The organism is Mycobacterium sp. SMC-8, from assembly GCF_025263565.1.
GTDB lineage: Bacteria > Actinomycetota > Actinomycetes > Mycobacteriales > Mycobacteriaceae > Mycobacterium.
In genome coordinates this window covers 4,692,378-5,615,123 of the sequence record NZ_CP079865.1, presented here as the reverse complement: position 1 = coordinate 5,615,123, position 922,746 = coordinate 4,692,378, and the positions used below count along the sequence as shown (strand labels likewise).

Genomic DNA, 922,746 nt, shown 5'->3' with positions numbered 1-922,746 from the left:
AGGTCGACGTCGATGGTCGGCCTGCGCTGGAGTCGGGATGGGTTCGTGACCGTATCGGCAAGCTTGCCGCCGATGTCGGCGCGCTGGCCGCGCTGACCCGGGCCAATGTCGATCGTTGGCTCGGCGGTGCCGAACGGCCGCACGACGCAGCCATGGCGAAGCTGATGTTCAGCGAGATCAACGTCGAAATCGCTTCTCTGGCAGTTGATATGTCCGGTGAGCTCGGTGTATTGGTCGATGGCGACCAGGATGTGTTGGCGGCTGGTCGTTGGCAGGACGAATGGCTGTACTCGCGGGCTTTCACCATCGCCGGCGGCACTTCGGAGATCATGCGGACGATGATCGCCGAGCGCGGATTGGCGCTACCCCGGGGCTGATGGAAGTCCCCTGAGCGGCAAATGGGCGCCCCTCCGAGCGGAGGGGCGCCCACGGTGCTTTCTTGGGTCAGCTGGCGGCGGCTGTGGCGGTGGAGTCCATCCGCGGGAAGTTCAGCATGCGCCGAGCGTTCTCCTCCACGATCAGTGAACATTCGTCGTCTGGAACATCGGCAAGCACTTCAGCGGCCCGCTTGCGCGAATTGGGCCAGTTGGAATCCGAGTGTGGGAAGTCGATCTCCAGCGTGATGCGGTCGACACCGACGGTATGCCGGTTCTTCAAGCCGTGCTCGTCATCGATGAAGCAGCCCCAGAAGTGCTGGCGGAATAGGTCGGAGGGTCGACTGTCGAAGTCGATGGGCTGGTAGTAGCGGTGGCGCTCCCATACGAAGTCTGACCGTTCGAGGATATAAGGCACCCAACCGATTCCACCTTCGGCGAGTGAGAACTGCAGATCGGGGAACTGCTGCAACTTACCGGAGAACAGTAGATCCACGGTCGTCCACATGAGGTTGCTGGAGAATAGCGTGATCGCCACTGCGAAAGGGGCATCCGGCAAGGACAGCTCACCGGAACTCACCGCGGCCGGTTGCGAAGAGAACGAGAACCCGGGTACGTAACCGCCGGATCCGAAGTGCAGCGACACCGGCATTTTGGCTTCGGAGCACACCCGCCACAGCCCGTCCCAGTGATCGGAATGGAATGACGGCAGGCCAAGAGGTACCGGGCTGTCGGGGAAACTGATGGTGCGGGCCCCCTTTGCTGCTACTCGCTCCGCCTCGGCTACCGACGCCTCGATGTCCCAAACCGGAAGGATTGCCAGTGGGACGTACCGATCTGGCGCGGTGGCGCACCATTCGTCGATGTAGAAGTCGTTCCAGGCTTTCACGCAATGCAGTGCGAGTTCTTTATCGTTGGCGCGGATGAACATTCCGCCTCCGAAGCCCGGGAAGGACGGGAAGCACAATGCAGCCTGCACGCCGTCCAGATCCATATCGGCAACCCGGGCCTTGGGGTCGTAGCACCCCGGGATCATGTCCTCGTAGCGCACGGGGTCCATGCCCCACTCTTCGCGGGGTTTACCGGCTACGGCGTTCAGGCCGATGGTGGGATAGACCTGACCCTCGTATGTCCACAGATGTTTGCCGTCTTGCTCGATAATGCGGGGGCCGGCTTCCTTGAATTTTTCGGGCAGGCGGTCCTGCCACACCCGCGGATGTTCGACGAGGTGGTCGTCCACCGAAACGATCTGGTGATGGTCTTGTAGCGGCATCGCTCGACTCCTAATTCTGACGGTTCAATCTCGTTTTCTGACGACCGTGTCTCACACAATATAGGCTGGCGTCGAGAGCAGTCCAGCGTTGGGAGGAATGAAATGTCGGAGACCGGAGCAATCAATGAGCGCGAGCGCCTGGACGAGGACGATCACGATCTGCTGACGTTCACCGAAGCGGGTGAGCGTTTGCGTGGCGAGATCGCCACAGCCCAGGCTAGGGTCACAGAACTCGAGGCCGCCGGCGGCGATGAATTGGCGGCAGCTCGGGAGCGCCTTGCCGCGCTGTCGCGCGCGGCCCTGCGTAATCAGGCCGGTGGGATCAACGATGCCAATTTCGAGAAGTTCTTCGGCTACCCCGGAAAAGCGCGCCGGAACATCCCCGGCGGTGGTGGGTTAGGGTCGGCCGATGGGCCGAACTCGTGAGGCCTGCATAGGCAGGTGGGTGTGACAGAACCGGTTCGTACGAGGCGTCCGGGATATGTTCCGGAGAACCATGCCCATGCGGTGGGTCGGAAGGGCCGGGGTACCCGCCAACGCATCTTGCGCCGAGCCAACGACCTCTTCGTGGCGCATGGGTTTCACGGTACGTCGATCGAGGCCATCGCCAAGGCCGCGGGCGGCTCCCGCGCGGTGGTGTACCAGTACTTCGAGGATAAGGCCGACATCCGGTCGGCGCTGATCGAGGCGTGCGATACCGAGCTGCTGCAACACGCGCAACATCTCGGCCCGCTGAGCCCGGACGCAGCCGGGCTCGAGTTGATGGCCGACTGGCTCCAGGAGCTCAGCGAACTCTACGACCGGCACACCGCGGTCTTTCTTGAGTTCCCCGCCATCGGATTCGATCAAGGCATGCCCGCATCACCGGCGGACGCCGTGTCGAAGCGGTATCTAAACACGGTGGCGCGTGCGGTCGGCGCGGCCGACGTTCGCGGTAGCGCGAGCCCGGAGTCGACGGCGCTCGCCTTGTTGCGGATCGTGCACATGGTCAACGTCTACCGATCGCGGGGCATGTTCGAGTTGGATTCCTCGCCGACCGTGAGCCGGTCGCTGGCGGTGGCTATGCAGCTGATGTTGTTCCCGGACACTCCGACCGGAGTCGCCGAGTACCAGTTCGAGATACCCGCAGGCGTACCCCTGTCGAGTCCGGTGCCGACCATCGACCCGAACGCAGCCGAGGTTTCGCCGATTCGGCAGGATGTGCTGTCGGCTGCCTCGACGCTCTTCTCCCAACGAGGCTTCCACGATGTGTCGATGGCGGATATTGCGGTGACCGCTGGGGTGGGCCGAGCGACCGTTTACCGTCATTTCGCCTCCAAGCTGGCACTTTTGGAGGAGCTGAGCGAGTGGGCCACCCTCGAAGGGGTCCGGCTCGCCGACGAACTTCTCGTCCTCGGTGTGGACGGCATCCAGCGCAACACGTTGCTGGGCTGGCTCGGCAGGTACGCGCGATTCCACCGCAACTATGGTGGCGTGATAAGGGCATGGCACGACGGTGACACCGTGCAGATGCTTCCCGACGATCCGACCGGATACGGCCAGAAGCCGTTCCACGATGCCGCAATGGCCGTCGTGGGCCGGGTCCGATTACCCGACGAGTTGTCGAACGAGGTTGCTGCGGCGGTATTCCTGGCGGTGCTCGGTCGCTTGAGCGAAACTGCCATATCGCGCCATCCGAACGTGAGCGATTACGGGATCGCCGAGTTGCTGGTCCAGGTTCTCGAACGTGCGTTGTTCAGCCGAGAGTGGCGGGTAGAGCAAGGGTGAACCGCGCGGGATGGCGCATCACTCCATCAGATCGCGCACCTTGGTCTTTTCCATGCCGCGTAGCAGGTCGGCTCCGGCCTTGAGCATATGTCGACGCCAGTGCGCTTCGGCTTCGTCGCCGTTACGTTCGTCGATCAGATCGGCCAGGTGGGTGTAGGACCGCATCAGCCGGTCGAATGCCCCTGGCGGCAAGACGTTGCGCGCACTGAAGATCGCCGACTGTGTGTGCCGCTCGGTGATCTCGTAGAGCATGCCGGCGATCATGCCGAGGGTCGCGTTTCCGGAGAGTTCGACCATCCGGCGGTGAAACCGTGCTGAGGCGCTCGCCAGCTGGCCGTCTTCCGCTGCCGAGGGCATGGCTTTGATTAAGTTACGCAACTCTTTGCGGGTCCGCTGCGTGGACGATTCCGCGAGATACCGTGCTGCGATGGGCTCGATACCGACCCGCGCTGCCATCACATCGGACAACGTGGCGCCCGACAGCTCGAGTACCAGCGCCGCGGGCCGGGCCACGATTTCTGGACCTGGAACGCACACCCGTGCACCGGTTCGCGACCCGCGCCGTATCTCCACCAGGCGTTCCGACTCCAGCACGCGGATGGCTTCCCGCAAGGTGGGCCTGCTGACCTGAAAGTGCTCCATCAGGTCCGACTCGTACGGCAGATAATCGCCGTCCTTGAGCTGGCCTTCGACGATCATGCGACGAAGCGCACGAGCCACGATCTCGGATGCCTTCGGCGGGCGTACACCGCCCTGTACCGCGACGGGGATGGGAATGGCGGGCAGCGACGCCTGGCGCACCAAGTCGAGAGCCTCCTCCGGTTTTTGGCATCTTCTGAAACACAGTAAACCATGTAAACCATGGCGAATGGTGTCAGCACTGAATTGCTCGCGGCTTTACCTCACAACGTCTGGCCGAACGCGATGGCAGAAGAGTCGTATGTGGCACGCCGGCGGCGTCCGACGAGGAAACTCGGGGTGGCCAGGAATGCGGTTTCGGGAAGCCTCTTGCGGGCCCGTGCCATTTCCGCGGCCTGAGTCGAACTGCCGCAGATGGCGATCGACCACAGCATCTCGTCGCTGACATGGTCAGCGATCGTCTCCGGCCGCCCCGAACGGAACGCCGTTCGGATCGCCGCAACCTCGTCTTGCCAGCCGTGCAGCTCGACCAGCGTGTCATAGGTACGAACGGTGAGATAGAACGCGATCTGCTGACGCGCGTCTCGAATGGCCCGCGCCGGATCGTTGTCATCGATCGCGGTGATGACCCATCCCCACCGCTGCAGCGCTGCGGGGTCCCGTCCCGCCGTCGTGGCGCCGTGGGCCAGTTCCGGGTCAACGACCTCGGCCCACCATCGATCGGTGAAGATGCCGTGGCCGAGGACCCCGTCGGCAGTTCGTCCGGCGGTGCGCAGCATGACTTTGTTGAACGCTCCGATGAGAATGGGCACATCGAGTCGGCCGTGCACCGGGGCCATGATGTCTGCCTTGATTTTGTAGAACTCGCCGTCGAACCGGATTGAATCGCCATTCTCGGCGTTCAGAAACTCCCGGATCGCCGCCACGAGTTCGCCCATCCGCGCCGCCGGCCGGCTCGCATCCACCCCGAACCAGTCCCGGTTCATCCGTGCAGTTCCCGACCCGAGGCCGAGGAATACCCGGTTGGGGGCGATGCGATGCAGATGGCGAACGGCTGAGGCATGCACAAAGGGCGAACGTGCAAAGGCATATGCGATACCGGGGCCGATCATTGCCGAAGCCGCGGACGTCGCCATCTCGGTACTCGTGACGTAGGCGTTCTGGTCGCTGAACTCACCTGCGCAGAAGGCTGATGCGCCCGCCGACTCGGCAACGGTCGCTGTGGACGCGCCCGGCCAGGGTAAACCCCACTTCATCGCCTACCACCTTTCCTAATTTGCCAACATAGAGTACCTAGTAATCTATGTTTGACTCAAGCTAGCAGTTCGCCGTCGTTGGCGACAGGGCGATGGCGGCCGGCCCGAGGGTGTGCCCGAGAAGTGATCTGTTCCATCAGGGTCGCCAGAGTTAACCTAGTTACCGATGTTTGTGTGGTGCCATAGCGAAGCGGTGCCTTGACCATCTGAAGGGGTGTGGCATGAGGGTTGGACTCGAACGGGGCAAGTGTGTCGGTCATGCGCAATGCAGCGCGGTTTCGCCGGACCTGTTCCCGCTTGATGACTACGGGTACTCGACGCTGGAGGACCATGACGTCGTCCCCGGTGATGAAGCTGCGATCCGCGAGGGTGTCGACGCCTGCCCGGAGCGTGCATTGTTCATCATCGACGAACCCCACTGAGGTGCTTGCAAAAGCCATGTAAACCCGTAAGACTGGCTGACCAAGTAAACGAAGTTAACTATGTAGGTGGTGTGGACGTGAATGATAGCCGGCATGATTGGCAGCCTCGGTTGAAAGAACTGCTGTCCGATTTCGCGGGCGTCCGCCGAGAGCGTATGAGCATGGCCAAGTCCGACGGCGTGAAGATCGACCGGTTCGCGCTGGCGCGCGAGTGGCAGGCTTTATTGGTCGACAACGGCCTTGCAGCGCCAGGTTGGCCCAAATCGGCTGGTGGTATGGACCTTTCGGTTGAAGACCAGCTTGAGTACTACCGGATGAATGCAGCGGCTGGCGCGCCGCCGCATCCGTGCCCGCTGTCGTTCATTCTTGCGCCGACGCTGATCAAGCACGGCACACCGGAACAGCGCGATCGCTACCTCCAGCCACTGCTCAGAGCCGACGAACTCTGGTGCCAGGGGTTCTCCGAGCCTGGTGCCGGCAGCGACCTGGCGTCGTTGTCGACGCGCGCGATTCGCGATGGGGACACCTATCTGGTCAACGGGCAGAAAGTCTGGACTTCGATGGCGGACCGCGCGGACTGGATGTTCACTCTGGTCCGGACGGGCAGTCCGGGGCGGGGCGCCGAAGGTATCAGCTATCTGTTGATAAAGATGGACAGCCCAGGTATCACGGTCCGGCCGCTGCGCGACATCAGCGGTGCGGTTCACTTCGCCGAGGTGTTCCTCGATGACGTGCGGGTCCCGGTCGAGAATCTGGTGGGCGACGAGGGTGCGGGCTGGTCCATCATGCGAACCTCGCTCGGGCATGAGCGCGCGACAGCCTTTCTGGCTGATGAGTTCAAGTATCGACGCACTGTCGACCAGGTCCTGGGGCTTGTGGTGAGCCAGTCGAAGGACACGGATCCCTTGGTGCGGCAGCAGGTGGCAAAGCTGGAATCCGACGTGCGCACCATCGCGGCCAACAGTGCACGTGCGCTGGCAGCGCTACTCCGCGGCGAAGACCCTGGCGGTGTGGCGTCGGTGAACCGACTGTTCAAGTCCGAGTTCGAGCAGCGTCTACACCGCCTTGCGTTGCGCGTGCTGGGGTCGCATGCGGCGCTGGGGAGCCGTGCACCATCGGCAATCGACGGTGGCCGCTGGACTTTCGGCTACTTGATGAGCCGGGCCACGACCATCGGTGCCGGCACCGCGGAGATTCAGCGGAACACCATTGCCGAGTCTGTTCTGGGGCTGCCGTCGCACCGCGCAGAAGGTACCCGGACCGCGCCGATCCGGCCCGGCTCACCGCTGGCGATGGCTGATCCTGGTGAGCAGGAGATGCGTGAGGTGCTTTCCTCCGCACTGCATTCCACGGTCGACATTGCGGCAGTGCTGGACCCGGCACGGCCTTTCGACACGACCGATCGCAAGGTGTGGGACGTCCTGGTCGACTTCGGCCTGCCCGGGCTGGCCATTGCGGAGTCGGACGGCGGCGCAGGGGCGGGAATGAAGTTGTTGTGTGTCGCACTCGAAGAAGCGGGGCGATCCTTAGCATCCACGCCGCTGGTGCCGACGGTCACAGCCCTGCATCTTGCGCAGCTAGTAGGCGCCAAGGAAGTCGTCGATCGGATCGTGAGTGGCCACACGGCGGCATTCGCCGTCCCTGCTGACGATACGGGCTGGCTCACTTCAGGTTTGGAACTGCCGGTATGGGACGGTGGACGTCTCACTGGTGTAGTCCCCGTGGTTCCGGGCGCGCCGGTGGCGCAGGTGCTGTTGGTCCTTGCGCGGGCCGCGGTGACAGGCGAACCGATGCTCGTGCTCGTCGAACCTGGCGCCGATGGGTTGCGGGTGGATCCCCAGCAACCTCTCGACCTGACGTCCACTGTCGCGACTCTGACGGCCTCCGACGTCGTCTCGACGTGTGTGGCGTCCGGGGACACGCTCGTGCTTGGTCTCGCCACCGCTGCCAGGATCGGTGCGCTAGCAGTCGCCGCCGATGCGGTCGGCGTGACGGCCCGAGCGCTGCAACTGGCGGTGGAGTGGGCCGGCGACCGCGAACAGTTCGGTCGGCCGATCGGCAGCTTCCAGGCGATCTCGCACAAGTGCGCGGACATGCTGGTCGGGTTGGAGAGCGCCCGAAGCTTGGTGATGGCTGCGGCAGACCTGCCGCTTGACGACGAAACCTCGCAACTTGCTGTCGATCTGGCGGCTGCTGCGGCGATCGATACCGCCGTGCGGGCCGCCGAAGAGGCACTACAAATCCATGGCGGCATCGGATTCACCTGGGAGCACCTGATCCATCTCGCGCTGCGGCGCGCGTTGAGCGCCGTGGCAATGGTGGGGCAGCCGGATTCTGTCCGTGACCGAGCCGCTGCCCACATACTGGCGCCGCTACAAGAGAAGCGGCTTGAGCAGTCGCTGGCGCGCTAAACCCGTCGATGACAACGCGTTCCACCGTCAACCGGAGTAAGACATGAGTGTTTCGTTGCTGTTGGAGATGGCCGCATCGGCGGCACCGGACCGGGTGGCCGTGGTTTCGGGAGACGTCCGGCTCACCACGTCCGAGTTGAGCGCCACGGTCGACGGGGGTGCGCGCGTCATCGCCGCATCCGGTGCCGGACATGTGGCCTACATCGGGGCGGGTGGCACGATGCTACCGACGCTGTTGTTCGCTTCTGCGCGGGCTGCTGTGCCGGTGACGCCATTGAACTACCGGCTGTCCGCAGACGGATTGCAGGCACTCATTGCCCGGCTGCCCGAACCGCTGGTTGTCGTGGACGACGAATACCGGGATCTGCTGGGTGATCTGGGCGGGGCGGGCGACCGGGTCAAGATGGTCTCCGAGTTTCTGGCGGCCGCACGATGTGCGGAGCCGACAGAAGAGATTCCGATCTTCGCGGATCCGGATTCGGTAGCCGTGGTGTTGTTCACCTCCGGCACCACGTCATCGCCCAAGGCTGTGGAACTGACCCACAACAATCTCACCAGCTACGTAATGGGGACCGTCGATTTCGCGTCCGCAGAACCTGGAGACGCCGCACTCGTCTGTGTTCCGCCCTACCACGTGGCAGGTATCGGCGCCGCCATGTCCAACATCTACGCGGGACGAACGATCGTATACCTGACCAACTTCGATGCCGAAGAGTGGATCAGATTGATCAACGACGAGCAGGTCACATCGGCAACGGTGGTCCCCACGATGCTCGATCGCATCGTGAACGCACTGGAGTCCTCGGCGGCCACATTGCCCACACTGCGCACCCTCGCCTATGGTGGTGCCAAGGTGGCGCTCCCCCTGGTGCGCAAAGCGCTCGAGCTGCTCCCGCAGGTCGGCTTTGTCAACGCCTACGGTCTCACCGAGACGAGTTCGACCATCTCCGTGTTGACGCCGGAGGACCACCGATCTGCCTTGGCCGCCGCGGCCGATGAGTCGATGTTGCGCAGGCTGGGTTCCGTCGGGCTGCCGGTCCCCGGCATCGAAGTGCAGATTCGTGCTGAAGACGGAAGTCGCTTGGGTCCCAACGTCACCGGGGAACTCTTCGTGCGCGGACCACAGGTTTCTGGCCGCTACACCGGCATCGGATCGGTCCTCGATGCCGACGGATGGTTTCCCACCAAAGATGTCGCGATGTTGGATGACGATGGTTACCTGTACATCGGCGGCCGCTCCGACGACACGATCATCCGCGGCGGCGAGAACATCGCGCCCGCGGAGATCGAGGATGTCCTGGTCGAACACCCGTACGTCCGCGATTGCGCTGTGGTCGGCGTCGACGATGCCGAATGGGGGCAGGTCACGGTCGCCGTCGTCGTGCCGGAACCGGGTTGTGAGCCGGAGCCAGGCGACCTCCGGGAATACGTGCGTGGCCGGTTACGTGGGTCGCGCACGCCGGACCGGGTGGTCTTCCGCGACGAGTTGCCCACCAATGCGACCGGGAAGGTGCTACGGCGCGAACTTGTCACCGAATTGAATGCGAGCAAGGAGTCAGCATGATCAAGAACGGCACACGATTGCAGAGCCAAGTCTGTGATACCCAGGTCATTGTCGTACGCAGTACCGACGCCCTTGACGGCTTGCAGGCAGGTGGATCGCCGATGGTGCCTGTCGGCGAACCTGTTGCTGCCGGTCTGGCGGTTGCCGCCGACCATGCGTCCGGGACATTCATGGGTAAGCGCTACGTCGACGAATCCGGGGCTGAGGTGCTGGTGACCAAGGCCGGCGCAGGCTCGCTGTCCATCGGGGACGTTCCGCTCGTCCTCAAAGAAGCCAAGCCGCTGCCTGCCAGCGATTGACACATCGAACCTCGGCCTATTCCGTGGCCATATCGAAGGGACTCTCAATGACAACAACTTCCTCAGCCATCGTCAGTGGCGGAGCCGGCGGACTGGGGGCCGCCACCGTGCGGCGTCTGCATGCCGACGGCATCGGCGTGGTGATCGCGGATCTCTCCGAAGACGCGGGCCGGGCTCTGGCTGATGAACTGGGCGAAGGAGCGGTATTCGCCCGCACCGACGTCACCGACGAAGTCAGCGTCACCGCCGCGCTTGATGCGGCATCAGGGCTCGGCCAGTTCCGCTACGCGGTGATCGCTCACGGTGGTTTCGGGGTCAACCAACGCATCGTCGGGCGCGACGGATCCCCAGCCGACTTTGCAGGGTTCACCAAGACTGTGGACCTGTACCTGAACGGCACCTACAACGTGTTGCGGTTGTCGGCTGCACGGATCGCGAAAGGGGAGCCACTGCCTGATGGTGAGCGCGGGGCCGTGGTGATGACGGCGTCGATCGCCGGATTCGAGGGCCAGATCGGCCAGTCGTCCTACAGCGCTGCCAAGGCCGGAGTGATCGGCCTGACACTGACCGCCGCGCGGGATCTCAGTTCTGTCGGTGTGCGGGTGAACACGATTGCGCCGGGCACGATGCGTACGCCCATCATGGAGTCCGTCGGTGAAGAGATGCTGACCAAGCTGACATCGGCAGTCCCGTATCCGAAACGGCTGGGCGAGCCTGCCGAATTCGCCGATGCCGCAGCGTTTTTGCTGCAAAATGGCTATGTCAACGGAGAAGTCCTGCGGTTGGACGGTGCCCAGCGTTTTGCGCCCAAGTAACGCACTGACCACGACGAAAGGGAGCCTGCGGAAAAATCCCGCAGGCTCCCTTTCGGCATGTCCGATCGTCAGACCGGGACCAGAGCGGCCCTGTGACTTTCCACGGTCCCGTTCATCGCGCGATCCACCTTGATCCGACGCAGAAACAGGTGCAGGTCGTGTTCCCAGGTGAACCCGATTCCGCCGTGCACCTGCAGAGCCGTGCTCGCGACGTCGGACGCTGCATTCTTCGCGTAGGCGACTGCAGAGCTGACGATCTGCTTGCGGGAATCAGCTGCTGTTGTGGAATCGATCGCCTGCGACGCCGACCACAGCACAGCACGAGAAGCTTCGACGGCGATCGCCATGTTCGCGCAGTGGTGCTTGACTGCCTGGAACGAACCGATGAGAGCGCCGAACTGCTTACGTTGACCCGCATAGGTGACCGTCATCTCGAACAGACGGCTTGCTGCTCCGAGAGCATCCCACGCTCGGTGCAGCGCCAGCGCATCGGCCACCAGGTCGGCGGTTCCGTCCGGCAAGGAGACTCGTTGATGGTCGGCTGCTTCCTGTTCGATCCGTGCCCACGACCGCGAGAGATCCAAGGTGGACATCGGCTGCAGAATCGAATCGCGCAGGACCGCTGCGTAGTCGCCGGATTCGTCGTGGCCGACCAGCATCAGCGCCGTCATGTCGGCTGCCATAGGTACCGGAGTGGGTCCGGTCGGCCGGAGCAGGGCGACACCGATGAGTTCATCGTCGGGCAGGCTGTCCGCACCGCTGTGCTGCTGCGCTGTGGCAAGCAGCCACTGAGCGATAGCTACGTCGGCGATGGGAAGCGAACTGGCCGCCCGACCGTGGGCCTCGGTGAGCACCGCAAGGTCGCAATGTTCGCCGCCACCGTCCGGGGTCAGTAGCGAAAGGAGGCCCGAGGTCTCCGCGTGCTCTGCTGCCCGTGGATCGACCGTGATGGGCGCGGTGTCGATGCAAGCCCGGATTCGATCGACCGGGTCGTGTTGTTCGAGCCACGTCTGCTCTGCGCGAGCCAGTTCACGTTGCTCTGGTGAGAGCGACAACATCTACCTCCTTGTAGGTTGACCTAGTAAACCATGTCTACTACGTTCAGGGGAAGGTTTGCTGCGGCTCAGCCGCATCCGTCGATTCGGGAAGCCGCGATGACAACACTTGATGATGCGCTCAAACACCTGTGGACTGCCGATGAAGGTGCCAAAGTCCTTCAGTTCAAGGGCGCCTGGTATTCCTGGGGGTACATCAGGAGCCTCTCTGAGAGCATTGGTGCGACGCTCGCGCAGGCTGGTGCCGGCCGCGGGGCACGGGTTGCCGTGGTGTTGGGCAATCGGCCGGAATCCGTCGCCGCTCTGGTGTCGGCGATCGTGGATGGCTGGATATTGGTAACGCTGAATCCGATGCAGCCCAGCGAGAGGCTGGCCGCGGATCTGTCGGCAACCGGCGTCGGGTATGTCCTCGGGCCGGCAGCGAGCTTCGAGGACCGCGGATTCACCGAAGCGGTGGTGGCGCTGAACGCGTCGTCCTGGAGTGTCGATGACGACCAGGTCGTGGAGTGCAGTCGCGGTGCGACGGTGGCGGGGGAGGCCACCTCTGAAGTGCAGATCGAGATGCTGACCTCAGGCACAACGGGTGCCCCAAAGCGGATACCGTTGACCAGGTGCCAGTTGGAGTCCTCATTGTCGGCGGCGCTGAGTCACCATGACCGGTCAGATGGTCGTGACCGTGCGCCGTTCAGTGGCGCAGTGGCTCTGGTCATCATTCCGATCGTGCATATCGGCGGGCTTTGGGGTGTCTTGCAAGCACTCACCACCGCTCGGCCGATGGTTATGGCGGAACGCTTCTCGGTAGACACCTGGATCGAGGTGGTGCGTGAACACCGTCCGAAACTGGTCGGCTTGCCGCCGGCGGCGATCCGCTCGGTGCTCGACTCCGAGATCACTCGAGAGGATTTGTCCAGTGTTCGCGCCATCAATGCCGGCACCAGTCCGGTATCGCCGGACCTGATCGACGCTTTTCTCGAACGCTTCGGCATCCCGATTCTCGTCGTGTACGGCGCCACGGAATTCTCCGGAGCGGTCGCCGGATGGAACCTACCCGACTTTCGAGCGCACTGGAAAGATAAGCGCGGCAGCGTGGGAAAGGCTTTCCCCGGTGTAATGCTGCGGGCTGTCGATGATGACGGGTGCGAGCTCGGCCCGGGGAATCCAGGGAGGCTACAGGTCGCCACCGCACAGGCGGGTTCTGTCAACGGACAATGGATAACCACCAGTGATCTGGCCCGCATCGACGCCGACGGATTCCTGTACATCGACGGTCGTGCCGACGACGTGATCATCCGAGGTGGCTTCAAGGTGGCGCCAGACACTGTCAGTGCCGCACTTCGACGGCACGAAGCTGTGGCGGATGCCGCCGTACTGGGCGTGCCAGATGAACGACTCGGTCAGATTCCGATCGCTGCAGTCGAACTCAGGACGAGCGCACATGCCGAACCACAGGAACTCCGCGAGCACTGTCGGTTGATGCTGACCTCATACGAAGTGCCGGCCGAGGTGTACATCGTAGATCAGTTGCCGCGTGGAGCAGCGCTGAAAGTCGATCGTCGCGGACTGACAAAAATCATCGAGGAACTACGAAACTGATCGTCCTGCGGCCCGACCCGGTGCTCGCAGCAAACCCCTTGAACAAAATGGAGGAGACGTCCATGGCAGAAGCGGTCATTGTCGAGGCAGTACGGTCCCCGATCGGCAAACGTAACGGAGGATTGTCCGGGGTGCATCCCGCTGAGCTGTCGGCCCAGGTGCTCAACGGGCTGGTAGAGCGGGCGGGCATCGATCCGGGGCTGGTGGACGACGTGATCTGGGGATGCGTCCAGCAGGTCGGCGAACAGGCCCTCGACATCGCGCGTACCGCCCTGCTGGCAGCAGGTTGGCCCGAAACCGTTCCCGGTGTCACGGTGGATCGCCAGTGCGGATCCAGCCAGCAATCCGTGCACTTCGCGGCGGCAGGTGTGGCGGCCGGGCACTATGATGTCGTGGTCGCCGGCGGCGTGGAAGCAATGTCGCGAGTCCCGATGGGGGCGTCGACCGCGTCGGGCGGCAACCCCTTCCCCGACAGCTTCATGACGCGGTACGGCGTGGCGCCAAATCAGGGCATCGGTGCCGAGATGATCTCTCAGCAATGGGGTTTCGATCGCACCATGCTGGACCAATTCTCTTTGGACTCGCACGAGAAGGCCGCGGCAGCACAGGATTCCGGTGTCTTCGATGGCCAGATCGTCGGTATCAAAACCAAGGACGCGGACGGCAATGACATCGCGATCACCAAGGATGAAGGCATTCGCCGGGGTACCCCCATCGAGAAGATGGCACAGCTCAAGTCCGCCTTTCGGGAGAACGGCGTCATCCACGCCGGTAACTCCAGCCAGATCTCGGACGGCTCGGCCGCTCTGCTGTTCGTGAGCGCGGATAAGGCAAAGTCTCTGGGGATCAGGCCGATCGCGCGGGTACATACTGCGACTCTGGCCGGCGCCGACCCGGTGATCATGTTGACCGCGCCCATACCGGCGACACAGAAGGCGCTCAAGCGATCTGGGCTGTCGGTTGACGATATCGGCGTCTTCGAGGTCAACGAGGCTTTCGCGCCAGTGCCGCTGGCCTGGTTGAAAGACATCGGCGCCGACGAGAAAAGGCTCAATCCCAATGGTGGCGCCATCGCGCTGGGCCACCCGCTCGGGGGGTCCGGCGCCCGTATCATGACCACCATGCTGCATCACATGCGCGACAATGGAATTCAGTATGGACTGCAAACCATGTGTGAGGGCGGCGGCCAGGCCAACGCGACCATTCTGGAGTTGCTGTGACCACCGTGGAGAATCAGGCCGCCCCAGCTGCCCTGACCGAGCGTCGCGGAAACGTCCTCGTCATCACAATCAACCGACCCGAGGCACGCAACGCCGTCAACGGCGCGGTGAGCGCTGCCGTCGGAGACGCATTGCAATCCGCCCAGGACGACCCGGATGTGCGCGCCATCGTCATCACCGGAGCCGGCGACAAATCGTTCTGTGCCGGCGCGGATCTGAAGGCCATCGGTCGTGGTGAGAACTTGATGCATCCGGTGCATCCGGAATGGGGTTTTGCCGGTTACGTCCGGCATCACGTCGACAAGCCGACCATCGCGGCGGTCAATGGCACCGCATTGGGCGGCGGTTCCGAACTCGTGCTGGCCAGCGACCTGGTGGTCGCGGAGGAGAGCGCAGTGCTGGGCCTTCCCGAGGTGAAACGCGGATTGATCGCCGGCGCCGGCGGAGTCTTCCGGCTGGTCGACCAATTGCCGCGTAAGGTCGCCATGGAGCTGATCGTCACCGGCGACCCGATCACCGCGACCGATGCCAAGAACTGGGGACTGATCAATCAGGTCGTGCCCGATGGCACCGCACTGACCGCAGCCCTAGCACTCGCCGAGCGCATCACTGCGAACGCACCGCTGTCGGTATGGGCCAGCAAGCGGGTGGCCCAGGGGGTCGATGCGGGTGTGATCGCCCGGGAGGAGCCCGATTGGGACCGCACCGAATCCGAGTTCGGCACGCTGTTGAGCAGTGAGGATGCAATGGAAGGTCCGCGGGCTTTTGCCGAGAAGCGGGCCCCGATCTGGAAGGCACGTTGATGGGAAGAGTGCAGGACAAAGTTGTTCTGGTTACCGGCGCCGCGCGCGGGCAGGGACGTAGTCACGCAGTAAAACTCGCTGAGGAGGGCGCCGACATCATCCTCTTCGATATCTGTCAGGACATCGAGACCAACGAGTACCCGCTGGCTACCCCCCTCGATCTCAACGAGGCAGGGCTGGAGGTGGAGAAGACCGGGCGGCGCGCTGTCACCGCTGAGGTCGATGTGCGCGACAAGGCCGCCGTCACCGCCGCGCTCGCCGGCGCGGTGGCAGAGTTCGATGGCCGACTCGATGTGGTCGTTGCCAATGCTGGGATCTGCCCGCTGGGTGCCGGTCTGCCGCGGGGCGCGTTCGCCGATGCCTTCGACGTGGATTTTCTGGGCGTCGTCAACGCAATTCATGCAGCGTTGCCCTACCTCAAGTCGGGGGCCTCGATCATCACGACCGGATCGGTGGCCGGACTGATTGCCGCGAAGATGCCTCCTATGGCAGCGGCCGGGCCCTCAGGACCGGGCGGCGCCGGTTACAACCTGGCCAAGCAGATGGTGGATACCTACACCACGCAATTGGCCGCTGTCCTTGCACCGGAATCCATCAGGGTCAACGTCGTGCATCCGACGAACGTCAACACCCCGATGCTCAACAGTGACCCGATGTACCGGCAGTTCCGCCCTGATCTGGAGAACCCGACCCGCGAAGACGCCTTGCCGGCGTTCCCGGCGATGCAGGCGATGCCGGTGCCGTACGTGGAACCCGAGGACATCTCGAATGTCGTGTGCTTCTTGGCCTCCGACGAGTCGCGCTACCTCACCGGCAGCCAGTTCAGGGTTGATGCCGGCGCGATGCTGAAGTTCTGAGGCGGGTATGACGAGCACCGAAAGCGCCGCAGTCGAAGGACGGATCACCGACGAGGACATCGAACGGGCGCGTGCACAGATCGGGATTCCGGTCAATCAGCGCGATGAGGCGTGGCACCGGTTGCCCAGCGCCGACGGCATCAGTCACTTCGCCTTCGGGTGCGGTGATGACAATCCACTGTTTCACGATCCGCAGTACGGAGCCAACACACGGTGGCACGGTCAGATCGCTCCACCGACCTTCCCCATCTCGACCGGTCTCGATCAGACGCCGCGGTTCACCGATCCAGAGCGAAAGAAGCTGTTCCGCGGCCTGTTTCGGGGGACAGGAAAGTACTACGCCGGCGTGAAGTGGACGCTGTACAAGCCGCTGTACGCCGATCGTCTGGTGCTGGCAGAGAACTACACCCTCGACGTTCAGGTGAAGGAGAGCGAGTTCTCCGGCGGTCGGTCGGTCAAGGAGACCTTCCGCTACCTGTACGTCGACGTCGACGGCACGCCGCTCGCCACTCGTGACGAGTCGTACATCAACGCCGAGCGTCAGGGCTCCAAGAAGTCCGGGAAGTACTCCCATATCGAGCGGCAGCACTGGACCGAGGAGTCACTCGCCGAGGTCGAGCAGGGCTATGACGAGGAAGTGCGCCGCGGCGCCGAACCTCAGTGGTGGGAGGATGTCAACGTCGGCGATGCCGTGCCTGCAGTGATGAAGGGACCGCTTACCGTCGTCGATGTCATCAGCATGCATATGGGTTGGGGCTGGGGCGGTTACGGCGTCGGGCCGCTGAAGTATGCGCACCAGCTGCGTAAGCGGATGCCTGCGTTCTATCAGCCCGATGAGTATGGTGTGCCGGATGTGGTGCAGCGTCTGCACTGGGACGCGGCGCGGGCACAGGCCCTCGGCATTCCCGCACCGTACGACTATGGGCAGATGCGTGCGGCGTGGGCATCGCATCTACTCACCAACTGGGTGGGCGACGACGGTTGGCTGGCCGAGCTGGATCTGCAATTGCGTGGATTCAACTACCACGGCGACATTCACCGCATGACAGCCACCGTCGTCCAGAAGAGTGAAACTCCAGAAGACGTCATTTCGCTCGACGTCTTGGGTACCACGCAACGCGATGAGAACACCGTTCGTGGTACCGCGAAGGTGCTGCTTCCGTCGCGGCAACGTGGCGCCGTGGTCCTCCCGGCGCCAGATGAGGACCTCCGCCGGCGAGGTGCCGGCATCGTATCCAGAATAGCCGGCCAGGTGGGCGCAGAGATGCGCCGAATCCACGGGGAGTGATTGAGATGAAGAGAACAGTTTTCGACGAAGAACACGAGGCGCTGCGCGAAACCGCACGGCAGTTCCTGGAGCGGGAGGTTGCCCCGCATGCGGAGCAGTGGGAGCAGGACCGGTTGGTCGATCGATCCGCTTATGTGGCGGCCGGAAAGTACGGCCTCATCGGCTTCAACATGCCTGAGGAGTACGGGGGCGGAGGATCAGAGGACTTCCGGTTCAACGCCGTGATCGTCGAAGAGGTGTCCAAGAGCGGCCTGCCGGCTCCCGCGCTCTCCTTGCAGAACGACGTGGTAGGCCCGTACTTCAAATCGTTGGCCAACGACGAGCAGAAGGCACGTTGGATGCCGGGCATCGTCAGTGGCGAGCTGATCGTGGCGGTGGCTATGACCGAACCAGGTGCGGGCAGCGATCTGGCCGGTATCAGGACATCTGCGGTCCGTGATGGAGATGATTGGCTCCTGAACGGCGCCAAGACATTCATTTCGGCCGGCTTCAACAGCGATCTGGTGGTCGTGGTGGCCCGCACCGATCCCGAGGCGGGCCACAAAGGGTTCACGCTGTTGGTGGTCGAACGCGATATGCCTGGCTTCACTCGTGGCCGCAAACTCGACAAGATGGGTTTGCACGCCCAGGACACCGCCGAGCTGAACTTCGACAACGTTCGGGTCCCGAATGCCAACATCCTCGGTCAGGTGGGTCGTGGTTTCTACCATCTGATGCACAACCTGCCCTCGGAGCGGTTGTCGATCGCGATCGGTGCCGTGGCCAGCGCACGCGAAACATGGCGGCAGACACTGCAGTACGCCAAGGACCGAAAGGCTTTCGGTCAGCCCATCGGTAGCTTCCAGCACAATCGATTCCTGCTGGCCGAAATGGACACCGAACTGGAGATCGGTGAGCAGTACATCGACCGGTGCCTGCAGGCGGTCGTAGACGGGGATTTGACAGCCGTTGAGGCCGCCAAGGCCAAATGGTGGTGCACCGAGATGGCGAAGCGCGTCATCGACAATTGTGTTCAGCTGCATGGTGGGTACGGATTCATGATGGAGTACCGGGTCGCGCGAGAGTATTGCGATGGCCGTATCCAGACCATCTTCGGCGGGACCACCGAGATCATGAAGGACATCATCGGCCGCGATCTGGGACTGTGAATGGGATCTCGGCCCGCAGAGAGGGCCGGGTTCTGCATATCGTCCTTGACCGGCCGGAGAAACTGAACGCGGTCAACGCGCCGATGCTGGCTGAGCTGAAACGACTCCTCGATGCGGCCGCTGAGGATCTGACGTCAGTAATCGTGATCGGTGGTGCGGGACGGGCGTTCTGCTCGGGAGGTGATCTGTCCGGCAAGAACACCGGAGGGGCCGGCGAACTCGCCAACGATGTAGTGCGGGCGATCATCGAATCACCTAAGCCCGTCATCGCCGCAGTGCACGGCGCCGCAGCCGGGGTCGGATGCCCGATCGCCCTGTCCTGCGATCTCACGGTGGTGGCCGAGTCTGCGTACTTCCAGTTGGCTTTCAGCAGAGTCGGTTTGATGCCAGACGGTGGAACATCCGCCCTGTTGTCCGCGGCGATCGGTCGACCTCGGGCCACCCGCATGGCGATGCTTGCCGAGAAGATCTCGGCCGCCGATGCCTACGCGTGGGGGATGATCACGCACCTGGCTGAAGATGGGAAATTCGAGCTGGAACTTGCTTCAGTGGTCTCTGCGCTGAATGCGACGTCCGGCCCCTCCCTACAGTGGATCAAGCGTGCCATGCGGGCCGGCACCATGTCCGCGTTGGAAGAGGTCCAGTCAATTGAACTGACCGGCCAGACGGACCTGGCCGGGACACCGGAGTTCCGCAATGCGGTGGCTGCGTACCGCGATGCGGCAAGAGATCGAAGGAGCACCTGATGGACCCATTGGACGACCTGACCACCATCGAGTTTGAGGTCGCCAACCACGTCGCGACCGTCAGCCTCAACCGGCCTGCTCAGATGAACAGTTTCGACGAGCAGATGGCCGGCGAACTTGTTCGTGTCTGGACGCGCGTTCGCGAGGACGCTGATATCCGGGTGGCGGTGCTGCAAGCCAACGGAGATCGCGCGTTCTGTACCGGCATCGATGTTTCCAAGGGCGCGTGGTGGTTCGACCAACCGATCTTCAACCACGAAGATCCAGGAACCATGCTCGGTCCCAAGGCTCATCTGGTCTGGAAACCGGTGATCGCGGCCCTGCACGGAATCATCGCCGGAGGCGCAATGTATTTCGTCAACGAATGCGACTTCTCGATCTGCGCAGAGTCGGCCCAGTTCTTCGACCCCCATGCCAATGCAGGCATTGTCTCGGCACTCGAACCGATGGGGATGCTGGCACTCGGTGTTCCCTACGGGGAAGTGATGCGCTGGGCCCTGATGGGCAATGAGGAGCGACTCCGTGCAGACACCGCACTGCGGATCGGCTTGGTGACCGAGGTGGTTCCCGATGGCGAGCTACGTTCCAGGGCAGCTGAGTTGGCTGCAGAGATCGCGAGCCGTCGACCTGAAGGGATCCAGGGTACTGTTCGCGCAATGTGGGAGGCGCGCGATTTGCCGCCGAGTGTCGCAGCGCGCCACGGCCTGTCTTACACTCATATAGGCAATGCAGGTGCGGGCAAACCCGATCACAAGGCCGTCAAGCGGCCGACAAGGTTTAGATAGGGATCCCCGACCGGTATGTCCTGAACCATAGCGCGAAACTCGAAGGGGCTGTGAAACGCCGGAAATCCGTGCGCTTCACAGCCCCCACTACGTGCCGAACGGCCTAGGTAGTGTCTGTTAATTGCGGACGCGGTGATAGATGATGATCGCAGCTAGGGTGACGCCCCCGAGGTAGCTCAGCGCGTATTTGTCGTATCGGGTGGCGATACCTCGCCAGTGCTTGAAGCGGTTGAAGGATCGCTCGACGGTGTTGCGGTGCTTATAGATTTGCCCGGAGAACGCCGGTGGCCGTCCGCCTTTGCTTCCCCGGCTCTTTCGGCGGGCGATCTGGTCGCTGCGCTCGGGAATGGTGTGGGCGATTTTGAGCTGGCGCAGTCGGGCTCGGGTCGAGTCATGGGAGTACGCCTTATCGGCGAGTAGCCGAAACTTTGGGCCCTGATGGGCAGTCAGCAGTGGCCACAGCATCGGGTTGTCGCCGGCTTGCCCCGGCGACAGTGCCATGGTGACCGCGCTGCAGCGTTGATCGGCCAGCGCGTGGATCTTCGTTGTCAGCCCGCCGCGTGAACGGCCGATGGCATGGTCATCGGGCTCATCGGGGTGTTTGTTGTAATTCGACAGATCCCCCTGTGTGGCGACCAGGGCGGGCACCAGCGGCATGCTGATGTACACGCACGCTGGTCGAATCCACCGCCAGCAGCAGTTCGACCAGCTCAGCGTCAGCGTCATCGACATCGATGTCACGGGAGATCGCTGCGAAGATCTGCGCGTAGGTGCCGTCGGTGGACCACCGCAGGTGACGTTCAGCCACCGACTGCCAGGCGCCGAACTGCGCGGGCAGATCGCGCCACGGAGATCCAGTCCGGTAACGCCAGATAATTCCTTCCAGCGTCACCCGATGATCGTTCCACGGCCGCCCGCGCCGTCGACCCGAAGGCAGTACCGGCTCAATCACCGACCACAAGTCATCAGAAATCACATCAGTCCGTAACACTTAAACAGCATCAGGCACAACATCGTTCACATTAAGCAGACACGCCCTAGGCCGTAGCGATTTTGGATCCGACCATGCCCGCCAGCCGGCCGGTGATGATGTCCTCTGCTTCGTCGACGATGCGGTTGATCAGCTCGTCGCAGGTGGGGATGTCGTGGATCAGGCCCATGACGGTGCCGACGGTCCAGATGCCGGCGTCGACGTCGCCCTCGTCGTAGACCCGGCGGCCACGCACGCCGGCCACCAGATCTTTGACGTCCTCGAACTGGCCGCCGTCCTTGAGGATCTGCACCACCTCACGGGAGACGACGTTGGACGCCACCCGCGCGGTGTTGTGCAGGCTGCGGAAGATCAGCTCGGTGCCGCGCTCATTGCCCTCGACGATGGCGTCCTTGACGTTCTGATGGATGCAGGACTCCACGGTGCACATGAAGCGGGTGCCCATGTTGATGCCGTCCGCACCGAGCGCCAGCGCGGCCACCAGACCACCGGCGTCCCCGAAACCGCCCGAGGCGATCATCGGGATCTCGATCTCGCGGGCGGCGGCCGGAATCAGCACCAGGCCCGGCACATCGTCCTCACCGGGATGCCCGGCGCACTCGAAACCGTCGATGCTGATGCCGTCCACCCCGAGGGTCTGGGCCTTCACCGCGTGACGCACCGAGGTGCACTTGTGCAGCACCTTGATGCCGTTGTCGTGGAACATCGGCAGATGCGGGCCGGGGTTGGAGCCCGCGGTCTCGACGATCTTGATGCCCGAGTCGACGATCACCTGGCGGTACTCGTCATACGGCGGCGGGTTGATCGACGGCAGGATGGTCAGGTTGACCCCGAACGGCTTGTCGGTCAGATCCCGGGTGCGGGCGATCTCGTTGGCCAGATCGGCCGGGGTCGGCTGGGTCAGCGCGGTGATGAACCCGAGACCGCCCGCGTTCGCGACTGCGGCCACGAGCTCGGCGCGACCCACCCACTGCATACCGCCCTGGGCGATCGGATGCTCGACACCGAAGGCCTCGGTGAACTTGGTAACCAGTGCCATATCAATCCTTACCTAGGAGCCATACGGATAGCGCCATCCAGCCGGATGACCTCGCCGTTGAGCATCGGGTTTTCCACGATGTGCACGGCAAGTGCACCGTACTCGTCCGGGTCGCCGAGGCGGGCCGGATGCGGGACCTGCTGGCCCAGCGACTTCTGCGCCTCTTCGGGCAGTGAGCCCAGCAGCGGGGTCTTGAACAGGCCCGGCGCGATGGTGACCACGCGGATCAGGCTGCGCGACAGGTCGCGCGCGACCGGCAGGGTCAGCCCGACCACCCCACCCTTGGACGCCGAGTAGGCGGCCTGGCCGATCTGGCCGTCGAACGCGGCGACCGAGGCGGTGTTGATGATGACGCCGCGCTCCTCGCCCGCCAGTGGTTCGGTCTTGGCGATCCGCTCCGCGGCCAGCCGCAGCACGTTGAACGTGCCGATCAGGTTGACCTCGACCACCTTGCGGAATCCGTCCAGCGGGAACGGGCCTTCCTTGCCGAGGGTCTTGATGGCGTTGCCGATGCCGGCGCAGTTGACGTTGATGCGCACCGGGCCGAGCGACTCGGCCACGTCGAGGGCCTTGCTGACCGCGTCCTCGTCGGTGACGTTGGCGGCGACGAACTTGGCGCGCTCGCCCAGCTCGGCGACGGCTTCCTCACCCTTGAGGTCGATGACGACGACCGAGGCGCCCGCGTCGAGCAGGCGCTTGGTGGTCGCCAGGCCGAGCCCGGAGGCCCCACCGGTGACAACCGCCACCGAATCCTGAATCAGCATGTGGATTTCCTCTCCCGCCGTCTCGGAGATACCGATCGACGCGAAATTCAGACTAAGTAAACGAAGTAAGCGATGTGTAGGTTACAAGGTCTGTGTAGTGACCGTCTATGAGTTTCGTCACGCGAACGAATCAGTCAAAGAGGTTCTGCCACAGAGGCGTGACGTTCGGATCAGGGAAAACGTCCGGCGTATCGGTCGTCACCCGGTCGGTGAAAACCGGCTTACGCTTCTCAACGAATGCGGTGATACCTTCGCGCGCATCGGCGCTGAGGCCGCGCAGATTGAGTGCCTTTGTCTCGATGTGATGGGCGATCGATGGGTGTGGCGCCGCCATCATCTGCCACAGCAACCTGCGGGCCATTGATGTGGACACGGAGGCTGTATTCTCGGCGATTTCGGTCGCGATGTTCATTGCCGCGTTGAGCACTTCGTCTGCGGGATGGACACTTCGCAGTAATCCGCCGGCAAGCGCTTCGTCGGCGCCAAATGTCCGGCCGGTGAGCATCCATTCCATAGCTTGCTGCACCGGAACGACTCTGGGCAGAAACCACGACGAACACGATTCGGGCACCAGTGCCCGGCGGGTGAACGGCAGTGCGAACTTCGCGTTCGCCGAAGCGACTCTGATGTCCGCGGGCAGGGTCATGGTGAGGCCGACGCCGACCGCATGGCCATTGATTGCCGCGATCACCGGCTTGGTTGATTCGAAGATTCGCAACGAAACTCGCCCGCCGCCGTCTCTGCGCATCGGTAGTTCGGTGCCGACATCGAACTGGGTTCCGGGTGGCGCTGTAGGGCTGCTGCGCCAATCGACAAATGCGTCGCCAGGGTCACGTGAGTCCTTCAGGTCCATGCCTGTGCAAAAGGCCGAACCGGCACCGGTCAGCACCACCACCCGCACGCCATCGTCGCCGTCGGCGCGGTCGAACGCGTCGATCAGTTGCTGCTCCATGTGATCGGTGAAGGCATTGAGACGATCAGGCCTGTCCAACTGCACGATCGCGACGCCCGATTGGTTCTGATACTGCACATGGGTCGTGGTCATGTCGCCGCAGCCTCAGTCCACACGTAGCAGGATTGCGCCGCTGGGCACGCCGCCGCCCGCGGAGACGACTGCTGTCTTGGGGTTCGCGACCTGCCGGCCGGGAGCCTGCCCACGCAATTGCAGCACCGCCTCCCGCATGAAGCCGTACCCATGGAGGCGGCCGGCGGAGAGCTGACCGCCGTGTGGGTTCAGCGGGAGTCGTCCGCTGACGGCAATGCCACGACCCTGGTCGATGAAATCGCTTGCTTCGCCGAGTCCGCAGAAGCCGAGGCCCTCGAGCCAGGACAAGGCGTTGAAGGTGAATCCGTCATAGAGCAGCGCAACGTCGACGTCGTCGGGACGCAGCTGCGTTCGCGTCCACAGGTGGCGTGACGGTCCGAGGGATTGGGGTAGGTGAGTGAAGGTGCCCTGATCCCAGGACAGTCGTTCGAGTATCTGGGTGCCAACCGCTTCGACGAGCACGGGTGTGCTCCGGAGGTCGGCAGCTGTCTCCCGTGCGGAGATGATCACCGCGACCGCCCCATCCACCGGAACATCGCAGTCATACAGACCGAGCGGGGTCGACACCATCCGGGCGGACAGATAGTCGTCCATGGACAACGGTTCCCGATACACTGCCTCTGGGTTATCGCCGGCGTTGGTGCGCTCTGTGAGTGCGATCCATCCCAACGTCTCACGTGTATCGCCGTAGCGGTGGAGATAGTGTGATGCGTTGCAAGCGATCCAGTTTGCGGCGGACATGGCGCCGAACGGCGCCCGGAATTCGTGCATGTCGGTGGCCGGTCCATCGCTGGGCAGCCACTTGCCGCTTCGGGTGAGTGCCGAATAGCTGGATTCCCACACCGTTCGAAAACACAGGACGTGGCGGCATAGACCGGCGGCCACGGCGAGCATGCCGGCGACGATGGACCCAGTCTGGCCCGGGGTTTCTCCGCCGCCATTGACCCATGTCGGACGGAGGCGCAGTGCTTCCTCGAGCGCCATGACCCCACCTTCGGACATGCCGGCCGGCGCGGCTCCTGGATAGGTCGCCAAGCCGTCGATATCGGACGGATTCAGGCCGGCGTCGGCGATGGCAGCCAGGCACGCGTCCACGGTGAGGCTCAATGGGTCGACCATCAACCGTCGCCCCACCTGCGACTGGCCGACACCGGAGATGAGCACCTGGTCCTCGAACCGCTTGTCCGAGACCGGCTGACGGATATGGCGGGCAGTGTCTTCCGGCTCAGGAAGCACAGCGGTGCTCTCACCGTCAGGATCCGGTTCGAACAGTGGAATCCAGATATCTTCGGCTCCACGTTCGAACGTGACCCTTACGGGATCTCCGATGCCGATAGTAGACGGATCGTAATCGACAATATTGGTTGTCAAATGCACTGATGTGTCTTCGTGCAGCGCGACGACAGCGATGACATAGGGGGGAGTCATCGACGGAAGCCATTGCTGCTCGTTGCGGGTGAAGCCGAGAATGCGCGCTTTACCCGACGTCGGCGCCATCTCGATGTGCCGTGAGTGGCAGCGATTGCAGATGGGCGGCTTGGGGTGCAACCAGGCCGAGCAGTTGCCGCATCGAGCGATACGCAGCACGCCGTCGGCGCCCGATGCCCAGAACTCGCTGCTGGCGAGTGTCGGTTGTGGAAGCTTGCGTCCGGTAGAGCTGTAGGTCATCGGAAAATCCCCTCGGCGGGCGAAGAATTACTCGGGTGATCTGTGGAGGCGACTGCGACCGGGCGCCTATGGTGAAGATACCTTCACCATAGGGTTGGGAGTGACGAAACACGGTCCGGGTGTTCGGTCGATGTTGGCTCGGAGAGCGAGGAGGATCGTTTCGGTGGCTGGGCGAGAACATGTTGACTTGGATGGCGACGCACTCTACGACTATCAGGCGAAGTCGTTCCAGCGCTATGTGATTGGGTTCGGCGAATGGATGACCCGCACCAGCTTGGCGCGACTGCAACGCTCGGGCCATCATAATTTGCGGCCCGCGCACGCTCGCTTGATGGTGTTCCTGGCCTGGGAAGGTAGTCGGGTGAGCGATCTCGCGGCCGATCTTGGTGTCACCAAGAATGCGGTCGGTCAGTTGGTGACCGAGCTGGAATCCTTCGGCTACGTCGAGCGCGCGCCCGATCCCGTCGATGGGCGTGCGAAGATCGTTCGTTACACCGAGCGCGGGCGCGGAGTGCTGCGGGACAACCTGGCCATCAGCGTCGCATTGGATGCGGAAGTGGAGCACATCATCGGCGCAGAGCGTTTCGAGTGGCTGAGGGAGGCATTGGCCGACATCTTCGCCAGCCTGCCGCCGGCCGATGCCGCCGGCGACGAGACGTGAGCACGGCGACCACGGCCGCGCACTCAGAGATTGCTGGATAGCGGTCCCAGCGACGAGCACTGGAACGGCTGGGCGAGCGCAGGTCGCCAACAGCCGGTTCCGGTGGCTGTTGTCCGGCCAAGGGCTGAACCCGTCACGTTCACTGTGGCCGCTGTATAGCCCACAGCGTCGGCGCACTCGGATCGCCCGTTCTCCAGCGCGATGCATACGGTGACACTCGTCGGGTTGCCAGTCGCGCAAGCGCCGGCCTGAATCGATGCCGAGGCAGTCCGCGTCCCGCCAGAAGTTTCGGCTGCCACCGGTGCCGAGAGCGTGAAATCGCAGCTTCCCGACGGCGGTCCAGGCTCGACGGGCTCGGCCGATGCGGTCCCGACCGGATAGGCGATCAGAGTGGCCAACGTGGCAGCAACCAATTCCACCGTGCGCCGCACCGGTCTCATCACAGCTTGAACTCGATTCCTTGGGTAAGGGCCACGAGTACCGCCAGTGCAACGATGAAACCGACCGACAGCGCCAGCAACATCCGCGTCTCCCGCCACAGTTCGGCGTTATCGGCGGGAGGGAGGAAGAACTCCGGCGGAATCTCCTTGGTTGATGTGGGCTGATCATCGACGGCCATTGATGTTCCTTTCGAACGGAGAAGTGCCGGTTGCGGCAGGTTGTGTCGGTGATGCGCTCGTCAGAGTTGAGGCGGGAGATACACGCTGTCGGCCCCGAGCAGAATGCGTAGCACGACCAGCGGGAACACCGTGAAGAAGAAGAAGCTGACCTGGAACACGATAAACCAGGCGCCCAATCGCATCAGTTCGAACTTCCAGCGCGGAATCGTCACATCGTAGTTGAGATAGTCGTCGAACTCCTGCTGTTTGGTCCGGCGGACTTGTCTTGTCGCCAGTGCGCCTTCGCCGGCGGCCAGGCTCGATGCGCTGCTCGGTTTGCCCGGCGTTTTCGGAATAGTGAACCGCTCAAGTCGGAAGAAGCGCTCCATGTGGTTGAGGCCGCCGACCGGGGGCTTGCCCGCCCAGTAGGCGATGAGGTTGGGCCATACGCACATGAGGCCAATGGTCCACAGCAACGTGATGCGGCCGCCGGTGCTCCACTCGAGAACCGGGCCGATACCGGGATCGTATGTCCACCAGCCGAAGTAGGCGGCGGTCCCCTCGACCAGGAAGTCCCACGCATAGTTGAGCGGAATTGCGAGGATGAGCATCGACTTGAGCATGCTCCAGTTGGTGCGCGCCGAAATCTTCTGGCTGATCCACAGCGCCAGTAACGCGTGCACACCCCAGTACACGGCGTAGGCGAACGGCATGAAGATCGGGTCATTGGGCGTTTTCAGTGGCAGCCAGTCCAGCAGGTGGTGCTCGGCGAAAGCTGGGCTGTAGTACAGCTGCTGTCCCCAATCGCCGATGGTTTCCATCCAGTAGACCGCCATGCTGTTGACGATGAACAGGAAACCCCAGGTGAGACGACGCCGACGGATGACGTCGATGACGGCCAGCACGATGAAGACGCTGCCGACGATGGGGATCACCCAGTTGAACACCCAGGCAGCGGCTGGGTCCGCGGTCACGGGCGGAATGAGCTCTTCGGATGCTGTCAGCATGGGGACCTCACGATCTAAACGAAGTGGTGAAGGACACTTCACTAAAGTTCCGCTGTGATGTCAACCACTCGGAGCTGGTTCGGCAACGCCCGATCGTTGCAGAGTGCCGGAAAGCCTGGCTTCAGCATCGATGTGATCGTCTGTGATGCAATGTGTTTCATGCCCAGGTCTTGACGAAATGCGACTTCGATAACATAGTTAGACTTCTGCTCGCGATGGGAATCGGGAGCCACCAGAGTCGGTGAACGAGAGGATGTGCCATGACGAGCGCTACCGAGTTGAATGCTGTCGAGCTTCCCTCCGAGACCCGGATGCTTGTGGACGGGAAGCTGCGTCAAGCGGCGAGCGGACATCGGGTGGAGAACGTCAACCCTGCAACCGGCGAGGTCATCGGGTCGGTCACCGATGCGAGCGCCGCAGACATGGATGAGGCGATGAGCGCAGCTCGGCGTGCATTCGATCAGACCGGGTGGTCCACTGACCACGAGTTCCGCCGACGCTGTCTGATGCAGCTGCACGAGGCGCTGCAGACCGAGAAGGAGGCCTTTCGACAGGAGCTCATCGCCGAGGCGGGCGCCACCGTGCTGACCACCCACATGTTCCACCTGGACTGGCCCATCGCCGACGCCATCAGATGGCCGGCCGAATACATCTCGACCTTTCCGTGGGAACGTCCGCTGGAGGCAGACGACAAACTGGGTGTGCCGTCGGTTCGCAAGGTGGTGAAGGAGCCGATCGGTGTGGTCGGAGCGATCACACCGTGGAACTTTCCGTTCGAGATCGTCAGCAACAAGATTGGGCAGATACTCGCCACCGGCAACACGATGGTTCTCAAGCCCGCGATGGAAACACCATGGAGCGCACTGCGTTTCGGGAGAATCATTGCTGAGAAGACCGATATCCCGGCGGGTGTCATCAGCATCGTGCCCGCGGCGGACAACTCGGTGGCGCAGATGCTGCTCGATGATCCCCGAATCGACATGGTGTCGTTCACTGGATCGACCCACGTCGGCAAGCTCATTCAACAGTTGTCAGCCGGCACCATGAAGCGCAACCTGCTCGAACTCGGCGGCAAGTCGGCGTACGTCGTGCTCGATGACGCGGACCTGCAGACAGCTCTGCCCGGTTGCATCGCCGCAGCAACCCATGCCGGCCAGGGATGCGCGCTGTTCACCAGACTGCTTGTACCGAGGGCGATGTACGCAGAGGCCCTCGAATTCGCCACCGCTGCGTACACGAGCATCGCGGTGGGCGACCCCACTGATCCCCAGACATTCTGCGGCCCGTTGATCTCGGAGAAACAGCGCCAGCGGGTGTTGGATTACCTGGAGATCGGGCGGCAGGAGGGTGCGCGTGTCACCGTCGGGGGCGGCATCCCAGAGCACCTCGACCGCGGCTTCTACGTCTGGCCCACCGTCCTCGCTGATGTCACACCCGAGATGCGTGTCTTCCAGGAGGAGATCTTCGGACCCGTGCTTGTCGTGACGCCGTATGACGGCGGCGACGACGGCGCCGTTGCGCTGGCGAACAACTCTCTTTACGGCCTTGCCGGAGCGGTATTCGGGTCACCGGAGCGGGCGCTCGCTGTGGGGCGGCGGCTCCGCGCAGGCACCGTTTCTGTCAACGGCGCGATGATCTATGGCGCGGACGCACCCTTCGGCGGATACCGACTCAGCGGTATCGGTAGGCAGAACGGACACGAAGGCTTCGAACAGCACCTTCAGACCAAGAGCCTCGCTCACCTCTGACCTGGCACCGGATTTCCTCACCACCACTGAATCGAGACGCAATGCAGACAGGCGACTCCACGAATACGGACAAAGCCGACGTGTTCACCGCGGAGGACGATGCTCCCCACGCGCCGGACCCCGATTTCTATTTCACCGAGACCTATTGGTACTCGTTCTTCGCCCCTGACCGTGACCTGGGCGGATGGCTGTACGCCGGCATACGACCGCACGCCGGCGTAACCCTGGGGGGATGCTGGATATGGGACCCCAGCGGCACCGACCCTTGGGAGATCCCGTTCTACGAGCAGTATCACTGGCTCAAGCTCCCCACCGGCACCGCAGCAGGTATCGCGTTTCCGACGGGCATGACGGTGCGGACCATCGAGCCGACCACCGCTTATCAACTCGGATACACCGACCGTGACCGGCTCGAGGTCGATCTGCGTTTTGACGCGGTGGAACCTCCGGTGCCGCTGCGTGCGGGCACCCCGCCCTACCCCAAGGCATCCCACTTCGATCAGACCGGCCGTGTGGTCGGACACTTGGTACTCGACGGTGAGCGCATCGACATCGACTGCTATGCAATGCGGGACCGGTCCTGGGGAGGCCGCCGCGAACGTGGCTTCCATCCCATGGGCTACACGTGGATGGCAAGTGAGCAGTGGTCTGCGTTGCTCTACTCACGCCCAGCCAAGGGCCACGACCACGATGAGGTGTACGCCGGGTACGTTCGGCGTGCCGACACGGTGTCCTATGTCCGAAGTGGGACTCGGACCGTGGAACGTGACCCTGCCAACGGGTGGATAACAGGGATGCGACTGGAAGTGCAGGACGAGGCCGGTGGTGTCTTGAACTTCGATGGTGTCGCCAAGAGTCGGATGATCCTACCCGGTGCCACCAATGTCTGTGTCAACACCGCGCTGACCTTTGCCGCCGCTGACGGAATGGCAATTCACGGCGAGGATCAGGACGTCTGGCCCATCAGCAAGTGGCGGAAGCTCTCGCGGTGAGGTCGCGGCGGCCATGGCCATCCTGAAGATGCGGTGGTCCGACAGGCCGACGGGCGTGGTCGCATAATCTGTACACAGTCTAGACATAGATTACGTAGTTATCTATGTTGGACAGCACATTGGGAAGCACGGTTTTGAGTCTCATGTGCCCACGATTCGAGCATCAGTGAGGAATGCGTCATGACCACAGCAGCAGGAGCCGAGGAATTCGGAGTTCTGACGGATGAAGCGATCGAGCGGTCTCGACTTCGCCTCGGTATCCCGCAACCGGAGCTGAATCCACCGCATAACTACGAGGTGACCGCTGACGGCACCCGCCATTTCGGCTACGGGTACGGCGACGACAATCCGCTCTACTGTGATCCGGAGTATGCGGCTACGACGCGTTGGGGCACACTCATCGCACAACCGAACTTCTTGTACACCATGGGGGAGGATGCGGCCCCCCGGCCGGATGCCGAAACCAAAGCGCTGCTCAAGGGAGATCCCTTCGCCGGGTTGGGGTCTTACCAGGCGGTCATGGAGTTCGAGTGGTGGCGGCCGTTGACGCTGGGTGATCGTTGCCGCGTTCTGCACGCGCAGGTAGGTGTCGAGCCAAAACCGAGCACGTTCGGCGGCCGTACGGTGCACATCACGCACGACTACATCTTCACCAATGGCCGCGGAGAGCTCCATGCTCTCCAGCGGGGAACATGGATCAACGCAGAGCGGCATACGTCGAAGAAACGCGCCAAGGAGAAGCTCGAGCAGCAGCCATACACCGATGAGCAACTTGCGGAGGTGGACGCATGCTATGCAGCGGAGACCCGACGAGGGGCGCAACCGCGCTTTTTTGATGACGTCGCAGTGGGTGAAGAGCTGCAGCCTCGCGTGAAGGGGCCGTTGACGACTACTGACATCGTCATCTGGCACATGGGCTGGGGCATGCAGCTGACGCCGCCGGGAAACTTCGGTATCGCCGCCCGAATCCGCCGCAAGGCTCCGGGGCTCTACCCTCGCAATGGGCTCAACATTCCGGACACCGTCCAGAGACTCCACTGGGAGCCCGAACGTGCGCGAGAGTTGGGTCTGCCGAACTCGTACGACTACGGGGGCCTACGCGAGACCTGGCTGACGCATCTCATCACCGACTGGATGGGTGACGACGCATGGCTTTGGAAGCTGCGTTGTGAACATCGAAAGTTCAACTACATCGGCGATCTCACTTGGGTGCGCGGCGAGGTGACAGACAAACTGCGGATCAACGGACGCAACGAGGTTCATCTACGGGTGTGGTGTGAGAACCAGCGCGGTGAAATCACCACGCCAGGCACAGCGGTGGTCCTGCTGCCCACCCGGGAGTCTGAGGTCGCGCTGCCCGAGCCACCGGCCGCAGATCTCGACGGCATGCTCGCGTATGAGGTCAACCGATTCGCGTTGTGAGGCTCACGAGTCGCGCCACATGCTGAGCAGTGTTCGCAACGTCGCAACAAGAGGAAGTGGCTGGTCGAGCATCGGATGGTGCCCGGCTTCGGCCAGCTCCACATAGAAGCCCTTGTGCTGCAATGCAGAACGGATACGGTGAGCGGTGTCCGTCGCAACCGTGCCGCGCTCACACCGCACGTACCCTATCCTGCAGGCTATCTTCCCCAGCACTTGCTGGAGCGTGCCCGCTTCGATCAGGTCGAACTCGTTGTCGGAGATGTTGTAGACGAGCGGATCGAACTTCCATCGCCAGCCGTCCGAGTCCTGCCGAATCGAGTTCGCCACAATGTGTTCGAAGACAAAGGGCAGTTTCGACTGCTGATCAGGTGTCACCTTGAAGCGAGCCGCAATGGCAGCTCGCGTGGGGTGTGGCTGTGGACGGCGGCTATGGGTCCGGCCGTAAGTACGGGACGATTTGTGCAGCTGCGGGATGGAATCGATGGCGATGGCGGCGCCGATCTCGGCGCCGTGCCAGACTGCCACCGTGGTTGCCACCCAGCCGCCCATGCTGTGGCCGATCAGTACGGGCTTGTCCTTGGGATTGCACGCCGCTGTCACCGTCTGTACTTCCCGGGCCCAGGTGCGCAAGCTGTAATCGGTCCGTCGGCCGCTGTCGCCGTGACCGCTGAGATCCAATGCGATGACATGATGTGTGCAGGAGAGCAATGGTGCGATGTGGTCCCACCAGCCTGTGTGTGCCCCGGCTCCGTGGATGAGAACGACTGGGGGGAGCGTCGAGTCACCCCAAGTGCGGAAATGTACGGGGCAGCCGTCGACGTCGAGAACGTGCCGATCGAATGGCATCGCCAATGCACTCGTGAACCAAGAAGGTGCTTCCGATAGGCCCACAGCACCGGCTAGCGGTGGCATTGTTGTCGCAGCGGATGCGAGTGTTGTGCAGTGCGCCGCCGGTTCTGCTGTCACTGCTGCAGTCTAGCCGACATAGCTATCGAAGTAATCGTTGTCTTGAGCCTGGGCGATAACTGGCATACGATTCGAGGAATTGTCTGTGTAGAAACGACTTTCATTCGATCACATCGGCGTTAGGGTCGCGGCATGCGGGTTGGGTTTATTGGCCTTGGCGATCAAGGTGGCCCAATGGCCGAAATGATCATGCGGGCGGGCCACGATCTGACTATCTGGGCGCGACGGGCTGCAGTCGCCCGAGACTACGCGCGTCGCGGTGCGTCGACGGTTGCGCAGGCTGCGGAGTTGGCGCGCAATTGCGAAGTGATCTGCCTATGCGTGACCGGCGACTCAGATGTTCGAGAGATTGTCGAGAAGTCTGCTCTACTCGATGAAATGCGTCCTGGGGCAGTGCTGATCATTCATTCCACAGTATCGCCCGGGACCTGCACCGATATCGCGACAGCCGCCGACGAATGCGGAGTCCACCTGCTCGACGCCCCGGTATCCGGCGGCCGTGCGGCAGCATTGGCGGGCCGATTACTGGTTCTGGCCGGCGGTGATGAGGAAGTGCTCGATCGAGTAAGACCGATACTCGGGAGCTATGGCGATCCGATCATTCACGTTGGCGGCGTCGGTGACGGTCAGCGATCGAAAATCGTCAACAACTTCATGTGCATCGCCAACATGGCTGTCGTGGATACCGCATTGCGACTCGGGGAAGCATTGAGCCTTGAACGAACGGCGCTGCAACGCACTTGCCTCAACGGCTCAGGAGCGAGCTTTGCTCTCTCAGTGTTCGATACGAATGTGCTTCCCGCCGCGGAGCGTGTCTCCGCGGTGTTCCGCAAAGACGCAGATCTGGCGACCGCTCTCGCTTGTGAGAGCAACACGGATGTGGATGCGGTAAGCGCGCTCATCGACCAGCTCATCCACCGCCTGAACCCATCAAACCAAGAAGCGACCGGGAGGGAGCGTCCTTGACGTCGGATGCGGATGGAGCCATCGGCGAACTAGACAGGTCGAGTGTTTCCCCCGACGGTCAGACGGAGCAGCCCGTGAGCGTGGGCGGCGAACACGATGAGCCGTTAGAGAGTGCCGGACATCAGCGGCTGGTCGCCGGTATCGGGTTCACCTTCCTGGCAGCCGTCATCTTGGTGGCCGCTGCAACTACGGGATGGTTCGGGTATCAGGCATTGCAATCGAACACGGTGCATGATCGGAACCAGCAATTCCTCGACGCCGGAAAAACAATGGCGGCGCATCTGACAACAATTGATGCTGTCAGCGTTGACGAAGACATCCGTCGGGTGGTCGAATCGTCGACGGGTGATTTCCGCGCCGAGTTCGAGAAGAGCGCTGCCGGGTTCGCCGATGTAGTGCGCAATGCGCAGGCCAAGAGCATCGGAACGGTCACTGCGGCCGGTATCGAGTCGGTCGACGGTCGCAGCGCCCAGATCCTGGTGACCACTTCGGTGCAGACGACAAACGCCGGTACCGCCGAACCGCAGCCTCGGTTGTGGCGGATGCGGGTGACCATTGAGAAACAGGGAGACGTGCCGATGGTGTCGAAGGTGGATTTTGTGTCGTGAGGTTCACAAAACGCAGACCCGTAGATGTCCCGAGCACCGACGGTGCTGACACCACTCCGGACCAGAGTGCTGTTGCGACAGCCACCTCGAGTGGAAGGCCTCCGGTAGTTTTCCTAGGCCTCTCGGTCATCGCGGTGCTCGTGAGTGCTCTAGCGGCATCAGCGTTTTGGCGTTCGTACACAGCAGATTCTGCACACATGGCCGTAGTCGAATCTGTGCGCGTTGCCAGCGAGGGCGCCGTAAAGATGCTGTCGTACACGCCAGCAACGGCGGATCGGGAGCTGCATGCGGCACGAGAACTCATGACTGGAGCCTTCGAGGGGGAATACCAGAAGCTGATAGACGAGGTGGTCATTCCTGGCTCGAAGGAGCGTCAGATTACAACGGTTGCGTCGGTTCCCGCGGCATCGTCGATATCGGCGAGCCCCGCTGAGGCGGTGGTCCTGCTGTTTGTCAACCAATCGGTGAGCATTGGTACAGAGCCGCCGACGAGTACCGCATCGAGTGTCAGAGTCACTCTGAACAAACAGGAGGGGAGATGGCTGATATCGGCGTTCGATCCGGTGTGATTGGGGGGCCTGCGATTGCGCTCTTATCCGCATGTCTGGCGGTCACCGTCGTCAACTCGCCGACAGCCCAGGCGGACAATCGCAGGTTGAACGAGAGCGTTGTCGTGAACGTCGATACGATTCAGCAACAGCACGGCTGTAAGACAGGTATCAGAATCGACCCCAAGCTGCGACTCGCGGCGCAGTGGCACGCCAACGATGTTCTCAACAACCGGGCGCTCAACGGCGACATCGGTTCCGACGGCTCGACGACGCAGGAACGCGTGGCCAACGCCGGTTTCCAGGGAATCGGCGCCACAACAGTCGCCATTAATCCTGCGCTGGCTATCAGTGGAATTGAGATCATACGGCAGTGGTACTTTCGGCCCGACTACATGGCGATCATCTCGAACTGCGCATTCACCCGGATCGGAGTCTGGTCCGAGAACCGTGTGGATCGCAGCGTTGTGGTCGCCGTGTACGGCCAACCAGCATGAAAAACGATTCATACGAGCGGAACTGAAGGCATCAGGGCTATCGCAGGATATGCGGTTCGTCTGGGGGCATGACCATGTGCGCGCCATTTTGAAGGGTCCCAACAGATCTTGGCTCTCAACTCCACAGAGAGCGTTCTGCGTTACTGTTTGTGCGCTCCTGACGAGCTGCTGAAAGGCAAGTCTCCTGGCACCGTGTTGAGGTTAGCCCTCACGACCTTTACGCAGGTTTGCCTGGACGATAGAAGATCGCGAGTTGGCCTATGCCACCAGCGAACCCGAGGCCGGCAGTGACAGCAAGCGCGACCCAACCCTGCAAGTAATGATGCAGGACTGTGTCATCGAAAACCAGATGGTCCAGGCTAATTCGACCGGGGCCCAGCCCGGATACGGCAACGGCCGCGACGGCGAGGACGAGGTTGTATTCCCAACCCTCTTTGACGATAAAGAAGCCGTTTCTGCGATGTACGGTCCAACCCGCGACGAGCATCAACGCCACAAACCCTGCAGCAGCGACCGGTGTGAACAACCCGAGTGCCAAACCGACCCCTGCCGCGACTTCCGTCGACGCTGCGACTCGCGCATGGAAGAGCCCAGGCTTCATACCGATGCTGTCGAACCAGCCTGCGGTGCCGGGAATCCGACCGCCCCCGAAGAACTTGTTGTAGCCGTGGGCAGCCATGGTGAAGCCAAGAATGACCCGTAGAAGGAATGACACAAAATCGACCGCACTCACGAGCAGGCCCTTTCCGATGTTGATCCGCCCCGGTATGTCGGGAGGTTCTCTTATCTGAGTGCCTCCTCGGTCTGAGGGTGCCGCTGGCGATGGTAATAGAGCGCTTCGGCTCGGTCCGGCGTGAGGTCCTGGCAGTAGCCGTTGGGCCGCTGGCGGTTGTAGAAGGCGACCCATTCGGCGGTGGCCAGGGACAGCTCGGCGGCGCCGGGGTAGGGCGGTTGGTGGTCAATGAGCTCGGTCTTGTAGCTGCTGTTGATCGATTCGGCCAGAGCGTTATCGAAACTATCGCCCACTGATCCGACTGACGGGAGAATCCCTTCGGCGGCCAACCGTTCGGTGAAGGCCACCGCAGTGTATTGATCAGGCTCAACCGGTGGACGCAACACCCGAGGTCAGGAGGGTGCTGTGGGACGTCCGTCAGATTGGGTTCGTGAGGTTACCGGGCGCAGGCCGCTGCGGTCGCCGGGGCATCCCGGTCACCATCGTGGGTTGGAGCGTCGATTCTGGGACAAGGTGGCCGAGGGGATGTTGCCTTCGGAAGCCGGGGTGGCCGTCGGTGTGTCGGGCGTCGTGGGATCCCGATGGTTCCGTCAAGGTGGGGGCATGTCCCCGTACTCTTGGCCGGCGCCTTCAGGTCGCTACTTGACCTTTCCCGAGCGAGAAGAGATCGCATTACTTCGCGTGCAGGGTAAAGGAACTCGAGAGATCGCTTCGGCTTTGGGACGGAGTCCATCGACGATCTCGCGGGAGCTGCGCCGCAACGCAGCAACCCGAAGCGGAACACTGCAGTACCGGGCGTCGGTAGCTCAATGGAAGGCAGAACTGTTCGCCCGCCGACCGAAGGCCACCAAGCTGGAGACCAACCCGAAGCTGCGCGAGTACGTCCATCAACGACTGTCTGGCCAGATTCATGATGCCGAGGGCAACGTGGTCGCCGGACCCGCGGTCGGGCAGTGGACCGGCCGCAACAAGCCGCATCGGGCCGATCGTCGCTGGGTGCAGGCATGGAGCCCAGAGCAGATCGCGAACCGGATCACGATCGACTTTCCCGATGATCCATCGATGCGGATCAGCCACGAGGCGATCTACCAGGCCTTATACATCGAGGGCCGCGGTGGCCTCGACCGTGACGAGATCCTGAGTCTGCGCACGGGTCGAGCGTTGCGCATGCCGCGAGCCCGCTCAAAGCGAGTCGCGTGGGCGCATGTCACCGAGGACACCGTGATCAGCAACAGGCCGAAGGAGGCGGATGACCGCAGCGTTGCCGGCCACTGGGAGGGAGATCTCATCATCGGGCTTGGACGCTCGGCGATCGGCACGGTTGTCGAGCGCAAGACGCGCTACACCATGCTTGTTCACCTGCCACGCAAGGATGGGTGGGGGGTGAGTAAACCGGTCAAGAACGGCCCGGCCCTCGGCGGCTATGGTGCGTTGTCCATGAACGCCGCGCTGGAAGCGGAGCTGACGAAAATTGCAGAGCCGCTGAGAAAGTCACTGACCTGGGACCGAGGCAAGGAACTATCTGCTCACACCGCGTTGACCGATACGACCGGTGTGCGGGTGTACTTCGCCGATCCGCACAGCCCGTGGCAGCGCGGTACCGACGAGAACACCAACGGTCTCCTTCGGCAGTACTTCCCCAAGGGGACTGACTTATCACGTTGGACATCAACAGAATTGCAAGCTGTTGCCGACACATTGAACAACCGTCCGCGCAAGATCCTCAAGTGGCGAACACCCGCCGAACTGATGCGCGATGAACTATCCTCGATCGAGGATACTGTTGCGTCGACCAGTTGAATCCGCGTTGAGATCCCGCATCGCTATGGTGAATGAGATTGTTCAATGTTGTTGCACCGGAACGCTTTCTAGCATCGACCGCATGGTTGATCGCATCGGTCACCAGCTTCTGGGTCATCTCGGTGGCCACCTTCCAGCCGACAATCTTGCGGGCATAGACATCGATCACGAACGCGGTGTACGCCCACCCCGCACGGGTTCGGCAATACGTGAAATCGGCCACCCACAAACGATCGGGCGCCTGGGCGACAAACCGCCGAGCCACCCGGTCCGGTGCCCGTGTCGCGGCCGGGTCGGCAACGGTAGTACGGACCCGGCGCCGCTTGCACGCACCACGCCAACCCATCTCCCGCATCACCCGCTCCACCACGCACCGCGAGACATCGAGCCCATCGGTGCGCAACACAATCCACGTCTTGCGAGCACCCAGAATCTTGTACAGCGCATTGGACGCACGGAGCCGGTAGATCGCGTCGATCACCTGCGCATCCGCCCAGTCGGCCTTCGAGGGGCCGCGGCGGGCGCGGTGGGCATAATACGTCGACGGGGCGATCGTGACGCCGAACTCCGAGAGTACGGCGCACATCGACTCGACACCCCACTTGAGACCATCAGCGCCCACCCGCTGGTGCTGGTGGGCGCTGATGAACTCCACGACTACTGAGAGGGCCGGTCGAGCTCGGCAGCGAAGAAAACCGATGCCGCCTTCAAGATCGCGTTGGCCCGCTTGAGTTCGGCATTCTCCCGGCGCGGCTTGCGCAGCACCTCGGATTCCTGGCTGGTCTGCCCGGCCCGACCACCGGCGTCGATCTCGGCCTGGCGGACCCATTTGCGCACCGTCTCGGCTGTCCCGACACCCAGCAGGTCAGCAACCCTGCCCATCGCCTCCCACTCCGAGGTCGTGTCGCTGCGCAGATCGACCACCATCTGCACCGCCCGCGCCTTCAACTCGTCTGGATACCGCCTCGATGACTTCGATCCCACGTGTCCATCCTTCCCAACGGACGAACTCTCCGGACACGCCGGGGTGGATCACTTGCCCAAAAGACGTGTCTGCGAGCGACTAAGAGACTCTCAATCTGCCTGTTAGATAACACTTACCCCCTGAGTGCAAGAGGTGTGTGATGCGTTGGGGGCCGCCGAATGCGGCTATACAGGGGCAGCTGTGGGACACGGTGCCGAACGGCGCAACCACGACCGTCCGGGTCCGCTGCAAAGGGCCGAAAATATGGCAGACAGCGAATGTGGCTCTGGTGGTGGACCCATGTGTCGCCTGCGATCTATCGTCCCGAGAATGACATCCGCAAGCACCTCGAAAATCGAAGCTCACCGACGGGCACGCGAGGCGACGAGGCGTGCAAACGATGCCCGCGCAGCCCGGGACAGAGCGAACATCGAGTATGCCGCGAATTACATGGTGGCTAAAGCCAAGCTGGCCGAAGTCGACGCCTGGGAGACCGAACGGATGGCTGCGGTAACCGAACAGGTGCGCGCCGAGGCTGGCAAGCGCCGTGCGGTCCACCGCGGGGAGGCTGGTGCGGCAATCAAGCTCATGCAGGCCACTGGTCAGGACATGTCGGCGATAGCTGCGTTGACGGGCGACGCCATCGGCGAGATCCGCGCCAGTCTGCGTTGCCTACCGAAAGTCGACAACCCGTAGCGAATGACGATTCGCGTGTGCTCTGGCCAAGCCCTCAGGAGCGAGTCGCGATGAACACGGCGCTGCCCGGACGCGACCGATAAAACTCTGAAACGACTCGGCTCCGTGGCGGCAGCTGCGCGAGCCCGGAAACTAGTCAGGCGGCGTCAACACCCGATCAAACAGCGAGGCGGATGATTGTTTCAATGTCTTCAGGCGCAGCGAGATTGCCGGTTCTGCGACGCATCGTCAACAGGTCGCAGGCTTCGGACGACGTCGTCAATTCCGGCGCGAAGCCGGCGCAGTTGGCGACTGCGGCGTCCGCGATGTGAGGATGCCTTCGGGGCAGAGTTTGCGCAACTGTCCTGGCGGCGGACGCACTCGGCGCAGCGGATGAATGGGTGGGGCTGCACGAGGCCTGCACAGCTGATGGACAGCTCGTGGCGTCAGCAGACGCACCGTCGCTTGGCGAGGAATCAGAGGAACTCGCCAGCCGATCGTGAGATCTACTGATATGTCCCAGCCAGGACGGTTGAATCGTCACGGTATTTAGTTTAATATCAATTAGAAATTGCTCGCTTATGATCGGAGTTAGGCGCTCATGGTTGATCAAATGCTCTCGGACCGCGTTGCCGTCGTCACCGGTGCCGGACAGGGTATCGGCCGCGAGATCGCCCGGTCATTGCGGTCCTTCGGCGCGAGCGTGGTGCTGGTCGATATCGACGGCGATGCGGCCAAGGTCGCCGCCGACGACGTCGGGGGCCTGGGGTTGGCCTGCGACGTCACATCGGAAGAGCAGGTCCGTGCGGTCGTCGCCGACACCTTGTCCGAGTTCGGCCGGTTGGATGTGTTCGTCAACAACGCCGGGGTGACAAGGGATGCGTCCCTGAAGAAAATGACCGTGGACCAGTTCGACACCGTCGTCACCGTGCACGTGCGAGGCACCTGGCTGGGGGTGCGCGAGGCGTCGGCCGCGATGCGCGAGGCGAAGTCCGGAAGTATCGTCAACATTTCCTCACTGTCCGGTAAGTCCGGAAACCCCGGGCAGACGAACTACAGCGCGGCCAAGGCGGGAATCGTCGGACTGACCAAGGCCGCCGCCAAGGAGTTGGCCCACCACAACGTCAGGGTCAACGCCGTCCAGCCGGGTCTCATTCGCACGCCGATGACCGCCGCCATGCCGCCCGAAGTGTTCGCCGAACGCGAGGCGGCGGTGCCGATGAGGCGCGCCGGAGAGCCCGCCGAGGTTGCCGGTGCCGTGGTCTTCCTGGCCTCCGACCTGGCCAGTTACATCACCGGCACGGTGATCGAGGTGGGCGGAGGCCGGTATATATGACACCGGTAGCGGTTACCGAGTCCGCCGGTGTCGGACGGATAACGCTCGACCGGCCCGAACACATGAACGCGATCAGCGTCGAATTGGGCGTGGCACTGGAGCGAGCTATCCGACTCCTGGGGTCAGACCCGGCGGTGAACGTGGTGCTGATCCGAGGTGCCGGTGGAAACTTCTCTGCCGGCGGTGATTTCGGCGACGTTGAGCGACTTCGTGGCGAAGGACCGACGGCGCTGCGGACATTGTTCGAAGCCTTCCGGGCCGCATGTGAGGCCATCGCCGATGTCGAGGTTCCCGTAGTCGCTGCCGTGGAGGGTGTGGCGGCGGCGGGAGGCTTCGAGCTCATGCAGGCCGCGGATATCGTGCTTGTCAGCGACGACGCGAGGATCGCGGACAACCACATCCGATTCGGCATGATCCCGGGCGGGGGGAGCACGCAGCGGCTGCCCCGGTTGGTCGGTGGGCAGCAGGCAATGGGGTTGCTGCTCAGCGGTGACCGGTTGTCCGGCGCGGACGCCGCGCGGCTGGGACTGGCATACCGCAGCTTCCCGCAATCGGAGTTCGACGAGGCGACGGAGAGTTTCGTGGCCACGATGGCCGGACGAGATCGCAGCGCCCTCGTGGCCATCAAGCGGTTGGTGGTCACTGGACTCAAGAGACCACTCGCCGATGGCTTGGACGAGGAACTCGTCGAGGTCGTACGGCACATCAGCGAGGGAGCCGGGCGCAACGGCGCGTTGGCGTTCACTGAACGAGGAGGAAACCGGTGACGGCGATCAGCCCCGCGGCGCCAATCGCACTCGACGTAGAGGGCGGAATCGCCCGTCTGCGACTGAACCGGCCGGAGGTCTCCAACGGTTTGAACGTGGAGCTTCTCAAGGCCCTGCACGAGGCGATCCTGGCCTGCCACGCCGATCCCAGGGTCCGCGTCGTGCTGTTGACCGGTGAGGGCCGGAACTTCTGTGCCGGCGGCGACATACACACGTTCGAATCCAAGGGCGCTGACCTCCCGGACTACCTGAGGGAGGCGACGGCCTGGCTACAGCTGGCCTCCGCGGCACTGATCCAGCTGAGGGTCCCCGTGGTGACCGCGGTGCAGGGCTTCGCCGCCGGTGGTGGTGGGCTGGGACTGGTGTGCGCCTCAGACATCGTGATCGCGGGTGAATCCGCGAAGTTCTTCTCCGGGGCCGTGCGCGTCGGGATGGCACCCGACGGCGGGGTGTCCGTGACGCTTACCCAACTGGTCGGGTTGCGGCAGGCGCTGCGGATCGTGCTGACCAATCCGACCATCACCGCCGCCGAGGCGTTGCACATCGGTCTGATCACCGAGGTCACCGCGGACGGCGAACTAGAGGCTCGCGCCGAGGAGCTGGCCGGGCAACTGGCCCAGTTGCCCACCCAGGCGCTGTCCGCCACCAAGCGGCTGGTGTGGAGTGGCGTCGGCGCATCGGTGGAACAGCGCCTGGCCGAGGAAGCCAGAACCGTCTCGGAGCTCTCCGGCACGGCCGACGCGCTGGAGGGATTGCGAGCCGTCATCGAGAAGCGGCCGCCGAGGTTCCAGAAATGACGAGCTCGCCGCAGTCACCAGACCAGGCTGCCGGACTGGTGCTGACCGAGCAGATCGACGCAGTCGCCGTCGTGACGCTGAATCGCCCCGACAAGCTCAACGCCATCGACATCCCGCTGCGGCTGGCCCTGGCCGGCGCCATCGAAGCCGCCGACCGCGACGCGTCGGTGCGCGCCATCGTGCTGACGGGAGCGGGTAGGTCCTTCTGTTCCGGTGGGGACATCAGTTCGATGGACCGAATGGCTCCGGGGGCGGCTCTTGAGCGAGCACAGCTGGCACAGCGCGTGATCAGGGCCATCTGGGGTACGGGCAAGCCGGTGGTCGCCGCGGTCGAGGGGGCGGCGTTCGGCGCCGGGACTGCCCTCGCGGCGGCGTGCGACCGCGTGGTGGCAGCCCGCGATGCCAAGTTCGCGACGACCTTCACCGCGGTCGGTCTGGCCGGGGACATGGGCGCCTACACGTCGTTGCCCACCCGCGTCGGTGTCGCGCGTGCGCGCCAGATGCTGATGTTGCCTGAGGTGATCGGTGCAGAGGAAGCATTTAGCATCGGGCTGGTCGATGCGCTTACGGAGCCGAACGCGGCACTCCACGATGCACTCGAAGATGCCGCCGGCCTCGCCGCAGGGCCCGCCGATGCGCTCGCGGTGATCAAGTCCCTGCTGGCGGTGGCGCCGGGATTGTCGCCGTTCGACGTGCTCGACCGCGAAGCCACTCATCAGGCCGCGCTCTTCGGCAGCGACGACTTCGTCGAGGGCATCACGGCGTTCAAGGAAAAGCGTCGCGCCGTTTTCGGCGCCAAGGAGGGAGTTCGAGAATGACTTCAGAATTGACGGGCACCAAGCCACCGGATCTCGGCGCCGAGAGCACCAGCCGCTTCTCGGCCCTGATCAAGAGCGACAAGGTGCACGGCTCGCTGTATACTGATCCGACGATCTTCGCCGAGGAGCTGCAGAAGATCTGGTACCGCACCTGGGTTTTTGTCGGCCATGAGAGTGAGGTCGCGCAGCCCGGCGACTACGTGCGCAAGAAGCTCGGCCTGCAGGACATCATCATGACCCGCGACCGTGACGGCGGAGTTCACCTGCTGCTGAACCGCTGCGCACACCGCGGAAACCAGGTGTGCGACGACCTCAAGGGCAACTCGGGGACGTTTCGCTGCCCCTATCACGGGTGGACGTACCGCAACACCGGCGAGCTGATCGGCTTTCCGTTCAACAAGGGGTACAACACGCGCAAGCTCGACCTGGCGATGGGACGCGTTCCCCGCGTCGAGTCCTACCACGGGTTCGTCTTCGGCAGCTTCGCCGAAGAGGGGCCCACCCTGAAGGAGCACCTCGGTGCCGCCGCCGGGGAGATCGATCGGCTGGTCCGGCTGTCACCGCTCGGCCGCGTCGATCTGTCGGCGGGCTGGCTGCAGCATGACACCGGAGCCAACTGGAAGCTGCTGGCGGAGAACGAGACCGACGGCTATCACCCTCAGTTCGTGCACGGCTCCATCTTCGGGGTGACCGGAAGCACGATCGGCCCGCTGTACAGCGACGCCTCCACCGCGGTGACGCGCAACCTCGGTAACGGCCACAGTGAGAACGATCTTCGTCCTGAGTTCCGCAAGTTCGCCGAGCCGATGCGCTGGTTCGGCACCACCGAACAACGGGTGCCCAACTACGTCGCGGCGATGCGCGAACTACACGGGGAGTCCGCCGAGCAGATCCTCATCGAGGGCGCACCGCACGTGATGATCTTCCCCAACCTCTTCATCGCCGAGATCCAGGTGTTCAACATCCAGCCTGTCTCGGTGAATCATTGCGTCCAGTACTCCACGGCGGTCCAACTCGCCGGCGCACCGGAATTGAACAAGCGGATGGTGTCGCAGTGCGTCGGATCGGTGGGCCCGGCCGGCATGCTGCTGGCCGACGACACCGAGATGTACGAACGCAACCAGCTCGGCATCGAGTCGCTGCAACCGGAATGGCTCGACGTGCGTCGCGGCCTGCACCGAGAACGGATCGACGACAACGGTTTCACCATCGGGATGGCCACGGACGAGACCGGCATGCGCGGTTTCTGGTCCCACTACGCATCGATGATGGAGGCACCGTGACCGACGGCACCATAACCGACGTCGTGGGGGCCGACGACAAGGTCGAAGCGAAGGCCGATGCGCTGACGGCGGTGCCCGAGGGGTACGACATCCGCGACGTCGAGCAGTTCCTGTATCGCGAGGCGCGTTTCGCCGACGAAAGCGATTACGACTCGTGGGAGGAGTTGTGGACCGACGACGCGCTTTACTGGGTTCCGGCCGGAAACGACAGTCCCGACCCTATGCAGTCCATGTCGGTGATGTACGACAACCGGAGTCGCATCTCCACCAGGCTGAAGCAGCTTCGGACCGGTAGGCGCTATGCCCAGGCGCCGCCATCGAACCTGCGGCGGTCGATCTCGAATATCGAGATGCTCGGGGGCCGGCTGACGCCGACCGGCGACACCGACGTCGAGATCGGTGCGAACATGCTGCTGCTGGAATCGCGGGCCCGGGGAAATCACCTGTGGGGCGGGCGCGTGACGTACCGGCTCCGCCGTGTCGATGGGGCGCTGCGGATGTCCTACAAGAAGGTGGTCCTGGTGGATAAGGACAAGCCGATTCCCACCTTGGGATTCCTGATCTGATGAGCATCGAGTTCGGTTTCCGTGGACCCGTCGACGTGCCCGGTATCGGTCCGGTGGTCGAGAGCGAATTCGCCAAGATCTCCGTCAACATCGACGCGGAAGGGAATTCGCCACGGTTGCGCCTGGAGGATCTCCGGACCGGGCGGGTGCGTTTCCTCGACGCGCTCGATCTGGAAGCCGTGATCTGGCTACCCACAGGAAGATTGACGGAACTGCTCGACCCGTCGGCCGACCGCTGGAGTGGTGAGGAATGAGGCGCGCGGCGATCGTCGCGCCGGTTCGCACGGCGGTCGGCACCTTCGGCGGCAGCCTGCGTCCGATGCGCGCCGAAGATCTGGCCGCGAAGGTGGTCGAAACGACGGTGCAGCGCAGCGGCGTCGATCCTGCCCGCATCGAGGATGTCGTCTTCGCCCAGTCCTACGCGAACTCCGAGGCCCCGTGCATCGGCCGCTGGGTGGCATTGCACGCCAATCTCCCGATCGCGGTGCCCGGCCTACAGATCGACCGCCGCTGCGGGGGTGGGCTGCAGGCCGTCATCACCGCCGCGATGACGGTGCAGACGGGCGCGGCAGATGTCGTCATCGCCGGCGGCGTCGAATCGATGAGCAACATCGAGCACTACACAACCACCGCGCGGTGGGGTGCCCGCTCGGGTAACCAGATTCTCTACGATCGTCTCGATCGAGGCCGCGAAAGATCGCAACCCGCATGGCGTTTCGGTGAGATCAGCGGAATGATCGAGACGGCGGAGAATCTTGCCTCGGACTACGGTATCGACCGCGTGGCCGCCGACGCCTTCGCCGCCCGCAGCCACCAGCGCGCGGCGGCGGCAGTGCAGGCCGGAGTCTTCGACGACGAGATCGTGGCCGTGGAGGTACCGCAGCGTCGCGGCGACCCCGTCATCTTCGATCGCGACGAGGGCATCCGGCCCGACACCAGCACCGCAACGCTGGCCAATCTACGAACCGTCACGCCCGGGGGCACCGTCACGGCAGGCAACGCGGCGCAGCAGAACGACGCCGCCGCGGCGTGTCTGGTCGTTGCCGAGGACAAGCTGGACGAACTCGGCCTGGAACCCATCGGCTACCTCGAAGGCTGGGCCGCCGTGGGATGTGAGCCGTCCCGGATGGGCATCGGTCCTGTCGGCGCCGTCGAAAAGCTCTTCAGCCGGACCGGCGTCGGATTCGACGACTTGTCACTCATCGAGGTCAACGAAGCCTTCGCGGTGCAGGTGCTCGCCGTACTTTCGGGGTGGGGAGTCAAGCTGGAGGACGTCGACGAGAGACTCAACGTCAACGGTTCCGGGATCTCACTCGGCCACCCCATCGGTGCCACCGGGGTACGCATCCTCACCACCATGCTGCACGAATTGCGGCGTAGAGGCGGAGGACTGGCCCTCGAGACCATGTGCATCGGCGGCGGTCAGGGTCTCGCCGCACTGTTCCGGGGCGTGTCGGCATGACGGCATCCTTGATCGGCTACGCGACCTACGTGCCGCGATATAGGCTGTCCGGCAGCGACATCGGGCTCCGCCGCGGCGACCGTGTCGTCGCGTCCTACGACGAGGACAGCACCACGATGGCGGTCGCGGCGGCCACCAGGGCGCTCGACGGGCACTCCTGGCCGACGAACCTGTACTTCGCGACCAGCAGCCCCGCCTACGCCGACAAGAACAACGCGTCGGCCATCCACTCCGCCCTGGGCCTCCCGCCCGCGTCGTTCGCCACGGATCTGTGCGGCACCGGCCGCAGCGGTATCGCCGCCTGGCGCGCCGCGGCCGTGACCGGCGGTCTGGCGTTGACCTCGGACATCAGGGTCGGTCGCCCCGGCTCGGCCGACGAACGCCTCGGCGGTGACGGCGCCGCGGCACTGCTGTTCGGCTCGGGCCCCGCGATTGCTGACATCGTCGCGACGACGTCGCACACGGCAGAGTTCCTCGACCGCTGGCGATCGCCCAGGTCGGTGACCGGTGAGCAGTGGGAGGAGCGTTTCGGCGCGGACCGCTACTCCGCGCTGATCCGCACCGCGGTCGACCAGATCTTCGACGAGACGGGCGTGGCGGAGGTCGACCACGTGGTCCTCGCGTGTCCGAACAGTGCGATCACCAAACGTGTCGGCACGCTTGTGAAGGCCCTCAAGTCGACCCACACATCGGCCGTCGGTTTCTCCGGCGCGGCCGACGCGGGTATCGCCCTGGCCGCGGCGCTCGACGTCGCCGGAGCCGACGAGACGATCCTCGTCGTCTCGGCCTTCGACGGCTGCGACACGGTGCTGCTGCGCACCACCGGTCAGTTGCCACACAGCCGGCAATCGATTCCCGTCAGCGCGCAGCGCGCCGGGGGGCGTGTGGTGCCCCATCTGACTTATCTGTCCTGGCACGGACTGGTGGAACTCGAGCCGCCGCGGCGCCCAGAACCCGACCGGCCCGCTGCACCCCCTGCCGCTCGCGGCGAGGAATGGAAGTTCGGGTTCACCGGAACACGCTGCCGCCGATGTGAATTCGTGCACCTTCCGCCACTGCGCGTGTGTCGCAGCTGTGGGGCAACCGACGAGATGGACGCCGCGCCGGCCGCGTCGCTGTACGGCACCATTGTCACCTATACCGTCGATCACCTCGCCTATTCACCCTCGCCGCCGATGATCCAGGCGGTCCTCGACGTCGATGGTGGCGGCCGCTGCACCATCGAGATCACCGACACCGATCCAGAACAGCTGCATGTCGGTACACGGGTCGCCTTCACCTTTCGCCGACTGTTCACCGCAGGCGGTGTGCACGACTACTTCTGGAAGTCGTACCCCCTCGACACCGGATCGGAGACCGATGGCCAGCCGCGGGATCACTGACAAGGTCGCAGTCGTCGGCATGGGATGCACCCGTTTCGGCGAGCGCTGGGACAGCTCCACCGAGGACCTGATCCTGGAGGCGTTCGGCGAGTGCATCGAGGCGACGCCGAACATCGTCAAGGACGACATCGACGCGTACTGGCTGGGCACACTCAATTCGGGCCAGTCCGGCCTGACGTTGAGCCGGGCGATCTCGACCGACGACAAGCCCGTCACCCGTGTCGAGAACTACTGCGCCACCGGCTCGGAGGCCTTTCGCAATGCGTGCTACGCGGTGGCATCGGGAGCGTATGACGTCGTGATGGCCGTCGGTGTGGAGAAGCTCAAGGATTCCGGCTTCTCCGGTCTCATGCGCACCGACCCGCCGAGCGACGGCACGTCGCCCGAATTGTCCATGACCGCTCCCGCGGCGTTTTCGCTCCTCGATCCCGCCTACTGCGCCAAGCACGGCGTGCATCCCGATGAGATGCGGGCCGCGATGACCCATGTGGCGTGGAAGAACCACGATAACGGTTCACGAAATCCCAAGGCGCAGTTCCGCTCACCCGTCTCGACCGAAACGATCGACAAAGCGGTGAAAGTCGCAGGACGCCTCGGCGTGTTCGACTGCTCGGGTGTGTCGGACGGCGCCGCCTGCGCGCTGATCGTGCCCGCGGACATGGCGCTCGACTACACCGACACCCCCATGTACGTAAAGGGGTTGTCCCTGGTCGCAGGCTCGACACGGGGCTCGATGGACCCGGCGTTCGACTACACCACCTTCCCTGAGACGGTCAAGGCCGCGCGAGATGCCTACGCACAGGCGGGGATCGAAAACCCCAGCGCGCAGCTGTCACTGGCCGAAGTGCACGATTGCTTCACCCCGACCGAGATCGTGCTCATGGAGGATCTCGGGTTCTCCGACGCGGGGCACGGGTGGAAGGACGTCCTCGGCGGGAACTTCGACGCGAACGGCCGTCTCCCGATCAACCCCGACGGCGGGTTGAAATCGTTCGGCCATCCCGTGGGCGCCAGCGGGCTACGCATGCTCTACGAAGCGTGGCTCCAGTTCCGTGGTGCCGCGGGCGACCGCCAATTGTCAGACCCCCACACGGCATTGACCCACAACCTCGGCGGGCGCCCCGGCGGTCTGGTGTCCTTCGTTTCCGTCGTCGGTCGCGAACTCGGTCGCTGACGATGGCGTCCGGCGCGGCGAGGGAAACTCCTCTCGAGAAGGCGTTTTGGCCCGCTGACGACAGTACGGACCTCGTCGATCACACGGTCGGTGGGCTGCTGGCACTGCGGGCGGCAAGCCACGCTGATCGCCTCGCCGTCGTCGGCGTTCGCCACGGCGACGGCACCGAGGTACGGCTCACCTACACGGAGCTCTTCGACCAGGCGGGTCGCGTCGCGACGGCGTTGGCCCAGCTTGTCGAGCGCGGCAGCTACGTCGCCATCTGGGCGCCGAACGTTGTGGAATGGCCGATCATCCAATACGGGGCCGCGCTGGCGGGAATGGTGCTGGTCGCCATCAATCCGGCGTTGCGCGAAGCCGAGCTCGAGTATGCGCTGACCCATTCCGGCGCGGCGGTCCTGCTTTACGCCGACGATTCTCGCGACTACGACATGGCAGGCGTCGTCGGCTCGGTTCGTCGGACATTGCCTGACCTGCACTGCATCTCGCTATCGGAGCGCGAGCAGTGGCAGTCGCCCGCCATCGTCGCGGCGGTGCTTCGTGACGCTCCGACCGATCCCGACGATGTGGTCATGCTTCAGTACACGTCAGGGACCACCGGTAAGCCCAAGGGAGTGCTCCTCAAACACCGATCCCTCGTCAACGTCGCCAAGCTGACTCTCGAGACCGTGCAGGTCGAAGCGGGCTCGGTATGCCTGAATCCGCTTCCGATGTTCCACACCGCCGGGTGTGTGATCGCGACGCTTGGTCCGCTGTGGATCGGTGGGACCACCGTGCTGGTGAAACGGTTCCAGCCCGCGCCGGTGCTGGAGGCACTGCGCAACGAGCAGGTCGCCGTCCTGTTCCACGTGCCGGCGATCCTGGGTGCGCTGTTGGAATGCCAACGCAGCGCGACCACTCCCGCACCCCGACTGCAGGTCGTCATGGGCGGTGCCGCCGACGTCCCGGCGAGCATGATCGAGGCCGCCGAATCCATCTTCGGCGCGTCCGTCATCACCCTGTTCGGACAGACCGAACTGGCGCCGGTGCTTTCGGCCACCCGGCCCTCGGACTCGCGCGACGATCAACTGACGACCGTCGGACGTCCGCTGCCTCGGGTGGAGTGCAAGATCGTCGATCCCGCGACCAATGAGACGCTTACCGTCGGCGAACCCGGTGAGATCTGTGCGCGCGGGTACCAACAGTTCGTCGGGTACCTCCACGACGATGACGCGACAGCCGGCACCGTGGACGCGGACGGATACGTGCACACCGGCGATCTCGGCATCATGGACGAACGTGGCTACCTGAAGGTCACGGGCCGGCTGAAGGAACTGATCATCAGAGGAGGCGAGAACATCTCACCCGCCGAGATCGAGCGCGTGCTGATCGGCGAGGACTCCGTGATCGACGCATGCGTGGTCGGACTGCCCGACGAACGGTGGGGTGAGATCGTCGCTGCGGCGATTCACATCAAAGGTGACCTGCGTGAGGGTTTCAAGGCCGACCTCACCGAGTATGTCGCGGGCCACCTCGCACCCTTCAAGATGCCGTCACGATGGTTCATCGCCGATGCCATGCCGGTGACGCCGACCGGGAAGGTGCGCAAGTTCGAACTGCGAGAGGCCATCCTGCGCGGACAGCTGCAGGAGCTCTGAGCCATGACGCCATCCATCAGGGTGCAGCGCATCGATGCCCGACGCGATGCTCTGCGCGTCGCCTACCCGGTGTGGAAACCCACCACGCTGCACGGCTTTCTCGATACGTGCACCGAGCAGTTCGGCAGCAGGCCGTTCGTCATCTGTGACGACCGCACGCTCACCTATCGTGATGTGGCGGACGAATCACGAAGGATAGCGAGCGGTTTGCGCCAACTCGGAATCGAACCCGGCGATCGGGTCGGCGTGGTCGTGGCGAATCATCCCGAGTTCGTGACCGTCAAGTTCGCGATCTCGCGTGTGGGCGCCATCGCGGTACCGTTCAACTTCCTCTACAAACAAGACGAACTCGCCTATGTGCTGGCAGATTCGGGATGTCGCGTCCTGGTCACGATGACCGGTTTCGAGGGCCTGGACTATCAGCAGATGCTGGACGGAATCTGTGGCGGCTGGGACTCGACCGGCTTTGCGGATCGTCCGCCGTCTGACTCCGACCGGGTACCCGCCTTGCGGCACGTCGTACTCCTGGACACCGACGGTCGCGCCCGCGGCGGCGTCCGCACCGTGGCGAGCCTGTCCGCCTCGCGGACCGAACGCCGATGGGAAGACGGTGTCGAGCCCGCCCCCCAGGATCCCGCGGACATGCTCTACACCAGCGGAACCACCGGGACACCCAAGGGGGTGATCACCTCGCACGATGCCGTCCTGCGCACCGCGTACGCCTCCGCGCTGACACGTGCCTACGAGGACGGCCGTCGGATCCTGTTCTCCCTGCCGTGCTATCACATGTTCGGGTACATCGAAGGATTGCTGTCGGCGATGTATGTCGGCGGCGCGGTCATCCTCCAGACCGGGTTCAGCGCACAAGGGTACTTCGCGGGTATCCAACGCCACCGTGCCACCGACATTCTCTGCGTACCCACGATGGCTGTGGCCATGGTGGAGAGCCCGGTGCGGGAGGAATACGACCTCTCCTCTCTCGAAGCCATTCTTTGCGGATCCGCACCCGCGCCGGTCTGGTTGTGGCCACGAATCGCCGAAGACTTCGATGTGCATGAGATTGTCACCGGATACGGCATGACCGAATGCGGTGGCTGCATGACCCTTACGCGTCCCGAGGACCCGCTGGAGCTCACGACCGAGACGGCGGGGCGGCCGAAGATTGCGGGAGTGGCCGGCATCCCCGGATCCGGCGAGCTCGCCACCTACAAGGCAGTGGACCCGGTGACGGGAAACGACCTGCCCGCAGGAGGCGAGGGTGAGCTCGTGTCCCGCGGGCCGACGGTGATGCTGGGTTTCTGGAACAGACCCGAACAGACTGCGGAAGCGCTGCGTGGCGACTGGCTGCACTCGGGCGACCTCGGAGTCGTCGGGCCGGACGGCTACCTGCGGGTCACGGGACGCAGCAAGGAACTCTACAAGAGCGGCGGCGAACTGGTGATGCCCAAGGAGATCGAAGATCTCCTGGCGCATCACGACAACATCAGTCAAGTGTTCGCGATCGGACTGCTGGACGATCGGTGGGGCGAGATAGGCTGTGCCGTCATTGTTCTCGTCCCGGGCGCCGAGCTGGGAGAGGATGAGGTACTGGCGATGTGTCGGGAGAACCTCGCCAGGTTCAAGGTGCCGAAACGGGTGGTGTTCTGTCGCGCCGAGGACCTGCCCAAGACACCGACCGGCAAGGTGCAGAAGTTCAAACTTGCTCAAGCCCTGGGGCTTTGAGGACGGTATCGAGACCATGAGGAGCAGCACGTGACCACTGACCACCACCCGATGACGGTGTTCGCCGATCTGACGGAGTTCGCCTCCGCCGCGGGAGCCGAACTCGGTCCGACCGAATGGCTGGCGATCGATCAGGCCAGGGTTGACCAGTTCGCCCAGGCCACCGACGATCACCAGTGGATCCATGTCGATACGCTGCGGGCAGCCGAAGGACCGTTCGGCGGCACCATCGCGCACGGCCTGCTCACTCTGTCGCTGTTACCGCGCTTCATGCATGACCTGTATCGCGTCGACAAGGTCTCGATGGCAATCAACTATGGCTTCAACAAGGTTCGATTCATCACGCCGGTGCCGGCGGGTTCCCGCCTGCGGGCCGCCTCGAAGGTCACCGCCGTCACAGAGGTCTCCGGGGGAGTGCAGGGGACCTTCTCGACGACGATCGAGGTGGAAGGGTCGGACAAGCCGGCGGCGGTGGTCGAGTCCGTCATCAGGTACCTGGCCTGACGGCCGCCGCAGAGCATCACCGGCCGCAGCGGGGGCGCTACGAACCTGCCACGACGCCGGCTTCATGGAGAGCGTGCACGTCCTCGGGTGTCATGCCCAGTCGTTGCGTGAGGACGTCGGCGGTGTCATCGCCGAGTGCGGGCGCGGCGGTCGCCGTGGTGTGTGCCCCGTCGATGGACAGTGGAAGGCCGGGCGCGAGGTACGCACCTATGCGTGGTTGGTGCAGGGTACTGAACAAAGGGTTCTCGGTCACACGAGGGTCCACGGCGGTCTCGGCGAAGGTGCGGTAGCGGTCCCAGAGCACGGAGGTTGCGGCGAGACCCGCCGAGATCTCGTCGGCGGAGTGGTCCCCGAACCACGTGGAGAACAGTTCGCTCAGCGCGTCGCGGTGCCGGTAGCGATCACCTTCGTCGGCGAAGTCGGCGCCGAAGTTCTCGGCCAGTGCCGCGACGGCCGTGGTGGTTCCGGTGAGCTCGGCCAGATCGCGAAGGTGCCGTCCGGTGAGCGCGACGACCATGAAGGAGATGCCGTCGCCGCTGGTGAAGTTCTGCCCGTACTGACCGTAGATGGCATTGCCCAGGCGCTGACGTTGCGTGTGGTTCACCATGGGCTCGGTCAGGAAGCCGAGGTTCCCTGCGGTGGCAAGGGCGACGTCTTCCAACGGCAGTCGAATCCGGCTGCCCTCTCCGGTGACTTCTCGGTGGCGCAGAGCCGCGGTGATGCCCAGCGCGGCGTAGAGCCCGCAGGCGACGTCCCAGGCGGGTAACACGTGGTTGACGGGCCCCGACTCATCAGGCTGCCCGGTCACCAGCGGAAAACCCACGCCGGCGTTCACCGTGTAATCCACTCCGGTGCCGCCGTCGGCGCGTCCGGAAACCTCCAGATGAATGAGATCGGGCCGCGACGTCACCAGCGCGTCGTAGGAATGCCACTGACGGCCCACCACGTTGGTGATCAGGATGCCCCCATGCGGCCCGCTCTCGGCGATCAGCCGCTGAACCAGGTTCTGTCCCTCGGGATTTCGAAGATCGGCTGCCACCGATTTCTTTCCCTTGTTCAAGCCTGCCCAGTAGATGCTGGCTCCGCTCTCGGCGACGGGCCAGCGGTGATAGTCGGCTGCTCCGCCCACCGGGTCGACGCGGATCACCTCGCAGCCCAGTTGTGCAAGCGTCATGCCGGCCAGGGGCACCGCCACAAAACTCGAGATCTCGATGACACGCACCCCCGCCAGGGGTTTGGTGGCAGTCGATGTTTCGGTCAAGTTGGGCTCCTATCGCGGGCGCGAGGCTTGGGCCTGCTAGCGAGAATGCGGATGACAGGCCAACGGGCCCCGGCCTGCTGGGGAGCAGCGGCCAACCGTCGATCGTCTGGGTAAGCACAGTCGAGGTTAATCTATACTAGAAAAACTGCCAAGCGTCGGGAGTCACTCCGTCCGGACGAACGAGACTTCCGCCGGATCAGCTGGTTGTGGGACGCCGGGCTGCTCGCTTTTTTGGCGTCGCGGCCGGCAACGGGCTGAGACCACTGCGGACCAAGATCTGCGCGTTGGACACGACGGCGTCCACCGAGCCACGTCGCGGGTCCCACCATTCTGCGGCCCAGTTCAGGGCGCCCATCACAAGCAAACGGGCCATTCTTGGATCCAGGTCGCTGCGGATGTCCCCATCGGCGAGCGCGTTGGCGAATAAGCCCTGCCAGATCCTGCCATAGGCAGCCTCCTCCTTCTTCTGTCTGGTACGGAGGTGCTCGGGGATCTGACCGGAGTTGCGAATCGACGCTGTGGTGTAGTCGGAGAGCTCGAGTTCATGCCGAAGGTGAGCCTCCACGGCCGTCATGATCATGTCCATCGCCGTTGAGTCGGCGGGCATGGCGTCCAAGGTGGTCCGCAGGTGAGCGCGCATGTCGCTGATGCCACAGAACATGACCTCCTCGATGAGGTCTTCCCGGGAGGGAAAGTAGTAGTAGATCGCCGGTGCCTGTATCTCGGCGTAATCGGCGACATCCGTGAGCCGGGTACCCGCGAAGCCCTTCACGCTCAGTACATGCGCGGCGGCATCCAGAATCCGCGCCCTGGTGCGTTGCGATTTGGTGTCGCCGTCCGGACCGGCCGCTGCGCTCGCGACTTTCTTAGCCATCGCCGGATCATATGCGCACGGCGCCCAGCAGTGGTCGCCCGCGCAGAGAAATAGTGGTCGCGCCGCTCGCGATGTGAACCACAGGCTGCCGCAATGGCCGAGGCCGTGGACTCGATCGCCGCTTAATCCTTGCTAGATTTTCTCCTGAATCGCAAAGTGGGACAGACCAGCGATCCAGTACCGCTGAGCTCGTCGGGGGCGATTCCTGGACGCCGCACCTGGGGACATCGCGGACATCTTTTCGTTTCGTACCCGGCAACCGGTGAGAGCAGTTCGGTGACGCATGGCTTCCGGTGTTGATCACCCTCGTCATCCGAGCGGCTCCGAATTCTCGACGCAGAACAGCGGTGACGCACAAACGAACGCGCCGGACTCGGCCGGATTCTGCGGAGAATGATCAGTAAGAGGGCCTATCGCAGATGTCGACGACGATGGGATGCGGGTAGGCTCCCTGTCCAAGTTGACTCGCCGGTCGTACGGTCGAACGTCTTGATCCGGTGGACATTCAACGGAATAGTCTGAGAGCCAGACTTGCGAGGATCAACGACAGACAGGCGCGACGCACGATGCCAATCAACCCGCGGAAGGCGCGAGTCAGCCGGGCGACGCGGCGTGAGGAAATCGCCGCGCTACTGTTCGCTGCCGCGGAACGGCAGATCGTGGATGGCGTCAGCTTCGCGGCGATCAGTGTTGAACAGCTCATCACCGGGGCCGAAATCGCCCGATCGACCTTTTACGTGTATTTCGAGGACAAGGGCGCACTCGTGCTTGAGCTGGCCGATCGTGTCACGCGGCAGGTCGGCGAGGCGGCTTCCTCGTGGTTTTCGCTCCAGCCCGGCGCCACCCGCGACGATCTGAGGGCGGCACTGGGCGAGATCGTCGCCGAGTATGCCCGTCATCGGCACATGCTGGCCGCGGTCGCAGAAGCCGCCGCGTACGACGGGCGCGTACGTGCCCAGTATGCGGGCGTCATGGAGCGCCGCTTCGGCGACATGTCTGCCAGCTTCCGCGAGCAGCAACTCAGCGGGCTGATCGATCCCGACCTGGACCTCGAACGTGTCGCACCGTGGCTGGCGTGGATGATTGAGCGCGGCCTCTACCAACTGATGAGTGACAGCGACATCCCTGCCGCCGACCGTCTCGACGGAATGACGACGGTCGTGTGGGAGACGCTCTACGCTCGCGCCGCCTCGAAGTCGGTGCGCCCGAACCGCAACGGGCAGACATCGGTTGAGGCCGACCCGGTATGAGCCGCCGGCCTGCTCTTGCCGTTCGGTCCACCGAGCATGCCACTGATGTTCGTCCACACCGGTCCTGGTGCGCCGCTTCATTGATTAGATAGCGAAGTCGCCACGTCCCGGCGCCACGGCGGCCGGTTGCTCATCGCGTACCTCGTGGAACCCGGGTAACGCGGTGATGGGTGCCGAGATGATCCCAAGCCCGACAGCGCTTACCCGCGGGCGGCTTGGGTAACACTATATTCGGACACTATGTTTGGAGTGGCTCCTGTGCTGGGCGACTGGTCGAGACGGCCGACGACCAGCTCACGCGCTTCGAGCGCGACGCGATCACGTCCTGTCTTGGACGCGGCCTCGAAAGAAGGAGCGCAGCGTGTCGACGCACAGAATTACCCTCCATTGGTGCAACTGGAGCGGCGCGGTATTCGTGCTGCTGTGGGCGTTCGGATTCCTTGCCTTCGCCCACGTCGTGCCACCGCCATCGCCGGCCGCCGACCCGACGCAGATTGCCGAGTTCTATCGGGAGAACACCACCGGGATTCGATTCGGCATACTGCTGACGCTGTTCGTCTCGCCGTTCTACGCGTCGTGGTCCGCGGCGATCGCGTCGCAGATGAAGCGGATGCCGGGGGTCCATCCCGTACTGGCTGATCTGCAGCTCGTTCTGGGCGGCCTGACTGTCCTGGTCTTCATGATTCCGGCCCTGTTCCTGGAGGTTGCGGCGTTCCGTCCGGACCGCTCACCGGAGATCATCCAGGCACTCGACGACATTCCTTGGCTGATGTTCATCGGTATGGGGGCCACTGCGATCCTGCAGCCCGCGGTGATCGCGGTGGCGATATTCCAAGATCGGTCACGGGAACGGGTCTTTGCGCGCTGGGTGGGCTATTTCAACGTCTGGACGGTGCTGCTCTTCCTGCCCGGCCCATTCTGCGTGTTCTTCAAGACCGGTCCGCTGGCATGGGACGGTCTCTTCCCCTGGTGGATTCCGTTCATCGTCTTCTTTTTGTGGATGGTGGTCATGCTCTTGGTCGTCCGCCGGGCAATCAGCCGCGCGCCTCGTGACGACAGCACGTCATGGCCCCTCGGCCCCGCCGTCGAACAGCGCGTTGCACAGCTCGTCGAAGCCAGAGTCGATGCCGTGCGCGCCGAGTTGGCTCGCGAAATCGCCGCCCGCGGTTGACAGATCGATTGACCGGCATTCCGACTTAACACTATGTTCGGACACTATGTTCGGCTACCATTCTCGGGAGGCGTGACGGTGCCGAATGCCGCAGCAACTTTCGATCGGTTAGGGGAGACACCACGATGACCAGCGTGATCCGGGTTCCGACACTGGATTTCGATCACCACTCGGTGCGGGCTTCGCACCAGCGGGATCAAGTCTTGGCCGAGGTCAGTGACCATCCGATCTTCTGGACCGAAGCGCACGGCGGCTACTGGGTGGTGGCCTCTCACGCGCTGGCGAAGCGGGTACTGCGCGATGCGGAGGTGTTCTCGTCGCTGAAGACGCCGGAGATGACCGGTGGGGTCACGATTCCGACGATGATCGGTCCGAAGCTGATCCCGGCCGAGATCGACCCACCGTTTCACCGCACATTACGAAAGATTTTGACGCCGAAGTTCCATCAGAAAGCCGTTGCCCGCATCGCTCCGCAGCTTGAGGAGTTGATCGTCGGGGCCGTCGACGACGCGGTGGCGAAGGGTGATTTCGACGTCGTGCGCGATATCGCCGACCGGATCCCCGCCGGCTCGATGGTGCTGTATCTCGGCTTCCCGGAGGCCGAACGGGTGCCGTTCATCAAGTCCATCCACGCCGCCCTCGAGGTGATGCCATTCGCCTCCGACCCCGACTTCGCCGGCTCACCGAAGATGGCGGAAGGTATGGAGGCCCTGGGTCATGCAATCGGCGTCATTCAGGCGTTGATGGCAGAGCGTAAGACCAATCCGACCGACGACGTCGTCAGCCATCTGGTGTCGCCGGAGTTCGACCTCGACGACGATGACGTGATGTGGATGATCTTCACCCTCCTGGTGGGTGGGGCCGAGAACCCGGCGGCGACCATCGGTAACTCGCTGGCCTACTTGGCCGGCGACCCGGAGTTACGCGCACGATTGGCGGCCGACCACAGCCTGATCCCGGCCGCCTGCGAGGAACTTCTCCGGCAGACGTCCTCGGCAGTGTCCCTGGCTCGCAACGTCACCCGGGACATCGAGATCGAGGGTGCCCAGTTGCGCGCGGGCGACCGGATCTTGATCTGGTTGCCCGGGGCCAACCGTGATCCGCGGGTCTTCGACTGCCCGGCGTCGGTGAACATCGACCGCGCCCCGAACCCGCACATCGCTTTCGGGGACGGACCACACGTGTGTGTCGGTGCCGGCCTCTTCCGGATGTGGTTCCACGTACTGCTGCGCGAGGTACTCACCAAGATGCCCGATTACACGGTCGAACTCGACAAAGCGGTCCGCTTCGACGATGCGGCCACCATGTGGGGCTGGCGCAGCATGCCTGCGCACGCCAACGGATAGGGAGTGCCCGTGACGATGGTTGGCCCAGAGGACGATTTGCTGCACGACGCAGGCGACGAGGTGTACTGGAACGAAAGCGCCTGGTTCCCGATCAGCATTCCCGACCGCCTGATCAGCGGCTGGGTGATGGTATTCCATCGGCCCAACATGAAACTGTCGGTCGGGGGCATCGCGTTGTGGGACCCATCCGGGGAGAACCCCTATGACTGCCTCTTCTACGACTGGGGCGATCTTTGGGCACTCGATCCCACGTGGGACATGTTCGACTGCGCGCTTCCCAACGGGCTGACGGTCAAGATGGTGCAGCCGCTGAAGGAATTCTCGATCACCTACGACGGCAGAGGATGCCAGGCAGACCTGACGTGGACCGCCACCGCTGAGCCCTTTCACTCGACGTGGGGCAGCGGCGGAGCCGATGCGTGGGGCAGCGGGCATTTCGAGCAGCCGGGACGGATGACGGGCACCATCACCCTTGGTGGTGAGCTGCTCGAAGTCCGGTGCTGGTCGAACCGGGATCACTCCTGGGGGCCGCGCCGTCCGAAGCCGATGCCCAGGGCCGACTTCCCGTGGGGGCTGGACGACAACGGCGACGGATTCCACCTGTTCGTGGTGGCCGACCAGCCCGTAGCGGACGACCCGATCGAAGGAACCACCGAGACTCTGCTGTTCGGCTGGCAGCGACAGGACGGGGTGACCAGCCCGCTGGTCAAGGGCGAACGCAGGGTCACCGAGCGCGGCACCGATGGGCGACCGTTGCGAATCCAACTGCGCGGACACGACGAACTCGGGCGCGATCTCGTCGTCGACGGCGAATGCGTGAATTGGCTGCGATGGCAGGGCTATCCGTACACGTTCCAGTGGTGGTGCATGGTGCGTTGGTCCATCGAAGGGATTGACGGGAAAGTCGGCACCCAAGCCTGGGGCGAGCTGCAGGAGTTCTTTCCGCTACAGCAGAGCCGTGAGTACATGCGGTCCCTCATGGAGGCGACGTGAGCGATCCGCTGACCTACTCGTCCCCGCCCGAGATCTGCTGGACACGAAGCAATATGGCCGAGGTAACTCCCGGTGTGATCGTTCCGCTGGGATGGTCGTTCTATGGCCCGCTGACCGATATCAGTTCCCGACGCGGGTTCGCCCAACTCGGTGCCATTTCGGAGAAGGACACCAGCTACCCCGATGATGTGGCCGAACACCTGATCGGGGTGTTCCACGGCCGGCCCGTGCTGAACATCACCACCTTGCGCGCCATCATGTCCGGTTTCCCCGGGGTGTCCGGCGACGACGTCGAGCGCGATATCGCCGGTTCGGTGCGAGGCGGGGTGGTCGACCGTAGCTACGGCTGGCGGCTACCAGCGGTGGCGGCCAAGGCGGGAGTGGCGCTGCTCGGTAGTGGGAAAGCGGCGACCATGGTGCTGTCCGAAACCACGGCGTGGTGGTCCACCCGGTTCGGCCCCGACGGGATCGTCGACGGCACGCCGCCACGCACCGCGCTGGCCGAGGCGGTGGCGCACTTCGGCGATGCGGTCGTGGCCCAGAGCCGCAACCGAATGATATTCCAGGGGGCAAGTTCTCAGGTCGTCGCGCTGGCCGAGAAGTGCGGTCGCCCCGAGTTGGCGAGCGCTCTGCTCGCGGCCCCCGGCGGGCTCGAGGAGGCCGCGGTGGCCGACGACCTCCGGGCACTGGCCGCGGATCGGCTGGACCTGGCCACGTTCTTGTCCCGCCACGGATTTCACGGTCCGAACGCCGGCGACATCACCGCCCAGTCCTGGCGGGAGAACCCGGCGCCGATCGAGCGGTTGGTGAAGCGGCTGCGGGATGTGCCCGACGAGGGCCCGCGCCGCGACGACCGGACGCGGGCCGTGGCCGTCGAGTCGGTGCTGGCCGCGGTGCCCACTTGGCAGCGTCCCGCGGCCAAGCTCGCCCTGCGGTTGACGCCCACGGCGGCGCGCAGCCTGGAACGGAGCAAAGTGGCCTTCGTGATGTCGCTGGACGGCGCTCGCGCCGCCGCACGGGCGGTCGGTGCCGAACTCGTGGATGCGGGTGTACTGGACCGGGTCGACGACGTGTTCTTCCTGTTCGTCGAGGAACTGCTCGACGCTACCGACCGCGAGTTACGGACCCTGGTCGCGGACCGCCGCGCCGACAACGTGCGCCATCAGGGGTTGGACATGGTCGCCAACACCTGGGAGGGCAACCCGGCGATGAGAGAGATCACCACAGCGGCTACGTCGACGGTCACCGAGATCAGCGGCATCGGCGCCAGCCCGGGCACCGTCGAGGGACGGGTCAGGATCGTGCTCGACGCGGGCGCAGACACCGACGTCGACATCGATGACATCCTGGTGTGCTCGGTCACCGACCCGAGTTGGGTGTCGCTGATGATGCTGGCCGGGGCCCTGGTGATCGACATCGGTGGCACCGCCAGTCATGGCGCGATCGTCGCCCGCGAGCTCGGCGTGCCCTGCGTCATCGGCACGGCCACCGGCACGACCGATCTTCGCGATGGAGACCTGGTTCGCGTCGACGGCGCAGCCGGCGTTGTCACCGTCTTGGAGCGGGCGCAGTGAGTACGCCCGCTACCGGGCCTCGATTGCGAGTTCGTCTGTAGGCGTAGGCTGCTCGGCTCGCAGCACGGCCTTCCTCGTCAGCGCGATCATGATGAAGAACCACGCAGTGAAGGTGGCGAAGGGCACCCACCACACCAGCAGTCCGTTCCATGCGAACGGTCCGGTCTTCAGGAAAATCGCGACGACGCCGGGCAGAAACGACACGCTCACCCAGAGTTGAAGGTACCCGGACCATCTGGGATAGATCGGTGCCGCCCGCTTGTCACCGAACGTCACCGCGGCCAGGATCACGTACTGCAGGATGAACGGTGCGATGGGGGTGATGAAGAACAGCCAGCCGAGGTCCACCAGTGCCTGGGTGATCTCGGGGTTTCGCTCGGGTCGGAACGCCGCGGTCGCCCACAGAAACGCCGGGAGAAAGAACGTCACGCAGCACAGCACACCTGCCGCGAGCATGGTGCCGGACAGGAAATTCGACCGCCCTTCCCGCTCCTTGATCAGGTCGGCGAGCACCATCGACCACGGCAGATAGAAGACGGCGCCGAAGCTCATCAACACCATGCCGATCCGGATGGGAACAGACCTGGCGGCGAAGATGCCGGCGACTTCGTTTGCGTCGGCCGACGGGGGTATCGGCGGTATCCACTGCGCGAAGAAGACGAAGCCGACCAACCAGAGCAGGAAGAACGCGGCAGCGCTCCATACTCCGAGGATCCGCAGCCTGGGGTTCATGCGATCTCGTCCTTCAGCTGTCGAGTGACTCGGTTCGCCGAGGACAAGGCCGGCAACTCGGCCTCCTCATCGGCCTCGCGCTTGATCGCCGCGATCAGGAACCAGGTCGTGGTGCTCACCCAGACGCAGAAGATGCAGAGCGGAACGAAGAAGCCGAAAACACCATTCCAAGCGAAGGGGCCGTCCTTGAACAGCGGTACCACGCCGGCCGGCGCCAGCAGTATCGCGGTCCAGATGGCGAGATAACCGGTCCAACGGGGGAAGATCGGTTGCGCGCGGCTATCCATGAGGATGACGATGCCGAGGCTGAGGCACTGCAACACAGCCGACGAGATGACTCCGACGAACATCAGCCAACCCATGTCATTGAGCATGTACACCAGGTGAATTCGCTCAGGGGTGGGGCGATAGGCTGCGGTTTGCCACACCATCAACGGGATGATGAATTCCAGCGAGAGCAGCGATGCCTGGGCCACCTGCGTGATGGCCAGCACGGGACGCTTGCCCTCGATGCGGCTCATCTGGACGGCAATCACCGCCGACCAGGGAACCAGCAGCGCTGAGGCGAACAGCGTCAGAATGAGACCCAGCCGGATCGGCATGGCATGGTCGGTGAACATCTGGAGGATCTCGGCCTCCCCGCTCAGTGGCGCGGGCGGGGGGATAAAACCGGCAAGAGCAACGAAGCTGCCGACCCAGATCAGCACCATGATCGGACCGCTCCACGCGCATGCGAGCTGTGCGTTCCGGTTCATCGGGTGCTTCCCGGGCTCGCATCCAGCGCGTCGAACGAGTCGAGATCGTGGATCGCCTGGGCTGCGCGTCGAATGTTCGACAGGCTGACGTCGGCGGCCACCGGCCCACCCTCGCCGATGCCGAACGGGGCCAACCAGAATGACACGGCGTGAAACATCTGTTGCCGGTACGCAAGCCAGGCTTCATCGAAAGTCGGTGTATCCGAGACCGTCTCGGCCAGTTGATCCAGATAGCCGGCGATCAGTTCGCGCTCCCAGGCGCGCCGATCCTCGGTGGACAGCCCGATCGACAAGGCGTACGCGACGTCGAGTGCCCACTGACCGCGCGCGACACACTGCCAGTCGGCGAGCCCCATCGAGCCGTCCGGTAGGGCGTACCAATTCGCCAGATGCGTATCTTGGTGCAGCAGAGTCGGTGTCGCTGCGACGTTGAGCTCCATCGACCGCATCAGTGCGGGGTGCCAGTCGAGGCGACGCCGGTGCAGCGCAGGCGGTAGAACGTCGAGCGCCATGTCATGACCGGCCACCATCAGTGGTTCGAATCCCAGGGTGTCGTTGAAGTCCTCCTGATAGACCAGCGACGTCCGATAGGGGTAGGCAGGGCCGTTGCCCTCGCCCCAGAATGCGCCGTGCAGGGTGGCCAGCAGCGACACCATGCTCTGCGCTTGCGCGCGGTCGATGGTGAGGTCGATCGATGTGCCGAAGCGCGCTTTCTTGGTCTGGGCCAAGTCCTCGAGCAACAGGAAGGTTCGACAGGACCGCGGCTCGAAAGCCGCGTAGTAGCAAGTCGGCACTTCGATGGGCAGCGTGGTGGCGATGTCGTTGTAGAACGCGACCTCGCCTGCGGAGCTTCCATTGATCCCCACCAGGCACCGGGCCTGCACGGTGGGCGAGAATTTCGCGAAGAGTCGTTCGGGCAGCCCGGCGTCACTCCCGGCTCGATTGTAGTGAATCTGCAGTCGTCGACCGGAAGTCGTTCCGTTGTACTGGGTTCCGTGTTCGAATGACTCAACCCGGGCACCATCGTGCCCCGAGCACAGCGCATCGGTGAGCCAGTCGGTGGTGAGCCCGTCGGGCGACCCCGGAACGTCCGCGCGGCCGCGCAACCGTGGTGGCTCCTGTTGTTCGGCCTCGAAGAGCTTCAGGATCTCGGCTTGCCTGGTTGCAGTGTCCGGCGGGCTGGACATGGTTTGCTCCTGACGGTGGATGGTGTTATTAATATGGAATAGAATCCAGTTGTCAAGGGTGGCATACCGTGGCGACTTTCTGTGGCCGTGCCCATGCTCGGCGGGGTGGCGCGCTCGTCCGGTGTTTATTCTGACTGTCGGCGCCGACGTGCACGACATTCGTCGAGTTCGGCTCGTCCTCGGGAATTGCGCGCCGGCGGAAATAGTTGTCGAGCGAGAGCACCGTTCCAAGCGCGCGATGAAATAAACTCTGCCACAGTTGAAGTCGTGAAACAGCCGGGAAGTGCGATGCCCGACTGCAGTGCCGGCGCCCTGGTGAGTGGCGGGGTTCCCTACGGGTGCGGTGCGGCTGCGGCGTTCGAGGCGCAGGGATCACACCGACGCCAAATCTGTGATTGACAACACATCATCGGGGCATACATACTGTTCGAATACAACGTCGACCGAGTTGATTCCCTGCGCCCGAACCGGGGAAAGAAGTTCGCTCCTCGCGGTGCCGGTTCGGCGATTCGAAATGTTTGCCAGTAGAGGCGTCGTCCGCGCATACGTCGGCTCGGTGTCCGAGGACCATCAAGGAGATCACGATGACATCGCGGGAATCCCGAATCGCCGAGACGGCGATCTTCTTGTGGGGCGACAGGAACGCACCGGCGTCAGTCACCGTGGACGCCGCCAAAGCGGCGGCCGCCAGCCCGGGCGTCGATGGCATCGCCATGTCGGATCAGCTCATGAACTTCATTCCGCCGTCATTGTGGACCGTCGAGAACTCCCCGTTGGCGGGACTGATGCCCGACCCCGATTCGATGGACGACGCATTCGCCCTCGCTGCCTTCGTCTATGCAGCCATCCCCGGCATGAATCTGACACTTCTCACCGATTCGATCCGCAACGGGCCGGCCCAGCTGGTTCACCAGATGTTGACGCTCGCCAAGATCACCGAAGGGCGCGCCACGTTCATGGTGGGCGCAGGCGAGGTCAAGCAGATAAACCCGTTCGGTTGGAAGCGTTCCCAGGGACTGTCGCGGCTGGAGGACCTGTACAACGTCTTCCAGAAGTTCATGCAGAGTGACGAGCCGATCTCACACGAGGGCAATCACTGGACACTCGACAAGGCGTTTCTCGGCGCGGCCAAACACCATCGCCCCAAACTGTGGGGGCTCGGTGGTGGGCCCAAGATCCTGGACATGTCGACCAGTCTCGGAGACGGTTTTGCGGGCGCGGCACCGTGCGTGTGGGCCACTCCGGACGATGCCGCCGAATACATCACCGAACTCAGGAGACAGGTCGCGGCCAAAGGGCGGGATCCCGACCAGTATCGCGTCGGGGCGTTGTGCCCTGTTCTGATCCACGAGGACGAGTCCGTCCTCGATCGTGCCCTCGACAACCGCCTGGTTCGCTGGATAGCGGCGATCTTCGGTCGCACGCAGCCCCAGGACTGGCGGCGGGAGGGGATCGAGCCCGCCACACCCGACGGGTGGACCTACTTCATGAAGATGAAGCCGTACGACACCCCCGACAGTTTCGTCGACGAGGTGGTCGGCAAGGCCGGCCGGAAGATGACCGAACGCGCCTACATCTGGGGCAACACCGAGCAGGTGGCCACGCAACTCCAGGCCTATGTCGATGCCGGTGTCGACTGGATCTCGCCGGTGGACTACCTGCCGATCGTGAGCGATCCCGCGGAAGGTGCCGCGTCCCTGCAGCGCGCGATAGATGCGTGCACCATCCTGAAGCGGGCCGGGGTTACATCTTTAATTGAAATTTGATTAAGTGATTGACAGCACACCTGGGCTCATACATACTGTTCGAATAGTGTGTCCGATGTTCACGGATATCGGACTTTCCGTCAGAAGCCATCAGTAGCCCAGGAGATTCTTTCGATGACGCAGGCCTCCACCCCGACCGGTACCGCCCCGATCGTCACCAGCCCGGAACAAATGGACCTCGAGTGGTTCCGAACTGCGCTGGGGGGCGCCGGGCTCTTGGCCGAATCCGACCTGTCCAACGTCGAGGTCGCACCAGTCGGGAACGGCGTCATCGCTCGGATGGCCCGGGCCACCCTGACCTACGCGGGCCCGACATCCGCGCCGGCGTCGGTGGTCGTGAAGTACCCGACCGAGGACCCTGGCAGCTATGGCCTAGCGCAGGCGATGGGCTTCTACGAACTGGAGACACGGTTCTACCAAGACGTTGCGCCGCTGGTTCCGAACATGGGCCTCGCGCACTGTTATCTGGCGCAACTCGCAAGCAACAACCATGACTTCAATCTGATCCTGGAGGACCTCAGCGGAAGCTCGGTCGCGGGTGATGTCTTTCGCGCCGCGACGGCCGATGAATGCTCGCGTGCCCTCGGCGAACTCGTCGCTTTCCAGGCTCCGCTGTGGAACTCACCCAAGCTTGCTCAGCTCGAGTGGCTCGCAAATCCGCAGCGCACCATCGCGACCTTCGATGCCCTGCCCGCGGGGCTCGAAACGTTCGTCGCCCGATTCGGCGATCGCCTGGACCCGGCACATATCGAACTCTTCGAGGCGGTCCTGCCGCGCGCCGGGGAATGGGTGCGCAGTTGGAAGGCGCCGACAGTTGTGCAGCATGGAGACTTCCGCAGCGACAACCTGATGTTCCCGACCGACGCCAGTTCGGCCCGGACCGTGGTCGTGGACTTCCAGACCGTACGGATGGGTCCCCCCGGCGTCGATGCGGCGTACTTCGTCGGCGCATCGCTGCCCACCGATCAGCGCCGTACCGCCGAGCGTGACCTTGTCGCGGATTACCACCGGCGCCTGGTCGCCGCGGGCGTCGAGGACTACGACTTCGACGCCGCATGGGCGGCCTACCGCGAGGGCGCGCTGTATGGCGTCTTTCTGTTCGTGGGCATGGGTGCTCAGGTCGAGGACTCCGAGCACGCGGTGTCCGTGATCACCGACCAGATCCGCCGGTATGCCGACATGGCAATCGATTTGGAGTCCGCGCAAGCGGCCAGCCTGGTCTGAACTCAATGAGTTCTGACCGTAACCGACCAACGACAACGTAGGAGAAAGCATGGGCTGGAACGACCAGATCAACCTGGCTGACGAGCAATTTCACCCGCACAGCGACGATCCGTACTGGAGCGAGAACAGCCTGCTCGGATTCAACGTGCCGGAGCGAAATCTCAGTGGATTCATCTATTTCTACTGGCGACCGAATATGAATCTGGTGGTTGCCGGGCCCGCTATCTGGGATCACACGGGCGAGGACGTCTACAACTGTCTGTACTACGGCTGGGACCAGCACCTCGCTATACCAGAGGGCGCGGAGATGATGAACTTCGAGCTGTCGAACTCGTTGAGCTGCAAGATGATCGCGCCGCAGCAGGAGTATCACTTCGCCTACGACCGCAACGGGGTCAAATTCGACCTCGTCTGGACGGCGATGGCCGAGCCGCACTACATGAAGCTGTCCAAGGGTGGCGATGAAGACCCGGGCATCAAGAACTGGGTGAAAAAAGAGGGCGAGTACTCCGTCGGCCACTATGAGCAGTCCGGCTGGTTCAAGGGCACCCTCGAGCTCGACGGCGAGAAGATCGAGATCGACTGTGGTGCGCTGCGCGACCGCGGGTGGGGGCCTCGCCACGCCGACGTCTCCGATCCGCTGCGCGCCGGCTGGCCCTATGTCTTCGCGTCGCCCGAAAGTGCGTGGCACCTCTACGACCCGCAGACCACTCTGTCCTTCGAAGAGGACCCGATCGAGGGCACCACGGAGACTGTCACCACCGGCTTCTATATCCGCGACGGGATCAAGGCGTTGGTCGTGGATGGCACCCGCACCGCTGTACGCGGCCGCGACGGCCGCGTGCTCACCCAGGTCATCGACTGCGTCGACGAGCTCGGCCGGGAACTGCACGCCGTCGGCACCACGTTGAACTGGCTCAAATGGCCAATCAACAGCGACATCCTGAACTGGTGGTCGTTGGTGCGCTGGGAGTACGACGGCCAGGTGGTCTACGGCAACGACCAGGACTTCATGAATTTCAAGCACTATCGCCGCTACTGGCGACGCCTGCTCGACGACGACCCCGGTCTGCTGCACTGCTTCCCGGATTCGCCGGAATTCCCGCCCTACGGGAAATAGTCGAAGCGGTTCGGCAACGTATTGAGACTGTTTGTAAGTATTCAGCATTTTGAAGGGAAGAATCGATGAGTGACCAGACCCAGGTCGACGCGCAGCCGTCGATGATGGAGGTATTCCGGAGCACCTGGGATACCTGCCCGTTGTTCGGGCAGTTGCGCGAACATGCCCCGGTCCTTCACGTCGAGGAGCTGGACGCATGGGTCGTCAGCCGGTACGACGACGTGCTGGCGATCGTGAAGGACTTGGACCGCTTCGGCGCCATGCCGGCGGATCTGGTGGGCGAGGTGCCTGACGAGCTCAAAGAGCAACTGCCGCACGGGTATGCTCCCTGGCAACCGGCGCTGGTCAACACCGACCCGCCGGAGCACAACCGGATCCGCAAGCTGGCGGCCAAGCCCCTCACGCCCGCTGCGGTCAAGGTGCGCGAAGGCGTGATCCGGCAGGCGGCCAACGACCTGATCGACGCTATCGTGGCCGATGGTCGGGGCGACCTCGTGGACAGCTTCGCGACCCCGATGCCCGTGCACGTCCTGATCAAGATCCTCGGCCTGCCCGCGGAAGACCACGGCCTCTTCCGGGATTGGACGCTGGGTATCACCGAGCTGTTCGTGCCGTCCATCAGTGAGGAACGCCGTCTCGAGCTCGCGCGCGAGCAGGTGAAGTTCAACGATTACCTGCTGAACGCGATTGCACGTCGCCGTGCTGAACCGGGTGATGATCTGATCAGCGGTCTGATCCTCGCCCAGGAGCAGAGCGAGAAGAGCCTGACCGACCGTGAAGTTCTGGGTGTCATCGGACAACTGGTCATCGCGGGCTTCGAGACGAGCGCTGGTGGGATCAGCTTCTCGCTGTACAAGCTCTGCGAGGATCAGGAGCTGCTCGCCCGGGTGCGCGACGACCTGAGCCTGGTGCCGAAGGTGGTCGAGGAGTCACTGCGACGGCTGACCCCGGCACGCGGCATTGTGCGCCACGTCAAGGAGGATGTGGAGATCCGCGGACACAAGATCTCGAAGGGCTCCAACATCTTCGCGCTCGTCCAGTCGGCCAACAACGACGAGAACCAGTTCAGCTGCCCGGCGAATTTCGATATCGACCGGGATCCGGCAGAGATGCGCAAGAGCCTGCACTTCGGCCACGGCCCGCACACATGCATCGGCATCTCGGTGGCACGCCTGGACATGAGGGTGGCGATCGAGACGGCGATCACCAGGTTGCCCAACCTGAGACTCGCTCCCGACCAGAGCATCCGGGTTCAGGAGGGGATGATCTTCCATCGCCCCGAGAAGCTCGTGTTCGAGTGGGACGTCTGACACGAGCCGTAGCGGCGTACCGAGTACAGGACCGGCCATGGCGCCGAGTCAGGACCATCCTCTGGTTCTGACTCGGCGTTTTGGCATCGGTCGGGACTCCGACGACGGCTCGGTGTGCCGCCGGACGCCGGCGCGACTATGGACTGGTGTTGACGTTCAACGGGTTCGGGGCGGACCCGTACACCGCCCCCTGCCAGATCGCCAGTAGTGAGGCCAGGGCTCTGTCCTCGTCGGGTAGGTCGGCATCGACCCCGAGCCCGGCGACGTAAAGCAGCCGCTCGGACGCCCAGATCAGCCCGGCCGCCAGCTCACGGCTCGGTATTCCGGGAGGGGCGGTGCCGGCCGCCCGCTCGCGTTCGATCTCGCTTGCGAAGGCGTCGGTGAATCGTTCGATGACCTTGAGCCAGAGTTCACCGATCTCGGCGACGGAATGCCAGTGCTCCACAGTCGCGCGAAAAACCATGCGGTGCTCACGGAACAGCTGTGTCGCTCCCTCGAGTCCCTTCTCCAGGCGATTGGCATCATCTCCCGAATCGGCCCCTGAGGTGAACAAGCTGACCTGCTCGAAAATCTGGTCCATCACTGATGACAGCAGCGCAGTGACGGGTGCGTACTTCGAACTGAAGTAGAAGTAGAAGGTCGTCCGCGAGACGCCTGCCTCCTTCAGGATGCTGGCGACGCTGAGTTCGGTCAACGGCGTCGATTCGAGTAGACGCTCGGTGGCGAGGAGGATCTGACGCTCGGCATCACTGGTGCCGGCGTGCAGCCGAGGACGGTCACCGGGGCGCATCGTGCCAATGCTAGTAGCGCCCTGCGTGTGTGGTTGACCGAGGGGTTCCGACCGATCATGCCCGGTGTACATTATGTCCGGATAGCATGTAATCCGGTGCGCGGCATCCCGACGGGCGGAGACGAAATGTCCATGTCCAATACAGGATGGCTCGCCCGTAGTCGAGACACTCGCGCCGAAGGAAACCACCGACGCGGCAAATCAGGCGGGAGCCGAAGTGACCGAGCTGCCAAACCATCTCACGGCGCATCCGGAGTTCAGTTGGACGTTCATCGCCGTCGGAGCCGCGTTCTTCGTCGCCTCGGCCGTGTGGGCGGCGAACGAGTCGCGGCGATTGTCGACGTCGATACCTCTCCTGGCGCTGATCGGCGGGTTCGTCGCGGCGCTGGAAGAACCGTGGATCAACACCATGATCCAGTTGTGGTACCCCCATGACAGCCCATTGATCGTCTTCACGGCGATGGAGCATGCTCAGCCGCTGTACGTCTTCCTGGTGTATCCGGGCTTCGTCGGATTGGGTGCCTACGTCGTCTACCGCAGCCTCGTCAGACATCCCGACGGAAGGCACCTGTGGCGATTCTTCGCCGGGATCGTCGTCATGGATCTGATCTTCGAGTTCCCGACAACGGCGGCCGGGGTGTTCTATTACTACGGAAACCAGCCGATGCAGTTCGTGGGCGACGGATGGCCGTTCTGGGTGGCCCCCGTCAACGCAGTGGGGCCGATACTGGCGGGCTGGCTGATGTACCGCCTGGTGCCGACTCTGGCCGGAGCGCGCCGCGGAGTCGTCGTGGTCGCGTTGCCGCCGTTGGCCTACGCCGGGGTATATGGCGCGGTGGGCTGGCCGGTCTACACCCTGCTGAAATCGGATGTACCGATGGTGGCCCGGTGGGCTGCGGCATGCCTCACCATCGCGCTGTGCGCAGGCATCGTCGGGATGATCAAGATGGCCTCCCGAAACGCGACCCGGCAGTGGATCTCCCCCGAGGCGACGGCCGACGTCGCAGAATGACCCGCCCATGCCGACCGCGGTCCGCATGGGGTAGCCGCGGTGCGATCCCGTTCATCCGATTGCGGCGTAACGCCGCCAGCCGGAGTCTTCCTACCTTTGCGTCAGGGCCAGCATTTCTGCGGTGTCGACGAACTTGATGCGCGGACGGGAAGCCTCGACACCGCGTTGGCGCTCGGCGTCGTCGATGGCCCGCCAGCCCTTCCAGTCGACGGGTTCTGCGCCGCGTTCGGTGAGCAGACTTACGAACGCCTCGCGGCCGGTGACCTCGCGGCAGAGCAGCCCGCCGTGGTAGTCGTCGAGCAGTGTGCGGACCGTCTCCTCGGCGCAGACACGGTTGGTGCCGATCACACCGCGCGGGCCGCGCTTGATCCATCCGGTGACGTAGGAATCCGAGACCGGGTTGCCGATGGTGTCGACCACACGCCCGCGATCGTTGGGCACGATGCCGGTTGCGGGATCACCGTGCAGGCCGGCGGGCGCCGACCCTTGGTATCCGATCGAACGCAGGATCAGCGACGTTTCGATCAACTCGTTGACACCGTTTCGCGATATGCGCAACCCTTCGACGCGGTCCGAACCTTCGACGGCGACCGGCGACGCCAGGAACCGGAACACGATCCTCTTGTTGCCCGGTGTGCTGGGATGTTGAGCGAACTCGCGGGCCAGGTTGAGTTTGAGTTCGGTCTCGATATCGTCGTCGGGATCGGACTCCAACTCACCGCCATCGATGACGACGTCGACACCGTCGAGGTATCCGAGCGCGAGGAACTCTCCGACCGAGAATGCCGCGTCTCGCGGGCCGCGCCGTCCGAGGATGACGACTTCTTCGATCCTGCTGTCGGACAGAGCATCCAGCGCGTGCTGAGCGGCATCGGTTCTCGCCAGTTCGTCGGGTCCCATGAGCATCACCCGTGCGACATCGAGCGCAACGTTTCCGTTGCCGATGATCACCGCTCGCCGCGCGGACAGGTCGAACGTGTGGTTGGCGTGGTCGGGGTGGCCGTTGTACCAGCCGACGAAGTCGGCGGCGGGGTGGTTGCCCGGCAGATCCTCGCCGGGAATGCCCAGCCGACGGCTTTCCGAGGCGCCGACGGCGTAGATGACCGCGTGGTGATGGGTCAGCAGATCCTGGTGGGTCAGCTGCTTTCCGATCTCGACATTGAAATGGCAGGTGAAACGGGCGTTCGTGAATGCGCGCGCGAAGATGCCCACGACTGACTTGGTCAGCTGATGGTCGGGCGCGACGCCGGACCGGATGAGGCCGAACGGCGTCGGAAGCCGCTCGAACATGTTCACTTCGACACCGTCGATGGCGACGAGTTCGGTCGCCGCGTAGCACGCGGCAGGGCCGGCGCCGACTATCGCGACCCGCAGCGAACCCGGTTCGACCGACGCGCGCTTGGTCCGGGGGAGTGGGGGGCTCGGCTCAAGCGGATGACGGTCGAAGTAGGCGGCGTTGATGTGCTTGAAGCGCTCCAGCGCTGCGGGCAGATCGTCATCGAAGTGGATCGCATCGACCGGGCACTCCTCCATGCACGCGCCGCAATCGATGCACGTCTCTGGATCGATGTAGAGCATCTCGGCGCCGGTGAACGCCGCCGAACCGCTGACTGGGCGGATACAGTCGACCGGGCAGACGGGGACGCAGCTTGCGTCCTTGCAGCAGTTCTGAGTGATGACGTAGGCCACCGCGGTCCTCCCTCGGGTTACAGGCGCAGATCGTTGCGAATGCGGGATGGCCATCGGAGATTCGAGGCGAGATGCGCTGTCGATCTCGATCGTGTCGGGGCCTGGCATGGTCCGCGATCACAGCCCACCCGATCGACATCTGAAATTTTTATTCTTTGTTCAAAGAATACGCTACCATGACCGGGTCGATGTTCCTGCTCCGCTTTCAGTGAGGTGGTTTCCGCAAAGAGCGGTACCCCTCCGATCGATACCCGAGGAGACTCAGCAAATGTTCTACGCGCCGACGCCGCCGCGACCTCGCCCGCGATACTCATCGAAAGTGGTATCGGTATTCCGACTCCGCCGGGTCGATTCATGACGGCGTATCAGAGCTCGGAGACGGTCGAAGTGGTCGCTGAGCCGCGCCGCAGGATCCCGGGTGAAGAGGGCATCTGGGTCTTCGTGCTGGGTGACATGGTGATCTTCGCGTTGTTCTTCGGAACGTTCATGTACTCCCGTGCAAAGAACCCCGAGGTTTTCGCCCAGGACCATGCAAGCCTCAGTACCGCGTTGGGGACGATCAACACCGTCCTGTTGCTGACGAGCTCGCTTCTGGTCGTCCTGGGCGTTCGGAAGGTGATGTCGCGGGACCATGCCTCCGCGCCGCGCCTCTTCGGTGGGGCGCTACTGTGCGGGCTCGCCTTCATCTGCGTCAAGGCCGCGGAATGGTCCCACCTCTTCGGGGCGGGCAAGTCTGTCGGCGGAGGTGAATACTATTCGTACTACTACATGTTCACCGGTATTCATCTACTGCATGTAGTCCTCGGATGCATAGTGCTGATCAAGCTCATCGTCGATGCCCGCCGGCCGATGCTGACCGGTCAACAGATCATGCTGAGCGAGGCCGGCGGGATTTTCTGGCATATGGTCGACCTGTTGTGGGTCGTGCTGTTCGCGCTGTTCTACCTGATGAGGTGAATTGATTGACCGCGACACGTCGTATCACAGTCGTGTGGGCTGCCCTGATGGCGCTCACGTTTGCATCGTTCTTGGTCGGCATCGAACAAAGTGCCGGCGCCGCCTCCGCGGCAGCCGCCATCATCGTCGGAATTGCGCTGTTCAAGGTCCGCCTCATCGGCATCCACTTCATGGACCTGCGCGTCGCGCCGATGCCGCTCCGGCTGATATTCGAGGGTTATGTTCTCGTCGTCTTCGTCGCGTTGACGGCCATCGACCTTTTCGTGCACTAGTAAGGACCTGCTCTCGACCTTTCGCACCGTAGTCGCCAGCACCTGTCCGCGAATCGATTTGACGATCGCAACTCCCGCGATGCGCCAAGGCTGAGTGCGCGGCGCGCCAACTCAAGCTGGGCGCGTCAAACGGACGACTTACCTCGTAGTCAATATCGAAGCCCCGGTGCAGTTCTCGCAACGGCCGACAACGCAGTCACGGTCCGGGACGCTCCCGAACTTCGGCGATCGCCGGCGCGGGACGATTGATACTTGTTGGTCGACAACAATTTTGACGTCGACCCGGCACAGATCGGTACTCTGCCGGAGGTCGTCCTCGGCGAACTCGCACTCGGGACAACCGGCGTGACAGGCGGTTTCGCATCCAGGCCGCACTCTCTCGCGGATGTAGGCGCCGCACACCCTTGCATCCCGGCCGGAGTTGGGTAAGTCGCGACAGCGAGAACTAGCCGGGCAGAATCTTAAGTATGAGACGGCGACCGGTCAAATCTCAGCGGCTGAGTCATGGGTTTTCACGCCCCGCAGCGAGTTTTTGGCAAATGTATCCGAGCGGACGTAAGCGGGAAGCCGATGCGATGGCGGCATGAAAGATGCTTATATGCAGTGTGGTTCGCGACATATCAGGAAGTCGCGCCCCGTGGTTCGATGTCTATGGCAAAGTAACGAGCGCCCCGATGTGAGCTGCTTCGAGGTCTGTTGACAACTGTGATCCGCGCCTCTAATCTAACTTAAGTTTGAAAAGAGATCGAAGGACCGCCGGCCGGATTTCGGGCTCTGACGGGAAATGTTCGGTCAGGCGGTAGGCCTGGCGTTCAGAATACTTCGTCATCGTCTGCCGGTGACGAACCTTGGAAGGGAACATCTTGGCTACTGGCTTCGAGCGTGAGCCGGCCCAGCACGGCGACGATGGTGGGTCGGACGCCGTAGCGTTGGCCGCCGACGACTCGCCTGCTTCCGGCTCTCCTACCGGTCGTGCCGGGGGCTGGCCGACGAGGGTCGAGTCGTCCCCGTTTTCCAAGCCGGTCCGCGAACTCGGCGGGTTGTTCGCGATGGCACTGGACACATTCATGGCCGTGCCGCGCAGACCGTTTGCGTTGCGGGAGTTCATGCTGCAGTCCTGGTTTGTGGCGCGGGTGTCCCTGATGCCGACTCTGATGTTGGCGATTCCTTTCACCGTTTTGATGATCTTCACTTTCAACATCCTGTTGGTGGAGTTCGGTGCCGCCGATTACTCCGGCACCGGCGCCGCGTACGGAACGGTCACGCAGATCGGCCCGGTGGTGACGGTGCTGGTGGTCGCTGGCGCAGGCGCCACCGCCATGTGTGCCGACTTGGGGGCCCGAACCATCCGTGAAGAACTGGACGCACTCCGGGTCATGGGCATCAACCCAATCCAGTCGCTGGTGGTGCCTCGTGTGTTGGCAGCCACGTTGGTCGCGACGCTGTTGTCGTCGGTGGTGATTCTCGTCGGCCTTATCGGCAGCTTCATCTTCGCGGTGTTCATCCAGGACGTGACGCCGGGCTCATTCGTGTGGGGTCTGACGGTCATCACCGGCCCCGCCGACGTCATAATTTCGCTGGTCAAATCGGCGCTCTTCGGATTGGCAGCGGGTTTGATCGCTTGCTACAAAGGCATTTCGGTCGGCGGCGGTCCTGCCGGTGTGGGCAACGCCGTCAACGAGACGGTCGTCTATACCTTCATGGCGCTGTTCGCCATCAACATCATCGCCACCGCGGTGGGCGTGCAGGCGACGCTATGAGCGCATCCATTCCGAGCAAACAGCTCTTTCTTCAGCGCAAGACCCAGTCGTGGCTGCGTGGCTTGACCCGAATCGGCACCCAGGCGCGTTTCTACTTCGAGACGCTGAGTTCCATCCGGGTGTCCTTCCTGCGGTACAAGCTTGAGATGCTGCGACAGATCGCGCATATGAGCCTGGGCACCGGAGCCTTGGCCATCGTCGGCGGAACCGTCGTGATCGTCGGATTCCTGACTCTGGCCACCGGCGCACTGGTCGCGGTCCAGGGTTACAACCAGTTCTCCGATGTGGGTGTCGAGGCGCTGACGGGATTCGCCTCGGCGTACTTCAACGTGCGGTTGATCGCGCCCGTCATCTCCGGGATCGGTCTGGCCGCGACGATCGGCGCGGGTGCCACCGCTCAACTCGGCGCGATGCGGATCAACGAAGAGATCGATGCGCTTGAGGTGATGGGCATCCGCTCGATCGCGTACCTGGCATCCAACAAGGTGGTCGCCGGCGTGGTGGTGGTGATACCGCTGTACTGCGTTGCGATGCTCACGGCGTTCCTTGCCGCGCGGGTCGGCACCACGGCGATCTACGGCCAGTCGAGCGGTGTCTACGACCATTACTTCAATACGTTTCTTAACCCGACGGACATCATCTGGTCGTTTGTCCAGGTGGTCATCATGGCTGTCGTGATCATGCTGGTGCACACCTATTACGGCTTCACCGCTTCGGGGGGGCCCGCCGGCGTCGGAGAGGCCGTGGGACGCGCAGTACGTACCTCGCTCATCTCAGCCGTCGTTGTCGTGCTGTTCCTCTCACTGGCGATCTATGGCCAGTCCGGCAACTTCCACCTCGCGGGATAGAAGGAAATGGACGACAGTAAGCCCCGAGTTCACCCGCTGTGGTGGACAGCCGCCTTGTTCGGGACGATCATCGCGCTCGTTCTCACGTGTTCGGCCTTGTTCGCCGGAACGTTCAGGTCCTTCGTGGCGGTCACCTTGGTCTCGGACCGTTCCGGTCTGGTCATGGAACCGGGCGCGAAGATCAAGATGCGAGACGTCGAGGTCGGTCGCGTCGGCGGGATCAAAGGCGGCAGTGGGCCGGTGAGCCTGCAACTGGAGATCTACCCCGATCAGATCGACTTCATTCCGCTAAACGTCGAGGCCGAGATCAAGGCCACGACCGCTTTCGGCGCCAAATACGTCGAACTGAGTTATCCGGATGATCCCACCCCGCAACGGCTGACAGCGGGTGCGGTGCTGCGCTCGCGCACTGTCAGCACCGAGGTGAACACGGTGTTCGACAATCTCGTGAATCTGCTGGACCAGATCGACGTGTCCAAGGTGAATGCGGTACTCACCGCGCTCGCCGACGGAGTCCGCGGCCAGGGAGAGCGGATGGGCGCAGCGACCACCGACGCCAACCAGGTGCTCCGGGCGATCAATCCGCGGATGGATACCGTCGCGGCCGATTGGCGCTCGTTCCAGCGCTTCAGCGACGCCTACAGCGCTGCCGCCGGTGACATCCTCAGCACGCTGGATGCAGCGACCACCACCAGCAAAACGATCACCGACCGTTCCGGCGACCTGAATGCCTTGCTGCTCAACACGATCGGGTTCTCCAATACCGGCGTCGACCTGCTCGCGCCCAACAAGGACAACCTGGTGAACGCGATCAACGGGTTCGAGCCGACGACAAGCCTCCTGCTCAAGTACAACCCCCAGTACACCTGCATGATCCTGGGCGCGATGTTGTATCTGGACCGGGACGGCCTCGCCATCGTCGGCGGTAACGGCAAATCGCTGCTGGCGGATGCCGGACTGCTGTTCGGAGATGACCAGTACAAGTATCCGGAGAACCTGCCGATCGTCGCCGCGAAGGGCGGCCCTGATGGCAAGCCGGGTTGCGGTTCGCTGCCCGATGTTGCCAAGAACTTCCCGATTCGTCAGGTGATCACCAATACAGGCTGGGGCACAGGACTGGACTGGCGACCCAACCCCGGTGTCGGGGATCCGTGCTGGGTCAACTACTTCCCGGTCACCCGAGCGGTGCCGGAGCAGCCCAGCCGTCGGCATTGCGTCAACGGTCCGGCGCCGGGCCCGGTGGTTCCCGCGGGTATGCCGCCGTTCGGGGCCCCGTGGTACGGCCCGGACGGAACTCCGCTCTTCCCAGGTGTGCCACCGGTGCCGCCGGCCCCGGGTCCAGGAGTGCCACCGCCCGCGATCGGACCTGGTGTACCGCCCCCGATTCCGGTCCCAGGGGTGCAACCGCCCGCATTCGGTGCCGGGGTGCCTGCACCGATGCCCATTCCGCCCGGACCGCCCATACCGCTACCGGAGTACCCGGGGGGCATGCCGCCGCTGACATCCGTACCGCAACCACAGTGAGCAATGAGGGACTGAGGGGTTTCCACCCGTGAATGAGAACTTCAGACGTGCGACCGTGTTGTTCGCGGTCTTCGCCGCGGTGTGTCTTCTGGGCACATTCGGACTGCTGGCGATATTTGCGCAACTGCGATTCCAGGACGAGAACGTCTACACCGCCCAGTTCACCGACGTGAGTGGGCTGGAGACCGGCAACTTCGTCCGGGTCGCCGGAGTCGAGGTGGGCAAGGTCTCCGCCATTTCGATCAACGCGGAGTCCCAGGCCATCGTCGAGTTCACCGCCGGTCCTGCGGTGACCCTCACCGAGACCACCAAAGCCGCAGTCCGGTGGGCGAACCCGATCGGCGACCGGTATCTGGCACTGCTGGAGGGGGAGGACGGCAGCAGTCGCCTCAATCCCGGTGGGACGATCGCGGTGACGAACACCGAGCCGGCACTGGATCTCGACACCCTCCTGGGCGGGTTCCGGCCGCTGTTTCGAGCGATGGATCCCGAGCAGGTCAATGCTCTAAGCGGCCAGCTGATCTCGGCCTTCCAGGGCGAAGGAGCCACCATCGGTTCGTTTTTGAATCAAGCGGCGGCAGTGACCAACACCCTGGCCGACCGCGATGAGCTAATCGGACAGGTGATCATCAACCTCGACGCGGTGCTGGCATCGTTCGGAGACGAAACCGAGAAGTTCGACAAAGCGGTGGACTCGCTCTCCAAGCTCGTCTCCGGACTTGCAGCGCAGAAAACCGACATCAGCAACGCCGTCGCCTACACGAACGCGGCGACGGGGACGATCGCCGACATGCTGTCTCAGGCCAGGGCGCCCTTCCACAACACGATGGTGCAAGCGGACCGCACCGCGGGGATCGTCCTCGCCGATCACGAATATGTCGACAATCTCCTGGCAACTTTGCCGGACGCCTACAGGCAGATGAACCGCATGGGCTTGAACGGTGCCTACTGGGCCTTCTATCTGTGCGATCTGCTCGTCAAGGTCAACGGCAAGGGTGGCCAGCCGGTCTATATCAAGGTGGCCGGCCAGGACACAGGACGGTGCACACCAAAATGAAACCCTTCGCTGAACGCAACAAGTTCGTCATCGGTGCCGTGGGAATCGTGACAATTCTTGCGATCGTCGTCATCGGTCTGCAGTACCGAAAAATCCCGTTCATCAGCTCTGCAACCGAGTACGCCGCGTACTTCTCCGAGGCCGGCGGTCTGAAAAACGGTGCAGCGGTGCAGGTAGCCGGTTACCGGGTCGGAGAGGTGACCGCAGTGGAACTGGACGGCACGCGGGTACTCGTCGAATTCGAGATCGACAACGACGTTCACCTCGGCGACCGGACCGAGGCGAACATCAGGACCAAGAGCCTGCTCGGTTCGAAGGTTCTCGAGGTCACGCCCCGCGGTGACGGTGAGCTGTCGATTATCCCGATCGAGCGGACCAAACCTCCGTACCAGCTGCCCGATGCCCTCGGAGATCTGTCGTCGACGATCAGCGATCTGAATACCAACGGGGTGTCAGACGCGATGGCGACCCTGGCCGAAACCTTCAAGGACACGCCACCGGATCTCAAACTCGCTGTGCAAGGTGTGGCGCGGTTCTCGGAGACGCTGGGTAATCGCGACGAGGCGCTGCGCAGGCTGCTGACCAACGCCAAGAAGGCGACCTCCGTCCTGTCCGAGCGCGCTGATCAGGTGGTCAGTCTGATTGCCGACAGCAACGCATTGCTTGCCCAACTGTTGACCGAAAGCACTGCACTGGACCAGATCTCGGGTAATCTGTCCGCTTTTGCCCGCCAGTTGTCCGGGTTCATCAGCGACAACCGTGAACAGTTGGGGCCGACGCTCGAGAAGTTGAACGGTGTTTTGACCATCGTCGACAACCGTAAGTCCGAGCTCCAGGAGTCGATCAAACTTCTCAACCAGTACGCACTGTCGCTGGGTGAATGCCTCACGGCCGGACCTTATTTCATGGCCGCTCTGGTCAATCTGGTGCCCGGACAGTTCGTGCAGCCGTTCATCGACGCCGCATTCTCCGATCTGGGTCTGGATCCCGCCACGCTGCTGCCCTCGCAGCGCACGGACCCGCAGGTCGGGCAGCGCGGCACCCCGGCGCTGCCGATACCGATGCCACGGACCGGCCAGGGTGGAGAACCCCACCTCTACCTGCCCGACGCGATCACCGGTAAGCCCGGTGACCCGCGGTACCCCTACCGGGAGCCGCTTCCCGCGCCTCCGCTCGGCGGTCCGCCGCCGGGGCCGCCGGCGGCAGCACCCGGCGAGGACGGTCTTGTCCCCATAGGGGAACCACCGGCAATACTTTCGCCCGCTCCCGGTGAAGCACTGCCGAGCACCCCCACGGATGGAGAACAGTGATGCGGTCGGGCAAACTGCGGATCGGCCTGATGATTGCGCTGGCCGTTGCGCTGGTGGGCGGTTCGGTGGTCGCCGTGCGATCACTGACGCAGATCGCCAGGAATCACGTCGTGGCGTACTTCGAGAACAGCAACGGGCTCTTCGTCGGCGACGAGGTGCGCATCCTCGGCGTCCCGGTCGGTGCCATCGACGGCATCGAACCGCAACCGGAGCGGGTCAAGGTCACGTTCTGGGTCGACGATGAACACAAGGTGCCCGCCGACGTGCAGGCGGCGATCCTGTCGCCCCAGTTGGTGACCGCGCGGGCGATTCAGCTCACGCCGGCCTACACCAGCGGGCCGGTGCTTGAGGACGGCGCAGTCATTCCGGAGGACCGCACCGCTGTCCCGGTCGAGTGGGACGACCTGCGCCTCCAGTTGCAGAAGCTCACCGACGCCCTACAACCGACCGAGCCGGGTGGGGTCAGTACCCTGGGTGCACTGATCAACACTTCCGCAGACAACTTGCGCGGAGAAGGTGCCAACATTCGCAACACGGTCATCCAGATGTCGCGTGCCTTCTCGATTCTCGGCGATCACAGCGACGACATGTTCTCCAGCATCAAGAACCTGTCGGTGGTGGTGTCTGCGCTTCAGAACAGTTCGGACCTGATGGCGCAACTCAACACCAATCTCGCGGCGGTGACCGGGTCGCTGGCCGATGACCCCGACGAGGTCAGTAATGCGATCCGTGATCTCAGCGAGGTAGTCGGCGAGACAACACAATTCATCAGGGACCATCGCGAGGCGTTGGGCACGACAACCGACAAACTGTCATCGATTTCCACCGCAGTCCACCAGAGCCTTCCTGACATCAAGCAGACCTTGCACATCGGCCCGACCGCATTCCAGAACTTCGCGAACATCATTCAGCCGACCCAGTCCTCGGTCACGGGAGCATTGGCGCTCAACAACTTCGCCAACCCGATCTCGTTCTTGTGCGGGGCCATCCAGGCTGCGTCACGGATGAACTACGAACAGTCGGCAAAGCTGTGTGTCCAGTACCTAGCGCCGATCTTCAAGAACCGTCAGTACAACTTCCCGCCGATCGGCATCAACCCCGTCATCGGAACCGGAGCTCGACCCAACGAGCTCACCTACAGCGAGGACTGGCTGCGGCCCGACTACCTGCCTCCGCCACCGGCTGCGCCGCCGGCCGCCGCGACGCCCGCGGGCGCACCCGTAACGGCTGCGCTGCCGCCGACTCCGCTGCCCGCAGAGGCCACGGTGCCGGCCGTGGATACCTCGGTCGACCCCGCCGCCGGTCTGCCCGGCATCATGGTCCCTCCCGGTGGTGGCTCATGAACCGCGTGAAGCGCTTCGGTCTCGGCGTGCTGGTGATCGTGATGGCAGTCGTGCCGGCCTGTGAGTGGCGGGGTCTGAACTCGCTACCGATGCCCGGTACCGAGGGCGGCGGCCCGGGATCGTTTGAGATCAAGGCGCAGTTGCCGGACATCGGCTACATCCAGGAGAACTCACGCGTCCGGGTGGGCGACGCGAACGTGGGCACCATCACCGAGATCGAACTCCAGGGTTGGCACGCGCTGGTCACCATGAAACTCAACGGTGATGTCGAGCTGCCGGCCAATGCCACCGCCAAGGTGGGCCAGACCAGCCTGCTGGGCTCCCTGCACATCGAGCTGGCGGAACCGGTCGGCGTGCCGGCGGAGGGCAAACTGCGTGAAGGCTCGATGATCCCACTGGCCAACGGCGGCGCCTACCCGAATACCGATCAGACGCTGGCGGCAGTGTCGCTCCTGCTCAACGGCGGCGGAATCGGTCAGGTTCAGGACATCACGGCGGCATTCGCCACCGCGTTCGCCGGCCGGGAGCAGGAGCTGCGAAGCCTGATCGAACAAATCGATCAATTCGTGAACCGCTTGAACGGTCAGACCGGTGACATCATCGCCGCAACGGACAGCTTCAACAACCTCGTCGGTCAGGTCGCCGCCCAGGAACCGGTGCTGGACGCGGCGATACGCACGATTCCCGACGCGCTGGCGGTGTTGGCTGATGCGCGTGGCGAACTCACCGAGGCATCGAGCGCATTCGGAAAGTTCAGCGCGTTGGCCGCGGACTCGGTCAACCAGACGAAGGAGAACCTCGTCAAGGAACTGAATGCGATCGGTCCGATACTGGAGTCGCTGGCCAACACCGGGCCGAGCCTTACCCGTGCGCTCGACGCATTCGTCATCATGCCGTTCCCGAAGAGCCAGGCTTCCAACTGGATTCGCGGTGAGTCTGCCAATCTCACAGCGACCTTCGACCTGACCCTCAGCCGCCTCGACAACGGTCTGCTCACCGGTACCCGCTTCGAAGGCGAGTTGACAGAGTTGGAGATGCAGTGGGGTCGCACGATCGGGCAGGTGCCCAGCCCTTACACGGGTCGCAACCCGCTGATCATTCCTTACCAGCGGAATCAGGGAGGCTGACGTGTCGCTTCGACATTCGCAGTTCAGTCAGCGGCTGAACAAACGCGTGAAGGTCCAGTTGACGATCTTCGCCGTGGTCGCCTTGGTGGCGTCCTCGATCATGGTCTTCGGCTTCATCCGGGTTCCCGCAATGCTCGGAGTCGGTCAGTACACGGTGACCGTCGAACTACCTCGGGCCGCTGGACTTTACGCGACCGGCAATGTCACCTACCGCGGCACGGAGGTCGGCCGCGTGTCTGCCGTTCGCTTGACCGACACCGGCGTCATCGCCGAGTTGTCGTTGCGTTCTGACATGAAGATCCCAGCGGATCTGGACGCCGAGGTGCACAGTGTCTCCGGCGTGGGCGAGCAGTATGTCGCACTGCTTCCGCGCGGGGGAGAGGGACCCGCCCTGAAGAACGGGGATGTCATCCCGCTCGACCGCAGTTCGGTGCCACCCGATATCAATGCGCTGCTCAATGCGGCCAACGGCGGCCTTGAGGCGATACCACCGGGGAACCTCAAGACGGTGATCGACGAAAGCTTCACCGCAGTAGGTGGTTTGGGGCCGGAGATATCACGCATCGTCAAGGGCTCCACTCAGTTGGCGATCGACGCGCGGGCAAATCTCGATCCGCTCGTCACGCTGATCGACGAGTCCCAACCGATACTCGATTCCCAGTCCGAGACGGCCGATGAGATAAACGCCTGGGCGAGCCATCTGTCCGAGATCACCGGCCAGTTGCGGGACAACGATGCCGGGGTCGCGAACCTGCTCGCTCAAGGCGGTCCGGCCGCAGCCGAGGCACAGCAATTGATTTCGCGCTTGCAGCCGTCCCTACCCACGCTGCTCTCGAACTTCGTCGGCATCGGAAACGTCGGTCGCGATTACCACGCCGGCATCGAGCAGTTGCTCGTGGTGGCACCCATCGTGATCTCCGGAATGCAGGCCGCCACGTTGACCAACTACAACACCAAGCACCCGGGTTTGACGCTGGACTTCAACCTGAATGTGAACATCCCTCCGGTCTGCGCCACGGGGTACCTCCCGATCCAGCAGCAGCACGTACCCGCCGGTGCGGACGGCACCCCCGACGAAGGCATACCGCCCCGTCCGCCGGGCGAGTTGTACTGCCGGATCCCACAGGACGCGCCGATGTATGTGCGTGGAGCACGTAACTTCCCATGCCTGACCAAGCCGGGCAAGCGCGCTCCGACCGCTGCGATGTGTGAAAGTGACGAGGAGTACGTGCCTCTCAACGACGGACTCAACTGGAAGGGCGATCCGAACGCCACGTTGTCGGGACAGGACGTCCCACAACTGCCTCCGGGCTCGGCACCCGCAGCGGTGCCCCCGGCACCGGTACCCTCGGTGCCCCCGCCGCCGGCGCCCGCGCCCCCGACGGTCAGTCCGATCGCAGCGGCGGACTACGACCCCTTGACCGATAACTACGTCGGACTCGACGGCAGTGTGTACAGCCGGTCCGACCTTGCCAAAACAACAGAAGGACAGTCATGGCAGGAAATGCTCACTCCGGTGGTGATTCGATGAACGGCTCCAATTCCGTGAAGGACTGGCCTGCCGCCGAGGAATCGCCCGCTGTGGAGGACTGGCCCGCTGCGGATGAGGACACGCTGCCCGGTGACGATACCGAGGCGGCCGGTGAGAAGCCGGACTTGCGCAGCCGGTCCGGTTCGGCGAAACGGCTGGTGATCTCGCTGGGCGTGGTGGCCGCGGTACTGGGATGTCTGGTCGGTTGGCTGGGCTACCGCACGTACGAGATCCGCGCGGCACAGGACGAGCAGCAGGTGTTCGTGGAAGCCGCCCGGCTGGGTGCGGTGAACCTGACCACCTTCGGATTCGACACCACCGAAGCCGACATACAACGAATCCTCGATTCGACGACCGGCAGCTTCCACGAGGACTTCCAGATGGGTCAGGACCCGTTTGTCGCCGTCATCAAGCAGGCGAAGTCGAGATCGGAGGGCACGGTCACCGCGGCAGGTCTGGAATCACAGGACGGCGATCGGGCGCAGGTACTGGTCGCGGTGTCGGTGAAGACTTCCAATGCCGGTGCACCAGAGCAGGAACCACGCGCGTGGCGGATGCGCATCGGGGTTGACAAAGTCGGAGTCGACGCCGCCAAGGTCTCGTCAGTGACCTTTGTGCCGTGAGTAGAGATACCGACCAAGCGGTTACCGGATTGGAGTTCGACGTGTCCGTCGACACTAAGACAGAAGAATCAGAGAAGACTGCTTTGCAGGGCGACCCGACCGAGGCGGGCGAGGAACGCATCGATGAGAGCAGCAACACGGCACCGGCCGTCGCCGAGAGGGGTCGACGGTTCACGGGCACCCGCATCCTCACGTGCGCGCTGCTGCTCCTGGTGCTGGTACTGACTGTCGCTGCTGGCTATTTGAAGTGGATGGATGGTTCGGCGCGTGGAGCTCAGGTAGCGGCTGCGGAGTCGGTGCGGGTGGCGAGCGAGACCACAGTGGCCATTCTCTCCTACCGGCCGGACACTGCGGAGAAGGATCTCACCGCCGCGGCGGACCGACTGACCGGTACGTTCCGCGATCAGTACACCGACCTCACCAAGACGGTCGTCATCCCCGGAGCTCAGCAACAACAGATCTCGGCGGTGGCGACGGTGCCCGCCGCGGCCTCGGTGTCAGCAGACGACGATCGGGCAGAGGTACTGGTTTTCATCAACCAGACCACCTTGATCGGCAGCGAGCCACCCAACGTCACAACTTCGTGCGTCCGCATCACGCTGGACAAGGTGGACGGCCGTTGGCTCGTCTCGGGATTCGAGCCGGTATGACGCGGGGAGGAGAACGGCCGACGAAGTCGATTTGGCGCCGAGGCGCCGAAAGTCTTCCGATGGTGCTGGTCTGCGCTGTCGGGCTGGGGGTGTCGACGCCCACGGCGCATGCCGACAACAGGCGGCTCAATGGCACTCTGGTGACCAATGTCTATACCGTCCAGCGCCAAGCAGGCTGCATCACCGAGGTCAGAATCAATCCGCAGCTGCAGTTGGCCGCGCAATGGCATGCCAATGATGTCCTGAGGAACCGTGCCCTCGGTGGTGATCTCGGGTCGGACGGATCAACACCCCAGACCCGGGCGGAGGCCGCGGGGTACCGCGGCAAAACGGCGCAGAACGTTGCCATCAACCCGTCTTTGGCGATCAACAACATGGAGATCCTGGAGCGGTGGTACTACGACCCCGTCGCCTACGGCATCATGTCTGACTGCGCCAACGCAGAAATCGGTGTGTGGTCGGAGAACAGTTTGGATCGCAGTGTGGTTGTGGCCGTCTTCGGCCAACCGGGCTGATAGAACTGCGGAATTGAGCATTCGACGCGACAACCGCACCCAGATCGTTGCCGGATGTTGGGCGTCTCACTGGTCTTCATTGAGCGATTGACGACCCAATGAAGAGCGAGACGACGTGGACACCAACGTTATTGGTATCCACGTCGGCGATCAGAGGGTGACGCTCACGGACTCGTTCGGAATGCAGGTGGTGACTGGAAACGGAATGCCGGGGTCTGCGCACCCTCTACCGGTTGCGGTATAGGTGCGGCCGGCGGTCCACGGTACGGCGACCCTGGCCACTCCCCACCCAACGGCCTCGCCACACGTCTCTGTGCCGCCATCGCCGGACAAGCAGACCGTTGCCCGACGCGCATTCGACGTACCGTTGCAATGTTGAGCCTTCAAGGTCGAAACAACCGCGTAGGTATTACCGTTGGCCACACGTTGCGGGGCAGTCAGCGTGAAGGTGCAATACGGCTCGGCCGACGTCACGTCGGGCTCCGCGCCGGCGACGCCCGTTCCGGCCGCGAGTGCCGTGGACACCGCAGCTGCCGCCAGAATCATCAGCCTAGTCATCGTCATATCTTATGCTGCAATGTTTTCCGGGACAAGGCTTGAGCTGTGGAGGATCAAGGTCCCGGCTGATGCCGAGACCCGATCGAAGTGATTGCTAACTGTTGGACAGGACCCCTCCATGACCTGAGCGCCGAAAGGCCCGCAGGCAGGTGCGGTCCGGCCAAATGTGTCCCCTGAAACCACGGCGGGCTGTGACCGGCCTGGTCGAATTCAGCTGCACCGCTGCGCTATCGAACCGTACGAGTCGCTCAAACCGGGATGGGTCCCCGGGCGCATCCTGGGACGAGAGCAAGTTTCGATGCGGCCCAGAGCAATACGTGAACGGCGTATCCGAGCGCGCCGCGCACGTGAGATCGACGGCTTGCGTCCACCCGGTCCTTCGGCGTGGGTGAATTGAAGCACTCCGCAGGCGACGTTGCGATGCTGTCGATCGATGCCTACGGGTGGACGCAATGTCCGGACGTGGCGTCCGTCACGTGCTAGCGTCCGCTTGCGGAGCTCTGGGGAAGTCCGGGGCCGCTACCCGGCGAGGTGCCATGACAGCTCGACCATTGAAAACAGCGATCCTCAGCTGGGGCAATCGCTATGCGCCGCCGGCCCTTCTGCAGGACCAGGCGCGTGCCCTTTCGGCGAGCGGCGTCGTGGATCACTTCGCCATGAGCGACCACATGGGGCAGTTCATCCCTCCGTCGCTGTGGAGGCCTGAGTTCTCGCCACTCGCGGCGGCACTTCCAGATGTCGAATCGCTCGATGACCCGTTCGTCATGTCGGCCTATGCGCTGGCTGCCGCCCCGGAGCTTGGCCTGTCGATCACGACGGATGCGATTCGGCACGGCCCCTCACAACTCATCCGTGCGGCGCTGAGCCTGGCCAACATCGCCGGCGGCGACATGTCCCTGCATGTCGGCGCGGGGGAGGCCCAGCAGGTGACTCCCTTCGGCTGGAAGCGCACTCAGGGATTCCGCCGACTGAGCGACCTGCTGCAGATCTACTCCAAGATCTTCGCCACCGATGAACCGATCGACTTCGAGGGCGAATTCTGGACGTTCAAGCGGGGCTTTCTCGGCAACGCCAAACAGCATCGTCCGAAGCTCATCACGATGGGCAACGGCCCCAAACTGCTCGACATGACGACCACCTACGCAGACGGTCTCTGCAGCGGCGCGCCCGTCGTGTGGGCGACACCGGAGCAGTGTGCGGAACGAATCACGGTGCTGCGTCAGGACCTGGAGCGCAAAGGCCGCGACCCCGCGGGGTTCGAGTTCCGCACGTATGTCGTCACGCTCATCCATGACGACCCGGCAGCCATCGACGAAGCTCTCGACAACCCCCTCGTGCGCTGGATGGCGGCGGTGTTCGGTCGGCTCAATCCCGCCGACTGGACGGCCTCAGGACTGCCGTCCCCCGTGCCGGAGGCCTGGACCTACTTCATGAATCTCACGCCCCGCAGCACGCCGACGGCGTTCATCGACGAGACATTGCAGAGGACCACGCGCGCGCACGCGGAGAAGGCGTTCTTCCACGGGTCAGCGTCCGAAATCGCAGCTATGGTGCAGCCTTACGTGGACGCCGGAGTCAGTTGGGTGGCGCCGTTCGACCTGATGGCGCTGATCGGTCGGCCAGAGGATGCGCCATCGGCCCTCGAGCGCAGTATCGATCTGTGTCGCATCCTCAAGGCCGCCGCGGCCGCGAAGCCCGAGATCGACATGCCGCTTTCGCCGTGACTACAGCGCTCCTGTAACCACTGCCGGTCTCTTGAATGTCTGCTGATAGTGCATAACCATCGAGCCGGACGGCCTGTCTGACAACGCCGTCTGGTCGTGAAGAAGGGAAGTGGTCGAAATGCTCTTGGAGAATAAGCGCATCATCGTTACGGGAGGGCTCACGGGAATCGGGAAGGCCACGGTGCTGGCCTGTGCCGAGCATGGCGCAACCGTGGTATCCATGTCGCGCAAGGCGCCGACCCACCCATCGGCGGTCGAGATGCTCGAACAGGTCGAAGCAGCTGGGAACGGGGCAGTTTCGCACATGGCGGCGGATGTCAGCCTCCAAGATGACGTAGACCGCGCCTTCGATGAAGCAGCCGCCTGGATGGGCGGTGTCGATGCCATGGTGAACTGCGCGGGCGACGAGATGGAGTCGCCGGCAGACGAAATGACCTCCGCGCAGCTGCAGGAGATGTTCGACGTGAACGTGCTGGGGACGGCGTTCACGGATGCTGCGGCGTTTCGCCATATGAAGGACAGGGGCGGCTCAATCATCAATTACGGGTCCTACGTCGGCGTCGTTGGACTGCCGGGTGTCGCGGCATACGCCGCGGCAAAGGGCGCGGTCAGTGCGTACTCCCGGAGCATTGCGATGGAGTGGGGCCGTTACGGAATCCGGGTGAATGTGGTGTGTCCCGTGGTCATGACCGAACTGTACGAAAAGGGTTTCAGCCTGATGCCACCGGAAAGGCGGGCCCAGATGGAGGCCTACTTCGCTGCATCGATTCCGTTGGGCGGCAAGCCCGGCAAGGCCGAGGACTCGGCCAATCTGAATGTGTTTCTGGCCAGCGATATGTCCAGTTTCATTCACGGCCAACTCATCGGCGTGGACGGTGGCATGATGATGCCGCGTTGATCAGTTGCCGCTCAAGCGATTCGGCTCACCGGGACCGAGTCGGAGTCCGTAGAGCATCAGGTTCGTGATGTGGTCGACGATGTGCTCGCGGGACAGGCGCCGGCGACCGGTCGGAAGGAACCAGCGGCGGTGACTGACGCACGCCGTGACGAGCGCGACGAGCAGGCGGGAGGTCAACTCCATCTCCTCACCGGAGAACCACGTGCGACGGGCGGCTTCCGCCCGTCCCATGTCGCGCATCTGCGCGAAGCACTGGTCGAAGAGTCCGGCGATCTCGTCGGCGGTGTCCTCGTCGAGACTGCCGTCGGCGCGACTGAGGGCGGCGACGGCATCCTCGTGACCCCGCAAGCTGTCGTACAACTCGGCGACGATGTGGCGCATGATCTGTGCCTCGTCGACCGGGTCGGCAAAACTCTCTCGCCATGTCGTGGCGAAGGCGGAGAGCGAGTCGATGAAGGGCGCAATGATGGCTTCCCGGAAGAGATCACCCTTGGTCGGGAAGTGGCGAAACAGGACTGACATGGAGACGCCGGCGACTTCGGCGATCTGGTCGGTGGTCGCACGTTGAAAGCCTTGCTCGCGGAAGACTCGGGCGCCGGCATCAAGAAGGAGTTGACGCACCTCAGTGGAGGATCGGCGCTTCATGGGTGCACCTTATCCCGGAAACGTAGAGAGTTGGCACTCCCTTGACTGGCGCCAGTGTGTGGCGTTAGGTTCGGGCCATGCATGACGTCGTGATCATCGGTGGAGGACATAACGGCCTGACCTGCGCCGCGTATCTGGCCCGGGAAGGCAAGCGCGTAGTGGTGCTGGAGGCCAACCCGCACGTGGGTGGCTTCGTGGTGACACAGGATATCCCTGGCGCCCCGGGCTTTCGGGGGAACACCTACGCGATCGAGTTTCCGTTCGTCGACCGCAAGCCATCGGTGGTCGAGGAGCTCGGGCTCGCGCGGTTCGGGTTGCGGTTCACCGCCCCCGATCCGAACAACACCTATGTCGGCCCGGAGGGCACGCACTTTTCCAACTATCACTCCCTCGACAGGACATGCGACTCGATCGCCCGGCTGTCGAAGAAGGACGCCGCCGCATATCGGCGACTGATGACATCGCTGTCGTGTCTGCTCGACGTGGGACTGCCCTACCTGTCGGATCACCCGACACGGCCGAGCCCCGCAACATTGGCCGAGATTGCGCGGCACGCCGCCAAACAACGCAAGCACCTGCTGCCTGCCGCACGCATCCTGCTACAGACCCCGATGGAGATCATCGACGAGTTCGAGAGCGAGGAGGTCCGGGCCTGGCTGGCGATGAACGTCGCGACCGGCAGCTTCCGGCCGCTCGACGAGATCGCAAACACGTCGATCCTCGTGTATTTCGCCTACAACCACAAGTATCCGATCCGACGACCCGTCGGGGGCGCCGGCGCGTTCACCCAGGCGCTCGTCGACTGCGTCGAGTCCTACGGTGGAGAGGTCCGGACATCGGCGCCCGTCGCGCAGATCATCGTTTCCGGCGGGCGGACAACGGGTGTCGTGTTGGCCAGCGGTGAGGAAATCCGTGCCGCCCAAGTCGTCGCCGCCATCGACCCAACGTCGTTGTTCACCAAGTTGATCGAGCCGTCCGCACTCTCCAGCCCGCTGCGGGCAGAGGTCGATCGGATGCTCGTGCTCTCCAGTGGCGTCAGCCATCTCAATGGCAACATCGCAGTCAGTCGTCGCCCGACATTCCCGAATCACAGCTTTGGGGACGACGCGCTCGCCGGTCTCAGCTTCGCGCCGAGCGTGGACTACGTGAACCGGATGATGGACTCGCTCAAGCGCGGCGAAATCGGTCAGGAGTTGCCGTTCTACATCGCGATCCCGTCGATCCTCGACCGGTCGCTCGTCCCGCCCGGCAGCGACGGCGAAAGCATCTGGCTCTGGGTTGGTGCGGTCCCGCTCGAGCTCGCCGACGGCCAAGACTGGGCACAGGCCAAGCAGGGCGTCTTCGACCACATCGTGGACATGCTGGAGGAGCACTCCCCGGGATTCCGCAGCTCAATCATCGGTGCGAGGATCAACGGCCCGGACGACTTCAATTCCGAGTGGGCACACAAGGGATCGTCGCGGGCCGTCGACCTGATTCCGAGTCAGATCGGGCCGTGGCGGCCAAGTCCGTCATTCTCCGGATACACCACACCGGAGATCGACGGACTCTGGCGTTCCGGTCACGGCACCCACCCGATGTCGGGCACGAACGGCTGGCCGGGACGGCTGACCGCGCGCACCATTCTCAAGCAGGAACACGGGATCCGCCGCGTCCTGCGTCGCCGACACTCCTTCCGGCGCCGAACCGCTCGTAACGGCCGGCGTCTCGTGGTGGCCAAACTCAGCGGTCCGGCGTCTCAAACAGGGTCTACGATTCCTCAGATCATGTGGCAACAGACGGCTGACCTTCGCGGCGACCGCCGTGCCGGCGGCCCCCGTGGTGGGCACAGCGTTCTCCGGCCGCCGCGACCTCGGATCGCAGGGGACACTTGGTCCTCGGCGATGAGCAAGCGCAGGGGATCCGCCCTGCGGCTGCGGGCAGGGTCCGAGCATTGCCCTCGCGCAGGGGGCGCCGCGCCGCCCAGTTTCCGGGCCGGGTAGCTCCGTGACAGGGAACGCGCCGATCGTGGCGCAGTCGTCGAGCAACTCGCCGACCGGGTCCAGGCGCTCGCCCGACGAGGTCCGGCGCGCCATCGTGCCGGCCGCGGATGGGCTGTTCGCCGAGCGGGGGTACGAAGGCACGACCCTGCGCGAGGTCGCACGGGCGGCCAGGGTGTCGAACTCGGTGCTTTTCCGGCACTTTGCGTCGAAACCGGCTCTCCTGCGGGCTGTCGTCGTCGAACCCTTCGCCTTGTTCGTCGACGACGTGCTGCCGCTGCTGGAGTCCGTTGCAGACGGTCGCCAGGCCCCGCAGTTCGTCGCGGAGCTGCGGGCGCACCTGGAGCCGCGGCGTGGCAGCCTCCGCGCGCTGCTCTCGGCCCTGCAGTCTCCCGACGGTGACGGGGTGATGGCCGAGGTCGGCGGACTGTTGGCGCCCATGTTCGACCGCGTGCGAACGTCACCGCGTGGGGCCGCCGGCGGCGATGCCGACGCGATGGACCTCCGGCTGCGCCTCGTCATCGGTGCGGTCGCGACGGTCGTTGTCCTCGACGAATGGTTCACGCCCGACACGGACACGACGGGCACCGCGCTCATCGGCATGATCGGTCAACTCGCTTCGCGGTACCCGGACCGGGACGGCGACGCAGCACTCGCGGTACCCGCCCCCGCGGGTGGACCGTCCCCGTCCGCAGCGCGCAGCGAGCCGGCCCCGCTGCCCGCCGGTCGCCGCCGACGGCCGACGGTCGAGGTCCGGCGCGAGCTCCTGCGTTCCGCCGAGGCGTCGTTCGTCACCCGTGGGTTCGCGGCGACGACCTACGCGGACATCGCGCGCGGCGCCCGTACGTCGGAATCCGCCCTGCACCGCCATTTCGGCTCGAAACAGAACCTCCTCGCCGAGGCGGTCCTCGAGCCCATCGCGGCCGCGCTCTCAGAGCTGCCCGACTGGTGGGCGTCCGGCGGTCCTGGCCCCCCGGCCGGCGAACGTCTCCGTCTGGTGGCGCGTCTGTACGACACGCTCCGCAGCCACCGCCCCCTCGTGCGGACGCTCATGAGCGTCGCGACGGACCCGGCGCATCGTGACATCGGCAAGCTGGTCGCGATGCGACTGGCCGGAATCTTCGTGCAGGCCCGGGGATGGGCCGCGCGCCCGGAGCGTGAACGGCAGGACGACCTGCGGCTGCGCGCCGCGGTCGCGCTGGCGATCGCGGCGTCGTCGCTCGACGACTGGTTCCTCTGTGGGGCCAGCGGCGTCAATCGCGACCGGATCGTTGGTGAATTGGCCCGTGTGGTCAGCGATCGTGACCGGAATCAGGCGCCCGTATCACCAAACGGCACTCGCCACGTGAAAGAGTCTTGACTTCCTTAGCGGCGAGGTGTGGAGTACACGGGTGGGTGCGTCCGCGCCCAACCGACGACCTGTGAGGAACCGATGAAGCACGACCGGGGCGCCGAGGGCGTCCGCTATCTCGTGGCGGAGTATTGCCACGCGATCGACTCGGGAGAGACGGAGCGGTGGACCGCATTGTTCGACGACGACGCCCGGTTCACCATCGACGACCTCGGCGAGCTTGTGCGCCCCGAGAACATCTCGGTCTTCGTCGACGGCGCGCTGACTTCCTTGCGCGAGCACGGCATCGCGGGCATCAACCACCGCACGGTGAACTCCGCCATCGACCTCGACGGTGACCGCGCAACGGTCACCAGCGACTTCGCCGTCGTGGTCCCCGTCCCGGACGGCTTCGCGACCGCCGCGCTCGGCCGGTACCTCGACGAACTCCGGCACGACGGCGACCGCTGGCACTTCGTCGCCCGCCGCATCACGTGGTTCGGCGGAGCAGCGCCTGCTGCTTTGGCCGAAGCGCTGAGGCCCGTCTTCGCCGACCGGTCCGCGACCGCGGGGGCGGTGACTCGATGAACGCCCCGACACGTGTGCGCTCAGACGGCCAGCGGGAGTTCGAGGTTCAGGTCCTCGACTACCTCACCGACGCCGACGAGCTGCCGCACCCGATCTACGACCAGCCGCTCTGGTCGGAGAACTACCTCACGCAGGCCTACGACCCGGACACCGATGTCGGGGTCTACATGCACCTGAGCCGCACGCCGTTCAACCCGAACGTCTGGCTGGAGAACTTCACCGTCTACCTGCCTGGCCGGCGGCTGCTGGTGTACCGCGGCTACGGGCCGAACGTGTCGAAGGACGGCGCCGGCGGTGCGTGCCTGAACTGGACGTGCGTCGACCCGTACGTGCACTGGATCAAGCGCTTCGAGGGCGGGGTGCAGGACACGACCTACGACGAGCTCATGGACGGTCCGCTACGGGACGGGATCCACATCGGCGCCTCGATGGAGCTCGACGTCCGCTCGACGTCCCACGTCTTCGACATGGGCGACGTCTCCGGGCAGGAGTGGGGCGCGAAGATGCACTACGAGCAGCACTTCGAGGCCACGGGCACGATCGCGTTCGGCAACGAGGTCATCGCCTTCAACGGCACGGGGCTGCGTGACCATTCGCTCGGGGGTCGGGATCTGTCGAAGATGTCGGCGCACAACTGGCACAGCGGCAACTTTCCCGACGGCCGCGGCTTCAATTTCAGCATCGTAGGCTGGCGCGAGGCGGACAAGAGCCATTCCGTCGGCGTCGTCACGACCCCGGACGGCGTCCAGATGGCAACGGTCGTCAACGAGCCGCTGATCCATGCCGAGTCCGAGATCTGGGACCCCTACGAAATGGTGTTGCGGACCGAGGACGGCGTGGAGCACACCATCACGGCCGAGGTCCTGAGCGTCATGCCGCATTCGCTCGTCGGCCCCAACGAGATCGCCTACGGTAACCACACGGGCACCGCCGCGTCGCACCTGTTGCTGGACTGCCAGACGCGCTACGAGTGGGACGGCGTCGTCGGCTACGGACTGACGGAGCGGACCGTGATGCGTCCCCGCCAGCAGAACGACACCTACGACCTGCTCGTCGGGGTGACGAAGTCCGGAAAGCTTTCAGCGACTCAACGAGAGGCTTGAGATGCAGCTACGTGGCGCCCACATCCTGATCACCGGAGGCTCCAAGGGAATCGGTGCCGAACTCGCCCGACACCTCCATGCGAAGGGGGCGCGTCTGACCCTCGTGGCGCGCGAGAGCGACGAGTTGCGGCAGACGGCGGCGTCCCTCGGCGGCGTCGCGATGGCCGTCGACCTGTCGGACCACGAGCAGTACGAAGGGCTCTCGCCCGCGCGGAGGCCGAGCAGGGGCCGCTCGACGTTCTGATCAACAACGCGGCGCTAGGAGAGTGCTGAATTAATCGGGCGTGGCGGCGGGGCTTGTGGCTGTGCTCTCGAGATGATTGAGGCATGCAGGGACGCTCTGATGATCAGCGGGAGTTGTTGGATGCCGAGTCGGTGGCCGGGCATCTTCTGAAGTCCGACAGCATGTTTGCCTTCCTGGCCGCCCACCGTGACGAGCTGTTCCCCGAAGCGATGTTCGCCGATCTGTTTCCCTCAGGTCGGGGTCGTCCGAGCGTGCCGGCTGAGGTGATGGCCTCGGTGATCACCCTGCAGGCCCTGCACGGCCTGTCTGACAACGAGACCGTGGACGCGGTCACCTTCGATCTGCGCTGGAAAGCCGCGTGCGGGCTGCCGGTGACCGCGACGGCGTTTCACTCCACCACGTTGACCTATTGGCGGCGCCGACTGGCCGGCTCGGACCGACCCGATCGCATCTTTGAGGCGGTCAAAGCCGTCGTCGCGCAGACCGGGGTGCTGGCCAAGAAAACACGGCGGGCGTTGGATTCCACCGTGCTCGATGATGCGGTGGCCACCCAGGACACCGTGACCCAGCTGATCGCCGCGATCCGCCGTGTGGGCCGCGAGGTGCCCGGCGCCGGTGAGGTGATCGCCGCCCGGTGCGGCGCCCATGACTACACAGACCCAGGCAAACCGGTCATCGCGTGGAACGACAAGACTGCCCGCGACCAGCTCATCGACGCCCTGGTCGGTGATGCCCACCGGCTACTGGGGTATCTGCCCGACCAAGATCTGGGTCCGCGTGCCGCTGAGGCGGTCGCGTTGTTGGCGTTGATTGCCGGCCAGGACGTCGAACCCGTGGAGGGCTCTGATGGCACCGACGGGCACTGGCAGATCGCCCAGCAGGTGGCCGGTGATCGGGTGATTTCCACTGTCGACCCTGAGGCCCGCCATGCCCACAAGACAGTGCATCGGCGCCAGGATGGGTTCAAGGCCCATATCGCGGTTGAACCCGATACCGGGATCATCACCGACTGCGCTCTGACCAAAGCCAGCGGTTCAGACAATCATGAGGGTGTCATCGGGTTGGGGTTGTTGGCCGGGGAGACCCGCAGGGTGCGGGTGCTCGGTGATTCGGCGTACGGCACCAACGAGATGCGCGCGGGGCTGGCCGATCTCAAGCATGTCGCGGTGATCAAACCGATCCCGCTGCGTCCGGCTGTACCGGGTGGGTTCACCATCGAGGACTTCACCGTCAACCTCACTGAACGCACCGTGATCTGCCCGGCCGGGCTGACTCGCACGATCACCGCGGCCGGCAACGCCGTGTTCGGTGTCGCGTGCCGCGACTGTGCACTACGGGCTCAGTGCACGACCGCCGTGAAAGGCAAGACCGCGAGGATCTCACCGCACTACCAACTGCAACACACCGCACGCACGCAGTCCCGAAAAGCGAAGTGGATCAACGAGTACCGACAGCATCGCCCGATGGTGGAACGCTCGATCGCCTGGCTGACCCGTGGCAACCGCAAAGTCCGCTACCGCGGCGTCACCAAGAACAACCACTGGCTGCACAATCGCGCTGCCGCACTGAACCTGCGCCGCCTGATTACGCTGTGCCTGACCCACGACGGAACGACCTGGGCCATCGCCTGACCCGGGATTTCAGGGCCTTGCCTCACCGAGGACCGCGTGCCAGGCTCAACTACGGCGGGGTGACCCTCGAATCTGTCGCCCTTCGGGTCTGACTTCAAACCACGCGCCACAAAGCGCTCTGAGGCACCCTGCCCCAAAACACCCTTAATTCAGCAGTCTCCTAGGGGCGACACAGCACTTCGGCACGCTCTCCTCGGCGGACGTTCGCAAGACCCTCACCACGAATCTCCTTGCGCCATTGGAGCTGTGCAGGCAGGCGGTGCGCGTCATGGTCCCCCGCGGGCGCGGGGCGATTCTCAACGTCTCCTCGATTGCAGGCGAGTTCGCGGTCCCGCACCTCGCCACGTACGGATCGTCGAAGGCCGCGCTGACGATGTTCTCCATGGACCTACAACGCGACGTTCGCGACACGGGTGTCGACGTCTCGGTTTTCATCCTCGGGTCCGTGCCCGACACCAACATCTACAACGAGGGCATCAAGAACGAGACGACGCAGGAACTCGCACGGCAGCTCGAGAAGTTCACCGGTCTGACCACGGACAAGATCGCCCGAAAGATGGTGAAGTCGCTCGAGAAGGACCGGCAGGGCCTGGTCACCATGCCGGGCACCTTCACCCCGGCGGTCTTCGTGCGCACCCTGCCCGTCCGCCTCGGTGATCTGCTGTTCTCGCGTGGAGAGGCCCCGAAGGTCGACCACGCGCTGCTCCGGGACCCGGTCGAGGCGACCAATGAGTCGTCCACCCAGAGCGTGCAGGCGTGACGGACGCCGTCGATGTGTCGCGGTCGACGGGGAAGGCAGAACTCGGCCGCCGGCCGTCCGTAGCGACCATGATGTCTGCGATGAGCACTGCGTCCCCGGCGGTCGACCCGCTGCACACGCCGGCGGCCGGCGATTCGTGGTGGAGCACCACGAATCTTTCTGAGGCCTTCCCGGGAGTTCTGACTCCGCTGGACTGGACGGTCATCGGCCCGGCCGTCGAACGCGCCACCCGGGGCGCGCTCGTCTCCATCGGCGCGTTGTCGCCCGGTGATGCCGACGTCCCGGCCAACCCGGCCGAGCGGACGTACGCGGTCTTCCATGGCCGCATCGCGAGCCGGATCGACTGGTTCCACCACGTCGGGGCGGTGATGCCCGGTACGAGCCCGGACGCCGTCGTCACCCAGATCTTCGGATCGGTGCCCGAAGGGCTGTCGAGCCGGCCCTCTGTTCGGCGGTACCCGGTCGTCGCGGCCCGCTTCCCCCTGACGTTCGCGCGCGCCCCGGGCCGCACGCGCACAATGCGTGCTGCGACCCGCGCGTGGTGGGAATCCGAGATCGAATGCATGCCCGGCCGCACGCTCGACGAGGCCCGCGCCGCCTTCCTCGCGGGGGTCGCCCGCATGACCGAGAACCTCATGATCGACGGGACGCTCTTGCTCGCGGGGGCCCAGCCGATCTACGACCAGCTCACGCGGCTCGCATCGATCGCCGGGATCGATCCGTCAGCGCTCATGCGGGGGGCGGGTTCACACGAGGAGACGCAGGTGGTGGCCGACGTGTGGGAATGCTCCCGCGAACGTCTGCCGTTCCGCATCCTGCTCGAGCGGCACGGGTTCCACGGGCCGCACGAGGGCGTACCCTCGGGCCGTCCCTGGCGCGAGGATCCAGAACCGCTCCGCGCGCTCGTCGCCTCGTTCGCCTCGTTGTCCGACGACGCCGACCCGCGGGCGGCCGAGGAGCGCGGACGCGAGGAGCGCCGGCGCGCCGAGCGCGAGCTGCTTGCCGGCCTCGGTCCGGCTCGTCGTCGCGTCGCGAAGCTCGTGCTCCGTCTCGCCCACGTCTACCTTCCGCTGCGCGGGAAAGCGGCCCGGACGCAGGCGATCGACGTCGTGCGCGCCGCGGCGCGCCGCATAGGAGAGACGCTCGCCGAGGACGGCCTTCTAGAGCAGGCCGACGACGTCCGGTTCCTGACCGCGGACGAGATCGCCGTGCCGGTCGGACCCGACGTGCGCGGACGGATCGCGGAGCGGCGGGCTCGATACCAGGAGCATCTGAAGCTCGACCTGCCGGGTACGTTCCGCGGCCAGCCCGTCCCGGTCGTGGTCCAGGCCGGCCGCGGCGACGAGGAGGACGATCGCGGCGGCCCCGTGCTCCTGCGGGGCGTCGGTGCGAGCGCTGGGGTCGTCGAGGCCCTGGCGCGGGTGGTGCTGGACATCGATGACGCCGGGGAGCTGGAACAGGGGGAGATTCTGGTCACTCGCACGACCGACCCTAGTTGGGCGGCACCGATGTTCGTCTCGGCAGGGCTCGTCGTCGACATCGGCGGGCTGTTGAGCCATGCGGCGATCATCGCCCGCGAACTCGGGGTCCCCTGCGTCATGGGGACGGGCTCCGGCACGGCCCAGCTGCGGACGGGTGACCGCTGCCGGGTGGACGGCCGCGCCGGGACCGTCGAGGTCCTGGGCCGCGACTGAACCGGCGCGCCGAAGGTCCGGCGGCGGGTCAGCTGTCACCGCCGCCGGACGACCTGCCTAGCCCGCGCTCCCCACCATCGGCGTCCCGGCCTGCGACAACATGAATCGACGGTACTGCCGGCACATCATGTAGTCGTTGAGCTGGCCCGGTGCATCGGTGAAACCGTCGAAATCCCAGCGCTGATTGTGGTTGAAGATCATGAAGTCGCCGTAGACTCCCGGCCATTTCAGGCAGTCCTGGTTGCGGCCCTCGGCGTAGAGCGTGCGTCCGAGATGATCTGTCGCCTCGACCAATTCAAGGATCGGACGTCCGTCGCTACCCCGCTCGACACACCGTCGGGTGCCGGAGACCAGCTGTCCCACGACGCCGTCGCGGACATAGAACCCGGAGGTCACATTGTCGACCATTCCGATGACAGGGTCCTGCTCCCAGGGCCGGTCAGCGACGGAGAAGACGTGAAAGGCGTTGTCGGGCGAGCCGATTCCGAACTGATACCCGGTACGCGCCTTGACCATCGGCACGGTGACCGCGCGGGGTCCCCAGGTGCGGTCGCGCAGCGTGGCCACGTCCGTCAGCCGCATGACTTCGCCGTCGAGCGTGATGGTGCCGCTCATATAACCGTACTGCTCGTAGTGACCGGTGGTGATGTCTCCTTCCACGGCCTGCACGAGATCGATCATGCCCGCATTGACTTCCGGGGTGTCCATCTTCATGTAGTAGGGCTCGCGGGCGGCGGTGTAGACGAGGTCCATTTGGCAGCCGCCGGCGTCGTACTGCACGTGGTAGGACACCTGAGGCTCGATGGTTCGGACGGAAAAGCCTGTCTCCAGAGAGAAGTCGAAGACATCGTCATCTTCGCCGAGCGGAACGTGCCAGTTCCAGCCCCAGTGCCGACAAGTGCCGATCTCGTCCCCGCTGGGGTCCCAGATCATCGGTCCGCCCATGATCTGGCGTTGGTTGGGCCGCAAGTAGTAATAGATCATGCCGCCGATGTTGTGTTCCTTCGACACGAAACCGAAGTAGGTGCTCTCGTTCCACCAACCGTCGTTGGTCCGAGGGTGCAGACCCTCGTCCGCGACCGAAACGTCGTCCTTCCAAGCCATCAGATATGAATCCTTTCTCAGTCGGCCACGGTGATGTGTTCGCCGACGCGTTCCAGAACTTCGACCCGCCCCGCGCCGCCGTCGACTCGGATGAGGTCGCCCGTGCGCAGGACCTGGGTCCCGACCTTCGTGTTCGCCACACAGGGCACACCCAATTCGCGGGCCACGATCGCCGCGTGACTGAGCATGCCGCCGACGTCCATGACGAGACCCTCGGAGAGGTACATGATTGCGGCCCAACTGGGATCCGTGGTGCGAGCGACGAGGATCTCACCGGGCTCAAGAGCAATGTCACCCGGATCGGAGACGACCCGCACCCTGCCCTCCACCACGCCCGCACTGGCGCCGACGCCGTCAAGTGTCTCCACCAGCTCCGACGGTCCCGCAGCCGCCACCTCGTCGGGCATCCCGGTCCAGTGCACCGGGAGTTCGGCAAGTTGGAGGTAGCGCTCACGTTCTCGGCGGCGGTCGGTGACGGTCTCCTGGTCCTGCCAGCGGCCGGCCCGGATCTCTTCGACGGTGTGGAAGAAGACGTCGTCGGGGTCGGCGAAGACACCCTCGGCGTGCAGCGTGGCGCCCAATCGCCGAGCCGACGCGCGCGCGACGTCCAGGCTCTGCAGAAAAGCGACTTTGCCGACCCCGCGCAACGCCACGCCGCGTCGGGCATAGCGAAGCAGGGCGCGTGCCTTGACCTTTCGTAGACCCGACAACGAGTTCAGGAGTGCGGTCTCCTCGCGTTGCCGCTCGGCCTCGAAGCGCGCCTCCCGGACCGATGGACTGTCGTCGGCCTCGAGAGCGGAATAGCTCTGCAGCATCCGAACCAGCGGGGCGGAGTCCTCGCGCCAGACCCGACCGGTGATATCACCCTCGTTGGGTCCGTGAAAGCCGTGGCGCGCAACGAATTCAGACAGTTCGAGCTGACCACGCGAACACGCCCACAGATCTTGTACGAGGCTGGTCTCCTCGTGGTCGGCGCCCCCGGAGAGCAGCCCGGTGCCGCTTCCTGCGGCGTCGATCAGCGCGGCCAGCTGGTCGTGGGACGGTTGCACGATCGCGAAGGTCACCAGCGAATGCAGGTACATGATGTGGACGAACCTGTCTACGGCCGCGCAGAACGTGACACGGGCCGTTTCGCCGCTCGCTGTCGGAATGGCCGCCGTCTGGCTGCGCCACCACGGTTCGGTGTCCGCCCGGATGGCGCGGATCATCCGAGGCGATCGAAGCATGTTCCACGGAATCCTGACGGCCGCTCTGGGGTAGTAGCGACGGGCCGGGCGAGCAACGTAGCCCGGCGGAACGGCGTCGAACAATGACGTCGCCACATCGGCACCGCTCGTCCCCGGGAGGCGCTCACCCATCTCGAGCATGAAGTCGGCACGCAGCGCGGCGCGACCGTAGAAGATGCTGATGAGGCGATCGTGCTCACCGTGAGGGCCTGCGGCTTCGTGGGAAGTCAGGACACCGAACGCGGCGAACGTCCCCCTGACCCCCCCATCCAGTGCCGGTCCCCACACGCTCCATCCCAAAGGTGTCGCGACCCCCGGCACCGCCTCGGACACGTTCACGGTTGTCCACAGGGTGTTCGGAGCCGACGAACTATGCATGCTCCGGTGCCCTAGCGGAGGTTCGTCGACGCGGGAATGTTGAGCCAGCCGTTCGCCGCCGACAAGTCGGGGAAGCGCTTGGCCTGGTCCATGTGCAGGGAGTAGTCGGGGATGCGCGCAAGGAGCTGCTCGAGGATGGCGATGGCTTCCATCCTGGTGATGATCGCCCCGATGCACCGGTGTACGCCGAATCCGAACGCCAGGCTCTGGCTGAGCTTTCGGGTCGGGTCGATCTTCACCGGATCGTCGAAGACGGTTTCGTCGTGGTTGGCCGCGGTGAGCACCAACAAGATGAACTCGCCCTCCTTGATTGCCACGCCACCCAGCTCGACATCGCGGGTCACCCGCCGGGCGGTGGTGGTTTCGGGAGTGATGACGCGCAGGAATTCGTCCACCGCCCCCGGGATCAGCGATGGGTCGTCGATCAGTCGTTGGCGTAGGGCCCGGTCGGTATCCAGGTGGATCAGGGTGTTCGCGATGAGTGACTCGGTGGTCTCGAACCCGCCGAACAACAGCGTGACCAGCAGCGAGACGAGTTCGACGTCGGAGAATCCGGCGTCGGGGTGGTGAATCAGGCTGCTGGCGACGTCATCCGTCGGGTTCTCGCGCTTGTCGTTGATGACCCCATAGACCATGCCCGCCAGCTCCAGAAGGTCGCTCACGTCGTCATCACCGGGTTTGCGCATGTATCCGGTCCTGATGGCATCGATGAAGCGGTCCCGCAGCTCCAACGGAAAGCCGAGGTAACTCATCATGGTCGTCGGTCCGACGACGTGCCCGAGGTCGTAGACGACGTCGAAATCGCCCTTGGTCACGATGTCGTCGATGGCGGTCGCCACGATGGCTTCGATGTTGGCCCGCAGCGCCTCCGAGGCCGACCGGGTGAAGAACGGGTTCAGCACCTTGCGCAGATCGGTGTGCTGAGGAGGATCCGACTCGGCGGGCAGCAAAGCTCCTCCGGGTAGGGGAATGGGGAACGACGGGATGAAGAGGCCGCCTGCGCCGTCGGTGGTCCGGCCGGAGGAATAGGTGTCGGTGTCGAGCAGCACCTCGCGGACCAGCTCGTGTGAGGACACCACGTAGTGGCCGCCGTTGCTCTTGGTGTAGGCGATCGGATGCGCGAGCAGATTGCGGGCCCGGCCTTCCAGATCGCGCGCGAATTCTGCTGAGTGGTGGTCGAAGTCGATTACGGGGACTGATCGTGTGGCAGTTGTCATGGAACTCTCCTCGTCGAAAGGATCCGTAGACCCGTCGGGTTCGTGGATCACGCTAGCAGTCTTCTGGACGCAATATCCGGATTTTGAGTCCAGATTTTGTGTAGGGTGCGGAATGGGCCAAGACGACCCGTCCAGCGCAGGATGAAAGGTGTTCCGTGGCAACTACACAGACCGAGTGGGGACCGATCGGCGAACTCGTGCACCCCGGTGCCGCCGGACCGGACGACCCGGTGTACCGCGACAACGCGTACCTGTCGTTCTGGTCGCTGAGCGGCCCGGCACCGATCTACGGTGAGGCGCACGTCTCGACCTCGCCGAACAGCGACGGCAGGCGCGCGCGATTCACCGTGTGGCGTGACGGCCACGTCGTCGAGATCCAGGAATCACTCGAACCTGGAAGTTTCACCAGCGACTCGATCGACTTCGATCCGCGCGGAAAGGTCACCGTCGACGGTCCCGGCATCTCGGCGACGATCGACTACACCCTGCGTCACTGCGTGGGCGACTACACCACCAACGCCGTCCTCGGCACCGTGAAGGACTCCACGCTGCAGCACTATCAGCAGGGTGTGGACGTCTCGGCCACGATCACGATGAACGGTACGACGACCGAGACCGCCTGTCGCGGCATGCGGGACCGTACCTTCGGCTATCGCGACGAACCCAAACAGTGGATCGAGGGTGTGGGCTTCTGCGTCACCACCGATGACTTCTACTTCACCGCCATCCGCAACGTCACCGATGATGGCAATGCGGTCACCGACGGCTTCATCCTCACCGACGACGGCGCGTTGCGGCTGACTGATCTGACGTTCACCTTCGACCCGATCATGCTGCTCAAGGCCGACCTGAAGTTCGAGGACGGGAGCGAGCGGACCATCACACAGGTGAGCCGCCAGTACTGCCCGATCTGGTTTCCGCAGGGTCCGTCCAGAACGGCTCCCGCAATGACGACGTGGAGTGAATACGACAACTTCGACGCGTGGGGCTCGCCGGGTGAGGGAATTGTCGGCCACTGGGTTCGGCGCATCATATGACCGCCTCCCCCAACGGCACAACGCCTCACGGCACAAGCGCGCCGGACGACGCACTTGACCTGGGACGCGATCCGCGGCACAGCTCGTCGGCACCCGACACCCTGTGGACGACGGTCAATGTCGCGGAGGCGATTCCGGGTGTCATCACTCCACTCGGATGGAGCATCTGGGGTCCCGCGAGTGACATGGGGATGCGAAAGACCTTCGCCGCGTTCGGCGTCCTCACCGGAGCCGAGGCACAGGGGCCGGCCGGTGAACACGACCGGGTGATGAGCGTGTTCTACGGGCGGCCCGTGCTACGCGCCGACTTCTTCCTCGCGATGGGGGAGCGGTTGCCCGGCACCAGCGGCGCCGACGTCGCCGAATCTCTCTTCGCCGCGACGCCCGAGGACTACGTGAGCCGTCCTGAACGGCGCTATTACCTGCGTGCGGCGCTCCGTGTACCGGTCATCACAGCCCGAGCTCCGGGGCTGATCAAGAAGGCCCGTGCGGAGACCGATCAGTGGTGGCGTACGGAGGTCCACCGGGTCGGACACGCCGATATCGTTGAGGCGCAGCATATGTTGGAAGCCGCTGCGGTCCGCTTTCATCACAACGCCTATCTGCACATGGTGACGACGTTCGCGGTCGTTCAGTTGGCCTACGACCAGCTGAGTGCATTGATCGAGGCCGCCGGTGTCGGCGGGGGACTGCTGTCGGGTGACGGCGACCACGAGGAAACGCGTTTCGTCCACGATCTCTGGGCGTGTTCCAGGAACGCCCTCGACCTGACGACGTTCCTCGACCGGCACGGCTATCACGGACCCAACGAAGGCGAGATCTCCGGGCGGGTCTGGCGCGAGGACCACGCCCCGCTGGAGCGCATGCTCGCGTCGTACGCCGCCCGCGGCGATGACGCCGACCCTCGGGTGCGGGAAGAGGCGTTCCGCATCCAACGAGAAGGCGAGAAGCGGCAACTCCTGGCATCGCTGAGTGGCGTGAAGCGGCTCAAGGCGCGGGCGGTTCTGGCGCTCGCCGGGCGGGCCATCCCGCTCCGCGGTGTCGGGAAGGTCTGCTTCCTCCAGAGCCTCGACGTCGCGCGCGCAGCGGCCCGGCGGATCGGTTTCCTCGTGGCCGAGCAGGGATTCATCGATGATCCCGAAGACATCTTCTTCCTCACCCGAGACGAGATTCGGGACGGTCGGTGGACGACGGCGCGGTCCACCGTCGAGTTCCGGCGGCGATGCCACCAGGAGTATCAGCGATACGAACTCCCGGTGAAGTGGAACGGCGCACCGCAGCCGCGGCTGATCGACACCCCGAACGATTCGGTCGAGTTCATCGAGGGCATCGGGGCCAGCCCCGGTGTGGTGGAGGGCCCGGTCCGAGTCGTGACCGAACCCGACGACATCGACATCGAGGAAGGCGAGATCCTGGTGGCCCGCACCACGGATCCCAGCTGGGCGGCGATCATGTTCCTGTCCGCAGGCCTGGTCATGGACATCGGCGGGGCTCTGAGTCACGCCGCGGTGGTGGCTCGGGAGCTGGGCATTCCCTGCGTTGCGAACACCGGCATCGGGACACGCGTCCTGGTGACCGGCGACCGGTGCCGTGTCGACGGCTCGACCGGGCGGATCGAGATCCTTGAGCGAGTACAACCGTCAGTCAACCCCATCTGAGGAAGGTGTGATCATGAACCGAAAAGCCGACGCCTGGTTCGCGTGGAGCGGTATTGCGTTCGTCGGGCTGTTCGTGGTGGGCATGGTGGGTTTCGCCGGCTTCGTCCCGCCACCCAGCCCGACGGCTTCCGCTGAGGAGATCGCCGCGATATTCCGCGACAACACCAACGGGATTCGCTTCGGACTGATACTGGTCTTCGTGGCGACCGTCGTGTTCTTCTTCTACGGCGCCGAGATCGCTCACCAGACCCGGCGCATCACCGCCGCGTCGCGCGCCCTGTCCTACGTCCAGATCGCCACCGTTTCCGCGGCGGCGCTGATCATCGACATACCCGTGATGCTGTGGTGGGTCGCGGCATTCAGACCCGAACGGTCTGCGGAATCCATCCAAATGCTCAACGACATCGCATGGATGATCTTCATCGTGGGATTCGTCCCCTACGTGGCGTGGGCGTTCGCCGTCGGGATCGCCATCCTTTCCGATGTGGCACCCGAACCCATCTATCCGCGGTGGTCCGGGTACCTCAGCATATTCGTGGGGTTGGCGCAGATGCCGCCGGTGATGCTGGTGTTCTTCAAGACCGGGCCGTTCGCCTGGGACGGGCTCATCTCGTGGTGGGTGCCTGCCGTCGACTTCTTCGGCTGGGCCGTCGTGATGATCGTGCTCACCGGCAAGGCTGCGCGCCGGGAACTGGCAGAATCGCAGTTCGCCACCGACCAGGTGGTGCCGATATCGAACCGCACGGAGGTGTAGCGCCTTGCCGTCTGTCACCAAGAGAACCCAGCGCCGCACGAAGGAGGATCGGCGTCGGCAGATGCGGGAGCAATTGCTCCGGGGTGTGGAAGGGCTGCTGGCCGAGGGTGATCGGTACACCGACCTGTCGATCGATCGCATCGTTGCCGCAGGGGGCGTGGGACGGTCCAACTTCTACGTGTATTTCGGCGATAAGAGCGCGTTGCTGCAGGAGTTCTTCGAGGACATGGTCGTCGACCTGACCACGCATGCAAGACCCTGGTGGGAGTTGACCGCTTCCGCATCGAAAGACGAACTGCGAGAGGCTTTCCGGGCAATTTTCACGGTGTTTCGGCCGCACCGTCACGTGTGGGGCGCCGCGGTGGAAGCGGCATCGTACGACGACGGGATGCATGAGCGGTTCCAGGAACTAATGGCAGGCGCTGTCGCCGCACTGACGCATCACATCCGGCAGGCGCAGTCCAAAGCGTTCGCTCGGCCCGACCGGGACCCCGACACGATGGCCTCGTGGCTGCTGTGGATGACCGAACGTGGGCTCTATCAACTCATAGGTGACGCCGAGGGCGCCCGCTTCGAGGCGCTGCTCGAGTCATTCACCAACATCTACTGGGACACCCTCTACGACTGGAAACGGACCTGATATGCCACCAGCAACAATGCTCACCGCCGAGCACCCACCCGTCGTACTGCTGAACGGAAGTGCCGGCCTGCCGCGAGAGATACTCGGCAACAAAGGTTTCGGTATCGATGCCATGCGCAGCCACGGGTTGCCGGTGCCACCCGCGTTCTGCATCACCACCGAGGTGTGCAGTCGGTTCTTCATCGACCCGCAGAGCTGTCTGGACGACATCTGGGACAAGGTGCTCAAAGAAGTCGGCTGGTTGGAGGAGCAGACCGGCCGCACCTTCGGGCGCGGCACCCGGCCGCTGCTAGTCAGCGTCCGCAGCGGCGCCGCGCAATCCATGCCGGGAATGCTGGACACGGTTCTCGACCTCGGAATCAACGACGCGGTCGAGGAAGCGATCGCGATGACGACCTCACCGGAGTTCGCCCGCGACACCCGCAGGCGCTTCGTCCAGATGTACCGGCGAATCGTCCTGGGCGACGACTCGTCGCTCTCGGTTCCGGAAGTCCCCGTCGCTCAGTTGCGGGGTGCCATCGAGGCGGTCTTCGCATCGTGGAACAGCCCGCGCGCCATCACCTATCGCCGACATCACGGGCTGGACGAGAGCGCGGGTACGGCTGTCGTCGTGCAGGCCATGGTGTTCGGGAATTCGGCGCACAATTCGGGCACCGGGGTGTTGTTCAGCCGCAACCCGATGACCGGTGCCGCCGAACCGTTCGGCGAATGGTTGCGCGGCGGTCAGGGCGAGGACGTCGTGTCGGGTGACGTCGATGTCGAACCCGTTTCCGCGCTGCTCGGCGAACAGCCCCTGGTCTACGAGGAGTTGATGGCGACGGCACGCAAACTCGAACAGCTCGACCGAGACGTCCAGGACATCGAATTCACCGTCGAAGAAGGCACGCTGTGGATGCTGCAGACCCGGGTGGCCAAGAGATCGGCCCAAGCCGCGGTGCGGCTGGCGCTCCAGCTGCATCACGAAGGGTTGATCGATGCGACTGAAGCATTGGGTCGCGTCACCGTGGAACACGTTCAGACGCTGCTGAAACCGTCACTGCAGCCTGAGGTCCGGATGGCGGCTCCGCTGTTGGCCAGGGGCTTGCCGGCGTGTCCCGGCATAGCTTCGGGCAAGGCCTACACCGACGTGGACGAGGCGCTGGATGCGGCCGATGCGGGTGAAGACGTCATTCTGGTGCGTCCGTCGACCAGCCCGAACGACGTGCAGGGGATGCTTGCTGCGGTCGGCATCGTCACCGAGATCGGCGGAGCCACGTCGCACGCCGCGGTGGTCAGCCGCGAGATTGGACGACCGTCCGTGGTCGGCTGCGGCGCCGGGGTCGCTGCTGCTGTGGCAGGCAAGCTGATCACCGTGGACGGTGCCGAGGGAGAAGTGCGCGAGGGCATCCTGGAACTGGCCGCCTGGTCGGAGCATGACAGCCCCGACCTGGTCGAGCTGGCCGAGCTGGCGCGCCGCGTGAGTCCGTTGCGCGCCCACACATCCGGAGATCATCCCGAGTTGAAGGATGATTCCGATGCCGCCGTCGCCGACGCGCTCGCGGCCGGTCATACGGACGTCGTCTCGGCGAGTCCCCTGACCACGATGATCATCGCACTTCGATTGACCGCTGCCGCGAAAGGAGAAATCAATGTCTGAGCTGGTCGTACTGCAAGCCATTCGATTGAAGGGGAGGGTCAGCGCCGCCGACGTCGCAGCAACCGTGAACCTGGACCCGACCGACATCGCGCCGACGCTGGCCGAACTGCTCGAGAAAGGCCTGCTCCTCGAGGGAAAGGGCTCGATACGCATCACCCCCGAGGGCCGGGAGCGGCTCGCCGCCCTGTTGGCGGACGAGCGTTCGCACCTCGACCAGGATGCGTTGGCCGGTAGTTACGCCGACTTCCTCTCGGTGAACGGCGACTTCAAGGCGCTGGTCACCGATTGGCAGATCAAGGACGGGCAACCCAACGCGCACGACGACGCCGATTACGACACTTCGGTGCTGGCCCGCCTCAGCGGGGTGCACGAGCGGGTGGTGCCGATCCTCACGGGCGTCAGCGGGCAGCTGCCGCGGCTGGCCGGCTATGCGGACAAGCTCTCCGCAGCGCTCGCGAAGGTCGAAGCGGGCGAGACGACGTGGTTGACCCGTCCGATCATCGATTCCTATCACACCGTGTGGTTCGAATTGCATGAGGAGTTGATCGGCGCTTCTGGACTGACGCGCGAGGAGGAGGCGATCGCCGGCAACGCGCAGTAGCCGTCGGCTGTTTACGCCGTCAATTGAACTCGCCGGGCGGGCAACGGCATTGGCGGGTACTGTTGAGTGCGGTCCGAGCCGGACTGCGGTCACCATCGGTGGCTCGACGCCTCTGCCTCGACCTCGCCGAAGTCCTTTCCCGTCTGTTCGAACAGAGGTGCTCTACCGTTTATGACGAAGAGTCCGATGGACCACGCGGCCCGCTCGTTGAGCACCTTGGCCAATCTCCGAGATCTCGGCGGACTTGCTACGACTAATGGTGGCCGCACGCGTAGCGGTGTGCTGTATCGCAGCGCCCTGCCGATCGTCGATGACGAACTCCCGACCACGGTCCCGGTCTGGCCGGTACGTACGGTCATCGACCTGAGATCCCCGAAGGAGCAGACGGCAACGGCGCATCCGCTACTCGTCGACGACACCGAACTTCATCGCGTCCCGCTGCTGACCGACGAAGACGTCGCCAGACAACATGGCTACACCAGCCTCGATGCCGTGTACTCCGGGATCCTCGCCAATGCCGGCGATCGGCTCGCGCGTGTGCTCCAGATTGCCGCAACCGCACCCGCCCCGGTGCTGTTGCACTGTGCTGCAGGCAAGGACCGCACAGGAGTTGCCAGCGCGATGTTGTTACATGCGGCGGGCGTGGATGCTGCCCATATCGTCGCCGACTACACCGCGACCGAACAGCATATGGACGCCGTGCTGGCCCGTATTCAGCTCGCCGACCCGGACTTCGTACGTGGACCCAACTTGTACGACAACGACCTCGTGCGTGCGGCGCCGGAGACGATCGGCCGAGTGCTGGAACACTGGGACCGCTACCCGGGGGGAATCTGCAATTGGCTGGTGGATCAGGGCGCCGAAGCCGCGGTGATTGCGCAATGGCAGCGCCGCCTGGTCGACTCGTCGTGAGCCCGTGCCGCGTGCGCCACAGAATTCGCCGAGTATTCACGTCGTCCCGCCGAATGCGCCTCGCCGCGTCGAGCTGGCTTGGCAGTCTGGCTGTGATGATCGTATCACCCTGCAGCACTGCGGGTTTGGGCGCATTCGGCTGATCTGCGTCCGGGTCGCCGCGCGGTCGGGCCCCATTGGTTAGGGCGTTGGGCGCATCAGCGATCGGCGCGGCTTGCCGGGTGCCGATGTTTGACGAGTGATCAAAGTTTAATCTACATTAAGTAGAGTTTGTGAGCTCTCGACAAGGAGAAGCGTATGACGGGCGTGCAGGGCAAGGTGGTGATCGTCACCGGCGCGGGAGGTGGCCTCGGGCGCGAGTACGCCACGTTCTTGGCCGCGCACGGAGCGCTGGTGGTCGTCAACGATCTTGGTGGCGCGCGAGACGGTTCGGGCGCCGGTACCGCGATGGCGGATGCAGTCGTTTCCGAGATCGCCGCTTCGGGCGGAGAAGCAGTCGCCGAATACTCTTCTGTCGCAACGTCAGAGGGTGCTCAGGCGCTTGTGGCCAAGGCAGTGGACCATTTCGGGGCAGTCCACGCGGTGGTGAACAACGCCGGAATTCTGCGCGACGGTGCCTTCCACAAGATGGACGACGCAGCGTGGGATGCGGTGTTGAAGGTCCACCTCTACGGTGGCTACAACGTCACCCGCGCCGCCTGGCCTCATTTTCGTGAGCAACGCTTCGGCCGGGTCGTGGTAGCGACATCGACCAGCGGCTTGTTCGGGAATTTCGGGCAGTCCAACTATGGAGCAGCCAAGCTGGGTCTGCTCGGTCTGGTCAATACGCTGGCCATCGAGGGCGAACGGTTCGGCATCACCGCCAACGCGGTCGCACCGCTGGCGGCGACACGAATGACCCAGGATGTCGCACCCCAGGAGGTGCTCGACAAGCTCGACCCGGCCTACGTATCGCCGGTCGTTGCGCACCTGGTGTCCGATGAGAACACAGATACGGGATCCGTCTTCGTCGTCGGCGGCGGGCTGGTTCAACGGGTCGCGCTGTTCGCCAATGACGGCGTGAGATTCTCCGAACCGCCGGGGTTGGCGGAGATCACGGCGGCTTGGCCGGACATCGCAGACCTGTCCGTCGTGCAACGTGCGACGAACCCTGTGTAAGACCGCGCGAATGATGGAATCGAGGCAGCGCCGGGAGGCCCTGCAGACGCGCTCCGGCCAGCCGGCACGTGGTGCCGGCGGAGCCTCCATCCACCGCGCGCGCGGTGAATCGACCGTCGAGATGTTCGTCTGGGGCTGTCGGTTCTCGTTCGGTCGCGGTGCATCTGCAGGGGTGTGAGCCACGCCACCGAAGCTGTAAGCTCGTGAATTGAATACAAGATAAATTAAGGAGAACGATGGCGTTCCAGGATTCACACGAAGTGGCCAAGTACATCGGCGGCATCTTCGAGGCGGCCTTCGAGGATCCCGAGATCGGGCCCAAGCTGGTCGCGACCGGGCTGGTCGTGGCCTTCGATTTCACCGATCCGGAAGCCTTCGTCGTCATCGACATGGCAAACAAGGCGGTGCGCGAGGGCCTGGACGGGGGAGAGCCGCCTTCCGCGACAATGGCGATGACCGCCGACACCGGCAACGCGTACTGGCAGGGCAAGGTGAACCTGCCCATGGCGATGGCCAAGAAGAAGATCAAAGTCGAAGGCAACGTCGGGAGCTTGCTCAAGATAGCCCCGCTCGGCAAGAAGCTTTATCCGACCTACATCGAGCGGCTCAAGAACGACGGCCGCGACGACCTGCTCGTTTAGGACGCCATGTATCCCGGAACGCACGCCGCAACCGCGCCGGATCGCCCCGCGGTGGTGATGGCCGCCTCGGGGCGGACGGTGACCTACGGCGAACTCAGTGATGCATCCGCCAGGGTTGCGTCGGCCCTTCACGGGCTCGGACTGCGTCGGGGCGATGTCGTCGCACTGTTGTCGGACAACGCGCTCGAGGCGTTCGAGGTCTACTGGGCGGCGCTCCGGTCGGGTCTCTATGTCACCGCTATCAACTGGCATCTCAAAGCGTCAGAGGCGGCGTACATCGTCTCCGACAGCGAGGCCCGCGTCGTCATCGCCTCCGCAGGGGTCCGCGAACTGGCCGAGGACCTCGTCGAACTTACCCCGACGGTGGCCCACCGGTATGCCTTCGGCGGCGAAGTGGGAGGCCACGCGCCATACGCCGACCTGTTGGCGGCTGGCGACCAACCCCTCGCCGATCAGCCCAGGGGCACCGAGATGCTGTACTCGTCGGGCACGACGGGCCGGCCGAAGGGAATCAAACCCCTCCTGCCGGCGACTCAGGTGGATGAGGCAGGCGATCCCCTCGTGGGTCTGCTCCAGCACGGGTTCGGTGTCAGCAGCGACGACGTCTACCTTTCGCCGGCGCCCATCTACCATACGGCGCCACTGAAGTGGTGCGGCGCAGTCCACTCGCTGGGCGGCACGGTGGTGCTGATGGAGAAGTTCGAGGCTGAGGCGCTGCTGGCAGCGGTTCAGCGTCATCGGGTGACCGTCGTCCAGGTGGTTCCGACCATGTTCATCCGAATGCTGCAGCTGCCGCAGGAGACGTCCGCCGCGTACGACCTGTCGTCGTTGCGGTTGGCGGTGCACGCGGCGGCGCCGTGCCCGCCCGACGTCAAGGACGCGATGATTTCGTGGTGGGGGCCGATCCTGGTCGAGTACTACGGCGCGACCGAAGGTCATGGGGTCACCGTCATCAGTAGCGCCGAGTGGCAAACGAAGCGCAGCTCGGTGGGCAAGGCCGCCCTCGGCATCCTGCACATCTGCGCGGAGGACGGTTCCGAACAGCCCGCCGGCCAGATCGGCGCCATCTACTTCGAACGTGAGGTGGCCCCCTTCGAGTACCACAACGACGCCGAGAAGACGGCCCAGTCCCGCCACCCCGACCACGACAACTGGGTCACCGTCGGCGACATCGGCTACGTCGACGAGGAAGGCTATCTCTTCCTGACCGACCGCAAGGCCTTCACCATCATCTCCGGCGGCGTCAACATCTATCCGCAGGAGATCGAGAACGTCCTGGCGTTGCACCCCAACATCTTCGACGTCGCCGTCATCGGCGTGCCGGACGCCGAGATGGGGGAACAGGTCAAGGCCGTCGTCCAACTCAAGGCCGGTGTCGCAGCATCCGACGAGCTCGCCGCCGAGATCATCGCCTACGTCAAGGACCGGCTGGCCGGCTACAAATCGCCCCGCACAGTCGACTTTATCGATGAGCTTCCCCGATCAGCCACGGGGAAGCTCGTGAAACGAAACCTACAGGCTCGCTATGTGGAGGCAAGCACATGACTACCGAGACACCGCCGAAAGTCGACCGCCCGCCGTACGATCCGGTCAGCATCTCATCGCTGGACTTCTGGGCGCAGAGCTTCGACGACCGCGAGAAGACTTTCAAGCTCTTGCGGGACGAGAGGCCCGTCAGCTGGCACCGGCCGATCGAGGGCTCCATGATGGAGCCCGAGATCGACGGGGTCTGGGTGGTCACCCGCCACGAGGACATCGGTTACGTCAGCAAGAATCCTGAGCTCTTCTGCTCCGGGGAGGGTATTACGTTCGAAGCCGTTCCCGAGGAGATGCTCGACGCCACGCAATCCTTCTTGGGGATGGACGGGTCCAAGCACGCGAGCCTGCGCAAGCTCGTCAGCTCGGTATTCACCCCGCGCCAGGTCGCCAAGATCAAGGACCAGGTCGAGGCTGAGGCCAAGTCGATCGTCGACGATCTCCTGAAGAAGAAGGAGGGCGACTTCATCCAGCAGGTCGCCAGCCGCCTACCGATGTGGACCCTCTACGAGATGCTGGGCCTGCCCAAGGAGGAGCGCGAGGAGGCGGCGCACTTCGCCGAGGGCATGGTGGCCTGGGCCGACCCCGACGTCGCGGCAGGCCGCGAGCCCGGCCAGGTGTTGTCCGATTCCCTGGTCGGTCTGCTCGGCATCGGGATGAGCCTGGCTGAGAGGCGCCGGGCACACCCGGAGAACGACCTCTGGACCAAGCTGGTGCAGACCGAGGTGGACGGTCGACAGCTGACCGACGATGAACTCGGTCCGTTCTTCGTGCTCCTCTCGGTGGCGGGCAACGACACCACGCGCACGACGACCGCCTTCACCACCGTGGCGCTGCAGCAGTTCCCTGAGCAGAAGGCGTTGCTGGAGAGGGACTTCGACGGGCACATCAAGGTTGCCATCGAGGAATTCGTCCGATGGACGACGCCGGTGATGACGTTCCGGCGCACCGCAACCCAGGACACCGAGCTGCGGGGCCAGCAGATCCGCAAGGGTGACTGGGTGACGATGGTCTACTCGTCGGGGAACCGGGACGAGCGAGTCTTCAAGGATCCGTACGTCTTCGACATCACCCGCAGCCCCAATCCGCACGTCTCGTTCGGCGGCGGCGGCCCGCACTACTGCATGGGCGCCTTCATGGGGAAGATGCAGCTCGAGTCGATCTTCCGTGAGCTCATCTTCCGCGCACCGACCCTGCGCGTCGGTGAGCCCGAATACCTGACAGGCAACTTCATCACCGCGGTCAAGTCGCTTCCCTACACCCTCGATTAGGAGAACCATGACTGAATTCGCTGGCAAGCGCTTCGTGGTCACTGGTGCCGCGTCCGGCATCGGACATGCGGTGGCGCAACAACTTCTGGCAGCAGGAGCAGAGGTGCATTCCCTGGACCGCAACACCCCCAGCGCTGCGGTGACCCGGCATGTCCAGGTCGACCTCGCCAACCCGCAGAGCATCGACGCCGCGGTGGAACAACTCGACGGCGAGTATGACGGTCTGCTGAACGTCGCGGGCATACCCGGCACCGCGCCCGCCGAGTTGGTGTTCGCCGTCAACAGCCTCGCCGTTCGCCACTTGACCGAGTCGTTCTTCGAGAAGTTGCGGCCAGGTGGCTCGGTGGTCATCGTGTCGTCGACCGCAGGGTTCGGCTGGCCGCTGCGGCTGGACGAGATCCGCGACCTGCTGGCCACCGATACCTTCGAAGAGGGCGCGGCCTGGTTCAAGGCCCATCCGCAGCAGGGCAACGCCTACAACTTCTCCAAGGAGGTCAGCACCGTCTACACCCTGTCGATGGGGCTGGGACTGGGCCAGATGGGCTTACGGATCAACGCTGTGCTCCCCGGTCCGGTGCAGACGCCGATCCTCGTCGACTTCGAGGACACGATGGGCAAGGACACCCTCGACGGCTTGAAGGATCTGCTGGGCCGGCATGCGGATCCCGATGACATCGCCAGTGTGGTCGTATTCCTCGCGTCGGACGAGGCGAAGTGGATCAACGGCCAGGCGATCGCGGTGGATGGCGGCATCTCCGGCGCGGTCGCCACCGGTGTAGTGGCTCCACCCGAGATCTAGGCATCGAAACAGAGGATTGTCATGACTATTCACGCACCGGAGACGACCGACAGCGCAGCTCTGGTCGCGGATCTCCGCAGGGTGTTCGCCACCGGCCGGACCCGCACACTCGAGTGGCGGCAGGCCCAACTGCGCGGCATCGAGCGGATGTGCGAGGAACGGGAGTCCGAGATCGCGCAGGCGCTGGCGGCCGATCTGGGACGTTCGTCGTTCGAGGCCTGGCTCGGCGATGTCTCGTCGACCAGGGCGGAAGCGGCCTTCGCGCGAAAGAACGTCAAGAAGTGGATGCGCCGTAAGCGCGCATCGTTGCCGATGTCTCAGCTGCCCGCCCGGGCGTGGGTGCAGCACGATCCACTCGGTGTGGTCCTGGTGATCGGGCCGTGGAACTTCCCGTTCTACCTGGCCATGGCACCGGTGGTGGCCGCGGTCTCGGCGGGCAATGCTGTGGTGATCAAACCGTCCGAACTGGCGCCTGCCACCTCGGCGATGATCGCGCGGTGGGTGCCCGAGTATCTGGACAGCGACGCGGTGCGGGTCGTCGAGGGCGACGCGCCGGTGACGCAGGACCTGCTGGCGCAGGGCTTTGATCATGCCCTGTTCACCGGCGGCACCGAGGTCGGACGCAAGATCATGGCGGCTGCCGCACCGACGCTCACCCCGGTGACGCTGGAGCTGGGTGGAAAGTGCCCGGCCATCGTCGCGGCCGACGCCGATATCGACGTCGCGGCCCGGCGGCTGGCCTGGACGAAGTTGATCAATTCCGGTCAGGCCTGCATCGCACCGGACTACGTGCTGGTCGAGAAACCGGTCGCCGAGAAGCTCATCGGTAAGATCGTGGCGAACATCGCTGAGTTCGCATCCGCGCCGTCGCTCCCGATCGTGAACGAGCGACAGTTCGATCGTCTGGTGTCGTTGATCAGCTCGACCGAGGGCAAAGTGGTCACCGGCGGTGGGTCAGACCGCGCCGAGCTTCGCATCGAACCCACTGTCATCGTCGATCCCTCGCCCAACGACACCGTGATGGCGAACGAGATCTTCGGTCCGATACTGCCGATTTTGGTGGTCGAATCCCTTGACGTCGCAGTCAACTTCGTCAACGGACTACCGAAACCGCTTGCTCTGTACGTGTTCACCGGATCGTCCCGTCGGGGCCAGGATGTCATCGACAGGACCCCTTCGGGTGGCGCCATCATCAACCACGCGATGATGCACTGCCTGGTGCCGCAGCTGCCGTTCGGCGGCGTCGGCGCCAGCGGGATGGGGGACTATCACGGTAAGTGGGGATTCGAGGCACTGAGCCACCGGCGCGCGGTGCTGGCCAAGCCGGCCAAGCCGGACCTGTCCATCATGTACCCGCCCTACACCGATCGCGCGATCAAGTTGATGCGACGTCTGCTCTGAGCTTGCGGTATCACCAATCCTGATACCTGTTGTGTCTCAACGCGACAGCTGGGTTGGTGACTTGCCTGGCAACGTCATGGTTCTAGACGTAGCTGAGGCATTCTGGTCTGGTGGGCGGCATGCTGGCTTTGCCGCGATCTCGACTCGGCGAGGCGGCACGCCGAAAGCGCGGCAGCGATATCGAGCGTACCAACGGCGTGATGCTCGATTGGCATCGCTCGGCACAAATACTGAACGAGTAGGGGCGGTAGAGCGCGGGGGTTGCTCTACTGGCCGTACTCGTGACGCGCACCTCGCTGACGCGATTCCGCATGCCGATGAACGAACTCGGTCGCTTTCCGTCGGGAAGCTTCCGCGAGCCGTTGAAGGTGCTGGCGGAATCGTCCGATCTGCGCGTACCGCCGCGATCCGACGGGACCTGGAGCGTGGATCAAGGCCACCAGCGCTCGCTGCAGCGTCGAGGTATGCGGTCTGAGTGGAACTACGCTGTGGCAGAACCTTTGGCGATATCCCGGCCGATGATCTCCTTCATGATCTCGGTGGTGCCGCCGTAGATTGTCTGCACGCGTGTGTCCACGAATGCCCGCGCGACGGGATACTCCGACATATACCCGTACCCACCGTGCAGTTGCAGGCATCGATCCACGATGCGCTTTTGCAGTTCACTGACGTACCACTTGCCTTTGGCGGCGTCGATGTCGGTGAGCTCGCCCGCGTTGAACGCCTTGACGGACTTGTCAGCGTAGGCCTGGGCAACGTCGATCTCGGTTTCCATCTCGGCGAGCTCGAAACGAATGTGCTGATTCTGGGTGAGCGGACCACCGAATGCTGTGCGCTGCCGGCAGTACTCGGCGGTGAGGTCGAAAATCGCCCGCGCTGTGGAAATGGCTTGTGCTGTCACGCCGAGTCGCTCACGGGGGAGGTGGCTCATCAGGTAGCGCAATCCGTGACCTTCCTCGCCGAGCAGGTTGGCCGCCGGCACGACTGCATCGTGGAAGAACAACTCGGCGGTGTCCTGGGCGGGAAGACCAATCTTCTCCAGCTGCCGTCCTCGTTCGAAACCCGGTGTGTCACTTTCCACCACGAGGAGGCTGAAACCGTTCGATCCACCCGCGGGATCCGTCCGTGCAGCGACGATCACGACGTCGGCCGAAATACCGCTGGAGATGAACGTCTTCTGACCGTTGAGGATCCATCGGTCGCCATCGCGTTGCGCGGTGGTGCGCATGTTCTTGAGGTCGCTGCCCGTCCCCGGTTCCGTCATGGCGAGGGCGCCGATCAGCTCTCCCGCCGCGAAACCCGGAAGCCAGCGTTGCTTCTGCTCATCATTGGTCAGGTCCAGCAGGTAGTGCAGCACCAGGTCGTCCTGCAAACTGACGGTCAGGCCGAAGGACAGCGCGGTGATGCGGGCGACTTCCTCGCAGACCACCAGGCGGTATCGGTAGTCGGTCTCGCCTGCGCCGCCGTACTGCTCGCCGATCTGCAGGGCGTAGATGCCGGCCTTTGCGGCACGCGCGAAGACGCCGCGGTCGATGTGATGGTCACGTTCCCAGTCATCATGATGGGGAATCACTTCCCGGGCCAGGAATTCCCGCACGGTCTCGCGGTACGCCTCATGGTCGGGCTCGTACAGGTCACGGATCACGAACTATAGCCTCTCGATGATGGTCACGTTGGCCTGGCCGCCGCCCTCGCACATGGTCTGCAGTCCATAGCGCCCCCCGGTGCGCTCCAACTCGTGCAGCATGGACGTCAGTAGCCGCGCCCCGGTGCAGCCGATGGGATGTCCCAAAGCGATGGCGCCGCCGTTGGGATTCACTCGGGCGGGGTCGGCGCCCAACTCGGCGAGCCACGCGAGAACTACTGGAGCAAAAGCCTCGTTGATCTCGACGACGTCGATGTCTTCGATCGACATGCTGGCCCGTTTTAATGCGTGCTGGGTGGCCGGGATGGGTGCCGTCAACATCATGACCGGATCGGCGCCCCGGACCGACATGTGGTGGATCCTGGCGCGCGGGGTCAGTCCGAAACGGTTGACCGCGTCCTCCGAAGCAATCAACAGCGCTGCTGCGGCGTCGGATATCTGGCTGGCGACCGCTGCGGTGAGAATCCCGTCAGGTGTCAGGGTGGGCAGCGTGGCCATCTTCTCCAGCGAAGTGTCGGCGCGCGGACCCTGATCCACGGCGAGACCGGCATAAGGTGTGATCTCGCGCTCGAACCTGCCGTCGGCGATCGCCGCCAACGCACGCTGGTGACTGCTGAGTGCGAAGCGTTCGTTGTCCTCACGACTGAGCTTCCAGTGGTTGGCGATCATCTCGGCGCCGCGGAACTGAGAGATCTCCTGATCTCCGTAACGGGCTTCCCAGCCCTTGCATCCAGTCCACGGATCGATCGATCCGAAGGGCTCGCCGGCGCCGAAAGCGGACAGGATCGGGTACTGGCTCATCTTCTGCACACCGCCGGCGACGATCAGGTCCGACGTGCCACTCATCACAGCTTGTGCGGCGAAATGCACTGCCTGCTGGGCAGATCCGCACTGACGGTCAATTGTCACACCTGGCACCGACTCGGGAAGGCCGGCTGCAAGGGCGGCGGTCCTGGCGATGTCTCCCGCCTGTGATCCGATGTTGTCCAGGCAGCCGAGAATGACATCATCGATGGCGGCGGGGTCCACGTCGTGGCGACCGACGACGGTCTTGATCACGTGGGCGGCCATATCGGCCGGATGTTCGGCGGCGAACGCGCCCTTACGCTTGCCGACCGCAGTGCGGACCGCGTCGACTATGAAGGCCTCAGACATGTACCGAATTTAACATGAACTCAAAAATGGTTCAATTGTCGTTGCGGTCAATCCGCTGAGGATGTCTCGTTCACGGCGGGGCGACCTTCCACAACGTTCAAACCATGGACGGAAGCCTGCTTGCTGTCGCCGCTTGAAGATTCGAGGCCACTGCGGACGAGGGCCTGCGCTTGGGTCACTACCCTGCTCAGTGGAGTGCGGTTCGGGTCAAACCATTCGGCCGCCCAATTCAGGGCGCCGAGAACAAGCATGTGGGCGATTCGCGGGTCGAGGTCGGCGCGAAGCTGCCCGTCGGTGACCGCGTCGTCGAACAGCCGACGCCAGATCTCACCGTAGGTGGCTTCCTCCTGGCTCTGTTTGGACCGCAGGTTCATCGGTATTTGGCCGGCATTGCGGATGGTGGCTGTCGTGTAATCGGAGATCTCCAACTCGTGGCGCAGATGGGCCTCGACCGCGGCGAGAATCCGGTCCAGCGAGGATGTTCCTTCGGGCAGCGCATCCAGCGCCTCCTGCAGATGTATCCGCATTTCGGCCAATCCACACGCCATCACCTCCTCGACGAGATCGCCCCGCGAGGAGAAGTAATAGTAGATAGCCGGCGCCTGGATCTCGGCATACTTGGCCACATCTGACAGGCGCGTGCCCGCATAACCCTTGACGCTCAATACGTGTGCTGCCGCATCGAGAATCTTCTTGCGCGTGCGGGCGTATTTGGGATTCGGAGCCTGTTCGTCGTGATTGGTTCCGAATGCGGATTCAGCTCCACCGGGCCCCCGCCGCCCGGTCGATGTGTTACTCACCGTGCGGCGCGCGGAAGTGAGGTGTGGATTTCGGCGACACATCGAACGGACCGTTCTGAAGGTTCCGTTTCACAACAATATTGACTGGTTGAGAACTCATGGCATGGTGTAGCCGCCGCTGATCGAAATCATCTGACCAGTCACTTGTCGAGCCGCTCGGGGAGAAGCGAACCACAGGACGGACCGCCCGACATCTTCGGCGGTGGTGAGCCTGTGCAGCGGGGTGCCCTTGATCATGAAATCGATCTGCTTCTGGTCGAATACCGAGTCCTCGCCGACAGCCCACAGGCTTGTCGCTCCGACCGCGTCGGGACCATCTGGGATGACGAGGCCGGGGCATACGATGTTGGACCGAATTCCGTGCCGCCCGTGTTCCCGCGCCGTGGTCCTGGCGAGGGCGACCATTGCAGCCTTGGACGCACCGTATATACCCTGCCGAATCTGCCCGAAGGCGGCGTCGCTGGCGATGAAGACGATGGCCCCTCCGCCGGCCTCTTTCATGGGGCCGATAGCGGCCTGGGTTGCACCGATGGCGCTGTAGAGGTTGATCTCGATCGTGCGTTGCCACTTGTCTCGGTCGGTGTCGGTCGCGACAAACCCCGGAACGCTCCATCCTGCGTTGTTCACCAGCACATCGATCCCGCCCCACGCGTCGACCGCACATCCGATCGCGGCGTCGGCCCCCTCCTGGGTGGTCAGGTCGGCGATCGCCAGCTCGACCGCAGCAGCACCTCTTTCCAGAGCCTCGACGCGAACCTTTTCTGCCTGGTGCCCGTCGATATCGCCGATCACGACACGTGCGCCCTCGGCGGCGAACTCATGGACGATGCCACGTCCGATATTGGACGCACCGCCGGTGACGACTACCCGTGCTCCCTGTAGTCCCAGGTCCATTCGTGACTCCTCATTCCGAGTGACGCTCGGGCGGATGGGCCCATGGCGGGTATGCGGCAAAAGACTGTGTGCGACGACTTTAACCTTCATTAGAATACTGCGAGCCGCATTAGGCAACAACCATGTGCATGAGCCCTGGGCGCGAGGCGCGGGCGCACCCGATGGCACGGTCGAATGGCCGGCGGCGATCCCGCCGATGATGTGCCGTGGGTTGACACCGCAGGCAAAAATATTAAACTGAATTAAAAAGCAACGTAAGGTCGGCGCGGCGGACGGGGATGTCTCAGCTCAGACGTGTCCGTCAGATACGAGAGGATGAATGGAATGGAAGTCAAGGTCGATTTCGCGAAGTGCACCGGACTGGGCATCTGTGAGTCGGTGGCACCCGAGTTCTTTGAGGTGAACGACGAGGGACAACTGGTCGTTCTGAAGGAAGGCATCTCCGACGATGAACTCCAAGCCGTCGAGGATGCGGTCGCGGGCTGCCCCACGGAGGCTCTGAGTATCAAGCGCTGAGGGAAGTCCTGAGAACCGGCAGCTGTCGTCGGTATTGCGGTACCTGGATGGTTTCGGAACCCGATCTCCCCGGTGGTCGCAGCGATGAGAAATGGGATTGTCCCGCCGGTTTCCGTCGATGGTGACCCCGGTGCAGGGCCTGATCACTACAATCGAATACGAATCCAAGAACCTGCACCTCCGGTGGGAAGAAATGACCGAAGCGTCACCGATCTCGATACCCGACGGCTGGCTGCGCGACGGAGAGGGCAGCGTCCTGGATCGCTTGGTGCGGGCCGCTGATCTCACGCTGCAACGCGATGGCGTCGAAGGTGTGACGATCGACGCGATCGCACTGAGCGCTGGGGTGTCTCGAGCCACCGCTTTTCGTCATCTGGGCAAGCGCGACGACATGGTGGTGACGGTGGCGCTGTCGCGGTCTCGACGGTTCATCGCCGAATGCAGTGCTCTCATGGCTCGGTACGTCGGCACTTTCGCGAAACTCGAGGCGGCCTTTGTCTACCTTGTACGGGAGCTGGCGGATGACCCGATCATTCGGGAGTTGTTCTCGCTGAGAACATCCGACGACCTGGGTCCAGGCACGTACGAGATGGCGGTCGCGACGCTGGGCCCTCCTGTGGAGGAGGGCCGACAGGCCGGCGATATCCGGAGCGACGTTTCGCGCGACCAGATCATCGCTTGGATCATCGAGCAGTTGTACCTCGCAATTCAGCATCACGACCGATCAGAGACTGCAGTCCGACACAGAGTCCGCGAATTTCTGGTGCCGGCGCTGGCTGCCAACCGTCAGCAGTTGACGTCGGCGACCATGCGGGCCCGCATCGTCTTGCTGGAAACATCCTTGAGCCAGGCAGCGCAGGCGCTGGAGGGTCTCAAGGGTGAGCTGCCGAGGCCTGCGCCGGATGAGGCGGCAGAGGGATAGTGCCTACGCGAGGGGCCGCAGTTTCTCACGGGATGCAGTGCAGAAGCTCGGGGTCGTTCTCGATGAGCTTCCTCCACAGTTTGCGGTATTGCCGGAAGTTCATGACATCCTGGTCTTCGCCGTACACGACCTGGCCGTCGTAGACCCACTTGACCATCGACCACCAATTGAGGATGTCGCCGTAGTGGGGCCATTTCAACCAGTTCATGCTCTGGCCTTCGGCGTGCAGTTCACGGCCGAGCTCATCGATGCAGTCGATGACCTGGGTCAGCACTCGGCCGTCGCGCCCGCGCTCGGTGCGGCGGGTCCCCCCGATGACCTGGGCTTTGACTCCGTTACGGATGTAGAAGCCGGTGGTCACGGTCTCGGTGGTACCAAGGATGGGATCCCGGTCGAAGGGAAGCGGGTTGCTCGGATACAAGTGCCATCCGCTGTCGGCGGAGGCGAACACGTAGGGCCAACCGGTGCGAACCGGATCTTTCAGGTCGACGTGGCGGGGACCCCAACCACGATCGCGTAGCGCTCCGCAGTCGATATGTATGAGTTCGCCCTCAATCTTCACTGTGCCGGTGAAGCGGCCGGCCTGTTCGTAATGACCGACAGGGTGGTCGCCGTCGCGTGCGACCCAATTGCCGATACCCTTGTCTTCACGGCCGTCGCTGGCGAGTTTCATATAGTGCGGTTCAGCAAGCGCCGTCCAGGTCAGGTCGAGTGTGACTCCGTGCCGGTCATAGCCGAACCTATATTCGTGCTGTGGATCAAGCATGCTGCAAGACAACGTATTCGACAGGCAAAAGTCATACATCTGTGCGCTTTCGGGGATCGAGAGGTGCTGGTCCCAGCCGTAATGCAGGCAGTTGTAGACGTCCTCACCGGTATGGTCCCAGAGCGCAGGCCCGGCAACCACCAAATTTATGTTGGGACGGAAGAAGAAGTAGATGAAACCACAAAGGTTGCGCTCTGGCGCGGTGAACCCGAGCAGACTCGTCTCGCTCCAGTACGGGTCGTCGTTGTGGCGGTGAAAGTACTCGTCAGCGATATCAACCTGATCGCTCCAGCCCATTGCTTTCCCATCTTTTGTTGGTGCCGTCAGATCGCCGGTGCCAAACGTGTGCCGACCGTCCTGGCTACGTTCCAGGTGCTCTGGTGTAGTGGGCTGCGGAGTTCCGCAACTGCCAGATCTGGCTTGGGCACAGTTCGTTTACCGCCTGGTTGATCAAGTACTCGCCTTGATACGGATCTGAGCTGCCGAAGGCGTTCTTCGTCTCGGTGACTAGCTCTGCGTAAGACTTCCCGGCAGCGATCTTGTTGCACAGGCCGTGGCCGTACGCCAAGGCGCTGTCGGCGTTGGGAAAGTTATAACCAGGTCGGACCGTCACGTTGACCAGGTACGCCACCGCATCAGCGCCGGCCGGCGGCGAACCGCTGAGGATCAGCGCGCCCAACCCGCCAACGACTGCCATCGTGCCGCCGGCGAGCCTGCTTGTCTTCCGCATCATGTCTCGCTGAGGCCTCTCGTTGGCTCGTAGATGAAGGCATCCTGGCTGATGGGGTCGGCAGCACAGGTGGATGAATGTGCGAACGTGACCGTCGGGTCCTGCTTCTATCTCAGATTAAATTATTGGCGCTCGCGATGTCGGGGAATCTCGCAGCGATCACCTGCGGGGGCGGCTTGCGCCTGTGGGTACTCGCACCGCGAGCGAAGTCTGTATTTGCCATAGGTTGTCACTGGATTAGGCAAGGGGATCGCGGATCGAAGCAACGATACATCACGAAATTTATCAAAGAATAGAATTGGATCGACTCTTGTGGTCCGATAGGGGCACGCTGTTGCGGCGGCGAGATCGTGATTCGACACAACGTGACTGGAGCGAGCATGAACACCCATCCCGACTACGACGCGAGCGACAGATGGTGAACCTGGCGCGGTACACCGACCGCTGGACGGTGCTCCTGCGAACCGCATTGGCGCTGGTATTGGGGGCCTGCCTCTGGACGGCGTCCGAGGCCAAAGCGGCTGCGGTCGAACACCTGTTGATCCCGTCGCCATCAATGGGGCGTGAGATCCCGGTGGCGTTCCAGGGCGGCGGACCGCACGCGGTGGTCCTGCTGGATGCGTTCAACGCCAATCCGGATGTCAGCAACTGGGTGACCGCAGGCGATGCCATGAACGTCCTGGGCGGCAGGGGTGTCTCGGTGGTGGCGCCAGCCGGCGGTGCGTACAGCATGTACGCCAACTGGGAGCAGGACGGAAGCAAGCAATGGGAGACGTTCCTGGCGTCTGAACTCCCGGACTGGCTGGTCGCCAACAAGGGTCTGGCCCCTGGCGGGCACGGGATCGTCGGCGCGTCACAGGGCGGTACTGCGGCTTTGACCCTGGCGGAATTCCATCCGAACCGGTTCCGGTACGCCGGGTCGATGTCGGGCTTCGTCTACCCGTCCAACACGACCACTAACGGTGCGTTGCGCGAGGGGATGATGCGGTACGGGGGCGCGGACGCCAATGCGATGTGGGGTCCCGCCCAACTCGGCCGGTGGAAGTGGCATGACCCCTATGTGCACGCCGCGTTGTTGGTGTCCAATCAGACTCGGCTGTGGGTGTACAGTCCGCAGACTCTGACTGCGAGCGACCCTGCCGCCATGGTTGGCTACCCCGAACAGGCCCAGGGCAGCAACCGGGCGTTCTATGCGCAGTACCGCAGTATCGGCGGTATGAACGGTCACTTCGACCTTCCCAAGAGCGGTGACCACGGCTGGAGTTCGTGGGCCCCGCAATTGCGCGCAATGTCCGATGACTTGGTCGCCAGCCTCACCTAGCGCCGAGGGGCGCGACTTCCGTCAACTCGACCTTGCATGCCCCTAGATCGCGATAGATTTTAGTGCGGAATTGAAAATATCCCCCTATCGCACTGAGTGGCCGACTGTGTCCTCGCGCGATCGTCCGATTGGAGTTTTCTCATGGACCCTAGCCCCGACTACGACGCAAGCGATGAGCTGGAGTACTTCTTCGGCTGGCTTCCGTGGGCACTGCGGGGGGTCTACCCGCCGCCTGCCTACCCGCCCGTATGACGTGTGATGGCTTTGGCGAGCAGTTGGGCAGAATTCAGTGACCGAACCGGTCAGGTGGCGGTAGTGACTCGAACTCGAGCTTTGGCACGAGGCGCGGTGTTGTCTGTGGCAGTGGCTGCTTTGACCGCACTCTCGCATGCTCCGGCCATGGCAGAACCCGAGGATCCGTGCGCCCTTGCGACGGTATTCTTCTGCCGGTTTCTGCCCATCGCGCCGGATCTGGAGGGCGACATCGACCTGACCAGGCCGCCGCCGGCCGATCCGGCCGTGCCCCCTCCGGGCTCTCCGCCGCCGAACCACGGTGCATACGGGGTGGACGTAACTCAACCCGCATTTACCCCCGTTGTGCCGAACGGGGCACCCGGGTGACGGTGTCGGGATGCGGTGAACCGTCGTATCGGAATTCGACGGTGGTGCCGGTACTCCGCGAAATAGATTCGCTTGCAACGGAATTGACGCACAAGTCAAGTCGCGAGACGGGTGCAGGCCATCGTGATGTGTGCGGCGACCGGGGGCCCCTTGTGATTGACACCACATGACGGATCGGACATAATGTTCGAATAATCCGTATGGCTGATCCCCGTTCGCGCGCAGTCGATGTATCGAGGGGTGTCGACAGCGACGTTCAGGCCTGGGTCACCGCGAGGAAGGCGAGCTGATGAAACGTGCAACCGAATTGATGTGTGCCTGGGGAGGAATCGCCTTCTCGGTCTTCTTCTTCATCGGGTTTGTCGGGATCGCGGGATTTTTCCCGCCGATGAAGCCTTCGGACACGGCCGAGCAAGTCGCGGCCATCTACCGCGAGAACAACACGGCGATCATCGCCGGTCTGCTGCTCTGCTGGGTCGGGACGATGTTCTACTTGGCGTTCGGGTCCGGGATCGTGGGACAGACACGACGGATTCGCGGCGTGGCGCCTGCCATCACCTACTTCCAGGTGTCGAGTTACGCGGCGGCCAGTTTGCTCATCCTGATACCGATCTGCTGCTGGTTCACGGCGGCGTTCCGCCCGGAAGACCGCGGCGCGGAGGCTATTCAGCTGATCAACGACCTCGGCTGGATCTCCTTTGTGATCGGCTTCCCACCCTTCGTGACCTGGGTGTTCGCCACTGGACTTGCCATCTTGTCGGACACCGCAGAGAAGCCCCTGTATCCGCGCTGGTCGGGCTACTTGAGCCTGTGTATGGGTCTGTTGCAGGTAATGGCGTTGATGCTGGTGTTCTTCAAGGTCGGGCCGTTCGCCTGGGACGGCCTGTTCTCCTGGTACATCCCGTTCACGGACTTCTTCCTGTGGTTCGTGATCATCACCGTGGTCACGATCAAGGCCATCAATAAGCCTGAATACGAGGCGCAGGCGGATGCCGAGTCGATCAGAGAGCCGAAACCGGCCTTCGATCAATCCGTGCGGGCCTAGTCCGGAGCGGGCCGTTCGGCCCGGGTGGCGCGGACAGTTTCAGCGTCGCCGCCGAACGGCCCGGCGGGCGGCATCGGCCACACCTCTTCTTGACTCTGCACTGCGCCTATTCTAATATATATTAGATAATTGGCGTGTACGGATCATGCGAAGTCGAGGCGCAATGCCTCCATCGGATCGAGGACTAATGCAGCACCATGGCGGGATAGTGCAGTGACCATCGAGCGACTGGTTATTGTCGGTGGCTCCTTGGCGGGCCTGCGTGCCGTGGAGGCCGCGCGAAAGGCCGGCCATCAAGGTTCCATCACCTTGATCGGGGCCGAGCGGCACCTACCCTACGACCGGCCGCCCCTGTCCAAGGAGTTCTTGGACGAGCTGGAGCCCGGAGTCGAGGCCTTGATCCCGTTCTTCCGTCGCGACGATGTCTTCGCCGACGAACTCGGAGTGGAACTGCTTCTCGGCGAGCCGGCCACGAAGCTCGACGTCGACCGGAAGGTGGTGCACGTCGGGGCCCGGGAGGTCGGCTACGACGCCTTGGTCATCGCGACCGGTTCACAGCTTCGAACGCTGCCGGGCTCGGAACATCTCGAAGGCGTCCGCGGCCTACGCACGCTCGACGATTCGCTTGCGATTCGCGCCGCGCTCGGCGCGGGCGCACGGACCGTGGTCATCGGCGCGGGGTTCATCGGTTCGGAGGTCGCGTCGAGTGCGCAGAAGCGCGGTGTCGAGGTCACGATCGTCGAAGCGCAACCCACACCGTTGGTGCGCGCTACGGGTACCGAGATGGGTGCCGCGATCGCCGGCTTGCACGAACGCAACGGCACCAGATTGCTGTGCGGGACGGGGGTGAAGTCCGTCGAGGGTGAAGGACGTGTGGAACGGGTCGTGCTGACCGACGGGACCGTGCTTGAGGCCGACCTCGTCGTGGTGGGTATAGGGGTCTCACCCCACACCGAATGGCTCGAGGGCTCGGGTCTGACCATCGACAACGGCGTCGTGTGCGACGAGACGCTGTGGACCGGGGTACCCGGTGTGTACGCCGCCGGCGACGTCTCCAACTGGCTCAATCCGATGTTCGGTGTACGACAGCGCATGGAGAACTGGACCGCAGCGGCAGAGCAGGGCGCGGCCGCAGCGCGCAATGCGCTGGATCCCGAGAATGCCAAACCGTATGCCACGGTGCCGTACTTCTGGTCGGACTGGTACGGATCGCGCATTCAGTTCGTGGGGGTGCCGAACGCCGACGAGGTCCTGCTGGTGGACGGCGATACCAGCCAGGATGACAAGTGGACCGCGCTGTACCGGCGGGGCGATCGCCTCGTCGGCGCGCTGACGGTCAATGGTCAGACTGTGATCATGAAGTACCGCAGGATGATTGGTCAGCAGATCGCGTGGACCGACGCACTCGAGTTCGCCGAGAAGCGCAGGGCGTCCGCGCTGGCCAAGGCCGCCGGTCCCAATGCCTGAGCCGGAGCCTGGTGCGTGAACTGATGCCGGCAGACCTGGCTGCGGGCGACCGCCCGTTGATCGTGCTGCTGCATGGAGCAACGGCTTCACCTCGAATCTGGCAGCCGCTGCTGCCGAGTTTGACGGCGCATCACGACGTGATGGTGCCTACGCTCGCGGGGCATCTGGATGGTCCACCGATGCCTGTAGGCCAGGCAAACGTCATGGATCGGATCGTCGACGACATGTGCAGGCAACTTGACGAGGCGAATATCGATACGGCGCATCTGGTCGGCAATTCGCTGGGCGGCTGGATTGCACTTGAACTGGCCCGTCGGGGCCGAGCCCGGTCTGTCCTGGCCCTGTCACCTGCCGGGGGATGGGCGCGGGCGGTGGACCTGCAACGGATTCTGATGATTTTCCGGGTGGGCATCGTGCTGCGGCGAAGCAGGGCCATGCCCAAGATCGCCGCTGACCCGCGGTCGCGACGGATACTGTTCCGTGCCATGGCCGAACACGCGGAACGGCTCAGCCCGGCACAGACGACGGGAATCGTCGAGGACATGATCGGTTGCGATGTCCTGCCCGACCTCATCGGAGGTGCCCGAACAGCCGGATCGATCAAGACGCTGTCGGTCGACTGCCCGATTCGCATCGTCTGGGGGACGAAGGACCGGACACTGCCGTTCGCACGTTACGGACGACCGATCGTCGCCGCGGTGCCGGGCGCCGAGCTGGAGATGCTGGCCGACGTCGGGCACGTACCGATGATCGACGATCCCGAAGCCACGGCCGCAGCCATCCTTCGCTTCGTCGAGGGCGTATCGCAGCGGATTTGAATCACCTAACAACCCCCCGCGACAAGTTGAGGACCGGTCACATCGTGCTGGAGCTCGTGGTGCCGTGGTTCATCGCCGACGATCTTGCGGATCGCTGGCCCGAGCGCCGTTTCTATGACATATTCAAAAGTGCGGATTGGCGATGTGCGTCTGGCACGCCGTCACCTGTCTGCTCGAACGACCATCGGTCGGTGAGAGGTGAGAGAAATCTTCGGTGACATCGCGCCACGGTTACGGACCGCCCTCGGGTTGGGCTCGATGATTCCGGTAGCTGCGGGTGGTATCACCATCGGCCTTGCGACGCTGAGCAAGCGCAACGCCGTGAACTTTTTTACCCAAAACTGGCCCGACCTGATGCTGACGCTGGGCAACGTTCAACTCGATGTCAGCGGCGCGGAGAACCTTACTGTTCGTCGACCCGCGGTCTTCATATTCAACCACCGCAACAGCTTCGATGTCTTCATGGCGGCGGCTCTGGTTCGGGAGAACTGGACTGCGGTCGGGAAGAAGGAGCTCGAACGCGATCCGGTCGCCGGTCTCATCGGCAAGATCGTCGATGCGGCCTTCATCGATCGTGATGATCCGACCGCCGCAATAGACGGTCTGCAGAAGGTGGAGCAGCTCGCACGGGACGGTTTGTCGATCATCATCTCTCCCGAAGGCACGCGCACCGAGTCGGCGACTGTCGGGCCGTTCAAGAAGGGAGCGTTCAGAATCGCGATGTCGGCGAACATCCCGCTGGTTCCAATCATCATTCGCAACGCGGGGGAGGTCGCTGCCCGGCACAGCTTGGTTCTGCATCCCGGCACCGTCGACGTGGCGGTGCTTCCGCCCATTTTTGTGTCGGATTGGGATCTCGCCGAACTCGACGCCCACATCGACGGCGTCCGCCAGTTATATGTCGATGCCCTGACCTCATGGCCGAGCTGACCCAGGTGCCGGCAGGCGAGAAGGTGCTGGTGCTCGCCGCGGTGGCTTCGCCGGCCGAAGCTCGACTCATCGACGAGTGGTTACGCCGGCACAGACGGGACAACCCGGCCCGTCATGTCGAAGTCCTCCGGCTGCCCAGAAACGAGCCGCCGAGCGCGATCGTTGCACAGGTAGCCGAACGGTTCCACGACGGCAGTGCGACAACGGTACTGCCGGTCAGAGTGATGTGGAAGCCTGGTAATTTGACCGGCCGGTCGACGTTGTTCGCGATGTTCGCCGGCCGCGACACCTACCGGCCGCCGCGCGCACTTCAGCAATGCATTCTGCGCCGCAATCCGTCGCGGGCCGAGATCGTCGCAGGCGAATCGGCGGATCTCGCGACTCTCGACCAGCAGTGGCGCGAAAGGACTCACGGCGAAAGCCCCGACGAGTTCGCCCGTTTCGTGATCCGGCGTGCGGTCCTTGCGCTCGAACGCGTGGAATACAGATTGTTGGGGCCGGAGTACAAATCACCACGTCTGGTCAAACCCGAGATGTTGGCTTCTAGACGATTTCAAGAAGGGCTGGCGCGGATTCCGGGCGCAACCATGGTTGAGGCAGGCAAAATCCTCGACGAGGTGGCCACCGGCTGGAGTCGGTTGTCGGTGGACTTGGTACCCGTGATGGGTACCATGATTTTTCGACGCGGGTTCGACCCCACCATCGACTACGACCACTCCGAGGTCGAATCGATGCGGAACAGTCTCGAAACATACCCTGCCGCAATGCTTTTCTCGCACCGATCGAATCTCGATGCGTTCGTGCTCACCGTGGCGATGCGCGAGAACGGATTGCCGAGAGCGCACGTGTTCGGTGGCATCAACATGGCGTTCGGGGTCATGGGTCCGCTGATGCGGCGATCTGGAGTCATCTTCATCAGACGAAACATCGGCGACGACCCGCTCTATAAGTTCGCCCTGCGAGAGTACATTGGCACCTCGTCTCGAAGCGGTTCAACCTGAGTTGGTCCATTGAGGGAACGCGGTCACGCACCGGAAAGATGCTTCCGCCGAAGCTCGGCCTCATGGGCTACGTTGCCGACGCCTACCTCGACGGCCGCAGTGATGACATTCTGCTGCAGCCGGTCTCGATAAGCTTCGATCAGCTGCACGAAACCGCCGAGTACGCGGCCTATGCGCGCGGCGGGGCGAAGAAGCCCGAAGGTGCGAAGTGGCTCTATCGCTTCATCAAGGCGCAGGGCGAACGAAACTACGGAAAGATCTACGTGCGGTTCCCCGATCCGGTCTCCATGCGAGAAGTCATGGGACCGGCGGACGTCGCGGCGAGAGACCAGCCGTCGCGGCGATTGGCCTTGCAGAAAATGGCGTTCGAGGTTGCGTGGCGCATCCTGCGTGCCACCCCGGTGAATGCCACCGGCCTGGTGGCGTCGGTGCTGCTGAACAGTCGTGGGGCGCTGACGCTCGGCCAGCTCCACCGCATCCTGCAGGACCCGCTGGACTATCTCGACCGAAACTGCACACCGTTGACCGGCAGCGCCCGCCGACTGCGAAGCGAAGACGGCGTGCGTTGCGCAGTCGACGCACTTTCCGGTGGGCATCCGGTTACCCGCGTCGACGGCGGGACGGAGACGGTCTGGTACATCTCGTCCGAGGGCCAACATCAGGCAGCGTTCTATCGCAATACCGTCGTTCACGCGTTCCTGGAGACATCCGTCGTGCAGCTCGCACTCGCTTACGCTGCACGCCAGGAATCTGCACAGCTGGAGGCTTTTTGGGCCCAGGTGTCCCGACTTCGCGACCTACTGAAGTTCGACTTCTACTTCGCCGACTCCGCGGCATTCCATGCCAACGTCGCCCGGGAGATGGCTTGGCACGGTGATTGGGAGGCGTCCGTCGCTGCGGGCGGTGAGCACATCAAGAATCTGTTGGAGTCGAAGCGACCGCTCACAGCGGCGGCCGCGCTGCGCCCCTTCTTCGAAGCCGACCTGATCATCGTCGATGCACTGCGCGGCTGTCCCGCAGACGTCGACGAGAAGGTCCTCATCCGGCGGGCATTGGGCATCGGCGAGCAGTATGTTCTGCAACAAAGGTTGCGCAGCGATGAATCGGTGTCCACACTGCTGTTCGCTACGGCACGGCAGGTCGCGCAAGATCAGGGGCTCACAGAGCCGACTGCGGAATTGGACGGCCGTCGGCTGGACTTCCGCCGGGAGCTCCGTGGCATATTGGACGATATCGATCACGTGGAACAGGCCGCGATCAGTCAGTTCTCGGATATACCCACTCGGGCTGAACCTGTTGCAATGCATAGGGATGCAGCACAGGACCTTTAGAGCGAATCAACGAAGGCAGGCCACCGACGACGAAGTAGGAATAGCCTGTTCACTTTTCGGTAAGGCACGGTCGATAGGGTGGTAAGCGTGTATACCGTGGCAACGGCATCACCGGCGTTCCTGGATCCGGTGGCGCTAATCGGCGCTTTCGGCACGTTGGCCTTGGTGGGCTTGCTGGTCGTTGTCTTCATCGAGTCGGGTGTGGTGTTCCCGCTGCTTCCCGGGGACACACTGTTGTTCGTTGCGGGAATGATCGCCGCCGGCACCGCAGCTGCCGCGACGGGCGATGCACCGCACGCCGACTTCCGGATATGGCAACTGTTGACCTTCGTTCCCATTGCGGCGTTCTTGGGTGCCCAGGCCGGATACCTGATCGGGCGATACATCGGAACGTCGATATTCAAGCCCGGCGCCAGGGTTTTCAAACAGGGGTACCTGGACGAAGCTCACGTTTTCTTCGAGAGGCGCGGCCCGGCGGCGGTGGTGATCGCAAGGTTTGTGCCTATTGTGCGCACGTTGATGCCGCTCACCGCAGGTGCCGCCAAGATGAACTACGCAGTGTTCACTGCGTACAACCTGGTCGGCGCTCTCGCCTGGGGTGCTGGGCTTCCCTTGATGGGATATGGACTCGGCCAATTCGACATTGTTCAGAAGTTGCTCGAACCGATCTTCGTCGTGATCGCTCTGGCGTCCGTGGCCCCGATTCTCATGGAATGGCTCAAGCGGCGGCGCGCGACGAAGAACGCGTCCAACGGCAGTGTTCAACGCGCCGACGAATCCGCCGAGTGATCGGTTGAGCGAAAGTGTGCAGGGGTGGAGAACGTCGAAACGCCAGTCCAGCACACCTGCCCCCCACGCCGTCACACCGACTTCGATACAACGAAGTCCGTGGGTTGAGGCGCCTGCGCACACCGAAACCATCGGCGTTTTCAAAAATAGAATAAAATACTACAGAGTGTGATGATATGGATGTAACGCCCTGGCCAGCTCTCGGCTAGGAGATGAGTCACGAGCAGTTGCGTCTAACCGCGCCAGTCAGCCAGAGAACGAAGGAGATCAGCTGTGGGTGTTCAGATCGATGTCACGGATCTGACGAAGTCGTTCGGTCCTTCGCGCATCTGGGAAGACGTCACTCTGACGGTTCCCGAGGGTGAAGTCAGCGTGTTGCTGGGCCCGTCGGGTACCGGTAAGTCGGTGTTTTTGAAGTCGCTGATCGGCCTGTTGCGGCCTGAGCGCGGCTCGATTGTCATCGATGGCACCAACATTCTGGAGTGCTCGGCCAAGGAGCTCTACGAGATCCGCACCCTGTTCGGTGTGCTGTTCCAGGACGGTGCGCTGTTCGGGTCGATGAACATCTATGACAACACGGCCTTCCCGCTGCGCGAGCACACCAAGAAGTCCGAGTCCGAGATCCGCAATATCGTGATGGAAAAGCTTGAGCTCGTCGGTATGCCGAATGACGGGCACAAGTTCCCCGGTGAGATCTCCGGCGGTATGCGCAAGCGTGCCGGTCTGGCCCGCGCGCTGGTGCTGGATCCGAAGATCATCCTGTGCGACGAGCCGGACTCCGGTCTGGACCCGGTGCGTACCGCTTACCTGTCGCAGCTGCTCATCGACATCAATGCGCAGATCGACGCGACCGTGCTGATCGTGACGCACAACATCAACATCGCCCGGACGGTGCCGGACAACATCGGCATGCTGTTCCGCAAGAAGCTGGTCATGTTCGGCCCCCGCGAGGTGCTGCTGACCAGTGAGGAGCCGGTGGTCAAGCAGTTCCTCAACGGTCGTCGTATCGGCCCGATCGGTATGTCGGAGGAGAAGGACGAGGCCACCGCCGCGGCCGAGCAGGCTATGATGGAGGCCGGTCAGCATGACGGTGGTGTCGAGGAGATCGAGGGTGTGCCGCCGCAGCTGATGGCGACCCCCGGTATGCCCGAGCGTAAGGCTGTCGGACGTCGGCAGGCCCGGGTGCGCGAGATCCTGCACACCCTGCCCCGGGCCGCCCAGGAGGCCATCCGCGACGACCTCGAGGGCACCCACAAGTACCGCGCCCACGAGTTCGGCGAGGACGCCCCGACCGAGTCGATTCCGGCGGGGCTGTGATGGACAGGGCCGAGGAGTTCACATTTGCGTGGGCGCTGCTGGATCACGCCGCAGCTTTTCTGGATAAGCCGACTCGGGTGCAATTGTGCATCCGGGTAGGTGCGGGGGAGCTGCGCGAGGCGATCATCGAACTGCTTCAACACTTCACGATCAGTGATAACGCGCTCCCGCCGGTCTTGGCAGCATCGTTGTGGTCATGGATGAACGGTTTTGTCGGAAGTGACTCCGAAACCTCGTTGCGCGATCTGGCCAGCCGCATCCGGGTGTCCACTGTCGTCAGAACTCCGGCAGTCGAGATTCCGCTGCCGCCGTTGGTGCCTCGGCGGAGCGAACGCGCGACACGACGACTCACGCTTTCGAGGTAGCGTCGTCATCGTCGCAGATCTCGATTTCGGGCACAATCATGTTGGGCCGCAAGCTATGGCCTGCTCGCCTACTGCGCCATCTGCGCACAGCTCGGATTCAGCCGGACCCTTCTCTCAGCCGTCCAAGTCTTCGAGATTCGGCAGGTAAACGATACGTCGGTGATTTCCACCTTTCCGTCGGGCGGCGGCCGCAGCTTCGGCGGCGACGGCTTCCAGCGTGGCGGTTACTTCGGCGGGAGATTTCGAGGTCAACGGTGCCAGCGGGGTGACTACGGCGCCGATACTGGCGGTGAGCTCGGGGGCTGCGGTCCGGAGGCCAGCGCTGATGCGGTCGCAAAGAGGGCCTGGGTCACGGGTTTTGAACAGGTCGGCCAGCAGAAATACCGAGTCTGAAGTGTGGCCGATGGCGACGTCGCCGGCGGGCTCGTTCTCGAATCATGCGGGCAACTTGTACGCGTAGTTGCCGGGCCCGTGCTGCGCCGGCGAAGTCCGCGATAACGCCGAGATTGTCCAGCCCGACGTGAACAATGACGAAGTAACGGTCATCAATACGCCCGCGTGCGGCAATCGTTATGGCTACTCCGTCCTGGAAACCGTCGTGGCTGAGCAGACCGGTGACAGGCTCTATGGCTGCAGAGATCGGATCCCTTTCGGAAAGTCCGATCAGCGCGCGTACAAACACCGCGATCGACACCATGGAGAGCGTGATGGTGATGCCGATGCCGGCCGCCAAAGCTGGTTCTGTCGCGGCGAGTTCGACTGCACTAATGACGATTACCATCGCACTGGCCAACGAGTAAAGAACGGTAGTTCGATCAGAGTGAAGTATGGCGGTATAGGCGGCGACAGCGATGAACGGCACGCAGGCCACGAGACTGAGTAGAGGGACAGGAATGATGAGCGAGGTGATGGCGATCAAAGCTGTTCCGATGCAGACGCAGATGGCCGATTGAATCCTAGTAGGCCACGTGCCGCGAATCCATAGCACACAGGTCAGTCCGCTCGCGATACTCACGCCGATCGCTGCACGTCGAAGGGGGAGATCAGTCGAGCTGGTGGTTCCGAACACGATCAGAGTCGGCGTGAGTCCGCCGACGATCATCCATGAGGCCACGATGCGGGACAACGTCACCCGGGCGCCGCGGGCTTCAAGCCGCGATGTCAGCCAATAATAGTGATCAGGATGACGCGGATCCCGCCAATTGGTGGTCATGACGAGCGAATGTCGGAGTCACTGTTCGCTGGCGGCGGCTGTATGTCGTCTACGATGCTGACGAGTGTGAGCCGGTAAATCGAGCAACGTTGTAGGAAAAGGGAAGACACGCTGCCCTCGATCAATTGGTTGGTTGCCACAGTAGTCAGCCTAGCGATCGCTGAACTCAGCTGAGTGGCTTCATAGCAAACTGTGTCCAGTACGGGTACCAGCGATCCGAAAGATGGTAGTGAGGGACGCTGCTCGCGAAGCTTTCAATGCCGTCAGGCAGAGCCGAATACGTCGTCCCATTCGTTCGCGCCGTTTGGTTCTTCTGTGCCTCAAAGATATGTACGAGCAAAGGGATCGAATATAGTCGATGGATGGCGGCAGGCAGTACGACGCAGCGATCAAAACCACGCGGGCCCCTTCGGCTCAGCGATATCGCTGCCGATCACGTCCGTGAACTCATCGTGTCCGGACAGCTCACCGGCGGTCAGTTCATCCGTCCGGAGAATGTGGCCGAAGAACTGGGTATCAGTGCCACACCCGCCCGCGAGGGTCTGCTCCAACTGCAGAGCGAAGGATTCCTGACTGTCGAGCCACGCCGGGGATTCGCGGTTTCCGCCCTGTCAAGTCAGGACGTCGGAGATATCTACGAGGCGCAGGCACTGCTCGGTGGCGAACTGGCGGCGCGGGCCGCCGCGGTGTGCGGACCAGCGACCGTCAGTTCCCTCGAGATCATTCAGGAAGAGCTGGAGAAGGCGGCTGCACAGCGCGATTACGATGCCGTTGAGCGTTTGAATCATCAGTTCCACTCGACGATCTATCGCACAGCAGGATCCCGCCGGATCCAGTGGCTGCTCAAACGCACGCTGGCCTTCGCGCCGCGGAAGTTCTTCGCCGCGGTGGAGGGCTGGCCCGAGGCTTCCGCGCATGACCATCGCAGAATCATTGAAAGCCTCCGGGCTGGCGACGCCGACGAGTCGCGAGCTGCCATGGCGACCCATATCCAGAACGCGGGAAGATTACTGGCTCAGCATCTTTCGGCGCAGAATGCGCAAGAATAAGTTCACGCGTGGGCGCCTGGGAAGTCAGACAGGGTCAGACCCGCGATAGTGCGGCGAGAATGTCGCGGGCGCGTTGGAGCACGGGCAAATCCACCATCTGGCCGTCCACCGCCGAGGCACTGCCATTCGCCGACGCGGACGCCAACACCTTTGTCGCCCATTCGGCTTCGGACTGTGTGGGTGCGGCGGCCTCATGTGCCGCGGCTACCTGGGCCGGGTGGATGCATAATTTTCCGGTCAGTCCCAACCGGCGGGCGTAGACCACATCGTTGATGATCATCTCGCGGTCTGTCAATGCCGTGGTGACCCCGTCGATGGGTGGGGCCAGCCCGTTCGCCGCCGAGGCGATCACCAGCAGTGAGCGCGCGGTGAGCAGTGCTTCACGGTCGGTCGGGTCGATTCCCAGCTGCGCTCCGAAATCGATGCTGCCGAAAGCCAATCGGTGCACGCCGGGTGCGACGCAGAGTTCCGACAACCCGGCGATTCCTGCTGCGGTCTCGACAAGCGCGACCACCAGGGTGCTGGGATCGAACCTCCACAGCTCCCCGACCGGGCCGGCCTTCGGCAGCATCACTGCTGTCATTCCATCGGCCGACAGCGTGAGATCTCCCTCATGCCAGGGAGTATCGGCACCATTGATGCGGATCATGGCCGGACTTCCTGCGTGCAACCACACACGCGCGTTCTCCCGCGCCTGCTCCTTATCTGCGGGTGCCACCGCGTCCTCGAGATCGATCACCACAACGTCGGAGCCCGACGCTGCCGCCTTCTCGAAGCGTTCGGGTCGATCTCCCGGCACGAAGAGAAAAGACGTGGCTGATCGGATCTCGTCGGATGTGTATTGGGTCATGACAATACGGCGGTGGCGGCAGCGTGCACGGTGCCGCCACCGGAGGTCACGCTGAGGTCGATGGTCGATGTCCCGGTCGAGCTCCCCTCGACGCGGATCGCGTCGCCGATGAACACCGGGCGCTGCAGCCGGAATTGAAATTCCCGAAGCGATTGGTCTGCCGCGTCGCCGCGGACCAGCTCGGCCATGTAGACCGCCAGCAGCGGGCCGTGCACGACCAGGTCTGGATACCCCTCGATGCCGGTGGTATAGGCCTCGTCGTAGTGGATGCGGTGGGCGTTGCCGGTGAGCGCGCTGAACCGGAACAGCAGGGGAGGGGTGAGCACCGGCTCGATCGTCCATGGTGCCGTGCTCGCACCGAGTTGGGCGTCGGCGCGGACGAATGCGGTCGAGGAGCCGTCGTCGCTGCGGTACACCAGGTCCTGCTCCTCGGTCAGCCGCAGCTCATCGTCCTGGCGGTAGGTGTTTCGCACGGTCACGAACAACAGGGCGCCACTGCGTCCGCGCTTCACCGTGGTGTCGACGACCTCAGAGGTCCGGGTCACCGTACGACCGATTGTCAGCGGTGCCGTGACCGTCAGCCTGCCGCCGGCGAACATCCTGCGGCGGTTGGGGATCGGCGGCAGGAAATGACCGTCGCGGGGATGACCATCGGCCCCCAGTCCGGCGGTCGGTGGCCAGTCCAGGAAGAATGCCCAGTGCCATAGTGGCGGCAACGCGTCACCGTCGGCGAAACTCTGCGCGAGGTCCAGCGTTGCACCGAACTCCTGAACACGGCCGACGGCAATGATGTCGGTTGCGGTGACCGGTGCTGGCTTCCAGTCGACGATGTACTGCTCCAGCTCACCGGCGGGCGGCGTCTCCGTCACGTCATCTCCTCGATTCATTCGATGTAGCAGTCACTATTGTGGCGCTGTTGGGTTCCCCGCCGAGTTCGGTAAGGACCTGTGCGCCGGTGACCGGCGAGATGCCAACCTCGACGGATTTTGCTGCCCCGCCCTATTCGGCGGGGCCTATGTCGTGGCGGGTCAATCGATGCCGCCACGCTTGACGAGTTGTTTGGCGATCACGCCCTTGAGGATCTCGTTGGTGCCCTCGCCGACGATCATCAGCGGAGCGTCACGGAAGTAGCGCTCGACGTCGTACTCGGTCGAGTAGCCGTAGCCGCCGTGCACCCGGACCGCATCCAGGGCGATCTGCATCGCTGCCTCCGAGCAGAACAGCTTGGCCATGCCGGCCTCCATGTCCACCCGCTCGCCGGAGTCGAACTTCTCGGCCGCCGAGAACAGCAGGGCCCGGGCCGCGGAGAGTCTGGTGCCCATATCCGCGAGCATGTTGCCCACCGACTGATGCTGCCAGATCGGCTTACCGAAGCTCTCCCGGTCCTGGGCGTACTGCAGCGCATCCTCGAATGCCGCGCGCCCGACGCCGGTGGCGCGGGCCGCGACCTGAAGTCGGCCCACCTCAAGGCCTTTCATCATCTGCGCGAAGCCCTTGCCCTCATCGGTGCCTAGCAGCGCTGCGCCGGGCACCCGTGCATCGGAAAAGTTCAGCTCACATGCCTCCACCCCTTTATATCCGAGCTTGTGCAGATCCTTCGAGATCGTGTAACCGGGGACCTTCTCCACCAGCAGGATCGAGACGCCGGAGTGCGCAGGCTTGGCGTTGGGATCGGTCTTGCACAGCAGCGCGATCAGACCCGATCGGCGGGCATTCGAGATCCAGGTCTTGGAACCGTTGATGACGTACTCGTCGCCGTCGCGCCGGGCGACTGTGCGCATGGCCTGCAGGTCCGATCCGCCACCTGGTTCGGTCAGCGCCATGGTGGCGCGCAGCTCACCGGTCGCCATCCGGGGCAGGTACTTCTGCTTCTGTTCCTCGGTGCCGAACAGCAGCAGCAGCTTCGAGACCACGGTGTGGCCGCCCATTGCGCCGGCCAAACTCATCCAACCCCGTGCCAACTCCTCGGCGACCTGCACGTAACAGGGCATGGAAACGGCACCAAAACCGTACGGCTCCGGGATCGACAGCCCGAATATCCCGATCTCCTTCATCGTCTCGATGAGTTCCTCGGGATAGGTGTTGGCGTGTTCCAGTTCCCGCACCACCGGCTTGACCTGCTTCTCCACGAAATCGTGGACGGTCTTGACGATGGCGTCTTCTTCGGCCGTCAGATTCACGGAGACCTCCTGGGAGTATTCTGCGGAAAATATTCTATAGAGTTGATGGAACCGTCTGCAAGCGCAGGGCATCTTGGGTCGGGTAGGGAAAGCCGTAGAGGTGCAGACTCCTGGGCCCGCATGTACGTGCTGCGCGCAGCGACGTTGGATCTGTCCCGCAGAATTACAGCTGAGCAAATGCTGACGGGGTTGAGTGCGTAAAGCCACTGAGGCGGCATTCCGATCGTCGGCTATCCGACAGTCGAACCCCAAGCGGCGACGGACGCGTGGTGGGCTGAGGAGAATTTCGCGTTGCGTGGCCATGCTGGATGAGGCGGCGTTCATCCTCGATGAGTCTGATCTCTTGCCGCTGTATCCAGATCGGCGCTCGGCAGCCACGTGAGGCGTTTATCGGACAGCTCCAACCCTTCGCCCTGCGCCACGACCGGCGGATGCAGCATCGTTGTGGGTGTTCATGAATGGCATCGCCGGGACGTGACGCCGAGATAGCGCTCCCCTCCGCAACCTCGGAAGTCTGATCCCGGTGTCCAACGTCAGCCGACGAGAACCCCGGTGAGACGCTCCCGGGAGCTGTCGACACCGTCGATGCACCCCCGTGGCGAACGTGCAGCACGAAAGCCGGCGTTGCATTCTCGCTCCGGAGCTCCAGATGGGGGCGGATGTTCCGTTCTAGACGGTGGAGTGACTTCTGGCGATGGTGAAGAACCGTGCAAACCCACTTCGGCGATTGAACCCCCGCTGTGCCGAAAGTGTGCCAAGACGCGCAGAAACAGCCGAGACGGTGGAGACGGCCCGAGACGAGTGACACGCGCTGACCTGGACCTATAGATACGGCACGGACACGTGAGACGCTACAAAAGCCGGTCAAACGCATTTACACACCAGCGGTCGGCGGTTCGATACCGTCCGCGCCCACCACACGATCTGTTAGCCGATCACCGGCCCGGATGGCCGGCGCGGCTGACGGAGACCACCACCTCGTTGCGGCGGCGCAACGGCAGAGTCCACGGCGGGTCGTAGAACCAGGCCATCGGCTGGCCCTGCGGCGTGAACCCGCTGCCCTGAAGGCCTTTGAGAAGTTCTTCGCCTTTGGCCGCAACGGCCTGCGGGCTGCGGTCGCCGGTGAAGCGCAGCACCGCGTACGTCTCGCTCGGCACCTCGACCAGTTCCACCCGTTCGTCGTCGGGTTCCGGGAGAAGCTCCATCGACCACTTCGACGGCATGAAGAACCGGATCACCGACTGGCCGCCGGCGTCACGGGACTGCGCGACCGGCGCCGTCATCGCGATCTTCTCGTTCTGCTGGGCGACCGGCGCGGTCATCGCGATCGAGGTCTTGCGGTGGTTGCCGCCGAAGATGTAGCCGGCCAGTCGGCGGAAACCGGCGTTGCGGGCCATCTCCTCGTCGCCGGTGACGGTGGTCTGCGCCGCGATGCGGGGCCCGTACCGGCGTATCTCGATCCTCCCGACGGTCGCCTCCTGCACGTACATCGGTTCCTCGGTGCCGGCGCGGACGCCGACGAGGGCCCCGAGGCCTTCCGCGACCTGGACTGCGGTGGAGGTGATCTTCTCGAACATGGCAGAACGTTACCCGTGCGGACGGCTGCGGCAATCTGACGAATTTCTTTCAGCAGCACGCTTTGGTGTCGCGCACGGCCAGGTGCGCATGTTCGGTGTTGTCGGCGCCGGCCACCGCGGAAAGAAACGCGTCCAGATCGATCCGGCGGCCGCCCAGCCAGGTGCCGGCCACCCGCACGGTGTCGATCAGCGCGTCGGGTGCGACCGTCCACGGGTCGGCGGTCAGCTCGACGAAGTCGGCCAGCTTGCCCGCCGTGATCGATCCGACCAGCTGGTCGCGGTGCAGCGTACGTGCGGCGTCGACGGTCTGCGCACGCCAGGCCTGGTCCAGCGTGATGGCCTGATCGGCGCGGTGCACGGTGCCCTTGCGGGTACGGCGGGTCACCGCGGTGGCGATGTTGGTCAGTGGCTCGGGCGGCGACACCGAACCGTCGTTGTGCAGCGACACACAGGCGCCGGAGGCGACGGCGTCGCCGAACGCCGCCCAGCGCCCCCCATGCTCCGGGGCGAACATCGCCCCGTCGAGCAGTTCGCCCCAGTAGTAGTACTGGAACGGCGCCAGCGACACGTGCACCCCGAGCCGGGCGGCCCGGTCGAAATGTCTCCGGGTCCCCGCACCGCAGTGCTCCAGTCGCCAGCGGTGGTCGGTGCCGACCAGACGGTGCCGGGTCAGCGCGTCCTCGTAGGAGTCCAGCGCCAGGTCCAGGGCCAGATCGCCGTTGGCGTGGAAGGCCATCTGCCAACCCGCGGGCGCGGCGCGGTCCAGGATCGCGTCGAGCTGTTGGCGGCTGTAGTTCATCGAATCCGCGCCGCCCGCGGTGGCCGGATCGATGCCGGCGGTGCGGGTGGCCTCGGTGTCGAGGTACGGGAACGAGATCGCGATGTTACCCACCCACGGCGAGCCGTCGGCCCACAGTTTGACACCTGCCTTGGTGAGCCACTCCTCACCCGCCGCGAAAGTGGTTGGCTCGGAATAGGTGTCGGTGACCGACATCTCCCACATGCTGACCCGCAGCGGACACGACGGTGCGGCGGCGAGCGCCTCGTAGCCGGCGGCGAACTTCGGGTCGTAGGTCATGTCCGAGGTCGAGGTGTAGCCGCCCCGCGCCATCAGCGCGTAATAGTGCGCGGCCGAGACCAGCGGGTCGCCCATCTGGGCCATCAGCGGCATGGTGACGGCGGTGACCACCGGCAACTCGAAGCCCTGGCCGTTCAGCGATCCGTCCGGGTTGCGTCCGAAGTGGGAGGCGACCGGGTCGGCGGGCGGCTTGGCGTCCCAGCCGTTGCTGCGGATCAGCGCCGAGTTGAAGTACGCGCCGTGCCCGGAGTTGTCGGTGACGACGGTGACGCGGTCCCCGAAGATCCGGTCGAGTTCGTCGGCTTTGGGTGCCGGATGGCCGTGCAGCAGCGCGTCGTAGCCGGCGAACCACAGCGGGGTGCCGGGTTCGCTGGTGGCCAGCGCGTCGGCGAACACCGCCTGGACGTCGGCCCAGGTGGGGCAGTCCCATGGGGCGATCGACCTCGCCGGCGCCTGGGTGGCGACCCCGCTGATCAATGGATGGCCATGCGGCTCAACAAATCCCGGGGCCAACGCGGCCGCCCCGGTGTCGACCACCTCGGCGCCCGGCAGCGCGGCGCGGCAGTCCTCGATGCGGCCCACCGCCACGATCCTGTCGCCGGACACCGCGACCGCCTCTGCCCGCGGAACGGCGTCGTCCATCGTGATGATGGTCTTTGCGGTCAAGATCACATCAGCCATCGGCACAGTGTGTCACCCCGACCTCGCGGGATCGCCGGTTTCCGGCTGTGAGACGCTGCGCGGATGTTCGCGCGTGGCTTGGGCATGGCTGTCGGTGTGGTGTCGGACCTGTGGTTCGGTGATCCGCGCCGCGGGCATCCGGTGGCGTTGTTCGGCAGCGGGGCAGCGGCTTTGGAGCGGCGCACCTATGCCGACGATCGCCGCGCCGGGGTGGCGCACATCGCGGCGCTGCTCGGGGCGGTCGGCGCCGCGGGGCTCGTGCTGGAGCGGGCCGCCCGGCGGCGCAGCGGGTGGGCCGAGGCCGCGTGCGTGGCGGCGGCGACGTTCACCGCCGCGGGCGGGACCACGCTGAGCCGCACCGGTGAGCACATGGCGGAGTTGCTCGGCGCCGGCGACATCGACGGCGCGCGGCGGTTGTTGCCGTCGCTGTGCGGGCGCGACCCTTCGGTGCTCGACGCGGCGGGTCTCACCCGGGCCGCGCTGGAGTCGATCGCGGAGAACACCTCCGACGCGCAGATCGGCCCGCTGGTGTGGGCGGCGCTGGGCGGGACCCCCGGGGTGCTGGTGTACCGCGGTGCCAACACGCTCGACGCGATGATCGGCAGCAGATCTTCGCGGTATGTCCGGTTCGGTTGGGCCGCAGCACGATTCGATGACCTGGTGAACCTGGTCCCGGCGCGGGTGACGGGGCTGCTGGTGGTGTTGTGCGCGCCTGCGGTCGGAGGTTCACCGGTCGGGGCGTGGCGGGCTTGGCGACGTGACGCAGACCGACATCCCAGCCCGAACGCCGGGGTGGCCGAGGCGGCGTTCGCCGGTGCGCTCGGGGTACGGCTCGGTGGGCCGACGCAGTACGCGCACGAGCTGGAGATCCGGCCGACGCTGGGGGACGGGCGCGTCCCGGCCGTCGACGATCTGGCGCGGGCGGTCCGGCTGTCCCGCGCGGTTCAGCTGGTCGCCGCGGCAGCGGCGGTCAGCGTCGCTTGCCGTAGCGGTCGGCGAGTTTCTGCTCGGTGGTGACCGGTGCGGGCTCGTCAGCCGCGAGCTCGGATTCGGCGTCGGCCTGCGCCTTCTCGCGGCGGCGCACCTGGATCTCCGAGTACACGAAATACCCGACGCCGATCGGGGCGATGATGCCGAATGCGATCCACTGGATGCCGTAGGACAGGAACGGCCCCGCGTCGAGGTGCGGCAGCGGGATCACCCCGAGCCCGCCGGGCTGGTTGTCCACCAGCTGCAGATACGAACCGGCCAGCGGCACACCGGTCAGAGCCGAGATCTGGTCGATGTTGATCGAGTACACCTGCGTTACGCCGTCGGCCTCGAACGGCGCCTTGTCCCGGGCGACGCCCTCGGAGTCACGCAGCCGCGCGGTGATCGTCACCGTCTCCGTCGGCGGCGCATCGAACTCCGGCACCTTCGATCCCTCGATCGGGCGCACGTATCCGCGGTCGACCAGCACGGTCGGCCCGCCGTCCACGGCGAACGGCACCAGCACCTCGAACGCGGGGTCGCCGTCGATCAGCCGCAGCCGGGCCAGCACCTCGGATTCGGGCAGGTACCGGCCCGTCGCGGTGACCTGCTGCCACTGTTCGTCCGGGGCCGCCGAATCCTGCTGCGGCAGCGCGCTGGTCACCGGAACCGGCTCGGCGGTCAGGGAGCGGGAGATCTGGTCGTTCTCCCGGGAGGTCTTGGTGTTCTTGCCCAGCTGCCACGGCGCAAGCACGGTGAAGCACAGGTAGGCGAACGCCAGGACGACCACGAACAGCGCCAGCCATTGTGGTCGGAGCAGAAAGGCCCACCGTCGCATCGTCAGCCCACCCGTTCCCGTCCGGCCAGCTGCTCGTCCACCCAGCGGTGCAGGCCCGGCAGCGCCGCGTCGATCACCGTCAAGACGTCCTCGAAGTCGTCCTGGGTGCCGTAGTACGGATCCTCGACGTCGAGGACATGCGCCCCCGACCTCGAGTCGAAGGAGCGCAGCAGGCGCAGCCGTTCGGCCGGCACCCCCATGTGCTGCAGCATCCGCAGATGATTGCGGCCGAGCGCCACGATGAGGTCGGCCGAGAGGTGGTCGTCGGTGACCTGGGCGGCGCGGTGTGCCGACGGGTAGCCGTGCGCGCGGAGCACATGCCCGGCGCGACGGTCGGCCGGCTCACCCTCGTGCCAGTGGCCGGTGCCCGCGCTGCTGACCCGGACGACACCGGCCAGCCCGCGTTGATCGAGCTGGTGGGCGAACATCTTCTCGGCCATCGGGCTGCGGCAGATGTTGCCCGAGCAGATGAACGTCACGTGCAGCACCTCAGACACCGAGCACCTCACGCAGGTCGTCCACATCGGTGACGTGCGCCAGCGCGCCACCGTCGCCGTCGGTGAAGTCACGGTGGCCGTAGCCCCAGCCGACCACGATGGTGCCGATGCCGTGGACCGCGGCGCCCTCGACGTCGTGGAAGCGGTCGCCGATCATCACCACCCGGTCCGGGACCGGCGCCAGTTGCTCCAGGGCGCGCGCGACGACGTCGGACTTGACGGCCCGGGTGCCGTCGGGGCTGGCGCCGGCGATGACCTCGAAGCAGACGTCGAGGCCGAAGTGGGCGAGGATTCGCTGAGCCGTCGGTTCGGCCTTCGACGTCGCCACCGCCATCCGCACGCCTGCGGTACCCAGATCCGACAGCAACGCCGGGATGCCCTCGAACGGCCGGTTCATCGACCAGCCGCGGCTGACGTAGTCAGCGCGATACGCGGCGATCGCGGCGTCGGCGCGCTCACCGAGGCCCATCTGACTCAGTGTGACGTGCATGGGCGGCCCCACGATCCGGCTGACCAGGTCACCGTCGGGGACGGTGGCGCCGACGGAGTGCAGGGCGTGACGGAAGCTGGCGACGATGCCCTCGGCGGAATCGGTCAGGGTGCCGTCGAGGTCGAAGATCACCAGGTCGCCGCGCCCGACGGGGGCGACGCGGCGGGTGCTGTCCAGCATGTCAGTCACGCGTCCATTGTCCCTGAGCCCGCGCCGGGGGTGCCGCTCGGTTCGGAGTGGCTTCGCGCGCACTAGTGTCGTGATGTGGCAAGTGTCCGGTTGGTCGACGTCATCGACGTGCTCGAAGCGGCCTATCCTGCCCGTCTGGCGCAGAGCTGGGATTCCGTCGGGCTTGTTTGCGGAGACCCGGCCGAGCCGGTGGAATCGGTCACCGTGGCCGTGGACGCCACCGCCGCGGTGGTGGCGCAGGTGCCCGAGGGCGGCCTGCTGCTGGCCCACCATCCGCTGCTGCTGCGGGGAGTGGATTCGGTGGCGGTGGACACGACGAAGGGCGCGCTGGTCCACTCGCTGATCCGCACCCGCCGCTCGCTGTTCACCGCGCACACCAACGCCGACAGCGCGTCGCCCGGGGTGTCGGACGCCCTGGCCGACACCTTGGGTCTCGAGGTTTGCGACGTCCTGTCGCCGGTGCCGTCCGGGCCTGCGCTCGATAAGTGGGTGGTGTTCGTGCCGGTCGAGAACGCCGAGGCGGTGCGTTCGGCGATGTTCGCCGCCGGCGCCGGGCAGATCGGCGACTACTCGCAGTGCAGCTGGAGTGTGGCGGGCACGGGTCAATTCCTGCCGGAAGACGGCGCCGTACCGGCGATCGGGACGGTCGGCACCGTCGAGCACGTCGCCGAGGACCGCGTAGAGATGGTGGCCCCGGCCGCCCGACGGGGCGCGGTGCTCGCCGGGTTGCGCGCCGCACATCCCTACGAGGAACCGGCGTACGACATCGTGGCGTTGCAGAACCCGCCCGGCGACGTCGGGTTAGGGCGTATCGGGATCCTTGCGGAACCGGAACCCTTGTCGGCGTTCGTGTCCCGGGTCCGTGCCGCGCTGCCGAGCACATCCTGGGGGGTGCGCGCCTCCGGTGATCCCGACGCGGTCGTGTCCCGCGTCGCGGTCTGCGGCGGGGCGGGGGACTCGCTGCTGGCCGAGGTGGCGGCCGCGGGGGTGCAGGCCTACGTCACCGCCGATCTGCGCCACCACCCGGCCGACGAACACCGCCGCGCCTCGGACGTCGCGCTGATCGACGCCGCCCACTGGGCCACCGAGTTCCCGTGGTGCCATCAAGCCGCGGCCCTGCTGCGCACCCACTTCGGCTCGTCGCTGCCTGTCACGGTGTCCGACGTGCGTACCGATCCATGGAATGTCGAGGGATGTTGACGTGAAAGCCTCAGTGGCACAACAGCAGTTGCTCGCCGAGCTGGCCGAGCTCGACGCCGAGCTGGGCCGGCTCGGGCACCGCGCCAAGAACCTGCCCGAGCAGAAGGCGGTGGAGGAGGCACAGGTCGCGCACCGTGCGGCCAACGACCGCCTCGCCGCGTTGCAGATCGCGCTGGCCGACCTGGACGCACAGATCGCCAAGTTCGACACCGAGATCGACGGCGTGCGTCAGCGCGAAGACCGCGACCGCGCGCTGTTAGACGGCGGGACCGTCGACCCCAAGCAGCTCGCCGACCTGCAGCACGAGCTGGAAACCCTGCAGCGGCGTCAGGCCAGCCTCGAGGATTCCCAGTTGGAGGTCATGCAGCGACGCGAGGATCTCGCGGCCGACCAGGCCCGCGAGTCGGCCACCGTCGACGAACTGCAGACCGCGCTGGACGACGCGCAACGCGCATGTGACGTCGCCCGCGCCGAGCTGACCGAGGGCGAGGGGCGGGCGGCGGCCAGGCGTGCGGAACTGGTCGCCGCGATCGACGACGAGCTCGTCACGCTCTACGAACGCCAACGTGCGCGCGGCGGCGTGGGCGCCGGTGTGCTGCAAGGCCGTCGCTGCGGAGCCTGCCGGATCGAGATCGACAAGGGCGAATCGGCGCGGATCGCCGCAGCCGCCGACGACGACGTGCTGCGGTGCCCTGAGTGCTCGGCGATCCTGTTGCGGGTCAAGGCTTCTCGTCCATGAGGGTGATTGTTGAGGCCGACGGCGGGTCGCGCGGTAACCCCGGGCCGGCCGGTTACGGTGCAGTGGTCCGGTCGGTGGACGACGATGCGGTGCTCGCCGAGGTGGCCGCACCGATCGGCACCGCGACCAACAACGTCGCCGAATACCGGGGTCTGATCGCAGGCCTCGAAGCCGCCGCGGAAGCGGGTGGCACCGAGGCGGAGGTCTTCATGGACTCCAAACTGGTGGTGGAGCAGATGTCGGGCCGCTGGCGGGTCAAACACCCCGACCTGGCGCCGCTGCACCGTCAGGCCGGCGACCTCGCGCGCAGGTTCGAACGCATCACCTTCACCTGGATTCCCCGCGCCGAGAACAGCCACGCCGACCGGCTCGCCAACGAGGCGATGGACGCGGCATCACGCAGGGAGACACCCACGGCGACAACGGAAGTAGTCACCAACCCGGCAGGCTGGACCGGAGCCAAGGGTGCGCCGACCAAGCTGCTGATGTTGCGGCACGGGCAGACGGCGTTGTCCGTGGAACGTCGTTACTCGGGCCGCGGCAATCCCGAGCTCACCGAACTGGGCGTCCAGCAGGCCGACGCGGCAGCCCGGTACCTCGCCGGCAAGGGCGGTGTCGACGTCGTCGTCTCGTCTCCGCTGCAACGCGCCCACGACACCGCGACCGCCGCGGCCAAGGCGCTCGGGCTGGACGTCCAGGTCGACGACGACCTGATCGAGACGGATTTCGGTGCCTGGGAAGGGCTGACGTTCCTGCAAGCCTCCGAACGGGACCCCGAGCTGCACCGGCGCTGGCTGCGTGACACCTCCGTGCCTCCGCCCGGTGGTGAGAGTTTCGACGACGTCGCGACGCGGGTGTCGAGGGCGCGACAGCGGCTGATCGACGAGCACCCGGGCAAGACCCTGCTTCTGGTGTCCCACGTGACGCCCATCAAGACGCTGCTGCGGATGGCCCTCGACGCGGGACCGGCGATCCTGTACCGATTGCATCTGGACCTGGCGTCGCTGTCGATCGCCGAGTTCTACCCTGACGGCGCCGCCTCGGTGCGTCTGGTCAACCAGACCGCCTACCTGTGATCGCCGTGCACGTGCACGCGTTCACCGTGCAGGCCGAACAGCGCGATGGCCTCCACCGGTCCGTCGACGACACCGAACCAGTGCGGGGTCCAGGTCGAGAACTCCACGGCCTCACCGGGTTTGATCGTGAAGTCGCGGTCTCCCAGCAGCAGGCGAAGTTGGCCGGACAGCACGTACATCCAGTCGTGACCTTCGTGGACCGGTAGCTCGGCCGGGGGAGTGCGCCTTCGGGCGCTGACCCGGATCTTGTAGGCGTGCAGACCTCCCGCCGGTCCCTGCCCGGTCAACGGCCAGAACGTGATCTGGTTGTGCGTGTGTGAGCGCCCGTGCACCCGGGGATCCTCGACGTCGGGAGCGCGAAGCAGTTCGTCGGTGCTGACCGACAGAGCAGCCGCCAGGCGGGGCAGATGATCCAGTGCCAGCCGGCGCTTTCCGGATTCCAGCCGGCTCAAGGTGGAGACGTCGATACTGGACTTGGTGGCCACATCCTCGAGCGTCATGCCGCGCTGCATGCGCAGGTCTCGCAGGCGTCGCCGCACCCGGACGTCCACGCTCTCGTCGTTTGCCTTCATGGCAAATCAGCTTGGCATCCGATGGCGCGGCGGTGCAAGGTCGTCTCATGGACAAGTTGTGGGACTGCGTGATCGTCGGTGGCGGCGCTGCCGGGCTGAGTGCCGCGCTGGTACTCGGCCGGGCGCGGCGGCACACGCTCGTCGTCGACGCCGGTACGCAGAGCAATCTCGCCGCTCACGGGATCGGCGGCCTGCTGGGCTTTGACGGTGTGCCTCCTTCGGAGCTCTACGCGCGGGGACGTCGAGAGCTGGCTGCCTATCCCAGCGTGCGGGTGGTCGACGGGCAGGTGGTCAACGCCGTCGCCGACCGCGAATTCACCTTGGTCCTGGCCGAGGGCAACACGGTGCGGGCCAGACGGGTGCTTCTCGCGACGGGAATGCGCTACGACTCGCCGGCGGTCCCGGGACTGGCGGAGTTGTGGGGGAGGTCGGTGTTCCACTGTCCGTTCTGCCACGGCTGGGAGGTTCGCGATTCGCCGCTGGCGGTGCTGGCCGACGGCGATCGCGGAGTGCACATGGCGACGCTGCTGCGCGGTTGGAGCGAGGACGTGGTTCTGCTGAGCCAGGATCTCACCGACACGCAGCGGTCGCGGTTGGCCGAAGCCGGAGTGGTGGCCGACGAGCGGCCGGTCGCCGAACTGGTTTCGCGGGACGGCGAATTGGAGTGTGTGGTGTTCGCGGACGGGACCAGCCTGGCCCGGCGTGGGTTGCTGGTGGCCGCGACGCTGCACCAGCGCTCGGCACTCGCGGCTGAGTTGGGCGTGAGATTCGCTGCGCCAGGCCCCGTTTCGGTGGAGGCGATAGAGGTGGACGGAATGTTCCGAACGTCGGTGTCCGGCGTGTTTGCGGCGGGCGACGTGTGCGCGCAGATGCCGCAGGTGGCGGCCGCGGTGGCGGCCGGGTCTGCGGCGGCAGCATCAATAGTGGCGAGTTTCCTGGAGGAGTGATGATGGCATCTGAGGTCAAACAGCATTGGGAGGACCGGTACGCGGAGAGGGACCGGATCTGGAGCGGGCGGGTGAACCGGTGGCTCGCCGAAACATCCCAACTGGAAAAGCCAGGCCGGGCACTGGATCTCGGTTGCGGGGAGGGGGGTGACACGGTGTGGCTGGCCGAGCAGGGCTGGCACGTCGTCGGTGTCGATATCTCCGAGACTGCGCTGGAACGTGCCGCCGCCGAGGTGGCGGCACGCGGGTTGACGGACCGGGTGCGGCTGGTGCAGATGAACCTGTCCGAGACCTTCCCCGACGGCGCCTTCGAGCTGGTGTCGGCGCAGTTCCTGCAGTCGATGGTGCATCTGGACCGGGAGCGCATTTTCGCCGCGGCCGCGTGGGCGGTGGCGCCCGGTGGCCTGCTGGTGGTCGTCGATCATGCGGCGGCGCCGCCCTGGGCGGTACACGTGCGCGACCATGTCTTCCCGACCGTCGACGAGGTGCTGGCGTCGATCGACCTCGGAGAAGGGAAGTGGGATCAGGTCCGGATCGGCACGGTGGAGCGTGAGGCCGTCGGGCCGGACGGTCAGCAAGGACTGCTCCAGGACAACCTGATCGTGTTGCGGCGGCTCTAACTTCGTCGATCAGCGCTTTGGAGATCAGGTAGCCACGGCCTGACTGTCCCGGCCTGCCTGGCGATCGGATCTTTCGGCTGGTGGGGCGGGGTTGTCAGAGGTGCGGGGTAGCGTCGGGTTCATGTTCGAAAGTGTGTTCGATGTCGATTTCGATGTTGATGAGGGGGCGTCGCAGGCCGAGTTGCGGGCGGTGGTCGAGCGGTGTGAAGCACTGAAATCGGCCGCGGCCGCCGCCCAGGCCCGCGCGACCGCGTTGTGGGCGGCCAAACGCCGCGCCGCCGAGGACGCCGCCGGGATCCGGGCCGAGCGGCGCGGGAAAGGGTTGGCCTCTGAGATCGCGTTGGCCCGCCGTGATGCCCCGGTGTGCGGGGGCCGCCATCTCGGGTTGGCCCAGGCCCTGGTCGAGGAGATGCCCTACACGTTGGCCGCGCTGGCGTGCGGGGCGCTCTCGGAATGGCGGGCCACCCTGATCGTGCGGGAATCCGCCTGCCTGAGTGTGCAACATCGCCGCCAACTCGATGAAGAACTGTGTGCCGATCCGTCGCGGTTGACGGGGTGGGGCAACCGCCGCGTGGAGGCCGAGGCCAAGAAGATCACCGCCCGCCTGGACGCCGCCGCGGTGGTGGCACGGATCAACCGCAGCGCTGCGGATTGTGCGGTGTCGTGCCGGCCCGCCCCCAACACCATGGTCTATGTCACGGTGCGGCTGCCGCTGGCCCAGGGGGTCGGGCTGTATGCGGCGTGCAAACGGGCCGCCGACACCAGCGGTGACGGGCGCCCGCGTGGGCAGGTGATGGCCGAGACGATCTATGAACGGGTCACCGGGCATCCCGCTGCCGGGCCGGTGCCGATCGCGCTGAATCTGGTGATGGCCGATACCACCCTGGCCGGTGATGACGACGAGCTGGGCTGGCTGGACGGGTACGGCCCGGTCCCGGCCGGGTTCTGCCGGGCCCTGACCGGGGATGCGGTTGCTGATGCCCAACCCAAAGCCAGCCTGCGCCGGCTCTACCGCCATCCCGACAGTGGGCAGTTGGTGGCGATGGAATCGGCCGCCCGGATCTTCCCGAAAGGGTTGGCGCAGCTGCTCGAGCGCCGCGACCGCACCTGCCGGACCCCGTACTGCAACGCCGTGATCCGCCACCACGACCACGCCATCCCCAACCGGGCCGGCGGGCCGACCAGCGCGCGCAACGGCCTCGGGATGTGCGAGGCCTGCAATTACGCCAAAGAAGCCCCCGGCTGGCAGGTCAACACCACCGACTCCGACGGTGAGCACACCGCCGAATTCACCACCCCCACCGGCTCGGTCTACCGCTCGACGGCACCCCAACTCCCCGGCCCACCGGTCCGCCGCCGCCTCAGCCTCCTCGAAGGCAAACTCACCATCGACCTCATCACCTTCGACGCCGCGTAGTCGCGGCAGGTCAACCGGCGCCAGGCATCTGGCGCGTGCCTTCAGCTGCCTAGCGGGACCTCGGCGAGCTGGGTGAGTCGCACGCTGTTGCCCGAAGGATCCCGGAATCCGCAGTCGATGCCGTAGGGCATCTCGTGGGGTTCCTCGGTAAACTCGACGCCGCGTGCCTTCAGCTCCTCGTAGCTGGCGCGGCAATCGTCGGTGGTCAGGAAAATGGTGCCGGCGAAGCCCTTTGCGGTGAGGTCGAGTACCTGCTTCCTGGTGGCGTCGTCCATGACGGGTTCGCCGGGGACGGCCATCAGCACGATCGACACGTCGTCCTGGCCGGGCGGCCCGACCGTGAGCCACCGGAAGATGCCGTCGACATCGGGCAACGAAACATCCTGGCGCACTTCCAGACCCACCTTCTCGGTCCAGAACTTCAACGCGGCTTCCTGGTCGTGAACCCACAGATGGGCACTGGCAATCTTGATCATGGCGCCGACGCTACGGCCGCACCGATCCGCGTGTCTTCTCCCCGTGTGCTGTTTTTGCGACGCGGGTGTCGGCCTTCGGGCGGGTGTCGCGCTGCAGAATGCAGCTGGGAATCCGCGCGTGGACGGCAGCGGGCGGCATCGAAGCTCGGTATGCCGCCGGAGGCGTACCGTAGGCGCGCGCGAAACTGGTGGTGAACGACCCGACGCTCTGCAGCCCGACCATCACGCAGATGTCGGCTACCGACCTGTCGGTGTGGCGCAGCAGGGCCGCCGCCCGCTCAAGGCGTCGGGTCTGCAGGTACGCACGCGGCGACTCGCCGAATGTCTGGGTGAATGTGCGGCTGAAGTGAGCCCGGGACAATCCGGCGGCGGCCGCGAGGTCGGCGACGGTGATCGGCTCTGAGTAGCGCGCGTCGGCCAGGTCCTTGGCCCGCATCAGGTAGCGGGCCGGCGGAAGCATGTCCCGGGCTGGCGGAAGCATGTCCACAGTATCGCGCGCAGCTGGGCTCGATGTTCGTCACCAGCTGAGCTCGGTGTTCGTTAACGGAATCGGCGCCCGAACCATTACGTTGTTAGGGCGGATGAGCTGGCTGGGCGGCCGCGGCACCATACGGTGTCGAGGAAAGTCCGGACTTCACAGAGCAGGGTGATTGCTAACGGCAATCCGAGGTGACTCGCGGGAAAGTGCCACAGAAAACAGACCGCCACCCCAGCGCCTGCGGGCGCTCGGGGAGGTAAGGGTGAAAAGGTGCGGTAAGAGCGCACCAGCATCCCGGGTGACCGGGGTGGCTTGGTAAACCCCACCCGAAGCAAGGCCAAGAAGGCCGCAACCTGGTTGCGGCCGCGCAGGCGCCTGAGGGTTGCTCGCCCGAGCCTGCGGGTAGGCCGCTTGAGGCACCCGGCGACGGTGTGTCCAGATGGATGGTCGCCGCCTCGCTGCCAGCCATGGTGGCGGGGAACAGAATCCGGCTTACAGGCCAGCTCATCCGCCCTAACCCTGGGTCCTGCGCTCCAAGGGCGAGCCGTCGGTCATAGCGCGCGCTGCCCCTTCGCCCACGCCCATGCCGCGACCCGCCATCCGTCGGCGCCGCGGCGAAGCGCCACCGTGAACGTCGCGCCGGTCTGGGTCACCGTCCTCCCGTTGACGTCGAACGTCATCGTGGCCGGAACCACCACATACGCGTTGTCGCCGGTCGTGTCGTTGTGCACCGGCTCACCGATGGTGACGTGATAGCCCGACGCGCCCGCATGGTCGCCTTCGGCCAAGACGTCGCGGTACCAGTCCGCCGCGGCCGTCGGCCCCAGCCAAAGGTGCGGTGGCATACCGTCGAGGATCGAGCCGTCGGAAGCGAACGCCTCCGACATCGCCGCGGGATCCCCGGCGTTGAACGCGTCCAAGTACGCGTGAACAGCTTCGAGGGGAGTGTCGCTCATTGCATCTGGTCGAGCATATTGGTGAACGCCGCCTTCGGGCGCAGCGCCTTTTTCACCTCATCGGCCGTGACATACGGGTACTCGCCGTATTCCAGGAAGCTCGGCACATGATGCTCGCGGACAAATTTGACGAAAGCGGACGGATTGGTTTTCCAGTCCTCGGGAAAACCCTCGAGGTTGGTGAACACGGTGTCGAACATGCCCTGATACTGGAAGTACAGGTCATCCTCGATCGGGAAGAGCTGCCAGCGCAGGTAGTGCAGCTTCAGCACTTCTAGCACCGTGGGATCGGCCGCTACCGCTGCTTCCAGCGTCTTGCCATGCTCGCGAATGACGTCCTTGCGTCCCGGTATCACCTTCGCGATGATCGAGAACCCATAGCAGGCAGGTGTTTTCGGAAAGATGGGACCGTAGCGGCCACGCTCTTCCTCGAAGTAGCAGTCCTTGGGGATGGCCACCGCGGCCGGCCGAGACCAGTCCTCATCGTTGGGCATCACTTGCTCCTCGCGACAGCTCGACCCCCGACTAGGGCGTGTCTGCTTAATGTGAACGATGTTGTGCCTGATGCTGTTTAAGTGTTACGGACTGATGTGATTTCTGATGACTTGTGGTCGGTGATTGAGCCGGTACTGCCTTCGGGTCGACGGCGCGGGCGGCCGTGGAACGATCATCGGGTGACGCTGGAAGGAATTATCTGGCGTTACCGGACTGGATCTCCGTGGCGCGATCTGCCCGCGCAGTTCGGCGCCTGGCAGTCGGTGGCTGAACGTCACCTGCGGTGGTCCACCGACGGCACCTACGCGCAGATCTTCGCAGCGATCTCCCGTGACATCGATGTCGATGACGCTGACGCTGAGCTGGTCGAACTGCTGCTGGCGGTGGATTCGACCAGCGTGCGTGTACATCAGCATGCCGCTGGTGCCCGCCCTGGTCGCCACACAGGGGGATCTGTCGAATTACAACAAACACCCCGATGAGCCCGATGACCATGCCATCGGCCGTTCACGCGGCGGGCTGACAACGAAGATCCACGCGCTGGCCGATCAACGCTGCAGCGCGGTCACCATGGCACTGTCGCCGGGGCAAGCCGGCGACAACCCGATGCTGTGGCCACTGCTGACTGCCCATCAGGGCCCAAAGTTTCGGCTACTCGCCGATAAGGCGTACTCCCATGACTCGACCCGAGCCCGACTGCGCCAGCTCAAAATCGCCCACACCATTCCCGAGCGCAGCGACCAGATCGCCCGCCGAAAGAGCCGGGGAAGCAAAGGCGGACGGCCACCGGCGTTCTCCGGGCGAATCTATAAGCACCGCAACACCGTCGAGCGATCCTTCAACCGCTTCAAGCACTGGCGAGGTATCGCCACCCGATACGACAAATACGCGCTGAGCTACCTCGGGGGCGTCACCCTAGCTGCGATCATCATCTATCACCGCGTCCGCAATTAACAGACACTACCTAGCCGTGACGGTAGCACCGACGGACTTCCACCATCTGGTGACTTCCCGTGCCGACCCACCATGTTCGATCGATGACCGCATCCAATGGTGCGCTTGCGAATTCAACGAATCACCCTAATAGGGGCTCTGCCACCGGCGGATGTCGACGCTTTACGGCCCGAAAGCGCTGCCACACAGGGCCTGACTGCGTACAGTACGGGTGCGGTGGCAAGCCAGATCCTCGCCGCCGCTGTCCAATCATCAACGCGGCCCGACGGATTGAGACCCCGCTCCGCGGGCAGCGCCGAAGCGGACCAGCCGAACCGAGGTCAACGCGATGATGGCAGTACTGCAGCACGCCGTCCCCATCGCCACGCTGATCTTCGTAGTGTCGAGCATGCTGGCGATGGGGTTTGGGCTCAGGATCACCGAAATCACCGCCCCGCTACGCAATGCGCGGCTGGTGGCGATGTCGCTGTTGGCCAACTTCCTGCTGATGCCCGCCGCGGCGGTGCTGCTGGCCAAGTTGCTTGCTCTGGATGAACCGTTCGCAGTGGGCCTGCTGCTGCTCGGCGTCGCCGCCGGCGCCCCGTTTCTGCCCAAGCTCGCCCAAATTGCCAAAGGCGACCTGGCGTTCGCGGTCGCCTTGATGGTGGTGCTGATGGTCATCACCGTCGGCTACCTGCCGCTGGTGCTACCGATGCTGCTGCCCGGCATCTCGGTCAACCCCGGCCAGATCGCCCGCTCCCTGATCGTGCTGATGCTGCTGCCCCTGGCCGTTGCGCTCGCAGTCAACGCCAAACTTCCCCGCGTCGCCGCGGCCGTCAAACCCTGGTGCGACCGGCTCTCCAGCCTCGGTCTGGTCGCCGTGGTGGTGCTGCTTGTGGTGGTCAACTTCCGCAACGTGCTCTCGGTGTTCGGAACCCGCGCCATCCTGGCCGGCCGCCGCAACGCGGCCGGTGCTGGGATTGGGAACCGCCCAGCGAAACATCGCCGCCGCACTGGTGGTCGGGGGACAGAGCTTCACCGATCCCAGCGTGGTGGTCATGGTCGTGGTCGTGGCCATCGTCAGTCTGCTGGTCCTGCTGCCGCTGTCGCGGGCATTGGCCCGCCGCACCGCGGCCGGCGATGGAGCACCGAGACCATGACCATCCCTGATGACCGCGACGTAGACGCCATGGCCGCGGCGTGCGCCGATGCGATGCAGATCCTCGACGGTCTGGCGCGCGCCGGATCAGGACCGGCGCACCGCCTTGTCGAGTTTCCGAAGCGCACGGTCGATCTGCTCTCCGCAGCGCTGGGCCAGGTCGTCCTCCTGCTGGTACAGCAGCCCATAGGTGAAGGTGTCCTCACCCGCGGCGTGCGCCGCCTGGGCCTGCCGGCTCAGGTGCGCGCGGCTGACCACGCTGTCCTGGTGGTCACCCAACAGCGTCTGGATCGCCTTTGCTCGGTCGGCCACCTTGCTCTGGCCGGTGGCCGCGGCGGTGTAGCGGAGCTGCTTGGCGCGCTTGCGGATTCGGTGCAGCGCCTCGTCAGGGTCGGTTTCGGTGTCGGCCGCTGCGAGTCGGGCCGCTTTGGCGGCCTTGCGCACCCGCTTGTACGCCGAGCCGATGGTCAGCTCAGCGGGCGCCCCGTCCGGACCCGAGTGGGGAGCTTCGGCGCTGACCAACTCCTCCAGCGCATCCAGCAGCCGGAAGTATCGCGGCGAGCGCATCGCCGTCAGAGACCGCTTCCATCCGGTCTGGTAGCGCTTCTGGGCGCCCTCGACCAGCCGCTCGCGCACCGGTCCCCGCACATTCGCCTCGGGCAGGGCGTCGAGAGCACGCGCGTACCGTTCGGCGAGCACTTCCGCGTCGCGAGCGACGCCCAGCACGCCGGCCAGTTCGCGCAACTCGTCGAGCACCCATTCCCGGCCGGTGAAGTCGAAGGAGCCCTGCGCCGACTGCAGCAGGCTGCGGATCTTGCGGGTCGTGACCCGCATCTGATGGACCGCGTCCCACGCGTCGGCCCGGACGGCCCGATCCCACGCGATGAGCTCGCCGACGTGCTGCGCCACTGCACGCCGCGCCGGATCCTTCACGGCTACCTCGGTCGCCGGGGTATCAGTGGCCAGCACCCGCGCCAGCTTGGAGCCGTGACCGGCCGGCTCCGCCCCGGCGTCGCGCAAACGATTCGTCAGCCTGTCGAACACATCCGGGTTCGCGTCGGCCCGGAGTTCGAGTTCCCACTCGCGCCAGCGCTGCTCCTCGCCGCCGACCGCGCTTGCCGTCACGTGGTCGTCGCAGAACTCGGCGATCACCGTCCCGTCCAACCCGTGCAGGAGTTCGACGTTCCTCACCGTGCGGATGCGGGCCACCGGCTCCAGCGGTCGGTCCCGCACGATCGCCAGGACGACGTCGCGCAGACTTTCCGGTACGGCGGTCTCGTCGGAGCCGTCCTCGGCCAGCGGCGCGTGCACCTCGGTGCGGCTGTCCGCGTCGGCCGGCAACTTCAGATGCCACGCGGCGTCGGGCCCGCCCGTGCGGCGGCGCAGTGTGATCCTGTGCCGGGCGAGGTCGCGCGAGGGTGTGTCGAAGTAGACAGCGTCCAGCGATTGTGACGGCGACCGCTCAGCCCGGCTCACGGCGGCCAACCCGTCGAAGGACGGCGACCCGGTTGCCTCGACCACGTCGAACTTGCGCTCGGTCTCCATGTACCTGGACGTTTCGCGCGATTTCGGGGCCATGGACACCCTGTCTCTAGGAGGTTCGGGGGGACCATAGAGTGCCACATCGACGTGAACGGCCACCGCGGTGCCGACGGCCGTGTCCAAACTGTGTTCGACGCGCCTAGGTGCCGTTGCACCGATTTCATGATCGTTCTCTTAGGATGCTCTTATGAGTCCAGTGGTGCGGCTCGACGACTACCTCGACCGCGAAGGCAACATTGCGATCCCGGCCGGCCTGACGCTGACCTCGTTCCTCGACCGTAACGTCGAAGAACTGGGTGACACGCCGGCCTACCGGTATCTCGATTTCGACCGTGACTGCACCGTCGAGTTGAGCTGGAACCAGCTCAGGACGCGGTTGCATGCGGTCGGAACCCGACTGGAGCAGGTGACTCGTCCCGGTGACCGGGTGGCCATCCTCGCGCCGCAGGGCGTCGAGTACGTCGTCGGCTTCTTCGCAGCGATCCTGGCCGGCACCATCGCGGTCCCGCTGTTCGCGCCGGAACTTCCCGGCCACGCCGACCGGCTGGACGCGGTGCTCAACGACGCCCTACCGACGGTGGTGCTCACCACGACGTCCGCCGCCGAGTCGGTCCGTGACTTCGTGCGCAAGCTTCCGCGCGAGCGCCGGCCCAGGATCATCGCCACCGACGCGGTGCCCGACGCCGTCGGCGCCGGTTTCGCGCCCGCGCCGATGAACAGCGACGACATCGCCTATCTGCAGTACACGTCGGGTTCCACCCGTGCGCCGGCGGGTGTGGAGATCACCCACCGCTCGGCCTGCACCAACATCGTCCAGATGATCGACGGCGTCGGTCTGGACCACAACATCCGCAGCGTCAGCTGGCTGCCCCTGTTTCACGACATGGGATTGCTGATGATCATGTTCCCCGCGCTGTGCGGCGGGCACATCACGCTGATGTCGCCGGTGTCCTTCGTGCGCCGGCCCTACCGGTGGATCAAGGAACTCGGCGCGTCCGACGCCCCGACGTTCGCGGCGGCGCCCAACTTCGCGTTCGAGCTGGCCGCCCAGCGGGGTCTGCCGCCGGCAGGGGACACGCTCGACCTCAGCAACGTCGCCGGGCTGATCAACGGCTCCGAGCCGGTGAACATGGCCTCGATCGAAAAGTTCTACGCCGCGTTCGGGCCTTACGGTCTGCCGGCGACGGCGGTCAAGCCCTCCTACGGGATGGCCGAGGCGACGCTGTTCGTCTCGACCATCGGACCCGAGGCCCGCCCCGAGCCGACGTACCTCGACCGCGAGCAGCTCTCGCTGGGCAACGCGGTGCGGGTCGATTCCGGTGACGCCAACGCGGTGGCCCAGGTGTCCTGCGGCCGGGTGGCCCGCAGCCAGTGGGCCGTGATCGTCGATCCGGCCACCGAGTCCGAGCTGGCCGACGGCCGGGTGGGCGAGATCTGGCTGCACGGCGACAACATCGGCCGCGGCTACTGGGGCCGGCAGGAAGAGACGGAGCTGACCTTCCAGAACAAGCTCCAGTCGCGCCTGCTCTACGAGAGCCACGCCGAGGGCTGCGCCGAGGACGCGCTGTGGATGCGCACCGGGGACCTCGGTGTCTACCTCGACGGCCAGCTGTACATCACCGGCCGGGTCAAGGACCTGGTGATCGTCGACGGGCGCAACCACTACCCGCAGGACATCGAGGCGACCGTCGCCGCAGCGTCACCGGCGGTGCGGACCGGCTTCGTCGCGGCGTTCTCGGTTCCCGGCGACGGCCGCGAAGAGGTCGTGATCGTTGCCGAACGCGCTCCCGGAGCCGGCCGCGCGGATGCCGGTCCCATCCAGGAGGCGATCCGCTCTGCGGTGTCGCGCAATCACGCGCTGCCGTTGAAGGAGATCAAATTGGTTGCCGCAGGCGTGATTCCACGAACCACCAGCGGGAAGCTGGCGCGCCGGGCATGCCGGACCGAGTATCTGGAAGGCAAACTGTAGCCGCTACAGTCCGTGTGTGACCGAATTCCAGACCATCACGTTCGAGCAGACCGGTGTCATTGCGCGCATCACGCTGAACCGTCCCGATGCCGCAAACGGCATGAACGGCACGATGACCCGCGAGCTGGCCGTGGCGGCGGCACGCTGCGACAGCCCCGCCACCAAGGTCGTCGTCATCACGGGGGCCGGGCGGTTCTTCTGCGCCGGAGGTGATCTGAAGGACTTCGCATCCGCGCCGAGCCGGGGACACCACATCAAGGGGGTCGCCGACGACCTGCACCGGGCCATCTCGACGCTGGCGCGCATGGACGCGGTGGTGATCACGGCTGTCAACGGTACGGCCGCGGGCGCCGGGTTCTCCCTGGCCGTCGCCGGGGATCTGGTGCTGGCCGCGGAGTCCGCGTCGTTCACGATGGCCTACACCCGCGTCGGGCTGAGCCCGGACGGCGGTGCGTCCTACCACCTCCCACGGCTGATCGGCACCGCCAAGACCAAGCAGCTGATGCTGGCCAACCGCACGCTGTCCGCGCAAGAGGCCTCGCAGTGGGGCCTTGTGGGTGAGGTGGTCGCCGACGATCAGCTCCGGGTTCGCGCCGACGAGCTCGCCGAGCAGATGGCGCAGACCTCGGCCGGCTCCAACGGCGCGGTCAAGGCGCTGCTGTTAGACACCTTCGGCAACGGCCTGGAACAGCAGATGGAGCTGGAGGGGCGGACGATCGCCGCACGAGCCGACTCCGCCGACGGGCGCGAAGGGGTCGACGCGTTCCTGTCCAAACGCAAGGCAGAATTCGGACCCCGCGGCTAGAAGGAGTGCTCCTCGGCCGGGAAGGTACCGGTGGCGACCTCACGGGCGTAGTCGGTGGCGGCACGGCGCAGCTCGTCACCGACCGCGCCGAACCGCTTGACGAACTTCGCGGTCCTGCCGTTGGTCATACCGGCCATGTCCTGCCACACCAGAACCTGGGCGTCGCAGTTGGGTCCGGCGCCGATGCCGACGGTCGGAATCGTGAGTTTCCCGGTGATCTGGGTGGCCAGCTCGGCCGGGACCATCTCCATCACCACCGCGAACGCGCCTGCCTCCTGCACGGCGATCGCGTCGTGGATGGTCTGTTCCGCGGCGTCGCCACGCCCCTGCACCCGGAATCCGCCGAGGCCGTTGACGCTTTGCGGGGTGAAGCCGATGTGCGCCATCACCGGGATGCCGGCGGCGCTCACGGCGGCGATCTGGTCGGCCACCCGCTCACCGCCTTCGAGCTTCACCGCGTGCGCGCCGGTCTCCTTGAGCATCCGGGTCGCGGTGGCCAGCGCCTGCTGCGGCCCGGCCTCGTAGCTGCCGAAGGGGAGATCGGCCACGATCAGCGCGTGCGGTGCGCCCCGGACCACTCCGCGCACCAGCGGAATCAGTTCGTCGAGCGTCACCGGAACGGTGGTGTCGTAGCCGTAGACCACGTTGGCCGCGGAATCGCCGACGAGCAGCACCGGAATCTGCGCTTCGTCGAAGATCGCCGCGGTCGAGTAGTCGTATGCGGTCAGCATGGCCCACTTGTGGCCTTCGGCCTTCCACTTGTGCAGGTGGTGCGTCCGGACCTTCACACGCTTGGGCGTCTCGGTGACAGCGCCGTAGACAGGCTGCTCAGACATCGTTGTCCCCTTAATGGGCGAGTCGTGTTGAATCCTCGAGGCCCGAATCGGGTCCCCGGGTTTCGCTGACCCGCCCAGTCTGCCACTGCGTCAGCAGAAGGTGAACGGCGCGTTAAGTGGATTTGCTCACACCCGTCCCGCCCGGGCATACGATCGGCGGCATGCAACGGCTCAGCGGACTCGACGCCAGTTTCCTGTACCTCGAAACCGCGGCCCAGCCACTGCATGTCTGTTCGATCCTGGAGCTCGACACGTCCACGATGCCGGGCGGCTACACCTTCGACCGGCTGCGCGACGGGCTGGAGCTCTGCATCAAGGCCATGCCCGAGTTCCGCGAGAAGATCGCCGACAGCCGGTTCAACCTTGATCACCCAGTCTGGGTGGAGGACAACGATTTCGACGTCGACCGTCATCTGCACCGAATCGGGTTGCCATCGCCGGGTGGCCGTGCCGAGCTGGCCGAGATCTGCGGCCACATCGCGTCGTTGCCGCTCGACCGGACCCGCCCGCTGTGGGAGATGTGGGTGATCGAGAACGTCGCCGGCACCAGCGACGGGACCCCAGCGCACACGGGCGGCCGTGTCGCGGTGATGACCAAGGTGCATCACTGCGCAGTCGACGGTGTGACCGGGGCGAACCTGATGTCGAAGCTGTGCACCACCGAGCCCGACGCGCCGCCGCCGGATCCGGTGGAGGGTCCCGGCGGCGGCACCGATCTGGAGATCGCGGTCAGTGGCGCGGTGCGATTCGTGAGCAGACCGTTGAAGCTGGTCAACGTCCTGCCGAACACGGTGTCGACGGTGATCGACACCGTGAAGCGGGCGCGCAGCGGCCTGACGATGGCACCGCCGTTCGTGGCGCCCAAGACCGCGTTCAATGCGAACGTCACCGGCCGCCGCAACGTCGCGTTCGCCCACCTCGATCTCGACGACATCAAGACGGTTAAGACTCACTTCGGGGTCAAGGTCAACGATGTGGTGATGGCGCTGGTGTCCGGTGTGCTGCGCACGTTCCTGATCGAGCGTGGCGAGCTGCCCGAGAGTTCGCTGGTCGCCATGGTTCCGGTGTCGGTGCACGAGAAGTCCGACCGTCCCGGACGCAACCAGGTATCGGGGATGTTCTCCCGGCTCGAGACCAACATCGAGGACCCCGTCGAGCGATTGAAGGCCATTGCCGAAGCGAATTCGGTTGCCAAACAACATAGTTCGGCGATCTCGGCGACTCTTCTGCAGGACTGGACACAGTTCGCCGCGCCGGCGGTGTTCGGGGTGGCGATGCGGGTGTACGCCAGCAGCAGGCTCAGCGGTGCGCGGCCGGTGCACAACCTGGTGGTATCCAACGTGCCCGGTCCGCAGGGTCCGCTGTACATGCTGGGGTGCGAGGTCAAGGCGATGTATCCGCTCGGACCGATCTTCCACGGTTCGGGCCTGAACATGACGGTGATGTCGCTGTCGGGCAATCTCGACGTCGGAATCGTGTCGTGCCCCGAGTTGCTGCCCGACCTGTGGGACATGGCCGATGCGTTCGACGTGGCGCTCGGTGAACTTCTGGACGCCACGCGGTAGCGCTGCCCGCACACGCGCCGTGCCAGCATGGATGCCGGTTCATGGCAGCATGTGGTGCCATGAAGCTCACGTCCGGTGCCGCGCGACCCGGTCTCCTGCTGACGCTGGCCGTGCTGCTGGTCGCCGGCTGCAGCCAGGTGGTGTCGGGGCGGGCGCTGGTCGCCGTGCCCCCGCCCGGCACCCCGATCGAGTGGGGCCCGTGCGAAGCCGGACCGTCTGACCAGGTGCGCATCCCGCCCGGCGCCGAGTGCGGCATGCTGTCGGTGCCCGTCGACTGGGACAACCCCGACGACCCTGACGGTGACGTTGCGCAGATCGCGTTGCTGCGGATCAAGGCCGGCGGAGACAAGATCGGCTCGCTGATCGTCAATCCGGGTGGGCCGGGCAAATCGGGCAAGGAATCAGCTGCCGTGATGGCTGCGACGCTGCCCGAAGAGGTACGCCAGCGCTTCGATCTGGTGGGCTTCGATCCGCGCGGCGTTGCGGAATCCACGCCCGCCGTGTGGTGCAACAGCGACGCCGACCATGACCGACTGCGTGCCGACAACGTCGTGGAGTACACCCCGGAGGGTGTCGCGCATCTGGAGAAGCTCACCAAGGAGTTCGTCCAGCGCTGCGTCGACAAGATGGGCCTGGACTTCCTCGGCAACGTCGGAACCGAGAGCGTGGTCAAGGATCTCGACGCGCTGCGCGCCGCCCTCGGTGACGAGAAGCTGACGTTCCTGGGGTACTCGTACGGAACCCGTATCGGCGCCGGCTACGCCGAGGCCTATCCGCAGAAGGTGCGCGCCATGGTGCTCGACGGCGCCATCGACCCCAACGCCGATCCTGTCGAGGCCGACGTCCGGCAGGCCGCGGCGTTCCAGCAGGCGTTCGACGACTATGCCACCGACTGCGCCGTCGATCCCGACTGCCCGTTGGGCACCGACCCGGACAAGGCCGTCGACGTGTACCGGTCGATGGTGTGGCCGCTGGTCGAGGAGCCGGCCGACACCACCGACCCGCGGGGTCTGAGCTACAACGATGCGATCGTCGGCACCATCCTGCCGCTGTACTCGCCGGGACTGTGGCGGCACCTGACGCAGGCCCTGTCCGAGATCAAGAAGGGCCGCGGCGACACCATGCTGGCGCTGGCCGATCTGTACATGGGGCGCGACGCGCAAGGGCATTACAACAACGGCACCGACTCCCGGATCGCGGTCAACTGCGTCGATAAGCCGGCGATCACCGACCGTGCCACGCTGGTCGATCAGGACCGGCGGGTCCGCGAGGCCGCGCCGTTCATGGCCTACGGCGAGTTCACCGGCCTGGCGCCGATGACCACGTGCGGATTCTGGCCGATACCGCCGACGAGCACCCCCCACGAAATCAACGTCGACGGGCTGCCGCCGATCCTGGTCATCTCGACGACCAACGACCCGGCCACCCCGTACCAGGCAGGTATCGACCTGGCGCGTCAGCTCGACGGCACCCTGGTGACCTTCGAGGGCACCCAGCACACCGTTGCGCTGCAAGGAGATTCGTGCATCGACGAGATCACCACCAGGTACCTCGTCGACGTCACCGTGCCAGCGCCGGACACCCGCTGCTGACGATCCGGTGAGCGGCTGATAACGGCCCGGTCACCGTTGCGTCCCGGGGGCAGACCTCGCCCGGCTCGCGTGCAACGATGTCTGCCATGTTGCGTGCCGCCCGGTTGATCGCAGCGCTGGCCGTGACATCGGCGGCGTCGTGCCCGTCGGCAGCCGCCGCACCCCCCGACGCGGAGCAGCCGTACTCCACTGCGCCGGTGTGGGGTTCGTGCTCGTCGTGGGTTCCGGACACCTCCAGGATCCCCGCCGCGCAGTGCGGCACCGTCGCGGTGCCCGTCGACTACGCCGAACCAGACGGCGCCCGGGCCGATTTGGCGGTCATCAGGGTGCCGGCGTCGGGTTCGCGCATCGGAGTGCTCGTCGTCAACCCCGGCGGGCCCGGCGCCTCGGCGGTCGACACCATCGCTTCGATGGGCGCGGCGCTGGCCGGCACCGAGATCGGGAGCCACTTCGACCTCGTCGGCATCGACCCGCGCGGCGTCGGTCACTCCACCCCGCAACTGCGCTGCCGCACCGACGCCGAGTTCGACGCGTTCCGTGCCGAACCGTTGGCCGACTACAGCCCGGCCGGGGTCGCCCACATCGAAGAGGTGATGCGCACGTTCGCCGCGCGGTGCCTGGACCGGATGGGCGCCGACTTCCTCGCCAGCGTCGGTACCGCGACCGCGGCTCGCGACATGGATGTGGTGCGCGCGGCGCTCGGCGAGGACCGCATCAACTATCTCGGCTTCTCCTACGGCACCCAGTTGGGTGCGGTGTACGCCACGCGCTATCCCGACCGGGTGCGCGCGATGGTGCTCGACGGCGCCGTGGATGTCAGCCTCGACCCGATCACCGAGAGCCTGAACCAGCAGGCCGGTTTTCAGAAGGCCTTCCAGGAGTACGCGGCCGACTGCGCGGAATCGGCGGGCTGCCCGCTGGGTACCGACCCGGCACAGTTCGTCGCACGTTTCCAGCAGCTCGTCGATCCGCTGGTGAACCGCCCCGCGGCGACGGACGATCCGCGCGGCCTGAGCTACCAGGACGCCATCACCGGCACTGTCAGCGGGCTGTACTCGCAGCGCTACTGGCCGTACCTGACCAGCGGGCTGCTCGGGCTGCAGCGCGGCACCGACCCGGGTGACCTGTTGCTGCTCGCCGACGACTATCAGCAGCGGGACCGCAACGGGCACTACAAGAACCGGCAGGACGCGTTCAACGCGATCCGCTGCATCGACGCGGTCTATCCGCCGGACCCGGCGACCTGGGTGGAGGCCGACAGGCGCTCCCGCGAGATCGCGCCGTTCCTGTCCCACGGACCGTTCACCGGGTACGCCCCGCGCGACGTGTGCGCGATGTGGCCGGTGCCGCCGACGCCTGTGGTCGGGGTCGCCACGTCGCCCGGACCGGGCAAGGTGGTGGTGGTGTCGACGACCGGTGACCCGGCCACGCCGTACGAGTCCGGGGTGAACCTGGCGCGGCAGCTGGACGCCCGGCTGATCAGTTTCGAGGGCACCCAGCACACCGTGGTCTTCAACGGCGACGCGTGCGTCGACACGGCCACCGTCGAGTTCTTGGTGAACTCGACACTGCCGCCCGACGGTTTGCGCTGCTAGCGGCCCCGTAACACAGAATTAACAGGCGGAACCTAGGCTTCTGGCATGGATCGGCAGAAGGAATTCGTGCTGCGCACGCTGGAGGAGCGTGACATCCGCTTCGTCCGGCTGTGGTTCACCGACGTGCTCGGATACCTCAAGTCGGTGGCGATCGCGCCTGCCGAACTGGAAGGCGCCTTCGAAGAGGGCATCGGTTTCGACGGCTCCTCGATCGAGGGTTTCGCCCGGGTCTCGGAAGCCGACATGGTCGCCCGCCCTGACCCGTCGACGTTCCAGGTGCTGCCGTGGGCCGACAGCTCGGGCAAGCACCACTCGGCGCGGATGTTCTGCGACATCACGATGCCCGACGGGTCGCCGTCGTGGGCCGACTCGCGCCACGTGCTGCGCCGGCAGCTGTCCAAGGCCAGCGATCTCGGGTTCTCCTGCTACGTGCACCCCGAGATCGAGTTCTTCCTGCTCAAGCCCGGACCCGACGACGGCACCCCGCCCGTCCCGGCGGACAACGGCGGCTACTTCGACCAGGCCGTGCATGATTCGGCGCCGAACTTCCGCCGCCACGCCATCGACGCGCTGGAGCAGATGGGTATCTCCGTCGAGTTCAGCCATCACGAGGGTGCGCCCGGTCAGCAGGAGATCGACCTGCGCTACGCCGACGCGCTTTCCATGGCCGACAACGTGATGACGTTCCGCTACCTGGTCAAGGAGGTCGCGCTCGGCGACGGTGTGCGCGCGTCGTTCATGCCCAAACCGTTCGCCGAACACCCCGGCTCGGCGATGCACACCCACATGAGCCTGTTCGAAGGCGACACCAACGCCTTCCACAGCCCCGACGACCCGCTTCAGCTCTCCAGCGTCGGAAAGTCGTTCATCGCAGGCATTCTCGAGCACGCCAACGAGATCAGCGCCGTGACCAACCAGTGGGTGAACTCCTACAAGCGTCTGGTGCACGGCGGCGAGGCCCCGACCGCGGCGTCCTGGGGCGCAGCCAACCGTTCGGCGCTGGTGCGCGTCCCGATGTACACGCCGCACAAGGTGTCGTCGCGGCGGGTCGAGGTGCGCAGTCCCGACTCGGCGTGCAACCCGTACCTGACCTTCGCGGTGCTGCTCGCCGCCGGCCTGCGCGGCATCGAGAAGAACTATGTGCTGGGCCCCGAAGCCGAGGACAACGTCTGGAGCCTCACTCCCGAGGAACGCCGCGCGATGGGCTACAAGGAGCTGCCCGGCAGCCTCGGGGTGGCGTTGTCGGAGATGGAGAACTCCGAACTGGTCGCCGAGGCGCTCGGCGAGCACGTCTTCGACTTCTTCCTGCGCAACAAGCGCGCCGAATGGGAGAACTACCGCAGCCACGTCACACCGTTCGAACTGAAGAACTACCTGTCGCTGTAGGGCAAGCGCCCGCGCGCTACCTTGATGGGCGTGGCCAAACCTGCGACGCAGCGTCCCAGGCTGCCCGGTGTCGGACGGCTCGGGCTCGTCGAGCCGAAGGCGCAGGCGGATCTGGACAGCCTCGGCTGGAACACCGACGCTCACGTCGAACTCCTGTGGTCGTTGTCGCGGGCTCCCGACGCCGACACCGCGCTGAAGGCGATCGTCCGGCTGTCCGAGGCGCTCGGGTCCGGGTGGGCTGAACTCGCCGCCGCGCTTCTGCAGGACCGCAGTCTGCGCGGCCGGTTGTTCGCGGTGCTGGGCTCGTCGCTGGCTCTCGGTGACCATCTGGTCGCCAACCCGGACTCGTGGCGTCTGCTGGTCGGCAACGTCACGCTTCCGGCCGCGCAGGAACTGCGCGACATGTTCGCCGAGCGGGCCGATCAGTGCGACGGTGCGACCGCGGCCGTGCCGCCACTGCGCACGCTGTACCGGGACCGATTGCTGGTCCTGGCCGCGCTCGACGTCGCGTCCACGGTGGAGAACGAACCGGTGCTGCCGTTCACGGTGGTCGGCGAACATCTCTCCGATCTCGCCGACGCCGCGCTGGCCGCCGCGCTGCGGGTGGTGACGGCCTCGGTGTGCGGCGACAAACCGGCGCCCACTCTGACCGTCATCGCGATGGGCAAATGCGGTGCGCGGGAACTGAATTACGTCAGCGACGTCGATGTCATCTTCGTGACCGACGACGGCTCGCACAGCAGCATGGCGCTGGCGACCAGGCTCGCCGGCGAGATGATGCGGTTGGCGTCCGAGGCGTTCTTCGAGGTGGACGCCGCGCTGCGGCCGGAGGGCAAGCAGGGTCAGCTGGTCCGCACCCTGGAATCGCACATCGCCTATTACGAGCGCTGGGCCAAGACCTGGGAGTTCCAGGCACTTCTGAAGGCGCGGCCGGCCGCCGGCGACATGGATCTGGGCCGGCAGTATGTCGAGGCGCTGATGCCGATGGTGTGGACGGCTTCTGAGCGTGAGGACTTCGTTCCCGAAGTGCAGGCGATGCGCAGGCGCGTCGAGGAACTTGTGCCCGCCGGGGTGCGGACCCGGGAGATCAAGCTCGGCAGCGGCGGCCTGCGCGACGTCGAGTTCGCGGTGCAGCTGCTGCAACTCGTGCACGGCCGCAACGACGAGTCGCTGCATGTGGCGTCCACGGTCAACGCGCTCGCCGCGCTGGGCGACGGCGGCTACATCGGCCGGGACGACGCCGCGAACATGACGGCCTCCTACGAGTTTCTGCGGCTGCTCGAACACCGTCTGCAGTTGCAGCGGCTCAAGCGCACCCACATGCTGCCCGAGGCCGACGACGAGGAGTCGATGCGGTGGCTGGCGCGCGCGGCGCACATGCGGCCCGACGGTCGGCACGACTCACTCGGGGTGTTGCGCGAGGAGCTCAAGCGGCAGAACCACCGGGTGTCGCGATTGCACGCCAAGCTGTTCTATCAGCCGCTGCTGGAGTCGGTCGGCCAAGCGTCGCTTGGCCTTTCGGACGGGATGAGCACCGATGCCGCCGAGCGTCAGCTGGCCGCGCTGGGTTATGAGGGTCCGCAGAGCGCGCTCACGCACTTGGCGGCGCTGACCGGCAGCTCGGGGCGCCGCGGCCGGGTGCAGCAGGTGCTGCTGCCGACGCTGTTGGACTGGCTGTCGGACACCCCCGATCCCGATGCCGGGCTGCTGGCCTATCGCAGGATCAGCGACGAACTCGCCGAGCAGCGGTGGTATCTGGCGACGCTGCGCGACGAGGGGGCGGTCGCCAAGCGGCTGATGCACGTGCTGGGCACCTCGGCCTACGTGCCGGAGCTGTTGATGCGCGCGCCGGAGGTGATCCAGCTCTACGCCGACGGACCGAACGGGCCCAAGCTGTGCGACGTCGACACCGAAGGGGTGGCCAAGTCGCTGGTGGCCTCGGCGGCACGGCACGACGATCCGGCGCGGGCGATCGCGGCCGCACGTTCACTGCGGCGCCGGGAGCTGGCCCGCATCGCGTCGGCGGACCTGCTCGGAATGCTGGACGTGACGGACGTGTGCAAGCAGCTGACCCTGGTCTGGGTGGCGGTGTTGCAGGCCGCCCTCGACGCCGTGATCCGCGCCAACGCGCCGCAGGGCAAGGCGCCGGCACGCATCGCCGTGATCGGGATGGGCCGGCTGGGCGGCGGCGAGCTCGGTTACGGGTCCGACGCCGACGTGTTGTTCGTGTGCGACCCGAACGACGGCTTCGAGGAGTCGACCGCGGTGAAGTGGTCGGTCACCGTGGCCGAGCAGGTGCGTGCCCGGCTCGGCACACCGAGCGCCGACCCGCCGCTGGAGGTCGACGCCAACCTGCGGCCTGAAGGCCGAAGCGGGCCACTGGTGCGGACGCTGGCGTCGTACCAGGCGTACTACGACCAGTGGGCGCAGCCGTGGGAGATTCAGGCGCTGCTGCGTGCACACCGGGTCGCCGGCGATCTGGAGCTGGGGGAGCGGTTCCTGCTGATGGTGGACAAGACCCGCTACCCGGAGGGTGGGGTGTCCCCAGAGACGGTTCAGGAGATCCGGCGTATCAAGGCGCGCGTGGACGCCGAACGGCTGCCCCGCGGCGCCGACCCCAACACCAACACCAAGCTGGGCCGCGGCGGGCTGGCCGACATCGAGTGGACGGTGCAGCTGCTGCAACTGCGCTTCGCGCACAAGATCCCGGCGCTGCACACGACGTCGACGCTGGAGACCCTCAACGCCATCGGCGCTGCCGAGTTGATCGCCGAGGGCGACATCGAGTTGCTGCGTGACGCGTGGTTGACCGCGACGCGGGCCCGCAACGCCCTGGTGCTGGTGCGCGGTAAACCCACCGATCAGCTGCCCGGTCCGGGCAAGCTGCTCAACGCGGTCGCGGTGGCTGCGGGCTGGCCCGGCGGTGACGGCGGCAACGAATTCCTCGACAACTATCTGCGTGTCACGCGGCGGGCGAAAGCCGTGGTCCGGAAAGTTTTCGGAGGCTGAGTGTTGGGCTGGGAGGTTAGATGTTCGACTTCGATGTGATCGACGCCGAGGAGCATGACCGGCAGCGGGTCCGCTACGAACAGCTGACAGATGCGCTGCGCAAGCTGATCGACCTCGGCATCCACACCGACGTCGACGACGACACGGCGCGGCAGGCGTTGACTCATCTGGAGGCCGCCGCCGGGTTGCTGGGGCAGCAGCTGCGCGAGGATCGGGTGCCGTTGCGCCATGCGGTCACCGGGCGTCCCGTTACGTGGGGGAATCCCGTTGTGGGCCTTCGTAATGCGATGAGTCCGCCGATCGTCGTCGAGCACGGGGCGGATGGTCGCTGCTGGAGCGAGTTCACCCTCGGCCCGGCCTATGAGGGCCCGCCCGGCTGGGTGCACGGCGGCATCTGCGCTCTGGTGCTCGATCAGCTGCTCGGTGAGGTGGCCAGCGACGGGCTGACCAAGGCGCGGTTCACCGGGACCATCAGCGTGCGTTATCTGCGCGGCACGCCGCTGGGGCCGCTGCGTGCAGAGGCGTTCGTCGAGCGCTCTGAAGGCGCCAAGACCTACGCCAAGGGTTACCTGATGGATGCCGAAGGCCCGACGGCTGAAGCCGACGGGGTGTTCATCATGCCAGCGTGGGCGCGAGACGCCGGATGACCTCCGCGGTGGCGAACGGCACGATCGGCACGGTCACCGAGATCGCTGTCGCCGCCCCATAGGCGTCGAGGGCGACCACCGTGAAGGTGTCCTGCTTGTCGGCCGGTGTCGCGTCGGCGGCGGCGGCCCGGTAGCGCGCGTCGTCGCCGGGCGTGTAGACGAACTGCCCGGCCCCCTCGACCACCACGCTGCCCTTGCCGGCGTCCCCGGCGCTGACGAAGATCACGGTGTCGCGTTCGGGATCGGTCGCGGTCACCGTGCCGGTCACCTTGCCGCTGGCTGAATCCTGTTGGCTCAGGCTGTAATTCCCGTTCGTTGGGGCCTGGTTGACGTATCCGGCCGGTGCGATGGCCACCCGGACGGTCAGCGTCGTGGTGCCGCCGTGCCCGTCGTCGGCTGTCACCCGGAACCGGTCGGTCTTGTCCCAGGACGGAGCGAACCGCTTGGCGGCTGCGGCGCGGGCCTCGTCGGTCGGGACGTAGGAGAAGGTGCCGTCGGCGCTGACTATGACCGAACCCTTCCCGGTGTTCGGCGCCACCCGGTAGGTGAGTGTGTCGCCGTCCTGGTCGATCGCGGTGATCTTGCCGGTGGTCATGCCGGTGTTCGGGTTGGTGAACAATCCTCCCGCCGACGCGCGGCTCGGGGCGGAGTTGAGCGGTTTGACGTCCACTGTGACGGCTACCCGGGTGACGCCGCCGTGTCCGTCGTCGACGATGACGTCGAACGTGTCCTGCTTGTCCACGTTGGTCGCGCCGGCGGCCGCGGCTGCGTGCCGGGCAGCATCGGTGGGGGTGTAGGTGAACCGCCCGCGGGTGTCCATGGTGACGACGCCGTTCTTCGCGGTCGCCGACGCCGAGTAGCTCAGTCCGTCGCGGTCGGTGTCCCTGGCGGTGATGGTGCCGTACACCTTCGCGCTGAACCACGACGAGCTCGTCCGCACGGTCGCGTTCGGTGCGGCGTTGCCCGGCTTGACCTTCACCGTCACCGTCAGCGACGTGATCCCGCCGTGCCCGTCGGCGACGAGCACGGTGAAGGTGTCCTGCTTGTCGGCTTGCGTCGCCCCGGCGTTGGCGGCGGCGTGCCGCGCCGCAGCGGTCGGGGTGTAGGTGAACTTCCCGTCCGCGCCGATCGTCACGGTTCCACCCTTGGCGGTCGCAGACGCGGTATAACTCAGCGGGTCCCGGTCGGCGTCCCTGGCGGTGACGCTGCCGTAGACCTTCGCGCTGAACCAGGACACGCTCGACCTGGCGGTCGCGGTGGGCGCAGTGTTGGCGGGCGCGATCGTCACCGTGATCGGCACTTCCACCACGCCGCGCTGACCGTCGCTGAACGTGATGGTGAACGTGTCGAACCCGGCACCGGGGGCGGCGCCCACTTCGGCCGCCGCGTGACGGGCCGCGGCGGTGGGGGTGTAGGTGAAGGCGAATGCACCGTCGTCTCCACGGGTGACGGTCACACTGCCCTTGTCCGGCCCGGTGACGGTGTAGGTCAGGGGCCTGCCCTCCGGGTCGGTGACGGTGACGGATCCCGAAACGTCGCCGGAAGCGTTGGGGGAGTTGATGACCGGTGTCTGCGCCACCGGGTTTGCATTCGGCGCGACCAGCGCGACGACATGCAACCGGTTACCGCCGAACTCCGTCCAATAGAGCTGGGTGCCGTCGGGGCTGACGGCGATCATCGGCGGACCGTCGACCTGATACGGATTGACGATCACCGAGGTGAGCTCGGTCTTGCTCGCGACGTCGTACACCGAGAGTTTGCCGTCGTCGCTGCGTACCACAAACAGCGTCGTGCCGTCGTGGCTGACCGCGAGTTCGAACGGAGTACCGGTTGCGACCGTGATGCTGTCGATCACCTCGTGGGACTTCGCGTCGATGATCCGCACGCTGCCGGCCACGTCGGCCACGAAAACGCGGGAACCGTCGGCGCTGAACGTGATTCCCGTCGATCCTGCCGCAACGCCGGGGATCTTCTTGCCGAACAGCGACGCCGTCGAGAAGCCACAGCGGCGATGCGGCGGGGCTGTCGGGGACACGCTTCGGTGCCAGCAGCGACGACAGGATGCTCGACAGCGTGACCGATTTCGCGGCCGGCGCGTCCTGCGGTTCAGGGGCGGGCGAGGGGGCCTCCGCGGTCTCCGGGACGCTCACGGGGTCTGGATCGGTCACCGGTTCGGCGGGCGGTGTCGAATCGACGGCCGGCGCGGCGGCATCGTCGACCGCCTCGGAGTCCGTAGTCACCGGCTCGTCGGGGGTGGCGGGCTCCGGCGCGGCATCAGTGTGGGGGTCCGTTGTCGTAGCCCGGTCCGCGCGCTCGCGCACGGGCGCGTCGGAGTCGTCGTCCCTGGGCAACTCAGGTTCGGCGGCGTCAGCGATGTCGTCGGTGACCTCATCGACGTCGCCGGCGTCATCGGCGTCGTCGGTGTTGGTGTCGTTAGGTGCGGTGGTGTCCTCCGTCGTCGGCCCGGGATCGGGTGTCGCGCTGTCGGCGGTGGACGAGCTGACCGCGCTGCTGTCCTCGTCCGCTAACGCGATGGCCGGGGTGGCGCCGAGGCCGATGCCCACCCCCAGAGCAAACGCGAGCGCGCCGATACGACCGATATACGTCGAATGCCCCACGGCATTCCTCCCCCGAAGAATTGTCCCGCTGACAATAAGTGGAGCAATCCTATGAGGACTTCGACCGGTGCGGGGTGACCTTTCACGATATTCACGTTCGCGTCGAGAACGCGCTACCCGGCGGCGCCCCGCAAACCCGTTTGCCAGATCTGCGCGGTGTTGTTCAGGAAGGTGCGAGCAAACCGCGGGCTAGGCGCGTACGGCGGCCCCGCGGCGGCGGGCATCCACCGACCATGTGCCCGCACCCATCGCGGCCAGAAGAAGGAACGCGAAGCAGAACAGGATCGCCAGTTCGCCGCCGTTGCCGCCGGCCTGGCCGCCGAACGGCCAGAAGCTGGCGGGCTCCCCGCCGGTGATTCCCCAGTGCTGCCAGAAGTAGGCCACGGCCATCTGACCTGCGGCGACGATCGCCGCGATGCGCGTGAAAAAGCCGACGGTGATCAGGAGGCCGCACACCAGCTCGATCACCCCGGCGAACCAGTACGGCCAGGTGCCGGTGGGGACCGCCTCCCCCAGCGGCCACCCGAACAGCTTCATGGTGCCGTGCAGGGTGAACAACAGACCGACCACGATGCGGAAGATGCTCAGCATCGGGGAGGAATAGCTTGCCAGGCGCGCGTCCAGGTTGGTGGTCATGCGCCCGAGCCTACCGTCGCGGACTCCAGTCCGGATAGTTTTCTGGTGGCCTCGGTTCAGCGCTGCCCGACCTGGAGTAAGGCCTATTCGCACACGGAACCGCCCGCGCTGCCTAGGGCAGCGCGGGCGGTGTCGTCTCGTACGACTTGGACTTAGACGTCGCGTCGGCGGGCCGACTTAGACGTCGTAGTACAGCGAGAACTCGTACGGGTGAGGCCGGATCTGGATCGGCATGATCTCGTTCTCCCGCTTGTAGGAGATCCAGGTCTCGATCAGGTCCGTGGTGAACACCCCGCCCTCGGTGAGGTATTCGTGGTCCTCTTCGAGCTTGTCGATCACCGCGGCGAGCGACGTGGGCGCCTGCGGGATGTTGGCGGCCTCCTCGGGCGGCAACTCGTAGAGATCCTTGTCGACCGGGGCCAGGGGCTCGATCTTGCGCTTGATGCCGTCGATACCGGCCATCAGCATCGCCGCGAACGCCAGGTACGGGTTGCCCGAGCTGTCGGGGCAGCGGAATTCGAGACGCTTGGCCTTCGGGTTGTTGCCGGTGATCGGGATACGGACGCAGGCCGACCGGTTGCGCTGGCTGTACACCAGGTTGATCGGGGCCTCGTAGCCCGGCACCAGACGCTTGTAGGAGTTCACCGTCGGGTTGGTGAACGCCAGCAGCGACGGCGCGTGGTGCAGGATGCCGCCGATGTAGTGGCGGGCCATGTCCGACAGTCCGGCGTAACCCGACTCGTCGTGGAAAAGCGGCTTGCCGTCCTTCCACAGCGACTGGTGAGCGTGCATACCGGAACCGTTGTCACCGAACAGTGGCTTCGGCATGAACGTGACGGTCTTGCCGTTGGCCCACGCCGTGTTCTTGATGATGTATTTGAACAGCAGCACGTCGTCGGCCGCGTGCAGCAGCGTGTCGAACTTGTAGTTGATCTCGGCCTGACCGGCAGTGCCCACCTCGTGGTGTCCGCGTTCGAGCACGAAGCCCGAGTTCTGCAGGTTGGTGGCCATCTCGTCGCGCAGGTCGACGTAGTGGTCGTAGGGCGCGACGGGGAAGTAGCCGCCCTTGGGGCGGACCTTGTAGCCACGGTTGGGGGTGCCGTCCGCCTCGAACGGCTCCCCGGTGTTCCACCAACCCGACTCGGAGTCCACCTCGTAGAAGGTGCCGTTGATCTTCGAATCGAACCTCACCGAATCGAAGATGTAGAACTCGGCCTCCGCGCCGAAGTAGCAGGTGTCGGCGATGCCGGTGCTGACCAGGTAGTTCTCGGCCTTGCGGGCGACGTTACGCGGGTCGCGGGAGTACGCCTCACGGGTGAACGGGTCGTGCACGAAGAAGTTCATGTTCAGCGTCTTGGCGGCGCGGAACGGGTCGATGCGCGCGGTGGCCGGATCGGGCAGCAGCATCATGTCCGACTCGTGGATGGACTGGAAGCCGCGCACCGACGAACCGTCGAAGGCGAGGCCGTCCTCGAACACGCTCTCGTCGAACGCAGACGCCGGGATCGAGAAGTGTTGGACGACGCCGGGCAGATCGCAGAACCGAATGTCGACGTACTCGACGTTCTCGTCCTTGATCAGCTTGATGATGTCGTCGGCGGTCTGTTCTGCCACTTATTGCTCTCCTTTGACTTGGTAGCCCGCCGGTGACGGTATGGATACGATGTTGCACGGCAGTCAACCGCATGTTGCGTGGACGTTACGCATCACGTCGGCGTCAGTTACAGGACACTATCGGCAGCCGCATATCCTTGCCGCATGGCCCGCAGCATTGGGTCCTGGCTGTCGGGACCGTCGCAATCCGACGACTCCGGTCAGCGGGCCTCCACCTATCCCGGCGAGCGTCTCGGCTTCCCCGAGAGCGGCCCGGGGTCCATCGCTCGATTCGGCCGCCGCATCGGTGCGCTCCTCGTCGACTGGCTGGTCAGCTACGGCCTCGCCGCGCTGGCGATGACGTTCGGTTGGGTCAGCCTGGCGGCGTTGTCGACGGCGGTGCTCGTCGTGTGGCTCGTCCTCGGCGTGGTGTCGGTGCGGCTGTTCGGTTTCACCCCGGGCCAGCTCCTGCTCGGCCTGAAGGTGGTGCCCGTGGACAACCGGCAGCATGTGGGTTCGGGCCGGGCGTTGGTGCGCGGTCTGCTCATCACACTGGTGATCCCGGCTCTGTTCACCGACTCCGATCTGCGCGGACTGCACGATCTGGCGACGAAGACCGCCGTGGTGAGAGCGGACCGCAGCGCTAAGCCTCGATCCACCGATCAGCTGATTGCGTGGTGATGAGTTCGATTGTGCGGCTTGATTCTGGTGTGTGCAGTGGTGTGCGTACCAGGGATCGCCCGGCCTCGCTGTCGGGTTGTTCCTGTTGGTCTTTCGCGTCGCGGGATGGGTTGAGAGGACCTGGTTAGGCGATGATGGGCCGATTTTGGTGAGACAGGCTGCCGAACAGGGTGTTCCAGGCATGTTCCCAGGGCCAGTCTCGTGGTAGGTGCAGGGTCAGCCGGCGGGCTGAGGACGCGATACGGGCTGGGACGCTGATCAGCGTTCGGCGGATGGTAGCGGTGCGGGCTTTGGCCAACGGTCCCCTGGTAAGGGTCGCGGCGGCGCGGGTGAGGTTGAACGCCATGGTGGCCATGACCAGCCAGGCGGCGTTGGCGGTGAATTTCCCTGAGGGCAGGTGAGCCAGGGCGGAGTTCTTCAGGTCGGCATGAACCTGTTCGATGATGGCGTGGCCGCGGTGGGTCTTGTCGGCGGTGACGGTGTCCAGATCAGTGGTGGTGAAGAACGCGTGGAAGCGCCAGGTGTCGAACAAGGTCTGCTGCCCGTCACTGCCGGTGGTGTTGAGGTCGGGGATGCGGCGCACCACCAACCGGCCGGGCACCTGCTGGCTGGCTTTCTTGGAACTGAACGCGGTGAATCCGATCTCGGCGACCTCGGCGCGGGAGATCCATCGCTTGGTGGGTTCGTCGTATATGGCATCGGTGTCCACGCGTCGTCGGGGATCTGGGCGATCGCGGTTTTGACTTTGGTGTCCATCCGCACCGTGATCGATACCTCAGCGCCGCCGCGCAGTGCTGCAGCGACGGTGGGATGGCCGTAGAAGGCTGAATCGGCTCGCAGCAGCGGCTTGCCGGTGGCTTCGGGGCTGCGCAGACGGTTCACGGTGGCCAGGGTGTCGGCGATGATCCGCTTGGCTCCCCGTGGTGAGCCGCACGATCCTTTGCGCAGACGGGCACCGGTGATCACCGGCGCACCGGCGGTAGTGGTGAGCGTGGCGATCAACGCGTTGAGCCCGCGGACCCGGGTGTAGCCGTATCCGGATCCTTGTTTGGCATAGCCGTGGACTTCGATGATGGTGTCGTCCAGATCGACCAGGATCGGGCCGTCGATCCCGGCCAGCAGCGGGGTGCGGGCATGCAGGCCCGCCAGGAACCGGGAGGCCACCGCGTCGAGTTGGCGGACATGCCCGAAGGTGAATGCGCGCAGGAACGACCCCAAGGTCGAGGGTGCATACGGGCGGTCGAACACGGTGCCCATCGCCCCGTGCCGCAATAAGGCCATGTCATCGATGCTGTCGGCTCCGGCCACCATGCCTGCGACCAGGCAGGCGACTTTCGCGCCACTGTTGGAGCCCTTGTCGGTCGGGACGCTGAGATGCTCATCCGCCAGTGCGGCCAGGCCGCACTGGCCGGCCAAGGCGGCCATCGGGACCAGCCCGGCGCACGACACCAGATTCGGGTCATCGAAGACTGCTGAGGCTACGGGCCGGGTGTGAGATAGTTGCATCTACGAGATGCCCTTCGTTGTGGCCGAATGTGATCTTAGAGAAATCTCATTCTTTCACCACGACAGGGCATTTCGGCGTTACAACCCACTCCGCGCCGCTACCTAATCGGTGTATCCAGGCTAAGCCTGATGGCGGATCTGCCCGTTCATCATCGTCATCGTCACCGTTGCGCCACTGATCTGACGAGGGTCGACCTCGAAGATGTTGCGGTCCAACACGATCAGATCAGCCAGCTTGCCGACCTCGACGGAGCCGACCTTGTCGTCGAGGCGAAGCTGATAGGCCGCGCCGAGGGTGTTGGCATGCACCGCCTGTTCGACCGTCATCCTCTGATCGGCCGGTGCGAGCACCTCAGCGTCGGGATCGCCGATCAACTGTCGCGTCACCCCGATCTGGATGGAGTCCAGCGGCTTGTACGTCGAGAAGTACCCGGCCGCCGGCCAGTCGGTGCCCAGCGACACCGGGCCGCCGGTTCGTAGGACGTCCTGCACCCGGTACAAGTTGTCCCCACGGGGCTTCCCGTACCGCGCGGCCATGTTCTGCACCGTGTCGGGATCGGCGGACAGCCAGTTGGCGGAGAACTGGGCGACCACACCGAGCTCACCGAAGCGTCGTGCGTCCGGGTCTTCCAGGTAGACCAGATGGGCGACCGTGTGCCGACGATCCCGCGGCGGGTTCGTCTTGACCGCGGCCTCGATCGAGTCCAGTGCCGTGCGTGCGGTGCGTTCACCGCAGGCGTGCACGTGGATGTCGAGACCGGCCGCATCCACCTGCTGCACCAGCTGCCGCCACTGCTGCTCGGTGAACGGGGAGCCGCCGATCGATTCCGGCCGGTCGGCATAGGGTTCCAGCAGCCAGGCCGTGTAACCGCCCTGCGTTCCGTCGCCGACGATCTTGACCACCCCGACGTCGACGAGGTCGGTGGAGACGCGGTTGCGGATGTCGGTCAGCCGGGCGACGGCGTCGTCGAACGGCGGTGACTTCACGCTGTAGGAGGCCACCACGCGCAACGGCAGCGCGCCGCGGCGCGCGGCGTCGGTGTAGAGCTCGATCAGTGCGCTCTGGTCGCCGCCGATCGGCGGGACGCCCGCGTCGAACACCGACGTGATGCCCGCTTCGGATGCTTTCGGCAGCCACTGTTCGAGCAGCCGGCCCATCGTCTCGGCGGAGATGGGCTCGATCGCGTTGACCAGGCCGAGCACCGCGTCCACTTCGAGCACATAACCGGTGAGCTCGCCGTCCTCGTCGCGCACGTAGTAGCTGAATCCGGGGATCGGGTCGGGCGAGTCGCGGCTGACGCCGGCCAACTCCAGGGCCCTGCTGTTGGCCCACATGCTGTGACCGTCGATCGCGAAGAAGAACCCGGGTCGGTCGGGCAGCACCCGGTCGAGTTGGGCCCGGGTCGGCCCGTCAGGGCCGAACATGTCCACGCGCCAGCCGAATCCGCGTACCGGACCGCCCGGGTTGGCGCTGGCGTAGGCCGCGATCGCATCGAGTGCGTCCTGTGCGGTCGGCACCTGGAGATCGACGCCGGTGGACAGGAACGCGCCGAGGATCGGGTGGATGTGCCCCTCGACGAAACCCGGCATCAGCAGCTTGCCGTCGAGGTCGACGACCTGAGTGTCCGGACCGACCAGCGCCATCGCCCCGGCCGCGTCGCCGACATAGGTGATGGTGTCACCGGTGACCGCGACGGCCTCGGCCCACGGCGCCGCCTCGGTCACCGTGTAGACGCGGCCGTTGTGGAAGACGAAGTCCGGGTCGGCGCCGTCGGCCGTGGTGGACTGCGGGAGGGGAGTCGACTCGGTGGCGCATGCCGATGCCGTCGCGACGACGGCCGTCACGGCTGCGGCCCGCAGCACGGTCCGGCGTGTCAGGGACCCCCGTCGCCCGAAAGCCGCGAAATGCGGACCCCATTCGCACGCGGTGCACATATCGCGAACGTACGTGCGCCAAGGGTCAGAGCAGGCGCGGCGCGCCGGTGGTCAGCGCCGGCGCACGGTGCGCTGCACGCCGCGCATCTTGGCCTGCGCCGGCAACGGGCCCTTGGGCATCGCGGCCGGTCCCACCTTGGTGCCCAGTGCTGCCAGGCGGGATTCCAGGGAGTCCATCTGCTTGACGGTGATGTTCGCCGGCAACTTGTTGAGGTGGCGTTCCAGCTTTGCCAGCGGAACCTCGCCCTCACCGTTGCCGATGATCACGTCGTAGATCGGCACGTCACCGACCAGACGGGCGGTGCGCTTTTTCTCCTGGGCCAGCAGCGGCCTGACCCGGTTGGCGGCGCCTTCTCCGACGAAGATCACACCGGGACGGCCGATGACCCGGTGTACGGCGTCGAAGTGGCCGGTCGCGGCGACGCCGGGAGTGACGCGCCACTTGCCGCGCAGATTGTCCAACGCCCACGCGGCCGCACCGGTCTGCCCCTCGGCCTTGCGGTACACCGCCTTCTGGGCGCGCCGGCCGAAGATGATGAAGGCCACCAGCGCGCCGAGCACGATGCCCAGCGGGATCAGCATGAACATCGTGAACCCGCCGGCGTACACACCGGTCGCCACCGAGGCGCCGACGATCAGCACGAACGCGCCGATCATGTACGGCAGCAGCCGCTTGTCCTCTTTGCGCTGCATCTGGAACGCCTGCCACAGCTGGCTGCGCCGCTGGTTGGACGCCGCCTTGCGGGCAGCCTTCGCCTCTGCCTTGGCGGCCTTCGCCTCGGCCGGGTTACGCGATTTCGCCATTGCTTCAGGATACGGGCGGTCGCGACGCGACCGTCTGCGCATACAACTTCCCGGCCCGGTAGGACGAACGCACCAGCGGTCCGGCCAGCACGCCGGCGAAGCCGAGCTCGGTGGCGTAGCGCTCGTGCTCGACGAACTCGTCGGGATGGACCCAGCGTTCCACCGGGTGGTGGCGTGCGGACGGGCGCAGGTACTGAGTGATCGTGACGATGTCGCACCCCGCCTCGTGCAGGTCGCCCAGGGCCGCGCGCACCTCCTCAGGGGTCTCACCCATGCCGAGGATCAGGTTGCTCTTGGTGACCAGTCCGTAGTCGCGCGCCATCGTCAGCACCGACAGGCTGCGTTCATAACGGAACCCGGGCCGGATCCGCTTGAAGATGCGGGGGACGGTTTCGACGTTGTGCGCCAGCACCTCCGGCCGCGACTCGAAGACCTGGTCCAGTTGGCCCGGATCTGCGTTGAAGTCCGGGATCAACAACTCCACACCGGTGTTCGGGTTCAGCGCCTTGATCTGACGGACCGTTTCGGCGTAGAGCCATGCGCCACCGTCGGGCAGGTCGTCGCGGGCCACACCGGTCACCGTGGAGTAGCGCAGACCCATCGCCTGCACACTCTCGGCCACCCGGCGCGGCTCGTCGCGGTCCAGTTCGGCGGGCTTACCGGTGTCGATCTGGCAGAAGTCGCACCGACGGGTGCACTGCTCGCCGCCGATCAGGAACGTAGCCTCGCGGTCTTCCCAGCACTCGAAGATGTTGGGGCAGCCCGCCTCCTCGCACACGGTGTGCAGGCCCTCACGGCGCACCAGGTTTTTGAGCTCTTTGTACTCCGGGCCCATCTTGGCGCGGGTCTTGATCCACGGGGGCTTGCGCTCGATCGGCGTCTCGGCGTTACGAACTTCCAGACGCAGCAGCTTGCGGCCGTCAGGAGCGATAGTCACTGTGGTGATCCTACGCGCATGGCAGGCGCCGCAAACGCCGTGAGACGGCCGTCGAGCGCGTCGAGAACCGCCTCGCCCACCCGGTCGGCGACGTCGTCGACGGTGACCGTGCGGCCCAGCTCGGCGGTGAGCGAGGTCACGCCGGCGTCCCGGATGCCGCACGGCACGATCGCGCCGTACGCGCCGAGGTCGCAGTCACAGTTCAGCGCGAACCCGTGCAGGGTCGTCGCCCGCGCGACCCGGATGCCTATCGCGGCGATCTTGCGCGCAGGCCGGTTCGCCGCGGCCGGCAACCACACCCCGGACCGGCCCTCGACCCGGCCTGCCGACAGACCCAGCTCCGCACACACCGTGATCAACGAATCTTCAAGACGCCGAACGAAATTCACCACATCAAGCGGCTCGGCCAGCCCGATGATCGGGTAGCCGACCAACTGGCCGGGCCCGTGCCAGGTGATCTTGCCGCCGCGGTCGGTGTCGATGACAGGCGTGCCGTCGACCGGCTTCTCCTCGGGTAGGGTGCGCCGGCCCGCGGTGTACACCGGCGGGTGCTCCAGCAGCAGCAGCGTGTCGGGCCCGCCCGCGATGCGTTCTTCGGCGATGCGGCGCTGAAGGTCCCACGCTTGCCGGTAGTCCAGGTTGCCGAGCCGGCGCACCTGTACCGGCGCGGTGTGCGACCGGATCGAAACCGCCATGTCCTCGACGCTACTCACGGTTAGGCGCGGTGGCGAACGCCAGGGCCTCGCCGATGGTGTGGTGGTGGAACTCGAAACCGGCGCGTTCCAATGCCGCCGGGATCGCGCGCTGCCCGCCGAGCACACCTTCGTCGGCGAATTCTCCGAGCGCGACCCGCAACGCGAACCCCGGCACGACCAGGGGGGTTGGTCGGCGCACTGAGCGGCCCAGCGCGGTGGTGAACTCCGCGTTGGTCACCGGTGCCGGCCCGGTGAAGTTGACCGGCCCGGACAGCTCGCCGCGTGTGATCGCGAAGAGCAGTGCCCGCACCTCGTCTTCGAGGCTGACCCACGACAGGTACTGCCGTCCGTTGCCGAGGCGGGCGCCGAGCCCGAGCGAGAACAGCGGTTTGAGCCGACTCAGCATGCCCCCTGACGGCGCCATCACCAGGCCGGTGCGTGCCAGCACCACCCGAACGCCGGCTTGCGCGGCCACCGTGGTGGCGGTCTCCCAGTCGACGGCCAGGCGGGCCAGGAAGTTGTGGCCCGGCCCGGCCGTCTCGTCGACCGGCGTGCTACCCGAGTTGCCGTAGTAGCCGACCGCGCTGGCGTTGATCAACACCGGCACCTCGGCATCGACCACCGCGTTGGCCAGCACCTCGGTCGGGCCGATCCGGCTGTCGCGCAGGCTCTGCTTGAACGCACCCGACCACCGCTTCTGGCCTACGTTGACGCCACACAGGTTCACCACGGCATCCACACCGAGCAGGGTGTTCGGGTCGAACTCGCCGGAGTCGGGATTCCAGAACACCTCGTCGGCGTTCGACGGGGCGCGCCGCACGATGCGGATCACCCGATGATCGGTGGCGCGCAGCGCGTAGACCAGCGCCGTACCGATCAGACCGGATGACCCCGCGATCGCGATGACCGAATCCGATGGCATCGACAACCTCGTCTACAACCCGAGGTCGGCCTCGAACGCACCCTCTTCCAACCGGCGCTTGACGGTGGTGACGAAGCGGCCGGCGTCAGCGCCGTCGATGAGGCGGTGATCGTAGGTCAACGGCAGGTAGCTCACCGAGCGGACGCCGATCGACTCGTTGCCGAACTGGTCGACGATCACCCGCGGCCGTTTGACGATGGCGCCGGTGCCGAGCATGGCCGCCTGCGGCGGCACCAGGATCGGGGTGTCGAACAGCGCGCCCTGGCTGCCGATGTTGGTGATCGTGAACGTGCCACCGGAGAGTTCGTCGGGCTTGAGGTTGCCCGACCGCGCCCGCGCGGCGATGTCGGCGATCGCCCGGGCCAGCCCGCCCAGCGACAGGTCGCCGGCGTTGTGGATCACCGGGGACAGCAGGCCCTGGTCGGTGTCGACGGCAATGCCCAGGTGCTCGGCGTCGTAGTAGGTGATCTCCTTGGAATCCTCGTTGTAGCTGGCGTTGACGTTCGGGTGCAGCTTCAGCGCGTCGATCACCGCCCGTGCAATGAACGGCAGGTAGGTGAGGTTCACCCCTTCGCGTTCGGCGAACTGCGCCTTGGCCCTGGCCCGCAGCGCCACGATCTTGGTCATGTCGACCTCGTGGACCTGCGTCAGCTGCGCCGTGGTCTGCAGCGACTCGCGGGTCTTCTTGGCGGTGATCTGGCGGATCCGGTTGGCCTTCTGGGTGGTACCGCGCAGGTGCGCCAGCGCCCCTTCGGCGGGCGGGCCGGGCACCTTGGCGGGCGCCTCGGCCGCGGGCGCCGCCTTCGGCGCCTCCTTCGGCGCCTTGCTCGCCTCTGCGGCGGCCAGCACGTCCTGCTTGCGGATCCGGCCGCCCACACCGGTGCCCTTGACCGTCGCGAGGTCCACTCCGTGCTCACCGGCGAGCTTGCGCACCAGCGGAGTCACATACGGGCTGGAGTCCGCGGAACCCTCGGCCGCGGCCGGCTCCGGCTTCGATTCGGGCTTGGGCTCCGGCTTGGGTTCGGGCTTGGGCTCGGCCTTAGGTTCGGGCTTGGGTTCCGGCTGGGCTTCCTCAGAGGGTTTGGCCGACGGCTTGGTCTGCTTCGGCTCGGGCTCGGGTTCCGGCTCCGGTTCGGGCTCGGCTTCCGGTTCGGGCTCGGCCTCAGCGCCCTGATCGCCGATTTTGGCGAGCTCTCCGCCGACCTCGACGGTGTCGTCCTCTTCGGCGGTGATCGACAGCAGCGTGCCGGCCACCGGCGACGGGATCTCGGTGTCGACCTTGTCGGTGGACACCTCCACGAGCGGCTCGTCTACCTCGACGCTGTCGCCGACCTTCTTCAGCCAGCGGGTGACGGTGCCCTCGGTGACGGACTCGCCGAGCTCGGGCATGAGTACGGGTGTCGCCGACCCCGACGAACCGCCGCCGGAGGGCTTCTTCTCAGATTGCGGCTCGGGCTCTTCCTCCGGCTCGGGCTCGGGCTCGGGCTCGGGCTCCGGCTCGGGTTCCGGTTCGGCCTCGGCTTCCGGTTCCTCGCCGCCGCTGTCGCTGTCGGTGTCGCCGCTGTCGTCGGCGTCGCCGATGACCGCCAGCTCACCGCCGACCTCGACGGTGTCGTCCTCCTGGGCGACGATCTTCTTCAGCACACCTGAGGCAGGTGAGGGGATCTCGGTGTCGACCTTGTCGGTGGACACCTCCAGCAATGGCTCGTCCTCTTCGACCGTGTCCCCCTCCTGCTTCAGCCAGCGGGTGACAGTCCCCTCGGTAACGCTCTCTCCGAGTGCGGGCATCTGGACGGAGATGGCCATAGTGTCGTGACTCCCTTAATGGTCGGTCGCAGTCTCTGAGGTGTCGCGTCCCATCCTGTCACGTCCATGTGACCTTCCGCCGCGGACGCGCGTTCTGAAACCTCTGGCACTATCGAAATGTCGGGTCACCAGCGGATCGCCGGAAGGAGCAAGCCCAGGTGGGACTGTTCGACAGACTCCGTGGTCGGCGCCGCACGGCCACGACGGCCACCGACCCCGCCGCCGATCTGCGGTACCTGCAGCGCTGGGTCGCCGAACATCATGGCGTCGAGGCGTTCATCGAACCCAAGACCACCGTCACCGATGTCACCGTGGTGCTGGTCGCCGCCGACGGTGAGTGGACCCGGCGCAAAGCCGGCGGTCACGCCGGGGCCCGACGGCTGTCCGACCGGCTAAAGATCCCCGTCTATGACGTTCAGAAGGTCGGTTACCCGCAACGCATGCGCGACTACGACGCGCGCCGGCGGATCGAGCGTAAGCGGGCCGCCCGCGAAGAACTCGAGCGCTGACGGCAGCCAAGCGTGAGCCATGGGGTAGTGCTCCGTCGCTGGCGGTAGTGTCCGCTCGTGAGTAGCCAGCGCTTCGTCCGCAGCAGTGACGGTGTCCGCATCGCCGTCTTCGAACACGGCGATCCGGACGGCCCCACGCTCGTGCTGGTGCACGGTCATTCCGACACCCACCGCATCTGGGACGAGGTGGCTGCGCTGTTGGCCGACAGGTTCCGGATCGTCGCCTACGACCTCCGCGGAGCGGGCGAGTCGGATGCGCCCAAGCCGGCGTCGGCCTACACCGTGGAGCGGTTCGCCGACGACCTCGCGGCCGTCCTCGACGGCAATACAGCGGTGCACGTGCTCGCGCACGGTGCGGGCACGGCCGGGGTGTGGCACTACCTGAAGCGTCCCGGGGCGCGGATCGCGTCGCTGACGTCGGTCTCGGGAGCCGGCCCCGAACACCTCGCCGCACGGCTGCGCACCGCGATGACCGCTCCCGGCCGGTTCATCCGCGGCATGGCCCGGACGGCGACGGTCACGCCATACCGCGCCAACCCGCGGACCGTGCTGGCTGACCTGCGCACGGACGTACCGGTGCAACTGATCGTCTCCGCCAGGGACCGCGGAGTGGACCCCCACGTCTATGACGCCCTGCCCTCGCGGGTGCCGCGGCTGTGGCGCCGAGACATCACGACCGGTCCGGTCACGCCCGCGTCGCATCCGGGCGTGCTCGCCCGGGCGGTCACCCAGCTCGTCGATCACCTCGACGGCGCACCGGCCGCCCGTGAGCTGTTGCGCGCCGAGACGGGTCGGCGGCGCAAGACGTTCGGCGACACCCTGGTCGCCGTGACCGGCGCAGCCAGCGGCATCGGCCGCGAGACCGCGCTCGCCTTCGCCCGCGACGGGGCCGACGTGGTGATCAGCGACGTCGACTCGGCTGGTCTGGAGGAGACCGCCCGGCTCGTCGCCGCCACCGGCTCCGCAGCGCACACCTACACCGTCGACGTATCCGATGCCGCTGCGGTCGAGGAGATGGCCGAACGGGTGTGCGCCGAGCACGGCGTGCCCGACATCGTGGTCAACAACGCCGGCATCGGTCACGCGGGGTTCTTCCTCGACACCCCGGCCGAAGAGTTCGACCGCGTGATGGACATCAATTTCGGCGGGGTGGTCAACGGGTGCCGCTCATGGGGCAAGCGGCTGGTGGACCGCGGCACCGGCGGGCACATCGTCAATGTCGCCTCGATGGCCTCCTACACGCCGGTCAACGTGATGAACCCGTACTGCACGTCGAAGGCGGCCGTGTTCATGTTCTCGGATTGTCTACGCGCGGAACTTGATTCGGCCGGGATCGGGCTGACCACCATCTGCCCGGGCATCATCGGCACAAATATCGTCAACACCACCCGCTTCTCGCTGCCGGAGGCTCGCAGCTATGACGCGGAGGCGATCCGGCGACGGGTGCGCAAGGGCTTCGCGGTGCGGCGTGTCGGCCCGGACAAGGTCGCCAGGGCCATCGTCGCCGCGGTCAGGAAGAACAAACCGGTCCGGCCAGTGACCGCCGAGGCATACCTCGTCTACGGCGTCTCACATGCCTTCCCGCAGGTGATGCGAAGCACCGCCCGCGGCGGAAACATCATGTGATGCAGCGGGTTCGGCCGCTCAGCCGTTCGCCGCGATATCTTCGAGCACCGCGAACATCGTCCGCGTCGGTACTCCGGTGCCCCCCTTGGGGGTGTAGCCCCAGGGGCCTCCGGAGTTGTACGCCGGCGCCGCGACGTCGATGTGCGCCCACTCAACACCCTCGGCGACGAACTCCCGCAGGTAGGTGCCGGCGACCAGCATGCCGGCGAACCGGGAGCCGCTGACGTTGGCCAGATCGGCGACGGTGGACTTCAGCTCGTCCTTGAGCTCCTCGGGCAGCGGCATCGGCCAGCCGTTCTCGCCGACCGCCTGGGACAGCTCGGCGACCCGATCGCGGAAGTCGTCGCTGCCCATCACGCCCGGGGTTCGCGAACCCAGTGCCACGGTCTGCGCGCCCGTCAGCGTCGAGGTCTCGATCAGGTAGTCGGGCTCGTCCTCACACGCCCGCACGATCGCGTCGGCCAGGATGAGCCGGCCCTCGGCGTCGGTATTGAGCACCTCGACGGTGGTGCCGCCGTACTGGGTCAGCACATCGCCGGGACGCTGCGCGGTGGACGACGGCATGTTCTCGGCCATCGGCACGTACGCGACCACGTCGATCGGCAGGTTCCGGAGTGCGGCGAGCACGACCGTCGCGATCACGGCCGCCGCGCCGCCCATGTCGGAGGTCATGTGGTGCATGTTGGCGGCCGGCTTGATCGAGATGCCGCCGGTGTCGAACGTGATGCCCTTGCCGACCAGCGCCACCTTCTTGCCCGAACGGCCGCCGCCGCGGTGGGCCAGTCGCACCAGCCGTGGTGGGCGTGACGACCCCTTGCCCACGCCGATGATCCCACCGTAACCGGCCTTGGTGAGCGCCTTCTCGTCCAGCACCTCGACTTCGAGGCCGGCAGCCTCGCCCAATGTCTTTGCCCGAGAGGCGAATTCGGCAGGGTAGAGGTGGCTGGGCGGGGTGTTGACGAAGTCGCGGGCGGTGGCGACCGCGGTGGCGATGGCCGCCGCGCGGGCAGCGGCATCCTTGGTCGCCGCTCTCGTGTCGGGGGTCAGCGCGGTGATCGAGCGCAGCCCGGCGTCCTTGGGTGCGGTCTTCTCGCTGCGGAACTCCGAGAACCGGTACGAGCCGAGGATCAACCCCTCGATCGCGGCCTCCAGGTTGAGATCGGACAGCGTGGTGACCACCGCCTCGACACCCGACAGCGACCGCGCCGCAGCGCCGGCGGCGCGGCGGATCGTCTCGGCCGGAAACTCGTCGCGGCTCTTGCCCAGACCGACGGCCACCACGCTGGCCACCGGCAGCCCCGACACGACCACGCGCGTGACCTGCTCGTTGCCGCCCTTGGCACCGAGCGCCTGCAGCGCGGCCTCGATCTCGCCGACGGCCTCGGCGCTCAGGTAGGAGCCGGCCACCACGGTGGCGCGGGCGTCGCTGCCTTCACTGCCGTTTCCGTCGCTGACGACGGGCACGATGAGGACCGACGAGTCAACCCGGCGCTTGGGCAGCGCGCTGGCGACCGTGACGGCGGGGGACTGGTAACCGGCTGAGGTGCTCACGGGGATTCACCCTAGCCATGCCGTTCGGGTGCGGCGCACTACTAGTGTGGTTCGCCGTGAGCGACAACGTGCTGGCCGGCCCTCTGGAGAACCGTCACCGCAAGCTCGGTGCGAGCTTCGCCGAATTCGGCGGCTGGTCGATGCCGGTGTCCTACGCCGGCACGGTGGCCGAGCACAACGCCACCCGGAGCACGGTCGGTTTGTTCGACGTCAGTCACCTCGGCAAGGCGCTGGTGAAGGGGCCCGGCGCCGCCGAGTACGTCAACTCCGCGTTCACCAACGACCTGCGCCGGATCGGGCCGGGCAAGGCGCAGTACACGCTGTGCTGCACCGAGGACGGCGGGGTGATCGACGACCTGATCGCCTATTACGTCTCCGACGACGAGATCTTCCTGGTGCCCAACGCGGCCAACACCGCAGCCGTGGTCGCCGCGCTGCAGGAGCGCGCCCCGGACGGTCTGACCATCACCGACGAGCATCGGTCCAGGGCCGTGCTCGCGGTGCAGGGACCGAAGTCGGCCGACGTCGTCGGCGGGCTGGGACTTCCGACGGACATGGACTACATGGGCTATGCCGACGCCGAGTACCGCGGCGTCGACGTGCGGGTCTGCAGGACCGGATACACCGGTGAACACGGCTACGAGCTGCTGCCGGGCTGGGATCAGGCCGCGGTGGTGTTCGACGCGCTGCTGGAGGCGGTGCAGGCGGCCGGCGGCCAACCGGCCGGTCTGGGCGCCCGCGACACGTTGCGCACCGAGATGGGATATCCACTGCACGGCCACGAGCTGTCGCCGGCCATCTCGCCGCTGCAGGCCCGCTGCGGTTGGGCGATCGGCTGGAAGAAGGACGCTTTCTGGGGCCGTGAGGCACTGCTCGCGGAGAAGGGAGCCGGCCCGCGGCGCACCCTGCGGGGGTTGCGCGCGGTCGGTCGGGGTGTGCTGCGGCCGGACCTCACGGTGCTCGCGGGCGACACCGCCGTCGGCACCACGACATCTGGAACCTTCTCTCCCACATTGAAAGTGGGTATCGCACTGGCGTTGATCGACACCGCGGCCGACATCGCTGACGGCGCACACGTCGACGTCGACGTCCGCGGTCGCCGCATCGAATGTGAAGTGGTCAAGCCGCCGTTCGTCGACACCCGCACCCGCCGAGGCCGCACCCCAAAAACGGTTGGCCGCCGGGTTATAGAATCGCCTGCATGACTGAAGGCCTCGAGTTCACCGTCGATCGCAACGCGAATCCGGCGAGCGACGAGGTACGCGCCGGGATCCTGGAGAACCCCGGATTCGGCAAGTTCCACACCGACCACATGGTCTCGATCGACTACACCACCAGCAAGGGTTGGCACGATGCCCGCGTCATCCCGTACGGCCCCATCGAACTGGACCCTTCGGCGATCGTGCTGCACTACGCGCAGGAAGTCTTCGAAGGGCTGAAGGCCTACCGGTGGGCCGACGGGTCGATCGTGTCGTTCCGTCCCGAGGCCAACGCGGCGCGGTTGCGTTCCTCGGCGCGCCGGCTGGCCATCCCGGAGCTGCCCGACGAGGTGTTCATCGAATCGCTGCGGCAGCTGATCGCCATCGACGAGAAGTGGGTGCCGCGCGCGGGCGGCGAGGAGTCGCTGTACCTGCGGCCGTTCATCTTCGCCACCGAACCCGGTCTCGGTGTGCGGCCGGCCGACGAGTATCGCTACATGGTCATCGGCTCACCCGCGGGGGCCTACTTCCCGCGCGGGATCAAGCCGGTCAGTGTGTGGCTCTCGCACGAGTACGTGCGCGCCTCGCCCGGCGGCACCGGGGCCGCCAAATTCGGCGGCAATTACGCCGCGTCGCTGCTGGCACAGGCCGAGGCCGCCGCACACGGATGCGATCAGGTGGTGTGGCTCGACGCGATCGAACGCCGCTACATCGAGGAGATGGGCGGCATGAACCTGTTCTTCGTCTTCGGCAGCGGCGGCACCGCCCGTCTGGTCACCCCGGAACTGTCGGGGTCGCTGCTGCCCGGCATCACCCGGAACTCGTTGCTGCAGTTGGCCACCGACGCCGGGTTCGCGGTCGAGGAACGCAAAATCGACGTCGACGAGTGGCAGAAGAAGGCGGCCGCGGGAGAGATCACCGAGGTCTTCGCCTGCGGGACCGCCGCGGTCATCACCCCGGTCTCTCACGTCAAGTACGGCGAGGGCGAGTTCACCATCGCCGACGGCGAGCCGGGGGAGATCACCATGGCGCTGCGGGACACGTTGACCGGCATCCAGCGCGGCACGTTCGCCGACACCCACGGCTGGATGGCCCGGCTGTCCTAGCGGACCGCCAGACCGACCGCGACGATCACCGTCGTCACCTCGACGGCCGCGCCGAGCACGTCACCGGTGATCCCGCCGAAGCGGCGGACGCAGTGGGCGACGAGCGCTGCACTGCAGACCAGCGCCAGCACCACCACCAGCGGCCCCTGCCACGGCCGCGCGCACACCGGCACCGCCGCGGCGACGGCGACGGCCACCCAGGCGGCGACCACCCAGACCGGCTGCGTGCCTGCCGCCAGCGCGCCGAGGGTGCTGCCGGTGGCCGAGGGGATCCCGCGACGGCATGCGGCGACGGCGGCCACCCGCCCCGCCGCGACGGCGACAATCGCCGCGGCCCAACCGGACTGCGCGAACGCCAACGACTGGACGAGCAGCGTCATCGCCACCGCCGCGACCCCGAACGGACCCGCGCTGCCGTCGCGCATCACCGACAGCGCCCGCTCGGGCGGCCCGTAGCAGCCCAGCCCGTCGACGGTGTCGGACAGGCCGTCGATGTGCAGGCCGCGGGTGGCCAGCAGCAGCGCTGCGACGGCCAGCGCCCCGGCCAGTGCGCTGCCGTCGCCGAACGCCCAGAATCCTGCCGCCAGCACGCCGCCCGCCAACGCACCGAGCGCCGCGCCCGCCACCGGCAGCGCGGTCAACACCCCGCGCCCGGCGCCGGCCGAGACCCGCGCCGGCACCGGCAGGACCGTTGCGAAAGCGAATGCACCTGCCAGTGAGGAGATCACGCGTCAGGCCTCGCTGATTCCGGCTTCCCCGAAGGTGGCCATCGACGCCAGGGTCGCGACGGCGGCACGCAGCACCGGGAGCGCGACCAGCGCGCCGGAACCCTCACCGAGGCGCATCCCCAGATCGACGATCGGCTCGAGGTCGAGGTGACGCAGCGCCAGGGTGTGGGCCGGTTCGGTGGAGCGGTGACCGGCCTGCCACCACAGCCGAGCGCCCGGCGCAAGCTTCTCGGCGGCCAGCGCCGCGGACGTCACCACCATGCCGTCGAGCAGCACGGGGGTGCGGCGCACCGCGGCCTGCGCGCAGAACCCGGTCATGGCGGCCAGATCGGCGCCGCCACAGATTCTCAGCAGCGCGATCGGATCGGCGGACAGCCGCCGGGTGCGGTAGAGCGCGTCGCGGATCGCGGCGGTCTTGCGGGCCCAGCCGGTGTCGTCGATGCCGGTGCCCCGGCCCACCACGGCCACGGGTTCGGAGTCGGTCAGCGCGGCGATCAGCGTGGTCGCCGGTGTGGTGTTGCCGATGCCCATGTCGCCGGCGATCAGCAGGTCGGCGCCGGAGTCCACTTCCTCGTCGGCGAGGCGGCGCCCGGCGTCGATGGCCTGCACCACCTCGTCGGGTGTCAGCGCGTCTTCGACCGCGATGTTGCCGCTGGAGCGCCGGATCTTGTCGGCGCCGATCGCCTCCGTCAGCGGCTCGTCGGTGTCGACGGCCATGTCGACGACCCGCACACCGGCACCGGCGACGTCGGCCAGCACGTTCACCGCGGCGCCGCCGGCGGCGATGTTCGCCACCATCGCCGCGGTCACCTCGGCGGGATAGGCCGACACGCCGGCCGCGGCGACACCGTGGTCGCCGGCGAAAACCACCACCCGGGCCCGATCGAATTGCCTTGGCGGACAGACGCCTTGGCATGCCGCGACCCAGATCGACAGGTCTTCGAGCCGGCCGAGCGCGCCCGTCGGTTTGGTGAGTGTGGACTGCCGGGCCCGCGCGGCCGCGGCGGCGTCGGCGTCAGGCGCGGCGATCTCAGGAAAGTACGCCACCTCCGGCGTCACGCAACGCGGGTGCCGCGCTCGACCTGCGGCCGCGGCGCACGCATACGGCGCAGCTGAGAGGCGCGGCTGGCGGCGTAGAAACCGAGCTTCCAGCCGGTCTCGGTGTTGCCCGGGAACTTCTCGTCGGCCATCCGGTTCACCTTGCGGCCCAGGAAGAACCCGTCGATCACCATGATCAGCACCAGAACCAGCATCGCCGGCGACAGGAACGCCTGCACCTGGACCGAGGGCACGGCCAGCATCACGAAGATCAGGAACAGGGCCGACGGCATGAACAAGCCGAGCAGGTTGCGTCGCGCATCGACCACGTCACGCACGTACCGGCGCACCGGGCCACGGTCGCGGGGGAGCAGGTAGGCGTCCTCGCCGGCCATCATCCGTGCCCGGCGCTCGGACATGTCGGCCCGGCGCTCAAGGCGCTCGGCCTTGCGCTCCTCGCGGGACAGCTTCGGCCCGCGCATCTCCTTGCGGCGCTTCCGGGCCTCGGCGGCCGTCATCGGCGCCGGCGCGACCGGGCCGCGCCGGCGGGCCGCCTGGTTGCGCTTCGGTGTCGGCTTGCCCTTGGGCGCCGTCCCGGCCCGCTCGGCTGCGGCCGCGTCGGCGCGCTGGTCGGCGGAGGGCGCAGAGTCGCGGGGATCCCCGGAGTCGTCGTTCTTACGGCCCAGCAGTTTCACGACTGCCAGGTTACTTCTCGGCCGCCGGGCGACCCAATCCGCGCGACCTGCGGGGCCCGCGGACAGGCCATAGTCTGCCGTGGTGGCAAGCATTCTCATCGCGCCCGACTGTTTCGGCGACAGCCTCACCGCTGTGCAGGCCGCCCGGGCCATCGCCGACGGCTGGCGGCGGGCGCGTCCGGCGGATGCGCTGACCCTGGCCCCGCAGTCCGACGGCGGGCCCGGGTTCGTCGAGGTGCTGGCCGGCCGGCTGGGGAACACGCGGACGACGACGGTGGCAGGCCCGCTGGACGCCGAGGTCGAGGCGCAGTGGGTCTTCGACGGCGGCCCGCCGGTCACCGCGTATATCGAGTGCGCGCAAGCCTGCGGGCTCGCCCTGCTCGGCGGGCCGCCGACGGTCCGCACGGCGTTGGCGGCGCACAGCAGCGGGGTCGGTCAGCTGATCGCCGCGGCGTACGCCGCGGGCGCGCGCCGTATCGTCGTCGGACTCGGCGGCAGCGGCTGCACCGACGGCGGCCGGGGGATGGTCGAGGCCCTCGGCGGGCTGGACGCCGCCCGCAAGCTGCTCGCCGATGTCGAGCTGATCGCCGCCAGTGACGTCGAACACCCCCTGCTCGGGCCTCGGGGGGCGGCCGCGGTGTTCGGTCCGCAGAAGGGCGCCGACCCGGATACCGTCGTCGTCCTCGAACACCGGCTGACGGACTGGGCGCGCCACCTCGATGCCGCGGCCGGGCGCTCGATCCGTGACGAACCGGGTGCCGGCGCCGCCGGAGGTATCGGCGCCGCACTGCTGGCGCTTGGGGGTAGGCGCGAATCGGGCGCGGCGGTCATCGCCGAGCACACCGGGCTCGACGCCGACGTGGCCGCCGCCGACCTGGTCATCACCGGGGAAGGCCGCTTCGACGACCAGTCGCTGCACGGCAAGGTGGTCAGTGCCCTGGCAGCGAGCGCGCAGGCGCACCGGGTTCCGGTGCTGGTGCTGGCCGGGCAGGTCACGCTGGATCATGCCGCGCTGCAGGCGGCGGGTATCGACACGGCCCGCTCCGTGGCCGAGTACGCGGGATCCGTCCAGCGTGCCATCGAGGACGCGGCCGACCAGTTGACCGGTCTCGCCGCGGACATCGCGGGAAGCTGGGGATAGATGGGGAATAGCGGGGGAACGGGGTACCGTTGAGTCAGTGGGGTCAGACCGCGCATGGCCACCTCGGCCAAACCGCGGGCCCCTTCCACGAACATCCACACGGGAGATTTCATGACTGTTCAGGACGAGTCGGCAGTGCAGGCAGGTCAGGCCACCGACGCCCAACACGGCGTGACTCTGACCGATGCCGCGGCCGCCAAGGCGAAGGCTCTGCTCGACCAGGAGGGTCGTGACGACCTGGCGCTGCGGATCGCTGTGCAGCCCGGCGGGTGCGCAGGTCTGCGCTACAACCTCTTCTTCGACGACCGCACCCTCGACGGCGACCTGACCGTCGACTTCAACGGCGTCGAGCTCACGGTCGACCGCATGAGCGCCCCCTATGTGCAGGGCGCCACCATCGACTTCGTGGACACGATCGAGAAGCAGGGCTTCACCATCGACAACCCGAACGCCACCGGTTCGTGCGCGTGCGGCGACTCGTTCAACTGAGTCGGCACCGGATCGATCAGTACTGACCTGCCGTGCGCGGCAGGTAGGAGCACACCAACACCTCGTCATCGACCGACAGCAGCTGCGCAACGGCCTGCTCGTCGGCCTCTTGGGGCTGCGTGCGCGACGAGCCGCTGGCCGGGACCACCCGCATCGTGAACAGCACCTGTGCCTGGGTCGGTGAGGACAGCACCATCTTGTCGATCGCGGTCACCTCGGCGCTGTCGTACTGCTTACGGAACGCGTCGCTGGACAGGTTGGCCAGCGCCAGATCAGAGCGCCGTTCCTTGACCGCGTCGAACAGGCCGCACAAGGTGTGCCGCGCCACGGTCTCGTCGTCGCCGTTGGTCAGCGCGTCCAGATAGTCCTGGATCGCGGTCTTGGCCGTCGCCTCGGTGAGGGCGCCGGAGGAGCCGGCGTCGTCGCGCCGGCCGGTCAGCGCCACCGCGGCGATCACCGCGACGAGCCCGACGACCGCCACCACCGCGACGGCGGCGACGATCCAGGGGCGCCTGCGCTTGGGGTACTGCACCGGCGGCGGCAGCGGGCCCGGATAGGACGCCGCCGGGCCGGCCTCGGGATAGGGAGTCCCCATCGCCGGGTAGGTCGGCGGCGGATAACCCTCCGGATACATCTGCGGGCCTGCTGGTCCTGCGCCGTATTGGGGCGGGTACGGACCAGTCATAGATTTGCTCCCGGGGAAGTCGATCGGATCCTGCGGCATCTACAGTGACCGGGCAGGCACTTATAGGCAGGTTAGCGCACCTGGCCGGGGTGACCCTGCCGACAGCGAGGCCGGGACGGGGCCGAGATCTGCCCGCCGGAGTGCTCGACACTAGGCTGAAATGCTCATGAACACGAAGGGTGGGACTGCGTGACCATTGCGGTGACCGGATCGATAGCGACCGACCATCTGATGCGCTTTCCGGGGAAGTTCTCCGAACAGCTGCTGGCCGACCACCTGCAGAAGGTCTCGTTGAGTTTCCTCGTCGACGATCTCGTCATGCATCGCGGCGGCGTCGCCGGGAACATGGCGTTCGCGATGGGCGTGCTCGGCGGAAGCCCGCTGCTGATCGGAGCGGTCGGGGAAGACTTCGACGACTACCGGCAGTGGCTCACCGCGCACGGTGTGAACTGCGACAGCGTGCTCGTGTCACAGAGCGCCTACACGGCGCGGTTCGTGTGCACCACCGACGAGGACATGGCCCAGATCGCGTCCTTCTACCCGGGGGCGATGTCGGAGGCTCGCAACATCAAGCTTGCCGACGTCGTGAAGCAAACGGGCACACCGGATCTGGTGATCATCGGAGCCAACGACCCGGAGGCGATGTTCCTCTACACCGAGGAGTGCCGCACGCTCGGCCTGGCGTTCGCGGCCGACCCCAGCCAGCAGTTGGCGCGGCTGTCGGGGCAGGAGATCCGCAATCTGATCAACGGCGCGAGCTACCTGTTCACCAACGACTACGAGTGGGATCTGCTGCTGCAGAAGTCCGGCTGGTCGGAGGCAGAGGTGATGAGCCAGATCCAGCTGCGCGTCACCACCCTGGGTGAGAAGGGCGTGGACCTCGTGGGTCGCGACGGAACCTTCGTGCACGTCGACGTGGTGCCCGAGACCCACAAGGAGGATCCGACCGGGATCGGCGACGCGTTCCGCGCCGGCTTCCTGACCGGCCGTGACGCCGGGCTGTCGCTGGAGCGCGCGGCCCAGCTGGCCTCTCTGGTGGCCACGCTGGTGCTGGAGGCCCCGGGTCCGCAGGAGTGGAGCTGGCACAAGGAGTCGGCCGTGGAGCGCCTCTCGGACGCGTATGGGGCTGAAGCTGCCCGGGAGATCGCCGAGGCGCTTTAGCGCCGACAGAGCCCTCAGAGGCGCTTTAGCGCCTAAAGCTGTACGGGGTAGGTCGGCTCGCTGATCTGCGGGGTCACGCTCTTGTCGACGAAGATCCCGTACCACAGCATGAAGATCAGCATGGTCCACAGCCGGCGGCTGTGGTCGGTGGTGCCGCTGCGGTGTTCGTCGAGCATGGAGCGGACCGCGGCGAGATCGACGAAATCGCCCGCGCCGGACGTGCCGACCATCCCGTGCGCCCAGTCGAGCAGCTCGCCGGAGCGCAGCCAGTGCCGGATCGGCACCGGGAAGCCCAGTTTCGGGCGGTTGAGCACGTGCGCGGGAACGATGGGTTCGAGCGCGCGACGCAATGCGTACTTCGTCGTCGACCGGGTGATCTTCTGGTCGTACGGCAGCCTCGACGCGACCGCGAACACCTCGGGATCCAGGAACGGCACCCGCAACTCCAGCGAGTTGGCCATCGTCATCTTGTCCGCCTTGACCAGGATGTCGCCGCGCAGCCAGGTGAACAGATCGATGTGCTGCATCCGCGCCACCGGGTCCCAGCCCTGTGACTGGGCGTACACCGGCGCCGTCACATCGGTGTGCACCCATTCCGGGCGGAACCGCGGCAGCACCGCGCGCAGCTGCGCGTCCGAGAAGCTGCGCGCGTTGCCGTAATAGCGCTCCTCGAGCGTCAAGGATCCGCGGTGCAGCAGGCTCTTGCCGCGCAGACCCTCGGGCAACGGGCCGGCCATCCGGCCCACCGACTTGCGCAGGCCGCGGGGAAGGTAGTCGAAAGCCTTGAGCGACAACGGTTCCCGATAGATCGTGTAGCCGCCGAACAGCTCGTCGGCGCCCTCGCCGGAGAGCACCACCTTGACGTGTTTACGGGCCTCCCGGGCGATGAAGTACAGCGGGACCAGCGCCGGGTCGGCGACGGGTTCGTCGAGATACCAGACGATCTCGGGCAGCGCCGCGACGAACTCCTGCTGGCTGACCACCTTGGTGACGTGGCGGGCGCCGATCGCTTCGGCCGATGCGACCGCGACGTCGACCTCGGAGAACCCCTCCCGTTCGAAGCCGGTGGTGAACGTGATCAGCCGCGGGTTGTGCCGCATCGCCAGCGCCGCGATCGCGGTCGAGTCGATACCGCCGGACAGGAACGCACCCACCGTCACATCGGCACGCATGTGCTTGGCCACCGAGTCCTCGAGCGCGGCGGTGATCTCGTCGTAGCGGGACTGCTCTGTTCCCGGCCGGAATGCCACCGCGTCGAACCGCGGCTTGAAGTAACGCGTCACCTCCGGGCCGGCGCCCGGCCGGATCACAGCCGAACTGCCCGATTCCAGCCTGCGGATGCCGCGGTGCAGCGTCTCGGGTTCGGGGACGTACTGCAACACGGTGTAGTGCTCAACGGCTCGCTCGTCGATACCGAGATCGATCCCGAGCCGGTCGGCGACCTCCAGCAGGCATTTCTTCTCGCTGCCGACGACGGTGCCGCCGGGGCCGGTCGCCATGTAGAGCGGTTTGATGCCGAAGGGGTCCCTGGCACAGAACAGTTCCTGTGTGACGCTGTCCCACAGCGCGAACGCGAACATGCCGCGCAGCCGGGTCAGCGCTTCGGCGCCCCAGTGGTGGTAGGCCACCACGATGGCCTCGCCGTCACCGTCGGTGTGGAACTCCGCGCCGAACTCGGACCGCAGCGCGTCCCGCAGTTCCAGGTAGTTGTAGATTTCGCCGTTGAACACCAGCGTGTAGCGCTCCGGCGCCTCCGGCGGCCCCCACCGCAGCGGCTGGTGGCTGTGTGCGATGTCGATGATCGAGAGCCGGTTGAAACCGAGCACCACGCGGCCGTCGTGCCAGGTGCCGGGCTCGTCCGGGCCGCGGTGCCGCATCTGGGCGGTCGCTCCGGACACGGCATCGACGGTGGTGGGGGATACCTCAGAGGAAGGGTCGGTGACCAGCGCCAGAAGTCCGCACACCGCGCCAGTATGCCTGTTGCGGAGTGCGTGCAGAGATCGGCACGTGCCCACATCCACCGGTCCCTTCGCGTGCGGTCGAGGGCGTGGTCTACGCTGCGTAGTATTCGATGCAGCCGTCTGACCGGCCGCCGGTTTAACGACTTAGTAGGAGGCGCCAACGTGTCCGCTCGCGGTCCTAAGTTGGTGGCATTGTCGCTGCTTCTGGGCGGGACGGCGGTGCTACTCAGCGGGTGCAGTTGGTCTGAGGTGCTCGGCCTCGGCTGGCCCAACGGCATCACCCCGGAAGCACACCTGAACCGCGAATTGTGGATCGGTTCGGTGATCGCCGCGTTCGTCGTCGGCGCGATCGTCTACATCCTGCTGTTGTGGACGATGGCCTTCCACCGGAAGAAGAAGGGCGACACCGAGTTGCCTCGCCAGTTTGGCTACAACATGCCGCTGGAGCTGACGCTGACGGTGATCCCGTTCATCATCATTTCGGTGCTCTTCTACTTCACCGTGGTGGTGCAGGAGCGGATGCTGAACAAGGAAGACAACCCTGAGGTCGTGATCGACGTCACGGCGTTCCAGTGGAACTGGAAGTTCGGCTACCAGAAGGTCGATTTCGCCGACGGCACGCTGACCTACGACGGCGTGGACAACGCCCGCAAAGAGGCCATGACCTCGCGTCCCGAGGGCGTGGACGATCACGGCATCGAGCAGGTCGGCGCCATCTACGGCAAGAACCCCGAGGACCGTACCTACCTGAACTTCGACAAGATCGAGACCATCGGGACCTCCACCGAGATCCCGGTGCTGGTGGTGCCGGTCGGCAAGCGGGTCGAGTTCCAGATCGCCTCGGCGGACGTCATCCATGGGTTCTGGGTGCCTGAGTTCCTGTTCAAGCGGGACGTGCTGCCCAACCCCAAGGAGAACAACTCCGACAACGTCTTCCAGATCAGCGAGATCAACCAGACCGGCGCGTTCGTCGGTCGTTGCACCGAGATGTGCGGCACCTACCACGCGATGATGAACTTCGAGCTGCGTGTGGTGGAGCCCAACGACTTCAAGGCGTACCTCGATCAGCGCAGTGCCGGCAAGACCAACGCCGAGGCGTTGGAGGCGATCAATCAGTCGCCGGTGGCCGTCACCACCAAACCCTTCGACACCCGTCGCGGTGAGGGAGCACCCGAGCTGCCCCAGGCGAGCAGGTAAGGACAGCAGATGCACATCGAAGCCAGGTTGTTCGAGTTCCTGACGGCGTTCTTCGCGCTGTGCACCGTGGTGTACGTCGTGCTGACCTATATGTTCGCCCAGGGCGGTATCGAGTGGGCCGGCAGCACCGCGCTGGCGCTCACCACGGGCCTTTCGCTGATCGTCGGCACTTTCTTCCGGTTCGTCGCGCGCCGCCTCGACACCCGGCCCGAGGACTACGAGGACGCCGAGATCGCCGACGGCGCCGGAGAGCTCGGTTTCTTCAGCCCGCACAGCTGGTGGCCGATCTTCATCGCGCTGTCCGGATCGGTCGCTGCAGTTGGGCTGGCCATGTGGCTGCCGTGGCTGATCATCGCCGGCGTCTGCTTCATCCTGGTGACCGTGTCGGGTCTGGTCTTCGAGTACCACTGGGGCCCGGAGAAGCACTGACCACCGCCCCGGCGACAAGGTCACAATCAGGGCATGAGTTCACCCGCAACACGCGTCGAGCCATCCGATCGGGTGCTGCCGTTGGGTAGTGTTGCCGAGGCGCCATGAGCCGCCACGGCGACCACCGCGCCGGAGAAGCAGTCGAAAAGGATAGACGTAGATGAGCGGGCCGAATCCTCCCGGGCAGGACTCTGGCAGCTCTGGCCTCCCAGGTGAGGAGCCGGCTGGCCAGCCCACCCCGGACGAACCCACCGCCGACAATCCCGATACCGGTCAGACCGACTTCTATTCTCGGGCCTATTCGGCGCCGGAATCCGAACAGTTCGTCAGTCCGCCCTACGTGCCGGCGGACGCATCGTTGTACGACTACGACAGCTACGACGCGAACGTCGACGTCGAGCAGGCGCCGCCGCCCCGATGGCCGTGGGTGGTCGGGGTGGTTGCGATCGTTGCCGCGATCGCGCTGGTCGTGTCCGTGTCGGTGCTGGTGACACGCACCGAGACCGACAACCTGGCGACACCGACCACGACGACCACCGAATCGGTGCCCCCGGTGCAGGACGAGTTCACCACGACCGAGCCGCCGCCGCCCCCGCCGCCTCCGACCTCGGAAGAGGCTCCGCCCCCGCCGCCACCACCTGAGACCGTCACGGTCACCGAGCCGCCGCCTCCTCCACCGCCGGCCACCACGGAGGCGCCGCCTCCGCCGCCTCCGACCACGGAGGAACCGGCACCGCCGCCGCCTCCGACCACGACGCGGTCGGGACCGCGTCAGGTCACCTACTCGGTGACCGGGACGAAGGCGCCGGGCGACATCATCACCGTCACCTACATCGACGCGTCGGGTCGCAGCCGTACGCAGCGCAACGTCTACATCCCGTGGTCGTTGACGGTCACCCCGATCTCCCAGTCGGAGGTCGGCTCGGTTCAGGCTTCGAGCCTGTTTCTGGTCAGCCGGCTGAACTGCTCAATCACGACAAGCGACGGAACGGTGTTGTCGTCCAACACCAGCAACGCCGCACAGACCAGCTGTTAGACCGCAGATGACGAACCTCACCGACACCACCCGGACCCGGCCGGGCCTCGACGTCGCCACACTCGATCGCACGGATCGCCTGCTGCTGGGCGGCTGTGCCGTGGTGTGGTTGGCCGCACTGGGTGCCGCGGTCGCGGCCGTCGTGGCCTTGGTCGACCTCGCGCGAGGCCATGCGCAGTCCGCAGGGGGGTCCGGGACCCCGTGGGTGCTGTACACGATCATCGGGGTGTCTGCGGCGGTGATCGTGGCGGCTGTGCCGCTGCTGCTGCGTGCCCGGCGGACGACCGAATCGGAGGCCGTGCCCGCGCCGGCACCGCGTGCCGAGAGCGCACCGTCGCCGGTGCGCGGGCTGGACGCACCGACGGAGAAACTGCGCGTCGCGCGCCCCGTCGAGGCGAGCGGTCCGTTGCCGACGATGCCGGGGTCCTCGGCGGCGAGTTCGCCGGTGACCGACCAGATGTACCTGCGGTGCACCGCATCGATCGCGGCCGCGATGGGCGTTGCGACGCTGCTGATCTCGGCGGCGACCTATCTGATGGCCGTCGACAGCGACACTGCGGCATGGGTGCTGTACGGCCTCGCCGGCGCCGTCACCGTCGGGATGTGCGCGCTCCCGTGGTACTTCCTGCGCGAGCTGCGCTCCGACACCGAAAGCTGAGCCGGCCCGGGCGAAGACGCGGACGGCTGCGGGGAGTCTCGGGGGTCACACGAATCTGCTTTCTGCAGTGGTCTTCTCGCGCTTTGTCTGCAGAGGGTGAATGCGTGTGACGGGTGGGGCGGGGGAGGGCCCGGGACGAACCGGCCCTCTTCGGCCGACAGCTCACACAAAAAGATCCGCCCCCATCCTTGCGGCTGGGGGCGGATCTTCGTGCTTCGCGGCTCGTCAGTGGTGTCCGTTGGACGATCCGTTCGAGGAGCCGTTGCCGGAGCTGCGCTCCTGGTGCTCCCGCAGTGCGGTCAGCGCGCGATGCTCGGACGCGTGCGCCGCCTCGGTCAGCGCCTCGTGCTCGGACAGCGGGTCGCCCCGCAGGAAGCTGCCGGTGCCCGGGGCGCCCGCCGATCCCAGCTTGTTCATCCGCTTCGGCAGGGCGGCGCCCTGGTACTGCAGCGGAATCGGATGACCATGCTCGTCGACAGGACCCAGCGGCTGGTGCAGCTCGACGTAGGCGCCGTGCGGCAGCCGCTTGATGATGCCGGTCTCGACGCCGTGCTCGAGCACCTCGCGGTCGCTGCGCTGCAGCGCCACCGCCCAGCGGTAGGCGACGAAGTACACGATCGCGGGAAGCACCACCATGCCGACGCGGCCGATCCACGTCGTCGCATTGAGCGAGATGTGGAACTTCAGCGCGATGATGTCGTTCATACACGCGAAGGTCAGCACGATGTAGAACGCGATCGCGGCGGCGCCCACCGCGGTGCGGGTCGGTGCGTCACGCGGACGCTGCAATAGGTTGTGGTGCGCGTCGTCCCCGCTCAGCTTCTTCTCCAGGAACGGATACGCAGCCAGCAGCGTGAAGATCAGTCCCATGCCCACAGCCACCCACACGCCCTGCGGGATGGTGTGACCGAACGGGTAGAACTCCCATGCCGGCCACAACCGGATCAGGCCGTCCGTCCACATCATGTAGAAGTCCGGCTGGCTGCCCGCCGACACCTGGGACGGCTTGTAGGGGCCGATCGTCCACACCGGGTTGATCTGGAGCAGGCCGCCCATCAGACCGAGGATGCCGACCGTCACCGCGAAGAACGCACCCGACTTGATCGCGAACACCGGCATGACGCGCACGCCGACGACGTTGGTCTCGGTGCGGCCGGGGCCGGGGAACTGCGTGTGCTTCTGGAACCAGACCAACGCGAGGTGAACACCGATGAGCGCCAGGATGATTCCCGGAATCAGCAGAATGTGCAGCGCATAGAGGCGGGGGATCAGGATCTCGCCGGGGAAGTCGCCGCCGAACAGCGCCCAGTGCATCCAGGTGCCGACGATCGGGATGCCCATCGTGATGCCCGACAGCGCGGCGCGGATGCCGGTGCCCGAGAGCAGGTCGTCGGGCAGCGAGTACCCGAAGAAGCCTTCGAACATGGCCAGGATCAGCAGCAGCGAGCCGATCACCCAGTTCGCCTCACGCGGGCGACGGAACGCGCCGGTGAAGAAGACACGGGCCAGGTGGACCATGATGGACGCGGCGAACAGCAGCGCCGCCCAGTGGTGGACCTGACGGACGAACAGGCCGCCGCGCACCTCGAAGCTGATGTCCAGCGTCGTCTCGTAGGCGCGGGACATGCCGACCCCGCGCAGCGGCTGGTACACGCCGTCATAGGTGACGTGCGCCATCGACGGATCGAAGAACAGCGTCAGGTAAACGCCCGTGATGAGCAGCACGATGAAGCTGTACATCGCGATCTCGCCCAGCAGGAACGACCAGTGCGTGGGGAAGACCTTGTTGAGCTGCCGGCGCACCGCAGCCGACGGGTGATACCGCGAGTCGATCGCGTCACCCTGCCTGGCCGCGATCGTGGCTGCGTCTAGACGTGGGCTCATGACTTCCGCTCCCAGAATGCCGGTCCGACGGGTTCGATGAAGTCGCCGTTGGCGACCAGGTAGCCCTCTTGATCAATGGTGATCGGCAGCTGCGCGAGCGCACGGGCCGCCGGACCGAAGATCGGCTTGGCGAAGTGCAACGCGTCGAACTGCGACTGGTGACACGGGCACAGAATGCGGTAGGTCTGCTGCTCGTACAGCGAGGACGGGCAGCCCAGGTGCGAGCACACCTTCGTGTAGGCGAACAACTCGCCGAAGTTGAAGCTCTCCTGGCCGCGGCGCTTGACCACCCGGGACATGTCCGCGGGCTTGATGCGGATCAGCATCACCGGGTTGCGCACGCCCATCGAGATCTCGAAAATGTGGTGCTCGGACTCGACAGTCGTTCCGTCACCGTCGGATTCACGCCACGGGTACACGGTCTCCATGCCGCCGGCATCGATGTCCTCGGGACGCATCTTGACGAACGGGGACTCGCCGGGCTTGCCGGTCGCGCGGGCCAGATAGATGGTCTCGCCCTCGAAGCGCGGCGTCCAGCCCGAGGTCCACAGCACTGCCTTGGGGCCCTCCGCGGTCGGAACGACGGGCTTCCACGGGTTCTTGATGAGCCCGCCGATGAAGGCCACAAGCGTGCCCGCTCCGAACGCGCCGAAGCCGATGCCCAGCGACAGGCCGATCAGCTTGCGGCGCTTGATGGTCGAGCCGTCGAGCGCGTCACCGAGGTTGGCCGCGATGGTCTTGCGGTGGATCTCGGGGGAGCGGCCGTCGTGGCGCTCCTGGACCGAGATCTCCTCGGGGATGAACTTTTTCTGGAACAGCACCGCGCCGATACCGATCGCCAGCACCGACAGCCCGAAGGTCAGACCGTAGAGCGGGGTGGTCAACGAGTACAGGAATTCGCCGTCGGAACCGTAGGGCTTGTACTCCCACGGCCAGAACAGGAAGATCAGCAGCAGTGCGAGGCCGGAGAAACCGGCCAGCAGAAACCAGTACGCGACGGTGCGTTCGGCGCGCTTCTCGGCCTTGGTGCCGGGCACCGGCCAGCGCGGCTCCTTGTGAACGATCTCGACGCCGTCGAGCTTGCCGCCCAGTTCGAGCAGTTCTTCCTGCGTCATCTTTGCCAGTTCGGCGTCGGTGGGCTGCCCCGGTTCGCCCTTGTGGCCGGGGACGTCGGTGCCCCTCACGTCGTCGTGCGCGTCACTCATGCCCGTGCTCCGATCCAGAGAGCGGCGGCGATGATGGCCACCATGCCGACGATCCACGCGACCATGCCTTCGGACGTCGGTCCGAAGCCGCCCAGTCCGAGCCCGCCGGGTGTGGGCGTCTCGGCTGCTTCGCGGACGTAGGCGACGATGTCGCGCTTCTCTTCAGGGGACAGCTGGCGGTCGGAGAATTTCGGCATGTTCTGCGGACCGGTCAGCATCGCGGTGTAGATCTGGGCCTCGTTGGCGTCACCGAGGTCGGGGGCGTACTTGCCGGACGAGAGCGCGCCGCCCTTGCCCGTGAAGTTGTGGCACGACGCGCAGTTGAGGCGGAACAGATCACCGCCGCGGGCCACGTCGTTACCGATCAGCGAGTGAGACGCGATCTGGCCATTCTCGTCGCGCGGGACGACGGGTCCGCCGCCGTTGGCCTGGATGTAGGCGCCGAGCGCGTCGGTCTGTGCCTCGTCGAACTGCCGCGGCTTGGCCGGGGCCTGCGCCTCGCCGCGCATCGCCGGCATACGGCCGGTGGACACCTGGAAGTACACCGCCGCCTCGCCGACGCCGATCAGGCTCGGGCCGCGATCGGCGACACCCTGCAGATTCACGCCGTGGCACGACACGCAGGAGGTCTCGTAGAGCTGTTGACCAGTGCGCAGCATCGCCGACGCCGATTCATCGGCGACCGCGACCTGTGGTGACGGAGTCAACGTAGCCGCCAGGCCACCGGCCATCACCAATCCGCTCAGCAGCAGCAGTGCCGCCGTGACGCGTCGGCGCAGCCGCCGCCGGCGAACCGTCGCCGGCCGTCCGGCACCGCGTGACTTGCTGGTCATCGAACCCCTTCTCATCCGCTCGTTGGGCTGTGACGTCGTCGAACGTTCCGGCTCGCCGGTCATCGGACGAAGTAGATGACGGCGAACAGAGCGATCCACACGATGTCGACGAAGTGCCAGTAGTAGGACACGACGATGGCCGCGGTGGCCTGGGCGGGCGTGAACTTGCTCATCCGGGTGCGCAACAGCAGCAGGACGAACGCGATCAGACCACCGATGACGTGCAGGCCGTGGAAGCCGGTCGCCAGGTAGAAGACGGTGCCATAGGCACTGCCGGCGATTGTGGTTCCGTGCTCGACGAGGTGCAGGTACTCATAGCCCTGGCCCAGCACGAAGAAGGTGCCCATCGCCAGCGTGAGCGTGTACCAGCGGCGGAGCCCGAATACGTCGCCGCGCTCGGCGGCGAACACGCCCATCTGGCACGTGAACGACGACGCGATCAGCACCAGCGTCACCGGTACGGCGAGAGCGAGATTCAGTTCGGTCGGCTCCGGCGGCCAGTCGCCGTGTGCCTGTGCGCGCGCCGTGAAATACATCGCGAACAGTCCAGCAAAGAACATCAACTCACTGGAAAGCCACACGATGGTGCCGACACTTACCATGTTCGGCCGGTTCAGCGAATGAACGCGCGAGGTGATGGCGGTTCCGGAGGTTCCTACAGCGCTCGTCACGAGAGCAAGTATGACGCTTTGTAGTTGTCGAACTCCACCCGGGTCAGGCAATTCGTCATAATCACTTCTGTGACTACCCCTGCGCCCCATTCCACATCGGCTTCCGACGTCTCCCGGAGCGCTCCTACCTGGCCGATGATCCTGGGCAGACTGACGACGGGTCAGGGGTTGCTGGCGGGGCAGACAGCCTGGGCGATGGACCAGATCATGACCGGGACCGCAACCCCGGCGCAGATCGCCGCGTTCGCGGTTTCGATGAAGATGAAGCGGCCCACGTCGGCCGAGGTGACCGAGCTGGCCGACATCATGCTCAAGCACGCCCGCCGGGTGCCGACCGACACGATCGGCAACGCGACCGTGGACATCGTCGGCACCGGCGGTGACGGCGCCAACACCGTGAACCTGTCCACCATGGCCTCGATCGTGGTGGCCGCAGCCGGCGTGCCCGTGGTCAAGCACGGGAACCGGGCCGCGTCGTCGCTGTCGGGCGGAGCGGACACGCTCGAGGCGCTCGGGGTACGGATCGATCTGGGTCCCGAGGACGTCGCGCGGTGCGTGGCCGAGGTCGGCATCGGCTTCGCGTTCGCCCCGCAGTTCCATCCGTCGTACAAGCATGCCGGCGTGGTGCGCCGTGAGATCGGTGTGCCGACGGTGTTCAACCTGCTGGGGCCCTTGACCAACCCGGCCGCCCCGCGGGCAGGCCTGATCGGTTGCGCCTGGGGCGACCTGGCCGAGGTGATGGCGGGGGTATACGCCACCCGCGGCTCCAGCGTGCTGGTGGTGCACGGTGACGACGGGCTCGACGAGCTGACCACCACCACGACGAGCACGATCTGGCGGGTGCAGGCCGGCACGGTGGAGCGATTGACGTTCGACCCGGCCGCGTTCGGCTTCGCCCGGGCCGACATCTCCGAACTCGTCGGCGGTGACGCCGAGGCCAACGCGGCGTCGGCCCGCGCGGTGCTCAGCGGCGCCAAGGGGCCGGTGCGCGATGCCGTCGTGCTCAATGCCGCCGGCGCGATGGTCGCTCACGCCGGGCTATCCAGCGACGCCAAGTGGGTTCCGGCCTGGGAGTCCGGGCTCGCGCGGGCGAAGGAGGCGATCGACTCCGGGGCGGCCGAAGAGCTGCTCGCGCGTTGGGTGCGGTTCACCCAGAGTCTCTGAGCGGCGAAGCTCCGGCCCGCCGAACTGTTCGGCGAGCTGTTCGGCGGCGGCCCGCGCCGAGCGCGCGGCGGCGGCCCACGCCGCGAAGCGTCCGGCCGCGGCCAACGGTGTGCAGTAGCCGGTGTCGGTTCGCACGATCCGCACGCCGGGCTGAGTGAGCCAGCGCGCGATCAGGCCCGTCTCCTCGACCAGCGCTCCGCCGAGCGGTCCCGGAGCAGGCAGGATCGCTTGGGCGGACGCGGTGAGCGCGTCCACCACGGGCATCGGCGGAACCCCGCGGGCGGCCCCTCCGGCCGCGGCGAGCTGGCCGTGCCGGATCACCGCGAGATGCCAGCCACCGCCGCCGTCCGGTCTGGCGGCCACCAGTTCGCCGATCGCCGACAGGGCCCGAAGTCGCTGGCCTCGCCACAGCGCATCGATCGTGGCGGCGGTGTGGTCGCGCAGGCGCGCGGCCGTCTCGTACCGGTTCCGTCCGGACAGCTCGGCGATGTGGGCCAGGGCCGCCTCAAGGGCCCGGCCGCACCGGCCGTCCATGAGTGCGAGCGCATTCCGGGCCGCCGCGGCGTACGCGTCGGCGTCGGTGCCGCGCAGCGCCGGACACGGGGAGACCTCGCGCTCCGGGCAGGCCGGCCCGTGCACGGCGGTGCGGCCGAGCCGCTTGGTGCAGGTGCGCACCCCGGTGAAGCGGGCCATCAGCGCCGCGGCCTCGGACGCATCGGCCCGGGACCGGAACGGGCCCACCGCGCTGTCACTGCGCGGGGCGCGCACTGTGGAGAACCGGGGGAAGGGCTCGTCGGTCAGAGTCACCCACCACCACCGGTGCGGGAATTTCGACCGTCGGTTGTACGGCGGCGCGTGTGCGGCCAGCAGCCGCAGTTCGCGCACACCCGCTTCCAGTTCGTGGGCGCATTCGACGTGGTCGACCCTGACGGCCAAGGACGCCATCTCCTTGATGCGGGTGCGCGGGTCGGCGCCGTTGAAGTATTGGGAGACCCGGCGGCGCAGATCGACGGCGGTGCCCACGTAGAGCACCTCCTCGGACGGGCCGCGGAACAGGTACACCCCCGGGCTGCGTGGCATCGCCCGCGCGAGGTGACGCTTGCTGCGTTGCGCGGGAGTGACATCCGGCAGGTAGGCCCGCAGGTCGGCGAACGTGTGCACGCCCTGGTTGCCGACGCGCTCGATGAGCCCGTGCAGCACGTCGACAGTGGCGCGGGCGTCGTCGAGCGCGCGGTGGGTGGGGGTGGTTGTGGCGCTGAACAGTTGGGCCAGCGCGGAAAGCCGCACGCTGGGCGCCTCGTCCCGGGTGAGGACCCGGCGGGCCAGCGCCACGGTGCACAGCACCGGCGGTTTCGGCCACGGCAGGTGGTGGCGCTCGGCGGCGGCGCGGAGGAAGCCGATGTCGAATCCGGCATTGTGCGCCACCAGCACGGCGCCCCGGCAGAACTCGAGGAAAGAGGGGAGTACCGCCTCGATCCGCGGGGCGTCGTACACCATGGCCGTGGTGATGCCCGTCAGCGCGACGATCTGTGGCGGGATCGCGCGCCCGGGATCGACCAAAGTGGCGAACTCGCCCAGGATCTCGCCGCCGCGCACCTTGACTGCGCCGATCTCGGTGATCTCGTCGTGTCGCTCGCCGGACGATCGCCCGCCGGTGGTCTCCAGGTCGACGACGACGAAGGTGGTCTCGCGCAGCGTGGGGTCAGCCGTGGGATCGACATCGGCGAAGCTGAGCTGACCCATGTGCTGAACGTAGGTCCCCGGGGTGACAACTGCGGCGAGGCGGCGCCGTGCGAAACGGTTGTCGGAATCAATGTCGGAGGCCGTCGATACCGTGCGCTCGACTGCGATCGGAAGGACAGGTGCGATGGCACAGGAGCAGTGGCCGGCGGGCGAACGCCCCGACCCCGGGACTTTGAAGATCGACTGCGACGACTGCGCGGTGCGCGGGCCCGGATGCCGGGACTGCGTGGTCAGCGTGCTGCTCGGCGTTCCCGAAACGCTGCGCGTCGACGAGCGGCGGGCACTCGAGGTGCTGGCCGAGGTCGGTTTGGCGCCGCGGCTGCGGCTGGTTCCGATCCACCGTCAGGGCGGGTCCGGGGTGGCCTGACGACACGCGGCCTGCGCGCCCTTCGCGTGTCGCGGTGTCGGCTGTTAGATTTGCGGCTTCCGTTGGACAAGGCCGATGCCGTTTCGTAACCTGTTTGAGACCTAACAGCAGTTCTGGGTGGCTCGTTACGGCAATTGAAGGACGCATAAATCTTGAGGCTCGACCGCGCGCACACTAAGTCCCGTCGTATTCGGCAAACCTTCATCAGTGCGATGGCCGGCATGGCTTTATTCGGTGCGGTGCTCGCCGGAGGGGCATACGCCGACCCCGCTGAAGACGCGCTGGCAAAGCTGAATCAGCTGTCACGGCAGGCTGAGCAGACCACCGAGGCAATGCACTCCGCTCAGCTCGACCTCGACAACAAGCTCGCCATCCAGCAGGCCGCGGACGCCAAGCACGTCAGCGATGTGGCCGCGATGGAGGCGGCCAGGACCCAGCTGTCGGATTTCCAGCGCAAGGTCGACAGCCTGGCGGCGGCTCAGTACATGGGCGGCCGTACGTCGGGCTTCGACGCGATGCTGACGGCGTCCTCCCCGCAGGGGCTGATCGACCAGATGTCGGTCCAGCGGGTGATGGCCGCCGAGATGCAGTCGCAGATGGCCAACTTCCGCGAGGCCGGCCGCCAAGCCGAGGTCGCCGAGCAGGCGTCCGCCGCGTCCGCCGCGGAAGCCAGGACAGCGGCCGAGCAGGCAGCAGCGGTACGTGCCGAGCTGCAGGCCAAGCAGAGCCAGCTGCAGACCCAGATCGCGATCGTCAAGGCTCAGTACGAGGCCTTGACGCCGCAGCAGCGGGAGACCCTCGCCGCCGCCCCGCCGCCGCCACCGGTGCCCGCCGCGGCGCCCGTGCCGCCGGCGCCCGGTCAGGACCCGGCCGTGCTGGCCGCACCGCCCGCGCCTCCCGCCCTCGGGGCGATTCCGCCGGGCGACGTCGCGCCCCCCGGATCGCCGGTGGCCACCACCGTCATCCAGGCCGCGCTGAGCCGTATCGGTTCGCCCTACTCGTGGGGCGGCTCCGGTCCCGGCGCCTTCGACTGCTCCGGGTTGGTGATGTGGTCCTTCCAGCAGGCTGGTATCTCGCTGCCGCATTCGAGTCAGGCGCTGGCCCGCGGGGGCCAGCCGGTGTCCAGGGATCAGATGCAGCCGGGTGACCTTGTCACCTATTACTCCGATGCGTCGCACGTCGGCATCTACATCGGCGACGGGATGATGGTGCACGCGTCCACCTACGGCACACCGGTGCGGGTCGCCCCGGTGGACAATGCGCCGATCTACAACGTCCGTAGGTACTGAGCCCTCGCGGCCCGCGGCTCGCCGCCGGGCCGCGGCTCGACGCCGGGTCGGGGCGGTGCTGGGCGCGGAGTTGCTCTGCGCGGTACTGCTGGTCGGTGGTCCAGCGGCGCCCCCTGCCGGCCCCAGCGTCGCCGCTCCGGTGATCCACACCCTGTCGGCTCCGGTCGCGGCGGCGTTGCCGGACGGCCGCACGGCCCAGCTCATCGATCTCGGCGCCGCGGGCGGCCACGACCTGCTCACCCGGATCTCGGCTGAACTGCCCGGCGCCGCGGAGGCGGTCACCGCGTTCTGGGGCCCGGACTGGCGCCCCGACATCTCGGTGGTGGTCGCCGGATCGGCCGAGCAGTTCGCCACGCTGGCCGGTGGCAGCGCCGACGTCGCGGCCACCACCACCGCCGAGCGCATCATGTTCTCCCCGGCGGCCGGCGCGATGAATGACGCCGACCTGCGGATGGTGCTGCGCCACGAGCTGTTTCACTACGCGGCCCGGGCCGACACCGCCGCCGACGCCCCGGTGTGGCTCACCGAGGGCGTCGCGGACTTTGTCGCGCGCCCGCCGGCCGAGCCGCCCGCGGTTGCGCCGACGCCGCCGACTGACGCCGAGCTGACCACACCGGGTCCCGGTCGGGCGGCGGCCTATGACAGGGCGTGGGAGTTCGCGACCTACGTGGCCGGAACCCACGGCGCCGCGACGCTGCGGGCGCTGTATGTCGCGGCGTGCGGGCCCGGCCATCCCGACGTCGCGACCGCCATCCGCGACGTGCTCGGCGACGATCTGCCCGCGGGTGCGCGATGAGACGGATCCTGTTGGTCACCAACGACTATCCGCCGCGGCGCGGTGGCATCCAGGCCTACCTGGAGGCGCTCGTCGGCCACATCGTGGAATCCGGTGGGCACCGCCTGACGGTGTATGCGCCGAAGTGGAAGGGCGCCGAGGACTACGACGCCGTGGCCGCAGCGACCGGTTACGAGGTGGTCCGCCACCCCGGCACGCTGATGGTTCCCGAGCCGACCGTCGCCCTGCGGATGCGCCGGCTGATCCAGGAACGCGACATCGACACCGTCTGGTTCGGCGCCGCGGCACCGCTGGCCCTGTTGGCGCCGCTGGCCCGTGCCGCCGGCGCGCAGCGGGTGATCGCCAGCACCCATGGCCACGAGGTCGGCTGGTCGATGCTGCCGCTGGCGCGAACAGCGTTGCGCCGCATCGGCAATGACACCGACGTCGTCACCTACATCAGCTCCTACACGCGGGGGCGGTTCGCCTCGGCGTTCGGCCCCGGCGCGGCACTGGAGCTCGTGCCGCCCGGTGTGGACACCGATCGTTTCGTCCCTGACGAGGTCGCTCGCGCCGAACTGCGGGCCCGTTACGGACTCGGGACCCGGCCGGTGGTGGTGTGTGTGTCGCGTCTGGTGCCGCGCAAGGGCCAGGACATGCTGATTCGGGCGCTGCCCGCGATCCGTCAGCGGGTTCCCGACGCCGCGCTGGTGATCGTCGGGGGCGGCCCGTACCGCACGGCGCTGCACCGGCTCGCGCACACCTTCGGAGTCGCCGAACACGTGGTGTTCACCGACGGTGTGCCCGGCGATGAACTGCCCGCACACCACGCGATGGCCGACGTGTTCGCGATGCCCTGCCGGACCCGCGGGGCCGGCCTGGACGTCGAGGGGCTGGGGATCGTCTACCTGGAGGCGTCCTCGACCGGAGTGCCGGTGGTGGCCGGGCGGTCCGGCGGCGCGCCGGAGACGGTCGTCGACGGACAGACCGGCGTCGTGGTCGACGGATGGGACGTCGGGGCGATCGCGGCGGCCGTCGGCGACCTGCTGGCCGACCCGGCCCGCGCCGCGGCGATGGGTGCCGCGGGACGGCAGTGGGTGGTCGACAACTGGCGGTGGACCAGGCAGGCGGAGCGTCTGGCGCGACTGCTCTAAGCCGTGCTGTAGAGCCCCTCGATCTCGTCGGCGAACTTGTCGGCGACCACCTTGCGCTTGACCTTCAGAGTCGGCGTCAGTTCGCCGGTGAGCACGGTGAAGTCGGCGGGCAGGATGCAGAACTTGCGGATGGCCTCGGCCTTCGACACCGCCTGGTTGGCGTTCTTGACGGCCAGGTCGATCTCGCCGACGAGGTCCGGATCGTCGATCAGGTCGGCCACGGACGCGGCCGATGCCTTGCCGTGGTGCTGCTTCCAGATCTCGAAGGCCTCCGGGTCGATGGCGATGAGCGCACCGACGAACGGCTTGGCGTCACCGACGGCCATGGCCTGACTGATCAACGGATGGGCGCGCAGCTGATCCTCCAGAACCGCGGGGGCCACGTTCTTGCCGCCCGCCGTCACGATGATCTCCTTCTTGCGGCCCACGATGGACAGGAACCCGTCGTCGTCGACGCTGCCCAGGTCGCCGGTGTGGAACCAGCCGTTGACGATCGCTTCCTTGGTGGCGGTCTCGTTGCGCCAGTAGCCGTTGAACACCACGCCGCCGCGGACGAGCAGTTCGCCGTCGTCGGCGATCGCCATGATGTTGCCCGGCAGAAGCTTTCCGACTGAGCCGACCTTGAGCTCACCGATGCGGTTGGCGGTGATCGCGGCGCTGGTCTCGGTGAGGCCGTATCCCTCGTAGATCGTCAGGCCGATACCCCGGTAGAAGTGGCCCAGGCGGGCGCCGAGAGGAGCCCCGCCGGAGATGGACGCGCGGCAGTTGCCGCCGGTGGCCGCACGCAGCTTGGTGTAGACCAGCCGGTCGAACAGCGCGTGCTTGGCCCGCAGCACCAGGCCCGGACCGCCGGTGTCCTGGGCCTTGCTCCACTCGATGGCGGTTTCCACCGCCTTCGCGAAGATCGCTCCCTTCCCGCTGTCCTGGGCGTTCATCTCCGCGGTGTTGTAGACCTTTTCGAAAACCCGCGGAACAGACACGATCACGGTCGGTTTGAACTGGCCGAACATCGGGACCAGGTTCTTGATGTCGCTGGTGTAGCCGATGGTGACACCGTTGGCGAACGCCGTCATCGACAGCGCGCGGGCCAGCACGTGCGCCAGCGGCAGGAACACCAGCAGGCGCTCACCCTTGCGGAGCAGGGTGGGGAAACAAGCGGTCGCCCCGCGGATCTCGTAGAGGAGGTTGGAGTGGGTCAGCTGGCAGCCCTTCGGGCGGCCGGTGGTGCCCGAGGTGTAGATGAGCGTGGCCGGATCGGCGCTCTTGATCGCGGCGAGCCGGCGGTCCACCTCGGCGGGGTCGACCGAGGCGCCGGCCTGGGCCAGTGCTTCCAGCGCGGCGGGCGCGGCGGTGTCGATGACCGAGACCTTGCGCAGCGCGGGCAACTCGTTGAGCATTTCCTTGACCATCAGCGCGTGCGCCTCGATCTCGACGAAGGCCAGCACCGCGCCGGAGTCCTCCAGCACCCAGCGCACCTGATCCGGTGAGGAGGTCTCATAGATGGGGACGGTCACCGCGCCGATCGACAGGATCGCGTAATCGAGGATCACCCATTCGTAGCGCGTCGCGGACAGCACCGCGACCCGGTCACCCGGCTGCACGCCTTCGGCGATCAACCCCTGTGCGGCCGAGCGGATCTGCTGGGCGGCCTGCCGGCATGTCACGTCCGTCCAGGCGCCGTTGACAAGGCGCTGGAAGATCACGTGATCGGGATTGTCGCGTTCGTGGGAGTAGACGACCGAAGCGACGTTGTCTCGCTCGCTCACGGTGAACGAGGCGGGAACGCTGAACTCACGCACGATGGAGCCCTCTCGACATATGCGGCAGTGCGGCGTCCAGCCTAGTCGGCCGGGGTGGGCGCGCGTCTGCGCATATGTGAAGCTTGTCAGCCATGAACAGCATCCAGATCGCCGACGAGACGTTCATCGCCGCCGATCCGGTGGCGGTCGGGCAGGCTGTCGCGGACAAGGCGAGCTGGTCGCGCTGGTGGCCGGACCTGCGGCTGGTGGTCGCGCAGGACCGTGGGGAGCAGGGCCAGCGCTGGACGGTGACCGGCGCGCTGACCGGCACCATGGAGGTCTGGCTGGAGCAGATGCTCGACGGCGTCATCCTGCACTACTTCCTGCACGCCGAGCCCTCCGCGGTGGCCGCGCACGATTTGGCGAGGATGAACCTGGCGAAGATGAACCACCGCAGGCGGGTGGCGGGCAAGGAGATGGCCTTCGAGATCAAGCGCAGGCTGGAGGCGGACCGTCCGGTCGGAGTGTCACGGCTGGCCTGAAGTAAGGCGGTCAGAGTCCGTCCGAGGAGGGTAGATTTCTGGCCAGCGACCAGACCACGGCAGGGAAGGTTCCAGTGGCGGACAAGACGGCGCAGACGATCTACATCGATGCTGATCCTTCTACGGTGATGGACGTCATCGCCGACATCGGCTCGTACCCGGACTGGGTCGCCGAATACAAAGAGACCGAGGTTCTCGAGGTCGACGACGAGGGCTACCCGAAGGTGGCCCGGCTTCTTCTCGACGCCGCGGTGCTCAAGGACAACATGGTGCTCGCCTACGAATGGCCCGCCGACCACAAGTCTGTGACATGGTCGCTGGTCTCGAGCACGCTGCTCAAGTCGCTTGACGGCGCATACCGCTTGGCGCCGAAGGGATCTGGCACCGACGTCACCTACGAGCTGTCCGTCGACCTGATGATCCCGATGATCGGTCTGCTGAAGCGGAAGGCTGAACGGCGTCTGACGGACACCGCACTGAAGGATCTGAAGAAACGAGTCGAGGCTGACTGAGCGCAGGGCCGCCGCCGGCGCGGACGACCCCGCCGGGGTGGCCCGGATCAGTCTGTTCGTCGGCAAGGGCGGCGTGGGGAAGTCGACGTTGGCGACCGCCACGGCCGTGCGCGCCGCACGGGCCGGGATGCGGGTTCTCGTCGTGTCCACTGACCAGGCGCACTCGACCGGCGACGTGCTGGGCGTCAACCTCATCCCGACCGGTCGGCGGGCCCCGACCCGGGTGCTCGCCGAACTCGACACCGCCGATTGCGGAGGCGGATCCCTGGATGCGCTGGCACTCGACACCCTCGCGGTGCTGTCCGAACGCTGGCGCGCAGTCGCCGGCCCGCTGGCCGCCCGGTTCCCCGACTCCGACGTCGGAGACATTGCGCCTGAAGAGCTTTCGGCCTTGCCGGGCGTGCAGGAAGTGTTGGGCCTGCACGAGGTGGGGGAGCTGGCGAACTCCGGCAGGTGGGACCTGGTGGTGGTCGACTGCGCCTCCACCGCCGACGCGATGCGGATGCTGACGTTGCCGGCCGCCTTCTCGCTGTATCTGGAGCGGGCCTGGCCCAGGCATCGCCGGCTGTCCAGCGCCGACGACGCCCGGTCGGCGGCGATGGTGGGCCTGCTCGAACGGATCGGTGCCGGAACGGAACGGCTGAGCACCCTGCTCGTCGACGGTGCGCGGGTGTGCGCTCATCTGGTCATGACGCCGGAGCGCGTGGTCGCGGCGGAGGCGGTGCGCACCCTCGGCTCGTTGTCGCTGATGGGGGTCCAGGTTGCCGAGCTGATCGTCAATCAGGTTCTGGTGCAGGATGATTCGTTCGAGTACCGCAATCTGCCCGCGCACCCGGCCTTCGACTGGTACTCGGAGCGGATCTCCCAGCAGCAGGCGGTGCTCGACGGTCTGCACCGCAAGATCGGTGATGTCGCGCTGGTGATGGTGCCGCACGTATCGGGCGAGCCGATCGGGGCCAAGTCGCTCGGCGAACTGCTCGAATCCGCCCGCAGCAGGGACGGCGCACCACCCCCCGGTCCGCTGCGTCCGGTCGTCGACCGGGAGTCGGGCGATGGTCTCGACGCGGTGTACCGGCTGCGGCTGGAGCTGCCACAGGTGGACTCGTCCGCGCTGTCGTTGGGTAGGGTCGATGACGACCTGATCATCGGCGTCGGCGGGATGCGGCGCCGGGTGCGCCTCGCGTCGGTACTGCGACGGTGCATCGTCATCGGCGCCCAGCTGCGCGGCAGCGAGCTGACGGTGCGATTCCGACCGAATCCGGAGGTGTGGCCACGGTGAGTGGGGCTCACTCCGATCTGGGGCCGGAATTACGGCAACTCGCTCAGTCGATTCTGGACAAGCTCGATCCCGCGGTCCGCCTGGCTGCTGCCCGTGCCCAGGGGGCAGACGGGGGACCCGGGCGGTGTCAACAGGTGTGGTGCCCGGTCTGCGCGCTGGCGGCGTTGATCTCCGGCGAGCAGCATCCGCTGCTCAGCGTGCTGGCTGAGCACAGCGTGGCACTGCTGACGCTGGTCAAGGCGATGGTCGACGACATCGAGCGCACCGGCGGCGGCGCACCGCCCGAGCCGGACGGCCCGCCGCCCGACGAACCCGGCCCGCCGGCTCCCGACGGCCCCTCGGGACCGTCGTCGACCCCCGGCCGCTACCAGCACATTCCGGTGAGCGTCGAAGAATAGGCGCAGCTGTGGTCGCACACACAGCGCGTAGGTAAAGTTGTCGCAGACATATTGACCGCGCCGCGGTCGGTGATCCGGAGGGTCCATGTGGTATTGGCTGTTCAAGTTCGTCTTCATGGGACCTCTGCTGACCCTGCTCGGCAGGCCGAAAGTCGAAGGGCTCGAACATGTTCCGCAGTCCGGCGCGGTGATCCTGGCCAGTAACCACCTTGCTGTCGCCGACAGCTTCTACCTGCCGCTGGTGGTCAGCAGGCGGATCACGTTCCTGGCCAAGGCCGAGTACTTCACCGGCGCAGGTCTCAAGGGCTGGTTCACCCGCTGGTTCTACACCGTTGCCGGCCAGGTGCCGATCGACCGCACCGATGCCGACAGTGCGCAGGCTGCGCTCACCACCGCCGAACGCATCCTCGCCCAGGGAAAGTTGCTGGGCATGTACCCCGAGGGCACCCGTTCCCCCGACGGCCGGCTCTACAAGGGCAAGACGGGCCTGGCCCGGCTGGCGCTGCAGACCCAGGTCCCGGTGATCCCGGTGGCGATGATCGGCACCGACGTGGTGAACCCGCCGGGGAGCAAGATGTGGAGGTTCGGGCGCGTGCAGGTCAAGTTCGGCGCCCCGATGGACTTCAGCCGGTTCGAGGGACTGGCAGGCAACCGGTTCATCGAGCGGGCTGTCATCGACGAGGTGATGTACGAGTTGATGCGCCTGTCGGGCCAGGAGTACGTCGACCTCTACGCGGCCGACATCAAACAGGGAAAAGGTGATGCGGCCGTGAAGCCGCCGACCCGACTCCCTGATGCAGCCGCCGGTTGAGCCTCAGGCTTTGACGGTTTCGTCCGCCGGTTCTGCGGCTGCAGTGCCGGCATTGCCGCGCACCGCCACGGTGCCGCACGCGATGATCACGGCCAGCGCCCACCACAGGTAGGACCCGCCCGCAAGCTGGCGCCACAGCGACGCGGTGGTCTCGCGATGTTCGGGCAGCAGGGTGATCGGGGTCCACACCATCAGCGCCAGCCCGACGGCCGCCACCGCGCTCAGGGCCAGGTTCCGCAGCCGGACGCCGAGCACGGCAGTGACCAGTACGGTCGGGAGCGCCCAGACCCAGTGATGCGACCACGACACGGGGGAGACGACGAGGCCGAACATCGCGACGCAGATCAACGCCGGGACGGGTTGGTCGGCGCGCAGCGCCCGCCGGGCCGCCCACACGGTGAGCGCGAGTACGGCGAAGCACAGCGCGACCCACACGAAGAAGCGCTCGCCCTCTCCGAGGCCGAGCCTGGCCAGCGCGCCGGCGATGTTCTGGTTGGTGTTCAGGGTCGCGGTGCCGATGCGGTCGGTGTTGCGAACCGTCTCGGTCCAGTACTCCCAGGAGTCCCGCCACGCGAACGCGAAGCCGGCCAAAGTGGCCACCACTGCCGACGCCGCGGTGACGAGCAGCGCCCGGGTGTCGCGGCGCAGCAGGAAGTACAGCAGGAACACCGCCGGTGTCAGCTTCACAGCGATCGCCAGGCCCAGCAGCACGCCCCGGGGCCACGGCGTGCGCCGTGGCACGCAGTCGGCGATCACCAGTGTCATCAGCACGACGTTGATCTGGCCGAAGTCGAAGTTGGAGCGCAGCGGCTCCAGGTACAGCACCGCCGGCGCGACGATCGCCGCCGCGAGCCAGCCCCTGCGCAGCCACGCCGGCTCGCCGGTGATGCGGGTGTCGGGCCAGACATCGAGTCGGGTCAGCACGATCACGGTTGACACCAGCAGCAGGATCAGCGTGGTCAGCGTGATCGCCACGCTGGCCGCCTCCAGGGAGAGCATCGCGAAGGGCGCGAACGCCACCGCGGCCAGTGGCGGGTAGGTGAACGGGAGCTCCAGGCCGCCCCGGGTCTGGAACATCACACCGTCGGCGTACAGCGATTGTCCGTCCAGCCAGGCGCGTCCGCCCATGCGGTAGACATCGATGTCGATGCGGTACGGAATGTGGCCCAGCAGCCGCCATCCCGCCGCGGCGAGCGCTGCGAGCGTCAGTAGCTGGAACAGCCGCCATGCCAGCCTCGGCTTCCAACCAGGCCCGCCGGGCGACTGCTGATTACTCATGTCGACGACCAGACTATCGGTGCCCACCGGCGCGTCGGCGGGTATCCCGGCCGCGACACACGCAGGTCGGCGTAAGTTCTCTGCGTGCGCACGGACCTGGACGTCGAGTTCGACTTGTTGCCACACATACCGCCGTCGCGGCTGCCGCTGGTTTGCTGCCTCGTGGCGTTCATCCTGACGTTCTTCATCACCCGCACGATCGTGCGGTACATCCGCGCGCATTCCGGCAGCGATGCACCGCGAAAGTGGTGGCAGCCTCGCAACATCTCGGCCGGCGGCGGACTGCACATCCACCACGTGGTGATCGGTGTGATTCTGGTCATGGTCTCCGGTGTCTCGATGGTGACGCTCGCTGTCGATGGGGGCGTACCCGAGTTCACCGTCGCGTCAATCCTTTTCGGCATCGGTGCGGCGCTGGTGCTTGACGAGTTCGCGCTGATCCTGCACCTGTCCGATGTGTACTGGGCCGAGGACGGACGCACGTCGGTGGACGCGGTGTTCGTCGCGGTCGCCGTCGCCGGCCTGCTGATCATGGGTTTCAGCCCGTTGTCGTTCTTCGATGTCGGGATCTGGGAGAGCGACCATTCGGTGGTCGCCCGTACCGTCGTGGTGGTGGGCGCTCTGCTCACGCTGGCGCTGGCGGTGGTCGTGCTGCTCAAGGGCAAGGTGTGGACGGGACTGGTCGGGATGTTCATCACCCCGTTGCTGTTCGTCGGTGCGATCAGGCTGTCCCGCCCGCATGCGCCGTGGGCGCGGTGGCGGTACACCCGACGACCGCGCAAGATGCACCGTGCGCTGGAGCGGGAGCGTTGGCTGCGCCGGCCGGTCGTCCAGGCCAAACTGTGGCTGCAGGATGCGATCGCCGGAATGCCGAAATTCCCCGACGACGCACTCGTCGATGAGCAGCTCGACCGCGAGATCCACGCCGCGCCCGCTCCCGGCGACAGCGCGCCCGCCGAACAGAAAGCCCTCTAATTGCGGTACTTCTATGACACGGAGTTCATCGACAACGGCCGGACCATCGAGCTGATCTCGATCGGCGTGGCAGCCGAAGATGGCCGCGAATACTACGCCATCTCAACAGAATTCGATCCCGATCGGGCTGGGCGTTGGGTGCGCAAGAACGTGCTGCCGAAGCTGCCGTCCCCGGCGTCGCCGCTGTGGCGCTCGCGCCGGCAGATCCGCACCGAACTTGAGGACTTCTTCGGCGTCGAGGGCGACGAGCCGATCGAGCTGTGGGCCTGGGTGGGGGCCTACGACCATGTGGTGCTGTGCCAGCTGTGGGGGCCGATGACCGATCTGCCGCCGGCCATGCCGCGCTTCACCCGTGAGCTGCGTCAGTTGTGGGAGGACCGCGGCAGCCCCCGGATGCCACCGCGGCCGCGGGACGCGCACGATGCGCTCGTCGACGCCAAGCACAACCTGTTCCGTTATCGACTGATCACCGAAGGCGGCGCACGCGCGCTGTGAGATGCGGTTTTGCGCCGCGGTTACCATAAACGGGTGAACTGGACCGTCGACGTGCCCATCGATCAGCTGCCTGCGCTGCCGCCGCTGCCCGAGGACCTGCGGCAACGCCTCGACGCCGCGCTCGCCAAGCCGGCACTGCAGCAGCCGTCCTGGGACGCCGGCCAGGCCGCAGCGATGCGCAAGGTGCTCGAGAGCGTGCCCCCGGTGACGGTGCCGTCGGAGATCGAGCGGCTGAAATCCCAGCTGGCCGACGTGGCCCGCGGTGAGGCGTTCCTGCTGCAGGGCGGCGACTGCGCCGAGACGTTCGTCGACAACACCGAACCGCACATCCGCGCCAACATCCGCACGCTGCTGCAGATGGCGGTGGTGCTGACCTACGGCGCGAGCATGCCGGTGGTCAAGGTCGCGCGCATCGCGGGCCAGTACGCCAAGCCCCGGTCGGCCGACGTCGACGCCCTCGGCCTGAAGTCCTACCGCGGCGACATGGTCAACGGGTTCGCGCCCGACGCCGCGGTCCGCGAGCACGATCCGTCGCGCCTGGTGCGCGCCTACGCGAACGCCAGCGCGGCGATGAACCTGGTCCGCGCGCTGACGTCGTCGGGGATGGCCTCGCTGCACCAGGTGCACGACTGGAACCGGGAGTTCGTCCGGACCTCGCCCGCGGGTGCGCGCTACGAGGCGCTGGCCGGCGAGATCGACCGTGGGCTGCGCTTCATGAGTGCGTGCCGGGTCGACGACCGCAACCTCGACACCGCCGAGATCTACGCCAGCCACGAGGCGCTCGTCCTCGACTACGAGCGGGCCATGTTGCGCATGCACACCGAGGCCGAGGAGCACCCGAAGCTCTACGACCTGTCGGCGCACTACGTGTGGATCGGGGAACGCACCCGCCAGCTCGACGGCGCCCATGTCGCGTTCGCCGAGGTGATCGCGAACCCGATCGGCATCAAGATCGGGCCGACCACGTCACCGGAGTTGGCCGTCGAGTACGTCGAGCGGCTGGACCCGAACAACGAACCGGGCCGCCTCACGCTGGTCAGCCGGATGGGCAACCAGAAGGTCCGCGACGTGCTGCCGCCGATCATCGAGAAGGTGCAGGCCTCGGGTCATCAGGTGATCTGGCAGTGCGACCCGATGCATGGCAACACCCACGAGTCCTCGACCGGGTACAAGACGCGGCACTTCGATCGCATCGTCGACGAAGTGCAGGGCTTCTTCGAGGTCCACCACGCGCTGGGCACTCATCCGGGTGGCATCCACGTCGAGATCACCGGCGAGAACGTCACCGAGTGTCTCGGTGGTGCCCAGGACATCTCGGACACCGACCTGGCGGGCCGCTACGAGACCGCCTGCGATCCGCGGTTGAACACGCAGCAGTCGCTGGAGCTGGCGTTTCTGGTCGCGGAGATGCTCCGCGGTTAGGCAGGGGCGGAGATGCTCCGCGGTTAGGCAGGGGCGGAGATGCTCCGCGGTTAGGCAGGGGCGGAGATGCTCCGCGGTTAGAGCAGGTTCGGCAGGTTGGCGCCGAGCGTCCACGCCCCGGCGGCTGCCATTCCGGTCAGCGTGATCACCGTGACCATCCAGAAGAACAGCACCCGCCGGGAGCGTTGCCGCGCCCAGTAGAACTCCTCCAGGTCGATGCCCGCGAACTGCCCTGTGGCGGGAAGGTATCCGTCGACCTCGTCGGCGTCGTCGACGGGTAGTTCGTCGCGGGTGAAAACCTTGGTGTCCCGGCTCGCCGCCCTGGGCTTGTCGAGGTTGGTGACCGTGGTGTCGTGCGCGTCGTGCGGATGGGTGGACAGCAGGTTCGCCGAGTTGTGCGACGCGGAGTTGCGCGGCGCGGGCACCCGGAAATAGGGGAGGTCGAGTTCGCGGACGATCGTCTCTAGCTGGTCGGCCATCTCGGCTGCATCGGCGAAGCGGGCGCCCGGGTCGCGCGAGGTCGCGCACTGCACCAGATCGTCGAATTGCCTTGGCACACCTCGGATCGCGGTGCTCGGCGGCGGCACGTCGCGCTCCAGGCGCTGGTAGGCGACCGCCAGTGCGCTGTCGCCGTTGAACGGTGTGTACCCGGTCAGCAGTTCGTAGATGAGGATTCCGACGGAATAGACGTCGCCGCGTGAGTCGGTGTCGCCGCTGGCCACCTGCTCGGGGGCGAGGTAGGCCGCGGTGCCGAGGATCACGCTCGTCGAGGTGATCTTGGCCTCTGCCACGGCCCGGACCAAGCCGAAGTCGGCGATCTTGACGTCGCCGTCGTCACTGATGAGCACGTTCTCGGGTTTGATGTCACGGTGCACCAGGCCGGCCGCGTGCGCCGCCGCCAACCCGCTGAGCACCGGGCGCAGCACCGCGGCGACGGCGTGCGGCGGCATCGGGCCCCGTTCGCGCAGCAGTTCCCTGAGCGTGCCGCCCTCGACAAGCTCCATCACGAGATAGGGCGGTTGCCCGGCAGATGTTCCTGCGCCCTGGTCGTACACCGCGACCAGGCCGTGGTCCTTCAGCCGCGCCACCGCCCGGGCCTCGCGCTGGAACCGGGTCAGAAAATCCTGGTCCCCGGCGTAGCGGGAGTCCATGATCTTCAGCGCGACGGGACGGTCGAGCCGTAGATCCAGGCCCCGATACACCCCGGACATACCCCCGGTGGCGATCAGCGTGTCCACCCGATACCGACCGTCCAGCACGGTCCCCGACAGCGGGCCGGCGGGCTGGTAGGTCTCCATCGGATTCATGGTACGAGCCGAGACGGCCGCCGTTGCCCCGCCGAGCCGCATGCGTCGTCGAACGGGCCCGTGTGGTCCTAGACTCTGTGCGATGAGCAGCATTCCGACTGCCGAGGACGTCCTGGATCCCGACGAAGCCGTCTATGACCTGCCTGCCGTGGCGCAGTTGTTGGGCATCGCGGTGACGAAGGTGCACCAGCAGCTCCGCGAGGGTCACCTGGTCGCGGTGCGGCGCGGGGGGATCGCCGTGGTGCCGAAGATCTTCTTCGATTCCACCGGGCACGTCCCCAAGAGTCTGACCGGGCTCCTGGTGGTGTTACGCGACGGCGGTTACACCGAGACCGAGATCATGCGGTGGCTTTTCACCCCGGATCCGTCGCTGACGATTCGCCGGGACGGTTCGACCGAGCAGCAGGCTAACGCCCGGCCGGTCGATGCGTTGCACTCGCATCAGGCTCGTGAGGTGGTTCGTCGCGCTCAGGCGATGGCGTACTGACCGGACTCTCCGGAGCCTTCGCGAGCCAGTACCACGCCGCGCCGGCGCAGGCGAACGACAGCAGCACGTGGCCCCATGAGTACATGCCGTGCGCTCCGTCGGGACGCCAGATGACGGTGATCCATGTCGAGAAGCCCGCGATCAGCGCGATCGAGCGCCTGGAGGTGGCCAGCGCGGCGATCACCGCGAGCGGCCAGGTGTAGTACCACGGCAGTGCCGCGGGTACGAACAGCACGACGACGCCCATCACGAGCGCGATGCCCATCAGTGCGTCCCGGTCGGTGTGGCGGTGACGCCACCACAGCACCGGCGCCGAGACCGCGATGATCACGATCCCGATGATCCGGGTGGTTTCCAGCACCGCATAGAAATTCACCGGGATGACGAGCCCCACCACGGAGTTCAGCAGGTTGGCGGTCGCCGTCGGGATGGTCAGCCAGTTGACGATCTTCACCGATCCCGCGAGCGCGGTCAGCCACCCCAGGCCCACACCGGCCGCCAGCGACAGCACCGCGAACACCGCGACGAAGACGACCACCGATCCCGCCGTCGCGGCCGCAAACGCCTTCACCGTGCTGAACTCGCGACGTTCCCGCAGCCTTCGGGCCCAGACCCAGACCATGAACGGAAGCGCCAGTCCCGCTGTGGCTTTCACCGCCACGGCGACCGCGATCAGGGTGACGCCGGCGACGTTACGCCCGGCCAGGCACAGCGCGATGCCGGCCATCATCAACCCGACCATGAGCATCTCGTTGTGCACGCCGCCCATCAGGTGGATGATCACCAGCGGGTTGAGCACCCCGATCCACAGGGCAGCCGCCCCGCTGGCCCCGACGTGGCGGGCGACCCGCGGCGCCGCCCAGATCAGCAGGGCCAGGCCCGGCAGCATGCACAGGCGCAGCAGCATGGTGCCGGCGACGACGTCGTCGCCGACGAGCATCGTGACGAACTTGGCGACCAGGATGAACGCCGGACCGTACGGTGCGGTCGTCGTCGTCCAGATCGGACTGACGTTGTCCAGCAATGAGTTCGGGTTCTCGACCGGGCCGACGACGTAGGGGTCGAAGCCGTCGCGCAGCAGCGCACCCTGGGCGAGGTAGGAGTACGTGTCACGGCTGAACACCGGCACGCTGAGCAGCAGCGGGGCCAGCCAGAACGCGGTGGTGGCCTTCATCGTGTACTCGGTGGCGGTGCGGTCGACGACCTGGCGGCCCAGCCACAGCCACGCCATCAGCATCAGTGCCACCCCGGCCCACAGCAGCAGCGAGGACACCACGAGGCCGTGCCCGAACCGCAGCCAGGACAGGTGCATCGATTCCAGCAGCGGATCGTGCAGTCGTGTGCTGCCCGCGCCGGTGGCCCCGACGGTGATCAGCGTCGCGCCCAGCGCACCGACCAGCGCGGGACGCGCCTGGGGGGAGAGGGTGAAGTCCTTGAGGCGCCGCAGATGATCCGATACGTCGGTGCGCGGGGACGGGGCGGGGGTCGGTGTCGTCATGCTCCTAGGCGGACCGGTTCGCGGCCAATCTGGCGAGCTCGGCCAGCCCGGCCTTGGCCACCGCGTCGATGGGTGCGGCGTTGAGGATCTCGACCGCGCGCCGGGTCAGCTTGTCGATCCGGCTCTCGACGGCGGCCAGCGCTCCCACCGATTCGATCACCAGGCAGACCTCCTTGACCTGAACGTCCGTCAGATCGGTCCCGATGGAACTGCGCAACAGTTCGGCCCCGACCGGATCATGCTTCTCGGCGAGCTCGATGGCCTCGGCCAGCAGCACGGTGCGTTTGCCGGAGCGCAGGTCGTCGCCGGACGGTTTACCGGTCACGGCGGGGTCGCCGAACACGCCCAGGACGTCGTCGCGCAGCTGGAACGCGACCCCGAGACTGGTGCCGACCTCGTGGAACGCCGACAGCACTTCCGGGCACTCGGCGGCCGCCGCGGCGCCGAGCTGCAGCGGTCGCGAGATCGTGTACGACGCGGTCTTGTAGATGTTGACCGTCAGCGCCGCCGCGACGGTCTCGGCGCCGCTGGCCTCATTGACGATGTCGAGGTACTGCCCGCCGAGGACCTCGGTGCGGATCGCCGCCCACACTCGCTGCACGCGGCGGTGGGCCTCGGCGCCGATGTCGGCGCCGGCGACGATGTCGTCGGCCCACACCAGGGCGACGTCGCCGAGAAGGATCGCCGCGGACAGCCCGAACTGCTCGGCAGAACCCAGCCAGTTGTTGTCGCGGTGACGGTCGGCGAAGATCCGGTGCACGGTCGGCAGGCCCCGGCGGGTTGCGGAGGCGTCGATGACGTCGTCATGGACCAGCGCGCAGGCGTGCAGCAACTCCAGGGCGGAGAACAGCCTGAGCACCTCGGGCCCCGGCTCCGACCCGGCGACGGCGCGCCAGCCCCAGTATGCGAACGAGGGCCGCAGGCGTTTGCCGCCGCGCAGCACGAACTCCTCGACGGCCTCGGTCAGCACGGCGTAGTCGGTGCCGATGTACGCGGCGTCTCGGCGGCGCTCCCGAAGATACTCGCGCAGCTGTTCGGTGACGGCCGCCGCCAGCTCCACGGCCGACGGTGCCGATGCATCCACGCTCAGCGGGCGCCCCTTTCTCTCATGCACACGCCCCCGACTGCTCAGCGTAGAGCCTGTTGCCCGGAAGCGAGTAGGCAAGCCCTAGTGCGCCGGTTCCTGCGGTTGCCCGGGCCGCGGGGACTGGTCCCGGTTGATGTAGGCCAGATACCCGATGACCCCGGCGACGATCAGCGAGGCGATGCCCAGCCAGATCGCGGCGCCGGTGAACGAGCGCGCGCTGGGGTCGGTGTAGCGGGCCTGCGCGTTCATCGTGCTGACCACGCCCGGCCGCATCTTCCATTCCACCACCGACGACGAGATCTGCTCGCCGTTGGTCGACGTGACCTCGCCGGGGAACGCGACGGACAGCGACACGTCGGCCTCCGGATCGCTGAGCGAGGTGAAGTCCGCCCGTCCTTCGAGGATCATCAGGTCCCCGGCGCGGCGCAGCGAGATGTCGACGCCGGCGGCGTCGCGGTTCATGCCGGCCAGCTGCGGCAGCTCGGCGAAGGTCAGATCGGAGAACACCGCCTGCGAACCGACGTAGTCGTCACGGCTGTATTCCGAGACGGCGACCTTCTGCGCGAACGGCAGGTTGTTGAGCAGTTGCGGGCCTTTGTCGTTGTCGTCGCGCGGGATGGCCGCCGCGACGATCTGGCCGGAGACCCGGTCGTCGGGGGACACGGTGAGCGAGGCCCTGACGCGCACACAGCCGATCAGCGACGGCGCGACGACCAACAGCAGCAACACCAGCGCGAGGAGACGTCTGCGGGTGCGGTGACGGGTCAGCACCGTGTCATCGTGCCAGACCGGGGCCATGTCAAAGGGGTAGCGCGCGGCCGAGGATCGCGAATGCCCGAGGATCGCCGGCGAAGTGGTAGCCGCGGATCACATCGGTGAAGCCCAGGCGGCGGTAGAGCCGCCAGGCCCGGTTGTCCTCGCCGACGATCTCCGGCGTGGACAGCAGCACATGTTGCTCGGGACGGCCGTCGAGCAGGCGCCGGATCAGGGCCTCGCCGAGACCCCGCCCCTGCGCGCGGGGATGGATGTGCAGTTCGGTCAGCTCGAAGTAGCTGCGCATCAGATCGGCGATGTGTGCCTGGTCGGCGCCGCTGCGCTGCAGGCCCGACACCACCTGCTGTTGCCACCACTGGTCGGGGGCGCCGCAGTAGCCGTAGGCGATGCCGAGCATCGGCGCGGCCGGGGAGGGGTCGGCCGGGTCGGTGCAGTCGAGTACCTCGACCGCCGCGACCGCCTTCCATCCACGCCGGTGGATGTGTTCGAGCCACATCGCCGCGCGCTGATCCTCGGTGCCGCGGGGATAACGCATCGCGTCCACATAGACCGCCAACGCATCTCTGAGGCGGTGCGCCATATCGCCGGGCGACAGATCGATCAGACGTGCCGCCAAGTGTCTGCCCCTCCTGAAGGTGAAAGTGTGACCGGCACCCATTATCGGCCGGACCGTCGTCTGGGCATCCGAGTGTGGGCATCCGACGGACGAGGTGGTGGCCGCCGTCAGCGGCGCACGTCATAGAATCGTGGGGCGAACTAGGTGGTACCGCTCAGATTTAGCTCGTATCATCACTGTTAAGTGCCCCGTATATGCGGGCGCACGTGATTTTGATCGACTGCGACGCCCCCACGGCAAGAGGGAGGGACGAATGCCACTCTCCGATCATGAGCAGCGCATGCTCGACCAGATCGAGAGCGCGCTCTATGCCGAGGACCCGAAGTTCGCGTCCAGCGTTCGCGGCGGCACACTGCGCGCGCCCTCGACCAGGCGCCGTTTGCAGGGCGCCGCGCTCTTCGTCGTCGGTCTCGCGATGCTGGTGTCCGGCGTCGCGTTCAAGGCCACGATGATCGGCAGCTTCCCGATTCTGTCGGTGATCGGCTTCATCGTGATGTTCGGTGGGGTCGTCTTCGCGATCACCGGGCCGCGGGTCGGCAAGGGTGACCGGCTGCCCCACGACAGCGGGCCGGCGGCGCGTCAGAAGCGCGTCAAGGGTGGCGGCGGCTCGTTCACCAGCCGTATGGAAGACCGCTTCCGTCGGCGCTTCGACGAGTAACCCGAACTTCAGATGAGGGGCAGCCCATAGGGCTGCCCCTTCTTTGTTTGCCCCACTTCGCCCCACCGCGCCGTCGGCCGACGGTCCCCGCGGCGAGCTGGGCTTTTGTGCCGGCGGTCGGGCGGTGTCGAGGTCGGCGTGGTGCCCGTGTCCTGCCGGATGATCGCGAAGTGGGTGATCGGGCGACACTCGCGGCACTTATTGGAGCAAAGTGGGGGATTGTGGGGTAAAGTGGCGGACAACGGAGCGACCGGGGTTCCGTTGAGGCAAGGCTTGAGCAAGGTCTGCGAGGTGACGAGATGTTCTTCGGCACCTACACGCCAAAGCTCGATGACAAGGGGCGACTGACGTTGCCCGCCAAATTCCGCGACGCGCTGGCAGGAGGGTTGATGGTCACCAAGAGCCAAGATCACAGCCTGGCTGTTCACCCGAGGGCCGAGTTCGAGGAGATGATCGCCGACATCTCGAGCCGGGCCAAGCGCGGCAACCCCCAGGCTCGCGCATACCTGCGCAACCTGGCCGCGAGTACCGATGAGCAGTATCCGGATTCACAAGGCCGTATCACGCTGTCCGCTGAACATCGCCGCTACGCGAACCTGACCAAGGAGTGTGTGGTGACGGGTTCGATCGGGTTCCTGGAGATCTGGGACGCCCAGGCGTGGCAGGAATACCAGGAGCTTCACGAAGAGAACTTCTCCGCGGCCAGCGATGACGCACTCGGCGACATTCTCTGATCTGGCCACCGGCCCGCAGGCCCGTGCAGTGCGGCCTCTGCCCGAACCGGCCCTGACGTACTTCCCCGACGTCAGGTCCGCGCTCTCGGACAGGGACCTCACTGCAGGGGCCGCCCCGATCCCGCAAAGCGCAGCAATGGTGGATGACCAGCCTCATGTCCCGGTCCTTCTCGACCGCTGTGTCGAGTTGCTCGCCCCCGCCCTGACCCGGACGTCCCCCGAGGGCGCAGGCGCGACGCTCGTCGACGCCACCCTCGGCGCCGGCGGCCATTCCGAACGTTTCCTCACCCAGTTTCCCGAGTTGAAGGTCATCGGCCTCGATCGCGATGCCGATGCGCTGCAGATCGCCGCCGCCCGGCTGCAGCCGTTCGGCGAGCGTGTCACGCTGGTGCGCACCCGTTACGACGGAATCAGGCAGGCCGTCGAGCAGGTCGCCGATCAGATCCCCGGCGCCGCAACGGGGGTCGACGCGGTGCTGTTCGACCTCGGCGTCTCCTCGATGCAGCTCGACCGGGTCGAGCGAGGGTTCTCCTACTCGGCCGACGCGCCGCTTGACATGCGGATGGACGCCGGTTCGGATCTGACCGCGGCGCAGGTGCTCAACACCTACGACGAACGGGCGCTTGCGCGGGTGCTGCGAGAGTACGGCGAAGAGAAGTTCGCCGGCCGGATCGCCTCGCACATCGTGCGGCGACGCGCCGTCGCACCCTTCACTACCACCGGCGAGCTCGTCGAGCTGCTCTACCAGGCGATCCCGGCGCCGGCCCGGCGCACCGGTGGACACCCCGCCAAACGCACCTTCCAGGCGCTGCGCATCGAGGTCAACGCCGAGTTGGACTCGCTGCGGCTGGCTATCCCCGCCGCGCTGGAGGTGCTGCGTCCGCTCGGCCGGATCGCGGTGATGGCCTACCAGTCGCTGGAGGACCGGATCGTCAAGACCGAGTTCGCCGCCGCCACCGCGTCGCGCACACCGCCCGGCCTGCCCGTCGAACTTCCCGGGCACGGCCCGAGATTCGTCGCGCTGACGCGGGGCGCCGAACGTGCCGACGACGAGGAGATCAGCCGTAATCCGCGAAGCGCCCCGGTCAGGTTGCGCGCATTGGAGAAAGTCGGGGGACAGCAGAGATGAAGGCGAAGAAGCCGACGCGCAAGACCGAGCAATCCGCATCCCGGTCGGCGCGGTCCGCCCGGTCTTCCCGGGAGACGGTGAAATCCGCAGACACGCGCAGGGGTGCGCGCGAAAGCAGGCGGGTGCCGGTCGAGGCGCAGCCCCGTGGGCGCAAGCCGACGCGGGATCCGCGGCCGCAGCGTTCGGCGCCGCGCACCACCCCGATCGCCCGCCCCAAGGACCTGCCTGCGCGGCCGAAGAGCGCCAGCCAGGCCAAAGCCCGCGCCAAGGCGCGAAAGGCCAAGGCGCCCAAGGTCGTCAAGCCGCCGCTGCGCCAGCGTATCTTGGTCCGGCTGGCAGGGGTCGACCTCAACCCGCGGCGGCTGGTCGCGCGGGTGCCGTTCGTCGTGCTGATCATCGGCGCCCTCGGGGTCGGGCTGGGCGTGACGCTGTGGCTGTCCACCGATGCCGCCGAACGCTCCTACCAACTCGGCAACGCCCGGCAGGTCAACCAGGCTCTGATGCAACAGAAGGAAGCGCTCGAACGTGACGTGCTTGCGGCCCAGGCCGCACCCGCGCTGGCCGAGGCCGCCCGCAACCTCGGGATGATCCCGTCCCGTGACACCGCGCACCTGGTGCAGGACCCGGCCGGGAACTGGGTCGTGGTGGGCACTCCCAAACCGGCAGAAGGGGTTCCGCCGCCGCCGTTGAACGCGCCGCTGCCCGAGCCGGCCCCGCCCGCGCCGCCCGCGCCGCGCGTGGTGGAACCCCTCGAGGTGCCGGTCCGGTTGCCCTCGACGGCCCCGTCGCCCGCGCTGCCGGGCGCCCAACCTGTGCTTCCCGGCACCGCTCCCGCACTACCGCTCACGGCGCCGGGAGGCGACCCGAACGCCGAAGTGCCGCATGCTGTCTCAGGTCAGTTCCCGACGCCGGGACCCGTCACCCCGGTCGACGCCGTCCCGTCACACCTGCCGCCACCGGCCGGGGCGGCTCCGGGGACGGTTCCGGGTCCGGAGCTACCGGCGCCCCCGGTCGCCGTGCCCGGAGCGCCGGCGTGAGTCGCGACAAGCGCCGCGCCCGCGCGGCGACGCCCGCCAAGACGCCGGGAAAGACGCTCGCCACGGCGCCGAATCAGGAACGCTCGGCCCGGTCCCGGCGCACCCGCCAGGCCACGCCCCAGAGCGGTTTGCGCAGTGCGTCTTTCGTGTTCCGGCACCGCACCGGAAACGCCGTGATCTTCCTGCTGCTGGTCGTCGCGGCCGCGCAGCTGTTCACACTGCAGGTGCCACGCGCCGAAGGGCTGCGCGCCGAGGCGGCGGGCCAGCTCAAGGTCACCGATATCGACCCGGCGGTGCGCGGCTCCATCGTCGACCGCAACGGCGACAAGCTCGCCTTCACGATCGAAGCCAGGGCGCTGACCTTCCAGCCGGTCCGAGTGCGCAAGCAGCTGGAGGAGGCGTTCGCCAAGAACGAGGAGCTGAAGTCCTCGGACGCGCCCGACCCGCAGGCCCGGCTGAAGGACATCGCCGAGGCGGTGTCCTCCCGGCTCGGCGGCAAGCCCGACACCGCAACCGTGTTGAAGAAGCTCCGCAGCAACGAGACGTTCGTGTACCTCGCCCGTGCGGTCGACCCGGCGATTACCGACGCGATCACCACCGAGTTCCCCGAGGTCGGCTCCGAACGCCAGGACATGCGCCAGTACCCCGGCGGGGTGCTGGCGGCCAACATCATCGGGGGCATCGACTGGGACGGGCACGGTCTGCTGGGTCTGGAGGACTCGCTGGACTCGGTGCTCGCAGGCACCGACGGTTCGGTGACCTACGACCGCGGTTCCGACGGCGTCGTCATCCCCGGCAGCTACCGCAACCGCCACGACGCGGTCAACGGGTCCACGGTCACCCTCACCATCGACGACGACATCCAGTTCCACGTGCAGCAACAGGTGCAGCTCGCCAAGGACGCCTCCGGCGCCAAGAATGCGTCGGCCGTCGTGCTCGACGCGAAAACCGGTGAGGTGCTGGCGATGTCGAACGACAACACCTTCAACCCGGCACAGGATCTGAGCCGTCAGCAGGAACGGCAGCTGGGTAACCTGCCGGTGTCCTCGCCGTTCGAACCGGGTTCGGTGAACAAGATGATCACCGCGGCGGCGGTGATCGAGAACGGTCTCACCAACCCCGACGAGGTCCTGCAGGTGCCGGGCTCGATCAACATGGGCGGGGTGACGGTCCGCGACGCGTGGGAGCACGGCGTCATGCCCTACACCACCACCGGCGTGTTCGGTAAGTCCTCCAACGTCGGCACGCTGATGCTGGCCCAGCGCCTCGGGCCGGAGCGCTTCGCCGAGATGCTGGAGATGTTCGGGCTCGGGCAGCGCACCGGGGTCGGTCTGCCCGGCGAGAGCGCCGGTCTGGTGCCGCCCATCGACCAGTGGTCCGGCAGCACGTTCTCGAATCTGCCCATCGGACAGGGGTTGTCGATGACTCTGCTGCAGATGACGGGCATCTATCAGACCATCGCCAACGACGGTGTCCGCGTACCGCCGCGCATCATCAAGAACACCGTCGCACCGGACGGCACCCGCACCGAGGAACCGCGCCCCGACGGTATCCGGGTGGTCTCGGCCCAGACCGCGCGCACGGTGCGCGACATGTTCCGGTCGGTGGTGCAGCGCGACCCCCGCGGCGTCCAGCAGGGCACCGGCCCGCAGGCCGCCGTCGAGGGCTACCAGATCGCCGGAAAGACCGGCACCGCCCAGCAGATCAACCCCGCGTGCGGCTGCTACTACGACGACGTCTACTGGATCACTTTCGCCGGCATGGCGCCCGCCGACGATCCGCGCTACGTCATCGGCGTCATGCTGGACGCCCCCCACCGCGCCGCGGACGGATCGCCCGGCTCGTCGGCGGCTCCGCTGTTCCACAACATCGCGTCCTGGCTGCTGCAGCGGGAGAACGTGCCGCTGTCCCCGGACCCCGGTGCGCCGCTCACGCTGCAGGCGGGCTGACACCGGTCGGACCACCAACGCATTGCGGATGCCGCCCGGCGAGATCGGTACTGTGTCATGGCCATGAATCTGCGCCCCAGTCATCCCGCCGGTCTCGCCTTCGGCGTGCTGGCCGATTCGGTCGCCGGACTACAGGTGCGGCTTCCCGCCGGAGCGTCTGCGGTACCCGAGACCCCGGTCACCGGTGTGACGTTGCGGGGACAGGACGCGCGGCGCGGTGATCTGTTCGCCGCGCTGCCCGGCGCCCGCGCGCACGGCGGCCGCTACGCCGCCGACGCCGTGAATCGGGGCGCGGTCGCCGTGCTCACCGACGCCGCAGGTCTCGACGAGATCGCCGTCGGCGGTGGCTCAGGTGGCGCGCTCGACGTCCCGGTTCTAGTGCATCCGCAGCCCCGGACCGTTCTCGGCGAACTCGCGTCGGCCGTGTACGGCCGTCCCTCGGAGAAACTGCGGGTCATCGGCGTCACCGGGACCTCGGGCAAGACCACCACCACGTATCTGGTCGAGGCGGGTCTGCGTGCGGCGGGCCGCGTCGCCGGTCTGATCGGCACCGTCGGGGTGCGCATCGACGGGCACCACCAGCCCGGCAGCCTGACCACGCCGGAGGCCCCGGACCTGCAGGCGCTGCTGGCCACCATGCTCGAACGCGGGGTGGACACGGTGGTGATGGAGGTATCCAGTCACGCGCTGAGCCTCGGCCGGGTCGACGGTGTGTCCTTCGCCGTCGGCGGGTTCACCAACCTGTCCCGCGACCACCTGGACTTCCATCCGACGATGGAGGACTACTTCGAGGCCAAGGCGCGGCTGTTCGACCCGGCGTCGCCGACGCACGCCGCGCAGTCGGTGATCTGCATCGACGACGAGTGGGGCGCGGCGATGGCCGCGCGCGCGCACCGCCCGGTCACCGTCAGCACCACCGGCGCCGCGGACTGGAGCGTCGAGCAGCTCCGGGCGGCCGCGGGCGGGGTGCAGGATTTCGTCGCCGTCGACCCCGCGGGGGTGCACCACGGTCTGGAGATCGGGCTGCCGGGCCGTTACAACGTTGCCAACTGCCTGCTGGCCGTGGCGCTCCTCGACGCCGTCGGCGTGTCACCCGATCAGGCCTCCCCGGGGCTGCGCGACGCGACCGTGCCCGGCCGGCTGGAGTCGGTGCACCGTGGCCAGCAGTTCCTGGCGCTCGTGGACTACGCCCACAAGCCGGGGGCGCTGCAGGCGGTACTGCGTACGCTGCGTGACCAGAGCGAGGGTCGGCTCGCGGTGGTGTTCGGCGCCGGCGGCAACCGTGACGCGGGCAAACGCGAGCCGATGGGACGGGTGGCCGCCGAGATCGCCGACCTGGTGGTCGTCACCGACGACAACCCCCGGGACGAGGACCCCGCTGCGATCCGGGCGGCGATCATGTCCGGCGCGTCGGGTCTGCGCGCCGAGGTGGTCGAGATCGGCGACCGGCGGGCCGCGATCGACCACGCGGTGGCGTGGGCCCGGCCCGGCGACGTCGTGCTGATCGCCGGTAAGGGGCATGAGGCCGGGCAGACCAGCGGCGGGCACACGCGGCCGTTCGACGACCGTGACGAGCTTGCGGCGGCGCTGCAGGCGTTGGGCACGCAGGAGGTGCAGCGGTGATAGAGCTCTCTGTGGCCCGGATCGCCGAGATCGTGGGCGGCCGCCTGGCCGACGTCTCCGCCGAGGACGCCGCGGCGACCACCGTCACCGGCACCGTCGAGTTCGATTCCCGCGCCGTGACACCGGGCGGCCTGTTCCTGGCACTGCCGGGAGCCCGCACCGACGGTCACGACTTCGCCGCCGACGCGATCGCCGCCGGTGCCGTCGCGGTGCTGGCGGCACGCCCCGTCGGCGTGCCCGCGATCGTGGTCGACCCGGTGCGCCCGGATCCCGCGGCCGGCGGCACCGCCGGCGTGCTCGAGCACGACGTCGACGGCTCCGGGGCCGCGGTGCTGGCCGCGCTGGCCCGGCTGGCCGCCGCCGTCGCGGCCGAGCTGGTCGCAGGCGGGCTGAAGATCATCGGCATCACCGGCTCGTCGGGGAAGACCTCGACCAAAGACCTGATCGCCGCGGTGCTGTCTGGACTGGGTGAGGTGGTCGCCCCGCCCGGCTCGTTCAACAACGAACTCGGACACCCGTGGACGGTGCTGCGAGCCGGCCGCTCGACCGATTTCCTGGTGCTGGAGATGTCGGCGCGCCACCCGGGCAACATCGCCGCGCTGGCCCGCATCGCGCGGCCGTCGATCGCCGCGGTGCTCAACGTCGGCACCGCCCATCTGGGCGAGTTCGGTTCGCGTGAGATCATCGCGGCGACGAAATCCGAACTACCGCAATCTGTTCCGAAGTCCGGTGTGGTGATCCTGAACGCCGACGATCCTCTCGTGGCCGCGATGGTGGACAAGACCGCCGCGCGCGTGGTGCGGGTGGGCCGCGGCGCCGACGCGCTCGATCTGCGCGCCGACGGTGTCACCCTCGACCCGCTGGCCCGTCCCAGCTTCACCCTGCACGCCGGTGGCAAACAGGTGCCCGTCACCCTCGCGGTGCACGGCGACCACCAGGTGTCCAACGCGCTGTGCGCGGCCGCGGTCGCGCTCGAGTGCGGCGCGACGCTCGACCAGGTGGCCGAGGCGCTCGCCGCGGCCGGGCCCGTGTCCCGGCACCGGATGCAGGTGAGCACCCGCGCCGACGGCGTCACGATCATCAACGACGCCTACAACGCCAACCCGGAATCGATGAGCGCCGGGCTCAAAGCTCTGGCATGGATGAGCCGGGGCGACGAAGGCCGCAGCTGGGCGGTGCTCGGCGAGATGGCCGAGCTCGGTGACGACTCGATTACCGAGCATGACCGCATCGGCCGGCTGGCGGTGCGCTTAGATGTCTCTCGACTCATCGTCGTCGGATCCGGGAGGCCTATGAGCGCCATGCTGCACGGGGCGGTCATGGAGGGATCGTGGGGCTCCGAGGCGACCCCGGTGCCCGACACCGACGCCGCGCTGGAGCTGCTGCGGGCCGAGCTGCGGCCCGGCGACGTGGTGCTGGTGAAGGCGTCCAACTCCGCCGGCCTGGGTGGGCTGGCCGACGCGCTGGCCGCCGACATCGCCCGCGATGGTGATCGATGAGACAGATACTCATCTCCGTCGCGATCGCGCTGGCGGTGTCGATCCTGCTGACCCCGGTGCTGATCCGGCTGTTCACCCGGCAGGGATTCGGCCACGAGATCCGCGAGGACGGCCCGCCCAGCCACCACAAGAAGCGCGGCACCCCGTCGATGGGCGGCGTCGCGATCCTGGCCGGCATGTGGGCGAGCTACCTGGGCACCCACCTGGTCGGAGTGGTCATGGACGGCAAGGGCCCGTCGGCGTCGGGCCTGCTGGTCCTCGGGCTGGCCACCGCGCTGGGTGTCGTCGGCTTCCTCGACGATCTGATCAAACTGCGGCGCGCCCGCAACCTGGGGCTGAACAAGACCGCCAAGACCGTGGGCATCCTCGTCGCCGCCGTGCTGTTCGGCGTGCTCGCGCTGCAGTTCCGCAATGCCGACGGGCTGACCCCGGGCAGCGCCGAACTGTCCTACGTCCGCGAGATCGCCACCGTGACGCTCGCGCCCGCGGTGTTCGTGCTGTTCTGCGTCGTCGTGGTCAGCGCCTGGTCCAACGCGGTCAACTTCACCGACGGCCTCGACGGTCTGGCCGCCGGCGCGATGGCGATGGTGTGCGCGGCCTACGTGCTCATCACGTTCTGGCAGTTCCGCAACGCGTGCGCCACCAGCCCCGGCGTCGGGTGCTACAACGTGCGCGATCCGCTGGACCTCGCGATCATCGCGGCCGCCACCGCCGGCGCCTGCATCGGATTTCTGTGGTGGAACGCAGCGCCGGCGAAGATCTTCATGGGGGACACCGGCTCGCTGGCGCTCGGCGGCATCATCGCGGGCCTGTCGGTGACCAGCCGCACCGAGATGCTGGCCGTGGTGCTGGGTGCGCTGTTCGTCGCCGAGGTGACCTCGGTGGTCGTGCAGATCCTCGCGTTCCGCACGACGGGGCGCCGGGTGTTCCGGATGGCGCCGTTCCACCACCACTTCGAGTTGGTGGGCTGGGCCGAGACCACCGTGATCATCCGGTTCTGGCTGCTCACCGCCATCGCCTGCGGGCTGGGCGTGGCGCTGTTCTACAGCGAGTGGCTGACCACCGTCGGAGCCTGACATGAAGCCGATCTCACCCGGAGCGGCCGTACTGGTCGTCGGAGCCGGGATCACCGGACGTGCGGTGCTGGCCGCACTGACGCCTCTCGGGGCCCGCGCGACACTCACCGACGACAGCCCGAACGCGCTGACCGCGTCCGCGCAGCGTGGCGTCGAGGTGCTCGACCCGGCCAATGCGGTCGACCGGATCGCTGACTTCGACCTCGTTGTCGTCAGCCCCGGCATTCCGCCGACCGCGCCGATTCCCGTCGCCGCGGCCGCCGGGGGCGTGCCGGTGTGGGGAGACGTCGAGCTGGCCTGGCGGCTGGACCGGTCCGGCCGGTTCGGGCCGCCGAGACAGTGGCTGGTGGTGACCGGCACCAACGGCAAGACCACGACGACCTCGATGCTGCACGAAATGCTCGAGGCCGCGGGCCGGCGGGCGGTGCTGTGCGGCAACATCGGCGACCCGGTGCTCTCGCAACTGGACCGGCCTGCCGATGTGCTGGCCATCGAGCTGTCCAGTTTCCAGCTGCACTGGGCCCCGTCCCTGCGGCCCGAGGCCGGCGTGGTGCTCAACGTCGCCGAGGATCACCTGGACTGGCACGGCTCGATGGCCGCCTATACGGCCGACAAGGCTCGTGCGCTCACCGGCCGGGTGGCCGTGGCAGGCCTCGACGACGCGGTCGCCGCGGGCCTGCTGGCCGACGCGCCGGCGCCGGTGAAGGCCGGGTTCCGGCTGGGGGAGCCCGGTCCGGGGGAGCTCGGGGTCCGTGACGGCATGCTGGTCGACAACGCCTTCGGCGACGCCGTGGCGCTCGCCGATGTCGGCACGATTCCGGTCGCCGCCCCGGTCGGAGTGCTCGACGCGCTCGGCGCGGCTGCTCTGGCCAGGGCGGTCGATGTCCCGGCCGCCGCGATCGCCGCGGCACTGGCGTCGTTCCGGGTGGGTAGGCACCGCGCCGAGGTCGTCGGCGTCGCCGACGGCATCACGTACGTCGATGACTCCAAGGCCACCAATCCGCACGCCGCACAGGCCTCGATCACCGCGTTCCCGCGGGTGGTGTGGGTGGCCGGCGGCCTGCTCAAGGGTGCGTCCGTCGACGAACTGGTGGCCGCGACCGTCGATCGGCTGGCCGGTGTCGTGCTGATCGGGCAGGACCGCGCCGTCGTCGGCGACGCGTTATCGCGACACGCACCGGATGTCCCCGTGGTCGAGGTTGTGACGGGGGAGGATTCTGTGATGCTTGAGAAAGATGAGGCGGGTGTTACTCGTGTGACTCGAGTGGCCCCGGGCGCGGATCAATCGCCGGCCGACGCGCTGATGGCGGCCGTGGTCGACGCCGCGCGGAGCCTGGCCAGGCCCGGCGACACGGTGCTGCTCGCGCCGGCGGGAGCATCGTTCGACCAGTTCACCGGCTACGGCCACCGCGGCGACGCGTTCGCCGCCGCGGTCCGCTCAGCGACCCGGTAACGGGCGCACGTGACCAGCATCCTCGACCGGCTGCGCCACCGTCGCGCGCACCCGGCCGCCGACCCGCAGGCGGTCACCGGAGGCACGTCGGCAGCCGAGGCCGCCCTGCCGATCCCACGCACCCGCGTCGGGGCCTGGCTGGGACGGCCGATGACGTCATTCCACCTCATCGTCGCGGTCACCGCGCTGCTCATCACCATGGGTCTGACGATGGTGCTGTCGGCGTCAGGGGTGTACTCCTACGATTTCGAGGGCTCGCCCTGGGCGGTGTTCGGCAAACAGCTGCTGTGGACGGCGATCGGGCTGCTCGCGTTCTACGTCGCGCTCCGGATGCCGGTCGCGGTGATGCGGCGGTTCGCCTTCGCGGGCTTCGCAGTCTCCGTCGTGCTGTTGGTCCTCGTGCTGATCCCTGGTATCGGCAAGGTGGCCAACGGTTCTCGCGGCTGGTTCGTGGTGGCCGGGTTCTCCATGCAGCCGTCGGAGCTGGCCAAGATCGCGTTGGCGATCTGGGGTGCGCACCTGCTGGCCGCACGGCGCATGGAGCATGCGTCGCTGCGCGAGATGCTTGTCCCACTGGTCCCGGCGGCGGTGATCGCGCTGGCGCTGATCGTCGCGCAGCCCGACCTCGGGCAGACGCTGTCGATGGGTGTGATCCTGCTCGGCCTGCTCTGGTACGCGGGCCTGCCGCTGCGGGTGTTTCTGAGCTCGCTGGGCGCGGTGCTGGTCTCCGGTGCGGTGCTCGCGATGTCGGCGGGCTACCGGTCGGCGCGCGTGCAGTCGTGGCTGGACCCCTCCGCCGACGCGCAGGGATCCGGCTATCAGGCGCGCCAGGCCCGGTTCGCCTTGGCCAACGGCGGCGTGTTCGGTGACGGTCTGGGCCAGGGCACCGCGAAGTGGAACTACCTGCCGAACGCCCACAACGACTTCATCTTCGCGATCATCGGCGAGGAGCTCGGTTTCGTGGGCGCCGTCGGCCTGCTGCTGCTGTTCGGGTTGTTCGCCTATACCGGCATGCGGATCGCGCGTCGCTCCGCCGACCCGTTCCTGCGGCTGCTCACCGCCACGGCCACGCTGTGGATCCTGTCGCAGGTGTTCATCAACGTCGGATACGTGGTGGGTCTGCTGCCGGTGACCGGCCTGCAGCTGCCGCTCATCTCGGCCGGCGGCACGTCGACTGCCACCACGCTGCTGATGATCGGGATCATGGCCAACGCCGCCCGGCACGAACCCGAGGCGGTCGCGGCGCTGCGCGCGGGCCGCGACGACAGGGTCAACCGGCTGCTGCGGCTGCCGCTGCCGGCGCCGTATGTGCCGACGCGCACCGAGGCCCTGCGCGACCGGCTGCGCAGGCGGCCCCGGGCCGAAGCGCCGAAGGCCCCCGAGCGGCCGCAGCGCCGGTCGCGGCGTGCCGACGGCGGGCACCCGGTGCGGTCGGGCCGGCCGTCCGGCGGCTACGGTGAGAGCCGGCGAAATCAGGGCCGGCGGGCCCGCACACTGGAAGGTCAGCGTTACGGGTGACGAGGATCTCGGTCCCGGCGGGGCAGGGGCGCAGCGACCGGGGGATTTCGGTCATTCTCGCCGGCGGCGGCACGGCGGGTCACATCGAGCCCGCGCTGGCGGTCGCCGACGCTCTGACCGCACTGGATCCGCGCGTGCGGATCACCGCACTCGGCACGCAGCGGGGCCTGGAGACCCGGCTGGTGCCGCAGCGCGGATATCACCTGGAGCTGATCACCCCGGTGCCGTTGCCGCGTAAGCCGTCGGTGGATCTGCTCCGGTTGCCGTTGCGGATACGGCGCGCGGTGCGCCAGACCCGGGCGGTGCTCGACGAGGTCGGCGCCGACGTCGTGATCGGGTTCGGCGGGTACGTCGCGGTCCCCGCCTATCTGGCCGCGCGCACCCTGATACCGGGCCGGCGTGTCCCTGTTGTCGTGCACGAGTCCAACGCCAGCGCAGGCTGGGCCAACAAGCTGGGCTCCCGGTCGGCGCAGCGGGTGCTCGCGGCCGTAGCCGATCCCGGCCTGCCACGCGTCGAGGTGGTTGGGGTGCCGGTGCGGGAGGCCATCACCTCGCTGGACAGGATGGCGCTGCGGGCGCAGGCGCGGGCCCATTTCGGATTCGCCGACGACGCCCGGGTGCTGCTGGTTTTCGGCGGTTCCCAGGGTGCGCAGTCGCTCAACCGGGCCGTCTCGGGCGCTGCGGAAATCCTTGCCGAACAAGGCATCTCGGTTCTACATGCGCACGGGCCGAAGAACACGATCGATCTGCCGGCGCCGAAGCCGGGGGGCCCGCCCTATGTCGCGGTGCCGTACCTGGACCGGATGGATCTCGCCTATGCCGCGGCCGATCTCGCGGTGTGCCGGTCGGGCGCGATGACCGTCGCCGAGGTCACCGCCGTCGGACTGCCCGCGATCTATGTGCCGCTGCCGATCGGCAATGGCGAGCAGCGGCTGAACGCGTTGCCGGTGGTCGAGGCCGGCGGCGGCATGGTCGTCGACGACCGTTCGCTGACACCGGAGTTCGTCGCCGGGACGGTGCCCGGCCTGCTCAACGATCCGGACACACTGGCCGCGATGACGGCGGCCGCCGCGCTGGCCGGCCACCGGGACGCGGCCCGGCGGGTCGCCGAGATCGCGTTGGAGGTGGCGCGCGGCGCCCGGCAGAGGCAGACCCGGTGATGAGCAGGCATGGTCACCCGGGCGGACTGCCCGCCGAACTGCAGCGGGTGCACATGGTGGGCATCGGCGGGGCCGGCATGTCGGGTATCGCGCGCATCCTGCTCGACCGCGGCGGGATGGTGTCGGGATCGGACGCCAAGGACTCCCGCGGGGTGATCGCGCTGCGCGCGCGTGGCGCCCAGATCCGCATCGGGCACGACCCGTCCGCGCTGGACATCCTGCCCGGTGGACCCACCGCGGTGGTCACCACGCACGCCGCGATCCCGAAGACCAATCCCGAACTCGTCGAGGCCCACCGGCGCGGCATCCCGGTCATCCTGCGTCCCGCCGTGCTCGCCAGGTTGATGGCCGGGCACACCACCCTGATGGTGACCGGGACCCACGGCAAGACCACCACCACCTCGATGCTCATCGTGGCGTTGCAGCACTGCGGTTTCGATCCGTCCTTCGCCGTCGGTGGTGACCTCGGCGAGGCCGGCACCAATGCCCACCACGGCAGCGGACCGACGTTCGTGGCCGAAGCCGACGAGAGCGACGGATCGCTGCTGGAGTACAGCCCGGACATCGTGGTGGTCACCAACATCGAAGCCGACCATCTCGACTTCTTCGGCAGTGCGCAGGCCTATACCGCGGTGTTCGACCAGTTCGTCGAACGCATCAATGCCGGTGGGACGCTGGTGATCTGCGCCGACGACCCGGGAGCCCGGGCGCTGGGGGACCGGGCGTCGGGGACGGGCGTGCAGGTATTGCGCTACGGCAGCACTCCCGGCCTGGACGCGACGCTGGTGAACTGGGCCCAGCAGGGCACCGGCGCGGTCGCCGAGATCCGGCTGGCCGACGAGAGCCGGCCGCGTTCGATGCGGTTGTCAGTGCCCGGCAGGCACATGGCGCTCAACGCGCTCGGGGCGCTGCTGGCCGCACGGCAGGCCGGTGCCGACGTGGACGCCGTACTCGACGGGCTGGCCGGCTTCGAGGGTGTGCGCCGCCGTCTCGAGTTGGTCGGCACGGCGAACGGCGTCCGTGTCTTCGACGACTACGCCCACCACCCGACCGAGGTCCGGGCCACGCTGACCGCCCTGCGCGCCGTCGTCGAACAGGCGGGCCGGGGCCGAGCCATCGTGGTGTTCCAGCCCCACCTGTACTCGCGCACCGAGACTTTCGCCGCGGAGTTCGGCGCGGCGCTGAGCGCCGCCGACCACGTCGTCGTACTCGACGTGTACGCCGCCAGGGAGCAACCGCTGGCCGGGGTCAGCGGAGCCACCGTGGCCGACGCGGTCTCCGCGCCGGTCACCTACATTCCGGACTTCTCGGCGGTCGCCGCGCGGGTGGCCGCCGCGGTCAGGCCCGGCGACGTCGTCGTGACGATGGGCGCCGGGGACGTCACACTGCTGGGACGCGAGATCCTGGCCGAGGTGGACGCCAGGGCATGACCGAGCCGACCGAGGACGCCGCCGCGACGCCGCAGAACGACCCTCCCACCGAATCCCTGGACGACGCAGAGGATTTCGAGGGTCCACGGCGGCGGGCCCGGCGCGAACGCGAGGAACGCCGGGCCGCCCAGGCCAGGGCGACCGCGATCGAGCAGGCCCGCAGGGAGGCCAAGCGGCGCGCCCTGGGCCCCCCGACGCCGGAGACCAGGACACTCGGCCGCGCCACGGTACGGGGGCTGAAGGTGTTGATGTGGACTGCGCTGATCGCGGTGCTCGTGGTCGGCCTGGGCCTGCTGCTGTACTTCACGCCGATCATGTCGGTGCGCACCATCGTGGTGGTCGGGGTCGGCGCGGTCACCCAGGACGAGGTCGTCGCCGCCGCGGCGGTGGCGCCCGGCACGCCGCTGCTACAGGTCGACACCGACGCTGTGGCCGAGCGGGTGGCCGGCATCCGGCGGGTCGCGTCGGCACGGGTGCAGCGGCAGTATCCGTCCACGTTGCGGGTCACCCTCGTCGAGCGGGTGCCGGTGGTGCTCAAGGATTATCCGGACGGGGTGCACCTGTTCGACAAGGACGGCGTCGACTTCGCCGTGGCCCCGCCGCCGCCGGGCATCCCGTATCTGGACACCGAAAACCCCGGTCCGAACGATCCGGCCACCCGGGCCGCGCTCGAGGTGATGACCTCGCTGCGCCCCGACGTGGCGAGTCAGATCGGGCGCGTCTCGGCACCGTCGGTCGCGGCGATCACGCTGACCCTGGTCGACGGGCGCACCGTGGTGTGGGGGACCACCGACCGCACCGACGAGAAGGCGCTCAAGCTGGCGGCGCTGCTGACCCAGCCCGGCCAGGTCTACGACGTGTCCAGCCCGGACCTGCCCACCGTCAAATAGTGACGACCGCCGCAATCATGGATTTTTGTCGTGTCGTTTCGGCGCGCCTGACCGGTGAGCGCGGTGACCACCCCTAACGTTCTGGTTGCGCGGAACAACTTGACATAACTCTAAGCCTCTGGTTGAGGTTGAGGGTTTGCTCCAGCGGTTATCCGTTTCCAGACAGGCAACCAGGCAGGAAGGGCACTCCATGACCCCCCCGCATAACTACCTCGCTGTGATCAAGGTGGTCGGCATCGGCGGCGGTGGCGTCAACGCCGTCAACCGGATGATCGAACAGGGTCTCAAGGGCGTCGAGTTCATCGCGATCAACACCGACGCGCAGGCGCTGTTGATGAGCGATGCCGACGTCAAACTCGACGTCGGCCGCGATTCGACCCGCGGTCTCGGCGCGGGTGCGGACCCGGAGGTCGGCCGCAAGGCCGCCGAGGACGCCAAGGACGACATCGAGGAACTGCTGCGCGGCGCCGACATGGTGTTCGTCACCGCCGGTGAGGGCGGCGGCACCGGCACCGGCGGCGCTCCCGTCGTGGCGTCGATCGCGCGCAAGCTCGGTGCGTTGACCGTCGGCGTGGTGACCCGGCCGTTCTCGTTCGAGGGCAAGCGGCGCAGCAACCAGGCCGAGAACGGCATCCAGGCCCTGCGCGAGAGCTGCGACACGCTGATCGTCATCCCGAACGACCGGCTGCTGCAGATGGGCGACGCCGCGGTGTCGCTGATGGACGCGTTCCGCAGCGCCGACGAGGTGCTGCTCAACGGCGTGCAGGGCATCACCGACCTGATCACCACCCCGGGTCTGATCAACGTGGACTTCGCCGACGTCAAGGGCGTGATGAGCTCCGCGGGCACCGCGCTGATGGGCATCGGTTCGGCGCGTGGTGACGGCCGTGCGCTCAAGGCCGCCGAGATCGCGATCAACTCGCCGCTGCTGGAGGCCTCGATGGAGGGCGCTCAGGGCGTGCTGCTGTCGGTCGCGGGCGGCAGCGACCTCGGCCTGTTCGAGATCAATGAGGCCGCCTCGCTGGTTCAAGACGCCGCGCACCCCGACGCCAACATCATCTTCGGCACCGTCATCGACGACTCGCTCGGCGACGAGGTCCGGGTCACGGTCATCGCGGCCGGCTTCGACGCGGCGGGTCCGGGCCGTGTGCCGGTCACCGGCGAGGCGGTCCCGGCGGCCGCGCCGGCCCAGCCGATCGCCCCGGGCAAGGCGGGACGGGTGAACTCGTCGATCTTCGAGCCGTCCGACCCGGCGAGCGTGCCGGCCGGGCACACCAACGGTGCGACGGTGCGGATCGGCGGCGGCGATGACGGCATCTCGGACGACGACGTCGACGTGCCGCCGTTCATGCGCCACTGACCGGCCCGCAGTCCGTGGTCTTCACGGTCAGGCGCGTGACCACCACCCGGGCGGGTGGTGTGTCCAAACCGCCGTTCGCGTCCTTCAACCTCGGCGATCATGTCGGTGACGACCCGGAGGCGGTTGCCGCCAACCGGCGCCGGCTCGCCGCGACGCTCGGGTTGGAGGGCGGCATCGTCTGGATGAACCAGGTGCACAGCGCCAACGTCGCGGTCGTCGACCGCGGCGAGGAGACGCTTGACGCCACCGACGGTCTGGTGACCACCACCCCGGGACTGGCGCTGGCCGTGGTGACCGCCGACTGTGTGCCGGTGCTGATGGCCGACGCACGCTCCGGCGTCGTCGCGGCGGTGCATGCCGGCCGGGTCGGCGCCGCCGCGGGCATCGTCGCGCGGACGCTGAAGGTGATGACCGACGCCGGAGCGCACGTCGAGGACGTGTCGGTGCTGCTCGGACCCGCGGTCAGTGGCCGTAACTACGAGGTGCCCGAAGCGATGGCCGCCGAGGTCGAGCGGGCGTTGCCGGGCAGCCGAACGAACACGTCCCGCGGCACGCCCGGGCTCGATCTGCGCGCGGGCCTCGTGACTCAGCTGCACTCGCTCGGGGTGCGGTCGGTCGATGTCGATCCGCGCTGCACGGTCGACGATCCGAATCTGTTCAGTCACCGCCGCGATGCCCCGACGGGGCGCATGGCATCGGTGATCTGGCTGGAGCCGACGTCGTGACACGCGAAGCCGAGCTGGGCCGGGCACTGGACGGGTTGCGGGAGCGCGTCGCGCGCGCCGCCGAGGCCGCCGGTCGCGACGCCGACGACATCGAACTGCTCCCGGTCACGAAGTTCTTCCCTGCTGCCGACGTCGCGGCGCTGTACCGGCTGGGTTGCCCGGCGTTCGGTGAATCCCGCGACCAGGAAGCGGCCGCGAAGGTCTCCGAGGTCGACACGCTGGTCGGCGGCGCGCCGGTCCAGTGGCACATGATCGGACGGATCCAGCGAAACAAGGCGCGCTCGGTCGCGCGGTGGGCGTATGCGGCGCACTCGGTCGACAGCGCCAAGGTGATCGCGGCCCTGGACCGGGCAGCCGCAGAAGCGCTTGACGAGGGCGGTCGGACCGCGCCGTTGCGGGTCTATCTGCAGATCAGCCTCGACGGGGACGAATCCAGGGGCGGAGTCGACGTCGCAGCCTCGGACCGCATCGACGAGCTCTGCGCCGCCATCGACGGGGCGGGCGGGTTGGAGTTCGTCGGGCTGATGGCCATCCCGCCGCTGAACGCCGACGCCGGCGAGGCGTTCGCGCGGTTGGAACGGGAACGCGACCGGATTCAGGCCGGTTATCGGCAGCGCCTCGGGCTCTCGGCCGGAATGTCCGGTGACCTGGAGGCGGCAATCCGACACGGATCCACTTGTGTGCGTGTCGGTACCGCGCTACTGGGATCGCGCCCGCTAACGTCACCGGCAGTAGTCACACGAGTCACACAGTCATCACAGACACCAAACTTGCCGCACTTTCCTGAGTCTTCTCCGCACGAAGGGTCCTCACAATGAGCACACTGCACAAAGTCAAGGCCTACTTCGGTATGGCGCCGATGGACGACTATGAGGACGACTATTACGAGGACGACGACCGCGCCCCCGTGCGCGGTTACCGCCGTCCCCGCGAGGATCGCTTCGAGGACGAGGGCTACGCCCGCGGATATGACAGCCCGGCCGACGACCGCCGCCGCGAATACGATGAGCCGGCCGCCTACCGCGGCGGTTTCGACGACGCCCGGTTCGACGCCCGGATGCGCGGTCCGCGCGAATTCGACCGCACCCCACCGCGTTTCGGCGGCATGCGGGGTTCGACCCGCGGTGCGCTGGCGATGGACCCGCGCGGAATGGCCGAGCTGTTCGAAGCCGGCAGCCCGCTGGCCAAGATCACCACGCTTCGGCCGAAGGACTACAGCGAGGCACGCACCATCGGTGAGCGCTTCCGCGACGGCACCCCGGTGATCATGGACCTGGTCTCGATGGACAACGCCGACGCCAAGCGGCTGGTGGACTTCGCGGCGGGCCTGGCCTTCGCGCTGCGCGGCTCGTTCGACAAGGTCGCCACCAAGGTGTTCCTGCTCTCGCCCGCCGACGTCGACGTCACCGCCGAACAGCGGCGGCGCATCGCCGAGGCCGGCTTCTACGCCTACCAGTAGCCCTACCCGTCAACCCGGGTAGGCTGGCGGCGTCGCGCGGGCGTTGTCGGCTCGAGGCGACTCAGGCTGCGTCGCAGTCTGTAGTCAAGGTCACACATCTGCCTGAGTGAGGTCGGCTTCGTTGGCGCTCTTCTTCGAAATCCTGGGTTTCGCGCTGTTCGTGTTCTGGCTCCTGCTGATTGCCCGGGTCGTGGTCGAGTTCATCCGCTCCTTCAGCCGTGATTGGCATCCGCGTGGGGCGACGGTGGTCATTCTGGAGATCATCATGACGCTCACCGATCCGCCCGTGAAGCTGCTGCGACGGCTGATACCGCAGCTCACGATCGGTGCGGTGCGGTTCGATCTGTCGATCATGGTGCTGCTGCTCGTTGCGTTCATCGGCATGCAGCTCGCCTTCGGGGCGGCGGCCTGAACTCAGGTTTGCAGCCGGCGGACCGGCCGCGCCGGGTCTTCGGCGTGCCCGCAGGGGGTGGAATATCGGTTTAATTATCGACCTCGCCTGCAACCGCCGGGTCTGGTGTGACAGGATGGACGCCAGTTACGTTGCAGCAAGGCTTTACACTTCGAGATCAATTGACGGTCCAGACTTCAAGGGGGCAGACAATGCCGCTCACTCCTGCCGACGTGCACAACGTGGCGTTCAGCAAGCCACCCATTGGCAAGCGCGGCTACAACGAGGATGAGGTTGATGCGTTCCTCGACCTCGTCGAAAACGAGCTGTCCCGCCTCATCGAAGAGAACAGCGACTGTCGTCAGCGGGTCGCCGAGCTGGAGCAGGAGCTCGCTTCGGCGCGCGCCGGCGAAGGAGCTGCCCAGCCGACGCAGACGCTGCCAGTCTACGAGGCCGAGCCCGAAACCGCACCGGCTCCCGAGACCACCTACGAGGCGGCGCCCGCACAGGCCGCCGCGCCGGTTCCCGAGGATCAGCATCTGCGCGCCGCCAAGGTTCTCAGCCTGGCTCAGGACACCGCGGACCGCCTGACCAACAGCGCCAAGGCCGAGTCGGAGAAGATGCTCTCCGATGCCCGCGCTCAGGCCGATGCGATGGTCACCGAGGCGCGGCAGACCGCCGAGACCACGGTGACCGAGGCGCGCCAGCGCGCCGACGCGATGCTCGCCGACGCGCAGAGCCGGTCCGAGGCTCAGCTGCGCCAGGCCCAGGAGAAGGCCGACGCCCTGCAGGCCGACGCCGAGCGCAAGCACTCCGAGATCATGGGCACGATCAACCAGCAGCGCACGGTGCTCGAAGGCCGACTGGAACAGCTGCGCACCTTCGAGCGCGAATACCGCACCCGCCTCAAGACCTACCTGGAGTCCCAGCTCGAGGAACTCGGCCAGCGCGGCTCGGCCGCTCCGGTCGACTCCGGTGCCGGCAACGACGGTGGCTTCAACCAGTTCAACCGGGGCGCCAACTAGTCACGTGCCCCTCTCACTCAGGTATGGCTCATGTTGATCGTCGCGCTCGTGCTCGCCGTCGTCGGTCTGGCGGCGTTGGTGATGGCGGTCGTCACCAGCAACGAGCTCATCGCCTGGGTCTGCATCGCGGCGAGCGCCGTCGGCGTCATCCTGTTGATCGTCGACGCGCTGCGCGATCGCTCTAACCGCAAGTCCGATGAAACCGCCCCTGCGGCAATGGATTCCGATGAACCGGAGACCGAGTACGTCGAGGACTATCCCGACGAGGCGCCGCTGGCGCAGGACTACGACGAGGCGCCGACCGACGACACGCTCGCGGTCGACGTGGAGCGCGAACCGGTGGATCACGAACCTGTCGAGCCGGCTGCGGTGGACTCCGACGACGAGTCCCCGAGGCAGTGAGCGGCGACTTCACGCGGTCAGCAGTTCCCGAACCTCGTCATCGCTGACCTGATGAAAGTCCGCGTAAACCTGTCCGACGGCGTGGAAATCGGCGGGCATCGTCGAGCACACCACCTCGTCGGCCTCCTCGCGTAACCGGCGGCACACCGACGCCGGCCCGACCGGGACCCCGACGATCACTTCTTTGGCCCCGGCCCGCCGCACGGCTCGCACGGCCGCGATCATGCTGGCGCCGGTGGCGATGCCGTCGTCGACGAGGATCACCGCGCTGCCCGACAGCACCAGGGGTCCACGATCACCGCGATAGACCTCTTCGCGCCGGTGCAGTTCGGCGGTCTCACGCTCGATGGCCGCCTTGAGCGCGCTCTCTGCCACGCCCAGGTCGCGGACGAGATTCTCGTTCAGCACGATCCCGTCGCCGCTGGTCAGCGCGCCCATCGCGAGCTCGGGCCACTGCGGCACGCTGAGTTTGCGGACCAGGCACACGTCCAGCGGCGCGGACAGGGCGTCGGCGACCTCGCGGCCGACCGGGACCCCGCCTCGGGCCAGGCCGAGTACGAGCACATCGGGCCGGCCCCGGTACCGGCACAGGTCGCGCGCCAGTAGCCGACCCGCTTCTCGGCGGTCTCGGAAAGTCCGTTTCCTGTCGGCCATGGCACCGTCCCGCCGCGGGAATACCCTCGTCCGGTACCGGGCAATCCGGACCGGCGCCGGCACCGAATGCCTACCGACAACCCCTACCCCCGGGAGCGCCATGGGCATCGAGTACGACTGCATCGTCGACCACCCCCGCGACGAGGTCTGGCAGTGGCACACCCGCCCGGGCGCGATGCGCCGGCTGGTGCCGCCGTGGCAGCCGATGACGGTGATCTCGGAGGCGTCGTCGCTCGCCGATGGGGTGGCGGTGCTCGGTCTGCCGGGCGGGCTGCGCTGGGTGGCGCGCCACGATCCGTCGGCGTTCGTGGCGGGTGCTCAGTTCGCCGATGAGCTCTCGTCACAGGGACCGGCGTCGTGGCCGCCCCGGGTGCTCGGCGGATGGCGGCACACCCACACCTTCAGCGACGCCGGCAGCGGAACCCGGGTGCGCGATCGCGTCGAGGCCCCGATACCCGCCGCGGCGTTGCGGTCGACGTTCGTATACCGGCAGCGCCAGCTCACCGACGACCTGGCCGCGCACCGCAGGGCGGCGATCGCCGGCGCCGCGCCGCTGGTGGTGGCGATCTCTGGAGCGTCGGGGCTGGTCGGCTCGGCGCTGTCGGCGTTCCTGAGCACCGGCGGTCACCGGGTGATCCGGTTGGTGCGGACGCCGGCGCGCGGCGGGGACGAGCGGCACTGGGATCCGCGGAACCCTGCGGCCGATCTGCTCACCGGCGTCGACGCGGTCGTGCACCTCGCCGGGGCGTCCATCGCGGGTCGATTCACCGATGCGCACCGCGCCGCGATCCGCGACAGCCGGATCGAGCCGACGAGGTTGCTCGCCGCGTCCGCGGCGTCGGCGCCCAACGGGCCCCGCACGTTCATCAGCGCCTCGGCGATCGGGATCTACGGTTTCGACCGGGGCGACACCCTGCTGACCGAGGACAGCAGCCGCGGCGACGGTTTCCTGGCCGACGTGGTCACCGACTGGGAGGCGGCGACGGCGCCCGCCTCCGACGCGGGGTTACGGGTGGCGACGGTGCGTACCGGCATCGTGCAGGCGGCCGCGGGAGGGACGCTGCGACTGCTCCGGCCGCTGTTCGCGGCCGGTCTGGGCGGGCGGCTGGGCAGCGGCAGGCAGTGGTTGTCCTGGATCGGTCTCGACGACCTCGTCGACGTGTACCACCGGGTGCTCTACGACGACGGGCTCAGCGGGCCGGTGAACGCCGTGGGCCCGGAGCCAGTCCGTAACGCCGACTACACCAGGGAGCTGGCCCGGGTGCTGCACCGGCCCGCGCTGCTTCCGGTCCCGGCGCTGGGACCGCGGGTCCTGCTCGGCGAGCAGGGCGCGCGTGAGCTGGCCGAGGCCAGCCAGCGGGTGGTGCCGTCGAAGCTGCTGGCTGCCGGGCACCGGTTCCGGCACCCCGACGTCGCGGACGCCCTGGCTCATCAACTCGGCAGGGGCTGACCCGCCACGTGGGTGAGGAAGCCGCGCACCAGCGTTTGGATCCGCGTCCGGGTGTCTTCGGCGAGATAGCTTGTGCGGTTGAGTAATTCGTCGTGATCCAAGCCGGCGGCGATCACGTCGCCGTCGCGGTCGGCGGCCAGCCAGGTCTTGATCAGGTCGGCATCGACCTCCGGATGGAACTGCAGCGCAAGGGTGCGTCCCCTCACGAACGCCTGCGACGAGTTGGGGGTCCGCGCGATCTCGGTCGCACCGGGAGGCAGGGTCCAGCGGTCGAAATGCCACTGGAACCAGGGTCCACCGGGCACCACGTCGGGCCGTTCGCTGAGCACGTCGTACCAGCCGATCTCCGGGCGCGGCGCGCGTGTCACCGATCCGCCGAACGCCTGAGCCAGCAGTTGGCCACCGAAGCACACGCCCAGCAGCGCGATCCCGGCCTCTGCCGCGTCACGGAGCAGTTGCATCTCGGTGCCTACCCAGGTGCGGCGCAGTGCCTCGTCGTAGACGGGCCAGGACGCACCCAGCGGAACGATCACGTCGTAGCCGGTCGGGTCCGGGAAGTTCACCTCGCCGGCGGGATCGTCGACACGGTCGGCGGGCACCACCTCGAACGTGTCGACGTCGAAGCCCTCCTCGGCGAACGCGCCTCCCAGCAGGGCCTCGGTAGCCATGTGCTCGTTGACCAGAAACAGAACTCTCGATGCCACGCCGGCCATTATCTCGGCCGGACCGGCGCATCTCGCGGTTGACCCTCCCTCACCGCGCAATTGGCAGACGCTGTCCAGGTTAGCGGTCACCGAAGGCGATCGGTAACGACGCGGGCCCGCTGATCCCGGTGAGGGTCTTCCACGCGCACGGTCCGTCCCTGCGGATGCCCGGCATCCGCCGTGCCATGGTGGTCAGCGCCTCGGCGAGTTCGATGCGGGCCAGATGCGCGCCGAGGCAGTAGTGCACGCCGCCGCCGAAGGTCAACATTGGGCAAGCGTCACGGCGGGTGATGTCGAACCGGTCGGGGTCGGGGTAGACGGCGGCGTCACGGTTCGCCGAGGCGGTGTTGGCGATCACCAGAGTGCCTGCAGGCACGGTGTATCCGGCGAGCTCGACATCCTCGACGGCGACCCGCACCGTGGTGAAGATGACGGGGGAGTACCGCATCACCTCCTCGACGGCCGCCGGTGCCAGCTCGGGATGTGCAGCGAGCATCGCCCACTGCTCGGGATGGTCGCAGAACACCTCCAGCGCGGCGGCGAGCTGGTTGCGAGTGGTGTCGGTGCCCGCCATCAGCAGCGTCGCCGCGAGGGTGAGCAGTTCGTCATGGGACAGGCGGTCGCCGTCGACCTCGGCACGCATCATGTCCGAGAGCAGGTCGTCGGTCAGAGACTCGCGGCGGCCGTCGACCATGTCCTCCAGGTGGGCCTCCAGCGCCCGCCAGGCCCGCACGATCACGGGTCCGTCTTCCACCACGTTCCAGTCGAAGACCTTGAAGATGTCATCAGCCCAGGCGGACAACAGATTCCAGTCCTGACGCCGGGTGCCCAGCAGCTCACAGATGACCGGGATCGGGTAGTGCCTGGCGATATCGGCCACCGCGTCGCACCGTCCGCGCCGCTCGACGCCCGAGACCAGGCCGGCGATGATCTCCGAGCAGGTGTTCCGCAGGCGCCCCGCCGCACGCGGCGTGAAAGCCTTGGCCACCAGCCGCCGTTGGCGGTGGTGCTCCTCACCGTTGAGGCTCAGCAGTCCCTTGACGACGATGTCCCACAGTTCGCCGGAGGTGACACCCTGCGCGGCGAGCGCGACTCCTTCGGGTATCCGGAAGCGGTCGTCGCGCAACACGATGCGTACCGCCTCGTACGTCAGCGCTTCGGGGCCGTGCGGCCCCATCGCGAGCGGCCCCCGGGCCCGGGCGGTGGCGATGAGCCGATGCGCCTCGGTCGGGCCGGCGGCATGCTCGTAGGCGATGGTGGGCAGATCGGGTTCGAGGATGTTCTCCGGTGCGATGTCGTGGATGGTCAAGATCGTTTCCCCTCCGGCCGTCCGGTAGCGATGGAGCGAGTCTGCGGCGAGACGGCGGATGCGTGGCCAGTGGTGGACTACCTGTTTCGGCCCGGCTCACTACGTGGCGCGCCGGAACCGGCACGGCGACCCTGAAACCGCCTGAGGGCACCCAACGGCCCAACCTGTGTCAACCAGATTTGCTGATTCTGGCCCTGAGTCCTGACCTGCGGGATCCCGGGATTTGCTTGGAGCTCCGTCGGCGAGGTCGCCATGCGAATCAGAGTGACCTTCCATGGCGATGACATTCGCTGAAATCGACGCGCCCGCGTCGATGGGAGGACGGCGGGCGAGCCGGCACTGTCCACGCGCCGAAGCGAAGCCCTTGATACCGGTGATTGCCGGCAATGAAGTTCGCTGCCCGAGAGAAGGCTCCTTGTAAAGCTGCTTTACACGCCGATATTCCGCATGCGCGCTGGATAATAAGTTTGCTTGTCTAGAAAACTGTCCAATGATCAGCTATCTCTTCAGAGGCCGGCAGCATTGCTTGACGATTCATGAACAGTGGTGTTCTATGCCTTTCGAAGTCGTCAATATCTCGTTCGGGGATGGCGATGAGTTTTGCCACAGCTGTGTCTGTGGGAGGTCCCGCATTCGACTGAGAGGGTTGCTGATGGGCTACGGGAGATTTGTCGGCCGTGTAGGTGCATTAGCTGTGGCCCTCGGAATCGGGCTGGCGGGACCGGCGGTCGCCGCCGCCGATTCCGGTGAGGACGGCACCGCCGGAGAATCGAGCACCAACGTCGGCGGCACAGGCAGTGCGGCCAGCTCCTCGAAGCCGGGCCAGGCCGACGTCGCCGATTCCTCCACACAGCCGGGCGGGTCGAACATCGACGACCCGCTCGACGCTTCGGATTCACCGGATGCAGAATCCGACGATCTCGTCTCGGACAGGGACCTCGGTGAGGAGTCCGACGGTGCGCCCACGCCGGAAGCCGGGGACGAGAACGCTGCATCCTCACGCGGCGATGTGACCGACAGCGACAGAGAACCGGTCGACTCCGCCCACCAGGAGGAGACGGACGCACGCGGCACCACCGAAGCGCCGGCCGCCCGCGACAACCTCGTCGACGATGTCACCGAGACCGACCAGCGTGATGACGTCGACCCGAAGGCCGAGGTCGACGAGCAGGCCGAGACGGTCCCGCCGGCCGCTACCGCCGAGGCTCCCACCGCCGTCACGGCGCTCGTCCGACCCTCTGCTGTAGAGAACACGTCGTCGCGGACCGCGACCACGTCCTCCGGATTGACCACGATGCTGTCCAAGTTTCTCGGGCTGCTGGGCATCGGCGCGTCGGCGACCAACAGCGGCACCCCGCTGCCGACCTTCGAGTTCGTCACCGTGGTCCTCGGTGCCATCCGCCGCGAGATGGACCGACTGTTCGCCAACAACGGTCCGACGGCCGCGTTGGCCTGGTCCACGCAATCGCAGCCTGGTGTGGTCACCGGTTCCGTGACCGCGTCAGACCCGGAGGGAGACCGGCTGGTCTACACCGTGGTGCAGGCACCCACCAGGGGCACCGTCACCGTCGACAGCTCGGGCAATTTCACCTACACCGTCGATCCCGTGCTCGCGGTCGCCGAGGGTACCGACAACTTCGTCATCCAGGTGCGTGACACCGGCTTTCACCTGATCTCGGTGAACCCCACCAGGGCTCGGGTCCCGGTGGCGATCACCGTCGACGGGACCGGCGTGCTCACCCGGACGACCTCCGAGCGCGGCACCAGCGCCGTGGCGGCCGCGGGTGGCGCCACGTCCGGCACGATCCACCACGTCACCACGTCCGGGCCCGACATCGTCGGATTCGATCCTGCCAGAGACAAATTGGATCTCGGGAAGGTGTCGGTGCACAACTTCATCGTCGTCGACACCCCCGAGGGGGTCGGCTTTCGCAACCCCTGGTCCGGCGAGACCGCCGTCGTCAAGGGGGTGTCGCTGGGCCAGCTCACCGTCGACAGCTTCACACCGGTCATCAACGACCATCTCCGACAGGACCTTTCCGGCGCACTCGCCTGGGAGAACGGTGTCACTCCGCAGCCCAACACCGTCTATGCGCGATCGCATGAGGTCGGACAGATCGACAGGGTGGCTTTCAACGCGGCCACCGACGTCGTCGATTTCCGCTACTTCGGCACTCGTGAACAGCTGTACATGTCCGACACCCCCGAAGGCGTCGTGATCTCCAATGCCGGCACCGGCCAGGCGCTGATTCTGCAAGGTGTCAAGAAGAGCCGGCTCACCGCGAGCAATTTCATCTTCCACAACGCTCAGGTGCGCGAGGACCGGCTCAACCAGCAGCTGGGTATCGGAACGGTGCCCGAGTCGCAGATTCGGCCGCAGGGTGTTCCGATGGCGGGTACCGACAACTGGCCGACCACCACGGGCAACGGCCGGCCGCCCGCCGGCGAAACCGGGACCACCACAACGATTTCCTGGCAGTACGGAAGTCACACCACGCTCGACTTCGACCCGTCCGAGGACAAGCTCGACTTCGGCTGGTTCAAGGCCCACGAGTTCGACGTCACCGAGGTCGCCGGCTCCACCCGCATTGCGATCACCGGAAACAACCAGTCCTACACCCTCACCGGTGTGGCCATCGGCGAGCTGCAGACGAGCAACATCGTCGCACTCGACGACGGTGCGAGGACCAGGTGGAGCAACCTCATCTACAGTGCGGGGCAGCCTGTTTCGTGGCCGAGCCTGTCGGTCAGCGACGGCAGCGTCTCCGAGGGCAACTCCGGGACGTCGACGATGAACTTCACCGTCACGCTGTCGAAGGCGTCCACCGAGACGGTCACGGTCAGTTACAGCACGAGCAACGGCACCGCCACCGCGGCGGGTGGCGACTACGCCCCGGCGGTCGGCACGCTGACGTTCGCTCCCGGAGAGACGATCAAGGCCGTCACCGTCACGGTCAACGGCGACGCCCTCGTCGAACTCGACGAACAGTTCATGCTGACGTTGTCCTCCCCGCGCAACGCGACCATCGCCGACGGCAGCGGTGTCGGCACCATCGGCAACGACGACGTCGATCAGGCGCCGGCCACACCGCCGACCGTGTCCATCGCCGACCTGTCCGTCACCGAAGGCAACGGCGAGCACAGCCATTTCATGTTCGTCGCGACCCTGAACAAGGCGTCGACGGAGACAGTGACCGTCCGCTATGCCACCTCCAACGGCACCGCGATCGCCGGCCTCGACTACAGCGCGACCTCGGGCACCATCACCTTCGCGCCCGGGGTGACGTCGCAACTGGTGCACGTCGACGTGGTGGGGGACAGCGCCGTCGAGGGCAACGAGACCTTCTTCGTCACGCTGTCGAACCCGACGGCCGCCACCATCGGCGACGGTTCGGCGACCGGGACGATCCTCGACGACGACACCGTGACACCCGGCGCCGGCGGCGTCAACTCCGGTAACCCCGGCGACGCCCTCTGGGGTGAGGCGTATTTCGCACCCTACGTCGACATGGGTGCGTGGCCGGTGCCGGATCTGCTGGCCATCGCCCGGAACTACGGAACGTCGCTGATCACCCTCGGTTTCCTGCAGGCGACGCCGGACGGCAAGCTGGCGTGGGCCGGGTTGTCGGCTCTCACCCCGGATTCCGACTTCGAGCAAGCGAAGGCGATCAACCAGTCGATCGCGGCGCTGCAGGCCGCCGGCGGCGATGTGATGATCTCCCTGGGTGGGGCGTCGGGAACCAGCCTGGCGCAGTGGTACGCCACCCGTGGGCTCAGCGCTCAGGCACTGGCGACCGCGTACGGCGGCATCGTCGACACCTACCACCTCAACCGCATCGACTTCGACATCGAAGGCGCCGCGGTGGCCGACCAGGCGTCGATCGCGCTGAACGCCCAGGCGCTCAAACTGCTGCAACAGCGAAAGCCCGACCTCGAGATCTGGTACACCCTGCCGGTGTTGCCCACCGGGTTGACCGCCGACGGCCTCAACGTGGTGCGCGCCGCGCTGACCGCCGGTGTCAAGCTCGACGGCGTCAACGTCATGGCGATGGACTACGGTGAGTCGGCCGCGCCTACCAGCGGGCCGAACGCAAAGACCATGGGCGCCTACGCGATCCAGGCGGCAGAGTCGACCCACGCCCAGCTCTCGGCGCTCTACACCCAGCACGGGCAGAGCTTCGGCTGGAACCAGCTCGGCGTGACGCCGATGATCGGCGTCAACGACGTCACGACCGAGGTGTTCACCGTCGCCGATGCGCAGGCACTCGAAGACTTCGCCCGCGCAAAGAATCTCGGAATGCTGTCGATGTGGTCGGTGAACCGCGACAAACCGGGCAACCTCGGCCAGGCCACCACCAACACCTCCGGGACCAACGCCCCCGAGGGCAGCTTCAGCAACGTGTTCAACGACTACGGCACGGTGAATCCGGTGTCCGGACCCCCGCCGGCGATCTCCATCGCCGATCTCGCGGTGGCAGAAGGCAACGGAGATCACGCCCATTTCATGTTCGTCGTGACCTTGGACAGGGCGTCCACCAACGCGGTCACGGTGCGCTACACCACCGCCAACGGCACCGCGACCGCCGGCGTGGACTACACCGCGGCCTCGGGCGTCATCGAGTTCGCCCCGGGCGTCACGTCGCGCACCGTGCACGTCGACATCGTGGGTGACACCGTAGCCGAACCGAGCGAGACGTTCACCGTGACACTGTCGAGCCCGACCGGGGCGACCATCGCCGACGGCACCGCCACCGGCACCATCACCGACGACGACGGCGGTACCACCCCGACCCCGGGCAATTCTTCGGTGACGTACGTCGTCAACGACAACTGGGGCTCGGGCTTCGTCGCGTCCGTCAGCGTGACCGCCGGAACATCCGGGTTCAACGGTTGGACGGTGGAATTCGATTCACCGGCGCAGATCAGCAACATCTGGAACGCCGAGATCGTCAGCCAGGTGGGCAATCACTACGTGGTGCGCAACGCCTCCTGGAACCCCAAGGTCGCCGCCGGACAGACCGTCGAGTTCGGCTTCCAGGCATCCCCGGGCGGTGCCACGGCGACGGCCACCAACTTCGTGGTCAACGGGATGCCCGCCGACGGTCAGGGCCCGGCCCCGGTGGTGTTGCCGAGGGTTTCGATCGCCGATGCCAGTATCACCGAATCCAACAGCGGCACAAAGAACATGGTGTTTGTGGTGACCCTGGACAAGGCGTCGGCGTCGCCGGTGAGCATCGCCTATGCGACGTCGAACGGTTCCGCGACCGCCGGAAGCGACTTCACTGCGATCTCAGGTGTACTGACGTTCGCCGCCGGTGCGACCACCGCGCAGATCACGGTCCCGATCCTGGGCGACACGGTCGTCGAGCAGAACGAGACGTTCACGCTGACCCTGTCGAACCCGGACGGGGTGACCATCGCCGACGGTTCCGCGGTCGGCACCGTCACCAACGACGATGTGGCCACCACCCCGACACCGGGCAACTCGTCGGCGGCTCTGATGGTCAACGAAAACTGGGGTTCGGGCTTCACCGCGACCGTCACCGTGACGGCCGGGTCGGCCGGACTGGACGGCTGGACAGTCGAATTCGACACCCCGGCGCAGATCAGCAACATCTGGAACGCCGAGATCGTCAGCAGGGTCGGCAACCACTACGTGGTGCGCAACGCCTCCTGGAACCCCACGGTGGCGGCGAACCAGACGGTCAGCTTCGGCTTCCAGGCGTCCCCGGGTGGTGCCTCGGCGACGGCCACCAACTTCGTCGTCAACGGGCCTACTTCAACCGGGACCGGCACCAGCGTCGACCGGGTGATCGTCTAGCCGGCGATGCGGTACCGGCGCTCCGGCCGACCCACCCCGTACTGCAGTCGCAGTTCCAGCACTCCGGTGCCGAGGTAATGCTCCAGGTAACGGCGCGCGCTGACCCGCGAGATCCCCACCAGGTCGGCGCATTCGGCCGCCGACACCTCACCGGCGTCGCGTACGGCGGTCAGCACCATCTCGCCGGTCTCTGCGCCCAGACCCTTCGGGAGAGCCTTGGCCGCCGCGACAGCCGGGCCGCCGAACAGCGCATCGATGAGCGTCTGGTCGGCCCCGCTCGCCGACTGCAGTGCGTCGGCGCGTGCGGCATAGGCCCGCAGCTTGGTCTCCAGTTGCGGGAACTCGAACGGTTTGATCAGGTAATCGGTCGCGCCGCCGTCGAGCGCACCGCGCACGGTGTCGAGCTCCCGCGCCGCGGTGATCATGATGACGTCGACGCGATCTCCCTCGGAACGCAAGCGCTGCAGCACTTTCAGTCCCGTCATGTCCGGCAGGTACACGTCGAGCAGGATCAGCTGCGGACGCAGCTCCCGCGTCGCGGTCAACGCCTCTGCTCCGGTGCGGGCGACACCCACGGCGCGGAACCCGTCCACCCGGTCCACGAAGCGGCGGTGAATCTCGGCCACCATGAAATCGTCATCGACGACCAGCACATCACGCATGGGGCGCCACCGCCTTCAGCCGTACCAGGAAGCGGGCCCCGCCGGCCGGGGCGTCGCCGACCTCGATCGTGCCGCCGTGCTGCGCGGCCACCAGCCGCACCAGTGCCAGGCCGATGCCCCGGCCGCCGGGGACCTCGGGTTTGGAGGTGACCCCGCGGGCGAAGATGGCTTCGCGAAGATGCTCGGGCACACCGGGTCCGGAGTCGAGCACCGAGACCACGAGCCCGTCGCGATCGTCGATGCACACGGTCACGGTGGCCTCCGGTGCGCCCACCGACACATCGACGGCGTTGTCGATCAGGTTGCCCAGCAACGTGATCACGTCGGTCGCCAGCGCCGGGTCGAGCGCCTGCAGGTGCGAGTCCGGGTCCAGCCGCAACGACACCCCGCTCTCGGCGGCCAGCGATGTCTTGGCGATCAGCAGCGCCGCCACCGCCGGATCGGAGATCCGTTGCGTGACGGCGTCACTGATCTCGGCGCGCCGTCGCGTCAACGTGCCCACCAGGTCACGGACCGCGTCGTACTCGCCGAGTTGCACCAGTCCGGAGATCGTGTGCAACTGGTTGGCGAATTCGTGGGTCTGGGCGCGCAGGGTGTCGGTGACGCTTTTGTGCGACGACAGCTGTCCCTGCAGTGCGGCGAGTTCGGTGCTGTCCCGCATGGTGATCACCGTGCCGATCCGCCGGCCCTGACTGGTCGCCGGCCGACGGCTCAACGCCAGCACCCGCGTTCTGGTCGCGATGACCGTGTCCTGCTCGGTGTCCGCGGAGACCAGGAAGGCCACCACCGCCGGGTCGATCCCGACGGTGTCCACCCGTTGCTCGACCGCGTGTTGGGGTACGTCGAGCAGATCCCGAGCGCCGTCGTTGAGCAGCGTGATCTCGCCGTCGTTGTTCACCGCGATGACGCCCTCCCGGATGCTGTGCAGCAGCGCTTCCCGGTGGTCAGCCAGGTTTGCGATCTCGGCCACCTCCAGCCCGCGCGTGTGCCGCTTGATCCGCCGCGACAGCAGCCAGGACGCCACCAACCCCAGCGCCGCCCCCAGCCCGAGATAGACCAGCAGGCGCTCCCCGGCGCCGCTGAGCAGTGCCCATGTCGACGGATACCGTTGGCTCACCGACGCGATGGCCAGCACGTCGCCGTCGGTGGACAGCACAGGCACCTGGCCGACCAGGCTGTGCGTGCCGTCGACGTCGGCATCGCCGAACCAGGCTCGCCCCTCGTCGGCGCGGCTGGGGCCCAGATCGACCCGCGCGCCGATCCGCGACGGATCCGAGGATGCCCGCACGGTGCCGTCGGGTCCGAGGATCTCGGCGAGCGTGGCGCCGGACAGCGCGACCGCCCGGTCCACCTCCGGGGCCAGGGTGCGGGCGGCGAACGGGTCGTCCGGGTGTTGTTCGCTGCGCTCTCGCACGATCGGCGTCGACGCCATGTTCTCGGCGACGGCGATCATCCGTTGCCCGCGCACATCACGGAATTCGCGCTCGGATTGCGCGACCGACACCGCGGCGACGGCGACGAGCACCACGGCCACCACCATCAGCTGGAACACCAGGAACTGCCCGGCGAGGCTACGTCCCGCACCAGGCCGGCGACCGCTGACGGCATGTTCTTAATGACCACTACTTCCTTTGCGTTCATATCGGTGACGTGGGTCACGTCCGGGGTCCAGTATTGCCGAGCACCACAACCAAGCGATGGGGGACGACATGTTCGCATCCAGCCGGCGCGGCGCGATCGTCGGCGTGGTCGTCGCCGTGATCACCGCGCTGCTGCTGTCCGGCTGCGGGGTCACCCGCGGCGAGCAGACCAGTCTGCACCGTCTGCGAATGATGGTGCCCAACAGTCCGGGCGGCGGCTATGACCTCACCGCCCGCACCGCGGTCAAGATCATGGAGGACGAGGAGATCACGGGCCGCGTCGAGGTGTTCAACGTCATCGGCGCCGGCGGCACGGTGGCCATGGCCCGATTGATGAACGAACGCGGCAACGGCGACCTGATGATGATGATGGGCCTGGGCGTCGTCGGGGCCACGTTCACCAATGGTTCGGCGGCGCGGGCGTCGGACGCGACGGCGCTGGCCAAGATGGTCGAGGAACAGGAGGGGATCCTGGTCCCGGCCGATTCGCCGTTCCGGACGGTGCAGGACTTCGTCTCCGCGTGGAAGGCCGACCCCGCGAAGGTGACCGTCGGCGGTGGGTCCAGCCCGGGCGGTCCCGACCACCTGTTCCCCATGGAGACCGCCAGGGCGGTCGGGGTGGACCCGACGAAGGTCAACTTCGTGTCCTACGACGGCGGCGGTGATCTGCTCACCGCATTGCTGGGCAACAAGATCGCTGCGGGCACCTCGGGGCTCGGGGAGTACGTCGACCAGATCGAGTCCGGCCAGGTGCGGGTGCTCGCCGTTTCCGGCGACGAGCGTGTCGAGGGTGTCGACGCGCCCACGCCGACCGAGGCCGGCATCGACCTCATGTTCACGAACTGGCGCGGAGTGATTGCCCCGCCGGGGATTTCAGACGAGGACCGGGCTGCGATGGTCAGAATCCTCGAGGAGTTGCACGCCACGGATGCGTCGAAGGAGGCGCTGGTGACGAACGGGTGGAGTGATGCGTTCATGACCGGGGAGCCGTTCGAGGCATTTCTGAGCGAACAGGACCAACGTGTCGAGACGACCCTGACAGACCTGGGGCTGGTATGAGCACCGAAATCGAAACCGAGACCGCGACGTCGCGCCGCCCCGACTACGCCCAATATGTCGTCTGCGCGGTGATGGTCGCGGTCGGCGCGTTCCTGATCTACGACGCGCTGTCCATCCCCGGCGGTTACGCCGAGGTCGATCCTGTTGGCCCACGCCTGTTTCCGATCGTCATCGGCGTCGGTCTGCTGGTGATGGCGGTCGTGCTCGCGATCGCCATCCCGCGCGGGTTGACAGGCGAGGCCGAAGCGGGGGAGGACATCGACCCCGACATGCCCAGCGACTGGCGCACCGTCGGCCTGCTCGTCGGCCTGTTCGTCATGCTGATCGTGCTCGTCGTGCCGCTGGGTTGGGCGATCGCCGGTGCACTCTTCTTCGCCGGCTGCGCGACCGTGCTCGGGAGCAGGCACTACCTACGCAACGTCGTCATCGGCGCCGTGTTGGCCGTCGGCAGCTTCTACGCGTTCTACTCCGGGCTCGGCATCCCGCTGCCCGCAGGCATTCTGGATGGGATTCTGTAATGGAGAATTTCGACTGGCTCATGCAGGGGTTCGCCGAAGCCGCCACCCCGATGAACCTGCTGTACGCCGTGATCGGCGTCCTGCTGGGCACCGCTGTGGGCGTGCTGCCCGGCATCGGGCCGGCGATGACGGTCGCGCTCCTGTTGCCGATCACGTACAACGTCAGCCCCAGCTCGGCGTTCATCATGTTCGCCGGCATCTTCTACGGCGGGATGTACGGCGGGTCGACGACGTCGATCCTGTTGAACACCCCGGGCGAATCGTCGTCGGTCATCACCGCGATCGAGGGCAACAAGATGGCCAAAGCCGGCCGGGCCGCGCAGGCGCTCGCCACGGCGGCGATCGGATCCTTCGTGGCCGGCGCCATCGGCACCGCGCTGCTCGCGGCATTCGCGCCGGTGATCTCGCGGTTCGCGGTCACCCTCGGCGCGCCGTCCTACCTGGCCATCATGCTGTTCGCCCTCGTCGCGGTCACCGCGGTCCTCGGCTCGTCGAAGATGCGCGCCCTGATCTCGCTGCTGCTCGGTCTGGGCATCGGCATCGTCGGCATCGACTCGCTGGGGCCAGCCCCGTGCCACCTTCGGAATCCCGCTTCTGAGCGACGGCATCGACATCGTCGTCATCGCCGTCGCCGTCTTCGCCGTCGGCGAAGCGCTCTGGGTTGCAGCACATCTACGGCGCCGGCCCGCCGACGTCATTCCGGTCGGCCGCCCGTGGATGAGCAAGCAGGACTGGGGCCGGTCGTGGAAGCCGTGGTTGCGCGGCACCGCGTTCGGGTTCCCGTTCGGTGCGCTGCCCGCCGGCGGCGCCGAACTGCCGACGTTCCTCAGCTACATCACCGAGAAGAGTTTGTCCAAGCACCCCGAGGAGTTCGGCAAGGGTTCCATCGAGGGGGTGGCGGGACCGGAGGCGGCGAACAATGCCTCGGCCGCAGGGACTCTGGTGCCGATGCTGTCTCTGGGTCTGCCGACCAACGCCACCGCCGCGGTGATCCTGACCGCGTTCGTCTCGTACGGCATCCAGCCGGGTCCCACGCTGTTCGACAAGGAACCACTGCTGATCTGGACGTTGATCGCGAGCCTGTTCATCGGCAACTTCCTGCTGCTCGTGCTCAACCTGCCGCTGGCGCCCCTGTGGGCCAAGCTGCTCCGCACGCCGCGGCCATACCTGTATGCAGGCATCCTGTTCTTCGCCACACTGGGCGCGTTCGCAGTGAATCTGCAACCACTGGATCTGGCCCTGTTACTGATCTTCGGATTGATGGGCCTGATGATGCGCCGCTTCGGACTGCCGGTGTTGCCGTTGATCATCGGTGTCATCCTCGGTCCGCGCATCGAGCGTCAGCTGCGCCAGAGTCTGCAGCTCGGCGGCGGCGATTGGGGCAGCCTGTTCACCGAGCCCGTCGCGATCATCACCTACGTGCTGATGATCCTGCTACTCGCCGCTCCCCTGGTGCTGCGGCTCATGCATCGCAGCGAGGAGACGCTGCTGGTGGTCGAAGACGACAGGGATCAGAGGGAGAAGGCGGCCCAGCAATGACGGTCATCGTGGGATACACAGCCGACCCGTTCGGTCACGCGGCACTGGAACACGGCATCGCCGAGGCCAGGCTTCGTGACACCAGCGTGGTCGTCATCAACGCCACCTCGGGGGAGTCCTACGTCGACGCGCGATTCGCCGACCGATCCGAGGTGCAGGACGTCCAAACCCGGCTCGCCGAGTGCGGAGTGCGTTACGAGCTGCGCCAGCCGGTCGGGGTGGACGCGGCCGAGGAGTTGCTGACCGCGGTGGAACGTGACGACGCACAGCTGCTGGTAGTAGGCATCCGTAACCGCAACCCGGTCGGGAAGCTGCTGCTCGGCAGCGTCGCGCAGAAGGTGATCCTCGAGTGCCCGAAGCCGGTGCTGGCGGTCAAGCCCGACGAGGTGTGATCACGGTCAGGACCCGGCGCTGTTCGCCGGCACAGTCGTCGACTGGTTCACCGACGTGCCGCGCCGAGTCGCACTCCACGCCGCCGCAAGGCTCAGCCCGGCGATCACGAAGCACAGCACCGTGTACCAGAGGCTCCCGGTCGGGTCGCCGGCTGCGGTAACCCCGGCACCGGCCGACAGGTAGGCAGGCAGCGCTGCAGCCCACAGCGCGGCCATCACCACCAGATATGCTGCGGCGTAACCGAACATCAGGTGAGGAGCATCCGCGCGCACCGCTGCAGTGTCGCCGCGCCGGCACCACTGAACCAACAGCACCGGGATCGCGACGACGCTGATGACGACCAGTTCCAGGGCGTAGACCACCCCGCCCACGGTGGTGCTGCCCGAGATCGCGGCCGCCAGCGTGGCGGGCAGGGGCAGGATGACGGTGCCGACGGAGGCGAGGATGCCGACCACGATCGTGCGCAGGACGATCTGTGAGGGCCGCAACCGCCGCCCCTGGTCCACATGTCGGCCGACGAAGAACTGCACGCACAGCGCCAGCGACATCGGCCACAGCGTCGCGAACACCACCACACTCGGCAGCGGCACCGCTTCGAAGAACGGCTGGTTCAACGGATGCTCCAATGTCCATTCCCACCAGCGCAACTGGGGACCGAGGTGGTCGAAGATCTCGTAGAACGCGTGGTGGACGAAGCCGACGCAGACAGCGCCGACGAGCGTCCCGTAGCGGCGAAACACTCCGAGCGTCCGCACGATCTCGAACGCCACCGTCGCCATCATCGGATAGATCGCGATGATGTAGAGCGGTAGCCGCCCCCAGAGGAACTCAACGGTGAACACGTTGTGCGCGAACATGGTGTCGACGTGCTCGGCGATGCCGAACGCGCCGGGAAAGTACAGCGGTGGCTCGATGATGAGCAGATAGGCGATCGCGCCGAACCACAGCACCAGGTTGGTCGGGTCGTTGTGCCTGCGCAGTCGCGCAATCGCGTACAGCAGCGCCAGCACCGCGCCGACGACGATCGTCACCTCGAGCACCGGCAGTGTCCAGTTTTCCAGCGCGAACGGATTGCGGAGTTCGACGAGCCCGCCCGCGGTGTCGCACGAGAACCCCAGCCGGGCCGCCAGATCGGCGAAGGTGGGGGTGCACAGGTCAGACATCGGCGGCCTCCTTGACGGTCTCGCGCTCGGTGGCCGTGTACCACTGGGTCACGTCGTAGCCGGCGTCGTAGCGGTCGAACCACTCCTGGGCGAGCTCGGGCAACTTCTCGTGGGCCGGATCGTGGCCGGGGATCTGACTGCGGATGACACCGTTGAGCGCGACGAGTTGCTCACGCAGCGGCAGATGGCTGAACGCGTTCGCGAACGGGCCGTCATAGGGTGCGTCGATGAACGGAAGACGTTGCAGCAGCGCTTTCTTGCGCCGGTGGAGACGGAACGTCGACATTGCGTCGACCGTGCGCTCCGCCAGCGGCACGTGCTGGTTGAACTCTTCGGAGACCAGCCGGATGATCCCCATCACGTGCTTGAAGATCGACGGCGCCACCCGCATCCGGTACCACGGATCGTCGACGACCGCGTCGTAGATGATCAGCGCCGAGCTGCGGTGTTCCACCTCCTCGACGAAGTGCCACAGGAACAGCGACGCGACCCGGTCGTCGCCGGGTGCGAACAGCGTGTCGTCGTGGTCGAGCATGAGCTTGAAGACCGGGGTGAAGGTCGCCTCCAGGTCGGCGGTGTAGGCCAGCCGGTACTTTAGCGGCGTGTTCGCCGTCAGGTCGTCGTAGGCGTCGATCACCTTGTCGAGGGTGCCTTTCAACCCCGGATAGGCCTTGATCAATCCCTTGACGTGTTGGCGGTGGGCCATCGAGTGCTGGCCCTCCTGGCGCACGAACGCGTCGGCTTCCTCGGCGACGGCCGGATCGCCGATGAGCGGCATCGCCTCCGGGATCATGGCGCCGATCATCTTCTCGAATCCGACCGCCAGGAACGACACGGCGTTGGCCATCGACGAGAACGCCGGGTTGGCCTCATTCCACAGAAACGGGACGTGATGGTTGGCGAAGGCGAAGCGCAGCTTGCGCACGATCAGGTCGGTCATCCCGGTCCTCGGCAATTCTGGAGTAATCATACATTTGTCAGGCTGTTTGTATGATTACTGCATTGCCGGTCCGGCGTCAACGCCTGTGCTAGCGTCGGTGCCACGATGGCACGCAAACGCCGAGGTTGGGGCGGTGATCCGCCCGCCAGCGACTCCGAAGCCGCGCAGCGCATCGTCGCCGCAGCCGTCGACCTGATCGCCGAGACCGGCGCCGCCATCACCATCGCCGAGGTCGCCGAGTCGCTCGGGGTGATCCGGCAGACGGTGTACCGGTACTTCCCGACCGCCGACGAGCTCATGCGCGCGGCTGCGATCGCCTCCGTCGACGGGTTCCTCGATCAGCTCACCGCACACGTGCGCGGAATACACGATCCCGCGGACGCGATGACCGAAGGCGTCATGTTCACCCTCGACGCCGTGGTCACAATCCCGCACCTGGCGATCCTGCTGTCGGCGCCGAGCTCGGCCGCGCGGCCCAGCGAGGTCGCCTCGGATCTTGCGCGGGATTTCGGCATGCGCATGATCACCCGGTTCGACGTCGACTGGGCGCGTTACGGTTACGACGACGCGGCGTTGAGTGACCTGGTCGAGTTCACCCTGCGGATCATGTTGTCGTTCTTCGTCGCGCCCAACCACGCGCAGCGTCCGACCGACGAGCTACGCCGCTTCCTCAAACGCTGGCTCGGGGGCGCGATCCTGGCTCAGCCGCCGTCGGGTGGCCGACCTGCGTAACTCGTCAGCGAAGGGTCAGCTGGATCATGCCGTCCACGGCCTCGACCGGATAGCTGCGCACGGACAAGTCGGTGCCGGAAACCTCGGCACCCGAAGCCATGTCGAAGGTGTGGCCGTGCAGAGGGCACACCACCACGCAGTCATCGGTCAAGCCGTCGGCCAGTGGCCCGCCCCGGTGCGGGCACACCGCGTCGACGGCACGCAAGGATCCGTCCCGCAGGTGGAAGACTGCGATCTGGGTCCCGTCGATGGAGTACGTGCGGCCTTCGCCGACCGGGATCTCGTCGACGCGACCGATGGCGCTGCCGGCCCCGACGCTCATCGCACCGGAACCTGGGGGAGCGGCAGTAACGGCAGCGATGACCGGAACTGACCGGCCGACACCGGCTCCCGGCCGTCCTGCCACGGATCACGGTAGGCGTCCACCGACTTCTGCATCCGCGCGTCGAGCCCCTCGGCCAGACCCTCGGCATCGTCGACGACCACCGCGCGGATGTGATCGATACCCACCCGGGGCACCCACTTGTAGGTGCGCTCAAGCCAGTTCGCGCTTTCGCGGTAGTACTGAAGGAACCGGCCGGTCAGCGTGATCACCGTCTGCGGGTCGTCGACGGTCGCGAGCAGGTCGCCCTTGCGGATGTGCGCCCCTGCCGCGCCGCCGACGTAGATCTCCCAGCGCCCACCGTCGACAGCCACGACACCGAGGTCCTTGCACAACGCCTCGGCGCAGTTGCGCGGACACCCCGTAACAGCGAGCTTCATCTTCGCCGGACTCGCCAGCCCTTTGTACCGTTCCTCGATCGCGATGCCCAATGCCGTCGAGTCACCGACCCCGTATCGACAGAAGTCGCTGCCCACACAGGTTTTCACGGTCCGGAAGCTCTTGCCGTACGCATACCCCGACGGCATGTCGAGGTCCGCCCAGACCGCCGGCAGGTCCTCCTTGCGTACGCCCAGCAGGTCGATGCGCTGGCCGCCGGTGCACTTGATCATCGGGATTTCGTATTTCTCGGCGACATCGGCGATCCTTCGCAGTTGCGCGGCGCTGGTCACCCCACCCTTCATCTGCGGCACCACCGAAAACGTGCCGTCGCGCTGGATGTTGGCGTGCACACGGTCGTTGATGTAGCGGGCGTCGCGTTCGTCGACGAACTCGTCGGCCCACATCGTTTCCAGCAGCGACGCCAGCGCCATCTTCGATCCCGCGTCCTCCTTGCCGTCCGGCGCGAGGGCGGCGAACACCGAAGACACCGAATGCAATCCGAGCTCCCGGATGTGTCGCATCAGTGTCGGCTTGTCGTACGGGATGCCGGGCACGTACCACGACGCCGACGGATCCTCGGTGACCGCACCGCCGGCGGCCCACTCCACGACCTGGCCGACCAGCTCCTTGCACGAGCCGCAACCCTTGCCCGCCTTGGTCTTGGCCATCACGCCACTCACCGACGTCTCGCCGCCGCGAACGCAGGACACCAACGCGCCCTTGGACACGCCGTTGCAGTTGCACACCTGCGCGTCGTCGGCCAGTTCGGCCAACCCGACACCCACCTCCGGCGTGCCGATGTCGAACATCAACGACACCCGCTCGTCAGGCAGCGGCAGCCCGCTGTCGAACGCCTGCGTCAGGAACGACACCTTCGACACGTCGCCGACGAGGGTGGCGCCCACCAGCTTGCCGTCACGGATCACGACGGTCTTGTAGACGCCGTGCCGGGGTTCGGCGTACTGCACGAACTCGTCGTCCGGGCGTTCCGGCGCCTTCACGCCCATCGACGCGACGTCGACACCGGCTACCTTGAGTTTCGTCGCCACCCGTGACCCGTGATAGGCCGAGGCGGGGTTGGCCCCGGTGAGATGGTCGGCCAGCACCTTGGCCTGCTCCCACAGCGGCGCGACGAGCCCGTATACCTGGCCGCGGTGCTGGGCGCACTCGCCGACGACGTAGACGTCGTCGTCGTCGATCGAGCGCATGTGGTCGTCGGTGACGATGGCGCGCTCGACGGTCAGCCCGGCCCGCTGTGCCAGCCCGACATTGGGGCGGATGCCGGCCGCGATCACCAACATGTCGCAGTCCAGTCGCGTGCCGTCAGAGAACAGGACACCCCGCAGCCTGCCGTCCTCACCGATGCTCACCTCGGTGGTGCGCTTGTCGGTGTGCACCCCGATTCCGAGATCCTCCACCGACTTTCGCAGGATCGCGCCGGCCGGGTCGTCGAGCTGGGCGTTCATCAAGGTGGGTCCGGCGTGCACCACGTCGACGGTCAGCCCGCGCTTCTGCAACCCGCGCGCGGCTTCCAGGCCCAGCAGCCCGCCGCCGATCACCACGGCTTTGGTGCGGTTGGCGGCCTCGGAGATCATGGCCGCGGTGTCGTCGAGAGTGCGGAAGCCGAACACCCCGTCGGCCAGCGTCTTGTTGTCGGCCCACAGCCCGGCCATCGGCGGGAAGAAGGAACGGCTGCCTGTGGCCAGGATCAGCTTGTCGTAGTGCAGGGTGGTGCCGTCGTCGGCGTGCACCAGATGGGCGAACGTGTCCAGGCGCACCACGCGCACACCGGCACGCAGGTCGATGCCGTGGTCGGTGTACCAGTCCAGCGCGTTGAGATAGATCTCCGCGGGATCGTCCATTCCGGCAAGCACATTCGACAACAGGATGCGGTTGTAGTTGCCGTAGGGTTCGTCACCGAACACGGTGATTGCGAACGTGTCGCCGCCGCCGCGTGTCAGCACTTCCTCCAGGGCGCGGACGCCGGCCATGCCGTTGCCGACGACCACCAGACGCTGCGCCACCGCTACACCTCCACCAGGCCCAGGTCCACGATGACCGTGCCTTTCAGCCCCTCTGGCGCGGCGACGTACAGCTCCAGCACGGTGTCGGCGAGCAGGTCCTCCACGACGCGCAGCGCGACATGAGTGGCGCCCTTGGCCGCGATAGGGAAGTAGCGCATCGGGACTCCGTCGCGAAACAACACGACGGTGACCATCTGCTTGGTCGAGTTTCCGCCGCGGAAGTAGACCGGCTGCGTCGTGGACCCGGCCGGGACCACGTAGCGCAGCGCGTCGTCGAGCGGTACCGGCTTGTCGTAGCCGTTGCCGTCGAAGCCGAATGCGCCTTGCAGGAATCGTGGCGCGCTTCCGTCGGTCATCTCTGCTCCTCGCACGAGCGCTCGTCGGTCATGTCTTGAAAGTTAAGAGCGCCGTGTTTCGGGATCGTTTCTCCCACGGGTCACCTGTGAATCCCTGCGATCACAACCCGAACCCCTCACCGTGAGTGCTGCCGCGGTGTGAGGGCGAGTTTTCACCCCGGTCATCGAGGTGCAACGGATGCGGAATGACCTGGCCTTTCACTGGGTCCATGGCGAAACGAACGCGCGACATCGAGCGCCCGCGCCGGAGGCGCGACATCCAGCACTGGGATCCTGAGGACATCGAGGCCTGGGAGTCCGGTGGCAAGGCGATCGCGAAACGGAACCTGATCTGGTCGATCGTGGCCGAGCACGTCGGCTTCTCGGTGTGGTCGATCTGGTCGGTGATGGTGCTGTTCATGCCGCAGGACGTGTACGGGATCGACGCGGCGGGCAAGTTCTACCTCGTCGCCGTGCCCACCCTGGTCGGGGCATTCATGCGGATTCCGTACACCATCGCGCCCGCGAAGTTCGGCGGCAGGAACTGGACCATCGCCAGTGCGCTGCTGCTGCTGATCCCGACCCTGCTGACGCTGTACTACATGAAGAACCCGGCGTCCTACACCACCTACATGGTGATCGCCGCGTTCGCCGGACTCGGCGGCGGTAACTTCGCGTCCTCGATGACCAACATCAACGCGTTCTATCCGCAGCGGCTCAAGGGCTGGGCGCTGGGACTCAACGCGGGCGGAGGGAACATCGGTGTTCCCGTCATCCAGCTGATCGGCCTGCTCGTCATCGCCACCATCGGCAACACCCGGCCCGAAATCGTCTGTGCGATTTACCTTGTCGCGATCAGCATCGCCGCGGTGGGTGCGGCGGTGTACATGGACAACTTGCGCAACCAGAAATCCAACCTCGGCGCGCTCGTCGAGGCCATGCGGTTCAAGCATTCGTGGGTCATGAGCTTCCTCTACATCGGCACCTTCGGTTCGTTCATCGGGTTCTCGTTCGCGTTCGGGCAGGTGTTGCAGATCAATTACCTGGCCTCCGGTGACACCGCCGCGCAGGCTTCTCTGCACGCCGCGCAGATCGCGTTCCTCGGTCCGCTGCTCGGCTCCATCTCACGCCCGTTCGGCGGCAGGCTCGCAGACCGGGTGGGCGGCGGGAAGATCACGCTGTACGTGTTCGTCGCAATGATCTTCTCCGCGGGCATCCTCGTGACCACCGGGATGATGGACGACGCCGCGCCCGGCGCCCCGACGGGCGCGCAGATGATCGGCTACGTCGCCGGATTCATCCTGCTGTTCGTGTTGTCGGGTCTCGGCAACGGCTCCACCTACAAGATGATCCCGTCGATCTTCGAGGCCAAGGCCCAGGGCCGCGACGACCTGAGCCGTGATGAGAAAGCCGCCTGGTCGCGCGCGATGTCGGGCGCGCTGATCGGGTTCGCCGGTGCGGTGGGCGCGCTGGGAGGCGTGTTCATCAACGTCGTGCTGCGCGCGTCCTACGTCAGCGACGCGAAGTCGGCCACCAACGCGTTCTGGGTGTTCCTCGCCTTCTACGTGGTGTGCGCGTTCGTGACGTGGTTCGTGTTCCTGAGGCTGCAGGAGCACCGTACCCACAGCGGTGAGCACATCGGCCGCGACTCCGCTCCGGTACCCGTCGGCTAGGCATGATCCGAACCGCCTGTTCCTACTGCGGGGTGGGGTGCGGCATCTCGGTGCAGACCCGCGCCGACCCCGCTACGGGCGTCCCGGTGATCGCCCGGTTGTCCGGCGACAAGCTGCATCCCACCAACTTCGGCCGGCTGTGCACCAAGGGCGCCACGCACGCCGAGCTGATGGCCGCCACCGACGGGCGGTTGACGACGGCCCTGCTGCGGCCGTCGCGCGATGCCGACCCCGTCGCCGTCGACGTCGAGGACGCGCTGGCCGAGGCCGGGGCGCGGCTGCGCGCCATCGTCGACAAGCACGGCCCCGACGCCGTCGCACTGTACGTGTCGGGGCAGATGTCGATGGAAGCGCAGTATTTGGCGACCAAACTGGCCAAGGGTTTTCTGCGCACCGTGCACCTGGAGTCCAACTCCCGGCTGTGCATGGCCAGCGCGGGCACCGGCTTCAAACAGTCGCTCGGGGCGGACGGCCCGCCCGGCTCGTACACCGACTTCGACTGCACCGACTTGTTTTTCGTCATCGGATCCAACATGGCCGACTGCCATCCGATCCTGTACCTGCGGATGGCCGACCGGCTCAAGGCGGGCGCCAAACTGATCGTCGTCGACCCGCGCCGGACCTCCACCGCCGACAACGCCGACCTGTTCCTGCAGATCCGGCCCGGTACCGACCTGGCGCTGCTCAACGGCATCTTGCACCTGCTTGTGGAAAAGGGAGCCATCGACGACGACTTCATCGCCGAGCACACGCAGGGCTGGGAGGCGATGCCGGCCTTCCTGGCCGACTACCCGCCGGCCCGGGTCGCCGCCATCACCGGCCTGGCCGAGGCTGACATCCACGCCGCCGCGGATATGATCGCCGCGGCGGGAAACTGGGTGTCCTGCTGGACGATGGGCCTGAACCAGAGCACCCACGGCACCTGGAACACCAACACGATCTGCAATCTGCACCTGGCCACCGGCGCCATCTGCCGCCCCGGCAGCGGCCCGATGTCGCTGACCGGACAGCCCAACGCGATGGGCGGTCGCGAAATGGGCTACATGGGACCTGGATTGCCGGGTCAGCGGGCGGTGCTGTCGGCCGAGGACCGTGCCTTCGTCGAAGAGCAGTGGAATCTGGCGCCGGGCACCATCCGGGCCGACGTCGGGCCGGGGACTGTCGAGATGTTCCGCCGCATCGGCGCCGGGGACATCAAGGCGGTGTGGGTCATCTGTACCAATCCCGTTGCGAGCGTGTCCAATCGGGATAACGTGATCGCGGGTCTGAAGTCCGCTGAACTGGTCATCGTCTCGGACGTCTACGCCGATACCGCGACCAACCGCTACGCCGACATCGTGCTGCCCGCCGCGCTGTGGGCCGAGGCCGACGCGGTGATGGTGAACTCCGACCGAAACCTCACGCTGCTGGCGCAGTCGATCCCGCCGGCCGGTGACGCCCGCCCGGACTGGGAACTGATCTGCGGGGTGGCCCAACAACTGGGGTTCGGTGACGCGTTCGACTACAAATCCAGCGAGCAGATCTTCGACGAGATCCGCCGATTCCACAATCCCCGGACGGGATACGACCTGCGCGGCATCACCTATGAGCGGCTGCGGGACACCCCGGTGCAATGGCCGTGCGCCTCGGTCGAGGTGTCCGACCGCAACCCGATCCGCTACCTCAACGACGGCATCTCGCAAGAGCTGTTCGTCGCAGCCGACGGTCACCGTCCCCGGCTGGCGTTCCCGACGCCGTCGCGGCGTGCGGTGTTCCATCCACGGCCCCACATGGACCCCGCCGAACTTCCCGACGACGACTATCCGATGGTCCTCAACACCGGCCGGTTGCAGCATCAGTGGCACACCATGACCAAGACCGGCAAAGTGGCCAAACTGAACAAACTCAACCCCGGGCCGTTCGTCGAGGTCCACCCGGACGACGCCGCCGCGCTGTCGATCTCCGACGGCGGGGACGTCGAGCTGGTGAGCAGGCGTGGGCGGGCGGTGCTGCCCGCCGTCGTCACCGAACGCGTCCGGCCGGGCTGCACCTGGGTGCCGTTCCACTGGAACGACGAACACGGCGAGAACCTGACGATCAACGCGCTGACCAACGACGCCGTCGATCCGGACTCCCTGCAGCCCGAGTTCAAGGTGTGCGCAGTGCGGCTGGTCGCGGTTCCCTTCGGTGCACCCGAACTCACCGATGACGAAAAGCTCTACCTCTCCGGCTTTTTCGCCGGCATCGAGGAGGGTCTGCCCGGCGTGCCGGTGCTGCCCGCGAAAGCTCCGCTGGGACCGCGGGTCCGGCTGTGGGTCGACGGCGTGCTGGCCGGTCGGTACTCCCGGATGGACATCACCACCGAGAGCGCGCCGGCGGACGCGCCCCTGGTGCTGTGGGCGTCGCAGACCGGCAACGCCGAGGAGTTCGCCGGGCGGGTGGGTGAGCGACTGCCGGGCGCCACGCTACGCGCCATGGACGACGTGGACCCGGCCGAACTGCCCGGGGCCGGCGAGGTCGTCATCATCACGAGCACGTTCGGCGACGGGGGACCGCCCGACAACGGCGCCGCCTTCTGGGAACGTCTCGCGTCCCCTGAGGCTCCGTCACTGGAGGGCGTGCGGTATACGGTGCTGGGCATCGGCGACCGCTCCTACGGCAACTTCTGCGGGCACGCCAAATCCCTCGACACGCGATTGGCCGACCTGGGCGCCACCCGGATGCTCGAGCGCGCCGAATGCGAGGCCTACGACGATGAGCCACTGACCGAGTGGACCGACGCGGTCGCCGGGCTCGTCGGGGCCCCCGGCCTGGCTTCTGAAAAGCCTGCAACCTCAACGTTGTTCACCAGGGCGAAGCCGATCCGGGCTCCGCTGTGCCGCAACTCGCTGCTGACCTCCGTCGGCTCGGCCAAAGAGGTGCGCCAGTTCGGCTTCGACATCAGTGAGCACGATGTCACCTACTCGGTCGGCGATTCGTTGGGCGTACACGTGGTGAATACCGACTTCGTGGTCGAAACATGGCTTACTGCAACCGGTTTCACCGGTGAGGAAGCGGTCGTCATCGACGGTGCCGAGCTGGCGCTGCGTGACGCGGTCACATCACACTACGACGTCTGCAAGGTGACGTCGGATTTGGTGCGGTTCGTCGCCGAACACTGTCCGGACGCCGCGACCGCCAAGCGGCTGCGAAACGACCGCGGGGAACTCGACAAGTGGCTGGTGAACCGCAACGGCCTCGACCTGGTCGGCGAATTCACCGTCCGCGCCGACCCGCAGCTGTGGCAGGAGGTGCTGGTGCGCCTGACCCCGCGTCAGTACTCGATCTCGTCGAGCCCGTTGGTAAGTCCGCACGAGGTGCAGCTGACCGTGTCGGTGGTGCGGTACCGAGGGACCGACGGAGGTCCGCGTGGGGGCGTCGCTTCGACCTATCTGGCCGACCTGCCGGACGGCACGCCCGTGCCGGTGTTCCTGCAACGTTCCCCGCACTTCCGTCCGCCGCAGGACCCACACACTCCGATGATCATGGTCGGCCCCGGCACCGGCATCGCGCCGTTCCGGGGCTTCCTGCAGGAGCGGCGTGCCCTCGGCCACCGCGGACCCAACTGGCTGTTCTTCGGCGACCAGCATCGCGCGCAGAACTTCTACTACCGCGAAGACCTGGAGGACATGGCTGACGACGGCTTCCTCACCAGGCTGGAGCTGGCTTTCTCGCGGGACCAGGCCAAGCGGGTCTACGTACAGCACAAGATGCTCGACCAGGGCGCCGAGCTGTGGCGCTGGCTCGACGACGGCGCACACTTCTACGTCTGCGGCGACGCCACGAGGATGGCGAGGGACGTCGACGACGCGCTGACCGAGATCATCCGCACCCACGGCCGCATGAAAGGTGAGGCTGCCCGCGAGTACAAACGCGAGATGGTCGCCGAGAAGCGTTACGTAAGGGACGTGTACTGAGAGACGCGGGGACGCGCCGCGACGCACAGGGTGCCGCCGACGAACAACGCCATCGCGACCACCGGCAGCCCACCGCCGGGCGCGAACCCGTCGGCCGACAGCAGCGCCAGCGCCAGCGCGCACGACGCGGTGCCGGCGTAGAGCAGCGCTTCGCCGACCCGCGGGGGCAGCGGGAGCGCGATGGTGGGCACCGGCGCCGCGAAGATCCGCCGCTGCCAGAACAGCAGGCACAGCAGCGCCGCGGTCACCACCGCCAGCACCAGCTCCCACTCCAGCCGGGCCAGCCACCAGGCACCGGAGCCCATCGGCGGCTGCGGCAGCAGTCCCGTCGGGTAGCCGACCAGCGTCACCACGATCACCGGCAGCATGTGCCACAGGTACAGCGCCATCACGTTGTCGTTGGCGATCCCGATGAGGCGTGGCCACGCACCGCGGGTCAGCACCCGGTTCATCACCGGCACCAGGGCCAGCAGCAGCCCGATCTGCACGGTCGCCAGCGCCAGCAGCGCCACCGACGGCGGCGCGGAATTCTCCACCCGTACGCCCGGCACGCCGATCATCGCGATCTGATACGGACCCCAGGTGACCAGCAGTGGCAGCGCGGCCGCGGCCGCAGCCGCCATCGCGACCAGTACCCTGCGCCGCAGAAGTGCGCCGTGCCAAGCGATTCCGAGCTGGTAGATCGCCGCCCAGCAGAAGAAGTAGTTCAGCGTCCGGATCTGTGGGTGGTCGGTGCTGATCCCGATCACGTCGACGATCACCACGCCCGCGGCCAGGACGGCCGGGGCCGCGAGGCCGAAGCGGCGGTGCGCGGCGACCGCGACCGGGGTCAAGGCCACCACCATCAGGTACACCGCCAGGAACCACAGATGCATGGCCACCGCCCAGCCGCCGAGCGCGAGCACCGACCCGTCGATGCCCGCGGCCAGCAGCGCCGCCATCACCACGACGACGAAGCCGGCGTAGATCGCGGTGGGCCCGAGCGTGCGCGCGACTCGGCGGCGCACCCATTCCTGGCGTGACGTCATCCCGGTGTCCCGGCGCGCCCATGACACCGCGCTCGCGTAGCCGGCGACCGCGAAGAACACCGGCACCACCTGGAAGCCCCACGTGAGCCACTGTGTCCACGGCATCAGGACCAGCGGGTTGTCCCGGCCGAACTCGCCGTCGCGGTAGGTCATCACCGACAGCAGCCAGTGCCCGATGACGACGATCATGACCGCTGCGGATCGGTAGAGGTCGAGCGCGAGCTCGCGCGCCGGTGCCTGGGCTCGGGTGGTGTCCATCGCAGCCCATTCTGCGGGTGCGGCCCCCACAAGTGGGGGAGCTGGAGAAGAGTGTCCGAGGGGGGACTTGAACCCCCACGCCCGTTAATAGGGCACTAGCACCTCAAGCTAGCGCGTCTGCCATTCCGCCACTCGGACCTGCTGTGCGGCGCTTAAGGCTAACGGATGAGCCGCCCCGGGCCCAAACCAGCCGAGCACGGCAGTGTTAGAAAGGGACATGTGAGCGGACTTTCCGATGGTGGCGTCACGCCGGCCGACGAGGTCGTCGACCTTGTCAGCACGCTGATCCGGTTCGACACCTCCAACACCGGGGAGCCGGCCACCACCAGGGGCGAGGCCGAATGCGCCCGCTGGGTGGCCGATCAGCTCGCTGAGGTCGGATACACCTGCGAGTACGTCGAGGCGGGCGCGCCGGGCCGGGCCAACGTCTTCGCCCGGCTCGAAGGCGCCGACCGCTCCCGAGGCGCGCTGATGCTGCACGGCCACCTGGACGTGGTGCCCGCCGAGGCGTCGGACTGGAGCGTGCACCCGTTCTCCGGCGCCGTCGAGGACGGCTACGTCTGGGGCCGCGGCGCGGTCGACATGAAGGACATGGTCGGGATGATCATCGCGGTCGCCCGGCACTTCAAACGCCACGGCATCGTGCCTCCGCGAGACCTGGTGTTCGCGTTCGTCTCCGATGAGGAGGCCGGCGGCAACTACGGCTGCAAATGGCTCGTGGACCACCGGCCGGACCTGTTCGACGGCGTCACCGAGGCGGTCGGCGAGGTCGGCGGGTTCTCGCTGACCGTGCCGCGCCGCGACGGCGGCGAGCGGCGGCTGTACCTGATCGAGACTGCCGAGAAGGCGATGCTGTGGATGCGCCTGACCGCGCGCGGCCGCGCCGGGCACGGCTCGATGGTGCACGACGACAACGCCGTCACCGCCGTCGCCGAGGCGGTCGCCAAGCTGGGCAGGCACCGGTTCCCGATCGTGCTGACCGAATCGGTCGAGCAGTTCCTCACCGCGGTCGGTGAGGAGACCGGCTACACCTTCGACCCCGCGTCACCCGACATCGAGGGCACGGTCGCCAAACTCGGCGGGATCGCCCGCATCGTCGGCGCCACGCTGCGCGACACCGCCAACCCGACGATGCTCAAGGCCGGTTACAAGGCCAACGTCATCCCGGGCACCGCCGAAGCCGTCATCGACTGCCGGGTGTTGCCGGGCCGACTTGCCGAGTTCGAGCGGGAGGTCGACGAGCTGATCGGCCCCGACGTCCAACGCGAGTGGATCACCAACCTGCCGTCGTATGAGACGCCGTTCGACGGTGAACTGCTGGATGCGATGAACGACGCGATCCTGGCCACCGACCCGGATGCGCGGACCGTGCCCTACATGCTGTCCGGGGGCACCGACGCAAAACACTTCGCCCGCTTGGGGATTCGCTGCTTCGGCTTCGCCCCGCTGCGGTTGCCGCCCGAACTGGACTTCGCCGCCCTGTTCCACGGCGTCGACGAACGGGTACCCGTGGATGCGCTGAAGTTCGGCGCGCAGGTGCTCGAGCACTTCCTGCTGCACTCGTAGTAATCCGACTGAAAGGGATCCTCCGCCATGGCGTTCGACTACGACCCGTACTCGTTCCTTCCCCCATTGCCCACCTTCACCGTCACCTCGCAGTCGTTCGACGACGGTCAGCCCTGGGGCAAGGATCAGGTCAGCGGCATCATGGGTGCCGGCGGGTCCGACATCTCGCCGCAGCTGAGCTGGTCCGGGTTCCCCGAGGAGACCCGCAGTTTCGCCGTCACGGTCTTCGACCCGGACGCCCCGACGGTCTCCGGGTTCTGGCACTGGGCGGTGTTCAACCTGCCCGCGACGGTCACTGACCTGCCCGCAGGTGTCGGCGACGGCAGCGCGAGCGGATTCCCCGGTGACGCGGTCACTCTGGCCAACGACGCTGGGCTGAAGCGCTTCATCGGCGCCGCCCCGCCGGCCGGGCACGGCCCGCACCGCTACATCGTCGCCGTCCACGCGGTCGGGGTCGAGAAGCTCGGTGTGCCCGCCGACGCCACCCCGGCCTACCTCGGGTTCAACCTGTTCGGGCATGCGATCGCCCGCGCGCTGATCACCGGCACCTACGAACAGAACTGACGCAGAGCGCTCCGGACCACAGTCGTTTCACCTATCCACCTTTTGCAGGGAAAGTGCGAGAGAACGCCTGCAAAGCGTGGATAGGTGGGGCCTGTGGGACCTGACGTGCCCTCGTGCCGGTTCACTTGCCCATCGTCGAGCCGACCGCCTCTGTGAGGCAGGAGAATCCGTTCTCGCGGAGGCGGGCGGCGATGCCGTCGTTGAGGGTCTTGGCCCACAGCCCACCGCCGTAGACGAACCCGGTGTAGCCCTGCAGCAGTGAGGCGCCGGAGGTGATGCGCTCCCAGGCGTCGTCGGCCGTCTCGATGCCGCCCACGCTGACCAGTGCCAGACGGTCGCCGACGCGCGCGTACAGGCGGCGCAGCACCTCCAGCGCGCGGCGCGCCACCGGAGGGCCGGAGACCCCGCCGGCGCCGAGTTCGGCCGCTCCGGGTGTGGCGAGGCCGTCACGCGACACGGTGGTGTTGGTCGCGACGATACCGGCCAGCGCGAGATCGACTGCGAGATCTGCGATTTCGTCGATGTCCTGATCGGCCAGATCAGGTGCGATCTTGACCAGCACCGGGGTCGACGTCTCGGCGAGCACCGCGGACAGGATGGGCCGCAGCGACTCCACGGACTGCAGATCGCGCAGACCGGGGGTGTTGGGCGAGCTGACGTTGACCACGAGGTAGGACGCCAGCGGGCCGAGCAGTCGCGCGCTCTCGGCGTAGTCCTCGGCGGCGCGCTCGGGCGGGGTCACCTTCGTCTTGCCGATGTTGACGCCGACCGGCACGTCGGGCGCATGGCGTGCCAGCCGGGTCGCCAGCTCACCGGCCCCGTGATTGTTGAATCCCATGCGGTTGAGCAGCGCCCGGTCGGCGGGCAGCCGGAACAGCCGCGGAGACGGATTCCCGGGCTGCGCCTGCGCCGTCACGGTGCCGATCTCGGCGAAGCCGAAACCCAGTGCGCCCCAGGTGTGCAGCCCGAGTCCGTCCTTGTCGAATCCGGCCGCCAGGCCCACGGGTCCGGGGAAGTGCACCCCGAACACGGTGCTGGCCAGAACGGGATCGTGCGGGGCCAGTCGGCGGGTCAGCTGCCGGCGCAGCGGTGCGGGCCGGGTGGCGGCCCGCAGACCGCGAAACACGATCGTGTGGATGCGTTCGGCCGGCGCCAGAAACAGCGCCTTGCGCAGTGCGGTGTACATCTACAGCCCCGGCTGGTCGGGCCCGGGGGCGGCATCGGGGCGCTTCTTGCGGCGCAGCAGCACGCGCCTCGACCCGTCGGTGTAGAGCCGGACCCGGGTCAGCTCCCAGCCGCGATACTCCGCCTCGATCGCCAGCCGCGTGGAAGCCGTGACCCGCGTGACCTCCGGTGGCAACTTCAGCGGGATCCACTCGTAATCGCCCGGATCCTCGGCCACCGCCTTGCTCCACGCCGCCGGCATCCGTCCGCGTGCGGCGCTCACGGCGCGGCCTCCGGGATCACCTGCACACCGGCTCCCGCGCCGGACACCACGTAGAGGGTGTTCGACGTGTCGTCGAATGCCAGGGAGTTCGGTTGCCGCACGGTTCGATATCGCACCTTCTCGACGGGGATGCCGGTTGCCAGATCGTATCCAACGACGGTGTTCGTCGCGGTCTGCGCCACCCAGGCCAGACCGTTGCGGCCCGCTGAGCCGGCCACCCCGTACGGGGAACCGGGCACCGGGTAGCGCTGCCGCAGGATCAGCGGGTTCAGGCCGTACACCAGCAGTTCACCGCCGCGGGTGTCGGTGACCAGCACGCGTCCGGCGCCGTCGGCGGCCATCGTGGTGGCGCCCTCACCGGCGCGCAGCGCGTGTTCGGACTTGGTGCCCTCGACGTTCAGGCTCGTCACCGAGGTCTGGCCGCGGTCGAGCACCACCGCGGTATCGCCCTGGGTGACAAGGGCATCGACCCGGGCGAAGATCTTCAGCTGCGCGCCGACCGAACGCTCGGAGGCCAGCGTATACACCGTCCCGTCGTCGCTGCCCAGCACCAACCGGCCGTCGGAGCGCCGGGCGATCGCGGTGAAGTCCACCCCGTCGTGACCTTCGACGTCCACCTTGGTGGCCGCGCCGGCTGCGATGTCGAACCGGTAGTAGCCGCCCCGGGTCGACAGGAACGCCCGGCCCTCGCCGTCGGTGGTCACCGCCGTCGCCGGGCCGGCCAGCGTGACCGGGGTCTGCGTGCCGGAGCGCCCGAGGACGGTCAGCGTCGCACCGTCCGAGCCGGGGGAGAGCACCAGCAGCGACCCGGTCGCCGCGTCGAAGGCCGCGGTCAGCGCGTCGGCGGCCAGCGGAAACACCTGTCCTTCGGGGGCCGTGGTGACCGGCGGCGAGTCCGCGGCGCGCGCGGGCTCGATCGTCGGGGGAGGCGCGTCCACCGGATTCGACGAACAGCCGGTCACCAGCGTCAACGCCAACGCAGCGATCCCCAGACGAACCAGGTGACATGGTGAGTTTATGTGGCGCGACAACGGGTAGCTCTCGGTTCGGGTTCGGCGGGGATCGATTCGGAGAGTCAGTGTATGCAACGTCGTAACGGTGGTCCGGTGGCGTCGGGGCTCCTCGGTGCGTCCAACGGCGGTATGGTCCATACCATGACCCTCACAGCTGACAGCGACGTCACTGGCCGGGGCTTCACGGTCGAAGTCATCACCACCGGCGTGCACGCCAGCGGTTTCGGCGAACTCGGCGACGGGCGCAGCTTCGCTTTCTGCGCGTCCCACTCGGACCGTCAGGTGACATTGGTCGTCGAGGTGTACCGACCCCGGCTGCGCAATCCGGTCCCGCAAGCCGAAGACGTGGTGGCCGTCGCGACCCGCAAGCTCACCGATATCGACATGACCGACGAGCGCAGCGTGATCGCCGCCGTGCGCGACGCGGTCGCCGACGCGCAGCCGGTCAACCGCAACGGCCGCTGAGCGCGGCCCGGCCCGCGCCACGGTACGGTCGTCGTCGTGACGGGGCTGGCGGAGATGTCGTGGCTGCAGGTCGTCGTCCTCTCAGTGCTGCAGGGACTCACCGAATTCCTGCCGGTGTCCTCGTCGGGACACCTCGCGATCGCGTCGAAGGTGTTCTTCGACGGTGACGCGGGAGCGTCTTTCACCGCGGTGAGCCAGCTCGGCACCGAAGCCGCGGTGCTCGTCTACTTCGCGCGCGACATCGTGCGGATCGTCAAGGCCTGGTTCGCGGGGCTGTTCCGCGCCGGCGAGCGCAACGCCGACTACTGGCTGGGCTGGTGGGTGATCATCGGCACGATCCCGATCAGCGTGGTCGGGCTGCTGTTCAAGGACGAGATCCGTACCGGCGCGCGCAACCTGTGGCTGGTGGCCACGGCACTGATCGTGTTCTCGTTCGTGATCGCTGCCGCCGAGTACGCCGGCAGGCAGACCCGGCGCGTCGAGCAACTCACATGGAAGGACAGCGTGATCGTCGGTCTCGCGCAGTGCCTGGCCCTGGTACCCGGGGTGTCGCGGTCGGGCGCCACGATCAGCGCGGGCCTGTTCCTCGGTATGGAACGCGAGCTCGCCGCCCGTTTCGGGTTCCTGCTCGCCATCCCGGCGGTGTTCGCCTCGGGGCTGTTCTCGCTGCCCGACGCGTTCAACCCTGCTGGAGAGGGCATGAGCGCCAGCGGAGCTCAGCTTCTCGTGTCGACCGTGATCGCGTTCGTGGTCGGATACGCCGCGGTGGCGTGGTTCCTGCGGTTCCTGGTGCGGCACAGCATGTACTGGTTCGTCGGCTACCGCGTGCTGCTCGGCAGCGTGGTGCTGATCCTGCTCTCCACGGGGGTGGTGGCCGCGACATGACTGTCCTGCTACTGCGGCACGGCCGCTCGACCTCGAACACCGCACACACGCTTGCGGGGCGCTCCGCGGGCGTCGACCTCGACGACCGCGGCCGCGAACAGGCCTCGGCTTTGGTCGAGCGGCTCGGTGAGCTGCCGATCCGGGCCATCGTGCGCTCGCCGCTGCTGCGGTGCGAACGCACCGTCGAACCCCTGGCCGCCGCGCTCGGCCTGGAGCCTGTCGTCGACGACCGCATCACCGAGGTCGACTACGGATCCTGGACCGGCCGCAAGATCGGCGACCTGGTCAAGGAGCCGCTGTGGGCGGTGGTGCAGCAGCAGCCCAGCGCCGCGGTGTTCCCCGACGGCGAGGGGCTGGCCGGGGTGCAGGCACGCGCGGTCGCCGCGGTGCGGGAACACGACCGCAGGCTCGCCGACGAACACGGCGGTGACGCGCTGTGGATCGCCTGTACCCACGGCGATGTGATCAAGTCCGTCCTGGCCGACGCGCTGGGCAGCCACCTGGACAGCTTCCAGCGCATCAACGCCGACCCGGCGTCGGTCAGCGTCGTGCGCTACACCCCGCTGCGCCCGTTCGTCATCCACGTCAATCACACCGGTGTGGCGCTGAACGCCACGCTGTCGGCCCCACCTGCTGCCGACAAGCCCGACGCCGGCGAGGTCCCCAGCGGAGACGCCGTGGTCGGCGGATCCACCGGCTGACGGTATTTTGGAAACTGCCATGGCCCGCGAAATCCACGTCTTCCGCACACCCGACCGCTTCGTGGCTGGGACGGTCGGCGAACCGGGAAACCGGACGTTCTACCTACAGGCCGTCCACGACAAGCGGGTCGTGTCGGTGGTGCTGGAAAAGCAGCAGGTGGCCGTGCTCGCCGAGCGCATCGCCGCGCTGTTGTTGGAGATCAACCGCCGCTTCGGCACCCCGATCCCGCCCGAGACCGGCGAGGTCGACGACCTCAGCCCGCTGATCACCCCCGTGGACGCGGAGTTCCGGGTGGGCACCATGGGGCTGGGCTGGGATTCGGAGGCCCAGACCGTCGTCGTCGAGCTGCTCGCCGTCTCGGAGACGGAATTCGACGCCTCCGTCGTCCTCGACGACGCCGAGGAGGGACCCGACGCGGTGCGGGTGTTCCTGACCCCCGAGTCGGCCCGCCAGTTCGCCGCCCGGTCCAACCGGGTGATCTCGGCCGGGCGCCCGCCGTGCCCGCTGTGCGAGGAACCGCTGGACCCCGAGGGCCACATCTGCGTCCGAACCAACGGTTACCGGCGCGGTGCACTCTCCGGTCCCGACGATGACGAGCTCTGAGGTCCTGCAGCGCGGCGAGCTGACCGTGCTCGGCCGGATCCGATCGGCGAGCAACGCCACGTTCCTGTGCGAGGCCACCCTCGGCGAGATCGTCACGCACTGCGTCTACAAGCCGGTCCGCGGTGAGGCCCCGCTGTGGGACTTCCCCGACGGGACCCTGGCCGGACGCGAGGTCGCCTCGTACCTGGTGTCGGCGGCACTGGGCTGGAACGTGGTGCCCTACACCATCATTCGGGACGGTCCGGCCGGGTCCGGCATGCTGCAGCGCTGGGTCGACCAGCCCGGTGACGAAGACCCGGACGCCGAGGCCGATGCCGGTCCCGACCTGATCGACCTGCTGCCCGCGGGGGAGATCCCGCCGGGGTTCCTGCCCGTGCTGCAGGCTTACGACTACGCCGGCGACGAGGTCACCCTGGTGCACGCCGACGACGTGCGACTGCGCCGCATCGCGGTGTTCGACGTGCTGGTCAACAACGCCGACCGCAAGGGCGGCCATGTGCTGCACGGTGTCGACGGATGCGTCTACGGCGTCGACCACGGCGTCACGCTGCACGTCGAGGACAAATTGCGCACCGTGTTGTGGGGGTGGGCGGGCAAACCGGTCGACGACGACATGCTCGCCGACATCGCGGTTCTGGGCGGGAAACTCGACGGCGACCTCGGGGCCGAGCTGTGCGGGCTGATCACCCCCCGTGAGGTTGCCGCCTTGCGGTCCAGAGTCGTTGGCCTGCTGCGCAATCCGGTGATGCCGACACCCGACCGGCGACGGCCGATCCCATGGCCGGCATTCTGACGTGATCTACTTGCCGGGTGACTCTCACCGACGCAGCACTGGCCGCCGCGGTGGCCGAAGAGGCCGGTGAGCTGCTGCTGGCGATGCGCGAGCAGTTCGGGTCCGGAGCGTTCTACGACCCGTACGACCTCGGCGACGCCGGGGACATGCGCGCCAACACGCTCATCCTGGACCGGCTGCACGAGACCCGTCCGCACGATGCGGTGCTGTCCGAGGAGGCTGTCGACGACGTGTCGCGCGTCGACGCCGACCGGGTGTGGATCGTCGATCCCGTCGACGGCACCTATGAGTACTCGATGCCCGGCCGCACCGACTGGGCGGTGCACATCGCGTTGTGGCAACGCTCGTCGGCGCACGGCACGCCCACCATCACCGACGCCGCCGTCGCGTTGCCCGCCCGCGGCGAGGTCTACCGCACCGACACGGTCAGCCCGCCGCCGCGGCGCCGCGAGGGCCCCATCCGTGTCACCGCCAGCTCCAACCGCCCGCCCGCGGTGCTGTGGCGGCTGCGCGAACACCTCGACATCGAGTTGGTCCGGATCGGCTCGGCCGGTGCCAAGGCGATGGCGGTGGTGCGCGGCGACGTCGACGCCTACCTGCACGCCGGTGGTCAGTGGGAGTGGGATTCGGCCGCGCCCGCCGGTGTGCTGTGGGCCGCCGGGATGCACGCCTCCCGCATCGACGGTTCACCGCTGATCTACAACCGACGCGATCCCTACCTCCCGGATCTGTTGATGTGCCGACCTGAGTTGGCCCGGGTCCTGCTGGAGGGGATCTGGTCGGCCAACCGGGAATGAAACAGCCGTCGGAATTGTCGGTTTCGACGATGTCTAGAGTCGAGGCTATGCAATCGTGGTCCGCGCCGAACGTGCCGGCGCTGCCTGGGCGAGGGCCGCAGTTGCGGCTCTACGACAGCGCGGATCGTCAGGTGCGGCCGGTGGCGTCCGGCGCCACCGCGACGATGTACGTGTGCGGGATCACCCCGTATGACGCCACCCATCTCGGGCACGCCGCCACCTACCTGACGTTCGACCTGGTGCACCGGCTGTGGCTCGACGGCGGCCACGACGTGCACTACGTGCAGAACATCACCGACGTCGACGACCCGCTGTTCGAACGGGCACAGCGCGACGGCATCGGCTGGCGCGAGCTCGGGGACCGCGAGACCGAGCTGTTCCGCCAGGACATGGCGGCCCTGCGGGTGCTGCCGCCGCGCGACTACGTCGCCGCCACCGAGGCCATCGCCGAGGTCATCGAACTGGTGGAGAAGATGCTGGCCTGCGGCGCGGCATACGTGGTCGACGACGCGCGATACCCGGACGTGTACTTCTGCGCCGACGCCACCGTGCAGTTCGGTTATGAATCCGGCTACGACCGCGCCACCATGCTGGCCCTGTTCGGCGAACGCGGCGGCGACCCGGACCGGCCCGGCAAAAGCGATCCGCTGGATGCGCTGCTGTGGCGTGCCGAGCGTCCCGGCGAACCCAGTTGGCCCTCGCCGTTCGGTCCCGGGCGGCCGGGCTGGCACGTCGAGTGCGCGGCGATCGCGCTCAGCCGCATCGGGACCGGCCTGGACATCCAGGGCGGAGGCAGCGACCTGATCTTCCCGCACCACGAGTTCTCCGCCGCGCACGCTGAATGCGTCTCGGGGGAGCGGCGTTTCGCCCGGCACTACGTCCACTCCGGCATGATCGGCTGGGAGGGCCACAAGATGTCGAAGAGCCGCGGCAATCTGGTGCTGGTGTCCCAGCTGCGCCGCGACGGAGTCGACCCCGCCGCCGTCCGGCTCGGGCTGTTCGCCGGCCACTACCGCGAGGACCGCTTCTGGAGCGCCGACGTGCTCGACGAGGCCCTGGCGCGGCTGCACCGGTGGCGCAGTGCGACGGCCCTGGACGGCGCGCCCGACGCCGCCGATGTGGTGGCCCGCGTGCGCCGCTACCTGGCCGACGACCTCGACACCCCGAAAGCTCTTGCGGCGCTGGATGGTTGGGCCACCGATGCGTTGTCTTACGGCGGCCACGACGAGACCGCGGGCCAGACGGTGGCCACCGCGGTCGACGCGCTCCTCGGCGTTCAGCTGTAAACCCGCGGTCAGGGAGTAGGTTTCGGCCATGACATCGGTGGCCGGAACAACTGCGTTCATCACCGGAGGGGCCCGCGGCGTCGGCGCCGAGGTCGCGCGGCGCCTGCACGCCAGAGGTGCCCGCCTCGTGCTCACCGACCTGGACGAGGCGCCGCTGACCGCACTGCGCGAGGCTCTGGGCACCGACCGGGTGCACACCGTGGTCGCCGACGTCCGTGACCTCTCGGCCATGGAGAGCGCCGCCGCGAGTGCCGTGGAGCGGTTCGGCGGTATCGACATCGTGATGGCCAACGCCGGCATCGCCTCCTACGGCTCGGTGCTACAGGTCGACCCCAAAGCCTTCCGCACGCTGATGGAGGTCAACGTCACCGGCGTGTTCCACACGGTGCGCGCCACTCTGCCGTCGGTGCCGGAGCGGCGCGGCTACGTGCTGATCGTGTCGTCGCTGGCCGCGTACGCGGCCGCACCGGGCCTGGCGCCCTACAACGCGTCCAAGGCCGCCGTCGAGCAGTTCGCCAACGCGCTGCGCCTGGAGGTCGGGTTCCGCGGCGTCGCCGTCGGGTCGGCGCACATGTCCTGGATCGACACCCCGCTCGTCAACGACACCAAGGCCGACCTGTCGACGTTCACCGAGATGCTCAGCCGGCTGCCGTTCCCGCTGAACAGAACCACCTCCGTCGAGGCGTGCGGGGAGGCCTTCGTGGCCGGCATCGAACAGCGCAGGCGCTAGATCAACTGTCCGGGCTGGGTCGGGCTGCTGCGCTGGCTCAAACCCCTGCTCTCCACGCGCCTCGGCGAACAGCAGGTGCTCAAGTTCATCCCCGACCTGCTGCCCCGGATGGACGCCGAGGTCGCCGCGCTGGGCCGGTCGTTGGGCGCCCGCACCCAGGAACTGGAGGACCGTTGATGCTGTCACTGCGCCGCCCGACCGCCGCCGCGGTGGCCTTGCTGCTGCTCGCGGCATGCGGCACCGACACGTCCACACCCGAGGACACCTCGACGTCGCCGGCGCCGGAGCCCGCCGCGCAGGTCAGCCCCGCCGAGGCGCGGGCGATCGCCAAACAGGCCTATGTCTACGGCTTCCCGATGGTCGACAACTATCGGGTGCAGTATTCGTACTTCGTCGACCGACAGGACCCGGAGTACAAGGGCGGCTGGAATGAGGTGCACAGCACCGCGCGGGTCTATACGCCCGACGACACGGCGATCCAGACGCCGAACTCTGACACCCCGTACTCGTTCGTCGGGGCGGACCTGCGGACCGAGCCGCTGGTACTGACCGTGCCGCCGATCCAGCAGGACCGCTACTACTCCCTTCAGTTCGTCGACGGCTACACCTACAACTTCGCCTACACGGGCAGCCGCACCACCGGAAACGGCGGCGGACGGTATCTGCTGGCCGGACCCGGGTGGCAGGGCGAGAAACCCGAGGGCATCGACGAGGTCATCCGCTCGGACACCGAGTTGGCCTTCGTGCTCTACCGCACCCAGCTGTTCGGACCGTCGGACATCGAGGAGGTCCGCAAGATCCAGGCGGGCTACCAGGTCGCCCCGCTGTCGGTGTACCTCAACCAGCCCTCGCCGGAGCCGGCGCCGGCGATCGACTTCGTCCCGCCGCTCCCGCCGGAACAGCAGCGCACGTCGCCGCAGTTCTTCGAGATCTTGAACTTCGCAATGCGGTATGCGCCGGTGCTGCCCGGCGAGGAAGGGCTGCGGGACCGCTTCGCGCGGATCGGGGTGGGCCCGGACGGCGATTTCGACGCCGACACCTTGAGCCCCGAGATGCGCGCCGCGATCGAGGGCGGCATGGCCGACGCCTGGACCGAGTTCGACACGTTCAAGAAGACCAAGGTCGACACCGGCGAGGTCGGTTCGGCGCAGTTCTTCGGTACGCAGGAGGACCTCAAGGGCAACTATCTGTACCGGATGGCCGGCGCCGTCCTCGGCATCTACGGCAACACCGCCGCCGAGGCCATCTATCCGGGCGCGTTCAACGACTCCACCGGTCAGCCCCTGTCGGGCGCGAACGACTACGTGTTCCGGTTCCCGTCCGGCCAACTGCCCCCGGTGAACTCGTTCTGGTCGCTGACCATGTACGAACTGCCGGCCAGCCGGCTCGTGCCCAACGCGATGAACCGCTACCTGATCAATTCGGAGATGCTGCCCAGCCTGGTGCCCGACAGCGACGGTGGATACACGTTCTACATCCAGAACGAATCACCGGGCATCGAGAAGGAAGCCAACTGGCTGCCCGCCCCGAAAGGGCCGTTCGCGCTGGTGCTGCGCCTGTACTGGCCCAAGCCCGACGCGCTCAACGGCACCTGGAAGTCGCCTCAGCCCGAGCGCATCTAACGCAGGCTCCTCTTCCTGCCGAGCGTGCGTGTCTGCGGTCGACACACCGCGCTGACGACGGAGTTTGCGCACGCTCGCACTGAAAACGGCTCGCTGAGAACCGGGCGCGTCAGCCGCGGAAGCCGGGACCGCGGCGGCGCAGGTAGCGCTCGAACTCCGCGGCCAGCGCGTCGCCGTCGATCTTGCCCAGCGCCTCGTTCATGTCGACCTCGGCGTCGCCGCGTTCCTCCAGCGATTGCACGTACTCGGCGACCTCGTCGTCCTCCGAGGTCATCTCGGTGACCGCCTGCTCCCATTCCTCGGCCTGAGCGGGCAGGTCGTCCAGCGGCACCTCGATGTCGAGGACATCCTCGACCCGGCGCAGCAGCGCCACCGTGGCCTTCGGATTCGGCGGCTGCGAGACGTAGTGCGGAACCGCGGCCCAGAACGTCACCGCGGGGATACCGGCCTGCACACACGCGTCCTGAAACACCCCGGCGATCCCCGTCGGCCCTTCGTAGCGGGTCTCCTCCAGACCGAACGTCTTGGCCGAGTCCGCCGAATACGCCGCGCCGGACACCGGAACCGGGCGGGTGTGGGGCGTGTCGGCCAGCAGTGCGCCCAGGATGACAACGGTATGCACGTTGAGCTTCTCGGCGATCGTCAGCAACTCCGCGCAGAAGGTGCGCCAGCGCATGTTCGGTTCGACGCCGTGCATCAGCACGATGTCGCGGTCGCTGCCGGGAGGGCGGCAGTGTGAGATCCGCATCGACGGCCACACCAGCTCGCGGGTGACGCCGTCGATCTGGCGGATCACCGGCCGGTTGACCTGGTAGTCGTAGTACGACTCGTCGTCGATCTCGACGATGGTCTCGGCTTCCCAGATCGCGTCCAGGTGCTCCAGCGCATCGCTGGCCGCGTCGCCGGCGTCATTCCAGCCCTCGAACGCCGCGACGACGATCGTGTCGCGCAGGTCGGGCAGGTCGGATCGCTTCGGACCGCCGAAATCCGAGGGTGTCACCAGGCCAGCGTAAGCCTTGCGTGCCCTCGATGACGGGCATCGACCCGCGCTGGGAGTTGTGTGCCCGACTACCCTGGCGGTGTGACTGGCGCAAACAACCGCGGGTACCGCACGGACCTGCGCGACGTGTCGTCGACGGGGTTCGGAGTCGAGACGAAATTCCGTCGGCGCCACCCCGGTTAACCTTGGTTACGCGCTGCCGGTCAAGCGCATCGCGACCGCCACGCGGGTCGGGGTCGACCACAACGACGAGATGGGCGTCCAGACGTCGATCGGGTGACGTCGTAGACTTTCTGAGGTCGAGAGGCGTTGCAACGGTTATCTGGGGGACCAGGTCCCTTCGGTATCCGCCACGCTCGGCAGAGTCAAGGACGCCTTCCGCTAAGGAAGGAACGCACGTGAACGCCTCTGAGCAGAGCATCTCCGGGTCGAACGCCTCCGTGCCGACTGCGCTCACGCCGAACGTCCGGCCTGACTGCACCGACGAACTCACGGCCGCGCTGCGCCGGCGGATCATGGTCATCGACGGGGCGATGGGCACGGCCATCCAGCGGGACCGACCGGACGAGGCCGGCTATCGCGGCGAGCGCTTCAAGGACTGGCCGAGCGACCTGCAGGGCAACAACGACCTGCTCAACCTGACGCAGCCGCAGATCATCGAGGCGATCCACCGCGAGTACCTCGAAGCCGGTGCCGACATCCTGGAGACCAACACCTTCAATGCGAACGCGGTCTCGCTCGGCGACTACGGCATGGAGGAACTGAGCTACGAACTGAATTTCGCCGGCGCCGCGCTGGCCCGGGCGGCCTGTGACGAGTTCAGCACCCCGGACAAGCCGCGCTACGTCGCCGGGGCGCTGGGACCGACGACACGGACCGCGTCGATCTCGCCGGACGTCAACGACCCCGGTGCCCGCAACGTGTCCTACGACCAGCTGGTCGCCGCCTACCTGGAGGCAGCGAATGGCCTGGTCGACGGCGGCGCAGACCTGATCATCGTCGAGACGATCTTCGACACGCTCAACGCCAAGGCCGCGGTGTTCGCCATCGAGACGCTGTTCGAGAAGCGCGGACGCCGCTGGCCGGTGATCATCTCGGGCACCATCACCGACGCCTCCGGGCGGACGCTGTCCGGTCAGGTCACCGAAGCGTTCTGGAACTCGATCAGGCACGCGCATCCGCTCGCGGTCGGGCTCAACTGCGCGCTGGGCGCGCCGGAGATGAGGCCGTACATCGCCGAGATGTCGCGGATCGCGGACACCTTCGTCTCCTGCTACCCGAACGCCGGCCTGCCCAACGCGTTCGCCGAGTACGACGAGACCCCCGAGCGCCAGGCCGGCTACGTCGCCGACTTCGCCGAGGCCGGCTTCATCAACCTGGTCGGCGGCTGCTGCGGGACGACGCCGGCGCACATCGCCGCGATCGCCAAGGCCGTCGAGGGCACACCACCGCGTGAGGTGGCGCAGATCCCGGTGGCCACCCGGCTCGCGGGTCTGGAACCGCTCAACATCACCGACGACTCCCTGTTCGTCAACATCGGTGAGCGCACCAACATCACCGGTTCGGCCCGATTCCGCAACCTGATCAAGGCGCAGGACTATGACACCGCGCTCTCGGTGGCCCTGCAGCAGGTGGAGGCCGGTGCGCAGGTCATCGACATCAACATGGATGAGGGCATGATCGACGGCGTCGCCGCGATGGACCGGTTCACCAAGTTGATCGCGGCCGAGCCGGACATCAGCCGCGTCCCGGTGATGATCGACTCCTCCAAATGGGAGGTCATCGAGGCCGGCCTGAAGAACGTGCAGGGCAAGCCGATCGTGAACTCGATCTCCATGAAGGAGGGCGAGGAGAAGTTCATCCGGGAGGCCCGGCTGTGCCGCAAGTACGGCGCCGCCGTGGTGGTGATGGCTTTCGACGAGCAGGGTCAGGCCGACAACCTGGAGCGGCGCAAGGAAATCTGCGGGCGTGCCTACCGGATCCTGACCGAGGAGGTCGGTTTCCCGCCCGAGGACATCATCTTCGACCCGAACTGCTTCGCGCTGGCCACCGGTATCGAGGAGCACGCCACGTACGGGATCGACTTCATCGAGGCCTGCGCCTGGATCAAGGAGAACCTGCCAGGGGTGCACATCTCCGGCGGTATCTCGAACGTGTCGTTCTCGTTCCGGGGCAACAACCCGGTCCGCGAGGCGATCCACGCGGTGTTCCTGTTCCACGCCATCAAGGCCGGCCTGGACATGGGCATCGTCAACGCCGGTGCGCTGGTGCCGTATGACTCGATCGACCCGGAACTGCGCGAGCGCATCGAAGACGTCGTGCTCAACCGTCGCGAGGACGCGGCCGAGCGCCTGCTGGACATCGCCGAGCGGTTCAACCAGTCCGACAAGGGGGAGGACCCGCAGGCTGCCGAGTGGCGATCCTTGCCGGTCCGGGAGCGGATCACGCACGCCCTGGTCAAGGGCATCGACGCGCACGTCGACGACGACACCGAGGAGCTGCGGGCCGAGATCGCCGCCGCCGGAGGACGGCCGATCGAGGTGATCGAGGGCCCGCTGATGGATGGCATGAACGTCGTCGGTGACCTGTTCGGCTCCGGCAAGATGTTCCTGCCCCAGGTGGTGAAGTCCGCGCGCGTGATGAAGAAGGCCGTCGCGTACCTGCTGCCGTTCATCGAGGCCGAGAAGGAAGCCAACGGCGGGGCGAGCGAAGCGACACGCAATGGTCGAGCCGCGAAGGACACCAACGGCACGATCGTGATGGCGACCGTCAAGGGTGACGTCCACGACATCGGCAAGAACATCGTCGGGGTAGTCCTGCAGTGCAACAACTTCGAAGTGATCGACCTCGGTGTGATGGTGCCCGCGAGCAAGATTCTGGACGCGGCCAGGGAACATGACGCCGACATCATCGGGCTGTCCGGGCTGATCACGCCGTCGCTGGACGAGATGGTCAACTTCGCCGTCGAGATGGAACGCGCGGGGCTGGAGATCCCGCTGCTGATCGGTGGCGCGACCACCTCGCGCGCCCACACTGCCGTGAAGGTGGCGCCGCGCCGCAGCGGTCCGGTGGTCTGGGTCAAGGACGCCTCCCGGTCGGTGCCCGTCGCGGCCGCGCTTCTGGACGACAAGCAGCGACCGGCCCTGCTGGAGGCCACCGAGAAGGATTACGCGTCCCTGCGCGAACGGCACGCCCAGAAGAACGAGCGGCCGATGGTGACGTTGGAGAAGGCGCGCGCGAACCGGACGCCGATCGAGTGGGACGGCTACACACCGCCGGTGCCCGCCCAGGGAATCGGGGTGCGCGAGTTCGGCGACTACGACCTCGCCGAACTGCGCGAGTACATCGACTGGCAGCCGTTCTTCAACGCCTGGGAGATGAAGGGCCGCTTCCCCGACATCCTGAACAATCCGGCGTCGGGGGAGGCCGCCCGCAAGTTGTACGACGACGCCCAAGAGATGCTCGACACCCTGATCAAGGAGAAGTGGCTGACAGCCAACGCGGTGATCGGGTTCTTCCCGGCCAACGCCGTCGGTGACGATATCGAGGTGTACACCGACGACACCCGCGCCGAGGTGCTGACCACGTTGCACAATCTGCGTCAGCAGGGTGAGCACCGCGAAGGTATCCCCAACCGGTCGCAGAGCGACTTCATCGCGCCGAAAGACACCGGTCTGGCCGACTACATCGGCGCGTTCGCCGTCACCGCGGGGCTCGGCAGCGGTGAGAAGATCGCCGAATTCAAGGCGGCCAACGACGATTACAGCGCGATCCTGCTGGAATCGCTCGCCGACCGGCTGGCCGAGGCGTTCGCCGAACGGATGCACCAGAGGGTCCGCACGGAGTTCTGGGGCTATCAGCCCGACGAGCGGCTGGACAACGACGCGCTCATCGCGGAGAAGTACGTGGGGATCCGCCCCGCGCCGGGCTACCCGTCGTGCCCGGAGCACACCGAGAAGGTGACGCTCTTCAGGTTGATGGACGTCAAGGAGCGCACCGGCATCGAGCTGACCGAGTCGATGGCGATGTGGCCCGGTGCCGCGGTCAGCGGCTGGTACTTCTCGCATCCCCAGTCGCAGTACTTCGTGGTTGGCCGGCTGGCCCAGGATCAGGTCGCCGACTACGCGAGGCGCAAGGGCTGGACCCTGCAGGAAGCCGAACGCTGGCTCGCGCCTAATCTCGGCTACAATCCGGAGGACTGAGCCGCCAAAAGTGCAGGAGCGCAAAGCGTTTCAGGAACGCTACGCGTCTTTTCCGGAGGCCGGCCGCGTGCGCAGTGCTGGAGCTCCCCGGCGGGTCCGCGTATCCGGCGGTTGGCGTCACCTCCCCTGCACATGCCAGAATGGTCGGCGTGCGAGCGGTGTTGTGGGACATGGACGGAACCCTCGTGGATTCCGAAAAGCTGTGGGATGTCTCACTTTCGGCGCTCTATGAGAGCTACGGCGGGGTGCTGAGCCGTGAGACCAGGACCGCGCTGGTGGGCGCGTCGGCGGAGGAGACGATGCAGACCGCCTACGCCGAACTGGGCCTGGATCCCGACCCGGTGGCGATGACCGAGTCGATCCGCTGGTTGCACGACCACACCGCCGACCTGTTCGACGACGGCCTGCCGTGGTGTCCCGGCGCCCGGGAGATGCTGGAAGCGCTGGCCGCCGAACGCATGCCGACGGCGCTGGTGACCAATACCGCGCGCCAGCTCGCCGAGCGCGCGCTCGACAGCATCGGCAGGCACTACTTCTCGGTCACGGTGTGCGGCGACGAAGTGCCGAGCGGCAAGCCGGCGCCCGACCCGTATCTGCGCGCCGCCGATCTGCTGGGTTTGCCGCCGTCGGAGTGCCTGGCCGTGGAGGACTCGGTGACCGGTGCCGCCGCCGCCGAACGCGCGGGGTGCGCGGTGCTCATCGTGCCCAACGAGGTGCCGGTCCCCGGCGGGTTGCGCCGCCGGCACGTCGACTCACTGGCCGCCCTCGACGTGGCCGGACTGCGCCGGATCTATCACGAGATCGACGCAGAACTGCCTGACCGAACCGCCTGAGCGCGACCCCGCAGGCGTAGTCCCGCGTACTTCCGGGAACACCCACCGCTGGAAGTCTCGAGTGATTAAATGTGATTCTCATCACGCGTCGTTGCGGGAAAGGTCGTCGCATGGCCGGTCACGGTGGTCCAGTCGGGGAGAGCCCGGAGATCTATGAGAAAGGCCAGGACTTCTCGTCCGGCAAGACCGCGATCCGGATCGCGTCGGTGGCCGCGCTCGGCGGCCTGCTGTTCGGCTACGACAGCGCGGTCATCAACGGTGCGGTGGACTCCATCCAGGAGGACTTCGGCATCGGCAACGCCGAACTGGGCTTCGCGGTCGCCTCGGCGTTGCTGGGTGCCGCCGCCGGCGCGATGACCGCCGGACGTATCGCCGACCGCATCGGCCGCATCGCGGTGATGAAGATCGCCGCCGTGCTGTTCCTGGTCAGCGCCTTCGGCACCGGCTTCGCCCACGAGGTGTGGACCGTGGTGCTGTTCCGCATCGTCGGCGGTATCGGCGTCGGGGTGGCATCGGTGATCGCGCCGGCCTACATCGCCGAGACCTCCCCACCCGGGATTCGCGGTCGGCTCGGATCGCTGCAACAGCTGGCCATAGTGACAGGCATCTTCGCGTCGTTCGCGGTCAACTGGATCCTGCAATGGCTGGCCGGCGGCCCGAACGAGCCGCTGTGGTTCGGGTTGGACGCCTGGCGCTGGATGTTCCTGGCCATGGCGGTCCCGGCCGTGGTGTACGGCGCGCTGGCCTTCACGATCCCGGAATCGCCGCGCTATCTCGTTGCCTCGCACAGAATTCCGGAAGCACGCCGGGTTCTGACAAGGTTGCTGGGGCAGAAGAACCTGGAGATCACCATCGTCCGGATCCGCGAGACGCTGGAACGTGAGGACAAGCCGTCCTGGCGCGACCTGCGCAAGCCGACGGGAGGCTTGTACGGCGTCGTGTGGGTCGGCCTCGGCCTGTCGATCTTCCAGCAGTTCGTCGGCATCAACGTGATCTTCTACTACAGCAACGTGCTGTGGCAGGCGGTGGGGTTCAGCGCCGACGAGTCGGCGATCTACACCGTGATCACCTCGGTGATCAACGTGCTCACCACGTTGATCGCGATCGCCTTGATCGACAAGATCGGGCGTAAGCCGCTGCTGCTCATAGGCTCGTCGGGCATGGCCGTCACGCTGATCACGATGGCAGTGATCTTCGGCAACGCAACGGTCAACCCGGACGGCACCCCGAGCCTGCCCGGCGCCTCCGGGGTCATCGCGCTGATCGCGGCGAATCTGTTCGTCGTCGCGTTCGGCATGTCGTGGGGCCCGGTGGTCTGGGTGCTGCTCGGGGAGATGTTCCCCAACCGGATCCGCGCCGCGGCGCTCGGCCTGGCCGCCGCGGGCCAGTGGGCGGCGAACTGGCTGATCACCGTCACCTTCCCCGCCCTGCGCGACCACCTCGGTCTGGCGTACGGCTTCTACGGGCTGTGCGCGGTGCTGTCCGGTGTGTTCGTGTGGCGGTGGGTGATGGAGACCAAGGGCGTCTCACTGGAGGACATGCACGGCGAGATCCTTCGCGAGAACAAGACCGCGGCCGGCTGAGCCGGCGATCGAGCCGGGCCGGCTGAGCCGGCGATCGAGCCGGGCCGGCTGAGCCCGGCCGATCGCGGCTACGCGGCCCCGACGTGACACAATCGCCAAACGTGAAGACCTTCGATGCGCTGTTCGCCGAACTGAGCGAACGAGCACGCACCCGTCCGGCAGGCAGCGGAACCGTCGCCGCACTCGACGGCGGCGTGCACGGCATCGGAAAAAAGATTCTCGAAGAGGCCGGCGAGGTGTGGCTGGCCGCCGAACACGAGAGCGACGATGCGCTTGCCGAGGAGATCAGCCAGTTGCTCTATTGGACGCAGGTGCTGATGCTCTCCCGCGGGCTCACTCTCGACGACGTGTACGGGAAGTTGTGACATGCTGCGCGTCGCCGTCCCCAACAAGGGCACCCTCAGCGAGCCCGCGGCCGAGATCCTCGCCGAGGCCGGATACCGCCGCCGCACCGACACCAAGGACTTGACCGTCGTCGACCCGGTGAACCAGGTGGAGTTCTTCTTCCTGCGCCCCAAAGACATCGCGATCTATGTCGGCTCGGGCCAGCTCGACTTCGGCATCACCGGCCGCGACCTGGCGCGCGAATCCGATGCCCCGGTGCGCGAGCGGCTGGCGCTGGGCTTCGGCGCGTCGACCTTCCGCTACGCCGCGCCCGCCGACCGGCGCTGGCGGGTGGAGGATCTGCAGGGCAAGCGGATCGCCACGGCGTTCCCGAACCTGGTGCGAAAAGATCTGGCGGGCAAGGGGATCGAAGCAACCGTGATCCGGCTTGACGGGGCTGTGGAGATCTCGGTGCAGCTCGGTGTCGCCGACGCGATCGCCGATGTGGTCGGGTCCGGCCGCACGCTGGGCCTGCACAACCTGGCGGCGTTCGGGGAGCCGCTGTGTGATTCCGAAGCGGTGCTGATCGAGCGCGACGGCGCCGAGGAGAACGCTTCCGCACGTGACCAATTGGCGGGCCGCGTGCAGGGCGTGGTGTTCGGCCAGCAGTATCTGATGCTGGACTACGATTGCCCGCGTTCGGTGCTGGAGCGGGCCACGGAGGTCACCCCCGGACTCGAATCGCCGACCATCGCGCCGCTGGCCGACCCGGACTGGGTCGCGGTGCGCGCCCTGGTGCCCCGCCGTGACGTCAACGCGATCATGGACGAATTGGCCGCGATCGGTGCCAAAGCCATTCTGGCTTCGGACATCCGCTTCTGCCGCTTCTGATCGTCACCGCTCATCGCGCCGTCTGCCGTGTTAGCGTCCGGGTGTCCACCCGGCGTGCGGAGGTCCGATGACGCAGGTTCTCGTTCTCGTGCTGGCCCTGTTGATCGGCGTCGTCGCCGGATCCCGTGCGCTGACGGCCCCCGCCGTCGTCGCGTGGGGCGCGATGTTCGGCTGGATCGACGTCGCGGACAAGTGGTCGGAATGGATGGCGCACCCCGTGACCGTCACCGTGCTGACCATCTTCGCGCTCGGTGAGCTCGTCACCGACCAACTGCCGAGCACCCCGAGCCGCAAGGTGCCCGTGCAGTTCATCGCCCGCCTGCTCACCGGCGGGTTCTCCGGTGCGGTCATCGGCAGCGCGTTCTTCCACACGTTCAGCGCCACCGGCGCGGGGATCGTCGGCGCCGTCCTCGGCACTCTCGCCGGCGCGGCGCTGCGCAGCAGGCTGGCCGGGGCCAAGGGCGGCAACGACCGGCCCGGCGCGTTCACCGAGGACGTCCTCGCGGTCGGCGGTGGGCTCCTGGTCGCGTTCCTGGTGAGCCTGGTCTAGGGGCAATGGTGAGCCAGCAGCGCCATTTCGACGCGATCATCGTCGGCGCCGGGCAGGCCGGCCCGCCGCTGGCCGGCCGGCTCACCGCCGCCGGGCAAACCGTCGCGGTGATCGAACGCAAGCTCGTCGGCGGCACCTGTGTGAACTACGGCTGCATCCCGACCAAGACCCTCGTGGCGAGCGCCCACGTGGCGCATCTGGCCCGGCGCGGCAACGACTTCGGGATCCGCACCGCATCCGTGACCGTAGACATGGCCGCGGTCAAGGCCCGCAAGGACCGCATCAGCGTCGGGGACCGTGAGAGCGTCGAATCCTGGCTCGAAGGCATGCCGGGTTGCACGCTGATACGCGGGCACGCCCGCTTCGAGGGGCCGCGCACGCTGCGGGTCGGCGACGAACTTCTGGAGGCGGACCGGATTTTCCTCAACGTCGGTTGCCGCGCCGTCGTCCCGGACATGCCGGGCCTGGCCGACATCGACTACCTCACCAACGTCGGGATCCTCGACCTCGACGTCGTTCCCGAGCACCTGGTGATCATCGGCGGCAGCTACATCGCGCTGGAGTTCGCCCAGATGTACCGTCGGTTCGGCGCGGCGGTCACCGTCGTCGAGCGGGGTCCGCGCCTGAGCGCGCGTGAGGACGAAGACGTGTCCGCGGCGATCAGGGAGATCCTCGAGGCCGAGGGCATCGACGTCGTCGTCGGGGCCGACGCGATCAGCTTCGCCAAGCAGGCGGACGGGTTCACCGTCACGCCCAGAGCAGGAGCGGCACCGATCCCGGGCAGCCATCTGTTGTTGGCGGTGGGCCGTCGGCCCAATACCGACGACCTCGGCCTGGAGGCGGCGGGCGTGCAGACCGACCACCGCGGCTACATCGTGGTCGACGACCAGCTGCGCACCACCGCCGACAACATCTGGGCGCTGGGCGACTGCAACGGCCGTGGCGCCTTCACCCACACCTCCTACAACGACTTCGAGATCGTCGCGGCCAACCTGCTCGACGGTGATCCGCGCCGCGTCAGCGACCGCGTCACCACGTACGCGCTCTACATCGACCCGCCGCTGGGCCGGGCCGGGATGACCGTCGACGAGGTTCGCAGATCGGGCCGAAGCGCGTTGGTCGGCGAGCGACCCATGACCCGGGTCGGGCGGGCCGTGGAGAAAGGCGAGACGCAGGGGTTCATGAGAGTGGTGGTCGACGCCGACACCGAGGAGATCCTGGGCGCGTCGATCCTCGGCGTCGGCGGTGACGAGGTGGTGCATTCGATCCTCGACGTGATGAGCGCGAAACTGCCGTACACCGCGATCTCACGCACCATGCACATCCACCCGACGGTCAGCGAGCTGATCCCGACCCTCCTGCAGGAGCTGAAGCCACTGAGCTAGCCCCCCTTGACTGTGGCATGGGTCACAGTAATATGACCACTGGTCACATCTAGCCTTGGAGGGCGCGATGCCGACGGTGACGTGGTCTCGTCTGAATGCGGATCGCCGCGCAGCGGTGGTCGCCGCCGCGGAGGCGGAGTTCGCCGCGCACGGATTCTCCGGCGGCAGCCTGAATGTGATCGCGCGCCGAGCCGGGGTCGCCAAAGGCAGTCTCTTCCAATACTTCGCGGACAAGCGCGACCTCTACGCGCATATCACCGACGTGGGCAGCCAGCGGGTACGCCGCCACATGGAAGAGCAGATCCGCCTTCTGGACCCCGCCCGCCCGTTCTTCGAGTTCCTCACCGACCTGCTCGACGTCTGGGTCGCGTACTTCGCCGAACATCCGCGCGATCGGGCATTGCACGCCGCCGCGAGCTTCGAGGTCGACACCGATGCACGTGTCAGTGTGCGTTCCGTCGTGCACCGGCACTATCTGGAGGTGTTGCGGCCACTGGTGCACGACGCGCAGTGCCGCGGTGACCTACGCGCCGAGGCGGACACCGAGACCCTGCTGTCGCTGTTGCTGATGCTGCTGCCGCACCTCGCCCTGGCGCCGTACGTGCGCGGCATGGACCCGGTCCTCGGGCTCGACGAACTCTCGCCCGAGCAGCCGGCCCTGGTCGTGCGCCGCTACGTCACCGTGTTGACGGCGGCCTTCGCCGCCGTCCCTGTGCCCCTCCCGTTCGCAACCACCGAAGGAGAAGCAGTTCCATGACTCACCTGACACGGACCCGGTCGGATTCACTGGCCGCGGGCGGCCTCAACTGGAACAGCCTGCCGCTCAAGCTGTTCGCCGGTGGCAACGCCAAATTCTGGAATCCCGCCGACATCGACTTCTCCCGGGACCGGGCCGACTGGGAATCGCTGACAGATCTGGAACGCGAGTGGGCCACGCGACTGTGCGCGCAGTTCATCGCCGGCGAGGAGGCGGTCACCCAGGATATCCAGCCGTTCATGGCGGCGATGCGCGCCGAGGGTCGGCTCGGCGACGAGATGTACTTGACCCAATTCGCGTTCGAAGAGGCCAAACACACCCAGGTGTTCCGCCTGTGGCTCGATGCTGTCGGCGTGACCGACGACCTGCAGGGGCTTCTCGACGACCTGCCCACGTACCGCACGATCTTCTACGAGGAGCTGCCCCGATCGCTCGACGCGTTGATGTCCGATCCGTCCCCGGCTGCTCAGGTACGCGCCTCGGCGACCTACAACCACGTCATCGAAGGCATGATGGCGTTGACGGGATACTATGCGTGGCACCGTATTTGCGTGGACAACAACATTCTTCCCGGCATGCAGGAATTGGTGCGGCGTATCGGTGACGACGAACGGCGCCACATGGCGTGGGGTACCTTCACCTGCCGGCGGCACGTGGCCGCCGACGACGCCAACTGGGCGGTGTTCGAGTCACGGATGAACGAGCTGATCCCGTTGGCGCTGCGCAACACCGACGACGCCTACGACCTCTACGACGAGGTCCCGTTCAACCTCGACAAGGAGGACATGCAGCAGTACGCCACCGACAAGGGAATGCGCCGGTTCGGCACCATAAGCAGTGCCCGGGGGCGTCCGCTCGGCGAAATCGACGTGGACTACTCGCCGCTGCATCTGGAGGACACCTTCGCCGACGAGGATCGGGCGGCCCTGGCGCGCTCGGCGTGACAGGCGGGCTGGTCAGTCGCGGCGCTGCACCAGCAGCGTCTGCGCGCACGTCCCGATGAAGCCTTCACGGTCGAAGATCTCGGCCGTGGTGACGCCCAAGCCGTCCGGGCCAATGGAACCCCGCGCCCGCAGCGCGAAGTCGTCACCGGCGGGCAGCCGGTGCAGGTGCACCACCGTGTCGGTGTTCATGAACAGGTACCGACGCGGGTCGAGTGCGGCGCCGATGCCATTGGCCGAATCGACCACCATCGCCAGCCGCTGCAGCGGCGTGGTCGGCTCCGAATCGATCAGCGGCACAAGCGGAGACAGCCACGCCTCGGCCGCGGCGCCCTCCGGGGTGTGCTGCCTGCGCCAGGACACGGTCTGCAGATAGCCCGGTGCGCCCTCCCAGGCGTGGGCGACGTCGCTGGCCCGGCCTTCGACCAGCGGCGGGTAGCGGTCGGTGGCGGCTTCGGCGGTGTCACCGGTGGCCAGAAGCCAGGCGGTGACCCGGGCCACGGCCCGTCGGGTGCCGTCGGGCCGGTCGGCGAGCATCTCGGCGGCCATCAGCGAGATCCGGGTGCCGGGGCGTTCCACCCAGGCCCGCACGCGCACGGTGGTGACCGGGATGGCGCCGAGGATGTCGAGCGTGAGCCGGCCGACCCGCAGCCCTGTGCCCTCCGCGAGGTCCTCGATGGCGCGGGTCAGCAGCGCCAGCGGCGGCGAGCCGTGCTGGATCTGCGGATCCCAGTTGCTGCGGGTGCCGTCGGTGGACTCGAAGACCGCGTACTCGCCATCCTCGTGTGCCGAGCCGGGCAGCCGGCGGAACAGGCAGTCGATCATGCGGCGGGCTCCGCGCGCAGCACCGCGTCCGGGTCGCCGTCCTCGAGTGTCTCGTCGAGCACCTCGGGCCATCCCGGATACGGTGGGGGAGTGCCGCCGAACGCGGGACAGAGCGCGCGGTGCGCACACCAGTCGCACAGCCTGGACGGATTGGGCCGGAAATCGCCTGTGGCGCCGGCGTTCTGGATGGCCCGCCAGATTGCCATCAGGGTCTTCTCGAACCTCTCCAGCTCGTCGAGCGCCGGCGTGTAGTCCAGCACCTGGCTGTCGGCCAGGTACAGCAGCCGCAGCCGGGTCGGCAGCACACCGCGGGACCGCAACAGCGCCACGGCGTAGAACTTCATCTGGAACAGCGCCTTGAACTCGGCCAGTGCGCGGGCCTCCGGCGGCGCCTTGCCGGTCTTGTAGTCGACGACCCGCACCTCACCGGTGGCCGCCACGTCGATGCGGTCGACGAAGCCGCGCAACAAGGTGCCGTCGGCCAGTTCGACCTCGACGCGCTGCTCGCAGCTCTGCGGGTCGAACCGGGTGGGATCCTCCAGCCGGTAGTAGCCCGACAACAGCGCCCGCGCCTGCTCCAGCAGCTCGGCCCGCAGGCCGGGTTCGATGTCGGCGGCCAGCGCCGGGTGCTCGGCGAGTACCCGCTCCCACGCCGGACCGACCAGGGACGCCGCCGTCTCCGGCACCCGGTCGGCCGCCGGCAGACGGTAGAGGTCTTCCAGCGCCGCGTGGACGACCGAACCGCGCACCTGGGCGGCGGACGACGGCTCGGCCAGCCGGTCGATGGCGCGGAACCGGTACAGCAGCGGGCACTGCTTGAAGTCACTGGCGCGCGACGGCGAGAGGGCGGGTCGGCGCACCGGTCTCGACGGCTCACTCATGGGATCGAGCCTAGGACGGCGGTCGGACATTTCCCGGCAACCCGGGCGTCGACCGCGGCGCGTCTACTGGCAGGCTGGTCAGCTGTGCGCAGAACCGGCCCATTCGACGTAGGTGATCGTGTCCAACTCACCGACGCCAAAGGCAGGCGCTACACGATGCTGCTCAAGCCGGGCGGCGAGTTCCACACCCACCGCGGGATCATCTCGCTCGACGAGGTGATCGGGCTGCCCGAGGGCAGCGTGGTGAAGTCCACCAACGGCGACCAGTTCCTGGTGCTGCGGCCGCTTCTGGTCGACTACGTGATGTCGATGCCGCGCGGGGCGCAGGTGGTCTACCCCAAGGACGCCGCGCAGATCGTGCACGAGGGCGACATCTTCCCGGGCGCGCGGGTGCTCGAAGCCGGCGCCGGCTCCGGCGCACTGACGTGCTCGTTGCTGCGGGCGGTCGGGCCGGAGGGGCGCGTGACGTCCTACGAGATGCGCGAGGACCACGCCGAACACGCCGCACGCAATGTCGAGACGTTTTTCGGTGCCACACCGCCCAACTGGGACCTGGTGATCGCCGACGTCGCCGATTACGACGGTCCCGAGGTGGACCGGGTCGTGCTGGACATGCTCGCACCCTGGGAGGTGCTCGGTGCGGTCGGCAGCGCGCTCGTCCCCGGCGGGGTACTGATGATCTATGTCGCGACGGTCACCCAGCTGTCGAAGACCGTTGAGGCGCTGCGGGAGCAGCAGTGCTGGACCGAGCCGAGGGCGTGGGAGAGCATGCAGCGCGGCTGGCACGTGGTGGGGCTGGCGGTGCGGCCGGAGCACTCGATGCGTGGGCACACCGCGTTCCTGATCAGCGCCCGCAAGCTCGCGCCCGGGACGATCGCGCCGACCCCGCTGCGCAAGAAGCGGCTGACCTGAGCCGACCGGCGAACCGACTCGGCCTACTCGTCGTCGCCGGTGCGCAGTCCGCGCCGGGCCGACAGCAGCTCCAGCTCGGGCCGGGCGGCCACCAGCCGCTCGGCGGCGTCGAGCACCTCCACGACACGAGCCCGGTCGGCCGCGACCATGCCGATCCCGATACCTGCGCGCCGGTGCAGATCCTGCGCACCGGTCTCGGCGGCCGAGACGGGGAATCTGCGTGACAGTTCGGCGATCACCGGCCGGATGACCGACCGCTTCTGTTTGAGGGAGCGCACATCACCGAGCAGGACGTCGAACTCGATCCAGCCGATCCACATCGCTCAGCCCGGCGGATTGTCGAGCGCCAGCAGCAGATCGGCGGTCTGCCGGGTGAGTTGCCAGGAGCCGTCCGACGGGGCGAACTCCATGGGAAAGGTGAACTGCCCGCCCGGCGGATTGGCCGGGGTGATCACCACGGTGGCAACGACGTTGCCGGGCTCCGCTGACGACCAGGCGAGGTCACGGGCCTCGAACGCCAGCGGCAGGGATCCGTTGTCGCGCAGCGCGGCGGTGAACCGGTCCAGCCCCGCGGCTTCGCCGGGGGTGGCGTTCTCGATCAGCGTGATCTTCTGATCTCCGGGCACCGCGGGGTCCGACAGCCGGGCCATCACATCGGTCAGCGCGGACGGCGGGGGAAGCGGTGGACCGCCGGGGGCGTCCGGGATCGGCGTGGCCGGCACCGACGACGACTCGACCGCGGAAGGGGCCGGCGGGGGTGCGGTGGTCGCCGGGTGCTCGGTGTGGGTGCACCCACAAAGCCCGAGCGCCGCCACGAATGTGGCGGCGCTGCGAACCAGGAACGTGCGAGAGATCAACCCACCGCGGACATCAGGGCCAGCGCCGACTGCTTGGACAGCTGCCAGCCGGTGGGGCTGGGCCCGGCGATGAAGGTCAACGGCTGGGTCGCCACGGCGCCCGTCGGTGCGGCCGCGGTGACGTTGGCGGTCACCACCGGGCCGTTCCGGTCGATGTCGGCGATGGTGAAACTCAGCGGGAAGTAGCCCTTGGCCGCGGCGTTGCTGTATCCGCTGTCGGCCACCCGAGCCTCGATGCGGCCCAGGCCACCCTGGACGTAGCTGGCCTTGGCGCCGGTGAAGGAACCCGGCCCGGACAGTGCACTCAGCGTCGACACCAGGGCGCCCTGCAGCTCGGGTGCCGGTGCGGCGGGCATCGGGGCGTTCAGCACGCCGGGTGACGCCGCGGCCATTCCCGCTCCGGCAGCAATCGAGGTCACACCCACAGCGGCAGCACCGAGGGTCGCGGCGGCTGCTGCTCCAGCGGTCACGCTGGTGACGAGGGTTTTCAGGGTCACGGCTGTCCTTCCGTTCGGCCGACTGATCAAGAAAGGCTAACAGTGGTGCTGGTGTGTCGAATTCCTACACCGCACACAATGTCTGAATCGCCGGTAGCTTTGAAGTTGTTACTGCACCAACTTCCGGTGTGGGAAGGGAGCGCAACATGAGTGAGTCCGAGCGTTCTGAGGCCTCTGAAGTCTTTGGGACATCCCCCGACAGCCGTTTGTCTCGCGAAGATGCGGCAGAACTCGAACAACTGCGCCGCGAGGCGGCGATCCTGCGTGAACAGCTCGAGAGCGCGGCGGGCGTGTCCGGGAGCGCGCGCAGCGCGCGTGACGTGCATCAGCTGGAGGCCCGCCTCGACTCGCTCGCCGCCCGCAACGCGAAATTGATGGACACGCTCAAGGAAGCGCGCCAGCAGCTGTTGGCCCTGCGCGAAGAGGTGGACCGCCTCGGACAGCCGCCCAGCGGCTACGGTGTGCTGCTCTCCGTTCAGGACGACGACACCGTCGACGTGTTCACCTCCGGCCGCAAGATGCGGCTGACGTGCTCGCCGAACATCGACACCAAGGAGCTCAAGCAGGGCCAGACCGTCCGGCTGAACGAGGCTCTGACGGTCGTCGAGGCCGGGCACTTCGAGGCCGTGGGGGAGATCAGCACCCTGCGCGAGATCCTCGCCGACGGTCATCGCGCCCTCGTCGTCGGCCACGCCGACGAAGAGCGCATCGTGTGGCTGGCCGAGCCGCTGGTCGCCGCGGAGGACCTGCCCGACGGGTACGACGACGACCTGGGCGACGACCGGCCGCGCAAGCTGCGCCCGGGTGACTCGCTGCTCGTCGACACCAAGGCCGGGTATGCCTTCGAGCGGATCCCCAAGGCCGAGGTCGAAGATCTCGTCCTGGAGGAGGTCCCGGACGTCAGCTACAACGACATCGGCGGACTGGGCCGCCAGATCGAGCAGATCCGCGACGCCGTCGAGCTGCCGTTCCTGCACAAGGAGCTGTACCGGGAGTACTCGTTGCGACCACCCAAGGGGGTGCTGCTCTATGGTCCGCCCGGCTGTGGCAAGACGCTGATCGCCAAGGCGGTCGCGAACTCGCTGGCCAAGAAGATGGCCGAAGTCCGCGGCGACGACGCCCGCGAGGCCAAGAGCTACTTCCTCAACATCAAGGGCCCCGAGCTGCTGAACAAGTTCGTCGGTGAGACCGAACGTCACATCCGGCTGATTTTCCAGCGGGCCCGCGAGAAGGCCTCCGAGGGCACGCCGGTGATCGTGTTCTTCGACGAGATGGACTCGATCTTCCGCACCCGCGGCACCGGTGTCTCATCGGATGTGGAGACGACGGTGGTGCCCCAGCTGCTCAGCGAGATCGACGGCGTCGAGGGGCTGGAGAACGTGATCGTGATCGGCGCCTCCAACCGCGAGGACATGATCGACCCGGCGATCCTGCGGCCTGGCCGTCTGGACGTCAAGATCAAGATCGAGCGGCCGGACGCCGAGTCGGCGCAGGACATCTTCAGCAAGTACCTCACCGAGGAGTTGCCGGTCCACGCCGACGATCTCGCGGAGTTCGGCGGCGACCGCGCGGCGTGCATCAAGGGCATGATCGAGAAGGTCGTGGAGCGGATGTACGCCGAGATCGACGACAACCGCTTCCTGGAGGTGACCTACGCCAACGGCGACAAAGAGGTCATGTACTTCAAGGACTTCAACTCGGGCGCGATGATCCAGAACGTCGTCGACAGGGCCAAGAAGTACGCCATCAAGTCGGTGCTCGAGACGGGGCAGAGGGGTCTGCGCATCCAGCACCTGCTCGACTCGATCGTCGACGAGTTCGCCGAGAACGAGGATCTGCCCAACACCACGAATCCGGACGACTGGGCCCGGATCTCGGGTAAGAAGGGCGAGCGGATCGTCTACATCCGCACGCTGGTCACCGGTAAGTCGTCGAGCGCCAGCCGGGCGATCGACACCGAGAGCAACCTCGGCCAGTACCTGTAGCGGATCCGGCTGGGAAGGCCAGCCGGGTCGGGGCGGCTCAGGACACCAGCGAGTAGCTGTTGGTCAGATCGTCCTGGAGCACCTGGGCGGGCCGGGAACTGGTGTCGATGCGCAGTGTTCGTCGAGGGTGCGCGCACGATAGGACCATCCGTCGGGCAGCCGAAGGCGGGTGGTCAGGCCGGGCAGGTCGTCGTAGGACAGCGTCGGATCGACCACCTGGCTCCAGGTCTGCATCACCCAGCGCCGCCCATCGGGGTCGACGAGCTCGAAAATCGGTTTGTCCCGGTCGAATACGAAGACGGCGTGGCGTGCGACGGTGTTGGGCAGGTAGGGCGCGGGGTTCATCGACGTCAGGCTGACGGTGGCTTGGCGGACCATGTCGATGCCGCCGAACGTCGCGATCTCGGGCTGCTCGCCCATGTCCTTTTCAATGTGATCCATCAGCCAATAGCGCGGCCCGTTGAGCAGCGCGGCGGTCGCGCCGTGCCGGCCGGCCAGTGCGGCGGGGTCGAGCCGCGACCACAGCTCGGCCGGGCAGTCGTTGAGCGGATAGGTGTTGTACACCGTCGCCGTCGGACCGTCGGGCCCGGTGCTCACCAGGAGCACCTCGCCGTACCGTTTGCCGCGCAACTGCGATGACGACATCTGCTAGCTCCTCGCTTCCATCATGAGGTAGGCGTCGCGGCCCGCCAGGCTGACGGCGACGTCGGCGATCAGCGGTTCGAAGAAGCGCTGCCGGTAGAGCGGGTCGACGCTGGTGCTGACCGTGAAGTACAGCCCGGACAGCACCGCGACGAACAGCGACGTGTGCACCACCGTCTGCGGGATCGGGATGTGCACCCCGAACCACGTTCCCGCACAGGGTGGTTCGCCCACAGTGCAGGTCTGTTCACCGGACCACACGACGGTCATGTCGTAGGGTATCGCGATGACCCCGAGGGCGAGGAAGAACGCGAACAACCCGGCGGTGAACAACACCACCTGGATCGCCTGCGCGACAACCATCACCGCGACCACGTTGACTTGTTCGGCCGCCGACAGTGGGCTGCGGTCGGCGGGGTCGGCACGCACCGATGCCAGCGGGGTACCGGCCAGCAGCGCTGCGGGATCCTGCTGCGCCGAACGGTCCTGGCGCAGTGCCCTCACCTCGTCGCGGATGGTCGCCACCATGAACACCAGCGCCACCACGCTGAAGAATCCGATTGTCTGCCATAGTCGTTCGCGAGTCATCCGCGCCGAGAGCTGCCACAGCTCGCCGGTGAAGTACACCACGACCGTCAGCATCAACAGCGGCAGCGCACGGCTCATCAGCGTGCCCAGCGCCCCTAGCTGAACCCAGGCGAACCGGAAGGCCCACAACGCGATCGACCCAAAACCCAGGTAGGTCAACCAGATCGCGCCCAGCGAGATCAGCACGAACACCGGCGCTTCGGCTGCCGCTGCGCCCGACCAGCCGCTGACGGTCAACGGCATCACCACGATGAAGATCGTGATCACCAGGACGGCGGCCCAGCGGCGCAGCGCCTCCCCGACGCGGGTGCCGAGCCGGTGCAGGACCTCCAGCGCGAACGGGGCGGCCACGAGCACTACGGCGATCCCACTGAGCCGCAACGCGTATCCGTAATCGGGGGTGGCGCCGGTGACGTCGGCCAACAGCATCGTGACCGCCGTCAGCGCACCGACCGCGCTGACCATCGGTGCGGAGCGCTGCACGAGCTTGCGCGCACGGACCCGCCGGGTCAGCACCAGCGGCAAGCCGCGGTGCAGGAACCAGTCGTGGACCTGCCGCATGTCCGACACCGGCACATTGTGCGTGATCGGCGTCCCGAACCGGGGTCAGCGCGCCGGAATCTCCGGCGGCGCCAGTGGAATGAGGCTTCAGCGACAGACCGCCCACCGTTCAGGTGTCCGCGGTCACCGTGCGGTATCGGTCCCTTGCGACCAGGGTGAACCGCAGTTCCTCGAGCAGCGGATGGAGGAACTGCGCGCGGTACTGTTTGTCGGCCACCGCCCGGGCGGCGAGGTACATGAACGTCAGCGCGATCAGGAACATCGTGATCTGGATCAGGGCCTGGGGCACGGGCAGGGTCATGCCCAGCAGTTGACCGTCGGGAGAGCCGCCGTCGGTCAGGGCGGCCAGCAGTTCCGGGCTGATCAGGATCAGGCCGAGAACAAAGAACAGCAGCCCGGTCACCACCGACACCGTCAGCACCTGCACGATCTGCGACATCGCCAGCACGAACCCGACGTTGAGCCGCTCGGCCTTCGACAGCGGCACCCGGCGCGGCCGGTCCGGCATGGTCTCGAACGGCGTCCCGGCCAGGTGCGCGGCGTCCTCGGGCCGCTTGGCGTCCGGGCTGAGGATGGGCTGGATCCGGCTCAGCGTGCTCGACAGCAGGAACGCCACGGCGATCAGCATCAGAAACGACAGTCCGAGCCACAGCCGGGGCCGGCTGATCGTGGACGCCATCGTCCACACCGGGCCATTGAAGAACACCAGCACCGTCAGCAGCATCACCGGCAGCGCGCCGAGCAGCAGGTTGCCCACCGACGCCAGGTTCGCCAGCATCATGCGCACCGCCCAGCCCACAATGGCCCCGATTCCGGTCGCGGTGCACACGAAGATCAGCACCACGATCACGATCTCGCTGACCAGGTCCACCAGGACGCGGGCACTGGGGCCGCCGTAGAAGCCGCCGACCGCGGCGATGCCCAGCGACGCGGCGGACACGATGGCGCGCAGGCGCACGTCCTCCGAGCGCGATACCAGCCAGCCCACCAGCGCCGCGGCCGGCAGCACCAGCAGGATGACCCCGAGCACGAACCACTCTGTGCGGGTCGGGGTGCCGTCGATGTCGATGGTGTGCTTGCCCGTCGCGGCGACGATCAACATCGAGAACGTCATCACCACGGCCAATCCCGCCAACGCGGGCGCCGAGCGGGTCCACACCCGCTGTACCAGCACGCCGGGGCGCAGCACCGCGGGCAGGCCGCGCTGAAGAAACCAGCGTTCCGCCGCGAGACGTCGATCAGTCGTGGGAGCCATCGGGGATCGATCTCACCACGAGCCGCACGTCTACGGAGCTGATCGCCACAGGCTCCCGAGCTCGCCGGTGACCCGACCTCTACCCTTGTCGGTATGCAACGGATCATCGGAACAGAGGTCGAATACGGCATTTCGTCGCCGTCGGATCCGACCGCGAATCCGATCCTGACGTCCACCCAAGCAGTGCTCGCCTACGCGGCCGCCGCGGGTATCCAGCGGGCCAAGCGCACACGCTGGGACTACGAGGTGGAATCTCCGCTGCGCGACGCCCGCGGATTCGACCTGAGCCGCGCGTCGGGGCCGCCGCCGATCGTCGACGCCGACGAGGTCGGCGCGGCCAACATGATCCTGACCAACGGCGCCCGGCTGTACGTCGACCATGCCCACCCCGAGTACTCGGCACCGGAGTGCACCGATCCGATGGACGCCGTGATCTGGGACAAGGCCGGTGAGCGGGTGATGGAGGCCGCCGCCCGGCACGTGGCCAGCGTGCCCGGCGCGGCCAAATTGCAGCTGTACAAGAACAACGTCGACGGCAAGGGCGCGTCCTATGGTTCCCACGAGAACTACCTGATGAGCCGCCAGACGCCGTTCTCGGCGGTGATCGCGGGTCTGACGCCGTTCCTGGTGTCGAGGCAGGTGGTCACCGGGTCCGGCCGGGTCGGCATCGGACCGTCCGGGGACGAGCCCGGCTTCCAGCTTTCCCAGCGCGCCGACTACATCGAGGTCGAGGTCGGTCTGGAGACCACGCTCAAACGCGGCATCATCAACACCCGCGACGAGCCGCACGCCGACGCCGACAAGTACCGCAGGCTGCACGTCATCATCGGTGACGCCAACCTCGCCGAGACGTCGACCTACCTCAAGCTCGGCGCCACCTCGCTGGTGCTCGACCTGATCGAGGACGGTCACCAGATCGGGATCGATCTGTCCGACCTGGCGTTGGCCCGCCCGGTGCACGCCGTGCACGTGCTGTCCCGGGATCCGTCGCTGCGCGCCACCGTGGCGCTGGCCGACGGCCGCGAACTGACGGGTCTGGCGCTGCAACGCATCTATCTCGACCGGGTCGCCAAGCTCGTCGACAGCCGCGACCCCGATCCGCGCGCCGACCACGTGCTGGAGACCTGGGCGCACGTGCTCGATCTTCTCGAGCGGGACCCGATGGAGTGCGCCGACCTGCTGGACTGGCCGGCCAAGCTGCGCCTGCTCGAAGGGTTCCGTAACCGGGAGAACCTCGGCTGGAGCGCGCCGCGGCTGCATCTGGTCGACCTGCAGTACTCGGATGTGCGGTTGGACAAGGGTCTGTACAACCGGCTGGTGGCGCGCGGTTCGATGAAGCGTCTGGTCACCGAACAGCAGGTGCTCGACGCCGTCGACAACCCGCCCACCGACACCCGCGCCTACTTCCGCGGCGAGTGCCTGCGGCGGTTCGGTGCCGACATCGCCGCGGCGAGCTGGGATTCGGTGATCTTCGATCTGGGGGGTGATTCGCTGGTGCGGATTCCCACCCTGGAGCCGCTGCGGGGCAGCAAGGCCCACGTCGGGGCGCTGCTGGATTCCGTCGACAGCGCCGTCGAACTGGTCGAACAGCTCACCACCTGATCGGGCTATCCCGGGCAAACCGAGATCCGACCGGTAGGGTAGAGAAACCGACGGGCGTGTGGTTGGGTGCCCGCAACTTACGCAGGAGGCAGCGATGGCTCAGGAGCAGACCAAGCGTGGCGGCGGAGGCGGCGAAGACGACGACCTCCCCGGCAGCACGGCCGCCGGGCAGGAGCGCCGCGAGAAGCTGACCGACGAGACCGACGACCTGCTGGACGAGATCGACGACGTCCTGGAGGAGAACGCCGAGGACTTCGTGCGAGCGTACGTGCAGAAGGGTGGACAGTGACCTGGCCGGAGCGCGATAACTCGGCCTCCCCGTCGTCCCCACTGTCCGGCGCATACCCTGCTTTTTCTGCCATGCCGATCAGTCGGTCCCACGGCGGGGTGAACCTGTCGTCGTTCTCGGACTTTCTGCGCCATCAGGCGCCGCATCTGCTGCCCGGCAGTGGTGGACCGGGACTGAGCGGACTGCCGACCGAATCCGTGCCGCACGGCACCACGATTGTCGCGCTGAAGTACCCCGGCGGTGTGGTGATGGCCGGGGACCGGCGCGCCACCCAGGGCAACATGATCGCCAGCCGGGACGTGCAGAAGGTCTACATCACCGACGACTACACCGTCACCGGCATCGCGGGCACCGCCGCGATCGCGGTCGAGTTCGCCCGGCTGTACGCGGTGGAACTCGAGCACTACGAGAAGCTCGAAGGCGTCCCGCTGACGTTCCCGGGCAAGGTGAACCGGCTCGCGACCATGGTGCGCGGCAACCTCGGTGCCGCCCTGCAGGGTTTCGTGGCACTGCCGCTACTGGCCGGCTACGACCTCGACGACCCGAATTCCGAAGCCGCAGGTCGAATCGTGTCCTTCGACGCCGCAGGTGGATGGAACTTCGAGGAGGAGGGTTACCAGTCGGTGGGCTCGGGGTCGATCTTCGCGAAGTCCTCGATGAAAAAGCTGTACTCGCAGGTCTCCGATGCCGACTCGGCACTGCGGGTCGCCGTCGAGGCGCTCTACGACGCCGCCGACGATGATTCGGCGACCGGCGGGCCGGACCTGGTGCGGGGCATCTACCCGACCGCGGTGATCATCGGTGCCGACGGTGCCCACGAGGTGCCGGAGGAGAGGATTGCCGGGGTGTGCCGCGAGATCATCGAGAATCGTTCGCGGACAGATACTTTCGGCCACGACGCCCGGCCCACTCGAGGTGACGAGCTGTGAGCTTCCCGTATTTCATCTCGCCCGAGCAGGCGATGCGCGAGCGGTCCGAGCTCGCACGCAAGGGCATCGCCCGCGGCCGCAGCGTGATCGCGCTCGCCTACGCCGACGGGGTGTTGTTCGTGGCGGAAAACCCGTCGCGGTCCTTGCAGAAGGTCAGCGAACTCTACGACCGGGTCGGTTTCGCCGCCGTGGGCCGGTTCAACGAGTTCAACAACCTGCGCAGCGGCGGGATCCGCTTCGCCGATACCCAGGGATACGCCTACTCGCGCCGCGACGTCACCGGCCGCCAGTTGGCCAACGTGTACGCCCAGACCCTCGGCACGATCTTCACCGAGCAGGCCAAGCCCTACGAGGTGGAGTTGTGTGTGGCCGAGGTCGCCCACTACGGCGAGACGAAAGCGCCTGAGCTGTACCGCATCACCTACGACGGCTCGATCGCCGACGAACCACACTTCGTGGTGATGGGCGGGACCACCGAGCCAATCTCGGCCGCGCTCAACGAGTCCTACTCGGAGAACATGAGCCTGGCCGACGCGGTCTCGATCGCGGTCAAGGCTCTCGGCGCCGGCGGCAACGGTGCCGAACCGCGTACTCTCGGGCCCGCCACGCTGGAGGTCGCGATCCTGGATACCAACCGGCCGCGCCGGGCCTTCCGCCGAATCACCGGCTCGGCGCTGGAAGCGCTGCTGCCGCAGCCTGATTCGGGCAGCGGCGACGAGAGCGCGGCAGAAGCGGGCGACGCCGAGGGTTAGTCCGCGGCGTCGCGGTACCGCCGGTGCAGCTGCTGGCGGGAGACACCCAGGACCGCACCGATCTGCCCCCACGACAGGCAGAGTCGGCGCGCGGTGAGCACCGCGTCGTCGTAGCGGCCTTTAGCTCGGGCGAGATCGTCACGCGCATCCCGCAGTTCGCGAATGCTTTGGCCGGTGAAGACGTCCTCCAGGACGGGGTCGGGATAGTCGATGGGGGGCCGGTCGGGCAGGCTGTCGATTTCGGCGAGGGTCTGGGCGACGATGGCCTTGAGTTCGGGATGGTCCTGCCACCACGGCTTGGGGCGAGCGCCTGTCGAATTTTGCACGTCATCATCTGTTGACGCGTCGTCATCTGTTGACGGTTCGCCGAAGTACTCATCGAGGACCCGGCGCTCCGCGGCGGTGCGTGGGGTGGTCCGTTCGGGCAGGCTTTCCAGTTCGGCGAGGGTCTGGGCGACGATGGCCTTGAGTTCGGGATGGTCCTGCCACCACGGCTTGGGGCGAGCGCCTGTCGAATTTTGCACGTCATCATCTGTTGACGCGTCATCACTTGATGACGCGAAAAATTCGGAAGGTGTGTTCGCCCGCCCGAGTTTGTCGGCGCCCACGTCTGCATCGTCCGTCATCCCGGCCCCCTGGTCGCGCTGTCCTGTGTCGCGCTGAGTATGTCCCGCGGTCCCGACAAGGCGGCTTCACAGGAATCCCGAAGGTGTGTCCGTCTTGCGTCAGCTCCGATCAGGATGGATGATCTGTTGCGTATAACGCATCGGGTTGCATAATACGCAACTAATTTCGAGTGGAAGCGGTCTGCGTATGCCCAAAGTCGTCGTGATCGGGGCCGGCATCGTGGGCACGTCATTGGCCGATGAACTGACCGGGCGGGGATGGACCGCTGTCACCGTCGTCGACCGCGGACCGTTGTTCGCCACCGGCGGTTCCACCTCGCACGCGCCCGGCCTGGTGTTCCAGACCAACCCGTCCAAGACCATGACCGAATTCGCGCGGTACACCGTCGAGAAGTTCCGCACGCTACAGCACCCCGAGGGCTGGGCCTTCAACCCGGTCGGCGGGCTGGAGGTGGCCACCACCGCACAACGCTGGTCCGACCTGCACCGCAAGGCCGGCTGGGCCCGGTCTTGGGGCATCGAAGGCCACCTGCTGACCCCGTCCGACTGCGTGCGACTGCACCCGCTCATCGACCGCGATCGCATCCTCGGCGGCTTCCACACCCCCGCAGACGGGCTGGCCAAGGCCCTGCGAGCGGCCGAGGCCCAGGCCCGTCGCGCCGAATCCCGCGGCGCCACCTTTCGCCCCCACACCGAGGTGCTCGGCATCGTCGACGACGGGCGCCGGGTGACCGGAGTGCGCACCGCCGACGGCGTGCTCGCCGCCGACATCGTGGTGTGTGCCGCCGGCTTCTGGGGCGCCCAGCTGGCCCGTCAGGTCGGGCTGGTACTGCCGCTGGTGCCGATGGCCCACCAGTACGCCCGCACCGGCCAGATCGCCCAACTCGTCGGCCGCAACAGCGAACTCGCCGAGGCCGGCCTTCCGATTCTGCGGCACCAGGATCAGGACCTCTACTTCCGCGAACACGTCGACCGGCTCGGGATCGGGTCCTACCGCCACAAGCCGATGCCGGTGGACATGTCCACCCTGCTCGCCGACACCGCGGGCGAGCCGATGCCATCGATGATGCCGTTCACTGAGGAGGACTTCGCGCCCGCCTGGCGCGCTGCCGCCGATTTGATTCCGGCACTGCAGGATTCGAAGGTCGAAGAGGCCTTCAACGGGATCTTCTCGTTCACCCCCGACGGATTCTCCCTGATGGGCGAACACCGCGAACTCCCCGGATTCTGGGTGGCCGAAGCGGTGTGGGTGACCCATTCGGCCGGGGTGGCCAAGGCGACGGCCGAATGGATCATCGACGGCGTTCCGTCGATCGACACCCACGAATGCGACCTGTACCGGTTCGAAGAGGTCGCCCGCAGCCCGAAGTTCGTCATGCAGACCAGTTCGCAGGCGTTCGTCGAGGTCTACGACGTCATCCACCCGCACCAGTACCGCACCGCGCTGCGCGGCCTGCGCACCAGCCCGTTCCACGCCCGGCACAGCGGGCTCGGCGCGTACTTCTACGAGGGTGGCGGCTGGGAGCGGCCGGCCTGGTTCGAGGCCAATGCCGCACTGGCACAGCGTCTGTTCGACGACGGCCTGCCGGTGCCGCGCCGCGACGAGTGGGCCGCGAAGTTCTGGTCACCGATCTCGATCGCCGAGGCGCACTGGACCCGTGAACACGTCGCGATGTACGACATGACCCCGCTGACCCGCTATGAGGTGTCCGGCCCCGGAGCCGCCGAATTCCTGCAGCGGATGACCACCAACAACGTCGACAAGAGCGTCGGATCGGTCACCTACACCCTGATGCTCGACGACAACGGCGGCGTCCGGAGCGATCTCACGGTCACCCGGCTGGCCCGGGACACCTTCCAGGTCGGCGCGAACTCCCCGATGGACTTCGACTGGCTCTCACGTCACCGACCGTCCGACGTCGTGTTGCGTGACATCACCGGCGGCACATGCTGTGTCGGCGTGTGGGGGCCCGCTGCCCGAAACGTCATCGCCCCGCTGTGCCCCGACGACGTGTCCCACGAAGCGTTCAAGTACTTTCGCGCCTTACACACCCACCTCGACGCGATCCCGGTCACCATGCTGCGCGTCTCCTATGTCGGCGAGCTGGGCTGGGAGATCTACACCAGCGCCGAATACGGTGCCGCGCTGTGGGATCTGCTCGCCACGGCCGGCGCGCCGCACGGCATCATCGCGGCCGGGCGGATCGCGTTCAACAGCCTGCGCATCGAGAAGGGCTACCGCAGCTGGGGCACCGACATGACCGCCGAACACCTGCCCGCCGCGGCGGGGCTGGACTTCGCGGTGCGGATGGACAAGCCCGGCGGCTTCGTCGGCAGGGTTGCCCTTGAGCAGGCGTCCGTACCACAGAAGGTGTTGCGCACCATCGTGTTCGATGATCCCGACGCAGCCGTGCTAGGCAAGGAACCGGTATTCGTCGACGACATCCCCGCGGGCTATGTGACCAGCGCAGGCTACTCCGCGACCGTCGGTCGCACCCTGGCCTACGCGTGGCTGCCCGCCCACGCCGGTGTCGGCACCGCCGTCACCGTCGACTACCACGGCACCAGGCATGCTGCCGCCGTCTGCGCCGAACCCGTCGTGGACCCGACGATGGCTCGGATCAGAAGGTAAAGCAATGGCTTTCGACGTCATCGTGATCGGTCTGGGTGGGATGGGCAGTGCCGCGGCCTACCATCTGGCGGCGCGTGGACAGCGGGTCCTCGGACTGGAGAAGTTCGGGCCCGCCCACGACCGGGGCTCCAGCCACGGCGGGTCGCGCATCATCCGGCAGTCCTATTTCGAGGATCCGGCCTATGTCCCACTGCTGCTGCGCGCCTATGAACTGTGGGAGCAGCTGGCCCGCGACAGCGGTCGCGATGTGTTCCGCCTCACCGGTGGGCTGTTCATCGGTCCCCCGGACAGCCTGACAGTCGCAGGCAGCTTACGGGCGAGCCGACAGTGGGGCCTGCCTCACGAGCTTCTGGACGAACACGAGATCCGTTCGCGGTTTCCGAACTTCACCCCCGACGCGGGCGACATCGCGCTCTACGAGGCGAAGGCCGGTTTCGCCCGCCCTGAGCTGACCGTGCAGGCTCACCTCGATCTGGCCGGCAACGCGGGCGCCACCCTGCGTTTCGGCGAGGAGGTGGCCGACTGGAGCGCGACCCCGGACGGGGTCACGGTGCGCACCGCCGCCGGTGTGTACACCGCGGGTCAACTGGTGATCTGTCCCGGCGCGTGGGCCCCGCAACTGCTCGCCCAGTTCGGCATTCCGATCACCGTGGAACGCCAAGTGCTCTACTGGCTTGACCCCATCGGCGGCACCGCCGCGTTCGAAGATCATCCGATCTTCATCGACGAGGACAGCTCCGGCATGCAGAGCTACGGCTTTCCGGCCATCGACGGACCGCGCGGCGGGGTCAAGGTCGCGTTCTTCCGCAAGGGTGTGGAGTGCACACCGGAGACCATCGACCGCACCGTGGGTGAACGCGAGATTCACGAGATGCGCACCCGCGCAGCAGAACTGATCCCCAAGCTGGACGGCCCGTGCCTGCATTCGGCCACTTGCATGTACTCCAACACCCCCGACCAGCACTTTGTGATCGCCCGCCACCCCGACACCGTGAACGTGACGGTGGCGTGCGGATTCTCCGGGCACGGCTTCAAGTTCGTGCCCGTGGTGGGGGAGATCCTGGCCGACCTCGCCCTCTCCGGTGCGACGGCGCACCCGATCTCGCTGTTCGACCCCCGCAGATTGGTGACCGCATGACCGCAAAACTGGCGCCCGCACTGCTGTCCACCCTCGGCGGCCGCTACTACACCAGTGCCGAGGTGTTCGCCGCCGAGCAGGAGCACATCTTCGAGGCCATGTGGTTCTGCGCCGCCCGGTCGGCCGACCTCGCGGACCCCGGCCGGTTCAAGAAGATCCAGGTCGGGCGCGAGAGCGTGTTGCTGGTGCGCGGCCGCGACGGGCTGTTGCGGGCGTTCCTGAACGTGTGCCGTCACCGCGGCGCACAGTTGTGCGTCGAGGCCGAGGGCGAGGTGAAACGCACCCTGCGCTGCCCGTACCACTCGTGGACCTACGCGCTGGACGGCAAGCTCGTCGCCGCGCCCAACATCGGCACCCTGACCGACGACGAGGGCGCACCGATCGACCGGTACCGCTACGGCCTGGTGCCGGTGGCGCTGACCGAGTGGCTCGGCTACGCCTGGGTGTGCCTGGCCGACACCCCGCCACCGTTCGAGGACGTGATGGCCGAGGCCGCCAGGACTCTCGGAGATCCCGACGCGGTCAACCGCTACGGCATCGGCGGACTGGACGTCGGGCACCGCGTCGTCTATGACGTGGCCGCCAACTGGAAGCTCATCGTCGAGAACTTCATGGAGTGCTATCACTGCAGCACCATCCATCCCGAACTGGTCGGGGTGCTGCCGGAGTTCGCCCGCGGCGTCGCGGCACAGGCGAACATCGGCCTCGGCGCGCAGTTCGGCTCCGGGGTGGCCGGGTTCACCGTCGACGGTGGGGCGGGCTTCGACCGGCTGCCCGGCATCAGCGACGAGCAGGACCGGCGCTATTTCGCGATCACCGTCAAACCCACGGTGTTCCTCAACCTGGTGCCAGACCACGTCATCTTCCACCGCATGTACCCGGTCGCACCCGACCGCACGGTGGTGGAGTGCGACTGGCTCTACACCGGTGACGTCGTGGGCTCGGCGCGCGACGTGTCGAACTCCGTGGAACTGTTCCACCGGGTCAACCTCCAGGACTTCGAGGCCTGCGAGCGGACCCAACCGGCGATGTCCTCGCGTGCCTACCGCGACGGCGGGGTACTCGTTCCCGCCGAACACCACCTCGCGGAGTTCCATTCGTGGGTAGTGTCCCGGCTGGCGGCTGCGTTGTAGACACGACGAGAGGGCTCCGGTAGGTCATGGACGGCCAACCCGACCTGTACATCGGCGGCGCCTGGCGGCACGCCTCCGACGGCGGCACGCGCGAGATCATCAACCCCGCCCGCGGCAAGGTCGCCGCGGTCGTCGACGAAGCCACCCCCGAGGACGCCTGCGCTGCGGTCGAGGCCGCCAGGACGGCGTTCGACGACGGCCGCTGGCCGGGCACCCCGGTGACCGAACGTGCCGCACTGCTCGACCGTGTTGCCGACCTGCTGCAGCGTGACAAGGAGGAACTGGCCGCGCTGGAGACCGTCGACACCGGCAAGACGCTGGCCGAGAGCCGCATCGACATCGACGACGTGACCTCGGTTTTCCGGTACTACGCCAAGCTGATCGGCGTCGAATCCGACCGCGTCGTCGACGTCGGCGACCCTGCAGTGGTCAGTCGCGTGGTGCGTGAACCGATCGGGGTGTGCGTGCTCATCGCCCCGTGGAACTATCCGCTGCTGCAGATGTCGTGGAAGGTGGCCCCGGCCCTGGCGGCGGGCGCCACGATGGTCGCCAAACCGAGCGAGGTCACGCCGCTGACCACGATCGCGTTCGTCCGGCTGCTCGCCGAGGCCGGGGTGCCGCCCGGGGTGGTGAACCTGGTGCAGGGCAGCGGCGCCAGGCTCGGCGCGGCGCTCACCGACAACCCGGCCGTCGACTTCATTTCGTTCACTGGGGGACTGGCCACCGGACGCGCCATCGCCAGGGCCGCCGCCGAGCACGTCACCAAAGTCGCTCTTGAGCTCGGCGGCAAGAACCCGCACATCGTGTTCGCCGACATCGGGGATTCGGGATGGGACGCAGCGGTCGACCACGTCCTGACCGGGGTGTTCCTGCATTCGGGTCAGGTCTGCTCGGCGGGCACACGGTTGATCGTCGAAGAGTCCATCGCCGACGACTTCGTCGCCGCAGTCGCCGCGCGGGCCGGGAAGATCCGGATGGGGGACGGGCTGGACCCGGCCAGCGAGACCGGACCATTGGTGTCCGAGCAGCACCGTACGAAGGTGGAATCCTATGTGCAACTGGGAATTTCCGAAGGTGCCCGACTGGTGTGCGGCGGGCGTCGGCCGGACGAACCCGCGCTGGCCGACGGGTATTTCTTCCTGCCCACCATCTTCGACGGCTGTGAGCGGTCGATGCGGATCGTGGCCGAGGAGACGTTCGGCCCGATACTGACGCGGTCGAGCGGTTCACCACCGAGGACGAGGCGATCGCTCTCGGCAACGACACGGAGTACGGTCTTGCCGCCGGCGTCCGGACCTCGGACCCGGCGCGGGGCGAACGTGTAGTGCGGGCACTGCGGCACGGCACGGTGTGGCTCAACGACTTCGGCTACTACACCGCCTCGGCGGAATGGGGCGGATTCGGCAGGTCGGGCAACGGTCGGGAGCTAGGGCGTGTCTCCCATATGGCGTGTCCAGATGATGCACGCGCTGAGGACTACGGCGGCGCGGTAGACGATGGCGAGCTTGTCGTAGCGGGTGGCCAGTCCGCGCCATTGTTTGAGCAGGGCGCGACCGCCGGCGTTCGACGAGATCCGCTACAAGCAGCGCAATCTCGTCGAACGATCTTTCGACCGCATCGCGTACCCGCACTTTGGGCAGGGCGAATGGAGATGAGGATGGGTGGAACCCCCGACGCTCATGCCCACGTCTTGCCTCCAAGCGTGACGGCTCCGCTGGACAGCAATCGGCACCTTCTCCCCGATAACCGTGCTCCGATGGCGACCAACATCTGCTTGGGATTCCCTTTTTATAGCCGAGCGCCCGACGGAGCCAACCGTGCCAACGCCTCCCGGAACGCCGGATTCGGGCGAGCGCGCGGGAGCACCCGCATGACTGCGTCGAGCGCCTCGTGCGCGCCTACTCCCCGAAGGCCCGCCCCGTACAGCGCCGCGACGGACGGTGTCCGGCTCTGGGCCTCGACGCAGTGCAACAGCACCGTCTTGCCCTCCGCGCGGAACCGCTCGACTGCCCGCACTGACTGTCGCGGATCCGCGGATGACGTCGAGCACCGCGGTGTCCGCGCATTCGGCTTGCACCGTTCCGGTCCAGCCAAGCTCTGCCGACCGCGCTGAGTACCGGTACGAAGACTCGCCACGCTGCACGAGCGCGATCACGACCGACAGCATCGGACGTGGTCGTGCGGGCACGATGTCGACCGGCCGCACAGCTGCCGTGGGTTTGGGTGCCATCTCCGTCTCCTCCCCAGGTGGATAGCGATGACGGCACTGTATGAGGCACCTCTGACATTTCGGCCGCCGGCGGAGCGCGGATCCGGCCCAATGGACGCGCGTCGCCGGAACATCGAGAACTTTCGCGTCGAGTTGGCTAAGTTGTCTTCCTGGACGCTACGAATCTGACATCGAGCATGCCGGGGGTGGCAATGACCGATCAGTTCTTGGAACCGGCTCCGTCGAAAGCGGAACTCGCCATCTCGAAGGGGTGGGTGCAGGGCGTCGCCCTGGTGTTGGTGTTCGGCTTCACGGTCATGGGGCTGTTGGCCGCCCGCACGTACTCCGACTCCATGCCGCTGCCGCAGCGCGTCGTCGCGCCGGACGGGCAGACGCTGTTCACCGAGGCGCAGATCACCGCCGGGCAACAGACCTTCCTGCGGCGTGGACTCCAGCAATACGGGTCGGTGATGGGCCACGGGGGCTACCTCGGACCCGACTACACCGCCGAGTACCTCCGTCTGTCCGCCGACCACGTCGGCGACGAACTGCGGAACTCCGGTGCGCAGGATCCGACGGCCGGGGTAGTCGAGATCATGCGGACCAACCGCTACGACGAGGCCAGCGGGACTCTGCAATTCACCGCCGAGCAGGTCAGTGCATTCGAAGCAATCCGTGCCTACTACGCTGATTATTTCGGCACCGACTCGACGGAGCACGGCTTGATCCCGCGCGTCATCACCGACCCGCAGGAGATCCACGAGCTGACCGCATTTTTCGCGTGGACGGCGTGGGCCAGCGCCGCGGAACGGGACGGCCACGCCTACTCGTACACGAACAACTGGCCGCCCGAACAGCGGGTCAACAACACGCCGACCGCCGACATCCTGGTTTGGTCGGCAATGTCGCTGATCGCACTGCTGGCCGGGCTGGGTGCCCTTTTCGCCCTCTACGGCCGGTGGAGCCGCAAGATCGGCTGGCATGCCACCGAAACACCGTCGCTGGCCTTCCGCCAGCCCGGCCAGGTGGCGATCACCCCGTCGCAGAAGGCGACCGCGTGGTTCTTCCTCGTCGTCGCGGTGCTCTTCCTCGCCCAAGCGATCCTCGGTGGGGCCATCGAGCATTACCGGGCCGAACTGAGCAACTTCTTCGGTCTGGACCTGGCCCAGATCCTGCCGTTCAACCTGGCGCGGACCTGGCATGTCCAACTGTCGCTGCTGTGGACGGCGGCCTCGTTCCTGGCCGCGGGAATCTTCCTGGCCCCGATCATCTCCGGACGCGAACCTCGCCGGCAGTCGTGGCTGACCTACGGACTGCTCGGCGCACTGTTCGTCGTCGTGGTCGGCACGCTGGTGGGCACGGCGCTGAGCACCTTCGGCGTCGAATGGGCCAAGGGCTCTATCTTCTTCGACCAGCAGTGGGAATACCTCGACCTGCCCCGGTTCTGGCAGGCCCTGCTCGTCATCGGGCTGTTCCTGTGGATGGCGATCATCTTCCGGTCGATCCGCTCCCGGTTGAAGACCGAGAGCAAACTGAACATGCCGTGGCTGTTCTTCTACGCAGGCCTGGCGATCCCCGCGTTCTACGCGGTCGGCATGCTCGCCGGCACCGAGACGCACCTGACGGTCGCCGAATTCTGGCGCTTCTGGGTGGTGCATCTGTGGGTCGAGGACTTCCTCGAACTGTTCACCACCGTGATGGTTGCCTACATCTTCGTGATGTTGGGTGTGGTGCGACGCAAGATCGCCATCCAGCTGATCTTCCTCGACGTCATCCTCTACTCGGTGGGCGGCGTACTCGGGACCATGCACCACCTGTACTTCTCCGGTACGCCGGTCGAGCACATGGCGCTGGGTGCCTTCTTCTCCGCGCTCGAAGTGATCCCGCTGACCTTCCTGACCGTGGAGGCGTGGACGTTCCTGCAGCTGGGCTCCCGGCAGCAGTCCCGCAGCAGCGCCCCGTTCCCGCATCGGTGGGCGGTGATGTTCCTTGTCGCGGTGGGCTTCTGGAACTTCGTCGGTGCCGGAGTGTTCGGCTTCCTGATCAACCTGCCGATCGTGTCGTACTACCAGATCGGCACCGCGCTGACCGCGAACCATGCGCACGGCGCCATGATGGGCGTCTACGGCATGCTCGCCGTCGGGCTGGCGCTATTCGCGTTGCGCTACATCATCCCGCCGGAGCGATGGCCGGACAAGCTGGCGAAACTGTCGTTCTGGTCGCTGAACATCGGCCTGGCGTGGATGGTCTTCGCGACTCTGCTTCCGCTCGGTGTCCTGCAGCTGTGGCACTCGGTCAACGACGGCTATTACGAAGCCCGCACGCTGAACTACATCACGCAGTCGGGCAACGTCGTGCTCGAGTGGCTGCGCATGCCCGGCGACTTCCTGTTCATCCTGGGCGGCGTCCTGCCGTTTGTGTGGATCGCATGGCTCGGCGTCCGCTACGGGATCAAGGCGACCACCCACACCCTGCCCGCCGAGACCCTGTTCGTGGAGGAACATGCCGAGGCGGCCGAAGACCGCACCGGCGTGGTGCTGCCGGAGCGCAGCCGCTATGCCTCCGACAATCGGGCGATCACCGACGACAGCGGAGGCAGCACGTGATCGCCGGCATCGGGATCGCCGCGTGGCTGACCATCGCCTACGGGGTGCTGCTCGTCCTTGTCGCGTACGGCATCGACATGTTCGCCCGACGCGCCGCGGCGAAGGTGGAACAACACCGATCCGGCGGCTTCCTCTACCACGAGGACCACGACGCTTGGCAATGCCCACAGGATCAGTGGTTGTGGCCCACGTCTTTTGACCCGGACAACCGGGTGATGCGGTATCGGGGCACCCCGACTGTCTGCAACGCCTGCCCAGTCAAAGAAAGCTGCACCACCTCCCACGACGGCCGCGAGATGAGCCGCGCCATCGACAACTGGCCGGCATCGGAGTCGGCACGCTTCCACCGCGGGATCGCCTGTGCTATCGGCGTCATCGCGGTGATTTTGCCGCTGGCGACCGCGCTGGCCTCCGACACCGCCGCCGAGGCCCTGCTGCTGGTCGGCTCGGCCGTGGTGTTCGTGGTGGTGACGCTGCCGCTGTGGTCGCACCTGCGCCGCACCCCGGCGGTGCCGGTCGGGGTGAGCTTTGCCTCCCTCGACGAGAACCTCGAGGAACGAAAACGCATTGCCGAGAACGAGGTTCGACGCCGCACGTCCTATGCGTCGGACCGGCGAGCCGAGCGTCGGGAGATGCACTGATGGAGGCCTGGATGGTTGTTCTCGCCTTCCTGATCCTGGTGTTGCTGGTGCTTGCGGTCGCCTCGATCCGGATCGTCAAGGAGTACGAGCGCGGTGTCGCCTTCCGTCTCGGCCGGCTACGGGGACCTCTCGGACCCGGCATCGTGATCGTGGTGCCGGGCATCGACAAACTCGTGCGGGTCGATCTGCGGACCGTGACGCTGACCATCCCGCCGCAGGAAGTGATCACCCGCGACAACGTCACCGCACGGGTCAACGCTGTGGTCCTCTTCCGGGTCACCGAGCCCACCAAATCGGTGATGGCCGTGGAGAACTTCGCGGTCGCGACGTCACAGATCGCCCAGACCACGCTGCGCTCGGTCGTCGGACGCGCCGACCTCGACACCCTGCTGGCCCACCGGGCCGACCTCAACGAGGATCTCGCCGCCTCCATCGCCAAGCAGACCGAGCCCTGGGGCATCCTCGTCGAAGTCGTCGAGATCAAGGACGTCGAGATCCCGGAGATGATGCAACGGGCGATGGCCCGGGAGGCCGAAGCCGAGCGGGAACGACGCGCCAAGGTGATCAGCGCTCATGGAGAACTCCAAGCCTCGGCCGAATTACGCGACGCGGCAATCACACTCAGCGAGAGCCCCGCCTCGCTGCAGCTGCGCTACCTGCAGACCCTGCTGGAACTGGGCGCCGACCAGAACTCGACGGTTGTGTTCCCGATCCCGATCGACATCGTCCGCCCGTTCCTCGAAGGCGGACAGACAACGTCGTCGTCCGACAGGTCGAGCGGCGACACCGTCCCCCACATCAGGAGGGTGAAATCCGATGAGTGACAGCGTAGCTGACCAGGCGCAGACGACCGACGATGCGCCAGCTCCGGGACGGCCCGTCGTGCTCGAGCCGACCCCGCCCGGTCTGTGGCGCGCGCTGCTGGGCGGCTCGGTAGCGGTGTTGGCGCCGCTGTTCGGATTCCTCGTCGGCGGCATGATCGGAGCCGGCGAGCCCGGCGATGCCGTGGACCCACTGTTCCTGGCGCTGTTCATCGGCATCGTGATCGGCGGGATCGGCGTACTCGTCGCGTTGTCCGGCGGCGCCCGGATGTGGCGGCACTTCCACCACCAAGCAGAACTCGATCCCACCGCCTGAGGCGATCGCCCGCGGCGCGACTGCCAGGTGCCGCCGTTCTTTCATATGCGCCCGGTCGGCGTCGACGTCACCTGTGCGGCCAGCGACCGACGAGAGGAGACGGAGTCCAAGAGGGCCACGTGGGTTGACCCACGGCGGTGCCGGCAGCGAGTTGAGCAACGATACGCGGACCGCGGATCGCGCTGTTGTCGTAGAACGTTGCCTCGTCCGCGCGGCGGGCGGCCGTGGCGACCAGATCCCAAAGCCGTTGATAACGCGCGCGAATCTTGTCTCCGGGTACCACGTGGCCCCGGCCTGTACGCGGTATCGGACACGCTGCACAGCTAGGAGTCTGCTGAATTAATCCGGCGTGGTGGCGGGGTTTGTGGCTGGGTTCTCGAGATGATTAATGGATGCAGGGGCATTCTGAGGATCAGCGTGAGCTGTTGGATGCGGAGTCGGTTGCCGGGCATCTGCTGAAGTCCGACAGCATGTTTGTATTCCTGGCCGAACACCGCCACGAGTTGTTTCCCGAGGCGATGTTCGCTGATCTTTTCCCGTCGCGGCGGGGGCGTCCGAGCGTGCCGGCCGAGGTGATGGCCTCGGTGATCACCTTGCAGGCCCTGCACGGGCTCTCTGATAGCGAGACCGTGGACGCGGTCACCTTCGATCTGCGCTGGAAAGCCGCGTGCGGGTTGGCGGTGACCGCGCCGGCGTTTCACTCGACCACGCTGACCTATTGGCGGCGCCGGCTGGCGGCCTCGCAGGCGCCGGACCGGATCTTTGAGGCGGTCAAGGCCGTCGTGGCGCAGACCGGTGTGTTGGCCAAAAAGACGCGGCGAGCGTTGGACTCCACCGTGCTCGATGATGCGGTGTCCACCCAGGACACCGTAACCCAGCTGATCGCTGCGATCCGCCGGGTCGGGCGCGAAGTCCCAGGGGCCGGCGAGGTGATCACCACTTACTGCACCGCCCACGATTACAGCGATCCGGGTAAACCGGCGATCGCCTGGAACGACAGAACCGCCCGCGACCAGCTTGTCGACGCCTTGGTCGGCGATGCGCACCGGCTGCTGGGGCATCTGCCCGACCAGGAACTGGGCCCGCGCGCCGCTGAGGCGGTGTCGTTGTTGGCGCTGGTCGCCGGCCAGGACGTCGAACCGGTCGAGGGTTCTGATGGCACCGACGGGCAGTGGCGCATCGCGCAGAAGGTGGCCGGTGATCGGGTGATCTCTACCGTGGATCCCGAAGCCCGCCATGCCCATAAGACGGTGCATCGCCGCCAGGACGGATACAAGGCCCACATCGCGGTCGAACCTGATACCGGGATCATCACCGACTGCGCGCTGACCAAGGCAAGCGGACAAGACAATCACGAAGCCGTCATCGGACTGGCGCTGCTGGCACACGAGACGACGGCGGTGCGGGTGCTCGGCGATTCGGCCTACGGCACCGGTCAGGCACGGGCGACGCTGGCCGAGCTCAAGCATGTCGCCGTGATCAAACCGCTCCCGCTGAGAACCCCGGTCCCGGGTGGGTTCACCAGCGATGACTTCACCATCGATTTCGCGGCCCGTACCGTGACGTGTCCGGCCGAGCACACCATCCCCATCGGGCCTAGCGGTGGAGCCGCATTCGAAAAGCATTGCCGGTCATGCGCTTTGAGGCACCTGTGCACCACCGCAGTGCGTGGGCGAAAGCTCACCATCAGCGAACACGAACCGCACCTACGTGCCGCCCGGGCCATCGCGCGCACACCCGAATGGCAGGCCGAGTACCGCCAACACCGCCCCATGGTGGAACGCTCGATCGCCTGGTTGACCCGCGGCAACCGCAAAGTCCGCTACCGCGGCGTCAGCAAGAACAACCACTGGCTGCACCACCGCGCCGCCGCATTGAACCTGCGCCGCCTGATCAGCATGGGCCTGACCCACACCGGCACCACCTGGGCCATCGCCTAAGCCCAGACATCCCGGCGGCCTTGCGGCGCGAACATCGGATTGCCACGCCCCAAACGGCGGGGCAATCCCGAATCTGTCGGCCTGCCTGTGACTTCACACACGCGCCGACGAGCGCTTGAGACGCCCCGCCCCATCAACCCACTAATTCAGCAGACTCCTAGGGCGTGTCTCCCTTATGGGACTCGGTTTTGAGGCGATGCTGTCGAGGTGACGATGGCTTCGCGGTTCCGGTTTTTCAATGATGCCCAGTGGGAGTTGATTTCGAGGCTGTTGCCCTCCAATGAGGGGCGTCGCGGGCACCCCTTTGGTGACGATCGACGGGTTGTCGAGGGCATCATCTACCGGTACCGGACCGGGATTCCGTGGCGTGACCTGCCTCGTTCGGAGTTCGGGCCCTGGCAGACGGTGTGGAAGCGCCATCGTCGCTACGCCGGTGACGGTACGTGGGATCGGGTGCTGATGGCACTGTTGGCGACCGCCGATGCCGACGGCCGATTGGACTGGACGGTATCGGTAGACGCCACGATCAACCGGGCGCATCAGCACGCGACGAACACGACCCGACCCGATCAGGACACAGGGGGCTGGGTCGAATTACACGAATCTGCCGCTGACCGAGTGCGAACCCGCAGGTCACGGTATCGGGCGGTCACGGGGTGGATTGACCACCAAGATCCACACCGCCGTCGACGGCAACGGTCGACCACTGGCTGTGGTGATCACCGGTGGGCAACGCAACGACCAGGCGATGCTGGCAGGTGTGCTCGACGAGATCGTCGTGCCGCGCCACCACGGACGGTCGCGTTCGCACCCGGATGCGGTGATCGCCGACCGCGCCTACTCCAGCGGGGTCGCACGACGGATGCTGCGCGATCGTGGGATCGCCGCGGTCATCCCGCAGAAAAGCGACGAGATCGCCGCACGGCTACGCCGTGGACGACGAGGCGGGCGACCGCCGGCGTTCGACGAGATCCGCTACAAGCAGCGCAATCTCGTCGAACGATCTTTCGCCCTGCTCAAACAATGGCGCGGACTGGCCACCCGCTACGACAAGCTCGCCATCGTCTACCGCGCCGCCGTAGTCCTCAGCGCGTGCATCATCTGGACACGCCATATGGGAGACACGCCCTAGGGCCCACCGGGCTCGCGGAATACCAGGAACTCAAACACATCTGGCACAACACCGCTCCCACTGCTGCGGGTTGGTTCAAAGGTTAGTCCGTCCGGGGAAGGGGCAGGCTCGCACGACGGTGATCAAACAGATCCATGCCGACAGTGGCATGGAGGATTTCGGCTACAAGGAGTCACTGGACCGCAGCATCGGGAAGTTCGCCAGCTTCGCCGCAGGCGTCAGCTACATCTCGATCCTGACCGGCACATTCCAGCTCTTCTACTTCGGTTACGGCACCGCCGGACCGGCCTATCTGTGGTCGTGGCCGATGGTGTTCGTCGGTCAGATGGCCGTCGCGCTGTGCTTCATGGAACTGGCCGCGAAATACCCGGTGGCGGGCTCGGTTTACAACTGGAGCAAGAAGCTGGCCAGCAGGCTGGTCGGCTGGACCTCGGGCTGGCTGATGCTGACGGCCTCGATCGTGACCATCTCGGCGGTCGCGCTGGCCTACCAGCTGAACCTGCCCCGGCTGTGGAGCGGCTTCCAGGTCATCGGCGACGGCAGCGGCACCTACGACTACGCCGCCAATGCGGTACTGCTCGGCACCGTGCTGATCGTGTTCACCACGTCGGTCAACGCGCTCGGGGTGCGCCTGATGGCGCGCATCAACTCCAGCGGCGTGTTCATCGAATTGATCGCCGCGGTACTCATCGTGTTCCTGCTGGCGATCAACGTGCAGAACAGCCCGGATATCTTCTTCTCCACCAACGGCTACGGCTCGGGGGAGAGCATGGGCTTTCTCGGCGCGTTCCTGATCGCGTCGCTGGCGTCGGGTTATGTGATGTACGGATTCGACACCGCGAGCTCACTCGGCGAGGAGACGGTAGAACCGCGCCGCACCGCGCCCAAGGCGATCGCCCGCGCCATCCTGGCCTCGTTCGTGATCGGCGGCGGCATCCTGGTGTTCGCGGTGATGGCCGCGCCCAACCTTGCGGACCCGCAGCTCGGCGAGAGCAGCGGCGGTCTGCAGTACATCGTCGAGCAGGTGATGTGGGGCCCGCTGGGCAAGATCTTCCTGGCGTGCATCGTGATCGCGGTGACGGTGTGCTGTCTGGCGGTACACACCGCCGCGATCCGGCTGACGTTCGCGATGGCCCGGGACAACGCGCTGCCGTTCGGCGAGAAACTGGCCACGGTCAACCCGCGGACCCAGACCCCGATCGTCCCGGCCGTGACCATCGGGATCATCGCGGTGATCATCCTGGTCGTCAACATCACCAATCCGCAGATCTTCACGGTGCTGACCTCGATCGCCATCATCATGATCTACCTGGCCTACCTGATGGTCACCGGCCCCTTGCTCAAAAAGCGGCTGCAAGGGCATTGGCCGCCGGCGGATCTCAAGGAAGGCGGCTACTTCACCATGGGCCGCTGGGGGCTGCCGGTCAACATCGTGGCCGTGGTGTGGGGGATCGGGATGGCGGTAAACCTCGCCTGGCCGCGCGCCGCGGTCTACGGTGAACCCTGGTACAACACCTGGGGCGCGTTCGTCTACATCGGCATCATCGTCGGCGCCGGGCTGCTCTGGTACTTCCTCAAGGGGCGCAAGCACATCGGCACGTTGAAGTCCCATGCCGCCGAGACCCTGGCGGACGTTGATGGCTGAGGGCGCGACCTTCGATTACGTCATCGCCGGCGGCGGTACTGCCGGATGTGTGCTGGCGGCAAGGCTTTCCGAGGATCCGGACGTGACGGTCTGCCTGGTCGAGGCGGGCCCGTCCGATGTCGGCGACGACGCGATCCTGGTGCTGTCGGACTGGATGCACCTGCTCGACTCCGGCTACGACTGGGACTACCCGATCGAACCCCAGGAGCGCGGAAACTCGTTCATGCGCCACGCCAGGGCCAAGGTGCTCGGCGGGTGCTCGTCGCACAATTCGTGCATCGCGTTCCATCCGCCCGCCGAGGCGCTCGACGAATGGGTGGCGATGGGCGCCACCGGATGGGGGGCCGGGGACGTGCTGCCGCTGGTCCGGCGGCTCACCGAGACCGTGGTGCTGCGCGACGTGCCGCCCGAGGATCCCTGCGGCACAGCGGTTCTCGACGCCGCGGCGCAAGTCGGCATACCCACGGTGAAATTCAACCGCGGCTAGGGCGTGTCTGCTTAATGTGAACGATGTTGTGCCTGATGCTGTTTAAGTGTTACGGACTGATGTGATTTCTGATGACTTGTGGTCGGTGATTGAGCCGGTACTGCCTTCGGGTCGACGGCGCGGGCGGCCGTGGAACGATCATCGGGTGACGCTGGAAGGAATTATCTGGCGTTACCGGACTGGATCTCCGTGGCGCGATCTGCCCGCGCAGTTCGGCGCCTGGCAGTCGGTGGCTGAACGTCACCTGCGGTGGTCCACCGACGGCACCTACGCGCAGATCTTCGCAGCGATCTCCCGTGACATCGATGTCGATGACGCTGACGCTGAGCTGGTCGAACTGCTGCTGGCGGTGGATTCGACCAGCGTGCGTGTACATCAGCATGCCGCTGGTGCCCGCCCTGGTCGCCACACAGGGGGATCTGTCGAATTACAACAAACACCCCGATGAGCCCGATGACCATGCCATCGGCCGTTCACGCGGCGGGCTGACAACGAAGATCCACGCGCTGGCCGATCAACGCTGCAGCGCGGTCACCATGGCACTGTCGCCGGGGCAAGCCGGCGACAACCCGATGCTGTGGCCACTGCTGACTGCCCATCAGGGCCCAAAGTTTCGGCTACTCGCCGATAAGGCGTACTCCCATGACTCGACCCGAGCCCGACTGCGCCAGCTCAAAATCGCCCACACCATTCCCGAGCGCAGCGACCAGATCGCCCGCCGAAAGAGCCGGGGAAGCAAAGGCGGACGGCCACCGGCGTTCTCCGGGCGAATCTATAAGCACCGCAACACCGTCGAGCGATCCTTCAACCGCTTCAAGCACTGGCGAGGTATCGCCACCCGATACGACAAATACGCGCTGAGCTACCTCGGGGGCGTCACCCTAGCTGCGATCATCATCTATCACCGCGTCCGCAATTAACAGACACTACCTAGACGATGCGCAACGGCGCGGGCTGGTTCCAGATCAACGCGACCGCGGATGGCACCCGGCTCTCGACCAGCCACGCGTTCCTGCACCCGATCCTGGGCACCCGCCGGAATCTGGAGGTCCGCACCGATTGCTGGGTGTCGGAGATCCTGTTCGACGAGCGGTCACGCGCCGCCGGGGTGCGCTACCAGCGACCCGACCTCACCGGCTATGACACGGTGTCCGCGCGGCGCGAAGTGATCGTCACCGCGGGTGCGATCGACACCCCGAAGTTGTTGATGCTCTCCGGCATCGGGCCCACCGCTCACCTGCGGGAGATCGGCGTCGAGGTGCGGGTTGACTCACCCGGCGTCGGGGCCAACCTCGACGACCACGTTGAGGGGCTGGTGTTCTGGCAGGCCGCCCAGCCCATGGTGCGCACGTCGACCCAGTGGTGGGAGATCGGCGTGTTCACCACCGTCGACGACGGCCCGCGCCAGCCGGACCTGATGATGCACTACGGCAGTGTCCCCTTCGACATGAACACCCTGCGCCACGGCTACCCGACCACCGACAACGGTTTCTGCTTGACGCCCAACGTGACCCAGGGCCGATCCCGGGGCACGGTGCGGTTGCGCTCCCGCGATTTCCGCGACCGGCCCAGGGTGGACCCGCGCTACTTCACCGACCCCGACGGCTACGACGAACGCATCATGCTCGCCGGCGTCAGGCTGGCCCGTCGCATCGCCGAACAGGCGCCGTTGACGCCGTGGGTGGGTGCAGAACTGGCGCCCGGCCCCGACGCGACCACCGACGACGAACTGCTCGACTACATCCACCGCTGCCACAACACCGTCTACCACCCGGCAGCGACCGCGCGGATGGGTGCGGTGTCGGACCCGATGGCGGTGCTCGATCCGCAACTGCGGGTCAAGGGGGTTACCGGCCTGCGGGTGGTGGACGCCTCGGCCATGCCGAAGTTGCCGTCGGTGAACCCGAACATCACCGTGATGACGATGGCGGAGAAGTGTGCCGACCTCATCAGAGCCACCTGAGAAGGCCGGCCTGGCCGCGTTCCTGGCCGCTCACACACCGTTTCAGGGATCGACGCAGGACGAACTCGACGCACTCGCGGGCGGGGCGTCGCTGACGCAATTTTCTGCCGGGGTGGTGGTCGCTGACTACACGGGCCGGGTGCCCGACGAGGTGTGGATGGTGCGCGACGGCGCCGTCGCGTTGCGGACCACCGGCGACGGCGCGCTCATCGACATCGTGACCCCGGGCGGGATATTCGGGTACATGCCGTTGCTGGCAGGCGCCGGAATGGATTTCGAGGCCAGAACCACTGCGCCCAGCACGCTGGTGCGGCTTCCGGGAGCGTTGGTGCGCGCGCAGTTCGCCAAACCCTCGGGCCTGGCGTTCCTGGCATCCTCGGGCTGGAACCACGCCGCCGAGCGGTCGACTCTGATGCCCGCCCCCGACAGCACGCCGGTCAGCGAGCTGGTGCGTGGCGAGGTGCTCGTCGTCGAACCCGGCGACGCGGTGCGCGACGTCGTCGTGAAGATGACCGAACGCCACGTGTCCTACGCACTGGTGCGGCTGCCCGACGGCGCGCTCGGCATCTTCACCGACCGCGATCTGCGCGCCCGCGTCGTCGCCGCGGGTGTGCCGGTCGACGTCGCGATCGAACGGGTGATGAGTGCGCCGGCCCGCACGGTCACCACCGATCTGAGCGCCGACAGCGTGCTGATGGAGATGCTGGAATGCGGGCTGCGGCACATGCCGGTGCTGACGCCGCGCGGCGAGGTCGTCGGCGTGCTCGAAGACGCCGATCTGCTGGCCGCGACCGCCCGGCAGAGCTTCACGCTGCGCCGCGCCATCGCCCAGGCGGGCACCGCCGCCGAACTGCAGGCCGCAGGCAAACGCGTGACCGGCACCGCCGTCGACCTGTTCCGCAGCGGCACGAAGGCCGCCGCCACCAGCGCGATCCTGTCGGTCGTCGTCGACAGCCTGGTCCGTCGCGCCCTGGAACTGGTTGTGGCCCAACCGCAGTACCGCAACCTCGACGGATTCGCCTGGCTGACCCTGGGCAGCGTGGCCCGGCGCGAGGCGATGCCGTCCTCGGACGTGGACAGCGCGCTGTCCTGGCGCGACGAACTCGGCGGGCAGGCGCCGCGGCTGCGTGCCCTCGCCGCCGAGGTGCACGGAATGGTGGACGCGTCCGGCCTGCCGTCGGACCGTAACGGCGCGGTCGCGTCCAAGACGATGTTCTCGCGATCGCAGTCGGACTGGCTGCACACCGCGCAGGGCTGGCTGAGTGACCCGCTGCGCGACCGCGGGCTGGTCCTGTCGTCGTTGCTGATCGACGGCCGCGTGGTGTGGGGCGACCCGGGCCTGCACACCGTGCCCGCCGCCTACCAGCGCATCCGTGAACAGCATCCGAACGCTTTGCGGCTGCAGCTGCTCGACGCGCTGTCGGGCAAGATGCGCACCCGCTCGCTGCGCGACGTGTTGTCGCGCCGCGGGGGCACCTTCGACCTGAAGAACCACGCCGTGACCCCGGTGGTGAACCTGGCCCGGTGGGCCGGGCTGACCGCGGGCGTCACCTCGGCGAGCACCCCGACGCGGTTGCAGGCCGGCGCCGAGGCCGGGGCGCTCAGCGAGCGCGATGCCCGCACCCTGTGCGACGTGTTCGCGATGCTGCAACGGCTGCGGATGACCCATCAGGTCGAGCAGGTCGCCGCCGGGCACACCCCCGGGGACATCATCACGATGTCGGAGCTGTCCCCGCTGAACCGCAGCCTGCTCGGCGACGGTCTGCGTGAGATCGCCGCGGTCCGGCGGCGGGTCGGCAACCTCGGGCTCACCGGCGTATAGGCTCACTGCGCAATGGCCACCGACGACCGAGCACCGGCTGCCGTGCAGTCGGTGGACCGCGCGCTGACAGTGCTGGAGATCGTCGCCGGCCTCGGTGCGGCCGGGGTCACCGAGATCGCCGCCGAGCTGGGTGTGCACAAGTCCACGGTGTCCCGGCTGATCGCGGTGCTGGAGGCGCGCGGCTACGTCGAACAGGTCTCCGAACGCGGCAAATACCGCCTGGGTTTCGCGATCCCGCGGCTGGCGCACGTCGCCGGAGGCCAGATCGATCTGGTCAAGCTCGGGCAGGAGGCATGCGATGCGCTGAGCGCCGAGGTGGGGGAGACCGCCAACCTCGCGGTGCTCGACCAGGACCGCATCGTCAACATCGTGGAGACGATCGGCCCCGCCGAGATCACGTTGCGGACCTGGGTGGGGCAGACCTGCCCGGCGCATGCGACATCCAGCGGCAAGGTGCTGCTGGCCGGGCTGGACCCCGCCGAACTGCGGTCCCGGGTGCGGCCGCCGCTGACGGCGTTCACCGACGCCACCGTGACCGGCATGGTCGAACTGCAGGACCAGTTGGCGGCGGTGCGTGACCGTGGCTGGGCGAGCGTGTGCGAGGAGCTCGAGGTCGGGCTGAACGCCGTCGCCGCGCCGGTGTTCGACGTGCACGCGCAAGTGATTGCGGCGCTGAGTGTTTCGGGTCCGTCCTATCGACTCGCGGTGGACCGGTTCGACGAGGTGGCCAAGCAGACCGTCGCGGCCGCTGACCGTGTCAGCCGCCGGCTGGGCTGGACGGCCCGCGGCTGACGCCCACCGGGCGGTCCCCGGTGATGACCGCCAGGATCGTCCGCCACGCGTCCGAGGGCCGGTTCAGCATCCCGCTGTGCGCGCCCCACCCGGCCACCGGGCTGCCGTCGTCGTAAACCCCTGTGCGCAAACGGATCACGCCGGTGATCTCGTCCGGGTCGACGCCGTGGGGTCCGCCGGGGATGCCCTGCACCAGCTCGATGAAATCGCCGGGCGCGGTCATCGAATACCGCTGCACGCCCGGATTGCGGTTGTGCCAGTCGCCGGCGTCGTCGACGCCGACTCCGGCGCCCGCGGCGGCCAGGAACACGGTGCGGTCCGACGTCAGCCCGAGCGTCTCGGCGGTCCCGACGATGGACCCGCCGTACGAGTGGCCCAGTACCGTCACCGGCACGCCGTCGGGCACCCGCCGGTCGAGGTCCTCGGTGAATGCCACCAGTCGCGGCGCCATCTCCAGCGCGTAGTGCGGGTCGGCCGCATCGAACAGCACGTCGGCGGGGTTGTGCACCTGCGGGAACGGTCCGCCCAGGTAGGTGATCACCGCGACGTCCCCGCCGGTTGCTGCGACGAACCGCTGCGCGGTCGCGGTGTTGGCCGCCGAGCCTTCGATCGTGGTGTTGACCCCCGGCACCAGCACCGCGACGCTGCGCGCGGCGGCGAGGTCGCCGTTGAGTTCGACCAACGAGGCCCGGCCGGGATCGAAAGCGACGATGGTGCGCTGGAGCCGGCCCGCGCCGGTCGGGTCGTCGATCTCGCCGAGCAGGCTGCGGTAGAAGCCGATGCGCCGCTGCGAGGGTTCGTCCGCGCCGGCCTCGGCCAGGATCGCGGTCGCGATGTTGAGCCGGTTGGCGGCGGCACGCATGTCCCAGGGCACCCCGTCGGTGTTGCCCACCTGCTGCGGGAACTCCGCCACCAGCTGCGCTCGCTGATCCGGCGTCATCGCCGCGATCTGGGTGGCGATCCGGTCCTGACTCATCCTCGGCCACCCGTCCACGACATCGCCGCCGCGCACCGGCCACGCGCCGGCCGGCACCGTCGCCGCCGGCCGTTCCGTCGGCGGCGCAGCGGAGCTGCCCAGCGCGGCGGTGATGTCGGCGGCGGCGTCGGTGTCGGCGTCGCCCAGACGCTGCAGCGCTGCCCCGATCCGCGCGGTCAGCTCGGTCGCGCGCAGCTCCAGCAGATCGGTGGCGAGGGCACGCTGCCCGCCCGAGAGCAGCACCAGCAGCGCAGCCGGGTCCGACGCGACCGTCACCGAACCGTCGTCGGCGACGGCCAGACCGGCACCGTGCGCCTGCTCGACCGCGCCGAGCACCTCGGCGCGCGCCGCGCTGATCTGGTCGGCGCCGTCGCCGGCGGCCACCGCGGCCGTCACCAGACGCCGTGCCGCCGCGGCGCCCAGCGCGGCGATATGACGCGCGCGCTCGCGGGCGGCGTCGGCCGCGGCGCCCGTCCAGTACTCCACGCTGCGCTCCGCCTCCGCGAGGGATTCGCTCACCAGCGCGGTCAGGGTGCGTGCGGCATCCTCCCAGCCGGTGCTCAGCGCCAGCAGCGCCTCGGGGCGCCACCGCTGCGCCATCGTGACGGTCGGGGTGGTCACCGGAACCGGTCGCCGTTGGCGGCGTCGGCGTCTTTGAACGCGTCGACCGTGGTGCGGGCGGCCTCGGCCCACCCGGTCAGCCCGGTGACGACGCCGTCGAGGTGAGGCGCCAGCAGTTCGCCGGTCCTGACCTCCGTCACCGCCGACCCCGGCATCGCGGCGGGCTCCAACGCGGGCCGGCGCAGGTCGTCGATGTCGGCCGCCGTGCGGTCGAAGCGGCCCGCCAGCTCATGGACGCGGTCGGAGTCAACGTGCGCGATTTCCCCCATGGCTCATGCTGACAGACCGGCCGGACCCGCCCACCGGGTTATCCACAGGCCCTCATCGAGTGTCCGGCCGACCTGTGAGCCGAGCAACAAGTAGTCTCGATGAGGTGCAGCGACGAATCATGGGCATCGAGACCGAATTCGGTGTGACCTGCACGTTCCACGGCCATCGCCGGTTGAGTCCCGACGAGGTCGCCCGCTATCTGTTCCGGCGGGTGGTGTCGTGGGGCCGCAGCAGCAACGTCTTCCTCCGCAACGGCGCGCGTCTGTATCTCGACGTCGGCAGCCACCCCGAGTACGCGACCGCCGAATGTGACAGCCTGACCCAGCTGGTCACCCACGACCGCGCGGGTGAACGGGTGCTCGAAGACCTCCTTATCGACGCCGAACAACGACTGGCCGACGAGGGTATCGGCGGCGACATCTACCTGTTCAAGAACAACACCGACTCGGCGGGCAACTCCTACGGCTGCCACGAGAACTACCTGATCGTGCGTGCCGGCGAGTTCTCCCGGATCTCCGATGTGCTGCTGCCGTTCCTGGTCACCCGCCAGCTCATCTGTGGGGCCGGCAAGGTGCTGCAGACCCCGAAGGCGGCGACGTTCTGCCTGAGCCAGCGCGCCGAGCACATCTGGGAGGGCGTGTCGTCGGCGACCACCCGGTCACGTCCCATCATCAACACCCGCGACGAGCCCCACGCCGACGCGGAGAAATACCGCCGGCTGCACGTCATCGTCGGTGACTCGAACATGAGCGAATCCACCACGATGCTCAAGGTCGGTTCGGCCTCGCTGGTGCTGGAGATGATCGAGGCCGGGGTGGCCTTTCGGGATTTCTCCCTGGACAACCCGATTCGCGCGATCCGGGAGGTCAGCCACGACCTGACCGGCCGGCGGCCGGTGCGGCTGGCCGGCGGCAGGCAGGCCAGCGCCCTGGACATCCAGCGCGAGTACTACGCCCGTGCCGTCGAATATCTGCAGACCCGCGAACCCAACACCGAGATCCAGCAGGTCGTCGACCTGTGGGGGCGCCAGCTCGACGCCGTCGAGAGCCAGGATTTCGCCAAAGTCGACACCGAGATCGACTGGGTGATCAAGCGCAAGCTGTTCCAGCGCTACCAGGACCGCTACGACATGGAGCTGTCCGACCCGAAGATCAGCCAGCTGGACCTGGCCTACCACGACATCAAACGTGGCCGGGGAGTGTTCGATCTGCTGCAGCGCAAGGGCCTGGCCGCGCGCATCACCACCGATGAGGAGATCGAGGCCGCGGTCAACACCCCGCCGCAGACCACGCGGGCCAAGCTGCGCGGCGAGTTCATCAGCGCCGCGCAGGAAGCCGGCCGGGACTTCACCGTCGACTGGGTGCACCTCAAGCTCAACGACCAGGCGCAGCGCACCGTGCTGTGCAAGGACCCGTTCCGGTCCGTCGACGAGAGGGTCAAGCGGCTCATCGCGTCGATGTGAGTCGGTGTCCCCACGCGCCTCGTGCCGGGGATCGCGCCCGGCGCGCTCTAAGCTCTAACCCGTGGGGATCTCGAAAGTCGAACGCCTGATGAATCTGGTCATCGCGTTGCTGTCCACGCGGTCCTTCATCACCGCCGAACGGATACGCGAGACGGTGTACGGCTACTCCGACGATGCCAGCGATGAAGCATTCTCCCGAATGTTCGAGCGCGACAAGAACGAGCTGCGCGATCTCGGTATCCCGCTGGAGACCGGACGGGTGTCGCCGAGCGACCCGACCGAGGGGTATCGGATCAATCGGGACGCCTACGCGCTGCCCGCGGTGGAGCTGACCCCTGACGAGGCCGCAGCGGTGGCGGTGGCGACCCAGTTGTGGGAGTCGCCCGAGCTGATCACCGCGACGCAGAGCGCGCTGCTGAAGTTGCGGGCCGCCGGCGTCGACATCGAGGCCGACGACGATGTCGCGATCACCTCGACCGCTGCGCTTCCTGGGCTACGGGGGTCGGAGGAGGTGCTCGGAATCCTGTTGGCCGCCATCGACTCCGGGCGGGCCGTCCAGTTCCGGCACCGGCCGTCACGCAGCGAGCCGTACGTCACCCGCACGGTCGAACCGTGGGGGGTGGTCACCGACCGGGGAAGGTGGTACCTGGTCGGTCACGACCGCGACCGCGACGCCGTGCGGACGTTCCGGCTGTCCCGCATCGGAGCCGACGTGACCCCGATCGGGCCGTCGGGTGCAGTCAGCAGACCCGAGGACACCGATCTGCGCGAGATCGTCAAACGGGTCGTGGGGGACTGGCCGGCGACAGGGCAGGCCCGGGTGTGGGTCGCCGCGGGACGCGCCACCGCGCTGCGGCAGCGCGGCACCGTGACCGGACCCATGACGATCGGCGGCCGGGCAGGCGATGAGATCACCCTCGACATCGGGATGTTCGACCGGCTGGCCCGTGAGGTCGCCAGCTACGGGGCCGACGCGCTCGCGCTGGAGCCGCAGTCCCTGCGCGACGACGTGATCACGCGGCTGCAGGCCCAGCTGTCGCCGATCGGCGGCGTCGGCGAGGCGCAGGCACTCCGAGAGACACAGGCACGATGACGGCGGTCAGCGCACGGCTGGTGCGGCTGCTGAACATGGTGCCGTACTTCCAGGCCAACCCGCGCATCACCTACACCGAGGCCGCCACCGATCTCGGCGTCAGCGTCGATCAGCTCCGGGAGGACCTCAACCAGCTGTGGATGTGCGGGCTGCCCGGCTACGGCCCCGGCGATCTGATCGATTTCGAGTTCTCCGGCGACACCATCGAGGTCACGTTCTCGGCCGGCATCGACCATCCGCTTCGGTTGACGTCCCCCGAGGCCACCGGGGTGCTGGTCGCGCTGCGGGCACTGGTCGACGTGCCCGGCATGGTTGACCCGGAGGCCGCGCGCAGCGCCATCGCCAAGATCGAGTCCGCCGCCGGCAAGGTCGGCCACGGCGTGGAGGGCGCCGCGGTCGAGGAGCCGGCCCCGGTGGAGAGCGAGGCTGCCGCGGCCGTGCGCACCGCCGTGCGGGACGACCGGGCGCTGGCGATCGAGTACTACGCCGCCTCCCACGACACCCTGTCGAGCCGGGTCGTCGATCCGATCCGGGTGGTGCTGGTCGCCGACCACAGTTATCTGGAGGCGTGGTGCCGCTCCGCCGAGGCGGTGCGGCTGTTCCGCTTCGACCGCATCGTCGACGCCCGGGTGCTCGACGAGCCGTCGGTGCCGCCGCCGCCGGCGGTGCAGGCCGGCCCTGACACGTCGCTGTTCGATCCTGACACCGCCGATCCGTCGCTGCCGACGGCGACCCTGCTCATCGACCGGTCGGCGGGCTGGATGTTCGACTACTACCCGTTGCGGGTGCTGCGGGAATTTGACGACGGGTCCTGCGAGGCGACCATGACCTACGCCTCCGATCAGTGGATGGCGCGCTTCGTGCTCGGGTTCGGCTCGGCGGTGCGAGTGCTCGGGCCGCCGGCACTGGCCGACCGGGTGCGGGAGTCCGCGGCCGAAGCCCTGAGGGCCTACCGCGCCGGTCGGGTCGGCATCGACCCCGCGGGCGAGTAAACTCGGCGCAGACGTCTGGAGGTAATCAAATTGGGTGGTCTACAACCCTGGCACTGGGTCATCGTCATCGCCGTGTTCGTGCTGCTCTTCGGTGCCAAGAAGCTCCCGGACGCAGCGCGCTCGCTGGGCAAGTCGATGCGCATCTTCAAGTCCGAGATCAAGGAGATGCAGGCGGATTCGCAGTCGCCCAAGTCGGATCGGTCGGACACGCCGACGCAGATCACGTCGGAGCGCGTCCCGGAATCCGAGCCGTCGCCGGACAAGCGCTCAGCCTGACCGGCCGGCCTGTGACACGCGGCGCAAGCCGCGTGTGTGACTTCGCGCCTGCGCGCAGCATCTAGGCGACCACCCGTGCAGATTTCCGTACTCTTCAAAAAGCTCGATCCGCGGCAGCGGCGTTCCCGGGTGAACCCGGACGGCACGATGTCGCTGGTCGACCACCTCGTCGAGCTGCGCACCCGGTTGCTGATCGCAGTGCTCGCCGTGCTGGCGACCACCGTCCTCGGATTCCTCTGGTACAGCCACGGCGTGTTCGGACTGCCCAGCCTCGGTGACTGGCTGCGTGGACCGTACTGTGCCCTGCCGGATTCGGCGCGCGCGTCGATCACTCCCGACGGGGAGTGCCGGCTGCTGGCAACCGCGCCGTTCGACCAGTTCATGCTGCGCCTGAAGGTCGGCATGACCGCCGGGATCGTGCTGGCGTGCCCGGTCTGGCTCTACCAGTTGTGGGCCTTCATCACCCCCGGGCTTTACGCCAAGGAACGCCGCTTCGCGGTGGCCTTCGTGACTCTGGGCGCGGCGCTGTTCATCGCCGGCGCGATCCTGGCCTACGTGGTGCTGTCCAAGGCCTTGGCGTTCCTGTTGACCGTCGGCAGCGACGTGCAGGTGACCGCCCTCTCAGGTGACCAGTACTTCGGCTTCCTGATCAACCTGCTGCTGGTGTTCGGGATCAGCTTCGAGTTCCCGCTGCTGATCATCATGCTCAACCTCGTCGGCATCCTGACCTATGAGCGGCTCAAGGCATGGCGCCGCGGCCTCATCATGGGCGTGTTCGTGTTCTGCGCGTTCGTCACGCCGGGCTCGGATCCCTTCTCGATGCTGGCGCTCGCGGTGGCGATGACGCTGCTGATGGAGATGGCGATCCAGGTCGCACGGATCAGTGATCGCCGCAAGGCGCGCCGCGCGGCCGCGGCAGCGATCGACGACGACGAGGCCGCACCCATCGGCCCGGTCGAGCCGGTCGAGGCGCCGACGGCGGTGCCTGCCCCGTCCCGCCTCGTGGTCGATGACGACGCAACCTGAGTCACCCCCGCCGCCGGACAGCGTGGCCGCGTTCGCCGCGCTGCTGCCCTTCGAGCTGGACCCGTTCCAGCGCCGCGCCTGCGCGGCGTTGGCCCAGGGCCACGGAGTGCTGGTCTGCGCACCCACCGGCGCGGGCAAGACCGTCGTCGGCGAGTTCGCGGTGCACCTGGCCCTGGCCGCGGGCCGGAAGTGCTTCTACACCACCCCGATCAAGGCGCTGAGCAACCAGAAGCACAGCGATCTGGTGCGCCGTTACGGTCCCGAACGGATCGGCCTGCTGACCGGAGACCAGTCCATCAACGGTGACGCCGACGTCGTCGTGATGACCACCGAGGTGCTGCGGAACATGCTGTACGCAGATTCGCCTGCGCTGCAAGGACTCTCATATGTGGTGATGGACGAGGTGCACTTCCTGGCCGATCGGATGCGCGGTGCGGTGTGGGAAGAGGTGATCCTGCACCTGCCCGAGGACGTCCGGCTGGTCAGCCTGTCGGCCACGGTGAGCAATGCCGAGGAGTTCGGCGGATGGATCACCGAAGTCCGCGGTGACACCACCGTGGTCGTCGACGAACACCGTCCGGTACCGCTGTGGCAGCACGTGATGGTCGGCAAGCGGCTGATGGATCTGTTCGACTACCGCGCCTCCTCCGCCGCCGGGCGCGATCTGCTGGTCGACCCGGAACTGCTGCGCCACATCGCGCATCGCCGGGAAGCCGAACGCCTCGCCGACTGGCAGCCGCGGGGCCGCGGCCGCGGCGGCCGCCCGCCGAGCCTGTACCGCACGCCGAGCAGGGTGGATGTGATCGGCGTTCTCCAGCACGCCGAACTGTTGCCGGCGATCACGTTCATCTTCTCCCGCGCCGGCTGCGACGCCGCGGTCAAACAGTGCCTGCGGTCGTCGCTGCGCCTGACCACCAACGAGGAGCGGGCGCGCATCGCCGAGATCGTCGACCGGCGCACTGCCGACCTCAACGACTCCGACCTGATCGTGCTCGACTTCCACGAGTGGCGTGAGGGCCTTCTACGCGGGATCGCCGCCCACCACGCCGGGATGCTGCCGACATTCCGGCACACCGTCGAGGAACTGTTCACCGCCGGCCTGGTCAAGGCCGTGTTCGCCACGGAGACACTGGCATTGGGCATCAACATGCCCGCCCGCACGGTGGTGCTGGAGAAGCTGGTCAAGTACAACGGTGAGCAGCACGTGCCGCTGACCCCGGGCGAGTACACGCAGCTGACCGGACGCGCGGGCCGGCGCGGTATCGACGTGGAGGGCCACGCGGTGGTGCTGTGGAATCCGGACGTCGACCCCGCCGAGGTCGCCGGACTGGCGTCGACCCGGACGTTCCCGCTGCGCAGCTCGTTCGCGCCGACCTACAACATGACGATCAACCTGGTGCATCAGATGGGACCGGCCCAAGCCCATCAGCTGCTGGAACGGTCCTTCGCGCAGTATCAGGCCGACCGATCCGTCGTCGGACTCGTCCGCGGCGTCGAGCGGGGTGAACGCATGCTCGGTGAGCTCGCCGCCGAGATGGGCGGTCCGAACGCCGCGATCCTCGACTACGTCCGGTTGCGGGCGCAGATCACCGAACGGGAACGCGCCCAGTCGCGGGCGTCGCGGCTGCAGCGCCGGCAGGCCACCAACGACGCACTGGCCACATTGCGTCGCGGCGACATCATCATGATCATCCAGGGGCGCCGCGGTGGGCTGGCCGTGGTGCTCGAACCCGCACGCGACGACGAGGATCCACGCCCGCTGGTGCTCTCCGAGCATCGCTGGGCGGGCCGCATCTCGTCGGCCGACTACAACGGCGCCGCCGGCCCGATCGGCAAGATGTCGCTGCCCAAGCGCGTCGAGCACCGCAATCCGCGGGCCCGCCGCGACCTGGCCTCGGCGCTGCGGTCGGCGGCGGCCGGTCTGGACGTCCCGTCGGTGCGCGTCCGCAGGAGTGGGTCCCCGCAGGACGGCGACGTGGATCCGGAGCTGATAGCGCTGCGGGACCGGGTCCGGGCGCACCGGGCGCACGGCTTGGCGGACCGGGAAGAGAAGGCCCGGTTGGCCGAGCGCTATCTGCGGATCGAGCGGGACAACGAGGCGCTGCGCAAGAAGATCGCCTCGGCGACGAATTCGCTGGCCGTCACGTTCGACCGAATCGTGGTGCTGCTCACCGAACGGGGATTCATCGCCGCGGCCGAAGACGGCGAGGGCACGGCTCCGGTCGTCACCGACGCCGGCAGACTCCTGGCCCGGATCTACAGCGAGAGCGACCTGCTGGTCGCGGAATGTCTGCGCGCCGGAGTGTGGGAAGGTCTGGACGCGCCCGAGCTGGCCGCCGCGTTGTCGGTGGTGCTCTACGAATCCCGCCGGGACGGCCCCGGAACTGGCGACGGCTCCGACATTCCGACTGCAAAGCTGCGCCGCGCGCTGAACCAGACCCGTCGGTTGTGGTCGGAGTTGAGGGCCGACGAGCAGCGGCACCGGCTCGCGCCGAGCCGCGAACCCGACCACGGTTTCGTCGCGGCGATACACCGCTGGGCGAGCACCGGCGATCTGGCCTCGGCACTGGCCGCGTCGGACACCGCGGGCACCGGCGCGTCGATGTCGGCGGGCGATTTCGTCCGCTGGTGCCGGCAGGTGCTGGATCTGGCCGACCAGGTCCGCGGCGCGGCGCCGTCGGCGGCTTTGCGGGCAACCGCAAAACGCGCCATCAACGACGTTCGGCGCGGCGTCGTAGCTGTTGATGCCGGGTAGTGTGTGGTGCCAGCAGGGCCCCCGGCACACCAGCCCCGGATGACCAAGGAGAGAAATGAGCGGACCGCAGGGATCCGACCCGACGCAGCCGTGGCCGGGTCAGCAGCCTGAACAGGGCACGGATCAGCCGGCGGGCGAATCGGCGGCCAACCAGGGCTGGCAGCCCCCGACTCCGGGCGCCGGCCAGCAGCCCGAGCAGCAGGGGTGGCAGCCGCCGGCGTACACGCCGCAGCAGTACCCGCAGTACCAGCAACCAACGCAGCCGCCGACGTATACGCCGGCGCAGTACCCGGCCGACCAGTACGGCCAGCAGCCCGCCGAGTACAACCCGGCCGGCTACCCGCCGCCCGGACAGTACAGCCAGCCGGGCGGATACGGCCAGCAGTACGGGCAGCCCAACGCCTACGGTCAACCGGGCCCCTACGGCCAGTACCCCGGTGCGCCCGGGTATCCGGCGCCAGGCCAGGAGGAAGGCTCGAAGCGTTCGCTGGCTGTGATCGGCGGAGTGGTCGGTGTGCTGGCCGCGGTCGTCATCGCCGCCGTGCTGGTGCTGGGCTTCTGGAAGCCGGGCTTCTTCGTCACCACCAAGCTCGACATCAATGCGGCCCAAGCCGGTGTGGAGCAGATCCTCACCGACGAGACCAACGGCTACGGCGCGAGAAACGTCAACGACGTGAAGTGCAACAACGGTGTGAGCCCGACGGTCAAGAAGGGCGACTCGTTCAACTGCGAGGTCAGCATCGACGGCACCAAGCGCCAGGTCACCGTCACCTTCCAGGACGACGACGGCACCTACGAGGTCGGCCGCCCGAAGTAACCGTAGAGCTTGTCAGAGCTTGTCTAAGGCGGACTGGAGTCGTCCGATCGACGACGACACGCCGTAGCGGTCGGCGAGTTCGGCGACTTTGCCGGGATGGCGGGCCGCCAGTGGCAGTTCATCACCATCGGTGGAGAACGAGATGTCGGCGTCGGTGGCCACCCGCACCACCGGTCCGGCCCTTTGGATGTAGTCGGCCGCGGCCAGCAGCTTGTTCCGGTGCGCCTTGGGCAGCCGCGACTTCGGGTCGTGTGCGGCGGCAACGATCCGCTCCAGCGACCCGTGCTGAGCCAGCAGCGCGGCCGCTGTCTTCTCCCCGATACCCGGGACGCCCGGCAGCCCGTCGGATGGGTCGCCCCGCAGCAGCGCCAGCTCTGCGTAGGCCGGCCCGGCCCGGTCGACGGGCACGTTGTAGGTCTCGGCTACCTCGCGTGGGCCGTACTTGACCGCCTTGGACAGCCCGCGGCCCAGATAAAGCACCCGGACCGGGACCGGCTCGTCGCGTACCAGCTGCAGCAGGTCGCGGTCGCCGCTGACCACCACCACGGGGTCGCGGCGCTCGCGTTCGGCGAGCGTGCCCAGCACGTCGTCGGCCTCGCACTGCTCGGCCCCGGCCGTCGGGATGCCGAACGCGTCGAGCATCTCCATGATCATGTCGACCTGCGGGGTCAACTCGTCGGGCACCTGCTCGATGTCGACGTCGGTGGCCGGGTTCGCTTCCTCGGCAGGGACAGCTACCCGGTGCGCCTTGTACGACGGGATCAGGTCGACGCGCCACTGCGGCCGCCAGTCGTCGTCCCGGCAGACCACCAGCCGGCGCGGCCGTTCGCGGGCGATCACTGTGGCGACCGCGTCGAAGAACCCGCGCAGCGCATTGACCGGCCGACCGTCCGGCGCGGTGATCGACGACGGGACACCGAAGAACGAGCGGAACCACATACTCGCACCGTCGAGCAGGACCAGCGGGGCTTCATTGGACGTGCGGGCCATGCCGGCCATCCTGCCAGGTCACCTTTCCCCGCGAGCAGACACAAACTCGCATACTTTCGCGGCGATTCGTGCGAGTTTGTGTCTGCTCGCGGGGAGATCGCCGCGCGCACTAGCCTGAAAGACATGACAGGCGCTCGATTCGACACCGACGTGTACGCACAGCGACTGCGCGCGGCGGTGGCTGCCGCGGCCGACGCCGGGCTGGCCGGCCTGGTGATCACACCGGGATACGACCTGCGCTACCTTGTCGGCTCCCGGGCCCAGACCTTCGAACGGCTGACCGCGCTGGTGCTGCCGGCAAACGGTGAGCCGACGATCGTGGTGCCGCGGCTGGAGCTCGCCGCGCTGAAGGACTCGGCCGTGCCTGAACTCGGTGTGGCAGTACGGGATTGGGTTGACGGTGACGATCCGTACCGCCTCGTCGCCGACGCGTTGCCCGGTCAGGTTCCACACCATGTCGCGGTCACCGATTCGATGCCGGCGCTGCATCTGCTGCCGCTGGCCGACGTGCTCGCCGCGGTGCCGGTGCTGGCCACCGACGTGCTGCGCAGGCTGCGGATGGTCAAGGATCCGGCCGAAATCGACGCACTGCGCAAGGCCGGTGCCGCGATCGACCGCGTGCACGCGCGGGTCCCCGAGTTCCTGGTCCCGGGCCGGACGGAAGCCGACGTCGCGGCGGACATCGCCGAAGCCATTGTGGCCGAAGGACATTCAGAAGTGGCGTTCATCATCGTGGGCTCCGGTCCGCACGGGGCCGATCCGCACCACGAGTGTTCGGACCGGGAACTGCGCGTCGGCGACATCGTCGTCGTGGACATCGGCGGCCCCTTCGACCCGGGCTACAACTCCGATTCCACCCGGACCTACAGCATCGGTGAACCCGACCCGCAGGTGGCACGCCGGTATGCCGTGCTGCAGCGGGCCCAGCGCGCCGCGGTCGAGTCCGTCCGGCCGGGCGTGACGGCCGAACAGGTCGACGCCGCGGCCCGTGACGTGCTGGCCGCCGCGGGACTGGCGGAGGCGTTCGTGCACCGCACCGGGCACGGTATCGGGTTGTCGGTGCACGAGGAGCCCTACATCGTGGCGGGAAACACGCTGCCGCTGCAGGAGGGGATGGCGTTCTCGGTCGAGCCGGGAATCTACTTCCCGGGCCAGTGGGGTGCGCGCATCGAGGACATCGTGGTCGTCACCGCCGACGGAGCGGAGTCGGTGAACAACCGGCCGCACGACCTCGTCGTGGTCCCGGTGCCCTGACCGGTCAGGCCTCGCCGCGGTCGAGCAGCGCCGACGACCCGAGCACCCGCGCGATGCGCACCTCGATCACGACGCGCTTCGGGTTCGGCCGGGGCGTGCGGTAGCGCTGGGCGTACCGTAGTTCGGCGTCGCGTACCGCGTCGGCGTCGGTGTGCACCGCCGATTTGCCCTCCAGCGACAACCAGCGGGCGCCGTCGACCTGGCTGAGGACCGCGACCCCGCGATGCTCGGCGTTGACGGCCTTCTGGGAGCCGCCCGAGGTGATCACCCGGGCGATGTGGGTGGCGGGGTCGAACGTAAAACCGACGGCCACCACATGCGGGGACCCGTCGGCCCGCAGCGTGGTCAGCATCGCGAGGTGGCGCTCGGACAGGAACGCGAGCGCGTCGTCGGTCAGTCGGGTCGTCGCCTTGGCCATCGGCCCCACGCTAGCGCAGGCGATAATCAGCGCCGTGGAGGACACGAACGCGGGACCGGTGGTGATTTTCGGCGGTCGCAGCGAGATCGGCGTGGAACTGGCGTGCCGGCTGGCGCCGGGGGCGGCGGTGGTGTTGGCCGCCCGCAGACCCGACGCGCTGCGCGAGCAGATCACCGCGGTGCAGCGGGCCGGGGCCGCGTCGGTGCACACGGTCGCGTTCGACGCCGACGATCTCGCCGCGCACCGCGGGCTGGTCGATGCGATCGAGGCCGAGCACGGCCAAATCGGCACCGCGGTGCTGGCGTTCGGGATCCTCGGCGACCAGGCCCGCGCCGAGGAGGATCCCGGGCACGCGGCCGCGATCGCGCACACCGACTACGTGGCCCAGGTCAGCCTGCTGACCGAACTGGCCGCCAGGATGCGCCGGGCCGGGGCGGGGACGCTGGTGGTGTTCTCGTCGGTGGCCGGCGTGCGGGTGCGTCGCGCGAACTACGTCTACGGGTCGGCCAAGGCGGGCCTGGACGGCTTCTGCAGCGGTCTGACCGATGCGCTGCACGGCACCGGTGTGCGGTTGCTGCTCGTGCGGCCCGGCTTTGTGATCGGCAGGATGACGCAGGGAATGACCCCGGCACCGCTGTCGAGCACGCCGGCGCAGGTGGCCGACGCGACGGCGCGGGCGCTGCGCAAGCGGCGCGACACGGTGTGGGTTCCCGGCCCGCTGGCGTTGTTGGCGCTGGTGTTCCGGCTGCTGCCGCGGCCGGTGTGGCGTAGGCTGCCGCGGTGATCGTCGTGGTGGGCATCGGCGCCGACGGAATGGCCGGGCTGCCGCCGCCTTCGCGCGCTGAACTTGCTAGGGCCACCGTTGTTTACGGTTCCCGTAGGCAGCTTGATCTGCTGGACGCGACGGTGACCGCGGCGCGGCGGACGTGGCCGAGCCCGCTGCTGCCGGCGCTGGACACACTGCTCGACGGTGACGATGTCGACGTGCATGTGGTGGCCAGCGGAGACCCGCTGCTGCACGGCATCGGCAGCACACTGATCCGCAGGTTCGGTCCGGACAGGGTGGCGGTGCTGCCGCACGTGTCGTCGGTGACGCTGGCCTGCTCGCGGGTCGGCTGGTCGGTGCAGGACACCGAGATCATCAGCGTGGTGTGGCGCGAACCGCACACCGCGGTGCGCCGTGGCGGGCAGGCCGTGGTGTTGTCGCGGGACGGTTCCACGCCGGCGGAACTGGCACGGCTGCTCACCGCCACCGGACGGGGTGACTCGGAGCTGACTGTCCTCGAACAGTTGGGCGGCCCAAAAGAGTTGCGGCGCACCTCGACAGCGCGGGAGTGGGCGGCCCGGCCACCGGCGGACGTCGACGACCTCAACGTGATGGCGGTGCGGTATCTGCCCGACGAGCGCCGGTTCGGCGCGCTGCCAGACGACGCGTTCGCCCATGACGGGCAGATCACCAAGCAGATGATCCGTGCCGCGACACTGGCCGCGCTCGCGCCGCGGCCGGGGGAGTTGCTCTGGGACGTGGGTGCGGGGTCGGGCAGTGTCTCGATCGAGTGGTGCCGCAGCGGACCCGGTTGCCGCGCGATCGCGTTCGAACGCGACGACGCCCGCCGCGCCAGAGTCGGCGAGAACGCGGTCGCCTACGGTGTGCCGGTCGAGACCGCACGCGGCGCACCGGAGTCCTTCGCCGATGCGGCGCCGCCCGCGGCGGTCTTCGTCGGCGGCGGCGTCAGTCAGCCCGGCCTGATCGAGGCCTGCTGGGAGAAACTGCCCGCCGGTGGCCGACTGGTCGCCAACGCGGTCACGGTGGAATCGGAATTTACACTGGCGCAATGGTATTCACGTGTTGGCGGGCGGCTGCGCCGGTTCCAGCACTACCAGGGCGACGCGGTCGGCGCGTTCACCGGATGGCGGCCGGCGATGCCGGTCACACAGTGGTCGGTGACGAAGCCTGATACGACCTGACCAGTGCGATCGACTCGAGTTCGCGGATGGCGCGGCAGCCGCGGCGCAGCATGGTCAGCATCATCTCGTCGCCGCGGTCGGTCGACGACGCGAACGCGGTGCCCAGCGCGGTGATCAGCGGCGCCTGCAGCACCCCGAGTCGGTAGTCGTGCCAGCAGGTCTGGAGGTCGTAGCCGGTGACACCGTGGCCCAGCAGTGCCGCGTGGTACCGCTCGACCAGACCACGCTCGACCTCGGCCCGGGTCTCCGGTAGCAGACTGGTGGCGGTGAAATACGCCAGATCCCGGCTGGGTAACCCGAGCCCGAGAGTCTGCCAGTCGACGACGGTGACGCGGGTGCGGTCCGGGTCGTAGAGCAGGTTGTCGAGCCGGTAATCGCCGTGCATCAGCGAGAACCGGTCCGGCACCGCGAGCAGCCACGGGGTGATAAGGCCCATCGAGGTGAGCAGTGTGTCGCGGTCTTGGTCGCTGATGGACGCCCCCAGCTTGTCCAGCGTGATGTCAGCCGCCACCTTGGCCACCTCGCCCATGCCGGTGGCGGCCGCTTCGTCGCCGGGCTTGGGCATCACGATCGACGGCAGGTCGAAGTATCGCCGGTCGTTCCAGGTCGGCCCGTGCAGCCCGGCCAGCGCCTCGACGGCCAGTTCCGCTTCGCCGGGGGTGCACCCGGCGATCTGATCGCCCTGTTCGGCGGGCGCCATGTCGGCCAATACGAGCACGAAATCCTTGCCGTCAGCGGAAATCTCGCTGTGAAAGCAGCCGGGCGCCGGGATGGTGACGTCGCGGGCGATGGCGGTGTAGAAGTCCACCTCGGACACGTAGCCCAGGGCGACTCGTTCTCGGACTTCGTCGTCCTGTGCGGGCAGTTTAACCGCGAAAGTGGTGGGTAGAGAAGGTGATCGGGAGGCAGTGGAGTAAGCGGCGGTGACCCGGTAGGTGGCGCCGGTCTGCCCCGTGCCGATGGCGACCACATCGGCCGTGTCGACGTCGGTGCCCAGGACCGCGGTCAGCCACGCGGGCGTGATGTCCTCAGGACTACGCGGAATCGTCACTCGGACCGCCTTTCGTCAGTCGCCGTCACCGGCGTAGATCGTGCGCAACCAGATGGTCTCGGCGCCGGACAGCAGTTCGGCGCGGGTGAGCCGGCCGCCGACGGTGTAGCGCTCCATCAGCCGGTCGTTGAACTCCAGCAGCAGGCTCGCGAGCACCTCGGCAGGAGCGCCGGCCGGGGCCCGTCCGCTCTCGCGTTCACCGGCGATCATCGACGCGACCGGGCCCACGAAGGATTCCCGCGCGTCGTCCCACACACCGCGGACCGCGGAGCTGGATGCGCGGGCTTCCAGCATGGCCGCCAGCAGATAGCGGTGTTCGTCGACGGTGCCCAGCAGCGCCTCCAGCATTCCCCGGATGCGGGCGCGGGGCGGCTGGGAGGTGTCGCTGAGCAGGTCGCTGGCCAGGAAACCGTCCTCGTACATCGGCTCCAGCAGCGCGGCCACCGCGGCGGCCTTGTTCTCGAAGTAGAAGTAGAACGCCGACCGGGTGACACCGGCCCGGCGGGTGACGTCGGCGATGTTGAGGTCGTCGAAGCCGGATGCGCGCAGGTGGTGGTCCAGTGACTCCAGGATCGCGCTGCGCCGCAGGTCGCTCTTCTGTGGCTGCCGCCGGTCGGTCGGCGAACGCACCGGGAGGCCTCGCTGCACGCGCGACCTTAACCCGCAGTTCTGACAACTGTCAACGATGCGCGACAGATGTCAGATTGGCTCAGGATTGCGGGTACCGGCGCGGGGTGAAGACGCGGTCGGCGCCCCCGGCGCCCCCGGCGGCCCAGCGCGTCTGTGACGAGCCGACGATGAGCAGGCAACGCATGTCGACCTCACCGGGATCCAGATCGCCCAGCGCGACCACCCGCACCGATTCGCTCGGCCCGGACACGTCGCGGCCGATGACGACCGGCGTCGCCGGATCACGGTGTTCCAGCAGCAGGTCCCGCATCGCGGCGACCTGCCAGGTGCGGGTCTTGGAGGCCGGGTTGTAGATCGCGAGCACCATGTCGGCGGCCGCGGCGGCGGAAAGTCGGCGGGCGATGACGTCCCACGGCTTGAGCCGGTCGGACAGCGAGATCACCGCGTAGTCGTGCCCCAGCGGCGCGCCGACCCGGCTGGCCACCGCCTGGGCCGCGGTCATCGCCGGGATCACCCGGACCTGCACCCCGGGCCACTGCTCGGCCTCCTCGAGCACGGCGGTCGCCATCGCGAACACCCCCGGATCGCCCGACGACACCACCGCCACGGTGCGTCCCTGTTCGGCCAACTCGCAGGCCAGCCGCGCACGGGCGGGTTCGTCGGTGTTGTCGCTGGGATGCAGGCGCTGCCCACCGCGGACCGGCACGCGGTCCAGGTAGGGGCCATAGCCGATCAGGTCCGTGGCCGCGGCCAGCTCCCGCCGGCTCTGTGGCGTCATCCACCCGATGTCACCGGGCCCGAGCCCGACCACCGCCACCGAGCCGGTGCCGGACGGCTCGGGATCGCGGCCGGGCAGCATGGCCAGCGCGAAGTAGGGCACCGACGCGTCGTCGACGTCGCTCGCGGGCAGGATCCGCTGCCTCTCGGTGCTGGCGCGTTCGACGTAGAACGCGTCGGTCATCCGGCCTGACGCGCAAAGAGCTTGCCGCACAGCGGGGTAGGACCGTCCCAGCTTGAGGATCACCGCCGCGTCGGTGTCGGCCAGGCGGCGTTGGAGTTCGTCGGCGGGCAGCGTGCCCGGCAGGATGGTGAGCACCTGGTCGCCCTGTACCAGTGGCGTCGACACCGCGGCCGACGCGGCGCTGACCGAGGTCACCCCGGGCACGATCACGGCGTCGAACCGCTCGGTGAGGCGGGTGTGCATGTGCATGTAGGAGCTGTAGAACAGCGGATCGCCCTCGGCCAGCAGAGCGACGTCGCGCCCCGCGTCCAGGTGGGCGGCGATGCGGTCGGCGGATTCGCGGTAGAAGTCCTCCATCGCTGCGGCATATCCGCCGGGGTGGTCGGAGGTCTCGGTGGTGACCGGGTAGACGAGGTGCTCCTCGACCTGCCCGTTGCGCAGATAGGGCTCGGCGATCGAACGGGCGATGCTGCGACCGTGCCGCGCACTGTGATAGGCGACGACGTCGGCGGCGCCGATCACCCTGGCCGCCTTGACGGTCACCAGCTCGGGGTCGCCCGGGCCCAGTCCGACTCCGTACAGCGTTCCCTGCGGGTTGCTCATTCTTCCTCTGCCGCAATCGAGTTCACGGCGGCAGCGGCCATCGCGCTACCGCCGCGCCTGCCTGTCACCACCAGATACGACACGCCCCTGGGGTTGTCGATGAGCTCCTGCTTGGACTGCGCGGATCCGACGAACCCGACCGGTCCGCCCAGCACCGAGACCGGCGGCGCCAGGCCCTCGTCGACGAGTTCGAGCAGCCGGAACAACGCGGTGGGGGCGTTGCCGATCGCCACGACCGCCCCGGGGATCCGGTCGCTCCACAGGTCCACCGCGGCCGCCGAGCGGGTGGTGCCCAGTTGAGCTGCCCGTTCAGGCGCACGCGGATCGGCGACCAACGACACCACCTCGTTGTCGGCGGGCAGGCGGCTGCGGGTGATTCCGGCGGCCACCATGGACGAGTCGCACAGGATCGGAGCGCCGGCGGCGAGGGCGGCGTGGGTGCGGGCAGTGACATCCGGGGTGAATGCGACGTGCTCGGCGACATCGACCTGTCCGCACGTGTGAATCAGGCGGACCACCACCCGGGCCACGTCGGCGGGGAACCGGGCCAGGTCCGCCTCGGCGCGGATCGTCGCGAACGACTGACGGTAGATCTCAGTGGCGTCGCGGATGTAGTCGAGCACCCGATCACCCTACGGGTGGGGTTCGCGGGCCCGGTAGCCGTCTCCGGTCGCGATCAGCACCCGGGCGTCGGCGCGGCTGCCGCAGGCCCGCTCACAGCCGACGAAGTGCCGGTGAACTGCGATGTCGGGATCGTCGACCGCGGCCGCTGCGGCGTCGGTGCGCACATCGGCGACCGAGCGCGCGCAGCCCGGGCTGCCCGTGCACGCCGACACCGACAACCACGGCGAGTTCTCGTCGAAGATCAGCCCGAGCGGCGCCAGCACCCGCAGTGCGGCGTCCGCGACGCCCTCGTCGAGGTCGAACACCAGCACCGAACGCCACGGGGTCACCGCCAGCGGCGCCTCGACGGCGGCGAGGTAGCGGGCGACCTGTGCGTCGAGGACCCCGAGCGGCACCGCGGCGCCGAGCGCGATCCGCCCGTCGTCCTGCGGGATCCAGCCGACCGGCGGGCGGGAGGTCGCCGGCCACGTCGCACCCGGCGGGGCGGTCGGGGTGAGGTTGCCGAGCAGTTCCGCGGGATCTGCGAGTTCGGTGACGCGCCAAGCCGTTCCGCGTATCTCGGTGAAGCGCCGCGCAAGACGCAGCAGTTCGGGCACCGCCTGGTCCAGCGGGATCCGCACCCCGGTGTCGCGGCCGGCAAGAAGCACTGCCGCGGTGTGCCTGTCGAGCACGTGAACCCCGGCGTCGGCGCCCAGGCCGGAGATGTCGCCGCGTCCGTCGTCGATGCCGAACAAGAACCGGCCCGACAGATTCGCCAGGTCGGGATCGTGCTGCATCGCCATGTCGAGGGCGCGGACCAGCGCTCGTGTGTCGCGCACACCGCCACGTCGGCCCGACAGCGGGGAGGCCAGGATGTTGCGCACCCGCTCGTGGGTGGGTGACGGCAGCAGCCCGGCATCGGCGAGTGGCCCGGCAACCGCGGCGGCGTCCTGGATTGCGCGGATCTGCAGGTTGGCCCGCGAGGTCAGTTCGAGGGTCGCACTGCCGAAGTCGATGGCGACCTGGGCCAGGGTTTCCAGCTGGGCGGCCGTGAGCGCGCCACCGGGAAGCCGCACCCGGACCAACTCCCCGTCGGCGGCCTGATGGGTCTGCAACGCGCCGGGGCACGCGTCGTCGTCCCGGACCCTGGCCATGGATCCACCGTAGTCGACGGTGCGAGAGCCCGTCGATTCGCGTAGTCGAGTACCTGCGGCCGGGTGGTCCCGTGCTTCTACGGTGGCCAGACAGGGTCCGGTGGACCGCCGACACGCAACCGCGGAGTGATCGAAATGACCTATCTGACAACGACACACGTCCCGCAGAGCGCGCGACAGACGCCGGCCGCGGCGGCCGCGGCGCTGGACGGGTCGAAGGCTCGCCGCCGGCACCGTGCGGAGCGCGCCGGCTACCTGGAGGACGCGCTGTTGGCGCGGATGATGTACCGGCTGTGAACCTCAGCTCACCAGACGGGCCGCGGGCGCGGCGACCGGCGAATAGGTCGAGGCGTCCCCGGCGATGACGCGGCTCAGATCGCCGCGGACGTCGACGGGGACGTCGCCGGCGAGGGTGACCCTGCTCAGGCGGCGGTACTGGTCGTCGTAATCGGCGACGGCGTAGTGCTGGGTGGCCCGATTGTCCCAGACGGCGAGGTCACCGGGCTCCCAGTTCCAGCGAATTGTGTGCTCCAACTTGGTGATCCGATTCTGTAGCAGCTGGAACAGGGTCGCCGACTCAGCCTGGCCCAGACCGACGAAACGCTTGACGAAGTGGCCGAGCAGCAGCACCTTTCGGCCGGTCTCCGGATGCACCCGGACCACGGGATGCTCGACCTCGTAGTAGTCCGAGGCGAACTCCTCGCGATACTGGAGTTCGGTGTCGGCGAGTCGCTCGGAGCGGGGGTCGACGTCACCGGCGTAGTCGTAGGCGTTGGTGTGCACCGCCCACAGGTTCTCCACGAACGCACGTAACGGTGTCGGTAACCGGTCGTATGCCGCCTCGGTAGAGGCCCAGGTGGTGGTGCCGCCGTACCGCGGCAGGGTGATCGCCCGCAGCAGCGAGGCCTTCGGGATGCGGTCGACGAACGTCACGTCGGTGTGCCAGCTGTTGGCCTTGTCGTAGCGCGAGTCGATCGGCAGAACCCTGTTGCCGCGCGAGGTGACCGTCGGATGCGCTGTGGTCGGGGTGCCCAGCGCGCGGGCGAACGCCAACTGGCCGTCGTCGTCCAGTTCGTGCTGACCGCGGAAGAAGATCACCTTGTGCTCCAGCAGCGCGTCGTTGATCCGCGCGGCCGTGACCGCGTCCACGCCGTCGCGCAGCCGAATCCCGTCGATACGTGCCCCGATGACGGCTCCGAGCTTGACCACCTGTAGTGACGACGACATCCGTACACCTCCCTAACGTCTGCGAAGCACTCTGACCGTCGGTGGCGCCGCCGCCCAGCGTTTGAGTCAGGCGGAGTCGAATCGGTGCCGTCTCGCAAGGGTCAAGATCGGGTACGGGGGGTCGCTGTGAGGCCGTCGCCGTGAATGCGCTGTGGGAGTACATCAGTGCGCACCACACGCAGTTGATCTTCGACTCCTACCAGCACGTCAGCGCGGTGGTGCAGAGCGTGCTGCTCGCGACGGTGCTGGGGGTGGCCATCGGGGTGCTCACCTACCGCAACACGCTCGCCGCCGATCTGGCCACCGCGACGTCGAGCGTCATCCTGACCATCCCGTCCTTCGCTTTGCTGGGTCTGCTGATCCCGCTGTTCGGCCTCGGCGTGATCCCCAGTGTGGCGGCGTTGGTGCTGTACTCGCTGCTGCCGATCATCCGGAACACCATCGTCGGCCTGACCGCGATCGACCCGGCGTTGACCGACGCCGCCCGTGGCCTCGGAATGAGCCGGCTGCAGACGCTGGGCCGGGTGGAACTGCGCCTGGTGTGGCCCGCCGTGCTGTCGGCGATGCGCCTGAGCACCCAGATGTCGATGGGGGTGCTCGCGATCGCCGCCTACGTGAAGGGGCCCGGGCTGGGCAATTTGATCTTCGCCGGCCTGGCCCGGGTGGGCAGCCCGACCGCGTTGCCGATGGCGGTGAGCGCAACCCTGCTCATCGTGGTTCTCGCGCTGGTGCTCGACGGGCTCCTGGTCCTGCTCGGACGCCTCACTACGTCGAAAGGCATTCGTTGACAGACCAATCAGAGCCCACCGGCGTGCGCATCGCACTCGACCACGTCTCCAAGACGTACCCGGGCGCCAAAACCGCTGCCGTGCATGACGTCTCGTTGGAGATCCCAGCCGGGGAGATCGTGGTCTTCGTCGGCCCGTCCGGCTGCGGGAAGACGACCACCATGCGGATGATCAACCGGCTCAGCGAACCGACGTCGGGCCGGATCCTGATCGGGGACAGAGACGCGCTGTCGATCAAACCGAACGAGCTGCGCCGCTCGATCGGCTACGCGATCCAGCAGGCCGGCCTGTTCCCGCACATGACGATCAGGCAGAACGTGGGACTGGTGCCGGGCCTGCTCAAGTGGGACCGCACACGTATCGAGAACAGGGTCGACGAGCTACTCGACATGGTCGGGCTGGAACCCGCCCTGTACGCCGACCGCTATCCGCGACAGCTCTCCGGAGGCCAGCAGCAACGTGTCGGCGTGGCCAGGGCGCTGGCCGCCGACCCGCCCGTGCTGCTGATGGACGAGCCGTTCGGGGCCGTCGATCCCATCACCCGCAGCACCCTGCAGGACGAACTTCTCGGGCTGCAGAGCGAACTCCGCAAGACCATCGTGTTCGTGACCCACGACTTCGGCGAGGCGGTCAAGCTCGGTGACCGCATCGCGGTGCTCGGACAGCAGTCCAAAGTGCTGCAGTACGACACCCCGCAGAACATCCTGGCCAGCCCGGCCGACGACACCGTGGCGGGCTTCGTCGGTTCCGGTGCGTCGCTGCGCCAGCTCGGGCTGCTGCGCATCAAGGAGGTCGCGCTGGAGTCGCGTCCGGTGGTGCACCGCGGAGACAGCGTCGAACACGTGCGGTCGGTGATCGCCGCCAGCGACCACGACTGGGCGGTGGTGCTCGACGACCGTGACCGGCCGGTGAGCTGGGTGCGCGAGCGCACGCTCAGGCACGCGCGCTCGCTGGCCGACGCGGTCGAACAGCTCGGCGTGGTCAGTACGCACTCGACCCTGGAGGACGCGCTGGAGGCGATCCTGGCCGAGCAGCACGCGTCCGCGGTCGTGGTGGGCGCCGGGGGCCGCTACGCCGGTGTGGTCACCCTCGACACGCTGATCGACACGATCACCCGGCTGCGCGCCGAGGCCGATGCGGCCACGGGTGGGGGAGACGGCCCGCCGTGACCACCGCCGTCGACACCAGGTCGGACACCTCCGGCTCCCCGGCCCCCTCGGCCGCGGAGCGGATCCGGTTGCTGCTGCAGCCTGTGCTCGTGCTCGTCGTCGGCGCCGCGGTGGTGTTCTGGGCGTTCCACCGCGAACTCACCGCCACCCAGCAGGAGAACATCAACCCCGGCAACGTCGCCACCCTGATCTGGCAGCACCTGCTGATCACCGGCGCGGTCACCGCGATCGTGCTGGTGATCGGAGTGCCGTTGGGCGTACTGGTCACCCGTCAGGGAGCAAAGGTGTTGCGGCCCCTGTTCGTCGGGATCGCCAACGTGGGCCAGGCGGCACCTGCCATCGGTCTGCTGGTGTTGCTGTTCCTGTGGACGGCGCAGACGGGCTTCTGGATCGGCGTGCTGCCGATCGCGCTGTACTCGCTGCTGCCGGTGCTGTCGAGCACGATCCTCGGCATCGATCAGGTGGATCGGTCGTTGCTCGACGCCGGGCTCGGCCAGGGGATGTCGCGGGGCTCACTGCTGCTGCGGGTGGAGCTGCCGTTGGCGGTGCCGTTCATCCTCGCCGGTCTGCGCACCTCCCTGGTGCTGGCCGTCGGCACCGCGACGCTGTCATTCCTCGTCAACGCCGGCGGGCTGGGCATCCTGATCGACACCGGATACAAGCTGCAGGACAACGTGACGCTGGTCCTGGGCAGTGTGCTCGCGGTCTGCCTGGCGCTGCTGGTGGACTGGCTGGGAGGACTCGCCGAGTTCTTCCTCAATCCCAAGGGGCTGCGGTGACCGCGCGCCGGATCGCCGCGCTCATAGCGGTGCTCACGACGGTGCTGACGGCCTGCGGACTCGGCTCGGGCAGCGCGGTGCCGCTGCCGGTGGCGCCGGGCTCGGTACGGCCCCACCCCGGTCTGGAGGGGGTGCCGATCACGGTGGGCTCCAAGGAGTACACCGAGCAGGTCATCATGGGCTACATCCTGGAGTACACCCTCTCTGCCGCCGGTGCCGACGTCCGCGATCTCACCGGCATCGTCGGATCCCGAAGCACAAGGGGGCACAGCTTTCCGGTCAGGTCGACGTGGCCTACGAGTTCACCGGTAACGCGTGGATCAACTACCTCGGCCACGAGAAGCCGATCCCGGACAGCCGCGCACAGTACGAGGCGGTGCGCGACGAGGACCTGGCGCGCAACGACATGGTGTGGCTGGAACCCGGGCCGATGGACGACACTTATGCACTGGCCGCCAGCCCGCAGACCGTCGAGAAGACCGGGGTGCGCACGCTGTCCGACTACGCGGCACTGGTCCGGCGTGACCCGGCGGCCGCGCGCACCTGTGTGGACACCGAGTTCCGGGCCCGCCAGGACGGCTTCCCCGGGATGGCGGCGGCCTACGGGTTCGACCCGGCCCGGGCACAAACGCCGATCCTGCAGGTCGGGATCATCTATCAGGCGACCGCCGACGGCACCGAATGCGACTTCGGCGAGGTGTTCACCACCGACGGCCGCATCGCAGCGTTGAACCTCACCGTGCTGACCGACGACAAGCAGTTCTTCGCCCACTACAACCCGTCGGTGACGATGAAGCGGGAGTTCTTCGAGGCGCACCCAGAGATCGCCGAGGTGACCGCACCCGTGACCGCGGCGCTGACCAACGAGGCGATCACCGAACTCAACCGGCAGGTCGACGTCGACGGCCGCGACCCGAGCGTGGTGGCGCGCGACTGGATGGTGGCGCAGGGATTCGTCACCGCCGGATAGTCGGGCGATTCCGCCGTGGCAGACGGGCGTCGGGAGTAACGTCGGCCCTGCTCAAGGGGGTTCGGCATGCGGGTCACGGTGGCGGTCGTCGGCGCAGGCATGTCGGGTCTGTGCATGGCCGCGAAATTGCAGGACGCCGGCATCGAGGACTTCACGATCTTCGAAAAAGCCCACGAGGTCGGCGGCACGTGGCGCGACAACACCTATCCAGGGCTGACGTGCGATGTCCCGTCCCGTTACTACTCCTACTCGTTCCGGCCCAACCCGGAGTGGTCGCACATGCTGCCTCCCGGGCGCGAGATCCAGCAGTACTTTTGCCGGGTCGCCGACGAGCGCGGCATCCGGCGGCACATCCGCTTCGGAGCCGAGGTCACCGAGGCCGTCGTGCGCGACGGAAAGTGGTGGCTCACCACCGCTGCCGGTGTCGAGGACTTCGACGTACTGGTTACCGCGACCGGTTTCCTGCGCGTTCCCCACTACCCCGATATTCCGGGCTTGGAAACCTTCGCCGGACCGATGTTCCACTCGTCGCGCTGGGATCACTCGGTCTGTCTGCCCGACAAGCGGATCGGGCTCATCGGCACCGGTTCCACCGGCGTGCAGCTCACCGCCGAACTTGGCGGTAACGTCAAACACCTCAAAGTCTTTCAGCGCACGGCGCAGTGGATCTGCCCCTGGCCTAACCTCAAAGTGTCCGAACGCACGAAAGCCGCGATGCGCCGCTGGACGTGGCTCAACAGCTTCGGCTACTGGTTCTGGGGCGGCTTTGTCCGGTCCGTGTTCGGTGTCGCGCCCGTGCGGCCGGGGTGGCAGCGCCGGCTTTACCAGACTCAGTGCCGGTGGAATCTGCGGCTGTCGGTGCGGGACAAGGAGCTCAAGAAGAAGCTCACGCCCAAGGACCAGCCGATGTGCAAGCGGATGATCTTCGCGAGCCGCTACTACAGGGCCGTCCAGAATCCGGGCGTGGAGATCGTGACCGAGCCGATCGTGGAGGTGCAACCCCGGGGAGTGGTCACCGGCGACGGCACACTGCACGAGGTCGATCTGCTGGTGCTGGCCACCGGGTTCGACTTCCATGCTTACGTTCGGCCACTCACGATCACCGGCGAGCACGGTCGCACGCTCGACGACGTGTGGGCCGACGGGCCGATGGCCTACCGAGCGGTGGCGGTGCCGGGCTTCCCCAACATGTTCATGCTCATGGGTCCCCACGCCCCGGTCGGCAACAACTCGTTGGTCCCGGTCGCCGAGGATCAGGCCGACTACGTGATCTGGTGGATCGACCAACTGCGCGCGGACCGGATCGTGTCGGGCTCGCCGACCGAGGAGGCGACCAAGCTCTACAACGACGCCATGAAAGCGGCGATGCCGAACACGGTGTGGACCACCGGCTGCCACAGTTGGTATCTCGGCAAGGACGGACTGCCGGAGCTGTTCCCCTGGGAGGCCTCCCGATACACCGAGCTGTTGCGTACACCGCAGGTGAGCGATTTCGAGGTGCGGACGGCCCCGTGAGGAAGCCCGCTGTGATGCTCGTCACTTCGCTGCGCGGATAGTTCCGTCACGCACAGGCCGGCTCTTTGGACCGGTACCGGCAGTACCGTTTCGCTACCGGAGCCCGCGGTGAAGACGCGGCAAGCCTGAGAGGAATGGCAATGCTGGCATTCATCGTTTTCACCGCAGTGATCGTCGCGTTCGTCGCCGCCATCGGCACGCCGTACCGGCAGACCTGGTACGGCCGCTGGCACGGCTGAGTCGGTCGGGTACGAATAGGGGGTGACTGCGCCCGCCCCCGCCCAGGCTCCGCCGACCGTTCTGCTTCTGTCGACCTCGGACACCGACCTGATCACGGCCCGTGCCAGCGGCGCCTCCTACCGCTGGGCCAACCCGTCACGGCTGGTCGAGGGCGAACTCGACGACCTGCTCGGCGACGCCGACATCGTCGTCGTGCGGATCCTCGGCGGCTACCGGGCCTGGGAGGACGGAATCGACGCAGTGGTCGCCAGCGGTGTGCCGGCGATCGTGGTCAGCGGTGAACAGACGCCCGACGCGGACCTGATGAACCACTCGACCACGCCGGCCGGGGTGGCCCTGCAGGCCCACATCTACCTCGCACAGGGCGGCACCGACAACCTGGCGAATCTGCACGCGTTCCTATCGGACACGCTGCTGATGACCGGTTTCGGGTTCGCCGAACCGAGCTCGACGCCAAGCTGGGGCGTGCTCGAACGTCCGTCCGCCGGCCCGGGTGGCCCGACCGTGGCGGTGCTTTACTACCGCGCCCAGCATCTGGCCGGCAACACCGGTTACGTCGAGGCGCTCTGTGACGCCATTGAAAACGCCGGGGGAGTGGCACTTCCGGTGTTCTGTGCGTCGCTGCGCACCGCCGACGACGCGCTGATCGAGTTGCTCGGCACTGCCGATGCGCTCGTGACCACTGTGCTGGCCGCGGGCGGAGCCACCCCGGCCGCCGTCGGAGCGGGCGGCGCCGACGATGCGTGGAACGTGGCACACCTTGCCGCACTGGATATTCCGATCTTGCAGGGCCTGTGCCTGACGAGTTCGCGTACGCAGTGGGAGTCCAACGACGACGGGTTATCGCCGCTGGACGTCGCCACCCAGGTGGCGGTGCCCGAGTTCGACGGCCGCATCATCACGGTTCCGTTCTCGTTCAAGGAGATCGACGACGAGGGACTGATCTCCTATGTCGCCGACCCTGAACGCTGTGCCCGGGTGGCAGGCCTGGCCGTCCGGCACGCGCGACTGCGGTCCATCGCGCCCGCCGACAAGCGAGTCGCGCTGGTGTTCTCGGCGTACCCGACCAAGCACGCCCGCATCGGCAACGCGGTCGGGCTGGACACCCCGGCCAGTGCCATCGCACTTCTGAACGCGATGAAGGACGCCGGTTACGACGTCGGCGGCGACTACGGCTTTGAGGCCGGTGCGCTGAGCACCATCATCGCATCCGGCGACGGTGACGCGCTGATGCACGCGCTGATCGAACGCGGGGGCCAAGATGCCGACTGGCTCACCGAGGGACAGCTGTCCGGCAACCCGATCAGGGTGTCCGCCAAGGATTATCGGGTCTGGTTCGAGACGTTGCCCGCCGAGTTCGCCGACGCCGTGGTCGAACATTGGGGTCCGCCGCCGGGTGAGTTGTTCGTCGACCGAAGCGCCGACCCCGAGGGCGAGATCGTGATCGCGGCCATGCAGGCCGGCAACATCGTGCTGATGGTTCAGCCGCCCCGGGGGTTCGGCGAGAACCCCGTCGCGATCTACCACGACCCCGATCTGCCGCCCAGCCACCATTATCTGGCCGCCTACCGCTGGATTGACACCACGTTCCGGGCTGACGCGGTCGTGCACCTCGGCAAGCACGGAAACCTGGAGTGGCTGCCCGGCAAGACACTCGGCATGTCGGCGGCGTGCGGCACGGACGCAGCGCTGGGGGACCTGCCGCTGATCTACCCGTTCCTGGTCAACGATCCCGGCGAAGGCACCCAGGCCAAACGGCGCGCACACGCCACGCTGGTCGACCACCTGATCCCGCCGATGGCCCGGGCCGAAACCTACGGCGACATCGCACGTCTGGAGCAGCTCCTCGACGAGCACGCCAACATCTCCGCGCTGGACCCCGGCAAGCTGCCCGCGATCCGTCAGCAGATCTGGACGCTGATGCGGGCGGCGAAGATGGACCATGACCTGGGCCTGGAAGACCGGCCCGACGAGGACACCTTCGACGACATGCTGCTGCACGTCGACGGCTGGCTGTGCGAGATCAAAGACGTCCAGATCCGCGACGGCCTGCACATCCTCGGTCAAACCCCAGCGGGGGAAGCGGAACTCGACCTGGTGCTGGCGATCCTGCGGGCCCGCCAGCTGTTCGGCGGTGAACAGACGGTGCCGGGTATACGGCAGGCGCTCGGCCTGGCCGAGGACGGACACGACGACCGCACGGCCGTCGACGCCGCCGAGGCCCGCGCCCGCGAACTGGTTGCGGCGCTGCAGGACAGCGGCTGGGACGCCGACGTCGTCGACACCCTCACCGATGACGCGGACGTCGCGGCGATCCTGAAGTTCGCCGCGACCGAGGTGGTGCCCCGGCTGGCCGGGACCGCCGGCGAGATCGAGCAGATCCTGCGCGCGCTCGAGGGCCGTTTCATCGCATCGGGTCCGTCTGGCTCCCCGCTGCGCGGCCTGGTCAACGTGCTGCCCACCGGGCGCAACTTCTACTCGGTGGACCCCAAAGCGGTGCCATCGCGGCTGGCCTGGGAAACCGGTGTGGCCATGGCGGATTCACTGCTGGAGCGGTACCGCACCGACTACGGCCGCTGGCCGGAATCGGTGGGTCTGTCGGTGTGGGGCACCTCGGCGATGCGCACCGCCGGCGACGACATCGCCGAAGTACTCGCGCTGTTGGGGGTGCGGCCCATCTGGGACGACGCGTCGCGCCGGGTCGTCGATCTGGAGGCGATCCCGACGGCCGAGCTGGGCCGCCCGCGCATCGACGTCACTGTGCGTATCTCGGGGTTCTTCCGCGACGCGTTCCCGCACGTGGTGTCGATGCTCGACGACGCGGTACAGCTCGTCGCCGGTCTCGACGAACCCGCGGAGGACAACTACGTGCGGGCGCACGCCCAGGCCGACCTCTCCGATCACGGTGACCAACGCCGTGCCACCACAAGGATTTTCGGATCCAAACCGGGCACTTACGGCGCGGGTCTGCTGCAGTTGATCGACAGCCGCAACTGGCGCGACGACGCAGATCTGGCGGCGGTGTACACCGCGTGGGGTGGATTCGCCTACGGCCGTGGGCTCGACGGCGCCCCGGCCACCGACGAGATGAACCGGGCGTACAAGCGAATTGCGGTGGCGGCCAAAAACACCGACACCCGGGAGCACGACATCGCCGACTCGGACGACTATTTCCAGTACCACGGCGGCATGGTGGCCACGGTGCGCGCGCTGACCGGAAAAGACCCGGCCGCCTACATCGGCGACAACACCCGTCCCGACGCGGTGCGCACCCGCACGCTGTCCGAGGAGACCACGCGCGTGTTCCGCGCCCGGGTGGTCAACCCGCGGTGGATCAACGCCATGCGGCGCCACGGGTACAAGGGGGCGTTCGAGATGGCCGCCACGGTGGACTACCTGTTCGGCTACGACGCCACCGCGGGTGTGATGGCCGACTGGATGTACGAGCAGCTCTCGCAGAGTTATGTACTGGACGACGAGAACCGCAAGTTCATGTCCGAGTCCAACCCGTGGGCTCTGCACGGCATGGCCGAGCGGTTGCTGGAGGCGGCAGGGCGGGGCATGTGGGCTGCGCCCGAGCAGAGCACCCTGGACGGGCTGAAGCAGGTGCTTCTCGAGACCGAAGGCGATCTCGAAGGCTGACCCGGAATCACTGTCGGTGGGTGGTTGTAGCGTCGGGTTTATGTTCGAAAGTGTGTTCGATGTCGATTTCGATGTTGATGAGGGGGCGTCGCAGGCCGAGTTGCGGGCGGTGGTCGAGCGGTGTGAGGCGCTGAAATCGGCCGCGGCCGCCGCCCAGGCCCGCGCGACCGCGTTGTGGGCGGCCAAACGCCGCGCCGCCGAGGACGCCGCCGGGATCCGCGCCGATCGGCGCGGGAAAGGGTTGGCCTCTGAGATCGCGTTGGCCCGCCGTGATGCCCCGGTGTGCGGGGGACGCCATCTCGGGTTCGCCCAGGCCCTGGTCGAGGAGATGCCCTACACGTTGGCCGCGCTGGCGTGCGGGGCGCTCTCGGAATGGCGGGCCACCCTGATCGTGCGGGAATCCGCCTGCCTGTCGGTGGAACATCGCCGCCAACTCGATGAAGAGCTGTGTGCCGATCCGTCGCGGTTGACGGGGTGGGGCAACCGCCGCGTGGAGGCCGAGGCCAAGAAGATCACCGCCCGCCTGGACGCCGCCGCGGTGGTGGCACGTTCAGACAAAGCCGCCGCCGATTGTGCGGTGTCGTGCCGGCCGGCCCCCAACACCATGGTCTATGTCACGGTGCGGCTGCCGCTGGCCCAGGGGGTCGGGCTGTATGCGGCGTGCAAACGCGCCGCCGACACCAGCGGGGACGGGCGCCCGCGTGGGCAGGTGATGGCCGACACGATCTATGAACGGGTCACCGGGCATCCCGCTGCCGGGCCGGTGCCGATCGCACTGAATCTGGTGATGGCCGACACCACCCTGGCCGGTGATGACGACGAGCTGGGTTGGCTGGACGGGTACGGCCCGGTCCCGGCCGGGTTCTGCCGGGCGTTGACCGCCGATGCGGTTGCTGATGCGCAACCCAAAGCGACCCTGCGCCGGCTGTATCGTCATCCCGACAGTGGGCAGTTGGTGGCGATGGAATCGGCCGCCCGGATCTTCCCGAAAGGGTTGGCGCAGCTGCTCGAGCGCCGCGACCGCACCTGTCGCACCCCGTACTGCAACGCCGTGATCCGCCACCACGACCACGCCATACCCGATCGGGCCGGCGGGCCGACCAGCGCGGGCAACGGGCTCGGGATGTGCGAGGCGTGCAATTACGCCAAGGAAGCCCCCGGCTGGCAGGTCAGCACCGACGAACAAGACGGGGAGCACACCGCCGAGTTCCTCACCCCCACCGGGGCGGTCTACCGATCCAGCGCGCCCCAGCTACCCGGCCCACCGGTCCGCCGCCGCCTCAGCCTCCTCGAAGGCAAACTCACCATCGACCTCATCACCTTCGACGCCGCGTAATCGCGGCAGGCATCACCTCGCGGCGTGCCGTTACATTGGCGGCATGACCGCCACCTTCGCCGATGTCGCAAAGTCCGAGTACATCCTGCTGACCACCTTCACCAAGGACGGCAGGCCCAAGCCGACGGCCATCTGGGCGGCCCCGGCCGGCGACGGACTGATCGCGATCACGCAGGAGCAGTCGTGGAAGGTCAAGCGGATCCGGAATACCGCCCGGGTGACCATCGCGCCGTGTGACCGCGCGGGCAAGCCCAAGGGCGACGCGGTCGAGGCGACGGCGAGGATCCTCGACAAGTCCGCCAACGGCGCGACCTACGACGCGCTCGGCAAACGCTACGGGTTGCTCGGAAAGACGTTCAACTTCTTCTCCAAGCTGCGCGGCGGCATGGAGAAGAACGTTTCGATCGAGCTGCGACCGGTCAATTAGAGGGCTCATGGCAGCTCCGACGTTCAAGGACGTCTACCGCGAGAAGTACCTGTTGCTGACCACCTTCACCAAGGACGGTCGGCCCAAGCCCACCCCGGTGTGGGGCGTGCCGCACGGTGACAAGCTGCTCATCAGCACCGACGACGGCTCGTGGAAGACCAAGCGGATCAACAACACACCGCGGGTCGCCATCCAGAAGTGCGGCGTGCTCGGCAAATCGAAGGGCGAACCCGTGGAGGCCGTGGCCCGCAATCTGCCGAAGTCCGAGACCCGGCGGGTGTTCGACATGGTGACGCGCCGGTACTGGTGGCACGCGTGGTGGTGGGTCCCGCAGGCGATTCTGCGCGGAGGTGTCGACAAGGTGCACGCCGCGATCGAGGTCGAGGCCGCGCCTTGACCGTGCGCCTTTCCTGACCGAGACCCGACTCCTGCCGGAAAGCCGACCTGGAACCCGCGGCGGCGCCCGCGCGTTGGCACACTATGGTGATGCGGCTGTTCCTGGTCTACGCGGTGCTCGAGTTGGCGGTTTTGGTGGCGCTGACCTCGACGATCGGTTTCGGCTGGACCGTGCTGCTGTTCGCAGGCACATTCCTGCTCGGCCTGGTCCTGGCCGGTTCGCAGCTGCGCCGTCAACTACGCCGGTTGCGGTCCGGACTCACGCTGGCCGACGCGCAAGGGGCGGTCACCGACAGTCTGTTGGTGGCGCTCGGTACCGTGCTCGTCGTGATTCCCGGCATGGCCAGTTCCGTCCTCGGCGCGCTGCTGCTGCTTCCGCCGACCCGCGCCGCAGCCCGACCTGTCGTCACCGCGATGGCCGCGCGCCGCGCCCCGCTGATCGTCGGTGTGAGCACCGTCGGGTCGGCCGCCGCGGGCCGCGCCGGGCGTGGCGACTACATCGACGGTGAAGTGGTCGAGGTCATCGACGACGTCGAGGTGCGGCCCGAGCGGCCCCGACTGCCCGAGTGACCACCACGCTTCTGCTCAACGGTCGTGTGCACAGCCCGACCATGCCCGACGCGACCGCGATGGCGGTCCGGGACGGCATCGTCGCCTGGTTGGGCAGCGACGACGTAGGGCGCACCCAGTTCCCCGACGCGAGGGTCGTCGACCTCGACGGTGGATTCGTCGCACCCGCCTTCGTCGACAGCCACGTTCACACCACCGCGACCGGTCTCGCCCTGAGCGGCCTGGACCTGCGCGGTGCGGCGTCGCTGCGGCACTGTCTGGACCTGCTCGCCGACTACGCCCGAAGCCATCCCGACGGGGTCGTGTGGGGACAGGGCTGGGACGAATCGCGCTGGCCGGAGCGCACCGCACCGGGCACCGCGGACGTCGACGCCGCGGTTGGGCAACGGCCGGCCTACCTCGCCCGCGTTGACGTGCACTCGGCGGTGGCCTCGACCCACCTGCGCCGGACCGCCGGTGTCGCCGACGGCGTCCCACTGACCGCCGACGCCCACCACACCGTCCGCCGTGCCGCCCGCGAACAGCTGACCGCAGCGCAGCGCCGCGACGCCAGGCAGGCCGCCCTCGACGCCGCAGCCGCGTCGGGCATCGCCGCCGTGCACGAGTGCGCCGGCCCGCAGATCGGCGGCCTCGACGACTGGCGGGAGCTGCGCGCCCACCGGCACGGCGTCGAGATCGTCGGCTACTGGGGCGAACCGGTTGCCGATGCCGAACGAGCGCGCGAACTGTTGGCGTCCACCGAGGCGCGCGGCCTGGCCGGTGACCTCTTCGTCGACGGCGCGCTCGGTTCGCGGACCGCGTGGCTGCATGAGCCGTACGCCGACGTGCCCGCCGACTGCCCGGCGCCCACCGGTAACAGCTACCTCGACGCCGACGCCGTCACCGCGCACCTGACCGCCTGCACCGAAGCCGGCATCACCGCGGGTTTCCATGTCATCGGCGACGCCGCCGTCACTGCTGTCACCACCGCGCTGGAGGCCGTCGTCGAACGGTTCGGCGTCGCGGCGGTGGCGCGCTGCGGGCACCGGCTGGAACACCTGGAGATGGTCACCGAAGAGCAAGCCGGCAAGCTCGGCAGCTGGGGCGTGATCGCGAGCATGCAACCGAATTTCGATGCGTTATGGGGCGGCACGGACGGCATGTACGCCCGCCGCCTCGGGGAGAAGCGGGCCGCGGGACTGAACAATTTCGCGGTGCTGGCGTCCCGGGGTGTGCCTTTGGCGTTCGGGTCCGACACCCCGGTCACGGACATGAACCCGTGGGCGACGGTCCGGGCCGCGACCACCCACCACACTCCCGGAAGCGCTGTCTCGGCGCGCGCCGCGTTCGCGGCGGCAACCCGCGGCGCCTGGCGCGCCGGCGGCGTCCGCGACGGCGTCACCGGCACGCTGGTCCCGGGTGCCCCCGCCACCTACGCGGTCTGGGATGCCGAGGAGTTCGACGTCAGCGCACCCGCCGACGCGGTGCAGCGTTGGTCTACCGACCCGCGCTCCCGGGTGCCGGTGCTGCCCAGGCTGGACGGCGACCTCCCGCGGTGCCGGCAGACAGTGCACCGGGGGCGCGTTCTTCATGGCTGACGTTCTCTCGCGGTTCGGGCGCGCGGTCGCCGACCGCTGGCACGTGCTGGCCGTGACGATCGGCGCCGGTCTGCTGCTGTGTGTGAGCTTCCCGCCTTTCGGCTGGTGGTACGCGGCGATCCCGGGGTTCGCGCTGCTGGGCTGGGTGCTGACGCGGAGGTCCACCACGGTCGCCGGTGGTGCGGGGTACGGCCTGTTGTTCGGGCTCGCGTTCTACCTGCCGCTGCTCCCGTGGATCAGCGGGCTGGTCGGGGCGCTGCCCTGGGTGGCGCTCAGTGCCGCCGAGGCGCTGTTCCCCGCGCTGTTCGGACTCCTGGCGGTGGTTGTCAGGAAGCTGCCGGGTTGGCCGCTGTGGTTCGCCGGGCTCTGGTCGGCGCAGGAATGGCTGAAGTCCACGGTGCCGTTCGGCGGATTTCCCTGGGGGGTGGTCGGCTTTTCGCAGACCGAGAGCCCGCTGCTGCCGCTGGCCTACGTCGGTGGCGCCCCGCTGGTGTCCTTCGCCGTCGTTCTGGTCTCTTTCAGCCTGGCCGCGCTGATCCTGGAGGTCGTCGCCTGGTGGCGGCGGGACACGCGGGCCCGCGCGGCCACGCCGCCTGCGGTGGTGCTGCCCGGGCTGTGTATCACCGCGGTGCTGCTCGCCGCGACGCTGGCCTGGCCGAACGTGCGCAAGGCCGGTCTCGGGGTCGCCGACGAACCGCTGGTCACCGTCGCGGCCGTGCAGGGAAACGTGCCGCGGCTCGGGCTGGACTTCAACGCCCAGCGCCGGGCCGTGCTGGACAACCACGTGAGCGAGACTCTGCGGTTGGCCGACGACGTCCGGGGCGGCAAGGCCGCCCGCCCGATGCTGGTGATCTGGCCGGAGAATTCCTCCGACATCGACCCGCTCGCCAATCCCGATGCTGCACAAGAGATCTCGAAGGCCGCCGACGCCATCGGTGCACCGATCCTGGTCGGTGGGGTGGTGGCCGCACCCGGTCGCAGCCGCGCCGATCCGGCGTCGACCAACACCGTGATCGTGTGGAATCCCGGGACCGGTCCGGCCGACCGTCACGACAAGCGGATCGTGCAGCCCTTCGGCGAGTACCTGCCGTGGCGCGACTTCTTCCGGAAGCTGTCGTCGTACGCTGACCGCGCCGGCTACTTCATTCCCGGTGACGGTGACGGCGTGGTCCATGCCGCGGGCATGTTGGTGGGCATCACCACCTGCTGGGAGGTCATCTTCGACCGTGCGGCCCGCGAATCGGTGCGCGCCGGCGCCCAGTTCTTGGCCGTGCCGAGCAACAATGCGACGTTCAACGAGGCGATGAGCGAACAGCAGCTGGCCTTCGGCCGGCTGCGCGCCGTCGAGCACGACCGCTTCGTCGTCGTCGCAGGCACCACCGGCATCAGCGCGGTGATCACGCCCGACGGCCGCGAGATTGCCCGCACCGGGTGGTTCGAACCGGCCTATCTGGACCGGCAGATCCGGTTGAAGACCTCGCTGACGCCCGCGACCCGGTTCGGCCCTTACCTCGAAGGGGTGCTGGTCGCCCTCGGCGTTGCGGGTCTTCTCGGGGCGATGCTGCACAATGGTTCATTCGTGCCCGCAAGATTCAGGGGTCGGCGATCGACCACCGACGACGACAAAGGAGCCCCATGAGCGTCCCCGGTGGCATGAGCGACGGCTCCGCAACCGGTGTGCGTCCCACGCGCCGCACCCTGGTCATCATCCCGACGTACAACGAGCGGCAGAACCTCCCGTTGATCGTCAGGCGTGTCCATGAGGCGCAGCCGGACGTGCACGTGCTGATCGTCGATGACGACAGCCCCGACGGCACGGGTCAGCTGGCCGACGAGCTGGCCGTCGCAGACCCCGACAGGGTCCATGTCCTGCACCGCACCGCCAAGGAAGGCCTGGGCGCGGCGTACCTGGCCGGCTTCGCGTGGGGGTTGGGCCGGCAGTACACCGTGCTCGTCGAGATGGACGCCGACGGTAGTCATCCTCCGGAGCAGCTCGACCGGCTGCTGCGCGCCGTCGACGCGGGCGCCGACGTCGTGATCGGCTCGCGCTACGTCGACGGTGGCGAGGTGGTCAACTGGCCCCGGCGACGGCTGGTGCTGTCGCGCACCGCCAACGGCTACTCGCGCATCCTGCTCGGGGTGGACATCCACGACATCACCGCCGGCTACCGGGCGTACCGCCGCGAGGTGTTGGAGAAGATCGATCTCGGTGCGGTCGACACCAAGGGGTACGGGTTCCAGGTCGACCTGACGTGGCGGTCGATCAACGCCGGTTTCACCGTCGTCGAGGTGCCGATCACGTTCACCGAACGTGAGCACGGGGTGTCGAAGATGGACGGATCGACGATCCGGGAGGCGATCTTCAAGGTCGCACAGTGGGGCCTGCGCGCCCGGCTGGACCGGGCGCGCGGCGTGGCCCGCTGAAGCGGGCCCGCGGTTCTCAGTTCCCGCGGCGGCGGGTCTTGACGATCTCGAGGCGCTCCTTGAGCAGTTCCTCGAGTTCCTCGATCGAACGGCGCTCCAGCAGCATGTCCCAGTGGGTGCGGGGAGGCTTGACCTTCTTCGGCTCCGGAACGTCACCCTCGATCAGGGTGCCCTCGAGGCCGTTGCGGCACAGCCAGGTGCCGGGAATCTCGGCGTCGTCGGCGAACGGGACGTCGAACTCCTCGCCGTTGTCGGTGCGGTAACGGGCGACCTGACGTGGCGCCAAGTCGTGGTTGCGGTCCGTCTCGTAGCTCACGGCTCCGAGGCGGCTGCCCCTCAAGACACGATCAGCCATCGTCAACTCCTCTGTAGCGATTGGGTCCGGACTTCGCCGGAGGCGAACCAAGGACCTCTTTTCAACGCAGATACGCCTCACAGAGTTCCCGACTCGACCGTCGATGATACCGGGATTCCGGGGCAGGCCCGTCTACAGTCTGGCGCATGACGTCGCTGAGCCCCCAGACCAGCACCCGCAGGCGTCCGCAGAGCTGTCGGTGGTGTGGGCGGGAAGTCGCCGACGCCGGGTTCGGGCGCCGCCGTCAATACTGCAGACAGTCCTGCCGGCAGCGGGCCTACGAGCAGCGCGCCATGGTCAAGGGCACGTCGGTTCCACCTGATGCGGTGGTGCTGTCCGCCGAGGAGGCCTCCGAGTTGTCCGACCGGGTGTATCAGGTGCGGTGTGCGGCCGAGGACATGGCGATCGCGCTCGACGAGGGCGCCGACCCCGCAGAACTGAAGGAGCTGTGTGACGCGGTGATGCGGGCGGCGCGGGAAGCCGACGGCTGGCGCTGAGCGAGGCCCGGCGAGCAGGTGCTGTCGCCGCTACTCTTATCGCGTGACCAGCGCAGATTCCGCGCTTCCCCCGTCGCTGCGAGTGTGGCGATGGGACGATTTCGTTCTCGATGCGGGCCGCTACGAACTCCGGTGCGGCGACCGGGTGATCCGGGTCGAGCCCCAGGTATTCGACGTGCTGACCCACCTGGTCAGCAATCACCAGCGTTTCGTCACCAAGAACGAGCTCTTCGACACCGTCTGGGGCGGCCGCTTCGTCGGCGAGGCGGCTCTGACCAGCCGCATCAAAGCAGCTCGGCGCGCACTCGGCGACGACGGCGAGTCGCAACGCTACATTCGCACCATCCGCGGGCGCGGTTATCAGTTCGTCGGCAACCTGCACGCTGCGGCTGATCCTGTCGCGGCTCCCGCCGAGCCCGAGTCCGAGCCGCCGCAGCAGCACATCGCCTTCACCAGGGCCGCCGACGGTGCGCGGCTGGCCTACGCCGTCTCGGGCGAGGGGCCGCCGCTGGTCCGAGCGGCGAACTGGATGACACACCTCGGCTACGACATCGAGAGCCCGGTGTGGCGGCACTGGGTGCGCGACCTGTCCGCGCGGCACCGTTTCATCCGCTACGACGAACGCGGATGCGGCCTGTCGGACTGGGACGTCGGCGGGTTCACGTTCGCTGACTGGGTGACCGACCTGGAGTCCGTGGTCGAGGCCGTCGGCCTGGATCGGTTCCCGCTGCTCGGCGTGTCCCAAGGTGGCGCTGTCGCGGTGGCCTACGCCGCCCGTCACCCCGATCGGGTCACCCACTTGGTGCTGTGCGGGGCGTACGCCACCGGTCGCGGGGTAAGGGCGCATTCCGACGACGAAAAGCGGGCAGCCGCACTCGATCTCGACCTCGCCAGGGTTGGGTGGGGGCGCGATGACCCGGCCTTCCGGCAGGTTTTCGCCACCCAGTTCCTGCCGGACGGCAGCCGTGCGGACTGGGAGGCGTTCGACCAGCTTGCGCGGCGCACCACCTCGCCGTCCAACGCGGTGCGGTTCCTGGAGGAGTTCGGCCGCATCGACGTCCGCGAACAGTGCGGCCGCATCCGCTGCCCGACGCTGGTGCTGCACTCCCGTGACGACCACCGCGTGCCGATGCGTTGTGGTGAGGAGCTGGCTGCGCTGATCCCGGGAGCCGGCCTGGTTGCGCTCGCGAGCAACAACCACCTCCTCACCGGTACCGAGCCGGCATGGCGGGTGTTCTGCGCGCAGGTCGAGGCCTTTCTGGCTGCCTGAGCGCGCACATCTCCACGCAATCTCCACCGAATCTCCAAGCACCGCCCGCTGCCGCCGACGATGCTGAGCGCATGAGAAATCGCCTCCGCCCCGTGCTGGTCGGGATCGGCGCCCTGATGGCGCTGACCACCGCCTGCACCAACGGTTCGACCACCCAGACCGCGTCGCCGTCGGCGCCGGCGCCGACCGCGCAGACCGCCGAATCCCCGCCCGCCGCACCGTTTCCCGCGTCCGCGCGATATATGGCCGACATGGCCGCCGCCGACGGCAAGACCATGACGATCGGAATCAGCGTCGACGGCCCGTCCGTCGCGGCCTACGCATGCAACGGCGTCGACGACGAGGCATGGTTCTTCGGCGACCAGTCCGACGGCGGCATCGACCTGAAGTCCCGGTTCCGGGACACGCTCGTCGCCGAGTACCACGGCGACGATGTCACGGGCGAGGTCACGATGAACGGCGTCGAGTACGCCTTCACCGCCGCATCGGTGTCCGGGGTGGCGGGTATGTACACCGCGGATTCGGACGGGGTGCGTGCCTCGTGGGTGGTGCGTCCCGACGGCTCTGCCACCGGAGTGCAGTTCAGCGGGTTCGCCCAGGGCGACCGCAATTTCGACCCGTTCAACCTCGACGAGCTCAGCGACTTCGACGTCCGTGACAAGGTCCGCAACACGCGGAACCTGTCACCTGCCGGCCCGATCGAGTTCGGGTCCGACGGCGCCCCCCGCGCCACCATCAACGGTGTCGCCGTGACCCCGACACTGGTCACCGGGACGTTCCGGCTCAACTGAGCCGGCCCGCGCTGTGCTTCCTGGGCGAAGCGTCGCCGGACGTGACGATGTAGGCGAAGCTGACCGGGTGGACGATTGGTTCGAGCGCAGCCCCTTCGTCGGCTTTGTCCCGTGGATCATCTACTGGGTGGTCGCCGACGGGCCGAGCACCTGGATGTTCGGCGCGGTCTGCGCGGTGATCGCGACGCTGATCATGGGGATGTCGGCCGGGTTCGCCGGCCTGAGGTTGCTCGACGTGGTCACCGTGGTGTTCTTCGCCGGTGTGACCATCGCCGGGTTGGTCCTCGGCGCCGCGGACCGCGACTGGATGGACACCTACGCGACGACGCTCTCCAGCGGGGTGCTCGCGGCCATGGCGCTGATCTCGCTGGCCTTCGAGCCGTTCACCGCGCAGTACGCCCCGGCCGGGGCGGCCCGCGGGAACCGGGAGGCGCTCGCCTTCCGGCGCACCAACCAGGTGCTGACGCTGATGTGGGCGCTGGTGTTCGCGCTGATCGCGGTGCTGGGATTCCTGGCCGCGACGGCGCCGTCGACCGTCCACCTCACCAAGGCCGTCATCCCGGTGGTGGTCATCATCGGCGCAGTCGGGATGACGCAGGCCTACCCGGCCCGGGCCAGGGAGAGAGCCCGTCAGGACGCGGGATGACCCGGGTTCAGCAGCGGTACGACCTCGCCGACCCCTCCGGCGGGGTGACCTCGGCCAGGCACCCGAACGCGACCACGCCGTCGGCGGCGAGCCGGACCGCCGCGCGGTGCGCGTAGTTGACGCAGAACAGCCCCGACGCGTCGCTGCGGCAGCGGTTTTCGCCGAGGGTCAGCGACTGCCCGGCGGGCAGTTCCGCACCGGAACCGTTGAGGAACGGGCCCGGGTCGCCGCGCAGCGCACCGACCGTCAGGTCGGTCCCCGTGAATTCCACCCACCCCGGTTTCCACCTGCCCTCGCCCTGTGCCGGCCGCGGCGCAGGGGACGTGAGGTCGAGCAGGCACGTCATCGGGCCCGCGGCGCCGGCGACGCACTGGGTGTGGGTGTGCGGCACCCCGGACGGCGCGGTGAAGGCGACGTCGTCGCCCAGGCGGGTGGTCACACCGTCACGGAACGCGACGTGGAAGCCTGCCGGGTCCGCGGCCGGGCCAGCCTCGATCCAGCCGATGACCTGATCGATCGAGGCGGCCGCCGTCGGCGCGCCGGAACGGTTCGGCGGGGCCGGCGGCGTGACCGGCGGGGCTGCCGAGGTGGTGGCGGGCGGCGGCGCCTCCCCGGCCCGCGACGGTTCGGCCTCCCCGCCGACCGACTGTGAGCAGCCTGCCGCCAGGACGCTCACCGCGATCAGGGCAGCTATACGCATCCGGCCAGGCTAGCGACCCGACACGCCAACCGGTGCGAGGCGGGCCGCCGAAGAGTTCGCTACCGTCGTGAGAATGCACGAGCACACCGTTCGGGTGAAGACTGCGTCGGGCACCGTCGAGGGTTTCACGCGCGACGGCGTGAACCGGTGGCGCTCGATTCCCTACGCCCGGCCCCCGGTGGGCCCGCTGCGGTACCGGGCGCCCCGGCCGGTGCAGCCCTGGCCTGGGGTGCGGTACTGCCACGGATTCGGCTCCTGCGCGCCCCAGCAGCGCATGTACACCCTCCTGGCCCCCGGCCGATACCAGCCGATGAGCGAGGACTGCCTGACACTGAACGTGGTCGCCCCGAAACGTGCCGAGGCCGGCGCGGGACTGCCCGTGATGGTGTTCATCCACGGCGGCGGATACATGCTGGGCAGTTCGGCGACGCCGATCTACGACGGAGCGTCCCTGGCGCGCAAGGGATGCGTCTACATTTCGGTCAACTACCGGCTCGGTGCGCTCGGGTGTCTGGAGCTGTCGTCGCTGTCGACCCCGGAGGTCACGATCGACGACAACCTGTTCCTGCGTGACCTCGTGATGGCGCTGCGATGGGTGCGCGACAACGTCGCGGCGTTCGGCGGCGATCCGGGCAACGTGACGATCTTCGGAGAGAGCGCCGGCGCGCACGCGGTGGCGACGCTGATGGCCACTCCCGCGGCCGAAGGCTTGTTCGCCCAAGCTATTTCGCAGAGTCCGGCCAGCGGGATGATCAGCAGCGCCGAGATCGCCGAGGACTACGCGGCGCGGTTCGCCCGCCAGTTCGGGGCAACCACCGGCGAGGCGGTCCAGGCGCTGATGCGCGCTCGGCCGGCCGAACTCGTCGACGCGCTGGAGCGGCTCGTCGTCGAAGGGCAGCGCGACATGCTCGGAGCGTTCGCCATCGGGCCGACGTACGGCACGGAGTACCTGCCCGAGGATCCCGTCGTGGCCATGCGCGACGGCAGCGCGCACCGGGTACCGCTGATCGTCGGCACCAACGCCGACGAGGGGCGGCTGTTCACCCGCTTCCTGAAACTGCTGCCGACCAACCAGCCGGCCATCGAGCGGCTGCTGGCGCACGTCGAACCCGATGCGCGAGAACGCATCCTGGCCGCCTACCCCGAGTATCCGGCGTCTGAGGCCTGTGTCCGCTTCGGTGGCGACTTCATCTTCGGCTCGGCGGTGTGGCAGATCGCCCACGCGCACTCGGCGCACGCGCCGACGCACGTCTACCGCTACGACTACGCCACCCGCGCGCTGCGCTGGTCCGGGATGGGCGCCACCCACGCCACCGAGCTACTCGCGGTGTTCGACGTGTACCGGTCCCGGTTCGGCAAGCTGCTCGCCGCGGGCCTGGACTCGCGTGCGGCGGCGAAGGTGTCAGACGACATGCAGCGGCGGTGGCTGGGATTCGCCGAACGCGGTGTGCCCGGCGACGACTGGCCGCGCTACCACCGCGACGAGCGTGCGGTCCTGGTGCTCGACCGGCGCCGGCGCGTTGAACTGGACCCGCACGCCGAGCGGCGAACGGCGTGGGAGCACTTCTTCCTCGCCGCGCGCTGAAAACCGGGGCGACTTGCCGTAATCGCCGCACCCTGTGGTCGGGGATGTGGTTGCGTGGGCACGTGCGCCATCCCCTCGACCCGCTGAATGCGGACGAGTTCGCCACGATCGCCGCGATTCTGCGCCGTGACCGTGGAGTGCGGCCCGAGGACTGGCGCATCGCGTCCATCGATCTGGCCCAACCGGGGAAAGCGGAGATCGCCGAATTCGACGCCGGCGGCCCGCGGCCGCCGCGCCGCACCGAGGTGATCTGCTTCCACCGCACCGACAACGCCACCTACCGCAGCATGGTGTCGCTGTCTGACCACCGCGTCGAGACGTTCGAACACATTCCCGGCGTGCAGGCCAACTTCACCGTCGACGAGTTCGTCGAATGCGATCGGCTCCTGCGCGCCCACCCCGACGTGGTGGAGGCACTGCGCCTGCGCGGCATCACCGACATGGAGCTGGTGTTCTTCGACACCTGGACCTACGGCGACGCGGTGGCGCCCCCGGAATTCCGTGACCGGCGCCTGGGCTGGTCCGACAGCTGGGTCAAGGCAGCGCCCGGGGCCAATCCATATGCCAGGCTGGTCAGCGGGCTGCACTGCGTCGTCGATGTGAACGCGATGGAACTGCTGCGGGTCGAAGATGTCGGACCGTTCGCAGCAGACGCGGGCGCTGCAGACGGCACGGGGGAGCCGACGCCCGACGTGATGGGTGAGTACGTGCCCGCCCACATACCTGAGCGCATCCTTGCTGCCTCGACCCGCGAGCGGGTGGCACCGCTGCACATCACCCAGCCCGACGGGCCGTCGTTCACGCTGGAGGGCAATTTGCTGCGGTGGCAGAACTGGTCGTTGCGGGTGGGCTTCAACCACCGCGAGGGCATGACGCTGCACACCGTGCGTTACCGCGACGGGGACCGCGACCGGTCGATCGCGCACCGGATGTCGTTCGCGGAGATGATCGTGCCCTACCGCGATCCGTCACCGGATCATTACCGGCGCACCGCATTCGACATCGGCGAATGGGGCCTGGGATTCATGACCACCTCGCTGGAGCTCGGTTGCGACTGCCTCGGCGAGATCCGCTACCTCGACGCGGTGCTGCACAACAGCCGCGGCGAGCCCTACACCATCACCAACGCCATCTGCATCCACGAAGAAGACAACGCCGTGCTGTGGAAGCACGTCGACCCCGAGATCGGCGCGGAGGTGCGCCGGATGCGCCGGCTGACGATCTCATTCCACGTCACCGTCGCGAATTACGAGTACCTGGTGTACTGGCGGCTCTATCAGGACGGCAACATCGAGTGCGAGGTGCGCGCGACCGGCATCATGGTGACCACCCCGCTGCCGCGCGGCGCGCCCAATCCCAACGGCACCCTGGTCGACGAACGAACTTACGCTCCGTTCCACCAGCACTTTCTGGTCGCGCGGCTGGATCTGGACATCGACGGACCCGACAACACGGTGGTGATGACGGAGTCGTGCGCAGAACCCGTGTCGCCGGACAATCCGCATGGTCTGTCGCTGGTGGTGCGCAACACCCCGCTGCGCACCGAGAGCGAGGGCAAGCAGGACGTCGAGTTCGCCACGCAGCGCGCGTGGAAGGTGGTCAACCCCAACGTCGTGACCCGGCTGGGAGCCCACCCGGCGTACAAGCTGGTGCCCACCGGGGCGATCCCGGCCATGTTCGCCGCAGGCACGCCCGTACTCGAACGCGCGAGCGTGATCGCCCACACCTTGTGGGTTACGCCCAACCATCCCGAGGAGCATTGGCCCGCAGGACAATTCGTCAACCAATCGGTGCGTGACACCGGCCTGGCGCGGTGGACTGCGGCCGACCGGTCCATCGAGAACACCGACGTGGTGCTGTGGTACGTCTTCGGCATCCATCACATCACCCGTCCCGAGGACTGGCCGGTGATGCCCGTCGACGTCGTCTCGTTCTGGCTCAAGCCGTTCGGCTTCTTCGACCGCAACCCGGCCCTCGACGTCGTCGGCACCCCGCCGGACGCGTGCCACACCACCACGACCAGCGCGCACCACTGATGGCACGCTGTGGGGCGTGGTCGTCAAATCGGTGCTGCTGTTCGTCCTTGCCGCCGTCCTCGAGATCGGCGGCGCGTGGCTGGTCTGGCAGGGCGTCCGGGAACACCGCGGCCTGCTGTGGGTCGGGGCCGGCGTGCTGGCCCTGGGCGCCTACGGGTTCGTAGCGGCGTTCCAACCCGACGCGAACTTCGGCCGGGTGCTGGCCGCCTACGGCGGCGTGTTCGTCGCGGGCTCGCTGATCTGGGGCATGGTCGTCGACGGTTTCCGGCCCGACCGGTGGGACATCACCGGAGCCGCGGTGTGCCTGGCCGGCGTCGGCCTCATAATGTACGCGCCGCGCTGACCCGTCAGCACAGGTGCGCGCGGTCGTCGTCGAGGTCGGCGCGGCTCAGTCCCATCGGTGTCCCCTCCGGGATGTCGCCGGCGTCGACCACCGCGCGGGCGATCGGCGTCAGCGTGCGGAACAGCGCCTCGACCTCGCCGTCCTCGAGGCCGTCCAGCACGGACAGCGCCAGCGCATCGGTGCGGTCCTCGATGTGCTGCTTGAACTCGCGTCCGGCCGCTGTCAGCGCGCCATCCCCGTCGAGCAGTCCCCGCTGCTGCAGCGCGCCACGGTGCCGGGCCCACTGCTCCTCGTCGTAGTCGCGGGCGCGCTTGATCATCTCCTCGGGGACCCCGCCGGCCGCGGCGTGCAGGACGTTGCATTCACGCCCGGACACCCCCTCTGCGGTCAGCACGGCGACGTGTCCGTCACCGCGGTGTTCGCGCAGCAGGGTGCTCGCGTGCCACAGCCTGGCCACAGGTTCGGCGGGCCAGTCCAGCGCCGCGTTGGCGGCGAACAGGGGGCGACCGCCGACGTTGGCGCCGGCCAGCGCCTTCGCGGTCAGATCGGCGACCGTGGCCGCCGCGTCGTCGGTCACCCCGCTGCGGCGCAGCGCCGCCACCGCCGCCTCCCGGCGCGCCGTCAGCGCGAGGGCCGGAGAGGCGATGTCCCAGGCCGCGGGCAGGGCCTTGGCGACCCGCTCCGGGGCGAAGTTGTAGAACGCGGCGGTGACCACGGCGGCCGGTACCGCGCCGAGCGGGGCCGAGCGGGCGGCGAAGTAGCCCATCCAGAAGCCGCGGTAGCCGAGGCCGTCGAGCGCGGCGCGGCACTCCGGCGCGAAATAGGTGACGGCGTGCACGGGTTCGGCGCGGTCGTGCAGACGGCGGGCCAGCGTTCGGTTGCGGGGCACCCTGGCAGTCAACCACCATTGACCCATGAGGAAGGCCACCGGTCGGCTCGCCGTCGCGGCGGCGGCCGCGGCCGCGCTGGCGGGCTGCAACGTCGAGGCAGCGTCCGGCCTGCCCGCGGTGGCCACCGACGATCTGCAGGCCGACATCTGGGCGCGGCTGGGCGAAGCGGGGGAACAGCCACAATCGGTGACGTGCAAGGATCCACTGGTCGGCGAGGTCGGACAGACGGCGCGCTGCGAGGTCATCGTCAGTCCCACCAACAGTTTCGAGCCGATCGTCACCGTGACCGCGGTCGACGGCGAGACCATCGACTACGAGCTGATTCCGGCGCTGTCCGTCGAGCAGGTGCAACGCGCGGTGGCCCGCCTGGTGGACGACGGCGGCGGGCCGCCCGCTTCGCAGGTCAGGTGTGAGACGGGCCTACACGGCCACGTGGGCGAGGTGACCCACTGCGATGTCACAGTCGCCGGCGCCATCCTGCGCAGGACCGCGGAGGTGACCAGCGTCGACGGCCTGATGATGAACTTCGACCTGGTGCCGATGCTGACGAAGGCGGAGGTCGAGACCTCGCTTCTCGACGAACTCGCGCGGCACCTGAAACGGCGTCCCGAGTCGGCGACGTGCACCGGCGACCTGGAGGGCCGACCGGGAAACACCGTCGACTGCGCGGTGACCGACGGCCCCGAGCGCGCGGCGTTCATCCTGACGGTCACCGCGGTGGACGGCGACAAGATCGACTACAGCTACGCGCCCCGCGGCTGAGGCGCCGCGGCCCGGAGCTCAGCGCAGCCGGCGCTTCTGCTTCTTGACCTCGACGTTGGCGGTATCGGCAAGCACCGCCGCCCGCTGGCGGGCCAATTCGGCGCGTTCGCGGGCCAGGTCGGCGAGCTCAGGAGCGCGCTCGCGGGCGACCTCGGCCAACTCGGTGCCCCGCCCACGGGCCACCTCGGCCAACTCCGCGGCGCGCTCGCGAGCCACCTCAGCAAGTTCCGGCGCCCGTTCGCGGGCCACCTCGGCGAGCTCGCCGCCGCGCTCGCGGGCGACATGCGCCAGCTCCCCGCCGCGCTCCCGGGCGACGTGTGCCAGCTCGCGGCCGCGCTCGGCGCCCACGTGCAGGCCGTGCCCGACCTTGTCCGCGAGCGGGCTGTCGGTCAGGGAACCCCCTGCCGCGGCGCCCGCAGGCAGAGCCGCCGTCACGGCCTCGGAGACCTTGCGCGCGGCGCGGCGACCACGCCAGCCCAGCGAGGGTTTGCCCTCGGTGTCCACCGCGGCGATGATCAGACCGCCGATCAGGCTGACGTCGGTGATGAAGGCGCGCCGCTCGTCGGTCTTTCGCTGCGGGTCGTTCTCGTTCCAAAAAGCATGTCCGCCAAGCGAACTCGGTACCACGCTGAGTGCCAGCGCCGCCGAGGCCACCCGGGGGAGGCGTCCGGTCGCCAGCAGCAGGCCGCCGCCGATCTGCACGGCGGCGGTCACCTTTGCGACGGTCTCAGCGTTCGACGGCACATTGGTGCCGACCGGGTCGGGCAGCTTGCTCAGGCCCTCGAGGGTCTGGCGGGTGGCGTCGGTGGCGGGTTTCGGGCTTCGCAGCGCCTCGACCCCACGCGAGATGAACACTGCTGACAGCATCGGGCGCGCTACACGTCGGATCAACATGAGGCCTGTGTTCCCCGGGGTCTGGGGAGGCAAACCAGGCCGCGCGGGCTCACCGGCCGGCCTCGGGGCGTGGCCACCGCGGGCGCAACAGGTCGCCGGACGGCGGGCGCATCCGGTCGAGGATGGCGCGCAGCGGGGACCACGCCGAGCGCCCCCGCCGGGTCACCGCGTAGGCCGTCAGGGTGACGGCAGGGTTCTGCAGATCCAGCACGGTCACCCCGGCACGGGTGGGCCTGCCCAGGGGGAGCAGACCCACTCCGAACCCCGCCGCAATGAGGTCCTCGACCAGATCGAGGCTGTCGATCTGGTGTGCGATCGTCGGGGTGAAACCGGCCAGCGATGCGAGGGTGCGGACCGCGGTCTCGTCGGCGGTATTGCGTGAGTTGACGATCCAGGTGGCGTCGGCGAACGCCGTCAGCACAGTGTCGGCATCCGTTCCCGACTGCACCCCCAGCCCCCACTCGATCGACCACAGCGGCACCGCGTCCAGGGCCGCGCCCGGCGAGGCCGGCGCGAGGTTGTAGTCGTAGGTCAGTGCGAGATCGAGATCGTCGGCGATCAGCAGCGCGAACGCCTCGATCGGTTCGTACTCGCTGATGACGACCTCGACGTCCGGGTAACGCACCGCCAGGTCGGCGACGATGGGCAGCAGCGACACCCGGATGCCGGTGGCGAACCCGCCGACGCGGACCGTACCGGCCGGTTCGGCGTCGGGGTCGAGGTCGCGCCGCGCGCTGTCGACCGCGGCCAGGATCGTCACGGCGTGATCGGCCAGGCGGCGGCCGGCCGGGGTGAGACGCACGCGGCGGCCCTCGGGTTCGATCAGCTTGGCTCCGATGTCCCGAGCCAGCGCGGCGATCTGCTGGGACACCGTGGACGTGGTCAGGTGGTGTTCGTCGGCGACGGCACGCATCGAACCCAGGCGTGACAGTGCCAGCAGCAGTTCCAGGCGGCGGGTGTCCATCCCCGGATTCTCTCCGGTGAGGCGGCGCCGGGTCGGTAAGTTTCGCCGCATGCCCGACCTGACCGTCACCGTCGCCGACGGTGTCGCGGTGCTGACGTTCAACCGGCCCGAGCGGCGCAACGCCTACACCGCGGAGATGGGGGAGTTGCTCAACACCGCTTACCGGGAGTGCGACCAGGATGACGATGTCCGTGCCATCGTGCTGACCGGGGCCGGTGACGCGTTCTGTGTGGGAGCTGACCTCGTCGGCGGGAAAGGACCGTTCACCGAGGCCGGCGACTCCTTCACCGCCTCGCCCACCGATCCGGCGGCGTTCGAACTCCGGACGCCGGTCATCGCGGCGGTCAACGGCCACGCCGTCGGCATCGGGCTGACCCTCGCGCTGCAGGCTGACATCCGGATCATGGCGGCCGGCGCCTCCTACGCGGTGGCGCAGTCGCGCCGTGGGGTGATCGGCGACTGCATGTCGCACTGGACGCTCCCGCACCTGGTCGGTGGTGCGGTGGCGGCCGATCTGCTGCTGACGGGACGCAGCTTCGACGGCGCCGAGGCGGCCGCGCTGGGTGTCGCGTCGCGCTGCCTGCCGGCAGCGGAGGTCCTCACGGAGGCCATGTCGCTCGCCGCCGACATCGCCGTCAACGTCGCACCGATGTCGGCGGCCTTGAGCAAGAGACTGTTGTGGGACACCATGATGTACGGATACCGGCCCCGACAGGTGGCGGCGCTGGAGACCGCGCTGCACCACCGGGTCATGGGCGGCCCGGACGCGCGGGAGGGCGTGGCGGCCTTCATGGAGCGGCGCACTCCCCGCTGGAGCGGGTCGGTCTCGCGCCAGTGGCAGCCGCTGCCCGAAGTTTAGGCAAAGTACGTCCCGGGCAGAGGCGCCCACGTGGCAGCATCGGCGTCATGCCGACTTCTGGGGCGTGCCGGAACTGGGGCGATGACCGGGCGCTGCTCAACGACGACGAGGCCCGCGACCGCCTGCTGGATGCGGCCGAGCGCTGTACCGTCTACCGCTACTACCTGAACCGCGACGACCTGTTGCTCGGGTTGATCCTGCGCCGGGTCGACCGGGCGAGTGCGCGATCGGTCGCCAAGCTGAGACGACCAGGCGACGCGGCATCGAGCATCCGGGAACTGGTGCTGGTACCGGGCGTTCAACGCCTACAAGATGGCGGTCATCAGTCTGCTCGGCGCGATGCTGGTCGACGCCGGCCACAGCGACGACCACGCGCTGGTGCTCGCCGCCAACCGCACGTCGATGCTGACCGCCACAGGTCTGGCCGACTGGGCATCACCGACATACCCGGCGACGGGCCGGTGATGCCGCGGGAGGAACGCATGCAGCAGGTGCTCGCTCAGGTGAGCTGATTGCGCTCAGGGGGCGGGAACGCTGGCGCAACCCACGCCTGGGATGCAGCCTGCCGCGCCGCCGGGACCAGCGACCCCCGAGGGGCCGCCCGGGATCGCTCCCGCGGCTCCGCCGGGTCCGGCCACGCCGCCCGGTCCGCCGGGGATCGTGCCTGCCGCGCCGCCGGGTCCTGCAACGCCTGCGGGTCCACCGGGCACGGCGCCTGCGACGCCGCCGGGTCCGGCCACGCCTGCGGGTCCACCGGGCACGGCGCCTGCGACGCCCGGGGCGGGCGGGATAGGCGGCAGCACGGCGCAGCCGGTGCCGGCCGGGTCATAACATCCGGGCGGGCCCCCGGCCGGAAGAATCCCCGGAGAGGCGAATCCGGCGGGCGCGGTGACGACAGCGGCGGCGGCAGCGGCCGCCATCAGGAGCGGTGCGCGGAGCGTGAAATTCCTCATCATGGCTGGACATGTACCTTTTCGGCAAAATCTCAAACGTCTTGAAAATAGGAGTGCCCACCGACCGTTCGTAATTCGCGAACGGTATGTCTTGGAAAATCACGTGGACCGCAACGGTCGGCATCCCGTTCAATGCCCTGATGGCGACAGATCAGGCGCGCACCGGTGCCTTCATGGCGGTGGGCTCGATGGTGTGCGTGCAGCTTGGACTGGCGATCGCCGTCACGCTGATCGACGACGTCGGCGTCGAGGGCGCGGCCTGGCTGCGGTTGGCATGGGCCGGGGTGCTGTTCCTGGTCATCGTTCGGCCGCGGAGGAAAGCCTTCACCCGCAACACCTTTGCAATGTGTGTGCTGCTTGGTGTGGTCACCGCCGCTATCACGTTGCTGTTCATGGCCGCGGTGGCCAGGATCCCGCTGGGCACCGCGAGCGCGCTGGAATTCCTCGGGCCGCTGGGGGTGGCGGTGGCCCGAGGCCGCGGGCAGGGCCGGTGGGCCTGGCCGGGGTTGGCTGCTGTCGGCGTGTTGCTCCTGACCCAGCCATGGAGCGCCGCGGTGGACCCGGTCGGGGTCGGGTACGCGCTCGGTGCGGCGGTCTGCTGGGGTGGCTACATTCTGCTCACCCAGAAGGTCGGGGACGACGTCGCCGGCATCAACGGGCTGGCGGTGTCGATGCCGGTCGCCGGACTGGTCGCGACGTTGACCGTCGGGCCTGCCGTCTTCGGCCGGATGACCCCGCAGATCCTGCTCATCGGGGTCGGTCTGGCCGTGCTGCTGCCGGTCATCCCGTTCGCGCTGGAGCTGCTGGCGTTACGCAGGCTCACCGTCGCGGCGTTCGGCACCTTGATGGCGTTGGAGCCCGCCTTCGCGATGATCCTGGGATGGCTGATCCTGCACCAGGAACCGGGTCTGCTGGGTGTGGTCGGGATCGGGCTCGTGGTGGCCGCGGGCGTCGGCGCCGCGCGCACCGGCACCCGGACCACGCCGGTACCCCTCGAAGTCGGTTGAGCCCCGGTTAGCGTGGATCCATGTCCAGAGGAATCTTCGACTCGCCGCTCGTCGGCGTGTTCAATGCCGGTGCGGCGCGCCTGATCGACGCGCCGGTCATCGGCCCGGTGGTGCGCCGTGCCATGGTCGTGATCCGCTACACGGGCAGGCGGTCCGGCCAGACGTTCCAGACCCCGGTGAACTACCAGCGATCGGGGGACGCCGTCGTGATCCGGGTGAACTTCGACGGCGCCGACCGCACCGGCCACGCCGTGGCCGCCCAGGATGAGCAGGGTCGGGTCACCGTCAGGGTGCGGCTGAACCCCTGATCCGTCAGAGCTGACAGCACCAACGACACTCGGCAGATCGTGTCAGCCCTCGAACCTCTTGCGCCGGTACAGCGTGCTCACCCCCAGCAGCAGCAGGCTCACCACGAGGATCGCGGTGGCCAGCACGTTGATCTGAGGCGGCACCGCGGCTTTCACCGCGGCGTTCACATACAGGGGATAGGTCACCTCGGCGCCGCTGACGAAGTAGGTGATGATGAAGTCGTCGAGCGACAGCGCGAACGACAGCATCGCCGCCGCGACGATGCCCGGAACGATCAGGGGCAGCGTCACCTTGAAGAAGGTGCGCGCCGGGCTAGCGCCGAGGTCGAGCGACGCATCCTCCAGCGTCCAGTCGAAACCGCGCACCCGGGCCCGCACCGTCATCGCGATGAAGCTGACCTCGAACGCGATGTGCGACAAGACGATCGTCAGGTAGCCGGCGGCCGTGTTGAAGTCCAGGAACAGTGTCAGCAGCGCAGCGCCCATCACCACTTCGGGGGCGGTCAGCGGCAGTACCAGGAAGGTGTCCACGGCGCGCTGGCCGCGCCACCGCTGGCGCACCAGTGCGATCGCCACCAGAGTTCCCAGCACCAGCGCGACCGCCGTCGACACCGCCGCGACGTTCAGGCTGAGCTTGAGGGCCTCGGTCAGCGCGGGGTACTTGAACGGGTCCAGCCAGTTGTCGAGTGTGAAGCCCTGCCACGTGTAGTTGAACTTGCCGGCAGGTTTGTTGAACGAGAACAACACGATCACGAAGATCGGCAGGAACAGGTACAACAACACCAGAGCGGCCGCGAACCGCAGCACCAGGTCACCCCAATTAGGGCGGGTACGAACCTTTTTCGGCTTCGGGTCCTGCGATGCTGCGGTGGCGATCGCCGCCCCGGCCTGGGTGGTCATACCAGATCCTCCGTACCGAGCGCCCGGGTATAGAGCAGCACGCCGATCAGGATCAGCAGCATCAGACCCAGGCTCAGCGCCGCCGCGGCCGGATAGTCCTTCACGACGAGGAACTGCTTCTGGATGACGTTGCCGATCATCGTGGTCTGTGTGCTGCCGAGGTAGTCGGCGTTGATGAAGTCGCCGACCGACGGGATGAACACCAGCATGCTGCCGGCCAGGACGCCCGGCATCGACAGCGGCAGAATCACTTTCCGGAAGCTGCGCGGGGCCCCGGAGTAGAGGTCCTTGGACGCTTCGAGCAGCCGCGGATCGATCTTCTCCAGGCTCACGTACAACGGCAGGATCATGAAGATGATCCAGTTGTAGGTCAGCCCGCCGATCACCGCCCAGCTCGTCGACAGCAGGCGACCCTCGTCGGGCAGCAGCCCGATCGTGCCCAGCGCACTGACCAGCCAGCCCTCGTCGGCCAGGATGGTCTTCCACGCGATCGTGCGGATCAGGAACGTCACGAAGAACGGCAGGATCACCAGACCCAGGATCAGGTTCTTGAACCGGCCGGCCTTGAACGCGATGACATATGCCAGCGGGAACGCCAGCAACAGGCACAGCGCCGTGGCGACGAACGCGTAGCCGAACGAGCGGAAGATCTGCTCCCGGTACAGCGTGAACGCGTCGACGTAGTTCTGAAGATCCCAGGCGAACGTCAGCGTCGGCATGAACACCGAGCCCGCGGTCTCCGACAGGGAGGTCCGTGCCAGCGAGAAGAACGGCACCACGAAGAAGATCGCGAGGTACGCGAGCGCCGGCAGGACCATCAGATACGGAGCGGCCTTGCTCCGCTGACGGCTGCTGGTGGCGACACCTGCCATGTACTCAAGCTCCTCGCGTCCGCGCTGTCACCGCGTCAGCCGCCCGTGACGGCCGCATACGCGGTGTTGTATTCCTGCGTCTGCTCGTCGGTCAGCGGGGCCCAGCTCTTGGACCGCGCCAGCACGTCGGCGGGCGGGTTGATCAGCGGGTTGCTCGCCGCGGCCGGGTCGACCTTCTCCAGTTCGGCGGTCATGTCCGACAGCACCGGGACGAACTGGGTGTACGCCACCAGCTTGGCGTAGTTGGCGCGGTCGTAGATGTAGTTGATCCACGCCTCGGCGGCCTTCTGGTTCTGCGTGGTGTATGGGATCACCATCGTGTCCAGGAACGTGGTTCCGCCGGTGTCGGGGACGACGAACTGAAGGTCGGGGTTGTCGGCCTGCAACTGTACAACGTCACCCGAATATGCCTGTGCCACAGCGATGTTTCCCGCCGCGAGGTCGTCGGCGTAGTCGTTGCCGGTGAACCGGCGGATCTGGCCGCGGTCATTCTGCTCGCGGACCAGGTCGATGGCCTGCTGGACCGCCTCGGTGGTCGGGTTCTCCGGCGAATTCCCCTGGGACAGCATGATCATCCCGAGGCCGTCCTGAGCGTCGGACAGCAGGCTGACCCTTCCCTTGAACGCCGGATCCCACAGGTCGTTGATCGACGTGATGTCGCGGCCGGTCGCGGCCCGGTTGTAGGCCAGGCCGACGAGGCCGGACATGTATGGGGCGCTGTACTTGCGGCCAGGATCGGTCTTGCTCTCCAACAGGTCGGGCCGGATGTTCGTCTTGTTCGGCACACCCTCGTCGCTGATGTCGTTGAGCCAGCCCAGATTGTGCAGGCGCACGGCCATGAACTCCGTCGGCACCACCAGATCGGCGCCGATGTCCTGCTTGCGCGACAGCGGCTCCCTGACCTTGGCGAACCACTGCTCGTTGTCGTTGAAGTCCTCTTTGTAGTCGACCGTGATGCCCGTCGCGGTCTGGAAGCCGGCGACGAAACCGTCGGCCATGTAGAGCGGCCAGTTCGAGACACGCAGAGTGCCGCTGGCCGGACCGCTGTCCTCGGCCGTGGTGCTCGACGTGCCGCTGTCGGACCCGCAGGCCGCCAGGAAGGACGAACCGAGGGTCAGGCCCGCGGCGGCCGCGGCGCTACCCCCGATGAAGCGGCGGCGCGAGGTACGGCGCGCGGTCATCCGGGCGAGCAGTTGAGGGTCGATGTCACGGGACATGGTGAGACGTGCCTTTCGTCGGCTCCAGGGAGGGGGATGGGGTCGGCAAGCAGGAATCGCTCAGGAGTCGTCGAGCATCTCTTCGAGATCCTCCGAGGTGGGGATGTCGGCGCCGGGCAACACGAGCGACGCGTCCGGCGCCCAACTCACGTGTACCTCGTCGCCGGGACGCAGCAGCGGCAGCTCTTGCTCGGGTCCGACGTGCGCGATCACCGTCGAGCCGTCCGGCGCGGCAAGCGAGAGCCGCACCACCGGACCCTGGAATGTCAGATCGGAGACCGTGGCGCGCACGGCGGCTGCGTCACCGGTGGGTGCGTCCATCGACACCCGGACGCGTTCAGGACGCACCATGAGCGTGGCGTGCCCACCCGGCTCGATCGTGGTCTCACCGGGACGTGCCTTCAGCGTCGAGCCGAGCACGTCGACCTCGACGAAATCTCGGTTGGCGCGGCCCGTGCGACGGCCGGCCCACAGATTCGCCTGCCCGATGAAACTGGCGACGAACACGGTGGACGGACGGTCGTAGATCTCGGTCGGGCTTCCGATCTGCTCGACGTTGCCCGCGTTCATGACCGCGATGCGGTCACTCATCGTGAGCGCTTCCTCCTGGTCGTGGGTCACGTAGATGAACGTGATCCCGACCTCGCGCTGGATCCGCTTGAGCTCGAACTGCATGACGTGCCGCAGTCGGAGGTCGAGGGCACCGAGCGGTTCGTCGAGCAGCAGCGCGCTGGGGTAGTTCACCAGTGCGCGGGCCAGCGCCACGCGCTGCTGCTGGCCGCCGGAGAGCTGCGCGGGTTTGCGCTCGGCGAAATCGGTGAGCCGCACGATCTCCAGCAGCTCGTCGACGCGCTTGCGAACCTCGCCCTTGTCGAGTTTCTTGCTGCGCGGGCCGTAGGCCACGTTGTCCCACACCGACATGTGCGGGAACAGCGCATAGTGCTGGAACACCGTGTTGACGTTGCGCTTGTTGGGCGGGGTCCTCGACACGTCCGCACCTTCGAGGCGGATGGCCCCTTCGGTCGGCGTCTCGAAACCCGCGATCATCCGCAACGTCGTCGTCTTTCCGCACCCGGACGGGCCGAGCATGGAGAAGAACTCTCCGGACGCGATGGAGAAGTCGGCGTCGGCGACGGCGACGTACTCGCCGAAGCGCTTGGTGACATGGTCGATCTCGATCACCGGAGCGCCCTTGGGGCGGGCGGCCGCGCTGTCCGCCGTCTTGTCTGCAGCGGTCGTGTGTGTGCCGGTCAGGGCAGGTCCTCCTCGGGGACAGCCATCATGGCTGTGGGTAAACCTTCGCGGATCGAGCGGACGTTCGCAAGCGATTCCGCAACGAATTTACATTTCCACAATGGATTCCTTCGTCGCAGCCCGCTCTCGACGCGAGAATCCGCGCAACGAGCAGCGATCTACTGATGCCTGACCTGCGCTCGGGCCGGCACTGTTCTTGTCGCACTCACGAGTTTCGCAGCTCCATGTCACGGTTCGGCGCCGTTTACGTCGACGATGGGGCGGGGTAGTGAGAACCCATGGCGACAGTCGATGTGTCCGTGACCTCCGACCTCAGCCCCGAGCGGGCCTGGGCCCTGGCCTCGGATTTGAAGCGGTTCGACGAGTGGTTGACGATCTTCGGCGGATGGAAGAGCGACGTCCCTTCCAAGATCGACGTCGACACCGAGGTGTCGTCGCTGATCAAGGTCAAAGGCTTCCGCAACGTGATCCACTGGCGGGTCACCCGCTACGACGAGCCGAAGGAGATCGAGCTTGTCGGCAAGGGCCGGGGCGGTGTGTGCATCGCGCTCTCGCTCAAAGTCGAACCCGCCCCCGGAGGCGGCTCGTCGTTCAGCGTGAGTGCCGAGCTGACCGGCGGGCTGCTGTCCACTCCGGTCGGCAACGTGGTCGCGAAGGTGATCAAGGGTGACGTGTACCGCTCGGTGTGCAATCTGGCCGAGCTTCGCTGACGCTCGCCCGCAACCTTGTCACCGCGCTCGTGCCTCGAGTCGGCGATCAACCCCATTCGTGGTTCATCGCACGCGTTTCGAAGCGTTCCTCGCCGGATTCCACGGTCCGCGGGTGTGACAGCGCGATCAGCACCATGGCCAGCAGTGCCGTCACCGCGCCGCCACAGAAGATCAGCGTGAAACTGCTTTCCTGCGGTACGCCCGCCACGGTGGTCCGGGCGAGGAGCACCGCGACGAGGGCGGCGGCCATCGAGCTGCCGACCGTGCGCGCGATCGCGTTCATGCTGGTGGCCACGCCGGTCTCGCCGGCGTGGCTGGACCCGACCACCAGCGCGGGCAGCGCGCCGTAACCCAGGCTGATGTAGGCGTTGGCCAGCACGTTCGCGGTGATGACCTGCCACGGCGAGTTGTGTGCGAACGCGATGAACAGGAAACCCGCGATACCGGCCAGCGCGGCGACGATCAGCACCGGCCGGGCGCCGAACCGGTCGATGAACCGCCCGCTGACCAGCGCGACGACGAACCCCGTCACCGCCCCGGGCAGCAGGTACACCACGCTGGCTTCGAGGACGTCGGCGCTGAAACCGTATCCGGCGGCGTCCCGATCGATCTGCACGAACTGTGTCAAACCCAGGAATGCGAAGTACAGCCCCATACCGACGAAGATCGTCGCGAGGTTGGTGAACAGCATCGACCGCTGGGCGAGCATCCGCGTCGACACCAGCGGACGTGCCGCGCGGCGCTCCCAGAACCACCACGCCACCAGCACCGCGGCGCCTCCGCCTCCGGCGCCGATCGTGCGCGGCGACCCCCAGCCCCACGAGTTGGCCTGGGTGATGGCCAGCAGCAGCGAGGACAACCCCAGCGCCAACCCCACCGCCCCGAGCCAGTCGACCGAACCTGTCATGGTGCGTCGACGGTCGGGGACGAGGGTGACGACGATGACGATGACGAGCACTGAAAACGCCGTGGTCAACCAGAACACCCGGTGGTATCCGGCGTCGCCGCTCATCAGCAGGCCGACCACCACCAAGCCGGTGCCGCCACCGAAGCCCAACGTCCCCGACAGCACCGCCATCGCCGAGACCATCCGGTCGGGGTGCAACTCCTCCCGCAGGATCGCGATGCAGATCGGGTAGAGCGCGAACGACGCGGCCTGCAGCACGCGGGCGAGCACCAGCAGCGCCAGCGACGAGGTCGCCGCGGCCAGCACCGAACCGGCGAGCACGACCCCGAGCACCGCGAGCAGCACCCGCTTCTTCCGGTACAGGTCGGCCAGCCGCCCGATCAGCGGGGTGGCAGCCGCGGCGGCGAGCAGGTTGGCGGTGACGGCCCAGCTGACCGCGACCAACGACACATCGAGTTGGTCAGCGATGACGCCGAGCACCGGCACCACCGCGGTCTGCAGCACCGCGACGGTGAGCACCACGACGCTGAGCCCGACGACCAGCAGCCGGGGCCGCCGGACCGGGGTGGCGAGCGCAGCGCCGGAAGTTCCGGTGCCCGCCTGCGTCACGGTGGCCTCCGTTCGTTAGCTGATCTTCAGTTCTCCGATTATGGCCAACAGCCTGACCGCTCAAACACTCGGGCGCTCTGGTCGACCCGGACCGGGCGTGGTCGAATGAGGCCATGTCGCAGGGGACCTCATCGGATCCGTCGGTCGAGGACGTGTTCAGCGGGCACCGGCCCTCCGGGGCGGGAGACCTGTCGGTCGAGACGCACGGCATCGCACCGATTCCCACCGGCCATCGTTATGGAAGCGCCGGCCGGCTGTTCACCGTCTGGTTCGCCCCGCAGGTCAACATGACCGGTGTCTTCACCGGCACGTTGGCGATCGTGCTCGGACTCGGCTTCTGGCTGGGCCTGCTGGCGATGGTGATCGGCACCCTGCTCGGCTCGCTGGTGGTCGGCTACCTGTCGACATGGGGCCCGCGCACCGGAACCGGTCAGCTGCCGAACGCGCGAATGGCCTTCGGCGGCACCGTCGTGGTGCCTGCCGCGCTGCAGTGGATCTCGTCGATCGCCTGGGACGCGCTGGTCGGCCTGTTCGGCGGTGAGGCGCTCGCGGCGCTGCTCGGCATCCCGTTCTGGGCCGCGGTGGCGATCGTGCTCGGGGTGCAGGGCGTGGTCGGTGTCTTCGGATACGAGCTCATCCACCGGGTGCAGGCGGTACTGACGGTGGTTCTGTTCGTCACGTTCGTGGTGTTCACGGTCAAACTCGTCGGTGGCCATGAGGTCGTGGTGCCTGCCGAGGTCGCCGGGCCCGACCTGGTGGGCGCCTTCGTGCTTGAGGTGACGATCGCGTTCAGCCTGGCCATCTCGTGGGCGACCTACGCCGCGGACTTCAGCCGGTACCTGCCCAGCGAGGTGTCACCGGCCCGGGTGTTCGGGTTCACCACCGCTGGTCTCGGGCTCGGGTATGTGTTCGTCCAAGGTGTCGGGATCGCCGCCGCCGGCGTCGTCAGTGAGCACACCGCCGAAGGGGTGCGGTCGGTGATGGGCGGGGGATTGCTCGGCGGTCTGGCCTTGCTGGTGATCGCGGTGGCCTCCATCGGATCGGGCGTGATGAACGACTACAGCGGCTCGCTGGCGCTGCAGACGCTCGGCGTCCGCGTGCGCCGGCCGGTGTCGGCGGTGATCGTCACGGTGCTGGCGTTCGCGCTCATCCTCTGGCTGCACAGCGCCGACACCGCCACCCGGTTCACCGATGTGCTCCTGCTGGTCAGTTACTGGATCCCGGCGTTCGTGGCCGTGGTCGTGGTCGACTGGCGATACCGGGCGAAGGGCCGCCGCACCATCGACCCGGCCACCGAGACCACGGACCGTGCGGATGCCGTAGCTGCGCTGGTCGTGTTCGTGGTCTCTTATGCTGCGGCCATCCCGTTCATGAACACCTCGCTGATCCACGGGCCGGTCGCGATGGCCTGGCATGGCGCCGACATCGCCTATTTCGTGAACCTCGCGGTGGCCGCGGTGCTGTACGGCGGCTACCGCGCGGTGCGCAGCCGGTCGCGGTTCGGGGCGCCGTCGTCGGGGTACTGACCGTGGTGCGCGCCGCGCCGTTGCGTCGCGCAAATCCGAAAGGACCCCGATGCGCCCGTTGACCCTCGCCAAGACCGCGGGCGCGGCATTCGCCGCTGCCGCCGTCGGTGGGCTGGCGACCCGCCCCGCCGTCGAGTCCCGCTGGTACCGGCGGCTGCGCAAGCCCGATTTCCAGCCGCCCGGGGCGGCGTTCCCGATCGTCTGGAACCTGCTCTACAGCGACATCGCGGCGGTGTCGGCGTCGACGATCGACACGCTCGATGACCGCGGCGAGACCGATCGGGCGCGCGCCTATCAGCGCGCGTTGGCCGTCAACCTGGTGCTCAACGCCGGCTGGAGCTGGATTTTCTTCAACCGGCGCATGCTCGGTCCCGCGGCGGCGGTGGCCGGCGCGCTGACTGTCAGCAGCGCCGATCTGGCCCGTCGGGCCGCAGCGGTGAACTCGAAGGCGGGAGTGGCGCTGGCGCCCTACCCGCTGTGGTGCGCGTTCGCGACGGTGCTGTCCACCCGCATCTGGCAGCTGAACCGCTGAAGCCGCCGAGGGGACGCGTTGGTGCGCCCCGGTGCCGACCGCTGGTCGGCCGCGGGTTCTACTGAAAGCGTGGAGCAGACAACCGAAGCCGCGGACGCGGCGCATTTCCAGGCGGTCGACGGAGGGTTCACCCCGACGCGGTACGCACAGAGCCACTGGGGAGAAGACCATCTCAACGGTCCCGCTGTCGTCGGGCTGGTCGCACGCGGTCTCGAAAAGGAGTGCGGATCCGACGAATTCCACCCGACCCGGCTGACCGTTGATCTGTTCCGCGCCGCCCGCAACGCGTTGACCACCCTCGACATCCGGGTGGTGCGCGATGGTCGCCGAGTCCGCAGCGCCGAATGCGACGTCGCGCAGAACGGGAACGTGGTCGCCAGGGCCACGCTGATCCAGTATCGGCCGTCCGAGCCGCCACCGGGGGCGCTGTGGCATCCGCCGTCGACCGGGCCGGAGTTCCCCGTACCCGACGGGGCCATCCAGCCTTTCGTCGGCAGTGACGATGTCGGGTGGACCCGCTCGCCGGCTGCGCACCAAAATCCCTCGCGGAAAAGGTTTTTCAACGATGGGATCCGAACGGTGGCCGGTGAGGAGAACTCGCCTTTCGTGCGGGCGGCGATGGTGGCCGAGGCGACGAGCCTGGTGACGAATCTGGGTACCGCCGGGGTCGGTTACATCAACGGCGATCTGACGGTGGCGTTGTCCCGATTGCCCGTCGACGACTGGATCGGCATCCAGGCCGACTCCCACCACGCCGCAGCAGGCGTCGCGGTCGGCACGGCGACACTGTTCGACAGCCAGGGTGCGTTCGGCGCCGGACTGACCACCGCCATCGCCAATCCGGCGGCCCAGATCGACTTCTCCACAAGAAGTTTCAATCCGGGCGACATCAATTACGAGTAGGTGCCCGACCCGGCGGGGTTCTCGATACTGCGGGCTGCTCGAAGCTGCCGGGCTCGATCCTCTACAGGCCGACCCGTGCGCAGGCCTCATCGAACTCCTCGAGCGCTACCTTGTCGCTTTTGCCGTCGGCCAGCGCCCGCTGATAGACCGCGACGACATCGTCCTGGAGCTCGGCGAACCGCTGGTCCCAGGCCTCGGAATCGAAGCGCCAGTAGCCGGAGACGTCGTATTGGTCAATGGTCCACCCCAGTCCACGAAGGTGCCGGCGCGCAGCCCGAGATTCTGCGGCCTCGCCGGCGAACCAGCAGTAGCCGCGGCCCTCGGGCAGGCGGAGCGCTTCCACAGTTCGCGCGAGCGCGCTTGGAGCACAGCCGTTTCCGGATCCTACAAGTGGTATCACGGTGACGAGGGGATGTTCCGGCAAGTACCCGAGATCGCCGGGGTCGGCGACCTCGACGACCAGGACGGCCTCGGCGTCCTCGGCGAGTTCGTCCACGATCCGGGCAGCCGCGGGCAAACCCGCCAGGTCGGCGACCAGCAGCTGCCACGCCGTGTCCGCGGCGGGGCGGTACCACGACCGGGCGTGGTCGAGTCCGACACGGTCTCCGGGTTCCGCGGTCAACGCCCACCGGGTGCCCGGACCGCCCGTGTGCACCGTGACGTCCACGGTGATGATCGGCCCGTCGTGGTGCCGCAGCGAGTAGTGACGACCCACGGAAACGGAACCAGCGCTGCCATCGCTGGGGAAGTAGACGCCGACAGCAGAGTCACCGGCCGGCTCGATGTCCAGGGTGGCCGGATCATCGACATGCAACACGATGCGTTGCATGCGATCGGTCAACCGCAGGGTCTCGACGACGGAAGCATGCGAGAACGGCACCCAGGCAGGTTAGCTAGATGCAACCGCTCACGGAGATCCGCCGTCCGACGTTTGCGCACACCGACACGTTCGGAGGTGGTGGGGGAGGCGGCGGGGGCGGCGGCGCTGCCTGGTAGTCCTCGGGCAGCGGTGCGTATGCGGCCGGCGGCGGCACCCAGGGAGCGATCGCGTCGGCGACGCTGCCGCACGCATTCACCGACACGTGACGTCCGCCGACCGACCCGCAGACGTCCGCACCGGCCTGCGCCGGTTCGGCCAACGCAGCAAGGCCCAGTGTCGCCAGCACCAATCCGGTCGACGCCATCACTCGCGCGGTCCACACGTGTGGGATCGTACCGCGCGAACCATGGATTTTGGGTGTAGCTTCGACCCGCCGGATCCGAGAGAAAGCAGCCTGCGCATGCCGACGATCACCACCCGCGATGGCGTCGAGATCTTCTACAAGGACTGGGGTTCGGGGCAGCCGATCGTCTTCAGTCACGGTTGGCCGCTGTCGTCCGACGACTGGGATGCCCAGCTGATGTTCTTCCTCGAGAGAGGGTTCCGGGTGATCGCGCATGACCGCCGCGGCCACGGTCGTTCCGCCCAGGTTGCCGACGGCCACGACATGGATCACTACGCCGACGACCTGGCCACGGTCGTCGAGCACCTCGACCTCCAGGACGCAGTGCACGTCGGACACTCCACCGGCGGCGGCGAAGTGGTGCGCTTTCTGGCTCGCCACGGGGAGAGTCGCGCGGCCAAGGCGGTGCTGATCGCGGCCGTTCCGCCGTTGATGGTGCAGACCGAGAGCAATCCGGGTGGGCTGCCGAAGTCGGTGTTCGATGACTTCCAGCACCAAGTCGCGACGAACCGGTCGGCTTTCTACCGTGCAGTCCCCGAGGGCCCGTTCTACGGGTACAACCGCGACGGGGTCGAACCCGTCGAGGGCGTCATCGCGAACTGGTGGCGACAGGGGATGATGGGCGGGGCGAAGGCCCACTTCGACGGCGTGGTGGCGTTCTCCCAGACCGACTTCACCGAGGACCTCAAGAAAATCCAGCTGCCGGTGCTGGTGATGCACGGCGACGACGATCAGGTGGTCCCGTATGAGGCGTCCGGGCCGCTGTCCGCCGATCTGCTTCCCAACGGAACGCTGAAGACCTACAACGGATTTCCGCACGGCATGCCGACCACCCATGCCGACGTGATCAACGCCGACCTGCTGGCGTTCATCCAGTCCTGAGGTCAGCGATTTCTTTCGGCACAGACCCTTCGGGTCCGCCGGGCCGTCATCGCGACAGTTGGTGGGTTGTCGGGTCGGTCCTGACTTGGATGCGGTGGCCGCCAGGTCAGTTGGTGGTCGGTGGTGGGGGTTGGTAGGCGGGGTACCAGCGCCAGCTGATGCGTTCGCCGGTGGGGCCGCGGTAGGGCGTCACCGCTGGTGGGGGTTGGGTGGGTGGGCGGGCCAGGGATCCGGGTTTGAGGTCTCGGCCGGTGCTGTCGGTGACCCGGAGCCGCTCGGCGGGGCCGGTGATGGTGATGACTCCGCGGTGGTGCAGCCGGTGATGGTGGGGGCAGACCAGCACCAGGTTGTCCAGCTCGGTCAGTCCGCCGTCTTCCCAGTGCTCGATGTGGTGGGCATGCAGCCCGCGGGTGGCCCCGCAGCCGGGCACCGCGCAGCTGCGGTGCCGGTATTCCAGCGCCCGACGTAGCCGGCGGCTGATGGTGCGGGTGGTGCGCCCGGCCCCGAGGGGGATTCCGTCGCGTTCGAACCACACCTCGCAGGTGGCATCACAGCTCAGGTAGCGGCGCTGTTCGGCCGAAAGCAGCGGCCCCAGATGCAGGGCGGCGATCTGGTCTTTGACATCGACATGGACCACCACCGTGGTGTGCGCACCGTGCGGGCGGCGTGCGGCCTCGACATCCCAGCCCGCCTGGACCAACTCCATGAATGCATGACCGGCCGTCGGGATCGGCGAACGCCCCAGGCCCCGCCCGTCGCCGTCACTATGCCCGTCACGGTGGCCGACGCCGTATCCACCCGCGCCGTACCCACCGGCGCTGTCGCCGTTGTGGGCGGCGGTGTCGGGGTTGTCTGTGTCGGGGTTGGTGGTGTCGTCGCGTTTCCACTGCGCGATCAACCCGTCGTGGTGTGCCTTCAGGGCCGCTTCGAACTTCGCCGACTCCAGCAGCGGGAGCCTGATCCGCCAACACACGAACTCCCCGTCGATGGTTTTGGAAATCGACGGCTGCGGCACCGGCTCACACACCGGCTCAGGCGCAGGCTCGGGTTCAGGCTCGGGCGCAGGTTCGGGTTCGGGTTCGGGTTCGGGACGGGCTTCGACGCTGATCGCGGTCCGCAACTGACTGACCGTGGCATTGGCGGCCAACTGCGCATAATGGGCATCCGAACCCCTCCCCGCGCCCTCGGCGATCGCCCCGACCTGATCCAACGACAGCCGACCCGCCCGCAAATCCCCTGTACAGAGTGGGAATTCGGCCATCCGGCGTGCCACCGCCACCAGCGTCTGCGCGTTACGAAACGACGTCCCCAGTTTCCACGCGATCAACCCCTCCATCGATTTCACGCCCGTGATCGCCCATAACCCGGCCCGATCAATCTCGGCAGTGATCTCAGCGATGCGCCCGTCGATGGCGTTGCGCTGGCCGGCCAACTCCGCCAACTCCTCAAAATGCGCCTCCAGCCGATCCGACTGACGCACCACACCGTCGGTACCAGTACCAACCGGGGTCTTCGCGGGCATAACCCCATCCTGACACCACCCACCGACAAGCCCGCCCGACCCAGAACTCTGACGCGAAAACGGCTCCCGCACAGCGCAGTTGCCCAAACTGGTATAGCGCCGACCTCGGTATCACCCGACATCCACGCCGCAGCTCTCGATCTGCGCAGAACCACGACCCTCACCGCAATCTCGCGTGCAGCAAGCCAAAGACAACAGCGCACCAAGGGGCGTTGCGAATCAGCTACGCTCGATCGCCTCGCGCTGAATGCGATCGAACTGTGCACCCATCGCATCGGCGAGTGCGGTGGCGCCCGACAGCGGCCGCACCATCACCATGAAGTCGTCGATCAGGCCGTCGTCGTTGATGTGCAGGAAGTCGCAACCGGTGATCCGCTTGCCCGAGACGGTGGCCTCGAAGATCAAGGCGTGATCGCGACCGTTGCCGTTGGTGATCTCGCGGACGTAGCGAAAGTCCTCGAACACCCGCATCACGCCGCGGAGGATCGCCGCGGTGATGGGTTTGCCCGGGTACGGCTTGAACGCCACGGGACTCGTGAATACGACGTCATCGGCCAACAGGGCTTCGATGGCGGCCTCGTCACGGGACTCGACGGCCTGCCTGAATGCATGCATCACATGACGGTAGCGCGCGGCGAATACGTAGCCCTCTGCTCTCGGCCGAAATCCCTTAGCGTGGCGGCATGGCACGCAAAGTCGACGTCGGACTCGGGTTGTTTGTCTTCCGTACGGTCGTGGGTTTCCTGTTCGGACTGCACGGCACCGTCAAGATCTTCGGTTGGCCGGCCGACGCGGGCCCGACCGCCGAGTTCGGTGCTTGGCCGTCCTGGTGGATCGGTCTGATCTCGTTGACGACCGGTCTGCTGGTCATGATCGGATTGTTCACCCGCGCAGCGGCGTTCCTGGCTTCCGGCGCGATGGCGGTGGCCTACTTTTGGAAGCATCAGCCCGATGGACTGCTACCGATCCAGAACGGAGGCGAGACCGCGGCACTGTTCAGCTTCGCCTTCCTGCTCCTGGCATTCACCGGATCCGGCGCCTGCGCAGTCGGCAATCTCACACGCGGCCGAACCGCTCACGTCCGTGAGGTCGATGCGATCGATGTCAGCTCGCCTCATCATCGAGAAGTGCTGCCCCAGTAGTACTCCGGTGAATCCGGCTTCAACGTCCCCGCGGCGGGCGGCGTCGACGGTCGGACGCACCCTCAGTTCCCGGATTCCTCCGGGTCGTCCTCGCCCTCGGCCTGGTCGGCCTGGTGTGTCCCCGAGGTCTTCATCTCGGGATCGGCATCGGGATCCTGCCGGCCCGGGTTCTCGGGTCCGCTGTCGGTACTCAGCATTGCTCACCTCCGTGAGGCGCGGCATACCCGGCCGGCAAGGGTTTAGTCCCGGCTCTTGTGGCTATGAATTCTGACTGTGCGCGCGTACGTGAGGAGAAGACTGTGAGCACCGATGACGCCGGCGGCACCACCGCCAACGACCTCGGCGGCGCTGAGGACATGCTCAGCCCGATGGAAGGCATGTCTGCCGAGGAGGAGCGCCAGGGCGAGACGCCCGACCAGCGGTTGGCCGAGGAGCTACCCGACGTGACGGCCGACGACGTCGACCGCCGGGACGCCGACGCATCCGGGACCCCGCCGGCTGATCCCCGCCAGATCGACGGCGTTCCAGAGGACGGGGACTCGGTGTTCCCCGTCGTCGAGTGAAAGGAAGACCGTATGACGAACTCCGCAGACCTACCGCTGCCCGACTACGACCAACTGACGGTGGGCGACCTCCAGCACCGGATCCGGTCCCTCACGGCTGACGAACTACAGGCCGTACTCATCCACGAGGCCGGCCACGCAGCACGAGTGCCCGTGCTGGAGATCCTCGAAGCCCGGGTACGTGAACTGGAGGAGGGTGCACAGCCGTCGTCCGGTGATCCGCGTCGGGCGCCCAGGGTCCAATCGACGCCCGGCGGTTCGCCGGTGCAGGAATCGACGGCTGCCCAGGCGAACACGCCGTTGCGGCACGGAGTGGCGAACCAGACCCCCAACCGCGGCCTTCCATGAGCCGGCGGTCAGTCGTGCCGTCACCGGCGTGGAGCCGGTCGAGTTCGCCTGTGGTGCGCGGTCTAGTCGTCAGCGGTGGGGCGGCGCTCGGCCAGCGCGACCAACCGCCAGGTGCTCTCGCGGTTGCGCGGATAGGCCATGGCCAGGGCCGCGGAGTCGGGCAGCCAGCTCAGGGGCGGCGACACCGGCACCTCAGCCATCTCGATCAGGCATCCGCCGCCCTCGATGTCGTGGAGCCGCAGCGTGACGCGAGCCTTGCCCAACGGCCCGCCCTTGGCGATCAGCACGAGTTCGTATTCAGGCGTGCAGGACTCGACCACGGTGCGGTCGTTGATCACGGCGGGCCATATCCCGATCGAGTGGTGAATCACGCTTGCGGGCTGGGGCCACTTCGGATCGACGGCGCGCATGCGGCTGTTCCCGACCACCCATTGGGAGTAGGTCCAGCCGTCGGCGAGCACGTTCCAGACCCGCTGCCGCGAGGCCGAGGTCTCGCGCCGCACTATCGGTGAACTGGTGATCTCGGGAGGGCCGGAGGCGTGAGTCGACACCAGTAGCGGCTACCCGTCCGCGTGCCCGACAAACACCTCCGTGCTTGCATGGAAGGCCAGTACCGACGTCGAGAGCTCCCGGAGGTGCGAGTTCATGCCGCTACCCGTGGCACGGCGCGGCGACTTGGTCTGGCTCGCCCATGTGCTGCGCGACGCAGGCCAGGAGGTGGTCGAGTTCCCCGGATGGCGGCAGCGCGGGCACGGCGAGTTCAAGGACATCCGTGGGGTGATGGTGCACCACACCGGGTCGGACCGGGCGTCCGCGGCCTCGATCGCCCACGGCCGGCCGGATCTGGCGGGCCCGCTGTCGCAGCTGCACATCGCACGCAACGGCACCGTGACCGTCGTCGCCGCAGGTGTGGCCTGGCACGCCGGCGTCGGCATGTATCCGTGGTTGCCGGCGAACATGGGCAACTGGCACACGATCGGCATCGAATGCGCCAATTCCGGGACCCGCCCGGCGGCGCCGCACCGGCGCAACTGGCCGGATGCGCAGTACTTCGCGATGGTGAACAGCTGCGCGGCGATCCACCGCCATCTCGGTCAGCCGGCCGAGCGCACGATCGGACACAAGGAATACGCCGGCCGTGCGCAGGGCAAGTGGGATCCGGGCGCGATCGATATGGACGAGTTGCGCCGCGACATCACGTCGCGAATCGGCACCGACCCGGCCGCCTCGGCGCCACGGCCGCACGTCCCGGTGGGGGCGTACACCGACGTGCTGATGTATCGCGGGTCCCGAGGTCCACAGGTCGCAGAACTCCAGCGCAGGTTGAAATACGCATACGCGGCGTATGCCGGGGCCTTGGAGATCGACGGTGTCTTCGGGCCCGACACCGAGGCGGCGGTGTGCGAATTTCAGCGCCGGACACCGGGGCTCACGGTCGACGGGATCGTCGGGCCGGCCACCGCGGCGGCATTGAGATTGCGCCTGATCGACCCGTGAGGACGCCGCCGTTGTGGCAGACTGCTTCGACCGGAGCACGAAGGGAACGGAACGCGGTGAAGGACGCACCGGCACGGCGCCGCCACCACGGGTCGCGCCGCGACCCCGCGATCGACGAAGCGGTGCTCGAGGTCACCCGCAAACTGCTGGTCACCCGTGGCTACTCGGCCACCTCGATCGATCTCATCGCAGCTACCGCCAGGGTGAGCCGCCCCGCCATCTACCGCCGATGGCGGTCCAAGGCGCATCTGATCCACGAGGCGGCGTTCCCTGATCTGGGCTCGGTGCCCTGCGAGGACGACGTCGCCGCCGAAATCACCCGGCTGTGCCGCGGGGCTCTGGTGATGTACGGCGACCCCGTTGTGCGCGAGGCGTTTCCGGGGCTGCTGCACGACCTGCGCCTGGAACCGGCCATGCAGAAGCTGATCGACGACCGGTTGGAGACCGCCGCGCGCCGCCGGCTCGCCGAACAGGTCGATGACGGAGTCGAACGCGGCAGGGTGCGCGCACAGGTGGACGCCGACGCCGTCATGGACGTCATTGCGGGCGCCGCCTGGTACGCGGTCTGCGTGCGGAAAGTGACCGACATCGACGACGCGGCGGCCAAGCTCGCCGATCTGGTCCTGCACGGCGTGCTGGCGCGCACCACAGGCGCCTAGAGTCGGCCCACCTGACGCAGTCCCTCAACCGTGTCGGCGATCGTCTCGGCGGGTTCGCGCTGGGTCAGGCCGAAGTCGCGCCGGCTGGGCTCGTCGTCGGACTCGGGCATCTGGGTGTAGTACTGCATCGCCGCCGAGTTGATCGGCGTCTCAAACGGCAGGAACGGGCCGACGATGTCGAGCAGCCGGCCGGCGCTTCGCAGCGCCACGTCGGGAACCGGGTAGACGACCAGAGTGTGGCCGGCCGCGGTGCCGATCATCGAGGCCAGCTTGTCGACCGGAACTCGTTGTCCGCCGGCCATGTACCGGCGTGGTCCTCGGCCCGCTTCGAGCAGGGCGACATGCAACTCGGCCAGGTCGCGGACGTCGATCACGATCCACCCCGCGCTGCGGCCGGGTACCCCGCGCATCTTCACCGACGCTTCGACGCCTTCGGCGGCCTCGCCGAACTGGTCGCCCGCCGGCGGGCCGAGCACCATGCCGGGATAGGTGATGTTGACCGGCGCGCCACCGTCCTGCAGTCCGCGGGCGTAGGCCTCCACGGCAGCCTTGGACCGGCCGTAGCCGTCGCTGCCGCCGACCACCGGCAGGTCAGCGTGCAGCAACTCGAGATCCGGCCGGAACAACGCGGTGAAACTCGAGACGTGAACGATCGGGTCGATGCCTGCGTGCACGGCGCCCCCAAGCACGTTGCGGGCACCTTCGAGGTTGGTGTGCAGCATTTCATCGGCCCGGCTGGGATCGGTGGAAACCATTGCCGCGCAGTGGATCACCGCATCGCAACCGTCCAGCGCGGCCGACGTGGCTTCCGCGTCGGCGATGTCACCGACAACGTGGTCGCCGATGTCGACGCCGATCTTCGCGGCGCTGGTGGTCAACCGGTCAGGGTTGCGGACCAAAAACCGCACGTCGTGCCCCGCGGCCTGAACGGCTTTGGCCGTCCACGCTCCGACGAAGCCGGTGCCACCGGTAACCAGTACTTTCATGTGCCCCCTCCGGTCTGCCGCGACGGAGGTCCCCGCCCGGACCCCGTCCACAGTACGGGCGAACCGGCGGTTTGCCAGGTGCCGCTGTCGCCGGTGGCCTTACAGTGACGGCATGGGGGCGCAACCGCAGATGCCGACAGGATTCGACCGGCCGCGAGTGGATCCCGGCGCGCTGGCGCTGGCCACCGTCGCAGGCGCGGTGGCCTTCATCCTCGGTCCCGGGGAGTGGGACGTGCTGGCCGTCGTCATCGGCGTGATGTTGCTGTGCATCCTGCTCGCCCACCACATCGCCGCGCCGGCGGCGCTGACCCCGCGCACTCTGCTGCTGCGGGCCGCGTTCGGCGCGACGACCGGGCTCGCGTTCTGCATCGCGGCCGCGCCGGCCATCCAGCACCTGGTGGTGACGCCGTACTTCCACAGCGAAGACCCGGACGGGATCTCCTTGGACGCCTGGAATACGACCGTCACCCTTGCAGTGATGTGGTTTTTCGTCGCGACGCTGATCGCGGTGTTCGAGCCGCGGATCGCCCGCTGGCTGGACACGCCGCGCCGACGCACACGAACCGACGACCGCTAGTTGACAGTCGTCAAGAATTCCGCCGAACCGGCCCTCGAGGCTCTCGGGGCTGCTATAGGTTGACCCGGTGCACTCATCGTTGCGTCCGCAGCTGATCGAACGCCCTGCCGACCTGACCACCGAGTGGCTGACCGCGGTCCTCGGGCAGGGCACCGTCTCCGAATTCGACGTCGACCGCATCGGCACCGGCCAGATGAGCGAGTGCTACCGCGTGGCGCTGCGCTACGCCGACGGCGACCCGGGGCCGTCGTCGGTCGTGCTCAAGGTCGCCGCCGCCGACCCCAGCAGTCGCCAGACCGGTCTGGCGATGGGGCTCTACGAGCGTGAGGTCAGCTTCTACGCCAACATCGCACCGGGGCTCGGCGGGCCCGTCGCGCCCTGCTATCACAGCGCGTACGACTCGCAGACGGGCGCCTTCGACCTGCTGCTCGCCGATGCTGCGCCCGCGCAGGTGGGTGACGAGATCCGCGGGGCCACAGTGGAACAGGCGACGCTGGCGCTGACCCAGATCGGGCACGTCCACGGACGACTGCTCGGCAGCCAGACGCTGGAGGGCGCGGAGTGGCTCAACCGCGAGTCGCCGGTCGACCAGGCTCTGATCAGCGCGCTGTATGCCGGCTACATCGACCGCTACCGGGACCAGATCGCCCCGGCACACCGTGAGGTCTGCGAACGGTTCGTCGCATCGTTCGACGCCTATATGGCAGCCGAGGACGAGGCCGACCGGCCGCGCGGGCTCGTGCACGGCGACTTCCGGCTCGACAACATGCTGTTCGGCCAGGACGGGTCCGACCGTCCGCTGACCGTGGTGGACTGGCAGACCGTCACCTGGGGGCCCGCCTTCACCGACGTGGCCTACTTTCTGGGCTGCGCGCTGCCCGTCGAACGGCGCCGCGAACACTACGACACACTGCTGACCGCCTACCACGATGCGCTCGGCGCGGCCGGAATCACTCTCGACGAGGTGCGCGAGGGGGTGCGCCACCAGGCTTTCTTCGGCGTGCTCATGGCGATCGTGTCGCCGATGCTCGTCGCACGCACCGAGCGCGGCGACGAAATGTTCATGGCGATGATCGCGCGAAACTGCCAGCACGTGCTGGACGCCGACGCGCTGGCCGTACTGCCCGCACCGACCACACCGGAACCGTTGCAGCCCAACGTCGATGACGAAGGACGGCACACCCCGACCGATGAAGACCTGTGGAGTGAGAGCTGGTACTTCGACTTCGCCGACCCTGCGCAGCAGGTCGGCGGCTGGATCCGGCTGGGCCTGATCCCGAACCAGGACCATGCGTGGATCAACGGCCTGGTGTGCGCGCCGGGCGCCCCGACCATCGCGCTGCTCGACTTCGAGGCTCCGCTGCCCGAGGATCACACCCGTGTCCGTGCGGACGGCATCGAGTTGGACATCGACGTGCCGACGCCGCTGCGCACCTACCGGGTCACGGTGCGGGGGCGGGGACAGGCCCACGACGACCCCGCTGCGATCCTGCGGGGCGAGGCCGGCCGGCCCGTCGAGGTGTCGATGGATCTGACCTGGACCACCGTCGGGCAGCCGTACCAGTACCGCATCTCTGCGCGGTACGAGATCCCCTGCACCGTAACGGGAACCGTGGTGGCCGACGGGCAGACCTACGAATTCACCGCGGTGCCCGGCCAGCGGGACCACTCCTGGGCGGTCCGGGACTGGTGGAGCATGGATTGGGTATGGAGCGCGCTGCACCTCGACGACGGCACGCACCTGCACGGAGTGCAGATCCTGATTCCCGGCGCCCCGCCGATCGGCATCGGCTACGCGCAGCGCGACGGCCGGCCCTTTGTCGAGCTGGCCGCGGTCACCACGCGAACGACGTTCGGCGCCAATGAGTTACCGGTCTGCGCCGAGGTGGACTACGAACCCGCCGGCATCACGGCCACAATCGAGGTCCGCGGCCACGCACCCGTGCTGCTGACCTCCGCCGACGGAAGGCTCAGCCAGTTCCCGCGCGCCTGGGGAACCGTGACCACAGCCGACGGTCGCACCGGCGTGGGCTGGATCGAGTGGAACCGCAGTCAAGGCTGAAGCGCCGGCGACCTGTGCCCTAGCCCGTGCTGCTCTGGATCTGCAACAGATTGCCGCAGGTGTCGTCGAGCACCGCGGTGGTCACCGGGCCCATGTCGGCCGGCTCCTGGGTAAAGCGAACGCCTTTCGCGCGCAGCCGCTCGAACTCCGCCCGGACGTCGTCGACGACGAAGGCGGTGAACGGGATCCCGTCGGCGACGAGCGCGTCCTTGAACGGTTTGACCGCCGGGTGGGCGTCGGGTTCCAGGGTCAGTTCGGTCCCGTCGGGATCCTCAGGCGAGACGACGGTGATCCACCGGGCTTCGCCCATGGGCACGTCGTGCTTGACCTGGAAGCCGAGCACGTCGGTGTAGAACCACAGCGCCTTGTCCTGGTCGTCGACCAGCATGCTGGCGTAACCGATCCTCATGTCGTTTTCTCCTCGGTGTTGGGGAGCCACCGCCGGACGAGGTCGCATAGCGGTGCGGTGTTCAGGTGGTGGAACTTAAAGCGTCCTTCGCGCCGGGTCTCGATCAGCCCCGCCTCTTCCAATACGTCCAGGTGCTGGGACGTCGATTGCCGGGACGCGCTGACCCCGTGCTTGGTGGCCAGTCGCGCGCAGATCTCGAAGAGCGTCTGGCCGTCCCGGTCGGTCAGCTCGTCGAGGATCAGCCGCCGCGTGGGATCGGCCAAAGCCTTGAAGACGTCACCCACGAAACGACCATAGGCAAGTAGCTACTTGCATGTCAATAGTCGGAACGGAGCACACCCTTCGAAACGTCGCGGGCCGCGATAGCATCCCGCAGTGAGCTCAGCCGAGCCTCGAGTCGGTGTCCCGGAGCCACAGAACCGCCGGGATCAGTGGGTGGCGCTCGTGCTGCGGTCCAGGCCGTGGCCGGTCGGCTGGGGCATCGGCGTGGCGGCCGGGCTTATCGCGGCGGAGACCGCCCTGGTGCTGTTCCTGCACCGTGTCGCGCCGGAGAATGCGTTCGGCGCCATCTTCTTCTTCGCGGTTCTCGTGGTGTCGGCCGGGTGGAACTCGTGGCTGGCGGTGGCGACCTCGCTGGTCAGCGCGGCGGTGTACGTGATGTTTCATCTGGACGGTCTGGTCACGGCGATCTTTGTGTTCCTGCCGCTGGCGCTGCTGGCCAATCTGCTCGCAGGCCAGGCGCGCCTGCGCGCGATCGAAGCCGAACGGCGGCGGCAGCGCGCCGACGCCCTGGCCGCCCAGCAGGCGGCGCTCCGCCGGGTCGCGACCCTGGTGGCGCGCGAGGCCGATCTGGCCGAGATCAACGCCACGGCGGTCACCGAGCTTGCGCGCGGTCTCGATGTGGAGCACACCGCGCTGGTGGAGTTCGTCGGGGAGGAGTGCGTGGTGCTCGCCGCGCACGACACCCAGGGGCGGTCCTGGCCGACGATCGGCGAGCGTTTCCCGCTGGAAGGACACACCGTCACGGCCGAGATCCGCAGAACCGGCCGGACCGCACACGTCGATGACTACCGCGCAGTCGAGGGCGCGCTTGCCGAGCGCCTGCGCGGTGCCGGGTTCCGTTCCGGCGCAGGAGCGCCCATCACGGTCGCCGGCCAGGTGGTCGGGGCGCTGATCGTGGCCTCGGTGCAGCCGGGCGCCCTTGCCGACGGATGGAAAGACAGCATCGGCGACGTCGCCGACCTGGTGTCCACCGCGATCGCCAACGCCCGGACCCGCGAACAACTCCGAGCCTCCCGGGCCCGCGTCGTCACCGCGGCCGACCAGGCTAGGCGCGGGATCGAACGTGATCTGCACGACGGTGCACAACAACGCATCGTCGCACTGGGCTTGCGGCTGCGAGGAATCGAGGCCACCGTGCCCGCGGAGTTGACGCCGGTGCGCGACGAACTCGACCGCGCCGTGCAAGGACTCGGTGATGTGCTGCGGGAGTTGCAGGAACTCTCCCGCGGCATCCACCCCGCCGTGCTGTCCAATGGCGGGCTCGGCCCGGCGCTGCGGTCGCTGGCCCGGCGCTCGGCTATCCCGGCGACCGTCGATGTCGACGTCGACGGACGGTTGCCCGAACCGGTCGAGGTGGCGGCCTATTACGTCACCGCCGAAGCTCTGGCCAACGCCGCCAAGCACTCCGGGGCCGACGGCGTGACCGTGACCGCCCGTGTCGAGAGCGACGAGTTGATCATCGCGGTCAGCGACGACGGCGTTGGGGGCGCCGCGACCGCCGACGGATCGGGCTTGATCGGGCTCAGCGACCGCGTGGAGGCCGTGGGCGGACGGTTCGAGGTGGTCAGCCCCGCCGGGGCGGGCACCACGCTCACCGCCCGCCTTCCGGTGGCGGCCACGCCGGTCTGACCAGGCTGGTCAGTCCGCCGGATGATCCCAGGGGGAATCCACCGGGGTCGCCGGCACCGGCAGTCGCGATTCCGGCAGCGGTGGAACAGCTTTCAACAGCGGGTTGCGGTCCCGAAGCGCGCCGGCGGTACGTCCGCGGCCCCAGCCGACCATCTCGCGGTACCCGCCGAGCAGGCCGTGCCGGCGGACGGCGCCCTCATCGGCGTGCGGACTGTCCGGTCCGACGGGCGCCGAGACGGGGGAGACGTACAACGCATCGACCGGGCAGTAGGCCTCGCACATGAAGCAGGTCTGGCAGTCCGACTGCCGGGCGATCACGGGGATACCGTCCTCGCCGCGCTCGAACACGTCGGTGGGGCACACCTTGATGCACACGTCGCAGGCGATGCACGCAGTCGAGCTGACGATCTCGATCATGCCACTGCCTCCGCAGAGATCAATTGCGGAGCAACCGGATCCGGTGCTGTCCTGACCTCGTCGAGCCCGCCGACCAGGATCCGGTGGGCGAGCCGGTGGTCAATCTGGGGCAGATCCTCGCGGCGGTGCAGACCCCGGCTCTCGGAACGGGCGAGCGACGCGGCGGTGATCCAGCGGGCGGTGGCCACCAGCGCGACCGCCTGCCGCGGTTTGTACGCCTCGCGTGCCGGCACCGGGGCCAGCCCGCCGGCGATGTCCCGCCACAGGCTTTCGAGGGCATCGGCCGACTCGGTGAGCCGAGCATGGGATTTGAGGTGGCTGCGCTTAGGCGGCAGGATCTGGTTTTGCGCTGCGCGCACCACTTCGTCGACGGTCGGTGCGTTCCGGTGGCCGGGTCGCAGCCCGAGGCGGTCGTGCTCGACGGGTTCATCGACGGTGCGTCGGCGGCTGTACTCCGCGGCGCCGCGACCGGCGAACGATCCGGACGCGATCGCCCACGATCCGTTGTGGCTGCCGCCCCCGCTGATCGCACCGGTGATCAGTTCCCTGGTCGCGGCGTCACCCGCGGCGAACAGACCGGGAACGGTGGTGGCGCAGTCGGGCCCGGTGATCCGTAGGCCGCCGGTTCCGCGTACCGAGCCTTCGTAGACCATGCGCAGCGGGTAGGCGGTGACGAAGGGGTCGATGCCTGCCTTGTTGAGAGGCAGGAAGTAGTTCGGCTGGGCATCGCGCATGGTCTGCCGGATGTGCTCGGGCGCGCGATCCAGCCGGGCGAACACCCGCTGACCGCGCGCCAGTGCCCGCTGCGCATCCTTGCGCCCGGCCAGGCCGCGCTCGGCGGGGAAGGGCCGGCCGTGCTCGTCATAGAAACTGGCCCATTGCAGCATCCGTCCCTTGGTGTGGGTGCCCCATTCGGGTGCCAACGCGTAGGCGGTGCTGAACTCCATGCCGGACAGGTCGGCGCCCACTTCGGCGGCCATCAGGTATCCGTCCCCGGTGTCGACATTGGTGCCGAACGACCCCGACAGGAATGCGGTGCCGCCGGTGGCCAGTACCACCGCACCCGCGCCGATCCGCCACCGCCGGCCGCCCTCCTGGCGTGCTATTCCGTTGGCCCCGTTGACGATTCCATCCGTATCGGTGGTCAGTGCGGTCGCGGGATGATGGTCGAGGATTTGCACCCCGCTGCGGTGGGCCTTGCGGCGCATCCGGCGCATGTACTCCGGGCCCTGCAAGCTGCTGCGCAGCTGCCGCCCGTCGTCCCCGACCGGGAACGGATAGCCCCATCGGGCCAGCTGCTCGATCCGGTCCCACGACGCCGACAGCACCCGTGCCATCCAATCGGCATCGGTCAGGCCACCGGCGGCCGCCTCGCGTTCACGCATGGAGTCCTCGCGGCGCGGGCCGGGCGGGATCAGCCACAGATTGTTGCCACCGGCGGCGGTGGCCCCACTGGTACCGCAATAACCCTTGTCCACCAGGGTGACCCGGCTTCCGGCTTCGGCGGCCGCAACGGCAGCCCAGGTGGCCGCCGGACCGCCGCCGATCACCAGGACGTCGGTGACATGCATGTCGACGTCACCGGCTGCGGTCATGCCCGACCTCCTCCGCGACGCCGAGTTCGGCCAGCAGTGCCCGACGCAGTTCGTCGAAACCGTCGTCGCCGCGGCTGCGGGGGAACGGCAACTCCACCTGACGGTTCAGCGAGACCCGGCCCTCGGACAGCACGACCACCCGGTCGGCGAGCAGGATCGCCTCGTCGACGTCGTGTGTGACGTGCAGCACGGCCATGTGCCGGCGCGCCCAAAGGTCATGCAGGAGGCGGTACATCTTGAGCCGGGTCAGCGCATCCAGTGCGCCGAACGGTTCGTCGAGCAACAGCAGGTCGGGTTCCCGAACCAGGGCTCTGGCCAGTGAAACACGCTGGGCCTCACCGCCGGACAGCGACAGCGGCCACGACCGAACCTTGCCGGACAGGCCGACCTCGTCGAGCGCTGCCTGACCGCGCGCGGTCCGGCTGGGGGCGTCGGGGCCGGCGTCGGGTAGCGCGAACGTGACGTTGGCCAGTGCCCGGCGCCAGGGCAGCAGGCGCGGGTTCTGGAACACCACCGCCCGGGAACGCGGCACGATCACCGACCCGTCGGCCTGCCCGTCGAGGCCTGCGAGGATGCGTAGCAGCGTGCTCTTGCCTGAACCGGAACGGCCCAGCATCGCGACGAACTCGCCGTCGGCGATGTCGAGGTCGAGACCGTCCAGCACCTGCTGGGCGCAGAACGCGCGATGCAGGTTGCGGATGGTGACCACAGGGGCGGTCACGCCGCGCCCTCGAAGCCGCCGAAGCCGTTGCGCCAGGACAGCAGCACCCGCTCCAGCAGTCGCACCAGCGCATAGGAGGCGAGCCCGGCCACCGCGTAGATCACGATCACCAGCAGGGAGACGTCGAACTGCAGGTTGGTCTGCGCACGCGACATCAGGAAGCCGATGCCCTCGGTGGTGTTGATCATCTCGGCGAAGATCAGGCTCAGCCAGGCGCTGGACAGCCCGAGGCGAAGGCCGACAAGGAAGTTCGGCATCGCACCGGGAAGGATCACATTGGTGATCAGGGTGACGCGGCGCGCCTCCAACGTCTGGGCCATCTCCACCAGCTGTTGGTCCACCCCGCGGATACCGGAGTAGGTGTTGATGTAGATCGCGATCGCGACTCCGAGGGTGATGAGCACGATCTTCGGGCCCTCGCCGATGCCCATCCAGATGATCAGCAGCGGGGTGAGCGCGAAATTGGGTACCGCCTTGAGGATCTGCATGGTCCAGTCGAGCAGGTCCTCGCCGGTGCGGGTCAGCCCGGCCAGCACCGCGAGCAGGACGCCGAGGGTGATGCCCAGCACGGTGCCGGTCAGCACCCGGGTGGCCGACGCGCCGACGTGAAGAGCGAGCTGGCCGTCGGTCAGCAGGCGCCACGCGGTGGTCGCGACATCCGCCGGCGGCGGGAAGAGATCAGCGTTGAGCAGTCCGGTCGCCGAACCGACGGCCCATGCGGACAGGATCAGCACCGGTCCCATCATCCGGCGCAGCGGGCGCGGGATGCGGGCCCAGACGCTGCGCCGACGGCGGTGGCCGGCGACGACGTCGATCAGGTCCGGGCTCGACGCCTCGGCGCGGACCGGGGTGGCGACGACGGTCATGACTGCGCTCCGGCCCACTCCGTCACCGAGTACCGGCCCTCCAGGGAGCCGTCGGCCTCGAGGAAGTCGTAGGCGGCCTGGAGCTGATCGACACCTTGCCTCGGGAATGGTTCGGTGTTGAACTCGTCGGGTCGCGTCGCCTCCCTGACGAACTCGACCTCGGTGCCGTCGGTCTGCGCGACCCAGTCGGTGTACTGATCGAAGTTCTTCTGGATGTCGCTGTTGACCGCGGTGACGGCCTGGCGCCACGCGTCGGCGAACCCGGGATGTTCGTCGGTGAACGTGGTCAACGCGATGTTGGTGCCGGTACTGCCCAGACCGTGCCGGGAGAGGCTGTCGATGATCGGGAAGCCCTTGTGCTGCAACTCGATCGCGCTGGCCCCGGTGACCACCGTGGCGTCGATCTGCCCGGAGCTCAGGCCCGCGATCGACTCGGGCGTCGGCACGTCGCGGACCTGGATCTTGCCGTTGAGTCCGGCGGCGTCGATCAGCTGTTTGGCCGCCCGGTCGCGGATGGTTCCCTGCGGTGCGGTCACCGACTTGCCGACCAGCCCGCCGATGTCGGTCGGGCCGCCTTTGGCGCCGACCAGCCAGGCGTCGCCGCTGACCGAGTCAAGGCTCAGCAGAACAACTTTCGGGTCACGGCTGCGGGCGCGCAGCGCTGGGTTGTCGCCGATCGCGGCGACGTCGATGGCACCGGCGAACAACGCCGATGCGACGTCGCTGCCGGACTGGAAGAACGAGTACTCGATCTTGTCGACGCCGGCTCCCTTGAGTTGCTCGGCGAGGATGCCCTGCTTGTCACCCCAGCCCAGCGACCCGGCAGGAGTGCCGGTCGGGGACGTCGCGCCGATGCGCAGCGTGTAACCCTCCGATCCGTCATCACTGCTGCCACAGGCGACGGCCGAACCGAGGATGGCAAGCGTCAGGGCGGTGCGCACGAAGTAGCGAAGCATGGGGTGGGCCTCCGGGAGGGGTTTTCGCGTCAGGAACACGGATCGGCCCAAGTAGATGTCACCAGTCGAGCGGAGACTACGGTTGCGATCAGCGTGACCCGAAGGTCCCGGTGGATCGTGTCAGCGAAGGTCGTTGATCGCCAGTGCGGAATCCCAGGCCAGCCTGCTGGAGGCTTCACCTCGGCCGGTTCGGACGCGGTATGCCGTCCACCGCACATAGGTGCCGTCGGCACGGCGTGCGAGCACCGGTACGGCGCGTAGATGTAGGCCCTCGCGCGGCAACTCCTCACCAGGGAACGTCAACGGAGTGGGGGCAAGGGTGACTCCGACGGCCTCGACGGGGACACCGTCGCGCAGCAAGGCACCTTTCCGCAAGGCGAGTTGTCCCGGTCGCGGCGCGATGGGCACGAGAGGTATCCAGTGCGCGGGTATGGCCGTCTGCAGCCGGTACAGGCGTTCCTCGGGATCGAGGTCCGGCGGCCACGGATCCGGCTCCGGTTGTGGCTCACCGGCCCGCGACCGGGGATCACCGCTGCGGCCCTGCACCGTGAGCTCGATGGCCCAGGCCATGTTGGCCATCTCGTCGCGCAGGAACAGCACCTCCTCGACCGCGTCGCCCACCAGGGTGCCTGCCGCGACCGGTGGCAAGACGACGCCGGGCAGCGGGCGGCCGGTGGCTGTGGACACCCGGAACATCGTGAAGTTGGGATCCGAGAACTCCGGCACCGCAACGGTTTCGCCGAAGTCGTCGGTGACGTGCACCGCGGTCACCTGATTGATCGCGCCGAGCAGACCGTCGACGGGAACGCCGAGCCAGTCGTCACCCGAGGACATGGCGAACTCGGCGAGGCACAGTCGCGCGAGGTCCGTATCCTGCGCCTCGATCGCTCCGAGGTCGACCTTGCCGTCCTCGAGTTGCCAGTACCGGTCCGCCGGCATGCCCGGGAAACGCAGAGGGGTCGCGAGCATGGTCGCCGTGGTCTCGACGGGAGAGCCCGTCGGCGCTCCGTCGGGCAGGTCGCCACTGGCGGTATCCACCCATTCCAGATCGCTCCAACGGATCTCCGCGGCGCCGAACTGTGTTCCGCGGGCGAAAACGGCGTTGTCGCCATCGCCGAAGCGCAGCGCGAAACGGTATTCCAGACGTTCCGTCGACCAGGCGCCACCCGAGTCTGCCGCGCCGGTCAACCAGGTGTGCCAGGTGCTCAGCACCGAGCGCACGGCGTCTGCGTCGTGGGCGTCGGCAAGCCACGGCGGATCGCCGGCCGCCAGGTCGGCGGCAAGCGCGCGGCCGTCCGGGACGGCGCCGCCGAGTACCGTGAGCAGCCGTTTGGCCTGGGGATCCAGCGCATCCCGGGCGGCGACCCTCTGCAAACGCGCTACCCGGTCGGCCTCGGACTCCCCGGCAACGGGCTGTTCGGGCGACTGAGGATCGTCGTCGAGGGACAACCGGTGTGAAAGTGAGAGTGCCGCAGCGAGTTCCGTCTCACCGGCATCGGTGAGCAGATCGGCGAGCTGCGCGCCCGCCTCGGCGCGCTGCCGCAACCCGGAGCCGAGGGCGAGGGCAGGCACATCCTGCAGCAGTTCTTCGAGGATCGCCCCGGAATGCCATGGTCGCCACTGCACCGCGTCGAGATCGACCGTGGTGTCGTCAAGAGGAGCCCACGCGGTGATCGGCAACGCGCGTGAAGTGACCCGCACCGACACCGCGGATCCGGCATCCTCGCCGGTCAATTCGCCGAACTGCCACTGTCGCCCGAGCATCCATGCGGGGTCGGCCAGGCGCGCCTCCGAGCCCGGTGCGGGGTCACCGGTGGTGGAGTCGGGCTCGAGCCGCACGAGTGCGGGCGGATTCATGAGCTGCAGCTGGCTCGCGAGCTCCAGCAGGTGGGGGTTGACCTTCGACGCGATCAGGACCAGTGGGTCGATCTCGGCCATCACTTCACCTCCGAGAGGAACGGCGCCGCCGCCTGGTTCCATGTGACCGCGGCCAGTTCGCCGAACGCGAAGCCCTTCCGCGGCTGCAACCATGGACTGGCCACGTAGATGGCCGGCAGGATCGCCGCGTCCCCGGGAACCGTCTCAAGCGTCACCAACCGGGACTTCGCGACATCGACGGCGGACAGCACCGCCCGTACGACCGAGTCGGTGGTCCATCGTGCTCCGTCTGGCGACACCGCGGAGAGGACGACCTGGGGGGGCGCGTGCGGATGCCTGGTTGGCGTGCACCGCCAAGCCGGTGGTGGCACGGGCCGCGCGAAGCGGGTTGTCGGCATCTGCACCTTCGGCGAAGGCCCGCGCGTCGGGCTGGAACGGCAGTGTCTCAACCCAGCTGTCGAATGCCAAGCCGGCGAACCGTCCGCGGAATCCGGCTGCAGCAGAGACCAGCTCGACCACCAGATGTGCCGCGCTGTGTGACGGCCACGGGGTGTCGTCGGGTAGGGGCCCGGCCAGCCACCGGCCTGTTCCAGGCGCTGCCACGCCGGCGTCGCGTTCGGTGAGCTGAACCACGGTGAGTGCGGCCGGACGACCGAGCGCGCGACCGAGGAGTTGGGCTTCGGCCAACCGGCCGACTCCGGCGCGCACGGTGGCGTGGTCGCGGACGAAGGCACCGATCCTCGCGGGTGCGGGTGCGGGAAAGGTGGGGGCGGTCAACGCGTCCACGAAATCGTCTGGGCCCGGGATGGGTTCGAGCAGCGGGAGCATGCGGAACCCGTCGCCGAGGATTCCCTGGGCCACCGCGGCGGCAGCGTCGACGAACTCTCCCGGGCTCGGTGACGTGTCGCGTGGTGCCCGGATGTCGTCGAGTACAGCTCTGGCGTTGTCGAGCCGGGCGGCCGCCGTATGCCACGCCCCCCACGCCCAGCCGGCGTTCGTGGGAATGGCGCGATCGGGCAGAAGGGGCACGCCGAATGCCGCCAACCCGCTGATCGCCTCTGCCACGGCGCCGACATCTGCTTCGTCGACAGCATGTGATTCCGGGTCGATGGTGGCGATCACCGCCTCACCGGCCTCAAGTACCTCGTCCAAGGTGTCGAGCAGGGCGTCGCATCGGCGCAGCAGATCGTCGACATCTATGGTGCGCTGTGGCCCGGCGCCGGGACGCACCAGATCGTTGGGAGACAGCGGGTTCCCCGCCGGACACCACGCCGCGAAGGGTTGCGGCGAGCGTCGCCGCGGCGACGATCGGCATCGCCCCGACCGGCCAGTCGTCGCCCCGGTTCTCCGCGAGCGGGGTGTCTCCCATTCCGGCGATGGCGGCGCGCAGATCCCGGTCGAGTGTGGCGAGGTCGTCACTGAAGACCAAGTCCAGCGCGGCGAACCCCGCCTCTGCCAGTGTGTGGCGTACGCCGTCGGCGTCGGTGACGATGATGGCCGCGGGATCACCGAGACGCTGCGCCGCCCACGCCTCGAGGCGCGGCTCGGCGATGGCCCGCGGGCGCGTGGTCGACCATCCGGGCGCATCGACGGGAATGACCGTGAACATGGTGTGGGTCAGCGTGCGGCCGGGCTGGCGCACGCGCAGCACCGCGAGCTCGGGGTCGACCGAACCGCCGGCTGCCATCGCGTCCATCGCGGCGCCCGCCCGCGCGGGGTTGCCGCTCACGTACTGCAGCACCGATTCGCTGAGCAGCGCGTCGGCCACCGCGTCCAGGGTCGCGGATGCACTCTGAAGCGCGCCCACCACGCAATCCCACTCTTCTGCGGAGACAGCGTCCCAGCCGCCGTCAGGAATGTACGCGTTCGCCGGTCGCACACCGAGTTTCGCTTTCAGCGGTGGAGCAGCCCCGGTAAGGCTTTCCACGGGGAACTGTCGGAGGAGTCCGACACCGTCCACGACGTTGGCCGCCGCCACCCGCGTGCTGCGGTCGGCTTCGGCGAGGTCGTTGTCGAGTTCGTCGGTGATCAGCGGTGCCAGTTCGCGCAGCGTCAGCTGGAATCGCGCGGCCGATCCGGTGAGGGCGCGTTCGATCTGGTAGCCGAGCAGAGCACCGATCGGTTGACCCGCCTTGACACCCTCGAGGACGCGGCGCAGTTCGGTGCCGCGCCGGCTGGACAGGTCGATCGCGAAGGGCTCGCGGCCGTCCTTGGCCCCGATGTTCGAGCGTTTCGCACTGGCCAGCATGCCCGCGGCCACGGCGTGAGAGCTGCTCGGGGCGTGCAGCCATCCCTGCGGTTCCCGGCCGCGCGTGCCGAGCCGGATGTCCTCCACATATCCGAAGGCCCCGAGCGTCATGGCGGGTTCGGCATCGCCGGGCAGCCGTGATGACGCCAGCGCGGTCGCCCACGCGTCCACCCGGTGCGACGCCACGTCGAGGGCCGAGGCGACGGCGATGCGACGTTCCTCGATCGGCATCGCGCCCAAGGCGGTCATCGCGGCGCTCACCTCACCACGAGTGGCGAACGCATCGAGGATGCCCGCGATCGCGTTCTGGCCGATCCACCGGGCCTCGGCGGTGTCGCCGAGGTCGAGCGCGACCTGTGCCAGCGATGTGCGGATCTCGGGTACCGGCTCGATGGCCGCCAGGCTGATCCGGTCGGTCGGCTGGCCGGCGAAATGCACGGTGGAACGTAGCGAGTCGGCGGCGGCGAACACCCAATCGGGTTGAGGTGCGGCACTTCCCGGGGTGGCGGCGGCCTGCACCATCGCTGCGATGTCGGGCGGTATCGTCAGCAGGTCGAGAAGCGGCGGCACATAGGCCTCGGGCGCAGACGACAAGCCCGCGGCCTTGGCGGTGTCCCAGGCGATGTCGAGAAGGGCCTGCAGGACGCTGTCGACCGCGGGGCTGCCGTCGGCCAGGATCTGGTCGATCACCTCAGCGTCGCGCTCGGATACCAGGGGCAGCGCGATGGTTCGGCTTTCCTTGTTGAGTGACGGCGGCATGAACCACGCTGCCGCCGTGGGCGAGTACTGAGCGAGCATCGCCCTCGTGATTTGGAGTTCGGCGCGCACGCGGGCCTGGTCGGTGCCGACGGCCGCCGCACATGCCGACAACTGGGCACCGTCGACCGCCGGCCGGGCTCGTACCCCGAGGGCCACCGGGCTGGTGCCGAGCATGTCGAGCAGCGCCTCGTCGCTGACGTCGTCGCCGGGGCCGATATGAGGGAGGCTCCGGGAGCGGATGACCCAGCGTCCGACGGCGCGTTCGACGAGCGGCACCAGGCGGGCTGTCGTCTCTCCTGCACGAGGGGTCCAGTGGTGCAGGTCGGTCACGGGCAGCACACCGTAGGGTTGCGCGCCGATCCGCACGGCGGGGGCATGCCCGGCGCCGCGCACATGATCGCGGTGCGCCCGCCGCGCGGATTCGATGTTCGCCGGGGTGACCGCCTGGCTCGCATCGTCGATGCGGTCGAGGACCGGCCCCCAGGTGGCGAACCACAGCGCGGTGTTGGCGGCCTGTTGAGCCGCACCGAGTGACGAGCGTGGCTCCTCGGTATCGAGCAGGTTCTCGATGATCGTGGCGTCCACGCCGAGGAGACGGCCGAGCGCGCCCGCATCAGCCGACGGTGTGAGCGGGACGGTCGGGGGAGGCCCGGCGATCGCGTCGGGACGGTAAGGCGATCGGTCGGCCTCGGCGTTGTTGGTGGGGGTGCCGGCGGCCGGCAGCGAAAAGCCGTCGGTGAAGCGGTGACTCGTCAACAGGTCGGCGAAGTCGGCCGCATTCTGCTGCTCGGAGACCGACCGTCGGGTGCCCACCACCACCAGCGTGTCGATGACGGTGGTCCCCGGAGGCAGCTCGACTTCCACGCCCATTCCGACGGCGACCGCCTGATCGAAGTCGACGGTCCACTCCGAACCGGCCGGTACTGTGAGACCGCCGGCGTCGACGACCTCGTTGTCACCGAGGGCGATCGGCGAGATGGATAGGTCGCGAGCGATGGGGCTACCGGAGACGGTGATCGGTTCTGCGCCCTGCGGGTAGACCCGCACGACGAAGTGGTCGGGTAAGCAGCGCGCCACAGTGCCGTCGGCGATCTCGACAGGGGAGTCCGGAAACGCCGGTGGTGCGGCTCCCCGTTGGTCGGGGTTCGTCGGCCTGGTGGCATGGGCGATCCAGCCCGCGCGTCTCGCGCCGACGGCGCTGACCAACTCGCCCCAGGCGCGGGCCGCCTCGGCGCCCGACCAGAGCGCAGTCCAGTAGGCCTGTCCGGCAGTCTTTTCCGGTTCGGTGATGGACCGCAGCAGGCTGTCGATGTGCACCTCGTCGGGAGTGATCCGCACCCGTAGGGTCGATGTGCCCGGTTTCATCTTGGTCTGCACGCGCACCGGCAGCAGTACGAGCGGCACGTCGGGGGCGGCGTCGCAAGGGTCGATCAGATCGAAGATCCCGCCGATGCGGCCGGCCAGTTCGAGGTCGACGCGGGCGAGGTCGCGGCGCCGTGCCCGGTCCATCGGCCCGGAGATCAGACGGCTGCGCTGGTCGGCGAGGGTGGCAATGGTGTTACGGGCGGAAAGTAGCTCGAAAGGCGTGTCGATGGGCACTGCTCAGTCCCCTCTGCGGATCAGGTCGGTCGCCTGGAACGCCACGCGCACCGGATCGTGCAGGCGGGCCTTGGCCCACTCCGCCGAGTTCGATGCCGCGGGTACTTTGAGGAAACGTCCGTTGATGAGGTCTCCGGCGTCCATGTCGGCGTCGAGTGGCCGCCCGAAACGCGTCGCCGTGGGATGTTCGGCGATCAGGATCCACCACTCGGGCCCGTCCATCTCCGCTATTGCGAGGTTGACCCCGACAAGCGCGATGTCGGGTTCGAGGTGGGCGGAGAACAACTGCTCTGCGACGACGGCGCCCTCGTCGAAGTCCGGATTGTCGACGGGACCGGGGTTTTTGACTGCCTGGACGATGAGATCGGGGTAGCGGCGCACCAATTCGCTCTTCACGACGATCACGGCGCGTGGCTCGCTGCCGCCGGTTCCGCCGGCCGAGATGTGTTTCGACAGCGGGAGGTGTGAGAAGGCGTGGATGGGTTGTCTGAGCTCGTCGTCCTGCGCATCCCAGAACCTCCAGAAATAGGTTCCCCGTTGGTCGGTGGGGTAACTGCGCCACAGCAGTTCGCGGCCCATCTCATCAGAGAGCCCGATCAGGAAGGCCTCCATGAACTCGCTGTTGGAACTCAGCACCGTGACGAAATCGTCGTCGGGCAGCAGTCCGAGCCCAGGGACCAGCCAGTCGCGGTTGTAGTCGTTGAGCGCCTGATACATGGGCCGGTCGAACCGCGGGGCCGCCATGATCGGTGTGATGAACGGTCTGGCGAACCAGCTTGGCGCGAGTGCGGTCGAGAGCCGCAGCCGACCATTGAGCGCAGAGCGGACGGTATGTGCCGGGTCGAGTCGCTCGAACAGCGTGTCGACGGTAAGGGTGCCTCTCCGCGGTACCTTGTCGATGTCGAGCAGACCGCCCGGGTCGGCGAAAACCGTCATCGCGTCACGCAGCGTCGTGACGGAGAAGGCATCGGCTCGATCCAGGAACGGGGTGGCCCGCACCTCACCGAGCTCGGCCAGTTGCCCGAGCGCGCGGGTTCTGGTCTCAGCGGGGCTGTGTTCGTCAACGCGTATGAGCACCGACGAGTCGATGTGATTGAGGCCGCGGATCCTGCTCGGTAATCGTCCGCGGGTCGCTGGAAGCCGGGGACCTGCACCCGGGAAACGAGCGACGGCCCCGCCGATGGCGGCACCGCGCAGCACCGCGCCGCCGTGCGCGAATCCGCCCCCGCGGCGCACGTGCCCGTCGCCGTCGGGGGCGATGAAACCGCCGACACGGTCGACACCTCCGACCCGCTCGACCAACACGTCGTTGAGGTCAAGGGCTTGGCTCTCGAACTGCCCGCGCATGCCTACCCGAGTGGCGACCGCGGACTTCGCCAACTCTGCCGCGAGAGGACCGACCCGTTGTGCGCGAACTCTTTTGAGTGCGGGCAGGGTCGTGCCTTCCAGAACCCGGTTACGCCATTGATCGACGATCACCGCCCCCAGATCGAAGTCCTGTTGTGGGGCGGCCCAGCTGCCGGTGTCCGTGAGGTGGCTTGCGAGGCCGCCCGCCATCGCAGCGTTGGCCGCGGTGAGAGCGTTGGGCACGGTGCCGACAGGGATGCCGATCGCGGTGGCGACGAGTGAAGCGTCCAGCATCGCGAGGGCCTGGCTGCTGAGCGCGCCGACACCGTCGGGGTTCTCGTAGACGCGGGTGAAGTCCCGCATGGCCGCGCCCGTGCCGACGACCTCTCCGGCGCGCTGCCGGGTCTGGGCGCCGGCCCGGCGAAGGACCGGCCCGTCGGGACGAGTCGTCCGCCGGAAGGCTCCGGCCAGTGCTGTCGCCGGTGTGGCGCTGGAGGCGACCTGCGCGGCGAGGGTGCGACCGTCGGAGATCGAGACCCGTACCGCCAGCGGGGCGGCCACCTGCAGGAGGCGACCCTGCTGTAGATCGGCGAGTCTGCGGTGCACCCGCTGGGCCAGCAGTTCGGAGAACTGTGCGAGGCGGATGGCCCGGTTGGCCTTCTCCACTTCGCCGAGTTGCGCCCACGCGGCCTGCATGAGCTGTTCCTGGTCGCGTTGCACGACGCGGGTGCCCAGTCCGGCGATGATGCGCTTGGTGGGGGCGAGGTTGAGTTCGGCGAACCAGTCGTCGCCGGTGATGACCGATGCGCCGCGGTGCAGTTTGGCGTAAATGCGCGGGCCGACGATCGGAAGGTCCGGAATGTCCTGTGTGCGTTCCTGTGTGCCTTCGATCTGGGCGGGAAGATCCAGCTCGCTGCGTAGCTCGTCGACCATCGCGTCGGGCCACACCGCCGTCTCGGCTTCGGCTTTCTCCGGAGTCGGCGGTGGCGAGGGCGAATACAGCGCGCAGCGCAGCACCTGTTTGCCGCCCGGTTGGCCGGCGGGCAGCGAGCCGAGCGGTCGGCCGGGTTCGGAGACGTCGATGAAGCGCCGGCCCACCTCATAGGGCGCGACCACCCCGGTCAACCGCAGCGCCAGGGTGGCGAAGTCACCGTCGGGTCCGGTGCGGAATTCCCAGCGGTCGTACACCGGTAGCCGAACCGGGTCTTCCGAGGCCGACGTCCACGCGGGATCGAGCGTGCCGCCGGTGAGACCGAGCCCGCCGCGCGCACCGACATCGGTGGTGGGAACGACCGCGGCGACGTAATCGGTGTTCTCGCGCAGCACAAGTGGCGAGAGCAGACGGGACAGGTTCACCGCGGCGTACTCGGCAGACATCCGCACCTCCAGTGGTGTTCCGCTGTCGGTCTGCGGGGCCTGGGCGTGCGCCCACAGGTGCACGGAGGTCAGCGGCGGAAGAGCGTCCCGGGCCACACGCAGCACCGGCAGCAGGCCGGTGCCCGACTCCCACTGTGCCGCAGACCCTTCGACCACGACCAGGGTCAGCCACGGCCGCAGCGTGCCCGCCGCGGGTGCCGCCGAGAAGGCCCACGGAAGCTCAGGCCGGTTGAACTCGACGTGCGCGACGATCGTTTCCTCCGCGCTGAGCGTGCCGGGCGCCGGGTACCGGCGCACGATCTGCGCGGGATCGATACCCCGCACGTCGCCGGGACCGTACAGCGTGACCGTCAACCCGGCGCTCGCCTGCCCGTCCGCACTGTCCGCCAGCGGAAGCGTCACTTTGGAACTCGACCGCGCCGCGCCCTGGGCGGGTTGTTCAGCCGCGGCTGCGAGGCCCCCGACCGCGAACGATGCGAACTCGAGCTTCTCGATCGCGACCTTGCTCTCGACGAATCGCTCCTCTTCGGGGACAACGAGTTTGAACGCATCCGCGACGACGTTGCGTGCTGTCTTGCCGAGCGGCATCACGACCTGGGCGGCGACGGCATCGATATCGGTCATCAGTCAGCCCCTCACGGTGGTCCGGACAGCCGATCCGGCGGCGCCCACGGAATCGGCGATGACGGCGGCCTCGGTGGCGCTCAATGCGCCGAGACCGGCCAGGAGCAGGCCACCGGTGGCGATGTCGGTGAGCGCGGACGTGCCCTGCGGCAGGATGTCGACGGGCGGGTCGGCGGGAGGTCTGGGCAGATAGGGGTTCGCGGCGGCGGCCGTGATACGACCGACGTTGCTGGTGCGGACATATGCACTTCCGAAGGCGGCGAATTTCCAGTTCTCCCGAAGATCGGGCAGGAGCCGGTCCGCTTCGTTGCGCACGTAGGTGCGATAGGCGACGTTCTCCTGGGCTTTCGCGCCGAGTTTGGGGGTGGTGGCCGCGGCGATCCGGCAACCGCCCTGCAGCTCTTCGAAACCCGAACGGGCGAGCAGCTTCTCGCCCTCGAGGTCGAAGAAGTGACCCGGGGCGAACGGGGTGCGGAGTTCGCTGACCGCCGCAGCTTCGCCGGCCGAGGACACCGGCATACCGAGGGTGACCATGTCCGCTGTGACCGGTGACGCGCCGACGTGGGTGATCTTCACCCCGAGCGGTATCTGAGTCTGCGACACCTCGAGCCCGGCCAGTGGGTGAGCGATGCGCCCGGACACGTCGTCGACCTCGGCAAGCGTGACCATCTGAGCGGCGTGCTCGGGCAGCGTGGCCTTCCACGAGTCGGGCTCGTTGAGAGCTGCGGCGGCCAAGGCGAGGGCGTCGACCGGGGGCAGCTTCTGGGGCTCCTCGTCACCCCAGGTGATCTGTCCGAGGTCTTCGTCGAAGGTGGGCAGGAACCAGACGTCCACTTTGAGGTGTCCGGCGAGTTTGAAGGGGCGGGTGCCTTCCAGCGATCCGCGGAACATGATCGAGGCGAAGGTGAAGCCCAGCAATTCGACTTCGACACCGACCTCTATGGAGACCTTGAAGGCGAACCGCGGTGACCAGATGAAGATCATGTCAAGCGTCAGCCACGCTTTCGCGGTGATCACGGCGAAGTCCGCGTTGAGCCTGCCGTCGATCCCGAGTTGTACCGAGCCGGCGGTGATGGCGAAGTACGCCTTGATGACGAAGCTGATGGCTTTCGCCGGCGACAGATCGATGGTGAGCCGGTCCATCTCGCCGAGCTTGGGCTTCTTCCCGACGAGCTTTTCGTACTCGGGGTGGAAACCACCGACGGAGAACTCGAACCCGCCCGAGCCTGACCATTCGATGTACAGACCGAGGTCACCAGACACGGTGAAGCCGGCGATCTTCGAGTCGCGCATGCTCGCGAAGAGCAGAAGATAGTCCGGCGTTATGGCTACGAAGACGTCGGCTTTGATGTCGGTGATCGGAGCTTCTTTGGTGGGCACGCGCACGCGCAGCGAACCGAGCACCACGATCATGGGGTCGGGGAGCGCCAGCACGACACCGAGCTTCATCTCGACGAACTTCGCCTGAGACCCCCACCCGAGTTCGACGATGGGACCGACGACGAAGCCGCCCGAGCGTGGGGGAAAGACGTTGGCGACCTTGTCAAGCAGCTTCGGAGCGTCGGCGACCGGGTTGTCAGGGAACAGCATCTTGTCCAGGAGGTGGTCTTTCATCCCGGCCTTGAGCGCCTCGAGGGACAGGCCGCGGTCGATGGCCAGGATGCCACCGATGCCGTTGAGCGTGAATCCGAAGCTCAGTTCGATGGCCACGGGGAAGCGCACCCCGATCACCAGGACCAGCGAGAACGGATCCGGTGACAGGATGACGATCGCCGAGACACCGAATTTGAGGATCTGCAGTTGGATGACGCCGCCGAACTCGATGCGCTTGACGTCCTTGCCGTCGACCTTGTAGGTGCGTTCGACGCGTTGGATGAAGCCGCCGCCGGTGATGGGACCCGCCTTGACGCGCAGCCCGATCGCGTCGGGCCAGCGGGTCGACACGGGCATCTCGAAAATCGCCTGCTGCTCGGTGGCGCCCTCGGGGGTGATCACCAGACCGCCGCCGACGACCTGCATGCCGACCGCATCTCCCATTTCGCCGCGATCGACGTGGTTATTTCGAAGGCCGTGACCTCACGCGCGGGATTGCGCACCAAACCGAGGGCCATCTCGCGCAGCTCCACCGCCGGATAGGAGAACCGCACCGGCAGAACGGCTTTCTCGTTCCCGCGGCCGTCTCCGAGATAGAAGCCCTGCCCGGTGTCCAGTGAGACGGCCGTGATGGTGGTGGTCTTGGGCTCACTGGAACCGGGCATGACCTTCGCGAGCAGCGGGTCGCTGGTGAGCCCGGGTTGCAGGATGGTGCGCATGCGCAGACCGATGATGCCGACGTCGCCGATGTAGTACTTGTCGCCGCGCTGGACCAGGGACTTCTTCTCTTCGTCGGTGGGGTGGGCGATCTCGCGGTCGCTGAACTGGAGGAAGCCTTCGAACGAGAGCTGGTCGAGGGTTAAGGCCCCGAGCCTGGCAGGCCCGGATTTGGCGGCCTTGACGACGAGTTTGAAGCCGTTGCCCTCGCGGTCCAGCACGAGTGTCTCGCCGAGATCGCCGAGCAGGTTTTGGATTCCGAACAGCCTGCCGAACTTGTTGAGCAGATTTCCGGCGCCGGCGCCGAGGTCCTTGAAGGGTTGGGCGGTGGGATTCCACAGGTCCATGAGGCCGGTTCGGATGTTGTCGTCGACCTGTCCGGCGGCGTCTTTGGTGAGTTCGGTGGCGATGATGTTGTAAGCCTCGTCGGCGGCCGACAGTGCCATCCCGATGCGAATGGCGACGCGGGCCGCGACGTCGAAATCGAAGTCGTCGTCGCCGATGTCCGTCTTCGATTCGGCGACCATCTTCTTGATGAGCTCGGTCTGCTTCTTGATCTTCTTGCCGATGTTCTCGAAGACGGGGCCCATCGCCTCGATGTCCGCTTTGAGTTCGTCGAACTTGGCCTTTCGCTGCGCGCTGTCGAAGGTGACGACCGCGCCGAGGAAGGGGCCCGTGTCGTCCCAGGTGGTCTCGGCCATATGCCCGAGACGGGAGTTGAGGAAGGACTCGATGGCTCGAAGGAACCCCGTGGCGATGTCTGTCATGATCCCCCACTGACGGCATGAGCACCGAACGAGTTCACGTTCGGGAAAGTGGCCTCGGGAACAATTGTGGCCACCCGGACGCGCTGCGGGGTGCGTATCGGGATTTTGCAGCCACGTGCCGGAATCGCTTGTTGACTAAGGAAATTGATCGTCACCGGGGGAGGGGTACGGGCCGGTGAAGAGGCAAAGAAGGGTGCTCTTGCCCACCGGAGGCCACCAGGGTTCGGCGTGGCCAAATGTGATGGCTGAATGCGGTGATTACGTGCTCGACAACCTGGGGGTTCGCCGAAGTTGCCCACCTGCGTGGAAAAGGCTGCCCGTTGGTCACGATGACGGGTTCGTGATGACTGCTTCGTCGACGGCAAATCGAGGGTTGCTCCGTCGGCGAGAAGAACCTCTGGAAGGTTCGGGGTACGCGCCATCATCGAACTCCGGACCCGGATCAGCGGGATATTCTCACTGTCCGCCTTGGCACAGGAACCTGACGGCCGAGTCATACAGAAACCCCGCGTCGCCCTCGGTCAATTCGGTGTCCTTGTCGATGGCCGCGATCGATGAGAATCTTGGCTGACCGCAGATGCTCCAGCCGAGTTGGATCAGCTTGTCGGGCGGCCCACCGATGCCCGCGTTGTTCAGGTCGTAGAGGAAGTCGTTCTCATCGGCTGCCGCCGGGCTCGCCGTGGCTACGAGCAACATCAGAAGCACCGTACAACCTCCGATGAGGTGTTCGACCCCGCGCTTCTTGTTCATGGCGCACCCCTCTATCTCTCACCGGGGCCACGATCGTGGCGACGCGAGTAATCGTCGGGTCCGAACGAGCGGGCCGCACGCGTAGTCGCCTACCTGTTTCCCGCTCACTGCAGGTAGACCACTACGGTCTCCCGGCCTGGGACTGCGCACCAGGATCGTGGCATTGGTACACGTTCGATGGTTGGGGGCTTGACCATGACCACTACGGAGAGCGGATCCTCAGTCGGCACGGAGTCGCCAGACTCGGATCCGACCGCGCTCGAAGCTTTCGACGGTGGGGGAGCCCATCATAGGTTCGATCCTCGCGGGAAGTTCTTCGACGTCGAGGACGGTGCGACCGCTGCCACCGCCGCGGCGCCCGCTCCGGAGGTGCGGGACAGTAACCGTTCCGCACCGACGACGCCGAATGGTTCACGTGGTGGCGTCGAGGTGCGTGTCCACGGTATCGGCGATCATTCGACGTTCAGTGCACTCGGGCGGCCGAAATACAAGGAGTTGGTCGACAGCCGGGTATGGATCGGCGAGGTGCCGCCGCTGCCACGACACCCGTTACGGTTGGTGAACTGGAGTCGCGCGAACCGCCAGATCACGCGGCATCTCGGTTGGTACCTTGCTTTTCCGTTCACGCTGCTGAATGTGGCCGGCTACATGGAGCCGCCCGACCGGTCACGCCATCTGATGCGCACCGGGATCAGTGTGGCCAGCCTGTGCCTGACGGTGGCGATGGCAGCCTGGATCAGCGTCATCTTCGAGACGGCGTGGCGGTCTCTGGCACACGGCGACGATCGGTTGACCGGAGTCCTGCTGCAGGGTGTGGGGCCGGGGATCCTCATCGCTTTCGTGGTGTACCGGATGTTCGTCGGACGGGCCCTCGTGGACCGGGCGGGCAGCATGATATCGGTGGCCAGCATTCTGGTGCTGGTGGGCATGATCCAGTTCCTCCATGCGAAGCCGGCGACTTATCCGCACGCCTGGATTCGCCGGATCCTCACCCCGGCAGGCGATCCGGGTGTCGCGGTGGATCCGATGAGTTTGATCATCGCTTGCACCACGGGCCTGGTGTTCATCGTGGCGCTCTGCCTGTGCGCGCTGGCCCTGTGGAAGAAGACCAACGGTGCAGCGCTGGCGGGTGCGGCGCTGCTGTTGGTCCTGGCCATCACACTGCTGCACACGGCAGGTTCGATGCTCCGAAAGTTCTTCGACAGCGTGTTCATTTTCGTCCCGCCGAAGAACGGTCCACCGCAGCACGTATCACCCGAGGATCAGATCCGCCACGTCTTGCTTCCGCGGTTCGACGATCTCAGTGTCAAGGTGATCGCGCGGGTGCCGAAAGCACTGAGCATCGACCTGATCCCGGTGTACTTCCTGGCCGCACTCGCCGTGTTCGCGGTCGTCTTCTGCGTGGAACTGGCCAAGCAGCGGAAGTCGATAGCCCTGGCCGAAGCGACGCGCAGGAGTGGCCGACGCCAAAAAAATCCCAGCGGCACACACGAATTGGTCGTTGCGCTGCCGCGTCGTCTGGCTCCACCGGTGGCCATCGGCCTTGTCGCCACCGCGGGTCTGTGGGTCGTGATGTATCGCGGGTTCGCGAACGCCGACCCATGGTTGATCGCCGACTTCCTGGTGGCCTTGCAGGTGGCCGGCGCGGTGGCGATCCTCATGGTCGTCATCCGCAGACCCGAGCGGTTGGCGGCGCGGCTTCGCAGCATCTTCGGCTCCGTCGCGGACATCGCCGGATTCTGGGCCCCCGACCTGCACCCCTTGGCCGGAGCGTCGTACCGGCGTGCGCTTCTGGCAGGCATCCGGCAGACGATCAACGACGTCACGCTGGAGTATCCGCACACTCCGCTCGCACTGGTTGGGCACAGCCAGGGGTCGGTGGTGTGCGCCTGGTTTGTCCACGGTGGCCACTGGACCGAGCAACCGACCGAAGGGCAGAGTGACCGGGACGCGCTGAAAGCCCGCACGCATCACACCTCCAACAATGCCCGCTCCGACCGCATTGCGTTATTCACCTGCGGCTCACCGCTGTCCACTCTTTATCGCACGTTCTTTCCGCGCTATTTCGACGACGAGTTCTTCGTCAAGACGTGGGGCATGACGTACAAAGGGACGTGGTGGCGCAACTACTGGCGTAAGACCGATCCGATCGGATCGGTGGTCCCCACCAGGCGCGAGACCGACAACGTCGACGTCACCGAACGACTGGAAGACGAGACGCTCGGCCACGGTGAGTACTGGCGCAACGAGCGCCTTCGTGCGGGAATCAACCGCTTCTTCGAAACTGCCGAGATTGCGCCGGCGGTGAAACGCCCGGACCTCAGCGGAAACGGAGTGTCGACATGAACCAACGGTTCTGGCCCATGGAACGGGGCTACATCATCACCTCACCTTTCGGTCCGCGGTGGGGCAACCATCACGCCGGCGTCGACTTCGGCTGGCCGGGCGGATCAGCCAATCGACCCGTGTTCGCCTGTGCGGGAGGACGGGTCATTCACTCGGGCGCCGCCGCGGGTTATGGGGGCCCTGATCCCGCGGGATGGTTGGTCATCGACCACCCCACTGAAGATGGTGGCGGTACAACGGAATACGGGCACATCGTGCGCGAAGTAGCCGACGGCGCCCGGGTGGAAGCCGGACAACGCATCGGCCATATCAATCCCAACCAGGCCACCAACGGTGGCGTCGCACCTCATCTGCATCTGTCGGTCATGCCTCGTGGCTACGATCCCAACCAGAAGATCGACCCGTTGCCATGGCTGCGGGACGCCGCCATTGCCGGCGAGCCGGTGCCGGCCGAGCCCGTCGGCGCGGCAGTGAGGGCTGACCTTGTGGGAAAGGAGTTGGTGGACTATTCGGCCGGGGTCCCCGGGGCGCAAGCGATCAAGGACGCCGGGTTCGTCGGTGCCGTCCGCTACGTGTCGGATCGGCGGGCGAACTGGATGCAGGGAAAGCCGCTGACTCGGGCCGAAGCCGAGGACTTCACACGGCATGGTCTGCAGATCGTTTCGAATTATCAGTTCGCCAAGGGAGGTTTCGAAACCTCCGACTGGATTCGCGGATCCGTTGGAGGAAAAGAGGACGCGCTCAGAGGACAGGCAATTCACGAAGCCGCCGGAGGCCACCCCCGAGGCGTCATCTACGTCTCCATCGACGCGGCGCCCACCCAGGTGGAGTGGGAGACGAAGGTCAAACCTTACCTTGCGGCCTGGCAGGAATCTCTGGGCAAAGAGCGCCTCGGTGTGTACTGCAATCCCTGGGTGATCGATCGGTGCCGAGAGGCCGATATCGCCACCTACTTCTGGGAACACGGCTGGGGCGGAGACAAAGACGCACCGGCACATCCTGCGGCGCACATCAAGCAATTCGAGATCGACAAGCGCAAGGTCAACGGCATCGGAGTCGACCGCAACCGCATTCTGAAGCCTTTGTTCGGCCAGTGGGGAACTGAGGAGGAAACCATGCCCGCTGTAGTGCAGGAACAGCCGAAAGACACAGTGGAGCAGTTGAAGCCACTCACCGACGTGTGGCGGGGAGACCCGGTCTGGCTCCCGGACGTGCTGCGGCTGTGGGGACTGACCGTCACCGACATAGGTAATCCGTTGAACGACGGCCATGGTGACTTCCGAGAGGTGCGAGGCGTCATCGGCCACCACACAGCGGGAGGGGGCGTCAACGACTGGAAGATCGTCAAGCACGGCCGGGCTGATCTGAAAGGCCCTCTGGCGCAGCTGGTCCTGGAGAAGGACGGCACGTTCAAGTTCATCGCCGTCGGGGTGTGCTGGCATGCGGGCGGAGGCAAGGGTTCAGCATGGGCGTCGAAGTTCAGCACCGAGGCCAATTGGTACACGATCGGGATCGAGGCGGTGAGTCGCGGTACCCCGCCGTGGGACTGGACACCTGAGCAACTCCGAAGCTACAAATGCGGCGTCGCGGCGATCCTGTGGTATCTGAGCAAGGACGCATCCTGGTTCTGCGGTCACCGCGAATACAATCTGGCCGACGGCAAGATCGATCCGGCCGGCATCGACCTCGACCAGTTCCGCCGAGAACTTCAGGAACTGATCGACCGCGGCCCCGAGGCTTACGTGAATGCCGGTCCCCAACCGGGCGTCAAAACTCGGATCGAGGCCGTGCGCGACGCGAACGAGTGGCTGGGTGACAAGATCATCGCCGAGCGCGAACTATCCTGCCCCGACGGATCAGGACGGTACGCCCACTATGAACACGGGTCGATCTACTTCCATCCCAGAACCGGAACCTTCGCCGTCCCGAAGCCGGGCATTTGCGACTTCTGGGCATCCGTGGGCTGGGAGACATCGTTCCTCGGCTATCCGACCGATGACGCGGTGAAGGCCGACCGGGGGACATGGCAGAGCTTCGAACACGGCGCCATCTATCACCGCAACGGCGACGACCACGCATGGCCGGTGCACGGCGGTATCGGCGAAACCTGGCGTAGTGCCGGCGGTCAGGACGGCAAGTTCGGTTGGCCGCAATCCCGGGAGATCGAAGACGGGCCGGACACGGTGTATCAGCGGTTCGAGAACGGGCGGATCTTCTGGCGGTTCGCCGGCGGTCCCGTCAGCTCACTGGACACCCAGGCGGAGCCCCGCATCGACGAGCCGCAGCGAAACGGTGAGGCCGCGCCCGCGGTGACCGACGCCGTGCGCGAGACCCTTCCGGACGCCACGCATGTTCAGCCGGCGGGGAACGGGGCACCCAGAAGGGCGTGGGATGGGATCTGGCGCGTCGGCGTCGAGCCCCTTTCCGGAGACCAGGTCCGGCTGATTCAGCGGCGGGCCCTGCTGGCATTCGGCAGTTACTCCGTGCCCTTGGGTGTCCAGCTGAACGGCACTTACGATGCGGCGACCGCCGCGTTCGTCGAAGAGTTCCAGTCACGTAAGAACGCCAGCGGGTACCAGCCCCGGCTGCCGGCGAATCCCAATGCGCGGCCCGGTGATTGCGACTTCGAGACGAAGAAGGCGCTGGGCATTCTGCCCACAACGCCGACCCCGGGTACAGGACCCAAATATGTGGGATATGCGGTTCCCGGGACCTGGGGAACGTGGAACATCGGGCCGCAATGCATGGCGGTGAATCGTCACCCCGAGATGGTCCACCTGCAGGGCGTCGGCTACAACACCTCCGCGTTCCTCAATCCGGACCCGCAGCATTCCTATGTCGAGGCACGCGAAGAGGGCACCGCCGAACTGCTGCGCCTGGCACTGCCCGATCCGCGGCCGAAGTTTCTTTCCGGCTACTCGATGGGGGCCGACGTCGTTGTCCGTTTCCTGCATGCGTGGCCGGCCGATCGCCAGAATGAGATCGTCGGAGTGTTCACCTTCGGTTCGCCCGGCCGGCCGCCCGGTGTCACAAAATTAGGAGGCCCCGATCCAGGCGGTGCCGGCATCTCCGGCGTCTACACACCCGAGATCTACCGAGACCGGGAATGGTCGTACACGATCGACGGCGACATGTATTCCGAGGCGACCGCACTGCTGCCCGCGTTGTACGACATTCTCACGCGGATGGAGCTGTCTCCGGCCTTCGTTGAGTATTTGTTCACATGGTTGACCGGTATCCCCCTGGGTGGCGGCAATTTCGGCCTCACCGCGCCGGCGAACACGATCGGCTCGGGCTTGCTCGGCCTGAACGGCAACGCAGGTCCAGGATCGGGCGCGCTGTCGTCGATCCTCGGCATGGTCACTCCCGGTCCGCTCAACCAAACGTCCGGCCCGATCAGCCTTCCCGCAATGCTGATGAACATCCCCGGAATCGTCATGACGCTCGTGTCCGCGCTGAAGTTCGTCGTCACCGGAGCGCACGGCAAGTACTGGGTGGATCGGACCTTCGACGGCATGAACGCCGAAGACCACGCCGCCTCGGTCGTGCGTCGGCTTGCCGTCTGACTGAAGTCGTTACAAGGATGGCCACGAAAGGGATGACGCGAACGCCGGTCCTTCCGAGCCCGCGGTTGGCAGAGGGGCTGGCGGTCGTGCTCGTCGGAGTGTATGTGGCGGTGTGCTTGGTGATGTACTCGGATGGGTCTTCGGTAGGGAGGTCCATCGACAGGCCGCCTCGAATGCCAAGCGCGATGCCGTGGCTCGCTACGCGTTAGATCATGTGGCTCCAACCGCGGAAGCGCGCCGGATGAGTCGAAGTTCTTCTTGAAGCGCGTTGACGTGAGCCGCCGTCGCCGACTTCCACTCACCAATTGTTGCGGTCGCCGCTTCGGTACCAGGACGTGCGAAGAACAACTTCATCGATTCAAGGACCGTCAATGCACGCTCCGGTAGGCAGCGATCCAGATCGTCGACGAACACGATGATGCGCGACAATCCTGCTCGTTCAACTCGTTCGAATGCGTCACGCAATTGTTCAAAGGCCGCGAAGTACAACGATTGTGGACTGCTCGTCTCGTCATCGTTGTCACCGTTGATCGTCTGAAGGCCCTTGTCGGGGTCCATCGCGATCGTCACGGCCCCCGGTATGCCGACTTGGACCGAAGTGGCGCGAACCAGTGCACGAATCACGCGCCCGATCCGGGTGGCGACGATCTTGATTGATTCACTTCGTTCGTCCGTCGGTCGGCTGAGAGCCCACTGGGACAGTCCGGCACGGATGGTGTCCAGCAGCGGGACGATAAGGTGTGGTTCGCGCTCATACCGCCAGGCGTTGAAGTCGACGACCACCGCGTCGGTCGGCTCGACGCGCCGCTTGATCGCTTCCATGAGCGTGCTCTTCCCCGAGCCCAATCCGCCGAAGATGCCTACCGCGAACTGCGGCTCACTGCCGGTGATGATCTCGGCAAGTGCCTGCGACATGCTGTCGAAGTTGAACGCCGGGGTGTTGTGCGGGGACGTCCAGGACCATATGTCCGACGAACCGAATGTCGTTGCCGGTTACGGTCATAACCGACCCTCGAGGGCAGCGCGACGTGACTGGCTGTTCGCGACGGGACCGCTCGCACGGTAGCCAAGCGGCGGGATCACCTCCACGCGGCCGGTCAAGTCATGGGCAGAATCAGACCACCATCCGATGTTGGGGGCACGCCTGTGCCGACTCTCGGTGTCGTCGTGCCAACGTTCGTAGGCCGGTTCCGCAATCCGAAGCGTCTCCGTGGTGTCATCGTCACCCTCGACTGCGAGAAGCCGGCGGCTGCCACGGAATCTCACTTCAGAGCGGTTCTTTGGCTGCACGGTGCGCCAGCACTGTTTGACGATGTTGATCAGCTGATACGCCGGGCTCATGGAATTGTTCGGCGACAGCGGTGCAGTCTGCAGCGGATGAAACAGCTCATAATCGAACTCAAGGCCACGTTCTGAGGCTTCGTGCACCATCCAGCGCAGTGTGAGATCGGCCGGGGCAGTCGCCGGGTAGCCGCCACCGATGTCGGAGTGGACCCCTTCGAACCACACTTGCTTAATGTCCGTTATGCGGTTCGGTTTCCACAGACAGGGGCTGAAAGTCAGGCGCCGCTCATCTATCGCCAACGCCTGGCGGGCGAACTCGACCTTCTCGGTGAGGTCGACGTCATGAAACTTGTACTTCTTTCTCGTGAGGCCCGGCGCTCCGAGCGCGCCGACAGTGTCGAAGACACCGAGAAAGCGAAAGCCGGGTTCGTCGGAGCCGCGGTAGGTCGAGGCACGGAACTCCTCGATCTCGGTGGTGGTGGTGCCGTCGCGAGGCCGTCGACGGTAGATCTCCATTGCATTCAACAGGCGGTTTTGCACGACGCCCGGCGGGTTCAGCAGACCGATTCGGGCGATCATCCCGACCAGGCTTCGCGCGGTATATGCGCCACGGCTGAAACCGAAGACGAAGATCTGATCGCCCGGCCGATAGTTCAAAGCCAAGAACCGGTAGGCGCCGATGACGGCATTGTCCAAGCCCACCCCGAACGCGCCGCCAACGATACGATCAGCGAATCCATTGGTGCCCACTCCATTGGAGGACAAGACCAACTGGTTTGTGCCATCGGTGGCTTGAGTCCGTACCGCGCGGGCGATCTTCTCGATATTGGACACCAGCGGGTCGTCTGAACGCTTCCAGGTGCCGTCGCAGCAGATTACGAGCCGTCGCATAGCGTGTTCTCCCGTCCTCTCCAGGACCAGCATCCGCGCTCAAGCCACTGTCGTCGCAAGTAGTGCCCTACCTGAAATGTGCATGTGTCTGGAGCGCATGCTGTTCGGAACGATCGCGATGGGACGCACGGCCCCGTGAGGTTCAGAAGCTGTACACCTGCGTGTGACGCGCAGATGTCTCGGCGCCGCAGATCCGATTGTCGGCTCCGGTTGAATCCCGAGCAGATGCTCCGGCGGGAACTACCTACTCACTATTCGATCGGAGGTGTTCGTCACTGTGCCAGTTGGGGGAAGGGCTCATTGAGGGTATGGTTCGCCAACTGACCGACGGCGAACGTCGCCGCCTGGTCCGCCATACCGTTGACCGCGTACTGCTGGTGCGGCGCGCTGGAACCGGACGGCGGGGCACCCGAGCAGACGGTGTCGCCGGGTGCGCACAACTCGAGGGCTCTGGCGGCATATGCCGGCCCCACATCGATGTCAGGGGCACCGTATTTGACTGCCGACCAGCCCGCCGGCATACCGAACAGCACCACCGCGGCGACATTGTCGGCGACGTCGGCAGGTATCGGAAGGGGAGCGGATCCGGCGGGCACGCCTGCGGGCAGTACACCTGAAGTGGTCAGCGCCGTCACAACGGCGCCCTGTGAATATCCACCCAGAATCATGTGGGTGTTCGGGCATGCCGAGACCACGCCGCGCAGGTGGTCGGCCTCGTCGCGCACGCCTGCGGCGACGTTCATCGTGAAGACGGAGCCACCGGTGAAGTTGTTGCTCGCCGGATAGTTCACGCCGTGGACGCCCACCGTACGGGGAACCACCTGCGCTCGGAGTGCGTCGACGAATCTCTGGCCGACGCCACCGACCCCCGGCGGCTCGGCGGTGCCCCGGGCGAACACGACACCGATGTCGGGGCACGGTTGCGAGCCTGCCACGGGAATCATGATCGGCAACGCGGCCACAGCCAGGGCCATCGCGCCGACGAGGCGCCCCAAGGTCCGCAGGCAAACTGTCATAGATTCCCCCTACCCCTGCACAGAACTATCTCAGAAGCGGACTCCGTGCGGAGCGTTCTCGCGCGCCCGATTCGACAGTGCTCACGATGCCGTGACGGCCGGCCACCGGTAATCTTCATCGGCACCCGCGTCGGGGGTGTTACACCTGGCGTGTCCCATCTCACGACACGTTCAACGGCGCTGCGGTTCCTCGAGCCAGGCCCCGGGTTCGTCGAGGCGGCGATGTCGATTCGTTGCCGGAGAACATCATTGGCCGGTGTTGGCAGGTTATCCCGGATTTTCCGGTTGTCACCGCCGGTCAGTGGATCACTTGGGTGGCATACGGATTCCGCCGTCGACCCGGACCACTTCGGCGTTCATGTACGAGTTGGTGATCAGCTCGACGACCATCGAGGCGAGTTCCTCGGGTTTGCCCAGCCGGCGCGGGTAGAGAACCGATTCGCCGAGTTTGGCTTTGAACGCCTCTGACTCCGGCCCTTCGCCGTAGATGGGCGTGTCGATCAGGCCCGGGGCCACGGTGTTCACCCGAATTCCGACGGCGGCGAGGTCGCGGGCCACCGGCAGGGTCAGCCCGACGACGCCGCCCTTGGACGACGAGTAAGCGGCTTGGCCGATCTGCCCGTCGAATGCCGCCACACTGGTCATGTTGACGATGGCGCCGCGTTCGCCGGACTCGGTGAGATCGAGCCGGCTCATCGCCGTCGCCGCCAGCCGAATGCAGTCGAACGTGCCGACCAGGTTGATGGCCAGCACCTTCTTGTAGGCGTCGAGGTTGTGCGCCGACGCGAACTCGCCATCCTTACCGATGGTCCTCTGCGCCCATCCGATTCCCGCCGAGTTGACGAGCACGCGTAGCGGACCGAGGTCGACCGCGGTGTTCACCGCGTCTTCGATCTGAGCGGTGTCGGTGACGTCGACGCTGACAAACACGCCGCCGATCTCGTGTGCCAGCTCCTGCCCACGTTCTGCCTGCAGATCAGCTACGACGACGCGGGCTCCTTTGGATGCCAGCAGCCGGGAAGTCGCGGCGCCGATACCAGATGCTCCACCGGTGACAATTGCACTTGTTCCTGTGACGTCCACGGCGTGAGTGTAGATCAGCGGTGATCCGCCCGAGCAAAGCCGAAGCCGGGAATCCCCGCCACCGGCCCGCCACCTGCCGGGGAATCGCCACGCTCGCACCGTAGGGTGCAGTAGTGGACTTGCTGCTCGGAATCGACATGGGGACGGGAAGCACGAAGGGCGTTCTGGTCGACACTAAGGGCACGGTCATCGCGTCCAAGTCCGTCCCGCACGGGATGGATCTGCCCCGCCCGGGCTGGGCCGAGGTGGATGCCGAAGCGGTGTGGTGGCGGGAAGTGTGCGCCATCAGCGCCGCGCTGGCGGCACAGGTGCCCGCCGGTGCGAGGCTGGCCGCGATGTGTGTCAGCGGTGTAGGCCCCTGCCTGCTGCTGTGCGACGCGGACTTGCGTCCGCTGCGGCCGGCCATACTGTACGGCATCGACACCCGAGCCCACGCCGAGATCGCCGCGCTGACACAGGAATTGGGCGAACAGGCCATCCTCGATCGGGCGGGAACCCTGCTGTCGAGCCAGGCGGTCGGGCCCAAGATCGAGTGGGTGCGCAGCCACGAGCCACAGGTGTTCGAGTCGGCGACGGGTTGGTATGGCTCAAATTCCTACATCGCCGCCAAGCTGACCGGTGAATACGTGATGGACCATCACACCGCCAGCCAGTGCGACCCGCTCTACGCCACCCGCGATTTCGACTGGAACCACGAGTGGGCCGGACGCATCTGCGGACATTTGCCGCTTCCGCGGCTGGTCTGGCCCAGCGAGATCGTCGGTGAGGTGTCGGCGACCGCCGCACGCGAGACCGGGTTACCGGCCGGGCTGCCGGTGGTCGCGGGCAGCGTGGACGCCTACTCCGAGGCCTATTCGGTCGGTGTCCGCCGGCCAGGTGACCAGATGCTGATGTACGGCTCCACCATGTTCCTGGTGCAGATGATCGACGAGTACCACAGCGACCCGACGCTGTGGACGACCGCGGGCGTGGAGCCGCGGAGCCTGGCGCTGGCCGCAGGCACCTCCACGGCAGGAACCCTGATCAGTTGGCTTCAGGCCCTGACCGGTGGGGTCTCCTTCGACGAGCTGACCGCCGAGGCGCTGGCTGTGCCGCCGGGCAGTGAAGGGCTGCTCATGCTTCCCTACCTGGCCGGTGAGCGGACCCCAGTGTTCGACCCGCAGGCTCGCGGCCTGCTGGCCGGCCTGACCCTGCGGCACGGCAGGGGGCACCTGTTCCGGGCGGCCTACGAAGGGATCGCCTTCGGGATCCGGCAGATTTTGGAACGCTTCGACGACGCGCATTCAGGCACCCGCACCGTCGCCGTCGGCGGCGGGCTGAAAAGTCCGGTCTGGGCGCAGGCGGTCAGCGACGTGACCGGTCGCTCACAGCTGGTGCCCGAACAGGCGATCGGGGCGAGCTACGGCGGCGCGCTGCTGGCCGCCGTCGGCGTCGGCCTGGTACCGCCCGATACGGACTGGGCCACTATCGCCCGGGAAATCACACCCGATCCGCGCAACCGGGCGATGTATGACCAGCTCTACCGGACGTGGGCGCAGTTGTATCCCAGCACCCGTGATCAGATGCATCGCCTTGCCGACGTCGAGTCGATCTGACCGGTCAACCCATCGTGTAGCCGCCGTCGATGGCGATCTCGACACCGTTGATCATGCTGGCGGCGTCTGACGACAGGAACACCACCGCGTCGGAAACCTCGTGGGGAACGGCGAAGCGGCCCAGAGGGATCCGGTTGAGCATCGGGGCTGCCTTGGCGGGTTCGCCCCACACCCGTTGCCCCATCTCGGTGAGCACCACCGTCGGGCACACCGAGTTGGCGCGGATCCCGTGCGGGCCCAGCTCGCGCGCGAGGACCTTGGTCGCCATCACCAGTCCCGCCTTGGATGCGCAGTAGGCGTAGTGGTCGGGGAGCGGGGCGAGCGCAGCCGCCGAAGCCACGGTGACGATCGCGCCCCCGGTGCCCTGCTCGACCATGTGCGCTCCCACCCGCGCCGCGAGCAATGCAGGTGCTCGCAAATTGACCGCGATCGTGGCGTCGAACAGATCCGGGTGGGTGTCGACGACCGCTTCGGGGTGCGAGATGCCGGCGTTGTTGACCAGGATGTCCAGGCCGCCGAACGCGTCTGCGGCCATCCGGGCGAGGGTCGCCGGACCGTCCCGATCGGCCAGATCGACAGCGGCCGCGAACGTTCGGATACCGAACTCGTCGTGCAGCGCCTGACCCGCGCGCTTGAGTTCGTCCTGATCGCGCCCGCTGAGCACCAGGTGCGCACCGGCCGAGGCGAACGCGCGGGCGATGTCGGCGCCGATGCCCTTGCTCGCGCCGGTAACCAACGCGCGCTTGCCATCCAGTCGTTGCACGCCGGCATACCTGGCAGCGGCCGCAGTCGTCACGAACCCTCCTCGGTCGAGTTGATCTCGTTGAGCAGTGCCTCTGCGGTGGCGGGATCGGTGACGAGCCGGTTGAAGTAGCCGCCGCGCGCCCCCGCGGTGATCGAATCGACCTTGTCCTTGCCCACAGCCACCGCGATCGTCACCGGAATATGCTGCAGCGCTTCCAGTTCCAGTGCGATCAACCGCTCCATACCTTCGAACGCGACCGGGTCGCCGTTGCGGTCGTAGAAGCGGGAGCACACATCGCCCACCGCGGAGCGAAGCGAGGTCGAGTCGGTGGGTACGAACTGCGGGATGTCGGAGCGGGTCAGAGGAGGGGCGCCGACACCCATGAGCGCGCAGCGGGCACGTGGCCACTGGTGCAGGACACGTTGGATGCTGGGGTCCTCGAGAAGTGACTGGTACAGGGCCGGGCCCGGAAGCGCCGGTGCGAAAAGGTAATTCGCGCGTCCGCCGACCCGATTGGCGACGAGCCGGGTGATCTCGTTGGTCTGGTACCACTCGTAGGGCTGGTCGTTGCCGCCGACCGTCGGTGCCACCACGACCCCGGGTAGCGGGGTGAGCTCGTACTGGGCCAGTTCGTAGACCGTCCGTCCCGAAGAGACCAGCAGGACATCCCCGGGCAGCAGGCCCGCTTCACTGAGAGCGCGGGCCGCCGCGGGTGCCAGCACCCGCCCCATCACGTCGACCACGCTACGGCCCGGTCCGGGCGCCGGCATCGGGGGCGACAGGTACACGGTGTTCAGGTTGAGTGCGCGCGCCAGCCGGTCGGCCAGCTCCTTGGGCTGGGCGTCGGCCGGTGCGACGACCTCGATCCGCACGATGCCCTGACGTTTGGCCTCGGCGAGCAATCGGCTGACCGTCGCCCGGCTGGTTCCGAGTTGCGTCGCGATCTCGGCCTGGGTCGCGTCGTCCTCGTAGTACAGCCGCGCGGCGGTGTAGAGCAACGAGGGGGAGAAGTGACTGCCTTCGCCGTCGGCCGCCACGCCATCTGTTTTCGCAGCGGAGGGGGTGGACTGAGCCGGCCGGGGCATGGCACAGAGTATGACATCGAACATCTGCTCTGAAAAGAATCTTCCTGAACAGACGTTCTGGACAGATGTGCACGGGCTCCGCTACTGTGACTGCGAACACAGATGGAGGAACCAGCGATGGCCGCTCAGATCCCGGAGAAAATGCAGGCAGTTGTCTGTCACGGGCCCCACGACTACCGACTCGAAGAGGTCGCCGTACCGCGGCGCGGGCCCGGCGAGGCCTTGATCAAGGTCGAGGCGGTCGGCATCTGTGCCAGCGACCTCAAGTGCTACCACGGCGCGGCGAAGTTCTGGGGCGACGAGAACCGGCCTGCGTGGGCCGAGACGATGGTGATCCCGGGCCACGAGTTCGCGGGCCGGGTCGTCGAACTCGACGACGAGGCCGCGCAGCGGTGGGGAATCGCCGTCGGCGACCGGGTGGTCTCCGAGCAGATCGTGCCCTGCTGGAAGTGTCGGTTCTGTAAGCGTGGCCAGTACCACATGTGCCAGCCGCACGACCTCTACGGCTTCAAACGGCGGACCCCCGGGGCGATGGCCAGCTACATGGTGTATCCGGTAGAAGCGCTGGTGCACAAGGTTTCCGGTGACATCGCACCGCAGCACGCAGCCTTCGCCGAACCGCTGTCGTGCTCGTTGCACGCCGTCGAGCGGGCACAGATCCTGTTCGAGGACACGGTCGTGGTGGCCGGATGCGGCCCGATCGGTCTCGGGATGGTGGCCGGCGCTCGCGCCAAGAACCCGATGCACGTGATCGCCCTGGACATGGCGGCCGAGAAGCTCGAGCTGGCCAAGGCGTGCGGCGCCGACATCACGATCAACATCGCCGAGCAGGATGCCGTCGCCATCGTCAAGGAGCTCACCGGCGGTTACGGTGCCGACGTGTACCTGGAGGGGACCGGGCATCCCTCGGCAGTCCCGCAGGGGCTCAACCTGTTACGCAAACTCGGCCGCTACGTCGAGTACGGGGTGTTCGGCAGTGACGTATCGGTGGACTGGAGCATCATCAGCGACGACAAGGAGCTCGACGTCCTGGGTGCACACCTGGGACCGTACTGCTGGCCGGCCGCGATCAAGATGATCGAATCCGGCGTCCTGCCCATGGACCAGATCTGCACCCATCAGCTTCCGCTCGCCGAATTCCAGAAGGGGCTGGACCTGGTGGCCAGCGGCAAGGAATCGGTCAAGGTCTCCCTCATCCCGGCGTGAACGAAGGACATTCGATGAGTCGCTTCCCCAACTCTGCGCGCGGACCTCAGTTCTCGCGCAGGCAGATGCTCGCGGCGCTCGGCGTGGCCGGGGCGGCAGCGGCCAGCGTGCCGGTGCTGAGCTCGTGCGGCGTCGGGGGCAAGGCAAGTGCGCCCAACGGCGCCGACGCCGTCACCGGCGGGTTCGACTGGCGCAAGGCCGCCGGATCCACGATCAACATCCTGCAGACCCCGCACCCCTACCAGCTGTCCTACCAGCCGCTGCTCAAGGAGTTCACCGAGCTCACCGGCATCAATGTCAATGTGGACCTGGTTCCGGAGGCGGACTACTTCACCAAACTCAACACCGAGCTGGCCGGCGGCTCCGGCAAGCACGACGCCTTCATGCTGGGGGCCTACTTCATCTGGCAGTACGGCCCTCCGGGGTGGATCGAGGATCTCGACCCATGGCTGCGCAACAGCGCGGCGACCAGCGCGGAGTACGACTTCGAGGACATCTTCGACGGCTTGCGCACGTCCACCCGCTGGGACTTCACGCTGGGCCACCCGCTGGGCACCGGCGGGCAGTGGGCGATCCCGTGGGGCTTCGAGAACAACGTGGTCGCCTACAACAAGCGCATCTTCGACGAGAAGGGCATCACGAGACTTCCCGACAACCTCGACGATTTCATCCAGCTGGCCGTCGATCTGACAGACCGCTCGGCCAACCGCTACGGCATCGCCACCCGCGGATCCAAGTCGTGGGCCACCATCCACCCCGGGTTCATGACGCAGTACACCCGCGAAGGCGCGGTGGACTACACCTGGAACGGCTCCGAGTTGGTGGCGGAGATGGACAGCGACAAAGCCATCGATTTCACGAAGAAGTGGATCGAGATGCAGCACAAGGCTGGGCCGACCTCCTGGACGACCTACGACTACCCCAATGCCACCGGCGATTTGGGTGACGGCACCGCGATGATGGTCTTCGACGCCGACAGCGCCACCTACCCCAAGAACAAGCCGGGGGCGAGCAAGGAGGCCGGCAACCTGGCCTGGTACGCCGGACCAGCCGGGCCGGATGGCAACTACAAGACCAACCTGTGGACGTGGAGTTGGGCGATGAGCGCCAACTCGCGCAACAAATTGCCTGCGTGGTTGTTCATCCAGTGGGCGACCGGCAAGGAGTCGATGAACAAGGCCGTCGAAGGCGGCACGTACGCCGATCCGGTGCGCAAGTCGGTGTTCGACACCACGTTCAAGCGGGTCGCCGCCGACCAGTTCGGCTACCTCGAGGCGTTCGAGACCGTCATCGGAGAGTCGAAGATCCAGTTCACGCCGCAGAAGAAGTTCTTCGACACCACCCAGAACTGGGCGGTGGCGCTGCAGGACATCTACGGCGGAGATGACGCGGCGACGCGCCTGCGCAGCCTCGCCAAGACCAACACGTCCAAGGTCAATCTCTAGGAGCCGCGGCACTCATGACAACTCAGACTTCCAAAGCTCCGTCGACCTCGTCGGATCAGCCACCCACGTCCAGTCGGGCAGACCGGCCGCAGGTTCCGGCGTGGCGGCGCAAGCTGCGCCCTTACCTGCTGTCGGTCCCCGCCGTGGTGATCGTGATCGGCATCCTGTATCCCTTCGCGGTCGGCGCGTACTACGCCTTCCTCAACTACGCTGCGGTGAACCCGGATCCGCACTTCGTCTGGTTCGAGAACTTCGCTTCCGTGCTCGGCGACCAGGTGTTCTGGAAGAGCGTTCAGGTCACCGTCACCTTCGCGCTCCTGGCCACTTTCATCGAGACGGTGCTGGGCGTCGGCCTGGCGCTGCTGCTCAACCGGTCCTCGATCATCGGCAAGATCTTCGAGAAGGTGCTCATCCTGCCGCTGATGATCGCCCCGGTCATCGCCGGCGTGATCTGGAAGCTCATGTTCAACCCGCAGTTCGGCGTTCTCAATCATGTTCTGGGACTGGGGAACACCTTCGACTGGCTGTCGGCGTCCAACGCACTGTTCTCAGTGATCCTGGTCGACATCTGGATCTTCACGCCGTTCGTCGCGATCCTGGTGCTGGCCGGTATCCGGTCGCTGCCCCGAGAGCCGTTCGAGGCGTCCGAAGTCGACGGAGCTTCGTGGTTCTACATGTTCCGCAAGCTGATGCTGCCCATGCTGTGGCCCTACATTCTCGTCGCGGTGATCTTCCGGTTCATGGACAACCTCAAGGTGTTCGACCACATCTACGTCCTGACCGCAGGCGGACCCGGCGTGGCCACCCGCACGCTGCAGATCGGCGCCTTCGAGGACTCGATCATCAACCTGGACTACTCGCGGGGCAGCACCTACATGCTGCTGCTGTGGGTCATCGTGTTCATCACCGCGCGCTACCTGGTGAGCGTGCTCGGAAAGGCGCAGCGGCGCGCTGCCGGAGCGGAGTCGTAAGATCATGGCACTCAAACTGTCCCGCGCCGAGCTCCTTCCCGGCCAAAAGCGGTGGTCGATTTCAGCCGTGGCGGCCGACATCGGACTGGTGCTCTGGTTCCTGTTCTCGCTGTTCCCGATCTTCTGGATGCTGATGCTGGCCCTGAAGAACGCCGAGCAACAGACCACCACCTACTTCTCGTTCAGCCCGACCTGGTCGAACTTCGCAACGGTGCTGTCCGACAAGGGCACCCAGATGACCAGCGTCGACTTCAAGGCCTCGCTGCTGACCAGCCTGCTCAATTGCGGCGGCGCCGTCCTCGTGTCGCTGGTGATCGGCATTCCGGCCGCGTACGCGGCCGGACGCTGGCAGTACAAGGGCTCCAACGACCTGATGTTCACCATGTTGTCCTTCCGCTTCGCGCCCGAACTGATGGTCATCGTGCCGTTGTTCGTGATCTACAACCAGATCGGGCTGTTCGACACCAAGGTCGGCATGATCTGGGTGCTGCAGCTGGTGACCATGCCGCTGGTGGTGTGGATCCTGCGGTCCTACTTCCAGGATCTGCCTGAAGATCTCGAACAGGCGGCGCTGCTGGACGGCTACACCCGGCGGCGCGCGTTCCTGATGGTCGCGCTGCCGATCGTGCGGCCAGGCATCGCCGCGGCGGCGCTGCTGGCGTTCATCTTTGCCTGGAACAACTACGTCTTCCCGCTCATCTTGGCCGACAGCAATGCCGGCACGGTGACCGTCGCCATCACGAAGTTCCTCGGCGGCGGCGGGCAGGCGTACTACAACCTCACGGCGGCCGCGGCGCTGATCGCCGCGCTGCCACCACTCATCCTCGCGCTGACCATTCAGCGGTATCTGGTGCGGGGCCTGTCATTCGGGGCGGTGAAGGCCTGATGGCCACGGTATCGGTTGCGAACATCCGCAAGACGTACGGGAAAACGGTTGCGGTCGAGGGTCTGTCGCTCGACATCGCCGACGGCGAGTTCTTCGTCATCCTCGGTCCCAGCGGAGCCGGGAAGACAACCACGCTGAAGTCGATCGCCGGCCTGGTGGACGTCGACTCCGGCGCGGTGTCGATCGGCGGAGCCGACATGACGCAGGTGGAGCCCTACCACCGCAACGTCGCGATGGCCTTCGAGAGTTATGCGCTCTATCCACAGAAGACGGTGGCAGAGAACCTGGCCTCTCCGCTGAAATCCGGGCGCACCGGCAAGTATTCTGCGGCCGATCAGGCTGAGCGGATCGATCAGGTCACCACCACGCTCGGCATCAACCAGCTCAAGAACCGGCTGCCCAGGGAGCTGTCGAACGGCCAGCGCCAGCGGGTCGCATTGGGCCGCGTGCTGGTGCGCCCGGCCGATGTCTACCTCCTCGACGAGCCGCTGAGCCACCTCGACGCCAAGCTGCGCGCGTCGATGCGCGCCGAACTCAAGCAGCTCGGCGCCATGTCGAACACGACGACGGTCTACGTCACCCACGACTACCAGGAGGCGCTCGCGCTGGGTGACCGGATCGCGGTGATGCGCGAGGGCCGCCTCATGCAGATCGGCACCCCCGACGAGATCTGGCGACGGCCCGCGGACACCTTCGTGGCCCGCTCGCTGGGGCAACCCGAGATCAACCTGCTCGACGGGGTGGTCGACGACGGCCGTATCCGGCTGGGGGACGGGTCGCTGGACGTTCCGATTCCGGCTGACGCGCGCTGCGATCGCGGTGACCGCGTCCGGGTCGGCTTACGGCCCTGCGATCTTCACGTCACCAGCCGGGAGGGTTCGCTACGTGGCCGGGTGATGCTGGCCGAGCGGTTGGGCCGCAACATCGAGCTGACCGTCGACGTCGGCGGCTCCCAGCTGATCGCGCTGACCTCGGGCCGGCACGGTGTCGGCGAAGGAGACACCGTGACGTTGCGGATCGCCGAATCCGACGTGCACGTGTTCGGGCCGGGCGACGGGGACACCAGCCGGCTGAGCGACGAGACCCTGGAGGCGGTTCAGTGAGCGTCACGATCGACAAGACCACCCGGCAAAGCGCACAGAGCCTGACACTGCGCGACCTCGTCAAGACGTATGCGTCGCGCGGGAGGGACACCGTCACCGCCGTCAAGGGCATCAACCTCGACATCGAGCCGGGCGAACTGGTCGCGCTGCTGGGCCCGTCCGGCTGCGGCAAGACGACCACGCTGCGCATGATCGCGGGGCTGGAAACGGTCACCAGCGGATCCATCAAGATCGGTGACCGCGAGATCTCCCAGCTGCCCGCGGCCAAACGCGGCATCGGCGTCGGCTTCGAGAGCTACGCGCTGTACCCGCCGATGTCGGTCCGCGACAACCTGCTGTACGGCCTGAAGGCCCGCAAGGTCAAAGGTGCGGAGAAAATGGTGGCCTCGATCACCGATCGGCTCGAGATGAACGACCTCATGGACCTGCGGCCGGCGGGGCTGTCCAGCGGTCAGAAGCAGCGCGTCGCGTTGGCCCGGGCGCTCGTGCGCAATCCGCCGGTGCTGCTGCTCGACGAACCCCTGAGCCACCTGGATGCGTCCGCACGCAACCGTGTCCGACGCGAATTGAAGGTGCTGCAGCGCGAATTCGGCTACACCACCATCGTGGTCACCCACGACCAGGTCGAAGCCCTCTCGCTGGCCGACCGGCTGGCCGTCATGGACGGTGGCGTGGTCCAGCAGTTCGGCACCCCCGACGAGGTGTTCGACGACCCGGCGAATCTGTTCGTCGCCGAGTTCGTCGGTGAACCGCAGATCAATGTCCTGTCCGGAGTCGTCCGCCGCGACGGGGACCGGGTGCGGGTCGAGGTCGGCTCGGGGGCGGGCGCCCTGGACACCACGGCCACGGACGTGGCCGACGGGACGCGGGTCACGGTGGGAATCCGGCCGCAGGACTGCGGGCTCGCCGCCCGGGGGACCGTAAGCTCCGGTGGTGTCGCGGCGACCGTCGCGTACTTCGAGCACCTGCTGGAATTCGGCCTGGCCACCAGCACGGTGGCCGGTATCGAGGAGGGCATCGTCGTGCAGACCCCCGCCGAGCAGGACTACGAACCCGAGCAGGAGGTGTCGGTGACCGCTCCCGCCGAGCGGGTGTACCTGTTCGACACCGACACCGGACAGCGGCTGCGATGACCAAGCTCTACAACGACCCTGCCCGCTTCACCGAGGACATGCTGAACGGCTTCCTGGACGCCAACGCGCGCTATGTCGTCGGGGTGCCCGGCGGTGTGGTCCGCGCGCACCGCACCCGACCGGGGAAGGTGGCCGTCGTCATCGGCGGCGGTTCCGGCCACTATCCCGCCTTCTGCGGGACGGTCGGTTTCGGGTTCGCCGACGGCGCGGTGGTCGGCAACATCTTCACCTCGCCATCGGCGGAGGAGGCCGCCTCTGTGGCCCGGGCGGCGCACGGTGACGCCGGGGTGCTGCTCACCACCGGCAACTATGCGGGCGATGTGATGAACTTCGGCCTCGCCGTCACTCAACTGCGTAGCGAGGGCATCGACGCGCACTACTTCGCCGTCACCGACGACATCGCCAGCGCCCCCAAAGGTGAAGAGTCGAAAAGACGCGGCATCGCAGGCGATTTCACGGTGTTCAAGTGTGCCGGCGCAGCAGCCGAGGACGGGCTCGATCTCGCGGGCGTGGTCCGGGTCGCCGAGGCGGCCAACGCCGCGACCCGCACGCTCGGGGTGGCGTTCGACGGCTGCACGATGCCCGGGGCGGACCATCCGCTGTTCACCGTCCCCGAGGGCAAGATGGGCGTCGGGCTCGGCATCCACGGTGAGCCGGGCGTCGCCGACGAGCCCATGCCCACCGCGGCTGCGCTGGCCGAGACGCTGGTCGACGGGGTCCTCGCCGACCATCCGGACACCGAATCGAAGCGAATCGCGGTGATCCTCAACGGGCTCGGACGCACCAAGTACGAAGAGCTCTTCGTCGTGTGGGGCACGGTCGCCCGGCTGCTGCGCGACCGTGGCTACGAAATCGTCGAACCCGAGGTCGGCGAGCTGGTCACCAGCCTGGACATGGCGGGCTGCTCGCTGACCCTGATGTGGCTCGACGACGAACTCGAGCGGTACTGGACCTCGCCTGCCGACACACCGGCATACCGCAAAGGTGCGGCAGCCGGCGAGATCACCGGCGCCGCAGGCGAACTCCGCACCGAGGCCGAACTGCAGTCCGCAGCACAGACCCCGGACCTGGCCGAGCGCTCCGACGACGACGGACGCCGCGGGGCCCAGGTGGTGGCCCGCGCTCTGAGCGCGATGGCGGCGATGCTGGCCGACGCGGAGGATGAGCTGGGCCGCATCGACGCCGTGGCCGGGGACGGTGACCACGGCCGCGGCATGGTCAAGGGCTCGGCGGCGGCGTCACAGGCCGCGGACAAGGCGGTGGCCGCAGGCGGTGGACAGGGCTCGGTGCTCACCGAGGCGGGCAAAGAATGGGCGGCCAAGGCAGGCGGGACGTCCGGCGTGCTGTGGGGCGCTCTGCTGTCCGCGCTCGGCACCCGGCTCGGTGACACCGGCCGACCCGACCCGGTGACCGTGGCCGCCGGAATGCGGGACGGGTACGACGCGTTGGTCAGCCTCGGGGGCGCCGCCCCGGGAGACAAGACGATGCTCGACGCGCTGCTGCCGTTCGTGGACGAGCTGCAGCGCCGGGTGACCGACGGGCAGGAACTGCAGGACGCGTGGCGGGCAGCAGCCGACGTCGCCACCGACGCCGCGAAAGCCACGGCGGATCTGCGGCCCAAGGTCGGCCGGGCACGGCCGCTCGCCGAGCGCAGCATCGGCACTCCCGACGCCGGCGCCACCTCACTGGCGATGTGCGCGAGCACCGTCGCCGACAGCCTCATCGCGAAAGGGAAGTGACCGAGATGGCCTCAGGTTCTGGTCAAGGACTGCGCATCGTCGTCGGCTCCGACGACGCCGGATACGAGTACAAGGAAGCCCTCAAAGGTGATCTGCAGGCCGACGACCGGGTCGCCGACGTGATAGACGTCGGCGTCGGCACGGACGAGAACACCGCGTATCCCCATGTCGCGGTCGCGGCGGCGCGCGTGGTGGCCGAGGGCAAGGCCGATCGTGCGCTGCTGGTGTGTGGCACCGGACTGGGCGTGGCGATCAGTGCCAACAAGGTGCCGGGCATCCGGGCGGTCACCGCGCACGACGGCTTCTCCGTCGAGCGTTCGGTACTGTCCAACAATGCGCAGGTGCTCTGCTTCGGCCAGCGCGTGATCGGACTGGAGCTGGCCCGCCGGCTCGCCCGGGAGTGGCTCGGCTACGAGTTCGATCCGCAGAGTGCGTCGGCAAGCAAGGTTGAGGCCATCAACACCTACGACTCGGCGCCGGACGCCTGCTGACGACTATGTGGACAGGTTCCGGCCTCCTGGCTTGACGGCCAGAGAGAAGCTGCGCTACGTCGCCGGGGTGAGCCGGATGGCGGCGATGCCGAGACGCGTTGCTGCCGACTGGAACTCCTCTCTCGTGGGGACGGTGTCGCCGCCGAACTTCAGGCCCATGCTCTGTTGGGCCTTCTTGACGCCGTAGGACGCTGCGACGCGGTGCACGATGTCTGCGACGGCCGCGGGGTCGGTGATGAGCTGACCGTGCATCCGTGTCGTCTTGCCGTTGTGGGTGACCTCGGCGGTGGCTCCGTCGCGGAAGTTGTGCTTCCAGCCCGCCTCGAGAATGACGTAGAGGTCACCGTCGAGATGGTGGGCACTGACGGGCACGGTGAAGCGGCGGCCAGTCTTGCGTCCGGTGAAGCTGACGAGCATGAACTGTTTGAGCGCGCCACCCAGGGGTGTACGCAGCGCGAACCGCAGCGTGGGGTTGACGACCTTGAGCAGCGCTTCCGGTGGATGGGCGACATCGATGGTTTCGGGCATGGGTTTCACGGTAGGACGGTCAGCCCGCCAGGGAAACTAGATCAGCCCGAGCAACTCCAGATCGGTCAGGTATTGACGATCACCGATCGGGTGTTCCGGCCGCTGGTAGTTGTGGATCAGCGGCAGCAGCGAGGCCTGCCGTTGCCGCTCCGGCAGGGCTCATGACGTAGTAGGTCTCGAAACCGTCGAGCACCTCCGCACCGATGGTGGAGATGGCGTCGGCGATGAATTCGACTGGCAGGCCGTCGAAGTCGGCACGCTGTCGGCTGCCGCCCTCGGCGAACTCGTAGAACGAGTTGCCGGTCACCGCCAGGCTCAGCATCGGGCGGGTGAACATGTCGACGATGGCGCAGTCGACGCTGGTGAAACCCAGCATCGCGACCCGGTCCGCGGGGCGGAAAGGATCGTTGATCAGCGCCTGCGCCGGCGCCCGGACCCGCGCCCAGTCTCGCCGTAGGTGAGGATCTCGAAGCGGGGCTGTAGGTCAGACGGCCGGATCCGGTTGGGCGGCAACCAGTTGCGCATCACCGGAGCTCGGCGGTCCGCACAAGTACCGACCGCTGGCGATCAGAGATGACACGGTCGCCGCTGATGCGGCCTAGCCTGGGATCAGGTGCGGAAGGAGGCGCACATGAACCGCGCAGATCTGGTGTGTGAAGGCGGGGGTGTCCGCGGCATCGGCCTGGTCGGAGCCGTGCACGTACTCGCCGCCGCAGAATACGAGTTCCCCAGGGTCGCCGGTTCGAGCGCGGGTTCGGTGGTGGCCTCGTTGATCGCGGGACTTCAAGCCGCAGGGGAGCCGCTGTCGCGTCTCGACGAGCTCGCGCAGGAGATTGACTACTCCAAGTTCGCCGACCCGACTCTGCTCACGCGGATACCGGTGGTGGGCCCGGCGTTGTCGCTGGCCGCCAACAACGGGCTGTACCGGGGCGACTATCTGGAGAACCTGCTGACCGAGCTACTCGGAGGGCTGGGCGTTCGCACGTTCGGTGATCTGCGTACCGGCGAAGAGCCGGAGCGCAATGCGTGGTCGTTGGTGGTCACCGCCAGCGATCTGTCACGACGTCGGTTGGTCCGCATTCCCTGGGATCTGCCCAACTACGGTCTGGATCCTGACGACTTCCCAGTCGCGCGGGCCGTGCGTGCGTCCTCGGCGGTGCCGTTCGCGTTTCAGCCGGTCGAGGTCGGCGGGGCCACGTGGGTCGACGGTGGTCTGTTGTCGAACTTCCCGGTCCAATTGTTCGACAGCTCCGACGACCAGCCGCGCTGGCCCACGTTCGGGATCCGACTCTCGGCGCCGGCCGGGCGCGCGCCGACCCACAAGATCTACGGTCCGCTGTCGCTGGCGTTCGCGGCCTTGGAGACGTTGATCAGCGATCAGGACGCCGCCTACATCGACGACAGGTGCACGGTCCAGCGGACGATCTTCGTACCCACCGAGAACGTCGGCCCCCTCGATTTCGGCATCAGCGCCGAGGAACGCGACGCGCTCTATCAACGCGGAGTGCAAGCTGCCGAGAAGTTCCTGCGGACCTGGGACTACCCGGCGTATCTGCATGCGTGTCGTGGTGGGCCTGCACCGCCGGAGGCGCCATCGTCTACCGCCGACGCAGGAGCGTGACGCCGGCGAGCACTTCCCACGCGATGATCGGATACACCGATCCCCGCTCCACGAGGCCGGCCGGTAACACGCGAGAACCGGTGGCGCCGTCGATGATCAGGGTGGTCAGGCACACCAGGCCGAAGGTTCCGAGCGCGAAGCTCGTCCGGAGCGCCCAGGAAGGCGCCCGCAGCGCGCGGCCGGCGAACCCCGCCGCGATTGCCGCGACGTTGCCGCCCACGATGGCCAACCCCGCTCCCACGACGTGCCAGCGCGCGTCGGGCGCCCCGCTGTGAAACGTGCCCACCAGGACGTTGCCCACCGTATTCGCCACGGCGGCAACCACGAACACCCTCGCCGCCGTCGCCGCGCAACCGCGGGCCGACACCACCGCTGCGAGCCCGAACAGAATTCCGTGCACCACGAACGCGCCGACGTTCATCACGTCGCTGACACCCAGATCGCTGATGTAGTCGGCGAGGTAGCTGTAGCCGGGAAAGCCCGCCGCCGCGACGGCCTCGCACACCAGATAGACGGTCGCGCCGAGCACCCAGATCACCGCGGCGGTGCGGGCGGAACCCACTACCAGTTGCCCGGCGAATAGTCCTTCAGGAAACAGCCGTACAGGTCCTCGCCGGCCTCCCCGCGCACGATCGGGTCATACACACGCGCGGCTCCGTCGACCAGATCCAGTGGGGCGTGGAAGCCTTCGTCGGCCAGGCGCAGCTTTGTCGGATGCGGACGCTCGTCGGTGATCCAACCGGTGTCCACCGCGGTCATCAAAATGCCGTCCTCCTCCAGCATTTCGCCGGCGCTGGTCCGCGTGAGCATGTTCAGCGCGGCCTTGGCCATGTTCGTGTGCGGGTGACCGGGCCCCTTGTAGGCCCGGCTGAACTGACCTTCCATCGCCGAGACGTTGACGACGTACTTGCGGCGCGCCGACGAGGCGGCCATCGCCGGCCGCAGTCGGCTGACCAAGATGAACGGAGCCGTCTGGTTGCACAGCTGGACTTCGAGAAGTTCCATCGCGTCGACCTCATGCACCCGTTGGGTCCAGCTGTTGACCGGCGCGGTGTCGGGCAGCAACCCGCCCGCGTCGATGGCCGTGCCCGCCGCGATCCGTTCCGGCGAGGCGCTGCGTGCCTTGAGCGCGAGCTCGGTGACCGCGTGCGGGGCGTCCTGCTCAGCCAGGCTCCCGGCGAGAGCCGCGGGGTGGGCGTCGCTGACTCGGTCGAACGAGATGACGTCGACGAGTTCGAGTTCGGTCGGCGCGGTGCGCTCGGCCTCGACGAGGGCTGCGTACGAACCCGGAGACCGGCGCACGGTCTGGGCGGCGTTGTTGATCAGGATGTCCAGCGGACCCTGCGCGGCGACGGTGTCGGCCAGCGCCACCACCTGCGCGGGATCGCGCAGGTCGATGCCCACGATGCGCAGCCGGTGCAGCCAGTCGGCGCTGTCGGGCATCGCGGCGAAGCGCCGCACGGCGTCGTGCGGAAAGCGCGTCGTGATGGTCGTGTGCGCGCCGTCGCGCAGCAGCCGCAACGCGATGTACATACCGATCTTGGCTCGGCCGCCGGTGAGCAGGGCTCGCCGGCCGGTCAGGTCGGTGCGGGCGTCGCGCTTGGCCCTGTTGAGTGCCGCGCAGGTCGGGCAGAGCTGGTGGTAGAACGCGTCGACCACGGTGTGGTGGGTCTTGCAGACGTAGCAGGCCCGGGACCGCTGCAGGGTGCCGGCGGTGGCTCCATCGGCAGTGGACACCAAGGGCAGCCCGGCCGTCTCGTCGTCGATGCGGCCCGGTGCGCCGGTGGCGGTGGCGGCGATGACGGCGCGGTCGGCCGCAGTGATGGCGTCGCGTTTGGCGTGCCGGCGGGCCTTACGGACCGACTTGAAGATGCTCGCCGTGGCCCTGCGCACGGCGACGGCGTCGGGGTGTTCGGGCGGCAACGCCTCAATGTCGGAGAGCACCTGCAGGCAGGTTCTCAGCTTGTCGGGGTCGATGGCGCTCACGGGGGAAGGGTACGGACTTCACCGCTGATCGGCGAATTTCACACGCTACACGCCGCCGCGCCGCAGCATCCGGCCCTGCGGGGTCTTCAAGTCGATTCGCTTGCCGCGCAACCACGTTCCCGTCACGACGCCGGCGAGTGCACGCCCGTCATACGGGCTGATCGGGTTCTTGTGATGCAGTTTGTGTACGTCGACCACGTGCGCAGACTCGGGCTCGAAAATCGCGAAATCGGCGTCGTAACCCAGCGCGATCTTGCCCTTGTTGTTCAACCCGGCGAGCTCGGCGGGCTTGGCCGCCATCCAGTCGATCACCCGGGTAAGTGCCACGCCACGGCGCTTGGCCTCGGTCCAGATCAACGACAGCCCCAGCTGCAGCGAGGCGACACCACCCCACGCAACGCCGAAGTCGCCGTTCTCGACGTCCTTCAGATCGATCGTCGACGGTGAATGATCGGAGACGATGCAGTCGATTGTGCCGTCGAGCAGGCCCTGCCACAGCAGTTCCCGATTCGACGCCTCACGGATCGGTGGGCAGCACTTGAACGCGGTCGCGCCGTTGGGGATCTCCTCGGCGAGCAGTGTCAAATAGTGCGGGCACGTCTCGACCGTGATCCTGACGCCGTCGCGTTTGGCGGTTGCGAGCATCGGCAGAGCGTCCGACGACGACAGATGCAGGATGTGCGCGCGGGCACCGGTCCACCGCGCGCGCTCGATGACCTCGGCGATCGCCACGTTCTCGGCGCCGCGCGGCCGGGACGCCAGGAAGCGGCTGTATCGGTCACCCTCGGCAGTGGGGGCATGATCGATGGCGCGGGAGTCCTCAGCGTGCACGATCATCATGGAGTCGAACTCGGCCAGCACCCGCATGTCCTTCTCCATCTCGTCGGCGTCGAGATGCGGGAATTCGTCGACGCCGGAGTGCAGCAGGAAGCACTTGAAGCCGAAGACGCCGTCGTCGTGCAGGCCGCGCAAATCCCCGGTGTTGCCGGGGATCGCGCCGCCCCAGAAACCGACGTCGATGTGTAGCTTGCCCGAGGCCGCCGCGCGCTTGGCATTGAGCGCTTCGACGTTCACCGTCGGGGGAATCGAGTTCAGCGGCATGTCGATCAACGTGGTCACGCCGCCCGCCGCCGCGGCGCGGGTGGCGGAGTCGAACCCCTCCCATTCGGTGCGGCCCGGCTCATTGACGTGCACGTGCGTATCGACCAGGCCGGGGATCATGACCTGCTCGTCGGTGAGTTCGACGATCTCCGTGGCGGCGAGGCCGCTGCCCAAGGGCTCAATCGCGACGATGCGACCTTCGCGAATACCGATCTCGCGGGCGACGATCCCCGCCGTCGTCAGCGTGCGTTTGCCGCGGACCACCAGGTCGAGATCGGAGTGGTTCGACTGCTCGCGGGTGTCGGCGGTCATGGATGGTCTCCGTTGCTGCGAGAATTCCTCATCGTGGAACTGGAGCTCCACTTTTTGGTGACTCTAGAGGGTGGTGCTGAACGCAGTCAATCGCGCCGAGGGTTGACAGGTGGTGTCCCGATGCGAGTTACTTACCCAACTTGCGGAATACTATTTCCGCAAGGTGGAATTCCAGCGGCGACGCGGAGCGTCGGCGCTCCGACCGTGACAGGCGTGTCCATGAGCACAGAGTCCACCGGGCTGATCGGCGACTCCGGTCGTCACGAGGCAACCCCGTTCGCCGGCGTCAGTCCAGATCTGTACAACCCCGATCTCGCGCCCACCAAGCGTGAAGGTCGACGGTGGGGCGCGTACAACATCTTCACCCTGTGGGCGAACGACGTCCACAGCCTCGGCAACTATTCGTTCGCCATCGGGCTGTTCGCGCTCGGCCTCGGCGGGTGGCAGATCCTGCTCGCCCTCGCACTCGGTGGAGTTTTTCTCTTCCTGCTGCTCAACCTGTCCGGGTTCATGGGGGAGAAGACCGGCGTCCCGTTCCCGGTGATGAGCCGCATCGCGTTCGGCATCCGCGGTGCGCAGATCCCGGCCCTCATCCGCGGCGCGGTCGCGATCGCGTGGTTCGGCATCCAGACCTACCTCGCGTCGGTGGTGCTGCGGATCATGATCATCGCGCTCGCACCGTCCGCCGAGACCCTGGACTCGAACAGCTTCCTGGGATTGTCGACGCTCGGCTGGATCTCGTTCGTCGCGCTCTGGGTGATCCAGGTGATCATCGTCAGCTACGGCATGGAGATGATCCGCAAGTACGAGGCGTTCGCCGGTCCGGTCATCCTGATCACGATGATCGCTCTCGCGATCTGGATGCTCAACAACGCCGACTGGAGCATCGCGTGGAGCACGCCCGACTCGCTGACCGGCCTCGACATGTGGCTGAAGATCATCGGCGGCGCCAGCCTGTGGGTCGCGATCTACGGCACGTTCGTCCTCAACTTCTGCGACTTCACCCGTAACGCGACATCGAAGCCGGCAATCGTGCGAGGCAACTTCTGGGGCATCCCGCTCAACATGCTGGTGTTCGGCGGCATCGTCATCACCCTGGCCGGCGCGCAGTTCCGCATCGACGGACGCGTCATCGAGGCACCGGCCGACATCGTCCAGGAAGTGCCGAACACCCTGCTGTTGGTGCTCGCCGCACTCGCGCTGCTGATCCTGACCATCGCCGTGAACCTGATGGCGAACTTCGTCGCCCCGATCTATGCGCTGAACAACCTGTTCCCGAAGCACCTGAACTTCCGTCGCGCAGCATTCATCTCGGCCGTCATCGGCCTGGTGATCCTGCCGTGGAACCTGTACAACACCCCTGCCGTCATCAACTACTTCCTCGGCGGACTCGGTGCCATCCTCGGTCCGCTGTTCGGCATCATCATGGCCGACTACTGGCTGGTGCGGCGTTCGAAGATCAACGTGCTGGACCTGTTCACGACCGATGCGAAGGGCGAATACCACTACGCGAAGGGCATCAACGTCCGAGCCGTGATCGCCCTCGTCGTCACCGCGGTGGTGGCCCTTCTGCTGGCGTTCGTCCCGGCCTTCAAGGTGGTCGCGGAGTTCTCGTGGTTCATCGGGGCGGGGCTCGGTGCGATCGTGTACCTGGCGGTCGCGGACCGTCGCGGACCGTTCAACGATGTCTCCGGTGAGCCCATCGCCGTGGACAGCACGCACTAGGGGAGTGCCGTGAGAATCCTCGTAGCCAACGTCAACACGACGGCCTCGATGACCGATGCGATCGCCGAGTCGGCGCGCGGAGTCGCATCTTCGGGTACCGAGATCGTCGGCATCACACCGCGATTCGGTGCGGACTCGTGCGAAGGAAACTTCGAGAGCTATCTTGCCGCCATCGCTGTCATGGACGCCATCACCGCGTACCCTGAACCGTACGACGCCGTGATCCAGGCCGGCTACGGCGAGCACGGGCGTGAAGGTCTGCAGGAGTTGCTCGACGTCCCGGTGGTCGACATCACCGAGGCGGCCGCGTCGACGGCGATGTATCTCGGACACAAGTACTCGGTCGTCACCACGCTCGACCGCACCGTCCCGCTGATCGAAGACCGTCTCAAGCTCGCGGGACTCGACGCACGGTGTGCGTCGGTACGGGCGTCCGGACTCGGTGTGCTCGAACTCGAATCAGATCCCGATCGGGCGGTCGAGGCGATCGTGCGCCAGGCGCGAGAGGCGGTCGAGCACGATCGCGCCGAGGTGATCTGTCTCGGCTGCGGCGGCATGGCCGAACTTGAGGCGAAGGTGAAGGCCGCGACCGGCGTCCCGATCGTCGACGGAGTCCGCTCGGCCGTCACCATCGCCGAAGGTCTGGTTCGGATGGGTCTGACCACATCGAAGGTGCGGACCTACGCGGCGCCCCGGGTAAAGAAGGTCACCGGCTGGCCATTCCGCGTGTAGGCCAACCGAATCGCCTCAGAGCATGATCTGGCGGTTGACGTCCTTGTACAGCAGGTAGCGGAAGTTCGACGGTCCGCCCGCGTAGCACGCCTGCGGGCAGAACGCGCGCAGCGCCAGGAAGTCACCTTCCTGAACTTCCACCCAGTCGCCGTTGAGGTGATAGACGGCCTTGCCTTCGAGCATCAGCAGGCCGTGTTCCATCACGTGGGTTTCGGCGAACGGAATGGTGGCGCCGGGCTCGAACGTGACGATGTTGACGTGCATGTCGTACGCGAGGTCCTGGGGGTCGAGCATGCGCGTCGTGCGCCATTTGCCGTCGGTCCCCGGCATCGCTGACGGTGCAATGTCCTGCTCGTTGCCGAATTTCACCGATGCGGTGTGGCCCTCGATGGCCTCGTAGCGCTTGCGGATCCACACGAACGTCACGTCGGCGTCGCCGTTGTTGTGGGCCGACCAGTCGGTGCCCGCCGGAAGGTAGGCGAAGCCGCCCTCGGTGAGGGTCTGCGACTGGCCCCCTGCGTCCACGCTGAGTGCCCCGGAAGTGACGAACAGGAAACTCTGCACCTCGGGTTGCGGCTCGGGTCGCTGCGCCCCGCCGCCCGGCTTGACCTCGACGATCGCCTGGAAGTACGTCGTCGCACCCCCGGCGACCGGTCGGTTGAGGATCCATGCGCGCGTGTCGCTCCACTCGGGGAACACCGAGGTGACGATGTCGGAGAGGACGCCGCGCGGGATCACCGTGTAGGCCTCGGTAACGATGGCGCGGTCGGTGAGTAGGTCGGTCTGCGGAGGCAGGCCGCCGCGGGGCGTGTAGTACGGGGCTTTCGTCACTGGTTGCTCCTGGTTGGGCGGCCGAGCGCGATGTCGCGCACGGTGGTCAGGGGAAGATCGGTGGCCGTCTCGATCTCGTCGACGGTCAGGGCGCCGCACACGCTGCCACGATGGATCACGTTGGCGAGCGCGCGCGCGGTGGCCGGCTCGTCCATCACGGTGGAGTCGAGCTGGTGGACGTAGTTGCGCAGGCGCGTGGCTGCGGGTGCGAAGGCGCCACGGTAGAAGGCGTAGGTCGCCAGGTACCGGGTGACGAGCTGGGCGGGGTGCATGTCCCAGCCCTGGTAGATGCCGCGCTCCAGGTGTCGGCGGACCAGTCGGGCGTGCAATTTCCACGCCGTGGCGACGTTGTCGGGGTCACCGACCGGCAGGATGTTGGTCGAGCCGTCGGACATGTGCACACCGGTGCCCGCGACGGCGAGTTGCATGACGTTCTTGGCGTGATCGGCCGCCGGATGCTCCATCGACTGGTAGGCGGCCGCGATACCGAGGGACGCCGAGTAGTCGTAGGTCCCGTAGTGCAGCGAGCTGACGCGGCCCTGGCCGCCATGGATGAACTGGGCAACCGGTGCGCGGCCGTCGGCGCCGAGGATCGCTTGCGGTGTCTCGACCTGCACTTCGAAGCGGATCCGGCCTTGTGGTAGCCGGTTGGCGGCTTCGAGGGCTTCGGCGACCGCGACCATGGCCTCGACCTGGTCGACGGAGGCCACCTTGGGAAGGGTGAGGGTGAGGCCGTCGGGGAGGCCTCCGGAGTCGACGAGCCCGCTGACGAACATGTCGAGCGTGCGCAGTCCGCGTGCGCGGGTGCCTGCTTCCATGCACTTGAAGCGCGTACCGACGAACGGCGTCGAAGTGCCGGCGTCGAGCGCGCTGCGCAGTGCGGCGACCGCTCGCGCGACATCGGCATCCTCGGTCGCATCGTCGAAGGTGCCGTACCCGTCCTCGAAGTCGATGCGGAGGTCTTCGATCGGCTCGGTGCTCAGCTTGTTCTCGACCAGGGATGCGAGAGTCTCTGGCGCGCAGTCGCATCCGTCGCTCGCACCGACGAGCGCGGCCACGGCGTCGAGGCCGCCCGCGTCGCGTGCGGCGGCGAGAGCGGCGGATCCCCACTCGGCCGGCATCGTCGCCGAGTACCGGTTGCCCGGGATGTAGACGGTGTGCACCGGCTGCCGGCGGCCGTCATCGCCGGGGTATCGAGCCATCAGTTCGGCGTCGGTCGCCGCGAGGCGACGGTCGATATCGGTCAGCACCGCATCGTCGAGGCATCGCGTCACGTGTGGCCCCCTATCCGGGGGTGGAGATGAAATTCCACATTGTGGAGTTTAGTTCGCATGCTGCGATAAGTACACGCAGGGTTATCCAGCCCCATGAAAGTTCCATATTGTGGAATGAATTCTGGCCATGTTGAATGGAATGCACATTCGGCGGCCGGGAGTAAATGTATGGCGGAGAAATCAGGCGGTGTGCAGTCGGTCGGGCGCGCATTCGAACTGATGGAGTTGATCGGACGTGCGGGAGGGGAGTGCTCACTGACGGAGTTGTCCGCGGAATCCCCATTGCCGCCGCCGACGATCCACCGTCTGCTGCGCACACTGGTCGGCCTTGGCTACGTGCGTCAACTGCCCAATCGTCGCTACGCGTTGGGTCCGCGGTTGATTCGGCTTGGCGAAGTCGCGAACCGCCAGTTGGGCGCCGTCGCCGGTCCGGTGCTGGAGTCGTTGGTCGACGAATTGTCGGAGACGGCGACTCTCGCGGTGCTCGACGGTGACATGGTGATCTACACCGGGCAGGTCCGGTCTAGGCAGATGGCGCGGACGAACAATGAGGTCGGCAAGCGCGTCGGTCTGCACACGTCCGGTGTGGGCAAGGCCGTGCTGGCCGAATTAGAGGACGCGCGCATTCTGAAACTGGTCACGCAGTCCGGCCTTCCGGCACCTACGAAGAACAGTGCGTCGACCCTTTCTGCGGTGTTTGCAAACGTCGAGCGCGTGCGCGCCGACGGCTTTGCGATTGATGATGAGGAGTTCGAGATCGGTGTTCGTTCTGTCGCGATGGCAGTGCCGGGTGCTCCGACTCCGATGGCAATCGGCATCTCCGGTCCCTTGGGACGTATGGGCAAAGATCTGATCGCCCGCGCTGTTCCCGCCCTGAAGAAGGCGACCGGCGTGATCTCTGAAGCTCTGATCGGGGCGAAAGAGGCGTAGGCGAACAGCCAATACAGCTCGTCGCGCGCGGCGAGGCGGCCGTATCCGAGCACGCCGCCGGGTGCGGCTGGCCATCTGGTGCTCGAAGGTGGGAGTGGCTGTGCGTCGCCGCAGGAGACAAGGGAATCTGCCGGCGAAGCGCTGTGTTACACAAGCTAACCGTGTGACTGGGAAGGTTGCTGGGCAAGCGTATTGCCAAGCCCGTCCTGGTCGCGCTTCTGTGTAATCGACTACTTGACCAGTGAGTTCTTGATGCTTCTGCGGCGCGCCTTGCGCAGTTCCAGCATGCGGCTGTGGGTGATCGCCAACACTGTCAGCAACGCCGGCGCCTGGATGCAGATGGTCGCGCAGAACCTCCTGATCCTGCAGCTCACAGGGTCCGTCGCGCTGACCGGCCTCTCCTTGTCGATTCAGGCCCTGCCGGGTCTGCTGCTCGGTGTTTCCGGCGGCGCGCTGGTTGATCGCTGGCCACGGCGCCTGACCGCCGGGTTGGGCCAGGTTGTGATGGCGGTGATCGCCTTCATCACCGCTGCGCTCGCCGCGACCGACATGTTGAATGTTCCGCTGTTGATGGCGCTCGGCCTGATGACCGGCCTCGTGGCGACCGTCGATGGTCCCGCCTGCACCCTGCTCGGCAACGACCTCGTGCCGCGACGCGACGTGCCGTCGGCGATCGCCATCGGATCGGTCGTCGGCAACGTCGGCCGACTGGCCGGCACGGCCGCGGGTGCGCTCGTCGCCTCGATGGGGGTATCGGTCGCCTACGCGGCCAACGGGCTGTCGTTCCTCCTCGTCGCGCTCACCATTCCGTTCCTCAAACTGGTCCACGAGCCTGGTGGCGACGACGAGGAAGTTCCCGAGCATGGAGGTCGCCGAGATGGGTTGTCGTACCTCGCGAAGAACCGCGTGCTGCTCGCTCTCGTGGCAATCGGGGCGTTCACCAGCCTGTTGGGCCGCAACTACTCGTTGAGCATGGCTGACCTTGTGACGGGACCGCTCGGTGCCACCGGCACCATGTACGGCGTCGTGGCCTCCGCGCTGGCGATCGGGGGGATCGTGGGCTCGATCATGGCTGGCAGGGCACAGGCGCCGCAGTTGCGGACGGTCGTATTGCTGTTCACTGCCGCGGCCCTTCTTCAGGTGCTCGGTGGGCTCTCGCCTCTGGTCCTGATCCTGATCGCCGTGGTGATCCCCATGGCGGCGGCTGAAGCCGCGGCGGCGACGACCGCAGCCACCATGCTTCAGACCGTCCCGCCGCGGCACCTTCGCGGTCGAGTGCTGGGGGCTTGGCGAACGGCCAGTACCGGCTGGGGGCTGGCCGGCCCGCCCGTACTTGGGCTGATCCTCGAGACACTAGGGACTCGCACCGGACTGGTTGTCACTGGTATCACCGTTGCGGCCGTGCTCACCCTCGGCGGTGCGGCATACCGGCGTCGCCACGGCGTACCGGACGACTCGATGCCCACGTCGGTCGAGCGGACCCTGGAACTCGTCAGCGCGGTTGGGGTCGAATCTGAACGCGATGCGCGCAAGCAGGATTTGGCTGCTCGCGCCCCCGAGTTGAGCGCGGCCTGACGCCGAACATATCAATGGTGTCTCAGCTGGAGAAGTGACGCGCTGTGCTCTATGTGACGGTCTCTTCGATAATGCGGTGAGTCCGAGGTTGATTCGGCATGGCGAGGTCGCGAACCGCCAGTTGGGCGCCGTCGCCGGTCCGGTGCTGGAGTCGTTGGTCGACGAATTGTCGGGCAAGCGCGTCGGCCTGCACACGTCCGGTGTGGCCAAGACCCCTTAACCCAAGCTGGCGATCTCCGACTCGCTGAACCCGAACTCGGACAACACCTCCCGGGTGTGTTCACCCAACGTCGGCGGATGCCGGTCCGGTTCGGTCACCGCGGGGTCGAAGTGCAATGGGGTGCGTACCAGGGTGGTGGAGCGGGATCGGTTCTTGGTCAGGGTGAGTAGTCGTCCCGTCGGGCCGGGCAGGACGTCGCCCAGTCCGGCGACGCGCACGGCGGCGACACCGCGGGCGGCGGCGACGGCCAGCACCGACTCGACGCCATCTGCAGGCAGGTATGGGCCGCTGTGCGCGCACGGCTCGTCCACCCACACCGCACCGTCCGGACACTGGAGTACCTGGCCGCCGGCGTGGTGATCCGCCCCGGCGATCAGGTCGGTCTGTGCATACAGTTGCGCATCGAGGAGATTGAGCGTGATCACGCTTCCGGATCCGGTAAGCCTGCGCCGCCGGACGGCGGCGAGCACCGCGATCCCGGCGAGTATGCCGCCGGCGAAGTCAGGCAGGCTGACTCCGAGCCGGACGGGGCGATCCGGATCGGTGGCCAGCATCGCCCCGCTGATGCCCTGGATCAGCGGATCGTTTCCCGGCGCAGTGGACAGCGGGCCCGACTCCCCGAATGCGCTTACCGCACAATGGATTAACGCTGGATTGTGCCGCGTCACGGTCTCGGCGTCGAGGCCGAGCCGCGTCGCAGCATCCGGCCGGAAGTTGTGTATCACGACATCGCAGTTCGTCACCAGCCGGGCGACGATCTCTCGGCCTCGCGGGGTTTTGAGATCGAGTTCGACGCTGCGCTTGCCCCGGTTGAACCCGAGAAAGATGGCACTGTCTTCCTCGGAATACACATTGCCCATGGAGCGGCTGATCTCGCCGCGTCCCGTCGGTTCCACCTTGATGACGTCGGCGCCCAGATCAGCCATCAGCATGGTGCACCACGGCCCGGCCACGAAGTGGGTGAAGTCCAGGATCCGCAGACCAGCCAGTGGCGCCGTCATGACGACAGTGGGGCCAGTGACAACGGGGTCCAATCGGGGTGGCACAGCCGCCACGCTGCTTCCACCGTCCAGTAGTTCCCGTAGGGCATGACGTCCTCCTGCGGGAAGCGGGAGAAGCCGGCGCCGGCCTTGTCCTCGGGCAGTCGGCCCCAGCTGCTGTGCAGCACCACCCCACCCGTGGTCATATGGCGAGTGAACAGCGCCTCGGCGATGTCTTGGCCGGCCTGCCGTGCCCACGTCGCAGACTCGGCATCCAGCTCGGCCAGCCGCAACAAGGCGTTGGCTGCGATGGAGGCGCTGCAGGAGTCCTGTGGGATGTCCGGGGCGGCGGGGTCGCCGAAGTCATAGAACGGCACGTGTCCTGCGGGTAGGTGGTCGACGTACCACCGCGAAGCCGCCCTGGCGACGTCCAGGAACCGCTGATCGCCGGTGGCCTCGTAGGCATTGACATGACCGTGCATGGCCCAGGACTGACCGCGTGCCCAGGTTGTGGTGTCGTTGAGCGCCTGCATGTTGAACCGCTTGCGCACGGTCGCCGTCTCGAGATCGAATTCTATTGCCTGGTAGGTTGATCCGTCCTCGCGGATGATGCCGCAGTCGAGTAGTCGCCGGGTGTGTCGCAGCGCGTACTCGGTGACCTCAGGATCCTGCGGGTAGGCCCAGTAGAACGGCAACAGGTTCAGTCCGGTGTCGATGACCGCACGATTGACGCCGGCAACCTGCAGGAAAACCCCGAAATGCTCGTCGAAGTTGCGTGCGTACTGGCGCACCGCCCGCAGCCCCAGTTCGGCCAGCTGCGAGTCCCCGGTCAGGCGGGCGCCCAGACACACCGCGTAGAACAGGTCGCTGCCTGCTGCGGAGAAGCGCGGCGGCCGCTCCGACAGCGTCCGCCCCACGATGTTCGCGAGCGTCGAGGCCGCCGAACGTATCTCGTCATCGCCGAAATGGTCGGCGAGCAACCACAACCGGCCGGCCAGGAAACCGGTCCACTGGAACTCCCGCCAGGTGTCGGGCAGATACTCCGACTGGCGCAGATAGCCTCCGGTGTCGTAGGTGAACCGGGGGACCGCACCCGGCTCGCGCAACATGTCGAGCACCGGCTCGGCACCTCGGCGCGCGGCGGCCAGTGCGAGTTCGGCGGCGGTTTGCGGGGTTACCAGGGTGGTCATCTCTACGACTCCTCCAGCCAGGTCAGGATTTCTTCGTTGTGTTGACCGAGTGCGGGCGCGGTGCGTCGGACGTCCGGCCGTTCTCCGTCGAATCGCATCGGCAGACCCACGGTCGGCACCGCGGGCCCGTCGGGGCCGGCCGCAAGTGTGCTGATCAGTTGGTTGTGCACCACCTGGGGGTCGGTGAGTGCCTCGCCCAGTGAGTTCACCGGCCCCACGGGCACTCCGGCGCGCTGTAGCCGCTCGAGCCACAGGTCGCGGTCGGCGGCGGCGAACAGGGGATTGAGGACGGCGATCAACTCCGGGCGGTTGGCCACCCGGTCACGATTGGTGACGAACCGGCTGTCCTCGGCCAGATCGTCGCGCTCCAGTGCGGTGCACAGCAGGCGCCAGAACTTGTCGTTGATGACCGAGAGGTAGAACCACTTGCCGTCGGCGCACTCGAAGGCCTGGTACGGCGCGAACTGCGGGTGCGCGCTGCCCAGGCGGGGTTGTTCCTCGCCGTTGATCAGGTACTCCTGAGCGCGGGGCCCCAGCGCGAAGACCTCGACATCGAGCAGGTTCAGCGAGACCCGGCAGCCCCGGCCGGTGCGTTCCCGGCCGTGCAGGGCCGCCATGATGGCGTAACCGGCCATCATGCCGGCCCCGAAGTCCGGGACACTGACTCCCTGGCGTGCGGGCGGCCCGTTCTCGGCGCCCGTGATGGCCATGGCGCCCGACATCGCCTGGATGATCGGGTCGTTGCCGGGCAGCTCCAAGCCGGGACCGGACTCGCCGAACGCGGAGATGGAGGCGTACACCAGTCGCGGGTTGATCGCCGAGAGGGTGTCGTATCCGGCACCGAGTTCATCGGCCTTGCCCGGGCGCAGGTTCTCGACCACGACGTCGGCGCGGGCGGCCAGCCGGTGCAGTGCCGCCCGTCCCTCGTCGGATTTCAGGTCGAGCGCGATGCTGCGCTTGTTGCGGTTGAGCGCCAAGAACACCGCGCTGCGCTCACCGGCGTACACCGCCCCGGCATCGCGGGACATGTCGCCCTTCGGTGGTCGTTCCACCTTGATGACGTCGGCGCCCAGATCGGCGAGCACCATCGTGCACCACGGTCCCGCGGCCAGGTGGCTGAGATCCAGGACGACAAGCCCGGACAGGGGTTGCGTTGGTTCTGGGGACGTCATTGCCTCTTCCATCGAATATGTGCGGAGGCAGCGTCCCGTCGAACTAGCCGGTCGGATGGAGCGCTGCCGAAATTCCTTGTGCCGCAGTGCGAACCTGGGCGCCGAGTTCGGCCAGGTCGGCGTTGGGATCGAGATTGGTCAGACTCAGTGCAGCGACCGGTTCGCCCTTGGCGTTGAGGATCGGGGCCGCGACACCCCAGATCGCCGGATGGAACTCGTGGCGATCGGTGGCCCACCCGGTGCGGTTGGCCTCGTCCATGGCAGCTTCGAAAGCCGCAGCATCGGTGATGGTGTCGGTCGTGACGGCCACGAAATCGTGCTCGGCCAGCCACTGGCTGCGATACGCCGCCGGAAGCCCGGCCACCAGTGCCTTCCCCAGTGATGTCGCATGCGCGGGCAGCCTGGTTCCGACGTGCGTGATCACCCTCACCGGGCTGCTCGGGTCCTCGACCTTCTCGAGGTACATCACGTCGTGTCCGTCGAGCACCGCCAGGTTGCAGGTCGATTGCGTCTGTCGGGACAGCTCCTCCATGATGGGACGGGCCAGTTCGCGGAGTTCGCCCACCTCCAAAGCCGTTGCAGCCAGCGCAAACAGACGCATGCCCATCCGGTAGCGCTGAGTGGTCTCGTCTTTGACCACCAACCCTCTGGCCACCAGCGTCTGGAGCAGGCCGTGTGCGGTGCTCTTGGGGATGTCGAGGGCCTGTGCGATCTCCATCAGGCGCAGCGGGGTCTTGCGTTCGCCCAGGAGCTCGAACAACGAGATGACCCGATCCACCGAGCGGACTGTGCCGTCCTGACCGACCACCGATTCCGCCTCTCGTCAATACTGTGAGCTGGATTGAGACTAACGTCGTGCCGCGACCGACGCGATGGTCACCCGGCGCGCGGCTCATGTCGCCGTCACCTGGGTCAACGGCGCCTTACCGGCCAGCACGGCCAGCACGTTGTCCGCCGCCAGCAACGCCATGGCGTCGCGTGTCTGCACACCGGCACTGCCGAGGTGCGGCGTCAGCACCGTGTTGGGCAGTGCGGTCAGTCCGTCGGTCACGGCCGGCTCGTACTCGTACACGTCCAGCCCAGCGCCGGCGATGCGCCCCTCCGACAGCGCTGTGACCAGCGCGGCCTCGTCGACCAACGGACCCCGAGAGGTGTTGATCAGCACCGCACCCCGTTTCATGGCGCGCAGTTCGCTGCCGCCGATCAGGTGATGCGTCTGGGGCGTCAGCGGGCAGTGCAGACTGACCACATCCGATGTAGCCAGCAGCTGATCCAGTTCCATCGTCGCGACACCCGCGGCAGCCGCTGACTTGCCCTCCAGTGCAACGACGTTCATACCGAACGCCGTTGCCCTGCGGGCGACCGCCTGCCCGATGCGGCCGTAACCCACGACGCCGAGTTGCAGGCCAGCGAGATCACGGCCCAGCATCCACCGCGGTTCCCAGCGCCACGGTTGTCCGCTACGCAGAAACGCATCTGCTTCGACGATCCTGCGTTCGACGGCCAGCAGCAGTCCCATCGTCAGGTCCGCGGTGGACTCGGTGAGCACGTCGGGGGTGTTGGTCACGATCACCGAGCGCGCGGCCGCCTCGGCCAGATCCACGTTGTCAAAACCGACGGCCAGGTTGGCCACCACTTGAAGCTGCGGCCCGGCGGAGTCGAAGAACTCCGAATCCACCGAGTCGGTCAGCAGTGTCACCGCGGCTGCGGCGCCCGACACCGCGTCGAGTACCTGCGGCCGGGTGGCCTGGGGGCCTGGTCCGATCAGCACCGGCAACCGGCCTTCGGCCAGGCGGGCCATCGCGGGGTCCCCCAGATGGCGTGACACGAAGACGTGCGGTGCCGTCACAGCAGATCGACCAGTCCGGCGATGCCCAGCAGGCCGGCGAACATGACGGCGAAGACGGTGAAGTTGGCGAGCAGGTGTTTGATCATGTCGGTTCCTCCTAGAGTCCGAACAGTTGGCCGCCGTAGTAAGTGACCAGGCGCAGGGAGAAATATCCGTAGAAACAAGCCGCGAAGATCATCACGCCGAGCCGGAATCCGCCGAGCCGAATGGGTACCGGCAGCGCGCGCCGGTTCAGCACCATGACCAGGATGGTGTAGACGAACATGACCACACCGCTCAGTGCGGCCGAGACCACCAACAGCACCAGCGGCTGGTTGAAGCCCGCCAGGATGATCGTGCATCCGCAGGTCACCAGGATCCACACGGACAGCGCGTAGATCTTGCTTTCTGACCACCGCGGGTTGTCTTTCAGGTACACGGTTTTCAGCACGTCGGCGACGATGCGGCAGGGGTAGTCAACGTTGGCCAGGGCCGTCAGCAGCAGCCCGCCGCCCCCAACCACCCAGAACAGGGTGCCGAACCAGCCGCCGACGGTTTCCTTGAGCGCCTCACCCATGCCCTGGATAAAGACCAGATCGCCCGACCCGGGGACCTCGCGGTTGAACACCGTCTGGTAGGCGACCATCGACAGAACGAAGATGGACAGGATTGTCAACAGCCAGAACGAGATCAGCTGTTCGACGTTGGCTACTCGCCACCAGCTACGGAAGCGGCGCAGGTTTTCCTCGTCCTGGCGGACCATGCTGCCGGTGGCCGTCGCGGCCACGTCCTCACCGGTGACCGGCGAGACCACACGCGGGATGTGGGCTCCCATGCCGAAGCCCTTGTCTCGAATCCAGTTGCTTTGCGCCAGATTCGACAACGCACCCGCACCGGCGAAGGCGATGGCGCCGAGCACCACGGCCGGGCTGAGACCCTCCGGGATGGCGCCGAGGCCGGTGCCGATACCGCTGACCGCAGTGTGCAGGTCACCCCAGGCCTGCGGTCCGATGGCTGTGGTGAGTGCGACGATGAGAAAAGCGACAACCGCGACCACCTTGAAGGTCTCGATCTTTTCCACCGTGTTGTAGACGACAGGGGAGAGGGTCAACGTGATGGCCATGGCTATGAGCGCTATCACCGCCACCCAGGAGGCGGTCCGGCCTTCATAACCGAGGGCGAAACCCAGGGTGGCCGCACCACTGGTGGCCCAGCCCGGCCAGACGATACAGATGAACGCGCAGACCGCCATGATGGCGCCCCACGGTTTCCACAATCGGACGAATCCGGCGATTGCCGTCTCGCCGGTGGCCAGCGTCCACCGCTCGATTTCCATGTTGAGGAAGTACTGGACGGTGACGCCCACGATGGCTGCCCACAGCATCACCAGACCGACCTTGGAGGTGATGTACGGCCACAGGATGTATTCGCCGGAACTGACGGCCAGCGCCGTCATGATGATCGACGGTCCGATGACCTTTTTCAGCTTGGGCGCCTCCGGGATGTCCTTGTAGGGCATCGGCGGCAGGAACTTCGACGGTGGTTCGGGCGCGTAGGTGGTGTCCGTGTGGGACATGGCTTGTCCTTTGTTGGGAGGACCGCCCGGTCGCGTCGTCACAGGCCCGGGGCGAGGTAGACGGTCTTGGTCTGGGTGAACGCGGCCGCACTGGTGTAGCCGATCGAGAATGCGCCCACCCCCGATTGTTTCACCCCTCCGAACGGCACGTGCGGTTGCGAGATCGTCCCGTGGTTGACGTGCACCATTCCGGCACGGGCCTCCCGCGCGAAGCGCATCGCCACCGACATGTCGCGCGTGAAAACGACTGCGGCCAAACCGAAATCAGTGTCATTGACCACGTGGATGGCCTCGTCGACGTGGCTGACTCTGGTCACGGTCAGCACAGGACCGAAGATCTCCTCGCGGGCCACCCGCATCTGCGGAGTCACCTGGTCCAGGACCGTCGGCGCATAGTAGAGGCCGTCGGGGACGGGGCGGACCGCCGAGGTGCGCACCGCACCGTCGGACAGTCCCAGATCGACGTAGCCGCTGACCCGCTCGTACTGGTTGCGGCTCACCAGCGGGCCCACCTGGGTGGCGGGGTCGGTGGGATCGCCGACCACCAGGCCGTCCCACACTGTGCTGACGGCCTCGACGAACCGGTCGGCGATGGCGTCGGCGACGATGACCCGGCTGATGGACGTGCACCGCTGACCGGCCGCCTGCACCGCGGCAGAGGTGATGTGGCCGATCACGGCGTCGAGGTCGTCGGCGGATTCGACGAATGCGGCGTTCTTGCCGCCGAGTTCGAGCTGCACCTGCCCGAGGCGGGCGGCCACGGCCAGGTTCACGGACCGGCCGACGGCGGTGGATCCGGTGAACGACACGGCGTCGACGCGGCGGTCGTTGACCAGCGCGTCACCCACTGTGGAGCCATGACCGCACACGACATTGAGCACGCCCGCGGGGATACCGGCCTCACGCGCCAGATCGGCCAGGGCCAGTGCCGTCAGTGACGTCTCCAGAGCCGGCTTGAGTACCACGGTGTTACCGGTGACCAGGGCAGGGGCGAGTTTGCGCAACGGCGCCACGGCGGGGAAGTTCCACGGCGTGATCGCGGCCACCACACCCAGCGGTTCGAGCTCGGTGTAGATCAGCTGACCGGGGGTGCGACTGGGGATGGTGGCGCCGGACAGCCGGGTGCCTTCGGCGGCGGCGAACTCGGCCTCCATGCGGGCACGGCCCAGCTCGCCGCGCGACTCGGCCAGCGGCTTGCCCATCTCGCGGGTCATCAACGACGCCAACTCCTCGGCGTGCGAGGCGATGAGGGCCATCCACTCACGGATCAGGTCGCCCCGCACGGGCGCGGGCGTGGCCTGCCACTGCCCCGTGGCCGCCACAGCGGCGTTGAGGGCCGAATCAATCTCTGCGGCAGTGGCTTCCGGTACCAGGCCTACCAGGTCGTCAGGGTCGGCGGGATTGCGGCACTCGTGGGTGGTGGTGGCCGGTGATGGTCGGTTGTCGATGAAGTTGGCCGGCGTCTTGATCCGCTCGGCGATGGATGTGGTCATGCGTCGATCCTTTCGGCGTCAGTGGCGGGAACGAGGTGAAGCTTGTCGGCCCAGGGGCGTACCCAGTGGCCGTTGTCGATGTCGCGGGTGAAGGACTCCTCGCGAGCGGCGATGGCGCGGGCCTCGGCCGCAATGTGGTCGGCGTCGGCGACCGGCACCACCACCACGCCGTCGCGGTCGGCGACGATCAGATCGCCCTGATGAATCACACTGCCGCCCACCGTGATCCGGCCACGAATCTCACCCGAACCGTCCTTCCACGGGCCGTGCGGGCAAACCCCTTTGGCGTATACCGGCAGGTCGATGTCGCGCAACTCGGGCAGATCGCGGATCACGCCGTCGATCACCACCGCCTTCGCGCCCTTGGTCGCGGCGTAACGCAGCAGCAGTCCGCCTGCGATGGCGCGGTCCAGCGCGCCGCCTGCGTCGACGACCAGAATGTCACCGGGGCGGACCAGATCGGTGGCCCGGTGCACCACAACGTTGTCGCCGGGCTCGGATCGCACGGTGTGGGCCGGACCCACGACATGAGTCGCGTCATCGACACCAGAGAGCGGCACCAATCCCACGGCGCACCCGCTGCGTCCGCGCGCGTCGGAGACGCAGCCGGTGGGCAGGCCGTCGAATAAGGCGAGCACCGCGGGGTCGGGCGGGTCCACCTCGGGATACAACAGGGCGCTGCTCATCGGTCCAGTCCCGGGTTGATGACGGCCTTCATGACGGAGCCGGCCCGGACATCGGCCATAGCCCGGTTGACGTCGGACAGGGCGTACTCCGTGGCGATGCTGCGGACGTCGAACCGTTCCAGGACCGCAGGCAGGAGCTGCACGTAACGGATGTAGTGCCGGGCCGAGAACCCCCAGGAACCATGTACCCGCAGCTGCTTTCGCGTGATGTAGTGCGGATTGATCGGCGTGGCGCCGTTGTCGGTGTACTGGCCGATCACGCTGTACTGGGCTCCCGGGCGGCACAGGTCGATGCCCTGGGCAACCGCCGCGGGCACACCCGCACACTCGAGCACCACGTCGGCACCGAGTCCGCCGGGGGTCAGCGCGCGGACGGCCTCGGCGCGTTCGGCGGCATCACTGCCGTCGGTGACATCGAAGTAGTCGTCGGCCAGTCCCAGCGCTTCGGCCTGTTCCAGCCGGGCGGCGGGCCCGCCGAGCATGATGATCCGCTTGGCGCCGACGAGGCGGGCATAGATCGCCGCGGCGACGCCGACCGGTCCGCTGCCCTGCACCACCACTGTGTCGCCGACCCCGATGGTGACCTCGTCCAGAACACCGTGCACCGCGGTCGGGCCCGCGCAGCCCAGTGGGATGACATCGCGCGGCTCCACCCCGGACGGCAGCTTCACCAGGACGGTGCCGGGCTGGAGATAGATCTGATCGGCCCAGCCGCCGGAAAGGTGGGGGAAAACATCTGCCGACTGGTTGATGCCGTAGATGCGGCGCGAACCCACGCACAGCGTGGGCTGCATCTCGACCAGGCAGTACTTGCAACGCCCGCAGGAGATGTTGTTCAGCCACGACACCGCGTCGCCCGGGGCCAGCGGTTGGCCGAGCACGTCATGGGTGAGTCCCTCGCCGAGGGTGTTGATATAGCCCGTGGCTTCGTGGCCGAGCACCACGGGAACCGGAATCGGCAGCTTTCCTCGCTGCAGATGGAGGTCGGTGCCGCAGATGCCCGCGTAGGCGATGTCGACGATCGCCGACATCGGTTGGGGCTCTGGGACATCGAACATGGCGACTTCGACGTCGGTCTCGAACTTCTGCAAAACCGCGGCACGGCTCTTGGTCATGTACGCCCCTCCAATTTGTTCCTATATGCGAACCCGGTTCGAAATAAGGTACCATCGCTGTGACGCGGGGCACAAGCCAGGAACGCCGGCATCAACCATCACAGGAGGAGGACAGACCTATGTCTCAGTGCATCGACTCAGCTCAGGTACTGCTGGAGGTCGCGAGGCGACATCTCGGCACCGCGGTCGACACGCTGGCGGACAGCACCCGGAACGCCGATGGCCGCGTCGATCAGCAGGCGCTCGACGCCCACCAGGTGGACCTGGCCGACGTGGCACTGGTGGCGTGCCTGCTGGGGGCCGGGGAATCGCTGGCCCGCCGTGCCGCCGCCGGCACCGCCGGGCCGAACGGTGACGCGTTGGCCCTGGGCTTCGCCGGATATGTTGCCGGCGAGGTGCTGTCGAAGTCTGCAGGGCGCCACACGTTGTGGGGTGGCGGGGTGGAGTTCCCGGCCCGCGCGCTGGCGGAGGCCCGCGACGTCGGGCTGCTGACCGCGATTGCCGCCGGGCTACCACCGCAGGGATATCGTGACCTGCCGATCGGGGAGGATCTGGACACCGCACGCGCGGTGTTCCGCGATTTCGCCCGGGATCGGATCGAACCCTTCGCGGAAGCGCTGCACCGACACGACCAGGACATCCCCGATGCGATCATCGGCGAGCTGGCTGCCATGGGGTTCTTCGGGATGGGCATCCCCGAGGAGTACGGCGGTTCGGCTACCGGGGGAGACTCGGCCCACAGCCACGACGACCTGCTGGCCATGCTGGTGGCCACCGAGGAGATCACCCGCGCCTCGATGGGACTGGCGGGCCCGTTTGTGACCCGCCCCGAGATTTTGGCCACCGCGTTGATGAAGGGTGGAGACCCCGCCCAGGCCAAACGGTGGCTGCCTGATGTGGCAGCCGGCGAGAAGATGGTTGCGGTGGCGGTCACCGAGCCCGGATACGGTTCTGATGCAGCAAATCTCACGGTGCGCGCCATCCGCGACGGTGACCACTACGTGATCAAAGGGGTCAAGACCTGGTCGACATTCAGCGGCCGCGCCGAATTGTTGCTCGTGATGGCTCGTACGGGGACTGCCGAACAGCGGCACAAAGGCTTGTCGCTGTTCGTGGTGGAGAAGCCCGCATTCACCGGTCACGCCTGGACCTGGGACAGCCCACACGGCGGACGTCTCGAGGCGCAGGCAATCCCCACCATCGGCTACCGGGGTATGCACAGTTTCGAGATCAGTTTCGATGACCTACGGGTGCCGGCGGACTGCCTGATCGGCGGCGACGACGGACTGGGGCGGGGCTTCTATCTGCAGATGAACGCGTTCGCCAACGGCCGGACCCAGACGGCGGCTCGTGGCGTCGGACTGATGAAGGCAGCTCTGGGTGCGGCATTCCGCTACAGCCACGAGCGTGCGGTGTTCGGCCACCTTCTCTTCGATTACCAACTGACGCAATGGAAGTTGGGCATGATGGCCTGCCACGCGGCGGCCTGCCAGGCCTACGCCTACGATGTGGCCGATTTGTTGGCGGCAGGCGGTGGCCAGCTCGAGGCCTCGATGGTCAAGTCGGTGGCCTGCCGCTCCGCCGAGTGGGTGACTCGGGAGGCGCAGCAACTGCACGGCGGCTACGGCTATGCCGAGGAGTACCCGGTGTCGCGATACTTCCTCGACGCGCGGGTGCTGGCGCTGTTCGAGGGGGCCGACGAGACGCTCGCGCTGCGGGTCATCGGCCGCGGGCTCGTCGAGCGTGCGCCGGCGCGGTGAACCCCTCTGCCATGAGGGTGTTGATCGCCCTTGACAGTTTCAAAGGAAGCATTGATTCGGTGGCGGCGGGCGTAGAGATAGCCAACGGCTGGTCGCGCCGCCGGCCACGCGACATCCTCGAGGTCCTCCCGACCGCCGACGGCGGGGAAGGTTCTGCCGCAGTGATCGAAACTGCGAACCCTGGCTCGCAGTGGTTTTCGACGCCGGTCGAAGGTCCGGACGGCACCATGGTCGAGGGCTCCTGGCTGCTCACACCGTCCGGGACAGCGGTGGTGGAGGTGGCCTCGGCGTGTGGCCTCCCGCAGCGAGGGTCGGCCTCCGCGCTGACGGCCTCGACGTACGGGGTGGGTGAGTTGCTCCGACACGCGCTGGATCACCCGAGTGTGCGGCGAATCCTTGTGCCACTGGGTGGATCAGCGGCCACGGACGGTGGAGCTGGGGCGCTGGAAGCCCTCGGTGCGCGTCTCCTGAATGCCCGCGGTGAGGCGGTGCCGAGAGGCGGAGCGGCCCTGACAGAGGTCTCCCAAGTGGCCGGCGGCATCGTCGCCCCGCCGCCGGCAGGTGTGACGTGCCTGTACGACGTGGCCTCACCGCTGCTGGGAAACAACGGAGCGGCGCGACAATTCGGTCCGCAAAAGGGAGCATCGCCGGACGAGGTGGTGCAACTGGAACGCGGACTGTCCCGATGGGTCCAACTGCTCGGCGGTGGAGCCGACAAGCCCGGAACGGGGGCAGCCGGTGGCACGGGCTACGGACTAGCGCAGCTCTGGGGGGCAGAGCTGCGAGCCGGTGCGCCGGCCCTCGGGGATATCGTGGGTCTTCCGGATGCCATCGACAGAGCCGACATCATTGTCTGTGGCGAAGGTCGATTCGATGATCAATCGTTCCAAGGCAAAGCAGTAGGCCACATCCTCGGCCTAGCGGCTCCCACCCGTCGCCGGGTCATGCTTGTTGCCGGCTCGGCTGACCAAACAGCCCTCGACCGGGTGCAGCAGCACAATCGGGGCGGGTTCAGTGACGCTGTATGTCTGGCGGACCTCGCCGGCGGCGTGCAGATGGCCATTGCCGACCCGGTTACGTGGCTCAATCGGGCCGGCGAAGCATTGGCCGTCGCCGTCGAGCAGGGTTGCGGGAATGGAGCATCGAGGTGAGTCGACGTAACCGGTCGGACCAGGGGCATCTCGGATGGTTTCGACATGCTGTGGCCGAGTACCTGGCAGGCTGGAAATGCACGCCAAATGTGCTGCAGTCAGTGGCTGTCGGCGAGTTCGTCCCCGCCCGTGTAAGCGGATCCGCGACACCCGTTGGGCGAGTTGAATGTCGACCACGATGAGGCATTCACGAATGCCATTGGTCGGAACTGACGGTAACCTCGAGATCGGTTACGTCGCGCGCCATTACGGCGATACGTCACAGTGACGTAATCGTGCTCGCGAACCATGACAATAGTTGGGCTGGGGACCTCGGCGCGGTTCGAGCCTGTTGTCCGTTCTCATTGATTCTGGGGCATTCTCATTGAATCTGGGGTAAGTGCGTGTCTTTCTCATTGAATCTGGGGCACGAGGCTTAGCGTTTATGTGTGCTGACGTCGGCTGTTTCGGCTGGGCCAGGTGTAGCGAGTGCAGTGGACTTGGAGTTCAACACCCGCGAGGGATGCACGCGGCAATCGCTGGACCGATGTGCTGCAACCCGGTTTGAGTTGGACTGTTCACCAGTGCGGAATTTCCCCTCGTTTCGAGGTCAGCGTAACTTTCCCGGGCTGTGGTGGTTCGCCACAACCGGCGCACATGTAGGTCACGAGTCCTGGGTAGAACGTGACCAGTTGATGGCGTTGGATGCCGATCCGGATGTTGTTGGTGTTATGTCGCAACCATTTTGGATTCATTGGCGTGACGGCACGCGGCATGCTCCTGACTACTTCGTGCGGCGCCGCGATGGATCTGTCGTCGTAGTCGACGTTCGTGAGGACGACCGGATCTCTGACGCTGATCGGGACGTGTTCGATCGGTCTGCCGCCACGTGCGCGATGGTCGGTTGGGATTACCTGCGTGTCGGTTCCCTCGATCCAGTGCTGCGGGCGAATCTACGTTGGTTGTCGGGTTATCGGCATCCGCGAGTATTGAAGATCGGTTTGGCTGATCAACTGGCGGAGGTCTTCGCTCGGGTCCGTCCGTTGATGGCTGGTGTGCACGCGGTCGGGACTCCTTTGGTGGTGCTGCCCGTACTGTTTCATCTGCTCTGGCACGGCCGTTTAGTTGCCGATCTGCAAGGAGCGGCACTTGGCGACGACACGGCGATTGGCCTCGGGACCGGGTGGTGACCTGACGTGCGAACGGGTGTCGTCCGAGAGGGAGACGAAATCCGTTTATCAGCAGGTGTTTTCACCGTCGTAACCCTGTCGGGCGGATCAGCTCGACTGGTTGACGCTGTCGGCGAGCAGATTGTGGTGCCGCTCTCGCAGCTGATGGTTGATCCGGCATTGGAATTGGTGTCGGGGTCGCGACCGCCACTGTGTTCTGAGGAAATGCTGGCTGGCATTCCCGAGGCAGCCGTCGAGCAAGCACGGTGGTGGGAGCGCCACATCGTGGAGATCCTCAGCGGCCGCCCGCCTGGGACGGCCGCGGGCATTCGTCCCCGCCCAGAGTTCGACACGGCGAAACGATCTCTGCGGCAGCGTGAGCTGGCCAAGTTGGACGAGCTGCGTGCCGCCGGCCACGACGTGAGTCGGAATGCGTTGCAGCGTCGCCGATTTGCCTACGAACGGGACGGGCTCCTGGGAGTGGTTGACGGGCGCCATAATCGGCGGCGCGCGGTATTCGGCCGTGTGGACGACCGTGTCGTCGCCGCGGTGCGGGATGCGATCGAGGGCGAGACCGACCTGTCAACGGGAACGGTGCAGCGTCTGCAACGGCGGGTCGCCAAGACGCTGGTGGCCACCTATGGTGCCGACGACGCGCCCGCGATGCCGTCGCAGCCCACCTTCTACCGGCTGGTCAAGCGCCTCGCGGAAGGACGGCACACGTTCGGGTCAGCACGGACGCGGCGATCGCTGTCCAAGCAGCCCGATGGCCCATTCGGGTCGATCACCGTGGTGCGCCCCGGCGAGATGGTGGAAATCGATTCAACCCTTCTGGATGTACGGGTAGTGCTCGATGACGGCATGGTAGACCGAGTCGAGCTGACTGCGATGGTCGACAACGCTACGCGGTCCATCCCGGCCGCGGTGCTGCGACCGACGACCAAAGCAGTGGACGCGTCACTGCTCTTGGCGCGGGCATTGACGCCCGAACCGATGCGCCCGGGATGGGCCGATGCGCTGCGGATGTCCCGGTCGGTACTTCCGCACCACAGCCTGACCAGTGTCGATCAGCGCCTGGCCGATGCTGCGGCCAGGCCGGTGATCGCTCCCGAGACGATCGTCTGCGATCACGGGAAAGCGTATCTGTCCCAAACATTTCGGCAAGCGTGCTGCACATTGGGGATCAATCTGCAGCCGGCTCATCCCGACTGCCCGACCGATAAGCCGAAGATCGAGCGGACATTGCAGTCGGTGGGCACCCTGTTCGCACAGTACGTGGCCGGTTACGTCGGTTCATCGGTGGAGCGGCGTGGGAAAAACGCCGAGGACGACGCGGTGTGGTCGATGATTGAGCTGCAGGCGCTGCTGGACGAGTGGATCATCGCGGTGTGGCAGAACCGCCCCCACGATGGCCTGCGGGATCCGGTGACGCCGGGGAAAGCGTTGTCTCCCAACGAGAAATACACTGCCCTCGTTGAGGTGGCTGGCTATGTACCGGTCCCACTGGACGCCGACGACTATATCGAATTGCTTCCCGTGCAGTGGCGCACAATCAACAGTTACGGGGTCCGGATCAACCATCGCACCTATGACGCCAAGGCGCTCAACCCATACCGGCGCCAGCATTCCGGGGTCGATGCCCGTAACGGACAGTGGGAAGTGCACTACGACCCGTATGACGTGTCGAGGATTTGGGTGCGCAATCACCACGAAGACGGATGGCTGGCCGCGACGTGGACGCACCTTCGGTCCTCGCCGGTGCCGTTCGGCGAGACACTGTGGCGCCACGCCCGCTCCGTAGCCGACCGCAGAGGGGCCCAGAAGACCCAGGAAGCGGAGATTGCGGCCATCGCGGAGGACTTGCTGGACCGCGCCGCCGCTGGGCCGCAGCAGCAGACGAAAGCCGAGCGCCGAGTGACTGGACGGACCAGCGCCGCGAGCGCCGGCCGGGACTGGCCGGACCCGACGGAATCATCCGAACATCATGGCCCGTCACCGTCGGAACGGGCCGCCGACAACGAGACTTTCGACGATGACGGCGAGATGGCGGAGGTCATACCCCTGCCGGTGTTTGATGCACGCAAGGAGGCCCAAACGTGGCGACTGTGACCGAGATTGCGGCGGTGGGTCAGTTAGAGGATCGCCGCCAGCCGACCACGACGCTGGAGGGCTGGCGGCGTTTTGTTGATGCCGATCCGCCGGAGTTCACGTTGCTCGCCGACGACGAGTGGGCCAGCCTCGGTGAGGACGAGCGGACGGCCTACAACGAGGCCCGGGTTGCGCATCATTCGGAGCTGGTGGTGGTCACCACGTCGGCGATCGAAGCGATCACCCATCAGGGCCGGCTGTTGACATTGCTCAACCAGCGCGAGATCGGGGCCCGGCGCGGGCTGATCATCTCCGGCGGGGCAGCGACGGGGAAAACTACGGCGATCAAGCAACTGGGTCGGTTTCACGAATTGCGCACCCGTGCACGGTTTCCCGGCGATGAGAGCCGGATTCCGGTGGTGTATGTGACGGCCCCGCCGAAAGGGTCGCCCCGCAAGTTGGCGATGGAGTTCGCACGGTTTCTGGGGCTTCCCACGCTCAATCAGCGGATGAACGTGACCGATATTTCCGATGCCGTGTGCCAGGTGCTCATCGATGCCCGTACCGACATCGTGGTGGTCGATGAAATCCACAACCTCAACCTCGACACCCGCGCCGGCGAAGAACTGTCCGACCACCTCAAATACTTCACCGAGCATCTGCCTGCGACATTCGTTTACGCCGGGATCGAAGTGGAACGCTCGGGGCTGTTCACCGGCACGCGGGGACGGCAGTTGGCCGGCCGTTGCGGGGTGATCCACACCAGCGCATTCCCCGACGCCAAGGAGTGGCGACAACTCGTCGCCGCCATGGAAGGTACCTTGCGTCTGCATCGACACGAACCGGGAAGCCTTGTCGCCCAGGCCCGTTACCTGCACCGCCGCACCGGCGGGATGATCGGCAGCCTGGCCCACTTGATCCGGGCTTCAGCAATCCAAGCGATGCTCGACGGCACCGAGCACATCACCCGCGAGGCCATGGACGATATTTTGATCGACTACGCCGCCCACACGGCCGCGGCCCGCACGGCCAGCTGACGTGGCAACTGTCAGGCCGTGGCCGCGCGGACCACGCCAGCGGCTCCCGCGAACGATCGCACCGTTCCGTTGGGAAGCCGTATCGTCCTACATCGACAGGCTGGCCCGCGCCAACCATATCGGCGTCTCCACACTGCGCGGCCATGTCGCCGAATCATGCGCAGCCCGGCCGCGACCGGACTGGTTGGCCGTCGTCAGCGGCCAACCTGAGCAGGTAATCCGGTCCCGTCTCTGCGGGCTTGCTGGCGACCCCACCGCGCTCAAGCAATATCTCCGCCGCCCTTTGTGTCAAAGATGTATGGCACGCAAGGGAATACACGAACCCGTCTACTGCTACCTGCCTGCACATGTCTCCGTATGCCACCGTCACCGACGCTGGATCGGTTCACCAACGCGCGTTCTTGACGACCAGGTGGATCTTCGTGACCGGCCCACGGTGCTCAGTGCCGGGCGCACGCATCGGCGCTTGGCCCGTCAGTATTCAGAGGTCGACCTTCATGACGCCTTGGGCGACGCCCGCCACATCCTGGTCTTCTGGGCTCACGCAGAGCGTCACGTGGCGGCGGGGATTCTGCAGAATGGCCTAGAAGCGCACGTGGTGGCCTACCCCGATGTGATCGCCGTAGCCGCAACATTGCTCACAGCTCGCCCTCGGGTTGAACAGCCCAGGACGCCAACGGAACCCGCCTGGCCGACGCTACTGCTCGACCGCATCAACGAACGCACCGGCGCCCACCATGCCGACGCCACCCCCGTCGAGCAATGGGCGCAGTACCGACGCCTATTCGCCACTGCCGTATTGACGACACGCTCAGACGGCGCAGAACTGGCGTGTCGCGCTTAGGGGTCGGCAGTCTTGAATGTGCCTTATCAGTAAGGCACTTGTGGTGTGCATCTGACTGTGTCCGACGGTTGTATCTATCGGCTTTCTAATCGTTAGGGACAGTGGTATCTGGCTGGGTGTATCGGCCGGTGAATCATCACCGGCGGCGCTGCTTGCCGGTGATTGGCCGGCGGTGGGTGGTCCAGTACGCGGCCACCGCGCTGACCACCACAGCGAAGGCGGCAATGACGCTGGCCGGGAGGGCGTGGTCCTGCAGCCATCCGGTCGCGGTGGCCGACCAGCCGGTGAGCAGGTTGCCGCCGCTGGCGGTGTGCCCGGTGGCCGCGGGCAGCCAGTACCACGCGAGGTAGGCGCCGGTGGCGATGAGGACAACGGCGGTGACGCGGGTCCCGTGGCGGGCGAGGATACCCAGATGCCGGGTCAGGGCCGTGCCGGCGATGGCGGTGCCGACGCTGACCAGCATCAAGATGGTGGCGGCACCGGCTGTGTATGCGGTGAACACTGCCAGCAGACCGCCCCATCCGCTGGTGGCCTGGGCCTGGGCGATCACCGCGAGCAGTACCCCGAAGGTGCAGGACAGTGACGCCAGGGCGTAGCCGATTCCGGCCGCGAGCACACCACCGGCTGTTGGGGAGTCCGGCCGATGACGCGTCCGGGCAGGCATACGCAGACCGATGGTGCGGCCGGTGAGCATGAAGCCGCCCAAGATGGCCAGGGTGAGCCCGATCGTGATCCCGAGCCAGGGAGCAGCCGTCACCAGGGTCCGGGCACCGGCACTGATCGCGATACCGGCGAGGGTGAGGGTGCCGGTGAACCCGATGGTCAGGACGGCCCCGGTGCGCAGTGCCCGGGCCAGCCGCACGAGCACCGCATCGGTGCCGCCGGTGGCGATGGTGCCGGTGATCCACGCCGGTAGCAGCGCGAACCCGCAGGGGTTGACCGGGGCGAGCATGCCAGCGGTAAACGCGAGCGCGAGCAGGTTCACCGTGCGGCGCTGCTGCCGAGGGCGGCCAGGATCTGATCCTGGGACGGGGCGTGGCCGCGGTAGCTGATCTGCCCGGACGGGTCGATGACGAGGGCGGTGGCCGGCGCGGTCACCTGGTAGCGGCTGGTCAGGGCCCCGTTAGTATCGACGACCGCGGGCAGGCTGGTGCCGCCGATCTGGTCCAGGAAGTGGCGAACATCGGCGGGTTTCTCGGTGGGGACGATGTCGACGGCTAGGAACTTGGCGCTGCCTCCGGCTTTCTCCACGGCCGCCCGAGCAGCGGCCAGGGATTTACCGCCGCCGACGCATTCGCCGCACCCGTAGGAGAAGAACAGGATCGCGGTCGGGGCGGCAGCGGGCAGTTCGACGGTTTTGCCGTCCACCGTGGTCAGTGTCGCCGCCGTCGCCTGGGTTGTGGCGTTGGCGTGTGGCGGTGAGGTCGGATTGCTGGTTGTGGCCGATTGGCCGCACGCGGTCAGCGCGCCCGCTGCCAGCATCACAGCCGTAACGCCCGCCCACCTGTGGGGTGTAAACGAACGCGTTTCAGACATTGTCGATGCTTCCTTTCGTCAGGTCGTCGAGCGTGTGCGTCGCGGGTGAATGGCTGTCGGCGGGACAGCAGTGATCGCCGCGTTGACCGCGGCGGGCGAAGGCGACCACAGCCGCCAGCAGCAGCGCGACGGCTGCCCCGATGACCCATGGATTCTCGAGCAGTCCACACACGGCGGCGAGCGCGCCGCCGGCGATCAGGACTGGCGCGGCGCAACACAGGGCCGTCACCAGCACCGCTGCCGCACCCAGCAGCACGGGATTTCTTCGTGGACGTTGATTCATTGATTTCTCCTCATCAGGTTGGGTGCGGCTGGTCAGCTGCAGCAGCCGGGGTGGGCAGTTGGCGGGGTATGGAGCTGGGTAAGGATTTGTGTGGTCAGGGCTGCGCCGAGTTGGTGGGCCTCAGCGACGCTGACGATCTGACCTTCGGGGTGCTCGGCGAGCCACGGCGCGGCGTCCTGCGCGCAGGTGAAGTAGTGCACCTGGTTGCAGAATGAGGACCGGATCGAGGTGAGGTCGTCGGGGTTGACCAGCGAGACCACCGCGGTCTCGGGCTGCACGCTGGTGACACCGTTTTCGCCGACCGAGACCCTGATCGGGTGCCCGCTGACGGGTGATTCGGATTCGATGCTGGCGGGCCGGTCCAGGATGGTGGGAAAGATGAGGGTGTCCAGGGCGCACCAGGTGTAGAGCTCTTGGCCGGCCACGGTGAATCGGTGGCGGGTCGGGCGCAGGGTCAGGCCCTGGCCGACGATGCGGCCCTGCTCGTCGTATTCGGTGTCGGGTACCGCGGCCAGACGCCGGGTCACCTCGTCAACCGGGAGGCCGACGGCCGCGGCGAGCGCCTCCACGGTGACCGGCTCGCCGGCGGCGAGCAGCCGCAGCAACGGCACCAGCATCGTCGGGTCGAGCCCGGACTCTTCCGGAATGGTCAGGCGGTCAAGGAAATTGGGCATCAGGAACCTTTCGAGTGAGCCATGCGTCAGGATGCGCAGCAGGACAGTCGGGACATATCGGCGCTGAAGGACTGGGCGGCGATTTTGATGCCTTCGGCCATGGTCAGATACGGGGCCCAGGACCCGGCGACCTGGTCGACGGTCATCGCGGCGTCGAGGATGTAGACCGCGGCGGCGGCGATCTCGCCAGCATCCTTGGCGACGGCGGTGATGCCGTGGATGCGGCCGGTGCCGGCGTCGGCGACGAGTTTGATGAAACCGCGGGTGTCTCGGTTGACCACCGCACGCGGCACATGTTTTAGCGGCAGCACCCGGCAGTCGCACCGTGTCCCGGCGGCGAGGAGCTCGGCCTCGGTCGTCCCGGCCGCACCGACCGCGGGGCTGGTGAACGTCACGCGGGGCAGATGGCGGTAGTCGACCCTGCGGCCGGCGTCGGTGAAGATGTTGTCGGCGACCATCGCGCCGTGATGGGCGGCGACGTAGACGAACTCGCGGTGCCCGGTCACGTCGCCGGCCGCCCAGATCCGTGGGTTCGACGACTGCAGCCCGTCGCTCACCACGACCTCGTTGTTCTCGCCGGTTTTGACCTGCACCGCTTCGAGATTCAGGCCGTCGGTGTTCGGACGGCGGCCGGTGGCGACGAGGACTTTCGCGGCACGGAACTGCTGCGTTCCGCCGGTGATGGTCGCGGTGACCGTGACCTGATCGTCGGCCTGCTCGACCTCGCTCACCGTGGCGCGGCGCACCACCCGGATGCCGTCGTCGGCGAACACCTCCAGCAGCGCCATGCCGACTTCCGGCTCTTCCTTCGATGCCAGCGTGGAGCGGACCAGCACCGTCACCGTTGACCCGAGCCGGGCGAACAGTTGCGCCTGCTCCAACGCGACGTAGCCGCCGCCGATCACCAGCAGCGACTCCGGGACCTCGGTGACTTCCATCGCGGTGGTCGAGGTCAGGTAGGCGACGCCCTCGAATGCGGGCGGGATGACTGGGTTCGCGCCGGTGGCGATCAGGTAGTGCTCGGCCTCGATGGTGGCATCGCCGACCTCGATGACGGGCGCGTCCGGGGTTCCGGCGAACCGCGCTTGGCCCTGAATGCGCTGCCAGCCATACGATTCGGCCACGTTGAGGTACTTCTCTGAGCGCAGCGACTCCACCAGATCGTGCGTGCCGGCGATCAGGGCCGCCATGTCCACCGGGCCGGCCGTGGTGGCGATCCCCGGGAACCGGGCAGTGTCGGCTGCGGTATGCCGGGCCTCGGCCGCTGCGATCAGGGCCTTTGACGGCACGCAGCCGGTGTTGACACACGTGCCACCGAAGATGCCGCGCTCGATCATGACGACGGACTTGCCGAGCGCGGTAGCGCGGATCGCCGCGGCCATCGCCGCGCCGCCGGAACCGATGACCGCGAGGTCCAATCCCTGACTCATGCACCCATCCTTGACCTTCAAGTAGGCTTGAAGGTCAAGTGTTCTGAGGAGACATCGTGAGAATCGGGAAGCTCGCCGAGGCGACCGGGGCCACCACCGCGACGCTGCGCTACTACGAAGACGAAGGCCTGCTCCCGCCCGCCGAACGTTCCCCGGCGGGGTATCGCGACTATGCCGCCGACACGATCGCCCGGGTCGGCTTCATCCGACGGGGACAGGCCGCCGGGTTCAGCCTCGCCCAGATTCGGCAGATCCTCGACATCCGTGACAGCGGCCACGCGCCGTGCACGCACGTGCGCGACCTGCTCGACATCCGACTGACCGACCTCGACGAGCAGATCAGCGCACTGGTGGCACTGCGCGAGACCATCGCCCGGCTGCGGCAGGGCGCCGAAAGCGTCGACCCGGAATCATGCAGCGCCGATGACGTATGTCGATACCTCTAGGAGCCACCTCCGTGGCACCGGAGGCATGTATTTCGTCAAGTCCGTTGACCCCGGCAGTCGTCATGAATTTCCGCCCCACTGGAGGTCGTTGGTGCGCGGGAGCGCGGGGTCTGCTGAGCAGTAGGCTCACCCGATGCGGTGGGATTTCACTCGAAGCTGGTCGCATTGGCCGTGCTGAGCCCAGCCACACTCGTTCAGGCGATCGCCACCTTCGCCATCACCAATATCGACGACATCGTGGTCCTCGCGGTGATGTTCGGCCAGGCGCCCGGTCATCGTGGCGCAGCCATCCGAGTGACCGCCGGTCAGTACCTCGGCTTCACCGCCATCTTGGCAGTTTCGGTTGGCGGCGCACTCCTGGGTGCCACGCTGCTTCCTCCAGCCGCACTGCCGTACTTCGGGCTGCTGCCCATCGTGTTGGGGCTGCGGGCGGCATGGCTGGCCTGGCGGGATCGCCGCACCCAACCGGCGCCGACCGATGATCCCGCAACACTGTTGACGCCTGGCACCTGGCAGGTCGCAGTCATCACCTTCGCCAACGGCGGCGACAACATCGGCGTGTACGTTCCGATCTTCGCCGTCTCAACGATCGCCACCATCGGTGTTTACATCATCGTGTTCCTCATCGGTGTGGCCATCTGGTGCGCGGCCGGCCGATATTTCGCCTCCCACCCGATCATCGCCAAAGCACTCTCACGCTGGGGCCACATCGTTCTGCCCGTTGCACTGATCACAATCGGGGCCCTCATCCTCATCAAAGGCGGAGCGTTCGCCCTCTAGCTCGGAGCAACTTCACCACTCAGGGCCAGGAGGCGCTCCTGCATCGGCATGTGTTGGCGTTCAACCACTTTGGTGATGTCCCGGCCCGTATCCGCTATGACAATCTAAAACGGGCGGTGGCCAAGGTGCTCAAAGGCCGCAGCCGGCACCCGAACTACCAACACGAGCGAGCGCACCACAGAATCATGATCGTGTGTCACGAGAGACACGATCACAGTAGTTATACCGAAGACGTACCCGAGCCAACGGAATCGACAGGAGACCATTCCGGCTACCCTGCTGCGCTCGCAGCCGGGCGCGGAAGCAGGGTTGCCCCAGATTCAATGAGAAACGTCGCGATCGAAATTCTCATCCAATCTGGGGCAATGCAGGTCAGACTAGTAAATGTGCCCCAGATTCAATGAGAACGGACATGTCCGTTCTCATTTGATCTGACACAGGACCAGTGAGCTGAACTGCGGTGTATCAGATCGGATGAGAATTCCACTTGACCAGCTTTATCAGCCGATCTGATGCACGACCGAATTCGTCTGCGACGCTCGCCGCGACCGGGAGCAGCTCCGAGAATGGCTGTCACGAATGCGCCCCTTTCGCTAAATCGGCTTCGATGGTTATCATCGTTGTGTGACGATGAATAAGCGGGACACCTGCCTGGCCGGCAACACGTCCGACCTCGATGCCGCGGTGGCACTGTTCCACAGTCTCTCCGATGCGACGCGGTTGACGATCGTGCGCCGCCTGGCTGACGGGGAGGCGCGAGTTGTCGATCTGATCGGTGAGCTGGGGTTGGCGCAATCCACCGTCTCCGCGCACGTGGCGTGCCTGCGGGACTGTGGGCTGGTCACCGGCCGCCCAGAAGGCCGTCAGGTGTTCTATTCCTTGTCTCGCCCCGAGCTGCTGGACGTGCTCGCTGCGGCGGAAACGCTGCTGGCGGCCACCGGCAACGCGGTGGCGTTGTGTCCCACCTATGGAACCGGCGCCCGGGGTGCGGCGATCGACACCGAGGAGACGCGGCAATGAGCGATGCCTGTGGCTGCGGCAGCGACGAACCCCGCAGCGCCGAGGAGCAGGAGCGTGAACCCGAACGGCTCTGGCAGATCACAGAATTGCAGTTCGCCGCGCTCTCCGGGGTACTGCTGCTGGCGGCGTTGATCGCCAACCTGGTCGGCGCCGCCGACCCGGTGGTGCTCACGTTGGAGGCAGCGGCGCTGCTGGCCGGCGCCTATACCTTCGTGCCGTCCACCCTGGGGCGGCTGGCCAAGGGCAAGATCGGGGTCGGCACGCTGATGACCATCGCCGCCGTGGGCGCGGTGCTGCTCGGCGAGGTCGGTGAGGCCGCGATGCTGGCGTTCCTGTTCTCCATCAGCGAAGGCCTGGAGGAATACTCGCTGGCCCGCACCCGCCGCGGACTGCGCGCACTACTGTCGCTGGTGCCCGATGAGGCCACCGTTCGCCGCGACGGCACCGAAACAACCATCGCGCCAACAGAATTGCGCATCGGTGACCTCATGGTCGTCAAACCCGGAGAACGAGTCGCCACTGACGGCATCATCACCCGGGGCCGCACCGCCCTGGACCTCTCGGCCATCACCGGCGAATCAGTGCCCGTTGAAGCCGGCCCCGGTGATGAGGTGTTCGCCGGGTCGATCAACGGAGCCGGCGCCCTCGAAGTAGAAGTCAGCACCACCGCCGAGGACAATTCCCTGGCCCGCATCGTGCGCATCGTGGAAGCCGAGCAGTCCCGCAAGGGCGCCGCCCAACGTTTGGCTGACCGCATCGCCAAACCCCTGGTCCCCGCCGTGATGATCGCCGCCGCCCTGATCGCCGTCGCGGGGAGCCTGCTCGGTGACCCCGCCACCTGGATCGAACGCGCTCTGGTGGTGCTGGTCGCCGCCTCGCCCTGTGCTCTGGCGATTTCGGTACCGGTCACGGTCGTCGCCGCCATCGGCGCCGCCAGCAAGCTGGGCGCCCTGGTCAAAGGTGGCGCCGCGCTGGAAGCGCTGGGCAGGATCCGTGGGGTCGCCCTGGATAAGACCGGTACCCTCACCGCCAACCGGCCCACCGTCATCGAGGTGGCCACCACCCCCGACGTCACCCCCGAGCACGTCCTGGACCTCGCGGCCGCCGTAGAGGCCCGCAGTGAACACCCCCTGGCCGCGGCGATCCTGGCCGCCGCCGGCACCGTCACCCCCGCCGCCGACGTCGAGGCAGTCACCGGCGCCGGACTCACCGGCCACCGCGACGGGCACCGCATCCGGCTGGGCCGCCCCGGCTGGCTCGACCGAGGTCCGCTCACCGCCGAGGTCACCCGGATGCAGCAGGCCGGAGCCACCGCCGTCCTGGTCGAAGACAACGGACAGGTGATCGGTGCCATCGCCGTGCGTGACGAATTGCGGCCCGAGGCAACCGAAGTCATCACCCAGCTGCGCCGCGACGGCTACCAGGTGGCGATGCTCACCGGCGACAACCACGCCACCGCGGCCGCCCTGGCCCGCGAAGTCGGCATCGACACCGTGCACGCCGATCTGCGCCCCGAAGACAAAGCCCGACTGATCGAACAGCTCCGCACCCAGCGCCCCACCGCGATGGTCGGCGATGGCGTCAACGACGCCCCCGCACTGGCTACCGCCGACCTCGGCATCGCGATGGGCGCCATGGGCACCGACGTCGCCATCGAAACCGCCGACGTCGCACTCATGGGTGAAGACCTACGCCACCTGCCACAAACATTCACCCATGCCCGCCGCGCCCGACGGATCATGCTGCAAAACGTCGGCCTATCCCTCGGACTGATCATTGTGCTGATGCCGCTGGCTTTGTTCGGGGTGCTCGGGTTGGCCGCCGTCGTGCTCGTCCATGAACTCGCCGAAATCGTGGTCATCGCCAACGGTGTGCGCGCCGGCCGCACCACAGCACTGACCGCACTCACCGCACAGCGGTCAACCAACCTAGCCACCGCGACCGCAGTGGGTGCCCCGTCGTGACCACCGATGGCACACACCCATGATCCTGTCGTCGGTTCTGCCCGCGATCGGGCTGTTCATCGTCACCAACATCGACGACATCATCGTGCTTTCACTGTTCTTCGCCCGCGGCGCAGGACAACGCGGGACCACCTCCCGGATCACCGCCGGCCAATACCTGGGATTCGCTGGAATTCTCGGCGCCGCCGTCCTCGTGACCCTAGGTGCGGGCGCATTCCTGCCGCCCGACGTCATCCCGTTCTTCGGACTCATCCCCCTCGCCCTGGGACTGAAGGCGGCTTGGCAAGCCTGGCGCGGAAACGGTGACGATGATGGTGACGCGAAGGTTGCGGGCAAGACCGTCAGCGTCTGGGCGGTCGCTGGCGTGACCTTCGCCAACGGCGGCGACAACGTCGGCGTCTACGTCCCGGTCTTCCTCAGCGTCGGACACGCAGCCGTCGTGGCCTACTGCGTCGTCTTCCTTCTTCTCGTCGGGGTGCTGGTGGTCATCGCCAGATATGTTGCCACCCGCCGCCCGATCGCGGAGATCCTCGAACGATGGGAACACATCCTGTTCCCGATTGTTCTGATCGGACTGGGTATTGTCATCCTGATCGGCGGCCTAGCTTTCTAGCTCGTCTAGTATTTCCATCTACGTATGCCTCACGGTCGGCTGGCAATGGGTTTTCCTACGAATATGGTTGCAAGATAAAGACTTTTGCATCAGGTATGAACGATCATTGATTTATCGCGGGACTTCCGGATGATCTGCTGGTTGTTCAGCCAGCCGTCGAGGGCCGCGGTGGTCGCCGTCTCATCCTCGGCGCCGAACACTGCGTTCGCGGCTGCCAAGAGAGCTACGCGGGCGACACTGGGATCGCCGGTGCGGTTCAACAATGCTGGCCGCTGGTCAATGATGACTGCGGCCATCCGGACTGTTTCGACGTAGGTGGCGATGTGCAGGTTGACCGTTGAGATGCTGGCCCATCGCCCCCGTAATGCGATACCGGTGGCCGCGCTATCACCGAGACCGTCATCCCGTCGGAATCGGCGCTGCCGCAGCACTATACGTGATGCGTCGTTGATCGCTAGCTCAACGATGTCGGGGGCATTGCGCTTGGCCAGGGCATGATGTGCCCTGGCAGATCGGGCAACAGCTGGATGGTGTTTCAGTGACATCTGATCGTCCCATCGCTGGGCGGAGGGGCCAATCCAGCGGCCGTGGCGATGACAGACGGTGAGGTGGTCGGGCAACCAGCAATGGACCGGCTGGGGCACCCCTCGCCGTGCTGTGCAGTACCGGCAAATCGGGCGGGCACGTGCCCGCTGGCGGGTGAGATCACGTTCATCAGCGGTCAGGCCCCGCAGTCGGGCGCAGAGGACATGTCGTGGGTAGCCGCTGAGGCGGGCGAGGCGCTCAGGGTCGACGTAATGGCTCTCGCGTGCGGCGTAGTCGCGCAGGCTTTGGGGTGGGATTCTGTTGGCGTGGGCGAGTCGGGTGGTGAAGGAGTACACGGTCTCATCGCGAAATGCGGTGACTGACTGCGGAAGTGGTCGTGGTGGGAGTCGGGGCCAGTCGGTGATCACTGCTATCCGGCGCTGCGTTGGGCTGAGGCCTGAGCCGCGTAGTCGATGAGGACGCTGTCCAAGCCCTCGCGGTCGATGTGTTCGGTGTGGTCCAGCATTGCCCGGATGGCTGCCGAGCGGATGAGGTGGGCGAGGCTTCCGATCATTCCGCCGGTGCGCTGGTGCAGGTGTTTCGTCTGGCGCACGAGCGTGCCCGGCTCGTGTCGGTGCAGTCGCAGGGTTCCCTCCATCGCGGCGACCAGAGCCCGCCACTCCTGCCCATACGGGAAGGCCGCTGTGTTGATGACACCGCAGCGCCCGGCAAGCTGGCGGCCGCGAGTACCGGTAAACACTCCGGAGCGTTCGACGTCAATGCCGGCGTAGACGAAGGTCGCGGGCAGGTGTTCGGTGAAGTACTTGAGGTGATCGGAAAGTTCTTCTCCGGCACGGGTATCGAGATTGAGGTTATGGATCTCGTCGACGACCACTATGTCGGTACGCGCATCGATGAGCACTTGGCACACCGCGTCGGCGATATCGGTGACGTTCATCCGTCGTACCGGTGGAAGCCCGAGGAAGCGGGCGAATTCCATTGCGAGCTTGCGTGCTGAGCCCTTCGGTGGAGCGGTCACGTAGACGACAGGGATGCGGGTTTTGTCCGAGTAACGGGTGCGGATCCGAAGTTCGTGGAACCGGCCGAGTTGTTTGATGGCCGTGGTCTTTCCGGTGGCTGCGCCACCGGAGACGATCAGCCCTCGCCGGGCGCCGATCTCGCGTTGATTCAGCAAAGTGAGCAGCTGACCCTCGTTGGTGATCTTCTGGATCGCCGAGGTGGTCACCACGACGAGCTCGGAATGGTGGGCCACCCTGGCCTCGTTGTAGGCGATCCGATCAGCATCGTCGAGATCGGACCAGTCTTGGTCGGGCAGCAAGGTGAATTCAGGCCGGTCAGCGTCAATGAACCGTCGCCACCCTTCCAGGGTTGTCGTCGGCTGCCGGCGCTCCTCGAGTTGACTGATCGGACTCACCAATGCCACTGCTCGGCCTCCTTACGTGCGTCGAACACCGGCAACGGGATGACATCAGCAAGATCGTCATCGTCGGAGTTCGCTGGCCTGTCGGTGCTCACCTCAGACGGTTCCTGGTTCTGGTTGGTGCCCTCGACACTGGGGTGTGGCCAGGACGGCTCGGGGATGGATCGGGCCCTGGCGGCTGCGCGTCGAGCTGCTGGCGGGTCCTGCTGGGTGTCGGGGCCGCGTTCGGCACGGTCCAGCAGGGCGTCGGCCGCCGCCGCGATCTCGGCTTCGGTCACCGGATCTGCGCCCCTTTCGGCGACGATCGCTTGGGCCTGTTTCCACACGGTGTCCCCGAACGGCACTGCAGCGGTGCGCATGTGGGTCCAGGTCGCGGTGATCCAACCGTCGTCGTGGTGATTGCGAACCCAAATCTGAGAGACGTCATAGGGGTCGTAATGAACCTCCCACCGGCCGTTGCGGGAACGAACCCCAGAGTCGACTCGCCGGTACGGGTTCAATGCCCGGGCATCGTAGGTCCGGTGATTGACCCGGATACCCGCTGAGCCGATGGTGCGCCACGTCGCGGGCAACAACTCGATGTAAGCATCAGCGCTCAGAGGCACCGGGACGTAACCAGCGACTTCGACCAGGGCCGCGAACTTCTCGTTCGGCGTCAGCGCTTTGCCCGGGGTCACCGGGTCACGTAGTCCGTCGTGGGGACGGTTCTGCCACACCGCGACGAGCCACTCATCGAGCAACGCCTGCAGTTCCACCAGCGACCACACTGCGTCCTGGTCGGCGTTCTTGCCGCGACGTTCCACGCTGGAACCGACATACCCGGCGACATACTGGGCGAACAATGTACCCACCGACTGCAGGGTGCGTTCCACCTTCGGTTTGTCGGTGGGCTGATCCGGATGAGCGGGTTGCAGGTTGATGCCCAGTGAGCAGCACGCCTGCTCAAATGTCTTGGAGAGAAACGCTTTCCCGTGATCACAGACGATGGTCTCGGGAGCGATCACCGGGCGAGCCGCGGCATCGGCGAGCCGTTGATCGATATCGGTCAAACGCCGATGCGGCAACACCGAGCGTGACAACCGCAACGCATCGGACCAACCCGGGCGCATCGGCTCTGGGGTCAGCGCCTTGGCCAACAGCAGCGCGGCATCGACGGCCTTGGTGGTGGGCCGCAGAACTGCCGCCGGGATCGAGCGGGTGACGTTGTCGACCATGGCGGTCAGCTCCACCCGATCGACTACACCGTCGTCAAGGACCACCCGCACGTCCAGCGGGGTGGAGTCGATTTCCACCATTTCACCGGGACGGGCCGCGGTTACCGTGCCGAAGGGGCCGTCGGGTTGCTTGGCCAATGACCTGCGAGTACGGGCGGAACCGAAGGTGTGTTTGCCTTCCTCCAGGCGTTTGACGAGCCGGTAGAAGGTCGCCTGTGACGGGGCCTTCGGGGCGTCGTCGGGACCGTATTCGGCCAACAGCGCCTTCTCCAGCTTGCGCTGAAGTCTGCTCACCGTGCCGGTTGATAGCTCAGTTTCGTTGTCGATCAGACGCCGGACCACGGCAACGACACGCTCATCGACACGGCCCAACACTGGACGTTTGGCGAGATAGCGGCCGTCCACCAATCCCAGAAGACCTTTGGCCTCGTAGCGAGATCGCTGACGCTGCAGGGTGATCAACGCCAGATCGTGACCGGCTGCTCGAAGCTCCTCAAGCTTGGTCAGCTCCCTCTGGCGAAGGGATCGGACCGCCGGATCGAACTCTGGCCGGATTGGCTGCCCAGGCGGACTTTCGGGTCGGCGCCCGGTCAATACCTCAACGATGTGCTGCTCCCACCATCGTGCGCGATCAGCGACCTCCTCGGGGACACCTTCGAGCGCCTCAACAGACCACAGCACCGGTCGTGACCCCGCCAGAACCTCCAGAGTCGAATCGGCCAATACCATCGACAGGGGAACGGTTGTGCGTTCACCAACAGCGTCGACAAGCCGTACCGATCCTCCGGCCAGACTTGCGACCGTGAAAACCCGTGAACCTAGACGGATTTCATCGCCTTCACGGATCACACCGCCTCGAAGCGAACTCATAACGCTGCCGCGCTCACTGCCGTCCGATCGTCGAGGACCGTCCGGGACAGATCGACCACCAAGCGTCGATGCCAGAGCAGATGGAACAGCACAGGCAGCACCACCAGCGGGTCGCCCACCGCCGTCGCGCCCTCCAGAAGGGGCTGCTCGCGGGCGAAACAGCTCAACAGTTCTGCCGCCACGCCAGGTCGCAACGCTCTCGGATGCCGGTACCCAGACAGCCACCGCAGGTTCGCCGCCAGCACAGGGTCCAATACACCGACGCGCCGGTACTGCCAGCCGGCCGCAATGCACACGACCTCCGAGCGGGCGAACAACTCCGCATCAGACTCAGGAATCCGGTCATCGGGACGAACATCGACGATCACGACCGTGCCGTCGGATCTGCGAGCGTAGTAGTCGGGCACATGATGACGGCCATCGGGCCATCGCAGCCGAAAAGGTTGGGAGGCAACGCCAACGGTTTCAGGATTAGCATCCAATGCCATCAGCTGATCCCGCTCAACCCACGATTCATAACCGATGTGCCGGCGCGTCGTCGCGAACCACCACAGCCCAGGAAAATTCCGTTGCCCACGAAACGACGGAAACGACCGCACCGGCTCGCAATCGACATCGAACCGGATCCCATGAGCCAACTCCAATGGAAGACGGGAAGTCCCATCCACGTCGGCTACCTCAAACACCGCATCGCACCGGCCCGCGGCAACAGCATCACCGGCCAGCATCGACATGCCCAGAACGGTACCGGCTGTATCAGATCAAATGAGAAAGGCGCGCCGATGTGTCACATCAAATGAGAATGCTTCAGATCGGATGAGAACTGACAGGACACCTGTGGCCTCAGAACTCTGAGTGCGTCTGCGCCGCATCGCCGAAGGGGCGTTAACGTCACAGTGACAAATTGATCGAGCGACCCCAGGTTATCCGGGGGCCGTGGTTGTCGGCCCGTGTCGGATTGTTCTCGACCCTCAGTCGTCCCGGTCCGGTGCTCTCAGTTAACGCCGGCCGAATGAGCGCAGGCATCGGGCATTGAGCTAGGTGGGCGGCACTGTCGGAAGTTCTGGATCACAGGCGAGAAGTCGGACAACCGGACAGCTGTCCGATCCTGGATATGTTGAGAGCGCGATAAGCCTGTGAGCTGCAAGCTCTCAAGAAGTCGCGGAAAATATTCAGCGGCGCCGTCCAGAATTCGGTGAGAGTGTCGGCGCAAATGCAGGAAGGCATGAGAGTGCAGGACCCTCGAACGACTGACCGCACGGGAATCGTCTGGTCCCAATCGCCGTTGCGCACAGCTGTACTCGTCGGCGCAGTCCATCATCAATTTCGACACATCGACCGAGACTGCTGGGTTCACAAGCAAATACCGCCTAACGCCTGCCCCGTGTGGCCTCATCACTTGGCTAGCCCTTGTCCTTGAAGATTGTGCTACGTAGTGTCGCGTTATGACGCTTGTGCTTGCCTACGCCAACGAGGATTTCGTAACCATTGCAGTCGATCGGCGTACCGCTAGCGTTAGAAGTGGCAAACCTGTAGACGACAACTTCACCAAGTCGGCAGTTGTCTTTAATCAGTTCCTGGTGAGCTTCACGGGCCTAGCGCAGATCGGCCCGGATCGACACACTATGGAGTGGTTTGTGAAAGTGGCCGCTCGTAACCTCTCCGGGTTTGCAATGGGTGAAATAGCAGACGAGGCAACACGGGTGGTGAAGCATATCCGTGCGAAACGGTGCGAGAAGAGGCTTGCGTTTGTAGCTGTGGGCTACGACGACGAGGGGCGCATCACTTACGGCCTCATCAGCAACATGCATGCGGACAATGGTGAAGTTCTCACGGAGTGTCGCGATGATTTCATCTGTCGGATCGATCACCCCTTGCAGAAAGCGACTATTCGACGCATTGGCCAATATGTTCCAGCCATTGCAGCCCAGGATCTGGAGGAACGGCTCTGGGCCACACACGGCGAAGTCCTCCCGGGCATCGATACTGTTGAACAGATACTCGCCGGAGCAATCGAGGCTTCGGCCAGCAAGTGGATAAGTGACACCGCTTTGATCACAACCCTTTTCAGGGATAGTGGGAGAGCGAGATTTGATGTATATCAGCCAAATGCGAAACGTGGCCAGATTATTGATGTCGCATCCCCGTATGCGCTTTTTAGGGATGGTTCGATAGTTGTGATGCCGAATCAGAGACTTCGACGAGCCAACCACACTCCGCAGCGCGACTAAGTCTGCGACTGACCTGAGTTGGGTCACTTTGGTCAGTTTTGTAGGGTGGCGGTGTCTTGAGCTGGGGTGATGTCTCCGCTTAGTGCCCCTGCTAGGCACTAATTTGGGTCAGTAGGCTGCCTGGATGGTGTGGATTCGGCGGGTGCGCACGGCCTCGGGCGCGACCGCGGTCCAGATCGCCGAATCCGTCGATGGCCGCCGCCGGATCGTGCGCCATGTGGGCTCTGCGCGTGATGACGCCGAGCTGGGTCTGCTGCTCGAGGAGGTGTTGGCCGTCGCTCAGGATGCAGACGATGGCGTCACTGTGGATGCAGACGTGATTTCGGGGGTCGGTCTGCATTGTGACGGGGTAATCGTCGCGGCGACGCGGTGGTCGTCATGGTGACGACTGTCGGCAGGCATGGTGATGACGCCCCCGGCGGCAGCGCGGGGACGTCGGAGGGTCAGCCGGGTGGCGCCAGAAGGCGGCCGCGGGTGTACATCCCGATCAGGGTCCACGGCGGCTCACCGAGGGCGTAGCGGCGGCGGTCCCAGTAGGCCGCTGCCGACAACAGCGACAGCGCGTGGTGCAACATGTTCCCTCGGTAGCGCAGCGCGGTGAACGTGTCGGGGTCCAGGGCGAGCAGCTGCTCGGTCCCGTCGCGTGCGAGACGGTCCAGGTGCTCTGGCGGTAGTCGGCGAAGCCAGCGGCGCACGGTGGACACCGGCCGCCCCATGGTCGCCGCGATACGCCGGTGTCCGAGTCCATTTGCTTTGTGCAGCAATGCTGTTCCAATCACTGCGGTGGTGTCGGCATGGCGTGGCTGCAGAGCGGCGGGCATCACGATATGCGTTGACGAGCAGGACCGGCATCGCGTGCGGCGGGGGCGCACCGTGATCGTGGTCCCGTCGTGATCGCGCACGGAGCGCCGCCTGCCGTAGCCCCAAGAAGTCAGCTGGCCGTCGCGGCACCGCGGGCAGCGGAGTTCGCCGGCGGCGAGCAGTTTCTCGGCCAGTTCGCCGGTGCGCGCGACGATCACCGCAGAGCCAGTCCATGATCCACCAGCCTTACCTATCACCCGGGAACCGGGATAGGGGTCAGTTCGTGTTGGGCGACCGCAGAATCGACGCGTCCGCCGTCACCGATTGTGACGATCTCGGGATTCGGCATCGCGCCGGAGCCGAAATGGACTCTGCGCGAGCAGACCAGCGCGGGGTCCGTTCGTGGGCACGCTGATGATGCAGACGACCGCCGTCCCCGACCCGGGATTTCGACAACTTCAATGACGATCACCCCCGCCGTGGTCGTCACACAGAGGGACGGTCAACAGGAGGCCCGCCGGCTGTTGGCCGATGACACCCAAGGCGAGTTGGATCTGGGGATCACGCCGAAAGCCGTTCGGGCCCATATGGTTCCACCGCCAGCTGGCATGCTGTTCACCGAGGATGCTGGAGAATCCGCAGTACGGGAGTTGGTGGTGCGGCCGCGGGTGCTCAAGAGCTGCAGCGGGCTGCTGTATGACGCCCTGGCGCAGGTGTATGCCAGCCTGGGGTTCGACGACGCGGTCGGCGATGAGGTCTTCCGTGACCTGGTCATCGCCCGGGTGGTCGAGCCGACCAGCCTGCTCGACGCCGATCGGGTCCTCGCCGAGCTGGGACGTACCTCAGCGTCACTGTCGACCCGCAAGCGCACCCTGCGCCGTGCCCGCGGTGGTGGTTACCGCGACCAGATCGCCGCAGCGTGTTTCGCCCACGCCCGCACCGCCGGTGATGTCAGCCTGGTGCTTTACGACGTCACGACCCTGTATTTCGAGGCCGACAAGGAAGACGACCTACGCCGCGTGGGGTACTCCAAGGAACGCCGAGTGGACCCGCAGATCGTGGTCGGGCTGCTGGTCGATCGGTGCGGATTCCCCTTGGAAATCGGCTGTTTCGAAGGAAACAAGGCCGAAACTCTGACGATCGTGCCGATCGTGAAGGCATTCCAAGCCCGCCACGAGATCACCGACATTGTCGTCGTCGCTGATGCGGGCATGCTGGCCAGCGGCAATCTGCGCGAACTTGATGAGGCAGGGTTGCGGTTCATCGTCGGATCGAGGGTTACCAAAGCGCCCAACGATCTGGCCTCGCACTTCCATTGGCACGGCGACTTCTTCACCGATGGCCAGATCATCGACACCATCACCCCACGCGATCGACGCGGCACCGCGACCAAGACCAGCGACCCCAAGCGCAAAGCCGAGCCCGTCTGGGATCCGGCGACCCACACCAAGTCCTGGCGGGCGGTGTGGGCGTACTCGACCAAACGCGCGGTGCGCGACACCAAGACGCTCAACCTGCAGGAGAACAAGGCCCGCGCGGTCGTCGCCGGCGAGAAAGCCGCGCGGGTACCGCGGTTCATCAAGAACTGCAACGGTTCCCAAGAATTTGACGAGGCGTCGTTGCAGCGCGCCCGCCGCTTGGTCGGGCTCAAGGGCTACGTCACCAACATCGACGCCGCACTGATGCCCGCGACCGAAGTGGTCGCCAGCTACCACGACCTCTGGCACGTCGAGGCGTCCTTCCGGATGTCCAAATCCGACCTCGCTGCCCGGCCCATGTTCGCCCGCACCCGCGACGCCATCGAAGCCCACCTGACCATCGTGTTCACCGCCCTGGCCGTCAGCCGCGAAGTCCAGACCCGCACCGGCCTGTCACTGCGCCGATTCCTACGCACCCTCAAACCCCTGCGATCAGCCACCATCGACCTCAACGGCGTCATCGCCACCTACCCGCCAGCCCTAAACACCGAGGTCAACGCAATCCTCAACGCACTGAACGCCGAGAATTCAAGGCACTAAGCCAAATGACCCAACTCGGGACGAGCCAACCACACTCCGCAGCGCGACTAAGTCTGCGACTGACGGAGGAAGTCTACCGATGCTGGGGCTGGACATGTTGCAATGCAGGCGATTACGGCGATCAGGTCATGCAGCGGGAACACGCCAGCGCCACTATTGATAGTGGTGCTGCGGATGTAAGCTGGGCGTCCCCGTACCCGTAGACGGTGACGGGGACGGTGACGCAGCAGCTCATCCCTGCTCGTCAATATCGCGAGTGAGTAAAACCTCGTCGACGGCGCCGGCGGGTGCAGAGGCGCGGATACGCAGGGCTGGCAGGTACCGCGGCCGACCGGCATTGTCTAGGCCGTGATCGCTATCGTCCCATTCGTAGATGACGACACGTAGCGTGTTGGTCAACCTTCCTAGCAAGATGGCGAGGGCAAAGGGGCATCGCAGCAACAGATGCACTTCCGCGTTCGCATGGTCGTTGGCCAGGGTGCGGATGCGTGCGGCCGCTTCTGCTGCGATGGCGCCTGCTATTGAGTTGTCGAGGAGGTCGCCGCCGGTGCTGCGAAGGTGTTGCCACGCGCTGAGATCCTGTCGGTTTCCCTCGAGATACCGTTCGAAGGCCGCTTCGCTTGTATCGGGCATCAAATCGAGGTAGATCGCAACGGCTCGGCGCCCACTGGCGATTGGGACACCGTTGACACTTTGGTTCTGAATGTAGATGTGTGGCGGCATCGACACGCTGGCGTCACCGCTGCTTGTCCAGGACTTTCCTCGTTGGTCGATCACTTCGATATGTCCGATGCGTGTGGACGGCAGGGCGGCTCCTAGCGTGAACGCGACACATAAGTGTGCGCCTCCGCGGATCCGTACGCGTTGTGCGGCGGTCCGAGTGACTGCGTCGGGTAGGAATGCGATCGTGTCCCGGAGGTCGTTGAGTCCCTCAGCGCTGGGCAACCGTTCGTGTTCGGATGGCCGTACTCGGATATCGAACGCGCTTGCGGTGCTGTCATAGGATTGCGGCACGTTGCGGGTTTGCACGCTCAGTTCACAAGTGTCCGTGTCGGATATGCGTGCGCGATGATTCGCTGCACGGTGCCACAGAAGCTTGTGAACGATGTGGAGCAGACCGGCGCGGTCGGTGGGGTGTTGGTCGACTCCGGTGAGAATGCCCGGCTTGACATCTAATAAGGCGTCGGGAGCCGTGTAGTCGGGTGAGCTATCTTCTGTGTCGACGGCATTGGCAATGGCGAGCGCGAACTGTGGCTGGGTGCGGTGTAGTTCCAGAAGGCCGGGGGCTTCGACGGTCTTGACGACTTTGCTGTTGATGATGTCTGGTGTGACGACCAGGACTGCTCCGGAGATCCCCGCGGATATCGCTTGGATGAGCCGGTTTTGGGTGTCGCCGGGTGGTAAGTCGTCTCGGTCGCGCCATACGGGCAGCCCCGCCGCTCGCAACAGCCATGCGAGTTCGGCCGCGATGGCGGTACCGTCCTCTTGCCGATAGGAGATGAAGATCGGGCCAGTCGGGTCGGTGGTCATCGTTCTCCTGTGCCGGTGTGGCTGTCCGTGCGGGTGCGGTGTTGTGGTTGTCGCGTAGCATGTTTGGCGCTGTGCTCCGAGTCGATGGTGATGTCCAGCGACAGCGCGCGGACGCGGTGGCGTTCAATAAGCCAGGCGGCAGTGGTGATGCCCGCGTCCGGTGTGAGCCCGACGATGATCGCCACGAACCACTCGAGGTGAAGTTCGGGATCGTGGAGGTGCTGAAGATACGAGTGCAGATCGAGCGCACTCGGCGTTAAGTCGCCCGTCGGGTGGGTGTGCCATTCGCCGATCCACTGGTGGCCGTCTTCGTTCCATGCTGTATTCGCCAAAGATTGGGCGTGCGCGAGGTCTCGCAGGAACGAGTGCTCGGTCCGGTGTGCCCGCGGCCCCGGATCTCCTGCCCGGCTGATAACGATGGCGTCGGCGGTGTCGGGTCCGAGCAGGATCCCTCCCGTCTCCAAGCCGTCGTGTGATCTGTCGGCCTCGCGGGCGATCCCTCTTAGGGCGGCGGGGGCGATGTGCGCGACCGGTGATTCTGCGCGGGTGGCTAAGCGGCGCACGTCGGGCAGTTCTGGCGCGGGGGCGGGATGGGCAACCAGCGTATGTCGCCTGGCTTGTGTAGGTCGAAGGGTTCAGCGAGGTCGCCGGCGGGGTGGAGCCCGAGAATTGCGTGCTCGTCAGGTAATTGTTGGGTGTGGTCGCCGTGCAGTGACTCCAAGAGTGTGGCCACGGCGATCTTGGCGGCGAGGGTGCCGACGTAGCGAAGATCCGGCGGAACGGCCGTCATGGGTTGGTGGGTGCGTCCGGTGCCGTAGTCGAGTTCCTGATCTGCTTCGGCGTCCATGGCGCCGCGCTGAGCAAGATGTTGGCGTAGGCAGAGCAGGCATCCGAATCGTGGGGTGGGACGTAGCCGCAGAATTTCGCCGACGGCGCCGTGGTCAAGGACACAAGCGAGCACGGCTGGTGTGGCACTGCGGCGGGCGAGGTGGCTGACGACGCGTCGTGGGGCGATTCCGTCCGCTGTGCACAGGACCAAATCGACGTCCTCGACAAGGGGCCGAATGTGGTGCGCATCGTCGACAACGTCGAGACGGTGGGCGCGAACGTCTTGGGAAGACCACGAGGCATTGAGGTGGTCCTTAAGCGCCGACACCTTGTAGCGCCCGACGCTTTCGGGTCCGAGAATATGCCGCAGCATGTTGTGCCAAAGGAATCGGTCAGGGTCCACGAGTTCGACGCGACCCACGCCGTAACCCGCCAGGGCTTCAGCGGCGGCGCCGCCCAGGCTGCCGCAGCCGACCAACATGACCGAGTTCGTGGCGAGACGTTCGATCGGCCAGGAGTCCGCTAATTGTCCGATACCGACGACAGCGGGTTCGACTTCTACATGAATCGGTCGCACGCCTTCGCGATGGATCAACCACCCGGCGAACTCGCACACACCGACGGCGCGCAGCTCCGCAGGCACGTCGGGTTGGTGGGTGATCAAAATTCCGAGTCGAGCGCCAGGATCTACCAGCGCCGGGATTGTCTCTTTAAAGAAGTCGAAAGAGACGGTCGCCGCCCCGGGACGGCGAAGCATGTTGATATGCAAGATATTTAGGGTGTCGGTGGGCTCGCGTACCCATTGGGCTGGCACTGTTTTGTCGCCCCAGTGCAACGCCCTGAATTCTTGTGGGATGTCGACTGGAAGCGTTACGCCGTCAACGACATCGAGGGCAACAACGACGAAGAGGTTCTCCGACGGTGCACTCCGAATGGTGACACGGCCGCGGGTCGCCGTCGATGACGCGATCTTGGTGGCGCCGTCGGCGGTGAGCACGATGAAGGGGTCATTGCGATACATCATTGCCCTCGCCGTTCTCGCGGTCGGGCGCCGAGTGGACGGCTTCGGCGATTTTGTGGTCAAAGGCGGGATCGGAGACGATTCCGGTGAGCGACATTTGCGTGATTACGCCGGCTTTCATCAGCGCGTACTCGACCCGCCAGCCGGCGGCTTTGGCGAGGAGCTCGGTGACGCTCGACTCGGGCTGCCACGCGCCCACACTTTGGAGCAGGCATAACGATCCGCCTGGTGCAACATGCCAGGCCGTTTGGGTCTGCTCCGACCAAGACGGCTCCGGATCGAGGGAGTAGATGGTGGGCGGCACCATGGGGTAGGCAGCCGGATAACGCATCAGTACCTCAATGCCGTGCTCGCCGATGAGATCGATCAGCGCCGCGGGTTCCTCACGGTCGAAGGGCCACCGCGGCAGTTCGCCCATCCAGCCGCCGTGCGGGAAGGATTCGCCGCACGGCGAGTCCGGCCCGAAGTACTGCAGGTGCGGCGCGAACGCGGCAATGTCGTCGCGGTCCCTCGGTAGACGCCCGGGTTCGGCGTCCATCCACAAGATCGGCGCAAGGTCAGCGCTGCTTTCGGGCCATTGTGCGGGTGCGGTCATCCTTGGGGGGTGTCTTTGACCGGCCGCGGAGGCGGTGGAACGATCACGGGTCCCGGGTTGGCGGGCAGGGGGAAGTCGTCACCGAAGACCGTGCCCCAGTGGTGGATCGCTCCGTTCGTATCGTTGTTGATCTGAGCCTGGGTCGCCTTGGCCGCGCTGTCACGTGCACTAGCTAGATAATCAGCGAACGCCTCGTAGTCCAGGTCAGACTGGATGGGCCCGCACAGCTGCGCCGGGTCGAGGACTTCGCTGCCGCCCTCGATGTGGTAGGCCGCGCTGACGAAGAACTGGGCGATGGCCGCAGGCTGCGAGGAGTCGGTCGGCAGGAATTGAAGCGCGAGCACCTCCATGACCAGAGATTTGATCTTGATGTCTTGCTCGGCAGCCCACCACTTCAGCATGCGCACCGAGCCGGCGAACTTGTTCCAGGCGGTGTGCTTCTTGGCGACCTCGGTGATGAGGTACTCGGGATTGGCATCGATCCATTCGTTGGAGGCTGCCTGCGGGATGAGGAGCTTCCCGTCGCGCCGCAGGGCGGGCATGGCATCGACGGTGAAGGCGTCTGGATCGTCTGGGTCATCTAGGAAGCATTTGACGGCGTGGTTGCGCCAGCGGGCGAGGCGGACTTGCTGGGCGTGGGTGCCGTTTGAGGCTCCGAGCAATTCGTGGACATGCGCTCGGGTGTAGTCCAACGCGTCTTTGGCCGAGGCCCCGGCCTCGCCCCAATCCGGATGGTCGTCGCCGTTGAAGACGACGATCACGTCGACGTCGCGGATGGGATCTTTCTGGGTGCCGCGCGCGAGCGAGCCGGACGGGATGACCTCCAAGACGTCGGGTAGCGGGCCGAAGGCCTCCTTGAAGAGGTCTCGGCGTGCGCGGGCCTGTCGTACGGCGGTGAGGTCGGCGTTCACCACATCCTGGAACGCTTTGAAGGCGTCATTCACGCTCACGTGGTCTCCTGATCATCGCCCTTGAGCTGTTGCTCCAAATCTAGCTGGGGCCACCGACACGCCAGCGTGGGTCGGCCAGGGCTGCGTAGTTGACGGGGGTGAACCGGCCACGTCGGGCGCCCGACGGCGCAGCCACCCGTTCGGCCCGCCGAGCCGTCCGTGTGTCCAGGCGGGAGAGGGCAGGCGATGGCGCTAGGTGACTGTTTGTGGTGCGGGGACCGAACCGGTGGTCGCAGAGCGGATCGATCGGCATCGTGAAGTGCGGAATCTCGGCGAGATGACCGCGCGCAACCAATGCGCTGACGCAGGTGCTGATCCGCTCAACGACGTTCGCCGACGCCGCAGGGTGGGTGTCTGCCTGCGCTAAGGGTCCATGCGTTGCGGCACGGCGACCCAGTCGCCTCATGCACGGTCGATGATGGGCAACAATTCGTGCCGGGCCAGCGCCCGGTGTGGTTACAGATCGGACCCGAAGTTCTCCAAAGCCGCCGATAGCCGGCAGGCCACGGTCGTGGCGTTGGGCCGTCGGAGCCAGCCTACGAGTCCACAGTGAAGGCATGCTCGTAACCCTGTGGGCCGAGATGTTCGTAGACCAGTGTCGTCGTCACGCGGTTCCAGTGGTGGCCGAGGAGCACGGCCAGCCCGAGCGGGCCAATGAGAAACAGATGCAGTGTTGCGGAGCTGGCGTGGTCGCGTGCGAGGTCGCGGATGGCGACGGCAAGGCTGTTAGCTGCCACGGGTGTGGTCACCGCGCTTGGGCCCGGTCCGGTTGCCGGGGTGGCGGTCAGAATCGTGTCGACGGGCAACGCGTTCTGGACAATCCAATCGGTTGCCTGGCCGGCCGCGTTGGCGGCCACGTTGACGATGACGGCGATGTCAGAGCCTTGCCCGATGCGATTCTTGGTCACGTCGAGGTCGAGAGGCGCTGTGGCAACTTCACTGGTCCATAGTTGGTCGCCCTGGCGGATGCCGACCTCGTAGCGCAGAACCCGCCGCAATTCAGCACCGAGCAAGAAGCCCGTTGCTTGACGCATGTGCCCCGTCGCCAGAATGCGACGGGAACTGCCGAGTTGCGCTGGCACGGTGGCGATTTCGCCGGCAAGATCGGCCCATGTATACGGCGGTGCGGGGGCCACGCGGTGCCAGGGCTTTTCTCCGGAGATGCGCTCTACCCAGTCGATGCTGACGGCAACTTGGTCGGCGAGCTCGTCGTGCTTGATGGTCGCGATCGACACGGTGGTCCATGGTGAGCCGGCCTGAAGATCCCGCGTGGTGACGGCTTCGTTGATGTCTGCCAGGGTCAGTCGGCGATGCCCGGCGATGACTTGCTGGGATACCCACTTCGTGCCCTGGTCGATGGCATTGTCGTCCGATCGCAAACCGTTGGCGGTCATCAGAAGGGCGACCTCCTCGCGTAGACGTGGATAGTCGTAGGCGATATCGAAGTGGAGGTCGTCGAGCAGGGCCATCAGCGCGGGCTCGTCGGTGCCGGCGGCCGTTGCCCATGCTGTCCGTGCTTTCCCGCGCTCTGAGTTCGGTCCACCTTGGGCGGCGCGGGGGACCAGTCTGCTGTCGCGACCGTCTCGGTCTTTGAGCAGGACGTCGGTGGGATCGTGCGGGCGGTTGGTGGCAAGCCGCATTTCAACGGGATCGCCGTTGGCGGTGAGGGTTTTGTGTGTCGTCGCCAGTTTCTTGAGTATGCCCTTTTCGTCTAGGTAGGTCAGGCCGACCGGCATGCGGTTGTCGACGGCGTATTTGGCCTGTGTGTACACGTGCGGGGGGCGCTGCCGGTACCGCACGACGTCGTCGCCGTTGCCTACGCCGGGTTCTTCGACACCAACGGCGAGCGTGGGGTTGTCGGTGTTTCCCGTCAGGTTGTGGTGCAGCGCTTCCATGCACGCCCGCCAGACGTGCAGCCACTGGTATTCGTCACCGGTTATGCGGACGCCGGTGGCGCTGGGCAGTTCGTAGCCGGTCATGCGGGGGCTCCTGGCAGGTCGGTGGTGGGTGCGTGAGGGCCGTTCGTGGGGTGATCGCGGTGGTCGTTGCGTGGTGTCTGCCCGCGAAGTCCGCCCGTCAGTGTGACGGTGCAGGCGCGGGGGATCAGGGTGACTATGCGTCGGGCATCGAGGGTGTATCCGTGATCGGTTCTGCGGACCACGATCTGGGTTGGATTGGGCTGGCGTGGCGTTGTGATCGAGATGAGGGCCAGCGATGCGAGATCGGTGGGGCTGTGGCCGACGTCGTGGGGGTGACTGTGCCAATCGCCGAGGTAGCCGAGTCGGTGATCGGCCGTGCGTGCCTTGAGCACGGCGGGGTGGTCGGTGCCGCCGGGGATGCGGTAGTGGGATCGGCCCCGGTCGACGGTGGGGATTTCGATGGCGGTGATCACCCATGGATGCCCGTCCTGGTAGACGCCGATCAGGATGCCGCCGGTTTCGTCAGGGTGTGCCTGTGCGGCAGCGGTTGTCATGGTGGTGTGGGCGGCTTCGGTGAGCCACAGTCGCGTACTGGTGTTCACGTGTTACTCCGACGTTGTTGTGTCGGCGGGATCCACGATGCCGATGCGATGAAAAGGTGGGTTCATCGGGCTGAGCACGGTGATGCGTTCTTCGGGTCGCTGCCGCCGAGCGGTCAGCTCATCGATGGCGGCGGCGGCGGTATCGGCCGCTGCGGTGAGCACCGCGGTGGGCGGGGCGTTGTTCACCGGTGCGGTGCATCCCAGTTCGAGGAAACCGGCGCGAGCCCGACCGTTGGCGTCGATATCAGGTGGTAGTGCCAAAAAGCGTGGGTGGGTCGGCCGTGCCGCGATCGGGGTGTCGCCTGCGGTTTGGCGCTGCACCCGGACCAGCGCGCCGTGGTGGAACAGGGCTCCCACAATGAGCGGTACGCCCCGGCGCCGACATGTCTCAGCAAGCGCGGCGGTCAGCGGCAACACCCCGGTGCAATCAATGACCAGATCCACATCGGCGACCTGGGCGCGCAGCTGGGCTGGGTCGTAGGGCAGGTCGTCGTGGCCGGCCACCCGGGTCCAAGGGGCGTGCTGCTCGACGGCGGCGGCCACGGCGACGGTTTTGGGGTATCCCACGAAGTGGCGGGTGCTGACGTGGCGAACAACGTTGGTGCTGGTGAGAAACTCGCGGTCGTACACGTGGAGGGTGCCCACGCCGCTGGAGGCCATGGCGACGGCGACGTGTCCGCCGACAGATCCGGCGCCGGCGATCAGAACCGTCTTGTCGGCGAGCCGGTCGGCATCGGGCCCTGCGCGTCGACGCAGCGCCTGCGCGTCGTTGGGGGTCGCAGCCAGTGCCGCCGTGTGCAGGGTGTCGCCGGTACCGGTGAAGCTGACTACGACGGCGTCGTGGTCAGCATCGTGGCGGGGCCAGGCCAATGCGATGAAATTGTGTCCGCTGCTGGGCTGCGGGAACACTGTGTCGGATCGTGCGGCGAGTCCACGTGCGAGGTTTCTGCGTTGGCGGCGCTTGAGTGCCGCCCGCACGTCGTCGAGGGTGCGCGGAGGGTCTGCCAGCTGGCTGAGCAGGTAGAACGCTCCCGTGAGGACCGGTTTGCCGATGTTCCGAGGGTCTGGTGGGTTGCCGGTGCCGATGAGCAGCGAGTTGCCCTGCACAGTGCCGAATACCTCGGCGGAGTACCCGGGTGTGCCGCCGGCGATCAGGTCGTGCAGCGGCAGCTCGGCGCGGTAGTAGCTCAGCGCGTCGTAGAAGTAGTACGCGTCGAGCGCGCGGTCTTCGGGGTTGAAACCGTCCTGGGCTGCGGCGGCCCACTGGTCGAGGCGGTCCCAAAGTCCTTGTAGTTCGCGGCCATTGATCTGGGCCGGGTCGTCTTCGGCCCACAGGCAGATGGTGCCCTGCGAGGCATGGCCGGTGCGCAGGCCGGGGACAACGACGTGGGCATAACGTAGTGGCCACCCGGGGTAGAACTGGATCCGCATGCGGGTTGCGTCGGTATGGGCGCGCAGGCTCGGCCGAATGGGCCCCGTCCAGCACGGCGCGTCGTGGTCGCCGTTGGGAGAGAATCCGGCGTTGACCAGGTCGGAGCAGAACCGATCAAATGCGGCGTCGTCGTAGGTATCCAACAGCCTGCTCAGCGGCGAGTATCCAGACGCGGCGTGGCGAAGCCACGCGGCTGATTGCTGCCCAGCGCACCCACCGCGGTGACGGCCCCGATCGGGAATCCGGCCGCATCACACCCGTCGGGCAGCGGAAGGATTTGCCCCCGGTCGTTCGTACCCAGGATGTCGCGCCACAGCTTCGCTGCGCGGCACCGTTCCGAGTTGAGCGCCGCGCGGGCCTCACCGGCCAGACGCTCGAAGGTCTGCCCGGCCGATCTCCACTGCCACGGATCCAGGGCAGGTTTCAGCGACGTACCGAGCACCGGGTCGGCCAGACCGTCGTCGGCACACTCGATCAATCTAGCGCCGACGTGTTCCATCGTGGCGGCGAGCAGCTCGGCGTAGGTGGTTCCGGTGACCAGCTGTTCGTTCCACACGTAGTACGCGGCGACCTCGACGAACAGGCCGCCGGGTCGCTGCCCGCCGAGGTGAACGTGGCGGACCTGACGGAGCAGCCGCACGATGTGCCGGTAGGCATTTTCGCCGCCGACCGTCGGACTCCACGCGGCCGTGGCCAGCGCATCGGTATCTTTGGCGAACTGCACCGGATTGGTCTTGATCCAGCGGCCCTCGTCGTTGTTCCATTGGTCGCGGTCACGGTTGGGGATGGCCCAGTGCTCACCCCAGGGGACGGCCGGCACTGCGTCGATGGCGAACGCATCATCGCTGAAATGGCCTTCGGGCTCGGGGAACTCGATCTTCAGCGACCGTGCCTGAGGAATGACGCGCCCGCCCGGGACCTCCCCCTTCACGCCGTAGGCGTCGACGAGCACGCGCTCGACCGCGTTGTAGATCTTCTCCGGACTGTGGCGCACCGACAGCTTCGTGCAGCGCAGGAAGACATCGACGTCCTTGCCGGGATACCGGGCGGTCAAGCGCGCGTAGGAGCCGATGAGCCGGGCGTCGATGCCCCAGCTCTTCAGCTCGGCATCGGCCTCGAGTAAGTCGCGCACCTCGGTGTGTGCGTCGATGGCCCGGTCGCGCTTGTCGCCGTGGATGCTGACGTTGCGTACCGCCTGGGCGAACTCGGCATCGAGTGCCTCCATGGTGCTCCTGCAAGTAAGTCGAATTCGTATGGATCAAGGCATTGCCGACGGGAGCACGCACAGATGCACCACGTCGTGAACATTGCGGTCGCCGTGCACGTCGACTGCGGCGGCGGGTGACGCGGGGGAGTTTTGGCTGTGACACGGTCGCTCCATCCGCCAAGATGTTCGAAAGCACATCGTACCGGCGGGGTCCGACACAACGGACGCTTGTGTCAATCATCGGGCGTGGCCGTCCCGCTCGGGCCGGGTGACCCGGGCTCCGGACTCGGACCGGGGCCAGGGGCACGATAGTGCCGCGGCGGCGCACTCCTTGCCATGGAGCAACGCTGCGCGCCGAACTACAGAGGGAACTGGGTATAAACGCTGTTCTTGATATCGATGGGGCAATCGTCCCTGCCGGCCAGTTGCTTGCTCCTGGCTCCGTCAGTATTCGCGTCGAAGTACATGATGCATTCGGCGATGGCGCCCTTATTGGTATCCGACACCGTCGGCCACAGCTCCACCACCAGAGGCAGAACGGACGCATCCCGGTTCGCCGCGGTGATCAGCAGATGAGCCATCGGGCGTCGCGACCGGTTCGCGATATCGGCAACGTCAAACTCGGTCAGAACCGCACGCACCACGCGCTGAACCTCGTCCAGTGTGCAGTACGGAATTCTCAACGCCGCCAACGCTTGCTTGTACAGATTGAAAAGCGCCGGGAGATGCCGTCGTTGCGCCTTGGGTGTTTCTGCCGGTAGTCGCTCGATCACCGCGCCTCTAAGCGCTTCGACAACAGTGAAACGAAGCTCATCACTAAGCCGGTCGTGCTTGCCGAGCATGATCAGCAGCGCGATCAGCGACGCCGGCGTCTGCGGATCATCGTTGGCCGCAAGCGATTTCAAGAGTCGGGCTGTAATCTGCTCGGCAACTGGACCTGACGGCGGCACGATCTGCGACGCCATCTCATCGAGGGCGGCGGCGAGTAGACGTACGCAGTTCGAGTGGCGGCAGTCGAGCAAGCTGTACAGCCACGCCGAGATATCGGCACCAACGTCGCCGCCGCGCCAGGCGCGCAGTGCGGCCGTCACGCCTCGGGTGGCGGCGAATGCGGCATTGGTGGGGTCGCCGTCCAGATGACGGGTGACGTGTTCACGCGCCGCCGTGTTCTGTTCGATTACCAGCCCGTCGAGCTCGGCCAGTCTTTCCCGATCGTCCTTTGCGTCCGTCAGCAGCGCTCGCACCTCCACCTCGATATCAGCGAGTTGCGTTGGGCTACAGGCGTTGAGGAACGTATCGTACGAACTACGAATCGTCGCCGCCTGTTGCGCCGGCGAAAGCCCCGACACGCGCGCTACTTGACGCGCGCAATCTCGAAGTCGTTCGGGATCATCAGTCGACACCTTGATCAGCGAGGGCCACACGCGGCGCGGATCGGCGCCGATCCATTCCGGCAGGCGTTGGGCGAGCGCTTCGCGCTGGGGCGCCGTCAGTGCATCGGCGACATGATTGACCACGCTGCAGGCCGTGCCGATCGCGGGTTTGGCGAGATCATCCGGCAGGGCCAGTATCGTGTCGAGAACGAGCCCTTGGTGACGATCAGCGATGAACATCGCGACATTCGCCCAACGGTCCCGTTTGAGCGGCGCATCGCTGAATGCCGTAAGTAGCACCCCTTTGGCGATGAACTCGTCTTCGCAGAGCGCGTCGGCGAGCCGTACCTGACAGGCGTCCCAACGCACCGGGAGTTTGGCCTCGAGCATCTCCGAGATGTCTCTCCATCCCATCGCTTTGCGGAAGTCGGGGTCCTCCCAATTGCGCGTCAACAGGCCCGCCACGGCGTCCACGGCACCCGTCGGGCACTCACAGTGGGCTGCATTAATCAGCAAGCGGGTTTGGAGTTGCGGACCTGTGGGACCGGCCTCCACTACCTTCAGCAGGGCTCCGCGGGCAGCAGCAGGAAGCTCGAGGGGAGTCGATTCGGTGCTATCACTGGTGTAGAAGTCGATGAAGACGGCGATGACCGCTGTGTCGAACTTCGTGGCCACGGTATTGGCGATGAAGCGAGTCACCACCGACGGAAGAGTTTCCTTGGTGACGTACGGGTCGCGGCTGAGGACTGCACTCAGGAAACTCCGAACGAAGGCCGGGCGGTCGGTGTCCGGCATCTCGTGGTAGAGCCGCACGCATGTCGCGGCGATGGGTCCGATATCGGATGTCGTGGCTGCGCGCAAGCAGCCGATAGCGATGTCTGACGCGGCCTTGAGGCACTCCTGAGGTGCGTCGGCCATTACGGCTATGCCGGTGCTTATCAGTGTTTGGTCGACCGCCTGCCCAAGTCGCACAACAAGTTCCGCGTCATGCCGCTGGAAAGCGCCGAGGAAGTGCAAGCGCACACCCTCAGTCCGCGTCACCGGTATCGCGTCGACGACGGCGCCATAGCGTTCATCCGACATCGTCAGCGTTACCAGATATCGTGCAACCGGCCATAATCCGGTTGCAACTCCGTCGTCGAGGAGATTGAAAAGCCGCCGAAGGTCGCCGGCGCTGCCTGCACGACCCAGTAAGCGCGAGATGGCGTACTCGCCGTAGGTCTGGTGGAAGAATTGATATCGACCGCCGACCTGTTTGAGTACACCGTCACTTCTGAGCCGTTCCAATGCCATGTCGTCGGTTGCCAAGGTTCCCGCTGCAGACATGACGAGATGGTCTGTGCTGGACTGCCACATCTCCCTGGCGATGGCTTCGACCGTCGTCTCTTGTGAGCGCGCTGCGGCAGTAACCCTACCGTGGCGGTCACGTGCGATGCGTCGGTTCCAGTATTGGTTGTACAGTTCGGTCACCGTCAGGTCGTCTGGAATGGCGCCGACAGATGCGTAGATGTCGCATGTCATCGCGAGACGCAGCGGTGTGGCGCACACCGCTGACGCCTCCGCGCGCCTCAGGCTGGCGAGGAAAGCATCGCGGCGATCAGCGTCGATGGCCACAGCATCGGTGTACCTGCGCGCCCAGTCTTGAATATCCGTTGCGGTCAGACCGGGCAATTGATAGCGGGTTCTGATCAGATCGCGCTCAGAATCAAGAAAATTCAGATATTCCTGCTCCCGGCAAGAGAACCACAGGCTGCAACGGCCGGCGAGAGACCTCAGCACGCTCGCGATACTGTCGGCGTTCGTGTCGTTGAGAATGAGATCCACAGTGTCGAGCAGGATCGCGACCGGCGTGTCGTCTCGCACGATCTCGTCGATCAACCTGGTGAGGGGCCAAGAGGGCTTCGCATCGACGCCGTCGGCGCGAGCGCCAATCGCTGCTGCGCCCAACGCCCTGTCGATGTCAGCAGGGCTCGTCAAGGCAGCAGAGGTCGGAATGCGTGAGCACAACACTAGGAAGGGAACCGCTGGGCCGCCGCCGATGCCCACAAAGCTGTCGTAGAGCTGACGCAGCAGCACGCTCTTCCCGAGCCCACCCTCTCCGATCACCGCCACGGGTGTCGCAACGTCGTTGAGTGATCCGCCGCCGGCGCGCGCTAGTCGCGCAACGCGATCGACGTTGGGCAGAACTTCTGGGGCGATGACCTCGCGCGCCGACTTCGACGCCTCCACCAATTGCGCGACGGCCCTGTCGACCTCCACGTCGCCGATTGCCTGCCCCGCCTCGTTGGCGGTGCCGATGGCATGACTGAGCACGCGGACTTCGTCTCGGCTCTGTTCGACGGCATCACCGATTAGCCTGAGCTTGTAGCTCAGCGCGTTAGCGGACTCGTGCGCGCCGAGAGCACCGATGAACTCAGCGACCAGAAGGGACGCGAGCTTGTAGGCTTCGTCGGGGGGCGCTGCAGGCAGTACCCGCGCCGCGATAAGGGCGGACAGTCGCGCTGTGCCGGCGTCATCCTGGTCATAAAGGGCATCCAGAGCTTCCCGGGAAGCGAGCAGCCTGAGCAACTTGCGTCGCTGGCCGCCGGTCATCGGCACAGCCTCGGGATGGTCCTTGATCGCCGCGAGCAACCGGTCGCGGATAGAAGGTTCGATCAGCTTCTTGATGGCGACGACGCCGACCCTGCCGAGCAGTCGACCCCCCTCCATCCATCCAGTGTGACACGCCCACCGGCGACGCCCGGTACTGTCCGAGGACCGCGCTGCCGCAAAACAACGGCGCGCTGGCCTCCAACGTGGCAGTCCGCGGGTCCAGCAGCTGGCGGTAGCTCGGGCACGCCGGTAACCTCGGGCGGCCCGGCTGCCGCGAGCGAAACAGGAAGGCTTGAGAGTGTCGGAGGGGCCGTTGGTGCTGTGGGGTTCATGGAGCGCCACCGCGCCATTTCCGCGGTGAGCAGCCGGGGGCCTCGCGTCCTCGGTCACCGTCCAACGTGAGATCCCTAGAGGATAGAGTCTCGGCGCCGGCGCTTAACCCTTGGACTCGACCGTGGCCGTAATCTCGTGCCAGTGGGAATTCAGCGTGTAAATCAGGCGTACGACGAGGACGATGCTCACGTCACCAGAGCTTTCCTGACACTCGGCCACGTGCTTGCAGCGATCGGTGCCGAGCACGACCCGCCTATCGGACTGGACGACATGCGAGTGATCCGGCATAGCTTCAACACCGGTGAAGAGTTGAGTCTGCGCGGGCCGGAGGATCTGACCGAGGACAAGGTCCGGCAATACACACGGTCCCAAGGCGCCTCACCCCGGCAGTTCCCCGCCGAACCGGAGCGATTCTGGGTGGTCCTCGTCGCTGACGGCCAGCGACGGTCGCGGCTGTGGGGAGTGTTCGAGAATCACGGCGAGATCACCGCCGAGCGCACTGCGGAGATCCGATTCTTCGATCTGCACCGCAGCGATTTCCTGAAGTCGCTCGCCAACCGCCTCGTCGTCGAGTGGGACACTCCACGAGTCTGGCACCGCCGCGCTGCCCGCGTGGCCGACATGCCCGTCCTCGAGATCGCCGACCGCGATCAGGTGCCGTTCCCTGGATTCGACAAGGTGTTGCTGACATTTCATGAACTCGGCGAGATGGTGTCGGATCGCCGCTACGCCGACTGGCAGGTCGCGCTCTCACAGGTGCAGGGCGTCTACCTGATCACCGATTCCTCCAACGGAAGACAGTACGTCGGGAAAGCCGATGGCGCCGAACGGATTCTGCAACGCTGGAAGTCGTACGCGCAGGATGGCCACGGTGGCAACCATGCGCTGAAGGAACTCGCCACGATCAGCATCGGAGCTGGCGGCGGTAAGACCGACCACGCCCGGCATTTCAGGTTCAGCATCCTGCGGGTGTTCGGTCCCAGCACGTCTCCCTCGGAGGTCGACGACGCCGAGTCCCACTACAAGCGGGCGCTGATGACTCGCGAGTTCGGCCTCAATCGAAACTGAGCAGCCGGCCGGCAGGAGCCTACTTACCACGCCTCTCGTCGATCATCGACTGGATATACGAATCGACCTGAGCCTCTTCGTAGTCGCTTATCTCCTCTTCCGTTGCATCATCCGGTTCCAGCTCTACCTCCAGCGGTATGGAAGCCTCGACCAGATAGTCGCGGCGGTCCAGCTTCAGTCGGCACACTCCGCACTCAAACCGGTCGGCAGAGCCATCCCGTTCGACATACGCAGCGCCCGCGGGTTCGTAGCCGTACTCCCCGGCATCCGAGTACTCGACCATCGGATGGCTACGACGCACCTCGTAGACCACCCACCCCATATTCTGGCAGGCAGGGCACTGATGCGGCGACGCCTCCTCGGTGGCCGAATCAATCGTCGGCGTTACCTCCGCGAACTGCTTGATGACGTCAGCTCTGCCTGCATCAGCCAGGCTCCGCGCCAGCCTCTGGTAGTCCTCCCTCGCTCTGCGCAACAACTGCTCGTACCGGGCCTTTGCCTCCGTGACCGCTTCGTCAACGATCGCGCGGACGAACTTCTCCGCCTCCTGTTGACCGTCCCTCTGTGTGACGACCACGGCGGGGGTGATCGTCATTGAAGTTGTCGAAATCCCGGGTCGGGGACGGCGGTCGTCTGCATCATCAGCGTGCCCACGAACGGACCCCGCGCTGGTCTGCTCGCGCAGAGTCCATTTCGGCTCCGGCGCGATGCCGAATCCCGAGATCGTCACAATCGGTGACGGCGGACGCGTCGATTCTGCGGTCGCCCAACACGAACTGACCCCTATCCCGGTTCCCGGGTGATAGGTAAGGCTGGTGGATCATGGACTGGCTCTGCGGTGATCGTCGCGCGCACCGGCGAACTGGCCGAGAAACTGCTCGCCGCCGGCGAACTCCGCTGCCCGCGGTGCCGCGACGGCCAGCTGACTTCTTGGGGCTACGGCAGGCGGCGCTCCGTGCGCGATCACGACGGGACCACGATCACGGTGCGCCCCCGCCGCACGCGATGCCGGTCCTGCTCGTCAACGCATATCGTGATGCCCGCCGCTCTGCAGCCACGCCATGCCGACACCACCGCAGTGATTGGAACAGCATTGCTGCACAAAGCAAATGGACTCGGACACCGGCGTATCGCGGCGACCATGGGGCGGCCGGTGTCCACCGTGCGCCGCTGGCTTCGCCGACTACCGCCAGAGCACCTGGACCGTCTCGCACGCGACGGGACCGAGCAGCTGCTCGCCCTGGACCCCGACACGTTCACCGCGCTGCGCTACCGAGGGAACATGTTGCACCACGCGCTGTCGCTGTTGTCGGCAGCGGCCTACTGGGACCGCCGCCGCTACGCCCTCGGTGAGCCGCCGTGGACCCTGATCGGGATGTACACCCGCGGCCGCCTTCTGGCGCCACCCGGCTGACCCTCCGACGTCCCCGCGCTGCCGCCGGGGGCGTCATCACCATGCCTGCCGACAGTCGTCACCATGACGACCACCGCGTCGCCGCGACGATTACCCCGTCACAATGCAGACCGACCCCCGAAATCACGTCTGCATCCACAGTGACGCCATCGTCTGCATCCTGAGCGACGGCCAACAGCCTCCTCGCCACCCCAGTACCGAACCCGTTCCGAGGGTTCGGTGCCCAGGTGCGTGAACACCCGGTCGGTGAGCAACACCATCTTCTTGAACGCCGCCTCGTTGGCCCTCGTCGACGCGACTCCGAGATGAATCGCGGCATTACGAACTTGGAAGATCGGTTCGAAGTCCTTCTTGTTCAGCTGTAGCGCGCACTGAGCGTTCGCCCGGTCGAAGGCAACCAGTCCCGTAACCGTCGTCAGCTGTGGCAAGTGATCCTGCATGGTTCCCTTGTCATCTAGCGTGAGCGCCGTTTCGACCGCGTACTTGTCGGGCAACAGATGGAAACTCTGACGTGCCAGTGCATGCTTGAGGAGAAGCTCTACAGCGGTTCCGATCGAGATCGCCACCCGCTGCGCGTCCCAAGCCGCCCCGCCGGGATACAGCTCATGCACAAGGCGCGCATGGTGAGAAGAGCCGTCCCACAGCACGTCCGGCAGCTTGTTGTGTGCGATGTGATGAGCACCGGCTGGCCAACCCTGAGTCACGGACTCACAGTAGTTTGCCGGCCGCCGGCGTCTGGCATGTATAGAGAGGCCCGTTGCGGAGCGGTCCGCGGCGGGTTCGATGCTAGGTAACTGTCGAGACGACCTGATCTCAGAAGCGCTTGGTCGCGGGAGCGGTGAGACACCGGCCGCCGATGCGCGTTCGTCATCGCAGAACTCAAAGCACCTGGCCGGCCGGCAAGAGAAGCATGGGGTCCCGCGTCACCCCGGCGCGCCCTCCGTCCACTGTCTCCCCACGTCCTTAGGCTTTTAGGTATCACTACCGGTCGGGGAGGTACGAGCATGGCGACTGGAGCCAACGCCAACTACTGGGAAGACCACCGCCTGCCCGGTGTGCTCAAGCTCAACCTGCTGCGCCGATACCTGCCGGTGTTCCTGATCCGCACCAGCACCAAGACCAAGCATGTCGCGTACGTCGACGGATTCGCCGGCAAGGGTACGTACGGGGACGGGTCTCTCGGATCGCCCGGCATCATGCTGGAGTTCGCCGCGGGTCAGAAGTTCAAACGCGACACCGCCGTCGACCTCTACCTCTGCGAGAAAGACGCGGACTCCTTCGCCGACCTCAGCCAGCTGGCGGCGACATACCAGAAGAAGGGGCTGGCGATCGACCTCACCAACGGTGAGGCTGCAGAGCACTTGTCCGCGGTCCTCCCGCGCGTCGCCACGCTGCCGACGTTCATTTTCGAGGACCCGACCGGTCTCGGGGTGCCCTACGTGGATCTCGTCGCAGCGATGAACCGGAACGACTCTGCGGCGTGGCCTCCAACGGAGATGCTGATCAACCTGAGCCTGGAGGCTATCCGACGGATCGGCGGCCACCTGACCTCCGCTACACCGAACGAGAAGACCATGCTCCGACTCGACGAGGCCCTTGGCGGGGCGTGGTGGCGCGACGAACTGGCGTACGGGGTGTCACCCCGAGCCGTTCAAGCAGTAGTTTCCCGATTCGTCAAGCAGCTCGGCGCCGATACCCGATTGTTGACCGTCCCTCTGTGTGACGACCACGGCGGGGGTGATCGTCATTGAAGTTGTCGAAATCCCGGGTCGGGGACGGCGGTCGTCTGCATCATCAGCGTGCCCACGAACGGACCCCGCGCTGGTCTGCTCGCGCAGAGTCCATTTCGGCTCCGGCGCGATGCCGAATCCCGAGATCGTCACAATCGGTGACGGCGGACGCGTCGATTCTGCGGTCGCCCAACACGAACTGACCCCTATCCCGGTTCCCGGGTGATAGGTAAGGCTGGTGGATCATGGACTGGCTCTGCGGTGATCGTCGCGCGCACCGGCGAACTGGCCGAGAAACTGCTCGCCGCCGGCGAACTCCGCTGCCCGCGGTGCCGCGACGGCCAGCTGACTTCTTGGGGCTACGGCAGGCGGCGCTCCGTGCGCGATCACGACGGGACCACGATCACGGTGCGCCCCCGCCGCACGCGATGCCGGTCCTGCTCGTCAACGCATATCGTGATGCCCGCCGCTCTGCAGCCACGCCATGCCGACACCACCGCAGTGATTGGAACAGCATTGCTGCACAAAGCAAATGGACTCGGACACCGGCGTATCGCGGCGACCATGGGGCGGCCGGTGTCCACCGTGCGCCGCTGGCTTCGCCGACTACCGCCAGAGCACCTGGACCGTCTCGCACGCGACGGGACCGAGCAGCTGCTCGCCCTGGACCCCGACACGTTCACCGCGCTGCGCTACCGAGGGAACATGTTGCACCACGCGCTGTCGCTGTTGTCGGCAGCGGCCTACTGGGACCGCCGCCGCTACGCCCTCGGTGAGCCGCCGTGGACCCTGATCGGGATGTACACCCGCGGCCGCCTTCTGGCGCCACCCGGCTGACCCTCCGACGTCCCCGCGCTGCCGCCGGGGGCGTCATCACCATGCCTGCCGACAGTCGTCACCATGACGACCACCGCGTCGCCGCGACGATTACCCCGTCACAATGCAGACCGACCCCCGAAATCACGTCTGCATCCACAGTGACGCCATCGTCTGCATCCTGAGCGACGGCCAACACCCGATCCCACGTGGTGGTCGTACCCGTCCTGCGAGCGCCGGGACAACAGCCGGTTTACTACCTGCTCTTCTGCACCCGGCACGCACGTGGTGTGTGGAACTTCGGGCACTGCGCGGCGCAGGCCACCGAGGACTGGTGGCAGGGCGCCGATGCGATCGCGGTGCAGCGCGACGAGGTCAGGCTGGGTGACCAGCTGGCGTTGCTGCCCACCGAGACGATCCTTACCCGGCCGAAGCTCGATGAGGTGGAGCAGAAAGCTCTGCCGTATATCGCGGAGCGGATCAACGACATGCTCGTCAACGGGAAGAAGCCGATCACCCTCGGCGACCACTCCCTTGAGGTGTTCGGCGAGTACTTCGGACAGGTTCGGGAGAAAGTGGCCCGCGCAGCCGTGAAGGACTTGCATGCACGCGACCTCACTCCGAGCGCAGGTATCGGCCCCAAGGTCGAGAACCTTGTCGTAGCTCCTAGCAGCTAACCCGTTGCCGCGGTGGGCATCTCATCCCACAGCTGGCCGTCGAGCTCGCGGCCTGCTGCCTTCGGGGTCCGGCCGCCCCACTGTTTGAAGAAGAACGGCACTCCCTCGGTGCGGCAGGCGTCGCGAATGTCGCGCGCCCAGGACAGCTCCATCGGCCGATGCCTGGGACCTGACTCGCCGCCGGCGATCACCCAGCCGATGCCGGTGAGGTCGATCCCGCCCAACGGACCGATCAGCGGTTCACACGATAGGAAGCGCACCGCGGCCGGCACCTCACGGAGATGGTCAACCCGGCTAAGAAAGTCGGCGTTCTCCACCGAGACGCCCATCCACAGGTTGTCGGGCCAGTCCAGCTTGTCGGCGACCCGGCTCAGCCGCAGACTCCGCTTGGTCAGCACCTGATAGGTGTGCTGCGGGGTGTCGCGACACACGTCGAACACGTCGCGGATGAAGCTGATCGGCACCTTGGCGTGGAACAGGTCGGCCATCGAGTTCACGAACACCACGCGGGAGCTGCGCCACCGCCGCGGTTCGTCCAACGCTTGCGGGTGCATCGTGACACCGAAGCCGGGGCCGGATGTGCGCGGGTCGCCGTCGGTCTGGTACTTCTCCGCACCCATCGCCTTGAGCCGCTTTGCCAGGGTCATCGCGTAGCAGTGATCGCACCCGGTGGATACCCGATCGCACCCAGTGACGGGGTTCCAGGTGGCCTCGGTCCACTCGATCGCTGAACGGTCCGCCATCGGGCCTCCTCACCTGCGCATTGTTGCTCCAGTCGTTACTCTAAGACCCGCCACCGACGGAAGCCGCCAACCAGTCAACCTGGTGCAGGTGTGTCGAATGGTGCCAGTGATACTCGTCGGCTGAATCAGACGCATGTCGACCAAACAATTCCCGTTAAGCCGTCAAGTTCACAACTGTGACCGCAGATCTTCGCCGGCGAAGCGCTTGGCCGGAGCCAGCACGGCAACGTCGCGCCCCCGGCGAGTGATCACGAAAGTCCGCCCTTGTTCTGCTTCGTTGATGAACCGGCTGAAATGTCGGCGTAGTTCGGTGATGCTGATGCGCGGCAGCGAGGGATCGATCATCGTTCAGTACCAGGATCGCCAACGGCACCGAACATCTCGATCCAACTTTCGAGCTGCGCGGCGGACTCGGTGAGGATCAGCGCGAGAGCACGCGCGTTCTCAATCGTTAGTCCGGAGTCAGGGTGGCAATCGAGGTATATGTGGGAGACTTCCGCAGCAGTCTCAAAGCTGCCGTCTTCAACCTGAATCGCGCTGATGCGGACTCCAGCCGTGCATCCGGCGGGGAACCGGTCGGGTGTGTAGACGACGCGGGATGCGATGCCTTGGTCCAACTCCCATTCAGTGCAGAGGGATCCGATCGGGGTAGCGGGCTCCTCACAGCTTCGGCTTGACATTGCCACCATCGTCCTTCCTGTACCGCTGGGATTGCCGTGATGGGTTGCTCGGTACGACCTCGACTTCATCTGGGGGAGTGTGCAGTTCACCCAACACTGCCTGCCGGAAGGGATCAGACGCGCCACTCGGCGATAGGCCGGGAACGATGCTTTGCAGTCGAACGAGGCCCTCTGCGATGACGGTCGCGGCGGGGGATTTTCGTCCCTCCGCCGCTTTGTGCCGTAGCGAGATGATGACGTCGGTCAGCGCGACCGCACTGGGGTACCAGGCGGCGGCTTGTCGTGGAAGCGTGGACGGTGCTTCCTCGGGTACACCGAGCCGTCGCCTGCGTTGCTGGATATCAGGCGCACGGGAGACGGCCGGCCAGCCTGACCACACGGAGAAGCAGGTGACGGCGGCGGAGAAGCCGGAGTATGTGGGGCCGCGCCCCCAGCGTCGAATGAGACTACGGTGCTGGCGGTGTGCGCGTGCAATGTCAGGACAGAGTCGGATTGAAAATTGTTGCTGAGCATCGCATCTCAGTGCAGGACTTCCGGTCCATTGCTGGTGTACAGCGCAGAGCACCTGTTCATGACTCGCGAAGACAGTCACTGCTTGGCTTCGAATTTGAGTCTGCGCGGCGGCGCAGTGTCTACATGCGGATCGGATCCCGGCCCGCTGCGAGACGTGGCCGACCAGGTGCGGCCATCGCTTGATCGCATGCGGAGTTCGGAGTTCTGGAAGCGCCGCTATCAACCCTCGCTCCGTCAAACCGGTGAGCTCGACGAGGTCCGCAACGAAGTGGGGCTGTCGGGAGAGCTGGGACAGCCAGCTGGGTCGCAAGAGGTTCTGATCCGTCACCCGGCGGAGGTAGCTGTTCAGCGTCTCCGAACACATCGGAGCGACTGGCACGGGAAGTCGTTGACGGCCGCGGCGGACACCCTCCGGGACTGTCGATGACTGTTCGGCACGAAGCGGCATCAGCGGGCCACTCCAGGATCGACGTCGTCGATAGCAATCGAGTCGAGGAGGTCTAACGTGATGGCTTCGGTACCGAAGTCGATGGCGTCGGTGGCTGCATCGATGATCAGATCGCTCAAGGATGCGATTGAGCCGCCAGTGCGGTGGTAGAGGTAGTCCGCATGGCGTTCGAGCATTCCGTGTTCATGCAGGGGGAGAGGGAGAATGCGTTCGATGGATGCGACGAGCTGCACCCACTCCTTGTGGTCGGCGTCGTTCGAGAGTGAGTAGTTGCTCAGGTTGATGGGCCGGGTCCGTTTGCGCCACTGCTCTCCGTTCTCGCCGCTGAACAGGGGAGCGGTCTCCAACGAAATTCCTGCGAAGAGCATCGTCGCATCAAGATTCTCGGCGAAAGTCTTGATGTTGTCGGCGACTTCGGCTCCTGCGGCGCGATCGGTGTTGAGGCGTTGGACGTCATCGAGGATGACGAACTTGGTGCCGAGGCTCTTCAGCAGTCGCGCCAGGTCCACGAGTCGCTCGTCGGCATTGCTACCTCGCAGCTCGCGCGCACCGACGAAGTCGGCGAGGCGCACCCAGAGTTTGTTCGTCGTTGTCGCCGTGGCGATCGTGGTGTAGACGACGGGTAGGAAGGACAAGTCGTTTTCCCTGCCGCAAGTCCGTCGTATTTCTGCGTCCAGTCGCTTGCCGGCGGCCATCACATCGGTGGTTTTGCCGGTCCTGGGTTCCCCGGATACTCGGATACCGGGCCTGGCTACGAACTTCTTGGCTCGTGATCGGCGAAGCAGTCGCCGTGCGTGGTTGAGGATGCGGGTGAGGTCCCGGGTGGGAAACACGCGTTCCTCGTTCAGGTAGTCGATGCGGCGTTCGTTGTACGCCGACCGCTCGACGGTGCCGAGAGCCTTGATCTCGTCCGCACTCAAAGAGGGTCGCTGCGAATCCGGGGTGGGCTCGTAGGTGCAGTATTCACGCCACTCTTCGCGGGTTGTCGGTGATGCCAAGGTTCACCACCCTTCCGACAGGCGCATCGGACGCATGGGCTCGACTGGTCCGACCGTGGGCTGAACAACCGGCGCGACCGGAGTGTCGTCGCTTCGTCCGGGCACAACGACCTCAGGGGGAGGGCCGCCGCTGAGTTCTTGTCGCGCGAGGTTGGCGCGCCCGGCCGACGCTTCGGCACGGGAAAGCGGTCGAGGTTTCGGTTCCGAGGGGCCGCCGAGCAATTGACGATGAATCTGCTCCGCGCGCCTGAGCACTTCTTTGTCGGTTGGTTTCTTACTCATGTCCCGACGAATCGCTTTCACCATGTCGATCCCGAATGGAATGGTCGCATAGTCGGCCAGAACCCAGCGGCACTCGATCCAGCCATTGTCTTCGACTTTGCGCTGACCCTCTGAGTCGAAGACTAGGGATTCATCTCGCACCCAGATTTGCATCAGGTTGGTGGGGTCGTAGCGCACTTCCCACTTGCCATTCTGTTTGGAATTCAACGATTTCGTTCGTCGCATCTGGTGGAAGCGCGGCGAGTCGGAGTTGTACACGAGGTTCTCCAAGTTGACGCCATAGCGGTTGATACGACGAAACTCGTGCGGTTTCAGGGAGATCCAATCGTCGCGTGTCATCGTCCGTGCTGGAGTTGGTGCCATCTCCGACATCGCTCGATACATGGCATTGGGAGAGAGCTGCATCCGAGGGGCCGCCGTCAGGTGAAGCCCCGTGTGGGGACGGTTCTGATACACCGTAATAACCCATTCGTCGAGCAGCGCCTGAAGTACAAACAGCGGCCACACAATATCCTTCTCCGGGTTTCGGCCCCGGTGGCTGACCGAGCGTCCCTTGTATCCCGGGATCCATCGGACAAAGTCGTCGCCGATGGTCTTGAGCAAGCGTTCGATATGAGGCTTGGCGGTGGGCTGGTACGGAGCAGCGACCCGAGGGTGCACTCCCCGAAGTTCGGTTGCCTTTTCGAAGGCTTTCGAGACAAAGATCTTGCCACGGTCAACTACGACACCGCGCACGTCGATGATGGGCTTGTTCTCGAGTGCCCTGTCGAGATCGATCTGAGGGGATAGCCTGTCCGACAGGTAGCTTCGTGCGACGGTCATGTTCTCAATCCAGCCTGGCAACATCTGTTGCGGGATACAGGAGTTGGCCCAGAGTTCAATGGCATCAACGGTTTTGCAGGCGTTTGGGCGAAGAATTGCCGCGGTGATGCTCAGTGTCGCGACGTCGATGCCGGCAGCCAAATCGATTCGGCATGGTTGACCATCGGGCAGTATGGCCATTGCGTCAAGTGGTGTTGAGTCGAGCTGCACTTCTTCGCCTGGATACAAGGCGACGATCTTCGAGAACGCTCGGTCGGGGCTGTTCGCGTGACTGCGGCGCGACGTCGCATCGCCGGTGGTGTGCTCACCGCGGTCAAGTGCAGCCAGTAACGCGTACATCGACGACCTGCACGGCACCGGCACGTTGTCGTCACGAAGGCGACGCTCCGCGATTTCGAGGATCTGCTTCTTGGTAGGCGTCGACTTGTCTACGTAGTGCGCCTTCACCATCTCCAGGACGACGATCACACGCTCGTGCACCCCGGACAGACGGACGTGACCCGGCATGCCGCGCTGATCGATACATCCGAGCAGGCCCGCAGTGTTGAAGCGTTGCCACTTGCGCCACATAGTGGTCATGGAGACCGGCCGCCCCAGGGTACGTAGCTCGGATCTCTTATCCGAAAGTCGTTCGCGTACAGTCGCGATCGGAGTTCCCGAAAAGGCTTGTCCTTGAGCCGGCTGTTCCATGGCGTGTTTGATACCGGAGAGGTGCCCATACCAGAACTCGGCATCACGTCGCTGTTCGTCGGTGGCGAGGTCGAGCAGCCTCTGATCGGCGATACTTGGTCCAGAGGCGTCGGGACCGACGAAGGAATCGTCGCAGAGCAACATCGCTACCGGCAAGGTCAGGTCGCTGCCGTCATCGAGACATTTGAGTCGAAGGGCCAGTCCGTCGCTGTCGCGGATATGCCAGCTCTGGCCGCGGAGTTTGATGATGTCGCCGATATGCAGTTCGATCATGAGGTGATCACCGTGGTCCAGGTCAGCGGGCGAGCCAGGTCGACGTGAATCTCTCTGTTCCAGATCATGTGGTAGGTGCTGCAGATGAGTTGGCTTTCGTCGAATTCGGCTCTGTCCGAGGCGTTGTCGATCAGCTCGCCGAATTGCACGCCGTTTCGCCCCGATCGATTCACGCACATCGTGATAGCGGATCGTGCTTCTGCTGACGGTGCGAACCGCGGATGGTGGTAGGCGCATAGCAGCCGTAGGTTGCGTTCTGCAGTCTTGTCTATCGTTGTGAATTCTTCGTACTCCCAGTCCAACTCGCGACATACATCGCGGGTGCGTTGATGCTGGAGCCGATCCTTCTCGCGGAGACGATCTGCCGGCTTGACGTCGACAACGAGAGCCGATCCGTCGCGTCGTCGGATGAAAAAGTCCGGGGCGTGCCGGTGGTGCGTCTGGCCCTTCGGCCACAGCAGCCAGAACGGGTTGGAGCTGACCGCGATTGCGTCGCCCCGAAAGTCGACCGTCATCAGGGCAGTCATCTCGAACCGCGACTCAAAGCTGACATGGCCTTGTGAACGCGAGAACCAGTACTTGCCTTGATGGGAACGGCGACCACGGTAGGCCGGGAAACTCCGGATAGGCCTGCATAGCTCAAATGACACACGCGAAACCTCAGGTGTGAGACGGGTTCGTACGCGCTGCCCGGTCTTCGGATCTTGATAAAGCACCATCGTGTAGGGCGCGTCATTGACGGGCAGTGGCCCTTCCGTCGGGACCGGCGGCGGGGTCATCCCCGTTCCCACCCGGCATCGGCACCCGCAGCCCTCGATGGGGTCGGGGGCCAGAACGCGAAGCGGGGGTTGACATCGCGCCGGAAGCGCGCTGAAATAAGCATGTCTCCCTCTCAGGAGTGAAGTAAGTAATTAGCGGCCAAGTGCCGCACCGAAGAAGCCGGGATACCAGCCCGGCTTTTTCAGCGTCTGGGGACTCTTGAAGCCCCGTCAGCGGGTCAACCTAGATTTTCTGGGCGGGTGTCACCTCCTGGTAGGCCTGACCATTCCACTGCCTCCGATGAACGCGCACGTCGGGGACGGTGCGTTGGAGCAGGCTGAAGTGCCCGCCCCATGATCGGAATGGCAACGTAAGTTGAGCACAAACTGACAGATCCGCACAAGGGTTGCAGCAACCATGGCCACCGACGACTTTGCCGGGAAAGGCTTCGTCCATCGTTCGCCTTCGAGTGAGCCGAGTTCGAATGCCAAAGCCAACCGACTGATGACTGTTGGTGAGCGCGATGCGCATGTAATTCCACTGCTAGACACTGCATTCGCGCATAGACGGAGGTCACACCCTAATGGCGCACCCACAAACGCACTGATGCAAGTCGCCGATCAGAACCCGGGGTGTTGCCTATAGTTAACACCTACTCGATGTCTCTAGCCAGCAAAGTCGATGCGCGCAGAACTCGATACCATCTCTTCGCATTGGGACTAGCCAGCTGCCGCAGTTTGCTGGCAAATGTCTCCAATGCCAGCGTTGCGTTCTATCGAGATCTTATTTTCGTCGGAGGCCTGTCGGTGCGCCGCGCTATCTTGACCCGATGCGCTGGTTTGCCCGCCCTGATAATCGCTCGCTGGAGCTGAGGGTCGCCCCGCGGCTCGCATCGTGGAACAAGGCTGACGATCCAGATCAGATCCGATTGCAGGAGTACCTCGACGATACGGAGGCTTTGATCGCTGGCGCACGGATCAGCGGCCCGTGGGCGCTGCGCCTCGACGTCGGTTTACCGAGTTCACGAGACCTGCTCGATGCCAGCGACCTGGATAATTACGCGTATCCGCTCGCATCGCGCCTGCGCGATGCCGACTTGGTGTCGGTGTGGTGCACGAAGCGTCCCGGCGAACAGTCGTCTGTGCAGATCTGTGCCGCCAGAGAAGTTCCTGCACCCAACGCCGCCGGCGTGGTCATCTCGACCACTGCGGCTTCTTCCTCGAGCGTCGCCTACAAGGAGGCTATCCACGCCGCCGTCTCTGGCGCCACCGTACTACCGGATGGACCAGTTCGGCTTGAACTATCCTTCGTGGTCGGCCCACGTCGCAATTGGCTGAACCTCTGGAAGCAGACGATCGACGCGCTCGACCCCCTGCTGGGTCGTACCCGGCCAGATCGGGCATGGCATCCCCGCGACGGCAGAATCACCGAACTCGGCCTGCACTGCACCGTGGACCAATTCGCCGGCAACACGGTCGTGGTTGGCATCTACGCATCGGCCGAGTCCGCCAGTGTTAGCGAGACCAGCTCGGTCGACGTCCCATATAGTCCAGCTGGCGAGTTCATCGACGTCGTGCCAGCCGATGTACTCGCCGGGGTGGATCACCGCACCCGCGCACACGAGTTCCGGGACGACGACGCTGGCTATCTGGCTTGGCTGGCCGCCAACCCGGAAGGCTTCGTCGTGAACATCACCCGTAACTACAGCGTGTCTACCGCGCGGGTGCATCACGCCACGTGCCGCACCATCAGCGGTCAGAATCCGCACAACGGACCGTGGACTGGTGCCTACGTCAAGGTGTGCGCCATTCATTCGGCGGACGCCGAAGAGTGGGCCGCAAACACCGTGCGAAAGCCCGTCCCGCCGTGCGGGACTTGCCGGCCCCGATACGTGTGACCGCCGCGGGTCGCAAGCGGGCTCGTCTGAGCTCGTCGGTCTGGGACGCAGAACGACCCCGTGCGGCCAGTCGCTCGAATTTTGTTGATGCGCTATTGAACTCGGACGCAAGCTGGGCGTAGCCAGCATCCGGGATTTGTTCGTGCATAGCCTCTGCGCCCACCCGAAGCAGAATCCGCAGTACAGCGGCATCCGAGCTGATGTCGCCCGAGGCATAGTCATTGTGGTGTGCCCACGGTCGCAGGACCTCGAAAGCAGGCGAGCCCCGATGGAGGAAGGGAGCGAGCATCGCCTCGTCTGCGTCGCGGAGGATCAGGCTCACTCGCTTACTCATTGCGGGGGCTTCCTTCGTCGTTGGGGCACATGGATCGCTTCGTTCTCAGCTGGTCCCATCGTCCTCCCGTTGTTCGGTCAGTAGGGAGTAAAGCTGATTTTGCGCTGCCGCACTTCGTGTTTCAATCCCCGCCGCCGTAACGTAACGCTGCGATGTCGTCATCGACTCATGTCCGAGGAGTTTCATCAGTGTGTAGACGCTGACATTCGAGGTCGCGAGCTCAGTCGCATAGGTATGGCGAAGTCCGTGCACCAGGGCGCCGGGTACGGGGCGCGCGTCCGGCCCTGCGCGTTTGAACGCGCGCTTGATACGTGACTGTAGGGTGCCACGCGTCATCCGTTCACCGTCCCGACCGACGAATAGCGGGGCGGAATATGGCCAGCCCGACAATGGCGTACTCTTCGGCGACGATGTGCGCTTCTTGCCCTGAGGAAACCGTCCGGCACGACTATCCATATACGTACCGATCACCTCCAGCAGGGCTGCCTCGATGGGGACGTTGCGTTCCTTGCCGCCTTTGCCTTTCACATTGATCACCGCGGAGCCATCGTCGAGCGTCCGTATGTCACCGACGTCGACCAGGCGGAGTTCTTCGGCCCGCAGTCCCGCGAGGAGTGCAGTGAGAATGACCGCGAGATCCCTTTCTTTCCAATCTGTTCGGCGAGCATCGGACTCCTGCGTGACAGCAGAGAGCAGGGCTTCAACCGCTGTTCGGGGGAGGGCTTTCGGCAGCGGCTTCTTCAACTTCGGTCGTCCAACGAGCTGCATGGGATTGGCCGCCAACAACTCGTTCGTATAGAGGAAGGTGCACAACACATTCCACGTGGACCAGCAGCGTCGGATGGATGCCGCCTCGTGGTCGGCGGCAAACGCCGCGAACGCAGTACGCATCGAATCGCGAGTTATGTCAGCTGGACTGAGGCGGGCCGGCTCACCACCGGTAAGCAGATTGGCAATGGCGACGAAGTCGCGGCGATAGGCCTTCATCGTGTGCGCCGAGGGTTTACTTGCCTGCCGGTGATCCAAGAACTGCTGGAACCACTCGGGGATCTCATCGACGGCCGGCGCGACGGCAGCAGCTTCAACAACGCCATCGGTGACGGAGTAGCCCGGATCGGTCTCGTGCGGCACACGCTCAGCCTCGCAGATAAAAGATGGATAATAATCAACGTTATCCATATTATTGGGTGCTACGCGGCTCCAGCCTGCGCAAACAGGAGATGCTGCATCACCTACATAACGTCACAGTGACGAATTAAATGGTTCACACTGGACCTCGAAGGCGCGGAGTGTCCGCCACTATCAGGTAGTTCTGGACTGTCGGTCGTCCTGTCCGGCGCAGTCAGACAGTCATGGATTCAGAGTCAAAGCCATGGATACGCGGGCCGAAGATCCGCAGGTGCACGGGCAGGGACCTGGGCGGGTGCCACTGTCAGATAGTTCTGGAACGGAGGGCGAGAAATCGGACAGCTACCAGGTTTTCCCGGATTACTCCCAACTAGTTCCGGATCGGACATCGGTGCCGGCACCGTCGACGTAACGTTGTGAGGTGACCATGGATTCGTGGCCCATGAGCTTCATCAGGGTGTAGACGCTGACGTTGGCGTTGGCGAGTTCGGTGGCGAAGGTGTGGCGCAAACCGTGAACCAGTGCGCCTGAGGCTCGTTCGCCGTTGATGCCGGCCTTCTTGAACGCCCGCAGGATTCGGTATTGCAGCGTTCCCCGGGTGATGCGGTCGCCGTCGGCGCCGACGAAAAGTGGAGCGGTCGGGGAGAAGCTGCTGGGCGCCGTGGTGCCGGATCTTTGTCGGCGGACTTGAGGGAACCGGTTTGCCCGCGTGTGAAGGTAGTCGTCGAGGACGTCGAGCAGCTCTGGGCCGATGGGGAGCCGGCGGTCCTTGTTGCCCTTGCCTCGGACGTGCAGGACGGCGCCGTCATCGGTGCGGCGAATGTCGCCGACGTTGGCGTTGAGGAGTTCGTCGGCTCTGAGCCCGGCCAGCAGTGAGGTGAAGACGATGGCGTGGTCGCGTTCGGGCCAGTCGCTAACACGTGTGGATCCGTGGTCGGCGTCGATCGCTGCGACCAAGTCGGTGACGACGCTGGTGGGGTAGCTCTTGGGGAGGGACTTCGGGACTTTGGGGCGGCCGATGAGCGGCATGGGATTGGCGTCGAGCAGCTCGGCGGTGAAGAGGAACGTGCACAGGGTGTTCCACGTCGACCAGCAGCGTCGGATCGACGCCGCCGAGTGGGTGTCGGCGTAGGCAGCGAACGCCGAACGCAGTCTTTCCTTCGTCAGTTCGCGGATCGCGAGTTCTGAGACGGCATTGGCAGACCCCGCTATCAACACGGCGATCGCCTCGAAGTCCTGGCGATAGGCCTTGGAGGTGTGGGGCGAGGGTTTGCGGATGGCACGATCAGCGAGAAAGTCAGCAAACCACCCAGGAGGGACGACTTCGGGGGATACCGGTGCAGCGGATCTAGGCACCGAACCAGCATGGCAGACCGTCATGGATATCAGTCGTTATCCACGACGTTCTGCATACCCGTTAGATGCCGCCTGCAGGCAAGAGGTGTGTGGTCTGTCGTTGGGCCGTGGAAGGTGCCTGTGAGGGGTGAGCTGAGTGGCCGGTGCGGCGGTGGTGAGGGGACGGGGCGCACGGTGGGTGAGTGAGGTGCGGTGGTGCGGCAGGGGCGGCGACGAAAAAATTGGTGGGTGGCGAATGTGGCTGTGGTGGTGGCACGTCCGGCCCGGCCGGTTTTAGTGTCCCGGTCATGACAGCAGCAGGAACGTCCAAGTTGGAAGCCCGGCGACGGGCTGTGGAAGCGACCCGGCGCGCCAACGAAGCGCGTGCTGCGCGGGATAAGGCGAACATCGACGACGCCACGAACTTTTTGTACGAGGTCGGCAAGGTCGCCGAGGTCGAGGTCTGGAAGACGGAGCGCCTGGCGCAGCTGCGCGAGCAGGTGGACGCCGAAGCGGCCAAGCGCGTGGCCACGCACCGGGCGAAGGCCGGCGCGGTGGTCGCGCGCATGCAGGGCCGTGATGAGACGCTGACGACCATTGCCGCACGGACAGACGTCGGGATCGGCATTGTTCGGACCATGCTGCGGCACGCTCCGAAAGCCGAGAAGTCCACGCCCAGCAACGGTTCGCACGCAGTAGGCGGTGGCGGTGAGGTTGGTGGCGAGCCTGGCGGTGTCGCCTACCCGGGGGCCGACGAGCCCGACGCGGCCTCGGCCTGATGCAGGGGACGACAGGTGCGCGTCACGGTGGATGAGACGAACATCGTGTTGCGAGGGCAGCAGAACTCCGGCGGCCTCGGCGCCGGGAATCCGCCGGCCCTCGCGCATCGCGACGATGCGCTGCGGGAGCTGCGCACGGACCCGGGACTGTTGAGCGCAGGGGGTCGCGACTCAGGGGGATTTGCAGCGGCGCAGGGCGTTGTTCGGCCGTGTCTCAGATGGCACAGCGCAGCGGTAGCTCCTTGAACGCCGCTGCGGCCCTGTCAGTCGGGACGCCGCAGGCGGCTCTGGACAGGCCCAGTGTCTGTGCACGGACGTAGGGTCAGCGGCCTTGAGAAGCGCGGGACAGCTGGTTGTTGATCGGCTGTTGCACGCCGCTGAGATTGCCCGGTTTCATAGCCACGTCGTCTGTGGGCCAACGCCTTCGGATTGCAACATCTGGACCGGGGCGATCGGTGCCGATGGTTACGGCCGTTTCTATCTCACGCGCGACGGTGTGGGGTTCTGTGTGCGTCCGCATCGCTACGCGTTGGCGATCGCAGGCGGAAGCGTGGCGGCGGGCGTGCTGGGTTTGCACGAATGCGACAACCCGGTGTCGTAAAAATCGCGGCCGCGACAGACGTTCAATAGCACGTGGTGTCGGGCTCCCAGGGCGACAACATGGAGGGGATGGCGCGGATGCGTCGCGGCGGTGGGCGCCATGCGGTGCGACGCTTCGACAGTCGCGGTGTACGGCGTGAGCGATCGGTGGCGCTACGCGAGGCGGTGCGCCATGGCTGGGATGCCGCCGCGGTGCAGGCGGCGCTGCTTGGTGATCAGCCCACGCTGTGGTGATCCTGGCGCGGGCGGAGCGGCGGTGGCTGTGTTGCGCCAGAGACCCTTGGACGGCGGGTTCGTCGTCCTGGCGGGCGGTGTCGCAGCGTCGAGCTGAACGGGCCAGGGGAGCGGCCGAGAGGGCGCCTTAGCCTTGATCCACCGATCGAATAGGAGTTGGGGCGGGTTGTAAAAACGAAATGCCCTGTCGCGGTGAAAGAATGGGATTTGTCTAGGATCACATTCGGTCAGAACGAAGGGCATCTCGTAGATGCAACTATCTCACACTCGTCCTGTGGCGTCAGCCCGCTTTGATGACCCCAATCTGGTGTCGTGTGCCGGGCTGGTCCCGATGGCCGCTCTGGCTCATCAGTGCGGGTTGAGCAGCCTGGCTGATGAGCACATCACGGTGCCGACCGACAAGGGCGCCAACGCCGGGGCGAAAGTCTTGTCGCTGGTCGCGGGCATGGTAGCTGGGGCTGACAGCATCGATGACATGGCCTTGCTGCGCCACGGCGCGATGGGCACCGTGTTCGACCGCCCGTACGCCCCGTCGACGCTGGGATCGTTCCTGCGCGAATTCAGCTTCGGTCATGTCCGCCAACTCGACGCCGTGGCGGCGCGGTTGCTGGCCGGTCTGCACGAACGCACTCCGGTGCTGGCCGGTGTTGACGGTCCGGTGTGTGTTGATCTCGATGACACCATCATCGAAGTGCACGGCTACACCAAACAGGGATCTGGTTACGGATACTCCGGGGTCCGTGGGTTAAATGCGCTGATCGCCACGCTCACCACTGAGCATGGTGCACCGATCATCTGCGGCCAACGCCTACGCAAAGGCGCCTGCGGATCAGCACGTGGAGCTGCCCGCATCGTCGGCGACACGCTGGCCACCGTGACACGACTGCGCTCTTCGGCGGCAGCCACCCGGCCGCTGCTGCGAGCCGACTCGGCGTTCTACGGCTACCCAACCGTGGCGGCTGCTCTGCGCGGTGGTGCCGACGTGTCGATCACCGTGCGCCTGGACCCAAAAGTCAAAGTCGCCATCGCCGCCATACCCGAGGACGCCTGGATCCCGATCCAGTACACCGACGCGATCTACGACGAGAACACCCAGCGCTGGATCTCGCGCGCCGAGGTCGCCGAGATCGACTTCACCGCGTTCAGCTCCCGCACAACCAGCGAGCAGATCCCCGGCAGGCTGGTGGTGCGGCGCATCCCCGACCTCAACCCCGCCAGCGGCGAGGGGCAGACCACCCTGTTCGACACCTGGCGCTTCCATGCCTTCTTCACCACCACCGACCTCGATACCGTCACCGCCGACAAGACCCACCGCGGCCACGCGCTCATCGAGCAGGTCCACGCCGACCTCAAAGACTCTGCTCTGGCCCATCTGCCCTCGGGGCGATTCGGCGCCAACGCCGCCTGGCTGGTGTGCGCAGCGATGGCGTTCAACCTCACCCGCGCCGCGGCCACCCTGACCGGACCAGCGCTGGCCAAAGCCCGCACCGGCACCATCCGCCGCACCCTGATCAGCGTGCCGGCACGCATCGCCTCCTCGGCCCGACGCCTGACCCTGCACCTGCCACGCAACTGGCCCTGGGAAACCGCGTGGAACACCCTGTTCCACAGTCTGTTTGGCCGAAACCGGCCACTGCTGGCCTAACAGAGCAACCCCAACCGCCCGCACGAGACGAAAGACCCACAGGAACAAGCCGATACCGAGATCGGGCCATCACACACACCCACCTCACGGCACACCCCGGGCCCAACGCACACAATCGAAATCGACTTCACACCGACAGCTCACCGGTGGATCGAGGCTTAGCCGCGCTGCAGGAGCACCGCGTCGCGCGGCGGGCGCACCGTTGTGGCGTCGAACCACACGGGCAGCGCGCAGACGCCGGCAGTGCGGGCCCAGCAGATGCGGTGCTGGCCAATCGTTTCGCGCTGGCCGTGGCCGTTGGTGTAGACGCGTAGCGAGTCGCTGTAGCTCAGCAGCGCCAGCGTCAGTCGGCGGTCGGCCGCAGTGAAACCGGCGAACGGTGCATGGTTGCGCGCGGCGTGGGCGATGGCTGCGGTGTCGGCACTGGCCGGCAAAGGCTCGAGGAAGGCCGTGACTGCGGGCAGCACCACGGTCCAGTTTCCGGCGTGGACGTCGCAGGCTTGGCGGCGCGCGGAGATCGCGTCGTCGGTGAACAGTTCGCGGTGGCCGCCCTGCCCGGGGTGCTGACGCGTGTGCGGAGCACAGCCTCAAGGGCAAGGGGACAGTTGGAGCGTGTGCCGTCCGGGAGGGGCCGCTCACCCATCGTGTGGGGGTAGGGCAGCTCGGCGACGGGGGTCAGGTAGTAGGCATGACGGGGGTGGTGGAGTTACGACGCCAGCAGCCTGGAGCGGCGCGTAACTTGCGTGGGGCCGCCGACCTCGAACGGGAGCACGTCGACTCCGAAGTACTTCCCGACCAACATGGGATCGTCGTAGCCCAAGTCGCCGTGCACGCTCTGCAGGGACTCCATACCCAGCTCGCATGCCAGCCTGGCGGCTTGGTCGGCGGTGTGCGCGACGGCCGTCGCCTCGACTGGGGTCCGGACGGTGGCCACGAACACGGTTGTCATGTCAGGTCTCTCTACGACGCGAGCGCAGTGAACGGGGCTGGCGGCGAATACGGCGTGGAGGTCGCGGCGGGCGTCGAGTTCGGAGTAGGGCTCGATGGTGGCCACGCCGACGACGCGCGGCCTGGCCTCGTCCAGGGAGATCAACTCGAACGCTGTGTGAGCGGCGTTGAGCTGAGTGGGCCGGTGGTAGTAGTCCGACAACACCAGGTAGGTGGTGCAGGCGTGTACATGGGTGGCTCCCTGGATGAGTGATAGCGGTGTGCGGACCGGGCTGAGTTACGCGGCGGCAGCAGCCAGTGCCTACTCCGCTGCGCAGCTCTACTGGCGCGACTGGGCTAACGGTCAGGTAGTGACGGGCAATCACCCGCGGTGGTGGCGGTGTCGGCTGGGGCCGGCCGGGAGTGTCGCGGCAGTGTTCATCTGTCGTTCACTTGCCCCGTGATTCGATGAGTGTCAATATCGATGAATGTCGAATCAACAGGCCGGGGCGGCCGACGCGTGCTGCGTGACGCCGCCGCTGCTGCGGGAGCCGCTCACTAAACCTGCAGCCGCCGAGATGGCCAAGAAGTTGAAGGCGCTCGCCGATCCGGTGCGGCTGCGGTTGTTCAGTGCGATCGCCAGTCATTCCGGTGGGGAGGCGTGCGTCTGTGACATCTCGGGCGGCATCGACGTCTCCCAACCCACGGTGTCGCATCACCTCAAGGTGTTGCGCGCCGCCGGTTTGTTGACCTCCGAGCGTCGGGCGTCGTGGGTGTACTACGCCGTAGTCCCGGAGGCGCTGCGCGAGATCGCGGCGCTGCTGGATCTCGACGCGGCAGCGCTGGCAGGGGCGACGGCATGACCGACACGGTGGCGAGTACCTCAGCGCCGGTAGTGGGCAAGCTGTCCACCCTGGACCGGTTCCTGCCGGTGTGGATCGGCATCGCCATGGTCGCCGGACTGCTGCTCGGTCGATGGATCCCAGGGATGAACACTGCGCTGGACGGCGTCCAGATAGACGGTATTTCGTTGCCCATCGCCCTCGGCCTGCTGATCATGATGTACCCGGTGCTGGCCAAGGTGCGCTATGACCGGCTCGACACCGTGACCGGTGACCGCAAACTCCTGCTCAGCTCGCTGTTCTTGAACTGGGTGTTCGGTCCGGCGTTGATGTTCGCCCTGGCCTGGCTGATGCTGCCCGACCTCCCCGAGTACCGGACCGGGCTGATCATCGTCGGCCTGGCCCGCTGCATCGCCATGGTCATCATCTGGAACGACCTCGCGTGCGGTGACCGCGAAGCCGCCGCCGTCCTCGTCGCGATCAACTCAGTGTTCCAAGTCTTCATGTTCGCCGTGCTGGGCTGGTTCTACCTATCGGTGCTACCGGGCTGGCTGGGCCTCGAACAGACCACCATCGACACCTCGCCGTGGCAGATCGCCAAGTCGGTACTGATCTTCCTCGGCATACCGCTACTCGCCGGCTACCTCTCCCGGCGAGTGGGCGAGAAGACCAAGGGTCGCGACTGGTACGAGTCGCAATTCCTGCCGCGGATCGGACCGTGGGCGCTCTACGGGCTGCTGTTCACCATCGTGGTTCTCTTTGCGCTGCAAGGCGAACAGATCACCAGCCGCCCGCTCGACGTGGTGCGGATCGCGCTGCCCCTGCTGGTGTACTTCGCAATCATGTGGGGCGGCGGCTATCTGCTCGGCGCAGCGATCGGCCTCGGTTACCAACGCACCACCACCTTGGCGTTCACCGCGGCGGGCAACAACTTCGAACTCGCCATCGCCGTGGCGATCGCCACCTACGGCGCCACCTCCGGACAAGCCCTGGCCGGGGTGGTCGGCCCACTGATCGAAGTCCCGGTCCTGGTCGGGCTGGTGTACGTGTCACTGGCCTTGCGCCGACGCTTCCGCGACCAGGGCACTGTGCCCGTCGCTGTCAACCTGTCCACGACAAAGGAGTCGTAACACCATGTCAATGTCTGATAGCCCCGCCGCCCTGCGCCCGCACCGCGACCTGTCCATCGATCAGCAGCACGCGCTCAAGACTGCCGCTACCCGGTTGGCGCGCGACTTCGGCGACAGTTTCGGTGTCGAGACGATCGAACGGTTCCTGCACACGTCCTACGATCAGTTCGCCGGCCGCGCGTCGGTCCCCAATTTCCTTCCGCTGCTCGCCGAACGGTTCGCCCGCCAACGCCTGCACGCCTTGGCCCGGGTGGAAGGCAAGATCAGCGACGGCAAGCCCACGGTGCTGTTCCTGTGCACCCACAACGCCGGACGCTCCCAGATGGCCTTGGGCTTCTTCACCCACTTCGCCGGCGACGACGCCGTGGCGTGGTCGGGCGGCTCCGAACCCGGCGACCGCATCAACCCGTCCGCGGTCGCGGCAATGGCCGAGGTCGGCATCGACATCACCGGCGAATTCCCCAAGCCCTGGACCGATGAAATCGTCCAGGCCGCCGACGTGGTGATCACCATGGGCTGCGGAGATGCCTGCCCCATTTTCCCCGGCAAGCGCTACGAGAACTGGGACCTGCCCGACCCGGAAGGTCAGGACGTCGACGCGGTCCGACCGATCCGCGACGACCTCGAAGAACGCGTCCGCCGGCTGCTCGCGGAACTCCACGTCACCGCACGCCAGAACTAGGCAGAGGACCTGATGACCGCCTCGTCGAAACCGTCGGTGCTGTTCGTGTGCGTCAAGAACGGCGGCAAATCGCAGATGGCCGCCGGGCTCATGCGCCACCTCGCCGGCGACACCGTGACCGTCTACTCCGCCGGCACCAAACCCGGTGGCGCGGTCAACGACCTGTCCGCCCAAGCCCTGCTCGAGGTCGGCATCGACATCAGCGGTGAGCAGCCCAAGCCGGTGGACTACGAGCTGGCCCGCGACGTCGACCTGGTGGTCACGCTCGGTCGGGAAGCCCAACTCGATCCGCTGCCGGGCACCCGGGTGGAGAACTGGGACACCGACGAACCCTCCGAACGCGGTATCGACGGCCTCGAACGTATGCGCCTGGTCCGCGACGACATCGCCGTCCGCGTGCAACGCCTGCACACCACGCTCACCGACGCCTGACACCAACCCCGCTCTCACGCTGCAGCGCAGCAGCACAACCCTTCCCACTCGATACACCGAGGAGACTTCGTCATGCCCGCACGCCATATCGTCGCCATCGGCGGCAGCGACGCCGGAATAAGCGCCGCTCTGCGCATCTGTGAACTCGACCCCAGCACCGAGGTCACCGTCGTCGTCGCCGACGCCTACCCCAATTTTTCCATCTGCGGCATCCCCTACTACGTCTCCGGGGAGGTCACGCACTGGACCAACCTGGCCCACCGCACCGCTGATGACCTAGCCGCCACCGGCATGCGGGTCCTCACCGACACCCGCGCCACCAGAATTAACGTCGGCGAGCACACCCTCGACGTCCTCGACCCCACCGGGGCGCCCACTGAACTGTCCTATGACGCCCTGATCGTGGGCACCGGCGCCGTCAGTGCCCGCCCACCGATCACCGGTTTGACCGGACCGGACGCCCTCGGCCCCAAAGATGGCGTGCACCTGCTGCATTCGATGGGCGACACCTTCGCCGTCATGGAGTCCCTGGAGCAACGCCAACCGGCCACCGCGGTCATCATCGGCGCCGGCTACATCGGTCTGGAGATGGCCGAAGGACTCACCACCCGCGGTATCGCCGTCACGCAGATCGAGGCGCTACCCGAAGTACTGCCGACCGTCGATCCCGAGCTGGGCGCCCTGGTCCATGACGAACTGGAACGCCACGGCGTGCAGGTCCTCACCAACACCACCGTCTCCGCCGTCACCCGCACCGCCAACGGCGCGCTCACCGTGACCGCTCATCGTGATGGCGAAACCCTGCATCAGACAGTTGATTTCGTTCTCGTCGTGGTCGGCGTGAAGGCTGATGTGGAGCTGGCCGCCGATGCCGGCGCCGAACTCGGGATCAAGGGCGCGATCGCCGTGGATGAGGCGATGCGCACCACCCTGTCGGATGTGTTCGCCGCCGGGGATTGCGTGCACACCCACCACCGCCTCCTCGGCGTGACCTGGCTGCCGCTGGGCACCACTGCCCACAAGCAGGGCCGCGTCGCCGGGGAGAACGCCCTCGGCGGCGACGCCCGCTTCGCCGGCAGCCTCGGCACCCAGGTGGTCAAGGTATTCGACCTGGTGGCCGCCCGCACCGGGCTGCGTGACCACGAAGTGCTGGCCGCAGACCGCGGATGGACACCAGCCACCATCGCTGCCACACCCGATGACCACAAGGCGTACTACCCGGGTGCGACCCCGATTCACATCCGGATCACTGGCGATGAACGCACCGGTCGACTGCTGGGGGCCCAACTCGTCGGTCACCGCAGTGCAGAGGTGTCCAAGCGGGTCGACACCTACGCCGCCGCGCTGTTCCACGAGATGAGCGTCGAGGGCTTCTCCGAGCTGGACCTGTCCTACACCCCGCCGCTGGGATCACCCTGGGATGCCACGCAAATGGCCACCCAGACCTGGGCGCGCCAACTCCGGGCGAAAGGCGTTCAGCTGACCTCGGAGGATCACCCAACACGGGTGTAGCCGTGCAATCGGCTACACCCCGACGATCGGGGCGGGGGTCTGAACCCGCGGCCTGGTGGCCACACCGGCCCCATGTTGCGAGGTCGCGCTCAAACAAGCGACTGCCGCGATGCTGAGGCGAAACCGCTTTTATCTGGGGGCGAGATCGTTTCCGCCGCTACGCCGCGCGCCTGAAGGACGCCGTCTTGGTTGCAACCGCTGAGCGTCTGACCAACGTGACGGTGCGGCGCGCAGTTGAAGTTCTTGGGGGTTACGTTTGGGTAAGTTGTCGGCAATCGGGGCTAGATTCAAGGCCGGAAAGCATTGGAAGGGGATGATGAAGAGCAACGCCACTCATGACGATGATCGGTTCACTCTGGGCATCCTAAACATGGCTGACGCAGCGCGTTTCCTGGCGATCAAGCGACAAACTTTTCACCGTTGGGCAAAGGGTTACGAGCGTGGTGACGCGCTGATTCACGTGGTCGCAGCACCGGCCCGGAAAGCGAACGTGTCGTTCATTGCGCTCACCGAGGCTTACGTCCTAGAGGCGCTGCGTGATGCCGGAGTGCACATTCGGCGGATTCGGCCGGCGCTTGACGCGCTTCAGAAAGAGTTCGGCAGGGAGTACGTCCTCACCGCTCCCAATCTTGCAACAGACGGTATCGACGTCCTTTGGGATTTTTCCAAGTCGAGGGCAGGCGCTGGCCTCATCGAGGCGCGTTCAGGCCAGAATGTGATCCGCGAGATTGTCCAGGACTACATCCAGTACATCTCCTGGGACGGTGGAGATGTCCCATATCAGCTTGAACTGAGGCAATGGGCACCCGCGAAGGTGGTCGTCGATCCCCGCTATGGGTTCGGCCAGCCGCGCTTTGGTACTGCGGGCCCGCGTGTGGCGGACGTCGCGGCGATGCTGAGGGCGGGGGAGCCGGGGGAGGTGGTTGCTGATGAGTTCGGAATCTCCCGCGAAGAAGTCCGAACCGCCGCACGCGTCCTCCTGGGCCGCGCCGCCTGAGTTTTACCTCGACGAGAATCTCGCCGGTAAGACCCTGCGCCGCTCCATCGAGGCGTTTGGGTACAAAGTCCACACTCCACCAGAGTTGTACGGTTCACGCGCGGCGGCCCAGGGCACTGACGATGCTGTGTGGCTGCGAGATGTCGGTCGTAGGCAGTGGGTCGCAATCGGCCGCGATACAACGATTTTGAAGACTCCGAGCGAATTGGCTGCGCTGAAGGCCGCCAAGATTCACATGTTCCTGTTTCCGGGCGAGGCGACGCGGGCCGCGTTGGTGGAGGCGGTGGCTGCAACGCTGCGCGATATCTGCACAGAAGCCATGAGCGGTACGCCGGGTGTGTGCGGGTCCATCGTGGCAAGACACCTCGCCTCGAGCGCCTGTAGGACACGCGTCAACGTCGAAGCATGTGAAGCTCATCCGTCGGGCGACGCTATCCTTGGCGCCGGCCCGACAACGGTAAAGAGGACGCTGCTCTCAGTGTCAATTCGCCCGCCGAGGCTCTTGCTCTTGTGCGACCGTTGGTTCTAGACCTCGCCTCCAATTGGCCGTAGCCACCGGGGTCGGCGTGACCACGTCTGGATTGTCACGCGGGCGAAAGCAAAGCAGTGGGGGCAACCGGACGTCACGTGTCCCGCCTCGTGAAGTCGCCGGATCTGTTCAAGTGCCAGACCCGGAGTATGTCCCACGCTGGGGGCATGGTTACTTCGTTCGTCCGGTACGGCTATGTGCCGGTGATGTTGTTCGGTGTCAACGGTGCGGCAATTGCTCTGGCGCACGCGCCGTGGGCGGAGGTCTGGATGGCGGCCCTCATACTGATCGCGGTCGGCTTATCCTTCGCTGCGGAGCGAACGTTGCCCTATAGCGCAGAGTGGAACGAACCGATCGGCGACGGAGGCCGTGACTTCGCCCACGCGTTCATCAATGAAACCTCGCTGCTATTGACAGTTCTCGTCGTGCCTTTGCTGGCGATGCTCAATCCCTTTAGCTCGTGGTGGCCCTCCTCGCTGCCGTTCGTGCTTCAGGTTCTTATCGCAATCGTGGTGACCGATGTCGGTGTGACGGCGGTACATGTGGCCAGTCACAGGGTGGGGTGGCTGTGGCGTTTTCACGCAGTCCACCACAGCGTGAAACGCTTCTACGGCTTCAACGGTCTTATGAAGCATCCACTGCACGGGGCGCTGGAACTCGCAGCCGGCATTTTGCCGCTGCTCATCCTGGGCCTGCCGAAAGCGATCGCGGAGGTTCTCACGGTGGCTATTGCCGTTCAATTGCTGTTGCAGCACTCCAATGCCGACTACCGCGTCGGACCGCTACGTAAAGTACTCGCGCTCAACGAAGGTCACCGCTTCCACCATCTCAAGTGGGCTGGGATTGGTGACGTCAACTTCGGACTTTTCACCCTGGGATTGGATCACGCCCTCCGGACATTCTCCTTCGACTCCCAACGCCGGTTTAGTTCGGACGACCTCGGCATGGCCGCCAAACCTCACTACCCGACGCGGTACCTCGCACAGCTGGCTGAACCCTTTCGTGCAAGGGGCGCATGCAAATTCGGTAAGGAGACCGATATCGGCGACACAGCCTCTTTCAGAGGAGGTCGTGCGGTAACCCGGTCGGATCGGGTCGGCACGTGAAACTTGCCCGCGGTTAATGCGCACTCGGCATACTCGTGACGTGACGTGGTTGGGCGAAGCGCTAATCGAGCCGGGAAAGCTCGTCTTCCGTGGACAGCTCGGTTCTGCACACGCGCACGGGCACGCCGCCTTGCAGATTGTGACCATCGACGATGGCGCTGCCTTCCTCGTCGACGCCGATGGGCGGGGCCTGTCGGCGCCCGCCGCGATCATCCCCGCAGGTGCGGAGCATTCTATCGAGGCTCAGGCCTGTCAGGGAATGATGCTGTACCTGGAGCCCACAAGTGTCATCGGTAGTGCAGTCACGGCCCTTTTTCGCAACACGAATCGCAACGATGTCCGAGAGTGGGTGCGGCTCGGAAAGAGGCTCGTCAATGTCGATGTTGTTAAGCAGCGGCATCTTTCGTTCGCGGCACACGAGGTCATCGCTTACCTGGTCGGAGCCGAGGGCCAACCTCGATGTGCCGTGCATCCGGGTGTGGAGGCTGCCGTGGACTTGCTGCCCGGAATCATCGAAGGTCCGGTGAAGCTCTCTGATGTCGCACGCACAGTGCACCTCTCTGCTGACCGTCTTGGGCGGCTGTTCGCGCACGAGGTTGGAATGTCGTTCACGGCTTACGTGCGGTGGTGCCGCCTCATCCGCGCGATGGAGGTGGTGCGGGATGGCGGAACCATCACCGACGCTGCGCATGCTGCCGGGTTCAGCGACAGTGCACACGCCAACCGCGTCTTCCATGAGATGTTCGGGCTGGCACCTATCGATGCCCGGCGAGGTGTACGACTCACCTGAGAAAACTCGGTACCGGCGGTTCCGGTATGTTCATTCACACGAATTACGGAGACAGTGCGTAAGTGCCGGAGAATCGCGGCTGCTCTGCGGATCACGCGCGTACTGTCGGATGGGCTGGCGTCGATGGGGGTGTCGCTGATGGTCATGACGGTCGGTACCGAACCGTGTTGATCGACGTCCCGGTGAGTGAAGCGGGTCGCGATGCCGATCTGCCGAGTATCTCCTACCTCGCTACTGACGTTGGGCTGTGGATGTCGCTTCCAGCTTTCGCGCCCGCGCTAGTCATCGTCGGTGTCGTTTTCTACATTGCTCGTCGCAACCGACGTCGTGAGTCTGGAGGCGACGCAGGTCCCACGCAGAGTCCCGCCGTCGAGAGGAACGAGAACCCGTGAGCGCTCGGAGCGCCCGGTGTGGCGTCGTCATCGCCGCTGCAGCGACGTTGTCTGCCCTAGTGGGTTGCGGATCCACGACGACGGATTCGACGTCGTCGACCAGCCAGGCGGCGTCGACGGCAGCCACGACGATCTCCACGCAGCCGCCTTCTACCGAACAGGTGCCACCGGCTGCTGACGGCACCGTTGTCGAGGTCTCGATCGCCGGGGGCACGGTCACGCCGACGAACGGCCAAGCGCGGGCCACCGTCGGAAAGCCGATTGTGCTGAAGGTGACCAGCGACGTCGCCGACCAACTGCACGTTCACTCAGTACCTGAGCACACGTTCAACATTGAACCGCGTCCAGATCAGACCTTCGAGTTCACCGTGGACGTGCCCGGCCAAGTCGATGTCGAGCTCCACGACCTCAACCGCACTGTCGTCACCATCCAAGTTCGGCCGTGACCCCGCGAGTCGACATCCTCGCGCACGGCGTAGGCGGTTCCACTGACCTTCCTGTACCGCTGTCGTTCGCCCTCATCGGTGCGGCATGGGCGCTGACTGCGACTTTCGCGATCGTTGCTCTCGCGTGGAAGCGCCCGCGCTTCGACCCGGCGAAGCCGGGCCGCGAACTACCTGCCTGGGTCACCCGTGCCGTCGACTCTCCGACGTCACGCTGGATTATCGCGAGTCTGGCACTGTTGTTCGCGCTTTGGGTTCTGGCGGCCGCCATATGGGGCCCCGCGGGAGGCGACAATGCTCTGCCGGGCGCGTTCTACGTCTTACTCTGGGTCGGGCTGGTCGCCGTTTCGGTCTGCGTGGGTCCGGTCTGGCGCCTGCTGTCGCCGCTGCGCACCATCTACCGCATTTGCGGTCTCGCTCGACGGAGGGGAGCCGATGCCTCGGGCCGCTCCTATCCGCGAGCATGGGGTTACTGGCCTGCCGCTTTGGGGCTTTTCGCCTTTGTCTGGCTTGAATTGGCAAGCCCTGACCCAGGTTCCCTGACTGCCATCACAACGTGGCTACTGATCTACGTAGGGGCGATGGGGGTCGGTGCTTGGGTCTTCGGTGCTCGGTGGTTCGCACGGGCAGACCCGTTCGAGGTCTACAGCATGGCGGTCTCGCGGCTATCACCCTTTCGGCGTTCGCCGGCATCGGGACGAGTGGAACTCGTCAATCCCCTCGATCATCTGCCGACGTTGCCAGTGCGTCCCGGAACCGTCGCAGTTCTGGCGGTGCTGCTGGGCTCTACCGCGTTCGACAGTTTCTCCCAAGCTCCGGCATTCCGAAACTTCGTTGATCGCACCGCTACGGGGGTTCCGCTCTTCGGCGAGGCCGGCGGTGCGACAGTGCTGCGGACAACGGTATTGATCCTCTTCGTCGCCATTGTTGGTGTGACCTTCTGGGGTGCTGCACGATCAACCGGCGGCATCAGTCCCCAGAAGCGCCAAGAACTTCCCGGCCAGTTGGCGCATTCGTTGGTTCCCATCGTTGTCGGTTACATTTTCGCCCACTACTTGTCTTACCTCGTCGAACGCGGACAGGAAACTGTCGTGCGCTTGGCTGACCCGTTTGGCCTGGGTTGGCAATTGTTCGGATTGGCACCGAATGATGTCAGTTACATCCTGTCTCAACACCCGTCAGTGCTCTGGACGATCAAGGTCGCGTGCGTGGTTGTGGGGCACATGGTGGCGGTCGTCTCCGCGCACGATCGCGCTCTGCGGTTGCTGCCGCAACAGCATCAGATCACCGGTCAAGTGGCGATGATGCTGACGATGGTCGGCTACACGTTCACCGGTCTCTACCTTCTGTTCGGAGGCTGATAGCCGCCTCCTTCGGAATTTATATGCGTCCTACTGAGGTGCATAGTAGATTGTGGAGGCCGTCAGGAGAGGCGGGACGGATCCCGACAAACCGCTGTGGCGGAATTCTGTCGGGGATTCCGCCACAGTGTATTTCGAGTCGAGCTGGCGAAGCGCCCTCCAACGCTCCCGTCAAGAATTGGACGGCGGCGGCGAGCCGATAGAGTAGGAAGCCTGGCTTTTGCAGCGATGCCTCCCATGCTGTATCTGCATCGGCGACGGCAGGTGGTGCACCCGTGAGGTGAGCCCCCTGTAGTGGTCCAGTCGTTGTGCGACTCTGTTGCCCGAGTGTTCGGGCAGGAAGAATCACCAACGACATGGCATCGAACAAGCGGCGGCGGCATACGCCGGATCAGATCATCCGCAAGCTCGCCGAGGGCAACAAGCTGCTCGGCTCCGGTCAGGAGCTGGCCGAGGTGTGCCGTCATCTGGAGGTCGCCGAATCGACGTGGCATCGCTGGGTGGCTCAGTACGGCGGCATGAAGGCCAATGACGCCAAGCGGCTCAAGGAGCTCGAGGCCGAAAACGCCCGGCTCAAGAAGCTGGTGGCCAATCAGGCCCTCGACATCGACATGCTTAAGGAGATCGGGTCGGGAAACTTCTGACCCCGAACCGCAAACGCCGCGCAGCGACCATGCTGCGTGAGCGGTTCGGGGTGTCCGAACGCCGCGCCTGCACCGTTGTAGGCCTGCACCGCTCCACGATGCGGCTGACGCCATCACCGGTCACCACCGAGGAGTCCGAACTGCGGGCCTGGCTTCGCCGGTTCTCCACCGACCGGCCTCGCTGGGGATGGCGCCGCGCTGCCAAGATGGCCCGCCGGGCGGGCTGGCAGGCCAACAACAAGCGCATCCGCCGGCTCTGGCGCGAAGAGGGCCTACGGGTCCCGCAGCGCCGCCGCAAGAAGCGGCTGACCGGCATCGGGGTGGCCGTGGGCGCGATGTCGCCGATCCGTCCGAACGTCATCTGGGCGATGGACTTCCAGTTCGACACCACCGCCGACGGCCGCGCCCTCAAGATGCTCAACGTCATCGACGAGTTCACCCGGGAAGCCCTGGCCATCGAAGTCGACCGGTCCATCAACGCCGACGGTGTCGTCGCCGTGCTCGATCGGCTGGCCCTCATCCACGGGGCGCCGCACTATGTGCGTTTCGACAACGGGCCAGAGTTCGTGGCGCACGCTGTGGCCGATTGGTGCCGATTCAACAGTGCCGGTTCACTTTTCATCGATCCCGGCTCGCCGTGGCAGAACGCCTTCATCGAATCGTTCAACGGCCGACTACGCGACGAACTGCTCAACTCGTGGCGCTTCGATTCGCTGCTGGAGGCCCGGGTAATCATCGAGGACTGGCGCCGAGACTACAACGCCAACAGACCCCACACCGCTCACGGCGAACTCACCCCCGCCGAGTTTGCCCTACAGTGGGCCACGACCCACCAACCGAAAGTCGCATAGCGCCTGGACCACCAAACGGGTCCCCCTCACCCGCCCACCTGCGGAAGGCCCGTCGAGTCGCTCCGATCGCGATGGCATCGATGTACAACGTAAGCCGGCGCTCAGCTCGCGGCGGCCTTTTTACTAGCTCGCCGCGCCGAATCGGCACCTGGTCGCGCCACCAATTACTATGTGGATACGTAATAGCAGGAGTGCGACCCGACGGATAGTTGTGATGAAAGTGTTGGCTGGACGCCGAAAGGTAGTTGCGCTGAGTGTGATCTCGGCTGTCGCGGTGCTCGTGACGGCATCGCAGACAAGTGCTCTCAAGTCTCGGTTGACGAATACGGTGGTTGCGCCCGGTGCCCTGGAGGTTGAGCAGACGCCGCAGGCCGCGCCCGAGCCTCCCGTAATCGAGATTCTTCCCCGCACAGGCGCCAGCGATGTGGTCCCCGTCGGCGCAGTGAAGGTGACCGCGACAGTTGGCACCCTGACTGATGTGCGGATGCAGAACGAACAGGGCCGGGTCGTCGCGGGTCGCTTGGTGGAGGGCGGACGTGCCTGGGAGCCCGCCGAGCCACTCGGATACGGACGGTCCTATACGCTCAGCGCGACCGGCCGGGGCGCTGACGCCAGCACCGTCACGACGGTTTCGGAGTTCTCTACTGTCGCACCGCAATCCCAGGTCGGAGTTCGGCTGGGCATGACCAACGGAGCGTCGCTGTCGGAGGGTGGTGTGTACGGTGTCGGAACCGTGATCGTGGCAACCTTCGACGCGGATATCCCTGACCGGGCTGCGGCCGAATCTCGCCTCCAGGTCATAACGACGCCGCAGTTGGCGGGCTCCTGGATGTGGATCAACGATCGCAAGGCGCACTGGCGGCCCCGTGAGTATTATCCTTCCGGCACTGAGGTCACGGTCAAAGCCGATCTCTACGGTACTGATCTGGGTAGTGGACTATTCGGAGAACAGGACAGGCAGGTCAGCTTCCGGATTGGGCCGTCTCGTGTCGCGATCGCCGATGACACGACCAAACAGGTCAGTGTTTACGAGAACGGCAATTTGATCCGTACGATGCCGACATCGATGGGCCGGGGAGGGACGCAGACTGTCGGGGGCAAGACAATCGCGTTCTGGACGCAACCTGGCGTTTATACGGTGATGGAGAAACAGAATCCCGTCTTGATGGACTCGTCAACCTACGGATTGCCCGTCGATTCGGCATCGGGGTACAAGATCAGCGTCCCGCACGCGGTGCGGATCAGTCCCGACGGCATCTACCTCCATGAGCGCGAAGCGACCGTGTGGGCGCAGGGAAACACCAACGTTTCGGCAGGCTGTTTGAATCTGAGCGCAGAGAACGCCGAGTGGTACTACAACTTTGCCAATCCAGGCGATGTTGTCGAGATCCGAAATACCGGCGGCGCACCGCTGGAACAGTGGCAGAACGGAGATTGGTCTGTGCCTTGGGACGGATGGATGGGTGGCAGCGCGTTGCGCCCCTGATCAGTATTCGATAAGTCACGCGACATGCGACGCGATCCCGCTGGTTCTCACCGGGTGCGACTCGGACCTGAGCATCAGAGAGCGGGTTTCGGGCAGATGACAAATTCGCTGCCTGCTGGCCTTACACGCGAAGGAGTCTGACCGGGAACGCTGCAAAGCTGGCGACGGGTCGGCGATGAAGGCCGACCTCGACAATTTACTCCCCGCTCTGTTGACGGTAGGGATCGAGAAGTTGATCAACGGGAGCGTAGTCGTCGGTCAGCACTTGGGCGTCGCGGATCCACAATCTGAGGTCGTTGCCGGTAGCGGTCGTCCACCCGGTGTTGCGAGTATTCAGAACCCTCTGAAGGGCGTCATGGTCAACCGGTCGATCGGAGGCGAGCACGACCAGGTTGCCGCCATCGGGTGTCGTCGCGGAATCGACGCCGACGTCGCCGGCCTCGGCGGTGACTATGACGTACTTGAAAACCTCTGTGAGTGTTGCGACTTCGGCACGTGCAAACGCCAGCTCTCCGTAATCGATGAGATTCGCAATGTACACACCGTCCTCTTTGAGGACTCGACGTATGTCTGTCAGCGCTTCCACAGTCGTCAGGTGCCAAGGCACGCTCACGCCGCCGAAGGCGTCGCCGACGATCAGATCACGGCTGTCGTCATCGAGCCGCGCAAGGCCCAGTCTGCCGTCCTCGACGCGCACCTCAAGCCCGGCCTCGGAAGCTGATCCGAGTTGGTCTCGGTCTATGCGCACCACGCCGCCGTCGATTTCGGACACCACGTTATGGGTTCCTGGCCGAGTAGCAGCGAGGTATCGCGGGAAGGTGAGGCCGCCTCCACCAAGGTGGTAGGCCTCCAGTGTCTCTTCGGTCGGGAAGGATGCGTCGACGGCCGACGCAAAGGCGCGCACATACTTGAACTGCAGGACGGCCGGATCTTGGAGGTCTATGTACGAGTGGCGCGCGCCGTCGAGCATGAGGGTGCGGCCGCTGTCTCGCTCCGGGTCGGCGATGACTCGGGCGCAATGGTACTTGGTTTCCACGTCGCAACCGCCGGGTGCAACGTAGCCAGCCAGACCCGCGCCGACGGTTAGGAGCGTAAGTACGGCGGCGCTGACAGTGTTCCGCCGGCGAATGCGCCACTCCACAACGATGCCGCCGAGCACCAATATTGATCCAAGGCCGATAAGTATCACGCTGACTGGCACCCGCGACACGAAGACAAATCCGGTAAGCACAGTGCCGGCGATGGCACCGACGGTGCCTACGCCAGACAGCTGACCGACAACGGTGCCCGTCTGGGCGAGCTTGATCAGGCGCATCTTGGTCACCATCGGTGTCACCGCCGATAGCAACGCTCCGGGTGCCAGAATAGTGAGCGCCGCAACGATCAACAGCGTCGCAGGCGCCCATTCGGCCGCCGTGCGGACTGCGGAAGGCGTGAACGCCACGACCACGCCCGATATCCCCAGCGATGGCCCCAACCAGCGACGCGGATCATCGCGGTCGGCAAGGCGGCCGCCCGCCCAGGAGCCAAGGGCAATTGCGGCCAAGGCGATTCCGATGACCAGGGTGCTTGTTTCCAGGGTCAGCCCGAGGTACGGCGCCAGCAACCGCAGCGCGGTGATCTCCACCACCAGCACTGCCGCCGAAGAGGTGAACACAAGGACCGCGGCGGTGCGCGCTCCGACCCCGGGCAGCGATTGAGATGACGGATCGTCGTCGGGAACTGGCGGGGGACCGGTCACAGTCTCAATCCTGGCAGCACTAACCTCTGTCTCCGACTAACTACTGAAAAACGGTTTGTATACCTGTCAGTAATTGCGGTGCGCGCCGCGGAGATGGAAACAGCGCAGCAGGCATCGACGGGTGCGGAAACAGCACCGACGTCGACGCGTTATGCCGCAGAGGTTTTTGACTGCCGCCGACGGCAAGCCCGGCAGCAATCGGGTCCGAGCGTCTCGAATCGTTTTGCGCTTAACGAGATTCGACGAGTTTGTGGACGTACACCACCGTGGCCAGGGACACCGCTCCGAACCTTTTTTGACCAAAATTATTAGACATATGCGCGTCTCGCTAGGATGCCGGGCCGCGGCGCCGCGGAACCGTTGGAGAGGACTAGGGCGACAAAGTGCGGGACGCTTGGGCGTGGGGGAGAGCCGTCGTGGTAGAAATCTTTACGGAGATACACCGTAGATTGCTCAGTTACAGGTCTCTACGGAGCGAAAGGAACTGCCGGCATGAATCCAATGACTCGAATTCTGCTGACTTTCTTTGTAGTCATCACTGTCGCGATCGGTGCAGGTGTGTACTTTTCGAGCCGAGATGGTGGAACCGCAGGATCAGGTGGCACACAGGCTGATGGCGAAGCCCAGGTAGTCCGCGAGAACAGTCACCGCCTCAGTTCCGCGCCCGACAGCGATGTGACTTTTGTCGAATTTCTCGATTTCGAGTGCGAAGGTTGCCGCGCGGCGTTCCCCGCCGTGGAGCAGCTGCGCGCCCAGTACGGCCAGCAAGTCACCTTCGTCGCCCGCTATTTCCCGATGCCTGGTCACTTCAATGGAGAACGGGCGGCACGTGCGGTAGAAGCAGCGGCTCAGCAAGGCCAGTTCGAACCGATGTACAAGAAGATGTTCGAGACGCAGGATCAGTGGGGCGAAAAGCAGGTACCGGCAGACGAGGTGTTCCGCGGATACGCCACCGAGCTGGGTCTCGATGTAGCCGCGTGGGACGAGGCGTACAACGCCCCGGCCACACTTGATCGAATCCAAGAGGATGTCGCCGACGGCACCGCCCTCGGCGTGCAGGGCACGCCCACATTCTTCGTAAACGGAAAGCAGCTGGAGATCAAGACTTACGCAGACCTGGGCGCTGCGATCAAAAATGCCCTTGGCGAGTAGTCAGCGCCAGGCGGGCCCCACCACGGTTCGGCGCGCAGCGAACCGATGACTGTGGAATGGGCTTCGCCGACATAGCCGCACGGCACAATCCCGCGGCAGCGGCGAACGATTTACTACGCACCTGACCTGGCTCATGAATGCGGTCGCGGGACGGCCTGCATGCCGTTCAAACCGGGCTCAGATCAGAGGGATAGAGCTGCGGGCCGCAGTGAGCGCGGCATGCTTGCCCTCGGTCGACGCCTTCCGTTCGTCTGCCCGTGGACGGCATTCAGCGAGAGGTACCGCAGAAGTCATCACGATCGGCCTTATTGCTTCTGTACCGCCGCCACCGAGGCCGGATTGGGCGTCACAGTATGTGGCTCGTCTTTCGGCGCTCCCCGACCAGCCGCGACGCGATCGCACCGAACACCAGGCCGATTGTCGTATAAATGACAACCTGGGTGCCGAGCGCGTAGAGCCGGAAGTAGTAGAGGACATCGGCGGGAAAGCCCTCATAGACGATGGCGCCTGCAGCGTCGCGCAGCGGGGCCGGTGTTTCGTTGATGGTTGGCAGCACAATCATTACGAGTGCCATCGTCGCCGCGTAGGCGCCAGCGGCGGCCAACCTCCCGTTGAAGGCCCCCAACGTGGCCACCCATCGGCGAGCCAGTGCCACCGCGCCGATCAGGAGCGCTGCCGAGAGCACCACCATCAACACGTACAGCAGTGTGCGCTCACGGACGGTCTGGTCGAGACTCAACGCTGGCGGGTTGGCGGGATATTTTAGGTTAGGTATGACGTACAAGCTCAACAGCATGCCGCCCGCGATGTAAAGCGACAGCAGTCGTACCGACACATCACCGACGCGACCATAGGCCACAGCGAACACCACCGCGAACAAGGCGCCGATGGCGACGCTGAACGCGAGTAGGCCGAGACCCATGCCGAGGTTCATCTGCACTGTGCGGGTGAACAGGTCGACCTGTTCACCGTGGCCGGCGTGTCCCCCCGGCGAAGCCATGGCCTCCCAGGCGGCCCGCACGCCATCTTCGTACTCGATTGCGCGCGAAGTCTGGGGCGCAGCGAATATCCGCGCGAACCCGAAAGCCAGTATGTCGTCTGCCAGGAGGATGGGACCAGTGTGAGCTGATTTTGCCAGGGTGATGGGACCACCTGGATTGCCAGTTATGGGACCACCGGCGCGTCGCGTCGGTGGTCCCTTCATCTGTTCGTTTGATCGCCGTGACGGTCGAAGTCACGGAGGCGGCGGGCATGGCTTTTCGGGAGGTCAGTGTGAACGAGATCAGGGAAGTGCTGCGGGTGTGGCTGGGGGTCGCCGGGCTACCGGCACCGGGCTACCGCACGATCGCCGCGCATTGCGGCGTGGACCGCAAAACTGTGCGCCGCTACGTCGAGGCTGCGCAAGCGGCTGGTCTGCACCGCAGCGACGGCGTTGAGGCCGTCGATGACGGGTTGATCGGGGCTGTCGCCGACGCGGTGCGCCCGGTACGCCCGGATGGCCACGGCGCAGCGTGGGAACAGCTGCTGGGGTTCGAGGACCAGATCACCGCGTGGGTGGCCGGCGAGGGTGAGCAGCGTCCGTTGACGATCACCAAGATCGAGACCCTGCTGGCCCGTCAGGGGTGCGTGGTGCCGTATCGCACGTTGAACCGATTCGCCGGTGAGCGTTGCGGTTTCGGCCGCAAGGACACCACGGTGCGGGTCGCCGACGGGGATCCCGGGGTGGAATGCCAGATCGATTTCGGCTACCTCGGGATGCTCACCGACGCCGATGGTGGGCGGCGCCGCAAGGTGCACGCGCTGATCTTCACCGCCGTCTACTCCCGGCACATGTTCGTGTGGCTGACCTACTCGCAGACCCTGGTGGCGGTGATCGCCGGATGTCAGGCGGCGTGGGAGTTCTTCGGAGGGGTGTTCGCGGTGCTGATCCCGGACAACCTCAAGCCGGTGATCGCCGCCGCTGATGCGGTCAATCCCCGATTCACCCAGGGGTGGCTCGACTACGCCGGTCATGTCGGGTTCCTCACCGACCCGGCTCGGGTGCGCTCCCCAAAGGACAAACCGCGAGTGGAGCGTGCGGTGCAGTACGTGCGCCGAAACTTCTGGGACGGTGAAACATTCGCCAGTATTGAGCAGGCGCAGCAGGCTGTCACCGTGTGGTGTCTTCGTACTGCCGGGACCCGCATCCACGGCACCACCTGCGCACGGCCGGTGGAGGTGTTCACCACCGAGGAGCAACCGCTGCTGCTGGCGGTGCCGGGGGCCTACGACGTGCCGGTGTTCAAAGCGGTCAAGGTGCACCGCGACTTCCACGCCGAGGTCGCCAAAGCCCTCTACTCGCTTCCTGAGCAGTGGATCGGGCACACCCTCGACGTGCGTGCTGACGGTGAGCTGGTGAAGTTCTATCACCGCGGTGTGCTGGTCAAAGTCCATCCTCGTCAGCCTGCGGGAGGCCGCAGTACCGACCGCGCTGATCTACCCGAACACAAAGTCGGTTACGCGCTGCGGGACTTAACGACGCTGATCGCCACCTGCGCCGCCTATGGCCCGAACGTCGGGATCTACGCCGAACGCATCCTCGACGATCCGCTGCCGTGGACGCGGATGCGCACCGTCTACCGACTCCAGGGCCTGGTGCGCCGTTACGGCGCGCAGCGTGTCGAGCAGGCATGTTCGGTGGCACTGGATCTCGACGTCGTCTCGGTCAACAAGATCGCCTCGATGCTCGAGCGCGCCACCGAGAACACGATCCCGGCACTGCCGCTGGCCGTCGGCCAAACCGCTACCCGGTTCTCGCGCGATCCATCCGAATTCGGCACCACCTCAACATCATTGACCGTCATCGCCAATGCCGACTCCGAGGAGACCTGCTGATATGACCACTACCAACCGCGTGGCCGCAGACCCGGTCGGCGCCGACCTGCTCCGACTGCTCAAAGCGCTCAAGCTCGGCGCCCTGGCCGACACCCTGCCCGAACGGGCCGCACTGGCCCGCCAGCACAAACTCAGCCACATCGGATTCCTCGAAACACTTCTTGCCGACGAAGTATCCCGACGCGAATCCCGATCAGCCGCCCTGCGGGCGGCCAAAGCCGGACTCGACCCGACGATGCGCTTCGACTCCTGGACCGCACAACAGGACCTGCGCTACGACCGTACCCTGCTCGGCGACCTGACCTCGCTACGATTCCTCGACGCCGGACAGTCCGCAATCATCCTCGGGCCCGTGGGCGTAGGCAAAACACATCTGGCAACAGCACTGGGGCACTTGGCCATTCGTCGCCGCCACACCGTCCTGTTCGCCCGATCCGACAAACTGTTCACCCGGCTACGCGCCGCCCGACTCGACCACACCGTCGACGCCGAGATCCGCCGACTGGCGGCCGTCGACGTCCTCATCATCGACGACTTCGCGCTGCGACCCCTCGACGCCACCGAAACCAGCGACTTCTACGAAATCGTCGTCGAACGCCACCAAACCAAGACCACCATCGTGACATCAAACCGGGAACCCGCCGAATGGCTGACCATGACCGCCGACACCCTGCTCGCCCAATCAGCCATCGACCGACTCACCGCTGCGGCCCACACCCTGGTCATCGAAGGACCGTCCTACCGCCAACGCACCCGACCCGGTCAGCTTGACCCAGAGGGACCCGACGAGCATCCTCGATAACGCGCCACGGTGGTCCCATCCCCCTGGCAATCAGGTGGTCCCATCACCCTGGCAAGCGACACCAGTACGCCTGCGGCGGCGCCAGCCAACAGGCCGCGCCAGATGATTTGCTTCTCCATCTCGTTAGTCCCTTTCGGTTTCGGCATAACAAGGAAACATCAGCAGAGTGGTCAGATTGGCGGTCGAGTCGATCGGATCGGGCCTTAAGAAGCCTCATCAGATAGCAGTTCGATCGTATGCGCGACCCGCTGCCGCCACACATCTGCGTCCAGAATGCGCGCGCCCGTGGATCCGGCGACCTCGGGCTGCTATTGAGAGTCGCCGGCGGCATAGGCTGTAGCCCAGTCGCGCACGCTGCGGGCGTACGGATCGGACTGGTTGTAAGCCCACAGCGCTGTCATCCACCCCTTTGGGGTCGCCAGGTCGCCGCCGCGGTTGCATAGGTAGCCGGCAGCCGACAGCGCAGCGTCGTCGACGTTGTCGGGACTGACGATGCCGTCATTGTTGGCGTCAACCCCATAGAGCCGCCAGGTCTCCGGGATGAATTGCATCGGACCCATTGCCTGGGCGAATCCGGGCTCACCGTCGGGCGAGCCGCCGCCGCTGTCGGTAATGCGCATATTGCCGTTCGAGCCATCAAGGCGTACACCACGAATCGGCGGAGTGACATCCCCGTTCGGGGCGATGGTGGCGCCGCGAAAGGTGCCGTTGCGGCTCTCGACCATGCCGATCCCCGCCAGCGTCGTCCAGGCCAGCTGGCAGTCGGGGTTCTCGACGTGGGCGACTCTGGCCGCATAGGCATATGCCTCTAGCGCGGTGGCCGGTATGTTCAGCGCCGGAGCCCGTTGTGCAGCCCAGACGCGCAACTGGTCGGCGGGTCGGCCGCGGGCAGGATAGTCAATGTAGGGCACCGGGGCTCCCGCGGGCGGCGGAACGCCTTCAGGAATGGAGGTGCCGGTCTGGCACGAACAGCTGGACGTCATCAGCACCGCGGTCGCGCCCACAACGGCGACAGCCCGCACACGCACCAACGACACTGGACTCCCTCAAGCCATTCTGTCGAATCCATTGTGCCACAGGGCTTGAAGCCTTGGGTTCACCTTGGCGCGACGTTGGCGCAGACATCAGAGCGGTGTCAGAGCCCATCGACCGCTCGACCTCAAGCGGGTATGCCGGATCCTTCGCGTGCTAGAGCCCGCGGCTCGACGGTGCGATGTCTAGTGCCGCCTGACCGCGCGATTCGACGTCATGAGCAGCAGCGGTCGCGCTGGCCCGATCGACCTGGGCGACCAGCAGCGGGAGATCACGACCATGCAAGGCCTTCCTGCAGGCCTCTGAGCCGACGCGGTCTTTCGAGCTCGTGTCCGCACTAGGGCGCCAATGTTGTTGAGCAACAACGGTTACGTAGGCAATGGGTCGGCGGCTCGGATCGGTATTGATGGCGACCTCGGCCCGTCTAGGTTGCGGTAGCGTGACGGTGGAGGCATCGCCGGTGCACTCCATCACTGCCGGCGGTGATGGTGCCGTGGGGTTTCACTATGGCGTTGGTGATTGCCTGCCCTGGGCCTGGGGCCGAGGCCCACGCTGCCGGTGGTCGGTCTGGGCTAGGGGCCCTGGAGGGTGTTGCAGGTGAACTTAGTACAGCCAATTCAGCCGATCCGCGACCAGGGCATAGCCGACGTAGGCCACCGTGTTGATCACCCCGTGGGCGATGATCAGTGGCCACAGCCGACCGGTGCGCCGCCACGCGTAGCCGAACACCAGACCCATCACGACGTTGCCCAGCCCGGCGCTGAAGCCTTGATACAGGTGGTATGTGCCGCGTAAGAGGCTTGACAGCACCAGCGCGGTGGCCGGGAGGACCCGCAGTTGGTGCAGCCGGGTGAGCAGAAAACCCACCACGATGATCTCTTCGGCCCAGGCGTTGGCGAACGACACCAAAATGAGGACGGGGATGCGCCACCACGTGTCGTTCAGTTCCGAGGGCACTACCGATGCGCTGAGACCCAATGCGCGGGCGGTAACATACAGCGCCAGGCCGGGCAGCCCGATAAGGGCCGCGAGCCCGATGCCACCGAGAAGGTCGAGCCGGTACCGCGGTCGGCCCAACCCGATTGCTGCCGGGCCAAAACCACTGCGCCACAACAGGTATACGGCGAGAAAGCCCCAAGCGACCAATTGGAACACGGTCGCCAGATTAAGGCCGAGATCGATGAGGTCGAACGAAGAGCGGCGCGGGTTGAGCGCTACCGTCTGCCCCGCCAGGCCGAGCAGCACCGCCTCGATCAGATCCAGGATCGCGGTATAGGCGCTTAGAGCGAACGTCACCATCAACACAACGACGATCTCGATCCGCAGCGGCTGCCGCTGGTCGTCGGTTAGGGCATCGGGGGCATTCACTGAAGCCACGGTAGCCTGCCGGGTCCACACCTGCTTCTCGCATAACCCGTCGAGGAAGGGCCGCCGTCAGCGCCCGGATCGCCTGGGGCGCCTCGCTTCTGATTGCGGATTCCCGTATCAGGACATCACTGGCGCGGCGTCAGGCTTGTGCCGACGGTTCATAGGCCTGTGGGCTTCTCCTGGGCTCACTGTTGTTTAGGCGGCCACCGCCCCAGGTGATTCCGGCGATCATCGCCAGCGTGCAGGCTAGGACGATCGAATAACCGCAGGGGGTATCGGAAACCTCGATCCCAGTCGAACTTTCGCCGTGCGGTCAGGCGATCACTGCTGTCCGCGACGATGACACGCGCGAGGGGTGATGATTGAGCTTTACGACGTCAATCTCGTCGATCGGAAGGAGGTGATGTGTTTTGCCCTCCAGAGCGCCCGGGTTCAGATCGGGGGTGTTCTGCTGCGTTCTTCCGGCGGTGTCGCCTACTTTGCCAGAACGCGATCACTCCGCCAAGCGCCAGACCGGCGCCGGCTGCTGTGAGTACAGACGCCTTGGTGTCCGAACCTGCGGTCGCCGCGGGCGCCGGAGGAGACGGCTCAGCGGTGCTGGGTGCTGCACGGGCTGGCGCGGTTGTGGGTGACGGCTGTTCTGGGACGCCGGCGATGGTGAAGGTGTACGAGCCGGAGACGGGGTGGCCATCTGCTGAGACCACGCGGTAGCTGACGGTGAACAGGCCGTTTGTGAGTCGGTCGGGCCCGACGGCGACCGTGAGGCGCGGCCCTTCGACGTTTGCCGAGCCCGATACCCAGTTGCGACCATCGGCGCTGGTGACGGCGACGTCCGCGAAGGCTGGATTGATTTCCTCGGAAAAGATCAGCACGACGGCGGTCAATGGGGAAGCTACGCTCGCGTCCTTGGCCGGGTCAGAACCCACGAGTGAGGTGTGCGCGGCAGCGACTCCGACTCCGCACAGCCAGAAGCCCAGCGCCACCATTGTGGTCATGACGGCGCGCGTGGCCAGGTTCACGGTCCTCCTTGGGCTCGCGTCCGTCGTGCCAACACGCGGTCCGCGCACATGAGTGTATGTTCCCGTCTGACAACGCCAACGTCAGTTCACGCATGCCTCACGCTGGATAACAAGTGCTTCTACGACAACACCAAACGCCGCGATGTCGTCAAAGTTGTAAACACGGTGGGACCCACCGTGTCCGGTACCGACGGGCTCGGCGACTGGAACATTCCCGGGAACCGCGGGAGCGGGCAACGCTGTGGTAGCTGGCTAGTAGCGGCGCACGTTGTAGATCGGCGCCGAGGAGATCGGCGCCACCTTCACCGGAGTGCCGTACGTCGAGGCGTGCACCATGTTCCCATCGCCGATGTAGATGCCCGCGTGTGAGGCGTCCGAGTAGAAGGTGACTATGTCGCCGGGCTGTACCTCGGTCGTCGCCACGGGTTGTCCGCCCGCCGCGAGCGCCTGACTCGACCGCGGGAGCGACTTACCATTCTGCAGAAACGCCCACTTGATCAGCCCCGAGCAGTCGAAGGCATCTGGTCCTGTCGCACCCCACGAATAGGGCGCACCCACACGGGTCAACGCCGCCTGCACGACCCCGGTCCCCTCGGGTGAGCTGGACGGACCCGGCCCCACCGGTGGTATCGCCTCGGGCATCGCCATGATGGCCGGGTTGGCCGCTGGCGGGACCGGCGGCGCGGGCGGCATCGGCCCAGGGTCCGCGAGCGCTGCACGTTGATCGGGGGTCAGTGCGCGGTATAGCGCCTCTACTTCGGCGATCTGTGTTCGCAGCCGGCTCTGCTTCGACTGCAGGTCCGCGCGGACGGCCGACGCCTGCTCCGCGGCAGTACGAGCTGCCAGCGCTGATGACTGCGCCGCGAGCGCGGCTTCGTCGGCACGGGTTGATGCGGCGCGAAAGGCGCTGATGCGGTTCGACATGTGAGTGGCCATCACCCTGCTCGAGGAGAGTTCGTCGAGCAGGCGTTGGGGGGACTCCGCGGTCAGCGCCGCGCTGATCGTGCTGGTCGAACCACCCATGTACGCCGCGGCCGCCACCTGATTCACGGCGGCCTGATACTCACCGAGGTCGGCTCGCGCCGCGGTCATCGCTTCGAGTTCGGTGCGTTGACGATCCTCAGCCCTGCGCTGCGCCCCGAGTTTCGCCTCGAGGTCCAGTTCGGCCGAATACACCGCTTCCGTGGTCCGCTCGGCTTCTCGTGAGAACTCCGTCAATCGAGCCAGGGCGTCGGCAGCCGGGTCGGCCCACCCAGTCCCGGCAGAGTCGCCGAGAGTCAGTGCGAGCACGATTGCCATGACGAGAGCACCCGCCGAGCGGCATACCGCGGCAGGGCGGTTCATCCTCAAAACACAGTCCTTACACCGCAGGGACATCTATGGTCTAGCTACGTAGGTCACGGAAAGATTACGAGTAACCGCGTTCAATGTCCACGCCCAGGGCGATGCTCCTCGGCCGTACGCGCCCATTGCGCATGCTCCGTCGCGCCGGGCGGGGCTCAAAAGCGAACTCCCGCTGAATGTTCCGGTCGAATCGCACCACGGCATCCAACGACGCAACTGTCGCACATTTACTGTGTGCAATAGTAGGTAGCGACTCAGTAGACCGTCTGCGGACTTGGCTTGACGAGGGACGACATGACAAGTGGCACCGCCATCACGGCACGGGTTCATTCGCTGAATCGGCCCAACATGGTCGCCGTAGGGACGATCGTGTGGTTGTCCAGTGAGTTGATGTTCTTCGCCGGTCTGTTCGCGATGTACTTCACCGCTCGCGCCCAGGCCGATGAGTGGCCGCCCCCGCCCACCGAGCTGAACCTCGCGCTCGCGGTGCCGGTGACGTTGATCCTCATCGCGTCGTCGTTCACCTGTCAGATGGGTGTCTTCGCCGCTGAACGCGGCGACGTGTTCGGCCTGCGCCGGTGGTACGTCGTCACCTTGCTCATGGGATTGATCTTCGTGCTCGGCCAGGGATACGAATACATCAGCCTGGTGCGTGAGGGAACGACGATCGCCGGCAGCGCGTACGGGTCGGTCTTCTACCTCACCACGGGTTTCCACGGGTTGCACGTGATCGGCGGTCTCGTCGCCTTCATCCTGCTGCTCATTCGCACGCGCATGAGCAAGTTCACCCCCGCCCAAGCGACGGCGGCCATCGTGGTGTCCTACTACTGGCACTTCGTCGACATCGTGTGGATCGCGCTCTTTGCCACCATCTACTTCGTGAGATGACCCTGGGCATGCCGCGCAGGTGGTGTCGACGACCCCCGCAGGCCGGGAGGTGGCTCGCGCAGTTGGCCCCCGTCGTTGCAGTCGCCGCCGCACTCGTCGGGCTCGCCTCGACCGGCGCGCCGACCGCCGCCGCCGAGCCGACGTCGGGGCAGACCTCCTCGATAGCTCCAACACACTCCGCCGGCCCAACACCCACCAAACACTCCTACGACGACACGCACACCGGTCAACAACCTGAAGGCGTGAATCCGGCGCTGTGGATCTTGGCGGGCGCCGTCATCGGACTGATCGCGATCGCCGTCATCATGCTGAGAGCAGGCAAACCGGTACGCCATCAACTCAGCCGGGGCCCGTGACCTGAACGGCGAGTGAATGATCAGCCGTCGGACAACACGGATCAAGTGCCCCCTCTCGGTCGGCGTCTTGTCCTAGCCCACGGAGATGGCATCGTCTTGACGCCCGTTGCCCACGGTCATCGTCAGGCCCAGCACGCCCGGCAGCAGCGCTGACCGTAACCGACGACTCCACCGATCTCCGACGTCGCCCTCGGTGACCGACGTCTGTAAGTCCGGAACACGCAGATCGTAAGGGGGTGCCCTTATCGACGACCCTTCGGATCGCTGCGCCTGCCGCGGCGTTGGTAGACCGCTGCACGCTCTGATGATCGCGGCTCCGCCGACGATTGCCAACGGCGTTAGCGTCGGCCACCAGACGCTCCTGCGCCAATAGATCGCCCGCATTGTTGAAACGCCTCATCAATGTCGTCCCGTCATTCGCCGTGAAGCCATTGCGCTACCATTTACGTAGTCTCTACGTAGAAGGTGCCGGGCTGACCGGCCCTGGCAGCAGGGGCGCCGCCGGTGCTCGCTCGAGCGGCCGCGGTGCCTGCGCCCAACGTCCAGTCACGGAGGTCGTCGTGTCGATGCACGGGTCACGCACCACGTCGCGCGGCTTCGACTCGGCGGGCCCGTATCGGAGCAACCCAGCGTGAGTGGCACTTGAATGACTCGTCGACTCACCGATGCGCCCCGAATGTCGCCGTCAAGGCTGGACGTGGGCGTTGAGCGTCGGCGACGGATGCGACCCCCGATACATTGGTCACTGGTGGTACGGCGTGGCATCGTCGCGGGTTTGAGCGCGGTACTGCTCGGCGCCGCAGTGTCCGGATGCTCCAGCGGAGACGACGCCGTCGCGCAGGGTGGCACGTTCGAGTTCGTGTCGCCGGGCGGGCAGGTCGACATCTTCTACGACCCGCCGCAGAGTCGTGGTCGCCCGGGGCTGATACGCGGACCCGACCTGATGTACCCCAACCGCACGTTGTCACTTGACGACTTCGCCGAGCAGGTGGTGGTGATCAACGTGTGGGGTCAGTGGTGCGGTCCCTGTCGCACCGAGATGCCGGAGCTGCAAAGGGTGTACGACGCGACCCGGGACGAGGGAGTCGCCTTCCTGGGCATCGACGTCCGCGACAACAACCGCCAAGCTGCGGTTGACTTCATCGTCGATCGCAAGGTCACCTTCCCGTCGATCTACGACCCACCGATGCGCACGATGATCGCCTTGGGCGCGAGATATCCCACCACCGTCATCCCGTCCACCATCGTCTTGGACCGGTCGCATCGCGTCGCCGCGGTGTTCCTGCGGGCGCTGCTCGCCGAGGATCTCGAACCGGTGGTCCGTCGCCTCGCCGCCGAGACCACAACCGGCTCAGGGCCCCCGCGATGAACGGCGACCCCGCCCCGGCTGCACGTCGCCGCGGGGCGCGGCCGACACTCGGGCGCAACGCCGCGACTCGATGGTGGGCTGCCCCGTGATCGGTCAGGTGGTGCTCCCCACCTCACCGCCGTCGCTATGGGCGATGCTCGGTTGGTTACCGCCGCCGGTTCCGATACTGCCGGTATTGGCAATTGTTTTGGCGGTGTGGTACCTGCTTGCCGTTCGAGTCATCAGATGCCGGGGCCGCCAATGGGCGTGGACGCGCACGGCGAGCTTCCTGGCCGGCTGTATCGCCTTGGCGGCGGTGACGGGCCTGGCCATTGACGGCTACGGCTACCGACTGTTCAGTGCCTTCATGTTCCAGCACCTCACGCTGTCGATCCTCGTTCCGCCGCTGCTCGTGCTGGGTGCGCCCGGCCGGCTGCTCCTCAGGTCCACGCCTCATCGTGGACTCGGACGCTACGTCGTGATCGCCGCGCTGGGCGGCCTGCGCTGCCGGGCGAGCAGGATCGTGCTGCACCCCGGCTTCACCATTCCGGTGTTCCTGTTGAGCTACTACGGCCTGTACCTTTCCGACCTCTTCGACGCGGCGGCGTCCAGCGTGGCCGGACACGTCACACTGCAGGTGTTCTTCCTCACCAGCGGTATGTTGTTCATCCTGCCGATCCTGTCGACCGGTCCCTTGCCGGTCCGGCAGAGCAACCTGGGCCGCTTCTTCGACATCTTCGTCGAAATGCCGCTGCACGTCTTCATCGGCGTCATCCTGATGATGGCACCGCGCACGCTCACCGAGACCTTCGCCCAACCTCCGCCGGACTGGAACGTCGACCCCGTCGCCGACCAGGGGGTTGCTGGCGCCTTGGCGTGGTCCTACGGCGAGCCCGTCGCGCTGCTGACCACAGTGATCTTCGCCATCCGATGGCGCCGTGATGAGGAGTCGGAGTCGAAGAAAAGAGAGGCCGACGTCGAACGCGACGACGCGGAACTGGCGGCCTACAACGCGTTTCTGCGCGGACTGCACCAACAGCGGCGACCACCGACCGACGTGCCGAGCACCGCCAACGAGCACGACTGACGCCGTGACGACAACGCGGCGGCCATCAATTCGACGCCAGACCCAGGTCGCCAGCGACATCGTCAGGGCTGCAGGGTCTCCATGACGGAGATCTCGCTTTGCTGGCTTTCGATGAGCGATCGCGCGATCGCCATCGCCCGAGGATTCGACCCTGCTTCCAGCTGGTCACGCGCGGCCGAGATCGTGAAACGGTGCTGTCGGATCATCAACTCCAGATATTGGCCCGCCGCACCCGTCCCGGTCGCGCTGGTGACGCGACGGACGTCGGCGTCCACGGCGAGCGGATGTTCACCCGGCGCAACTGCGACGTTGGGCTTGCCCGCCGCAGGACGGGGCCCGACGGTCATGGGGGTGAATCCCCAATCGACGAGGAGCGCCTGCAGCTCGTTGACGTAGGTGGTGCTGCCCGCGCTGATTTGTCTGGCGATGTCCCGGATCTCGGGTGCGATGCCTTGCTTGACGGTGGTCGAATTGCTCAATGCAACAGCTTGACCGCTGTGGTCGATGATGTCGAAGGCGAACAAGACGTCGAACCGAGTGTGCGGCTGGTCGGCGACGGCACCCGCGGCGCTCGAAGGACCCGGCGACGACACACGGTCCGTGTCGCCGCAGCCCGCGACGATGATCATCGTCACACCTGCGAGTGCCACCCACGCCGCGCGGACCGGTCGCCCGGTGCCCGTTCTCAGATCGTCGCGCACGCGGTCCCTTTCATCGCCGCCTGCATGGAGCGACGGTGATATCGTTGCCCGCCGAAGCCCGGTCAGAAGGCCGCCTACACCTTAGGGGTGACCCCATCGCCGACCCTCGTAACGCAAAAATGCGAAGCAATGGCCACATACGTAGTCACATAGTAGATTGGTGGTGTGAAGAGCGCACTGGCCGTGTCCTGCCACGGACCGCGGTCGAGTTGGCCTCACCAGCGTCACGTGCGGCCGACGGGTCGACTGGCCCGCCGATGGATCGCGACGGCGCTACTGTTGGCCCTGGGTTTGGCGGTGTTGGCCATGGTTGTGGCCGACCCGGCCGCCGCTCACCTTGCGGGCATGGGCGGCCTCCCGCACCTCTAGCCAGCCAGCCGCTGAAGCGCCACGACCCTGCCGTAGCCGCATTTACGGCGCAACGACGCCGTGCAGCGCGGTATTTGGATGCGCCAAGAATGTCGTGAAGTCCTTAAGCGCGGTGAGCCGCTCACGCGAAGCAGATCAGTACGCCCGATAGCGACAGAGTGACGATCGCCAAGGGTGTGGCGGCCATCGCTGCTACTGCACCGCTGAGCGTGACTTGGGTCTGGATGCGGGCGAACCGTCGTGGTGGCTTCGACAACCGCTCGGCACGGGCGAGCACGGCGATACCGGCGGCGGCCAGACCCTGAGCCGGGGCGGTGGCACCCGCGAGGGTCAACAACCCCGCGAGCAGCGGCTGACGGCCATGGCGACGAGCGGCCGCATCGTCGGCGCACATCTCCAACAGAGAACTGATGTGGCTGGCTGCGCTCGCGAAGAGCCCGCATGTGGGCAGCGCGGCGGTCAGGCCGCGCGCCGCGGCAACGATGTAGGCGTGCCGGCCGTCGAGGTGAGCACGCTCGTGGGCGACGACGGCCGCTAGTTGGCTTTCATTGAGTGCGGCAAGAGCTGCGGAGGTCACTACGATCGCCGGTGGGCGGCCCGCCACGCAATACGCCGCAGGCTCGGATGCCTCGATGACCACGACGTCGCTTCCGTGTGACCTGCCCACCAGGCGTACGGCGTCGGCGTGCGCGAAGGTGTGGGTGCGCATCCGGCCCAGAGCGCGGCTCAGGCGAATGACGACGGCGATCAGACTTCCGACCGCGATGGCTACCGCGACGGTTGCGACGATTCGTGCCGGCCACCCGGCGTGGCCGACGAGAATGGCGCGCAGACGTTCTAGGCACGTGACGAGCAGCGCGTCGGGGCTGTCCCAATGCCCAGCGGCTTCGATGAGCAGCAGCGCGGCGGCGGCAACCGAGCAGCCGAGAACCGTCACGACAGCGGTGATCCACGCGGCTATCGCCAGGCGCGGAGCCCCGCCGTCGGCGGTGATGTGGACCAGCACCTTCGGTCCGATGGACAGGACTGCCGCGACGTACAGCAGCAACGCCGCCGCGACGGTCATCGGCGACTTGACTTGCGGGCCAGGCGCCGCAGCGCAGCACGCAAGTCAGCGGATTCTTCGGCGTCGATCTGCGCCACGAAATGACTCAGGACCGCCTCTGATCGACCGCCGCCGCTCAGTGCCTCCAGCATGAGTCGTGCACTGTGCTCCTCGCGGGTCAGGGTCGGCCGGTAGCGGTAAGCCTTGCCGTCGCGTTCACGCGACAGCCAACCCTTTCCGTGCAAGTTGTCCATCGTCGACATCACTGTGGTGTACGCGATGTGGCGTTCGGTGCTCAACTCGTCGAAGATGTCCCGTACCGTGCTGTCGGCCTCGGGGTCTCGGTTCCAGAGGCGATCCATGATTGACGCCTCGAGTTCTCCGAAGCCACGCACCCGAGCCATGTTCGAACCTCCTGAATTGGTCAGTAGGTAGCTTACGGTGTCGATCGGTGTGCCGGCGCTGAAGTGAGCACACGGCGCCGACTGTGATCGCGCGGCGGCCAGCCGGGCTCGACGTGATTCTACTGACGTCAGTAGCTGGCTGCTAGCTTTCCGCAGCGGGCATGCTTTAGCGATGCGGCGGCGAGGCCGGGCCTTCCGCCTCTGATCGCCCGGCCTCTCCTGGGGAGTTGTCTTCGTGAGACGGCTGTGCTCGCATTGTGTAGACGGTCAGGCAGCTGCCCTAGCCGTTAGGCACTCCCCGTTCCCCCAACCACGCCATCGGATCGGTCTTGACCGATCCGTTGCGGTGCACCTCGAAGTGCAGGTGCGGTCCCGTCGAATTGCCTCGGTTGCCCATGGTGGCGATCTGGTCGCCGGCCATCACCCGCTGGCCCGTTTGCACCATCGTGGTGTCGATGTGACCGTAGAGCGTAACTGTGCCGTCCGCGGCAAGGATCTTGACCCACATGCCGAAACCCGGTGTCGGACCGGAGGCAATCACGTCGCCATCGGATGCGGCGTAGATCGGAGTGCCGACGGCGTTGGCGATGTCGAGTCCGGCGTGCAGGGTGCCCCACCGGGCTCCGAAGCCCGATGTCAGGATGCCTCGGGCAGGAAAGGTGAACTGGGGGCGCCGAAGTCGCGCCTCCCGCTGCGCCCGCTCCTGAGCGAAGGCCGCGCCGTTGGCCAATTCCTGTCGATGGATCCCAGCATCGAAACCGTTTGCCACAGGGATGATCTGCATCCCCGAGGCGTCGGGGAGGGCAGTCGGGGACGCCGCAGAGTCGGCGACCAAAACCGGCTGCTGCGCCTCGGTTTCGTCGACCGCTGCGTTCGCTGCGGCGGCGATCGCGCCGACGGCGATAGCAGTGATGACCAACCTGCTGTGCACCGCACCGGTGGCCGCGGGGGTTCGTCGATGCGCTCCGCCAGATGCGCGGAGGGTAGCGCCCGACTGCGCCCGAGACGGCGGTGGACGTTCCCTAAGACGTGCCCCGCCGACGGGAGCCGGCACGGTCGGTGACGCTGCCTTCGTGGCACCTTTCGGTGGGAGCAGCAGCCGTGGCGACTCATCGGCCACATCGTTGAGGTCGTCGAGTTCCGGTGCGCTCAACACCTCGAAGTCCATAGCGAACGGATCGCTGCGACAATTGGCCATATCCAGCAACGCGCCGAACTCGCCGAAGGCGATGATCTCGGTGACGTCAGTGGCCCCACGATCGGCCGGCGCGTCTGGTCGCGCGAGTCGGTGGTGCACCACTTCGAAGTCGATCCTTTGCCGTTACCGATTCGTTATCTGGTTGGCGAGACGCTAACCCAACACCGGCTACTGGGCAAGTCACGAACCGCCGATGAACGCCCCCGCCTGACATCACACGTTACTTAATGGGTTGGGACGCAATCGGTTTAATCAGCAACGCACGCAACAACGTGAGGAGCTACTTTGCTAAGTACGTACGTAGTAGAACCAGATTAAGGACGACCGTCAGGCTCGGACGTCGTTCGTGACACCTCAATACAGCTCCCCGCGCCGCGAGACTGGCACCTCCCTAACGCACCGGAGGTCGGCTCGAAGGGGCTGGGCCGGAGCGGGTGCGAGTGCTGGCTCGGCACCCGCCCCGGCAGGACGCCCGTCACCGGGCGATGTGGCTCACTGATGGGTCCAGCACTTCCAACTACACAAGCTAGTACTAACCTACGCAGTAGGATATCCTACGTATGTAGTCCGTAGATTCGAAACGGGGTCCGGGCCCGTGGCGGGAGGAGTCTTATGGTCGCCGATGCGCCACCGGTCGGGGAACTGGAGGCACGCCGCCCCTTCCCCGCCCGGATGGGCCCGAAGGGCAATCTGATCTACCGATTGATCACGACCACTGATCACAAGTTGATCGGCATGATGTATTGCGTCGCGTGTTTCGCGTTCTTCCTCATCGGCGGGTTGATGGCGCTGTTTATTCGCACCGAATTGGCGGTGCCCGGCCTGCAGTTCCTGTCCAACGAGCAGTTCAACCAGTTGTTCACCATGCATGGCACGGTGATGCTGCTGTTCTACGCGACACCCATCGTGTTCGGCTTCGCGAACCTGGTGCTGCCGCTGCAGATCGGCGCCCCTGACGTGGCGTTCCCTCGGTTGAATGCGTTCTCGTTCTGGCTGTTCCTGTTCGGTGCGCTGATCGCCACTGCCGGGTTCATCACCCCCGGTGGCGCCGCGGATTTCGGCTGGACCGCCTACACGCCCTTGTCTAGTGCTATCTATTCGCCAGGCGCCGGCGCCGACCTCTGGATTCTCGGCCTGATCGTCGGCGGGCTGGGGACGATCTTAGGCGCGGTCAACATGATCACCACCGTGGTGTGTATGCGTGCGCCGGGCATGACGATGTTTCGGATGCCGATTTTCACCTGGAACATCTTGGTGACGTCGATTCTGGTGCTGCTGGCGTTCCCGCTGCTGACCGCGGCTCTGTTTGCGTTGGCCGCCGACCGGCACCTCGGCGCGCACGTCTACGACCCTGCCAACGGCGGTGTGCTGCTCTGGCAGCACCTGTTCTGGTTCTTCGGTCACCCCGAGGTGTACATCATCGCGCTGCCCTTCTTCGGCATCGTCAGTGAGATCTTCCCGGTGTTCAGCCGCAAGCCCATCTTCGGGTACACCACGCTGATCTACGCGACGCTCGGTATCGCCGCACTGTCGGTGGCCGTGTGGGCGCACCACATGTACGCGACCGGCGCGGTGCTGCTGCCCTTCTTCTCGTTCATGACATTCCTGATCGCCGTCCCGACGGGCATCAAGTTCTTCAACTGGATAGGCACGATGTGGAAGGGGCAGTTGACGTTCGAGACACCGATGCTGTTCTCCATCGGTTTCATCGTCACGTTCCTTCTCGGTGGTCTGTCTGGTGTGCTGCTGGCCAGCCCGCCGCTGGACTTTCAGGTCACCGACAGCTACTTCGTGATCGCGCACTTCCACTACGTGTTGTTCGGCACGATCGTGTTCGCCACCTACGCGGGCATCTACTTCTGGTTCCCGAAGATGACGGGCCGCCTGCTCGACGAGCGCCTGGGCAAGCTGCACTTCTGGCTGACGTTCATCGGTTTCCACACCACGTTCCTGGTGCAGCACTGGCTGGGCAACGAGGGTATGCCGCGTCGCTACGCGGACTACCTGCCTAGCGACGGGTTCACGACGCTGAACGTGATTTCGACGATCGGTGCGTTCATCCTCGGTCTGTCGACGCTGCCGTTCCTGTGGAACGTGTTCAAGAGCTGGCGTTACGGCGAGGTCGTCACCGTCGACGACCCCTGGGGCTACGGCAACTCCCTGGAGTGGGCCACCAGCTGCCCGCCGCCGCGGCACAACTTCACCGAGCTGCCCCGCATCCGTTCCGAGCGCCCGGCGTTCGAGCTGCACTATCCGCACATGATCGACCGGATGCGCCGCGAGGCACACGTGGGTCGTTCGCACGGACCCGAGGACGGCGACGTTACCCGGCTCGACGACGCTCAAGTGCGCACCTAAACCGATCGGCCACAATGCTGATATGCAAAGGCGCGCGCTATTCCAGCCTGATGCGCGGTCACTGCCGAGGCGGCCTCATGCCGCTGTTGAGGCCGCAGCGGGTCGGTGAATCACCTAAAAGGCCTACATGATTCGGGGAGACTTCGAGATGGCCGAGGTGATGTGGGAGGCCGCCGAACCCTGCCTTACGGAAGCGCAGCGTGTGACGGCGCTCACGGCGCTACACGTTGGTGAGCCGAGCATGGCCATTCTGGTGGTAGTAAAAGCCCTGTCCCGCAGCGGTTATCCACTGCCGTCCGAGCTGCACGAGGAATTCCACGAGTGGTTGCGGCAGCGTCCAGGTGCAGGGTCTCACCCCGAGTGGTCGCTCCTCGAACTCCGCGTCATGGCAGCCGACGTGAAGGCAACCGCCGACGTAAGCATGATCAACGGTTGTTTCGGCGATGCAACCCTCTGCTACTTCATCCTCGACGACGCTGGCGTGGCGGATGCCTCCCCGGAGCAACAAGCCGACGCGCTGAGGGCATGGCTATCAGCTAATCGACCGAGTCCATCGCTGCGAGCAGATATGCGGCTCAATGGATTCGGATTTCTTCTCGACACTCCCGAACCTCCGTCATGCGGCGGGCTGGGCACGCCGTGAACGTTTTCGGGTCGCGGCAGCCGACCGCACACAGGGTCCAATACCGTAAACAGACGTCGCGCTCGCAGAGACGATCGCAGGGAGGCGAGACGAGCGGAGGCAGACGAGCGAGGTTGTGGTCTGGCTACGCTACGCCGATAGTCCTCAACGGCAGCGTGAGATCTCAGACGTGAACGTAGTTGGCACACGGGAATCTCTGGCGCTGTATTCGGACTGGGCGTACGCATCAGCGGTGGGCGTGCTGACGCTTGCATTGTTGCTTCTTGCAGCGACTTTCGCGATCGGTCGGACAAGGACACTCGAGAGGTCTATGGCACCTGTAGGGGTCTCGCTCGACAGCGCAAGCCCGGGTGTCGTCACCGAGATGCCGCGGCGATCGCGGGCAGAACGTATGGAGCGTGCTGGAATAGCCGTGGTCTTCGTGGGTACCGTCTTACTCCTGATGTGCATTGTCCTGCGCGGCTTGGCGACCTCGCGTGCCCCCTGGGGCAACATGTACGAGTTCATCAACTTGACTTGCTTGTGCGGCCTCGTCGCCGCGGCAGTCGTGTTGCGCCGCCCGCAGTTTCGCGCGCTGTGGGTGTTTGTCCTGATCCCGGTGTTGATTCTGCTCGCGGTGTCGGGCAAGTGGCTGTATGCCGACGCCGCGCCCGTGATGCCTGCGCTGCAGTCGTATTGGTTGCCTATTCATGTGTCGGTGGTGAGCCTCGGCTCCGGTGTGTTCCTTGTCGCCGGAGTGGCAAGCATTCTGTTCCTGGCCAAGACGTCGACTCATGGTGAGCTGCGGGGCGACGGGGGGAACGGGTACGTCGCGGGCATCATGTCCAGGTTGCCCGATGCACAAGTTCTGGACAGGATCGCCTACCGCACCACGATCTTTGCGTTCCCGACTTTCGGGTTTGGCGTCATCTTCGGCGCGATCTGGGCCGAGGAGACGTGGGGACGCTTCTGGGGTTGGGACCCCAAGGAGACGGTGTCGTTCATCGCATGGGTTGCCTACGCGGCCTACTTGCATGCCCGCTCCACCGCGGGGTGGCGTGACAGGAAGGCTGCTTGGATCAACGTGGCCGGCTTCGTGGCGATGGTCTTCAACCTGTTTTTCATCAATCTGGTGATTGCTGGGTTGCACTCCTACGCCGGGGTGGGCTGACGTCGAGGCCAGAGGGTGCGGACGTACTCGGCACACCAGTTTCGTCTGGCCGCGTCATGACCGCGGCTGAACTCATGACTCCCGTGGTGTCGTCTCGACGACCATGCTGACCTCCGCCCCGCCCCGGACGGCGCCGCGTACCGATTCCGGGCGCCCCGCCCCTGCCTTGACGGGCACTGGGGCTCCCGGGTTCTACCGCCACGACCTCGACGGCCTGCGTGGCATCGCCATCGCGCTGGTCGCGGTGTTCCACGTGTGGTTCGGCCGGGTCTCCGGTGGCGTCGACGTGTTCCTCGCGTTGTCCGGCTTCTTCTTCGGCGGCCGGCTGCTGCGCGCCGCCCTGACGTCGACCGCCTCCCTGGCACCCGTGCCCGAGGTCAGGCGTCTGGTCCGGCGCCTGCTTCCCGCGCTGGTGGTGGTCCTCGCGGCCTCCGCGGGGTTGACGATCCTCGTTCAGCCCGAGACCCGGTGGGAGACGTTCGCCGATCAGAGCCTCGCGAGCCTCGGCTATTACCAGAACTGGGAACTGTCGAGCACGGCAGCGAACTACCTGCGCGCGAGCGAGGCGGTCAGCCCGCTGCAGCACATTTGGTCGATGTCGGTGCAGGGGCAGTTCTACCTCGCATTCCTGCTGCTGGTATTCGGCATCGGCTTCCTGCTGCGCCGCCTACTCGTGGGCAGGCACCTGCGGGTCCTTCTGATCGTCCTGCTATCGGCGCTCACCATCGCCTCATTCGTGTACGCGATCGGTGCGCACCAGGCCGACCAGACCACTGCCTACTACAACAGCTTCGCCCGGGCCTGGGAGTTATTGCTCGGGGCGCTGGCGGGGGCGTTGGTGCAGCACGTCCGGTGGCCGATGTGGCTGCGGACCCTCGTCTCGGTGCTCGCACTGGCCGCGATCCTGTCGTGTGGCGCGTTCATCGACGGCGTCGCGGAGTTCCCCGGACCGTGGGCGCTGGTCCCGGTCGGGGCGACCATCCTGCTCATCCTGAGCGCCGCCAACCGTGCCGCCGACCCGCACCTCGCCCGCGCCGACGGCCGGATGCCCCTGCCGAACCGCCTCCTGGCCACCAAGCCGTTCGTCTCCCTCGGCGCGATGGCCTACTCGCTGTACCTGTGGCACTGGCCGCTGCTGATCTTCTGGCTCGCCTACAGCGGACATGCACAGGCCAACCTGGCCGAGGGCGCGGGCGTCCTGCTGGTCTCCGGGGTGCTGGCCTGGCTGACGACCCGCTACATCGAGGTGCCGCTGCGGCTGCGTGCGACCAGCTCGGCCAAAAAGGCGAAGGCCGCCGTACCGCTGCGCACGCGCCTGCTTAGGCCCACCATCGTGTTGGGCTCGGTGGTGACGCTGTTGGGCGTGGCGCTGACGGCGGCGTCGTTCACCTGGCGCGAGCACGTGGCGGTCCAGCGCGCCAACGGCGAGGAGCTGGCCGGGCTGTCGCCCCGCGACTACCCCGGTGCACGCGCGCTGATCGACCACGCCAAGGTCCCCAAGCTGCCGATGCGGCCGACGGTCCTGGAGGCCAAGGACGACCTGCCGCAGAGCACCGCCGACAGCTGCATCAGCGACTTCGCGGACCCGAGTCTGCGCGAGTGCGCTTTTGGTTCCAAAACCGCGACCCGCACCATCGCGGTGGCGGGCGGCTCGCACGCCGAGCACTGGATCACTGCGCTGGACCTGCTCGGCCGGCTGTACGGCTTCAAGGTCGTGACCTATCTCAAGATGGGCTGCCCCCTATCAGGAGAGCGAGCGCCCCGTATTCCGGGGTCGGGAGAGCCGTACCCGCAGTGCTTTGATTGGGTTCAAGCCGCCATGCGCGAGATCGTCGCCGACCGACCAGATTTCGTGTTCACCACCGTGACACGACCACGGGATACGCAACCCGGCGACGTCATGCCAGATGTGTACCTGCCGATCTGGCAGGCGTTCGCAGAAAGCGGTGTGAAGGTGCTTGGCATGCGCGATACACCGTGGCTGGTCCGCAACGGCGAACCTTTCTTCCCTCGCGACTGTCTGGCCGACGGCGGCGACGCGACGACGTGTGGCATGCCACGAGCGCTCGTCCTCGACGACGTCAATCCCGCTGCAGATCTCACGAATCGTTTCCCGCTGATGAAAGTGATCGACATGAGTAGTGCGATGTGTCGCGACGATTATTGCCGAGCCGCCGAAGGGAACATCCTGATCTACCGAGATTCTCACCACTTGACGGCGACGTACGTGCGGTCCATGGCGCCAGAACTCGGGCGCAGGATTGGTGCTTTGACGGGATGGTGGCCCTAGCGGGGCCGTGATGCGCGCACCATGGGCGTTCTGCTTGAGGCTGTTAGAGCTTGCTCGGTTGCCATCGTTTCTCCAGAGCGGATTCACGTAGTCCATCGCCACCACATTCCAACCATCGCGACGCCACCAACAAGTACTATCTAGGTACGTAGATAATGCGGCGGCGAGCAGAGTCCCCTCAGGGTGCGTTGCTGCGGCTACACAAGACGAGAGGGAGGAGGAGGCCTCGCCGTTTGGCAGGCCCAAAGTTGGGCATGGCATACAAAAGTGAGCCACGGGGCAGAGCGCAAGCAACACGGCGTGCCGCTGGTAACGGCGAGATCGCCGCTGCCCTCGTGCAGTGGGCCGTGTCTCGGGGGTGGACCGCTCGGACCAGTCCCGATGGGTGCTGGCACTTCTACGACCCCGATGGTGAGTACGTGGCGTACTGGCCATCGAAAGCATCCTCAGGCCCCGGTCACCGTTGGTAGACAGTGCGGCTCACCCGTTCCCCGGCAGCGCCTTGCAACGCCGGCAGGATTATTCGTGTAGCCAATGCGTGCGGGTGCGCTGGCGGCCTTGCAGCCAAATGGCGCCGTCGATATCCAATGCGGCGATCCGAGTGAGGCGCGGGCACCTTCGCGCCACATTGGTTGCGGGGCAACGGCTCTCGGGTAGGTCAGTCCGTCTACACGGGTTTCTCGCCGAGCCGTTGGCGGCACGCAGACGTTCTGCCACACGGCGGTTCCCCTGGGGGGCGTCGGAGAGGGTCTCTCGGCGGCGCCGGCGCTCGCCTTGGAATCTGTCGGGTCGCATGCGTGTCGTCGACGTCGGCGGATGCCGCCGACGCGCGGGTTCGCGCAAATTGGTGTTGACGAGTCATATGCACACATGCGTATTATTGCATGTATGGCAGATCGCAACGGCGAGAAGGTAGGTCGCCTCGGCGCGGACGGGGCGCCCACACATAGGACCCTGGCACTCGACCTGACAGACCTGCTTCCCGACAGCGACGAGCGCTGCGCTGACCGCCTGACGCGCGGCCTGGTGGATGACGGGATCATCGAACAGGCCCACGTTATCGATGGCGACACGCCCAAACCCCGCCTGTGCGTGCACTACGACGCCGAGGCTGCGTCCGCGACAGAAGTGCAGCGGCGGGCTCTGGAGGCGGCCGACACGATTACGTCGATGTATGGGCACCTGCGGTGGTTGACCACAGGCACTCATGACGATATGGCGATGCGCACTGCGCTCGTCGACACGCTGTCGACGATTCCCGGCGTCGTCGCCGCAGCCGCGACACCAGATTCAGTCGAGCTGGAGTTCGAGCGGACGACGGTGACCGCCCAGGAACTCGTAGACGTGATCGCCGCGCAGATGGCGCCGTCGGGGAGCGCCGCGGACGCGGAAGCAGCCGTCGCGCACGACGGAGACGGCGCCGACCATCAACACGGTCACGGCGGGATCTCCGGCGAACGCACCGAACTGGTCTTTGCGGGACTGGCGGGCGCGCTCCTACTCACGGGCTGGTTATTGGCCGCCTTCGCCGATACGCCACGGTCGGCCGAGGTGGTGGTCTACGGCCTGGCGTTCTTCTTCGGCGCGTTCTTCACCGTGCAGGAAGCCTTCGCCAGTGTGCGGCAGGGCCGGTTCGAGATCGACTTCCTCATGCTCGTCTCCGCTGCGGGTGCGGCGGCGCTCGGCGAAGTCGCCGAAGGTGCGCTCCTGCTGTTCCTCTTCAGCGTCGGACACGCACTCGAGGGCTATGCGATGGGCCGGGCTCGCCGGGCGATCGAAGCGCTCGCCGAACTCGCCCCCAAGACGGCGCTGGTGCGACGCGGCGGCACCGGCGACACCGTCGAAGTGTCCGTCGCGGACCTGCGCATTGGGGACATCGTCGTCGTGCGCCCCAACATGCGTCTGGCCGCAGACGGCTTCGTCGTGGCAGGCAGCAGCAGCATCGATCAAGCCCCGGTGACCGGGGAAAGCGTCCCCGTCGACAAGATCCCGGTCCCGGACGTGGCGGCAGCTGCGGCGTCACCCGAGCTCATCGACGCGGCATCGCGAGTGTTCGCCGGCACCATCAACGGCGCCGGCGCCATCGAGATTCAGGTGACCCGGCTCGCCAGTGACTCCACCCTGGCCCGGGTGGTGCGTCTGGTGGCCGAGGCGCAAACCAAGACCACCTCCACGCAGCGCTTTACCGACCGCTTCCAGCGGATCTTCGTGCCCGTGGTCCTGGTCGGTGTGGTCCTGCTGCTCTTCGCCGGGTTCGTGGTCGACGAGCCGTTCACTGACACGGTGTACCGGGCGCTTGCCGTCCTGGTGGCGGCCAGCCCGTGTGCGCTGGCGATCGCCACGCCCAGCGCGGTGTTGTCGGCGGTAGCGCGGGCGGCGCGGGCCGGCATCCTGATGAAGGGCGGTGCCGCGTTGGAGGAACTTGGCCGGGTCAACGTGCTGGCCTTCGACAAGACCGGCACCCTCACCGAGGGGCGGCCCCGGATCGCCGATGTCTGCGCCACCGCAGACAGCGACGACGCCGAACTGCTGCGGATCGCCGTTGCCGTTGAGGAGCAGAGCGACCATCCGCTCGCCCGAGCCATAGTCCGCGACGGCCGCGAGCGTCTCGCCGGGGCGGTGACACCCCGCGCGACCGACGTCCGTGCCGTGATCGGCCGCGGCATCGTCGCGTCCGTCGAGGGGGTCGAGGTCTGCATCGGCAAGACCGAGTTGTTCACCGACGCCGCTCAGCCCCCGCCGGCTGAGCTGGCGGCCGAGGTGAATCGTCTCGAACAGGCGGGCCGCACGACGATGCTCGTCCGCGCGGGCGACCGCTGGTTGGGCGCGATCGGATTGATGGACCTTCCTCGGCCGGAGGCGTCGGCGGTCATCGCGCGTCTTGCCGCACTCGGCGTGAAGAACACCGTGATGCTGTCGGGGGACAACCAGCGGGTGGCCGACGCCGTCGCCGCCGAAGTCGGTGTCGCCCACGCCCGCGGCGATCTGATGCCCGAGGACAAAGTGGCCCAGATCGCCGCCCTGCGGGAACGCCACGGCCGCGTCGGGATGGTCGGCGACGGCGTCAACGACGCGCCCGCCATGGCCGGCGCGAGCGTGGGTATCGCAATGGGAGCGGCGGGCTCCGACGTGGCGTTGGAGACCGCTGATGTTGCACTGATGGCCGACGACCTGCGCGCGTTGCCATTTGCAATCAGCCTGAGCCGCCGCTCCTCGCGCGTCATCAAGCAGAACCTGTGGGCAAGTCTCGGAATCGTCGCGGTCCTCATTCCCGCGACGATCTTCGGCCTGGGCATCGGTCCCGCCGTGCTCATCCACGAAGGCTCGACGCTCATCGTCGTCGCCAATGCGTTGCGCCTCCTCGGGATGCCTATGCAGTCGGTCACCCCAGCAGCGCCGCGCGTTGAGCGTGCAGAAGAGACGCCATGACGATCGACTTATCCAGTGCCGCAGATGAATTCGAGCATGCCGACGTCGACACGGTGGTCATCTTCGTGGACATCGCTGGGTTCACTGCGTTCACCGAAACCCACGGTGATCATCGCGCTGCCGAACTGGCAGATCGGTTCGCCACCACAGCCGCCAGGGTCCTCGGGCCCGGCGACGACATGATCAAGACCCTCGGCGATGCCGTGATGATCACCAGTTCGGACCCCACCGCGGCGCTGGCCTTCCTCCGGCGACTCCACGACGAGACCAGTCGCATCGACGGCTTTCCATTGTTGCGCGCCGGCATCTGTGCAGGGCCGGTGGTGAAGCGCCGCGGAGACGTCTTCGGGTCGACGGTCAACACTGCAGCCAGACTGGCCGCCGTCGCCAAGCCAGGCCAGATTGTTGGCAACGCCGAGGCCGCGGCCGCGCTTCGGGCAACAGACCTACTGGCGATGACGTCGTTGGGCCCGCTTCGGTTGCGGAACGTCGGTGCCCTGGTGGAAGCGTTCGCCCTCGACGTCGGAACCCGCCACCAGGAGCACGTCGATCCGATATGCCGAATGCACGTCACGACAGACGCCCAACCGTTGACAATCGCGCACGAGGAAGACACCTACCGGTTCTACTTCTGTTCGACGGCCTGTCTACGCCAATTCGCGCGTCGCGTCGGTGAAGTGCGCACGCCCTCTGGCAACGAGGACCCGCCGACCACGCAGTCGTTCGTCGGAGAGGTCGCGGCGCACTTCGGCGCGCTGGCGTCCCCGCCCCGCGCGCGGAATGCCGAGTCGACCTCACCTCCGGCAAACACCTCGTAGAGGCCGAAGATGACCTCGTGTCACGAATAGTGTTCGCCGACAACGTTATTCGCGCCAGGGCCTAACCGGTCGCCCGGTGGCAGGAAACGGACCCGCTGCTCATCGAAACCCATCGCCGAGGGACGGTGGTTCCTCGATAAGTCGCCGACATAGATCGTGTGTCGTGGCGTGAGCGCTCGTCATACTGGCGCTGCCGCGTTCGATGAAACCACCGACGGCCATGGGCGAGGACAGGCGTCAGCATCGTCTGTGCGGGATGGCGCTGCCAAGGACCTCTATGGGTACCGGGTTGCGTTCGCTGGGAAGCGCGTTGGTGATGTGGGTGACGATCGCGCTCCTGGTCTTGCGCGCGCGGTTTCGCGAAGGTGCCGAGCGGGGTGCGGCTTGTGACCGCTGGGCGTTTCTGGCTTCGACGTCAGATCTGCCAGTCCTGGGCTCCGTCATTTTCGTCGTAGATGCCGACAGAGTTCTTGACGACGACCGGGTCCCCGCTGCCGAAGTTGTCGTAGAACCACTGCGCATTGGCTGGACTCAAATTGGGGCACCCGTGGCTGACGTTGCGCTTGCCCTGATCGGCGACTGACCAGGGCGCGCCGTGAACGAAGATGCCGGCGTTGTTGATGCGCACCGCGTCTTTGACCTTGAGCTTGTACCCCTCGGCTGCGTCGATCGGCACACCGTAGGTGGAGGAGTCCATCACCATGTCGGCGAACTTCTCGAGCACGTAGTAGGTGCCGTTGGGTGTGTCGTATCCCGGCTTTCCTAAGGACACAGGCATGGTCTTCTCCAGTGTGCCGTTGCGCATGACCTCCATTTGGAGGGTGGCGTTGTCGATGGTCGCCACCAACGAGTCGCCGGTGCGGAAGCTCGACTTCGTGCCGCTGGCATCGATGCTGACCGTGGTGTTGGCAGGCCAGAAGTCGAGGGGCCGCCATCTGAGTTGGGTCGCGCTCATCCAGTAGAACTTCCCGGGGACCGCGGGGGTGGAGGAGATATGGACGGCTTGTTCAGCCAGCGTGCGGTCGGCGATGGGCCGTTGAAAATTGATGACGATGGGTTTGGCGACACCGACCGTCGAGCCGTTCGTCGGATTGAACGTGGGGGGAGCGAAGACCGGTGGGCCGAGGTAGGGCGCCGCGTTCTGGCCGGCTGGTGTGTCTTCGGTAGCCGTCGGCGATGGGCCGGGAAAAGTGCCGGATACCGGAGGGGGGAAGGGATTCGGCACTGCCGAGTCGGGGACCGTAAGGGGGTCACCGGGTGCGGGCACGGGTATCTGTGGCTCGGCGGAGGCCGACGGCGCGGTCAGCACGGTCACAGCCGCTAGAGCGGCCGTCATCATGGCCAAGATTTGCCTGGCTGGCGAGCACCGCATACGGGCCTCTCCGTTCCACTGGTCGCCGACCGATGCTCGCGGCGGCTGACGACGATTTGTTGCTACGTAGTTTGATAGTAGATGATGTGGCGTCGTCGGGTGCCGCAGTGTGGCTGCGGACCTGCGTCGTCGATGAGTGAATTCGGAAACGGTGGATGCGGAGGGTGTCGGACTTCGTGGATGGTGTCACCGCGATCGCTACGTCTGGACACGTCCTTCTCGCGGTGTTCGTGTCGGCGTTGGCTGGGTTGGTGTCGTTCGCGTCGCCTTGCGTCGTACCTCTCGTACCCGGGTACCTGTCTTACCTGGCCGCGGTGGTTGGCGTCGATGATGACCAGGCGCGTGCCCAGCCGCTGGGCAGGGCACGTCTGCGGGTGGCAGGGGCCGCCGGGTTGTTCGTTGTCGGGTTCACGGCGGTGTTCCTGATGGGAACCGTCGCGATTCTGGGTCTGACGACGACGATTATCACCAATGGGGTGCTGTTGCAGCGCATCGGCGGAGTGGTCACGATCGTGATGGGTCTGGTGTTCATGGGTTTCTTCCCTGCGCTGCAACGCGACGCGCGGTTTACGCCCACGTCGTTGTCCACGCTGTGGGGTGCGCCGCTCCTGGGGGCGGTGTTCGGGCTGGGCTGGACCCCGTGTTTGGGCCCGACGCTGACGGGTGTCATCGCTGTGGCATCTGCCACCGAGGGGCCCAACGTCGTGCGCGGCATCGTGCTCGTCGTCGCCTACTGTGTGGGTCTGGGCGCTCCGTTCGTGCTGTTCGCGCTGGCATCCGGACGGGCAATGAGGGCACTGGGCTGGCTGCGTCGAAACGCTCGGCGAATTCAGGTCTTCGGCGGCGTGCTCCTCGTCGCGGTCGGCATCGCCCTGCTGACCGGACTGTGGAACGAGGTGGTGTCGTGGGTGCGCGATGCGTTCGTCAGCAACACCACACTTCCGATATGACGCAGTCGCTTTCGGGCCCTCCGCGCCGTCGCTCGGGACTCCTGTGCTGATCGTGAAGCGCCGAGGCGGTCATGGCGAATCGACGGCGGGATCGGAATGGGGACGGTGATGGCCACGTCTGCTGCCCCCCGACGCTGGGTGGTGCGAGCTGTGTTGCTCGGGGTTGCACTGCTAGCGGGCGTTACCGCTGCCGCGATCGGCGCCCTGGCACTGCCTGAGGCGCTGGCGGTGACCGGGCTGAGCGATCCCGGGCCGGTCACCACCTACGGGCTGTCCTTCTTGCGCGCCGCTGGAGAGATCGCTGCGATGGTGGCGGTCGGACACTTCCTGTTCGCGGCGTTCCTCGTTCCGCCGCAGGCAAGTGGAGTGCTCGACGTCGACGGGTACCGGGCGCTTCGGGTCGGCGCTGCCGCTTGCGCGATCTGGGCGATGTGCGCTGCGCTGTTGGTGGCGCTGACGATCTCCGACGTGTCGGGGGTGCCGTTGACTGAGCTCACACCGCTGGACATATGGTCGGCGGCCGACCTCGTCGAGACCACCGCGGCGTGGCGCACCACCTCGATTCTGGCCGCGGTCGTCGCGGTAGCGAGCCTGCCGGTGCTGCGGTGGTCGTGGACGCCTGCCCTACTGGCGGGCGCCCTGGCGACGTTGATGCCGCTGGCCGTGACGGGGCACTCCTCGTCGGGCGGCTCACACGACATCGCGACCAACAGCCTGATCATTCACCTGGTTGCTGGGTCATTGTGGGCCGGCGGATTGCTGGCGCTGCTTGGGCACGCGCTGCGCGGCGGCAGCCACACCGACATCGCCGCCCGCCGTTTCTCGGGTCTGGCGCTGTGGTGCTTCGCGGCGATGGCCGTAAGTGGATTTGTCAACGCGGCGGTCCGGATCGACGTGTCGACCATCTTCGACAGCACCTACGGGCTCCTCGTCGTGGGGAAGGTGACAGTGCTGGGCGGCCTCGGTGTGATCGGCTGGCGACAGCGGCGGTCGTCGATCGTTGCGCTGCAGCGTGATCCGACGTCGCGCCGACCGCTGCTGCGGCTCGCACTCACAGAAGCCGCCCTGTTTGGCGTCGCAGTCGGCCTGGCGGTCGGGCTCGGTCGCACGCCACCGCCGCCCGCGACGCGCGAACCCGTTCCGGCCGAGGCTGCGCTCGGCTTCGACCTCACCGAGGCGCCGACGATCGCGCGGGTGTTGGTCGAATGGCGGTTCGACCTGATCTTCGGCACGGCGGCGGTCGTCATGGCCGGCGTCTACCTTGCTGCGGTGTATCGGCTGGCTCGCCGCGGTGCCCCGTGGTCGACGCGGCGCACCGTATCGTGGCTGATCGGCTGCGTCGTTTTGTTGTTCGCCACTTCGTCAGGACTCGGCATGTACATGGCGGCGATGTTCAGCATGCACGCCGTCGCTCAATTGGTGCTCACGATAGTGGTGCCGGTGTTGCTCGTGCAGGGCGCACCGGTGACCCTCGCGCTGAGGGCCTTGCGGGCAGCCGAACCCAATGCGGTGCCGGGGCCACGCGAATGGCTTGTCAGCGCGCTGAATTCGTCACTGCTGCGTTTTATCGCTCATCCATGGACGGCGCTGACGCTTCTCGTGGTGGGCGTGTACGGGCTCTGCCTCGAAGTGGTCTTCGATGCTGCCGTAAGCGAACACGCCACGCACATGCTGATGATCGGGTACTTCCTGCTCAGCGGTGCGCTGTTCTTCACCGCCGTCGGCGGCGTCGAGCCGGTGGTGCCACGGCCGATGCCCAAGCGGGGCCGGATCGCGATGCTGTTTCTCGCGCTGTCGCAGTTCATCATTGCCGGGGTCGTGGTGATGAACATGCGTGAGGTTCTCGGTGGCGCCTTCTACGGCTCCTTGAAACTGAGCTGGCATGCGAACTTGCTGGGCGACCAGCGGTTGGGAGGTCAAGTGATCGCCGCCGGCGGGGTTGTGGCAATGCTGGCGGTGCTCGCGGTGCTGATCCTGCGGCGCCGCCGCTCGACTGCGATCGAGCAGAGGACGGCTGCGCCGAGCCTGGGCTCATGACGACGAGGACCGCATTGTCGGCATAGCGGCTGCATCACATTGGTCCTCGGGATAAGCGCGTGCGTGGCCCCGACCCGGTATCGCGCAATGCTCTCGCCCGTTCACAGGGACTCCCCTTCTCCCGCAGGTGATTTCGGGTCATGCCCAGGCCGTCTAATTGTCCCGTCTGCGGTGAGAGCTCAGGCGCCGACGACAGCACCTTTCGAGCCGTGTTCGTCAGGATCCGGCAGGCGGCCGATCTGATGACGCGGGGCGTGGGGTGCGGGGCCCGGCCGCATCATCATCATCATCCGAACCAGTGCAGCTGGCCACCCGCTTGCATCTCGGACTGATGGTCGCCCACCACGCAGAGGCGATTCGAGATGGCGCGTACTGAGGTCGAAGCGAGACCTCACCGCGACGGAACCGACTTCGCGCAGAAGCCATCTCCCTGTCAGCCAACGCGAGATCGGCGCACTGCGGTCGATGTCGACCCCTCAGATCGCCGTCGACGCGGGGTGCTGCCGTCATGTTCGCGCCCGCACACGTCCCGAGTTATGGAACCGGTGCGCCAAGAGCTGTCGGCAGTCACCGCGGCTATCCGTTCAATGCCTGTTCGACTGCGGCCTTCAAGTCGTCGTAGCTCCTGAATTCCACTTCGGTTCCGTCGATGAAGAAGGTCGGTGTGCCCTTGACTCCGAGGGCCTTACCGTCAGCGACATCGACATTGACACGATCGAGTGTGGCGGGGTCGTTGTAGGCAGCATCGAACGCCGCCATGTCGAGCCCGAGTTCGGCTGCGAATCCGCGGAATCGGGAGTCCGCCGGAGTTTGTTGTTCGCCCCACTCGCTCTGCGTCTCGTACATCTTCTTGTACATCGGCTCGAACTTGTCCTGTTGGGCGGCCGCCTCGACCGCGCGCGCCGCCCGCTCTGCGTTGAAGTGAGACTGAATGGGGAAGTAGCGGATGACGAAGTTGACGCGGTCCCCGTACTCGGCGCGCAGCTGTTCGACCATCGGGAAGGCCGCGCGACACGCTTCGCATTCGAAGTCAAGGAACTCGACGAAGGTGACATCGCTGTTCGGCACGGTGGTGAGGCGGCGACTGTTGTCCCGGACCAGCTGACCGACGTCTTCACCCTGGCCTTGCGCGGAGGTGGGGGCGTCCTTGTCCTGGGCCGAGAGATACACGCCAACCCCGATGATCATGGTGATGACCGCGAAGACGGTCAGCAGAATGCGTGTGAGAGGTGCCATTGGAATGCGTCCTTCATGAGTTTCACCGAACGTCTGTGATGCGCCGGCGCAGCCCTGTACCGCAGCACCAACCCGAACCGCGCCCGCGGTTGAGCATCGCGTGTCCGACTATATACGGAGGAAGACCGTAGATCGGTCATGCCCTCGGCTGGCGCCAGATCGGACGCTTGGGCGCGGATTCGATGGACGGCCGTCGAGAGAGACGCCACATTCCCCACCAGGCGACCGGTGCGAGAGCGACGACGGTCCACATTCCGGGCACGTAGCCGGCCCCGCCGGGATCGAGCCACGGGAACACCACAAAGTGCGCCAACTCCGTGAGACCTAACGAGGCGAAGAACGTCCATGCCAGGTATCGGCCGATCGGGCGGCCGCGCCGCATGAGGGCGGGAATTAACAGCCAGGCGCCCGCGGAGACGGCGACGAGCAGCACCACGGGCACCGAGTTCACCGCAGGGGTTGGCACACCCGTGACCGCCGCTAGGAATGCGAAGAACCCCATCTGCTTCTCTTCGACGCGGTGGGCAAGGAACAACAACAGGGCGATCCAATATGGCGCGCGAATGTCGGCCCAGCCGCCGCCACTCGGCCACACCAGCCACAGAAGCAAGCCCCCGACGAACCCGGCGGTAAAGATGAGCATGGTTGCCAGTCCGAGCGCCCAATAGCCCACGCTCAACGCCGCGGTCGTTAGCGCGACTGCGGCGGCGACGGCCGGCCACGGCCGCGCGTTCTGGTTCGACGTCGTGACTGACATCGCCCTTCAGTCCCTTCGCCCGCCCACGAGTGCGGCGAGAGCGGCGGGCGCGGCCCACGGGGTCATGAGGCCCGCGCCGACCCGACCGGTGTTGCCCCCGGGATAGCGTCCGGTCAGCGATCCCGGCGCAGCGACGATCAGGCGAACAACCTGGCCGAAAGCTTCGCGACGGTCTCGTTGGCGCAGCGCCAAGGCCCGCATCGCCGCGTGATTGTAGGTGTGTGGCCAAGGGTCGGGTTGCGACACGATGTGTGCCCGTTCCCAATGCCGCCACCGCTGCTTGGCGGATGGTGTGCGCTTTGCAGCGGCCATCTCCCGCCGATACGCCTCCCGGGGGCGGCGCGACGGCGCTGCGCCCGACCGGCACAGACGACGAGTGTGCGCGGTGCTGCTCAATACCAATTCCGGTTCGGCAGTAGGTCGATTCGCGGCGGCGAAGGCATTTCGCGGTCGCACCATCACCAGTGGTGTTCACTTCGACGGATCGACTCGTCACGGGGATTTGTGGGTTCTGCAGCGCAGCAGGTGCATCCGCCGCTGCGGGTTTCCCGACGATCAAGGACCACCGGTGTGAGCGCCGGCGTCGGGGCGCAGCAGGCATCGACGGGTGTCGGGGGGGTGGGGAGGGTGATGTGGTGCGCCGCCGCTGCAGCCATCGGCTGCGGTTCGACGCCGGGTAGGGGATGGGTGCGTGCGGCGCGGATCGCGTTGAGGATGACGAGTACTTCTGCCGCCTCGTGGATCAATACCACGGTGGCCAACCCGAGAACCCCGAAGGCGGCGAGGGGAATGAGGATGGTGATGATCGCCAGCGACAGTCCGATGTTCTGCAGCATGATTTTGCGGGCTCGGCGGGCGTGAGCGAGGACTTGGGGGAGGTGACGCAGATCCTCGCCCATCAGCGCGACGTCGGCGGTTTCGATGGCGACGTCGGTGCCCATCGCTCCCATGGCAATGCCGATGTCGGCGGTGGCTAGTGCGGGGGCGTCGTTGACCCCGTCGCCGACCATGGCGATGGGCCGGCCGCCGGAGAGTTCGGACAGCAGGCGTGCTTTGTCTTCGGGAAGCAGGTCGGCGTGCACGACTGTGATGCCGGCGGCTTCGGCCACGGCCATTGCCGTGCGGGAGTTGTCGCCGGTCAGCATCGCGGTGGTGATGCCCAGCTCGTGTAGTTGCCGTACCACTTCCGGCGCTTCGGGGCGCAGCTCGTCGCGGACTGCGATCGCCGCCACCACCACGGCGTCGCATTCGAGCAGGACCACTGTCGCCCCGGCCGATTGGAGGCGCACGACGTCGGCGGCGAATTCTCCGGCCGCGACCCAGCCCGGCTTCCCCAAACGGATCCTGCGACCCTCGACGCGGCCACTCATGCCATGGCCGACAACGGCTCTCACGTCTTCAGCCGCGACGATGTCGGGGCCTGCAGCGTCGGTAATTGCCCGGGCCAGTGGGTGCCCACTACGGGACTCGACTGCGCTGGCGAGGTGCAGGGCTTCGGCCTCGCTGACGCCGCTGGCGGTCACCGTCTCTATCACTTGCGGGCTGTTTCGGGTCAGGGTGCCCGTCTTGTCAAGGGCAATCACGGCGATGCGTCCGAGTTCCTCGACGGCGGCGCCTCCCTTGACGAGGGCGCCTTGTCGGCTGGCAGCGCCGACGGCGGCGACGACGGTGAGTGGCACCGCGATGGCCAGGGCGCAGGGTGAGGCGGCGACGAGGACCACGAGTGCGCGTTCGAGCCACAGCATCGGCTCGCCCACCAGCGCGCCAATCGCCGCAACTGCTGCGGCCAGGACCATGATTGTTGGGACGAGAGGGCGGGCGATCCGGTCCGCCAACCGCTGACCCGCACCCTTGCGCTCCTGAGCCTGTTCGACGATGTGAACGATGCGGGCCAGCGAGCTTTCGGCGGCGACGGCGGTGACGGCGACTTCGACCGCTCCACCGCCGTTGATCGCACCGGCATGCACCTCGCTGCCGGGTCCCGCCTCGACTGGAACCGATTCTCCGGTGATCGCCGACACGTCCAAGCTGGTGCGACCGGAGGTGATGACGCCGTCGGTGGCGGCGCGGTCTCCTGGCCGTAGCACCATCACGTCGTCGATGAGCAAATCGTCTGGGCGCACAGGGGTTTCGTGGCCGTCGCGGATCACGGTCGCCGTTGGCGGCACGAGCGACAGCAGGGCGCGCAGGCTTCGGCGGGTTCGGGTGACGGCGTAGTGCTCGAGTCCTTCGGCGATGGAGAACAGGATTCCCAGCAGCGCGGCTTCTTCGACCTGTCCAAGCGCCACGGCGCCGACCGCGGCGATCGTCATCAGCGTGCCAACGCCGACGCGGCCGTGTCGAAGACTGCGAACGGCTCCGGGCGCGAACGTTGCGGCCCCGGCGGCAACCGCCGCGAGCTCAAGTCCCAAGCCGATGGAGGAAAGACCGCTTCGGTGCAACGCCCAGCCGCCGAGGAGCAACGCCGCCGCCAGGGCCGCCAGCTGCAGTTCGCGGACTCCCCACCACTTGTCCGGTCCCGATCCGGGCTCGGTGTCGACTCCATTGGCCGCGGGCCCGCAGCATGGGTCAGACATGGCGTGCCTCGGAGGCCGGTTGACGGTAACCGTGCGCCAGCACGGCCTCGGTCAAGGATCGGCCGCGGTCGGTGAGTCGGTACATCACCATCCGGGCTTGCCGCCGAGAAGTCACCAGACCGGCGATCTTGAGCTGCCGCAGGTGGTGGGATACGAGGTTCTGCGACTGCCCGACCACCCAGGCCATGTCACATACACACAGTTCCTCGCCGTCGAGCAGCGCTGAGGCGATCGTCAGTCGCGTCGGGTCGCTCAGAGCCCGCGCCGCGGTTGCCAGTGATTCGGCGTCGACGAGTGACGGTAGCCGGGAACGAATTCGCTCGGCATGGGGCAGGTCCAAGCACAACAGATCGCAGTGATCAAGCCGCGGCTCGCTCATCCGAACATACTAACGGACGTTAATATGTCGGAGAGAGGAGGGGCTGCACGGGGCCGGCGTGCAAAGGGAGCGCAGGGCTGCCTACGTCGAACGGGACACGAGCCGACCTCGGGCTGCCTCGCGACGGCACCCCTACCATCCGCCGGCTCTGCATGTGCGGAGATGGATAGTAGGAACCGGTGCTTACCCGGCGTGCCGTCGGCCCTGATGCCCGTGGGGCTGACAAGCTACGCGCGTGAGAGCCGTCGTCACCGGACTTGTCGCTATGACCGTGTTGCTCTGCGCGCCGACACCCGTCGCCACCGCTGAGATCGGACAGCGCATCGCACAGGCAGACGCCTACCTCGCTACTCGTCCTGGCACGGTGGGCTACGTGCTTCGCGACCGGACGACCGGACAGGCTCACCGCAACGACGCGGCTACCACGATGATGTGGACCGCATCCACTATCAAGCTAGCGATGGTGGTTGATCTGTTGACTCGGGCTCGCGCCGGCCAGATCGCCTTGACCCCAGCCGACCGCCAACTCATGGCCAACATGATGCACTCATCGGACAGTGAAACGCCCTGGAAATCCCGGAGGCTCCTGACCTTGGAAACGAGGATGCAGGTATGCCGAAGGAACAGTCGCCCGGGAAGCCGACGACACGCAGGTACAGCGCTGAGGAGAAGGCCGCCGCGGTGCGGATGGTCCGCACCTTGCGGGCTGAGCTGGGCGCCGAGCAGGGCACGGTGCAGCGCGTCGCTCGCCAACTCGGCTACGGCGTGGAATCGGTGCGCACCTGGGTCCGCCAGGCCGACATCGACGAAGGCCTGGCTCCTGGGGTGAGCACCTCGGAGTCAAAGAAGGTGCAGGAACTCGAACAGGAGATCCGAGAACTCAAGCGTGCCAACGAGATTCTAAAACGAGCAGCGAGTTTCTTCGGGGCGGAGCTCGACCGCCAACACAAGAAATAGTCGAGTTCATCGACGACAATCGCGAGGAGTTCGGGGTCGAGCCCATCTGCACGGTTCTGCGCAGCGCAGGCCTGCAGGTGGCCCTGAGCACCTACTACGACGCCAAAGCCCGGGTCCCGTCAGCGCGGGCCCTGCGTGACGCCGTCCTGGGGCCGGCGTTGTGTCAGCTCTGGAAAGACAACTACTGCGTCTACGGGGCCCGCAAGCTCTGGAAGACCGCCCGCCGCGACGGCTACGACGTCGGCCGCGATCAGGTGGCCCGGTTGATGCGGGCGGCCGGCATCGAAGGAGTCCGGCGCGGCAAACGGGTCCGCACCACCAAGCCTGATCCAGCGGCGGTGCGGCACCCGGATTTGGTGAAGCGGAACTTCACCGCGACGGCCCCGAACGACCTCTGGGTGACCGATCTGACATTCGTGCCGACCTGGGCGGGGGTGGCGTATGTGTGCTTCATCATCGATGCGTATTCGCGGATGATCGTGGGGTGGCGGGTGGCCAGCCATATGCGGACCTCGATGGTCCTCGACGCGGTGGAGATGGCGCGGTGGTCACGTGGCAATACGTTGCCGGGCTTGAGATGTCACTCAGATGCCGGGTCGCAATTCACCTCCATTCGCTATGGGGAAAGGCTCGCTGAGATCGGCGCAGTCCCGTCAATCGGGACGGTTGGGGATAGTTTCGATAACGCTCTGGCGGAGACGGTGAACGGCTACTACAAGGCCGAGCTGATCTACGGACCGGCTCGCAGCGGGCCGTGGAAGACCGTCGAAGACGTCGAACTCGCCACCCTCAGCTGGGTCTACTGGCACAACACCAGCCGACTGCACAGCTACCTTGGCGATATCCCACCTGCCGAGTTCGAAGCCGCGTTCTACGATGCATACCGGACCGACCAACCCTTGATCGGAATCCAATAGCCCGAGCCTCCGGGAAACCCAGGGCGTTTCACAGCGACGCTGCCGATACGCTTTGGGAACGCTACAGCGGACCCGACAACATGGCGTTCAACCGCAATTTCGCCACGTACGGACTTACCAGCCTGCAACCGCAGCAGGGTTTCAGCGGCACCTACCCGTACTGGGGTTTCCAAAAGGCCACGAGCGAAGACCTCGACCGGCTGATGAACTACACCCTCACCAGCTTGCCTGCGGCCCAAACCGCGGCCATTGTGTCGGAGATGCAACACCTCGACGCCAACCAGCAGTGGGGAGTGTGGGGAGCGGGCGCGGCCATGACTCCCGGCAACAAGAACGGGTGGTCCCAAGAACAGGGCGGCTGGGTCGTCAACAGCGTCGGTTTCGCCGGCCCTCGACAACGCTACACATTGGCGATCATGAACTCGCTCAACGGCGAAGGCGCCTACGACGACGGCGTGGAAACGACCACGCGGCTGGCGCAGATTCTGCTGGCGCCCGCTTAGCGGGATTCACCACCAACGGACCTAGGAAAACGTCCCAGAACGGGAAGAAACCTGCCGACGGCTTGACCATAGGACCGGTAGGCGTCCCCGTGCGTGTGAACGAGGTATGGCTCCTCCACCACGCGGACCTGCAATTCGATCGCCACGACCAGAAGAATCAATGCAGCCAGCGCCAACACATTCGGGACCATCAACGCCACGCCGGTCGCGAACGACAGCATCGCCGTGAAGATCGGGTTGCGCACAACCGCGAACGCGCCGCGGCGCACCAGGGTCGTAGACTCCTGCGGATCGACGCCTATCCGCCACGAATCGCCCATGTCGTTCTGCGCGTACAGCGTTCCGGCGAGACCCCCGAGTGCCAACACGGACCCCAATGCCTGAAGCCCCCAGGCCTCGAAAGCGGCGATTGGGGCTAGCACGCCAAACACCTGCAAAGCCGGCGCGAGGAGACCGAGCACCATGGCCACAACGAAACCGACGCCGGCGGCCCATTCCGGTGAGCCGGGCCGGCCGCTGATTCCGTGGAAGCCGGTGGAACCAGTAAGCCGATACTGGCGCCAACTCCGCCAGCCGAACCCGAGTGCGACGAACATCAAATACAGAGCTAGAGCACCTATTGCAGCCACCGCAACCACCTCCAAAATCAAACATATGCAAACATTGCAATATATGCAACTATCCAAAGAATGAGAGTGATCTGCAGGCCCGGCGCTAACTCGATGACGCGAGTCGCGTAGGCGCCATGTCCCCGCTTCTAAACCGGTGAGACCTTCCCCGGGCCACCAGTTCTGCTGGTGCGAGACATGTCCGTGGTTGGCGGTGATGCCCCCTGCCGATGACATCACCGGCTTGTTACGCGCACCATTGGCACATGAGAGTGGAGATCGTCTATTTCGAAGGGTGTCCGAATTGGCAGGAAGCCGGTGCCCTTGTGGGCGCGGCAGCAGCCGGACTAGTCAACGTCGAGATCACGTATCGGCGGGTCGCTACGGATGATGAGGCGGCGGCCTTGTCGTTCGCGGGCTCTCCAACGATTCTCGTCGATGGCATAGACGCTTTTGACGATGCGGTGCCGGTGATGGAGTTGGCGTGCCGGCTATATCAGACCGACGCCGGTTTGATGGGTTTGCCGACGGTTACCCAGCTCTTGGAGGCGTTGCGGCGGCGGCTGCCGATCGACTGATCGCGGCGTGCGGGCAGGCCAAGGCTTCGGTCAGATTGCGGCATGAATCTACCGAGCTGCACACTGACTCCTTCCGGTCGCGGGCAATGACTGAACCGGCTGCGGCGTGACGCTGGATCGCCCGAGCGCGCGGCGCGTACCGACGGGTTGGTGAGGCGTCTTCATCGAATCTTCATCGGAACTCGAACCGACCCATACGCGGAGTCCTGAGGCTGGACCGAGGCGGCGAGAGCGCTTGCCGTGTGTGTGGACGCATGGTGTCAGGAAGATGTATGAGAAGGGATGTGCGATGCAGCACAAGCGATACCGAACTGGGTTTGCGGCGATGGCGGCGGCGGCCCTGTTCGTCAGCGCCTGTTCGAATGCGACAACCGACTCTCAGTCATCGACCAGCAGCCCGGCGGCACCATCGGCCTCGCCCAGCGCTGCCAGCAGCGACGCTACCCATAACGACGCTGATGTGACGTTCGCCCAAGGCATGATTCCTCATCACCAGCAGGCGATCGAGATGAGCGACATGCTTCTCGGCAAGCAGGGCATCGATCCCGAGGTCATCTCACTCGCTGACGAGATCAAGAATGCTCAAGGCCCCGAGATCGAGCAGATGCAGGGTTGGCTCCAGGAGTGGGGGGCGTCGTCCTCGCCTGCACCTGCGACCAGCACCGCTATGCCTGGCCACGACATGCCTGCTCACCAGATGCCCGGCCGCGACATGGGCAAGATGCCTGGTATGGGCGGCAGCGGTCACGGCATGATGTCGGAAGCCGACATGGCTGCGCTGCAGAACGCGCAGGGCGCGGAGGCGAGCCGACTTTTCTTAACGCAGATGATCGCCCATCACAAGGGCGCAATCATGATGGCGCAGCAGGAGATCGACAACGGCCAGTTCCCCGCGGCGGTGGAGATGGCGCGCAACATCGTGTCCTCTCAGCAAGCGGAGATCGACACGATGCAGGGCATGCTGGACAAGTAGCGAGTTGCGGCGCCTGCCGGTCAGATTCGCGCTGAGTCAGCCGTGACAGGGGTTTGCTCGGTGCGCTCCGGGGTGATCGGCATGGCGAGGGTGAATGTTGCGCCGCCGCCGGGGCCCGCGCTCGCTACGGAGATGGCTCCGCCGTGGGCCTCGACCAGCGCTTTGGCGATGGCGAGCCCTAAACCGGCGCCGCCGTGCTCGCGGTCGCGGGCGGAGTCTGCCCGATAGAACCGCTCGAACACCCGGTTGACGTGCTCGGCGGCAATCCCTTCACCGGTGTCGGCGACGGCGATCCTCAACCGGTCGCCGTCGCGGACACAGTTGACTTCGACCGAGCCGCCGGAAGGCGTGTGCCGCAACGCATTTTCCAGCAGATTGCCCAGGACTTGGGAGAGTCGTTGCTCGTCGGCCCACAACGGCGGTAGCGCCTTCTGGAGGCGTACGCGTAGTGCGACTCCCTTGTTGTCGTAGCGTTCCTGCGCCGCGGCGACGCATCGGTGTGTCAAGCGGTCGACGTCAATGTTGGCGTACGACATGGAAACTGAACTTTCCTCGGCCTTGGCCAAGGCGGCGACGTCATTGGAGAATCGCACCAGCCGGCGGGTTTGGTCACGCAGCATGGTTGCCGTCTGCGGCGTCAAAGTGCGCACCCCGTCTTCGAGTGCCTCAATATAGGCCTCTAGCACCGCGACCGGTGTGCGGATCTCGTGCGCCAAGTCTCCAAAGAGCCGCTGTCTTGTCGAATCCACGGTTTGGAGCCGGGAAGCCATCTGGTTGAAGGCAGTGGAGAGTGCGTCGAAATCGTCGCCGAGGCGCGGCGATGACACGCGGACATCGTAATTCCCTTGAGCGACATCGGTGGCAGCGGAGGCAACCTCGGTGACGGACCGTTGGAGCCGTCGACTGACGTAGAAGCTGACGGCAAGCGCAGCCAGTGCCGACACCGCCAGGGCGCCCCCGATGGACATCACCGTCGCGTAGCCGTAGGCCTCCTCGGCGTGGACTTCCTCTGGCGAGTTCATCGGCACCCCCGCGCGGTGAAGATGCTCGCGAAACAGCGGAGGTCCGACGACGGCGGCCACCACCGCGGTCGTCACGGCCCCGGCTGCCAGCACAATCGCTTGGGCCGCCAGCAGCCGCAAGCCGATACCAGGACGGCCCCTCCGTCGACGTCGGCGAGCTGTGGACGCAGGCGGGGGAGTCACTGTCCGGTCCCCATCCGATATCCCACACCTCGCACCGTGGCGATGTAGCGCGGGCGTGCGGCATCATCGCCGAGTTTGCGCCGCAAGTGCCCGATGTGGACGTCGACGAGGTGCTCGTTGCCGACCCAGGGCCCGTCGCGAACAATTTCGAGAAGTTGACGCCGACTCAGCACAATGCCCGGCCGGCCTGAGAGCGCTTCGAGGATGTCGAACTCTGTGCGGGTCAACAAGATCTGTTCATCGTCGATGCCAACCTCACGGGCGGCGACGTCGACACTCAGCGCACCGAACCGACGCGGTGGTGCCACCTCACGTTCGGCGGTTGCGGTGGCCGATTGCAGGACGCGGGGCCGCCGCAGCATGGCCCGCACGCGCGCCACAAGCTCGCGCGGGCTGAAGGGTTTGGTGATGTAGTCGTCGGCGCCGACAGTGAGACCGAGGACTGTATCGAGTTCGGTATCACGAGCGGTGAGCATGACGACGTAGGCGTCGGAAAACGTGCGCAACTGTCTGCAGACTTCCAGTCCATCAATGCCGGGCAGGCCAAGGTCGAGAATGACGACATCGGGATCGAAGTCGCGCGCGACAGCGATAGCGTCGACACCGTTTCCGGCCACCACGGCCTCGAACTGATCGCGTTCCAGATAGCTAGCCACCACTTCGGCCAGCGGCAGTTCGTCGTCGACGACCAGCGCGCGGTATCCCTTCGCCTGCTCAGGCGATCTACCCGGGTGGTGCTCCATGCTCCACATGGTGCCCGCCGAAGCGGCCGCGGCGCCGCACGACTGCCGGAACGGCGCAATCTTCAGCAGATCTTTACGAGACTCATACCGATTCCATCCTGCAGCTGAGTGACGCTCACTGTGGAGGAGGGCCTTGCATGCGCTGGCTGATGGACGTCTGCCCGAACAGCCTCGGGTGGCAAACGTGGCTGATCCTGTGCGCCGTTGTCGTCGTGCTGTGGGCCGCCGCCATCGCCAGCGCGACGGCTCTGTTCCGCGCCGCAGCGCCGCAGCGCCGCAGCGAGCGGCGTGAGGCATTGGAGGAGCCCGTTCACAGCGGTCACGCTGGGGCGGACTGATGCGTTAACGGTGCAACCGCCACAGCGCTCGCTGTGAGGTGTCAGTACTCGATCAAGCGCGTGACGTAGGGTGTCATGCCGGAGGTGCGCACGGGGGAAATCTTGACGACGGACCCGGTGTAGGGAGCTTCGAGCATCATGCCGTCACCGAGATACATGGACTCGTGCTGGCTGGCGTTGGGGCCGTAGAAGATTAGATCACCACGTCGCATCTGCGATGACGGAACTTTGCGGCCGGCGTTGTACTGCGATCCGGAATAGTGGTCGAGCTTGATGCCGACGCCAGCGAAGGCGTACAGCATGAGCCCGGAGCAGTCGAAGCCGACGGTGTTGGCTCCCTGATCGATGCCCCGAGAGGGACCGTTGGCGTTGCCGCCGCCCCACGAGTAGGGAACTCCCAGTTGTGACATGGCGCGTCGGATCACGAACTCAGAGGCCTGCCGGCCGTTCAGGCTGGGGATGCGTCCATTGGTGATGCCGGGATCTGCGGCGGCGGCCGCCGGGGAGAGAATGCCCAGTTTGGTAAGGAACTTTCGGCCCATGTCGGCAGTCAGCTGCACCGAGGTCGCCATGATCTTGAGGATCGCGTTGATGATGGCTACCGGGTCGCCGGCCACATTGGCGCTGGGCACCATCGGCAGCGTGGTGTCCCAGAGGCCGGCGCCAGAATTGTCGGCCGGCAAAGAGTCGCTTCGGTCCCATTGGTCGCCGGGTGCCTGCGCGGCGCCGGGTTGAGGAACCGTGGGCGCAGTCGCGGTCCCTGCTACCGGCCGGGCGGCACCGAGTCGGGCTTGCGCCGAGTCACGTTCGGCGGCAAGCCTATTGATTTCGTCCTGCCATGCCGCGAAGGTCTGCTGCGCCTCCTGAAGGGCGGCGACCGCGTCGTCCTGGCGGCGCTGCGCCTCGGCGGCGGCGCCCTCAGCGCGCGCCCGGGCAGCCGTCGCGGTTGAGAGCTTGTTGGCGTGATCGGTCTGCCTGCGCACGAGGTCATCCCTGACCTTCTGGAAGCTGATGATCAGGCTCTGTTGCGTCGAGGCTCCAGCAAGGATTTCCTCCGGCCCGTTTGCCAGTGGCAGCGCACCCGACGGCCCGTTCATATACATCGATGCGGCGAACTGATCGAAGCGTTGTTGCGCGGCGTCGATCGCCACCTGACTGTCGGCGAGGCCCTGCTCACTGGCGGCAACCTCACGCTGCGCGTCCGCGAGAATGTCGCGAGCAGTAGCAATCTCGACGAGGGCCTTGTTGACGCCCTCTTGCTTGATCTGGATATTGGCACCGACATCGGCTACCCGCTGATTCGCCTCGGCGACAGCCGCAACCAGGGACGGAATGTCCTTGTTGTCGCCGTCTGGTGCGCCGTCATGTTCGGCAGCCGCGATACCTGAAGGGCTGAGCATCAGCGTCGACATCAGTGCGCAGAGTGTGAGAAGTGAAGTGAGGCAACGCATCGGATCTCCTCACCTGGGTTGAGCGTCGTTGGGCTACCGAGCGAGGGCCAGCGCACGGCATTCTCGGATCGGACCTACTGCCCAGCAAAGTACGGAGCACGATAGTAGGCAGTTGAAACGTACATCACTTGCACACCAGGAGAAACGCCAGTCACAGTCTCAAGTCGGTAACGACTCTGCAAGGCTCCGTGCACAACCCGCAGGCGGCCCCTCAATCATCGTCTGTCAACGCTGCGGCGAAGCTGATGCCCAGTTGACAGCTCCCGTGGTTGATCGGCTCCGCCCGCACGGCGGCGTGGAATGCACTGACGAGGCCATGAACACCGGGTGCGGCGCATCGGAACTTTCGAGGTCGGGCGCTACATTGGGGGTCTGGTAGGGGTCGATGGGCAAAGTACTCCAGCTCGTCGTGGACAGCAGGAGTGGCGCGGAATGGAACAGCGAGGGTTCGGCGACCCCAACGCAGTAGTCATGGATTGCGTGTGGGATTGCGCGGGGCCCATCACAGTGGGCGACGGCTTCGACGAGATCTCCCGGAAGCGCCAGTCCTACACCAGTGTGATGCCGACGATGGACAACCTGTACCGCGAGGGTCGGCTGAGGACTCAGCGCCGTGGGAAAGGCTATATATACCCGGCATCGATGGGCCACGAGGGGTGTTCAGCGCGGTTGATGCGGGCTGCTGTCGACTGCGCCGGTGATACCAGTGCGGTGTTGGGCTTCGTGGTCGATCAGATGAGCGCGGAGCAGTGGGCGCAACTGAAGGCGGCTACGTGTAGGGGGCGACGATGATGACTACGGCGCTGTGGCTGCTGCTCTACGGGGGTGCGCTTGCGTGGTTGGCTCCTCCGGTTCTGCGGCGGATGACCGGCCAGGGAATCAGCCCTCACATGGGAGTCGCCGCATGGCTAATCACGGTCGCCGCAACCCTGGCGGCTTGGCTGGTCGCGGTCTCAATGGTCATCGGCGCAACGGCGGACAGTATTCGCACCGGCGCGGTGGTGACGCTGTGTCTTGAACTGTTCGGATTTTCCGAACACACACCGATGGCGGGCAGGATCGGATCTGTTGCCCTCATCGGTATGGGGACCCTGACGTTGGGGTTCGGAGGACTCCGGATGAGCCGTAGCCTGTCCCGCCTACGCGCGCGGAGTCACGAGCACGCACATGCCGCGCGGATCATTGGCCGGCCCACCGGTCACCCCAACGTGGTCGTCGTGGACGCCGACCGGCCCGCCGCCTATTGTGTGGGCGGCCGCCTGAACACCATTATCGTCACCTCCGCGGCCATCAAGACGTTGAACCGGTCGCAACTGAAAGCGGTTCTGGCACACGAAAATGCCCACATCTCGGGGCGCCACCACCACATCCTCATGGGGCTGCGTGCCCTCGCCGTCACTTTGCCCCGCCTGCCACTTTTCGCTACGGCACGCCATTCTGTGGCAGAACTGCTGGAGATGTGCGCCGACGATACCGCCGCGCGGCGCGTCGGCACTCGCCCTCTGCTTGCCGGGCTGATTGCTCTGGCCGGACATCAACCTCCTGTGCACGAAGGCCTCGCCGCAGCGGGAACGGCGGTCGTCGCTCGAGCGGAACGATTGGTCACCCCCACGCGCCGCCATGTGCGATGGCGCCACCGTATCTGCTTAGCTGCCGCGATCATCGCCATGCTTGCGACACCAGCTCTCATCCAGCTGCTCTGCCACCACTGAGGACCTGACGACAGCCGGCACGATTGCGGCGGCGAAGACATCGACGCGGTCGACTGAAACCTAAATAGCCGACATCGGATGTCGCGAGAACACGCGCTGAAAGCGGATAGTCGACGACATGCGGGACGCCCGGGCTGTGATCTACGTAGTAACAACGTAGATCACGATATGCTGGTTGTCAGAACCCGCGTACGCAATCCAGTACCCGGCGATGCGCGACGTCGACAGGAGGCTGCCACGACCATCGAGTCACACCTCGGACTGGGTAGTGCCGCATCTCCGGTGGCGGCCGCCGGCCGCATCCGCGTTCTGCTCGTTGAGCCGCGACGCATCTACGCCGACATGCTGGCCCACCGTATGCACGCCGGAGATTTCGCCGTTACGGTCGCATGCTCGGAAACCGCAGCACTCACCGCTTTGCGTGTCGTTGACCCCGACGTGGTAGTGGTCTGCGTAGGGCCAACGGACCAGGGTGCTGCTGTCCTTGACCGTGTTCGTCAGGTGGCACACGGTGGCGTAGTCGCGCTTACTGATGCAGAGATGGCGCCGCTGGTGTCACGTGTCGCAGTGGTGGCGATCGGCGACTCGGAGATGCTGAGTACACGAATTAGACGCGCGCTCAGGCACATCGGCGTGTGCGGTGCGGCCGGCGATACGCAGCGACGGCAGATCGACGACCTCGTGGTCGATGTGGCGGCTCGGCGGGTGTACCAGCGAGGAAATGTTGTACAGCTCACTCGGACAGAGTTCGCGATCCTGCGGGCACTATCGGACAATCCGGGCGAACCCGTGACGTGCCGGCGACTCCAGGAGAGTCTCTGGGGAGCCTCGCATCCCGGCGGTCGGGCTGCTCTGGGGGTGCATGTCGGCAATCTCCGTCGCAAGCTCGGGGACGACCCCACCTGCCCGCGCTACGTCCGCACTGTCCGCGGCATCGGCTACTGTCTCGTCGGTTGATTCGGTCACCCGCTGAGGTGAATGGCTCTGCGGGCGTGCTAATTGGGCCTCGCGGTCAGCTCTCGATAATCCGGACGACGTAGGGTGTCATGCCCCCTGTTCGCACTGGGGAGACCTTGATCGGGACGCCGGTCTGCTGTGCCTCAATCATTTGACCGCCGCCCAGGTAGATAGCTTCGTGCTGACTCCCGCCCGGCCCCCAGAACAGCAAGTCGCCCCGCTTCGCTTGGGAGGGCGGCACCTTTCGGCCGGCGTCGTACTGGTCACCGGACCATCGCGGGAGCAGAACACCGACGCCGGCGAACGCGAACCGTGTCAGGCCTGAACAGTCAAAGCCCACGGTGCCTGCTCCCTGGTCGACGCCGCGGCTTGGACCGGTGAGGCTTCCGCCACCCCACGAGTAGGGAACACCGATTTGCGTTCCCGCCCTGCGAATCACGTACTCGATCGCTTGCGCACCATTGACCCGATTTCCGCGCACGCTCGTCGACGGATCCGCGGCGGGGCTGACGATTCCCAGGCTGCTGAGGAAGCTGCGACCCATATTCATGGCCGTCTGCGTCGCCATGGCCGTTGCCTGCAGCGATGCGTTCGCGATGGCAACCGGATCGCCGGGAGCGCCCGCGCTCGGTATCTTCGGAAGTAATGGGTCCCACGGCCCGGCGGCAGGTTGGGCCGACGCGACCGGTGCGCACGCGAGGAAAAGCAAGACGACGATAGCGATCACACCGGGGAGCCGTCGAACGCGTCCCGCAACAAGGATTGCCGGGTCGCAGCGGTCAGTGCTAGCAATTGCCGCACCCTTGCTCCGGACGTGTAATCCCATGTCTTCTCCTCGGTGCGCCCGGCGGTGAGTTACTTCACGCACCAATAGCGGGGCTGATCGCATACGTAGGGCGCAGCACCAAAAATACGTAGCTCCTACGTAGAAAAGCGTAACTCACAAAAGCCCCACCAGTAACACCAGCCACATAATTACAGTGGTGAAATTCGCTGCGGCCGTTCGCTTCGAATGCGGCAAGTATGGACTTAAACCCGTTTCACGGTCGGGAAGACGCGCGTGAATGGTGCGCGGACTCAAATGTGCGAGCTTCTCGGCAACGAGCTCTATAGGCCGTCGTCGGGCGTCAGCAACAATTCTGCCCCGAGCGGTTATTCGAAGCCTCGTCGGCGGTACGCGCCGCCATCGGTTATCGGGGAGTCGGTGGCTCCAGTCACGCCGGCAACCGCCCGTACGGCAACGACATCTCAGAAATGACCTCAAATGCACTGCGGAGTAATGGTTTTCAGATTCGCCGGGCATTGAAGCCATGTCGGCTCGGTGTCAAGAACTTCCGATGCTCAGACGTTGGCGTTTCCGGCCTTCCATTGCTCCCAGGGGATGTTCCAGTCGCCGAAGCCGTCGGTTCCCGACAGTGTGGGGCCGGTTGTGTTGATGACTTCCACGATGTCGCCGCGTCGGGTGTTGTCGTAGAACCAGCGGGCGTTGGCCGGGTTGACGTTGAGGCATCCGTGGCTGACGTTGGCGATGCCTTGGCTACCCACCGACCACGGCGCTGAGTGCACGTAGATGCCGCTGTAGGACATTTGGGTGGCCCATTCGACTTCGGTGCGGTACCCGTCGGGTGAGTTGACGGGGACTCCGTAGGTGGACGAATCCATCACCAGGAATGAGTAGCGGTCGCCGACGATGTAGGCGCCGTTGTCGGTGGGCGTTTTGGCTTTGCCCATGGAGATCGGCATGGTCTTGACGACTTCACCGTTGCGCCGCACGGTCATCGTCTTGGTGGCGTCATCGGCGGTGGCAATGATTTGGTCGCCTATTGTGAAGCGCGTGGTGACGTCATCCTGGCCGAATAGCCCGTCACCGAAGTCGACACCGTAAGCCTTCACCGACACCTCAACCTTCGTTCCGGGCTCCCAGTACTCGGCGGGGCGCCAGCGGACTTCACGATTGCTGAGCCAGTAGAAGGCGCCCTCAACCGGTGGGTTCGTGGTCACGGTGATCGCCTGCTGCGCCGCAACCCGGTTCGTGATGTTCTCGTCAAAGCGAATCGCAATGGGTTGACCCACGCCCACTGTTTCGCCGTCATTGGGCAAGACGTAGGGCATCGTCAGGTTTTCGGGGGAATGGGTTTCGAATGTTGCGCTGGTGCTTGTCGTTCCGCCAAGCCCTTGTGCTTGCGCCTGCAGGGTGTACTGCTTGTTGTAGCCCAGCGGTTCCGCCGATGACCATGTAACGCCGTCGGGGCCCAGTTGCCCGTCGACAAGTTCGCCCGCCTCGTTGGTCAGCGACACTTGGCCGAGAACACCGTCGCCGGCGGTAACGGTCACGGGGGCATCGACAGCGACGCCGATGGCACCATCAGTGACGGACGCTTCCAGTTTCGGTACGAGCAAGTCTGCGTAGGGCGTGCCCCTGTCGGTGATGACGTCGGGAGTGGGCGCCGCCGTCGGTGATGAGGTGCAGGCGGTCGCGATCAGCAGCACCGCCGCCGCGAGGACGGTCGTGCGCAGCCAGTGCGTCGTCGCTCGAAACGCTGGGGGGCAGCCTGTCTGCGGCATGCGTGGGGCTCTCCGTATCGGGTTGTCGTCATCGTCTAACGGGCGGGGCACCGCCTGGTGCGTCGCGAGGGCCGATCGCGGGCGACGGTTCACCGATCACGGGTATGTCTTCGAGTGTGCTTGTGAGTCGTTTGGCTTTCTTAGTCCTTCGATGAAGATTCGATAAAGCTGGCACTAAGGGCTGGCGTCTCGGGTTTGCGAGGACATGCGATGGGTCGCACATTGTGGGGGGATACCCCCGAGGGGTACTTTGCGGTTGTACCCGCGGCGGGTACCTCGCCGACTGGGAAGGCCCATCGCTCGTGACGACACAAGAGAAATTCCGGCGGCTCATCGAGAGTTCAACCACGCGGTCGATCGCCACGTGCATCGCCCTGTGCACGTTGAGCCAAATCGCCGGCGGGCGCCGCCCCATCAAGGCCGATAAGGGGAAATCCTGCTGCAGCTGACGGCTGGAGCTGCGCCACTCCTTTCGATGGCCCTAAGTATCCGGGTCCGACGTGGTGGCGAGGAACTGTTCAATTTCCGGGGCGCAAGCGCGCGCCAGGTCTTCGGCGTTGTCGAGCAGGTCGGACATTGTGGCCTCGGCGAGTACTCCGTGCGCAAGGACGTCGGCGAGGGTGCGCGCGAGTTGCGCGGGGTGACGTGGGTCATCGCCGGCGATGATGAGCGTCGGGGTGTCGATGCGTCGGAGTTCCTCGACTGTGGCGAAGGCCCGATCGTGACCGATTACCGCTGCGGCAGCGGCGCTTTGGGCGTCAGCGCGCGGAATGGCCTCGGTGACGAGGTTGGCAATGAGCGGCTGCAGGTGAGGAACACACAGCTCCCAGGCGGCCTGTAGACCGCGGGAGCGGGCGCGGTCGGCGAAGCGGTCCATCAGCTTTGCGTCTGCGGCCTTGTCGGCGTCGTCCTCGATGGCTTCAGCACTGATGATGACCGCGGGCCGGGCGATCCGGGGGTGTTGGAGACATGTCCGCAAGGCGATCGTGCCGCCGAGGCCGGCGCCGACAAGGTGGGCGGACGTGGCGTCGAGCGCGTGCATGATCGCGACGGTGTCGGTGACGTACTGATCCCAGAGGTGCAACGTCGGATCGGGACATCGCGATGCTCCATATCCTCGAATATCGGGCAGCGCAACGCGATACCGGCCAGCAAGGCGGGTGGTAAGCGGCCGCATGCTGTAGTGATCGGGCCCACCGCCGTGCAGCATGATGATCAGCTCGCCGCGGCCGATGACCTCCCCCATGAGCGGCCAGCCGTCATCCCCGATGTGCAACGTTCGCATCACCATTTGTCTCTCCCTTCGTCAGGAATGCCTCGGCCTGCGTCGACGCGGCATCAGCAAGAGCCCGAAGAACCCACCCTTGCACCATACCCTCGGGGGGTATACCTTGATGTACGCATACCCGGTAGGGGTACTACCGAGAGCGAAGATGGGAGTTCGGTCATGAGCACGATCACGTACGCCGTCACAGGAATGACCTGCGGGCACTGCGAGCTGTCAGTGCGGGAAGAAGTCAGCGGGGTCGCCGGTGTTCAAGACGTCGAGGTCAGCGCCACGGCGGGCACTCTGATCGTGACCTCCAGCGGTCCCGTCGATGACGCCCAGATCTTGCGTGCGGTCGACGAGGCCGGCTATTCGGCGGTGCGGGTCGTATGAACGCTGCAGGACGGTTGGCCGCTTTCGGTGCTGGACTGGCGGTGGCGTTCACGGCTGCGTACGTCACCGCCGCGGCGGTCGTCCCCGACACCGCGGTGACGGCCACTCAGCACGTTGGCGCTGAGCCCGCGGCTGATCACAGCGCGCCGACCGAGCAGGCGTTGCCGGTATCACCTCTGTCCGCTGATCCGCCGGGGCTGTCGCTCGCCCAAGACGGATACGCGCTCAGCCCGGTACGGGCACCCGGCAAGCCTGGCGATCGGGCCACGTTGAGCTTCACCATTGCTGATCCCAGCGGCACGCCGCTGCTGGACTACGCGACGGTGCACGACAAGCAGCTGCATCTCATCGTCGTCCGTTCCGATGGTCAGCATTTCGCGCACGTCCACCCGGTCCTGGACCAGACAACCGGAATGTGGTCGACGCCCTGGACGTGGAAGTCCGCCGGCACATACCGCGTGTTCGCGGATTTTCAGCCCGCCCAGGCCAGCAGCGCCAAACTCACGCTCACCCGCACCGTCGACGTGGCCGGCGAGCTGGCCCCGGCGCCCCGACTGACCACACGCACCTCGGATGAGATAGCCGGGTACACCGTGGAACTCGACGGTGCACTCACCGCGGGCCTGCCGAAGCAGGTCACAGCGAAGGTCACCCGTGACGGCGAACCGGTGACCACATTGCAGCCCTACCTGGGGGCATACGGGCACCTCGTCGCACTGCGGGAAGGTGACCTGGCGTACCTGCACGTGCACCCCGAAGGGGCTGAGCCGGTGGGGGACCGCACCGGTGGGCCTGCGGTGTCGTTCGCGGCGACCGCACCCACCGCCGGTCGCTACCTGCTCTACCTGGACTTCAAGGTCGACGACACTATGCACACCGCCACGTTCGTCGTCGACGCCGCACGCGGCGACACCCATCAGCCGCCAGAACCTTCGCGCGACGCCGGCCATGCCGGCGGGCACTGACGACGTTTGTCCGACCCAGAAACTGAAAGGCAGTGGCACTCATGACGACATCGATACCGGTGTCCGGCCCGAGCATTGAATTACGCATCGGGGGAATGACCTGTGCTTCGTGCGCCAACCGCATCGAGCGCAAGCTCAACAAGATCGATGGCGTTGCGGCAACGGTCAATTACGCGACCGAGAAGGCCACCGTCACGGTGCCCGACGGATACGATCCGGCGCTGCTGATCGCGGAGGTGCAAAACGCCGGATACAGCGCCGCGCTACCCACACCGGAGAAGCCCGCCCTGACTGGGGAGACAGGCGAAACCGAGGACCCCGACTTGGTGTCCCTGCGCCACCGCCTGACCGGTTCCGTGCTTCTGTCGGTGCCGGTCATCGCGATGGCGATGATCCCTGTGCTGCAGTTCACCTACTGGCAGTGGGCGTCGCTGGTGCTGGCTGCGCCGGTGATCGTCTGGGCGGCGTGGCCGTTTCACCGCGCCGCCTGGGCCAACCTGCGGCACGCCACGGCGACGATGGACACGCTCATCTCCCTGGGCACTTTGTCGGCCTTCCTGTGGTCGCTGTACGCGCTGTTCTTCGGGACGGCCGGCACCCCGGGAATGAAGCATCCGTTCGAATTGACGCTGGCACCGTCTCACGGCGCCGCCAACATCTATCTCGAAGTCGCTGCTGGCGTAACGACATTCATCCTTGCGGGGCGCTACTTCGAGAAACGGTCCAAACGGCAAGCCGGCGCGGCGTTGCGGGCCCTTCTGGAGATGGGCGCCAAGGAAGTGTCGGTGCTGCGCGACGGGGTGGAATCGAAGATCGCCGTCGAGGACCTGGTGGTGGGTGACGAGTTCGTCGTGCGCCCGGGGGAGAAGATCGCCACCGACGGGGTAGTGGCGTCGGGGACATCGGCGGTCGATGCCTCGATGCTGACCGGGGAATCGGTCCCCGTGGAGGTCGGTCCAGGTGACACCGTGGTCGGTGCGACCGTCAACGCCGGTGGGCGACTGGTGGTGCGCGCCGCCCGCGTCGGTTCCGACACCCAGTTGGCGCAGATGGCACAGCTGGTGGAGAACGCCCAGACCGGCAAGGCCCAGGTTCAGCGGCTGGCCGATCGCATTTCCGGTGTCTTCGTGCCGATCGTCCTCGCGATCGCGGTGATCACACTCGGCGCATGGTTGGGCGCGGGTTTCCCGGTCGCGGCGGCCTTCACCGCCGCGGTTGCCGTGCTGGTGATCGCCTGCCCCTGCGCGCTCGGTTTGGCCACGCCGACGGCACTTCTGGTGGGCACCGGTCGCGGCGCGCAAATGGGCGTTCTGATCAAGGGGCCGGAGGTGTTGGAGTCCACCCGTAAGGTCGACACCGTGGTGTTGGACAAGACCGGCACCGTCACCACCGGCAAGATGACCCTGGTCGACGTCGTCACCGCCCCGGGAACCGACCGCGGGAACCTGCTCCGGCTGGCCGGCGCATTGGAGAACGCCTCAGAGCACCCGATCGCCCAAGCCGTCGCCACCGCCGCGACCGAAGAACTCGGGACGCTGCCCACCCCTGAGGATTTCGCCAATGTGGAAGGCAAGGGTGTGCAGGGCATCGTGGACGGACACGCCGTCGTCGTGGGGCGCGAGTCACTGCTCGCCGACTGGTCCCAGCACCTGAGTCCAGAGTTGGCGCGGGCGAAAGCCAGTGCGGAAGCTCAGGGGAAGACTGCGGTCGCTGTCGGCTGGGACGGCGAGGCTCGCGGCGTACTCGTCGTCGCGGATACCGTGAAACCGACCAGTGCGCAGGCGATCTCACAGATGCGCGAGATTGGTTTGACGCCTGTGCTGCTCACCGGTGACAACGAGGCCGTCGCCCGGCAGATCGCCGCCGAGGTCGGCATCGACACCGTGATCGCCGAGGTGATGCCCAAGGACAAGGTCGACGTCATTGTCCGGCTGCAAGCCGAGGGTAAAACGGTGGCGATGGTCGGCGATGGCGTCAACGATGCGCCTGCCCTCGCCCAAGCCGACCTCGGCCTGGCTATGGGTACCGGAACCGACGTGGCGATCGAAGCCTCCGACATCACTTTGGTACGCGGTGACCTGCGAAGCGCCGTCGACGCGATCCGGCTGTCCCGCAGAACACTATCGACGATCAAGACGAACCTGTTCTGGGCGTTCGTCTACAACGTCGCCGCCATACCGGTTGCTGCACTGGGCATGCTCAACCCGATGCTCGCCGGCGCGGCCATGGCGTTCTCCAGCGTCTTCGTCGTGGGCAACAGCCTGCGACTGCGCGGCTTCACATCCACATCCACATCCTCTGCCCCTACCCACTGAACCCCTTCTGCATCAAGGAGAACTCATGTCCGACAACAAGAACCTGACGTCGAGCTGCTGCTGCAGCGGCTCAACACAAGACCTCGACACGACGGTCATCAATCCTGGGGCCACGAACCTCCTTGACCCCGCAACGGACCAGACAACATGCCCGGTCATGCCCGGCACGCCAGTGAACAAGGCGGCCGCCGAAGCCGCGGGCCTATTCCGCGACTACCGAGGCCGACGGTACTGGTTCTGCTGCAAAGGATGTGGACCGCGCTTCGACCGAGACCCCGACAAGTACGCCAGCGCGGCGTGACCGACCTGCCGAACCCCGGCCTCCCAACCCACACACCGAAGGAGTTGCCATGACTCACGTCGACGACGCTGACCACTGCCCGGCATCGGGTTCAGTCCACCACGGCTACATCACCGACAAGGACAAATACCTCAAACGCTTGAAACGCATTGAAGGCCAAGCCCGCGGCATCAGCCGGATGATCGAGGAGGAACGCTATTGCATCGACATCCTCACCCAAGCCGACGCACTGACCAAAGCCCTGCAAAGCGTCGCGCTGGCACTGCTCGACGACCATCTTCGACACTGCGTTCGAGACGCTGCTGCCGCCGGGGGACCCGCCGCCGATGCCAAACTCACCGAAGCATCCGAAGCCATCGCCCGACTCGTGCGGTCATGACCCGCAACGGCGTTGCACCGACACGGCCGCCTGGGATCGTCGCCGCTGCGCACCCTGGCGCGAACCGACCCGTGAGACTCCTCAAGGAGAGCGCAACATGACTAACCACGACGAGCACGCCATAGCGGCATCGCACACCGGCGTTCATGCCGACCATGACGACCAGGGCGAGCACGCTGTTCAGGACACCAACGTCCACCACGACAACCGTGGTGACCATGGGGGTCACGCCGGCCACGGCGCCGATCATGTTGCTGTGTTCCGGAAGTTGTTCTGGATCAACTTGATTATCGCCATCCCGGTCATCGCGTTCTCGACCATGTTCGCGATGCTGCTCGGCTACGAAGTGCCCGACGTCCCAGGTGGCCGCTGGATCGCGCCCCTGCTGGGCACAGTCATGTACGTCGTCGGCGGTCGCCCCTTCCTCACCGGCGCCGTCAGCGAAATCCGTTCCCGCAAACCGGGAATGATGCTGCTCATCGGTCTGGCCATCACCGTCGCATTCTTTGCCTCCTGGGGTGCGAGCCTGGGTGTGCTCCACCACGAACTGGAGTTCTGGTGGGAACTGGCGCTGCTGATCGTGATCATGCTGCTCGGCCACTGGTTCGAGATGCGCTCCCTGGCTCAGACCACCTCCGCATTGGACTCCCTGGCAGCCCTGCTGCCCGACGAGGCCGAGAAGGTCGACGGTGACCGCATCATCACCGTTTCACCCGCCGACCTGCAGGTGGGAGATCTGGTGGTGGTGCGACCCGGCGGCAGCGTCCCCGCCGACGGCAGAATCGTCGAGGGGCGAGCGGACATGGACGAGTCGATGGTGACCGGTGAATCGCGGCCGGTGGCCCGCGGCGTCGGAGATGCGGTGACGGCTGGAACTGTCGCCACCGATTCCGGGTTGCGGGTCGAAATCACCGCCACCGGTGACGACACCGCCCTGGCGGGAATCCAGCGGCTGGTTACCGAAGCGCAGAACTCGTCCTCGCGAGCCCAGCGCCTCGCCGACCGGGCGGCCGGGTGGCTGTTCTGGTTTGCCCTGGGGACTGCTGCCATCACAGCCGTGGCGTGGTCGATTGTCGGAGACCCCGACGCCTCGGTCATAAGAGCCATTACCGTGCTCGTCATCGCCTGCCCCCATGCGTTGGGATTAGCGATACCACTTGTCGTCTCGATCGCCACCGAACGCGCTGCGCGGGGAGGCGTGCTGATCAAGGATCGCCTGGCCCTAGAAGGCATGCGCACCGTCGACGCCGTTCTCTTCGACAAAACCGGCACCCTGACAAAGGGCGAACCAACCGTGACCGCGATCGAGGTCCGCGGCGACCTCGACGACGACTCCGTGCTCGCCCTCGCGGCCGCCGCCGAAGCCGACAGTGAACACCCCCTGGCACGAGCGATCGTGAAAGCCGCCGACGAGCGGGGACTGACTGTGCCACGCGCGAAAGGCTTCTCGTCGTCTCCCGCCGTCGGCGTGACTGCCACGGTCGACGGGCACGAGATCCGCGTGGGCGGCCCCCGCCTGCTCGAAGAGATCGGCGCGCAAGAGGTTCACGCGGCGACCTCGTGGCGCGACGAGGGCGCGATCATCCTGCACGTCATCCGAGACGGTGCTGTGGTCGGCGGCCTCCGCCTGGCCGACGAGATCCGCCCCGAGTCGCGCGACGCCGTCGATGCCTTGCACAAGCTCGGCGTCGAGGTGGTCATGATCACCGGTGACGCCGAAGCGGTCGCGCAGGCGGTAGGTCACGAACTCGGCATAGATCGGGTGTTCGCCGGAGTACGCCCGGAAGACAAGGCGTCGAAAGTTGCTGCGCTGCAACAGGAGGGCAAGAAGGTCGCCGTGGTTGGCGATGGCGTCAACGATGCCCCCGCGTTGGCGCAGGCCGACGTTGGCATCGCGATCGGCGCCGGCACAGATGTTGCCATCGCCTCTGCCGGTGTGATCCTGGCAAGCTCCGACCCGCGCTCGGTGCTGTCGGTCATCGAACTGTCGCGAGCCAGCTACCGAAAAATGAAGCAGAACCTCTGGTGGGGCGCCGGATACAACCTCATCGCAGTGCCGCTGGCTGCCGGTGTGCTCGCACCGATCGGATTCGTCTTACCGATGTCAGTCGGCGCCATCCTCATGTCACTGTCGACGATCGTCGTGGCGCTCAACGCGCAACTGTTGCGCCGCCTCGACCTGAGCCCTGAGGCCAGCACACGCGCGGTTCTCAACCGTTAGGACTGGTTAGCGGCGGGCTCGATCCGCGCAATGCGCGCTGCGGGGCAGGTCGCAGGCACTATGGGCTCACGAATGGGCTGAACGGCATGCGTTGATGGTGACGGGTTGCGGCCTTCCGGCGAGCTGACCTCTGGGTGCCGGTCGATCACGATACCTACCGACTGGGCACCTACCAATCGTCTAGGAACCGACTCCAGCGAGAGATCAGATTTTCAGTCGCCGTGATCGTGATCGCCATGGGCGTCGTTCAATGGCGCAGCGGATGGGGCCGGGGCTCCTGCCGGCGCCGGCGTCGGCGGCTCGCCGCCAGGCACGCTCACCGGCGGCGAGATGACCGACTCTGGACGACCGCCATCGTGGCCATCGGCATGCTCGGCACTCGTCCCAGGATCACTACCCTCCTCCGGCTCGGCGCTAGTGCTGTGGTGGTCACCATCTGCAGCCTCGGCGGCCGTCCCATGGTGACCACCGGCTGCGCCTGCTGGGGCGTGATCACCGTGCCGCAGACCTGAAGCAACTCCCACTGTGGACGCCAGCGCCACGACACTGACTGCGCCCATGAGGACCATCGCGTTGCCGAACACCGGTACCGGCTCTCCTTGCAGGCCGCGGTACCACACCCAGCCGGCGCCCATCACGACATAGATCTGAAGCAGCAGTGCACAAAGGTCCGCGGCCTGCACCACTTCGGCTTCCCCCGCATTAGGGCCGAATGGTGCCCCGGCGGTCCTGGACAGGGCCCAAAGAGCAATGGCTCCGAGGTTGAGCATGATGCCGGCGGCAAGCACGGGGATCGTCGTTCGGGCCAGCACAGCCCGCGCCCATATCAATTGGAAGAGCGCGACCGCAACGAAGAACAGGCCCGCCGGCATCCACTCCTGCCAGTGAGCAGGCACAACGGCGAAATGGATAAGAGAAGCGCCCAACGAGGCCAGCGCGGCAAGCCGAGCAGCCAGTCTGCTGTCGGTCTTCCTCGCTGTCCTAGGCGCCACGGAATCAGGATGACAGTGCTTTCCCCGAAGCGGTTGCCTGACGCCACATCTCAACCCGAACGAGATTCATCTGTCACCGATAGGTATCGGCGTGCTCGCATGCCACTTTCTGAGAACCCGCTTGCTAAGTCTCGACCACTGCTGATCGGCCCTCAGTTATCCGTACTGACCGTGCGACACCTGTTCCGAGCTTCCTTGATTGATGCTTCCGCGTGCAGTTGCGTACCGCGCAGGGGCGACCGACTACTATCTAGCTCCGTAGATGTTCGCTATGCTGCGTACGCGCCCGCGACCGCCTACTCACATCGCGCGGAAGGACCACCCAATATGCGTTTTCGCGTCGTCATGGCGGTACTCGCCTGCGTGACTCTTCTCGGTTCCGCAGCTACTCTCGCGCCGCCCGCAGTAGCGGCGATGCCGTGCGGACATCAGTTCGGCTCGCCTCAACAGCTCACCGATGCGGGGGGTGCAGTCGTCCAGGAGTGGGTCATCTCGGATCTGCGAGAGTCTTCGGTCGCCTTGCCCGGATACACTGCCCGCGGTCAAGTCTGGGAAGCTTCGGCCACCGTTCGAGCCGTCACCGGCACGGTGACTCCGATAATTCCGAATCTGTACACGGTCACCGCAGACGGGCAGCGTTATCCCGTCTTGTGGCAGATCGCCAGCCCACAGGGCCTTCCGGCTACCACCCTCGGCCAGGGCCAAGCCTCCAGCGGGGCGATCTACTTTGATGCAGTTGGCCCACAGCCCATGGCGGTGGTTTACGACAATGGCGCTCCTACGCAGCTGTTTTGGTGTTGCACGGGCTCCATGATGATGATGCCAATGGAGAAGTGTCCGATGTGCGCCGACATGCAGCGCGCCTGCCCCCACTGTCCCGGCGGGATGTAGCCCCCGAGGACCTGACAGGGACCCATTAGCCTTCACCGATCGCCGCTAAGTGTCGAAGCTATCTCCAACCGATCCGCCTAACATCCTGGGACGTAACTATCCGACCAGCGTGGTGCCCACCACAATGGTCCTCGACCGCCAGCACAAGGTCGCGACGGTCTTCCGCGTGGCGCTACTAGCCGAAAACATACGGCCTCTGCTAGATCGGCTGACCACCGAGCGCTGACAGCTCGCGGGAGAGCTGCCCTGCGGCGCCTAACGTCACGGATCGACGATGCGTCGGTGCGCGCAAGGATCCCAGGTTCATAAAGGGACCGCGGGCCCCGGTGCCGCAGTGGGGTCTCACCGCCGGGCGGCAGCCTGACCTCGAGTGATGGCGGTCGGCGTGTATCGGTGAGCCTTTTTGCGAGTTAGCGTGACCAGCTGGGTCAGCAGGATGCCGACGACGATCGCGGCCAGCACGCCGGCGAGCTTCTGTTCGCCGAACAGCGGATACACCTGGTAGTGCGTCAGATAGATGAACAGTGACGCCTCGGCGATCACACCGGCAGTGACCGTGAAAGCGGATGGGCAGCGAATGGCGGGCAGCCAGATCAGCAGCGCCAGCCCGATGAACACCAAGGCCTCGCGGTTGGGTTGGCCGAAGTACCCGACGATTCCGATCGCGAGGACCGCGGTCACGGCGAGCCGCTGCCACACCGTCGACGACTTCGAGGCAGCCCAGCCGATGGCGAAGAACCAGAACGCCAGCATGGTGAACCAGGCGGCCTTGCCGAACCCGATGCCGAAGACGTCCCACCGCAGGGCCATGCCCAGGGCCAGGAATGCCGCCGCAACGCCGAACGGCCACCGGCGTTCGGCGCGGTCACCCCACCGCGTCGCGCACAGCAGCGCCAGCCCGACCAGAACCCACACCAGGAACTCGACGAACCACAGCCGCCCAGCTGTCATGCTGTCGCCGGGGCCCAGGAACTTGTTGGCCAGCAACACATTCGAGGCTGCGTAGTCGTCGGTGACCAGCAGCGCGAATGCCACCCACAGTATGGCAGGCACGGCGATCCACCCGATGGTGTTGACCAGGTGACGCACCCGGGTGGCGCGCGGCAGGGGGGTGAGGCAGAAGCGGCCGAAGTTGTATCCGGCGACGCCCAGCAGAACGTGCGCGCCGCCCCACAGCACCCACAGCTCCGCGTGCGATCCGGCGACCAAAACGATGGCCGCCGCACGCAGCGCCACGCTGGTCTCCAGGGTTGTTCCCCACCGCCGGCGGGTCTTGCGGGCGGACTCCAGCTCGCTCAGCGGCAGCCGCTGCCAATCCGCAGGCAGGTGCCCGAGCGCGCGTTCGAGCCGCACCGACATGGCGACGTAAGACAGCGAGTTGCCGCCGAGGTCGACGAAGCTGCTGCGGGGATCGACGTCGGCCGTGTCGATCTGCAGCACGTCGGCGAACAGACCGCGCAGGTCCAGGCGGGCATCGTCGGTCGTCGGCTCGGCGGCCCGCTCGCGCAGGCTGCGGTAGTCCGGCTTGCCGGTGGGCAGTCGGGGGATCTCGTCGACGTCGACCACCCGGATCGCGGCCCGGGGCAGCCCCGACGCGTCGGCCGCCGCGGCAGCGACGTCGGTGTCCTCGGGACAATCGGCGGCGCCCACGAGCAGCAGGCCGTCGCCGTCGGTGCAGATCGCGGTGACGCCGTCGGCGTGCAGGGCCGACTCGACGCGTTGCAGGTCGATGCGCAGTCCGTACAGCTTGACGAACCGGTCGCTGCGCCCGACCACCTCGTAGAGGCCGTCGCGGCGCTGCCGGGAGATGTCGCCGGTGCGCAGTTCGTCGATCCCGGCATCAGCGGCGAGATCGGCGGCGGTGTGGGCGTACCCCATCATGACGTTGGGTCCGCGGTAGAAAAGATCGCCGGTTCCGTCGGGCATTCCGTCGACCGGCTCGATGCGGAACGACCCACCGGGGATCGGAATGCCGATCGACTCGGGATGGTCGTGAGCGAGTTCCGGCGGCAGGTAGGCCATGCGCGCGGTGGCCTCGGTGGCGCCGTACATGACGAAGAATCGCCAACCCGCGCGCCCGCCGAGGTCGGCGAGCCGGCGCACGCGATCCGGGTCGAGCCGTCCGCCGGCCTGGGTGACGTAGCGCAGGTCCGGCAGCGACATCGCCTCGAAGCCGATCCGGTCGAGCAGTTCGAAGGTATGCGGAACACCCGCGAACGACGTTGCGGCGCGCTTCCGGAACACGTTCCAGAAGTCGTCGTCGACCACGGACAGTTCGGTGAGCACGACTGCGGCTCCGCGCAGCAGGTGACTGTGAATCACCGACAGGCCGTAGCAGTACGACATCGGCAGAGTCGTTGCGGCCCTGTCGGTTCGGGTGATGTCGAGATAGGTGGCGATCGACTCGGCGTTGGCGGCGAGGTTGAACCTGGACAATCGCACCAGCTTGGGGGAGCCGGTACTGCCGGACGTCGAAAGGAGCAGGGCCAGGTCCGGGTGGAGTTCGGGGGTGGTCCGGTGGCGTGGGCCCTCGGTGACGACGCCGTCGGTGACGATGGTGTCGGGGCGGTAGGCGTCGACGACCGACCGGTTGTCACCGCCCGCGGGCACGGGCAGCACCACGTGGTGGCCGGCGAGCGCACCGAGGTAGGTCACCAGCGTGGGCAGGTCGTTGCGGGTCTCGAGCAAGACGAGCTTGCGGCGTGCGCCCAATTCGGCGGCCCGAGCGGCGACCTGCGTCGCGAGTTCGGCGTAGGTAACGGCCTTCTCGGCGGTGACCACCGCGACGGCGTCGCCGTGGCACGCAAGGTGGTCAACGAGCCGCTCGAACATCACGGCGCGGTCATCGCCCGTCGCGCGGGCGGTCGCCGAACACCACGGCGGCACCGGTGACGTGGATGCGGACCTTCGCGTCGACCGCGGGCGGCGCGACACTGTGCTGGCGGACGGTGATCGGCGCGGCGTCGCCGCCGAGGTCCACGGTGAGCAGGACGTCGTGGCCGCGGAACTCCGACGCCAGAACCGTCGCCATCCCGTCGCTGCGGTCGTCGTCGGAAACTGCCGCCGCCTCCAATTGCTCCGGGCGGAGCATCAGCGTGCCACCGCCGTCGGGTACGGAGCCGCGGACGGGAAGGCGGCCAAGCGCCGAGGTAGCGACCCCGCCCGTCACCGTGCACGGCAGCAGCACGCAGTCACCGAGGAATTCGGCGGTGAAACGATCGTTGGGTTCTCGGTAGACCGCCTGCGGCGTACCGACTTTGGTGAACCGGCCGTCGCGCAGCTCCAGCCTGCGCAAACAGGAGATGCTGCATCACCTACATAACGTCACAGTGACGAATTAAATGGTTCACACTGGACCTCGAAGGCGCGGAGTGTCCGCCACTATCAGGTAGTTCTGGACTGTCGGTCGTCCTGTCCGGCGCAGTCAGACAGTCATGGATTCAGAGTCAAAGCCATGGATACGCGGGCCGAAGATCCGCAGGTGCACGGGCAGGGACCTGGGCGGGTGCCACTGTCAGATAGTTCTGGAACGGAGGGCGAGAAATCGGACAGCTACCAGGTTTTCCCGGATTACTCCCAACTAGTTCCGGATCGGACAAGCCGCACGTAAAGTGCGCCCGGCCGGACCTTGCCGCTGGTAAGCGTTGTGCCGATAAGCCACATTATGTCACCTTAACCGCGTATTGCATCGGATGAATCATCACCCACCCGCGCCGAGCAGCAGGCGGCTGTCGGATGACGACTTATTTGAGACTTTGACACCCTAGTTGAGACTCAGTGACAGATAGTTGAGACCGTCGGGTCCGTCAGCTTGTCGTACCCCTGCAATATTGTCTGGCTCATGTCCAGTTGCACGTCCGTGGAGTCATCGGCGCAGATCGGGATCGACACGGTCTCGTGGATCACCGCCGAAGGGAACGAACGATCGGCTGCGGTGTCGCCCGCCTTGCTTCATGAGCATTTCCACCGAGCTCTGCCCTGGCGTTCCGGCGTCCAGTTTCAGAACCGGCTGAATCGGCATTCGCGACAGTATGTCGCCTCGCAGCGCACACATGTGTGGTGCGAATCAGGCCTGGAGGCCGAATCCTTACTGTCGCTGGACTTCGACGGCCTGGTTCGCCAGATCGCCTCGCAGCCCATGAAAATCAGCTTCGCCGACGGCTCGACCCACTTCCCTGACGAGCAATGATCAATACCTGTGGATGAGGCCCGAGGAGGCGGCCTGAAAGTGGGCGCACCTTCCCGAGGATGATCATCACGGAATCAGGTATTCGATCAAGACCGGCGTTGGCGCGCTGGTTGGGAAGGTACGCCCATGCTCACCGTAGTTCACGATGCCGAGGAGGCCAACGGCGGCGAGGCCGGCCGGTCGTTGTTGGACGAGATCGTCCGCGACGGGGCCCGGCAGATGTTGGCCGCTGCACTGCAGGCCGAGGTCGCCGCGTACGTAGCCGCATTCGCTGATCAGCTCGACGAGAACGGTCACCGACTGGTGGTCCGCAACGGCTATCACCAGCCGCGTGAGGTGTTGACCGCGGCCGGTGCCGTGCTGGTGAAGGCGCCGCGGGTCAACGATCGCCGTGTCGACCCCGATTCTGGTGAGCGGCAGCGGTTTTCCTCGGCGATCCTGCCGGCCTGGGCACGCAAGTCTCCGCAGATGAGTGAGGTGCTGCCGCTGCTGTATCTGCACGGCCTATCAACCAGCGACTTCGGGCCCGCACTCGAGCAGTTCCTCGGCTCGGGTGCCGGGTTGTCGGCCACCACGATCACCGGTCTGACCGCGCAGTGGCAAGACGAAGCCCGTACGTTCGCTGCCCGGGACCTGTCCGGCAGCGACTACGTCTACCTGTGGGTCGACGGCATTCACCTCAAGGTCCGCCTGGACCAGGAGAAGCTGTGCCTGCTGGTGATGCTCGGCGTGCGCGCTGACGGCCGCAAAGAGCTCGTGGCGATCACCGACGGCTATCGGGAGTCATGCGAGTCGTGGGCGGATCTGCTGCGCGACTGCAAACGCCGCGGCATGACCGCCCCAGTGCTGGCCGTCGGCGATGGCGCGCTCGGGTTCTGGAAGGCGGTGCGGGAGGTATTCCCGTCGACCAAGGAGCAGCGCTGCTGGTTCCACAAGCAGGCCAACGTCCTGGCCGGGCTGCCGAAGTCAGCGCATCCGGCCGCGCTGGCGGCCATCAAGGACATCTACAACGCCGAAGACATCGACAAAGCTCAGGTCGCGGTCAAGGCCTTCGCGGTTGCCTTCGGCGCGAAGTACCCGAAAGTGGTCGCCAAGATTGTCGACGACCTCGATGTCCTGCTGGAGTTCTACCACTACCCCGCCGAGCACTGGATCCATCTGCGTACCACGAATCCGATCGAAAGTACCTTCGCCACAGTGCGTTTGAGAACGAAGGTCACCAAGGGTCCGGGATCGCGGGCCGCTGGATTGGCCATGGCCTACAAGCTGATCGACGCCGCGCAGGCCCGCTGGCGGGCCGTCAACGCCCCACATCTGGTCGCCCTCGTCCGCGCCGGAGCGGTCTTCCACAAAGGCAAACTGCTCGAACGACCCACCGACATCACCCCACCGACACCACCGTCAGACGGCGATCAGCACACCGAAACGGAGGTCGCCTGAAACACCCCGATCCACAGGTATTGACAATTGCTCTCCCTGACTTCTTCGCCACGCTCCGCAGCGGCGACCAGGTCCTCTATGACGTCAAACCATCGGGTCGCATGACCGATGCGACGACGGTCGAGCAGTTCGCGAAGACGGCGGACGTATGTCGCATGGACGCGGTCGCCCGGCTTCTGATGCTGCATGCGCGCACGCTACAACGGCAGCTCGCGGCAGCGGGGACTTCGTTTGAACAGATCGTCGATGAAGAACGCCGCAACAAATCACTGCGCCTGTTGGTCGGCACGGAACTGCCGATCGGGCAGATCGCCGCGATGATCGGGATGAACGAGCAAGCGTCGTTCACTCGCGCCGCGCGCCGCTGGTGGCAGACCACCCCGTCGCAGATGCGGAAACGCCGCCGCTAACTGTTTGTCATCAAATGACAATTGAATGTCGTTCAGCGACAAATCTGTGGGCCCTGGCCGCGCGAAAGTTGACCCATGACTACACGCGAAACCGTGCCTCGGCCGGCACCGCTTCCAGCTCACGTCGACGTACTCGTCGTCGGCGCCGGCCTGTCCGGCATCGGCGCCGCCTACCGGCTGCAGACCGAATGCCCCGACCGTTCGTACGTCATCCTCGAAGCCCGCGGGGAAGGCGAGCCCGGGGCACTTCTGGCCCGACGCCCTTCCTCGTATGGCGTCACGTGACCGGAGCCCTCTGGCTCGGCACGACAGTGGCCTGCCTGCCGCCGACCGGGAGATGGTCGCGGTATGCGAGCGTCGCCGGCGGGGCAATGACCGCAGATGACCAGCGTGCGCAGGGCGTCATGAGCCGGTTCTGGAACAGCGTCCGGAACCGGTTCTGGGTGGTACCGCTGTTCTTCGCGGCGTTGGCGACCGCGCTCGGGCTGGGGCTCGCCGCGCTCGACGACCGGCTCGAGACGTCCTTCAGCGTGCCGTTCCTCTTCACCGGTGGCCCCGAAGGAGCCCGGGCGGTCCTGTCGGCGATCATCACCTCGATGATCTCGTTCACCGGCCTGGTGTTCTCGATCACGATCGTCGTGCTGCAGCTGACGAGCAGCCATTTCTCGCCCCGGGTGCTGAGGTCGTTCCTCCGCGACTGGGTCAACCAGATCGCCCTCGGTGTCTTCGTCGCCACGTTCGTCTACGCGCTGGTCGTCCTCCGCGCGGTGCAGGGCACGGCCGACGTCGACCCGTTCGTCCCTCAGCTCTCGGTGACCGCGGCGTTCGCGTTCGTCCTCGCCAGCGTGGTCGTCTTCCTGATCTACATCGACCACATCGCGCAGTCGATCCGGGTGGCGACGATCATCACCAGGATCGCCCGGGACACCCGCGACCTCCTGGAGCGCCGCTTCCCGGCCGCCGCCGAGCCACCCTCACGGCTGCCGGTGCCGGCCACCGGTGGCCGCCCGGTGAGCGCCGACCGGCCGGGCGTGGTGCAACGGGTCGACGAGGATGCGCTGGTCCGCGCCGCCGACGAGCACGGAGCCACCATCTTCCTGGTGCGGTCGCTCGGTGAGTTCGTGCCGGCGGGCGCCACCCTGATGGAGGTCCACGACGCCGAGGTTCCCGACGAGGACTCCTTGCGTGCCGCGGTCCGGCTGGGGACCGAGCGCAGCCTGGAGGAGGATCTGGGCTTCGGCCTCCGGCAGCTCGTCGACATCGCGGAACGGGCGCTGTCGCCCGGCATCAACGACCCGAGCACCGCCGTCCAGGTCCTCGACCAGCTGCACGACCTGCTGCGCCGGCTGGCCACCCGTGAGCTCCCGCCCCGGCAGGTGACCAGGAACGGGCGGCTGCTCCTGGACGTCCCAGAGCCCTCGTTCGCGGACTACCTGGCCCTGGCCATCGACGAGATCGCGCACTGGGGCGAGGATGCCGAGCGAGTGCAGCGCCGCTTGCGGGCGATGCTGGTCGACCTGCGTGACGCGGCGCTCCCGCGGCATCGTCCCAGGATCACCGAGGCGCTCGAGCGCATCGGCGGCTCTGTGCCGTCCGACGAGCCGCCCGCGTCGGACACCGGGCTGCGGTAGCGGTCCACGCGGGTCGGTCCAGCCAAAGGCTCACGATCCTCTATCCTGGCCACGGTGGTGCACCACCGATCGCGCTCCCACGGGGTCACCCACGTGAATCATCGCGGAGAGACCTGAGCAGCTCAGGACATGTCCGGATGGGGTGCGGGGAATGACGCCGACTCCACTGCACCGGCACGCCGACACCGGCGGACGAGAGGACATGACATGTCGTCGAAGGACGAGAAGAACCTGGCACAGGTGATCGACAAGATCGAGAAGATGGACGAGCCGCGGCGCTCGACGATGCGGCGGGTGCACGAGGTCATCATGGCCGCGGCGCCCGCGCTCAAGCCACGCATCTGGTACGGGATGCCCGCCTACGCGAGGTCGGCGAGCACGCCGGTCCTGATCACGTTGCGCAACGACGAGCGGATGAACCTCGCTCTCACCGAGAAGGCCCCCTTCCGGCCGGCCGGCGGTGACGAGGGGCAGCTGATGCCGGCCGCGTGGTACTTCGAGACGGTGGACGACATCACCGAGAGGCGCATCGCCGAGATCGTCCGCTCGGTCGTCGACTGAGCGGTTTCGCTCCCGTCCTCGACCGACGGGCCCTACGGTCACCGCATGGGATTCCTCGACAAGCTGCGCGGCGGTTCGGACAACGCCATCACCCTCGACGTCCGGCCGGCGGAGGTGGCGCCTGGGGACGAGGTCGCGGTCCGGTTCGAGGTCACCGGGCAGCTCGACGCGAAGGCCCGCGGCGTGCGGGTCGCGTTCGAGGCCACGGCGAGCTACAAGGCGAAGGTCACCCGCACCTACGGGCCGTCCGAGGACGAGAACGTCTCGACGGTCGAGGAGTGGCAGAGCTATCAGCTGCACCACGAGGAGCGTGAGCTGCCGGCGCAGGCAGGTCCCGGCGAGCTGACGTTCAAGGGTGCCGGCGGACGCGCTCCCGAGCTCGGCCGGCGCCGTCACCTGGACGGTCTCCGCCCGCATCGACCGGGAGCGGGGGATGGACAAGGTCGTCCGCCAGGACGTCGCCGTGCGGCACGGCGCCGACGGCCTGCCGGTGGCACGGGCGCCGCAGCAGCACGAGGACGGGCTCACCCTCGACGAGCTGCCGGTCGCGGTGCGGGCCGGTGAGGCGCTGACCGGGACGCTCACCGTCGCCGTGCCCAAGGACGTGAGCGTCACCGCCGCCCGGATCCGCCTGCACCGCAGGGTCACCTACACGGCCGCCGCGATGAGCGATGGCAGCATCTTCGGTGACGGCGACGCGCTCGACGCCTACACCTTCTCCGGCGACGGCCACATCAAGACCGACCTGAAGGTCGCAGAGGTGGACCTCGCGGGCAAGCGCGAGTTCCAGGCCGGGACCGTCGAGCAGCTGCCGTTCTCGATCGAGGTGCCTGTCGACGCCGGCCCGACGACGGCGCACCAGTACGCCCGGGTCGAGTGGCGCGTCGAGGGTGTGCTGGACCGGCGGATGCGAGGCGACCTCGCCGTCGAGACGCCGCTGGTCGTCCTCTAGCCTCGACGTTTCGTGAAATAGGCTGTTGACACGACCTGTAATGCACGGAAGTGCCTGTCCTGTTTGAGAAAATGTGACTTGTCTAGGGTCCATGTTCACAAAGCGGGAAGGCACTCCGTAGGTGAAGCGTAGCGCGGTTCGTTCTCTGCTGGTGGATTCAGGTCGCGAGTCGTTGGTCTCGTCGGCCGGCGGGCTGCTGTTGGCTCGGACGCTGCACGTCTCGGGAATGGAAAAGGCCATGTCAGAGGTCTTGAAGCGGTGGCGGGCACCACGAACCCTGCACGACCCGGCCAAGGTGCTCACCGATGTCGCGATCGCGGTGGCACTCGGCGGTGACTGTGCCGCCGATATCGCGGTGGTGCGTGCTCAGCCCGAGCTGTTCGGGGCGGTGGCTGTTGGCCGTCGCTCAGGATGCAGACGATGGCGTCACTGTGGATGCAGACGTGATTTCGGGGGTCGGTCTGCATTGTGACGGGGTAATCGTCGCGGCGACGCGGTGGTCGTCATGGTGACGACTGTCGGCAGGCATGGTGATGACGCCCCCGGCGGCAGCGCGGGGACGTCGGAGGGTCAGCCGGGTGGCGCCAGAAGGCGGCCGCGGGTGTACATCCCGATCAGGGTCCACGGCGGCTCACCGAGGGCGTAGCGGCGGCGGTCCCAGTAGGCCGCTGCCGACAACAGCGACAGCGCGTGGTGCAACATGTTCCCTCGGTAGCGCAGCGCGGTGAACGTGTCGGGGTCCAGGTGTCAGTTCTCATCCGATCTGAAGCATTCTCATTTGATGTGACACATCGGCGCGCCTTTCTCATTTGATCTGATACAGCCGGTACCGTTCTGGGCATGTCGATGCTGGCCGGTGATGCTGTTGCCGCGGGCCGGTGCGATGCGGTGTTTGAGGTAGCCGACGTGGATGGGACTTCCCGTCTTCCATTGGAGTTGGCTCATGGGATCCGGTTCGATGTCGATTGCGAGCCGGTGCGGTCGTTTCCGTCGTTTCGTGGGCAACGGAATTTTCCTGGGCTGTGGTGGTTCGCGACGACGCGCCGGCACATCGGTTATGAATCGTGGGTTGAGCGGGATCAGCTGATGGCATTGGATGCTAATCCTGAAACCGTTGGCGTTGCCTCCCAACCTTTTCGGCTGCGATGGCCCGATGGCCGTCATCATGTGCCCGACTACTACGCTCGCAGATCCGACGGCACGGTCGTGATCGTCGATGTTCGTCCCGATGACCGGATTCCTGAGTCTGATGCGGAGTTGTTCGCCCGCTCGGAGGTCGTGTGCATTGCGGCCGGCTGGCAGTACCGGCGCGTCGGTGTATTGGACCCTGTGCTGGCGGCGAACCTGCGGTGGCTGTCTGGGTACCGGCATCCGAGAGCGTTGCGACCTGGCGTGGCGGCAGAACTGTTGAGCTGTTTCGCCCGCGAGCAGCCCCTTCTGGAGGGCGCGACGGCGGTGGGCGACCCGCTGGTGGTGCTGCCTGTGCTGTTCCATCTGCTCTGGCATCGACGCTTGGTGGTCGATCTGTCCCGGACGGTCCTCGACGATCGGACGGCAGTGAGCGCGGCAGCGTTATGAGTTCGCTTCGAGGCGGTGTGATCCGTGAAGGCGATGAAATCCGTCTAGGTTCACGGGTTTTCACGGTCGCAAGTCTGGCCGGAGGATCGGTACGGCTTGTCGACGCTGTTGGTGAACGCACAACCGTTCCCCTGTCGATGGTATTGGCCGATTCGACTCTGGAGGTTCTGGCGGGGTCACGACCGGTGCTGTGGTCTGTTGAGGCGCTCGAAGGTGTCCCCGAGGAGGTCGCTGATCGCGCACGATGGTGGGAGCAGCACATCGTTGAGGTATTGACCGGGCGCCGACCCGAAAGTCCGCCTGGGCAGCCAATCCGGCCAGAGTTCGATCCGGCGGTCCGATCCCTTCGCCAGAGGGAGCTGACCAAGCTTGAGGAGCTTCGAGCAGCCGGTCACGATCTGGCGTTGATCACCCTGCAGCGTCAGCGATCTCGCTACGAGGCCAAAGGTCTTCTGGGATTGGTGGACGGCCGCTATCTCGCCAAACGTCCAGTGTTGGGCCGTGTCGATGAGCGTGTCGTTGCCGTGGTCCGGCGTCTGATCGACAACGAAACTGAGCTATCAACCGGCACGGTGAGCAGACTTCAGCGCAAGCTGGAGAAGGCGCTGTTGGCCGAATACGGTCCCGACGACGCCCCGAAGGCCCCGTCACAGGCGACCTTCTACCGGCTCGTCAAACGCCTGGAGGAAGGCAAACACACCTTCGGTTCCGCCCGTACTCGCAGGTCATTGGCCAAGCAACCCGACGGCCCCTTCGGCACGGTAACCGCGGCCCGTCCCGGTGAAATGGTGGAAATCGACTCCACCCCGCTGGACGTGCGGGTGGTCCTTGACGACGGTGTAGTCGATCGGGTGGAGCTGACCGCCATGGTCGACAACGTCACCCGCTCGATCCCGGCGGCAGTTCTGCGGCCCACCACCAAGGCCGTCGATGCCGCGCTGCTGTTGGCCAAGGCGCTGACCCCAGAGCCGATGCGCCCGGGTTGGTCCGATGCGTTGCGGTTGTCACGCTCGGTGTTGCCGCATCGGCGTTTGACCGATATCGATCAACGGCTCGCCGATGCCGCGGCTCGCCCGGTGATCGCTCCCGAGACCATCGTCTGTGATCACGGGAAAGCGTTTCTCTCCAAGACATTTGAGCAGGCGTGCTGCTCACTGGGCATCAACCTGCAACCCGCTCATCCGGATCAGCCCACCGACAAACCGAAGGTGGAACGCACCCTGCAGTCGGTGGGTACATTGTTCGCCCAGTATGTCGCCGGGTATGTCGGTTCCAGCGTGGAACGTCGCGGCAAGAACGCCGACCAGGACGCAGTGTGGTCGCTGGTGGAACTGCAGGCGTTGCTCGATGAGTGGCTCGTCGCGGTGTGGCAGAACCGTCCCCACGACGGACTACGTGACCCGGTGACCCCGGGCAAAGCGCTGACGCCGAACGAGAAGTTCGCGGCCCTGGTCGAAGTCGCTGGTTACGTCCCGGTGCCTCTGAGCGCTGATGCTTACATCGAGTTGTTGCCCGCGACGTGGCGCACCATCGGCTCAGCGGGTATCCGGGTCAATCACCGGACCTACGATGCCCGGGCATTGAACCCGTACCGGCGAGTCGACTCTGGGGTTCGTTCCCGCAACGGCCGGTGGGAGGTTCATTACGACCCCTATGACGTCTCTCAGATTTGGGTTCGCAATCACCACGACGACGGTTGGATCACCGCGACCTGGACCCACATGCGCACCGCTGCAGTGCCGTTCGGGGACACCGTGTGGAAACAGGCCCAAGCGATCGTCGCCGAAAGGGGCGCAGATCCGGTGACCGAAGCCGAGATCGCGGCGGCGGCCGACGCCCTGCTGGACCGTGCCGAACGCGGCCCCGACACCCAGCAGGACCCGCCAGCAGCTCGACGCGCAGCCGCCAGGGCCCGATCCATCCCCGAGCCGTCCTGGCCACACCCCAGTGTCGAGGGCACCAACCAGAACCAGGAACCGTCTGAGGTGAGCACCGACAGGCCAGCGAACTCCGACGATGACGATCTTGCTGATGTCATCCCGTTGCCGGTGTTCGACGCACGTAAGGAGGCCGAGCAGTGGCATTGGTGAGTCCGATCAGTCAACTCGAGGAGCGCCGGCAGCCGACGACAACCCTGGAAGGGTGGCGACGGTTCATTGACGCTGACCGGCCTGAATTCACCTTGCTGCCCGACCAAGACTGGTCCGATCTCGACGATGCTGATCGGATCGCCTACAACGAGGCCAGGGTGGCCCACCATTCCGAGCTCGTCGTGGTGACCACCTCGGCGATCCAGAAGATCACCAACGAGGGTCAGCTGCTCACTTTGCTGAATCAACGCGAGATCGGCGCCCGGCGAGGGCTGATCGTCTCCGGTGGCGCAGCCACCGGAAAGACCACGGCCATCAAACAACTCGGCCGGTTCCACGAACTTCGGATCCGCACCCGTTACTCGGACAAAACCCGCATCCCTGTCGTCTACGTGACCGCTCCACCGAAGGGCTCAGCACGCAAGCTCGCAATGGAATTCGCCCGCTTCCTCGGGCTTCCACCGGTACGACGGATGAACGTCACCGATATCGCCGACGCGGTGTGCCAAGTGCTCATCGATGCGCGTACCGACATAGTGGTCGTCGACGAGATCCATAACCTCAATCTCGATACCCGTGCCGGAGAAGAACTTTCCGATCACCTCAAGTACTTCACCGAACACCTGCCCGCGACCTTCGTCTACGCCGGCATTGACGTCGAACGCTCCGGAGTGTTTACCGGTACTCGCGGCCGCCAGCTTGCCGGGCGCTGCGGTGTCATCAACACAGCGGCCTTCCCGTATGGGCAGGAGTGGCGGGCTCTGGTCGCCGCGATGGAGGGAACCCTGCGACTGCACCGACACGAGCCGGGCACGCTCGTGCGCCAGACGAAACACCTGCACCAGCGCACCGGCGGAATGATCGGAAGCCTCGCCCACCTCATCCGCTCGGCAGCCATCCGGGCAATGCTGGACCACACCGAACACATCGACCGCGAGGGCTTGGACAGCGTCCTCATCGACTACGCGGCTCAGGCCTCAGCCCAACGCAGCGCCGGATAGCAGTGATCACCGACTGGCCCCGACTCCCACCACGACCACTTCCGCAGTCAGTCACCGCATTTCGCGATGAGACCGTGTACTCCTTCACCACCCGACTCGCCCACGCCAACAGAATCCCACCCCAAAGCCTGCGCGACTACGCCGCACGCGAGAGCCATTACGTCGACCCTGAGCGCCTCGCCCGCCTCAGCGGCTACCCACGACATGTCCTCTGCGCCCGACTGCGGGGCCTGACCGCTGATGAACGTGATCTCACCCGCCAGCGGGCACGTGCCCGCCCGATTTGCCGGTACTGCACAGCACGGCGAGGGGTGCCCCAGCCGGTCCATTGCTGGTTGCCCGACCACCTCACCGTCTGTCATCGCCACGGCCGCTGGATTGGCCCCTCCGCCCAGCGATGGGACGATCAGATGTCACTGAAACACCATCCAGCTGTTGCCCGATCTGCCAGGGCACATCATGCCCTGGCCAAGCGCAATGCCCCCGACATCGTTGAGCTAGCGATCAACGACGCATCACGTATAGTGCTGCGGCAGCGCCGATTCCGACGGGATGACGGTCTCGGTGATAGCGCGGCCACCGGTATCGCATTACGGGGGCGATGGGCCAGCATCTCAACGGTCAACCTGCACATCGCCACCTACGTCGAAACAGTCCGGATGGCCGCAGTCATCATTGACCAGCGGCCAGCATTGTTGAACCGCACCGGCGATCCCAGTGTCGCCCGCGTAGCTCTCTTGGCAGCCGCGAACGCAGTGTTCGGCGCCGAGGATGAGACGGCGACCACCGCGGCCCTCGACGGCTGGCTGAACAACCAGCAGATCATCCGGAAGTCCCGCGATAAATCAATGATCGTTCATACCTGATGCAAAAGTCTTTATCTTGCAACCATATTCGTAGGAAAACCCATTGCCAGCCGACCGTGAGGCATACGTAGATGGAAATACTAGACGAGCTAGAAAGCTAGGCCGCCGATCAGGATGACAATACCCAGTCCGATCAGAACAATCGGGAACAGGATGTGTTCCCATCGTTCGAGGATCTCCGCGATCGGGCGGCGGGTGGCAACATATCTGGCGATGACCACCAGCACCCCGACGAGAAGAAGGAAGACGACGCAGTAGGCCACGACGGCTGCGTGTCCGACGCTGAGGAAGACCGGGACGTAGACGCCGACGTTGTCGCCGCCGTTGGCGAAGGTCACGCCAGCGACCGCCCAGACGCTGACGGTCTTGCCCGCAACCTTCGCGTCACCATCATCGTCACCGTTTCCGCGCCAGGCTTGCCAAGCCGCCTTCAGTCCCAGGGCGAGGGGGATGAGTCCGAAGAACGGGATGACGTCGGGCGGCAGGAATGCGCCCGCACCTAGGGTCACGAGGACGGCGGCGCCGAGAATTCCAGCGAATCCCAGGTATTGGCCGGCGGTGATCCGGGAGGTGGTCCCGCGTTGTCCTGCGCCGCGGGCGAAGAACAGTGAAAGCACGATGATGTCGTCGATGTTGGTGACGATGAACAGCCCGATCGCGGGCAGAACCGACGACAGGATCATGGGTGTGTGCCATCGGTGGTCACGACGGGGCACCCACTGCGGTCGCGGTGGCTAGGTTGGTTGACCGCTGTGCGGTGAGTGCGGTCAGTGCTGTGGTGCGGCCGGCGCGCACACCGTTGGCGATGACCACGATTTCGGCGAGTTCATGGACGAGCACGACGGCGGCCAACCCGAGCACCCCGAACAAAGCCAGCGGCATCAGCACAATGATCAGTCCGAGGGATAGGCCGACGTTTTGCAGCATGATCCGTCGGGCGCGGCGGGCATGGGTGAATGTTTGTGGCAGGTGGCGTAGGTCTTCACCCATGAGTGCGACGTCGGCGGTTTCGATGGCGACGTCGGTGCCCATGGCGCCCATCGCGATGCCGAGGTCGGCGGTAGCCAGTGCGGGGGCGTCGTTGACGCCATCGCCGACCATCGCGGTGGGGCGCTGGGTGCGGAGCTGTTCGATCAGTCGGGCTTTGTCTTCGGGGCGCAGATCGGCGTGCACGGTGTCGATGCCGACTTCGCGGGCCAGGGCGGCCGCGGTGGCGTGGTTGTCGCCGGTGAGCATCGCCACCTGGTAGCCGTCGCGGCGCAGCTGGGTGATGACTTCGGTTGCCTCGGGCCGCAATTCGTCACGCACGGCGATGGCACCGATCACCTGTCCGTTGTCTTCGACCAGGACGGCGGTGGCTCCGGCCTGCTGCATCCGGGTGACCTCGGCGGTGAGCGGACCTCGGTCGAGCCAGCCGGGGCGGCCCAGCCGGATGCGGTGCCCGTCGCGGTGGCCGGTGAGTCCGGCGCCGGTGACTGCCTCGACGTCGGCGGCGGGGGTGACGGTGCCGGCGGCGGCCAGGATCGCCGCGGCCAGGGGGTGTTCACTGCGGGCCTCTACGGCGGCCGCGAGGTCCAGGACGTGCTCGGGGGTGACGTCGGGGGTGGTGGCCACCTCGATGACGGTGGGCCGGTTGGCGGTGAGGGTACCGGTCTTATCCAGGGCGACCCCACGGATCCTGCCCAGCGCTTCCAGCGCGGCGCCACCTTTGACCAGGGCGCCCAGCTTGCTGGCGGCGCCGATGGCGGCGACGACCGTGACCGGTACCGAAATCGCCAGAGCACAGGGCGAGGCGGCGACCAGCACCACCAGAGCGCGTTCGATCCAGGTGGCGGGGTCACCGAGCAGGCTCCCCGCGACGGCGATCAGGGCGGCGGCGATCATCACGGCGGGGACCAGGGGTTTGGCGATGCGGTCAGCCAAACGTTGGGCGGCGCCCTTGCGGGACTGCTCGGCTTCCACGATGCGCACGATGCGGGCCAGGGAATTGTCCTCGGCGGTGGTGCTGACTTCTACTTCGAGGGCGCCGGCTCCGTTGATCGACCCGGCGAACACCTCATCACCGGGGCCGGCTTCAACGGGCACTGATTCGCCGGTGATGGCCGAGAGGTCCAGGGCGGTGCGGCCCCGGGTGATGATGCCGTCAGTGGCGACTCGTTCTCCGGGTTTGACGACCATGAGGTCACCGATGCGCAATTCTGTTGGCGCGATGGTTGTTTCGGTGCCGTCGCGGCGAACGGTGGCCTCATCGGGCACCAGCGACAGTAGTGCGCGCAGTCCGCGGCGGGTGCGGGCCAGCGAGTATTCCTCCAGGCCTTCGCTGATGGAGAACAGGAACGCCAGCATCGCGGCCTCACCGACCTCGCCGAGCAGCACCGCGCCCACGGCGGCGATGGTCATCAGCGTGCCGACCCCGATCTTGCCCTTGGCCAGCCGCCCCAGGGTGGACGGCACGAAGGTATAGGCGCCGGCCAGCAGCGCCGCTGCCTCCAACGTGAGCACCACCGGGTCGGCGGCGCCGACCAGGTTGGCGATCAACGCCGCCAGCAGCAGTACCCCGGAGAGCGCGGCGAACTGCAATTCTGTGATCTGCCAGAGCCGTTCGGGTTCACGCTCCTGCTCCTCGGCGCTGCGGGGTTCGTCGCTGCCGCAGCCACAGGCATCGCTCATTGCCGCGTCTCCTCGGTGTCGATCGCCGCACCCCGGGCGCCGGTTCCATAGGTGGGACACAACGCCACCGCGTTGCCGGTGGCCGCCAGCAGCGTTTCCGCCGCAGCGAGCACGTCCAGCAGCTCGGGGCGAGACAAGGAATAGAACACCTGACGGCCTTCTGGGCGGCCGGTGACCAGCCCACAGTCCCGCAGGCACGCCACGTGCGCGGAGACGGTGGATTGCGCCAACCCCAGCTCACCGATCAGATCGACAACTCGCGCCTCCCCGTCAGCCAGGCGGCGCACGATCGTCAACCGCGTCGCATCGGAGAGACTGTGGAACAGTGCCACCGCGGCATCGAGGTCGGACGTGTTGCCGGCCAGGCAGGTGTCCCGCTTATTCATCGTCACACAACGATGATAACCATCGAAGCCGATTTAGCGAAAGGGGCGCATTCGTGACAGCCATTCTCGGAGCTGCTCCCGGTCGCGGCGAGCGTCGCAGACGAATTCGGTCGTGCATCAGATCGGCTGATAAAGCTGGTCAAGTGGAATTCTCATCCGATCTGATACACCGCAGTTCAGCTCACTGGTCCTGTGTCAGATCAAATGAGAACGGACACCAGGGCGAGCAGCTGCTCGGTCCCGTCGCGTGCGAGACGGTCCAGGTGCTCTGGCGGTAGTCGGCGAAGCCAGCGGCGCACGGTGGACACCGGCCGCCCCATGGTCGCCGCGATACGCCGGTGTCCGAGTCCATTTGCTTTGTGCAGCAATGCTGTTCCAATCACTGCGGTGGTGTCGGCATGGCGTGGCTGCAGAGCGGCGGGCATCACGATATGCGTTGACGAGCAGGACCGGCATCGCGTGCGGCGGGGGCGCACCGTGATCGTGGTCCCGTCGTGATCGCGCACGGAGCGCCGCCTGCCGTAGCCCCAAGAAGTCAGCTGGCCGTCGCGGCACCGCGGGCAGCGGAGTTCGCCGGCGGCGAGCAGTTTCTCGGCCAGTTCGCCGGTGCGCGCGACGATCACCGCAGAGCCAGTCCATGATCCACCAGCCTTACCTATCACCCGGGAACCGGGATAGGGGTCAGTTCGTGTTGGGCGACCGCAGAATCGACGCGTCCGCCGTCACCGATTGTGACGATCTCGGGATTCGGCATCGCGCCGGAGCCGAAATGGACTCTGCGCGAGCAGACCAGCGCGGGGTCCGTTCGTGGGCACGCTGATGATGCAGACGACCGCCGTCCCCGACCCGGGATTTCGACAACTTCAATGACGATCACCCCCGCCGTGGTCGTCACACAGAGGGACGGTCAACAGTGGCCTCCGATGCCACCGTGTCACGTCTGATCGCCACGCTGGCCGGCGACGTCGATGCCGCCGTTGCGGCGATCCGCGCGGCCCGGGCAGCAGCCCGCGCGCACATATGGCGGCGCCAGCAACCGCTGGCCGGTACCTCAGGCAGCCAGGTCATCGTCGATCTGGACGCCACCCTGGTGACCGCCCACAGCGACAAACAGGGCGCCACCCCAACCTTCAAGTACGGATACGGGTTTCATCCCATGCTCGCCTTCGTCGACCACGGCAGCCACGGATCCGGTGAAGCCCTGGTCGGGTTGCTGCGACCCGGCTCAGCCGGCTCCAACAGCGCTGCTGACCACATCAGTGTCCTGGATGCCGCGTTGGCCCAACTGCCCGAACCCGAACGGGCCCGGGTGCTGGTGCGCACCGACACCGGTGGCGGGGTCAAGGACTTCCTGCACCACATCACCGACCTGGGACTGCAGTACTCAGTCGGGTTCTACGGCATGCCCCCGATCGTCGAAGCGCTGCGCCGGGTCCCGCGGCGGGCGTGGCGGGCTGCCCTCGACGGCGACGGCACACCACGCGAGGGCGCCCAGGTCGCTGAGTTGACCCGCTACCTGCCCGACACGCTGAAAGGCTGGCCGGCAGGGATGCGGGTCATCGCCCGCCGAGAACGTCCCCATCCCGGCGCAGTTGCGCCTGACCGATGACAACAGGTGGCGGATCACGTGCTTTGCGACCAACACCCGCGGTTGGTCGATCTGCGATCTCGAAGTCCGGCACCGTCAACGCGCCCGCGCGGAAGACCGCATCCGCAACCTCAAAGACACCGGACTGACCAACCTGCCGTTTCACGGGTTCGCCCAGAATCAGATCTGGCTGGAGATCACCCTGCTGGCTGCTGACCTGCTGGTCTGGACCCAAGTCCTGGCCTTCACCGGCCACCCGGCCAGAGGCTGGGAACCCAAACGACTACGCCTGCGCCTGCTTGCCGTCGCCGGACGCATCATCACCTCAGGGCGTCGCCGCTACCTACGGCTGCCAAGAGGCTGGCCGTGGAGCGACCTCATCGAATTCAGCTGGACCGCACTGCAACCCACCTAAAACACAGAAACCACTCCGACGAGCAAAGGACCCAGGAGCACCGGCGAGACGCAACGCCGGAACCCCAGGCCGCCCACGTCAGAACCGCCCACCCACGCCACGAAAAGACCTCAACTACCCGCCACGTGAAAGATCGAGGCTAGCGGGCGATTTCGTGGAGACGGTCGTCGTGCGCTCGTGGGGCGGACACCTGTAACAGCACTACGTCCAACTGACAGAACAGGACCGGCTGATCGAGGAATTCGTCGAGCGGTGCATCGAAGGCAACGATTTCCGGTGACGAGCTTCCGCTGCAGGGATCGCAGCGCCGCGGGGGCTCGATCGTCAGGCATGTTGGTGCTGAAGTCGCTTGCCGCTCCGAACGCCCAGAGTTGATTCGCACCCAAGTGGAGACCCTGCTGGTCCTCGTCGGCGACATCGGGCTCCCCGACCGGACACGGCTACACATCGCATTGCCTTCAAAGGTATTTCAGGGTTGCCCCTATCGGTGATGCGGGTGTGTGACTGATCGTAGTTCCAGTCGCGGGATTCCTGTGAAGTCGGCGGGGTTGCACGTGTACAGCGGCACTCCATGTGCGATTGCACTGGCCGCGATGAGTGCGTCGTAGGCCCGCGCAGCCGGCTTTCGATCCGACGCCCGCAGCGCCGCCGCTACGGCTCCAAAGGCCCGGGCGCAATCTCCATCGAACGGTAGGACGTCGAAGTCCGCCTCGGCCTGCTGTAGGTGCTGCTGCCGAGCACCGCGCTCTGCATCGTCGTTGGCGACGTGTGGACCTACGGACAGCTCAGCCAGCGTGATCGCGCTGATCACCGATTCGTCGGGAAGCTCGGCTGGGTCAGACAGCTGACCCAAGAGGATCACCGTGGAAGTGTCCAGCATCCCCCGGCCCTGGGTTTGCGTCACAGCGACGGGTCGATGAGGTTGTCGATGTCGCGCCGGAGGGCATCCGGGTTCACCGGCGGAAGATTCTTGCGGCGACGAATCAGTTCCGCAGGTCCTGCGCTCGGACGAGGTAGCGGCCGTAGCTCAGCAACAGGTGTCCCGTCCCGAGTAATGACGATGCGCTCGCCATGCTCGACGCGACGCAGAACGTCTCCTCCGCTGTTGCGCAATTCGCGCACCGTGACTGCATCCACGTTCGGAGTGTATCACCGGTGAGACATCGATGGGTGATCAACTCCGGAAAGCCCGGTTATCGGGCGACTACCGAGAATCATGCTATTTACGCTAGCGCGACTAGCGTGATGGTTGTACCGTCAATCTGTGGATACAACGGTGACAAGTACGGAGGCCAAGAATCGGCTCAACGCCCTTCTTGCTGAAGTGGAACGCACCGGCAAGGCCGTGACGATCACGAATCACGGCCGCCCCGTCGCCAAATTGGTGCCTGTCGAACCAGTGCCGCGAAAGTTCGGGCAGCTGCCAAACCTTCTGGTACCCAAGGACTTCGACGAGCCCCTGCCTGATTCGGAACTGGCTCGCTGGGAAAGTGCCGAACCGTGAACGTGCTGTTGGACACGCACACACTTCTATGGCTGGCGAGTACTCCGTCGGATCTGGACGCCTCCGCGCTGGCCATCATCGCCGACTCGAACACCAACGTGTGGGTCACCGCGGCCTCGGCTTGGGAAATCTCCATCAAGACTCGGTTGGGCCGCCTTGACGGTGAAGCATTCCTGTCGGCCTGGGCCGACATCATTTCTGATATGAGCACAACCGAATTGCCCATCGAGTCTCCCGACGCGATCCTGGCCGGCCGACTCCCCTGGGATCACAAGGATCCCTTCGATCGCGTGATCGTCGCGCAGGCTCTACGTCGAAATCTCACCATCGCGACCCGCGATGCGAAGATCCTCGACGCCGCCCTGGCTCCTACCCTGCGAACCTGAGTCACTCGCGACACGTGCAGGTACTAGCTAGCGCTGACGGGTGCTCAGTGCCGCTTGCGCATGCCTATCGCCCACTCGGGGCTGGCTCGGGATGTGCATGGTGCTGACCACCATTCATCGCTGAGGCGCACCGCGACATGCCCGCGGTTGCCGGCTTGGGACGTCACCCGAGCCTTCGCGTGCGCCACCGCGAGAGATCCTCATCCAGGACTGACCGGATCGCGTTCGCGAAACACCTCGTCGGTGATCTCCAAATGTCGAATGCGGTCAAGCTGGAATCCGCGGATGCTCCCGCGCTGTCGACACCATCCGACGAGCAACCGCGCAACACCCCCGCGCAGCAGACCCATTGCCTCGACGTTCCGGGTGGTGTTGGTTTCGCCATCCTTGGCGGTATAGCTCGACCGTACGACGCGGCGCGCGGCGATGGCCTCCGGAATCAGCGCGACCGTCGCCTCGGACCGCGGCTGGGAATCGATGACGAACATCGACGCCAACGCCTCGTCGATGGGCGCGAGCTGGTCCTCGCGGCTGACCGCGAGTACCTTGGCCCGCGGCCGCCGCACGATACGGCGAGGTCTCCAAGAAACCAAGCCCAGCAAGCACCGCCAACGACTCCGCAACGGTGAGATTCAGTGGCGGCAATGAGTGTTCCCGCAGGATCGAATACCTCTGTTGGCCGGCGTCGAGGTCGTCCTGTCCAACGACATCCTGGACCGGATCGGCGAGATCGTTCCCCCGGCACCGACGTCGGCACCCTCGACCGGGCGTTCGTACCGGCGGCACGACGTTGAAACCAACACAGACCGTCCGCGGCGCGTATCGGCCCCATCCGGCGTGTCGACGGCGGACACTGAAACTATGTTCACTGCTTTCTGGGTCATCGCGGCGGTGATCGCCGTCGGCGCCGTCGCGGGCGGCTTGGTGCGGATGCGGGCTTGGTTGCAGAAACCCGTTCCACCGGAGGTGATCGAGGCCGCGCGCCGCGACGACGATGAGAATGCCGATTAGGCGCGGAATAATCCCCGCGTCGGTGCACTTGGCTCAAGAGTCGACCTCCCCCGACTCAGGAGCCATCCATGACCCGTCCCCTCCGCGTCGCCGTGCAGATCCAGCCTGGCGGCACCCCCGACTACCGCACGTGGCGCGACACCGTCCTTGCTGCCGACGACCTCGGCGTCGACGTGATCTTCGGTTACGACCATTTCCACCGTCCGGCGTTGGAGGCCATCGTCGACGGCAAGCCCGTCATGTCGGACGAGCAGCCTGACGTCGCCAACTTCGAGGGCTGGACTGCGCTCGCATCGTGGGGCGAAATCACCTCGCACGCCGAGATCGGTCTACTCGTCACCGGCGTCGGTTACCGCAACCCGGACCTGCTCGCCGACATGGCCCGCACCGTCGACCACATCAGCGGCGGCCGGCTCATCCTCGGCCTCGGCGCTGGATGGTACGAAAAAGACTACACCACTTACAGATACGACTTCGGCACGTTCGGCTCCCGATTCGACCTGTTCGACGAGAGCCTGATCCGCATCAAGAACCGGCTTGCTGCATTGGTTCCGCCGCCCGTTCGCAAGCTCCCAATCCTCATCGGGGGCACGGGGCCCAAACGCTCGCTGCCCGCGGTGGCCCGGCACGCCGACATCTGGCACGCGTACCAGGAGCTCGACGGCTTCCGGCGGTCCAGCGAAAGGGTCGACGAGTTGGCGGCGACGTTCGGTCACAGCGGCGCGGACATCGAACGTTCGACGCTGTGGCAGGACGCCCACACCGCCGATGCGTTCCGAGAGGCGGGTGTCACGTTGTTCCAGACCGAACTCACCGCCGACGACGGTTACGATCTCACACCGCTCAAGCAGGTGCTGACGTGGCGGGACCACGGCTGACGGCAATCGAAAGTCCTGCTCTTCAAGTGCCTTTCGATGCTCCTTCTGCCGTGGCAAAGAAGGCGGTGACTTCCTCGGCGAACAGTTCCGGCTGCTCCCAGGCCGGGAATGCCCGCCCACCGGTGGCTCGCTCCAGTAATGGATGTCGGTGAACCGCTTCGCCGCCCACCGGCGCGACGGACGCTGAAGCTCGAACGGGAAAACAGCGCCGCCAGTAACAGCGTGGACGATGTCGCCGGTGTCGAGAGGGTCCGGCGGTGCGAGCGGTGGCATGAGAAGGATGCCGGCGACGTGTTCGCTGTCCTGTTGAGCGACGCTGGCGCTGATGCTTGTCCCCCAGTCGCTTCCGGCAGCACCATAACGCTCATATCCCAGCCGATGCATCAAGGTTGCCCATGCCTTCGCAATGCGATGGACGCCCCAGCCCGTTTCGGCCGGCCTGGCACTGAAGCCATACCCCGGCAATAACGTTATGACGCAATGAAATCCGGCTATCGTTAGCGGTCCGACCGCATCGAGGAACTCGACCACCGATCCCGGCCAACCGTGGGTCAGGATCAACGGGAACGCGCCCTCGACGGGCGAGCGGGCATGGAGAAAGTGTATGCGCACCGCGTCGATGCTCGTCTCGAATTGACCCACTGCCGCGAGGCGGTCGAGAAATGCGCGCGGGTCGTACCCGTCAGCCCAGTAGCGGCACAGCGATTGCAGACGCGACAACGCGATGCCTTGGCTGGCATGGGTTTCGACGCTCGGCCACCGGGTGCCCCTCAGCCGGGAACGCAAGTCTTCGAGATCCCGATCGGTGACGTCCGGCTCGAATGGTCGGACCATGTCCCCCGGATGCTCGTTCACGGTGTTCCCCCGATGCCGTGCCCATGTTGGGTCTTTCCGCTCCCCCTACGTACGGTGTGTCCAGCCTAGCGTGCAGTAGGTAGCGGCACGGAATGAGATAGCGCGCGATGCCCGAGTCGCGGGCGCCATCGCGCACACTAGGTGTCGCACCCCGACGCCATGGAGGAACGATCTCGGAATGAGCCCCGCCGCCGAATTAGACTTCATCATCGTGGGGGCAGGCAGCGCGGGCTGTCTGCTCGCCAACCGGCTCAGCGCCAACCCCAACCACCGCGTCCTCCTGATCGAGGCCGGCGGAAGAGACGACTGGTTCTGGATCAAGGTGCCGGTGGGCTATCTGTACACCATTGCCAACCCCCGCACCGACTGGTGCTTCACCACTGAACCCGACCCAGGTCTGGCCGGCCGCAGCATCATCTACGCGCGTGGCCGCGTCCTCGGCGGCTGCTCGTCGATCAACGCCATGATCCACATGCGCGGTCAGGCCAGCGATTACGAACTGTGGGCGCAGGCCACCGGTGACGAGCGATGGCTGTGGGGCGGCCCGGACCGACCCGGCGAGACACTGGAAATCTACAAACAGCTGGAAGACTACTTCGGCGGAGCCGACGACTGGCACGGCGCCGGTGGGGAGATCCGGGTCGAGCGGCCGCGCGTGCGCTGGAAGATCCTGGACGCCTGGCAGGCCGCCGCCGCCCAGTTGGGCATCTCCCCGATCGATGAGTTCAACCGCGGCGACAATTCCGGCAGTGCGTATTTTCATGTCAATCAGCGGCGTGGCCGGCGCTGGTCGATGGCCGACGCGTTCCTGCACCCTGTCACCCACCGCGCCAATCTCACCGTCTACACACAGACCCAGGCCTTACAGCTGCTGATGGACGATCAGGTTCGCGACCATCAGCGTCGCGGTGCCTGGACCACCGCGCAGCACCGCGTCACCGGTGTGCGGTTGCTCAAAGACGGCCAGATCGTCGACGTGCGGGCCCGCCGGGAGGTGATCCTGAGCGCCGGCGCCATCGGCTCGCCGCACCTGATGCAGGTCTCGGGTCTGGGCCCGGCCGGGCTGCTCGCCCAGCATCACGTGCCGGTGGTCGTCGATCTGCCCGGTGTCGGTGAAAACCTCCAGGACCATCTGCAGCTTCGAACTGTCTACCGTGTCCGGGGCGCGCGCACCGTCAACACGCTGTATCGGAATTGGATCACCCGTGCCGGCATGGGAATCCAGTACCTGCTGCTGCGGTCAGGACCCCTCACGATGCCGCCGTCCACGCTGGGGGCCTTCGCCAAGAGCGACCCCGCGCTGGCCAGCCCTGATCTGGAGTGGCATGTGCAGCCCTTATCTCTGCCGAAATTCGGCGAACCGCTGCACCCTTATGGAGCCATCACTCCCTCGGTCTGCAATCTGCGCCCCACCTCGCGTGGCCACGTGCGAATGGCCGATGCGGATCCGCTGACCCACCCGAGGATCTCCTGCAACTACCTGTCCACTGACGCCGATCGTGAAGCCGCCGTACGGGGCCTGCGGATGACCCGCCAGATCATGGCGGCGCCCGCCCTGGCCCGCTACCGCCCGGAAGAGATGCTCCCCGGCCCGCGACTGACGAGCGACGAAGACCTCCGGGTGGCGGCCGGTGAACTGGGCACCACCATCTTTCACCCGGTGGGCACCTGCGCCATGGGTGCCTTCGACATGCGCGGTCAGCCGCGGTCGGCCACCACGGTGCTCGACTCCGACTGCCGCGTGTTCCGCGTCGCCGGACTTCGAGTGGTCGATGCTTCGGCGATGCCCACCATCACTTCTGGCAACACCAATGCGCCGGTCATGCTGGTCGCCGAGCGCGCAGCGCGGGCGATCCTGACATGAGTCGGCAGACTGTGCGCGTGTCCTGACAGCACCACCCGCGCCGAACTCGCCGTCTTCGTCGGCCGGTGCGCCGTGCGACTAGGCCAACAGGTACTGCTCGACGAGTCGGACGGCTATCGATCCCTCACCCACCGCCGACGCTATCCGCTTCACCGAGCCGCTGCGAACGTCACCGGCGGCGAAAATGCCGGCGCGGCTGGTTTCAAGCATCATCGGTTCACGATCGATGCGCAGTCCTGCTCGGTCGTCAGGTGAGTACATCGCTGCTGAACCGGTCGCGATGAAGCCGTGGTCATCGAGCGATACAACTCCGTGTAGCCACTCTGTATTGGGTGCCGCGCCGATGAAGACGAACAGCGCCGTGGTGTCGATGCGACGCTGCTCGCCAGTCTGGTTGTCCTCCACGACAACCGTTTCGACCTGTTTTCGTCCGTGGACTTCGCGGACCTCGGTATGCAAGCAGACGTTTATCCGGGGTTGTTGTTGGATCTGGTCGATCAGGTAGCGGGACATGTCCTTGGCAATGTCGCCGCTGCGGATTAGCAGATACACGCGAGAAATACGAGATGCCAGAAACACTGCGGCCTGCCCCGCGGAATTCCCTCCTCCGACGATCACCACCGGGCCGGCGCCACATAGCAACGCCTCCTGGAAGGTGGCGGCGTAGTAGACCCCGTTTCCCTCGAACCTCTCGATTCCGGACACGGCGAGCTTGCGATATCGGGCTCCCGTCGCCAGTACGACGGCCCTGCCGACGACGAACGTGCCGTCGCCAAGACATACCAGGTGCTGACCGCCATCGGATTCCAGACGTCGTGCCTCCGCCGAGATCATCAGGTCCGCACCGAACTTCTTGGCCTGGATCAAGGCCCTTTCGGCAAGCTCGGCTCCGGACAGTCCACTGGGGAAGCCGAGATAGTTCTCGATCCTCGACGAGGTGCCGGCCTGGCCGCCTGTGGCGATCGCTTCGGCCGCGGCGGTGGTGAGCCCGTCCGAAGAGCCGTACACCGCCGCAGCCAGACCGGCCGGGCCGGCACCGATGACGATGAGGTCGCGTTCGTCGTGGATGACGTCGGGCACCGGCAGGCCCACCCGCCGGGCCAGTTCGCTGTTGGGCGGGTTGCGAAGGACCTCGTCACCCCAGATCACGACCGGGGTGTCTTGCGGCGCTACCCCGTACCGCCGCAGCAGGCATTCAGTGTCCTTCTCTTGTTCGAGATCGAGCCAGCGGTGCGGCAGTCTGTTTCGGGCAGCGAACTCCCGCAACCGCGTGGTGTCGGGCGAATAGCAGGATCCGATGATCCAGAAGCCGGTGCCCTCTTCGATGAGCATGGTGCGCCGGATCAGGAAGGCCCGAAGGATCAGGTCGCTGAGCACGGGATCCTGAGCCACGAGGGTGCGTACCAACTGTGCCGCGACGACGAGGACTTCACCGGCTTCTGCGACTTGCGCGGTATAGAACGCGGCCTGACCTTCGAGGTCACCGAGTTCACCGAGGAACCGCCCCGGACCGTGGACCCGGAGCGTCCGTTGTTCGCCTAATGGGTCGAGGGCGGTGACAGCGACTTTTCCCGACAGGATGACGTAGAAATTGTCCGTTCGCGTGCCTTCGCGCACCAGGATCTCGCCGGGCGCTACGGCCCGCCTCTCCCCGCCCGCCTCGAGGGTGGCGATCTGCATCTCGCTCAGCCGCGGGTACGCACCGTAGATGTCCGGGGTTTCCTGTAGCTCCGCGGACACTCGCTCGGATGTAGGCACCTCACACATAATTTTCGTGGACATAGCACCAGCGCCAAGCGGCCTCCATGGCGGCCACGATCGGATGGCCGATGGTGTACGCGTGTCCCCTTGCGTGACGCATGGGCGACGAATCACAGCAGCCCACGTGTCCGCAGGTCAGACAGAGCCGCAGGTGCACCCACGGCGTCCCGAGTCGCAGGCATTCCTCACATCCCGTTGTGCGCGGTTCCACCTACCGCTGCAATATCCGGGTCGACGCGTATCGACGTCATTGTTCACCCTCCTTCGTGCTGCTGTGCGCTGCGAGCGCGTGGTCCAGCCAAGACCGAAGCGCCGCAACGGGTGCGGCTCCGGATTGGCGCGCCACCACCTCGCCGTGGTCGACAACGAGCAGGGTCGGTACCGCTTGCACAGAGAACCGTTGTGAGATGGCGGGCGCCTTGTCGACGTCGACCTTGACCAATTTGAGTTGGCCGGCCCGTTCCGTGGCGATTTTCTCCAGAGCCGGACTCACCATCCGGCACGGTCCGCACCACGTCGCCCAGAGGTCGACAAGTACAGGGACATCGGCCTTCTCGACGACTTCTGCGTAATTCTGGTCACCGGCGTCGACGATCCACGGCAGCCAGTGATGGCAGTGACCGCAGCGTGGCTTGCCGTCGGCGGCCGCGGCCACCCGGTTGCGTTTACCGCAGTTCGGGCACGTCACCATATTCGATTCCATGTTCTCGCCTTCGTCAGGCCGCCATGGCGGACTCGGAGTAGGTGACGGACAACTCGCCGTTGTCGACCGCGATGCGAATGATGCCGCCGGCCTGGACCTCGCCCTTGAGCAGTGCGCGTCCGATCTTCGTCTCGACCTCGTGCGCGATGTAGCGACGCAAAGGTCGAGCGCCGTACACCGGGTCATAGCCGTGCTCGGCGATCAGCCGACTGGCCTCCGGCGTGATCTCGAGCTGAATCTGCCTGTCCGCCAGCCGCTTCTTGAGGTCCTCGAGTTGAAGCTGGACGATGCGCTCGATCTGTGAGATGGCCAGCGGCGTGAACAGCACGATGTCGTCGACGCGATTGAGGAACTCGGGGCGGAAATGACCCCGCAACTCGGCCATCACGCGTTCCCGTGCGTCCGGCTTTATCTCGCCGTCACCCGTTACGCCGTCGAACAGATAATGCGATCCGATGTTCGACGTCATGATGACCACCGTGTTGCGGAAGTCGACATGACGGCCCTGCGCATCGGTGAGCCTGCCGTCGTCGAGCACCTGCAGCAGCGTGTTGAACACGTCGGGGTGCGCCTTCTCGATCTCGTCGAACAGCACAACTGAGTAAGGCTTACGCCGCACCGCTTCGGTGAGCTGGCCGCCCTCGTCATAGCCCACATATCCCGGCGGCGCGCCGACCAACCGGCTGACCGTGTGCCGCTCCTGGTATTCGCTCATGTCGAGCCGGACCATGTTGTCTTCGCTGTCGAAGAGCGCTGCGGCAAGGGTTTTCGCGAGTTCGGTCTTGCCGACACCCGTTGGACCCAGGAAGATGAACGATCCGATCGGGCGCCGCGGGTCGCGAATTCCGGACCTGGCGCGGATCACCGCGTCCGCCACCAGCTGGACGGCCTCGTCCTGACCGATCACCCTTTCGTGCAGTATCTCGTCGAGTCGAAGCAGCTTCTCGCGTTCGCTCTCCTGCAGCCGCGACACCGGGATGCCGGTCCACGCGGAGACGATATCGGCGATCTCGTCCTCGGTGACGACTTCGCGCAGCAGCGGCCGGTGGCCCTGCTTGGACCTCAACTGCTCCTCGGCGGCCTCCAGTTTCCGTTCCAATTCCCGCATTTTGCCGTAGCGCAGCTCTGCGGCGCGATTGAGGTCATAGTTGCGCTCTGCTTCTTCGGCCTCGCGTCGCAACTGCTCCAGTTGCTCACGCAGTTCCTGGACGCGCTTGATCGCCTGCCGCTCGGCGTCCCACTGCGCGCGCATGGAATCGGCCTCCGCGCGCAGATCAGCCAGCTCCTTGCGAAGTTCTTCGAGCCGAGTCCTGCTGACCGGGTCGTCCTCCTTCGACAACGCGGCCTCCTCGATCTCCAGCCTGGTCACACGCCGGGTGATCTCATCGAGCTCGGCCGGCATGGAATCGATTTCGGTACGCAACCGGGCGCATGCCTCATCGACGAGATCGATCGCCTTGTCGGGAAGGAACCGGTCAGTGATATAGCGGTGCGACAGCGTGGCGGCGGCCACCAGCGCCACATCCTGGATCTTGACGCCGTGGAAGACCTCCAGGCGCTCGCGCAGTCCACGCAGGATGGAGATGGTGTCCTCGACGTCGGGCTCATCGACGAGGACAGTTTGGAAGCGGCGCTCCAACGCGGCGTCGTTTTCGATGTGCTTGCGGTACTCGTCGAGGGTGGTTGCGCCGATCATGTGCAACTCACCGCGGGCGAGCATGGGCTTGAGCATGTTTCCCGCGTCCAGGGAACCTTCCGTTGCCCCTGCACCGACCACGGTGTGCAACTCGTCGACGAACAGCAGGATGCGGCCCTCCCCCGCCTTCACCTCGGACAGCACCGCCTGCAGGCGTTCCTCGAATTCGCCGCGGTACTTCGCGCCTGCCACCAACGAGCCCATGTCCAGGGAGAAGATGGTCTTGTCCCGCAGACCTTCCGGGACGTCGCCGCGCACGATTCGTTGCGCGAGGCCCTCGACGATGGCCGTCTTGCCGACCCCGGGGTCGCCGATCAGCACCGGATTGTTCTTGGTCTTGCGGCTCAGGATCTGGATCACCCTGCGGATTTCGGCGTCGCGGCCGATCACCGGGTCGAGCTTGCCTGACTGCGCCTCGGTGACCAGGTCACGACCGTACTTCGCCAGGGCCTCGTAGGAGCCCTCCGGGGTCGCCGACGTCACCCGCTGGTTTCCACGCACTCTGGTCAGCACCGACAGGAACGAGTCTCGAGTCACACCGTGGCTCGCGAGTATTCGGCCCGCGGCTGTCGACGTGCCCTCCTCGGCGAGCGCCATCACGAGGTGCTCGACGGAGACATATTCATCCTTGAGCCGCTTGGCTTCCCGCTCGGCGGCTTCCAGCACCTTCGCCAAGCGGCGGGTGACCGAGACCTGGCCCGGCGTCGCGCCCGGACCGCTGACCTTCGGTCTGCGCTCCAGTTCGCGTTGCAGGTCTGCGCGCAATGCCGCGACGTCGACCTCGGCGGCGGTCAGCAGGCGCGGCACCAAGCCCTCGGGTTGGTCGATCAGCGCGGCCAGCAAGTGCTCACCGTCGACTTCGGTGTGGCCCATCCGGGTCGCGATGTTCTGCGCCTCCTGCAGCGCCTCCTGCGATTTCTGCGTCAGACTGTTGATGTCCACAGCACTGTCCTTTCTCGGCGAGACGCTGACTCGAGTTCCTCGATCCGGGCGAGCAGGTCGAGGACCAGTCCGATCGCCGCGTAGTTGAGGCCTAAACCGGTTCGTAGGCGTTGAATCCGGGCGACCACGGCCACCGCGGACGGGTCGAACCATGGCTCGCCATGGGCATCCGGTCTGCACGGCAGCAGGCCGAGAGCGACCAGCCGGCGAACCATGTCCGGGTGCAGGCCACATCGGCGCGCCATCTGGTCAAGCGACAACTGCGGCCGCCGCACCAACACATAACCTGGCGCCGTCACCGTCACCTCCTCGGGTCGAACGTGGATTCCGCGGCCAGCTGCTCGAACAGTTCCCGTTCCCGCGCGGTCGGTTTGGATGGCACCATGATCTTGATTTCGGCGTACAGGTCGCCTGGCTTGCCCTTCGGGTTGGGCATCCCCTCCCCGCGCAGACGCAGCCGCCTGCCGGTGGAGGAGCCAGGAGGTACTTTCACTTTCGCCTCGCCGCCCGGTGTTCTCATCGCGACCGTGGCGCCGAGCACCGCTTCCCACGGCGACACCGGCAGGTCGGCGATGATGTCGCGCCCCTCCAACCGGAAGCGCTTGTCCGGCTTGATGCGGACGACCAGGTACAGATCGCCCGGTGGGCCGTCGCCGCGGCCCCGCCCCCCCTCTCCGGCCAGCCGGATACGTTGTCCATCGACCACGCCGGCCGGAATGTTGACGGTGTAGGTGCGGTTGCCGAGGGAGATCTGCCGCTTACCCCCGCGATAGGCCTCCTCGACAGTAAGTTCGAGCTGAGCCTCCTGATCGGCACCCGGGATCGGCCCGAAGCCCCCACCGCCGGCGAATATGTCGCCGAAGAGGTCTTCGATGTTGATGCCCGCTCCCCCGCCGAAGCCTCCGGTGCTGTAGCGGACACGCCCGCCCCCCGGCGCCCCACCGAAGCCACCTCGGCCACCCATCCCGGCGCCGGCCCACGTCTGCTCTTCCCAGTCGTCGGGGACATGCCGGAAATCGTCACCGAACCGGTCATACCGTTTGCGGGTTTCCGGGTCGGAAAGAACTTGGTAGGCCTCGTTGATCTCCTTGAACCTGTCCTCCGCACTGGGATCCTTGTTGACGTCGGGATGGAACTTGCGTGCCAACGAGCGGAATGCCTGCTGAATCTGGTCGGACGTGGCATCCCGGGACACCCCTAGCGCTTCGTAGTAATCGCGGGCCACTTAAAGGTCACTCCTCACGTCGGCTGACGACAACGGCCGCCGGCCGCAGCTGGTTGCTGCCCTCCCCATATCCCGGACGCAATACCTCAACGACAGTGCCGGGGGCGGTACTCGGCACGTCGATCATGCCGACCACCTCATGACGCTTGGGGTCAAAAGGCACACCCGTCTGATCGTCACGCGGGTAACCGAGCTGGTCGAGTACCTTCACTGCCTGATCGAGAATCGTTCGGACGCCTTCTATTATCGCGTTGGACTGCCCGCCGCCGTGTGCGAGGGCACGCTCGAGATCGTCGACGACAGGCAGCCAGGCTCCGGCCACCTTCGATCGCTCGGTGGTTCGTTCGCGGTCTAGTTCGCGGGCGTAGCGCTTGCGAAGGTTGTCCAGATCGGCGACCGCACGCCGCCAGCGGTCTTCCAGTCGCGCCAGCTCGGCACTTGAGTCGGACTCGGCCGCGGGCGGTTCCGGCGCGGCTTGCGCCGCGCCGGAACGCTCGTCCTCGGCAGTCGGATGTTCTTGCGGGCTGGCCATCGGCTAGCTCCGGTCGAACTCGGCATCGACAACGTCATCGTCAGCAGGCTGTGCCGCCTGCCCGTCGGCCTGTCCTTGGCCGTTGGCGTCCGCCGTCTGCGAGGGCTGCAAGCCGTGCAGCATCTGTTGCAGTTCCGATGTCAACTGCTGAAGTCGGTCCAGCGGTGCCTCCTCGCTGATCGCCTGCCGTGCATCGGCGATGAGCATCTCGGCGCGGCCGCGGTCGTGCGGGGCGACGGATTCGCCGAGTTCGGCGAGCCGGCGCTCGACTTGATATGCGGCCGAATCGAGTTCGTTTCGTGCTTCGACGAGCCTGCGCAGTTCCTCGTCCTCGCGGCGGTGCGCCTCTGCTTCGCTGACCATTCGCTCGACCTCGCTCTGATCGAGGTTGGATTGCTCGCTGATCGTGATGCTCTGCTCGGCTCCGGTGTCCTTGTCCCGCGCGGCGACGTTCAGGATGCCGTTGGCGTCGACGTCGAAGGTGACCTCGATCTGCGGCTCCCCGCGCGGTGCGGGCCGGATGTTCTCCAGTTTGAATCGACCGAGAGTCCGGTTGTCTCTGGCCAATTCACGCTCGCCCTGCAGCACCACAACATCGACCGCGGGCTGATTGTCGGCGGCGGTGGTGAATACCTCGCTGCGCCGGGCGGGGATCGTGGTGTTGCGTTCGATGATCTTGGTCATCAGCCCACCCGCGGTCTCCACGCCCAGTGAGAGCGGTGTGACGTCGAGCAACAGGACGTCGGAGACCTCGCCCTTGAGCACCCCGGCCTGGATCGCGGCGCCCATCGCCACGACCTCGTCGGGGTTCACACTCATGTTGGGGTCCTTGCCGCCGGTGAGCCGGCGGACGAGAGCCTGGACGGCGGGGATACGCGTCGATCCGCCGACCAGGATCACCTCGTCTATGTCGTTCGCCGTGACCTTGGCGTCCGCCATCGCCTGCTTGACCGGCCCCATGGTGCGCTCGACCAGGTCGTGGGTGAGATCCTCGAATTTCGACCGGGTGATGGTCATCGTCAGATGCTTGGGCCCGTTGGCGTCGGCGGTGATGAACGGCAAGTTCACCTGCGTCTGCGTCACCGAGGACAGCTCGACCTTCGCTTTCTCTGCGGCTTCGAAGAGCCGTTGGAGTGCTTGCGGATCCGAGCGCAGGTCGATGTTGTTCTCACGCTTGAACTCGTCGGCGAAAAAGTCGACGAGCCTGCGGTCGAAGTCGTCTCCACCGAGATGAGAATCGCCGGCCGTCGCCCGGACCTCGACGACACCGTCGCCGACGTCCAGGAGGCTGACATCGAACGTGCCGCCGCCGAGATCGAACACCAGGACCGTTTCGTGGCCCTTCTTGTCCAACCCGTAGGCCAGCGCGGCGGCCGTCGGCTCGTTGATGATGCGCAGCACCTCCAGGCCGGCGATCCGGCCTGCGTCCTTGGTGGCGTTACGCTGAGCGTCGTTGAAGTACGCCGGTACGGTGATCACCGCTTCTGTGACCCGTTCACCGAGGAACTTGCCCGCGTCGTCGGCGAGCTTGCGAAGTACCAGGGCGCTGATCTCTTCCGGTGAATACAACTTGCCGCGGATATTGAAGCGCGCCTCGCCATTCGGGCCCTCGACGACGTCGAAGCTGACCGCCTTGGCTTCCTCCGAGATTTCATCGAAGCGGCGGCCTATGAATCGCTTCGCCGAATAGATGGTTCCCTTCGGGTTCATGATCGCCTGGCGCCGCGCCAGCTGGCCGACCAACCGTTCGCCGCTCTCGGTGAACGCGACCACCGAGGGGGTTGTGCGCGCACCTTCCGCGTTGGGTATGACGACGGGTTCGCCGCCCTGCCAGGCCGCGATCACCGAGTTGGTGGTGCCCAGATCAATGCCTACTGCCGTTGCCATGCTTCACTCCTTAGGATTGTCAGCCGTGGAGAGCAGCCGCAGTGCCTGGTCGGCCACCTCCACGTCCGCGACGAGGTCGTAGGACCTCGGGACCAGGCTGGATACAGCGTGAAAGTCGCGCCGACCGCGTTGCAGGGCGTGCACGAGTAGCCCCATCAAAGCGCCGACGATCGCACCGAAGATCACGCCATAGAGGGCCAGTAACAGGGCGGTGGTCAGTGGGTCGATCCAGCTAAAGATTCCGAACACCCAGCCGATGAGTGCCCCGACCAGGGCACCGGACGCCGCACCTCGCAGCGCGGCCCCTCCGTAATTGAGCCGGCCGAGAACTTGTTCGACATATTCCAGATCGCGGCCCACGATGGCGACCCGGTTGACCGGAAACTGTTGATCGGAGAGATAGTCGACGGCGCGCTCGGCGTCTGCGTAGTTGTCGAACGTGGCGATAACCTGGCGGGCGGGCTGATTGGGACGTACCGCCGATCTGCTGACTGTCGTATGTGCCATTACTGTCTCCTCACGCGTCCACGGCCTGTTGCTGCCCCGACCCGGCTTGTATGGTCTGCTGGCCTTCGTCGGCACTGTCGGCGGGCGCCGATTTCAACGCCGGCCTGTCCAGTTTTCGCAACGGATCGAACCGCATCAACAGCATTGGCCTCTCCCGAAATTCGCAGTGGTCGCTTTGATTGAGACCGCGATCGGCTCCGACTCTTGGCCGTACTTCGAACGCGTCCCGTGACAAATTCTGGCAATCTCACCCCGTCATCGCGTGCACCCGGCGAGCCGAAAAGTCCTCTGCCGATCTGTCCTCCCAGTACCAGCGCGGCACTGAGTGCGATTTCGCCGGGGATCCGTTTGAGCAGGATGTGGGTAGCCACGGTTTTGCCGCGTCATCGATTGAGTAGTAGTCGAAAGCGGCTGGTGAGGAGCAGCTTGATGTCGGCTGATCGATTCATCCCTGCGGAGATCGCAACATGACTGTCGCGTCGTCAAATGCAACCCCGACAGCCGAGGAGTTGGCCGCGCTTTCCACGCTCGCCTTCGGATGGGTCGATGATGTGACGACGTTGGGCGAAGCCGCTGCTGCCGTGCCCCGGCTCGGGCCGTGTCGCATCGAGGCCACATAACAGGCTCGCCAATGGTTCATGGCAACCATTTCCCACCGGTCAACCCGAACGGCCCGACATCGATCGGATGATCGCGGAATCCGGCGGTGACGGCGCTGTCGGGATTCCCGGACGCGCGTGGGGTTGGGCGTTTCCCCTCCGGCCTCACGATGTGGTGGAGGGCGCCCTTGTCGTCAGCGCCGCCGAGCAACCCTCAAGCAGCCATATCCATTTGTTGACGCTGCTGGCGCATCAGACGGGCGCCGCCCTGGCCCGTGGTGCAAATCATCGGCGAAACGTGCGGTGTACCGAGCAACATGCCAAGGCGCACAGTGACCTCGCCGGCGCACAGAAGCGGTTGAGGGTCCGGACGCGTGTTCACGAGACCATCGAGGCGGCGCTGGGAAGCGGTGAAGGCGAGCAAGCAATCACTGATGCGTTGCATGAACTGATCGGGCTCCCAATAGCTTTGGAGGACCGGTTCGGCAACCTCCGCAGCTGGTCCGGTCCAGGACGCCCGATGCCCTATCCGATGCCGGACCCGCAACGGCGTCAACGCCAACTTGCTGTGCTGGCCGAACGTCACCGTCCCACACGAATGAAGAACCGGGTGGAGGTCCTCATCGTGCCACGCGGGGAGATCCTCGGCGTGTTGGCGATCATCGACCCTGACAAGTTAGTAGCCCAGGACCACCTGGTCGCCCTGCAGTTCGCGTGCACGCTGTTGGGCTACGAGTTGTCGCACCAGCGGAGCTTGGTGGACAGGGAGCTCTCCGTCCGCCGCGAATTCGTTGAGGACCTGCTCGCCGGCACCGACGACGACGGGGCTTTCGCCAGGTCGGAGGCATTGGGGCACGACCTCCGCCCTCCGCATTATGTGGTCGTCGTGCACAGCTCGGCCGCATCTGATTCCGTGGCCACCGGCGCCGGCCGCGCTGCCGCGGCGTTGCACCTGAACAGGCTGCAGGGGCGTAGCGGCAAGCTGGTGGTGCTTCTGACCGAAGGCCGACCAGACCCGCAAGAGTTTTACCGCGCGCTCAGCGAGTTGCTGGGGCGGCATACATGCGCCATCGGCATCGGCTCGCGGTGCGAAGCGCCGTCGGATTTTCCGATGTCGTTCGCTGCGGCGAAACGGGGGCTGAATGTGCGACTGCATTCCGCGGTATCCGCCGGTGCATCGGCCTACGACGAACTTGGCTTCTACCGTCTCATCGACGTAGCCCATGCGGGCGGAGCCGTCGAGGATTTCGTCCGAGAATGGATCGGCGCCCTGCTGGAATACGACTCGACCAAAAAGTCGGAGCTCGTTCTCACGCTGAGTGAACACCTGGAAAGCGGTGGCAATTACGACGATACCGCCGAGGCCCTGCACATCCACCGCAGCACGCTTGTTGACCGTCCCTCTGTGTGACGACCACGGCGGGGGTGATCGTCATTGAAGTTGTCGAAATCCCGGGTCGGGGACGGCGGTCGTCTGCATCATCAGCGTGCCCACGAACGGACCCCGCGCTGGTCTGCTCGCGCAGAGTCCATTTCGGCTCCGGCGCGATGCCGAATCCCGAGATCGTCACAATCGGTGACGGCGGACGCGTCGATTCTGCGGTCGCCCAACACGAACTGACCCCTATCCCGGTTCCCGGGTGATAGGTAAGGCTGGTGGATCATGGACTGGCTCTGCGGTGATCGTCGCGCGCACCGGCGAACTGGCCGAGAAACTGCTCGCCGCCGGCGAACTCCGCTGCCCGCGGTGCCGCGACGGCCAGCTGACTTCTTGGGGCTACGGCAGGCGGCGCTCCGTGCGCGATCACGACGGGACCACGATCACGGTGCGCCCCCGCCGCACGCGATGCCGGTCCTGCTCGTCAACGCATATCGTGATGCCCGCCGCTCTGCAGCCACGCCATGCCGACACCACCGCAGTGATTGGAACAGCATTGCTGCACAAAGCAAATGGACTCGGACACCGGCGTATCGCGGCGACCATGGGGCGGCCGGTGTCCACCGTGCGCCGCTGGCTTCGCCGACTACCGCCAGAGCACCTGGACCGTCTCGCACGCGACGGGACCGAGCAGCTGCTCGCCCTGGACCCCGACACGTTCACCGCGCTGCGCTACCGAGGGAACATGTTGCACCACGCGCTGTCGCTGTTGTCGGCAGCGGCCTACTGGGACCGCCGCCGCTACGCCCTCGGTGAGCCGCCGTGGACCCTGATCGGGATGTACACCCGCGGCCGCCTTCTGGCGCCACCCGGCTGACCCTCCGACGTCCCCGCGCTGCCGCCGGGGGCGTCATCACCATGCCTGCCGACAGTCGTCACCATGACGACCACCGCGTCGCCGCGACGATTACCCCGTCACAATGCAGACCGACCCCCGAAATCACGTCTGCATCCACAGTGACGCCATCGTCTGCATCCTGAGCGACGGCCAACACACGCTACGCTACCGGCTGGCGCGCATCAGTGAACTGACCGGTTGCGACCTGCGCGATGCCAACACCCGCTTCAATCTTCACGCCGCGACCCGGTCCTGGCGTTTCCTCTACCCCCAGCGCACGCGCTAGTCGCGGCACCGGTCTGCGGGGTCAGGCCATCGCTCGTGCTTTACGCTCGCAGGCCGACAGTGTGGCGCCTGTCGTAACGCCAAGGCGCACAGGGTAAGGAGCATTGATCCGGCGGTACTACGCTCTCCTGTGTTTTCTGCTCCGACGGGCTGGTGTCTTGGCAGGTAAGCGAAATCCACCATGGCGCCATAGGAATCGGTTCTCTGAAGATCGGCCTGCTGGCACCTCCGTGGGCCGCGGTGCCGCCATCGTCGTATGGCGGCACCGAAGCGGTCGTCTCGGAGCTGGCGGTCGGGCTGATTGCGGCCGGCCACGAGGTGATGCTCTACGCTACCGGCGACAGCACGGCTCCCGTGCCCCTCGTGCGCGCCACGGCCAGTGCGACCTGGGACCGAATAGGCCACGGCGAAGTCGAGCTGCCACACGTGATGGGCGGTTACGAAGCACTCACCGGGTGCGACATCATCCACGATCACACCCTTCTCGGACCGGCTTGGGCCCTTGCCAATGGTTGCGATCGTGTTGTCACCACCTGTCACGGCCCTTTCGGCGGCGAGCTCAGCGCGATATACCGCCGCTACGCCAAGCGGATACCGGTCGTCGCCGTCTCGCACAACCAGGCCCGACGAGCGCCGGAGGTGATGATCGACCGGGTGATCCACCACGGCCTCGATCCAACGGCCTACCCCGACGGCGACGGCGACGGCGGTTTTCTTCTGTTCCTCGGAAGAATGACAGCCGATAAGGGAGTTCGGCAGGCGGTGCTGGCCGCACGCGCAGCGGGCCGGCGTCTCATTGTGGCCGCCAAGGCTCGCGAGAAATCGGAGCAGGCGTACTACCACGACCAGATAGAGCCGTTGCTCGACGACAACGTCGAGTTCATCGGTGAAGTCGGCGGGCAGGACAAGCTGGCCCTTCTCGGTGAGGCGTCTGCGCTTCTCAATCCCATCCAATGGCCAGAACCCTTCGGGTTGGTGATGATCGAGGCACTGGCCTGCGGTACGCCGGTCATCGCCTGTCCGAACGGTGCGGCGCCCGAAATCGTCGATGACGGAGTCACCGGCTACCTGTGCAGCGGGAAAGACGCTCTCGTCCGCGCTATCTGCAACGTCGATCACCTCAGCCGACGGGCCTGCCGCGAGGCGGTGATCGAGCGGTTCTCAACCGCTCGCATGGTCAGCGATCACCTCGCGCTCTATCACGAGTTGGTGACGCGGTGACGTTCGTCGACGGCGAAGACTGTGCGTCCGGCGCCTGGGCGTCGGGAACCGGTCCGCCGGTGACCGGCGACACCGGCGCGGTGACCCTACTGGAAGGGAGTACGTTCTGCATCTCTTCGCACGCGGGGGATGTTCAGCGGGACCGACCACACGGTCTGTTCATCGCAGACACCCGTGTCCTGTCGTGTTGGCGGTTGGCCATCGACGGCCAGCCTGTTGAGAACCTGTCAACCGTCCAGGAATCCACCGAGCCCTAGCGGGCGATGTTCATCGGACGCACACCGCCCCGGCCATGGGCTGCCGACAGCACCATGCTCGTGCTGCGCACCCGCTATATCGGTGACGGTATGCGGGAGGACGTTGTGCTACGCAACTTCGGGCACGAACCGGTGAGTGTCACGCTGACGATGGCTGTCGACGTCGACTTCGCCGACTTGTTCGCGGTGAAGGAGGGACGCGTCACCGCACCCCACGGGATCTCCGTTGATCTCGCCGCCGACGCCATGACCTACACCATGGCCGCGCCGGGCGGCACCCACGTGGCGCGAATCGCCGCCACCGGCGAGCCGTCCGTCACACCGGGAAGATTCACCTTCAAGGTTCTGGTGGGGGGACGAGCGGAGTGGTCGACATCGTTCGGCGTGGCCACCGCATCGCCGGGCGGTCAGGTCGGCGCTTCCTTCCAGTCCCGTGAACCCGGCGATGTGGGCACGCCCGCACACAGGCTGCGGGCCTGGCGGTTGTCCAGCCCGACGGTGTCGACGCCCGACGGGGCCTTCAAAGCAGCACTTGAATCGGGAGCCAGCGACCTGGGTTCGCTGCAGATCGAAGATCCCGAGCAACCGGATTGTCCCATCCTTGCCGCCGGCGCCCCATGGTTCATGACGCTGTTCGGACGTGACTCGCTACTCACGGGGTGGATGGCGCTCGGGATCGACGCCCGCCTGGCGTTGTGCACGCTGCGCACATTGGCCCGCATGCAAGGCAGGCGCGTCGATCCCCTCACCGAAGAACAACCCGGGCGGATCCTGCACGAGGTCCGGCTGGGCCGAGAAGCGAAGCTGGCGTTGGGCGGAGATGACCAGCTCATCACCTTGGGCGAGGACGTCGGCATCACAGATCCCACGTTCGCCGCTGAGATCAGGGAAGGCTGGCGATCGGCATCGTCATGCATGCCGGCGACGACGAACAACCTATCGTCTAACTCACAGCTGGTGCCATGCTTCACTCCTTATGGTTGTCAGCCGTGGAGAGCAGCCGCAGTGCTTGGTCGGCCACTTCGACATCGGCGACGAGGTCGTAGGACTTGGGGACCAGGCGGGAAACGGATTGAAAGTCGCGCCGACCGCGTTGGAGGGCGTGCACGAGCAGCCCCATCAAAGCGCCGACGACCGCTCCGAAGATCACGCCATAGAGGGCCAGTAACAGGGCGGTGGTCAGTGGGTCGATCCAGCTGAAGATTCCGAACACCCAGCCGATGAGTGCCCCGACCAGGGCACCGGACGCCGCACCCCGTAACGCGGCCCCTCCGTAATTGAGCCGGCCGAGAACTTGTTCGACATATTCCAGATCGCGGCCCACGATGGCGACCCGGTTGACCGGAAACTGCTGATCGGAGAGATAGTCGACGGCGCGCTCGGCGTCTGCGTAGTTGTCGAAGGTGGCGATAACCTGGCGGGCGGGCTGATTGGGACGTACCGCTGATCTGCTGACTGTCGCATGTGCCATTACTGTCTCCTCACGCGTCCACGGCCTGTTGCTGCCCCGACCCGGCTTGAATGGCCTGCTGGCCATGATCGGCGGTAGCGACCTGAACCTTGCGAGGCTTACTCTGCTCTGACACCGGGATGGTCAACGTCAGCACCCCGAGGTCGCAAACTGCGCTGAGCTTGCCCGGATCGAGATTGTCACCGAGAAACAACTGCCTACGGAACTCGCCCTGCGGCCGCTCGTCAATGATCAACTCGTCGCCCTCCTGCCTCAGCGGGCGGCGCCGCGCGGTGACCTCAATGACGTTGCGTTCCACGGTGACATCGATATCGCTGCCCTGCAGACCGGGTACATCAAGGGCCACAATGACCTGGTCGCCGCGCCGAAACGCCTCCATCGGAAGAGTGCGCGCATTGCGCGCGCCGGCCATGGCCTGGTCGGCCAGCCGGTCGAGTTCGCGAAACGGATCGAATCGCATCAAAGCCATGACTTCTCCTAAGAATCCAAGGGTGGCTCGGCTGTACCGGAAGCGCCGACGACCGACAGCCTGCAACGCGCTGGCCGTCAATAACCTCCGAACAACCAGTATTGCAATCCGATTTCGGCCCGCGCATGCGCCCAACGAGCCTGAAATATCGTTCAGGATTGATCCTGTCAGCACGAGTGGACGCAGCCGATGTGCCGATTACCAGCTCCGCCCGGGAAGGGCCCGCCGCCCGTCCCGTCACGCCATGCCTGCGGGGATTGACCTCGCTATGCCCCTGTCGCCGTGGTGATTCAGGCGCTACCGGCGCCACGTCTGAGCCGAAGCCGTCGATGTGCTCGCAGGGCAGCTTGCGGCCGGCGCCTCCGGAAGGATCAAGTCAAACGCAACACGCCGACTTGTGATTCGGCAGTGATATCTCGGCTCATGCAGCCGTGACCCCGATTGCGGCTAGTCAGCAGAGACCGGCACACTGACGGATACTTCGCCGACATGTGCGAACCGGAACGTGAAATCGTAGATGAGCCCATTGCTGATCGGCTTGGTCAGTAACACAGTTGCGGTGGCAGTGTTGGCGGGTTTGACCGCTGCCAGCGCGTCGGCATGCACCATGCGGTCCGGGCTGTCGACGATCAGTACGCCACTGGCCGGCACTGTGGTCTTTCCGACCACAGTGACGGCACCGATGTCAGTGCTGACCGCCGCGAGGGTGTCCGCGGTATCAGGTGATTGGTTGGTGGCTACCAGCACCAGGTGGACGGTCTTGCCCGGCTGCACCGCATAGCTGGTTTGCTGGGCACGTATCCGGATGTAGCGCAACGCGATGTCACCGGAGTCAGCCATGGAGCCATTGACATCCGGCGCCATCGAGGCGGTTTGCGACTGTTGCCCGGCGCCGCAGCCGCCCAGCGCAGAAGCGGCAATCAGCACGCCCACCGCCATCGCAGCTCGGGACCGTGGTATCGACGGGTTCACGATGTTGTCCGATCGGTTGAAGACGGCCAGCTAGACCTGTGGCTATCCAGGTCACAGCTCAATTTTCCTTTGGCCAAGACGATCAGGGCGTCGTCTGAGCGGTCCAAGAGACCGCACCCGGAGTTGATCCGTCAGGCCGAAGAGGTCGTCGCCAGGTCCTGGGACACTGTCCAATCCGTGGCCGCTGTCAGCGGCGCAGGGTGGATCCCCATCTGACACAACGGGCAACCAGAACCGACATGAAATCGGCGGTATCCGAGGGCTCTATTCCCAGGACAGGAGGCGCGGTCATGGTATCGAAAGCCTTGTTGGTGCTACTCGAAGCCCACCCGGGCAAGGGAGATGCGGTCGAAGACCTCTTGGCGTGGGTGCGGTTGCTCGTCGAAAAGGAACCTCGCACCAAACCGTGGTTGGCGGTGCGGTTCGACGCGTCGACATTCGGGATATTCGATGCCTTCCCCGACGACGAGGCGCGGCGAGTCCATTTGACGGGACCGGTCGGCCAGGAACTCAAACAGAAAGCTGACCTGTTCGCCTCGCCGCCCCAGATCATCCACCTCGACGTGATCGCCGACAAGCTGTGACCCTGGCGGCGGCCGCGGCGCTTGCCTGTCCTCGCAGTGCCGCGATGGCTGGCACCGTCAGCGTCCGTCTCGCGGAGGCTAAGCCTCGATCCACTGATGAATTGGGGTAGGTGTGCCTCGCTGGGCTGTTGAGGGCTGGTCCTGGTCGCGGGCAGGGGGTATCTGCTGGTCTGTCCAGCTGTTCCTGTGCGCTCCGGTCGGGCCTTTCGGCATATGGTCAGGTGGTGGCGATTTCTGGTGGGCTGTAGCCGATGGTGTTGCGCCACAACGTGAGCCAGTGCTCTGTCCAGGGCCAGTGCGCTGGTAGGTGCAGGATAGGTTGGCGTTGCGGACGGGCCAGGCGGGCCGGGATAGTGATTATCTTGCGGCGCAGTGTCGCCCCGCGGGCGACCGCGTGGGCACCTCCGGCCAGGACGCCGACGGCGCGCAGCAGGTTGTGGGCGATCGCGGCGCACAGGATCCAGGCCGAGTTCGCGCCGAACCGCCCCGAGGGCATGTGCGCCAAAGGTCCGTCGATGAGGTCGGCGAACACGGTTTCGATGATGGCGTGGCGGCGATGAGTGATGTCAGCGGCGTCGACGGGTTCGTCGGAATTGGTGAAGAACGGGTGGTACCGCCACACCGGAAACAGCGCATCGAGGAACCGCGCGTCTTTGACCCGGCGCACGACCAACCGGGCGGTCACCGGAGTCTTGGTGGAACCGAAGGCTGTGTAGGTGGTTTCGGCGACTTCGGCATCGGAGATCCAGGCGCCGGTGTCGGGGTCACGCACAGCACCGGGATAGTTCACCGGGGTCCACGCGGTCTCGGGAATTGCGTCAATGGCGGCGGCAACTGCGGCGGTCTTGGTCAGCACCAGCGAGAACCGGACACCTGCTCGGTGGCAGGCGGTGACCACGGTGCTATTGCCGTAGGCCGAATCGCCACGCACCAGGATCTGCCCGGTGACCCCGGCAGCACGGGCGGTAGCGGCCGCTTGAGCGATCATGCGGGCTGCGCCCTTGCCGGAGTTGGCCTTGCCCGCCCGCAACCTCGCCCCGGCGATCACCGGCGCACCGTGGTCGGTGCTGATCGTGGTGATCAACGGTGAGAGGCCTTTGCGCAGGATCTGCCTGCCGGCGATCTTGGTGTGTCCGTAGCTGGCGCCCTGCTTGGCGTGCCCGTAGACCGGGCGTAGTAGTGAGTCGATGTCGATGAACGCCCGTCCGTCGGCGCCGGGCAACAGATCGACACGCCCGCACAGCGCGGCCAGGTGTTCGCGCAGGACAGATTCGAGCTGGCGGGCATGCCCGAAGGTGAACTCCCGCAATAAGGTTCCGATCGTCGACGGGGCGTACACACCACCGAAGAGGGTCTTCATCCCACCCGAGCGCACAACGTCTAGGTCATCAATGCTGTCCGCGCCGGCGCACATCCCGGCGATCAGCGTGGTCAGCTTCGGTGACGGATGGGCCGCACCCGAACGGATCCGCTCACAGGTGAACCGGATCTTGTCGGCCAATAGCTGCGACAGACCGGTCTGGCCGGCCAGGGTCATCACCGGCACCAGCCCGGCGCACGACACGAGATGTGCATCATCGAAGACCGCCGACGACACGGCGAACCTATGGGACACTTGCACCGGAAGTGCCTTTCTGAACGTGGGCTGATCGAAGTGTGGTAACTCCAATCATCCCAGCTCAAAGGGCACTTTCCTTACATCAACACCCTCCGAACAGGCGATTCATCGGTGGGTCGAGGCTAAGTGGGCGTCACGAATTCGACCTGCTGCGACGAAGACGGGCGCACGGCGCCGTAGCAGCCTGGTTGCCGGACGCCGCGTAATCGTCTCCCTCGTCGGTCAAAAACATGGCCACCGACCGCTCAAGATCGCAATGACCCTGTATGCAGATGAGGAGAAGCAATGAAAGTTGTTGTGTACGAAGGGCCCATGCAGGTCCGCGTCGAGGACGTCGCGGAACCGGTCATCGAAGCGCCGACCGACGTACTCGTCCAAATTACGACCACGAACATTTGCGGGTCCGACCTTCACATGTACGAGGGTCGGACGGCGATGGAAACGGGCAGGGTCCTCGGCCACGAGAACCTCGGCGAGGTCGTCGAGGTTGGCAACGCGGTGGTCTCGGTAAAGGTCGGCGACCGGGTCTGCCTGCCGTTCAATATCAGCTGCGGCTTCTGTCGCAATTGCGAGAAAGGACTGACGGCCTTCTGCCTGACCAACAATCCAGACCCGGGCATGGTTGGGGCGGCCTACGGTTTCGCGGGTATGGGCCCATACAACGGCGGGCAAGCCGAGTACCTGCGGGTACCGTTCGGCGACTCGAACTGCTTGAAGCTCCCCGAGGACGCGCAGGAAAAGGAAACCGACTACGTCATGCTGTCGGACATCTTTCCGACGGGCTGGCACTGCACCGAGCTTGCCGGACTTCAACCCGGCGATACGGTCGTGATTTTTGGTGCAGGCCCGGTCGGTTTGATGGCCGCCCATTCGGCGATGATCAAGGGCGCCGCCAAAGTGATGATCGTGGATCGTCATCCCGACCGGCTCAAGCTGGCCGAACAGATCGGGGTCATCGCGATCGACGATTCGAAGGGACCTGCCGTCGATCAGGTCCTGGAACAGACCAAAGGCGCTGGCGCCGACTGCGGTTGCGAATGCGTCGGTTATCAGGCGCATGACCCCCAAGGCCATGAGGATCCGTCGATGGTCATCAACGATCTCGTGCGCGCGGTGAAGTTCACCGGCGGAATCGGCGTGGTCGGCTTGTACCTGCCCCAGGATCCCGGCGCGCCGGACGAAGATAAAAAGAAGGGCAGGATCACTTTCGAGATGGGCACCTTCTGGGTCAAGGGCCAACGGATGGGAACTGGGCAGGCCAACGTCAAGCGCTACAACCGCGAATTGCGAGAACTGATCCACCAGGGCAGGGCCAAGCCATCATGGATCGTCTCTCACGAGCTGCCGTTATCTGATGCCCCGAACGCGTACCAGCACTTCGACGCCCGCGACAACGGTTGGACAAAGGTGGTGCTCAAGCCGCGGCTCGCGTCAGCCTGACACCTCTGGAATGACGCCCTTCCCGATCTACACGCGGTGTTTCGGCCACCAACTTGCCTCTCCTAACAGTGTCGCGATGGCAGGCACCGTCAGCGTCCGCACAACAAGCGTGTCGAGCAGCAGACCGCAGCCGATGACGAAGCCCATCTGAATCATGATTCCGATGGATCCCACCATCAGCCCGAACATGCTCGCCGCGAAGATGAATCCGGCCGATGTGATGACCGAGCCGGTGCTGGCGACGGTACGCATCACTCCCACGCGGATGTTGTTGGCCGATTCCTCGCGAAGGCGTGAGATGAGCAGCATGTTGTAGTCCGCACCCACAGCCACGAGGATGATGAACGACAACAGCGGGACGGGCCACGCGATGTCCTGACCCAGGCCGTACTGAAAGACCAGCACGCCCATGCCCAGCGCGGCGGCGTAGTTGAGCACGACGGTGGCCAGCAGGTAGATCGGTGCCAGTACCGCCCGTAGCAGCGCCACCAGGATCAAGGCCACGATGACGAGAGTCGCGATGGCCAGTTGCAGAAAGTCGCGCCCCATCAACCGTTGGATGTCGGTGTTGATGGCCGGGAATCCCGCCATGGCCACGCTGGCTTCGGCCAGCGACGTGTTCGGTGTCGCCGCTGCTGCGACGTCGGTGATGTGCTTTCCAAGCGTCATCGCCTCTGCGGTATAGGGATCGAACTGAGATTCGATGACAAACCGTGCCGTTCTGCCGTCGGGTGAGATGAATTGCCGGGCAACCTTTGCGAAGTCTTCGTTCTGCAGCGCGCTGGCCGGCAGGAAGAAGCCTGTCGCTGCGTCTGACCCGGCCGTGCCGCGCGCGGAGTCCTGCAGTTGTGCCGCGATCTGGCTCATCCCGCCCAGCATTTCGATATTGCTGTCCACCAGGGTGTGCACTCCGACGGCCAGCGCCCGCGCACCTGCGGCGAGCTGTCCGATGCCGCTCTGCAGGCGTGCGATCTGCGCGGGCAGGTCGGCGCCAGGTCCGCCAAGGACATCCATGCTCCGGTCCAGGGAATCCGCGGCACCCTGCAACTGGGTGATCGCCTCCGACGTTGAGAAATCCGCGCCCTGCGCGGCCAATTCGTCCCCCAGAACTGCGATCTGGTTGAAGAATCCCGCGTGGCGCAGCGCCACCAGCGTCTGGACGTGGTCGCGCAACGCCCCGCACTCCGCTGTGGCCGCACAGAGCGGCGAGGCGCCGAGTGTGGCCGCCAGCGGATCGATGACGGCGATCGCCCCGGCTGCCCGTTCAGCCAGCGGGCGCATCTGCAGTCCGTCCTTGACGACACGGTCGACGTTGGGCCCCATGGCAGTCAACTGCTGCAGTGCCGGCCGATAGCGCTGAATCGTCTGACCGGCCTGCTGTGCCTGATCGAGCAGACCGGTCAGCGGTCCCAGCGCAGACCGTACGCTGCTGTCGAGCTGGGTGAGACCGTCGGCCAATTGATCGGCGCCGTCCGTCAACTTCGCCAGATCGTGCTTGCGGGCGTCACCGTCGGCGACGGCGTCCGCGAGCTTGTCGCCGATCTGTCCGTTCTGCCACGACAGCTGCGCCTGATCCAGCCGCTCCCCTGTCGGGCGGGTGACGCCGACGACGCGATCGACCCCGGGTATCTGGGAGACCCGCGACGCCATTTCGTCGAGATCGGCCAGGCCCCTGCCGGTGCGCAGGTCCGTCGGCGACTCCACGACGAGGAACTCGGAGATGATGACGTCTTTGGGAAAGTGCCTGTCCAGCAATCGATAACCCTCATTGCTGGCAGTGGTGGATGGCTGCCCCTTGCGGTCGTCATAGCTCATGCGCAGGGTGAGCGCCACACCGCCGAATGCCAGGAGCAGCACGAGGCTGATCACCAGCAGCGGCACCGGCTTGCGGACCACCATCACCGCGATCCGATTCCAGTAGGCGCGCGTTCGGTCCTTGCGGGGTTCGCCGATGCCACGCTTGGCCGCCAGCACCAACACCGGCGGCAAAAGCGTCACCGTTGCCAGGCACCCGACCATCACCGCCACCGCACATGCGGGGCCCGACGTGGCGAAGATGGTCAGTGTCGCGAACGCCATGGCCACGAACGCCAGGGCAACGGTCGCCGCTGAGGCCAGGATGACACGACCGATCGTCGCCGTCGCGTTGATCACCGCCTGGTCCGGAGCCACGCCCTGGCGTCGTTGCTCGTGGTACCGGCTGATCAGGAACACCGAGTAGTCGGTGCCGGCGCCCAACAGAATCACGGTCATGAACGCGATGGTGAACTGCGAGACCGGCATTCCCAGTTCGCCTAGCGCCGACAGGACTCCCCGACCGACTCCGAGGCTGACGCCGATGACGAGCAACGGCAGCAGCGCGGTGAACACCGAGCGGTAGACCATCAGCAGGATCGCCGCGATCAGGCCGGCGGTGGCTACCGAGATGAACAGCAGATCCCGTTCCGCCGCGACGATCTGATCGCTCATGGTGGCAGCCGGACCGGTGACGTAGGTGACCGTCGACGTGCCGTCGAAGGCATGGGCGGCGATCTCGCGGATCGACGCGACGGATTCGGCGGCCCGCGGCCCGCCCAGCGTCCCCGCAATGCCGACCGGCAGATACCAGGCCTTTCCATCGGCGCTCACTGCTTGGCCGGCGGTGACGGGATCGGCGAGCAGGTCTTGGACCAGTGGCACGTTCTCCGAGTCGGCGCGCAACGCGGATACCATTGCGGCATAACGCTCCCGCGCCGACGGGGTCAACCCTTCTGGATTCTCCATCGCGACGACCACCGTCGTCGTCGACCCCTCCTCGCCGAACGCCTTGCCCATCCGGTCCAGCGTCTGGAACGACGCCACGTCGCGTGGGATCGGGTCCAGCGACTGTTGTTTGACCACAGTTTCCAATTGCGGAAACAACATCGCGAGAACCACGGCCAGACCCACCCAGGTGCCGATGACGATTCCCTTGTGCGTGACGGCGAACCGCCCCACCCCGGCCAGGCGGACGCTGTAGGCATCCTCGTGCGGCGGACGCTTCACCATGGCCCCGCCGGCATCGTGTGGTCGGATCTGCTGTCAGTCATCTCGCCTCCTGAGGACGGTCGCGCGGCTACGGCATCGCGCCTCATCGGCACCGCTTGCAACGTGCGACATATTGCGTCGAGTGTTGCACAGCGTCTAGGGTGAGGCCTCATGCACACCCTGGGATCCCTCGACGTCGAGGGCATCGACTTCGCTTTCGACGATCAACCAGACCTCCACGCTGTGCTCGCCCGCCTCCGCAAGCGCAGGCCGTACGCGATCGTGCCGTTTGCCGGAGTCAGTGCGGTCTTGTTGTTGACCGACGAGCTGGTCCGGGCGGCCTTCCGCGATGAAGCGACATTCCCCGCAGCACCGGTGTATGCGATGACCACCGAACCCGTGTTCGGCAGGACCGTGCTCAGCATGTCGGGCGCCGAGCATCGCGCCAGCCGCGGCGTGGTGTCGGCGCCGCTACGGCGCAGCCGCGTCCAGGACTACCTGGAGCCGGTGATCGAACCGGTCATCAACGAGCTGATCGACCAGTTCGCTGCCCGCGGCACCGCCGATCTGGTCGTCGAATTCACGCACCGCTACTCACTGCTGATCATCAGCCGCCTGCTGGGGTTCCCTGTCGACGACGAAGCCAAGATCCACCGCTGGGCGCAGGCGATGATCCAGTACCCCTTCGACCCGCCGACGGCGGTCACCTGTGCCGCCGAATTCACCGCCTACGTCGCTCCGCTACTGGCCGCGCGCCGCCGGGAACCTGGCGACGACATGATCTCCATGTTGGTCACCGAAACCACTGAGGACGGCGAGCATCTCTCAGACGAGGAGATACTCACGTTCCTGCGGATGCTGTTTCCACTCGGCGCCGACACCACCACGCTGGCTCTGGGCAACATCTTGTCGGCGCTGCTCAATCATCCCGACCAACTGGACCTACTGCGCTCTGACCCGGACCGCTACCTCCAGTCGGCGATCTGGGAGGGCCTGCGATGGGAGCCCGCGGTCGGGATGTTGCCGCGCGCCTGCCCTGAGGCCACAACGTGGCAGGGGATCGACATCCCAGCTCTGACCCCGATGATCTTCGCGATCAACGCCGCCAACCGTGACCCGGCCGTGTACCCGCGGCCCGACGACTTCGACATCACCCGCAACGTGATGCCGACCGTGTCGTTCGGGCAAGGCCGCCACAGCTGCATCGGGAACTGGCTGGCCAACACCGAACTTCTCGCCGCGCTGCGGGCCCTGATTGAGCGGTTGCCCGATCTCGCGCTCGACCCCCGCCACGCCGAGACCTCCACCATCACAAGCCAAGTCGGCACCACGCTGCGTGGGCCCAATTCCTTGCGGGTGACATTCACGCCGACGAGAAGCCGGCCGGACGCCGCGATGTAGGCGCGTCGCGGACTCGGGTTAGCCTCGACGTTTCGTGAAATAGGCTGTTGACACGACCTGTAATGCACGGAAGTGCCTGTCCTGTTTGAGAAAATGTGACTTGTCTAGGGTCCATGTTCACAAAGCGGGAAGGCACTCCGTAGGTGAAGCGTAGCGCGGTTCGTTCTCTGCTGGTGGATTCAGGTCGCGAGTCGTTGGTCTCGTCGGCCGGCGGGCTGCTGTTGGCTCGGACGCTGCACGTCTCGGGACTGGAAAAGGCCATGTCAGAGGTCTTGAAGCGGTGGCGGGCACCACGAACCCTGCACGACCCGGCCAAGGTGCTCACCGATGTCGCGATCGCGGTGGCACTCGGCGGTGACTGTGCCGCCGATATCGCGGTGGTGCGTGCTCAGCCCGAGCTGTTCGGGGCGGTGGCCTCCGATGCCACCGTGTCACGTCTGATCGCCACGCTGGCCGGCGACGTCGATGCCGCCGTTGCGGCGATCCGCGCGGCCCGGGCAGCAGCCCGCGCGCACATATGGCGGCGCCAGCAACCGCTGGCCGGTACCTCAGGCAGCCAGGTCATCGTCGATCTGGACGCCACCCTGGTGACCGCCCACAGCGACAAACAGGGCGCCACCCCAACCTTCAAGTACGGATACGGGTTTCATCCCATGCTCGCCTTCGTCGACCACGGCAGCCACGGATCCGGTGAAGCCCTGGTCGGGTTGCTGCGACCCGGCTCAGCCGGCTCCAACAGCGCTGCTGACCACATCAGTGTCCTGGATGCCGCGTTGGCCCAACTGCCCGAACCCGAACGGGCCCGGGTGCTGGTGCGCACCGACACCGGTGGCGGGGTCAAGGACTTCCTGCACCACATCACCGACCTGGGACTGCAGTACTCAGTCGGGTTCTACGGCATGCCCCCGATCGTCGAAGCGCTGCGCCGGGTCCCGCGGCGGGCGTGGCGGGCTGCCCTCGACGGCGACGGCACACCACGCGAGGGCGCCCAGGTCGCTGAGTTGACCCGCTACCTGCCCGACACGCTGAAAGGCTGGCCGGCAGGGATGCGGGTCATCGCCCGCCGAGAACGTCCCCATCCCGGCGCGCAGTTGCGCCTGACCGATGACAACGGGTGGCGGATCACGTGCTTTGCGACCAACACCCGCGGTTGGTCGATCTGCGATCTCGAAGTCCGGCACCGTCAACGCGCCCGCGCGGAAGACCGCATCCGCAACCTCAAAGACACCGGACTGACCAACCTGCCGTTTCACGGGTTCGCCCAGAATCAGATCTGGCTGGAGATCACCCTGCTGGCCGCTGACCTGCTGGTCTGGACCCAAGTCCTGGCCTTCACCGGCCACCCGGCCAGAGGCTGGGAACCCAAACGACTACGCCTGCGCCTGCTTGCCGTCGCCGGACGCATCATCACCTCAGGGCGTCGCCGCTACCTACGGCTGCCAAGAGGCTGGCCGTGGAGCGACCTCATCGAATTCGGCTGGACCGCACTGCAACCCACCTAAAACACAGAAACCATTCCGACGAGCAAAGGACCCAGGAGCACCGGCGAGACGCAACGCCGGAACCCCAGGCCGCCCACGTCAGAACCGCCCACCCACGCCACGAAAAGACCTCAACTACCCGCCACGTGAAAGATCGAGGTTAGTCGGCGAATGAACCGGATGCTGCGAGGCGTTCGCTAGGTTGTCTTCAGGGTGGCCTCAACGGACGGAGAGAATCGTGGCACCGCGCCGACTTCGCGTCACTGGGCAGGTCTCTCGTCCGGCTCCCTGGGGTGACCGACCACCGGTCGACGACGACGAGGCACGCCGGCGCCTACTGGACGCGGCCGAGGTCTGCTATGAGCGCCGCGGCGTCAGTCGGACCACCGTCGATGACATCGCCAAAGAGGCCTTGGTGCACCGCACAACGGTATATCGGTACTTCGGGACCCGCGACGACGTCCTTGCTTTCGTGCTTCTGCGCGAGACAGCCGGAGTCATCGACAGCGCCGAACAGGCGCTGCTGCGAGTCGGACCCTTTGGTGAGCGCCTGCTCGACGCGTTGGACGGCGCGGTCGGAGCCGTCGAAGAGTCCCGTTGGCTCAGCGTGCTGTTTTCCCCGGAAAGCCTGACCATGACGGTTTCCGCCGCGGCGTCGGGAGCGTTCCGCGACCGGATCCGCGACGTGTTGCGACCGCATGTCGAGGCAGCCAAGGCCGGCGGCGAACTGCGTGAACAACTCGACCCCGATGCCGTCGCCGACTGGCTGGTGCGGGTGGCGCAGATGCTGCTGATGGAACACCTCACGGTGCGTTCCGACGAGACCAGGCCCGACCGCCGCGCGCTGCTTCGCGACTTCGTCATCCCCGGCATTCTCAACCCGACCCCACAGCGCTGACAGCTGGAGCGGCAGGCTGACACTTCATCTGCCTTCGAAGGACGATTCGGATGCTGCTTGATGGTCCTTACGGGTCGACGACTGCGGCCGGATCGTGAGGCAGAGTACCGATGGGCGGGTTCGCCGCCTCCTCGACGGGCTCGGAAAGGAATCTCACCGTGACGACACAGGCTGGTCTGGAGCAGAAGGAACGGGACTTTCTGGCGAAGTGCGTAAGTGATGCCTACACGATGCTGGACCTGCTCCCCGGCGTAGATCCGAACGGTCCGGCTTTGGTGTGGCTGGCGGATCAATTCCTCACCCTGCGTCGGGGCGACTGCCCACCTGCGCATGCGATGACGCCCTGATCACCCTGCTGCAGTTCGCACTGGCGCCTGCCGAACGAAGGCGCGCCGGCCTCGTCAGGGGATGATCATCCGGACAGCTCCGGCTGTAGTGCCCTGGCGGTGAGCCGCCGCCTCTCGGCCAATGCGCCGTTGGTCCAGGAGGCTTCGTGTTGCGCCCCATTGTTCTTGGCGGTAACTCGTCCGTACCGCATCCCGTGGGAATAGGCTGTCGGTGCCGGGCGCCGGGCGGGCACTTTTGGACCGTAAACGCGGTTCGAGTCGCCAGCGACGGGTATCCCTCGGCAGTAGCGCATCGGCGGCCTACGCCGTGGTAACAGAAGGACTCGGTCAGCGCGGCCACTTCACCATGAATGCCGAATCGCTCAGCCCGCCAGGGCAGAGTTGGCAAGCCGGACTGGTTTCGCCAGCGCAACTGGCCGCGCTCTCGCGCGTCGACTACGGTGACTGTGACACTGGCGGGATCTTCGAGGTTGCCACGGGCGCAGTCGGAAACGTCTCACCCTGTGAGGTGAAGGCCAGTTACAGGTGTGTAGACCGTGAGTTCGCTCGCTTTCCACGTTCCCAGCCCGAGTATCCCGAAATTGAACGACAGCTTCGTGAGTCCGGCTGCGACAGGCAGGTCGATGTAGAGGACGGACGGTGGGGGTGGGGGCTTGCGCTGCGTCACCAGAGCTCCGCTCTGGGTTGCCTGGTGCTCAGTGCCGTCAGCGCCCCGTCGGAAAACCACATGCTGTTGCTGAATATCCTTGCGCAGCAAGCCGGCGCCGCCCTGGCGTATGCAGCATTGCGCGACCACAACATCGGCTATGCCGGCCTGCTGGCGAAGGCGAACAGCGAACTGGAGAAAACGAATCGCGAGCTCGCCACGTCTGTTTTGCGGTTGCAACGCCAAACCAACATGCAGGAGATTCTGAGCTCGGCGGTGGCAGCGGGAACGGGGGAACTGGGTGTCGCGGATGCGCTGTATGCCCTGACGGGGCTGTCTGTGGGGTTCGAGGACAGGTTCGGCAACCTGCGCTGCTGGGCCGGACCTGGAGAGCCCCACCCCTACCCTAAGCAGACAACGGACGAGCGCGCCCTGTTGCTGCACGAGCTGGCGGCACAGAACGGTTCGGCGCGGATCGGAGGCCGCGTGCTCGCGCTTGTCCAGTCCCGAGGTGCGGTCCTCGGAGTCCTGGCATTGCAGGACTCGGGGAACACGGTAACCGAAGACAGCTTGGTCGCGCTGTGCTTCGGCGCCAGGGTGCTCGCGTTGGAGCTTGCCCACAAGCGAAATCTCGCCGAAATGGAACTCAATCTGCGCCGCAATCTGGTCGACGATCTGCTGGCAGGCACCGATCGGGACGGTGCGTACGCGCGTGCCGATGCCCTCGGCCATGACCTGCGGCGCCCGCACTACGTGGTGGCGGTGCAAACCCCCGGTCACGCAGACAGCGCGGTCGCAACCGTCGCTGGGCGCGCAGCGGCTGCGTTGCACCTGAGCTACCTGCAGGGGTTCCGCGAGGGCCTGGTGGTGCTGCTCACCGACGGCCGTCCGGACCCGCGGGCGTTCTACCACGCGATCACTGAAGCCCTCGGTGAGGCCAGTAGTGTGATCGGCATCGGCACTCGTTGCGAAGTGCCCGACGACTTGCCGCGGTCCTTCGTCGAGGCGCGTCGCGCCCTGAACATCCGGCTGCGCTCGGCCAATCCTCACGGCGCAGCGGCTTTCGACGACCTCGGCTTCTATCGTCTGATCGCCGCCGCCCATGAGGGCGCGACGGTTGAAGCCTTCGTCCACGAATGGCTGGGCGCACTCCTGGATTACGACGAGAGCAGAAGCTCCGAATTGGTCTTGACGCTCAGCGATTACCTGGAATGCGGTGGAAACTATGACGAGTCCGCAGCCGCACTGCACATCCATCGCAGCACGCTGCGTTACCGGCTGGCGCGCATCGCCGAACTCACCGGCCACGACCTCCGCAAAGTCGATACCCGGTTCAACCTCCATGCGGCGACACGGGCGTGGCGGTTCCTCAATCCTGAGGCTGACCAGCGGCCCGGTCCCACGGGTCTCTAGGGTCAGCCTTCGACTGACTCACTCACTGTGATCTTGTTCGACTGTGTGCTTTCTTTGGGCACATAAACCTTGAGGACGCCATACGCCAACGTTGCTTCGACGTCGCCGTTGCGCAGGTAGCCCGGCAGCGTTACCCGAAATTCGAATCGACCGACCTTTCGTGTCCGGCGACGGAACAGGCCCTCGCGCTTGCGCTCCTTCACCTCGCCGGTGACCACCAACTCGTTGCCGTTCATCGTGACGTCCACGTCTTCGCTCCGCACCCCCGGAAGCTCAAGCTCGATGATGTAGGCGCTGTCGGTCTCAACGATATCGGCCGCGGGCATCCACGCACCCTCACTCGTGGATCCACCGAACACCGACTGCGCGAGCCGACCCATCTCGGCATAAAGATTCTCGAGCTCGCGCCATGGGCGCCTCTCCGCCTGGCCGGCGGAACGTTGCAGTGCCGAAGTCATGTCATTTCCCCTTTACGAATCAGCGGTAAGTCCGTCACGACGGGCGAGACACGGCGAACATCAGAACACCAGCCGAAAGAGCTCATACACCCGATCCCAATCTTCGGTCGACGGGTTGGACACGGTGGCGTCCACCACGCGAAACGAGCGGGCCACCGCAATACTCAACCCGCCGAACAACTCCGGCAGCAGCTGCTCGGTATCCTCGGCAAACATGACGTCCCCGGGTGGATTCCTCACCGCCTGGCGCAGCAGCTCACGGATTTCCTCGGCCTCCTCGAGCTTGTCGAACTCGCGCATTCGCTCCTGAACGCCCTTGGTGATCGGAAGGTCCTGCGGCACGATCACGTCACGCCCGTTCCATTTGGCCGAATTACGCCCGGCGATGGCAATGTCATCGATCTTCTCGTCGATGAACTCGCGGAAGCGGCGCACATCGTTCTTGTCGATCTTGATGCCGCCCACCGAGCGGAAGAACCTTTCCAACACCGGAATACCTGAGGGATGGGTCACTCGATACCTCCGCTCCAAAGATCCAGACCGGCCCGAGCAGGCCAACGCTCAACTTTGGCATTGTCGTCGGCGACACCGAACCGGACCCGCAGGCGCAATCTCGCCGAGCCGGTTCGGCCCGGCAGGTCATGTCAATGCACTGTTCCCGCTCTGACGGTTCCGATCTGGGGGCGCCGCCACAGCTCCCATGCGAGTCGTAAGGCTCCGATCGTGGTAAGGAGGGTCAGCGATACCAGCGCGGGGACTTCGGTCGCCACCGGAAACACCATGAGGTAGGCGGCCGCGGTGAGGAGCCGATCGACTACCAACTGGTGGTGATCACGCCATCGGTAGGCGACCTCGCCGACGTAGAACAGCGCCAATCCACCGGTGAGGGCGAGGGCGGCCAGCGGCGCCAGCGGCTTGTCGAGGTGTTCCACCGAAACCCGTGCCCCGAGGGCGAAGAAGATGATCCCCGCGACGAGCGGCAGGTGCAGATAGCTGTAGGCGTCGCGGGCCAACGCCGCCCGCTCGGAAGGGGGTGTTCGTCGAAGACGTTCTTCGGCGCCCGCGGCGAGGCCGAAGTAGGTCCACCACAGGGTGGCCGTGATCAGCACTCCGAGAACCACAGCGCTCAGGACACCGGGATGGTGATGGTGTTCGGATGCACCGCCTCCCAGCGCGATGATCGCCTCGCCCAGCGCGATGATGATGATCAAACCGTGGCGATGGACGAAATACGAAGGCACGACCAGAAGTCCGTTGGTTCCCGCTACCAAGGGACTGCCGAAATCGGCTGCGGCCGCCGCTACCCACAGCAGCTCGCGGTAAGGGGAGTCCACAAACGCGGCGGCGACGATCAGGGTCGGCCCGACAAGCAGGCCCACACTCAGCCGCCGGATCGTCGCCACCAATTCAGCCCCGCCTCGGGATGCCGAGCTGATGAACAGCCCGGCGTTGATGAGCCGGACAGCAAGCAACGCGAGCCCGAAAATGAGGGTCCCCGTGGTGAATGCAATGGGCAGCACGATCACCGCGATCATCATCGCCGCCATCGAGAGGACGATCAGAGCGGTGTAGACCACCCGCGCGATTGCGAACATGTTGGTCAGCCAGGCGTAGCAGACCCACGCCCACCAGAGGGCGAAGAGCGCAAGCATACCCCGGCCGAAACCCTGCCAGGACATGTCGCTGAGCATCAGGTGAGTGACCTGCGACATCGCGAATACGAATGTGAGGTCGAAGAACAACTCCAGGTAGCCGACCGACCGCCCCTCAACCTCCTGCGGCCCCCGCAATTCGTCGGTGTTGGGTTCGCGCCCGGCCGGTCCCCCAAGAGCGTTGCCGTCGTCGACCGTCATCGTCGACCGGCGGCCATGATCATTGCCCGTGCAATGTCGTTCTCCGGCATGACGTTCTCGAGGGTGATCCGAGTCAGCAGCATCTCCGCGGTCCGTCGTTCACAACTGCTTCCTTTTCGAGTGTCTGCGTCCTCCCCGTAGTGTGCGATGCCGAGGGAGCCACGGAGTGGGGCCGACGAACCGAATTTTCGGCGCCGAGTTCGCCCCCTCAGCACAAGGCCGACTCCGAATACGGCACGATCGCTCTACGCGGCGGGACGCTCCGCCACTACCACTGTGATCTCTCGGGTCTCGGCTCCGCGCAAGACCGTCAACCGGACGCGGTCGCCTGGCTTGGTGCCGCGAAGCGCTGCTATGAGTTCCTCCGCTGTCGCGGTTTCCTCACCGTTGAATGCGATGACGATGTCGCCCGGTCGGATGCCTGCCTCCGCAGCGGGACTCGGGGTGGAGACCCGCATGACCACCACTCCGCTCGTGCGGTTGACTCCCAGCAGGCGTGCGATCTCGGGGGTGAGGGTGGCGGGCTGAATGCCAATATACGAGTGGCGGACGGTACCGGTGGTCAGCAGCTGATCGGCGACGTCGACGACGGTCGCCGTCGGGATTGCGAACCCAAGGGCCACCGCACCCGCCGTCGGCGGAATGTAGGCCACGCTCATGCCGACAACTTCTCCTTGCGCATCGAGAACCGCACCCCCTGAGTTGCCCGGGGAGATGGCGGCGTCGGTCTGGATCAGGTCGACGAGCGACGCGCCGGTGGACGCCGACCCGGGGATCTGGCGGTGCAATCCCGAGATGATGCCGGATGTCACTGTCGCCTCGAATCCCAGCGGGCTGCCGATGACGACGGCGAGTTCGCCGACCTGGGGCAGCGGATTCTGAAATTTCGCGGCGGGCAGGCTCTTTCGGTCGGCTTGGATGACGGCGACGTCGGAAACCTCGTCGACGCCACGAACCTTTCCCTGAACCTGTTGCCCATCGGCGAGGGCTATCGTGACGTCCTGCGCGCCCGCGACCACGTGCGCATTGGTGACGATTGTGCCGTCGGCTCTGTACACAATGCCGCTGCCCACACCGGTCTCGGTGAGCACCGTGACGACCGATGGCTCGACCTGTCGAACGAGTGCCGGTATGTCAGTGCCGGCTGTCGGGGCTGGGGCCGGCGAGCCGTTGGGTGGGGCGGGGGTACCGGTCTCGGCAGAGTTGGTCGAGCTACTGCATCCGGCGAGAAGGGTGACCGTGACGGCGAGCAGTCGCAGCATCCAGACCCAGGGGCGTACGGTCGACGATGAGTGCAGCAACTCCGCGCCTCCCAACCTTATTGGGGTCGTGTGTGCCGTGGGGCAATCACCGGCGCCCACCGTTTGCAAAAGAACCTTCCCACCTCGACGCGCGATCGACATGGTCCTGCCGGTCCCAAGCCCGATGCACACAGTTGGCCTGTCAGGCCGAAAAAACCCACGCACCGGGGCAGCAGGAGATCGACATAGTAGAGGCCAGGCAGCGGTGACAACGCCCTGCGGATTGGTCTGACCAGTTGACGTCTGACCGTCGGTCCTGCAATCCTCGGTGGCATGGCACTGCGACCGGTGAACCGTCGCTCGGTCCCGGAGGATGTTTTCGAGCAGATCATCGACGATGTCCTCAGTGGTGAGATGCGGCCGGGTGAGACGCTGCCGAGCGAGCGGCGGCTCGCCGAGGTGTTGGGGGTCTCGCGGCCCGCGATTCGCGAGGCGCTCAAGCGGCTGGCCGCCGCGGGACTGATCGAGGTTCGCCAGGGCGACGCCACCACGGTGCGCGACTTCCGGCGCACCGCAGGGCTCGATTTACTCCCCCGGCTGCTGATCCGGGCCGGTGAACTCGACCTTGCCGTCGTCGGCAGCATCCTCGAGACCAGGTTGCACAACGGACCCAAAGTGGCCGAGCTCGCGGCGCAGCGCCGCGGCCCCGAGCTGTCGGACGAGTTGAATGCCACCGTACGTGCGCTCAACGACGAAACCGATCCCGTTGCCGCGCAACGACACGCGCTGGACTTCTGGGACCACCTCGTCGACGGAGCCGACTCCATCGCATTCCGGCTCATGTTCAACACGCTGCGCGCCACCTACGAACCCGCGCTGTCCGCCCTAGCCACGATGATGGCCGCCGAAGTCGGCCGTGTGGACGCCTACCGAGCGGTTGCCGACGCGGTCCTGGCCGGCGACTCCGCCGCGGCCCACGCCGAGGCTCACCAACTCCTCGAACCTGCGACGAACGCTCTGCTGGATGCACTGCACACCCTGGAGGAACGCTGATGACTACCAGCCCGGCCCGATCAGCCCGCAGACGATTCACGCTGTTGGACGCGGGGCGCGAATTCTGGCGTCATCCCTCACCCTGGATGATCGGCGCGACGCTCGTCGTGGCGGCCGGCGTCCGCATCGCCCTCGGAGATTGGCAGATCACCGACGTCCTCGTGCCCGCAGTCATGCTCGCAGCCTTCCCGTTCTTCGAATGGCTTGTGCACGTGTGCATCCTGCATTGGCGACCACGCCAGCTCGGCATGCTGCGTATCGACCCTCTGCTGGCACGCAAACATCGGGAACACCACGTCGATCCGAGGGACATCGCGCTCATCTTCATCCCATGGCAAGCCGTGGTCTGGGTGCTGCCCGTCGCACTGGGGATCGCTTTGCTGGCGTTTCCGCGCACAGCGCTCGGCCTCACCTTCCTCACCTTCCTGACAGTGCTGGGCCTGTGCTACGAGTGGTGTCACTTCCTCGTCCACACCGATTACAAGCCCAAGACCGCCGTCTATCGGGCGATCTGGCGAAACCACCGCCAGCACCACTTCAAGAACGCGCATTACTGGTACACGGTCACCAGCACCGGCACAGCCGACCGGGTGCTGGGCACCTACCCCGATCCGGTCACGGTCCCCACGTCCCCCACGGCGAAGTACCTGCACGGGCAGCGGTAGGTCTTACCCGTCGCGGGTTCTGCCAGGCGGCCCGCTGCGTGTGTTCTCTACTATGTCCAGTCATGGTGCGGGTAGCGGCAGTCCAATTGGAGGCGGTTCTCGGCGACGTGTCCGCCAACCTGGCCGCATGCGAACAACTCGCCGACCAGGCGGGCCGCGCCGGCGCCCGGATCATCGCGCTTCCCGAGTTCTTCTCAACGGGTATCGGCTTCGTCGATTCACTCAAGGACGCCGCGCTCCCTGCGGACGGTGCGGCGACCGAGTTGCTCATCACGCTCGCCGGTCGGCATCAGGCTCTGGTCGGCGGTTCCTTTCTCTGTCGAGACGCCGACGGGCACGTACGCAATGCTTACTTGGCGGTCGGGCCGAACGGACTTGTAGGACGGCATGACAAAGACCTCCCGACGATGTGGGAGAACGCGTTCTACACCGGTGGACGCGACGACGGCGTGTTCACAGCAGATGGCTATCAGGTGGGCGCCGCGGTGTGCTGGGAGCTGATGCGCACGCGTTCCGCCGCGCGCCTGCGCTCGAGAGTCGATCTGCTCATGACAGGTTCGGGGTGGTGGTCGATCCCCGGGTGGCACCCCCGCGCCGTATTCGACCGCTGGGAACACGACAACTCCACGACGGCGAGAACTGTCGCGCCGATGTTCGCCCGGTATGTGGGCGCACCCATCCTGCACGCGGCGCACTCCGGCGGTCTGACATGCCGCATGCCCTGGCTGCCGGTCACGTATCGCGGCCACTTCGAGGGCTCCACCCTGATCGCCGACGCCCGCGGTCAGGTTATCGCCGAACGCCGCGCCGACGAGGGCCCCGGCGTGGTGCTCGCAGAGATCGAGATCGGCCGTCGCACACCGGAGCTCGACCTGCCCCAGCGGTATTGGCTGCACCGGCGTGGTCCGCTCCCCGCGGCGGCCTGGCACTATCAGCGCTGGCACGGGCGGCGCTGGTACCGCCGTCACGTGGTGCGGCCAGGAGCGGGTCGCCGCGCTGACCAACCGGGTTCAAGCGTGGGCTGAAAGGTACTTCTCCAGCTTGTCGAATTGCGCCTTGTATCCCCACTTCATGCCGAACGCCGCCAGCTTGGCCTTAGGACCGATCTTGGTGATCGTGACCTGAAGGCGCACCGTGGTGGTGCCGTCACCCGCGGACAGTGTGACGTCGTTGGTGTGGTGGATGGTGGTCCCCTCCTCCTCACCCTCGGTCCATGACCGGGCGTCGTAGGTCAGGCCGGCGCCCGCATCGATCCGGGTGAACGTGCCCGCCATGGGCCACCGGGTGCCCTGGTATTTGCCCATCGCCTCGCCGGCCTCCATGACGATGTAGAGCTCACCGCCGACCTGCAGGTCGACACGGCACTCGGGAACGACCGTCTTCTCCGGTCCCCACCACTGCCGCAAAATGTCGGGATCGGTCCAGGCCCGCCAGACCGTCTCCATTGGAGCGCGGTAGGTGCGCTCGAAGCTGAGGTTCTTCGGTTTCAGGAGCTGCAAGAGCATGGTGATCTCCGATCTGCCGTCCGCCGACGGCTCGTGTGACGATCTCTCGATGAAGCGTTCCGGTGGGCGTGCCGGCGGTGGCTGCCGTGTCAAAGGTCTTCCGGGGCAGGGCCATTCCCTTGATCGGTGATGGAATCGAGGTAGCTGCCCAGCGAATCGAGACGGGTCTCCCACAACGTTTCGAAGGATTCGATCCACTCGGCGATCTGCTCGAAGGGCTCGGCGGTGAGGTGATAGATCCGCCGGCGGGCCACAGCCTCACCAGTGACGATCCCCGATTCCCCAAGAACCCGAAGGTGTTTACTCACCTGCGGCTGGCGGATGTCCAATTTCTCGGCGATCTCCCCCACCGACATCGGTCCGGTGCGCAGCAGTTCGACCATCCGGAGGCGGCTCGGCTCGCCGAGTGCCGCGAAGACGGTGGGCTGCATGGCGCCAACCCTAAGGTCGTGAGATATTCCTGTCAAGGAATATTTCAGGGGCCGGTTGGGAGAGCGTCAGGCGTGTATTGCGGGGTTTCCGTAGATGCGCGACGTCCGCTCGGCTGATCGTCAACACCGCGATCACCGTTCAGCAGCAACGCCATTGGCGTCACCACCGAAGATCGCTTGCTGCCACCGCCGGCGCGACCACCACGTCGGCCGTGCAGAACAGCCCGGTCAGCTCGTCGCCGATGACGCCGGCGTGCAGGCGCACCCGTGGCATGCCGGTAGCGTGGCGCCGGTGAAATCCCTTCGTCTGCGTTCCGCCGTCGCGCTCGCCGCCGGCGCTGTCTCGGCCATGACCCTCACCTCCTGCGGTTCGACTCTGGTGCCCTCGTCGGACGCCCAGGCGCCGGATTGCCCGACCGCGACCCCCGACGGCACCGGCTCGCCGGAGTGGACACTGCCCGGCACCGCCGGCGACGTCGCGGTGACCGGTTCGACCGATACGACAGCTCCGCTGATCACCGTGACGCCACCGTTCAGCGTCGCGGAGACCCAGGTGCAGACGCTGCAGGCCGGCGAAGGGCCTGTCGTGGCCGACACCGCCACCGTGTCCGTCTGCTACATGGGTGTGAACGGTCGCGACGGTTCGGTGTTCGACAGCAGCTATGAGCGCGGTGCGCCGGTGGAGTTCCCGCTCGATGGGGTCGTGCCCGGGTTCCAGAAGGCCATCGCCGGTCAGAACGTCGGCTCCACCGTCGCGGTGGCGATGACCTCCGCCGACGGCTACCCCGAGGGCCAGCCCGGCGCGGGCATCCTGCCCGGTGACTCGCTGATCTTCGCGATCAAGATCCTCGAAGTCACCGGTTGAGCGATGTCGTGACGGGTTGGGTTATGACGAGGTCTCGGCTGCGAGCCGAGCCAGCGTATCGCTGAGCTGGTCCTCGGTGACCAGCGGGAACTTGACCTTTTCCAGCAGCCGCTTGTCGGTGACCTTCGACCAGTCGTAGGTGTGACGGACCAGCGTCTCGTTGGGTCCGTGGGCCTCCAACTCCCACAGCCATTCCCATCCCGGAGGTTCGGTGCCCGCAGGAGCGGTCTGCCACGCCAGCAGCTTGTCCTTCACATACCCGCAGACGTGGTTGTCGGTCTTGTACTCGCCGCCCATGTGGTCGCCCTGCATGTTCATCGTGAACACGTCGCCCACCTTTTGTATCCGGTCGGCGTGATCCACGCCGCGGACGAAGCCGGAGCCATCGAGTACCTGGTGCCGCTGCGGGTTGGACAGGACATCGAACACCGCGTCGGCGGGTGCGTCGATGGTCCGCTCCACCGTGACCTTCTTGTCGTCGCTCATACCCGTCACACTGCCCACAAACGCCTGTCGCCCAAACCTGGCAGAGCCGGTAGGCGATGATGAATCCCATGGAGTCCACTCGCGTGGACCGCTGGCTGTGGGCGGTCCGGCTCACCAAGACCCGACCGGACGCCGCGTCGGCATGCCGTGGCGGCCAGGTCAAAGTCAACGGCCGGCCGGCCAAGCCGTCCACCCCGGTGTCCCCCGGCGACGAGGTCCGTGCCCGTGTCGGGGAGACCACCCGCATCGTCGAGGTCGCCAGGATCATCCAGAAGCGCGTCGGCGCTGCGGACGCCGTGACGTGTTACCTCGACCGGACTCCCCCGCCGCCTCCCGCGCTGTCGGTGCCGCTCGCGGTCCGGGACAGGGGCGCCGGCCGCCCGACCAAACGGGATCGCCGGATGTTGGACAAGTGGCGCGCAGGGCACGGCTGAGCGCGCCGTCATGACGCGTCTGGCTCATGTGCTCGCGGTGCTGGGCGTCGTCGCGGTGCCTGCGGTCGGCTGGTTCGTCGAGGGCTGGTCAGGGGCGACCACGCTGGTGGTCTACTGGTTCGAGACGCTCGCCGGTTCCCTGTTCATCGCCGGGCGCATCCTTCTTCATCAACGGTGGGCGCCTCGGCGCGGTCACCACGAGTACATCGCGGCGACCACCAACCGGCAACGGTCGAAGAGTTCAGCATCCTTCCTGTCCGGTTTCCTGGTCGCCAATCTCAGCTTCACCGCGGCGCACGGCGTGTTCATGGCGGTCATCCTGTTCCTGCTCAGCCGCAATAGGCAGCAGGGTCTCGCCGAAATCGATTGGCGCAGTGTCGGATACGGATGCCTGTTCGTGATGGCGTTCCTGTGCGTCGATTTCGTGGTTGACCTGGCCGGATTACGTGCGTGGTCGTTCCGTCAGCTCGAAACGCTCGCCCAGCGCGGATTCAGCCGCGTCATCGTCGTACACCTGACGCTGATCTTAGGCCTCCTCGCGGTGGCGCTCACCGATGCCCCGAGCACGTTCTTCGGGGTCTTCGTCACACTGAAGACCATGGCCTCACTGAGTTTCGTTGTGCCCCAATGGGAGCCATCCCGGCCGCCGGAGTGGCTGCGCCGCGCCATGAACCGCGTGCCGAACACCCGACCAGGACAACGCTTCGAGGACTTCTGGACCGAGAGCCAGGCCGAGGAGCGCGCCCGGTGGGAACGCAACGAGCAACCCTGGCCGGGGCGGGCTAACCGCCCAGTTCGTTGACCGCGGTGTCGAGCGATGCGGCCTGCGCGGTCAGTTGGTCATCGGTCAGCCGGCTCGCGCCGCCGGTGCGGTCAAGCAGTTCCCGGCGGGAGATCACTTCGAGCGCGCCGCGGTAGGCGTCGCCGGCCTTCTGTCCGCCGCTGATCACTTCGGCACGGCCCTCGATCAGGACGAGCGTCGCACCGTCGTCGTCGGAGTCGAGAAGGCGCCGCACGTCGTCCGGTGAAATCGTCATGGCCGAACGTATGCCCGGTGCGCCGTTGTTCACACCTGCTTGCGTCGGCGAGGTCGGCAGATCCCAGCTCGACCACGTGTAGCGGTGTTCGGGAGTGGTGGCACTGCCCAACATGAACGCCCGGTGGTAGCGGCCTCCGCGGGCAATGGCGGCCAACCACGTTGTCAGGGTGCTGATGCGGTTGCTCATCCCGGTGAGGAACGCGATGTGCAACAGGCCCCATGCGATCCAGCCCAGCAACCCCGACATCCTGACCGGGCCGACCTGCAGCAGCGCGTGGCCGCGGCTGATGTAGGCCGCCGATCCGAGGTCGCGGTATTTGTACCGGCGCCGGGGCCGGCCGGCCAGGTCGCGGCGGATGCAGTTGGCCGCGTGCAGGCCGCCCTGCATCGCGTTCTCGGCGACGCCGGGCAGGTCGTCGCGGCCCACCAGGTCGCCGACGACGAAGATCTCGGGGCGATCGGGCACCGACAGGTCGGGCCCGACAGCCAGGCGGCCGGCGCGGTCGGTCGGCACACCGAGCACCTCGGCCAGATGCCGCGCGAACGGCACCGCCTCGACACCGGCGGTCCAGAACACCGTGCGCGCCGCGTACTGCTCCCCGGGCCCGCCCGACTTCGGGGTCACGGTCACTCCGTCCTGCCGCACATCGGTGACGTGGACGCTCAGATGCATCTCCACCCCGAGCCTCTGCAGGGTCTGGGCCGCCTTGCCCGACAGGTCCGGTGCGAAACTCTTCAGCAATCGGTCCCCGCCGTCGAACAGCAGCACCCGGGACTCCTCCGGCTCGATGCTGTGGAACTCGTTGGCCAGCGTCCGGGTGGCCATCTCACGGATCTGGCCGGCCAGCTCGACCCCGGTCGGTCCGCCGCCGGCGACGGCAAAGGTCAACCAAGTGTCGCGCTCCGGTCCAGGGGGCAGGGTCTCGGCGATCTCGAACGCGGTGAAGATGCGCTGCCGGATGCCCAGTGCGTCGTCGAGGGTCTTCATCCCCGGCGCCCACTGCGCGAACTCAGGTTTGCCGAAGTAAGACTGCTGCATTCCGGACGCGACGACGAGCACGTCATAGTCCACCGTGAAGGAGGTCTCGTCGGGGCGCAGGGCCGTCACGACGCGCCGGTCGGGGTCGATCTCGATCGCCTCCCCGAGCAGCGTCTGGATGTTGGCGTGCCGGGCGAACTCCTCGCGCAGCGGCCTGCTGATGTGCGCGATGCTCAGAGTCCCGGTCGCGCACTGGTAAAGCAACGGCTGGAAAAGGTGCCCGGCCGACCGATCCAATACGGTCACATCCACCGCGGCCCGGGCCAGCCGGCGCGCGCAGAACAGCCCCCCGAACCCGCCGCCGATGATCAACACCTTGGGACGACTCTGGCTCATCACGCCGAGGCTAGTACCCGCCCGTCTTCCAGCCGAAGCGCCCGCCGACCGTAACGCCGAATCGTCACATGACGAAGTAACGGATGCGGCACGGGCAATGCAGGCCAAACCAACGGTCTGCAGGGGACGTGCCTTTCCAGGCATGCGCGCCTCTGGCGCGCCGAGAGGACGGCGGTAACGAATGGACCCGATACGAGGCGTGGCACGACGGTTGTCGGTGAGCGCAGTGATCACTCTTCTTTTGTCAGGTCTGATCGCGGTGGCCGGCGGGTCGGCGACGGCGGCGGCGTACTCGCGACCGGGACTGCCCGTCGAGACGCTGATGGTGCCATCGGCGGCGATGGGCCGCGACATTCCCGTCCGGTTCCAGGGCGGCGGTCCGAAAGCGGTCTACCTGCTCGACGGATTGCGGGCCCGCGACGACAACAGCGGATGGGACATCGAGACGGCGGCGTTCGAGACGTTCTTCGAGTCCGGCGTGTCGGTGGTCATGCCGGTGGGAGGCATGTCGAGCTTCTACACCAACTGGCAGGGCCCGGCCGTCGGCAACGGCGCCACGTACAACTACCAGTGGGAGACGTTCCTGACCTCGGAGCTGCCGGCCTACCTGGCCGCCAACAAGGGCATCTCGCCGAGCGGCAATGCCGTTGTCGGACTGTCGATGTCAGGCAGTGCGGCGCTGATCCTGGCGGCCTACCACCCGGGGCAGTTCAGTTACGCGGGATCGCTGTCGGGCTATCTCAACCTCTCCGAAGGCGTGTGGCCGCTGCTGGTCAGCATCGCGATGCGCGACGCCGGTGGCTTCAGCTCGACGGCGATGTGGGGATTCGGCGGTGGCCCGGCGTGGAAGCGCAACGACCCGACGGTCAACGTCGGACGACTGGTGGCCAACGGCACCCGTCTCTGGGTGTACTGCGGCACCGGCCGGCCCGGTGAGCTCGGTGGCGGCGGCGACGTGCCGGGGCAGGTGCTCGAAGCGATCACGCTGGACAGCAACAAGGAGTTCCAGCGGCAGTACCGGGCGGCCGGCGGCGGGAACGGCGTGTTCAACTTCCCGCCCAATGGCACCCACGGGTGGGGCTACTGGGGTTCGCAGCTCAACGCGATGAGGCCCGACATCCAGCGGGTGCTGGGGACCTGACAGACTCCGGTGTCCGGAGCCCGACAGACGGCACCGGCCGTCGCTGACCGGGGGGTCGGCGGCTGCCGGTGTGTCGGTTCGAAGATCAGTACGTGGGGATGAACACGCCGTTCAGCCACACGCCCCAGTGCTGCCAGCCCTCATCCCAAACCTGTGGCTGGCCGTTAGCCCACAGCGGATCGATCGGCTTAGGCGGTGCCCAGGCGGGCGCGGTGCCCTCGTTGGGCCCGGCAGGCGGAGCCGGCGGCGGCGTCCAGCCGGGCTGGGCGGCGGCCGTGGCCGCAACGCCCATCGCGCCCGCGGTGAGCCCACCGAGAACAGCTGCACTGGCAAGGACGTGGTTCAACTTCATCGTGAGAACTCCAATCCCGGGTGACGACCCGCAGTCCTTCGGAAAACAGCTGACAACTAGCCGCAACCGCACGCTGGTAAACACATCTGCCTCTGGGAGGTTCACAGGTTCGTCAGTCCGCCCTGATCACCGGCCCGCGGTGTGGCCTAGTGCACACTGAGGCGGATGGCTGAGCAACGGCGGGCAGAGCTGGAGCGGATTGCCGGCGGCGGCGGTCCGGGGGCGGCCAGGGCCAGGTTGGCGCTGGGGGACGCTCCGATCAGGCAGCGCCTACGCGCAGGCATCCTCGCACTGGCCGCGCATCGCGGACCCGGCAGCAGCACCTGCCCGTCGGACGCCGCGCGAGCGGTCGGTGGCGCGCGCTGGCGCGACGTCATGGTCGACGCCCGGGACCTCGCCCGCGAACTGGCCCGGGCGGGGAAAGTGGAGATCACCCAGCGCGGCGAGGTGCTCGACCCCGACGGCGAGTGGCGCGGCCCGATCAGGATCCGGATCCGTCCATGACCGCCGACGACGCGATTCGCTGGAACCGCCGCTACGCCGCGCGCGGACCCGTCGCGGTCACCGACGTCGCGCTGCCGGAGCGGTTCCGGCCGTTCGCCGACCTGTTCCCCACCCGTGGCCACGCCGTGGAACTGGCCTGCGGGTCCGGCGCCGCCGCCGTGTGGCTGGCCCGGCGGGGACTGAGCGTGTGGGCCTGCGACGCCTCTGAGGTGGCGGTCGACCAGGCCCGCGACCTGGCGCAGCGTTGCGGCGTGGCAGCCCGTTGCCGGTTCGAGGTGATCGACCTCGATGCCGGACTACCCCCGGGCGGGCGTCCAGACATGGTGTTGTGCAACATGTTCCGCGATCCTCGGCTCGACGGGCCGATCGTGGACCGGCTCGCGCCAGGGGGTCTGCTCGCGGTCAGCGCGCTCAGTGAGGTGGGCGCGGCGCCCGGCCGGTTCCGGGCTCGGCCCAAAGAGTTGAGGGTCGCGTTCGCCGCCCTGGACACGATTGCGTACGGCGAAGCCGGTGGCGAGGCGTGGTTGCTGGCCCGGCGGCGGTGACAGCGCGCGTTCAGCGCGCCCGGCGCCGCGGGCGGGCGGCACCCCACACCCCGACTCCGATGCCGACGAGCGCGCCCCCGAGGCCGATCACCCGTTGGGACCGGCGCATCTGATCGTGAACGCCGATGCCGCCCAGGAGGTCGGACGCGTCGGCGCCACCGGAAGCGAGGAACCAGCCCCGGGTGTCCTGGCCCCGCAGCCCGGCCGCGAACAGTAGCCCGCCGATCAACGCGTCCCGGTACCCCATCGAGCGCAGTAGGAGCCTGGCCGTGGGCGGTGGTTCGGAAGGGTCACCCCACAGCTTGTTCGCCCGAAGCGGATCCACGAGGAAGGAGATGCCTGACGCCAGCCGGATACCGCCGGCGATCACGGCTGCGCGGTCTGCGGCCATGCCGGGCACCCTACGCGGACTTCGCCAGCAGCAGTGGCGGTTTCGCCGAGGTCAGCCCGCTGCCCACGTCTTGGCGTCGGCGAGCTGATCGATCCCGAACAGCTTCAGATCGCCGGGGACCATCCAGCCGACGGCATGCAGCGCGTGCGCGACCCAGTCCTTGTCCGTTACGACGGCGACCCGGCGGAAGGCCGAGTGACGGTGCACCAGGGTGCCCAGCCCCATCTTCAGATCCTGAAGGAATCCGCCGGGGCCGAAACCCCGGTAATCGTCGGCCACCACCTCGACCAGCCTGATCTCGTCGCCGCCGAGCATGGTCGCCAGCGTGGTGCCGAAGTCGCGCAGTTCGTCACCGCTCACCTGACCCGATACGCGGAAACCCGCGACACCGTCGGGCATGTCATCGAGGATTTCGATCATCGGAACCTCCGGATCTCGCAGGCTGCGTGCCTCGGTGCCACTCAGACGCAGTGTCCCACTCAGACGCCCGTCACACCGTCGATCCGTTCACGGATGAGGTCGGCGTGCCCGATGTGGCGCGCGTACTCCCCGATCATGTGCAGATAGACCCAGCGCAGCGATACGTCGGTGCCCATGAACGGAGCGGTGTCATCCAGGCGCCGGGCCGCGCAGATGGCTTGAGCCGCCGCGACCTCGGCACGCCACGTTGCGGTCGCATCCGCGAACGACACCGCGTCGCGAAGCTCGAACCCCCCGTCGTGGCCGTCGGTGCCGGCCCCGGCGGCGTAGATCGGCGGCGCCGTCTCACCGCCCAGGATGCGGCGGAACCAGTTGCGCTCCACCTCGGCCATGTGCTGGACCAGACCCTGCAGCGTCAGCGGCGACGGCGGCACCGACGCGGTGCGCAACTGCGCCTCGGCCGGCCCTTCGCATTTCAGCAGCAGCGTGTGCCGCTGGAAGTCCAGCCAGCCCTCCAGTTGCGCGCGCTCGTCGCTGTTCATCGGCGGTGTCGTGCGTTCGGTCACGGTCGCCGATCCTGCCACCGGCACCCGACAACGGGTCTGCGGAGCCGTTGGGGAAGATCATCGGGTGGAAGCTCTCACCGTTCCGGCCCTCCTGGTGGCTGCGGCGCGCACCTGCGGCGAACGCCCGTATGTGGTGACCCCGACCGAACGACTCACCTATGCCGACGCGGACCGGCGTTCGGCTGCGTTGGCGCGCTGGCTGCTCGGTCAGGGCGTGGGCAAGGGCACCCGGGTCGGCCTGTTCTTTCCCAACAGCGCCGAGTGGGTCCTCTGGTGGCTGGCGGTGTCACGCGTGGGTGCCGTTGCAGTCCCGCTGAGCACGATGTATCGGCCCGTCGAGCTGGCGAAGGTGCTGCGGCTGTCCGACGCCGCGATGCTGATCGCCCCCACCCGGGTTCTCGACTTCGACGTCGCCGACCGGTTGCAGGAGGCGTTACCCGGACTGAGCGGGGCGCACGGCCCCCGAATCATGTTGCCCGAAGCGCCTTTTCTCCGGCGCATCGTGCTCACCGGAGACAGCGACCTCGGGTGGGCGACAGCGTTGGACGGTGCCGGCTCCGTGTCGTCGGAGATCCTGACGGCCGCCGAGACCGCGGTGTCCCCCGCCGACCTCGCGATCATGGTGCACACCTCCGGGTCGACAGCAGATCCCAAAGGCGTCCTACACACTCACGGCACGCTGGTGCGTCAGACCTCCACCTGGCCCGCGGCGATCCGCGCGATCACGGGATCGGAGGCCGACCCGGTGATCCTGTCGGCGATGCCGTTCTTCTGGATCGGCGGGGTGCTCGCCGTGACCGGTGCGCTGCACGAACCGGTCACGCTACTGGTGCTGCCGAGGCTCGATGCCGGCGCCGCGCTCGACCTCGCGGAGAACGAACGGGCCACCGGCCTCGTCGGTTGGCCCGCGTTCACCCAGCAGCTGCGTCAACACCCCACTTTCGCGGGGCGGGACCTCAGTTCGGCCCCGATGCTGCGTGAGGGCCCGCTCGACATCGCGATGACCGATGTCCCGGATGGATTCCCGGTGCACCGCACCATGTCCGAGACCGCGGGCGGATTCGGCTACACCGACATCAAGATCGTCGACGAGACCGGAACACCGGTTCCCGACGGTGATGTCGGTGAACTCCTCGTCCGGGGCATCGGGGTGATGGCGGGATACAACAAGCGCGAACGCCATGAGACGTTCGACGCCGACGGCTGGTACCACACCGGCGACCGCGTCTACCGCCGGTCTGACGATCCCCGGCTGTTCTACGTCGGCCGCACCAGCGAACTGATCAAGACTGCCGGGGCCAACGTTTCACCGCTGGAGGTGGAAGCGGTCATCGAGAGCTTCCACGACGTGGCGCAGTGTGTGGTCGTCGGCACCGCTCATCCCGAGCGTGGTGAAGAGGTCTGCGCGGTGCTGGTACCCGCGCGGGGCGAGGTGGACGTGGAGTCGGTCGCGCGACGCGCGCGGGATGCCCTGTCGTCCTACAAGGTTCCCACCCGCTGGCTCACCGCCACCGACAACCAGTTACCGATCCTGCCCAGCGGCAAGCTGAATCGGCGTGCACTCGGCTCTTGGTTTGTCAGTTCTGCCGCGGCAGAAGCTCTTTGACGAAGCTATCGAGGAAATCGGACGTAGGCATCCGGGCCGCGGGACGGATCACGAACTTGGTCAGCCCGGCCCCGACGTAGGCGTCGATCCGGCGGTGCAGCTGCGCCCAGTCGGCCGCGACCAACTCGGTGGGGTCCAGGTCGGGGCGTCGCCGGCGGATCGCGGCGAGGACCGACTCGGGCAGGTCGCCGTCACCGACCGCGAGGTTGATGCCGAAGTGGTCCTCGGGCACCTCCCGGCCGGCCGCCTCGGCGGTCGCCCGGATCGTTTCGACGGCCCGGCCTGCCTCGGCCGGGGTGACGAAACTGCCCAGCCAGCCGTCCGCGAGCTCGCCGATGCGCCGGTATCCGGCCGGGGACGATCCGCCCAGCCAGATATCGAGGCCGGGAGCCGGTTTGGGGTAGATGTCGACATCGCGGACAGAAAAGAACTCGCCGCGGAATGTGACGAGGTCCTCGGTGAGCGCCGCGCGGAGCAGCCGCAGCGACTCGTCGAACACCGCTGCCCGCTGGTTGTGCGGCACCACGAACGCATCCCGCTCGGCCGGCAGGGCCGAACGCAGACCGAAAACCGGCAGCACCCTTTTCGGGGCCAGCGCGGCCAGCGACGCCAGTTGCTTGGCGACCAGCACCGGATGCCGGCCGGGCAGCACTGCCACTGAGGTGCCGACCTTCAGCCGCGTGGTGCGGGCCAACGCGTAGGTCATGCCGACGAAGGGCTCCACCGCAGGCGCGTACACCAGTTCGGAGAACCACAGCGAGTCGACCCCGGTGCTCTCCAGATGGTCGACGACAGCGGGCAGTTGCTCGTGTTCCACATCGACGCCGAGGCTGACTCCGAACCGGACCTTCACCGCTGACTCCTCGTCTGTCGTCGCTGCTTTCCCGTCAGGCAACGCAGTGGGGGGCGGGTTTGTGCCCGTCACCGGCACGCACCGGGTGACAGGATGAGCCCGTGGCAGAACGCGTGACGTTCCTCAGCAGCAGCGGCCCCACGCTTGCCGGGCTGATCGACGCGCCGGAAGGACCGACCCGTGGGTGGGGGGTGTTTTCCCACGGCTTCACCCTGGGCAAGGACAGCCCGGCGGCCAGCAGGATCTGTAAGGAGCTGGCCCGGGAGGGCATCGGCATGCTGCGGTTCGACAATCTCGGCCTGGGCGACTCCGAAGGCGACTGGGGCGACGGGTCGTTCTCCCACAAGGTCGCCGACACCGCGCGTGCCGTCGAGTTCATGAACGAGCGCGGTCACGGGGTGCGACTGCTCGTGGGGCACTCCTTCGGCGGTGCGGCCGCCATCGCGGCCGCGCACCACTGCCCGTCGGTCGCGGCCGTGGCCAGTGTGGGCGCGCCGTTCCGGCCTGCCCACGTCGAACACATCTACGACGCGCTGGTGGCCCGTGTCGAGGCAGAGGGGGAAGCGCCTCTGCACATCGGCGGCAAGGCGCTCACGCTGCGCCGCGACTTCGTCGAGGACGTCCGCGAAGCGGACCTGCACGGGCGGATCAAGACGTTGCGCCGGGCGCTGTTGGTGATGCACTCCCCGACCGACAACACGGTCGGGATCGCGAACGCCAGCGACATCTTCCGCGCCGCGCGGCACCCGCGCAGCTTCGTCTCGCTCGAGGGCGCCGACCACCTGCTCACCGGGAAGAACCAGGCGGCACGGGCGGCCCGCATCATCAGTGCGTGGGCTGACCCGTACCTGTGAGCAGGCCGGTCGGCGCCGTCACGAGCGCAGAAGGGCCGGTCCTCGGGACCGAGGTGCTAGTCCTGCGAGCCGCCCGAGCCGGAATCGCTGCTGCCGGAATCGCTGCTACCCGAACCTGATCCGGACTCGCGCTGCTTCGACGAGGTGCTCTCTTCGGCCTTCTTGCCGTCCGTCTCGCTGCTCTTCGAGCTGGGCTTCTTGAATCCGTCGGTCAGCTTGGAGATCGTCGAGTTGATCGAATCGCGCACGTTCTTCACCGCCACGCCGGTGGCCGTCGGCTTGCGGTGCTTCGGACCGGTGGCCTGCTCCGGCGCGTCGAGGTCCTCGTCCTGGGCGACCGCGGCTGCGGGCGCCTCCTGGGCGACCACAGCGCTGTCCGTGGCCGGGGTGGAAGCCGCCAGGGCGTCGACGGCGCTGTCCGTGGCCGGACCGGCCACGAGCGCCTCCGGAGCTGGCGTGGTGTCGGGATCCTCGAACACCGGTCCGGGCACCGGCTCGTTGTCGGGATTCGGGACGAACGGCGCGCAGATCGCGCACTGGGTGCCCGGCACGAACGGGTTGTAGGCGGTGTTCAGCCCGCGGGAGATGCTGGCCAGGCTCGCCAACACGAGCTCGGGTGTCACGAACTTGATCGACGAGACGTCAGGGGTGCCGGTCAGGCTGTTGTAGAAGCTGGTGAACGGCGTGGTGGGATCCAGCTTGACGGTCTGGCCGGACCACGGGACCTCCCGGCCGTCGGGATCCTTGACGTAGCACTGGCCGTCTTCGCTGCAGGTGATGCCTTCACGCGCCTCGGGATAGGTATATCCCTCGGGCGAAAACAGCGCCGCGATAGCACGAACATCGAACATTTTGCTGGTGATGCCGGAGGGATTCTCGCAGGCGCCGGAACCGGTTCCGGTGCAGCCTTCGTCCATCGGAAGCTGGGATGCGGCGATGGCGGCGACCATGTTTCCCAGCGGCACGGACAAGGCGGGGAAGGGCACCAGCAGGTTGGTGATGGCCTGATACCTCGGAACGTCGGCGGCGTCGGTTCCGAGGATGTTGGTGGGGCTGTACACCCACCAGCTACCGCCGTAGTGCAAGTTTGCGCCCAGGCCGACGACGTTGCCGTCGGGTTGGTTCAGGGTGACGCCCTCGTAGGTCGGCTGGAAGCTCGGGCCACCATCGGGTTCGGATCCGAGCTGCACATTTCCCGGGCCGAGTGCGGTGAAGAAGTTGTACGGCGTATTCGCCAGCGCGATAAACAGGTTGGCCGGAATGTTGAATACATTCGTGCTGTCGGCGGTCGGGGTGAAAGGGGTCGCCGAAGGAAGCCCCGATGGGCTGCTGCACACGGCGCTGGAGTCGCCGGGCTCGCAACTTGCGGTGGCAGCGACCAGGCCGACCTCAAAGCTTGCTGTGCGGTGCAGCGGCTGTGGTGTGGTGATCGGTGCCGCGGAGATGACACCCGCCCCCACCAGGGCGACCCCGGCGGTGACGTAGGTACGTGCGACTGCGGGCATGACGCGCCCCTCCTATGTTGCTGTGATCGGCCCCGACCGCAAGAAAAGTATCCAGAATGGAACCTTCTGTCTAGCTGGATGAGACAAACTCTCACCATTTGGTCATTTGCTGACGTGTGCGTCAGTTAATTGAGGTGTGATATGCAGCAAACTCTGCCGGGGCTTCGCGACGAATGTCGAATCGTTTCGCTGGACGCGCCGCTGGGATTCGAGCGAAAACGCGATTCCAGCTCGCAATTCACCGGTTCATCGTGCAGGTCGTCGCGCTCCGCGTCGGAGACGACGTGGAGGTGCTACCCGCCGGTTGACCCGTCGGCTTCGGCCCCGCCGACCTCCGCGGGCAACGGCGGCGGCAGCGGGGTGGGCTTCGCGGTCGACGACGGTGCTGGGGTCGAGGTGCTCGACGGTGTCCGGGGGGAGGTCGTCGACGGCGCCGATGAACCCGCCCGGTGGAAGTCCACCATCGGCTCGTCGCGGATCACCTTCTCCCCCACGCTGATCACCAATGCCTCCGAGGTCACCATGTAGTCCACGCCGTCATTGGTCGCGGTGAACGCGCCGTCCGGCGACTGCGTCGCCGAGGTGATCAACCTGGCCCCGTCGCGTATGCGCACGCCCCGGTACTGGTAATCGCCGTCGGTGTCGCGGCAGATCGCCACCCGCGACCCCGCGGTGCTGCCGAACACGACCAGGGTGGCCGGTGCGGCGCACCGAGCCGTCGAGTCGAGGTACCCCTGACCGTCGTAGGGCGGAGGCGCCGAGGTGGCGGTCGGGGCGGCGGCGAGCGCCCACGGGACGCACGCCAGCGAGGCGGTCGCGGCGAGCGCCGCACGGCGGAAGGCACAGCGGTGGACAGACATCACCATCCACCAGACCACGCCTCGGCCGGCCGTGCGAACCCGCATCGCCGATGATCACGCATTGTTGACGGTTCGAGACCCGACCGTAATGACATCGGCCGCCACGGCGATGAACCGGTTGATGACTCCGCGATTGGCAGTGACACGTCGCCGGCTGGTGGCCCGGTGCAACGTGGTGATCGTCGCGCTGGCGATGGCGATCGGGCTGCTGAGCCTGGGGCCCGTCGGCACCGCCGTGGCGGCTCCCCCGACCTTCGTGGTCAAGGACTTCTCGAAGCCGGCGATCGTCATTCTGGGGTACGGGCTCAAACCCGACGGCACCATGCGCACGATCCTGCACACCCGTGTGCTCGCGGGAATGGCCATCGGACACATGTTCCCGCAGTCGCCCATCATCGTCACCGGCGGCAACCCACGCAACGGCAACACCGAAGCCGGTCAGATGCGCAAGATGCTGCGCCTCTACGGCATCCCCGACCACCGCATCATCGTCGAGGGCAGAGCCAACAGCACGGTGCAGAACGCCGCGTTCTCGGTGCCGCTTGCCGAACAAGCGAGCACGTCAGGGATCATCCTGGTGACCTCGTCGTCCCATCAGGACCGCGCAGACGGCAATTTCGCCGCCGCCGGTGGGAACGTGCTGGCGACGGTGAGCTTCCCCGACGGCAACCCGTCGATCAATGTCGCGCAGTTCGTGCGTGACGTCCTCAGCCCGTTCATCACCATCACCTGAGACGTGAACTAGCGTTCGACCGTGGTCGACGCACACCGGACCGAGATCCGGCACCGCTGGGGACTGGGAGCCTTCGTGCTCGTTGAAGCGGTCTATCTTGCGACATCGCTGCTGCTGGGCTATCTGTTCGGAGGCCGTTCCGGGGCCGGCACGGTGCACGTCGCGGTGATCCTGCTGGCGGTCGGGGTGCCCAGCGCGTGCGCGGCGGCGGTGGCGATCGTCATCACCCGACTGCGCGGAAACGGGCCTCGCGCAGATCTGGCCCTCCGATGGTCCTGGCGCAGCGCCGGCGCCGGGCTGCTGTTCGGGGTCTGCGGCCTACTGGTCACGATCCCGGCCTCGGTGCTGTGGATCCAGATCGTCGGCGAGGACGCGAATTCGGCGGCCGGCCAGGTGTTCGGCGAAATCCGGAGCGACTGGGCGTGGGCGATCGCGGTGTTCCTGCTGATCGCGATCATCGCGCCCGTTTTCGAGGAGATCGTCTACCGCGGACTGCTGTGGGGTGCGGTGCAGCAGCGCTGGGGGCGCTGGGCCGCGTTCGGGGTCAGCACCGTGGTGTTCGCCGTCGCGCACCTCGAATGGAGCCGCGTCCCGCTGCTGCTGGTCATCGCGATCCCGATCGGCCTGGCCCGTCTCTACACCGGGAACCTCACGGCGAGCATCGTCGCGCACCAGGTGACGAACCTGCTGCCGGGCCTTGTGCTGATGTTCACCGTCGCAGGAGTGCTGCCCGCGGCGTGACCGGTCAGCCGAAGCCGCCGCCGAGATACTCGGCGCGGCATGCCCGCCGGGCGAGCTTGCCGCTGGTGGTGCGCGGGATCGCGCCCGCCGGCACCACCCGCACGTCGGCGACGGGGAGCCCGTGCCGGCGCCGCACCGCCGATCGCACCGCCTCGACGGCCTGTGCGGTGTCCACATGCGCGGTGCCCGCCGCGCGTTCGGCGACGACGACCACGTCCCCGTCGACGGTGAACGCCGTGACATACCCGCGCCGCACCACCGGCGAGGCATCGGCCGCGGTGGCCTCGATGTGTTGCGGATAGTGACTGAGCCCGTCCACGAAGAGCTGATCGGCGATCCGCCCGCTCACGTACAGCTCGCCGTCCAGATAGAACCCGAGATCGCCGGTGCGCAGCCAGTTCTCATCGACGCCGACGCCGAGGGCGTGGCTACCGTCGGGCTGCGTGCCGGCCAGCCGCGCCCCGAACGTGGCTGCAGTCTGCTGGGGCAGACCCCAATAGCCGCGGCCGACGTTGTCACCGTGCAGCCAGATCTCCCCGACCACGCCGTCGGGGCGTTCAATGCCGTCGCCGTCGACGATCACGCACCGCTGGCTACGCGCAACCTGACCGCAGGACACCTGGGCGACGGCCCGCTCGTGGTCCGGTCGTACCGGCATCGCGCGGCCCTCGATCAGCTGCTGCCGGTCGACATATCGGACGGTGACTTCCGCATCCGGCGCGATCGTAGAGACGAACAGGGTTGCCTCGGCCAGGCCGTAGGACGGTTTGAAGGCGGTGCCGGGTAGGCCGAACAGTGCGAAGGCGGCGTTGAAGGCGTTGATCGCGTCGATGCTGACCGGCTCGGAGCCGACGATCAGCACGACGTCGCGAAGATCGACACCGGCGTCGGGGTCGGGCACTCCGCGCCGGGCGGCCCACTCGTAGGCGAAGTTCGGGGCCGCCGTCACCACCCGTCCGCTGCGCGCGGCGGCCGACAACGCCTCGATCCACCGGAGCGGCCGGCGGATGAACGCCGTCGGCGACATCAGCGTGGAGTGCCCGCCGTACACCGCGGGAAAGCCGATCATGGACAGCCCCATGTCGTGGTAGAGCGGTAACCAGCTGACGCCGTGGGTGTTCCGGTCCAGGAGGTCGATCGACAGGATCATCTGCAGCAGGTTGGTGCCCACGGCGCGGTGAGTGATCTCCACACCGACAGGTGGGCGCGTCGCGCCGCCGGTGTACTGCAGGTGTGACACGTCGTCGACGTCGATGATCACCGGGGCGAAATCGCGGGCAGCGGAGTCGGCGACGTCGTCGATCACGACGACCGCGGGCCGCTCGGCATCGCCCATCGCCGCCAGGAAGTCCTCGACGGGTCCGCGCGCGGCAGCCGTCGTCAACACGGCGGCCGGGCGCGAGTCACGGAGCGCGACATCGAGGCGCTCGGCGTGCCCGGGCAATTCGGGTGCGAACAGCGGCACGGCGATGGTCCCCGCCTTCACCGCGGCGAAGAAACCCGCCACGTACTCCAGCCCCTGCGGCGCAAGAATCGCCACCCGGTCGCCCCGGCCGGCCACTTGCTGCAGGTGCGCGCCGATCGCCTGCATCCGGACACCGAGCTGCTTCCAGGTCATCTCGACGGTGTGTGCGTCGTCCCCGCCCGAATAGTCCAGGAACCGGTAGGCCACGGTGTCTCCGACGTGGGCGATATTGCGCTCGATCAGCGAGATCAGGGTGACTCCGGGCGGCAACACGATCTCGCCGGCGTCGTCGAGACAGTCCTCGATCCGCAGCAGCCCCTCTGGGACGGCCTCTCGCGTCGTGTCGCGGTGCATGTCTGCAGTCTAGGCAGGGTGGCGGACCCCGCCGGAATCTCCTTGTGCAGCAGGACTTGTGAAGTAAAGAAAGCTACTGCTCCGAGCTGTCCGGCTGGTCCGAGCTGGGCGAGCCGTTCGGTTCGGTTGCGGCGCCCTGAAACGCGTGGCCGGATCCGGGCTCAGGAGCGTCCTCGGCTTCGGAGGGTTCGTCGGCGTCGGCAGGTTCGGTAGCGCCGGACGGTTCCTCGGGTGTGTTCTCCTCGACGGTCGCGTCGGTTGGCTCCTCATCCCCGTCCTGCCCTCGGTCGTCGACTTCGACTGTCTGCAAGAGGTTCTCGTCCTTGTGGTCGACGGAGTCGTGGAGTGCGGCGTCGGATTCCGGCACCCACCGGGCGGTCGGCGCGGGGTTGGTGCCGCTCGTGTCGGCGATCTCGACCTCGGCGTCACCGCCCGAGGTATCCGGAATGCTGTGCAGTGCAACGGTTTCTGGGTCGACCAGACCGGGATAGTCCCGGTCGTAGGCGGAGTCGACGATCTCCTTGAGCGGCCCGTTGAGTCTGTCGGCCAGGTCGTCGAGGCCCAGCCGGCGCAACGGCTCCAGCAAGGGAAGGTTCTGGCTGCGGATCAGCACATAAGTGGTGTTGCCGTCGATCCAGACGAGCTTGTCGGCAACGTCCAGATCGACGTCGTCGTATCCGTAGATGTGGACGTACTGGAAGCCCGCGAACGCGTTGGCGAGCGCCAGCAGGTTGAACGGATTGTCCGGGAAGTCGGCCGCGCCGTCGTATTCGAGCGCAATGTCGGTGACGTGGTAATCGCTGTGCGGCGTCGGCGGATCGATGTCGTAGATCGGGCGGACCCCGCCGTATTTGCGCAGCGCATTCCCAAGGAGAACGAAGGACAGGTTCTCCGGCGACGGGCTGCCCGCCCTGCCCCTGTGCTGCTCGATCCAGTCCGCGGCGATCAGCGCCCCTTGGGAGTACCCCATCACGATCGTCTCGCCCGTCGATGATCTGATCGCCGATCGCAGCGCCCGCAACCCGTCGTACTCTCCGACCAGCGGCAGCCCGGACAGGTACGGGACCGGGGTGCAGGTGTTTCCCGAGTCGGCGTCGCAGTAGCCGCCCTGGAAAACCTTGCTCATGTCCCACTCGAGCGTCCCGGCCGCGGTGTATCCCGTCACCGTCAGTACGTTTGCTGCGAGCGCATACGGCGGTGGGCAGGAGCCGGCCAATGCAGCAACCGATGCAACACCGGCCGCGGCGATGATTCCGCGCACGTGTGGTTCCTTCGTATGGAGTGGGCTACCAGAACGGAACAAAGGTAGTCAGGCGAGACGACCCTAATCGACAGGGGTCGATCCCACAACAGGTCCGCGGGACGCGCGAGACGCTGTCAGCGAACACCGTCACCAATATGTACCGGGGGGTTAACCCGCCGGAAATGTGTTTGCTGCACCTGGATCGCCCACCAGCAGACCGGCTGACGCGAACTTCAGGCCGGCGCGGAGCTCTTCGAGGCTGATCGGGTCGTCGGACTCGATGTAGCGCAGTGTGGTCGAAACGGCCATGTTGAAGAACAGCCAGGCACCGATTGGCGATCGTTCGCCTACCGGGTGCCGGGAGCCGTCGCCCCTTAGGGCGATGAGCCGTCGCGCGCTGCGGTTCTACGCGATGATGCGCACCAGGTAGGGAGTCATGCCGTTGGTGCGCACCGGCGAGACGGCGACCCCGGAATCGGTGGTCTCGACCATCTGACCGTTGCCGACGAACAGGGCCACGCTCTGCGTCCCCTCGGGTCCGTAGAAGATCAGGTCGCCCGGCAGTGCTTGTGCGGGAAGGACTTTCTGGCCCACCTTGTACATCTCGCCGGAGGACCGCGGCAGCTTCACCCCGACGCCGGCGTAGGCATAGACCATCAGGCCGGAGGCATCGAACCCGACCACCTCGATGCGGGGGGCCGGCGCCGGAGCGGGGACGGCCAAGTTGGGAGTGACGCTCGGCAGGTTCAGTCCGGGGGTCAGGTCCAGGGACTGCGCGTCGATCTCGGCCTGGTCCGGGGCAGCGGGTGTGGCCGACTCCGGCAGGGGCGCCGCCACCGTGCCCTTGCCGGGGCCGGACGCGCCGCCACCGCCGTAGGCGAACGGCACGCCGCGCTGGGACAGAGCCCGCGCGATCACGACCTCGACCGCTTTCTGGTTGGTCGCCGATCGCGCGGGCTGTGCCGACGCGAGGCCCGGTGTCGCCAGTACCAGAGCGATACCGATCATGAAGATGAAGACGCGTCGCATTGCAGTCCACCGCTTTCCGCTGCCAGCGCCGTCGCGGGCGCTGGTCTCATCGATTAACAACAGTCACTACAACCACTTCTACACCACATGACATGGTGTTTTGATGTCGTCGCAGGACGGTCGATCAAGGAGATGCGGGACTGGAACCGAACGGTGACCTATCCCGGCGCGTCGCCCTCTATGGTGTGGCGCGCGTCTTTAGTACCGCAGCGCCGCGAGTGCGGCGTCGTAATCCGGCTCCTGGCCGATCTCGGGCACCAGTTCGGTGTAGGCGACGTTGCCGTCGGCTCCGACCACCACCACGGCGCGGGCCAGCAGTCCGGCCATCGGTCCATCTGCGATCGTGATGCCGAAGTCGTCACCGAAGCTGTCGCGGAACGCCGAGGCGGTCGTGACGTTCTCGATGCCCTCCGCGCCGCAGAACCGCTTCTGCGCGAACGGCAGATCCTTCGAGACGCACAGCACCGTCACACCCTCGCCGGCCGCGCTCTCGTTGAACTTGCGCACACTGGCGGCGCAGACCGGGGTGTCGACCGACGGGAAGATGTTGAGCAGCAGGGGTTTGCCGCTGAACTGACCGGCCTCGACGGTGCCGAGATCCGTTCCGGTGAGGGTGAAGCCGGGTGCCGCAGATCCGACGGCGGGCAGGTCGCCGACGGTGTTGATCGGGTTTCCACGCAAAGTTATCTGTGCCATGCCGCACAGTCTGCCAAGCTTGACGCGGTCGGTCGCGACGGGGTTGGTTCAGCGGTGACCGTAGAGGCGGGCGACGTCAGGAGAATCCAGCCAGCCCGAATAGGTGGGGCGCTGCGGCCAGCCCTCGGGCGAATCCTGCCACTCTTCCTGTCGTCCCCACGGCAGCACGTCGATCAGCGGAAACGTGTAGCTCAGCTGCTCGGTGCCCCGGCCGTTGGTGTGCCAGGTGCGGTACACGGTGTCGCCGTGCCGCAGGAACACGTTGACCGCGAATCCGGTGTTCGGCGCGGCGTCGACATCGGTGGCGAACGGGCTGTGCGCCGACGAGTACCACTCCATCGTGTTGCCGACCTTCGTCCGATAGGCCAGGGCCTCCTCGATCGGCCCGGATGTCACGATCACGAATTTCGCGTCGTAGTTGGCCAGGAAGTCCAGCCGGGTGAACTGCGAGGTGTATCCGGTGCAGCCGCCGCACTGCCATTCCGCTCCGTCGGACCACATGTGGTTGTAGACGATTAGCTGCGCGCGACCCTCGAAGATGTCGACCAGCCGGACGGGGCCGTCGGCACCGGTCAGGGTGTAGTCCGGCAGCTGCACCATCGGCAGGCGCCGGCGTTGGGCGGCAATCGCGTCGAGCTCGCGGGTGGCGGCCTTCTCGCGCTTGCGGAGCTCGTCGAGGGCCGCCCGCCACGTCTGGGCGTCGACCACGGGCGGCAGGGCGTGGGTGTCGGTCATTACAGTCGGCCTCCGGCAGATCGGTCGGTATGACACCCATATCGACTCAGCGGCTGCGCAGAACTCATCGTTGGAAAGGAACACCGCCATGAGCGTCGCCCCGCGCATCGGTTCCCACCATCCTGACTCGTGGACGACGAGGTTGTGGACCGACATCGCACCGATCTTCGATGCGATCGTGGCTCACCCGTTCGTCACCGGTCTGACCGACGGCAGCCTGGACCCGGACGCGTTCGCCGGCTATGTTGCCCAGGACGTGCACTACCTGCGGACCTACGCCCGAGCCCTGGCGCTGGTCGGCGGCAAGGCGCCGACGCTCGCCGACACGGCGATGTTCGCCCGGCACGCCGCCGAGGTGTTCGACGTGGAACTGGCGCTGCACGCCGAACTGCTGCCCGCCCTCGGGCTGTCCCCCGACAGCGTCGACCGCGTGCCGGTGTCCCCGACCACGCAGGCCTACAACAGCTATCTGCTGGCGACCGTGTACGACGGTAGCTTCGCCGACGGACTGGCCGCGGTGCTGCCCTGTTACTGGATCTACGCCGAGGTCGGGGCCGAACTGCTCGAGCGCGGCTCCACCGATCCCCGCTATCAGCGCTGGATCGACAGCTACGGCGGGGACGAGTTCGCCGCCACGGTCACCGAGGTGCTCACCCTCGCCGACCACATGGGCCCGGCGCTCACTCCCGCCGAGGAGGCATGTGCGCGTGCGCATTTCGTCACGACGTCGCGCTACGAGTGGATGTTTTTCGATGCCGGGTACCGGCGCGAGCAGTGGCCGGTCTGAGCGGATGACCGGCGTGACAGGCTCGCAGTGATTAAGCTGGCGGCTTCCTGTTGAGCGTGCCGTTCGCCGAGGAGGCCGATGTCCGCCGATGCCGCGCCGCCACCCGCCAAGTCTTCGGGCGGCCACATCAGGCTGACGTCACACAGCGCGGGCGCTGATGCGCCGCGGCTGCGCTGGGGCGCTCCCACCGCCGCCGAGCGCGGCCCCGTGGTCGGCACCACCACCAGCCGCGGGCACCGCAACGTCGTGGGAACCCACAGCGGCGCCTACGGCGTGTACCGGGCACTGGCGGTCGCCGCGGGCAAGCTCTCGCGCGAGCACCGTGCCGATCTGACCGACACCGCGCCGACGGACGTGATCGGGCCGTATCCGCAGTGGGCCGATCCCGTCGCGATCGTGAGCCTCGACCCGTGGGGTGCGATGGTCGCCGACGTCTTCGCCGGCGAGATCGCCGCGGGTGTCGACATCCGCCCGACGATCGCGGTGACCAAGGCGCAGGTGATCCTGCCGGAGGTGCACGACGCGCTCCTGAAGGGGCGGTTGCACCCCGATGGCCGGGTGCTGCTGGGCACCGGCGCCGCGCAGGTCACGAAGGCCGCGGTCGAGCCGGTCTGGTATTTGCCCGGGGTGGCGCAGCGATTCGGCTGCAGCGAAACCGACCTGCGCCGAGTGCTTTTCGAAGAGACCGGCGGGATGTACCCGGAACTGGTCACCCGGTCGGATCTCGACGTGTTCCTGCCGCCGATCGGCGGGCAGACGGTCTACATCTTCGGTGATCCGCGGGACCTGGCCGACCCGTCGGTCGAGTTGACCGCACGCGTTCACGACGAGTGCAACGGCTCGGATGTGTTCGGTTCGGACATCTGCACCTGTCGGCCGTATCTCACGCACGCGATCGAGGAGTGCATCCTGGGCGCGCAGCGCGGCGGCGTGGGCCTGGTCGCCTACTCCCGCAAGGAAGGCCGGGCGCTCGGTGAGGTGACCAAGTTCCTGGTCTACAACGCCCGGAAACGCCAGGCCGGCGGCGACACGGCCGATCAGTACTTCGCCCGCACCGAATGCGTGGCCGGCGTGCAGGACATGCGCTTCCAGGAGTTGATGCCCGATGTCCTGCACTGGCTCGGGATCCGCAAGATCCACCGCCTGGTGTCGATGAGCAACATGAAGTACGACGCGATCACCGGGTCGGGCATCGACGTCGGTGAGCGGGTGTCGATTCCGGACGAGCTCATCCCCGCCGACGCCCGGGTCGAGATCGACGCGAAGATGGCGGCCGGCTACTTCACCCCGGGGCAGGTGCCCGACGCCGACGAGTTGCGCAAGGCCAAGGGCCGGGGGCTCGACGGATGACGGTCCCGGTGACCGCGCCGCCGGACCCGGCCCGGCCCGCCGGCGCCGCCGCGCTGCTGCGGTCTACGAATGCGGTGCGGACCCGGTCCGCGCAGCTGCTGGCCCGGGCCCGTTCGGGGGATTCCCGGTGGTTCACCGTCGACGACGTCGCACTCGACGGCGCCGCCGCCGAGGTCGCCGCCGTCACCCGCGCGCGGTTCCCGGACCTGCGGGTTCCGCTGCACAGCAGGTGGCGCCACTTCGAGGCCGGCGGGGTGGACCGGCGGGCCGAACTGCTCGTGCTCCTCGGTGACGAAGGAGCCGACGAACGGGCACGCGCGATGATCGACCTGACCGTGGTGAGCGTGCTGCTCGACGCCGGCGCGGGCCCCCGATGGAGTTACACCGAGTCGCACGGTGATGCCCGGGCGGAGTTCACCCGGTCGGAGGGGCTGGCGGTGGCCAGCTGGCACGCCTTCGTCTCCGGCATGTTCTCCGGGGATCCGACGCGGCCGCTGCAGGCCGATGCCACCGGGCTGCGCTCGGTCACCGAGGACCGGCTGGCCGCCGCGTTCCAGGTCAGCCAGGCCAACCCGCTGGTCGGGCTGGCCGGCAGAGTCGCGCTGTTGCACCGCCTCGGCGACGCGCTGGCCGCGCAACCCGAGGTGTTCGGCGAACAGAGCCGCCCCGGCGGGCTGTACGACAGACCGGCCGCAGCGGGCGGGGTGCACGCCCACGACATCCTGGCCTGCCTGCTGTCGTCATTGTCCCGGATCTGGTTGTCCGGCAATGTGATCGGCGACGAACCGGTGGGTGACTGCTGGCGTCACGACGCGGTCTGCGGGCCGGGCCCGACTGCCGGCTGGCTGCCGCTGCACAAACTGTCGCAATGGTTGACCTACTCGCTGCTGGAACCGTTCGAGTGGGCTGGCGTCGCGGTGACCGGCGCGGACACCCTGACCGGACTGCCGGAGTACCGCAACGGCGGGCTGCTGCTCGATCACGGGGTGCTGCGGCTGCGAGACCGCGAGGCGTCGGCGCGGACCTGGGAGCCGGCTGACGAGCTGGTGGTCGAGTGGCGGGCGCTGACGGTGGCGCTGCTCGACGAGATCGCGCCGCGGGTGCGCGACCGGCTCGGGGTCGACGCGCAGCGGATGCCGCTGGGAAGTGTGCTCGAGGGTGGGACATGGGCAGCCGGGCGCGCGTCGGCGCAGCGGCTACGCGGCGGGCTGCCGCCGCTGCCGGTGACCAGTGACGGGACGGTGTTCTGATGGCGGCGGGTCCGGGCGGGGTGCGTGTCGTCGACCATCCTCTGGTGCAGCACAAGATGACGCTGATGCGCCGGAAAGATCTGTCCACCAACAGTTTCCGCCGCTTGGCGCACGAGGTTTCGGCGCTGATGGCCTACGAGGTGCTGCGCGACGTCGCACTGCACGAGGTGGAGGTCCAGACGCCGATGGAGATCACCACCGGCAGCGTGATCGACGGGAAGAAACTGGTCCTGGTCTCGGTGCTGCGCGCGGGCACCGGAATCCTCGACGGGATGCTGGAGGTGGTGCCGTCAGCCCGGGTCGGCCACATCGGCCTCTACCGGGACCCGAAAACCCTTGTCGCGGTGGAGTATTACTTCAAGATGCCGGGCGATCTGCACGAACGCGACGTGATCGTGCTGGACCCGCTGCTGGCCACCGGGAACTCCGCGATCGCGGCCGTCGAGCGGCTTCGCGAGTACCACCCGAAGTCGATCAAGTTCATGTGCCTGCTCGCCTGCCCGGAGGGCGTCGCCGCGCTGGCCGGCGCGCATCCGGACGTGCCGATCTTCACCGCGGCCGTCGACCGCGAGCTCGACCCCGATGGCTACATCCTGCCGGGCCTCGGCGATGTCGCCGACCGGATCTTCGGTACCAAATGACGCCAGTAGTGTTCACCCGCGCCGTCTTGCGCCGTAGGGTGTGTCATGGCCATCATCGAAGCTGACCTTCAGCCCCAGACACCGTTCGAGCACGATGTCGCCGAGACGCAGCGATACTTCGACAGCCCGCGATTCGACGGCATCATCCGTCTCTATACGGCGCGGCAGGTCGCCGAACAGCGCGGCACGATCCCTGCCGACTATCCGACCGCCCGTCAGGCGGCGACCGCGTTCTACCCGCACCTGCGCGAACTGTTCGCCAACGGCAGGAGCATCACCACGTTCGGCCCCTACTCCCCCGGCCAGGCCGTGGTGATGAAGCGGATGGGCATCGAGGGCATCTACCTCGGCGGCTGGGCGACCTCGGCCAAAGGCTCCATCTCCGAGGACCCGGGCCCCGACCTGGCCAGCTATCCGCTCAGCCAGGTGCCGGAGGAGGCCGCCGGCATCGTGCGGGCACTGCTGACCGCGGACCGCAACCAGCAGTACCTGCGTCTGCAGATGAGCGAGGAACAGCGGAAGACGACACCGGCCTACGATTACCGGCCGTTCATCATCGCTGACGCCGACACCGGACACGGCGGGGACCCGCACGTACGCAACCTGATCCGGCGTTTCGTCGAGGCCGGGGTTCCGGGCTACCACATCGAAGACCAGCGTCCCGGCACCAAGAAATGCGGACATCAGGGCGGCAAGGTGCTGGTGCCGTCGGACGAGCAGATCAAGCGGCTCAATGCCGCGCGGTTCCAGCTCGACGTCATGCGAGTGCCGGGCATCATCGTCGCCCGCACCGACGCCGAGGCGGCCAACCTGATCGACAGTCGCGCCGACGAACGCGACCAGCCGTTCCTGCTCGGCGCGACCAACCTGAAGACCCCGTCGTACAAGTCGTGCTACCTGGCGATGATGCGCAGGTTCTACGACAAGGGCGTCACCGAGCTCAACGGCCATCTGCTCTACGCGTTGCCCGACGGTGAGTACGCCACTGCCGAGGCGTGGCTGGAGCGCCAGGGGCTGCTGGCGGTCATCGACGATGCTGCCGCGGGATGGCAGGACGGCACCGAGCCGTCACTGGACGCGGTGTTCGACGAGGTGGAGTCGCGCTTCGTCGACGCGTGGCAGGACGACGCCGGACTCAACACCTACGGCGGCGCCGTGGCCGAGCTGCTGGAATTCCGGGAACGCGAAGGTGAGCCCTCGGCGATGAGCGTGGCCGAATGGCGGGCCTTTGCCGAGCGGGCGCCGCTGTACACGGCCAGGGAGAAAGCCAAGGAACTGGGCGCCGACGTGGCCTGGGACTGCGAGCGGGTCAAGACGCCCGAGGGCTACTACCAGGTCCGCGGCGGCATCCCGTACGCGATCGCGAAGTCGTTGGCGGCCGCCCCGTTCGCCGACGTCCTGTGGATGGAGACCAAGACCGCGGATCTGGCCGACGCCAAGCAGTTCGCCGACGCCATCCACGCCGTCTACCCCGACAAGATGCTCGCCTACAACCTGTCGCCGTCGTTCAACTGGGACACCACCGGCATGTCCGACGAGGAGATGCGGGCGTTCCCCGAGGAGATCGGCAAGATGGGGTTCGTCTTCAACTTCATCACCTACGGCGGCCATCAGGTCGACGGCGTGGCCTCCGAGGAGTTCGCGACGTCGCTGCGCCAGGAGGGCATGCTCGCGCTGGCCCGGCTGCAACGCAAGATGCGGCTCGTCGAATCTCCGTACCGCACACCGCAGACACTCGTCGGCGGGCCGCGCAGCGATGCGGCGCTGGCTGCGTCGTCGGGACGGACGGCGACCACCAAGGCGATGGGCAAGGGTTCGACCCAGCACCAGCATCTGGTGCAGACAGAGGTGCCCAAGAAGCTGCTTGAGGAGTGGCTGGGACTGTGGAGTGAGCACTACGAGCTGCCGGAACGGTTGCATGTGCAGTTACGGCCGCGGCGTGCCGGTTCGGACGTGCTGGACCTGCAGATCCTCGGTGACAGCGAGGATCCGCTGGCCAACGTCGTCGTCGACCCGATCAAGGACCGGCACGGCCGCAGCATTCTGACCGTCCGAGACCAGAACACGTTCGCCGAGCAGATGCGGAAGAAGCGGTTGATGGACCTGATCCATCTGTGGCTGATCCACCGCTTCAAGGCCGAGATCGTTTACTACGTGACGCCGACCGAGGACAACATCTATCAGACCGAGAAGATGAAGTCGCACGGCATCTTCAGCGACGTCTACCAGGAGGTCGGCGAGATCATCGTCGCCGACGTCAACCAGGCTCGCATCGACGAACTGCTCGCCCCCGACCGCAAGGCGCTGCTGCGGCTGATCAGCAAGCAGGACTGAGCGGGGGTTCCAGGCCCGGCGAATCACAGGTATCCACGTTCTGCAGGGAAAGTGCGAGTAGCCGTCTGAAAAAGGTGGATACCTGTGGCTGCTGTGTCCTGCAGCCTGGAAGGTGGGTCAGTGCGCGGTCCAACCGCCGTCGACCAGCAACGACGTACCGGTGGTCAGCGACGACGCCGGACTGGCCAGGTAGGCCACCGCCGCCGCGACCTCGTCCACCGTGCCGAGCCGGCGCAGCGGGATCTCGCCGAGCACCCAGTCCCGGAACTGCGGCTCTGCGAGGCTGCGCGCGGTCAACTCGGTCTCGATGAACGTCGGCGCGACGGTGTTCACCCGGATCCGCTCGCCGGCCAGTTCCAGTGCCAGCGCCTTGGTCATGCCCTCGAGAGCCCACTTCGAGCCGCAGTACAGCGTGCGCTGCGGTCCTCCGACATGTCCCATCTGTGAGCTGATCGACACGATCGATCCGCCCTGGCCGTGCTCGCGCATGCGCGCGACGGCCTGCTGCGTGACGAACAGCGCGGCTTCGACGTTCACCGCCATCACCGCCGAATAGGTGTGCCGGGTGATCTCGTCCAGGCGCTGGGGGATGTTGCGTCCGGCGCTGTTGACCAATACGTCGACGCGGTGACCGGCCATCACCGACCTCACAAACGAGGTGTCGGTGACGTCGCCGACGTGGACGTTCGCCGCGCCGCCGTATTCGGTTGCGAGCTCGGCTGTTTCGTCCAGCGACTTGGCCGTGCGGCCGACCAGGTGCAGTGTTGCGCCCAGTCGCGACAGCGCCACCGCCGAGGCGCGGCCGATGCCCGACCCCGCGCCGGTCACCCACGCATGCCGACCGGTCAGGGACGCCCCGCTGACGAGGGCATCGACCGCGGCGTCGCTCAAGAGCGTCGCCCCGGCGTTGGCCACGGGAAACAGCGTGGTACTCAAGCCATCTGAGCAGACCCCGCTGACCGCGCTGCTGATCGGCGAGCTTGCGCTGGAGGCGGGGATCCCGCCCGGCGTGTTGAACGTCATCCCCGGTCTGGGGCCGGTGGCCGGCGCGGGTCTGGCCGAGCATCCGATGGTCGACAAAGTCGTGTTCACAGGCGGGACGGAGGTCGGCCGGATCATCTCGGTGGCCACCGCGTCGCGTTTCGCGAAGTCGACGGTGGAATTGGGCGGCAAGACCCCGGTCCTGGTGTTCGATGACGTGCCCACCGAGGTTTCGGCGCGGGGCGCCGCGTTCGGCGGTTTCGTCGGCGCCGGACAGACCTGCATCGCAGGAACCGAATCCTGGTGCAGGAAACCGTATACGACGATTTCGTGGCCGCGCTGGCGGCCCAGGCCGAACGAATCCGGATCGGTGATCCGAGTGAAGCGCAGACCCAGCTTGGCCCGGTCATCTCCGAACGTGCCCGCCAGCGCATCCTGAACTACGTCGAGATCGGCGTTTCCGAAGGGGCGAGGCTGGCCACCGGCGGTGTGGCCGTCGACGTGCCGGGTCTCGACGGCTTCTTCGTTGCGCCGACCGTGCTCGCCGACGTCACCAACCAGATGCGCGTCGCGCGGGAGGAGATCTTCGGCCCCGTCCTGGTGGTGATCCCGTTCAAGGACGAGGCCGATGCCATCGCCATCGCCAACGACTCCCCGTACGGTCTCGGTTCGTCGATCTGGACCCGCGACGTGGCGCGGGCGCACCGCGTCGCCTCGAAGTTGGAGCACGGCATCGTATGGGTCAACGACCACCACCGGCTTGACCCGTGTTCACCGTGGGGCGGTGTGCGTGAAAGCGGCCACGGCCGCGAAGGCGGTACCGAGTCGTTCGACGACTTCACCCATGTGCGCGCGGTGACGGTGCGGACCGCCCCGGACGACGTCGACTGGTACGGCGGCGTAGCGTTGGAAAGGCTGAATTGAAAATGACTGTCACTCAAGATGTCTGGACCGTTCAGGGGCTGAAGGTCGAGCGGGACGGCGCCGTGCTGACGGTCCGTCTGGACAGTCCCGGCGGCAATCTGATGACGATGGACATGTGCGATGCCTTGGCCGGTATCCTCACCACGCCACCTGACGGGGTGCACGTGTTGGTGCTGTCTGCCGCCGGGGACAGCTTCTGCCTCGGGCGGGAGCGAACCGCAGCGACACCCGACGATCTCCCGGGCGAGGTTCGCCGACTGATTGCAGTCAACGACGCGCTGGCGGCGACACCCCTGGTGACCGTGGCCCGGGTCCACGGTGACGCTGCCGGGTTCGGGGTGGGCCTGGCGGCGCTGTGCGACGTCGCCGTCGCGACCCGTGCCGCCCGCTTCAGCTTCCCCGAGGTGCGGATCAACCTGGCGCCGGCTCTGGTGCTGGCCTGGCTCCCCCACATGGTGGGCCGTCGTGCCGCATTCTGGCTGACCGCCAGTGGCGCACCGGTCAGCGGTGAGGAGGCTGTCAGCATCGGCCTGATCAACGAGGCGGTCGGCGACGTGGACACGCTCGACGCGGTGATCGCCGAGAAGGTCGACGTGCTGCTGGCGGCTGCGCCGCGAGTGCACACCGAGATCCGGGCGATGCTGCGTTCGGTGGAATCGTTGTCCGAACGCCAGTCCTACGAACTGGCCGCCGATCGGCTGGTGCTGGGCTCGCTGCGTAGGTTGCACACCTCGGCCGGCTGACGCGGCCTGGCCACCGCTATAGCAGCGCGGCGGCGCGGTGCAGCAGGGTGCGCCACCGCCCCAGCGTGGCCGGGTCGCTGACCGCGACGCGGGCCAGCCGTTGCGGGTCCGGCCCTGCCGGCATCGGCGCCGCAGGCAGAAAACCGTCTGTCGGCACGAGGGAGCGTGACACGGAGACGACATCGTGATCGGCCAGCCATTGCGGCACCGGTCCGAGGAGCATCGGTGCCTCGGGCAGCGCGGCGGCCAGCGCGAGGTCGGCGGCCAGCCCGATGCTCGTCACGCCGGTGAAAGCCACCGCGCACGGCATGCCCAGCCGCTCGGCCCGTCGCAGCGCGCGCCGCACTCCCCCGAGCGCCCCGCACCGCAGGATCGCGACGTCGGCGCACGTGGGATCCACCGCCAGCAGCTCCGCATCGACGGCGAGGCGCACGTCGACGCGCCGCCGGATCAGGCCGGCGTCGGCGGCGTCGCGGCACACCAGCTCCACGAGCCCGACATGGGCGTGCCGCGCGATCCGGGAAAGGGCGGCGTCGACGTCGTCGACCTCGACCACGGCCCGCCCAGCGCCGTCACCGACCGGCACCCGGCCCCGAACGCCGTCCGGCCAGCCGACCGTGCTCGGCTCCATGGCCGCGGTCAGCCAGCGTGCCGCGAGCGCGTCGTCGGCACCGGCGGGCGGGCTGAACTCGCCCCAGCCCTGGGGTCCGTCGAGCAGCACTCCCTCCCGCGTGCCGGCGGCGGTGGGGACGGCGAACACCGGGGCGTCGTCGAAATCGATGAAGGTTCTCACTGACCGACAACGTAGCCCGTCGATACGCTTACGCCGTGGCCGACGCCGCGTTTCTGCTGTTGTCGATCCGCGGGGAGGACGAAGCCGCGGACGACGAGTATGCGGCGATGATGCGGTTCTCCGGATTGGACGAGGCTGGACTGCGCCGCGTCCGGCTGACCCACGAGGAACTCGGTGCGGTCGACCTCGCGAGGTGGTCGGGCATCATCCTCGGCGGCGGGCCCTACAACGTCAGCGACGAGCCCGGTGCGAAATCTGCGACGCAGCGCCGGGTGGAGGCAGAGTTGGCCGCGTTGCTCGCCGAGGTGATCGCGACGGACTTTCCGTTCCTGGGCTGCTGTTACGGCATCGGCACCGTCGGCACGGCGGTCGGCGCGGTGATCGACCGGTCCTACAGCGAGCCGGTCGGCGGGATGACCGTCCATCTGACCGACGACGGCCACCGAGACCCGCTGTTCGCCGGATTGCCGCACACCTTCGACGCGTTCGGCGGACACAAGGAGGCCGCGACGCGGCTGCCGGCTCATGTCGTCCGGCTCGCGCGCTCGGTGGACTGCCCCGTGCAGGCGTTCCGGGTCGGGGCCAACGTCTATGCCACGCAGTTCCATCCCGAGCTCGACGTCGACGGCCTGTGCACCCGCATCGAGGTCTACAAGAACCACGGCTACTTCGCCCCCGAGACGGCGCAGGCGCTCAAAGACGATGCGCGGCAACGGTCCGTGATGCACCCGATGACGGTCTTGCGGCGGTTCGTGCAGCGGTACCGGCGGGCGGGCTAGCGGGTTGCGCCGGCCCGTCCGGTCTCAGCTCGACGGGATCTCGAATTGCGCGCGGGCGATCTGTTCGATGAAAGGCGCCAGCCGCGACCGTAATTCGTTGTGCGCGGGATCCTCGTCGTAACCGCGGTAGGCGGCGACGTCCTCGAAGTCGGCGACGATCACGAAGTCCCAGTTGCCGTCGCGCAGGCCGGCGTCGGAGCCCACGGTGTAGCGCACGGTGCCGGGGCAGTTCAACGCCCGCAGGCCGTTCTGGATGCGTTCCACTTCGGCGGCGTCGTAGCCGGTCGTCAACTTCGCCAGAACCACGTTTCGGATCACGGCCGAACCCTAACAGGGCCACACGCACCTACCTAGTTTCTTGCGCAGCTGCGTGTGACGGTCCGAGACCAGCTGTACTGCAGGCGGTTACGGCGCATTCACATCGCCAAGTCGCGTGGGCCCAAGGTGATGGACGCCGACGAGGGGCGCCCAGCACTTGGCACTATTTGTCAGATAGAAACGGTTGTGTAGCTACACCATAGTTTCTATAGTGAGGGCGTGCACAGACGGACGCTGGATCAGCTGATCGGCGACTGCCGAGCCGCGGTCCTGACGGAGGCTGCCGAGTCAGGGATCGGCCGGCTCTCCGTTGAGGGCGTCGCCCGGCGCGCCGGAGTGGCGAAGACGTCGATCTACCGGCACTGGCCCACGGTCGAGGACCTGCTCCTCGACGCGTTAGACGACGCTTACCCCGTCGAGCAGCCCTCCCCGACGGGCGGCGATCTACGGGCCGACCTGTTGCGGTCGCTTGACCTGCTCACGGCGTGGCTGAGCGGGCCGTCGGCACCTGCGGTGGCCGCCGTCCTCGCCGACCGTCGACGACGGCCTGATCTCGCCGAGGCGTTGTACAGCCGCGTCTTCCACTCACACGGTGGACGCTTCACGCGTGTGGTCCTCGAGCACTACGCCGCCTTCGGCGAGATCGACGGCCGGCTGGTGACACCGGTGGTCTGCGACATAGGTGAGGCGCTGGTGATCAAGCACCAGATCGACACCGGCGACCTGCCCGACGCCGCCGTCCGGGCCGCCATTGTCGACCAGGCGATCCTGCCCGCAGTCGGGTTCAGCCCCAGGAAAGGAACGCGGTGACGATCCGGATCGACGTGGACTGGGACACTGTCGAGCGCATATCGCAGACCACCCTCACCACACACCTGTGGACTGCTCCCCCACTGCGGCGGAGCTCGCCGATCCACGACAAGGCCTTCCAGGCGTTACGCGACCTCAACGCCGACCTGGCCCGATTCCTGCCCTGGTTCTCACATCCGCGGATCTCGGTCCCGGCGCTGAACCCGCCGACGACGACCGAAACATCGTGGAACTTCGAGCTTCTCGATCCCTTCGTGGCCGACTTCATGGAGGCCACGCAGGGGCGGCAGGTGGTGATGAACTTCGCCACCATCCCGGCATGGATGTTCACCGCAGATGTCCCAGATCTCCCCGAGGACCCCGATGAGATCGTCTGGAACTACGAGGCAGGTGCCGAACTGCGCGATCCCACCTGCGCCGAGGTGGCCGACTACTTCTTCCGGATCGCCAGCTGGTACATCGCCGGCGGATTCACCGATGAACTCGGGCAGTGGCACGAATCCGGCCACCGCTACCGCTTCGACTATTGGGAGGTGTTGTGCGAGCCGGATATGCGCGGCATGTCACCGCAGACCTACACCAAGCTGTACGACGCGGTGGTGACCCGGCTCCGCCCGTTGGATCCCGAGATGAAGTTCGTCGGGTTGTCGTTGACGCACCTGCACCGGGATCCCGAATACTTCTGGCAGTTCCTCGATCCGGCCAATCACGACGACGGCGCAGCGCCCGATGCCATCTCCTACCACTTCTACGCCCACCCGGAGATCGTGAATCCCTACTCCCGCGAAGGGAATCCACCGTTCAAACAGTGGCGTGACGTGTTCTTCGCACAGGCCGACGCATTCGTCGAGCAGGCACGCTTCATCGAATCGATCCGCCGGCGGATCGCCCCGGCCACCCAGACCTTCGTCAACGAGATCGGCACCTTCACCCCTGAGGTGATGGACCCGGCACCCGACATCCCGGACGAGTACTGGGAGCTCAGCGCGGCCGTGCAGTCCTACCTCTGGGCGCAACTGGTCAGGCTGGGCGTCGATCTCGTCGGTGTCGCCGAGTTCGTCGGTTACCCCGGTATGATTCCCGGTGTCACGCTGCTCGACTGGGCCACCGGCGAGCCCAATGCGCGCTACCGCGCCCTCGAACTGTTGATGCAGCACTTCGGACCGGGTGATTCCGTGGTGTCCACCGCCACCGGCGAACCGCAGATGCCCGACCCCCGGGTGTGCGCACAGGGCTTCGTGAGCCCAGACGGCACACGCAGACTTCTGCTGATCAACAAGACCGCGGCACCCGTGGAGATATCCCCACCGTCGGGCCCCGGCTCGCTGTGCCTCGACGCGTACGCCGTGCAGGTGCTCACTCTCTGATCAGAAGGGATGCAATTTGGCGCTGATGAGCGGCGCGATCTTCCCGGCCATGTAGGCGTGCCCGGCGTCGGTGGGGTGCACGCCGTCCGCGCCGATCAGCTCGGGGCGCCCGACGAACCAGCGCGCGGCGATCGGGTCGAAGAACGTCGCCCCGGCCAACTCGGCCTGATATTTCAGCACATCGCGCACGCGCACGATCTCCGGCGGCGGATCCGCTGTCGGCCAAGGGGGTCCGATCACCAGCAGGTCGGCAGTGCGCGCGATCCGGCGAGCCAGGGAGAACGTGCCGTACATCGCGATCGACAGCCGCGTCGGGTCGGCCTTCATGTCGTTGCGGGAACCGAAGAACACCACCAGCACGTCGCTGGGTTTGACCGCGCGCACGGTCAGGTCCTCGTACACGCTGCCGCGGTTGCCGCGCGTGCAGTACCCGGCGCCGCCCTCGGCGGCCACCGTCGGCGTCACCGCGATCCCGTGCTCGGTCAGCATCCTCCACACCTGGGGCGACCAGCCTTTCGAACCGTTGCCGCCCTGGTCGCTACCGGTGGTGTACGAATCACCGATCACCGAGACGCGGTTTCCGGCGAACTCGGTGAGGCGCACCTCGCGCTGCTGCGGAGCGTGGGCATACCCGCAGGCGAGCAGCACCGCGAAGGAAAGCACCACTGTCAGAAGGCGACTCACCGGACCAGCCTAATTTCACCGGCGCCGAGACCGCCGTTCGACTCGCCGTCGGGGGCACCGCTATCCGGCCCGCGCGACTGATTGCAGCCGTCCCGCTGCCGGCTCGGTGCGCTCAGCCGGTTGCGCGGAACGCGGCTCCTTCGCTTCGACCATGCGGCGCATCCACCGCCGGGCCGGTTCCTCGACCAGGTGGTAAAGCATGGCCGCCGCGGCACCCGACACCAGGATGAGCCCGACGACGACGAGTTTGGCCCACCAGCTCGGGACGAGATGGATGTCGAATTGCAGGACAGTCCAGTTCCACACCGTGTGCACGATCTCGTGAATCATGTAGAGGCCGAACGAGATGTGCCCGAGGTAGACCATCACCCGGGTGGACAGCAGGGCCGGCAGCGTGCCCGCGCCGATCGACAATGCGATCACCAGCGGCACGAACAGCACGTCCACCAGGCCGCCGCCGTCGAGCATGTCGCCGGGCGGGTTCGCGTCCAGCAGGTACAACCCGCCGACGATCGCGGCGCCCAGCAGCAGCGATGCCACGCCCGCGGTCCGGCGCATCCGGTCGGTGAGCACGAGTTTGCGCACGGCCGCGCACGCCAGCGCCCCGGCGGTGAACTGCATGACGATGCGTGGCAGCCAGCTCCACGGCGTGTAGAACACCCCGTGCGCCAGCAGCAGCAGGGTCGGCGCCATCGCGGCGGCCACGGCCAGCCAGATCAGCCCGCGGGCCCGCGTCGCGGCCGCGATCCGGAAGATGACCAGCACCAGTCCGCCGAACAACAGGTAGGCCAACCATTCCGCGCTGATCGACCAGGCGGGCCCGTTCCAGCTCGACCCGTCGAAATACGGCTGGAACCACAGCTGGGTCAGCAGCACCTGTTTGAGCCAGCTCAACGCGTTCAGCGACTCGATCACCGGCGGCGGCAGCGGGTATCCGCCGACGTAGAGCGTGAAGACCGCGAACGCGGCGGCCAGGTGCATCGTCACCAGATACACCGGCCACACCCGGGCCAGCCGCAGCCACAGGAACCGCAGGGTCGACCGTGTCGACCAACTCTCCCCCATGCGATCCAGGTAGTTCCACGTCAGCACGAACCCGCTGAGGATGAAGAACAGGTCGACGCCCTGGGCGCCCGCGTTCAGGATCGGCGCCAGCGCGGTGGTGGCGCCGGGCGCCGCCTCGGCGAGCATCGGCCGGAAATGGAACAGCACCACCCAGAGCGCGGCGACGATGCGCAAGCCGGACAAGGCTCTGATCTCTCCGGTGCGCACACGACTCATTTCGTAAGATTCCAGGCAGCTTTTCGCGGTCAGCGTCGTCGGTGACGGTCCCGGCCGTGACTCGGGAGACGGCGAACGCGGCAGGGCCGCCCACCCCGTGATCTCATACCGGCGACCGGTCGCAGGTTACCAGCGACCGTCCCGCGCACAGGGGACGCAACGCCGCGGCACGCCTTGTCCTTCGCGTGGGACGCGCCCGGGTATTCTCCAGAAATTGTCAATCGAACAGATCCCCGCGTCCGTGCGGCGCGGGTCAACGGGGGTGTCGGGTCACATGCTCGCCCCGAGTAACGGCGACACGCTGTCGCTGCTCCTCGTGGAGGACGATCGCGCAGACGCGATCCTGGTCGAAGAGTTGATCGCCGACGCCGGGGCCGACATCTGCGTGGTCTGGGCCGAATCGATGGCGCGGGCCGAGCAGGAGATCTCGATCGCCCGGCCCGACTGCATCCTGCTGGACCTGCACCTGCACGACACCCACGGGATCGACGGGGTCAACCGCATCGCCAAACACGACCCGGCCATCCCGATCGTCGTGCTCACCGGACTCAACGACGAACACGTCGGCGTGTCGGCGGTTTCGGCGGGCGCACAGGACTATCTGGTCAAGGACCGGGTCGATCCCGAGGTGCTGCGTCGCGCGGTGCTGTACGCGATCGAACGCAAGCGGGCCGAGCTCACCGCGGTCGACCTGCACGCCAGCCAGCTGCGGGCCCGCGAAAACGCCCGGCTCGAACGCGGGCTGCTGCCCTCGCCGCTGCTGCTCGACGATCCAGGCGTCGAGATCGTCACCCAGTACCGGCCCAGCCGGGAGAACGCGCTGCTCGGCGGCGACTTCTACGATTTCGTGCAGACGCCGGACCGCACGGTGCACGTGATGATCGGCGACGTGGCCGGTCACGGCGCCGATGAGGCCGCGCTCGGGGTGGCGCTGCGCATCGCGTGGCGGGCGCTGACCTTCGCCGGGCTGCGCGGCGCGGACCGGATGAAACAGCTGGAGCGGATCCTGCGCGCCGAGCGCGCTGGTCGCGGCATCTTCGCGACGGTGCTCAGCCTCGCGATCCCGCCGGAGGGTCCGATGATCACCGCGGTGCGGGCCGGCCATCCGGGCATGCTGTTGCACGGCCAGGGCACCGTCGACTGGGTCGAACCGCCGGGCGGCCCGGCGCTGGGCCTGCACGGACGCGACTGGGAGCCCCAGCAGATCGAGTTGCCGCCGGGCAAGGGGCTGGTGTTGCTGACCGACGGCCTGTTCGAGGGACACATCGGCCGTGGCAACGAGCGTCTCGGTGAACACGGCCTGCTCGAGTTGGCGCGCTCGCTGGCCGCGCTACCCGGACGCGCATTCGTCGACGCGCTCATCGACGCCGTCGAGGAGCGGGCGGCGTCGCACGGCGGGATCGCCGACGACATCGCGGTGGTGCGGGTGGAACGGACGGCACGCGCATGAGTTGCCCTGTGTCAAGCCGCCCTGGGTTGATCCTGGTTGATCAGCTTTTGGAGGGCCCTGTGTTGGGTGGGATCGTAGGCGACTTCGTCGTGCCAGCAGTGCCAGAGGATGTAGAGCCAGGCGCGGGCGAGGATGCGCACGGCGTGGGGGTGGTCGTGTCCGCGGGCTCGGGCGCGGTTGTAGAGATCGGCAGCCCAGGGGTTGGCTCGACGACTGTCACCGGCGAAATCGCATACGGCGTCGCGGAGTTGTTTGTCTGCAGCCCAGCGGAATCCGACGTGTTTGACTTTCCCGGACTGGCGGGTGGAGGGGGCGACTCCGGCCAGGCACGCCAGCGATTCGGGGGTGGGGAACCGTGCGCGGCAGTCGCCCATTTCGGCGAGCAGTCGGGCGGCACGGAAGGTGCCCGAGCGGGGCAGGCTGGTGAAGATATGAGCATCGGCGTGAGCGTCGAGTTGCTCGGCGATGCTCTGGTCGAGGGTTTTGATCTGGGCGCTCACAGTGCTCAACACCTCGACGAAGGTCGCGGTGATGGTGGCACCGTCGATACCGGTGGCGCCGCGAGGCGCGGCGGTGAGTCGTCGGTGCAGTTCACTGGCGTGGGTGCGGCCGCTGTAGCCAACGCTGGCCAGCCAGTTGGCCATCCGGGTGACCGAGAGCCAGTCGGCGCGGTCCTGGCAGTCAAAGCGGGCCAAAAAGGCCAGGCTGATCGGCGAGTCGATATCGGCGAACAGCCCGACCGCGCCGGGAAAGACGATCATCAGATGAGCCCGCAGCTGGTTGGCGATCGCCACGCGGTGAGCGACCAGATTTTTGCGGGCTCGACAGGTCTGACGCAGGGCGACGGTGGCCGGGCTGTCGGGCTGCAGGGGCCGCAGCCGGGTCCGGTCGGTGCGCAAGGTGTCGGCCAGGACGAACGCGTCGAAGCGGTCGTCTTTGTTGCCGGCCGATCCGTAGCGCCCGCGCAGGTTCTTCACCTGGTTGGGACTGATCACCACGACGGTGATCCCGGCCTCGAGCAGGGCATCTACAACCGGACCGTCGGGGCGTTCGATGGCGACTTCTCCGACACCGACGCGCTGCAGTGTGGTGAGCAGATCACGCAGCCCAACGGCGTGGTGACCGATCGTTTTGCGGGTGATCTCGCGGCCTTTGGCATCGACGATCGAGACCGCGTGATCATCGCGGGCCCAGTCGATTCCACAGGTGAGCCCATTGGTGGGTTCCGTTGGCAGGGTATTTCGGGCAGACTTCATGACAGCCTCCTCGCTGCTAAGCCCAGTGGGGAGGCACCCTTATGTGCAGGTTCCGGGGCACGACTGCCGGTTCGCTCACTGAGCGGCGCTCGGTGGCGCATAGCCCTGTCGACGGTCAACGCGCCCCGGGTAACCACTGGCCTCCGCAGAACTCATGCTGGACATCGAATGTGTCGAGCGAGCAGGGCGATAGATCAGCGGCACCTCGGGTGCATCGGCAATCCATCCAAGATCACCGACACAAGGATGGTGCACCAGTGAGCCCCGACCAGCGCGGCGTGCGCGCCCTCACGGTGCAGGGCTGGCAGTACCTGGTGCTGTCGGTGATGGGCCTGGTGGTGCTGCTCGGCGGTGTGACGGTGGCGGTGCTGCTAAACCGCACCGATCACCTGTCAGGTCAGGTCATCAACCAGATCCAGCCGGCGCGGGTGGCCGCCTACCAACTGCAGGCCGCGCTGCGCGACCAGGAGACCGCGGTGCGCGGCTACCTGATCACCGCGGACCGTCAGTTTCTGGTGCCCTACGACGAGGGCCGCGCCGTCGAACAACAGGCCGCGGCCGACATCCGCCAACTCGAGCAGGACCGTCCCGATCTGCTCGACGATCTCGACGCGATCGAGCAGGCCTCCGGCGCGTGGCGCGTCGAGTACGCCGAGCCGGTGATCGCCGAGGTTCGCCCGGGCGCCCCGGGCCCGGTCAATCCCGCCCTGACCGAGATCGGCAAGAACGATTTCGACACGCTGCGCGCGCTTTTCGCCACGCAGAACGAGCACCTGGCACAGGCCCGCACCGACGGTGTCGCCGAGCTCGAGCGGGTGCGGACCCTGCGCAACGCGGTGCTGCTGGCGATAGCGGTGACGTTCGCGGTGACCATCGTGGCGCTGGCGGTGCTGCTGCGCGTCGCGCTGGTGCGGCCGCTGTCCCGGCTGGCCGCGGCGTGCCGGCGTATCGCCGAGGGCAACTTCGGTGAGCGGATCGTCCCGCAGGGCCCGCGCGACATCCGGCTCATCAGTCTCGACGTCGAGCACATGCGCCAACGGATCGTCGCCGAACTCGAGGCGTCGCGCGAGGCGAACGAGACCCTCGACATCCACGCCGAGGAACTGCGCCGATCCAACGCCGAGCTGGAACAGTTCGCCTATGTGGCCTCCCACGACCTGCAGGAGCCGTTGCGCAAGGTCGCCTCGTTCTGCCAGCTGCTGGAGAAGCGCTACGGCGACAAGCTCGACGAACGCGGTGTCGAGTACATCGGGTTCGCGGTCGACGGCGCCAAACGCATGCAGGTCCTCATCAACGATCTGCTGACCTTCTCGCGGGTGGGACGGCTCAACGCCACCGAAGCCGACGTCGACCTCGGCACCGCGCTCGACACCGCGCTGGGCAACCTGTCCACCGCGGTCGAGGAGTCCGGGGCGGTCATCGAGCGGCCGGCGGGCGGGCTGCCGACGGTCAAGGGCGACCCCACGCTGCTGACCATGCTGTGGCAGAACCTGGTCGGCAACGCGGTGAAGTTCCGCCGCGAGGGGGTGGCCCCGCGCGTCGTCATCGACGTGGTCCGGGAGGTCGCCGACGGCGACGGGAACCAGGCGGACAACTGGTCGTTCACCGTGACCGACAACGGCATCGGCATCGCGCCCGAGTTCGCCGACAAGGTGTTCGTGATCTTCCAGCGCCTGCACGGCCGCGACGCGTACACCGGCACGGGCATCGGGCTGGCCCTGTGCAAGAAGATCGTCGAACACCACGGCGGCACCATCTGGATCGACACGGCGCACACCGGTGGCACCCGGTTCCATTTCACGTTGCCGATCACCGCGGATGACACGGCACCCAGACTCCTGGAAGGATCGACCACATGACTCCGGCTGAACGCGCCATCGACGTCCTGCTCATCGAGGACGACCCCGGGGACGAGCTGATCACGCGGGAAGCGTTCGAGCACAACAAGATCAAGAACACCTTGCACGTCGCCCACGACGGCGAGGAAGGCCTGGACTTCCTGTACCGGCGCGGCGCCTACACCGATGCGCCTCGTCCGGACCTGGTCCTGCTGGACCTGAACCTGCCGAAGTACGACGGTCGCCAGCTGCTCGAGCAGATCAAGTCCGACCCTGACCTGAGCCACATCCCGGTGGTGGTGCTGACCACCTCGTCGGCCGAAGAGGACATTCTGCGCAGCTACAAGCTGCACGCCAACGCCTACGTCACCAAGCCGGTCGACCTGGACCAGTTCATGAACGCGGTACGCCAGATCGACGAGTTCTTCGTGCAGGTGGTCCGGCTTCCGCAGTTCTGACGTGGAGCTGCCCCGTCCGGATCCGGCGCTACCGCACCTGGCCGACGTCGCGCCCTCGGTGCTGGCGGCGATGGGCGTGACGGGGTTCGAACCGCGTATCCCGCTGCCCTACGATGTGGCCGGCGCGTGTGTGCTGCTGATCGACGGGCTGGGCGCCGAACTGCTCGATACCTACGCTGCCGACGCACCGGTGCTCGCCGGACTGCGCGGTGCCACCCTGCAGGTCGGTTTCCCCTCGACCACCGCGGCCGGGCTGGCCGCCGTGGGGACCGGGTGCCGCTCCGGCGAACACGGCATGGTAGGGATGTCCTTCCGTCTGCCCGACGTCGGGGTGATCAACGCGCTGCGATGGCTGCCGCATCCCTGGGGCGGTGACCTGCGTGAGAAGGCCGTTCCGGAGGCCGTGCAACCGCAGGCCACGGTGTTCGAACGGGCCTCATCGGCCGGTGCTGCGGTCTCGGTGATCTCGGGCGCCCAGTTCGCCGGTTCGGGACTGACCCGCGCGGTGCTGCGTGGTGGCACCTACCGAGGTGTGCACGCGATGGGCGACCTGGCGGACACCATCGGTGCGGTGATCACCGGTCGGGGCTTCTGCTACGGGTACCACGCCGACCTCGACCTGGTCGGACATCTGCACGGGCCCGGTTCGCCGGCGTGGCGCCTGCAGTTGCGGCAGGTGGACACCATGGTCGAATCGATCGTCGGGAATCTGCCCGTCGGGGGTCTGCTCGCGGTGGTGGCCGACCACGGCATGGTCGAGCTCGACGACAGCGCAGTGGATCTCGACGCGGTCTCCGAACTCTCCGACGGGGTGGACGCGGTCGGCGGCGAGGTGCGCGCCCGCCACATCTATACCCGGCCCGGTGCCACCGACGAGGTGCTGGCGACCTGGCGCACCGCTCTCGGTGACAGGGCGTGGGTCGTCACCCGCGACGAGGCGGTGGCGGCGGGCTGGTTCGGCGAACGCGTCACCGATGAGGTCCGACCGCGGATCGGTGACGTGGTGGCCGCCGCCCGGGGCTGCTCGGGTCTGCTGCGCCGCAGTGCCGAACCCCTGGAGTCGTCGCTGGTGGGACAGCATGGGTCGCTGACGGACGCCGAGCAGCGGATCCCGCTGTTGCTGGCGCATCGCTGAGCGGCCGCACAGCACCTCGCGGTCCATCCTGCAGCAAACCCGCACACCATCTGCGCCGGAGAATGCGCGAGTGCTCTCGCATTCCCTCGAAATTCGCGTAATGCCCTGAACTGCAATGGGATTGAGGGGCATGGAGTGACACCCCTCTGTCCTGCGAATGCGGGCGCTGCACAACGTTTTTCGTGAGATGTAGACCGATTGAACGTGTATTGTGCCTGCCGTCACAGATTTTGGGCGTATTAGAGACCCTCTGTTAACGTGCGTCCGCATGTTTGCCATCGCAACACTCTTGACGCTTGTCAGCCAGGTGTCGGGCACGCCGTACGTGTCCGGCGGGGACTCCCCCGCGGGCACCGACTGTTCGGGCCTGGTGTCCTGGGTGACCAATGCCGCCACCGGCAGGCCGGTCTATGGAGACAGGTTCCACACCGGCAACATCGAGAGCGCTCTGCTGGCCCGAGGCTTCCAGTACGGCAGCCAGCCCGGCGCGCTGGTGGTGGGTTGGAATGGTGGGCACACCGCGGTGACGCTGCCCGACGGCACGCCGGTGTCCTCGGGCGAGGGCGGCGGCGTGAAGGTCGGCGGCGGCGGCGCCTACCAGGACCAGTTCACCAATCACATGTTCCTGCCGATGCCGGCCGAGGTGCCGCCGGTTCCGGACCCGATGCTCGCCCCGCCGATGGCCCCACCGCCGGGCGCCGTGCCGCCCCCGCCCCCGCCCCCGCCCCCGCCGGCGCAACCGGTGATGCTGGCCGGCCAGGAGATCGCGGCGCCGCCGGCACCGTGAGTCAGCGCACCGACACCCTGAGCCGGGACCGACGGCGCGGGCACTAGCCTCGATCTTTCACGTGGCGGGTAGTTGAGGTCTTTTCGTGGCGTGGGTGGGCGGTTCTGACGTGGGCGGCCTGGGGTTCCGGCGTTGCGTCTCGCCGGTGCTCCTGGGTCCTTTGCTCGTCGGAATGGTTTCTGTGTTTTAGGTGGGTTGCAGTGCGGTCCAGCCGAATTCGATGAGGTCGCTCCACGGCCAGCCTCTTGGCAGCCGTAGGTAGCGGCGACGCCCTGAGGTGATGATGCGTCCGGCGACGGCAAGCAGGCGCAGGCGTAGTCGTTTGGGTTCCCAGCCTCTGGCCGGGTGGCCGGTGAAGGCCAGGACTTGGGTCCAGACCAGCAGGTCAGCGGCCAGCAGGGTGATCTCCAGCCAGATCTGATTCTGGGCGAACCCGTGAAACGGCAGGTTGGTCAGTCCGGTGTCTTTGAGGTTGCGGATGCGGTCTTCCGCGCGGGCGCGTTGACGGTGCCGGACTTCGAGATCGCAGATCGACCAACCGCGGGTGTTGGTCGCAAAGCACGTGATCCGCCACCCGTTGTCATCGGTCAGGCGCAACTGCGCGCCGGGATGGGGACGTTCTCGGCGGGCGATGACCCGCATCCCTGCCGGCCAGCCTTTCAGCGTGTCGGGCAGGTAGCGGGTCAACTCAGCGACCTGGGCGCCCTCGCGTGGTGTGCCGTCGCCGTCGAGGGCAGCCCGCCACGCCCGCCGCGGGACCCGGCGCAGCGCTTCGACGATCGGGGGCATGCCGTAGAACCCGACTGAGTACTGCAGTCCCAGGTCGGTGATGTGGTGCAGGAAGTCCTTGACCCCGCCACCGGTGTCGGTGCGCACCAGCACCCGGGCCCGTTCGGGTTCGGGCAGTTGGGCCAACGCGGCATCCAGGACACTGATGTGGTCAGCAGCGCTGTTGGAGCCGGCTGAGCCGGGTCGCAGCAACCCGACCAGGGCTTCACCGGATCCGTGGCTGCCGTGGTCGACGAAGGCGAGCATGGGATGAAACCCGTATCCGTACTTGAAGGTTGGGGTGGCGCCCTGTTTGTCGCTGTGGGCGGTCACCAGGGTGGCGTCCAGATCGACGATGACCTGGCTGCCTGAGGTACCGGCCAGCGGTTGCTGGCGCCGCCATATGTGCGCGCGGGCTGCTGCCCGGGCCGCGCGGATCGCCGCAACGGCGGCATCGACGTCGCCGGCCAGCGTGGCGATCAGACGTGACACGGTGGCATCGGAGGCCACCGCCCCGAACAGCTCGGGCTGAGCACGCACCACCGCGATATCGGCGGCACAGTCACCGCCGAGTGCCACCGCGATCGCGACATCGGTGAGCACCTTGGCCGGGTCGTGCAGGGTTCGTGGTGCCCGCCACCGCTTCAAGACCTCTGACATGGCCTTTTCCAGTCCCGAGACGTGCAGCGTCCGAGCCAACAGCAGCCCGCCGGCCGACGAGACCAACGACTCGCGACCTGAATCCACCAGCAGAGAACGAACCGCGCTACGCTTCACCTACGGAGTGCCTTCCCGCTTTGTGAACATGGACCCTAGACAAGTCACATTTTCTCAAACAGGACAGGCACTTCCGTGCATTACAGGTCGTGTCAACAGCCTATTTCACGAAACGTCGAGGCTAGCCTCTGTGCGGTGATCGTGCTGCTGCCGCCTTCGGAGACCAAGCGTTCCGGCGGGGACGGACCGCCGCTGTCGCTGGAGTCGATGAGCTCACCAGAGCTGCGTGGCCTGCGCGCCGAGCTCGTCGACGAACTGGTCGACCTGGCCGCCGATCGGCCCGCCAGCCGCAAGGCCCTCGGGATCTCGCCGTCCCAGGACGGCGAGATCGACCGCAACGCCGCGCTGCGAACCGCGCCGACGCTGCCGGCCATCCGGCGATACACCGGCGTGCTCTACGACGCACTGGATGTCGAATCGCTGAAGGGGGCGGCCGCAGCCCGCGCCGAGGCGAGGCTGGCCGTCGGTTCTGCGTTGTTCGGGCTGCTGCGGGCCAGAGACCATATCCCGGCCTACCGGCTGTCGGCCGGTTCGAAGCTACCGGGGCGCCCGACGCTGGCGGCCCGCTGGAAACCGGTGCTCGAACCCGTGCTCGCCGAGATCGCCGCAGGCGAGTTGGTCGTCGACCTGCGGTCGGGGTCCTACGCCGCGCTGGGCAGGCTGCCCCACGCCGTGTCGGTGGACGTGGTGGCCGAGCACAACGACGGCCGGCGCACGACCGTCAGCCACTTCAACAAGGCACACAAGGGACGGCTGGCCCGCGTATTGGCGAGCACCCGTTCCGAGCCTGCCGATGCCGCGGCCGTCGCCGCGGTGGCCCGACGGGCCGACATGCGCGTCGAGCGTCACGGCGACCATCTGACGGTCGTGGTGCCCGCCTGACGAGAGTCGTTGCGGCAGAGGTTAGATCGAGATCACGAAGTCGGTGGTATAGAACTCCGCGGGGGTCTGCGACATCGGGCTCGGCCGGCTCACCGAAGCCCACACCCCGGTGGCGCCGGACGCGATCGGCCCGCGCACGCTGACCGCTCCCCCTCCCGCGGCGTCGGTGAACAGCGTCGCCGCGATCACCCCCGGGTCACCGGCACCGCAGCCTGCCGCGGAGGCTCGCGGCATTTGCACCACTCGGACCTCGTACTGCGCGTTCGGCGCACCGGTCGCCATCTGCAGGTCGGCCACCACAGTGCCGCCCTCGGTCCGGAACTGGCCGACGAGCCGGCCGTAGGAGGTGGGCCCGGTGTAGGCGAACTTGCTGAAGTCGCACCGTCGCCACGTCTGGCTGAACGGCGCCGTGATCGTGCCCGCCGACATGTCCGGCCGGGCCCCGGCGGTTCCGGACCCGCCCGGAATCACACCCAACCCGGAGGCGGCGACGACGGCGGCGACGGTGAGGGAGATTCTGTCCAGACGGCGCATCCGTGGATTCTCTCACCCCGCCCGCGGGAGCGGACCACCTCGGCGCAACCGTTGACGTCGGAATGCCGACACGGGAGACTTCGCCACGATGTCGACACTGTGGCTCTATGCGCGGATCCAGGGAATGACGCTGGTCTTCGGGATCGTCGGGCCCATCTTTCTCGTCGTCTATTTCGCTTTCCAACCGGATCCCACCGTGCGCTGGATGTACTGGTGGGGTTTGCTCATCACCGCCGCCGACGTGCTGATCGCGCTCGCCATTACCGACTCGATGGTCAGTCGTCCTCGCGACCTCGCTGCGAATTCCGCCGCGCCGTCGTCGTCCCGGTGATACTGACGCGATGGGATACCCCGGATACCCGGTGCCCGCCGCTGCGCGGAGATCGGGCGCCGACATCGCCATCTCGATCGTGCTGCTGGTTCTCACGGTGCTCTTCGGCGCCGTCGCCGCGTTCTTCGGCCTGTTCTCACTGGCCTTCCTCGACCACTGCCCACCGCCGGCCTGCAGCATCGACGGTGCGGTCAACGCCGTCTTCACCTCACTGCTGGCCGCCGCCGCCGTTGGTGTGACCGGACTCGTGGCGACCGTGGTGGCGCTGGTGCGCCGCAAGACCGCCTGGCCGTTCGCCGTCGGGACGTTCGTGCTGTGCGTGCTGGCGGTCGGCCTGGGCGTCGTCGGCTACTCCTCGGCAGTGGGCTGACCCGTGACACAGAGGACACGGACGCTGCGAGACATCCGGGAACTACGAAGGCGCCGAGGACAGACCCACCACAGTCGGGTCATACCTGTTCGCCAGAGCCGACCAGGCGGCTGACTGAGGCGTGCGACACTTTCGCGCATGGCTGTCGACATCGCTCGCCCCAAACTCGAAGGCAAGGTCCTCGTCGGTTCGGATCGCCAGCTCGGATTCGCCGAGTTCGGCGACCCGCAGGGCCGGGCGATCTTCTGGCTGCACGGCACTCCCGGCGCCCGCCGGCAAATCCCGGTCGAGGCGCGGGTGTTCGCCGAACGCCACGGCATCCGGTTGATCGGCGTCGACCGCCCCGGCATCGGGTCGTCCACCCCGTACGAATATCACCGGGTCATCGACTTCGCCGACGACCTGCGTACCGTCGCAGACACGCTGGGCATCGACAAAATGGAGATCATCGGACTGTCCGGCGGCGGCCCCTATACGCTGGGCTGCGCCGCCGCGATGCCGGACCGGGTGGTCGCGGTCGGTGTGCTCGGCGGGGTGGCCCCGACGCAGGGTTCCGACGCCATCGGCGGCGGCATCATGGGCAATGTCGGTCTGCCGGTGGCGCCGGTGCTCGAACACCTCGGCGCCCCGCTCAGCATCGTCGCCACGGGGCTGATCCGGTTGATCAAACCGGTCGCCGAACCGGCGCTGTACCTGTACGCCAGCATCTCGCCCGAAGGCGACCGCCGGCTGCTGGTTCGCCCCGAGTTCAAGGCAATGTTCCTTGACGATCTGCTCAACGGAAGCCGACGCCAGCTGGCCGCGCCATTCGCCGACGTCGTGGTGTTCGCGCGCGACTGGGGCTTCCGGCTCGACGAGGTCAAGGTGCCGGTGCGCTGGTGGCATGGCGACTGCGACCACATCGTGCCGTTCGCCCACGGCAAGCACGTCGTGTCACTGCTGCCCGACGCCGAGTTCTACCCGTTGCCCGGCGAGAGTCATCTCGGCGGGCTGGGCGAGGCCGAGACGATCATGCGGGCGATGAGCGACCTCTGGGACAGCGCCGATAAGGCGTAGCTTCGGTGCCGGCCGCGGCTCAGCGCTTGAGCCAGCCCCGCACGGTCGGCAGATCCTTGCTGTAGGTCTGCATGAAGTCGTCGTGGTAGAGCGTGCCGCCGCTGATCGTGGCGTCGCCCTGCCAGACCACGTGGATCCGCACCACGCCCTTGTCGAAGTAGTCGCTGCGATCGGCTACGCGGTGATTCCAGCCGGCCTGCTCGGCGAGCGCCGAGACCTCCTGCCGCTCGTCGGTGTCAACCATCGGTGAGTTCTCCAACTGTCTCGGGCGGGTCGTCCATGCTGTCGACCACCCTAGCGTTCGCCGGTGAGTGCCCTTCGGAGCAGATGCATCGCCACGGTTGTGGAGCGCTCCCGGACATCGGAGCGGTTTCCGGGCAGCCGGGTGGTCCTGGTCAACGTCGCGCCGTCGGCCAGCGCCACCGAGAAGCACACGGTGCCGACGGGTTTGGTCTCGCTGCCGCCACCCGGTCCGGCGATACCGGTGATCGCCACGGCGGTGTCGGCCCCGAACCGGCGCAGTGCACCGGCGGCCATCGCCTCGGCGACCGGTTCGGACACCGCGCCGTGCTGCTCGATCAGCGTCGCGGCGACCCCGAGCAGTTCGGTCTTGGCCGCGTTCGAGTACGCCACCACCCCGCCTGCGACGTACGCCGAGGAGCCGGCACGTTCGGTCAGTCGGGCTGCCAGCAGGCCGGCCGTGCAGGATTCGGCGGTGGCGATGCTGCGCCCGGCGAGCAGCGCGGCAACCTGGTCGTCGACGAAAGCGCCGTCGGTGGAGAAGATCTCACGGGCGTGCCGGTCGCGCAGCACCGCGACCAGGTCGGCATAGGCCGTCGCGTCCCGGGGTTCGTAGCGGGTCACGATCTCCAGCTCGCCGCGCCGCAGGCAGGTCGTGATCTCCAGCCGGTCGAATCCGGCGACCGTCTTCTCGGCGTCGCGCAGCGTGTCGGCCAGCCCGGACTCGGGCAGGCCGAACATCCGGATCGTCTGCTGCCGATACCGGGTGCGGCCGGCGATCGCGGCCTGCACGGCCTCGGTGGCCACGGCCGCCTGCCACATCGGCTGCAGTTCGCGGGGCGGGCCGGGCAGGACCACGATCGTCGGCGTGCCGGGTACGACGACCCCCGGCGCGGTGCCCACCGGGTCCAGGATCACGGCGCCGGCCGGGACGAGGGCCTGCTTGCGGTTGGCCTCCAGCACCGCCTCGGCGTCGACGCCGGGAAAGCGTGCCATCATGCCCGTCACGATGTCGCCGATCGTGGCTTCCAGCCCGGCGTCGAGCACGAGCTCGCGACCGCAGAACCGGGACACGACCTCGACCGTCATGTCGTCGGCGGTCGGCCCGAGGCCTCCGCTCGTGATGATGAGGTCCACCCCTTGGGAGGCAAGGAAATTCAGCTGGGCTTCGATGTCGGGGGGACGGTCGCCGCACAGCGTGATGTGGCCCAGCTCGACACCGAGTTCGAGCAGCCGGTCGGCCAGCCAGGGACCGTTGCGGTCCTGTACTCGTCCGGTGAGGACCTCGGTCCCCGTCACCACAATGCCGGCGCGTGCGCTCACGAGAGACGACCTTACGCAGGCCCGGGTGTGGGCCTGCGGCGTGCTACTTGTGCGGGACGTCGTTGGTCAGGCCGCCGTCCATGACGTACTCGGCGCCGGTCGAGTACCGCGACTCGTCGCTGGCCAGGAACACCACGAACGTCGCGACCTCTTCGGGCTGGCCGGGCCTGCCCAGCGGGATGCGCAGCATGTTGTCCGGGAAATGCTTGGTCATCGGGGTGCGGATGAACCCGGGATGCACCGAGTTGACGCGGATGTTGTGCGCGCCGAGCTCCAGGGCCGCAGACTTCGTCAGACCGCGCACCGCCCACTTCGACGCGACGTAGGGATGCACCATCACCGCCCCGCGCAGGCCCTCGATCGAGGAGATGTTGATGATCGACCCGCCGCCGGCGGCCTTCATCGCCTCCACCGACGCCTGCATCCCCAGGAACGTCCCGGTCAGGTTCACGTCGATGACCTTCTGCCACTTGGCCATGTCGAACTGGCCGATCTGCCCCAGTGCGACCGTGCCGGCGTTGTTGACGAGCACGTTGAGCTTGCCGAAGTCGTTGACGGCGGTGGCGACCGCTGCCTCCCACTGGTCGGCCTGGGTCACATCGAGATGGACGTAGCGAATCGAATCCGGTGTCTCGGCGTTGATCTCGTCGGCCAGCGCCTGCCCCTTCTCGTCGAGGATGTCCCCGATCACCACCTTGGCACCCTCGGCGATCAGCGCCCGTGCGTCGGCGGCGCCCATTCCCTGAGCGCCGCCACTGATCAGTGCCACTTTTCCGTCCACGCGTCCCATGGGGCGTCAGGGTACCGCACGCCGCGGAGATGAATTAGAACCTGTTCCAATTTTCCATCGGAGCCCGCATACTGCTGCGCATGGCAATTCGTGTGGGGCTCATCGGAACCGGCAACTGCGGCAGCCTGGCCCTGCGTCAGCTCATCGAGGATGCGCGGTTCGAGCTGACCGGGGTCTGGGTGTCCTCGGAGGCCAAGGTGGGCAAGGACGCCGGCGAGCTGGCCCGGCTGGACGTCACCACCGGTGTGTCCGCGGTCAGCGACCTCGACGAGATCATCGCGGCCGCACCGGACTGCGTCGTGTACTGCGCGATGGCCGACATCCGCACCCGCGAGGCCCTCGCCGACGTCCGCCGCCTCCTCGAGGCGGGCATCAACGTCGTAGGCTCCGCTCCCGGCGTACTGGAGTACCCGTGGGGCGTGATTCCCGACCACTCCATCGAACGGGTGGAAGCCTCTGCGCGCCAAGGCAACGCGAGCGTTTTCGTCACCGGCGTCGACCCCGGCTTCGTCACCGACCTGCTGCCGCTGGCGCTGGCAGGCACCTGCCAGAGAATCGAACAGATCCGGACGATGGAGATCGCGGACTACGCCACCTATGACGGTGCGACGGTGATGTTCGACGTGATGGGCTTCGGGAACGAGATCGGCGATCTGCCGTTTCTGTACCAGCCCGGCATGCTGAGCCTGGCATGGGGCGTGGGGATCCGTCAGCTCGCCGCCGGACTGGGTATCGAGGTCGACGAGATCACCGACTCGGTCGAGCAGGAACCGGCGCCGGAGGACTTCGACGTCGCGGTCGGCACCATCAAGAAGGGCACCGTGGCCGCCGTGCGGTTCCTGATCGAAGGCAAGGTCGAGGGGCGATCGGCGGTGGTCGTCGAACACATCACCCGGCTGCGCGGGGATCTGCGTCCCGACTGGGCGCAACCCGCCCAGGACGGAGGCTCGTACCGGGTCGAGATCACCGGCGAACCGTCCTATGTGATGGACATCTGCCCGACGAGCCGCAACGGCGACCACAACTACGCAGCGATCCTCGCGGCGGCCGGCCGGATCGTCAACGCGATCCCGGACGTCGTCGCCGCCGAGCCGGGAATCCACAGCACGCTGGACCTTCCGCTGGTCACCGGCAAGGGCACCTACCGGGCGTCCTGATCAGCTCCGGCTGACGTCGCGCCACTCGAGCCGGACGGTGGTGCCGCCGGCCGACGGCTCGATCGTTGCGCAGTCGGACAGCGTCTCCATCAGCGGGATGCCCCGGCCGCGGGTGCGGGGTGCGGGCTCGGTCTGGCGCTTCCGCCAGATGCCGCGGTCTTCGATGCACACCATCAGCGTCTGTGCCTGCGGATCGTGGCTTGCGCGGATGTCGATGGTGCCGGGCTGCTCGGCCTGGACGTAGGCGAACTCCGCGGCGTTGGCCAGCGCTTCGTTGATCGCGAGCACCACGTCGCTGGTGCGGACGTCATCGAGCGCGAAGAACTGGCGCAACCATTCGGAGAACTCCTGGCGCACCCGCGCAACCGCGCCAGCATCAGCATCGAGGCCGAACCGCTCGAAACGTTCGGCATTGGCTACCTGCGCCGGAGGCATGGAATCGATCATGGCAGTCGGTGGCTACCCCACAAAGCTTCTTCTTAAGCGGGCTTCCTACGTGTCGCGCGCGGCGAGGGCTTCGTCGAGGTTCGGGTAGAGCGCGACGATGTCGGCGATGCCGACCAACTTGAGCGGCCGGCTCGTCGCCGGACCGTCCGCGACCACGCTGATCGTCACATCGGAGCCGGCCTTGTCGTGTGCGGCCACGAGCACGCCCATGCCGGCGGAGGCCAGGAACTCGACCTCGGTGAAATCGATCACCACCGCGGCGGGCTGCTGCTTGAGCGCGGAGTCGATCGCCGTCTCCAACTGGGGCGATGTGAGCATGTCGACGACCCCGGACACACCGACGACGGCCGTGCGATCGACCCAGTGTTCAGTGACGACACAGTTCGACGCTCCTGCGGCGCCCGTGCCTTCGGCTGCTTGTTCGTCCAAGGTTCACCTTCCATGTCAGGCCGCTCTTCGCATACTGCGAGGGCACATCAGTGCTTCTCACGCAGGCTGCATCCTGAACCCGGCAAGACCAAACTACCGTGGTCGGCTGCTGCAGCGACCAGGCCACAGATTAAACCAGGAGTGAGGGCGCCGCCCGTAGCATGGCTTGTCAGCACCCGTGCGACCCCGTGATATGAGGAGCGGAATGTGACCGCCGACGCCGCGACTCCGGTGGACCCGGTCGCCGACATCGCCGCTTCCGCGCCCGGGCCGCAGGTCGGGGCGTTCTTCGATCTCGACGGCACGCTCGTCGACGGGTTCACCGCCACGGCGCACGCCGGCGACCGGATCCGGCGCCGTCAGGCCCGCATCGGCGAGGTCACCGGGGTCATCGAGGCCGCAATGCGCTACAAGATCGGGCGGGTCAACTTCGGGAAACTGCTGGAGCGCGCCGCCGGGTACCTGCGGGGTGAATCGCTGGCCGACCTCGACGTCGTGGGTGAGCGGCTGTTCACCGAGCGGGTCAGGTCCCGGGTCTTCCCGGTGATGCACGAGATCGTGCTGGCCCATCAGCGCCGCGGCCACACGGTGGTGCTCAGCTCGTCGGCGTTGACCATCCACGCCGAACCGGTCGCCCGCTATCTGGAGATCGATCACGTGCTGTGCAACCACTTCGAACTCGACGAGCACGCCCGGGTCACCGGCCGCATCGCCCGGCCGGTGATTTGGGGCAGACAGAAGGCAGCCGCGGTGGTGCGGTTCTGCGCCAGCGGCGGGATCGACCTGGCGCGCAGTTACTTCTATGCCGATGGCAACGAGGACATTGCGCTGATGTCGCTGGTGGGCCATCCGCGGCCGGTGAATCCGCGCCGGGAACTCGCGGCGGTGGCCGTGGAGCGGGGTTGGCCGGTGCTTCGGGTCAGCACGCCGGGAAAGGGCAACACGGGCGGCCTACTCGGTGTACTAAAGTAGAACACGTTTCAGTTTTGACCCTTTGTGTCCCCATGGCCATACCAGGAGCCAACTATGCATACTCCCCTGTGCGATCAGCTCGGCATCGAGTTCCCGATTTTCGCGTTCACCCACTGCCGTGACGTGGTCGTCGCGGTCAGCAAGGCGGGGGGCTTCGGCGTGCTGGGCGCGGTGGGCTTCACCCCCGAGCAGCTGGAGATCGAGCTCAACTGGATCGACGAGAACATCGGCGACCACCCCTACGGCGTCGACATCGTGATCCCGAACAAGTACGAGGGCATGGATTCCAACGTGTCCGCCGAGGAACTGAAGTCGACGCTGAACGCGCTCGTCCCGCAGGAGCACCTCGACTTCGCCAAGAAGATCCTGGCCGACCACGGGGTGCCCACCGACGACAGCGACGACAACGCCCTGCAGCTGCTCGGTTGGACCGAGGCCACGGCCACCCCTCAGGTCGAGGTCGCGCTGCGGCACCCGAAGATGACACTGATCGCCAACGCGCTCGGCACGCCGCCCAAGGACATGATCGAGCACATCCACGCCGAGGGCCGCAAGGTCGCCGCGCTGTGCGGCTCGCCGTCGCAGGCCCGCAAGCATGCCGACGCCGGGGTGGACATCATCATCGCCCAGGGCGGTGAGGCCGGCGGGCACAGCGGTGAGGTCGGCTCGATCGTGCTGTGGCCGCAGGTCGTGAAGGAGGTGGCGCCGGTTCCGGTGCTCGCCGCCGGCGGTATCGGCAGTGGGCAGCAGATCGCCGCGGCGCTGGCGCTCGGCGCGCAGGGCGCATGGACCGGTTCGCAGTGGGTGATGGTCGAGGAGTCGGAGAACACTGCAGTCCAGCACGCCGCCTACGCGAAGGCGACCAGCCGCGACACCGTCCGCAGCCGGTCGTTCACCGGCAAACCGGCACGGATGCTGCGCAACGACTGGACCGAGGCGTGGGACGATCCGAACAACCCGAAGCCGCTCGGAATGCCGTTGCAGTACATGGTTTCCGGGATGGCCGTGGCCGCGACGCACAAGTACCCGAACGAGACCGTCGACGTCGCGTTCAACCCGATCGGCCAGGTCGTCGGTCAGTTCACCAAGGTCGAGAAGACCGCGACGGTGATCGAGCGCTGGGTGCAGGAGTATTTGGAGGCCACCAACACGCTCAATGAGCTCAACGAGGCCGCCAGCGTTTAGCAGATCGCCGGCGCGAGGTGTTGGCCGGTGAGAGTGCACGCCGAATCGGCCAATTCGCGTGGGGTGCCCGCGAAGACGATGCGGCATTCAGTCCGCGTGGGCCATGGCCGGCCGAGCGTGAGATAGCCCAGCCCGACATCGGACATCCGGTCCAGGATCGGCCGTTGAGCGATTTGGTGCCGTCGTAGGGGGCGTTCAGGTCGATGGCGTTGATCGCCCCCCGGGCCGAGCCGGTGACGGCGACCCGGGAATCTACGGACTGGCTATACGGTCGTCCCGGGATTATGTAGAGTTGCATACATAGCCGGGTGAAAGGGGCCGCGTCGTGACGACTCCCCGCGAGCGGATGATCATCTCCGCTGCTTTGTTGATCCGGGAGCGCGGCGCGCACCCGACCGCCATCGCCGACGTGCTCGAGCACAGCGGCGCGCCGCGCGGTTCGGCCTACCACTACTTTCCCGGCGGCCGCACCCAGTTGCTCTGCGAGGCGGTCGACTACGCGGCCGACTTCATGGCGGACCGACTGGCGCAGGCGTCTTCGGGCCGTGAAGCGCTGGACAGGCTTTTCGACGATTACCGGAAACTACTGCGCGATAGCGACTTCCGGGCAGGTTGTCCTGTCGTCGCTGTCGCCGTGGAGGCCGGTGATCCGGGCAAGCCCGACCAGTCGGCGCCGGTGATCGAGCGTGCCGCGGCGGCTTTCGACCGCTGGCGCGAGGTGATCAGGCAGCGTCTGATCGCCGACGGTGTGGACAAGGAGAATGCCGCCGCACTGGCCATGCTCGTGCTCGCCTCATTCGAGGGCGCCCTCGTCGTCGCGCGCGCCTCACGTGATGTGCAACCGCTGACTCTGGTCCAGGAACAACTGCGCCAGGTGATCGGTGCGCAGCCGGGTGGGCGGAAGTGACGAGCGGCCGGGACGGTGAATGGCATCCCAGCGCGTGCATCCTGTGCGAGTGCAACTGCGGCATCGTGGTTCAGGTCGAGGACCGGTCGCTGGTCCGCATCCGCGGCGACAAGAGCCATCCGGCCTCGCGCGGCTACACCTGCAACAAGGCGCTACGGCTGGATCACTACCAGAACAGCCGCAACCGGCTCACGTCGCCGATGCGGCGCAGGCCGGACGGCACGTATGAGGAGATCGACTGGGACACCGCGATTTCCGAGGTCGCCGCGGGCTTCCGCGCGATCGCCGACACGCACGGCGGCGACAAGATCCTCTACTACGGGGGCGGCGGGCAGGGTAACCACCTGGGCGGCGCCTACAGCGGCGCGTTCCTCAAGGCACTGGGCTCGCACTACCGCTCCAACGCGCTGGCCCAGGAGAAGACCGGGGAGCACTGGGTCGACGCACAGTTCTACGGCGGGCACACCCGCGGCGAATTCGAGCACGCCGAGGTCGCGGTGTTCGTCGGCAAGAACCCGTGGATGTCCCAGAGCTTTCCGCGGGCCCGCGTGGTGCTCCACGAGATCGCCAAGGACCCGGCTCGGTCGATGATCGTGATCGATCCGGTGGTCACCGAAACCGCGAAGATGGCCGATTACCACCTACGGGTCCGGCCCGGCACCGACGCGTGGTGTCTGGCCGCGCTGGCCGCGGTGCTGGTGCAGGAGAACCTGTGCGACGAAGCCTTCCTGGCCGCGCACGTCACCGGCGGCGACGCGGTGCGCGAGGTGCTCGCCGAGGTGCCGGTCTCCGACTACGCCCGGCGCTGCGGCGTCGACGAGGATCTGCTGCGCTCGGCCGCACGCCGGATAGCCGGAGCCGCCGGCGTCGCGGTGTTCGAAGACCTCGGAATCCAGCAGTCGCCGAACAGCACCCTGTGCTCGTACCTGAACAAGATGCTGTGGATCCTGACCGGCAATTTCGCCAAACGCGGTGCGCAGCACCTTCATTCGTCGTTCGCCCCATTGTTCCGACCCGGCGGGGTAGGCCGCACCCCGGTAACCGGCGCCCCGATCATCGGCGGGCTGATTCCCAGCAACGTCATTCCCGAGGAGATCGTCACCGACCACCCGGACCGGTTCCGCGCGATGATCGTCGAGAGCAGTAACCCGGCGCATTCGGTCGCCGACTCGGCCGCCGTCGCAACGGCTCTGGGGCGGCTGGAACTGATCGTGGTCATCGACGTGGCGATGACCGAGACCGCACGGCTGGCACACTACGTGCTTCCCGCGGCGACTCAGTTCGAGAAGCCGGAGGCGACGTTCTTCAACCTCGAGTTCCCGCACAACACCTTCCATCTGCGGCACCGGCTGATGGAGCCGATGTCCGGCACCCTGCCCGAACCCGAGATCTGGGCCCGGCTGACGCGGGCCCTGGGCGTCGTCGACGATGCCGAATTGGTGCCGCTGCGCCGCGCCGCCGAACAGGGACGCCCGGCGTTCACCGAGGCGTTCCTGGCCGCGGTCGGGGCCAACCCGGGGCTGGGCAAGGTGCTGCCGTTCGTGTTGTACGAGACGCTCGGGCCGACTCTGCCCGACGGACTGGCCGGCGCCGCCGCGTTGTGGGGTCTGGCCCAGAAGGCCGCGATGACCTATCCCGACGCGGTGCGGCGGGCCGGCCACGCGGACGGCAACGCGCTGTTCGACGCGATTCTCGAAGGCCGGTCGGGGGTGACGTTCACCGTCCACGACTACGAGGACGACTTCGCGTTGATCACCCACCCCGACCGCAAGATCGCGATCGAGATCCCGGAACTGCTCGCCGACGTCCGGGCGCTGGCCGCGGCGCCGGCCGAGCTGACCTCACCCGACTACCCCATCGTGTTGTCGGCCGGGGAACGGCGGGCGTACACGGCCAACGACATCATGCGCGACCCGGCGTGGCGCCAGCGCGATGCCGACGGCGCTTTGCGGATCAGCGTCGCCGACGCGTCGGCACTGGGGTTGCGAGACGGCGACCGCGTGCGGATCACCACCGCCGCGGGCAGCGCAGAGGGCACCGTCGAGATCAGCGACGCGATGCTGGCCGGTCATGCGTCCTTACCCAATGGCTACGGCGTCGACTTCGCCGACGGGGACGGTGGCGTGGTGACCCCGGGTGTCGCGCCGAACGCGCTGACCTCCACCGGTTGGCGTGACACGTACGCCGGGACGCCGTGGCACAAGCATGTGCCGGCGCGGCTGGAGAAAGTGCTGTCGGGCTAAGGGGCGACCGGTGCGGGCGCTGCCGGTACCGCGGCGGGTGCGGGGGCCGCGGCGGGAGGCGCCGCCGGCTGCGGGCCCGCGGGCATGCCCATCGGCGCCGACGAGCTCAACGGACGCTGCGTCAGCAGCAGCAGCGCGTTGCTCCCGCTGACTTCCTGGGTCTGCATCGCATGCCAGAGGTCGCGCAGGTAACCCAGCCGCGACTGCTGCGTCGGAGTGGTCGACGTACCCGGCGGCAGGTTCTCCGGACTGGCCAGGTGGGGCACGCCCTCAGCGGCGGGGGCGGCGGCGAGCGGAACCACCGCGGCTTCGGCCGGCGGGGGTGACGGCATCGGGGCAGGCGCGGGTGCGGGCGCCGGCGCGGGAACCGGCGGTGGTGCTGCCGGGTCGGCGGCAGCCGACGGTGCGGCTGCGAGCAGTGTCGCAACCGCTGCCGCCCCGATGATGGACGCGGTCTTTGCGTGGAAACCGAACCTCACGATGCACCCTCCCGGTTTCTTCATGGTCACAGGATCCATCCGCCTTCGCAGCGGATTCGTTACAGGAGGGACGGATTTTCTTCGCTCATCTGCGCTCGCCGTAACCGACCGGTGGTGTAGCAATGAGGTACGGCCAATTGACGTTTAGGAGCCAATGTATGGCGACTCCCACGCTCCCGCCCGGATTCGACTTCACCGACCCCGACCTGAACCGCGAGCGTCTGCCTGTGGAGGAACTCGCCGAACTGCGCCGCTGCGCCCCGATCTGGTGGAACGCGCAGACCTTCGGCGGCGCGGGTCCCTTCGGCGACGGCGGCTACTGGGTGGTGACCAAACACAAAGACGTCAAGGAGATCTCCAAGCGCAGCGACGTGTTCTCCAGCCAGGAGAAGACCGCACTGCCGCGCTACCCGGAGGGTTCTACCGGCGAGCAGGTGGAGACCGGAAGTCTGGTGCTGCTCAACATGGATGCGCCACGGCACACCCACCTCCGCAAGATCATCTCGCGCGGATTCACGCCCCGTGCGGTCGAACGTCTGCGCGAGGACCTCGACCAGCGCGCGCAGCGCATCGCCAAGGGCGCGGCGGCCGCCGGAGTCGGCGACTTCGTCGAACAGGTGTCCTGCGAGCTGCCCTTGCAGGCCATCGCCGGTCTGCTTGGCGTGCCTCTGGAAGACCGCAAGAAGCTCTTCGACTGGTCCAATCAGATGGTCAGCGACGACGACCCTGAGTTCGCCCATCACGACAACCGCAATGCCGCAACCGAATTGATCATGTATGCGATGCAGCTGGCCGCGGCCCGGGCCGAGCATCCCGGCGAGGACATCGTCACCACGCTGATCGAGGCTGACGTCGACGGACACAAGCTGACCGACGACGAGTTCGGCTTCTTCATGGTGCTGCTGGCTGTCGCAGGCAACGAGACCACGCGCAACTCGATTACCCACGGCATGATCGCGTTCACCGAGCACCCCGACCAGTGGGAGTTGTTCAAACGCGAGCGCCCCGCCACCGCCGTCGACGAGATTGTGCGCTGGGCCACCCCGGTCACCTCGTTCCAGCGCACCGCGCTGCAGGACTACGAACTGTCCGGCGTGCAGATCAAGAAGGGGCAGCGCGTGGTCATGTCGTACCGGTCGGCGAACTTCGACGAGGAGGTCTTCGACGACCCGTTCAGGTTCGACATCCTGCGCGATCCGAACCCGCACGTCGGCTTCGGCGGCACCGGTGCGCACTACTGCATCGGCGCCAACCTGGCGCGGATGACCATCGAGCTGATGTTCAACGCGATCGCCGACCACCTGCCCGATCTCACCTCGGCCGGCCCTCCCGACCGGCTGCGGTCCGGTTGGCTCAACGGGATCAAGCACTGGCAGGTCGACTACTCGGGCGGCTGCCCGGTGGCGCACTAGACCGTGGCCAGCGTCCGGCTGCCGACGGTGACGCACAACTGAGCCAGTTGTTGTCGGTCGGGACCCTCGGCCACCGGGGGTCGCCAGCCGGAGGCGTAGACGGCGCGGGCCCCCTCCCGCACCGCGTCCAGACTCGACGGCAGCGCAGTCATCTGCTCGTACCCGCGGACGGCCGGCCGCAGCGCCGGGTCGGCCACGGCCGCAGCGACCACCAGGTCCGAGGGCAGCGGCCTGCCCAGATCCACATCGCCACCGGCCCACCGCCGCATCCGGTCATCGTCGCAGTGCACATGGTCGACGAACCACGGACGCACCTCGGCGGCGCACCACCGGGCGAACTGCACCGTGGCGGCCGGGACGTCGTCTGCAGCCAGCGCGCGCACCAGAGCCTGTGCCTGGCGGAACGCCAGCGTGACGCCTCTGCCGGCCAACGGCGTCGTGGTACAGACGGAGTCTCCGACGGCGATCAGCCCGGGAACCGCGGGACGGCCGTCCACGCCGAGTGGGGAACGGAAGGTGTTGTGCACGCGGCCGCCGACGAGCACCGGGGTCAGCGGCTGCGCGCGGCGCGGATCGACCCAGTCGGCGAGCATCGGGATCGCCTCGGCCGCGGCGTCATAGACCCGACGGTGCCGCAGAAGTCGCAGCCGGTCATCGGTGCCGGCGTGGGTGATCGTGACCGAGAAGATCCCGGCCTCGTGGAGGAACACCACCGCGAAATATCCGGCCAGTTGCAGCGACAGACCGACCGGCGAGTTCACCGGGCCCGGCGCGGCGCCGTCAGCCAGCCGGTACTGCCTGCTGACGTACGTCGCGCCACACGGTCGCACCTCCCCGGCGCCGAACAGCGCGCGCATCACCCGGCTCGACCGCCCGGACGCGTCGATGACCAGGTCGGCCGTCAGGCGCCGGCCCCCCGCATCGACAGCGGCCACTCGTCCGGAGTCGCGCAACACCCCGTCGACGTGACAACCGGGCAGCAGCGTCAGCCCGGGTTCGGCCAGCGCGACGTCGCGCAGTGCCCGTTCGAACGTCACCCGCCGGATGCGCAGGGCAGCCGGGGCGCCGCCCGGGTCGGTCTCGACCGAGGCCCCGACGCGCAGCATTGCCTGCAGGGCATCGGGGATCTCCGCCTGCAGCGCGTCGACCACCGGCCCGCGGAACGTGTGGGGGTGGTCGAACTGCATGACCCCCCTGCGCGGCCAGCCGCCGTCCCGGCCGGGACCGGCGTCGCGCTCGACGACGGTGACGTGCCCGCCTCGACGGGCCAGCGCGACTGCGGTGAACAGGCCGGCCGGTCCCGCGCCGACGACGACTATGCGCATCGTGCCTCATTTCAGGTAGCATCGTATGTAATGAATACACTAAGGGTCACTCCAAATGGGTGAGGATGTCAAGCGCAGGTATCGGTCGGATCTGCGCGCCGCGCAGGCGCGCGGCACCCGGCGCCGGATCGTCGCCTCGGCGGCCGAGTTGTTCGTCGCCACCGGCTACGGAGGCACCTCGGTCGACGCGATCGCCACGGCGGCCGGGGTGAGCCGTAAGACGGTGTTCTCCGCGGTCGGCGGCAAAGCCGAACTACTCTCGGCGGCACTGAATTTCGCCATCGCCGGAGACGACGAGCCGCTGCCGTTGGCCGAGCGGCCCGAGGTGGCCGCGCTGCTGGAGCTGGACGATGCCCGTGCTCTGCTGACCGCGTGGGCACGGATGATCGCCGACATCGACACGCGGGTCTCAGCGCTGTTCGCCGCGCTGGAGGCCGCGGCGTCGGAGGACGACAGCGCGCGGGAGCTGTTGGAGAAGCTGCACACCCAGCGGCGCGCCGGCGCCCGTGCGGTGGTCGATGCGCTGACCGCGCGGGATGCGCTACGGGCCGGGTTGAGTCGTTCGGCCGCAATCGATCTGGCGTGTCTGTTCAGCGATCCCGCGATGCACCGTCATCTCGTTGCCGGCCATGGCTGGTCCGGGAGCCGCTTCGAGAGCTGGCTGGCCGCCACACTCGCCCACCAACTGCTCACCGGGTGAGTTTCGGGTAGTCCAGCAGCGAACGCCAGTAGTCCTCCGGGATCTCGGCGTCGGAGCGGAGCACCATGGCCAGACCCGTGGCCATCGCGACACCGAGCAGGCCCAACCACAGCCCGGCCAGCGCGATGAACACCCACAGCGCAGCGGTCAGTGCCGGCCACGGAGAAGCCAGCGCCAGCACCGGCGCGAAGAAGAATCCGGTACCGATGTACCAGGACGACCCGGCGCGGTCGCAGATCAGCACGAAGCGCAACCACCGGGGAATCGGGTCGGCGTTCGGGTGTGCGGTTGTCATGTCGCTCGCCTCCTCGGGTGCCTACCTTCACCGTGCGCCCAGGGAGGTAACCACCGCAATTACCTCGGAGGTCATGGCCCGGCCGCGCAGCACCGGTCAAACTGAAGAAGTGACCACTGTCGAGCGGCCGGCTCCGTTCGGGGCGCTCACTGGTGCACCATCCTTGTGTCGGTGATCTTGGATGGATTGCCGATGCACCCGAGGTGCCGCTGATCTATCGCCCTGCTCGCTCGACACATTCGATGTCCAGCATGAGTTCTGCGGAGGCCAGTGGTTACCCGGGGCGCGTTGACCGTCGACAGGGCTATGCGCCACCGAGCGCCGCTCAGTGAGCGAACCGGCAGTCGTGCCCCGGAACCTGCACATAAGGGTGCCTCCCCACTGGGCTTAGCCTCGATCCACTGATGAATTGGGGTAGGTGTGCCTCGCTGGGCTGTTGAGGGCTGGTCCTGGTCGCGGGCAGGGGGTATCTGCTGGTCTGTCCAGCTGTTCCTGTGCGCTCCGGTCGGGCCTTTCGGCATATGGTCAGGTGGTGGCGATTTCTGGTGGGCTGTAGCCGATGGTGTTGCGCCACAACGTGAGCCAGTGCTCTGTCCAGGGCCAGTGCGCTGGTAGGTGCAGGATAGGTTGGCGTTGCGGACGGGCCAGGCGGGCCGGGATAGTGATTATCTTGCGGCGCAGTGTCGCCCCGCGGGCGACCGCGTGGGCACCTCCGGCCAGGACGCCGACGGCGCGCAGCAGGTTGTGGGCGATCGCGGCGCACAGGATCCAGGCCGAGTTCGCGCCGAACCGCCCCGAGGGCATGTGCGCCAAAGGTCCGTCGATGAGGTCGGCGAACACGGTTTCGATGATGGCGTGGCGGCGATGAGTGATGTCAGCGGCGTCGACGGGTTCGTCGGAATTGGTGAAGAACGGGTGGTACCGCCACACCGGAAACAGCGCATCGAGGAACCGCGCGTCTTTGACCCGGCGCACGACCAACCGGGCGGTCACCGGAGTCTTGGTGGAACCGAAGGCTGTGTAGGTGGTTTCGGCGACTTCGGCATCGGAGATCCAGGCGCCGGTGTCGGGGTCACGCACAGCACCGGGATAGTTCACCGGGGTCCACGCGGTCTCGGGAATTGCGTCAATGGCGGCGGCAACTGCGGCGGTCTTGGTCAGCACCAGCGAGAACCGGACACCTGCTCGGTGGCAGGCGGTGACCACGGTGCTATTGCCGTAGGCCGAATCGCCACGCACCAGGATCTGCCCGGTGACCCCGGCAGCACGGGCGGTAGCGGCCGCTTGAGCGATCATGCGGGCTGCGCCCTTGCCGGAGTTGGCCTTGCCCGCCCGCAACCTCGCCCCGGCGATCACCGGCGCACCGTGGTCGGTGCTGATCGTGGTGATCAACGGTGAGAGGCCTTTGCGCAGGATCTGCCTGCCGGCGATCTTGGTGTGTCCGTAGCTGGCGCCCTGCTTGGCGTGCCCGTAGACCGGGCGTAGTAGTGAGTCGATGTCGATGAACGCCCGTCCGTCGGCGCCGGGCAACAGATCGACACGCCCGCACAGCGCGGCCAGGTGTTCGCGCAGGACAGATTCGAGCTGGCGGGCATGCCCGAAGGTGAACTCCCGCAATAAGGTTCCGATCGTCGACGGGGCGTACACACCACCGAAGAGGGTCTTCATCCCACCCGAGCGCACAACGTCTAGGTCATCAATGCTGTCCGCGCCGGCGCACATCCCGGCGATCAGCGTGGTCAGCTTCGGTGACGGATGGGCCGCACCCGAACGGATCCGCTCACAGGTGAACCGGATCTTGTCGGCCAATAGCTGCGACAGACCGGTCTGGTCGGCCAGGGTCATCACCGGCACCAGCCCGGCGCACGACACGAGATGTGCATCATCGAAGACCGCCGACGACACGGCGAACCTATGGGACACTTGCACCGGAAGTGCCTTTCTGAACGTGGGCTGATCGAAGTGTGGTAACTCCAATCATCCCAGCTCAAAGGGCACTTTCCTTACATCAACACCCTCCGAACAGGCGATTCATCGGTGGATCGAGGCTTAGCAGCGAGGAGGCTGTCATGAAGTCTGCCCGAAATACCCTGCCAACGGAACCCACCAATGGGCTCACCTGTGGAATCGACTGGGCCCGCGATGATCACGCGGTCTCGATCGTCGATGCCAAAGGCCGCGAGATCACCCGCAAAACGATCGGTCACCACGCCGTTGGGCTGCGTGATCTGCTCACCACACTGCAGCGCGTCGGTGTCGGAGAAGTCGCCATCGAACGCCCCGACGGTCCGGTTGTAGATGCCCTGCTCGAGGCCGGGATCACCGTCGTGGTGATCAGTCCCAACCAGGTGAAGAACCTGCGCGGGCGCTACGGATCGGCCGGCAACAAAGACGACCGCTTCGACGCGTTCGTCCTGGCCGACACCTTGCGCACCGACCGGACCCGGCTGCGGCCCCTGCAGCCCGACAGCCCGGCCACCGTCGCCCTGCGTCAGACCTGTCGAGCCCGCAAAAATCTGGTCGCTCACCGCGTGGCGATCGCCAACCAGCTGCGGGCTCATCTGATGATCGTCTTTCCCGGCGCGGTCGGGCTGTTCGCCGATATCGACTCGCCGATCAGCCTGGCCTTTTTGGCCCGCTTTGACTGCCAGGACCGCGCCGACTGGCTCTCGGTCACCCGGATGGCCAACTGGCTGGCCAGCGTTGGCTACAGCGGCCGCACCCACGCCAGTGAACTGCACCGACGACTCACCGCCGCGCCTCGCGGCGCCACCGGTATCGACGGTGCCACCATCACCGCGACCTTCGTCGAGGTGTTGAGCACTGTGAGCGCCCAGATCAAAACCCTCGACCAGAGCATCGCCGAGCAACTCGACGCTCACGCCGATGCTCATATCTTCACCAGCCTGCCCCGCTCGGGCACCTTCCGTGCCGCCCGACTGCTCGCCGAAATGGGCGACTGCCGCGCACGGTTCCCCACCCCCGAATCGCTGGCGTGCCTGGCCGGAGTCGCCCCCTCCACCCGCCAGTCCGGGAAAGTCAAACACGTCGGATTCCGCTGGGCTGCAGACAAACAACTCCGCGACGCCGTATGCGATTTCGCCGGTGACAGTCGTCGAGCCAACCCCTGGGCTGCCGATCTCTACAACCGCGCCCGAGCCCGCGGACACGACCACCCCCACGCCGTGCGCATCCTCGCCCGCGCCTGGCTCTACATCCTCTGGCACTGCTGGCACGACGAAGTCGCCTACGATCCCACCCAACACAGGGCCCTCCAAAAGCTGATCAACCAGGATCAACCCAGGGCGGCTTGACACAGGGCAACTCATGCGTGAATGGCGGCGTAGGCGCCGGCTCAGCCAGCTCGATCTCGCGCTGGCCGCCGGCGTGTCCGCGCGCCACGTCAGCTTCATCGAGACAGGCCGCTCCTCACCGAGCCGGGCGATGGTGCTGCGGCTGGCCACGGCTCTCGGTGTGCCGCAACGAGAACAGGACCGGCTGTTCGTCGCCGCGGGCCTGGCCCCGGTGTACGCCGAGCGCTCTCTGGACGCGCCCGAGATGGTCGCGGTGCGGGACGGGGTGCGCAGGGTGCTCACCGCCTACGAGCCGTACCCGTGCGTCGTGGTCGACCGTGGCTGGTGGATCCTGCAGGCGAACGCAGGGGCCGGTGTGCTGCTCGACGGCGTGGCGCCGGAGCTGCTCGAGCGGCCCAATGCGCTGCGCATCGCGCTGCACCCCGGCGGGCTGGCCCCCCGCATCCGCAACCTCGGGCAGTGGCGGACCCACCTCGTCGAGCGGCTCTGCCGCGAGGTCGGCAGCGCCGGACATGCAGAACTCGGTGAGCTGTTGTGTGAAATCGAGTCCTATCCCGGAGGTTTCGAGGACTCCCCCGACCTCGGCGGCGTCGCCGTGCCGCTGGAGCTGGAGGCCGCGGACGGCCGGGTGCTGAGGTTTCTGAGCACGGTCACCACATTCGGCACCGCCCTCGACCTCACGGCGGCCGAGCTGAGCATCGAAGCGTTCCTGCCCGCCGACGACGCTACCGCCGCCGCATTGCGTTGACTCCACCCCGTTCATGCCTCGCGGCGTTCATCGGCGCCACCAACCGCATCGGGATCGCACTGTCGGTACCGCCCAATCCCGAATACACCGGCATTCCGGCCGGGAACGGGCGGTCGAGCGAATAGAGTCGGGCGCCATGGGGACTCGACACTTCATGGCGACCGTCGTCGGCGGCGTCGCGGTACTCGGCGTGGCCGGCTGCGCGACACCCGAGCCGGCCCTGGGCGGTACCACGGCGACCGTGACGATCGACGGCAACGACACCGGCGGCGCGCAGGCCGTGCAATGCCGGCAGACCGGATGGTCGTGGTACATCGAGACCCCGGGGGAAGAGAACGGCTTCACCGCGGTGCTGTCGACCGACGGCGATCTCACCGCCGAGTCCGTCGAATTCCGCGGCGTCGGCGGTTTCAGTGGCACGTTCTGGAGCGACAACATCGGCCAGGCGGAGGTCAGCGGCAACAACGGGCGTTACACGATCACCGGAAAGGCCGACGGGGCGTTCGACGACAAGCCCAGCGACGCCGTCACCGCAGACTTCCGGATTCAGACCAACTGCTGACCGGGATCCTCAGGCCTGCACGATGATCGGGTCGCCGACCCGGACGGTGTCGAAATACCACGCGGCGTTGTCGGGGCTGAGGTTGATGCAGCCGTGGCTGACGTTCGCATAGCCCTGGGATCCGACCGACCACGGTGCGGAGTGGACGTACACGCCACCCCAGGTCACCCGGACGCCGTACTCCCCCTTGATCAGGTAGCCCTCGGGATCGTCGAGAGGGATGCCGATCGTGCGGGAGTCGAAGGTGACGTTGCGCTGCTTCTCCAGCGCGGTGAACCGGCCGGTGGGCGTCGGGAACTTCGATTTGCCCATCGATGCCGGCATCCGGCGCGCCACCTCACCGTCGATGCTGACCGTGAACGAGTAGTCGCCGATGTCGGCCACGCTGACGACCGACGATCCGGTCTGGAAGCTCGTCGTGAAGCCGCCCACCGTGACCGAGATCGGCGTATGGGCGGGGAAGAAGTCGGTGGGTGTCCACTCCAAGACTCGGTCGTCGAGCCAGGTGAAGGATCCGGACGCCGGGACCGGCGACCCGGCCGGGACCACGGCCACAGACCGTTCCGCGGCCGACCTGTTCGGCACCTCCCCGGCGAACCTGACGGTGACCGGATGCGCGACGCCGACGGTCTGGCCAGGCGCGGGGGTCACCCCGGCGACCGGCGTTCCGGCGGTTGACCCGGCATTGCCCGCGGGAAGCGGCCCGAGCAGCGAGCCGCCCGTGAGCAGCGCAGCGCACCCGAGCGCGCTCACCATTTGCTGCAGACGACGTCTCAGCACGTTGCCATCCTAATTGGTCGTGGCGGGTGCCGCGGCCGAACACGGGCCCGGCAAACGACAACTGTCTCCCCTTCTATCGGTCCCGCAGGCGGCGATGTTTCAGGCCCGGGCCTCGGACGCCGCGCGGTTGAGCGCCAGCAGCGTGTATCCCAGTGCGAGCACGCACGCCGACAGCGCGGCGACGTTCATCGCCACCGTGGCGGTGCCCACGCTGTCCGGATCGAGGAAGTAATAGGGCGGGCGCCGGCCGGCATCGTTGAGCACCAGCAGGGCCAGCGCGAGATATGCCGCCGGATACGTCAGCCACGCCACCGGCTGCCACCACGCCATCGGGATCGCGCCGCGACCGACGAGCAGCCAGTCACCGAGCACCAGCACCGGGACCGCGACGTGCAGGAGGAAGTTCGCCGGCGTGTACCCCATGCTGTGCTCGGTCAACAGGAGGTTCCAGATCACCCCGGCCATGACGACATACAGCACCACCGCGCCCCGCAGCCCGATCCGACTGTCGGCCCGCGGTGAGCACAGAGTCCACAGGTAGTATCCGGCGGCCAGCAGATTGGCCTGGTAGGTGAATGTGATCAGCCGCCATCCCACTCCCCGGGTGGAGGTCAGTTCCACCAGCAGCAGCGCGGCCGCGACACAGCCGACGATCGCCAGCCTGAGAACGGTGCGCACGAGCGACGGGTGCGTGGGGGCGACGGGGAGGCTCATTCCCGCCAGGATATGACTTGCGGCAGCGGCAGCACCCGCAGCGAGCAGCGCGACCGGGCCACGGTCGGCCGGCGGACCTGCCCGGTACGCCCTGCGCTGTCGTGCTCGAAGGGCTCGAAGGGTCGGAACGGGTCGAGTCCTTCGCTGCCGGAGCACGCCAGCGTCGCGCCCACACACCACTGAATCGAAAACCCGGTGGACCCTACCCGCCGAGAATCTGCGCGAGCATGCGCGCGTCGATGTTGCCCCCGGACAGGATCAACACGGTCGGCCCCGGCGGTGTCATGCCCTGCCGGTAGGCCGCCAGGGGCACCGCACCGCTCGGCTCGCTGACCAGGTGCGCGCGGTACGCGTACTCGCGCACCGCCGCGCGGATCTCGTCCTCGGACACCGTCAGCATCCCGTCGAGAACCTGCTGCAGATGGGCAAAGGTCAGCTCCGAGGGCTGCGACCGCAGCCCGTCGGCGATCGTGCGGTTACGGTCTTCGATCGACCAGTTGACCCGGTGGCCGAGGCGCAATGCCTCGGTGGTGTCGGCGGCGAGCTCGGGCTCGACCCCGAAGACCGCGGCGTCCGGGCACAGCGCACGGATCGCGGTGCCGATGCCCGAAGCCAGTCCCCCGCCACTGACGGGGACGAGCACGGTGCGCACCGACGGCAGGTCCTCGGCGATCTCCAGGCCGATCGTGCCCTGTCCGGCGATCACATCCGGGTGGTCGAACGGCGGGATCATCGCCCCGCCGGTGTCGCTGCGCACCTGCTCGGCGACCGCCTCGCGTTGCCCTGCCGCGCACAACACCACCCGCGCGCCGAGATCACGGGTGGACTGCACCTTGACCGTCGGCGTCTCCTCCGGCATCACGATGTGGGCCCGCAACCCGAACGCCGCCGCGGCGTACGCGACGGCCTGCGCGTGGTTGCCGCTGGAATAGGCGACGACATCGGTGACGGCGCCTTCGCCGGCCGACGTCAACGCCGCCACGGCATTGAAGGCGCCACGGACCTTGAACGCGCCGATGGGCTGCAAGTTCTCCGGCTTGATCCACAGCGGCCGGTCCGGGTCGCCCCAGCGGGCGGCGAGCAGTGGCGTACGCACCACATGCGATCGGACCCGGTCAGCCGCCGCCCGGACATCGTCGATCGTCACCAGCTTCATGGATCCCAGTGTCCTGCAGACCGCCCGTCCCCGATCTCTAGGGTGAGTCGGGTGACGGACTTCTCGCTGGCCATCGCGCCGCGCTACGCGGAGATCGACCAGCAGGGCGTGGTGTTCAACGGCCATTACCTGACGTGGTTCGACGAGGCGTGCACCGGGCTGCTCGACTCGCTCGGCATCGGCTATCCCGCGTTGAACGCCGACGGGTACGACTTCCAGGTGGTGCACGCCGAGATCGACTTCGCGGCGCCGGTGCGCTGGCGAGACGAGGTGCGGGTCGAGGCACGCTGCACCCGGGTGGGCACGGCGAGCTTCAGCATCGGCTTCACCGTGCTGGCCCGCTCGGGCACCGACGCGGAGCGGGTCGCGGTGCGGGGACACAACGTCTATGTGCTGGTGTCCACGACGGATTGGGCCAAGCGGACGATCCCCGACAGGCTGCGGTCGGCGCTGGATGTGAGCGCGGCGAGTGACCGGTAGCGTCGTTCGCATGGGCCACGAGCACGGACCTCGACGTGAGCTCCCGCCGGGGATGGCGGAGCAGTTGGATCTGCCCTACGCGGGCGTGGCTTCTTTCGGGCACCGCCCGTTTTTGACCGAGCCCGAACAGCTCGACGCTTGGCAGCCCGACGCCGCCATCGTCGGGGCGCCGTTCGACATCGGGACCACCAACCGTCCCGGTGCGCGGTTCGGGCCGCGGGCGATCCGGGCCACGGCCTACGAGCCGGGCACCTACCACTTGGATCTGGGCCTGGAGATCTTTGACTGGCTGGAGGTTGTGGACTTCGGTGACGCCTACTGTCCGCACGGCCAGACCGAGGTGTCCCACCGCAACATCCGCGAGCGTGTGCACGCGGTGGCCAGCCGCGGCATCGTCCCGGTGATCCTGGGCGGTGATCACTCGATCACCTGGCCGGCGGCGACGGCGGTGGCCGACGTCCACGGTTACGGCAACGTCGGCATCGTGCATTTCGACGCCCACGCCGACACCGCCGACGAGATCGAAGGCAACCTGGCCAGCCACGGCACCCCGATGCGCCGGCTGATCGAATCGGGCGCGGTGCCCGGATCGCAGTTCGTTCAGGTCGGTCTGCGCGGCTACTGGCCGCCGCAGGACACCTTCGAGTGGATGCTCGAACAGCGGATGACCTGGCACACGATGCAGGAGATCTGGGAGCGCGGGTTCAAGGCGGTGATGGCCGACGCCGTGGGCGAGGCGCTGGCCAAGGCCGAGAAGTTGTATGTGTCGGTCGACATCGACGTGCTCGACCCGGCGCACGCGCCCGGCACGGGCACCCCGGAACCGGGTGGCATCACCAGCGCCGACCTGCTCCGGATGGTGCGGCAGTTGTGCCGCGAACACGACGTCGTCGGAGTGGACGTGGTCGAGGTGGCGCCCGCCTACGACCACGCCGAACTGACCGTCAATGCCGCGCACCGCGTGGTGTTCGAGGCGCTGGCCGGGATGGCGGCCCGGCGGCGCGACGTGGCGGGAGCCGAGCCGGGCCAGCCGGCGCGTTCCTACCGGGAAATCAGGCCTTCTTCTCCAGAGTGAACTGGCAGACGTCGGTGTAGCCGTCACGGAACAGATCCGCGCAGCCGGTCAGGTACTTCATGTACCGGTCGTAGACCTCGCGGGACTGGATGGCCACCGCGTCGTCTTCCCGCTTGCTCAGCGCCTCGGCCCAGATGTCGAGCGTCTTGGCGTAGTGCGGCTGCAGACGCTGCTGCCGCGTCAGCGTGAACCCGGCCTTGGTCGCGTGCTCCTCGACGGTCTCCGGCTTGGGCAGATCACCGCCCGGGAAGATCTCGTCCATGATGAACTTCGAGAACCGGATCAGCTTCATGGTCACCGGCAGCGCCTTCGAAGCGAACTCCTCGTCGCTGGGCTTGATGATGGTGTGCAGCATCATCACACCGTTCTCGGGAAGCACCTGATAGGCCTTCTTGAAGAACTCGTCGTAGCGGTCGCGGCCGAAATGCTCGAACGCGCCGATCGACACGATCCGGTCGACGGGCTCGTCGAACTGCTCCCAACCGGCCAGCAGGACGCGCTTGTTGCGCGGGCTCGGGTGCGCATCAAGTCGCTTCTGCACGTGCGCCTGTTGATTGCGGCTCAGCGTCAGGCCGATGACGTTGACGTCGTAGTTGTCGATGGCGCGCAGTAGCGTCGCACCCCACCCGCATCCGATGTCGAGAAGCGTCATACCGGGTTCGAGGCCGAGCTTGCCCAACGACAGGTCGATCTTGGCGAGCTGCGCCTCTTCGAGCGTCATGTCGTCGCGCTCGAAGTAGGCGCAGCTGTAGGTCTGGGTGGGGTCCAGGAACAGCCGATAGAAATCGTCCGACAGGTCGTAATGGGACTGGACGTCCTCGAAGTGAGGCTGCAGTTCCGAAGAGCCGCTCGTGGTTTCTGGCAAAATACAGGCCCTTAGATTCTCAGAAGCTGATCGGGTGGGGCGGCCCCACCGGGCTTGAGGGCCTGTCCCGTTGTCGCAGTTTACGTAGCGTACCCGAGAGCCCCACGGACCCGTGAATCACCAGCCACACCCCCAGAGCAAGACCGGAACGAAAGCGGGTGATCTTGTCGGGCCGCCCCCGTGTGCGGCGGGTGCAAGCGGGTAATCGGGTCGGGTCCGGCAGCCGCCGGCGCCCGGACGCGCCTATGGTGGAGACAGCGCGTCATGTCCTCAACGTCCTCAACGTCCCCCGAAAGTCCCCGACCATTCTTGGGAGAGATCGCCGATGACCACCCCCGACGACGACCAGTTCATAGACGCCGCCGAGGCCGACGTGGTCGAACAACTCACCCCGGCCGTCGACGTCGACGTCGACGAGGAGACCTGGCCGGACGCCGATCGGGTCGGCGCCGAGCGCGACTGGCAGGCCAGCGAGGCGGATCTGATCGAGCAGTCCATCCCCGTGCCCGAGGACGAGCCGGAATTCGATCGCTGACCGGCACGGCGACGGTGTCGCGGCCACTACCCTGAGCCCGATGATCAGCCGTGTCGCCACCGCCGCGCTCGCCGTGGCCCTCGGCGCGGCGGGGTGCGCACAGCCGGTAGAGGCGCCGCACCCGGCGCACCGGGAGCGTCCCGGCCTCACCGCGACCGCGGCCACGATGGCCGCCCCACTCGCCGACCGGCTCGACGGTGCGGTCGAGCGGGTGATGGCCGAGGCCGGCATACCGGGGGCGATCATCGGGATCTGGACCCCCGACGGAGACTACGTGCGCGCGTTCGGAGTGGCCGACAAGAAGACCCGGGCGCCGATGAAGACCGATCTCTACAGCCGGATCGGAAGCTTGACACGTACTTTCACTGTCACCGCGGTGCTGCTGCTGGCCGATCAGCGCAAGCTCGGACTCGACGACCCGATCGCCGAACACCTCGACGGCATCCCCGGTGGGGAGGCCGTCACGCTGCGCCAGCTCGCGGGGATGCGGAGCGGGTTGCCCGACTACACGACGAACCCGGAGTTCGTGTCCGCGGCGTTCGCCGATCCTGCACGGGCGTTCACACCCGCGCAACTGCTCGAGCTCGCGTTCTCCGCACCGACGGTGTTCGCCCCCGGTGCCGGCTACCACCACAGCAACACCGACACCGTGCTGCTCGGCCTCGTGGTGGAGAAGGTCAGCGGACAGTCGCTGGCGGGCTACATCCGCGAGCACATCAGTGCGCCACTGGGTATGGAGGCGACCAGCTTCCCGACCGACGCCAGTTTTCCCAGGCCTCATGCCGCCGGCTACACCGTGCAGACGCCCGATGACGGAGAGACCACCGCCACCGACTGGAATCCGTCCCGATCGTGGGCCGCCGGCAATATGGTCTCCACACTGCACGACATGCGGATCTGGGCCCCGGCGCTGGCGAACGGGACGCTCCAGTGCGTGTCGGTGCACCTGCCCGGACGGCAGACCACACTGGTCATCATGACCAACACCGACATCGCGTTCCGGGGCGCTCAGCCAAGCGCGCTGCTGGCCACCGCGGTCACCGCCGAACTGACCCCCGACCACGTGTACCGGACGGACTGAGCGCGGTTGCCGGGGCCTCCCGGCGGGTATCTCGCGTCGGTGACTGACGCGAGTGACGAGACGGTCGATGCCGTCGGCAAGGTGAGCGAGGCTCTGGAGTACGTGGAACGGGCCCGGGGCCATCTGTACTCGTTCCATCAGCTGATCGGCCGGGCCGATCTTCTGCTCGGTGAAGGTGCGGAGGCGCTGCGTGCGGCCGGCCACGACGCGATCGCCGAGCGGCTTGAATCCGACCTGGTGGGACGCAACGTGCTCCACGGGCGGTGGACCTTCCAGATCGTCGAGGAGTTCGACGACGAATACTGGTCGCTGTTCGGCGAGCACGTGCGCCGGGTCCGCGACGAACTGGTGGGCGGCGAACGGCATACGCACGAAGCGCGCATGAAGGAACAACGGCGCACGCACGGCAGAAAGGGTCATGAACGCCTGCCCTGAAGCTACGCTGGGGCCGTATGGGCCTGGGCATCGACGACGCGGCGGTCATCCGGCCGAACGGGGTGGCACCGCCCCCGGTGCCGCTGGCCGACATCGATCTGGGGTCATGGGATTTCTGGGGTCTTGACGACGACTACCGCGACGGCGCGTTCGCGACGCTGCGCCGCGAGGCGCCGATCTCGTTCCACTCCGCCTACGTGGTCGACACCGACTCCGAAGTCGCCGGACATTGGGCGCTGACCCGACACGAGGACGTCTTCTTCGCCAGCAGGCATCCGGAGATCTTCAGTTCCGCGTTGGGGATCACCGTCGGCGATCAAACCCCTGAGCTGGCCGAGTATTTCGGCTCGATGATCGCGATGGATGACCCCCGCCACACCCGGCTGCGCAACATCGTGCGCAGCGCGTTCACCCCGCGAGTGCTGGCCCTGATCGAGGACTCGGTGCGGCAGCGGGCCCGCAGCCTCGTCGAGGACATGGTGGCCGCCCATCCCGACGGCCGGGGCGATATCGTCGCCGAACTGGCCGGGCCGCTACCGCTGCAGATCATCTGCGACATGATGGGCATCCCCGAGAAGGACCACCAGAAGGTCTTCCACTGGACCAACGTGATCCTCGGGTTCGGCGACCCCGACATCGCCACCGACTTCGACGAGTTCGTCTCCGTCGCAATGGATATCGGGGCTTACGCGACGGCCCTCGCCGACGATCGCCGGGACCGTCCCGGCGACGACCTGACCACCAGTCTGGTCCGCGCCGAGCTCGACGGTGAGCGGTTGACCTCCGCCGAGGTCGCGTCGTTCTTCATCCTGCTGGTCGTGGCCGGCAACGAAACCACCCGCAACGCGATCAGCCACGGCGTGCTCGCGCTGAGCCGCTATCCCGAGCAGCGCGACCGGTGGTGGTCCGATTACGCCGGTATGGCGCCCACCGCCGTAGAGGAGATCGTCCGGTGGGCCTCCCCCGTGGCCTATATGCGGCGCACCGCCACCCGCGACGTCGACATGGGGAACGTGAAAATCGCCGCGGGAGACAAGGTCTCGCTGTGGTACGGATCCGCGAACCGGGACGAGGCCAAGTTCGCGGATCCGTGGCTGTTCGACGTCGGCAGGAACCCGAATCCGCATGTGGGTTTCGGCGGCGGCGGAGCCCACTTCTGTCTGGGCGCCAATCTCGCGCGCCGCGAGATCACGGTCGCATTCGAGGAACTACACCGGATGGTGCCCGACATCCACGCCGTGGCGGAACCGGACCGGTTGCACTCGGCCTTCATCCACGGCATCAAGCGGCTGCCGGTTTCCTGGCGCCGTTAGCGGCCGCGCACGTCCGGGTGCATCTGCTGGGCGGTCCCGGAGTGCTTTCCATCGCGCGCGGTGTCGTCGAGTTTGTCGTTCGAGGTGTTCCGCGGGTCCAGCTGGTCGGCGTGCTCGCGGCGAGCGTCCAGGTGCTCCTGCGAGTGGCTCAACGCGTCGCGTCGGCTGGCGGCCGTGTCGGCCAGACGCGCCGCCTCGGCGGCCTTCGCCTCGGCCTCGGCCTTGGCGGCACGGGCCTTGGCCTCCGTCTCTTCCACGATCGAGGCCTGCCGCTGCACACGCCTGCTGTCGTGGTGGACCTCCTCGCGGATGCGGTCGGCTTCCTCGGCGCGGCGCCGGTTTCGGGTCTTGCGCGCCAGAAAGACGATGACCCCGATGACGATGATCGCGATCACGGCGGCAATCACGATCCAGACGACGTTGTTGGTGTCCATGCCCGGCTCCTTAGCTCGCGGGACGCCGCGACTGACGGCCCCGTTGATTCGTCGGGTGCCCGGGCGGTGCCGGCGCTAAACCGGGGGCCGGCTCAGAGGGTGGCGGTGAGCGGACCGCTCTCCTGGCAGTGCTGCTGCGGCGGATTGCCCTTCGACGCGCACCCGCGGCCGGTGGCGGTGTAGGTGAGCCCCGGTCGATAGGGCTGGAAGAACACCTGCGCGGGGACGAGGCCGAAGCCCCGCGCGCACTGCCCGGGTCCGGCGTCGCCCTGCATCTGGATACAGACGGTGGTGGCGTAGGTGACTGCGCCGTCGCAGGCCCCGATTGTCAGGGCGGCGGCCACCATGTCGGTGCCGGAGACGTTCACCACGGCCGGGGAGCTGAGCTCATAGGCGCAGGCAGAGACCGGAGCGGGTTGCGCGGCGGCGGAGGCCACCGTCGATCCAAGCAGCGACGCGGTGGCGGCCAGCGCTGCGAACGTCCGGAACATCTATGGATCGTAGGTCACCCGGCGCCGAGAGCGGTCAGCATTCCGGCGGCTGCTCGGGGCCAGGTGAAGTGTTCGGCGCGCCGTCGTGCGCTGTGCCTGCGAAGGTGCTCGGGGCGGGTCAGCACGGTGCCCACGGCGGCGGCGATCGCGTCGGCGTGGTTGTCGGCGGTGGCGCCGCTGTCGTGGGTGAGGATCTCGGCCAGCGCCGAGGTGCGGGACACCACTGCGGGCGTGCCGCACGCCAGCGCTTCGAGCGCGGCAAGGCCGAACGTCTCGTGCGGCCCGGGAGCCAGGGCGACGTCGGCGCTGGCCATGATCGTCGCAACGGTGTCGCGGCAGCCGATGAACCCGGCGAACTCGACCGGCAGTCGAGCCGCCCTGCGCTGCAGCCGGGCGCGCAGCGGCCCCTCGCCGACCACCACGAGTCTGGCATTTACGCCCGAATTCCTCAGCGCGGCAACAGCGTCGACGCTGCGGTGTGGTTGTTTCTCGACCGACAACCGTCCGCAGTGCACCAGCAGCAGCTCGTCGGGCGCTGCCCAGCGACGCCGGGTCTGGGCGCAGCGCCGGCGCGGGTGGAACTGGTCGAGGTCGACGCCCAGCGGCACCGTCACCACATTGGTCGCGCCGATCCTGTCGAACTCCTCCCGCGCGAACGCCGTCGTGCAGACGACGGCGTCGTAACCGGCCGCGGTGCGCCGGTTGGCGACATCGGCCACCGCCCGCGCGACAGCGCCCGGAAGTGCCTGCCCGACAAGACGGTCCAGGCGTTCGTGAGAGATCATCACTGTCGACACGCCGCGCCCGCGCCCCCACGTGCCCAGCGACCTGAGGGTCAACCGGTCCGACACCTCCAGAGCGTCGGGTCGCAGCCGCTCCAGCAGCTCGACCACCGGCCGCGGGTGAACCGCGCGGTAGCCGCCGGTGGCGGGGATCAGTCGCGCGGGCACGCCGATTCGGACCACACCGGAGGGCAGGACGGTGTGGTCCGGCCGGGGTCCGGGCACCACGAGGAACACCGTGTGCCCGGCCGCGCGGTATTCGGCGCCGAGCCGATCCACCGCGGTGCGCAGCCCCCCGGATCGTGGACCGTAGAAGTTCGCCACCTGGACCACCCGCATGGCTGCATCAGAGCGTGTACGGGTGTTCGGGGAGCAACGCCAGGTCGGCCGCGGGCCGAACAGGCGGTGTCGTGCCGGTGCCGCTAGCCGACGTGGGCGGCCAGCCAGTCCAGGGTGCGTGACCAGGCGTCGGCTGCGGCGGCCGGATCGTAGCGGTCACCGGTGTCGTTGAAGAAGGCGTGGTTGGCGCCCGGTTCGGTGACGAGCTCGTGAACCAGGCCGGCCTTCTGCAGCGCGGCAGCGGCGACCGGTTCGGTGGCGTTGACGCGCTGGTCGAGTTCGCCGTAGAAGCCCAGAACGGCCACGCCTTTCGACCCGGCGAAGTCCGGATTGTCAGGTGTGGGCCCGTAGAACGGAAAGGCCGCCGCCAGTTCGGGTGAGCCGGCAGCGAGCAGTCGCCACACCAGCCCACCTCCCATGCAGAAGCCGATCACGGCCGTGTTCTTCCCGGGGGTGCGGCGCGCCACCTCGGCGATCCCGGATTTCAGATCGGCCACCATGTCCTCGGGTGGCCGGTTGCCCAGCGCGGCGGTGGCCTCGGCCGGATCGGCGAAGGTCGCGGTGCCACCCTGCTCCGAGAGCAGGTCGATGGCCAGGCTGGAATAGCCGGCCCCGGCGAGCCGACCCGCCACCGAGCGCACCCAGTCGTTGAGCCCCTTGTTCTCGTGGATGACCAGGATGCCGCCGCGGGCGCCGGGCGTGGTGTCAGATGCCGTCGCCTGGTCCCCTCCGACCGGCGCCCAGGCCCCTTGCAGTTCCCCGCGCGGGCCGGCCCAGGTGACCGGCGTGGTGGGCAGGGCCCGGTCCATGCCGGGCGGCGGGGTGGCCGGGGGCGTGCCGGACTCGGGGGGCGCCGCCGCGCTCTCGGCCTCCTGTCTGTTCTCCCCGCACGCCGCGATCAGCGCCGAGGCCGCCGCGGCGCTCACCCCCAGCAGTGCCAGCCGGCGCATCGCCTCGCGTCGGGACATCAGACCGTCCACGTGGTCGGTCGCGATCTCTTCGGCGATGTAGCGCTGCAGAGGCGTCACAAGCCCTGATTATGCGCTTTCGGCCAGCTCGGCGACCGCGAGTAGACACTCGGAAAATTCTGTTCACCGATTTCGTTGACACCCGTCTGCGGGGGCTGTTCGATGAGCGTTGTGACTTACGACACGATCATCCGCAACGGCCGGTGGTTCGATGGCACCGGTGCGCCCTCGGCGGTGCGCACCCTCGGCATCCGGGCCGGGCACGTCGCCGCCATCAGCGAGGACGACCTCGACGAGACAGGGTGCCCGCAGGTGATCGATGCGGCCGGCAAGTGGGTGCTGCCCGGGTTGATCGACATCCACACCCACTACGACATCGAGGTGCTCGACGGGCCGGCCCTGTCAGAGTCGCTGCGGCACGGTGTCACCACCGTGATGCTCGGATCGTGCTCGCTGTCCACCGTGTACGTCGACGGCGTGGACGCAGGCGACATCTTCGGCCGGGTCGAGGCGATCCCCCGCGAGCACGTGATCGACGCGGTGGACCGCAACAAGAACTGGTCGAGCGGTGAGGAGTACATCGCGGCACTGGAATCGCGTCCGCTCGGCCCGAATGTCGCGGCGTTTCTCGGGCATTCCGACATGCGCACGGCGGTCATGGGGTTGGACCGGGCCACCCGCAAGGACGAACGGCCGACCAGTGGTGAACAGCTACGGATGGAGCAGATGCTCACCGAGGCGCTGCGTGCGGGGTTCGTCGGGATGTCTTCGCAGCAACTGCTTTTCGACAAGCTCGACGGCCAGGTGTGCCGGTCGCGCACACTTCCGTCCACCTATGCCAGCGCCCGCGAACTGCGCCGGCTGAAATCGCTGCTGCGCCGGTCCGGCCGGGTGCTGCAGGCCGGACCGGACATCACGAACCCGGTCAACGTGGGCTCGCAGGTCTTCCAGTCCCTCGGCCTGTTCGGCAACCCGCTCAAGACGAGCCTGCTCTCGGCGGCCGACATCAAGTCCAACCCGGTGGCGGTCAAGACGCTCGGACCCCTTGCCCGGCTGGTGAACCGGCTGGGCGGCAATTTCCGTTGGCAACACCTGCCGGTGCCGTTCGAGGTGTATGCCGACGGCATCGACCTGGTCATCTTCGAGGAGTTCGGGTCGGGTGCGGCGGCGCTGCACCTCGCCGACGAGGTGGAGCGCAACGCGCTGCTGCGCGACGAGGCCTACCGCCGCCGGTTCCGCAAGGACTACGACGCGAAGTTCGGCATGCGGGTATGGCACCGCGACTTCTTCGACGCCGAGATCGTCGCCTGCCCCGACGCGTCGGTGGTCGGCAAGTCGTTCGGCGACGTGGGACGTGACCGCGGCGGCCTGCACCCGGTGGACGCGTTTCTCGACCTCGTGCTCGAGCACGGCAAGGCGCTGCGGTGGCGCACCACGATCTCGAATCACCGGCCGGAGATGCTCAAGAAGCTCGCCGCCGACGGCGGTATCCAGATGGGCTTCTCGGACGCGGGCGCGCATCTGCGCAACATGGCGTTCTACAACATGGGACTGCGACTGCTTCGTCACGTCCACGACGCCGAGCGGACCGGACGGCCGTTCATGACCGTCGAGCAGGCGGTGCACCGGCTCACCGGTGAACTCGCCGACTGGTACCGCATCGACGCCGGCCACCTGCGCCTCGGGGACCGTGCCGACGTGGTGATCGTCGATCCCGCGAAGCTCGACGACACGCTGGACCGTTATGCCGAGGAGCCGGTCGCGCAGTACGGCGGGCTGTCGCGGATGGTGAACCGCAACGACGACACCGTCAACGCCCTATTCGTCGGGGGCCGCGCGGTGTTCCTCAACAGTGAAGCCACCGCCCTGGTCGGTACCCGGCGCACGGGGCGGTTCCTGCGCGCAGCGCACAGGGCGCCCGCACCGGCCGCACAGGAAGAGGCGCTGGCGCATGCCGGTTGACCAGGCGGCGCGCACCGCAGAGGTCGAAGCCACCGTGCACGGCATGTGGGCCGCGCTGTCGGATCGCGATTGGGATGCGCTCAAGACCTTCCTCGCCCCCGGGTGTATCTATCTCGACGTGCCGGTCGGCCCGGCCGCGGCCGCCCGCGGCCCCGAGGACATCGTCAAACGGCTGAAGATCGGCATCGAGCCGCTGGCGGCCTACCGGAACTTCCCCGGGCTGATGGTCAGCGACGGCGTCGACGTGATGTACGAGCACAGCGAAGAGTGGCATTGGGCCACAGGAGAATTCGCGCTGTTGAAGTTCGTCAGCGTGCACCGCGTGCAGGACGGTGCGATCACGCTGTGGAAGGACTACTGGGACATGGCCGCGCTGGCCGACCATGCCCCGCCGAGCTGGTTGGCGGACTTCGCCGAGGCGGACATGTCGTGGGTCTTCGACGCGACCGGACTGGTGTGAGGGGCGATCGATGCTGGATCTGAAGATCACCGGCGGCACGGTCGTGGACGGCACGGGCGCCGACCGGTTCCGAGCCGACATCGGCGTCAAGGACGGCGTGATCGTCGAGGTGCGCCGCCGCGACGGTGACCACCCGGGGTTGCAGACCGGAGCAGCACACGAGATCGATGCGACGGGACGTATCGTCGCACCGGGCTTCGTCGACGTGCACACCCACTACGACGGGCAGGTCAGCTGGGACGAGACGCTGGAGCCGTCGAGCCGCCACGGCGTCACCACGGTCGTCAGCGGCAACTGCGGCGTCGGGTTCGCGCCGGTGCGTCCCGGCCGCGAGCAGTGGCTCATCGAACTGATGGAAGGTGTGGAGGACATCCCGGGGTCCGCGCTGGCCGAAGGCATCACCTGGCGGTGGGAGAGCTTTCCCGAATACCTTGACGCGATCGAGAAACGCACTCTGGCAGTCGATTACGGAACCCAGATTGCGCACGGCGCGGTCCGCGGCTACGCGATGGGTGAGCGCGGGGCCAACAACGAGGAAGCCACCGCCGACGACATCGCAGCGATGGCGCGCATCGTGCAGGACGCGATCGAGGCCGGCGCGCTGGGCTTCTCGACCTCGCGCACCGAGGCGCACCGCGCGGTCGACGGCCAGGCCGTGCCGGGTACCTACGCCGCCGAGGCCGAGCTGTTCGGGCTGGGTCGTGCCATGGCCGCCGGTGGCCGGGCGGTCTTCGAGGTGGCACCGCAGGGCACCGCAGGCGAGAGTCCGGCCGACGCGTGCATGCGTGAGATGGAATGGATGGCAAAGCTTTCCGAGGACATCGACCGGCCGGTGTCGTTCACGCTGATCCAGGCCTCCCACGCACCGGATCTGTGGCGTCAGCAGCTCGACCGGGCCGAGAAGGCTCACGAGAACGGCGTCGAACTCTATGCACAGTTCGCGGCGCGGCCGTTCGGCATGCTGCTGGGCTTTCCCGGCTACCACGCCTTCACCCACCGGCCCACGTTCCGTGCGGTGTCGGCAGGGTCGGCCCGCGACGAACTCGCGGCGCGGCTGGCCGACCCGGCGGTCAAGGCGGCAATCCTCGCCGAGGAGGATCTGCCTCCGACGCCCGGTGCCCTGCTCGACGGTCTGTTCGCGCTGGCGCAGTACAGCACCGACTGCATCTACGCCATCGGCGATCCCCCGGACTATGAACCGACGCCGGACAGGACGGTGGCGGCCATCGCGGCGGCCCGTGGCCAGAACCCGCTGGAGACGATGTACGACCTGATGCTCGAGGCCGACGCCGGGGCGATGCTGATGCTGCCGTTCTTCAACTACGCCGAGGGCGACCACAGCGCGATCCATCAGATGATGCAGAGCCCGGCTGCGGTCTCGGGGTTGTCCGACGGCGGCGCCCACTGCGGCCTGATCTGCGACGCCTCCTACCCCACGTTCCTGCTCACCCACTGGGCCCGGGACCGCCACCGCGGCCCCAAGTTCTCGCTCGAATACGTGGTGCGCAAGCAGACCTTGGACACTGCAACGCTGTTCGGGCTGTCCGACCGCGGGGTGATCGCGACCGGTAAGAAGGCCGACCTCAACGTCATCGACATGGACGCACTGCGGCTGGACGTGCCGCGGATGGTCTACGACCTGCCCGCCGGTGGCCGCCGCCTGATCCAGGGCGCCTCGGGGTACGACGCGACCGTGGTCAGCGGCGTGGTGACCCGGCGCCACGGCGTCGACACCGGCGCCCGGCCGGGCAGGCTCATCCGCGGGGTGCGCTGAGTTCTGCGGTCAGCCGGCGAGCAGGCCGTCGATCTGGTTGATCGCCGACGAGGCGCCCTCGATCACACCCATGTCGAGCACCTGCTGCAGCGCTTCGACGGACGCGTAGGTGCTCACGAACGTCGACCGGGTCCCGCCGTCATGGGCAGTGAAGGTGAACACGTTTTTCGACACCGGCAGATCGGGGTTCGGATCGAAGTTCAGATCGGCGAACCCGTCGTCGAACTCGAACCGGTTGGGCGCGTCGACCGCCGTGACGTGCCAGTACCCGGCGTGCTTGTCGCCCTCCGGGCCGGTCATGAAGTAGGTGACGCGACCTCCGGGGCGCAGGTCGTGGTCGACCACCGTCGCGGGGTATTCCGGTGGACCCCAGATCTTTTCGAGCTGACGCGGATCGGCGTAGATCTGCCAGATCCGTTCCACGGGCGCCGCGAAGTCGGCGATGATGGTCAGCGTCGCGGTGTCGAGGTCGTGGTGGACGTCGGTCACGGGCATGGTGGTTCCTCCTGCTTTTCCGGGTCGGCGGCGACGAGTTCGTCGATGCGTGCGACGCGCCCGCGCCAGATCTGTTCCAACTCGACCAGCAGAGACGCCACCGACCGTACGGCGGTGACGTCCCCACTGGCCAACTGTTCACGGCCGTTGCGCCGCTTGGTGATCAGACCGGCCTTACCCAGTACGGCGACGTGCTTCTGCACCGCGGCGAAGCTCATGTCGTAGTTGGACGCCAGCGACGAGACCGAGTGCTCCCCCGCCAGCACCCGGCGCAGAATGTCGCGGCGGGTGCGGTCGGCCAGCGCGTGGAACAGCGCGTCGGTCCGGTCGTCGTCCAGGTCGATCACGCCTACAACATACAACCGAGTGGTTGTATGTTGTCAAGGGTCAGCGCCGGTCCAGGTGGTACACACGCTCGGCGTTGCGGTGCGCGATCAAGTCGACCACCCGGATCGCGTCGCTCTGGCTCCACTCGTCAGCGTCGACGAAAGACTGCAGGACCGCGGCGATTCCGTCGCGCCACAGCAGGGCGCCGAGGAAGTGCAGTTCGGCCGGACCGAACCCGTCCGACGAGTACAGGATCTTGCGGAACGGCGCCAGCTCCAGCAGCCGGGCCACGAACGCCGCCGAGCGGGCGCCGAGATGGTTGATCGACAATCCGCCGTCGAGGTAGACGTTGTTGAACGCCTGCGCCAGGTAACCGGCCTCCCGTTCATACGGGTAGCAGTGCAGCAACATCACCGGCGTGTCCCCGCTGACTCGCAGAAAGTCCAGCAGGTGAACGGGGTTGGCGGCGTGCAGATCACAGTCGCGGTCGCCGAGCCCGACGTGGAACTGCAGCGGCTTGCCCAGTCGCAGCGCCCGGTGCAGTCCGAAGCGCAACAGCACCCGATCCGTCAGCCGGGTCCCGCCCGCGTCGCGCCAGCGGGCGGCCGCGTCGGCCACCTCCGCCGGGGACGGGTCGGACAGCTCGCCCAGGAAGCCGCCGCGGTAGGCCAGGATCGACTTGGTGCCCACCGCGGTTGCGGTCTGCTGCCAGAGGAGCTCGTCGAACGCGGCGGCGTAATCCCCCGGCGCTGCGGCGGCCTGCTCGGCGACCGTCTCCAACCGCACGATCTCGTGCACCCGCCCGGCGCCGAGGGCGCCCAGCTCTGACAGATCGGCCACCCCGCCGGCGAACCCGGTGTCCACCAGCCAATCCGACACCCCAGCCGCACGTAGGAACCGTTGCGCCAGAACATCTTCAGGCAATGCGCAGCGTGCCGCCCAGTACACGTCGGCATCGGCGTGCCGGTCGAGCCCGAGCAACGGCGCGCAGTGCGCGCGCACCGCGAAGCCAAGCTGGGTGTCGAACGCGGAGTCGAACGCCGCCACCGGCTCGGTGTTCGCCTCGTTGAGGGCGTTCTCGAACCACGACCGGTCGCCGGATCGGAGCCGGCAGCCGTGCACATGGTGGTCGACGAGCCGGACGGTCGCGGCGTGCTCAACCAGTGCCGTCACCTACACGCTCCAGGCGAGCCGGAACTTGTCGGCGAGCTCGTCGGCGCTGCGCTGCCCGTAGTTGCGCTGTTCGTAGCGCCGCACCGCGACGACGGCATCGACCACCGCGTCGCCCAGGATGGCGCGCATCCGCGCCGAACCGTCGAGCGCGTCGAGGATCTCGGGCTGGTCGGTGGGCAGCAGGGCCACACCCGCGTCATCGGCCAGGCTGGACGGGTCGACGGTCACCTCCCCGGGCAGGGTGAGGCCGCGCTCGATGCCGTCGAGTGCCAGCCCCAGGATCGCCGCCGAAGCCAGGTACGGGTTCGCCGACGGATCGATGATCTTGACCTCGACGTTGGCGCCGTACGGGTTGGCCTCCCCGCCGGTCAGGAACCGCACCGCGGCCTCCCGGTTCTCGGTTCCCCAGCACGCGTAGGCGCCCGCCCAGTGTCCCGGCTGCATCCGCATTCCGGACAACACCGAGCCGCCCAGCACACCCTGGGCGTCCGTAAGCCCGGCGAGCACACCGGCCACGGCCGAGGCGCCCTCGGCCGTCATGCCGGCGGGTCCGTCGCCACCGGAGAACATCGGCCCATCTTCACGACTCAGCGAAAAGTGCTGGTGCGCACCATTTCCCACGCTACCCGCGAAGGGCACCGGGGACAGGCTCGCGCGCATGCCGTACTTTCTGGCGATCCGGCCCACGATGATGCGCATCAGCGTGACCTGATCGGCGGCGATGACCGGCGGCTGTGGCGCCAGTGAGATCTCGAACTGGTTGACGCCGTACTCCGGATGGAACTGCTCGATGCCGACGCTGGAGGCCGTCGCCGCGGCGGTCACGTCCCGGACGAAACCCTCGAACTCCAGGACCCCCGCCAGGCCGTACTGCGCCCAGAGGTGCCCGGGCAGCGGTGCGCCGTCGGGACCGACGAGGACGAACTCGATCTCATGCCCGACCAGTGCCTCGATCCCGGCCGAGGCAAGGGCCTCCTGCACCCGGTGGAGCGCGCCGCGGGTGCAGTACGGATCGGGCGAGCCGTCCTGACCGAAGAACGAGCCCGGGGCCCAGGCCAATCCGTCCCCGAGGATGCGCAACCCCGCGAGATCGATACGGATCCGCTGATCGCCGACGACGCCGGTGGCGTCGCTGAAGACGATGCCGGTCTGGTCGATGGCGAACACGTGCCACACCGGACTGGCGCCCAGACCGGGGTCGGCGAACGATCCCATGCGCCGCAGGGGCACCGTCTTGGCGTGGATCAGGCCGGCGGGATTGACGACGGTGCCGATCAGGGTGGCGACGCCGTCGGCCTCTAACTGGGCGATGGCCGCAGCGGCCAGGGGTTTGGCTGCCATCTCGCCATTCTGCAGCCGATCCGGGTTCCTTACAGGGTGATCTTGCAGGCCTGACCGATGTCGAGGGTGCGCAGCATCCGGCCCATGCCGACCCACATGGCGCAGGAGATCGCCAGGTCGGTGAGCAACTCGTCGTCGAAGTGGACCGCGGCCCGCTCCCAGAAGTCGTCGTCGTCGCGCAGCCCGGTGTGATCGGTGGCGAAGCGGTGCGCATACTCCATCGCGATGCGCTCCTGATCGCTGTAGCCCGGCCAGGTGCGCCACTGCGTGGCGTAGTCGTAGAACTCCTCGCTGATGCCGTTGGCCTCGCCCTCGGAGTCCCTGGTGTTCTGGCACACCACGCACTCGTTGGCATAGGCGATCACGATCCGCGCGGCCTCCCGCACCCGCATGGGCAACCGGTTCTTGGTGTAGACGGCGTTGGTGAACTGTGCCATCGCGGTGCCCAACTCGGGTGACTTCACCGCGAAGCCGGTCACGTCGTCGTCGGCGAAATCTCCGATTCGGCTCATGGCCCGCATCGTAGCCGGGTCACCTTGCCGCGGTGGCGAGTTGCGTCCGCTCGTCGTCCCAGTCGCGCTGCACCAGCAGACGCTGCGCGATCTTCTCCAGCGCGGCCTCCACCTCGGCGCGGTCCGGACGGCCCTCGAAACTCGGTGAACTTTCCAGCTTCGCCACGATCCGGCTGACCAGCGCCGTGGACGCGGCGTCGACCTGACGGGCGCCCGACTGCGTCAGCCACAGTTGGTCGCCGGTGCGCAGCGCGTGGCCGGACGCGACCAGCCGGTCGAACGTCGGCTCGAGCACCTCCGGCGGTACGCGCAGCCGCTCGGCCATCTCGCTCAGTCGCGCCGAGCCGAACACCTGGCTCTGCCGGTAGATCTGGATCAGCGCCCACAACAGCGCCACGTCGGACTCGCATCCGCGGGTGCCCGCGATGCTGCGCAACCTGATCTCGGGTGACTGGCGCACCATCCGGGCCACGGCGGTCTCCAGCATCTCTTCGGGAGTGCCGCTCGAGGGCATCGCGAAGCCCTCTCCCATGTCCAGTGCCGCGGACGTCTCGAGCTCCTGCAGCGGCACCTGCTTGAGTGTCAGCGCTACGAAGAAACCGATCGCCGCGACGGGCGCAGCGCACAGGAAGACCAGGCCCAACGAGTCCGCGTAGGCGGTCACGATCGGCGCGGCGACGGCGTCCGGAAGGCGGTGCAACACCTGCGGCGACTGCGCTGCTTCGGGCGGTGCTCCGCCCGCGGCCAGAGCCGGGGCGATGCGGGCGTCCAGGAAGTTGGCGAACAGCGAGCCGAAAATGGCGGCGCCGAACGAGCTTCCGATGGTGCGGAAGAACGTCACGCCGGACGTGGCGACACCGAGATCGGAGAATTTCGCGGTGCTCTGCACGATCAGGACCAGCACCTGCATGCACATGCCGATGCCGGTGCCCAGGATGAACAGGTACGCGCTCTGCTGCAGCATCGGCGTCGTCGCGTCCATCCGCGACAGCAGCACGAAGCCCAGCACCATCACCGCGGTGCCGACCACCGGGAAGATCTTGTAGCGGCCGGTGCGGCTGACCAGCACGCCGCTGCCCATCGAGGTCAGCAGCAGGCCGCCGACCATCGGCAGGGTGCGCAGGCCGGATTCGGTCGCCGACACCCCGTCGACGAACTGCATGAACGTCGGCAGGAACGTCAGCGCTCCGAGCATCGCGAAACCCACGATGAACGACAGGATGCAGCACACGGTGAACACCGGGCTGGCGAACAGCCGGATGGGCAGGATCGGCTCGGTGGCGCGCATCTCGACCCGCACGAAGAACGCCAGCGCGACGGCCGAGCCGACGAACAGACCGATGATCGTCGGCGAGGACCAGGCATAGGTGCTGCCGCCCCAGCTGGTGGCCAGTGTGAGGCCGGAGGCGCCCAGCCCGATCAGCACGATGCCGGCGTAGTCGATGACGGGCCTGCCGCGCCTGCCCAGCGCCGGGATCGCCGTCAGCGCCACCAGGAGAACCACGATCCCGATCGGCACGTTGATCCAGAACGCCCAGCGCCAGCTCAAGTGATCGGTGAAATAGCCGCCGAGCAACGGGCCGATGACCGTGGTGACGCCGAAGACGGCGCCGAGCGCGCCCTGGTAGCGACCGCGGTCGCGCAGCGGGATCACCTCGCCGATGAGCGCCGCGGCGGTGACCATCAGCGCGCCGCCGCCGACGCCTTGCAGCGCGCGCGAGGCCACCAGCATCTCCATCGACGAGGAGATGCCGCACAGCACTGAACCGGTCAGGAAGAACAGGATGGCCGCGGCGAAGATCACCTTGCGGCCGAACATGTCACCGAGCTTGCCGACGATCGCGGTGACGATCGTCGAGGCCAGCAGGTAGCTGGTGACCACCCAGGACTGATGTCCCGCACCGCCCAGATCGGCGACCACGGTCGGCAGCGCGGTCGCCACGATCGTTTGATCCAGCGCCGCGAGCAGCATGCCGAGCGCCACCGCGATGAAGATGACGTTGCGGCGCTGTGGGCTGACCGGCGCCGGTTCCGCCGGCTCGGTGGTCTCTGGGTGCGCTGCAGGGGACGCCATGCCTGCCTTTCTGGTCGAGCGAGAACTCCGCATAGGACATCGTTAGATGAGCTATGAAAGTTACGCTTGTCCGGCAGGTGTCATTCCCGCGGGTGTGGGAGCCGAACCGTCAGGACGGCGGGCGAGACACGCACTGCGCCAGATACAGCTCCTCGCCGAGCTTGTTCATCAGCTCCAGCTGGGTCTCGAGGTAGTCGACGTGCTGTTCCTCGTCGGCGAGGATCTTCTCGAACAGATTCGCCGAGGTCGAGTCGCCCTTCTCCCGGCACATGATGATGCCCGGCTTGAGTCGGGCCACCACCTCGTACTCGATCGCCAGGTCGGCCTCGAACTGCTCCCGCACCGTCTGTCCGACCCGCAGGGAGAACAGGCGCTGATAATTCGGCAACCCGTCCAGGAGCAGGATGCGGTCGGTGATCTCCTCGGCGTGAACCATTTCTTCGAATGATTCTTTCCGAGTGTGTTCGGCCAATTCGGTGAAGCCCCAATTGTCCTGCATCTTGGAATGCAGAAAATACTGGTTGATCGCCGTCAATTCGCTCGTCAATTGTTCGTTGAGCAATTTGAGCACTTCGGGATCGCCTTGCATGACTTGCTCCTAAAGGCCTAGCGGGCTGAGGCGTGCGATATCTGCACGGGCTGTTGTGCGAGCACCTCCAACTTAGTCCACTTCACGCTTCGAGTGAGCGCGAACCTCGGTGTGGGAGACGTGTTGTCGGCGTGCCGGCGCGGGAGCGGGCCTCGGATCGAGGCCGAGATCTGGACTGCCTAGGCTAAGTAAGGTTAGACTGCGCTAAGTGTCTGCGGCCGTTCCGAGGTAAGGGTAACCACATGGGTGAGTACGATCTGCACTCATTCATCCTTGCCTGTGATTTTCGTGTAGACGACCTCGACCGTATGTGGAAATGGCTGAAAAGGCACCGCGACGGACTTTCCTCGATCGGCGCCCATCACGTGGTGGTCTATGAATCGATTTGGGAACCGCGGCGCGTGCTCGTCACGATCGGAATTCGAAACGCTCATTCGATCCGCGATGTGCTGCGCTCCACCGCGATATTCGAATGGTTCGACATCTCCGGCGCCGACGACATCCCGCCGATCTTCGGGGGTGAGGTCGTCGAGAAGATCGATATGGACGGAACCGAATCCGAGGGCCGGATCGGACGGGTGGTCGTCGGCGTGATGTCCTCCGTCGAGGATGTCTCGCAGCTCATGATCAAGGTGCACGACGGCCTCGAGCGCTTCAAGAGCGGCGGCGTGCGCAAGATCTGGGTGTACCGCGCGCTCGACGACGGTCACGAGGTGCTGATCCTGCAGGAGATCGCCGACGAGGCCAGTGCCAGGCAGTGGATCGAGCATCCCGACGCCGCCGCCGAATGGATGACCAGTGCAGGCATGGGGCCCTATCCGACCCGCTTCGTGGGCCGGTTCGCCCACCTGATGAGCGTCGGCGAATCGGGTTAGCCGTCATGTTCGTCTGCCTCTGCACCGGAGCCACGAGTCACGTGGTCGGCGAGGTCGTGGCCAACGGCGCCCGGACATCCAAGGAGATCGCCGAGGCGTGCGGCGCGGGAGGCGACTGCGGGCGCTGCAGGCGCACGCTGCGGGCCATCATCGAGGCGCACTTCGCCGGGAAGCCGGAGCGGGTCGCGCAGTAGCTTTCAGCTGTTGCGCCGGCCGGTGAAGTCCGCGAGCGCCGCGGCGTTGGCGGCTCCCCCGAGCAGCTCCTGGAAGTGCGCGTTCTCCCGCTGCGTGGCGGCCGCGATCTCGGCGCGCAGCGGTGCGACGATCGTCTTCTTGACGGCGACCAGACTCGGAATCGACCGGGACGCAAGGATTTCCGCGTGCCTGCGAGCGTCAGCCAGCAGCTCCTCGGGTTCGCAGACCTTCCACGCGATCCCCATCTGCTTCGCCTCGGCGGCGTCCACCCACTCCGAGGACAGCAGCAGCCACGCGGCGTTCTGCCGGCCGATCAGCTGCGGCAGGAGATAGGACGACGCGGCCTCCGGTGCGACGCCGAGGCTGGTGAACGGGCACTTCAACCGCGCGGTCGTCGACATGAACACCAAGTCGGCGTAGCCGAGGATCGTGGCACCGATGCCCAGCCCGACGCCGTTGACCGCGCAGATCAGCGGTTTGGACAGTTCGGTCAGCGCGTCGATCATCGTGGTGAAGTGGCTGCCCTCGTTGGTCAACGACCCGTCGGCGATACCCGCCTGCATCTCTTTGAGGTCGTTGCCCGCGCTGAACGCCCGCCCCGCGCCGGTGAGCAGCACGACCGCAACGTCGGGGTCGGCGTCGGCGTCCCGCAGCGCGGTCGCGGTGGCGAGATAGAGTTCCTGATTGAACGCGTTGAGCGCCTCAGGACGGTTCAGGACCAGGGTCCGAACCCGGTTCTCGTCGCTGATCTGCAGTGTCACGGCCGCAGCCTATCCGCCGCGGTGAACGGGTCGCGGAGCACGTAGCGACTCGTCGGCACCGTGTCGACGTTCCGGTTGGCTCCGAACGCCGTGGTGCTGGCCACCATCCGGCGCATGCGGTCGTCGAGGTCGGCGTCGTCGGCCGCGCCGAAGAACGCATGCAGATCCGCGGTCGCCTCGATCGGGAACAGCTCCTCCACGATCGCCGAAATCGCCGGCGCCCCGTCGGTGAGGGGCCGCACCACCGAGTTCTGGGTGTAGCCGAACGTCGACTGGGTGTCGATGGCGACCTGGGTGTGATCGCGATGCCACCGGTGCAGCCACGTCGCCTCGTCCATCTCGGCGGGCCGGCGCAGCAGCGCGATGTTGGCCAGGCCCGGGGTGCGCTCGCCCGGCTCGGTGGCAGGAGCGGCCAGCGGCACCGACTCGGTCACCAGGTATGCGGCGAGCAGATCGCAGTGCTGACTCAACAGCGTTGTCGCGGTGCGGATCTGATCGCCGTAATACTGCTGCGTCCACAGCGTGACGAACGCCAGCGCCGGCGGATCCAGCGTGGTCAGCGTCATCAGCGAATCCCGTACCGATGCGTCCCGGACGTGGACCGTCAGCCCCGGCACCCCCGTCCCGAGCAGGGTCTCGGCGACGTCCGTGCGGAGCCTGGTGCACCAGTCGTCGTCGCCGGACGCGCCACGCAGGGCGAACATGACTTTCTCCACCCGGCGAACATAGCCGGGTCAGAATGGATCCGTGATCAGAGGGCTGGTGCTGCGGTGGGCGATGCCGGACCTCGCAGCGGTGCTGCGCAGCCTGCTGTGTGTCGCGGTGGTGGCGGTGGCGGCCGTGCAGTGGGGACCGCCGGGGGCGGTGACCCCTGTCGTGGGCGCCGCCGCGGTCACCTGCGCGACCGCGCTGCAGGACCGTCCCCGTGGACGGGTCACGGTGCTGCTGCTGGTCTCTGCGGTGACGGGGACGGCGGTGGCCCTGGGCACTCTGACAGCCGGGTTCTCGCCCGTCTTCATCGCGGTGGCGGCCCTGTGGTGCTTCTTCGCGTCGATGCTGTGGACCCTGGGCGCCAACGCAGGACTGATCGGCGCAGCGTCGGTGGCGCTGGTGGTGGCGGCCCCGCCGGTCGCCGCGGGGCCGGGTTCGGCGCTCGTCACGACGCTGCTGGCCGTCGCCGGAGGACTGCTCCAGGTGTGGGTGATCGCGCTGTGGCCGCCGGTGCGCTGGCGCAGGCAGCGCGACGTACTGGTCGGCGCCTATCGTGCGCTGGCCGCCGACGCCCGCACGATCAGCGGCGGCGCGCAGGGGCCGGTGGTGGACACCGCACCGCTGACACTGTTGCGCGACGTGTTCACCGCCGTCGGTCATCAGCGCCGCCCCGTGTCCTACCGCGGGTGGTACGCCCTGCCCGAACGCATCGCCGCGGTGTTGACCGACACGGCGAACATGCCGGACCGGTCCGAGGCACTGAACCTCGCGCTCGCCGAGGCGGCGGACACGCTGGCCGCCGTGGCCGACACCGACAGATTGGGTCGGGTACGTGCCGATGTGGCCATCGGTCGGTTCGACACCGTCGCGTCCGCGGTCGGCGGCACCGAACGGGCAGTCGGGCACCGGTTGTCGGTGCTGTTGCACGAGGCGGTGGCGATGCGACTCGGCGATTTCGTGCCGTCCGCGCCGGACGCGGTGCGGCTGCGTCGTCCCGAGTTGCGCACCTCTGTGCGTTCTGCCGTAGCCGCGGTGCGCGATCACTTCGACCGCCAGTCACAGGTGTTGCGGCACGCGGTGCGGTTGTCCGCTGCGGTCGCCGTCGGCTGCGCGATCGACCGGTACGCCGAGGGTGCCTACGGCGTGTGGATTCCGCTGACCGTGCTGCTGGTGCTCCGGCCCGAGACCGCGCACACCTACACACGGGCCGTGGGCCGGCTGGCGGGCGCGGTCGTGGGGATCCTCGCCGCGTCGACGGTGCTGCTGATCCTCGACCCCGGGGTCGCGATGGGGACCGCGCTGGCCGTGGTGGCGATCGGGGTGGGTTGCGTGCTGTCGGGTTCGGGCTATATCGCGCTGGCCGCCGCGGTGGCCGCGGCAGCGATGTTCCTCGTCGATGCCGGCCGGCCCGACGTGCCTCCGGCGCTGGGCGACCCGCTGCTGGCCACTCTCTTCGGCGGGGCGCTGGCACTGGTCGCCCACGTGGTGGTGCCCGATGATGCCATGACGCGGCTCTCACAGCGTGCCGGGGAATTGCTGAAAACCGAGATCGATTACGCCGCAACGGTGATCAAGGGCTATGTACACGACGACGGTAATCCACGAGAAGCGATGACAGCCGCCTGGCAGCGAGCGTTTCGCGCGCGCGCGTCATTCGAGGCGACCTCCGGGGCGATGCGGATGGAGTCCCGCGAACTGCGGCACTGGCTGCGCGCCTACCGCACCGCGTTGAACACCGTGACCAGTTCCTGCGCAACCTTGGAAGAACAGCTGCCCGGGCACCCGATCACCGACGACCGCGACTTCGTGATCGCCGTCGACGAATACGTCGAGGCGCTGCGTGGGGACCCGCCGACGGCTGCGTCGCCGTGGACGGTCGACGGGGCGGAGCTGGCGGTCGCCGAACAGCGGCTGCGCGACGCCGTGCCGCGTCAGGGCGCCGGCGAGGGTCCGGCACGCATGCTGGTCGCCGAGATCGGCGCCATCACCCGCAGCGTGTCGTCGATCAGCGTCAGCCCCGTGCCCATTTCGGTTCGATGAACACGGCCTCGGCCTCGACCGTGACACCCGTGCCGTCGGCGATGTGGCCTACCGCGTAGGTCTTGAACCCGTCGGTGTGGGTGATCCGGGCTTCGCAGCGCAGCCGTCCGAGCGGCGTCAACCGCCGGTAGCGTACCGAAATGGTGCCGGTGAGCCGGTGCACGCCGGGCGCACTGGCCGCGTCTCCGAGCACGTGGTCGAGGATCATCGCCGACACTCCGCCGTGCACGTGCCCGGGTGTGCCTTCGAAGGCGGCGCCGAGGTAGAAGTCGCTGCGCACCGAACCGTCGGGATCCTTGCGGATCACCACCGGCGGGGCGCTCGGGTTGCGCACGCCGATCACCGCGTTGCCCCACGGCATCATGGTGCCGTCGGCGGCGTACTGCACCCCGAACGCGCCGTCGAGCTGTGCCGCACGTAACCGCGCGGTGGCCGAGTCGATTTCGGCTTTCGCTGCGACGACGGCGTCGGCATCGGCCTCGGTGCGGATGGTCGCGTCGATCAGGGCGCGCACCGATTCGGTCATGGGTTCGTACACGGCCCGCAGCCGCGCGACGTCGGTGGCGCTCATACCGTCGACTTGGGTGTACTCCAGCACCCCTCGACTAGAACATGTGTCAAGAAACGGGTCACGCCGGGGGTGGTCCGGTGAGCAGGTCTCCGATCACCGGGCACGTCGAGTGACGTCGCTTCCTTGGGATCCCGGCGGTGAACGCAATCTCGGATGTCCCCGACCCACGCATCGGCGCCTCAGATTTTTCTTTGGTCACTACGGCATCTTTGGTCACTTTTACGAAATCGCTTGTCAGACCTTCGAACTAGTGTGGCGCTCCTAGTGTTCTAGTGGGCGCTTTTGTGCTGCTCAGCGGCGATTTTGGTTGGTGTGTAAGAGGTTCGGCGAGTCGGCTGTGAAACGGGCGACGCGCACGCGGTCGGGCCTTTAGGTTTTCGGGGTTACCACACCAACCGCAACCTTTAGGACGACTCGCGTGCGCGTCAGTACTGCATTTAACCGTCTCTTGGCCATTCCCGGAGCCACCGTCACCGAAGTCAGCATCGGCGACCGAGATGTCGAAGTGGTGCTGCGGCCCACCGCACGCCTGCTGAGCTGCCCGTGCGGCAAACGCCTCCGGTCGGTCTACGACCGGCGCCGCCGACGCTGGCGCCACCTCGATCTGGCCCATCGTCGGCTATGGCTGGTCTACGAGATCCGCCGCCTGGACTGCCCCGAGTGCGGCGTGATCACCGAGGAGCTGCCGTGGGCGCGGCCCGGTGCCCGCCACACCCGCGACTTCGAAGACACGGTGCTGTGGCTGGCCCAACGCACCGACCGCACATCGGTGGCCACGCTGATGCGCTGCGCCTGGGAAACCGTCACCGCCATCATCAACCGCGGCGTCGCCGAACTCCTCGATCAACGCCGACTCGACACCCTCTACCGCATCGGTGTCGACGAAGTCTGCTACCGCCACCCGCACCGCTACCTGACCATCATCGGCGATCACGACACCGGCACCGTCATCGACATCCAGCCCGGACGAAGCAAGGAATCACTAGCCAATTTCTATACCAGCCAACCAGATTCAATTCTCGATCGCATCGAGGCAGTAAGCATGGACTTCTCCAGCGTTTACACCAGCACCACCGCCGAGCATCTGCCAGACGCTGTCATCTGCTACGACGGCTTCCACCTGATGCAGTGGGTCAACCGAGCTCTCGATCGCGTCTATGACGGCGCGGCCACCGGCCCCGGCCGCGCCATGATGAGCACCGCGGACTGGAAAGCCGGCCGTTGGGCGCTGCGCACTGGTGAGGACAAACTCAGCGAGTCCAAACGCGACCTGGTCAACCACATCGCCAAGACCAACCGCCATATCGGACGGGCCTGGGCACTGAAAGAACAGGTCCGAGATCTCTACCGCTACGACCATCCACCCGGTCAAGCCCGGCAACTTCTTAAAGCCTGGATCACCGCGGCCAAACGATCCCGCATTCCTGTCTTCATCTCGCTCGGCAAACGCTTTCAGGCCTACTTCGAGCCGATCCTCGCCGCCATCGAACTCGGCATATCCAACGCCCTACTCGAAGGAATCAACGCCACGACCAGGCTGATCAACGCCCGCGGATACGGCCACCACTCCGCCCAAACACTGGCCTCAATGATCTACCTCTGCCGCGGCGGACTCCACCCCCAGCTACCCACGAGAACCTGAGGAGCCGCACTAGTGTTCGATGTATGGAGTTGGTGTCGGAGGCGGTGGGGGCGATCGCTGAGCAGATCGCTGTGCTGTCCAAGGCGGCCGAGGAGCTCTCGCACCGTGAGTTGATCGGGCTGCTGGTCGAGCTGACCACGGTGCTGCGCAGCGTGCCGGCCCTGGAGCACAAGGTGTTGGCCCGCTTGATCGAGGAGACCCAACCCCACCGACTCGGTGAAGGATCGTGGAAGGGCGTGCTGGCTACCGCGCTGCGGGTCAGTGGCGCCGAAGCCGGGCGGCGGTTGCGACGGGCCGAAATGCTGGGGCCCCGGCGGGCGATGACGGGGCAACCGTTGGCGCCGCGGTGGGAAGCCACCGCCGCCGCCCAGGCCCTTGGCCTGTTGGACGAAGAGCACATCACCGTGATCGCCAAGTTCCACAAGAAGCTGCCCGCCTGGGTGGATGCGGACACCCGCGCGCACGCCGACGCGCAGTTGGCGCGCAAAGGCTCGGGGATGGGCCCGGAAGAGCTGGATGAGGCCGCGGGGCGGTTGTTGATGATGATCGATCAGGACGGCCCCGAACCCCCCGACACCGACCTGGCCCGGAAACGCTGGCTGAAGATCGGCAAGCAGCAACGCGACGGGTTCAGCACGATCTCGGGCTACCTCGACGCCGAAACCCGCGCCTACCTGGAGGCGACCCTGGCCAAAGAAGCCGCCCCCGGAGCCAACATGCCCGACCAGGACAAGGAGCCAGGCGAGGATGGGGCACCGGAGACCGCGTGCCGGGATACCCGCACCGAAGGGCAGCGCAATCACGATGGCCTCAAAGCCCTGGTGCGCCGCAACCTCGAATCCGGGGCACTAGGCAGCCAGAACGGGTTACCGGTCACCGTGATCGTCTCCACCACCCTGCAGGAGCTGGAAAAACGTGCCGGGGTGGCGGTCACCGGCGGCGGTTCACTGCTACCGATGCCCGACCTGATCCGCATGGCCGCCCAGGCCCATCACTATCTGTATGTCTTCGACGAGCACACCGGTCAAAGCCTGTACCTGGGCCGGGCCCGACGGCTGGCCAACGCCGCGCAACGCATCGTGCTGCACGCTCGTGACCGCAGCTGCACCCGCCCGGGCTGCACCGTGCCCGGTTACTGGTGCCAGGTCCACCACGCGGTCGCCGACTGGAAGAACGACGGCCAGACCGACATCGACGACCTCACCCTGGCCTGCGGACCGCACAACCGGATGATCGAAACCACCGGCTGGACCACAAGCAAAAACGCCAAAAACCAGACCGAATGGATTCCACCACCAGAGCTCGATACCGGCCAGCACCGCACGCAGCTGATCAACGGCTACCACCACCCCGAACGCCACCTACTCCCAGAAGATGACCAAGGACCCTGAGGCGCTGGCCGGTGAAATGCATTGACAGCCAAGTGAACTGCGGTCCAGCGACCAGGATCACACCGGCCGCGGAGCGGTGGCATAGATTACCTAAGTTGTCGTAGACAACTGTAAACGAAGTCTTTAGTCTCGTGGAATGACCGAACGCGGCCGAAGTGCCGACCCACGCGCCGAACGGGTCCACACCCGACTGCGTGAGGCCGCGTTCGCGCTAGCGCACGAGTATCCCGTCGAGGCGATCACCGTCGGCGATCTCGTTGCCCGGGCCGGGGTCAGCCGTCAGGTGTTTTATCGGCACTTCCGTGACCGCGACGACGCGGTGGCGCAAGCTTTCTCGCATGCGTTCGGCACGATCGCCCAAGTCGAGCACGACGACGCCCGCGCACGGATCCAGGACCTCTTCGGCTTCGCGGCCCGGCATGAACGGTTGTGCCGCCACGTCGCCTCCAGCACCGTGCACCAGCACGTGCTGGCCGCCTACCGCGACGCGCTCTTGACGCCTTGCCGCCAGATCTCCGAACAGGGCATGACAGTCCTGGACATCGTGTCTGACGTGCCTGCCGAGTCGGTCACCCGGTTCCTGGTGGGCGGGCTCATGGAGGTGCTGCGGTCCTGGATGGAAGACGACCACGTCACCGATCTCCGAGCCCGGGTCAGCGCGGCTCTCGACACCGTCGACGCGCTGCTGGGCATCTCCTCACCGACGAAAGGCTCCACCCATGGGTAGACATCACGTCCCCGAAATCCCGCCGGTGCGTGATCGTTCCGCATTGCGCATCACCGTGCTGGCTCTGACCGCCTTGACGGTTTTCGTGCTCGCCATGGTGGCCAGTTATGCCGGGGCATTCGCGAAACCGACGTTGCATCACATGACCGTCGCCGTGTCGGCGCCCCAGCCGATCGTCGACGGACTGCGTGCCCAAGATGCGCTGTCGGTCAACGAAGTCGGCGACGCCGCCGCAGCCAGAGCCCAGGTGTACGAGCGCGTTGCCGACACCGCGTTTTCGGTGACCTCCGATCACCAGCTGACCGTCTACGTCGCCGGCGGCGGTGGCCGCAGTACCGCGGCCGCCGCCGAGAGCGTCGGCCGCGCCGCCGCCGAACGCGCCGGCCTCACCACCGTCGTCGAGGATGTCGCCCCGACCACCGCCGCCGACCCGTCGGGCACCGTCGAGTTCTACGCGGTGATCTTCCTGTCGATCGGCGCATCGCTGGGTGCGGCGCTGCTCGGCCGGCTGATGGGCAGCGTCCGCACACCGGCCACCTTCGCGTTGCGCACAGCGTCGCTGGCCGTGTTCTCGACGGTGCTCGCCGGTGTCGTCACCGCCTACGTCGGGCCGGTGCTCGGTGCCCTCACCGGGCACACCTGGCAGGTATTCGGCGGGCTGTGGCTCTATGCGATGGCAGTCGGTGGTGCGATCACCGGCGTCGCGGCCGCCTTCGGGTCCGCCGCTTCGATCGCGCTGGGAGTCTTCCTGGTGGTCGTCGGCAACGCGGCCGCCGCCGGTCCGGTCGGCCGGCCGCTGCTGTCGAGTTTCTACGCCACGTTGACCGCCGTGGTGCCGCAGGGCTCCGGTGTCTCGCTGCTGCGCAGCATCTCCTATTTCGGCGGCAACGGCGCGGCCACTCCCCTGGTCACGCTGGGGATCTGGGCCGGCGCCGGCTGTTTTCTCGCAGTTGCCGCCATCGCCGCGCGGCTGAATTATCGTGCCTGGTATGAGCGCCGAGCCGGGCACCGCCGAGCCGTATTACGACCTCGGCTCCTTCCATCGGCCGACTGACACCCCATCGCCCGCCGCCCAGGTCTGGTTCGACCGCGGCATGGTCTGGTCCTATGCGTTCAACCATGAAGAGGCGATCCGCTGCTTCGAGCGCGCCCTCGAGCTCGACCCCGACTTTGCGCTCGCACACTGGGGCATCGCCTACGCCGTCGGCCCGAACTACAACAAGGGCTGGGAAGCCTTCGACCCGGTGGATCTCGCGGCGTCGCTGCAGCGGGCGCGGACCGAACTCGGCTTGGCCGCACACGGCCGGGCGACCGCCGTCGAACGCCGCTTGATCGCCGCGCTGACCGCCCGCTTCCCCACCGAGGACCCCGCTGACGCCGAGGCGCTGCAGGCCGGGCACAGCGCCTACGCCGACGCGATGTCGGCTCTCGCCCAGGACTATCCGGACGACATCGACGTGGCCACGCTGGCGGCCGACGCGTTGGTCAACGTGACCGCGTGGGCGTTGTGGGACAGCCGGACCGGTCAACCGGCACCCGGGTCGCGGGTGGTGGAGGCCAAACGCATCCTCGACGACGCGCTGGCCACCCCGGCCGGGCGTGACCATCCCGGCGTTCTGCACCTCTATCTGCACACCATGGAGATGTCGGCGACTCCCCAGGACGCGTTGCCCGCAGCGGACCTGCTGCGTGGACTGGTGCCCGACGCCGGCCACCTGCGGCACATGCCAAGTCACATCGACGTGCTGTGCGGCAACTACCACGACTCGGTGACGGCGAATGTGGCTGCGACGACGGTCGATCAGCGCTTCGTCGAACACCGGGGCCCGTTGAACTTCTACTCGCTGTACCGGGCGCACAACCTGCACTTCATCGTGTATTCCGCGATGTTCGAAGGCAATTCGACGGTGGCGCTGCAGGCCGCCGACGAGCTCGCCGGCCAGCTGACCCCCCAATTGCTGGCCATCGACTCGCCGCCGATGGCGGACTGGCTGGAAGCGTTCGTACCGTTGCGGGTGCACGTGCTGGTGCGGTTCGGCCGCTGGAGCGAGCTGATCGCCACGCCGCTGCCCGACGACCCCGCGCTGTACTGCACCACCACGGCCACCATCCACTACGGGCGCGGGGTGGCGCACGCCGCGAGCGGCCACCCGGACCGGGCCGCCGCCGAACGGGAGTTGTTCGCCGCTGCCTACGACCGCATCCCGGAGACCAGATATCTGTTCAACAACACCAGCCGCGATATCCTGGCCGTCGCAGCGGCGATGCTGAACGGCGAGATCGATTACCGCGCAGGACGATTCGATGACGCCTTTGCGCATCTGCGACGCGCGGTCGACCTCGACGACAACCTGCCCTACGACGAACCGTGGGGCTGGATGCAGCCGACCCGGCACGCCCTGGGCGCCCTGCTCCTCGAGCGGGGCCGGGTCGAGGAAGCCGCCCAGGTGTACGCCGCCGACCTCGGGCTGGACCCCACGCTGAGCCGCCCCTGCCAGCACCCCGGCAACGTGTGGAGCCTGCACGGATACCACGAATGCCTGACCCGGCTCGGCCGCGGAGCCGAAGCGGCCATCATCGGCAAACAGCTCGAGCTGGCCTCCGCCCGCGCCGACGTGCCGATCGAAGCGTCCTGCGCCTGCCGGCTGCAGGCGCACTGCTGCGACTGACTCAGGCGAACGCGACACGTCCGGGCCGCAAGTGCACCAGTCCGACCGTAGACTCCGGCTGTGGCGGTCACCGACGACGACCTGGCATTCCTGCGCCGATGTGTCGAACTCGCCCGCGAGGCGCTCGACGACGGGGACGAACCTTTCGGTTCCCTGCTTGTCGATCCTCAGGGTTCGGTCCGGTTCGAAGACCACAACCGGGTCAAGGACGGCGACGCCACCCGTCATCCCGAGTTCGCGATCGCCCGCTGGGCGGTGGCGCACCTCACCCCCGAGGAGCGGGCCCGCTGCACCGTGTACACCTCAGGCGAGCACTGCCCGATGTGTGCCGCGGCGCATGCCTGGGTAGGCCTCGGGCGCATCGTCTACGCCGCGTCGGGGGCGCAACTGTCCCGATGGCTGCAGGAATGGGCCGCGCCAGCGCCACCGGTCGCGGCGCTGCCGATCACGGCCGTGGCGCCGGGGGTGGACGTGCACGGACCGGCCGAGGAGTTGACCGAGGAGATGAAGGCGTTGTACCAGAGGGCGTTTCGACCGTGACCGACCATCGCTCACGCGAGGAGCCGAAGTGACCGATCCCGGCTGGGTGGAACACGTCATCTGGTGGCAGATCTATCCGCTGGGGTTCGTCGGCGCCTACCCGGCCGACCCTGCCCCGGGACCGGACGGGCACCGGTTGCGCCGGGTCGTCGACTGGCTCGACTACGCGGTCGAGCTCGGCGCGTCCGGGGTGGCGTTGGGCCCGGTGTTCGCGTCGCGCACCCATGGTTATGACACCACCGACCACTACCGCATCGACCCGAGGCTCGGTGACGACGAGGACTTCGACCACCTGGTGGCCGAGGCCGGCAAGCGCGGACTGCGGATTCTGCTCGACGGGGTCTTCAACCACGTGGGCACCGAGTTCCCGCGCTACCGCGAGGCCCTGGCCGGCGGTGACCGGTCGTGGTTCCGCGCTCGGGGCGACGGGTTCGCCACGTTCGAGGGGCACGACGGGCTGATCGCACTGAACCACGGCAACGCCGAGGTCATCGACTACACCGTCGAGGTGATGGAGCAATGGCTGGACCGCGGCGCGCACGGATGGCGGCTCGACGCCGCGTACGCCACCCCGGACCGGTTCTGGTCGCAGGTGCTGCCGCGGGTGCGGCAGCGGCACCCCGACGCGTGGATCGTCGGCGAGGTCATCCACGGCGACTACCAGGCGCGGGTGCGTGACTCAGGGTTCGATTCGGTTACCCAGTACGAGCTGTGGAAGGCCATCTGGAGCAGCCTCAACGACGGCAACTTCCACGAGCTGGACTGGGCACTGACCCGGCACAACGAGTTCCTCGACAGCTTCGTGCCGATGACGTTCATCGGCAACCACGACGTCACCCGCATCGCCAGCCGGCTCACCGACCCCCGGCATGTCGAGCAGGCGCTGGTGCTCCTGCTGACCACCGGCGGCACCCCCAGCGTCTATGCCGGCGACGAGGTCGCCTACCGCGGGGACAAGGAGGAGAGATTCGGCGGCGACGACGCCGTCCGGCCCGAATTCGGTTCGCCGTTCGACGGAGTCGGCGAGCACGGGCACCAGATGTTCCGTTCACATCAGCACCTGATCGGGTTGCGACGCCGGCACGCGTGGCTGCATACCGCCAGGACCACGGCGCTGCGCGTCACCAACACCGGATACGTCTACACCTCCCGTCACGGCGGTGGCGAGCTCGTCGTCGCGCTCAATGTCGCCGACGATCCGCTGCCGGTGCCGCTCGCGGACTTCGGGATCGGTCGTGCCGAGGTGGTCGCAGGGTCCGGCGCACCGCCGGCCGAGATCGTCACCGACACCGCGGTGCCGCCGCACGGCTGGCTGATTCTGGCGCCACGGTAAAGGTCAGCCGAGCAGCTCCAGCGTCGCGGGATCCTCGTGGCCGTCGTAGAACGCGTCGAGCACGGTGCGGAACACCCCGTCCCCACCGGCCCGGGCGAACAGCGTCATCGACGACCGCACCTTGAGATCGTCGGGATGTCCGAGAATGGTTGTCGCCGAATGCCCTTGGTGAGTCATCAGTAGCGTCGCGCACTCGCGCAGGCGCGGACCGAGCACCGGATGGCTCAGGTAAGCCCCGGCCTCCTCCAGCGAGGAGATACCGTATCGCTGCGCGGTGGCGCTGCGGCCGAGGCCGCGCAGCTGCGGGAAGATGAACCAGATCCAGTGCGAGCGCTTGCTTCCGGCGCGGAGTTCGGCCAGCACCGCGGGGTAGACCCGCTGCTGTGCGGTCACGAAACGTTCCAGATCGAACGGGTCATCGGAATCGGCCATCGTCTTCTCAGGCTGGCACGCCGGGGTCCGCTCATCAACCTGCGGTGAGTCCGGCCCGAGTCGCAATCGTTGCCCAACCGCGATATGGGTTCGCCGTGTCGGGGCGGTATGGGCTCAGTTCCAACGTGTTTCATTACGACTGCAAAGCGACGGCAATTTTGCGAGCTGTACGAGACTTGATGAGAAAGGTGGGTTGGTTGCCGTTATGAAGTTCACAGAGAAGTGGCGGGGTACCGCAAAAGCGGCGATGCGCAGGGTGGCGGTCGCCGCCTTGGCCGCCGTTGCGATGCCCGGGCTGATCGGCTTCGCCGGGGGTTCGGCAACGGCAGGAGCATTCTCCCGTCCTGGTCTTCCCGTCGAATATCTCGACGTGTTCTCCCCGTCGATGAACCGCAACATCCGCGTCCAGTTCCAGGGCGGTGGGCCGCACGCGGTCTACCTGCTCGACGGCCTGCGCGCCCAGGACGACTACAACGGCTGGGACATCAACACTCCCGCGTTCGAGTGGTTCTACCAGTCCGGCCTGTCGACCGTCATGCCCGTCGGTGGCCAGTCCAGCTTCTACAGCGACTGGTACCAGCCGTCGCGGGGCAACGGGCAGAACTACACCTACAAGTGGGAGACGTTCCTGACCCAGGAACTGCCCGCGTGGCTGGAGGCCAACCGCGGGGTCTCGCGCACCGGCAACGCCGTCGTCGGCCTGTCGATGGCGGGCAGCGCGGCGCTGACCTACGCGATCTACCACCCGCAGCAGTTCGTCTACGCCGGTTCCCTGTCGGGCTTCCTGAACCCGTCCGAGGGCTGGTGGCCGATGCTGATCGGGCTGGCGATGAACGACGCGGGCGGCTTCAACGCCGAGAGCATGTGGGGCCCGTCCTCTGACCCGGCGTGGAAGCGCAACGACCCGATGGTCAACATCAACCAGCTGGTGGCCAACAACACCCGCATCTGGATCTATTGCGGCACGGGCACCCCGTCGGACCTGGACTCAGGCACCCCGGGCAACAACCTGATGGCCGCTCAGTTCCTCGAAGGGTTCACGCTGCGGACCAACATCAGCTTCCGTGACAACTACATCGCAGCCGGCGGCACCAACGGTGTCTTCAACTTCCCCACCTCGGGCACCCACAGCTGGGGGTACTGGGGTCAGCAGCTGCAGCAGATGAAGCCGGACATCCAGCGGGTCCTGGGGGCTCAGGCGACAGCCTAGCCACCCACCCCACACCCAGAGAGCCTGCCGTTTCCCCCGAGCGGCAGGCTCTCTGCCGTCGGGTCACCGGTCATAGCCGTGTCCGGACGTCGATGTCCTCGCCGAACTCGTCGAGCATCGCGTCGGTGAGCGTCGGTCGGGTCTCGGCGATCGCGGCCAAGTAGTCGGCGGTGCACGCAGGTTCGCCGCGCCGGTGTTCGATCTCACGCTCGAAGGCGCACTGGGCGCCCTTTCGGGCCGCGAATTCGATGTCAGCCGGGGTGAACATGTGAGTGGCCTCGACGAGCTCGTCGACAGCGACGGTGGCGGCGTTGACACCGAGGTAGCGATTCCAGATCGCCGTGCGCGCGGCGTCATCCGGCGGACCGACCGGGATGATGTAGTCGAATCGGCCGGGACGTAGAAACGCCGAGTCCAGGGAGCGCACCGAGTTCGTCGCGCAGATCAGCAGCCGCTCGTCGTGCTGACGGAACGTCGGGATCAGTTTGAGCAGCTCGTTGGTGACCCCGTGGGCGGGGTCAGACGGGATCCCTGAGCGCGATCCCGCGATCTCCTCGACCTCGTCGATGAAAACCACGGCGGAGTCGAGTTCGTTGAGGTTGGTGAACACCTCCCGCAGCGCGGTGGGCATCGCGACGTCCGGGGCGGCCAGCCGGGAGGGGAAGATCTCGACGAATGGCCAGCCCAGGCGGCCGGCAACCGCTTTGGCGAAACTGGTCTTTCCCGTTCCCGGCGGACCGAACAGAATGACGGCCTTAGGCGGCGACACGCCGTATCGCTCCGCCAGATCCGGCTGGGCCAGCGGCAACACGATCCGGCGCTCGATCAAGCGCTTCTCGGTTTCCATGCCCGCCATGCCCTCCCACAGCCCCGGACCCATCAGCTGACCGCCCAGCGCGGACAGCAGGCCGGCATCTGAGGCCCCGACGTGATCGATCTTCTCGAAGAAGCACAGGTCGGAGCGTTCGGTGTATCCCGAATTGCGCAGCGCGGCTGTGCCCGTGGCCTCGGCATGCAACAGTCCACTGATGCGTCGCGCTCCCAGCGTCCGTAGGCGCACCTCCAACTCGGCGATCAGCGCGCTGCCGATGCCGCGGCCACGCCATCGCTCGCTCAGCGCCATCATCGAGATCCAGGCCCGATCACCCGTGACCTGCGCGACGGCCATACCCACCAGTTGATCGCCGACGACCGCGACGACGGCTGGCTGCCCCGAGCGGGCGGCCGCGATCACCTCTGAGACCGGGAACGCCGGCGGCGGTTCCCCCGGTTCGCGGCTCTGGTCCCAGACCGAGATCGCCCGGTCGAGGTCGTCGTCGTGGAAATCGCGCAAACGCCATGGGGGCATACCGCACAGATCTACCCGGGCAGGTGCGGCACGGCATCACCCGTGCGGGTGGTCAGACCGGGGGACGGCACGGGGCGGGAACAAAACCACCGCCCACAAGGTTGAGCGCATAAGGTTCAACTTTGGAGGTTTAGTGCCTGAAGCTATACATACGCCGGGGGCCGTACCGGTCCTCTTCGCAAGCGAGCCGATCGTGCTGCCCGGCATGGTGGTGCAGATCGAGCTCGACGACGCCGCGCGTGCCGCGGTGGATGCCGCGCAGGCCAGCGAGACCGGCAAGCTCTTGATCGCACCGCGGCTGGACGACCGCTACCCCACCTCCGGCGTACTCGCGTCGGTGGTGCAGGTCGGCCGGGTTCCGGGCGGCGGAGCGGCCGCGGTGGTGCGGGGTGAGAAGCGTGCCCACATCGGATCCGGGACCACAGGCCCCGGCACCGCGCTCTGGGTGTTCATCGAGGAAGTGGCCGAGGCGGAAGTCACCGACGCCACCAGGGCGCTCGCCGCCGAATACAAGAAGCTGCTGCTGGCGATGCTGCAGCGCCGTGAGGCCTGGCAGATCGTCGACGTGGTCAACAAGATCACCGACCCGTCCGCGCTCGCCGACACCGCCGGCTACGCGTCGTATCTGAGCGACGTGCAGAAGCGGGAGTTGCTGGAGACCGCGGATGTGGACGCCCGGCTGCGTCAGCTCATCGACTGGACCGGGTCCCAGCTGGCCGAGGTCGAGGTCAACGACAAGATCGCCGAGGACGTCCGCGCCGGAATGGACAAGCAGCAGAAGGAATTCCTGCTGCGCCAGCAGCTGGCCGCGATCCGCAAGGAGCTCGGCGAAGGCGAGCCCGACGGTTCCGATGACTACCGGGCCCGGGTGGAAGCCGCCGACCTGCCGGAGAAGGTGCGCGAGGCCGCGCTGCGCGAGGTCGGGAAGCTGGAAAGGTCCAGCGAGCAGAGCCCCGAGGGCGGTTGGATCCGCACCTGGCTCGACACCGTGCTGGACCTGCCGTGGAACGTCGTCACGGAGGACTCGTCCGATCTGACGATGGCCCGAGAGATCCTCGACGCCGATCACCACGGGCTCGACGACGTGAAGGACCGCATCGTCGAATACCTGGCTGTGCGGGCCCGCCGCGCTCAGCGCGGAATGTCCGTCGTCGGCGGTCGCGGCTCCGGTGCGGTGATGGTGCTGGCCGGTCCGCCCGGTGTCGGCAAGACGTCGCTCGGTGAGTCTGTCGCCCGCGCGTTGGGCCGTAAGTTCGTGCGGGTCGCCCTGGGCGGTGTGCGCGACGAAGCCGAGATCCGTGGGCACCGCCGCACCTATGTCGGCGCGTTACCCGGCCGGATCGTGCGGGCCATCGGCGAGGCGGGATCGATGAATCCCGTTGTGCTGCTGGACGAGATCGACAAGGTCGGCTCCGACTACCGGGGCGACCCGGCGGCCGCACTGCTGGAGGTGCTCGATCCTGCGCAGAACCACACGTTCCGGGACCACTACCTGGATCTGGATCTGGATCTGTCCGACGTGGTGTTCCTGGCCACGGCCAACGTGATCGAGAACATCCCGCAGGCACTGCTCGACCGCATGGAGCTCGTCGAGATCGACGGGTACACCGCCGATGACAAGCTCGCGATCGCACGTGACTTCCTGCTGCCGCGACAGTCCGAACGGGCCGCGCTGACGACTGACGAGGTCACGATCACGGAGGCCGCGCTGCGTAAGATCGCCGCGGACTACACCCGTGAGCCCGGTGTGCGGCAGTACGAACGGCTCCTGGCCAAGGCGCTGCGCAAGGTCACCACCAAGCTGGCGGCGCGCGTGCGAGGAGCACAGGAGGGTTCCGAACCCGGGCCGATCGTCGTCGACGAGCCGGATCTCGTCGAGTACCTGGGCCGTCCGCGGTTCTTGCCGGAATCGGCCGAACGCACGGCGGTGCCCGGCGTCGCGACCGGGCTGGCGGTCACCGGCCTGGGTGGCGACGTCCTCTATATCGAGGCGGGCGCCACTGACGGAGAGCCAGGGTTGCAGCTGACCGGTCAGCTGGGCGACGTGATGAAGGAGTCCGCGCAGATCGCGCTGTCCTACGTCCGCTCGCACGCGGCGCAACTCGGCGTCGACCCGAAGGCGCTGGACCGCCGGATCCATGTGCACGTGCCCGCGGGCGCGGTGCCCAAGGACGGTCCGTCGGCCGGCGTGACGATGGTGACGGCGCTGGTGTCGATGGCCACCGGTCGGCAGGTGCGCGCCGATGTCGGCATGACCGGCGAGGTCACGCTGAACGGGCGAGTGCTGCCGATCGGCGGAGTCAAGCAGAAGCTGCTGGCTGCGCAGCGGGCCGGATTGTCGACGGTGTTCATCCCGCACCGCAACGAGGCCGACCTCGACGACGTGCCGGCCGAGGTGCTCGAGGCGCTGGACGTGCGTCCGATGACCGACGTCGCCGAGATCGTCGCGCAGGCCTTGGCGCCGGCGGGCGACACGCAGGTGGCCGCCGCCTAGGGCGGCCACCGGCGGGGGTTTCCGCGGAGTGGATTCGGGAAAGCCGTGCCGGCATGGCCACGTCGGCACAGGAACAACTCGTCGAGCGTCTACTCGGCCGCGCCGGAACCACGTACGCCGAGGAGGCCGGGATCCGGCTGCGGGACAAACCGATGCCGCTGTTCCAGCTGCTGTTGCTGTGCATGCTCGCCAGCAAGCCGATCGACGCCGCCATCGCCACCCGGGCGGCCCGCGAGATGTTCCGCGCCGGGCTGCGCACCCCGCGTGCCGTGCGCGACGCCGAGCGGTCGGCGCTGATCCATGCGTTCGGACGGGCCCGCTACGTCCGCTACGACGAGAGTTCTGCCACCCGTGCGGTCGACATCGCCACGATGATCGACCAAGACTACGCGGGCGACCTGCGGCGGATGGCCGTCGCCGCCGGCCGTGACCCCGACAAGACCAAGCACCTGCTGACCCGGTTCAAAGGCATCGGCGACACCGGCGCCGACATCTTCCTGCGCGAGATCCAGGACACCTGGACCTGGGTGCGGCCCTACTTCGACGATCGGGCGGTCACCGCGGCGGCCGCGCTGGGACTGCCGCGCGACCCGGACCGGCTGGCGGCGCTGGCGCCGAGGCGGGCCGCGAACCTGGCCGCCGCGCTGGTGCGGGTGTCACTCGACGGCGAACTGCGTGACGAACTGCGATGAGCGACCGCCGGGCATGGCAGGCTTGGACACCGACATGCATCCCCTTCTCCGCGCCACGCTGCCCGTGCTCGTCGTCGCCGGCGCCGCCTGCTCCGGTCCGACCGTGATCACCACCGACGACGGAACCCGGCCCCCAGCTCCCGCTGCGCAGTCCCCGACCTCGACCACCAGACCCAGCAATGCCCACCTGGCCAACGCCCACGACTTCCTCGCCGAGGTCGACGGCCGGACCGGTTACTACTTCACCTCCCCGAGCGGGCGGTGGGAGTGTGCGATCGTTCCCCGCGTGCGGGCGGGTTGTCAGAACGCGCAGAACGCCGCGAGTATCGGGGTCAGCGCGGCACCCGAGGAGGTACCCGGCGACGACGGCGAACCCGGCACACCGAACGCCGTCGTGGTGGACCGTGACTCCGACCCGAGTTTCATCGCGCTGGAGGCGCCCGCGTTCGGCCTCGACTCCGAGCCGGCGACCGCGCTGCCGTTCAACCGGATCCTCGCCGCGGCCGGATTCCGGTGCAATGTGCAAGAGGCGACCGGTATTTCGTGTCTCTCTGAGACCAGCGGCAAGGGTTTCACCTTCTCGGCGGACACCTACGTGCCGCGGTACACCGATGTGCCCGCCGACGCCCCGTGACCAGGGTTACCCCATGCCTATTCCAGCGACGCGGTACCGTCCGGGTGCACCCGCACCGCGGCGCCGGCGATGTCCTCACGCACCGTGACCTCGGCGCCTGCAGGGTCGGTGATCACCGCCAGCGCCCGGGCGTCGTCGGGCGTGCGCACCGCCAGGAACGCTTTCTCCGGTGCGCCGTCGCGGTCGACCGGTGTGGTCCAGGACTCGACGGTGCCGACCCCGGTCCACTCCACCGCGGCGCGGCGGGTCGGCTCCCGGTCGACCTCGGATTGCACGTCCTGCCAACGAAATTCATGTGACGGCGGCTCGGTGCCGTACACGCCGAAGCTGTGCTTGGTCAGGTAGCCGCCGTTGGCGGTGATCAGGCCGCGGCGTCCGGGTTCGGCGGCGAGCCGCTCGGCCATCGTCGCGATCGAGTGGGTGACGTAGTTGTTCCACGGTCCGCCCGCGAACGTCAGGCCGCCGGTGACCGTCAGCGGCCGCGCCGGATCCCCGACCGGCAGGCCCAGCTCGGCGGCGGCCACCTGGACAGCTGACGGGAAGCACGAGTACACGTCGATCAGGTCGATGTCGTCGACGGTGGTGCCGGCCAGTTCCAGCGCCCGCCGGCCCGCGATGCGGATGGCCGGCGAGGTGTGGAACTCGGCCCGCTCGGCGATGGCGTAGGTGTCGTGGGAGTCCGCTCCGGCGTAGGGGAAAACCCAACGCTCGGTAGGGATCTGGAGATACCGGGCCTTCTCGGCCGAGGCCAGGATCAGCACCGCCCCCTGATCGACCATGTTGTTGGAGTTCATCAGCTTGGTGTACGGCCAGCTGATCATCCGGTTCTTCGGCGACGGCTGCCAGATCTCCTCGGCGGTCAACGCGTCGCGGCTCCACGCATGCGGATTGTCCGCGGCCACCGCCGAGAACTGCGACCACAACCCTCCGATGCGCCTGCGATGCTCGTCGGGTGATTCCCCGGCGGCGATGCGCACCGCCTGCTCGAACATCGGGTAGACGTAGGCCGGTCGGTCCAGGTTGATCCGCATGTCGGACGGGCCCGCCATCGGCACGCCCTCGTCGGCCCCTGGCGGCACCGGCACCGATTCGTCCTGCTTGGTCCACGCCGGTTTGCGGCCCGCGGCGCGCAGCCGGGTCCGGGTACGCCACGTCTCGGCGCCGGCGATCAGCACCACGTCGGCCCGGCCCTGCTGAATGTCCAGGCACGCCAGGTTCACCAGGGTCTGCGGCACGTTGCCCCCGATGCCGGTATAGCGCGTCGTCGCCTTGTCGGCCCCGATGCGTTGCGCCAGCAGTAGTCCGGGGTCGCGGTAGCGCCAGGACAGCAGATTGACGACGCGGACCGCGTCGACGGCCTCCAGGACCCGGGGGTCGGCCGCCTCGCGGGCCGCCGCGGCCATCAGGTCGATGGGCTCGACGCCGGGATCCTCCTCGTGCTGGTTGACCTGGCCGTAGCCGACGAGGACGGGCGTCCTGGGATCGATGGGCATCTAGGCGGGGGCCTTTCGCTCAATGGGCTGATGGGTGAACAACGCGCCGGCGGCGACCAGGTCGTCGACGTGCGCGGGGGTCATGCCGAGCACGTCCCGGCAGATCTCGGCGGTGTGCTCGCCCGGCATGGGAGCCGGGCCCGAACCGGCGCGTGGGATCCGGGCCAAAGGCGCCGGCGCGGTCTCGGCCGGCATCACCGGCTCGACCAGCGGATGGGTCATCGGGCGCAACAGCTTCCGGGCCCGGATCTGCGGGTCGGCGAGAACATCGGCCGCGCGGTACATGGGCGCGGCGGGGATTCCCGCCTCCTGCAGGCGCCGGGCGACGCCGATGTTGGTGCGGCTGCGGGTCCACCGCGACACCGCGTCGATGAGTGCGGCTCGGTCGTCGGGCAATCGCGGGATCCCGAGCAGGTCCGCCAGCGTCGCACGGTGTGCCGCGGTGCGCAGCGAGATCACACACCACTCGTCGTCCCCGGCGCACGGGAACACCGCGTCCATGTCCTCGCCGAGACGGACGGGAAGGCCTGCACCGGTAGCCGTTTCGACAGCGAAGTGTTCGGCCAGCTGACTCATCGCGGCCTCGGCCTGGGAGATGTGGACATGACCGCCGGTCCCGCCGGTCAACGCGCGCCGGATCAGGGTGGCCAGCGCGGCGATCGCGGTGAGCCTGCCGACGAGGTGGTCGGGAAAGACCGTGGTCGCATCGTAGGTCGCGCCGGGCGCCGCATCCGGGGACGTCCACAGCCGCGTGACGCCCGAGGACGCCCGGACCAACGGCCCGTAACCCATCCGCGCGCTCCACGGACCGCGATCGCCGAACGCGCTGCTCTCGGCCAGCACGATGCCCGGATTGAGCGCCCGCAGCCGCTCGTAGCCGAAGCCCAGGGAGGCAAGGGTGCCGGGCCGGAAGTTCGCGAACACCGCGTCGGCGCCTCCGACGAGGCGGCGGAACACCGCCGCGCCGGCCGGGTGGCGCAAATCGAGCCCGAGGCCGCGCTGGTTGCGGTGCGCGAGCGCCCACGACCGGCTCATCAGCGTCCCCGGCGTGGTCTGGCGTAACCCGTCCGGATAAGCCGCGCTCTCGATCTTGATCACGTCGGCGCCGAAATCCGCGAACAGCCGGCCCAGCTCACCGCCGGCCACGATCACCCCGAGATCGAGGATGCGCAGTCCCTCGAACGGACGGGCGCCGGCGGCTCCGGACGCCGGCGCAGGCTCGACCCGGTGCCGCCACTCGGCGATCTCGACGGACTCCGGCCCGTGCCGGTACCCGTGGTGCATGCCGTCCACCACCAGCGCGCCCCCCGGCCTGGCCCTGCGCGACGAGCTCGGCCCTGGTCTGGGTGGCGAACAGGGCGCCGATGGCGGCGTTCAGCGTGCGCGACGCGGCATACCTGGCGGCGATCGTCTCGAACTGCGGTCCGGCGAACTCCTCGGGCCGCCCCAGCCAGTCCCACATACTCCGCCACTGCCGCGGCGACAGCAGGCACAGCCGCACCTGCCCGTCACGGCATTCGACGATCGGGTAGATCTGCTGGTTACGTGGCCGTCCACGCCACAACCGGTCGGGCGACTTCACGCCGACCACGGCCTGGCCCTCGGTGCCGAACGGCGGATCCAGCGCCTGCACGACGGCCTCGAAGCGCGAGGCGTCGATGAATTCTCCCCTGCCGCAACGCAATCTGTCGAAGTACGCGACCAGTGCGGCCCAGGCCGCCTGCGCCGCCGCGGTGCCCGACGCGACACCGCGAGGGGGCAGCACCGGCGTTCCCGTTGTCGGTCCGGTCCGCGAGAGCGCCGAGGACATCGCGTAGAGCACCGCGTCGGTGGCGCGCCACCGTGCGTACGGACCGGTGGTGCCGAAGTCGGTGACCGACACGACGACCAGGTGCCCGAACCGTGCCGCCAGTTCCTGCCCCGACAGTCCGAAAGCCGCTGCGATGCCGTCACTTCCGGATTCGGCATGTCCCGACTCCACGACGATGTCGGCCGCGGCAGCGAGGTCCGTCAGCCGTCGGCGGTCCGCGCCGCTGCCCGGATCCAGCCGGACGCATCGCTTGTTCGCGTTGTTCACGGTGAACCCGACCCCGACGCCGTCGACCGCCGGCGCGGCGGTCCGGGTCCTGGACCCACCCGGGGGTTCGATCTTCAGCACGTCGGCGCCGAGGTCGGCCAGGATGCGGCTCACGGCGTCGGCGTCCCCGGACGCCAGGTCGAGCACGCGCAGCGACGGCAGCAACGCACCCTCGGACATCCGAACACGATAACGGTGCGCAAAAGATTAACGCGCACGCCATCGGGTACGGGTTGACTGGACCTCGATGCCGAGTTGGATGAAGAGATGACTACCACGACCACAGCCGATACCTCCCCGATCGCATGGAAGACCATGGAACGCCGTCCGCTCAGCGACGCGGAGATCGATCAAGTGGACCGGTGGTGGCGCGCCGCCAACTATCTGTCGGTCGGTCAGATCTATCTGCTCGACAATCCGCTGCTGCGCACGCCGCTGAGCCGCGACGACGTGAAGCCCCGATTGCTCGGGCACTGGGGCACCACGCCGGGGCTGAACTTCCTCTACGCCCACCTCAACCGGGTGATCAAGGAACGGAGCCAGTCGACGATCTACGTGACGGGCCCGGGACACGGCGGCCCCGGCCTGGTGGCCAACACCTACCTCGACGGCACCTACAGCGAGATCTACTCCGACGTCACCCAGGACGACGAGGGACTGCGCCGGCTGTTCCGCCAATTCTCCTTCCCCGGCGGCATCCCCTCGCATGTCGCGCCGGAGACCCCCGGGTCGATCCATGAGGGCGGCGAACTGGGTTACGCGCTGTCGCACGCTTACGGTGCGGCATTCGACAACCCGGACCTGCTGGTGGCCGCGGTGGTCGGCGACGGCGAGGCCGAGACCGGGCCGCTGGCGACCAGCTGGCATTCCAACAAGATCTCCAACTCCGCGCACGACGGCGTGGTGCTGCCGATCCTGCACCTCAACGGCTACAAAATCGCCAACCCCACGGTGCTGGCCCGCATCCCCGAAGACGAGCTGCGCGCGCTCATGGTCGGATACGGTCACCGCCCGTACTTCTTCGAAGTCCCCGACGACGAGGGCGGGCCGGGCGTGGATCATGCCGATGCCCACCGGCGCTTCGCCACCCTGCTCGACGACGTCCTCGACGAGATCGCCGCCATCAAGGCGAGGGCCCGCGCCGGTGACGAGTCCCGCCCGATGTGGCCGATGATCGTGTTCCGCACACCCAAGGGCTGGACCGGTCCGGCCACCATCGACGGCAAGAAGACCACGGGTTCGTGGCGGGCCCACCAGGTACCGCTGGCCAGCGCCCGCGACACCCCGGAACACCTCGCGGTGCTCGCCGACTGGCTCGCCTCCTACCGCGCCCACGAACTCTTCGACGACGACGGGAAACTGATGCCCGACATCGCCGAGCTCGCGCCGCGAGGGCAGCTACGGATGAGCGACAACCCGCACGCCAACGGCGGGCTGCTGCTCAAGGACCTCCGGCTGCCCGATTTCCGTGAGTGCGCCGTCGACGTCCCGGCACCGGGAGCGACGGTGGCCGAGGCGACCCGGGTGCTCGGCCAGTGGCTCACCGGGGTGATCCGGCTCAACCCCGACAACTTCCGCATCTTCGGCCCGGACGAGACGGCGTCCAACCGCCTGCAGGCCGTCTACGACGCCACCGACAAGCAGTGGAACGCCGAGTTCTTCGGCCCGGAGGTCGACGAGCACCTCGCCCGGGTGGGCCGGGTGGTGGAGGTGCTGTCCGAGCATCAGTGCCAGGGCTGGCTGGAGGGCTACCTGCTCACCGGCAGACACGGGCTGTTCAACTGCTACGAGGCGTTCATCCACATCGTCGACTCGATGCTCAACCAGCACGCCAAGTGGCTCAAGGTCACCAACGGCATCCCGTGGCGGCGGCCCATCGCCAGCCTGAATTATCTGCTGTCCAGCCACGTCTGGCGGCAGGACCACAACGGGTTCTCCCACCAGGACCCCGGCTTCATCGACCACGTGGTCAACAAGAGCGCCAAGGTGGTGCGGGTCTATCTGCCGCCGGACGCCAACACGCTGCTGTCCACCTACGACCACTGCCTGCGGTCCCGGCAGTACGTCAACGTCGTGGTGTCGGGCAAGCAGCCCTCACCCAACTTCCTGACCATGGAGCAGGCGGTCGCGCACTGCATCCGCGGCGTGGGCATCTGGGAGTGGGCCGGTTCGGAACAACTGGGGACCGATCCCGACGTCGTGCTGGCCGCCGCCGGGGACATCCCCACGCTGGAGGCGCTGGCCGCCGCCGACATCCTGCGTCGGCACCTGCCGGATTTGTTGGTGCGGTTCGTCAACGTCGTCGATCTGATGCGGCTGCAGGACCCGACCGAGCATCCGCATGGGCTGTCCGATCGCGATTTCGACGTCATCTTCACCACCGACCGCCCCATCATCTTCGCCTATCACGGCTATCCGTGGCTGATCCACCGGCTGACCTACCGCCGGGCCGGGCACGACAACCTCCATGTCCGCGGATACAAGGAGGAGGGCACCACGACCACCCCGTTCGACATGGTCATGCTCAACGATCTGGACCGGTATCACCTGGTGATGGACGTGATCGACCGGGTTCCGGCCCTGGGTTCGCGGTGCGCGACGCTGCGGCAGCAGATGGCCGACAAGCGGATCGCCGCGCGTGAATACACCCGCGCGTACGGCGACGACATCCCGGAGGTGAAGGACTGGGTGTGGCCCGCCGCGCGCGAATCGGGCTTCGGCACAGCCGGCAGTGACGCCACCGCGTCCACCGGGGGGGACAACGAATAGCCGGTAAGCTGGTGCGGTTATGTCAGATGCCGTCGCAGCCTCCGCCGAGCCGCACCCCGTGGTGGCCCAGCTCGCCGCGCTGCATCACTTCCGGATCTATGTCGACATCGCGGTCGTCGTCGTCGTTTTGGCGCTGACCAACCTGCTGGCTCACTTCACCACCCCGTGGGCCAACGTCGCCGTGGTGCCCGCCGCCGCGCTGGGACTGCTGGTGTTGATCCGCTCGCGAGGGCTCGGCTGGTCGGAACTGGGGCTGGGCCGCGAGCACTGGAAGTCCGGCGCCGGGTACGCCCTGGGCGCGGTCGGTCTGGTCGGGACCGTGATCGCGATCGGGGCGCTGCTGCCGTGGACGCGGCCGATGTTTCTGAACAACAATTACGCGACGCTGTCCGGTGCGCTGATCGCGTCGATGATCATCATCCCGCTGCAGACCGTGATCCCCGAGGAGCTCGCGTTCCGGGGCGTGCTGCACGGCGCGCTGGACCGGGCCTGGGGCTGGCGCGGCGTCGCCGCGGCCGGCTCTGTGCTGTTCGGGCTGTGGCACGTCGCCACCTCGCTGGGCTTGACGGCCAGCAACGTCGGGTTCACCAAGATCCTCGGCGGCGGGGTGTTCGGGATGGTCGCCGGGGTGGTCGGCGCGGTGCTGGCGACCGCGGCCGCCGGTTTCGTGTTCTCCTGGCTGCGGCGCCGCAGCGGCAGCCTGATCGCGCCGATCGCGCTGCACTGGTCACTCAACGGACTGGGGGCGCTGGCCGCCGCACTGGTGTGGCACCTGTCATGACCTGCCGGGTGGCCGGGGCGGACTAGGGCGTGTCTGCTTAATGTGAACGATGTTGTGCCTGATGCTGTTTAAGTGTTACGGACTGATGTGATTTCTGATGACTTGTGGTCGGTGATTGAGCCGGTACTGCCTTCGGGTCGACGGCGCGGGCGGCCGTGGAACGATCATCGGGTGACGCTGGAAGGAATTATCTGGCGTTACCGGACTGGATCTCCGTGGCGCGATCTGCCCGCGCAGTTCGGCGCCTGGCAGTCGGTGGCTGAACGTCACCTGCGGTGGTCCACCGACGGCACCTACGCGCAGATCTTCGCAGCGATCTCCCGTGACATCGATGTCGATGACGCTGACGCTGAGCTGGTCGAACTGCTGCTGGCGGTGGATTCGACCAGCGTGCGTGTACATCAGCATGCCGCTGGTGCCCGCCCTGGTCGCCACACAGGGGGATCTGTCGAATTACAACAAACACCCCGATGAGCCCGATGACCATGCCATCGGCCGTTCACGCGGCGGGCTGACAACGAAGATCCACGCGCTGGCCGATCAACGCTGCAGCGCGGTCACCATGGCACTGTCGCCGGGGCAAGCCGGCGACAACCCGATGCTGTGGCCACTGCTGACTGCCCATCAGGGCCCAAAGTTTCGGCTACTCGCCGATAAGGCGTACTCCCATGACTCGACCCGAGCCCGACTGCGCCAGCTCAAAATCGCCCACACCATTCCCGAGCGCAGCGACCAGATCGCCCGCCGAAAGAGCCGGGGAAGCAAAGGCGGACGGCCACCGGCGTTCTCCGGGCGAATCTATAAGCACCGCAACACCGTCGAGCGATCCTTCAACCGCTTCAAGCACTGGCGAGGTATCGCCACCCGATACGACAAATACGCGCTGAGCTACCTCGGGGGCGTCACCCTAGCTGCGATCATCATCTATCACCGCGTCCGCAATTAACAGACACTACCTAGACGACCAGCACGGCCGCCCCGGCGACCCGCCCGGCGGCCAGGTCGCCGAGCGCCTCGTCGGCGCGGTCGAGCGGATACCGCGGATGGGTGACCTCGAGCCGGTGCCCGGCGGCGAAATCGAGAAACGCCTGCGCGTCGGCGCGGGTGTTCGACGTCACCGACCGCATCTGCCGCTCCTGGAACAGGTGTCGCTGATAGTTGAGCACCGGGATGTCGCTGAGGTGGATGCCGGCGATGGACAGCGTGCCGCCCCGGTCCAGGGCCGCCATCGCGGGCAGCACCAGATCGCCGACCGGGGCGAAGAGGATCGCCGAATCCAGCGGCACCGGCGGCGGATCCGCGGGCCCCTGCGCCGACGCTGCGCCGAGCTCCAGCGCGAGCTCGCGGGCTCGCTGCCCCCGGGTCATCACATGGACCTCGGCTCCCTGAGCCAGCGCCACCTGCGCGGTCAGGTGCGCGCTGCCCCCGAATCCGTAGATGCCCAAGCGCCCGCCGGGCGGCAGGGCAGCACGCAGCAACGCCCGATACCCGATGATTCCCGCGCACAGCAGCGGAGCCAGCTCGGTGTCGGCGTAGCCGCCGGGCAGGCGCAACGCGAACGCCTCCGGAACCGTCGCGTACTCGGCGTAACCGCCGTCGGCGTCCCACCCGGTGTACCTGGACTCCGGGCACAGGTTCTCCCGCCCGCTCACGCAGTATCGGCAGGCCCCGCAGGTGTGGCGCAGCCAGGCGATACCGACCCGGTCGCCGACCGCGAAGCGCGGTGCCGCCTGCCCCTCCGGCGACGCACCGGTCTCGACAACCTCTCCCACCACCTCGTGGCCGGGGACCACCGACGGACGGTGCACCGACAGGTCGCCCTCGGCGACGTGCAGATCCGTCCGGCACACCCCGCACGCCCGCACCGCGACCAGCAGTTCACCGGGTCCGGCCCGCGGCGCCGGCACGGTCACCGAGACCAGCGGGCGTGTCGAGATCGGACCGGGTGTGCGCACCTGCCATGCGCGCATCACGGGTCCGGGGTTCAGACGCGCGACTTGGTGAACTTACCGACGATCCACAGCAGGATCACCGAGCCGAGGATCGCGGTGAACAAGGTGAACCACCAGCCGCCGCCGGCGGTGTCGAGGAAGAAACTCAGCAGGAAACCGCCGATGAGGGCACCGACGATGCCGATCACGATGTTCATCAAAATGCCCGAGCCGGAGCCCTTGACGATCTTGCCGGCGATCCATCCCGCGATCGCCCCGATGATGATGTAGCCGATCCAGCCGACGCTGGTGAGCGTTGTCGAACGGGCCAAAATCTCGGTAGCTGCCACGACGTCCATCACGAACTCCTGTCTGTCACCGCGTCGACCCGGTGCGGCCGCGACCGGGCCATGCCCCAGGTATACCTACCTCGGGTAACGAAAGGGTCGTGCAAACAGGCAGCGAACGGACACGATCAGGCGGGCGGCAGCATCCCGGGGGCGGTGTTCGGATCGACCGGGACCGGCACACCGACCGCGGGCCGCGGGGCGGGCGCGTTCGGATCCGGCGGCGGCGCATTCGGATCGGCGGGCGGCACCGGAGCGTTCGGGTCCGCGGCCGGCGGAGGCGGTGGAGGCGTCCAGGGGCGGATCGAGTTCGCCAACGCGACGGCCTGCTCCTGCGGAATCGGGTTGGTCGCCGTACCGAGCCACACCACGAACCACCGCTCCGGGGTGCGCTGTCCGCGCGGGGTGCCCGGCGCAACCGGCGTCCCGACCACACCGGCCCAGATCTGGCCGTTGGGCTTGTTGGTGTCGGTGAACTTCACCTCGTAGGACGACGCGACACCGTTGTTCTCCAGCGGAACGGTCTGCTGATTGATCCGGGTGCCCGGGAACGGCATGAAGAACTCGCCCATGTCCGAGGCGAGCCGCTGGGCCGCCTTGGTGTTGTCGGTCTCCGCGCCGGCGAACAACTTCAGGTCCAGCCGGCCCAGCAGCACACTGGTGTCATTCGGCGGCTGCGTGTCAGGCGGAGATCCTGCGGGCGGCAGCTTGGTCAGCAGCGCCTGCCCGTACGACAGCTGGGTGGAGTCGGAGACCTCCCAGCCTTCGGGCACCACGTAGCTGAAACCGCCGGCGGCGTTGTCAACGCGGCCCGGTTCCGGGGCGGGCGCCGCCGGAGCGTTCGGGTCGGCCGGCGGCACGGGGGCGTTCGGGTCGGCCGGTGGCGGTGGCGGGGCATTCGGATCCGCCGGCGGCGGCGGAGGCGCAGGAGCCGGCGGCACGGGGGCGTTCGGGTCGGCCGGGGGCGGTGCCGCCGGGGGCGCCGCAGGCGCCTCGACGGCGGGGGCCGGCGCGGGGCTGGGCGGCGGTGCGGGTTGGGCGTAGGCCACTGCGGGCACGGTCAAGGCCGCGGCCAGTGCTGCCGCGGTGGCGCCGGTCAGCGCCGAGCGTCGCAATGACGTCGGCAGCCCTTTACGGCGCGGGAAATGCACGTCCGGCTGGTCCATGGGGAAGAAACTACCGTGTTGCTGGCGTGACGCAAGTGTGAGGTGCTCAAAATGTGCCGGATCGTTACATTGCTGACCATCGCATACCTGCTGTTAAAGGCGCTGTCGTAGGTAGCTGACGCGCAAGACCACCCGCGCGTGGCGCGGGTGGTGTCACGGTGCCGAAGCGGTCTGGTGTTCTCTCGCTCTGTCCATCGCCGCCCGCCCCGGGCGTGTTACCGGGTCGGCGCGTCGCATTTTCCGATATAGCTACTGTCCAGTAACATTGGCGCCACTCGCTGGGGTTCAGCGTCGAACACAACAGGAGGCTCGCCGATGGATGTGCTGATCACAGGATGCGACACGGAACTGGGACGCACGATCGCGGAGAGCTTCACCGAAGCCGGTCACACCGTGCTGGTCGGCGGCCGGCGCCGCGAGGAGGTCGAGGTTCTCGCCAAGGAACTCGACGCCGACGCGTTGGTGTTCGACAACACCGATCCCGCCTCGGTCGCCGAGCTTCACGGACAAGTCCCCGCGCACCTGGACACCATCATCAACGTTCCCGCGCCGACCTGGCCGGGCGGCGACGTCCGCACCTACACGCTCAACGACCACGCCGCCGAGTGGCGCGGCCTGTTCGACGCCACCGTGGTGGCCGCGATGCTGACCGTGCAGGTGCTCGGCGACCATATGCGGTCCGGCGGCTCGATTGTCAGCGTGATCCCGGACTTCACCCACGAGGGTGGCGCCGCGTCTGCGGTCAAGGCCGCGGTCTCTGATTGGACCGCCGGCCAGGCCACCCACTTCGGCATCCGCGGCATCACCGTCAACGCCGTGGCCGTGGGACGCGCCGTGGAACCCGGCTACGACGGGCTCGGGACCACGCCCCCCTCGGTCGCGGCCGAGATCTCCCGGCTCTCGCTGTTTCTCACGACTCCGTCCGCGCGTCACATCACCGGACAGACCCTGCACGTCACCCACGGCGCGCTCGCCAACTTCGGCTGACGCTGGCGTCCCGCGCGGGCTGACGAACGGGCCCGCGCAATGTTTCTCCGCGATCGTTTATTCCGCGGTTCGCGGCGCGTGAAAACGGGCGTCGCCGCTGGGAGCCGGATCGTAGGGTCGACCCGTGACCATTCGACTCGGCTTGCAGATCAACAACTTCTCGTACGGCTCCGGAGTGTCCGAGCTCTTCCCCACCGTCATCGCCCAAGCCAGGGAGGCCGACGCCGCGGGCTTCGACTCGGTGTTCGTGATGGACCACTTCTATCAACTGCCCGGCATCGGAACCCCTGATCAGCCGATGCTCGAGGCCTACACCGCCCTCGGCGCGCTGGCGACGGTCACCGAGAACGTGCAGCTGGGCACGCTCGTCACCGGCAACACGTACCGCAATCCCACGCTGCTGGCCAAGAACATCACCACACTCGATGTGATCAGCCAGGGCCGCGCGGTGCTGGGCATCGGGACCGGGTGGTTCGAGCTCGAACACGACCAGCTCGGCTACGAGTTCGGCACGTTCACCGACCGGTTCGACAAGCTCGACGAGGCGCTGGAGATCATCCTGCCGATGCTCAGAGGTGAGCGACCCACCTTCACCGGCCGGTACTACCGGGTGCAGGAAGCGATGGCCAATCCCCGCTTCCGCGAACACATTCCGCTGATGATTGGCGGCAGCGGCGAGAAGAAGACGATTCCGCTCGCGGCGCGGCACTTCGACCACCTCAACGTGATCGCCGGCTTCGACGAGCTCGCCAGGAAGGTCGCGGTGGCCCGGCAGCGGTGTGAGGAGATCGACCGCGACCCCGACACGCTGGAGACGAGCATGCTGGTCGGTGCCGTCGTCGGCGAGGGGGTCTCCCCCGATCTGATCCCCGAGGATTTCCGGCAGCGGATGGTGGCCGGAACACCCGGGCAGATCGCCGAGCAGATCAAGGAGAAAGTCCTCGACGCAGGCATCGACGGTGTCATTCTGTTCGTGCCCACCCAGACCGTCGGGTACCAGCCGGGACAGGTTTCGGCGCTCGGAGAGGCACTCAAGCCGCTGGTCACGGCCTGATTCCAGGGGTGGGGCATGTCACCGCGCCGCCCGGAAGCGCAGCGACTAAGGTTCTCGTTGTTCGGAACGGGTAAAGCAAGGAAGGTCTCAGACCGCCCAGGGGACGACCGCATCCGACAAGGACCCGACAAGGAGTTGCAATGAGCCATCCCGGAGCCACTCCGTCCGATCGCCACAAGGTGGTGATCATCGGATCGGGATTCGGCGGGTTGACCGCAGCCAAGACGCTCAAACGAGCCGATGTCGACATCAAGATGATCGCCCGCACCACCCACCACCTGTTCCAGCCGCTGCTCTACCAGGTGGCGACGGGCATCATCTCCGAGGGGGAGATCGCCCCCGCCACCCGGGTGATCCTGCGTAAACAGAAGAACGCGCAGGTGCTGCTCGGCGACGTGACGAAGGTCGACCTGAAAACCAAGACCGTGCGCTCTGAGCTCCTCGGCCACACCTACATCACACCGTTCGACAGCCTGATCGTGGCCGCGGGCGCAGGTCAGTCCTACTTCGGCAATGACCATTTCGCGGAGTGGGCGCCCGGCATGAAAACGATCGACGACGCGCTGGAGCTGCGCGGGCGCATCCTCGGCGCGTTCGAACAGGCCGAGCGGTCCAGCGATCCGGCCCGCCGCGAGAAACTTCTCACCTTCGTGGTCGTCGGCGCCGGCCCGACCGGCGTCGAAATGGCCGGTCAGATCGCTGAATTGGCCGACCACACGCTCAAGGGCGCGTTCCGGCACATCGATCCGACCAAGGCGCGGGTGATTCTGCTCGACGCCGCGCCCGCGGTACTGCCGCCGATGGGTGAGAAGCTCGGCAAGAAGGCGCAGGCCAGGCTCGAGAAGCTCGGCGTCGAGATCCAGCTCAACGCGATGGTCACCGACGTCGATCGCAATGGCATCACCGTCAAGGATCCCGACGGCACCATCCGCCGGATCGAGGCGGCGTGCAAGGTGTGGTCTGCCGGTGTGTCGGCCAGCCCGCTCGGCCGTGACCTCGCCGAGCAGTCCGGTGTCGAGCTCGACCGGGCCGGCCGGGTCAAGGTGCTCCCCGACCTGTCGATCCCGGGGCACCCGAACGTGTTCGTCGTCGGTGACATGGCCGCGGTCGAAGGGGTGCCGGGCATGGCCCAGGGCGCGATCCAGGGCGGCAAGTACGCCGCCAAGGCGATCGAGGCCGGCATCAAGGGCGCAGACCCGTCCGAACGGGAGCCGTTCAGCTACTTCGACAAGGGTTCGATGGCCACGGTGTCGCGGTTCAGCGCGGTGGCCAAGATCGGCCCGCTGGAGTTCGAGGGCTTCATCGCCTGGCTGGCCTGGCTGGTGCTGCACCTGGTGTATCTGGTCGGCTTCAAGACCAAGATCGTCACGCTGCTGTCCTGGACGGTGACGTTCCTGTCGACCAAGCGCGGCCAGCTGACCATCACCGAACAGCAGGCCTACGCACGAACACGGATCGAGGAACTCGAGGAGATCGCGGCTTCGGTGCAGGACACCGAGAAAGCGGCGAGCTAGAGTCGCTCCCCCTGCCAGGTGGTCAGAGTACCGCCGGCCGCCAGCGCCAGCGTCACCCCGTCGGTCTCGGCATCGGTTCGGGGGTAGTGCAGTTCGCTGACCGCGGCGCGAGGTCCGGCGATCTCGTCGTCGGTGCAGGCTCCCGTGCCGAGTTCGACGCGGTGTCGCAGCAACGGGGCGCCGTCCAGGTCGGCGTTCAGTGAGCCGCTCCAGAAGCCTTGCCGCTCCCCGGATCTGCCGATCTGGATGCGCTCGCGCAGCCGCACTGCGCCCGTCCCGGCCAGCGCCAACCGCGTCGACGTGAAGTGCCGGGAGGTGGCTGCGACGATCGTCGGCTCCGGGTCGAGGTCGAGCTCGCCGGCGACCTCGAGCTCCCAGGCCGAGTGGGATTCGGCGGTCATGCGTCCCGGCAGCGTGATGGTGGCAGCCACCGTCCTGATGACGAGTCTGGCCCCCGATTCGACGACGACGCGCATCGCGATCGCGTCGCCGCCCAGCGGGGTCGCCACCGACGACACCAGATGCACGGTGTCCCTGGCGGTGCGGCGTGCCGCGATCCCGCCACTGCACTCGATGTGAGGCAGGCGGTCGGGCCGGGCGACGATCACGACTTCCGAACGCACTAGAGCGCCTGCGCGACCCGCAGTTGCTCGCGCACCCAGCCCAGCACCGGCGTGGCCGCCGGGTCGGCGGTCAGCGAGATCAGTTCGAACGGACGGACGCCGCGCACCGCCGCCGCGTCCCGCCGCATGACGTCCAGATCGGCGCCCACCAGCGGTGCGAGATCGGTCTTGTTGATCACCAGCAGGTCGGAGAACGTGACACCGGGCCCGCCCTTGCGCGGCACCTTGTCCCCGCCGGCGACGTCGATGACGAAGATCTGCACATCGACAAGACCTGAGGAGAACGTCGCGGTGAGATTGTCCCCGCCCGATTCGACCAGGATCAGGTCCAGGTCCTGCCCCGGACCCGAGTGAGCGGCGATGAGGTCGTCGATCGCGTCGAGGTTGGCGGTGATGTCGTCCCGGATGGCGGTGTGCGGGCAGCCCCCGGTCTGCACCGCGGCGATACGGTCGTCGGGCAGAACGGCGTTGCGGCGCAGGAAGTCTGCGTCCTCGGTGGTGTAGATGTCGTTGGTCAGCACCGCCAGGGACAGCTCGTCACGCAACTGGCGGCACAGTGCCGCGACCAACGCGGTCTTGCCGGAGCCGACCGGACCGCCGACGCCGATGCGCAGCGGCTCCCCCGCCCGGCGCTCCCGGCGGGGACGGTCGGTGTGGCCGTGCGGCTGGCCGGCCGAATCGGCCGACAGGAAATGCGGTGGCATCGCGGGACTCTCTCTAGGAGGCGAACAACGGGCGGTCACGGTCGGCGTGGCGTTGAGCGAGCACGTCGAGCAGTGGATCGGAAAGGTCGGCGAGCTCCTTGGCAGCCTCGGCCGCGGTCTGCTCGCACAGCGGGGACAACGCGAACGTGACCGCTGCGACGTCGCCGGGATCGAGCGCGAGCAGTCGCTGCGCGGCGGTCGCCGACCCGGTCATCGTCGTGTACACCAGCGACAGCGCGGTGTGTGCCGGTACCAGGCCGCCGGCCCGGCCGGCCACCCCCGCGGCGACGGCCAGGTGCGGTGTCGGGCCGAGGGCGTCCCAGTCGTCCTCCGGCCAGATCCGCCGGGCCAGCCGGACCAGGCCGCGGCCCTGCGCGCGCGAAGCCGCGCGTGCCGCCGGCGAAGGGGTGCGGGCATCTGTCTCGACGTCGCCGGCCCGGCCCGCGGCCGGGGCCAGGGACCCGCGGTGCACGGCCGCAGCCAGCGATGCGGTGACGAGGCCGCTGGTGCGGATCCTGCGCCGCAGAAACGCTTGCAGCGTGACCAGGTCGACGACCAGTCCACTGGTCACCGCCTCCTCCACACCGCCGGAATGCACGTGCCCGCCGGTGGGCAGCCGTGAGTCCGACAGCGCGAGCAGGGTGGCCAGATTGGTCATCGTGGGCAGGACTTCGCCTAGAAGAGGAAGTATCTCTGAGCCATCGGCAGTTCGGCCGCGGGCTGCTCCTGCCAGACCTCACCGTCGATGCGCACCGTAAACGTGTCCGGATCGACCTCGATGTCGGGAGTGGCGTCGTTGAGCGGCATCTGTGCCTTGCCGATTCCGCGGACATTGCCCACCGCGACGAGCCTGCGGTTCACTGCGATCCGGTCGGCCAGGCCGTCCTCGATCGCCTGCGGCGCGACGAAATGCAGTGACGTCGCGGCGGCCGCGGCGGGTGCGGCGCCGAACATCGGCCGCGGCAGCACCGGTTGCGGCGTCGGGATCGACGCGTTCGCATCACCCATCGCAGCCCACGCGATCATCCCGCCCTTGACCACCGCGTGCGGGCGCACGCCGAAGAACGCCGGTTCCCACAGCACCAGGTCGGCGAGCTTGCCGACCTCGATCGAGCCGATCTCGTGGTCGAGCCCGTGCGCGACCGCCGGGCAGATCGTGTACTTCGCGACATATCGCTGCGCGCGGGCGTTGTCGGCGCCGTTGTCCCCCGGCAGGAATCCTCTGCGGCGCTTCATCACATGCGCGGTCTGCCAGGTGCGCATCACCACCTCGCCGATGCGGCCCATTGCCTGCGCGTCGCTGCCGATCATCGAGATCGCCCCGATGTCGTGCAGCAGGTCCTCGGCGGCGATGGTCGACGGCCGGATCCGGCTCTCGGCGAACGCCAGGTCCTCGGGCACACTCGGGTTCAGGTGATGGCACACCATGAGCATGTCGAGGTGCTCATCGAGGGTGTTGACCGTGTGCGGCCGGGTCGGGTTGGTGGAACTCGGCAACACGTTCGGGTGGCCGGCGACGGTGATGATGTCGGGCGCGTGCCCGCCGCCGGCGCCCTCGGTGTGGTAGGCGTGGGTCGAGCGGCCTTTGATCGCTGCCAGGGTGTCCTCGACGAACCCCGCCTCGTTGAGGGTGTCGGTGTGGATGTTGGCCTGCACCCCGGCCGCCTCGCACACCGCCAGGCACGCGTCGATCGCCGCAGGCGTCGTCCCCCAATCCTCATGCAGCTTGAAACCGGCTGCGCCGCCGCGCAATTGTTCCCACAGGGCGTCGCTGCTGACCGTGTTTCCCTTGCCCAGCAGGGCCACGTTCAGCGGCCAGGTGTCGAGCGCCTCCAACATGCGCGCCAGGTGCCAGGCCCCCGGGGTGACCGTGGTGGCCTTGCTGCCCTCGGCCGGACCGGTGCCACCGGCCACGATCGTGGTGATCCCGCCGCCCAGCGCCTCCTCCATGATCTGCGGGCAGATCAGGTGGACATGGCAGTCGATGGCGCCGGCGGTGATGATGCGGCCATTGCCGGCGATGATCTCGGTGGACGGGCCGACCACCAGGTCCGGGTGCACACCGGACATGATGTCGGGATTGCCGGCCTTGCCGATCGCGGTGATGCGACCGTCGCGAATTCCGATGTCGGCCTTGATGATCCCCCAGTGGTCGAGGATCACCGCGCCGGTGATGACAGTGTCGGGGGCGCCGTCGGCACGCGTTGCGCGCGACTGGCCCATCGATTCGCGCAGCACCTTGCCACCTCCGAACACCGCCTCGTCACCGGCCAGCCCCGGGCCGCCGCTGCGATCCTCGGTGATCTCGATGAACAGATCGGTGTCGGCCAGCCGGATGCGGTCGCCGGCGGTCGGCCCGAACAAAGCCGCGTACCGCGCGCGGGACAGCAGGGTCATCTCGGTTCTCTCTTCGCGCGAGCGCTCATCGGTTTTTCGTCCAAACGTCCCGGCGGATCCAGACTCAGGCCGTGCACCTCACGCGCGCCCGTCAGCGGGACCAGGCGAACACGTTGCGCCACACCGGGTTCGAACCGGATCGCGGTGCCCGCCGGGATGTCGAACCGTTGTCCGTGGGCGGCGGCGCGATCGAACCGCAACGCGCGGTTGGCCTGTGGGACGTGGACGTGGCTACCGACCTGCACCGGACGATCGCCGGTGTTGACGATCTCGAGTTCCATCCGCGGTGCGCCCGGGTTGATCTCGATGTCTCCGTCCCCGAAGACGACTTCTCCTGGAATCACCGTCGCACCTGCCTCACGGAATCGGGTGGTGGACGGTGACCAGCTTGGTGCCGTCCGGGAAGGTGGCCTCGACCTGGACGTCGTCGAGCATCTCGGGGACACCGTCCATCACGTCGTCGCGGGACAGCACCGCCTGCCCGCTGACCATCAACTCGGCCACGGTGCGGCCATCTCGGGCACCCTCGAGGATGTGATCGGTGATCATCGCCACTGCCTCGGGATGATTCAACTTCACGCCGCGGGCCTGCCGGCGGCGGGCGAGTTCGGCGGCATACGACAGCAGCAGCCGTTCCTGTTCATGCGGCGTCAAACGCATAGTGGGCGATACTGCCACGCCGCAGCACACTCAGCAGCGCACGCGTCCTGCCGCTACGCGTCCGGCTTTGATTCGCCGCTACGCGTCGGTGATGTTCTGCAACCTGACCTGCCCCCGCGCAACCACCCGTTCGGTGTCGTCGGTGATGGTGATCAACCACAGCTGCTGGCGCCGGCCGCGATGGATCGGCGTCGATGTCGCCGTGACGGTCCCTGTCCCGATCGCCCGCAGGAAGTCGGTGTTGTTGTTCACCCCGACGACGGTGCCGCCACCGTGTTCGCAGAGCCAGACATGACCCGACACGCTGGCCATGCTCTCGATCACCGCGCAGTAGACGCCGCCGTGCACGATGCCCCACGGCTGCAACAGCTGTTCGGTGATCTCCAGCGTGGCGCGTCCGCCATCGGGCGTCATCTCCAGATAGGTCAGCCCCAGCACCTTGTCGAAACCGTCACCGAGACCTTGGGGAACTTCACTCGTCACGCGTCGTGTCTACACGTCGCCGCCGCAACCTCCGACGCGGGGTCTGGAGAAAGCGGAAGGGCCCCACACCGCTGGTGTGGGGCCCTTCCTTCGATCGAGACCGGGGGTCTCTGCAGCCCTCAGTGACTCCGGCGCGGTCCGTTGGTTCCGATACCAAGAGAATAGGCAAGGCTTGCCTAATTAATCAAGACCTTCCCGGTATTCATCCGGGGGGTGCCGCGCACCGGCAGCCCGAAGCCGACCAGCGCGTCGAGCACCGCCTGTCCCCGGCGCATGCTGACGACCTCGCTGGTGCCGGCCAGCAGCGGGATCTGAGTCGCCGCGCTGACCACGGTGGCGCCGACGGTATGCCACATCGCCGGCACGCTCATCGTTCCGGCGCCGACCGCGGCGAGCTTGTCGAAGATGGGGCCGAGCGCGCAGTGGCTGCGATGAGCGACCCAGGTGGTCAGCGCGGCCTCGCTGGGCAGCGCGACGATGCCCTCCTGGGCTGCAACACCGTTGCCGCGCCGGGTGAAGTGCGGATCCCCGGGCAACGCGCGCAGCGTCGGATCCACCACGCCGACCCAGTCGATCGCGCCCTCGGAGTCGACATGGACCCAGAGGTTCTCCAGGCCGGTGTCCCACGCGCGGCCCTCGACCGCCAGCAGCGGGACCACTCGCCCGACCACGACGTGGGCGAACGTTGCAGCCAGTTGCTGGGCCACCGCAGACGGGCTGTCGGTCTCGGCGACGCCGGCCTCGAACATGGCGTGCAGACGGTCGGTGGTCAGGATTTCGGCCAGCGGCCACCAGCGACGCCGCGAGAGGTCGCCCATCACGGCGACCCCGTAGACCCGCGGGCATTCGCGGTAGAGCTCTCGCAGGCGGCGGCTCGATTCATGGATCGGCAGCGCGCGCCGGATCGCCATACTCGCGATCAACGGATCCTCGACGAGAACCGTCATGACACCTCCGTTCGTGAGTTAGGTTAGCCTTACTATAGTCATAGGCCCCGATGCGGCCAGGCTGTGTGATCGGACTCACGGCCGCCTGGCCTGCGACGTCATCTGGTACGACACGCGGTAGTAAGCACGTAGTAGGCTTTGGTCCTACTGCCGGTAGGAGATGAACGGAAGATGGCCAAGCTGACGAGGCTCGGGGAACTCGAGCGTTCCGTGATGGACCACTTGTGGTCCGCAGGTGAGCCGCAAACCGTGCGCCAGGTACACGAAGCCCTGGCTGCCCACCGCGACCTCGCCTATACGACGATCATGACCGTGCTGCAGCGCCTGGCGAAGAAGAACCTCGTGGTGCAGCACCGCGACGACCGCGCGCACAGATATGCGCCGACCCACGGCCGGGATGAATTGGTTGCGGGCCTGATGGTGGACGCCCTCGACCAGGCCGCCGATTCGGGCAGCCGGGAGGCCGCGCTCGTGCATTTTGTGGAGCGTGTCGGCGCCGATGAGGCGGCCGCCCTTCGGCGCGCGCTGGCCGAGCTTGAAGACAAGCACCGCATCGGAGGGCCAGGTGGCGATCCGGGTACCGGCTGAGAGACACTGACAGCGTGTCCGCGCTGGCCTTCACCGTCGTGGCCCTGCTGCTGTCAGGGCCGGTGCCTGCGATGCTGGCGCGGGCCTCGTGGCCGCTGCGCGCGCCGCGCGCCGCGATCGTGCTCTGGCAGTCGATCGCGCTGGCCGCGGTGCTCTCGGCATTCTCCGCCGGGATCGCGATCGCGAGCCGGCTGTTCGTGCCCGGGCCCGACGGCAGGCCTACTGCCACCATCGTCAGCGAGATCGCTGTATTGGGCTGGCCGCTGTGGACCGCGTACGTGGTGGTCTTCGTCCTGACCTTGATGATCGGCGCCCGGTTGATCGTGTCGGTGCTGCAGGTCGCCATCGCCACCCGCCGCCGCCGGGCCCACCACCGCATGGTGGTCGACCTGGTCGGTTCCCTCGATCCCCGGCACCGGGCCGGCAACGGCCTGCGCATCCTCGACGTCGCCGAACCGCTGGCCTACTGCCTGCCCGGGGTTCGCAGCCGCGTGGTCGTCAGCGAGGGTGCTTTGAAAGCGTTGTCGGACAACGAGATGTCGGCGATCCTCGAGCACGAACAGGCGCACCTGCGGGCTCGCCATGATCTGGTGCTGGAGATGTTCACCGCGGTGCACGCCGCCTTCCCCCGCCTCGTCCGCAGCGGGCACGCGCTCCACGCCGTACGGCTGCTGATCGAACTTCTCGCCGACGACGCCGCGGTGCGGGCCGAAGGTCCGACCCCGCTGGCGCGGGCGCTCGTCGCGTGCGCGTCGGCTCGGGCACCGCGTGGCGCACTGGCCGCCGGCGGGCAGACGACCGTGGTACGGGTACGCCGGCTCGGCGGCGAGCCCAACAGCAGGGCGCTGGCCGCCGCCGCGTACGCCACCGCCGCTGCAGTGCTGGTGGTGCCGACCATCGCGCTGGCGGTGCCGTGGCTGACCGAGCTCCAGCGGCTGTTCTCGGCGTAGACGCGGCCCCGTAGATTCTGCGGTGCCGCATTCAACGAACGAAAGGGATCCGTTCATGAGCTCGTCGCAGTCCACTACGGGGACGGCGCAGATCGGCGTCACCGGTCTGGCCGTCATGGGGTCGAACATCGCGCGGAACTTCGCGCGGCACGGCTACACCGTGGCACTGCACAACCGCTCGGTGGCCAAGACCGACGCGCTGCTGGCCGAGCACGGATCCGAGGGCACCTTCGTCCGCAGCGAGACCATCGCCGAGTTCCTCGACGCGCTGGAGAAGCCGCGTCGGGTGCTGATCATGGTCAAGGCCGGTGAGGCGACCGACGCCGTGATCAACGAGCTGGCCGACGCCATGGAAGAAGGCGACATCATCATCGACGGCGGCAACGCGCTCTACACCGACACCATCCGCCGCGAGAAGGCGATCCGCCAGCGCGGGCTGCACTTCGTCGGCGCCGGGATCTCCGGTGGTGAGGAGGGGGCGCTGAACGGGCCGTCGATCATGCCCGGCGGTCCGGCGGAGTCCTACGCCTCGCTGGGTCCGCTGCTGGAGGAGATATCCGCCCATGTCGACGGGGTGCCGTGCTGCACCCACATCGGCCGCGACGGCGCCGGCCACTTCGTCAAGATGGTGCACAACGGCATCGAGTACTCCGACATGCAGCTCATCGGCGAGGCCTATCAGCTGCTGCGGGACGGCCTCGGCAAGACGGCGCCGGAGATCGCCGACGTCTTCGACGAGTGGAACTCCGGAGACCTCGACAGCTTCCTGGTCGAAATCACCGCGAAGGTGCTGCGCCAGATCGACGCCAAGACGGGCAAGCCGCTGGTCGACCTGATCCTCGACGAGGCCGAGCAGAAGGGCACCGGCCGCTGGACGGTCAAATCCGCCCTCGACCTGGGCGTGCCCGTCACCGGCATCGCCGAGGCGGTGTTCGCCCGCGCGCTGTCGGGCTCGGTCCCCCAGCGCAAGGCCACCACCGGGCTGGCGTCCGGGGACCTCGGCGGGCAGGTGCCCGCAGACGGTGAAGCCGCAGAGCAGTTCACCGAGGACATCCGGCAGGCGCTGTACGCGTCGAAGATCATCGCCTACGCGCAGGGCTTCAACCAGATCCAGGCCGGCAGCGCCGAATACGACTGGGACATCACACCCGGCGACATGGCGAGGATCTGGCGAGGCGGCTGCATCATCCGGGCCAAATTCCTGAACCGGATCACCGACGCCTTCGACAACGATCCCGACCTGCCCACGTTGATCGTGGACCCGTACTTCCGCGACGCGATCGAGAACGCTATCGACAGCTGGCGCCGTGTCGTGGTCAAGGCCACCGAGCTCGGCATACCGATTCCCGGCTTCAGCTCGGCGCTGTCCTACTACGACGGGCTGCGCACCGAGCGACTGCCCGCCGCGCTGACCCAGGGGCTGCGCGACTTCTTCGGTGCGCACAGCTACGGGCGCATCGACGCCGACCGCGACCAGCGGTTCCACACCCTGTGGAGCGGGGACCGCAGCGAGGTCGAGGTCTAATTTCCGCGCGCGAGCAGACACATACTCCGGCGTGTCGCCGGCATGTCGCGCGAATTTGCGTCTGCTCGCGGGGGAAAGTCGCGCAACTAGACTCGGGTTTGTGAGATTTCTCGATGGGCACCGGCCGCCGTACGACCTGACTTACAACGACGTCTTCGTCGTGCCGAGCCGCTCGGAGGTGCTGTCGCGCTTTGACGTGGACCTGTCGACGGTGGACGGGTCAGGCACCACGATTCCGGTGGTGGTCGCGAACATGACTGCGGTCGCCGGCCGGCGTATGGCCGAGACGGTGGCCCGCCGCGGCGGTCTGGTGGTGCTGCCGCAGGACCTTCCGCTGTCGGCGGTCAAGCACACCGTCGACTTCGTCAAGAGCCGCGACACCGTGGTCGACACCCCGGTGACCCTGTCTCCCGACGACTCGGTGTCGGATGCGAACGCGCTGATTCACAAGCGGGCGCACGGCGCGGCCGTCGTCGTCTTCGAGAATCGGCCGATCGGGCTGGTCACCGAGGCGTCCTGCGGGGGGGTGGACCGGTTCACCCGCGTGCGTGACGTCGCGATCTCAGATTTCGTCACCGCCCCGGTCGGCACCGATCCGCGCAAGGTGTTCGACCTGCTCGAGCATGCCCACATCGACGTCGCCGTGCTGACCGAGGCCGACGGATCACTGGCCGGCGTCCTGACCCGCACCGGGGCCGTGCGCGCCGGCATCTACCGGCCCGCCGTCGACGCCCGTGGCCGGCTGCGGATCGCCGCGGCGGTCGGGATCAACGGCGACGTCGGGGCCAAGGCGCGGGATCTGGCGGATGCCGGGGTGGACCTGCTCGTGGTCGACACCGCGCACGGCCACCAGCAGAAGATGCTCGACACGATCGAGACGGTGGCATCCCTCGACCTGGGGCTGCCGCTGGCCGCGGGCAACGTGGTGTCGGCCCAAGGCACCCGCGACCTGCTCAACGCGGGCGCGTCGATCGTCAAGGTCGGTGTTGGGCCCGGCGCCATGTGCACCACCAGGATGATGACCGGCGTCGGGCGGCCTCAGTTCTCCGCCGTGGTCGAATGTGCTGCGGCAGCAAGGGAACTCGGCGGCCACGTGTGGGCCGACGGTGGCGTGCGGCACCCGCGGGACGTGGCGCTGGCCATCGCCGCCGGTGCGTCGAACGTCATGATCGGATCCTGGTTCGCCGGCACCTACGAGTCGCCGGGCGACCTGATGCACGACCGCGACGACCGACCCTTCAAGGAGAGTTACGGCATGGCGTCCAAGCGTGCCGTCGCGGCGCGCACCGCCGGCGACAGCGCGTTCGACCGGGCGCGCAAGGCGCTGTTCGAAGAGGGCATCTCCTCGTCGCGGATGAACCTGGACCCCGTGCGGGGCGGTGTCGAGGACCTGCTCGACCACATCACCTCCGGGGTTCGCAGCACCTGCACCTACGTCGGCGCGACGACGCTGCCGGAGTTGCACGAGAAAGCGGTGCTCGGCGTGCAGTCAGCCGCCGGTTTCGCCGAGGGACACCCGCTGCCCACTGGTTGGTGACGGGTAGGCCAGCACCTCACCGGCGACCTCCACGGTGACGACGTCACCGTCGTCCAGCGCGGTCGGCCCCGGGCTGCGCAGTTGCAGGCGGGTGCCGTCGTCGAGTTCGACGTGCACGACGGTGTCGGCGCCGTAGAACCGACGCGCCGTCACCCGTCCCGCCGCCCCGGACGCGCCGGTGCCGAACCGGAGCTGTTCGGGGCGCAGCACCACCACCGCCGCACCGGCGGTGGTGCCCACGTCACGCAGCCGCAGTGGGCCGAGCGTGGTGTCCACGATGCCGGCGTCCACGGTCCCGGAGATCTCCACGGTGCTGCCGAGGAACCGTGCGGTCGCCAGCGAGCCCGGACAGTCGTAGAGGTCGCTCGGCGCGCCGTGCTGGGCGACGACACCGTCGATCAGCAGCGCCACCGAGTCGGCGAGCGACAGCGCCTCGGCCTGGTCGTGGGTGACCAGCAGCGCGGTGGTCCCGGTGTCGTGCAGGATCGTCGCGATGTCCTCGCGCACTCGGACCCGCAATCCGGCGTCCAGCGCGGCGAACGGCTCGTCGAGCAGCAGCACCCGCGGCCGGGCCGCCAATGCCCGCGCCAGCGCCACCCGCTGCTGCTGTCCCCCCGAGATCTCGTGGGGCCGGGCTCCGGCCAGACCGGTCAGGCCGACGACGTCCAGCCAGTGGGCGATCTCGGCGGCCGCCTGCGCGCGGGGGATGCGGCCCAGCCCGAACCCGATGTTCTCCCCCACGCTCAGGTGCGGGAACAACGCTCCTTCCTGCGGCATCAGCCCGACGCGACGGCGGTGCACCGGCACTACTCGGCCGTCCCCGGCCACCGTCTCGCCGGCGATCCTCACCGTCCCGGCGTCGGGATCCTCGAATCCGGCCAGGATGCGCAGCAGCGTCGTCTTGCCGCAGCCCGACGGCCCCAGAACCGCGGTGATGGTCCCCGCGGCCAGCTCGAGGTCGACGCCGCGCAGCACACGGCGCTCGCCGAACGACTTGTGGAGTCCGCGCGCGCTGACCGCGGTCGGGTCAGTCACTGCGCACGGCCCCCTCGTCGGTGCCCCACATCCCGAGCAGCGCCGTGGGGACCGCGGCGAACAGCAACAGCGCGGCCGCATACGGTGCGGCGGCCGCGTAATTGCTGACCGAGCTGTAGTTCCATAGCCGGGTGGCCAGCGTGTCGGTGCCGGTCGGGTGCAGCAGCAGCGTCACCGGAAGCTCTTTCATGCAGGTCAACAACACCAGGGCGGCACCGGCCGAGATGCCCGGGAGCGCGACGCGGGCGGTCACGGTGCCGAAGGCGCGCAGGGGTGTGCGCCCGAGTGAGCGCGCCACCTCCTCCAGGCGGATCGGGGCGGCTTCCACCGCGGCACGGATCGAACCGATGGCCATGGGCACGAACAGCACGGTATAGGCCAGGATCAGCAGCGGCTCGCGCTGGTAGATCGGCCGCAGCAGCAGCACGCCGAGGGACACCATCGAGATCGCGATGACGATGGCCGGAAGGCCGTGGGCGACATAGCTCGCGCCCTCCAGCAGCCGGGTCGCCCGGTCGCGGTGACGGGCCGCGAGCACTCCCAACGGAAGCGCGGCGGCCGTGGACACCAGTGCGGCGGCGGCCGACAACCATACCGTCGCGCCGAGCGCGCCGGCCCACTCGGCGAAGTCCCAGGTCGCGCCGGCGGTGAGCAGCCACTGCGCCAGTTCGGCACCCGGCAGGACAACAGCGGCGGCCAGCACGGCCGCGGGCGCCATCAGCCAGACCGGGCCCCAGGATCCCAGACGGTTCAGCGGCGCCGGTCGCGGTGCGCCGCCGCCGAGGCGCGAGGCCGCCGCGAGTCCGCGCGCCCGGTGCTCGGCCACCACCAGCGCCACGGCGAACACCATCAACACCAGCGAGAGCACCGCGGCCCGGGACGGATTGAACCCGGAGCGGTACGCGCCGTAGATCACCCAGGTGAACGCCTCGAAACGCATCGCGGCGACCGCGCCGAAATCGCTGAGCACGTACAACGCGACGAGCAGCGCCCCGGCGGCGATCGCGGCGCGCGCCTGCCGCAGTGTGACCCGGAACAGCACCGCGACCCCACCCAGCCCGAGCGAGCGCGCCACCTCTTCCTGGGCCGGGTCGACGCGGGCCAGCGCCGCCATCGTGGTCAGCAGTACGAGCGGATAGCTGACCAGGGTGAGGACCAGCGCAGCGCCCCAGAAACCGGTGATCGCCGGGAACGCCGACACCCACAGGTAGGCGAGCAGGTAGCTGGGCATCGCCAGCGGCAGCGTCAGCGCCACCGCCAGACCGCGCCGCCCCCACAGATCGGTGCGGGTGACCAGCACGGCCAGTCCGACCCCCAGGACCACGCAGGCGGCGGTGACGACCGCGACGAGCACCAGCGAGCGGCCGACCAGGGCCGCGGTGCGCGGCTGCACGAGCTCGTCGACGACGAATCCCCAGCCGCGGTCCAGTGCGCGCTCGGCCAGGTACGCCAGCGGCACCAACGTGCAGACCGCGACCAGAGAAGCAGGGAGCAGCAGCAGCGCCGGCGGGCGGCTGCGGGCCGAACGGGCCGCGGCGGTGACCGCCACCGAGGTCAGTTCGTCAGGAGGCCGGTGTTCACCAGCAACTCCTGCGTCGCCTCGATGTCGTCGAGTTGCGACAGGTCCACCGCCGGCGGCTTCAGATCGGCCAGCGGGGGCATCTCAGATGATGGCGCCACCGACGCGATGAGCGGGTATTCGGCGGTCTCCTGGGCGAAGTACTTCTGCGCCGACTCGCCGACCAGGTAGGCCGCGAACTGCTGCGCACCGGCGGGGTTGGGCGCCGCCTTGAGCACACCCACCCCGGCGACGTTGATCAGGCCGCCGGGATCGCCGGGGGCCATGAACTTGTTCTCGGCCACCACGGCGTCGGGGCCCTTGGAGTGGATCAGCTCGTAAAGGTAGTAGTGATTGACCAGGCCGAGCGGAACCTGGCCGGAATCCACCGCATCCCGGACCGCGACGTTGTTCTCGAAGGCCTGCGGATCCTGGGCCTTGAATGCCCGCAGCCACTGCTCGGCACCGTCGTCACCGCGCAGCACACGCAGGCCGGTCACGAACGCCTGCCAGGACGCGTTGCTCGGGGCGAACCCGATCTTGCCCTTCCACTCCGGGGCCAGCAGTGCGTCGATGGTGTCCGGCGGGTTGGGCGCCAGCGTCGGGTTGTAGACGATGACGCGGGCACGCCCGGACACGCCCACCCAGGTGCCGTCGGCGGCGGAGAACTCGCCGGGCACGGCCGCCAGTGTCTCGGCATCGATCGGCGCGAGCAGGCCGGCCTTCGACACCGCGCCCAGCGCGCCGGCGTCCTGGGACAGAAAGACATCGGCCGGCGACTTGTCGCCCTCGGTGATCAACTGGGCGGCCATCTCCCCCGAACCGGCGTACCTGGCCTCGACCTCGATACCGGTGTCGGCGGTGAACTGCTCCATCAGCGGTGCGACGAGTTCCTCGCTGCGGCCCGAGTACACGACGATCTTGTCGGAGTCCTCGCCCTGGGGCTGTGAGCTGCACGCACTGAACGCCAGCATCGCGGCCACCACTGCGAGCGCGCCTGCCAACCGGGTGAACGACATCGACATTAGGTTCGCCTTTCCAATCTTTGGTAGAAAGTACCACTGGCTCCGAATTAGCCCGGCTAACGAATAGGGAGCGTGGGCGCGCGCCCGGATTCCGCTAGCATGTGTTGACATTCAGCAGAATTCGCGCAACGCATGCACTGCGCGTCAGCCATCTCAGACGAAAGGGACCAGGTGCCGCAGGCACTGGATGGAGGTCCATCCGAGCCGGCCACATTCGCCGGACAACCCGACCTCGACCCGTGCGAGGCAGAGCCCTCCTCTAGTCGGCCGGGCCTCGGACCCGGCTGCAGGCGCTGCGGGGCATCGCGATGAACGTTGCCACCTCGCTGCTCTCTCTGTTCGCGTTCGTGCTGCTCACCGCCGGTACGGCGGTTTTCGTCGCCGCCGAGTTCTCGTTGACCGCGCTGGAACGCAGCACCGTCGAGGCCAACGCACGCTCCGGCGACCGTCGCGACCAGTTGGTGCGCCGTGCCCACCGCACCCTCTCGACACAGCTCTCCGGTGCGCAGGTGGGAATCTCCATCACCACGCTGGCCACCGGTTTCCTGGCCGAACCCGTTGTCGCACGGCTGATCCAACCCTGGCTCGCCGCCATCGGTATCCCCGAGCGGTTCGTCGGCGGCCTGGCGCTCGCCCTGGCGATCCTGATCGCGACCTCGATCTCGATGGTGTTCGGTGAGCTGGTCCCGAAGAATCTCGCGGTGGCCCGCCCGGTGCCGACCGCGCGCTGGTCGGCACCGCTGCAGCTGGCGTTCTCGTTCCTGGCCACGCCGCTGATCAAGCTGACCAACGGCACCGCGAACTGGATCCTGCGCCGGCTCGGCATCGAACCGGCCGAGGAACTTCGGTCCGCACGCTCACCGCAGGAGCTCGTCTCGCTGGTGCGGTCGTCGGCCGAGAGCGGAGCGCTGGATCCGGTGACCGCAGTGCTGGTGGACCGCTCTCTGCAGTTCGGGAACCGGTCCGCCGAGGAGCTGATGACACCGCGCTCCAAGATCGACACCCTCGACGCCGACGCCACCGTGGTCGACCTCAGCGAGGCCGCGGTCAGAACCGGCCACTCCCGGTTCCCCGTCATCCGCGGTGACCTCGACGAGACCATCGGCGTAGTGCACGTCAAGCAGGTGTTCGCCGTGCCCGCCGCGGCACGCGCAACCACCCGGCTGTCGGCGCTGGCGCAGCCCGTCACCAAGGTGCCGTCGACGCTGGACGGTGATGCGGTGATGTCGGAGGTGCGGGCCAACGGGTTGCAGACGGCGCTGGTGGTCGACGAGTACGGCGGCACCGCCGGGATGGTGACGGTCGAGGACCTGATCGAGGAGATCGTCGGTGACGTGCGCGACGAGCACGATGTCGAACCCCCCGACGTGGTGCAGGCGGGCCGCGGCTGGCAGGTGTCGGCGTTGCTGCGCATCGACGAGGTGGCCAAGGGCACCGCGTTCCGGGCGCCCGAGGGTGATTACGAGACCATCGGCGGGCTGGTGCTGGAGAAGCTCGGCCACATCCCCGAGGAGGGCGAGTCAGTCGAGCTGACCGCGTTCGACCCGGACGGAGCGCTGGAGGATCCGGTGCGGTGGCTTGCCACGGTGGTGAAGATGGACGGGCGCCGCATCGACCAGCTGCGCCTGACCGAACTCGGCCGCAAGGAGCCCGCCGATGGGTGACATCTTCGGTGTGCTGCTGACCTTCGTCCTGCTCGCGGCGAACGCGTTCTTCGTCGCCTCGGAGTTCTCACTGATCTCGGCCCGCCGCGACCGGTTGGAGGCGCTGGCCGAACAGGGCAAGCGCAGCGCGGTGACCGTCATCAGGGCCGGCGAGCACCTGTCGCTGATGCTCGCGGGCTCCCAACTCGGGATCACGATCTGCTCGATCCTGCTCGGCCGGGTCGCCGAACCCGCGGTGGCCCACCTGCTGGAGATGCCGTTCGCGCTGCTCGGCATTCCCGATCCCGTGCTGCACACGGTGTCGTTCCTGGTGGCGCTGACCATCGTGGTGACGCTGCACGTGCTGCTCGGCGAGATGGTGCCGAAGAACATCGCGATCGCCGGTCCCGAGTCCACCGCGATGCTGCTGATCCCGGTGTACCTGGTGTACATGCGCCTGGCCCGGCCGTTTATCGCGTTCTACAACTGGTGCGCCAATACGACCCTGCGCCTGTTCGGGGTCGAACCCAAAGACGAGCTCGACGTCACCGTCTCCACCGTCGAGTTGTCCGAGATGATCGCCGAGTCGCTGTCGGAGGGGCTGCTCGACCCGGAGGAGCACACCCGGCTCACCCGTGCGCTGCAGATCCGCAACCGGGCGGTCAACGACGTCGCGATACCGCTGCATGAGATCCGCGCCGTCCCGGTGGCCAGTGAGGGCGCGGGACCGACGGTCGCCGCGCTGGAGGAGGCACTCAAGGAGACCGGCTACTCGCGGTTCCCCGTCACCGACACCGACGGCGCCTTCATCGGCTACGTGCACATCAAGGATGTGCTGCCGCTGATCATGGCCGACGGGGAGGCGGACAGCACCGCGGTGATCGAGACGTCGATGGTGCGGCCACTGCCGAAGGTGCCGGCGTCGCTGCCGCTGCCCGACGCCCTGACCCGGCTCCGGCGCACCAACAGCCATCTCGCGCTGGTCACCGCCGCCGACGGCGCCGCGACCGCGATGGTGGCGCTGGAGGACCTGGTCGAGGACCTGGTGGGAACCGTCCGTGACAGCACGCACCGCATCTGACACCCGTCTGTCCGAGGCTGCCTGGATCCCATGCGCGGCCGCGCACGCCCGCCGTGCCGACGACATCCTGGCGCCTCACCTGCGGCGCCGCCGTACCGGGCAGGCCCATCCGGTCTACGACTTCCTGTTCACCTACTACAGCGTGCGTCCGCCGCGGCTGCGGATGTGGCATCCCGGGTTCGGGGTGGTCTTGGACGGACCCGAGGCCGACCGCTATCTCGGCAGAACCGGCTATGTGCGCCACGACGGCGGGGTGACCGTCGGACGCGACCATCTCCACCGCCGCAGCGGCACGGTGAGGTTCATCGCGGATCTGCTGGCGGCCACCGCGGCGCGGCCGCCCCGGTTCAACTGCTTCGGGCTGCACGAATGGGCGATGGTCTACCGGGCCGCCGAGGTCCGCCACGACCGGGTCCCGCTGCGTCTTTCGGCAGCCGGCACCGACGCGGTGTTCGAGTCGATGCCGTTGCGCTGCAGCCACTTCGACGCGTACCGCTTCTTCACCGAACCCGCCGCGGGTCGCAACGCCCGGCACCTGACCCGCGACACGCAGATCGCCACCGAGCAGCCGGGCTGCGTGCATGCCGGCATGGATCTGTACAAGTGGGCGGTCAAATTGGGCCCGCTGATCGAATCGGGGCTGGTGCTCGACTGTCTCGAGCTGGCCCTCGACGCGCGGGTGCTCGACATGCGGGCCAGCCCCTATGATCTGCGCGCGTACGGCTTCGACCCGATCGAGGTCGAGACACCGGGCGGCAGAGGCGAATACGCGCGCGCACAGGAGGAGATCAGTACGCGGGCCGCACCACTGCGGTCCCGGCTGCTGGACCGCGCCCGGGTGCTGCAGGACCGTGCCACCGGGGCATAGGCCCTGTTACCGGTGGGTAAGCTGAACCGTCGACACCGACAGACACTGCCAACGGCGGGACGCAGGCCCGCGTCAAGCGAGGGAGGAATCATGACCGATCGCGTGACGGTGGGTAATTTGCGCGTCGCCCCCGTGCTGTACGACTTCATCAACAACGAGGCGCTGCCCGGAACCGGCATCGACCCGGACACCTTTTGGTCCGGCGTCGACAAGGTGGTGGCGGATCTGACTCCGCGCAACCAGGAGCTGCTGGCCCGCCGTGACAATCTGCAGGCGCAGATCGACCGTTGGCACCGCGCCCGGGTGATCGGCGGATTCGAGCCCGAGGACTACAAGCAGTTCCTCACCGACATCGGTTACCTGGAGCCCGAGCCGGGCGACTTCGCCATCACCACCGCCGGCGTCGACGACGAGATCACCACGACTGCGGGTCCGCAGCTGGTGGTGCCGATCCTCAACGCCCGCTTCGCGCTGAACGCCGCCAATGCGCGTTGGGGTTCGTTGTACGACGCGCTCTACGGCACCGACGTGATCTCCGAGGAGGGCGGCGCCGAACCGGGTACGAGGTACAACCCGGTGCGCGGCGACAAGGTCATCGCCTACGCCCGCACGTTCCTCGACGGTGCGGCCCCGCTCGCGTCGGGCTCGTGGACCGACATCACCGGGCTCACGCTCGACGACGGTCACCTCGCCGCCACGCTGGACGACGGTGGGTCGGTCGCGCTCAAGGATCCCGCGCAGTTCGTCGGATACCTCGGCGCGGCCGATGCGCCGACCTCGGTGCTGCTGGCCAACCACGGCCTGCACATCGAGATCCTGATCGACGCCGATTCCCCGATCGGCTCGACCGACAAGGCCGGCATCAAGGACGTCGTGCTGGAGTCGGCGATCACCACGATCATGGACTTCGAAGACTCGGTCGCTGCGGTCGACGCCGACGACAAGGTGCTCGGCTACCGCAACTGGCTCGGCCTGAACCGCGGCGACCTCGCCGAGGAGGTCAGCAAGGGCGGCAAGACGTTCACCCGGGTGCTCAACCCGGACCGCACCTTCACCACCCCGGACGGGTCGGGTGAGCTCACCCTGCCGGGCCGCAGCCTGCTGTTCGTGCGCAACGTCGGCCACCTGATGACCAACGACGCGATCGTGTTCGACGCCGACGGGCAGGACGGCGCAGAGGTGCCCGAGGGGATCCAGGATGCGCTGTTCACCAGCCTCATCGGCATCCACGGCCTGCGCACCGGCGACAACAACGGCCCGCTGGTCAACAGCCGGACCGGTTCGGTCTACATCGTCAAACCCAAGATGCACGGCCCGGAAGAGGTGGCCTTCACCTGCGAGCTGTTCAGCCGCGTCGAGGATGTGCTCGGCCTGCCGCCCAACACCCTCAAGGTCGGCATCATGGACGAGGAGCGGCGAACCACGCTCAACCTCAAGGCCTGCATCAAGGCCGCCGCCGACCGGGTGGTGTTCATCAACACCGGCTTCCTGGACCGCACCGGCGACGAGATCCACACCTCGATGGACGCCGGGCCGATGATCCGCAAGGGCGCGATGAAGTCCACCGAGTGGATCACCGCCTACGAGAACCAGAACGTCGACATCGGCCTGGAGACCGGGTTCTCCGGCAAGGCCCAGATCGGCAAGGGCATGTGGGCGATGACCGACCTGATGGCCGACATGGTGGAGCAGAAGATCGGCCAGCCCAAGGCGGGCGCCACGACCGCGTGGGTGCCCTCACCGACGGCGGCCACCCTGCACGCCATGCACTACCACCAGGTGGACGTGTTCGCGGTGCAGCGCGAACTCGCCGGCGAGCGCCGCAGCACGGTCGACGAGCTGCTGACCATCCCGCTGGCCAAGGAACTGGCGTGGGAGTCCGACGAGATCCGCGAAGAGGTCGACAACAACTGCCAGTCGATCCTCGGGTATGTCGTGCGTTGGATCGACGCCGGTGTCGGCTGCTCCAAGGTGCCCGACATCCACGACGTCGCACTCATGGAGGACCGCGCCACACTGCGCATCTCCAGCCAGCTGCTGGCCAACTGGCTGCGCCACGGTGTGATCACCGCCGACGACGTCAAGGCCAGCCTGCGCCGGATGGCGGCCGTCGTCGACGAGCAGAACGCCAAGGACCCCGATTTCCGGCCCATGGCAACCGATCCCGACAACAACATCGCATTCCAGGCCGCCCAGGAACTGATCCTGTCCGGCGCCGAGCAGCCCAACGGCTACACCGAACCGATCCTGCATCGCCGGCGCAGGGAGTACAAGGCAGCTAGTAACGTTGGCTGACGCAGGACAGCCCACCCCGACCGGTTACCGAACAAGGACGTGAGCAGCGTGTGCAGCGAAGGCTGGCATGGGCCGGCATAGCCTCCCCGATCCGGACGACTCGCGCGGCGGGTCCGAGCCTGACACCACGGGTGAGGCGGCCTCGTCGAGCGGCGGTGCGCAGTACAGCGGTGACTGGCAGGGCGGCGAATGGACGGGCAGTCACCGTGCGGTGACGCCCGGCCGGCGCGGCGTCAGCATGGGTGTGATCGTCGCGCTGGTGGCGGTGGTCGTCGTGGTCGCCGCGGTCATCCTGTGGCGCTTCGTCGGCGATTCGCTGTCCGGTCGCTCCGATGAGGCGGCCGCCCGGTGCGTCGCGGGCGAGGTCGCGGTCGCGGTGGTCGCAGATCCGGCGATCGCCGAGCCGGTCGGTGCGCTCGCCGAGCGATACAACGAGACGGCCGACCCTGTCGGGGACCGGTGCGTCAAGATCGGCGTCAAGTCCGCCGACTCCGATCAGGTGGTCAACGGTTTCGCCGAACAGTGGCCGGCCGACCTGGGTGAGCGACCTGCGTTGTGGGTCCCGGCCAGTTCGGTGTCGGCGGCCCTGCTGGAGGCCGCGACGGGCGCCGAGACCGTCAGCGACAGCCGCTCCCTGGTCACCTCCCCCGTCGTGCTCGCCGTCGCTCCTGCGCTCAAAGCCGCTCTTGGTCAACAGAACTGGGGAACCCTGCCAAGGCTGCAGACTGACCCGGCCGCACTGGACGGTCTCGGCCTGACCGGCTGGGGCGGGCTGCGGCTGGCCTTGCCGCTCGAGGCGGACAGCGACGCGTCCTACCTGGCCGCGGAGGCGATCGCCGCCGCCGCGGCGCCCTCGGGCGCCAGCGCAAGCGCGGGCCTGGGGGCGGTCAGCACCGTGATGTCCCGCGCGCCCGACTTGGCCGACCGCACCGCAGACACCGCGCTCGACGCCCTCGTCAACGCCCCGGATCCCGCCGCGGCGCCCGTGCACGCGGTGGCCACCACCGAACAGCGGGTGTTCGAACGCGGTGCGTCGCTCACCGACGCCAAGAACAAGCTGACCGCGTGGATCCCGCCGGGGCCGACCCCGACCGCCGACTTCCCGACCGTGCTGCTGGCCGGGGACTGGCTGTCCCAGGAGCAGGTCACCGCGGCCAGCGAGTTCGCGCGGTTCATGCGCAAACCCGAGCAGCTCACCGACCTGGCCAACGCCGGGTTCCGGGTCGAGGGCACCGCCCCTCCGGCCAGCGATGTCGTTGACTTCGCGCCGGTGTCAGCGCCGCTGCAGGTCGGCGATGACGCGCTGCGCACCACGATCGCCGAGACGCTGACCACCCCGTTACAGAGCCCGACCGTCACGGTGATGCTGGACCAGTCGATGCCGACCGACGAGGGCGGCTCGCCGCGCCTGCGCAACGTCGTCAACGCGCTCAAAGCCCGGCTGGCGGTGCTCCCGCCCGATTCGGCTGTGGGGCTGTGGACGTTCGACGGTGTACAGGGGCGCCCGGAGGTCGACCTCGGACCCCTGGCCGACCAGGTCGACGGAACCCCGCGTGCTGACGCGCTCACCGCAGCACTGGACGCGCAGAATCCTTCCGGCGGCGGTGCGGTGTCGTTCACCACGCTGCGGCTGGTCTACGCCGACGCATTGTCGAAATACCGGGAAGGGCAGAAGAACTCGGTCCTGGTCATCACCGCGGGCCCCCACACCGACCAATCGCTGGGTCCCGCGGGCCTGCAGGACTACATCCGGGGGGCGTTCAACCCGGATCGTCCGGTGGCGGTCAACATCATCGACTTCGGTGACGATGCCGACCGGCCCACCTGGGAGTCGGTCGCGCAGATCACCGGCGGCAGCTATCAGCTCCTCGGTTCGTCGGACTCCCCCGAACTCGCCGCCGCGATCTCGTCGATGATGTCCTGAACGCCCACGATCGGCAGCTTTGCTGCACTGCGGCGGGGCGGCCACCGGAAACGCGCGTGGCCGGAGGTCCCCGTGTGTCGGCCAGCAATCGGTATCATGGGACCTGCCTGACAGCGCGCCGAGGGCTTGCTTCGCTCACACGATTGCCCCTGGCTTGCTCCAATGGTATGACGACGTTACCCAATCGTCGCTCGCCGTTGCGATGATCAGGAGACCGTCGGCTAAGAGGAGGAATCTTCGGGCAATGCCGATCCAGCAGCGCACTCAGGTACGGAAAGGTCTGGTGTCGGAGGTTGCTCCAGCCTGGCGGGACCGCAAGCGGTACGTCTGGCTGCTCGGCCTGGTGATTCCGACGCTGGTGCCGATGTCCTGGGCCGCCGCGACACTGACCGGGTGGGGCGGGTTCTGGTGGTCCGGCCCGGCGTTGATGATGGTGGTGATACCGGCGCTCGATTTCCTGGTCGGGCCGGACTCCGACAATCCGCCCGACAGCGCGCTGACGCATCTGGAGAACGACCGCTTCTACCGCTGGGCCACCTATCTCTACCTGCCCGCTCAGTACCTGTCCCTGGCACTGGCCTGCTGGCTGTGGAACGCCGAAGCCGCCACGATGAGCCTGCCCGACAAGATCGGCCTGATGCTCACTGTCGGTGGCATCGGCGGCGTCGCGATCAACATCGCCCACGAACTCGGCCATCAGCGGGCGCGGTCGGAACGCTGGCTCAGCAAGGTGGCGCTGGCCCAGACCGGCTACGGGCACTTCTTCGTCGAGCACAACCGCGGCCACCACGCCCGCGTCGCCACCCCGGAGGATCCGGCCAGCTCGCGCCTCGGTGAGACCCTGTATGCGTTTCTGCTCCGGTCCATCCTGGGCAGCCTGCGCTCGGCGTGGTCGCTCGAGCGGCGCCGACTGGCCCGGCGCGGAAAGTCGGCGTGGAGCTTGCGCAACGACGCGCTGAACTCCTGGGCGATGACCGCGGCGCTGTTCGCGGTGCTGGTCGCCGTGTTCGGGGTGCAGGTCCTACCGTGGTTGCTCGGCCAGGCGGTGATCGGGCTCTGCCTGCTGGAGACGATCAACTACCTGGAGCACTACGGACTGCGGCGGCAGCGCCGTCCCGACGGCAGCTACCAGCAGGTCCGCCCGGCGCACAGCTGGAACAGCAACTCGGTGATCTCCAACGTGTTCCTCTTCCATCTGCAGCGCCACTCCGACCATCACGCCAATCCGCATCGGCGGTATCAGGCGCTCTGCCACGCCGACGAGGCTCCCCAACTGCCGTCCGGCTACGCCACGATGGTGCTGCTGGCGCTCGTCCCGCCGTTGTGGCGGCGGGTGATGGACCGGCGGGTGGTCGCGCACTACGGCGGCGAGGTCCGGCTGGCGGCGCTGAGTCCGCGCAAGGAACGGGCGTTACTGCGGCGGTACGGCTGACTGCACCTCGCGGGTGCGTTTGAGCGCGACCGCGGCGGTGCGCATCGACAGCCCCGGTGACAGTCGCTCCAGATACCACAGCGCCTTCCACCATCGCGGCACCACGATGATGGCCTCGTTGCGCAGCACGGCGCGCAGGGCCCTGTCCGCGAACACATCGGCGTCCATCGGGCGCAGCGCCTCGCCGAGCTTGACGAGGTTCTCCCGGCTGACACTCGTGTTGCGGCCGTAGGCCCCGCCGGACAGGATCGGCGTCCGCACCACACCGGGGCACAGGACCGACACGCGCACGCCGTGCGTGGCGGCTTCCACCCGCATGGTCTTCGACAACGCCACGACGGCATGCTTGGTCGCCGAGTAGCCGGCTTGCGCGGAGGTGGTGACCAGCCCGGCCATTGACGCGGTGTTGATGATGTGGCCGCTGCCCTGCTTGATCATGATCGGATAGGCAGCCTGGACACCGTGGATCACGCCGCGCAGGTTCACGTCGATGATGTCGGTCCAGTCGTCGAGGGTGAGGGTGTCGACCTCGCCGCCGATGCCGATACCGGCGTTGTTGAACAGATAGTCGATGCGGCCGGCGGAGTCGACGGTGCTGCCGACCGCTGCGCCGAACGCCGCCGGGTCGCGCACGTCGAGTTCGACCGCGTGCACCGGCGCGCCGACTCCCTGCAGCTGTTGTGCGAGGCTCTGCGCGGCCTGGTACTGACGGTCTGCGATCCACACCTGCGCGCCGGCCCCGGCGAGCTTGGCGGTGAGCGCGGCACCGATCCCTGATGCGCCGCCGGTGATGAAGGCGACTTTCCCGGACAGTCGTGCTGCGTCTGCGGATGCCACCCGGGAAGAATAGCGGCCGCGCCGGACCCGGCTCAGGCCTCGCCGCCGCCCCCGTCGCCGGAATCACTGCCCTTCGGGCCCGAATCGCTGTCATCCGCGGCGTCTCGGGCGGTGGCGGCGTCGTCGGACTCACCGGTCCCGGAGTCGGCCTCGGTCCCGGCGGCGGTGTCGGCGGCGGTGTCCTCGTCTACCGATGCCGACGGGTCGGCGTCGTCGGCGCCGGTCTCGTCGGCGCCGATCTCGTTGACGCCGGTCTCGTCGACGACGGCGTCCTCGTCCCGGTCGCCGGAGTCGCGCTCGGCGGTGTCGTCCTCGTCGGTGTCGCCGGCGCCGTTCACATGACCCACCGCGGTGACCTCGGCCGCGGTGTCGGTGACCTCGTCAGCGGCGTCGTCGGCCGTCCGGTCGCCGGTGGCCGCCGCGTCGACGGCGGCGCGTGCGGCCTGCTGCCCGCCCTGCGGCTCGCGGCCCTCCAGCCAGGTGCGGTCGTAGGCCTGGTCGATGATCGCGCGCAGCGGCTCCTCCCAGCTCTCGACGAGCCAGCCGAGGCCGAAATCGCGGAAACCCTGCAGCAGCGGCAGATTCTTGGTCGGCACGTGGACGTAGGTGGTGTTGCGCTCGGTCCACACGATGTTGTCGGGATCGTCGAGATCGACCTCGTCGTAAGCCATGTGGACGTAATCGAAGGCCGCGATCGCGTTGGCGAGGGCCAGCAGGTTGAACGGGTTGGCCGGGAAGTCGGCGATCGGGTCGTATTCGCGGGCGATGTCGACCACGGCGTAGTCGGTGTCGGTGGGCGTGAGCAGCGCATCGCCGTACCACCAGCCGTTGAGCCCGCCGTACTTGCGCCCGCCGTTACCGATCAGGACGAACGACAGATCGTCCGGCGCCGGCGTCGCGGTACTGCCCTCGTGGTCGCGGCCGTGGTTCTTGAGCCACACCGAGGCCACCCTCGCGCCTCCGCTGAACGCGTAGACGATCTTGTCCTCGGGCGCCCCGGGGTCCGACGGCAGATTCTTGATCGCGAAATCGAGGGCTCGCACGTTTTCGGTGACCCCCAGCTCGATCGTCCCGAGCGGCAGGATCCACTGGTAGTTCACCGCATTGCAGACCTTGGGTTCCTCGCAGAGAACGCCGCCGAGGTTGTCGTCCATCGCCCACGGGGTCGGACCGTGATGCAGCACGGCGGCCGGACCGCCCGGGACGATCTGGGCTGCCGCGGCGACCGAACCACCGAATGCCAGCGGGAACGCAGCAAACGGCAGGGCAGCCGCGGTCATCGCAACCTTCGTCGCTCTATTCAAGAGAGTGCCTTCCTCGTGGACCATGGGTGAGCCGTGCTCCGGTGGCGCCCGCAGCAGCCGGCCGTCGCGACTGCCGATCTGCTTGACCCCCGTCAAACGAACAGCACTGTACCGGAGCCGGGCGCCGGGAGCGACCGCTGTAGCAAACTTGATCAAGTGCACGGGCAAACGGGTGTGGCATGCACGGCCATCGCCGCGCATCGCACGCATCCTGACCTGGTGCTTTAGCCGTCGCAAGCGGATGGCAGCCCTTGCGGCGGCATACCGGCCGATTCCAGGCGTACAGCTGCTGATCGCTTTGCCGCGGACGGGGTTGGCGCATCCGGTAGGCGAACCGAGGGTGGCGCGCCCGTTATCACAGCATGGACACGCCGCCATCGCGGGGTTGCGTCGCGGGCCGTCGGGTCTGCTCACTGTCGATCTTGTGCTGATCGGGTTGGTACAGACCAACTAATTTTTTTAGCGGGCTGGTGGCCAGCTACGAGCGGATTGCAAATATTGACGCGCTATACAGCATCAATTTACGTCAATGTAATTTTGTCTGGGATCGGCCCAGGTAGGCACATCTAGTACCTGAATCTGCACGTCACTCCCCTGGCTAGACTCACGTAGGTGAGACGCGGCCTTTCGCCGGCGGCGGTTATATGAGATTCTCTACCATTGTAGAGAATGCATAACAGCGAATAACAGCAATATAAAGCAATTTTGCTACATCTACGTCAATTAGAAATATGCAGATTTTGCTGCGCAAAGGTTGACGGAAGCGCAATATGCTTCTGTCGCGTCGGAGACGGCGGATCACGTCATCGCTACACATCGGGGAGATCACATGCGTAAAGGCTTTCGTAAGGCGGGAGTAGCAGCCGGCACCGCCTTTGCTTCGGTGGCGCTGGCGCTGTCCACCGCCGCGGCGGGTACGAGCAGCCCGTCAGGGCTTGTCGTCGGCGGTCTGGCAACACCGTCAATGCACGATCTCGTGATGGCTCAGATCCTCAAGGACGAGCTGCACGGGATGGAGCGGGTCAGCATCGGGTGGCCCGCGGAAGCGAAGCCCTATACGGGCAGCACCTACACCCTGGGTCAGTCGATCAACATCGGCATCACCAACCTGCAGGCGGCGATCGGCACCGCCGTCGGCAAGCTCGAACGGGACGCCGACGGCAACCTGCTGCCCAAGGAGCAGGTCAAGATCGTCGGTCTGTCCGCCGGCTCGCTGGTGGTGACCGAGGTGCTGCGGCAGCTGGCGCAGGATCCCAACGCGCCGCAGGCCGACGAGCTCACCTTCATCGTGGTCGCCGACTCCAGCCGGCAGAAGCTGATCAACAAGGCGCGCTACAACAGCCGGTACGACTACACCTACCAACCGGCGCCGGATTCGCAGTACGAGGTCAAGGTGGTCACCGGGGAGTACGACGGCCTGGCCGACCTGCCGGACCGGTGGTGGAACTTCCTGGCGGTCGCCAACGCCATCGCCGGCGGCATCTTCGTGCACGTGCCGATGATGTTCGCCGACCTCAAGGACGAGTACATCACCAGCGTCGAGTACAACGACGCGGGCGGCAAGGTGACGAACTACCTGGTGCCGACCGCCAAGTTGCCGCTGGTTCAGCTGCTGCCGTTCCTCGCGCCGCGAGAGGCCGAGCTGAAGGCCAAGATCGACAAGGGCTACAGCCGCAACGACGTCGTGGACACCAGCGTGGCCCGCGTGGCATTCAACACGGCGCCGGTCACCGAGGACGACGTCGTCGACGCCACTCCCGCCGAGGAGGCCGAGGACGTCACCGAGGCCGCCGAGCCGGTGGAGGCGGTCGAGGACAGCGATGGCGCCAAGGACACGACCGGTGTCAAGGACGACGTCGAGGACCTCGGCGCCGTCGACGACGACACCGAGACGAGCACGGACGACGAGGCCGCCGCGGCCGAGGCCGACGAGGACGCCGAGACGGCCGAGGCCGCGAAGGACGACGATGAGGCCGGTGAATCCGAGGACTCCGCGGACTCCGCAGACTCCTCGGACTCCGACTCGTCGGCGGATTCGTCGTCCGGTGATTCTGGGTCGTCTGACTCCGGCTCCTCGGAGTAGCCTCCCCGAAACTCGAGGCCGCCGACGTCTCGGACGCCCGCCCGGAGCCCCGGCACACGCCGGGGCTTCGTGGTGTGCCGAGGGCGACCGACAAGCGCTCCCGACGCCGGCGGCCTAAGATCCACTGGTCGGGGGCTTGATTTGCTGTGAGGTAGCGTTGATGGCCATGGATGCGCAATACGACGCGATCGTCGTAGGAGCTGGATTCGGCGGCATGGGCGCCGCGATCCAGCTCAGGAAAATGGGTTACGACAACATCCTGATCGTCGACCGTGAGGACGATCTGGGGGGAACATGGCACGTCAACCACTATCCGGGGCTGGCTGTCGACATCCCGTCGGCGACCTATTCGTACTGGTTCGAGCCCAATCCGAAGTGGTCCCGGCTCTACGCTCCCGGAAGTGAGCTCAAGGCCTACGCCGAGCATGTTGCCGACAAGTACGACGTGCGCCGGCACATGCGGTTCAACAGCCCCGTCGACGGCGCGCGCTGGGACGAGGACGCCAAGCAGTGGCAGGTGACGCTGTCGAACGGCGAGACGCTGACGTCGCGATTCCTGATCACCGCCACCGGTTACCTGTCGCAGCCCCGCACCCCCGACATCCCCGGTATCGAGGACTTCGCGGGCCGCATCGTGCACAGCATGGACTGGGATGACGACTACTCCCCCGCCGGTGAGCGCATCGGACTGATCGGTACCGGCGCCACCGCCGTCCAGCTGATCCCCGAGCTGTCCAAGTCGGCCGCCGAGCTCACCGTGTACCAACGCACGCCGATCCATGTGGTGCCCAAGTTCGACTTCCCGATCCCGCCGTTGGTGCGCCGGCTGTTCACCCGGATTCCGCTGCTGCAGCGCGCCTTCCGGTTCACCACCGACGCGAATCTCGAAGTGATGATGATCCTGTCGGTGCTGAACTACAAGTACTTCCGCCAGCTCAACGTCGGCGCCTCCTATCTCTCGCAGGCCCTGCGGTTCGTGTCGATCCGGGACAAGGAGCTACGCACCAAGCTGACGCCGGATTACGACTTCGGATGCAAGCGGCCGACGTACTCGAACTCCTACTACCGCACGTTGGCCAAGCCGCACGTGCACCTGCAGACCTCCGGAATCGAGCGGGTGGAATCCGACGGCATCGTGGCCTGTGACGGCACCAAGAACGAGATCGACACCTTGGTGCTCTGTACCGGGTTCGATATCTGGGAGGCGAACATCCCGGCGATCGAGGTGATCGGCCGTGATGCCCGCAATCTCGGAAAATGGTGGCGCGACAACGGCTTCAAGACCTACCAGGGCGTCACGGTACCGGCCTTTCCGAACTTCCTGAGCCTGGCCGGACCCTACGCCACCAGCGGGTTGTCCTACTTCAACACCATGGAATACCAGATGCGCCACATGGATCGGCTCTTCGGTGAGCTGAAGCGGCGCGACGCGACGACGTTCGAGGTGACCGAGGACGCCACCACCCGGTTCAGCGAGCGGATGTCGAAGCTGTTGGGCAAGACGGTGTTCCGGCGGGGCGACTGCTCACGCTCGCGCTCCTACTACTTCAGCCCGAGTGGGGAGACGCTGGTTCGTCCCGCGTCGACCAACCAGACCAACCGCGAGAACGACAACTTCCCGTTCACCGACTACACCTTCGCCTGAACGCGCTGCTCAGAGGTGGTTCGGCCGGTGCACTCACAGCGATGTGACAGCATGGACACATGCAGGTGAGGCGCGTTCTCGGCAGTGTCGGTGCGGCAGTCGCGGTTTCGGCCGGGTTATGGCAGACCGGGGTCGCGGCGCCGACCGCGGCGGCGGACCCGTGTCCGGACATCGAGGTGATCTTCGCACGAGGAACCGGCGCCGAGCCCGGTCTCGGCTGGGTCGGCGACGCCTTCGTCAATGCGTTGCGGCCCAAGGTCGGCGGCAAGTCGGTGGGCGCATATGCGGTGAACTATCCGGCCGGTTTCGACTTCGATGAATCGGCGCCGCTCGGGGCAGCAGACGCGTCCGGCCGGGTGCAGTGGATGGCCGCCAACTGCCCCGATACCAAGCTGGTGCTGGGCGGCATGTCGCAGGGCGCCGGCGTCATCGATTTGATCACCGTCGACCCGCGGCCGCTGGGCCGGTTCACCCCCACGCCGATGCCGCCGCACGTCGCCGACCATGTCGCCGCCGTGGCCGTCTTCGGAAATCCGTTGCGCGACATCCGAGGTGGCGGTCCGTTGCCCGCCATGAGCGGCGCCTACGGGCCGAAGTCGATCGACCTGTGCAGCCTTGACGATCCATTCTGCTCGCGTGGATTCAACCTGCCGGCGCACTTCTCCTATGTCGATAACGGCATGGTCGAGGAGGCGGCGAACTTCGTCGCAGACCGGGTACGGTAGCGCGCACCGTTCCGGTAGCCAGCAAACGAAATTCACGTTTGCCGAAGGCGATGAGCGGTTACTCCTCGGTGACTGAACGGCCCAGGACACGATTCCCTGTGACGGTGCCACCAAATGCAGGTGATCATGACGCGGCACGCGTACGCTCAAGCCAATCAGCAAACGAATGGGATATGAGTGCTGGGGGGAGCGCCAATGACGACAAGTGGAGGGAACGGAACGGCTTGCGGAGGCGACGGGGACCGCGGGGGGCGGCGTCGGGCCAGATGGCTCGCGGCGGCCGCCGCCGCGGCGGCACCTGTTGTGGTACTCCACGCCGTCGGGTCGGCTCCGCAGGCCGCGGCTGAGTTCTCCTACCTGCCCGAGCAGGCGCGGGTGCTGACGCTGAGCCTGTTGCCCGGAGGCAATGACGATGACCTGCACGGCGAGGTCTGCGCCGCGCAGCGCTCCTGTTCGCCGGTGCCGTACCCGTACCTGCTCCGGTCACAGGGGGTGGATCGACTCGACACCGCGCTGCGCCAGCCGATGCCGGATCCCGGGCAATCGCGCCAGATCGTCTTCGGATACAGCCAGGGCGCCCGCGTGGCGGCGAACTGGATCGCTGAGTATGGCGGCACCGAGGGCGCGCCGAGCCCGGAGAATCTCAGCTTCGTGCTGATCGGCAATCCCGGCCGCAAACACGGTGGTGCGCACGTCGACTGGGGCCAGGTGGTCCCCGACAGCGAGTACGAGGTGCTCGACGTCGCGCGCCAGTACGATCTGGCGGCCGATTTCCCGGACAAGCTGAACTTGCTCGCATTGGCCAACGCGTTCGCCGGCTTTACGTTCGTTCACCCTAACTACGAGGAGGTCGACCTCTACGACCCGGCGAATTACGTTTGGCGCGAAGGCAGGACGACATACGTCTTCATCCCGACCGAGAATCTTCCCTTGCTCGAGCCGCTGCGCTGGATCGGTTTGATCAAGCTGGCCGACGCGCTCAACGGTCCGCTCAAGGAGATCGTCGAGTCCGCCTACGACCGGTCCTATCTGCCTGCGCAGCCGGGAATGCCCACCGAACCCGAGCCAGAACCTGAACCTGAACCTGAACCAGAGGATCCGCCGGCCGAGCCCGGCCCTGAAGAGCCGCCGGCGGAACCGGCCCCCGAGGGCGGCGCCGACACGGTCGATGCGGCCCGCACCGCACCGACGGCGCAGTTCGTGTCGACCGACGAGGACCGGGACGACCTCGGTCGGTCGGACGACCTGGGCGACGATGAACCGGCGGTGGAGGACGAAGAGATCGACGACACCGAGGCCGACGACACCGAAATCGCCGAAACTGAAATCGCCGAAACCGAAAACGACGACGCCGCCCCCGAGACGGACGACTCCTCGGCGGCGACGGCGGACGACAAGGATTCGGACGGGCAGAAGTCCGGCGGTGAGGACTCGGGCGGCAGCGAGTAGTCACCGATTGCCTGCCGTCCCGGTGGATGTGCTTGGCTGGCGGTATGGATGTCAGCGGGCTCACCTCGATCGAACAGACCGCGTTGCTCACCGAGTACTGCCGGGCAACCGACAGCAGAGCCGTCCATCCAATCCTCGGTGACCACCGGGCCGCGGCCACCGTGGCTCAGATCGACTATGACTTCACCACGCTGGCCGCCACACCGAGTGTGGTGCCGTTGGTGGCGTTGCGAGCCAAGATGCTCGACGAGCGCATCCGCGGCTTCATCGCCGAACATCCCGACGCCGTCGTCGTCGACCTGGGCGCCGGATTCAACAGCGCCGTGCTGCGCATCGATCCCCCGTCCGGCGTGGACTGGTACAGCGTCGACCTGCCCGCCGTGATCGCCACCCGTCAGGCACTGCTTCCCACTCACGACCATCCGGTGCCGGCGTCCCTGCTCGAACCGGGCTGGACCGACGCGATTCCCGCCGACCGGCCGACGATGGTGTTCGCCGACGGTCTGGTCGCGTTCCTCGACGAGTCGGACGTCATCGCGATACTGCGCCGCGTCACCGGCCATTTCGCTTCCGGCGTCATCGCTTTCAACGACTACGGGCCGGTCAGCAGGCTCAACCGGCTGGTCGGCAGGGTGGCCACCGCACGCAAGACGAACTCACCGCACGACCAGTGGAATTTCGCGGGCTTCAAGGACGCTCGGCGGCCCGAGAGCTGGAACCCCGACCTCGCCCTGCTGGAGGAAGCCAGCGTCATGCAGCGGCCCGAGGCGGCGCTGTTTCCGGGTGGCCTGCGGCTGGCGGGCCGGCTGTCGCACCGGGTGCCGGCGATCGCGCGCAAGGCGCGGATCCTGCAGTATCGCTTCTAGCTGCTCTCGGCGACCGACACGGAGTCCGCGTTGCGGGGCGCGGAGTTCTTGCGACGGTGCACGACCACGCGGCCGTTGCGCGCCGGTGTGACGGTGACACCGCGGCTGTGCGGCTTCTCGTCGGGTTCGGTGGTCGGCTCGATTGTGAACTCACGCAGCATCGCGCGCAGCGTCACTTCCATCTCCATGGTCGCGAAGGACGCCCCGATGCAGCGCATCATGCCGCCGCCGAACGGGATCCACGCGAACGGGTTCGGCGCCTTTCCGAGAAACCGGTCGGGGTCGAACTTCTCGGCATCGGGGAAGCTCGACTCGGCAGCCATCGCCAGCTGGGTACTCGCCAGAATCGTGTCCCCTTCGGGGATCACCCACTCCCCCAACTGGATCCGCGTCCGAGCCCGGCGCAGCGCGGCCGTCAGCACGGGACGGGTGCGCTGGGATTCGGCGATCGTCGCGAGCAACAGCTCGTTGCCGCCGGCGTCCACCTCCTCGGTAAGCCGCGCCAGCAGCTCCGGGTGGCGGCGGATCCGCTCGATGGTCCAGGCCAGTTGCGTGGAGGTGGTCTCGTGCCCGGCGACCAGCATGGTGAGCAGCTCGTCGAGAATGTAGGAGTCCGGCATCGGTGAGCCGTCGTCGTAGCGGGCCTGCAGCAGCAGCGACAGCACGTCGTTGCGCTCGGTGAAGTTCGGGTCGGCACGCGCGTCGTCGAGCAGCGAGTTCAGCAGCTCGTCCATTCGCTTGCGGTAACCGGCGAACTTGCCGCCGGGGCTCCACGGACCGAAGTCGCGCCGCACGATGGACGGCATCAGCGCGATCTTGGAACCGAACTCGACGGCCTTGGGCATCAGCACGCGCAGTTCGTCGAGCTGCTCGCCCTCCGCGCCGAACACGGCGCGCAGAATGGTGTTGAGCGTGATGCGCATCATCGGCTCGAGCGTCTCGAACTCCACGCCCTCGGGCCACGTCCGGATCTCGCGGACGGCCTCTTCCTCGGTGATGCTCGCGTAGCCGCGCATGCTCTTGCCGTTGAACGGCGGGAGCAGCAGTTTGCGCCGCGCCTGCAGCTCATCGCCTTCGAGGTTGAAGATCGAACCGGGCCCCAGCACGTCGCCGCCCAGGTTGTTCTGCGGCCGGCCCACCAGGTCGCGGTGGGTGCTGAACAGGTCCTTGACCAGCACCGGGTCGCTGATGACCACCGTCTCGCCGAAGACCGGGATGTTCAGCGTGAAGGTCGGGCCGTACTTGCGGCCCAGCGCCGCGATCGCACCGTAGCGCTGGGTCAGCACGGCCGCGCCCTGGATCAGCTTGGGAATCCGCGGACCCGGCGGGAGCCGCACTGGATCGGTGGTGGCCGTCGCCATTCCGTCACCCCTTACCTCTGGTGAGCTAGTGAACTATCAGGCTATCGCGTAGTCGCTGAGCGGGAATCTCTCCTGCTCCTTGACCGCCTGACGGATGGACGTCGGCCGGAACAGCGGCGCCTCGCCGGAGCTGTTGAACCAGTAGGACCGCGAGTTCGTGCAGTCGCCGAGCCGGAACACCGAATCGTCGAGCAGAGTCAGCATGCGCTCGAGGAAACGGGCGTTGGCCTCCTCGGTGACCTCGAAGGTGCGGCCACCCCGGCGCTGCAGCTCGCCGAAGAGCCGCTTCATGTGGCGCATCTGGTACTCGACGGTGTCGAACCAGGACATGCCCACCCACGCGTACGGGCTGGCCTGGGTCACCAAGTTCGGGAACTGCGGCACCGTCATACCCTCGTAGGCCTGGAACCTGTTCTCGCGCCACCACTTCCCCAGATCACGGCCGTCCCGGCCGATCACCTCGATGGCGGGCAGGTTCGACTCCCACACATCGAACCCGGTGGCCAGCACCAACGTGTCGATGACGCGCTTGGTGCCGTCCCTGCCGACGATGCCGTCCGGTTCGATGTGGTCGATGCCGCCGGTCTCCAGGTGCACATGGGGTTTGGTGAACGTGCGGTAATAGACGTTCGACAGCGTGGGTCGCTTGCACCCGAAGTCGTAATCCGGTGTCAGCTTGCGTCGCAAATCCTTGTCGCGGATGGCCAGGAACCGGTGCAGCGCCCCGATCTTGGCGGCCGCGGTGTTGATCGGTCGCAGCTGACGGAACTTCCACATCGCCAGCGTGGTCATGATGTCCATGAACATGTCGCTGGAGAGCCGCACAAAACGTTGCGTCGCAGGGAACTTCGCGAAGATCCGCTGTGTCCGGGGACCGAACGACAGGTCGAACTTCGGCATCACCCAGATCGGTGTGCGCTGGTACACCGTCAGGTCGGCGACATCCTCGGCCAGCTTCGGGATGAGCTGCACGCCGGTCGAGCCGGTGCCGATGATCGCGGCCCGCTTGCCCCGCAGCGAATAGTCGTCGTCCCATTCCTGGGCGTGCAGCACCGTCCCGGCGAACGTGTCGATGCCGGGGATGTCCGGCTTCTTCGGCTGACACAGATAACCGGTCGCCAGCACCAGGAACTGCGACCGCAGGGTCTGACCGCCGGTCAACGACACCACCCATTCCTGGGCCTCGTCGTCCCAGCGGGCGCCGTCGACGACGGTGTTGAACCGCATGTACCGGCGCAGGTCGTACTTGTCGGCGACGTGCTCGGCGTAGGTCTTGAGTTCCGAGCCCGGCGCATACAGCCGCGACCAGTACGGGTTCGGTTCGAACCAGTACGAATAGGTGGTGGACGGGACGTCAACCGTCAGGCCTGGATAACGGTTGACGTGCCACGTCCCACCCAAGTCGTCCTCGCGGTCGAGGATCGCGATGTTGCGGTAACCCAGCTGGTTCAGCTGGATCGCCGCACCCATCCCGCCGAATCCTGCCCCGACGATGACGGCGTCAAACTGCTCCGTGCTCACTCCGGCGATACTACGTTCAACGCTTCAGGCTTTCCTATTCGCCTGAATCAGAGCCGCCGCTGCTCGCGCCGGCGCTCTCCTTGTTCGAGTCGGCGCCCGACGTGGACTCGTTCGAGGAGTCGGCAGTGTCGGTCTTGCGGTGCTTACCGCCGGTCGACGGCTTCTCGGAGTCCTCGGACACCGCGCCCTTGTCCTGGTCCTCGTCCGCGGCATCGGATTCGGCGTCGGACTCGGTCTCGGTGGGATCGCCCGCCTCGTCCTTACCCTCGTCAACCCCGGTGTCGGGCTTGGTCTCGGCCGGGGTTCCGGTCTCGGTCTTGCCCTCGTCCTCGGCCGCCGGCGTCTCGTCGGTGACCTCGTCGGCGGGCTGCTCCTGGCCGGCCTCGTCGCCGGACTTCTCGTCGACCGGGGCCGCTTCCTCCTCCTGCGGGGCGAGCTTGAACTTCTGGAGCAGGTCGTTGACCGCGGTGTTCACCACGCTGTCCTGCTCGGTGCCCTCCTCCGAGGCGGTGCCCTCGTCGGCGGTCTTGGTGGAGGAGGCCAGCAGCGCGGTGTCCTCGGCGCCCTCGGCGCTCGGGGCGTCCTGCTCCTCGCCGTTCTCCGGCGCATCGCTGAACGGCGTCGGGTCCCCGGGGTTCTCCGGGTCGCACGACGGGCACAGCAGCTTGACGAACGGCTTGATGAACGGGGTCACCAGCGTGTACGGGTAGCCCTTCCACAGGAAGCTGCCCGGTACGAACGGGTTGAAGTCCAGCCACAGCGCCTTGCCGAAGCGGACCACCGATTCCACCACCTCGGTGAACGTGATCGGCTCGGGACGGTTCTGCTCCGGCGGCGCGAACAGGTAGTTCAGCGTGTTGTACACCGGATCCCACGGGTTGAGCTGGACGGCCTCGCCGGACCACGGCACCGGGGCGCCCGTCTGGCCCGGGATCTCCTCGCCCGCAGCGCCCTCTTCCTCGCTGACGGGATTGTTCAGCTCGGGGAACTTGTAACCGTTGACCAGGTCCCAGATCGGGGCCAGGAACATCTTGCTCAGGATGGAGTTCGCGTCTTTGCAGGTGGGCGGCGCGGTGCCGGTGCAGCCGGCGTCCATCGGCAGGTTGGCCTTGGCCCACCACGACACGTGCTCGCCGAGCGCGTTCGACAGCGGCTTGAACGGGATCAGCAGGTTGGTGACCGCGGTGATCTTCGGCGGGTCGGCCGGGTCGTAGCCGAGCACGTTGGTGGGCGTGTAGACCCACCAGCTGCCGGTCACCTCGAGTGCGTGCGACAGGTCGTTGAGCCCGTCGAGGTAGGCCCGCGGCACGCTGATCAGCGCGTTGAACAGGTTCGGCAGCACGTTCTGCCACGCCGCGTTCTCCAGATTCGGCGCGGTGATCGGGGTGTACGACTGATCCTTCTCGATGTCACAGCCGTCGGTGTTGTAGCCCGAGCAGGCCTCGCCCGGGCCGGTCGGGATCGCCGCGGCGACCGGCTGCACCGGGTTGGCGTCGTCCTCGTCGTCCGACTCGCCGATGACCTCGGCGTCCGCCAGGTAGTCCCGCTTGTAGGCCTTGTCGATGATCGCCCGCAGCGGTGCTTCCAGCTGGTCGGCCAGCGCGCCCATCCCCCAGGTGCGCAGCCCCGCCAGCAGCGGCAGTTGGGCGGTGGGGATGAAGACGTAGGTGGTGTTGCCCTCGGTCCAGACATAGTTGCCCGGCGCGTTGAGGTCGGCCTCGGAGTACTTCATGTGCACGTTGCCGAACGCCGAGATGGCGTTGGCCAGCGCGAGCAGGTTGAACGGGTTGTCCGGGAAGTCGGCGATCGGGTCGTACTCCCGCGCCACGTCGGTCACCGAGAACGGGGTGTCGGTGGGGGTCATCAGCGAGTCGCGGTAGAACCAGCCGTTGATGCCGCCGTACTTTCGCCCGCCGTTGCCGACGAGCAGGACCGACAGTTCCTCGGGCGAGATCGCGGTGGAGTCGGCGTTGTCCTCCAGCCACTTGGAGACCACACGTGCGCCGCCGCTGAACCCGTAGGCGACCTTGTTGCCCTCGGTGTTGTTCAGCGCGAAGTTCATCGTCTTGACGTTCTCGGCCAGCCCCGGCTCGAACGTCCCGAGCGGCATCACGTACTGGTAGTACACCTCGCGGCACTCGCGCTCCAGCTCGCAGATGATCCCGCCGAAGTTGGTCGGTGTGGACCACGGGGTCGGACCGGTGTGCAGGACGGTGGCCGGACCGGGGGGCAGCTCGACGGCCGCAGCGGCGGCCGTGGGCAGCGGTCCGGCAACGGTGAGCGGCAGCATCATGAACGGCAGAGCCGCCGTCAGCGCCGTCTTCGTCGCTCGATTCACTAACGTCCCTTTCCTGAGGTGCAGATGATCCCGCCCGGAAAGGGCGGGATCACGCAGTTGGCATCGTGCGGGGACGCGCGCCGACCAATACGCCCCCGGTGCCCTCACAAAACGGCGCCACCTGGGCAATCAACGGCGACGCACGTCGCGTGTGACCGGCCCCCGGGGGCGTCGATCTGTCAAAGCTGCACGGTAGGCACGATCCCTGACGAAGGGAGAATACCCCAAAGGTCTCGATTTGGTAGACGGATCAGCAAACCCTCCTCCAGCGCTGCCGCGGTTGCGCGGCCGGCAGCCAGATTCGCGGCGTTTGTGCCGGCGGCGAGGCGGCCTGGCGGCACCATGTTCTTCATGCGGAAACGCCCCCTGGACCGACGTCGCAGAGGCCGTATTGCAGGGCTGCGGGCAGGCTTGCTGAACACCGCGACGCGCTTCTCCGGCCGGCTCGCGGAGCGTGGACCGGCGTGTCGCGCCGCGGTCGGAGCCGGTGCGCCGCGCGTCTGGGGGCCGCACCGGCTCTGCCGCCCCGCCCGCTCGGGACGCCCGCAAATAGGTTGTCCGGCAACATTTTTGATCACACATCGGAGGGTGGCGGGGGTTCGCGCCCCGGAATGGCCGCTTCCCCACAGCGCGGCGACCGCCAGGAGCATGCTCTACGGAGTGTCCGGCGGCGGGCCCCACCGATATGCCGCAGCCCGCGCGGCCACCCCGTCGAGGGTCCCCGGCGCCGGACGTCGGGACGGTCGATGCACGCTGCGCGCCGTGGCCGGACGCCGCGGCCCACAGCGGGCGAGGGTCCGCCGGGCCGTTTGCTGACGCCGGCGTCATTATGGGTGTGGCAATCGCGGGGCAGGCGGGCGGCAAAGCCGGTGTCTACAGTCCGCGGTCGCGCAGCCAGGTGTCGATGCGGCCGGCGACATCCCTCCACCCGGCCTCGAGCATCATGTTGTGCCCCATCGCCGGGAAGAAGTGCGCGTCGGTACCGTACGCCGCGGCGGTCGCCCGCACTTCGTCCCGGGTCACCGCGCCGTCCTCGGCGGCGCCGAGAACGAGCACCGGGGCGTGCACCCGGTCCGGACGTGGCCGCTTCACCAGACCGTCGAGCCCCATCCGGGCGCTCTCCTCCTGCAGGCGTCCCGCGTAGTGGCACACGACGGATTCCGGCGTGTTCGGGGAGAAGAACCGCTCTCTGGCCAGCGCGGGTGTGCTGACATAGGGCAGTGATCTTCCGGTCACCGTCAGCTTGGCGAAATGCCACGGGTGACTTTTGATCCACCGCAGCCCGGACCGCAGCGAACCTGTCGGGGGCATGGACGCCATCAACACCGCGGCCGGCGCGTCGCGGCTCTCCAGGTATTTCTGGACCAGCACCCCGCCCATCGAATGTCCGACGATGACCGGACGCGTCGGCAACGTGTCCGCGGCGGCGGTGATGTCGGCGATGAAATCCTCGAAGGTCAGATCCTTGAGCTTCTTGTCGGTGCCGCTGCCGCCGTGCCCGCGCAGGCTCACCGCGAGCGCCCGGTAGCCCCGTCCGGCGAAGAAGTCCAGGAAGTGCTCGTCCCAGCACCACGCCGCGTGCCAGGCCCCGTGGACGAACAGCAGTGGGACCGGGTGAGATTCGCTGACCGATCCCTTGTCGATTACCTCCAGCATCGCGCTCAGCGTATACGGCGGCCTGGGTACTATCGCCGCCCATGAGCCTTGCCCAGCCCAGTCCAGGCACCACCGTCGTGATCACCGGCGCTTCGTCGGGAATCGGCGAACACATCGCCCGTGGGTTGGCCCGGCGGGGCCACCACCTCACGCTGATCGCGCGACGACGTGACCGGCTCGACGCGCTGGCCGACGAATTGCGAAGTGTCCGTTCGATTTCGGTGGAGTTGTTACCGCTGGATCTGAACGCCGAATCCGGCCGCGCCGAGGCGGTGGAGCGGCTGCGCGCCGGGTCGGTGGCGGGGCTGGTGAACAGCGCGGGGTTCGGCACCAACGGGCTGCTCCAGCACCTCCCCCCGGAGCGGGAACGCGACCAGGTGATCGTCAACGTCCTCGCGCTGACCGAGCTCACCCACGCCGCGCTGCCCGAGATGATCCGGCGCGGTAGTGGAGCGGTACTCAACATCGGCTCGATCGCCGGTTTTCAACCGCTCCCCGGCGCCGCGGTGTACTCGGCGACCAAGGCCTACGTGCAGACGTTCTCCGAGGCCGTGCACGAAGGTCTGCACGGCACCGGCGTGTCCTGCTCCGCGCTGTGCCCCGGACCGGTCCCGACCGAATGGTGGGAGATCGCCGGCGAACGACCGCCGGGCGGCAAGGTTGCGGTCTCGGTCGAGGACGTCGCCGAAGCCGGTATCGCGGCGATGCGCGAGGGCAAGCGCCTCGTCGTGCCCGGGCTGATGCCGAAACTGACCGGACTCGGCGGGCGTTTCACCCCGCGCGCACTGCTGCTGCCCGCGCTGCGGAAAGCCGCAGCGCGCCGCGGTTAGTCGTCCCCGCGGTTAATCCTCAGAACCCGAGTCGCCGGCGTCCTTGGTGTCCTTGGTGTCGGTGTCTTCGGGGGCGTCCTTCTCGGCCTCCACCTTGTCCTTGATGGACTGCACCGACGCTGAGTCGTCCCCCTCGTCGAGGCGGTGCTTGCCGGCGCCTTCGTCGGAGTCGTCGGCGCCCTCGGCCTCGTCGACCGGTTCTTCGGCCGGCTCCTCCGCGGGCTCCTCGGCCGGTTCCTCGCCGGCACCCTCCGCGGGCTCCTCGCCGGCGTCCCCGGCAGCCGAATCCTCGGCGCCTGCGGCCTGGAACTTCTTCAGCAGGCTGGTGACGGCCGCGGACTCGGGATCGGTCTGCTGCTCGTCCGGCTCCGGAGTGGCCCCCTGCGGCTGCAGCGCGGGATCGGCGCCGGAGCCCGACTCGTCGGAGTCACCGTCCGACTGGGCCGCATCGCCTGTCACGTCTTCCGGAAGCGGCGGATGCGGCTCGTAATTCTCGCCCAGCCACGGGTTGTCGTACAGGTTGTCCAGATCGCAGCTCTTGCAGAACAGCGGCGCCAGCGCCTTGGCCACCACGGCCAGCAGCCCGTTGCGCGGATTGAAGATGCTGCTGTTCTGGACGAACGGGTTGAAAGCGTCGAACAGGGACTTGGCGAGCTTGAGGGGCACCCGGATGAAATCGGACAGCGGCACGCTGGCCACCGGCTTCGGCGGGGTGGTCAGCCACTCCCAGGAGTTCTTGAACGGACCCCACGGTTCCAGCTTCACGGTGGTGCCGGCCCACGGCACGATCGAGCCGTCGAACGGGTTGGTCGAGCCCTGCTCACCCGCTTCGGGGAACGTGTAACCCTCGTACAGCTGCGACACCGGGACCTTGAACATGCCGGCGAGCAGCATGCTCATGTCGGGGCATGCCCCGGGCGTGCCGGCGCAGCCGGAGTTCATCGGCAGGTTGGCCTGCGCCCACACGCTCATCTGCTCACCGAGCACCGACGAGAACGGCTGGAACGGCATCAGCACGTCGATGAACGCCTTGAGCTTCGGCGGATCCCACTCGTCGAAGCCGAACACGTTGGTGGGCCCCCACACCTGCCAGCTGCCGGTGCCGATCATCGCGTCGGCCAGCCGGTCCATCGCCTGGATCTCCCATGCCGGGATGCTCAACAACGCGTTGAACAGATTGCCCGGGATGTAGAGCAGCGAGGAGTCGCCGAACACCGCACTGTTGGTCACCGCGACATCCGAGGCCCCCGTGTCGGTGCACAGCGCCGACGTGGGCTCGCTGTCGCAGATGTTGCTCGCCGCCGCGGTCAGAGCGACGTACCGATCGGTCGCGCGTTCGGCGATCACCTGCGGTGCGATCGGAGTGACGGAAATGACGCTGGCCCCCACCAGCGCCACGCCCGCCGTGATGTACGGCTTAACGGCAGCAGGCATGACGCCCCCTTCGAAGTCTGTGAAAATGCTGTCCCCCAACGGCAAGGAACGTAACCGACCAGCAACCGCATTGTCTAGCAAAGTGCAAACACCGCGTGTCGAACCGCAAATCGTGACGGCTACGTCAATACGTTCAGTGCGTTTTCGTCCGATTCGGCCCGAACCAGGCCCGATTGCCGTAGCGGTCCAGATGGACAACTTCGTCGACGGGTCTACGCGTGGTAGGACCGTATCGGCCCCGGGGCCAACCCAGCGGGACCACGGCGCACGGCGTTACTTCCGTAGGCAATTTCAGTACCCGGCGCGCCGACGTCAGACTCCACAGCGGCAACGTGATCAGCGACGCGCCCAGCCCCATCGACCGCGCTGCCAGCAACAAATTCTGCACGCTGGGGTAGATCGAGCCGAAGAACGCCGACGCCGCCGCATGCGGCATCGGCACATACGGCACCTTGCCGTCGCGGGCGGACAGCCGCAGGCACGCGATGACCAGCACCGGAATCTCATGGAAGTGCTCGAGCTGCCATTCGATGGCCCGCACGCTCTTGGCCATCTCCTCGTCATAGGATGCGATGTCGCGGATCGAGGTGCGGTGGAACACCCGCCACGCCAGCCGGTAGCGGCGCTGCAGCTTGCGCTTGATCTTGGGATCCTTGACCACGACGAATTCCCAATTCTGCCCGTTGGCGCCGGTGGGCGCCCGCAGCGCCAGCTCCAGGCACTTCAGCACGATCTCGTCGTCGACCGGATCCGGCAGCACCCGGCGGATCGCCCGCTGGGTCATCATCGCCTCGACCAACGGCATGTCCAGCCGGGCCAGCGCCTCGGCCGTGGTCGGAATCGGTTCCGGCACGCTCAGGCCCTCCCGTGGATCCACTCGGCGGTGAACAGCTGCATCTGCGGCACCTCCCTGCCGATCAGGTCGGCGACGTAGCGTTCGATGCGTCCGCCGACCACCGGGATCCGGACCTCGAGGGTGCCGCTGACCCGCAGGCTCGATCCCGCCGCGACCGGCGCGAGCACCATCGTGCCCGAGCCCGAACTGGGCACCCCGCGTGCGGTGATGGTGAAGTCGCCCTGCGCGCGCCCGTCGACGGCCGGCCGCCACGTCTCGGTCCGCATGATCTTGGTGTCACCGGGCAGCATCCGCGCGATCGCGCCGGGCAGCATGTCCTGGCGCAGATCCTGGGTGGTGCGCACCACCACGGTGCCGCCGGCATCGGCGTCCAGCGCATCCAGGTGCATCGAGTCGCCGCCGTAGGCGGCCAGCCGGGCCAGCCAGTAGTCGCGTTCGGCGAACGCCGCCAGCACGTCGGCGACCCCGGCGGCAGCCTCGGTCGTCACGTCGAAGGAACGGGGCACGGCCTCAGTTCCCCCGCGCTTGCTTGCCGAACGCCTTGTCGGCGACACGGGCCGCGAAGCGCCGCGACTCCTCCAGATGCTCGTCGTTGATGTTGGTGGGGGGCAGTTTCACACCCAGGTAGCGGTCCTTGTACTCCCCCGACCCCAGATAACTCGTCAGCGACAGCATCGACGGCAGTTCCCCGCCCGGGTAGGTGAAGTGGATGCCGTCGACGTAGCGGCCGCCCTTGCTCTCGGCGAGCTTTCGCACCCCTGCGAGGTTCTTGCGCCACTTGCGCCGGCACACCACGAACACCGCGAACCGCTTGCCGTCCAGCAGATTCCGCGCCTCGTGTGACTTCAGGAACGATCGCAGCGGCATCGACACCGTGTCCCACCAGGTCGGCGAACCGATGCAGATCAGGTCGTAGTCGTTGCGCCGCACCGCGTCGGGGGTGCGGATGTCGCCGGTGCGCTGCAGCGTCTGCGCAGGCAGCATGCCGAAGAACTCCGGCCACACCCGGTGCATCGGGAACCGGGAGAATCGCTGCGCGTAGCGCGGGTCGGTGAATTCGATCGGCGCCTCGGTCACCTCGTATCCCCGGTCGCGGAACACGTCGGCGGCGGCGTCGAGAACCTTCTTGGACTGTCCCGTGTAGCTGTAGTAGAGCATCAGCACCCGCGGCGGACCCGATTGAGTCACGGTCGGCCCATCCTCTCGTCATCATCGTCGACCCGACGTGCCACGCCGGGCCCTTTGCGAATAGCCTCACACACGTGAGCAACAAAGTTCCGGTCGACCTCACTGGCCCGGCGAAGACCATGCTGTCGACCCTGTACCTGAAGGCCCTCGACGCCGACTTCGACCGCCCCATCCTGGGCGACCGGTTCGCCAAGGCCGCGATCGACAAGCTCGACTTCGATTGGCGTGAACTGGAGATCACCCCGAAGTGGGCTCCGCTGTTCACGGTCCGCACCGCGCTCTACGACCGCTGGGTCCGCGAGTTCATCACCGCCCACCCCGAGTGCACCGTCGTACACCTCGGCTGCGGCCTGGACTGCCGCGTGTTCCGCGTCGACCCCGGACCCGACGTCCGTTGGTACGACGTGGATTTCCCCGAGGTGATCGCGCTGCGCGAGCAGATCTACCCCAGCCGGCCCAACTACCAGCTCATCGCGACCCCGGCGACCGAGCCGAACTGGCTCGACGAGATCCCGGCCGACCGGCCCACGCTGCTGATCGCCGAGGGCATCAGCATGTACCTGACCGAGGACGAGGGCATCGCGCTGCTGCGCCGCTTCATCGACCGCTTCGGCGTCGGCGAACTGCAGATCGACTTCTTCAACTGGCTGGCCATCAAATCGCAGAAGACGCAGTCGCTGGTGCGCACCTCCGGTTCGGTGCTGTACTGGGCGGTCAACGACCCGCAAGACATCCTCGGCAAGCTGCCCGACATCCGCTTGCTCGCCGCCACAACGTTTTTCGACGCCGAGACCTACGCCAAGACGGGTAAGGGGCTGCAGGCGGCCAAGCGTGCGGTGCGGGCGCTGCCGCCGCTGCGAAACGCACTGCAGTACCACCGCTACGCGTACGGGGACCCTACCCGGCAGGCCTGACCGGTCAGCCGGCACCGGAGCGCTTGGCCACGACGCCCCGAAGCTGCGTCTCGATCGCCGCGACGGACTTCTCACGGTCGGGGCCGTGCGAGTGGTATTCGATCATCAACTGCCCGTTGAAGATCTTGCTGGTGTAGATCTCGATGCCCGCGCCCACGGCGAAGTAGAACTCGCCGTGGCTGGCGGCCACCTCCATGTCCGGCGGGGTGCGCAGCGGGGGCACGATGCCGTTGTCGGTGAACATGACGACGTCGGGCAGGCCGGGCGGGTTGCCCACGTATTGCGGGCTGAAGTGCAGAAAGCTCTGCTGGATCACGCCTTCGGCGATGTCCTTCTTGTACGTGTCGTTGATGTCGCGGGCCAGCTCGGCGATGTCGGTGCCCGCCTCGATCTCGGCCAGATAGGTCGCGATGCCCACCGGGTTGGTGCTCTCGGTGGCCGACACCGGCGGTGACAACAGGTAGCGCAGGTCCACCGGGTACACGTACGGCACCGGGATGTTCGGGGTGTTGCGCACATTCCACTCGGCCATCAGCACGGCCGCCGACAGCAGGCTGTTCAGGCCCAGCTTGTTGGCCCGGCAGAACGCGATGATCTTCTCGGTGTCCTGTTCGGAGAGCGTGCAGTACGCCATCGGGACCAGTTGCGGCAGAACCGGATTGACCTCCGACGGGGCGCGCCGCGACGGCGGCAGGTCGTAGACGAACATCGCGGCCAGCAGCCGTTCCAGGCCGGAGCGGGTGCGCTTCTCCACGCCGCGGTTGGCCAGGATCACCTCCAGCGGTTCCGGCGCCGGGTGCACCTGGATCGGTTTGGCGGTGCCGGTGGTGACGAGGTCGGTGTAGGTGGAGAACAGTTCCTCGACGAGGCTGAACTGGTGGTGGCCGTCGGCCAGGCTGTGGTGGATGTACAGCGTCGGCTGAGCGACGCCGTCGCGGACGGTCAGGCGCAGATGCACCAGCGACACGGTCTGGTCGAACAGCAGCGGCGGCGCGGGCGCGTCGCCGGACAGTTCGACCACTTCGATGCCGGGGTGCATCAGGTCGTCGAGCACGATCTCCCACTTGCCGTCGGGCAGCTGCTCCAGATGCCCGCCGAGCACCGGATGGGCCTGCAGCAGCAGATCGAACGCGTCCGACAGCGCGTCGGCGTCCATCGGGCCTTTCACGTGCGCCGCCAGGCCGATGAAGTTGTGCGTCTCGGCGAACATCTCCTCGCTGCGCGCGAGCTTGCGGATACCCGATGAAGGAAACATCAGTGTCAGACTCCCGGGGTCAAGGTATCGGTCTCGGTGGGTCTCACGGGCCCGTCAGCCACGCTTGCTGGCCTTGCGGTATCCGATCGCCAGGGGCACCGCGCACACGGCGGCGATCCCGGCCGCCCACAACACCGAGAACAGCACGGGCTCGGCGATCGGGCCCTCCAGGGACAGGCCCCGCATGGCCTCGATCGTATAGCTGACCGGTTGGTGCTCGACGATCGGTTGCAGCCATTCCGGGTACTGGTCCAGGGGCACGAACCCGATCGAGAAGAACATCAGCATCGCGATGACGATCTCGGTGGCCTGCGGCACGATCGTGTTCGACGAGAACAGCGCCAGCGTCAGCACCGCCGCCGACAACGCGACCCCGAACAGCGCGGGCATGAACACCCACAGGATCGCGGCGAGGACGCCCTGTTCGAACCGGAACCCGAGAGCCAGGCCGACGCACATCACCACCAGCGTGATCACCACGATGCGGACGAAGTCGGCGGCCAGCCGCGACAGCAGGCCCGCGGCCCGGTGCACGGGGACGACCCAGAAGCGCGACAGCAACCCGACTTCCCGCTCGCGCATGATGCCGACCGCGCCGATGATCGCCCCCGTCATTCCGCCGACCAGGGCGACCAGCGGCACCTGGCCGTAGAGGCCGCTGTGCCCGGTGACCTCTTCGAGCACGTCGCCCAGCACGATGTCCAGGGCCACCAGGAACGCCGCGGGCATCACGAAGGACTGCACGAGCGTCGCCGGGTCGCGGCTCCAGCGGCGCAGGATGCGCCAGGTCAGCACACCTACCTGCGGCAGCAGCCGCTTCGGCGAGTTCTCCCAGATCTTCTCCCGGCGGTGCCTGCCACCGGGACGGTACGGGGCGGTCACCAGGGGCTCCGAGGATTCCAGCGTCATTCCGACCGCCGTTTCCTGGTCACCCACAGGTGCAGGGTGAGCGCCACGACGATGCAGCCGACCGCCCACGCGACCGCCGGGAACAGCACCGACCAGTTCGCCTCCGGCGCGGCACCGGAGCTGTCACCGGCCAGGGCCTGCAGCGCGTAGACCCACTGCGACAGCGGCTGATTGCGGACGAAGCCCTGGATCCAGTCCGGGAACCGTTCGACCGGCTGCAGACCCACCGACGCCAGCCCGAGCGTCAGCTGCGGGATCAGCATCATGGGCGCGGTCGCCTCCGGGTTCTGGGTAGCGATGCCGATCAGGTCGCCGATCAGCGCCAGCGCGGCGCCGATCAGCAGCACCAGCGCGACGAAGCCGACGAGGCCCGGCACGCCGTTGTCGAACCGGAAGCCGATCACATGGCCGCACGCCACCGAGACCACCAGCGCCACACAGCAGCGGTACATGCTGGCGGTCATCCGGGAGGCCAGCGGGGTGATCGCCGGGATCGGCATCGCCCGGAAGCGGCGGTTGATGCCCTGGACGGAGTCGGTCGCCGAGCGGAACGCCGCCGAGATCGCGGCGAACCAGATCGCCTGCAGCACGATCAGCGGCGTCAGGTACTGCGCGTAGCTGCTCAGCGGCTGCACCGCGCCCATCATCTGTTTGAGCGGCAGGTAGTAGCCGATGGTGAACACGATCGAGCCGACGATCTGGGTGGCCAGCTCCCCGTTGCGCAGCGTCGGAGTGATCATCCGGACGGTGAGCACCCACCATTGCTGAACCGCGGAGACCGGCGGCCGGGCAGCCGTCGGGATGGCGGACTGGTCGATCACGCGGACGCGTCCGCGGCCACGAGGTCGTCGGACTGGCCGTCCCGGCCGCGGGTGCTGTCCCCGGTCAGCGCCAGGAACACCTCGTCGAGGGACGGCCGGCGCAGCGCGATGTCCATCAGCTCGATGTGGTGTTCGCTGAGCAGGTGCAGCGCCTGCATCAGCGTGTTGGGTCCGTCCGGCGCCGGCATCGAGATCCGGTCCGAGGAGTCGCTGATCGCGGCGCGGTTCGCGGCGGGCAGCAACGGACCGAGGATGCGGGCGACCTCGGGAATGTCGCCGAGCTGGCGGGGCACGATCTCGCAGTAGGTGCCCCCGGTGCGCTCCTTGAGCTGGTCGGCGGTGCCCTCGGCGATCACGGTGCCCTTGTCGATGACGATGATGCGGTCGCTGAGGAGGTCGGCCTCCTCGAGGTACTGCGTGGTCAGCAGCGTGGCGATCCCGGCCTCTTTGAAGTCGGTGACCAGTTCCCAGATCGCCTGCCGGCTGCGGGGATCCAGGCCGGTGGTCGGCTCGTCGAGGAACACCACCTCCGGGCGCACCACCAGCCCGCAGGCGATGTCGATGCGGCGCTTCATGCCGCCCGAGTAGTTGCCGACGGGCCGGTCACCGGCATGCACCAGGTCGAACTGCTCCAGCAGTTCCTGGGCCCGCTGCTTGGCCACCTTCTTGGTCAGACCCTGCAGCCGCCCGAACATCAGCAGGTTCTCGCGACCTGTCAGCAAATCGTCCAGCGCGGCGTGCTGGCCGGTCAGCATCAACGCCCGCCGCACGCCGGAGGGGTCGCTGACGACGTCGTGGCCGGCGATGAGCGCGCGTCCGCTGTCCGGCTTGATCAACGTGGACAGAATATTCACGGTGGTGGTCTTGCCGGCCCCGTTGGGGCCGAGCAGACCGAGCACCTCGCCCCGCTCGACGTCGAAGCTGACGTCGCGCAGCGCCTGGACGGAGCCGAAGGACTTCTTGATGCCGGCGACGACCACCGCCTTGTCGGACCTGGTCATGCGCTCTCCTGAAAACCGCTCACGACAGATCGACCAGCGCCAGCTCGTCGCCGGCCGCGTCGCTCTCCTCCTCGGCGAGCGCATCCCGGGTGACCTCCAGGAGCGCCGTCGAGTACTGCCGGGCAAAGGATTCCACATCGGTGGTCCCGAGCCGGCGGCTGTCATACCACCAATCCAGGTGCAGCACTCCGCCGGTGCGGTAGACCCGCAGCTCCAGCGCGTGCCCGAGCCCGGGCAGCGCGTCGCGGATCGGCATGGCCGTGTCCGAGTCGAACCGCACCGGGGCGTCGTCGGGCTGCTCGGCCGGCACGTCCGGGATGGTGCCGACATGCGAGAACAGGATGTCGGCGGGACGGTCGGCACCCAGCACGCGCGCGGTCGGCGCGTACAGGTAGCGCAGCAGGCCGTAGCCGATGCCGTAGTGCGGAACCGCCTTGAGCGTCTCCCGCACCTCGTCGAGGGACTGGGTGGCCGAACTGTGCGTGGACGCCGACAACACCACCGGGTGGACGGTGGTGAACCAACCCACCGTGCGCTGCAGGTCGACGTCCGGCTTGAGCACCGAGCGGCCGCGGCCGCCGAGATCGACGGTCACCGCGCCCTCTCCGACCGTCGCGGCGACCGCGCGGCCGAGGGCGGCCAGCAGGATCTCCTCGACCGGCAGCCGCAGCCGCCGCCGGGCGTCGTCGATCTCGCCGGTCTCGGTCGCCGACAGCGCGGTCGACATCCGGGCCACGTCGTCGGCGCCGGGACGCTCACCCGGTTCCGGCCCGGCCACGCTGAGCGTGGACCTGCGCACGGTCTCGAACCAGTAGTCACGGCTGTCGAGCACCGCCGGATGGCTGGCCAGCCCCGCGCAGCGCTGCGACCATTCCCGCCACGACGCCGGGACGGGCGCCAGCGCGATCTCCTCGCCGGCCATCCGCTGGCTGAACGCGGTGAAGATGTCGGTGAGCAGCACATCGCGTGACACGTCATCGCCGGCGATGCCGTGCAGGCTCAGCGCCAGATACGACGCACTGCCGGCCGCGCCGCGGATGAACGTCGCGGTCAGCGGCACCACCACCTGGTGCTCGCGCACCTGCTCGTCGAGGAACGCCAGCACCGCCTCCCGCTCCTGCGGGCTGCCCTGGGTCACCCCGTCGGGCAGCTGCCGGGTCACCAGCTCGGTGAACTCGGCCGGCTCGGCGATGCGCTGATCCCAGGTGCCGGCCCGCTCCACCAGGTGCACGCGCAGCGCGTCGTGGGCGTCGGTGACCGCGGTCAGCACCGCGCGTACGTCGTCCTCGCCGACGTCGGGGCGCAGCCCGAGGATCACCGGGATGCGCCAGCGCCCGATGTCGCGCAGGCCGTGCTCGAGGAAGTACGCCACGTTCGGCGGGACCGGCGGGTGCACCGCATCGTCGAGCGTCTGGCGGGCCAGGCCGCCCTCGGCGTAGCGCGCGGTGAGCACCTTGGCCAGCGACGACACCGTCTGGTTCTCGTAGAGATCCTGCGGCGTCAGGTCCAGGCCCTCGTGGCCCGCGGTCATCGCGACGCTGATCGCGATCAGCGAGTCGCCGCCGATCTCGAAGAAGTTCGCGTTGCGGTCGATGTTCGACAGGCCCAGGCACTGCCCCCAGATGCGTTGCAGCTTGGCTTCCACCGTCGACCCGCCGCCGGCCGCCGCGGGGGCCGCACCGGCCGAGGCCGCCGCGCCGGCCATCCCGTTGCCGCCGGCTCCGCCGGCCAGCCACGCGGCGTTGGCGTTGTGCTCCACCCAGTGACGCTGCTTGGCGAACGGATAACCGGGAAGCGTGACCAGCGTGTGCTGTGCCTCGGTGCCCTGGTCGAAGTCCACCTCGACGTCGGCCGCCCACAGCTGGCCCAGCGCGAGCAGGAACGTGTCGTGGTCGTTGCGGTTCTGCGCCTGGTGCCGCATCAGCCGCACGGCGCGGTGGCGCTCACCCCACTTCGGGTGGCGCCCGGCCGACGACGTCAGCGTGCCGCCGGGGCCCGCCTCGACCAGCACGCGGTCCGGCGCGGTCAGCAGCGCGTCGAGCTCGTCGGCGAAGCGGACGGTGGCCCGGATCTGGCGGGCCCAGGTCGCCGGGTTGGTGGCCTCGGCCGCCGTCATCGTGGTCCCGGTGATGTTGGACAGCAACGGGATCTGGGGTTCGCGCAGCGTCACCCCGGACAGGAAGGCGCCGAACTCGGCGACGACGGGATCCATCAGCCGGGAGTGGAACGCGTGCGAGGTGCGCACCCGCCGGGCCGCGACGCCCTTCTCGGCCAGCGCGGCCTGGAAGGTCCGGATCGCGTCCTCGCTGCCGGCCACCACGCAGCTGCCCGGATCGTTGATTGTCGCGACGTCGACGTCCGGCGTCAGGTGTTCGGCGACCGCCGCAGGGCTCAGCGGCACCGCGACCATCACCCCGCGCGGGGCGGCGTGCATCAGCTTGGCGCGCTTGGACACCACCTTGACCGCGGTGTCGAGGTCGAACACGCCGGCGATGGTGGCCGCCGGGTACTCGCCGATGCTGTGCCCGGCCATGATCGCCGGTTCGACACCGTAGGACTGCACCAGCCTGGCCAGCGCGTACTCGACGGTGAACAGCGCCGGCTGGGCCCGGTCGGTGTGCTCCAGGTTGCGGCCCACCCCGTCGAAGATCTCCGCGCGCAGGTCGTAACCCATCTCGTCGCTGAACGCGCTCGCGCACTCGTCGAAGTGGCGGGCGAACACCGGCTCGCTGTCGTACAGCCCGCGGGCCATGCCGACGTGCTGGGCGCCCTGCCCCGGGAACAGGAACGCGACCCGCTCAGCCGAGCCGTCGGCGTCGGACACCGCCTGGCCGACGAACACGTTGTCGGTCGCCCCGTCTGCGTGAGAGGCCGACAGCACCGTCGCGGCATCGGCCGCGTCGTGCACCACGGCGGCGAGCCGCCGCGGCTCCTTGCGCCGGCGGTTCAGCGTGTACGCGGCGTCGGGCAGGCTGACCTCGTCACCGGCCCCGTCCGACGCGGCAAGGTGAGCCGCCAGCGCCGCCCGCGACTGGTCGAGGGCCTCTTCGGTGCGCGCCGACAGCACCAGCACCTGCGGCCGGGACGGCGCGGGCGCCGGCGCCGGGGTGTACGGCGCCTCTTCGAGGATGACGTGGGCGTTGGTGCCGCCGACACCGAACGAGCTCACACCCGCGCGGCGGATGCCGTCGGATTCCCACGGCCCGTCCTGGCTGCGGATGCGGAACGGTCCGCGGTCGATGTGCAACTCGGGGTTCGGACTGGTGTAGTGCAGCGTGGCCGGGATCGCCTTGTGCTCCAGGCACAGAATCGCCTTGATCAGGCCCGCGATGCCCGCGGCGGTCTCCAGGTGGCCGATGTTGGACTTCACCGAGCCCAGATAGCAAGGCGCGCTACGGGTTTCCTCGGCCAGATCGAACGCCTGGCGCAGCCCCTCGATCTCGATCGGGTCACCCAGCGGGGTGCCCGTGCCGTGGGTCTCCACGTAGGTGATCGTCGACGCGTCCACCCCGGCGATCGCGTGCGCCTCGGCGATGACCTCGGCCTGGCCCAGCGCGTTCGGCGCGGCGTAGGTCATCTTGGTCGAACCGTCGTTGTTCAGCGCCGAACCGCGGATCACCGCGTGGATGTGGTCGCCGTCCTCGACGGCGTCGGCCAGGGCCTTGAGCACCACCACACCGACGCCGCTGGCGAAGATCGTGCCGTCGGACCGCACGTCGAACGGGCGGCACTGTCCGGTCGGCGAGACCATCGCGCCCTGCTCGTACCAGTAGCCGACGTAGTGCGGGATGCGCAGCGAGGAACCGCCTGCCAGCGCGATGTCGCACTCGCCGTTGAGGATGGACTGACAGGCCAGGTGCACCGCCACCAGCGACGACGAACACGCCGCGGCCACCGACAGCGCCGGGCCGCGGAAGTCGAACTGGTGGGCCACCCGGGTGGCCAGGTGGTCCTTGTCGTTCTGCAGCGACAGGTTGACCATCTCGAAGCTGGCGCCCTGCCCGATCACCATCATCGGGTCGAAGTTCGACATCAGGTTGTGCAGCAGGTAGCCGCTCGAGCTGCTGGTGCCGAACACGCCGACGGTGGACTCCAGCTCCTTCGGGTCGTAGCCGGCGTCTTCCAGCGCGTGGAACACCGCCTGCAGGAACAGCCGGTGCTGCGGATCGAGCATCCGCGCCGCGTACGGCGTGAAGCCGAAGAAGTCGGCATCGAACTCCTCGATGCCCGGCATCAGCCCGGCCCGCCGCACGTAGCCGCGGTTGGACAGCGCCTTCTCGGTCACACCGTTGGCGAGCAGCTCGTCCTCGGAGAGGTCGACGATCGACTCGACTCCGCCCCGCAGGTTGCGCCAGAACTCCGACACCGACCCCGCGCCCGGGAACTTGCCGGCCATGCCGATGACCGCGATCGCATTGTCAGGCAACTCTCGGTCATGTTCGTCGGCGTTGTTCAAGGCACCGCTGGTCACGATCGTGGTCCCACTTTCCGCCGCGATGCGGCTCGTTGCCGCGCTGCGGCCCGCTGTTGTGCCCGTTCGCGCAGGGCGTTCGGGCGCTCGGCAGACTCCTGCTCCTCGAGCCCGAGCTGACGGATCAGATCGAGCGCGAGATCGGACAGCGTAGCGCCCTGCAGCAGCAGGGCCACCGGAGGCTCCACCCCGAAGTCGCCGCGGATGGTGTTGCGCATCCGGACCGCCATCAGCGAATCCAGACCCAGCTCGGTCAGCGGCTGCGCGACGTCGACCGCGCTGTCGTCGGAGTAGCCCATGATCGCCGAGATACGGCGACGCAGCCGCGCCACCACGACCCGGTTGACCTCGGCGGCGTCCAGCGCCTTGAGCGCCTCGGCGCCGCCCCAGTCCTCGTCGACGTCGTCGGTCTGCAGCTCACCCACCAGGTCGGCGAAGAAGCCGATCTGGTGGATCTCCGGGAACGCCGCCGCGGCGCGGTCCAGCCGCAGCCGGGCGATGCCCACCCGCGAGAACCCGGCGGCCATCACGCCGCCGAGCGCGTCGACGCCTTCGGCCGGGGTGATCGGGTCGAGCACCGAGAACCGCAGCGTGCTGGCCAGACCCACGTCGGCCCACTGGCCCCAGTTGATCGCGATCCCCGGCAGCCCCGCCGCACGGCGCCACGCGACCAGCCCGTCCAGCCATGCGTTCGCGCACGCGTACGCGGCCTGGCCGGGGGATCCCAGCAGCGACACGATCGAGGAGAAGCCCACCCACCAGTCGAGGTCCTTGTCGGCGGTGACCTCGTGCAGGCGCAGCGCACCGGCCGCCTTCGGGGCCCAGATCTTGTCCAGGCTCTCGCGGGTGAGGCCGACGAAGATCTCGTCCTCCAGCACAGCGGCCGAGTGGATCACGCCGCGCAGCGGCTTTCCGGTCTCTTCGGCGGCGGCGACCAGTCGCTCGGCGACGCCCGGGACGGCGATGTCTCCGGTGACGACGGCGATCTCGGCGCGCCCCGACAGTTCGTCGAGCGCCGACTGCACCTCGTCGGACGGCCCGCTGCGGCCGTTGAGCACCAGCCGGCCGGCGCCGTTGTCGACGAGCCAGCGCACCACGGACATGCCGACACCGCCGAGCGCGCCGGTGACGACGTAGGCGCCGTCGGAGCGCACCACGAGCTGTCCCGGGGTGGCGGGCAGGGTGGCGCGGGAGAGCCGCTCGACGAACCGGGTGCCGCCGCGCCAGGCGATCACATCGTCTGCGCCGTTCGTTTCGATCTCGGTGACCAGCGCCGCGTCGTCGCCGCCCGTGTCGAGCAGCGTGGTCTTGAGGTCCGGATGCTCGTAGGCCAGCACCCGGGCCAGGCCCTTGAGGCTGTTCGCGCCCGGATTGCCTTGAGCGTCTTCGGGTGTGACGACCTGGCCGCCTTCGTCGTCGGAGACGACCAAACCGCCTTGGGTCACCAGCCACAGCCGCGGCGCCTTGCCGTGCCAGCTGCCGACGATCGCGCGCACGGTGCCCGCTACACCCCAGATGACGTCCCGGGCGTGCTCCAGGCCGCCGGCGGCGTCGCCGCCGTCGAAGGCCGGGTTCGTCGTGAACACGACCACCCCGGCGGGCGGGAGGTCGGGATCGGCCGTCGCGGTCGCGAACGCCTCACGCACCGCGGCTTCGTCGCCGAGGTCGGCGGTGATCACCCGGCGGGTGTCGGCGCCGAACCGGCTCGCGAACTCCTGTGCGCCGGCCTTCCCGGCCTCGCCGTCGGCCAGCGCCAGCCAGCTTCCGCTGACCGGGCTGCCGGCCGGGGCTGCGGATTCGACCCAGCGCGAGTCGAATGTCTTCTGCGACAACGGAAGTGGCACGGTGCGGCGCTGGATGCGCTTCAGGTGCACGTCGTTGACCTGGGCCAGCACGGTACCGGTGTCGTCGGTGAGGGTGACGCGGCCCATCGCGTCGCCGCTGTCCTCGACCACGCCGACCAGTTCGGCGCGGCACTTGGCCCGCCTGCCGATCTGCCCGTACACCCGGATCGACCCGAAACCGACCGGCAGATAGGTGACATCGGTGGATTCCGACAGGGTCTCGTCGCTCATCGCGGCGGCCAGGCCCTGCAGCGCCGCGTCGAGCATCACCGGATGCAACGCGATGCCGCGGTGCGGGGTGGCCTCGTCGGGCAGCACGATCTCGGTGTCGGCCTTGCCGGACGACCGCACGATGCGGGTCAGCGCGGCGAACGCGTGCGCGTGGTGCGCGCCGGTGCGGCGCACCGCGGCGTAGAACTCCGACGGCGACACCGGCGTGCCGTCGGCGGCGGGCACCACCTTGGCCGGGACCGCGTCGTCTTGGGCGGCTTTCACCGAGCCCACCGCGTGCCGGGTCCAGGTGCCCGCATCGGAACGCGAGTGGATCTCGACGCGCAGCGCGCCGTCCTCACCTCCGGCGAGCTGGGTGGTCAGCCTGGTGTGCTCGTCGAGCGGCAGCATCTGCTCGACCTCGACGGCCACCTCGACCCCGGTCGTCGGCAGGCCCAGCGCCTCGCGTCCGGCGGCCAGCGCGATCTCGGCGAAACCGGCGCCCGGCATCACCGCCAGCCCGTGCACGATGTGGTCGGCCAGCCAGGGATGTGCCTGCAGACCCACGTCGGACTGCCACACATGACCGGAGCCCGCCGGCAGCTCCACGTGCAACCCCAGCAGCGGGTGCGCACCCGAAAAGCCCTGCGTCGCAGAGCGATCCGCCATCCAGTACGGCGCATGCTGCCACGCGGTCGGCGGCACGTCCACCAGCGCGCCGGCGGCGCCCTCGGGCTCCTTCACCGCCGGCGGACGCACCGCGGCCAGCTGCGCGTGGAAGGCCAGCGTCTCGGGCTGGTCCCGGTTCACGGTCGCCCCCACGTGGTACTTGCGGCTGGTGGACTGCGCGGCGAGGGTGTCCGAAATCGCATGCGTCAGCAGCGGATGCGGGCTGATCTCGATGAAGTTGCTGTGGTCGGCGCTGGCCTCGTGCACGGCCTGGGAGAACCGCACCGGGTTGCGCAGGTTGGCCGCCCAATAGTCGGCCGAGTACATCGGCGCGGCACCGGTGTACGCGACGGTGGAGACCAGCGGGATCTTCGGCGCCGCGGGCTTCAGGTAGGCCAGCGCCTCCCGCAGTTCGGGCAGCACCGGGTCGATCGTCGGATGGTGGGATGCGACGTCCACCTCGACGCGCCGGGCCAGCTTGCCCTGCGCGTCGACCGCGGCGACGAGTTCGTCGACCTGCTTGGGCGGGCCGGCGATGACCGTCTGCTTCGGCGACGCGTACACCGCGATCGTCACGTCGGGCCGGTCGGCGATCAGCTTCTCGGTGGCCTCGGCGTCGAGCTCGAGCAGCGCCATCGCGCCCTGCCCGGACAACCGCTTCATCAGCCGGGTCCGGGTGGCGATGACGTCGAAACCCTCGGCCGGGGTGAGCACCCCGGCGACCACCGCGGCGGTGGCCTCACCCATCGAGTGGCCGATCACCGCGTCGGGTTCCACGCCGTAGGACCGCCACAACTCGGTCAGCGCCAGCTGCATTCCGACCAGAACGGGCTGGATGCGGTCGATGCCGACGACCGGCTCACCGGTCTCCAGCGTCTGGCGCAGCGAGAACCCGACCTTGTCGACGAACGCCGGTTCGAGTTCGTCGACGGCCTTGGCGAACGCGGGCTCCTCGGCCAGCAGGGCCTTGCCCATGCCGGCCCACTGCGCGCCCTGACCGGAGTACAGGAACACCACGCCCTTGCCCGCGCCGCTGCGGGCGTCGTGGGCGCCGATCACGCCCGGCGCGGGGCGCCCGTCGGCCAGCGCGCGCAGGCCGGTGACCGCCTCGGCGTGGGTCCGGGCGCACACGGTGGCGATGGTCTGGTGGCGGCTGCGGTGGTGGTTGACGGTGTAGGCGACGTCGACCAGCGGCGCGGTCGCGCCGTCCCCCTCCAGCCAGTCGGCCAGCGATCCGGCGGAGGCGGCCAGCCGGGCGGGAGTCTTGCCGGAGACCACCAGCGTGACCACTCCCTGCGCCGCGTCGGCGGCCGATACGGGCTCGGGGCCCTGCTCCAGCACGATGTGGGCGTTGGTCCCGCCCATGCCGAACGAGGACACTGCGGCGCGGCGGGGATGCTCGCTCTTGGGCCACTCCCCCGCTTCCGTCGGCACGAACAGCCGCGTCGGCTTCGGGTCGATCTGGGGGTTCCACTTCTCGAAGTTCAGGTTCGGCGCGATCTTGCCGTGCTGCAGCGTCAGCACGGTCTTGATGAAGCCGGCCACGCCGGCGGCCGCCTCGAGGTGGCCCATATTGGTCTTGACGGCGCCGAGCGCGCACGGCACATCGCCCTTGCCGTACACCGCGGCCAGCGCGTCGAACTCGATCGGATCGCCCAGACCCGTTCCGGTGCCGTGGGTTTCGATGTAGTTCACGGACGCGGCGGTCACGTCGGCGGATTTCAGCGCCCGGGTGATCACGTCGCGCTGCGACGGGGCGTTCGGCGCGGTCAGGCCGTTGGAGCGGCCGTCCTGGTTGACCGCCGAACCGCGCACCACACCGACCACACGGTCACCGTCACGCACCGCGTCGGTCAGCCGCTTGAGCACGACCACGCCGGCGCCTTCTCCGCGGACGAAGCCGTCGGCACGCGAATCGAAGGCGTGGCACTTGCCGTGCGGGGACAGCATGCCCCACTTGGCAAGGGCCAGTTGGGTTTCCGGACGCAGATTCAGGCTGACCCCACCGGCCAGCGCCAGGTCGCTCTCCCGCATCCGCAGGCTCTGGCAGGCCAGGTGGATCGACACCAGCGACGACGAGCACGCGGTGTCGACCGCTACGGCGGGGCCCTTGAGCCCCAGCAGGTAGGCGATCCGGCCGACGGTGACGCTGTGCGCGTTGCCCGTCGCCGAGTACGCGTCGATGGTGTCCGGGTTGCCCGCCGACGAGTTCTGATACTCGGTGTAGTAGACGCCCATCATCACGGCGGTGCGCGTCTCGCCGACGGTGTCCGGCGCCAGGCCGGCGTTCTCCAGCGCCTCCCAGGCCACTTCGAGCAGCACCCGCTGCTGCGGGTCCATCGCGGCAGCCTCGCGGGGCGTGATGCCGAAGAACTCGGCGTCGAAACCGGCAACGTCGTCGAGGTAGGCGCCCCACTTGGTAGGCATGCGGCCCGGCGCCATCGGGTCCGGGTCGTAGAACGCGTCGCCGTCCCACCGGTCCTTCGGCACCTCGGTGACGGCGTCCACACCGTTCTCCAGCAGCTCCCAGTAGCTGTCGGGGCCGGTCACGCCGCCGGGGAACCGGCAGCCGATACCGACCACCGCGATCGGCTCCGCCCCGGCCACCCGGGAGGCCTTCTCGAACTGCTCGGCCAGCTTGCCGCGCTGTTCGGCCGACATAGCCGCGATCCGGTCGAACGTGGTCTTCATCAGATGGATCCCTCACTGCCGGCGTTCGCCGACTCGACGGAAGAGAACAGCTCGTCAAGCACGCTGAACGAGTCTGGATCGTCCTCGGGTTCTTCGGGTTCGGGTTCGTCGGCCGCGCTCTGAAGCGGTGCGAGCAGGTCGGCGACGAAGTCCGACATCTGCGAGATCGACGGGTGGTTCCACAGCATCGTCGCCGACAGATCCACGCGGACCAGTGCCTTGGCGTCGCGCAGCAGGTTCATCGCCATCATCGAGTCCAGGCCCAGCTCCGGGAACGGCATGTCGACATCGACCGCGTTCTCCGGCATCCCGAGCTCGCGCGCCAGGATGGAGCGCAGCCTGGTGCGCAGTTCGGCGATGGTCTGCTGCCGGTTCATGGCCGACCAGTCGACGAATTCGGCTGCGCCCGCGTCGTGCTCGCCGGCCGCCGGGGCGGGTGCGGACTCCACCGGGGTGTACGACAGGCCGCGGATGTCCACCCACACGGTGCCGTCGGCGCTCCTGACCGCGACGTCGACCACCAGAGTGTCTCCATCACCGGAGCGCCGGTAAGCCTCGACGACGCCGTTGGTGCCCACCGATGCGGCGACCGCGAGAGTCTCGGCGCCGGCGGGCAGCAGCAGCTGCGCGGTGTCGGCGTCGGCCAGGCGGGCCACGTGCACCGCGGCGTCCACCAGGGCGGCCGCCGGCGATTCGGTCCGGTCGGGCAGCGTGACGTCGGCGCGCGCCCCGGCGGGGGTGGCGGTGCAGTCCGAGACCGTCCACTCGAACGGCTGCCCCTCCACGCCCAGTGCGCTCTGCATCTCGGCGATCGCCGCGTCATCGAACGCCGTGCCGCTCGCGCCCTGGTCACCGCGCAGCTGTCCGGCCGGCGCGTCGGCCAGCTCGGCACTCGCGTGCCGGGTCCAGCGCTGTTCCGGGCTGTCGGGCCCCGCGCTGGACCACACCGTCAGCGCGTTGCCGTCGGCCACCACGTGGATGACCTTGGGCTGATCGGCGACGATCGGGTACTCGAACCGCACATCGCCGACCGCGACGGTCGGACCGCCACTTGAGCCTGGGCCCGCGAGCTGCGCCGCTGCGGCCGAAAGCGTCTGCAGCAGAACCGAAACCGGCACCACCTCGACACCGCGGACACGGTGCGCGACCGGGTACGAGCGCTGGCCGGGCAGAACCCTGGCGCGCCACAGGCGGTCATGCGAGGTGCCCTCGACCGGCTCGCCGAGCACGGTGCCCCAGGCGGGCGCCGCCACGGCGCTGAGGTCGGCGTCGTCGCCCGGCCCGGACACCAGGTGGTCGAGCACCTTCACCGAGGCGCGCATCCGGTACGCGTCGGCCAGCCGCGCCCAGTCGGCGCCGGCCACCACGGTCTGCACCGCGGCGTCCGGGCTGAGCACCGCGGGCAGCATCTTGATCGCCACGTCGTTGGGCATCGGTTCCAGCCCGGCGGCCTTCATCTGGGGCTGGGCGTCCGACCACGACTTCCACAAGCCCCAGTCGACGACGGTCGCCGGCAGCCCGAGGGCCCGCCGCGCATGGGCGAAGGCGTCGGCGAACGCGTTGGCCGCCGTGTAGTGGCCGACCGCCCGCGACCCCAGCAGGCCCGTGATCGAGGAGAACAGCACGAAGCGGCGCACCGGGGTGCGCAGCGACAGTTTGTGCAGCACCGCCGCGGCGTCGACCTTCGCCGCGAACATCGGGCGCAGGTCGTCGTCGGTCATGTCGGCCAGCAGCGCCTCACCACCGGCCAGCGAAGCCAGGTACACGCCGTCCAGCGGGGGAAGGTCCGCGCCGAAGCGGTCGAACACCGCGGCCATCGACGACTCGTCGGACGCGTCGGCGGCGACCTCGACCAGCGTGGTCCCGCGGGCGGACAGCTCCTCGGCCAGCTGGGCGAGCTGCGACCCGCCCCGACGGGACACCGCCACCACCGTCGAGGCGCCCATGTCGGCGAGCTGACGGATCAGGTACGGCCCCACGTTGCCGGTGGCGCCGACGACCAGATGGCTGGTGCCGCTCTCCAGTCGGGTCAGCGACACGGCCGGCAGCGGGTGCGGGACCAGTCGCGGAACACGACGCTCCGCGCCGCGGTAGACAGCCTGATCGTCGCGGTCGGAGTCGGTCGACGACAGCGCCGTGGCCTCGGCGCGCAAATACTGCGCGAGCAGCTCGGCCGGCAGGGCCTCGTCGACGTCGATGAGGCCGCCCCAGAACTCCGGGTGCTCCAGGGCCAGAGTGCGGCCCTGCCCCCACAGCACGGCGTGCGCCGGGTTCGCCCGCTCGCCGTCGGCAACCGGCTGGGCATTCCGGGTCACGACGAAAAGTCTTGGTGCTTCGGCCGTTTCGGACAACGCGACCACGAGCCGGCGCAACTGGTGGAATGTCGTATAGCTCGGCGCGGCGTCGAAGCGCCGCGCCGCGACCGGCGGTGCGTACACGACGTGCTCGACGCCGGGCAGCGCCGCCCGCACGGCGTCCGCGTCGTCGAGCACCGACAACGGCAGCGTCCGCGAGCCCGCACCCAGCAGGTCGGCCAGGTCGGTGTCGGCGTCGTCGGCCAGCACCAGCCACCCGACGTCGGGCCCGCCGGCGGGCAGGTCACGAACCGGCCAGCTCAGCCGGTGGAGCCACGCGTGCTGTTCCCCCTCGGCCGGCGCGACGTCGGCTCCGTTGTGCTTGTGCCGCACCGATTCCGCGGCAGCGGTGTGAATCCAGTGATGGGCGTGGTGCCACGGGGTGGTCGGAAGCTGCACGCGGGTCGCGCGCTGCGGTGTCTTCGGTGGGCGCACCGTGTGGGTGGCGTTGAGGTTGGTGTGGAAGGTGACCGTGTCGTTGGTGTCACGCTGCAGCGTGGCGATGCTGTGGTGGTGCGTGCCCGCGAGCGTGTCCTTGATCGCATGGCTGAGCAGCGGGTGCGGGCTCACCTCGACGAACACGGCCTTGTCGGCGCCGGCGGTGGCCACCGCGCGGGCGAACCGCACCGGGTTGCGCAGGTTGGCCACCCAGTGCCCGGCGTCGAACACGTTGGTGCCGTCGGTCGGGCGTTCGTCGGTGGTGACGATCACCGGGATGCTGGGCTGCCTGGGCTGCAGATCGGCCAGCTCGGCGCGCAGGTCGTCGAGGATCGGGTCGATGATCGGGTGGTGCGACGCGACGTCGACCTCCACGCGGCGGGCCAGCTTGTCGAGCTTGTCGACCTCGGCGATCGCGGCATCGACCTGGTCGGGCGGGCCCGCGATCACGGTCTGGTTCGGCGAGGCGTACACCGCCACGGTCAGGCCGGAATATCCGGCGATCAGCTTCTCGGCGGCCTGGGCGTCGAGCTCGAGCAGCGCCATCGCCCCCTGTCCCGACAGCCGCTTCATCAGCCGCGACCGGGTCGCGATCACCTTCAGGCCGTCGGCCGGGCGCAGCGCGCCGGACACCACCGCGGCGGTGACCTCTCCCATCGAATGGCCGATCACCGCGTCGGGCGTGACGCCGTAGGACTGCCACAGCTTGGTCAGCGCCAGCTGCACCCCGACCAGCACCGGCTGGATGCGGTCGATGCCGACCACGGTCTCCCCGCTGGTCAGCACGTCGCGCAGCGAGAACCCGGCCTGGGCGGCGAAATCGGGCTCCAGTTCGTCGACGGCGGCGGCGAACGCCGGCTCCTCGGCGAGCAGCCGCCGGCCCATGCCGGCCCACTGCGATCCCTGCCCGGAGTAGACGAACACCGTCCCCGAACCGCACGGGCCGTCGTGGACCGGCACCACGCCGGGGGCCGGGTAGCCCTCGGCCAGCGCGCGCAGCCCGGCGACGGCCTGGTCGCGGTCGGCGGCGGTGACGGTGGCGAACCTGGCGTGCTGGGCACGGCGGTGATTCACGGTGGCCGCGACGTCGGCCAGACCGATCCCGGCGGACTCCGGTGACTGCAGCCAGTCGGCCAGCCGTCCGGCCAGCGACGCGACGCGGGCCGGCGTCTTACCGGTGACGACGAGCGTGCTCACGGACGGTTCCGGTTGTGCGGCAACCGGTTCGGTGACCTCCGGGGCCTGCTCGATCACGATGTGGGCGTTGGTGCCGCTGACGCCGAACGACGACACCGCGGCGCGGCGCGGGCGCTGCAGGGCAGGCCACTGGAGGTGCTCCGACGCGATCCGGAACTTCTGCGCGCCCTCACCGGCCTGCGGGGTCAGCGTGTTGAAGTGCAGCTGCTTGGGGATGGAGCCATGGTGCACGCTCAGCACGGTCTTGATGAACCCGGTGACGCCGGCCGCCGACTCCAGATGGCCGAGGTTGGTCTTTACCGAGCCGAGCACCAGCGGCGCCGAGTCCTTGCGGTCGCCGTACACGGCCGCGAGTGCGTCGAGTTCGATCGGGTCGCCCAGTGAGGTGCCGGTGCCGTGTGCCTCGACGTAGTCGATGTCCGACGGCTCCAGCCGGGAGGTCTGCAGCGCCTTGCGCATCAGTTCCTGCTGGGCGGGGCCGTTGGGCACGGTCTGGCCGCTGCTCGCACCATCCTGGTTGACGGCGGATCCGCGGACCACGGCCAGCACCCGGTCCCCGTCGCGCAGCGCATCGGTGAGGCGCTTGAGCACCACCACCCCGGCGCCCTCGCTGCGGACGTAACCGTCGGCGTCGGCGTCGAACGTCTTGCACTTGCCGTCCGGTGCCAGCATGCCCCAGCGCGAGCAGGCGATGTTGTTCTCCGGGGACAGAATCAGGTTCACCCCGGCGGCCAGCGCGTGGTCGCTCTCACCGCGGCGCAGACTCTGGCACGCCAGATGGATCGACACCAGCGACGACGAGCACGCGGTGTCGCTCACCACCGCTGGGCCGCGCACCCCGAGGAAATACGACAGCCGGCCCGCAGCAAAGTTCGGGGCGTTGCCGAACGGGATGTAGGGGTCGATGTCCTCGGGCGCCAGCTTGCCGACGATCGAGTGGTAGTAGTCGTTGGTGGTCATCCCGATGAACACACCGGTCGATGACCCGCGCAGCGTGCGCGGATTGATGCCGGCGTCCTCCAGCGCCTCCCACGCGAGCTCGAGGAGCAGGCGCTGCTGCGGATCCATCGCCGCGGCCTCGCGCGGTGCGATCGAGAAGAACTCGGCGTCGAACTCATCCGGCTGCCACGACGTCAGGAAGCCGCCCTCGCGGTTGACGATCGTGCCCGGCACGCTGTAGTCCGGCGAGTAGAACTCGTCGGCATCCCACCGGTCGGCGGGCACCCGGATGACGCCACTCTCGCCGTCGCACAACAACTTCCAGAAGTCGTCGGCGTTGTCGACGCCGCCGGGCAGCCGGCAGCCGATGCCGACCACGGCGATCGGTTCGGTCTCGGTCTTCTCCGCCGCCGCCAGCCGCGCGGTCAGGTCGTCGATCTTGCGCAGGGCCTCGGTGATGATCGCGCGGCGATCAGGTGACGCGGACGGCTTTGAGGACGCTTGGGTCATTCCACTCAACTCAATCTTTCCGAAAGTCTCGCCAGCAATTCGTCCTCGGCAAGGTCGTCGTAGGCGTCCTCATCGACCCCTTCGCCTCCCACGCCGTCATTGGCGTGGTCCCCACCCTCGGTACCGGCGGTCTCGATTATCTCAGGAAGCACCGTTGCCAGATAATCGGTGAGCGCTTCGACGGTCGGATAGTCGAAGACCACGGACGCGGGCAGCGCCTCACCTAGGCTTTCGCTCAGCGAACGCTGCAACGTTACGCTCATCAGCGAATCCATTCCGAACTGGAAGAACCCGACCGTCGGGTCCAGCGTGTGGGTCGAGGCAAGGCCCATTGCGGCCGCGACCTGCGCCAACACGTGGTCGGTGAGCACCTCCAGGCGCCGCTGCGGCTCACAGTCTTTCAGCTCCTGGCGAAATCGGGTGTCCCCCGCCGGCAAAACCTGGCCCGTAGAGGTCTCCTCGGCGAGCAGGTCGTCGAGAATGTGCAGCTGCGCCCGGGTGTGATAAGCGGCGGCCAGCCGCGGCCAGTCCGCGGCCACCACGGTCGCGCGGGCCGGCGCCTGCGGTCCCACGAAGGAACGCAACGCGGTGATCGCCACCGCGTCGTCCATCGGTTCCAGCCCGGACTCCCCGGTGGCCTGCCGCTCGAACCCGGTCTGCACGTCGGCCAGCGACTTCCACAGGCCCCAGTTGATCGCGCACGCCGGCAGACCGGCGGCGCGGCGGGCGAACGCGAACGTGTCCAGGAACGTCGTCGTGGCCGCGTAGTGGGCCAGCCAGCGCGACCCGAGCACACCGGAGATCGACGAGAACAGCACGAACTGCTCAACCGGATGCCCGAGCGAGAGCTTGTGCAGCAGGGCGACGGCGTCCATCTTGGGCCGGAACATCGCCACGACGTCGTCGCGGCTCATCTCGGCCAGCGTGACCGGACCGCCGCTCATCGCCGCGAGGTAGATGCCCTTGAGCGGCGGCAGGTCGGCGCCGAACCGGTCGAACACCGCGCGCAGCGACGTCTCGTCCGAGGCGTCTGCGGCGGCGGTGACCAGCGTGGCGCCCGATTCGGCCAGCCGCGCGGTCAGCTCGTCGAGCCGGTTGCCCGGGTTGCGCGACACCGCGACGACGGTCTTCGCGCCCATCGCGACGAGCTGCTCGATCAGGCCGGGACCGATGTTGCCGGTCGCGCCGATCACCAGATGTGCGCCGTCGGCGTCGAGGGTCTCGGCGCCGGCCGAGGCCGGAGGCAGCGCGTGCATCAGCCGGGCCACCCGACGGGTGCCGGCCCGGTAGACCACCTGGTCCTCCCCGTCATCGGCGTGCGCCTCGGCCAGCACCCACCTCGCCGCGACCACGGCGGGCACCGACTCGTCGATGTCGATGGCCCCGCCCCAGATCTCGGGGTGCTCCAGCGCCAGCGTGCGGCCCAGACCCCACAGCACGGCCTGGGCGGGGTTGGCGCGGTCCCCCACCTCGACCGGCTGGGCGTTGCGCGTCAACAGGAACAACTGCGGAGCCGCCCCCGAACCGGCCGCGGTCGTCGCGGTCGACGCGATCGTGCGGCCGGTCTCGAAGATGTCGTAGCCCAGCTCGTCCCCGCCCGTCGGCGCATACACCACGTGCGTGGCACCGGCGAGGTCGGTGCCGTCGCCGGTGGCGACGGGACGGCCGAGCAGCCGGCCCATCTCAGAGGCCAGCGCGTCGTCGCCGACGACCACCCAGCTTGCGTCCCCGGCGGATGCGGAATCAGGTTGTGCGGCAAGAACTTTGGCCGGCCAGGTGAGTTCGCAGAACCACTCCGGCGGCACCGCGCTGTCCGCCGGCAACGCACCGCCACGCGCCGCACCGCCGCGGCGCAGCGGACGCACGTCCACCCAGTGCCGGCCGCGCAGCCACGGTGTCGTGGGCAGCACGACGTGCGGTTCGGCGCGATGGGCGGTGTGCGGGGGCCGCGACGTGTGGGTGGCGTTCACGTTCGCGCGGAACGTCACCGCGTCGTCGGTGTCGCGGGCCAGCGTGCCGATCGTGCGGTGATCCGGAACGTCGGCCAACGTGTCGGCGATCGCCTGCCCCAGCGTCGAGTGCGGGCTGATCTCGATGAACGTCCCGTGGCCGGCGGCGGCGGCCTCGATGGCCTGGCTGAACTTGACCGGTTGGCGCACGTTGGCCACCCAGTAGTCTGCGTCCAGCGTCGGCGCATCCCCCGCCTCGGTGACCGTCGACAGGAACGGCAGTGCCGGGATGTTGGGCTCGATGCCGGCCAGTGCCTCCCGGATCTCGGGCAGCACCGGGTCCATCAGCGCGGTGTGCGACGCGACCACCATGTTGACGCGGCGGGCGAACGTGTTCTGGGCGGTGACGGCGGCGATGACGGCGTCGACCTGGTCGGGCAGGCCGGCCACCACGGTCTGGCGCGGCGACAGGTACCCGGCGATCTCGACGCTGGGATGGGCGGCGACGATGCGCGCCGCGGTCTCGTCGGCGGCCAGGTTCAGCAGGGCGACGGCGCCTTGGCCGGCCAGCCGGGACATGATCGACGAACGGGCGGCGATCACCTTCAGTCCGTCCGAAAGGCTCAGCGCGCCGGCCACGACGGCGGCGGTGACCTCACCCATGGAATGGCCGATGACCGCGTCGGGATGCACGCCATAGGAGCGCCACAGCTCGGTCAGGGCCAGCTGCAGCCCCATTAGCACCGGCTGTACCTGCGCGTCGCCGCTGACGGTGTCCCCGTTGGCGATGATGTCGTGTAGCGAGAAGCCCACCTGCTCGACGAAGACCGGTTCAATCTCGGCCAGAGCCGAAGCGAAGGCCGGTTCCTCGGCCAACAGCCCGCGGGCCATACCCGGCCACTGCGAACCCTGCCCGGAATACACGAACACCGTGCCCGGCTTCGGATTCCCGTCGGCCGCACCGACGACGCCGGGCGCCGACTGGCCCGCTGCCAGCGCCAGCAGGCCGCCGATGGCCTGGTCGCGGTCGCGTGCGGCCACCGTGGCGAACTTGGCGTGCTGGGTGCGGTGATGGTTGAGCGTGTGCGCGACCTCGGCCACCGGCACGTCGGCGCCCTCGCCGGCCATCCACTCGGCCAGTGTCGCCGCCTGCGATGCGATCCGCTCCGGTGAGCGTCCGGACACCACCAGCGTCGTGACGGCTTCCGGCTCGTCGGCGGGCGCCGGCGGCAGCACCGGCGGCTGCTCGATCACGACGTGGGCGTTGGTGCCGCCGAACCCGAACGACGAGATCCCCGCCCGCCGCGGCCGCCCCGCCGCGGCCCACTCGGTGTGCTCGGCGACGACCTTGAGCCGCAACTTCTCGAACGGGATGTGCGGGTTGGGCTGCTGGTAGCCCAGGTTGGCCGGAATCGTGTGGTGCTGCAACGCCAGCACCGCCTTGGCGAACCCGGCGATACCCGCCGCGGCCTCCAGATGGCCCAGGTTCGACTTCACCGCCCCCAGCAGCAACGGCGCGTCGGCTGGACGTCCCTTGCCCAGCACGGTGCCCAGCGCCCGGGCCTCGATCGGATCGCCCAGCAGCGTGCCGGTGCCGTGCGCCTCCACGTAGTCGACCTCGCGGGGATCCACTCCGGCCGCCGCGTAGGCGGCGCGCAGCACCGCCATCTGCGCCGACGGGTTCGGCGCCATCAGCCCGTTGGAGCGACCGTCCTGGTTGATCGCCGATCCGCGGATGACCGCGAGCACGCGGTCGCCGTCGCGCAGCGCGTCGGACAGCCGCTTGAGCACCGCCACCCCGCAGCCCTCGCCGCGCACGAAACCGTCGGCGGCGGCGTCGAACGCGTGACACCGACCCGTCGGCGACATCGCCTCGGCCTGGTCGAAGCTGCGGGTCGGCGCCGGGGACAGCAGCAGGTTCACACCCGCAGCCAGCGCCAGTTCCGAGTCGCCCGAGCGCAGGCTCTGGCAGGCCAGGTGGATCGCCACCAGAGACGACGAACACGCGGTGTCCACCGTGACCGACGGGCCGCGCAGATCGAAGTAGTACGACACCCGGTTGGCGATGATGCTCAACGCCCCGCCGGTGCTGTACCAGGCGTCGATGCCACTCAGGTCCGTCGACCCGAGCTGGGCGTAATCGGCGGCGCTCGCCCCGGCGAAGACACCGGTGGCCGTCTCGGCCAGCGCATCGGCCGCGATACCGGCGTTCTCCAGCGCCTCCTGGGTGACCTCGAGCAGCAGCCGCTGCTGCGGGTCCATCCGGGTCGCCTCACGGGGGATGATCTCGAAGAACTCGGCGTCGAAGGCGTCCAGGTCGCGCAGGAACGCGCCCCACCGGGTGGTGCCGGCCAGCGCGGCGGCGCCCTCGGGGGTGCCGTCGTCGAACCACGACCAGCGGTCCTCCGGCACCTCCCGCACCGATGAGCGGCCCTCCATCAGGAACCGCCAGTACGCGTCGGGGCCGGCGATGTTGCCGTCGACGTCGTCACCGCCGGGCAGCCGCAACCCCAGCCCGATCACCGCGATCGGCTCGTTCATCGACGCCGGGCGGTCCGTTCCGCGGCCCGGGTCGACGGGCTCGACCTCACCGCCGGTCAGGAACTTGGCGAGCGCGTCCACCGTCGGGTACTGCCAGAAGTCGACCGGGGACACGGTGCGGCCCAGGAATTCGGAGAGGACACCGGTGAGCACCACCGCATCGCGGGACCCCACCCCGAGATCGTGCATCGAGGCACCGCGTTCGATGTGCTCGAGACTGCAACCGTTGTTCGTGACCAAATAGTCGATCAACCAGCGACGTACAGCAGCCTCGTCGAAGGCAGACGTCATGTAGTGGCGTCCAGACGGCTGAACTTCTCGGAGCGGTACAGCTCGACGCAGGACGCGCGGCGCACCTTCCCGCTGGTGGTCAGCGGCAGTGAACCCGGCGCCACCAATGCGAAGTCGGACAGCCGAACGCTGTGCGTCATCGAGATCGCCGATGTCACCTGCTGCTTGACGGACTCCAGCACCGATTCGTCGAGCTGCTTCTTCAGCTCCGCGATCACCACCAGCTTCTCGGTGGCCTCGTCCGGCACCGAGATCGCCGCGACCCGGCCGCCGGTGAACTCGGCGACGGTGGCCTCGATGTCGTCCGGGTAGTGGTTGCGCCCGTCGACGATCAGCAGGTCCTTGATGCGCCCGATGATGTACAGCTCATCGTCGAACATCACGCCGAGGTCGCCGGTGCGCAACCACGGGCCCTTGGGGGTACCGGTGCTCGGCTCGGCGAGCTGCGCGGCGAACAGCTCGCTCAGCTTCGGGTTGTGCCAGTAGCCGGCCGCCACGTGCTCGCCGTGCAGCCAGACCTCGCCGATCTTGCCGGCGGGGTTCTCGGTCTGGGCGTCGGGATCGACCACGCGCACCGTCGTCGACCGCGGCACACCGCATCCGATCAGTTCGGCGCCGTTCTCATCGTCGCAGCGCTCGGCGTGCCCGGCGGCGAGCTTCTCAAAGTCGAAGCGCACCGCGGTCGGCGGTCGGCCGCCCGCGGACGCCACCACGTACACGGTGGCCTCGGCCAGGCCGTAGGACGGCCGCATCGCCGAGCCGGGCAGGCCGAATGCGGCGAAGCGCTCGTTGAACCGCCGCACCGTCGCGCCGTGCACGCGCTCGGCGCCGTTGATCATGACCACGACGGAGCTGAGGTCCTTACCGGCGAGGTCCTCGTCCTTGGTGCGCTTCACGGCGAGCTCGAACGCGAAGTTCGGTGCGGCGGTGAACGCGCTGGGGTGCGAACCCAGCTGCTGCATCCAGCGGGCCGGTCTCTGCATGAAGGCCACCGGGCTCATCAGCACCGCCGGGCGGCCCAGCATCATCGGGATGAACACTCCGACGATCAGCCCCATGTCGTGGTAGAAGGGCAGCCACGACACGATCGTGGTGTCCGCCGGCACTCCGTCGGGATAGGCCTCGTAGTAGTCGGCGAGCAGCTGCTCAAGATTGGCCAGCACGTTCTTGTGGGTGACCACCACGCCGGCGGGCTGCCGGGTGGAGCCGGACGTGTACTGCAAATAGGCCGTCTTGGGCAACGCGGCCGGCGGGGCCGCCTTGGCCGCAGAGTCGAAGTCCAACGTGTCGACCTCGAGGAACTTCGGCGGCCGCTGCTTCGGGTCGGCCTGGCCGTACTTGCGGACCTCGTCGACCACCGCCGAGGTGGTCAACACCACCACCGGGGTGGAGTCCTTCATGGCGCCCGTCACGCGCTCGTCGTGGTGGCGGGTCTGCGGCATCGACAGCGGCACCGCGATGAACCCGGCCGCGATCGCGCCGAGGAATCCGATGATGTACTCCAGGCTCTGCGGAGCCAGGATGACCGCCCTGTCCCCCGGCGAACCGAGCTTGGCCAGCTTCTCGGCGACGATCAGCGCGCGCTCGTGCACCTCCGACCATGTCAGGCTTTCGGAGACACCTGCCGGGTCAACTTCGTAGTCGACGAAGGTGTACGCGATGTCGTCGGGCTGCTGCTGCGCGCGGTCGGCGAGGACCGCTGGGATCGTGGCTTCAGACAACGCCATCTCCTACATCCTTTCAATCGTCTCCCGACATGGTCTCGTGCATCGGGGCAATCAGGGAAATCAGTTCTCAACGCTGTCGAACAGCGAGTCGAGCAAGCTGTCGCCCGACTCGTCGTTCACATCGTCGTCACCGCCGGTGTCGGGGGCCAGCTGAGCGGCCAGGTAGCCGGCGAACGAATCGATCGTCGGGTGGTTGAACAGCATCGTCGCCGACAACTCCAACCCGACCAGACGCTCCACCTCGCGGCGGATCGACATGGCCATCACCGAGTTCAGACCCATCTCGGCGAAGGGCCGATCGGTGTGGACGTCGCTCTCGGGCAGCCGCAGCTCGGTGGCCAGGATGCCGCGCAGCCCCTCCTCCAGTTCGGACCGCAGCTCCTCGGGGGTCATCGCCGCCCAGTCGCGGGTCGGCGCGGCCCGGTGCGTGTCGGAGGTGACCGCCGCGGCATCCTCTGCGGACTGCATCGGCGCCATCACGGCCTGGGCGATGTCGAAGCGGGTGACGAAGTCCCACGCCGCGAACGCCTCGGCAGGCATCACGGGGCGTGATCCGACGCGCTCCAGCTCGGAGATCACCACCTGGGCCTCGCTGCCGAAGCCGAGCCCCTGCCAGGCCACCCAGTCCAGGCTGACGGTGTTGTCGCCCTGGCTGTGCCGTGACCGCGCCAGCGCGTCGAGGTACGCGTTGCCCGCCGCGTAGGCGCCCTGCCCGGGGATGCCGAACACCGCACCGGCCGAGGCGGCCAGGTACAGGAAGTCCAGGCTGCCGACCGGGAAGATCTCGTCGAGCACCGTCGCACCGGCGATCTTCGGCCACACTGTGCGGTGCACGCGGTCAGCCTCGATCTCGGTGAGCAGCTGGGCCTCGGTCATGCCCGCGGCGTGGATGACGCCGCGGATCGGCGGCGCGCCGTCCGCGTCGCGCCGCTGGAGCATCGCGGTCACCGCGTCGGCGGACGCGATGTCGAGGGCCACGGTGTCGACCGCCACGCCTCGCTGCTCCAGTGCACGGATCGCGCTGATCTTCTGGCGCATGGCGTCGTCGGTGGCGTCGTCCCAGCTGCGGCGAGGCGGCATCGCGGTACGGCCGGCCAGCACCACGCGTCGTGCGCCGCGGTCGGCCAGCCAGTCGGCCATCAGCAGGCCCAACACCCCCATACCGCCGGTGATCAGGTACGCCGCGTCCGGCCGGCACCGCAGGGTGTCCCGGACGGGGGCGTCGCCGATCTCGGCCAGCGCCGACGTGCGCAGCGCTCCGTCCCGCAGGATCGCCACCGACTTGACCGGGGTCGGCAGCACCGCCGCGAACGACTCGGCCGACGGCTGCTCGGCGGGCAGGTCGACCAGGCCGCCCCACAGCTGGGGTTGCTCGGCACCGACCACCCCGGCCAGACCCCACAGCGGGCTCTGTCGCAGAGCTGCCGGGGATGCGGACTCGTACACCCCGCGGGTGACGATCCACAGCGTTGCCGGATGGCGCGGCTCGCGGTCGGCGAGCGTGCCGACCAGCTCTGCCACCTCGGTGGTCAACCGCACCGCGGCGTCCTGATCGCTGTCGGCCTGATCGCCGTCGACCGGGCCCGGCTCGGCGACGTAGACCACGAAGCGGGCGTCGGCCACGTCGGCCTCGGCATGCCCGGCGGCGGTGACCGCGTCACGCACCGCCCGCGCGGTCTCGCCGGCACCGACCACCGCGACCGGACCGGTGTCGGTGCGGGCCTCGTCGTCCGGCGTCCACGGCTGCCAGTCGAGCCGGTGTGCGACGCGCTGCGGATCCGCGGCGGCCGACGCGGTGACCGAGCCGATCTCGACGGGCGTGTAGCGCAGCCCGGAGATCCGGGCGTAGCGCGTGCCGTCCTCGCCGCTGAGGGTGAGGTCGACGACCAGGTCGTCGCCGTCGCGCCCACGGTTGTGCGCCGTGACGACGGCGCGGGTGACGGCTTTCGCCCCTTCCCACCGGACACTGTCGGCAGCGGACGGCACCATCAGGCCCGGCGTCGAGGAGTCGACGAGCCGGCCGAGATTGACCGCGGCGTCGAGCAGGCCCGCCGGCGCTCCGGAGGCCAGCTCGACCACGGTGCGCAGCTCGCCCGACGCGCTCTCGTGCGACGCGGCGGTCCACGGGTAGGCCAGGCCCTCGATACCCCACGCGTTGTGGAGTTCGGTCAGGGCTGCCGGATCGTAGGCCGAGGACGGCACGGCCGGCGCGGAGCCGTCGGTGACCCGGTGGGCGAGCCGTGCGCTCACATGCCGGATCCAGCGCTGCGGCGCGTCCTCGTCGCCGCCGGCGGGCGCCGACGAGATCGTGATCGTGTCACCGTCGCTGAACACCTGCACCAGGCGCGCCCCGTCGACGGTGATCGGGAAGTCGAACCGGACGTCGGTCACCGCGGATGCGCCGGTGCGGGATGCGGCCAGCGACAGCGTCTGCAGCAGCACCGACAGCGGAACGATCTCGACCCCGGCGAACTTGTGCGAGTTCGGGTACGGCCGCGCCTGCGGCGCCAGCCGGGCCTGCCACAGGTGTCCCGGCTGGGGGCCCGCGACGGCGGTGTGTGACCCGAGCACCGTGTCCGGGCTCGGCGCCGACGCACCCGAGGGTGCTTGCTTGCGGATGGCCCAGTGGCGGGTGTGGTGCCACGGCGTGGTCGGCAGCGGCACGTGCGGCTCGCCGCGGTGCGGCGTCTCCGGCGCGTGGGTGGTGGACGTCGCGTTCAGTGCGGTGTGGAACGTCAGCGTGTCGTCGGTGTCGCGGGCCAGCGTGCCCAGGCTGACGTGGCTCGCCGACGCCAGCGTGTCGTCGACCGCATAGGTCAGGATCGGGTTGGCGCTGACCTCGATGAACGTGCCGATCTCGGCCGCGGCGGCCTCGATGGCCTGGCTGAACTTGACCGGCCGGCGCACGTTGGCCACCCAGTAGTCGGCATCGAGGGTCGGTTCGCCGTCCGGCTCAGTGACCGTCGACAGGAACGGCAGGTTCGGCGTCCGCGGGGTTAGCCCGGCCAGCGCCTCGCGTAGATCCGGCAGCACCGGGTCCATCAGCGCGGTATGCGAGGCCACCTCCATGTTGACGCGGCGGGCGAACCGGTCCTGGGCGGTGACGGCGGCGATGACGGCGTCGACCTGGTCGGGCAGGCCGGCCACCACGGTCTGGCGCGGCGACACATAGCCGGCGATCTCGACGCTGGGATAGTCCGCCACGAACGCCGTGGCGGCCTCCGGATCGAGCTCGATCAGCGCGACGGCGCCTTGGCCGGCCAGCCGGGACATGATCGACGAACGGGCCGCGATCACCTTCAGTCCGTCCGAAAGGCTCAGCGCGCCGGCCACGACAGCGGCGGTGACCTCGCCCATGGAATGGCCGATGACCGCGTCGGGATGCACGCCATAGGAACGCCACAGCTCGGTCAGGGCCAGCTGCAGCCCCATCAGCACCGGCTGTACCTGCGCGTCGCCGCTGACGGTGTCCCCGTTGGCGATGATGTCGTGCAGCGAGAAGCCCACCTGCTCGACGAAGACCGGTTCGATCTCGGCCAGAGCCGAAGCGAAGGCCGGTTCCTCGGCCAACAGCCCGCGGGCCATACCCGGCCACTGCGAACCCTGCCCGGAATACACGAACACCGTGCCCGGCTTGCGTGCGGCTGTCGGGGCGGACACCACACCGGGCGCACTCTGCCCGGCGGCCAGCGCCTGCAGGCCCGCGATGGCCTGGTCGCGGTCGCGTGCGGCGACCGTGGCGAATTTGTTGTGCTGGGTGCGGTGATGGTTGAGGGTGTGCGCGACCTCGGCCAGCGGCACGTCGGCGCCCTCGCCGGCCATCCACTCGGCCAGCATCGCCGCCTGCGATGCGATCCGCTCCGGTGAGCGTCCGGACACCACCAGCGTGGTGACAGCGCCGGATTCTCCGGCGGGCGCCGGCGCGGACACCGGCGGCTGCTCGATCACGACGTGGGCGTTGGTGCCGCCGAACCCGAACGACGAGATCCCCGCCCGCCGCGGCCGCCCCGGCTGGGCAGGCCATTCGGTGTGCTCGGCGACGACCTTCAGTCGCAGATTGTCGAACGGGATGTGCGGGTTGGGCTGCTGGTAGCCGAGGTTGGCCGGAATCGTGTGGTGCTGCAACGCCAGCACCGCCTTGGCGAACCCGGCGATACCCGCCGCGGCTTCCAGATGGCCCAGGTTCGACTTCACCGCGCCCAGCAGCAGCGGCGCGTCGGCGGGTCGACCGCGGCCCAGCACCGTGCCCAGCGCCCGGGCTTCGATCGGATCGCCCAGCAGCGTGCCGGTGCCGTGGGTCTCGACGTAGTCGACCTCACGGGGCTCGATGCCCGCAGCCGAGTACGCCGACCGCAGCACGGCCATCTGCGCGGCCGGGTTGGGCGCCATCAGCCCGTTGGAGCGGCCGTCCTGATTCACGGCCGAGCCGCGGATGACGGCCAGGATGCGGTCGCCGTCGCGTTGCGCGTCGGACAGCCGCTTGAGCACCGCCACCCCGCAGCCCTCGCCGCGCACGAAACCGTCGGCGCTGGCGTCGAACGCGTGACACTGGCCCGACTTGGACATCGCCTCGAGCTGGTCGAAGCTGCGGGTGACCGCCGGGGACAGCAGCAGGTTCACTCCCGCGGCCAGCGCCATGTTCGAGTCGCCCGAGCGCAGGCTCTGGCAGGCCAGGTGGATGGTGACCAGGGATGACGAGCATGCCGTGTCGATGGTGACCGACGGGCCGCGCAGATCGAAGTAGTACGACACCCGGTTGGCGATGATGCTCAACGCCCCGCCGGTGCCCGACCATGAGTCGACGTCACCGAGATCGACAGTGGACAGATAGCCGTACTCGCCGAGGCACGCCGCGGCGAACACGCCGGTCTGTGAATGCCGCAGCGTGTGGGCCGGGATACCGGCGTTCTCCAGCGCCTCCTGGGTGACCTCGAGCAGCAGCCGCTGCTGGGGGTCCATCTTGTCGGCCTCGCTGGGCGAGATCTCGAAGAACTCGGCGTCGAAGGCATCTAGGTCGCGCAGGAACGCTCCCCACCGGGTGGTGCCGGCCAGCGCGGCGGCCGCCTCCGGGGTGTTGATCTGGAACGACGCCCAGCGGTCCTCGGGCACCTGACGCACCGACGACCGGCCGTCCATCAGGAACTGCCAGTACGCGTCCGGGCCGGCGATGTTGCCCTCGAGATCGGCGCCACCCGGGAACCGGCAGCCCAGCCCGATCACCGCGATCGGCTCGTCGACCGTGCTGTACTCGCGTACCACGGGCGCCTCGGCAGCGGGCTCGACCTCACCGCCGGTGAGGAACTTCGCCAACGCGTTGATCGTCGGGTACTGCCAGAACTCCACCGGCGAGACCGTGCGGCCCAGCAACTCGGAGAGTTCGCCGGTCAGCACGACGGCGTCGCTGGAGCCGACGGCCAGGTCGTTCAGAGGGGCATTGAAATCGATCTCGTCGGGACTGCAACCGATGTTGGTGACCAGATAGTCGACCAACCAGTGCCGGATTGCGTCCTCGTCGAAAGCAGAGGTCATGTAGTGACGTCCAACCGGCTGAACTCGTCCTGTCGATACCTGTCGACACAGGCCGAGCGCCGAATCTTTCCGCTAGTAGTGATGGGGATGGAACCGGGTGCCACCAGCACCAGGTCGGCCACGCGCACGCTGTGTGAGCGTTTGATCGCCGAGGCGACCTCTCGCTTGACGGCCCGCAGCTTGTCCAGGGCCTCGGCTTCGGAACTGCCCTTCTTCTTCAGCTCGGCGATGGCGACGAGCTGCTCGCTGGTGTCGTCGAGCACCGAGATCGCCGCGACCCGGCCGCCGGTGATCTCCTGGATGGTGGCCTCGATGTCGTCCGGGTAGTGGTTGCGCCCGTCGACGATCAGCAGGTCCTTGATCCGGCCGATGATGAACATCTCGCCCTCGGACATCACGCCGAGGTCGCCGGTCTTGAGCCACGGGCCCACCGGGGTGCCCTCGGACGGGTTGACGATCTCGCCACCGAAGGTGCGCTCGGTCTGCTGCGGGTTGCGCCAGTAGCCCGACGCGACCTGCTCGCCGTGCACCCAGATCTCGCCGATCTTGCCGTCCGGATTCTCGGTGCGGGTCTCGGGATCAACGATCCGCACGGTGGACGAGCGCGGCGTGCCGTAGCTCACCAGTTCGGTGCCCGACTCCGAGCCGCAGCGCTCGGCATGGCCGGCGGAGAGCTTCTCGTAGTCGAATCGCACCGTCGCCGGGGTGTGCCCGGTCGGCGCCGAGATCACATACAGGGTGGCCTCGGCCAGCCCGTAGGACGGCCGTACGGTGGTGTCCGGCATGTTGAACTGTGCGAAGCGCTCGTTGAAGCGGCGGATGGTCGCCGAGTGGATGCGCTCGCTGCCGCTGATGATGCCCAGCACGTCGCCCAGGTCCAGGCCCTCCATGTCGGCGTCGGAGGTGCGTCGCACCGACAGCTCGAAGGCGAAGTTCGGCGCCGCCGACCACGAGTGGGGGTTGATCGCGAGCTGCTGGATCCAGCGCGCCGGCTTCTGCAGGAAGGCCACCGGGCTCATCAGCACCGCGGGCCGGCCCCAGGTGCCGTCCGGGCCGTCCGGCGGGCACAGCAGCGTGGCGAACACACCCTGGATCAGGCCCATGTCGTGATAGAAGGGCAGCCACGACACCATCGTCGTGTCCTGTGGCGGCACGCCGCCACGGTGCGACATGTAGTCGGTGAAGATCTGCTCGAGGTTCGCGATCACGTTCCGGTGGGTCATGATCACGCCGGCCGGCGACCGCGTCGAGCCCGAGGTGTACTGCAGGTAGGCGGTCTTGGGCAGGGGCCCGACGTTCACCTCGACCGTGCGTGGCGAATCGAAGTCGAGTGCGTCCACCTCGATCACGGCCGGGGGCGTCCCGCCCGGAAGCCCGCCGACATAGGTCATGATGTCGCCGACGACGGCCGAGGTGGTGAGCACGGCCACCGGCTGGCAGTCCCGCAGCGCGCCGTTCACGCGCTCGTCGAGCTGGCCCATGGCCGGCACCGGCAGCGGCACGGCGATGAAACCGGCGGCCATCGCGCCGTAGAAGGCGATGATGTACTCCAGGCCCTGGGGCGCGAGGATCGCGGCCCGATCACCCTTGGAACCGTGGCGGAGCAGCTCCTCGGCGACTACCTGAACCCGGTGGTGAACCTCAGACCACGTCAGCGATTCGGCGAAGCCCGCCGGGTCGACGTCATAATCGATGAACGTGTAGGCCACGTCATCGGGTTGCAGGCGCGCACGCTCGGCGAGCAGGCCGGGAATGGTCGACTCAAGCAACGGCATGGCGACGTCCTTTCATTATCTTCCGCGCCCCGGCTTCATCGCCGTGGATGGATGACCCCTTCGCAGCTCTTGGCCGCACATTCCCCCGCTCGCCGGAAGGCTAACACTGACCCGTCAATTTTGTTGAGCAATCCGACCATGGATTAGACCACGACATGCTTGCCAGAGGGAAGTTGGCGGATTCCGGCATTTTTCGCCCGTTTTGTGCATAGGGAAGCACTTCCCGCCCGATGTACAGCGTGCTCACAGTTTTGCCAGGCGTAGAAACAGCCCACTTGACACCAGGTATCCGGGTTGCTCCATGGGTGTGACGTGCGGGTACGCGGTTACGCCGACGGCGTCGACGAAAACAGTGCTCGGATCGTCTTGACGCGCGCGTAAGGCGTTTGCCGAGATCGCACGCTCGCGTCAATTAAATATCTGACTCGCCGGTAAGTTGTGGGCCCGTACCGGTGGCAGACGGGTGCGCCGACGGGCTCCGCACGGGGGTGCGTCGCGCGGCTGCGGGCGAGCGATTCGTGTGACTCCTGTGGTGAAAACCACAGCGTGTGCGCTATGGGGATATCTGCGCCCAGAGCTTGGCTTCGATGTCGGGCACCACGTCGTCGAGGTGATCATTGAGGTAAAAGTGGTGCCCGGGCAGTTCCCGCGCGGTGAACTCGGCGGTGGTCCGCTCACTCCACGGCTTCACCTTCTCTGCCGTGGCGATCTCGTCGTCATCGCCGAAGAACGCGTGGATCGGCGCCGAGAGCCTCACCTCCGGCGGGCAGGTGTAGTTGGCGATCGCCTTGAGGCCACGCAGCGTCGGCAGGATCGCCGCCGCGAACTCCGGGTTCTTCATGAACTCCGGGTTGGCGCCCGTCATCGAGCTGACCGCGGCCAGCAGACCCTCGTCGTCGTCGGGAATGTCTTCGTAACCCACTCGGCCGGGTGCGGCGACCGCCGAGACGAAGAGCGCGGTGATCGGCCGTCCGGCCTCCTCGAAGCGGCGGGCCACCTCGAACGCCAGCAAACCTCCCATGCTGTGCCCGAAGAAGGCGATGGGAGGTCCGTGGACGCCGCCTTCTTTGTCCGGGGAGACCATCTTGCACACCTCGTCGGCCAGCGCGGGCAGGCTGGTGAACGACGCGAAGTCCTGCTTGCCACGCTGGCCGGGATACTGCACCGCGACCCGCTTGATGTCGGTGGTGAAGGTCTTGGCGAACGGTACGTAGTACTGCGCCGAACCGCCGGCGTGCGGGAAGATGAACAACTTCGGCTGGCCTGCAGTCTCCCCAGGGGCTCCCGTCATGCCGGTCACCCTATCGCCCGCCGGTGCCGGTCAGGCGAACGCCTCCACCGGCGGGCAGGAGCACACCAGGTTGCGGTCGCCGTAGGCGCCGTCGATGCGGCGCACCGGTGGCCACACCTTCGGCCGGAACGACGTGCCCAACGGATAGGCCGCCTGCTCGCGGCTGTACGGGTGGTTCCAATCGCCGACGAGCAGACACTGCGCGGTGTGCGGCGCACCGCGCAACGGGTTGTCGTCCACCGACCACGTTCCGGACCCGACCTTGTCGATCTCGCCGCGGATCGCGATCATCGCCTCACAGAAGGCGTCGATCTCGGCAAGCGACTCGCTCTCGGTCGGCTCGACCATCAGGGTGCCCGCGACGGGGAAGCTCATCGTGGGGGCGTGGAAGCCGTAGTCGGCCAACCTCTTTGCGACGTCGTCGACGGTGACTCCGGTGGCTTTGGTGATCGAGCGCAGATCGAGGATGCACTCATGGGCGACCATGCCGTTCTCGCCCGTGTAGAGCACCGGGTAGTACTCGTCGAGCCTGCGGGCGATGTAGTTGGCCAACGCGATCGCCACCAGCGTCGCCGACCGCAAACCCTCGGCGCCCATCATCCGGATATAGGCCCAGGTGATCGGCAAGATCGAGGCCGACCCGTACGGCGCCGCCGACACGGTGTGCTCGTCGGACAGTTCCTCGGCCAGCGGATGGCCGGGCAGGTACTGCGCCAGATGCGCGCGCACCGCGACCGGGCCGACGCCGGGGCCTCCCCCGCCGTGCGGGATGCAGAAAGTCTTGTGCAGGTTCAAGTGGCTGACGTCGCCCCCGAACCGGCCAGGGCGGGCCAGTCCTACCAGCGCATTCAGGTTGGCGCCGTCGACATACACCTGCCCGCCGGCGTCGTGCACCGCGGCGCAGATCTCGGCGATGTCGTGCTCGTACACCCCGTGGGTCGACGGATAGGTGATCATCAGCGCCGACAGTCGGTCGGCGTGCTCGGCGACCTTGGCGCGCAGGTCGTCGAGGTCGACATCGCCGTTGGGGCGGCAGGCCACCACGACGACCTTCATGCCGACCATCGCCGCGGACGCCGCGTTGGTACCGTGCGCGCTGGACGGGATCAGGCACACGGTGCGCTCGGTGTCCCCGCGAGCGCAGTGGTAGGCCTGGATCGCGAGCAGGCCCGCGTACTCGCCCTGCGATCCGGCGTTCGGCTGCAGCGAGACCTCGTCGTACCCGGTGATGGCGGTCAGCCATGCCTGTAGGTCCGCGATCAGCCGGCGCAGCCCCGGAGTATCGGCGGCGGGGGCGAACGGGTGCTGGCGGCCGAACTCCGGCCAGGTGATCGACTCCATCTCGGCGGCCGCATTGAGCTTCATCGTGCAGGAGCCGAGCGGGATCATGCTGCGGTCCAGCGCGATGTCCTTGTCGGCCAAAGACCGCAGATACCGCATCATCTCGGTCTCGGTGCGATACCGGGTGAACGCCGGATGGGTCAGGAACTCCGAGGTCCGCGTCGTGATCGATGGTCCGGCGTACTCCCCCGCGGTCACCTCGGCCGAGAACGCGCCGAGCACATCGGCGATGTGGCCGTCGGTGGTCGCCTCGTCACACGCCACCGAGATGTGGTCGTCGTCGACGAGCCAGACGTTGATGCCGCGCTCCTTGGCGGCGGAGCGGACCGCGCCCGCGCGTCCCGGCACGCGGGCCAGCACGGTGTCGAAAAACGACCCGTGCACCACCTCGACGCCCGCGGCGGTCAGGCCCGCCGCCAGCGTCCTTGCCTTGTCGTGCACGCGCTGCGCGATCGCGCGCAGCCCGTCCGCGCCGTGATAGCTCGCGTACATCGCCGCCATGACGGCCAGCAGCACCTGCGCGGTACAGATGTTGCTGGTGGCCTTGTCGCGGCGGATGTGCTGTTCGCGGGTCTGCAACGCGAGCCGGTAGGCCGGTGAACCGTCAGCGTCGACCGACACCCCGACCAGCCGGCCGGGCAGCTGGCGGGCCTGCTTGGAATGCACCGCCAGGTATCCGGCATGCGGGCCGCCGAAGCCCATCGGCACGCCGAAGCGCTGGGTGGTACCGAACGCGACATCCGCGCCGATCTCACCAGGCGGGGCGATCAGGGTCAGAGCCAGCAGGTCCGCCCCGATGGCCACCAGCGCGCCGCGCTCGTGGGCCTGCTCGACCAGCGCGGACCAGTCGTTGACGGCACCGCCGGCGCCCGGCAGCTGGGTGATCACGCCGAAGAATTCTCCCTCGGGCAGGCCCTGACGCAGGTCGGCCGTGACGATCTCGATGCCCAGCGGTTGGGCGCGGGTCGCCAGCACCGCCGCGGTCTGCGGATAGATGTCGACATCGACGGCCAGGCGTTGGGCCGGGCCGCGCACCGCGCGGTGCATCAGCGTCATCGCCTCCGCGGCGGCGGTCGCCTCGTCGAGCATCGATGCGTTGGCGACTTCGAGCCCGGTCAGGTCGGTGACCATCGTCTGGAAGTTCAGCAGCGCCTCCAGCCGGCCCTGGCTGATCTCGGGCTGGTACGGCGTGTACGCGGTGTACCAGGCCGGGTTCTCCATGATGTTGCGCAGCAGCACCGGCGGGGTCAGCGTGTCGTAGTAGCCCTGCCCGATCATCGACACCGCGACGGTGTTCGAATCGGCCATCGCCCGCAGTTCGGCCAGCGCCTCGGCCTCCGTGGCCGCCGGCGGTAGATGCTCCAGCCCGGGCGCGATACCGGCCGCCGTCAGAGAGTCCAGGATCCCGGCGGGCAGCGCCTTGGCCGCGAGTTCGTCCAGGGAGCTGACCCCGATGGTGTTCAGCAGCGTGTCGAGGGCGGGGGCGTCGGGTCCGACGTGGCGGTCGACGAACGAAAGGGTGCGGGGCTGGTCAGACACGTGTGCAGTTCTCCCGGGGGCGCGAACGACGGCGGCTCCTCCCCCTCTGTCGTCGACCCGGACCGGGCTGCCTGAGAGATTCGGCCGCTCGGCCTTTCCCCATGGGCGGGTGCACCGGCCGGCGTGGACGGCGAACCGCTTTCCAGAGGCATCGGGGCTTCACGCGGTCCAGGGTGCCTGAGAGGTTGACGGAGAGGTGTTGCTCCTTCGGCGCCCGTGGCTGGCGGCCACGGGACTCTCCCGCGCGACGGCGATGCGCGAGCGAGTCTACCCGCTCAGCCTATTTTCCGATCCCGGTGCTTACGCCTGGACGCCAACTCGTCCTCCGGCGCCGAGATCGACTCGCCGCCGTCGGCGCGCTCGCCGGGGAAGTCGGCGATGGCGCCGGTCAGCTCACGCATCGCGCCGGACACCGCGATGCCGAACACGCCCTGGCCGCCTTGAAGCAGGTCGACCACTTCTTCTGCCGATGTGCACTCGTACACCGTGGTGCCGTCGGAGAACAGCGTGATGTTTGCCAGATCCTGGACACCGCGCTGACGCAGATGATCGACCGCGACGCGGATGTTGTGCAACGAGATACCGGTGTCGAGCAGCCGCTTGACGATCTTGAGGACCAGGATGTCCTTGAAGGAGTACAGCCGCTGGCTGCCCGACCCGGCGGCGCCGCGGATCGAGGGCACCACCAGCGAGGTACGGGCCCAGTAGTCGAGCTGACGATAGGTGATGCCGGCGATCTGGCAGGCGCTGGGCCCGCGGTAGCCGACGAGCTCGTCGGGCACGGAGTCGTCAGGAAACAGACCGGCCTGGACCGGCTCGCCGGTGACGCGGGGAAGATCGTCCGCCTGCACAGAGCCGGTGGTCAGGTCCAGTTGCTCCTGGCGTGGCGTGTCTCCCACTTGCGAATCCTCTCGCCGATCGAACTCTGACCTGCGTGGGCGCACTCAACCCCTGCTTACACCCTGCCCGAACCTCGTTCGAGCATACGCTTGACGGCGTTGGATGACTGCCCGTCGGGACCAAGTATGGCGTCCTGTTTCGGCGTTTCAGAAAACCCGGCCCGCGTGTCGAACGCGACGAGACGCATCCGTGACCAAGATCAGCGCTGCGGTCAGGTCGCCTTGAAATCGTCGGGTGACACGCTGTCGAGGAATTCCTTGAACTTCTCCACCTCGTCCTCGCGCACCCCGCCGCCGGACTCCTCGTCGGTCTCGTCGGGAATCAGCAGCCCCGCCTCGGCCAGCACGGCCTCCTCGACATAGATCGGCACGCCGACGCGCAGCGCGATCGCCACCGAATCAGACGGACGCGCTGAGACCTTGATGTCACGGTCGAAGATCAGGTCCGCGTAGAAGGTGCCTTCCTGCAGATCCACGATGCGCACCTCTTTGAGCGAATGCCCAAGCGCGGCAATCACATCGCGGAACAAGTCATGCGTCATCGGCCGCAGCGGCTCGACGCCCTGCTGTTCGAGGGCGATCGCAGCCGCCTCGGACTGCCCGATCCAGATCGGCAGATACCGGTCACCGTTGGACTCCCGCAACAGCAGGACAGGCTGGTTCTGAGGCGGCTCAACGCGAATGCCGATCACACGAACCTCACCCATGTGTGCCTACCCTCCGCACGCCGACGAACTCGTGGCTCGAGTCTAGTCCTCAGCGATCCAGAACGTCGCGTACCGCCGACTTGATCAGTGACGTGTGCAACGTGATCGCCAGGGCAGCCACCTCGCGGGCCAGGTCGTCGGCGCGGTCCCGGGCTCCGGCCTTGCCGCCCTTGCCCACCGGGCCGGCGATCTGAGCGATCAGGTCCGACTGCCGGTCGGCGGCCGAACGGAACGCGCGCAGATGACGCGGCTCGACACCGTAATCGGCCAGGGCGCGCGCGCACTGGGCGATCACCACGGAGTGCTCGTCGAAGAACGAGGTGCCGCCACCCTTGAAGATCGGGGTGATGATGCCGGCCTTGAGCAGTGCGCCCAGCAGTTCCTCGCCCACGCCGGAGCGCTCCAGCAGATCCTCGCGGCTCAGGCGCACCAGGGCGGGGCCGGCTGCCACGGCGGTCTCCGTCGTCTCCTGACCCACCGGCACCAGACGCGGTGTCGCATATGCGGATCCGGGCCGGGGCAGTTCCCCGTCGGGTTGCGCGTCGAGCTGGGCCTTGATGACCTTCAGCGGCAGGTACTGGTCCCGCTGCGCGGTCAGGATGAAGCGCAGCCGCGCGCAGTCGTAGGCGGTGAAGCGCCGGTACCCGGACGCGGTCCGCTCGGGCGTGACAAGACCCTCCGACTCCAGGAAACGGATCTTGGAAATCGTGACATCGGGAAACTCGTCGCGGAGCAGATCCAGCACAACGCCGATCGACATCCCGCGCAGTGCCGGTGTGTCGGGTTGCGTCATCGGTGCTTACCGGGCGCAGTCACTCATTCGGATGCGCCGCCGTCGGCGCCCTTCGGTCCGGTCAGGAACACCAGACGGAACTTACCGATCTGCACCTCGTCACCGTTGACCAGCACGGCCGAGTCGACCGGCTCCCGGTTGACGTAGGTGCCGTTGAGGCTGCCGACGTCGACGACCTGGAACTCGCCACCCTCCAGCCGGAACTCCGCGTGCCGGCGGCTGACGGTGACGTCGTCGAGGAAGATGTCGCTGTCGGGATGGCGGCCCGCCGACGTGGTGGGCTGGTCGAGCAGGAACCGCGACCCGGCGTTCGGGCCGCGCTTGACGACCAGCAGCGCCGAACCGGCCGGCAGGCCTTCTACTCCCGAGACCGCGCTGTCGCCGCCTGCGGCGGGCGGAGCGTCGAGCTCGTTGAGGAAGTCGGCGCGGAACACCGATGTGGTCTCCACGGTGACTTCGTCAGAATCGGCCCCGGTATTGAAGTCCTTGTCCGTCACCCGCTGCTCCTCACTGGCTGCCGTGGCGGTATCCGGCCAGACCCCCGGCCGATGCGCCGCTGGTGTCGACCGTACCGCGCATACGACCGCATTGTGTCCACCACTGCTGGATCCGCACGTCGCGTCCCAGCCTGTCTGAACGACCCTAACAAGACCTCAGTCCGTCGCGTGGGCGCGGTAGCCCTCCGCGTCGAGCAGACCTGCCAGGTCACCCTGCAGGGTGCCGGCCTCGGCCTGCAGTTCAACCAGCCAGCCCCCGCCGTACGGATCCGAGTTGACCAGCTGCGGGTTGCTCTCCAGGTCACCGTTGACCGCAACGACTTTCGCGGTGATCGGGGCGTAGAGATCCGACACCGATTTCGTCGACTCCACCTCACCGAACGACTCGCCGGCCGTCACCTCTGTGCCCACGTCGGGCAGCTGCACGAACACCACATCGCCCAGGGCGGACTGTGCGTAGTCGGTGATGCCGACACGCACCGTGTCGTCGCCGGTCTGCTGCACCCACTCGTGTTCAGCGGTGTAGGACAGGTCGGCGGGGATCTCGCTCACGGGGCTCCTTGGTCGGGAAGGTCATTTGACGGGCTGAGCGTATTGGCGCGGTTTCGGTTGCCGCAAGGCGGTCACGTCCACCCGGCCGGACTGTTGTACCACCATCGTGCCTCCGACGCGTTCGACGCTGTCCATCGCGCCGCCCGGGATGTTCATCGCAGCGGCCAGGGTGGGCGGATCCCCGATCGCGATCACCGAGTACACGGGGCCCATCGTGGTGGAGTCGACGATCAGCGACCCAGCACTGCCGACCACCCAGGTGCCGACCCCGACCCGGACCGTGACTTGCTGGCCGTTGTGCTCGCCGCGGATCTCCATCGCCTCCGCGCCGGCCGCGCGCAATTCGTTGATCACGTCGAGCATCGTCTCGGCGGCCACGCCGCGCGCGGGGTCGGTGATGGTCAACGTCACACCCGGACCGGTCGCGGCGACGGTGCCGATCAGGATCGACAGCGCCGCCAGCCGGGACCGGGCGTTCTCGATCGCGGCCTGGTCGTCACTGCCGGAGGTCTGCAGTTCGTTCAGCGTCTGCTGTAGATCGGCGACCTCGGTGTTCAGCGCGGCTTCTCGCTGCTGCAGCGAGTCCAGCAGCACCACCAGGTCGGCCGGTCGGGCGGTCTCCAGCGAGTCGCCGGAATCGGTCTGCTGCACCTGGGTGGCGATCCCGACGCCGAGCAGCAGGCACAACAGGACGGCCAGGACCCCGAAGACGCGCTGCGGGCGTCCGCTCCTGCCCGACCGCGGCTCGGCACCGGGCGGGAATTCGTGGCGGCCGTGCTCAGTCATCGTCAGGCACCGAACAACCTGCGCCGCAGTGCCGCGGCATTGCCGAAGATCCGGATCCCGAGGACGACGATGATCGCGGTCGTGAGCTGGGTGCCGACGCCGAGCTGGTCACCGACGTAGACGATCAGCGCGGCCACGAGCACGTTGAACACGAAGGACACCACGAACACCTTCGAATCGAAGATGCCCTCCAGGTAGGCCCGGAGCCCGCCGAACACCGCGTCGAGCGCGGCGACCACCGCGATCGGCAGGTACGGCTGGACGAACTCGGGGACGTCGGGATGGAACACCACACCGAGCACGATTCCGACGACCAGAGCGACGATTCCGATCAACTAGGACCCCATCTGTTCAGCGAAGTTGATGTCGCGGACCGAGCCGGCCGGCAGCACCAGACCGTCGCCCTGGGAGACGTTGACCACCACCCCGTAGGACGTCTCCAGCAGCCGTAGCCGCTGCAGGCCCGCGCTGCGGTCGAAGCTGTCCGCCATGGCGTTCGGTGGCCCCACCGCGAGGATCTCATACGGACTCGAGACCGGCTGATTGTCGACGAGGATCCCGCCCCCGGCCTGGCGGACCGTCACATTTGGCCCGATACGCACGCCGCCGACCGAGATGGCTTCGGCCCCGCTGACCCACAGCGAGTTCACGACCAGCTGCAGGTCCCGGTCCAGGATCACCTGCCTGCTGCCCGCCACGCGCTGTTTGGAGACATCGGTGAGGTTGGGCGACATACCCGGGTCGGTCACCGTGAGGGTCAATCCCGGCCCGATCACCGGTACGGCCGCGGCGGCGACATTGGCCTCGTCGAGTTCACCGAGCAGCCGGCGTCCGGTGGCGTCCCCCTCCAGCCGGCTGCGCCGTTCGGCGTTCACCTGGCGGGTCAGCTCGTCGCGCTGCGCCGCGACCGCGTCGGTGGCGGCCTCCGCGGAGCGCACGCTGCCCGCCAGTACCTGCTGGGTCTCGCGCACGCCGGGTGCGGTGTCCCTGGCCTGCGCCCAGGCCAGCGCGAACACCGCGGCGACCAGCACGGCGGCGAGCACCTGCCACAGCGCGTCGGAAGACCGCCGGCGCGGCGCGCCGGACTGCGCGGCCGCGGCGTAGCCGGGGTCGAGGTGCTCGGTGAGCAGCGAGCGCAGCAGCGACGGCACCGGAATGCGCGTCGGCCCGCCCGCTTCGTGCGTGTTCCGTCCGGACGAGTCGAATCCCCCCAGCGTGCTCATGGCCGTGGCATCACCTTCAGGACCATCCCGACCTGAATCAGGTACAGCACCCCCGACCACAGGTACATCGCCAGACCCCAGATCAGGAACCCCCACCCGATCGCGAGAACCACCCTGCTCCACTGGGCGTCGAACTGGCCGAGCAGCACCAGCGGCAGCCCGGACATCAGCGCGAACGTGGCGGCCTTGCCGATGTAGGTGACCGGCAGCGCTGACAATCCGCGGCTGCGCAGCACCGGCAGCGTGCCGGCCAGCACCAGATCTCTCCCGAGCAGCAGCGCCACCACCCACCACGGGATGACTCCGGCCAACGCCATGGCGACCGGAACGACGATCATGTAGATCCGGTCGACCAGCGGATCCAGCAGCTCGCCGAGCCGGGACGACTGGTTGTCGAAGAGCCTGGCGATCTTGCCGTCGGCCCAGTCGGACACTCCGCTGAACATCAGCACCGCGACCGCCCACCCGGTCGCCTCGACCATCAGCAGCCACAGGAACACCGGGACCAGCACCAGCCGGATCACCGACAAAGCGTTGGGCACCGTCAACACCCGGTCACGCACGGGAGCGTGGTCCATGCAGGTAAACCTAGCGGAACACCCCGGGCAGGCTCAGGGCCGACAGGGTGTCGTCGGCCAGCGGATTGTCGTGAACCATGTAGGTCCACGTCGACGTCGGCCGGGCCAGCTTGGACAGGTCGACTCCGGGCTCGTCCTCGATCGACGGCGCGGTCTCGAAGGTCTGCTGCGCGGCCTCGATCGCGTCGGCGGCCAGCGACGCGAACGCGTCGACTGCCATCCGGTGGAACTCGTCGAGCGGGTTCTGCCGGCCCAGCGCGCGCAGGTGGATGCTCTCCCGGATGTCAGCAAGAAACGCCAGGTGGTCGGCCCAGGCCCGGTCGAGGTGGTAGAGCATGATCAGCCGGCAGCTCTTCTCCAGCTGCGCGTCGGCATCCTCGCCCAGCCTGGTCTTGATCTCCTGGTAGCGCTGCGGGGACAGCTCGGCGATCTCGTCGCGCGCGGTTGTGGTGCGCAGCAGGTTGTCTCGGCGCTCGACCAGGATGGCCCGCTGCTGGGCGATGAGCTGGTTGTAGCGCCACGTGTTGGCGTGCACGTCGAGCAGCCGGCCCTCGGCGACCCGCTGGGCGTGCTCAAGCAGCGTCGCCGCCTTCGGGCTCAGGACGCGGCCGTTCTCGTCGCACTCCAGCGGCAGCTTGTTGTCGTCGAGATGCGACACCACCAGGTCGTCCTCCCAGCTGGAGAAGAACACCGAGGTGCCGGGATCGCCCTGCCGGCCCGCCCGCCCGCGCAGCTGGTTGTCCAGCCGCTCGGTGTGGTGCCGGCCGGTGCCGATCACATGCAGGCCGCCCAGCTCGGCGACCCGATCGTGGTCCTCCTCGCCTGAACCGCCGAGCCGGATGTCGGTGCCGCGCCCGGCCATCTGCGTGGACACCGTCACCGCGCCGAGCTTGCCGGCCTCGGCGATCACGGCCGCCTCCTCGGCGTCGTTCTTGGCGTTCAGCACCACCGCAGGAACCCCGGCCTTGACCAGACGCTCGTGCAGGTCCTCGGACTCGGCGACGTCGCGGGTGCCGACCAGCACCGGCTGCCCGGTCTGGTGGATCTCGGCGATGTGCTCGACGACGGCGTCGTTCTTCGCCGCGATCGTGACGTACACCCGGTCGGTCTCGTCCTCGCGGATGTTGGGTTTGTTGGGCGGGATCGGTGAGACGCCCAGCTTGTAGAACTGGCGCAGCTGCTCACCGGCGGCCAGCGCGGTGCCGGTCATCCCGCAGACCCGCGGATACCGGTTGATCAGCGCCTGCACCGTGATGGTGTCGAGCACCTCGCCGGTCTCGGTGGTCTCGATGCCCTCCTTGGCCTCGACCGCGGCCTGCAACCCGTCGGGCCAGCGCTGCAGGGTCGCGATGCGGCCGCGGGACGAGTTGATCAGGTGCACCGCATCGTCGCGGACGATGTAGTGCACGTCGCGCTGCAGCAGCACGTGGGCGTGCAGCGCGACATTCACCTCGGTCAGCGTGGTGGCGACGTGCTCCTCGGAGTACAGATCGATGCCGCCGAGGGCCGCCTCGATCTTCCGTGCGCCGGCCTCGGTCAGATGCACGTTGCGGCTGTCGTTGTCGGTGGCGTAGTCGGTGTTCTCGTCCAGCTCACCGACCAGGCGGATCAGTTCCACCCGCGGGGTCTCGCGATGGCTGGTGCCCGCCAGCACCAGCGGTACCAGCGCCTCGTCGACGAGCACCGAGTCGGCTTCGTCGATCAGCGCCACGTCGGGGTTCGGGGAGACGAGGTCCTCGACATCGGTGACGAGCTGATCGCGCAACACGTCGAACCCGACCTCGTTGACCGACGCGTAGGTGATGTCACACCGATAGGCGGCCCGGCGCTCGGCGGCGGTGGATTCGGCGGTGATCCAGCCGATGCTCAGGCCCATCGCCTCGATCAGGGGACCCATCCATTCGGCGTCGCGGCGAGCCAGGTAGTCGTTGATCGTGATCACGTGCACGCTACGCCCGGCCAGCGCGTAGCCGGCCGCGGCGATCGCGCCGGACAGCGTCTTGCCCTCGCCGGTGGCCATCTCGACGACGTCGCCGGCCAGCATCCGCAGGGCCCCGAGCAACTGCACGTCGAAGGGACGCAGCCCGGTGGTGCGTTCGGACGCCTCGCGGGCGATCGCCAGGAACTGCGGGATGTCCGCGGAGTCGGCGAGGTCGTCCAACTCGAGCAGTCTGGCGGCCTTGCGCAGCTGGTCGTCGTCGAGGTCGGCGGCCTTGGCGTCGAACTCGGTCGCCTTGTGCACCTGAGCCATCGACCGGGACTGGTCCTTGTCGGTGCTGGCGCCGAGCAGCTTCCAGAAACGGCCCGACAGCCGACCGGTCTTCGGGGAGTCCTTCTTGGAGGAGGTGCGTGCCACAGGATCACGGTACTTGGCCTCGCGCGCATGATTCCGCCGTGACCTCCGCCAGCCTGCCCGGCGGGTCTCCCCTGGGCGCGAGCACCTGCGGTAACTTCGCCGCAAGCCGGATCGCATGCGGAGGGGGGTCGCCGGGCGGTGGACACCGTTGACACCCAGACGTTCCGCCCGACCCTCGACTGGGGCCGCGAGTTCTTGCATTCGCTGTCGTGGATCGGCACCACGTTTGCGCTGACCGCGGTGTCGCTGCTGGTGATCCTGGCCCTGCTGGCCCATTTCACCCAGTGGGGGCGTCAGTTCTGGCGCGTCACGGGCGGCTACTTCACCGGACGGCGCAGCGCGGTGGTCTGGCTGATGTTCGCGCTGCTGCTGCTGTCGGTCGTCGTGTCGGTCCGGTTGAACGTGCTGCTGACCTACTACGTCAACGACCTGTTCACCTCGCTGCAGGTGGCGTTCCAGGGCGGCATGAACAGCGGTGTCGCCGGCTTCTGGGCATCGATGCGGGTCTTTGCCGTGCTGGCGGTGTGCTTCGTGGTCCGGCTGCTGGCCGACATGTACCTCACCCAGCGGTTCATGATGCGGTGGCGGATCTGGCTGAGCCGGCGCTTCATCGACGACTGGCTCGGCGACCTCGCCTACTACCGCGCACAGTTCGCCGGCCGGCCCATCGACAACCCGGACCAGCGGATCCAGCAGGACATCGACGTGTTCACGGCCGGCGTCGGGGGCACGCCGAACAATCCGATCTACAACTCCGGCAACACCCTGCTGTTCGGCGCCGTGGAGGCCGTGCTGTCGGTGCTGTCGTTCGGCCCGATCCTGTGGCGACTGTCCGAACCGGTCACGCTCGGCGGGCTGACGCTGCCGCGCGCGCTGTTCTGGATCGTCGTCATCTACGTGCTGGTGGCCACGATCATCGCGTTCGCCATCGGACGCCCGCTGATCCGGCTCAGCTACATCAACGAACTGCGCAACGCGGGCTTCCGCTACGCGCTGGTGCGGGTGCGCGACGCCGGCGCCGCGATCGCGCTGTACCGCGGCGAGCCGGCCGAACAGTCGGTGCTCAAGGGTCGGCTGGACGCGGTGATGGCCAACTACCGTCGCTGGCTGAACCGCATGATGCTCTACTTCGGCTGGAACGTGTCGGTGAGCCAGACCATCAACCCGCTGCCGTGGCTCGTGCAGGCGCAGGGCCTGTTCGCGGGCCGCATCACGTTCGGCGACGTGTGGCAGTCGTCGAACGCGTTCGGCGCGATCCACGATTCCCTGTCGTTCTTCCGGAACGCCTACGACCAGTTCGCGAGCTATCGGGCGGCGATCATCCGGCTCGACGGACTGGTCGACCAGAACACCAGGGCGGGCACGTTCACGGCGGTCAGCACGGCGCACTCCGACGACGGCGCGCTGGCGGTGGAAGGCGTCGAGGTGCGCAAACCGGACGGCACCCCGCTGGTACGCACCCTCGACCTGCAGGTGCGGACCGGTGAGGCGCTGGTGATCACCGGGCCGTCCGGGATCGGCAAGTCGGTCCTCGTGCAGAGCCTGGCCGGAATGTGGCCGTACGCGTCGGGCCGGGTGCTGTTGCCCGACGGCCGCGACGAGGCGATGTTCGTCCCGCAGCTGCCGTACTTCCCGGTGGGCGACCTGCGCACGGTGGTGTCCTACCCACAGCCGTCGGGCACATTCGACGACACGGTGATCCAGCAGGCCCTGCTCGATGTCGCGCTGCCCAACCTGGTCATCCGGCTCAACGACGAGCAGGACTGGGCCAAGGTGCTGTCGGTCGGCGAGCAGCAACGCATCGCGTTCGCCCGCATCCTGGTCGCGAAACCGAGGACGGTGTTCCTCGACGAGTCCACCTCGGCGATGGACGAGGGTCTGGAGCAGACGCTCTACCGGGTGCTGCGCACCCAGTTGCCCGACACGATCGTGGTCAGCGTGAGCCACCGCGACTCGGTGGCGCCGTTTCATCACAGGCGGTTGGCGCTGGTCGGCGACGGCCAGTGGCGGCTCGAGCGACTCACAGATCCGGCATAGCCACGCCGATACGCCCCCTCGGGGTCGGCGCGGTACCTTGCCCGCATGGAAACGTTCACCCCGACCTTGGATTGGGGCAATGAGCTGTGGACATCGCTGTGGTGGATCGCCCAGGGCTGGGCGTACGCGGCGGTGGCCACAATGGTCGTCCTGTTCCTGATCGTGCGGTTCACCACGTGGGGCAGCCAGTTCTGGCGTGTCACCCGCGGCTACTTCACCGGACCCGAGAGTGTCGTCGTCTGGCTGTGGCTGGCCGGGATCCTGCTGCTGGTGATCCTCAGTGTGCGGCTCTCGGTCCTGTTCAGCTTCCAGGGCAACGACATGATGACCAGCTTCCAGGTCATCGCCGCCGGCCTGGGCTCCGACAACGAGGCGGTCAGGGAATCCGGCGCCGACGGATTCTGGCTCTCGATGACGGTGTTCGCCGTGCTCGCCGTGCTCAACGTCGCCCTCATCATGCTGGACCTGATCGCCACCCAGCGGTTCATGCTGCGGTGGCGGACCTGGCTGACCGACCAGCTGACCGGCGACTGGCTCGACGGCAAGGCCTACTACCGCGCACGGTTCATCGACGACACCATCGACAACCCGGATCAGCGCATCCAGATGGACATCGACATCTTCACCACCGGCGTCGGATCGCTGCCCAACACCCCAAACAACACCTCACAGTCCACGCTGTTGTTCGGTGCGGTCGCCTCGATCGCGGCGATGATCTCGTTCACCACGATCCTGTGGAACCTCTCGGGTCCGGTGACCTTGCCGCTGGTCGGCGTCGAGTTGCCGCGTGCGATGTTTGTGATCGGCATCGTCTACATCTTGTTCGCCACCGTGGTGGCGTTCTGGATCGGCCGGCCGATCATCACGCTGGCGTTCCTCAACGAGAAGTTCAACGCCGCGTTCCGGTATGCCTTGGTGCGGCTGCGGGACGCCGCCGAGGCGGTGGCGGGACGCCGCCGAGGCGGTGGCTTTCTACCGTGGCGAGCTCGCCGAACGCACCGGGCTGCGACGCCGCTTCGCGCCGATCGTCGACAACTACAAGCGCTACGTCAACCGGATGGCCAAGTTCCTCGGCTGGAACCTCGGCATCACCCAGGCCCAGGAGCTCATCCCCTACATCGTGCAGTTCCCCCGCTTCTACAGCGGAGAGATCACCTTGGGGCAGCTGTCGCAGACCGCGAGCGCGTTCCGGGAGATCCTGTCCGGGCTGTCGTTCTTCCGCAACGCCTACGACAACTTCGCCGGCTACCGCGCGGCCATCATCCGCCTGCACGGCCTCGTCGTCGCCAACGAGGAGGGCCGTGAACTGCCGACGCTGGGCTGCGAGGACTGCGACGGCGGCCGCGTCGAGATGAAGGGCGTCTCGGTGCGCACACCGGACGGGCGGGAGCTGGTCGAACCGCTCGACGTCACCCTGCACCCGGGCGACAGCCTGGTGATCACCGGACCGTCGGGCAGCGGCAAGACTACGCTGCTGCGCAGCCTGGCCCAGCTCTGGCCGTTCTGCTCTGGGACGCTGCGGCGACCCGGCGGCGAGGGCGCCACGATGTTCCTCTCGCAGCTGCCCTACGTGCCGCTCGGTGATCTCCGCACCGTCGTCGCCTATCCGAACAGCACCGACGACATCACCGACGCGCAGCTGCGTGACGTGCTGACCACCGTCGCGCTGCCGCATCTGGTCGATCGGCTGGACGAAGTGCAGGACTGGGCGAAGGTGCTCTCTCCCGGCGAGCAGCAGCGTGTGGCGTTCGCGCGCATCCTGCTGACCCGGCCCGAGGCGGTGTTCCTGGACGAGTCGACCTCAGCGCTGGACGAGGGTCTGGAGTTGATGCTCTACCAGCTGGTGCGGGACCGGCTGCCGGACACCATCCTCGTCAGCGTCAGCCACCGCAGCACGGTCGAACAGCACCACACCAGGGAGCTCAAGCTCGTCGGCGACGGTCGGTGGGAACTCAGCGAACTGGAGACGACCCCGGGTTAACGCCTCGCCGCGTGTTCTCCCGCCCGCCTCCCGAAGAACGACCCTTCGCCCAGCTGCGTCCCGCTCGCATACCCTTTGCCGTCCTGGGCGATGTTGCACGCGCACGCCCCCGCGGCGTACAGGCCGGCGACCGCGCCGCCGTCCTCGCGCAGCACCTCGCCGTCGATCGACACCTTCAGCCCGCCCATCGTGAACCCGGAGTACATCGCCCGGCCCAGGGACAGATCGAACACCGCCCACGGCCCGTGGTCCTGCGGGGCCACGTATTCGGGCTGCTTGTGGAAATCCGGGTCGACCCCCTCGGCGGCGTTGGCGTTGTAGCGCTCCAGCGTCGCCGCCAGATTGCCCTCCGGAATGCCCAGCGCGGACTCGATCTCGGCGATCGTCTCGTAGCCGTCGATGAACTTGATCAGCGGCATCTCCGGCATCTGCATATGGTCCTCGTCGACCACCAGATACGCGGTCTGCTCCGGTTGCTCGAGCACGAAAGCCGACGTGCGCGAATGGTAGGAGTCCTCGGCCACGAAGCGCTTACCGTCCTTGTTCACGATGACGCCGGTGAGCAGGATCTCCGGCGGGTAGGCCGCCGCGGTGATGAACAGCTGATCGAGGTTGGCGGCCACCCCGCCGGCCGAGAGCCCGAGCTTGATCCCGAGGCCGTCGTCGTTGGGGTTGCCCAGGATGTACGGCGCCACCGTGCCGTGGTGCTTGGTCTTGCGTTCCTGACCCAACGCCGGCGTGTACTCGGCCACCATCTCGGCGTTCATCGCAAAACCGCCGGCGGCGATGACCACCGATTTCGCCTTCACCTCACCCGATTCGGAGAAGTGCTTCCACCGCACCCCCACGACCGCGCCGGTGTCGTCGGTGATGAGCGCCGTCGCGCCGGTCTCGTAGCGGATCTGCACGCCCAGTTCGGCGGCGCGCTTGAGCAGCAGGTCGATCACCATCGCCGCACCGCCCAACTCCCCCGGCACCGGCACCGAATGCCCGCGCGGTGCAGGCTTGGCCTGCTCGCAGAACGGCCACACCTTCTCGTTGCCGGTGTAGGACAGCCCCTCGGTGCCCGGTGGCACCACGACCTTGCCGGGGTAATAGCTGCGCTCGAACTCAAAGCCAAGCGCCTCAAGCCAATTGAAGTGCTCCACGCTGGCCTCGCAGTACGCGCGGATCTTGTCGTGTTCCGGGTCGCGCGATTGCGACACCAGGTACTTGTACATCTCCTCGGCCGAATCCTCGTGGCCGGTGGCCTGCTGCACGGCGGTGCCGCCTCCCAGGTAGAAGTGGCCGCCGGCCATCGATGTGGTCCCGCCGGCGGCGGCCGCCTTCTCCAAAACCAGAACCCGCGCCCCGGCCGCCGCGGCGCTGACGGCCGCGCACCCGCCGGCGATGCCGAAGCCGAGCACGACGACGTCGGCCTCGTCGGACCAGGACGTGACGTCGCCGGCGTGGACCGTGTCCGGGATGTTCTGGATGCTCACTTCTGCTCCTGTTTCACGTGCTCGAAGAACGCGCGGATTTCTGCTGGTATGTCGGCGAATTCGATGAACGGCACACCGGCGTCCGCGGCACTGGCGTACGCGAACCGCATGCCGCCGGCCATCGTGCCGGCCATGACGATGTCTGCCTGCGCGGTCGCGGCGTCGAACCCCGCCGAATCGAACTCGCGGCACACGTGGTGCAGTCCGGCTCCGCACCGGTCCAGAAAGTCCCGGTAGATGCTCGGTCCGCGCACCGGGGCGATCACCTCGAGCTGGGTGTCACCGGCGTAGCTGAGCGAGATGTCGGCGACGTGATCGGCCGGTTGTCCGCGGTAGGTGCAGGTGTGCGGGCCGAAGTGCACGCCCGGCATGCGTACCCACCTGCGCGCGCCCAACAACGAGGTCAGCGCCGTCTCGGTGGCGGCGAGGTCGTCGGTCACCCAGGCGATCTGGACAGGTGTCTGGTCGAGCATCGCTTGAGAGGATATCGCCAGCCGCGCCCACAGGCTAGAACATGTTCTAATTTCGGCACTGCGGCGCGCAGGCCGGAACCGTCAGGGCTGCGGCGCGACGACCGCCGATGCTGCGGAGATGGTGTCGCTGTCGGCCTGCTGGCGGGCGACCTGCCACGACACCGCCGCGGGCAGCGTTCCCCAGGTGCTGTTGAACAGGCCGATCAGGACGGTGCGCCCATCCGGGGTCGGCGTGTACACCGGCCCGCCGGAGTCGCCCTTGCGGCTCACCACGCCGTTGGTCATGGTGAACCAGCCGTTGTTCACCGACTCGATGGTGCCGCAGCTCTCGCCGGTGACGACGCCGAAGTGGCACACCGGCATGCCACGCACGGGCAGCACCGCGGGATCGGTCACCAGCACCTTGCCGCCGGGGAGCACGTTGTTGACCGCGACGTGCGGGGCCAGGTGGATGACCTCCCAGTCGGTGATCTGATGGTTGGTGTCGACTGTCATGCCGTTGGGAGTGTTGTCGCGGAAGGTGCCCTGGGTGCCGATCATGGTGCCGAACTTGTCGGAGACGGTGCCGGAGGCGCGGCAGTGGCCCGCGGTGTAGCCGATTCGGGTCTGCGGGTCGACGTAGCCGAGCGTGCACAGCACGGTGTCCTGATGGATCTCCATTCCCGGAAACACCACCACGGGCGGTTGGGCGTGGGCGGGCGCCGCCTGCAACGCCAACGCGATGGCGGGTGCGAAGACCGCGAACAGCAACTGCAGCACTCGAGATGACGACCGAACAGACACAGCCCCTCCGCCCTACCCGTGATGTGATGTAACCACCTCATCGCGGTCAGATAAAGGTCCGTTACAAACGGTTCAGGAGTCGAATCCCAGGCCGGCGGCGTCGAGTGCGCGCAGCAGCAGGTTGCGCCGGCCGCCGGTGTGATCGGCCCGGTCCAGCGACCAGCGGGTGGCCTGAATGCCCACGCTGGCCAACGGCTCCGGCGGGAACGGCAGCGGCTTGCGACGCACCATTTCGAGCTCGGTGCGACGGGTTGGCGTCCCGTCCAGCAGGTCCAGGCAGACGTCGGCGGCGAACCGGGTGGCGCCGACGCCCAGCCCGGTGAAACCGTTGACATAGGCGACGCGACCCTCGCGGGCCAGTCCCCAGTGCGCACAGAACCTGGTGTTGGTGTCGATCGCGCCCGCCCAGCGGTGGGTGAACCGGACGTCGTCGAGCTGCGGGAACGTGATGAAGAAATGCGCGGCCAACCTGCGATAGGTCTGCCCGCGGTCCTCGTAGGCCGGCTTCACTTTCCGGCCGAAGTGGTAGACAGCGTCGTACCCGCCCCAGACGATCCGATTGTCCCGGGTCAGACGGTAGTAGTGGAACTGGTTGGCGCTGTCGCCGATCCCCTGCCGTCCGCGCCAGCCGATACGGTCCAGTTGCGCGTCGGTGAGCGGTTCGGTGGCCAGCACGTAGTCGTACACCGGCACCGTGTAGTGCTTGTTGCGGCGCAGCAGGCTCGGGAACACGTTGGTGGCCAGCACCGCCTGGCGGCAGGTGATCGTCGGCCCGTCGGTGTGGATGCGCAGCGCGGCACCCCCGGAGTCGATCCGGGTGGCGGCGGTGTGCTCGAAGACCTCCACCCCGGCGTCCTGGCAGGCGCGGGCCAGTTCCAAGGCCAGCTTCGCCGGGTGGACGATCGCGCAGCTGTCCGGACTGAGCAGCCCGGCCCGATAAGTCGGTGAGTTCACCTCGGCGCGCACCTGGGACGCGTCCAGGAACCGGCCCTGGCCGTCGGCGGCCGCGTCGGCCAGCCACTCCACCTGATGCGGCTCGGTCGCCACCGTGAGCATGCCGGTGCGCTCCCACTCGACATCGAGTCCCAGCCGGGTGATGTCGTCCTGCATGCCGTCGAGGTTCTCCCGCCCCATCTCCTCGAGCGTGTCGATCTCGTTGGGCCAGCGCGACTTCCCGTTCTCGTAGCCGTGGGTCAGGCTGGCGTCGACGAAGCCGCCGTTGCGCCCGGATGCGGCCCAGCCGATGCGGTCGGCCTCGACCAGGACGATTCGGCGGTCCGGGTGGCGCCGCGCCGCGCGCAGCGCGCTCCACAGCCCGGTGTAGCCGCCGCCGATGACCACCAGGTCGCAGGTGACCGGACCGGACGGGGACGGGAACTCAGGGCGCGGGATGTTAAGCCACACCGAACCCGGGGTGCTTCCGGCCAGCGACCGGTCCACCAGCACCGGATCCACCTCGGCGTCGAAGACTGTCTGCACAGCGCGCACATTACGGCGTGGCATGCGCCTCCGTCCCGGTTCGGCACTCCACGTTCGGCTGCCATCCGGGCGGGCCGAAGATGTAGCCGAGCTTGGCCCGCCATCCGCGTGCCGAACGCACGTCGCGTCCGATCGCCGCGTACTCGTGGGTCTGGAGTTTCCAGATGTTGAATGTTTCCACCGGTTTGGTGAGCCCGTAGCGAGGCCGGAACACCTCGGGCTGGAAGGTGCCGAAGAGGCGATCCCAGATGATCAGGATGCCTCCGTAGTTCTTGTCCAGATACAGCTGGTCCATCCCATGGTGCACCCGATGGTGAGACGGGGTGTTGAAGATGAATTCGACAGGGCGCCAGAGCTTTCCGATCCGCTCGGTGTGGATCCAAAACTGGTAGATCAGGTTGAACGAGAACGCCACGAACACCATCCACGGCGGAACGCCCAACAACGGCAACGGGATCCACATCAGGATCTCGCCGCTGTTGTTCCACTTCTGCCGCAGTGCGGTCGCGAAATTGAAGTACTCGCTGGAGTGGTGGGCCTGATGCGTCGCCCACACCACCCGGACCCGGTGCGCGATGCGGTGATAGAAGTAGAACAGCAGATCGACGCCCACGATCGCGATCACCCACGTGTACCACTGCGTCGCGGGCAGATGCCACGGCGCCAGGTAGGCGTAGATCGCGGCATAACCCAACAGCGCGAGGAACTTCCAGGCGCTCATGGTGGCGACCGAGACCAGCCCCATCGACAGGCTCGCCCACGAGTCGCGGGTGTGGTACGCGCCGACGCCGGGGGTCCCCTCCTCTGTGACCGCGTGCTCGAGCTTGCGTGCCGCCGTCCACTCGATGATGAGCAGCAGCAGGAAGAACGGGATCGCGAACAATACGGGTTCGCGCATCTGCGGTGGCAGGAAGTCCAGGAACTCCACGGCGTGCACCTCCGGGGTGAGTCTACGGCTCTACAGGAAGCTCAGGACGTCGTCGCCCCAAGCCTGCCGGACACCGGCGTCGAGGTCGTCGACCACGATGTCCTGCTTGTCGATCACCAACGTCGCACGGTCCTCGGCGTCGTAGGGACGCCACGCCGGCGCGTCCCCCGGTGCGGTGGGTTCGCCGGTCGCGGCGAAATTGACCCAGCGTGCCCGCATCCGTTCGGAAACCGCCGCGCCGGCCTTGCGGCCGCCGAGCGCGAACGTCGGATCCCTGCGGCCGGCAAGCAGATTGCCCCACACGAACGGCAGTTCGGTGGCGTGCGCGGCGTGCAGACGCAGCAGCCGCAGCAGCGGGGTGTGGAAATCGAAGCGGTACAGGTACACCGGGGCGACCGCGCGGTGCCCGTCCGCGAACCAGATCGACGGCATCCGGAAGCCGAGGTCGCTGGTCAGGCTGAGACCGTGCGTCTTGCCGCGCCCGCGGTAGGTGCCCTTCAGGACGTCCTCGCCGGGCAGCTTCAGGTGCGGCTGTTCGGCAGCGATCTCGGCGAACATCGCCTTGATGGATTCCGGCGCGATCGGCATCAGCGGCGACTTCATGTACCGGAACAGCGCGGCCTCGTTCTTGTTGGTGCCGATGATCAGCGGCACCGGGTGGGTCAGGCCCTTCCTGGCGGCGTTGACCGGGTAATCCGGGAGAAGGTCGCCGTCGACGGTCGGGGCGAAGGCCAGCGTGCCCGGGGTGCGCGCGGGGACCTCGTCGAACACCGCCCGTGACGCCTCGACCAGGGCGTGGATCGGTGCGTCAGCCAGTCGGTGCAGGTCCTCCCGGCTGGCGCCGAGCACTTCCATGAACCGTTGGGCGACCCGCTCCGCGCGCCCCAGATCGTAGGTGGAGGTCACCGGTGAACTCTGCGAGATCGCCGCGCTGAACAGTCCGGCCGCGGCCGGACTCGCCAGCAGGGAAGTGATGATGCCGCCGCCCGCGGACTCGCCGAACACCGTCACCCGTGCCGGGTCTCCGCCGAACGCGGCGATGTTGTCGCGCACCCATTCCAGTGCGGCCAGTACGTCGCGCAACCCGAGGTTGGTCGCGAAGCGCTCCCGGTCGGCGCCGAGGGTGGACAGTTCCAGGAAGCCCAGCGCGCCGAGTCGGTAGTTCACCGTCACGACGATCGCGTCACCGCCGGTGGCCAGGGCACGGCCGTGGTACAGCGGCTGGCTGGCCGAACCCAGGATGTAAGCGCCACCATGGACCCACACCAACACCGGTTTGGCGTCGCCGGCGCGGGTGCCCGACGGCGCCCAGACGTTGAGCGTCAGGAAGTCCTCGCCTTGCGGAGCGCCGAGATCGATCGGGATCTTCGGGTCGGTCGGCTGTGGGCACACCGGGCCCACCCGTCCCGCGTCCGCAGGTTCCGACCACCGCATCGGCGGCTGGGGCGCCCGCCACCGGAGCTCTCCGACCGGGGCCGCCGCGTAGCGAATGGCGCGCCACGACATCGCGCGGCCGTCGTCGACTCCCCGGACCGGCCCGTTGGTGGTGTCCACGACAGGTCGGGCGGCTGCAGCGTTGCGGGTGGATGCCTCCGCGGTCATGCCGAGCTCCTTCGATCGGTTACCGGTACGCCACTGTACCAGCGCCTGGCCGCGGTGCCGGGCCGATCAGGCGCGGCGCCGCGCGCCGAGGGCACCGGCGAGCAGGACGATGGCCACCCCCGCGACGGGGACGGTCAGCAGGCCGACGCGCAGGCTCGTCGCGTCGGCGACGATGCCGACGATCAACGGGGCACCCAGGAAACCCACCCGCATGAGCCATGTCAGGACCGTCAGCCCGGTGCCCGGGCGCAGGCCCGGCAGTTCGTCGGCGGCGCGCATGGCCGCCGGTATCACCGTCGCCACGCCGAGTCCCGCCGCGGCGAACCCGACGACGGTGACGGGCACCGTCGGAAAGGCCAGCGCGGTGCCCATACCGAGCGCTGCGACAAGTCCTCCGCTGCGGGCCACCGCGCGGTCCCCGAACCGGTCGACCAGCCGGTCACCGAGCATCCGTCCGATGAACATGAAACCGACCAGCGCCACATAGCCCATCACCGCGACCGCGCCCGGGGCGCCCAGACTGTCGCGCAGATACAGCGTGGCCCATGAGCTGCCGGCGTCCTCGACCGTCGCTCCTGCCACCGCCATGCCGACCAGTGCCAGCAGCGTCAGCAGCACCGCTGCGCCCACCCCGCTGCGGTCGGTGTCGTGCGTCGACGGATGGTTGTCGTGATCAGGGCCGTGCAGCAGATGCGGGTAAGCGGCCAGCACGACGCCGCAGAACACCACGGCCGCGACGCCGAGATGGACCGGGCGCGGGACCTCGAGCGCGATGGCGGCCGCTCCCATCAGGCCCCCGATGATCGCGCCGACCGCCCACACCGCGTGCAGCGAATTGATGATGGACCGCCCGTAATCACGTTGCAGCCGAAGGCCGTTAACATTCTGGGCGACGTCGGTCACCGAGTCGCACGCACCGGCGGCGAACAGTGCCGCGGCGAACACCCACGGCGTGGAGGCCAGCCCGGCGACCACGATGAACAACCCCAGCGCGACCGTGGTGGCGACCGCCACGCGGGCCGACTGGAACCGTCGGATCAGCGCTGCGGCGGCCGGACCGGCCATCAGCGCACCGGCCGAGAACGAGGCGACGGCTGCGCCGTACACGGCGTTGGACATCGCCAGGTCGGTCTTGATCTCCGGATACCGGGGCAGCAGATTGGCGAAGAGCGCGCCGTTGGTGAGGAAGAGGGCGGCAACCGCGACCCGAGCTGACGCCACGCAGCGACCATACCTCCGTCGCCTTGGGCCGCCGTCTTCGACGTTTGCGATCGCCGTTCACAGGGCAAGATTGGCGCCATGGCGGATGACTGGGGAGTGCCCGCGGAGCTGGTCGACCTCGCGCACCGATACGGAGTGGCCAGTGAGTACACGGACTGGACGGGCAGATCCGTTCCGGTGCCGGCGTCGACGCTGATCGCGGTGCTCGACGCGCTCGGTGTCGCGGCGGCCACCGACCGGGACCGCGCCGAAGCGCTCGCCCGGCACGACCGGGACCACTGGGACCGTCCGCTGCCTCCCTCGATCGTGGGCCGCACCGGGGTCGCGACCCCGTTCTGGGTGCACGTCACCCACGGCGACCCGGCGCGGCTATGGCTGCGGCTCGAAGACGGCAGTGTGCGCACAGGCCTGCGCCAACTCGAAAACAACAGGCCGCCTTTTGATCTGAACGGCAGACTGGTCGGCGAGGCCACCTTCGAGTTGCCCGCCGACCTGCCGATGGGTTACCACACCCTGCACCTCGCGGTCGCCGACTCCGATGTCAGCACCACCGTCATCGTGGCGCCCGCAAGGCTGAACTGCGCGGACCGGCTCGGCTCCGGCCGCACCTGGGGTCTGGCCACCCAGCTCTACAGTGTGCGGTCCCGGAACTCATGGGGTGTAGGCGATCTGACGGATTTGACAGACCTGGCGGTGTGGTCGGCAGCGCGGCACCGCGCGGGCTTCGTGCTGGTGAACCCGCTGCACGCAGCGGCGCCGGTGGCACCGATGGAGCCGTCGCCATATCTGCCGACGTCGCGCCGGTTCGTCAACCCGATGTATCTGCGGGTACAGGCGGTGCCCGAGTTCGCCTATGTCCGGCACCGTAGCCGCATTCGCAAGGCACAGACACAGGTGCAGACCCGGGCGGCCAGATCCGAGCAGATCGACCGGGACAGTGCGTGGACGTCCAAGCGGGCAGCGCTGGAGACGGTGTACCTCGTCGAGCTGTCGGCAGGGCGCGAGATCGCTTACGAGGCGTTTCTGGAACGCGAGGGGCGCAGCCTCGACGATTTCGCGACCTGGTGTGCGCTGGCCGACCAATACGGGGCCGATTGGCGGCAGTGGCCCGAGGAGTTGCAGCATCCGCGAAGCGCGGCGGTCGCTGCGTTCGTCGACGAACATCCCAACGAGGTCGACTTCCATCGTTGGCTGCAGTGGATTGTCGACGAGCAGTTGTCGGCAGCCCAGGACCGCGCCCTCCAGGCCGGTATGAAGCTCGGCATCATGCACGACCTGGCGGTCGGGGTGGATCCCAACGGTGCCGACGCGTGGGCGCTGCAGGACGTGCTGGCGCTCGGGGTGACCGCGGGTGCGCCTCCGGACGAGTTCAATCAGCTCGGTCAGGACTGGTCGCAGCCGCCGTGGCGCCCGGACCGGCTAGCCGAGCAGGCGTACGAACCGTTCCGCGCCCTGGTGAGCGCGGTGCTGCGACATGCGGGCGGCGTGCGTATCGACCACATCATCGGCCTGTTCCGGCTGTGGTGGATTCCGAAGGGCGCGTTGCCGACTGAGGGCACCTATGTGCGGTACGACCACGAGGCGATGATCGGGATCGTCGCGTTGGAGGCGCAACGGGTGGGAGCCGTGGTCGTCGGCGAGGACCTCGGCACGGTGGAACCGTGGGTGCGGGATTATCTGAGCGACCGCGGGCTTTTCGGCACGTCGATTCTGTGGTTCGAGAGCGATCGGGACGGCGACGGTGGTCCTCTGCCCGCCGAGCGGTGGCGGGAGTACTGCCTGTCGGCGGTGACAACCCACGACCTTCCGCCGACGGCGGGCTATCTCGCCGGTGAGCACGTACGCCTGCGTGACGAGCTGGGGTTGCTGACCCGGCCGGCCGAGGAGGAGTTGGCCGGCGACCGCGAACATCAGCGGGGGTGGATGGCCGAGCTGCGCCGAGTGGGCCTGCTCGACAACGGATCCGGTGACGTCGACGAGGCCGATGAAGTCGAGGAGGTCGTGCTGGCGCTGCACCGCTACCTGGGTCGCACACCCTCGCGGCTGCTGTCGCTGTCGTTGGCCGATGCGGTCGGAGAGGTCCGCACGCAGAATCAGCCTGGAACCACCGACGAGTACGCCAACTGGCGGGTCCCGCTGGCCGGCCCGGACGGCAGGCAGATGCTGCTGGAGGACATCTTCGAAGACCCCCGCGCCGCGGCGCTCTGCGAGGCGATGCGCGCCGCCGCGGAAGCCCGCTGAACGGTGGACCTCGCGCCTAGAAAGGTGGCGGGTCGTCGCCGTGGTGAGAGCCGGGCTCAGGTGGTGGTGGTGGGTCTGGCCGTCGATGTCGTTCGGCGGCCGCGCCGACTTGTGCGGCGACTTGTGCCGCGGTGTGCGCCTCTTCCTCCAGGGCGCGTTGGGCGGCGTTGTGTTCGCGTTCGGCCGTGATCCGCGCGGCGTCCTCGGCGGCGCGGGGGCGTCGTCGTTTGGGCATCCTGGCACTACGGCCGGGATCTGGGGGCGGCCAGGTCCTCGGCGGTAGTTTCGCGGTGGTGGTGTTCCAGCCGGGGAACAACACCCGGCTGCCGGGCACCGTGGTGTAGCGCAGCCCGGCCGGGGTCGTCCAGATCACCGTGCCATCAGGAAGTTGTTCGTCGCGCCAACCGTCCCAAAACGTCTTGGCCAGGTGGTGGGTGCGGCATTTGCAGTTCAGGTTCGACGGATGGGTGGGCCCGTAGGGCCAGGGCAGCACGTGGTCGAGGTCGCAGTGTTCGGCCGGCACCGTGCAGCCCGGGAAGCGGCAGAACAGGTCCCGGGCGCGCACGAACGCCGCCAGCTTCGCCGAGGGACGGTAGTGCGGCTCGGGTTCCGGGCCGGGCAACCACAGCTGTTTGATCGCCGCCCCATCCCGGATCGCCTCGGCCAACGCCACGATCGGCAGCACCTTCACCCCCGGCAACAACGCCAACCCCGAATCCTTCACGCACGCCGCAGGATTCGGCTCACGCTCGGATTGGGACTCCTCCGCAGGCTCAGGCTCGGACTGGGGTTGGTTCTGTTGTTGCTGGTCTTGGGCGGCTATAAGGTCGTGGGCGGCCTCCAAGGCGGCGGGATCGGCGAGCACGGAGATCACCACATTCGAGCTGCCCGGAGCCACCGGCGCAGCGCCGGGGCAGTCCGCTTTGCCGCACCGGCACGGCAGATGGTCCTGGCCTCGGATGATCGCCCCCACCGCACACGAGCGCCGCTCCCCCATGTCGCGCGGATCATCCGCACACACGTTCTTGAGCAATTCAGCGATCCGGGCCGCCAGCAGCACGGCATCACAGCCCAGGATCTGACCCCAGATCAACACCCACTCATCGGGATCCTCGTGGGCCCCGATATGAAAATCGCGGCCCGCGATGACCTCCTTGGACCGGATCCGCGCGTCCGGGTCATACCGGTCGATCACCGCATCAATGGCCCGCACCAACGCCTCTTCCGACAACGACCCCCACTGCGGGGCGTGGGTCGCCAACTGCTCGTCGAGCAGCGCCCACACCTGCGCATCCTCGACCAGGCGGGTGCGCCAACAAATCTTGGACACCACCTGGGCGCTGACCCGGCCCTGCAGATACCGTTCGGCCAGCCCAGGCAACCGATCGCGCAACGCCATCGCGATCCGCATCTGCCCCGAGGCCCGCCTGTGCCCGAGATTGAGCACCGCGCCTAGCTCAGAGGCGGTCTGGGCCCAGCAGTCATACACCCAGTCGTCGTGCTCGTCATCCCTGTCCACCGTGGAATACACCAACTCGGCGATCGCCGCGGCTTTCCGCGCCCCGGCCTGGGCCTCCTCACGGGCGCACTCTTCGATCGCAGCAAGCAGCGCGGGCTCCTCCACCCCCGCAAACAGCCGATCAAACATACGTTCGATTATCCCGTCCCGCGCAGGCACAGCGCGCAACGGAAAGCCCCACCTGTGGATAAAACCCAGACTGGGGATAACCGGCGTCAATGCCGAACCGCGTGAGTGAGGAAACGGCGTCGATGGTGACCGGGTGCGATCGGAGACGAGCCGGCGTTGACAGCGAACTGATGTAACACCCGCGGCTTCTGCAGCGGTTTCACATTCGTCACTGCTGCGATATGTTCGCACCGCATACCGATCCGAGGGAGTTGTAGTGAACAAGCTCGTTGTGCTCAGCGGCGGATTCGTCGCCGCCGGAACAGCCGCGCTGATCGGTGCCGGTGTCGCTATCTCGCAGCCGGCTCAGACGAGCCCGTACAACGTCGTCGGCGAGCAGTACGGTCGTGCGCTGGCCATCCTGAAGAGCCAGGGCGTCAAGGCCTACTTCGGTGGAGCCACCGGTAGTGCCCTTCCTCAGAGCGCCTGCCTGGTCGGCCAGCAGAAAGTGACCAGCCAGGGCCGGATGCTGCTGATGCTGGACTGCACTCAGGCCGCGGCCGACCAGATCAAGGCCATGGGCCCCACCGGCGGACCGACGGTCGGCGCCAACGGCGTCACCACTGTCACGCCGACACCGATGGTGCCGATCGCCGGCGCTCCCGGCGCAGGGATGGCGCCGCCCGCGCCCGGCGTGGTGTCGAACATGCCGGCCGGACAAGGCGCGCCGATCATCGCGAACACCTCGCCGCAGCCCTGATCCCCGTTCCGCCGACCTAACCGGTACCTGCGTTCCCACTAATTCGTCGTAAACTCTCCACGAGTTCATCGACTAACAGGAGCCGCAGATGTTGCGACCGCGCCGTTTCGACACCGAGATCGACCCTGGGCCCGTGCAGATCCAGGCCCGCAAGGTGCACTTCGACGTGGCCGACATCCCGCTGCACTGGATTCCCGGCCACCCCGTCGCCTCGCATCTGGTCAGCGTGCTCAACATCGTCCTGCCCGCCGGCGAGCGTTGGTTCGTCCAGACGTTCAACGAGGCGTTGCCGCTCGTCAAGGATCCGAAGCTGGCCGACGACATTCGCGGTTTCATCGGCCAGGAGGCGATCCACGCCGATGTGCACGACCAAGTTCTGCACCAGTTCATTGTCGGGCACGGCGTTGATCCCACGCCGATCCTGCAGCAGATCGAGCACGTGTTCACCGGTGTGCTGGCCCCGCTGCCCGATTCCGTGGACGAGGCCCGACGGATGAACCATCTGTGCGACCGGCTGTGGTTGATCGCGGCCATAGAGCACTACACCGCGGTGATGGGCGACTTCGCGCTCAACTGCGCCTGGGACGACCACGGCGCCGACCCCACCCTGGTCGACCTGTTCCGCTGGCACGGCAGCGAGGAAGTCGAACACCGAAGCGTCGCCCACGATGTCGCGGTCTACTTCCACGACAGCTATCGCGCCCGGATCCGCGCCATGACCGTCGCGGCGACCATGCTGTTCGTCTTCTTCCAGCGCACCGCCTGGTATCTGGTGAAGACCGACCCGACCGTCGACGCCAACTGGTGGACGTTCAACCGGATGCGGATGCGCGACTCGAAGCTCGGACTGCTTCCGCTGTACCGGACTCTGTTCGGATCCAGCACGCTCGGCTATTTCCGGCCCGGCTACTCCCCGGAGCAACTGGGCTCGACCGCTCAGGCCGTCGCATACCTGGCGGCTTCTCCAGCCGCACGCGCCGCGCACACGTGATGCGGCTGTTCGACGCGTTCCGCCGGGTCCCGCCGAGCGCATCAGGGCGTGTCCGGCACGACGTCATGCTCGGCCTGGCCGACGCGACGATCTCCGGGCTTTTCGCAGCGACGGCGGCGGTGCGGCGCATCGCGCCACCGGCCCCGGGACCGGACACTTTTCCGCTGACGGTCACCCGCCGCCGCGTGGTCGCACACGATCAGGACGTCGTCGAGCTGACACTGGCCGGAGCAGAGTTGCCGCCTTGGTCCCCCGGCGCTCACCTCGACGTGCACCTGCCCAGCGGTCTGGTGCGGCAGTACTCGCTGTGCGGCGACCCCTGCGCCAGGCAGGAGTACCGCATCGCGGTCCGGCGCATCCCCGACGGTGGCGGCGGCTCGCTCGAAGTGCACCACACGCTGAAGCCCGGCTCGATTGTCCGTACGCACGGGCCGCGCAACGCGTTCCCGCTCACGGTGCCGGGCTACGGCTCGCCGGCGCGCCGATTCCGTTTCGTCGCAGGCGGAATCGGGATCACCCCGATCCTGCCGATGCTGCGCCTGGCCGACGGCCTGGGTGTGGACTGGTCGATGGTCTACACCGGACGCACGCTCGACAGCCTCCCGTTCGTCGACGAGGTCGCCGCCTACGGCGACGCGGTCGAGATCCGTACCGACGACCGGCTCGGGCTCCCCGGTGCGCAGGAGCTGCTCGCGGATTGCCCGGGCGGCACCGCGGTCTACGCGTGCGGTCCGGCGCCGATGCTCACCGCTATCCGCACCGCGCTGGTCGGACGCGACGACGTCGAACTGCACTTCGAACGGTTCGCCGCGCCGCCGGTCACCGACGGGCGCCCGTTCCCGGTGACGGTCGCGTCCACCGGTCGGACGGTTGACGTCGGTGCCGACGAGACCTTGCTCGCCGCGTTGCGCCGGGCGGGGGTGCACGCGACGTACTCATGTCAGCAAGGGTTCTGCGGCACGTGCCGGACCAAGGTGCTCGCCGGCGACGTCGACCATCGCGACACGTTGCTGACCGATCCGGAGCGGGCCGCCGGGATGATGCTGACCTGTGTGTCGCGGGCAGCCGACGGCTCGGGTCTCACGCTGGAGCTGTGAGCGTCAGCGTGCGACGGCCTCCTCGAGCCGGTCGAGCAGCGGGCGCTGCCCCTTCAACAGCTTGGTGCGGGCCGTCGCCAGATCGAACCAGGCCACCCGGTCGATCTCCGGAAGCTCCTTGAATGCGCCTGAGCCTCTGGGCCATTCGAGGGTGAAGGTGTTACTGAACGTACCGTCGAGGTCGAGGTCGGCGCGTACCGCGAACGCGGTGACCACCTTTCCGCCCGGCTGGCGCACCGGCTCGAATTCGATCCGGGGACCGGCCGGCACGGGCTTGCCGAGCTCCTCGGTGAACTCGCGCTGAGCGACGGTCCACGGGTCTTCCCCGTCGGTGTACTCGCCCTTGGGGATCGACCAGGCACCGTCGTCTTTACGGGTCCAGAACGGCCCGCCCGGGTGGCCGAGGAGCACTTCGAGCGTCCCGTCGACGTCGCGATAGAGAAGCAGGCCGGCGCTGAGCTTGGGCACGGTCTCAGATGCCGGTCCAGGCCGCGTCGAGACGTTCGGCAACGTCGATGATCTTGGCCTTCTGGGATTCCGGGCTGTCGATCTCCCCCGCGACGTGCATCGCGATGAAGCGCTTGATCTCGGCGTCCACGCCGCCGACGATGCGCACCACCTCGGCGCGCAGGGTTTTCGACGTGACGTGGATCGAGATGTCGGAGGGCCGCGGCTTCTCCACATCGAGGATCAGCAGCAGCGGGTCGGCGGCCTTGGCGGTGGCGCGCAGCGAGATCTCACCGAACACGATGAATTTGGGTTTGTCGATCCGCAGGTCGACCACCATGTCGATCTCCAAGGGGATCCGGATCCCGAAGGTGATCAACTCGCCGAGCTCCCGACGGACCCTGGGCTGCTGGATCCGCACTTTCGCGGTGACCTTGGCCAGCTTGCCCGGGCCTTGGGCGATGGGGCCCATCTCGAAGGCGTCGCCGGCGATCTCACCGATCGCGCCGCCCACGCGCTCCTCGGTGACGGCGATCTCGAAGAACCGGCGGCCGAACTGCTCGTAGGTCAGGAAGTCGGCGGTATCAGGGTCGGACATGATGCTGCCTACGTTCTCATGCGCGGAGCGTCCGGCGCGACAACGTGGCCGAACTGTTGTAGGGCATCAATCCAGACCGCCGAACAACCGAATCCTGCGCAGCACGGCGCCGATCCACCCGGCACGCGCCGTCTCGCCGATGAGCACGGTGGGCCTGCCGTCACGCTCGATGCGCGCCGCGACGGAGTTGCCGGCGACGACGAGTTTGGTCCAGTTGCTGCCGGAGAGGTGTCTGACCAGTTCCGACGGGCTCACCGGCTCGTCGTCACCGCGGGTGACGGGACTGTCGGCGATGAGCCGCCGCATCCCGACTTCATTGCCGCTGCGGGCGTCGTCGAGGAACGTGGTGAACAGCGCCCGCGCGCCCGATCCCAGCCCACGGAAGCCACCGAGAAACCCGAGGGTTCCGGCCAGGTGCTGATTGGCGACCATGGTCCGGGCCAGCGATCCGCCGGCCGGCAACGCCACCAGTCCGCCCCGGGCGAACTGCCCGATCATCGCGGGCAATTCCCAGTAGGCCGACAACGCGGCGATCTTGAGCTCGTCGCCGGCGTCACGCAGGTCGTAGCGGATGTAGGTGGGGACATGCAGGGTCACGGTCGGTGCCATCTGGATCTCGAGCTCGAGGTCGCGCAGCACCGCGGTGCCGACGACGATGTCGGTGTCCGGGCGAAAGCTGATGTCGCGGGGGCCGATGAACGTGTCGTAGAACCGGCCGATCGCGACGTGCCCGCGGTGCGGCCTCGAGCCGACCGGATCTTCGACCCGGGCGTCGGCGGTGAACAGGCCGATCCACCCGGCCCGGTCGTGCGCGCCCGCCGCGGCCAGGGACCGCTGGGCCGCCGACAGCACGTCAGCTCGTGTGAAAGGCATATGGTTGCCTACCACCTATCCATGCGGCAGTCGACTGAACGTGCCGTCAGGGGCACACTGGTCTGCATGAGCAGCAACAACGGGCCGTTCGGATTCGACCCCGAGGATTTCGACCGTGTCGTCCGCGAAGCGGGCGAAGGTCTGCGGGAAGCACTCGACGGCATCGGGAGATTCCTCGGGACACCCGGTGAGCGGGCGGGGTGGTCGACGTTGTTCGACACCCGGCCGCGGACGCGTCCCGAGACGACCGGCGAGACCGGAGACGGTGTCTGGGCCATCTACACCCTCGACGACTCCGGTGGCGCCCACATCGAGCAGGTGTACCCGACCGAACTGGACGCGCTTCGGGCGAACAAGGACAACACCGATGCGAAGCGACGGGTGCGGTTCCTGCCGTACGGGATCGCCGTCAGCGTGCTGGATGGCGCCGCCGGAGGCGGCGAGACGGGTCCAGCCGAGCACGACTCAGGTACCGGCACCGAAAGCGGTTCAGCCGACCAGAATCCGTAGGTGCTCCCAGCCGCGGACGGTCGAGGTCGGGGCCAGCCGGGCGGAGTCGTAGTCGACATCCCACTCGGGCCAGCGGTTGAGCAGCTCGTCGAGCGCGATCCTGCCTTCCAGGCGGGCCAGGTTGGCGCCCAGGCAGTAGTGCAGCCCCTTGCCGAACGTCAGGTGGCTGATGTTCTCCCGGTCGATGTCGAAGGTGTCCGGATTCTCGTATCGGCGTTCGTCGCGGTTGGCGGCACCGAACAGCAGCAGGATGGCGCTGCCTGCGGGCACGGTGACGTCGCCGTATCCGAAGTCGCGGATGACGTAGCGCGCCACGTGCGGACCCGTGGGCTCGAACCTCAGCGTCTCGTCGATCGTGCGGCCGAGCAGTGAGCGGTCCTCGTGGATGCGGCGGCGTTGATCGGGGTGTTCGGCGAGCACCTTGGCCAGCCAGCCGATCAGCCTTCCGGTCGTCTCGTTGCCCGCACCGGCCACCACCTGGGTGTAGTGCAGGACCTCTTTGCGGGTGAGCTTGCGTTCCACTCCCGTCTCGTCGGTGAACTCGACGTTGAGCAGCGCGGTCATCAGGTCGTCGGACGGGTTGGCCGCGCGCCACTGGACGTAGTCGGCGTAGATCCGGCCGTCGGCGATCTTGTCGGGGTCGGCGACCTTCATCGGCGCGCCGGGCTTGGTGCGCAGGTTCGCGTCGTTGGCGTCGCGTACCGACACCTGCTCGGACTCTGGGATGCCCAGCAGCATCCCGATCACCCGCATCGGCATCATGGCCGCCAGCTCGGCGATGATGTCGAAGCCGTCGGCGCCGACCAACGGGTCGAGGCAGTTCACGCAGTACTGGCGGATCTGGTCCTCGATCTCGGCCATCCGGCGTGGGGTGAACACCCGCGACATCAGCCCGCGCAGCAGGGTGTGCGTGGGCGGGTCCTCGAACATCATCACGCCCTTGGGCATGTCGAAGTCGGATTTGACCAGTTCCAGGATGTCGCTGCGGCTGTTGGAGAACGTCGACCAGTCCAGCAGCGCTTTCTCGACGTCGGCGTGGCGCGACAGCGCCCAGAAGTCGTAGCGCTCGTTGTAATAGAGCGGCGCCTCGTCGCGCAGCCGCGCGTAGGTCGGGTTTGGGTCGGCCACGATGCTCAGGTCGTAGGGGTCGTAGTAGAGGTCGTAGTAAAGATCGTCTGCCACCCGACATGCTCCTCACCGACCAACTGTGCGACCGCTCAGCATCTTAGGCGACGATCCGCCGCGAGTGACCTGACTCGCAGGATTCGGCGACGAGTTAGCAGCGCCACATTTTCTTGAGCTAATCTGGCGCCGGGTGAGAACTTATACGGGCTAAGTTACGATCTGCTCAATCGCAGGATACGAATCTCAGGGGTCTAATGCGCGCCACTAGTCGGGGCCGGCAGTCGTGATCGCCATTGCCAAGAAGGTGTGGCTCCCGTTGCTCATCATCGTCGTGGTGGTGATCGCAGGCCTCACCGTCGCGCGCATCCGGACGTTCTTCGGGTCCGAGGGCATCATCGAGACGCCGCGCAACTTCGCCGATCTCCCCGAACCGTTCGACCCCAAAGTCGTCCGTTATGAGATCACCGGCTCGGGTTCCTACGCCGACGTGAACTACCTCGACCTCGACGCCAAGCCGCAGCGCGTCGACGGCGCGCCGCTGCCGTGGTCGCTCACGCTGGAGACCACCGAACCATCCGCAGCTCCCAACATCGTCGCCCAGGGTGACGGCTCGACGATCACGTGCCGGATCTATGTCGACGACGAGTTGAAGGACGAGAGGACGACGGACGGCTTGAACGCCCAGACCTTCTGCTTTGTGAAATCCGCATGAGCACACCAGTTTCCGACGCCCGCACCGACGAGTTCCCCGCTGCGCGTCGACCTCACCGCCCGTTCATCCCCCGGATGATCCGGCTGTTCGCCCTTCCGATCATCCTCGGTTGGATCGCGCTGATCGTCGTGGTCAACGTCACCGTGCCGCAGCTCGAGAAGGTCGGCGAGATGCAGGCCGTGTCGATGAGCCCGCAAGACGCGCCGTCGATGATCTCGATGAAGAAGGTCGGTGAGCTGTTCGAGGAAGGCGACTCGGACAGCTCGGTGATGATCGTGTTCGAGGGCGACGAACCCCTCGGCGACGCCGCGCACGCGTGGTACGACGAGCTCGTCGACCGGCTGGAAGCCGACACCACGCACGTGCAGTCGGTCCAGGACTTCTGGAGCGACCCGCTCACCGCGTCGGGTTCGCAGAGCAACGACGGCAAGTCGGCCTACGTCCAGGTCAAGCTCGCGGGTAACCAGGGCGAGGCGCTGGCCAACGAGTCGGTGAAGGCGGTCCAGCAGATCGTCAACAGCCTGGAGCCGCCGCCGGGTGTGCGGGCGTTCGTGACCGGTCCGGCCGCGCTGGCCGCCGACCAGCACATCGCCGGTGACCGCAGCATGCGGATCATCGAGGCGGCGACGTTCACCGTCATCATCGTCATGCTGCTGCTGGTCTACCGGTCCATCGTGACCGTGCTGATCACGCTGGTGATGGTGGTGCTGTCGCTGGCCACGGCCCGCGGCGTGGTGGCGTTCCTGGGCTACCACGAGATCATCGGGCTCTCGACGTTCGCCACCAACCTGCTGGTGACGTTGGCCATCGCCGCGGCGACGGACTACGCGATCTTCCTGATAGGCCGATATCAGGAGGCCCGAACACTCGGCGAGGACAAAGAGACCGCGTACTACACGATGTTCCACGGCACCGCGCACGTGGTGCTGGGGTCGGGTCTGACCATCGCCGGCGCCACGTTCTGCCTGAGCTTCACCCGGCTGCCCTACTTCCAGACCATGGGTATCCCGCTGGCCATCGGCATGTTCGTGGTCGTCATGGCGGGCGTCGTCCTGATGGTCGCGATCATCAGCGTCGCCACCCGGTTCGGCAAACTGCTCGAGCCCAAACGCGCGATGCGCATCCGTGGCTGGCGCAAGATCGGCGCCTCGATCGTCCGCTGGCCGGGCCCGATCCTGGTGGCGGCGATGGCGATCACGCTGGTCGGCCTGCTGGCGCTGCCCGGCTACAAGACCAACTACAACGACCGCGACTACCTGCCGGCGGATCTGCCGGCCAACCAGGGCTATGCCGTCGCCGACGCGCATTTCGACCAGGCCCGGATGAACCCCGAGCTGCTCATGATCGAGAGCGATCACGATCTGCGGAACTCGGCGGACTTCCTCGTCATCGACAAGATCGCCAAGGCGATCTTCCGCGTCGAGGGCATCGCCAGGGTGCAGGCGATCACCCGGCCCGACGGCAAGCCCATCAAGCACACCTCGATCCCGTTCCAGATGAGCATGCAGGGCACGACTCAGCGGCTCAACGAGAAGTACATGCAAGACCGCATGGCCGACATGCTGGTGCAGGCCGACGAGATGGCGAACACGATCGCCACCATGGAGAAGATGTCGAACCTGACCACGCAGATGGCCGACATCACCCACAGCATGGTCAGCAAGATGGAGAACATGCTCACCGACATCGAGGACCTCCGCGACAGCATCGCGAACTTCGATGACTTCTTCCGGCCGATCCGCAACTACTTCTACTGGGAACCGCACTGCTACAACATCCCGGTCTGCTGGGCACTGCGGTCGGTGTTCGACACCCTCGACGGCATCAACGTGATGACCGACGACTTCCGCGAGATCCTGCCGGACATGAAGCGGCTGGACACGCTGATGCCGCAGATGGTCGCGCTCATGCCGGAGATGATCGAGACCATGAAGACCATGCGGACGATGATGCTGACGATGTATCAGTCCCAGAAGGGTCAGCAGGACCAGATGGCCGCGATGTCCGAGGACGCCGACGCCATGGGTGAGGCGTTCGACGACTCGATGAACGACGACTCCTTCTATCTGCCGCCGGAGATCTTCGAGAACAAGGACTTCCAGCGTGGGCTGGAGCAGTTCCTGTCCCCCGACGGGCATGCGGTGCGCTTCATCATCTCCCATGAGGGTGACCCGCTCAGCCCCGAAGGCGTGGCCAAGATCGACAAGATCAAGACCGCGGCGAAGGAGGCCGTCAAGGGCACCCCACTGGAGGGCTCCAAGATCTATCTCGGTGGAACCGCGGCCACGTTCAAGGACATGCAGGACGGCAACAACTACGACCTGTTGATCGCCGGCATCTCTGCGCTCGGCCTGATCTTCATCATCATGTTGATCCTGACCCGGGCCATCGTGGCGGCTGCGGTGATCGTCGGCACCGTGGTGCTGTCGCTGGCCGCGTCGTTCGGGCTGTCGGTGCTGTTCTGGCAGCACATCCTCGGCCAGCCGCTGCACTGGATGGTGTTGGCCATGGCGGTGATCATCCTGTTGGCCGTGGGCGCGGACTACAACCTGCTGTTGGTGTCCCGCCTCAAAGAAGAGATACACGCCGGCATCGGCACCGGCATCATCCGCGCGATGGGCGGCAGCGGCTCGGTGGTGACGGCGGCGGGGTTGGTCTTCGCGCTGACGATGATGTCGATGGCGGTCAGCGAATTGACCGTGATCGGTCAGGTCGGTACGACGATCGGTCTGGGCCTGTTGTTCGACACACTGGTGATCCGTGCGTTCATGACGCCGTCGATCGCCGCGTTGCTCGGGCCCTGGTTCTGGTGGCCCCAACGGGTCCGCACCCGTCCCGTCCCCGCACCGTGGCCGAGACCCGGTGGGCTGCAATCGGATCCGTCTGAAGGAGTGAAGGTATGAAACGCGCACTGATCGGTGTCGCCGCGGTGGCCGCGGGATTGACGTTCGCGGCGCCGGCGTCGTTGGTCTTCGCCATACCCGCGGCAGCCGACCCCGACACCGCGTTCACCAACGAGCTGAACACGTACGGGATCTACGGCCAGAAGGACTACAACGCCTGGATCGGCAAGATCACCTGCAAGCGGATCGCCACCGGTGTCGACGCCACCGCGTTCGAGGCGGCCGAATTCGTGCGCAATCAGCTGGAGAAGGACACCACGACCGAACAGGCGTGGAAGTTCCTCGCCGCCGGACTGCGGACCTACTGCCCTGACCGGCTGCCGGTGCTGGACCAGGCGCGCCAGTAGGGCTCAACAGTTCCACGCGAGTGTGGGTGTTGTGCACGCATTTCTCTGAAAATCCGTGCACAACCCCCACGTTCGTGCTTCCGACGGGCGGGGCTGGCCCGGTTACCGGGCGACGGGCCAGTGCCACACGGACATGTCGCCGCGCGGATAGTTCATGCAGACGTCGGTGGCGTGCGCCACGACGCCCTTGTTGTTGAAGAACAGCTTGGCCCAGTTGCCCCACCGGGTGGCGACCTGCTCGTAATACACGTTGGTCGCGGTGTTCTCGGAGTACTGGCGGCGGCCCACCGGGTCGAGCGAGAAGAACCAGTGGATGCGGTCGAACGCGGCCTGCTGGACGTCGGCCGGCCGGTTGCTCCGGTCGATCATGTAGCGCTCGAAGTACACCGGGCTGGTGTCCCGGGCAGCCGCCATGTACTGCTCGACGTCGCATGTGGTGTGGATGATCCGACGCGGAATCGGATAGTCCTCGGTGGAATCGGCGACGGCCGGTCCGGCCAGGCTCGCGCTGACCGCGGCGGCGCCGAGGAATCCCAGACCCACCCGTGCGACGCGACTCATCAGTCCGCTCATCGTTTCTCCAGCTTCATCGTTCGGTCGGGTCTCGAAGATTCTATAGCGCAGCTAGGCAATTCGGGGGCCCCGCTCCCGGTCAGCCACCACCGGTGACCGGGTTGGAGGTCAACGAGATCCATCCACCGTTGATCCACACGCCCCAGCGTCCGCCCCAGCCCGAATTCCAGACCACCGGCTGGCCGATCCAGACCTCGGCGGGCTTCGGGGGCGCCCAGGCCGGCGGCACCTCACCGAGCACGGGAGGCGGTGGCGGAGGCGCCGGTTGCGCGCCGGCGACGGCAGCCGCACCCCAGAGGCCGGCGGCCAGTCCGCATGCGACCGCGGCGACGGACAGCGTGGTCTTGATCGAGGTCATCGCATCACTCTCGGGTCGGTAACCGGGCGGGATAATTAGCATATATAACCAGCGGTGGACGCGGCCAATCCGGGGGGCGCGGTTTGCCTGCCTCGAGCCCGCGCGCATGACATTCTTGGTTCCGTCTGTAACGCGTCCAGCGAGGAGAACTGATGTCGGCACCATCGGCCGTCGAAACAGGCAGCGACACACACGGACCGCGCCGGGCGTGGGCGGCGGTCTCGGTCCTCGCGGTGGTCGGGACACTCAACTACGCCGACCGGTTCCTGCCGGCAGTGCTGGCCGAACCCATCCGGCAGGACCTGTCGCTGTCCGACACCGCCATCGGGGTGATCAACGGCTTCGGCTTTCTCGCCGTGTACGCGCTCATCGGTATCCCGATCGCGCGTGTCTCCGACCGGGGCGCGTACGGCCTGGTGATCTCCGGGTGCCTGTCGCTGTGGGGGGTGATGACGATGCTCGGCGGCGCCGTGCAGTCCGGCTTCCAGCTCGCGCTGACCCGGGTGGGCGTCGCGATCGGGGAGGCCGGTTCCACCCCCGCCGCGCACGCCTACGTCGCCCGCAACTTTGCGCCCGAACGCCGCGCCGCTCCGCTGGCCGTCATCACCCTGGCCATCCCGCTGGCCAGCGCGGCCAGCCTGATCGGCGGCGGCCTGCTGGCCCAGGCGCTCGGCTGGCGCACGGCGTTCGTGGTGATGGGCGTGATCAGCGTTGCGTTCGTTCCGGTGGTGCTGGCCGTCGTCGGGCGCAGGCAGCGGCCTGTGACCGAAGCCGTTGCGGTGCGGCAGGTTCCGGTCAAGTGGTGGGACATCCTGCGCAAGCCCAGCTATCTGGCGATCGTCGCGGGGGCGGCGTCGATCTCGGTGGCCGGTTACGCGCTGACGACGTTCGCGCCCGCGTTCCTGATGCGTGCGCGCGGCATGTCACTGGGTGAGGTCGGGCTGCAGTACGGCCTGGCCAGTGGCGTCACCGGCATCCTCGGGCTGCTGGTCGTCGGCAAGATCGCCGACCGGCTGTCGGCGATCGATCCCCGTTGGCTGTTGTGGCTGGTGGCGGCGATGACGGCGGCGCTTATCCCGTTCTCGACGCTGGGTTTCGTCGTGGGCAGCACGACGCTGTCGGTGTGCTTCATCGCGTTGAGCTACGTCGTCGGGACGGCCTACATGGCACCGTCGATCGCGGCGATCCAGCGGCTGGTTCCGGCCGAGCAGCGCGCCACGGCCTCGGCCATCTTCCTGTTCTTCAGCGCAATCCTGGGTTCGGTGGGCCCGCTCGTGACGGGCATGATCAGCGACGCGCTGAAGAGCGAAGTCGGCGACATGTCACTGGGCCGGGCGATGCTGTGTGTGGTGCCGCTGATGCACCTGGTCGCGATCGGTTGCTACCTGCTGGCGAGCCGGCGCTATCTGCGCGAGATCGTCGCCTGAGCTGATCGAGCGCCCCGCGATCAGAGCCCGAACTGGTCCTCGACGACGCCGAGCCACACCTGGGCGGCGTCGATCGCCACCTTCTCGCTGATGAAGGCGTGCTGGGTTCCCGTGTAGAGATCCCGGAAGGCCCGCTCCAGGCGGCTGCCCTCCCGGATCGAACTGGTCCCGGCGGCCAGATGCGCCCACTCGGCGCAGGCGCGGGAGGTGTCGGTGGCGAACACCGCCGCGACCCGCATGTCCGCGCGCAGGGCGGGGGTCAGCTCACCGCCCGCGGCCACCGCGGATTCGGCGCTACCGAACGCGTCGAGTACGAGCAGCCTTGCGGCGCGCCAGGCCGCGACGTGGTGCGCCAGCGCTTTCTGGAATGTCGGCCGGCTGGCGAGCGCCGCCATGTCGCTCATCCGGAACTTGGTCGCCGCCAGCTCGGTGACATCGTCGAGCATGCTCTTGGCCACGCCGAGTGCCCAGGCCGCGTGACCGGCCGCGGTCACGGGCATCATGCCCATCCGCGTCGCCGGTGAACTCCCCCGCTTCGGTTCACGGGTGAACAACGCGAACGTGCGGTCGTGCGGGACGAACACGTCCTCGATCGCGTAGTCGTAGGAACCGGTGCCCTTGAGACCCTGGACGTGCCAGCCGTCCTTGAACAGCACATCCGCGCGTGGCACGACGGCCACCCGCATATCCGGCACGCCTTCGGCGAGCCACTGCATCTCACCGTCGACCATCGGCAGGAAACCGGCCGCGACGTATTCGGCGTGTCCGGTGCCCGAACCGAAACTCCACGATCCGGTCAGCCGGTAGCCGCCGTCGACCGCGATGCCCTGGCCGTTGGGGAAGAACTGCCCGCCCATCGTGACGCGGTTGTCGTTGGCGGTGAACACCTCGGCGAATCCGCCGTCGGGAAGATAGGCGGCCGCGGCGAAGGACGACGGCAGGTTGGCGATCCCGACCCAGCCGAACGAGCCGTCCTGCCAAGCCATTTCGATCCAGGTCTCGATCATCTCTGCGAAGGTCGGTTCCACCCCGCCGGCCGGTACCGGGTTGAACGCGGTCATCAGCCCGCTCGACCACATGGCGTCCACGACCGCCGGCGTCATGGTGCGGATCCGCTCGGATTCTGCCGCCTGTTCGCGCACCAGCTCGCGCAGGCCCCGGGCGCGTTCGGTCACCGCCGTCACGGCGTCGACGTTAGCTGCTCAGGGCAGGGCAGTGAACATGTTCGTCGGATCTGTCATCTCCACCGGCACCGGCGTCACGGTGACGACAGTGGCGGGGCCCGGCCATTCGCCGGTGAGATGTTGTTGCGGGGCCTCCGGAGCGGGCAGGTGCGGCACCGCGGCGGGAACGGCGGCCCGGGCCGGTGCCGGCACCGGGACGTATGCCCTGGGCGCGGGTCGCCACGACGGGGTCACGACCTGCTCGGTCGGCTCGACCACCTTGCGGACCATGCCGGCGACACCGCTGGCGGGCGCGGACACGGCGACCCAGCCGGTATCGGCCTGATCAGATGCCGCGGCGTCTGTCTGCTGAACTTCCGGCACCGCGCCCGAGGTCAAGCTCAGGGCGGTCAGCAACGCGGCCGCGGCCGCGCCGAGGACGGCCATCGCGATCCTGCGGCGGCTCAGGCCGCGACGGGGGCCGGCCGTCTCCTCGGCGGGCCTCTCGGCGAGGGCAGCCCCGTAGGCCAGGGCGAGGCGGGGCGCGGTGTCGGGGGCGATCATCACGCGCATCGCGTCTGCCAGCGGCACGGTGTCGACGTCGGCGATCTGGAGCTCGTCGAGCTGCTCACGCAACCGGTGCCCGTCGCGGGTCACGTCGTCGCTGAACGTCAGCCGGATCCGGTCGACGTCATGGCCGCCGGCGGTCGCGATCGTGCGGGCGCTCCTGGCGGCGGCCCCGGCGGTCTCCGTGCCGGCCCGGAACTCGAGATCGTCATGATCGAGGACGGCGCCGTCGGTGTCGTCGACCAGCACCCAGGCGACGGCGTGGGCAGTCAGTGAGAGCCCCAGAACCATGCCCACGGCGTCCCCTTCCCGTCGTTCACCGGTGTGTGCGATCTATCGGGCGCCGTCGAACCGGTGTTACAAAAGTCGGCTTCATGCCCGATCGGTACTGGACACGGTCCGCCGCACGCCATAGGCTCCCCCTAAAGGTCGACTCTCAGACCTTTAGGTTTCGCCAGGCGTTCGGCAGACCGGCAGGAGCGTAACGCCGCCCCGCGAGTTC

Annotated in this window: 815 protein-coding genes, 1 tRNA gene, 1 other RNA gene, 40 pseudogenes, 1 riboswitch and 1 other annotated feature (1 of these 859 cut by a window edge); of the genes and pseudogenes, 480 read left to right on the top strand and 377 right to left on the bottom strand. The window is 67.0% G+C overall.

Annotated features, from left to right (window positions below; all coding sequences use genetic code 11):
- A protein-coding gene (locus KXD97_RS27035; RefSeq protein WP_260753897.1) for an acyl-CoA dehydrogenase family protein crosses the window boundary here: on the top strand, positions 1 to 377 show its final stretch. It extends 805 nt beyond the left edge of the window; the window shows 377 of its 1,182 coding nt (coding positions 806-1,182); the start codon falls outside the window, past its left edge; its stop codon occupies positions 375 to 377.
- Positions 378 to 444: 67 nt separating this feature from the next.
- On the opposite strand, the gene KXD97_RS27030 is transcribed toward KXD97_RS27035, so the two are convergent.
- On the bottom strand, positions 445 to 1,647 hold the full coding sequence (locus tag KXD97_RS27030; RefSeq protein ID WP_260753894.1) for an amidohydrolase family protein: 1,203 nt from the start codon (positions 1,645 to 1,647) through the stop codon (positions 445 to 447).
- 102 nt (positions 1,648 to 1,749) lie between these two features.
- Here KXD97_RS27030 and KXD97_RS27025 point away from each other — a divergent pair, with 102 nt between their 5' ends.
- Positions 1,750 to 2,073, top strand: a complete 324-nt coding sequence (locus KXD97_RS27025) for an acyl-CoA synthetase (RefSeq protein WP_260753891.1) — start codon at positions 1,750 to 1,752, stop codon at positions 2,071 to 2,073.
- A gap of 15 nt (positions 2,074 to 2,088) precedes the next feature.
- The gene (locus KXD97_RS27020) at positions 2,089 to 3,414 is read left to right on the top strand and encodes a TetR/AcrR family transcriptional regulator (protein WP_396884576.1); all 1,326 of its coding nucleotides are present in this window, start codon (positions 2,089 to 2,091) and stop codon (positions 3,412 to 3,414) included.
- Positions 3,415 to 3,432: 18 nt separating this feature from the next.
- On the opposite strand, the gene KXD97_RS27015 is transcribed toward KXD97_RS27020, so the two are convergent.
- Positions 3,433 to 4,218 (bottom strand): FadR/GntR family transcriptional regulator, encoded by a 786-nt coding sequence (locus KXD97_RS27015; RefSeq protein WP_396884575.1) that lies wholly within the window; start codon positions 4,216 to 4,218, stop codon positions 3,433 to 3,435.
- 98 nt (positions 4,219 to 4,316) lie between these two features.
- Positions 4,317 to 5,309, bottom strand: coding sequence for an LLM class flavin-dependent oxidoreductase (locus KXD97_RS27010; protein WP_260753885.1), 993 nt, complete (start codon positions 5,307 to 5,309; stop codon positions 4,317 to 4,319).
- Between the two features lie 221 nt (positions 5,310 to 5,530).
- Here KXD97_RS27010 and KXD97_RS27005 point away from each other — a divergent pair, with 221 nt between their 5' ends.
- From KXD97_RS27005 to KXD97_RS26985, 5 genes are all read left to right on the top strand, one after another.
- Complete coding sequence (locus KXD97_RS27005) at positions 5,531 to 5,731, top strand: ferredoxin (protein ID WP_260753883.1); 201 nt, start codon at positions 5,531 to 5,533, stop codon at positions 5,729 to 5,731.
- A 155-nt stretch (positions 5,732 to 5,886) separates the two neighbouring features.
- A complete protein-coding gene (locus tag KXD97_RS27000) occupies positions 5,887 to 8,142 on the top strand; it encodes an acyl-CoA dehydrogenase family protein (protein WP_260758170.1) in 2,256 nt (751 codons plus the stop codon).
- 43 nt (positions 8,143 to 8,185) lie between these two features.
- The gene (locus KXD97_RS26995; RefSeq protein WP_260753882.1) at positions 8,186 to 9,706 is read left to right on the top strand and encodes a class I adenylate-forming enzyme family protein; all 1,521 of its coding nucleotides are present in this window, start codon (positions 8,186 to 8,188) and stop codon (positions 9,704 to 9,706) included.
- Complete coding sequence (locus KXD97_RS26990; RefSeq protein ID WP_260753881.1) at positions 9,703 to 10,005, top strand: hypothetical protein; 303 nt, start codon at positions 9,703 to 9,705, stop codon at positions 10,003 to 10,005. The genes KXD97_RS26995 and KXD97_RS26990 overlap by 4 nt, the downstream gene beginning before the upstream one ends.
- A 47-nt stretch (positions 10,006 to 10,052) precedes the next feature.
- The gene (locus KXD97_RS26985; RefSeq protein ID WP_260758169.1) at positions 10,053 to 10,820 is read left to right on the top strand and encodes an SDR family oxidoreductase; all 768 of its coding nucleotides are present in this window, start codon (positions 10,053 to 10,055) and stop codon (positions 10,818 to 10,820) included.
- 68 nt (positions 10,821 to 10,888) lie between these two features.
- On the opposite strand, the gene KXD97_RS26980 is transcribed toward KXD97_RS26985, so the two are convergent.
- Positions 10,889 to 11,878, bottom strand: a complete 990-nt coding sequence (locus tag KXD97_RS26980) for an acyl-CoA dehydrogenase family protein (RefSeq protein WP_260753879.1) — start codon at positions 11,876 to 11,878, stop codon at positions 10,889 to 10,891.
- A 96-nt stretch (positions 11,879 to 11,974) separates the two neighbouring features.
- Here KXD97_RS26980 and KXD97_RS26975 point away from each other — a divergent pair, with 96 nt between their 5' ends.
- The 8 genes from KXD97_RS26975 to KXD97_RS26940 all read left to right on the top strand — a co-directional run bounded on the left by KXD97_RS26975 (position 11,975) and on the right by KXD97_RS26940 (position 20,315).
- Positions 11,975 to 13,468 (top strand): class I adenylate-forming enzyme family protein, encoded by a 1,494-nt coding sequence (locus tag KXD97_RS26975; protein WP_260753878.1) that lies wholly within the window; start codon positions 11,975 to 11,977, stop codon positions 13,466 to 13,468.
- A 62-nt stretch (positions 13,469 to 13,530) separates the two neighbouring features.
- On the top strand, positions 13,531 to 14,688 hold the full coding sequence (locus KXD97_RS26970; RefSeq protein WP_260753877.1) for a thiolase family protein: 1,158 nt from the start codon (positions 13,531 to 13,533) through the stop codon (positions 14,686 to 14,688).
- Positions 14,685 to 15,491 (top strand): crotonase/enoyl-CoA hydratase family protein, encoded by an 807-nt coding sequence (locus KXD97_RS26965; RefSeq protein WP_260753876.1) that lies wholly within the window; start codon positions 14,685 to 14,687, stop codon positions 15,489 to 15,491. The genes KXD97_RS26970 and KXD97_RS26965 overlap by 4 nt, the downstream gene beginning before the upstream one ends.
- The gene (locus KXD97_RS26960; protein WP_260753874.1) at positions 15,491 to 16,348 is read left to right on the top strand and encodes a mycofactocin-coupled SDR family oxidoreductase; all 858 of its coding nucleotides are present in this window, start codon (positions 15,491 to 15,493) and stop codon (positions 16,346 to 16,348) included. The genes KXD97_RS26965 and KXD97_RS26960 overlap by 1 nt, the downstream gene beginning before the upstream one ends.
- Positions 16,349 to 16,355: 7 nt before the next feature.
- Positions 16,356 to 17,636: a MaoC family dehydratase N-terminal domain-containing protein gene (locus KXD97_RS26955; RefSeq protein WP_260753873.1), complete on the top strand. Its 1,281-nt coding sequence runs from the start codon at positions 16,356 to 16,358 to the stop codon at positions 17,634 to 17,636.
- 5 nt (positions 17,637 to 17,641) lie between these two features.
- Positions 17,642 to 18,784, top strand: coding sequence for an acyl-CoA dehydrogenase family protein (locus KXD97_RS26950; protein WP_260753872.1), 1,143 nt, complete (start codon positions 17,642 to 17,644; stop codon positions 18,782 to 18,784).
- Positions 18,781 to 19,530, top strand: a complete 750-nt coding sequence (locus KXD97_RS26945) for an enoyl-CoA hydratase-related protein (RefSeq protein WP_260753871.1) — start codon at positions 18,781 to 18,783, stop codon at positions 19,528 to 19,530. The genes KXD97_RS26950 and KXD97_RS26945 overlap by 4 nt, the downstream gene beginning before the upstream one ends.
- A complete protein-coding gene (locus KXD97_RS26940; protein WP_260753870.1) occupies positions 19,530 to 20,315 on the top strand; it encodes an enoyl-CoA hydratase/isomerase family protein in 786 nt (261 codons plus the stop codon). The genes KXD97_RS26945 and KXD97_RS26940 overlap by 1 nt, the downstream gene beginning before the upstream one ends.
- 117 nt (positions 20,316 to 20,432) lie before the next feature.
- On the opposite strand, the pseudogene KXD97_RS26935 reads toward KXD97_RS26940, so the two are convergent.
- The 5 genes and pseudogenes from KXD97_RS26935 to KXD97_RS26915 all read right to left on the bottom strand — a co-directional run bounded on the left by KXD97_RS26935 (position 20,433) and on the right by KXD97_RS26915 (position 25,822).
- Positions 20,433 to 21,306 (bottom strand): annotated as a pseudogene (locus KXD97_RS26935) (IS5 family transposase).
- Between the two features lie 46 nt (positions 21,307 to 21,352).
- On the bottom strand, positions 21,353 to 22,345 hold the full coding sequence (locus KXD97_RS26930; protein WP_260753868.1) for a nitronate monooxygenase family protein: 993 nt from the start codon (positions 22,343 to 22,345) through the stop codon (positions 21,353 to 21,355).
- Positions 22,346 to 22,353: 8 nt separating this feature from the next.
- On the bottom strand, positions 22,354 to 23,109 hold the full coding sequence (locus KXD97_RS26925; protein WP_260753866.1) for a 3-hydroxyacyl-CoA dehydrogenase: 756 nt from the start codon (positions 23,107 to 23,109) through the stop codon (positions 22,354 to 22,356).
- Positions 23,110 to 23,239: 130 nt separating this feature from the next.
- Positions 23,240 to 24,154: an enoyl-CoA hydratase-related protein gene (locus KXD97_RS26920; RefSeq protein ID WP_260753863.1), complete on the bottom strand. Its 915-nt coding sequence runs from the start codon at positions 24,152 to 24,154 to the stop codon at positions 23,240 to 23,242.
- Between the two features lie 12 nt (positions 24,155 to 24,166).
- On the bottom strand, positions 24,167 to 25,822 hold the full coding sequence (locus tag KXD97_RS26915) for a thiolase C-terminal domain-containing protein (RefSeq protein ID WP_260753862.1): 1,656 nt from the start codon (positions 25,820 to 25,822) through the stop codon (positions 24,167 to 24,169).
- Between the two features lie 187 nt (positions 25,823 to 26,009).
- Between KXD97_RS26915 and KXD97_RS26910 the strand changes: the two genes are divergently transcribed.
- The gene (locus KXD97_RS26910; protein WP_260753861.1) at positions 26,010 to 26,483 is read left to right on the top strand and encodes a MarR family winged helix-turn-helix transcriptional regulator; all 474 of its coding nucleotides are present in this window, start codon (positions 26,010 to 26,012) and stop codon (positions 26,481 to 26,483) included.
- Between the two features lie 439 nt (positions 26,484 to 26,922).
- Here KXD97_RS26910 and KXD97_RS26905 read toward each other — a convergent pair whose 3' ends face one another.
- Together KXD97_RS26905 and KXD97_RS26900 are read right to left on the bottom strand one after the other, a co-directional pair.
- Positions 26,923 to 27,102, bottom strand: a complete 180-nt coding sequence (locus tag KXD97_RS26905) for a hypothetical protein (RefSeq protein ID WP_260753859.1) — start codon at positions 27,100 to 27,102, stop codon at positions 26,923 to 26,925.
- Positions 27,103 to 27,162: 60 nt separating this feature from the next.
- Positions 27,163 to 28,089 carry a hypothetical protein gene (locus KXD97_RS26900; RefSeq protein WP_260758168.1) on the bottom strand — a complete coding sequence of 309 codons (927 nt, stop codon included), beginning with the start codon at positions 28,087 to 28,089 and terminating at the stop codon, positions 27,163 to 27,165.
- Between the two features lie 260 nt (positions 28,090 to 28,349).
- Here KXD97_RS26900 and KXD97_RS26895 point away from each other — a divergent pair, with 260 nt between their 5' ends.
- The 3 genes from KXD97_RS26895 (at position 28,350) to KXD97_RS26885 (ending at position 32,251) form a co-directional block, all read left to right on the top strand.
- Positions 28,350 to 29,837, top strand: a complete 1,488-nt coding sequence (locus KXD97_RS26895) for an aldehyde dehydrogenase family protein (RefSeq protein ID WP_260753857.1) — start codon at positions 28,350 to 28,352, stop codon at positions 29,835 to 29,837.
- 41 nt (positions 29,838 to 29,878) lie between these two features.
- Entirely contained in the window at positions 29,879 to 30,829 is a 951-nt protein-coding gene (locus KXD97_RS26890) for a hypothetical protein (protein WP_260753855.1), read from the top strand.
- A gap of 180 nt (positions 30,830 to 31,009) precedes the next feature.
- A complete protein-coding gene (locus KXD97_RS26885; RefSeq protein ID WP_260753854.1) occupies positions 31,010 to 32,251 on the top strand; it encodes a MaoC family dehydratase N-terminal domain-containing protein in 1,242 nt (413 codons plus the stop codon).
- Positions 32,252 to 32,254: 3 nt separating this feature from the next.
- Here KXD97_RS26885 and KXD97_RS26880 read toward each other — a convergent pair whose 3' ends face one another.
- Entirely contained in the window at positions 32,255 to 33,097 is an 843-nt protein-coding gene (locus tag KXD97_RS26880) for an alpha/beta fold hydrolase (protein ID WP_260758167.1), read from the bottom strand.
- A gap of 252 nt (positions 33,098 to 33,349) precedes the next feature.
- Here KXD97_RS26880 and KXD97_RS26875 point away from each other — a divergent pair, with 252 nt between their 5' ends.
- The 4 genes from KXD97_RS26875 (at position 33,350) to KXD97_RS26860 (ending at position 35,836) form a co-directional block, all read left to right on the top strand.
- Positions 33,350 to 34,183, top strand: a complete 834-nt coding sequence (locus tag KXD97_RS26875; RefSeq protein WP_396884574.1) for an NAD(P)-dependent oxidoreductase — start codon at positions 33,350 to 33,352, stop codon at positions 34,181 to 34,183.
- 74 nt (positions 34,184 to 34,257) lie between these two features.
- Positions 34,258 to 34,791: a mammalian cell entry protein gene (locus KXD97_RS26870; RefSeq protein ID WP_260753850.1), complete on the top strand. Its 534-nt coding sequence runs from the start codon at positions 34,258 to 34,260 to the stop codon at positions 34,789 to 34,791.
- 197 nt (positions 34,792 to 34,988) lie between these two features.
- Positions 34,989 to 35,360, top strand: coding sequence for a hypothetical protein (locus tag KXD97_RS26865; protein ID WP_260753849.1), 372 nt, complete (start codon positions 34,989 to 34,991; stop codon positions 35,358 to 35,360).
- Entirely contained in the window at positions 35,330 to 35,836 is a 507-nt protein-coding gene (locus KXD97_RS26860) for a CAP domain-containing protein (protein ID WP_260753848.1), read from the top strand. The genes KXD97_RS26865 and KXD97_RS26860 overlap by 31 nt, the downstream gene beginning before the upstream one ends.
- 217 nt (positions 35,837 to 36,053) lie before the next feature.
- Here the strand turns inward: KXD97_RS26860 and KXD97_RS26855 are convergent, their stop codons facing one another.
- Together KXD97_RS26855 and KXD97_RS26850 are read right to left on the bottom strand one after the other, a co-directional pair.
- Complete coding sequence (locus tag KXD97_RS26855; protein ID WP_260758166.1) at positions 36,054 to 36,515, bottom strand: DoxX family protein; 462 nt, start codon at positions 36,513 to 36,515, stop codon at positions 36,054 to 36,056.
- Positions 36,516 to 36,697: 182 nt separating this feature from the next.
- Positions 36,698 to 36,909: pseudogene (locus tag KXD97_RS26850) on the bottom strand (integrase core domain-containing protein); the annotation flags it as partial.
- A gap of 263 nt (positions 36,910 to 37,172) precedes the next feature.
- Between KXD97_RS26850 and KXD97_RS26845 the strand changes: the two are divergent.
- Positions 37,173 to 38,369, top strand: a complete 1,197-nt coding sequence (locus tag KXD97_RS26845; protein WP_260758165.1) for an IS30 family transposase — start codon at positions 37,173 to 37,175, stop codon at positions 38,367 to 38,369.
- On the opposite strand, the gene KXD97_RS26840 is transcribed toward KXD97_RS26845, so the two are convergent.
- Together KXD97_RS26840 and KXD97_RS26835 are read right to left on the bottom strand one after the other, a co-directional pair.
- Entirely contained in the window at positions 38,293 to 38,991 is a 699-nt protein-coding gene (locus KXD97_RS26840) for an IS3 family transposase (protein WP_396885523.1), read from the bottom strand. The genes KXD97_RS26845 and KXD97_RS26840 overlap by 77 nt on opposite strands.
- A gap of 35 nt (positions 38,992 to 39,026) precedes the next feature.
- On the bottom strand, positions 39,027 to 39,353 hold the full coding sequence (locus KXD97_RS26835; protein ID WP_260753846.1) for a transposase: 327 nt from the start codon (positions 39,351 to 39,353) through the stop codon (positions 39,027 to 39,029).
- Positions 39,354 to 39,663: 310 nt separating this feature from the next.
- Between KXD97_RS26835 and KXD97_RS26830 the strand changes: the two genes are divergently transcribed.
- The 14 genes from KXD97_RS26830 to KXD97_RS26765 all read left to right on the top strand — a co-directional run bounded on the left by KXD97_RS26830 (position 39,664) and on the right by KXD97_RS26765 (position 53,456).
- Positions 39,664 to 40,029 carry a hypothetical protein gene (locus KXD97_RS26830; protein WP_260753845.1) on the top strand — a complete coding sequence of 122 codons (366 nt, stop codon included), beginning with the start codon at positions 39,664 to 39,666 and terminating at the stop codon, positions 40,027 to 40,029.
- A gap of 592 nt (positions 40,030 to 40,621) precedes the next feature.
- Positions 40,622 to 41,344 carry a 3-oxoacyl-ACP reductase FabG gene (gene fabG / locus KXD97_RS26825; RefSeq protein ID WP_396884573.1) on the top strand — a complete coding sequence of 241 codons (723 nt, stop codon included), beginning with the start codon at positions 40,622 to 40,624 and terminating at the stop codon, positions 41,342 to 41,344.
- Entirely contained in the window at positions 41,341 to 42,111 is a 771-nt protein-coding gene (locus KXD97_RS26820) for an enoyl-CoA hydratase/isomerase family protein (protein ID WP_260753842.1), read from the top strand. Before fabG ends, KXD97_RS26820 begins: the two co-directional genes overlap by 4 nt.
- A complete protein-coding gene (locus tag KXD97_RS26815) occupies positions 42,108 to 42,908 on the top strand; it encodes an enoyl-CoA hydratase/isomerase family protein (protein ID WP_260753841.1) in 801 nt (266 codons plus the stop codon). The genes KXD97_RS26820 and KXD97_RS26815 overlap by 4 nt, the downstream gene beginning before the upstream one ends.
- Entirely contained in the window at positions 42,905 to 43,726 is an 822-nt protein-coding gene (locus KXD97_RS26810) for an enoyl-CoA hydratase/isomerase family protein (RefSeq protein WP_260753840.1), read from the top strand. Before KXD97_RS26815 ends, KXD97_RS26810 begins: the two co-directional genes overlap by 4 nt.
- A complete protein-coding gene (locus KXD97_RS26805; protein ID WP_260753839.1) occupies positions 43,723 to 45,009 on the top strand; it encodes an aromatic ring-hydroxylating dioxygenase subunit alpha in 1,287 nt (428 codons plus the stop codon). Before KXD97_RS26810 ends, KXD97_RS26805 begins: the two co-directional genes overlap by 4 nt.
- Before the next feature lie 62 nt (positions 45,010 to 45,071).
- Positions 45,072 to 45,575 (top strand): aromatic-ring-hydroxylating dioxygenase subunit beta, encoded by a 504-nt coding sequence (locus KXD97_RS26800; RefSeq protein WP_260758164.1) that lies wholly within the window; start codon positions 45,072 to 45,074, stop codon positions 45,573 to 45,575.
- The gene (locus KXD97_RS26795; protein WP_260753837.1) at positions 45,575 to 45,829 is read left to right on the top strand and encodes a hypothetical protein; all 255 of its coding nucleotides are present in this window, start codon (positions 45,575 to 45,577) and stop codon (positions 45,827 to 45,829) included. Before KXD97_RS26800 ends, KXD97_RS26795 begins: the two co-directional genes overlap by 1 nt.
- Positions 45,826 to 47,037, top strand: coding sequence for an acetyl-CoA C-acetyltransferase (locus tag KXD97_RS26790; protein WP_260753836.1), 1,212 nt, complete (start codon positions 45,826 to 45,828; stop codon positions 47,035 to 47,037). Before KXD97_RS26795 ends, KXD97_RS26790 begins: the two co-directional genes overlap by 4 nt.
- Positions 47,034 to 48,419 carry an OB-fold domain-containing protein gene (locus KXD97_RS26785; RefSeq protein ID WP_260753835.1) on the top strand — a complete coding sequence of 462 codons (1,386 nt, stop codon included), beginning with the start codon at positions 47,034 to 47,036 and terminating at the stop codon, positions 48,417 to 48,419. The genes KXD97_RS26790 and KXD97_RS26785 overlap by 4 nt, the downstream gene beginning before the upstream one ends.
- Entirely contained in the window at positions 48,397 to 49,593 is a 1,197-nt protein-coding gene (locus KXD97_RS26780) for an acetyl-CoA acetyltransferase (protein WP_260753834.1), read from the top strand. The genes KXD97_RS26785 and KXD97_RS26780 overlap by 23 nt, the downstream gene beginning before the upstream one ends.
- A 2-nt stretch (positions 49,594 to 49,595) precedes the next feature.
- Positions 49,596 to 51,230 (top strand): class I adenylate-forming enzyme family protein, encoded by a 1,635-nt coding sequence (locus tag KXD97_RS26775; RefSeq protein ID WP_260753833.1) that lies wholly within the window; start codon positions 49,596 to 49,598, stop codon positions 51,228 to 51,230.
- 3 nt (positions 51,231 to 51,233) lie between these two features.
- Positions 51,234 to 52,952, top strand: coding sequence for a class I adenylate-forming enzyme family protein (locus KXD97_RS26770; RefSeq protein ID WP_260753831.1), 1,719 nt, complete (start codon positions 51,234 to 51,236; stop codon positions 52,950 to 52,952).
- A gap of 51 nt (positions 52,953 to 53,003) precedes the next feature.
- A complete protein-coding gene (locus tag KXD97_RS26765; protein WP_260758163.1) occupies positions 53,004 to 53,456 on the top strand; it encodes a MaoC family dehydratase in 453 nt (150 codons plus the stop codon).
- A gap of 37 nt (positions 53,457 to 53,493) precedes the next feature.
- On the opposite strand, the gene KXD97_RS26760 is transcribed toward KXD97_RS26765, so the two are convergent.
- Positions 53,494 to 54,717 carry a CoA transferase gene (locus KXD97_RS26760; protein ID WP_260753830.1) on the bottom strand — a complete coding sequence of 408 codons (1,224 nt, stop codon included), beginning with the start codon at positions 54,715 to 54,717 and terminating at the stop codon, positions 53,494 to 53,496.
- Between the two features lie 196 nt (positions 54,718 to 54,913).
- On the bottom strand, positions 54,914 to 55,591 hold the full coding sequence (locus KXD97_RS26755) for a TetR/AcrR family transcriptional regulator (RefSeq protein WP_260753829.1): 678 nt from the start codon (positions 55,589 to 55,591) through the stop codon (positions 54,914 to 54,916).
- A 566-nt stretch (positions 55,592 to 56,157) separates the two neighbouring features.
- Here KXD97_RS26755 and KXD97_RS26750 point away from each other — a divergent pair.
- The 5 genes from KXD97_RS26750 to KXD97_RS33215 all read left to right on the top strand — a co-directional run bounded on the left by KXD97_RS26750 (position 56,158) and on the right by KXD97_RS33215 (position 61,925).
- The gene (locus KXD97_RS26750) at positions 56,158 to 56,841 is read left to right on the top strand and encodes a TetR/AcrR family transcriptional regulator (RefSeq protein ID WP_260753826.1); all 684 of its coding nucleotides are present in this window, start codon (positions 56,158 to 56,160) and stop codon (positions 56,839 to 56,841) included.
- A gap of 361 nt (positions 56,842 to 57,202) precedes the next feature.
- Positions 57,203 to 58,012, top strand: coding sequence for a hypothetical protein (locus tag KXD97_RS26745; RefSeq protein WP_260753824.1), 810 nt, complete (start codon positions 57,203 to 57,205; stop codon positions 58,010 to 58,012).
- A gap of 125 nt (positions 58,013 to 58,137) precedes the next feature.
- A complete protein-coding gene (locus KXD97_RS26740) occupies positions 58,138 to 59,358 on the top strand; it encodes a cytochrome P450 (protein ID WP_260753821.1) in 1,221 nt (406 codons plus the stop codon).
- 9 nt (positions 59,359 to 59,367) lie between these two features.
- Positions 59,368 to 60,351: a hypothetical protein gene (locus KXD97_RS26735; RefSeq protein WP_260753819.1), complete on the top strand. Its 984-nt coding sequence runs from the start codon at positions 59,368 to 59,370 to the stop codon at positions 60,349 to 60,351.
- Positions 60,348 to 61,925 (top strand): PEP-utilizing enzyme, encoded by a 1,578-nt coding sequence (locus tag KXD97_RS33215; protein ID WP_313901327.1) that lies wholly within the window; start codon positions 60,348 to 60,350, stop codon positions 61,923 to 61,925. The genes KXD97_RS26735 and KXD97_RS33215 overlap by 4 nt, the downstream gene beginning before the upstream one ends.
- Before the next feature lie 9 nt (positions 61,926 to 61,934).
- On the opposite strand, the gene KXD97_RS26725 is transcribed toward KXD97_RS33215, so the two are convergent.
- Genes KXD97_RS26725 through KXD97_RS26715 form a run of 3 tightly spaced genes read right to left on the bottom strand, consistent with a single transcriptional unit; the run spans position 61,935 to position 64,758 of the window.
- Entirely contained in the window at positions 61,935 to 62,657 is a 723-nt protein-coding gene (locus KXD97_RS26725) for a hypothetical protein (RefSeq protein WP_260753818.1), read from the bottom strand.
- A complete protein-coding gene (locus KXD97_RS26720; RefSeq protein WP_260753817.1) occupies positions 62,654 to 63,367 on the bottom strand; it encodes a hypothetical protein in 714 nt (237 codons plus the stop codon). Before KXD97_RS26720 ends, KXD97_RS26725 begins: the two co-directional genes overlap by 4 nt.
- Before the next feature lie 41 nt (positions 63,368 to 63,408).
- On the bottom strand, positions 63,409 to 64,758 hold the full coding sequence (locus tag KXD97_RS26715; RefSeq protein ID WP_260753816.1) for an aminoglycoside phosphotransferase family protein: 1,350 nt from the start codon (positions 64,756 to 64,758) through the stop codon (positions 63,409 to 63,411).
- A gap of 425 nt (positions 64,759 to 65,183) precedes the next feature.
- On the opposite strand from KXD97_RS26715, the gene KXD97_RS26710 reads away from it, so the two are divergent.
- The 4 genes from KXD97_RS26710 (at position 65,184) to KXD97_RS26695 (ending at position 70,019) form a co-directional block, all read left to right on the top strand.
- Positions 65,184 to 66,365: an LLM class flavin-dependent oxidoreductase gene (locus tag KXD97_RS26710; RefSeq protein ID WP_260753815.1), complete on the top strand. Its 1,182-nt coding sequence runs from the start codon at positions 65,184 to 65,186 to the stop codon at positions 66,363 to 66,365.
- Positions 66,366 to 66,479: 114 nt separating this feature from the next.
- On the top strand, positions 66,480 to 67,589 hold the full coding sequence (locus KXD97_RS26705; RefSeq protein WP_260753814.1) for an ecdysteroid 22-kinase family protein: 1,110 nt from the start codon (positions 66,480 to 66,482) through the stop codon (positions 67,587 to 67,589).
- 49 nt (positions 67,590 to 67,638) lie between these two features.
- Entirely contained in the window at positions 67,639 to 68,709 is a 1,071-nt protein-coding gene (locus KXD97_RS26700) for a hypothetical protein (RefSeq protein ID WP_260753812.1), read from the top strand.
- Between the two features lie 221 nt (positions 68,710 to 68,930).
- Complete coding sequence (locus KXD97_RS26695; RefSeq protein WP_260753807.1) at positions 68,931 to 70,019, top strand: cytochrome P450; 1,089 nt, start codon at positions 68,931 to 68,933, stop codon at positions 70,017 to 70,019.
- A 136-nt stretch (positions 70,020 to 70,155) separates the two neighbouring features.
- Here the strand turns inward: KXD97_RS26695 and KXD97_RS26690 are convergent, their stop codons facing one another.
- The gene (locus tag KXD97_RS26690) at positions 70,156 to 70,809 is read right to left on the bottom strand and encodes a TetR/AcrR family transcriptional regulator (RefSeq protein WP_260753806.1); all 654 of its coding nucleotides are present in this window, start codon (positions 70,807 to 70,809) and stop codon (positions 70,156 to 70,158) included.
- 217 nt (positions 70,810 to 71,026) lie between these two features.
- Between KXD97_RS26690 and KXD97_RS26685 the strand changes: the two genes are divergently transcribed.
- Positions 71,027 to 71,821 (top strand): hypothetical protein, encoded by a 795-nt coding sequence (locus tag KXD97_RS26685; protein ID WP_260753805.1) that lies wholly within the window; start codon positions 71,027 to 71,029, stop codon positions 71,819 to 71,821.
- 90 nt (positions 71,822 to 71,911) lie between these two features.
- Here KXD97_RS26685 and KXD97_RS26680 read toward each other — a convergent pair whose 3' ends face one another.
- Positions 71,912 to 73,510, bottom strand: a complete 1,599-nt coding sequence (locus KXD97_RS26680) for an FAD-dependent oxidoreductase (RefSeq protein ID WP_260753804.1) — start codon at positions 73,508 to 73,510, stop codon at positions 71,912 to 71,914.
- Between the two features lie 354 nt (positions 73,511 to 73,864).
- On the opposite strand from KXD97_RS26680, the gene KXD97_RS26675 reads away from it, so the two are divergent.
- From KXD97_RS26675 to KXD97_RS26615, 13 genes are all read left to right on the top strand, one after another.
- A complete protein-coding gene (locus KXD97_RS26675) occupies positions 73,865 to 74,467 on the top strand; it encodes a cytochrome c oxidase subunit 3 (RefSeq protein ID WP_260753801.1) in 603 nt (200 codons plus the stop codon).
- Positions 74,468 to 74,472: 5 nt separating this feature from the next.
- A complete protein-coding gene (locus KXD97_RS26670; RefSeq protein ID WP_260753800.1) occupies positions 74,473 to 74,739 on the top strand; it encodes a cytochrome C oxidase subunit IV family protein in 267 nt (88 codons plus the stop codon).
- A 1,049-nt stretch (positions 74,740 to 75,788) separates the two neighbouring features.
- A complete protein-coding gene (locus KXD97_RS26665; RefSeq protein WP_260758162.1) occupies positions 75,789 to 76,499 on the top strand; it encodes an ABC transporter permease in 711 nt (236 codons plus the stop codon).
- Positions 76,496 to 77,347: an ABC transporter permease gene (locus tag KXD97_RS26660; RefSeq protein ID WP_260753798.1), complete on the top strand. Its 852-nt coding sequence runs from the start codon at positions 76,496 to 76,498 to the stop codon at positions 77,345 to 77,347. The genes KXD97_RS26665 and KXD97_RS26660 overlap by 4 nt, the downstream gene beginning before the upstream one ends.
- A 6-nt stretch (positions 77,348 to 77,353) precedes the next feature.
- Positions 77,354 to 78,871 carry an MCE family protein gene (locus KXD97_RS26655; RefSeq protein WP_260753796.1) on the top strand — a complete coding sequence of 506 codons (1,518 nt, stop codon included), beginning with the start codon at positions 77,354 to 77,356 and terminating at the stop codon, positions 78,869 to 78,871.
- A gap of 28 nt (positions 78,872 to 78,899) precedes the next feature.
- Entirely contained in the window at positions 78,900 to 79,928 is a 1,029-nt protein-coding gene (locus tag KXD97_RS26650; protein ID WP_260753794.1) for an MCE family protein, read from the top strand.
- Complete coding sequence (locus KXD97_RS26645; RefSeq protein WP_260753792.1) at positions 79,925 to 81,238, top strand: MCE family protein; 1,314 nt, start codon at positions 79,925 to 79,927, stop codon at positions 81,236 to 81,238. Before KXD97_RS26650 ends, KXD97_RS26645 begins: the two co-directional genes overlap by 4 nt.
- Complete coding sequence (locus KXD97_RS26640; RefSeq protein ID WP_260753791.1) at positions 81,238 to 82,581, top strand: MCE family protein; 1,344 nt, start codon at positions 81,238 to 81,240, stop codon at positions 82,579 to 82,581. The genes KXD97_RS26645 and KXD97_RS26640 overlap by 1 nt, the downstream gene beginning before the upstream one ends.
- A gap of 41 nt (positions 82,582 to 82,622) precedes the next feature.
- Positions 82,623 to 83,708, top strand: a complete 1,086-nt coding sequence (locus KXD97_RS26635; protein WP_396885520.1) for an MCE family protein — start codon at positions 82,623 to 82,625, stop codon at positions 83,706 to 83,708.
- Position 83,709: 1 nt separating this feature from the next.
- Positions 83,710 to 85,239 carry an MCE family protein gene (locus tag KXD97_RS26630; protein WP_260753784.1) on the top strand — a complete coding sequence of 510 codons (1,530 nt, stop codon included), beginning with the start codon at positions 83,710 to 83,712 and terminating at the stop codon, positions 85,237 to 85,239.
- A complete protein-coding gene (locus KXD97_RS26625) occupies positions 85,236 to 85,862 on the top strand; it encodes a hypothetical protein (RefSeq protein ID WP_260753780.1) in 627 nt (208 codons plus the stop codon). The genes KXD97_RS26630 and KXD97_RS26625 overlap by 4 nt, the downstream gene beginning before the upstream one ends.
- A gap of 29 nt (positions 85,863 to 85,891) precedes the next feature.
- The gene (locus KXD97_RS26620) at positions 85,892 to 86,512 is read left to right on the top strand and encodes a hypothetical protein (RefSeq protein WP_260753778.1); all 621 of its coding nucleotides are present in this window, start codon (positions 85,892 to 85,894) and stop codon (positions 86,510 to 86,512) included.
- 59 nt (positions 86,513 to 86,571) lie between these two features.
- Positions 86,572 to 87,027 (top strand): CAP domain-containing protein, encoded by a 456-nt coding sequence (locus KXD97_RS26615; RefSeq protein ID WP_260753776.1) that lies wholly within the window; start codon positions 86,572 to 86,574, stop codon positions 87,025 to 87,027.
- Between the two features lie 150 nt (positions 87,028 to 87,177).
- Here the strand turns inward: KXD97_RS26615 and KXD97_RS26610 are convergent, their stop codons facing one another.
- Positions 87,178 to 87,585 carry a hypothetical protein gene (locus KXD97_RS26610; protein ID WP_260753773.1) on the bottom strand — a complete coding sequence of 136 codons (408 nt, stop codon included), beginning with the start codon at positions 87,583 to 87,585 and terminating at the stop codon, positions 87,178 to 87,180.
- A gap of 536 nt (positions 87,586 to 88,121) precedes the next feature.
- Between KXD97_RS26610 and KXD97_RS26605 the strand changes: the two genes are divergently transcribed.
- A complete protein-coding gene (locus KXD97_RS26605) occupies positions 88,122 to 89,309 on the top strand; it encodes an LLM class flavin-dependent oxidoreductase (protein ID WP_260753768.1) in 1,188 nt (395 codons plus the stop codon).
- Between the two features lie 118 nt (positions 89,310 to 89,427).
- A complete protein-coding gene (locus KXD97_RS26600; protein ID WP_260758161.1) occupies positions 89,428 to 90,207 on the top strand; it encodes an SDR family NAD(P)-dependent oxidoreductase in 780 nt (259 codons plus the stop codon).
- On the opposite strand, the gene KXD97_RS26595 is transcribed toward KXD97_RS26600, so the two are convergent.
- Positions 90,208 to 90,852 carry a TetR/AcrR family transcriptional regulator gene (locus tag KXD97_RS26595; RefSeq protein ID WP_260753766.1) on the bottom strand — a complete coding sequence of 215 codons (645 nt, stop codon included), beginning with the start codon at positions 90,850 to 90,852 and terminating at the stop codon, positions 90,208 to 90,210.
- Positions 90,853 to 90,929: 77 nt separating this feature from the next.
- Between KXD97_RS26595 and KXD97_RS26590 the strand changes: the two genes are divergently transcribed.
- From KXD97_RS26590 to KXD97_RS26555, 8 genes and pseudogenes are all read left to right on the top strand, one after another.
- On the top strand, positions 90,930 to 92,834 hold the full coding sequence (locus KXD97_RS26590; protein WP_260753765.1) for an NAD(P)/FAD-dependent oxidoreductase: 1,905 nt from the start codon (positions 90,930 to 90,932) through the stop codon (positions 92,832 to 92,834).
- A gap of 25 nt (positions 92,835 to 92,859) precedes the next feature.
- Positions 92,860 to 94,191, top strand: coding sequence for a TetR/AcrR family transcriptional regulator (locus tag KXD97_RS26585; protein ID WP_260753764.1), 1,332 nt, complete (start codon positions 92,860 to 92,862; stop codon positions 94,189 to 94,191).
- A 72-nt stretch (positions 94,192 to 94,263) separates the two neighbouring features.
- Positions 94,264 to 94,749: a nuclear transport factor 2 family protein gene (locus tag KXD97_RS26580; RefSeq protein WP_260753762.1), complete on the top strand. Its 486-nt coding sequence runs from the start codon at positions 94,264 to 94,266 to the stop codon at positions 94,747 to 94,749.
- Entirely contained in the window at positions 94,746 to 95,852 is a 1,107-nt protein-coding gene (locus KXD97_RS26575) for a hypothetical protein (RefSeq protein ID WP_260753755.1), read from the top strand. The genes KXD97_RS26580 and KXD97_RS26575 overlap by 4 nt, the downstream gene beginning before the upstream one ends.
- 1 nt (position 95,853) lies before the next feature.
- Entirely contained in the window at positions 95,854 to 96,096 is a 243-nt protein-coding gene (locus tag KXD97_RS26570) for an SDR family NAD(P)-dependent oxidoreductase (RefSeq protein ID WP_260753754.1), read from the top strand.
- 83 nt (positions 96,097 to 96,179) lie between these two features.
- The gene (locus tag KXD97_RS26565) at positions 96,180 to 97,727 is read left to right on the top strand and encodes an IS1182 family transposase (protein ID WP_260753752.1); all 1,548 of its coding nucleotides are present in this window, start codon (positions 96,180 to 96,182) and stop codon (positions 97,725 to 97,727) included.
- Positions 97,728 to 97,908: 181 nt separating this feature from the next.
- Positions 97,909 to 98,487: pseudogene (locus KXD97_RS26560) on the top strand (SDR family NAD(P)-dependent oxidoreductase); the annotation flags it as partial.
- A gap of 80 nt (positions 98,488 to 98,567) precedes the next feature.
- Positions 98,568 to 100,181, top strand: coding sequence for a PEP-utilizing enzyme (locus tag KXD97_RS26555; protein ID WP_260753751.1), 1,614 nt, complete (start codon positions 98,568 to 98,570; stop codon positions 100,179 to 100,181).
- A gap of 57 nt (positions 100,182 to 100,238) precedes the next feature.
- Here the strand turns inward: KXD97_RS26555 and KXD97_RS26550 are convergent, their stop codons facing one another.
- The 3 genes from KXD97_RS26550 to KXD97_RS26540 are packed head-to-tail and all read right to left on the bottom strand — an operon-like array spanning position 100,239 to position 104,106.
- Positions 100,239 to 101,285, bottom strand: a complete 1,047-nt coding sequence (locus tag KXD97_RS26550; RefSeq protein WP_260753749.1) for a hypothetical protein — start codon at positions 101,283 to 101,285, stop codon at positions 100,239 to 100,241.
- A 17-nt stretch (positions 101,286 to 101,302) separates the two neighbouring features.
- On the bottom strand, positions 101,303 to 102,850 hold the full coding sequence (locus KXD97_RS26545) for a PEP-utilizing enzyme (protein WP_260753748.1): 1,548 nt from the start codon (positions 102,848 to 102,850) through the stop codon (positions 101,303 to 101,305).
- A gap of 50 nt (positions 102,851 to 102,900) precedes the next feature.
- A complete protein-coding gene (locus KXD97_RS26540; RefSeq protein ID WP_260753747.1) occupies positions 102,901 to 104,106 on the bottom strand; it encodes a cytochrome P450 in 1,206 nt (401 codons plus the stop codon).
- Between the two features lie 155 nt (positions 104,107 to 104,261).
- On the opposite strand from KXD97_RS26540, the gene KXD97_RS26535 reads away from it, so the two are divergent.
- The 14 genes from KXD97_RS26535 to KXD97_RS26470 all read left to right on the top strand — a co-directional run bounded on the left by KXD97_RS26535 (position 104,262) and on the right by KXD97_RS26470 (position 118,392).
- The gene (locus tag KXD97_RS26535) at positions 104,262 to 105,143 is read left to right on the top strand and encodes a hypothetical protein (RefSeq protein ID WP_260753741.1); all 882 of its coding nucleotides are present in this window, start codon (positions 104,262 to 104,264) and stop codon (positions 105,141 to 105,143) included.
- A complete protein-coding gene (locus KXD97_RS26530) occupies positions 105,140 to 106,801 on the top strand; it encodes a PEP-utilizing enzyme (RefSeq protein WP_260753740.1) in 1,662 nt (553 codons plus the stop codon). Before KXD97_RS26535 ends, KXD97_RS26530 begins: the two co-directional genes overlap by 4 nt.
- 13 nt (positions 106,802 to 106,814) lie before the next feature.
- Positions 106,815 to 107,555 carry a hypothetical protein gene (locus KXD97_RS26525; protein ID WP_260753739.1) on the top strand — a complete coding sequence of 247 codons (741 nt, stop codon included), beginning with the start codon at positions 106,815 to 106,817 and terminating at the stop codon, positions 107,553 to 107,555.
- A 61-nt stretch (positions 107,556 to 107,616) separates the two neighbouring features.
- Entirely contained in the window at positions 107,617 to 108,195 is a 579-nt protein-coding gene (locus tag KXD97_RS26520) for a TetR/AcrR family transcriptional regulator (RefSeq protein ID WP_260753737.1), read from the top strand.
- A 1-nt stretch (position 108,196) separates the two neighbouring features.
- On the top strand, positions 108,197 to 109,831 hold the full coding sequence (locus KXD97_RS26515; protein WP_260753736.1) for a pyruvate, phosphate dikinase: 1,635 nt from the start codon (positions 108,197 to 108,199) through the stop codon (positions 109,829 to 109,831).
- Positions 109,824 to 110,432 carry a MarR family transcriptional regulator gene (locus tag KXD97_RS26510; protein WP_260753735.1) on the top strand — a complete coding sequence of 203 codons (609 nt, stop codon included), beginning with the start codon at positions 109,824 to 109,826 and terminating at the stop codon, positions 110,430 to 110,432. The genes KXD97_RS26515 and KXD97_RS26510 overlap by 8 nt, the downstream gene beginning before the upstream one ends.
- Positions 110,433 to 110,603: 171 nt before the next feature.
- The gene (locus tag KXD97_RS26505) at positions 110,604 to 111,344 is read left to right on the top strand and encodes a tyrosine-protein phosphatase (RefSeq protein ID WP_260753734.1); all 741 of its coding nucleotides are present in this window, start codon (positions 110,604 to 110,606) and stop codon (positions 111,342 to 111,344) included.
- Positions 111,345 to 111,641: 297 nt separating this feature from the next.
- Complete coding sequence (locus tag KXD97_RS26500) at positions 111,642 to 112,502, top strand: SDR family oxidoreductase (protein WP_260753731.1); 861 nt, start codon at positions 111,642 to 111,644, stop codon at positions 112,500 to 112,502.
- 236 nt (positions 112,503 to 112,738) lie between these two features.
- Positions 112,739 to 113,143 carry an SCP2 sterol-binding domain-containing protein gene (locus KXD97_RS26495; RefSeq protein ID WP_260753730.1) on the top strand — a complete coding sequence of 135 codons (405 nt, stop codon included), beginning with the start codon at positions 112,739 to 112,741 and terminating at the stop codon, positions 113,141 to 113,143.
- Between the two features lie 6 nt (positions 113,144 to 113,149).
- Entirely contained in the window at positions 113,150 to 114,688 is a 1,539-nt protein-coding gene (locus KXD97_RS26490; protein WP_260753729.1) for an acyl-CoA synthetase, read from the top strand.
- Positions 114,685 to 115,950: a cytochrome P450 gene (locus KXD97_RS26485; RefSeq protein WP_260753727.1), complete on the top strand. Its 1,266-nt coding sequence runs from the start codon at positions 114,685 to 114,687 to the stop codon at positions 115,948 to 115,950. The genes KXD97_RS26490 and KXD97_RS26485 overlap by 4 nt, the downstream gene beginning before the upstream one ends.
- Before the next feature lie 7 nt (positions 115,951 to 115,957).
- A complete protein-coding gene (locus tag KXD97_RS26480) occupies positions 115,958 to 116,749 on the top strand; it encodes a coniferyl-alcohol dehydrogenase (protein WP_260753726.1) in 792 nt (263 codons plus the stop codon).
- A 15-nt stretch (positions 116,750 to 116,764) separates the two neighbouring features.
- Positions 116,765 to 118,150 (top strand): aldehyde dehydrogenase family protein, encoded by a 1,386-nt coding sequence (locus KXD97_RS26475; RefSeq protein ID WP_396885517.1) that lies wholly within the window; start codon positions 116,765 to 116,767, stop codon positions 118,148 to 118,150.
- Positions 118,151 to 118,260: 110 nt separating this feature from the next.
- A complete protein-coding gene (locus KXD97_RS26470; protein ID WP_260753721.1) occupies positions 118,261 to 118,392 on the top strand; it encodes a hypothetical protein in 132 nt (43 codons plus the stop codon).
- A 239-nt stretch (positions 118,393 to 118,631) separates the two neighbouring features.
- Here KXD97_RS26470 and KXD97_RS26465 read toward each other — a convergent pair whose 3' ends face one another.
- The 4 genes from KXD97_RS26465 to KXD97_RS26450 form a co-directional block, all read right to left on the bottom strand.
- A complete protein-coding gene (locus KXD97_RS26465) occupies positions 118,632 to 119,795 on the bottom strand; it encodes an acyl-CoA dehydrogenase family protein (protein ID WP_260753720.1) in 1,164 nt (387 codons plus the stop codon).
- A gap of 3 nt (positions 119,796 to 119,798) precedes the next feature.
- On the bottom strand, positions 119,799 to 120,950 hold the full coding sequence (locus tag KXD97_RS26460; RefSeq protein WP_260753719.1) for an acetyl-CoA C-acetyltransferase: 1,152 nt from the start codon (positions 120,948 to 120,950) through the stop codon (positions 119,799 to 119,801).
- A 47-nt stretch (positions 120,951 to 120,997) separates the two neighbouring features.
- The gene (locus KXD97_RS26455) at positions 120,998 to 121,750 is read right to left on the bottom strand and encodes a TetR/AcrR family transcriptional regulator (protein WP_396884570.1); all 753 of its coding nucleotides are present in this window, start codon (positions 121,748 to 121,750) and stop codon (positions 120,998 to 121,000) included.
- Between the two features lie 96 nt (positions 121,751 to 121,846).
- The gene (locus KXD97_RS26450; RefSeq protein ID WP_260753717.1) at positions 121,847 to 122,644 is read right to left on the bottom strand and encodes an SDR family NAD(P)-dependent oxidoreductase; all 798 of its coding nucleotides are present in this window, start codon (positions 122,642 to 122,644) and stop codon (positions 121,847 to 121,849) included.
- Positions 122,645 to 122,968: 324 nt separating this feature from the next.
- Between KXD97_RS26450 and KXD97_RS26445 the strand changes: the two genes are divergently transcribed.
- Positions 122,969 to 123,160 (top strand): ferredoxin, encoded by a 192-nt coding sequence (locus tag KXD97_RS26445; protein ID WP_260753715.1) that lies wholly within the window; start codon positions 122,969 to 122,971, stop codon positions 123,158 to 123,160.
- A gap of 130 nt (positions 123,161 to 123,290) precedes the next feature.
- On the top strand, positions 123,291 to 124,082 hold the full coding sequence (locus KXD97_RS26440) for a TetR/AcrR family transcriptional regulator (protein WP_260753714.1): 792 nt from the start codon (positions 123,291 to 123,293) through the stop codon (positions 124,080 to 124,082).
- 25 nt (positions 124,083 to 124,107) lie between these two features.
- Here the strand turns inward: KXD97_RS26440 and KXD97_RS26435 are convergent, their stop codons facing one another.
- Both KXD97_RS26435 and KXD97_RS26430 read right to left on the bottom strand, forming a co-directional pair.
- Positions 124,108 to 125,145, bottom strand: coding sequence for a hypothetical protein (locus KXD97_RS26435; RefSeq protein WP_260753713.1), 1,038 nt, complete (start codon positions 125,143 to 125,145; stop codon positions 124,108 to 124,110).
- 64 nt (positions 125,146 to 125,209) lie between these two features.
- Positions 125,210 to 125,578: a DUF732 domain-containing protein gene (locus KXD97_RS26430; protein ID WP_396884569.1), complete on the bottom strand. Its 369-nt coding sequence runs from the start codon at positions 125,576 to 125,578 to the stop codon at positions 125,210 to 125,212.
- 415 nt (positions 125,579 to 125,993) lie between these two features.
- On the opposite strand from KXD97_RS26430, the gene KXD97_RS26425 reads away from it, so the two are divergent.
- From KXD97_RS26425 to KXD97_RS26380, 10 genes and pseudogenes are all read left to right on the top strand, one after another.
- On the top strand, positions 125,994 to 126,899 hold the full coding sequence (locus tag KXD97_RS26425; protein ID WP_260753712.1) for an esterase family protein: 906 nt from the start codon (positions 125,994 to 125,996) through the stop codon (positions 126,897 to 126,899).
- Positions 126,900 to 127,040: 141 nt separating this feature from the next.
- A complete protein-coding gene (locus tag KXD97_RS26420; RefSeq protein WP_260753711.1) occupies positions 127,041 to 127,151 on the top strand; it encodes a hypothetical protein in 111 nt (36 codons plus the stop codon).
- Positions 127,152 to 127,809: 658 nt separating this feature from the next.
- A complete protein-coding gene (locus KXD97_RS26415; protein ID WP_260753710.1) occupies positions 127,810 to 128,565 on the top strand; it encodes a hypothetical protein in 756 nt (251 codons plus the stop codon).
- A gap of 213 nt (positions 128,566 to 128,778) precedes the next feature.
- Positions 128,779 to 130,032: an NAD(P)/FAD-dependent oxidoreductase gene (locus KXD97_RS26410; RefSeq protein ID WP_260753709.1), complete on the top strand. Its 1,254-nt coding sequence runs from the start codon at positions 128,779 to 128,781 to the stop codon at positions 130,030 to 130,032.
- 11 nt (positions 130,033 to 130,043) lie between these two features.
- Positions 130,044 to 130,850, top strand: coding sequence for an alpha/beta fold hydrolase (locus tag KXD97_RS26405; RefSeq protein WP_260753705.1), 807 nt, complete (start codon positions 130,044 to 130,046; stop codon positions 130,848 to 130,850).
- A gap of 198 nt (positions 130,851 to 131,048) precedes the next feature.
- On the top strand, positions 131,049 to 131,780 hold the full coding sequence (locus KXD97_RS26400; protein ID WP_260753702.1) for a lysophospholipid acyltransferase family protein: 732 nt from the start codon (positions 131,049 to 131,051) through the stop codon (positions 131,778 to 131,780).
- Positions 131,768 to 134,112 (top strand): annotated as a pseudogene (locus tag KXD97_RS26395) (glycerol-3-phosphate 1-O-acyltransferase). The gene KXD97_RS26400 and the pseudogene KXD97_RS26395 overlap by 13 nt, the downstream one beginning before the upstream one ends.
- An 87-nt stretch (positions 134,113 to 134,199) precedes the next feature.
- The gene (locus KXD97_RS26390; protein ID WP_396884568.1) at positions 134,200 to 134,901 is read left to right on the top strand and encodes a DedA family protein; all 702 of its coding nucleotides are present in this window, start codon (positions 134,200 to 134,202) and stop codon (positions 134,899 to 134,901) included.
- A gap of 273 nt (positions 134,902 to 135,174) precedes the next feature.
- Positions 135,175 to 136,218 (top strand): ABC transporter ATP-binding protein, encoded by a 1,044-nt coding sequence (locus KXD97_RS26385; protein WP_260753700.1) that lies wholly within the window; start codon positions 135,175 to 135,177, stop codon positions 136,216 to 136,218.
- Entirely contained in the window at positions 136,218 to 136,583 is a 366-nt protein-coding gene (locus tag KXD97_RS26380) for a hypothetical protein (RefSeq protein WP_260753698.1), read from the top strand. The genes KXD97_RS26385 and KXD97_RS26380 overlap by 1 nt, the downstream gene beginning before the upstream one ends.
- 349 nt (positions 136,584 to 136,932) lie before the next feature.
- Here the strand turns inward: KXD97_RS26380 and KXD97_RS26375 are convergent, their stop codons facing one another.
- Positions 136,933 to 137,796, bottom strand: a complete 864-nt coding sequence (locus KXD97_RS26375) for a hypothetical protein (protein WP_260753696.1) — start codon at positions 137,794 to 137,796, stop codon at positions 136,933 to 136,935.
- 362 nt (positions 137,797 to 138,158) lie between these two features.
- Here KXD97_RS26375 and KXD97_RS26370 point away from each other — a divergent pair, with 362 nt between their 5' ends.
- Complete coding sequence (locus tag KXD97_RS26370) at positions 138,159 to 138,845, top strand: GntR family transcriptional regulator (RefSeq protein ID WP_260753695.1); 687 nt, start codon at positions 138,159 to 138,161, stop codon at positions 138,843 to 138,845.
- Positions 138,846 to 138,879: 34 nt separating this feature from the next.
- Here the strand turns inward: KXD97_RS26370 and KXD97_RS26365 are convergent, their stop codons facing one another.
- The 5 genes from KXD97_RS26365 to KXD97_RS26345 all read right to left on the bottom strand — a co-directional run bounded on the left by KXD97_RS26365 (position 138,880) and on the right by KXD97_RS26345 (position 145,211).
- The gene (locus KXD97_RS26365) at positions 138,880 to 139,695 is read right to left on the bottom strand and encodes a CoA ester lyase (RefSeq protein ID WP_260753694.1); all 816 of its coding nucleotides are present in this window, start codon (positions 139,693 to 139,695) and stop codon (positions 138,880 to 138,882) included.
- Positions 139,692 to 140,564: a MaoC family dehydratase N-terminal domain-containing protein gene (locus tag KXD97_RS26360; protein ID WP_260753693.1), complete on the bottom strand. Its 873-nt coding sequence runs from the start codon at positions 140,562 to 140,564 to the stop codon at positions 139,692 to 139,694. Before KXD97_RS26360 ends, KXD97_RS26365 begins: the two co-directional genes overlap by 4 nt.
- A 159-nt stretch (positions 140,565 to 140,723) precedes the next feature.
- Positions 140,724 to 141,875 carry an acyl-CoA dehydrogenase family protein gene (locus KXD97_RS26355; RefSeq protein WP_260753691.1) on the bottom strand — a complete coding sequence of 384 codons (1,152 nt, stop codon included), beginning with the start codon at positions 141,873 to 141,875 and terminating at the stop codon, positions 140,724 to 140,726.
- A 935-nt stretch (positions 141,876 to 142,810) separates the two neighbouring features.
- Entirely contained in the window at positions 142,811 to 143,452 is a 642-nt protein-coding gene (locus KXD97_RS26350; RefSeq protein ID WP_260753687.1) for a heme-binding protein, read from the bottom strand.
- Between the two features lie 49 nt (positions 143,453 to 143,501).
- Positions 143,502 to 145,211 carry an amidohydrolase gene (locus tag KXD97_RS26345; RefSeq protein ID WP_260753685.1) on the bottom strand — a complete coding sequence of 570 codons (1,710 nt, stop codon included), beginning with the start codon at positions 145,209 to 145,211 and terminating at the stop codon, positions 143,502 to 143,504.
- Positions 145,212 to 145,274: 63 nt separating this feature from the next.
- Here KXD97_RS26345 and KXD97_RS26340 point away from each other — a divergent pair, with 63 nt between their 5' ends.
- Positions 145,275 to 146,228 (top strand): cobalamin biosynthesis protein, encoded by a 954-nt coding sequence (locus tag KXD97_RS26340; protein ID WP_260753684.1) that lies wholly within the window; start codon positions 145,275 to 145,277, stop codon positions 146,226 to 146,228.
- Here KXD97_RS26340 and KXD97_RS26335 read toward each other — a convergent pair.
- The 3 genes from KXD97_RS26335 to KXD97_RS26325 are packed head-to-tail and all read right to left on the bottom strand — an operon-like array spanning position 146,182 to position 148,185.
- Complete coding sequence (locus tag KXD97_RS26335) at positions 146,182 to 147,018, bottom strand: SURF1 family protein (protein WP_260753683.1); 837 nt, start codon at positions 147,016 to 147,018, stop codon at positions 146,182 to 146,184. The two genes, KXD97_RS26340 and KXD97_RS26335, sit on opposite strands and share 47 nt — an antisense overlap.
- Positions 147,019 to 147,020: 2 nt before the next feature.
- Positions 147,021 to 147,515 carry a low molecular weight protein-tyrosine-phosphatase gene (locus KXD97_RS26330; RefSeq protein WP_260753681.1) on the bottom strand — a complete coding sequence of 165 codons (495 nt, stop codon included), beginning with the start codon at positions 147,513 to 147,515 and terminating at the stop codon, positions 147,021 to 147,023.
- Positions 147,508 to 148,185, bottom strand: a complete 678-nt coding sequence (locus KXD97_RS26325; protein ID WP_260758157.1) for an HAD hydrolase-like protein — start codon at positions 148,183 to 148,185, stop codon at positions 147,508 to 147,510. The genes KXD97_RS26330 and KXD97_RS26325 overlap by 8 nt, the downstream gene beginning before the upstream one ends.
- An 84-nt stretch (positions 148,186 to 148,269) precedes the next feature.
- On the opposite strand from KXD97_RS26325, the gene KXD97_RS26320 reads away from it, so the two are divergent.
- Genes KXD97_RS26320 through KXD97_RS26310 form a run of 3 tightly spaced genes read left to right on the top strand, consistent with a single transcriptional unit; the run spans position 148,270 to position 151,209 of the window.
- Positions 148,270 to 149,394, top strand: a complete 1,125-nt coding sequence (locus KXD97_RS26320; RefSeq protein ID WP_260753676.1) for a Nif3-like dinuclear metal center hexameric protein — start codon at positions 148,270 to 148,272, stop codon at positions 149,392 to 149,394.
- A 1-nt stretch (position 149,395) separates the two neighbouring features.
- On the top strand, positions 149,396 to 150,133 hold the full coding sequence (locus tag KXD97_RS26315) for a zinc ribbon domain-containing protein (protein WP_260753671.1): 738 nt from the start codon (positions 149,396 to 149,398) through the stop codon (positions 150,131 to 150,133).
- Positions 150,130 to 151,209, top strand: a complete 1,080-nt coding sequence (locus tag KXD97_RS26310) for a bifunctional RNase H/acid phosphatase (RefSeq protein WP_260753670.1) — start codon at positions 150,130 to 150,132, stop codon at positions 151,207 to 151,209. Before KXD97_RS26315 ends, KXD97_RS26310 begins: the two co-directional genes overlap by 4 nt.
- Here KXD97_RS26310 and KXD97_RS26305 read toward each other — a convergent pair.
- Positions 151,200 to 151,781 (bottom strand): helix-turn-helix domain-containing protein, encoded by a 582-nt coding sequence (locus KXD97_RS26305; protein WP_260753668.1) that lies wholly within the window; start codon positions 151,779 to 151,781, stop codon positions 151,200 to 151,202. The two genes, KXD97_RS26310 and KXD97_RS26305, sit on opposite strands and share 10 nt — an antisense overlap.
- A 47-nt stretch (positions 151,782 to 151,828) precedes the next feature.
- Between KXD97_RS26305 and KXD97_RS26300 the strand changes: the two genes are divergently transcribed.
- The 3 genes from KXD97_RS26300 (at position 151,829) to KXD97_RS26290 (ending at position 154,765) form a co-directional block, all read left to right on the top strand.
- Positions 151,829 to 152,728 carry an NAD(P)/FAD-dependent oxidoreductase gene (locus KXD97_RS26300; protein WP_260753666.1) on the top strand — a complete coding sequence of 300 codons (900 nt, stop codon included), beginning with the start codon at positions 151,829 to 151,831 and terminating at the stop codon, positions 152,726 to 152,728.
- A 2-nt stretch (positions 152,729 to 152,730) separates the two neighbouring features.
- Positions 152,731 to 153,348, top strand: a complete 618-nt coding sequence (locus KXD97_RS26295) for a bifunctional 2-polyprenyl-6-hydroxyphenol methylase/3-demethylubiquinol 3-O-methyltransferase UbiG (RefSeq protein ID WP_260753665.1) — start codon at positions 152,731 to 152,733, stop codon at positions 153,346 to 153,348.
- Positions 153,349 to 153,469: 121 nt separating this feature from the next.
- A complete protein-coding gene (locus KXD97_RS26290; RefSeq protein WP_260753664.1) occupies positions 153,470 to 154,765 on the top strand; it encodes an HNH endonuclease signature motif containing protein in 1,296 nt (431 codons plus the stop codon).
- 41 nt (positions 154,766 to 154,806) lie between these two features.
- Here KXD97_RS26290 and KXD97_RS26285 read toward each other — a convergent pair whose 3' ends face one another.
- Positions 154,807 to 155,241, bottom strand: a complete 435-nt coding sequence (locus KXD97_RS26285; protein ID WP_260753662.1) for a VOC family protein — start codon at positions 155,239 to 155,241, stop codon at positions 154,807 to 154,809.
- 10 nt (positions 155,242 to 155,251) lie between these two features.
- Positions 155,252 to 155,722 (bottom strand): helix-turn-helix transcriptional regulator, encoded by a 471-nt coding sequence (locus KXD97_RS26280; protein ID WP_260753661.1) that lies wholly within the window; start codon positions 155,720 to 155,722, stop codon positions 155,252 to 155,254.
- A gap of 101 nt (positions 155,723 to 155,823) precedes the next feature.
- Here KXD97_RS26280 and rnpB point away from each other — a divergent pair.
- An RNA gene (gene rnpB, locus KXD97_RS26275) (RNase P RNA component class A) lies at positions 155,824 to 156,230 on the top strand.
- 40 nt (positions 156,231 to 156,270) lie between these two features.
- Here rnpB and KXD97_RS26270 read toward each other — a convergent pair.
- Entirely contained in the window at positions 156,271 to 156,675 is a 405-nt protein-coding gene (locus KXD97_RS26270) for a nuclear transport factor 2 family protein (protein ID WP_260753660.1), read from the bottom strand.
- Complete coding sequence (locus KXD97_RS26265; protein ID WP_260753657.1) at positions 156,672 to 157,172, bottom strand: hypothetical protein; 501 nt, start codon at positions 157,170 to 157,172, stop codon at positions 156,672 to 156,674. The genes KXD97_RS26270 and KXD97_RS26265 overlap by 4 nt, the downstream gene beginning before the upstream one ends.
- A gap of 78 nt (positions 157,173 to 157,250) precedes the next feature.
- Here KXD97_RS26265 and KXD97_RS26260 point away from each other — a divergent pair.
- Positions 157,251 to 158,124, top strand: a pseudogene (locus KXD97_RS26260) (IS5 family transposase).
- Between the two features lie 252 nt (positions 158,125 to 158,376).
- On the opposite strand, the gene KXD97_RS26255 reads toward KXD97_RS26260, so the two are convergent.
- Complete coding sequence (locus KXD97_RS26255; protein ID WP_260753655.1) at positions 158,377 to 158,640, bottom strand: hypothetical protein; 264 nt, start codon at positions 158,638 to 158,640, stop codon at positions 158,377 to 158,379.
- On the opposite strand from KXD97_RS26255, the pseudogene KXD97_RS26250 reads away from it, so the two are divergent.
- Positions 158,522 to 158,965, top strand: a pseudogene (locus KXD97_RS26250) (bile acid:sodium symporter); the annotation flags it as partial. The gene KXD97_RS26255 and the pseudogene KXD97_RS26250 overlap by 119 nt on opposite strands.
- A gap of 384 nt (positions 158,966 to 159,349) precedes the next feature.
- Here the strand turns inward: KXD97_RS26250 and KXD97_RS26245 are convergent.
- Positions 159,350 to 160,840, bottom strand: coding sequence for a CYTH and CHAD domain-containing protein (locus tag KXD97_RS26245; protein ID WP_260753654.1), 1,491 nt, complete (start codon positions 160,838 to 160,840; stop codon positions 159,350 to 159,352).
- 151 nt (positions 160,841 to 160,991) lie between these two features.
- On the opposite strand from KXD97_RS26245, the gene KXD97_RS26240 reads away from it, so the two are divergent.
- Together KXD97_RS26240 and KXD97_RS26235 are read left to right on the top strand one after the other, a co-directional pair.
- Positions 160,992 to 162,773, top strand: coding sequence for a fatty acyl-AMP ligase (locus tag KXD97_RS26240; RefSeq protein ID WP_260753652.1), 1,782 nt, complete (start codon positions 160,992 to 160,994; stop codon positions 162,771 to 162,773).
- Positions 162,774 to 162,789: 16 nt separating this feature from the next.
- On the top strand, positions 162,790 to 163,578 hold the full coding sequence (locus KXD97_RS26235; protein ID WP_260753651.1) for an enoyl-CoA hydratase/isomerase family protein: 789 nt from the start codon (positions 162,790 to 162,792) through the stop codon (positions 163,576 to 163,578).
- On the opposite strand, the gene panB is transcribed toward KXD97_RS26235, so the two are convergent.
- Positions 163,575 to 164,414 (bottom strand): 3-methyl-2-oxobutanoate hydroxymethyltransferase, encoded by an 840-nt coding sequence (panB, locus tag KXD97_RS26230; RefSeq protein WP_260753647.1) that lies wholly within the window; start codon positions 164,412 to 164,414, stop codon positions 163,575 to 163,577. The two genes, KXD97_RS26235 and panB, sit on opposite strands and share 4 nt — an antisense overlap.
- Before the next feature lie 161 nt (positions 164,415 to 164,575).
- Between panB and KXD97_RS26225 the strand changes: the two genes are divergently transcribed.
- From KXD97_RS26225 to KXD97_RS26200, 6 genes are all read left to right on the top strand, one after another.
- A complete protein-coding gene (locus KXD97_RS26225; RefSeq protein ID WP_260753646.1) occupies positions 164,576 to 165,979 on the top strand; it encodes a wax ester/triacylglycerol synthase family O-acyltransferase in 1,404 nt (467 codons plus the stop codon).
- A gap of 59 nt (positions 165,980 to 166,038) precedes the next feature.
- Positions 166,039 to 167,571, top strand: coding sequence for an alpha/beta hydrolase (locus KXD97_RS26220; protein ID WP_260753642.1), 1,533 nt, complete (start codon positions 166,039 to 166,041; stop codon positions 167,569 to 167,571).
- Positions 167,572 to 167,648: 77 nt separating this feature from the next.
- The gene (locus tag KXD97_RS26215; RefSeq protein WP_260753635.1) at positions 167,649 to 169,166 is read left to right on the top strand and encodes an alpha/beta hydrolase; all 1,518 of its coding nucleotides are present in this window, start codon (positions 167,649 to 167,651) and stop codon (positions 169,164 to 169,166) included.
- Positions 169,167 to 169,211: 45 nt separating this feature from the next.
- Positions 169,212 to 170,552 (top strand): type I glutamate--ammonia ligase, encoded by a 1,341-nt coding sequence (gene glnA / locus KXD97_RS26210; RefSeq protein WP_260753634.1) that lies wholly within the window; start codon positions 169,212 to 169,214, stop codon positions 170,550 to 170,552.
- A 24-nt stretch (positions 170,553 to 170,576) separates the two neighbouring features.
- Positions 170,577 to 173,561, top strand: coding sequence for a bifunctional [glutamine synthetase] adenylyltransferase/[glutamine synthetase]-adenylyl-L-tyrosine phosphorylase (locus tag KXD97_RS26205; RefSeq protein ID WP_260753628.1), 2,985 nt, complete (start codon positions 170,577 to 170,579; stop codon positions 173,559 to 173,561).
- 20 nt (positions 173,562 to 173,581) lie between these two features.
- Entirely contained in the window at positions 173,582 to 174,208 is a 627-nt protein-coding gene (locus KXD97_RS26200; RefSeq protein WP_260753626.1) for a PaaI family thioesterase, read from the top strand.
- Here KXD97_RS26200 and KXD97_RS26195 read toward each other — a convergent pair.
- The 3 genes from KXD97_RS26195 to glnA (KXD97_RS26185) form a co-directional block, all read right to left on the bottom strand.
- Entirely contained in the window at positions 174,177 to 176,243 is a 2,067-nt protein-coding gene (locus tag KXD97_RS26195; protein WP_260753624.1) for an Ig-like domain-containing protein, read from the bottom strand. The genes KXD97_RS26200 and KXD97_RS26195 overlap by 32 nt on opposite strands.
- Before the next feature lie 772 nt (positions 176,244 to 177,015).
- A complete protein-coding gene (locus KXD97_RS26190; protein ID WP_260753623.1) occupies positions 177,016 to 177,462 on the bottom strand; it encodes a DoxX family protein in 447 nt (148 codons plus the stop codon).
- A 177-nt stretch (positions 177,463 to 177,639) separates the two neighbouring features.
- Positions 177,640 to 179,076 (bottom strand): type I glutamate--ammonia ligase, encoded by a 1,437-nt coding sequence (gene glnA, locus KXD97_RS26185; protein WP_260753622.1) that lies wholly within the window; start codon positions 179,074 to 179,076, stop codon positions 177,640 to 177,642.
- A 144-nt stretch (positions 179,077 to 179,220) separates the two neighbouring features.
- Between glnA (KXD97_RS26185) and KXD97_RS26180 the strand changes: the two genes are divergently transcribed.
- Positions 179,221 to 179,736, top strand: coding sequence for an RDD family protein (locus KXD97_RS26180; protein ID WP_260753620.1), 516 nt, complete (start codon positions 179,221 to 179,223; stop codon positions 179,734 to 179,736).
- Between the two features lie 124 nt (positions 179,737 to 179,860).
- Here KXD97_RS26180 and KXD97_RS26175 read toward each other — a convergent pair.
- The 7 genes and pseudogenes from KXD97_RS26175 to sucB form a co-directional block, all read right to left on the bottom strand.
- A pseudogene (locus KXD97_RS26175) lies at positions 179,861 to 181,242 on the bottom strand (IS1380 family transposase).
- Positions 181,243 to 181,362: 120 nt separating this feature from the next.
- Positions 181,363 to 183,177, bottom strand: coding sequence for an amidohydrolase (locus KXD97_RS26170; protein WP_260753619.1), 1,815 nt, complete (start codon positions 183,175 to 183,177; stop codon positions 181,363 to 181,365).
- Positions 183,178 to 183,228: 51 nt separating this feature from the next.
- Positions 183,229 to 183,981, bottom strand: coding sequence for a DUF4191 domain-containing protein (locus KXD97_RS26165; RefSeq protein WP_260753616.1), 753 nt, complete (start codon positions 183,979 to 183,981; stop codon positions 183,229 to 183,231).
- Positions 183,982 to 183,985: 4 nt separating this feature from the next.
- Positions 183,986 to 184,918, bottom strand: coding sequence for a lipoyl synthase (gene lipA / locus KXD97_RS26160; RefSeq protein WP_260753615.1), 933 nt, complete (start codon positions 184,916 to 184,918; stop codon positions 183,986 to 183,988).
- Positions 184,915 to 185,613, bottom strand: a complete 699-nt coding sequence (gene lipB, locus KXD97_RS26155; RefSeq protein WP_260753602.1) for a lipoyl(octanoyl) transferase LipB — start codon at positions 185,611 to 185,613, stop codon at positions 184,915 to 184,917. Before lipB ends, lipA begins: the two co-directional genes overlap by 4 nt.
- Before the next feature lie 10 nt (positions 185,614 to 185,623).
- Positions 185,624 to 186,535 carry a TIGR01777 family oxidoreductase gene (locus tag KXD97_RS26150; protein WP_260753600.1) on the bottom strand — a complete coding sequence of 304 codons (912 nt, stop codon included), beginning with the start codon at positions 186,533 to 186,535 and terminating at the stop codon, positions 185,624 to 185,626.
- Between the two features lie 12 nt (positions 186,536 to 186,547).
- Positions 186,548 to 188,341 carry a 2-oxoglutarate dehydrogenase, E2 component, dihydrolipoamide succinyltransferase gene (sucB, locus tag KXD97_RS26145; protein WP_260753597.1) on the bottom strand — a complete coding sequence of 598 codons (1,794 nt, stop codon included), beginning with the start codon at positions 188,339 to 188,341 and terminating at the stop codon, positions 186,548 to 186,550.
- Between the two features lie 158 nt (positions 188,342 to 188,499).
- On the opposite strand from sucB, the gene KXD97_RS26140 reads away from it, so the two are divergent.
- Entirely contained in the window at positions 188,500 to 188,850 is a 351-nt protein-coding gene (locus KXD97_RS26140) for an oxidoreductase (RefSeq protein WP_260753596.1), read from the top strand.
- 57 nt (positions 188,851 to 188,907) lie between these two features.
- The gene (locus KXD97_RS26135; protein ID WP_260753594.1) at positions 188,908 to 190,476 is read left to right on the top strand and encodes an SDR family oxidoreductase; all 1,569 of its coding nucleotides are present in this window, start codon (positions 188,908 to 188,910) and stop codon (positions 190,474 to 190,476) included.
- Between the two features lie 18 nt (positions 190,477 to 190,494).
- Here KXD97_RS26135 and KXD97_RS26130 read toward each other — a convergent pair whose 3' ends face one another.
- The gene (locus KXD97_RS26130) at positions 190,495 to 192,027 is read right to left on the bottom strand and encodes a leucyl aminopeptidase (protein ID WP_260753584.1); all 1,533 of its coding nucleotides are present in this window, start codon (positions 192,025 to 192,027) and stop codon (positions 190,495 to 190,497) included.
- Positions 192,028 to 192,044: 17 nt separating this feature from the next.
- Here KXD97_RS26130 and gcvT point away from each other — a divergent pair, with 17 nt between their 5' ends.
- Together gcvT and KXD97_RS26120 are read left to right on the top strand one after the other, a co-directional pair.
- Positions 192,045 to 193,232, top strand: a complete 1,188-nt coding sequence (gcvT, locus tag KXD97_RS26125; RefSeq protein WP_260753582.1) for a glycine cleavage system aminomethyltransferase GcvT — start codon at positions 192,045 to 192,047, stop codon at positions 193,230 to 193,232.
- Entirely contained in the window at positions 193,229 to 194,332 is a 1,104-nt protein-coding gene (locus KXD97_RS26120; protein ID WP_260753580.1) for a branched-chain amino acid aminotransferase, read from the top strand. Before gcvT ends, KXD97_RS26120 begins: the two co-directional genes overlap by 4 nt.
- Here KXD97_RS26120 and KXD97_RS26115 read toward each other — a convergent pair.
- Genes KXD97_RS26115 through KXD97_RS26105 form a run of 3 tightly spaced genes read right to left on the bottom strand, consistent with a single transcriptional unit; the run spans position 194,329 to position 196,793 of the window.
- Complete coding sequence (locus KXD97_RS26115; protein ID WP_260753575.1) at positions 194,329 to 195,060, bottom strand: adenosylcobinamide-GDP ribazoletransferase; 732 nt, start codon at positions 195,058 to 195,060, stop codon at positions 194,329 to 194,331. The two genes, KXD97_RS26120 and KXD97_RS26115, sit on opposite strands and share 4 nt — an antisense overlap.
- A 3-nt stretch (positions 195,061 to 195,063) precedes the next feature.
- The gene (gene cobT, locus KXD97_RS26110; RefSeq protein WP_396885515.1) at positions 195,064 to 196,107 is read right to left on the bottom strand and encodes a nicotinate-nucleotide--dimethylbenzimidazole phosphoribosyltransferase; all 1,044 of its coding nucleotides are present in this window, start codon (positions 196,105 to 196,107) and stop codon (positions 195,064 to 195,066) included.
- Between the two features lie 8 nt (positions 196,108 to 196,115).
- Positions 196,116 to 196,793: a DUF3043 domain-containing protein gene (locus KXD97_RS26105; RefSeq protein WP_260753565.1), complete on the bottom strand. Its 678-nt coding sequence runs from the start codon at positions 196,791 to 196,793 to the stop codon at positions 196,116 to 196,118.
- Between the two features lie 79 nt (positions 196,794 to 196,872).
- Between KXD97_RS26105 and KXD97_RS26100 the strand changes: the two genes are divergently transcribed.
- Together KXD97_RS26100 and KXD97_RS26095 are read left to right on the top strand one after the other, a co-directional pair.
- Positions 196,873 to 197,934, top strand: coding sequence for a glycerate kinase (locus tag KXD97_RS26100; RefSeq protein WP_260753560.1), 1,062 nt, complete (start codon positions 196,873 to 196,875; stop codon positions 197,932 to 197,934).
- Between the two features lie 111 nt (positions 197,935 to 198,045).
- Positions 198,046 to 198,423 carry an iron-sulfur cluster assembly accessory protein gene (locus tag KXD97_RS26095; protein ID WP_260753559.1) on the top strand — a complete coding sequence of 126 codons (378 nt, stop codon included), beginning with the start codon at positions 198,046 to 198,048 and terminating at the stop codon, positions 198,421 to 198,423.
- Between the two features lie 16 nt (positions 198,424 to 198,439).
- On the opposite strand, the gene KXD97_RS26090 is transcribed toward KXD97_RS26095, so the two are convergent.
- A complete protein-coding gene (locus tag KXD97_RS26090) occupies positions 198,440 to 199,108 on the bottom strand; it encodes a hypothetical protein (protein WP_260753558.1) in 669 nt (222 codons plus the stop codon).
- A gap of 189 nt (positions 199,109 to 199,297) precedes the next feature.
- Here KXD97_RS26090 and KXD97_RS26085 point away from each other — a divergent pair, with 189 nt between their 5' ends.
- Positions 199,298 to 200,269 carry a carbohydrate kinase family protein gene (locus tag KXD97_RS26085; protein ID WP_260753557.1) on the top strand — a complete coding sequence of 324 codons (972 nt, stop codon included), beginning with the start codon at positions 199,298 to 199,300 and terminating at the stop codon, positions 200,267 to 200,269.
- Positions 200,270 to 200,301: 32 nt separating this feature from the next.
- Here the strand turns inward: KXD97_RS26085 and asnB are convergent, their stop codons facing one another.
- Entirely contained in the window at positions 200,302 to 202,233 is a 1,932-nt protein-coding gene (gene asnB, locus KXD97_RS26080; protein WP_396884565.1) for an asparagine synthase (glutamine-hydrolyzing), read from the bottom strand.
- Positions 202,234 to 202,392: 159 nt separating this feature from the next.
- Here asnB and KXD97_RS26075 point away from each other — a divergent pair, with 159 nt between their 5' ends.
- From KXD97_RS26075 to KXD97_RS26060, 4 genes are all read left to right on the top strand, one after another.
- Positions 202,393 to 203,427, top strand: coding sequence for a cytochrome c oxidase subunit II (locus KXD97_RS26075; protein ID WP_260753554.1), 1,035 nt, complete (start codon positions 202,393 to 202,395; stop codon positions 203,425 to 203,427).
- 9 nt (positions 203,428 to 203,436) lie between these two features.
- Positions 203,437 to 203,856 (top strand): cytochrome c oxidase subunit 4, encoded by a 420-nt coding sequence (locus KXD97_RS26070; RefSeq protein WP_260753553.1) that lies wholly within the window; start codon positions 203,437 to 203,439, stop codon positions 203,854 to 203,856.
- Positions 203,857 to 204,016: 160 nt separating this feature from the next.
- Positions 204,017 to 204,892, top strand: a complete 876-nt coding sequence (locus tag KXD97_RS26065; RefSeq protein WP_260753552.1) for an MmpS family protein — start codon at positions 204,017 to 204,019, stop codon at positions 204,890 to 204,892.
- 7 nt (positions 204,893 to 204,899) lie between these two features.
- On the top strand, positions 204,900 to 205,550 hold the full coding sequence (locus tag KXD97_RS26060; RefSeq protein WP_260753550.1) for a DUF2561 family protein: 651 nt from the start codon (positions 204,900 to 204,902) through the stop codon (positions 205,548 to 205,550).
- 225 nt (positions 205,551 to 205,775) lie between these two features.
- On the opposite strand, the gene KXD97_RS26055 is transcribed toward KXD97_RS26060, so the two are convergent.
- From KXD97_RS26055 to KXD97_RS26040, 4 genes are read right to left on the bottom strand one after another with little or no spacing between them, the layout of a single operon-like run.
- Positions 205,776 to 207,434, bottom strand: a complete 1,659-nt coding sequence (locus KXD97_RS26055) for a cytochrome bc complex cytochrome b subunit (RefSeq protein ID WP_260753548.1) — start codon at positions 207,432 to 207,434, stop codon at positions 205,776 to 205,778.
- On the bottom strand, positions 207,431 to 208,639 hold the full coding sequence (locus KXD97_RS26050) for a ubiquinol-cytochrome c reductase iron-sulfur subunit (protein WP_260753547.1): 1,209 nt from the start codon (positions 208,637 to 208,639) through the stop codon (positions 207,431 to 207,433). The genes KXD97_RS26055 and KXD97_RS26050 overlap by 4 nt, the downstream gene beginning before the upstream one ends.
- Complete coding sequence (locus KXD97_RS26045) at positions 208,636 to 209,472, bottom strand: c-type cytochrome (RefSeq protein ID WP_260753546.1); 837 nt, start codon at positions 209,470 to 209,472, stop codon at positions 208,636 to 208,638. The genes KXD97_RS26050 and KXD97_RS26045 overlap by 4 nt, the downstream gene beginning before the upstream one ends.
- Before the next feature lie 59 nt (positions 209,473 to 209,531).
- The gene (locus KXD97_RS26040) at positions 209,532 to 210,143 is read right to left on the bottom strand and encodes a heme-copper oxidase subunit III (protein WP_260753545.1); all 612 of its coding nucleotides are present in this window, start codon (positions 210,141 to 210,143) and stop codon (positions 209,532 to 209,534) included.
- Positions 210,144 to 210,278: 135 nt separating this feature from the next.
- On the opposite strand from KXD97_RS26040, the gene trpD reads away from it, so the two are divergent.
- Complete coding sequence (gene trpD, locus KXD97_RS26035; RefSeq protein ID WP_260758155.1) at positions 210,279 to 211,307, top strand: anthranilate phosphoribosyltransferase; 1,029 nt, start codon at positions 210,279 to 210,281, stop codon at positions 211,305 to 211,307.
- On the opposite strand, the pseudogene KXD97_RS26030 reads toward trpD, so the two are convergent.
- Positions 211,245 to 213,050 (bottom strand): annotated as a pseudogene (locus KXD97_RS26030) (DEDD exonuclease domain-containing protein); the annotation flags it as partial. The gene trpD and the pseudogene KXD97_RS26030 sit on opposite strands and share 63 nt — an antisense overlap.
- Positions 213,051 to 213,174: 124 nt before the next feature.
- Between KXD97_RS26030 and KXD97_RS26025 the strand changes: the two are divergent.
- The 4 genes from KXD97_RS26025 (at position 213,175) to KXD97_RS26010 (ending at position 216,635) form a co-directional block, all read left to right on the top strand.
- Positions 213,175 to 213,417 carry a hypothetical protein gene (locus tag KXD97_RS26025; RefSeq protein WP_260753541.1) on the top strand — a complete coding sequence of 81 codons (243 nt, stop codon included), beginning with the start codon at positions 213,175 to 213,177 and terminating at the stop codon, positions 213,415 to 213,417.
- A 152-nt stretch (positions 213,418 to 213,569) separates the two neighbouring features.
- Positions 213,570 to 214,706, top strand: coding sequence for a peptidoglycan hydrolase RipC (ripC, locus tag KXD97_RS26020; RefSeq protein ID WP_260753540.1), 1,137 nt, complete (start codon positions 213,570 to 213,572; stop codon positions 214,704 to 214,706).
- Positions 214,675 to 215,502, top strand: coding sequence for a peptidase (locus KXD97_RS26015; protein WP_260753539.1), 828 nt, complete (start codon positions 214,675 to 214,677; stop codon positions 215,500 to 215,502). The genes ripC (KXD97_RS26020) and KXD97_RS26015 overlap by 32 nt, the downstream gene beginning before the upstream one ends.
- A complete protein-coding gene (locus KXD97_RS26010; RefSeq protein ID WP_260753538.1) occupies positions 215,499 to 216,635 on the top strand; it encodes a glycosyltransferase family 4 protein in 1,137 nt (378 codons plus the stop codon). The genes KXD97_RS26015 and KXD97_RS26010 overlap by 4 nt, the downstream gene beginning before the upstream one ends.
- On the opposite strand, the gene KXD97_RS26005 is transcribed toward KXD97_RS26010, so the two are convergent.
- Entirely contained in the window at positions 216,632 to 218,434 is a 1,803-nt protein-coding gene (locus tag KXD97_RS26005) for a long-chain fatty acid--CoA ligase (protein WP_260753536.1), read from the bottom strand. The genes KXD97_RS26010 and KXD97_RS26005 overlap by 4 nt on opposite strands.
- 92 nt (positions 218,435 to 218,526) lie before the next feature.
- On the opposite strand from KXD97_RS26005, the gene KXD97_RS26000 reads away from it, so the two are divergent.
- From KXD97_RS26000 to KXD97_RS25980, 5 genes are all read left to right on the top strand, one after another.
- Complete coding sequence (locus tag KXD97_RS26000) at positions 218,527 to 218,916, top strand: polyketide cyclase / dehydrase and lipid transport (protein ID WP_260753535.1); 390 nt, start codon at positions 218,527 to 218,529, stop codon at positions 218,914 to 218,916.
- A gap of 74 nt (positions 218,917 to 218,990) precedes the next feature.
- Positions 218,991 to 219,428, top strand: a complete 438-nt coding sequence (locus KXD97_RS25995; RefSeq protein WP_260753534.1) for an SRPBCC family protein — start codon at positions 218,991 to 218,993, stop codon at positions 219,426 to 219,428.
- A 37-nt stretch (positions 219,429 to 219,465) separates the two neighbouring features.
- A complete protein-coding gene (locus KXD97_RS25990; protein WP_260753532.1) occupies positions 219,466 to 220,707 on the top strand; it encodes an ArsA family ATPase in 1,242 nt (413 codons plus the stop codon).
- A complete protein-coding gene (locus tag KXD97_RS25985; RefSeq protein WP_260753531.1) occupies positions 220,704 to 221,105 on the top strand; it encodes a hypothetical protein in 402 nt (133 codons plus the stop codon). Before KXD97_RS25990 ends, KXD97_RS25985 begins: the two co-directional genes overlap by 4 nt.
- 85 nt (positions 221,106 to 221,190) lie before the next feature.
- A complete protein-coding gene (locus KXD97_RS25980) occupies positions 221,191 to 221,916 on the top strand; it encodes a 1-acyl-sn-glycerol-3-phosphate acyltransferase (RefSeq protein WP_260753529.1) in 726 nt (241 codons plus the stop codon).
- Positions 221,917 to 221,919: 3 nt separating this feature from the next.
- Here the strand turns inward: KXD97_RS25980 and KXD97_RS25975 are convergent, their stop codons facing one another.
- Positions 221,920 to 223,194, bottom strand: a complete 1,275-nt coding sequence (locus KXD97_RS25975) for a glycosyltransferase 87 family protein (protein ID WP_260753527.1) — start codon at positions 223,192 to 223,194, stop codon at positions 221,920 to 221,922.
- 84 nt (positions 223,195 to 223,278) lie between these two features.
- Between KXD97_RS25975 and KXD97_RS25970 the strand changes: the two genes are divergently transcribed.
- The 3 genes from KXD97_RS25970 to KXD97_RS25960 are packed head-to-tail and all read left to right on the top strand — an operon-like array spanning position 223,279 to position 226,086.
- Positions 223,279 to 224,169, top strand: coding sequence for a hypothetical protein (locus KXD97_RS25970; RefSeq protein WP_260753525.1), 891 nt, complete (start codon positions 223,279 to 223,281; stop codon positions 224,167 to 224,169).
- Positions 224,170 to 224,664 (top strand): polyadenylate-specific 3'-exoribonuclease AS, encoded by a 495-nt coding sequence (locus KXD97_RS25965; RefSeq protein WP_260753524.1) that lies wholly within the window; start codon positions 224,170 to 224,172, stop codon positions 224,662 to 224,664.
- A 33-nt stretch (positions 224,665 to 224,697) separates the two neighbouring features.
- Entirely contained in the window at positions 224,698 to 226,086 is a 1,389-nt protein-coding gene (locus KXD97_RS25960) for a class II 3-deoxy-7-phosphoheptulonate synthase (protein WP_260753523.1), read from the top strand.
- A 77-nt stretch (positions 226,087 to 226,163) separates the two neighbouring features.
- On the opposite strand, the gene KXD97_RS25955 is transcribed toward KXD97_RS25960, so the two are convergent.
- Positions 226,164 to 227,393 (bottom strand): protein kinase domain-containing protein, encoded by a 1,230-nt coding sequence (locus KXD97_RS25955; protein ID WP_260753514.1) that lies wholly within the window; start codon positions 227,391 to 227,393, stop codon positions 226,164 to 226,166.
- 82 nt (positions 227,394 to 227,475) lie between these two features.
- On the opposite strand from KXD97_RS25955, the gene KXD97_RS25950 reads away from it, so the two are divergent.
- On the top strand, positions 227,476 to 227,880 hold the full coding sequence (locus KXD97_RS25950) for an Rv2175c family DNA-binding protein (RefSeq protein ID WP_260753512.1): 405 nt from the start codon (positions 227,476 to 227,478) through the stop codon (positions 227,878 to 227,880).
- Here KXD97_RS25950 and KXD97_RS25945 read toward each other — a convergent pair.
- The 4 genes from KXD97_RS25945 to KXD97_RS25930 form a co-directional block, all read right to left on the bottom strand.
- Positions 227,801 to 229,378 carry an alpha-(1->6)-mannopyranosyltransferase A gene (locus KXD97_RS25945; protein WP_260753511.1) on the bottom strand — a complete coding sequence of 526 codons (1,578 nt, stop codon included), beginning with the start codon at positions 229,376 to 229,378 and terminating at the stop codon, positions 227,801 to 227,803. The genes KXD97_RS25950 and KXD97_RS25945 overlap by 80 nt on opposite strands.
- Positions 229,379 to 229,382: 4 nt before the next feature.
- Positions 229,383 to 230,462, bottom strand: a complete 1,080-nt coding sequence (idsA2, locus tag KXD97_RS25940) for a bifunctional (2E,6E)-farnesyl/geranyl diphosphate synthase (protein WP_260753510.1) — start codon at positions 230,460 to 230,462, stop codon at positions 229,383 to 229,385.
- Between the two features lie 84 nt (positions 230,463 to 230,546).
- Positions 230,547 to 231,263, bottom strand: coding sequence for an LppM family (lipo)protein (locus KXD97_RS25935; protein ID WP_260753509.1), 717 nt, complete (start codon positions 231,261 to 231,263; stop codon positions 230,547 to 230,549).
- A gap of 1 nt (position 231,264) precedes the next feature.
- Complete coding sequence (locus tag KXD97_RS25930) at positions 231,265 to 231,855, bottom strand: N-acetyltransferase (protein ID WP_260753508.1); 591 nt, start codon at positions 231,853 to 231,855, stop codon at positions 231,265 to 231,267.
- 253 nt (positions 231,856 to 232,108) lie between these two features.
- On the opposite strand from KXD97_RS25930, the gene KXD97_RS25925 reads away from it, so the two are divergent.
- From KXD97_RS25925 to KXD97_RS25830, 20 genes are all read left to right on the top strand, one after another.
- Positions 232,109 to 232,513 (top strand): DUF3040 domain-containing protein, encoded by a 405-nt coding sequence (locus KXD97_RS25925; protein WP_260753507.1) that lies wholly within the window; start codon positions 232,109 to 232,111, stop codon positions 232,511 to 232,513.
- A 299-nt stretch (positions 232,514 to 232,812) separates the two neighbouring features.
- On the top strand, positions 232,813 to 233,247 hold the full coding sequence (locus tag KXD97_RS25920; protein WP_260753506.1) for a division/cell wall cluster transcriptional repressor MraZ: 435 nt from the start codon (positions 232,813 to 232,815) through the stop codon (positions 233,245 to 233,247).
- The gene (gene rsmH / locus KXD97_RS25915) at positions 233,222 to 234,376 is read left to right on the top strand and encodes a 16S rRNA (cytosine(1402)-N(4))-methyltransferase RsmH (protein WP_260753505.1); all 1,155 of its coding nucleotides are present in this window, start codon (positions 233,222 to 233,224) and stop codon (positions 234,374 to 234,376) included. Before KXD97_RS25920 ends, rsmH begins: the two co-directional genes overlap by 26 nt.
- Positions 234,373 to 235,413: a hypothetical protein gene (locus KXD97_RS25910; protein ID WP_260753504.1), complete on the top strand. Its 1,041-nt coding sequence runs from the start codon at positions 234,373 to 234,375 to the stop codon at positions 235,411 to 235,413. Before rsmH ends, KXD97_RS25910 begins: the two co-directional genes overlap by 4 nt.
- The gene (locus tag KXD97_RS25905) at positions 235,410 to 237,362 is read left to right on the top strand and encodes a penicillin-binding protein 2 (protein WP_260753503.1); all 1,953 of its coding nucleotides are present in this window, start codon (positions 235,410 to 235,412) and stop codon (positions 237,360 to 237,362) included. The genes KXD97_RS25910 and KXD97_RS25905 overlap by 4 nt, the downstream gene beginning before the upstream one ends.
- 63 nt (positions 237,363 to 237,425) lie before the next feature.
- Positions 237,426 to 238,985, top strand: a complete 1,560-nt coding sequence (locus KXD97_RS25900; protein ID WP_260753502.1) for a UDP-N-acetylmuramoyl-L-alanyl-D-glutamate--2,6-diaminopimelate ligase — start codon at positions 237,426 to 237,428, stop codon at positions 238,983 to 238,985.
- Positions 238,982 to 240,484: a UDP-N-acetylmuramoyl-tripeptide--D-alanyl-D-alanine ligase gene (gene murF, locus KXD97_RS25895; RefSeq protein WP_260753496.1), complete on the top strand. Its 1,503-nt coding sequence runs from the start codon at positions 238,982 to 238,984 to the stop codon at positions 240,482 to 240,484. Before KXD97_RS25900 ends, murF begins: the two co-directional genes overlap by 4 nt.
- Complete coding sequence (gene mraY / locus KXD97_RS25890) at positions 240,481 to 241,560, top strand: phospho-N-acetylmuramoyl-pentapeptide-transferase (RefSeq protein ID WP_260753494.1); 1,080 nt, start codon at positions 240,481 to 240,483, stop codon at positions 241,558 to 241,560. The genes murF and mraY overlap by 4 nt, the downstream gene beginning before the upstream one ends.
- Position 241,561: 1 nt before the next feature.
- Positions 241,562 to 243,013 (top strand): UDP-N-acetylmuramoyl-L-alanine--D-glutamate ligase, encoded by a 1,452-nt coding sequence (murD, locus tag KXD97_RS25885; protein ID WP_260753493.1) that lies wholly within the window; start codon positions 241,562 to 241,564, stop codon positions 243,011 to 243,013.
- A 9-nt stretch (positions 243,014 to 243,022) separates the two neighbouring features.
- A complete protein-coding gene (gene ftsW / locus KXD97_RS25880) occupies positions 243,023 to 244,531 on the top strand; it encodes a putative lipid II flippase FtsW (RefSeq protein WP_260753492.1) in 1,509 nt (502 codons plus the stop codon).
- A complete protein-coding gene (gene murG / locus KXD97_RS25875) occupies positions 244,528 to 245,691 on the top strand; it encodes an undecaprenyldiphospho-muramoylpentapeptide beta-N-acetylglucosaminyltransferase (RefSeq protein WP_260753482.1) in 1,164 nt (387 codons plus the stop codon). Before ftsW ends, murG begins: the two co-directional genes overlap by 4 nt.
- Positions 245,691 to 247,121, top strand: a complete 1,431-nt coding sequence (gene murC, locus KXD97_RS25870) for a UDP-N-acetylmuramate--L-alanine ligase (RefSeq protein ID WP_260753475.1) — start codon at positions 245,691 to 245,693, stop codon at positions 247,119 to 247,121. The genes murG and murC overlap by 1 nt, the downstream gene beginning before the upstream one ends.
- Positions 247,118 to 248,011: a cell division protein FtsQ/DivIB gene (locus tag KXD97_RS25865; protein ID WP_260753468.1), complete on the top strand. Its 894-nt coding sequence runs from the start codon at positions 247,118 to 247,120 to the stop codon at positions 248,009 to 248,011. Before murC ends, KXD97_RS25865 begins: the two co-directional genes overlap by 4 nt.
- 190 nt (positions 248,012 to 248,201) lie before the next feature.
- Positions 248,202 to 249,371: a cell division protein FtsZ gene (gene ftsZ / locus KXD97_RS25860; protein WP_260753466.1), complete on the top strand. Its 1,170-nt coding sequence runs from the start codon at positions 248,202 to 248,204 to the stop codon at positions 249,369 to 249,371.
- 14 nt (positions 249,372 to 249,385) lie between these two features.
- Positions 249,386 to 250,096, top strand: coding sequence for a peptidoglycan editing factor PgeF (pgeF, locus tag KXD97_RS25855; RefSeq protein ID WP_260753465.1), 711 nt, complete (start codon positions 249,386 to 249,388; stop codon positions 250,094 to 250,096).
- Entirely contained in the window at positions 250,093 to 250,914 is an 822-nt protein-coding gene (locus KXD97_RS25850; protein WP_260753462.1) for a YggS family pyridoxal phosphate-dependent enzyme, read from the top strand. The genes pgeF and KXD97_RS25850 overlap by 4 nt, the downstream gene beginning before the upstream one ends.
- Positions 250,911 to 251,555 (top strand): cell division protein SepF, encoded by a 645-nt coding sequence (locus KXD97_RS25845; protein ID WP_260753461.1) that lies wholly within the window; start codon positions 250,911 to 250,913, stop codon positions 251,553 to 251,555. Before KXD97_RS25850 ends, KXD97_RS25845 begins: the two co-directional genes overlap by 4 nt.
- Positions 251,556 to 251,676: 121 nt before the next feature.
- Positions 251,677 to 251,967 carry a YggT family protein gene (locus KXD97_RS25840; RefSeq protein ID WP_067958009.1) on the top strand — a complete coding sequence of 97 codons (291 nt, stop codon included), beginning with the start codon at positions 251,677 to 251,679 and terminating at the stop codon, positions 251,965 to 251,967.
- Between the two features lie 191 nt (positions 251,968 to 252,158).
- Entirely contained in the window at positions 252,159 to 252,971 is an 813-nt protein-coding gene (locus KXD97_RS25835) for a DivIVA domain-containing protein (RefSeq protein WP_260753459.1), read from the top strand.
- Positions 252,972 to 253,001: 30 nt separating this feature from the next.
- On the top strand, positions 253,002 to 253,373 hold the full coding sequence (locus KXD97_RS25830; protein ID WP_260753458.1) for a phage holin family protein: 372 nt from the start codon (positions 253,002 to 253,004) through the stop codon (positions 253,371 to 253,373).
- A gap of 9 nt (positions 253,374 to 253,382) precedes the next feature.
- Here KXD97_RS25830 and KXD97_RS25825 read toward each other — a convergent pair whose 3' ends face one another.
- Positions 253,383 to 254,027, bottom strand: a complete 645-nt coding sequence (locus KXD97_RS25825) for a phosphoribosyltransferase (RefSeq protein WP_260753456.1) — start codon at positions 254,025 to 254,027, stop codon at positions 253,383 to 253,385.
- A 100-nt stretch (positions 254,028 to 254,127) separates the two neighbouring features.
- Between KXD97_RS25825 and KXD97_RS25820 the strand changes: the two genes are divergently transcribed.
- Positions 254,128 to 255,477, top strand: a complete 1,350-nt coding sequence (locus tag KXD97_RS25820) for a TIGR01777 family oxidoreductase (protein WP_260753455.1) — start codon at positions 254,128 to 254,130, stop codon at positions 255,475 to 255,477.
- Here the strand turns inward: KXD97_RS25820 and KXD97_RS25815 are convergent.
- Together KXD97_RS25815 and KXD97_RS25810 are read right to left on the bottom strand one after the other, a co-directional pair.
- Positions 255,459 to 256,190, bottom strand: coding sequence for a type 1 glutamine amidotransferase (locus KXD97_RS25815; RefSeq protein WP_260753454.1), 732 nt, complete (start codon positions 256,188 to 256,190; stop codon positions 255,459 to 255,461). The two genes, KXD97_RS25820 and KXD97_RS25815, sit on opposite strands and share 19 nt — an antisense overlap.
- Positions 256,191 to 256,260: 70 nt before the next feature.
- The gene (locus KXD97_RS25810; protein ID WP_260753452.1) at positions 256,261 to 257,490 is read right to left on the bottom strand and encodes a cytochrome P450; all 1,230 of its coding nucleotides are present in this window, start codon (positions 257,488 to 257,490) and stop codon (positions 256,261 to 256,263) included.
- A gap of 694 nt (positions 257,491 to 258,184) precedes the next feature.
- Here KXD97_RS25810 and KXD97_RS25805 point away from each other — a divergent pair.
- Positions 258,185 to 263,311 carry a Calx-beta domain-containing protein gene (locus KXD97_RS25805; RefSeq protein WP_260753451.1) on the top strand — a complete coding sequence of 1,709 codons (5,127 nt, stop codon included), beginning with the start codon at positions 258,185 to 258,187 and terminating at the stop codon, positions 263,309 to 263,311.
- Here the strand turns inward: KXD97_RS25805 and KXD97_RS25800 are convergent.
- Complete coding sequence (locus KXD97_RS25800) at positions 263,308 to 263,973, bottom strand: response regulator (RefSeq protein ID WP_260753450.1); 666 nt, start codon at positions 263,971 to 263,973, stop codon at positions 263,308 to 263,310. The genes KXD97_RS25805 and KXD97_RS25800 overlap by 4 nt on opposite strands.
- On the bottom strand, positions 263,966 to 265,513 hold the full coding sequence (locus KXD97_RS25795) for an ATP-binding protein (RefSeq protein WP_260758154.1): 1,548 nt from the start codon (positions 265,511 to 265,513) through the stop codon (positions 263,966 to 263,968). The genes KXD97_RS25800 and KXD97_RS25795 overlap by 8 nt, the downstream gene beginning before the upstream one ends.
- Before the next feature lie 169 nt (positions 265,514 to 265,682).
- Between KXD97_RS25795 and KXD97_RS25790 the strand changes: the two genes are divergently transcribed.
- The 4 genes and pseudogenes from KXD97_RS25790 (at position 265,683) to KXD97_RS25775 (ending at position 269,121) form a co-directional block, all read left to right on the top strand.
- On the top strand, positions 265,683 to 266,672 hold the full coding sequence (locus tag KXD97_RS25790; RefSeq protein ID WP_260758153.1) for a tripartite tricarboxylate transporter substrate binding protein: 990 nt from the start codon (positions 265,683 to 265,685) through the stop codon (positions 266,670 to 266,672).
- Entirely contained in the window at positions 266,669 to 267,190 is a 522-nt protein-coding gene (locus tag KXD97_RS25785; protein WP_260753449.1) for a tripartite tricarboxylate transporter TctB family protein, read from the top strand. The genes KXD97_RS25790 and KXD97_RS25785 overlap by 4 nt, the downstream gene beginning before the upstream one ends.
- Positions 267,190 to 268,729: pseudogene (locus tag KXD97_RS25780) on the top strand (tripartite tricarboxylate transporter permease). The gene KXD97_RS25785 and the pseudogene KXD97_RS25780 overlap by 1 nt, the downstream one beginning before the upstream one ends.
- Positions 268,726 to 269,121, top strand: a complete 396-nt coding sequence (locus tag KXD97_RS25775) for a universal stress protein (protein WP_260753446.1) — start codon at positions 268,726 to 268,728, stop codon at positions 269,119 to 269,121. Before KXD97_RS25780 ends, KXD97_RS25775 begins: the two are co-directional and overlap by 4 nt.
- A gap of 6 nt (positions 269,122 to 269,127) precedes the next feature.
- On the opposite strand, the gene KXD97_RS25770 is transcribed toward KXD97_RS25775, so the two are convergent.
- The gene (locus KXD97_RS25770; RefSeq protein WP_260753445.1) at positions 269,128 to 270,285 is read right to left on the bottom strand and encodes a hypothetical protein; all 1,158 of its coding nucleotides are present in this window, start codon (positions 270,283 to 270,285) and stop codon (positions 269,128 to 269,130) included.
- On the bottom strand, positions 270,278 to 271,225 hold the full coding sequence (locus KXD97_RS25765; RefSeq protein WP_260753444.1) for a metal-dependent hydrolase: 948 nt from the start codon (positions 271,223 to 271,225) through the stop codon (positions 270,278 to 270,280). The genes KXD97_RS25770 and KXD97_RS25765 overlap by 8 nt, the downstream gene beginning before the upstream one ends.
- Before the next feature lie 105 nt (positions 271,226 to 271,330).
- Here KXD97_RS25765 and KXD97_RS25760 point away from each other — a divergent pair, with 105 nt between their 5' ends.
- Complete coding sequence (locus KXD97_RS25760) at positions 271,331 to 271,957, top strand: TetR/AcrR family transcriptional regulator (RefSeq protein ID WP_260753443.1); 627 nt, start codon at positions 271,331 to 271,333, stop codon at positions 271,955 to 271,957.
- A 4-nt stretch (positions 271,958 to 271,961) separates the two neighbouring features.
- On the opposite strand, the gene KXD97_RS25755 is transcribed toward KXD97_RS25760, so the two are convergent.
- The 3 genes from KXD97_RS25755 to KXD97_RS25745 are packed head-to-tail and all read right to left on the bottom strand — an operon-like array spanning position 271,962 to position 275,100.
- A complete protein-coding gene (locus KXD97_RS25755; protein WP_260753441.1) occupies positions 271,962 to 272,279 on the bottom strand; it encodes a Rieske 2Fe-2S domain-containing protein in 318 nt (105 codons plus the stop codon).
- The gene (gene nirB, locus KXD97_RS25750) at positions 272,276 to 274,744 is read right to left on the bottom strand and encodes a nitrite reductase large subunit NirB (protein WP_260753439.1); all 2,469 of its coding nucleotides are present in this window, start codon (positions 274,742 to 274,744) and stop codon (positions 272,276 to 272,278) included. The genes KXD97_RS25755 and nirB overlap by 4 nt, the downstream gene beginning before the upstream one ends.
- 2 nt (positions 274,745 to 274,746) lie before the next feature.
- A complete protein-coding gene (locus KXD97_RS25745) occupies positions 274,747 to 275,100 on the bottom strand; it encodes a molybdopterin oxidoreductase (RefSeq protein WP_260753437.1) in 354 nt (117 codons plus the stop codon).
- A 209-nt stretch (positions 275,101 to 275,309) separates the two neighbouring features.
- Here KXD97_RS25745 and KXD97_RS25740 point away from each other — a divergent pair, with 209 nt between their 5' ends.
- The gene (locus KXD97_RS25740) at positions 275,310 to 276,752 is read left to right on the top strand and encodes a NarK/NasA family nitrate transporter (RefSeq protein WP_260753435.1); all 1,443 of its coding nucleotides are present in this window, start codon (positions 275,310 to 275,312) and stop codon (positions 276,750 to 276,752) included.
- A 2-nt stretch (positions 276,753 to 276,754) separates the two neighbouring features.
- Complete coding sequence (locus tag KXD97_RS25735; protein WP_260753434.1) at positions 276,755 to 280,687, top strand: bifunctional nitrate reductase/sulfite reductase flavoprotein subunit alpha; 3,933 nt, start codon at positions 276,755 to 276,757, stop codon at positions 280,685 to 280,687.
- Here the strand turns inward: KXD97_RS25735 and KXD97_RS25730 are convergent.
- A complete protein-coding gene (locus tag KXD97_RS25730) occupies positions 280,666 to 281,973 on the bottom strand; it encodes an acyltransferase (protein WP_260753431.1) in 1,308 nt (435 codons plus the stop codon). The genes KXD97_RS25735 and KXD97_RS25730 overlap by 22 nt on opposite strands.
- 52 nt (positions 281,974 to 282,025) lie before the next feature.
- A tRNA-Leu gene (locus KXD97_RS25725) sits at positions 282,026 to 282,111 on the bottom strand.
- An 81-nt stretch (positions 282,112 to 282,192) separates the two neighbouring features.
- On the opposite strand from KXD97_RS25725, the gene KXD97_RS25720 reads away from it, so the two are divergent.
- Together KXD97_RS25720 and KXD97_RS25715 are read left to right on the top strand one after the other, a co-directional pair.
- Positions 282,193 to 283,539 carry a M20/M25/M40 family metallo-hydrolase gene (locus KXD97_RS25720; RefSeq protein ID WP_260753430.1) on the top strand — a complete coding sequence of 449 codons (1,347 nt, stop codon included), beginning with the start codon at positions 282,193 to 282,195 and terminating at the stop codon, positions 283,537 to 283,539.
- Between the two features lie 27 nt (positions 283,540 to 283,566).
- Positions 283,567 to 284,103 (top strand): YbhB/YbcL family Raf kinase inhibitor-like protein, encoded by a 537-nt coding sequence (locus KXD97_RS25715; protein WP_260753428.1) that lies wholly within the window; start codon positions 283,567 to 283,569, stop codon positions 284,101 to 284,103.
- Positions 284,104 to 284,224: 121 nt separating this feature from the next.
- Here KXD97_RS25715 and KXD97_RS25710 read toward each other — a convergent pair whose 3' ends face one another.
- From KXD97_RS25710 to KXD97_RS25700, 3 genes are read right to left on the bottom strand one after another with little or no spacing between them, the layout of a single operon-like run.
- The gene (locus KXD97_RS25710; RefSeq protein ID WP_260753427.1) at positions 284,225 to 285,289 is read right to left on the bottom strand and encodes a quinone-dependent dihydroorotate dehydrogenase; all 1,065 of its coding nucleotides are present in this window, start codon (positions 285,287 to 285,289) and stop codon (positions 284,225 to 284,227) included.
- Positions 285,290 to 285,529, bottom strand: coding sequence for a DUF5703 family protein (locus KXD97_RS25705; RefSeq protein ID WP_260758152.1), 240 nt, complete (start codon positions 285,527 to 285,529; stop codon positions 285,290 to 285,292).
- Between the two features lie 17 nt (positions 285,530 to 285,546).
- A complete protein-coding gene (locus tag KXD97_RS25700) occupies positions 285,547 to 286,581 on the bottom strand; it encodes a hypothetical protein (RefSeq protein WP_396884560.1) in 1,035 nt (344 codons plus the stop codon).
- A 123-nt stretch (positions 286,582 to 286,704) separates the two neighbouring features.
- On the opposite strand from KXD97_RS25700, the gene KXD97_RS25695 reads away from it, so the two are divergent.
- The 9 genes and pseudogenes from KXD97_RS25695 to KXD97_RS25655 all read left to right on the top strand — a co-directional run bounded on the left by KXD97_RS25695 (position 286,705) and on the right by KXD97_RS25655 (position 294,446).
- Positions 286,705 to 287,028, top strand: a complete 324-nt coding sequence (locus tag KXD97_RS25695) for a hypothetical protein (RefSeq protein ID WP_260753424.1) — start codon at positions 286,705 to 286,707, stop codon at positions 287,026 to 287,028.
- A 54-nt stretch (positions 287,029 to 287,082) separates the two neighbouring features.
- Positions 287,083 to 287,913, top strand: a complete 831-nt coding sequence (locus tag KXD97_RS25690) for an undecaprenyl-diphosphate phosphatase (RefSeq protein ID WP_260758150.1) — start codon at positions 287,083 to 287,085, stop codon at positions 287,911 to 287,913.
- Positions 287,910 to 288,614, top strand: a complete 705-nt coding sequence (locus KXD97_RS25685; RefSeq protein ID WP_260753422.1) for a histidine phosphatase family protein — start codon at positions 287,910 to 287,912, stop codon at positions 288,612 to 288,614. The genes KXD97_RS25690 and KXD97_RS25685 overlap by 4 nt, the downstream gene beginning before the upstream one ends.
- A 19-nt stretch (positions 288,615 to 288,633) precedes the next feature.
- The gene (locus KXD97_RS25680; protein WP_260753420.1) at positions 288,634 to 289,218 is read left to right on the top strand and encodes a DUF3090 domain-containing protein; all 585 of its coding nucleotides are present in this window, start codon (positions 288,634 to 288,636) and stop codon (positions 289,216 to 289,218) included.
- Positions 289,205 to 290,011, top strand: a complete 807-nt coding sequence (locus KXD97_RS25675; RefSeq protein WP_260753414.1) for an SCO1664 family protein — start codon at positions 289,205 to 289,207, stop codon at positions 290,009 to 290,011. Before KXD97_RS25680 ends, KXD97_RS25675 begins: the two co-directional genes overlap by 14 nt.
- A 17-nt stretch (positions 290,012 to 290,028) precedes the next feature.
- On the top strand, positions 290,029 to 290,808 hold the full coding sequence (locus KXD97_RS25670; protein WP_260753413.1) for a 3'(2'),5'-bisphosphate nucleotidase CysQ: 780 nt from the start codon (positions 290,029 to 290,031) through the stop codon (positions 290,806 to 290,808).
- Positions 290,809 to 290,855: 47 nt separating this feature from the next.
- Positions 290,856 to 292,094: a cysteine--1-D-myo-inosityl 2-amino-2-deoxy-alpha-D-glucopyranoside ligase gene (mshC, locus tag KXD97_RS25665; protein ID WP_260753411.1), complete on the top strand. Its 1,239-nt coding sequence runs from the start codon at positions 290,856 to 290,858 to the stop codon at positions 292,092 to 292,094.
- 28 nt (positions 292,095 to 292,122) lie between these two features.
- A pseudogene (locus tag KXD97_RS25660) lies at positions 292,123 to 293,001 on the top strand (SDR family oxidoreductase).
- A complete protein-coding gene (locus KXD97_RS25655; RefSeq protein ID WP_260753410.1) occupies positions 293,001 to 294,446 on the top strand; it encodes a DUF1254 domain-containing protein in 1,446 nt (481 codons plus the stop codon). Before KXD97_RS25660 ends, KXD97_RS25655 begins: the two are co-directional and overlap by 1 nt.
- Before the next feature lie 109 nt (positions 294,447 to 294,555).
- On the opposite strand, the gene KXD97_RS25650 is transcribed toward KXD97_RS25655, so the two are convergent.
- Positions 294,556 to 295,446 carry a PAC2 family protein gene (locus KXD97_RS25650; protein WP_260753409.1) on the bottom strand — a complete coding sequence of 297 codons (891 nt, stop codon included), beginning with the start codon at positions 295,444 to 295,446 and terminating at the stop codon, positions 294,556 to 294,558.
- 398 nt (positions 295,447 to 295,844) lie between these two features.
- On the opposite strand from KXD97_RS25650, the gene metH reads away from it, so the two are divergent.
- The 9 genes from metH to KXD97_RS25605 all read left to right on the top strand — a co-directional run bounded on the left by metH (position 295,845) and on the right by KXD97_RS25605 (position 306,915).
- The gene (gene metH / locus KXD97_RS25645) at positions 295,845 to 299,648 is read left to right on the top strand and encodes a methionine synthase (RefSeq protein WP_260753407.1); all 3,804 of its coding nucleotides are present in this window, start codon (positions 295,845 to 295,847) and stop codon (positions 299,646 to 299,648) included.
- Between the two features lie 149 nt (positions 299,649 to 299,797).
- Positions 299,798 to 300,481, top strand: coding sequence for an HAD family phosphatase (locus tag KXD97_RS25640; protein ID WP_260753405.1), 684 nt, complete (start codon positions 299,798 to 299,800; stop codon positions 300,479 to 300,481).
- A gap of 110 nt (positions 300,482 to 300,591) precedes the next feature.
- The gene (locus KXD97_RS25635) at positions 300,592 to 302,064 is read left to right on the top strand and encodes a sugar porter family MFS transporter (protein ID WP_260753404.1); all 1,473 of its coding nucleotides are present in this window, start codon (positions 300,592 to 300,594) and stop codon (positions 302,062 to 302,064) included.
- Between the two features lie 83 nt (positions 302,065 to 302,147).
- The gene (locus KXD97_RS25630) at positions 302,148 to 302,429 is read left to right on the top strand and encodes a phosphoribosyl-ATP diphosphatase (RefSeq protein ID WP_260753403.1); all 282 of its coding nucleotides are present in this window, start codon (positions 302,148 to 302,150) and stop codon (positions 302,427 to 302,429) included.
- 1 nt (position 302,430) lies between these two features.
- Positions 302,431 to 303,279, top strand: coding sequence for an ATP phosphoribosyltransferase (hisG, locus tag KXD97_RS25625; protein WP_260753402.1), 849 nt, complete (start codon positions 302,431 to 302,433; stop codon positions 303,277 to 303,279).
- Between the two features lie 67 nt (positions 303,280 to 303,346).
- A complete protein-coding gene (locus KXD97_RS25620; RefSeq protein ID WP_260753401.1) occupies positions 303,347 to 303,829 on the top strand; it encodes a DUF4126 family protein in 483 nt (160 codons plus the stop codon).
- 8 nt (positions 303,830 to 303,837) lie between these two features.
- The gene (locus tag KXD97_RS25615; RefSeq protein ID WP_260753400.1) at positions 303,838 to 305,214 is read left to right on the top strand and encodes an FAD-containing oxidoreductase; all 1,377 of its coding nucleotides are present in this window, start codon (positions 303,838 to 303,840) and stop codon (positions 305,212 to 305,214) included.
- A 67-nt stretch (positions 305,215 to 305,281) separates the two neighbouring features.
- Entirely contained in the window at positions 305,282 to 305,971 is a 690-nt protein-coding gene (locus tag KXD97_RS25610) for a TetR/AcrR family transcriptional regulator (protein ID WP_260753399.1), read from the top strand.
- A gap of 5 nt (positions 305,972 to 305,976) precedes the next feature.
- Complete coding sequence (locus KXD97_RS25605; RefSeq protein WP_260758149.1) at positions 305,977 to 306,915, top strand: R2-like ligand-binding oxidase; 939 nt, start codon at positions 305,977 to 305,979, stop codon at positions 306,913 to 306,915.
- 12 nt (positions 306,916 to 306,927) lie between these two features.
- Here the strand turns inward: KXD97_RS25605 and KXD97_RS25600 are convergent, their stop codons facing one another.
- Positions 306,928 to 307,737: a thioesterase family protein gene (locus tag KXD97_RS25600; protein WP_260753398.1), complete on the bottom strand. Its 810-nt coding sequence runs from the start codon at positions 307,735 to 307,737 to the stop codon at positions 306,928 to 306,930.
- Positions 307,734 to 308,618 (bottom strand): RecB family exonuclease, encoded by an 885-nt coding sequence (locus tag KXD97_RS25595; protein WP_260753397.1) that lies wholly within the window; start codon positions 308,616 to 308,618, stop codon positions 307,734 to 307,736. The genes KXD97_RS25600 and KXD97_RS25595 overlap by 4 nt, the downstream gene beginning before the upstream one ends.
- Positions 308,619 to 308,702: 84 nt before the next feature.
- Between KXD97_RS25595 and KXD97_RS25590 the strand changes: the two genes are divergently transcribed.
- Entirely contained in the window at positions 308,703 to 309,530 is an 828-nt protein-coding gene (locus KXD97_RS25590; RefSeq protein ID WP_260753395.1) for a tRNA (adenine-N1)-methyltransferase, read from the top strand.
- A 23-nt stretch (positions 309,531 to 309,553) separates the two neighbouring features.
- Here the strand turns inward: KXD97_RS25590 and KXD97_RS25585 are convergent, their stop codons facing one another.
- Genes KXD97_RS25585 through KXD97_RS25575 form a run of 3 tightly spaced genes read right to left on the bottom strand, consistent with a single transcriptional unit; the run spans position 309,554 to position 310,884 of the window.
- The gene (locus KXD97_RS25585) at positions 309,554 to 309,850 is read right to left on the bottom strand and encodes a DUF503 domain-containing protein (RefSeq protein ID WP_260753394.1); all 297 of its coding nucleotides are present in this window, start codon (positions 309,848 to 309,850) and stop codon (positions 309,554 to 309,556) included.
- Positions 309,851 to 309,853: 3 nt separating this feature from the next.
- Positions 309,854 to 310,387: a hypothetical protein gene (locus KXD97_RS25580; protein WP_260753392.1), complete on the bottom strand. Its 534-nt coding sequence runs from the start codon at positions 310,385 to 310,387 to the stop codon at positions 309,854 to 309,856.
- A complete protein-coding gene (locus tag KXD97_RS25575) occupies positions 310,384 to 310,884 on the bottom strand; it encodes a hypothetical protein (protein WP_260753390.1) in 501 nt (166 codons plus the stop codon). The genes KXD97_RS25580 and KXD97_RS25575 overlap by 4 nt, the downstream gene beginning before the upstream one ends.
- 146 nt (positions 310,885 to 311,030) lie before the next feature.
- Between KXD97_RS25575 and arc the strand changes: the two genes are divergently transcribed.
- Positions 311,031 to 312,869, top strand: a complete 1,839-nt coding sequence (arc, locus tag KXD97_RS25570; RefSeq protein ID WP_260753389.1) for a proteasome ATPase — start codon at positions 311,031 to 311,033, stop codon at positions 312,867 to 312,869.
- Positions 312,870 to 312,906: 37 nt separating this feature from the next.
- Here arc and KXD97_RS25565 read toward each other — a convergent pair.
- The 3 genes and pseudogenes from KXD97_RS25565 to KXD97_RS25555 form a co-directional block, all read right to left on the bottom strand.
- Positions 312,907 to 313,514 (bottom strand): annotated as a pseudogene (locus tag KXD97_RS25565) (hypothetical protein).
- A 3-nt stretch (positions 313,515 to 313,517) separates the two neighbouring features.
- A complete protein-coding gene (locus KXD97_RS25560; protein ID WP_260758148.1) occupies positions 313,518 to 314,660 on the bottom strand; it encodes a hypothetical protein in 1,143 nt (380 codons plus the stop codon).
- 109 nt (positions 314,661 to 314,769) lie between these two features.
- Positions 314,770 to 315,915 carry a hypothetical protein gene (locus KXD97_RS25555; RefSeq protein ID WP_260753387.1) on the bottom strand — a complete coding sequence of 382 codons (1,146 nt, stop codon included), beginning with the start codon at positions 315,913 to 315,915 and terminating at the stop codon, positions 314,770 to 314,772.
- Positions 315,916 to 316,008: 93 nt separating this feature from the next.
- Between KXD97_RS25555 and dop the strand changes: the two genes are divergently transcribed.
- The 4 genes from dop to prcA all read left to right on the top strand — a co-directional run bounded on the left by dop (position 316,009) and on the right by prcA (position 319,487).
- Positions 316,009 to 317,517 carry a depupylase/deamidase Dop gene (gene dop / locus KXD97_RS25550; RefSeq protein ID WP_260753386.1) on the top strand — a complete coding sequence of 503 codons (1,509 nt, stop codon included), beginning with the start codon at positions 316,009 to 316,011 and terminating at the stop codon, positions 317,515 to 317,517.
- 94 nt (positions 317,518 to 317,611) lie between these two features.
- On the top strand, positions 317,612 to 317,806 hold the full coding sequence (locus KXD97_RS25545; RefSeq protein WP_260753385.1) for a ubiquitin-like protein Pup: 195 nt from the start codon (positions 317,612 to 317,614) through the stop codon (positions 317,804 to 317,806).
- Positions 317,803 to 318,735 carry a proteasome subunit beta gene (gene prcB / locus KXD97_RS25540; protein ID WP_396884557.1) on the top strand — a complete coding sequence of 311 codons (933 nt, stop codon included), beginning with the start codon at positions 317,803 to 317,805 and terminating at the stop codon, positions 318,733 to 318,735. Before KXD97_RS25545 ends, prcB begins: the two co-directional genes overlap by 4 nt.
- Positions 318,732 to 319,487, top strand: coding sequence for a proteasome subunit alpha (gene prcA / locus KXD97_RS25535; protein WP_260753380.1), 756 nt, complete (start codon positions 318,732 to 318,734; stop codon positions 319,485 to 319,487). The genes prcB and prcA overlap by 4 nt, the downstream gene beginning before the upstream one ends.
- Here prcA and KXD97_RS25530 read toward each other — a convergent pair.
- Positions 319,484 to 320,011 carry a hypothetical protein gene (locus tag KXD97_RS25530; protein ID WP_260753378.1) on the bottom strand — a complete coding sequence of 176 codons (528 nt, stop codon included), beginning with the start codon at positions 320,009 to 320,011 and terminating at the stop codon, positions 319,484 to 319,486. The two genes, prcA and KXD97_RS25530, sit on opposite strands and share 4 nt — an antisense overlap.
- A 289-nt stretch (positions 320,012 to 320,300) precedes the next feature.
- Here KXD97_RS25530 and KXD97_RS25525 point away from each other — a divergent pair, with 289 nt between their 5' ends.
- The 4 genes and pseudogenes from KXD97_RS25525 to KXD97_RS25510 form a co-directional block, all read left to right on the top strand.
- Positions 320,301 to 322,745: an FAD-dependent oxidoreductase gene (locus KXD97_RS25525; RefSeq protein WP_260753376.1), complete on the top strand. Its 2,445-nt coding sequence runs from the start codon at positions 320,301 to 320,303 to the stop codon at positions 322,743 to 322,745.
- A gap of 4 nt (positions 322,746 to 322,749) precedes the next feature.
- Positions 322,750 to 323,883 carry an N-methyl-L-tryptophan oxidase gene (gene solA / locus KXD97_RS25520; protein WP_260753375.1) on the top strand — a complete coding sequence of 378 codons (1,134 nt, stop codon included), beginning with the start codon at positions 322,750 to 322,752 and terminating at the stop codon, positions 323,881 to 323,883.
- Positions 323,880 to 325,016, top strand: a complete 1,137-nt coding sequence (locus KXD97_RS25515; protein ID WP_260753374.1) for an aromatic ring-hydroxylating dioxygenase subunit alpha — start codon at positions 323,880 to 323,882, stop codon at positions 325,014 to 325,016. Before solA ends, KXD97_RS25515 begins: the two co-directional genes overlap by 4 nt.
- Before the next feature lie 26 nt (positions 325,017 to 325,042).
- Positions 325,043 to 326,448 (top strand): annotated as a pseudogene (locus tag KXD97_RS25510) (aldehyde dehydrogenase family protein); the annotation flags it as partial.
- 356 nt (positions 326,449 to 326,804) lie between these two features.
- Here KXD97_RS25510 and KXD97_RS25505 read toward each other — a convergent pair.
- Positions 326,805 to 327,032: a hypothetical protein gene (locus KXD97_RS25505; protein ID WP_260758297.1), complete on the bottom strand. Its 228-nt coding sequence runs from the start codon at positions 327,030 to 327,032 to the stop codon at positions 326,805 to 326,807.
- A 405-nt stretch (positions 327,033 to 327,437) separates the two neighbouring features.
- Between KXD97_RS25505 and KXD97_RS25500 the strand changes: the two genes are divergently transcribed.
- Genes KXD97_RS25500 through KXD97_RS25485 form a run of 4 tightly spaced genes read left to right on the top strand, consistent with a single transcriptional unit; the run spans position 327,438 to position 331,609 of the window.
- Entirely contained in the window at positions 327,438 to 329,831 is a 2,394-nt protein-coding gene (locus KXD97_RS25500) for a nitric-oxide reductase large subunit (protein WP_260753373.1), read from the top strand.
- A complete protein-coding gene (locus tag KXD97_RS25495; protein WP_260753372.1) occupies positions 329,828 to 330,472 on the top strand; it encodes a hypothetical protein in 645 nt (214 codons plus the stop codon). The genes KXD97_RS25500 and KXD97_RS25495 overlap by 4 nt, the downstream gene beginning before the upstream one ends.
- An 11-nt stretch (positions 330,473 to 330,483) precedes the next feature.
- Complete coding sequence (locus KXD97_RS25490) at positions 330,484 to 331,296, top strand: SPFH domain-containing protein (RefSeq protein WP_396884556.1); 813 nt, start codon at positions 330,484 to 330,486, stop codon at positions 331,294 to 331,296.
- Positions 331,289 to 331,609: a hypothetical protein gene (locus KXD97_RS25485; protein ID WP_260753370.1), complete on the top strand. Its 321-nt coding sequence runs from the start codon at positions 331,289 to 331,291 to the stop codon at positions 331,607 to 331,609. Before KXD97_RS25490 ends, KXD97_RS25485 begins: the two co-directional genes overlap by 8 nt.
- Positions 331,610 to 331,676: 67 nt before the next feature.
- Here the strand turns inward: KXD97_RS25485 and KXD97_RS25480 are convergent.
- A pseudogene (locus KXD97_RS25480) lies at positions 331,677 to 331,936 on the bottom strand (ATPase); the annotation flags it as partial.
- 65 nt (positions 331,937 to 332,001) lie between these two features.
- On the opposite strand from KXD97_RS25480, the gene KXD97_RS25475 reads away from it, so the two are divergent.
- From KXD97_RS25475 to KXD97_RS25440, 8 genes and pseudogenes are all read left to right on the top strand, one after another.
- Complete coding sequence (locus KXD97_RS25475) at positions 332,002 to 333,549, top strand: IS1182 family transposase (RefSeq protein WP_260753369.1); 1,548 nt, start codon at positions 332,002 to 332,004, stop codon at positions 333,547 to 333,549.
- A gap of 213 nt (positions 333,550 to 333,762) precedes the next feature.
- Positions 333,763 to 334,681 (top strand): annotated as a pseudogene (locus KXD97_RS33395) (IS5 family transposase).
- A 148-nt stretch (positions 334,682 to 334,829) separates the two neighbouring features.
- Positions 334,830 to 336,326 (top strand): APC family permease, encoded by a 1,497-nt coding sequence (locus tag KXD97_RS25465; RefSeq protein WP_260758147.1) that lies wholly within the window; start codon positions 334,830 to 334,832, stop codon positions 336,324 to 336,326.
- Positions 336,319 to 336,810, top strand: a pseudogene (locus tag KXD97_RS25460) (GMC family oxidoreductase N-terminal domain-containing protein); the annotation flags it as partial. The gene KXD97_RS25465 and the pseudogene KXD97_RS25460, both read left to right, overlap by 8 nt.
- Before the next feature lie 49 nt (positions 336,811 to 336,859).
- Positions 336,860 to 337,733: pseudogene (locus KXD97_RS25455) on the top strand (IS5 family transposase).
- A 14-nt stretch (positions 337,734 to 337,747) separates the two neighbouring features.
- A pseudogene (locus tag KXD97_RS25450) lies at positions 337,748 to 338,776 on the top strand (GMC family oxidoreductase); the annotation flags it as partial.
- Positions 338,751 to 340,598 (top strand): putative nucleotidyltransferase substrate binding domain-containing protein, encoded by a 1,848-nt coding sequence (locus tag KXD97_RS25445; RefSeq protein ID WP_260753367.1) that lies wholly within the window; start codon positions 338,751 to 338,753, stop codon positions 340,596 to 340,598. The pseudogene KXD97_RS25450 and the gene KXD97_RS25445, both read left to right, overlap by 26 nt.
- A 12-nt stretch (positions 340,599 to 340,610) precedes the next feature.
- Positions 340,611 to 341,390: an IclR family transcriptional regulator gene (locus tag KXD97_RS25440; RefSeq protein ID WP_260753361.1), complete on the top strand. Its 780-nt coding sequence runs from the start codon at positions 340,611 to 340,613 to the stop codon at positions 341,388 to 341,390.
- On the opposite strand, the gene KXD97_RS25435 is transcribed toward KXD97_RS25440, so the two are convergent.
- Positions 341,356 to 342,987 (bottom strand): alpha/beta hydrolase family protein, encoded by a 1,632-nt coding sequence (locus tag KXD97_RS25435; RefSeq protein ID WP_260753358.1) that lies wholly within the window; start codon positions 342,985 to 342,987, stop codon positions 341,356 to 341,358. The two genes, KXD97_RS25440 and KXD97_RS25435, sit on opposite strands and share 35 nt — an antisense overlap.
- On the bottom strand, positions 342,984 to 343,256 hold the full coding sequence (locus KXD97_RS25430) for a hypothetical protein (protein WP_260753357.1): 273 nt from the start codon (positions 343,254 to 343,256) through the stop codon (positions 342,984 to 342,986). The genes KXD97_RS25435 and KXD97_RS25430 overlap by 4 nt, the downstream gene beginning before the upstream one ends.
- A 104-nt stretch (positions 343,257 to 343,360) precedes the next feature.
- Here KXD97_RS25430 and pafA point away from each other — a divergent pair, with 104 nt between their 5' ends.
- From pafA to KXD97_RS25395, 7 genes are all read left to right on the top strand, one after another.
- Complete coding sequence (gene pafA / locus KXD97_RS25425; protein WP_260753356.1) at positions 343,361 to 344,719, top strand: Pup--protein ligase; 1,359 nt, start codon at positions 343,361 to 343,363, stop codon at positions 344,717 to 344,719.
- A 61-nt stretch (positions 344,720 to 344,780) separates the two neighbouring features.
- The gene (locus KXD97_RS25420; RefSeq protein WP_260753354.1) at positions 344,781 to 345,812 is read left to right on the top strand and encodes a YafY family protein; all 1,032 of its coding nucleotides are present in this window, start codon (positions 344,781 to 344,783) and stop codon (positions 345,810 to 345,812) included.
- Entirely contained in the window at positions 345,809 to 346,804 is a 996-nt protein-coding gene (locus KXD97_RS25415) for a YafY family protein (RefSeq protein ID WP_260753353.1), read from the top strand. Before KXD97_RS25420 ends, KXD97_RS25415 begins: the two co-directional genes overlap by 4 nt.
- A 30-nt stretch (positions 346,805 to 346,834) precedes the next feature.
- The gene (gene tatA / locus KXD97_RS25410) at positions 346,835 to 347,080 is read left to right on the top strand and encodes a Sec-independent protein translocase subunit TatA (protein ID WP_260753351.1); all 246 of its coding nucleotides are present in this window, start codon (positions 346,835 to 346,837) and stop codon (positions 347,078 to 347,080) included.
- 75 nt (positions 347,081 to 347,155) lie between these two features.
- Entirely contained in the window at positions 347,156 to 348,106 is a 951-nt protein-coding gene (gene tatC, locus KXD97_RS25405) for a twin-arginine translocase subunit TatC (protein ID WP_260753349.1), read from the top strand.
- On the top strand, positions 348,090 to 350,861 hold the full coding sequence (locus KXD97_RS25400) for an RNA helicase (RefSeq protein ID WP_260753342.1): 2,772 nt from the start codon (positions 348,090 to 348,092) through the stop codon (positions 350,859 to 350,861). Before tatC ends, KXD97_RS25400 begins: the two co-directional genes overlap by 17 nt.
- A gap of 55 nt (positions 350,862 to 350,916) precedes the next feature.
- Positions 350,917 to 351,678, top strand: coding sequence for a DUF4333 domain-containing protein (locus KXD97_RS25395; protein WP_260753340.1), 762 nt, complete (start codon positions 350,917 to 350,919; stop codon positions 351,676 to 351,678).
- Between the two features lie 12 nt (positions 351,679 to 351,690).
- Here the strand turns inward: KXD97_RS25395 and KXD97_RS25390 are convergent, their stop codons facing one another.
- Entirely contained in the window at positions 351,691 to 352,677 is a 987-nt protein-coding gene (locus KXD97_RS25390) for a 5'-3' exonuclease (protein ID WP_260753339.1), read from the bottom strand.
- A gap of 114 nt (positions 352,678 to 352,791) precedes the next feature.
- On the opposite strand from KXD97_RS25390, the gene KXD97_RS25385 reads away from it, so the two are divergent.
- Complete coding sequence (locus KXD97_RS25385; protein ID WP_260753338.1) at positions 352,792 to 353,922, top strand: Xaa-Pro peptidase family protein; 1,131 nt, start codon at positions 352,792 to 352,794, stop codon at positions 353,920 to 353,922.
- Between the two features lie 4 nt (positions 353,923 to 353,926).
- Here the strand turns inward: KXD97_RS25385 and KXD97_RS25380 are convergent, their stop codons facing one another.
- The gene (locus tag KXD97_RS25380; protein WP_260753336.1) at positions 353,927 to 354,340 is read right to left on the bottom strand and encodes a F420-dependent biliverdin reductase; all 414 of its coding nucleotides are present in this window, start codon (positions 354,338 to 354,340) and stop codon (positions 353,927 to 353,929) included.
- Positions 354,341 to 354,374: 34 nt separating this feature from the next.
- Between KXD97_RS25380 and KXD97_RS25375 the strand changes: the two genes are divergently transcribed.
- Both KXD97_RS25375 and cbiE read left to right on the top strand, forming a co-directional pair.
- On the top strand, positions 354,375 to 355,124 hold the full coding sequence (locus KXD97_RS25375) for an SDR family NAD(P)-dependent oxidoreductase (RefSeq protein WP_260753335.1): 750 nt from the start codon (positions 354,375 to 354,377) through the stop codon (positions 355,122 to 355,124).
- Entirely contained in the window at positions 355,121 to 356,308 is a 1,188-nt protein-coding gene (cbiE, locus tag KXD97_RS25370; RefSeq protein WP_260753329.1) for a precorrin-6y C5,15-methyltransferase (decarboxylating) subunit CbiE, read from the top strand. Before KXD97_RS25375 ends, cbiE begins: the two co-directional genes overlap by 4 nt.
- Here the strand turns inward: cbiE and KXD97_RS25365 are convergent.
- From KXD97_RS25365 to cobG, 5 genes are all read right to left on the bottom strand, one after another.
- On the bottom strand, positions 356,271 to 357,359 hold the full coding sequence (locus tag KXD97_RS25365; RefSeq protein ID WP_260753326.1) for a phosphotransferase family protein: 1,089 nt from the start codon (positions 357,357 to 357,359) through the stop codon (positions 356,271 to 356,273). The two genes, cbiE and KXD97_RS25365, sit on opposite strands and share 38 nt — an antisense overlap.
- Before the next feature lie 15 nt (positions 357,360 to 357,374).
- Positions 357,375 to 357,989 (bottom strand): TetR/AcrR family transcriptional regulator, encoded by a 615-nt coding sequence (locus tag KXD97_RS25360; RefSeq protein WP_260758146.1) that lies wholly within the window; start codon positions 357,987 to 357,989, stop codon positions 357,375 to 357,377.
- Between the two features lie 79 nt (positions 357,990 to 358,068).
- Positions 358,069 to 359,553, bottom strand: coding sequence for a precorrin-2 C(20)-methyltransferase (locus KXD97_RS25355; RefSeq protein ID WP_260753324.1), 1,485 nt, complete (start codon positions 359,551 to 359,553; stop codon positions 358,069 to 358,071).
- Positions 359,550 to 360,176 carry a precorrin-8X methylmutase gene (locus tag KXD97_RS25350; protein ID WP_260753323.1) on the bottom strand — a complete coding sequence of 209 codons (627 nt, stop codon included), beginning with the start codon at positions 360,174 to 360,176 and terminating at the stop codon, positions 359,550 to 359,552. Before KXD97_RS25350 ends, KXD97_RS25355 begins: the two co-directional genes overlap by 4 nt.
- Before the next feature lie 9 nt (positions 360,177 to 360,185).
- Positions 360,186 to 361,310 (bottom strand): precorrin-3B synthase, encoded by a 1,125-nt coding sequence (gene cobG / locus KXD97_RS25345; protein ID WP_260753322.1) that lies wholly within the window; start codon positions 361,308 to 361,310, stop codon positions 360,186 to 360,188.
- 135 nt (positions 361,311 to 361,445) lie between these two features.
- Between cobG and KXD97_RS25340 the strand changes: the two genes are divergently transcribed.
- Positions 361,446 to 361,607, top strand: coding sequence for a hypothetical protein (locus tag KXD97_RS25340; RefSeq protein ID WP_260753314.1), 162 nt, complete (start codon positions 361,446 to 361,448; stop codon positions 361,605 to 361,607).
- A gap of 3 nt (positions 361,608 to 361,610) precedes the next feature.
- Here KXD97_RS25340 and KXD97_RS25335 read toward each other — a convergent pair whose 3' ends face one another.
- Positions 361,611 to 362,537 (bottom strand): TauD/TfdA family dioxygenase, encoded by a 927-nt coding sequence (locus KXD97_RS25335; protein ID WP_260753312.1) that lies wholly within the window; start codon positions 362,535 to 362,537, stop codon positions 361,611 to 361,613.
- 140 nt (positions 362,538 to 362,677) lie between these two features.
- Here KXD97_RS25335 and KXD97_RS25330 point away from each other — a divergent pair, with 140 nt between their 5' ends.
- The 13 genes and pseudogenes from KXD97_RS25330 to KXD97_RS25270 all read left to right on the top strand — a co-directional run bounded on the left by KXD97_RS25330 (position 362,678) and on the right by KXD97_RS25270 (position 378,370).
- Positions 362,678 to 363,325: an ABC transporter permease gene (locus KXD97_RS25330; protein ID WP_260753309.1), complete on the top strand. Its 648-nt coding sequence runs from the start codon at positions 362,678 to 362,680 to the stop codon at positions 363,323 to 363,325.
- On the top strand, positions 363,322 to 364,494 hold the full coding sequence (locus KXD97_RS25325; RefSeq protein ID WP_260753306.1) for an ABC transporter ATP-binding protein: 1,173 nt from the start codon (positions 363,322 to 363,324) through the stop codon (positions 364,492 to 364,494). The genes KXD97_RS25330 and KXD97_RS25325 overlap by 4 nt, the downstream gene beginning before the upstream one ends.
- Positions 364,491 to 365,273 carry an ABC transporter permease gene (locus tag KXD97_RS25320; protein ID WP_260753303.1) on the top strand — a complete coding sequence of 261 codons (783 nt, stop codon included), beginning with the start codon at positions 364,491 to 364,493 and terminating at the stop codon, positions 365,271 to 365,273. The genes KXD97_RS25325 and KXD97_RS25320 overlap by 4 nt, the downstream gene beginning before the upstream one ends.
- A pseudogene (locus KXD97_RS25315) lies at positions 365,270 to 366,243 on the top strand (glycine betaine ABC transporter substrate-binding protein). Before KXD97_RS25320 ends, KXD97_RS25315 begins: the two are co-directional and overlap by 4 nt.
- Positions 366,244 to 366,309: 66 nt before the next feature.
- Positions 366,310 to 367,758 (top strand): NAD(P)/FAD-dependent oxidoreductase, encoded by a 1,449-nt coding sequence (locus tag KXD97_RS25310; protein ID WP_260753301.1) that lies wholly within the window; start codon positions 366,310 to 366,312, stop codon positions 367,756 to 367,758.
- 261 nt (positions 367,759 to 368,019) lie between these two features.
- The gene (gene cobN, locus KXD97_RS25305; RefSeq protein WP_260753299.1) at positions 368,020 to 371,640 is read left to right on the top strand and encodes a cobaltochelatase subunit CobN; all 3,621 of its coding nucleotides are present in this window, start codon (positions 368,020 to 368,022) and stop codon (positions 371,638 to 371,640) included.
- A gap of 40 nt (positions 371,641 to 371,680) precedes the next feature.
- Positions 371,681 to 372,976 (top strand): HNH endonuclease signature motif containing protein, encoded by a 1,296-nt coding sequence (locus KXD97_RS25300; RefSeq protein ID WP_260753296.1) that lies wholly within the window; start codon positions 371,681 to 371,683, stop codon positions 372,974 to 372,976.
- Between the two features lie 43 nt (positions 372,977 to 373,019).
- Complete coding sequence (locus tag KXD97_RS25295) at positions 373,020 to 373,403, top strand: PPOX class F420-dependent oxidoreductase (RefSeq protein ID WP_260753294.1); 384 nt, start codon at positions 373,020 to 373,022, stop codon at positions 373,401 to 373,403.
- Positions 373,404 to 373,410: 7 nt separating this feature from the next.
- Positions 373,411 to 373,800, top strand: a complete 390-nt coding sequence (locus tag KXD97_RS25290; RefSeq protein ID WP_260753291.1) for a PPOX class F420-dependent oxidoreductase — start codon at positions 373,411 to 373,413, stop codon at positions 373,798 to 373,800.
- 83 nt (positions 373,801 to 373,883) lie between these two features.
- Positions 373,884 to 374,369: an FxsA family protein gene (locus KXD97_RS25285; RefSeq protein ID WP_260753289.1), complete on the top strand. Its 486-nt coding sequence runs from the start codon at positions 373,884 to 373,886 to the stop codon at positions 374,367 to 374,369.
- 41 nt (positions 374,370 to 374,410) lie between these two features.
- Entirely contained in the window at positions 374,411 to 375,946 is a 1,536-nt protein-coding gene (locus KXD97_RS25280; protein ID WP_260758145.1) for an amidohydrolase, read from the top strand.
- Positions 375,939 to 377,585 (top strand): apolipoprotein N-acyltransferase, encoded by a 1,647-nt coding sequence (gene lnt / locus KXD97_RS25275; RefSeq protein ID WP_260753285.1) that lies wholly within the window; start codon positions 375,939 to 375,941, stop codon positions 377,583 to 377,585. The genes KXD97_RS25280 and lnt overlap by 8 nt, the downstream gene beginning before the upstream one ends.
- Positions 377,582 to 378,370 carry a polyprenol monophosphomannose synthase gene (locus KXD97_RS25270; protein WP_260753284.1) on the top strand — a complete coding sequence of 263 codons (789 nt, stop codon included), beginning with the start codon at positions 377,582 to 377,584 and terminating at the stop codon, positions 378,368 to 378,370. The genes lnt and KXD97_RS25270 overlap by 4 nt, the downstream gene beginning before the upstream one ends.
- Positions 378,371 to 378,386: 16 nt before the next feature.
- Here the strand turns inward: KXD97_RS25270 and rbpA are convergent, their stop codons facing one another.
- Positions 378,387 to 378,725: an RNA polymerase-binding protein RbpA gene (gene rbpA / locus KXD97_RS25265; RefSeq protein ID WP_260753282.1), complete on the bottom strand. Its 339-nt coding sequence runs from the start codon at positions 378,723 to 378,725 to the stop codon at positions 378,387 to 378,389.
- 146 nt (positions 378,726 to 378,871) lie between these two features.
- Between rbpA and KXD97_RS25260 the strand changes: the two genes are divergently transcribed.
- The 4 genes from KXD97_RS25260 (at position 378,872) to KXD97_RS25245 (ending at position 381,929) form a co-directional block, all read left to right on the top strand.
- Positions 378,872 to 379,222: a hypothetical protein gene (locus KXD97_RS25260; protein ID WP_260753270.1), complete on the top strand. Its 351-nt coding sequence runs from the start codon at positions 378,872 to 378,874 to the stop codon at positions 379,220 to 379,222.
- A 43-nt stretch (positions 379,223 to 379,265) separates the two neighbouring features.
- Complete coding sequence (locus KXD97_RS25255; protein ID WP_260753268.1) at positions 379,266 to 380,492, top strand: alpha/beta fold hydrolase; 1,227 nt, start codon at positions 379,266 to 379,268, stop codon at positions 380,490 to 380,492.
- A gap of 71 nt (positions 380,493 to 380,563) precedes the next feature.
- Complete coding sequence (locus KXD97_RS25250; protein ID WP_260753267.1) at positions 380,564 to 381,283, top strand: hypothetical protein; 720 nt, start codon at positions 380,564 to 380,566, stop codon at positions 381,281 to 381,283.
- A 67-nt stretch (positions 381,284 to 381,350) separates the two neighbouring features.
- Positions 381,351 to 381,929, top strand: coding sequence for a hypothetical protein (locus KXD97_RS25245; RefSeq protein WP_260753266.1), 579 nt, complete (start codon positions 381,351 to 381,353; stop codon positions 381,927 to 381,929).
- Positions 381,930 to 381,936: 7 nt separating this feature from the next.
- Here the strand turns inward: KXD97_RS25245 and KXD97_RS25240 are convergent, their stop codons facing one another.
- Complete coding sequence (locus tag KXD97_RS25240; RefSeq protein ID WP_260753265.1) at positions 381,937 to 382,629, bottom strand: hypothetical protein; 693 nt, start codon at positions 382,627 to 382,629, stop codon at positions 381,937 to 381,939.
- Positions 382,630 to 382,702: 73 nt separating this feature from the next.
- Here KXD97_RS25240 and KXD97_RS25235 point away from each other — a divergent pair, with 73 nt between their 5' ends.
- The 3 genes from KXD97_RS25235 to KXD97_RS25225 are packed head-to-tail and all read left to right on the top strand — an operon-like array spanning position 382,703 to position 386,593.
- Positions 382,703 to 384,214: a carboxylesterase/lipase family protein gene (locus tag KXD97_RS25235; RefSeq protein WP_260753263.1), complete on the top strand. Its 1,512-nt coding sequence runs from the start codon at positions 382,703 to 382,705 to the stop codon at positions 384,212 to 384,214.
- A 44-nt stretch (positions 384,215 to 384,258) separates the two neighbouring features.
- On the top strand, positions 384,259 to 386,250 hold the full coding sequence (locus KXD97_RS25230; protein WP_260758144.1) for a primary-amine oxidase: 1,992 nt from the start codon (positions 384,259 to 384,261) through the stop codon (positions 386,248 to 386,250).
- 16 nt (positions 386,251 to 386,266) lie between these two features.
- Positions 386,267 to 386,593, top strand: coding sequence for a YnfA family protein (locus KXD97_RS25225; protein ID WP_260753262.1), 327 nt, complete (start codon positions 386,267 to 386,269; stop codon positions 386,591 to 386,593).
- A gap of 4 nt (positions 386,594 to 386,597) precedes the next feature.
- On the opposite strand, the gene KXD97_RS25220 is transcribed toward KXD97_RS25225, so the two are convergent.
- Positions 386,598 to 387,509 carry an SCO6745 family protein gene (locus tag KXD97_RS25220; protein ID WP_260758143.1) on the bottom strand — a complete coding sequence of 304 codons (912 nt, stop codon included), beginning with the start codon at positions 387,507 to 387,509 and terminating at the stop codon, positions 386,598 to 386,600.
- Here KXD97_RS25220 and KXD97_RS25215 point away from each other — a divergent pair.
- Positions 387,508 to 388,245 (top strand): DUF4333 domain-containing protein, encoded by a 738-nt coding sequence (locus KXD97_RS25215; protein ID WP_260753261.1) that lies wholly within the window; start codon positions 387,508 to 387,510, stop codon positions 388,243 to 388,245. The genes KXD97_RS25220 and KXD97_RS25215 overlap by 2 nt on opposite strands.
- An 18-nt stretch (positions 388,246 to 388,263) precedes the next feature.
- Here KXD97_RS25215 and KXD97_RS25210 read toward each other — a convergent pair whose 3' ends face one another.
- Together KXD97_RS25210 and KXD97_RS25205 are read right to left on the bottom strand one after the other, a co-directional pair.
- Entirely contained in the window at positions 388,264 to 389,139 is an 876-nt protein-coding gene (locus tag KXD97_RS25210) for a DoxX family protein (RefSeq protein ID WP_260753259.1), read from the bottom strand.
- A 49-nt stretch (positions 389,140 to 389,188) separates the two neighbouring features.
- Positions 389,189 to 390,103 carry a LysR family transcriptional regulator gene (locus tag KXD97_RS25205; protein WP_260753258.1) on the bottom strand — a complete coding sequence of 305 codons (915 nt, stop codon included), beginning with the start codon at positions 390,101 to 390,103 and terminating at the stop codon, positions 389,189 to 389,191.
- 49 nt (positions 390,104 to 390,152) lie between these two features.
- Between KXD97_RS25205 and KXD97_RS25200 the strand changes: the two genes are divergently transcribed.
- Positions 390,153 to 390,962 carry an enoyl-CoA hydratase/isomerase family protein gene (locus KXD97_RS25200; protein WP_260753257.1) on the top strand — a complete coding sequence of 270 codons (810 nt, stop codon included), beginning with the start codon at positions 390,153 to 390,155 and terminating at the stop codon, positions 390,960 to 390,962.
- A gap of 285 nt (positions 390,963 to 391,247) precedes the next feature.
- Positions 391,248 to 391,474: pseudogene (locus tag KXD97_RS25190) on the top strand (phosphotransferase family protein); the annotation flags it as partial.
- A 6-nt stretch (positions 391,475 to 391,480) separates the two neighbouring features.
- On the opposite strand, the gene KXD97_RS25185 reads toward KXD97_RS25190, so the two are convergent.
- Entirely contained in the window at positions 391,481 to 391,918 is a 438-nt protein-coding gene (locus KXD97_RS25185) for a hypothetical protein (RefSeq protein ID WP_260753254.1), read from the bottom strand.
- A 137-nt stretch (positions 391,919 to 392,055) separates the two neighbouring features.
- Here KXD97_RS25185 and KXD97_RS25180 point away from each other — a divergent pair, with 137 nt between their 5' ends.
- Positions 392,056 to 392,922 carry a DMT family transporter gene (locus KXD97_RS25180; protein WP_260753252.1) on the top strand — a complete coding sequence of 289 codons (867 nt, stop codon included), beginning with the start codon at positions 392,056 to 392,058 and terminating at the stop codon, positions 392,920 to 392,922.
- A 20-nt stretch (positions 392,923 to 392,942) separates the two neighbouring features.
- On the top strand, positions 392,943 to 393,230 hold the full coding sequence (locus KXD97_RS25175) for a nitroreductase/quinone reductase family protein (RefSeq protein ID WP_260753250.1): 288 nt from the start codon (positions 392,943 to 392,945) through the stop codon (positions 393,228 to 393,230).
- A 42-nt stretch (positions 393,231 to 393,272) separates the two neighbouring features.
- Here the strand turns inward: KXD97_RS25175 and KXD97_RS25170 are convergent, their stop codons facing one another.
- From KXD97_RS25170 to KXD97_RS25155, 4 genes are read right to left on the bottom strand one after another with little or no spacing between them, the layout of a single operon-like run.
- Positions 393,273 to 394,130: an ABC transporter permease gene (locus KXD97_RS25170; RefSeq protein WP_260753249.1), complete on the bottom strand. Its 858-nt coding sequence runs from the start codon at positions 394,128 to 394,130 to the stop codon at positions 393,273 to 393,275.
- Complete coding sequence (locus tag KXD97_RS25165; RefSeq protein ID WP_260753248.1) at positions 394,127 to 395,002, bottom strand: ABC transporter permease; 876 nt, start codon at positions 395,000 to 395,002, stop codon at positions 394,127 to 394,129. The genes KXD97_RS25170 and KXD97_RS25165 overlap by 4 nt, the downstream gene beginning before the upstream one ends.
- Positions 395,003 to 395,037: 35 nt before the next feature.
- Positions 395,038 to 396,219 (bottom strand): spermidine/putrescine ABC transporter substrate-binding protein, encoded by a 1,182-nt coding sequence (locus KXD97_RS25160; protein WP_260753247.1) that lies wholly within the window; start codon positions 396,217 to 396,219, stop codon positions 395,038 to 395,040.
- A gap of 60 nt (positions 396,220 to 396,279) precedes the next feature.
- Positions 396,280 to 397,401: an ABC transporter ATP-binding protein gene (locus KXD97_RS25155; RefSeq protein ID WP_313901326.1), complete on the bottom strand. Its 1,122-nt coding sequence runs from the start codon at positions 397,399 to 397,401 to the stop codon at positions 396,280 to 396,282.
- Positions 397,402 to 397,751: 350 nt separating this feature from the next.
- On the opposite strand from KXD97_RS25155, the gene KXD97_RS25150 reads away from it, so the two are divergent.
- Complete coding sequence (locus KXD97_RS25150; RefSeq protein ID WP_260753242.1) at positions 397,752 to 398,183, top strand: SRPBCC family protein; 432 nt, start codon at positions 397,752 to 397,754, stop codon at positions 398,181 to 398,183.
- Between the two features lie 46 nt (positions 398,184 to 398,229).
- Here the strand turns inward: KXD97_RS25150 and KXD97_RS25145 are convergent, their stop codons facing one another.
- Positions 398,230 to 399,699: an MFS transporter gene (locus KXD97_RS25145; protein WP_260753240.1), complete on the bottom strand. Its 1,470-nt coding sequence runs from the start codon at positions 399,697 to 399,699 to the stop codon at positions 398,230 to 398,232.
- Between the two features lie 113 nt (positions 399,700 to 399,812).
- Here KXD97_RS25145 and KXD97_RS25140 point away from each other — a divergent pair, with 113 nt between their 5' ends.
- The 3 genes from KXD97_RS25140 (at position 399,813) to KXD97_RS25130 (ending at position 402,660) form a co-directional block, all read left to right on the top strand.
- The gene (locus tag KXD97_RS25140) at positions 399,813 to 401,225 is read left to right on the top strand and encodes a cytosine permease (RefSeq protein WP_260753238.1); all 1,413 of its coding nucleotides are present in this window, start codon (positions 399,813 to 399,815) and stop codon (positions 401,223 to 401,225) included.
- A 49-nt stretch (positions 401,226 to 401,274) separates the two neighbouring features.
- The gene (locus KXD97_RS25135; protein ID WP_260753235.1) at positions 401,275 to 401,757 is read left to right on the top strand and encodes a TspO/MBR family protein; all 483 of its coding nucleotides are present in this window, start codon (positions 401,275 to 401,277) and stop codon (positions 401,755 to 401,757) included.
- A 69-nt stretch (positions 401,758 to 401,826) separates the two neighbouring features.
- Positions 401,827 to 402,660, top strand: a complete 834-nt coding sequence (locus KXD97_RS25130) for a thioesterase family protein (protein ID WP_260753233.1) — start codon at positions 401,827 to 401,829, stop codon at positions 402,658 to 402,660.
- A gap of 61 nt (positions 402,661 to 402,721) precedes the next feature.
- Here KXD97_RS25130 and KXD97_RS25125 read toward each other — a convergent pair whose 3' ends face one another.
- Both KXD97_RS25125 and KXD97_RS25120 read right to left on the bottom strand, forming a co-directional pair.
- Positions 402,722 to 403,540, bottom strand: coding sequence for a siderophore-interacting protein (locus tag KXD97_RS25125; RefSeq protein WP_260753228.1), 819 nt, complete (start codon positions 403,538 to 403,540; stop codon positions 402,722 to 402,724).
- A 13-nt stretch (positions 403,541 to 403,553) separates the two neighbouring features.
- Complete coding sequence (locus KXD97_RS25120; RefSeq protein WP_260753223.1) at positions 403,554 to 403,862, bottom strand: hypothetical protein; 309 nt, start codon at positions 403,860 to 403,862, stop codon at positions 403,554 to 403,556.
- Positions 403,863 to 403,940: 78 nt separating this feature from the next.
- Here KXD97_RS25120 and KXD97_RS25115 point away from each other — a divergent pair, with 78 nt between their 5' ends.
- Positions 403,941 to 404,765 (top strand): alpha/beta fold hydrolase, encoded by an 825-nt coding sequence (locus KXD97_RS25115; protein WP_260753221.1) that lies wholly within the window; start codon positions 403,941 to 403,943, stop codon positions 404,763 to 404,765.
- Between the two features lie 106 nt (positions 404,766 to 404,871).
- Here the strand turns inward: KXD97_RS25115 and KXD97_RS25110 are convergent, their stop codons facing one another.
- Together KXD97_RS25110 and KXD97_RS25105 are read right to left on the bottom strand one after the other, a co-directional pair.
- The gene (locus KXD97_RS25110) at positions 404,872 to 406,287 is read right to left on the bottom strand and encodes an HNH endonuclease signature motif containing protein (RefSeq protein WP_260753220.1); all 1,416 of its coding nucleotides are present in this window, start codon (positions 406,285 to 406,287) and stop codon (positions 404,872 to 404,874) included.
- Positions 406,288 to 406,506: 219 nt separating this feature from the next.
- Positions 406,507 to 406,902 carry a nuclear transport factor 2 family protein gene (locus KXD97_RS25105; protein ID WP_260753218.1) on the bottom strand — a complete coding sequence of 132 codons (396 nt, stop codon included), beginning with the start codon at positions 406,900 to 406,902 and terminating at the stop codon, positions 406,507 to 406,509.
- A gap of 68 nt (positions 406,903 to 406,970) precedes the next feature.
- On the opposite strand from KXD97_RS25105, the gene KXD97_RS25100 reads away from it, so the two are divergent.
- Positions 406,971 to 407,429, top strand: a complete 459-nt coding sequence (locus KXD97_RS25100; protein WP_260753216.1) for a DoxX family protein — start codon at positions 406,971 to 406,973, stop codon at positions 407,427 to 407,429.
- Positions 407,430 to 407,491: 62 nt separating this feature from the next.
- Here the strand turns inward: KXD97_RS25100 and KXD97_RS25095 are convergent, their stop codons facing one another.
- A complete protein-coding gene (locus KXD97_RS25095; protein ID WP_260753214.1) occupies positions 407,492 to 407,626 on the bottom strand; it encodes a hypothetical protein in 135 nt (44 codons plus the stop codon).
- Between the two features lie 102 nt (positions 407,627 to 407,728).
- Here KXD97_RS25095 and KXD97_RS25090 point away from each other — a divergent pair, with 102 nt between their 5' ends.
- On the top strand, positions 407,729 to 407,992 hold the full coding sequence (locus KXD97_RS25090; RefSeq protein ID WP_260753213.1) for a hypothetical protein: 264 nt from the start codon (positions 407,729 to 407,731) through the stop codon (positions 407,990 to 407,992).
- Positions 407,993 to 408,004: 12 nt separating this feature from the next.
- Positions 408,005 to 408,340, top strand: coding sequence for a hypothetical protein (locus tag KXD97_RS25085; RefSeq protein WP_260753211.1), 336 nt, complete (start codon positions 408,005 to 408,007; stop codon positions 408,338 to 408,340).
- Between the two features lie 62 nt (positions 408,341 to 408,402).
- On the opposite strand, the gene KXD97_RS25080 is transcribed toward KXD97_RS25085, so the two are convergent.
- Entirely contained in the window at positions 408,403 to 408,891 is a 489-nt protein-coding gene (locus KXD97_RS25080) for an SRPBCC family protein (RefSeq protein ID WP_260753209.1), read from the bottom strand.
- Positions 408,892 to 408,985: 94 nt separating this feature from the next.
- On the opposite strand from KXD97_RS25080, the gene KXD97_RS25075 reads away from it, so the two are divergent.
- A complete protein-coding gene (locus KXD97_RS25075) occupies positions 408,986 to 409,837 on the top strand; it encodes a peptidoglycan-binding domain-containing protein (RefSeq protein WP_260753208.1) in 852 nt (283 codons plus the stop codon).
- A gap of 56 nt (positions 409,838 to 409,893) precedes the next feature.
- A complete protein-coding gene (locus KXD97_RS25070; RefSeq protein WP_260753207.1) occupies positions 409,894 to 410,496 on the top strand; it encodes a TetR/AcrR family transcriptional regulator in 603 nt (200 codons plus the stop codon).
- Here the strand turns inward: KXD97_RS25070 and KXD97_RS25065 are convergent.
- Positions 410,493 to 411,482: an SDR family NAD(P)-dependent oxidoreductase gene (locus KXD97_RS25065; RefSeq protein ID WP_260753205.1), complete on the bottom strand. Its 990-nt coding sequence runs from the start codon at positions 411,480 to 411,482 to the stop codon at positions 410,493 to 410,495. The two genes, KXD97_RS25070 and KXD97_RS25065, sit on opposite strands and share 4 nt — an antisense overlap.
- 112 nt (positions 411,483 to 411,594) lie before the next feature.
- On the opposite strand from KXD97_RS25065, the gene KXD97_RS25060 reads away from it, so the two are divergent.
- Both KXD97_RS25060 and KXD97_RS25055 read left to right on the top strand, forming a co-directional pair.
- On the top strand, positions 411,595 to 412,059 hold the full coding sequence (locus tag KXD97_RS25060; RefSeq protein WP_260753204.1) for a hypothetical protein: 465 nt from the start codon (positions 411,595 to 411,597) through the stop codon (positions 412,057 to 412,059).
- 67 nt (positions 412,060 to 412,126) lie between these two features.
- On the top strand, positions 412,127 to 414,121 hold the full coding sequence (locus KXD97_RS25055) for an ecdysteroid 22-kinase family protein (RefSeq protein ID WP_260753203.1): 1,995 nt from the start codon (positions 412,127 to 412,129) through the stop codon (positions 414,119 to 414,121).
- 19 nt (positions 414,122 to 414,140) lie between these two features.
- Here the strand turns inward: KXD97_RS25055 and KXD97_RS25050 are convergent, their stop codons facing one another.
- Complete coding sequence (locus KXD97_RS25050; protein WP_260753202.1) at positions 414,141 to 414,530, bottom strand: VOC family protein; 390 nt, start codon at positions 414,528 to 414,530, stop codon at positions 414,141 to 414,143.
- Positions 414,527 to 414,814, bottom strand: coding sequence for a helix-turn-helix transcriptional regulator (locus KXD97_RS25045; protein WP_260753201.1), 288 nt, complete (start codon positions 414,812 to 414,814; stop codon positions 414,527 to 414,529). Before KXD97_RS25045 ends, KXD97_RS25050 begins: the two co-directional genes overlap by 4 nt.
- Positions 414,815 to 414,905: 91 nt before the next feature.
- Here KXD97_RS25045 and KXD97_RS25040 point away from each other — a divergent pair, with 91 nt between their 5' ends.
- Positions 414,906 to 416,441 (top strand): GAF domain-containing protein, encoded by a 1,536-nt coding sequence (locus KXD97_RS25040; protein ID WP_260753194.1) that lies wholly within the window; start codon positions 414,906 to 414,908, stop codon positions 416,439 to 416,441.
- Between the two features lie 9 nt (positions 416,442 to 416,450).
- On the opposite strand, the gene KXD97_RS25035 is transcribed toward KXD97_RS25040, so the two are convergent.
- The 13 genes from KXD97_RS25035 to KXD97_RS24975 form a co-directional block, all read right to left on the bottom strand.
- The gene (locus KXD97_RS25035) at positions 416,451 to 416,858 is read right to left on the bottom strand and encodes a ferredoxin family protein (protein WP_260753192.1); all 408 of its coding nucleotides are present in this window, start codon (positions 416,856 to 416,858) and stop codon (positions 416,451 to 416,453) included.
- Positions 416,855 to 418,453: an FAD-binding protein gene (locus KXD97_RS25030; protein WP_260753185.1), complete on the bottom strand. Its 1,599-nt coding sequence runs from the start codon at positions 418,451 to 418,453 to the stop codon at positions 416,855 to 416,857. Before KXD97_RS25030 ends, KXD97_RS25035 begins: the two co-directional genes overlap by 4 nt.
- On the bottom strand, positions 418,437 to 419,174 hold the full coding sequence (locus KXD97_RS25025) for an ABC transporter ATP-binding protein (RefSeq protein WP_260753183.1): 738 nt from the start codon (positions 419,172 to 419,174) through the stop codon (positions 418,437 to 418,439). Before KXD97_RS25025 ends, KXD97_RS25030 begins: the two co-directional genes overlap by 17 nt.
- Positions 419,171 to 420,040, bottom strand: coding sequence for an ABC transporter permease (locus KXD97_RS25020; protein WP_260753171.1), 870 nt, complete (start codon positions 420,038 to 420,040; stop codon positions 419,171 to 419,173). The genes KXD97_RS25025 and KXD97_RS25020 overlap by 4 nt, the downstream gene beginning before the upstream one ends.
- Positions 420,037 to 420,996: an ABC transporter substrate-binding protein gene (locus tag KXD97_RS25015; RefSeq protein ID WP_260753170.1), complete on the bottom strand. Its 960-nt coding sequence runs from the start codon at positions 420,994 to 420,996 to the stop codon at positions 420,037 to 420,039. The genes KXD97_RS25020 and KXD97_RS25015 overlap by 4 nt, the downstream gene beginning before the upstream one ends.
- Before the next feature lie 120 nt (positions 420,997 to 421,116).
- Positions 421,117 to 422,934 (bottom strand): hypothetical protein, encoded by a 1,818-nt coding sequence (locus KXD97_RS25010; RefSeq protein ID WP_260753168.1) that lies wholly within the window; start codon positions 422,932 to 422,934, stop codon positions 421,117 to 421,119.
- Positions 422,934 to 423,089 (bottom strand): hypothetical protein, encoded by a 156-nt coding sequence (locus KXD97_RS25005; RefSeq protein ID WP_260753166.1) that lies wholly within the window; start codon positions 423,087 to 423,089, stop codon positions 422,934 to 422,936. The genes KXD97_RS25010 and KXD97_RS25005 overlap by 1 nt, the downstream gene beginning before the upstream one ends.
- On the bottom strand, positions 423,079 to 424,104 hold the full coding sequence (locus KXD97_RS25000; protein ID WP_260753164.1) for a hypothetical protein: 1,026 nt from the start codon (positions 424,102 to 424,104) through the stop codon (positions 423,079 to 423,081). The genes KXD97_RS25005 and KXD97_RS25000 overlap by 11 nt, the downstream gene beginning before the upstream one ends.
- The gene (locus KXD97_RS24995) at positions 424,010 to 427,480 is read right to left on the bottom strand and encodes a hypothetical protein (protein ID WP_260753162.1); all 3,471 of its coding nucleotides are present in this window, start codon (positions 427,478 to 427,480) and stop codon (positions 424,010 to 424,012) included. Before KXD97_RS24995 ends, KXD97_RS25000 begins: the two co-directional genes overlap by 95 nt.
- Positions 427,481 to 427,483: 3 nt before the next feature.
- Entirely contained in the window at positions 427,484 to 430,828 is a 3,345-nt protein-coding gene (locus KXD97_RS24990) for a hypothetical protein (RefSeq protein WP_260753161.1), read from the bottom strand.
- A 3-nt stretch (positions 430,829 to 430,831) separates the two neighbouring features.
- Positions 430,832 to 432,865: a DUF6603 domain-containing protein gene (locus tag KXD97_RS24985; RefSeq protein ID WP_260753159.1), complete on the bottom strand. Its 2,034-nt coding sequence runs from the start codon at positions 432,863 to 432,865 to the stop codon at positions 430,832 to 430,834.
- Positions 432,820 to 433,905 carry a hypothetical protein gene (locus KXD97_RS24980; protein WP_260753157.1) on the bottom strand — a complete coding sequence of 362 codons (1,086 nt, stop codon included), beginning with the start codon at positions 433,903 to 433,905 and terminating at the stop codon, positions 432,820 to 432,822. Before KXD97_RS24980 ends, KXD97_RS24985 begins: the two co-directional genes overlap by 46 nt.
- Before the next feature lie 456 nt (positions 433,906 to 434,361).
- A complete protein-coding gene (locus tag KXD97_RS24975; RefSeq protein ID WP_260753154.1) occupies positions 434,362 to 434,601 on the bottom strand; it encodes a DUF732 domain-containing protein in 240 nt (79 codons plus the stop codon).
- A gap of 249 nt (positions 434,602 to 434,850) precedes the next feature.
- On the opposite strand from KXD97_RS24975, the gene KXD97_RS24970 reads away from it, so the two are divergent.
- Positions 434,851 to 437,001 (top strand): hypothetical protein, encoded by a 2,151-nt coding sequence (locus KXD97_RS24970; protein ID WP_260753151.1) that lies wholly within the window; start codon positions 434,851 to 434,853, stop codon positions 436,999 to 437,001.
- Positions 436,998 to 440,567, top strand: a complete 3,570-nt coding sequence (locus KXD97_RS24965) for a glycoside hydrolase domain-containing protein (RefSeq protein ID WP_260753150.1) — start codon at positions 436,998 to 437,000, stop codon at positions 440,565 to 440,567. The genes KXD97_RS24970 and KXD97_RS24965 overlap by 4 nt, the downstream gene beginning before the upstream one ends.
- Positions 440,568 to 440,777: 210 nt before the next feature.
- Here the strand turns inward: KXD97_RS24965 and KXD97_RS24960 are convergent, their stop codons facing one another.
- The 4 genes from KXD97_RS24960 to KXD97_RS24945 all read right to left on the bottom strand — a co-directional run bounded on the left by KXD97_RS24960 (position 440,778) and on the right by KXD97_RS24945 (position 444,841).
- Positions 440,778 to 441,482 (bottom strand): KAP family NTPase, encoded by a 705-nt coding sequence (locus KXD97_RS24960; RefSeq protein WP_260753149.1) that lies wholly within the window; start codon positions 441,480 to 441,482, stop codon positions 440,778 to 440,780.
- Between the two features lie 84 nt (positions 441,483 to 441,566).
- Entirely contained in the window at positions 441,567 to 442,742 is a 1,176-nt protein-coding gene (locus KXD97_RS24955; RefSeq protein WP_396885508.1) for a DUF2235 domain-containing protein, read from the bottom strand.
- Between the two features lie 272 nt (positions 442,743 to 443,014).
- Positions 443,015 to 443,758, bottom strand: a complete 744-nt coding sequence (locus KXD97_RS24950) for a cutinase family protein (protein ID WP_260753145.1) — start codon at positions 443,756 to 443,758, stop codon at positions 443,015 to 443,017.
- A 306-nt stretch (positions 443,759 to 444,064) separates the two neighbouring features.
- A complete protein-coding gene (locus KXD97_RS24945; RefSeq protein WP_260753144.1) occupies positions 444,065 to 444,841 on the bottom strand; it encodes an SDR family NAD(P)-dependent oxidoreductase in 777 nt (258 codons plus the stop codon).
- A 113-nt stretch (positions 444,842 to 444,954) separates the two neighbouring features.
- Here KXD97_RS24945 and KXD97_RS24940 point away from each other — a divergent pair, with 113 nt between their 5' ends.
- Complete coding sequence (locus KXD97_RS24940; protein WP_260753143.1) at positions 444,955 to 446,436, top strand: FGGY-family carbohydrate kinase; 1,482 nt, start codon at positions 444,955 to 444,957, stop codon at positions 446,434 to 446,436.
- 4 nt (positions 446,437 to 446,440) lie between these two features.
- Here KXD97_RS24940 and KXD97_RS24935 read toward each other — a convergent pair whose 3' ends face one another.
- A complete protein-coding gene (locus KXD97_RS24935) occupies positions 446,441 to 447,232 on the bottom strand; it encodes an SDR family NAD(P)-dependent oxidoreductase (RefSeq protein WP_260753142.1) in 792 nt (263 codons plus the stop codon).
- A complete protein-coding gene (locus KXD97_RS24930) occupies positions 447,229 to 448,266 on the bottom strand; it encodes a sugar-binding transcriptional regulator (protein WP_260753141.1) in 1,038 nt (345 codons plus the stop codon). The genes KXD97_RS24935 and KXD97_RS24930 overlap by 4 nt, the downstream gene beginning before the upstream one ends.
- Positions 448,267 to 448,383: 117 nt before the next feature.
- Here KXD97_RS24930 and eltD point away from each other — a divergent pair, with 117 nt between their 5' ends.
- The 8 genes from eltD to KXD97_RS24890 all read left to right on the top strand — a co-directional run bounded on the left by eltD (position 448,384) and on the right by KXD97_RS24890 (position 457,240).
- Positions 448,384 to 449,472: an erythritol/L-threitol dehyrogenase gene (gene eltD, locus KXD97_RS24925; protein WP_260753138.1), complete on the top strand. Its 1,089-nt coding sequence runs from the start codon at positions 448,384 to 448,386 to the stop codon at positions 449,470 to 449,472.
- A gap of 65 nt (positions 449,473 to 449,537) precedes the next feature.
- Positions 449,538 to 450,917 carry an extracellular solute-binding protein gene (locus KXD97_RS24920; protein ID WP_260758141.1) on the top strand — a complete coding sequence of 460 codons (1,380 nt, stop codon included), beginning with the start codon at positions 449,538 to 449,540 and terminating at the stop codon, positions 450,915 to 450,917.
- Between the two features lie 14 nt (positions 450,918 to 450,931).
- A complete protein-coding gene (locus tag KXD97_RS24915) occupies positions 450,932 to 451,888 on the top strand; it encodes a carbohydrate ABC transporter permease (RefSeq protein ID WP_260753137.1) in 957 nt (318 codons plus the stop codon).
- Between the two features lie 4 nt (positions 451,889 to 451,892).
- Entirely contained in the window at positions 451,893 to 452,774 is an 882-nt protein-coding gene (locus KXD97_RS24910) for a carbohydrate ABC transporter permease (protein WP_260753135.1), read from the top strand.
- On the top strand, positions 452,774 to 453,877 hold the full coding sequence (locus KXD97_RS24905) for an ABC transporter ATP-binding protein (protein ID WP_260753134.1): 1,104 nt from the start codon (positions 452,774 to 452,776) through the stop codon (positions 453,875 to 453,877). The genes KXD97_RS24910 and KXD97_RS24905 overlap by 1 nt, the downstream gene beginning before the upstream one ends.
- Positions 453,874 to 455,010, top strand: a complete 1,137-nt coding sequence (locus KXD97_RS24900; protein WP_260753133.1) for an ABC transporter ATP-binding protein — start codon at positions 453,874 to 453,876, stop codon at positions 455,008 to 455,010. The genes KXD97_RS24905 and KXD97_RS24900 overlap by 4 nt, the downstream gene beginning before the upstream one ends.
- Complete coding sequence (derK, locus tag KXD97_RS24895; protein WP_260753132.1) at positions 455,007 to 456,749, top strand: D-erythrulose 4-kinase; 1,743 nt, start codon at positions 455,007 to 455,009, stop codon at positions 456,747 to 456,749. Before KXD97_RS24900 ends, derK begins: the two co-directional genes overlap by 4 nt.
- A 5-nt stretch (positions 456,750 to 456,754) precedes the next feature.
- Positions 456,755 to 457,240, top strand: coding sequence for a ribose-5-phosphate isomerase (locus tag KXD97_RS24890; protein ID WP_260753131.1), 486 nt, complete (start codon positions 456,755 to 456,757; stop codon positions 457,238 to 457,240).
- A gap of 54 nt (positions 457,241 to 457,294) precedes the next feature.
- Here the strand turns inward: KXD97_RS24890 and KXD97_RS24885 are convergent, their stop codons facing one another.
- Both KXD97_RS24885 and KXD97_RS24880 read right to left on the bottom strand, forming a co-directional pair.
- Positions 457,295 to 457,768 carry a hypothetical protein gene (locus tag KXD97_RS24885; protein WP_260753129.1) on the bottom strand — a complete coding sequence of 158 codons (474 nt, stop codon included), beginning with the start codon at positions 457,766 to 457,768 and terminating at the stop codon, positions 457,295 to 457,297.
- 36 nt (positions 457,769 to 457,804) lie between these two features.
- Positions 457,805 to 458,108, bottom strand: a pseudogene (locus tag KXD97_RS24880) (hypothetical protein); the annotation flags it as partial.
- Between the two features lie 291 nt (positions 458,109 to 458,399).
- On the opposite strand from KXD97_RS24880, the gene KXD97_RS24875 reads away from it, so the two are divergent.
- A complete protein-coding gene (locus KXD97_RS24875) occupies positions 458,400 to 459,389 on the top strand; it encodes a patatin-like phospholipase family protein (RefSeq protein ID WP_260753128.1) in 990 nt (329 codons plus the stop codon).
- Here the strand turns inward: KXD97_RS24875 and KXD97_RS24870 are convergent.
- From KXD97_RS24870 to allB, 3 genes are read right to left on the bottom strand one after another with little or no spacing between them, the layout of a single operon-like run.
- Positions 459,367 to 459,951: a DUF998 domain-containing protein gene (locus KXD97_RS24870; RefSeq protein ID WP_260753127.1), complete on the bottom strand. Its 585-nt coding sequence runs from the start codon at positions 459,949 to 459,951 to the stop codon at positions 459,367 to 459,369. The two genes, KXD97_RS24875 and KXD97_RS24870, sit on opposite strands and share 23 nt — an antisense overlap.
- Positions 459,951 to 461,375 carry an SDR family oxidoreductase gene (locus KXD97_RS24865; protein ID WP_260753124.1) on the bottom strand — a complete coding sequence of 475 codons (1,425 nt, stop codon included), beginning with the start codon at positions 461,373 to 461,375 and terminating at the stop codon, positions 459,951 to 459,953. Before KXD97_RS24865 ends, KXD97_RS24870 begins: the two co-directional genes overlap by 1 nt.
- A gap of 45 nt (positions 461,376 to 461,420) precedes the next feature.
- Positions 461,421 to 462,788, bottom strand: a complete 1,368-nt coding sequence (allB, locus tag KXD97_RS24860; protein WP_260753122.1) for an allantoinase AllB — start codon at positions 462,786 to 462,788, stop codon at positions 461,421 to 461,423.
- Between the two features lie 219 nt (positions 462,789 to 463,007).
- Here allB and KXD97_RS24855 point away from each other — a divergent pair, with 219 nt between their 5' ends.
- Both KXD97_RS24855 and KXD97_RS24850 read left to right on the top strand, forming a co-directional pair.
- Entirely contained in the window at positions 463,008 to 464,513 is a 1,506-nt protein-coding gene (locus tag KXD97_RS24855; protein ID WP_260753121.1) for an NCS1 family nucleobase:cation symporter-1, read from the top strand.
- Positions 464,514 to 464,522: 9 nt separating this feature from the next.
- Positions 464,523 to 465,245 carry an aspartate/glutamate racemase family protein gene (locus KXD97_RS24850; RefSeq protein WP_260753119.1) on the top strand — a complete coding sequence of 241 codons (723 nt, stop codon included), beginning with the start codon at positions 464,523 to 464,525 and terminating at the stop codon, positions 465,243 to 465,245.
- A gap of 15 nt (positions 465,246 to 465,260) precedes the next feature.
- On the opposite strand, the gene KXD97_RS24845 is transcribed toward KXD97_RS24850, so the two are convergent.
- Together KXD97_RS24845 and KXD97_RS24840 are read right to left on the bottom strand one after the other, a co-directional pair.
- A complete protein-coding gene (locus KXD97_RS24845) occupies positions 465,261 to 466,076 on the bottom strand; it encodes a bifunctional allantoicase/(S)-ureidoglycine aminohydrolase (protein ID WP_260753116.1) in 816 nt (271 codons plus the stop codon).
- Positions 466,073 to 467,350 (bottom strand): HpcH/HpaI aldolase/citrate lyase family protein, encoded by a 1,278-nt coding sequence (locus KXD97_RS24840; RefSeq protein WP_260753113.1) that lies wholly within the window; start codon positions 467,348 to 467,350, stop codon positions 466,073 to 466,075. Before KXD97_RS24840 ends, KXD97_RS24845 begins: the two co-directional genes overlap by 4 nt.
- Before the next feature lie 168 nt (positions 467,351 to 467,518).
- Here KXD97_RS24840 and KXD97_RS24835 point away from each other — a divergent pair, with 168 nt between their 5' ends.
- The 3 genes and pseudogenes from KXD97_RS24835 to KXD97_RS24825 form a co-directional block, all read left to right on the top strand.
- Positions 467,519 to 468,280 carry an IclR family transcriptional regulator gene (locus KXD97_RS24835; RefSeq protein WP_260753112.1) on the top strand — a complete coding sequence of 254 codons (762 nt, stop codon included), beginning with the start codon at positions 467,519 to 467,521 and terminating at the stop codon, positions 468,278 to 468,280.
- 234 nt (positions 468,281 to 468,514) lie between these two features.
- On the top strand, positions 468,515 to 469,855 hold the full coding sequence (locus KXD97_RS24830) for an MFS transporter (RefSeq protein WP_260753111.1): 1,341 nt from the start codon (positions 468,515 to 468,517) through the stop codon (positions 469,853 to 469,855).
- Between the two features lie 73 nt (positions 469,856 to 469,928).
- A pseudogene (locus KXD97_RS24825) lies at positions 469,929 to 470,066 on the top strand (IclR family transcriptional regulator); the annotation flags it as partial.
- 5 nt (positions 470,067 to 470,071) lie between these two features.
- Here KXD97_RS24825 and KXD97_RS24820 read toward each other — a convergent pair.
- The 9 genes from KXD97_RS24820 to KXD97_RS24780 form a co-directional block, all read right to left on the bottom strand.
- On the bottom strand, positions 470,072 to 471,076 hold the full coding sequence (locus tag KXD97_RS24820) for a CaiB/BaiF CoA-transferase family protein (RefSeq protein ID WP_260753109.1): 1,005 nt from the start codon (positions 471,074 to 471,076) through the stop codon (positions 470,072 to 470,074).
- Positions 471,073 to 472,245, bottom strand: a complete 1,173-nt coding sequence (locus KXD97_RS24815) for a hypothetical protein (protein ID WP_260753106.1) — start codon at positions 472,243 to 472,245, stop codon at positions 471,073 to 471,075. Before KXD97_RS24815 ends, KXD97_RS24820 begins: the two co-directional genes overlap by 4 nt.
- 2 nt (positions 472,246 to 472,247) lie before the next feature.
- Positions 472,248 to 473,417, bottom strand: a complete 1,170-nt coding sequence (locus KXD97_RS24810) for a CaiB/BaiF CoA-transferase family protein (RefSeq protein WP_260753104.1) — start codon at positions 473,415 to 473,417, stop codon at positions 472,248 to 472,250.
- Positions 473,418 to 473,460: 43 nt separating this feature from the next.
- Positions 473,461 to 474,195 carry an IclR family transcriptional regulator gene (locus KXD97_RS24805; protein ID WP_260753103.1) on the bottom strand — a complete coding sequence of 245 codons (735 nt, stop codon included), beginning with the start codon at positions 474,193 to 474,195 and terminating at the stop codon, positions 473,461 to 473,463.
- A 114-nt stretch (positions 474,196 to 474,309) separates the two neighbouring features.
- On the bottom strand, positions 474,310 to 475,266 hold the full coding sequence (locus KXD97_RS24800) for a D-glycerate dehydrogenase (protein ID WP_260753102.1): 957 nt from the start codon (positions 475,264 to 475,266) through the stop codon (positions 474,310 to 474,312).
- Between the two features lie 97 nt (positions 475,267 to 475,363).
- Entirely contained in the window at positions 475,364 to 476,821 is a 1,458-nt protein-coding gene (locus KXD97_RS24795; RefSeq protein WP_260753101.1) for an Nramp family divalent metal transporter, read from the bottom strand.
- Between the two features lie 38 nt (positions 476,822 to 476,859).
- A complete protein-coding gene (locus KXD97_RS24790) occupies positions 476,860 to 478,314 on the bottom strand; it encodes an aldehyde dehydrogenase (RefSeq protein WP_260753100.1) in 1,455 nt (484 codons plus the stop codon).
- Entirely contained in the window at positions 478,311 to 479,000 is a 690-nt protein-coding gene (locus KXD97_RS24785; RefSeq protein ID WP_260753095.1) for a hypothetical protein, read from the bottom strand. Before KXD97_RS24785 ends, KXD97_RS24790 begins: the two co-directional genes overlap by 4 nt.
- A complete protein-coding gene (locus tag KXD97_RS24780) occupies positions 478,997 to 480,115 on the bottom strand; it encodes a zinc-binding dehydrogenase (protein WP_260753093.1) in 1,119 nt (372 codons plus the stop codon). The genes KXD97_RS24785 and KXD97_RS24780 overlap by 4 nt, the downstream gene beginning before the upstream one ends.
- Before the next feature lie 119 nt (positions 480,116 to 480,234).
- Here KXD97_RS24780 and KXD97_RS24775 point away from each other — a divergent pair, with 119 nt between their 5' ends.
- From KXD97_RS24775 to KXD97_RS24755, 5 genes are all read left to right on the top strand, one after another.
- On the top strand, positions 480,235 to 481,875 hold the full coding sequence (locus tag KXD97_RS24775; RefSeq protein WP_260753088.1) for an acyl-CoA dehydrogenase family protein: 1,641 nt from the start codon (positions 480,235 to 480,237) through the stop codon (positions 481,873 to 481,875).
- Between the two features lie 11 nt (positions 481,876 to 481,886).
- Positions 481,887 to 483,026, top strand: coding sequence for a glycerate kinase (locus KXD97_RS24770; RefSeq protein ID WP_396884553.1), 1,140 nt, complete (start codon positions 481,887 to 481,889; stop codon positions 483,024 to 483,026).
- A 428-nt stretch (positions 483,027 to 483,454) separates the two neighbouring features.
- Complete coding sequence (locus tag KXD97_RS24765; RefSeq protein WP_260753086.1) at positions 483,455 to 484,195, top strand: TnsA-like heteromeric transposase endonuclease subunit; 741 nt, start codon at positions 483,455 to 483,457, stop codon at positions 484,193 to 484,195.
- A gap of 123 nt (positions 484,196 to 484,318) precedes the next feature.
- Positions 484,319 to 486,283: a Mu transposase C-terminal domain-containing protein gene (locus KXD97_RS24760; protein ID WP_005148662.1), complete on the top strand. Its 1,965-nt coding sequence runs from the start codon at positions 484,319 to 484,321 to the stop codon at positions 486,281 to 486,283.
- Positions 486,271 to 487,299: an ATP-binding protein gene (locus tag KXD97_RS24755; RefSeq protein WP_005148661.1), complete on the top strand. Its 1,029-nt coding sequence runs from the start codon at positions 486,271 to 486,273 to the stop codon at positions 487,297 to 487,299. Before KXD97_RS24760 ends, KXD97_RS24755 begins: the two co-directional genes overlap by 13 nt.
- Positions 487,300 to 488,279: 980 nt before the next feature.
- Here the strand turns inward: KXD97_RS24755 and KXD97_RS24750 are convergent.
- Genes KXD97_RS24750 through merA form a run of 5 tightly spaced genes read right to left on the bottom strand, consistent with a single transcriptional unit; the run spans position 488,280 to position 492,066 of the window.
- Positions 488,280 to 489,128 (bottom strand): cytochrome c biogenesis CcdA family protein, encoded by an 849-nt coding sequence (locus KXD97_RS24750; RefSeq protein WP_005148659.1) that lies wholly within the window; start codon positions 489,126 to 489,128, stop codon positions 488,280 to 488,282.
- Positions 489,125 to 489,625 (bottom strand): redoxin domain-containing protein, encoded by a 501-nt coding sequence (locus tag KXD97_RS24745; protein WP_260758140.1) that lies wholly within the window; start codon positions 489,623 to 489,625, stop codon positions 489,125 to 489,127. The genes KXD97_RS24750 and KXD97_RS24745 overlap by 4 nt, the downstream gene beginning before the upstream one ends.
- Positions 489,626 to 489,671: 46 nt before the next feature.
- A complete protein-coding gene (locus tag KXD97_RS24740) occupies positions 489,672 to 489,935 on the bottom strand; it encodes a hypothetical protein (protein ID WP_235660419.1) in 264 nt (87 codons plus the stop codon).
- A gap of 59 nt (positions 489,936 to 489,994) precedes the next feature.
- Complete coding sequence (gene merB / locus KXD97_RS24735; RefSeq protein ID WP_005148656.1) at positions 489,995 to 490,636, bottom strand: organomercurial lyase MerB; 642 nt, start codon at positions 490,634 to 490,636, stop codon at positions 489,995 to 489,997.
- Between the two features lie 26 nt (positions 490,637 to 490,662).
- On the bottom strand, positions 490,663 to 492,066 hold the full coding sequence (merA, locus tag KXD97_RS24730; protein ID WP_005148655.1) for a mercury(II) reductase: 1,404 nt from the start codon (positions 492,064 to 492,066) through the stop codon (positions 490,663 to 490,665).
- A gap of 56 nt (positions 492,067 to 492,122) precedes the next feature.
- Between merA and KXD97_RS24725 the strand changes: the two genes are divergently transcribed.
- The 5 genes from KXD97_RS24725 to KXD97_RS24705 all read left to right on the top strand — a co-directional run bounded on the left by KXD97_RS24725 (position 492,123) and on the right by KXD97_RS24705 (position 496,889).
- Positions 492,123 to 492,512 (top strand): heavy metal-responsive transcriptional regulator, encoded by a 390-nt coding sequence (locus KXD97_RS24725; RefSeq protein ID WP_005148625.1) that lies wholly within the window; start codon positions 492,123 to 492,125, stop codon positions 492,510 to 492,512.
- Positions 492,513 to 492,650: 138 nt separating this feature from the next.
- Positions 492,651 to 493,292: a cadmium resistance transporter gene (locus tag KXD97_RS24720; protein ID WP_079481877.1), complete on the top strand. Its 642-nt coding sequence runs from the start codon at positions 492,651 to 492,653 to the stop codon at positions 493,290 to 493,292.
- Positions 493,293 to 493,916: 624 nt separating this feature from the next.
- Positions 493,917 to 494,312: a helix-turn-helix transcriptional regulator gene (locus KXD97_RS24715; RefSeq protein WP_063840634.1), complete on the top strand. Its 396-nt coding sequence runs from the start codon at positions 493,917 to 493,919 to the stop codon at positions 494,310 to 494,312.
- Positions 494,309 to 496,276: a cation-translocating P-type ATPase gene (locus KXD97_RS24710; protein ID WP_011891568.1), complete on the top strand. Its 1,968-nt coding sequence runs from the start codon at positions 494,309 to 494,311 to the stop codon at positions 496,274 to 496,276. The genes KXD97_RS24715 and KXD97_RS24710 overlap by 4 nt, the downstream gene beginning before the upstream one ends.
- Before the next feature lie 19 nt (positions 496,277 to 496,295).
- Positions 496,296 to 496,889, top strand: coding sequence for a cadmium resistance transporter (locus tag KXD97_RS24705; protein WP_011894055.1), 594 nt, complete (start codon positions 496,296 to 496,298; stop codon positions 496,887 to 496,889).
- Between the two features lie 89 nt (positions 496,890 to 496,978).
- Here KXD97_RS24705 and KXD97_RS24700 read toward each other — a convergent pair whose 3' ends face one another.
- The 5 genes and pseudogenes from KXD97_RS24700 to KXD97_RS24680 form a co-directional block, all read right to left on the bottom strand.
- Positions 496,979 to 497,434, bottom strand: a complete 456-nt coding sequence (locus KXD97_RS24700) for a hypothetical protein (protein ID WP_232491329.1) — start codon at positions 497,432 to 497,434, stop codon at positions 496,979 to 496,981.
- Positions 497,435 to 497,485: 51 nt separating this feature from the next.
- Positions 497,486 to 497,842 (bottom strand): annotated as a pseudogene (locus tag KXD97_RS24695) (hypothetical protein); the annotation flags it as partial.
- 2 nt (positions 497,843 to 497,844) lie between these two features.
- Positions 497,845 to 498,858 carry a TniB family NTP-binding protein gene (locus KXD97_RS24690; protein ID WP_011891572.1) on the bottom strand — a complete coding sequence of 338 codons (1,014 nt, stop codon included), beginning with the start codon at positions 498,856 to 498,858 and terminating at the stop codon, positions 497,845 to 497,847.
- Positions 498,846 to 500,798 (bottom strand): Mu transposase C-terminal domain-containing protein, encoded by a 1,953-nt coding sequence (locus KXD97_RS24685; RefSeq protein ID WP_036372924.1) that lies wholly within the window; start codon positions 500,796 to 500,798, stop codon positions 498,846 to 498,848. The genes KXD97_RS24690 and KXD97_RS24685 overlap by 13 nt, the downstream gene beginning before the upstream one ends.
- Positions 500,799 to 500,935: 137 nt before the next feature.
- A complete protein-coding gene (locus KXD97_RS24680; protein WP_235718637.1) occupies positions 500,936 to 501,667 on the bottom strand; it encodes a TnsA-like heteromeric transposase endonuclease subunit in 732 nt (243 codons plus the stop codon).
- Between the two features lie 717 nt (positions 501,668 to 502,384).
- On the opposite strand from KXD97_RS24680, the gene KXD97_RS24675 reads away from it, so the two are divergent.
- Together KXD97_RS24675 and KXD97_RS24670 are read left to right on the top strand one after the other, a co-directional pair.
- Complete coding sequence (locus tag KXD97_RS24675) at positions 502,385 to 503,170, top strand: hypothetical protein (RefSeq protein WP_260753079.1); 786 nt, start codon at positions 502,385 to 502,387, stop codon at positions 503,168 to 503,170.
- 124 nt (positions 503,171 to 503,294) lie between these two features.
- Positions 503,295 to 503,555, top strand: coding sequence for a hypothetical protein (locus tag KXD97_RS24670; protein WP_260753077.1), 261 nt, complete (start codon positions 503,295 to 503,297; stop codon positions 503,553 to 503,555).
- A 58-nt stretch (positions 503,556 to 503,613) separates the two neighbouring features.
- On the opposite strand, the gene KXD97_RS24665 is transcribed toward KXD97_RS24670, so the two are convergent.
- Positions 503,614 to 504,189, bottom strand: a complete 576-nt coding sequence (locus KXD97_RS24665; RefSeq protein WP_260751629.1) for a DUF6431 domain-containing protein — start codon at positions 504,187 to 504,189, stop codon at positions 503,614 to 503,616.
- 243 nt (positions 504,190 to 504,432) lie between these two features.
- On the opposite strand from KXD97_RS24665, the gene KXD97_RS24660 reads away from it, so the two are divergent.
- The gene (locus KXD97_RS24660; RefSeq protein WP_260753076.1) at positions 504,433 to 505,989 is read left to right on the top strand and encodes an IS1634 family transposase; all 1,557 of its coding nucleotides are present in this window, start codon (positions 504,433 to 504,435) and stop codon (positions 505,987 to 505,989) included.
- A gap of 231 nt (positions 505,990 to 506,220) precedes the next feature.
- Here KXD97_RS24660 and KXD97_RS24655 read toward each other — a convergent pair whose 3' ends face one another.
- The 10 genes from KXD97_RS24655 to KXD97_RS24610 form a co-directional block, all read right to left on the bottom strand.
- Positions 506,221 to 507,519, bottom strand: a complete 1,299-nt coding sequence (locus tag KXD97_RS24655; RefSeq protein ID WP_260753075.1) for an SAVED domain-containing protein — start codon at positions 507,517 to 507,519, stop codon at positions 506,221 to 506,223.
- Positions 507,516 to 508,082, bottom strand: a complete 567-nt coding sequence (locus tag KXD97_RS24650; protein WP_260753074.1) for a Mov34/MPN/PAD-1 family protein — start codon at positions 508,080 to 508,082, stop codon at positions 507,516 to 507,518. The genes KXD97_RS24655 and KXD97_RS24650 overlap by 4 nt, the downstream gene beginning before the upstream one ends.
- Entirely contained in the window at positions 508,070 to 509,371 is a 1,302-nt protein-coding gene (locus KXD97_RS24645) for a ThiF family adenylyltransferase (RefSeq protein WP_260753073.1), read from the bottom strand. Before KXD97_RS24645 ends, KXD97_RS24650 begins: the two co-directional genes overlap by 13 nt.
- The gene (locus KXD97_RS24640) at positions 509,355 to 509,963 is read right to left on the bottom strand and encodes a hypothetical protein (RefSeq protein WP_260753072.1); all 609 of its coding nucleotides are present in this window, start codon (positions 509,961 to 509,963) and stop codon (positions 509,355 to 509,357) included. Before KXD97_RS24640 ends, KXD97_RS24645 begins: the two co-directional genes overlap by 17 nt.
- Entirely contained in the window at positions 509,960 to 510,913 is a 954-nt protein-coding gene (locus KXD97_RS24635) for a nucleotidyltransferase (RefSeq protein ID WP_260753071.1), read from the bottom strand. The genes KXD97_RS24640 and KXD97_RS24635 overlap by 4 nt, the downstream gene beginning before the upstream one ends.
- Before the next feature lie 536 nt (positions 510,914 to 511,449).
- On the bottom strand, positions 511,450 to 512,892 hold the full coding sequence (locus tag KXD97_RS24630; protein WP_260753070.1) for an SAVED domain-containing protein: 1,443 nt from the start codon (positions 512,890 to 512,892) through the stop codon (positions 511,450 to 511,452).
- Complete coding sequence (locus KXD97_RS24625) at positions 512,889 to 513,434, bottom strand: Mov34/MPN/PAD-1 family protein (RefSeq protein ID WP_260753068.1); 546 nt, start codon at positions 513,432 to 513,434, stop codon at positions 512,889 to 512,891. Before KXD97_RS24625 ends, KXD97_RS24630 begins: the two co-directional genes overlap by 4 nt.
- Before the next feature lie 3 nt (positions 513,435 to 513,437).
- On the bottom strand, positions 513,438 to 515,009 hold the full coding sequence (locus tag KXD97_RS24620; protein ID WP_260753066.1) for a ThiF family adenylyltransferase: 1,572 nt from the start codon (positions 515,007 to 515,009) through the stop codon (positions 513,438 to 513,440).
- Positions 515,010 to 515,017: 8 nt separating this feature from the next.
- Positions 515,018 to 516,091 carry a nucleotidyltransferase gene (locus KXD97_RS24615; protein ID WP_260753064.1) on the bottom strand — a complete coding sequence of 358 codons (1,074 nt, stop codon included), beginning with the start codon at positions 516,089 to 516,091 and terminating at the stop codon, positions 515,018 to 515,020.
- Between the two features lie 341 nt (positions 516,092 to 516,432).
- Positions 516,433 to 520,155: an NACHT domain-containing NTPase gene (locus tag KXD97_RS24610; protein ID WP_260753063.1), complete on the bottom strand. Its 3,723-nt coding sequence runs from the start codon at positions 520,153 to 520,155 to the stop codon at positions 516,433 to 516,435.
- A gap of 357 nt (positions 520,156 to 520,512) precedes the next feature.
- On the opposite strand from KXD97_RS24610, the gene KXD97_RS24605 reads away from it, so the two are divergent.
- A complete protein-coding gene (locus tag KXD97_RS24605) occupies positions 520,513 to 521,439 on the top strand; it encodes a GIY-YIG nuclease family protein (RefSeq protein WP_260753062.1) in 927 nt (308 codons plus the stop codon).
- A 19-nt stretch (positions 521,440 to 521,458) separates the two neighbouring features.
- On the opposite strand, the gene KXD97_RS24600 is transcribed toward KXD97_RS24605, so the two are convergent.
- Positions 521,459 to 522,034: a hypothetical protein gene (locus KXD97_RS24600; RefSeq protein WP_260753060.1), complete on the bottom strand. Its 576-nt coding sequence runs from the start codon at positions 522,032 to 522,034 to the stop codon at positions 521,459 to 521,461.
- A gap of 243 nt (positions 522,035 to 522,277) precedes the next feature.
- Here KXD97_RS24600 and KXD97_RS24595 point away from each other — a divergent pair, with 243 nt between their 5' ends.
- A complete protein-coding gene (locus tag KXD97_RS24595; RefSeq protein WP_260751629.1) occupies positions 522,278 to 522,853 on the top strand; it encodes a DUF6431 domain-containing protein in 576 nt (191 codons plus the stop codon).
- 98 nt (positions 522,854 to 522,951) lie between these two features.
- On the opposite strand, the gene KXD97_RS24590 is transcribed toward KXD97_RS24595, so the two are convergent.
- Entirely contained in the window at positions 522,952 to 523,557 is a 606-nt protein-coding gene (locus tag KXD97_RS24590) for a hypothetical protein (RefSeq protein ID WP_260753059.1), read from the bottom strand.
- Positions 523,558 to 523,857: 300 nt separating this feature from the next.
- Between KXD97_RS24590 and tcmP the strand changes: the two genes are divergently transcribed.
- The 3 genes from tcmP (at position 523,858) to KXD97_RS24575 (ending at position 526,076) form a co-directional block, all read left to right on the top strand.
- On the top strand, positions 523,858 to 524,604 hold the full coding sequence (tcmP, locus tag KXD97_RS24585) for a three-Cys-motif partner protein TcmP (protein WP_260753058.1): 747 nt from the start codon (positions 523,858 to 523,860) through the stop codon (positions 524,602 to 524,604).
- Between the two features lie 240 nt (positions 524,605 to 524,844).
- Positions 524,845 to 525,420, top strand: a complete 576-nt coding sequence (locus KXD97_RS24580) for a DUF6431 domain-containing protein (RefSeq protein WP_260751629.1) — start codon at positions 524,845 to 524,847, stop codon at positions 525,418 to 525,420.
- 188 nt (positions 525,421 to 525,608) lie between these two features.
- A complete protein-coding gene (locus KXD97_RS24575; protein ID WP_260753057.1) occupies positions 525,609 to 526,076 on the top strand; it encodes a hypothetical protein in 468 nt (155 codons plus the stop codon).
- On the opposite strand, the gene KXD97_RS24570 is transcribed toward KXD97_RS24575, so the two are convergent.
- From KXD97_RS24570 to KXD97_RS24545, 6 genes are all read right to left on the bottom strand, one after another.
- Positions 526,073 to 526,819 (bottom strand): DUF5131 family protein, encoded by a 747-nt coding sequence (locus tag KXD97_RS24570; protein WP_260753056.1) that lies wholly within the window; start codon positions 526,817 to 526,819, stop codon positions 526,073 to 526,075. The two genes, KXD97_RS24575 and KXD97_RS24570, sit on opposite strands and share 4 nt — an antisense overlap.
- Before the next feature lie 168 nt (positions 526,820 to 526,987).
- On the bottom strand, positions 526,988 to 527,164 hold the full coding sequence (locus tag KXD97_RS24565) for a type II toxin-antitoxin system Phd/YefM family antitoxin (RefSeq protein WP_260753055.1): 177 nt from the start codon (positions 527,162 to 527,164) through the stop codon (positions 526,988 to 526,990).
- Complete coding sequence (locus KXD97_RS24560) at positions 527,161 to 527,436, bottom strand: hypothetical protein (RefSeq protein WP_260753054.1); 276 nt, start codon at positions 527,434 to 527,436, stop codon at positions 527,161 to 527,163. Before KXD97_RS24560 ends, KXD97_RS24565 begins: the two co-directional genes overlap by 4 nt.
- A 1,023-nt stretch (positions 527,437 to 528,459) precedes the next feature.
- The gene (locus KXD97_RS24555) at positions 528,460 to 529,458 is read right to left on the bottom strand and encodes a TniB family NTP-binding protein (protein ID WP_260753053.1); all 999 of its coding nucleotides are present in this window, start codon (positions 529,456 to 529,458) and stop codon (positions 528,460 to 528,462) included.
- A gap of 3 nt (positions 529,459 to 529,461) precedes the next feature.
- Positions 529,462 to 531,525: a Mu transposase C-terminal domain-containing protein gene (locus tag KXD97_RS24550; protein ID WP_260753051.1), complete on the bottom strand. Its 2,064-nt coding sequence runs from the start codon at positions 531,523 to 531,525 to the stop codon at positions 529,462 to 529,464.
- Positions 531,522 to 532,304 carry a TnsA-like heteromeric transposase endonuclease subunit gene (locus tag KXD97_RS24545; protein WP_260753050.1) on the bottom strand — a complete coding sequence of 261 codons (783 nt, stop codon included), beginning with the start codon at positions 532,302 to 532,304 and terminating at the stop codon, positions 531,522 to 531,524. The genes KXD97_RS24550 and KXD97_RS24545 overlap by 4 nt, the downstream gene beginning before the upstream one ends.
- An 809-nt stretch (positions 532,305 to 533,113) precedes the next feature.
- Here KXD97_RS24545 and KXD97_RS24540 point away from each other — a divergent pair.
- Complete coding sequence (locus KXD97_RS24540; RefSeq protein WP_260753048.1) at positions 533,114 to 534,181, top strand: hypothetical protein; 1,068 nt, start codon at positions 533,114 to 533,116, stop codon at positions 534,179 to 534,181.
- 379 nt (positions 534,182 to 534,560) lie between these two features.
- Here the strand turns inward: KXD97_RS24540 and KXD97_RS24535 are convergent, their stop codons facing one another.
- Entirely contained in the window at positions 534,561 to 535,694 is a 1,134-nt protein-coding gene (locus KXD97_RS24535) for a tyrosine-type recombinase/integrase (RefSeq protein ID WP_260753045.1), read from the bottom strand.
- Positions 535,695 to 536,003: 309 nt separating this feature from the next.
- Positions 536,004 to 536,999 carry a tyrosine-type recombinase/integrase gene (locus KXD97_RS24530; RefSeq protein WP_260753037.1) on the bottom strand — a complete coding sequence of 332 codons (996 nt, stop codon included), beginning with the start codon at positions 536,997 to 536,999 and terminating at the stop codon, positions 536,004 to 536,006.
- 287 nt (positions 537,000 to 537,286) lie between these two features.
- On the opposite strand from KXD97_RS24530, the gene KXD97_RS24525 reads away from it, so the two are divergent.
- The 3 genes from KXD97_RS24525 (at position 537,287) to KXD97_RS24515 (ending at position 540,236) form a co-directional block, all read left to right on the top strand.
- A complete protein-coding gene (locus tag KXD97_RS24525; protein WP_052429180.1) occupies positions 537,287 to 537,757 on the top strand; it encodes a hypothetical protein in 471 nt (156 codons plus the stop codon).
- A gap of 636 nt (positions 537,758 to 538,393) precedes the next feature.
- The gene (locus KXD97_RS33210) at positions 538,394 to 538,591 is read left to right on the top strand and encodes a hypothetical protein (RefSeq protein ID WP_313901325.1); all 198 of its coding nucleotides are present in this window, start codon (positions 538,394 to 538,396) and stop codon (positions 538,589 to 538,591) included.
- A 250-nt stretch (positions 538,592 to 538,841) separates the two neighbouring features.
- Positions 538,842 to 540,236, top strand: coding sequence for an IS1380 family transposase (locus KXD97_RS24515; protein ID WP_260753034.1), 1,395 nt, complete (start codon positions 538,842 to 538,844; stop codon positions 540,234 to 540,236).
- 158 nt (positions 540,237 to 540,394) lie between these two features.
- Here the strand turns inward: KXD97_RS24515 and KXD97_RS24510 are convergent, their stop codons facing one another.
- Together KXD97_RS24510 and KXD97_RS24505 are read right to left on the bottom strand one after the other, a co-directional pair.
- Positions 540,395 to 540,706, bottom strand: coding sequence for a hypothetical protein (locus KXD97_RS24510; protein WP_260753033.1), 312 nt, complete (start codon positions 540,704 to 540,706; stop codon positions 540,395 to 540,397).
- A gap of 236 nt (positions 540,707 to 540,942) precedes the next feature.
- Positions 540,943 to 541,389 (bottom strand): hypothetical protein, encoded by a 447-nt coding sequence (locus KXD97_RS24505; RefSeq protein ID WP_260753032.1) that lies wholly within the window; start codon positions 541,387 to 541,389, stop codon positions 540,943 to 540,945.
- A gap of 262 nt (positions 541,390 to 541,651) precedes the next feature.
- On the opposite strand from KXD97_RS24505, the gene KXD97_RS24500 reads away from it, so the two are divergent.
- The 13 genes and pseudogenes from KXD97_RS24500 (at position 541,652) to KXD97_RS24440 (ending at position 554,360) form a co-directional block, all read left to right on the top strand.
- Positions 541,652 to 542,026, top strand: a complete 375-nt coding sequence (locus KXD97_RS24500; protein WP_260753031.1) for a helix-turn-helix transcriptional regulator — start codon at positions 541,652 to 541,654, stop codon at positions 542,024 to 542,026.
- Positions 542,023 to 543,091 (top strand): annotated as a pseudogene (gene arsB, locus KXD97_RS24495) (ACR3 family arsenite efflux transporter); the annotation flags it as partial. The gene KXD97_RS24500 and the pseudogene arsB, both read left to right, overlap by 4 nt.
- 54 nt (positions 543,092 to 543,145) lie before the next feature.
- Positions 543,146 to 543,817 (top strand): arsenate reductase ArsC, encoded by a 672-nt coding sequence (locus KXD97_RS24490; RefSeq protein ID WP_260758139.1) that lies wholly within the window; start codon positions 543,146 to 543,148, stop codon positions 543,815 to 543,817.
- Between the two features lie 12 nt (positions 543,818 to 543,829).
- A complete protein-coding gene (locus tag KXD97_RS24485; RefSeq protein WP_260753027.1) occupies positions 543,830 to 544,249 on the top strand; it encodes a low molecular weight phosphatase family protein in 420 nt (139 codons plus the stop codon).
- A gap of 72 nt (positions 544,250 to 544,321) precedes the next feature.
- Entirely contained in the window at positions 544,322 to 545,761 is a 1,440-nt protein-coding gene (locus tag KXD97_RS24480; protein WP_241204960.1) for an FAD-dependent oxidoreductase, read from the top strand.
- A 313-nt stretch (positions 545,762 to 546,074) separates the two neighbouring features.
- On the top strand, positions 546,075 to 546,758 hold the full coding sequence (locus KXD97_RS24475; protein ID WP_260753024.1) for a DUF433 domain-containing protein: 684 nt from the start codon (positions 546,075 to 546,077) through the stop codon (positions 546,756 to 546,758).
- Positions 546,691 to 547,287: a hypothetical protein gene (locus KXD97_RS24470; RefSeq protein ID WP_260753022.1), complete on the top strand. Its 597-nt coding sequence runs from the start codon at positions 546,691 to 546,693 to the stop codon at positions 547,285 to 547,287. The genes KXD97_RS24475 and KXD97_RS24470 overlap by 68 nt, the downstream gene beginning before the upstream one ends.
- A gap of 167 nt (positions 547,288 to 547,454) precedes the next feature.
- On the top strand, positions 547,455 to 548,393 hold the full coding sequence (locus tag KXD97_RS24465) for a sterol desaturase family protein (RefSeq protein ID WP_046362091.1): 939 nt from the start codon (positions 547,455 to 547,457) through the stop codon (positions 548,391 to 548,393).
- 16 nt (positions 548,394 to 548,409) lie between these two features.
- Positions 548,410 to 549,183 carry a helix-turn-helix transcriptional regulator gene (locus tag KXD97_RS24460; protein ID WP_046362071.1) on the top strand — a complete coding sequence of 258 codons (774 nt, stop codon included), beginning with the start codon at positions 548,410 to 548,412 and terminating at the stop codon, positions 549,181 to 549,183.
- Between the two features lie 388 nt (positions 549,184 to 549,571).
- Positions 549,572 to 550,021 carry a hypothetical protein gene (locus tag KXD97_RS24455; protein WP_043416046.1) on the top strand — a complete coding sequence of 150 codons (450 nt, stop codon included), beginning with the start codon at positions 549,572 to 549,574 and terminating at the stop codon, positions 550,019 to 550,021.
- Positions 550,018 to 551,379: a hypothetical protein gene (locus KXD97_RS24450; protein ID WP_260753016.1), complete on the top strand. Its 1,362-nt coding sequence runs from the start codon at positions 550,018 to 550,020 to the stop codon at positions 551,377 to 551,379. The genes KXD97_RS24455 and KXD97_RS24450 overlap by 4 nt, the downstream gene beginning before the upstream one ends.
- Before the next feature lie 356 nt (positions 551,380 to 551,735).
- Positions 551,736 to 552,874, top strand: a protein-coding gene (locus KXD97_RS24445) for an IS3 family transposase (protein WP_260753015.1) whose coding sequence is annotated in 2 segments (ribosomal slippage) — positions 551,736 to 552,006 and positions 552,006 to 552,874 — 1,140 coding nt in all. Because the reading frame shifts where the segments join, the coding sequence is not laid out codon by codon here.
- Between the two features lie 214 nt (positions 552,875 to 553,088).
- Complete coding sequence (locus tag KXD97_RS24440; protein WP_255730353.1) at positions 553,089 to 554,360, top strand: Ig-like domain-containing protein; 1,272 nt, start codon at positions 553,089 to 553,091, stop codon at positions 554,358 to 554,360.
- A 196-nt stretch (positions 554,361 to 554,556) separates the two neighbouring features.
- Here the strand turns inward: KXD97_RS24440 and KXD97_RS24435 are convergent, their stop codons facing one another.
- A complete protein-coding gene (locus tag KXD97_RS24435; protein ID WP_260753012.1) occupies positions 554,557 to 556,101 on the bottom strand; it encodes a fused MFS/spermidine synthase in 1,545 nt (514 codons plus the stop codon).
- Positions 556,102 to 556,593: 492 nt separating this feature from the next.
- Between KXD97_RS24435 and KXD97_RS24430 the strand changes: the two genes are divergently transcribed.
- Positions 556,594 to 557,253 (top strand): thioredoxin, encoded by a 660-nt coding sequence (locus KXD97_RS24430; RefSeq protein WP_011893682.1) that lies wholly within the window; start codon positions 556,594 to 556,596, stop codon positions 557,251 to 557,253.
- A 346-nt stretch (positions 557,254 to 557,599) separates the two neighbouring features.
- On the opposite strand, the gene KXD97_RS24425 is transcribed toward KXD97_RS24430, so the two are convergent.
- Complete coding sequence (locus tag KXD97_RS24425; protein WP_260758137.1) at positions 557,600 to 558,397, bottom strand: CbtA family protein; 798 nt, start codon at positions 558,395 to 558,397, stop codon at positions 557,600 to 557,602.
- 107 nt (positions 558,398 to 558,504) lie between these two features.
- Between KXD97_RS24425 and istA the strand changes: the two genes are divergently transcribed.
- Positions 558,505 to 560,127 (top strand): IS21 family transposase, encoded by a 1,623-nt coding sequence (istA, locus tag KXD97_RS24420; RefSeq protein ID WP_260753010.1) that lies wholly within the window; start codon positions 558,505 to 558,507, stop codon positions 560,125 to 560,127.
- A 1-nt stretch (position 560,128) separates the two neighbouring features.
- On the top strand, positions 560,129 to 560,929 hold the full coding sequence (istB, locus tag KXD97_RS24415) for an IS21-like element helper ATPase IstB (RefSeq protein WP_070351813.1): 801 nt from the start codon (positions 560,129 to 560,131) through the stop codon (positions 560,927 to 560,929).
- 308 nt (positions 560,930 to 561,237) lie between these two features.
- On the opposite strand, the gene KXD97_RS24410 is transcribed toward istB, so the two are convergent.
- The 4 genes from KXD97_RS24410 to ripC (KXD97_RS24395) all read right to left on the bottom strand — a co-directional run bounded on the left by KXD97_RS24410 (position 561,238) and on the right by ripC (KXD97_RS24395) (position 565,692).
- Complete coding sequence (locus KXD97_RS24410) at positions 561,238 to 561,912, bottom strand: lytic transglycosylase domain-containing protein (protein ID WP_396885505.1); 675 nt, start codon at positions 561,910 to 561,912, stop codon at positions 561,238 to 561,240.
- Between the two features lie 652 nt (positions 561,913 to 562,564).
- A complete protein-coding gene (locus KXD97_RS24405; protein ID WP_260753005.1) occupies positions 562,565 to 563,359 on the bottom strand; it encodes a CPBP family intramembrane glutamic endopeptidase in 795 nt (264 codons plus the stop codon).
- Between the two features lie 347 nt (positions 563,360 to 563,706).
- The gene (locus tag KXD97_RS24400; RefSeq protein ID WP_260752999.1) at positions 563,707 to 564,348 is read right to left on the bottom strand and encodes a copper resistance CopC family protein; all 642 of its coding nucleotides are present in this window, start codon (positions 564,346 to 564,348) and stop codon (positions 563,707 to 563,709) included.
- A 252-nt stretch (positions 564,349 to 564,600) separates the two neighbouring features.
- Positions 564,601 to 565,692 (bottom strand): peptidoglycan hydrolase RipC, encoded by a 1,092-nt coding sequence (ripC, locus tag KXD97_RS24395; protein ID WP_396884552.1) that lies wholly within the window; start codon positions 565,690 to 565,692, stop codon positions 564,601 to 564,603.
- Positions 565,693 to 565,986: 294 nt separating this feature from the next.
- Between ripC (KXD97_RS24395) and KXD97_RS24390 the strand changes: the two genes are divergently transcribed.
- The 4 genes from KXD97_RS24390 (at position 565,987) to KXD97_RS24375 (ending at position 569,371) form a co-directional block, all read left to right on the top strand.
- Positions 565,987 to 566,580 carry a heme-copper oxidase subunit III gene (locus KXD97_RS24390; RefSeq protein ID WP_011893689.1) on the top strand — a complete coding sequence of 198 codons (594 nt, stop codon included), beginning with the start codon at positions 565,987 to 565,989 and terminating at the stop codon, positions 566,578 to 566,580.
- Positions 566,577 to 566,936 carry a hypothetical protein gene (locus tag KXD97_RS24385; protein ID WP_011893690.1) on the top strand — a complete coding sequence of 120 codons (360 nt, stop codon included), beginning with the start codon at positions 566,577 to 566,579 and terminating at the stop codon, positions 566,934 to 566,936. The genes KXD97_RS24390 and KXD97_RS24385 overlap by 4 nt, the downstream gene beginning before the upstream one ends.
- A gap of 646 nt (positions 566,937 to 567,582) precedes the next feature.
- Positions 567,583 to 568,305: a TlpA disulfide reductase family protein gene (locus KXD97_RS24380; protein ID WP_011893692.1), complete on the top strand. Its 723-nt coding sequence runs from the start codon at positions 567,583 to 567,585 to the stop codon at positions 568,303 to 568,305.
- Between the two features lie 70 nt (positions 568,306 to 568,375).
- Complete coding sequence (locus KXD97_RS24375; RefSeq protein ID WP_011893693.1) at positions 568,376 to 569,371, top strand: cytochrome c oxidase assembly protein; 996 nt, start codon at positions 568,376 to 568,378, stop codon at positions 569,369 to 569,371.
- Positions 569,372 to 569,433: 62 nt separating this feature from the next.
- On the opposite strand, the gene KXD97_RS24370 is transcribed toward KXD97_RS24375, so the two are convergent.
- Positions 569,434 to 570,000 carry a DUF305 domain-containing protein gene (locus tag KXD97_RS24370; RefSeq protein WP_011893694.1) on the bottom strand — a complete coding sequence of 189 codons (567 nt, stop codon included), beginning with the start codon at positions 569,998 to 570,000 and terminating at the stop codon, positions 569,434 to 569,436.
- A gap of 237 nt (positions 570,001 to 570,237) precedes the next feature.
- Between KXD97_RS24370 and KXD97_RS24365 the strand changes: the two genes are divergently transcribed.
- Positions 570,238 to 570,441, top strand: a complete 204-nt coding sequence (locus KXD97_RS24365; RefSeq protein ID WP_260752990.1) for a hypothetical protein — start codon at positions 570,238 to 570,240, stop codon at positions 570,439 to 570,441.
- Between the two features lie 121 nt (positions 570,442 to 570,562).
- Here the strand turns inward: KXD97_RS24365 and KXD97_RS24360 are convergent, their stop codons facing one another.
- From KXD97_RS24360 to KXD97_RS24350, 3 genes are all read right to left on the bottom strand, one after another.
- Positions 570,563 to 571,507: a M56 family metallopeptidase gene (locus tag KXD97_RS24360; protein WP_260752987.1), complete on the bottom strand. Its 945-nt coding sequence runs from the start codon at positions 571,505 to 571,507 to the stop codon at positions 570,563 to 570,565.
- On the bottom strand, positions 571,504 to 571,890 hold the full coding sequence (locus KXD97_RS24355; protein ID WP_260752986.1) for a BlaI/MecI/CopY family transcriptional regulator: 387 nt from the start codon (positions 571,888 to 571,890) through the stop codon (positions 571,504 to 571,506). Before KXD97_RS24355 ends, KXD97_RS24360 begins: the two co-directional genes overlap by 4 nt.
- A gap of 280 nt (positions 571,891 to 572,170) precedes the next feature.
- Entirely contained in the window at positions 572,171 to 573,190 is a 1,020-nt protein-coding gene (locus KXD97_RS24350; RefSeq protein ID WP_011893697.1) for a M23 family metallopeptidase, read from the bottom strand.
- Between the two features lie 510 nt (positions 573,191 to 573,700).
- Between KXD97_RS24350 and ctaD the strand changes: the two genes are divergently transcribed.
- The 6 genes from ctaD (at position 573,701) to KXD97_RS24320 (ending at position 583,776) form a co-directional block, all read left to right on the top strand.
- Positions 573,701 to 575,446 carry a cytochrome c oxidase subunit I gene (gene ctaD / locus KXD97_RS24345; protein ID WP_099962915.1) on the top strand — a complete coding sequence of 582 codons (1,746 nt, stop codon included), beginning with the start codon at positions 573,701 to 573,703 and terminating at the stop codon, positions 575,444 to 575,446.
- Between the two features lie 148 nt (positions 575,447 to 575,594).
- The gene (locus tag KXD97_RS24340; protein ID WP_041800675.1) at positions 575,595 to 576,089 is read left to right on the top strand and encodes a hypothetical protein; all 495 of its coding nucleotides are present in this window, start codon (positions 575,595 to 575,597) and stop codon (positions 576,087 to 576,089) included.
- Between the two features lie 169 nt (positions 576,090 to 576,258).
- Positions 576,259 to 577,239, top strand: coding sequence for a c-type cytochrome biogenesis protein CcsB (gene ccsB / locus KXD97_RS24335; protein ID WP_011893700.1), 981 nt, complete (start codon positions 576,259 to 576,261; stop codon positions 577,237 to 577,239).
- A 103-nt stretch (positions 577,240 to 577,342) separates the two neighbouring features.
- Positions 577,343 to 579,529 carry an acyltransferase family protein gene (locus KXD97_RS24330; protein WP_011893701.1) on the top strand — a complete coding sequence of 729 codons (2,187 nt, stop codon included), beginning with the start codon at positions 577,343 to 577,345 and terminating at the stop codon, positions 579,527 to 579,529.
- A gap of 870 nt (positions 579,530 to 580,399) precedes the next feature.
- Positions 580,400 to 582,958, top strand: coding sequence for a heavy metal translocating P-type ATPase (locus KXD97_RS24325; RefSeq protein WP_049777259.1), 2,559 nt, complete (start codon positions 580,400 to 580,402; stop codon positions 582,956 to 582,958).
- Positions 582,955 to 583,776, top strand: a complete 822-nt coding sequence (locus tag KXD97_RS24320) for an adenylate/guanylate cyclase domain-containing protein (protein WP_011893703.1) — start codon at positions 582,955 to 582,957, stop codon at positions 583,774 to 583,776. The genes KXD97_RS24325 and KXD97_RS24320 overlap by 4 nt, the downstream gene beginning before the upstream one ends.
- 415 nt (positions 583,777 to 584,191) lie before the next feature.
- On the opposite strand, the gene KXD97_RS24315 is transcribed toward KXD97_RS24320, so the two are convergent.
- Positions 584,192 to 585,148, bottom strand: a complete 957-nt coding sequence (locus KXD97_RS24315) for an Ig-like domain-containing protein (RefSeq protein WP_011893704.1) — start codon at positions 585,146 to 585,148, stop codon at positions 584,192 to 584,194.
- Positions 585,149 to 585,324: 176 nt separating this feature from the next.
- On the opposite strand from KXD97_RS24315, the gene KXD97_RS24310 reads away from it, so the two are divergent.
- Complete coding sequence (locus tag KXD97_RS24310; protein ID WP_011893705.1) at positions 585,325 to 586,098, top strand: cytochrome c biogenesis CcdA family protein; 774 nt, start codon at positions 585,325 to 585,327, stop codon at positions 586,096 to 586,098.
- 108 nt (positions 586,099 to 586,206) lie between these two features.
- Positions 586,207 to 588,135 (top strand): cytochrome c oxidase assembly protein, encoded by a 1,929-nt coding sequence (locus KXD97_RS24305; RefSeq protein ID WP_041800678.1) that lies wholly within the window; start codon positions 586,207 to 586,209, stop codon positions 588,133 to 588,135.
- Between the two features lie 576 nt (positions 588,136 to 588,711).
- On the opposite strand, the gene KXD97_RS24300 is transcribed toward KXD97_RS24305, so the two are convergent.
- From KXD97_RS24300 to KXD97_RS24280, 5 genes are all read right to left on the bottom strand, one after another.
- Positions 588,712 to 589,371 (bottom strand): thioredoxin, encoded by a 660-nt coding sequence (locus tag KXD97_RS24300; RefSeq protein ID WP_011893708.1) that lies wholly within the window; start codon positions 589,369 to 589,371, stop codon positions 588,712 to 588,714.
- A gap of 136 nt (positions 589,372 to 589,507) precedes the next feature.
- Positions 589,508 to 590,128 (bottom strand): hypothetical protein, encoded by a 621-nt coding sequence (locus KXD97_RS24295; RefSeq protein WP_011893709.1) that lies wholly within the window; start codon positions 590,126 to 590,128, stop codon positions 589,508 to 589,510.
- A 6-nt stretch (positions 590,129 to 590,134) separates the two neighbouring features.
- On the bottom strand, positions 590,135 to 590,497 hold the full coding sequence (locus KXD97_RS24290; RefSeq protein WP_041800682.1) for a DUF3703 domain-containing protein: 363 nt from the start codon (positions 590,495 to 590,497) through the stop codon (positions 590,135 to 590,137).
- 89 nt (positions 590,498 to 590,586) lie between these two features.
- Positions 590,587 to 592,704, bottom strand: a complete 2,118-nt coding sequence (locus KXD97_RS24285) for a cation-translocating P-type ATPase (protein WP_011893711.1) — start codon at positions 592,702 to 592,704, stop codon at positions 590,587 to 590,589.
- The gene (locus tag KXD97_RS24280) at positions 592,697 to 593,083 is read right to left on the bottom strand and encodes a helix-turn-helix transcriptional regulator (protein WP_011893712.1); all 387 of its coding nucleotides are present in this window, start codon (positions 593,081 to 593,083) and stop codon (positions 592,697 to 592,699) included. Before KXD97_RS24280 ends, KXD97_RS24285 begins: the two co-directional genes overlap by 8 nt.
- Before the next feature lie 265 nt (positions 593,084 to 593,348).
- Between KXD97_RS24280 and KXD97_RS24275 the strand changes: the two are divergent.
- From KXD97_RS24275 to KXD97_RS24265, 3 genes and pseudogenes are all read left to right on the top strand, one after another.
- Positions 593,349 to 593,645, top strand: a pseudogene (locus KXD97_RS24275) (tat pathway signal sequence); the annotation flags it as partial.
- Positions 593,646 to 593,695: 50 nt separating this feature from the next.
- Positions 593,696 to 594,957 (top strand): IS3 family transposase gene (locus tag KXD97_RS24270; RefSeq protein ID WP_260752978.1). Its coding sequence is split into 2 segments (ribosomal slippage): positions 593,696 to 593,999 and positions 593,999 to 594,957, totalling 1,263 coding nucleotides; the frame shifts between segments, so codons are not numbered across the junction.
- Positions 593,995 to 594,126: a sequence feature (AL1L pseudoknot), on the top strand. (Overlaps the previous gene by 132 nt.)
- 32 nt (positions 594,958 to 594,989) lie before the next feature.
- Positions 594,990 to 595,460 (top strand): annotated as a pseudogene (locus KXD97_RS24265) (tat pathway signal sequence); the annotation flags it as partial.
- Here KXD97_RS24265 and KXD97_RS24260 read toward each other — a convergent pair.
- Entirely contained in the window at positions 595,457 to 596,056 is a 600-nt protein-coding gene (locus KXD97_RS24260) for an isoprenylcysteine carboxylmethyltransferase family protein (RefSeq protein WP_041800688.1), read from the bottom strand. The pseudogene KXD97_RS24265 and the gene KXD97_RS24260 overlap by 4 nt on opposite strands.
- Positions 596,057 to 596,334: 278 nt before the next feature.
- On the opposite strand from KXD97_RS24260, the gene KXD97_RS24255 reads away from it, so the two are divergent.
- Complete coding sequence (locus KXD97_RS24255) at positions 596,335 to 596,646, top strand: hypothetical protein (protein ID WP_041800031.1); 312 nt, start codon at positions 596,335 to 596,337, stop codon at positions 596,644 to 596,646.
- A 289-nt stretch (positions 596,647 to 596,935) separates the two neighbouring features.
- Positions 596,936 to 597,619 (top strand): DUF305 domain-containing protein, encoded by a 684-nt coding sequence (locus tag KXD97_RS24250; RefSeq protein ID WP_041800035.1) that lies wholly within the window; start codon positions 596,936 to 596,938, stop codon positions 597,617 to 597,619.
- Positions 597,620 to 597,639: 20 nt separating this feature from the next.
- On the opposite strand, the gene KXD97_RS24245 is transcribed toward KXD97_RS24250, so the two are convergent.
- Both KXD97_RS24245 and KXD97_RS24240 read right to left on the bottom strand, forming a co-directional pair.
- Positions 597,640 to 598,824: an ATP-binding protein gene (locus tag KXD97_RS24245; RefSeq protein WP_260752976.1), complete on the bottom strand. Its 1,185-nt coding sequence runs from the start codon at positions 598,822 to 598,824 to the stop codon at positions 597,640 to 597,642.
- On the bottom strand, positions 598,821 to 599,576 hold the full coding sequence (locus KXD97_RS24240; RefSeq protein WP_011893718.1) for a response regulator transcription factor: 756 nt from the start codon (positions 599,574 to 599,576) through the stop codon (positions 598,821 to 598,823). Before KXD97_RS24240 ends, KXD97_RS24245 begins: the two co-directional genes overlap by 4 nt.
- Before the next feature lie 128 nt (positions 599,577 to 599,704).
- Between KXD97_RS24240 and KXD97_RS24235 the strand changes: the two genes are divergently transcribed.
- Positions 599,705 to 599,905: a hypothetical protein gene (locus KXD97_RS24235; RefSeq protein ID WP_236728450.1), complete on the top strand. Its 201-nt coding sequence runs from the start codon at positions 599,705 to 599,707 to the stop codon at positions 599,903 to 599,905.
- Between the two features lie 41 nt (positions 599,906 to 599,946).
- Here KXD97_RS24235 and ripA read toward each other — a convergent pair whose 3' ends face one another.
- Positions 599,947 to 601,317: an NlpC/P60 family peptidoglycan endopeptidase RipA gene (gene ripA, locus KXD97_RS24230; RefSeq protein ID WP_396884551.1), complete on the bottom strand. Its 1,371-nt coding sequence runs from the start codon at positions 601,315 to 601,317 to the stop codon at positions 599,947 to 599,949.
- Positions 601,318 to 601,788: 471 nt separating this feature from the next.
- Here ripA and KXD97_RS24225 point away from each other — a divergent pair, with 471 nt between their 5' ends.
- The 3 genes from KXD97_RS24225 to KXD97_RS24215 all read left to right on the top strand — a co-directional run bounded on the left by KXD97_RS24225 (position 601,789) and on the right by KXD97_RS24215 (position 604,025).
- A complete protein-coding gene (locus KXD97_RS24225; RefSeq protein ID WP_260752974.1) occupies positions 601,789 to 602,148 on the top strand; it encodes a BlaI/MecI/CopY family transcriptional regulator in 360 nt (119 codons plus the stop codon).
- Positions 602,148 to 603,068, top strand: coding sequence for a M56 family metallopeptidase (locus tag KXD97_RS24220; RefSeq protein ID WP_041800692.1), 921 nt, complete (start codon positions 602,148 to 602,150; stop codon positions 603,066 to 603,068). Before KXD97_RS24225 ends, KXD97_RS24220 begins: the two co-directional genes overlap by 1 nt.
- 282 nt (positions 603,069 to 603,350) lie before the next feature.
- Positions 603,351 to 604,025, top strand: coding sequence for a response regulator transcription factor (locus KXD97_RS24215; RefSeq protein ID WP_043416012.1), 675 nt, complete (start codon positions 603,351 to 603,353; stop codon positions 604,023 to 604,025).
- Between the two features lie 55 nt (positions 604,026 to 604,080).
- Here the strand turns inward: KXD97_RS24215 and ripB are convergent, their stop codons facing one another.
- From ripB to KXD97_RS24200, 3 genes are all read right to left on the bottom strand, one after another.
- Entirely contained in the window at positions 604,081 to 604,851 is a 771-nt protein-coding gene (ripB, locus tag KXD97_RS24210; protein WP_011893723.1) for an NlpC/P60 family peptidoglycan endopeptidase RipB, read from the bottom strand.
- A 515-nt stretch (positions 604,852 to 605,366) separates the two neighbouring features.
- Entirely contained in the window at positions 605,367 to 606,590 is a 1,224-nt protein-coding gene (locus KXD97_RS24205) for an Ig-like domain-containing protein (RefSeq protein ID WP_260752968.1), read from the bottom strand.
- A gap of 481 nt (positions 606,591 to 607,071) precedes the next feature.
- Positions 607,072 to 607,881, bottom strand: a complete 810-nt coding sequence (locus KXD97_RS24200) for an alpha/beta fold hydrolase (RefSeq protein WP_011893726.1) — start codon at positions 607,879 to 607,881, stop codon at positions 607,072 to 607,074.
- A gap of 156 nt (positions 607,882 to 608,037) precedes the next feature.
- Between KXD97_RS24200 and KXD97_RS24195 the strand changes: the two genes are divergently transcribed.
- From KXD97_RS24195 to KXD97_RS24170, 6 genes are all read left to right on the top strand, one after another.
- Positions 608,038 to 608,250 carry a heavy-metal-associated domain-containing protein gene (locus KXD97_RS24195; RefSeq protein ID WP_041800043.1) on the top strand — a complete coding sequence of 71 codons (213 nt, stop codon included), beginning with the start codon at positions 608,038 to 608,040 and terminating at the stop codon, positions 608,248 to 608,250.
- A complete protein-coding gene (locus KXD97_RS24190; RefSeq protein WP_260752966.1) occupies positions 608,247 to 609,215 on the top strand; it encodes a heavy-metal-associated domain-containing protein in 969 nt (322 codons plus the stop codon). Before KXD97_RS24195 ends, KXD97_RS24190 begins: the two co-directional genes overlap by 4 nt.
- Positions 609,216 to 609,256: 41 nt before the next feature.
- Positions 609,257 to 611,530 carry a cation-translocating P-type ATPase gene (locus KXD97_RS24185; protein ID WP_011893729.1) on the top strand — a complete coding sequence of 758 codons (2,274 nt, stop codon included), beginning with the start codon at positions 609,257 to 609,259 and terminating at the stop codon, positions 611,528 to 611,530.
- Between the two features lie 25 nt (positions 611,531 to 611,555).
- Positions 611,556 to 611,831, top strand: a complete 276-nt coding sequence (locus KXD97_RS24180) for a YHS domain-containing protein (RefSeq protein WP_011893730.1) — start codon at positions 611,556 to 611,558, stop codon at positions 611,829 to 611,831.
- A gap of 49 nt (positions 611,832 to 611,880) precedes the next feature.
- Complete coding sequence (locus KXD97_RS24175; protein ID WP_011893731.1) at positions 611,881 to 612,210, top strand: metal-sensitive transcriptional regulator; 330 nt, start codon at positions 611,881 to 611,883, stop codon at positions 612,208 to 612,210.
- A 97-nt stretch (positions 612,211 to 612,307) separates the two neighbouring features.
- Positions 612,308 to 614,431 (top strand): heavy metal translocating P-type ATPase, encoded by a 2,124-nt coding sequence (locus KXD97_RS24170; protein WP_260752961.1) that lies wholly within the window; start codon positions 612,308 to 612,310, stop codon positions 614,429 to 614,431.
- A 212-nt stretch (positions 614,432 to 614,643) separates the two neighbouring features.
- Here KXD97_RS24170 and KXD97_RS24165 read toward each other — a convergent pair whose 3' ends face one another.
- Positions 614,644 to 615,423 carry a hypothetical protein gene (locus tag KXD97_RS24165; RefSeq protein ID WP_260752960.1) on the bottom strand — a complete coding sequence of 260 codons (780 nt, stop codon included), beginning with the start codon at positions 615,421 to 615,423 and terminating at the stop codon, positions 614,644 to 614,646.
- Here KXD97_RS24165 and KXD97_RS33205 point away from each other — a divergent pair.
- Together KXD97_RS33205 and KXD97_RS24155 are read left to right on the top strand one after the other, a co-directional pair.
- Positions 615,337 to 616,314 carry an MPT63 family protein gene (locus KXD97_RS33205; RefSeq protein WP_313901324.1) on the top strand — a complete coding sequence of 326 codons (978 nt, stop codon included), beginning with the start codon at positions 615,337 to 615,339 and terminating at the stop codon, positions 616,312 to 616,314. The two genes, KXD97_RS24165 and KXD97_RS33205, sit on opposite strands and share 87 nt — an antisense overlap.
- 85 nt (positions 616,315 to 616,399) lie before the next feature.
- A pseudogene (locus KXD97_RS24155) lies at positions 616,400 to 616,540 on the top strand (TlpA family protein disulfide reductase); the annotation flags it as partial.
- A 116-nt stretch (positions 616,541 to 616,656) separates the two neighbouring features.
- Here KXD97_RS24155 and KXD97_RS24150 read toward each other — a convergent pair.
- Together KXD97_RS24150 and KXD97_RS24145 are read right to left on the bottom strand one after the other, a co-directional pair.
- Positions 616,657 to 619,146 carry an AMP-binding protein gene (locus tag KXD97_RS24150; protein ID WP_260758133.1) on the bottom strand — a complete coding sequence of 830 codons (2,490 nt, stop codon included), beginning with the start codon at positions 619,144 to 619,146 and terminating at the stop codon, positions 616,657 to 616,659.
- A gap of 10 nt (positions 619,147 to 619,156) precedes the next feature.
- Positions 619,157 to 619,594, bottom strand: a pseudogene (locus KXD97_RS24145) (TOBE domain-containing protein); the annotation flags it as partial.
- A gap of 579 nt (positions 619,595 to 620,173) precedes the next feature.
- On the opposite strand from KXD97_RS24145, the gene KXD97_RS24140 reads away from it, so the two are divergent.
- The 9 genes and pseudogenes from KXD97_RS24140 to KXD97_RS24100 all read left to right on the top strand — a co-directional run.
- Complete coding sequence (locus KXD97_RS24140; protein ID WP_260752958.1) at positions 620,174 to 620,503, top strand: hypothetical protein; 330 nt, start codon at positions 620,174 to 620,176, stop codon at positions 620,501 to 620,503.
- A 126-nt stretch (positions 620,504 to 620,629) separates the two neighbouring features.
- Positions 620,630 to 621,943, top strand: a complete 1,314-nt coding sequence (locus KXD97_RS24135) for an IS256 family transposase (protein ID WP_260751868.1) — start codon at positions 620,630 to 620,632, stop codon at positions 621,941 to 621,943.
- A gap of 101 nt (positions 621,944 to 622,044) precedes the next feature.
- Positions 622,045 to 622,353, top strand: a complete 309-nt coding sequence (locus KXD97_RS24130; RefSeq protein WP_260752957.1) for a helix-turn-helix transcriptional regulator — start codon at positions 622,045 to 622,047, stop codon at positions 622,351 to 622,353.
- Between the two features lie 75 nt (positions 622,354 to 622,428).
- Positions 622,429 to 622,578, top strand: a pseudogene (locus KXD97_RS24125) (NAD(P)-binding protein); the annotation flags it as partial.
- Positions 622,579 to 622,724: 146 nt separating this feature from the next.
- Complete coding sequence (locus KXD97_RS24120) at positions 622,725 to 623,984, top strand: DUF2254 domain-containing protein (protein WP_260752954.1); 1,260 nt, start codon at positions 622,725 to 622,727, stop codon at positions 623,982 to 623,984.
- 207 nt (positions 623,985 to 624,191) lie between these two features.
- Positions 624,192 to 624,545 carry a DUF1801 domain-containing protein gene (locus KXD97_RS24115; protein WP_260752952.1) on the top strand — a complete coding sequence of 118 codons (354 nt, stop codon included), beginning with the start codon at positions 624,192 to 624,194 and terminating at the stop codon, positions 624,543 to 624,545.
- Between the two features lie 45 nt (positions 624,546 to 624,590).
- Positions 624,591 to 625,109, top strand: coding sequence for a hypothetical protein (locus KXD97_RS24110; protein WP_260752950.1), 519 nt, complete (start codon positions 624,591 to 624,593; stop codon positions 625,107 to 625,109).
- The gene (locus KXD97_RS24105; RefSeq protein ID WP_260752948.1) at positions 625,036 to 625,497 is read left to right on the top strand and encodes a hypothetical protein; all 462 of its coding nucleotides are present in this window, start codon (positions 625,036 to 625,038) and stop codon (positions 625,495 to 625,497) included. Before KXD97_RS24110 ends, KXD97_RS24105 begins: the two co-directional genes overlap by 74 nt.
- Before the next feature lie 121 nt (positions 625,498 to 625,618).
- Positions 625,619 to 625,891: pseudogene (locus KXD97_RS24100) on the top strand (transposase); the annotation flags it as partial.
- Between the two features lie 176 nt (positions 625,892 to 626,067).
- On the opposite strand, the gene KXD97_RS24095 reads toward KXD97_RS24100, so the two are convergent.
- Positions 626,068 to 626,199: a hypothetical protein gene (locus tag KXD97_RS24095; RefSeq protein WP_260752946.1), complete on the bottom strand. Its 132-nt coding sequence runs from the start codon at positions 626,197 to 626,199 to the stop codon at positions 626,068 to 626,070.
- Between the two features lie 144 nt (positions 626,200 to 626,343).
- On the opposite strand from KXD97_RS24095, the gene KXD97_RS24090 reads away from it, so the two are divergent.
- The 5 genes and pseudogenes from KXD97_RS24090 to KXD97_RS24070 all read left to right on the top strand — a co-directional run bounded on the left by KXD97_RS24090 (position 626,344) and on the right by KXD97_RS24070 (position 631,032).
- The gene (locus KXD97_RS24090) at positions 626,344 to 627,075 is read left to right on the top strand and encodes a TnsA-like heteromeric transposase endonuclease subunit (RefSeq protein WP_235718637.1); all 732 of its coding nucleotides are present in this window, start codon (positions 626,344 to 626,346) and stop codon (positions 627,073 to 627,075) included.
- A 137-nt stretch (positions 627,076 to 627,212) separates the two neighbouring features.
- Positions 627,213 to 629,165 carry a Mu transposase C-terminal domain-containing protein gene (locus KXD97_RS24085; protein ID WP_036372924.1) on the top strand — a complete coding sequence of 651 codons (1,953 nt, stop codon included), beginning with the start codon at positions 627,213 to 627,215 and terminating at the stop codon, positions 629,163 to 629,165.
- On the top strand, positions 629,153 to 630,166 hold the full coding sequence (locus KXD97_RS24080; RefSeq protein ID WP_011891572.1) for a TniB family NTP-binding protein: 1,014 nt from the start codon (positions 629,153 to 629,155) through the stop codon (positions 630,164 to 630,166). The genes KXD97_RS24085 and KXD97_RS24080 overlap by 13 nt, the downstream gene beginning before the upstream one ends.
- A gap of 2 nt (positions 630,167 to 630,168) precedes the next feature.
- Positions 630,169 to 630,525: pseudogene (locus tag KXD97_RS24075) on the top strand (hypothetical protein); the annotation flags it as partial.
- 51 nt (positions 630,526 to 630,576) lie between these two features.
- The gene (locus KXD97_RS24070; RefSeq protein ID WP_232491329.1) at positions 630,577 to 631,032 is read left to right on the top strand and encodes a hypothetical protein; all 456 of its coding nucleotides are present in this window, start codon (positions 630,577 to 630,579) and stop codon (positions 631,030 to 631,032) included.
- 89 nt (positions 631,033 to 631,121) lie between these two features.
- Here the strand turns inward: KXD97_RS24070 and KXD97_RS24065 are convergent, their stop codons facing one another.
- From KXD97_RS24065 to KXD97_RS24050, 4 genes are all read right to left on the bottom strand, one after another.
- On the bottom strand, positions 631,122 to 631,715 hold the full coding sequence (locus KXD97_RS24065) for a cadmium resistance transporter (RefSeq protein ID WP_011894055.1): 594 nt from the start codon (positions 631,713 to 631,715) through the stop codon (positions 631,122 to 631,124).
- A 19-nt stretch (positions 631,716 to 631,734) separates the two neighbouring features.
- Complete coding sequence (locus tag KXD97_RS24060) at positions 631,735 to 633,702, bottom strand: cation-translocating P-type ATPase (RefSeq protein ID WP_011891568.1); 1,968 nt, start codon at positions 633,700 to 633,702, stop codon at positions 631,735 to 631,737.
- Positions 633,699 to 634,094 (bottom strand): helix-turn-helix transcriptional regulator, encoded by a 396-nt coding sequence (locus KXD97_RS24055; RefSeq protein WP_063840634.1) that lies wholly within the window; start codon positions 634,092 to 634,094, stop codon positions 633,699 to 633,701. The genes KXD97_RS24060 and KXD97_RS24055 overlap by 4 nt, the downstream gene beginning before the upstream one ends.
- Positions 634,095 to 634,288: 194 nt before the next feature.
- Positions 634,289 to 634,711, bottom strand: coding sequence for a DUF6431 domain-containing protein (locus tag KXD97_RS24050; protein ID WP_260752944.1), 423 nt, complete (start codon positions 634,709 to 634,711; stop codon positions 634,289 to 634,291).
- 290 nt (positions 634,712 to 635,001) lie between these two features.
- On the opposite strand from KXD97_RS24050, the pseudogene KXD97_RS24045 reads away from it, so the two are divergent.
- A pseudogene (locus KXD97_RS24045) lies at positions 635,002 to 636,091 on the top strand (IS1380 family transposase); the annotation flags it as partial.
- Positions 636,092 to 636,572: 481 nt separating this feature from the next.
- On the opposite strand, the gene KXD97_RS24040 reads toward KXD97_RS24045, so the two are convergent.
- Together KXD97_RS24040 and KXD97_RS24035 are read right to left on the bottom strand one after the other, a co-directional pair.
- On the bottom strand, positions 636,573 to 636,971 hold the full coding sequence (locus KXD97_RS24040; protein WP_260752942.1) for a type II toxin-antitoxin system VapC family toxin: 399 nt from the start codon (positions 636,969 to 636,971) through the stop codon (positions 636,573 to 636,575).
- Between the two features lie 20 nt (positions 636,972 to 636,991).
- A complete protein-coding gene (locus KXD97_RS24035; RefSeq protein WP_260752941.1) occupies positions 636,992 to 637,228 on the bottom strand; it encodes a type II toxin-antitoxin system Phd/YefM family antitoxin in 237 nt (78 codons plus the stop codon).
- A gap of 127 nt (positions 637,229 to 637,355) precedes the next feature.
- Between KXD97_RS24035 and KXD97_RS24030 the strand changes: the two genes are divergently transcribed.
- Together KXD97_RS24030 and KXD97_RS24025 are read left to right on the top strand one after the other, a co-directional pair.
- Positions 637,356 to 637,595, top strand: coding sequence for a type II toxin-antitoxin system Phd/YefM family antitoxin (locus KXD97_RS24030; protein ID WP_260752940.1), 240 nt, complete (start codon positions 637,356 to 637,358; stop codon positions 637,593 to 637,595).
- Positions 637,592 to 637,981: a type II toxin-antitoxin system VapC family toxin gene (locus tag KXD97_RS24025; protein WP_260752939.1), complete on the top strand. Its 390-nt coding sequence runs from the start codon at positions 637,592 to 637,594 to the stop codon at positions 637,979 to 637,981. The genes KXD97_RS24030 and KXD97_RS24025 overlap by 4 nt, the downstream gene beginning before the upstream one ends.
- A 200-nt stretch (positions 637,982 to 638,181) precedes the next feature.
- Here the strand turns inward: KXD97_RS24025 and KXD97_RS24020 are convergent, their stop codons facing one another.
- Positions 638,182 to 638,547: a YafY family protein gene (locus KXD97_RS24020; RefSeq protein ID WP_260752938.1), complete on the bottom strand. Its 366-nt coding sequence runs from the start codon at positions 638,545 to 638,547 to the stop codon at positions 638,182 to 638,184.
- 109 nt (positions 638,548 to 638,656) lie between these two features.
- On the opposite strand from KXD97_RS24020, the gene KXD97_RS24015 reads away from it, so the two are divergent.
- Both KXD97_RS24015 and KXD97_RS24010 read left to right on the top strand, forming a co-directional pair.
- Positions 638,657 to 638,992, top strand: a complete 336-nt coding sequence (locus tag KXD97_RS24015) for a hypothetical protein (RefSeq protein ID WP_260758291.1) — start codon at positions 638,657 to 638,659, stop codon at positions 638,990 to 638,992.
- A 68-nt stretch (positions 638,993 to 639,060) separates the two neighbouring features.
- The gene (locus KXD97_RS24010) at positions 639,061 to 639,870 is read left to right on the top strand and encodes an LLM class F420-dependent oxidoreductase (RefSeq protein WP_260752937.1); all 810 of its coding nucleotides are present in this window, start codon (positions 639,061 to 639,063) and stop codon (positions 639,868 to 639,870) included.
- Between the two features lie 297 nt (positions 639,871 to 640,167).
- On the opposite strand, the pseudogene KXD97_RS24005 reads toward KXD97_RS24010, so the two are convergent.
- Positions 640,168 to 640,704 (bottom strand): annotated as a pseudogene (locus KXD97_RS24005) (epoxide hydrolase family protein); the annotation flags it as partial.
- Between the two features lie 199 nt (positions 640,705 to 640,903).
- Between KXD97_RS24005 and KXD97_RS24000 the strand changes: the two are divergent.
- Positions 640,904 to 642,589 (top strand): GMC family oxidoreductase, encoded by a 1,686-nt coding sequence (locus KXD97_RS24000; RefSeq protein ID WP_260752936.1) that lies wholly within the window; start codon positions 640,904 to 640,906, stop codon positions 642,587 to 642,589.
- Between the two features lie 78 nt (positions 642,590 to 642,667).
- On the opposite strand, the gene KXD97_RS23995 is transcribed toward KXD97_RS24000, so the two are convergent.
- From KXD97_RS23995 to KXD97_RS23950, 10 genes and pseudogenes are all read right to left on the bottom strand, one after another.
- Positions 642,668 to 644,329, bottom strand: a complete 1,662-nt coding sequence (locus tag KXD97_RS23995; protein ID WP_260752935.1) for an FAD-dependent oxidoreductase — start codon at positions 644,327 to 644,329, stop codon at positions 642,668 to 642,670.
- A 19-nt stretch (positions 644,330 to 644,348) separates the two neighbouring features.
- A pseudogene (locus KXD97_RS33200) lies at positions 644,349 to 644,601 on the bottom strand (UBP-type zinc finger domain-containing protein).
- The gene (gene trxA / locus KXD97_RS23985; RefSeq protein ID WP_260752933.1) at positions 644,598 to 645,053 is read right to left on the bottom strand and encodes a thioredoxin; all 456 of its coding nucleotides are present in this window, start codon (positions 645,051 to 645,053) and stop codon (positions 644,598 to 644,600) included. The pseudogene KXD97_RS33200 and the gene trxA overlap by 4 nt, the downstream one beginning before the upstream one ends.
- A 13-nt stretch (positions 645,054 to 645,066) precedes the next feature.
- A complete protein-coding gene (gene clpB, locus KXD97_RS23980; protein ID WP_260752931.1) occupies positions 645,067 to 647,691 on the bottom strand; it encodes an ATP-dependent chaperone ClpB in 2,625 nt (874 codons plus the stop codon).
- Positions 647,673 to 647,936 carry a chaperone modulator CbpM gene (locus KXD97_RS23975; RefSeq protein ID WP_313901390.1) on the bottom strand — a complete coding sequence of 88 codons (264 nt, stop codon included), beginning with the start codon at positions 647,934 to 647,936 and terminating at the stop codon, positions 647,673 to 647,675. The genes clpB and KXD97_RS23975 overlap by 19 nt, the downstream gene beginning before the upstream one ends.
- A gap of 56 nt (positions 647,937 to 647,992) precedes the next feature.
- Positions 647,993 to 648,916, bottom strand: a complete 924-nt coding sequence (locus KXD97_RS23970; RefSeq protein WP_260752929.1) for a DnaJ C-terminal domain-containing protein — start codon at positions 648,914 to 648,916, stop codon at positions 647,993 to 647,995.
- Positions 648,917 to 648,923: 7 nt separating this feature from the next.
- Positions 648,924 to 649,448, bottom strand: coding sequence for a nucleotide exchange factor GrpE (locus tag KXD97_RS23965; RefSeq protein ID WP_260752927.1), 525 nt, complete (start codon positions 649,446 to 649,448; stop codon positions 648,924 to 648,926).
- 3 nt (positions 649,449 to 649,451) lie between these two features.
- On the bottom strand, positions 649,452 to 651,335 hold the full coding sequence (gene dnaK / locus KXD97_RS23960; protein WP_260752926.1) for a molecular chaperone DnaK: 1,884 nt from the start codon (positions 651,333 to 651,335) through the stop codon (positions 649,452 to 649,454).
- Between the two features lie 3 nt (positions 651,336 to 651,338).
- The gene (locus tag KXD97_RS23955; protein ID WP_260752924.1) at positions 651,339 to 651,842 is read right to left on the bottom strand and encodes a general stress protein; all 504 of its coding nucleotides are present in this window, start codon (positions 651,840 to 651,842) and stop codon (positions 651,339 to 651,341) included.
- A 10-nt stretch (positions 651,843 to 651,852) separates the two neighbouring features.
- Complete coding sequence (locus tag KXD97_RS23950) at positions 651,853 to 651,987, bottom strand: hypothetical protein (protein ID WP_260752923.1); 135 nt, start codon at positions 651,985 to 651,987, stop codon at positions 651,853 to 651,855.
- Positions 651,988 to 652,529: 542 nt separating this feature from the next.
- On the opposite strand from KXD97_RS23950, the gene KXD97_RS23945 reads away from it, so the two are divergent.
- The 5 genes and pseudogenes from KXD97_RS23945 to KXD97_RS23925 form a co-directional block, all read left to right on the top strand.
- Entirely contained in the window at positions 652,530 to 653,852 is a 1,323-nt protein-coding gene (locus KXD97_RS23945; RefSeq protein WP_260752922.1) for a CdaR family transcriptional regulator, read from the top strand.
- Positions 653,853 to 654,120: 268 nt separating this feature from the next.
- Complete coding sequence (locus tag KXD97_RS23940) at positions 654,121 to 654,696, top strand: DUF6431 domain-containing protein (RefSeq protein WP_260751629.1); 576 nt, start codon at positions 654,121 to 654,123, stop codon at positions 654,694 to 654,696.
- A gap of 103 nt (positions 654,697 to 654,799) precedes the next feature.
- Positions 654,800 to 655,003 carry a helix-turn-helix domain-containing protein gene (locus KXD97_RS23935; protein WP_260752920.1) on the top strand — a complete coding sequence of 68 codons (204 nt, stop codon included), beginning with the start codon at positions 654,800 to 654,802 and terminating at the stop codon, positions 655,001 to 655,003.
- A 239-nt stretch (positions 655,004 to 655,242) separates the two neighbouring features.
- Positions 655,243 to 656,223: a glycosyltransferase family 4 protein gene (locus tag KXD97_RS23930; protein WP_260752916.1), complete on the top strand. Its 981-nt coding sequence runs from the start codon at positions 655,243 to 655,245 to the stop codon at positions 656,221 to 656,223.
- Positions 656,220 to 656,846 (top strand): annotated as a pseudogene (locus KXD97_RS23925) (glycogen debranching N-terminal domain-containing protein); the annotation flags it as partial. The gene KXD97_RS23930 and the pseudogene KXD97_RS23925, both read left to right, overlap by 4 nt.
- Before the next feature lie 601 nt (positions 656,847 to 657,447).
- Here the strand turns inward: KXD97_RS23925 and KXD97_RS23920 are convergent.
- The 3 genes from KXD97_RS23920 to KXD97_RS23910 all read right to left on the bottom strand — a co-directional run bounded on the left by KXD97_RS23920 (position 657,448) and on the right by KXD97_RS23910 (position 659,359).
- Positions 657,448 to 657,951: a general stress protein gene (locus tag KXD97_RS23920; RefSeq protein ID WP_260752915.1), complete on the bottom strand. Its 504-nt coding sequence runs from the start codon at positions 657,949 to 657,951 to the stop codon at positions 657,448 to 657,450.
- A gap of 10 nt (positions 657,952 to 657,961) precedes the next feature.
- Positions 657,962 to 658,420, bottom strand: coding sequence for an Hsp20/alpha crystallin family protein (locus tag KXD97_RS23915; protein ID WP_260752914.1), 459 nt, complete (start codon positions 658,418 to 658,420; stop codon positions 657,962 to 657,964).
- Between the two features lie 447 nt (positions 658,421 to 658,867).
- Positions 658,868 to 659,359, bottom strand: coding sequence for a hypothetical protein (locus KXD97_RS23910; protein ID WP_260752913.1), 492 nt, complete (start codon positions 659,357 to 659,359; stop codon positions 658,868 to 658,870).
- A 323-nt stretch (positions 659,360 to 659,682) separates the two neighbouring features.
- Between KXD97_RS23910 and KXD97_RS23905 the strand changes: the two genes are divergently transcribed.
- Positions 659,683 to 659,976 carry a putative quinol monooxygenase gene (locus tag KXD97_RS23905; protein ID WP_260752911.1) on the top strand — a complete coding sequence of 98 codons (294 nt, stop codon included), beginning with the start codon at positions 659,683 to 659,685 and terminating at the stop codon, positions 659,974 to 659,976.
- A 217-nt stretch (positions 659,977 to 660,193) separates the two neighbouring features.
- On the opposite strand, the gene KXD97_RS23900 is transcribed toward KXD97_RS23905, so the two are convergent.
- Positions 660,194 to 661,597 (bottom strand): IS1380 family transposase, encoded by a 1,404-nt coding sequence (locus KXD97_RS23900; RefSeq protein WP_260752909.1) that lies wholly within the window; start codon positions 661,595 to 661,597, stop codon positions 660,194 to 660,196.
- Between the two features lie 282 nt (positions 661,598 to 661,879).
- Between KXD97_RS23900 and KXD97_RS23895 the strand changes: the two genes are divergently transcribed.
- On the top strand, positions 661,880 to 663,034 hold the full coding sequence (locus tag KXD97_RS23895; protein WP_260752908.1) for a glutathione-independent formaldehyde dehydrogenase: 1,155 nt from the start codon (positions 661,880 to 661,882) through the stop codon (positions 663,032 to 663,034).
- A gap of 27 nt (positions 663,035 to 663,061) precedes the next feature.
- On the opposite strand, the gene KXD97_RS23890 is transcribed toward KXD97_RS23895, so the two are convergent.
- The gene (locus KXD97_RS23890; protein ID WP_260752907.1) at positions 663,062 to 666,061 is read right to left on the bottom strand and encodes an RND family transporter; all 3,000 of its coding nucleotides are present in this window, start codon (positions 666,059 to 666,061) and stop codon (positions 663,062 to 663,064) included.
- 150 nt (positions 666,062 to 666,211) lie between these two features.
- Here KXD97_RS23890 and KXD97_RS23885 point away from each other — a divergent pair, with 150 nt between their 5' ends.
- From KXD97_RS23885 to KXD97_RS23865, 5 genes are all read left to right on the top strand, one after another.
- Positions 666,212 to 667,441 carry a cytochrome P450 gene (locus KXD97_RS23885; protein ID WP_260752906.1) on the top strand — a complete coding sequence of 410 codons (1,230 nt, stop codon included), beginning with the start codon at positions 666,212 to 666,214 and terminating at the stop codon, positions 667,439 to 667,441.
- A gap of 143 nt (positions 667,442 to 667,584) precedes the next feature.
- Entirely contained in the window at positions 667,585 to 668,943 is a 1,359-nt protein-coding gene (locus tag KXD97_RS23880; protein ID WP_313901315.1) for an IS1380 family transposase, read from the top strand.
- 217 nt (positions 668,944 to 669,160) lie between these two features.
- Positions 669,161 to 669,820: a TetR/AcrR family transcriptional regulator gene (locus KXD97_RS23875; protein WP_260752905.1), complete on the top strand. Its 660-nt coding sequence runs from the start codon at positions 669,161 to 669,163 to the stop codon at positions 669,818 to 669,820.
- Between the two features lie 110 nt (positions 669,821 to 669,930).
- Positions 669,931 to 670,167: a hypothetical protein gene (locus KXD97_RS23870; protein WP_260752904.1), complete on the top strand. Its 237-nt coding sequence runs from the start codon at positions 669,931 to 669,933 to the stop codon at positions 670,165 to 670,167.
- 691 nt (positions 670,168 to 670,858) lie between these two features.
- Positions 670,859 to 672,226 carry a CdaR family transcriptional regulator gene (locus KXD97_RS23865; RefSeq protein WP_260752903.1) on the top strand — a complete coding sequence of 456 codons (1,368 nt, stop codon included), beginning with the start codon at positions 670,859 to 670,861 and terminating at the stop codon, positions 672,224 to 672,226.
- A 2-nt stretch (positions 672,227 to 672,228) separates the two neighbouring features.
- On the opposite strand, the gene KXD97_RS23860 is transcribed toward KXD97_RS23865, so the two are convergent.
- The 4 genes from KXD97_RS23860 to KXD97_RS23845 form a co-directional block, all read right to left on the bottom strand.
- Complete coding sequence (locus tag KXD97_RS23860) at positions 672,229 to 672,684, bottom strand: Hsp20/alpha crystallin family protein (RefSeq protein ID WP_260752902.1); 456 nt, start codon at positions 672,682 to 672,684, stop codon at positions 672,229 to 672,231.
- A 60-nt stretch (positions 672,685 to 672,744) separates the two neighbouring features.
- The gene (locus tag KXD97_RS23855; protein WP_260752901.1) at positions 672,745 to 673,197 is read right to left on the bottom strand and encodes a DUF1931 family protein; all 453 of its coding nucleotides are present in this window, start codon (positions 673,195 to 673,197) and stop codon (positions 672,745 to 672,747) included.
- A 131-nt stretch (positions 673,198 to 673,328) separates the two neighbouring features.
- Positions 673,329 to 674,537: a low temperature requirement protein A gene (locus tag KXD97_RS23850; protein WP_260752900.1), complete on the bottom strand. Its 1,209-nt coding sequence runs from the start codon at positions 674,535 to 674,537 to the stop codon at positions 673,329 to 673,331.
- Positions 674,538 to 674,782: 245 nt separating this feature from the next.
- The gene (locus KXD97_RS23845) at positions 674,783 to 675,835 is read right to left on the bottom strand and encodes a S1C family serine protease (RefSeq protein WP_396885501.1); all 1,053 of its coding nucleotides are present in this window, start codon (positions 675,833 to 675,835) and stop codon (positions 674,783 to 674,785) included.
- Positions 675,836 to 676,111: 276 nt separating this feature from the next.
- Between KXD97_RS23845 and KXD97_RS23840 the strand changes: the two genes are divergently transcribed.
- From KXD97_RS23840 to KXD97_RS23830, 3 genes are all read left to right on the top strand, one after another.
- Complete coding sequence (locus tag KXD97_RS23840) at positions 676,112 to 676,831, top strand: FadR/GntR family transcriptional regulator (protein WP_260752898.1); 720 nt, start codon at positions 676,112 to 676,114, stop codon at positions 676,829 to 676,831.
- Entirely contained in the window at positions 676,831 to 677,496 is a 666-nt protein-coding gene (locus KXD97_RS23835; protein WP_260752897.1) for a sterol desaturase family protein, read from the top strand. The genes KXD97_RS23840 and KXD97_RS23835 overlap by 1 nt, the downstream gene beginning before the upstream one ends.
- Positions 677,497 to 677,558: 62 nt before the next feature.
- Positions 677,559 to 678,521: a carbon-nitrogen hydrolase family protein gene (locus KXD97_RS23830; protein ID WP_260752896.1), complete on the top strand. Its 963-nt coding sequence runs from the start codon at positions 677,559 to 677,561 to the stop codon at positions 678,519 to 678,521.
- Here KXD97_RS23830 and KXD97_RS23825 read toward each other — a convergent pair.
- Together KXD97_RS23825 and KXD97_RS23820 are read right to left on the bottom strand one after the other, a co-directional pair.
- A complete protein-coding gene (locus KXD97_RS23825; protein ID WP_260752895.1) occupies positions 678,507 to 679,001 on the bottom strand; it encodes an SRPBCC domain-containing protein in 495 nt (164 codons plus the stop codon). The two genes, KXD97_RS23830 and KXD97_RS23825, sit on opposite strands and share 15 nt — an antisense overlap.
- 89 nt (positions 679,002 to 679,090) lie before the next feature.
- Complete coding sequence (locus KXD97_RS23820) at positions 679,091 to 679,432, bottom strand: helix-turn-helix transcriptional regulator (RefSeq protein ID WP_260752894.1); 342 nt, start codon at positions 679,430 to 679,432, stop codon at positions 679,091 to 679,093.
- Between the two features lie 283 nt (positions 679,433 to 679,715).
- Here KXD97_RS23820 and KXD97_RS23815 point away from each other — a divergent pair, with 283 nt between their 5' ends.
- Positions 679,716 to 680,297 (top strand): FKBP-type peptidyl-prolyl cis-trans isomerase, encoded by a 582-nt coding sequence (locus KXD97_RS23815; RefSeq protein ID WP_260752893.1) that lies wholly within the window; start codon positions 679,716 to 679,718, stop codon positions 680,295 to 680,297.
- A gap of 21 nt (positions 680,298 to 680,318) precedes the next feature.
- Here the strand turns inward: KXD97_RS23815 and KXD97_RS23810 are convergent, their stop codons facing one another.
- Positions 680,319 to 680,783: an SRPBCC family protein gene (locus tag KXD97_RS23810; protein WP_260752892.1), complete on the bottom strand. Its 465-nt coding sequence runs from the start codon at positions 680,781 to 680,783 to the stop codon at positions 680,319 to 680,321.
- A gap of 68 nt (positions 680,784 to 680,851) precedes the next feature.
- Here KXD97_RS23810 and KXD97_RS23805 point away from each other — a divergent pair, with 68 nt between their 5' ends.
- Positions 680,852 to 681,217 carry an RNA-binding S4 domain-containing protein gene (locus tag KXD97_RS23805; protein WP_260752891.1) on the top strand — a complete coding sequence of 122 codons (366 nt, stop codon included), beginning with the start codon at positions 680,852 to 680,854 and terminating at the stop codon, positions 681,215 to 681,217.
- A 10-nt stretch (positions 681,218 to 681,227) separates the two neighbouring features.
- Entirely contained in the window at positions 681,228 to 682,019 is a 792-nt protein-coding gene (locus KXD97_RS23800; RefSeq protein WP_260752890.1) for a DUF6498-containing protein, read from the top strand.
- Positions 682,020 to 682,311: 292 nt separating this feature from the next.
- Here KXD97_RS23800 and KXD97_RS23795 read toward each other — a convergent pair.
- Positions 682,312 to 683,631 (bottom strand): annotated as a pseudogene (locus KXD97_RS23795) (NAD(P)/FAD-dependent oxidoreductase); the annotation flags it as partial.
- Between the two features lie 181 nt (positions 683,632 to 683,812).
- Here KXD97_RS23795 and KXD97_RS23790 point away from each other — a divergent pair.
- Positions 683,813 to 684,772, top strand: a complete 960-nt coding sequence (locus KXD97_RS23790) for an alpha/beta hydrolase family protein (protein ID WP_260752888.1) — start codon at positions 683,813 to 683,815, stop codon at positions 684,770 to 684,772.
- 85 nt (positions 684,773 to 684,857) lie between these two features.
- Here the strand turns inward: KXD97_RS23790 and KXD97_RS23785 are convergent, their stop codons facing one another.
- On the bottom strand, positions 684,858 to 685,124 hold the full coding sequence (locus KXD97_RS23785) for a hypothetical protein (protein WP_260752887.1): 267 nt from the start codon (positions 685,122 to 685,124) through the stop codon (positions 684,858 to 684,860).
- A gap of 165 nt (positions 685,125 to 685,289) precedes the next feature.
- Between KXD97_RS23785 and KXD97_RS23780 the strand changes: the two genes are divergently transcribed.
- Positions 685,290 to 685,628, top strand: coding sequence for a DUF3253 domain-containing protein (locus tag KXD97_RS23780; RefSeq protein WP_260752886.1), 339 nt, complete (start codon positions 685,290 to 685,292; stop codon positions 685,626 to 685,628).
- Complete coding sequence (locus tag KXD97_RS23775) at positions 685,625 to 686,173, top strand: bifunctional 2-polyprenyl-6-hydroxyphenol methylase/3-demethylubiquinol 3-O-methyltransferase UbiG (RefSeq protein ID WP_260752885.1); 549 nt, start codon at positions 685,625 to 685,627, stop codon at positions 686,171 to 686,173. The genes KXD97_RS23780 and KXD97_RS23775 overlap by 4 nt, the downstream gene beginning before the upstream one ends.
- A gap of 10 nt (positions 686,174 to 686,183) precedes the next feature.
- Here the strand turns inward: KXD97_RS23775 and KXD97_RS23770 are convergent, their stop codons facing one another.
- The 3 genes from KXD97_RS23770 to KXD97_RS23760 are packed head-to-tail and all read right to left on the bottom strand — an operon-like array spanning position 686,184 to position 687,526.
- On the bottom strand, positions 686,184 to 686,564 hold the full coding sequence (locus tag KXD97_RS23770) for a DUF4267 domain-containing protein (RefSeq protein ID WP_260752884.1): 381 nt from the start codon (positions 686,562 to 686,564) through the stop codon (positions 686,184 to 686,186).
- Positions 686,565 to 686,615: 51 nt separating this feature from the next.
- The gene (locus KXD97_RS23765; protein WP_260752883.1) at positions 686,616 to 686,984 is read right to left on the bottom strand and encodes an STAS/SEC14 domain-containing protein; all 369 of its coding nucleotides are present in this window, start codon (positions 686,982 to 686,984) and stop codon (positions 686,616 to 686,618) included.
- A 59-nt stretch (positions 686,985 to 687,043) separates the two neighbouring features.
- Positions 687,044 to 687,526, bottom strand: a complete 483-nt coding sequence (locus KXD97_RS23760; RefSeq protein WP_260758132.1) for a DinB family protein — start codon at positions 687,524 to 687,526, stop codon at positions 687,044 to 687,046.
- An 88-nt stretch (positions 687,527 to 687,614) separates the two neighbouring features.
- Here KXD97_RS23760 and KXD97_RS23755 point away from each other — a divergent pair, with 88 nt between their 5' ends.
- Positions 687,615 to 689,156, top strand: coding sequence for a class I adenylate-forming enzyme family protein (locus KXD97_RS23755; protein ID WP_260752882.1), 1,542 nt, complete (start codon positions 687,615 to 687,617; stop codon positions 689,154 to 689,156).
- On the opposite strand, the gene KXD97_RS23750 is transcribed toward KXD97_RS23755, so the two are convergent.
- Positions 689,128 to 690,009, bottom strand: a complete 882-nt coding sequence (locus tag KXD97_RS23750) for a TIGR03854 family LLM class F420-dependent oxidoreductase (protein ID WP_260752881.1) — start codon at positions 690,007 to 690,009, stop codon at positions 689,128 to 689,130. The two genes, KXD97_RS23755 and KXD97_RS23750, sit on opposite strands and share 29 nt — an antisense overlap.
- 101 nt (positions 690,010 to 690,110) lie before the next feature.
- Between KXD97_RS23750 and KXD97_RS23745 the strand changes: the two genes are divergently transcribed.
- Entirely contained in the window at positions 690,111 to 690,863 is a 753-nt protein-coding gene (locus KXD97_RS23745) for a S9 family peptidase (protein ID WP_260752880.1), read from the top strand.
- 56 nt (positions 690,864 to 690,919) lie between these two features.
- Here KXD97_RS23745 and KXD97_RS23740 read toward each other — a convergent pair whose 3' ends face one another.
- A complete protein-coding gene (locus KXD97_RS23740) occupies positions 690,920 to 692,368 on the bottom strand; it encodes a hypothetical protein (RefSeq protein WP_260752879.1) in 1,449 nt (482 codons plus the stop codon).
- Positions 692,369 to 692,661: 293 nt separating this feature from the next.
- A complete protein-coding gene (locus KXD97_RS23735; protein WP_260758131.1) occupies positions 692,662 to 693,228 on the bottom strand; it encodes a hypothetical protein in 567 nt (188 codons plus the stop codon).
- Positions 693,229 to 693,421: 193 nt separating this feature from the next.
- Between KXD97_RS23735 and KXD97_RS23730 the strand changes: the two genes are divergently transcribed.
- Positions 693,422 to 693,961, top strand: a complete 540-nt coding sequence (locus KXD97_RS23730) for a YdcF family protein (protein WP_396885499.1) — start codon at positions 693,422 to 693,424, stop codon at positions 693,959 to 693,961.
- 21 nt (positions 693,962 to 693,982) lie between these two features.
- Positions 693,983 to 694,702: a CPBP family intramembrane glutamic endopeptidase gene (locus KXD97_RS23725; RefSeq protein WP_260752878.1), complete on the top strand. Its 720-nt coding sequence runs from the start codon at positions 693,983 to 693,985 to the stop codon at positions 694,700 to 694,702.
- Between the two features lie 4 nt (positions 694,703 to 694,706).
- Here the strand turns inward: KXD97_RS23725 and KXD97_RS23720 are convergent, their stop codons facing one another.
- From KXD97_RS23720 to KXD97_RS23695, 6 genes are all read right to left on the bottom strand, one after another.
- Positions 694,707 to 696,521, bottom strand: a complete 1,815-nt coding sequence (locus KXD97_RS23720; protein WP_260752877.1) for a fatty acyl-AMP ligase — start codon at positions 696,519 to 696,521, stop codon at positions 694,707 to 694,709.
- A 73-nt stretch (positions 696,522 to 696,594) separates the two neighbouring features.
- Positions 696,595 to 697,782, bottom strand: coding sequence for a PE-PPE domain-containing protein (locus tag KXD97_RS23715; RefSeq protein ID WP_260752876.1), 1,188 nt, complete (start codon positions 697,780 to 697,782; stop codon positions 696,595 to 696,597).
- Positions 697,783 to 697,932: 150 nt separating this feature from the next.
- Entirely contained in the window at positions 697,933 to 698,073 is a 141-nt protein-coding gene (locus KXD97_RS23710; protein WP_260752875.1) for a hypothetical protein, read from the bottom strand.
- Positions 698,074 to 698,169: 96 nt separating this feature from the next.
- Positions 698,170 to 698,793 (bottom strand): NlpC/P60 family peptidoglycan-binding protein RipD, encoded by a 624-nt coding sequence (ripD, locus tag KXD97_RS23705; protein WP_260752873.1) that lies wholly within the window; start codon positions 698,791 to 698,793, stop codon positions 698,170 to 698,172.
- A 198-nt stretch (positions 698,794 to 698,991) separates the two neighbouring features.
- Positions 698,992 to 699,489 (bottom strand): thiol peroxidase, encoded by a 498-nt coding sequence (gene tpx / locus KXD97_RS23700; RefSeq protein ID WP_260752872.1) that lies wholly within the window; start codon positions 699,487 to 699,489, stop codon positions 698,992 to 698,994.
- A 48-nt stretch (positions 699,490 to 699,537) separates the two neighbouring features.
- Positions 699,538 to 700,224: a DUF899 domain-containing protein gene (locus KXD97_RS23695; RefSeq protein WP_260752871.1), complete on the bottom strand. Its 687-nt coding sequence runs from the start codon at positions 700,222 to 700,224 to the stop codon at positions 699,538 to 699,540.
- Positions 700,225 to 700,312: 88 nt separating this feature from the next.
- On the opposite strand from KXD97_RS23695, the gene tenA reads away from it, so the two are divergent.
- The 5 genes from tenA to aceA all read left to right on the top strand — a co-directional run bounded on the left by tenA (position 700,313) and on the right by aceA (position 706,586).
- Entirely contained in the window at positions 700,313 to 701,011 is a 699-nt protein-coding gene (tenA, locus tag KXD97_RS23690) for a thiaminase II (protein ID WP_260752870.1), read from the top strand.
- Positions 701,012 to 701,089: 78 nt separating this feature from the next.
- A complete protein-coding gene (locus KXD97_RS23685; RefSeq protein WP_260752868.1) occupies positions 701,090 to 702,361 on the top strand; it encodes a GTP cyclohydrolase II in 1,272 nt (423 codons plus the stop codon).
- Positions 702,358 to 703,611, top strand: a complete 1,254-nt coding sequence (locus tag KXD97_RS23680) for a URC4/urg3 family protein (protein ID WP_260752867.1) — start codon at positions 702,358 to 702,360, stop codon at positions 703,609 to 703,611. Before KXD97_RS23685 ends, KXD97_RS23680 begins: the two co-directional genes overlap by 4 nt.
- Entirely contained in the window at positions 703,611 to 704,252 is a 642-nt protein-coding gene (gene upp, locus KXD97_RS23675) for a uracil phosphoribosyltransferase (protein WP_260752866.1), read from the top strand. Before KXD97_RS23680 ends, upp begins: the two co-directional genes overlap by 1 nt.
- A gap of 45 nt (positions 704,253 to 704,297) precedes the next feature.
- Positions 704,298 to 706,586, top strand: coding sequence for an isocitrate lyase ICL2 (gene aceA / locus KXD97_RS23670; RefSeq protein ID WP_260752865.1), 2,289 nt, complete (start codon positions 704,298 to 704,300; stop codon positions 706,584 to 706,586).
- A gap of 117 nt (positions 706,587 to 706,703) precedes the next feature.
- Here the strand turns inward: aceA and KXD97_RS23665 are convergent, their stop codons facing one another.
- Positions 706,704 to 707,501, bottom strand: a complete 798-nt coding sequence (locus KXD97_RS23665) for an SDR family NAD(P)-dependent oxidoreductase (RefSeq protein ID WP_260752864.1) — start codon at positions 707,499 to 707,501, stop codon at positions 706,704 to 706,706.
- Between KXD97_RS23665 and KXD97_RS33390 the strand changes: the two are divergent.
- Both KXD97_RS33390 and KXD97_RS23650 read left to right on the top strand, forming a co-directional pair.
- Positions 707,392 to 708,491: pseudogene (locus KXD97_RS33390) on the top strand (aldehyde dehydrogenase family protein). The gene KXD97_RS23665 and the pseudogene KXD97_RS33390 sit on opposite strands and share 110 nt — an antisense overlap.
- A gap of 2 nt (positions 708,492 to 708,493) precedes the next feature.
- Positions 708,494 to 709,234 (top strand): enoyl-CoA hydratase/isomerase family protein, encoded by a 741-nt coding sequence (locus KXD97_RS23650; RefSeq protein ID WP_260752859.1) that lies wholly within the window; start codon positions 708,494 to 708,496, stop codon positions 709,232 to 709,234.
- Between the two features lie 16 nt (positions 709,235 to 709,250).
- On the opposite strand, the gene KXD97_RS23645 is transcribed toward KXD97_RS23650, so the two are convergent.
- Positions 709,251 to 710,027: an O-succinylbenzoate-CoA synthase gene (locus KXD97_RS23645; protein ID WP_260752858.1), complete on the bottom strand. Its 777-nt coding sequence runs from the start codon at positions 710,025 to 710,027 to the stop codon at positions 709,251 to 709,253.
- Positions 710,028 to 710,062: 35 nt separating this feature from the next.
- Here KXD97_RS23645 and KXD97_RS23640 point away from each other — a divergent pair, with 35 nt between their 5' ends.
- Positions 710,063 to 710,806, top strand: coding sequence for a glutamine amidotransferase (locus KXD97_RS23640; RefSeq protein ID WP_260752857.1), 744 nt, complete (start codon positions 710,063 to 710,065; stop codon positions 710,804 to 710,806).
- A gap of 24 nt (positions 710,807 to 710,830) precedes the next feature.
- On the opposite strand, the gene KXD97_RS23635 is transcribed toward KXD97_RS23640, so the two are convergent.
- Positions 710,831 to 711,124: a Dabb family protein gene (locus KXD97_RS23635; RefSeq protein ID WP_260752856.1), complete on the bottom strand. Its 294-nt coding sequence runs from the start codon at positions 711,122 to 711,124 to the stop codon at positions 710,831 to 710,833.
- 219 nt (positions 711,125 to 711,343) lie between these two features.
- Here KXD97_RS23635 and KXD97_RS23630 point away from each other — a divergent pair, with 219 nt between their 5' ends.
- A complete protein-coding gene (locus KXD97_RS23630; protein ID WP_260752855.1) occupies positions 711,344 to 711,934 on the top strand; it encodes a TetR/AcrR family transcriptional regulator in 591 nt (196 codons plus the stop codon).
- Positions 711,931 to 713,301, top strand: a complete 1,371-nt coding sequence (locus KXD97_RS23625) for a hypothetical protein (RefSeq protein ID WP_260752854.1) — start codon at positions 711,931 to 711,933, stop codon at positions 713,299 to 713,301. Before KXD97_RS23630 ends, KXD97_RS23625 begins: the two co-directional genes overlap by 4 nt.
- Here the strand turns inward: KXD97_RS23625 and KXD97_RS23620 are convergent, their stop codons facing one another.
- Both KXD97_RS23620 and KXD97_RS23615 read right to left on the bottom strand, forming a co-directional pair.
- Complete coding sequence (locus KXD97_RS23620; protein WP_260752853.1) at positions 713,302 to 713,985, bottom strand: Rv0518 family GDSL lipase; 684 nt, start codon at positions 713,983 to 713,985, stop codon at positions 713,302 to 713,304.
- A 60-nt stretch (positions 713,986 to 714,045) separates the two neighbouring features.
- On the bottom strand, positions 714,046 to 715,266 hold the full coding sequence (locus KXD97_RS23615) for an acyltransferase (RefSeq protein WP_260752851.1): 1,221 nt from the start codon (positions 715,264 to 715,266) through the stop codon (positions 714,046 to 714,048).
- Positions 715,267 to 715,540: 274 nt separating this feature from the next.
- Between KXD97_RS23615 and KXD97_RS23610 the strand changes: the two genes are divergently transcribed.
- Complete coding sequence (locus KXD97_RS23610) at positions 715,541 to 716,716, top strand: PP2C family protein-serine/threonine phosphatase (RefSeq protein WP_260752850.1); 1,176 nt, start codon at positions 715,541 to 715,543, stop codon at positions 716,714 to 716,716.
- Positions 716,717 to 716,727: 11 nt separating this feature from the next.
- Here the strand turns inward: KXD97_RS23610 and KXD97_RS23605 are convergent, their stop codons facing one another.
- Positions 716,728 to 717,972, bottom strand: coding sequence for an IS110 family transposase (locus tag KXD97_RS23605; protein ID WP_105386664.1), 1,245 nt, complete (start codon positions 717,970 to 717,972; stop codon positions 716,728 to 716,730).
- A 257-nt stretch (positions 717,973 to 718,229) separates the two neighbouring features.
- Here KXD97_RS23605 and KXD97_RS23600 point away from each other — a divergent pair, with 257 nt between their 5' ends.
- The 4 genes from KXD97_RS23600 to KXD97_RS23585 all read left to right on the top strand — a co-directional run bounded on the left by KXD97_RS23600 (position 718,230) and on the right by KXD97_RS23585 (position 722,190).
- Positions 718,230 to 719,831 carry a CHASE3 domain-containing protein gene (locus KXD97_RS23600; protein ID WP_260752849.1) on the top strand — a complete coding sequence of 534 codons (1,602 nt, stop codon included), beginning with the start codon at positions 718,230 to 718,232 and terminating at the stop codon, positions 719,829 to 719,831.
- Positions 719,828 to 720,268, top strand: a complete 441-nt coding sequence (locus tag KXD97_RS23595) for a response regulator (protein ID WP_011780199.1) — start codon at positions 719,828 to 719,830, stop codon at positions 720,266 to 720,268. Before KXD97_RS23600 ends, KXD97_RS23595 begins: the two co-directional genes overlap by 4 nt.
- 1 nt (position 720,269) lies before the next feature.
- On the top strand, positions 720,270 to 721,403 hold the full coding sequence (locus KXD97_RS23590; protein ID WP_260752847.1) for an alkaline phosphatase family protein: 1,134 nt from the start codon (positions 720,270 to 720,272) through the stop codon (positions 721,401 to 721,403).
- A 268-nt stretch (positions 721,404 to 721,671) separates the two neighbouring features.
- The gene (locus tag KXD97_RS23585) at positions 721,672 to 722,190 is read left to right on the top strand and encodes a C40 family peptidase (RefSeq protein WP_260752844.1); all 519 of its coding nucleotides are present in this window, start codon (positions 721,672 to 721,674) and stop codon (positions 722,188 to 722,190) included.
- A gap of 186 nt (positions 722,191 to 722,376) precedes the next feature.
- Here the strand turns inward: KXD97_RS23585 and KXD97_RS23580 are convergent, their stop codons facing one another.
- Complete coding sequence (locus KXD97_RS23580; RefSeq protein ID WP_313901315.1) at positions 722,377 to 723,735, bottom strand: IS1380 family transposase; 1,359 nt, start codon at positions 723,733 to 723,735, stop codon at positions 722,377 to 722,379.
- Between the two features lie 135 nt (positions 723,736 to 723,870).
- Here KXD97_RS23580 and yaaA point away from each other — a divergent pair, with 135 nt between their 5' ends.
- Positions 723,871 to 724,617, top strand: a complete 747-nt coding sequence (gene yaaA / locus KXD97_RS23575; protein WP_260752843.1) for a peroxide stress protein YaaA — start codon at positions 723,871 to 723,873, stop codon at positions 724,615 to 724,617.
- A gap of 21 nt (positions 724,618 to 724,638) precedes the next feature.
- Here the strand turns inward: yaaA and KXD97_RS23570 are convergent, their stop codons facing one another.
- On the bottom strand, positions 724,639 to 725,151 hold the full coding sequence (locus tag KXD97_RS23570; protein ID WP_260752842.1) for a hypothetical protein: 513 nt from the start codon (positions 725,149 to 725,151) through the stop codon (positions 724,639 to 724,641).
- A gap of 88 nt (positions 725,152 to 725,239) precedes the next feature.
- On the opposite strand from KXD97_RS23570, the gene KXD97_RS23565 reads away from it, so the two are divergent.
- The 3 genes from KXD97_RS23565 (at position 725,240) to KXD97_RS23555 (ending at position 726,908) form a co-directional block, all read left to right on the top strand.
- Positions 725,240 to 725,482, top strand: coding sequence for a hypothetical protein (locus KXD97_RS23565; protein ID WP_260752841.1), 243 nt, complete (start codon positions 725,240 to 725,242; stop codon positions 725,480 to 725,482).
- A 10-nt stretch (positions 725,483 to 725,492) separates the two neighbouring features.
- Positions 725,493 to 725,852 carry a hypothetical protein gene (locus tag KXD97_RS23560; RefSeq protein WP_260752840.1) on the top strand — a complete coding sequence of 120 codons (360 nt, stop codon included), beginning with the start codon at positions 725,493 to 725,495 and terminating at the stop codon, positions 725,850 to 725,852.
- A 138-nt stretch (positions 725,853 to 725,990) separates the two neighbouring features.
- The gene (locus KXD97_RS23555; protein WP_260752839.1) at positions 725,991 to 726,908 is read left to right on the top strand and encodes an alpha/beta fold hydrolase; all 918 of its coding nucleotides are present in this window, start codon (positions 725,991 to 725,993) and stop codon (positions 726,906 to 726,908) included.
- A 19-nt stretch (positions 726,909 to 726,927) separates the two neighbouring features.
- On the opposite strand, the gene KXD97_RS23550 is transcribed toward KXD97_RS23555, so the two are convergent.
- The 3 genes from KXD97_RS23550 to KXD97_RS23540 are packed head-to-tail and all read right to left on the bottom strand — an operon-like array spanning position 726,928 to position 729,261.
- On the bottom strand, positions 726,928 to 727,152 hold the full coding sequence (locus KXD97_RS23550) for a hypothetical protein (protein WP_260752836.1): 225 nt from the start codon (positions 727,150 to 727,152) through the stop codon (positions 726,928 to 726,930).
- A gap of 50 nt (positions 727,153 to 727,202) precedes the next feature.
- Complete coding sequence (locus tag KXD97_RS23545) at positions 727,203 to 728,471, bottom strand: competence/damage-inducible protein A (protein WP_260752835.1); 1,269 nt, start codon at positions 728,469 to 728,471, stop codon at positions 727,203 to 727,205.
- A 43-nt stretch (positions 728,472 to 728,514) separates the two neighbouring features.
- Positions 728,515 to 729,261, bottom strand: coding sequence for a glucose 1-dehydrogenase (locus KXD97_RS23540; protein WP_260752833.1), 747 nt, complete (start codon positions 729,259 to 729,261; stop codon positions 728,515 to 728,517).
- A gap of 80 nt (positions 729,262 to 729,341) precedes the next feature.
- On the opposite strand from KXD97_RS23540, the gene KXD97_RS23535 reads away from it, so the two are divergent.
- On the top strand, positions 729,342 to 730,418 hold the full coding sequence (locus KXD97_RS23535) for a Gfo/Idh/MocA family oxidoreductase (RefSeq protein WP_260752832.1): 1,077 nt from the start codon (positions 729,342 to 729,344) through the stop codon (positions 730,416 to 730,418).
- On the opposite strand, the gene KXD97_RS23530 is transcribed toward KXD97_RS23535, so the two are convergent.
- Positions 730,419 to 730,865 carry an ATP-binding protein gene (locus tag KXD97_RS23530; protein WP_260752830.1) on the bottom strand — a complete coding sequence of 149 codons (447 nt, stop codon included), beginning with the start codon at positions 730,863 to 730,865 and terminating at the stop codon, positions 730,419 to 730,421.
- Positions 730,866 to 730,910: 45 nt separating this feature from the next.
- Positions 730,911 to 731,294, bottom strand: coding sequence for an STAS domain-containing protein (locus tag KXD97_RS23525; protein ID WP_260752829.1), 384 nt, complete (start codon positions 731,292 to 731,294; stop codon positions 730,911 to 730,913).
- Positions 731,295 to 731,501: 207 nt separating this feature from the next.
- On the opposite strand from KXD97_RS23525, the gene KXD97_RS23520 reads away from it, so the two are divergent.
- The 4 genes from KXD97_RS23520 (at position 731,502) to KXD97_RS23505 (ending at position 736,601) form a co-directional block, all read left to right on the top strand.
- On the top strand, positions 731,502 to 732,266 hold the full coding sequence (locus KXD97_RS23520; RefSeq protein ID WP_260752827.1) for an HAD family phosphatase: 765 nt from the start codon (positions 731,502 to 731,504) through the stop codon (positions 732,264 to 732,266).
- A 54-nt stretch (positions 732,267 to 732,320) separates the two neighbouring features.
- On the top strand, positions 732,321 to 733,451 hold the full coding sequence (locus tag KXD97_RS23515) for a nitronate monooxygenase (RefSeq protein ID WP_260752826.1): 1,131 nt from the start codon (positions 732,321 to 732,323) through the stop codon (positions 733,449 to 733,451).
- A 325-nt stretch (positions 733,452 to 733,776) separates the two neighbouring features.
- Positions 733,777 to 734,358, top strand: coding sequence for a TetR/AcrR family transcriptional regulator (locus KXD97_RS23510; protein ID WP_260752823.1), 582 nt, complete (start codon positions 733,777 to 733,779; stop codon positions 734,356 to 734,358).
- Positions 734,355 to 736,601 carry a molybdopterin-dependent oxidoreductase gene (locus KXD97_RS23505; protein WP_260752822.1) on the top strand — a complete coding sequence of 749 codons (2,247 nt, stop codon included), beginning with the start codon at positions 734,355 to 734,357 and terminating at the stop codon, positions 736,599 to 736,601. Before KXD97_RS23510 ends, KXD97_RS23505 begins: the two co-directional genes overlap by 4 nt.
- Here the strand turns inward: KXD97_RS23505 and KXD97_RS23500 are convergent.
- Complete coding sequence (locus KXD97_RS23500; protein ID WP_260758129.1) at positions 736,598 to 737,080, bottom strand: hypothetical protein; 483 nt, start codon at positions 737,078 to 737,080, stop codon at positions 736,598 to 736,600. The two genes, KXD97_RS23505 and KXD97_RS23500, sit on opposite strands and share 4 nt — an antisense overlap.
- A gap of 158 nt (positions 737,081 to 737,238) precedes the next feature.
- On the opposite strand from KXD97_RS23500, the gene KXD97_RS23495 reads away from it, so the two are divergent.
- A complete protein-coding gene (locus KXD97_RS23495; RefSeq protein ID WP_260752821.1) occupies positions 737,239 to 738,492 on the top strand; it encodes a cytochrome P450 in 1,254 nt (417 codons plus the stop codon).
- Here the strand turns inward: KXD97_RS23495 and KXD97_RS23490 are convergent.
- On the bottom strand, positions 738,489 to 739,817 hold the full coding sequence (locus KXD97_RS23490; protein WP_260752819.1) for an NAD(P)/FAD-dependent oxidoreductase: 1,329 nt from the start codon (positions 739,815 to 739,817) through the stop codon (positions 738,489 to 738,491). The two genes, KXD97_RS23495 and KXD97_RS23490, sit on opposite strands and share 4 nt — an antisense overlap.
- Before the next feature lie 55 nt (positions 739,818 to 739,872).
- On the opposite strand from KXD97_RS23490, the gene KXD97_RS23485 reads away from it, so the two are divergent.
- On the top strand, positions 739,873 to 740,517 hold the full coding sequence (locus KXD97_RS23485; protein ID WP_260752818.1) for a TetR/AcrR family transcriptional regulator: 645 nt from the start codon (positions 739,873 to 739,875) through the stop codon (positions 740,515 to 740,517).
- Here KXD97_RS23485 and KXD97_RS23480 read toward each other — a convergent pair.
- Together KXD97_RS23480 and KXD97_RS23475 are read right to left on the bottom strand one after the other, a co-directional pair.
- On the bottom strand, positions 740,507 to 740,812 hold the full coding sequence (locus KXD97_RS23480; protein WP_260752816.1) for a hypothetical protein: 306 nt from the start codon (positions 740,810 to 740,812) through the stop codon (positions 740,507 to 740,509). The genes KXD97_RS23485 and KXD97_RS23480 overlap by 11 nt on opposite strands.
- 525 nt (positions 740,813 to 741,337) lie before the next feature.
- Positions 741,338 to 742,741, bottom strand: a complete 1,404-nt coding sequence (locus tag KXD97_RS23475) for an IS1380 family transposase (protein ID WP_260752814.1) — start codon at positions 742,739 to 742,741, stop codon at positions 741,338 to 741,340.
- Positions 742,742 to 742,881: 140 nt separating this feature from the next.
- On the opposite strand from KXD97_RS23475, the gene KXD97_RS23470 reads away from it, so the two are divergent.
- The 4 genes and pseudogenes from KXD97_RS23470 (at position 742,882) to KXD97_RS23455 (ending at position 745,436) form a co-directional block, all read left to right on the top strand.
- Complete coding sequence (locus KXD97_RS23470; protein WP_105386664.1) at positions 742,882 to 744,126, top strand: IS110 family transposase; 1,245 nt, start codon at positions 742,882 to 742,884, stop codon at positions 744,124 to 744,126.
- Positions 744,127 to 744,139: 13 nt separating this feature from the next.
- Positions 744,140 to 744,874, top strand: coding sequence for a helix-turn-helix domain-containing protein (locus KXD97_RS23465; RefSeq protein WP_260752811.1), 735 nt, complete (start codon positions 744,140 to 744,142; stop codon positions 744,872 to 744,874).
- A 17-nt stretch (positions 744,875 to 744,891) separates the two neighbouring features.
- A pseudogene (locus tag KXD97_RS23460) lies at positions 744,892 to 744,999 on the top strand (peroxidase); the annotation flags it as partial.
- A gap of 11 nt (positions 745,000 to 745,010) precedes the next feature.
- Positions 745,011 to 745,436, top strand: coding sequence for a lipoprotein LpqH (locus KXD97_RS23455; protein WP_260752810.1), 426 nt, complete (start codon positions 745,011 to 745,013; stop codon positions 745,434 to 745,436).
- A gap of 9 nt (positions 745,437 to 745,445) precedes the next feature.
- On the opposite strand, the gene KXD97_RS23450 is transcribed toward KXD97_RS23455, so the two are convergent.
- The 3 genes from KXD97_RS23450 to KXD97_RS23440 all read right to left on the bottom strand — a co-directional run bounded on the left by KXD97_RS23450 (position 745,446) and on the right by KXD97_RS23440 (position 748,086).
- Complete coding sequence (locus KXD97_RS23450; RefSeq protein WP_260758128.1) at positions 745,446 to 746,192, bottom strand: L,D-transpeptidase; 747 nt, start codon at positions 746,190 to 746,192, stop codon at positions 745,446 to 745,448.
- 123 nt (positions 746,193 to 746,315) lie between these two features.
- Complete coding sequence (locus KXD97_RS23445) at positions 746,316 to 746,930, bottom strand: Pr6Pr family membrane protein (protein ID WP_260752808.1); 615 nt, start codon at positions 746,928 to 746,930, stop codon at positions 746,316 to 746,318.
- A gap of 202 nt (positions 746,931 to 747,132) precedes the next feature.
- The gene (locus tag KXD97_RS23440) at positions 747,133 to 748,086 is read right to left on the bottom strand and encodes a threonine/serine dehydratase (RefSeq protein ID WP_260752802.1); all 954 of its coding nucleotides are present in this window, start codon (positions 748,084 to 748,086) and stop codon (positions 747,133 to 747,135) included.
- Between the two features lie 51 nt (positions 748,087 to 748,137).
- On the opposite strand from KXD97_RS23440, the gene KXD97_RS23435 reads away from it, so the two are divergent.
- Both KXD97_RS23435 and speB read left to right on the top strand, forming a co-directional pair.
- The gene (locus tag KXD97_RS23435; RefSeq protein WP_260752801.1) at positions 748,138 to 748,566 is read left to right on the top strand and encodes a thioesterase family protein; all 429 of its coding nucleotides are present in this window, start codon (positions 748,138 to 748,140) and stop codon (positions 748,564 to 748,566) included.
- Between the two features lie 52 nt (positions 748,567 to 748,618).
- A complete protein-coding gene (speB, locus tag KXD97_RS23430) occupies positions 748,619 to 749,641 on the top strand; it encodes an agmatinase (protein ID WP_396885497.1) in 1,023 nt (340 codons plus the stop codon).
- On the opposite strand, the gene KXD97_RS23425 is transcribed toward speB, so the two are convergent.
- A complete protein-coding gene (locus KXD97_RS23425) occupies positions 749,619 to 750,506 on the bottom strand; it encodes a cyclopropane mycolic acid synthase family methyltransferase (protein ID WP_260752798.1) in 888 nt (295 codons plus the stop codon). The two genes, speB and KXD97_RS23425, sit on opposite strands and share 23 nt — an antisense overlap.
- A 325-nt stretch (positions 750,507 to 750,831) precedes the next feature.
- On the opposite strand from KXD97_RS23425, the gene KXD97_RS23420 reads away from it, so the two are divergent.
- From KXD97_RS23420 to KXD97_RS23405, 4 genes are read left to right on the top strand one after another with little or no spacing between them, the layout of a single operon-like run.
- Positions 750,832 to 751,041, top strand: coding sequence for a hypothetical protein (locus KXD97_RS23420; protein ID WP_260752796.1), 210 nt, complete (start codon positions 750,832 to 750,834; stop codon positions 751,039 to 751,041).
- Between the two features lie 40 nt (positions 751,042 to 751,081).
- Entirely contained in the window at positions 751,082 to 752,122 is a 1,041-nt protein-coding gene (locus KXD97_RS23415) for a serine hydrolase (RefSeq protein WP_260752793.1), read from the top strand.
- Between the two features lie 39 nt (positions 752,123 to 752,161).
- Positions 752,162 to 752,557: a hypothetical protein gene (locus KXD97_RS23410; protein WP_260752786.1), complete on the top strand. Its 396-nt coding sequence runs from the start codon at positions 752,162 to 752,164 to the stop codon at positions 752,555 to 752,557.
- 17 nt (positions 752,558 to 752,574) lie between these two features.
- Entirely contained in the window at positions 752,575 to 753,870 is a 1,296-nt protein-coding gene (locus KXD97_RS23405; RefSeq protein WP_313901323.1) for a cytochrome P450, read from the top strand.
- Here the strand turns inward: KXD97_RS23405 and KXD97_RS23400 are convergent.
- The 4 genes from KXD97_RS23400 to KXD97_RS23385 all read right to left on the bottom strand — a co-directional run bounded on the left by KXD97_RS23400 (position 753,867) and on the right by KXD97_RS23385 (position 756,944).
- A complete protein-coding gene (locus KXD97_RS23400; RefSeq protein WP_260752784.1) occupies positions 753,867 to 754,304 on the bottom strand; it encodes a hypothetical protein in 438 nt (145 codons plus the stop codon). The genes KXD97_RS23405 and KXD97_RS23400 overlap by 4 nt on opposite strands.
- Before the next feature lie 92 nt (positions 754,305 to 754,396).
- Positions 754,397 to 754,795, bottom strand: a complete 399-nt coding sequence (locus KXD97_RS23395; protein WP_260752781.1) for a hypothetical protein — start codon at positions 754,793 to 754,795, stop codon at positions 754,397 to 754,399.
- A gap of 14 nt (positions 754,796 to 754,809) precedes the next feature.
- Positions 754,810 to 755,916: a glycosyltransferase gene (locus KXD97_RS23390; protein ID WP_260752780.1), complete on the bottom strand. Its 1,107-nt coding sequence runs from the start codon at positions 755,914 to 755,916 to the stop codon at positions 754,810 to 754,812.
- An 83-nt stretch (positions 755,917 to 755,999) separates the two neighbouring features.
- A complete protein-coding gene (locus KXD97_RS23385; protein WP_260752779.1) occupies positions 756,000 to 756,944 on the bottom strand; it encodes a dienelactone hydrolase family protein in 945 nt (314 codons plus the stop codon).
- 102 nt (positions 756,945 to 757,046) lie between these two features.
- Between KXD97_RS23385 and KXD97_RS23380 the strand changes: the two genes are divergently transcribed.
- The 3 genes from KXD97_RS23380 to KXD97_RS23370 are packed head-to-tail and all read left to right on the top strand — an operon-like array spanning position 757,047 to position 761,080.
- A complete protein-coding gene (locus tag KXD97_RS23380; RefSeq protein WP_260752777.1) occupies positions 757,047 to 758,846 on the top strand; it encodes an amidohydrolase family protein in 1,800 nt (599 codons plus the stop codon).
- Positions 758,836 to 759,306 (top strand): nuclear transport factor 2 family protein, encoded by a 471-nt coding sequence (locus KXD97_RS23375; protein ID WP_260752775.1) that lies wholly within the window; start codon positions 758,836 to 758,838, stop codon positions 759,304 to 759,306. Before KXD97_RS23380 ends, KXD97_RS23375 begins: the two co-directional genes overlap by 11 nt.
- Before the next feature lie 10 nt (positions 759,307 to 759,316).
- The gene (locus KXD97_RS23370; RefSeq protein ID WP_260752773.1) at positions 759,317 to 761,080 is read left to right on the top strand and encodes an amidohydrolase family protein; all 1,764 of its coding nucleotides are present in this window, start codon (positions 759,317 to 759,319) and stop codon (positions 761,078 to 761,080) included.
- A 9-nt stretch (positions 761,081 to 761,089) separates the two neighbouring features.
- On the opposite strand, the gene KXD97_RS23365 is transcribed toward KXD97_RS23370, so the two are convergent.
- The 7 genes from KXD97_RS23365 to bfr form a co-directional block, all read right to left on the bottom strand.
- Positions 761,090 to 761,575 carry an SRPBCC domain-containing protein gene (locus KXD97_RS23365; RefSeq protein ID WP_260752772.1) on the bottom strand — a complete coding sequence of 162 codons (486 nt, stop codon included), beginning with the start codon at positions 761,573 to 761,575 and terminating at the stop codon, positions 761,090 to 761,092.
- Positions 761,566 to 761,922, bottom strand: coding sequence for a helix-turn-helix transcriptional regulator (locus KXD97_RS23360; protein ID WP_260752767.1), 357 nt, complete (start codon positions 761,920 to 761,922; stop codon positions 761,566 to 761,568). Before KXD97_RS23360 ends, KXD97_RS23365 begins: the two co-directional genes overlap by 10 nt.
- 40 nt (positions 761,923 to 761,962) lie before the next feature.
- Positions 761,963 to 763,075 carry an amidohydrolase family protein gene (locus KXD97_RS23355; protein ID WP_260752766.1) on the bottom strand — a complete coding sequence of 371 codons (1,113 nt, stop codon included), beginning with the start codon at positions 763,073 to 763,075 and terminating at the stop codon, positions 761,963 to 761,965.
- The gene (locus KXD97_RS23350; RefSeq protein ID WP_260752764.1) at positions 763,076 to 764,416 is read right to left on the bottom strand and encodes a glutamine synthetase family protein; all 1,341 of its coding nucleotides are present in this window, start codon (positions 764,414 to 764,416) and stop codon (positions 763,076 to 763,078) included.
- A 29-nt stretch (positions 764,417 to 764,445) separates the two neighbouring features.
- Positions 764,446 to 764,928, bottom strand: coding sequence for a carboxymuconolactone decarboxylase family protein (locus KXD97_RS23345; protein WP_260752763.1), 483 nt, complete (start codon positions 764,926 to 764,928; stop codon positions 764,446 to 764,448).
- Positions 764,929 to 764,947: 19 nt separating this feature from the next.
- Positions 764,948 to 767,002 (bottom strand): MDR family MFS transporter, encoded by a 2,055-nt coding sequence (locus KXD97_RS23340; RefSeq protein WP_260752761.1) that lies wholly within the window; start codon positions 767,000 to 767,002, stop codon positions 764,948 to 764,950.
- 109 nt (positions 767,003 to 767,111) lie between these two features.
- Entirely contained in the window at positions 767,112 to 767,591 is a 480-nt protein-coding gene (gene bfr, locus KXD97_RS23335; protein WP_260752758.1) for a bacterioferritin, read from the bottom strand.
- Between the two features lie 242 nt (positions 767,592 to 767,833).
- On the opposite strand from bfr, the gene KXD97_RS23330 reads away from it, so the two are divergent.
- Entirely contained in the window at positions 767,834 to 768,466 is a 633-nt protein-coding gene (locus KXD97_RS23330) for a fatty-acid--CoA ligase (RefSeq protein WP_260752757.1), read from the top strand.
- A gap of 5 nt (positions 768,467 to 768,471) precedes the next feature.
- Positions 768,472 to 768,660: a bacterioferritin-associated ferredoxin gene (locus KXD97_RS23325; RefSeq protein ID WP_260752756.1), complete on the top strand. Its 189-nt coding sequence runs from the start codon at positions 768,472 to 768,474 to the stop codon at positions 768,658 to 768,660.
- A 3-nt stretch (positions 768,661 to 768,663) separates the two neighbouring features.
- Here the strand turns inward: KXD97_RS23325 and KXD97_RS23320 are convergent, their stop codons facing one another.
- Together KXD97_RS23320 and KXD97_RS23315 are read right to left on the bottom strand one after the other, a co-directional pair.
- Positions 768,664 to 769,422: an enoyl-CoA hydratase/isomerase family protein gene (locus tag KXD97_RS23320; protein WP_260752755.1), complete on the bottom strand. Its 759-nt coding sequence runs from the start codon at positions 769,420 to 769,422 to the stop codon at positions 768,664 to 768,666.
- Positions 769,419 to 770,138 carry an EthD domain-containing protein gene (locus KXD97_RS23315; RefSeq protein ID WP_260752754.1) on the bottom strand — a complete coding sequence of 240 codons (720 nt, stop codon included), beginning with the start codon at positions 770,136 to 770,138 and terminating at the stop codon, positions 769,419 to 769,421. Before KXD97_RS23315 ends, KXD97_RS23320 begins: the two co-directional genes overlap by 4 nt.
- Positions 770,139 to 770,169: 31 nt before the next feature.
- Here KXD97_RS23315 and KXD97_RS23310 point away from each other — a divergent pair, with 31 nt between their 5' ends.
- The gene (locus KXD97_RS23310) at positions 770,170 to 772,173 is read left to right on the top strand and encodes an FUSC family protein (RefSeq protein WP_260752752.1); all 2,004 of its coding nucleotides are present in this window, start codon (positions 770,170 to 770,172) and stop codon (positions 772,171 to 772,173) included.
- On the opposite strand, the gene KXD97_RS23305 is transcribed toward KXD97_RS23310, so the two are convergent.
- Entirely contained in the window at positions 772,145 to 772,771 is a 627-nt protein-coding gene (locus KXD97_RS23305; RefSeq protein ID WP_260752749.1) for a PaaI family thioesterase, read from the bottom strand. The genes KXD97_RS23310 and KXD97_RS23305 overlap by 29 nt on opposite strands.
- A 421-nt stretch (positions 772,772 to 773,192) precedes the next feature.
- Between KXD97_RS23305 and KXD97_RS23300 the strand changes: the two genes are divergently transcribed.
- The 7 genes from KXD97_RS23300 (at position 773,193) to KXD97_RS23270 (ending at position 781,046) form a co-directional block, all read left to right on the top strand.
- Complete coding sequence (locus tag KXD97_RS23300) at positions 773,193 to 774,386, top strand: ISL3 family transposase (protein WP_260751841.1); 1,194 nt, start codon at positions 773,193 to 773,195, stop codon at positions 774,384 to 774,386.
- A 23-nt stretch (positions 774,387 to 774,409) separates the two neighbouring features.
- A complete protein-coding gene (locus tag KXD97_RS23295) occupies positions 774,410 to 775,777 on the top strand; it encodes an HNH endonuclease signature motif containing protein (protein ID WP_260752748.1) in 1,368 nt (455 codons plus the stop codon).
- Positions 775,778 to 775,913: 136 nt separating this feature from the next.
- Positions 775,914 to 776,504 (top strand): TetR/AcrR family transcriptional regulator, encoded by a 591-nt coding sequence (locus KXD97_RS23290; protein WP_260752747.1) that lies wholly within the window; start codon positions 775,914 to 775,916, stop codon positions 776,502 to 776,504.
- Positions 776,497 to 777,558 carry a hypothetical protein gene (locus tag KXD97_RS23285; protein ID WP_260752746.1) on the top strand — a complete coding sequence of 354 codons (1,062 nt, stop codon included), beginning with the start codon at positions 776,497 to 776,499 and terminating at the stop codon, positions 777,556 to 777,558. The genes KXD97_RS23290 and KXD97_RS23285 overlap by 8 nt, the downstream gene beginning before the upstream one ends.
- Entirely contained in the window at positions 777,494 to 779,173 is a 1,680-nt protein-coding gene (locus KXD97_RS23280; protein ID WP_260752745.1) for a tetratricopeptide repeat protein, read from the top strand. The genes KXD97_RS23285 and KXD97_RS23280 overlap by 65 nt, the downstream gene beginning before the upstream one ends.
- Positions 779,174 to 779,233: 60 nt before the next feature.
- On the top strand, positions 779,234 to 779,713 hold the full coding sequence (locus KXD97_RS23275; protein WP_260752744.1) for a nucleoside deaminase: 480 nt from the start codon (positions 779,234 to 779,236) through the stop codon (positions 779,711 to 779,713).
- 28 nt (positions 779,714 to 779,741) lie between these two features.
- The gene (locus KXD97_RS23270) at positions 779,742 to 781,046 is read left to right on the top strand and encodes an alpha-amylase family glycosyl hydrolase (RefSeq protein WP_260752743.1); all 1,305 of its coding nucleotides are present in this window, start codon (positions 779,742 to 779,744) and stop codon (positions 781,044 to 781,046) included.
- A gap of 3 nt (positions 781,047 to 781,049) precedes the next feature.
- Here the strand turns inward: KXD97_RS23270 and KXD97_RS23265 are convergent, their stop codons facing one another.
- On the bottom strand, positions 781,050 to 781,478 hold the full coding sequence (locus tag KXD97_RS23265; RefSeq protein ID WP_260752742.1) for a DUF1810 domain-containing protein: 429 nt from the start codon (positions 781,476 to 781,478) through the stop codon (positions 781,050 to 781,052).
- A gap of 205 nt (positions 781,479 to 781,683) precedes the next feature.
- On the opposite strand from KXD97_RS23265, the gene KXD97_RS23260 reads away from it, so the two are divergent.
- A complete protein-coding gene (locus KXD97_RS23260) occupies positions 781,684 to 782,688 on the top strand; it encodes an esterase family protein (RefSeq protein WP_260752740.1) in 1,005 nt (334 codons plus the stop codon).
- 70 nt (positions 782,689 to 782,758) lie between these two features.
- Here the strand turns inward: KXD97_RS23260 and KXD97_RS23255 are convergent, their stop codons facing one another.
- Positions 782,759 to 784,036 (bottom strand): ATP-binding protein, encoded by a 1,278-nt coding sequence (locus tag KXD97_RS23255; RefSeq protein ID WP_260752736.1) that lies wholly within the window; start codon positions 784,034 to 784,036, stop codon positions 782,759 to 782,761.
- Positions 784,037 to 784,241: 205 nt separating this feature from the next.
- On the opposite strand from KXD97_RS23255, the gene lon reads away from it, so the two are divergent.
- Genes lon through KXD97_RS23240 form a run of 3 tightly spaced genes read left to right on the top strand, consistent with a single transcriptional unit; the run spans position 784,242 to position 787,856 of the window.
- Positions 784,242 to 786,530: an endopeptidase La gene (gene lon, locus KXD97_RS23250; RefSeq protein WP_396885495.1), complete on the top strand. Its 2,289-nt coding sequence runs from the start codon at positions 784,242 to 784,244 to the stop codon at positions 786,528 to 786,530.
- A gap of 53 nt (positions 786,531 to 786,583) precedes the next feature.
- Positions 786,584 to 787,222: an endonuclease gene (locus KXD97_RS23245; protein WP_260752734.1), complete on the top strand. Its 639-nt coding sequence runs from the start codon at positions 786,584 to 786,586 to the stop codon at positions 787,220 to 787,222.
- Between the two features lie 13 nt (positions 787,223 to 787,235).
- The gene (locus KXD97_RS23240; RefSeq protein WP_260752733.1) at positions 787,236 to 787,856 is read left to right on the top strand and encodes a hypothetical protein; all 621 of its coding nucleotides are present in this window, start codon (positions 787,236 to 787,238) and stop codon (positions 787,854 to 787,856) included.
- Positions 787,857 to 787,873: 17 nt separating this feature from the next.
- Here the strand turns inward: KXD97_RS23240 and KXD97_RS23235 are convergent, their stop codons facing one another.
- Complete coding sequence (locus KXD97_RS23235) at positions 787,874 to 789,349, bottom strand: acetyl-CoA acetyltransferase (RefSeq protein ID WP_260752731.1); 1,476 nt, start codon at positions 789,347 to 789,349, stop codon at positions 787,874 to 787,876.
- A pseudogene (locus tag KXD97_RS23230) lies at positions 789,259 to 791,606 on the bottom strand (CoA transferase). The gene KXD97_RS23235 and the pseudogene KXD97_RS23230 overlap by 91 nt, the downstream one beginning before the upstream one ends.
- A gap of 87 nt (positions 791,607 to 791,693) precedes the next feature.
- Between KXD97_RS23230 and KXD97_RS23225 the strand changes: the two are divergent.
- The 3 genes and pseudogenes from KXD97_RS23225 (at position 791,694) to KXD97_RS23215 (ending at position 795,922) form a co-directional block, all read left to right on the top strand.
- Positions 791,694 to 794,195 carry a phosphoketolase gene (locus tag KXD97_RS23225; protein WP_396884549.1) on the top strand — a complete coding sequence of 834 codons (2,502 nt, stop codon included), beginning with the start codon at positions 791,694 to 791,696 and terminating at the stop codon, positions 794,193 to 794,195.
- 19 nt (positions 794,196 to 794,214) lie between these two features.
- Entirely contained in the window at positions 794,215 to 794,976 is a 762-nt protein-coding gene (locus KXD97_RS23220) for a CPBP family intramembrane glutamic endopeptidase (protein ID WP_260752730.1), read from the top strand.
- Positions 794,977 to 795,048: 72 nt separating this feature from the next.
- Positions 795,049 to 795,922 (top strand): annotated as a pseudogene (locus KXD97_RS23215) (IS5 family transposase).
- A gap of 10 nt (positions 795,923 to 795,932) precedes the next feature.
- Here KXD97_RS23215 and KXD97_RS23210 read toward each other — a convergent pair.
- From KXD97_RS23210 to KXD97_RS23200, 3 genes are all read right to left on the bottom strand, one after another.
- Positions 795,933 to 796,946: a zinc-binding alcohol dehydrogenase family protein gene (locus tag KXD97_RS23210; RefSeq protein ID WP_260752729.1), complete on the bottom strand. Its 1,014-nt coding sequence runs from the start codon at positions 796,944 to 796,946 to the stop codon at positions 795,933 to 795,935.
- 14 nt (positions 796,947 to 796,960) lie between these two features.
- Positions 796,961 to 797,266, bottom strand: coding sequence for a GlsB/YeaQ/YmgE family stress response membrane protein (locus tag KXD97_RS23205; RefSeq protein WP_260752728.1), 306 nt, complete (start codon positions 797,264 to 797,266; stop codon positions 796,961 to 796,963).
- Positions 797,267 to 797,382: 116 nt separating this feature from the next.
- Positions 797,383 to 798,420: an alanine and proline-rich secreted protein Apa gene (locus tag KXD97_RS23200; protein ID WP_260752727.1), complete on the bottom strand. Its 1,038-nt coding sequence runs from the start codon at positions 798,418 to 798,420 to the stop codon at positions 797,383 to 797,385.
- Positions 798,421 to 798,735: 315 nt separating this feature from the next.
- On the opposite strand from KXD97_RS23200, the gene KXD97_RS23195 reads away from it, so the two are divergent.
- From KXD97_RS23195 to KXD97_RS23185, 3 genes are all read left to right on the top strand, one after another.
- Positions 798,736 to 799,407 carry an SDR family oxidoreductase gene (locus KXD97_RS23195; protein ID WP_260752726.1) on the top strand — a complete coding sequence of 224 codons (672 nt, stop codon included), beginning with the start codon at positions 798,736 to 798,738 and terminating at the stop codon, positions 799,405 to 799,407.
- 124 nt (positions 799,408 to 799,531) lie between these two features.
- Complete coding sequence (locus KXD97_RS23190) at positions 799,532 to 800,461, top strand: LLM class F420-dependent oxidoreductase (protein WP_260752725.1); 930 nt, start codon at positions 799,532 to 799,534, stop codon at positions 800,459 to 800,461.
- A gap of 140 nt (positions 800,462 to 800,601) precedes the next feature.
- Positions 800,602 to 801,975 carry an NAD(P)/FAD-dependent oxidoreductase gene (locus KXD97_RS23185; protein WP_260752724.1) on the top strand — a complete coding sequence of 458 codons (1,374 nt, stop codon included), beginning with the start codon at positions 800,602 to 800,604 and terminating at the stop codon, positions 801,973 to 801,975.
- Here KXD97_RS23185 and KXD97_RS23180 read toward each other — a convergent pair.
- The 8 genes from KXD97_RS23180 to KXD97_RS23145 all read right to left on the bottom strand — a co-directional run bounded on the left by KXD97_RS23180 (position 801,972) and on the right by KXD97_RS23145 (position 807,789).
- Positions 801,972 to 802,598 carry an urease accessory protein UreD gene (locus KXD97_RS23180; RefSeq protein WP_260752723.1) on the bottom strand — a complete coding sequence of 209 codons (627 nt, stop codon included), beginning with the start codon at positions 802,596 to 802,598 and terminating at the stop codon, positions 801,972 to 801,974. The genes KXD97_RS23185 and KXD97_RS23180 overlap by 4 nt on opposite strands.
- Positions 802,598 to 803,302, bottom strand: a complete 705-nt coding sequence (ureG, locus tag KXD97_RS23175) for an urease accessory protein UreG (protein ID WP_260752722.1) — start codon at positions 803,300 to 803,302, stop codon at positions 802,598 to 802,600. The genes KXD97_RS23180 and ureG overlap by 1 nt, the downstream gene beginning before the upstream one ends.
- Before the next feature lie 13 nt (positions 803,303 to 803,315).
- Entirely contained in the window at positions 803,316 to 803,960 is a 645-nt protein-coding gene (locus KXD97_RS23170; protein ID WP_260752720.1) for an urease accessory protein UreF, read from the bottom strand.
- Between the two features lie 17 nt (positions 803,961 to 803,977).
- Positions 803,978 to 805,699 carry an urease subunit alpha gene (locus KXD97_RS23165; RefSeq protein WP_260752718.1) on the bottom strand — a complete coding sequence of 574 codons (1,722 nt, stop codon included), beginning with the start codon at positions 805,697 to 805,699 and terminating at the stop codon, positions 803,978 to 803,980.
- Positions 805,696 to 806,043 (bottom strand): urease subunit beta, encoded by a 348-nt coding sequence (locus tag KXD97_RS23160; protein WP_260752716.1) that lies wholly within the window; start codon positions 806,041 to 806,043, stop codon positions 805,696 to 805,698. The genes KXD97_RS23165 and KXD97_RS23160 overlap by 4 nt, the downstream gene beginning before the upstream one ends.
- A 13-nt stretch (positions 806,044 to 806,056) precedes the next feature.
- A complete protein-coding gene (locus KXD97_RS23155) occupies positions 806,057 to 806,359 on the bottom strand; it encodes an urease subunit gamma (protein WP_260752715.1) in 303 nt (100 codons plus the stop codon).
- 78 nt (positions 806,360 to 806,437) lie between these two features.
- Positions 806,438 to 806,842 carry a PaaI family thioesterase gene (locus tag KXD97_RS23150; RefSeq protein ID WP_260752714.1) on the bottom strand — a complete coding sequence of 135 codons (405 nt, stop codon included), beginning with the start codon at positions 806,840 to 806,842 and terminating at the stop codon, positions 806,438 to 806,440.
- A gap of 176 nt (positions 806,843 to 807,018) precedes the next feature.
- Positions 807,019 to 807,789, bottom strand: coding sequence for an iron reductase (locus KXD97_RS23145; RefSeq protein ID WP_260752713.1), 771 nt, complete (start codon positions 807,787 to 807,789; stop codon positions 807,019 to 807,021).
- Between the two features lie 171 nt (positions 807,790 to 807,960).
- Between KXD97_RS23145 and KXD97_RS23140 the strand changes: the two genes are divergently transcribed.
- The 4 genes from KXD97_RS23140 (at position 807,961) to KXD97_RS23125 (ending at position 812,389) form a co-directional block, all read left to right on the top strand.
- A complete protein-coding gene (locus KXD97_RS23140; RefSeq protein WP_260752712.1) occupies positions 807,961 to 808,377 on the top strand; it encodes a BlaI/MecI/CopY family transcriptional regulator in 417 nt (138 codons plus the stop codon).
- Between the two features lie 14 nt (positions 808,378 to 808,391).
- Complete coding sequence (locus KXD97_RS23135) at positions 808,392 to 809,327, top strand: M56 family metallopeptidase (RefSeq protein ID WP_260752711.1); 936 nt, start codon at positions 808,392 to 808,394, stop codon at positions 809,325 to 809,327.
- A 55-nt stretch (positions 809,328 to 809,382) separates the two neighbouring features.
- Positions 809,383 to 810,852 (top strand): NADP-dependent phosphogluconate dehydrogenase, encoded by a 1,470-nt coding sequence (gene gndA / locus KXD97_RS23130; RefSeq protein ID WP_260752710.1) that lies wholly within the window; start codon positions 809,383 to 809,385, stop codon positions 810,850 to 810,852.
- A gap of 100 nt (positions 810,853 to 810,952) precedes the next feature.
- Positions 810,953 to 812,389 carry a GuaB1 family IMP dehydrogenase-related protein gene (locus KXD97_RS23125; protein ID WP_260752708.1) on the top strand — a complete coding sequence of 479 codons (1,437 nt, stop codon included), beginning with the start codon at positions 810,953 to 810,955 and terminating at the stop codon, positions 812,387 to 812,389.
- Here the strand turns inward: KXD97_RS23125 and KXD97_RS23120 are convergent.
- The 3 genes from KXD97_RS23120 to KXD97_RS23110 are packed head-to-tail and all read right to left on the bottom strand — an operon-like array spanning position 812,342 to position 816,007.
- Positions 812,342 to 813,424, bottom strand: coding sequence for an ABC transporter ATP-binding protein (locus KXD97_RS23120; RefSeq protein ID WP_260752706.1), 1,083 nt, complete (start codon positions 813,422 to 813,424; stop codon positions 812,342 to 812,344). The two genes, KXD97_RS23125 and KXD97_RS23120, sit on opposite strands and share 48 nt — an antisense overlap.
- The gene (locus tag KXD97_RS23115; RefSeq protein ID WP_260752705.1) at positions 813,417 to 814,973 is read right to left on the bottom strand and encodes an iron ABC transporter permease; all 1,557 of its coding nucleotides are present in this window, start codon (positions 814,971 to 814,973) and stop codon (positions 813,417 to 813,419) included. Before KXD97_RS23115 ends, KXD97_RS23120 begins: the two co-directional genes overlap by 8 nt.
- 5 nt (positions 814,974 to 814,978) lie before the next feature.
- On the bottom strand, positions 814,979 to 816,007 hold the full coding sequence (locus KXD97_RS23110) for an iron ABC transporter substrate-binding protein (protein ID WP_260752704.1): 1,029 nt from the start codon (positions 816,005 to 816,007) through the stop codon (positions 814,979 to 814,981).
- A gap of 308 nt (positions 816,008 to 816,315) precedes the next feature.
- Between KXD97_RS23110 and KXD97_RS23105 the strand changes: the two genes are divergently transcribed.
- The 6 genes from KXD97_RS23105 to KXD97_RS23080 all read left to right on the top strand — a co-directional run bounded on the left by KXD97_RS23105 (position 816,316) and on the right by KXD97_RS23080 (position 825,250).
- On the top strand, positions 816,316 to 817,671 hold the full coding sequence (locus tag KXD97_RS23105) for a hemolysin family protein (RefSeq protein WP_260752703.1): 1,356 nt from the start codon (positions 816,316 to 816,318) through the stop codon (positions 817,669 to 817,671).
- Positions 817,664 to 818,731 carry a hemolysin family protein gene (locus KXD97_RS23100; RefSeq protein ID WP_260752702.1) on the top strand — a complete coding sequence of 356 codons (1,068 nt, stop codon included), beginning with the start codon at positions 817,664 to 817,666 and terminating at the stop codon, positions 818,729 to 818,731. The genes KXD97_RS23105 and KXD97_RS23100 overlap by 8 nt, the downstream gene beginning before the upstream one ends.
- On the top strand, positions 818,709 to 819,599 hold the full coding sequence (locus KXD97_RS23095; protein ID WP_260752701.1) for a 3-methyladenine DNA glycosylase: 891 nt from the start codon (positions 818,709 to 818,711) through the stop codon (positions 819,597 to 819,599). The genes KXD97_RS23100 and KXD97_RS23095 overlap by 23 nt, the downstream gene beginning before the upstream one ends.
- A gap of 90 nt (positions 819,600 to 819,689) precedes the next feature.
- Entirely contained in the window at positions 819,690 to 821,894 is a 2,205-nt protein-coding gene (locus tag KXD97_RS23090) for a malate synthase G (RefSeq protein ID WP_260752700.1), read from the top strand.
- 67 nt (positions 821,895 to 821,961) lie between these two features.
- On the top strand, positions 821,962 to 823,818 hold the full coding sequence (locus KXD97_RS23085; protein WP_260752699.1) for a hypothetical protein: 1,857 nt from the start codon (positions 821,962 to 821,964) through the stop codon (positions 823,816 to 823,818).
- A gap of 244 nt (positions 823,819 to 824,062) precedes the next feature.
- On the top strand, positions 824,063 to 825,250 hold the full coding sequence (locus tag KXD97_RS23080) for an alkane 1-monooxygenase (RefSeq protein ID WP_260752698.1): 1,188 nt from the start codon (positions 824,063 to 824,065) through the stop codon (positions 825,248 to 825,250).
- Here the strand turns inward: KXD97_RS23080 and KXD97_RS23075 are convergent.
- Both KXD97_RS23075 and KXD97_RS23070 read right to left on the bottom strand, forming a co-directional pair.
- A complete protein-coding gene (locus KXD97_RS23075) occupies positions 825,230 to 826,087 on the bottom strand; it encodes an SDR family oxidoreductase (RefSeq protein ID WP_260752697.1) in 858 nt (285 codons plus the stop codon). The two genes, KXD97_RS23080 and KXD97_RS23075, sit on opposite strands and share 21 nt — an antisense overlap.
- Positions 826,088 to 826,119: 32 nt before the next feature.
- Positions 826,120 to 827,367: a PE-PPE domain-containing protein gene (locus KXD97_RS23070; protein WP_260752696.1), complete on the bottom strand. Its 1,248-nt coding sequence runs from the start codon at positions 827,365 to 827,367 to the stop codon at positions 826,120 to 826,122.
- 853 nt (positions 827,368 to 828,220) lie between these two features.
- Here KXD97_RS23070 and KXD97_RS23065 point away from each other — a divergent pair.
- The 5 genes from KXD97_RS23065 (at position 828,221) to KXD97_RS23045 (ending at position 834,159) form a co-directional block, all read left to right on the top strand.
- Positions 828,221 to 829,474 carry a PE-PPE domain-containing protein gene (locus KXD97_RS23065; protein WP_260752695.1) on the top strand — a complete coding sequence of 418 codons (1,254 nt, stop codon included), beginning with the start codon at positions 828,221 to 828,223 and terminating at the stop codon, positions 829,472 to 829,474.
- Between the two features lie 160 nt (positions 829,475 to 829,634).
- A complete protein-coding gene (locus KXD97_RS23060; RefSeq protein WP_260752694.1) occupies positions 829,635 to 831,119 on the top strand; it encodes an NAD(P)/FAD-dependent oxidoreductase in 1,485 nt (494 codons plus the stop codon).
- Between the two features lie 59 nt (positions 831,120 to 831,178).
- Positions 831,179 to 831,844 carry a cutinase family protein gene (locus tag KXD97_RS23055; RefSeq protein ID WP_260752693.1) on the top strand — a complete coding sequence of 222 codons (666 nt, stop codon included), beginning with the start codon at positions 831,179 to 831,181 and terminating at the stop codon, positions 831,842 to 831,844.
- A 195-nt stretch (positions 831,845 to 832,039) separates the two neighbouring features.
- The gene (locus KXD97_RS23050; protein WP_260752692.1) at positions 832,040 to 833,293 is read left to right on the top strand and encodes a PE-PPE domain-containing protein; all 1,254 of its coding nucleotides are present in this window, start codon (positions 832,040 to 832,042) and stop codon (positions 833,291 to 833,293) included.
- A gap of 44 nt (positions 833,294 to 833,337) precedes the next feature.
- A complete protein-coding gene (locus KXD97_RS23045; protein WP_260752691.1) occupies positions 833,338 to 834,159 on the top strand; it encodes a class I SAM-dependent methyltransferase in 822 nt (273 codons plus the stop codon).
- On the opposite strand, the gene KXD97_RS23040 is transcribed toward KXD97_RS23045, so the two are convergent.
- From KXD97_RS23040 to KXD97_RS23025, 4 genes are all read right to left on the bottom strand, one after another.
- The gene (locus tag KXD97_RS23040; RefSeq protein WP_260752690.1) at positions 834,156 to 835,520 is read right to left on the bottom strand and encodes a cytochrome P450; all 1,365 of its coding nucleotides are present in this window, start codon (positions 835,518 to 835,520) and stop codon (positions 834,156 to 834,158) included. The two genes, KXD97_RS23045 and KXD97_RS23040, sit on opposite strands and share 4 nt — an antisense overlap.
- Positions 835,521 to 835,556: 36 nt before the next feature.
- On the bottom strand, positions 835,557 to 837,041 hold the full coding sequence (locus KXD97_RS23035; RefSeq protein WP_260752689.1) for an NAD(P)/FAD-dependent oxidoreductase: 1,485 nt from the start codon (positions 837,039 to 837,041) through the stop codon (positions 835,557 to 835,559).
- Positions 837,042 to 837,075: 34 nt separating this feature from the next.
- Positions 837,076 to 839,379, bottom strand: coding sequence for a PE-PPE domain-containing protein (locus KXD97_RS23030; RefSeq protein WP_260752688.1), 2,304 nt, complete (start codon positions 839,377 to 839,379; stop codon positions 837,076 to 837,078).
- 873 nt (positions 839,380 to 840,252) lie between these two features.
- Positions 840,253 to 841,035 (bottom strand): alpha/beta hydrolase, encoded by a 783-nt coding sequence (locus KXD97_RS23025; RefSeq protein ID WP_260752687.1) that lies wholly within the window; start codon positions 841,033 to 841,035, stop codon positions 840,253 to 840,255.
- A 41-nt stretch (positions 841,036 to 841,076) separates the two neighbouring features.
- Here KXD97_RS23025 and KXD97_RS23020 point away from each other — a divergent pair, with 41 nt between their 5' ends.
- Positions 841,077 to 841,865 (top strand): SDR family oxidoreductase, encoded by a 789-nt coding sequence (locus KXD97_RS23020; RefSeq protein WP_260752686.1) that lies wholly within the window; start codon positions 841,077 to 841,079, stop codon positions 841,863 to 841,865.
- 12 nt (positions 841,866 to 841,877) lie between these two features.
- Here the strand turns inward: KXD97_RS23020 and KXD97_RS23015 are convergent, their stop codons facing one another.
- The 4 genes from KXD97_RS23015 to KXD97_RS23000 all read right to left on the bottom strand — a co-directional run bounded on the left by KXD97_RS23015 (position 841,878) and on the right by KXD97_RS23000 (position 845,313).
- A complete protein-coding gene (locus tag KXD97_RS23015; RefSeq protein ID WP_260752685.1) occupies positions 841,878 to 843,299 on the bottom strand; it encodes a hypothetical protein in 1,422 nt (473 codons plus the stop codon).
- A gap of 133 nt (positions 843,300 to 843,432) precedes the next feature.
- Positions 843,433 to 844,152 (bottom strand): nitroreductase family protein, encoded by a 720-nt coding sequence (locus KXD97_RS23010; protein ID WP_260752684.1) that lies wholly within the window; start codon positions 844,150 to 844,152, stop codon positions 843,433 to 843,435.
- 2 nt (positions 844,153 to 844,154) lie between these two features.
- Positions 844,155 to 844,661, bottom strand: a complete 507-nt coding sequence (locus tag KXD97_RS23005; RefSeq protein WP_260752683.1) for a DUF2505 domain-containing protein — start codon at positions 844,659 to 844,661, stop codon at positions 844,155 to 844,157.
- A gap of 4 nt (positions 844,662 to 844,665) precedes the next feature.
- Positions 844,666 to 845,313 (bottom strand): flavodoxin family protein, encoded by a 648-nt coding sequence (locus KXD97_RS23000; RefSeq protein WP_260758125.1) that lies wholly within the window; start codon positions 845,311 to 845,313, stop codon positions 844,666 to 844,668.
- Between the two features lie 104 nt (positions 845,314 to 845,417).
- Here KXD97_RS23000 and KXD97_RS22995 point away from each other — a divergent pair, with 104 nt between their 5' ends.
- Positions 845,418 to 846,257 (top strand): class I SAM-dependent methyltransferase, encoded by an 840-nt coding sequence (locus KXD97_RS22995; protein ID WP_260752682.1) that lies wholly within the window; start codon positions 845,418 to 845,420, stop codon positions 846,255 to 846,257.
- A gap of 4 nt (positions 846,258 to 846,261) precedes the next feature.
- Here the strand turns inward: KXD97_RS22995 and KXD97_RS22990 are convergent, their stop codons facing one another.
- The 23 genes from KXD97_RS22990 to secA2 all read right to left on the bottom strand — a co-directional run bounded on the left by KXD97_RS22990 (position 846,262) and on the right by secA2 (position 891,940).
- Positions 846,262 to 847,512 carry a phthiocerol/phthiodiolone dimycocerosyl transferase gene (locus tag KXD97_RS22990; RefSeq protein ID WP_260752681.1) on the bottom strand — a complete coding sequence of 417 codons (1,251 nt, stop codon included), beginning with the start codon at positions 847,510 to 847,512 and terminating at the stop codon, positions 846,262 to 846,264.
- A gap of 54 nt (positions 847,513 to 847,566) precedes the next feature.
- Complete coding sequence (locus tag KXD97_RS22985) at positions 847,567 to 848,421, bottom strand: ABC transporter permease (RefSeq protein ID WP_313901389.1); 855 nt, start codon at positions 848,419 to 848,421, stop codon at positions 847,567 to 847,569.
- Complete coding sequence (locus KXD97_RS22980; protein WP_260752679.1) at positions 848,418 to 849,242, bottom strand: ABC transporter permease; 825 nt, start codon at positions 849,240 to 849,242, stop codon at positions 848,418 to 848,420. Before KXD97_RS22980 ends, KXD97_RS22985 begins: the two co-directional genes overlap by 4 nt.
- A complete protein-coding gene (locus tag KXD97_RS22975) occupies positions 849,239 to 850,243 on the bottom strand; it encodes an ATP-binding cassette domain-containing protein (RefSeq protein WP_260752678.1) in 1,005 nt (334 codons plus the stop codon). Before KXD97_RS22975 ends, KXD97_RS22980 begins: the two co-directional genes overlap by 4 nt.
- Before the next feature lie 19 nt (positions 850,244 to 850,262).
- Complete coding sequence (locus KXD97_RS22970) at positions 850,263 to 854,714, bottom strand: type I polyketide synthase (RefSeq protein WP_396884548.1); 4,452 nt, start codon at positions 854,712 to 854,714, stop codon at positions 850,263 to 850,265.
- On the bottom strand, positions 854,711 to 860,128 hold the full coding sequence (locus KXD97_RS22965; protein WP_260752677.1) for a type I polyketide synthase: 5,418 nt from the start codon (positions 860,126 to 860,128) through the stop codon (positions 854,711 to 854,713). The genes KXD97_RS22970 and KXD97_RS22965 overlap by 4 nt, the downstream gene beginning before the upstream one ends.
- Positions 860,128 to 865,566 (bottom strand): type I polyketide synthase, encoded by a 5,439-nt coding sequence (locus tag KXD97_RS22960; protein ID WP_260752676.1) that lies wholly within the window; start codon positions 865,564 to 865,566, stop codon positions 860,128 to 860,130. The genes KXD97_RS22965 and KXD97_RS22960 overlap by 1 nt, the downstream gene beginning before the upstream one ends.
- Before the next feature lie 5 nt (positions 865,567 to 865,571).
- Complete coding sequence (locus KXD97_RS22955; protein WP_260752675.1) at positions 865,572 to 870,347, bottom strand: type I polyketide synthase; 4,776 nt, start codon at positions 870,345 to 870,347, stop codon at positions 865,572 to 865,574.
- Positions 870,344 to 872,074 carry an AMP-binding protein gene (locus tag KXD97_RS22950; protein ID WP_260752674.1) on the bottom strand — a complete coding sequence of 577 codons (1,731 nt, stop codon included), beginning with the start codon at positions 872,072 to 872,074 and terminating at the stop codon, positions 870,344 to 870,346. Before KXD97_RS22950 ends, KXD97_RS22955 begins: the two co-directional genes overlap by 4 nt.
- Positions 872,075 to 872,134: 60 nt before the next feature.
- Positions 872,135 to 877,603, bottom strand: coding sequence for a type I polyketide synthase (locus KXD97_RS22945; RefSeq protein WP_260752673.1), 5,469 nt, complete (start codon positions 877,601 to 877,603; stop codon positions 872,135 to 872,137).
- Positions 877,600 to 879,378, bottom strand: a complete 1,779-nt coding sequence (locus tag KXD97_RS22940) for an AMP-binding protein (protein WP_313901322.1) — start codon at positions 879,376 to 879,378, stop codon at positions 877,600 to 877,602. Before KXD97_RS22940 ends, KXD97_RS22945 begins: the two co-directional genes overlap by 4 nt.
- Positions 879,379 to 879,931: 553 nt before the next feature.
- Entirely contained in the window at positions 879,932 to 880,669 is a 738-nt protein-coding gene (locus tag KXD97_RS22935; RefSeq protein ID WP_260752672.1) for a thioesterase II family protein, read from the bottom strand.
- Positions 880,670 to 880,699: 30 nt separating this feature from the next.
- Complete coding sequence (gcvP, locus tag KXD97_RS22930) at positions 880,700 to 883,549, bottom strand: aminomethyl-transferring glycine dehydrogenase (RefSeq protein WP_260752671.1); 2,850 nt, start codon at positions 883,547 to 883,549, stop codon at positions 880,700 to 880,702.
- Positions 883,550 to 883,703: 154 nt separating this feature from the next.
- Positions 883,704 to 883,802, bottom strand: a riboswitch (glycine riboswitch).
- 22 nt (positions 883,803 to 883,824) lie between these two features.
- Entirely contained in the window at positions 883,825 to 884,448 is a 624-nt protein-coding gene (locus tag KXD97_RS22925) for a MerR family transcriptional regulator (RefSeq protein WP_260752669.1), read from the bottom strand.
- Between the two features lie 212 nt (positions 884,449 to 884,660).
- The gene (locus KXD97_RS22920; protein ID WP_260752668.1) at positions 884,661 to 885,155 is read right to left on the bottom strand and encodes a bifunctional nuclease family protein; all 495 of its coding nucleotides are present in this window, start codon (positions 885,153 to 885,155) and stop codon (positions 884,661 to 884,663) included.
- 49 nt (positions 885,156 to 885,204) lie between these two features.
- Positions 885,205 to 885,948 carry a MerR family transcriptional regulator gene (locus KXD97_RS22915; protein WP_260752666.1) on the bottom strand — a complete coding sequence of 248 codons (744 nt, stop codon included), beginning with the start codon at positions 885,946 to 885,948 and terminating at the stop codon, positions 885,205 to 885,207.
- Positions 885,949 to 885,971: 23 nt separating this feature from the next.
- Positions 885,972 to 886,445: a glycogen accumulation regulator GarA gene (gene garA / locus KXD97_RS22910; protein ID WP_260752664.1), complete on the bottom strand. Its 474-nt coding sequence runs from the start codon at positions 886,443 to 886,445 to the stop codon at positions 885,972 to 885,974.
- A 156-nt stretch (positions 886,446 to 886,601) separates the two neighbouring features.
- On the bottom strand, positions 886,602 to 886,997 hold the full coding sequence (gcvH, locus tag KXD97_RS22905; protein WP_260752663.1) for a glycine cleavage system protein GcvH: 396 nt from the start codon (positions 886,995 to 886,997) through the stop codon (positions 886,602 to 886,604).
- Positions 886,998 to 887,018: 21 nt separating this feature from the next.
- Positions 887,019 to 887,783, bottom strand: a complete 765-nt coding sequence (locus KXD97_RS22900; protein ID WP_260752661.1) for a DUF881 domain-containing protein — start codon at positions 887,781 to 887,783, stop codon at positions 887,019 to 887,021.
- Between the two features lie 2 nt (positions 887,784 to 887,785).
- On the bottom strand, positions 887,786 to 888,118 hold the full coding sequence (locus tag KXD97_RS22895; protein WP_260752659.1) for a small basic family protein: 333 nt from the start codon (positions 888,116 to 888,118) through the stop codon (positions 887,786 to 887,788).
- A complete protein-coding gene (locus KXD97_RS22890) occupies positions 888,119 to 889,006 on the bottom strand; it encodes a DUF881 domain-containing protein (RefSeq protein WP_260752657.1) in 888 nt (295 codons plus the stop codon). It abuts the gene before it with no gap.
- Positions 889,003 to 889,584, bottom strand: a complete 582-nt coding sequence (locus KXD97_RS22885) for a CDP-alcohol phosphatidyltransferase family protein (protein ID WP_260752654.1) — start codon at positions 889,582 to 889,584, stop codon at positions 889,003 to 889,005. Before KXD97_RS22885 ends, KXD97_RS22890 begins: the two co-directional genes overlap by 4 nt.
- 10 nt (positions 889,585 to 889,594) lie before the next feature.
- Positions 889,595 to 891,940 carry an accessory Sec system translocase SecA2 gene (gene secA2 / locus KXD97_RS22880; protein WP_260752652.1) on the bottom strand — a complete coding sequence of 782 codons (2,346 nt, stop codon included), beginning with the start codon at positions 891,938 to 891,940 and terminating at the stop codon, positions 889,595 to 889,597.
- A 138-nt stretch (positions 891,941 to 892,078) separates the two neighbouring features.
- Between secA2 and KXD97_RS22875 the strand changes: the two genes are divergently transcribed.
- Entirely contained in the window at positions 892,079 to 893,977 is a 1,899-nt protein-coding gene (locus KXD97_RS22875) for an ABC transporter ATP-binding protein/permease (protein WP_260752651.1), read from the top strand.
- A gap of 45 nt (positions 893,978 to 894,022) precedes the next feature.
- A pseudogene (locus tag KXD97_RS22870) lies at positions 894,023 to 895,958 on the top strand (ABC transporter ATP-binding protein/permease).
- Here the strand turns inward: KXD97_RS22870 and KXD97_RS22865 are convergent.
- The 7 genes from KXD97_RS22865 to KXD97_RS22835 form a co-directional block, all read right to left on the bottom strand.
- Entirely contained in the window at positions 895,955 to 897,439 is a 1,485-nt protein-coding gene (locus KXD97_RS22865; protein ID WP_260752648.1) for an FAD-binding protein, read from the bottom strand. The pseudogene KXD97_RS22870 and the gene KXD97_RS22865 overlap by 4 nt on opposite strands.
- Positions 897,436 to 897,912, bottom strand: a complete 477-nt coding sequence (locus KXD97_RS22860) for a VOC family protein (RefSeq protein ID WP_260752646.1) — start codon at positions 897,910 to 897,912, stop codon at positions 897,436 to 897,438. The genes KXD97_RS22865 and KXD97_RS22860 overlap by 4 nt, the downstream gene beginning before the upstream one ends.
- 81 nt (positions 897,913 to 897,993) lie before the next feature.
- Positions 897,994 to 898,695: a S1 family peptidase gene (locus tag KXD97_RS22855; protein WP_260752643.1), complete on the bottom strand. Its 702-nt coding sequence runs from the start codon at positions 898,693 to 898,695 to the stop codon at positions 897,994 to 897,996.
- Between the two features lie 72 nt (positions 898,696 to 898,767).
- Positions 898,768 to 900,174, bottom strand: a complete 1,407-nt coding sequence (locus KXD97_RS22850; RefSeq protein ID WP_260752641.1) for an FAD-binding oxidoreductase — start codon at positions 900,172 to 900,174, stop codon at positions 898,768 to 898,770.
- Between the two features lie 10 nt (positions 900,175 to 900,184).
- On the bottom strand, positions 900,185 to 901,072 hold the full coding sequence (locus KXD97_RS22845) for a sterol desaturase family protein (RefSeq protein WP_260758120.1): 888 nt from the start codon (positions 901,070 to 901,072) through the stop codon (positions 900,185 to 900,187).
- A 60-nt stretch (positions 901,073 to 901,132) separates the two neighbouring features.
- Positions 901,133 to 902,704: a carboxylesterase/lipase family protein gene (locus KXD97_RS22840; RefSeq protein ID WP_260752640.1), complete on the bottom strand. Its 1,572-nt coding sequence runs from the start codon at positions 902,702 to 902,704 to the stop codon at positions 901,133 to 901,135.
- A 66-nt stretch (positions 902,705 to 902,770) separates the two neighbouring features.
- Positions 902,771 to 903,925, bottom strand: coding sequence for an MFS transporter (locus KXD97_RS22835; protein WP_260752638.1), 1,155 nt, complete (start codon positions 903,923 to 903,925; stop codon positions 902,771 to 902,773).
- Between the two features lie 78 nt (positions 903,926 to 904,003).
- Between KXD97_RS22835 and malQ the strand changes: the two genes are divergently transcribed.
- Positions 904,004 to 906,166 (top strand): 4-alpha-glucanotransferase, encoded by a 2,163-nt coding sequence (malQ, locus tag KXD97_RS22830; RefSeq protein WP_260752636.1) that lies wholly within the window; start codon positions 904,004 to 904,006, stop codon positions 906,164 to 906,166.
- A gap of 16 nt (positions 906,167 to 906,182) precedes the next feature.
- On the opposite strand, the gene KXD97_RS22825 is transcribed toward malQ, so the two are convergent.
- Positions 906,183 to 907,814 carry an HNH endonuclease signature motif containing protein gene (locus tag KXD97_RS22825; RefSeq protein ID WP_260752634.1) on the bottom strand — a complete coding sequence of 544 codons (1,632 nt, stop codon included), beginning with the start codon at positions 907,812 to 907,814 and terminating at the stop codon, positions 906,183 to 906,185.
- Between the two features lie 256 nt (positions 907,815 to 908,070).
- Here KXD97_RS22825 and KXD97_RS22820 point away from each other — a divergent pair, with 256 nt between their 5' ends.
- From KXD97_RS22820 to KXD97_RS22810, 3 genes are all read left to right on the top strand, one after another.
- Positions 908,071 to 908,553 carry a hypothetical protein gene (locus KXD97_RS22820; RefSeq protein ID WP_260752633.1) on the top strand — a complete coding sequence of 161 codons (483 nt, stop codon included), beginning with the start codon at positions 908,071 to 908,073 and terminating at the stop codon, positions 908,551 to 908,553.
- 88 nt (positions 908,554 to 908,641) lie between these two features.
- The gene (locus KXD97_RS22815; protein ID WP_260752632.1) at positions 908,642 to 909,544 is read left to right on the top strand and encodes a metal-dependent hydrolase; all 903 of its coding nucleotides are present in this window, start codon (positions 908,642 to 908,644) and stop codon (positions 909,542 to 909,544) included.
- Positions 909,544 to 910,641 (top strand): PDR/VanB family oxidoreductase, encoded by a 1,098-nt coding sequence (locus KXD97_RS22810; protein ID WP_260752631.1) that lies wholly within the window; start codon positions 909,544 to 909,546, stop codon positions 910,639 to 910,641. Before KXD97_RS22815 ends, KXD97_RS22810 begins: the two co-directional genes overlap by 1 nt.
- A 3-nt stretch (positions 910,642 to 910,644) precedes the next feature.
- Here the strand turns inward: KXD97_RS22810 and KXD97_RS22805 are convergent, their stop codons facing one another.
- From KXD97_RS22805 to KXD97_RS22795, 3 genes are all read right to left on the bottom strand, one after another.
- Positions 910,645 to 911,109 carry an NUDIX domain-containing protein gene (locus KXD97_RS22805; protein ID WP_260752628.1) on the bottom strand — a complete coding sequence of 155 codons (465 nt, stop codon included), beginning with the start codon at positions 911,107 to 911,109 and terminating at the stop codon, positions 910,645 to 910,647.
- Positions 911,110 to 911,113: 4 nt separating this feature from the next.
- The gene (locus KXD97_RS22800) at positions 911,114 to 911,686 is read right to left on the bottom strand and encodes a hypothetical protein (RefSeq protein ID WP_260752627.1); all 573 of its coding nucleotides are present in this window, start codon (positions 911,684 to 911,686) and stop codon (positions 911,114 to 911,116) included.
- Between the two features lie 66 nt (positions 911,687 to 911,752).
- Positions 911,753 to 912,559, bottom strand: a complete 807-nt coding sequence (locus KXD97_RS22795) for a ketosteroid isomerase family protein (protein WP_260752626.1) — start codon at positions 912,557 to 912,559, stop codon at positions 911,753 to 911,755.
- 66 nt (positions 912,560 to 912,625) lie between these two features.
- On the opposite strand from KXD97_RS22795, the gene KXD97_RS22790 reads away from it, so the two are divergent.
- Positions 912,626 to 913,069 carry a hypothetical protein gene (locus KXD97_RS22790; RefSeq protein WP_260752625.1) on the top strand — a complete coding sequence of 148 codons (444 nt, stop codon included), beginning with the start codon at positions 912,626 to 912,628 and terminating at the stop codon, positions 913,067 to 913,069.
- Here KXD97_RS22790 and KXD97_RS22785 read toward each other — a convergent pair.
- Positions 913,049 to 914,251 (bottom strand): cytochrome P450, encoded by a 1,203-nt coding sequence (locus tag KXD97_RS22785; RefSeq protein WP_260752624.1) that lies wholly within the window; start codon positions 914,249 to 914,251, stop codon positions 913,049 to 913,051. The genes KXD97_RS22790 and KXD97_RS22785 overlap by 21 nt on opposite strands.
- 226 nt (positions 914,252 to 914,477) lie before the next feature.
- On the opposite strand from KXD97_RS22785, the gene KXD97_RS22780 reads away from it, so the two are divergent.
- The 3 genes from KXD97_RS22780 to KXD97_RS22770 are packed head-to-tail and all read left to right on the top strand — an operon-like array spanning position 914,478 to position 918,156.
- Entirely contained in the window at positions 914,478 to 914,906 is a 429-nt protein-coding gene (locus tag KXD97_RS22780; protein WP_260752623.1) for an MmpS family protein, read from the top strand.
- Complete coding sequence (locus KXD97_RS22775) at positions 914,903 to 917,809, top strand: RND family transporter (RefSeq protein ID WP_260752622.1); 2,907 nt, start codon at positions 914,903 to 914,905, stop codon at positions 917,807 to 917,809. The genes KXD97_RS22780 and KXD97_RS22775 overlap by 4 nt, the downstream gene beginning before the upstream one ends.
- Positions 917,806 to 918,156 (top strand): DUF732 domain-containing protein, encoded by a 351-nt coding sequence (locus KXD97_RS22770; RefSeq protein ID WP_260752620.1) that lies wholly within the window; start codon positions 917,806 to 917,808, stop codon positions 918,154 to 918,156. Before KXD97_RS22775 ends, KXD97_RS22770 begins: the two co-directional genes overlap by 4 nt.
- A 102-nt stretch (positions 918,157 to 918,258) precedes the next feature.
- Here KXD97_RS22770 and KXD97_RS22765 read toward each other — a convergent pair whose 3' ends face one another.
- Together KXD97_RS22765 and KXD97_RS22760 are read right to left on the bottom strand one after the other, a co-directional pair.
- Positions 918,259 to 918,729, bottom strand: coding sequence for a DUF5078 domain-containing protein (locus KXD97_RS22765; RefSeq protein ID WP_260752619.1), 471 nt, complete (start codon positions 918,727 to 918,729; stop codon positions 918,259 to 918,261).
- Positions 918,730 to 918,808: 79 nt separating this feature from the next.
- Positions 918,809 to 919,087 (bottom strand): hypothetical protein, encoded by a 279-nt coding sequence (locus KXD97_RS22760; protein WP_260752618.1) that lies wholly within the window; start codon positions 919,085 to 919,087, stop codon positions 918,809 to 918,811.
- A 152-nt stretch (positions 919,088 to 919,239) separates the two neighbouring features.
- Here KXD97_RS22760 and KXD97_RS22755 point away from each other — a divergent pair, with 152 nt between their 5' ends.
- Positions 919,240 to 920,514 (top strand): MFS transporter, encoded by a 1,275-nt coding sequence (locus KXD97_RS22755; protein WP_260752617.1) that lies wholly within the window; start codon positions 919,240 to 919,242, stop codon positions 920,512 to 920,514.
- 20 nt (positions 920,515 to 920,534) lie between these two features.
- Here the strand turns inward: KXD97_RS22755 and KXD97_RS22750 are convergent, their stop codons facing one another.
- Positions 920,535 to 921,698 (bottom strand): acyl-CoA dehydrogenase family protein, encoded by a 1,164-nt coding sequence (locus tag KXD97_RS22750; RefSeq protein ID WP_396884547.1) that lies wholly within the window; start codon positions 921,696 to 921,698, stop codon positions 920,535 to 920,537.
- An 18-nt stretch (positions 921,699 to 921,716) separates the two neighbouring features.
- Positions 921,717 to 922,541 (bottom strand): hypothetical protein, encoded by an 825-nt coding sequence (locus KXD97_RS22745; protein ID WP_396884546.1) that lies wholly within the window; start codon positions 922,539 to 922,541, stop codon positions 921,717 to 921,719.
- Positions 922,542 to 922,746: the final 205 nt, after the last annotated feature.

Excerpts from the sequence above, each read along its gene's own strand:
- KXD97_RS27030 (WP_260753894.1), bottom strand. The coding sequence starts at position 1,647 with ATGCCGCTACAAGACCATCACCAGATCGTTTCGGTGGACGACCACCTC.
- KXD97_RS27025 (WP_260753891.1), top strand. The coding sequence starts at position 1,750 with ATGTCGGAGACCGGAGCAATCAATGAGCGCGAGCGCCTGGACGAGGAC.
- KXD97_RS27010 (WP_260753885.1), bottom strand. The coding sequence starts at position 5,309 with ATGAAGTGGGGTTTACCCTGGCCGGGCGCGTCCACAGCGACCGTTGCC.
- KXD97_RS27005 (WP_260753883.1), top strand. The coding sequence starts at position 5,531 with ATGAGGGTTGGACTCGAACGGGGCAAGTGTGTCGGTCATGCGCAATGC.
- KXD97_RS27000 (WP_260758170.1), top strand. The coding sequence starts at position 5,887 with ATGAGCATGGCCAAGTCCGACGGCGTGAAGATCGACCGGTTCGCGCTG.
- KXD97_RS26995 (WP_260753882.1), top strand. The coding sequence starts at position 8,186 with ATGAGTGTTTCGTTGCTGTTGGAGATGGCCGCATCGGCGGCACCGGAC.
- KXD97_RS26990 (WP_260753881.1), top strand. The coding sequence starts at position 9,703 with ATGATCAAGAACGGCACACGATTGCAGAGCCAAGTCTGTGATACCCAG.
- KXD97_RS26985 (WP_260758169.1), top strand. The coding sequence starts at position 10,053 with ATGACAACAACTTCCTCAGCCATCGTCAGTGGCGGAGCCGGCGGACTG.
- KXD97_RS26980 (WP_260753879.1), bottom strand. The coding sequence starts at position 11,878 with ATGTTGTCGCTCTCACCAGAGCAACGTGAACTGGCTCGCGCAGAGCAG.
- KXD97_RS26975 (WP_260753878.1), top strand. The coding sequence starts at position 11,975 with ATGACAACACTTGATGATGCGCTCAAACACCTGTGGACTGCCGATGAA.
- KXD97_RS26970 (WP_260753877.1), top strand. The coding sequence starts at position 13,531 with ATGGCAGAAGCGGTCATTGTCGAGGCAGTACGGTCCCCGATCGGCAAA.
- KXD97_RS26960 (WP_260753874.1), top strand. The coding sequence starts at position 15,491 with ATGGGAAGAGTGCAGGACAAAGTTGTTCTGGTTACCGGCGCCGCGCGC.
- KXD97_RS26955 (WP_260753873.1), top strand. The coding sequence starts at position 16,356 with ATGACGAGCACCGAAAGCGCCGCAGTCGAAGGACGGATCACCGACGAG.
- KXD97_RS26950 (WP_260753872.1), top strand. The coding sequence starts at position 17,642 with ATGAAGAGAACAGTTTTCGACGAAGAACACGAGGCGCTGCGCGAAACC.
- KXD97_RS26940 (WP_260753870.1), top strand. The coding sequence starts at position 19,530 with ATGGACCCATTGGACGACCTGACCACCATCGAGTTTGAGGTCGCCAAC.
- KXD97_RS26930 (WP_260753868.1), bottom strand. The coding sequence starts at position 22,345 with ATGGCACTGGTTACCAAGTTCACCGAGGCCTTCGGTGTCGAGCATCCG.
- KXD97_RS26925 (WP_260753866.1), bottom strand. The coding sequence starts at position 23,109 with ATGCTGATTCAGGATTCGGTGGCGGTTGTCACCGGTGGGGCCTCCGGG.
- KXD97_RS26920 (WP_260753863.1), bottom strand. The coding sequence starts at position 24,154 with ATGACCACGACCCATGTGCAGTATCAGAACCAATCGGGCGTCGCGATC.
- KXD97_RS26915 (WP_260753862.1), bottom strand. The coding sequence starts at position 25,822 with ATGACCTACAGCTCTACCGGACGCAAGCTTCCACAACCGACACTCGCC.
- KXD97_RS26905 (WP_260753859.1), bottom strand. The coding sequence starts at position 27,102 with ATGGCCGTCGATGATCAGCCCACATCAACCAAGGAGATTCCGCCGGAG.
- KXD97_RS26900 (WP_260758168.1), bottom strand. The coding sequence starts at position 28,089 with ATGCTGACAGCATCCGAAGAGCTCATTCCGCCCGTGACCGCGGACCCA.
- KXD97_RS26895 (WP_260753857.1), top strand. The coding sequence starts at position 28,350 with ATGACGAGCGCTACCGAGTTGAATGCTGTCGAGCTTCCCTCCGAGACC.
- KXD97_RS26890 (WP_260753855.1), top strand. The coding sequence starts at position 29,879 with ATGCAGACAGGCGACTCCACGAATACGGACAAAGCCGACGTGTTCACC.
- KXD97_RS26885 (WP_260753854.1), top strand. The coding sequence starts at position 31,010 with ATGACCACAGCAGCAGGAGCCGAGGAATTCGGAGTTCTGACGGATGAA.
- KXD97_RS26880 (WP_260758167.1), bottom strand. The coding sequence starts at position 33,097 with ATGCCATTCGATCGGCACGTTCTCGACGTCGACGGCTGCCCCGTACAT.
- KXD97_RS26875 (WP_396884574.1), top strand. The coding sequence starts at position 33,350 with ATGCGGGTTGGGTTTATTGGCCTTGGCGATCAAGGTGGCCCAATGGCC.
- KXD97_RS26865 (WP_260753849.1), top strand. The coding sequence starts at position 34,989 with ATGGCCGTAGTCGAATCTGTGCGCGTTGCCAGCGAGGGCGCCGTAAAG.
- KXD97_RS26860 (WP_260753848.1), top strand. The coding sequence starts at position 35,330 with ATGGCTGATATCGGCGTTCGATCCGGTGTGATTGGGGGGCCTGCGATT.
- KXD97_RS26855 (WP_260758166.1), bottom strand. The coding sequence starts at position 36,515 with ATGGCTGCCCACGGCTACAACAAGTTCTTCGGGGGCGGTCGGATTCCC.
- KXD97_RS26845 (WP_260758165.1), top strand. The coding sequence starts at position 37,173 with ATGTCCCCGTACTCTTGGCCGGCGCCTTCAGGTCGCTACTTGACCTTT.
- KXD97_RS26830 (WP_260753845.1), top strand. The coding sequence starts at position 39,664 with ATGACATCCGCAAGCACCTCGAAAATCGAAGCTCACCGACGGGCACGC.
- fabG (WP_396884573.1), top strand. The coding sequence starts at position 40,622 with ATGCTCTCGGACCGCGTTGCCGTCGTCACCGGTGCCGGACAGGGTATC.
- KXD97_RS26820 (WP_260753842.1), top strand. The coding sequence starts at position 41,341 with ATGACACCGGTAGCGGTTACCGAGTCCGCCGGTGTCGGACGGATAACG.
- KXD97_RS26810 (WP_260753840.1), top strand. The coding sequence starts at position 42,905 with ATGACGAGCTCGCCGCAGTCACCAGACCAGGCTGCCGGACTGGTGCTG.
- KXD97_RS26805 (WP_260753839.1), top strand. The coding sequence starts at position 43,723 with ATGACTTCAGAATTGACGGGCACCAAGCCACCGGATCTCGGCGCCGAG.
- KXD97_RS26795 (WP_260753837.1), top strand. The coding sequence starts at position 45,575 with ATGAGCATCGAGTTCGGTTTCCGTGGACCCGTCGACGTGCCCGGTATC.
- KXD97_RS26790 (WP_260753836.1), top strand. The coding sequence starts at position 45,826 with ATGAGGCGCGCGGCGATCGTCGCGCCGGTTCGCACGGCGGTCGGCACC.
- KXD97_RS26785 (WP_260753835.1), top strand. The coding sequence starts at position 47,034 with ATGACGGCATCCTTGATCGGCTACGCGACCTACGTGCCGCGATATAGG.
- KXD97_RS26780 (WP_260753834.1), top strand. The coding sequence starts at position 48,397 with ATGGCCAGCCGCGGGATCACTGACAAGGTCGCAGTCGTCGGCATGGGA.
- KXD97_RS26775 (WP_260753833.1), top strand. The coding sequence starts at position 49,596 with ATGGCGTCCGGCGCGGCGAGGGAAACTCCTCTCGAGAAGGCGTTTTGG.
- KXD97_RS26770 (WP_260753831.1), top strand. The coding sequence starts at position 51,234 with ATGACGCCATCCATCAGGGTGCAGCGCATCGATGCCCGACGCGATGCT.
- KXD97_RS26765 (WP_260758163.1), top strand. The coding sequence starts at position 53,004 with ATGACGGTGTTCGCCGATCTGACGGAGTTCGCCTCCGCCGCGGGAGCC.
- KXD97_RS26755 (WP_260753829.1), bottom strand. The coding sequence starts at position 55,591 with ATGGCTAAGAAAGTCGCGAGCGCAGCGGCCGGTCCGGACGGCGACACC.
- KXD97_RS26750 (WP_260753826.1), top strand. The coding sequence starts at position 56,158 with ATGCCAATCAACCCGCGGAAGGCGCGAGTCAGCCGGGCGACGCGGCGT.
- KXD97_RS26740 (WP_260753821.1), top strand. The coding sequence starts at position 58,138 with ATGACCAGCGTGATCCGGGTTCCGACACTGGATTTCGATCACCACTCG.
- KXD97_RS26725 (WP_260753818.1), bottom strand. The coding sequence starts at position 62,657 with ATGAACCCCAGGCTGCGGATCCTCGGAGTATGGAGCGCTGCCGCGTTC.
- KXD97_RS26720 (WP_260753817.1), bottom strand. The coding sequence starts at position 63,367 with ATGGTGCTGATCTGGGTCGGCAGCTTCGTTGCTCTTGCCGGTTTTATC.
- KXD97_RS26715 (WP_260753816.1), bottom strand. The coding sequence starts at position 64,758 with ATGTCGTGCACGTCGGCGCCGACAGTCAGAATAAACACCGGACGAGCG.
- KXD97_RS26710 (WP_260753815.1), top strand. The coding sequence starts at position 65,184 with ATGACATCGCGGGAATCCCGAATCGCCGAGACGGCGATCTTCTTGTGG.
- KXD97_RS26705 (WP_260753814.1), top strand. The coding sequence starts at position 66,480 with ATGACGCAGGCCTCCACCCCGACCGGTACCGCCCCGATCGTCACCAGC.
- KXD97_RS26700 (WP_260753812.1), top strand. The coding sequence starts at position 67,639 with ATGGGCTGGAACGACCAGATCAACCTGGCTGACGAGCAATTTCACCCG.
- KXD97_RS26690 (WP_260753806.1), bottom strand. The coding sequence starts at position 70,809 with ATGCGCCCCGGTGACCGTCCTCGGCTGCACGCCGGCACCAGTGATGCC.
- KXD97_RS26675 (WP_260753801.1), top strand. The coding sequence starts at position 73,865 with ATGACGGCGTATCAGAGCTCGGAGACGGTCGAAGTGGTCGCTGAGCCG.
- KXD97_RS26665 (WP_260758162.1), top strand. The coding sequence starts at position 75,789 with ATGGCACTGGACACATTCATGGCCGTGCCGCGCAGACCGTTTGCGTTG.
- KXD97_RS26660 (WP_260753798.1), top strand. The coding sequence starts at position 76,496 with ATGAGCGCATCCATTCCGAGCAAACAGCTCTTTCTTCAGCGCAAGACC.
- KXD97_RS26655 (WP_260753796.1), top strand. The coding sequence starts at position 77,354 with ATGGACGACAGTAAGCCCCGAGTTCACCCGCTGTGGTGGACAGCCGCC.
- KXD97_RS26645 (WP_260753792.1), top strand. The coding sequence starts at position 79,925 with ATGAAACCCTTCGCTGAACGCAACAAGTTCGTCATCGGTGCCGTGGGA.
- KXD97_RS26640 (WP_260753791.1), top strand. The coding sequence starts at position 81,238 with ATGCGGTCGGGCAAACTGCGGATCGGCCTGATGATTGCGCTGGCCGTT.
- KXD97_RS26635 (WP_396885520.1), top strand. The coding sequence starts at position 82,623 with ATGGCAGTCGTGCCGGCCTGTGAGTGGCGGGGTCTGAACTCGCTACCG.
- KXD97_RS26625 (WP_260753780.1), top strand. The coding sequence starts at position 85,236 with ATGAACGGCTCCAATTCCGTGAAGGACTGGCCTGCCGCCGAGGAATCG.
- KXD97_RS26615 (WP_260753776.1), top strand. The coding sequence starts at position 86,572 with ATGGTGCTGGTCTGCGCTGTCGGGCTGGGGGTGTCGACGCCCACGGCG.
- KXD97_RS26610 (WP_260753773.1), bottom strand. The coding sequence starts at position 87,585 with ATGACTAGGCTGATGATTCTGGCGGCAGCTGCGGTGTCCACGGCACTC.
- KXD97_RS26605 (WP_260753768.1), top strand. The coding sequence starts at position 88,122 with ATGACAGCTCGACCATTGAAAACAGCGATCCTCAGCTGGGGCAATCGC.
- KXD97_RS26600 (WP_260758161.1), top strand. The coding sequence starts at position 89,428 with ATGCTCTTGGAGAATAAGCGCATCATCGTTACGGGAGGGCTCACGGGA.
- KXD97_RS26595 (WP_260753766.1), bottom strand. The coding sequence starts at position 90,852 with ATGAAGCGCCGATCCTCCACTGAGGTGCGTCAACTCCTTCTTGATGCC.
- KXD97_RS26590 (WP_260753765.1), top strand. The coding sequence starts at position 90,930 with ATGCATGACGTCGTGATCATCGGTGGAGGACATAACGGCCTGACCTGC.
- KXD97_RS26580 (WP_260753762.1), top strand. The coding sequence starts at position 94,264 with ATGAAGCACGACCGGGGCGCCGAGGGCGTCCGCTATCTCGTGGCGGAG.
- KXD97_RS26575 (WP_260753755.1), top strand. The coding sequence starts at position 94,746 with ATGAACGCCCCGACACGTGTGCGCTCAGACGGCCAGCGGGAGTTCGAG.
- KXD97_RS26570 (WP_260753754.1), top strand. The coding sequence starts at position 95,854 with ATGCAGCTACGTGGCGCCCACATCCTGATCACCGGAGGCTCCAAGGGA.
- KXD97_RS26565 (WP_260753752.1), top strand. The coding sequence starts at position 96,180 with ATGCAGGGACGCTCTGATGATCAGCGGGAGTTGTTGGATGCCGAGTCG.
- KXD97_RS26555 (WP_260753751.1), top strand. The coding sequence starts at position 98,568 with ATGAGCACTGCGTCCCCGGCGGTCGACCCGCTGCACACGCCGGCGGCC.
- KXD97_RS26550 (WP_260753749.1), bottom strand. The coding sequence starts at position 101,285 with ATGGCTTGGAAGGACGACGTTTCGGTCGCGGACGAGGGTCTGCACCCT.
- KXD97_RS26540 (WP_260753747.1), bottom strand. The coding sequence starts at position 104,106 with ATGACAACTGCCACACGATCAGTCCCCGTAATCGACTTCGACCACCAC.
- KXD97_RS26530 (WP_260753740.1), top strand. The coding sequence starts at position 105,140 with ATGACCGCCTCCCCCAACGGCACAACGCCTCACGGCACAAGCGCGCCG.
- KXD97_RS26525 (WP_260753739.1), top strand. The coding sequence starts at position 106,815 with ATGAACCGAAAAGCCGACGCCTGGTTCGCGTGGAGCGGTATTGCGTTC.
- KXD97_RS26520 (WP_260753737.1), top strand. The coding sequence starts at position 107,617 with ATGCGGGAGCAATTGCTCCGGGGTGTGGAAGGGCTGCTGGCCGAGGGT.
- KXD97_RS26515 (WP_260753736.1), top strand. The coding sequence starts at position 108,197 with ATGCCACCAGCAACAATGCTCACCGCCGAGCACCCACCCGTCGTACTG.
- KXD97_RS26510 (WP_260753735.1), top strand. The coding sequence starts at position 109,824 with ATGTCTGAGCTGGTCGTACTGCAAGCCATTCGATTGAAGGGGAGGGTC.
- KXD97_RS26505 (WP_260753734.1), top strand. The coding sequence starts at position 110,604 with ATGACGAAGAGTCCGATGGACCACGCGGCCCGCTCGTTGAGCACCTTG.
- KXD97_RS26500 (WP_260753731.1), top strand. The coding sequence starts at position 111,642 with ATGACGGGCGTGCAGGGCAAGGTGGTGATCGTCACCGGCGCGGGAGGT.
- KXD97_RS26495 (WP_260753730.1), top strand. The coding sequence starts at position 112,739 with ATGGCGTTCCAGGATTCACACGAAGTGGCCAAGTACATCGGCGGCATC.
- KXD97_RS26490 (WP_260753729.1), top strand. The coding sequence starts at position 113,150 with ATGTATCCCGGAACGCACGCCGCAACCGCGCCGGATCGCCCCGCGGTG.
- KXD97_RS26485 (WP_260753727.1), top strand. The coding sequence starts at position 114,685 with ATGACTACCGAGACACCGCCGAAAGTCGACCGCCCGCCGTACGATCCG.
- KXD97_RS26480 (WP_260753726.1), top strand. The coding sequence starts at position 115,958 with ATGACTGAATTCGCTGGCAAGCGCTTCGTGGTCACTGGTGCCGCGTCC.
- KXD97_RS26460 (WP_260753719.1), bottom strand. The coding sequence starts at position 120,950 with ATGTCTGAGGCCTTCATAGTCGACGCGGTCCGCACTGCGGTCGGCAAG.
- KXD97_RS26450 (WP_260753717.1), bottom strand. The coding sequence starts at position 122,644 with ATGGACCTGGGACTACAGGGAGCACGGGTAGTCGTCACCGGCGGTGCG.
- KXD97_RS26445 (WP_260753715.1), top strand. The coding sequence starts at position 122,969 with ATGGAAGTCAAGGTCGATTTCGCGAAGTGCACCGGACTGGGCATCTGT.
- KXD97_RS26435 (WP_260753713.1), bottom strand. The coding sequence starts at position 125,145 with ATGGGCTGGAGCGATCAGGTTGATATCGCTGACGAGTACTTTCACCGC.
- KXD97_RS26430 (WP_396884569.1), bottom strand. The coding sequence starts at position 125,578 with ATGCGGAAGACAAGCAGGCTCGCCGGCGGCACGATGGCAGTCGTTGGC.
- KXD97_RS26425 (WP_260753712.1), top strand. The coding sequence starts at position 125,994 with ATGGTGAACCTGGCGCGGTACACCGACCGCTGGACGGTGCTCCTGCGA.
- KXD97_RS26420 (WP_260753711.1), top strand. The coding sequence starts at position 127,041 with ATGGACCCTAGCCCCGACTACGACGCAAGCGATGAGCTGGAGTACTTC.
- KXD97_RS26415 (WP_260753710.1), top strand. The coding sequence starts at position 127,810 with ATGAAACGTGCAACCGAATTGATGTGTGCCTGGGGAGGAATCGCCTTC.
- KXD97_RS26380 (WP_260753698.1), top strand. The coding sequence starts at position 136,218 with ATGGACAGGGCCGAGGAGTTCACATTTGCGTGGGCGCTGCTGGATCAC.
- KXD97_RS26375 (WP_260753696.1), bottom strand. The coding sequence starts at position 137,796 with ATGACCACCAATTGGCGGGATCCGCGTCATCCTGATCACTATTATTGG.
- KXD97_RS26370 (WP_260753695.1), top strand. The coding sequence starts at position 138,159 with ATGGCGGCAGGCAGTACGACGCAGCGATCAAAACCACGCGGGCCCCTT.
- KXD97_RS26365 (WP_260753694.1), bottom strand. The coding sequence starts at position 139,695 with ATGACCCAATACACATCCGACGAGATCCGATCAGCCACGTCTTTTCTC.
- KXD97_RS26350 (WP_260753687.1), bottom strand. The coding sequence starts at position 143,452 with ATGTTCGAGAAGATCACCTCCACCGCAGTCCAGGTCGCGGAAGGCCTC.
- KXD97_RS26345 (WP_260753685.1), bottom strand. The coding sequence starts at position 145,211 with ATGGCTGATGTGATCTTGACCGCAAAGACCATCATCACGATGGACGAC.
- KXD97_RS26340 (WP_260753684.1), top strand. The coding sequence starts at position 145,275 with ATGTTCGCGCGTGGCTTGGGCATGGCTGTCGGTGTGGTGTCGGACCTG.
- KXD97_RS26335 (WP_260753683.1), bottom strand. The coding sequence starts at position 147,018 with ATGCGACGGTGGGCCTTTCTGCTCCGACCACAATGGCTGGCGCTGTTC.
- KXD97_RS26325 (WP_260758157.1), bottom strand. The coding sequence starts at position 148,185 with ATGCTGGACAGCACCCGCCGCGTCGCCCCCGTCGGGCGCGGCGACCTG.
- KXD97_RS26310 (WP_260753670.1), top strand. The coding sequence starts at position 150,130 with ATGAGGGTGATTGTTGAGGCCGACGGCGGGTCGCGCGGTAACCCCGGG.
- KXD97_RS26305 (WP_260753668.1), bottom strand. The coding sequence starts at position 151,781 with ATGAAGGCAAACGACGAGAGCGTGGACGTCCGGGTGCGGCGACGCCTG.
- KXD97_RS26300 (WP_260753666.1), top strand. The coding sequence starts at position 151,829 with ATGGACAAGTTGTGGGACTGCGTGATCGTCGGTGGCGGCGCTGCCGGG.
- KXD97_RS26295 (WP_260753665.1), top strand. The coding sequence starts at position 152,731 with ATGGCATCTGAGGTCAAACAGCATTGGGAGGACCGGTACGCGGAGAGG.
- KXD97_RS26290 (WP_260753664.1), top strand. The coding sequence starts at position 153,470 with ATGTTCGAAAGTGTGTTCGATGTCGATTTCGATGTTGATGAGGGGGCG.
- KXD97_RS26285 (WP_260753662.1), bottom strand. The coding sequence starts at position 155,241 with ATGATCAAGATTGCCAGTGCCCATCTGTGGGTTCACGACCAGGAAGCC.
- KXD97_RS26280 (WP_260753661.1), bottom strand. The coding sequence starts at position 155,722 with ATGCTTCCGCCAGCCCGGGACATGCTTCCGCCGGCCCGCTACCTGATG.
- KXD97_RS26270 (WP_260753660.1), bottom strand. The coding sequence starts at position 156,675 with ATGAGCGACACTCCCCTCGAAGCTGTTCACGCGTACTTGGACGCGTTC.
- KXD97_RS26245 (WP_260753654.1), bottom strand. The coding sequence starts at position 160,840 with ATGGCCCCGAAATCGCGCGAAACGTCCAGGTACATGGAGACCGAGCGC.
- KXD97_RS26240 (WP_260753652.1), top strand. The coding sequence starts at position 160,992 with ATGAGTCCAGTGGTGCGGCTCGACGACTACCTCGACCGCGAAGGCAAC.
- panB (WP_260753647.1), bottom strand. The coding sequence starts at position 164,414 with ATGTCTGAGCAGCCTGTCTACGGCGCTGTCACCGAGACGCCCAAGCGT.
- KXD97_RS26225 (WP_260753646.1), top strand. The coding sequence starts at position 164,576 with ATGCAACGGCTCAGCGGACTCGACGCCAGTTTCCTGTACCTCGAAACC.
- KXD97_RS26220 (WP_260753642.1), top strand. The coding sequence starts at position 166,039 with ATGAAGCTCACGTCCGGTGCCGCGCGACCCGGTCTCCTGCTGACGCTG.
- KXD97_RS26215 (WP_260753635.1), top strand. The coding sequence starts at position 167,649 with ATGTCTGCCATGTTGCGTGCCGCCCGGTTGATCGCAGCGCTGGCCGTG.
- glnA (WP_260753634.1), top strand. The coding sequence starts at position 169,212 with ATGGATCGGCAGAAGGAATTCGTGCTGCGCACGCTGGAGGAGCGTGAC.
- KXD97_RS26205 (WP_260753628.1), top strand. The coding sequence starts at position 170,577 with ATGGGCGTGGCCAAACCTGCGACGCAGCGTCCCAGGCTGCCCGGTGTC.
- KXD97_RS26200 (WP_260753626.1), top strand. The coding sequence starts at position 173,582 with ATGTTCGACTTCGATGTGATCGACGCCGAGGAGCATGACCGGCAGCGG.
- KXD97_RS26190 (WP_260753623.1), bottom strand. The coding sequence starts at position 177,462 with ATGACCACCAACCTGGACGCGCGCCTGGCAAGCTATTCCTCCCCGATG.
- KXD97_RS26180 (WP_260753620.1), top strand. The coding sequence starts at position 179,221 with ATGGCCCGCAGCATTGGGTCCTGGCTGTCGGGACCGTCGCAATCCGAC.
- KXD97_RS26170 (WP_260753619.1), bottom strand. The coding sequence starts at position 183,177 with ATGTGCACCGCGTGCGAATGGGGTCCGCATTTCGCGGCTTTCGGGCGA.
- KXD97_RS26165 (WP_260753616.1), bottom strand. The coding sequence starts at position 183,981 with ATGGCGAAATCGCGTAACCCGGCCGAGGCGAAGGCCGCCAAGGCAGAG.
- lipB (WP_260753602.1), bottom strand. The coding sequence starts at position 185,613 with ATGGCGGTTTCGATCCGGTCGCACACCGCGCCGGTACAGGTGCGCCGG.
- KXD97_RS26150 (WP_260753600.1), bottom strand. The coding sequence starts at position 186,535 with ATGCCATCGGATTCGGTCATCGCGATCGCGGGGTCATCCGGTCTGATC.
- sucB (WP_260753597.1), bottom strand. The coding sequence starts at position 188,341 with ATGGCCATCTCCGTCCAGATGCCCGCACTCGGAGAGAGCGTTACCGAG.
- gcvT (WP_260753582.1), top strand. The coding sequence starts at position 192,045 with ATGCCGTTCGGGTGCGGCGCACTACTAGTGTGGTTCGCCGTGAGCGAC.
- KXD97_RS26120 (WP_260753580.1), top strand. The coding sequence starts at position 193,229 with ATGACTGAAGGCCTCGAGTTCACCGTCGATCGCAACGCGAATCCGGCG.
- KXD97_RS26095 (WP_260753559.1), top strand. The coding sequence starts at position 198,046 with ATGACTGTTCAGGACGAGTCGGCAGTGCAGGCAGGTCAGGCCACCGAC.
- KXD97_RS26090 (WP_260753558.1), bottom strand. The coding sequence starts at position 199,108 with ATGACTGGTCCGTACCCGCCCCAATACGGCGCAGGACCAGCAGGCCCG.
- KXD97_RS26070 (WP_260753553.1), top strand. The coding sequence starts at position 203,437 with ATGCACATCGAAGCCAGGTTGTTCGAGTTCCTGACGGCGTTCTTCGCG.
- KXD97_RS26065 (WP_260753552.1), top strand. The coding sequence starts at position 204,017 with ATGAGCGGGCCGAATCCTCCCGGGCAGGACTCTGGCAGCTCTGGCCTC.
- KXD97_RS26060 (WP_260753550.1), top strand. The coding sequence starts at position 204,900 with ATGACGAACCTCACCGACACCACCCGGACCCGGCCGGGCCTCGACGTC.
- KXD97_RS26055 (WP_260753548.1), bottom strand. The coding sequence starts at position 207,434 with ATGAGCCCACGTCTAGACGCAGCCACGATCGCGGCCAGGCAGGGTGAC.
- KXD97_RS26050 (WP_260753547.1), bottom strand. The coding sequence starts at position 208,639 with ATGAGTGACGCGCACGACGACGTGAGGGGCACCGACGTCCCCGGCCAC.
- KXD97_RS26045 (WP_260753546.1), bottom strand. The coding sequence starts at position 209,472 with ATGACCAGCAAGTCACGCGGTGCCGGACGGCCGGCGACGGTTCGCCGG.
- trpD (WP_260758155.1), top strand. The coding sequence starts at position 210,279 with ATGATCCTGGGCAGACTGACGACGGGTCAGGGGTTGCTGGCGGGGCAG.
- KXD97_RS26025 (WP_260753541.1), top strand. The coding sequence starts at position 213,175 with ATGGCACAGGAGCAGTGGCCGGCGGGCGAACGCCCCGACCCCGGGACT.
- KXD97_RS26015 (WP_260753539.1), top strand. The coding sequence starts at position 214,675 with ATGCGCCGATCTACAACGTCCGTAGGTACTGAGCCCTCGCGGCCCGCG.
- KXD97_RS26010 (WP_260753538.1), top strand. The coding sequence starts at position 215,499 with ATGAGACGGATCCTGTTGGTCACCAACGACTATCCGCCGCGGCGCGGT.
- KXD97_RS26000 (WP_260753535.1), top strand. The coding sequence starts at position 218,527 with ATGAACAGCATCCAGATCGCCGACGAGACGTTCATCGCCGCCGATCCG.
- KXD97_RS25980 (WP_260753529.1), top strand. The coding sequence starts at position 221,191 with ATGTGGTATTGGCTGTTCAAGTTCGTCTTCATGGGACCTCTGCTGACC.
- KXD97_RS25975 (WP_260753527.1), bottom strand. The coding sequence starts at position 223,194 with ATGAGTAATCAGCAGTCGCCCGGCGGGCCTGGTTGGAAGCCGAGGCTG.
- KXD97_RS25955 (WP_260753514.1), bottom strand. The coding sequence starts at position 227,393 with ATGAATCCGATGGAGACCTACCAGCCCGCCGGCCCGCTGTCGGGGACC.
- KXD97_RS25950 (WP_260753512.1), top strand. The coding sequence starts at position 227,476 with ATGAGCAGCATTCCGACTGCCGAGGACGTCCTGGATCCCGACGAAGCC.
- KXD97_RS25945 (WP_260753511.1), bottom strand. The coding sequence starts at position 229,378 with ATGACGACACCGACCCCCGCCCCGTCCCCGCGCACCGACGTATCGGAT.
- KXD97_RS25935 (WP_260753509.1), bottom strand. The coding sequence starts at position 231,263 with ATGGCCCCGGTCTGGCACGATGACACGGTGCTGACCCGTCACCGCACC.
- KXD97_RS25925 (WP_260753507.1), top strand. The coding sequence starts at position 232,109 with ATGCCACTCTCCGATCATGAGCAGCGCATGCTCGACCAGATCGAGAGC.
- KXD97_RS25920 (WP_260753506.1), top strand. The coding sequence starts at position 232,813 with ATGTTCTTCGGCACCTACACGCCAAAGCTCGATGACAAGGGGCGACTG.
- rsmH (WP_260753505.1), top strand. The coding sequence starts at position 233,222 with ATGACGCACTCGGCGACATTCTCTGATCTGGCCACCGGCCCGCAGGCC.
- KXD97_RS25910 (WP_260753504.1), top strand. The coding sequence starts at position 234,373 with ATGAAGGCGAAGAAGCCGACGCGCAAGACCGAGCAATCCGCATCCCGG.
- KXD97_RS25900 (WP_260753502.1), top strand. The coding sequence starts at position 237,426 with ATGAATCTGCGCCCCAGTCATCCCGCCGGTCTCGCCTTCGGCGTGCTG.
- mraY (WP_260753494.1), top strand. The coding sequence starts at position 240,481 with ATGAGACAGATACTCATCTCCGTCGCGATCGCGCTGGCGGTGTCGATC.
- murD (WP_260753493.1), top strand. The coding sequence starts at position 241,562 with ATGAAGCCGATCTCACCCGGAGCGGCCGTACTGGTCGTCGGAGCCGGG.
- murC (WP_260753475.1), top strand. The coding sequence starts at position 245,691 with ATGAGCAGGCATGGTCACCCGGGCGGACTGCCCGCCGAACTGCAGCGG.
- KXD97_RS25865 (WP_260753468.1), top strand. The coding sequence starts at position 247,118 with ATGACCGAGCCGACCGAGGACGCCGCCGCGACGCCGCAGAACGACCCT.
- ftsZ (WP_260753466.1), top strand. The coding sequence starts at position 248,202 with ATGACCCCCCCGCATAACTACCTCGCTGTGATCAAGGTGGTCGGCATC.
- KXD97_RS25845 (WP_260753461.1), top strand. The coding sequence starts at position 250,911 with ATGAGCACACTGCACAAAGTCAAGGCCTACTTCGGTATGGCGCCGATG.
- KXD97_RS25835 (WP_260753459.1), top strand. The coding sequence starts at position 252,159 with ATGCCGCTCACTCCTGCCGACGTGCACAACGTGGCGTTCAGCAAGCCA.
- KXD97_RS25830 (WP_260753458.1), top strand. The coding sequence starts at position 253,002 with ATGTTGATCGTCGCGCTCGTGCTCGCCGTCGTCGGTCTGGCGGCGTTG.
- KXD97_RS25825 (WP_260753456.1), bottom strand. The coding sequence starts at position 254,027 with ATGGCCGACAGGAAACGGACTTTCCGAGACCGCCGAGAAGCGGGTCGG.
- KXD97_RS25820 (WP_260753455.1), top strand. The coding sequence starts at position 254,128 with ATGGGCATCGAGTACGACTGCATCGTCGACCACCCCCGCGACGAGGTC.
- KXD97_RS25815 (WP_260753454.1), bottom strand. The coding sequence starts at position 256,190 with ATGGCCGGCGTGGCATCGAGAGTTCTGTTTCTGGTCAACGAGCACATG.
- KXD97_RS25800 (WP_260753450.1), bottom strand. The coding sequence starts at position 263,973 with ATGCGTGATGTGCTGGTCGTCGATGACGATTTCATGGTGGCCGAGATT.
- KXD97_RS25795 (WP_260758154.1), bottom strand. The coding sequence starts at position 265,513 with ATGGTGGTGGCCGTGGTGCTCGTCGCCGTCGCCGCGGTGTCGGTCGCG.
- KXD97_RS25790 (WP_260758153.1), top strand. The coding sequence starts at position 265,683 with ATGTTCGCATCCAGCCGGCGCGGCGCGATCGTCGGCGTGGTCGTCGCC.
- KXD97_RS25785 (WP_260753449.1), top strand. The coding sequence starts at position 266,669 with ATGAGCACCGAAATCGAAACCGAGACCGCGACGTCGCGCCGCCCCGAC.
- KXD97_RS25775 (WP_260753446.1), top strand. The coding sequence starts at position 268,726 with ATGACGGTCATCGTGGGATACACAGCCGACCCGTTCGGTCACGCGGCA.
- KXD97_RS25770 (WP_260753445.1), bottom strand. The coding sequence starts at position 270,285 with ATGTCTGACCTGTGCACCCCCACCTTCGCCGATCTGGCGGCCCGGCTG.
- KXD97_RS25765 (WP_260753444.1), bottom strand. The coding sequence starts at position 271,225 with ATGACCGACCTGATCGTGCGCAAGCTGCGCTTCGCCTTCGCCAACCAT.
- KXD97_RS25760 (WP_260753443.1), top strand. The coding sequence starts at position 271,331 with ATGGCACGCAAACGCCGAGGTTGGGGCGGTGATCCGCCCGCCAGCGAC.
- KXD97_RS25755 (WP_260753441.1), bottom strand. The coding sequence starts at position 272,279 with ATGAGCGTCGGGGCCGGCAGCGCCATCGGTCGCGTCGACGAGATCCCG.
- KXD97_RS25745 (WP_260753437.1), bottom strand. The coding sequence starts at position 275,100 with ATGACCGACGGAAGCGCGCCACGATTCCTGCAAGGCGCATTCGGCTTC.
- KXD97_RS25740 (WP_260753435.1), top strand. The coding sequence starts at position 275,310 with ATGGCGAAACGAACGCGCGACATCGAGCGCCCGCGCCGGAGGCGCGAC.
- KXD97_RS25735 (WP_260753434.1), top strand. The coding sequence starts at position 276,755 with ATGATCCGAACCGCCTGTTCCTACTGCGGGGTGGGGTGCGGCATCTCG.
- KXD97_RS25730 (WP_260753431.1), bottom strand. The coding sequence starts at position 281,973 with ATGGACACCACCCGAGCCCAGGCACCGGCGCGCGAGCTCGCGCTCGAC.
- KXD97_RS25715 (WP_260753428.1), top strand. The coding sequence starts at position 283,567 with ATGGCGTTCGACTACGACCCGTACTCGTTCCTTCCCCCATTGCCCACC.
- KXD97_RS25710 (WP_260753427.1), bottom strand. The coding sequence starts at position 285,289 with ATGTACACCGCACTGCGCAAGGCGCTGTTTCTGGCGCCGGCCGAACGC.
- KXD97_RS25705 (WP_260758152.1), bottom strand. The coding sequence starts at position 285,529 with ATGCCGGCGGCGTGGAGCAAGGCGGTGGCCGAGGATCCGGGCGATTAC.
- KXD97_RS25695 (WP_260753424.1), top strand. The coding sequence starts at position 286,705 with ATGACCCTCACAGCTGACAGCGACGTCACTGGCCGGGGCTTCACGGTC.
- KXD97_RS25690 (WP_260758150.1), top strand. The coding sequence starts at position 287,083 with ATGTCGTGGCTGCAGGTCGTCGTCCTCTCAGTGCTGCAGGGACTCACC.
- KXD97_RS25685 (WP_260753422.1), top strand. The coding sequence starts at position 287,910 with ATGACTGTCCTGCTACTGCGGCACGGCCGCTCGACCTCGAACACCGCA.
- KXD97_RS25680 (WP_260753420.1), top strand. The coding sequence starts at position 288,634 with ATGGCCCGCGAAATCCACGTCTTCCGCACACCCGACCGCTTCGTGGCT.
- KXD97_RS25675 (WP_260753414.1), top strand. The coding sequence starts at position 289,205 with ATGACGAGCTCTGAGGTCCTGCAGCGCGGCGAGCTGACCGTGCTCGGC.
- mshC (WP_260753411.1), top strand. The coding sequence starts at position 290,856 with ATGCAATCGTGGTCCGCGCCGAACGTGCCGGCGCTGCCTGGGCGAGGG.
- KXD97_RS25655 (WP_260753410.1), top strand. The coding sequence starts at position 293,001 with ATGCTGTCACTGCGCCGCCCGACCGCCGCCGCGGTGGCCTTGCTGCTG.
- KXD97_RS25635 (WP_260753404.1), top strand. The coding sequence starts at position 300,592 with ATGGCCGGTCACGGTGGTCCAGTCGGGGAGAGCCCGGAGATCTATGAG.
- hisG (WP_260753402.1), top strand. The coding sequence starts at position 302,431 with ATGCTGCGCGTCGCCGTCCCCAACAAGGGCACCCTCAGCGAGCCCGCG.
- KXD97_RS25620 (WP_260753401.1), top strand. The coding sequence starts at position 303,347 with ATGACGCAGGTTCTCGTTCTCGTGCTGGCCCTGTTGATCGGCGTCGTC.
- KXD97_RS25610 (WP_260753399.1), top strand. The coding sequence starts at position 305,282 with ATGCCGACGGTGACGTGGTCTCGTCTGAATGCGGATCGCCGCGCAGCG.
- KXD97_RS25600 (WP_260753398.1), bottom strand. The coding sequence starts at position 307,737 with ATGATCGACTGCCTGTTCCGCCGGCTGCCCGGCTCGGCACACGAGGAT.
- KXD97_RS25595 (WP_260753397.1), bottom strand. The coding sequence starts at position 308,618 with ATGAGTGAGCCGTCGAGACCGGTGCGCCGACCCGCCCTCTCGCCGTCG.
- KXD97_RS25585 (WP_260753394.1), bottom strand. The coding sequence starts at position 309,850 with ATGTGGATCGGCTGGATCGAGTTCGACGTCCTGCTCGGTGATGTGCGC.
- arc (WP_260753389.1), top strand. The coding sequence starts at position 311,031 with ATGAGTGAGTCCGAGCGTTCTGAGGCCTCTGAAGTCTTTGGGACATCC.
- KXD97_RS25560 (WP_260758148.1), bottom strand. The coding sequence starts at position 314,660 with ATGCGGCAGGTCCACGACTGGTTCCTGCACCGCGGCTTGCCGCTGGTG.
- KXD97_RS25555 (WP_260753387.1), bottom strand. The coding sequence starts at position 315,915 with ATGGCTCCCACGACTGATCGACGTCTCGCGGCGGAACGCTGGTTTCTT.
- dop (WP_260753386.1), top strand. The coding sequence starts at position 316,009 with ATGCAACGGATCATCGGAACAGAGGTCGAATACGGCATTTCGTCGCCG.
- KXD97_RS25545 (WP_260753385.1), top strand. The coding sequence starts at position 317,612 with ATGGCTCAGGAGCAGACCAAGCGTGGCGGCGGAGGCGGCGAAGACGAC.
- KXD97_RS25525 (WP_260753376.1), top strand. The coding sequence starts at position 320,301 with ATGCCCAAAGTCGTCGTGATCGGGGCCGGCATCGTGGGCACGTCATTG.
- solA (WP_260753375.1), top strand. The coding sequence starts at position 322,750 with ATGGCTTTCGACGTCATCGTGATCGGTCTGGGTGGGATGGGCAGTGCC.
- KXD97_RS25515 (WP_260753374.1), top strand. The coding sequence starts at position 323,880 with ATGACCGCAAAACTGGCGCCCGCACTGCTGTCCACCCTCGGCGGCCGC.
- KXD97_RS25500 (WP_260753373.1), top strand. The coding sequence starts at position 327,438 with ATGACCGATCAGTTCTTGGAACCGGCTCCGTCGAAAGCGGAACTCGCC.
- KXD97_RS25490 (WP_396884556.1), top strand. The coding sequence starts at position 330,484 with ATGGTTGTTCTCGCCTTCCTGATCCTGGTGTTGCTGGTGCTTGCGGTC.
- KXD97_RS25485 (WP_260753370.1), top strand. The coding sequence starts at position 331,289 with ATGAGTGACAGCGTAGCTGACCAGGCGCAGACGACCGACGATGCGCCA.
- KXD97_RS25475 (WP_260753369.1), top strand. The coding sequence starts at position 332,002 with ATGCAGGGGCATTCTGAGGATCAGCGTGAGCTGTTGGATGCGGAGTCG.
- KXD97_RS25465 (WP_260758147.1), top strand. The coding sequence starts at position 334,830 with ATGGAGGATTTCGGCTACAAGGAGTCACTGGACCGCAGCATCGGGAAG.
- KXD97_RS25440 (WP_260753361.1), top strand. The coding sequence starts at position 340,611 with ATGGCCACCGACGACCGAGCACCGGCTGCCGTGCAGTCGGTGGACCGC.
- KXD97_RS25430 (WP_260753357.1), bottom strand. The coding sequence starts at position 343,256 with ATGGGGGAAATCGCGCACGTTGACTCCGACCGCGTCCATGAGCTGGCG.
- KXD97_RS25415 (WP_260753353.1), top strand. The coding sequence starts at position 345,809 with ATGACGGCGGTCAGCGCACGGCTGGTGCGGCTGCTGAACATGGTGCCG.
- KXD97_RS25400 (WP_260753342.1), top strand. The coding sequence starts at position 348,090 with ATGACGACGCAACCTGAGTCACCCCCGCCGCCGGACAGCGTGGCCGCG.
- KXD97_RS25395 (WP_260753340.1), top strand. The coding sequence starts at position 350,917 with ATGAGCGGACCGCAGGGATCCGACCCGACGCAGCCGTGGCCGGGTCAG.
- KXD97_RS25390 (WP_260753339.1), bottom strand. The coding sequence starts at position 352,677 with ATGGCCGGCATGGCCCGCACGTCCAATGAAGCCCCGCTGGTCCTGCTC.
- KXD97_RS25385 (WP_260753338.1), top strand. The coding sequence starts at position 352,792 with ATGACAGGCGCTCGATTCGACACCGACGTGTACGCACAGCGACTGCGC.
- KXD97_RS25380 (WP_260753336.1), bottom strand. The coding sequence starts at position 354,340 with ATGGCCAAGGCGACGACCCGACTGACCGACGACGCGCTCGCGTTCCTG.
- KXD97_RS25355 (WP_260753324.1), bottom strand. The coding sequence starts at position 359,553 with ATGAGCAACCCGCAGGGAACGCTGTACGGAGTCGGACTGGGCCCGGGC.
- cobG (WP_260753322.1), bottom strand. The coding sequence starts at position 361,310 with ATGGCCAGGGTCCGGGACGACGACGCGTGCCCCGGCGCGTTGCAGACC.
- KXD97_RS25340 (WP_260753314.1), top strand. The coding sequence starts at position 361,446 with ATGACCTATCTGACAACGACACACGTCCCGCAGAGCGCGCGACAGACG.
- KXD97_RS25335 (WP_260753312.1), bottom strand. The coding sequence starts at position 362,537 with ATGTCGTCGTCACTACAGGTGGTCAAGCTCGGAGCCGTCATCGGGGCA.
- KXD97_RS25310 (WP_260753301.1), top strand. The coding sequence starts at position 366,310 with ATGCGGGTCACGGTGGCGGTCGTCGGCGCAGGCATGTCGGGTCTGTGC.
- KXD97_RS25300 (WP_260753296.1), top strand. The coding sequence starts at position 371,681 with ATGTTCGAAAGTGTGTTCGATGTCGATTTCGATGTTGATGAGGGGGCG.
- KXD97_RS25295 (WP_260753294.1), top strand. The coding sequence starts at position 373,020 with ATGACCGCCACCTTCGCCGATGTCGCAAAGTCCGAGTACATCCTGCTG.
- KXD97_RS25290 (WP_260753291.1), top strand. The coding sequence starts at position 373,411 with ATGGCAGCTCCGACGTTCAAGGACGTCTACCGCGAGAAGTACCTGTTG.
- KXD97_RS25285 (WP_260753289.1), top strand. The coding sequence starts at position 373,884 with ATGGTGATGCGGCTGTTCCTGGTCTACGCGGTGCTCGAGTTGGCGGTT.
- KXD97_RS25280 (WP_260758145.1), top strand. The coding sequence starts at position 374,411 with ATGCCCGACGCGACCGCGATGGCGGTCCGGGACGGCATCGTCGCCTGG.
- lnt (WP_260753285.1), top strand. The coding sequence starts at position 375,939 with ATGGCTGACGTTCTCTCGCGGTTCGGGCGCGCGGTCGCCGACCGCTGG.
- KXD97_RS25270 (WP_260753284.1), top strand. The coding sequence starts at position 377,582 with ATGAGCGTCCCCGGTGGCATGAGCGACGGCTCCGCAACCGGTGTGCGT.
- rbpA (WP_260753282.1), bottom strand. The coding sequence starts at position 378,725 with ATGGCTGATCGTGTCTTGAGGGGCAGCCGCCTCGGAGCCGTGAGCTAC.
- KXD97_RS25260 (WP_260753270.1), top strand. The coding sequence starts at position 378,872 with ATGACGTCGCTGAGCCCCCAGACCAGCACCCGCAGGCGTCCGCAGAGC.
- KXD97_RS25250 (WP_260753267.1), top strand. The coding sequence starts at position 380,564 with ATGAGAAATCGCCTCCGCCCCGTGCTGGTCGGGATCGGCGCCCTGATG.
- KXD97_RS25240 (WP_260753265.1), bottom strand. The coding sequence starts at position 382,629 with ATGCGTATAGCTGCCCTGATCGCGGTGAGCGTCCTGGCGGCAGGCTGC.
- KXD97_RS25235 (WP_260753263.1), top strand. The coding sequence starts at position 382,703 with ATGCACGAGCACACCGTTCGGGTGAAGACTGCGTCGGGCACCGTCGAG.
- KXD97_RS25230 (WP_260758144.1), top strand. The coding sequence starts at position 384,259 with ATGTGGTTGCGTGGGCACGTGCGCCATCCCCTCGACCCGCTGAATGCG.
- KXD97_RS25215 (WP_260753261.1), top strand. The coding sequence starts at position 387,508 with ATGAGGAAGGCCACCGGTCGGCTCGCCGTCGCGGCGGCGGCCGCGGCC.
- KXD97_RS25220 (WP_260758143.1), bottom strand. The coding sequence starts at position 387,509 with ATGGGTCAATGGTGGTTGACTGCCAGGGTGCCCCGCAACCGAACGCTG.
- KXD97_RS25210 (WP_260753259.1), bottom strand. The coding sequence starts at position 389,139 with ATGTTGATCCGACGTGTAGCGCGCCCGATGCTGTCAGCAGTGTTCATC.
- KXD97_RS25205 (WP_260753258.1), bottom strand. The coding sequence starts at position 390,103 with ATGGACACCCGCCGCCTGGAACTGCTGCTGGCACTGTCACGCCTGGGT.
- KXD97_RS25200 (WP_260753257.1), top strand. The coding sequence starts at position 390,153 with ATGCCCGACCTGACCGTCACCGTCGCCGACGGTGTCGCGGTGCTGACG.
- KXD97_RS25185 (WP_260753254.1), bottom strand. The coding sequence starts at position 391,918 with ATGATGAGGAATTTCACGCTCCGCGCACCGCTCCTGATGGCGGCCGCT.
- KXD97_RS25180 (WP_260753252.1), top strand. The coding sequence starts at position 392,056 with ATGGCGACAGATCAGGCGCGCACCGGTGCCTTCATGGCGGTGGGCTCG.
- KXD97_RS25175 (WP_260753250.1), top strand. The coding sequence starts at position 392,943 with ATGTCCAGAGGAATCTTCGACTCGCCGCTCGTCGGCGTGTTCAATGCC.
- KXD97_RS25170 (WP_260753249.1), bottom strand. The coding sequence starts at position 394,130 with ATGACCACCCAGGCCGGGGCGGCGATCGCCACCGCAGCATCGCAGGAC.
- KXD97_RS25165 (WP_260753248.1), bottom strand. The coding sequence starts at position 395,002 with ATGGCAGGTGTCGCCACCAGCAGCCGTCAGCGGAGCAAGGCCGCTCCG.
- KXD97_RS25160 (WP_260753247.1), bottom strand. The coding sequence starts at position 396,219 with ATGTCCCGTGACATCGACCCTCAACTGCTCGCCCGGATGACCGCGCGC.
- KXD97_RS25150 (WP_260753242.1), top strand. The coding sequence starts at position 397,752 with ATGGCGACAGTCGATGTGTCCGTGACCTCCGACCTCAGCCCCGAGCGG.
- KXD97_RS25140 (WP_260753238.1), top strand. The coding sequence starts at position 399,813 with ATGTCGCAGGGGACCTCATCGGATCCGTCGGTCGAGGACGTGTTCAGC.
- KXD97_RS25135 (WP_260753235.1), top strand. The coding sequence starts at position 401,275 with ATGCGCCCGTTGACCCTCGCCAAGACCGCGGGCGCGGCATTCGCCGCT.
- KXD97_RS25115 (WP_260753221.1), top strand. The coding sequence starts at position 403,941 with ATGCCGACGATCACCACCCGCGATGGCGTCGAGATCTTCTACAAGGAC.
- KXD97_RS25110 (WP_260753220.1), bottom strand. The coding sequence starts at position 406,287 with ATGCCCGCGAAGACCCCGGTTGGTACTGGTACCGACGGTGTGGTGCGT.
- KXD97_RS25105 (WP_260753218.1), bottom strand. The coding sequence starts at position 406,902 with ATGCATGCATTCAGGCAGGCCGTCGAGTCCCGTGACGAGGCCGCCATC.
- KXD97_RS25100 (WP_260753216.1), top strand. The coding sequence starts at position 406,971 with ATGGCACGCAAAGTCGACGTCGGACTCGGGTTGTTTGTCTTCCGTACG.
- KXD97_RS25095 (WP_260753214.1), bottom strand. The coding sequence starts at position 407,626 with ATGCTGAGTACCGACAGCGGACCCGAGAACCCGGGCCGGCAGGATCCC.
- KXD97_RS25085 (WP_260753211.1), top strand. The coding sequence starts at position 408,005 with ATGACGAACTCCGCAGACCTACCGCTGCCCGACTACGACCAACTGACG.
- KXD97_RS25075 (WP_260753208.1), top strand. The coding sequence starts at position 408,986 with ATGCCGCTACCCGTGGCACGGCGCGGCGACTTGGTCTGGCTCGCCCAT.
- KXD97_RS25065 (WP_260753205.1), bottom strand. The coding sequence starts at position 411,482 with ATGAAAGTACTGGTTACCGGTGGCACCGGCTTCGTCGGAGCGTGGACG.
- KXD97_RS25060 (WP_260753204.1), top strand. The coding sequence starts at position 411,595 with ATGGGGGCGCAACCGCAGATGCCGACAGGATTCGACCGGCCGCGAGTG.
- KXD97_RS25050 (WP_260753202.1), bottom strand. The coding sequence starts at position 414,530 with ATGAGGATCGGTTACGCCAGCATGCTGGTCGACGACCAGGACAAGGCG.
- KXD97_RS25035 (WP_260753192.1), bottom strand. The coding sequence starts at position 416,858 with ATGATCGAGATCGTCAGCTCGACTGCGTGCATCGCCTGCGACGTGTGC.
- KXD97_RS25030 (WP_260753185.1), bottom strand. The coding sequence starts at position 418,453 with ATGACCGCAGCCGGTGACGTCGACATGCATGTCACCGACGTCCTGGTG.
- KXD97_RS25020 (WP_260753171.1), bottom strand. The coding sequence starts at position 420,040 with ATGACCGTCGTCGCCACCCCGGTCCGCGCCGAGGCGTCGAGCCCGGAC.
- KXD97_RS25015 (WP_260753170.1), bottom strand. The coding sequence starts at position 420,996 with ATGCTTCGCTACTTCGTGCGCACCGCCCTGACGCTTGCCATCCTCGGT.
- KXD97_RS25010 (WP_260753168.1), bottom strand. The coding sequence starts at position 422,934 with ATGGCCGAGATCGACCCACTGGTCCTGATCGCGTCGAAGGTCAACCCC.
- KXD97_RS24990 (WP_260753161.1), bottom strand. The coding sequence starts at position 430,828 with ATGACCGATATCGATGCCGTCGCCGCCCAGGTCGTGATGCCGCTCGGC.
- KXD97_RS24985 (WP_260753159.1), bottom strand. The coding sequence starts at position 432,865 with ATGGGAGATGCGGTCGGCATGCAGGTCGTCGGCGGCGGTCTGGTGATC.
- KXD97_RS24980 (WP_260753157.1), bottom strand. The coding sequence starts at position 433,905 with ATGACAGACATCGCCACGGGGTTCCTTCGAGCCATCGAGTCCTTCCTC.
- KXD97_RS24975 (WP_260753154.1), bottom strand. The coding sequence starts at position 434,601 with ATGTTGCTCGTAGCCACGGCGAGCCCGGCGGCAGCCGATGAGAACGAC.
- KXD97_RS24970 (WP_260753151.1), top strand. The coding sequence starts at position 434,851 with ATGACCACTACGGAGAGCGGATCCTCAGTCGGCACGGAGTCGCCAGAC.
- KXD97_RS24965 (WP_260753150.1), top strand. The coding sequence starts at position 436,998 with ATGAACCAACGGTTCTGGCCCATGGAACGGGGCTACATCATCACCTCA.
- KXD97_RS24960 (WP_260753149.1), bottom strand. The coding sequence starts at position 441,482 with ATGTCGCAGGCACTTGCCGAGATCATCACCGGCAGTGAGCCGCAGTTC.
- KXD97_RS24955 (WP_396885508.1), bottom strand. The coding sequence starts at position 442,742 with ATGCGACGGCTCGTAATCTGCTGCGACGGCACCTGGAAGCGTTCAGAC.
- KXD97_RS24950 (WP_260753145.1), bottom strand. The coding sequence starts at position 443,758 with ATGACAGTTTGCCTGCGGACCTTGGGGCGCCTCGTCGGCGCGATGGCC.
- KXD97_RS24930 (WP_260753141.1), bottom strand. The coding sequence starts at position 448,266 with ATGCCCCGGCCGGCTCAGTCCACCCCCTCCGCTGCGAAAACAGATGGC.
- eltD (WP_260753138.1), top strand. The coding sequence starts at position 448,384 with ATGGCCGCTCAGATCCCGGAGAAAATGCAGGCAGTTGTCTGTCACGGG.
- KXD97_RS24920 (WP_260758141.1), top strand. The coding sequence starts at position 449,538 with ATGCTCGCGGCGCTCGGCGTGGCCGGGGCGGCAGCGGCCAGCGTGCCG.
- KXD97_RS24915 (WP_260753137.1), top strand. The coding sequence starts at position 450,932 with ATGACAACTCAGACTTCCAAAGCTCCGTCGACCTCGTCGGATCAGCCA.
- KXD97_RS24910 (WP_260753135.1), top strand. The coding sequence starts at position 451,893 with ATGGCACTCAAACTGTCCCGCGCCGAGCTCCTTCCCGGCCAAAAGCGG.
- KXD97_RS24905 (WP_260753134.1), top strand. The coding sequence starts at position 452,774 with ATGGCCACGGTATCGGTTGCGAACATCCGCAAGACGTACGGGAAAACG.
- derK (WP_260753132.1), top strand. The coding sequence starts at position 455,007 with ATGACCAAGCTCTACAACGACCCTGCCCGCTTCACCGAGGACATGCTG.
- KXD97_RS24890 (WP_260753131.1), top strand. The coding sequence starts at position 456,755 with ATGGCCTCAGGTTCTGGTCAAGGACTGCGCATCGTCGTCGGCTCCGAC.
- KXD97_RS24885 (WP_260753129.1), bottom strand. The coding sequence starts at position 457,768 with ATGCCCGAAACCATCGATGTCGCCCATCCACCGGAAGCGCTGCTCAAG.
- KXD97_RS24875 (WP_260753128.1), top strand. The coding sequence starts at position 458,400 with ATGAACCGCGCAGATCTGGTGTGTGAAGGCGGGGGTGTCCGCGGCATC.
- allB (WP_260753122.1), bottom strand. The coding sequence starts at position 462,788 with ATGACCGCCGACACCCGCGAGCAGTCGAACCACTCCGATCTCGACCTG.
- KXD97_RS24855 (WP_260753121.1), top strand. The coding sequence starts at position 463,008 with ATGAGCACAGAGTCCACCGGGCTGATCGGCGACTCCGGTCGTCACGAG.
- KXD97_RS24835 (WP_260753112.1), top strand. The coding sequence starts at position 467,519 with ATGGCGGAGAAATCAGGCGGTGTGCAGTCGGTCGGGCGCGCATTCGAA.
- KXD97_RS24820 (WP_260753109.1), bottom strand. The coding sequence starts at position 471,076 with ATGACGGCGCCACTGGCTGGTCTGCGGATCCTGGACTTCACCCACTTC.
- KXD97_RS24815 (WP_260753106.1), bottom strand. The coding sequence starts at position 472,245 with ATGACCACCCTGGTAACCCCGCAAACCGCCGCCGAACTCGCACTGGCC.
- KXD97_RS24810 (WP_260753104.1), bottom strand. The coding sequence starts at position 473,417 with ATGACGTCCCCAGAACCAACGCAACCCCTGTCCGGGCTTGTCGTCCTG.
- KXD97_RS24795 (WP_260753101.1), bottom strand. The coding sequence starts at position 476,821 with ATGTCCCACACGGACACCACCTACGCGCCCGAACCACCGTCGAAGTTC.
- KXD97_RS24790 (WP_260753100.1), bottom strand. The coding sequence starts at position 478,314 with ATGACCACATCCATCGCCGAGCGGATCAAGACGCCGGCCAACTTCATC.
- KXD97_RS24785 (WP_260753095.1), bottom strand. The coding sequence starts at position 479,000 with ATGAGCAGCGCCCTGTTGTATCCCGAGGTGGACCCGCCCGACCCCGCG.
- KXD97_RS24780 (WP_260753093.1), bottom strand. The coding sequence starts at position 480,115 with ATGACCAAGAGCCGTGCCGCGGTTTTGCAGAAGTTCGAGACCGACGTC.
- KXD97_RS24775 (WP_260753088.1), top strand. The coding sequence starts at position 480,235 with ATGTCTCAGTGCATCGACTCAGCTCAGGTACTGCTGGAGGTCGCGAGG.
- KXD97_RS24770 (WP_396884553.1), top strand. The coding sequence starts at position 481,887 with ATGAGGGTGTTGATCGCCCTTGACAGTTTCAAAGGAAGCATTGATTCG.
- KXD97_RS24745 (WP_260758140.1), bottom strand. The coding sequence starts at position 489,625 with ATGCTGGCAGCGGGCGCGCTGACCGCGTGCGGCCAATCGGCCACAACC.
- merB (WP_005148656.1), bottom strand. The coding sequence starts at position 490,636 with ATGCCCAATTTCCTTGACCGCCTGACCATTCCGGAAGAGTCCGGGCTC.
- merA (WP_005148655.1), bottom strand. The coding sequence starts at position 492,066 with ATGAGTCAGGGATTGGACCTCGCGGTCATCGGTTCCGGCGGCGCGGCG.
- KXD97_RS24710 (WP_011891568.1), top strand. The coding sequence starts at position 494,309 with ATGAGCGATGCCTGTGGCTGCGGCAGCGACGAACCCCGCAGCGCCGAG.
- KXD97_RS24705 (WP_011894055.1), top strand. The coding sequence starts at position 496,296 with ATGATCCTGTCGTCGGTTCTGCCCGCGATCGGGCTGTTCATCGTCACC.
- KXD97_RS24700 (WP_232491329.1), bottom strand. The coding sequence starts at position 497,434 with ATGTCACTGAAACACCATCCAGCTGTTGCCCGATCTGCCAGGGCACAT.
- KXD97_RS24685 (WP_036372924.1), bottom strand. The coding sequence starts at position 500,798 with ATGGTATTGGCCGATTCGACTCTGGAGGTTCTGGCGGGGTCACGACCG.
- KXD97_RS24680 (WP_235718637.1), bottom strand. The coding sequence starts at position 501,667 with ATGCTGGCCGGTGATGCTGTTGCCGCGGGCCGGTGCGATGCGGTGTTT.
- KXD97_RS24675 (WP_260753079.1), top strand. The coding sequence starts at position 502,385 with ATGACGCTTGTGCTTGCCTACGCCAACGAGGATTTCGTAACCATTGCA.
- KXD97_RS24670 (WP_260753077.1), top strand. The coding sequence starts at position 503,295 with ATGGTGTGGATTCGGCGGGTGCGCACGGCCTCGGGCGCGACCGCGGTC.
- KXD97_RS24660 (WP_260753076.1), top strand. The coding sequence starts at position 504,433 with ATGACGATCACCCCCGCCGTGGTCGTCACACAGAGGGACGGTCAACAG.
- KXD97_RS24655 (WP_260753075.1), bottom strand. The coding sequence starts at position 507,519 with ATGACCACCGACCCGACTGGCCCGATCTTCATCTCCTATCGGCAAGAG.
- KXD97_RS24645 (WP_260753073.1), bottom strand. The coding sequence starts at position 509,371 with ATGATGTATCGCAATGACCCCTTCATCGTGCTCACCGCCGACGGCGCC.
- KXD97_RS24640 (WP_260753072.1), bottom strand. The coding sequence starts at position 509,963 with ATGACCGCACCCGCACAATGGCCCGAAAGCAGCGCTGACCTTGCGCCG.
- KXD97_RS24630 (WP_260753070.1), bottom strand. The coding sequence starts at position 512,892 with ATGACCGGCTACGAACTGCCCAGCGCCACCGGCGTCCGCATAACCGGT.
- KXD97_RS24615 (WP_260753064.1), bottom strand. The coding sequence starts at position 516,091 with ATGGAGGCACTCGATGCCGAGTTCGCCCAGGCGGTACGCAACGTCAGC.
- KXD97_RS24610 (WP_260753063.1), bottom strand. The coding sequence starts at position 520,155 with ATGGAGGGGGGTCGACTGCTCGGCAGGGTCGGCGTCGTCGCCATCAAG.
- KXD97_RS24600 (WP_260753060.1), bottom strand. The coding sequence starts at position 522,034 with ATGACGATCACCCCCGCCGTGGTCGTCACACAGAGGGACGGTCAACAG.
- tcmP (WP_260753058.1), top strand. The coding sequence starts at position 523,858 with ATGGCGACTGGAGCCAACGCCAACTACTGGGAAGACCACCGCCTGCCC.
- KXD97_RS24570 (WP_260753056.1), bottom strand. The coding sequence starts at position 526,819 with ATGGCGGACCGTTCAGCGATCGAGTGGACCGAGGCCACCTGGAACCCC.
- KXD97_RS24565 (WP_260753055.1), bottom strand. The coding sequence starts at position 527,164 with ATGATCGATCCCTCGCTGCCGCGCATCAGCATCACCGAACTACGCCGA.
- KXD97_RS24550 (WP_260753051.1), bottom strand. The coding sequence starts at position 531,525 with ATGATCGAACTGCATATCGGCGACATCATCAAACTCCGCGGCCAGAGC.
- KXD97_RS24545 (WP_260753050.1), bottom strand. The coding sequence starts at position 532,304 with ATGACCCCGCCGCCGGTCCCGACGGAAGGGCCACTGCCCGTCAATGAC.
- KXD97_RS24540 (WP_260753048.1), top strand. The coding sequence starts at position 533,114 with ATGCGCTGGTTTGCCCGCCCTGATAATCGCTCGCTGGAGCTGAGGGTC.
- KXD97_RS24535 (WP_260753045.1), bottom strand. The coding sequence starts at position 535,694 with ATGGATAACGTTGATTATTATCCATCTTTTATCTGCGAGGCTGAGCGT.
- KXD97_RS24525 (WP_052429180.1), top strand. The coding sequence starts at position 537,287 with ATGACAGCAGCAGGAACGTCCAAGTTGGAAGCCCGGCGACGGGCTGTG.
- KXD97_RS24515 (WP_260753034.1), top strand. The coding sequence starts at position 538,842 with ATGCAACTATCTCACACTCGTCCTGTGGCGTCAGCCCGCTTTGATGAC.
- KXD97_RS24500 (WP_260753031.1), top strand. The coding sequence starts at position 541,652 with ATGTCGAATCAACAGGCCGGGGCGGCCGACGCGTGCTGCGTGACGCCG.
- KXD97_RS24490 (WP_260758139.1), top strand. The coding sequence starts at position 543,146 with ATGTCTGATAGCCCCGCCGCCCTGCGCCCGCACCGCGACCTGTCCATC.
- KXD97_RS24485 (WP_260753027.1), top strand. The coding sequence starts at position 543,830 with ATGACCGCCTCGTCGAAACCGTCGGTGCTGTTCGTGTGCGTCAAGAAC.
- KXD97_RS24480 (WP_241204960.1), top strand. The coding sequence starts at position 544,322 with ATGCCCGCACGCCATATCGTCGCCATCGGCGGCAGCGACGCCGGAATA.
- KXD97_RS24475 (WP_260753024.1), top strand. The coding sequence starts at position 546,075 with ATGATGAAGAGCAACGCCACTCATGACGATGATCGGTTCACTCTGGGC.
- KXD97_RS24470 (WP_260753022.1), top strand. The coding sequence starts at position 546,691 with ATGAGTTCGGAATCTCCCGCGAAGAAGTCCGAACCGCCGCACGCGTCC.
- KXD97_RS24465 (WP_046362091.1), top strand. The coding sequence starts at position 547,455 with ATGGTTACTTCGTTCGTCCGGTACGGCTATGTGCCGGTGATGTTGTTC.
- KXD97_RS24460 (WP_046362071.1), top strand. The coding sequence starts at position 548,410 with ATGCGCACTCGGCATACTCGTGACGTGACGTGGTTGGGCGAAGCGCTA.
- KXD97_RS24440 (WP_255730353.1), top strand. The coding sequence starts at position 553,089 with ATGAAAGTGTTGGCTGGACGCCGAAAGGTAGTTGCGCTGAGTGTGATC.
- KXD97_RS24430 (WP_011893682.1), top strand. The coding sequence starts at position 556,594 with ATGAATCCAATGACTCGAATTCTGCTGACTTTCTTTGTAGTCATCACT.
- istA (WP_260753010.1), top strand. The coding sequence starts at position 558,505 with ATGGCTTTTCGGGAGGTCAGTGTGAACGAGATCAGGGAAGTGCTGCGG.
- istB (WP_070351813.1), top strand. The coding sequence starts at position 560,129 with ATGACCACTACCAACCGCGTGGCCGCAGACCCGGTCGGCGCCGACCTG.
- KXD97_RS24410 (WP_396885505.1), bottom strand. The coding sequence starts at position 561,912 with ATGACGTCCAGCTGTTCGTGCCAGACCGGCACCTCCATTCCTGAAGGC.
- ripC (WP_396884552.1), bottom strand. The coding sequence starts at position 565,692 with ATGAACCGCCCTGCCGCGGTATGCCGCTCGGCGGGTGCTCTCGTCATG.
- KXD97_RS24390 (WP_011893689.1), top strand. The coding sequence starts at position 565,987 with ATGACAAGTGGCACCGCCATCACGGCACGGGTTCATTCGCTGAATCGG.
- KXD97_RS24385 (WP_011893690.1), top strand. The coding sequence starts at position 566,577 with ATGACCCTGGGCATGCCGCGCAGGTGGTGTCGACGACCCCCGCAGGCC.
- KXD97_RS24380 (WP_011893692.1), top strand. The coding sequence starts at position 567,583 with ATGACTCGTCGACTCACCGATGCGCCCCGAATGTCGCCGTCAAGGCTG.
- KXD97_RS24375 (WP_011893693.1), top strand. The coding sequence starts at position 568,376 with ATGGTGGGCTGCCCCGTGATCGGTCAGGTGGTGCTCCCCACCTCACCG.
- KXD97_RS24370 (WP_011893694.1), bottom strand. The coding sequence starts at position 570,000 with ATGATCATCGTCGCGGGCTGCGGCGACACGGACCGTGTGTCGTCGCCG.
- KXD97_RS24360 (WP_260752987.1), bottom strand. The coding sequence starts at position 571,507 with ATGACCGTCGCGGCGGCGTTGCTGCTGTACGTCGCGGCAGTCCTGTCC.
- KXD97_RS24355 (WP_260752986.1), bottom strand. The coding sequence starts at position 571,890 with ATGGCTCGGGTGCGTGGCTTCGGAGAACTCGAGGCGTCAATCATGGAT.
- ctaD (WP_099962915.1), top strand. The coding sequence starts at position 573,701 with ATGGTCGCCGATGCGCCACCGGTCGGGGAACTGGAGGCACGCCGCCCC.
- KXD97_RS24340 (WP_041800675.1), top strand. The coding sequence starts at position 575,595 with ATGGCCGAGGTGATGTGGGAGGCCGCCGAACCCTGCCTTACGGAAGCG.
- KXD97_RS24330 (WP_011893701.1), top strand. The coding sequence starts at position 577,343 with ATGCTGACCTCCGCCCCGCCCCGGACGGCGCCGCGTACCGATTCCGGG.
- KXD97_RS24325 (WP_049777259.1), top strand. The coding sequence starts at position 580,400 with ATGCGTATTATTGCATGTATGGCAGATCGCAACGGCGAGAAGGTAGGT.
- KXD97_RS24320 (WP_011893703.1), top strand. The coding sequence starts at position 582,955 with ATGACGATCGACTTATCCAGTGCCGCAGATGAATTCGAGCATGCCGAC.
- KXD97_RS24315 (WP_011893704.1), bottom strand. The coding sequence starts at position 585,148 with ATGCGGTGCTCGCCAGCCAGGCAAATCTTGGCCATGATGACGGCCGCT.
- KXD97_RS24305 (WP_041800678.1), top strand. The coding sequence starts at position 586,207 with ATGGCCACGTCTGCTGCCCCCCGACGCTGGGTGGTGCGAGCTGTGTTG.
- KXD97_RS24300 (WP_011893708.1), bottom strand. The coding sequence starts at position 589,371 with ATGGCACCTCTCACACGCATTCTGCTGACCGTCTTCGCGGTCATCACC.
- KXD97_RS24295 (WP_011893709.1), bottom strand. The coding sequence starts at position 590,128 with ATGTCAGTCACGACGTCGAACCAGAACGCGCGGCCGTGGCCGGCCGTC.
- KXD97_RS24285 (WP_011893711.1), bottom strand. The coding sequence starts at position 592,704 with ATGTCTGACCCATGCTGCGGGCCCGCGGCCAATGGAGTCGACACCGAG.
- KXD97_RS24280 (WP_011893712.1), bottom strand. The coding sequence starts at position 593,083 with ATGAGCGAGCCGCGGCTTGATCACTGCGATCTGTTGTGCTTGGACCTG.
- KXD97_RS24260 (WP_041800688.1), bottom strand. The coding sequence starts at position 596,056 with ATGTTCGTCGCACTCGGGTTCGGCTGGCGGAGTTGGCGCCAGTATCGG.
- KXD97_RS24255 (WP_041800031.1), top strand. The coding sequence starts at position 596,335 with ATGAGAGTGGAGATCGTCTATTTCGAAGGGTGTCCGAATTGGCAGGAA.
- KXD97_RS24250 (WP_041800035.1), top strand. The coding sequence starts at position 596,936 with ATGCAGCACAAGCGATACCGAACTGGGTTTGCGGCGATGGCGGCGGCG.
- KXD97_RS24240 (WP_011893718.1), bottom strand. The coding sequence starts at position 599,576 with ATGTGGAGCATGGAGCACCACCCGGGTAGATCGCCTGAGCAGGCGAAG.
- KXD97_RS24235 (WP_236728450.1), top strand. The coding sequence starts at position 599,705 with ATGCGCTGGCTGATGGACGTCTGCCCGAACAGCCTCGGGTGGCAAACG.
- ripA (WP_396884551.1), bottom strand. The coding sequence starts at position 601,317 with ATGTCGACGCTGATGCTCAGCCCTTCAGGTATCGCGGCTGCCGAACAT.
- KXD97_RS24225 (WP_260752974.1), top strand. The coding sequence starts at position 601,789 with ATGGAACAGCGAGGGTTCGGCGACCCCAACGCAGTAGTCATGGATTGC.
- KXD97_RS24220 (WP_041800692.1), top strand. The coding sequence starts at position 602,148 with ATGACTACGGCGCTGTGGCTGCTGCTCTACGGGGGTGCGCTTGCGTGG.
- ripB (WP_011893723.1), bottom strand. The coding sequence starts at position 604,851 with ATGGGATTACACGTCCGGAGCAAGGGTGCGGCAATTGCTAGCACTGAC.
- KXD97_RS24205 (WP_260752968.1), bottom strand. The coding sequence starts at position 606,590 with ATGCCGCAGACAGGCTGCCCCCCAGCGTTTCGAGCGACGACGCACTGG.
- KXD97_RS24200 (WP_011893726.1), bottom strand. The coding sequence starts at position 607,881 with ATGGTGATGCGAACGTTGCACATCGGGGATGACGGCTGGCCGCTCATG.
- KXD97_RS24195 (WP_041800043.1), top strand. The coding sequence starts at position 608,038 with ATGAGCACGATCACGTACGCCGTCACAGGAATGACCTGCGGGCACTGC.
- KXD97_RS24190 (WP_260752966.1), top strand. The coding sequence starts at position 608,247 with ATGAACGCTGCAGGACGGTTGGCCGCTTTCGGTGCTGGACTGGCGGTG.
- KXD97_RS24185 (WP_011893729.1), top strand. The coding sequence starts at position 609,257 with ATGACGACATCGATACCGGTGTCCGGCCCGAGCATTGAATTACGCATC.
- KXD97_RS24180 (WP_011893730.1), top strand. The coding sequence starts at position 611,556 with ATGTCCGACAACAAGAACCTGACGTCGAGCTGCTGCTGCAGCGGCTCA.
- KXD97_RS24175 (WP_011893731.1), top strand. The coding sequence starts at position 611,881 with ATGACTCACGTCGACGACGCTGACCACTGCCCGGCATCGGGTTCAGTC.
- KXD97_RS24170 (WP_260752961.1), top strand. The coding sequence starts at position 612,308 with ATGACTAACCACGACGAGCACGCCATAGCGGCATCGCACACCGGCGTT.
- KXD97_RS33205 (WP_313901324.1), top strand. The coding sequence starts at position 615,337 with ATGGATAAGAGAAGCGCCCAACGAGGCCAGCGCGGCAAGCCGAGCAGC.
- KXD97_RS24150 (WP_260758133.1), bottom strand. The coding sequence starts at position 619,146 with ATGTTCGAGCGGCTCGTTGACCACCTTGCGTGCCACGGCGACGCCGTC.
- KXD97_RS24135 (WP_260751868.1), top strand. The coding sequence starts at position 620,630 with ATGCTCACCGTAGTTCACGATGCCGAGGAGGCCAACGGCGGCGAGGCC.
- KXD97_RS24130 (WP_260752957.1), top strand. The coding sequence starts at position 622,045 with ATGACCGATGCGACGACGGTCGAGCAGTTCGCGAAGACGGCGGACGTA.
- KXD97_RS24120 (WP_260752954.1), top strand. The coding sequence starts at position 622,725 with ATGACCGCAGATGACCAGCGTGCGCAGGGCGTCATGAGCCGGTTCTGG.
- KXD97_RS24115 (WP_260752952.1), top strand. The coding sequence starts at position 624,192 with ATGTCGTCGAAGGACGAGAAGAACCTGGCACAGGTGATCGACAAGATC.
- KXD97_RS24110 (WP_260752950.1), top strand. The coding sequence starts at position 624,591 with ATGGGATTCCTCGACAAGCTGCGCGGCGGTTCGGACAACGCCATCACC.
- KXD97_RS24095 (WP_260752946.1), bottom strand. The coding sequence starts at position 626,199 with ATGTTGCACCACGCGCTGTCGCTGTTGTCGGCAGCGGCCTACTGGGAC.
- KXD97_RS24090 (WP_235718637.1), top strand. The coding sequence starts at position 626,344 with ATGCTGGCCGGTGATGCTGTTGCCGCGGGCCGGTGCGATGCGGTGTTT.
- KXD97_RS24085 (WP_036372924.1), top strand. The coding sequence starts at position 627,213 with ATGGTATTGGCCGATTCGACTCTGGAGGTTCTGGCGGGGTCACGACCG.
- KXD97_RS24070 (WP_232491329.1), top strand. The coding sequence starts at position 630,577 with ATGTCACTGAAACACCATCCAGCTGTTGCCCGATCTGCCAGGGCACAT.
- KXD97_RS24065 (WP_011894055.1), bottom strand. The coding sequence starts at position 631,715 with ATGATCCTGTCGTCGGTTCTGCCCGCGATCGGGCTGTTCATCGTCACC.
- KXD97_RS24060 (WP_011891568.1), bottom strand. The coding sequence starts at position 633,702 with ATGAGCGATGCCTGTGGCTGCGGCAGCGACGAACCCCGCAGCGCCGAG.
- KXD97_RS24040 (WP_260752942.1), bottom strand. The coding sequence starts at position 636,971 with ATGCTGGACACTTCCACGGTGATCCTCTTGGGTCAGCTGTCTGACCCA.
- KXD97_RS24010 (WP_260752937.1), top strand. The coding sequence starts at position 639,061 with ATGACCCGTCCCCTCCGCGTCGCCGTGCAGATCCAGCCTGGCGGCACC.
- KXD97_RS24000 (WP_260752936.1), top strand. The coding sequence starts at position 640,904 with ATGAGCCCCGCCGCCGAATTAGACTTCATCATCGTGGGGGCAGGCAGC.
- trxA (WP_260752933.1), bottom strand. The coding sequence starts at position 645,053 with ATGGAATCGAATATGGTGACGTGCCCGAACTGCGGTAAACGCAACCGG.
- KXD97_RS23975 (WP_313901390.1), bottom strand. The coding sequence starts at position 647,936 with ATGGCGCGCCGATGTGGCCTGCACCCGGACATGGTTCGCCGGCTGGTC.
- KXD97_RS23965 (WP_260752927.1), bottom strand. The coding sequence starts at position 649,448 with ATGGCCAGCCCGCAAGAACATCCGACTGCCGAGGACGAGCGTTCCGGC.
- dnaK (WP_260752926.1), bottom strand. The coding sequence starts at position 651,335 with ATGGCAACGGCAGTAGGCATTGATCTGGGCACCACCAACTCGGTGATC.
- KXD97_RS23955 (WP_260752924.1), bottom strand. The coding sequence starts at position 651,842 with ATGGCACATACGACAGTCAGCAGATCGGCGGTACGTCCCAATCAGCCC.
- KXD97_RS23950 (WP_260752923.1), bottom strand. The coding sequence starts at position 651,987 with ATGCTGTTGATGCGGTTCGATCCGTTGCGAAAACTGGACAGGCCGGCG.
- KXD97_RS23945 (WP_260752922.1), top strand. The coding sequence starts at position 652,530 with ATGATCGCGGAATCCGGCGGTGACGGCGCTGTCGGGATTCCCGGACGC.
- KXD97_RS23935 (WP_260752920.1), top strand. The coding sequence starts at position 654,800 with ATGCAGACCGACCCCCGAAATCACGTCTGCATCCACAGTGACGCCATC.
- KXD97_RS23920 (WP_260752915.1), bottom strand. The coding sequence starts at position 657,951 with ATGGCACATGCGACAGTCAGCAGATCAGCGGTACGTCCCAATCAGCCC.
- KXD97_RS23915 (WP_260752914.1), bottom strand. The coding sequence starts at position 658,420 with ATGGCTTTGATGCGATTCGATCCGTTTCGCGAACTCGACCGGCTGGCC.
- KXD97_RS23910 (WP_260752913.1), bottom strand. The coding sequence starts at position 659,359 with ATGGCGGTGGGCGTGCTGATTGCCGCTTCTGCGCTGGGCGGCTGCGGC.
- KXD97_RS23905 (WP_260752911.1), top strand. The coding sequence starts at position 659,683 with ATGGTATCGAAAGCCTTGTTGGTGCTACTCGAAGCCCACCCGGGCAAG.
- KXD97_RS23895 (WP_260752908.1), top strand. The coding sequence starts at position 661,880 with ATGAAAGTTGTTGTGTACGAAGGGCCCATGCAGGTCCGCGTCGAGGAC.
- KXD97_RS23890 (WP_260752907.1), bottom strand. The coding sequence starts at position 666,061 with ATGGTGAAGCGTCCGCCGCACGAGGATGCCTACAGCGTCCGCCTGGCC.
- KXD97_RS23885 (WP_260752906.1), top strand. The coding sequence starts at position 666,212 with ATGCACACCCTGGGATCCCTCGACGTCGAGGGCATCGACTTCGCTTTC.
- KXD97_RS23870 (WP_260752904.1), top strand. The coding sequence starts at position 669,931 with ATGGGCGGGTTCGCCGCCTCCTCGACGGGCTCGGAAAGGAATCTCACC.
- KXD97_RS23860 (WP_260752902.1), bottom strand. The coding sequence starts at position 672,684 with ATGACTTCGGCACTGCAACGTTCCGCCGGCCAGGCGGAGAGGCGCCCA.
- KXD97_RS23850 (WP_260752900.1), bottom strand. The coding sequence starts at position 674,537 with ATGACGGTCGACGACGGCAACGCTCTTGGGGGACCGGCCGGGCGCGAA.
- KXD97_RS23840 (WP_260752898.1), top strand. The coding sequence starts at position 676,112 with ATGGCACTGCGACCGGTGAACCGTCGCTCGGTCCCGGAGGATGTTTTC.
- KXD97_RS23835 (WP_260752897.1), top strand. The coding sequence starts at position 676,831 with ATGACTACCAGCCCGGCCCGATCAGCCCGCAGACGATTCACGCTGTTG.
- KXD97_RS23830 (WP_260752896.1), top strand. The coding sequence starts at position 677,559 with ATGGTGCGGGTAGCGGCAGTCCAATTGGAGGCGGTTCTCGGCGACGTG.
- KXD97_RS23825 (WP_260752895.1), bottom strand. The coding sequence starts at position 679,001 with ATGCTCTTGCAGCTCCTGAAACCGAAGAACCTCAGCTTCGAGCGCACC.
- KXD97_RS23820 (WP_260752894.1), bottom strand. The coding sequence starts at position 679,432 with ATGCAGCCCACCGTCTTCGCGGCACTCGGCGAGCCGAGCCGCCTCCGG.
- KXD97_RS23810 (WP_260752892.1), bottom strand. The coding sequence starts at position 680,783 with ATGAGCGACGACAAGAAGGTCACGGTGGAGCGGACCATCGACGCACCC.
- KXD97_RS23805 (WP_260752891.1), top strand. The coding sequence starts at position 680,852 with ATGGAGTCCACTCGCGTGGACCGCTGGCTGTGGGCGGTCCGGCTCACC.
- KXD97_RS23800 (WP_260752890.1), top strand. The coding sequence starts at position 681,228 with ATGACGCGTCTGGCTCATGTGCTCGCGGTGCTGGGCGTCGTCGCGGTG.
- KXD97_RS23790 (WP_260752888.1), top strand. The coding sequence starts at position 683,813 with ATGGACCCGATACGAGGCGTGGCACGACGGTTGTCGGTGAGCGCAGTG.
- KXD97_RS23785 (WP_260752887.1), bottom strand. The coding sequence starts at position 685,124 with ATGAAGTTGAACCACGTCCTTGCCAGTGCAGCTGTTCTCGGTGGGCTC.
- KXD97_RS23780 (WP_260752886.1), top strand. The coding sequence starts at position 685,290 with ATGGCTGAGCAACGGCGGGCAGAGCTGGAGCGGATTGCCGGCGGCGGC.
- KXD97_RS23775 (WP_260752885.1), top strand. The coding sequence starts at position 685,625 with ATGACCGCCGACGACGCGATTCGCTGGAACCGCCGCTACGCCGCGCGC.
- KXD97_RS23770 (WP_260752884.1), bottom strand. The coding sequence starts at position 686,564 with ATGGCCGCAGACCGCGCAGCCGTGATCGCCGGCGGTATCCGGCTGGCG.
- KXD97_RS23765 (WP_260752883.1), bottom strand. The coding sequence starts at position 686,984 with ATGATCGAAATCCTCGATGACATGCCCGACGGTGTCGCGGGTTTCCGC.
- KXD97_RS23760 (WP_260758132.1), bottom strand. The coding sequence starts at position 687,526 with ATGAACAGCGACGAGCGCGCGCAACTGGAGGGCTGGCTGGACTTCCAG.
- KXD97_RS23740 (WP_260752879.1), bottom strand. The coding sequence starts at position 692,368 with ATGCCCGCAGTCGCACGTACCTACGTCACCGCCGGGGTCGCCCTGGTG.
- KXD97_RS23735 (WP_260758131.1), bottom strand. The coding sequence starts at position 693,228 with ATGTCTGTCCACCGCTGTGCCTTCCGCCGTGCGGCGCTCGCCGCGACC.
- KXD97_RS23730 (WP_396885499.1), top strand. The coding sequence starts at position 693,422 with ATGGCGATCGGGCTGCTGAGCCTGGGGCCCGTCGGCACCGCCGTGGCG.
- KXD97_RS23720 (WP_260752877.1), bottom strand. The coding sequence starts at position 696,521 with ATGCACCGCGACACGACGCGAGAGGCCGTCCCAGAGGGGCTGCTGCGG.
- KXD97_RS23710 (WP_260752875.1), bottom strand. The coding sequence starts at position 698,073 with ATGGCCGTTTCGACCACACTGCGCTACATCGAGTCCGACGACCCGATC.
- ripD (WP_260752873.1), bottom strand. The coding sequence starts at position 698,793 with ATGCGACGCGTCTTCATCTTCATGATCGGTATCGCTCTGGTACTGGCG.
- tpx (WP_260752872.1), bottom strand. The coding sequence starts at position 699,489 with ATGGCACAGATAACTTTGCGTGGAAACCCGATCAACACCGTCGGCGAC.
- KXD97_RS23695 (WP_260752871.1), bottom strand. The coding sequence starts at position 700,224 with ATGACCGACACCCACGCCCTGCCGCCCGTGGTCGACGCCCAGACGTGG.
- tenA (WP_260752870.1), top strand. The coding sequence starts at position 700,313 with ATGAGCGTCGCCCCGCGCATCGGTTCCCACCATCCTGACTCGTGGACG.
- KXD97_RS23685 (WP_260752868.1), top strand. The coding sequence starts at position 701,090 with ATGTCCGCCGATGCCGCGCCGCCACCCGCCAAGTCTTCGGGCGGCCAC.
- KXD97_RS23680 (WP_260752867.1), top strand. The coding sequence starts at position 702,358 with ATGACGGTCCCGGTGACCGCGCCGCCGGACCCGGCCCGGCCCGCCGGC.
- upp (WP_260752866.1), top strand. The coding sequence starts at position 703,611 with ATGGCGGCGGGTCCGGGCGGGGTGCGTGTCGTCGACCATCCTCTGGTG.
- aceA (WP_260752865.1), top strand. The coding sequence starts at position 704,298 with ATGGCCATCATCGAAGCTGACCTTCAGCCCCAGACACCGTTCGAGCAC.
- KXD97_RS23650 (WP_260752859.1), top strand. The coding sequence starts at position 708,494 with ATGACTGTCACTCAAGATGTCTGGACCGTTCAGGGGCTGAAGGTCGAG.
- KXD97_RS23615 (WP_260752851.1), bottom strand. The coding sequence starts at position 715,266 with ATGAGTCGTGTGCGCACCGGAGAGATCAGAGCCTTGTCCGGCTTGCGC.
- KXD97_RS23610 (WP_260752850.1), top strand. The coding sequence starts at position 715,541 with ATGCTCGCCCCGAGTAACGGCGACACGCTGTCGCTGCTCCTCGTGGAG.
- KXD97_RS23605 (WP_105386664.1), bottom strand. The coding sequence starts at position 717,972 with ATGAAGTCTGCCCGAAATACCCTGCCAACGGAACCCACCAATGGGCTC.
- KXD97_RS23595 (WP_011780199.1), top strand. The coding sequence starts at position 719,828 with ATGACTCCGGCTGAACGCGCCATCGACGTCCTGCTCATCGAGGACGAC.
- KXD97_RS23585 (WP_260752844.1), top strand. The coding sequence starts at position 721,672 with ATGTTTGCCATCGCAACACTCTTGACGCTTGTCAGCCAGGTGTCGGGC.
- KXD97_RS23570 (WP_260752842.1), bottom strand. The coding sequence starts at position 725,151 with ATGCGCCGTCTGGACAGAATCTCCCTCACCGTCGCCGCCGTCGTCGCC.
- KXD97_RS23565 (WP_260752841.1), top strand. The coding sequence starts at position 725,240 with ATGTCGACACTGTGGCTCTATGCGCGGATCCAGGGAATGACGCTGGTC.
- KXD97_RS23560 (WP_260752840.1), top strand. The coding sequence starts at position 725,493 with ATGGGATACCCCGGATACCCGGTGCCCGCCGCTGCGCGGAGATCGGGC.
- KXD97_RS23555 (WP_260752839.1), top strand. The coding sequence starts at position 725,991 with ATGGCTGTCGACATCGCTCGCCCCAAACTCGAAGGCAAGGTCCTCGTC.
- KXD97_RS23550 (WP_260752836.1), bottom strand. The coding sequence starts at position 727,152 with ATGGTTGACACCGACGAGCGGCAGGAGGTCTCGGCGCTCGCCGAGCAG.
- KXD97_RS23540 (WP_260752833.1), bottom strand. The coding sequence starts at position 729,261 with ATGGGACGCGTGGACGGAAAAGTGGCACTGATCAGTGGCGGCGCTCAG.
- KXD97_RS23535 (WP_260752832.1), top strand. The coding sequence starts at position 729,342 with ATGGCAATTCGTGTGGGGCTCATCGGAACCGGCAACTGCGGCAGCCTG.
- KXD97_RS23530 (WP_260752830.1), bottom strand. The coding sequence starts at position 730,865 with ATGATCGATTCCATGCCTCCGGCGCAGGTAGCCAATGCCGAACGTTTC.
- KXD97_RS23515 (WP_260752826.1), top strand. The coding sequence starts at position 732,321 with ATGCATACTCCCCTGTGCGATCAGCTCGGCATCGAGTTCCCGATTTTC.
- KXD97_RS23495 (WP_260752821.1), top strand. The coding sequence starts at position 737,239 with ATGGCGACTCCCACGCTCCCGCCCGGATTCGACTTCACCGACCCCGAC.
- KXD97_RS23490 (WP_260752819.1), bottom strand. The coding sequence starts at position 739,817 with ATGCGCATAGTCGTCGTCGGCGCGGGACCGGCCGGCCTGTTCACCGCA.
- KXD97_RS23485 (WP_260752818.1), top strand. The coding sequence starts at position 739,873 with ATGGGTGAGGATGTCAAGCGCAGGTATCGGTCGGATCTGCGCGCCGCG.
- KXD97_RS23480 (WP_260752816.1), bottom strand. The coding sequence starts at position 740,812 with ATGACAACCGCACACCCGAACGCCGACCCGATTCCCCGGTGGTTGCGC.
- KXD97_RS23470 (WP_105386664.1), top strand. The coding sequence starts at position 742,882 with ATGAAGTCTGCCCGAAATACCCTGCCAACGGAACCCACCAATGGGCTC.
- KXD97_RS23465 (WP_260752811.1), top strand. The coding sequence starts at position 744,140 with ATGCGTGAATGGCGGCGTAGGCGCCGGCTCAGCCAGCTCGATCTCGCG.
- KXD97_RS23455 (WP_260752810.1), top strand. The coding sequence starts at position 745,011 with ATGGGGACTCGACACTTCATGGCGACCGTCGTCGGCGGCGTCGCGGTA.
- KXD97_RS23450 (WP_260758128.1), bottom strand. The coding sequence starts at position 746,192 with ATGGTGAGCGCGCTCGGGTGCGCTGCGCTGCTCACGGGCGGCTCGCTG.
- KXD97_RS23445 (WP_260752808.1), bottom strand. The coding sequence starts at position 746,930 with ATGAGCCTCCCCGTCGCCCCCACGCACCCGTCGCTCGTGCGCACCGTT.
- KXD97_RS23440 (WP_260752802.1), bottom strand. The coding sequence starts at position 748,086 with ATGAAGCTGGTGACGATCGACGATGTCCGGGCGGCGGCTGACCGGGTC.
- speB (WP_396885497.1), top strand. The coding sequence starts at position 748,619 with ATGGCGGAGCAGTTGGATCTGCCCTACGCGGGCGTGGCTTCTTTCGGG.
- KXD97_RS23420 (WP_260752796.1), top strand. The coding sequence starts at position 750,832 with ATGACCACCCCCGACGACGACCAGTTCATAGACGCCGCCGAGGCCGAC.
- KXD97_RS23415 (WP_260752793.1), top strand. The coding sequence starts at position 751,082 with ATGATCAGCCGTGTCGCCACCGCCGCGCTCGCCGTGGCCCTCGGCGCG.
- KXD97_RS23405 (WP_313901323.1), top strand. The coding sequence starts at position 752,575 with ATGGGCCTGGGCATCGACGACGCGGCGGTCATCCGGCCGAACGGGGTG.
- KXD97_RS23400 (WP_260752784.1), bottom strand. The coding sequence starts at position 754,304 with ATGGACACCAACAACGTCGTCTGGATCGTGATTGCCGCCGTGATCGCG.
- KXD97_RS23395 (WP_260752781.1), bottom strand. The coding sequence starts at position 754,795 with ATGTTCCGGACGTTCGCAGCGCTGGCCGCCACCGCGTCGCTGCTTGGA.
- KXD97_RS23390 (WP_260752780.1), bottom strand. The coding sequence starts at position 755,916 with ATGCGGGTGGTCCAGGTGGCGAACTTCTACGGTCCACGATCCGGGGGG.
- KXD97_RS23380 (WP_260752777.1), top strand. The coding sequence starts at position 757,047 with ATGAGCGTTGTGACTTACGACACGATCATCCGCAACGGCCGGTGGTTC.
- KXD97_RS23375 (WP_260752775.1), top strand. The coding sequence starts at position 758,836 with ATGCCGGTTGACCAGGCGGCGCGCACCGCAGAGGTCGAAGCCACCGTG.
- KXD97_RS23370 (WP_260752773.1), top strand. The coding sequence starts at position 759,317 with ATGCTGGATCTGAAGATCACCGGCGGCACGGTCGTGGACGGCACGGGC.
- KXD97_RS23365 (WP_260752772.1), bottom strand. The coding sequence starts at position 761,575 with ATGCCCGTGACCGACGTCCACCACGACCTCGACACCGCGACGCTGACC.
- KXD97_RS23350 (WP_260752764.1), bottom strand. The coding sequence starts at position 764,416 with ATGGCAGCCAAACCCCTGGCCGCTGCGGCCATCGCCCAGTTAGAGGCC.
- KXD97_RS23345 (WP_260752763.1), bottom strand. The coding sequence starts at position 764,928 with ATGAGCCGAATCGGAGATTTCGCCGACGACGACGTGACCGGCTTCGCG.
- KXD97_RS23340 (WP_260752761.1), bottom strand. The coding sequence starts at position 767,002 with ATGGCGTCCCCTGCAGCGCACCCAGAGACCACCGAGCCGGCGGAACCG.
- bfr (WP_260752758.1), bottom strand. The coding sequence starts at position 767,591 with ATGCAAGGCGATCCCGAAGTGCTCAAATTGCTCAACGAACAATTGACG.
- KXD97_RS23330 (WP_260752757.1), top strand. The coding sequence starts at position 767,834 with ATGGGTGAGTACGATCTGCACTCATTCATCCTTGCCTGTGATTTTCGT.
- KXD97_RS23325 (WP_260752756.1), top strand. The coding sequence starts at position 768,472 with ATGTTCGTCTGCCTCTGCACCGGAGCCACGAGTCACGTGGTCGGCGAG.
- KXD97_RS23295 (WP_260752748.1), top strand. The coding sequence starts at position 774,410 with ATGGAGTTGGTGTCGGAGGCGGTGGGGGCGATCGCTGAGCAGATCGCT.
- KXD97_RS23290 (WP_260752747.1), top strand. The coding sequence starts at position 775,914 with ATGACCGAACGCGGCCGAAGTGCCGACCCACGCGCCGAACGGGTCCAC.
- KXD97_RS23285 (WP_260752746.1), top strand. The coding sequence starts at position 776,497 with ATGGGTAGACATCACGTCCCCGAAATCCCGCCGGTGCGTGATCGTTCC.
- KXD97_RS23280 (WP_260752745.1), top strand. The coding sequence starts at position 777,494 with ATGAGCGCCGAGCCGGGCACCGCCGAGCCGTATTACGACCTCGGCTCC.
- KXD97_RS23265 (WP_260752742.1), bottom strand. The coding sequence starts at position 781,478 with ATGGCCGATTCCGATGACCCGTTCGATCTGGAACGTTTCGTGACCGCA.
- KXD97_RS23260 (WP_260752740.1), top strand. The coding sequence starts at position 781,684 with ATGAAGTTCACAGAGAAGTGGCGGGGTACCGCAAAAGCGGCGATGCGC.
- KXD97_RS23255 (WP_260752736.1), bottom strand. The coding sequence starts at position 784,036 with ATGCCCCCATGGCGTTTGCGCGATTTCCACGACGACGACCTCGACCGG.
- lon (WP_396885495.1), top strand. The coding sequence starts at position 784,242 with ATGGTGGTGCAGATCGAGCTCGACGACGCCGCGCGTGCCGCGGTGGAT.
- KXD97_RS23245 (WP_260752734.1), top strand. The coding sequence starts at position 786,584 with ATGGCCACGTCGGCACAGGAACAACTCGTCGAGCGTCTACTCGGCCGC.
- KXD97_RS23240 (WP_260752733.1), top strand. The coding sequence starts at position 787,236 with ATGGCAGGCTTGGACACCGACATGCATCCCCTTCTCCGCGCCACGCTG.
- KXD97_RS23235 (WP_260752731.1), bottom strand. The coding sequence starts at position 789,349 with ATGCCCATCGATCCCAGGACGCCCGTCCTCGTCGGCTACGGCCAGGTC.
- KXD97_RS23225 (WP_396884549.1), top strand. The coding sequence starts at position 791,694 with ATGACTACCACGACCACAGCCGATACCTCCCCGATCGCATGGAAGACC.
- KXD97_RS23220 (WP_260752730.1), top strand. The coding sequence starts at position 794,215 with ATGTCAGATGCCGTCGCAGCCTCCGCCGAGCCGCACCCCGTGGTGGCC.
- KXD97_RS23210 (WP_260752729.1), bottom strand. The coding sequence starts at position 796,946 with ATGCGCGCATGGCAGGTGCGCACACCCGGTCCGATCTCGACACGCCCG.
- KXD97_RS23205 (WP_260752728.1), bottom strand. The coding sequence starts at position 797,266 with ATGGACGTCGTGGCAGCTACCGAGATTTTGGCCCGTTCGACAACGCTC.
- KXD97_RS23200 (WP_260752727.1), bottom strand. The coding sequence starts at position 798,420 with ATGGACCAGCCGGACGTGCATTTCCCGCGCCGTAAAGGGCTGCCGACG.
- KXD97_RS23195 (WP_260752726.1), top strand. The coding sequence starts at position 798,736 with ATGGATGTGCTGATCACAGGATGCGACACGGAACTGGGACGCACGATC.
- KXD97_RS23185 (WP_260752724.1), top strand. The coding sequence starts at position 800,602 with ATGAGCCATCCCGGAGCCACTCCGTCCGATCGCCACAAGGTGGTGATC.
- ureG (WP_260752722.1), bottom strand. The coding sequence starts at position 803,302 with ATGCCACCGCATTTCCTGTCGGCCGATTCGGCCGGCCAGCCGCACGGC.
- KXD97_RS23170 (WP_260752720.1), bottom strand. The coding sequence starts at position 803,960 with ATGACCAATCTGGCCACCCTGCTCGCGCTGTCGGACTCACGGCTGCCC.
- KXD97_RS23165 (WP_260752718.1), bottom strand. The coding sequence starts at position 805,699 with ATGACCCTGCTGTCCCGCGCGCGGTACGCGGCTTTGTTCGGGCCGACC.
- KXD97_RS23155 (WP_260752715.1), bottom strand. The coding sequence starts at position 806,359 with ATGCGTTTGACGCCGCATGAACAGGAACGGCTGCTGCTGTCGTATGCC.
- KXD97_RS23145 (WP_260752713.1), bottom strand. The coding sequence starts at position 807,789 with ATGACGGTTCTCGTCGAGGATCCGTTGATCGCGAGTATGGCGATCCGG.
- KXD97_RS23140 (WP_260752712.1), top strand. The coding sequence starts at position 807,961 with ATGGCCAAGCTGACGAGGCTCGGGGAACTCGAGCGTTCCGTGATGGAC.
- gndA (WP_260752710.1), top strand. The coding sequence starts at position 809,383 with ATGAGCTCGTCGCAGTCCACTACGGGGACGGCGCAGATCGGCGTCACC.
- KXD97_RS23110 (WP_260752704.1), bottom strand. The coding sequence starts at position 816,007 with ATGTCGATGTCGTTCACCCGGTTGGCAGGCGCGCTCGCAGTGGTGGCC.
- KXD97_RS23105 (WP_260752703.1), top strand. The coding sequence starts at position 816,316 with ATGAACGTTGCCACCTCGCTGCTCTCTCTGTTCGCGTTCGTGCTGCTC.
- KXD97_RS23100 (WP_260752702.1), top strand. The coding sequence starts at position 817,664 with ATGGGTGACATCTTCGGTGTGCTGCTGACCTTCGTCCTGCTCGCGGCG.
- KXD97_RS23090 (WP_260752700.1), top strand. The coding sequence starts at position 819,690 with ATGACCGATCGCGTGACGGTGGGTAATTTGCGCGTCGCCCCCGTGCTG.
- KXD97_RS23085 (WP_260752699.1), top strand. The coding sequence starts at position 821,962 with ATGGGCCGGCATAGCCTCCCCGATCCGGACGACTCGCGCGGCGGGTCC.
- KXD97_RS23080 (WP_260752698.1), top strand. The coding sequence starts at position 824,063 with ATGCCGATCCAGCAGCGCACTCAGGTACGGAAAGGTCTGGTGTCGGAG.
- KXD97_RS23070 (WP_260752696.1), bottom strand. The coding sequence starts at position 827,367 with ATGACCGCGGCTGCCCTGCCGTTTGCTGCGTTCCCGCTGGCATTCGGT.
- KXD97_RS23065 (WP_260752695.1), top strand. The coding sequence starts at position 828,221 with ATGCGTAAAGGCTTTCGTAAGGCGGGAGTAGCAGCCGGCACCGCCTTT.
- KXD97_RS23060 (WP_260752694.1), top strand. The coding sequence starts at position 829,635 with ATGGCCATGGATGCGCAATACGACGCGATCGTCGTAGGAGCTGGATTC.
- KXD97_RS23055 (WP_260752693.1), top strand. The coding sequence starts at position 831,179 with ATGCAGGTGAGGCGCGTTCTCGGCAGTGTCGGTGCGGCAGTCGCGGTT.
- KXD97_RS23050 (WP_260752692.1), top strand. The coding sequence starts at position 832,040 with ATGACGACAAGTGGAGGGAACGGAACGGCTTGCGGAGGCGACGGGGAC.
- KXD97_RS23045 (WP_260752691.1), top strand. The coding sequence starts at position 833,338 with ATGGATGTCAGCGGGCTCACCTCGATCGAACAGACCGCGTTGCTCACC.
- KXD97_RS23040 (WP_260752690.1), bottom strand. The coding sequence starts at position 835,520 with ATGGCGACGGCCACCACCGATCCAGTGCGGCTCCCGCCGGGTCCGCGG.
- KXD97_RS23025 (WP_260752687.1), bottom strand. The coding sequence starts at position 841,035 with ATGCTGGAGGTAATCGACAAGGGATCGGTCAGCGAATCTCACCCGGTC.
- KXD97_RS23020 (WP_260752686.1), top strand. The coding sequence starts at position 841,077 with ATGAGCCTTGCCCAGCCCAGTCCAGGCACCACCGTCGTGATCACCGGC.
- KXD97_RS23015 (WP_260752685.1), bottom strand. The coding sequence starts at position 843,299 with ATGCCTGCTGCCGTTAAGCCGTACATCACGGCGGGCGTGGCGCTGGTG.
- KXD97_RS23000 (WP_260758125.1), bottom strand. The coding sequence starts at position 845,313 with ATGCTCTACTACAGCTACACGGGACAGTCCAAGAAGGTTCTCGACGCC.
- KXD97_RS22990 (WP_260752681.1), bottom strand. The coding sequence starts at position 847,512 with ATGTTTCCTTCATCGGGTATCCGCAAGCTCGCGCGCAGCGAGGAGATG.
- KXD97_RS22985 (WP_313901389.1), bottom strand. The coding sequence starts at position 848,421 with ATGACGCTGGAATCCTCGGAGCCCCTGGTGACCGCCCCGTACCGTCCC.
- KXD97_RS22975 (WP_260752678.1), bottom strand. The coding sequence starts at position 850,243 with ATGACCAGGTCCGACAAGGCGGTGGTCGTCGCCGGCATCAAGAAGTCC.
- KXD97_RS22965 (WP_260752677.1), bottom strand. The coding sequence starts at position 860,128 with ATGAAGACCACGTTCGACCGGATCGCGGCTATGTCGGCCGAACAGCGC.
- KXD97_RS22960 (WP_260752676.1), bottom strand. The coding sequence starts at position 865,566 with ATGACCCAAGCGTCCTCAAAGCCGTCCGCGTCACCTGATCGCCGCGCG.
- KXD97_RS22955 (WP_260752675.1), bottom strand. The coding sequence starts at position 870,347 with ATGACGTCTGCCTTCGACGAGGCTGCTGTACGTCGCTGGTTGATCGAC.
- KXD97_RS22950 (WP_260752674.1), bottom strand. The coding sequence starts at position 872,074 with ATGGCGTTGTCTGAAGCCACGATCCCAGCGGTCCTCGCCGACCGCGCG.
- KXD97_RS22945 (WP_260752673.1), bottom strand. The coding sequence starts at position 877,603 with ATGACCTCTGCTTTCGACGAGGACGCAATCCGGCACTGGTTGGTCGAC.
- KXD97_RS22940 (WP_313901322.1), bottom strand. The coding sequence starts at position 879,378 with ATGCCGTTGCTTGAGTCGACCATTCCCGGCCTGCTCGCCGAGCGTGCG.
- KXD97_RS22935 (WP_260752672.1), bottom strand. The coding sequence starts at position 880,669 with ATGACGGGAGCCCCTGGGGAGACTGCAGGCCAGCCGAAGTTGTTCATC.
- KXD97_RS22920 (WP_260752668.1), bottom strand. The coding sequence starts at position 885,155 with ATGGGTGAGGTTCGTGTGATCGGCATTCGCGTTGAGCCGCCTCAGAAC.
- KXD97_RS22915 (WP_260752666.1), bottom strand. The coding sequence starts at position 885,948 with ATGACGCAACCCGACACACCGGCACTGCGCGGGATGTCGATCGGCGTT.
- KXD97_RS22900 (WP_260752661.1), bottom strand. The coding sequence starts at position 887,783 with ATGACTGAGCACGGCCGCCACGAATTCCCGCCCGGTGCCGAGCCGCGG.
- KXD97_RS22890 (WP_260752657.1), bottom strand. The coding sequence starts at position 889,006 with ATGAGCACGCTGGGGGGATTCGACTCGTCCGGACGGAACACGCACGAA.
- KXD97_RS22885 (WP_260752654.1), bottom strand. The coding sequence starts at position 889,584 with ATGGACCACGCTCCCGTGCGTGACCGGGTGTTGACGGTGCCCAACGCT.
- KXD97_RS22860 (WP_260752646.1), bottom strand. The coding sequence starts at position 897,912 with ATGCTCGACCAGACACCTGTCCAGATCGCCTGGGTGACCGACGACCTC.
- KXD97_RS22845 (WP_260758120.1), bottom strand. The coding sequence starts at position 901,072 with ATGCGCGAACCCGTATTGTTCGCGATCCCGTTCTTCCTGCTGCTGCTC.
- KXD97_RS22840 (WP_260752640.1), bottom strand. The coding sequence starts at position 902,704 with ATGACCGCGGAGGCATCCACCCGCAACGCTGCAGCCGCCCGACCTGTC.
- malQ (WP_260752636.1), top strand. The coding sequence starts at position 904,004 with ATGGCGGATGACTGGGGAGTGCCCGCGGAGCTGGTCGACCTCGCGCAC.
- KXD97_RS22825 (WP_260752634.1), bottom strand. The coding sequence starts at position 907,814 with ATGTTTGATCGGCTGTTTGCGGGGGTGGAGGAGCCCGCGCTGCTTGCT.
- KXD97_RS22815 (WP_260752632.1), top strand. The coding sequence starts at position 908,642 with ATGTTGCGACCGCGCCGTTTCGACACCGAGATCGACCCTGGGCCCGTG.
- KXD97_RS22810 (WP_260752631.1), top strand. The coding sequence starts at position 909,544 with ATGCGGCTGTTCGACGCGTTCCGCCGGGTCCCGCCGAGCGCATCAGGG.
- KXD97_RS22800 (WP_260752627.1), bottom strand. The coding sequence starts at position 911,686 with ATGTCCGACCCTGATACCGCCGACTTCCTGACCTACGAGCAGTTCGGC.
- KXD97_RS22795 (WP_260752626.1), bottom strand. The coding sequence starts at position 912,559 with ATGCCTTTCACACGAGCTGACGTGCTGTCGGCGGCCCAGCGGTCCCTG.
- KXD97_RS22790 (WP_260752625.1), top strand. The coding sequence starts at position 912,626 with ATGAGCAGCAACAACGGGCCGTTCGGATTCGACCCCGAGGATTTCGAC.
- KXD97_RS22775 (WP_260752622.1), top strand. The coding sequence starts at position 914,903 with ATGAGCACACCAGTTTCCGACGCCCGCACCGACGAGTTCCCCGCTGCG.
- KXD97_RS22770 (WP_260752620.1), top strand. The coding sequence starts at position 917,806 with ATGAAACGCGCACTGATCGGTGTCGCCGCGGTGGCCGCGGGATTGACG.
- KXD97_RS22765 (WP_260752619.1), bottom strand. The coding sequence starts at position 918,729 with ATGAGCGGACTGATGAGTCGCGTCGCACGGGTGGGTCTGGGATTCCTC.
- KXD97_RS22760 (WP_260752618.1), bottom strand. The coding sequence starts at position 919,087 with ATGACCTCGATCAAGACCACGCTGTCCGTCGCCGCGGTCGCATGCGGA.
- KXD97_RS22755 (WP_260752617.1), top strand. The coding sequence starts at position 919,240 with ATGTCGGCACCATCGGCCGTCGAAACAGGCAGCGACACACACGGACCG.